The organism is Bryobacter aggregatus MPL3, assembly GCF_000702445.1.
Taxonomy (GTDB): Bacteria; Acidobacteriota; Terriglobia; order Bryobacterales; family Bryobacteraceae; genus Bryobacter; species Bryobacter aggregatus.
The window spans coordinates 112,768-1,035,513 of the sequence record NZ_JNIF01000003.1 but is presented as its reverse complement, the minus strand read 5'-3'; the positions used below and the strand labels follow the sequence as shown (position 1 = coordinate 1,035,513).

At 58.0% G+C, this 922,746-nt stretch carries 816 protein-coding genes, 8 tRNA genes, 3 rRNA genes and 10 pseudogenes (2 of these 837 cut by a window edge); 452 read left to right on the top strand and 385 right to left on the bottom strand.

What is annotated here, in order from left to right:
- Window positions 1-602, top strand: partial view of a protein kinase domain-containing protein gene (locus tag M017_RS0105140; protein ID WP_031496319.1) — the 3' portion only. The gene continues 1,909 nt to the left of window position 1, outside the view; only the last 602 of its 2,511 coding nucleotides appear in the window; the start codon falls outside the window, past its left edge; it ends in the stop codon at window positions 600-602.
- Here M017_RS0105140 and gluQRS read toward each other — a convergent pair.
- From gluQRS to M017_RS0105125, 3 genes are all read right to left on the bottom strand, one after another.
- Window positions 559-1,371, bottom strand: a complete 813-nt coding sequence (gluQRS, locus tag M017_RS0105135) for a tRNA glutamyl-Q(34) synthetase GluQRS (protein WP_031496317.1) — start codon at window positions 1,369-1,371, stop codon at window positions 559-561. The two genes, M017_RS0105140 and gluQRS, sit on opposite strands and share 44 nt — an antisense overlap.
- Before the next feature lie 4 nt (window positions 1,372-1,375).
- Window positions 1,376-2,446, bottom strand: coding sequence for a glycosyltransferase family 4 protein (locus M017_RS0105130; protein WP_031496315.1), 1,071 nt, complete (start codon window positions 2,444-2,446; stop codon window positions 1,376-1,378).
- A 24-nt stretch (window positions 2,447-2,470) separates the two neighbouring features.
- Window positions 2,471-2,547, bottom strand: a tRNA-Val gene (locus M017_RS0105125).
- 61 nt (window positions 2,548-2,608) lie between these two features.
- Here M017_RS0105125 and M017_RS0105120 point away from each other — a divergent pair.
- Window positions 2,609-3,796, top strand: coding sequence for a hypothetical protein (locus M017_RS0105120; protein ID WP_031496314.1), 1,188 nt, complete (start codon window positions 2,609-2,611; stop codon window positions 3,794-3,796).
- On the opposite strand, the gene M017_RS0105115 is transcribed toward M017_RS0105120, so the two are convergent.
- Complete coding sequence (locus tag M017_RS0105115) at window positions 3,793-4,680, bottom strand: CPBP family intramembrane glutamic endopeptidase (RefSeq protein ID WP_031496313.1); 888 nt, start codon at window positions 4,678-4,680, stop codon at window positions 3,793-3,795. The two genes, M017_RS0105120 and M017_RS0105115, sit on opposite strands and share 4 nt — an antisense overlap.
- Window positions 4,677-5,600 carry a CPBP family intramembrane glutamic endopeptidase gene (locus M017_RS0105110; RefSeq protein WP_031496311.1) on the bottom strand — a complete coding sequence of 308 codons (924 nt, stop codon included), beginning with the start codon at window positions 5,598-5,600 and terminating at the stop codon, window positions 4,677-4,679. Before M017_RS0105110 ends, M017_RS0105115 begins: the two co-directional genes overlap by 4 nt.
- A gap of 42 nt (window positions 5,601-5,642) precedes the next feature.
- Between M017_RS0105110 and M017_RS0105105 the strand changes: the two genes are divergently transcribed.
- Complete coding sequence (locus M017_RS0105105) at window positions 5,643-6,731, top strand: DUF2157 domain-containing protein (RefSeq protein ID WP_031496309.1); 1,089 nt, start codon at window positions 5,643-5,645, stop codon at window positions 6,729-6,731.
- Window positions 6,728-7,219 (top strand): GDYXXLXY domain-containing protein, encoded by a 492-nt coding sequence (locus M017_RS0105100; protein WP_031496308.1) that lies wholly within the window; start codon window positions 6,728-6,730, stop codon window positions 7,217-7,219. Before M017_RS0105105 ends, M017_RS0105100 begins: the two co-directional genes overlap by 4 nt.
- Here M017_RS0105100 and opgC read toward each other — a convergent pair.
- Window positions 7,162-8,328, bottom strand: a complete 1,167-nt coding sequence (gene opgC, locus M017_RS0105095) for an OpgC domain-containing protein (protein WP_031496306.1) — start codon at window positions 8,326-8,328, stop codon at window positions 7,162-7,164. The two genes, M017_RS0105100 and opgC, sit on opposite strands and share 58 nt — an antisense overlap.
- A 158-nt stretch (window positions 8,329-8,486) precedes the next feature.
- Here opgC and M017_RS0105090 point away from each other — a divergent pair, with 158 nt between their 5' ends.
- Window positions 8,487-9,242 carry an SDR family NAD(P)-dependent oxidoreductase gene (locus M017_RS0105090; protein WP_031496304.1) on the top strand — a complete coding sequence of 252 codons (756 nt, stop codon included), beginning with the start codon at window positions 8,487-8,489 and terminating at the stop codon, window positions 9,240-9,242.
- A 3-nt stretch (window positions 9,243-9,245) separates the two neighbouring features.
- On the opposite strand, the gene M017_RS27415 is transcribed toward M017_RS0105090, so the two are convergent.
- Both M017_RS27415 and M017_RS0105080 read right to left on the bottom strand, forming a co-directional pair.
- Window positions 9,246-9,899, bottom strand: a complete 654-nt coding sequence (locus M017_RS27415; protein WP_051669528.1) for a class I SAM-dependent methyltransferase — start codon at window positions 9,897-9,899, stop codon at window positions 9,246-9,248.
- 7 nt (window positions 9,900-9,906) lie between these two features.
- Entirely contained in the window at window positions 9,907-11,091 is a 1,185-nt protein-coding gene (locus M017_RS0105080) for a 6-phosphofructokinase (RefSeq protein WP_031496301.1), read from the bottom strand.
- A gap of 135 nt (window positions 11,092-11,226) precedes the next feature.
- Between M017_RS0105080 and secG the strand changes: the two genes are divergently transcribed.
- Entirely contained in the window at window positions 11,227-11,727 is a 501-nt protein-coding gene (gene secG / locus M017_RS0105075; protein ID WP_080507977.1) for a preprotein translocase subunit SecG, read from the top strand.
- Between the two features lie 64 nt (window positions 11,728-11,791).
- Window positions 11,792-11,876, top strand: a tRNA-Leu gene (locus M017_RS0105070).
- Window positions 11,877-11,932: 56 nt separating this feature from the next.
- Here M017_RS0105070 and M017_RS0105065 read toward each other — a convergent pair.
- The gene (locus tag M017_RS0105065; protein WP_155121246.1) at window positions 11,933-13,279 is read right to left on the bottom strand and encodes a GHMP family kinase ATP-binding protein; all 1,347 of its coding nucleotides are present in this window, start codon (window positions 13,277-13,279) and stop codon (window positions 11,933-11,935) included.
- Between the two features lie 33 nt (window positions 13,280-13,312).
- The gene (locus tag M017_RS0105060; RefSeq protein WP_031496296.1) at window positions 13,313-14,074 is read right to left on the bottom strand and encodes a DeoR/GlpR family DNA-binding transcription regulator; all 762 of its coding nucleotides are present in this window, start codon (window positions 14,072-14,074) and stop codon (window positions 13,313-13,315) included.
- A 159-nt stretch (window positions 14,075-14,233) separates the two neighbouring features.
- Here M017_RS0105060 and M017_RS0105055 point away from each other — a divergent pair, with 159 nt between their 5' ends.
- Both M017_RS0105055 and M017_RS0105050 read left to right on the top strand, forming a co-directional pair.
- Entirely contained in the window at window positions 14,234-17,467 is a 3,234-nt protein-coding gene (locus M017_RS0105055; protein WP_051669526.1) for a TonB-dependent receptor, read from the top strand.
- A 71-nt stretch (window positions 17,468-17,538) separates the two neighbouring features.
- Window positions 17,539-18,228: a glycerophosphodiester phosphodiesterase gene (locus M017_RS0105050; RefSeq protein ID WP_238325816.1), complete on the top strand. Its 690-nt coding sequence runs from the start codon at window positions 17,539-17,541 to the stop codon at window positions 18,226-18,228.
- A gap of 4 nt (window positions 18,229-18,232) precedes the next feature.
- Here the strand turns inward: M017_RS0105050 and M017_RS0105045 are convergent, their stop codons facing one another.
- The 3 genes from M017_RS0105045 to M017_RS0105035 form a co-directional block, all read right to left on the bottom strand.
- Complete coding sequence (locus M017_RS0105045; protein WP_031496291.1) at window positions 18,233-19,468, bottom strand: FAD-dependent oxidoreductase; 1,236 nt, start codon at window positions 19,466-19,468, stop codon at window positions 18,233-18,235.
- Window positions 19,469-19,474: 6 nt separating this feature from the next.
- A complete protein-coding gene (locus M017_RS0105040; RefSeq protein WP_051669525.1) occupies window positions 19,475-22,891 on the bottom strand; it encodes a carboxypeptidase-like regulatory domain-containing protein in 3,417 nt (1,138 codons plus the stop codon).
- A gap of 119 nt (window positions 22,892-23,010) precedes the next feature.
- Window positions 23,011-24,354 carry a peroxiredoxin family protein gene (locus tag M017_RS0105035; protein WP_031496289.1) on the bottom strand — a complete coding sequence of 448 codons (1,344 nt, stop codon included), beginning with the start codon at window positions 24,352-24,354 and terminating at the stop codon, window positions 23,011-23,013.
- Between the two features lie 273 nt (window positions 24,355-24,627).
- Between M017_RS0105035 and M017_RS0105030 the strand changes: the two genes are divergently transcribed.
- Together M017_RS0105030 and M017_RS0105025 are read left to right on the top strand one after the other, a co-directional pair.
- Entirely contained in the window at window positions 24,628-25,482 is an 855-nt protein-coding gene (locus M017_RS0105030) for a sulfurtransferase (RefSeq protein WP_031496288.1), read from the top strand.
- A 58-nt stretch (window positions 25,483-25,540) separates the two neighbouring features.
- The gene (locus M017_RS0105025) at window positions 25,541-26,020 is read left to right on the top strand and encodes an RrF2 family transcriptional regulator (RefSeq protein WP_051669524.1); all 480 of its coding nucleotides are present in this window, start codon (window positions 25,541-25,543) and stop codon (window positions 26,018-26,020) included.
- Between the two features lie 4 nt (window positions 26,021-26,024).
- Here M017_RS0105025 and M017_RS27410 read toward each other — a convergent pair whose 3' ends face one another.
- Window positions 26,025-26,897 (bottom strand): hypothetical protein, encoded by an 873-nt coding sequence (locus tag M017_RS27410; RefSeq protein ID WP_051669523.1) that lies wholly within the window; start codon window positions 26,895-26,897, stop codon window positions 26,025-26,027.
- A 154-nt stretch (window positions 26,898-27,051) separates the two neighbouring features.
- Here M017_RS27410 and M017_RS26310 point away from each other — a divergent pair, with 154 nt between their 5' ends.
- The 12 genes from M017_RS26310 to M017_RS30860 all read left to right on the top strand — a co-directional run bounded on the left by M017_RS26310 (window position 27,052) and on the right by M017_RS30860 (window position 36,430).
- Window positions 27,052-27,426, top strand: coding sequence for a DUF6152 family protein (locus tag M017_RS26310; protein WP_051669522.1), 375 nt, complete (start codon window positions 27,052-27,054; stop codon window positions 27,424-27,426).
- Between the two features lie 6 nt (window positions 27,427-27,432).
- On the top strand, window positions 27,433-27,921 hold the full coding sequence (locus M017_RS0105010; RefSeq protein WP_031496281.1) for a DUF6644 family protein: 489 nt from the start codon (window positions 27,433-27,435) through the stop codon (window positions 27,919-27,921).
- Window positions 27,922-27,935: 14 nt separating this feature from the next.
- A complete protein-coding gene (locus tag M017_RS27405; protein WP_031496280.1) occupies window positions 27,936-28,382 on the top strand; it encodes a hypothetical protein in 447 nt (148 codons plus the stop codon).
- A 165-nt stretch (window positions 28,383-28,547) separates the two neighbouring features.
- On the top strand, window positions 28,548-29,057 hold the full coding sequence (locus tag M017_RS0105000) for a chemotaxis protein CheW (RefSeq protein ID WP_051669521.1): 510 nt from the start codon (window positions 28,548-28,550) through the stop codon (window positions 29,055-29,057).
- A 9-nt stretch (window positions 29,058-29,066) separates the two neighbouring features.
- Window positions 29,067-30,923, top strand: coding sequence for a chemotaxis protein CheA (locus M017_RS0104995; RefSeq protein WP_202901617.1), 1,857 nt, complete (start codon window positions 29,067-29,069; stop codon window positions 30,921-30,923).
- Entirely contained in the window at window positions 30,917-31,774 is an 858-nt protein-coding gene (locus tag M017_RS0104990) for a CheR family methyltransferase (RefSeq protein ID WP_051669520.1), read from the top strand. The genes M017_RS0104995 and M017_RS0104990 overlap by 7 nt, the downstream gene beginning before the upstream one ends.
- Before the next feature lie 6 nt (window positions 31,775-31,780).
- Window positions 31,781-32,305: a chemotaxis protein CheD gene (locus M017_RS0104985; protein WP_238325815.1), complete on the top strand. Its 525-nt coding sequence runs from the start codon at window positions 31,781-31,783 to the stop codon at window positions 32,303-32,305.
- A 28-nt stretch (window positions 32,306-32,333) separates the two neighbouring features.
- Complete coding sequence (locus tag M017_RS0104980) at window positions 32,334-32,747, top strand: response regulator (RefSeq protein ID WP_031496272.1); 414 nt, start codon at window positions 32,334-32,336, stop codon at window positions 32,745-32,747.
- On the top strand, window positions 32,731-33,198 hold the full coding sequence (locus tag M017_RS0104975) for a chemotaxis protein CheX (protein ID WP_031496271.1): 468 nt from the start codon (window positions 32,731-32,733) through the stop codon (window positions 33,196-33,198). Before M017_RS0104980 ends, M017_RS0104975 begins: the two co-directional genes overlap by 17 nt.
- Entirely contained in the window at window positions 33,199-34,254 is a 1,056-nt protein-coding gene (locus M017_RS0104970) for a protein-glutamate methylesterase/protein-glutamine glutaminase (RefSeq protein WP_031496270.1), read from the top strand.
- 89 nt (window positions 34,255-34,343) lie between these two features.
- Window positions 34,344-34,682, top strand: coding sequence for an energy transducer TonB (locus M017_RS0104965; RefSeq protein ID WP_031496268.1), 339 nt, complete (start codon window positions 34,344-34,346; stop codon window positions 34,680-34,682).
- A gap of 77 nt (window positions 34,683-34,759) precedes the next feature.
- The gene (locus M017_RS30860; protein ID WP_051669519.1) at window positions 34,760-36,430 is read left to right on the top strand and encodes a methyl-accepting chemotaxis protein; all 1,671 of its coding nucleotides are present in this window, start codon (window positions 34,760-34,762) and stop codon (window positions 36,428-36,430) included.
- Here the strand turns inward: M017_RS30860 and M017_RS0104955 are convergent.
- Together M017_RS0104955 and infB are read right to left on the bottom strand one after the other, a co-directional pair.
- On the bottom strand, window positions 36,427-36,711 hold the full coding sequence (locus M017_RS0104955; protein WP_031496265.1) for a DUF503 domain-containing protein: 285 nt from the start codon (window positions 36,709-36,711) through the stop codon (window positions 36,427-36,429). The two genes, M017_RS30860 and M017_RS0104955, sit on opposite strands and share 4 nt — an antisense overlap.
- 4 nt (window positions 36,712-36,715) lie before the next feature.
- The gene (infB, locus tag M017_RS0104950) at window positions 36,716-39,064 is read right to left on the bottom strand and encodes a translation initiation factor IF-2 (protein ID WP_238325961.1); all 2,349 of its coding nucleotides are present in this window, start codon (window positions 39,062-39,064) and stop codon (window positions 36,716-36,718) included.
- Window positions 39,065-39,149: 85 nt separating this feature from the next.
- On the opposite strand from infB, the gene M017_RS30130 reads away from it, so the two are divergent.
- A complete protein-coding gene (locus tag M017_RS30130; protein ID WP_238325980.1) occupies window positions 39,150-39,746 on the top strand; it encodes a hypothetical protein in 597 nt (198 codons plus the stop codon).
- Between the two features lie 399 nt (window positions 39,747-40,145).
- Here M017_RS30130 and nusA read toward each other — a convergent pair whose 3' ends face one another.
- The 8 genes from nusA to M017_RS0104910 form a co-directional block, all read right to left on the bottom strand.
- Window positions 40,146-41,597, bottom strand: a complete 1,452-nt coding sequence (nusA, locus tag M017_RS0104945; protein WP_051669518.1) for a transcription termination factor NusA — start codon at window positions 41,595-41,597, stop codon at window positions 40,146-40,148.
- A gap of 28 nt (window positions 41,598-41,625) precedes the next feature.
- Complete coding sequence (locus tag M017_RS0104940) at window positions 41,626-42,090, bottom strand: ribosome maturation factor RimP (RefSeq protein ID WP_031496258.1); 465 nt, start codon at window positions 42,088-42,090, stop codon at window positions 41,626-41,628.
- An 84-nt stretch (window positions 42,091-42,174) separates the two neighbouring features.
- On the bottom strand, window positions 42,175-42,630 hold the full coding sequence (tadA, locus tag M017_RS0104935) for a tRNA adenosine(34) deaminase TadA (protein WP_035957678.1): 456 nt from the start codon (window positions 42,628-42,630) through the stop codon (window positions 42,175-42,177).
- Complete coding sequence (locus M017_RS0104930; RefSeq protein ID WP_080507510.1) at window positions 42,627-43,319, bottom strand: PIG-L family deacetylase; 693 nt, start codon at window positions 43,317-43,319, stop codon at window positions 42,627-42,629. The genes tadA and M017_RS0104930 overlap by 4 nt, the downstream gene beginning before the upstream one ends.
- Window positions 43,313-43,981, bottom strand: a complete 669-nt coding sequence (locus M017_RS0104925) for a rhomboid family intramembrane serine protease (protein WP_031496254.1) — start codon at window positions 43,979-43,981, stop codon at window positions 43,313-43,315. Before M017_RS0104925 ends, M017_RS0104930 begins: the two co-directional genes overlap by 7 nt.
- Before the next feature lie 3 nt (window positions 43,982-43,984).
- Window positions 43,985-44,926, bottom strand: a complete 942-nt coding sequence (locus tag M017_RS0104920; RefSeq protein ID WP_031496252.1) for a carbohydrate kinase family protein — start codon at window positions 44,924-44,926, stop codon at window positions 43,985-43,987.
- A 29-nt stretch (window positions 44,927-44,955) separates the two neighbouring features.
- Window positions 44,956-45,498 (bottom strand): SAM-dependent methyltransferase, encoded by a 543-nt coding sequence (locus tag M017_RS0104915; RefSeq protein ID WP_155121245.1) that lies wholly within the window; start codon window positions 45,496-45,498, stop codon window positions 44,956-44,958.
- Window positions 45,495-46,718: a hypothetical protein gene (locus tag M017_RS0104910; RefSeq protein WP_051669517.1), complete on the bottom strand. Its 1,224-nt coding sequence runs from the start codon at window positions 46,716-46,718 to the stop codon at window positions 45,495-45,497. The genes M017_RS0104915 and M017_RS0104910 overlap by 4 nt, the downstream gene beginning before the upstream one ends.
- Before the next feature lie 201 nt (window positions 46,719-46,919).
- On the opposite strand from M017_RS0104910, the gene M017_RS0104905 reads away from it, so the two are divergent.
- Window positions 46,920-47,780 (top strand): fumarylacetoacetate hydrolase family protein, encoded by an 861-nt coding sequence (locus tag M017_RS0104905; RefSeq protein ID WP_031496248.1) that lies wholly within the window; start codon window positions 46,920-46,922, stop codon window positions 47,778-47,780.
- Window positions 47,781-47,784: 4 nt separating this feature from the next.
- Here M017_RS0104905 and M017_RS0104900 read toward each other — a convergent pair whose 3' ends face one another.
- On the bottom strand, window positions 47,785-49,188 hold the full coding sequence (locus M017_RS0104900) for a GMC family oxidoreductase (protein WP_051669516.1): 1,404 nt from the start codon (window positions 49,186-49,188) through the stop codon (window positions 47,785-47,787).
- A 16-nt stretch (window positions 49,189-49,204) separates the two neighbouring features.
- A complete protein-coding gene (locus tag M017_RS27395) occupies window positions 49,205-49,804 on the bottom strand; it encodes a hypothetical protein (protein WP_051669515.1) in 600 nt (199 codons plus the stop codon).
- Between the two features lie 45 nt (window positions 49,805-49,849).
- Here M017_RS27395 and M017_RS0104890 point away from each other — a divergent pair.
- Window positions 49,850-49,926: transfer RNA gene (locus M017_RS0104890), tRNA-Pro, on the top strand.
- A gap of 157 nt (window positions 49,927-50,083) precedes the next feature.
- On the opposite strand, the gene M017_RS0104885 is transcribed toward M017_RS0104890, so the two are convergent.
- Window positions 50,084-50,998 carry a nucleotidyltransferase family protein gene (locus M017_RS0104885; RefSeq protein WP_031496242.1) on the bottom strand — a complete coding sequence of 305 codons (915 nt, stop codon included), beginning with the start codon at window positions 50,996-50,998 and terminating at the stop codon, window positions 50,084-50,086.
- A gap of 362 nt (window positions 50,999-51,360) precedes the next feature.
- Between M017_RS0104885 and M017_RS0104880 the strand changes: the two genes are divergently transcribed.
- Window positions 51,361-53,706 (top strand): hypothetical protein, encoded by a 2,346-nt coding sequence (locus tag M017_RS0104880; protein WP_031496240.1) that lies wholly within the window; start codon window positions 51,361-51,363, stop codon window positions 53,704-53,706.
- Here M017_RS0104880 and rpiA read toward each other — a convergent pair.
- The 5 genes from rpiA to M017_RS0104855 are packed head-to-tail and all read right to left on the bottom strand — an operon-like array spanning window position 53,698 to window position 60,384.
- Window positions 53,698-54,384, bottom strand: a complete 687-nt coding sequence (rpiA, locus tag M017_RS0104875) for a ribose-5-phosphate isomerase RpiA (protein ID WP_031496239.1) — start codon at window positions 54,382-54,384, stop codon at window positions 53,698-53,700. The two genes, M017_RS0104880 and rpiA, sit on opposite strands and share 9 nt — an antisense overlap.
- A gap of 4 nt (window positions 54,385-54,388) precedes the next feature.
- Window positions 54,389-55,081 carry a gluconate 2-dehydrogenase subunit 3 family protein gene (locus M017_RS0104870; RefSeq protein WP_031496238.1) on the bottom strand — a complete coding sequence of 231 codons (693 nt, stop codon included), beginning with the start codon at window positions 55,079-55,081 and terminating at the stop codon, window positions 54,389-54,391.
- Complete coding sequence (locus M017_RS0104865; RefSeq protein ID WP_031496236.1) at window positions 55,074-56,789, bottom strand: GMC oxidoreductase; 1,716 nt, start codon at window positions 56,787-56,789, stop codon at window positions 55,074-55,076. Before M017_RS0104865 ends, M017_RS0104870 begins: the two co-directional genes overlap by 8 nt.
- 34 nt (window positions 56,790-56,823) lie before the next feature.
- Window positions 56,824-58,773, bottom strand: a complete 1,950-nt coding sequence (locus tag M017_RS0104860; protein ID WP_080507509.1) for a PQQ-dependent dehydrogenase, methanol/ethanol family — start codon at window positions 58,771-58,773, stop codon at window positions 56,824-56,826.
- The gene (locus M017_RS0104855) at window positions 58,774-60,384 is read right to left on the bottom strand and encodes an aminotransferase class V-fold PLP-dependent enzyme (RefSeq protein ID WP_155121244.1); all 1,611 of its coding nucleotides are present in this window, start codon (window positions 60,382-60,384) and stop codon (window positions 58,774-58,776) included. It abuts the gene before it with no gap.
- A 138-nt stretch (window positions 60,385-60,522) separates the two neighbouring features.
- Here M017_RS0104855 and M017_RS0104850 point away from each other — a divergent pair, with 138 nt between their 5' ends.
- The 6 genes from M017_RS0104850 to M017_RS0104825 all read left to right on the top strand — a co-directional run bounded on the left by M017_RS0104850 (window position 60,523) and on the right by M017_RS0104825 (window position 73,262).
- Window positions 60,523-63,543, top strand: coding sequence for a TonB-dependent receptor (locus M017_RS0104850; RefSeq protein ID WP_031496232.1), 3,021 nt, complete (start codon window positions 60,523-60,525; stop codon window positions 63,541-63,543).
- A gap of 43 nt (window positions 63,544-63,586) precedes the next feature.
- Window positions 63,587-66,265 carry a TonB-dependent receptor gene (locus tag M017_RS0104845; RefSeq protein ID WP_202901616.1) on the top strand — a complete coding sequence of 893 codons (2,679 nt, stop codon included), beginning with the start codon at window positions 63,587-63,589 and terminating at the stop codon, window positions 66,263-66,265.
- 20 nt (window positions 66,266-66,285) lie between these two features.
- Complete coding sequence (locus M017_RS0104840) at window positions 66,286-66,816, top strand: RNA polymerase sigma factor (RefSeq protein WP_031496228.1); 531 nt, start codon at window positions 66,286-66,288, stop codon at window positions 66,814-66,816.
- Complete coding sequence (locus tag M017_RS27390; protein WP_051669514.1) at window positions 66,813-67,523, top strand: anti-sigma factor family protein; 711 nt, start codon at window positions 66,813-66,815, stop codon at window positions 67,521-67,523. The genes M017_RS0104840 and M017_RS27390 overlap by 4 nt, the downstream gene beginning before the upstream one ends.
- Before the next feature lie 130 nt (window positions 67,524-67,653).
- Complete coding sequence (locus tag M017_RS0104830) at window positions 67,654-71,136, top strand: TonB-dependent receptor (RefSeq protein WP_031496225.1); 3,483 nt, start codon at window positions 67,654-67,656, stop codon at window positions 71,134-71,136.
- Window positions 71,136-73,262 carry a PLP-dependent aminotransferase family protein gene (locus M017_RS0104825; protein ID WP_031496223.1) on the top strand — a complete coding sequence of 709 codons (2,127 nt, stop codon included), beginning with the start codon at window positions 71,136-71,138 and terminating at the stop codon, window positions 73,260-73,262. Before M017_RS0104830 ends, M017_RS0104825 begins: the two co-directional genes overlap by 1 nt.
- On the opposite strand, the gene M017_RS0104820 is transcribed toward M017_RS0104825, so the two are convergent.
- Together M017_RS0104820 and M017_RS0104815 are read right to left on the bottom strand one after the other, a co-directional pair.
- Window positions 73,243-74,634 carry a DUF1501 domain-containing protein gene (locus tag M017_RS0104820; RefSeq protein ID WP_031496222.1) on the bottom strand — a complete coding sequence of 464 codons (1,392 nt, stop codon included), beginning with the start codon at window positions 74,632-74,634 and terminating at the stop codon, window positions 73,243-73,245. The genes M017_RS0104825 and M017_RS0104820 overlap by 20 nt on opposite strands.
- Window positions 74,635-74,636: 2 nt before the next feature.
- Window positions 74,637-76,835: a DUF1549 and DUF1553 domain-containing protein gene (locus M017_RS0104815; protein ID WP_051669513.1), complete on the bottom strand. Its 2,199-nt coding sequence runs from the start codon at window positions 76,833-76,835 to the stop codon at window positions 74,637-74,639.
- Between the two features lie 192 nt (window positions 76,836-77,027).
- Between M017_RS0104815 and M017_RS0104810 the strand changes: the two genes are divergently transcribed.
- From M017_RS0104810 to M017_RS0104760, 11 genes are all read left to right on the top strand, one after another.
- Window positions 77,028-77,321 carry a hypothetical protein gene (locus M017_RS0104810; protein ID WP_031496220.1) on the top strand — a complete coding sequence of 98 codons (294 nt, stop codon included), beginning with the start codon at window positions 77,028-77,030 and terminating at the stop codon, window positions 77,319-77,321.
- Between the two features lie 442 nt (window positions 77,322-77,763).
- Complete coding sequence (locus tag M017_RS30120; protein ID WP_238325814.1) at window positions 77,764-77,964, top strand: hypothetical protein; 201 nt, start codon at window positions 77,764-77,766, stop codon at window positions 77,962-77,964.
- Between the two features lie 357 nt (window positions 77,965-78,321).
- Complete coding sequence (locus tag M017_RS0104800) at window positions 78,322-81,021, top strand: hypothetical protein (protein WP_155121243.1); 2,700 nt, start codon at window positions 78,322-78,324, stop codon at window positions 81,019-81,021.
- A 23-nt stretch (window positions 81,022-81,044) separates the two neighbouring features.
- A complete protein-coding gene (locus M017_RS0104795) occupies window positions 81,045-81,770 on the top strand; it encodes a carboxypeptidase-like regulatory domain-containing protein (RefSeq protein ID WP_080507507.1) in 726 nt (241 codons plus the stop codon).
- 232 nt (window positions 81,771-82,002) lie between these two features.
- Window positions 82,003-82,767: a hypothetical protein gene (locus M017_RS0104790; RefSeq protein WP_155121242.1), complete on the top strand. Its 765-nt coding sequence runs from the start codon at window positions 82,003-82,005 to the stop codon at window positions 82,765-82,767.
- A gap of 1,270 nt (window positions 82,768-84,037) precedes the next feature.
- Window positions 84,038-88,117, top strand: coding sequence for an RHS repeat domain-containing protein (locus tag M017_RS0104785; RefSeq protein ID WP_238325813.1), 4,080 nt, complete (start codon window positions 84,038-84,040; stop codon window positions 88,115-88,117).
- Complete coding sequence (locus M017_RS0104780; RefSeq protein ID WP_031496211.1) at window positions 88,108-88,557, top strand: hypothetical protein; 450 nt, start codon at window positions 88,108-88,110, stop codon at window positions 88,555-88,557. The genes M017_RS0104785 and M017_RS0104780 overlap by 10 nt, the downstream gene beginning before the upstream one ends.
- A 216-nt stretch (window positions 88,558-88,773) precedes the next feature.
- Complete coding sequence (locus tag M017_RS0104775) at window positions 88,774-89,889, top strand: RHS repeat domain-containing protein (protein WP_162179835.1); 1,116 nt, start codon at window positions 88,774-88,776, stop codon at window positions 89,887-89,889.
- On the top strand, window positions 89,886-90,383 hold the full coding sequence (locus M017_RS0104770; protein ID WP_155121241.1) for a hypothetical protein: 498 nt from the start codon (window positions 89,886-89,888) through the stop codon (window positions 90,381-90,383). Before M017_RS0104775 ends, M017_RS0104770 begins: the two co-directional genes overlap by 4 nt.
- Window positions 90,384-90,628: 245 nt before the next feature.
- Window positions 90,629-90,856, top strand: a complete 228-nt coding sequence (locus M017_RS0104765; protein WP_031496205.1) for a hypothetical protein — start codon at window positions 90,629-90,631, stop codon at window positions 90,854-90,856.
- Between the two features lie 180 nt (window positions 90,857-91,036).
- The gene (locus M017_RS0104760; protein ID WP_035957677.1) at window positions 91,037-92,461 is read left to right on the top strand and encodes an RHS repeat domain-containing protein; all 1,425 of its coding nucleotides are present in this window, start codon (window positions 91,037-91,039) and stop codon (window positions 92,459-92,461) included.
- 184 nt (window positions 92,462-92,645) lie between these two features.
- On the opposite strand, the gene M017_RS28535 is transcribed toward M017_RS0104760, so the two are convergent.
- A protein-coding gene (locus tag M017_RS28535) for an IS5 family transposase (RefSeq protein ID WP_202901601.1) occupies window positions 92,646-93,421 on the bottom strand; the annotation gives its coding sequence in 2 pieces (ribosomal slippage) (window positions 92,646-93,082 and window positions 93,082-93,421; 777 coding nt in all).
- Between the two features lie 427 nt (window positions 93,422-93,848).
- Here M017_RS28535 and M017_RS0104745 point away from each other — a divergent pair.
- The 3 genes from M017_RS0104745 to M017_RS0104735 all read left to right on the top strand — a co-directional run bounded on the left by M017_RS0104745 (window position 93,849) and on the right by M017_RS0104735 (window position 97,743).
- On the top strand, window positions 93,849-94,397 hold the full coding sequence (locus tag M017_RS0104745; protein ID WP_031496201.1) for a hypothetical protein: 549 nt from the start codon (window positions 93,849-93,851) through the stop codon (window positions 94,395-94,397).
- A 326-nt stretch (window positions 94,398-94,723) separates the two neighbouring features.
- Window positions 94,724-97,066 (top strand): RHS repeat domain-containing protein, encoded by a 2,343-nt coding sequence (locus M017_RS0104740; RefSeq protein ID WP_238325960.1) that lies wholly within the window; start codon window positions 94,724-94,726, stop codon window positions 97,064-97,066.
- Between the two features lie 8 nt (window positions 97,067-97,074).
- The gene (locus M017_RS0104735) at window positions 97,075-97,743 is read left to right on the top strand and encodes a hypothetical protein (protein ID WP_031496198.1); all 669 of its coding nucleotides are present in this window, start codon (window positions 97,075-97,077) and stop codon (window positions 97,741-97,743) included.
- Window positions 97,744-97,761: 18 nt separating this feature from the next.
- Here M017_RS0104735 and M017_RS0104730 read toward each other — a convergent pair whose 3' ends face one another.
- The gene (locus tag M017_RS0104730; RefSeq protein WP_031496196.1) at window positions 97,762-98,049 is read right to left on the bottom strand and encodes a hypothetical protein; all 288 of its coding nucleotides are present in this window, start codon (window positions 98,047-98,049) and stop codon (window positions 97,762-97,764) included.
- Between the two features lie 687 nt (window positions 98,050-98,736).
- Here M017_RS0104730 and M017_RS0104725 point away from each other — a divergent pair.
- A complete protein-coding gene (locus tag M017_RS0104725; RefSeq protein ID WP_031496195.1) occupies window positions 98,737-98,967 on the top strand; it encodes a hypothetical protein in 231 nt (76 codons plus the stop codon).
- On the opposite strand, the gene M017_RS0104720 is transcribed toward M017_RS0104725, so the two are convergent.
- Entirely contained in the window at window positions 98,937-99,668 is a 732-nt protein-coding gene (locus M017_RS0104720; protein ID WP_031496194.1) for a recombinase family protein, read from the bottom strand. The two genes, M017_RS0104725 and M017_RS0104720, sit on opposite strands and share 31 nt — an antisense overlap.
- 115 nt (window positions 99,669-99,783) lie before the next feature.
- Here M017_RS0104720 and M017_RS26300 point away from each other — a divergent pair, with 115 nt between their 5' ends.
- Window positions 99,784-100,008: a hypothetical protein gene (locus tag M017_RS26300; RefSeq protein ID WP_035957674.1), complete on the top strand. Its 225-nt coding sequence runs from the start codon at window positions 99,784-99,786 to the stop codon at window positions 100,006-100,008.
- A gap of 75 nt (window positions 100,009-100,083) precedes the next feature.
- Here the strand turns inward: M017_RS26300 and M017_RS0104710 are convergent, their stop codons facing one another.
- Window positions 100,084-100,455, bottom strand: coding sequence for a helix-turn-helix domain-containing protein (locus M017_RS0104710; RefSeq protein WP_031496192.1), 372 nt, complete (start codon window positions 100,453-100,455; stop codon window positions 100,084-100,086).
- A 142-nt stretch (window positions 100,456-100,597) separates the two neighbouring features.
- On the opposite strand from M017_RS0104710, the gene M017_RS0104705 reads away from it, so the two are divergent.
- Genes M017_RS0104705 through M017_RS0104690 form a run of 4 tightly spaced genes read left to right on the top strand, consistent with a single transcriptional unit; the run spans window position 100,598 to window position 105,983 of the window.
- Window positions 100,598-103,588 carry a CHC2 zinc finger domain-containing protein gene (locus M017_RS0104705; protein WP_080507505.1) on the top strand — a complete coding sequence of 997 codons (2,991 nt, stop codon included), beginning with the start codon at window positions 100,598-100,600 and terminating at the stop codon, window positions 103,586-103,588.
- Window positions 103,588-104,643: a site-specific tyrosine recombinase XerC gene (xerC, locus tag M017_RS0104700; protein ID WP_080507504.1), complete on the top strand. Its 1,056-nt coding sequence runs from the start codon at window positions 103,588-103,590 to the stop codon at window positions 104,641-104,643. Before M017_RS0104705 ends, xerC (M017_RS0104700) begins: the two co-directional genes overlap by 1 nt.
- A gap of 27 nt (window positions 104,644-104,670) precedes the next feature.
- Window positions 104,671-105,636: an RHS repeat-associated core domain-containing protein gene (locus M017_RS0104695; RefSeq protein WP_031496186.1), complete on the top strand. Its 966-nt coding sequence runs from the start codon at window positions 104,671-104,673 to the stop codon at window positions 105,634-105,636.
- The gene (locus M017_RS0104690) at window positions 105,633-105,983 is read left to right on the top strand and encodes a hypothetical protein (protein ID WP_031496184.1); all 351 of its coding nucleotides are present in this window, start codon (window positions 105,633-105,635) and stop codon (window positions 105,981-105,983) included. The genes M017_RS0104695 and M017_RS0104690 overlap by 4 nt, the downstream gene beginning before the upstream one ends.
- Window positions 105,984-105,989: 6 nt before the next feature.
- Here the strand turns inward: M017_RS0104690 and M017_RS0104685 are convergent, their stop codons facing one another.
- Window positions 105,990-106,295 carry a hypothetical protein gene (locus tag M017_RS0104685; RefSeq protein WP_031496183.1) on the bottom strand — a complete coding sequence of 102 codons (306 nt, stop codon included), beginning with the start codon at window positions 106,293-106,295 and terminating at the stop codon, window positions 105,990-105,992.
- Window positions 106,296-106,982: 687 nt separating this feature from the next.
- Here M017_RS0104685 and M017_RS0104680 point away from each other — a divergent pair.
- On the top strand, window positions 106,983-107,213 hold the full coding sequence (locus tag M017_RS0104680) for a hypothetical protein (protein WP_031496182.1): 231 nt from the start codon (window positions 106,983-106,985) through the stop codon (window positions 107,211-107,213).
- Here the strand turns inward: M017_RS0104680 and M017_RS0104675 are convergent.
- Window positions 107,183-107,914 carry a recombinase family protein gene (locus tag M017_RS0104675; RefSeq protein ID WP_031496180.1) on the bottom strand — a complete coding sequence of 244 codons (732 nt, stop codon included), beginning with the start codon at window positions 107,912-107,914 and terminating at the stop codon, window positions 107,183-107,185. The two genes, M017_RS0104680 and M017_RS0104675, sit on opposite strands and share 31 nt — an antisense overlap.
- Window positions 107,915-108,029: 115 nt before the next feature.
- Between M017_RS0104675 and M017_RS26295 the strand changes: the two genes are divergently transcribed.
- Window positions 108,030-108,254: a hypothetical protein gene (locus M017_RS26295; protein WP_035957672.1), complete on the top strand. Its 225-nt coding sequence runs from the start codon at window positions 108,030-108,032 to the stop codon at window positions 108,252-108,254.
- A gap of 75 nt (window positions 108,255-108,329) precedes the next feature.
- Here the strand turns inward: M017_RS26295 and M017_RS0104665 are convergent, their stop codons facing one another.
- The gene (locus M017_RS0104665) at window positions 108,330-108,701 is read right to left on the bottom strand and encodes a helix-turn-helix domain-containing protein (RefSeq protein ID WP_031496178.1); all 372 of its coding nucleotides are present in this window, start codon (window positions 108,699-108,701) and stop codon (window positions 108,330-108,332) included.
- Between the two features lie 142 nt (window positions 108,702-108,843).
- Here M017_RS0104665 and M017_RS0104660 point away from each other — a divergent pair, with 142 nt between their 5' ends.
- From M017_RS0104660 to M017_RS30615, 7 genes are all read left to right on the top strand, one after another.
- The gene (locus M017_RS0104660; protein WP_080507502.1) at window positions 108,844-111,843 is read left to right on the top strand and encodes a DNA primase; all 3,000 of its coding nucleotides are present in this window, start codon (window positions 108,844-108,846) and stop codon (window positions 111,841-111,843) included.
- Window positions 111,843-112,898, top strand: coding sequence for a site-specific tyrosine recombinase XerC (xerC, locus tag M017_RS0104655; protein ID WP_080507501.1), 1,056 nt, complete (start codon window positions 111,843-111,845; stop codon window positions 112,896-112,898). The genes M017_RS0104660 and xerC (M017_RS0104655) overlap by 1 nt, the downstream gene beginning before the upstream one ends.
- A gap of 38 nt (window positions 112,899-112,936) precedes the next feature.
- The gene (locus M017_RS0104650) at window positions 112,937-113,950 is read left to right on the top strand and encodes an RHS repeat-associated core domain-containing protein (protein ID WP_031496173.1); all 1,014 of its coding nucleotides are present in this window, start codon (window positions 112,937-112,939) and stop codon (window positions 113,948-113,950) included.
- A 586-nt stretch (window positions 113,951-114,536) separates the two neighbouring features.
- Entirely contained in the window at window positions 114,537-115,025 is a 489-nt protein-coding gene (locus tag M017_RS0104640; protein ID WP_031496170.1) for a hypothetical protein, read from the top strand.
- Between the two features lie 38 nt (window positions 115,026-115,063).
- On the top strand, window positions 115,064-117,412 hold the full coding sequence (locus M017_RS0104635) for an RHS repeat domain-containing protein (protein ID WP_155121240.1): 2,349 nt from the start codon (window positions 115,064-115,066) through the stop codon (window positions 117,410-117,412).
- A 69-nt stretch (window positions 117,413-117,481) separates the two neighbouring features.
- Entirely contained in the window at window positions 117,482-117,991 is a 510-nt protein-coding gene (locus M017_RS0104630) for a hypothetical protein (protein WP_031496167.1), read from the top strand.
- A gap of 193 nt (window positions 117,992-118,184) precedes the next feature.
- Window positions 118,185-118,475: a transposase gene (locus tag M017_RS30615; protein ID WP_031496165.1), complete on the top strand. Its 291-nt coding sequence runs from the start codon at window positions 118,185-118,187 to the stop codon at window positions 118,473-118,475.
- Between the two features lie 745 nt (window positions 118,476-119,220).
- Here the strand turns inward: M017_RS30615 and M017_RS30610 are convergent.
- Both M017_RS30610 and M017_RS0104605 read right to left on the bottom strand, forming a co-directional pair.
- Window positions 119,221-119,724: a transposase gene (locus tag M017_RS30610; RefSeq protein ID WP_080507451.1), complete on the bottom strand. Its 504-nt coding sequence runs from the start codon at window positions 119,722-119,724 to the stop codon at window positions 119,221-119,223.
- A complete protein-coding gene (locus M017_RS0104605) occupies window positions 119,706-120,233 on the bottom strand; it encodes an IS630 family transposase (RefSeq protein ID WP_051669512.1) in 528 nt (175 codons plus the stop codon). Before M017_RS0104605 ends, M017_RS30610 begins: the two co-directional genes overlap by 19 nt.
- Before the next feature lie 132 nt (window positions 120,234-120,365).
- Between M017_RS0104605 and M017_RS28530 the strand changes: the two genes are divergently transcribed.
- The 3 genes from M017_RS28530 to M017_RS0104590 all read left to right on the top strand — a co-directional run bounded on the left by M017_RS28530 (window position 120,366) and on the right by M017_RS0104590 (window position 122,322).
- Window positions 120,366-121,141, top strand: a protein-coding gene (locus M017_RS28530; protein ID WP_202901614.1) for an IS5 family transposase whose coding sequence is annotated in 2 segments (ribosomal slippage) — window positions 120,366-120,705 and window positions 120,705-121,141 — 777 coding nt in all. Because the reading frame shifts where the segments join, the coding sequence is not laid out codon by codon here.
- Window positions 121,098-121,541: a hypothetical protein gene (locus M017_RS0104595; protein WP_155121239.1), complete on the top strand. Its 444-nt coding sequence runs from the start codon at window positions 121,098-121,100 to the stop codon at window positions 121,539-121,541. Before M017_RS28530 ends, M017_RS0104595 begins: the two co-directional genes overlap by 44 nt.
- A 550-nt stretch (window positions 121,542-122,091) precedes the next feature.
- Complete coding sequence (locus M017_RS0104590) at window positions 122,092-122,322, top strand: hypothetical protein (RefSeq protein ID WP_031496158.1); 231 nt, start codon at window positions 122,092-122,094, stop codon at window positions 122,320-122,322.
- Between the two features lie 677 nt (window positions 122,323-122,999).
- Here the strand turns inward: M017_RS0104590 and tnpC are convergent.
- From tnpC to tnpA (M017_RS0104565), 4 genes are all read right to left on the bottom strand, one after another.
- Window positions 123,000-123,623 carry an IS66 family transposase gene (tnpC, locus tag M017_RS30605; RefSeq protein WP_031496156.1) on the bottom strand — a complete coding sequence of 208 codons (624 nt, stop codon included), beginning with the start codon at window positions 123,621-123,623 and terminating at the stop codon, window positions 123,000-123,002.
- A 17-nt stretch (window positions 123,624-123,640) separates the two neighbouring features.
- The gene (locus M017_RS30600; RefSeq protein ID WP_080507499.1) at window positions 123,641-124,525 is read right to left on the bottom strand and encodes an IS66 family transposase; all 885 of its coding nucleotides are present in this window, start codon (window positions 124,523-124,525) and stop codon (window positions 123,641-123,643) included.
- Between the two features lie 66 nt (window positions 124,526-124,591).
- Window positions 124,592-124,951 (bottom strand): IS66 family insertion sequence element accessory protein TnpB, encoded by a 360-nt coding sequence (gene tnpB / locus M017_RS0104570; RefSeq protein ID WP_031496152.1) that lies wholly within the window; start codon window positions 124,949-124,951, stop codon window positions 124,592-124,594.
- A gap of 3 nt (window positions 124,952-124,954) precedes the next feature.
- Window positions 124,955-125,257, bottom strand: coding sequence for an IS66 family insertion sequence element accessory protein TnpA (gene tnpA, locus M017_RS0104565; RefSeq protein WP_031496151.1), 303 nt, complete (start codon window positions 125,255-125,257; stop codon window positions 124,955-124,957).
- Window positions 125,258-125,327: 70 nt separating this feature from the next.
- Between tnpA (M017_RS0104565) and M017_RS26290 the strand changes: the two genes are divergently transcribed.
- On the top strand, window positions 125,328-125,528 hold the full coding sequence (locus M017_RS26290; protein ID WP_051669511.1) for a hypothetical protein: 201 nt from the start codon (window positions 125,328-125,330) through the stop codon (window positions 125,526-125,528).
- A gap of 27 nt (window positions 125,529-125,555) precedes the next feature.
- Window positions 125,556-126,611, top strand: coding sequence for an RHS repeat-associated core domain-containing protein (locus tag M017_RS0104555; RefSeq protein WP_238325811.1), 1,056 nt, complete (start codon window positions 125,556-125,558; stop codon window positions 126,609-126,611).
- 205 nt (window positions 126,612-126,816) lie between these two features.
- On the opposite strand, the gene M017_RS29635 is transcribed toward M017_RS0104555, so the two are convergent.
- Entirely contained in the window at window positions 126,817-127,017 is a 201-nt protein-coding gene (locus tag M017_RS29635) for a hypothetical protein (RefSeq protein ID WP_031496148.1), read from the bottom strand.
- Between the two features lie 71 nt (window positions 127,018-127,088).
- Between M017_RS29635 and M017_RS30595 the strand changes: the two are divergent.
- A pseudogene (locus tag M017_RS30595) lies at window positions 127,089-127,367 on the top strand (DUF6980 family protein).
- Between the two features lie 20 nt (window positions 127,368-127,387).
- Here the strand turns inward: M017_RS30595 and M017_RS0104545 are convergent.
- On the bottom strand, window positions 127,388-127,666 hold the full coding sequence (locus tag M017_RS0104545; protein ID WP_031496146.1) for a hypothetical protein: 279 nt from the start codon (window positions 127,664-127,666) through the stop codon (window positions 127,388-127,390).
- Window positions 127,667-128,126: 460 nt separating this feature from the next.
- Between M017_RS0104545 and M017_RS0104540 the strand changes: the two genes are divergently transcribed.
- The 6 genes from M017_RS0104540 (at window position 128,127) to M017_RS0104510 (ending at window position 134,191) form a co-directional block, all read left to right on the top strand.
- The gene (locus M017_RS0104540; RefSeq protein ID WP_031496145.1) at window positions 128,127-128,438 is read left to right on the top strand and encodes a tyrosine-type recombinase/integrase; all 312 of its coding nucleotides are present in this window, start codon (window positions 128,127-128,129) and stop codon (window positions 128,436-128,438) included.
- A gap of 27 nt (window positions 128,439-128,465) precedes the next feature.
- On the top strand, window positions 128,466-129,536 hold the full coding sequence (locus M017_RS29880; RefSeq protein WP_272945384.1) for an RHS repeat-associated core domain-containing protein: 1,071 nt from the start codon (window positions 128,466-128,468) through the stop codon (window positions 129,534-129,536).
- A gap of 326 nt (window positions 129,537-129,862) precedes the next feature.
- A complete protein-coding gene (locus M017_RS0104530) occupies window positions 129,863-131,956 on the top strand; it encodes an RHS repeat domain-containing protein (protein WP_155121237.1) in 2,094 nt (697 codons plus the stop codon).
- Window positions 131,957-132,670: 714 nt separating this feature from the next.
- Window positions 132,671-133,009 (top strand): hypothetical protein, encoded by a 339-nt coding sequence (locus tag M017_RS0104520; protein ID WP_031496139.1) that lies wholly within the window; start codon window positions 132,671-132,673, stop codon window positions 133,007-133,009.
- A gap of 43 nt (window positions 133,010-133,052) precedes the next feature.
- Window positions 133,053-133,526, top strand: a complete 474-nt coding sequence (locus tag M017_RS0104515) for a hypothetical protein (RefSeq protein ID WP_031496138.1) — start codon at window positions 133,053-133,055, stop codon at window positions 133,524-133,526.
- 323 nt (window positions 133,527-133,849) lie between these two features.
- Window positions 133,850-134,191, top strand: a complete 342-nt coding sequence (locus M017_RS0104510) for a cupin domain-containing protein (protein ID WP_031496136.1) — start codon at window positions 133,850-133,852, stop codon at window positions 134,189-134,191.
- A gap of 86 nt (window positions 134,192-134,277) precedes the next feature.
- Here the strand turns inward: M017_RS0104510 and M017_RS0104505 are convergent, their stop codons facing one another.
- Both M017_RS0104505 and M017_RS0104500 read right to left on the bottom strand, forming a co-directional pair.
- On the bottom strand, window positions 134,278-135,333 hold the full coding sequence (locus M017_RS0104505) for an NHL repeat-containing protein (RefSeq protein ID WP_031496135.1): 1,056 nt from the start codon (window positions 135,331-135,333) through the stop codon (window positions 134,278-134,280).
- Between the two features lie 25 nt (window positions 135,334-135,358).
- The gene (locus tag M017_RS0104500; protein WP_051669509.1) at window positions 135,359-136,405 is read right to left on the bottom strand and encodes a methyltransferase; all 1,047 of its coding nucleotides are present in this window, start codon (window positions 136,403-136,405) and stop codon (window positions 135,359-135,361) included.
- 117 nt (window positions 136,406-136,522) lie between these two features.
- Here M017_RS0104500 and M017_RS0104495 point away from each other — a divergent pair, with 117 nt between their 5' ends.
- The 17 genes from M017_RS0104495 to M017_RS0104415 all read left to right on the top strand — a co-directional run bounded on the left by M017_RS0104495 (window position 136,523) and on the right by M017_RS0104415 (window position 155,855).
- Window positions 136,523-137,062, top strand: coding sequence for an RNA polymerase sigma factor (locus M017_RS0104495; RefSeq protein ID WP_031496132.1), 540 nt, complete (start codon window positions 136,523-136,525; stop codon window positions 137,060-137,062).
- A gap of 2 nt (window positions 137,063-137,064) precedes the next feature.
- The gene (locus tag M017_RS0104490) at window positions 137,065-137,643 is read left to right on the top strand and encodes a hypothetical protein (RefSeq protein WP_035957668.1); all 579 of its coding nucleotides are present in this window, start codon (window positions 137,065-137,067) and stop codon (window positions 137,641-137,643) included.
- Window positions 137,644-137,646: 3 nt separating this feature from the next.
- The gene (locus tag M017_RS0104485; protein ID WP_031496129.1) at window positions 137,647-138,177 is read left to right on the top strand and encodes a hypothetical protein; all 531 of its coding nucleotides are present in this window, start codon (window positions 137,647-137,649) and stop codon (window positions 138,175-138,177) included.
- A 6-nt stretch (window positions 138,178-138,183) separates the two neighbouring features.
- Complete coding sequence (locus M017_RS0104480) at window positions 138,184-139,833, top strand: GspE/PulE family protein (protein ID WP_031496128.1); 1,650 nt, start codon at window positions 138,184-138,186, stop codon at window positions 139,831-139,833.
- A complete protein-coding gene (locus M017_RS0104475; RefSeq protein ID WP_031496126.1) occupies window positions 139,833-141,041 on the top strand; it encodes a type II secretion system F family protein in 1,209 nt (402 codons plus the stop codon). Before M017_RS0104480 ends, M017_RS0104475 begins: the two co-directional genes overlap by 1 nt.
- Window positions 141,042-141,045: 4 nt before the next feature.
- The gene (gene gspG, locus M017_RS0104470; RefSeq protein ID WP_031496124.1) at window positions 141,046-141,489 is read left to right on the top strand and encodes a type II secretion system major pseudopilin GspG; all 444 of its coding nucleotides are present in this window, start codon (window positions 141,046-141,048) and stop codon (window positions 141,487-141,489) included.
- Window positions 141,489-141,986, top strand: coding sequence for a prepilin-type N-terminal cleavage/methylation domain-containing protein (locus tag M017_RS27385; protein ID WP_080507495.1), 498 nt, complete (start codon window positions 141,489-141,491; stop codon window positions 141,984-141,986). The genes gspG and M017_RS27385 overlap by 1 nt, the downstream gene beginning before the upstream one ends.
- Window positions 141,976-142,380 (top strand): type IV pilus modification PilV family protein, encoded by a 405-nt coding sequence (locus tag M017_RS0104460; protein WP_031496122.1) that lies wholly within the window; start codon window positions 141,976-141,978, stop codon window positions 142,378-142,380. Before M017_RS27385 ends, M017_RS0104460 begins: the two co-directional genes overlap by 11 nt.
- Window positions 142,381-143,049, top strand: a complete 669-nt coding sequence (locus tag M017_RS0104455) for a PulJ/GspJ family protein (protein WP_031496120.1) — start codon at window positions 142,381-142,383, stop codon at window positions 143,047-143,049.
- Window positions 143,033-144,064 carry a type II secretion system protein GspK gene (locus M017_RS0104450; RefSeq protein WP_162179833.1) on the top strand — a complete coding sequence of 344 codons (1,032 nt, stop codon included), beginning with the start codon at window positions 143,033-143,035 and terminating at the stop codon, window positions 144,062-144,064. Before M017_RS0104455 ends, M017_RS0104450 begins: the two co-directional genes overlap by 17 nt.
- On the top strand, window positions 144,061-145,518 hold the full coding sequence (locus tag M017_RS0104445) for a PilN domain-containing protein (protein WP_031496116.1): 1,458 nt from the start codon (window positions 144,061-144,063) through the stop codon (window positions 145,516-145,518). Before M017_RS0104450 ends, M017_RS0104445 begins: the two co-directional genes overlap by 4 nt.
- On the top strand, window positions 145,515-146,114 hold the full coding sequence (gspM, locus tag M017_RS0104440; protein ID WP_031496114.1) for a type II secretion system protein GspM: 600 nt from the start codon (window positions 145,515-145,517) through the stop codon (window positions 146,112-146,114). The genes M017_RS0104445 and gspM overlap by 4 nt, the downstream gene beginning before the upstream one ends.
- Window positions 146,111-146,854, top strand: coding sequence for a hypothetical protein (locus M017_RS0104435; protein ID WP_031496113.1), 744 nt, complete (start codon window positions 146,111-146,113; stop codon window positions 146,852-146,854). The genes gspM and M017_RS0104435 overlap by 4 nt, the downstream gene beginning before the upstream one ends.
- A 15-nt stretch (window positions 146,855-146,869) precedes the next feature.
- Window positions 146,870-147,346, top strand: a complete 477-nt coding sequence (locus tag M017_RS0104430) for a hypothetical protein (protein ID WP_031496111.1) — start codon at window positions 146,870-146,872, stop codon at window positions 147,344-147,346.
- Window positions 147,346-149,598, top strand: coding sequence for a type II secretion system secretin GspD (gspD, locus tag M017_RS0104425; protein ID WP_031496109.1), 2,253 nt, complete (start codon window positions 147,346-147,348; stop codon window positions 149,596-149,598). The genes M017_RS0104430 and gspD overlap by 1 nt, the downstream gene beginning before the upstream one ends.
- 442 nt (window positions 149,599-150,040) lie before the next feature.
- Entirely contained in the window at window positions 150,041-152,269 is a 2,229-nt protein-coding gene (locus tag M017_RS0104420) for a hypothetical protein (protein WP_155121235.1), read from the top strand.
- A 133-nt stretch (window positions 152,270-152,402) separates the two neighbouring features.
- On the top strand, window positions 152,403-155,855 hold the full coding sequence (locus M017_RS0104415) for an Ig-like domain-containing protein (protein WP_031496106.1): 3,453 nt from the start codon (window positions 152,403-152,405) through the stop codon (window positions 155,853-155,855).
- A 908-nt stretch (window positions 155,856-156,763) separates the two neighbouring features.
- Here the strand turns inward: M017_RS0104415 and M017_RS0104405 are convergent.
- Window positions 156,764-157,885 (bottom strand): phosphatidylinositol-specific phospholipase C1-like protein, encoded by a 1,122-nt coding sequence (locus M017_RS0104405; RefSeq protein ID WP_031496105.1) that lies wholly within the window; start codon window positions 157,883-157,885, stop codon window positions 156,764-156,766.
- 24 nt (window positions 157,886-157,909) lie between these two features.
- On the opposite strand from M017_RS0104405, the gene M017_RS0104400 reads away from it, so the two are divergent.
- The 10 genes from M017_RS0104400 (at window position 157,910) to M017_RS0104355 (ending at window position 165,719) form a co-directional block, all read left to right on the top strand.
- Complete coding sequence (locus tag M017_RS0104400) at window positions 157,910-158,647, top strand: dolichyl-phosphate beta-glucosyltransferase (protein WP_051669508.1); 738 nt, start codon at window positions 157,910-157,912, stop codon at window positions 158,645-158,647.
- A gap of 109 nt (window positions 158,648-158,756) precedes the next feature.
- Window positions 158,757-159,905, top strand: coding sequence for a peptidoglycan-binding domain-containing protein (locus tag M017_RS0104395; protein ID WP_080507494.1), 1,149 nt, complete (start codon window positions 158,757-158,759; stop codon window positions 159,903-159,905).
- A 91-nt stretch (window positions 159,906-159,996) separates the two neighbouring features.
- A complete protein-coding gene (locus M017_RS0104390) occupies window positions 159,997-160,518 on the top strand; it encodes an RrF2 family transcriptional regulator (RefSeq protein WP_080507493.1) in 522 nt (173 codons plus the stop codon).
- Between the two features lie 18 nt (window positions 160,519-160,536).
- The gene (locus M017_RS0104385; protein WP_031496099.1) at window positions 160,537-161,751 is read left to right on the top strand and encodes an IscS subfamily cysteine desulfurase; all 1,215 of its coding nucleotides are present in this window, start codon (window positions 160,537-160,539) and stop codon (window positions 161,749-161,751) included.
- 24 nt (window positions 161,752-161,775) lie between these two features.
- Window positions 161,776-162,177 (top strand): Fe-S cluster assembly scaffold IscU, encoded by a 402-nt coding sequence (gene iscU / locus M017_RS0104380; protein WP_031496097.1) that lies wholly within the window; start codon window positions 161,776-161,778, stop codon window positions 162,175-162,177.
- A complete protein-coding gene (locus M017_RS0104375; protein ID WP_031496095.1) occupies window positions 162,174-162,527 on the top strand; it encodes a HesB/IscA family protein in 354 nt (117 codons plus the stop codon). The genes iscU and M017_RS0104375 overlap by 4 nt, the downstream gene beginning before the upstream one ends.
- On the top strand, window positions 162,505-163,062 hold the full coding sequence (gene hscB / locus M017_RS0104370; protein ID WP_202901613.1) for a Fe-S protein assembly co-chaperone HscB: 558 nt from the start codon (window positions 162,505-162,507) through the stop codon (window positions 163,060-163,062). The genes M017_RS0104375 and hscB overlap by 23 nt, the downstream gene beginning before the upstream one ends.
- Window positions 163,043-164,833, top strand: coding sequence for a molecular chaperone DnaK (dnaK, locus tag M017_RS0104365; RefSeq protein ID WP_031496092.1), 1,791 nt, complete (start codon window positions 163,043-163,045; stop codon window positions 164,831-164,833). The genes hscB and dnaK overlap by 20 nt, the downstream gene beginning before the upstream one ends.
- The gene (gene iscX / locus M017_RS0104360) at window positions 164,830-165,048 is read left to right on the top strand and encodes a Fe-S cluster assembly protein IscX (protein WP_031496090.1); all 219 of its coding nucleotides are present in this window, start codon (window positions 164,830-164,832) and stop codon (window positions 165,046-165,048) included. The genes dnaK and iscX overlap by 4 nt, the downstream gene beginning before the upstream one ends.
- A 20-nt stretch (window positions 165,049-165,068) precedes the next feature.
- Complete coding sequence (locus M017_RS0104355; RefSeq protein ID WP_238325810.1) at window positions 165,069-165,719, top strand: TerC family protein; 651 nt, start codon at window positions 165,069-165,071, stop codon at window positions 165,717-165,719.
- On the opposite strand, the gene M017_RS0104350 is transcribed toward M017_RS0104355, so the two are convergent.
- The 6 genes from M017_RS0104350 to M017_RS0104325 all read right to left on the bottom strand — a co-directional run bounded on the left by M017_RS0104350 (window position 165,676) and on the right by M017_RS0104325 (window position 173,489).
- Window positions 165,676-167,169, bottom strand: coding sequence for an FAD-dependent oxidoreductase (locus M017_RS0104350; RefSeq protein ID WP_031496087.1), 1,494 nt, complete (start codon window positions 167,167-167,169; stop codon window positions 165,676-165,678). The genes M017_RS0104355 and M017_RS0104350 overlap by 44 nt on opposite strands.
- The gene (locus M017_RS0104345; RefSeq protein ID WP_031496086.1) at window positions 167,166-167,504 is read right to left on the bottom strand and encodes a fluoride efflux transporter FluC; all 339 of its coding nucleotides are present in this window, start codon (window positions 167,502-167,504) and stop codon (window positions 167,166-167,168) included. The genes M017_RS0104350 and M017_RS0104345 overlap by 4 nt, the downstream gene beginning before the upstream one ends.
- Window positions 167,501-168,418, bottom strand: a complete 918-nt coding sequence (locus M017_RS0104340) for a 3-keto-disaccharide hydrolase (protein ID WP_035957660.1) — start codon at window positions 168,416-168,418, stop codon at window positions 167,501-167,503. The genes M017_RS0104345 and M017_RS0104340 overlap by 4 nt, the downstream gene beginning before the upstream one ends.
- A 3-nt stretch (window positions 168,419-168,421) precedes the next feature.
- Window positions 168,422-168,793, bottom strand: coding sequence for a response regulator (locus M017_RS0104335; protein ID WP_031496082.1), 372 nt, complete (start codon window positions 168,791-168,793; stop codon window positions 168,422-168,424).
- Window positions 168,794-168,861: 68 nt separating this feature from the next.
- The gene (locus M017_RS0104330; RefSeq protein ID WP_031496081.1) at window positions 168,862-172,167 is read right to left on the bottom strand and encodes a TonB-dependent receptor; all 3,306 of its coding nucleotides are present in this window, start codon (window positions 172,165-172,167) and stop codon (window positions 168,862-168,864) included.
- Between the two features lie 14 nt (window positions 172,168-172,181).
- A complete protein-coding gene (locus M017_RS0104325) occupies window positions 172,182-173,489 on the bottom strand; it encodes an aspartate aminotransferase family protein (RefSeq protein WP_051669505.1) in 1,308 nt (435 codons plus the stop codon).
- Between the two features lie 73 nt (window positions 173,490-173,562).
- Here M017_RS0104325 and M017_RS0104320 point away from each other — a divergent pair, with 73 nt between their 5' ends.
- Complete coding sequence (locus tag M017_RS0104320; protein ID WP_238325809.1) at window positions 173,563-174,306, top strand: IclR family transcriptional regulator; 744 nt, start codon at window positions 173,563-173,565, stop codon at window positions 174,304-174,306.
- Window positions 174,307-174,316: 10 nt separating this feature from the next.
- Entirely contained in the window at window positions 174,317-175,513 is a 1,197-nt protein-coding gene (locus tag M017_RS0104315) for a carbohydrate kinase family protein (RefSeq protein ID WP_051669504.1), read from the top strand.
- Here the strand turns inward: M017_RS0104315 and M017_RS0104310 are convergent.
- Entirely contained in the window at window positions 175,497-176,732 is a 1,236-nt protein-coding gene (locus tag M017_RS0104310; protein ID WP_031496076.1) for an MFS transporter, read from the bottom strand. The genes M017_RS0104315 and M017_RS0104310 overlap by 17 nt on opposite strands.
- Before the next feature lie 82 nt (window positions 176,733-176,814).
- Here M017_RS0104310 and M017_RS0104305 point away from each other — a divergent pair, with 82 nt between their 5' ends.
- Complete coding sequence (locus tag M017_RS0104305; protein ID WP_031496074.1) at window positions 176,815-178,272, top strand: M81 family metallopeptidase; 1,458 nt, start codon at window positions 176,815-176,817, stop codon at window positions 178,270-178,272.
- A 3-nt stretch (window positions 178,273-178,275) separates the two neighbouring features.
- Here M017_RS0104305 and dnaJ read toward each other — a convergent pair whose 3' ends face one another.
- Genes dnaJ through hrcA form a run of 3 tightly spaced genes read right to left on the bottom strand, consistent with a single transcriptional unit; the run spans window position 178,276 to window position 181,033 of the window.
- Window positions 178,276-179,406, bottom strand: coding sequence for a molecular chaperone DnaJ (gene dnaJ, locus M017_RS0104300; RefSeq protein WP_035957659.1), 1,131 nt, complete (start codon window positions 179,404-179,406; stop codon window positions 178,276-178,278).
- Between the two features lie 28 nt (window positions 179,407-179,434).
- Entirely contained in the window at window positions 179,435-179,947 is a 513-nt protein-coding gene (locus tag M017_RS0104295; protein ID WP_031496072.1) for a nucleotide exchange factor GrpE, read from the bottom strand.
- A 39-nt stretch (window positions 179,948-179,986) separates the two neighbouring features.
- Complete coding sequence (gene hrcA / locus M017_RS0104290) at window positions 179,987-181,033, bottom strand: heat-inducible transcriptional repressor HrcA (RefSeq protein WP_031496070.1); 1,047 nt, start codon at window positions 181,031-181,033, stop codon at window positions 179,987-179,989.
- Window positions 181,034-181,869: 836 nt separating this feature from the next.
- On the opposite strand from hrcA, the gene M017_RS0104280 reads away from it, so the two are divergent.
- From M017_RS0104280 to M017_RS0104255, 6 genes are all read left to right on the top strand, one after another.
- Window positions 181,870-183,351: ribosomal RNA gene (locus M017_RS0104280) — 16S ribosomal RNA — on the top strand.
- 222 nt (window positions 183,352-183,573) lie between these two features.
- Window positions 183,574-183,649: transfer RNA gene (locus tag M017_RS0104275), tRNA-Ala, on the top strand.
- Window positions 183,650-183,694: 45 nt separating this feature from the next.
- A tRNA-Ile gene (locus M017_RS0104270) sits at window positions 183,695-183,771 on the top strand.
- Window positions 183,772-184,062: 291 nt separating this feature from the next.
- Window positions 184,063-186,957: ribosomal RNA gene (locus M017_RS0104265) — 23S ribosomal RNA — on the top strand.
- A gap of 130 nt (window positions 186,958-187,087) precedes the next feature.
- A 5S ribosomal RNA gene (rrf, locus tag M017_RS0104260) occupies window positions 187,088-187,204 on the top strand.
- The 16S, 23S and 5S rRNA genes sit together here with 2 tRNA genes alongside, the layout of an rRNA operon.
- A gap of 57 nt (window positions 187,205-187,261) precedes the next feature.
- Window positions 187,262-187,840 carry a hypothetical protein gene (locus M017_RS0104255; protein WP_155121234.1) on the top strand — a complete coding sequence of 193 codons (579 nt, stop codon included), beginning with the start codon at window positions 187,262-187,264 and terminating at the stop codon, window positions 187,838-187,840.
- 8 nt (window positions 187,841-187,848) lie between these two features.
- Here M017_RS0104255 and M017_RS0104250 read toward each other — a convergent pair whose 3' ends face one another.
- Together M017_RS0104250 and M017_RS0104245 are read right to left on the bottom strand one after the other, a co-directional pair.
- Window positions 187,849-188,574 carry an acyl-CoA synthetase family protein gene (locus M017_RS0104250; RefSeq protein WP_051669502.1) on the bottom strand — a complete coding sequence of 242 codons (726 nt, stop codon included), beginning with the start codon at window positions 188,572-188,574 and terminating at the stop codon, window positions 187,849-187,851.
- A gap of 262 nt (window positions 188,575-188,836) precedes the next feature.
- Window positions 188,837-189,712, bottom strand: coding sequence for a dienelactone hydrolase family protein (locus M017_RS0104245; RefSeq protein WP_031496064.1), 876 nt, complete (start codon window positions 189,710-189,712; stop codon window positions 188,837-188,839).
- Between the two features lie 114 nt (window positions 189,713-189,826).
- On the opposite strand from M017_RS0104245, the gene M017_RS0104240 reads away from it, so the two are divergent.
- Window positions 189,827-191,266 carry a DHA2 family efflux MFS transporter permease subunit gene (locus M017_RS0104240; RefSeq protein WP_031496063.1) on the top strand — a complete coding sequence of 480 codons (1,440 nt, stop codon included), beginning with the start codon at window positions 189,827-189,829 and terminating at the stop codon, window positions 191,264-191,266.
- A gap of 3 nt (window positions 191,267-191,269) precedes the next feature.
- On the opposite strand, the gene polA is transcribed toward M017_RS0104240, so the two are convergent.
- On the bottom strand, window positions 191,270-193,741 hold the full coding sequence (gene polA / locus M017_RS0104235; RefSeq protein ID WP_031496061.1) for a DNA polymerase I: 2,472 nt from the start codon (window positions 193,739-193,741) through the stop codon (window positions 191,270-191,272).
- Between the two features lie 207 nt (window positions 193,742-193,948).
- Between polA and lpxC the strand changes: the two genes are divergently transcribed.
- Window positions 193,949-194,839 (top strand): UDP-3-O-acyl-N-acetylglucosamine deacetylase, encoded by an 891-nt coding sequence (lpxC, locus tag M017_RS0104230; protein ID WP_031496059.1) that lies wholly within the window; start codon window positions 193,949-193,951, stop codon window positions 194,837-194,839.
- Window positions 194,823-195,347 carry a CDP-alcohol phosphatidyltransferase family protein gene (locus tag M017_RS0104225; protein ID WP_051669501.1) on the top strand — a complete coding sequence of 175 codons (525 nt, stop codon included), beginning with the start codon at window positions 194,823-194,825 and terminating at the stop codon, window positions 195,345-195,347. Before lpxC ends, M017_RS0104225 begins: the two co-directional genes overlap by 17 nt.
- Here the strand turns inward: M017_RS0104225 and M017_RS0104220 are convergent.
- Genes M017_RS0104220 through M017_RS0104210 form a run of 3 tightly spaced genes read right to left on the bottom strand, consistent with a single transcriptional unit; the run spans window position 195,299 to window position 197,575 of the window.
- Window positions 195,299-195,913 carry a phytanoyl-CoA dioxygenase family protein gene (locus tag M017_RS0104220; RefSeq protein ID WP_031496055.1) on the bottom strand — a complete coding sequence of 205 codons (615 nt, stop codon included), beginning with the start codon at window positions 195,911-195,913 and terminating at the stop codon, window positions 195,299-195,301. The two genes, M017_RS0104225 and M017_RS0104220, sit on opposite strands and share 49 nt — an antisense overlap.
- A 4-nt stretch (window positions 195,914-195,917) precedes the next feature.
- Entirely contained in the window at window positions 195,918-196,580 is a 663-nt protein-coding gene (locus M017_RS0104215; RefSeq protein WP_031496054.1) for a phytanoyl-CoA dioxygenase family protein, read from the bottom strand.
- Window positions 196,577-197,575 (bottom strand): ferrochelatase, encoded by a 999-nt coding sequence (locus tag M017_RS0104210; protein WP_031496053.1) that lies wholly within the window; start codon window positions 197,573-197,575, stop codon window positions 196,577-196,579. Before M017_RS0104210 ends, M017_RS0104215 begins: the two co-directional genes overlap by 4 nt.
- A 24-nt stretch (window positions 197,576-197,599) precedes the next feature.
- Here M017_RS0104210 and M017_RS0104205 point away from each other — a divergent pair, with 24 nt between their 5' ends.
- Complete coding sequence (locus tag M017_RS0104205) at window positions 197,600-198,943, top strand: M20/M25/M40 family metallo-hydrolase (RefSeq protein WP_031496051.1); 1,344 nt, start codon at window positions 197,600-197,602, stop codon at window positions 198,941-198,943.
- A 6-nt stretch (window positions 198,944-198,949) separates the two neighbouring features.
- Here the strand turns inward: M017_RS0104205 and M017_RS0104200 are convergent, their stop codons facing one another.
- Window positions 198,950-199,789 carry an SAM-dependent methyltransferase gene (locus M017_RS0104200; RefSeq protein ID WP_051669500.1) on the bottom strand — a complete coding sequence of 280 codons (840 nt, stop codon included), beginning with the start codon at window positions 199,787-199,789 and terminating at the stop codon, window positions 198,950-198,952.
- Window positions 199,789-200,328 carry a GbsR/MarR family transcriptional regulator gene (locus tag M017_RS0104195; RefSeq protein WP_031496047.1) on the bottom strand — a complete coding sequence of 180 codons (540 nt, stop codon included), beginning with the start codon at window positions 200,326-200,328 and terminating at the stop codon, window positions 199,789-199,791. Before M017_RS0104195 ends, M017_RS0104200 begins: the two co-directional genes overlap by 1 nt.
- A gap of 147 nt (window positions 200,329-200,475) precedes the next feature.
- Here M017_RS0104195 and M017_RS29135 point away from each other — a divergent pair, with 147 nt between their 5' ends.
- Window positions 200,476-200,619: a helix-turn-helix domain-containing protein gene (locus tag M017_RS29135; RefSeq protein WP_155121232.1), complete on the top strand. Its 144-nt coding sequence runs from the start codon at window positions 200,476-200,478 to the stop codon at window positions 200,617-200,619.
- Here M017_RS29135 and M017_RS0104185 read toward each other — a convergent pair.
- Both M017_RS0104185 and M017_RS0104180 read right to left on the bottom strand, forming a co-directional pair.
- Entirely contained in the window at window positions 200,616-203,186 is a 2,571-nt protein-coding gene (locus M017_RS0104185) for an ABC transporter permease (protein ID WP_031496046.1), read from the bottom strand. The two genes, M017_RS29135 and M017_RS0104185, sit on opposite strands and share 4 nt — an antisense overlap.
- Window positions 203,183-203,878 carry an ABC transporter ATP-binding protein gene (locus M017_RS0104180; RefSeq protein ID WP_031496045.1) on the bottom strand — a complete coding sequence of 232 codons (696 nt, stop codon included), beginning with the start codon at window positions 203,876-203,878 and terminating at the stop codon, window positions 203,183-203,185. The genes M017_RS0104185 and M017_RS0104180 overlap by 4 nt, the downstream gene beginning before the upstream one ends.
- A gap of 29 nt (window positions 203,879-203,907) precedes the next feature.
- On the opposite strand from M017_RS0104180, the gene M017_RS0104175 reads away from it, so the two are divergent.
- Window positions 203,908-204,591 (top strand): arylesterase, encoded by a 684-nt coding sequence (locus tag M017_RS0104175; RefSeq protein WP_031496043.1) that lies wholly within the window; start codon window positions 203,908-203,910, stop codon window positions 204,589-204,591.
- On the opposite strand, the gene M017_RS0104170 is transcribed toward M017_RS0104175, so the two are convergent.
- Complete coding sequence (locus tag M017_RS0104170; protein WP_031496041.1) at window positions 204,580-204,858, bottom strand: hypothetical protein; 279 nt, start codon at window positions 204,856-204,858, stop codon at window positions 204,580-204,582. The genes M017_RS0104175 and M017_RS0104170 overlap by 12 nt on opposite strands.
- Before the next feature lie 48 nt (window positions 204,859-204,906).
- Between M017_RS0104170 and M017_RS26265 the strand changes: the two genes are divergently transcribed.
- Entirely contained in the window at window positions 204,907-206,175 is a 1,269-nt protein-coding gene (locus M017_RS26265; RefSeq protein ID WP_051669499.1) for a M16 family metallopeptidase, read from the top strand.
- The gene (locus M017_RS26260; protein WP_051669498.1) at window positions 206,172-207,497 is read left to right on the top strand and encodes a M16 family metallopeptidase; all 1,326 of its coding nucleotides are present in this window, start codon (window positions 206,172-206,174) and stop codon (window positions 207,495-207,497) included. Before M017_RS26265 ends, M017_RS26260 begins: the two co-directional genes overlap by 4 nt.
- Here the strand turns inward: M017_RS26260 and M017_RS0104160 are convergent.
- From M017_RS0104160 to M017_RS0104120, 9 genes are all read right to left on the bottom strand, one after another.
- Window positions 207,494-208,684, bottom strand: a complete 1,191-nt coding sequence (locus M017_RS0104160) for a hypothetical protein (protein ID WP_031496040.1) — start codon at window positions 208,682-208,684, stop codon at window positions 207,494-207,496. The genes M017_RS26260 and M017_RS0104160 overlap by 4 nt on opposite strands.
- Window positions 208,685-208,686: 2 nt before the next feature.
- A complete protein-coding gene (locus tag M017_RS0104155) occupies window positions 208,687-209,700 on the bottom strand; it encodes an aminopeptidase (protein ID WP_031496038.1) in 1,014 nt (337 codons plus the stop codon).
- Complete coding sequence (locus M017_RS0104150) at window positions 209,701-210,807, bottom strand: carboxylate-amine ligase (protein WP_031496037.1); 1,107 nt, start codon at window positions 210,805-210,807, stop codon at window positions 209,701-209,703. It lies immediately after the preceding gene.
- Between the two features lie 44 nt (window positions 210,808-210,851).
- A complete protein-coding gene (locus tag M017_RS0104145) occupies window positions 210,852-212,117 on the bottom strand; it encodes a TolC family protein (RefSeq protein WP_031496036.1) in 1,266 nt (421 codons plus the stop codon).
- Window positions 212,114-215,206: an efflux RND transporter permease subunit gene (locus tag M017_RS0104140; protein ID WP_031496035.1), complete on the bottom strand. Its 3,093-nt coding sequence runs from the start codon at window positions 215,204-215,206 to the stop codon at window positions 212,114-212,116. The genes M017_RS0104145 and M017_RS0104140 overlap by 4 nt, the downstream gene beginning before the upstream one ends.
- Entirely contained in the window at window positions 215,207-216,403 is a 1,197-nt protein-coding gene (locus M017_RS0104135; protein WP_080507491.1) for an efflux RND transporter periplasmic adaptor subunit, read from the bottom strand.
- 68 nt (window positions 216,404-216,471) lie between these two features.
- The gene (locus M017_RS0104130; RefSeq protein WP_051669496.1) at window positions 216,472-217,209 is read right to left on the bottom strand and encodes an RraA family protein; all 738 of its coding nucleotides are present in this window, start codon (window positions 217,207-217,209) and stop codon (window positions 216,472-216,474) included.
- 11 nt (window positions 217,210-217,220) lie between these two features.
- Window positions 217,221-218,156 carry an ATP-grasp domain-containing protein gene (locus tag M017_RS0104125; protein ID WP_031496029.1) on the bottom strand — a complete coding sequence of 312 codons (936 nt, stop codon included), beginning with the start codon at window positions 218,154-218,156 and terminating at the stop codon, window positions 217,221-217,223.
- Between the two features lie 11 nt (window positions 218,157-218,167).
- A complete protein-coding gene (locus M017_RS0104120; RefSeq protein ID WP_238325808.1) occupies window positions 218,168-218,920 on the bottom strand; it encodes an esterase family protein in 753 nt (250 codons plus the stop codon).
- Window positions 218,921-218,968: 48 nt separating this feature from the next.
- Here M017_RS0104120 and M017_RS0104115 point away from each other — a divergent pair, with 48 nt between their 5' ends.
- A complete protein-coding gene (locus tag M017_RS0104115; protein ID WP_031496026.1) occupies window positions 218,969-219,373 on the top strand; it encodes a hypothetical protein in 405 nt (134 codons plus the stop codon).
- Here M017_RS0104115 and M017_RS0104110 read toward each other — a convergent pair.
- The gene (locus M017_RS0104110) at window positions 219,354-220,775 is read right to left on the bottom strand and encodes a DUF1501 domain-containing protein (protein ID WP_031496024.1); all 1,422 of its coding nucleotides are present in this window, start codon (window positions 220,773-220,775) and stop codon (window positions 219,354-219,356) included. The genes M017_RS0104115 and M017_RS0104110 overlap by 20 nt on opposite strands.
- A gap of 2 nt (window positions 220,776-220,777) precedes the next feature.
- Window positions 220,778-223,714 (bottom strand): DUF1553 domain-containing protein, encoded by a 2,937-nt coding sequence (locus M017_RS0104105; protein WP_051669495.1) that lies wholly within the window; start codon window positions 223,712-223,714, stop codon window positions 220,778-220,780.
- Between M017_RS0104105 and M017_RS0104100 the strand changes: the two genes are divergently transcribed.
- The 3 genes from M017_RS0104100 to M017_RS27380 are packed head-to-tail and all read left to right on the top strand — an operon-like array spanning window position 223,713 to window position 226,736.
- Window positions 223,713-224,966: an ornithine cyclodeaminase, nickel-pincer nucleotide-dependent gene (locus tag M017_RS0104100; protein WP_238325807.1), complete on the top strand. Its 1,254-nt coding sequence runs from the start codon at window positions 223,713-223,715 to the stop codon at window positions 224,964-224,966. The two genes, M017_RS0104105 and M017_RS0104100, sit on opposite strands and share 2 nt — an antisense overlap.
- Window positions 224,966-225,358 carry a preQ(1) synthase gene (gene queF, locus M017_RS0104095; protein ID WP_031496020.1) on the top strand — a complete coding sequence of 131 codons (393 nt, stop codon included), beginning with the start codon at window positions 224,966-224,968 and terminating at the stop codon, window positions 225,356-225,358. The genes M017_RS0104100 and queF overlap by 1 nt, the downstream gene beginning before the upstream one ends.
- Complete coding sequence (locus M017_RS27380) at window positions 225,342-226,736, top strand: class I SAM-dependent methyltransferase (RefSeq protein ID WP_051669494.1); 1,395 nt, start codon at window positions 225,342-225,344, stop codon at window positions 226,734-226,736. Before queF ends, M017_RS27380 begins: the two co-directional genes overlap by 17 nt.
- On the opposite strand, the gene M017_RS0104085 is transcribed toward M017_RS27380, so the two are convergent.
- Together M017_RS0104085 and M017_RS0104080 are read right to left on the bottom strand one after the other, a co-directional pair.
- Window positions 226,709-229,387 (bottom strand): glycosyltransferase, encoded by a 2,679-nt coding sequence (locus M017_RS0104085; protein ID WP_031496016.1) that lies wholly within the window; start codon window positions 229,385-229,387, stop codon window positions 226,709-226,711. The genes M017_RS27380 and M017_RS0104085 overlap by 28 nt on opposite strands.
- Complete coding sequence (locus tag M017_RS0104080) at window positions 229,362-230,570, bottom strand: hypothetical protein (RefSeq protein WP_155121231.1); 1,209 nt, start codon at window positions 230,568-230,570, stop codon at window positions 229,362-229,364. The genes M017_RS0104085 and M017_RS0104080 overlap by 26 nt, the downstream gene beginning before the upstream one ends.
- A gap of 246 nt (window positions 230,571-230,816) precedes the next feature.
- On the opposite strand from M017_RS0104080, the gene M017_RS27375 reads away from it, so the two are divergent.
- Window positions 230,817-233,648: a hypothetical protein gene (locus M017_RS27375; protein ID WP_051669493.1), complete on the top strand. Its 2,832-nt coding sequence runs from the start codon at window positions 230,817-230,819 to the stop codon at window positions 233,646-233,648.
- Here M017_RS27375 and M017_RS0104070 read toward each other — a convergent pair whose 3' ends face one another.
- Window positions 233,649-233,909 carry a hypothetical protein gene (locus M017_RS0104070; protein WP_031496009.1) on the bottom strand — a complete coding sequence of 87 codons (261 nt, stop codon included), beginning with the start codon at window positions 233,907-233,909 and terminating at the stop codon, window positions 233,649-233,651.
- 15 nt (window positions 233,910-233,924) lie between these two features.
- Entirely contained in the window at window positions 233,925-234,356 is a 432-nt protein-coding gene (locus M017_RS0104065) for a DUF4760 domain-containing protein (RefSeq protein WP_155121229.1), read from the bottom strand.
- Between the two features lie 67 nt (window positions 234,357-234,423).
- Between M017_RS0104065 and dprA the strand changes: the two genes are divergently transcribed.
- Window positions 234,424-235,578, top strand: coding sequence for a DNA-processing protein DprA (dprA, locus tag M017_RS0104060; RefSeq protein WP_031496007.1), 1,155 nt, complete (start codon window positions 234,424-234,426; stop codon window positions 235,576-235,578).
- Here the strand turns inward: dprA and topA are convergent.
- Window positions 235,575-238,262, bottom strand: a complete 2,688-nt coding sequence (gene topA, locus M017_RS0104055) for a type I DNA topoisomerase (protein ID WP_031496005.1) — start codon at window positions 238,260-238,262, stop codon at window positions 235,575-235,577. The two genes, dprA and topA, sit on opposite strands and share 4 nt — an antisense overlap.
- Window positions 238,263-238,359: 97 nt before the next feature.
- On the opposite strand from topA, the gene M017_RS30590 reads away from it, so the two are divergent.
- From M017_RS30590 to M017_RS0104030, 6 genes are all read left to right on the top strand, one after another.
- Entirely contained in the window at window positions 238,360-238,614 is a 255-nt protein-coding gene (locus M017_RS30590; RefSeq protein ID WP_080507489.1) for a DNA topoisomerase family protein, read from the top strand.
- A 47-nt stretch (window positions 238,615-238,661) separates the two neighbouring features.
- The gene (locus M017_RS27370; protein ID WP_031496003.1) at window positions 238,662-239,285 is read left to right on the top strand and encodes a TetR/AcrR family transcriptional regulator; all 624 of its coding nucleotides are present in this window, start codon (window positions 238,662-238,664) and stop codon (window positions 239,283-239,285) included.
- 80 nt (window positions 239,286-239,365) lie between these two features.
- Window positions 239,366-240,466 carry an efflux RND transporter periplasmic adaptor subunit gene (locus M017_RS0104045; protein WP_162179830.1) on the top strand — a complete coding sequence of 367 codons (1,101 nt, stop codon included), beginning with the start codon at window positions 239,366-239,368 and terminating at the stop codon, window positions 240,464-240,466.
- Between the two features lie 9 nt (window positions 240,467-240,475).
- Window positions 240,476-245,221 (top strand): efflux RND transporter permease subunit, encoded by a 4,746-nt coding sequence (locus tag M017_RS0104040; RefSeq protein WP_080507488.1) that lies wholly within the window; start codon window positions 240,476-240,478, stop codon window positions 245,219-245,221.
- Between the two features lie 68 nt (window positions 245,222-245,289).
- On the top strand, window positions 245,290-246,675 hold the full coding sequence (gene dnaB, locus M017_RS0104035) for a replicative DNA helicase (RefSeq protein ID WP_031495999.1): 1,386 nt from the start codon (window positions 245,290-245,292) through the stop codon (window positions 246,673-246,675).
- A 60-nt stretch (window positions 246,676-246,735) separates the two neighbouring features.
- A complete protein-coding gene (locus tag M017_RS0104030) occupies window positions 246,736-247,269 on the top strand; it encodes a hypothetical protein (RefSeq protein WP_155121228.1) in 534 nt (177 codons plus the stop codon).
- Here the strand turns inward: M017_RS0104030 and M017_RS27365 are convergent.
- The 3 genes from M017_RS27365 to M017_RS0104015 are packed head-to-tail and all read right to left on the bottom strand — an operon-like array spanning window position 247,266 to window position 250,032.
- Window positions 247,266-248,171: a TlpA family protein disulfide reductase gene (locus M017_RS27365; protein WP_031495995.1), complete on the bottom strand. Its 906-nt coding sequence runs from the start codon at window positions 248,169-248,171 to the stop codon at window positions 247,266-247,268. The genes M017_RS0104030 and M017_RS27365 overlap by 4 nt on opposite strands.
- Window positions 248,168-249,187, bottom strand: coding sequence for a sugar phosphate isomerase/epimerase family protein (locus M017_RS0104020; RefSeq protein ID WP_238325806.1), 1,020 nt, complete (start codon window positions 249,185-249,187; stop codon window positions 248,168-248,170). The genes M017_RS27365 and M017_RS0104020 overlap by 4 nt, the downstream gene beginning before the upstream one ends.
- Window positions 249,187-250,032 carry an alpha/beta hydrolase gene (locus M017_RS0104015; protein ID WP_031495991.1) on the bottom strand — a complete coding sequence of 282 codons (846 nt, stop codon included), beginning with the start codon at window positions 250,030-250,032 and terminating at the stop codon, window positions 249,187-249,189. Before M017_RS0104015 ends, M017_RS0104020 begins: the two co-directional genes overlap by 1 nt.
- Before the next feature lie 24 nt (window positions 250,033-250,056).
- On the opposite strand from M017_RS0104015, the gene M017_RS28515 reads away from it, so the two are divergent.
- Genes M017_RS28515 through M017_RS0103985 form a run of 6 tightly spaced genes read left to right on the top strand, consistent with a single transcriptional unit; the run spans window position 250,057 to window position 255,509 of the window.
- The gene (locus M017_RS28515) at window positions 250,057-250,737 is read left to right on the top strand and encodes a carbohydrate-binding family 9-like protein (RefSeq protein WP_162179829.1); all 681 of its coding nucleotides are present in this window, start codon (window positions 250,057-250,059) and stop codon (window positions 250,735-250,737) included.
- 6 nt (window positions 250,738-250,743) lie between these two features.
- The gene (locus M017_RS0104005; RefSeq protein ID WP_031495988.1) at window positions 250,744-252,105 is read left to right on the top strand and encodes a phosphohexomutase domain-containing protein; all 1,362 of its coding nucleotides are present in this window, start codon (window positions 250,744-250,746) and stop codon (window positions 252,103-252,105) included.
- The gene (gene glmM, locus M017_RS0104000; RefSeq protein ID WP_031495986.1) at window positions 252,098-253,453 is read left to right on the top strand and encodes a phosphoglucosamine mutase; all 1,356 of its coding nucleotides are present in this window, start codon (window positions 252,098-252,100) and stop codon (window positions 253,451-253,453) included. The genes M017_RS0104005 and glmM overlap by 8 nt, the downstream gene beginning before the upstream one ends.
- 17 nt (window positions 253,454-253,470) lie before the next feature.
- Entirely contained in the window at window positions 253,471-254,022 is a 552-nt protein-coding gene (locus M017_RS0103995; protein ID WP_031495984.1) for an RNA polymerase sigma factor, read from the top strand.
- Entirely contained in the window at window positions 254,019-254,546 is a 528-nt protein-coding gene (locus M017_RS0103990; protein ID WP_031495982.1) for a hypothetical protein, read from the top strand. Before M017_RS0103995 ends, M017_RS0103990 begins: the two co-directional genes overlap by 4 nt.
- 18 nt (window positions 254,547-254,564) lie before the next feature.
- Entirely contained in the window at window positions 254,565-255,509 is a 945-nt protein-coding gene (locus M017_RS0103985) for a hypothetical protein (protein ID WP_031495980.1), read from the top strand.
- Here M017_RS0103985 and M017_RS0103980 read toward each other — a convergent pair.
- The gene (locus M017_RS0103980) at window positions 255,506-257,797 is read right to left on the bottom strand and encodes an AsmA family protein (RefSeq protein WP_080507486.1); all 2,292 of its coding nucleotides are present in this window, start codon (window positions 257,795-257,797) and stop codon (window positions 255,506-255,508) included. The genes M017_RS0103985 and M017_RS0103980 overlap by 4 nt on opposite strands.
- A 43-nt stretch (window positions 257,798-257,840) precedes the next feature.
- Here M017_RS0103980 and M017_RS0103975 point away from each other — a divergent pair, with 43 nt between their 5' ends.
- From M017_RS0103975 to M017_RS30105, 3 genes and pseudogenes are all read left to right on the top strand, one after another.
- The gene (locus M017_RS0103975; RefSeq protein ID WP_238325805.1) at window positions 257,841-260,558 is read left to right on the top strand and encodes a UPF0182 family protein; all 2,718 of its coding nucleotides are present in this window, start codon (window positions 257,841-257,843) and stop codon (window positions 260,556-260,558) included.
- A 48-nt stretch (window positions 260,559-260,606) separates the two neighbouring features.
- A complete protein-coding gene (locus tag M017_RS30385; RefSeq protein ID WP_272945383.1) occupies window positions 260,607-260,741 on the top strand; it encodes a hypothetical protein in 135 nt (44 codons plus the stop codon).
- 576 nt (window positions 260,742-261,317) lie between these two features.
- Window positions 261,318-261,551, top strand: a pseudogene (locus M017_RS30105) (hypothetical protein); the annotation flags it as partial.
- On the opposite strand, the gene M017_RS0103965 reads toward M017_RS30105, so the two are convergent.
- Both M017_RS0103965 and M017_RS0103960 read right to left on the bottom strand, forming a co-directional pair.
- Window positions 261,448-263,073: a hypothetical protein gene (locus M017_RS0103965; protein ID WP_031495976.1), complete on the bottom strand. Its 1,626-nt coding sequence runs from the start codon at window positions 263,071-263,073 to the stop codon at window positions 261,448-261,450. The pseudogene M017_RS30105 and the gene M017_RS0103965 overlap by 104 nt on opposite strands.
- Window positions 263,074-263,210: 137 nt before the next feature.
- Window positions 263,211-264,164, bottom strand: coding sequence for an MDR/zinc-dependent alcohol dehydrogenase-like family protein (locus M017_RS0103960; RefSeq protein WP_031495974.1), 954 nt, complete (start codon window positions 264,162-264,164; stop codon window positions 263,211-263,213).
- A 24-nt stretch (window positions 264,165-264,188) separates the two neighbouring features.
- Here M017_RS0103960 and thrC point away from each other — a divergent pair, with 24 nt between their 5' ends.
- Window positions 264,189-265,493, top strand: a complete 1,305-nt coding sequence (gene thrC, locus M017_RS0103955) for a threonine synthase (RefSeq protein WP_031495973.1) — start codon at window positions 264,189-264,191, stop codon at window positions 265,491-265,493.
- A 5-nt stretch (window positions 265,494-265,498) separates the two neighbouring features.
- A complete protein-coding gene (locus tag M017_RS0103950; RefSeq protein ID WP_031495972.1) occupies window positions 265,499-266,458 on the top strand; it encodes an alpha/beta fold hydrolase in 960 nt (319 codons plus the stop codon).
- Here the strand turns inward: M017_RS0103950 and M017_RS0103945 are convergent.
- From M017_RS0103945 to M017_RS0103925, 5 genes are read right to left on the bottom strand one after another with little or no spacing between them, the layout of a single operon-like run.
- Window positions 266,453-267,997 carry an FAD-dependent oxidoreductase gene (locus tag M017_RS0103945; RefSeq protein ID WP_080507485.1) on the bottom strand — a complete coding sequence of 515 codons (1,545 nt, stop codon included), beginning with the start codon at window positions 267,995-267,997 and terminating at the stop codon, window positions 266,453-266,455. The two genes, M017_RS0103950 and M017_RS0103945, sit on opposite strands and share 6 nt — an antisense overlap.
- Before the next feature lie 43 nt (window positions 267,998-268,040).
- Window positions 268,041-268,778: an SGNH/GDSL hydrolase family protein gene (locus M017_RS0103940; protein ID WP_238325804.1), complete on the bottom strand. Its 738-nt coding sequence runs from the start codon at window positions 268,776-268,778 to the stop codon at window positions 268,041-268,043.
- Window positions 268,775-269,548 carry an SWIM zinc finger family protein gene (locus tag M017_RS0103935; protein WP_031495969.1) on the bottom strand — a complete coding sequence of 258 codons (774 nt, stop codon included), beginning with the start codon at window positions 269,546-269,548 and terminating at the stop codon, window positions 268,775-268,777. The genes M017_RS0103940 and M017_RS0103935 overlap by 4 nt, the downstream gene beginning before the upstream one ends.
- Window positions 269,548-272,409, bottom strand: coding sequence for a DEAD/DEAH box helicase (locus tag M017_RS0103930; RefSeq protein ID WP_238325803.1), 2,862 nt, complete (start codon window positions 272,407-272,409; stop codon window positions 269,548-269,550). The genes M017_RS0103935 and M017_RS0103930 overlap by 1 nt, the downstream gene beginning before the upstream one ends.
- Before the next feature lie 25 nt (window positions 272,410-272,434).
- The gene (locus M017_RS0103925) at window positions 272,435-273,535 is read right to left on the bottom strand and encodes a zinc-binding dehydrogenase (protein ID WP_031495967.1); all 1,101 of its coding nucleotides are present in this window, start codon (window positions 273,533-273,535) and stop codon (window positions 272,435-272,437) included.
- 237 nt (window positions 273,536-273,772) lie between these two features.
- On the opposite strand from M017_RS0103925, the gene M017_RS26225 reads away from it, so the two are divergent.
- From M017_RS26225 to M017_RS0103900, 5 genes are all read left to right on the top strand, one after another.
- The gene (locus M017_RS26225) at window positions 273,773-277,327 is read left to right on the top strand and encodes an outer membrane beta-barrel protein (protein ID WP_080507484.1); all 3,555 of its coding nucleotides are present in this window, start codon (window positions 273,773-273,775) and stop codon (window positions 277,325-277,327) included.
- Between the two features lie 154 nt (window positions 277,328-277,481).
- Window positions 277,482-280,745, top strand: a complete 3,264-nt coding sequence (locus M017_RS0103915; RefSeq protein ID WP_031495965.1) for a TonB-dependent receptor — start codon at window positions 277,482-277,484, stop codon at window positions 280,743-280,745.
- A 101-nt stretch (window positions 280,746-280,846) separates the two neighbouring features.
- Complete coding sequence (locus M017_RS0103910; RefSeq protein ID WP_051669488.1) at window positions 280,847-282,202, top strand: M20/M25/M40 family metallo-hydrolase; 1,356 nt, start codon at window positions 280,847-280,849, stop codon at window positions 282,200-282,202.
- A gap of 18 nt (window positions 282,203-282,220) precedes the next feature.
- The gene (ppk1, locus tag M017_RS0103905; protein ID WP_031495962.1) at window positions 282,221-284,332 is read left to right on the top strand and encodes a polyphosphate kinase 1; all 2,112 of its coding nucleotides are present in this window, start codon (window positions 282,221-282,223) and stop codon (window positions 284,330-284,332) included.
- Between the two features lie 72 nt (window positions 284,333-284,404).
- A tRNA-Leu gene (locus M017_RS0103900) sits at window positions 284,405-284,493 on the top strand.
- A gap of 44 nt (window positions 284,494-284,537) precedes the next feature.
- On the opposite strand, the gene M017_RS0103895 is transcribed toward M017_RS0103900, so the two are convergent.
- Window positions 284,538-285,386, bottom strand: a complete 849-nt coding sequence (locus M017_RS0103895) for a carbon-nitrogen hydrolase family protein (RefSeq protein ID WP_155121226.1) — start codon at window positions 285,384-285,386, stop codon at window positions 284,538-284,540.
- A 265-nt stretch (window positions 285,387-285,651) separates the two neighbouring features.
- On the opposite strand from M017_RS0103895, the gene M017_RS0103890 reads away from it, so the two are divergent.
- The gene (locus M017_RS0103890; protein WP_155121225.1) at window positions 285,652-286,212 is read left to right on the top strand and encodes a sigma-70 family RNA polymerase sigma factor; all 561 of its coding nucleotides are present in this window, start codon (window positions 285,652-285,654) and stop codon (window positions 286,210-286,212) included.
- Between the two features lie 17 nt (window positions 286,213-286,229).
- Here the strand turns inward: M017_RS0103890 and M017_RS0103885 are convergent, their stop codons facing one another.
- Entirely contained in the window at window positions 286,230-287,144 is a 915-nt protein-coding gene (locus M017_RS0103885) for a VOC family protein (protein WP_051669487.1), read from the bottom strand.
- A 34-nt stretch (window positions 287,145-287,178) separates the two neighbouring features.
- Between M017_RS0103885 and M017_RS0103880 the strand changes: the two genes are divergently transcribed.
- A complete protein-coding gene (locus tag M017_RS0103880; protein ID WP_162179828.1) occupies window positions 287,179-288,969 on the top strand; it encodes a MutS-related protein in 1,791 nt (596 codons plus the stop codon).
- Between the two features lie 375 nt (window positions 288,970-289,344).
- Window positions 289,345-290,106, top strand: coding sequence for an OmpA family protein (locus M017_RS27360; RefSeq protein WP_162179827.1), 762 nt, complete (start codon window positions 289,345-289,347; stop codon window positions 290,104-290,106).
- An 80-nt stretch (window positions 290,107-290,186) separates the two neighbouring features.
- Here M017_RS27360 and M017_RS29125 read toward each other — a convergent pair whose 3' ends face one another.
- The 5 genes from M017_RS29125 to ispD all read right to left on the bottom strand — a co-directional run bounded on the left by M017_RS29125 (window position 290,187) and on the right by ispD (window position 295,172).
- Window positions 290,187-290,699: a hypothetical protein gene (locus M017_RS29125; protein ID WP_155121224.1), complete on the bottom strand. Its 513-nt coding sequence runs from the start codon at window positions 290,697-290,699 to the stop codon at window positions 290,187-290,189.
- A gap of 101 nt (window positions 290,700-290,800) precedes the next feature.
- Window positions 290,801-292,621, bottom strand: coding sequence for a sensor histidine kinase (locus M017_RS0103865; protein ID WP_080507483.1), 1,821 nt, complete (start codon window positions 292,619-292,621; stop codon window positions 290,801-290,803).
- A complete protein-coding gene (locus tag M017_RS0103860; RefSeq protein ID WP_031495949.1) occupies window positions 292,611-293,993 on the bottom strand; it encodes a sigma-54-dependent transcriptional regulator in 1,383 nt (460 codons plus the stop codon). The genes M017_RS0103865 and M017_RS0103860 overlap by 11 nt, the downstream gene beginning before the upstream one ends.
- Window positions 293,980-294,486, bottom strand: a complete 507-nt coding sequence (gene ispF / locus M017_RS0103855; RefSeq protein ID WP_031495948.1) for a 2-C-methyl-D-erythritol 2,4-cyclodiphosphate synthase — start codon at window positions 294,484-294,486, stop codon at window positions 293,980-293,982. Before ispF ends, M017_RS0103860 begins: the two co-directional genes overlap by 14 nt.
- Window positions 294,483-295,172 (bottom strand): 2-C-methyl-D-erythritol 4-phosphate cytidylyltransferase, encoded by a 690-nt coding sequence (ispD, locus tag M017_RS0103850; protein ID WP_031495947.1) that lies wholly within the window; start codon window positions 295,170-295,172, stop codon window positions 294,483-294,485. Before ispD ends, ispF begins: the two co-directional genes overlap by 4 nt.
- Window positions 295,173-295,243: 71 nt before the next feature.
- Between ispD and M017_RS0103845 the strand changes: the two genes are divergently transcribed.
- Genes M017_RS0103845 through M017_RS0103810 form a run of 8 tightly spaced genes read left to right on the top strand, consistent with a single transcriptional unit; the run spans window position 295,244 to window position 301,221 of the window.
- A complete protein-coding gene (locus M017_RS0103845) occupies window positions 295,244-296,206 on the top strand; it encodes an SPL family radical SAM protein (protein ID WP_051669484.1) in 963 nt (320 codons plus the stop codon).
- Between the two features lie 24 nt (window positions 296,207-296,230).
- On the top strand, window positions 296,231-296,815 hold the full coding sequence (locus M017_RS0103840; protein ID WP_031495943.1) for a hypothetical protein: 585 nt from the start codon (window positions 296,231-296,233) through the stop codon (window positions 296,813-296,815).
- Window positions 296,805-297,143, top strand: coding sequence for a winged helix-turn-helix domain-containing protein (locus tag M017_RS0103835; RefSeq protein ID WP_080507481.1), 339 nt, complete (start codon window positions 296,805-296,807; stop codon window positions 297,141-297,143). The genes M017_RS0103840 and M017_RS0103835 overlap by 11 nt, the downstream gene beginning before the upstream one ends.
- A gap of 4 nt (window positions 297,144-297,147) precedes the next feature.
- Window positions 297,148-297,801 carry a polyprenyl diphosphate synthase gene (gene uppS / locus M017_RS0103830; protein ID WP_031495939.1) on the top strand — a complete coding sequence of 218 codons (654 nt, stop codon included), beginning with the start codon at window positions 297,148-297,150 and terminating at the stop codon, window positions 297,799-297,801.
- 20 nt (window positions 297,802-297,821) lie between these two features.
- Window positions 297,822-298,553 (top strand): NIPSNAP family protein, encoded by a 732-nt coding sequence (locus M017_RS0103825; protein ID WP_031495937.1) that lies wholly within the window; start codon window positions 297,822-297,824, stop codon window positions 298,551-298,553.
- A gap of 9 nt (window positions 298,554-298,562) precedes the next feature.
- Window positions 298,563-299,084 carry a class I SAM-dependent methyltransferase gene (locus M017_RS0103820; RefSeq protein ID WP_035957649.1) on the top strand — a complete coding sequence of 174 codons (522 nt, stop codon included), beginning with the start codon at window positions 298,563-298,565 and terminating at the stop codon, window positions 299,082-299,084.
- Between the two features lie 11 nt (window positions 299,085-299,095).
- Window positions 299,096-300,256: a sensor histidine kinase gene (locus M017_RS0103815; RefSeq protein WP_031495933.1), complete on the top strand. Its 1,161-nt coding sequence runs from the start codon at window positions 299,096-299,098 to the stop codon at window positions 300,254-300,256.
- Entirely contained in the window at window positions 300,253-301,221 is a 969-nt protein-coding gene (locus M017_RS0103810) for a glycoside hydrolase family protein (protein ID WP_080507480.1), read from the top strand. The genes M017_RS0103815 and M017_RS0103810 overlap by 4 nt, the downstream gene beginning before the upstream one ends.
- A 3-nt stretch (window positions 301,222-301,224) precedes the next feature.
- On the opposite strand, the gene M017_RS0103805 is transcribed toward M017_RS0103810, so the two are convergent.
- From M017_RS0103805 to hisI, 10 genes are read right to left on the bottom strand one after another with little or no spacing between them, the layout of a single operon-like run.
- The gene (locus tag M017_RS0103805) at window positions 301,225-302,208 is read right to left on the bottom strand and encodes a hypothetical protein (RefSeq protein ID WP_031495929.1); all 984 of its coding nucleotides are present in this window, start codon (window positions 302,206-302,208) and stop codon (window positions 301,225-301,227) included.
- Window positions 302,209-302,249: 41 nt separating this feature from the next.
- Window positions 302,250-302,927, bottom strand: coding sequence for a 1-(5-phosphoribosyl)-5-[(5-phosphoribosylamino)methylideneamino]imidazole-4-carboxamide isomerase (locus M017_RS0103800; RefSeq protein ID WP_031495927.1), 678 nt, complete (start codon window positions 302,925-302,927; stop codon window positions 302,250-302,252).
- Window positions 302,924-303,688, bottom strand: coding sequence for an imidazole glycerol phosphate synthase subunit HisF (gene hisF, locus M017_RS0103795; RefSeq protein ID WP_031495925.1), 765 nt, complete (start codon window positions 303,686-303,688; stop codon window positions 302,924-302,926). Before hisF ends, M017_RS0103800 begins: the two co-directional genes overlap by 4 nt.
- Window positions 303,689-304,285 (bottom strand): imidazole glycerol phosphate synthase subunit HisH, encoded by a 597-nt coding sequence (gene hisH, locus M017_RS0103790; protein WP_031495923.1) that lies wholly within the window; start codon window positions 304,283-304,285, stop codon window positions 303,689-303,691.
- Window positions 304,282-304,869, bottom strand: coding sequence for an imidazoleglycerol-phosphate dehydratase HisB (gene hisB / locus M017_RS0103785; protein WP_031495921.1), 588 nt, complete (start codon window positions 304,867-304,869; stop codon window positions 304,282-304,284). The genes hisH and hisB overlap by 4 nt, the downstream gene beginning before the upstream one ends.
- A gap of 1 nt (window position 304,870) precedes the next feature.
- Window positions 304,871-305,515 carry an HAD-IA family hydrolase gene (locus tag M017_RS0103780; protein ID WP_051669483.1) on the bottom strand — a complete coding sequence of 215 codons (645 nt, stop codon included), beginning with the start codon at window positions 305,513-305,515 and terminating at the stop codon, window positions 304,871-304,873.
- Window positions 305,512-306,585, bottom strand: coding sequence for a histidinol-phosphate transaminase (gene hisC / locus M017_RS0103775; protein WP_035957647.1), 1,074 nt, complete (start codon window positions 306,583-306,585; stop codon window positions 305,512-305,514). Before hisC ends, M017_RS0103780 begins: the two co-directional genes overlap by 4 nt.
- A complete protein-coding gene (hisD, locus tag M017_RS0103770; protein ID WP_031495914.1) occupies window positions 306,585-307,832 on the bottom strand; it encodes a histidinol dehydrogenase in 1,248 nt (415 codons plus the stop codon). Before hisD ends, hisC begins: the two co-directional genes overlap by 1 nt.
- Window positions 307,832-308,701, bottom strand: coding sequence for an ATP phosphoribosyltransferase (gene hisG, locus M017_RS0103765; RefSeq protein ID WP_031495912.1), 870 nt, complete (start codon window positions 308,699-308,701; stop codon window positions 307,832-307,834). The genes hisD and hisG overlap by 1 nt, the downstream gene beginning before the upstream one ends.
- A gap of 2 nt (window positions 308,702-308,703) precedes the next feature.
- Complete coding sequence (hisI, locus tag M017_RS0103760; protein ID WP_155121223.1) at window positions 308,704-309,090, bottom strand: phosphoribosyl-AMP cyclohydrolase; 387 nt, start codon at window positions 309,088-309,090, stop codon at window positions 308,704-308,706.
- A gap of 88 nt (window positions 309,091-309,178) precedes the next feature.
- Between hisI and M017_RS0103755 the strand changes: the two genes are divergently transcribed.
- The 3 genes from M017_RS0103755 (at window position 309,179) to M017_RS0103745 (ending at window position 310,120) form a co-directional block, all read left to right on the top strand.
- Window positions 309,179-309,541 (top strand): hypothetical protein, encoded by a 363-nt coding sequence (locus M017_RS0103755; RefSeq protein WP_031495908.1) that lies wholly within the window; start codon window positions 309,179-309,181, stop codon window positions 309,539-309,541.
- Between the two features lie 54 nt (window positions 309,542-309,595).
- Entirely contained in the window at window positions 309,596-309,784 is a 189-nt protein-coding gene (locus M017_RS0103750; RefSeq protein ID WP_031495907.1) for a hypothetical protein, read from the top strand.
- 90 nt (window positions 309,785-309,874) lie between these two features.
- Window positions 309,875-310,120: a hypothetical protein gene (locus tag M017_RS0103745; protein WP_238325802.1), complete on the top strand. Its 246-nt coding sequence runs from the start codon at window positions 309,875-309,877 to the stop codon at window positions 310,118-310,120.
- 9 nt (window positions 310,121-310,129) lie between these two features.
- On the opposite strand, the gene M017_RS30380 is transcribed toward M017_RS0103745, so the two are convergent.
- Window positions 310,130-311,242 (bottom strand): M23 family metallopeptidase, encoded by a 1,113-nt coding sequence (locus tag M017_RS30380; RefSeq protein WP_031495904.1) that lies wholly within the window; start codon window positions 311,240-311,242, stop codon window positions 310,130-310,132.
- Window positions 311,243-311,309: 67 nt separating this feature from the next.
- On the opposite strand from M017_RS30380, the gene M017_RS0103735 reads away from it, so the two are divergent.
- Window positions 311,310-311,807 (top strand): hypothetical protein, encoded by a 498-nt coding sequence (locus M017_RS0103735; protein WP_031495902.1) that lies wholly within the window; start codon window positions 311,310-311,312, stop codon window positions 311,805-311,807.
- Here the strand turns inward: M017_RS0103735 and M017_RS0103730 are convergent.
- Together M017_RS0103730 and M017_RS30585 are read right to left on the bottom strand one after the other, a co-directional pair.
- Entirely contained in the window at window positions 311,804-314,431 is a 2,628-nt protein-coding gene (locus tag M017_RS0103730) for a TonB-dependent receptor domain-containing protein (RefSeq protein ID WP_155121222.1), read from the bottom strand. The genes M017_RS0103735 and M017_RS0103730 overlap by 4 nt on opposite strands.
- Window positions 314,320-315,081 carry a carboxypeptidase regulatory-like domain-containing protein gene (locus M017_RS30585; protein ID WP_031495899.1) on the bottom strand — a complete coding sequence of 254 codons (762 nt, stop codon included), beginning with the start codon at window positions 315,079-315,081 and terminating at the stop codon, window positions 314,320-314,322. The genes M017_RS0103730 and M017_RS30585 overlap by 112 nt, the downstream gene beginning before the upstream one ends.
- A 150-nt stretch (window positions 315,082-315,231) precedes the next feature.
- On the opposite strand from M017_RS30585, the gene M017_RS0103720 reads away from it, so the two are divergent.
- Complete coding sequence (locus tag M017_RS0103720) at window positions 315,232-316,212, top strand: HEAT repeat domain-containing protein (RefSeq protein ID WP_155121221.1); 981 nt, start codon at window positions 315,232-315,234, stop codon at window positions 316,210-316,212.
- A 38-nt stretch (window positions 316,213-316,250) separates the two neighbouring features.
- Here the strand turns inward: M017_RS0103720 and M017_RS26220 are convergent, their stop codons facing one another.
- Entirely contained in the window at window positions 316,251-316,712 is a 462-nt protein-coding gene (locus M017_RS26220; RefSeq protein WP_155121220.1) for a hypothetical protein, read from the bottom strand.
- A gap of 111 nt (window positions 316,713-316,823) precedes the next feature.
- Between M017_RS26220 and M017_RS0103710 the strand changes: the two genes are divergently transcribed.
- The 5 genes from M017_RS0103710 to M017_RS0103690 all read left to right on the top strand — a co-directional run bounded on the left by M017_RS0103710 (window position 316,824) and on the right by M017_RS0103690 (window position 322,235).
- Complete coding sequence (locus M017_RS0103710) at window positions 316,824-318,554, top strand: ABC transporter ATP-binding protein/permease (protein WP_031495896.1); 1,731 nt, start codon at window positions 316,824-316,826, stop codon at window positions 318,552-318,554.
- A 129-nt stretch (window positions 318,555-318,683) separates the two neighbouring features.
- Window positions 318,684-319,154: a hypothetical protein gene (locus M017_RS0103705; RefSeq protein ID WP_031495894.1), complete on the top strand. Its 471-nt coding sequence runs from the start codon at window positions 318,684-318,686 to the stop codon at window positions 319,152-319,154.
- Window positions 319,155-319,229: 75 nt separating this feature from the next.
- Entirely contained in the window at window positions 319,230-320,735 is a 1,506-nt protein-coding gene (locus tag M017_RS0103700) for a Gfo/Idh/MocA family oxidoreductase (RefSeq protein WP_051669482.1), read from the top strand.
- A gap of 98 nt (window positions 320,736-320,833) precedes the next feature.
- Window positions 320,834-321,262 (top strand): hypothetical protein, encoded by a 429-nt coding sequence (locus M017_RS0103695; RefSeq protein ID WP_031495890.1) that lies wholly within the window; start codon window positions 320,834-320,836, stop codon window positions 321,260-321,262.
- A gap of 52 nt (window positions 321,263-321,314) precedes the next feature.
- Window positions 321,315-322,235, top strand: coding sequence for a cation diffusion facilitator family transporter (locus tag M017_RS0103690; RefSeq protein ID WP_031495889.1), 921 nt, complete (start codon window positions 321,315-321,317; stop codon window positions 322,233-322,235).
- Window positions 322,236-322,239: 4 nt separating this feature from the next.
- Here M017_RS0103690 and M017_RS27355 read toward each other — a convergent pair whose 3' ends face one another.
- Window positions 322,240-323,979 carry a VanW family protein gene (locus tag M017_RS27355; protein ID WP_051669481.1) on the bottom strand — a complete coding sequence of 580 codons (1,740 nt, stop codon included), beginning with the start codon at window positions 323,977-323,979 and terminating at the stop codon, window positions 322,240-322,242.
- Window positions 323,963-325,120 carry an alpha-hydroxy acid oxidase gene (locus tag M017_RS0103680; RefSeq protein WP_031495886.1) on the bottom strand — a complete coding sequence of 386 codons (1,158 nt, stop codon included), beginning with the start codon at window positions 325,118-325,120 and terminating at the stop codon, window positions 323,963-323,965. Before M017_RS0103680 ends, M017_RS27355 begins: the two co-directional genes overlap by 17 nt.
- A gap of 142 nt (window positions 325,121-325,262) precedes the next feature.
- Between M017_RS0103680 and M017_RS29120 the strand changes: the two genes are divergently transcribed.
- From M017_RS29120 to M017_RS0103665, 3 genes are all read left to right on the top strand, one after another.
- Window positions 325,263-325,721, top strand: coding sequence for a hypothetical protein (locus M017_RS29120; protein ID WP_238325801.1), 459 nt, complete (start codon window positions 325,263-325,265; stop codon window positions 325,719-325,721).
- A gap of 65 nt (window positions 325,722-325,786) precedes the next feature.
- Window positions 325,787-326,200, top strand: coding sequence for a GNAT family N-acetyltransferase (locus M017_RS0103670; RefSeq protein ID WP_202901611.1), 414 nt, complete (start codon window positions 325,787-325,789; stop codon window positions 326,198-326,200).
- Entirely contained in the window at window positions 326,197-327,021 is an 825-nt protein-coding gene (locus M017_RS0103665) for a ThuA domain-containing protein (RefSeq protein ID WP_031495883.1), read from the top strand. The genes M017_RS0103670 and M017_RS0103665 overlap by 4 nt, the downstream gene beginning before the upstream one ends.
- On the opposite strand, the gene tsaB is transcribed toward M017_RS0103665, so the two are convergent.
- The gene (gene tsaB / locus M017_RS27350) at window positions 327,008-327,607 is read right to left on the bottom strand and encodes a tRNA (adenosine(37)-N6)-threonylcarbamoyltransferase complex dimerization subunit type 1 TsaB (RefSeq protein ID WP_051669479.1); all 600 of its coding nucleotides are present in this window, start codon (window positions 327,605-327,607) and stop codon (window positions 327,008-327,010) included. The genes M017_RS0103665 and tsaB overlap by 14 nt on opposite strands.
- The gene (locus M017_RS0103655) at window positions 327,604-329,244 is read right to left on the bottom strand and encodes a DUF5060 domain-containing protein (protein WP_162179826.1); all 1,641 of its coding nucleotides are present in this window, start codon (window positions 329,242-329,244) and stop codon (window positions 327,604-327,606) included. The genes tsaB and M017_RS0103655 overlap by 4 nt, the downstream gene beginning before the upstream one ends.
- A 22-nt stretch (window positions 329,245-329,266) precedes the next feature.
- Here M017_RS0103655 and M017_RS0103650 point away from each other — a divergent pair, with 22 nt between their 5' ends.
- On the top strand, window positions 329,267-331,651 hold the full coding sequence (locus M017_RS0103650; protein WP_035957644.1) for a zinc-dependent metalloprotease: 2,385 nt from the start codon (window positions 329,267-329,269) through the stop codon (window positions 331,649-331,651).
- Here M017_RS0103650 and M017_RS0103645 read toward each other — a convergent pair.
- Window positions 331,551-332,177: an acyl carrier protein phosphodiesterase gene (locus M017_RS0103645; protein ID WP_031495876.1), complete on the bottom strand. Its 627-nt coding sequence runs from the start codon at window positions 332,175-332,177 to the stop codon at window positions 331,551-331,553. The genes M017_RS0103650 and M017_RS0103645 overlap by 101 nt on opposite strands.
- 32 nt (window positions 332,178-332,209) lie before the next feature.
- Here M017_RS0103645 and M017_RS28505 point away from each other — a divergent pair, with 32 nt between their 5' ends.
- Window positions 332,210-332,833, top strand: coding sequence for a flavin reductase family protein (locus M017_RS28505; RefSeq protein WP_080507478.1), 624 nt, complete (start codon window positions 332,210-332,212; stop codon window positions 332,831-332,833).
- Between the two features lie 96 nt (window positions 332,834-332,929).
- The gene (locus M017_RS0103640) at window positions 332,930-333,517 is read left to right on the top strand and encodes an ECF-type sigma factor (RefSeq protein WP_031495875.1); all 588 of its coding nucleotides are present in this window, start codon (window positions 332,930-332,932) and stop codon (window positions 333,515-333,517) included.
- A gap of 61 nt (window positions 333,518-333,578) precedes the next feature.
- Here the strand turns inward: M017_RS0103640 and argG are convergent, their stop codons facing one another.
- Window positions 333,579-334,916: an argininosuccinate synthase gene (gene argG, locus M017_RS0103635; protein WP_031495872.1), complete on the bottom strand. Its 1,338-nt coding sequence runs from the start codon at window positions 334,914-334,916 to the stop codon at window positions 333,579-333,581.
- Window positions 334,917-334,976: 60 nt separating this feature from the next.
- On the opposite strand from argG, the gene M017_RS0103630 reads away from it, so the two are divergent.
- On the top strand, window positions 334,977-335,819 hold the full coding sequence (locus M017_RS0103630; RefSeq protein ID WP_031495871.1) for an AAA family ATPase: 843 nt from the start codon (window positions 334,977-334,979) through the stop codon (window positions 335,817-335,819).
- The gene (locus M017_RS0103625) at window positions 335,803-337,647 is read left to right on the top strand and encodes a TraB/GumN family protein (protein ID WP_051669478.1); all 1,845 of its coding nucleotides are present in this window, start codon (window positions 335,803-335,805) and stop codon (window positions 337,645-337,647) included. Before M017_RS0103630 ends, M017_RS0103625 begins: the two co-directional genes overlap by 17 nt.
- Here M017_RS0103625 and M017_RS0103620 read toward each other — a convergent pair.
- From M017_RS0103620 to M017_RS0103600, 5 genes are read right to left on the bottom strand one after another with little or no spacing between them, the layout of a single operon-like run.
- The gene (locus M017_RS0103620; protein ID WP_031495868.1) at window positions 337,635-338,099 is read right to left on the bottom strand and encodes a GNAT family N-acetyltransferase; all 465 of its coding nucleotides are present in this window, start codon (window positions 338,097-338,099) and stop codon (window positions 337,635-337,637) included. The two genes, M017_RS0103625 and M017_RS0103620, sit on opposite strands and share 13 nt — an antisense overlap.
- A complete protein-coding gene (gene cobA, locus M017_RS0103615; protein WP_031495866.1) occupies window positions 338,065-339,510 on the bottom strand; it encodes a uroporphyrinogen-III C-methyltransferase in 1,446 nt (481 codons plus the stop codon). The genes M017_RS0103620 and cobA overlap by 35 nt, the downstream gene beginning before the upstream one ends.
- Entirely contained in the window at window positions 339,507-340,388 is an 882-nt protein-coding gene (gene hemC, locus M017_RS0103610) for a hydroxymethylbilane synthase (RefSeq protein WP_031495864.1), read from the bottom strand. The genes cobA and hemC overlap by 4 nt, the downstream gene beginning before the upstream one ends.
- Window positions 340,385-341,659 (bottom strand): glutamyl-tRNA reductase, encoded by a 1,275-nt coding sequence (gene hemA, locus M017_RS0103605; protein WP_031495863.1) that lies wholly within the window; start codon window positions 341,657-341,659, stop codon window positions 340,385-340,387. Before hemA ends, hemC begins: the two co-directional genes overlap by 4 nt.
- Complete coding sequence (locus M017_RS0103600; RefSeq protein ID WP_031495861.1) at window positions 341,656-342,486, bottom strand: cytochrome C assembly family protein; 831 nt, start codon at window positions 342,484-342,486, stop codon at window positions 341,656-341,658. The genes hemA and M017_RS0103600 overlap by 4 nt, the downstream gene beginning before the upstream one ends.
- 83 nt (window positions 342,487-342,569) lie before the next feature.
- On the opposite strand from M017_RS0103600, the gene M017_RS0103595 reads away from it, so the two are divergent.
- Window positions 342,570-343,859: an AAA family ATPase gene (locus tag M017_RS0103595; protein WP_202901610.1), complete on the top strand. Its 1,290-nt coding sequence runs from the start codon at window positions 342,570-342,572 to the stop codon at window positions 343,857-343,859.
- Here the strand turns inward: M017_RS0103595 and M017_RS0103590 are convergent.
- From M017_RS0103590 to M017_RS0103555, 8 genes are all read right to left on the bottom strand, one after another.
- Window positions 343,856-345,604: a nitrite/sulfite reductase gene (locus tag M017_RS0103590; protein ID WP_051669477.1), complete on the bottom strand. Its 1,749-nt coding sequence runs from the start codon at window positions 345,602-345,604 to the stop codon at window positions 343,856-343,858. The two genes, M017_RS0103595 and M017_RS0103590, sit on opposite strands and share 4 nt — an antisense overlap.
- Window positions 345,605-345,699: 95 nt before the next feature.
- Window positions 345,700-347,466 (bottom strand): hypothetical protein, encoded by a 1,767-nt coding sequence (locus tag M017_RS0103585; RefSeq protein ID WP_162179825.1) that lies wholly within the window; start codon window positions 347,464-347,466, stop codon window positions 345,700-345,702.
- 231 nt (window positions 347,467-347,697) lie between these two features.
- Window positions 347,698-349,107, bottom strand: a complete 1,410-nt coding sequence (locus tag M017_RS0103580) for a hypothetical protein (RefSeq protein ID WP_155121218.1) — start codon at window positions 349,105-349,107, stop codon at window positions 347,698-347,700.
- Window positions 349,108-349,154: 47 nt separating this feature from the next.
- Window positions 349,155-350,567 (bottom strand): M20/M25/M40 family metallo-hydrolase, encoded by a 1,413-nt coding sequence (locus tag M017_RS0103575; RefSeq protein WP_031495851.1) that lies wholly within the window; start codon window positions 350,565-350,567, stop codon window positions 349,155-349,157.
- Window positions 350,568-350,592: 25 nt separating this feature from the next.
- Window positions 350,593-353,097, bottom strand: a complete 2,505-nt coding sequence (locus M017_RS0103570) for a TonB-dependent receptor domain-containing protein (protein WP_031495850.1) — start codon at window positions 353,095-353,097, stop codon at window positions 350,593-350,595.
- Between the two features lie 113 nt (window positions 353,098-353,210).
- Entirely contained in the window at window positions 353,211-353,927 is a 717-nt protein-coding gene (locus M017_RS0103565; protein WP_031495849.1) for a hypothetical protein, read from the bottom strand.
- A gap of 64 nt (window positions 353,928-353,991) precedes the next feature.
- On the bottom strand, window positions 353,992-356,022 hold the full coding sequence (locus M017_RS0103560; RefSeq protein ID WP_031495847.1) for a fused MFS/spermidine synthase: 2,031 nt from the start codon (window positions 356,020-356,022) through the stop codon (window positions 353,992-353,994).
- A gap of 20 nt (window positions 356,023-356,042) precedes the next feature.
- Window positions 356,043-357,224 (bottom strand): trans-sulfuration enzyme family protein, encoded by a 1,182-nt coding sequence (locus M017_RS0103555; protein WP_031495845.1) that lies wholly within the window; start codon window positions 357,222-357,224, stop codon window positions 356,043-356,045.
- Between the two features lie 28 nt (window positions 357,225-357,252).
- On the opposite strand from M017_RS0103555, the gene M017_RS0103550 reads away from it, so the two are divergent.
- Window positions 357,253-357,537 (top strand): hypothetical protein, encoded by a 285-nt coding sequence (locus M017_RS0103550; RefSeq protein ID WP_031495844.1) that lies wholly within the window; start codon window positions 357,253-357,255, stop codon window positions 357,535-357,537.
- 3 nt (window positions 357,538-357,540) lie between these two features.
- Here the strand turns inward: M017_RS0103550 and cysS are convergent, their stop codons facing one another.
- The 3 genes from cysS to M017_RS0103535 are packed head-to-tail and all read right to left on the bottom strand — an operon-like array spanning window position 357,541 to window position 361,058.
- The gene (gene cysS, locus M017_RS0103545) at window positions 357,541-358,941 is read right to left on the bottom strand and encodes a cysteine--tRNA ligase (RefSeq protein ID WP_031495843.1); all 1,401 of its coding nucleotides are present in this window, start codon (window positions 358,939-358,941) and stop codon (window positions 357,541-357,543) included.
- Between the two features lie 42 nt (window positions 358,942-358,983).
- Window positions 358,984-359,715: a hypothetical protein gene (locus M017_RS0103540; RefSeq protein ID WP_031495841.1), complete on the bottom strand. Its 732-nt coding sequence runs from the start codon at window positions 359,713-359,715 to the stop codon at window positions 358,984-358,986.
- Between the two features lie 2 nt (window positions 359,716-359,717).
- The gene (locus M017_RS0103535) at window positions 359,718-361,058 is read right to left on the bottom strand and encodes an SRPBCC family protein (RefSeq protein ID WP_155121216.1); all 1,341 of its coding nucleotides are present in this window, start codon (window positions 361,056-361,058) and stop codon (window positions 359,718-359,720) included.
- Window positions 361,059-361,088: 30 nt separating this feature from the next.
- Here M017_RS0103535 and tgt point away from each other — a divergent pair, with 30 nt between their 5' ends.
- The 12 genes from tgt (at window position 361,089) to M017_RS0103475 (ending at window position 372,176) form a co-directional block, all read left to right on the top strand.
- Window positions 361,089-362,237 (top strand): tRNA guanosine(34) transglycosylase Tgt, encoded by a 1,149-nt coding sequence (gene tgt / locus M017_RS0103530; RefSeq protein ID WP_031495838.1) that lies wholly within the window; start codon window positions 361,089-361,091, stop codon window positions 362,235-362,237.
- A gap of 36 nt (window positions 362,238-362,273) precedes the next feature.
- On the top strand, window positions 362,274-362,606 hold the full coding sequence (yajC, locus tag M017_RS0103525) for a preprotein translocase subunit YajC (RefSeq protein WP_238325800.1): 333 nt from the start codon (window positions 362,274-362,276) through the stop codon (window positions 362,604-362,606).
- A gap of 55 nt (window positions 362,607-362,661) precedes the next feature.
- Window positions 362,662-364,272: a protein translocase subunit SecD gene (secD, locus tag M017_RS0103520; protein WP_031495835.1), complete on the top strand. Its 1,611-nt coding sequence runs from the start codon at window positions 362,662-362,664 to the stop codon at window positions 364,270-364,272.
- A 118-nt stretch (window positions 364,273-364,390) separates the two neighbouring features.
- Complete coding sequence (gene secF, locus M017_RS0103515) at window positions 364,391-365,596, top strand: protein translocase subunit SecF (RefSeq protein ID WP_031495833.1); 1,206 nt, start codon at window positions 364,391-364,393, stop codon at window positions 365,594-365,596.
- 49 nt (window positions 365,597-365,645) lie between these two features.
- Complete coding sequence (locus M017_RS0103510) at window positions 365,646-366,401, top strand: energy transducer TonB (protein ID WP_031495832.1); 756 nt, start codon at window positions 365,646-365,648, stop codon at window positions 366,399-366,401.
- 72 nt (window positions 366,402-366,473) lie between these two features.
- Window positions 366,474-367,199 (top strand): MotA/TolQ/ExbB proton channel family protein, encoded by a 726-nt coding sequence (locus M017_RS0103505; RefSeq protein ID WP_035957641.1) that lies wholly within the window; start codon window positions 366,474-366,476, stop codon window positions 367,197-367,199.
- A 123-nt stretch (window positions 367,200-367,322) separates the two neighbouring features.
- Complete coding sequence (locus M017_RS0103500) at window positions 367,323-367,760, top strand: ExbD/TolR family protein (protein WP_031495829.1); 438 nt, start codon at window positions 367,323-367,325, stop codon at window positions 367,758-367,760.
- A 28-nt stretch (window positions 367,761-367,788) separates the two neighbouring features.
- The gene (locus M017_RS0103495) at window positions 367,789-368,217 is read left to right on the top strand and encodes an ExbD/TolR family protein (RefSeq protein ID WP_031495828.1); all 429 of its coding nucleotides are present in this window, start codon (window positions 367,789-367,791) and stop codon (window positions 368,215-368,217) included.
- Window positions 368,218-368,244: 27 nt separating this feature from the next.
- The gene (locus M017_RS0103490; protein ID WP_031495826.1) at window positions 368,245-369,105 is read left to right on the top strand and encodes a tetratricopeptide repeat protein; all 861 of its coding nucleotides are present in this window, start codon (window positions 368,245-368,247) and stop codon (window positions 369,103-369,105) included.
- Window positions 369,106-369,192: 87 nt separating this feature from the next.
- Window positions 369,193-369,588, top strand: coding sequence for an ExbD/TolR family protein (locus tag M017_RS0103485; protein ID WP_031495825.1), 396 nt, complete (start codon window positions 369,193-369,195; stop codon window positions 369,586-369,588).
- Between the two features lie 27 nt (window positions 369,589-369,615).
- Complete coding sequence (locus M017_RS0103480; protein WP_238325799.1) at window positions 369,616-371,850, top strand: RelA/SpoT family protein; 2,235 nt, start codon at window positions 369,616-369,618, stop codon at window positions 371,848-371,850.
- Window positions 371,847-372,176 carry a DUF971 domain-containing protein gene (locus M017_RS0103475; RefSeq protein WP_031495822.1) on the top strand — a complete coding sequence of 110 codons (330 nt, stop codon included), beginning with the start codon at window positions 371,847-371,849 and terminating at the stop codon, window positions 372,174-372,176. The genes M017_RS0103480 and M017_RS0103475 overlap by 4 nt, the downstream gene beginning before the upstream one ends.
- On the opposite strand, the gene M017_RS0103470 is transcribed toward M017_RS0103475, so the two are convergent.
- The 3 genes from M017_RS0103470 to M017_RS0103460 all read right to left on the bottom strand — a co-directional run bounded on the left by M017_RS0103470 (window position 372,157) and on the right by M017_RS0103460 (window position 374,874).
- The gene (locus tag M017_RS0103470) at window positions 372,157-373,173 is read right to left on the bottom strand and encodes an energy transducer TonB (RefSeq protein WP_031495820.1); all 1,017 of its coding nucleotides are present in this window, start codon (window positions 373,171-373,173) and stop codon (window positions 372,157-372,159) included. The genes M017_RS0103475 and M017_RS0103470 overlap by 20 nt on opposite strands.
- 196 nt (window positions 373,174-373,369) lie before the next feature.
- The gene (locus tag M017_RS0103465) at window positions 373,370-374,002 is read right to left on the bottom strand and encodes a YqiA/YcfP family alpha/beta fold hydrolase (protein WP_031495817.1); all 633 of its coding nucleotides are present in this window, start codon (window positions 374,000-374,002) and stop codon (window positions 373,370-373,372) included.
- Entirely contained in the window at window positions 373,999-374,874 is an 876-nt protein-coding gene (locus tag M017_RS0103460; RefSeq protein WP_031495816.1) for a hypothetical protein, read from the bottom strand. The genes M017_RS0103465 and M017_RS0103460 overlap by 4 nt, the downstream gene beginning before the upstream one ends.
- A gap of 54 nt (window positions 374,875-374,928) precedes the next feature.
- Between M017_RS0103460 and M017_RS0103455 the strand changes: the two genes are divergently transcribed.
- The 4 genes from M017_RS0103455 (at window position 374,929) to ahpD (ending at window position 378,432) form a co-directional block, all read left to right on the top strand.
- Window positions 374,929-376,785, top strand: coding sequence for a CocE/NonD family hydrolase (locus M017_RS0103455; RefSeq protein ID WP_155121215.1), 1,857 nt, complete (start codon window positions 374,929-374,931; stop codon window positions 376,783-376,785).
- Window positions 376,786-376,808: 23 nt separating this feature from the next.
- Entirely contained in the window at window positions 376,809-377,258 is a 450-nt protein-coding gene (locus M017_RS28500; RefSeq protein ID WP_080507476.1) for a Fur family transcriptional regulator, read from the top strand.
- Between the two features lie 32 nt (window positions 377,259-377,290).
- Window positions 377,291-377,827 (top strand): peroxiredoxin, encoded by a 537-nt coding sequence (locus M017_RS0103445; RefSeq protein WP_031495810.1) that lies wholly within the window; start codon window positions 377,291-377,293, stop codon window positions 377,825-377,827.
- 68 nt (window positions 377,828-377,895) lie between these two features.
- A complete protein-coding gene (gene ahpD, locus M017_RS0103440) occupies window positions 377,896-378,432 on the top strand; it encodes an alkylhydroperoxidase, AhpD family (RefSeq protein ID WP_031495808.1) in 537 nt (178 codons plus the stop codon).
- Here ahpD and M017_RS0103435 read toward each other — a convergent pair.
- Complete coding sequence (locus M017_RS0103435) at window positions 378,429-379,169, bottom strand: SDR family NAD(P)-dependent oxidoreductase (RefSeq protein ID WP_035957638.1); 741 nt, start codon at window positions 379,167-379,169, stop codon at window positions 378,429-378,431. The two genes, ahpD and M017_RS0103435, sit on opposite strands and share 4 nt — an antisense overlap.
- Window positions 379,170-379,226: 57 nt before the next feature.
- Between M017_RS0103435 and M017_RS0103430 the strand changes: the two genes are divergently transcribed.
- The 4 genes from M017_RS0103430 to speA all read left to right on the top strand — a co-directional run bounded on the left by M017_RS0103430 (window position 379,227) and on the right by speA (window position 384,592).
- Window positions 379,227-380,519: a Gfo/Idh/MocA family protein gene (locus tag M017_RS0103430; protein ID WP_031495806.1), complete on the top strand. Its 1,293-nt coding sequence runs from the start codon at window positions 379,227-379,229 to the stop codon at window positions 380,517-380,519.
- On the top strand, window positions 380,509-381,519 hold the full coding sequence (locus M017_RS0103425) for a cobalamin-independent methionine synthase II family protein (protein WP_031495804.1): 1,011 nt from the start codon (window positions 380,509-380,511) through the stop codon (window positions 381,517-381,519). The genes M017_RS0103430 and M017_RS0103425 overlap by 11 nt, the downstream gene beginning before the upstream one ends.
- A complete protein-coding gene (locus M017_RS0103420; protein ID WP_031495802.1) occupies window positions 381,516-382,571 on the top strand; it encodes a TolB family protein in 1,056 nt (351 codons plus the stop codon). The genes M017_RS0103425 and M017_RS0103420 overlap by 4 nt, the downstream gene beginning before the upstream one ends.
- A gap of 86 nt (window positions 382,572-382,657) precedes the next feature.
- Window positions 382,658-384,592: a biosynthetic arginine decarboxylase gene (speA, locus tag M017_RS0103415; protein WP_031495800.1), complete on the top strand. Its 1,935-nt coding sequence runs from the start codon at window positions 382,658-382,660 to the stop codon at window positions 384,590-384,592.
- Here the strand turns inward: speA and M017_RS0103410 are convergent, their stop codons facing one another.
- Window positions 384,593-385,363: a hypothetical protein gene (locus tag M017_RS0103410; protein ID WP_155121214.1), complete on the bottom strand. Its 771-nt coding sequence runs from the start codon at window positions 385,361-385,363 to the stop codon at window positions 384,593-384,595. It lies immediately after the preceding gene.
- 60 nt (window positions 385,364-385,423) lie between these two features.
- On the opposite strand from M017_RS0103410, the gene M017_RS0103405 reads away from it, so the two are divergent.
- From M017_RS0103405 to M017_RS0103380, 6 genes are read left to right on the top strand one after another with little or no spacing between them, the layout of a single operon-like run.
- Window positions 385,424-386,362 carry an aldo/keto reductase gene (locus M017_RS0103405; protein ID WP_238325798.1) on the top strand — a complete coding sequence of 313 codons (939 nt, stop codon included), beginning with the start codon at window positions 385,424-385,426 and terminating at the stop codon, window positions 386,360-386,362.
- Window positions 386,355-388,772, top strand: coding sequence for a leucine--tRNA ligase (leuS, locus tag M017_RS0103400; protein WP_031495794.1), 2,418 nt, complete (start codon window positions 386,355-386,357; stop codon window positions 388,770-388,772). Before M017_RS0103405 ends, leuS begins: the two co-directional genes overlap by 8 nt.
- Entirely contained in the window at window positions 388,773-390,467 is a 1,695-nt protein-coding gene (locus M017_RS0103395; RefSeq protein ID WP_031495793.1) for an alkaline phosphatase family protein, read from the top strand.
- Between the two features lie 53 nt (window positions 390,468-390,520).
- A complete protein-coding gene (argF, locus tag M017_RS0103390) occupies window positions 390,521-391,474 on the top strand; it encodes an ornithine carbamoyltransferase (RefSeq protein WP_051669474.1) in 954 nt (317 codons plus the stop codon).
- 15 nt (window positions 391,475-391,489) lie between these two features.
- Entirely contained in the window at window positions 391,490-392,875 is a 1,386-nt protein-coding gene (argH, locus tag M017_RS0103385) for an argininosuccinate lyase (RefSeq protein ID WP_031495790.1), read from the top strand.
- Window positions 392,872-393,312: an arginine repressor gene (locus tag M017_RS0103380; RefSeq protein ID WP_031495788.1), complete on the top strand. Its 441-nt coding sequence runs from the start codon at window positions 392,872-392,874 to the stop codon at window positions 393,310-393,312. Before argH ends, M017_RS0103380 begins: the two co-directional genes overlap by 4 nt.
- A gap of 3 nt (window positions 393,313-393,315) precedes the next feature.
- Here M017_RS0103380 and M017_RS0103375 read toward each other — a convergent pair whose 3' ends face one another.
- Window positions 393,316-394,008: a hypothetical protein gene (locus M017_RS0103375; protein ID WP_155121213.1), complete on the bottom strand. Its 693-nt coding sequence runs from the start codon at window positions 394,006-394,008 to the stop codon at window positions 393,316-393,318.
- A gap of 179 nt (window positions 394,009-394,187) precedes the next feature.
- Between M017_RS0103375 and M017_RS0103370 the strand changes: the two genes are divergently transcribed.
- On the top strand, window positions 394,188-395,417 hold the full coding sequence (locus tag M017_RS0103370; protein ID WP_051670553.1) for a ComEC/Rec2 family competence protein: 1,230 nt from the start codon (window positions 394,188-394,190) through the stop codon (window positions 395,415-395,417).
- A 142-nt stretch (window positions 395,418-395,559) separates the two neighbouring features.
- Here the strand turns inward: M017_RS0103370 and M017_RS30580 are convergent, their stop codons facing one another.
- The 3 genes from M017_RS30580 to M017_RS0103355 all read right to left on the bottom strand — a co-directional run bounded on the left by M017_RS30580 (window position 395,560) and on the right by M017_RS0103355 (window position 403,203).
- On the bottom strand, window positions 395,560-395,736 hold the full coding sequence (locus M017_RS30580) for a glycosyltransferase family A protein (protein ID WP_202901608.1): 177 nt from the start codon (window positions 395,734-395,736) through the stop codon (window positions 395,560-395,562).
- A gap of 138 nt (window positions 395,737-395,874) precedes the next feature.
- A complete protein-coding gene (locus M017_RS0103360) occupies window positions 395,875-402,588 on the bottom strand; it encodes a translocation/assembly module TamB domain-containing protein (protein ID WP_031495782.1) in 6,714 nt (2,237 codons plus the stop codon).
- A gap of 12 nt (window positions 402,589-402,600) precedes the next feature.
- On the bottom strand, window positions 402,601-403,203 hold the full coding sequence (locus M017_RS0103355; RefSeq protein WP_031495781.1) for a tetratricopeptide repeat protein: 603 nt from the start codon (window positions 403,201-403,203) through the stop codon (window positions 402,601-402,603).
- Between the two features lie 83 nt (window positions 403,204-403,286).
- Between M017_RS0103355 and M017_RS0103350 the strand changes: the two genes are divergently transcribed.
- Window positions 403,287-404,147: a YihY/virulence factor BrkB family protein gene (locus tag M017_RS0103350; protein WP_155121212.1), complete on the top strand. Its 861-nt coding sequence runs from the start codon at window positions 403,287-403,289 to the stop codon at window positions 404,145-404,147.
- On the opposite strand, the gene M017_RS0103345 is transcribed toward M017_RS0103350, so the two are convergent.
- Window positions 404,144-405,061, bottom strand: a complete 918-nt coding sequence (locus tag M017_RS0103345) for an SMP-30/gluconolactonase/LRE family protein (protein ID WP_051669473.1) — start codon at window positions 405,059-405,061, stop codon at window positions 404,144-404,146. The two genes, M017_RS0103350 and M017_RS0103345, sit on opposite strands and share 4 nt — an antisense overlap.
- Here M017_RS0103345 and M017_RS0103340 point away from each other — a divergent pair.
- The 3 genes from M017_RS0103340 (at window position 405,061) to M017_RS0103330 (ending at window position 411,628) form a co-directional block, all read left to right on the top strand.
- Window positions 405,061-406,851, top strand: a complete 1,791-nt coding sequence (locus M017_RS0103340) for a MutS-related protein (RefSeq protein WP_238325797.1) — start codon at window positions 405,061-405,063, stop codon at window positions 406,849-406,851. The genes M017_RS0103345 and M017_RS0103340 overlap by 1 nt on opposite strands.
- A 112-nt stretch (window positions 406,852-406,963) precedes the next feature.
- Complete coding sequence (locus M017_RS0103335; RefSeq protein ID WP_155121211.1) at window positions 406,964-410,209, top strand: TonB-dependent receptor; 3,246 nt, start codon at window positions 406,964-406,966, stop codon at window positions 410,207-410,209.
- A gap of 6 nt (window positions 410,210-410,215) precedes the next feature.
- Window positions 410,216-411,628, top strand: coding sequence for a sulfatase (locus tag M017_RS0103330; protein ID WP_051669471.1), 1,413 nt, complete (start codon window positions 410,216-410,218; stop codon window positions 411,626-411,628).
- Here M017_RS0103330 and M017_RS0103325 read toward each other — a convergent pair.
- Genes M017_RS0103325 through hemB form a run of 6 tightly spaced genes read right to left on the bottom strand, consistent with a single transcriptional unit; the run spans window position 411,625 to window position 416,907 of the window.
- Complete coding sequence (locus tag M017_RS0103325) at window positions 411,625-412,236, bottom strand: phosphoribosyltransferase family protein (RefSeq protein ID WP_051669470.1); 612 nt, start codon at window positions 412,234-412,236, stop codon at window positions 411,625-411,627. The genes M017_RS0103330 and M017_RS0103325 overlap by 4 nt on opposite strands.
- Before the next feature lie 3 nt (window positions 412,237-412,239).
- Window positions 412,240-413,598 (bottom strand): sugar transferase, encoded by a 1,359-nt coding sequence (locus M017_RS0103320; RefSeq protein ID WP_031495769.1) that lies wholly within the window; start codon window positions 413,596-413,598, stop codon window positions 412,240-412,242.
- A 34-nt stretch (window positions 413,599-413,632) separates the two neighbouring features.
- The gene (locus M017_RS0103315) at window positions 413,633-414,832 is read right to left on the bottom strand and encodes an ABC transporter permease (RefSeq protein ID WP_031495768.1); all 1,200 of its coding nucleotides are present in this window, start codon (window positions 414,830-414,832) and stop codon (window positions 413,633-413,635) included.
- Window positions 414,832-415,527, bottom strand: a complete 696-nt coding sequence (locus M017_RS0103310; protein ID WP_031495767.1) for an ATP-binding cassette domain-containing protein — start codon at window positions 415,525-415,527, stop codon at window positions 414,832-414,834. The genes M017_RS0103315 and M017_RS0103310 overlap by 1 nt, the downstream gene beginning before the upstream one ends.
- Window positions 415,502-415,930: a DUF3299 domain-containing protein gene (locus M017_RS0103305; protein WP_051669469.1), complete on the bottom strand. Its 429-nt coding sequence runs from the start codon at window positions 415,928-415,930 to the stop codon at window positions 415,502-415,504. The genes M017_RS0103310 and M017_RS0103305 overlap by 26 nt, the downstream gene beginning before the upstream one ends.
- Before the next feature lie 8 nt (window positions 415,931-415,938).
- Window positions 415,939-416,907 (bottom strand): porphobilinogen synthase, encoded by a 969-nt coding sequence (hemB, locus tag M017_RS0103300; protein WP_031495764.1) that lies wholly within the window; start codon window positions 416,905-416,907, stop codon window positions 415,939-415,941.
- A gap of 102 nt (window positions 416,908-417,009) precedes the next feature.
- On the opposite strand from hemB, the gene M017_RS0103295 reads away from it, so the two are divergent.
- Both M017_RS0103295 and M017_RS0103290 read left to right on the top strand, forming a co-directional pair.
- Window positions 417,010-417,714 carry an ABC transporter ATP-binding protein gene (locus M017_RS0103295; RefSeq protein WP_051669468.1) on the top strand — a complete coding sequence of 235 codons (705 nt, stop codon included), beginning with the start codon at window positions 417,010-417,012 and terminating at the stop codon, window positions 417,712-417,714.
- Window positions 417,707-420,187: an ATP-dependent Clp protease ATP-binding subunit gene (locus tag M017_RS0103290; RefSeq protein ID WP_031495761.1), complete on the top strand. Its 2,481-nt coding sequence runs from the start codon at window positions 417,707-417,709 to the stop codon at window positions 420,185-420,187. Before M017_RS0103295 ends, M017_RS0103290 begins: the two co-directional genes overlap by 8 nt.
- Before the next feature lie 104 nt (window positions 420,188-420,291).
- Here the strand turns inward: M017_RS0103290 and M017_RS0103285 are convergent, their stop codons facing one another.
- The 5 genes from M017_RS0103285 to M017_RS0103255 all read right to left on the bottom strand — a co-directional run bounded on the left by M017_RS0103285 (window position 420,292) and on the right by M017_RS0103255 (window position 425,228).
- Window positions 420,292-420,675 carry a hypothetical protein gene (locus M017_RS0103285; RefSeq protein ID WP_155121210.1) on the bottom strand — a complete coding sequence of 128 codons (384 nt, stop codon included), beginning with the start codon at window positions 420,673-420,675 and terminating at the stop codon, window positions 420,292-420,294.
- A 190-nt stretch (window positions 420,676-420,865) separates the two neighbouring features.
- A protein-coding gene (locus tag M017_RS28490) for an IS5 family transposase (protein WP_202901601.1) occupies window positions 420,866-421,641 on the bottom strand; the annotation gives its coding sequence in 2 pieces (ribosomal slippage) (window positions 420,866-421,302 and window positions 421,302-421,641; 777 coding nt in all).
- Between the two features lie 1,002 nt (window positions 421,642-422,643).
- On the bottom strand, window positions 422,644-423,546 hold the full coding sequence (locus M017_RS0103265; RefSeq protein ID WP_080507472.1) for a VWA domain-containing protein: 903 nt from the start codon (window positions 423,544-423,546) through the stop codon (window positions 422,644-422,646).
- Window positions 423,547-423,555: 9 nt separating this feature from the next.
- Entirely contained in the window at window positions 423,556-424,470 is a 915-nt protein-coding gene (locus tag M017_RS0103260; protein ID WP_051669466.1) for an RluA family pseudouridine synthase, read from the bottom strand.
- Entirely contained in the window at window positions 424,452-425,228 is a 777-nt protein-coding gene (locus tag M017_RS0103255; RefSeq protein WP_031495753.1) for an SDR family NAD(P)-dependent oxidoreductase, read from the bottom strand. The genes M017_RS0103260 and M017_RS0103255 overlap by 19 nt, the downstream gene beginning before the upstream one ends.
- Window positions 425,229-425,327: 99 nt before the next feature.
- On the opposite strand from M017_RS0103255, the gene M017_RS0103250 reads away from it, so the two are divergent.
- Window positions 425,328-429,086 carry a TonB-dependent receptor gene (locus M017_RS0103250; protein WP_238325795.1) on the top strand — a complete coding sequence of 1,253 codons (3,759 nt, stop codon included), beginning with the start codon at window positions 425,328-425,330 and terminating at the stop codon, window positions 429,084-429,086.
- 79 nt (window positions 429,087-429,165) lie between these two features.
- On the opposite strand, the gene M017_RS0103245 is transcribed toward M017_RS0103250, so the two are convergent.
- The 3 genes from M017_RS0103245 to M017_RS26210 form a co-directional block, all read right to left on the bottom strand.
- The gene (locus M017_RS0103245; RefSeq protein ID WP_155121208.1) at window positions 429,166-430,071 is read right to left on the bottom strand and encodes a TraB/GumN family protein; all 906 of its coding nucleotides are present in this window, start codon (window positions 430,069-430,071) and stop codon (window positions 429,166-429,168) included.
- A 345-nt stretch (window positions 430,072-430,416) separates the two neighbouring features.
- Window positions 430,417-431,415 (bottom strand): cytochrome D1 domain-containing protein, encoded by a 999-nt coding sequence (locus M017_RS0103240; protein ID WP_031495748.1) that lies wholly within the window; start codon window positions 431,413-431,415, stop codon window positions 430,417-430,419.
- Window positions 431,416-431,427: 12 nt separating this feature from the next.
- Entirely contained in the window at window positions 431,428-433,095 is a 1,668-nt protein-coding gene (locus M017_RS26210; protein ID WP_155121207.1) for a hypothetical protein, read from the bottom strand.
- 88 nt (window positions 433,096-433,183) lie between these two features.
- Here M017_RS26210 and M017_RS0103230 point away from each other — a divergent pair, with 88 nt between their 5' ends.
- Both M017_RS0103230 and lexA read left to right on the top strand, forming a co-directional pair.
- Window positions 433,184-434,308, top strand: a complete 1,125-nt coding sequence (locus tag M017_RS0103230) for a serine hydrolase domain-containing protein (RefSeq protein ID WP_051669465.1) — start codon at window positions 433,184-433,186, stop codon at window positions 434,306-434,308.
- Window positions 434,309-434,359: 51 nt separating this feature from the next.
- A complete protein-coding gene (gene lexA, locus M017_RS0103225) occupies window positions 434,360-434,992 on the top strand; it encodes a transcriptional repressor LexA (RefSeq protein ID WP_031495746.1) in 633 nt (210 codons plus the stop codon).
- Window positions 434,993-435,009: 17 nt separating this feature from the next.
- Here lexA and M017_RS0103220 read toward each other — a convergent pair whose 3' ends face one another.
- Window positions 435,010-435,321 carry a DUF5658 family protein gene (locus M017_RS0103220; protein ID WP_031495745.1) on the bottom strand — a complete coding sequence of 104 codons (312 nt, stop codon included), beginning with the start codon at window positions 435,319-435,321 and terminating at the stop codon, window positions 435,010-435,012.
- Window positions 435,322-435,394: 73 nt separating this feature from the next.
- Between M017_RS0103220 and M017_RS0103215 the strand changes: the two genes are divergently transcribed.
- Window positions 435,395-436,546 (top strand): glycosyltransferase family 87 protein, encoded by a 1,152-nt coding sequence (locus M017_RS0103215; RefSeq protein ID WP_162179824.1) that lies wholly within the window; start codon window positions 435,395-435,397, stop codon window positions 436,544-436,546.
- A gap of 35 nt (window positions 436,547-436,581) precedes the next feature.
- Here the strand turns inward: M017_RS0103215 and M017_RS0103210 are convergent, their stop codons facing one another.
- Window positions 436,582-436,788: a Flp family type IVb pilin gene (locus tag M017_RS0103210; RefSeq protein WP_031495741.1), complete on the bottom strand. Its 207-nt coding sequence runs from the start codon at window positions 436,786-436,788 to the stop codon at window positions 436,582-436,584.
- Between the two features lie 103 nt (window positions 436,789-436,891).
- Entirely contained in the window at window positions 436,892-437,773 is an 882-nt protein-coding gene (gene larE, locus M017_RS0103205; RefSeq protein ID WP_031495740.1) for an ATP-dependent sacrificial sulfur transferase LarE, read from the bottom strand.
- A gap of 147 nt (window positions 437,774-437,920) precedes the next feature.
- On the opposite strand from larE, the gene rsgA reads away from it, so the two are divergent.
- Window positions 437,921-438,937 (top strand): ribosome small subunit-dependent GTPase A, encoded by a 1,017-nt coding sequence (gene rsgA, locus M017_RS0103200; protein ID WP_031495739.1) that lies wholly within the window; start codon window positions 437,921-437,923, stop codon window positions 438,935-438,937.
- Here the strand turns inward: rsgA and M017_RS0103195 are convergent.
- The 5 genes from M017_RS0103195 to M017_RS0103175 form a co-directional block, all read right to left on the bottom strand.
- Window positions 438,928-440,001 carry a YncE family protein gene (locus M017_RS0103195; RefSeq protein ID WP_051669464.1) on the bottom strand — a complete coding sequence of 358 codons (1,074 nt, stop codon included), beginning with the start codon at window positions 439,999-440,001 and terminating at the stop codon, window positions 438,928-438,930. The two genes, rsgA and M017_RS0103195, sit on opposite strands and share 10 nt — an antisense overlap.
- A 4-nt stretch (window positions 440,002-440,005) precedes the next feature.
- A complete protein-coding gene (gene gyrA, locus M017_RS0103190) occupies window positions 440,006-442,426 on the bottom strand; it encodes a DNA gyrase subunit A (protein ID WP_051670551.1) in 2,421 nt (806 codons plus the stop codon).
- A 164-nt stretch (window positions 442,427-442,590) separates the two neighbouring features.
- On the bottom strand, window positions 442,591-443,436 hold the full coding sequence (folP, locus tag M017_RS0103185; RefSeq protein ID WP_035957633.1) for a dihydropteroate synthase: 846 nt from the start codon (window positions 443,434-443,436) through the stop codon (window positions 442,591-442,593).
- Window positions 443,437-443,445: 9 nt separating this feature from the next.
- Window positions 443,446-444,618: a tyrosine--tRNA ligase gene (gene tyrS / locus M017_RS0103180; RefSeq protein ID WP_031495733.1), complete on the bottom strand. Its 1,173-nt coding sequence runs from the start codon at window positions 444,616-444,618 to the stop codon at window positions 443,446-443,448.
- 5 nt (window positions 444,619-444,623) lie between these two features.
- On the bottom strand, window positions 444,624-445,778 hold the full coding sequence (locus tag M017_RS0103175; protein ID WP_080507470.1) for a mandelate racemase/muconate lactonizing enzyme family protein: 1,155 nt from the start codon (window positions 445,776-445,778) through the stop codon (window positions 444,624-444,626).
- Between the two features lie 35 nt (window positions 445,779-445,813).
- Here M017_RS0103175 and M017_RS0103170 point away from each other — a divergent pair, with 35 nt between their 5' ends.
- Genes M017_RS0103170 through M017_RS0103160 form a run of 3 tightly spaced genes read left to right on the top strand, consistent with a single transcriptional unit; the run spans window position 445,814 to window position 449,669 of the window.
- Entirely contained in the window at window positions 445,814-446,224 is a 411-nt protein-coding gene (locus tag M017_RS0103170) for an RrF2 family transcriptional regulator (protein ID WP_031495729.1), read from the top strand.
- A gap of 3 nt (window positions 446,225-446,227) precedes the next feature.
- A complete protein-coding gene (gene cysK / locus M017_RS0103165; RefSeq protein WP_031495728.1) occupies window positions 446,228-447,181 on the top strand; it encodes a cysteine synthase A in 954 nt (317 codons plus the stop codon).
- A gap of 4 nt (window positions 447,182-447,185) precedes the next feature.
- Window positions 447,186-449,669: a U32 family peptidase gene (locus M017_RS0103160; RefSeq protein WP_031495727.1), complete on the top strand. Its 2,484-nt coding sequence runs from the start codon at window positions 447,186-447,188 to the stop codon at window positions 449,667-449,669.
- Here the strand turns inward: M017_RS0103160 and M017_RS0103155 are convergent.
- The 3 genes from M017_RS0103155 to M017_RS0103145 are packed head-to-tail and all read right to left on the bottom strand — an operon-like array spanning window position 449,666 to window position 451,065.
- Window positions 449,666-450,232 (bottom strand): quinol:electron acceptor oxidoreductase subunit ActD, encoded by a 567-nt coding sequence (locus M017_RS0103155; RefSeq protein ID WP_031495725.1) that lies wholly within the window; start codon window positions 450,230-450,232, stop codon window positions 449,666-449,668. The two genes, M017_RS0103160 and M017_RS0103155, sit on opposite strands and share 4 nt — an antisense overlap.
- A 29-nt stretch (window positions 450,233-450,261) precedes the next feature.
- Window positions 450,262-450,561 carry a BON domain-containing protein gene (locus tag M017_RS0103150; RefSeq protein WP_051669462.1) on the bottom strand — a complete coding sequence of 100 codons (300 nt, stop codon included), beginning with the start codon at window positions 450,559-450,561 and terminating at the stop codon, window positions 450,262-450,264.
- Between the two features lie 3 nt (window positions 450,562-450,564).
- A complete protein-coding gene (locus M017_RS0103145) occupies window positions 450,565-451,065 on the bottom strand; it encodes a YciE/YciF ferroxidase family protein (protein WP_031495722.1) in 501 nt (166 codons plus the stop codon).
- Window positions 451,066-451,240: 175 nt separating this feature from the next.
- On the opposite strand from M017_RS0103145, the pseudogene dps reads away from it, so the two are divergent.
- Window positions 451,241-451,777 (top strand): annotated as a pseudogene (gene dps / locus M017_RS0103140) (DNA starvation/stationary phase protection protein Dps); the annotation flags it as partial.
- 1 nt (window position 451,778) lies between these two features.
- Here the strand turns inward: dps and M017_RS0103135 are convergent.
- From M017_RS0103135 to M017_RS0103090, 10 genes are all read right to left on the bottom strand, one after another.
- Window positions 451,779-453,635 carry a sulfatase-like hydrolase/transferase gene (locus M017_RS0103135; RefSeq protein WP_031495719.1) on the bottom strand — a complete coding sequence of 619 codons (1,857 nt, stop codon included), beginning with the start codon at window positions 453,633-453,635 and terminating at the stop codon, window positions 451,779-451,781.
- Window positions 453,632-455,146 (bottom strand): alkaline phosphatase D family protein, encoded by a 1,515-nt coding sequence (locus M017_RS0103130; RefSeq protein WP_031495717.1) that lies wholly within the window; start codon window positions 455,144-455,146, stop codon window positions 453,632-453,634. Before M017_RS0103130 ends, M017_RS0103135 begins: the two co-directional genes overlap by 4 nt.
- On the bottom strand, window positions 455,146-456,357 hold the full coding sequence (locus tag M017_RS0103125; protein ID WP_051669461.1) for an MFS transporter: 1,212 nt from the start codon (window positions 456,355-456,357) through the stop codon (window positions 455,146-455,148). The genes M017_RS0103130 and M017_RS0103125 overlap by 1 nt, the downstream gene beginning before the upstream one ends.
- Before the next feature lie 5 nt (window positions 456,358-456,362).
- The gene (locus M017_RS0103120; RefSeq protein ID WP_031495714.1) at window positions 456,363-458,306 is read right to left on the bottom strand and encodes an amylo-alpha-1,6-glucosidase; all 1,944 of its coding nucleotides are present in this window, start codon (window positions 458,304-458,306) and stop codon (window positions 456,363-456,365) included.
- Window positions 458,307-458,353: 47 nt separating this feature from the next.
- Window positions 458,354-458,854 (bottom strand): NADH-quinone oxidoreductase subunit NuoI, encoded by a 501-nt coding sequence (nuoI, locus tag M017_RS0103115; RefSeq protein WP_031495713.1) that lies wholly within the window; start codon window positions 458,852-458,854, stop codon window positions 458,354-458,356.
- Between the two features lie 63 nt (window positions 458,855-458,917).
- A complete protein-coding gene (locus M017_RS0103110; protein WP_031495711.1) occupies window positions 458,918-459,325 on the bottom strand; it encodes an STAS domain-containing protein in 408 nt (135 codons plus the stop codon).
- On the bottom strand, window positions 459,282-460,772 hold the full coding sequence (locus M017_RS27345; RefSeq protein ID WP_051669460.1) for a sensor histidine kinase: 1,491 nt from the start codon (window positions 460,770-460,772) through the stop codon (window positions 459,282-459,284). The genes M017_RS0103110 and M017_RS27345 overlap by 44 nt, the downstream gene beginning before the upstream one ends.
- Window positions 460,773-460,781: 9 nt before the next feature.
- Window positions 460,782-461,477, bottom strand: coding sequence for a response regulator transcription factor (locus tag M017_RS0103100; protein WP_031495707.1), 696 nt, complete (start codon window positions 461,475-461,477; stop codon window positions 460,782-460,784).
- Between the two features lie 15 nt (window positions 461,478-461,492).
- The gene (locus M017_RS0103095) at window positions 461,493-462,341 is read right to left on the bottom strand and encodes a hypothetical protein (RefSeq protein ID WP_031495706.1); all 849 of its coding nucleotides are present in this window, start codon (window positions 462,339-462,341) and stop codon (window positions 461,493-461,495) included.
- A complete protein-coding gene (locus M017_RS0103090) occupies window positions 462,342-463,061 on the bottom strand; it encodes an ABC transporter ATP-binding protein (RefSeq protein ID WP_162179823.1) in 720 nt (239 codons plus the stop codon).
- A 204-nt stretch (window positions 463,062-463,265) separates the two neighbouring features.
- On the opposite strand from M017_RS0103090, the gene M017_RS0103085 reads away from it, so the two are divergent.
- From M017_RS0103085 to M017_RS30575, 4 genes and pseudogenes are all read left to right on the top strand, one after another.
- A complete protein-coding gene (locus M017_RS0103085) occupies window positions 463,266-463,730 on the top strand; it encodes a bactofilin family protein (RefSeq protein WP_238325794.1) in 465 nt (154 codons plus the stop codon).
- Between the two features lie 189 nt (window positions 463,731-463,919).
- Window positions 463,920-464,495: a class I SAM-dependent methyltransferase gene (locus M017_RS0103080; protein ID WP_155121204.1), complete on the top strand. Its 576-nt coding sequence runs from the start codon at window positions 463,920-463,922 to the stop codon at window positions 464,493-464,495.
- Window positions 464,496-464,498: 3 nt separating this feature from the next.
- Window positions 464,499-465,737, top strand: coding sequence for an FtsX-like permease family protein (locus tag M017_RS0103075; protein ID WP_031495701.1), 1,239 nt, complete (start codon window positions 464,499-464,501; stop codon window positions 465,735-465,737).
- A gap of 3 nt (window positions 465,738-465,740) precedes the next feature.
- A pseudogene (locus M017_RS30575) lies at window positions 465,741-466,470 on the top strand (Fic family protein); the annotation flags it as partial.
- A 216-nt stretch (window positions 466,471-466,686) separates the two neighbouring features.
- On the opposite strand, the gene M017_RS0103060 reads toward M017_RS30575, so the two are convergent.
- Window positions 466,687-468,885: a M28 family peptidase gene (locus M017_RS0103060; protein ID WP_031495698.1), complete on the bottom strand. Its 2,199-nt coding sequence runs from the start codon at window positions 468,883-468,885 to the stop codon at window positions 466,687-466,689.
- Between the two features lie 137 nt (window positions 468,886-469,022).
- Here M017_RS0103060 and M017_RS0103055 point away from each other — a divergent pair, with 137 nt between their 5' ends.
- A complete protein-coding gene (locus tag M017_RS0103055) occupies window positions 469,023-470,246 on the top strand; it encodes an efflux RND transporter periplasmic adaptor subunit (protein ID WP_031495697.1) in 1,224 nt (407 codons plus the stop codon).
- A gap of 1 nt (window position 470,247) precedes the next feature.
- On the opposite strand, the gene M017_RS0103050 is transcribed toward M017_RS0103055, so the two are convergent.
- Window positions 470,248-470,532 (bottom strand): hypothetical protein, encoded by a 285-nt coding sequence (locus M017_RS0103050; protein WP_031495694.1) that lies wholly within the window; start codon window positions 470,530-470,532, stop codon window positions 470,248-470,250.
- Between the two features lie 79 nt (window positions 470,533-470,611).
- Here M017_RS0103050 and M017_RS0103045 point away from each other — a divergent pair, with 79 nt between their 5' ends.
- Complete coding sequence (locus M017_RS0103045) at window positions 470,612-471,760, top strand: Gfo/Idh/MocA family protein (RefSeq protein WP_031495693.1); 1,149 nt, start codon at window positions 470,612-470,614, stop codon at window positions 471,758-471,760.
- 38 nt (window positions 471,761-471,798) lie between these two features.
- Here the strand turns inward: M017_RS0103045 and M017_RS0103040 are convergent, their stop codons facing one another.
- The gene (locus tag M017_RS0103040) at window positions 471,799-473,400 is read right to left on the bottom strand and encodes a Na+/H+ antiporter (RefSeq protein ID WP_031495691.1); all 1,602 of its coding nucleotides are present in this window, start codon (window positions 473,398-473,400) and stop codon (window positions 471,799-471,801) included.
- 55 nt (window positions 473,401-473,455) lie between these two features.
- Here M017_RS0103040 and M017_RS0103035 point away from each other — a divergent pair, with 55 nt between their 5' ends.
- The 3 genes from M017_RS0103035 to M017_RS0103025 all read left to right on the top strand — a co-directional run bounded on the left by M017_RS0103035 (window position 473,456) and on the right by M017_RS0103025 (window position 478,380).
- The gene (locus M017_RS0103035) at window positions 473,456-474,943 is read left to right on the top strand and encodes an SBBP repeat-containing protein (protein WP_155121203.1); all 1,488 of its coding nucleotides are present in this window, start codon (window positions 473,456-473,458) and stop codon (window positions 474,941-474,943) included.
- Between the two features lie 85 nt (window positions 474,944-475,028).
- Window positions 475,029-476,948, top strand: a complete 1,920-nt coding sequence (locus tag M017_RS0103030) for a DUF1549 domain-containing protein (protein ID WP_031495688.1) — start codon at window positions 475,029-475,031, stop codon at window positions 476,946-476,948.
- Between the two features lie 19 nt (window positions 476,949-476,967).
- Window positions 476,968-478,380 carry a DUF1501 domain-containing protein gene (locus M017_RS0103025; protein ID WP_031495687.1) on the top strand — a complete coding sequence of 471 codons (1,413 nt, stop codon included), beginning with the start codon at window positions 476,968-476,970 and terminating at the stop codon, window positions 478,378-478,380.
- A 147-nt stretch (window positions 478,381-478,527) separates the two neighbouring features.
- On the opposite strand, the gene M017_RS0103020 is transcribed toward M017_RS0103025, so the two are convergent.
- The 6 genes from M017_RS0103020 to M017_RS0103000 all read right to left on the bottom strand — a co-directional run bounded on the left by M017_RS0103020 (window position 478,528) and on the right by M017_RS0103000 (window position 483,019).
- Entirely contained in the window at window positions 478,528-479,589 is a 1,062-nt protein-coding gene (locus tag M017_RS0103020; RefSeq protein WP_031495380.1) for an IS5 family transposase, read from the bottom strand.
- A gap of 342 nt (window positions 479,590-479,931) precedes the next feature.
- Window positions 479,932-480,075, bottom strand: coding sequence for a phosphotransferase (locus tag M017_RS30570; protein WP_155121202.1), 144 nt, complete (start codon window positions 480,073-480,075; stop codon window positions 479,932-479,934).
- Between the two features lie 28 nt (window positions 480,076-480,103).
- Window positions 480,104-480,496 (bottom strand): hypothetical protein, encoded by a 393-nt coding sequence (locus tag M017_RS0103015; RefSeq protein WP_155121201.1) that lies wholly within the window; start codon window positions 480,494-480,496, stop codon window positions 480,104-480,106.
- Window positions 480,497-480,523: 27 nt separating this feature from the next.
- Window positions 480,524-481,684, bottom strand: a complete 1,161-nt coding sequence (locus tag M017_RS0103010) for a pyridoxal phosphate-dependent aminotransferase (protein WP_031495683.1) — start codon at window positions 481,682-481,684, stop codon at window positions 480,524-480,526.
- Window positions 481,681-481,875 carry a Zn-ribbon domain-containing OB-fold protein gene (locus M017_RS0103005; protein WP_031495681.1) on the bottom strand — a complete coding sequence of 65 codons (195 nt, stop codon included), beginning with the start codon at window positions 481,873-481,875 and terminating at the stop codon, window positions 481,681-481,683. Before M017_RS0103005 ends, M017_RS0103010 begins: the two co-directional genes overlap by 4 nt.
- Window positions 481,876-481,879: 4 nt before the next feature.
- The gene (locus M017_RS0103000; RefSeq protein WP_031495679.1) at window positions 481,880-483,019 is read right to left on the bottom strand and encodes a thiolase domain-containing protein; all 1,140 of its coding nucleotides are present in this window, start codon (window positions 483,017-483,019) and stop codon (window positions 481,880-481,882) included.
- 66 nt (window positions 483,020-483,085) lie between these two features.
- On the opposite strand from M017_RS0103000, the gene M017_RS0102995 reads away from it, so the two are divergent.
- Genes M017_RS0102995 through M017_RS0102965 form a run of 7 tightly spaced genes read left to right on the top strand, consistent with a single transcriptional unit; the run spans window position 483,086 to window position 488,150 of the window.
- On the top strand, window positions 483,086-483,679 hold the full coding sequence (locus M017_RS0102995; protein ID WP_035957630.1) for an RNA polymerase sigma factor: 594 nt from the start codon (window positions 483,086-483,088) through the stop codon (window positions 483,677-483,679).
- On the top strand, window positions 483,676-484,302 hold the full coding sequence (locus M017_RS0102990) for a hypothetical protein (protein ID WP_031495676.1): 627 nt from the start codon (window positions 483,676-483,678) through the stop codon (window positions 484,300-484,302). The genes M017_RS0102995 and M017_RS0102990 overlap by 4 nt, the downstream gene beginning before the upstream one ends.
- On the top strand, window positions 484,292-485,389 hold the full coding sequence (locus M017_RS0102985; RefSeq protein ID WP_155121200.1) for a hypothetical protein: 1,098 nt from the start codon (window positions 484,292-484,294) through the stop codon (window positions 485,387-485,389). Before M017_RS0102990 ends, M017_RS0102985 begins: the two co-directional genes overlap by 11 nt.
- Window positions 485,386-485,613: a hypothetical protein gene (locus M017_RS0102980; protein WP_031495672.1), complete on the top strand. Its 228-nt coding sequence runs from the start codon at window positions 485,386-485,388 to the stop codon at window positions 485,611-485,613. The genes M017_RS0102985 and M017_RS0102980 overlap by 4 nt, the downstream gene beginning before the upstream one ends.
- 19 nt (window positions 485,614-485,632) lie before the next feature.
- Window positions 485,633-486,430: a tRNA 2-thiocytidine biosynthesis protein TtcA gene (locus M017_RS0102975; RefSeq protein ID WP_051669458.1), complete on the top strand. Its 798-nt coding sequence runs from the start codon at window positions 485,633-485,635 to the stop codon at window positions 486,428-486,430.
- Window positions 486,431-486,482: 52 nt separating this feature from the next.
- On the top strand, window positions 486,483-487,094 hold the full coding sequence (locus tag M017_RS0102970) for a DUF47 domain-containing protein (RefSeq protein ID WP_031495668.1): 612 nt from the start codon (window positions 486,483-486,485) through the stop codon (window positions 487,092-487,094).
- Between the two features lie 15 nt (window positions 487,095-487,109).
- Window positions 487,110-488,150: an inorganic phosphate transporter gene (locus M017_RS0102965; RefSeq protein WP_031495667.1), complete on the top strand. Its 1,041-nt coding sequence runs from the start codon at window positions 487,110-487,112 to the stop codon at window positions 488,148-488,150.
- Window positions 488,151-488,415: 265 nt separating this feature from the next.
- On the opposite strand, the gene M017_RS0102960 is transcribed toward M017_RS0102965, so the two are convergent.
- On the bottom strand, window positions 488,416-489,258 hold the full coding sequence (locus M017_RS0102960; protein WP_051669457.1) for a sugar phosphate isomerase/epimerase family protein: 843 nt from the start codon (window positions 489,256-489,258) through the stop codon (window positions 488,416-488,418).
- 1 nt (window position 489,259) lies between these two features.
- A complete protein-coding gene (gene ilvD, locus M017_RS0102955) occupies window positions 489,260-490,936 on the bottom strand; it encodes a dihydroxy-acid dehydratase (RefSeq protein WP_031495663.1) in 1,677 nt (558 codons plus the stop codon).
- A gap of 62 nt (window positions 490,937-490,998) precedes the next feature.
- On the opposite strand from ilvD, the gene M017_RS0102950 reads away from it, so the two are divergent.
- Complete coding sequence (locus tag M017_RS0102950) at window positions 490,999-491,754, top strand: PIG-L deacetylase family protein (protein ID WP_031495661.1); 756 nt, start codon at window positions 490,999-491,001, stop codon at window positions 491,752-491,754.
- Complete coding sequence (locus M017_RS0102945; protein ID WP_051669456.1) at window positions 491,751-492,992, top strand: deoxyhypusine synthase family protein; 1,242 nt, start codon at window positions 491,751-491,753, stop codon at window positions 492,990-492,992. The genes M017_RS0102950 and M017_RS0102945 overlap by 4 nt, the downstream gene beginning before the upstream one ends.
- Here M017_RS0102945 and M017_RS26200 read toward each other — a convergent pair.
- From M017_RS26200 to M017_RS0102925, 4 genes are read right to left on the bottom strand one after another with little or no spacing between them, the layout of a single operon-like run.
- Window positions 492,978-495,644 (bottom strand): S9 family peptidase, encoded by a 2,667-nt coding sequence (locus M017_RS26200; protein ID WP_080507468.1) that lies wholly within the window; start codon window positions 495,642-495,644, stop codon window positions 492,978-492,980. The two genes, M017_RS0102945 and M017_RS26200, sit on opposite strands and share 15 nt — an antisense overlap.
- Window positions 495,645-495,680: 36 nt before the next feature.
- Window positions 495,681-497,945, bottom strand: a complete 2,265-nt coding sequence (pheT, locus tag M017_RS0102935; RefSeq protein WP_031495657.1) for a phenylalanine--tRNA ligase subunit beta — start codon at window positions 497,943-497,945, stop codon at window positions 495,681-495,683.
- 11 nt (window positions 497,946-497,956) lie between these two features.
- Entirely contained in the window at window positions 497,957-498,976 is a 1,020-nt protein-coding gene (locus M017_RS0102930) for a phenylalanine--tRNA ligase subunit alpha (protein ID WP_031495655.1), read from the bottom strand.
- Window positions 498,973-499,434: a hypothetical protein gene (locus tag M017_RS0102925; protein WP_031495653.1), complete on the bottom strand. Its 462-nt coding sequence runs from the start codon at window positions 499,432-499,434 to the stop codon at window positions 498,973-498,975. Before M017_RS0102925 ends, M017_RS0102930 begins: the two co-directional genes overlap by 4 nt.
- Before the next feature lie 58 nt (window positions 499,435-499,492).
- Between M017_RS0102925 and M017_RS0102920 the strand changes: the two genes are divergently transcribed.
- Window positions 499,493-500,797: an adenylosuccinate synthase gene (locus tag M017_RS0102920; RefSeq protein ID WP_031495651.1), complete on the top strand. Its 1,305-nt coding sequence runs from the start codon at window positions 499,493-499,495 to the stop codon at window positions 500,795-500,797.
- Between the two features lies 1 nt (window position 500,798).
- On the opposite strand, the gene M017_RS0102915 is transcribed toward M017_RS0102920, so the two are convergent.
- Window positions 500,799-503,414, bottom strand: a complete 2,616-nt coding sequence (locus M017_RS0102915) for a M1 family metallopeptidase (protein WP_051669455.1) — start codon at window positions 503,412-503,414, stop codon at window positions 500,799-500,801.
- A 71-nt stretch (window positions 503,415-503,485) separates the two neighbouring features.
- Here M017_RS0102915 and M017_RS0102910 point away from each other — a divergent pair, with 71 nt between their 5' ends.
- Entirely contained in the window at window positions 503,486-504,025 is a 540-nt protein-coding gene (locus tag M017_RS0102910) for a hypothetical protein (protein ID WP_031495649.1), read from the top strand.
- Here M017_RS0102910 and M017_RS0102905 read toward each other — a convergent pair.
- A complete protein-coding gene (locus M017_RS0102905; RefSeq protein ID WP_155121199.1) occupies window positions 504,001-505,488 on the bottom strand; it encodes a hypothetical protein in 1,488 nt (495 codons plus the stop codon). The two genes, M017_RS0102910 and M017_RS0102905, sit on opposite strands and share 25 nt — an antisense overlap.
- 139 nt (window positions 505,489-505,627) lie before the next feature.
- Here M017_RS0102905 and M017_RS0102900 point away from each other — a divergent pair, with 139 nt between their 5' ends.
- Window positions 505,628-506,584: a GGDEF domain-containing response regulator gene (locus M017_RS0102900; protein ID WP_031495646.1), complete on the top strand. Its 957-nt coding sequence runs from the start codon at window positions 505,628-505,630 to the stop codon at window positions 506,582-506,584.
- Here M017_RS0102900 and M017_RS27335 read toward each other — a convergent pair.
- Window positions 506,581-508,017: an N-acetylmuramoyl-L-alanine amidase gene (locus M017_RS27335; protein WP_051669454.1), complete on the bottom strand. Its 1,437-nt coding sequence runs from the start codon at window positions 508,015-508,017 to the stop codon at window positions 506,581-506,583. The two genes, M017_RS0102900 and M017_RS27335, sit on opposite strands and share 4 nt — an antisense overlap.
- A gap of 6 nt (window positions 508,018-508,023) precedes the next feature.
- Window positions 508,024-508,608, bottom strand: a complete 585-nt coding sequence (locus M017_RS27330; RefSeq protein ID WP_051669453.1) for a lytic transglycosylase domain-containing protein — start codon at window positions 508,606-508,608, stop codon at window positions 508,024-508,026.
- 155 nt (window positions 508,609-508,763) lie between these two features.
- Between M017_RS27330 and mobA the strand changes: the two genes are divergently transcribed.
- Both mobA and M017_RS0102880 read left to right on the top strand, forming a co-directional pair.
- On the top strand, window positions 508,764-509,369 hold the full coding sequence (gene mobA / locus M017_RS0102885; protein ID WP_051669452.1) for a molybdenum cofactor guanylyltransferase: 606 nt from the start codon (window positions 508,764-508,766) through the stop codon (window positions 509,367-509,369).
- Window positions 509,359-510,111, top strand: coding sequence for an ABC transporter ATP-binding protein (locus tag M017_RS0102880; protein ID WP_031495641.1), 753 nt, complete (start codon window positions 509,359-509,361; stop codon window positions 510,109-510,111). Before mobA ends, M017_RS0102880 begins: the two co-directional genes overlap by 11 nt.
- Here the strand turns inward: M017_RS0102880 and M017_RS0102875 are convergent.
- Together M017_RS0102875 and M017_RS0102870 are read right to left on the bottom strand one after the other, a co-directional pair.
- Window positions 510,104-510,754 carry a VTT domain-containing protein gene (locus M017_RS0102875; RefSeq protein ID WP_031495640.1) on the bottom strand — a complete coding sequence of 217 codons (651 nt, stop codon included), beginning with the start codon at window positions 510,752-510,754 and terminating at the stop codon, window positions 510,104-510,106. The two genes, M017_RS0102880 and M017_RS0102875, sit on opposite strands and share 8 nt — an antisense overlap.
- Window positions 510,754-512,691: a peptidylprolyl isomerase gene (locus M017_RS0102870; RefSeq protein WP_031495639.1), complete on the bottom strand. Its 1,938-nt coding sequence runs from the start codon at window positions 512,689-512,691 to the stop codon at window positions 510,754-510,756. The genes M017_RS0102875 and M017_RS0102870 overlap by 1 nt, the downstream gene beginning before the upstream one ends.
- A gap of 131 nt (window positions 512,692-512,822) precedes the next feature.
- Between M017_RS0102870 and pdxH the strand changes: the two genes are divergently transcribed.
- Together pdxH and M017_RS0102860 are read left to right on the top strand one after the other, a co-directional pair.
- Window positions 512,823-513,470, top strand: coding sequence for a pyridoxamine 5'-phosphate oxidase (gene pdxH, locus M017_RS0102865; RefSeq protein WP_031495638.1), 648 nt, complete (start codon window positions 512,823-512,825; stop codon window positions 513,468-513,470).
- Complete coding sequence (locus tag M017_RS0102860; protein ID WP_031495637.1) at window positions 513,443-514,084, top strand: LolA family protein; 642 nt, start codon at window positions 513,443-513,445, stop codon at window positions 514,082-514,084. Before pdxH ends, M017_RS0102860 begins: the two co-directional genes overlap by 28 nt.
- Here the strand turns inward: M017_RS0102860 and M017_RS0102855 are convergent.
- The 6 genes from M017_RS0102855 to miaB all read right to left on the bottom strand — a co-directional run bounded on the left by M017_RS0102855 (window position 514,081) and on the right by miaB (window position 519,209).
- Window positions 514,081-515,385, bottom strand: a complete 1,305-nt coding sequence (locus M017_RS0102855) for a c-type cytochrome (RefSeq protein ID WP_031495635.1) — start codon at window positions 515,383-515,385, stop codon at window positions 514,081-514,083. The genes M017_RS0102860 and M017_RS0102855 overlap by 4 nt on opposite strands.
- Window positions 515,363-515,701, bottom strand: coding sequence for a hypothetical protein (locus M017_RS26190; protein WP_155121197.1), 339 nt, complete (start codon window positions 515,699-515,701; stop codon window positions 515,363-515,365). The genes M017_RS0102855 and M017_RS26190 overlap by 23 nt, the downstream gene beginning before the upstream one ends.
- Window positions 515,702-515,854: 153 nt before the next feature.
- Window positions 515,855-516,985: a mannonate dehydratase gene (locus tag M017_RS0102845; protein ID WP_080507466.1), complete on the bottom strand. Its 1,131-nt coding sequence runs from the start codon at window positions 516,983-516,985 to the stop codon at window positions 515,855-515,857.
- 36 nt (window positions 516,986-517,021) lie between these two features.
- Complete coding sequence (locus M017_RS0102840) at window positions 517,022-517,321, bottom strand: hypothetical protein (RefSeq protein WP_031495631.1); 300 nt, start codon at window positions 517,319-517,321, stop codon at window positions 517,022-517,024.
- Window positions 517,322-517,323: 2 nt separating this feature from the next.
- Window positions 517,324-517,806 carry a bifunctional nuclease family protein gene (locus M017_RS0102835; protein ID WP_031495629.1) on the bottom strand — a complete coding sequence of 161 codons (483 nt, stop codon included), beginning with the start codon at window positions 517,804-517,806 and terminating at the stop codon, window positions 517,324-517,326.
- Window positions 517,807-517,880: 74 nt separating this feature from the next.
- The gene (gene miaB / locus M017_RS0102830; protein ID WP_238325792.1) at window positions 517,881-519,209 is read right to left on the bottom strand and encodes a tRNA (N6-isopentenyl adenosine(37)-C2)-methylthiotransferase MiaB; all 1,329 of its coding nucleotides are present in this window, start codon (window positions 519,207-519,209) and stop codon (window positions 517,881-517,883) included.
- A gap of 72 nt (window positions 519,210-519,281) precedes the next feature.
- On the opposite strand from miaB, the gene M017_RS0102825 reads away from it, so the two are divergent.
- The gene (locus M017_RS0102825) at window positions 519,282-520,124 is read left to right on the top strand and encodes a hypothetical protein (protein ID WP_031495625.1); all 843 of its coding nucleotides are present in this window, start codon (window positions 519,282-519,284) and stop codon (window positions 520,122-520,124) included.
- Here M017_RS0102825 and M017_RS0102820 read toward each other — a convergent pair.
- Window positions 520,121-520,306, bottom strand: a complete 186-nt coding sequence (locus M017_RS0102820) for a hypothetical protein (protein WP_031495623.1) — start codon at window positions 520,304-520,306, stop codon at window positions 520,121-520,123. The two genes, M017_RS0102825 and M017_RS0102820, sit on opposite strands and share 4 nt — an antisense overlap.
- An 11-nt stretch (window positions 520,307-520,317) precedes the next feature.
- Entirely contained in the window at window positions 520,318-520,737 is a 420-nt protein-coding gene (locus M017_RS0102815; protein WP_031495621.1) for a DUF6677 family protein, read from the bottom strand.
- 139 nt (window positions 520,738-520,876) lie between these two features.
- On the opposite strand from M017_RS0102815, the gene M017_RS0102810 reads away from it, so the two are divergent.
- Genes M017_RS0102810 through M017_RS26180 form a run of 3 tightly spaced genes read left to right on the top strand, consistent with a single transcriptional unit; the run spans window position 520,877 to window position 523,172 of the window.
- A complete protein-coding gene (locus tag M017_RS0102810) occupies window positions 520,877-521,761 on the top strand; it encodes a S1C family serine protease (RefSeq protein WP_031495619.1) in 885 nt (294 codons plus the stop codon).
- Window positions 521,758-522,627: a S1C family serine protease gene (locus M017_RS27325; RefSeq protein ID WP_051669451.1), complete on the top strand. Its 870-nt coding sequence runs from the start codon at window positions 521,758-521,760 to the stop codon at window positions 522,625-522,627. Before M017_RS0102810 ends, M017_RS27325 begins: the two co-directional genes overlap by 4 nt.
- Entirely contained in the window at window positions 522,624-523,172 is a 549-nt protein-coding gene (locus M017_RS26180) for a helix-turn-helix transcriptional regulator (RefSeq protein ID WP_035957625.1), read from the top strand. The genes M017_RS27325 and M017_RS26180 overlap by 4 nt, the downstream gene beginning before the upstream one ends.
- A gap of 129 nt (window positions 523,173-523,301) precedes the next feature.
- On the opposite strand, the gene M017_RS0102795 is transcribed toward M017_RS26180, so the two are convergent.
- From M017_RS0102795 to M017_RS0102760, 8 genes are read right to left on the bottom strand one after another with little or no spacing between them, the layout of a single operon-like run.
- Window positions 523,302-524,588: a hypothetical protein gene (locus tag M017_RS0102795; protein ID WP_031495615.1), complete on the bottom strand. Its 1,287-nt coding sequence runs from the start codon at window positions 524,586-524,588 to the stop codon at window positions 523,302-523,304.
- The gene (locus M017_RS0102790) at window positions 524,589-525,308 is read right to left on the bottom strand and encodes a hypothetical protein (RefSeq protein ID WP_238325791.1); all 720 of its coding nucleotides are present in this window, start codon (window positions 525,306-525,308) and stop codon (window positions 524,589-524,591) included. It abuts the gene before it with no gap.
- A gap of 15 nt (window positions 525,309-525,323) precedes the next feature.
- Window positions 525,324-525,908 carry a hypothetical protein gene (locus tag M017_RS0102785; RefSeq protein ID WP_031495613.1) on the bottom strand — a complete coding sequence of 195 codons (585 nt, stop codon included), beginning with the start codon at window positions 525,906-525,908 and terminating at the stop codon, window positions 525,324-525,326.
- The gene (locus M017_RS0102780; RefSeq protein ID WP_031495611.1) at window positions 525,892-526,464 is read right to left on the bottom strand and encodes a hypothetical protein; all 573 of its coding nucleotides are present in this window, start codon (window positions 526,462-526,464) and stop codon (window positions 525,892-525,894) included. Before M017_RS0102780 ends, M017_RS0102785 begins: the two co-directional genes overlap by 17 nt.
- Window positions 526,465-526,466: 2 nt before the next feature.
- The gene (locus M017_RS0102775; RefSeq protein ID WP_031495610.1) at window positions 526,467-527,303 is read right to left on the bottom strand and encodes a type IV pilus biogenesis protein PilM; all 837 of its coding nucleotides are present in this window, start codon (window positions 527,301-527,303) and stop codon (window positions 526,467-526,469) included.
- Window positions 527,300-528,916, bottom strand: a complete 1,617-nt coding sequence (locus M017_RS0102770; RefSeq protein ID WP_031495608.1) for a GspE/PulE family protein — start codon at window positions 528,914-528,916, stop codon at window positions 527,300-527,302. The genes M017_RS0102775 and M017_RS0102770 overlap by 4 nt, the downstream gene beginning before the upstream one ends.
- Window positions 528,917-529,561, bottom strand: a complete 645-nt coding sequence (locus tag M017_RS29865) for a lytic transglycosylase domain-containing protein (protein WP_202901604.1) — start codon at window positions 529,559-529,561, stop codon at window positions 528,917-528,919.
- 49 nt (window positions 529,562-529,610) lie between these two features.
- Window positions 529,611-529,805: a hypothetical protein gene (locus M017_RS0102760; protein ID WP_031495605.1), complete on the bottom strand. Its 195-nt coding sequence runs from the start codon at window positions 529,803-529,805 to the stop codon at window positions 529,611-529,613.
- A 39-nt stretch (window positions 529,806-529,844) separates the two neighbouring features.
- Here M017_RS0102760 and M017_RS0102755 point away from each other — a divergent pair, with 39 nt between their 5' ends.
- Both M017_RS0102755 and M017_RS0102750 read left to right on the top strand, forming a co-directional pair.
- The gene (locus tag M017_RS0102755; protein WP_031495603.1) at window positions 529,845-531,026 is read left to right on the top strand and encodes a threonine synthase; all 1,182 of its coding nucleotides are present in this window, start codon (window positions 529,845-529,847) and stop codon (window positions 531,024-531,026) included.
- 8 nt (window positions 531,027-531,034) lie between these two features.
- The gene (locus M017_RS0102750) at window positions 531,035-532,681 is read left to right on the top strand and encodes an amidase (protein ID WP_051669448.1); all 1,647 of its coding nucleotides are present in this window, start codon (window positions 531,035-531,037) and stop codon (window positions 532,679-532,681) included.
- On the opposite strand, the gene M017_RS0102745 is transcribed toward M017_RS0102750, so the two are convergent.
- From M017_RS0102745 to M017_RS0102725, 5 genes are all read right to left on the bottom strand, one after another.
- Entirely contained in the window at window positions 532,678-535,305 is a 2,628-nt protein-coding gene (locus tag M017_RS0102745) for an MGH1-like glycoside hydrolase domain-containing protein (RefSeq protein WP_035957624.1), read from the bottom strand. The two genes, M017_RS0102750 and M017_RS0102745, sit on opposite strands and share 4 nt — an antisense overlap.
- Window positions 535,305-536,045, bottom strand: coding sequence for a class I SAM-dependent methyltransferase (locus M017_RS0102740; RefSeq protein ID WP_051669447.1), 741 nt, complete (start codon window positions 536,043-536,045; stop codon window positions 535,305-535,307). The genes M017_RS0102745 and M017_RS0102740 overlap by 1 nt, the downstream gene beginning before the upstream one ends.
- A 263-nt stretch (window positions 536,046-536,308) precedes the next feature.
- The gene (locus M017_RS0102735; protein ID WP_031495596.1) at window positions 536,309-537,781 is read right to left on the bottom strand and encodes an ArnT family glycosyltransferase; all 1,473 of its coding nucleotides are present in this window, start codon (window positions 537,779-537,781) and stop codon (window positions 536,309-536,311) included.
- Between the two features lie 11 nt (window positions 537,782-537,792).
- On the bottom strand, window positions 537,793-538,089 hold the full coding sequence (locus M017_RS0102730; protein ID WP_031495594.1) for a DUF3467 domain-containing protein: 297 nt from the start codon (window positions 538,087-538,089) through the stop codon (window positions 537,793-537,795).
- A 22-nt stretch (window positions 538,090-538,111) separates the two neighbouring features.
- A tRNA-Asp gene (locus tag M017_RS0102725) sits at window positions 538,112-538,188 on the bottom strand.
- A gap of 500 nt (window positions 538,189-538,688) precedes the next feature.
- Here M017_RS0102725 and M017_RS0102720 point away from each other — a divergent pair.
- The gene (locus M017_RS0102720) at window positions 538,689-539,162 is read left to right on the top strand and encodes an RrF2 family transcriptional regulator (protein ID WP_031495592.1); all 474 of its coding nucleotides are present in this window, start codon (window positions 538,689-538,691) and stop codon (window positions 539,160-539,162) included.
- Here the strand turns inward: M017_RS0102720 and M017_RS0102715 are convergent.
- From M017_RS0102715 to M017_RS0102680, 8 genes are all read right to left on the bottom strand, one after another.
- Complete coding sequence (locus tag M017_RS0102715) at window positions 539,159-540,391, bottom strand: hypothetical protein (protein ID WP_051669446.1); 1,233 nt, start codon at window positions 540,389-540,391, stop codon at window positions 539,159-539,161. The two genes, M017_RS0102720 and M017_RS0102715, sit on opposite strands and share 4 nt — an antisense overlap.
- On the bottom strand, window positions 540,388-540,639 hold the full coding sequence (locus M017_RS0102710) for a helix-turn-helix domain-containing protein (RefSeq protein WP_031495589.1): 252 nt from the start codon (window positions 540,637-540,639) through the stop codon (window positions 540,388-540,390). The genes M017_RS0102715 and M017_RS0102710 overlap by 4 nt, the downstream gene beginning before the upstream one ends.
- Window positions 540,640-540,644: 5 nt before the next feature.
- Window positions 540,645-541,271 (bottom strand): DUF2975 domain-containing protein, encoded by a 627-nt coding sequence (locus M017_RS0102705; protein WP_031495587.1) that lies wholly within the window; start codon window positions 541,269-541,271, stop codon window positions 540,645-540,647.
- Between the two features lie 62 nt (window positions 541,272-541,333).
- On the bottom strand, window positions 541,334-542,773 hold the full coding sequence (locus M017_RS0102700; protein ID WP_031495585.1) for a DUF4097 family beta strand repeat-containing protein: 1,440 nt from the start codon (window positions 542,771-542,773) through the stop codon (window positions 541,334-541,336).
- On the bottom strand, window positions 542,770-542,952 hold the full coding sequence (locus M017_RS0102695; protein WP_031495583.1) for a hypothetical protein: 183 nt from the start codon (window positions 542,950-542,952) through the stop codon (window positions 542,770-542,772). The genes M017_RS0102700 and M017_RS0102695 overlap by 4 nt, the downstream gene beginning before the upstream one ends.
- Entirely contained in the window at window positions 542,942-543,643 is a 702-nt protein-coding gene (locus M017_RS29860) for a LiaI-LiaF-like domain-containing protein (RefSeq protein ID WP_031495581.1), read from the bottom strand. Before M017_RS29860 ends, M017_RS0102695 begins: the two co-directional genes overlap by 11 nt.
- A complete protein-coding gene (locus M017_RS0102685) occupies window positions 543,640-544,218 on the bottom strand; it encodes an anti-sigma factor family protein (protein WP_031495580.1) in 579 nt (192 codons plus the stop codon). The genes M017_RS29860 and M017_RS0102685 overlap by 4 nt, the downstream gene beginning before the upstream one ends.
- On the bottom strand, window positions 544,219-544,893 hold the full coding sequence (locus M017_RS0102680) for an RNA polymerase sigma factor (RefSeq protein ID WP_080507966.1): 675 nt from the start codon (window positions 544,891-544,893) through the stop codon (window positions 544,219-544,221). It lies immediately after the preceding gene.
- Here M017_RS0102680 and M017_RS0102675 point away from each other — a divergent pair.
- The 3 genes from M017_RS0102675 to rpoD all read left to right on the top strand — a co-directional run bounded on the left by M017_RS0102675 (window position 544,785) and on the right by rpoD (window position 548,283).
- On the top strand, window positions 544,785-546,023 hold the full coding sequence (locus tag M017_RS0102675) for a lysylphosphatidylglycerol synthase domain-containing protein (RefSeq protein ID WP_080507465.1): 1,239 nt from the start codon (window positions 544,785-544,787) through the stop codon (window positions 546,021-546,023). The genes M017_RS0102680 and M017_RS0102675 overlap by 109 nt on opposite strands.
- 2 nt (window positions 546,024-546,025) lie before the next feature.
- Window positions 546,026-546,490: a transcriptional regulator NrdR gene (gene nrdR, locus M017_RS0102670; RefSeq protein WP_031495576.1), complete on the top strand. Its 465-nt coding sequence runs from the start codon at window positions 546,026-546,028 to the stop codon at window positions 546,488-546,490.
- Window positions 546,491-546,744: 254 nt separating this feature from the next.
- Window positions 546,745-548,283: an RNA polymerase sigma factor RpoD gene (rpoD, locus tag M017_RS0102665; RefSeq protein ID WP_031495575.1), complete on the top strand. Its 1,539-nt coding sequence runs from the start codon at window positions 546,745-546,747 to the stop codon at window positions 548,281-548,283.
- On the opposite strand, the gene M017_RS0102660 is transcribed toward rpoD, so the two are convergent.
- From M017_RS0102660 to M017_RS27315, 3 genes are read right to left on the bottom strand one after another with little or no spacing between them, the layout of a single operon-like run.
- Window positions 548,284-549,042, bottom strand: a complete 759-nt coding sequence (locus M017_RS0102660) for a hypothetical protein (RefSeq protein WP_155121196.1) — start codon at window positions 549,040-549,042, stop codon at window positions 548,284-548,286.
- Window positions 549,020-550,336 carry a CsgG/HfaB family protein gene (locus M017_RS0102655; protein ID WP_051669445.1) on the bottom strand — a complete coding sequence of 439 codons (1,317 nt, stop codon included), beginning with the start codon at window positions 550,334-550,336 and terminating at the stop codon, window positions 549,020-549,022. Before M017_RS0102655 ends, M017_RS0102660 begins: the two co-directional genes overlap by 23 nt.
- Before the next feature lie 32 nt (window positions 550,337-550,368).
- Window positions 550,369-552,066 (bottom strand): serine/threonine protein kinase, encoded by a 1,698-nt coding sequence (locus M017_RS27315; protein WP_051669444.1) that lies wholly within the window; start codon window positions 552,064-552,066, stop codon window positions 550,369-550,371.
- A 106-nt stretch (window positions 552,067-552,172) separates the two neighbouring features.
- Here M017_RS27315 and kdpF point away from each other — a divergent pair, with 106 nt between their 5' ends.
- From kdpF to M017_RS0102575, 15 genes are all read left to right on the top strand, one after another.
- Complete coding sequence (gene kdpF / locus M017_RS30565; RefSeq protein ID WP_080507464.1) at window positions 552,173-552,256, top strand: K(+)-transporting ATPase subunit F; 84 nt, start codon at window positions 552,173-552,175, stop codon at window positions 552,254-552,256.
- Window positions 552,253-553,887 (top strand): potassium-transporting ATPase subunit KdpA, encoded by a 1,635-nt coding sequence (kdpA, locus tag M017_RS0102640; RefSeq protein ID WP_031495568.1) that lies wholly within the window; start codon window positions 552,253-552,255, stop codon window positions 553,885-553,887. The genes kdpF and kdpA overlap by 4 nt, the downstream gene beginning before the upstream one ends.
- Before the next feature lie 12 nt (window positions 553,888-553,899).
- Entirely contained in the window at window positions 553,900-555,939 is a 2,040-nt protein-coding gene (gene kdpB / locus M017_RS0102635; RefSeq protein ID WP_031495566.1) for a potassium-transporting ATPase subunit KdpB, read from the top strand.
- A gap of 6 nt (window positions 555,940-555,945) precedes the next feature.
- Entirely contained in the window at window positions 555,946-556,527 is a 582-nt protein-coding gene (gene kdpC / locus M017_RS0102630; protein WP_031495564.1) for a potassium-transporting ATPase subunit KdpC, read from the top strand.
- 2 nt (window positions 556,528-556,529) lie between these two features.
- Window positions 556,530-557,750 (top strand): outer membrane beta-barrel protein, encoded by a 1,221-nt coding sequence (locus M017_RS0102625; RefSeq protein WP_031495562.1) that lies wholly within the window; start codon window positions 556,530-556,532, stop codon window positions 557,748-557,750.
- Window positions 557,720-560,293 carry a sensor histidine kinase gene (locus M017_RS0102620; protein ID WP_155121195.1) on the top strand — a complete coding sequence of 858 codons (2,574 nt, stop codon included), beginning with the start codon at window positions 557,720-557,722 and terminating at the stop codon, window positions 560,291-560,293. The genes M017_RS0102625 and M017_RS0102620 overlap by 31 nt, the downstream gene beginning before the upstream one ends.
- Window positions 560,290-560,982, top strand: a complete 693-nt coding sequence (locus M017_RS0102615) for a response regulator (RefSeq protein ID WP_031495559.1) — start codon at window positions 560,290-560,292, stop codon at window positions 560,980-560,982. Before M017_RS0102620 ends, M017_RS0102615 begins: the two co-directional genes overlap by 4 nt.
- Before the next feature lie 91 nt (window positions 560,983-561,073).
- The gene (locus M017_RS0102610; RefSeq protein ID WP_162179820.1) at window positions 561,074-563,998 is read left to right on the top strand and encodes a TonB-dependent receptor; all 2,925 of its coding nucleotides are present in this window, start codon (window positions 561,074-561,076) and stop codon (window positions 563,996-563,998) included.
- A complete protein-coding gene (locus M017_RS0102605; RefSeq protein WP_031495555.1) occupies window positions 563,999-566,032 on the top strand; it encodes a redoxin domain-containing protein in 2,034 nt (677 codons plus the stop codon).
- 101 nt (window positions 566,033-566,133) lie between these two features.
- Entirely contained in the window at window positions 566,134-567,030 is an 897-nt protein-coding gene (locus tag M017_RS0102600) for a PLP-dependent cysteine synthase family protein (protein ID WP_238325790.1), read from the top strand.
- The gene (locus M017_RS0102595; RefSeq protein WP_031495552.1) at window positions 567,023-567,448 is read left to right on the top strand and encodes a M67 family metallopeptidase; all 426 of its coding nucleotides are present in this window, start codon (window positions 567,023-567,025) and stop codon (window positions 567,446-567,448) included. Before M017_RS0102600 ends, M017_RS0102595 begins: the two co-directional genes overlap by 8 nt.
- Window positions 567,433-567,708 carry a MoaD/ThiS family protein gene (locus M017_RS29855; RefSeq protein WP_031495551.1) on the top strand — a complete coding sequence of 92 codons (276 nt, stop codon included), beginning with the start codon at window positions 567,433-567,435 and terminating at the stop codon, window positions 567,706-567,708. The genes M017_RS0102595 and M017_RS29855 overlap by 16 nt, the downstream gene beginning before the upstream one ends.
- A 3-nt stretch (window positions 567,709-567,711) precedes the next feature.
- Complete coding sequence (gene moeB, locus M017_RS0102585) at window positions 567,712-568,857, top strand: molybdopterin-synthase adenylyltransferase MoeB (RefSeq protein WP_031495549.1); 1,146 nt, start codon at window positions 567,712-567,714, stop codon at window positions 568,855-568,857.
- On the top strand, window positions 568,823-570,937 hold the full coding sequence (locus tag M017_RS0102580) for a glycoside hydrolase family 36 protein (protein WP_155121194.1): 2,115 nt from the start codon (window positions 568,823-568,825) through the stop codon (window positions 570,935-570,937). The genes moeB and M017_RS0102580 overlap by 35 nt, the downstream gene beginning before the upstream one ends.
- The gene (locus M017_RS0102575) at window positions 570,909-572,354 is read left to right on the top strand and encodes an ArnT family glycosyltransferase (protein WP_031495547.1); all 1,446 of its coding nucleotides are present in this window, start codon (window positions 570,909-570,911) and stop codon (window positions 572,352-572,354) included. The genes M017_RS0102580 and M017_RS0102575 overlap by 29 nt, the downstream gene beginning before the upstream one ends.
- Here the strand turns inward: M017_RS0102575 and thiD are convergent.
- The 3 genes from thiD to M017_RS0102560 all read right to left on the bottom strand — a co-directional run bounded on the left by thiD (window position 572,321) and on the right by M017_RS0102560 (window position 574,336).
- Window positions 572,321-573,118 (bottom strand): bifunctional hydroxymethylpyrimidine kinase/phosphomethylpyrimidine kinase, encoded by a 798-nt coding sequence (gene thiD / locus M017_RS0102570; RefSeq protein WP_155121193.1) that lies wholly within the window; start codon window positions 573,116-573,118, stop codon window positions 572,321-572,323. The two genes, M017_RS0102575 and thiD, sit on opposite strands and share 34 nt — an antisense overlap.
- On the bottom strand, window positions 573,115-573,831 hold the full coding sequence (locus M017_RS0102565; protein WP_051669441.1) for a PP2C family protein-serine/threonine phosphatase: 717 nt from the start codon (window positions 573,829-573,831) through the stop codon (window positions 573,115-573,117). The genes thiD and M017_RS0102565 overlap by 4 nt, the downstream gene beginning before the upstream one ends.
- Before the next feature lie 163 nt (window positions 573,832-573,994).
- Window positions 573,995-574,336: a PilZ domain-containing protein gene (locus tag M017_RS0102560; protein ID WP_162179819.1), complete on the bottom strand. Its 342-nt coding sequence runs from the start codon at window positions 574,334-574,336 to the stop codon at window positions 573,995-573,997.
- A gap of 174 nt (window positions 574,337-574,510) precedes the next feature.
- On the opposite strand from M017_RS0102560, the gene M017_RS0102555 reads away from it, so the two are divergent.
- The 4 genes from M017_RS0102555 (at window position 574,511) to M017_RS0102540 (ending at window position 577,968) form a co-directional block, all read left to right on the top strand.
- The gene (locus M017_RS0102555; protein ID WP_155121192.1) at window positions 574,511-574,753 is read left to right on the top strand and encodes a PGPGW domain-containing protein; all 243 of its coding nucleotides are present in this window, start codon (window positions 574,511-574,513) and stop codon (window positions 574,751-574,753) included.
- Window positions 574,754-574,825: 72 nt separating this feature from the next.
- Entirely contained in the window at window positions 574,826-575,692 is an 867-nt protein-coding gene (locus tag M017_RS0102550) for a DmsE family decaheme c-type cytochrome (RefSeq protein WP_051669440.1), read from the top strand.
- On the top strand, window positions 575,689-577,656 hold the full coding sequence (locus M017_RS0102545) for a hypothetical protein (RefSeq protein WP_155121191.1): 1,968 nt from the start codon (window positions 575,689-575,691) through the stop codon (window positions 577,654-577,656). Before M017_RS0102550 ends, M017_RS0102545 begins: the two co-directional genes overlap by 4 nt.
- A 6-nt stretch (window positions 577,657-577,662) precedes the next feature.
- Entirely contained in the window at window positions 577,663-577,968 is a 306-nt protein-coding gene (locus M017_RS0102540; protein WP_031495538.1) for a hypothetical protein, read from the top strand.
- Here the strand turns inward: M017_RS0102540 and M017_RS0102535 are convergent.
- The 4 genes from M017_RS0102535 to M017_RS0102520 form a co-directional block, all read right to left on the bottom strand.
- Window positions 577,965-578,330 carry a rhodanese-like domain-containing protein gene (locus tag M017_RS0102535; protein WP_031495535.1) on the bottom strand — a complete coding sequence of 122 codons (366 nt, stop codon included), beginning with the start codon at window positions 578,328-578,330 and terminating at the stop codon, window positions 577,965-577,967. The genes M017_RS0102540 and M017_RS0102535 overlap by 4 nt on opposite strands.
- Window positions 578,330-579,586 (bottom strand): UDP-N-acetylglucosamine 1-carboxyvinyltransferase, encoded by a 1,257-nt coding sequence (gene murA / locus M017_RS0102530; RefSeq protein ID WP_031495534.1) that lies wholly within the window; start codon window positions 579,584-579,586, stop codon window positions 578,330-578,332. The genes M017_RS0102535 and murA overlap by 1 nt, the downstream gene beginning before the upstream one ends.
- 14 nt (window positions 579,587-579,600) lie before the next feature.
- On the bottom strand, window positions 579,601-580,491 hold the full coding sequence (murQ, locus tag M017_RS0102525) for an N-acetylmuramic acid 6-phosphate etherase (protein ID WP_031495533.1): 891 nt from the start codon (window positions 580,489-580,491) through the stop codon (window positions 579,601-579,603).
- A 145-nt stretch (window positions 580,492-580,636) separates the two neighbouring features.
- A complete protein-coding gene (locus tag M017_RS0102520) occupies window positions 580,637-580,960 on the bottom strand; it encodes a HesB/IscA family protein (RefSeq protein ID WP_031495531.1) in 324 nt (107 codons plus the stop codon).
- A 154-nt stretch (window positions 580,961-581,114) separates the two neighbouring features.
- Between M017_RS0102520 and M017_RS0102515 the strand changes: the two genes are divergently transcribed.
- From M017_RS0102515 to M017_RS0102485, 6 genes are all read left to right on the top strand, one after another.
- On the top strand, window positions 581,115-581,780 hold the full coding sequence (locus M017_RS0102515; protein ID WP_031495529.1) for an RNA polymerase sigma factor: 666 nt from the start codon (window positions 581,115-581,117) through the stop codon (window positions 581,778-581,780).
- Window positions 581,781-581,960: 180 nt separating this feature from the next.
- Window positions 581,961-582,470, top strand: coding sequence for a hypothetical protein (locus M017_RS0102510; RefSeq protein WP_031495528.1), 510 nt, complete (start codon window positions 581,961-581,963; stop codon window positions 582,468-582,470).
- Between the two features lie 14 nt (window positions 582,471-582,484).
- Window positions 582,485-582,862, top strand: a complete 378-nt coding sequence (locus M017_RS0102505) for a hypothetical protein (RefSeq protein WP_031495527.1) — start codon at window positions 582,485-582,487, stop codon at window positions 582,860-582,862.
- A gap of 219 nt (window positions 582,863-583,081) precedes the next feature.
- Entirely contained in the window at window positions 583,082-583,387 is a 306-nt protein-coding gene (locus tag M017_RS0102500; RefSeq protein ID WP_031495525.1) for a hypothetical protein, read from the top strand.
- A gap of 9 nt (window positions 583,388-583,396) precedes the next feature.
- A complete protein-coding gene (locus M017_RS0102490) occupies window positions 583,397-585,898 on the top strand; it encodes a PD-(D/E)XK nuclease family protein (RefSeq protein WP_051669439.1) in 2,502 nt (833 codons plus the stop codon).
- Window positions 585,898-588,882, top strand: a complete 2,985-nt coding sequence (locus M017_RS0102485) for a UvrD-helicase domain-containing protein (RefSeq protein WP_031495521.1) — start codon at window positions 585,898-585,900, stop codon at window positions 588,880-588,882. The genes M017_RS0102490 and M017_RS0102485 overlap by 1 nt, the downstream gene beginning before the upstream one ends.
- On the opposite strand, the gene M017_RS0102480 is transcribed toward M017_RS0102485, so the two are convergent.
- Together M017_RS0102480 and thiS are read right to left on the bottom strand one after the other, a co-directional pair.
- Window positions 588,879-589,256, bottom strand: coding sequence for a hypothetical protein (locus M017_RS0102480; protein WP_031495519.1), 378 nt, complete (start codon window positions 589,254-589,256; stop codon window positions 588,879-588,881). The two genes, M017_RS0102485 and M017_RS0102480, sit on opposite strands and share 4 nt — an antisense overlap.
- Window positions 589,257-589,312: 56 nt before the next feature.
- Window positions 589,313-589,507 carry a sulfur carrier protein ThiS gene (gene thiS / locus M017_RS0102475; protein WP_238325958.1) on the bottom strand — a complete coding sequence of 65 codons (195 nt, stop codon included), beginning with the start codon at window positions 589,505-589,507 and terminating at the stop codon, window positions 589,313-589,315.
- A gap of 128 nt (window positions 589,508-589,635) precedes the next feature.
- Here thiS and M017_RS0102470 point away from each other — a divergent pair, with 128 nt between their 5' ends.
- From M017_RS0102470 to M017_RS0102390, 17 genes are all read left to right on the top strand, one after another.
- Window positions 589,636-590,034 (top strand): NADH-quinone oxidoreductase subunit A, encoded by a 399-nt coding sequence (locus M017_RS0102470; RefSeq protein WP_031495517.1) that lies wholly within the window; start codon window positions 589,636-589,638, stop codon window positions 590,032-590,034.
- 7 nt (window positions 590,035-590,041) lie between these two features.
- The gene (locus tag M017_RS0102465) at window positions 590,042-590,536 is read left to right on the top strand and encodes an NADH-quinone oxidoreductase subunit C (protein WP_031495515.1); all 495 of its coding nucleotides are present in this window, start codon (window positions 590,042-590,044) and stop codon (window positions 590,534-590,536) included.
- Window positions 590,537-590,541: 5 nt separating this feature from the next.
- The gene (gene nuoD, locus M017_RS0102460) at window positions 590,542-591,768 is read left to right on the top strand and encodes an NADH dehydrogenase (quinone) subunit D (protein ID WP_031495512.1); all 1,227 of its coding nucleotides are present in this window, start codon (window positions 590,542-590,544) and stop codon (window positions 591,766-591,768) included.
- A 2-nt stretch (window positions 591,769-591,770) separates the two neighbouring features.
- Window positions 591,771-592,253, top strand: coding sequence for an NADH-quinone oxidoreductase subunit NuoE family protein (locus tag M017_RS0102455; protein ID WP_031495511.1), 483 nt, complete (start codon window positions 591,771-591,773; stop codon window positions 592,251-592,253).
- Window positions 592,254-593,564 (top strand): NADH-quinone oxidoreductase subunit NuoF, encoded by a 1,311-nt coding sequence (gene nuoF / locus M017_RS0102450; protein WP_031495509.1) that lies wholly within the window; start codon window positions 592,254-592,256, stop codon window positions 593,562-593,564. It abuts the gene before it with no gap.
- A gap of 2 nt (window positions 593,565-593,566) precedes the next feature.
- On the top strand, window positions 593,567-595,672 hold the full coding sequence (gene nuoG, locus M017_RS0102445) for an NADH-quinone oxidoreductase subunit NuoG (RefSeq protein ID WP_035957619.1): 2,106 nt from the start codon (window positions 593,567-593,569) through the stop codon (window positions 595,670-595,672).
- A complete protein-coding gene (locus M017_RS0102440; RefSeq protein WP_031495506.1) occupies window positions 595,669-596,877 on the top strand; it encodes a complex I subunit 1/NuoH family protein in 1,209 nt (402 codons plus the stop codon). The genes nuoG and M017_RS0102440 overlap by 4 nt, the downstream gene beginning before the upstream one ends.
- A 4-nt stretch (window positions 596,878-596,881) precedes the next feature.
- Window positions 596,882-597,379, top strand: a complete 498-nt coding sequence (locus M017_RS0102435) for an NADH-quinone oxidoreductase subunit J family protein (RefSeq protein ID WP_031495504.1) — start codon at window positions 596,882-596,884, stop codon at window positions 597,377-597,379.
- Window positions 597,379-597,696 (top strand): NADH-quinone oxidoreductase subunit NuoK, encoded by a 318-nt coding sequence (nuoK, locus tag M017_RS0102430; protein ID WP_031495502.1) that lies wholly within the window; start codon window positions 597,379-597,381, stop codon window positions 597,694-597,696. Before M017_RS0102435 ends, nuoK begins: the two co-directional genes overlap by 1 nt.
- Before the next feature lie 2 nt (window positions 597,697-597,698).
- Window positions 597,699-599,564: an NADH-quinone oxidoreductase subunit L gene (gene nuoL, locus M017_RS0102425; RefSeq protein WP_031495501.1), complete on the top strand. Its 1,866-nt coding sequence runs from the start codon at window positions 597,699-597,701 to the stop codon at window positions 599,562-599,564.
- Entirely contained in the window at window positions 599,564-601,072 is a 1,509-nt protein-coding gene (locus tag M017_RS0102420; protein WP_031495500.1) for a complex I subunit 4 family protein, read from the top strand. Before nuoL ends, M017_RS0102420 begins: the two co-directional genes overlap by 1 nt.
- A 1-nt stretch (window position 601,073) precedes the next feature.
- Entirely contained in the window at window positions 601,074-602,516 is a 1,443-nt protein-coding gene (locus tag M017_RS0102415) for an NADH-quinone oxidoreductase subunit N (RefSeq protein ID WP_238325789.1), read from the top strand.
- Window positions 602,500-603,018 carry a GNAT family N-acetyltransferase gene (locus M017_RS0102410; protein WP_031495496.1) on the top strand — a complete coding sequence of 173 codons (519 nt, stop codon included), beginning with the start codon at window positions 602,500-602,502 and terminating at the stop codon, window positions 603,016-603,018. The genes M017_RS0102415 and M017_RS0102410 overlap by 17 nt, the downstream gene beginning before the upstream one ends.
- Window positions 603,019-603,033: 15 nt before the next feature.
- Window positions 603,034-604,095: an NAD(P)-dependent alcohol dehydrogenase gene (locus M017_RS0102405; protein ID WP_031495494.1), complete on the top strand. Its 1,062-nt coding sequence runs from the start codon at window positions 603,034-603,036 to the stop codon at window positions 604,093-604,095.
- A 24-nt stretch (window positions 604,096-604,119) separates the two neighbouring features.
- Window positions 604,120-605,247, top strand: coding sequence for a hypothetical protein (locus tag M017_RS0102400; RefSeq protein ID WP_031495493.1), 1,128 nt, complete (start codon window positions 604,120-604,122; stop codon window positions 605,245-605,247).
- 49 nt (window positions 605,248-605,296) lie between these two features.
- On the top strand, window positions 605,297-605,959 hold the full coding sequence (locus M017_RS0102395) for a 3-keto-disaccharide hydrolase (RefSeq protein ID WP_031495492.1): 663 nt from the start codon (window positions 605,297-605,299) through the stop codon (window positions 605,957-605,959).
- A gap of 283 nt (window positions 605,960-606,242) precedes the next feature.
- Complete coding sequence (locus M017_RS0102390) at window positions 606,243-607,088, top strand: uroporphyrinogen decarboxylase/cobalamine-independent methonine synthase family protein (protein WP_031495490.1); 846 nt, start codon at window positions 606,243-606,245, stop codon at window positions 607,086-607,088.
- On the opposite strand, the gene metH is transcribed toward M017_RS0102390, so the two are convergent.
- Both metH and M017_RS0102380 read right to left on the bottom strand, forming a co-directional pair.
- The gene (gene metH, locus M017_RS0102385; protein WP_031495489.1) at window positions 607,085-610,906 is read right to left on the bottom strand and encodes a methionine synthase; all 3,822 of its coding nucleotides are present in this window, start codon (window positions 610,904-610,906) and stop codon (window positions 607,085-607,087) included. The genes M017_RS0102390 and metH overlap by 4 nt on opposite strands.
- A gap of 118 nt (window positions 610,907-611,024) precedes the next feature.
- Entirely contained in the window at window positions 611,025-611,894 is an 870-nt protein-coding gene (locus M017_RS0102380) for a carbon-nitrogen hydrolase family protein (protein WP_051669438.1), read from the bottom strand.
- Window positions 611,895-612,189: 295 nt separating this feature from the next.
- Between M017_RS0102380 and M017_RS0102375 the strand changes: the two genes are divergently transcribed.
- From M017_RS0102375 to M017_RS0102365, 3 genes are all read left to right on the top strand, one after another.
- A complete protein-coding gene (locus M017_RS0102375) occupies window positions 612,190-613,575 on the top strand; it encodes a hypothetical protein (RefSeq protein ID WP_155121190.1) in 1,386 nt (461 codons plus the stop codon).
- Between the two features lie 70 nt (window positions 613,576-613,645).
- The gene (locus M017_RS0102370; RefSeq protein ID WP_031495485.1) at window positions 613,646-615,997 is read left to right on the top strand and encodes an ADOP family duplicated permease; all 2,352 of its coding nucleotides are present in this window, start codon (window positions 613,646-613,648) and stop codon (window positions 615,995-615,997) included.
- Window positions 615,998-616,310: 313 nt separating this feature from the next.
- The gene (locus M017_RS0102365) at window positions 616,311-618,197 is read left to right on the top strand and encodes a leucine-rich repeat domain-containing protein (protein WP_031495483.1); all 1,887 of its coding nucleotides are present in this window, start codon (window positions 616,311-616,313) and stop codon (window positions 618,195-618,197) included.
- A 5-nt stretch (window positions 618,198-618,202) separates the two neighbouring features.
- Here the strand turns inward: M017_RS0102365 and M017_RS0102360 are convergent, their stop codons facing one another.
- Window positions 618,203-618,400, bottom strand: coding sequence for a hypothetical protein (locus tag M017_RS0102360; protein WP_031495482.1), 198 nt, complete (start codon window positions 618,398-618,400; stop codon window positions 618,203-618,205).
- A gap of 196 nt (window positions 618,401-618,596) precedes the next feature.
- On the opposite strand from M017_RS0102360, the gene M017_RS0102355 reads away from it, so the two are divergent.
- Window positions 618,597-619,622, top strand: a complete 1,026-nt coding sequence (locus M017_RS0102355) for an alpha/beta hydrolase (protein WP_031495481.1) — start codon at window positions 618,597-618,599, stop codon at window positions 619,620-619,622.
- A 6-nt stretch (window positions 619,623-619,628) separates the two neighbouring features.
- On the opposite strand, the gene M017_RS0102350 is transcribed toward M017_RS0102355, so the two are convergent.
- Both M017_RS0102350 and M017_RS0102345 read right to left on the bottom strand, forming a co-directional pair.
- Complete coding sequence (locus M017_RS0102350; RefSeq protein WP_031495479.1) at window positions 619,629-622,331, bottom strand: ABC transporter permease; 2,703 nt, start codon at window positions 622,329-622,331, stop codon at window positions 619,629-619,631.
- Window positions 622,328-622,669 carry a PadR family transcriptional regulator gene (locus M017_RS0102345; protein WP_031495477.1) on the bottom strand — a complete coding sequence of 114 codons (342 nt, stop codon included), beginning with the start codon at window positions 622,667-622,669 and terminating at the stop codon, window positions 622,328-622,330. The genes M017_RS0102350 and M017_RS0102345 overlap by 4 nt, the downstream gene beginning before the upstream one ends.
- A 244-nt stretch (window positions 622,670-622,913) precedes the next feature.
- On the opposite strand from M017_RS0102345, the gene M017_RS0102340 reads away from it, so the two are divergent.
- From M017_RS0102340 to M017_RS0102300, 7 genes are all read left to right on the top strand, one after another.
- A complete protein-coding gene (locus M017_RS0102340) occupies window positions 622,914-623,138 on the top strand; it encodes a hypothetical protein (RefSeq protein ID WP_031495476.1) in 225 nt (74 codons plus the stop codon).
- 458 nt (window positions 623,139-623,596) lie between these two features.
- Entirely contained in the window at window positions 623,597-623,920 is a 324-nt protein-coding gene (locus tag M017_RS0102335) for a hypothetical protein (protein ID WP_031495474.1), read from the top strand.
- A 722-nt stretch (window positions 623,921-624,642) separates the two neighbouring features.
- Window positions 624,643-627,180: a hypothetical protein gene (locus M017_RS29100; protein WP_155121189.1), complete on the top strand. Its 2,538-nt coding sequence runs from the start codon at window positions 624,643-624,645 to the stop codon at window positions 627,178-627,180.
- A 162-nt stretch (window positions 627,181-627,342) separates the two neighbouring features.
- A complete protein-coding gene (locus M017_RS0102315; RefSeq protein WP_031495467.1) occupies window positions 627,343-627,918 on the top strand; it encodes a carboxypeptidase-like regulatory domain-containing protein in 576 nt (191 codons plus the stop codon).
- Between the two features lie 34 nt (window positions 627,919-627,952).
- Complete coding sequence (locus M017_RS0102310) at window positions 627,953-628,351, top strand: hypothetical protein (RefSeq protein WP_162179818.1); 399 nt, start codon at window positions 627,953-627,955, stop codon at window positions 628,349-628,351.
- A 4-nt stretch (window positions 628,352-628,355) separates the two neighbouring features.
- Window positions 628,356-629,276, top strand: coding sequence for a hypothetical protein (locus M017_RS0102305; RefSeq protein ID WP_238325788.1), 921 nt, complete (start codon window positions 628,356-628,358; stop codon window positions 629,274-629,276).
- A complete protein-coding gene (locus M017_RS0102300; RefSeq protein ID WP_155121188.1) occupies window positions 629,273-633,556 on the top strand; it encodes an RHS repeat domain-containing protein in 4,284 nt (1,427 codons plus the stop codon). The genes M017_RS0102305 and M017_RS0102300 overlap by 4 nt, the downstream gene beginning before the upstream one ends.
- Window positions 633,557-634,071: 515 nt before the next feature.
- Here M017_RS0102300 and M017_RS0102295 read toward each other — a convergent pair.
- Window positions 634,072-635,193, bottom strand: a complete 1,122-nt coding sequence (locus M017_RS0102295; RefSeq protein WP_051669437.1) for an IS630 family transposase — start codon at window positions 635,191-635,193, stop codon at window positions 634,072-634,074.
- Between the two features lie 132 nt (window positions 635,194-635,325).
- Between M017_RS0102295 and M017_RS28470 the strand changes: the two genes are divergently transcribed.
- Window positions 635,326-636,101, top strand: a protein-coding gene (locus tag M017_RS28470; protein WP_202901601.1) for an IS5 family transposase whose coding sequence is annotated in 2 segments (ribosomal slippage) — window positions 635,326-635,665 and window positions 635,665-636,101 — 777 coding nt in all. Because the reading frame shifts where the segments join, the coding sequence is not laid out codon by codon here.
- A gap of 91 nt (window positions 636,102-636,192) precedes the next feature.
- On the opposite strand, the gene M017_RS29095 is transcribed toward M017_RS28470, so the two are convergent.
- Complete coding sequence (locus M017_RS29095) at window positions 636,193-636,360, bottom strand: hypothetical protein (RefSeq protein WP_155121187.1); 168 nt, start codon at window positions 636,358-636,360, stop codon at window positions 636,193-636,195.
- Between the two features lie 735 nt (window positions 636,361-637,095).
- Here M017_RS29095 and M017_RS0102275 point away from each other — a divergent pair.
- From M017_RS0102275 to M017_RS0102245, 8 genes are all read left to right on the top strand, one after another.
- Complete coding sequence (locus M017_RS0102275; RefSeq protein WP_031495457.1) at window positions 637,096-637,314, top strand: hypothetical protein; 219 nt, start codon at window positions 637,096-637,098, stop codon at window positions 637,312-637,314.
- 478 nt (window positions 637,315-637,792) lie between these two features.
- Window positions 637,793-639,586: an RHS repeat domain-containing protein gene (locus M017_RS0102265; RefSeq protein WP_162179817.1), complete on the top strand. Its 1,794-nt coding sequence runs from the start codon at window positions 637,793-637,795 to the stop codon at window positions 639,584-639,586.
- A 182-nt stretch (window positions 639,587-639,768) separates the two neighbouring features.
- Window positions 639,769-640,086: a hypothetical protein gene (locus tag M017_RS29090; protein ID WP_155121185.1), complete on the top strand. Its 318-nt coding sequence runs from the start codon at window positions 639,769-639,771 to the stop codon at window positions 640,084-640,086.
- 147 nt (window positions 640,087-640,233) lie between these two features.
- Window positions 640,234-641,009 (top strand): IS5 family transposase gene (locus tag M017_RS28465; protein WP_202901601.1). Its coding sequence is split into 2 segments (ribosomal slippage): window positions 640,234-640,573 and window positions 640,573-641,009, totalling 777 coding nucleotides; the frame shifts between segments, so codons are not numbered across the junction.
- Window positions 641,010-641,048: 39 nt separating this feature from the next.
- The gene (locus tag M017_RS29625) at window positions 641,049-641,420 is read left to right on the top strand and encodes a hypothetical protein (protein ID WP_162179816.1); all 372 of its coding nucleotides are present in this window, start codon (window positions 641,049-641,051) and stop codon (window positions 641,418-641,420) included.
- On the top strand, window positions 641,417-641,821 hold the full coding sequence (locus M017_RS0102255) for an RHS repeat-associated core domain-containing protein (protein WP_162179815.1): 405 nt from the start codon (window positions 641,417-641,419) through the stop codon (window positions 641,819-641,821). Before M017_RS29625 ends, M017_RS0102255 begins: the two co-directional genes overlap by 4 nt.
- A gap of 6 nt (window positions 641,822-641,827) precedes the next feature.
- Window positions 641,828-642,529: an RHS repeat-associated core domain-containing protein gene (locus tag M017_RS0102250; RefSeq protein WP_155121184.1), complete on the top strand. Its 702-nt coding sequence runs from the start codon at window positions 641,828-641,830 to the stop codon at window positions 642,527-642,529.
- A gap of 14 nt (window positions 642,530-642,543) precedes the next feature.
- Window positions 642,544-642,972: an energy transducer TonB gene (locus M017_RS0102245; protein WP_031495448.1), complete on the top strand. Its 429-nt coding sequence runs from the start codon at window positions 642,544-642,546 to the stop codon at window positions 642,970-642,972.
- A 29-nt stretch (window positions 642,973-643,001) separates the two neighbouring features.
- Here the strand turns inward: M017_RS0102245 and M017_RS0102240 are convergent, their stop codons facing one another.
- On the bottom strand, window positions 643,002-643,316 hold the full coding sequence (locus M017_RS0102240; RefSeq protein WP_031495447.1) for a hypothetical protein: 315 nt from the start codon (window positions 643,314-643,316) through the stop codon (window positions 643,002-643,004).
- A 400-nt stretch (window positions 643,317-643,716) separates the two neighbouring features.
- On the opposite strand from M017_RS0102240, the gene M017_RS0102235 reads away from it, so the two are divergent.
- Window positions 643,717-644,082, top strand: coding sequence for a hypothetical protein (locus tag M017_RS0102235; protein ID WP_031495445.1), 366 nt, complete (start codon window positions 643,717-643,719; stop codon window positions 644,080-644,082).
- A gap of 20 nt (window positions 644,083-644,102) precedes the next feature.
- On the opposite strand, the gene M017_RS0102230 is transcribed toward M017_RS0102235, so the two are convergent.
- Window positions 644,103-644,378 carry a hypothetical protein gene (locus tag M017_RS0102230; RefSeq protein ID WP_031495443.1) on the bottom strand — a complete coding sequence of 92 codons (276 nt, stop codon included), beginning with the start codon at window positions 644,376-644,378 and terminating at the stop codon, window positions 644,103-644,105.
- A 640-nt stretch (window positions 644,379-645,018) separates the two neighbouring features.
- On the opposite strand from M017_RS0102230, the gene M017_RS0102225 reads away from it, so the two are divergent.
- The gene (locus M017_RS0102225) at window positions 645,019-647,754 is read left to right on the top strand and encodes an RHS repeat domain-containing protein (RefSeq protein ID WP_031495441.1); all 2,736 of its coding nucleotides are present in this window, start codon (window positions 645,019-645,021) and stop codon (window positions 647,752-647,754) included.
- Between the two features lie 7 nt (window positions 647,755-647,761).
- Window positions 647,762-648,721, top strand: coding sequence for a WG repeat-containing protein (locus M017_RS0102220; protein ID WP_031495440.1), 960 nt, complete (start codon window positions 647,762-647,764; stop codon window positions 648,719-648,721).
- Between the two features lie 493 nt (window positions 648,722-649,214).
- Here M017_RS0102220 and M017_RS0102215 read toward each other — a convergent pair whose 3' ends face one another.
- The 3 genes from M017_RS0102215 to M017_RS27310 are packed head-to-tail and all read right to left on the bottom strand — an operon-like array spanning window position 649,215 to window position 650,151.
- A complete protein-coding gene (locus tag M017_RS0102215; protein ID WP_031495439.1) occupies window positions 649,215-649,466 on the bottom strand; it encodes a type II toxin-antitoxin system RelE family toxin in 252 nt (83 codons plus the stop codon).
- A gap of 3 nt (window positions 649,467-649,469) precedes the next feature.
- Entirely contained in the window at window positions 649,470-649,733 is a 264-nt protein-coding gene (locus M017_RS0102210; RefSeq protein WP_031495437.1) for a hypothetical protein, read from the bottom strand.
- Window positions 649,723-650,151: a helix-turn-helix domain-containing protein gene (locus M017_RS27310; RefSeq protein WP_051669436.1), complete on the bottom strand. Its 429-nt coding sequence runs from the start codon at window positions 650,149-650,151 to the stop codon at window positions 649,723-649,725. Before M017_RS27310 ends, M017_RS0102210 begins: the two co-directional genes overlap by 11 nt.
- Window positions 650,152-650,288: 137 nt before the next feature.
- Here M017_RS27310 and M017_RS29850 point away from each other — a divergent pair, with 137 nt between their 5' ends.
- The 7 genes and pseudogenes from M017_RS29850 (at window position 650,289) to M017_RS0102175 (ending at window position 656,897) form a co-directional block, all read left to right on the top strand.
- Window positions 650,289-652,049 carry a DNA primase gene (locus tag M017_RS29850; protein ID WP_202901600.1) on the top strand — a complete coding sequence of 587 codons (1,761 nt, stop codon included), beginning with the start codon at window positions 650,289-650,291 and terminating at the stop codon, window positions 652,047-652,049.
- A gap of 8 nt (window positions 652,050-652,057) precedes the next feature.
- Window positions 652,058-653,026, top strand: coding sequence for a hypothetical protein (locus tag M017_RS29845; RefSeq protein WP_202901599.1), 969 nt, complete (start codon window positions 652,058-652,060; stop codon window positions 653,024-653,026).
- Window positions 653,007-654,011 carry a site-specific tyrosine recombinase XerC gene (xerC, locus tag M017_RS0102195; protein WP_051669435.1) on the top strand — a complete coding sequence of 335 codons (1,005 nt, stop codon included), beginning with the start codon at window positions 653,007-653,009 and terminating at the stop codon, window positions 654,009-654,011. Before M017_RS29845 ends, xerC (M017_RS0102195) begins: the two co-directional genes overlap by 20 nt.
- A 15-nt stretch (window positions 654,012-654,026) precedes the next feature.
- A complete protein-coding gene (locus M017_RS0102190; RefSeq protein WP_031495434.1) occupies window positions 654,027-655,103 on the top strand; it encodes an RHS repeat-associated core domain-containing protein in 1,077 nt (358 codons plus the stop codon).
- Window positions 655,103-655,561 (top strand): TonB family protein, encoded by a 459-nt coding sequence (locus tag M017_RS30560; protein WP_031495432.1) that lies wholly within the window; start codon window positions 655,103-655,105, stop codon window positions 655,559-655,561. The genes M017_RS0102190 and M017_RS30560 overlap by 1 nt, the downstream gene beginning before the upstream one ends.
- Window positions 655,549-656,322 (top strand): annotated as a pseudogene (locus M017_RS0102180) (RHS repeat-associated core domain-containing protein); the annotation flags it as partial. The gene M017_RS30560 and the pseudogene M017_RS0102180, both read left to right, overlap by 13 nt.
- Window positions 656,323-656,411: 89 nt before the next feature.
- Complete coding sequence (locus tag M017_RS0102175) at window positions 656,412-656,897, top strand: hypothetical protein (protein WP_031495429.1); 486 nt, start codon at window positions 656,412-656,414, stop codon at window positions 656,895-656,897.
- Window positions 656,898-656,918: 21 nt separating this feature from the next.
- Here the strand turns inward: M017_RS0102175 and M017_RS30555 are convergent, their stop codons facing one another.
- Window positions 656,919-657,422 carry a transposase gene (locus M017_RS30555; RefSeq protein ID WP_080507451.1) on the bottom strand — a complete coding sequence of 168 codons (504 nt, stop codon included), beginning with the start codon at window positions 657,420-657,422 and terminating at the stop codon, window positions 656,919-656,921.
- Window positions 657,404-657,817, bottom strand: a complete 414-nt coding sequence (locus tag M017_RS26160) for a winged helix-turn-helix domain-containing protein (RefSeq protein ID WP_051669434.1) — start codon at window positions 657,815-657,817, stop codon at window positions 657,404-657,406. The genes M017_RS30555 and M017_RS26160 overlap by 19 nt, the downstream gene beginning before the upstream one ends.
- Before the next feature lie 205 nt (window positions 657,818-658,022).
- On the opposite strand from M017_RS26160, the gene M017_RS0102160 reads away from it, so the two are divergent.
- From M017_RS0102160 to M017_RS0102125, 7 genes are all read left to right on the top strand, one after another.
- Window positions 658,023-659,057 (top strand): IS481 family transposase, encoded by a 1,035-nt coding sequence (locus M017_RS0102160; protein ID WP_031495428.1) that lies wholly within the window; start codon window positions 658,023-658,025, stop codon window positions 659,055-659,057.
- 35 nt (window positions 659,058-659,092) lie between these two features.
- On the top strand, window positions 659,093-659,773 hold the full coding sequence (locus M017_RS0102155) for a hypothetical protein (protein WP_031495426.1): 681 nt from the start codon (window positions 659,093-659,095) through the stop codon (window positions 659,771-659,773).
- Between the two features lie 12 nt (window positions 659,774-659,785).
- Window positions 659,786-660,280: a hypothetical protein gene (locus M017_RS0102150; RefSeq protein WP_155121183.1), complete on the top strand. Its 495-nt coding sequence runs from the start codon at window positions 659,786-659,788 to the stop codon at window positions 660,278-660,280.
- Between the two features lie 495 nt (window positions 660,281-660,775).
- Complete coding sequence (locus M017_RS0102140; RefSeq protein WP_031495421.1) at window positions 660,776-661,255, top strand: energy transducer TonB; 480 nt, start codon at window positions 660,776-660,778, stop codon at window positions 661,253-661,255.
- On the top strand, window positions 661,242-661,595 hold the full coding sequence (locus M017_RS0102135) for a hypothetical protein (protein WP_238325787.1): 354 nt from the start codon (window positions 661,242-661,244) through the stop codon (window positions 661,593-661,595). The genes M017_RS0102140 and M017_RS0102135 overlap by 14 nt, the downstream gene beginning before the upstream one ends.
- Window positions 661,546-662,220 (top strand): hypothetical protein, encoded by a 675-nt coding sequence (locus M017_RS30855; RefSeq protein ID WP_474939336.1) that lies wholly within the window; start codon window positions 661,546-661,548, stop codon window positions 662,218-662,220. The genes M017_RS0102135 and M017_RS30855 overlap by 50 nt, the downstream gene beginning before the upstream one ends.
- Window positions 662,217-662,582 (top strand): hypothetical protein, encoded by a 366-nt coding sequence (locus M017_RS0102125; protein WP_155121180.1) that lies wholly within the window; start codon window positions 662,217-662,219, stop codon window positions 662,580-662,582. The genes M017_RS30855 and M017_RS0102125 overlap by 4 nt, the downstream gene beginning before the upstream one ends.
- A 5-nt stretch (window positions 662,583-662,587) precedes the next feature.
- On the opposite strand, the gene M017_RS0102120 is transcribed toward M017_RS0102125, so the two are convergent.
- Complete coding sequence (locus M017_RS0102120) at window positions 662,588-662,797, bottom strand: hypothetical protein (protein ID WP_031495414.1); 210 nt, start codon at window positions 662,795-662,797, stop codon at window positions 662,588-662,590.
- 572 nt (window positions 662,798-663,369) lie between these two features.
- On the opposite strand from M017_RS0102120, the gene M017_RS0102115 reads away from it, so the two are divergent.
- Window positions 663,370-663,552 (top strand): hypothetical protein, encoded by a 183-nt coding sequence (locus M017_RS0102115; RefSeq protein WP_031495412.1) that lies wholly within the window; start codon window positions 663,370-663,372, stop codon window positions 663,550-663,552.
- Window positions 663,553-663,958: 406 nt separating this feature from the next.
- Window positions 663,959-664,606, top strand: a complete 648-nt coding sequence (locus M017_RS0102110) for a hypothetical protein (RefSeq protein WP_031495410.1) — start codon at window positions 663,959-663,961, stop codon at window positions 664,604-664,606.
- A 1,060-nt stretch (window positions 664,607-665,666) separates the two neighbouring features.
- On the opposite strand, the pseudogene M017_RS29080 reads toward M017_RS0102110, so the two are convergent.
- Window positions 665,667-666,769 (bottom strand): annotated as a pseudogene (locus tag M017_RS29080) (IS3 family transposase); the annotation flags it as partial.
- A 190-nt stretch (window positions 666,770-666,959) separates the two neighbouring features.
- Between M017_RS29080 and M017_RS0102095 the strand changes: the two are divergent.
- The 4 genes from M017_RS0102095 to M017_RS0102075 all read left to right on the top strand — a co-directional run bounded on the left by M017_RS0102095 (window position 666,960) and on the right by M017_RS0102075 (window position 670,412).
- On the top strand, window positions 666,960-668,045 hold the full coding sequence (locus M017_RS0102095) for an IS630 family transposase (protein ID WP_031495406.1): 1,086 nt from the start codon (window positions 666,960-666,962) through the stop codon (window positions 668,043-668,045).
- 165 nt (window positions 668,046-668,210) lie between these two features.
- Entirely contained in the window at window positions 668,211-668,768 is a 558-nt protein-coding gene (locus M017_RS0102090; RefSeq protein WP_031495404.1) for a tetratricopeptide repeat protein, read from the top strand.
- Window positions 668,769-669,255: 487 nt separating this feature from the next.
- Window positions 669,256-670,026, top strand: a complete 771-nt coding sequence (locus M017_RS0102080; RefSeq protein WP_031495403.1) for an RHS repeat domain-containing protein — start codon at window positions 669,256-669,258, stop codon at window positions 670,024-670,026.
- Window positions 670,023-670,412, top strand: coding sequence for a hypothetical protein (locus M017_RS0102075; protein ID WP_031495401.1), 390 nt, complete (start codon window positions 670,023-670,025; stop codon window positions 670,410-670,412). The genes M017_RS0102080 and M017_RS0102075 overlap by 4 nt, the downstream gene beginning before the upstream one ends.
- A gap of 429 nt (window positions 670,413-670,841) precedes the next feature.
- Here M017_RS0102075 and M017_RS0102070 read toward each other — a convergent pair whose 3' ends face one another.
- Complete coding sequence (locus M017_RS0102070; protein WP_155121179.1) at window positions 670,842-671,126, bottom strand: hypothetical protein; 285 nt, start codon at window positions 671,124-671,126, stop codon at window positions 670,842-670,844.
- Between the two features lie 559 nt (window positions 671,127-671,685).
- Between M017_RS0102070 and tnpA (M017_RS0102065) the strand changes: the two genes are divergently transcribed.
- The 3 genes from tnpA (M017_RS0102065) to M017_RS0102055 all read left to right on the top strand — a co-directional run bounded on the left by tnpA (M017_RS0102065) (window position 671,686) and on the right by M017_RS0102055 (window position 672,759).
- Window positions 671,686-671,988 (top strand): IS66 family insertion sequence element accessory protein TnpA, encoded by a 303-nt coding sequence (tnpA, locus tag M017_RS0102065; protein ID WP_031495398.1) that lies wholly within the window; start codon window positions 671,686-671,688, stop codon window positions 671,986-671,988.
- Window positions 671,989-671,991: 3 nt separating this feature from the next.
- A complete protein-coding gene (gene tnpB / locus M017_RS0102060) occupies window positions 671,992-672,351 on the top strand; it encodes an IS66 family insertion sequence element accessory protein TnpB (protein ID WP_031495397.1) in 360 nt (119 codons plus the stop codon).
- 66 nt (window positions 672,352-672,417) lie between these two features.
- Window positions 672,418-672,759 (top strand): IS66 family transposase, encoded by a 342-nt coding sequence (locus M017_RS0102055; protein ID WP_031495395.1) that lies wholly within the window; start codon window positions 672,418-672,420, stop codon window positions 672,757-672,759.
- Here M017_RS0102055 and M017_RS30550 read toward each other — a convergent pair.
- From M017_RS30550 to M017_RS0101995, 14 genes are all read right to left on the bottom strand, one after another.
- On the bottom strand, window positions 672,756-673,148 hold the full coding sequence (locus tag M017_RS30550; RefSeq protein ID WP_080507456.1) for an RHS repeat-associated core domain-containing protein: 393 nt from the start codon (window positions 673,146-673,148) through the stop codon (window positions 672,756-672,758). The genes M017_RS0102055 and M017_RS30550 overlap by 4 nt on opposite strands.
- Complete coding sequence (locus tag M017_RS29075) at window positions 673,097-673,435, bottom strand: hypothetical protein (protein WP_031495393.1); 339 nt, start codon at window positions 673,433-673,435, stop codon at window positions 673,097-673,099. Before M017_RS29075 ends, M017_RS30550 begins: the two co-directional genes overlap by 52 nt.
- The gene (locus M017_RS0102045) at window positions 673,432-674,010 is read right to left on the bottom strand and encodes a hypothetical protein (protein ID WP_155121178.1); all 579 of its coding nucleotides are present in this window, start codon (window positions 674,008-674,010) and stop codon (window positions 673,432-673,434) included. The genes M017_RS29075 and M017_RS0102045 overlap by 4 nt, the downstream gene beginning before the upstream one ends.
- A gap of 11 nt (window positions 674,011-674,021) precedes the next feature.
- Window positions 674,022-674,750 carry an IS4 family transposase gene (locus tag M017_RS0102040; protein WP_155121177.1) on the bottom strand — a complete coding sequence of 243 codons (729 nt, stop codon included), beginning with the start codon at window positions 674,748-674,750 and terminating at the stop codon, window positions 674,022-674,024.
- Between the two features lie 7 nt (window positions 674,751-674,757).
- Complete coding sequence (locus M017_RS0102035; RefSeq protein ID WP_031495388.1) at window positions 674,758-675,288, bottom strand: DUF4372 domain-containing protein; 531 nt, start codon at window positions 675,286-675,288, stop codon at window positions 674,758-674,760.
- A gap of 74 nt (window positions 675,289-675,362) precedes the next feature.
- On the bottom strand, window positions 675,363-675,866 hold the full coding sequence (locus M017_RS30545; RefSeq protein ID WP_080507451.1) for a transposase: 504 nt from the start codon (window positions 675,864-675,866) through the stop codon (window positions 675,363-675,365).
- Entirely contained in the window at window positions 675,848-676,375 is a 528-nt protein-coding gene (locus M017_RS29835) for an IS630 family transposase (RefSeq protein ID WP_080507452.1), read from the bottom strand. The genes M017_RS30545 and M017_RS29835 overlap by 19 nt, the downstream gene beginning before the upstream one ends.
- Window positions 676,376-676,559: 184 nt before the next feature.
- On the bottom strand, window positions 676,560-677,066 hold the full coding sequence (locus M017_RS0102020; protein WP_031495387.1) for an RHS repeat-associated core domain-containing protein: 507 nt from the start codon (window positions 677,064-677,066) through the stop codon (window positions 676,560-676,562).
- 23 nt (window positions 677,067-677,089) lie between these two features.
- Window positions 677,090-677,239 (bottom strand): tyrosine-type recombinase/integrase, encoded by a 150-nt coding sequence (locus M017_RS29830; RefSeq protein WP_080507454.1) that lies wholly within the window; start codon window positions 677,237-677,239, stop codon window positions 677,090-677,092.
- A 377-nt stretch (window positions 677,240-677,616) separates the two neighbouring features.
- Window positions 677,617-677,967 carry a hypothetical protein gene (locus M017_RS29060; protein ID WP_155121175.1) on the bottom strand — a complete coding sequence of 117 codons (351 nt, stop codon included), beginning with the start codon at window positions 677,965-677,967 and terminating at the stop codon, window positions 677,617-677,619.
- A gap of 39 nt (window positions 677,968-678,006) precedes the next feature.
- The gene (locus M017_RS29055) at window positions 678,007-678,369 is read right to left on the bottom strand and encodes a hypothetical protein (RefSeq protein ID WP_155121174.1); all 363 of its coding nucleotides are present in this window, start codon (window positions 678,367-678,369) and stop codon (window positions 678,007-678,009) included.
- 280 nt (window positions 678,370-678,649) lie between these two features.
- Entirely contained in the window at window positions 678,650-679,918 is a 1,269-nt protein-coding gene (locus M017_RS27305) for an RHS repeat-associated core domain-containing protein (RefSeq protein WP_155121173.1), read from the bottom strand.
- Window positions 679,919-679,995: 77 nt separating this feature from the next.
- The gene (locus M017_RS0102000; RefSeq protein ID WP_080507453.1) at window positions 679,996-680,292 is read right to left on the bottom strand and encodes an Imm27 family immunity protein; all 297 of its coding nucleotides are present in this window, start codon (window positions 680,290-680,292) and stop codon (window positions 679,996-679,998) included.
- 182 nt (window positions 680,293-680,474) lie between these two features.
- On the bottom strand, window positions 680,475-681,536 hold the full coding sequence (locus M017_RS0101995; protein ID WP_031495380.1) for an IS5 family transposase: 1,062 nt from the start codon (window positions 681,534-681,536) through the stop codon (window positions 680,475-680,477).
- Between the two features lie 457 nt (window positions 681,537-681,993).
- On the opposite strand from M017_RS0101995, the pseudogene M017_RS28450 reads away from it, so the two are divergent.
- A pseudogene (locus M017_RS28450) lies at window positions 681,994-682,697 on the top strand (IS5 family transposase).
- Between the two features lie 288 nt (window positions 682,698-682,985).
- On the opposite strand, the gene M017_RS0101985 reads toward M017_RS28450, so the two are convergent.
- Both M017_RS0101985 and M017_RS0101980 read right to left on the bottom strand, forming a co-directional pair.
- Window positions 682,986-684,047 (bottom strand): IS5 family transposase, encoded by a 1,062-nt coding sequence (locus M017_RS0101985; protein WP_031495380.1) that lies wholly within the window; start codon window positions 684,045-684,047, stop codon window positions 682,986-682,988.
- Window positions 684,048-684,109: 62 nt separating this feature from the next.
- Window positions 684,110-685,141, bottom strand: a complete 1,032-nt coding sequence (locus M017_RS0101980; RefSeq protein ID WP_031495378.1) for an IS5 family transposase — start codon at window positions 685,139-685,141, stop codon at window positions 684,110-684,112.
- A 152-nt stretch (window positions 685,142-685,293) separates the two neighbouring features.
- On the opposite strand from M017_RS0101980, the gene M017_RS29825 reads away from it, so the two are divergent.
- From M017_RS29825 to M017_RS0101955, 4 genes and pseudogenes are all read left to right on the top strand, one after another.
- The gene (locus M017_RS29825; RefSeq protein WP_080507452.1) at window positions 685,294-685,821 is read left to right on the top strand and encodes an IS630 family transposase; all 528 of its coding nucleotides are present in this window, start codon (window positions 685,294-685,296) and stop codon (window positions 685,819-685,821) included.
- On the top strand, window positions 685,794-686,306 hold the full coding sequence (locus M017_RS30540; RefSeq protein ID WP_051669432.1) for an IS630 family transposase: 513 nt from the start codon (window positions 685,794-685,796) through the stop codon (window positions 686,304-686,306). Before M017_RS29825 ends, M017_RS30540 begins: the two co-directional genes overlap by 28 nt.
- 258 nt (window positions 686,307-686,564) lie before the next feature.
- Window positions 686,565-687,647 (top strand): annotated as a pseudogene (locus M017_RS26150) (IS630 family transposase).
- A 333-nt stretch (window positions 687,648-687,980) separates the two neighbouring features.
- Window positions 687,981-688,349 (top strand): hypothetical protein, encoded by a 369-nt coding sequence (locus M017_RS0101955; RefSeq protein ID WP_155121172.1) that lies wholly within the window; start codon window positions 687,981-687,983, stop codon window positions 688,347-688,349.
- On the opposite strand, the gene M017_RS0101950 is transcribed toward M017_RS0101955, so the two are convergent.
- From M017_RS0101950 to M017_RS0101940, 3 genes are read right to left on the bottom strand one after another with little or no spacing between them, the layout of a single operon-like run.
- Entirely contained in the window at window positions 688,346-688,585 is a 240-nt protein-coding gene (locus M017_RS0101950; RefSeq protein ID WP_031495373.1) for a hypothetical protein, read from the bottom strand. The genes M017_RS0101955 and M017_RS0101950 overlap by 4 nt on opposite strands.
- A 31-nt stretch (window positions 688,586-688,616) precedes the next feature.
- Window positions 688,617-689,312 carry an HAD family hydrolase gene (locus tag M017_RS0101945; protein WP_031495372.1) on the bottom strand — a complete coding sequence of 232 codons (696 nt, stop codon included), beginning with the start codon at window positions 689,310-689,312 and terminating at the stop codon, window positions 688,617-688,619.
- Window positions 689,313-689,317: 5 nt separating this feature from the next.
- Window positions 689,318-689,956, bottom strand: coding sequence for an LON peptidase substrate-binding domain-containing protein (locus M017_RS0101940; RefSeq protein ID WP_035957610.1), 639 nt, complete (start codon window positions 689,954-689,956; stop codon window positions 689,318-689,320).
- Between the two features lie 20 nt (window positions 689,957-689,976).
- Between M017_RS0101940 and M017_RS0101935 the strand changes: the two genes are divergently transcribed.
- The 7 genes from M017_RS0101935 to M017_RS0101905 all read left to right on the top strand — a co-directional run bounded on the left by M017_RS0101935 (window position 689,977) and on the right by M017_RS0101905 (window position 697,118).
- Window positions 689,977-690,756: an SDR family NAD(P)-dependent oxidoreductase gene (locus M017_RS0101935; protein ID WP_162179810.1), complete on the top strand. Its 780-nt coding sequence runs from the start codon at window positions 689,977-689,979 to the stop codon at window positions 690,754-690,756.
- The gene (locus M017_RS0101930; protein ID WP_035957608.1) at window positions 690,753-691,283 is read left to right on the top strand and encodes a shikimate kinase; all 531 of its coding nucleotides are present in this window, start codon (window positions 690,753-690,755) and stop codon (window positions 691,281-691,283) included. The genes M017_RS0101935 and M017_RS0101930 overlap by 4 nt, the downstream gene beginning before the upstream one ends.
- Window positions 691,231-692,562 (top strand): glycerate kinase type-2 family protein, encoded by a 1,332-nt coding sequence (locus M017_RS0101925; protein WP_051669431.1) that lies wholly within the window; start codon window positions 691,231-691,233, stop codon window positions 692,560-692,562. Before M017_RS0101930 ends, M017_RS0101925 begins: the two co-directional genes overlap by 53 nt.
- A gap of 173 nt (window positions 692,563-692,735) precedes the next feature.
- A complete protein-coding gene (locus M017_RS0101920; protein WP_051669430.1) occupies window positions 692,736-693,971 on the top strand; it encodes a Gfo/Idh/MocA family protein in 1,236 nt (411 codons plus the stop codon).
- Between the two features lie 15 nt (window positions 693,972-693,986).
- Window positions 693,987-694,682: a HEAT repeat domain-containing protein gene (locus M017_RS0101915; protein WP_031495362.1), complete on the top strand. Its 696-nt coding sequence runs from the start codon at window positions 693,987-693,989 to the stop codon at window positions 694,680-694,682.
- Between the two features lie 55 nt (window positions 694,683-694,737).
- Window positions 694,738-696,591 carry a glucose/sorbosone family PQQ-dependent dehydrogenase gene (locus M017_RS0101910; protein ID WP_080507450.1) on the top strand — a complete coding sequence of 618 codons (1,854 nt, stop codon included), beginning with the start codon at window positions 694,738-694,740 and terminating at the stop codon, window positions 696,589-696,591.
- A gap of 158 nt (window positions 696,592-696,749) precedes the next feature.
- Entirely contained in the window at window positions 696,750-697,118 is a 369-nt protein-coding gene (locus M017_RS0101905) for a VOC family protein (RefSeq protein ID WP_031495359.1), read from the top strand.
- A gap of 103 nt (window positions 697,119-697,221) precedes the next feature.
- Here the strand turns inward: M017_RS0101905 and M017_RS29040 are convergent, their stop codons facing one another.
- Window positions 697,222-697,398 carry a hypothetical protein gene (locus tag M017_RS29040; RefSeq protein ID WP_155121171.1) on the bottom strand — a complete coding sequence of 59 codons (177 nt, stop codon included), beginning with the start codon at window positions 697,396-697,398 and terminating at the stop codon, window positions 697,222-697,224.
- Window positions 697,395-697,592, bottom strand: a complete 198-nt coding sequence (locus M017_RS29035; protein ID WP_474939338.1) for an RNA polymerase sigma factor — start codon at window positions 697,590-697,592, stop codon at window positions 697,395-697,397. The genes M017_RS29040 and M017_RS29035 overlap by 4 nt, the downstream gene beginning before the upstream one ends.
- Before the next feature lie 355 nt (window positions 697,593-697,947).
- Between M017_RS29035 and M017_RS0101890 the strand changes: the two genes are divergently transcribed.
- Window positions 697,948-698,466 carry a DinB family protein gene (locus M017_RS0101890; protein ID WP_031495357.1) on the top strand — a complete coding sequence of 173 codons (519 nt, stop codon included), beginning with the start codon at window positions 697,948-697,950 and terminating at the stop codon, window positions 698,464-698,466.
- 749 nt (window positions 698,467-699,215) lie between these two features.
- A complete protein-coding gene (locus M017_RS0101880) occupies window positions 699,216-700,040 on the top strand; it encodes a hypothetical protein (RefSeq protein ID WP_031495355.1) in 825 nt (274 codons plus the stop codon).
- Here the strand turns inward: M017_RS0101880 and M017_RS0101875 are convergent.
- The 6 genes from M017_RS0101875 to M017_RS0101850 are packed head-to-tail and all read right to left on the bottom strand — an operon-like array spanning window position 700,037 to window position 707,369.
- Window positions 700,037-700,849: a hypothetical protein gene (locus M017_RS0101875; RefSeq protein ID WP_155121169.1), complete on the bottom strand. Its 813-nt coding sequence runs from the start codon at window positions 700,847-700,849 to the stop codon at window positions 700,037-700,039. The two genes, M017_RS0101880 and M017_RS0101875, sit on opposite strands and share 4 nt — an antisense overlap.
- Complete coding sequence (locus tag M017_RS0101870; RefSeq protein WP_238325785.1) at window positions 700,800-701,909, bottom strand: hypothetical protein; 1,110 nt, start codon at window positions 701,907-701,909, stop codon at window positions 700,800-700,802. The genes M017_RS0101875 and M017_RS0101870 overlap by 50 nt, the downstream gene beginning before the upstream one ends.
- Window positions 701,827-702,501 carry a hypothetical protein gene (locus M017_RS0101865; RefSeq protein ID WP_031495352.1) on the bottom strand — a complete coding sequence of 225 codons (675 nt, stop codon included), beginning with the start codon at window positions 702,499-702,501 and terminating at the stop codon, window positions 701,827-701,829. The genes M017_RS0101870 and M017_RS0101865 overlap by 83 nt, the downstream gene beginning before the upstream one ends.
- Window positions 702,467-703,552, bottom strand: a complete 1,086-nt coding sequence (locus tag M017_RS0101860) for an anhydro-N-acetylmuramic acid kinase (protein WP_051669429.1) — start codon at window positions 703,550-703,552, stop codon at window positions 702,467-702,469. The genes M017_RS0101865 and M017_RS0101860 overlap by 35 nt, the downstream gene beginning before the upstream one ends.
- A complete protein-coding gene (gene mutS, locus M017_RS0101855; protein WP_031495348.1) occupies window positions 703,552-706,110 on the bottom strand; it encodes a DNA mismatch repair protein MutS in 2,559 nt (852 codons plus the stop codon). The genes M017_RS0101860 and mutS overlap by 1 nt, the downstream gene beginning before the upstream one ends.
- Window positions 706,110-707,369 (bottom strand): Glu/Leu/Phe/Val family dehydrogenase, encoded by a 1,260-nt coding sequence (locus M017_RS0101850; RefSeq protein ID WP_031495346.1) that lies wholly within the window; start codon window positions 707,367-707,369, stop codon window positions 706,110-706,112. Before M017_RS0101850 ends, mutS begins: the two co-directional genes overlap by 1 nt.
- 20 nt (window positions 707,370-707,389) lie before the next feature.
- Here M017_RS0101850 and M017_RS0101845 point away from each other — a divergent pair, with 20 nt between their 5' ends.
- Window positions 707,390-708,103, top strand: a complete 714-nt coding sequence (locus M017_RS0101845) for a hypothetical protein (protein ID WP_035957604.1) — start codon at window positions 707,390-707,392, stop codon at window positions 708,101-708,103.
- Window positions 708,104-708,229: 126 nt separating this feature from the next.
- Complete coding sequence (locus tag M017_RS0101840) at window positions 708,230-708,964, top strand: PEP-CTERM sorting domain-containing protein (RefSeq protein WP_031495344.1); 735 nt, start codon at window positions 708,230-708,232, stop codon at window positions 708,962-708,964.
- Between the two features lie 63 nt (window positions 708,965-709,027).
- On the opposite strand, the gene M017_RS0101835 is transcribed toward M017_RS0101840, so the two are convergent.
- Genes M017_RS0101835 through M017_RS0101815 form a run of 5 tightly spaced genes read right to left on the bottom strand, consistent with a single transcriptional unit; the run spans window position 709,028 to window position 717,020 of the window.
- Window positions 709,028-711,067 (bottom strand): S9 family peptidase, encoded by a 2,040-nt coding sequence (locus M017_RS0101835; RefSeq protein ID WP_031495342.1) that lies wholly within the window; start codon window positions 711,065-711,067, stop codon window positions 709,028-709,030.
- Between the two features lie 5 nt (window positions 711,068-711,072).
- Entirely contained in the window at window positions 711,073-711,861 is a 789-nt protein-coding gene (gene lgt / locus M017_RS0101830) for a prolipoprotein diacylglyceryl transferase (protein ID WP_031495341.1), read from the bottom strand.
- The gene (gene lspA, locus M017_RS0101825) at window positions 711,842-712,366 is read right to left on the bottom strand and encodes a signal peptidase II (protein ID WP_031495339.1); all 525 of its coding nucleotides are present in this window, start codon (window positions 712,364-712,366) and stop codon (window positions 711,842-711,844) included. Before lspA ends, lgt begins: the two co-directional genes overlap by 20 nt.
- Window positions 712,366-715,173, bottom strand: a complete 2,808-nt coding sequence (gene ileS / locus M017_RS0101820; RefSeq protein WP_031495338.1) for an isoleucine--tRNA ligase — start codon at window positions 715,171-715,173, stop codon at window positions 712,366-712,368. Before ileS ends, lspA begins: the two co-directional genes overlap by 1 nt.
- A 17-nt stretch (window positions 715,174-715,190) precedes the next feature.
- On the bottom strand, window positions 715,191-717,020 hold the full coding sequence (locus tag M017_RS0101815) for an ABC transporter ATP-binding protein (RefSeq protein WP_031495336.1): 1,830 nt from the start codon (window positions 717,018-717,020) through the stop codon (window positions 715,191-715,193).
- Between the two features lie 390 nt (window positions 717,021-717,410).
- On the opposite strand from M017_RS0101815, the gene M017_RS0101810 reads away from it, so the two are divergent.
- The 3 genes from M017_RS0101810 to M017_RS0101800 are packed head-to-tail and all read left to right on the top strand — an operon-like array spanning window position 717,411 to window position 720,586.
- The gene (locus M017_RS0101810) at window positions 717,411-717,689 is read left to right on the top strand and encodes a hypothetical protein (RefSeq protein WP_031495334.1); all 279 of its coding nucleotides are present in this window, start codon (window positions 717,411-717,413) and stop codon (window positions 717,687-717,689) included.
- A gap of 38 nt (window positions 717,690-717,727) precedes the next feature.
- Window positions 717,728-718,705 carry a hypothetical protein gene (locus M017_RS0101805; RefSeq protein ID WP_031495332.1) on the top strand — a complete coding sequence of 326 codons (978 nt, stop codon included), beginning with the start codon at window positions 717,728-717,730 and terminating at the stop codon, window positions 718,703-718,705.
- 54 nt (window positions 718,706-718,759) lie between these two features.
- The gene (locus M017_RS0101800) at window positions 718,760-720,586 is read left to right on the top strand and encodes a sialidase family protein (RefSeq protein WP_051669428.1); all 1,827 of its coding nucleotides are present in this window, start codon (window positions 718,760-718,762) and stop codon (window positions 720,584-720,586) included.
- Here the strand turns inward: M017_RS0101800 and M017_RS0101795 are convergent.
- Window positions 720,579-721,928, bottom strand: coding sequence for a sigma-54-dependent transcriptional regulator (locus M017_RS0101795; RefSeq protein WP_031495330.1), 1,350 nt, complete (start codon window positions 721,926-721,928; stop codon window positions 720,579-720,581). The genes M017_RS0101800 and M017_RS0101795 overlap by 8 nt on opposite strands.
- Entirely contained in the window at window positions 721,925-723,376 is a 1,452-nt protein-coding gene (locus tag M017_RS0101790) for a sensor histidine kinase (RefSeq protein ID WP_031495329.1), read from the bottom strand. Before M017_RS0101790 ends, M017_RS0101795 begins: the two co-directional genes overlap by 4 nt.
- A gap of 206 nt (window positions 723,377-723,582) precedes the next feature.
- On the opposite strand from M017_RS0101790, the gene M017_RS0101785 reads away from it, so the two are divergent.
- Genes M017_RS0101785 through M017_RS0101770 form a run of 4 tightly spaced genes read left to right on the top strand, consistent with a single transcriptional unit; the run spans window position 723,583 to window position 729,434 of the window.
- Window positions 723,583-724,857, top strand: coding sequence for a TolC family protein (locus M017_RS0101785; protein ID WP_162179808.1), 1,275 nt, complete (start codon window positions 723,583-723,585; stop codon window positions 724,855-724,857).
- Window positions 724,854-726,008, top strand: coding sequence for an efflux RND transporter periplasmic adaptor subunit (locus tag M017_RS0101780; protein WP_031495327.1), 1,155 nt, complete (start codon window positions 724,854-724,856; stop codon window positions 726,006-726,008). The genes M017_RS0101785 and M017_RS0101780 overlap by 4 nt, the downstream gene beginning before the upstream one ends.
- 16 nt (window positions 726,009-726,024) lie before the next feature.
- The gene (locus tag M017_RS0101775; protein ID WP_031495325.1) at window positions 726,025-729,102 is read left to right on the top strand and encodes an efflux RND transporter permease subunit; all 3,078 of its coding nucleotides are present in this window, start codon (window positions 726,025-726,027) and stop codon (window positions 729,100-729,102) included.
- On the top strand, window positions 729,099-729,434 hold the full coding sequence (locus tag M017_RS0101770; RefSeq protein WP_035957600.1) for a DUF190 domain-containing protein: 336 nt from the start codon (window positions 729,099-729,101) through the stop codon (window positions 729,432-729,434). Before M017_RS0101775 ends, M017_RS0101770 begins: the two co-directional genes overlap by 4 nt.
- Here M017_RS0101770 and M017_RS0101765 read toward each other — a convergent pair.
- The 3 genes from M017_RS0101765 to M017_RS0101755 form a co-directional block, all read right to left on the bottom strand.
- Complete coding sequence (locus tag M017_RS0101765; protein WP_031495321.1) at window positions 729,431-730,339, bottom strand: hypothetical protein; 909 nt, start codon at window positions 730,337-730,339, stop codon at window positions 729,431-729,433. The two genes, M017_RS0101770 and M017_RS0101765, sit on opposite strands and share 4 nt — an antisense overlap.
- A gap of 6 nt (window positions 730,340-730,345) precedes the next feature.
- On the bottom strand, window positions 730,346-733,174 hold the full coding sequence (gene secA, locus M017_RS0101760) for a preprotein translocase subunit SecA (protein ID WP_031495320.1): 2,829 nt from the start codon (window positions 733,172-733,174) through the stop codon (window positions 730,346-730,348).
- A 94-nt stretch (window positions 733,175-733,268) separates the two neighbouring features.
- Window positions 733,269-733,517: a DUF6582 domain-containing protein gene (locus M017_RS0101755; RefSeq protein ID WP_031495319.1), complete on the bottom strand. Its 249-nt coding sequence runs from the start codon at window positions 733,515-733,517 to the stop codon at window positions 733,269-733,271.
- 82 nt (window positions 733,518-733,599) lie between these two features.
- Here M017_RS0101755 and M017_RS0101750 point away from each other — a divergent pair, with 82 nt between their 5' ends.
- Entirely contained in the window at window positions 733,600-733,923 is a 324-nt protein-coding gene (locus tag M017_RS0101750; protein ID WP_031495317.1) for a YnfA family protein, read from the top strand.
- On the opposite strand, the gene M017_RS0101745 is transcribed toward M017_RS0101750, so the two are convergent.
- Genes M017_RS0101745 through M017_RS0101730 form a run of 4 tightly spaced genes read right to left on the bottom strand, consistent with a single transcriptional unit; the run spans window position 733,920 to window position 736,393 of the window.
- Window positions 733,920-734,543, bottom strand: a complete 624-nt coding sequence (locus tag M017_RS0101745) for a C25 family cysteine peptidase (protein ID WP_031495315.1) — start codon at window positions 734,541-734,543, stop codon at window positions 733,920-733,922. The two genes, M017_RS0101750 and M017_RS0101745, sit on opposite strands and share 4 nt — an antisense overlap.
- 1 nt (window position 734,544) lies before the next feature.
- Window positions 734,545-734,790, bottom strand: coding sequence for a hypothetical protein (locus M017_RS0101740; RefSeq protein ID WP_031495313.1), 246 nt, complete (start codon window positions 734,788-734,790; stop codon window positions 734,545-734,547).
- A 22-nt stretch (window positions 734,791-734,812) separates the two neighbouring features.
- Window positions 734,813-735,589, bottom strand: coding sequence for a hypothetical protein (locus tag M017_RS0101735; RefSeq protein WP_031495312.1), 777 nt, complete (start codon window positions 735,587-735,589; stop codon window positions 734,813-734,815).
- 27 nt (window positions 735,590-735,616) lie between these two features.
- Window positions 735,617-736,393, bottom strand: coding sequence for a phytanoyl-CoA dioxygenase family protein (locus M017_RS0101730; RefSeq protein WP_035957593.1), 777 nt, complete (start codon window positions 736,391-736,393; stop codon window positions 735,617-735,619).
- A gap of 15 nt (window positions 736,394-736,408) precedes the next feature.
- Between M017_RS0101730 and M017_RS0101725 the strand changes: the two genes are divergently transcribed.
- Genes M017_RS0101725 through M017_RS0101695 form a run of 7 tightly spaced genes read left to right on the top strand, consistent with a single transcriptional unit; the run spans window position 736,409 to window position 741,920 of the window.
- A complete protein-coding gene (locus tag M017_RS0101725; protein WP_031495310.1) occupies window positions 736,409-737,389 on the top strand; it encodes a glycosyltransferase family 9 protein in 981 nt (326 codons plus the stop codon).
- 4 nt (window positions 737,390-737,393) lie between these two features.
- Entirely contained in the window at window positions 737,394-737,729 is a 336-nt protein-coding gene (locus M017_RS0101720; protein ID WP_031495308.1) for a hypothetical protein, read from the top strand.
- Between the two features lie 3 nt (window positions 737,730-737,732).
- A complete protein-coding gene (locus M017_RS0101715; protein WP_051669427.1) occupies window positions 737,733-738,656 on the top strand; it encodes a glycosyltransferase family 9 protein in 924 nt (307 codons plus the stop codon).
- Window positions 738,653-739,198, top strand: coding sequence for a methyltransferase family protein (locus M017_RS0101710; protein WP_031495305.1), 546 nt, complete (start codon window positions 738,653-738,655; stop codon window positions 739,196-739,198). The genes M017_RS0101715 and M017_RS0101710 overlap by 4 nt, the downstream gene beginning before the upstream one ends.
- Window positions 739,186-739,887, top strand: a complete 702-nt coding sequence (locus M017_RS0101705; protein ID WP_238325784.1) for an RNA methyltransferase — start codon at window positions 739,186-739,188, stop codon at window positions 739,885-739,887. Before M017_RS0101710 ends, M017_RS0101705 begins: the two co-directional genes overlap by 13 nt.
- A 3-nt stretch (window positions 739,888-739,890) precedes the next feature.
- A complete protein-coding gene (locus tag M017_RS0101700; protein ID WP_031495303.1) occupies window positions 739,891-740,109 on the top strand; it encodes a hypothetical protein in 219 nt (72 codons plus the stop codon).
- 20 nt (window positions 740,110-740,129) lie between these two features.
- The gene (locus M017_RS0101695) at window positions 740,130-741,920 is read left to right on the top strand and encodes a carboxypeptidase regulatory-like domain-containing protein (protein ID WP_031495301.1); all 1,791 of its coding nucleotides are present in this window, start codon (window positions 740,130-740,132) and stop codon (window positions 741,918-741,920) included.
- Here M017_RS0101695 and M017_RS0101690 read toward each other — a convergent pair.
- The 3 genes from M017_RS0101690 to M017_RS0101680 are packed head-to-tail and all read right to left on the bottom strand — an operon-like array spanning window position 741,901 to window position 745,134.
- On the bottom strand, window positions 741,901-742,686 hold the full coding sequence (locus tag M017_RS0101690) for an FAD:protein FMN transferase (protein WP_080507449.1): 786 nt from the start codon (window positions 742,684-742,686) through the stop codon (window positions 741,901-741,903). The genes M017_RS0101695 and M017_RS0101690 overlap by 20 nt on opposite strands.
- Window positions 742,667-743,869 carry a formylglycine-generating enzyme family protein gene (locus tag M017_RS0101685; protein ID WP_031495299.1) on the bottom strand — a complete coding sequence of 401 codons (1,203 nt, stop codon included), beginning with the start codon at window positions 743,867-743,869 and terminating at the stop codon, window positions 742,667-742,669. The genes M017_RS0101690 and M017_RS0101685 overlap by 20 nt, the downstream gene beginning before the upstream one ends.
- Window positions 743,866-745,134, bottom strand: coding sequence for a Gfo/Idh/MocA family protein (locus M017_RS0101680; protein WP_031495297.1), 1,269 nt, complete (start codon window positions 745,132-745,134; stop codon window positions 743,866-743,868). Before M017_RS0101680 ends, M017_RS0101685 begins: the two co-directional genes overlap by 4 nt.
- 164 nt (window positions 745,135-745,298) lie before the next feature.
- Between M017_RS0101680 and M017_RS0101675 the strand changes: the two genes are divergently transcribed.
- Both M017_RS0101675 and M017_RS30535 read left to right on the top strand, forming a co-directional pair.
- Window positions 745,299-746,090, top strand: a complete 792-nt coding sequence (locus tag M017_RS0101675) for an XDD4 family exosortase-dependent surface protein (protein ID WP_155121167.1) — start codon at window positions 745,299-745,301, stop codon at window positions 746,088-746,090.
- Window positions 746,091-746,371: 281 nt separating this feature from the next.
- Window positions 746,372-747,144: pseudogene (locus M017_RS30535) on the top strand (IS5 family transposase).
- Window positions 747,145-747,651: 507 nt separating this feature from the next.
- Here the strand turns inward: M017_RS30535 and M017_RS0101665 are convergent.
- From M017_RS0101665 to gltB, 4 genes and pseudogenes are all read right to left on the bottom strand, one after another.
- Entirely contained in the window at window positions 747,652-748,686 is a 1,035-nt protein-coding gene (locus tag M017_RS0101665) for an IS481 family transposase (protein ID WP_031495294.1), read from the bottom strand.
- 171 nt (window positions 748,687-748,857) lie between these two features.
- Window positions 748,858-749,645 (bottom strand): annotated as a pseudogene (locus M017_RS30530) (IS5 family transposase).
- 542 nt (window positions 749,646-750,187) lie between these two features.
- On the bottom strand, window positions 750,188-751,606 hold the full coding sequence (locus M017_RS0101655) for a glutamate synthase subunit beta (RefSeq protein WP_031495293.1): 1,419 nt from the start codon (window positions 751,604-751,606) through the stop codon (window positions 750,188-750,190).
- Entirely contained in the window at window positions 751,599-756,173 is a 4,575-nt protein-coding gene (gene gltB / locus M017_RS0101650) for a glutamate synthase large subunit (protein WP_031495291.1), read from the bottom strand. The genes M017_RS0101655 and gltB overlap by 8 nt, the downstream gene beginning before the upstream one ends.
- Before the next feature lie 93 nt (window positions 756,174-756,266).
- Between gltB and M017_RS0101645 the strand changes: the two genes are divergently transcribed.
- The gene (locus tag M017_RS0101645) at window positions 756,267-757,166 is read left to right on the top strand and encodes a LysR family transcriptional regulator (RefSeq protein ID WP_080507448.1); all 900 of its coding nucleotides are present in this window, start codon (window positions 756,267-756,269) and stop codon (window positions 757,164-757,166) included.
- Between the two features lie 53 nt (window positions 757,167-757,219).
- Here M017_RS0101645 and M017_RS0101640 read toward each other — a convergent pair whose 3' ends face one another.
- The 6 genes from M017_RS0101640 to M017_RS0101615 are packed head-to-tail and all read right to left on the bottom strand — an operon-like array spanning window position 757,220 to window position 764,117.
- Entirely contained in the window at window positions 757,220-758,287 is a 1,068-nt protein-coding gene (locus M017_RS0101640; protein WP_031495288.1) for an ABC transporter permease subunit, read from the bottom strand.
- The gene (locus M017_RS0101635) at window positions 758,287-759,228 is read right to left on the bottom strand and encodes an ABC transporter ATP-binding protein (RefSeq protein ID WP_031495286.1); all 942 of its coding nucleotides are present in this window, start codon (window positions 759,226-759,228) and stop codon (window positions 758,287-758,289) included. The genes M017_RS0101640 and M017_RS0101635 overlap by 1 nt, the downstream gene beginning before the upstream one ends.
- Complete coding sequence (locus M017_RS0101630; RefSeq protein ID WP_238325781.1) at window positions 759,228-760,046, bottom strand: hypothetical protein; 819 nt, start codon at window positions 760,044-760,046, stop codon at window positions 759,228-759,230. The genes M017_RS0101635 and M017_RS0101630 overlap by 1 nt, the downstream gene beginning before the upstream one ends.
- A gap of 41 nt (window positions 760,047-760,087) precedes the next feature.
- A complete protein-coding gene (locus M017_RS0101625) occupies window positions 760,088-761,014 on the bottom strand; it encodes an ABC transporter ATP-binding protein (RefSeq protein WP_031495284.1) in 927 nt (308 codons plus the stop codon).
- Entirely contained in the window at window positions 761,011-763,599 is a 2,589-nt protein-coding gene (locus tag M017_RS0101620; protein WP_031495283.1) for a FecR family protein, read from the bottom strand. The genes M017_RS0101625 and M017_RS0101620 overlap by 4 nt, the downstream gene beginning before the upstream one ends.
- A 26-nt stretch (window positions 763,600-763,625) precedes the next feature.
- Entirely contained in the window at window positions 763,626-764,117 is a 492-nt protein-coding gene (locus M017_RS0101615) for an RNA polymerase sigma factor (RefSeq protein WP_162179806.1), read from the bottom strand.
- A gap of 165 nt (window positions 764,118-764,282) precedes the next feature.
- Here M017_RS0101615 and M017_RS0101610 point away from each other — a divergent pair, with 165 nt between their 5' ends.
- Window positions 764,283-766,628, top strand: a complete 2,346-nt coding sequence (locus M017_RS0101610; RefSeq protein ID WP_031495279.1) for a tetratricopeptide repeat protein — start codon at window positions 764,283-764,285, stop codon at window positions 766,626-766,628.
- A gap of 17 nt (window positions 766,629-766,645) precedes the next feature.
- Window positions 766,646-767,311 (top strand): CAAX prenyl protease-related protein, encoded by a 666-nt coding sequence (locus tag M017_RS27300; RefSeq protein WP_155121166.1) that lies wholly within the window; start codon window positions 766,646-766,648, stop codon window positions 767,309-767,311.
- Window positions 767,312-767,320: 9 nt separating this feature from the next.
- On the opposite strand, the gene M017_RS27295 is transcribed toward M017_RS27300, so the two are convergent.
- From M017_RS27295 to hslV, 12 genes are all read right to left on the bottom strand, one after another.
- Window positions 767,321-767,824: a prepilin-type N-terminal cleavage/methylation domain-containing protein gene (locus M017_RS27295; protein WP_051669422.1), complete on the bottom strand. Its 504-nt coding sequence runs from the start codon at window positions 767,822-767,824 to the stop codon at window positions 767,321-767,323.
- A gap of 16 nt (window positions 767,825-767,840) precedes the next feature.
- Window positions 767,841-768,635 (bottom strand): 3-deoxy-8-phosphooctulonate synthase, encoded by a 795-nt coding sequence (kdsA, locus tag M017_RS0101595; RefSeq protein ID WP_031495275.1) that lies wholly within the window; start codon window positions 768,633-768,635, stop codon window positions 767,841-767,843.
- Window positions 768,632-770,278, bottom strand: a complete 1,647-nt coding sequence (locus M017_RS0101590; RefSeq protein WP_031495274.1) for a CTP synthase — start codon at window positions 770,276-770,278, stop codon at window positions 768,632-768,634. The genes kdsA and M017_RS0101590 overlap by 4 nt, the downstream gene beginning before the upstream one ends.
- Complete coding sequence (gene kdsB / locus M017_RS0101585) at window positions 770,268-771,035, bottom strand: 3-deoxy-manno-octulosonate cytidylyltransferase (protein ID WP_031495272.1); 768 nt, start codon at window positions 771,033-771,035, stop codon at window positions 770,268-770,270. The genes M017_RS0101590 and kdsB overlap by 11 nt, the downstream gene beginning before the upstream one ends.
- Before the next feature lie 12 nt (window positions 771,036-771,047).
- Window positions 771,048-771,515: a hypothetical protein gene (locus M017_RS0101580; protein ID WP_031495271.1), complete on the bottom strand. Its 468-nt coding sequence runs from the start codon at window positions 771,513-771,515 to the stop codon at window positions 771,048-771,050.
- Entirely contained in the window at window positions 771,512-771,961 is a 450-nt protein-coding gene (locus tag M017_RS0101575) for a RidA family protein (RefSeq protein WP_080507446.1), read from the bottom strand. The genes M017_RS0101580 and M017_RS0101575 overlap by 4 nt, the downstream gene beginning before the upstream one ends.
- A 78-nt stretch (window positions 771,962-772,039) precedes the next feature.
- A complete protein-coding gene (locus M017_RS0101570; RefSeq protein WP_031495268.1) occupies window positions 772,040-772,411 on the bottom strand; it encodes a Dabb family protein in 372 nt (123 codons plus the stop codon).
- A gap of 10 nt (window positions 772,412-772,421) precedes the next feature.
- The gene (gene fsa / locus M017_RS0101565; protein ID WP_031495267.1) at window positions 772,422-773,075 is read right to left on the bottom strand and encodes a fructose-6-phosphate aldolase; all 654 of its coding nucleotides are present in this window, start codon (window positions 773,073-773,075) and stop codon (window positions 772,422-772,424) included.
- Between the two features lie 6 nt (window positions 773,076-773,081).
- On the bottom strand, window positions 773,082-773,837 hold the full coding sequence (locus tag M017_RS0101560) for a fumarylacetoacetate hydrolase family protein (RefSeq protein WP_051670537.1): 756 nt from the start codon (window positions 773,835-773,837) through the stop codon (window positions 773,082-773,084).
- A 20-nt stretch (window positions 773,838-773,857) separates the two neighbouring features.
- A complete protein-coding gene (locus M017_RS0101555) occupies window positions 773,858-774,838 on the bottom strand; it encodes a fibronectin type III domain-containing protein (RefSeq protein WP_031495262.1) in 981 nt (326 codons plus the stop codon).
- A complete protein-coding gene (hslU, locus tag M017_RS0101550) occupies window positions 774,835-776,199 on the bottom strand; it encodes an ATP-dependent protease ATPase subunit HslU (protein ID WP_031495260.1) in 1,365 nt (454 codons plus the stop codon). The genes M017_RS0101555 and hslU overlap by 4 nt, the downstream gene beginning before the upstream one ends.
- A gap of 6 nt (window positions 776,200-776,205) precedes the next feature.
- Window positions 776,206-776,745: an ATP-dependent protease subunit HslV gene (gene hslV, locus M017_RS0101545; RefSeq protein ID WP_031495257.1), complete on the bottom strand. Its 540-nt coding sequence runs from the start codon at window positions 776,743-776,745 to the stop codon at window positions 776,206-776,208.
- Window positions 776,746-776,777: 32 nt separating this feature from the next.
- Here hslV and M017_RS0101540 point away from each other — a divergent pair, with 32 nt between their 5' ends.
- From M017_RS0101540 to M017_RS27290, 7 genes are all read left to right on the top strand, one after another.
- Complete coding sequence (locus tag M017_RS0101540; RefSeq protein WP_031495255.1) at window positions 776,778-777,233, top strand: (2Fe-2S)-binding protein; 456 nt, start codon at window positions 776,778-776,780, stop codon at window positions 777,231-777,233.
- Window positions 777,233-779,560 (top strand): xanthine dehydrogenase family protein molybdopterin-binding subunit, encoded by a 2,328-nt coding sequence (locus M017_RS0101535; protein WP_080507445.1) that lies wholly within the window; start codon window positions 777,233-777,235, stop codon window positions 779,558-779,560. Before M017_RS0101540 ends, M017_RS0101535 begins: the two co-directional genes overlap by 1 nt.
- Before the next feature lie 78 nt (window positions 779,561-779,638).
- Window positions 779,639-780,424: a daunorubicin resistance protein DrrA family ABC transporter ATP-binding protein gene (locus M017_RS0101530; RefSeq protein WP_031495251.1), complete on the top strand. Its 786-nt coding sequence runs from the start codon at window positions 779,639-779,641 to the stop codon at window positions 780,422-780,424.
- 4 nt (window positions 780,425-780,428) lie between these two features.
- The gene (locus M017_RS0101525; protein ID WP_031495249.1) at window positions 780,429-781,172 is read left to right on the top strand and encodes an ABC transporter permease; all 744 of its coding nucleotides are present in this window, start codon (window positions 780,429-780,431) and stop codon (window positions 781,170-781,172) included.
- 3 nt (window positions 781,173-781,175) lie between these two features.
- Window positions 781,176-781,748: a TetR/AcrR family transcriptional regulator gene (locus M017_RS0101520; RefSeq protein WP_051669421.1), complete on the top strand. Its 573-nt coding sequence runs from the start codon at window positions 781,176-781,178 to the stop codon at window positions 781,746-781,748.
- 417 nt (window positions 781,749-782,165) lie between these two features.
- Window positions 782,166-782,432: a hypothetical protein gene (locus M017_RS0101510; RefSeq protein ID WP_031495247.1), complete on the top strand. Its 267-nt coding sequence runs from the start codon at window positions 782,166-782,168 to the stop codon at window positions 782,430-782,432.
- 10 nt (window positions 782,433-782,442) lie between these two features.
- Window positions 782,443-783,192, top strand: a complete 750-nt coding sequence (locus tag M017_RS27290) for a class I SAM-dependent methyltransferase (protein ID WP_051669420.1) — start codon at window positions 782,443-782,445, stop codon at window positions 783,190-783,192.
- Window positions 783,193-784,016: 824 nt separating this feature from the next.
- Here the strand turns inward: M017_RS27290 and M017_RS0101490 are convergent.
- Genes M017_RS0101490 through M017_RS0101470 form a run of 5 tightly spaced genes read right to left on the bottom strand, consistent with a single transcriptional unit; the run spans window position 784,017 to window position 789,871 of the window.
- Complete coding sequence (locus M017_RS0101490) at window positions 784,017-784,442, bottom strand: DsrE family protein (RefSeq protein WP_031495240.1); 426 nt, start codon at window positions 784,440-784,442, stop codon at window positions 784,017-784,019.
- Window positions 784,443-784,462: 20 nt separating this feature from the next.
- Window positions 784,463-785,299, bottom strand: a complete 837-nt coding sequence (locus M017_RS0101485) for a formylglycine-generating enzyme family protein (protein WP_051669419.1) — start codon at window positions 785,297-785,299, stop codon at window positions 784,463-784,465.
- Window positions 785,296-786,078: an alpha/beta hydrolase gene (locus M017_RS27285; RefSeq protein WP_051669418.1), complete on the bottom strand. Its 783-nt coding sequence runs from the start codon at window positions 786,076-786,078 to the stop codon at window positions 785,296-785,298. Before M017_RS27285 ends, M017_RS0101485 begins: the two co-directional genes overlap by 4 nt.
- 2 nt (window positions 786,079-786,080) lie before the next feature.
- Window positions 786,081-787,424, bottom strand: a complete 1,344-nt coding sequence (locus M017_RS0101475; RefSeq protein WP_031495236.1) for a DUF1552 domain-containing protein — start codon at window positions 787,422-787,424, stop codon at window positions 786,081-786,083.
- Window positions 787,421-789,871 carry a DUF1592 domain-containing protein gene (locus M017_RS0101470; protein ID WP_031495234.1) on the bottom strand — a complete coding sequence of 817 codons (2,451 nt, stop codon included), beginning with the start codon at window positions 789,869-789,871 and terminating at the stop codon, window positions 787,421-787,423. Before M017_RS0101470 ends, M017_RS0101475 begins: the two co-directional genes overlap by 4 nt.
- A 121-nt stretch (window positions 789,872-789,992) precedes the next feature.
- Here M017_RS0101470 and M017_RS0101465 point away from each other — a divergent pair, with 121 nt between their 5' ends.
- On the top strand, window positions 789,993-791,156 hold the full coding sequence (locus M017_RS0101465; RefSeq protein ID WP_031495232.1) for a hypothetical protein: 1,164 nt from the start codon (window positions 789,993-789,995) through the stop codon (window positions 791,154-791,156).
- A gap of 3 nt (window positions 791,157-791,159) precedes the next feature.
- On the opposite strand, the gene M017_RS0101460 is transcribed toward M017_RS0101465, so the two are convergent.
- From M017_RS0101460 to M017_RS27280, 3 genes are all read right to left on the bottom strand, one after another.
- Window positions 791,160-792,065 (bottom strand): hypothetical protein, encoded by a 906-nt coding sequence (locus M017_RS0101460; protein ID WP_155121164.1) that lies wholly within the window; start codon window positions 792,063-792,065, stop codon window positions 791,160-791,162.
- A 70-nt stretch (window positions 792,066-792,135) separates the two neighbouring features.
- Entirely contained in the window at window positions 792,136-792,966 is an 831-nt protein-coding gene (locus M017_RS0101455; RefSeq protein ID WP_035957587.1) for a DUF1295 domain-containing protein, read from the bottom strand.
- Window positions 792,963-793,421, bottom strand: coding sequence for a DUF2062 domain-containing protein (locus M017_RS27280; RefSeq protein WP_051669417.1), 459 nt, complete (start codon window positions 793,419-793,421; stop codon window positions 792,963-792,965). Before M017_RS27280 ends, M017_RS0101455 begins: the two co-directional genes overlap by 4 nt.
- 93 nt (window positions 793,422-793,514) lie before the next feature.
- Between M017_RS27280 and M017_RS0101445 the strand changes: the two genes are divergently transcribed.
- The 3 genes from M017_RS0101445 (at window position 793,515) to M017_RS0101435 (ending at window position 799,324) form a co-directional block, all read left to right on the top strand.
- Window positions 793,515-794,660: a peptidylprolyl isomerase gene (locus M017_RS0101445; protein ID WP_051669416.1), complete on the top strand. Its 1,146-nt coding sequence runs from the start codon at window positions 793,515-793,517 to the stop codon at window positions 794,658-794,660.
- Window positions 794,661-794,707: 47 nt separating this feature from the next.
- Entirely contained in the window at window positions 794,708-795,775 is a 1,068-nt protein-coding gene (locus tag M017_RS0101440) for a 3'-5' exoribonuclease YhaM family protein (RefSeq protein WP_031495223.1), read from the top strand.
- A gap of 183 nt (window positions 795,776-795,958) precedes the next feature.
- Complete coding sequence (locus M017_RS0101435; protein WP_080507443.1) at window positions 795,959-799,324, top strand: TonB-dependent receptor; 3,366 nt, start codon at window positions 795,959-795,961, stop codon at window positions 799,322-799,324.
- 59 nt (window positions 799,325-799,383) lie between these two features.
- Here M017_RS0101435 and M017_RS27275 read toward each other — a convergent pair whose 3' ends face one another.
- On the bottom strand, window positions 799,384-799,998 hold the full coding sequence (locus tag M017_RS27275) for an HAD family hydrolase (RefSeq protein WP_051669414.1): 615 nt from the start codon (window positions 799,996-799,998) through the stop codon (window positions 799,384-799,386).
- A 150-nt stretch (window positions 799,999-800,148) separates the two neighbouring features.
- On the opposite strand from M017_RS27275, the gene M017_RS0101425 reads away from it, so the two are divergent.
- From M017_RS0101425 to M017_RS0101415, 3 genes are all read left to right on the top strand, one after another.
- On the top strand, window positions 800,149-800,949 hold the full coding sequence (locus tag M017_RS0101425; protein ID WP_155121162.1) for a beta/alpha barrel domain-containing protein: 801 nt from the start codon (window positions 800,149-800,151) through the stop codon (window positions 800,947-800,949).
- A 189-nt stretch (window positions 800,950-801,138) separates the two neighbouring features.
- Window positions 801,139-801,906, top strand: coding sequence for an enoyl-CoA hydratase/isomerase family protein (locus tag M017_RS0101420; RefSeq protein WP_155121161.1), 768 nt, complete (start codon window positions 801,139-801,141; stop codon window positions 801,904-801,906).
- 3 nt (window positions 801,907-801,909) lie between these two features.
- Window positions 801,910-803,040 carry a hypothetical protein gene (locus M017_RS0101415; protein WP_031495212.1) on the top strand — a complete coding sequence of 377 codons (1,131 nt, stop codon included), beginning with the start codon at window positions 801,910-801,912 and terminating at the stop codon, window positions 803,038-803,040.
- Here the strand turns inward: M017_RS0101415 and M017_RS0101410 are convergent.
- On the bottom strand, window positions 803,037-804,191 hold the full coding sequence (locus M017_RS0101410) for an acyl-CoA dehydrogenase family protein (protein WP_031495210.1): 1,155 nt from the start codon (window positions 804,189-804,191) through the stop codon (window positions 803,037-803,039). The genes M017_RS0101415 and M017_RS0101410 overlap by 4 nt on opposite strands.
- Before the next feature lie 73 nt (window positions 804,192-804,264).
- Here M017_RS0101410 and M017_RS0101405 point away from each other — a divergent pair, with 73 nt between their 5' ends.
- Entirely contained in the window at window positions 804,265-806,154 is a 1,890-nt protein-coding gene (locus M017_RS0101405; protein ID WP_031495209.1) for a tetratricopeptide repeat protein, read from the top strand.
- Window positions 806,138-808,060 (top strand): hypothetical protein, encoded by a 1,923-nt coding sequence (locus M017_RS0101400; RefSeq protein ID WP_031495208.1) that lies wholly within the window; start codon window positions 806,138-806,140, stop codon window positions 808,058-808,060. Before M017_RS0101405 ends, M017_RS0101400 begins: the two co-directional genes overlap by 17 nt.
- Here M017_RS0101400 and M017_RS0101395 read toward each other — a convergent pair.
- Complete coding sequence (locus M017_RS0101395) at window positions 807,996-809,354, bottom strand: efflux RND transporter periplasmic adaptor subunit (protein WP_162179805.1); 1,359 nt, start codon at window positions 809,352-809,354, stop codon at window positions 807,996-807,998. The genes M017_RS0101400 and M017_RS0101395 overlap by 65 nt on opposite strands.
- Before the next feature lie 86 nt (window positions 809,355-809,440).
- On the opposite strand from M017_RS0101395, the gene M017_RS0101390 reads away from it, so the two are divergent.
- Entirely contained in the window at window positions 809,441-810,676 is a 1,236-nt protein-coding gene (locus M017_RS0101390; protein ID WP_031495204.1) for an MFS transporter, read from the top strand.
- Between the two features lie 60 nt (window positions 810,677-810,736).
- Here the strand turns inward: M017_RS0101390 and M017_RS0101385 are convergent, their stop codons facing one another.
- The 7 genes from M017_RS0101385 to M017_RS0101355 form a co-directional block, all read right to left on the bottom strand.
- A complete protein-coding gene (locus M017_RS0101385; protein WP_031495202.1) occupies window positions 810,737-811,603 on the bottom strand; it encodes a sugar phosphate isomerase/epimerase family protein in 867 nt (288 codons plus the stop codon).
- A gap of 5 nt (window positions 811,604-811,608) precedes the next feature.
- Window positions 811,609-812,610 (bottom strand): nicotinate-nucleotide--dimethylbenzimidazole phosphoribosyltransferase, encoded by a 1,002-nt coding sequence (gene cobT / locus M017_RS0101380; RefSeq protein WP_035957582.1) that lies wholly within the window; start codon window positions 812,608-812,610, stop codon window positions 811,609-811,611.
- The gene (locus M017_RS27270; protein WP_162179804.1) at window positions 812,607-813,107 is read right to left on the bottom strand and encodes a histidine phosphatase family protein; all 501 of its coding nucleotides are present in this window, start codon (window positions 813,105-813,107) and stop codon (window positions 812,607-812,609) included. Before M017_RS27270 ends, cobT begins: the two co-directional genes overlap by 4 nt.
- Window positions 813,092-813,844, bottom strand: coding sequence for an adenosylcobinamide-GDP ribazoletransferase (locus M017_RS0101370; RefSeq protein ID WP_031495196.1), 753 nt, complete (start codon window positions 813,842-813,844; stop codon window positions 813,092-813,094). Before M017_RS0101370 ends, M017_RS27270 begins: the two co-directional genes overlap by 16 nt.
- A 107-nt stretch (window positions 813,845-813,951) precedes the next feature.
- A complete protein-coding gene (gene glpK / locus M017_RS0101365; RefSeq protein ID WP_031495195.1) occupies window positions 813,952-815,427 on the bottom strand; it encodes a glycerol kinase GlpK in 1,476 nt (491 codons plus the stop codon).
- Window positions 815,428-815,452: 25 nt separating this feature from the next.
- The gene (locus M017_RS27265; RefSeq protein WP_051669411.1) at window positions 815,453-816,220 is read right to left on the bottom strand and encodes a hypothetical protein; all 768 of its coding nucleotides are present in this window, start codon (window positions 816,218-816,220) and stop codon (window positions 815,453-815,455) included.
- A 56-nt stretch (window positions 816,221-816,276) separates the two neighbouring features.
- Window positions 816,277-817,098 carry a hypothetical protein gene (locus tag M017_RS0101355; protein ID WP_031495192.1) on the bottom strand — a complete coding sequence of 274 codons (822 nt, stop codon included), beginning with the start codon at window positions 817,096-817,098 and terminating at the stop codon, window positions 816,277-816,279.
- 94 nt (window positions 817,099-817,192) lie between these two features.
- Between M017_RS0101355 and M017_RS0101350 the strand changes: the two genes are divergently transcribed.
- Together M017_RS0101350 and M017_RS0101345 are read left to right on the top strand one after the other, a co-directional pair.
- Window positions 817,193-817,528: a PadR family transcriptional regulator gene (locus M017_RS0101350; RefSeq protein ID WP_031495191.1), complete on the top strand. Its 336-nt coding sequence runs from the start codon at window positions 817,193-817,195 to the stop codon at window positions 817,526-817,528.
- Complete coding sequence (locus M017_RS0101345) at window positions 817,528-820,239, top strand: ABC transporter permease (RefSeq protein WP_238325779.1); 2,712 nt, start codon at window positions 817,528-817,530, stop codon at window positions 820,237-820,239. The genes M017_RS0101350 and M017_RS0101345 overlap by 1 nt, the downstream gene beginning before the upstream one ends.
- Here the strand turns inward: M017_RS0101345 and M017_RS0101340 are convergent, their stop codons facing one another.
- Both M017_RS0101340 and mutY read right to left on the bottom strand, forming a co-directional pair.
- The gene (locus M017_RS0101340) at window positions 820,240-821,610 is read right to left on the bottom strand and encodes a choice-of-anchor V domain-containing protein (RefSeq protein WP_031495187.1); all 1,371 of its coding nucleotides are present in this window, start codon (window positions 821,608-821,610) and stop codon (window positions 820,240-820,242) included.
- Between the two features lie 22 nt (window positions 821,611-821,632).
- Window positions 821,633-822,610, bottom strand: coding sequence for an A/G-specific adenine glycosylase (mutY, locus tag M017_RS0101335; RefSeq protein ID WP_051669410.1), 978 nt, complete (start codon window positions 822,608-822,610; stop codon window positions 821,633-821,635).
- 20 nt (window positions 822,611-822,630) lie between these two features.
- Between mutY and uvrA the strand changes: the two genes are divergently transcribed.
- Window positions 822,631-825,507, top strand: a complete 2,877-nt coding sequence (gene uvrA, locus M017_RS0101330) for an excinuclease ABC subunit UvrA (RefSeq protein ID WP_031495184.1) — start codon at window positions 822,631-822,633, stop codon at window positions 825,505-825,507.
- 331 nt (window positions 825,508-825,838) lie between these two features.
- Here uvrA and M017_RS0101320 read toward each other — a convergent pair whose 3' ends face one another.
- Together M017_RS0101320 and M017_RS0101315 are read right to left on the bottom strand one after the other, a co-directional pair.
- A complete protein-coding gene (locus M017_RS0101320; protein ID WP_031495181.1) occupies window positions 825,839-826,681 on the bottom strand; it encodes a sugar phosphate isomerase/epimerase family protein in 843 nt (280 codons plus the stop codon).
- Between the two features lie 16 nt (window positions 826,682-826,697).
- On the bottom strand, window positions 826,698-827,549 hold the full coding sequence (locus M017_RS0101315; protein ID WP_238325777.1) for a ThuA domain-containing protein: 852 nt from the start codon (window positions 827,547-827,549) through the stop codon (window positions 826,698-826,700).
- Window positions 827,550-827,716: 167 nt separating this feature from the next.
- Between M017_RS0101315 and M017_RS0101310 the strand changes: the two genes are divergently transcribed.
- Window positions 827,717-828,967 (top strand): MgtC/SapB family protein, encoded by a 1,251-nt coding sequence (locus M017_RS0101310; protein WP_051669409.1) that lies wholly within the window; start codon window positions 827,717-827,719, stop codon window positions 828,965-828,967.
- A gap of 9 nt (window positions 828,968-828,976) precedes the next feature.
- Here M017_RS0101310 and M017_RS0101305 read toward each other — a convergent pair whose 3' ends face one another.
- The gene (locus M017_RS0101305; protein ID WP_031495178.1) at window positions 828,977-830,212 is read right to left on the bottom strand and encodes a Mur ligase family protein; all 1,236 of its coding nucleotides are present in this window, start codon (window positions 830,210-830,212) and stop codon (window positions 828,977-828,979) included.
- Between the two features lie 72 nt (window positions 830,213-830,284).
- The gene (locus tag M017_RS0101300) at window positions 830,285-832,222 is read right to left on the bottom strand and encodes a right-handed parallel beta-helix repeat-containing protein (protein WP_031495176.1); all 1,938 of its coding nucleotides are present in this window, start codon (window positions 832,220-832,222) and stop codon (window positions 830,285-830,287) included.
- Between the two features lie 251 nt (window positions 832,223-832,473).
- On the opposite strand from M017_RS0101300, the gene M017_RS0101295 reads away from it, so the two are divergent.
- Together M017_RS0101295 and M017_RS0101290 are read left to right on the top strand one after the other, a co-directional pair.
- Window positions 832,474-833,202 (top strand): Crp/Fnr family transcriptional regulator, encoded by a 729-nt coding sequence (locus M017_RS0101295; RefSeq protein ID WP_155121159.1) that lies wholly within the window; start codon window positions 832,474-832,476, stop codon window positions 833,200-833,202.
- Window positions 833,203-833,465: 263 nt separating this feature from the next.
- Window positions 833,466-841,079 (top strand): NHL domain-containing protein, encoded by a 7,614-nt coding sequence (locus M017_RS0101290; RefSeq protein ID WP_162179802.1) that lies wholly within the window; start codon window positions 833,466-833,468, stop codon window positions 841,077-841,079.
- A gap of 624 nt (window positions 841,080-841,703) precedes the next feature.
- Here the strand turns inward: M017_RS0101290 and M017_RS0101280 are convergent.
- The 6 genes from M017_RS0101280 to M017_RS0101255 are packed head-to-tail and all read right to left on the bottom strand — an operon-like array spanning window position 841,704 to window position 847,948.
- Complete coding sequence (locus M017_RS0101280; protein ID WP_031495171.1) at window positions 841,704-842,966, bottom strand: M20/M25/M40 family metallo-hydrolase; 1,263 nt, start codon at window positions 842,964-842,966, stop codon at window positions 841,704-841,706.
- Between the two features lie 19 nt (window positions 842,967-842,985).
- The gene (locus tag M017_RS0101275; RefSeq protein ID WP_238325776.1) at window positions 842,986-844,743 is read right to left on the bottom strand and encodes an ABC transporter ATP-binding protein; all 1,758 of its coding nucleotides are present in this window, start codon (window positions 844,741-844,743) and stop codon (window positions 842,986-842,988) included.
- Between the two features lies 1 nt (window position 844,744).
- On the bottom strand, window positions 844,745-845,332 hold the full coding sequence (locus tag M017_RS0101270; RefSeq protein ID WP_162179801.1) for a YdcF family protein: 588 nt from the start codon (window positions 845,330-845,332) through the stop codon (window positions 844,745-844,747).
- Window positions 845,333-845,336: 4 nt separating this feature from the next.
- Window positions 845,337-845,894 (bottom strand): DUF3093 family protein, encoded by a 558-nt coding sequence (locus M017_RS0101265; RefSeq protein WP_031495165.1) that lies wholly within the window; start codon window positions 845,892-845,894, stop codon window positions 845,337-845,339.
- A gap of 46 nt (window positions 845,895-845,940) precedes the next feature.
- Window positions 845,941-846,942 (bottom strand): dihydrodipicolinate synthase family protein, encoded by a 1,002-nt coding sequence (locus M017_RS0101260; RefSeq protein ID WP_031495164.1) that lies wholly within the window; start codon window positions 846,940-846,942, stop codon window positions 845,941-845,943.
- Entirely contained in the window at window positions 846,929-847,948 is a 1,020-nt protein-coding gene (locus tag M017_RS0101255) for an NAD-dependent epimerase/dehydratase family protein (protein WP_031495163.1), read from the bottom strand. The genes M017_RS0101260 and M017_RS0101255 overlap by 14 nt, the downstream gene beginning before the upstream one ends.
- Before the next feature lie 69 nt (window positions 847,949-848,017).
- Here M017_RS0101255 and M017_RS0101250 point away from each other — a divergent pair, with 69 nt between their 5' ends.
- A complete protein-coding gene (locus tag M017_RS0101250) occupies window positions 848,018-849,286 on the top strand; it encodes an alkaline phosphatase family protein (protein ID WP_031495160.1) in 1,269 nt (422 codons plus the stop codon).
- A gap of 63 nt (window positions 849,287-849,349) precedes the next feature.
- On the opposite strand, the gene pyrF is transcribed toward M017_RS0101250, so the two are convergent.
- Window positions 849,350-850,090, bottom strand: a complete 741-nt coding sequence (gene pyrF / locus M017_RS0101245) for an orotidine-5'-phosphate decarboxylase (RefSeq protein ID WP_238325775.1) — start codon at window positions 850,088-850,090, stop codon at window positions 849,350-849,352.
- Between the two features lie 50 nt (window positions 850,091-850,140).
- Window positions 850,141-850,680 (bottom strand): regulatory protein RecX, encoded by a 540-nt coding sequence (locus M017_RS0101240; RefSeq protein WP_031495157.1) that lies wholly within the window; start codon window positions 850,678-850,680, stop codon window positions 850,141-850,143.
- Between the two features lie 20 nt (window positions 850,681-850,700).
- Between M017_RS0101240 and M017_RS0101235 the strand changes: the two genes are divergently transcribed.
- The 9 genes from M017_RS0101235 to moaA are packed head-to-tail and all read left to right on the top strand — an operon-like array spanning window position 850,701 to window position 859,990.
- Window positions 850,701-851,039 carry a YtxH domain-containing protein gene (locus tag M017_RS0101235; RefSeq protein ID WP_238325774.1) on the top strand — a complete coding sequence of 113 codons (339 nt, stop codon included), beginning with the start codon at window positions 850,701-850,703 and terminating at the stop codon, window positions 851,037-851,039.
- A 52-nt stretch (window positions 851,040-851,091) separates the two neighbouring features.
- Window positions 851,092-851,619, top strand: coding sequence for a hypothetical protein (locus M017_RS0101230; RefSeq protein ID WP_031495154.1), 528 nt, complete (start codon window positions 851,092-851,094; stop codon window positions 851,617-851,619).
- Between the two features lie 18 nt (window positions 851,620-851,637).
- Window positions 851,638-852,393 carry a tyrosine-protein phosphatase gene (locus M017_RS0101225; RefSeq protein WP_051669408.1) on the top strand — a complete coding sequence of 252 codons (756 nt, stop codon included), beginning with the start codon at window positions 851,638-851,640 and terminating at the stop codon, window positions 852,391-852,393.
- A gap of 58 nt (window positions 852,394-852,451) precedes the next feature.
- The gene (locus M017_RS0101220) at window positions 852,452-854,113 is read left to right on the top strand and encodes a HEAT repeat domain-containing protein (RefSeq protein ID WP_031495151.1); all 1,662 of its coding nucleotides are present in this window, start codon (window positions 852,452-852,454) and stop codon (window positions 854,111-854,113) included.
- Between the two features lie 34 nt (window positions 854,114-854,147).
- Entirely contained in the window at window positions 854,148-856,550 is a 2,403-nt protein-coding gene (locus M017_RS0101215; protein WP_155121157.1) for a M1 family metallopeptidase, read from the top strand.
- Window positions 856,551-856,573: 23 nt separating this feature from the next.
- A complete protein-coding gene (locus M017_RS0101210) occupies window positions 856,574-857,374 on the top strand; it encodes a glycosyltransferase (protein WP_031495147.1) in 801 nt (266 codons plus the stop codon).
- Between the two features lie 46 nt (window positions 857,375-857,420).
- Window positions 857,421-858,005 carry a hypothetical protein gene (locus M017_RS0101205; protein WP_031495145.1) on the top strand — a complete coding sequence of 195 codons (585 nt, stop codon included), beginning with the start codon at window positions 857,421-857,423 and terminating at the stop codon, window positions 858,003-858,005.
- A 44-nt stretch (window positions 858,006-858,049) separates the two neighbouring features.
- Entirely contained in the window at window positions 858,050-858,985 is a 936-nt protein-coding gene (gene nadA / locus M017_RS0101200; RefSeq protein ID WP_031495144.1) for a quinolinate synthase NadA, read from the top strand.
- 12 nt (window positions 858,986-858,997) lie between these two features.
- On the top strand, window positions 858,998-859,990 hold the full coding sequence (moaA, locus tag M017_RS0101195) for a GTP 3',8-cyclase MoaA (protein WP_238325773.1): 993 nt from the start codon (window positions 858,998-859,000) through the stop codon (window positions 859,988-859,990).
- Between the two features lie 80 nt (window positions 859,991-860,070).
- Here the strand turns inward: moaA and M017_RS0101190 are convergent, their stop codons facing one another.
- Window positions 860,071-860,964: a DMT family transporter gene (locus tag M017_RS0101190; protein WP_031495142.1), complete on the bottom strand. Its 894-nt coding sequence runs from the start codon at window positions 860,962-860,964 to the stop codon at window positions 860,071-860,073.
- Window positions 860,965-860,996: 32 nt separating this feature from the next.
- On the opposite strand from M017_RS0101190, the gene M017_RS0101185 reads away from it, so the two are divergent.
- Window positions 860,997-861,671, top strand: a complete 675-nt coding sequence (locus tag M017_RS0101185) for a GntR family transcriptional regulator (RefSeq protein ID WP_051669407.1) — start codon at window positions 860,997-860,999, stop codon at window positions 861,669-861,671.
- Window positions 861,672-861,704: 33 nt separating this feature from the next.
- A complete protein-coding gene (locus tag M017_RS29030) occupies window positions 861,705-862,076 on the top strand; it encodes a hypothetical protein (RefSeq protein WP_155121156.1) in 372 nt (123 codons plus the stop codon).
- On the opposite strand, the gene M017_RS29815 is transcribed toward M017_RS29030, so the two are convergent.
- The 4 genes from M017_RS29815 to M017_RS0101165 all read right to left on the bottom strand — a co-directional run bounded on the left by M017_RS29815 (window position 862,042) and on the right by M017_RS0101165 (window position 865,905).
- Window positions 862,042-862,791, bottom strand: coding sequence for a hypothetical protein (locus tag M017_RS29815; protein WP_202901598.1), 750 nt, complete (start codon window positions 862,789-862,791; stop codon window positions 862,042-862,044). The genes M017_RS29030 and M017_RS29815 overlap by 35 nt on opposite strands.
- 720 nt (window positions 862,792-863,511) lie before the next feature.
- Window positions 863,512-863,787: an energy transducer TonB gene (locus M017_RS30525; protein ID WP_162179799.1), complete on the bottom strand. Its 276-nt coding sequence runs from the start codon at window positions 863,785-863,787 to the stop codon at window positions 863,512-863,514.
- Window positions 863,788-863,953: 166 nt separating this feature from the next.
- The gene (gene groL, locus M017_RS0101170; RefSeq protein WP_031495136.1) at window positions 863,954-865,591 is read right to left on the bottom strand and encodes a chaperonin GroEL; all 1,638 of its coding nucleotides are present in this window, start codon (window positions 865,589-865,591) and stop codon (window positions 863,954-863,956) included.
- A 23-nt stretch (window positions 865,592-865,614) separates the two neighbouring features.
- A complete protein-coding gene (locus M017_RS0101165; protein WP_031495134.1) occupies window positions 865,615-865,905 on the bottom strand; it encodes a co-chaperone GroES in 291 nt (96 codons plus the stop codon).
- 213 nt (window positions 865,906-866,118) lie between these two features.
- Between M017_RS0101165 and M017_RS0101160 the strand changes: the two genes are divergently transcribed.
- From M017_RS0101160 to M017_RS27255, 5 genes are read left to right on the top strand one after another with little or no spacing between them, the layout of a single operon-like run.
- Entirely contained in the window at window positions 866,119-866,997 is an 879-nt protein-coding gene (locus M017_RS0101160) for a serine hydrolase (RefSeq protein ID WP_031495132.1), read from the top strand.
- Window positions 866,998-867,002: 5 nt separating this feature from the next.
- Window positions 867,003-867,527 (top strand): type 1 glutamine amidotransferase domain-containing protein, encoded by a 525-nt coding sequence (locus M017_RS0101155; protein ID WP_031495130.1) that lies wholly within the window; start codon window positions 867,003-867,005, stop codon window positions 867,525-867,527.
- 6 nt (window positions 867,528-867,533) lie between these two features.
- Window positions 867,534-868,445 (top strand): ABC transporter ATP-binding protein, encoded by a 912-nt coding sequence (locus tag M017_RS0101150; protein WP_031495128.1) that lies wholly within the window; start codon window positions 867,534-867,536, stop codon window positions 868,443-868,445.
- Between the two features lie 4 nt (window positions 868,446-868,449).
- Window positions 868,450-870,639 (top strand): amidohydrolase family protein, encoded by a 2,190-nt coding sequence (locus M017_RS0101145; protein WP_031495127.1) that lies wholly within the window; start codon window positions 868,450-868,452, stop codon window positions 870,637-870,639.
- A 9-nt stretch (window positions 870,640-870,648) separates the two neighbouring features.
- Entirely contained in the window at window positions 870,649-871,428 is a 780-nt protein-coding gene (locus tag M017_RS27255; protein WP_051669405.1) for a class I SAM-dependent methyltransferase, read from the top strand.
- Here M017_RS27255 and M017_RS26110 read toward each other — a convergent pair.
- Entirely contained in the window at window positions 871,417-872,250 is an 834-nt protein-coding gene (locus M017_RS26110; RefSeq protein WP_155121154.1) for a rhomboid family intramembrane serine protease, read from the bottom strand. The two genes, M017_RS27255 and M017_RS26110, sit on opposite strands and share 12 nt — an antisense overlap.
- A gap of 29 nt (window positions 872,251-872,279) precedes the next feature.
- Here M017_RS26110 and M017_RS0101130 point away from each other — a divergent pair, with 29 nt between their 5' ends.
- Together M017_RS0101130 and M017_RS0101125 are read left to right on the top strand one after the other, a co-directional pair.
- The gene (locus M017_RS0101130) at window positions 872,280-873,098 is read left to right on the top strand and encodes a 2OG-Fe(II) oxygenase (protein ID WP_031495122.1); all 819 of its coding nucleotides are present in this window, start codon (window positions 872,280-872,282) and stop codon (window positions 873,096-873,098) included.
- A gap of 54 nt (window positions 873,099-873,152) precedes the next feature.
- A complete protein-coding gene (locus tag M017_RS0101125) occupies window positions 873,153-873,941 on the top strand; it encodes a class II aldolase/adducin family protein (protein WP_031495120.1) in 789 nt (262 codons plus the stop codon).
- Here M017_RS0101125 and M017_RS0101120 read toward each other — a convergent pair.
- Window positions 873,938-874,513: a hypothetical protein gene (locus tag M017_RS0101120; protein ID WP_031495119.1), complete on the bottom strand. Its 576-nt coding sequence runs from the start codon at window positions 874,511-874,513 to the stop codon at window positions 873,938-873,940. The two genes, M017_RS0101125 and M017_RS0101120, sit on opposite strands and share 4 nt — an antisense overlap.
- A gap of 11 nt (window positions 874,514-874,524) precedes the next feature.
- On the opposite strand from M017_RS0101120, the gene M017_RS0101115 reads away from it, so the two are divergent.
- From M017_RS0101115 to atzF, 12 genes are all read left to right on the top strand, one after another.
- Window positions 874,525-875,628 (top strand): Gfo/Idh/MocA family protein, encoded by a 1,104-nt coding sequence (locus M017_RS0101115; RefSeq protein ID WP_155121153.1) that lies wholly within the window; start codon window positions 874,525-874,527, stop codon window positions 875,626-875,628.
- Between the two features lie 31 nt (window positions 875,629-875,659).
- A tRNA-Ser gene (locus M017_RS0101110) sits at window positions 875,660-875,749 on the top strand.
- 11 nt (window positions 875,750-875,760) lie between these two features.
- The gene (locus M017_RS0101105; RefSeq protein WP_035957908.1) at window positions 875,761-876,321 is read left to right on the top strand and encodes an ATP-binding protein; all 561 of its coding nucleotides are present in this window, start codon (window positions 875,761-875,763) and stop codon (window positions 876,319-876,321) included.
- Window positions 876,322-876,335: 14 nt separating this feature from the next.
- On the top strand, window positions 876,336-877,052 hold the full coding sequence (locus M017_RS0101100; RefSeq protein WP_031495114.1) for a class I SAM-dependent methyltransferase: 717 nt from the start codon (window positions 876,336-876,338) through the stop codon (window positions 877,050-877,052).
- A 91-nt stretch (window positions 877,053-877,143) separates the two neighbouring features.
- Window positions 877,144-877,500: a YciI family protein gene (locus tag M017_RS0101095; protein WP_031495112.1), complete on the top strand. Its 357-nt coding sequence runs from the start codon at window positions 877,144-877,146 to the stop codon at window positions 877,498-877,500.
- Window positions 877,500-878,429 carry an RNA polymerase sigma factor gene (locus tag M017_RS26105; RefSeq protein ID WP_202901596.1) on the top strand — a complete coding sequence of 310 codons (930 nt, stop codon included), beginning with the start codon at window positions 877,500-877,502 and terminating at the stop codon, window positions 878,427-878,429. The genes M017_RS0101095 and M017_RS26105 overlap by 1 nt, the downstream gene beginning before the upstream one ends.
- The gene (locus M017_RS29810; RefSeq protein WP_202901595.1) at window positions 878,365-878,715 is read left to right on the top strand and encodes an RNA polymerase sigma factor; all 351 of its coding nucleotides are present in this window, start codon (window positions 878,365-878,367) and stop codon (window positions 878,713-878,715) included. The genes M017_RS26105 and M017_RS29810 overlap by 65 nt, the downstream gene beginning before the upstream one ends.
- Window positions 878,716-878,739: 24 nt before the next feature.
- On the top strand, window positions 878,740-879,777 hold the full coding sequence (locus M017_RS0101085) for a zinc-dependent alcohol dehydrogenase (protein ID WP_031495110.1): 1,038 nt from the start codon (window positions 878,740-878,742) through the stop codon (window positions 879,775-879,777).
- 171 nt (window positions 879,778-879,948) lie between these two features.
- On the top strand, window positions 879,949-880,665 hold the full coding sequence (locus tag M017_RS0101080) for an urea amidolyase associated protein UAAP1 (RefSeq protein ID WP_031495109.1): 717 nt from the start codon (window positions 879,949-879,951) through the stop codon (window positions 880,663-880,665).
- Window positions 880,666-880,674: 9 nt separating this feature from the next.
- Window positions 880,675-881,328 carry an urea amidolyase associated protein UAAP2 gene (locus tag M017_RS0101075; RefSeq protein WP_031495107.1) on the top strand — a complete coding sequence of 218 codons (654 nt, stop codon included), beginning with the start codon at window positions 880,675-880,677 and terminating at the stop codon, window positions 881,326-881,328.
- Complete coding sequence (locus M017_RS0101070) at window positions 881,318-884,821, top strand: 5-oxoprolinase/urea amidolyase family protein (protein ID WP_031495105.1); 3,504 nt, start codon at window positions 881,318-881,320, stop codon at window positions 884,819-884,821. The genes M017_RS0101075 and M017_RS0101070 overlap by 11 nt, the downstream gene beginning before the upstream one ends.
- Window positions 884,818-886,497 carry an allophanate hydrolase gene (gene atzF, locus M017_RS0101065; RefSeq protein ID WP_035957573.1) on the top strand — a complete coding sequence of 560 codons (1,680 nt, stop codon included), beginning with the start codon at window positions 884,818-884,820 and terminating at the stop codon, window positions 886,495-886,497. Before M017_RS0101070 ends, atzF begins: the two co-directional genes overlap by 4 nt.
- On the opposite strand, the gene M017_RS27250 is transcribed toward atzF, so the two are convergent.
- Entirely contained in the window at window positions 886,483-887,400 is a 918-nt protein-coding gene (locus M017_RS27250; RefSeq protein ID WP_051669403.1) for a DUF4126 domain-containing protein, read from the bottom strand. The genes atzF and M017_RS27250 overlap by 15 nt on opposite strands.
- Window positions 887,397-887,642, bottom strand: coding sequence for a GlsB/YeaQ/YmgE family stress response membrane protein (locus tag M017_RS0101055; protein ID WP_031495100.1), 246 nt, complete (start codon window positions 887,640-887,642; stop codon window positions 887,397-887,399). The genes M017_RS27250 and M017_RS0101055 overlap by 4 nt, the downstream gene beginning before the upstream one ends.
- 195 nt (window positions 887,643-887,837) lie before the next feature.
- Here M017_RS0101055 and M017_RS0101050 point away from each other — a divergent pair, with 195 nt between their 5' ends.
- On the top strand, window positions 887,838-888,896 hold the full coding sequence (locus M017_RS0101050) for a serine/threonine protein kinase (protein WP_162179798.1): 1,059 nt from the start codon (window positions 887,838-887,840) through the stop codon (window positions 888,894-888,896).
- Between the two features lie 4 nt (window positions 888,897-888,900).
- Window positions 888,901-890,037: a serine/threonine-protein kinase gene (locus tag M017_RS0101045; RefSeq protein WP_051669401.1), complete on the top strand. Its 1,137-nt coding sequence runs from the start codon at window positions 888,901-888,903 to the stop codon at window positions 890,035-890,037.
- On the opposite strand, the gene M017_RS0101040 is transcribed toward M017_RS0101045, so the two are convergent.
- Together M017_RS0101040 and M017_RS30060 are read right to left on the bottom strand one after the other, a co-directional pair.
- The gene (locus tag M017_RS0101040) at window positions 890,034-891,011 is read right to left on the bottom strand and encodes a c-type cytochrome (protein WP_035957572.1); all 978 of its coding nucleotides are present in this window, start codon (window positions 891,009-891,011) and stop codon (window positions 890,034-890,036) included. The two genes, M017_RS0101045 and M017_RS0101040, sit on opposite strands and share 4 nt — an antisense overlap.
- 36 nt (window positions 891,012-891,047) lie before the next feature.
- Window positions 891,048-891,302, bottom strand: a complete 255-nt coding sequence (locus M017_RS30060) for a YkgJ family cysteine cluster protein (protein ID WP_080507434.1) — start codon at window positions 891,300-891,302, stop codon at window positions 891,048-891,050.
- Window positions 891,303-891,335: 33 nt separating this feature from the next.
- On the opposite strand from M017_RS30060, the gene M017_RS0101035 reads away from it, so the two are divergent.
- On the top strand, window positions 891,336-892,397 hold the full coding sequence (locus tag M017_RS0101035) for an acyltransferase family protein (RefSeq protein WP_202901594.1): 1,062 nt from the start codon (window positions 891,336-891,338) through the stop codon (window positions 892,395-892,397).
- Here the strand turns inward: M017_RS0101035 and M017_RS0101030 are convergent.
- A complete protein-coding gene (locus M017_RS0101030; protein WP_031495091.1) occupies window positions 892,394-893,413 on the bottom strand; it encodes a Vgb family protein in 1,020 nt (339 codons plus the stop codon). The two genes, M017_RS0101035 and M017_RS0101030, sit on opposite strands and share 4 nt — an antisense overlap.
- Before the next feature lie 267 nt (window positions 893,414-893,680).
- On the opposite strand from M017_RS0101030, the gene M017_RS0101025 reads away from it, so the two are divergent.
- The 6 genes from M017_RS0101025 to M017_RS26100 all read left to right on the top strand — a co-directional run bounded on the left by M017_RS0101025 (window position 893,681) and on the right by M017_RS26100 (window position 905,957).
- Window positions 893,681-896,872: a DUF1549 domain-containing protein gene (locus tag M017_RS0101025; RefSeq protein WP_051669400.1), complete on the top strand. Its 3,192-nt coding sequence runs from the start codon at window positions 893,681-893,683 to the stop codon at window positions 896,870-896,872.
- A gap of 12 nt (window positions 896,873-896,884) precedes the next feature.
- Window positions 896,885-898,429 (top strand): DUF1501 domain-containing protein, encoded by a 1,545-nt coding sequence (locus M017_RS0101020; RefSeq protein ID WP_031495089.1) that lies wholly within the window; start codon window positions 896,885-896,887, stop codon window positions 898,427-898,429.
- 123 nt (window positions 898,430-898,552) lie between these two features.
- Window positions 898,553-902,248 (top strand): TonB-dependent receptor, encoded by a 3,696-nt coding sequence (locus M017_RS0101015; RefSeq protein WP_080507433.1) that lies wholly within the window; start codon window positions 898,553-898,555, stop codon window positions 902,246-902,248.
- Between the two features lie 94 nt (window positions 902,249-902,342).
- Window positions 902,343-902,669, top strand: a complete 327-nt coding sequence (locus M017_RS0101010; protein WP_031495085.1) for a PadR family transcriptional regulator — start codon at window positions 902,343-902,345, stop codon at window positions 902,667-902,669.
- On the top strand, window positions 902,662-905,196 hold the full coding sequence (locus tag M017_RS0101005; RefSeq protein ID WP_031495083.1) for an ABC transporter permease: 2,535 nt from the start codon (window positions 902,662-902,664) through the stop codon (window positions 905,194-905,196). Before M017_RS0101010 ends, M017_RS0101005 begins: the two co-directional genes overlap by 8 nt.
- A 23-nt stretch (window positions 905,197-905,219) precedes the next feature.
- Window positions 905,220-905,957, top strand: coding sequence for a J domain-containing protein (locus M017_RS26100; protein ID WP_035957570.1), 738 nt, complete (start codon window positions 905,220-905,222; stop codon window positions 905,955-905,957).
- Here M017_RS26100 and M017_RS0100995 read toward each other — a convergent pair.
- Genes M017_RS0100995 through M017_RS28435 form a run of 3 tightly spaced genes read right to left on the bottom strand, consistent with a single transcriptional unit; the run spans window position 905,950 to window position 908,498 of the window.
- Window positions 905,950-908,010, bottom strand: a complete 2,061-nt coding sequence (locus tag M017_RS0100995) for a heavy metal translocating P-type ATPase (protein ID WP_051669399.1) — start codon at window positions 908,008-908,010, stop codon at window positions 905,950-905,952. The genes M017_RS26100 and M017_RS0100995 overlap by 8 nt on opposite strands.
- Window positions 908,010-908,204 carry a heavy-metal-associated domain-containing protein gene (locus tag M017_RS0100990; RefSeq protein WP_031495080.1) on the bottom strand — a complete coding sequence of 65 codons (195 nt, stop codon included), beginning with the start codon at window positions 908,202-908,204 and terminating at the stop codon, window positions 908,010-908,012. The genes M017_RS0100995 and M017_RS0100990 overlap by 1 nt, the downstream gene beginning before the upstream one ends.
- Window positions 908,205-908,243: 39 nt before the next feature.
- Window positions 908,244-908,498 carry a hypothetical protein gene (locus tag M017_RS28435; RefSeq protein ID WP_202901593.1) on the bottom strand — a complete coding sequence of 85 codons (255 nt, stop codon included), beginning with the start codon at window positions 908,496-908,498 and terminating at the stop codon, window positions 908,244-908,246.
- 85 nt (window positions 908,499-908,583) lie between these two features.
- On the opposite strand from M017_RS28435, the gene M017_RS0100985 reads away from it, so the two are divergent.
- From M017_RS0100985 to M017_RS0100965, 5 genes are all read left to right on the top strand, one after another.
- Window positions 908,584-910,656: an NHL domain-containing protein gene (locus M017_RS0100985; RefSeq protein WP_031495079.1), complete on the top strand. Its 2,073-nt coding sequence runs from the start codon at window positions 908,584-908,586 to the stop codon at window positions 910,654-910,656.
- A gap of 421 nt (window positions 910,657-911,077) precedes the next feature.
- A complete protein-coding gene (locus M017_RS0100980; RefSeq protein WP_031495078.1) occupies window positions 911,078-911,329 on the top strand; it encodes a hypothetical protein in 252 nt (83 codons plus the stop codon).
- Window positions 911,329-911,457, top strand: coding sequence for a hypothetical protein (locus M017_RS30375; RefSeq protein WP_272945382.1), 129 nt, complete (start codon window positions 911,329-911,331; stop codon window positions 911,455-911,457). The genes M017_RS0100980 and M017_RS30375 overlap by 1 nt, the downstream gene beginning before the upstream one ends.
- A 265-nt stretch (window positions 911,458-911,722) precedes the next feature.
- On the top strand, window positions 911,723-912,064 hold the full coding sequence (locus M017_RS0100970; protein ID WP_031495076.1) for a PadR family transcriptional regulator: 342 nt from the start codon (window positions 911,723-911,725) through the stop codon (window positions 912,062-912,064).
- Between the two features lie 13 nt (window positions 912,065-912,077).
- A complete protein-coding gene (locus M017_RS0100965) occupies window positions 912,078-914,729 on the top strand; it encodes an ABC transporter permease (RefSeq protein WP_051669398.1) in 2,652 nt (883 codons plus the stop codon).
- On the opposite strand, the gene M017_RS0100960 is transcribed toward M017_RS0100965, so the two are convergent.
- The 3 genes from M017_RS0100960 to M017_RS0100950 are packed head-to-tail and all read right to left on the bottom strand — an operon-like array spanning window position 914,730 to window position 916,284.
- Window positions 914,730-915,182: a DUF1801 domain-containing protein gene (locus tag M017_RS0100960; RefSeq protein WP_031495073.1), complete on the bottom strand. Its 453-nt coding sequence runs from the start codon at window positions 915,180-915,182 to the stop codon at window positions 914,730-914,732.
- Window positions 915,179-915,751 (bottom strand): TetR/AcrR family transcriptional regulator, encoded by a 573-nt coding sequence (locus tag M017_RS0100955; protein ID WP_031495071.1) that lies wholly within the window; start codon window positions 915,749-915,751, stop codon window positions 915,179-915,181. The genes M017_RS0100960 and M017_RS0100955 overlap by 4 nt, the downstream gene beginning before the upstream one ends.
- Entirely contained in the window at window positions 915,748-916,284 is a 537-nt protein-coding gene (locus M017_RS0100950) for a dihydrofolate reductase family protein (RefSeq protein WP_031495069.1), read from the bottom strand. Before M017_RS0100950 ends, M017_RS0100955 begins: the two co-directional genes overlap by 4 nt.
- Before the next feature lie 109 nt (window positions 916,285-916,393).
- On the opposite strand from M017_RS0100950, the gene M017_RS0100945 reads away from it, so the two are divergent.
- The gene (locus M017_RS0100945; protein ID WP_051669397.1) at window positions 916,394-917,263 is read left to right on the top strand and encodes a pirin family protein; all 870 of its coding nucleotides are present in this window, start codon (window positions 916,394-916,396) and stop codon (window positions 917,261-917,263) included.
- On the opposite strand, the gene M017_RS0100940 is transcribed toward M017_RS0100945, so the two are convergent.
- The gene (locus tag M017_RS0100940; RefSeq protein WP_031495065.1) at window positions 917,260-918,123 is read right to left on the bottom strand and encodes a pirin family protein; all 864 of its coding nucleotides are present in this window, start codon (window positions 918,121-918,123) and stop codon (window positions 917,260-917,262) included. The two genes, M017_RS0100945 and M017_RS0100940, sit on opposite strands and share 4 nt — an antisense overlap.
- Here M017_RS0100940 and M017_RS30480 point away from each other — a divergent pair.
- From M017_RS30480 to M017_RS0100920, 4 genes are all read left to right on the top strand, one after another.
- Window positions 918,079-918,519, top strand: coding sequence for a type II toxin-antitoxin system RelE/ParE family toxin (locus M017_RS30480; protein ID WP_337588904.1), 441 nt, complete (start codon window positions 918,079-918,081; stop codon window positions 918,517-918,519). The genes M017_RS0100940 and M017_RS30480 overlap by 45 nt on opposite strands.
- Before the next feature lie 42 nt (window positions 918,520-918,561).
- Complete coding sequence (locus tag M017_RS0100930) at window positions 918,562-918,876, top strand: HigA family addiction module antitoxin (protein WP_031495062.1); 315 nt, start codon at window positions 918,562-918,564, stop codon at window positions 918,874-918,876.
- A 32-nt stretch (window positions 918,877-918,908) separates the two neighbouring features.
- Window positions 918,909-919,994, top strand: a complete 1,086-nt coding sequence (locus tag M017_RS0100925; protein WP_238325771.1) for an SGNH/GDSL hydrolase family protein — start codon at window positions 918,909-918,911, stop codon at window positions 919,992-919,994.
- 116 nt (window positions 919,995-920,110) lie between these two features.
- The gene (locus M017_RS0100920) at window positions 920,111-920,779 is read left to right on the top strand and encodes a hypothetical protein (protein ID WP_031495059.1); all 669 of its coding nucleotides are present in this window, start codon (window positions 920,111-920,113) and stop codon (window positions 920,777-920,779) included.
- Window positions 920,780-921,280: 501 nt separating this feature from the next.
- Here M017_RS0100920 and M017_RS0100915 read toward each other — a convergent pair.
- The gene (locus M017_RS0100915) at window positions 921,281-921,628 is read right to left on the bottom strand and encodes a hypothetical protein (RefSeq protein ID WP_031495057.1); all 348 of its coding nucleotides are present in this window, start codon (window positions 921,626-921,628) and stop codon (window positions 921,281-921,283) included.
- Window positions 921,629-922,331: 703 nt separating this feature from the next.
- Between M017_RS0100915 and M017_RS0100910 the strand changes: the two genes are divergently transcribed.
- Window positions 922,332-922,746, top strand: partial view of an aminotransferase class V-fold PLP-dependent enzyme gene (locus M017_RS0100910; RefSeq protein ID WP_051669396.1) — the beginning only. Its footprint extends 800 nt past the window's final position; only the first 415 of its 1,215 coding nucleotides appear in the window; the start codon lies at window positions 922,332-922,334; its stop codon lies off the right edge, out of view.

The following is a 922,746-nucleotide window of genomic DNA, read 5'->3' as shown; positions in this document are numbered from 1 at the left end:
CGGCAAGTCTGGCTCATTATCAGCGGGCGCTCGAGATCGACCTGCGCCTCTATGAGCGGGACCGGGGGAATGTGCAGTTCCAAGTGAGCGCCGGGCTTTCTCACACCAACTTCGGAACGATTTTGCAAAGTCTGGGGCGTACGAAGGAAGCGCTTGATCATTTCGAGGTGGGCCGTATGATTTATGAGGAGGTTGCGAGGGCGGATATCCGCGAGGTCCGAAGCAGAACCCTCCTCCAGACCAACCGGGTGAGTACTGCGAAGGCTTTGTTGAGCATCGGACGGTCGCGGGAAGCGCTGCCGATGGTGGAGTCGGCTCTGGCGATGCGGGAGCGGCTCGCGGCGATGAATCGTTCGAATGCGGGAGCGCAGGGAGAAGTCGCCGAGGCGCACGAGGCACTCGGACAAGTCTATGCGGCGCTCCGGCAACGGCAGAAGGCGCTGAAGGAATTCCAGATGGCGCAAACCTTGTTGCAGACCATCATCAGTGCGGACCGGTCCAATGCTGCAATGCGCGAAGATCTCGCGCGGGTGGAGAACCAACTCGGCGCACTGGGCGTCAAGAGTAGCGCCGCAAGCGTTCCGGTCGCCAGTTCGCAATAGCCCAGGCCCAGATGTTGGCAAGGGATTGGCGCGCGAGGTTCTCTTCTGGCTGCTGCTGGAGGAATTCAAGGGCTTGTACGAGTAGTGTTGTGCTGCTTGCCGTGTCGAGAGCCGGGGCGAGATTTTGTTTTGAGAGTTTTGTGCCATCCGGACCAGTCGCAAGGGGAAGATGCAGATACTGCAGCGTCCGATAGCCGAGCAGGCGTTGCAGATACTGTTGCCGTGGGGTGGAGGACAGCAGATCTGCGCCGCGCACAACGTGGGTGATGCCCTGGGCCTCGTCGTCGACAACGACCGCGAGTTGGTAGGAATAGATCTTACCGGTGGTGCTGAACAGAATGAAATCGTCGGAGATTGCCGGATCTTCGACTGCCAGGCGTAAGGCGCGGACCGGCTTTGCCGGGTCGCAGCCGTTGCGGCAGATTCCGGGATAGCGGGATTCGTTCTGGGCGGCCAGGGTTGCGATTTCGCGGCGGCTACAGGTGCAATGATAGACGCGCGGGCCAAGCTGGGCGATGGCGGCATCGTAAAGCGCGCTGCGTTCGCTTTGTACGATGACTGGTTCATCCCAAACGAAGCCAAAGGCGCTGAGGGTGGACAGGATTTCGTCGGCGTAGTGAGGACGGCAGCGTGTGTGGTCTGTGTCCTCCATGCGCAGCAGCCACTGGCCACGCTGGGCGCGGGCATCAAGATAACTGGCCGTTGCAGCAACCAGTGAGCCGAAGTGCAACGGTCCGGTCGGGGAGGGAGCAAAGCGGCCGCAATACATCTGATCAGACCAGACTGCGATAGAGCGCGGCCATGCGCTCGGCGCGCGCCATTGGAGAGAAGTGCTCAACCACCCGGGCCCGGGCCTGCGCGGCCAGTTGCGCGGCCAGTGGCGGGTCGGCAATCAGCCGCTCGATTGCCGCGGTAAGTCTTGCTGGTTGGGCTGGGGGGACGAGCAAGGCGTGAACCCCATCGGTTACGGTGTCGGGGATCCCGCCCGCGGTGGTGGCCACAATCGGAATGGCCGCGGCCATCGCTTCGATAAGAATATTCGGAGATCCTTCGCTGTGCGAGGGCAACACAAAGAGATCGGCTTCTCGAAAGCAGGGACGTACGTCCTCAATTTGTCCGATCAACTGGACATCGGCCTGCCGAGAGGCGGCCAAGGAGAGGAGGGCTTCGCGCTCCGGACCCTCCCCGGCGATGGTGAGCTTGCAGCCAGCGGGCAGGGCGGCAATGAGATCGGCGTGCGCCTTCTCCCGGGAGAGGCGTCCGATGGAGACCAAGTGGGGCTTTGCTGGCATCGGACGGCGCAGCGCAGGGGGAAACCAATTCGGATCGATCGCATTGGGGATGATCTCAATGCGATCGGCAGGAATCCCCACCCCGAGGAGTTCGGCCCGGAAGGCCGGCGTGACGGTAATGGCCATGCGGCACTTGCCAATTCCCCAGGCGCCAAGATGGTTGTAGATCTGTGCCTTCCGGGTTGGCTTGGTGTAACCGTGATGGTAAGCCAGCCAGGGGCGCTCCCGCCACAAGCCGGAAAGCCGGTAGAGGAAGTGACTCTTGATGCTATGGGTCTGGACCAGGGCGGGCCGGCGTTCTCTGACCCACTGCTGCAGCCGGCGAATGGTCCGCCAATCATAGGGCCCGTTCTCGAGGATCAGTTCGACCGGAATCGATGCGGCTCGGCAGGCGCGGAGGAAGGGGTCGTCGCTCGGGTCTCCCGGCCGCCGGAAGGTAAAAAAGGTGAAGTGAATCGGGTTGGGAAAGTCGCGTGCGATGGCAGCGAACTGGATGAGATTCTTTGCGGGTCCGGTGACGGAGTTCGCTTCGATGACGGCGAAGACTTGCAAAGGGATTCCGGAAGAGAGATGGAATGGTGGGCGCGCAGGGACTCGAACCCCGGACCCCCTCGGTGTAAACGAGGTGCTCTAACCAACTGAGCTACGCGCCCGAACAGAAATACCAGAGATTAGTTTAGCATCGGTGCATGGCGTAGGATGAGAAGTACGGGGATGTTGCAGAAATCAGGTCGTTTCTTGTGTGTTGTTGGAGCGGTTGGGATAGTCCTGCTGCTGCCATCCTGTTCGACAAAAGAGGTGCGGGCGGGGGGCTATCAGGATGTGGAATTGGGGCAAGTCCGTCTTCGACTGCCGGATCAGTTCCAGCGGATCCAGAATCCGGCGCCGGGTGAGCGGCCTCCCACGCAGTCTCCGTTTCTTGGGGATGTGGCGGGTGTTGCCCTCGATCAGAATTTTTGGGCCGTGACGCATGCCTTTGCCTTTCGAGAACAAAAGAATGCTTTAGGAGAAGTCTCGGCGCCCGCCTTCCTCGTGGTCAGCCGGGTGGCGGACGCGCAGAGTCTCTCGCATGCGCAGTTGCAGTATGAGAGTGCGGCACGCTTCTCGCCTTTGCCTCGCTGGCGGACGAGCCATCGGCTCAGTTGGCAGCAACAGCGCGTGTCTCCTGCGCTCAGCTTCTCGACGGCAGAACTGGAATCCGGCAAGCCGGGCTCCACCGTGTATGCGATGAGTGATCGGGAGAATCTTCTGGAGGCCATCTTGATCGGAGAGAACACCGTTCTGTCTCCGGCTGTGGCGCGGGAGGTGCTGACCGATCTGCGTGGGAACTACCGCGTGGTGGAACCGCTCGAATCATATTTCCACCAGAACACGAAGGAAGCCCAGCGCTTGGCCGACGTGCGCCGCAAGAACTATCTGGCTCTGCTCCAGACCCTGCAAAAAGAAGAGCTGGACTATTCTCCGACGCCTCGCGTGGTTGTTTTCAATGCCAGCCTGGCGGGTCAGTTCTGGTGGCCGATGTTTGATCGCAGCGGTGTTCCGGCCCAGTTTGCCATTGCGGCAAAACTAGGAGAAGTCCGGGAGCATCAAACCACGGTTTGGCAAAAGCTGACAGAGCAGTTTCTCGGGATGCAGGTGGTCGGTGTCTCCGGAGAACTCGGAAAGCCATGGCAATGGGCGAATCTATCCGGGAAGGCTGTGCCCGGCTCTCGCATGGAGAGTCTGTTGCAGGATACAGGCTGGCTCGGATCGGCAATTGGCGGTAGCCAGCAGGCGTTTGCGACGCTGGAATTCCCCTTCTCGAGCCCCGTGCCCAACGTGTCATTGTGGCTCGATGCGGTGGAAGGGCTTGCGCGCCGTGCGGAGAGCGATGGACTGGTTGCGCCCGCGTCGTCTCGCTAGAGCGAGCGGGAGAAGACGATCGTCCAGACTGTGTTCACCAGCGAGTGCGTCACCATCGCTGCCCGGAGCGAATGGCCGCGCTCAAAGGCGAGTCCATAAAAGACCGCAGCTAGTGCCGAGAAGGCCGCGAAGCGCCAGTTCGGGTAGTTGCGAAACGAGAGGTGGACGAGGCCAAAGCAAAGACTGGCAATCAGGATGCCGGGCCAGCGGCCGAGTTCTTTAATGAGGACGCTTTGTAGCACGCCGCGCACAAGAAATTCCTCTCCCCAGGTGACGAATAGCATCATACCGAGGAAGGTCCCGAGAGTCAGAAAGGGGATTGCCCAGAGATCCACTTTCGGGAACTGGACGCGAAAGATATGGAAGTAGAGTCCGACCGGCAAGATGATTGCCAGGAAGTAGACGAAGTAGCGGGTCCCCACAAACCATTCCTGCCGGTTGGGCAGAAAGCCGATGCCAGGTACGGAGAAGCGGCGGGGAAAGAGAAACACCCAGATGCCCACGCGCACCCACAGCAGCTTGTTCAGCGAGTCGAGTTTTGCAGTTCCGGCGGGGGAAGGGAACAGCGGCTTGAACCAAGGCAAGAGGATGAACGAACTGAGCAAGACCAGCAGGAGAATGTCTGCGGCGGGCCGCTTGGGGAGAATGAGAAACCAGACACAGGTGATGCCGAGTGCGCCCGCAAACAACGTGAATTCCTCAGGGTGCGAACCCTGTAACTGATTCAGCAGAAATACAGGCGCAAAGCCGCTGAGCCAGATCAGTGGCGCCTGGAGATAAGGCGAAAGCTTCCCAAAGCGAGACCGGAAACCGGTGGAACTGGGAAGAAAGTAAAAGAGTGCTTCCAACAAGATTGCGGGAAGCAGGATCCAGGCAATATTCATTCGGACTCGTCCGCCAGGATGCTTGGGGTGTCGAGAAGTTGGCGATGGTAGATCAAGACTTCAATCAGAATCAACAGGCTCAGGATGATCGTGCAGAGCAGGCCGCCTTCCGGCCCATAACGACCGCCGGTCCAGATGGGGTCGATGGTCCAGTTCAGGGTGAAGGGGACGATGGGCATCGCGAGTCCGCTGAGATTGAGGCCAAAGAGGATGGTCGCGAGATTCCAGCCGAAATGGGCGCCAATGGCTGCCCACATGCTGCGCCGGATGACGAGCAGCAAACCCAGTGCGCAACCGGCCAGAAAGGTATTGGCGATGGTGAATTCATTCGCGCCCGGATTGGCCCAGTGGAGTGCGGCAAAGGCGCCACTGGTAAGGATCAGCGCACCGAGAAGGTGGAGCGGCTCGACAAGCGTCTGGAAGGGATACCCACGCATGATGAGTTCTTCTTCCATGGCGGAGATCAAGAGCAGGATGAGGAATATGGTCAGTGAGCCAGGACCAGCAATCTTTGCTTCACTGGGAGTGAATTGTCCGGCGCCGCTCCAGAGCAGTGGAAGCACGGTCAGTGAAAGTACAAACGCGCCTCCCAAAGTCCAGATCGCCAGTTCGCGCAAGTTGGCTAGATCGAGCGAGAGACCGAGATCCGAAAGACGCAACTTGTGCGCGTAATGCAAGAGGAGCCAGGAAACCAGCAAGGCCATGATCAGGCCCGGGATGCCTTGCACCATGTTTTCGCCCAAGCGGCGGGGCATCGGAAGATAAGGTAGAAGCGGCTCGAAGGCGAAGGTGAGAAGGATGGTGCTGGTGCCCATGGACAGCAGGGCGCCAAAGCTCCGCATGATTGCTGCTACGGCCAGAAGACTACGAATAAACCAACCCTCGGGGAGGGCCGGTTGTTGCGGATGGTCATAGAGCACTTTTCACAAACCTAGCACAGCGCTATTCTTCAAAGGATATAGATGACAAAAGAAGCCGAGCAGTACCTCTCGCGTTGGCTTGCTGCTGGATTCGTCAATCCGTTAGCGGCTGAGAAGATTCGGGAATGGGAGACGCAGCAGTCCCCTGTGGGACGATTCCGTTGGGGGGCGGCGATCAGTTGGGGATTGGGCGCTCTGCTGATTGGGACGGGTGTGATCTCCTTTGTCGCCGCGAACTGGGATCAGATGTCGTCCTTCGTCAAGATGCTGCTCATTGTCGCGCTGACGATGGGCTTCCATTTTGCGGCAGGTCTTGCCGAAAAGACACCTGCCTTGCGGATGGCGCTGCATGGAGTGGGCACCGCCTGTCTGGGCGCAGGCATTGCGCTGGCCGGTCAGGTATTCCAGTTGGACGGGAAATGGAATGGCTGGATGTTGTTGTGGGCTGCCGGAGCCGCAGTAGGCTATTGGCTGATTCGCGATGGGTTTCAGTTGACGATTGTGGCGCTGCTGGTGCCGCTCTGGATCACCTCGGAGTGGTATGTTCGCCGCCCTCCGGGGAATCATTATCTTCCGGAGCTGTGCTTCTGGCTCGGATTGAGCGTGTTGTATCTGTTGAGCCGCTACCGGCCGCTGATCTGGCTCGGGAGCTTCGGGCTGATGGCCGCAACCATCATCGTCATGGCGTGCAGCGAACCGTCGGTTGGTCTGCTCCAGCAAACTCCCTTGCCTGCGTATTGGGCTGATCTGGGGGCGATCGGGCTGCTTGCCTTGCTGGGCTGGAAGATCTTTGACGGCTTCAACATCAAGGGTTTCACGGCGATTGCCGCGGTAGCGCTGGTGAGTTTTGGTGCTGCCGAAGTGGGCGGCTGGATGATGTACCTGACGCTTGCGATTGCCTTCGGGGCCTTGATTTCGTGGGGTGTCGCGGAGCATCGCGTGGAACTGGTCAACAACGGCATGATTGGTTTTGCGATGACGGTGTTCGGGTTCTATACAGCTCATGCACTGTCTCTCTTGGGAGGCGCCGCCGGCCTGATCCTGTTGGGGATTCTGTTGACTGGGGGCGGTTTTCTGCTGGAGAAAGTCCGGCGGCGTCTGGTGGTGGAAGCGATCCGGGGGCAGCAATGAGAAAGAGTTTTCTGGTGGGCCTGATCCAGGCAGGCATCGTACTTTCTGTTTGGGTTAACTATGCCTGGCAGCAGCGGACTCTGCCGCGAGCCTGGGTGAGGACTGCGCCCTACGATCCCTATGACCTGATGCGTGGCCGCTATGTGTCCTTGACGCTGACGCCCGAAGCCGATGAGGCGACGCGAGCCGTGCAGAACGCTGACCCTCAGGGCGAGCTCTTTGTCGAAGGAGGGCGTCTGCACATCCGAACGGCGGATTGCTGCGTTCGGTTCACGCCGCGAGGCGCCCGCACGCTCAATGGGTTCGTTCGCATCATTGAGCCTGTGCGCTTCCACATCCCCGAAAATATTCCCGATCCGAGCCGCCAGCAAGACGGCGACGAACTGTGGGCGGAAGTGGTCGTTCCGAAAGCAGGGGCGCCTCGCCCCACTCAGCTTGCGGTGAAGAAAAAGGATGGAAGCTGGGTTCCATTGCGCTTGGAACGCTGATGCAGTGGAAACCAGTAATTCACGGTGAGTGAGAAGGGGAATACGAGGCACACGGCGGCGAAGCAAACGACAATCGCCTGGCTTTGTGTCGAGAATTGACCGAGATTCGGGAACATCGATAAAAACAGATAGAAGAGCAGGATGTGCCAGGCAAAAACGAGAAGCGAGTTCTGCCCCATCGCGACAAAAACCCGGCCCTGCTTTGCTAAGCGCTGGAGTGGCTCAGGCACCAGCCACAGGAAGCTAACCCAAAGCAGCAGGTTCGCGATCACCAGCGGGCCTACTTTTGTTTTGTCCACCCACCAGGCTGGGATGGTTGCCGCGAGCCCCTGGATGGAGAAGAAGCTCGCATGCCGCAGCAGAAAGCAAGCAATCAGGCATCCGAACAGAATGAGATTCAGCCGTTTGGGATGCTCTGGCCGGCGGAATGGATGGGTCGCCTGCCGGAAGCCCACGTACAGCGCAATGACAAATAGAAACTGCCAGGACGCCAGATCGAAGATTCCGGTAAAGGGCGGGAGCAGGAGCGAATAGCCAAACTGTGCATAAGCCCATACCGTAAAGCTGGTGCCTAAGGCGATAACCGACCAGCCGGTATGAAAGAGACGCAGGAGAAGAGGCGCGAGAAAGATCAGAAAGACGTACATCGACAGGATGTCCAGCAGGGGGGCACTGGGTATAAGCAGGGCGTCTGCCAACAGGGCGTGAAACGGTTGGGCGGCCACCAGCCTTCCGTCGCTTCCCAGGCCGGACACAATCTCAGGGGACGCAACCGTCAATAAAACCGTAGTTGCGGATACTGCCACGTGTACGAGATAGATCAGCGCTGCACGGTGCCATAGTTTCCTGAAGAGCTGAAAGCTGCTGGGGCTGGAGAGATAACGGGAATAGACGTTGCCCGTTATATATCCCGAAAGGTAAACAAAGACGGTGGCGGAGCAGAAGAAACCGACCGGGCGGTAGGTGTAGTTTGTCAGCCAGCGGTCTGCCAGGTGATTCACCATCATCAACAGCAGGCAGAATCCACGAACAAAATCGATCGTGAGATCGCGGGTTGCCCCGGTTCGAGGAATGGGGTTACCCCCGTCTAGCTCCACCTGTGCATGCATCGTGTGTACAAGTGTGATCGGCTCTGTCGCAGATCGGACGCATAGGGGAAACGCCTGAATCTACTTCCAGGGGAGGCTCAGCGAATGAGATGAGGCTTTCGCTTCCGTATCGGAACAGATGGCAGATAATCAATGAGGACTAAGAACCAACTGATCTTATGGAAGCAAATACCCCTTTTCGTTTAGACGGAAAAGTCGCGTTGATTACCGGCGGTGCAAGTGGCATTGGAGAATGCACCTCCCGCGCTTTTGCCAAGGCGGGCGCGATTGTGATTGTGGCAGACATCGACACCAAGAAAGCAGAAGCCCTTTCGGCTCAATTACCTGGGAGCCGGGCGATGCAATGCGACATCACGAGCGAGCAATCGGTCAAGCACCTGTTCCAGCAGATTCCGCGTCTGGACATTTTGATTAACAATGCCGGCATCGGGCTGGTGGGCGGTGTGACGGAGACCGAAGTTTCCGACTTTGAAAAGATTTTCAAAGTGAACGTGACGGGAATGTTTCTGGTCACCAAGCACGCTGTGCCGCTCCTGGTGGAAAGCCACGGATCGATGGTGAATATCGGCAGTGTCGCCGGGTTGATCGGCGTGAAGAAGCGCTTCGGCTATTGCGCCAGTAAGGGCGCGGTGGTGGCGATGACGCGGCAACTTGCGGTGGATTACCCGACGGAATTCCGTGCGAATTGCATTTGCCCCGGCACCGTGGACACGCCCTTTGTTGAGGGCTATCTCGAGAAGTATCACAAGCATGAGAAGGACAAGGTGCGCGGCGAATTGAATCAGCGCCAGCCGATTGGGCGTCTGGGCAAGCCGGATGAAATCGCGCACATGGCGTTGTACCTGTCGTCGCAGGAGGCATCCTTTGTGACGGGTAGTGTGATCACGATCGACGGCGGTTGGACCGCAGCCTAAGCTTTAACGGATCGCTTTCCAGGCAACAAAGAGGCCATCTGGCGGGACATCTTCCCAGTAGGAGATGAATTCGCTGGAGGCCTCTTTGCAATGGCGGCGCAGGAGTTGTTCGAGTTCAGCGGGGCGAAACCAGCGTTCCCAATGGGGGGTGTCAAAGCGGCCCCAGTGGTCGGCATTCTTGTCGATGATGACGAGCTTGCCGCCCGGCTTCAGCACCCGGCACAACTCGGCGATGGCGCTCTCGATGTCGACAGCATGTTCGAGACTTTCGGTGGCGTAAACACAGTCGAAGCTGGCGTCGCGAAAGGGGTATTGGGTGAGGGTGCCGCAGCAGGGCAAGAGCGGCGGGCCGGCATGGCGCAGCATGGCAAGCGCGAGGTCGAGCGAAACGATCTTGGCCTGCGGGTTCTGCTCGTGGAGGACTCGGCCAAAGCGGCCTTTGCCGCAACCGGCATCGAGAACCCGTTTGCCATTGAGATCGCCAAAATAGCGGGCAATCAATTGGACATGGTAAATACGCGGATCGATGGTGGAGGGGAAGTGTTCCTCATCGCTCGCCGCGTCTTCAAAGCTACGGCGGATTTCCGCTAAATCAACAACGGGGGCAGACTTGGCAGTCTGCCCCCGTTTGAGAAGTTCTTGGAACCAGGAGAACAAATTTTTCCTAGGCGTGAGTCAAGAAAATCGGAAGACCCAACTTGTTGGCGTAGTTCGGGCGATAGCGTTCGGTGTTGTACATCAGGTCGAGTTCCACCTTGCGCGGCCCGAGCTTCGGATCGGGGATGGGACTCATTGCGTAGGAACCGTTGACGATAGAGGTCATCAGGCCGCTCTTGCCTTCGATGATGGTGTCGAGCGCCATGTTGCCGAAGGTGGTGGCGACAAGCTTGTCGACAAAGTCCGGAGCGCCGGAGCGGAGATCGTAAGTGAGGTCGCTGACGATCGTTTCTTCCTTGGTGCGCTTCTTGATTTCGTCGGCAAAGATCTCACCGACATTCAACTTCTTGCGATGGCCGTAGGCATCGGCTTCGCCGTACTCGACCACCTGGTAGCCGGCCCACTGTGCGCCTTCTGAGAGCAGCACGAGTGAGTAGTTGCTGGGGTTCTTGCGCTTGTCGTCCATCAGCAACTGGACCATCTTTTCGAGGTCGAATTTGTACTCAGGGATGCCGCAGCGGACGCTGGTGACATAGGCGGTGTAGAGCGCTGTGTAGCCAGCATCGCGTCCGAAGATGCGGAACACACCGATACGCTCGTGGGAGCCGACCGTGGTGCGCTGGCGCTGGATGGCATCCATCGCGCGGCTGATGGCGGTGGAGAAGCCGATGCAATATTCCGTATTGCGAACGTCGTTGTCCATCGTTTTGGGGATGGCCACCACTTTGAAGCCGAGCTTGTCGAGACGCGCTGCATAGCTGAGCGTGTCATCGCCACCGATGGCGACGAGATAATCAAGGCCGAGTGCTTCGAGATTCTTGAGCACTTGCGGACTCATGTCGTATACCGTGTTGGTGACGCCATCCTTGGTGACCGTATCGGAGGGGAAGGTGCTGCCCGCCAGGAACTCGGGAACCTTCTTCATCTTGGCGGGATTCGTGCGGCTCGAATGCAGGAAGGTGCCACCGGTGCGGTCGATCGTACGTGTGTTTTCGCGCGAAAGGTCAATAACGTAGCGGCTGCGGCTCATCGGATCGTCGAGGTTGAGATGGGTGAGCCCTTCCCAACCGCGACGGATGCCAACTACTTCCGCGCCCAATTCATAACCGCGATAGGTCACGCTTTTAATGACAGAGTTCAGACCGGGGACATCTCCACCGCCGGTGAGGATGCCAATACGCCGTTTGCTCATGGATACTCCTAATTCAGGATTGAAGGATTGAAACCACTATTGTAATGGGCGAAGCGGGTGAATCGGGCCTTGGGCCGCGATTTTGTCGTATACTCGGGGAGGTGCCGCTCGCGCATTTCGCAGGCGGATTTTTTTATGATTGTCATCCTTGTAACCATCGTTCATGTTCTGGTTTGCCTGATTCTGATTGGCGTTGTGCTGCTGCAAAGCGGCAAGGCGGCCGATCTTGCGGGAGCTTTTGGCGGTATGGGCTCACAGACAACTTTTGGCCCGCGCAGCGCGGCTACAGTGTTGTCCCGAGTGACCACGACTGCAGCTGCTCTGTTCATGGTGACCAGCCTGACTCTGGCCGTTCTGGCGACTCGTGGTGGTGCGGCCGGTGGCGGAAGCGGTACGGTCTTTGACCGCACCAATGTTCCGGCGCCCGCTCCCCAGGTAGAGCAGAAGGCTCCGTCGCAGACACCTGCTGTTGAGATGGTGGACGAACAGGGCCGCGTGGTATCGAAGCAGGAAGTGGAATTGCCGAAGGACGCAGAGAAGAAGGCCGCCAAGGGTGAGCCGGTTCCTGTGAAGCTGGGCAAGAAGATTCCGGTCGATGCGAACGGCAACGAAATCAAAACGGAACCAAAGAAATAAACTACTTTTTCTGAGAAGATGGTCGAACCTCAGGCCGTCGTAGTAAACTCAGAATTGTCACCTTGCGGAGATGGCGGAATTGGCAGACGCACTAGCTTGAGGTGCTAGCGAGTAACATCGTGCAGGTTCAAGTCCTGTTCTCCGCACCAAAATTTAAAAGCGAATCAAGAGACCGGACGAAAGTCCGGTCTCTTCGCATTTGAGGCTATGGCGCGAGACGCTGCACGCCGAATGCGTCCGCTCCCATCGAGCTTCCTTCAAAGACATAGGGCACATAACCGCGCAGGGCCGCGTATTGGTGGGCAATGCGATCGATGGCGGCGCGGGCGTCGCTTCGGCCCAGTACCACAACCGTTCCTCCTGCTCCTCCTCCACTCACCCTGGCCCCAAATAGTCCGGCCGCCTCTCCTGCTTTCTGTACAAGATCTACCAGTAGATCGGTGGCCTCATGGCCCAGTCCGCATTCCGTATAGGCAGCGTGCGACTGGTACATCAGATCTCCCATCTGCTCTGCGCCTATGCCTTGCTCGGCGAGTGTGACAAAGCGTTGCACCCGGGCATGGTCTTCCACCGAATAGCGTGTGCAGGCACGGACGCGGTAGCTCTGCCGCGGGTCCAGACGTGTGTAGGGATCAACGTGCACATGGGCCGTGGCTAGATACTCTGCTCCGGTCATCTGTTCAGGTAAATGCGCTTCAAAGCGGGAGTGGAATTCCGCGGGACTCAGATTGCTCAAATAGCCATGCCAGTAGGGATCTGTCCAGCGGGGCGCGGGGCGATGGGCTTCCAATGAGACCGGAATTCCCGCGCGATCGCAAATCAGTTTGTAGCCGAGAAAGGATGCGGCGCGTGCGGTTTCATAGGCGATGCCGGCCACGGTGCGGGCGACTCCGGAATCGATGCCCCAGCAGGCGAGCCCTGCGGGAAGGCGGACAGGAGGGCGGGGGAGCGCGGGCTGGCAGAGGATGGGGAGAACGGCATTTTCCTCGCCCAAGACAACGGCCATCTGGTCCATGACGCCACAAGCGGATTCGGCGATGACATTCTCCGTCCACTGGCAAGCTTCCGCCAGCTCCACACCGGCCAGTGCAATTGAATAGGCCGCAGCCGTGGCCTTCATCACTGCCACTTCCAGAGAAGCGGAAGAGCTGACGCCCTTGTTCAGTGGCACTTCAGAACGGATCTGGACCTCGGCGCCGCTCACGATCTGTTCCGGGTATCGCTTGGCAAGCAGGAAAAAGAGGCCGAGAATGTAGGCGGTCCATCGCGTACCCGGATCGCGATGGACCGCGGCGCGAACGCTTTCGATACTGGCCAGATCATCGAGATGGAATGTGGGCGAAGGGTTCCAGCCGAGCTGCTCGACCTGTGGGTTGAAGAAGTGGATCTGACGGTCTTGGCGCAGGCGCGCGGTGGCCCAAGTGGCTTCGCGGATGGTGGCTTGGAAGACGAGCCCGCCGGTATAGTCCACATTGCCGCCCATCAGGTCGAGTCTGCCTGGCGCACGTGCTAGATAGCGGTCGCCCGGAGAATCAGAGTGTCGAAAGCCCACACCTTGATTCTCCGCGAAGCCTGGGGGGAACGGTTACTCGGCGACCAGCACTCGAGTCTGCTTGGTCAGCTGTTCCAAGTGTTCGGGATGGATGCCATCGTCGGTGATGATCATGTCGCAATTGTCGGTGCGCGTGAAGTTGTAGAGGGCTTCGGTGCCAATCTTGCTGCTGTCGATCACCAGGATGCGTTGGATGCCTGCACGCAATAAGCTGCGCTGCGCATCGGGATCGAAGACCATGGCGCCTCGTTGCAAGGAAAGCGCGGCGGCACCGAAGAAGACCTTGTCGGCGCAGACGGTGGAAAGGCTCTCAGCAACCGCATGCCCGATGAGGTCCTGACTCCCCCGGCGATAGGTTCCTCCGGTGAGCTCGACGCGGACGGAATCGTTGCCTGCCAGCTCATCGATCACGGCCAGCGAGAAGGTGAGCACCACGATATTGCTTCTCGTGCGCAGATGGCGGGCGATGTACAGCGTGGTGGTGCCGGAGTCGAGCACGATCGATTCGTGTTCCTGGATCAGATTGGCCGCGGCTCGGCCGATTTTCTCCTTGGCCAAGGCCATCCGCTGCATGCGTTCGGTGAAGGTTTTCTCAAAGGTGACGGAACGGGTGGTGCGCGCGCCCCCGGGGATTCGGATCACCTCGCCGGTCTCCATTAACTTCTGAAGGTCGCGCCGCACGGTCATCTCCGAGACGCCAAAGTGTCTTGCGATCTCCTCGAAGGAGGCAGAGGTGCGTTGCCGCAGTAGCTGCAGGATGTCTTCCTGGCGATTGGGCGTAAGAGCGGAGTCCATGTCTACTTGTTAAAACATAACATTGATTCACGAAAAATTAACAGGTGGCTGGCTATCCTTTTGATACACACTCTGCAAGAATCCTGTTTGTGACGTTGTTCGCAATCGCGCCTCCTTGTTGCTTGTGTGAAATATTAACACGCAATCAAAGGTTTGTTCATGTTTGCCAAACTCATTCCTCTCTCGCTCTTAGTGTTGCCGCTATGGGCGCAAACTTTTACCGGTGCGATCGGAGGGCGCGTCACCGATGATGCTGCGGCCGCGGTCCCGAACGCCAGGATCACGATTACGGAAATCGCGACCAACGCCATCTGGAAAACGGAAAGCAACTCGACCGGTGACTACCTCGTGTCGTTTCTGAAGCCGGGCGAATACAACGTCGTCATCTCCGTACAGGGGTTCAAAGAGCACCGCAGCACCAATGTGCCCGTGCAATTGAATCAACAGGTGCGAATCAATGCACAGCTTCAGATTGGCGAGGTCTCGGAGAAAGTAGAAGTCTCCGCCTCCTCGGTGCAACTGGATTTCGTATCGCCAGAAATCGGACACGTGGTGGGAGAACAGCAATTGATGAACATCCCTCTGCTGGGCACCAACTCGCGGGGGCGCTCTCCGCTTCTGCTGGCAAAGATGGTGCCAGGGGTCACCTCGACCAGCGCCAACAACAGCAATATCAATAATTTCAGCTTCGGCGGCGGGCGTCCTGTTACGAATGAGATTCTTGTCGATGGCTTGCCCACAACGAATCCAAGCGACCAGACCTATACGCTGACACCCAGCCCTGACTCCGTGCAGGAATTTAAGGTGATTACCACGCCGTTCTCAGCGGAATGGGGACACACGGGTGGAGGTGTCATGTTGTTGACTTCCAAGACAGGCACAAACGAACTCCACGGCAGTGCGTTCAACTTCTTCCGCAATCGCGTGCTGAATGCCCGCAACTATTTTGCGCCGAACAATCTCCAGAAGTACGTCCAGAACAATCCTGGAGCCACCTTGAGCGGCCCTGTCCTGATTCCAAAGCTCTACAACGGCCGTGACAAAACTTTCTTCTTCACCGACTTCAACGTCACCTTATCCTCCACCGGGAACGTGTATAACGCCCAGGTGCCTACCGCTGCCGAACGCTCTGGCGACTTCTCCCAGACAATGGCTGGTGGCAAACCGATCGCAATTTACGACCCGCAAACCCGCGCGCCCTTTCCTGGCAACCGCATTCCTGCGAGCCGCATCGATCCGGTTGCTGCGGCGATCGTGAAGTACTACCCGAATCCGAACGGCTCCTTCGGCGGGAGCAATAACTATTCGGTGAACCCGCCGCAAGGGCGGCAGGTTTGGCAGACGCTGACTCGCGTCGATCACAACTTCAGCTCAAACGATAAAGGCTTCGTCCGCTTTGGCCGTTACAATCCCAACGGCGACGCGCAGCCGCGCCTGCTCAACAACGCAAATAATGATACGGCCAGCGGTTTTCGCGACACGCAGGTTGCTGTCAGTGAAACCCACGTCTTTGGCCCGCATGTCGTCAATGAACTGCGTGCTGGATTTGTTCAGGAAGTGAACTACACCTTTGCGAGCGGCGGTCCTGCCGGCGAACTCGGGCTGAAGGGCGTGCCGCTCACCAGCTTCCCGATTGTCAAAGTGGATTCGCTTGTGCAGCTGGGCTCCTCGCCGAGCAACAACGATCGCAACCGCAGTTGGGTCTTCTCAGAAGCACTGACTTTCCAGAATGGCCGTCACACCCTGAAGATGGGCGGCGATTACCGGCGGCAGATGTACAACTTCTACAATCCTGGAAAGATGTCCGGCACCTACAGCTTCGGCAACATCTTCACCTCCTCTCAGGGTGTGAGCAACAGCGGCTTCGGGTTGGCCGATCTCTTGATTGGCGCTCCGCAGTCGACACAGATCCAGATGGAAGACTACACCTACCGGCTGAACATCAACAGCGCTGGGATCTATCTGCAGGATGACTTCAAGCTCAGTTCACGCTTGACCTTGAACCTGGGCCTGCGCTGGGAATTCAACGGGCCCTACTCCGAGGCGAACAATCAGTTTGCGAGCTTCAATCCGAATCTGCAAAACCGGACCGTCGCCAAGCTGGGCGAAGTGGAGTTTGCGGGACGCAATGGAGCGCCGCGGCACTTTGTTCCGAACATCTACTACAACTTTCTGCCCCGCGTTGGTTTTGCCTGGAACTTCGCGCCGAAGACGGTCCTGCGCGGTGGCTACGGCGTCTACCGCTTGCCGAGCATCGGCTATGCGAGTGTCGGGCCGGTGTCGCAGTACTCGGTGCGGGCGACCTTTACTAGTCTCGATAACAACATCACCCCGCGTTACTATCTCAAGGACGGCGTGCCTGCCTACTCTTACAACGTGGACCCCAGCGGCTTGCCTTACATCCCGGCCAGCCTCACGGCGCCCACCTCTTCGGTCACCGCACTCGACTCCCGGAATCGTACTCCGTACAACCAGACCTGGCAGATGGGCATCCAGCGGGAGCTACCCGGCGGTTGGTTCCTCGAGACCGATTATGTTGCGACAAAGGGCACCAAGCTCCCGATCGCTCTGAACATGAACCAGTTGCGGTCGAACCAGTTCGGAGCAGGGAATCTGCAATCCCTGCGGCCCTTTCCGCAGTACTCCGGTGCGTCGATCCTGGCCAACGACGGCAACTCCTCCTATCATTCTCTGCAGGCAAAGCTGGAGCACCGTTGGAAGAACGGCCTGCTCGTATCGGCGGCCTATACCTTCAGCAAGCTGCTCAACGATGTCGATGGTCCTTCCCGCTCGAATGGCGTCGGCGTGCAGGACGTTTACAATCTCAAGGCCGAGCGTGGCGTCGGTGGCTACGACGTGCCGCAGCGCTTTGTGGTGAACTACGTGTACCAGTTGCCTTTTGGCCGCGGCGGAAAGTATCTCTCCTCCACTCCTGTGCTGAAGGATCTTGTGGGTGGCTGGCAGTTTGCGGGTCTCACAGAGCTTCAGGTTGGTCTGCCGATGTCGATTACTCAGAACAATACGCTCGGTGGCTTCACGGCAGTGCAACGTCCGAATCAGATTGCCGGAGCTTCTCTCGATCGCGGAGATCGCACACTGGACCGCTGGTTCAATACCGCTGCCTTCACGACGGCGCAGCCCTATCAACTCGGAAACGCCTCCCGCTTCCCCTTGCACGGACCCGGGATTAACAACACCGATCTCTCCCTGATGCGGAACTTCCACTTCCGGGAACGGGCGATGCTGCAGTTCCGGGGGGAGTTCTATAACGCCTTCAATCATCCAAACTTCCGGAACCCGGGCACCAACCTGTCCAGTCCGCAGACCTTTGGAAAGATCACAGGAGCACAGGATTCGCGAGTGACTGAATTCGCGCTTCGCCTCTTTTTCTAAATCTCATGACACGCACATTTCTACTTCTCTTACTTACATTCGGCTGCCTTTCGGCAGCCGAATCCATCGCCGTGATTTCCCATCGCGGAGAACATTTGCATCACCCGGAAAATACGATCGAAGCCTATCGGGCTGCTGTCGAGGCGGGCGCTGACTTCATCGAGGTGGACGTCCGCACAACAAAGGATGGCAAGTTGGTGATCGTCCATAATGCGACGGTCGATGCGCAGACCAACGGCAGCGGTGCGGTGAAAGACATGAGCTTTGACCAGATCCGCGCGCTGCGTGTGGGCGGCCAGGCGCAGGTGCCCACCTTTGATGAAGTGCTGGCCTTTGCCCGGGGCAAGGTTGGCGTTTATGTCGACAGTAAGGCCATTTCGGCGGCCGACGTCATCGCGGCGCTGGAGCGGCACGACATGCAGGATCACGTTGTGGTGTACGGAGGGCCTTCCTATTTGAAGGAGATCTCCACGCTGCGGCCGAAGATCAAAGTGATGCCGGAGTCGGTCAGTGCCGACGTCTGCAAGCGGATGATCGAAGAACTGCACCCGAAGGTGATCGCCTTTGGCGCTCGTGACTTCACAGACGAGATCATTGCCTTGGCAAAGGCAGCCGGCGCGGGCATTTATGTCGATCGTTTGGGTGCCGACGACCAAGCCATCTCCTGGCAGGATGCGATTGATCGAGGAGCTACCGGCATCCAGACCGACAAGCCTGCCGAACTGGTGGCCTATCTTCGTTCCAAAGGCCTGCACAAGTAAGCTTTTACTTGCGGCCTTCCATGATGCGGCGCTTCAGCTCGGTCGCCTTTGAGGCCAGCGAGAAGCGCGCTTCGATGGCGGGTTGTTCAAGACCGATGAGGCGGGCGGCGGTGTATTCTCCGACTGCCGGGCCATGCTTAAAGCCGTGGCCCGAACCACCGCCCGCAAACCAGATATTCTCATGCGCCGGATGACGATCGATGACGAAGTCGGCGTTGGCGGTGTTCTCATATTGGCAGACACGCGTCTCGACAAGCGGTGCCTGCGCTAAGGCTGGAAAGCGCCGGGTGACAAAGGCGCGGACTTCGGCGATTTCATCAGTCGTCACCTGGCGGATGCCGGTGTCCGGATCGAAGCTGGCGCCGAGCCAGCCGTAGGCGACTTTGAAGCCACGGTTCTCGAGATCGGGTAGGCCATACCAGGGCGAATCGCTCGACGAATCTCCCCAGGTGGGCATGAGCGGCGGCCGGAATCTGCGATCTCCGGCTGGAGTGCCGAAGAAGTAAATCACCTGCCGGGTCGGAAAGATGCGGTTGCCCAGTAGATCGGGAAGCACTTGCTGCAGCCACGGTCCACAAGCAAAAAGAAAAGCGTCTGCCGCAATTCTTTCGCCAGCAGCTGTGCGAATTTCTTTGATCGCGCCAGTGCCGGCAGGCGTTAGGATCTTGTCCTGACGATAGATGCCGCCATCCTTGAGAAACTGCGCGATCACCGCCTGCACCGCTTGCCGGGCCATGAGTGCGCCTGCATTTGGTTCGAAGAGGGCCACGGTATCGTCTTCTACCGCAATCTGCGGATAGCGACGGCGCAAGTCCCGGGCGGCGAGATTCTCAACGCTCACGCCAAACTCCTGCAAGGTGCGGGTGTGGTCGCCGAGCCGGTGGTCTCCCTGGCGTGTCATCCAAAGCACCCCGGTGCGGTGGAACAGGCTGGGACGCTCGATGCGGGTAAAGAACTCCGTCCAAAGTTTTAAGGAGCGGAGGACGGACTGGGTATAGAGCTTGTCCGTGCCGTAGCGGGCGCGGATGATGCGCGATTCCCCTCCCGAACTGGCCCGGCTATTGGACGGTCCGTATTGGTCGATCAAGGTCACTTCATGACCGAGGCGGCGCAGATGGTAGGCCGTCCAGGCGCCAAAGACGCCTGCGCCGACCACAGCAAATTTCTTTGCCTTTGCGTTCGATTGGGCCAGCGCAACGCTGCTCAGCAGCAGTTGCCGGCGGGCGATGGAGTCGTTCATGGTGCCTTAAAAGCTAACACGCACGCCAAGCTGGAGCAGCCGGGGATTGTTGACCTGGGCCGTGATCACGCCAAACTGCGAGTTGGTGAAGGTCGTGTTCGGGTTACCAAAGATCGGGGTGTTGGTTGCATTGAGCGCCTCTGCCCGGAACTGCGCCCGAATGCGCTCGTGAATCGAGAAGGTCTTGAAGATCGAGAGGTCGAGGTTCTTGGTTCCCGGGCCACGGACATTGAGGAAGCGGCCGGTGTTGCCAAAGCTCAGCACTGCGGCCTGCGAGAATGCGGCGGGGTTCAGCCAGCCATCGATGCGCTCGGAGGTGGAGCCATTGGTGGCGGCTGAGACTCCGGTTGCGTTAGGCCGCTGGTAGGTGGCCCCGATCACGCTGTTGTTGTTGGGCTGCGTGATGGCGAGGGGAAATCCGGATTGCAACACACTCACGGCATTGATCGACCAGCCCCCGATGGCCAGGTCCGCTAGCTTGTGGCCATGGAGGTAGCGCCGTCCGGCGCCGAAGGGCAGTTCATAGGTGACCGCGGTGCTGAAACGATGCGGCACGTCTTGTGTCGACAGGCTGCGCTCGGCCGCCAGATTGTAGGCATTCTGCGGACCAGCTACCGTTGCAATCTGGTTGGTGCCTGCCAGGTTCACTGCCGTCAGATCGTCCGTGCTCCGCGAGTGGGAGTACGAAGCAAGAATACTCAGGCCTTTGGCAAAGCGGCGCTCGCCACGGAAGTAGTAAGAGTAATAGCGGCTGGCGGCGTTGCCCGAACTGTTGAGCGTCACCGAGGTGAACTGCGGGAAAGGCCGCAGCAGTTGGTTGCGCTGGACAGTTGCGGTGCCGATCGTGCCGACCCCGCCGTTGTTGTAGAAGGGATTGGCGACACTCGCGCTGAGTGCGGCGCTGCCGAGGGAGAACTGGGATGGGTCGAGCTGGTTGATGTTCTGGCCGGAACGCAACAGACCGAGCGAACGTGAGCCAAGCAGACCGGCGGTGACGACAAAGCCGGCCGGTAGTTGCCGCTGCACCTCAAAGGAAGTCTGCTGGACATAGCCTGCTGAACGGGTTTGCGGATCGGTGATGGTGAGCGGCTGGCCGATGCCCGAGAGTCCGCCCAGGCTATTGCCCGAAGGCTGGAGGATGCCGCTCGGATAAGGATTGGCCAAGCTCGCAGCCGGTGTGAAGTTGCCGTCGGTGCTGGCGACAATGTTGGTCGTCTGCGAGTAGCCGATCGCATTCTGGAAGGTGAAGAAGGTGGGGGCCCAGAAGATGCCATAGCCGCCGCGCAGTATGGTCTTCGGGTTGAGCGAATAGGCAAAGCCAAAGCGCGGGCTCAGCTTGACGGCTTTGGGATGGAAGGTTTGCGTGGGATTGGAGCCGACCCCGGCGTATTGCACAATGCCCTTCAGATTGAGGCCCAGCGGGTTGGCCGCCTGGGTGTCAAAGCCGACGAGCAGCCGGTTGTTACGATCCTCGATGCCGGATTCGTGTTCAAAGCGAAGGCCGAAGTTCAACGTCAGTTTCGGGCTGACACGATAGTCGTCGTGAAGGAAGCCGCCGTAATAGCGCAGAGAGTTGTCGAAGTTCGTGACCACATTCATTGATCCGCTGACCGGATTGCCGAGGAACAGCGTCGCGAGACTGCTGCCTTGGCCGGTGGTGGTGGCTCGTGGATTGGGACGTGTGAAGACGTCAGAGAAGCCAAAGCTGCTGGGGCCTGCTGTCGGCGTGCCGGCATCGCCAATGAGTCTGCGTTCGAAGCCCGATTTGATGCTGTGCTTGCCTAAGAACTTGGATGCCGTGATGCTGAAGGTGCGGGAATAGAAGACGTCCTGCGAGGCGCCGCCTCCGCCAAAGCTGCTAACTTCGCCCATCGTAATGGATGGGAAGGCAGGGTTGGTGGTGACACCGACAAGCGATGAGGGGAGACCCAGTTGCGCGAGGTCGAAGCCTTGGCTCGCCTGTGTGCTGCGCGAGTAGAAGCGGTTGAAGCCCCAGCGCAGGGCGATTACGGTTGTCGGTGTCGGCGTGAGGGTGGCGTTGGCCTGGGTCGCGTTGATCTTGCGATCGCAGCAGTAGCCCTGGCTGGGGGAACCGGCGTTGCCGAAGAGATTGGGCGCCGAGGTCTCAAAGGTGCGTTGGTAGATATAGGACGCCGAGACGCGCAGCCAGGAGGCAAACTGATGATCGGCTTTGCCGATGAATTGATTGCCGCGATTCGGGTAGCTGCCGGTGATGGTCAGATTATTGGCGCCATGATAGGGGGTTGTTGCTGCATTGGGGAGCGGGTAGTAGGAGACCAGAGCGGCGGCAATCGGGCTGATGCGATTGCTGGGAATCGTGTTATTCGGGAATGCGGTGCGCGTGCCGTCGGCAGTGGTGGTGAGCGGGTCGTAGATGGTTTGCAGGGTGCCGTTGCGATTGAAGCTTTGCGAGAAGTCGCCACGGCGTTCCAAGGCGGTGGGAACGGCAAGTTGCGTGGTGGAGCCGTCGCGCTGGCGGTAGGCTTCCGTTGCCGCAAAGAAGAAGGTGCGGTTGCGGCCATCGTAGAGGCGCGGAATGCGGACGGGGCCGCCAAGAGAGCCTGCCCAATCGCGGAAGGGCTGATCGCTGATCGCCTGTCCGGCACGGTTTGCAAAAAAGCCATTGGCCTGCCACTCGGTTTGGCGGATGTGGCCGACGGCGCTGCCGTGCAGGTCGTTTGAGCCCGATTTCAATAGGGTGTTGAAGGTGCCGCCGCCGGTGCGCCCCACTTCGCCATCGTAGGTGCTGGCCTGGAGCTTCAGCTCCTGCACGGCTTCAGGGGAGGGGATGATCACGGCGCGATTGGTGGAGTCGGCAATCGAGATGCCGTCCACCAGATAGTTGTTGGTGCGTAAGGGCCCCCCGGCGATCGAGACCTGGGCGTTGCCGTTCTGATCCTGCATGCGGGCGAAGCGCGGGTTGCCGGCAAACACAACTGTCTGTGCGAGCTTGCCCATATAGAAGGGGTTGCGGCCCAGAATTGGCAGATCGGTGATCTTCTGGGTATCGATCACCTGGCCGGTAGAGGCATCGCTGGCCTCAAGCGCCGGAGTCTCGGCACTGACGGTGATCTGTTCTGAAATCTGGCCGATGTCGAGACGGAGGTCGATGCTGAGCGCGGCCTGAGTGGCGACCTGGATGCCGCGGCGCTCTGTCCTCTTAAAACCAGCGCTCTCGGCAATGAGCGAATAGACGGCGGGGTTGACGGCACTAAATACATATTCCCCTTGGTCGTTGGTGAGTGTGGTGCGAGGCAGCGAGGTGGCCTCGTCAAGCAGCGTAATCTTGACACTCCCAACGGGGGCCGCATTCGGGTCGGTGACACGTCCGCGGAGAGAGCCCTGGAAGCTTTGTCCAAAGGCGAGAGTAGAGAGAATGAGAAATGCAGTCAGGAACTTCACGAGAGTTCTCCTTGGGAGTCTGGAATCGCGGCCTGGCGACTGATTCAGAAAGCTGAGGACTGCTGCAAGGAGCCCTGCTGTGAAGGAAGGCAGGCGCTGAGGGGCGCCTGCCTTGGTGTTTAATGCAAGCCGGCAGCAGCCGCGCTCAGAGTGGAGTTGGTTTCGGCGGGCTTCTCTTTGAGCAGCCCTTCGATGATGGAGGTGAACTCTTCCTTGAGGGCCACATGATAAGGACCACTCGCCGGAGCGGCAAAGCCGGAGTGCACCGCCTTCACCTTGCCATCGCGGCCGACAAAGAAGGTGGCGGGCCAGGTGTTCAGATTGACGGCCTGGGGTACCTTATCCCACATCTCGGCTGGCGTGCCTGCGATGAGATAGGGGTAGGGAACGCCGTACTTCTTGATGAAGGCGTGGACGCGGGTGAGTGACTGCAACTGATCCTCTTCCTCAAAGTCGAGGGCGATCACCTGCAAACCCTGGGCGCCGTACTTCTTCTGGAGCTGGACAAGATACTGCGCCTCGTCATGGCAGTTGGGACACCAGGTGCCCGTCACCACGGCCACCACCACCTTGCCCTTGACCAGCGGATCTTCGTTCGAGATCGTCTTGCCGTTTACGTCGGGGAAGCTGTAGGTAAAGACCTCATTCGGGTCGCGCACGGTGGTGTGGGTGAGAAAGTTCGTCGGTTCGGGCAAACCCTTTGCACGAGCCACCTCTGGGCGGAAGGCGGTGACTTCGACAATGCGCGGTGTGGCATTGAGCTTCACGTTCAAGCTGCCATCCGCCTGGGGCGTCAGGACCACCAGGCCGGGCCGGGCGCCGTCGTAGTGGCTGGCGACAAAGCTCCCGTCCTTGAACTCGCCGGTCAGCGCGCCGGTGTCGCCATCGATGCGCAGGATAGTGGCGAGGATCTCAGAGCCCTTCTGTTCGACAATCAGGCGCCAGGCTTTTTCTCCTTTGGGTGTTTCCTGGGCCACTTCCCAGACGCCCCCGATCTGTGGCGCTTGTGCGGCAGCCTGAGCCGTGGGGGCGACATAGCGTTTGGCATGGAAGGGCGTGCCAGTGCTGCTGCGGTAGGCCGCTGCCTGTCTCTCCGTGCCCGCATACTGCTGGTTGCCCAGCGGACCCTGGGTGACGGTGGCCTTCTTCAGCGAGACGATTTGACCGACAAGTTCGCCATTCTGGACTTCGGCCCGAATCGAGGTGAGGTAGTGTTCGAAATTCAGCTCGAGCTTGCCGTTCTCGATTCGGGCGCTGGAGGTGGTTTTGGGATCGCGGCCGTTGTAGAGCGTGCCGGTCACTTGCTCCCCCTTGCGGGAGATGTCGAGCCGGAACGGAATCTCAACCCCGTTGGCGGCCTTGAGCGATGCTGCCCATCGTCCATCCAAATTTTCTGCGGCAGAGACGCTGAGCCCCCAAGCCAGAGTGGTCAGGACGGCTAAAGATTGTACGGAGACCTGCATGTGAAGTCACTTCCTTTCAGGTTGGAGTGGAAACCGGGATGAGAGAAGTTTTTCCTCACGCTCCATTCAGTCGATGAATTCAATCTCCTAATGAAACGAATGCCGCGAAGAAGAACTTCTTCATCCTGAAACTCACTTTAGACAGTATGCCTTATAGTTGATCAATTTACTATACTATTTGTTTAGAGAGTGGCGCTTGCCTCGATCGGGCATCGGGTACTATAATCTAGATCACACATATAGAGATTATGGTGATTCTCTTTCGCAACGCCCATGCCGTCCTCTTACGCTTATCCTGAAGTCCTTGTGAGCCCTGCCTGGCTCTCCCGGCGCCTGGATGATCCGTCGCTGCGGATTGTCGAAGTTGATCTTGATCCCAAGGCCTATTGGCAAGGCCACATCCCTGGAGCGCTTTCCTGGTCCTGGAGTACGCAGTTGAGCGATCCGCTCACACGCGACATCCTGTCCAAGAACCAGTTCGAGCTCCTGTTGAGTGATGCGGGCATTGATCCGTCCACCACCGTTGTGCTGTACGGGGACCACAACAACTGGTTTGCTGCCTGGGCTTTTTGGCAGCTGAAGATCTTTGGGCACCAGGATGTCCGGCTCCTCAATGGCGGGAGAAGCAAATGGATCCGCGAGGGCCGTGCGCTTTCGCTGGAGGAGCCGGTCTATCCGTCCACGATCTACTTTGCGGCCGATCCAGACCCGTCTCTGCGCGCACTGTTGCCGGAGGTGCGGGAACGCCAGGTGGCAGGATCTGCCGATTTTGTGGATGTGCGCAGTGTGCAGGAGTTTTCAGGCGAGATTCTGGCGCCTCCCGGTTCGATCGAGAGTTGCCAGCGGGGCGGGCACATTCCCGGGGCGAAGAACATTCCTTGGAGCGCGACGACGCGCAAGGACGGCATGTTCAAGAGTTTTCTGGAATTGCGAAAGCTCTTTGCCGATGCAGGGGTAGACGGATCACGGCCCGTGATTACCTATTGCCGGATTGGCGAGCGATCGAGCCACACGTGGTTTGTCCTGCGTTATCTGTTGGGCTATCTGGCCGTGAAAAACTATGACGGTTCGTGGACGGAGTGGGGCAATCTGGTGGGCGCGCCTGTCGAGCGTGGCCCCGGCTTCTAATTGCGCCTGCGAAAGGCTATGGCGGCGGCTTTTGTGCCAGACTCGAATCAACGACCTCATGCGAACGATTTCGAAGAAAACGCAGTACTGTCTGCGGGCGATGTATGCGCTGACACGGCATTATGGCAAAGGCCCAACGCTGATCTCCAAGTTGTCGAATGAGGAGTCGATTCCTCTGCAGTTTCTTGAACAAATTCTGCTCCATCTGAAGCGGAGCGGGCTGATTGAGAGCAAGAAAGGCAAAGGGGGAGGCTATTCGTTGGTTCGCCCCCCCAATGAAGTCACGATTGGTTCGGTGATCCGGATTGCGGAAGGTCCCCTGGCTCCGCTGCCTTGCGCGAGCGATACTGCATTTCGGAAGTGCGACGAATGTGAAGACGTGCGCACTTGTGGCACCCGTTTTGTCATGCGCCAGGTGCGCGATGCCACTGCAAAGATCCTCGACAACACGACGCTCGAGCAAGTCTGCAAGTACATGGACTCACAGAAGAGCGCACCGGGCGCCGCGACGCCCGATGAGCTGATGTACTACATCTGAGCGGCTACTTCGCCTTTGCTACTTTCTTTTTGACTGGCGGGGTGTCCGCGAAATCTGCAGCGGTCGGAGGCGGCGGCAGCGGTGCTGCGTTGAGATAGCCACGAGTGCCGTCGGGGCGAATTGGCCCAGGGCCAAAACCAAGATGCTTGCTGTGCACCGGGTTTTCAGCGCAGGCGTATTCCTTGAGGGTCTGGCCAGGCTCGCCGGCAAGGAAGGTGCGGGTGTAGCGGAAGGGCTTTGTGTAGAACTTCTTGTCGTCCACCACCATTTCGACGTTCAGGTGGTCGTAGTCGGGCCGGGTCCAGCGCTCGATGACGTGCAGATCGTCGCTATGCGGATTGGCGTTCTCATCTGCCCACACTTGAGTGCCCTTGAAGGAGACCGAGTCGATCACGTAAGTGTCTCCCTCCCATTTGCCGACCGCATCGCCAAAGTAGCTGGGATCGGGGTCCTCCGGATGACTGCCGCCGGTCCGGATCAGGCGGTAGTAGGTGTAGAAGTAGAGAAAAGCCGTTGTCTGTTTCGTTTGCAGCACCATGAAGGGCAGGGCACTCGCGTTGTGGCGCGGGATGCCGCCCAGATTACACAGACTTTCCGGATCAACCGTCTTGGTCAGGTTGTACTGCAAGGCCGCCCGGCCCGCCTCGGTGAAGGGCAGCTCGAAATTGGGCAGATCCTTGCCCAAATTCCCTCCCGGTTTCGTTGCCCGGGAGCCTTTCCAGTAGCCAGTGAAATCCGGTTTGCCGTCCGCGGTTCGCGGAGTGAGCTTCGGCGGCCCCTGGGGCTCATCGGCCGATAAGCCTTGGCCAGGTAACAAGGCGGCGCAACCGAGCAGGGCGGTGGCAAAAAGCGAAAGACGGGAAAGTGTGTTGTTCATGGTCGGAGAGTGCTCATTTTTATTAGTTGACTATGTCATTCAACTATAAGATGATTGAGTTTCGGCCGGCAACCGAAATTTGAACTGAGCGGCGAATCAGGCTCGCGAGAGGATGGTTGGTATGTCATGGAAGCAAGTAAAAATAGGAATTGGGATGATGCTTGCGCTCGCTGGAGTGGTGCAAGCCCATCATTCCTTTGCGGCGATGTATGACGGGACGAAGGTGGTGCGTCTCAAGGGAGAATTAACAAAAGTTGAGTGGACCAATCCGCATTCCTACTTCTATCTGAACGTGAAGGGCGCCGACGGGAAGGTAGTGAACTGGGGGGCGGAAGGCGCCAATCCGTCGGCGCTCTCCCGCCGTGGGTTCAAGAAGGGCGATATCAAGATTGGCGACCTGATCATCATCGACGGCTATGTGGCGAAGGATGGTTCGAAGTTCATCGACGCCCGGCGCATCACGCTGCCAGGGGGCCGCGTGATCTTTGGCGGCTCGCAGGGCGACGGCGGACCGGGCGGCGCACAGTAGCCGCGCATGGGGTTGGAGCAGTTCTGTCACTGGCTCGGGAACACGGCGACGGGCACGGCGCTGCGGGAGTCGCTGTGGGTGTTTCCGATTCTTGAAACCATTCATGTGCTGGCGATCGCCCTGTTGTGCGGGACGGCGGCGATCTTTGATCTGCGCCTGCTCGGGCTTCTGCTGCAGGGGGAGTCTGTACGCTCCGTACAGAGGCGTGTGATGCCGCTGGCTTGGGCGGGCGCGGTGGTTCTTCTGGGGAGCGGTGCGCTCCTGTTCTGGGCCGGGGCGGAAAAGCTCTATGCGAACCCGGCCTTCCGGGTGAAGCTGCTGCTTCTGGTGATTGCTGGAGTGAACCCGTTGCTCTTCCACTTTGGTGTCTATCGCCGCATTGCCGATTGGGATCTCGATGCAATTGCCCCACCGGCGGCACGCCGCGCCGCCTGGACTTCGCTGGCTGTCTGGAGCGGGGTTATCATCGCTGGCCGCGCGATTGCGTATCTATAGAAAGGAGCAGGGACGTGGATCTGCTCTGGGTTTTCAAAAGTCTGGACGCTACGGCCTGGAGCCAGGCGCTGCAATCCTCACAATGGGCTTTTGCGCTGATTGAGATGGGGCATCTGATCAGCCTTGCCTTCCTTGGCGGGGTCTTGCTGCTCAACAATGGCAACGCCTTGTGGCCGTCACTGGGCAGCGGCGAGCGCCTGGTGGCACCTTACCGGATCGGGGTCGGGGCGACTCTTGCGACGGGCTTTCTATTGCTGCTGGCCGAGCCGATGAAGTGCTATGAGCACCCTGCGTTTCGCTGGAAAATGGTGCTGCTCGGGATCGGGTTGCTGGTCCAACCCTGGCTTGGCCGGCTGGTGCAGCAGGGGTCGGGGTCGGCGTGCGCCCGCTGGGGCGCGGTGGCTTCGCTCGTGCTTTGGACCGGGATTGGATTTGCCGGCCGGGTGATCGGCTTCTATTAACGCCAGGCTTCCGCTTTGATTTTTTCTTCCTCTGTTCTTCCTCTCTGCTTCCCTCCAATTCCCCACTCGCACCGCCTAAGACTTTTCTGAAAAGCCACGATAAGCGTTAGGAACGCAGAACTCTCCTGTGTTCCTCATTCTGCCGGACTTGAAGAAAGAACCCACTTGCCTCCAGCCACGCTCACTGCCCCCATTGCTTCCAAAGAAGAACGCGCGGGGAAATATCTTGCTTTCCACCTGGGAGCCGAGGAATTCGGCATTCCCGTTTTGAAGGTACGCGAAATCATGGGCATCCAGGAAATTACGGCGGTGCCGCACACTCCGATCTATACCAAAGGCGTCATCAACCTGCGCGGGAAGGTGATTCCCGTGCTGGACCTCCGGCTGCGATTCAATATGCCGGAGGCGGCGTATACCCAGCGCACCTGCATCATCGTCACCGAGGTGGCCGGGGAGTGCGGGAATGTGCTCATTGGCGCGATCGTCGACGGCGTCAGCGAGGTGTTGAACCTGAGTGCGGCGGAGATTGAAGACACGCCGGATTTTGGGGGCGAGGTGGGGACCAACGGATTGCTGGGGATGGCAAAGGTGAAAGGAAAAGTGAAGATCCTGCTGAATATCGAGTGCATCCTGTCCCAGGAAGATCTGAACGAACTTGGGAAGTTTCTGAAGTAGAGAACGGGGATGGAGAAAGAGAGTCACACGATGAACTGTGGTGGAGAAGAGGTTGTCCTGGACCAGGTCCCTCCGCTCGCTTCGGGGGGGCAGGATCTGGACCGGCTGGGGCAGGTTCTGGCGGAGGCGTTGGCCGCACCCCCTGCTTCGTCCAGTGCCTTGAATCAGGACCCGGAACTAGTGGGCGACTTCATCAACGAGTCGCGGGAGCATTTGCAAACGGTGGAGAAGGGCTTGCTGGTTCTGGAGAAGGAGCCCTCTAATCCCGAGACGCTCAACGCCGTGTTCCGGAGCTTCCATACGATCAAGGGGCTGGCCGGCTTTCTCGAGTTTGGCGCGATCCAGGAGATCGCGCATGAAGTGGAAACCATCCTCGACCAGGCGCGTACCGGGCTGATTCTGATGTCGCCGAGTCTGATCGATCTGACTCTGGAGAGTGCGGACTTTGTCGGAACAGAGATCCAGCGGATCGAGGTGCAGCTGCAAGGGAACGAGCCCGGCCCGCCGCTGGACGCTTCTGCTTTGCTGCAGCGGGTGCGCACGGCCATTGCGGGAGGAAGCACTCCGGCGCCCGCAGCCGTTGTGGTGGCAAAAGATCCGCACGCGTTGCCGAGCGAGCCGGAAGTGCAGGAGGCCAAGGCCAAGCAACGGGCTCCGGCGCAGGACGCGCACTCGATCCGGGTGGAGACGGCCAAGCTGGATTCTCTTCTCGATATGGTTGGGGAGATGGTGATTGCAGAGGCGATGGTGCGGCTGGATCCGGAGCTGGCTGCGATCAAGAATCCGAAGCTGCAACGGAACCTGAACCAATTGCGGCGGGTGACCGAAGAGGTGCAGAAGATTGCGATGGCCACTCGCCTGGTGCCCGTGGGCACTTTGTTCCAGCGGGTGAACCGTCTGGTACGCGACACCTCCCGCAAAGCGGGGAAGATGGCGGAGGTCGAACTCTTTGGCGAGGACACGCAACTCGACAAAACGATTGTGGAAGAGTTGACTGATCCGATCATGCACATGGTGCGCAACTCGATCGATCATGGGCTGGAGGCTCCGGCAGACCGCCGTGCGGCGGACAAGCCCGAGACGGGACGCATCCAATTGCGCGCCTATCGCCAGGCCGATCACATCCAGATTGAGATTGCCGACGACGGCCGGGGCCTGAACCGGGATAAGATTCTGGCCAAGGCGCAGGAGCGCGGGCTCCTGGTCGCCGGCACCCCACTGAGCGACCCGGAGATCTTCCAGTTGATCTTCGAGCCAGGCTTCTCGACGGCAGACCAGGTGACGGATATCTCCGGCCGCGGCGTGGGCATGGATGTTGTCAAAAAGCAGATCCAAAAGCTGCGGGGAAAGATCGAGATCCAATCGACAGCTGGTGCGGGGACGACCTTCTATTTGAAGCTTCCTCTGACGCTGGCCATCGTCGATGGGCTGGTGGTGGGGGTGGGGCGGGAGCGCTTGATTCTGCCGATCTTTTCGGTCCAGGAAATGTTCCGGCCGGCTGCGGACCAGGTTTTCACCGTGCAAGGGCGCGACGAGATGGTGATGGTGCGCAACCATCTGCTGCCGCTGATTCGTCTGGACCGTTCGCTGGGTGTCAAGGCGCGGCAACAGGAGCCGGGCGAGAGTCTGCTGATCGTGGCTGAGACCGAAGGCCGGGGATTCGTACTGATGGTGGATGAATTCCTGGGTAAACAGGAGGTTGTCATCAAGAGCCTGGGCGAGAGTCTGAGGAACACGCCTGGGATCGCGGGTGGCGCCATTCTGGGGGACGGCCGGGTGGGTCTGATTCTCGATCTGGAGGCGATCTACAACAGGCGGCAACAGCGGGCCCAGACCCTGCGGGAAAGCGTGCTGTTGGCATGTTGAAACATGCGCCGGAACCCGCTTCGGCTGCGACGCGTCTGCGTCCCAGTCTCTTTGCGGCGGTGCGCAATTTTGCCTATCGGGCTGCAGGAATCGACTTGCAGGAAGGCAAGCAGCTGATGGTGGCCGCGCGCCTTTGGAAGCGGGCCAGGGCACATGGCTTCCCCACGGCGGACGATTACTTTGCGGCCGTGCAGCGGGATCCAGGGGGGGCACTTGAAATCGACCTGATCGATGCCCTGACCACAAACTTTACGAGCTTCTTCCGGGAACCCGCCCACTTTGAGTTCCTGCGGGCGAGGATTCTGCCGCAGCTCCGGTTGCGGTCTTCGTTTCCGATCTGGACCGCCGCCAGTTCGACAGGAGAAGAGCCGTATTCGATTGCGGTCACTTTGCTGGAGGAACTGGGGGCGGATGCAGGGCGCCGGGCCAGAGTCCTGGCGAGCGATATCTCGACCAAGGTGCTGGACCGGGCGTCTGCGGGCATCTATCCGGAGGAGCGCTTCCGGTCCCTGCCGCCGGACTGGCGGCGGCGCTATCTGTTGCGAGGGACGGGAGAGCAGGCGGGGAACTACCGCTTTCGCCCGGAAGTCCGGAATCTGATCCAGTTCCAGCGCATCAACCTGATGGAAAGCCTCCCGCTCGAGGACCGCTTTCCCCTGATCTTTCTGCGCAACATCATGATCTACTTTGACCGGCCGACGCAGGCGCGTGTGATTGCGGCGCTGACGGAGAAACTGGAGCCCGGGGGCTATTTGTTTCTGGGGCATTCGGAGAGTTTGAATGGCATCTCCCACCAGTTGGATCATATTCAGGTTGCCATCTATCGCAAGCCGGGCGAGTGGGGAGCGTAAAATCTCATGTCCGATGGGCTGAAGCATGGAGGCGCGATGTTGGCCGTGGGGGTGGGAGACCTGAAGCTGTCGGGGGAGCCCGGGGCAACGCTGGTGACCTATGGGCTCGGCTCGTGCATTGGTGTGGCGATCTGGGACCCGGTTTCCCGGGTGGCCGGGATGCTGCATTATATGTTGCCCGAGTCGCAACGGGATCCGGCCAAGGCCCAGCAGAATCCTGCCTTGTATGCCGACACCGGGATTCCGTTGCTGTTCCGGCGGGCCTACGAACTGGGGGCGGAGAAGAAGCGGTTGGTGGTGCGGGTGGCGGGGGGCGCGCAGGTGCTCGAGGGGGACAGTCTGTTCAACATTGGAAAGCGGAATTATCTGGCGTTGAAGAAAATCTTCTGGAAGGCCGGGGTGATGATCCATGCCGAGGAAGTGGGGGGATCGGTTTCCCGGACGCTCCGTTTGGAAGTCGGCAGCGGCAAGTTGCTGTTGCAGGAGGCGGGCCAGGAACTGCGGGAACTGGGTTTGCGAGGTGGCCTGTGAGGGGATGTTCTCGGAGAGGAGGCAGGGAATGCTTTTCAATGTGATGGTGGTGGACGATTCTCCGGCGATGCGGCGTTTCATCCGCCGGGTGATTGCGATCTCCGGTTTTCCTGTGGACCGCTTCTTGGAGGCGAGCCACGGCGTGCACGCGCTGGCCGAGTTGGCGCGTTATCCAGTCGATGTGGTGCTGACCGATATCAATATGCCCGAGATGGATGGTGAGGCCCTGGTGGGCGAAATGCGGCGGCACCACGAGTGGCAAAGCTTGCCTGTGATCGTGGTTTCTACGGATGCCACCGATGCGCGCATCGAGCGGTTGATGGAGTTGGGCGCCCAGGGTTATGTGACAAAGCCTTTTGCCCCGGAGCGCTTGCGGGGAGAACTGGAGCGGGTGCTGGGCGTGTTTGCTGGATCTGGGGGGAGTGATGATCTTGGTTTTTGAAAAAGAGCAGGTGGAGCGCGCCTTGAGCGCGGCGGCAACCGAGGTGCTCGAGACGATGTTCTTTGCTTCAGTGGACGAGGCAGACGGCACGGCCGCCCGCGGCGTAGGAGACGAACGCATCGGGGTGCAGATCGCCTTTCAAGGGGCTTGCTGTGGTTGCTTATCGCTCTCACTCGAAGCGCAAGCGGTGCAGAGCCTGGCTGCGGGCTTCTTGGGGGAAGAGCAGGAGCCGCAGCAGGAGGAGTCTGGCGCGGTGATGGCAGAGCTGGCCAATATGGTGTGTGGTGCGCTGCTGAGCCGCCTCGCAAGGAAGGCCATCTTTCGCCTGGATCGCCCGGTCCTGCTGGCCTCGCCAGCCGTGGGGCGCGGGTGGATCGAGAAAGAACTGCTTTTGGACGAAGGCTTGCTTCGTCTTGCCTTCTCGTTTGACCACACGGCGGTTTCGGGATAAATGGGGTCCCATGCGGAGGCGCCGCGCCCGATTCGTGTGCTGATCGTCGACGATTCCGCGGTCGTACGCCGCCTGCTCACCGAGGCCCTGCAGCAGGAAGCGGGCATTGAGGTCGTGGGGAGTGCTCCCGACCCCTTTGTGGCGCGCGATCAGATTCTGGCCCTCGCCCCCGACGTGCTGACGCTGGATATTGAAATGCCCCGGATGGATGGGCTGAGTTTTCTCCGGCGTCTGATGCATTACCAGCCTATGCCTGTGATCATCCTCAGTTCGCTGGGGCGTTCGGGCCGCGAGGCGACGCTGGAGGCGCTGCGTCTGGGGGCGGTGGATGTGCTGAGCAAGCCATCGGGATCTTATTCTTTGGGAGACTTGTCGGCAAATCTGGCGAGCAAGATCCGCCGTGCGGCCAGTGTGCGGCTGGGGGTGGCTCCGGGAGTGGCTACCGGGGCGGCGCCACGCCCCAGTTTGCGGCATCTGGTGGCGATTGGTTCTTCCACCGGGGGCACCCAGGCGATCGAGAAGGTCTTAGAAGCCTTCCCGGCGGACTGTCCGCCGATTGTGATTGCACAACACATCCCGGCGGGCTTCAGCCGCTCCTTTGCCGAGCGGCTGAACCAATGCCTGGCGATGGAGGTCAAGCAGGCAGAAGACGGCGATCCGGTGTCGCGCGGGCGGGTGCTGATTGCTCCGGGCAATTTTCACATGCGATTGGTGAAGGGGGCGGAGGGCTATCGCGTGACGGTGCAGGATGGGCCGCTGGTCTGTTACCAGCGGCCGAGTGTCGATGTTCTGTTTGACTCGGTTGCCCAGCATGCGGGGGCGGATGCGGTGGCGGTGATCCTGACCGGGATGGGCAGCGATGGGGCGCAAGGGATGAAGCGCATCCGTGAAAAAGGCGGCTGGACGATTGCGCAGGATCAGGCCAGTTGCGTGGTGTATGGGATGCCGGGCGAGGCGGTGAAGGCCGAGGCGGTGGAGGAGTCGCGGAGCCTGAGTCAGATTCCGGCTGCGATTGAAGAAGCGCTGCTGCGCGCGCCCCTCCTCAAGTCGAGCTAGAGTCCGCATGGAAATGGCTCAAGGTTGCTTGGCCTTGTCCGATACGCCTCTATGAACCCAAATTTGGGAGGAAGAGAGAGCACACTGACATGAAAGCAATACGAGCCATCCTTGGAATCTGCCTGCTGGGCTTGCCCCTGATTGCGGAGGTCCGCGTGAGCCACGCAGACGCCGTGAAGAATGCCTTGAAGCACCCGGCCCCGGAATACAGCCCGATGGCGAAACAGATGCGGATCCAGGGAGATGTGGAAGTGGAGGTCAAAATCGCCGAGAGTGGCGAGGTGGCCGATGTGAAGGTGGTGACCGGGAATCCGATGTTGTCTACGACCGTTGTCCGGGCGATCAAGGACTGGAGATTCACTCCCTTTACCGAAGGCGGCAAGGCCTCGCCGGCCGTTGCGAATTTGCGCTTCACCTTCCGCCAATAGCAGTGCCAATCGCAGTACGGAATCGATCGAAACAAGAGACGAAAAGGATCCACAACATGGGAGTTGGAAACGTAGGAATGCAATCGAGTGCAAGTAAAAAACTGACTGGCAGCGTTGGCCTGCTGATCGCGCTTGCTCTGGTTGTCGGCGGTGGCGCGCTGATCGTGAACTATCGCCTCGGGAATCTTTTACAGGAGGCGGTGAACGAGAAGGCCCGGCTCCGCCTGGTGGCGCACCAGATTGGGGCGGAGGCTTCCGAAATGGTCGCCTCCGAGCGGGGCCTGGCCCTGGCGATGATGCTGCAGCAGCTCCAACAGGCTGATACGATGCGGAATCGCGTCACGCGTTCCCAGGATCAGTTTCTCCGGCTTGCCCAGGAATACTCTGCCAGCGTCAAGACAGGGTTGGGCAACGCCGAGGTCGCCAGCCTGATGGCCGCATTTGAATCCTCGCGGCAGTTGCACAATGAGCTGCGCTCGATGATGGAGCAGCAGAAAATGGACCAGGCGATGGCGGTTTTGAATGAGAAGCTGTTGCCGCAACTGGTGGGGCTCAATGAGTCCTCAAAGAAGCTCGGCGAAATCCAGAGCCGCGAGCTGGAAGTGCTCCGGGAGACGGCCGAGACCACGCGCAGCGCCGGCTTCTGGATGATTCTCGCGCTGAATCTGGTGGCGCTGGTGGTGGGCGGCGGAGTGTTTCTGATGGTGCGCCGTCTGACGGCGAGCCTGCGGAGCACGGTGGCGGAGTTGAGTGAAAGCGCGCAACAGTTGGGCGTCACCTCGCAGGAAGTCGGCAGCTACAGCATGTCGCTTTCCAAGTCGGCGAGCGAACAGGCGGCCTCTCTTGAGGAGACTTCGGCCTCGACCGAGGAGATCCACTCGATGACGCGCAGCAATGCGGACAACTCCAAGCAAGCGGCGTCGCGGATGCTGGAAGCTGCCAGCAAGGTGGAGGAAACCAATCGCGCTCTCGCCGAGATGGTCAACAGCATGAATGAGATCAACAGCTCGTCGAGCAAGATCTCGAAGATCATCAAGGTGATCGATGAAATTGCCTTCCAGACGAACATCCTTGCACTGAACGCTGCCGTGGAAGCGGCGCGGGCCGGCGAGGCGGGCATGGGCTTTGCAGTGGTAGCTGATGAGGTCCGCAATCTTGCACAACGTTCGGCGCAGGCGGCCAAAGACACCACTGAGTTGATTGAAGAGTCGATCCGCAGCGCCACGAGCGGCAAGAACAAGCTCGATCAGGTGGCCAAGGCCAGTGAGAGCTTAAACGGGTTGGTGAAGGCGGTTGCGAGCCTCGTGCAGGAAGTGCGTCTGGGGAGCGAGGAGCAGGAGCGGGGCATCGAGCAGATCGCCAAGGCGGTGAGCCAGATGGAGCGGGTGACGCAGCAGGTGGCGGCGAATGCGGAAGAAGGCGCGGCGGCCGGAGAAGAACTGCGCAATCATTCCTCCCGAATGGAAAGCTCGGTACACTCGCTGCAGGCCTTGGTGGGCGGGGAAACCACAACCAGCGGATTCCCCCGCTTGCCACGGCTGGCCGACTTGCGCGGCAAGAGCAACCACCCCAATGCAGAAGCTGCGATGCAGAGCCTGGGCACCAACGCGGGGTACAGCGGCCGCCTCGAGCAGAAGCGACTGGCTCAGAAGTCGAATGCTGGGAGCACTCCGGCCGGAAAATCGAATCTGGCTGTGCTCGACCGCGAGGATCCCTTCCCGATGACGGATAGCTTTGAGGAATTCTAGAAATACTCAAAGTGCACGTCGGTGAGGAGGGGACCGAGAAAATCAGCGGCGCTCCTCTCGACGGCGAGCAGTTGCTGTTCACAATGCGCGCGGTGATTGGAAACCGTGACCGCGGCCACCACACCTCGCGTTAATACATCCTGAAAATCAATCTCCGCAACCGCCACATGATGGCGGTTGCGGAGTCTTTCTTTCAGGCCGAGAACCCAGTGGCGCTTGTCCTTGAGGGATTGCGCCTCGGGCATGTGCAGCTCCATCGTAATGACACCGATGGACGCCATAAAACTACATCAACAGATCGGCTGCCACCCGCTCATTGATGAAGGCCTCGATGATGTCGCCGGGCTTCAGGTCCGAGTAGTTGGCGAGTGCAATGCCGCATTCGAAGTTCGTCTTCACTTCGGACACATCGTCCTTGAATCGCTTCAAGGTGTCGATCTTGCCTGTGTGAATCTCCACTCCGTCGCGGATCACGCGAGCGTTGCTGTTGCGCAAGATGGTGCCTTCGGTGACATAGCAACCGGCGACGATCCCCACCTTGGTGATGCGGAAGACGTCGCGCACTTCGGCGCGTCCGCGGAAGACTTCCTTGTAGACCGGATCGAGCATGCCAGCCATGGCCTTCTTGATCTGATCGACAACTTCGTAAATGATCGAGTGCAGCCGGATGTCGACCTTTTCCGCTTCTGCCGTTTGGGTGGCATTGCGTTCGGGGCGGACATTGAAGCCGATGATGATGGCGTTTGAGGCGGAGGCCAGCAGCACGTCCGATTCGGTGATCGCGCCAACGCCTGTGTGCAGGACGCGGATGCGGACCTTCTCGTTCGAGAGCTTGAGCAGCGTCTCGGCCAGCACTTCTGCCGAGCCGCCCACGTCTGCCTTCAGGATCAGGTTCAGATCCTTGATCTCGCCTTCTTTCAGTTGCTGATGGAGCTGGTCGAGGCTGATGCGCGTCCGGGCCATCGCGATGTCGCGGGCCTTGGATTCGCGGTACAACACGATCTGCTTGGCCTTGGCCGTATCGGTGATCACCTGGAAGGTGTCGCCAACCTCGGGCAATTGCTCGAGACCCAGCACTTCGACGGGGGTTGCCGGTTCGGCTTCCTTCACCGGATGGCCGCGATCGTCAAACAAGGCGCGAACCTTGCCAAAGACCGAACCGCAGATGAAGAAGTCGCCGACACGCAGTGTGCCGTTGCGAACGAGGACGGTTGCGACCGGGCCGCGGCCACGATCGAGTTGCGCTTCCAGCACTGAGGCCAGAGCCGGACGGGCCGGGTTCGAGCGGAGCTTCGCTTCGTTGACGTCTGCCGTCAAGAGAATCATTTCAAGCAGCAGATCGATGTTCAGCTTTTGCTTGGCCGATACCGGAACCATGACGGTATCACCGCCCCAGTCCTCGGCGAGCAAGCCGCGATCATTGAGCTGTTGCTTGATGCGATCGAGGTTGGAGTCGGGCTTGTCGATCTTGTTGATGGCCACGATGATCGGAACCCCGGCTGCTCTAGCGTGATCGATGGCCTCGATGGTCTGCGGCATGACGCCGTCGTCGGCCGCAACGCAGAGGATCACGATGTCGGTGACCTTCGCTCCGCGGGCACGCATGCGGGTGAACGCTTCGTGACCCGGAGTATCGATGAACACGATCTTGCGGTTGTTGTGTGTGACGGCATAAGCACCGATGTGCTGGGTGATGCCGCCGGCTTCGCCAGAAACGACGTCGGCGCGGCGAATCGCATCGAGCAGCGAAGTCTTACCGTGGTCGACGTGACCCATGACCGTGACGACCGGTGCGCGGCGCACCAGATCACCCGTGTCTTCGGCCATTTCGATATCCCAGGTGTTTTCTTCCTCAAAGCTCATCTGCGTTGTGGAAGCACCAAAGTTGGCGGCGAGCTCTTCGGCCATCTTCACATCGAGAGGCTGATTGATCGTGGCGAAGATCTTCTTCTCCACCAGCTTCTTGATAACGAGGTTGGTCCGGATGCCGAGCTTCTCAGAGAGTTCCTTGACCGTGATGCCTTCAGAGACCGTGATCTCCTTGTTGGCGGCCAGGGTCACTTCTTCCTCACGCTTGCGCAGCGTCTGGAGAAGCTTACCCTCTTGCTCGAGCTCTTTCTCGCGCTTGATCTGTTCCTTCGACTTGGTCGGCTTCACCGCATGGCGGCGGCCGGGATCGCTCGAAGGCACCACTGCGGATTCAGGCCGCAGCGGGGTGGGAGATGTCGGGTGTTTGCCCGTACGCATCGGCGGACGGCCTTGGTAGCCGCCACCACCGCCGTAGCCTCCACCATAGCCACCGGGACGGGGGCCAAGCGGCTGGGCCATGCCGGGCATGGCGCGCGGGGGCTGCGGACGGCCAGGCATGGCCGGGCCGGGAGGACGAAGCGGTGCACCAGGACGTGCTCCGGGAGGCGGACCCTGCTGCTGCCGCGCTTGCGATTGGGCAATGCGTTCGGCGAGCTTCGGATCGGGCGGAACGATCGGGCGATTGGCCTGTGGCTTCGGTTGCACCGCACCCGGGCCAGGGTTTTGCAGGGGGGGGCGGTTCGGTTGTGGACGCGGTGCCGGAGCGCCTGGCGTAAAGCCAGCGCGATTGCCAGCCAGAGGCTGGTTTGCCTGCGGGCGTGGCATCGGCATTCCAGGCGCGCCGGACGGCCTGGGCTCGGGAGCTCCCGGTGTTCCCAGTGTGGCCAGCGGCGGGCGCTGCTGCGGAGGAATGATTTGTCCTGGGCGTGGGGCCAGCGGCATCCCGGCGGTCGGCCGGGCTTGTTGCGGCGCCGGACGCAACGGAGTGCCAGGTGCAATCTGCGCTGCTGGCGGAGCCGGACGTGGCGCCGCAGGGGCCGGCGCTAACGGCGCGGACGGACTCGGAGTTCTCGGCGCAGCCGGTTGGGGGGCTGCGGGCATCGCAGGAGTCGGCTGCACTACCGCCGCGGGTGCGGGTGAGGCTGGCGCAGCGGGCGCTGGCGGTGGTCCTGGGGCGATCTGTGCCGCTGGAGCGGGAGGCGCCGGTGTCTGCGCTGCCTGTGTTTGCCCCACGGGCGGACGCAACGGCAGGGACGGAGATGGTTTCGGTCCGGCTCCGGCAGATGCCAAAGGCGGCATGAGAGGAGCGCGGAGCGGAGCTGCAATCGGCTGTGGCCGTACAGGCTCTACGGACACGGGTTCCGGGGCCGGCGCCGGAACGGATACGGCCGGTGGAGCCGCGCTGCTAGCGGCGGGAGCGGGAGCCGTCGGTGGCGCGACAGGTTCGGGAGCAGCAACAGCAGGCGCTGGAGCTACCTCTTCGCCACTCTCATCCGAATCACCGTGATCCTGAAGATCCTGCTCCGATGAATCCGATGACTTCGACGCGTAGTAAGCGCGATCGGGCTTCGCGTCGCCCGTCGAAAAGTCCTTGAGAAGCTTTTCGCGAATGACGAGAGCGACATCCGTTTCGATCGAACTCGAATGTGTCTTCTTTTCCGAAACTCCCAAATCCGGCAGCAGGTCCAGGATCGTCTTCGGCTTTACTTCAAGCTCCCTGGCCAGCTCATTAATACGAATCATATGGTGACGCTAGGTCGAATCCCTCTCCTCGGTTGTTCTTCTTACTCCATGGCTTTTCGCTTTCAATCGAAATGATTGCGTTCAGCCGTAATACGGTTGTCAGTCGTGCGCACGGTCAAAGAGTCCTAAGGAAGAAGCAGAACCCTATTATCGTAACAAATCCCTATGCTTTATCCGAATGCGCAGTTTCCGGAGCTGGCAAAGCTTCGGTCTGCGCCTCTGCATTGGCTTCCGCAGGCGCTGACACTTCCTGGATTTCTGCAGAAATTACTGGCTCTTCTGAGGATGCTGCTTCCTCAATCGGAGTTTCAGCCTCCACTTCGTTCTCAGTTGTCTCTTCCGTCTGAGTTTCAAACTGGGCGTAGAATCCATTGATCGCGGTGTAGAGCGATTGGATCGATTCCTCGCCCACACCCGGAAGCTGCTCGAGCTGTTCCGGTGTCAAAGAGCCCAGTTTCTCGACAGTGCCGACGTCGGCGCCGAGCAGTGCTTCAATCAGGTTTTCAGCGAGCCCATATTCAGCCAGTACGGAAATGGGAGTGCCAGTCGGCAGGAGTTCGGCCATCTGGCTCTCGACTTCTTGCCGCTTCTCTTCTTCGCTCTTGATGTCGATCTTCCAGCCGAGCAGTTTCGCGGCAAGGCGCACATTCTGCCCACGCTTGCCAATGGCGAGCGATAACTGGGTGTCGTCGACAATCACTTCCATGTGCTTCTCTTCGGGATCGATGATCGAGACCCGCGAGATCTTGGCCGGGCTCAGTGCATGCGTGGCAAACTCCACCGCATTCTCGCTGTACTGGATGATGTCAATTTTTTCGCCGCGCAGCTCACGAATGATGCTCTGCACGCGCATGCCCTTCATGCCGACGCAGGCGCCGACGCTGTCGACGTCACGGTCGCGGCTGGAGACCGCGATCTTGGTGCGCTCGCCGGCTTCCCGGGCACAGCTCTTAATGACGACGGTGTTGTCGTAGATCTCTGGCACTTCCTGTTCAAACAGGCGCATGACGAGTTCGGCTGCCGCGCGCGAGACAATGACGCCCGCATTCTTGCCGGTCTTCTCTACCGCCTTGATGACGACGCGAACCCGGTCGCCAATGCTATAGCTTTCCAGCTTCGACTGTTCCTTGGCAGGCAGGCGCGCTTCTGTCTTGCCCAGATCCACCACCAGATCCCGGGTCTCGATGCGCTTAATGACACAGTTCGCCAATTCGCCGACACGGCCGGCAAATTCGCCGTATACATTCTCGCGCTCGGCCTCGCGTACCTTCTGCAGAATTACCTGCTTGGCAATCTGCGCAGAAATACGGCCCAGGGCATCCATGGACAGTTGCTGGCGAATCTCATCGCCGATCTGTGGGGCAGGAATCTTATTCTTCTTTGCCTCATCGATGGTCCACTCGTTGATCGGGTCTTCCACCGTCTCCACAATTTTCTTCAGGGCAAAGACCTGGATACCCAGCTTCGGGTCAACTTCAGCGGCCATTTCGCCCGTGCTCTTGAACTGCTTGCGGGCTGCCAGGATGACAGCATCTTTGACGGCGTCAAAGATGATCTGCGCGTCGATGCCTTTTTCCTTAGCAAGCATTTCAATGGATTGATAGATCGTAGCCAATGTGATTAACCTCTGTCAGAATTCCGTGTTACCACTCGTACTTCAGGTTGGCTTTGTCGATGTCAGCCAACGCGATCACCATCGTCTGGTCCGGCGCCACTTCGAGCGTTACACGCTCCCCGTCGAAAGCAGTAAGTTTCCCATCGAAAGTCTTACGCTTCTCAATTGCTTCACGCAACTGGATCTTAGCCTTCTTGCCTAAGAAACGTTCATAATCTTTGGGCTTCAAGAGTGGCCGGTCAACGCCCGGGCTACTCACTTCGAGAGTGTAAGCACCGTCGCCAAGCACCTCTTCGGCATCGAGCAGATCGCCCATTTGGTGCGAGACTGCCTGGCAATCGTCATGCGTGACGCCTTCCGGCTTGTCGATGAAAAGGCGAACAACCCGGTGCTTGCCGCCGCCCAGCAAACGGGCTTCGACTAACTCGAGGCCAGCTGCTTGTGCCACCTGCTCGGCGATTTCTTGGATGCGGTCTGAACTGATTGATTTCATGAAGCCAAGTTCGATAAAGGGACCAATAAAAAAGTGGGCTTGCGCCCACTCATAGGTAAAAGAACTCTCTATCAAAGTATACACCTACCGGCGCGATTTGAAAAACTCCAGTAGCAATGCAGTGCATTCCGCTCCTAAAATGCCTTCCTCCACAGAAACGGCATGATTGAGCAATTCCGAGTCGGCGATCTGGAATTTACTGCGTACTCCCCCGAAACGGAGATCGCGAGCGCCGAAAACAAGGCGTTCGATGCGGGCGTTGATCAAGGCTCCGGCGCACATCGGGCAGGGTTCGAGCGTGCAATACAGCGTTGCCCCATCCAGGCGGTAGTTGCCGATTTTCTTTCCAGCCTGCCGAATGGCCAGAATTTCGGCATGGGCGGTGGGGTCGGAGGCCGCAATGGGGGTATTCCACGCTTCTGCCAGCAACTCTCCCTTTGTGCCAACCAGCACCGCGCCGACTGGCACCTCGCCGCTGGCTTCGCCGTGTCTGGCGAGGGCAATCGCCCGCTGCATCCAATGCTCGTCGCTGGGTCTCACAACAGATCGCCGCGCAGCGGTTGCCGCTGTGCAAAGGCCTCCCCATAGCGGACGCCGATCATTTCTCCCAAGCGCCGGCCCTCACGGTCTGCGCGCTCGATTGCCTCCTCAATCTCGGCAAAAAGTGTCGTATAACACCGGAGCGCCGCTATCTTTTTGTCCCAGAATTCCGTCACATCAACCACAAAAGAGGGGGCAGACGAGGCGCCTCCGGCAAAGACCACTCGCTCCGTGCGATGCGGGGCTAAATAGTCATCGAGTTTGGACAAGCCCGCCAGATAGGCGGCATTCTCTACCAACAGGCTCGCGGCGAGCGAATCCGGATGGCGGTCTTCCCAATGGGTGGCAATCAGCACCTTGGGCTTGAGCCGTTTCACTTCTCCGGTGACGCTCATGCGCGACATGATGGTGTCTTCGAGCCGGCCATCCGGGAACCCGGCGGAACCGCGCCACACGACGCCTAATGTCGCTGCGGCGCGGTCGGCCTCATCGAGCTTCAGGTCTGATTGTGAAAACGAACCCGCTTCCCCGGAGGTGAGGTCGAGAATCGCCACCCGCTTTCCTGCGCGACTCAGCTTGGCGATGGTGCCTCCGCAATAGAACTCTGCTGTACCCGGGTGTGCCAGCATCGCTGCCACATCCACTTCCGGCAGATTATCCAGATACTGACTCGCCATCCGTCTTACCATCGATCCTCCAACCGGAGAGCCGAACGGCGTCGCGTTGGCATCAACCGGATCAAAATTACGCCGGCGAGAAAGCCGCCGACATGTGCAAACCAGGCCGTGCCGCCACCGTTGGCGGATGCATTCGCGAGTTGGCCCACCCCGCTGAAGAGCTGCACGACAAACCAATAGCCGATCATCAAGAAGGCCGGCACATCAATCGTCGTGATGAAAAAGATGAAGATCACCAGCGTATGCACCCGGGCATGGGGAAAGCTCACCAGATAAGCTCCCATGACGCCGGAGATCGCTCCGCTGGCGCCAATCGCCGGTACACTCGATTCGGGATTGAAGTAGACGTGCAGCAGTCCGCCTGCAACCCCGCACAACAAGTAGAAGACCAGGTACTGCCCGTGGCCCAGGATGTCCTCAATGTTGTCGCCAAAGATCCACAAAAACCACATGTTCCCCAGCACGTGCATCCAGCCGCCGTGCAGAAACATGGAGGTGAAAATATCAAGGAACTGGAAATGGCTGGGGACGGTTCCCCAATGCGACAGAAAGTAGTGGAGCGTATAGTCATCGAGCGTGAGCTCATAGAAGAACGCAAGCAGATTGGCAAGGATCAACGCCACTGTAACCAGCGGCATCGTTTCGCTACGCAGTGAATCCCGGAGCGGGAACACGTTCTAGAGTCTCCTTTGAATCTCGTCCATCACGCGCCTGTCTGCCCGTGCCATCAAGGCTAGCGCCTTTTCCTTATCGGCAATGCCGCCGCGGGCGCCAATCGCTGTGCAGTTTAATGCTGCCATCGCATTCGAGAAGTCGAGAACCTGCTGGATCTCCCAGCCCGCCAACACACCGTAGCAGAAGCCCCCGTGGAAGACATCGCCAGCACCGGTGGTGTCGACGCAATTGACGACAAAGGCAGGCGAATAGTGAAACTTTCCGGCCACGCGCGCGAGAGTGCCATGCGCCCCTAAGGTCATGGCGGCGCAGTGGATCCCGTACTCTTCCTGGATCAGCTCGAGCGCTTTTAACGGGTCGCTCTGGTGGGTCCATTGGATCGGGAACTCGCTTGAGGCAATCAGGTAGTCGACATAGGGCAGGACGCGCTCAAAGCCCTTGTAAATGGTGTCGACATCGACGGTGACCGGAATTCCATGCTCCCGCGCAATCCGTGCGGCCTTCTCCATGGCCGGGGTATCGTGGCCATCAATGTGGAGGAGGCGTGAGGACTTGATCATCGACTCGTCGATCTCACTGGGATCGAGCCGGAGACAGTCCGGCCGTTGCCAGAAAACGGTGCGCTCGCCGGTGGACTGGTCGATGATGATGTAGGCGCTCTGGTTCTGGCAGCCTTTGCGTTGCTGGACATGATCGAGGTTGATCCCCGATCCCTGCAGGCTCTCGATCTGGATGCGGCCACGCTCGTCGTCGCCGACGGTTCCAATGTACTTGGTCCGCAATCCGAGCTTCGCGCAGGTCACCATTGCGCTTGCCACCTGCCCTCCCGGACTCAGAATTTCATGGGTAAAAGGCCCCTTGCCGGCGTAAGAAGGGAAGTGGGGAACGATGATCAGGGTATCGGTGGCATTCAAGCCGATGCCAACGACGTCAAACTCGGACATTTATCCAGAGTACAGTGAAGCGCCCGCCGCTATTTCTGGGGAGGCATCTTGTAGACGTAAATTTTGTGGCCGCGGCGGAAAGCATCCACCTTTTCTTCCTGATTTGCCTTCCAGCCCTCAATCTCATAATCGTGCGAGATGACCCGCGCCCCGGGCTTGAGACTCTTCTCCAGTTTGGGCTTCAGCGTGTTGTTGCTGTCGCGCAACAGATAGAGAATCACGACATCGGCTTCCGAGAGGTCAGCATCAAAGACGTCCCCATGGATCAGGTGCACCCGGTCACTCAGTCCGAGGCGCTTGACTTCCTCCTGACTCGATTTGACCAGCCGGGAAGACAGCTCAATCCCCACCGCCTTGGCATCGTACTTCTGTGCGGCCGCAATCACCACCCTGCCATCGCCACTTCCGAGGTCATACACTTTTTCGCCGGGCTTGATCTTGGCCAATTCGAGCATCCGGTCGACGATAAGATAAGGGCTCGGCACATACGGCGCCAGCTGATTCGGATGGATCTCGGGCTTTTGCGCAAAGATCGCACCGGCCGTCAGTATCGTCGCCATCAGGATTTTCATTGTGCTACCGCTACTCCCACTTTCCTATTTTGCTTCGCCTTGCCGATTTTCCCCACCATCTCGCTGACTGCGAACCAAAGGTCGCGGGGACGGGAAATCGTGTACTCAACACCCCGGAAGTGCTTGACGGCATGGCCGATCGAATCGCGCCACGGAATCTGTTGCGGATAGAGATTGTAGTTCAGATAGAACACCGGGTAGTCCAGTGTACCTACACTTTTCAACGCATCCTGAGGCACATTCTGATCGAGCAGCACCTTCGGTCCGGCAAAGATGACGGCATCGAATTGCTCGTTGCCCACGACTTCCCGCTGGAGCAGATCGCTCAGAAACTCGGTCTCGGAATTCTTCGTGCCCAACTTTTTGATGTCGATCGTTCCCAGCTTCAGATCGCGCAAGGCTTCCCCGATTTTCGGGAAATCGATGCGATCCGCTTTTTCTTGCTTGTACAACACCTTTTGGTCCTGCATATTGAACGCGACCAGTGAAAACTTCCCGATCCGGGGATCGCGGCTGATCGTGCGCAAAATGCTCACTAGTGCCGACGTGTCTACAGGCTGTAAGGTTGCGGAACGTGATTTTTGGGGTGCGAAATTGATGAGAACTTTGATGTTGAGCGGAATTTCCCCTACCGCGCGGGCTACGGGCGGCTCTTCGTAGAACTGTTCGGACTCAGATGGCTGCACGGATTCGGCCAGGGCGCTCATCTCAATCGTCTTGTCTTTGGGGGGGAGCACCGCCTCCACCTTCCAGCTATTCGAACAGACCCGCTCGGAGCGATCGCGCATCAACCAATCGATCTGATACTTGCCTTCGCCAATGTCAAAGCCGCCCTGAAGATAGGCCTCGCCCTTGGCGTCGTCGTCGAGCTGCGGCACACGCACCCGCTGGATGAAGTAACGGTCGCCTTCTGGATTGCCTTCTGGACGCACGCGGAAGATGATGGTAAGCAAATTGTCCGATCCGGCCAACTCGCGCATCGGGACTGTCACCTCAAATCCGGCATGGAATTTCAGATCGAAGCCAAGCAGGGCCTTGGCGTCGTCCACTTTACACGGAAGGTCTTGGCGAGCTTCCCCCGCTTCGAGAACAGCCATGTCCGTCCCGAACATGCGCGGCGACTTTCCTCCTGCCAGGAAATTCTGTCCCGCGAGGGGGACTGGAATCATGAGGCCTGCCACCAAGCCGAAATTGATCAGGTTCGACGAGAAGTACAACATCGAACGACTCCCTCAGAGTATTTAAGCGAAATAAATTAAGATTTTGACTGCTGGGCGCTCTAGCGGACGCCGGAATGACTTAGCACGTATTCTAAACACTTCAGTTCGGAAAATTAAGCCCGGGGCTCTCATTTCCCATCGGATTTTTTTCTGCAAACGATAGCGCTGGAACCACGTGCAGGTCGTGATAGCCTCTCGAATATGAAACTTCTCATGTTCGAGCGCCCCGGCGGTCCGCCGGAAGCGGGCGTTCTCGCAGCCAATGGCTCGGAGATCGTTCCTCTGGCCGGAGCTGGCTTTTCCTGCGTTTATTCGATTGTTCAGGGTGGGGCGACTGCTCTGGCCAAGGTGAAAGACTTCGCGGGCAGCGCCAGTGCTCGTGTCCCGCTCGAGAGTGTCCGCATTCTTGCGCCCATTCATCGTCCTCCGAAATTCATCTGCATCGGACTCAACTACCGCGATCACGCAATTGAGTCGAACATGGCCATCCCTGAGATCCCTACGGTGTTCAATAAGTTTCCGAGTGTGGTCATTGGCCCCGGCGACAACATCGTCCTGCCGAAAATGTCGGAGAAACCGGACTACGAAGCCGAATTTGCCTTCGTCATCGGCAAGACCGGCAAGAATATCAAGGGCGAAGACTGGCGCGACTATGTGTTCGGCTACACCAATGTGAACGATGTCAGTGCGCGTGACATCCAATTGAAGGGCACGACGCAGTGGCTGATGGGCAAGACCTTTGACACCTTCGCCCCGATGGGGCCCTATCTGGTCACCGCTGACGAGGTGCCCGATCCGCACAATCTGAATGTCAAGCTCACCCTGAATGGCGAAGTAATGCAGAACAGCTCCACCAAAGAGCTGATCTTCAACATCCCGCAGTTGCTCGAATATCTATCGAGTGTGTTTACGCTTGAGCCGGGCGACATTGTCTCCACCGGCACGCCTCCCGGCGTGGGCATGGCCAAGAAGCCGAACCCGGTCTTCCTCAAGCCCGGCGATCATTGCATCGTCGAGGTGGAAGGTCTCGGCCAGTTGCACAATCCCGTCGTCGGCGAATAGCTGTTTAGCAACGAATGAAGTCGGCCCCCCGCTCTGCAACCATGAGCGTGGGGGCCAATGTATTTCCACTGGGAATAATCGGCATGATGCTCGCGTCGATGATGCGCAAACCCGGCACTTCATGCACCTTGAGATCGCTGTCGACGACGGCCATCCGGTCGGAACCCATCCGGCAGGTGCCGCAGGCATGCCACATGACATCGTAGGTGATCTCGGGTTGCGCGCTGCCCATGCGTTCGCCGATGGCGCGAGCCCGGGCCATGCCGCGCTCAAGAGTGCGGCGGTCTTCCGGTTCTTCAAGGACGTTCAGGCGGATGAGCGGACCGTCGTTCGGGTCGGCGCTGCGGAGCCGGAGATAGCCCCGGCTGAAAGGACGCAAAAGCACGGTCCAGAGGGTAAAACCATTGGCTCGCGAGGTGCGCGGGACAAAGTTGAGTTGCAGGTCGGGCGCCGGGGCTTCTGGATAACTCTTCAAATAGGCCAGCGCTTCGACGACGGGTGAACTCAGTGGGCCGATGCCGGAGATCCAATAGCGAATCTGATCCATCAGGCCAGGGTTGCTGGCCAACTGGGGCGGGGCAGCGGCAAAGAATTCCTGTCCGGCGCGGACATGATCCTGCAGATTCTCGCCGACACCCGGCAGATCCACCAGCACCTGTACGCCGCTGTCCTCGAGATGAGAAGCTGGTCCGATGCCGCTGCGCAAAAGAATGGTGGGCGTCTGGATGGCTCCGGCGCACAGCACCACTTCATAGCGGGCATTGAATCGTTCGATCTTGCCGTCGCGCAACACCTCGACGCCGCGGGCACGTCCCTCTTCAAGGAGCACCCGGACGACATTCGCTCCGCTGACCACCGTCAGGTTCGGGCGATCCTTCATCGGGCGTTCGAGAAAGATGTCGGCCGCGGTAGGCTTCTTGCCGTTGCGCTGCATCACCTCGCAGGCTTCCGCCCCTTCGCTCGTGCCCTGTTTCAGGAACTCGGTGGTGAAGGGGTGTAGCTTGCGCAAGGTCTCGACGGGCAGGCCTTGCTTCAAGCTCTTCTCAAAATAAGGCGAGACATAATCCCAGCCCCAACCGGCATTGCCCAGTTCCCGCCACGCGTCGTAGTCGTAGCGATCGCCTTTGGCATAGATGCCGGCATAGAGAGCGGTGGAGCCACCCAGCGCCTTGCCGCGCGGGTAGGCGAGCCGCTTGCGTTCGAGATAGGGTTCTTCTTCGGTTTGCAGATTCCAATCGAGAGGGCCGCCGAGGGCCTTTCGCCACGAGAGGGGGACCCGCGCTTCCGGTCCTGGATCGGCGACGCCTGCTTCGAGAAGCAGGACATTCAACTGGCGCAATTCACTCAAGCGGGCGGCCACGACGCAGCCTGCTGCGCCTCCGCCCACTACGATGTAGTCGGTTACCAACTTTTCAGCTTAAGCCTTAAGGCGTGAGGCCGTCCCAAACTCTGTCGTCATGGAACCAGAGAAAGACTGTTTCGCCGGAAAATTTTCGCTGGACCGCCTCGATCTGATCGTTATCGAGAACGGCAAAGTAGCGGTATTCGCCGGAGCCGAGCACTCCGGCGACGGAGACGCTGCCGAGTCCCCGGATGGGCGTGGCGATCTTCATCAGAAGGCCGACCTTGTTTGCCGCCTTTTCGGCGAAGCCGGGCCGCGCGGCAGCTTCGCGATAGGCCTTGCCGATCCCGGCGGGGGCCGTCCAGGAGGTACATTCGGCGCGCAGATCGCCAGCGACCACCTTCGGGTCTGCAGCGGCGAGTTTGGTGGCTGCCTGTGCAGGGCGATTGAAAAGCAGGATGCCGCGTACGCCGGGCAATCCGGACACAGGGCCGGCGCTCTCGAGCGCCCCGGACTTCCACATTTCCCGGATGTGTTGCAGGTGAGAGGTCTGGAGTTGCTTGCTGCGTTCAGGGCTGAGTTTGCCGGAATTGGGGCCGTCTTTGAGGAAGCAGAGCTGGTAGTCGGCGGCGAAGGCGGAGATTGTGAAGAGAATGCAGCAGAATCGACGGAAATACGTCATAGGAGTGCCTTACCTGTTATACTTCAGAAGTCTACCCACCGCCGTCGGGGCGTGGCTCAGCCTGGTAGAGCGCCTGGTTCGGGACCAGGAGGCCGGAGGTTCGAATCCTCTCGCCCCGACCATTTTCCTTAATACAAAGATTTATAGGTTCAGCCGCCAGAGGGTTTCGCTCGCGGCGACTTTTTTGATTGTGTGCATCCTTTACCTCGTGCGTGCGATATAACTCAGTCGGTATCGTCTCATTCTGTAGGTGGACCTAACGTTTCGTTGTTGAACGATTCACTTGTCTTCCAAAAACTGATGTAGGTGCTCGACTGAATTCCAGGACTGTGTATGTGCGACGAGCCGAATATACTGTTCCTGTTCCGGCATTTCGTGAATGACACGATAAGGGAACGAACGCTTCACGAATTCAACATCAGCTTGGTGGAAGTGTTTCGATCTGACAATTGAGTCCGACACTTCGCTGATCGCCCGGTTGTATCCACCTTTCAAGTCCACCTTATCCCGGCGCATGTGAAACTCGATTCGACTATCCAATTTCGTTTCGGTTTTCATCGCGAAACTGATGGCGATATCGATATCGCCGACCGTATTGTCTTCGCGTCGCATATAGCTGCCGTAAACAATGGCTTCTTGCACGAAGAACGCGAATTTACGGTTCGAGTTCGCTTTTGCGATGCGTACTCCAAAAGCCGAGAACAACTCATCCGCTTTTTTAAGGGTTAGCCTTTGGGTAGACTGTTTCTTCTTCGACCTCCAACCCGCAGAGATCAGCGCTCGGTTCAACGTCCTGTCCTGTTTGGCATCTTTGGCGAGAAAGTCGAACAGGTCTTTCGGTGTTTGGAAGGACCTATTAAATGTCTTCTCCGCAACCTGAAATATATTCGGTGAATCGACTTGTGGTGCAAGCGGCCCAAAATCAGTCAGGTGCTCACCCGCCATGGTTTGAAAGACTTCGAGCGCAGTTGTGAATTCAAACCCAAATAGCTGGGTGGCCTTCGTCATGAAGATATCTTGTTGCTCGAACCGTTCGTTCTGAAGTGTCGCGACCAGATCGGCGTCGTTTGTGAACTTCCGTCCGTAAAGCTTCTCCGCCAACTTTAGATTCTTCTTGCCGAGCTTGTGCATCCATCTTGCAGGACTCTCCTGTTGCTCGGGCTGCTTGATGAGTCTCTTTGTCGTTTTGTTCATGGACGTGTTCAATTCCAGCGCTATCGGGCTTCGACCGATTGGGAGTGCTGTGCCAATTCGCGATTCACACTTTAAACGGCATGCTACATCAATCGCGGTAAGAATTTAGGGCTCGCACTGAGTGCGTGCTACTCACTACTTTCGCCGCTATGAATAGGCCACGGGTCTCTTAATTTAGAGAAACACGCCTGCGAGCGAATCGCGGATCAAGCCGCGCCCAGTACGCGATCGTAAAATCGAAACTCATCCGGCGAAGACCGCCCGCGTTTGGCGATGCGGGGCCTCCAATGTTCACAGGGGTGCAAGGCACTATAGGCCGCGCAGTTGATGGCGCCCCTGCTTTAACCGTATAATCCCGGTTCATGCTTTATCGCCATTTTCTAGTCGCCCTGGGCGCACTACTCGCGCTTGTCCCCGTCGGACAAGCCCAGTCTCTTGATCTCACAAAGGCCGTCATCCGGACGGCAGGCACACTCTCTAGCCGCGAGGAACGGGCGGTGACGATGCTCATCGAAGAGGTGGAACGCCGCAGCGGAGTGCGCTGGCGCCGCGAGACGGCAAACGCCACAACGGCTCCCTCCATTCAGATCGGTCAGCGGACGGCCATCCAGCCCCCTGCCGGTTCTACCTTTACCGAGTCGAGGGCGGAAGGCTTCAATAACGGAATCCGGCCCGGAAACTCGCAGGTGTATGTCGCGGGCAACGATTCCCGTGGCATCCTTTTCGGCGTCGGCCATCTGCTGCGGCATCTCGAAATGCGGCGTGGCTCAGTCACCCTATCTACCTCCTACAAGGCGGCAACGGCCCCGGAATCGAAGCTGCGGGGCCACCAGCTTGGCTACCGTCCGAAGACGAATTCCTACGACGGCTGGAGCGTCCCCATGTGGGAGCAGTACATCCGCGACCTGATCGTGTTCGGCATCAATGCGGTCGAACTGATTCCGCCGCGTTCCGATGACGACCCCGACAGCCCGCACTTTCCCGCGCCCCCGATGGAGACAATGATCGCCGTCTCAAAGATCCTCGACGATTACGGCCTCGATGTCTGGGTCTGGTACCCGGCCATGGATGACGACTACTCCGATCCAAAGACCGTCGAGTTTGCCTTGCGCGAGTGGGGCGAAGTGTTCCGGAAGCTGCCGCGTGTCGATGCCGTTCTGGTTCCGGCGGGCGACCCTGGCCATACCCCGGCCCCCATCCTGATGCCTTTCCTCGAGAAGCAGACAGCCAACCTGCGCAAGTACCACCCGAAGGCTCAGATGTGGCTTGCTCCGCAGGGCTTTCAAAGCGACAGCATCGAGTTCTTCTTTGAGACCATGGCCAAGCATCCTGCCTGGCTGACCGGCATCACCTACGGGCCGCAAACGCGCATTAGCCTGCCCGAATTGCGCAAGCGCCTTCCCGCCGATATTCCGATTCGCCACTATCCCGATATCGCCCATAGCCGTCAGGCGCAATACCCGGTGCCAGATTGGGACTATGCGATTGCCGTCACCTCCTCTCGGGAACCGATCAATCCGCGGCCGGTCGATCAGGCTTCGATCTTCCACACGCAGCAGAAGTACGCGATGGGCTTCATTACTTATTCCGAAGGCTGCAATGACGACGTGAACAAAGCGATCTGGAGCGGCCTGGGCTGGAACCAGAAGACGCCGCTCATCGAGATTCTGCGTGACTACGCGCGCTACTACATTGGCCCGGACTTTACCGACGACTTTGCCCATGGCCTCTTGTCGCTGGAGCAGAACTGGCGCGGCCTGGTCAGCAGCAATCCGGGAATCGAGACGACGCTGCGGCAGTTTCAAGAGATGGAGCGCCGGGCGCTTCCGTCGCAGATGCTGAACTGGCGCTTTCAGCAGGCGCTGTACCGTGCCTACTATGACGCCTATGTGCGGCGGCGTCTGCTGACCGAGACGGCGGCAGAACAGACGGCGATGAGCATGCTGGAGCGCGCGATCAGCGGGTCGATTCCGTCGAATGACGCGATGCAGAATGCGGAGACGACTCTGTTCTCGACCACAGGCGACAACGCCTTGCGCACCCGCGTGTTCCAGTTGGCCGAGGCGCTCTACCAGAGCATCCGCATGCAACTGAGCGTACCTCTCTATCGTGGCGAAAGCGGCCGTGGCAACACGCTCGACACGGTGGATGCGCCGCTCAATAGCCGCAATTGGCTTCGTTCGCAATTTAATGAGATCCGCAAGCTGCCCGCCGAGAAGGATCGTGTCGCACAGCTCTCGAAGATCGTGAACTGGACTGATCCTGGCCCTGGCGGCTACTATGACGACCTGGGCCGTGAAGGCGCGCAACCGCATCTGGTGCCGGGTGTTGGCTTTAAGGACGATCCGCAGTTCTTCCAGACCCCGGTTGCCTTCTTCATTACCACCGGGCAAGGCCGCAGCTCCTGGTGGGACCAGATGATGGCGCTCTATGAGAACACGCTGCGCTTGCGCTACAACGACCTCGATTCGAATGCGAAGTATCGCGTCCGGGTAGTCTATGGCGCGGGGCCCCTACGGCTCCAGACTGGCACCGGCGTCGAGATCCATGGCTATGTCGAGAAGCCTTTTGAAGTGCTCGAATACGACCTCCCCAGCGGTGCGATTCAGAACGGAAGCCTAACGCTCCAGTGGAATCGCACGCCGGGTGGTGGTGGACCTGGCCGTGGGTGCCAGGTGTCTGAGGTGTGGCTGGTGAAGCTACGCTGAGCGCCGCAAACACTCGGCCTGATCGCCGCGGCCGGTGATCAGCTCATCGATCTCAGAGAGAAAGAGACCGTGCGCTAAGAGGCCAGGAATCGAAGTCAGCTTCCTGGCCAGCGCCTCGGGGTTGGAGAGCAAACCGAAGCGGGCGTCGAGCACGGCATTGCCCTGGTCGGTGGCAAACAAGCTGCCATCGGCCTTGCGGCGCAGGCTCACTTGCGCACCCATTGCAGCGACTGCGGCTTGGACAAAGCCCGCGGCAAAGGGCAGCACTTCAATGGGCAGCTTGGCGGCGCCAATCTGCGGCACCAGCTTGCTCGAATCGATGATGCAGATCATCCGCGTGGCCGCTTGGGCGACAATCTTCTCGCGCAGGAAGGCGCCGCCGCCGCCCTTGATCGCTACCAGATTCGAATCGATCTCGTCGGCGCCGTCAATGGCGATGTCGATCTTCTGGTGTTCGTCAAAGTTGGTGAGTGGGATGCCCAGGCTGCGCGCGAGTGCTTCGGTGGCGAGCGAGGTGGGGATTGCGACAATCTGCAGCCCCTCCCGCACTCGCCTTCCGATTTCGCGAATCGCATGAGCGGCTGTACTGCCTGTGCCGAGGCCGACCACCTGGCCGTCCTCGACAAATTCAACTGCTCGTCGCGCGGCGACGAGCTTTTCTGCGTCTAAATTCACCATCGGCTCAGGCAAACGGGCTTCGCTTCATGGCGTAGTCCATGGATTCCTGCGGCACGGTGTACTTGCTGTAGGCACGGTTGCCCAGATAGTTCAGGTCCTTGACGCCGATCGGGCTGGTGTAGAACGCATCGACGGTCATCTTGCGCACCCAGTCGAAGAACACGATTCCGGGGCCCAGTTCATTGGCCCGTTGGACGGTGTAGCCACTGAAATCCTTGTACAGCGAGGACTTCTGGTAGACCAGTTCTTCGCCGCGCCGGGCGGCTTCTGCGCGTTCGGCAGCCACCAGGACGTCGAGCATCTCCGTCTGTTGCGCGGGCTTTGCGCCGACGAAAGTCGTCTGGTAGCGCTTGCGCATCTCAGAATCGAGCCAGGCAAGCCCACCGTGGAAGATGTCGGCCAGCTTCTCGTTCTGGCTCGAAAGCGTATCGATGAACTCGGGCGCGCCGGCATCGCGCGCACTGCCCGATTTCTCGTCCTTGGGCACGATCAACTCGGCCAAGCGCTCGAGCGTCTTGAACTCGTTCGGCTCAAAGGCTTTCACCTTGTAGTTGCCGCGCGCCTTCTCGGCTGCGGTCTCGGTATGAACTTGCTGTGCGGCATCGAGATCCATCGAGCCCACGGCTGTCAGCGCGATGGCTAAGCCGCGAATCAGCGCGCGGCGGTCAAATGTTTCGACGGAAACGAAGTTAGACATTGCCCTTCCTCAATTCTTCGGCCATGTAGTCGCAAGCGCGCCAGGCGAGAGCGTTGATGGTGAGAGTGGGATTCTTGTCCGGATTGGAGACGAAGCTCGCCCCATCCATGACGAATAGATTTTTCACTTCATGCGATTGGCAATAGCCATTCAGCACGGAATTCTTTGCTGAGGTGCCCATGCGCGCGCCACCCACCTCGTGGATGATCGTGCCGGGAACCGAGATGCCGTCGGCTTCGCGCTGTGCGGCGCTCAGGCCAGAGACGCGGCCGCCCATCGTCGTGATGATGTCGGCAAAGGTCTTTTCCATGTGCCGGGCTTGCCGCCATTCGTGGTCGCTCCACTTGAAATGGAACTTCAACACGGGGATGCCCCAGCGATCGACCACATTGGGATCGATCTCGCAGTAGGAATGATCGTTCGGGATCATTTCGCCACGGCCGGCAAAGGCAATCGCCGCCCCGTAGCCGTCGCGAATCTGCTTCTTCATGTCCGCGCCATAGCCATAGCGCCGGGCCGCTCCATGATAGGAGCCGACACCGGGCATGCCATAGCCGCCGCCAATTTCGATGTGATAGCCGCGCGGGAAATCGAGCTTCTTGTGCTGATCCCATAGCCACCAGGGCATGAACAAGTGCGCCCCGCCGTAACCGTCGGTGTCATAGTGCGGCATGCCTTCCATGGCCGGAACATAACCGGACAATCCAAAGCCCACCGTGTCCATCAGGAAGCGTCCAAGCAGGCCCGAACCATTGCCGATGCCGTTGGGGAATTCCTTGGTCTTTGAGTTCAACAGGATGCGCGTCGATTCACAGGCGCTGGCGGCCAGAATCACGGTTTTCGCACGGATAATCTGCTCTGTGCGTGTCTTCTTGTCGATGAACAGGATGCCGGTGGCCTTGCCGTTGCCGTCCATCAACACCTCGCGCACCATCGCGAGGTCAAAGATCTTCAGCCGGCCGGACTTCATGGCCGGGAACACCTGTACCTGCGCCGAGGAGTAAGCCGATGCGGTCTGGCAACCGCGGCCGCACTGGCCGCAATAGTGGCAAGGCGCGCGGCCATTCAAGGCCTTGGTGATGATCGCCCGGCGATTCGCAATGCAGATGATGCCGAGCTTGTCGCAAGCCTTCTTGATCAGCGCTTCGTGCACCTTCGGCGGCGGCGCGGTGTGGAACTTGCCATCGGGGCAGGACGCTACATTCTCTTGGGTGCCGCAGACGCCGATGAACTCTTCGGCCTTGTCGTAATAGGGTGCGATGTCCTGGTAGCTGATGGGCCAGTTGGTACCCAGACCGTCCTTGTCGTGCGGCTTGAAGTCATATTCGGCAAAGCGGAAGGACATGCGGCCGTAGTGGTTGGTGCGTCCACCGAGAATCCGGGAGCGGAACCACTGGAACTGGCTGCCTTCGCCGACGGTGTAGGGCTCGCCTTCGAGCTGCCAACCGCCACTGGTGGTCGAAAAGAAGCCAAAGGGCTTTCCTTTGCCAAAATACTGGGCGCCGCCTTCTTCCGCGCCACGATGGTCGTAGTCAGAGGGCCATTTGTGTTCTTTGAACTCGGTGCGCGGGTCCAGCATCGGGCCTGCTTCGAGCAGGGCCACTTTCAGGCCCTTCTCGATCAATACCTGAACGGCTGTGCCGCCACCCGCGCCGGAGCCGACAACTACGGCATCATACGTGTCTTGATTGCGTGGATTTTGGGGCATGAAATTCTAGCTGCTTGTAACAGTTTATACGCCCCTACTCTGGGAGGCCAAAGGCAAGAATGGCGCCACCCGCGGCAATGGCAATGAACTGCCTGCCGCCGGCGCGATAGCTCATTGGAGAAGCCTTCCACAACTGGCTGGTTTGGAAGTGCCAGAGCGGTGCTCCGGTCTTGGCGTCGACGGCGGCAAAGGCGCCGCTATCCTCGCCAAAGAAGACCAGCCCGCCGTCGGTAGACAGCACACCGCCCCAGGAATTCGCGCTGCCAATCTGCGGGTATTCCCAGGCGATCTTGCCGGTTGCGACGTGGATCGCGCGCAGGATTTTTTCGCCATTCTCACCCGGCACGCGGTTGGTGCCGCCTCCGTAGAAACTCTTTCCGGGCTCCCACCACGCCGCCGACTTCAGATAGATGCTGCAACGCTCGAGCGTCATCACATAGAAGAGGCCAGTGGCCGCGCTGTAGCTGCTGGACATCCAATTGGACGCGCCTTCGACGGCAGGACAGGCCTGCGTGCCTGCTTCGCTTGGCTCTTTGCCCGGCACCAGGATCGGCCGGCCTGTTTGGGTGAGTCCACTCGCCCAATCCATCTTCTTGACGTACTTTTCGCCGAGCAGAAATTCGCCGCTTACCCGGTCCAGCACATAGAAGAAGCCGTTGCGGTTGGCCTGCAACAAAAGTTTTCTCGGCTTGCCTTGGAAGGGGGCATCCACCAGCAACACCGGTTGTGCGGCGTCCCAATCGTGCAGATCGTGCGGGGTGAACTGGAAGTACCAGCGGCGCTTGCCGGTTTCTGGTTCGAGCGCCAGCACAGAGCTGGTATAGAGGTTGTCGCCAATCCGCTCGTCGCCGTTATAGTCGGGGCAGGGATTGCCGGTGGTCCAATACAACAGGGAGAGTTGCGGATCGTAGGACCCAGTGAGCCAAGGAGCGCCACAGCCATGCTCGATCGCGCGGCCTTTCCATGTGGCCGCTTCGGGGTCGCCCGGCGCAGGCATCGTCCAATGCCTCCAGACTTCCTCGCCTGTCGAGGCGCGATAGGCGGCGATAAAACCGCGTGCGCCCTCATCGCCGCCAGAACTGCCGGTGATCACCAGATCTTTCACAATCAACGGCGCCGAGGTAGTGCCGTAGTGCTCCTTGAAGTCGGCCATCTTCGTGTCCCAGATCAGTTTGCCGCTCAGCCGGTCGAGCGCGAGCAGATGGGCATGATCGGTCACCAAAAAGACGCGGTCTCCCAGCAGCGCGACACCACGATTGATGGCGCTGGCCGCATCGCCGATGACGCCCTTGGTGAGCGGCATCTGGAAGTGCCAGATCTGCCGCCCACTACGGGCATCAAGCGCAAACACTTCATTCGCCGCACTCATGTACATCACGCCGTTTGCGACAAGCGGCGTGCCTTCGAGGCGCTTTGCGTTCGGGAGGGTGAAGATCCAGCGCGGCGCAAGCTTGCTGACATTGCCACGGTGGATCTCGCGCAGGCTGCTGTGCCGGTTGCCGTTCAGATTGCCGTTGTAGGTGGGCCATTCGCCTTCTTGCGGCTGGGCGATGGAGGCGAAGCTCAGCGGCTCCGGGCTTTCGATGCGAGACGCGGCGCGATCGATCAGATAGAGACGCCCGTCGCGGCCGAGCAACTGCTGATCGAAGTTGCTCTCGTTTTGCACCAGGCCTTCGATGCTGCGGCCCCCAACGGTGACCGTCTTCTCGACCGCCTTCTGCTGGCGGGGAGCTCTCGATTCGATATAGCCCACCACGGCGTTCATCTCGTCGTCTGAAAACGCAAAGGCGGGCATGCCGCTGGCGGGCTTGCCGTTGCGAATGATCTCGCGCGACACGGGGTGGGCTATCAGGCTTGGGCCTCGTTCGCCGCCTGCGGCGTCCGCGCCATGGCACATCGCACAGCGGGCTTCAAAGAGACGTTTTCCAGAGGGCGTTTGGGCCAGACATGCCAGAGGCAGTAGCAAGAGGGCAAAGCGCTTCATCTAGCCTCGAAACGCGTAGCGCGTCGCCGTCCATTTCGCATTCATGTATTCGCCCATGTCGAGATCGCCAGACATGCTGTCTCCGTCGGCGTTTCCGGTGAAGCGGAAGGAGAGATTGTCGCCATGCGACTCATTGTAGGAACTGGCAAAGCGCACTTGTTTACCATCGATCGTGCCGATGAGATCGCGGGAAACGAAGTCACCTTGGTGAGTCCCCTCAATGCGATTCTGATCCTGTTTGAGATGCAGATAGTGCGTCGTGCTGCCGCAGGTGAATTGGATCTTGACTTCCCACTTGCCGCTGAGATTGGTGACTGGGGGAGCCAAGGCAGGAACGCTGCGCGTGGGGCGCTTCTCTCCGAGGATTTGTGCGACGCGATCGCCGACAATCTTTGAGTCGCCGGGCTGCATCATAAACGCAGCGATCTGGATTCCTGTCTCTCCGGAGGGGGCATTGCGATTGCCTCCGCCACCAGCCAGTGCGACGCGCGGCTCCGTCGTGTAGAGAATCTTGGTCAATTCCTCACCCGTGATGCCGAGTTTGTTCGCATCCCAGCGGATGTACAAGTTCGGGGTGTGATTGGAGAGGCCGCTCGCCTCGCGGATGGTGGTGTTGACTCCGTCTACTTTCTTCACGCGAGCGGACAGGTCATCAAGCCAACTCAGATACTGCCTCATCTCCGCCTTGTGGTCGCGCTTAAACCACATTTCGACAGCCATCAGCATCGCCATTGCTTCTTCTTTGCCAATCTTCATCGAGCGGCCATAGCCATGATGTGGCGCGCTGTGCATCCAGGCCGCCTGGATCAGATCTTTACGGCCAATCAGGATGCCGCAGGCCTGCGGGCCGCGCAGCACCTTGCCACCGCTATAGCCGACGAGCGTCGCGCCACGTTCGAGATGGACATTCGGCACCGTGAGCAGTTCTGCCGCTGCGTCCACCATCACGGGAACCTTCTTTTGATTGGCAATGCGGGTGACGGTGGGGAAGGGCAGCGGTTCTGCTTCGGCTTGCGGCCCTGCGTAGATGTAGATCATCGCCGTACGAGGTCCGATGGCCGCTTCCAACTCTTCGGGCGTGCTCACTTCAATGATGCGGACGCCGATCGAACGCACCGCTGCATCGTACACGTTGCGCGAGCGCTTGGGGATGATGACTTCGTCTTTTGCGAAGCCTTCAAGATTCGGGATGCGGACATGCAAGTCCGGGTTGGAGCCGGCGACGCAAGCAGCGGTGGCGTGGGCGATGGCTGCCGAGCAGCCCGAGCTCACCATGCCATACTCTGCGCCTGTCAGAGTCGCCAGCCGCTTGCCGATGCTGTCCATCATCTCGTCGATATGGACGTATTGGCGCGACGCGGCATCGTAGGCTTCGCGGACTTCCTGCAGCATCAAGGACCCGCCGACAATGGTCAGGGTGCCCCGGCAGTTGATCAAGGGGGTGATGCCAATCGAGCGATAGATGTCCGTTCCGAGGCGCAACCCGCTGTTACTCTGCGCCATCGCAACGCTTGAGGCCCCGAACAGAGTGGGCAACGACATCGCCCCCACCCGTCCTAACAACTCCTGCCCGAAATATCTGCGGGCGACTTTACGCAATGAATTGAACATAACTACTCCTGCTTTGCCGGTGAACGTCTTATTTAGTGTCACATTTTGCAAAATTTTCGAGAAGGGTGGTCAGGGCACAGGCTTCCGCGTAGAATGAGTATCGTGATACGTTTTTTGATATTCGTAATACTAAGCGCATTGGCTTTCGGCCAAGCTAATACCGCAACGCTGAGTGGCAATGTCGTTGATACGCAACAGCGGGCTGTCTCCGGCGCCCGGGTGACGGTGACGGAGAAATCGAAATCCACCCAGCGCGAGATCGAGACCGATGAGGCCGGCGCTTTCGTGCTGACGCAGTTGCCAGCCAGCACTTATCTCTTACGGATTGAGCACCCGGGCTTTGGGCCTGTCGAATATGCTGCGGTTGTTCTCCATGCAGGGGACCAGCGCAGTTTGCGGATCGCACTGGCGCCGGCACAAGTGGGCGAGTCGGTGACTGTTAGCTCGGAGGCGCCGCTGGTGAGCGATTCCGCGGTGGTCGCAACGAGTGTCGACCGGCACTTCTTTGAGAACCAACCGATGAATGGCCGCAGTTTCCAATCGCTGATTGCCTTGGCGCCTGGCGTCACCCCGGCGGCCGCGAATCTTGTCACTCCCGGCCAGTTCAGCATCAATGGCCAGCGCACGAATGCGAATTACTTCACGGTTGATGGGGTCAGCGCGAACTTTGCGACTTCCGCTTCGGTCACGCCTTACGAGAATGGTGGCGGTGTTCCTGCTTTCTCCGCGCTGGGCAGTACAAACAGCCTTGCCTCGGTGGATGCGGTGCAGGAGTTCACAATCCAAACCTCTACCTATGCGGCGGAGTACGGCAGGCAGCCTGGCGGGCAGATCGCGATTGTGACGCGTTCGGGATCCAGCAACTTCCATGGCACGCTGTTTGAGTACTTTCGGAATTCGGTCTTCGATGCGAGTAACTTCTTTGCAAATGCGGCAGGACTGCCAAAGCCAGCCATCAAGCTGAATGACTTTGGCGGCACCCTCGGTGGCCCCATCGCCAAGCGCACTTTCTTCTTTGCTTCCTATGAAGGGCTTCGTTTGCGCCAACCCTTTGTGACGGTGCCGCTGCAAGTGCCGAGCCTGACGGCCCGTGCCGCGGCGACAGGGCCGATTCGCGACATCCTGAATGCCTTTCCGCTGCCGGTGAATGCGCCGTTGGCTAGCGACCCGACGACGGTTCCTTATCAGGCCAGCTTCTCGAATCCATCGGCGCTGAACGCCACCAGTTTCCGCATCGATCATCAGTTCAACAATCGCTACAGCGTCTTTGGCCGCTACAACTACGCTCCTTCTTCCAATCAGGAGCGGGCAAAGTACTGCGCCGCCAGTTGCGTCTCGGACACCTCTGCCCTGACGGAGACGACGACACTTGGTCTTACGGCGGTGTTCACGCCGCGGCTCACCAACGATCTCCGTTTGAACTTCAGCCGCTCCCGAACGGTGCTCTCCTACTTCATCGATACCTTTGGCGGCGCGGTGGTCCCGCCTGCTTCCGCGCTCTATCCAGGCTTTACCGATGGCAGCAAGGGCTACGCTTACATCCAGGTGGATGGGGTGGGCGACAACACCATCAGCGATGGGCTCTTTGTGAACAACCGCCAGCGGCAACTCAATTTTGTCGACACCTTGTCTTGGACACTCGGCGCTCATTCGCTGAAATTCGGCTTCGATGCGCGCTATCTCGCTCCGATTTCGGATGCCGGCTCTTATCGCCGCCAGTTCAACCCGAATAGCATCCAGCTTCTGACCCAAGGCCTGTCTTCGGACGCGAGCATTGTTGCGCCCCAGTATGCGCTGGCGCCACGCTACACCAACCTCTCGGCCTTTGCACAAGACACTTGGCGGCTGCATCCCCGCTTGACCCTGACGGCGGGCTTGCGCTGGGACGTCAATCCGGCGCCCAGCGAGGCGAATGGACATCTGCCCTATACGGTTCGCGACCTCAAGCTCTTGCCTCTTGGGGACAAGTTTTATAACACAGACTACAAGGGTTTTGCGCCTCGTTTGGGAATCAGCGCGCAGCCCTTCGCGCAGAAACGTACCGTGCTGCGCGGCGGAGTTGGACTGTTCTACGACCTGGGGACTTCGTTCCTCGGCAACGCGTTTAGTACGAGCCTCTTCCCCAATTCGAGATCCAAGACCTTCTCACAGATTGCCTACACCGATCCGGCCTTTGCGGTGCAGCCCGCGGCGGTGAGTTTGAATCCTCCTTACCCTCGTGTGTTCCAGTACCAGCCGGATTACCGGTTGCCTTACACCGTCCAGTACAGCCTGGCGCTGGAGCAACCCATTGGGACAGCAAACGCGATTTCTGTCAGCTATGTCGGGTCGATCGGCCGCCGTCTGGGTCGTGTGAGCAGCTTGCGCAACCCAACGCCTGACTTCACCCGCATCGATCTGGTCACGAACGACGGTAGTTCTTCCTACAACTCGCTGCAGGCGCAGTATCGCCGCCGCCTTTCGGCAGGCTTGCAGGTGCTGGCCTCTTATACCTTTGCGAAGTCCCTCGACACGGTGTCTGAGGAGTCGATCAACAACTTCCAGGCTCCCTCGAGCAAGTTGAACCCGAATGGCGATCGCGGGCCCTCATCTTTTGACATTCGCCATGCCTTCAATGCGGCGCTCAGCTATCATGTCGCGGCCAAGCATGTTCTGCTGCGCAACTTTGGCATCGACGGCATCGTCCGTTCGCAAAGCGCGCAGCCGATCAACATCACCACAGCGCGGGATCCCTTCGGGCTGGGCTTTACAACGGTTTCTCGTCCCGATCTAGTCGTTGGCCAGCCCTTATATCTGTATAGCGAAGCACTGCCGGGCGGGAAGCGTCTGAATCCGGCTGCCTTTGATGCCGCCACGCCGGTGGCGCAAGGCCGCCAAGGAACTTTAGGCCGCAATGTGTTGCGAGGCTTTCCCGTGGCCCAATTCGACCTTTCGCTGCGCCGCACTTTCCAGCTCACGGAGCGCACCGGACTACAAGTGCGCGCCGATGCGTTCAACCTCTTGAATCATGCAAACTTCTCGAATCCAAGCGGCTTGCTGACGAATGCGAGCTTTGGGCGTGCGACCTCAATGTTGGGCACTGGGCTCGGCGGCTTGAACTCGCTGTTCCAGCTTGGCGGTCCCCGATCGGTGCAGATTGCATTGAAACTACAATTTTGAAATTAAACCTTGAACAACGCGGCGGCTGCCGGAATATTCAGTTGTGAGAATTTTCGGAATTGCGATGTGCCTGGTGGCCTCGCTTTGGGCAGGCGAGATTCGCCTGCAGGTAAAAGATACAAGTGGCGCCGCTATGCGAGCCTCGGGCAAGTTCGATGGGAAGCCTTTTGAGACCGATGCGTTGGGACAATATACCTTCCCCAACCTCAGTCTGGGGAGTCACAGCCTGGAGATCCAGCGAGAGGGCTTTCGTTCCCAATCCTTAGACTTGAAGGTGGATTCCGAGGCGCCTGTTCCGGCGAATGTGACGCTGCTATTGCGGAATGACGCCGGTTCGAGCGTTAATGTCATCGCTTCTCTTCCTCTGCCGGGACTGAATCTGTCGCGCGATGAAATTCCTGCACCGATCCAGACGGCCAATGCTCTCACCATCGAGAACAGCGGGGCAACCGATCTTTCCGATTTCATGGCGAAACGGATGGGTGGAGTTTATCTCAACGAGATACAAGGGAATCCTTTTCAGGCCGATGTCAATTTCCGTGGCTATACGGCTTCTCCCCTATTAGGGACGCCGCAGGGGCTTGCGGTGTACATGGACGGAATGCGCCTCAATCAACCCTTTGGCGATGTTGTGAGTTGGGATCTCATCCCCCGGCTCGCGATCGCTGAGACGACGCTGATTCCGGGCTCCAATCCGCTCTTCGGCCTGAACACACTGGGAGGTGCGATTGCGATCGAATCGAAGTCGGGTTTGAGCACGCCCGGCACCTCTATTCAAGTGAGTGGGGGCAGCTTTGGCCGCCGTGTTGCCGACATGGAGCATGGTGGTGTGCGCGGCCATTTCGATTGGTACCTGGCTTCGACGCTCTTCTTTGAAGACGGTTGGCGCCAAAGTTCCCCCTCGAATGTCAGGCAGTTCTTTGCCAAGCCCGGTTGGAAAAACGACAAGACACGCATTGCCCTTTCGCTTTCCTATGCGAACAACAACCTCACTGGCAATGGCCTGCAAGACGAGCGGTTCCTGCAGCAGGACTATACGAGTGTCTATACCAAGCCGGATATCACAGCGAACCGCTCTCCTCTGCTGAATGCTCATTTCACGCATTCGCCCAAGGCGGGCAGTGTTTTTGCGGGGAACGTTTATTACCGTTACATCCGAACTCGCTCGCTGAATGGCGATCTGAATGACGACTCTCTGAATCAGTCGGTTTACCAACCGAGCGCGGCGGAACGGGCGGCTCTTACTGCCGCTGGGTATAGTGGTTTTCCCACTTCCGGTGCGACAGCGGCCAACACTCCGTTTCCGAAATGGCGCTGCATCGGGCAGGCTCTTCTTCTCGATGAGCCTGCTGAAAAGTGCAATGGGTTAATCACTCGCAGCACGTCACTGCAACATAACTTTGGCGTCTCCGGACAGTGGACGAAGATCAGCAGCCGGAACCAGTTCACAGCAGGAGCGGCCTGGGATGGCACACGAGTTCGTTTCCATCAATTGGCGCAACTGGGCTATCTCAACCCAGACCGCAGTGTCACTGGCGTTCCGGCTTATGCAGACGGTGTGCGCGGGGGGGATGAGGATGGCGTTCCGTTCAACACGCAGGTTCGCCTGCAGGGCCATGGCAACAATGTCAGCGTCTTTGCCACGAATAATTTTACGATCACCCGCCGGATGCACTTGACGACCTCAGGCCGCTACAATCGGACGGTGATCGAGAATCTCGATCGGCTGATTCCACTCGCTGGTCCGGGTTCGTTGACAGGCCGGCATGTGTTTGAACGCTTCAATCCGAGCGTGGGCCTCACCTATACTCCGGTCTCCGGGATCAATACTTACTTCAGCTTTAGTGAAGCGTCACGCGCTCCTACCTCGATTGAACTGGGTTGTGCCGATCCGAGCCAGCCCTGTAAACTACCAAACTCCATGGCGGGCGACCCGCCACTCAAGCAGGTTGTGACCCGCACCTTTGAGGCAGGACTTCGCAGCAGCGCAGAAGCCCGTCTGAACTGGAATCTCGGCTGGTACCGTGCCGGCAACCGGGACGATATTCTCTTTGTCGCTTCTGGCGTCAGTGGCTTTGGATACTTCCGCAATTTTGGCAAGACTCTTCGGCAGGGTGTTGACGTGGGCGCCAGTACGCGGTTCTGGAAAGTGCTGCTTGGCGGGAACTACAACTGGCTCGATGCCACCTACCAGAGCCATGAGTTGGTAGATGGTTCGAGCAACAGTTCAAACTCGACGGCCCGGGCAGGCGTGAAAGGGCTCGCGGGCAGCATTCCCGTTAAGCCAGGCGATAGCATTCCGCTGGTTCCGGCTCATTCCTTTAAGGCTTATGCGGACATTCGTCCGATTGAGAAGTTGTCGATTGACCTCGGGATGACGGCGTTCTCCAGTTCTTACGCGCGCGGGAATGAGGACAACAAGCATATGGCCGATGGTACCTACTATCTGGGCTCTGGCAAGTCGCCTGGTTATGCGGTGGTGAACCTGGGATCCCGCTATCGGATCAACCGGCACTTCGAGCTGTTCGGCCAGATTAACAATCTGCTGAACCGGCGCTACTACAGTGCGGCGCAACTGGGGCCCATTGGCTTCACCAGCGCGGGCGCTTTTCAAGCTCGGCCCTTCCCGGCGGTGAACGGAGAGTATCCGATCCAGCACGGCACCTTCTACGCACCTGGCGCTCCTCGCTCGATTGTGGGCGGGATGCGGGTTCGCTTCTAGGCAAACGTTACAGTAGAGGATTGAAGATCGTCACCTATCCTGAGATCGAGTTGCTGCACTCGAGCGCCCCTCCCGGGCAGCTCGAGCAGCATCTGGTGGCGCTCTTCCAGCAGTTCCACGGACCGCTGTTCCGCTATCTTCGTTCCCTGGGACTCGGAGAGCACGACAGTGAAGAAGTGATCCAGGAAGTGTTCCTGGCTTTGTTTCGGCACTTGCGCGCAGAAAAGCCACAAGACAATCTGCGCGGTTGGCTGTTCCGGGTGGCTCATAATCTGGCGTTAAAGACGCGCCAGCGCGAATCCTTGCCCGAGTTGCTGGATACGGCCGATCCCAATCTAAATCCGGAGCAACTGGCGGTGCGCAACCAACGGCATCGCCGTCTGGCCGCTGTGGTGCGTGCCCTGGACGAACGGGACCGCGCCTGTCTTTCCTTGCGTGCGGAAGGTTTTCGTTATCGCGAGATCTCTGAGATTCTCGATGTTTCCCTTGGCGCGGTTGCGCAATCGATCCAGCGTTCTTTGGAGCGCCTGAACCGGGCGGATGAATCATGAGCCACCTGAGTGATGCCGAGCTGATTCTGGCTTTGGACGGGGAAGTTCCTGGCAGCCGCATTGCTGCTGTCGAGGCCCATTTGTCGGCTTGTGCGGTCTGTCGGGCGCGAAAAGCGTCGTTTGAATCTACCAGTGAAGCTGTTGTAACGCTTTATGAGCAGCAGCCAACGCCTGTGAGCCAACTGCGGTTGCACCGGAAGCAGATGCCATTGCTTGCCGCTGCCGCGGCGATCGCGATCTTCAGTTTTTTACCCTTTGGCCATCGACCTACATACGCTCCTAGCCCTTCGATCACTCCCGGCGCCGTCACTGCCGCGACCAGAGCTGAACTCTGTGCCGCACTGGACGAAGCGGAAGTGCCGGCGATTGCAGCAAGTGCCGCTCATGCGGTGTTTGAGGACTACGGGATTCGCAATCCCAAACCTCGTACTTACGAGATCGACTATCTGATTCCGCCCGACCTCGGTGGTGCAACGGACCGTCGCAATCTCTGGCCCCAGCCTTATGCTGAGGGCACGTGGAATTCGCGCGTTAAGGATGCCCTCGAAGATCGCCTGCATGCGCTGGTCTGCGCTGGCAAACTGGACCTGACAACTGCCCAGCAGGAACTGGCGAGCGATTGGGTGGCTGCTTATCGCAAGTATTTCCGGACGGCGGAGCCGCTCAGCGATCACGCCGCGTTTATCAAAGATCCGGCTTGGCAGTAGAGCGTATCGCTTAGAGACTTGGCGGCCGATTCCGCAGCAGTCATCAAAATCTATAATTATCAATCTGATCTTCCCAGCGCTCGACGAATGATATATAGTCAAGCGAATTTCAAACGCTGAGGGAAATCACATGTCGTTCCGAACGAAGTACCTGGCCGTGCTGCTTGCACTTTGCGTCCCTGCTTGGACACAGAATCTCGGAAGTATTCGCGGCACCATTACGGACCCCTCCGGGGCTGCCGTCCCTGGCGTTAGTGTGACTGCCCTCAATGTCAATACAGGGCTCAAGCAGTCGGTCAACACGGGTACCGATGGCAGCTACAGCATCCTTTATTTGCCGGTGGGTGACTACCGCGTCGGTACTGAACGAGCGGGCTTCCGCCGAGCCGAGACCACCGGCGTCCGTGTCGATGTGGCCAGCGTTGTGGATGTCGATTTCCGATTGACCGTCGGCGGTGTGGATCAGACTGTCGAGGTCACCGCTGCCACTCCCATTCTCGAAACAACTGGCAGCAATCTGGGCAAAGTTGTTGCGACCAAAGCGATCACGGATCTTCCCCTCTTCATCAGTGGCGGCAGTGTCCGAAGCAATCTCGCCTTTGTCATCCTCACTCCCGGCGTCATTGGGCCAGCCAACAATCCACGCATTGGCGGCGGCCTCTTAGATGGTCAAAGCGAACAACTCGATGGCGCCGAAGCGAATAGCGAGCGGCGCAACGATCCGGCCATGAACGGCGTCAGCGTCGAAGGAATGGAGGAGTTCAAAGTGCAGAGCTCCGGCTACTCCGCCGAGTATGGCCGTACCTCCAACGGCGTCATCAACTGGGTGACCAAGTCCGGAACCAACCAGCCGCATGGCAGCGGTTTCCTCTTCAATCGCAACGAAGTCTTTAACGCACGCGGCTTCACCTTTGCCCCCTCGAAGCGTCCGATCGTGCGTCAGTGGAATCCCGGTGGCAGCTTCGGTGGTCCTATCTTCATCCCCAAAGTATTCGATGGGCGCAATAAGGCGTTTTTCTTCTTCGCCTACGAGAAGGCCACGACGCGCAACGGCCAATCGACCGCCTTAGTGAATGCGCCGATCGACGAGTATCTCCAGGGGGACTTCCGCCGCAATGTCGATTCTACCGGCAAGACTTTTCCGCTTTACGATCCCTTCGATGCGAGCGGGAAGATCATTGCCAATGCGGCCGATCGCCCCCGGCTCCAGTGCAACGGTGTGCTCGACGTCCTTTGTCCTTCTCGAATTGATCCGACGGTTGCCAAGCTCATTGCGCTGTTGCCCCATCCCGATGACCCAACCAAGATCGTCAACAACTACCGCTCGCGAAGCTACTCCACTTCCCGGTCTTCCTTGCCTTCCATCAAGCTCGATTACGTCTTCAACGACAAGCACCGCATCAGCTATCTCTACAGCCACTTCTTCAGCCCGGCCACTCCCAGCATTAACAATCTCGAAGGTCTTCCTGGCACCGGATTTCCCTCTGAAGTGATGACCGATTACCATCGCCTGAACGACGATTACACGCTCGCTCCCAATCTGCTCAATCACATCACCATCGGCTTCAATCGCCGTACGGTACTCGAAGCTCCTGGCTATGTCAGTACCTTCCCGGCCGATCTGGCGCGCGCTACCTACGCTCCTGGCACGGTCACTCCTCTGGCGCCTGGCACCTCCACCACTTACAGCACCAGTCTGGCCACCTGGGGCAACAGCGTCTTTACCGATTCCCGCCAACGCACCACCAACATCAAGGAGCAGCTGTCCTGGATCAAGGGCCGCCAGACGATCAAGTTCGGCATGGAGTATCTGACCGGCATCTATCGCCGTCTCGACTTCAACGGCGCCTACGGAACCGTCAGCTTCAGCGCTGCCGGAACAGGCAATCCGAACATCGCCAATAGCGGTTTTGACTTTGCATCTTTTCTACTGGGAACTGCGAGCGGCGGCGGCTTCCGTTATCCAAGTGACACCGCTTTCTTCTGGCCTTACTACGCCTGGTATGTACAGGATGATTTCAAGGTCAACAATCGCTTCACGCTTAACATCGGGTTGCGTTATGAGATTCCGGTGCCGAAAGAAGAGCGCCATCTCCACAACTCGAACTTCTGCCCCACTTGTCCGAATCCTGCTGCGGGTGGCTTGCTTGGCGCCATGCAATTTGCGGGAGTCGATGGCGCTCCCAACCGCTTTGGCCAGACTCGCATGAATGCCTTTGGCCCTCGTCTTGGCATGGCTTACCGTGTCGGGTCCAAGACGGTGCTCCGCGCCGGTGGCTCGATCTATTACCAACCCTCGCGTGAAGATGGCAATGCCGACAACGGCATCCAGGGCTTTGGTGGCACCTTCAGCTCGATTGGCAGCAACCTCTCCAATGGCGTTTCCTATCTGGTGAAAGATGGATACACCTCGTTTGCAACTCAGATTGCCGCGCTGCGGCCTCCGATCTCGAGCCCTGCTGTGCTCAGCGCGAATCTGCTGAATCAGACCCCGTTCTATTACAACCCTACGGCTGGCCGGGCACCCTACTTCGGCGATTGGAACTTCACCGTCGACCACACTCTTACCCAGAGCACCGTCCTGCGCGGCAGCTACCACGCGACCATCGGCAATAAGTTGCTCTCACGGCAGCAGAACCAGAATCAGCTTGATCCCAAGTACTGGGGCATCTATGGGACGCTCCTGAGTCAGCCGGTCAGCTCTGTGATCAACAACCCCGTCGTGGTTGCGGCTGGCTTCAAGCTGCCCTATCCGAACTTCCCGCAGAACCTCCAACTGCAGCAGGCTCTGCGGCCTTATCCGCAGTACTCCGGCATTGGGAGCGATGCGGGTGGGCAGAATGATGGCCACATGACCTTTCATGCCTTAGAGGCGAGCGTCGAGCATCGATTCGATCACGGTCTCTTCATGCTGGTCTCCTACACCTTTGCAAAAGTGATCTCTGGCTCCAACGGCGAAGACGCCAATCGCACCAGTGACGGCAACGTGCAGAACCAGTACAACCGTCGCGCGGACAAAGCCGTTGCGAGCCAGGACACGCCGCACAACCTGCGGATCAGCTATGTCTATGAACTACCCTTTGGGAAGGGGAAGCACTTCCTCGGCAACGCCCACCCGGCGGTGAATGCTGTTCTGGGCAATTGGAAAGTCTCTGCGATCCACACTTACGTCAGCGGCACACCGCTCATGATCACTTGTGGCCAGAACTTCTTTGGGGCTGGTGCGAACGCTCGCTGTAGCTTTGCTCCCGGCGCCACCACAGGCGCCATCCCGTTGCTGAATCCTGCCTGGACCAAAGAGACCGCTTCCACGGTTCCTTATCTCAACAAGGATGCGTTTATTCTTCCTGCGAACATGACCTATGGCGATACTGGCCGCCGGCTCTCTTTTCTGCGTACTCCCTGGACGGTGCAAGAAGATCTTGCAGTGATCAAGAACTTCGCATTGGGCGAGAAGGCGAGACTTGAGATCCGCGCATCGGCTTCAAACGCTTTGAACCGCGTGACCTTCGCTAGCCCGAATACGACGCAGAGCAGCGCGCAGTTCGGACTCTTCACCGCTCAAGGCAATAGCCCGCGCAACATCCAAATGGGCGCTCGCGTCTCTTTCTGATGTTCCGGCTGCTTTCACTCTTGCTCGTCGCCAGCGCCGTTGCTGACGACGAGCGTCTGAGTTTTCAGACGAGTGGGCCCTGGTCGCCGCGTACGAACCTCAACGCCGATGTCGCGATGGTCTACGGCATTGGTCCGCGGATGCCTGCTAATATCGCAAGCTGGAAGGAGCATCGCTATCAGATCCATGTCATGACGGGTGTCGCCTGGGGCCAGTACCAGGACTATCTCAATGGAAGCTTCGATGGCGTCGACCATTGGGATCAGGCGCAGACTGAAGCGAATGGTAAGCGGATCCTCCATGGTGGGAACGCCAATGTCCCATACATCTCGCCCGGCGAAAACTACGGCAAGTATCTGACGCTCGGCGTCAAGCGCGCGCTGGATGCCGGCGCCGAATCCATTCACCTGGAGGAGCCGGAGTTTTGGGCACGTGGTGGCTGGGAAGAGAATTTCAAGCGCGAATGGAAAGCGTATTACCAGCAGGATTGGCAAGCTCCCAACTCCTCACCAGATGCTCAATACCGCGCCTCAAAGTTGAAGTACTATCTCTATCGCCGCGCCTTGTCGCAAGTCTTTGATTTCGTCAGGCAATACGGCAAAGAGAACCATCGCAACATTCGGTGCTACGTTCCAACGCATTCCCTCCTTAACTACGCCCACTGGAAAATCGTCAGTCCGGAGTCCTCGCTGTTGGAGGTTGGCGCTGATGGCTACATCGCCCAAGTGTGGACGGGCACAGCCCGGACGCCCAATGTCTATGAAGGCCGCCGGCAGGAGCGCACCTTTGAAACTGCCTTTCTTGAGTATGGTGCGATGCAAAATCTGGTGCGGGCTTCCGGCCGCCGCGTCTGGTATCTGAACGATCCAATCGAAGACAACCCGAACCATGACTGGGAAGACTACAGAACGAATTGGGAAAGCACTCTCGTTGCCTCGCTGTTGCAACCCGAGGTCTGGCATTACGAAATCATGCCCTGGCCGGACCGCGTCTTCAACAGTCGCCACCCGCTCAAGAGTAGCGACATCACAAACAAAGTCACGATCCCCAAGCCCTATGAAACCGAGCTGCAAACGGTCATCACTGCGCTTGGCGACATGAAGCAATCCGACGTTCGCTGGCTCCGTGCGGGCACTGCCCAGACTGGTGTCCTTGTTGCCGATACGATGATGTTCCAACGCGCGGAACCCGAGCCTTCCGACGCCAACCTCGGGAGCTTCTACGGTCTTGCGCTCCCACTTCTCAAGCGCGGCATCCCTGTCGAAGCCGTTCAGATTGAGAGCGCGAACTCTTCCGGTTTTCTTGATCGATACAAGTTACTCTTCCTCACTTATGAGGGGCAGAAGCCTCCTGATCCGAAGTTCCACGACGCGCTTTCTCAGTGGGTTCGGAAGGGCGGCGCCTTGGTGGTGGTTGATGATGACAAGGATCCTTATCATGGGGTCAAGGAGTGGTGGAATACGGCGCCCTACCAGTTCAAGACTCCTCGGCAACACCTCTTTCAAACTCTGGGGATGCCGCTGGATGCGACGGGGCTGCACCCGATCGGCAAAGGCGTGGTACTGCGTGAGGCGGCATCCCCTGCGGCACTCACCTACGAAGCCAACGGTGCGGAACGGATCCGGCACTTGACCCAGCAAGCGGCTACGGCCGGGAAGGTGCCCTGGGCGGAAAGCAACGCTCTCGTCCTTCGCCGTGGACCCTATCTCATCGCGGCTGGCCTGTCAGAATCGGTTCCCAATGCAAAGCCATTTGTCTTGAGCGGCCGCTATGTCAATCTTTTTGATCCGGAGCTCTCGCTACTTCGCAGGGTCGAAGTCAGCGCGGGAAGTCGAGCGCTTCTTTTCGATCTGGCATACCGTCCATCGAAGATTCCCAAGGTTGTCGCTGCCGGATGCCGTGTCCGGAACGAGAATTTCAAAGACCAGGTGCTCCGCTTCCAGGCTGATGGCATTGGCGATACGCAGGGAATCCTGGCGATCTCCTCTGCTGCGCCACCTACAGAAGTGACGATTGATGGCCAGCCTGTGCGCTTCGACTTTCAAGACGGCCTCACCCGTCTGCGATTTGCGAACTCTCCTGCGGGTCTCCCGGTGGTGTTGCGCTTTACTTCAAAATCGCGTTGATCGGGCCAAGGCCTTCTTCAATCAAGTGGAAGGGCCTGCCGTTCAGTACGAAGTCCATCTTCTTGTGATTGAGGCCTACCTGCTTCAAGATCGTGGACTGCAAGTCGCTAATGTAGTGCGGCTTCTCTACTGCCTGATAGCCCACCTCATCGGTTGCGCCTTCAATCACTCCACCCTTCACTCCGCCGCCTGCGAGCAGTGTGGTGAAGCCCTTGCCATTGTGATCCCGGCCTGTCGTGTTCTGGGACCATGGCGTCCGTCCAAACTCACTGGTCAACACCACCAGCGTGTTGTCTAACAATCCGCGCTGCTTCAGATCCTGAATCAGTCCTGCGATCGGTCGATCGACGGCTCGGCAAAGAGGGCCGTGGGTGCGGATGTCGTCATGCGCGTCCCACCCGCCATTGCCGCCGCCGGAGTGGCAGATCTGAATGAAGCGCACGTCATTCTCCACGAGTCTCCGGGCCAGCAACAGTTGCCGTCCAAAGTCATCGGTCTCCTTTGTGCCAATGCCATAGAGTTCCTTGACATGTTGCGCTTCGGTGGAGAAATCGACAATCTTCGGGGCGGTCAACATCATGTTCCCAGCCAATTCGAAGGCTCTTGTGCGCGCAGCGATCTCGCTCTCCATCGCATAATCTTCGCGGAACTGTTTGTTCAACTCGTGGAGCGACTCGGCCTGCCGGTCGCGTTCCTTCGCGCTCGCTCCTTTTGGGGGAACCAGATCCGGAATTGGCGTATCTCCCGGCTGAAACGGGGTTGCCGAGTAGCTTGCGCCCAAGTAGCCGCCGGTCAGTTGCACGGGCGAGGACGGACGTCCGATGTTCACAAAGGTGGGCAGATTCTTGTTTGCGGTGCCTAACGCATAAGACACCCAACTGCCCAGGGTGGGATGCTCAAACTGGCGCAAGGGCTTGCCGGTCGCGCCCTCAAGCACAGCCGGAAAATGATTCGTCTGGTGGCAGTACATCGAGCGCACCACGGCCATCTCATCGATCACGCCGCCGACATTCGGGAACCAGTCCGATACCGGAATGCCCGATTGTCCATATTGCTTGTAGGTCCGCAGAATCGGAATCACCGGCCGCTTCATCGGTGCATTGTTGTCGCCGAAGCCGATCGCATCCATGATCTTTCCGGCGTGCTTGTTGTCCTTGGGATCGAAGGTATCGATGTGGCTCAAGCCTCCACACAGAAACAGATAGATCACAGACTTCGCCGGAGCCTGGCCCGGCAGGCGTGCGTCAGGGAGCTGCCCTGCATTGGCCCAGAGGGAACCCAAGGCCGAGCCGAGAAAGCCACCGGCAGAACGAACTAGAAAACGCCGCCGCGCGATGCGACCACAGGGATAGAGTTTACTTGGGTCGATCATATTTATCTCACGTAAATGAATTCATCCAGATTGAACAGTAGCCAGGCAAGGCCTGGCAGCCGGGCGGCGTCATTGGCCACATAGGTCAGCGCCTGATCGCTTTCTACACCCGATGGGGGGCGGCCCAAGCTCAGCCGGTAAGCTAGCGTCACGGCTGCCCGGAGATCGCCCTTACTTTCCTGCAGCACACGCTCGGCCAGCTTGCGGGATTCCTGCTCGATCAAGTCGTTGTTCATCGTGAAGAGGGCTTGTGGAGCGGTGACGGTCTGGGTGCGGATGGGGCAGGGGGTTCGTCCATCATCCACGTCGAAGGAGGTGAGAAAGTTGCTCATCACGTCGGTGCTTGGGATGTAGCCGCGGGTCAAATAGATGCCGCGCCGATTCGTGCGGTTATCCGTATTGCCCGCGCCGCGCAGGAAGATCGCCTGCTTCTGGTCCGCAGTACGCAACTGGAAGGACTTGCCACCGATGCTCAAATCGAGATCATTGGAGACATAGTGAAGGGCATCCCAGATCGGCTCTGCCTCCAGCCGCTGCAAGCGGAATCTCCAGAGATAGGAGTTCCGCGCATCGGCTTTCGTGTTTGCCGCCAGGGATTTCGCATCTGCCTTGGAGGAGAGTTGATAGGTGTCGGAGCTGACAATCAAACGATGCAGCCACTTCATGCTGTAGTTGTGTGCGACAAACTCGGCGGCCAGATAATCGAGTAGTTTCTGATTGGTGGGCCGCCCCCCGAGTACACCGAAATCGCTGGTGACGCGGTGTAGCCCTTCGCCAAAGTGCCAAGCCCAGATGCGGTTCACCGCGACACGGGCAAAGAGCGGATTTTTCGCGTCCGTTAGCCAGCCAGTGAAGGCCTCGCGGCGTCCATCGCGGAAGTCGAGATCCTTTGGTTGGAACGGAAAACCCGGCTCGACCGGATGATCCTTTTCTGGACGGTTCGGGTCGCCGGTGTTGAGGATGTAGCTCTGGGCCTTGAGCAGTTCCTTATCTTCTTCGACAGTCCAATAGGATGGCAGCGCCGCTGGGTTTCGGATCGCGCCTTGTTCCTTCAACAGTGCGTTGTACTTGGCCACTTCCTCCTTTGGCATGATCTCCTTGATCTTCGAGGCATCAATCCGAATCACCGGAAAGTAATCGTCAAAGATCTTCTGTTCCGCCTCGGTCCTGTCGCGTTCGGCCTTGCGCACAATCGCCTGCACGTCTGGTGTGAGTTGGGCCACCCGCTCATCGAAAAGCTTGGTGCGGTAAGAGCCCACTAGCGCTTCGATGGCTGCATCGACGGGCGCCTTCTTTCTCTTATATTCGTCCAGTTTTTCTGCGTGTTCAAAGATCTCGGACGGGGTGGCCAGCATCGTATTCTTCAATACCAGCGGATCGAAGATCGCCTTCATCGCATAAAAGTCCCGCTGCGTGATTGGGTCGAATTTATGATCGTGGCATTTGGCGCAAGCGACCGTCACGCCCATGAATGCGGTGGAGATCGTCTCGACGGCAGCAAAGGGGACGTCGCGATCCTTGTCGCCGCGGTTCAGCGCCGCGCGAGCGAGAAAGCCGAGTGCAAAGGTATCGGAGACAGGGCCCTCTACGCGGGTGCGCCGGCCGCCGTTTGAAGTCGCGATCTCCGGCTGATAGCGGTTGCCCAGGATCTGGGCGCGCACAAATCCGTCATAGGGCATGTCCCGGTTCAAGGCGCTGATCATCCAGTCGCGCCAGAGATAGACGCTGCCTGCCGCGGGCATCACGGAGCCGTCGAGTCCATCGAGGTCGGCATAGCGCAGGACGTCCAGCCAATGCCGGGCCCAGCGCACCCCATGCTGTTTGTCCTCGAGTAAGCGATCCACCACTTTCGCGTAGGCCTCGGGAGATTCGTCGCTGAGGAAGGCATCCTGCTCGGCAGGCGTTGGAGGGAGACCGATCAGGTCGAAATAGACGCGCCGCAAGATGGTGAGCTTGTCTGCTTTGCCGACCGGCTGTAGCCCCTTCTCCTGATATACCGCTCCGATCAACGCATCAATCGGATTGTTTGATGAACTCACGCCAACTGGCACGACTGGCTTTACGACAGGTTGTAGCGACCACAGCCGAGCGGCCCGCTTGGCGAACTGCTCTGCTACGGTCTCTTTGGGCGGATCGGCTGCATGGAGAGAGAGAGCCGCAAGCGCAATCCAGACGATGCGGGTAGGGACAAAGCTTGTCATGAGGTGCCTTTAGTCTATAACCGGCGTTGGTCTAATTCCAGGGGGCAGCCAGGTGTGTTTCTATGGTGGCTCCATGCGTGTTTGAATCGATTCTGCGCTTTGTTACAAAGTTGTCGTTTTGGCGTCATTTTTAGCTTTCTAAGTTCCTCGCAGCAATGGAGTTAAGTCCTCCGTAGGTTCGTTCCTTCGCTTTTGCTGTTTATGCGCTATTTGGGCTTCGACAGCAGATTGGATGTGGTGCGCGATGTGCGGTTTCTCGGCTGGATGCCGGGCGATGAGGTTGTGGGCAAAGTTGCGGATGACGTAGTCGCAGAAGTTGGCTCCATGGCGGATGTGTTGAGAGGCGTGGAACTTCCCCTTGCTCCCTCTGGGCCTGATCTGGCGGCTTTGGTTGGCATCGCGAAAACCTTTGGTGCAACTGAAAAAGCCCGAGACTTGGAGTCTCGGGCTTGCTCGAAGGACGCTACTGCGCCTTCGGAAATATAGTAGCAGGAGCTTGAGAGTGGGATATGCGAATGTCGCCTAACGTATTGATCGTTGGGGAGAAATTTTTTGCGGGATCGGAATGATCGAATCGCGAAAGTCCGGGCGAGGCTCGCGGTGAGTCTGGGCCGCGGAAAGGCTATCTCGCGATCACGGCTCTATTGCCGCACTGTTTCACTTGAGGCGTTTCCTGCTCCTTCAGCCCTGGATCGACGGTCAGGCCATCACCCGAACATGATGGATCACGAACACGCAAGAGGGCAGCGCTCGATTCTGCTCTGTTCCGGTGGGAGTTACGCTTCCGCAAGGATCCCCGGTATCGCATTTTGATGGGGAGGTCTTGGGTGAGAGCTTCTGCACATCCCGTATTACACCAGCGGACCTCATCGAGGCTTTTTTATTCATGAGATGCGTCTCGGCTCATCCTTCCGAGGAGAAACACAAGATGAACGTCCTGCCAAGAGCTTTGTCTCATTCCATCGCCGACGGGCCAACGTTGCTACTTGTTCTGAAAGTCGAACAGTCAGTACTTAAGAGGCAAGAGTTTTTCTCACGGCTGCAGGAGGTTTTTGGGCTTCTAGAAGGCATTCTGGTTCCTAAAAAACTGAAAATGAAGGGCTTTTCCCAGCGGTTTCGCCGTGGGTAATTTATTCAGAGCGTTCTGTTTTTAGAACAAATAGTTGAAGGATGAAATTAGGTCGAGCTGTATTGGAAAAATACTTAAGCAGCTGTACTTTTTATAAGTACTGGATGGTATAAAAGAAATTCTCTTCATGTTTGATGTTGCTCCTGGTATTGAGCTCTGGGGTGCGGATTCATAGAAAGTCATCTTTTATCATCTATGCAGGTTGAAACTTGGGTACGGATTCTTTCGCTGTTGTCACTTTGTGCGGTTGGTTTGCTTGGACAGACGAAAGAATACATCCGGCTAAATGGCAGATTAGTCGCGATCGAAAATACTGCCCAGGGCGCGTGTTTAGGCGCGACCAACGCAATCCGGTTTTTGAGCACCGGTCGAGACGCAAGCGGCAGCAATACGCTATTGGCTGATGGTTCTGTCGACCCCAACTGGAAGATGGTGTCTCATTCGGGAAGCCATGGAGGCAGTTCCGGTACCGAGGCAATTGTCACCTCGTCGCTGACGGGTGGAAGTACGAGTGCCGCAAAATACATCAGTCCGGTTGCCGGGGCAGGGGCTGTGGTGCCCGGCTACTATGTGTTCCGGCAGATGGTAGACCTCAGTTGCCACGATCCAGCCACAACGATGATCGCCGGCGATGTTATTGCGGATGATTCTGTGCAGATCTTCGTCAATGGAGTTGCCAGAACTGCAAGTTTGGGGCCCTATCATACGGTGAATCCTTTCTCGATTTCCGGGAGCGGTGGCGGAATATTTGTGCAGGGCTGGAATGTTGTGGATTTTGTGGTGCGGAATGCAGGTACGAGCCCAACCACCAGTGGAATGAGGGTGCAGATTACCAGCGCCATCGCGACGGCGGCCACAAGTGCGAGTGGTGCGAAGTTTGAGGTCACGCGGAGTCCGGCTGGTGCGAATCTGACGGGCGGCGCAAGTGTTGGCCTGAGCAGTGGTTCAGAGGCTGTGACGTGGACGCTGGAAGGGAGTGCAGGCGGAACGCTGACGCCAAATGGGACAGCGGCCACTTATGTCGCGCCCAGTTTCTTTGCGGATCTCTCGGTCGCAATTGTGAAGGCGACAAACGGAACGGGCGTGGTTTCTTATCAGCCACTCTGGTTCAATGCGGGAGGCGCGGCGGGTGTGGTCACGATCTCGGGGAACAGCGGTACCGCAATGGGCGCCTCGACGACACGAAGTTTGAGTGCAAGCGTAACGAATGTGCCGAGCGGCGAGGCGACGACTGCGCGCTGGAGCATCCTCAGCTATCCGCCGGGCAATTCGCCAGCAGGGGGGACCCTGTCCACTGGCACCAATTGTGCCGCTTCGACCACCTATACGGCTCCGTCGACAATTACGAACAATTCACAGCCTGTACGGATTCAGGCCGAGAGTTGCTATAACTCTTCGTGGAAGAGTGAGGTCCAAGTCAATCTTTCTACGGGAACTACGGTACAAGTCAGTCTTGCGCCGAAGGATTTCTCGACGCTGGAGAACACAAGCACCAAGGCCTTTACCGCAACCGTAAGCGGCGCGACGAGCAACACCCAAGTGAACTGGAGCATTGTGGGCGGCGGCCCAGGACAGCTCGCGTCTGTGACCGGCAATAGCGTGATCTACAACCCGGCAGGAGGAACAGGGAGCGTTACGCTGCGGGCGACAAGCCAGGAAAATTCAAATGTATCTGACAGTTGGAGCTTCACGCTGACGAACCCGGCGCAAAGCGGTAGCGGGGCATTTACTCCCGCAAGCGGCACAGTGGAGACAACGCTTCAAGTGACCGTGAATGGGGGGAGCAGCATCAACAATATTGGTGAGGTTTGGTTCAATCTGAGTAGTTCCAGCACGCAGAATGTGGTGGCTTCTCCGAGGGCTTGCCGATTCCGCTACAGCCGTTCCATACTGCCGGACCGCATTCAGCTCGATGACGCTGCTGGGGCGGGGAGTGGTTGGCAGGAGGCTCGTTTCGGAACCAATGACCTGCCTTCGAATGCTGCCTGTGCCATCGTGGCGAGCCAGAGTTCTGTCTCCACGAGCGGCAGCATCTTAACCTTGACGATCCGCTTGCAGAACCGGGGGATGTCAGGGGCACGATATGCCTATCTCTGGACGGCTTTGCCGCAGAACGGATCGACTCCCATGGCGCCACAAAATATCGGCACCTGGACCCCCAGCACACCAATCACGATGACCTTGAGCAGCTCGCTGGGCAGCACTCCTTCGGTGTATTCGGGGCAGACGGTTCTGCTTCGCGCGCAAGTGACGAATATGCCGACCGGGGGGTCTGTGGTGTGGTCACTGGATGTGCCAGATGGAAGCATTGCCTCGACCACTCCGGACATCGGGTATCAAGGGGCGGCGAATTACACCGCACATAACTCAGGAAGTAATCGCGTGATCAAGGCGATCGCCCGTGTCTTGTCGAATACTGGAGTGGAATCGGAAAAGGCAGAGATCTCGATCAATGTGTTGTCGACCGCTTCCTCGCCGCCCACGGTGGAGTTTTATAATCCCTTTACCTTGAGTGATAAGAATCCTTCTGTGGTGAATCAGACGCTTGCCGCGAATGGCAGCACTCCGCATTGGATCAATTGGGGGGTGAAGAACACTCCTTACCACTCGAGCTACTGTACTCCGACAGGCTGCTACAACATTCAAGAAGTCCAGCTCAATATCAATCGATCTGCAGGTGAGTCCAACTTGTCGCAAATCCGCGCGAATGGATGCAGGGTCCTGGTGCAAGTGTATCCAGGCAATCAGTGGGGCGGTACGCCTAGCTATTATGTGCTCCTCATGGACGATGCAGGGATGAACTATGGGGGCACCTTCTTCTATCCCCAGTCGGGCGGCAACTTCACGCTCAATAATAGCCAGTGCACCATTACCGTAAATTCCTCGATTGGAGCCTACGCAATGGCCGCTGGGAATGACGTCAGCATCTTGGGATTGGGGATGCAATTCACCTTTAAGACCGGATTTCAGGGAAAACGGGAGATCTACATCCTGGGGCAGCGATTGGGCGGGGACTGGAGCGGCTGGGGCCATCCTGGCTCTTTGAACTTGAACTAGGAAGAAATTGGGAGAGAAGAGTGATGAAAATACAGGCATTCAAATACGCGGCTTGGTTGGTTCTGGCGACGGGAATGGGTTGGGCGCAAGTTGCCCGGAACGGAAGCATCGGGGGCACTGTTCTTGACGAAAAGGGCAATCCTTTTGAAGGCGCCCGGGTGATGGCAACCTTGCTTGCAGACCAGACGGAGAAGTATACGCCGTGGCAAGGGTACGCTGTTAGCGGAAAAGATGGCAGTTACGAAGTTGCGAATGCTCCATCGGGACGCTTTGAGCTGTGTCTCTATGTTCCTGGCAATGAATATGTAAATGTCTGCCAGTGGGGGAAGCCTGTGGCTGTTGTGAGCGTTGGGGCGGGCGCAAGGACGACGAGCAACGTGAATCTTACCTTAGGGAAAGAAGTGCGGCTGAGGCTGGATGACCCTGAGGGTTACCTGGAGCGGCACGACGGCAAAACCATTGGGGCGATCGTCAGTATCGGAGTGTATACAGAAGAGCGGATGATCATCACGGCGGAGCCGTTGGGGCAGCAGGTGAAGGGATCGAAGGCCTACCGGGTGCTGGTGCCGGTGGATGCGAAGTGGCGGGTGCGAGCGGATAGCCCCTTCTTTACGTTTGAGGCGCCGAATGAAGGCGCGCAACCGCTGGCAGTGTTGATGGAATTGGACCAGAAGGTGAAGGCAACGGAGAAGGACAAGGAAATCCTGGTGCGGGTGAAGGGCTTGAAGGCTCAGGTGGTGGCGCAGTGAGGGATACTGCTTGGAATCTGCTGCATCGCTCATGGAGAGCGGAGATCTAAGGCGCATTGTCCGCCGTTTTTCTGCAGGCAATCATTTTGACTTCCGACGCAGTGTGGCGGGATGAGAAAAATTCCAGTGTGTGGCTGGTGCGTGGACCTGATGGAAGGGGAAAACTCTATGCGGGTCCAGTGCAATCAATTCATTGTTCCAACAGGATGACAAGAGGGGAAGAGGAGCTTCGATGAATCGGAGAGTATTTCTAGGAATGTGTGGAGGGAGCTCTTTCGGCTGGGCTCAATCCAAGGAAGTGGCAACGGCGACTCCCTCGACTTTGGTTTCGTTCGGGAGCGTTCCGAATGTGACGCAGAAGTATCTGAAATCCGTTGGGGACCGGTTGATCCAACCTGGGAAGGAGCGGAGCTCCTTCTCGGGCACGATTGCGGTTGGCGATGCTGCAGGAACTGCGATTCAGTGGACAAATGAGTTTCCGGGAAAGCTCAAGATTGACGGACTTGGGAAAAGCTTAGTCTTTGATCTCGGCAAATCTGCTCGTCAAAGTCTTGATGAGCTCGATGATGAACTGCTTGAAGTTCTGAGTGCGGATACACCGGACGCGTTCTTTGACCAAATGCAGAAGGGAAGCTTCCCCCGAATGCTGGGCGCCAACTTCCAGGTTGAGGGTGTGAAGGGGTTTGGGGCGACGGTGGATATCTTTCAGGTGGTTGTTCCTGTCACGGCACGAAAGGTTGCCGGGACCGTTGCGAAGCACTACATGTTTGACAACCAAACCGGACTGTTGTTCCGGGTGGCTTATCAGAAAGTGCTCAGCGGCGCCGCCAGCAAGGTGGTGACTGAATGGAATGGGTATGAGAAAACAGACGGTACGAATTGGACTCCCAAGCAAATCACCCGAAGACAGAACGGCGCTAAGAAGTTTGAAGTCAAGATTCAAACCAGCGCGCTGAGAGCGACGGCGAACGACAACCTGTTTGCTTTGGCGAAGTAGTGGTGGAGCGGAGTTGAGATTGAGCACGAGGAAGTGTATGAAGATTGGATTTGCAAGCTTGATGATGTGGCTCGGGGCAACGATACTGCTTGGGCAGACGCCGGAGTTTGGAACCACAAAGCCTGAGCGCGGCTTTCAGAGCTATGGAAGCTACTCTCTTGGCGATATTGAAACAATCGACAACGCGAGTGGAAATGTCATTCTCCAAATCCCCTTGGCATCTCTGCCTCCGGGGCGAGGCGGGATGAAGCATTCGATTTCTCTCACTTATAACTCGGCGATCTATGATTTAAAATCGTCTCCGTATACGCCGGGACTTGTTCCCTGTAACCCTGGGCTGCCGGGGGATTGTCCTTCTTACGTCAATGTGCTTTCCAACTCTCAGGAAGGAGGATGGCGATACTCTTTCCAATACAAACTGGATAGCGAATGGCGTCACTTTGATGCGCCGTGCAGTGTGAATAATCCAGCCAGTGACTACCTGAGTAAGCGAAGCCTGGTATTGCCGGACGGAAGTAGCCATCTCCTGCGCCTCGTCGGGTCCGAAGACTGGAATGGAAGTGGATTTTACCGACATGGGACCACTGGGGCTAAGGTTTGCCCGGAATGGAATGGGTCCGATCTTAGTTATCCGCTCCGTTATTATACTACCGACGGAAGCTTCATTCAGGTGACGCAAACTCTCCTGGGATGGGAGGCGATCTTTCCCGACGGGAGGAAAGTAAGCGGCTTAAATACGGGTGGGGGACAGGCAGACCGCATTTGTGACCGGAATGCCAATTGTGTTGTTGTTGGACATACGGTCGATAGCGACAGCCTTCCGATTACAAATTTGACAGATGAATTGGGCCGGACGCTGCGTGTGAAATATTTTACGGCAAATGCTGCTTGCATTCCAGACTGTGCCGGTGTTCATGAAAAAGTCACACAGCCAGCTTATGGGAGCATCGGGTCGAATGGTGTGGTGATGGACAATCTGGAGTGGGAGGTGACATGGACATCCCCTCGGCTGTCTTTCATTAAGCCCGCATATGACCCGGAAAACAATCCACTCAACGATCCCTACAGTGAGCCAAACCCAGATTATCGAAGTTACGACTGTAACGCGCCGGGCGGGGGGCAGTTTAATTGCAGAATGTCGCTGTCTGCGAGAGTTTCCGGTGTTTCGGAAATTCAACTTCCCACCCTGGGAAGCCAACATAAGTACCGGTTTCAGTATGCGGTGGGAACAGAAGATCGGAGCCTTCGGGGCTGGGGAGAACTGCGGCATGTGTTTTTACCAAATTCGCAGGATCCAACGACGCCAAACGTGACCTATACGTATCAAGACCAGATGGGGTATCGGAATGCAAGTTACGAGACAAAGAATCCGGTGGTACGGAAGGATATACAACGATGGGACGCGTTAACGGGGCCGCCCCTTGGCCTGGATACCTGGCTTTATACCAGGCCTACCAGCACGAACAAGATCGGTACGACCACAGCTCCAGACGGCGGGGTCACGACACATACCTACATTACTCCCCAGGGTGAGGGGCGATATCTTCTTGGGAAAACTGTTGGACCTGAAGGCGAGATCTCCCTCAAGTACTGGGAGAAGAATGAGGCATGGGGGAGTAATTTTTATTCGGATCCTAAGAATATCTATGTGCGCGCCGAGTATCGCAAGCCTGCGGGCGGCGCGAATTATGCGGCCACGGTGACTGCGTTGTCGAAGAATGGCAACGTGAAGAGTGTTACTGAATACGATTACGGCCTGGAGCCGAGCGTAGATAGTGCTGGAGTTCCCACAGGAGTTCCGAGCGGTGGAACGATCCTTCGGCAGACAACACACGACTACCACTACGAGACGGATGCCGCAGCCGCCCTAATGCCGGGGAGCTACAACGGAAGCCAGCAGAATGTGTACTGGAAGAACTTTGATCTTCTGGTGAAGGGCGCAAAGAAGAGAAGCACCGTTCTGGGAAAGCTCGGACGTACTAACTGGCTGACGATCGAATCGATCACCGAGTGGGCCTATGACGACGCTGCCACTACGGCAAATATTACGGTTGAAGCATTATGGGATAGCACGAAAGGATCCGCCCCCTCTCTCGGCGGCCTGATTGGTGACGATGAGAAGGCTGCCGTGACGCGCTACACCTGGAGCCAGGGGAACTTGACTTCCAAGCAGGGGCCTCGGCGGAGCTCTGAGAATGTGGTCTCAGACGAGACGACCTTCACTTATGGTCCGGTGAGTTTCGGTGAAGATTCCGGGGCTGCGCAATATTGTCCGTCCGCTTATACAGGTTTGTATCCGACTTCTGTGACGACGCACGCTCAGGCGGGAAGCCTGGCCGATACCGTCCATTTCCGTTTTGACTGTGCCACTGGGTTGCTTGTCAGCTCGCAGCGCGATGCGGCGCCTCTTGGGAGTTCTGGCAAGATTCTGAGTACACGCGCTAGCTACGATCGCTACGGGCGAAACACCAGCATGGAGGAGCGAGATGGCACGACTGTGCTCCGTAAAGGGAGCACTTCATTCCACGACAACGATCGATGGATTCGCGTGGCAAGTGATCTTCATCTTGCCAACGATCAGTTGCTGGCAACGGTCTATCAGTTTGACGGCGATGGACAATTGTGGCAGACGCGAGGAACCGATGATAGCAGCGGCGCGGTGACCGTCAGTTCTGGCGCCGGTGTCGTGTCGAACCGCGGAGCCACTCGATACAACTCAAGTGGCACCGTCCATGTGGAATCGAGTCCCTGGCGCTCCAGTCCGCTGACTGGTGAAGCTGGACAGACTTGGACGGTGAAGCGCTTTGACAAGAGCGGACGCCCGACGCAGGTTGCAGTGACCACTGGTACCGCGTCTACTGCGCCAACCAAAACCGGAAACGATCTGATTTCCAGCACAAGCTATAGCTATTCCGGCGCATTGACCACGGAGACGGACTCTCTCAGCAACTCCCGAACGGAGAAGCGAGATGCTCTCGGCCGTTTGATTGAGGTGACGCAGGGGACCCTGTCGCCGGTGAAGTATTGGTATGACGGTCGCGACCATCTGGTGGAGGTGGAGCAGCAGGATTCGACAAGCTACAGCGGCACGAAGACTCAGAACCGTCTGTTTGCTTACGATTCTCTCGGCCGGCTGGGCAGTGTCACGAATCCGGAAAGCGGAGCGGAGAGCTACACCTACTGGGTGGATGGTCAGATGAAGACGAAGACTAACGCCTCGTCTCAGGTGGTGAACTATGCCTACGATGCGGCGCGACGCCTGGCGACAAAGAGCTTTAGCGGCGCACTGAACACGACGTATTGTTACGACGGCAAGCTCTGGAACGGATCGGCGTGTGCGATGCCTGCCGGACGTACGGATGCGGTCAAGGGGATGAAGACCGGCAGCGGCGGCGCGTGGGGTTCGACGAACTATGCGGCGGTAGATGCGCTGGGACGTGTGACCTCTTTGAAGCAGACCGTGGCTGGACTTGCGGAGCAGTCGCTGAGCTACGAGTACTCCGCGAGCGGCGCGGTGAAGAGCATTGGCTATCCGAGCGGCCGTCAGGTGAATGTTGCCTATACGGGCGCGGGACGGCCTTCGCAGTTGAGCAGTGCTGCCCGGACCTACTTGAGCGGCATGAGCTACGGAGCGAACGGAGCGCTACTGGCTGAGACCTGGAATGGGAGTGGCGCGGATCGTGTAGAAGAGAAGCGCAGCTACAATCCGCTGGGGCAGATGCTGACGGCGGATTTCCGGAAGAATGCGCAGGATAGCGGCCGTTTCTGGAAGATGACGAACCAGTTTCCGGAGACGAAGAATGTTGGGAATCTGACGAAGCAGTATGTGGAGACGGGGATCGATACCTTTGGCGTGCGCTATGCGTATGACGGGTTGTATCGGTTGATTGGCGCCGCGGAAGACAGTAGCAATGAAGACCCTCTGGGTACGGCGAGTTGTGCGACGGTGGGTGGGCGTTGGTGTGTGCAATATGCCTACGATCAGTTTGGCAATGGCTGGACGCCGTCGAAGTCTGGGTTGGCGCTTGGGTTGGCGCAGGCGAGTTCGAATTGGTACTTGCAGAGCAGCGGAGTGGTGAACAATCGCTTGAAGGATGTGGCTTACGATGCGAGCGGCCGGCAGAGGCAGTGGAAGGTTGGGGATACGAGTTCGGTTGCGGTCTATGATCCTGAGGGACATATGACGGAGGCGAAGGGCGACTCTGCTGTGACGCCTGGGACCGAGAAGATTTACGGGAGCTATCTCTATAACGGAGATGGGCAGCGCGTGAAGTCTGTGGCTGATGGGAAGACGGTTTGGTATGTGTATGGTCTGGATGGAGGGGTGGCTGCGGAGTTTGCGACTGGCTACACGAATGTGAATGCGGGCAAGACGCTGTATCCGGTGACGGATCATCTGGGGAGTACGCGGGCGTGGTTTGATCAGACGGGTACAGTGACGCAACGGGTGGATTATGAGCCGTTTGGAGGAGAGATCCAGCGGGCTGGAGTTGCTGGCTACTCGGGAGTGGGAGATCCGGCGCAGAAGTTTACGGGTAAGGAACGGGATGCGGAGACGGGGCTCGATTACTTTGGGGCCAGGTATCTGATGGCGGGGCAGGGGCGGTTTGGGAGTCCGGATGCGCCGCTGGTGGATCAACATGTCGAAGACCCGCAAAGCTGGAACCTCTATGGCTATGTGAGAAATAATCCGCTTTCTCACGTAGACCCAACAGGGCAGGCATGTTCGACCCTGATCGGGAACACCAAAAGTGGCTACTGTCAGCGAGCAGACTTATACGCAAATTTTGATAATCTGGTAAGTAGTAAGACTCGATTCTTTGCCGCGGCGCATGTGGCTACTTCACAAATCGCCGATGTTGCAATTCCGTTTGCAGGTACCATTGGGACCTCGGTGAAAACACGTGAACTTCTTGCCTCGATCAACGCACTGCTGGAAGGTATCAACACGGAGGCGGTGGGACGGGTCATTTCCGGTCAAATGAGTGGCAGTGGTTCGGTGCTGGATGCCTCGCTGGTCCATATGGAACAGACCGCCGTACAGAAGGCGCTTGATGAATTCAAAAGAAAGGACCCGGCTGCGTATCAAACGGCAGTGAAAGAGTTAAATGCTCTTCTTAATTCTAAAGGTGGAGTTTTTCAAGAGCTAGCAACTGGGATGGGACGCGCCATCTTAAGTACAGACAGAAGCTACGCGAGGCTGCTTAAGAGCATCAGGAAGCGAATCGGGCGTGATATCGACTTTGGGAGCCAGGAAGACCGTGAAGAAATAGGACTTTCGCTCGTTGATTACATTAAGAAAGCAAGCGGATGCACACTATTTGGCGAGGGAATCAACGCATGTCCATGATCCTGAGGCGGATAGCCGTGTGGGCAATGGAAATGCTAGCTGAGATGATCCTACTTGGCGGTCTCTTAAGTATGTTAGTGTATCCTGGTTTCGCCGACAAGGTTTTGGGTGTATTGATGGCGACAATTGCCGTTGCTTTGGTGTTGACCTTGCATTGGTACTACCTAAGTCGCGCAATCTGGGGCTTGATGATCCGCCTTGATGGATCCTATTGGTACCCATCGATTGCCGCAAGCATCTTTGTCGCTCATATGTATTTCGCGATCGAAAGATCGAGGGCTGAGTTGACGGGTGAGGCGCGCTCCATGGAGTTGCCGTTCTTAGCCGGCGGAGCATGCATCGTATTTGCTTGCGCCATGGGTAGCAACAGACTATTGCGGCGGTGGAGGCAGAGGAGAATTCAAGACCCTAAGGCGCGTGAACCCGTCTCTAGAGAGTAAGGGTGCAGTGGCCACAATCAGTTTGGAAATGGCTGGACGCCTTCGAAGTCTGGGTTGGCGCTTGGGTTGGCGCAGGCGAGTTCGAATTGGTACTTGCAGAGCAGCGGAGCGGTGAACAACCGCTTGAAGGATGTGGCTTACGATGCGAGCGGCCGGCAGAGGCAGTGGAAGGTTGGGGATACGAGTTCGGTTGCGGTCTATGATCCTGAGGGGCATATGACGGAGGCGAAGGGCGATTCTGCTGTGACGCCAGGGACGGAGAAGATTTACGGGAGCTATCTCTATAACGGAGATGGGCAGCGCGTGAAGTCTGTGGCCGATGGGAAGACGGTTTGGTATGTGTATGGGCTCGATGGAGGGGTGGCTGCGGAGTTTGCGACTGGCTACACGAATGTGAATGCGGGCAAGACGCTGTATCCGGTGACGGATCATCTGGGGAGTACGCGGGCGTGGTTTGATCAGACGGGTACAGTGACGCAACGGGTGGATTATGAGCCGTTTGGAGGAGAGATCCAGCGGGCTGGAGTTGCTGGCTACTCGGGAGTGGGAGATCCGGCGCAGAAGTTTACGGGTAAGGAACGGGATGCGGAGACGGGGCTCGATTACTTTGGGGCCAGGTATCTGATGGCGGGGCAGGGGCGGTTTGGGAGTCCGGATCCGTTGTCATTTCAATCGGAAATGATGGGAGACCCCCAGAGATGGAACCTATATGCCTATGTACGGAACAACCCTCTCCGCTATTTGGACCCAACCGGTCAAGAAATAGAGTTGCCAGGAGACGAAGCAAAACGTAAGAAAGCACTTGACGCACTAAGAGCCGCCCTTGGAGGTAAAGCCGGTGATTATCTCAAAGAAGTTAAGGTTGAGGGAACTAGTCGATTTATCGTTAGCATAACTGATCAAAAAGCATTTGCTCGCAGCAATGCGGTTGCCGGTGAAATTTCTGCGATTATTAATGACAAAAAAAGTGTTTCATTGGAAGTTATGAATATGAACGAAAAAATGCCAGATGGAAAAACATTCGGCGAATCAGGACCGCCTGGGTTTATGGATGGATCGAAGCTTGGCGGAAATCTTAGAATTTATGTGTTGGATAGTCGTGGTTTAGCCGATGCCAAGATTGTTATTAACGGCAGTCACATGAGTAACAGTGTGAAGTCGGATGAATTGGATATCGGAATAGTTGCTGCTCACGAGCTGGGTCATGCCAGAGCCCGCATGACGGGAGGGTTATTCTTGAGCAAAGAGGATTCAAATGCCGCTGCATTAAGGTTGGAGAATAAAGTTCGAGTACTTCGTGATCCAAAAGCAGCTACAAGGACCAAACATTGAGCTATTATACATTGCGCGGATTGCTGACCCTTGTGCTGACAGTTCTCCTTGCGGGATGTGTTGCTGGCGAGAGCAGGACTCTGGATCAACGGTTAAAGAAAGTCGTTGATGGATTTCATTATGTGGGGCGCCAGCCGCTATCAACTACCTTCGTGCCAGCTTTTGAGCCGACGTTAGTTCGGCCGTTGCCGATAAAATTTGAGGCAGGCTATCGCTATGTGTTCTTGCATAAGTTTCCAATTGACAATGTCACTCTGGCTACCAAGTTATTGCCGAAAATACTTACAGATTTGGGATTTATAATATCTAGTTCTCCAACTCGGTATGAGCAGATGACGGATGCCTTTATCGGGGGGCCGTTGTTTTCAATCAATTTTCATTCAGGTGGGTTTCGCTTCAAATTTTTCAACGCTGTTAACCTGAATATCACAAATAGTGAACGCTTAGAGCGTGAATGGGCGTCCGATGACTATATATTAGAAATTATGCCATAGCCTGCCGAGAGTTGACTTTAGTGTTATACGAGGAACGTGAGCTGTTTAAGTTCGTTCGATTTGCTCGAGGGTATTGCTTGACTGTCCTATCATGACTGGTTCTCCGCAGGTGTCTCTGGTGTATTGGAGATAATCGGATCTGGACCTATGATCGGAGCGCACCAGTTTGGTACTCAGGCTTTGTCGAGTGGAAAACCAATTCCGTCGACGCTCTGTTCAATCACGGAGATCTTCAGGAAAAAGTGATGGACTTACACTCCACAAATATCAAAGAGGTGCTGGAGTACCTTGTGGACCAACTAGCTCCGGCGGTTGAACCACGCTTTTTCTCTGATTTGTTTGATCGACTGATCTGGTTGCAGGCTGACAATGGAACAGATCTCCTACAAGTTATGAGCATCTGGCTCGAATCCGACGACTATTACGGGGTTAAGATCGCGCTGGGGATGGAAGATGCATTTTTTTTTCGATAACCGAGTGGCTATGGTAGACGCCTTCAGGCGGCTCGAAAAACGCTGGCCCGAAGTGAAGGATCGGTGTGATGAAATTCTTGAGGCGTGGGACAAAAGCGTACCGTCGGATACTTCGGAGCGATAATCTCGGCTATGGAGTTAGCCAGTGAGGCAGCCGATGAATCGGGTTGTATCGCCTGATTGAAGCGGCGGAAGACAGCAGCAATTGGTACGGCGAGTTGTGCGACGGTGGGTGGCCGGTGGTGTGTGCAGTATGCCTACGATCAGTTTGGCAATGGCTGGACGCCTTCGAAGTCCGGGTTGGCGCTTGGGTTGGCGCAGGCGAGTTCGAATTGGTACTTGCAGAGCAGCGGAGCGGTGAACAATCGCTTGAAGGATGTGGCTTACGATGCGAGCGGCCGGCAGAGGCAGTGGAAGGTTGGGGATACGAGTTCGGTTGCGGTCTATGATCCTGAGGGGCATATGACGGAGGCGAAGGGCGATTCTGTTGTGACGCCAGGGACGGAGAAGATTTACGGGAGCTATCTCTATAACGGAGATGGGCAGCGCGTGAAGTCTGTGGCCGATGGGAAGACGGTTTGGTATGTGTATGGGCTCGATGGAGGGGTGGCTGCGGAGTTTGCGACTGGCTACACGAATGTGAATGCGGGCAAGACGCTGTATCCGGTGACGGATCATCTGGGGAGTACGCGGGCGTGGTTTGATCAGACGGGTACAGTGACGCAACGGGTGGATTATGAGCCGTTTGGAGGAGAGATCCAGCGGGCTGGAGTTGCTGGCTACTCGGGAGTGGGAGATCCGGCGCAGAAGTTTACGGGTAAGGAACGGGATGCGGAGACGGGGCTCGATTACTTTGGAGCCAGGTACTTGATGGCTGGACAGGGGCGGTTTGGGAGTCCGGATCCGTTGATGGAATCTGGCAATCCCCAGAATGGTCAAAGTTGGAATCGATATGCCTACACGTACAACAATCCACTACGATTTGTGGACCCGAATGGAATGTGTAGCGGGCCACCGCTACAAGCCGGAGAAATGGGAGTTTGTATCGACCTATACATTGCTGCCCCGAAGATTGGTGTCATTGGTGAAGGTGACAACCGCGGCCCAGCTCCCAACGATCCCAAGGCAACCTACCGTCAGGAGCTTCAACTGGCCTTAAATCCAAAAACTGGTGGCGTCCGTGTCGTCAAAGATGATCCGGGAGTTAGTGAAGTCTTGGTTGTTCCTGACGAGCTTGGGAAGCTATCACCGACGTTGGCTGCTAAGGGAACATCAAGTACATCCGTTTCTCCTACAACGACAGATAAACAAGGAAACCATCACTTCGCTATTTACAATGAAGCGTTAAATGGAATTGCCAGCATTCCTATCCTTGGGAGGGCCGCTCCGCAGGAAACGATAAAGACAGACGTAAAATTTGTTTTCACGCCCGACGGGAAGGTTGGACTCGATCCGGGAGGCACAAGAACTGCATATCCTTCGATTGAGATCTATCGATATGACCGTGGGGGAAAGCCGACTACCTTGCTTCAGCAAAAGGAATCTGGAAAACCCGCTGATCTTTGTTGTCGCAACCAAGTCATTCCGAGGGTATCACCTCGATGACGGTCGTATCGATTGTGCTGTTGGCGTTTGTCCTAGGGCCGGCGCTCCTGCTGGTCTTGTCATGGAGACGGTCAACGCATCAAGCGGCAAGACTTATACTGCTACTCCTTTCTCTCAGCTATGGCTGGTTCCTGTTCGCGCTAAATACGCCCAAGACTTTCTTGGGCCCGGACTAGAAGCGGTCTCATAAACGTCTGAGTAAGAGTTGTAAGCAACCGAGGCGAACGAAGCCGAGGAAGTTTTCGACGTGATATTCCCAACGATTGACCAAGCGTCGAAAGTGATGAAGCCACGCAAATAGTCGTTCGACGCGCCAGCGCCTACGGTAACGGCGCAGCGGACGACCATCCTGAGTCTTGCCCCGGTTGCGCCGATTCGGCGCGATCATTTCGATGCCGTACTCTTCGGCAAGTTTTTCGTCGAGCTTGTCCGAGTCGTAGGCTTTGTCTCCGATGAGCCGCTTGGGCAGGTCGTTGAGGAAGCTTCCGGCCAAAACGTCTTCCACAAGCTGGCACTCGGCTGGCGAAGCGCTGTCGACAGCAACGGCGAGAGGAAGACTGTTACCAGCGGCGATAGCGATGATCTTCGTGCCCTTGCCGCGGCGGGTGGGACCAACGGCGAGGCCCCCTTTTTTGCGCTCGCGAATGTGGCATCGACGAACGCTTCTTCCAGATTCAACTGACCTCGCTCATGTAAGTAGTGGGCCAACACTCTCAGCGTCTCTTCCAGCTTTCCGCTTCGCACCCACTGTTGAAAACGTCGGTGACAGGTCTGGTACGGCGGATATCTTTCCGGCAGTTCACGCCACTGCGCCCCACTCCCTAAAACCCACATCACCCCGTTCAACACGCATCGAGTATCGTGCCACGGCCTGCCACGGTTATCCGCCCGACGCTGCGGGCGCAGCACCGGCTCCACAACTTCCCATTGGTCGTCTTTTAAATCCCATCGTCCGCGCATACACTTCCGCGCAATTCACCAGAGCTCTTCCAGATTCTCATATTCCGCCCGCTTGTGGTTTATGAGACCGCTTCTACTCTTCCACTCGCCTCTTGATTGAGCTATCTAATTGTCTGGGGTGCCTAGCAGCCGGAGTCGCGGCGCTTCGATTGCGATCCTCGGGGCCTGTAGGGATGGCCGCGATGTATATTGCTTTCTGTTGGTTTATCGCTTTATTGTTGAGCTATGCGGCCTAACTTTCCGTTCGGGGTCGGCCTGACACGTCGCTTAGGAGGCTTTGTGAAATTTGCGAGATAAATCCACAAAGTCTTTTCAGCGAGACCTACACTGGGATTCTTTTGGGAGATAAAACCCTTCAGGATAGGTGGACGTGGAGACCAGAAATTATTGAGGCTGCTCAAGGAAGTTTTGCGCGATATGGGGGCCGATGGGAATTTCCGAAGAAGAGATTGTGGCACGTCAGGCTGTCCCCTTCCCCCTCCCCCTCCCGGGTGTTGGGGCCGCGACGGGAGCTGATGCTGTCACCGCTAAAGTAGTGGCCGTAAATACGTCGACAAGTATCATTGGCGGCTTCACTCAGCGACGCTTGGACGAGGCGTTAGGATATGAGCAGCCAGTCGATAATGTGACGGAACTTAAGAGTATCGGGGGCGACGCCTTTACTGGTGGGCTCCTCTCATTGCCTGGCGGCAAGCTTGTGGACAAACTGGTTCCAATCCCAAATGTGCAGAGAGGAATTGCCTTGCTTCGGTTCGCTCATCGCCGCTCAATGAGAGCAGCTAGGATACAGGCGGCTAAGATCGATGCCAAATTGAAGGCGGCCGGTAACTCACTCGTTGGGGGTATCGCTGGTGGTGTTCCAGCCGAGATAAGTAAATGGATATGGGAGTGGTGGATTGATCCACAGACGGAGCCGGAAAAGAAATCAATGGGAAAGGTGTGTTACGAGGGCGGTGGTTGCGAGATACTGCAGTGAGCAGTCCTAATAGAAGTGTACGTTTTGAGCAACTGAGGCCGGCGCTGCGACGTTGGCTACTCCGTTTCTCATTTGTATTAGTATGTTCCATAATCGTAATTTTACTGATTACGGGCGATACGCGTCTTTATAAGACCAGCCAGATGCAGAGACTTCCGGTTGTCATTACGTGCTTTGTGTCGTTAGTCGGAGTGGTATTTACTGGGGGGCTTCTACTGTCGGAGCTTTTGCTCCGGCTAAACTCTAATGATCGGAATAAGTGAGTAGGGATCTTCTCAGAGAAACAGTCAGCATCCGCCCGGCACTGATTTAGCCGTTTGATTGAGGTGACGCAGGGAACTCTGTCGCCGGTGAAGTATTGGTATGACGGTCGCGACCATCTGGTGGAGGTGGAGCAGCAGGACTCGACAAGCTACAGCGGCACGAAGACTCAGAACCGTCTGTTTGCTTACGATTCTCTCGGCCGGCTGGGCAGTGTCACGAATCCGGAAAGCGGAGCGGAGAGCTACACCTACTGGGTGGATGGTCAGATGAAGACGAAGACTAACGCCTCGTCTCAGGTGGTGAACTATGCCTACGACGCGGCGCGACGCCTGGCGACAAAGAGCTTTAGCGGCGCACTGAACACGACGTATTGTTACGACGGCAAGCTCTGGAACGGATCGGCGTGTACGATGCCTGCGGGACGTACGGATGCGGCCAAGGGGATGAAGACCGGCAGCGGCGGCGCGTGGGGTTCGACGAACTATGCGGCGGTGGATGCGCTGGGACGTGTGAGCTCTTTGAAGCAGACGGTGGCTGGACTTGCGGAGCAGTCGCTGAGCTACGAGTACTCCGCGAGCGGCGCGGTGAAGAGCATTGGCTATCCGAGCGGCCGTCAGGTGAATGTTGCCTATACGGGCGCGGGACGGCCTTCGCAGTTGAGCAGTGCTGCCCGGACCTACTTGAGCGGCATGAGCTACGGAGCGAACGGAGCGCTACTGGCTGAGACCTGGAATGGGAGTGGCGCGGATCGTGTAGAAGAGAAGCGCAGCTACAATCCGCTGGGGCAGATGCTGACGGCGGATTTCCGGAAGAATGCGCAGGATAGCGGCCGTTTCTGGAAGATGACGAACCAGTTTCCGGAGACGAAGAATGTTGGGAATCTGACGAAGCAGTATGTGGAGACGGGGATCGATACCTTTGGCGTGCGCTATGCGTATGACGGGTTGTATCGGTTGATTGGCGCCGCGGAAGACAGTAGCAATGAAGACCCTCTGGGTACGGCGAGTTGTGCGACGGTGGGTGGGCGTTGGTGTGTGCAATATGCCTACGATCAGTTTGGCAATGGCTGGACGCCGTCGAAGTCTGGGTTGGCGCTTGGGTTGGCGCAGGCGAGTTCGAATTGGTACTTGCAGAGCAGCGGAGTGGTGAACAATCGCTTGAAGGATGTGGCTTACGATGCGAGCGGCCGGCAGAGGCAGTGGAAGGTTGGGGATACGAGTTCGGTTGCGGTCTATGATCCTGAGGGACATATGACGGAGGCGAAGGGCGACTCTGCTGTGACGCCTGGGACCGAGAAGATTTACGGGAGCTATCTCTATAACGGAGATGGGCAGCGCGTGAAGTCTGTGGCTGATGGGAAGACGGTTTGGTATGTGTATGGTCTGGATGGAGGGGTGGCTGCGGAGTTTGCGACTGGCTACACGAATGTGAATGCGGGCAAGACGCTGTATCCGGTGACGGATCATCTGGGGAGTACGCGGGCGTGGTTTGATCAGACGGGTACAGTGACGCAACGGGTGGATTATGAGCCTTTTGGAGGAGAGATCCAGCGGACTGGAGTTGCCGGGTACTCGGGATTGGGCGATCCGGCGCAGAAGTTTAGCGGCAAGGAACGGGATGCCGAGACGGGGCTGGATTACTTCGAGAGCCGCTACTTTAGTTCGGCCCAAGGTCGCTTCACAAGCCCGGACGTGATGATGGGTAAACCAGAGTGGCTGGTTGATCCGCAACGATGGAACCGCTACGCCTACGTTCGGAACAATCCGCTGAAGTACATCGACCCAAACGGTGAGGATTTGGTTGTGTACTACTCGCTCGGTAGCGATGTGAGCGATGCTGACCGTGAATGGTTCAACAAAAACAAAGCGTCGATTCTTGCCGGGATTCAGGCCAAGTTTGAAAAGGCTGGCGTCAAGAATGTCAGCTTCCGAGATCAGGCCACGCTGAGCAAGAAGCAACTTGGTGAACTCGACAACGGTAGCCCCTTGGGGGTCTCCCGACTGACGTTCGTAGGGAAGGACTATCCTGGCTTGGGCCAAGCGCCAGCGATGGGAGTTCTCGGGTACGCCCATCCCGATGGAAAGCGCATTGCTGGTGTGTTCCTCGACACCTTCCCAAAGGTTTCGCCATCTGGCTGCGATCAAGCATGTATTGCAGGTGACGTAGCGGCGCATGAACTTGGGCACACCATCGGCATTCCTCACTTGGGATTCATGGAGGAGATGGCTGACAGATGGCGTCAACGACCGGGCTTGCTCGGGGGCACAGAAACTCGTCCAGACCTCATGACTGGAAGCATGGGTGTGCCTACGCAACCGCTCTACTTCAAGCCCGGAACTAACGAGAGGACCCAACGGGCCATTGAACAGTTGAATCGAATCGGGGATATGACTCCGAAGAAATAGGAGTGGTCATGATTCGGCTGTTGGTGATTCTTGATACATGGCTCATGATGGTTGCCGGGACGCTTTTCCTGTGGTTGGGACTGACAGGTCTTCGAGCCGGAACTTTTGCTGTCGGCGATATTGCGATCACTCTTTTGGGAGGGATTGCGGGAATCTGCTCCGTTGGGCTGCTGTGTCGTTGGCGTAGCCCTTTGACGCAACCAGCGCTCGTGACCTTCCGGCTTTTGATAGTGGGCTGTCTTGCTTATTTCGCATGGTTCCAGGACCGCCCCTGGCTTGCTCTTGATGACTCTGCCTTAGTTCGAGGCTCATTCCGTCAGGAGTTCTTCCTGCAACGCCTCGAACAAGTCGGCGTCTTCCTGGTGGCGGTGGTGCCAATCGTCGTACTCGGAATATGGCACGCCAGGGTTCTTCCCCGGATGCAAGCTGTTCCAGTAAATGTGCAGCCACGCATTACGCCACTGGTAGTATTGGTGGGCACATCAGTGGCAGCGGGAATCGGAGCACGCTTAGTTGGGATTCCATCGCTTGGGCCAATCTTCTGGACGGTGAGCGTTCTTGTCGTCGTGTTCCTGCTTTTTGAGCTTGCACGGCGGATTAGTAACGCAGAGTTCTCAGCATTCGTTGCGTTTGCAGTCTTTACCGTGGCGATGCCTATTGTTTTGCTCTGGCCTTGATGTTTGGAGAAGATGCCTTCACACCTTTCGGATCAGCCCACCACGTCGCTGCACTTCGAGCCGCACCGCATAGAAGGCGGCTTGCAGGAGATGGATGGGGCCGTGGTTGGCGTCGATGACGAGCTTGCCGTTGGACCAATCCGAGTTCTCGTGAGCGCCGATCAGAAGCTCCAGGGCGAACTGTTCGAGGATGTGATCGTAGGCGGCTTGGAGATCGTCACCGGAAATAGAACCGAGAACGGCGCTTGGTTCGGTGATGTCTTGGACGAGGAGTTCGTCGGCGAGGTTGGTGAGCAAAGAGTCCATGTTGGTTCCTGCTGGTATTTACCATTCTGGGTACGCAAAAGAGGAATCATGCGAAGCATGGACGTTGCTTCAGCAACGTCGTTCTTGAAGTAGTCGTTCACTTCGTTCACGACGCCTTCGGCAGTCTCATTGTCATCATCATGCGGTTGGTTTAGAGTCTCTATGCTGGCACGAGTCCTCTGGGAACTCGGCATAGAGACTCGAAAGGACATGCGTACTGGCCCATCGCTCTCCTCTGATCGTCTGAGTCGTCAGAGGTCTCGGCTACTTAACGCTGGTGGTCTCAGCCAGCGGCAGACCTGGGCATCCCGATTTAGCTGCGCCCTGGCTCTTCGTCTACGTCCCACAGTAGAGCCGTCCTTGATCCACGCTGCCGTCGATTGCTCCCGACCGTGGAGGACATGAACCGAAGTCCACGTTGATATGTAGAAACTGCCGTTGCTTGAGCGGCGGCGAAGAGGTGTCCGCAACCACAACAGCTTGTGTATATCAGAGATAGACACAGTATTTTGTGGTCAGAAAAGTGAGAATATTTTGGGGCCGGGATAGACGGGATCGGCGGCAGGTGGCCGAAGGCGGCGAAAACCGGGTTGGGGATGTACGGTTCGGGAGGGAGGCGGCGATCCGAAACGGCGGTGCGCCAGGGCCGAAAGTTTCCTGCGGCTAAATGCAGACGAGGAAACAACCATGATCCCGATCCAACTGACCGAGAACGACTACATCAACCCGGAAGCGGTTTGCCGCCTTCACTGCCAGCCAAAGACCGACGACAGGCGTGCGGCCATCACCATCGTCTTCACCGACGAAGACCAACTCCCGCTTTACCTGCACGGCGAGGAGGCGGAAGAAGCCATTGCGAACTGGCGCAGCTTCCATCAGCGACAGGTTCACGCCGCTTCTTTTCCGGCGACCGACTGATACACGGAATTTTCGAGAATGTTCTTGACGGTGCGGCCATACCACTTGCCGCCGTTCTTGCCGGGGATGTGATCGGCGTTGAAGGCGTCGGCGATCATGGCGAGACTCCAGCCGTCTTCCCGGCGCTCGTGCATCAGGCGCACCATCGCCATCTCATCGACAGCGGCCACCAAGCGATCACCGACACGCTCGAAGCCGAAGGGCGTGTGGTTGTAGACCTTGCCCTGCTGCTTCTTGTGGGCCAGCACGGAGGCGGTGCGCTCGGCCACGAGGTTGCGTTCCAGTTCGGCGCATCCGGCCATCAGCGTGAGAAACATCCGGCCCATCGCTGAACCCGTACTCAACGACTGACCGCCCATGTCCACCAAGTGCAGCGAGACTCCCGCCTTGTCCCAGGCTTTCGTTTGGCGCAGGGCGTCTTCGGCGTCTCTGAACAATCGGTCGAGCTTCAGGCAGACGACATGGCCGACACCGTTGTTCATCCACTCAAGTAGCTTCGCCCCGGCAGGACGCTTCGCCAAAGGGATGCTGGCCGAGACGCCTTCCTCACGCACCAACTCCATCACTTCCAACCCGGCCATCTGGCAATAGGCACGAAGGCGATCTTCCTGGGCGTCGAGCGAGAAGCCGAACTTCGATTGCTCGACGGTGGAAACCCTCACGTAGCAGAGCGCCCGGTTGCCTTGGAATCGTTTCGCCATTCTGCGTACCCAGAATAGCGGCTAAAGAGAAGCTAAGTCAATAGAACTCGTGTAGGCATGGTCGTGGCTACATTCCGGGTACGCAGAATGGCGGTTTCCTGATAACCTTGGAAAGATGGCAAAGCCACCAGCAAAGGCCGTAAAGAAAGCCGCTGTCCCGGCGAAGAAGACAGTCGGCAGACCACGAGCCAAACACAGCGACCCGGCGTACAAGCAGATGAGCGTGTATGTTCACCAGGACGTGCGGAACAAAGTGAAGGCCCGGTTGTTCGAGCAGGGCGGCGAGTTCAGCGCCCTGGTGGAATCACTGTTGCGGGACTGGCTCAAGAAACCACAGTAAAACTCAAAGTAAGGTATCCATCCCAAAGCGTCTATAGATCGACCGGACCTTCTGCTCGGTCGGGAAAATGCGGCGCTACCTCCTGGCCGACTTCAGAGCCGCAGCTTCCAGAAAAGTATCAATCGTCCGTAAGAGTGTTTCCTGTTGCCGATCAGGAAGGCTCTCAATCAACTCCAGACGGCGTAGGACCTTGCGGGAAGGCTTGCGGGTAGTCTTGGGTCCTTCCGGTTGCAGCAACTCGTCCATCGTCACGCCCAAGCCCTGAGCGAAGCGGATCGCCATCTCCGCTGAAAGGCGCAAGCGGTCGCACTCGTAGTCAGTGACGAGCGTTTGCACCAGTCCAGTCTTCTCGGCCAACTCCACCTGGGTGAATCCCCGCTCCTTGCGGAGACGGGCGAGGCGCTGGCCGATGGTCTCGCCACCCAGGTCGATGGGATCAAGTTTCAATCTCGAAGCACGAGGCATACCAGAGCCAGTGTAAAGGCGAAAAACGTGGCTTCTTGTATCTTACGGTATCATACGCTATTCTTGTGAGCGTATCTATTTTGCTTCCCCCACTTGACAGGTTTTTGGAAGGAGGCCGTTTTCGATGGCACGTATCCCGGACGACGAAATCCAGCGGCTAAAGAGCGAGATCAGCGTGGAACGCTTGGTCACGAGCTTCGGCGTGGAACTGAAGCGGCATGGGGCGGAACTGATCGGGCGGTGTCCGTTCCATGACGACAAGACGCCATCGCTGGTGGTGTCGCCGAAAACGAATCTGTGGCACTGCCTGGGTAAGTGCAACATCGGTGGCTCTGCGATTGATTGGGTCATGCGAACGCAAGGCGTGAGCTTCCGGCACGCTGTTGAATTACTCAAAGCCGATCATCCTTCTTTAGCCGCTGGCGAAGCTCATGTGGTGAAGAAGGGTACGACGGCGAAGCTCGAATCTCCGGTTGGTGCGGACGCCGACGATCCGCAGACGTTGTTGAGCGTGGTCGAGTTTTATCACAAGACACTGAAGGAATCGCCGGAAGCGCTGCGGTATCTGGAGAGCCGGGGCCTGACGAATGCTGAGATGGTCGGCCACTTCAAACTGGGCTTCGCCAACCGCAAGCTCGGCCTGACGCTGCCGGATAAGAACCGCAAGGCCGGGGCCGATCTGCGTGGACGCTTGCAGCGCTTGGGCATCCTGCGTGCCGAGAGCGGCCACGAGCACATGAACGGATCGGTGGTGTTCCCGTTCTTCTCGCTGGCTGGTGAAGTGCTCGGCATGTATGGGCGCAAGATCACGCTAGGGCTGCGTGAGGGAACGCCGCTGCACCTGTATCTGCCGGGGCCGCATCGAGGCGTGTTCAACGAAGAGGCGCTGGTGGTCTCGAAGGAAATCATCCTGTGCGAATCGATCATCGACGCCTTGACATTCTGGTGCGCCGGGTTCCGCAACGTGACCTGCTCGTATGGCGTCAACGGCTTCACTGACGATCACCGGGCCGCATTCCAGAAGCACGGCACTCGCAGCGTGTGGATCGCCTACGACCGGGATGAAGCTGGAGATGCGGCGGCAGAGCGGCTAAAAGAAGAACTCGACAAGCTCGGCATCACGTCGCACCGGGTGCTGTTCCCGAAAGGCATGGACGCCAATGAATACGCCCGGAAGGTCGTGCCAGCCGAGCAGAGTCTTGCGGTGTTGTTGAACAAGGCCGAGTGGTGGGGAGCGGTGAAGAAGCGGCCAGCGGCTAAGGAAAAAGCGAGTGCGCCGGAACCCACGCCGCAAGCGCCTCAGCCAGTGGCCGTACCTATCGTCAACGAAGCGCCAGCGCCAGTGATCCCGATGGCGGCGGAACTCGATATCGAAGTGGTCTCGGTCTCTGCGGCCAACGATGAAATCGTGATGCGGCATGGCGACCGCCGCTTCCGCATCCGTGGCCTGGGCAAGAATCTCTCGCACGATCTGATGAAGGTCAACGTACTCGTGTCCAGGCAGGATGAGTTCCACGTCGATACGCTCGATCTCTACGCCGACCGCCAGCGTGCTGCGTTCCTCAAGCGTGCCGCCGAAGAGCTTGGCTTGAAAGAAGACATCCTGCGCAAGGACCTGGGCCGGGTGTTTCTGAAGCTCGAAGAACTACGGGACGAGCAGATACGCAAAACGCTCGAAGCCGCGCCGCAGGAAGTCCAGATGAGCGAGGAAGACCGCAACGAAGCGCTGGCGTTGTTGCGTGACCCGAAACTGCTCGACCGCATCCTCGACGACTTCAACCAGTGCGGACTGGTGGGTGAAGAATCGAACAAGCTCATCGGCTATATGGCCGTCATCTCCCGTCATCTGGAGTCGCCGCTGGCGGTGGTGGTGCAGTCTTCATCGGCGGCTGGCAAGTCGTCGTTGATGGACATGGTGCTGGCCTTCGTGCCGGAAGAAGAGCGCATCCAATACTCGGCGATGACGGGGCAATCGCTCTTCTACATGGGCGAGATGAACCTGAAGCACAAGGTCCTGGCCATCGTCGAAGAGGAGGGGGCCAGCCGCGCTTCTTATGCGTTGAAGCTGCTGCAAAGTGAAGGCGTGCTTACCATCGCATCGACGGGCAAGGACCCGGCGACGGGCAAACTCGTCACGCAGCAATATCGTGTGGAAGGTCCGGTGATGATGTTCCTGACCACCACGGCCATCGACATCGACGAGGAGTTACTGAACCGCTGTCTGGTGCTGTCGGTGAATGCGGATCGCGAACAGACGCAGGCGATCCACCGCTTGCAGCGTGAGGCGCAGACGCTCGAAGGCTTGATGAAGCGCCAGGAGCGGCGGGAGATTATCCGGCTGCACCAGAACGCCCAACGGCTGATCAAGCCCATCGCCGTCGTCAATCCATATGCCCGTGAACTGACCTTCCCCGACAGCCTCACCCGCGCCCGTCGCGACCACATGAAGTACCTGACGCTGATCCGTTCGATTGCCCTGCTGCATCAGCATCAGCGTCCGACCCGCACGGCCACGTGGCGCGGGAAGACGCTCGAATACATCGAGGCCACGCCAGGTGACATCACCATCGCCAATCGTCTGGTGTCGGAAGCGATGGGCCGTTCGCTCGACGAACTGCGGCCAGAGACACGGCGGCTGCTCTTGCTGATCGACGAAATGGCCACGGCGCAATGCCAGCAACTCAAGGTGGATCGAAGTGATTATCGTTTTAGCCGCCGTGACGTGCGCCATCATACAGGCTGGAGCGCCACGCAGGTCCGCATCCACATGGACCGCTTGCAGGAGATGGAATACCTGCTGGCGCATCGTGGTGGCCGGGGCCAGAGCTTTGTTTATGAGCTTGTCTTCGAGCGTGGCGACAACACATCGAAGCCACAAATACCCGGCCTGATCGATGTGTACGATTCCAACCTGACGGACCCGGAAGGCCAGTTAGCGGGGTCAAAACGGGGCCAAAACGGTGGGGTGACGGAGGGGTGGCGGAGCGCTGAAACCCGCATGGATACTGGCTCAAATGGTGTTTTTGCACCAAATCACGAAAACAGCACTTCTGTGGAGATCGATGAAAATCCGGTCGTAGCCGCACATCGCCATAACCATGCAGGGGTCCGCTGATGGCTCGTGTCCGCAAGCCTCGCAAACCTGCCGAGCGGCCCACCACACCGTTGGCGCTGCTGATGGAAAAACATCTCGAAGACCTGCTCACGAAAAACTACTCCGAGTACACTATCAAGGGGCGGCGTGTGCATATCCGCTTCTTCCTCGCATGGGTGGCGGATCGTGGCATCACCGAGCCAGTGGAAGTGACTCGCACGGTGCTTGAAGCCTATCAGCGCTACGTGTTCCATTACCGCAAGAAGGACGGCCAGCCGCTCGGCTTCAACGCCCAACATGATCGTCTGGTGCCGCTGCGGGTGTGGTTCCGTTGGATGGCGAGGAATCATCACATCCTGCACAATCCGGCGTCGGAACTGGAACTGCCCCGGTTGGCGTTCCGCTTGCCTAAGGCCGTGCTGTCGGCCTCGGAAGTGGAGCAGATCATGTTGCAGACCGACATCCACGATCCTCTTGGCTTGCGTGACAGAGCCATCCTGGAGACGTTCTACTCGACCGGGATACGGCGGCTGGAACTGGCGCAACTGAAGCTGTGGGACCTTGACCTGGAGCGCTCGACGCTCACCATCCGCCAGGGCAAGGGCAAGAAGGATCGCATGATTCCGTTGGGCGACCGTGCCGCCGCCTGGGTACGCAAATACTTGGACGAGTCCCGCACGCAACTGGTGAGCGAACCGGATGAACACTTCGTCTTCCTGTCGAATGTCGGCGAACCGTTTGCGCTGGACTACCTGACCGAACTGGTGAGCATGTACGTGAAGGCGGCGCAAATCAACAAGCAGGGATCGTGCCATATGTTCCGGCACACGATGGCGACGTTGATGCTCGAAGGCGGCGCAGACACACGCTTCATCCAGGCGATGCTCGGCCACGCCGATCTGAAGACGACGCAAATTTACACGCATGTGGCGATCCGCCAGCTTCAGGAAATCCACCGGGCCACGCACCCGGCGAAGCTCACGAAGGATCGACCGACGACGAAGAGCGCCAGCCCGGATGCCGCCGACGTGTTCGCTGCGCTCGATGATGAGAACGACGAAGACCCGGAAGTGTAAACACATCCACCCCACCCACACGGTAAAATGGCCGCAGTGATCCAGGCGGCTAAAGCAACGGCGCAGCTTTTTGTTTTAGCCGCCGTCTGTCTTCCCGTCTTTGCGAACATCCCAAGATCATCGCTCGTAGCCGAAAAACCGCATCTGGGGGTCGCCAACTTTGCGCTGGTCTCGCACCGGGCTGATTCCGCCGCTAACGTACTGATCGCACCTGGGTTGCCGGGATGCTTGTACGATTCAAGCGCCAGACCTTGTTGTTCCGGCAAGGAACGGGATGCAGAGACGGGGCTGGACTTTTTCTCGGCACGCTACATGAGTGCCGCCCAAGGACGTTTCACAAGTCCTGACGTTCCTTTTGCGGACCAGTGGGAGAAGAATCCACAAAGCTGGAATTTGTACAGCTACGCTCGGAACAACCCACTGCGGTTTGTCGACCCCACTGGCAGATGCAGTCAAGCTGCGGGTGGCTACACGGATGAGGGGAGTGGGCTGTTTCCTGGTCCCTGTTCGGGCGGGACCATTGGCGACAGTAACAACAACACGAATTCGGTGACAGTTACCGGAAAGAAGGGCAATGCTGTTGGGGCATTCGTCCTGAATGCGCTCTTTGCGCTAGACAGCACCGCCAACAACTACTTCGCCTGGATGTTTAAAGAGCGTCCAAAGCTGTTGGAGAACACGCCTACTACTAAAGAGTTCGTCGGCCAAGCTGCCGCTGCAACAGTCCTTGTGGGAACGATGATGATTGGTCCAAGTGGTGGCGCACAAGCCCCTTTGAGACTTATCCACTCCGAGGCAACGTTAAGCAAGACGATCCTAGATGGTCTTCGCAAGAAGTCAACCCAGGAGATCATTGACACTTTGAAGCCAGGCTTGGAAGAAGGTCTCAAAGTGAAGCCTGATGGGCGAGTCATGGACGGAAATCATCGCATCAAGGTTCTGATGGAACGTGGAGTGGACGTGAACTCACTGCCCAGAGAGGTCCTGAAGTGACTCTGGACGACAAACCTAACGGGTTGGCATTCGTAGGTGAGCTTGAAGACGCAGCGCCGGAAGCAAAGAATGCATTCCTTGCGAAAGTGGCGTTTGAGTTGACGATTCGAGGGCGTGACACATACGAGCCTGGAACTTCTGGGGTATCAGAGCCGAACAGACTTCGTGCGCTGAATGAAGTGATGCATCGGCTCACAAAACGGATGTTCAAGCGTATCAGCGGAAACGATGATTTGAACGAGACCGAGTTTTGGAAGGCTCTTACGGAAATCTCTGACTGCGGGGGATGTCTCGCCGATCTTGTGGCTTCTGCGGAAGCGGCGTCGCCGCTGATAAAGAGTAAGTGAGCGTGGTCAGCAGGAAACGCTATTGCGTAAGCAGCCGCCGAGAAAACCTCGTCGCCGCACTTCGAGCTTGACGGCGTAGAAGGCGGCTTGCAGGAGATGGATGGGGCCGTGGTTGGCGTCGATGACGAGCTTGCCATCTAACCAGTCCGAATTTTCGTGAGCGCCGATCAGCAGTTCCAGGGCGAACTGTTCGAGGATGTGATCGCAGGCGGCTTGGAGATCGTCGTCTGAAAGAGAGCCAAGAACGGCGCTTGGTTCGGTGATGTCTTGGACGAGGAGTTCGTCGGCGAGGTTGGTGAGCAAAGAGTCCATGATGGTTCCTGTTGGTATTTACCATTGCAGGTACGCAAAAGAGGAACCATGCGAAGCATGGACGTTGCTTCAGCAACGTCGTTCTTGAAGTAGTCGTTCACTTCGTTCACGACGCCTTCGGCAGTCTCATTGTCATCATCATGCGGTTGGTTTAGAGTCTCTATGCTGGCACGAGTCCTCAAGGAACTCGGCATAGAGACTCGAAAGGTCATGCGTACTGGCCCATCGCTCTCCTCTGATCGTCTGAGTCGTCAGAGGTCTCGGCAACTTAACGCTGGTGAACTCAGCCAGCGGCAGACTTGGGCATCCCGATTTAGCTGCGCCCAGGCTCTTCGTCTACGTCCCACAGTAGAGCCGTCCTGATTCCACGCTGCCGTCAATTACTCCCGACCGTGGAGGACATGAACCGAAGTCCACGTTGATATGTAGAAGCAGCGATTCTTTGGGCGGTGCTGAAGATGCGTCTCCGACCACAACAGATTGTGCATATCAGGGATAGACACAATATTTTGTGGCCGGGAAAGTGAAAATATTTTGGGGCGGGGATAGACGGGATCGGCGGCAGGTGGCGGAAAGCGGCGAAAGCCGGGTTGGGGGTGTACGGATCGGGAGAGAGCGGCGGATGCGAAACGGCGATCCGCCAGGGCCGAAAGTTTCCTGCGGCTAAATGCAGAAGAGGAAACAAACATGATCCCGATCCGACTGACCGAGAACGACTACATCAACCCGGAAGCGGTTTGCCGCCTTCACTGCCAGCCAAAGACCGACGACAGGCGTGCGGCCATGACCATCGTCTTCACCGACGAAGACCAACTCCCGCTTTACCTGCACGGTGAGGAAGCGGAAGAGGCCATTGCAAACTGGCGGACCTTCCACCAGCAGCAGGGTCACGACGCTTCGTTCCCGGCGACCATCTGAAACAGCGAATTTTCCAGAATGTTCTTCACGGTGCGGCCATACCACTTGCCGCCGTTCTTGCCGGGGATGTGATCGGCGTTGAAGGCGTCGGCGATCATGGCGAGACTCCAGCCGTCTTCCCGGCGCTCGTGCATCAGGCGTACCATCGCCATCTCAGCGGCGGCGACCACGAGGCGATCCCCGGCACGCTCGAAGCCGAAGGGCGTGTGGTTGTAGACCTTGCCCTGCTGCTTCTTGTGCGCCAGGACTGAGGCGGTGCGTTCGGCCACGAGGTTGCGTTCGAGTTCGGCGCATCCCGCCATCAGCGTGAGAAACATGCGGCCCATCGCTGAACCCGTACTCAACGACTGACCGCCCATGTCCACCAAGTGCAGCGAGACTCCCGCTTTGTCCCAGGCTTTCGTTTGGCGCAGGGCGTCTTCGGCGTCTCTGAACAATCGGTCGAGCTTCAGGCAGACGACATGGCCGACACCGTTGTTCATCCACTCAAGTAGCTTCGCCCCGGCAGGACGCTTCGCCAAAGGGATGCTGGCCGAGACGCCTTCCTCACGCACCAACTCCATCACTTCCAATCCGGCCATCTGGCAGTAGGCACGAAGGCGATCTTCCTGGGCGTCGAGCGAGAAGCCGAACTTCGATTGCTCGACGGTGGAAACCCTCACGTAGCAGAGCGCCCGGTTGCCTTGGAATCGTTTCGCCATTCTGCGTACCCAGAATAGCGGTTTAACATAAGCTAAGTCAATAGAACTCGTGTAGGCATGGTCGTGGCTACATTCCAGGTACGCAGAATGGCGGATTCCTGATAAGCTCGGAGGGATGGCGAAAGCACCAGTCAAGGCTGTAAAGAAAGCCGCTGTCCCGGTGAAGAAGACAGTCGGCAGACCACGAGCCAAGCACAGCGACCCGGCGTACAAGCAGATGAGCGTGTACGTTCATCAGGACGTGCGGAACAAGGTAAAGGCCCGGTTGTTCGAGCAAGGCGGCGAGTTCAGCGCCCTGGTCGAGTCGCTGTTGCGGGACTGGTTGAAGAAACCACAGTAAATCCCGAAAAAGGGTACCCATCCCGAAGCGTCTATAGATCGACCGGGCCTGTTGCTCGGTCGGGAAAATGCGGCGCTACCTCCTGGCCGACTTCAGAGCCGCAGCTTCCAGAAAAGTATCAATCGTCCGTAAGAGTGTTTCCTGTTGCCGATCAGGAAGGCTCTCAATCAACTCCAGACGGCGTAGAACCTTGCGGGAAGGCTTCCGGGCAACCTTGGAGCCAGCAGGTTGCAGCAGATCGTCCATCGTCACGCCCAAGCCCTGAGCGAAGCGGATCGCCATCTCTGCCGAAAGGCGCAAGCGGTCGCACTCGTAGTCAGTGACGAGTGTTTGCACGAGTCCAGTCTTCTCGGCCAACTCCACCTGAGTAAAGCCACGCTCCTTGCGGAGACGAGCGAGGCGCTGGCCGATGGTCTCGCCGCCCAGGTCGATGGGATCAAGTTTCAATCTCGAAGCACGAGGCATACCAGAGCCAGTGTAAAGGCGAAAAACGTGGCTTCTTGTATCCTACGGTATCATACGCTATTCTGTGAAGCGTAACTATTTTGCTTCCCCCTCTTGACAGGTTTTTGGAAGGAGGCCGTTTTCGATGGCACGTATCCCCGATGATGAAATCCAGCGGTTGAAGAACGAGATCAGCGTGGAGCGCTTGGTCACGAGCTTTGGCGTGGAACTGAAGCGGCATGGGGCGGAACTGATCGGGCGGTGTCCGTTTCACGACGACAAGACGCCATCGCTGGTGGTCTCGCCGAAGACGAATCTGTGGCACTGCCTGGGCAAATGCAACATCGGCGGCTCGGCCATCGATTGGGTCATGCGGACGCAGGGCGTGAGCTTCCGGCACGCCGTGGAACTGCTCAAGGCCGATCATCCTTCTTTAGCTGCTGGCGAAGTTCATGTGGTGAAGAAAGGTACGACGGCGAAGCTAGAATCTCCGGTCACGACTGATGCCGACGAGCAGCAGACGTTGTTGAGCGTGGTCGAGTTTTATCACAAGACGCTGAAGGAATCGCCGGAAGCGTTGCGGTATCTGGAATCTCGTGGCCTGACAAATGCGGAGATGGTCGGCCACTTCAAACTGGGCTTTGCCAACCGCAAGCTCGGCCTGACGCTGCCCGACAAGAACCGCAAGGCCGGGGCCGATCTGCGTGGGCGCTTGCAGCGGTTGGGCATCCTGCGTGCCGAGAGCGGCCACGAGCACATGAACGGATCGGTGGTGTTTCCGGTCTTCTCGCTGGCTGGTGAAGTGCTCGGCATGTATGGGCGCAAGATCACGCCAGGTCTGCGTGAGGGAACGCCGCTGCACCTGTATCTGCCGGGGCCGCATCGTGGTGTGTTCAACGAAGAGGCGCTGGTGGTCTCGAAGGAAATCATCCTGTGCGAATCGATCATCGACACCTTGACGTTCTGGTGCGCCGGGTTCCGCAACGTGACGTGCTCGTATGGCGTCAACGGCTTCACCGACGATCACCGGGCCGCATTCCAGAAGCATGGCACTCGTAGCGTATGGATCGCCTACGACCGGGATGAAGCTGGAGATGCAGCGGCAGAGCGGCTAAAAGAAGAACTCGACAAACTCGGCATCACGTCGCACCGGGTGCTGTTCCCGAAAGGCATGGACGCCAATGAATACGCCAGGAAGGTGACGCCAGCCGAGCAGAGTCTTGCCGTGTTGTTGAACAAGGCTGAATGGTGGGGAGCGGTGAAGAAGAAGCCAGCGGCTAAGGAAAAAACGAGTGCGCCGGAACCCACGCCGGAAGCGCCAGTGGAGCCAATACCATTAGCCGCTCCCATCGTCAACGAAGCGCCAGCGCCAGTGATCTCAATGGCGGCGGAAGTCGATATCGAAGTGGTCTCGGTCTCTGCGGCCAACGATGAAATCGTGATGCGGCATGGTGACCGCCGTTTCCGCATCCGTGGCCTGGGCAAGAACCTCAGCCACGATCTGATGAAGGTCAACGTGCTGGTGTCGAGGCAGGATGAGTTCCATGTCGATACGCTCGATCTTTACGCCGACCGTCAACGTGCTGCGTTCCTCAAGCGTGCCGCCGAAGAGCTTGGACTGAAAGAAGACATCCTCCGCAAAGACCTGGGCCGGGTGTTTCTGAAGCTCGAAGAACTGCGAGACGAGCAGATACGCAAAACCCTCGAAGCCGCTCCGCAGGAAGCCCAGATGAGCGAAGAAGACCGCACCGAGGCGCTGGCGCTGTTGCGTGATCCGAAGCTGCTCGACCGCATCCTCGACGACTTCGCCAAGTGCGGTTTGGTGGGTGAGGAATCGAACAAGCTCATCGGCTATCTGGCCGTCATCTCCCGGCACCTGGAATCGCCGCTGGCCGTGGTGGTGCAGTCTTCATCGGCTGCTGGCAAATCGTCGCTGATGGACATGGTGCTGGCGTTCGTGCCGGAAGAAGAGCGCATCCAATACTCGGCCATGACGGGGCAATCACTCTACTACATGGGCGAGATGGACCTGAAACACAAGGTCCTCGCCATCGTGGAAGAGGAAGGCGCATCGAGAGCATCGTATGCACTGAAGCTGCTGCAAAGTGAAGGCGTGCTCACCATTGCATCGACAGGAAAAGACCCGGCGACAGGCAAACTCGTCACGCAGCAATATCGGGTCGAAGGTCCGGTGATGATGTTCCTCACGACCACAGCCATCGACATCGACGAGGAACTGTTGAACCGTTGTCTGGTGCTTTCGGTGAATGCGGATCGGGAGCAGACGCAAGCGATCCATCGTTTGCAAAGAGAAGCCCAGACGCTCGAAGGCTTGATGAAGCGGCAGGAGCGGCGGGAACTGATCCGGCTGCACCAGAACGCCCAACGGCTGCTGAAGCCCATCGCCGTCGTGAATCCTTACGCCAAAGAACTCACCTTCCCCGACAGCCTGACACGCACTCGGCGGGATCACATGAAGTACCTCACGCTCATTCGTGCGGTGGCGCTTCTGCATCAACACCAACGGTCTGTAAGGACAACAACGTGGCGTGGCAAGACGCTCGAATACATCGAAGTCACGCCGGGTGACATCGCTATCGCCAATCGTTTGGTGTCGGAGGCGATGGGCCGTTCGCTCGATGAACTGCGACCGGAGACACGGCGGATGCTACTGCTGATCGACGAGATGGTGACGGCGCAATGCCAGCAGCTAAAGATCGAGCGAAATGATTTTCGTTTTAGCCGCCGTGACGTGCGCCATCACACAGGCTGGAGCGCCACGCAGGTCCGCATCCACATGGACCGCTTGCAGGAGATGGAATACCTGCTGGCGCATCGTGGTGGCCGGGGCCAGAGCTTTGTTTATGAGCTTGTCTTCGAGCGTGGCGACAACACATCGAAGCCGCACATTCCCGGCCTGATCGATGTGTACGATTCCAACCTGACGGACCCGGAAGGCCAGTTAGCGGGGTCAAAACGGGGCCAAAACGGTGGGGTGACGGAGGGGTGGCGGAGCGCTGAAACCCGCATGGATACTGGCTCAAATGGTGTTTTTGCACCAAATCACGAAAACAGCACTTCTGTGGAGATCGATGAAAATCCGGTCGTAGCCGCACATCGCCATAACCATGCAGGGGTCCGCTGATGGCTCGTGTCCGCAAGCCTCGCAAACCTGCCGAGCGGCCCACCACACCGTTGGCGCTGCTGATGGAAAAACATCTCGAAGACCTGCTCACGAAAAATTACTCCGAGTACACGATCAAAGGGCGGCGTGTGCATATCGGCTTCTTCCTCGAATGGGTGGCCGACCGTGGCATCACCGAGCCTGTGGAAGTGACCCGCACGGTGCTCGAAGCCTATCAGCGCTACGTGTTCCACTATCGAAAAAAGAACGGCCAGCCGCTCGGCTTCAACGCACAGCATGACCGTCTGGTGCCGTTGCGAGTGTGGTTCCGGTGGATGGCAAGGAATCATCACATCCTGCACAATCCGGCCAGCGAACTGGAACTGCCCAGGCTGGCGCAACGCTTGCCCAAGGCCGTGCTGTCGGCGGCGGAAGTCGAGCAGATCATGTTGCAGACGGACATCCACGATCCTCTTGGGCTGCGTGATCGAGCCATCCTGGAGACGTTTTACTCGACTGGAATACGGCGTCTGGAACTGGCGCAACTGAAGCTGTGGGACCTTGATCTCGAACGCTCGACGCTGACGATCCGCCAGGGCAAGGGCAAGAAGGATCGCATGATCCCGTTGGGTGATCGTGCAGCGGCTTGGGTACGCAAATACCTGGATGAATCCCGCACGCAACTGGTGAGCGAACCGGATGAACACTTCGTCTTCCTGTCGAATGTCGGCGAACCGTTTGCGCTGGACTATCTCACCGAACTCGTGAGCATGTACGTCAAGGCGGCGCAGATCGACAAGCAGGGATCGTGCCATATGTTCCGGCACACGATGGCAACGCTGATGCTCGAAGGCGGCGCAGACACACGCTTCATCCAGGCGATGCTCGGCCACGCTGATCTGAAGACGACGCAGATTTACACGCATGTGGCGATCCGGCAGCTTCAGGAAATCCACCGGGCCACGCATCCGGCGCAACTGTCGAAGGATCGGCCACCGACCAATCCGGCCAGCCCGGATGCCGCCGACGTGTTCGCTGCGCTCGATGCTGAGAACGACGAAGAACCCGAACTGTAAACACATCCACCCAACCCCGCACGGTAAAATGGGCCGCAGTGATCCAGGCGGCTAAAGCAACGGCGCAGCTTTTTGTTTTAGCCGCCGTCTGCCTTCCCGCTCTTGCGAACATCCCACGCACGCCACTCGTAGCCGAAAAACCGCATCTGGGGGTCGCCAGCTTTGCGCTGGTCTCGCACCGGGCCGAGTCCGCTGCTAACCCCATGAACGCACCGGGGATCGCAGGATGCTTGTACGATTCCGGCACCAGACCTTGTTGTTCGGGCAAGGAACGGGATCAGGAGACGGGGCTCGATTACTTTGGAGCCAGGTACTTGATGGCGGGGCTGGGGCGGTTTGGGAGTGCGGATCCGTTGATGGAATCTGGCAATCCCCAGAATGGTCAAAGTTGGAATCGATATGCCTACACGTACAACAATCCACTACGATTTGTGGACCCGAATGGAATGTGTAGCGGGCCACCGCTCCAAGCCGGAGAAATGGGAGTTTGTATCGACCTATACATTGCTGCCCCGAAGATTGGGGTCATTGGTGAAGGTGACAACCGCGGCCCAGCTCCCAACGATCCCAAGGCAACCTACCGCCAGGAACTTCAGCTGGCGTTAAACCCGAAAACGGGTGGGGTTCGTGTCGTAAAGGATGATCCAGGAGTGAGCGAAGTCTTGGTTGTTCCTGACGAGCTTGGGAAGCTATCACCGACGTTGGCTGCTAAGGGAACATCAAGTACATCCGTTTCTCCTACAACGACGGATAAACAAGGAAACCATCACTTCGCTATCTACAACGAAGCATTAAATGGCATCGCGAGCCTTCCGTACATCAGTAAGGTTGCAATCTCAGACACGATCAAAACGGACGTCAAGTTTGTCTTTACTCCCGACGGAAAAGTTGGACTCGATCCCGGAGGCACACGCACTGCGTACCCCTCAATAGAAATCTACCGCTATGACCAAAGTGGAAAGCCGACCACTCTGCTCCAGCAAAAGGAATCTGGAAATCCTGCTGATCTTTGTTGCCGCAATCAGTCGATCCCGAGAGTTTCGCCAAGATGAGCTTTCTCGCAGGAGTAATGGCGGTTATCGGATTAGGCCCCGCAGTCTTGTTGGTGCGCACTTGGATTCGGAGGAAAAGTGGGACTGAGACGCTATTATCATTCATCCTTTCGCTAAGCTATTGCTGGTTTCTGGCTGCGCTCATGAATCCGAGCATATTTCTTGGAGAACACTACTCTCAGTCGAGATTGTTCATTGAATCGCTGAATATGCTTATAAATCTGACAGTCGGTGTTATTTCGATTCGGAAAAAAGCTTCTGGGTGGTATCTGATTGCAGGTGCATATATCGCTGCTCTATGGTTGATTGTGCTTTGGTTGACTTATGCGATGTAGGAATGGGTACAGCTTGATGAAGTGAATTATGGTTGCTGAAAGAGCGGCTCCTTTGGGTGGCATAGGTTCTTCGGTCGCTGGTGTAAAGGGGAGAGTTGGGAACTGTTTTGAATGTTCTACCGCGAATCAGTTGGCAAATCAAGGGTCGGACTTGAAGAATGTACGCCACACTCAAGGCATCCGACCTCGCAATAAGCAACCATTTGACAAGTGCACCAACGGTCAATCCATGTTCCCGGAGCAATAGTTAGATGAATTATCAAATCGGCGAGGCTGTAAGGTTGTTGCGTGAGTTCCCCTCTCTCAATGATGAAAACTTATTAGAAATACTTGTTCAGCAAGGAATAGAGAAGAGGTTAGCTGCTCGCCTTGTTGAGTTTATTCCGATGGTGTATTGTCGGATTCTTTTCGGCGGTAGTGGGGCGACGTTTCCGAGCGTGTATCATCGACTCTTGGCAGATGGCAAGCTGAGGGAGCACGAACTGAGCAGCGATCTGGTTTGGACCGAAATCACGGAGTTCGCCCGCAGAGAAGTAGAAAACGGAAAGGCGGAGACTGATATACGGGCTATTGCTCAGTACGGGGCAGAGTATCGTGCTGCTTCTCAATTGATAGAGAAGGGATCGGCGTTTAGAAATATCGCGTTTACGCCGATGGTGTTCAATTGGCCCGAGGATGGCCCCAGCGCCGTTGCTGTGAGGGAAGATCGGAACCCTAGGTGGTGGCGATTTGGTTTTTGAGTAAGAGTTGTTTAAAGACTTACTTTGATTCCCAAGGCGTGAACGCCATATTTTCACATCTTTATTGGTATGACGGTCGCGACCATCTGGTGGAGGTGGAGCAGCAGGACTCGACAAGCTACAGCGGCACGAAGACTCAGAACCGTCTATTTGCTTATGATTCTCTCGGCCGGCTGGGCAGTGTCACGAATCCGGAAAGCGGAACGGAGAGTTACACCTACTGGGTGGATGGCCAGATGAAGACGAAGACCAACGCATCGGGGCAGGTGGTGAACTATGCCTACGATGCGGCGCGACGCCTGGCGACAAAGAGCTATAGCGGCACGCTGAACACGACGTATTGTTACGACGGCAAGCTCTGGAACGGATCGGCGTGTACGATGCCTGCGGGACGAACGGATGCGGTCAAGGGGATGAAGACCGGGAGCGGCGGCGCGTGGGGTTCGACGAACTATGCGGCGGTGGATGCGCTGGGACGTGTGAGCTCTCTGAAGCAGACCGTGGCTGGACTTGCCGAGCAGTCGCTGAGCTATGAGTACTCCGCCAGTGGCGCGGTGAAGAGCATTGTGTATCCGAGTGGCCGTCAGGTGAATGTTGCCTATACGGGCGCGGGGCGGCCATCGCAGGTGAGCAGTGCAGCCCGGACCTACCTGAGCGGCATGAGCTATGGAGCGAACGGAGCGCTGGTAACCGAGACCTGGAATGGAAGTGGCGCGGAGCGTGTGGAAGAGAAGCGTACCTACAATCCGCTGGGGCAGATGCTGACGGCCGATTTCCGGAAAAACGCGCAGGAAGCGGGTCGCTTCTGGAAGATGACGAACCAGTATCCGGAGACGAAGAATGTTGGGAATCTGACGAAGCAGTATGTGGAGACGGGGATCGACACTTTTGGCGTACGCTATGCGTATGACGGGTTGTATCGTCTGATTGGTGCTGCGGAAGATAGCAGCAACGAAACCCTACTGGGGACGGCGAGTTGCGCGACGGTGGGTGGGCGCTGGTGTGTGCAGTATGCCTACGATCAGTTCGGCAATGGCTGGACGCCTTCAAAGTCCGGGTTGGCGCTTGGGTTGGCGCAGGCGAGCTCGAATTGGTACCTGCAGAGCAGCGGGGTGGTGAACAACCGCTTGAAGGATGTTGCATATGACTATAGCGGTCGGCAGATCCAGTGGAAGGTCGGGGATACGAGTTCGGTTGCGGTCTATGATCCTGAGGGGCATATGACGGAGGCGAAGGGTGACTCTGTTGTGACGCCAGGGACGGAGAAGATCTACGGGAGCTATCTCTATAACGGAGATGGGCAGCGTGTGAAGTCTGTGGCGGATGGGAAGACGGTTTGGTATGTGTATGGGCTCGATGGAGGGGTGGCAGCGGAGTTTGCGACTGGCTCTACGAATGGGAATGCTGGCAAGACTTTGTATCCGGTGACGGATCATCTGGGGAGTACGCGGGCGTGGTTCGACCAGACGGGGACGGTGACACAGCGTGTGGATTATGAGCCTTTTGGAGGAGAGATCCAGCGGACTGGAGTTGCCGGGTACTCGGGAGTGGGCGATCCGGCGCAGAAGTTTACGGGCAAGGAACGGGATCAGGAGACGGGGCTCGATTACTTTGGAGCCAGGTACTTGATGGCTGGACAGGGGCGGTTTGGGAGTCCGGATCCGTTGATGGCCAGTGCTTCAGCGGCTGATCCGCAAAGCTGGAATCGATATTCATACGTGGGGAACAACCCCTTGAAGTACATCGATCCGCTGGGACTATTTCCTGCGGCTCCATACTCCTGCGATGCCATTGAGCGCACATGTTTGAACGATGACCAGCGCAGGATTCTGGAAAACTCGTCGGTGAAGGTCGGCAAGGAGACTCTTTCCGGTGAGAAGTTATGGAGTGCGCTCGGGCAGCAAAAGAATGGCGAAGCCCTCCAGAACGCTTTCATAAACATCACCGACAAGCTCGGCTCCATCACGCTTGAAGGTGGGGGAACGGCTCTCAGTCAAGTTTCCGGGCTTACGGAAGTGAAGGCCGACCGCCTGTATGCCAACGTGGGTCAAGGGTTGGCCGGGGCCTTGGCTGGATCGTCCGCCTTTACTTCGGTGAGTGCTGGCGATCATGAGCCATACAACGCCATCAGCTACAAGAACGTGGCGGATGTGCGGGGCAATATCCAGTTCTCCTTCAATGAAAGTAGGAGAGGTGCGGATATTGATATCGACCTTGGGAACATGGCGTCGAAGAACCCTATGGGGCCGCTGATCCACATCGGAGAGGTGCTTCAAAACAAGATCACCAACACGACCACCAGTCAGGACGCCGTTAGAAAGATTCTGATGGCGAACCCCAGCGTGATGATAACGCCCAGCCCCGATCCAAAGTGGAACCGGAAGTAGGCGGTCATGCAACTAGCCATTCGGTTGATAGGTCTGTTGTTGGCTGGGTCCGTATGTGGAGCCAATGCAATGGCAATCTGCCGTGTGACGGTCAGGGCAGAAGAAAACGGCATCTTCGGGAAGGGTGGCAATCCTCCGGGAGCGGCGGTGATCTTCGCCGCTTCCGTGGCAATCCCTGCTTTCCACCTTCGTTTTGTTGATTCCAAATCAGGACAACAACTGACGCCGACAAAAGTGTCCGTTGCCTACGGTTGGCGTTGGCTTGAGTATCCCTATCCAGAGCACTCTTGGGGAACATGGTCCGAAGCGAGTGATCTTGTCGAGTGTGAGCCGCCGTCCGCTGAGTTGGAAATCCCTGAGTTTGAGGTGCGGCCCCGGGGATGGTATGACGGGAAGTACAATCGGTTTCCGTTCACGAAAAAACCGACGTTCACAGGAATCGGTGTTGTGATCCAACTTGGGGGATGTACAACACGTGCGACGATCACGCCCAAAGAAGCAGCCAAGCTTAAGAGTCGTTTCGCTGTGTTCAAGGCGAACTGTGCGGGTGAATCAATCATCAGCATACAGTCGCATTGAAAGAGAGCTTTCTACGCAGCAGCGGCCACCAGAGAGCTACGTCGCCGCACTTCGAGCTTCACGGCGTAGAAGGCGGCTTGGGTGAGATGGATGTTGCCGTGGTTGGCGTCGATCACCAACTTGCCATTGACCTTCCCCCCGTTCCCAGCGCACTTTAGAATCCGAAGATCGGACGAAGACAAGGAGAAAGCGGATGAGCGTATCGAAGTATACGGAAGCGCAGATCATTGGCGCGGTAAAGCAAGTAGAGGCGGGACGCAAGGCAGAAGAAGTAGGCCGGGAGATGGGCGTGAGCAAGCACACGGTGTATGCCGGGGAATGGGGACAGCCTGACCCGTTCCTTAGGAGATTTGTGAAAGTTGCGAGGCGAAGCCGTCGAGACTCTCAAGATGGGTTTCTGAGCATTCCGGAGGACCGTTGGCGAGCTAAATTGAGCCCGCTCCGAGTTCAGGAAGAGGTGGACGTGGCGGATAGAAATCACTAGGGCTATTCAAGGAAGCGTTTGTGGAAGGTTGTGACGATGGAAACTTGCGAAAAAGTGCGCTGTGACGGTTCAGGCCGTCCCCTTTCCCAGAATCTCGATAGTGTCAGTAATATTCCTGCTCTTGTTAAGACGGCTGTGACCGGAAATGCTGATGCAGGATCGGCAGTTGCGACACTGGCCAATGCAGCTCAACTCGCCGTGAAGCCACAGGCGGCCCTTGCCAATGCAGCAACGGCCGGCGACGCGGCTAGAACTGTGTTGTCCGGGGCGGAGCTAGTGAATAAACCTACCGCATACACGAAGCCAGCACCTGCGCCAGCGATTCCCCAAAAACCGCCATGCCTGCCGATCGGAGATAGCTGCCCATGAGGTGGTTTACTTGGGTTGATTATCCACCGTGGCTAAGGTTTATAATTTTTAATGTAGTGAGCTTGTTTTGTCTATGGTGGAGGGGGCAATTGACATGTAACTTCCATTCTATCTTTAGCTCAAGTGTTGTCCTCGGGGTCATGAACGTTGTCGCGTGGCTGTCGTTGAAGAGCTTAAAAAAGAACGGTACGCAATGAATTTTCAGAAGAAGGCCATTTTAATCAACACGTCAATATTAGGGGGATTAGTCTTCTGTTACTTCAATGAAATTCCTCCTATGATATTGCCTGTCAGCGGTGTAACGCTGTTACTCGTCGCCAATGTGGGGTTGATGTTTTCCAGGCGGCTCTATTGAGTCTCGCGGAATATAGCGGATTCAGAAGCATAGAGAAGACTGCTTCCAGCAAGCAACGAGTAGATGCTTTCTTCGGCGCATGCGCTTGAGTTTAGTTCTGGCCATTTCACCGAGTTGCCAGAGATCTTTGGCGCAGATATTCGGGAGTTCGTGCTGCTTGAGATGAGCCCAGATATATTCGACGGGATTCAGTTCGGGAGCGTAAGCTGGAAGCCGAAGAGTCTGGATGCGGCCATCACAACTTGCGATGAAATCCTGAACGAACTTGCTGCGATGAGCAGCCAGTCCGTCCCATACGATCAGGATCTTGCCTGGGATGACCCGAAGTAGTTTTCCGAGGAAGATCACAATGTGCGGACTCTTGATCGTTTCGCTGAACATTTCAAAGTGAAGATTCCAGCGGCTCAGTCCTGCGATGAGCGAGAGGTTCTTCCAGTTGAAGTGATGGAACAGAATAGGTGTCTGGCCGCGCGGAGCCCAGGTGCGGCATCGATGAGGCTTCTGCGTTAGTCCGCTTTCGTCAATGAAGACAATGGTGCGGCCTTCTTCCTGGGCTTTTTTTTAGCGTTGGGCCAAGTCACCTGTTTCCACTCGCGAATGGCCTTCTCATCGCGTTCGAGCGCACGTCCCACTGGCCGTTGAGGACTCCAGCCCAAGGCGCGCAGAATGCGCCAGACGTGGCCCGGATGGTAGCGAATCTGAAATTCCTGCTCGATCAAATCGGCTACCCGCTGGCAGGTCCACAACGGCGTTTCATAGCCGAGTTTTTCCGGCCCCGCCAGCAACTTGTTCGTCAGAAGCTTTGCCTGTTTGTCCGCCAGCAAAGGCTTCCGGCCAGCGCGTCCAGCCTGCTCGAGAGCCTTCCTGCCACCTTCGCTATATTCCTTGCGCCAGCGGCTCACCGTCTGGTTGGCGACCATTAACTCATGGCCGATCTGACTGTTGTTGAAACCCTCTCGCATCAATGCCAGTGCTCTCATCCTCCGCACTTCCAAGGCATCGAAATCGCGAGCCACTCCACGCGGGTTTCCCATAGACAGATTAGAACCCGACAGAAGTCAATGTGTTCCGCTATATTATGTGATTATCAATAGAAGGGTCTCATAAACCCATAGAGAGCGGAATATGGGAATCTGGAAGAGCTCTGGTGAATTGCGCGGAAGTGTATGCGTGGACGATGGGACTTAAAGGACGACCAATGGGAAGTCGTGGAGCCGGTGTTGCGTCCGCAGCGCCGAGCGGATCAGCGTGGCAGGCCGTGGCACGATACTCGATGCGTATTGAACGGGGTGCTGTGGGTTTTAGGGAGTGGGCCGCAGTGGCGTGAACTACCAGAAAGATATCCGCCATACCAGACCTGTCACCGACGTTTTCAACAGTGGGTGCGCAGCGGAAAGCTGGAAGAGACGCTGAGAGTGTTGGCCCGCTACTTACATGAGCGAGGCCAGTTGAATCTGGAAGAAGCGTTCGTTGATGCCACATTCGCGAGCGCAAAAAAGGGGGCCTCGCCATTGGTCCCACCCGTCGCGGCAAGGGCACGAAGATCATCGCTCTCGCCACTGGTGACAGTCTTCCTCTCGCCGTTGCTGTCGACAGCGCTTCGCCGGCCGAGTGTCAGCTTGTGGAAGACGTTCTGGCCGGAAGCTTCCTCGATGAAATACCCAAGCGACTCATCGGAGACAACGCCTACGACTCAGACAAGCTTGAAGAAAAGCTTGCCCAGGAGTACGACATCGAAATGATCGAGCCGAATCGGCGCAACCGGAGCAAGACTCAGGATGGACGGCCATTGCGCCGTTACCGCCGCCGCTGGCGCGTCGAACGGCTCTTCGCATGGCTTCATCACTTTCGTCGCCTGGTCACTCGTTGGGAGTACCACGTCGAAAACTTCATCGGATTTGTTCGCCTCGGCTGCTTACAAATCTTACTCAGACGTTTATGAGACCGCTTCTAGGGCTGGAAAGAGTGGGCAATTCGCTGATGACCGTCTTTTTGCTCAAGTTTCAGGTGGCTTGGAAAGTGGAATCAAGGCAGGAGGCGGCTTCGCATCTGCAGCCGGCCACGGACCTTTCAGTAGTAGCTACAAGAGTCCTGATGGTCCGTTCGGCAATATTCAGTTGTCCTTCCAAGGGCAGTACGCTGATATCGACATTGACATCGGGAATCTCAAGGCTCGGAATCCTGCGGCGGCGCTTATTGGTGGGGTCGTGCATACGGGTGAAGTCGTGTGGAATCTGATATCCGGCACGACGACCGATCAGAATATAGTTCGGAAGATTCTGATCGCTGATCCTAAAGTAGGTATTACGCCGAGTCCAGATGGGAAATTCAATCGGAAGTAACCGTGATGGATAATAAGATACCAGGGTTTGTATTCTTAATGACAATTATTATTGTCGCCAATTGTCTCGGCCAGCGTTGCGAGTTTGTTTCGAAGGCAGACGATAGTATAAATAAACGAATGGGCGTACCTATTATCCACGGTAAGCCCTTCCCGGTGCCTTCACTCACATGGCGTTTCGTTGGTGATGTGCCTCCTAAATTGGTGGAAGTGCGATACCAATGGCAGTGGATCGATTATCCCTACCCTGATCATGCATTCGGGGCCTGGCTCACTTCTGGGGAAACGGTGGAATGCCGGGAACCTAGTCTGCGACTGGAGGTCCCTGCAAGAGCAGTTCAGCCGAGGGGATGGTACCAAGGTACATATACATTGTTGCCGTGGTCCAAGCCACGATTTCATCAAGTTGAGTTCGTGGTGGAATGGGGACGGAACTGTCGGCATACAGTGATGCTGAGTCCCCAACTGCTGGAGAAGTTTCGGGACCACGACGGCGTACTCCCGCGCAGTTGTGGTGAACCTGTTGAAATCCGGTTTGTGCGTAAGGGGAAGTGAATGCGCAGGAAGCCGGCCGTTTCTGGAAGATGACGAAGCAGTATGTGGAGACAGGCATTGATACCTTTGGCGTCCGCTATGCGTATGACGGGTTGCATCGGTTGATTGGCGCCGCGGAAAACAGGAGCAATGAAGACCCGCTGGGAACGGCCAGTTGCGCGACGGTGCGGGGATGGGGACAGCCTGACCCGTCCCTAAAAACCGCCATGCCAACCGATCGGAGATAGCTGCCCATGACGTGGTTCACGAAATCCTATCCTCTGTGGCTACGGTTTCTTCTTTTTAATGTAATGAGCGTGGTTGGCCTATGGTGGACGGGACGCCTGACGTTTGACCGCCAGTCTATCGTTAGCCTAATTATCGCATTCGCGCTGATGAACTATGTCGGATGGCTGTCGTGGCGGAGCGATGAACCTAAATCCGGCAGTTGACAGACACGAGCGCAGTGTTTGTGCCTTCTCACCAATGGGAAACTGCCCGAGCTCAGCAAAGATGCGGGTGAGCATTTCACCCCACCGGAGTCCCTGTGGCAACTGCTCCGCAGGTCTGGTAAATTGACGCAGCCACTGGCTGATTCGGTCGAGTAACTTCGCTGCTTGCCGTGCTTTGGCATGGATGCTGGCGATACTGAGCTTTGTCTGGTTGGCATGCCTCGATCGCCGCACCACGGCCGTTGGAACAACGGCCTTGTCGTGATCGCCTCGACATGACTCGCGCCCGTGCCCATCCGGGTGAAGATGCTCCACCAGTTGTAAACCAGCGCCACGATCCGAGCCATCAACTGGCTTCGCTTCAAGTCCTGGGTTGAGAAGCCCGTCCAGCCCCACTGGTTCTTGAGTTCGTCCAATAGGTTCTCGGCTCCCGCCCGGTCCCGGTACATCGTATCCGTCCGAGCAACCCACCCTCAATCTGGACGGTTGCGTTTGACCCAGGCGGCAGGCGTTCTCTCAGCGACCTCTTTGACTTTGAGATCATTCAACCCTGGCAGAATTTCGGCCAGATAAGCACGGGCGGGCACGCCCATCCTGCGGCAAGACTCGATGACCGATAAGATCGCGGCCACCTTCGGTCCAGCCTTTTCACTGCCGACATGGATCCAGTTCTTACGCCCCAGCGCAATGCCCCGCATCGAGTTCTCCGCGATGTTGTTGGACAACTCTAACTCCGGGTGATCGAGGAAGCAGACTAACTTCGCCCAAAGCGTCAACGTATAAGACACCGCTTTGCCCAACGCACTGGCAGGCAACAGTTCGCGCTGCAGCCTCTTCAACTCCTCGCGCAGACTCCCCAACAACGGCGCTGACCTCTGCTGCCGCAAGCGATGCCGCTCCTCACAACTCAGCTCCCGCGCTTGTGCATCAATCGCGAACAGCTCATTCATCGCCGCCACCAGGCGTGCCGCAACAGCATCCTTCGGACTCAACTTCAAAGCTTCCACAAACTTCCGTCGCGCATGCGCCCAGCAAGCCGCACGCACCATCTTGACCCCGCCCACGCGCTCATAAGCCGCATAACCATCGGTCTGCAAAATCCCCTCAAACTGACTTAGAAACTTCTTCGACCCTCGCGCCCTCGCCCCATCCGGAAGTCGAATACGGTCTCTTCTCCCGGCTTGCCATATTGCCATAAATAAGCCTGATGATTTGATCCCGTTCCATTGCTGACTTGTACATCGACTGGCGTTTCATCCGCCTGAATATAAGTTCCACTGAGTAAGTCGATCCGCATCCTTTCGACAACGGGCAGCAGCATCTCTCCGACCCGCATCACCCAGCCATCCATCGTCGCCCGGCTGATCTCAATCCCGGCTTCGCGCAACAGGATCGCGCTTTGCCGATACAGCGGCAAATGATCACTGTACTTCGAGACGACTGTATCGAGGATCACCCGATCACTCACCAGGCTCTTGTCCAGAATGCGAGCGGGAAGAGAGGACGTCTGTACACTCCCCGCGCAGCGTCCGCAGGCTCGCTTCTCGCGCTTGGTGACCAGCACAAAGTATCGTGCAGGCTCAAGATCCAGCTGTTCGCTTTCGTCGTAGCCAATCACTTTCGTCTCGGCCCCACAGTCCTTGCAGGCACATTCCTCAGGCTTGGCGCTCAGGATCCGTTCGACTCGCGGCAGACTGGCGGGCAGGCTCTGGCGACCGGGATGCGTCCCCGCAGGTCGTGGCTTCTCCACCGGCATCTCGGAGGGCATGGCCTCTCGTGTGGACTCGGCGAGGACCTCCTCCTGGCTCACCCCGGGCTCGCCTTCGAGCAGCAGCAACTGCGCATCGTTCAGCTTCTCGCTGGAGGGGCCATACTTGAGGATCCGCGCCAGTCGCAGCTTCTCTCGCAGCAGCTCGTTCTCGATCGTCAAGCGCTTTAACTCTCGCCTTAAATGGCCGAGATCGATGGCGTCGAGCCCTGCTGTGACTAACTGAGACATGTGTGCGTCTGTAAGTAACAGAATACTGCGGAGCGCTCCTTCTTGTCTTCCTTTTATCGTGTCTTTTTAAGCGACAAATGGCTTGGACAACCAGCCTCGGCGAGTCCTGGATCGGGTGAGGTCGATACCGTTCAGCAACATCGTCAGTTGCTCCTGGCGCATCGTGACACTGGCTCCTGCGGAGGCCTCTGGCCAGTGGAAACGTCCCTTCTCCAGGCGCTTGGCGCACACCCACAGTCCGCTCCCATCCCAGAACAGAATCTTGAGCCGGGTTCGCATCTTGTTGGCAAATAGAAATACATGTCCGCTCAACGGATCACGATCCAACTCGTCCCGCACCAGACCATGGAGCCCCTCGAAGCCTTTGCGCATGTCGGTGGCGCCGGTCGCGACAAAGACCTTCGTAGCAGGCCCCAAGCCGAACACGGATCAACACCGTTCCAGGAGCGTCAGCAGACGTTCGAGACCAGCTTCGTCGAAGTTCGCGGCGATCTCCAATCGGCGGCCCGTCGCCAACACCAGGACGAAGTCGCTTGCGGCTGCCTTGTCCTCGGAGACCACTTCCACCGCGACCAGTTCTTGCTTTGGCTTGGCGCGATCGCGCCGCAGATAATAATCGAGAGTCGTCAGCGGGATCTCATGTTCTCGGCAAAACTCCGCTCGGGACTGGCCACTGTCTCGGTACTTCCGCGCCACACCCAAGCCCGCATATCCTACCTGCCCACTCTTCATTGCTCCAGACAATCACGACGCGAAGCAGGAAGAAAGATGGGCTCGTCTGACGGATACCTTCATCCAGGCGATGCTCGGCCGTGCTGATCTGAAGACGACGCAGATTTACACGCATGTGGCGATCCGTCAGCTTCAGGAAATCCATCGGGCCACGCATCCGGGGCAACGGTCGAAGGATCGGCGACCAACGAATCCGGCCAGCCAGGATGCCGCCGACGTGTTCGCTGCGCTCGACGCCGAAGACGACGAAGACCCGGAAGCTGCTTCCTGACTCATCCACACGATAAAATGGGCCGCAGTGATCCAGGCGGCTAAAGCAACGGCGAAACTTCTTCTTTTAGCCGCCGTCTGCATTCCCGTCTTTGCGAACATCCCACGCACGGCGTTCGTAGTCGAAAAACCGCATCTGGGGTCCGTCAGCTTTGCGCTGGCATCGCACCGGGCCGAGTCCGTAGCTAACGCGTTGATCGCACCGGGGATAGCCAGATGCTTGTGTGACGAAGCCAGAAGATCCCGTAGTACCGGCAAGGAGCGGGATGCCGAAACCGGGTTGGACTTCATGGAGGCTCGTTACTTCAGTGGGGCGCAAGGACGCTTCACAAGTCCTGATGAACCACTGGTCTTCGCCGACTTCGGCAACCCGCAGAGTTGGAATCTCTACAGCTACGGTTTTAACAACCCGCTACTCTACGTCGATCCCGATGGGCATGAACCGTGTGTGAATGGGGTAAATCCGGAGAATGGAAACATCTGTGCCGTTGCGACTGCCACGGCACCGAAGGTTGGAACCAACTCATCGCCGATTGGCCCGTTGATTCTTCCGCTGCTGACTACTACTGTTCAGATTGCTCAAAAGATGCAGGAGTTGGTCCAGCCAGTTGCCGACTGGTTCAGCAGACCAAAGAATCCGATCTGTACCGCTGGCTATACGGGACTAGGAGCCTCCATTGGCTTCTGGGCAGGTGGCGGATTGGGAACCTTGGGCTTGGCGGGTGGACTTGCCGTCACTACCACCATTCCGGGTGGTGCTGCTGGTGGGACCGTTCTCGGCGGAGCGATCGGTGGGTTCGGTGGGTTGATTCTGTGTTCGACAGGTTCGGGCCAAGGAAACGGTGGAAATACTCAGCACGGCGAGGAGCGCATCTCGGGGCGGAACATGTCTCCGGCTGAGATCGCCGAAGCCAAAACAGGCCAAGCCTACACGCAATCTGATGGGGCAACTGCCTATGTGAAGAAACTGGCGTCCGGTCGGTACAACGTCGTGGTTGAGGGTGAGGGTGGAATTGTTACCGTGATGAAAAACAAGACCGCTGGCGAAATTCGGCGACTGGGTCAGAATTACGGGTGGCACTAAGCCATGGCGCTGCATCGATATCAGTGCTGCTTTTGCGGCCTTACTGTCGAATCGAAAGCCCCCGACGTGGGGTCGATTCTCTATACAACGTGTATCGACGGAACACCGGATATGCAGCATGATCAGGAGTTGTATTGCCACACCAAGTGCTTGCTTGATCGGCTGCACCCCTCAGCGAAGCTCTACGCCCTTGATCTACTGGACCTTAGCGCCGAAGAGAGTTCCGGCGAGTCAAGTCCGGAGGGTCGGGAGAACTGAACGTTTGCGTTGCATGGGCGACAGCTATTAGGCTGACCACAGCATCCCGTCGCTGCACTTCGAGCTTCACCGCATAGAAGGCGGCTTGCAGGAGATGGATGGGGCCGTGGTTGGCGTCGATGACGAGCTTGCCGTTGAACCAGTCCAAATTTTCGTGAGCGCCGATCCGAATACAGGGACGATGACAAAACCCGCAGTCCCGGGCAGGAGTATCACCATATGAGCGGGACTAGTCTGTGCTGCTTGGCGATGGAGAACGCCATTGCTGATCCGACCATTCCAGTGGATTTGATCCAGAAATTTCGAGAATACGGAGTCCGAGTACTCGATGGGGGAAGCAGCCATCTTAGAATCGCCTTCTGCCCTTGGTGCTGACAGAAGTTGCCTGATAGCTTGCGTGATGATTGGTTCGACAGTTTGGAACGACTCGGCATAGACCCTTATGGCGATGAAATCCCATTGGAGTTTACCGATGATCGGTGGTATATAGCCAAGTGAGGGTGATTGGCTCTCTGAGATCACGCCACAGCACCACGTCTCTGGACTTCGAGCATGACAGCGTAGAAGGCGGCTTGCAGGAGATGGATGTTGCCTCGGCTGCCAGCGATCACGAGTTTGCCGTTGGACCACTCGGAATTTTCGTGAGCGCCGCTGAGGAGCGCCAGGGCGAACTGTTCGCGCACGGCGTCATCAAAAGTTTGAAGTTCATCATCGGAAAGAGGGCCGAGAACGGCGCTTGGTTCGGCGATGTCCTGGACGAGGAGTTCGTTGGCGAGGTTGGTGAGCAATGAGTCCATGTTGGTTCCTGCTGCTATTTACCATTCCAGGTACGCAAAAGATGTTGGCTTGAGAAGTCGTTCGCTTCGCTCACGACCCTTCGGGATTCTTATGTTAGGTGTCATGCGGTTGGTTTAGAGTCTCTATGCTGGCACGAGTCCTCAAGGAACTCGGCATAGAGACTCGAAAGGACATGCGTACTGGCCCATCGCTCTCCTCTGATCGTCTGAGTGGTCAGAGGTCTCGGCTACTTAACGCTGGTGGTCTCAGCCAGCGGCAGACTTGGGCATCCCGATTGAGCAGCGCCCTGGCTCTTCGTTTGCGTCCCACAGTAGAGCCGTCCTTTGCCCACGCTGCCGTCGATTGCTCCCGGCCGTGGAGGACATGAACCGAAGTCCACGTTGATATGTAGAAGCAGTCATTCTTTGGGCGGTGCTGAGGATGCGTCGCCGTGGACTACCTCACCGAACACTCGTCAGCATGTACGTGAAGGCGGCGCAGATCAAGAAGCAGGGATCGTGCCACATGCTCCGGCACACGATGGCGACGTTGATGCTCGAAGGCGGCGCAGACACACGCTTCATCCAGGCGATGCTCGGTCATGCTGATCTGAAGACGACGCGGATTTACACGCATGTGGCGATCCGCCAGCTTCAGGAAATCGATCGGGCCACGCATCCGGCGCAACGGTCGAAGGATCGGCGACCAACGAATCCGGCCAGCCAGGATGCCGCCGACGTGTTCGCTGCGCTCGACGCCGAAGACGACGAAGACCCGGAAGCTGCTTCCTGACTCATCCACACGATAAAATGGGCCGCGGTGATCCAGGCGGCTAACGCAACGGCGCACGTTCTTCTTTTAGCCGCCGTCTGTCTTCCCGCCTTTGCGAACATCCCACCCACGCCACTCGTAGCCGAAAAACCGCATCTTGGCCTTCAAGCTCTACGCCCAACCTCCCGCCCAGGCCCGACGCTGGCTATCTCCAACACTGCGACCGGGTTCCACGTTTGCTTGTACGATTCCGGCACCAGACCTTGTTGTTCCGGCAAGGAACGGGATGCCGAGACGGGGCTGGATTACTTTGGGGCCAGATATTTGATGGCGGGGCTGGGGCGGTTTGGGAGTCCGGATGCCCAAAGCGCCGGAGCCTCGTTGTTCGATTCTCAGAGTTGGAACGTCTATACGTATGTAAATAGTAGGCCGTTGAACCATGTGGATCCAGATGGAAATGTTCCAATCCCTCTAATTACTGGTGCCTTCGGCGCCGCAGGCAGCGCGCTCGTAGGAGGGGGGACGGAGGCGGTGAAGCAGTATATACGTGATGGGAATATAACGAGTTGGGGAAAAGTAGCTACTGCGGCGGGAGGAGGTGCGCTTGCCGGCGGCTTGGCAGGGGTTACCTTGGGTATTGGGGCCGCGACTGGAACTGCTGCTGTCACCGCTGAAGTAGTGGCCGTAAATACGTCGACAAGTGTCATTGGCGGCTTCGCTCGGCGACGCTTGGACGAGGCATTAGGATATGAGCAGCCAGCCGATAATGTGACGGAACTTAAGAGTATGGGGGCCGACGCCTTCACCGGTGGGTTCCTCTCGTTGCCTGGAGGCAAGCTTGTGGACAAACTGGTTCCGATCCCAAATGTGCAGAGAGAAATTGCCTTGCTTCGGTTCGCTCATCGGCGGTCAATGAGAGCAGCTAGGATACAGGCGGCCAAGATCTATGCCCAATGGAAGGTTGCCGGCAACTCAGCTGCTGGAAGTATCGCTGGTGGCGTTCCTGCCGAGATAAGCAAGTGGATGTGGGCGTGGTGGATTGATCCACAGAAGGAGCCGGAAAAGAAACCAATGGGACGGGTGTGTTATGCCGGGGGCAGTTGTGAGGTATTGCAGTGATAAGTCCTGATCGCGATCCTCGCTTTGAGAAACTGCGGCTTGGGTTGCGACGTTGGCTTTACTGTTCATCGGGTGTATTAGTTGGTGTATTGCTCCTAATGGCAATTACCTGGGGAAAGACGCCGATTATAAGGACTACTAGGGCGCAAAGGATTCCGATCGGAGTGATTGGAGTCATCTCACTCGTCGGAGTTGTATTTACTGGGGTTTTCCTGTTAACCGAGCTTGCCCTCCGGGTTAATGGTAGAGAAAATCAACTGAGTAGCACACCCCATCGCTCTACTTCGATCCGAGAGAGGGATGGGTGACCGTCAGTTCCAGTGCCGGTGTCGTGTCGAACCGCGGGGCCACTCGATAGCGGCACGCTGAACACGACGTATTGTTACGACGGCAAGCTCTGGAACGGATCGGCGTGTACGATGCCTGCGGGACGAACGGATGCGGTCAAGGGGATGAAGACCGGGAGCGGCGGCGCGTGGGGTTCGACGAACTATGCGGCGGTGGATGCGCTGGGACGTGTGAGCTCTCTGAAGCAGACCGTGGCTGGACTTGCCGAGCAGTCGCTGAGCTATGAGTACTCCGCCAGTGGCGCGGTGAAGAGCATTGTGTATCCGAGTGGCCGTCAGGTGAATGTTGCCTATACGGGCGCGGGACGGCCATCGCAGGTGAGCAGTGCAGCCCGGACCTACCTGAGCGGCATGAGCTACGGAGCGAACGGAGCGCTGGTAACCGAGACCTGGAATGGGAGTGGCGCGGAGCGTGTGGAGGAGAAGCGGAGCTACAATCCGCTGGGGCAGATGCTGACGGCCGATTTCCGGAAGAACGCGCAGGAAGCGGGTCGCTTCTGGAAGATGACGAACCAGTTCCCGGAGACAAAGAATGTTGGGAATCTGACGAAGCAGTATGTGGAGACGGGGATCGATACCTTTGGCGTACGCTATGCGTATGACGGGTTGTATCGGTTGATTGGCGCGGCGGAAGACAGCAGCAATGAAGACCCGCTGGGTACGGCGAGTTGTTCGACGGTGGGTGGCCGGTGGTGTGTGCAATATGCCTACGATCAGTTTGGCAATGGCTGGACGCCTTCAAAGTCCGGCTTGGCGCTTGGGTTGGCGCAGGCGACTTCGAATTGGTATTTGCAGAGCGGCGGAGTGGTGAACAATCGCTTGAAGGATGTTGCTTATGATGCAAGCGGCCGGCAGAAGCAGTGGAACGTTGGAGATACGAGTTCGGTTGCGGTCTATGATCCTGAGGGACATATGACGGAGGCGAAGGGAGATTCTGTTGTGACGCCAGGGACGGAGAAGATCTACGGGAGCTATCTCTATAACGGAGATGGGCAGCGTGTGAAGTCTGTGGCGGATGGGAAGACGGTTTGGTATGTGTATGGGCTCGATGGAGGGGTGGCTGCGGAGTTTGCGACTGGCTACACGAATGTGAATGCTGGCAAGACGCTGTATCCGGTGACGGATCATCTGGGGAGTACGCGGGCGTGGTTCGACCAGACGGGGACGGTGACGCAGCGTGTGGATTATGAGCCTTTTGGGGGAGAGATCCAGCGGACTGGAGTTGCCGGGTACTCGGGAGTGGGCGATCCGGCGCAGAAGTTTACCGCCAAGGAACGGGATGCGGAGACGGGGCTCGATTACTTTGGGGCCAGGTACTTGATGGCTGGACAGGGGCGGTTTGGGAGTCCGGATGTGCCGCTGGTGGATCAGCATGTCGAAGACCCGCAAAGCTGGAACCTTTATTCGTACGCTCGTAACAATCCACAACTGTTTGTTGATCCAACCGGACAGCGCATCCAAATACATGGTGATACTGAAGAAGAGCGTCAGAAAGGGCTGGAAGCACTTACGAGTAATCTTCGGAAAGAGGCGAAGTCACGAGTCTCCATTGGCTCAGAGAAGGATAAAAATGGTGTTACTCGCTATTTTGTGAAAATAGGCGGGGACCTTGGAGAATTTATGAATATAGGAGGGAAAGACAGTTTGGAAAACAAGTTTTGTAATATGGTAAACGATGCAAAGGTGACGGAGTTTGCGCTCACTGACAAAGATCTTTCCTCTTATGGGGGCGGAGTGACGGCATTTCCAGGGGAAGCTCTCGCTGGGAATTGGACCAATTCAGAAAATACCAGGATTCTTGTTAATCCGAATCAAATGTCGATAGCCGATAGCCGTCTGCGCAAGACAGTCTTTGGAGTGATGCAATTCGAAGGAAACAAGGAAGGTTGGGAGATTCGACCAATGACGCTCGGCATAGCCACCTGGCACGAGTTTGGTCATGCTTGGGGAAGCATGAATGGAAGGACCGGTTCAAGATCTAACCTTGAGGCTTCCGGTTGGGAAAACTCAGCGCGTGAGAGAACATATGGGCCGCTTGGGCCCAAGAATGCACGTCGTCGGAATCATCCATGAAGAAGTCGGTGTTGAGGCCTGCCGTCGCGTTCTCATTATTGGCCACAGGGATCAGATTCATTTGTTGGGGCTTCTTCCAGTTAGATCAGAGTCGGTGGGCGCTTTGGGGTCTCACCTTTGATCCGGTTTCAATCTGGCTCGCTGATGCCCTGAATTTCATGGTATTCCGCGGTGAAAAGTTGACGCCAACGGCAGTTCAATCGGGTATCTATGATGTCGTGCTAATCGTAGGATTTGGAGTTGAGATACTTCTCTTGTCGGTTCTGCTGTTGTGGGCTTGGGGTAGGCGGCATGGGAATGGTAGAAGTGGAGGAGATCACTAAATCTTGGTTCCGGTTCGAATGCCATGCAAGGAGCGGTTAACGTCGATAAGATGGCTGGTTTGGGTGTCAACGTAATTGCCAACGCAGAGCAGCTACCTTTCAGGTCAGGGGCGTTCAGTAAGGTTCATGCAATCAATCCTCAGTTTAACGTGTCGACTGCGGAGACTGCTCGGGTGCTTCAACCGGGGGGATCGCTGTTTGTAAGAGGTACTCCCAGGAATATTTTCTTCCCTGGTGCTCAAGGTTCATCGCGCCCCTTTGCAACTTTGTCCTCGGGTCCTATGATCCCGGCGCATTAATTTGGGGTACATAGATTTTCTGATGGAAGGCTGTTGTCGACGATGCATTCTATCACGGAAATGTTCAGAAAGAAGTAAAGAATGGAATAAATATGTTTGAGATCAAACAGATGATGGAGTCTTTGATTGACCAACGAGCTGCTGGCGTTGACCCGCGCTCATTCTCTGACCTGTTTGAACGTCTGACTTGGCTGCTGGCAGACAATGGCCATGGCATCCGATCAGTCCTGACGGCATGGCTCGATTCCGATGATCTCTATCGGGTCCAGGTCGTCCTTGGGCTCGAAGAGGCATTCCTCTTCGACCGTCGCGCGATGATGGCTGAAGCATTCAATAAGATCTCGCTGCGCTGGCCGGAAGTGAAGAGCCAATGTGATGAAATTCTGGAGGCGTGGGACAAAAGCGTACCGTCGGATACTTCGGAGCAGTAATCTCGGCTATGGAGTTAGCAAATTAGTTAGCTGATGAATTGAGTTGTATCGGTTGATTGGCGCCGCGGAAGACAGCAGCAATGAAGACCCTCTGGGTACGGCAAGTTGTGCGACGGTGGGTGGCCGGTGGTGCGTGCAGTATGCCTACGATCAGTTTGGCAATGGCTGGACGCCGTCGAAGTCTGGGTTGGCGCTTGGGTTGGCGCAGGCGAGTTCGAATTGGTACTTGCAGAGCAGCGGGGTGGTGAACAACCGCTTGAAGGACGTTGCATATGACTATAGCGGCCGGCAGATCCAGTGGAAGGTCGGGGATGCGAGTTCGGTTGCGGTGTATGATCCTGAGGGGCAGATGACGGAGGCAAAGGGTGACTCTGCTGTGACGCCTGGGACGGAGAAGATTTACGGGAGCTATCTCTATAACGGAGATGGGCAGCGCGTAAAGTCTGTGAAAAGGAGCCCGGAGGGCGACTGGAGAGGCAGCCAACTGCTGTCGCCCTTGCTGGCCGTCTTTGTGTAGCCTTTGCGTTCATCGAGTAAGCCCAGCAAGACCGGTCCGAACCACACTCGTTGGACTCCATCATCGACGGGCTCCACGCCGATTACCTCGTTTGATAGCGCATCTCCCAACCTGCATCGCGCCTGCTTCCACCGGAACTTGCTTGACCTTCCCCCCCCCATTTCCGTACACGGGATCATATAACCGTATCCGTTAGAGCATTCACCCCTCTATCTGGAACTTTACGTTTGACCTCAGACGGCGGGTATTCTGTCGACGACCTCTTTGATTCTGAGAACGTTCCACCCGAGCAGCATTTCAGTCAAAAGGATAATATCGTTCCGATGAACGAAGACTTCTTACATTTCGATTTACAGGCTGAGATCCGAGAGGCGGAGGCGCAAAAGCCCTGGCCGTCCGGCAGGCGATCGAAATTATTGGTCAAGAAGGATGATCTTCGTGTCATCCTCTTCACGATGGAAGCTGGCGCGGCGCTCGAAGAGCACCATGCCAACGGATCGATTACCGTGCAGGTCTGGAGCGGCCAGATTCGCTTTCGCGCGCAGGGAGAAGAGAAGGTTTTGCAAGCCGGGCAGATCCTCGCGCTAAGCCGATCGATCCCGCATTCGGTGCAAGCGATCGACGACTCCTCATTCCTGCTGACCATTGCCTGGCCCGGCGCCTAGCATGGCATGACGACCACCGGCCGGAATCAAAAAGCCCAGCATCGTCCTTTGGACTTGCTGGGCTTTTGATTGCGATGGCAACTCGACTAGTTGCTGACTTGCTCGAAGATCGCGAAGTCGCCCGGATTCCAGGCTTGGGCAATCACGTAGAGCTTGCCGTTGTATTCGCGCATCACGGCGTTATGAACATGGCTGAAGAGCGGCAACCCGAGGTCTTCCTTCGGCATCAGGGTCGAAACGAGCTTGTCGTTCTCAAGGAGATAGATCGGAGCGCCTTTGCTGCGATCCGGTCCATCCAGCGCGCCAACGACGGCATAGTTGTTGAGGTAATAGATGTCGCAGGGAAGGGAGCCGAGCGGCAGTTTTAAGGTCGAAATGTATTGCCCGAAACGGGTATAGCGATCGATCTCGGAATTCGGCCGATCGGCGACATCCAGACGCTTGGTTCCGGGAGGATTCGTGATGCCGTGACCGGTCATCAGTTGTCCGGGTCCCGTGCCTTTGCCGCCGAAGGCCAGATCATTCCAGGACAGCTTGAACGGATTCAGCGTTGCTTTTGCGGTAAGCACATAGTCGAGATTTGAATAGCCGGTGGTGATGTACAGAAGGCCTTCCAGCTGTTCGATGTCGGTGGGGATCAGCCCGCCACGACCGTTGAAGTAGTCGTTGGCGGCGGGATGGCCCATGTCTGTCCCATAGGCGGGTGCGCCGAGCGAGGCGACAAACTTGCCGTCGATGGTGGTGACGAAGATCTTCCCGGCCTCGTTGCCCGGGAAGAGCAGATAGCTATTCCCATCGGGCGCGTGCCAGATATTCGCGTTGTGCATGTTGGTGTCCTTCATCTCTGGAGGAGTGGGCAACATGCGCGTCGACTTCATATCGTTGCTGATCTGGATGATGCCCGCGCCCTTGAGGGCGAAATAGGTCTCTCCCTTGCCAGGACGCAGGTCGACGGCAAAGCCTCCATGAGCCGTCTTCAACACCTGCTGCGCCTCGGGAGGCAACTGCGCCGAGGTCATGATCGTGCGGAAACGGAGCTTGCCGTTCCCGGTGGATGCCGACGACTGCGCGGTCGTGTTCTGAGAAAACCAAGCGACGGCGAGCAGCGACAGGAAGAGGGTGCTAAGAGAGAGGCGCTTCATGCACCGTTTATTGTATGCCCTTTTGCTAGACAGGCAGTCCTTCGACGACATGGACTGGGCTGGGAGTGGGCAGGATGCGGCCGAGTTTGAAACCGCTTGCCGCAAACAGGCTGGCAAACTCTTCGGCTGTTCTCTCCTTGCCGCCCGTCATGGCCATCATATTGATATCCATCAACTTACCCAGGTCTGGTACATTCGCTGCGCCTGCCGTAAACTCCAGCAGCAACACGCGTCCGCTGGCGGGCATTGCACGGCGAATGTTTTTCAGAATCCGGATGCTTCTCTCGTCGTCCCAGTCATGGATGATGTTCTTCGCAATGTAAATGTCGGCCCCGGGTGCGACGGATTCAAAGAAATTGCCTCCCACGGCATGCGCCCGGTCGCTCAGGCCGCTGGCGGCAAAGCGCTCGTTCGCCCCTGTGACGACGGAGTCCAGGTCAAAGACAAAGCCTTTCAGCCTCGGATGGTGCTTGAGAATGGCTTCGATTTGTGCGCCATGTCCTCCGCCGACATCGCAAACGCAGCCATACTGTTCAAACTCGAAGGCTTCGGCAACTAGCGGACCGGACTGTTCGCTGAAATTCGTCATTGCCCGATTGAAAATCGCTGCCCGGGTGGGATTTTTCTGGTAGAACTCCCAGATATCCATGCCCTCGGCAAGGTTGGTGGCGATGCCGCCGTGCTGGACAACGTCCAGCATCTTGTCCCAGGCGCGCCAATGCTCGCCAAACAGCGTCATCCGGAGCATGGACCGCATGCTGCCGGGTGCATTCTCGCGGAGCAGATTACTGGTTGCAGTCAGACTAAAGCGTTGCTCGGGCCATTCGACAAACAGGCCAACGGAGGCCAGCATGCGGAGCACCCGGTAGAGTTCGGATTGACGGGCGCCGCAGGCTGCGGCGAGTTCAGAAACCGGGCGAGGTTCTTCGCCGATCTGGTCGGCGACGCCGAGTTCGGCAACGATGCCGATGCACTTCGAAACCCAGGCTCCGGTCGCCAACTGCATCAAAATTTGCTGGGGCACAGGGGGTTGTACCCCGCCGCCTGTCATTTGTGTCAATTCATCGGTCATAATCATCGCAATGATATACGCGTGGGATCTGCCCCTGCCAGGCGCAGGCTGGAAAAAAAATACAGAGGGCTTCAACTTTCTGCCGGTTGAGCCCGTCTTCAAGAGCGGAGTCAGTATTTGATCTTCCGAGAAGTGGAGGACCGGGATCTTGTTCAAAAGGCGGCAAAAGGGAATGTGGACGCATTCAACCTTCTTGTCTCCCGGCACGAGAAACGTGTGTTCAATTACCTCTTGAGGATTGTGGGCAGTCGCGAAGATGCCTTGGACATCACCCAGGATGTCTTCCTGAAGGCCTACCAGAATCTGACCAAGCTGAGCGATGTGGAGCGGTTTTCTCCTTGGCTGTTTCGCATCGCTCACAACGAAGCGTACTCTTTGCTCCGCCGCAATCGACCCGATACGGCGGAGCTCATTTATGACCCGCCAACGGCCAATGCGCGAGACGGTATGTTCCCCATCGAATCCTCGATTGCGGTAGAGCGTGCCATGGCTCGACTCTCTGCCGACCAGCGGGAAGCCGTTGTTTTGAAGATTTTTCAAGGATTTAAGTTTGAAGAAATGGCGGAGATCCTCGATCTTCCGCTCTCAACCATCAAGTCGCGGCTCTATTCCGCGCTCGACCTGCTGAAGGGTGTTTTGGCACCTGTAAAAGGATGAATATGGCAAATCCTGATCTCGATCTCACTGCTTACGCGCTCGGCGATGCGACTCCGGCCGAGACTGAAGCTGCCTTGGCGGCACTGGCCGCCTCGCCCGAGTTGCGCGATGAGTTCGAGCGGCTCCAGTACACGTTGACAGCTCTCCACGGTGTGCGCGAAGAAGAGATTCCGCGCCGGATTGCCTTTGTTTCCGATCCTGTTTTTGCTGCCAGTTGGTGGCAGCGTCTCTTGCAATCCGGCCCCCGCCTTGGATTTGCGGGCGCCGGGCTCCTGGCCGCTGCGATTACGGCGCACGGTTTTCTCATGCGTCCGGTCCCGACCGTTGTGCAGGCGCCGGCTCCGGTGGTGGCTGCCCTTTCTCAGACCGACATCGACGCCGCCGTTGCCAAAGCGGTGAAAGAGGTGGAAGGCAGACAACAGAAGCAGTTCCAGATGGCCCTTGCCGAGACGGAAAAGCGCCACGCTACGGAACTCCAGATGATGTCGATCGGCTTCCGCGAGAATTTGGATCTGGTCAGAAAGCAAATGAACATGATGTATGTTTCGAGCGCAAAGCTCACTGTTGGTGGAAGCGAGTAGTCTATGAAGCCATTTTTCTCTCTCCTCATCTCTGCAGTTCTCCTTTTCGCTGCCGCAACGGAGCCGGTGGTGAGCCGGGCCATGCTGAGCCCGATTGAAAAGAGAATCGACCAGCGTCTCGAAACACTGTTTGACGAGCCCTTCCTGTTGCTTGGTTTGACGCGGGGGCTATATCTCGACAAGTTTGGCGCGGTGTTCAGCGCGGAATTGCAGTTGATTGCGACTCCCGGTGTTGGCACCTTTGGTTTTACGGCACCCACGCGGGACATGATTGTCTCCACGCGGACGAAGAAACTCGCCCGGCTGCCTTTGTTGAAGGATGCGATGAAGACGCAACTGGCTTCTGCCGCGCTGGCCCTCGACAAGTTGCCCGCCGACGAACGTGTTGTTTTCGGCGTTTCGATCTTCCGCCGCTCGTGGGAAGACTCCAACGGTTTGCCGGCGCAGATTGTGATGCAGGCGGTCCGCAAAGACCTGCTTGCCGCCCGCACGGCTCCGGCCATTGATGCCGCGATCCGCGTTCAGGAATTTTAAGCCCCCATGCATGCCCCTGCAAAGCTCGGCGAGCGCCTGGTCGCCCGCCAACTCATCTCCAGTGACGAACTGGAACAGGCTCTGGAACTCCAGAAAGAACGCAACGAGAAGCTCGGCAAGATTCTGGTCGACCTCGGCTTTATTGCCCAACGCGATGTTCTGGCGGAGCTGAGTGCGCAACTCGGCGTTGCGCTGGTGGCCGTGGACGCGCCGCCAGCGACCGCGCCGGAGCTGGAAAGCTTATCGCCGCGTTTCCTGCGGCAGTCGAAGATCTTCCCCTACGCCTTTGAGGGCTCGTCGCTGACTCTCGCAATGGCGGATCCGCTCGACTTTGAAGTGATCTCCGCCGTCTCGAACTTCACCGGGCTGACCATCCTTCCGGTACTGGCCAATGAGTCCGAGATTGTCGATGCGATCGAGCGCCATTACAGCGAAGGCCGGCGCGCCGAGAATACGGACGATTTTGGCAATCCCGATGCTGCCGAAGATCTCGAGCACCTGCGTGACATGGCGTCCGAGGCGCCGGTCATCCGTCTGGTGAACGCGATGATCGCCACTGCCGTCGAAGGCCGGGCGAGCGACATCCACATCGAACCGTTTGAGAAGGATTTCCGCATCCGCTTCCGCATTGATGGGGTCTTGCTGAACCAGGAGCCGCCGCCAAAAGAAATGAAGGCGGCGATCATCTCCCGCCTGAAGCTGATGGCAAAGTTGAACATCGCCGAACGCCGCCTGCCGCAGGACGGCCGTATCAAGATCAAGACTCTCGGCCGTGAAGTCGATTTGCGCGTCTCGACCCTGCCGACCCTCTATGGCGAAAGCGTCGTCATGCGTATTCTGGACCGCTCGGCGACCGGCTTTTACGATCTCACCAGCCTCGGCTTCGATACGCAGATGCTGAATCTGATGGAGCAGTTCACCGAGATGCCGCACGGCATCTTCCTCGTCACCGGACCCACCGGTAGCGGCAAGTCGACCACGCTCTATTCCGCCCTCAAGCGTGCGAACAAGACCAGCCGCAAGATCATCACGATTGAAGACCCGGTGGAATACCAGATGGACGGCATCAACCAGATTCATGTGAATCCGGCCATCGGTCTCACTTTTGCCGCCGGTCTGCGGCACATTGTCCGGCAGGATCCCGATGTCATCATGATTGGCGAAATTCGCGATCGTGAGACGGCGGACATCGCCATTCGCGCTGCCTTGACGGGCCACTTTGTGTACTCGACGCTCCACACCAACGACGCGCCGAGTGCGATCACCCGTCTGACGGACATGGGCGTCGAGAACTACCTGCTCACCTCGTCGATTGTGGCGATCCTTGCCCAACGGCTGGTGCGCCGCATCTGCCCGCAATGCAAACAACAGGTGGGAACCACCACTTCGTTTGACGGCACAACGGTTCCGGTGTTCAAGGGCTCCGGCTGTGAGAACTGCTTGAATACTGGCTATCGCGGTCGAATCGCGATTTTCGAGCTGATGCAGCTCAACGAAGAGATCCGCCGTCTGATCATGAAGAACGAAGACGCGAGCATCCTCACGGAAGCGGCCCGTCGCAATGGAATGAGGAATCTCCGCGAAGACGGATGGCACAAAATTGCAATCGGCATGACAACGCCGGATGAAGTCATCCGCGTCACGCAGGAATTCTAATGACGACATTCCAATTCCGTGCGGTGACCAGTGATGGTAAGGCTCGCAGTGGCAGCTATACGGCTGCGAGTGAAAAACTGGTTGCGATCGAGCTGCGCCGCCAAGGGCTCACTCCCACCTACATCGGTCTGGAGAAGCCAAGCGGCTTTGAGCTGAAGCTCCCGGAATTCGGTGGCAAGAAGCGCCGGGATGTCCTCTTCTTTACGCAGGAGCTGGCAACCTTGCTCTCCTCGAGCGTCCCTGTGGACCGGGCGCTCTCTATCGTCAGTGAATTGACGGAACGGCAGGAGTTTCGCTCCGTCGTTCTCGACATTTTGCGAATGCTGAAGGGCGGTAAATCGCTCGCCGATTCCATTGCCACGCATCCCAGTTATTTTTCTGAACTCTATATCAACATGGTGCGAGCGGGCGAAGCCTCTGGCTCTCTGGCCACCGTGTTTCAGCGCCTGTCTCACTTTGAGCGCAATCGCGACGAACTCCGCGGATACATCATCAGCTCGATGATGTATCCGTTATTGCTTGGACTGACGGGCCTCGGTGCGATTGTCGTGCTGATGTACTTTGTCGTGCCGCGCTTTGCCACGATCTTTGAAGGGGGCCGGATGCAGATTCCGCTTCCCACCCTGATCATGCTGCGCACCAGCGAGTTTCTCCAGGCCTGGGGCTGGCTGTTGGGGATTGTCGTGGCGGCGGCGCTGGTCAGCTTTCTGAGCTATATCGGTACGAAGGACGGCCGCTGGTGGTGGGATGATTTCCGCCTCCGGATTCCTCTGCTTGGCGATGCATTGCGTAAGGCCGAGACGGCCCGTTTTGCGCGGGCGATGTCCACTCTTGTTTCAAATACCGTTCCGCTGGTGCAATCGCTGCAGATTGCCGGCGGGACTCTCGCCAATCTGCGCATGGCCCGTTCGCTGGAAACCGTGGCGCAAGGCGTCAAGCGCGGCGAAGGGATTTCTGTACCGTTGCGCCGCTCCGGTCAGTTTCCGCCGCTCGCGTCGCATCTGCTCAGCGTTGGGGAAGAGACCGGCAAGTTGGACGAGATGTTCACCCGCATGGCCGACATCTATGAAGCGGACACCCGGGACGCGGTGAAGCGTTTCACCTCCCTGTTCGAACCCTTGCTCATCCTCACGATGGGCATCATTGTAGGAGCGCTGATCCTCAGCATGCTTCTCGCTATCACCAGCATCAACGAGGTTGCAATTTAAGATTATGATCAAACCCACTCGCCGCCGCCTGTCCCGTCAAGCCGGTGTGACTCTCATCGAAATGCTCGTCGTCGTGACGATCATTGCGCTCTTCGCCTCCATCGTCGGTCCCCGGCTGTTCAAAGCTGCTGACAGTTCGAAGGTCACCGCCGCCCGGACACAGATCATCAGCTTCAATCAGGCGCTGCTGCTCTATAAGAACTCCACCGGAAACTTTCCGAGTTCCGAGCAAGGCCTGAAGGCTCTCCGCACCAAGCCGGCCGACGTGGCCAATTGGGACGGCCCCTATCTCAACGCCGATGTACCGCTCGACCCCTGGGGCAGGGAATTCATTTATAAGATGCCGGGTGAGCTGCCTGATGAGCCTGAGATCATTTCGCTCGGTGCGGATGGGGTTCCCGGCGGCACGGGCATCAATGCCGACATCAGTTCCGTACGCTCGCACTAATGAAGCCGCGTAGTGCCCAGTCTGGAATGACGCTCATCGAGACCATGGTTGTGGTGGCGATCATCGCTGTCATGGCCGGGATGGCTTTTCCATCTTTCACCGCTGGGCTGGATGGTTTGCGCCTCCGGAGCGCCTCGTCGACTGTTGCTTCCGCGCTGAATATTGCAATTACGACTGCCGATCGCCGCCAGTTGCCCGTGCAACTGGCGATCCAGCCCGCGCAGAATCGCATTGTGCTGCGGGTTGCCGATTCCAAACGCGATCAGATTTTTGAGATCCCGGCCGGAATTCGCATCCGCCGCATTCTCCCGGCCCTTTTTCTCGATGAAGAAAAAAAAGACCGCTATCTCCTGGTCTACCCAAATGGAGCTCCGCCGCAGTTGATTGTCGAACTGGAGAATCCTCGTGGCTCCATCCGCCAGATCAAGCTGGATCCGATTACCGGGATCGCCCAGGTCTTTGCGCAAACCGCGCCGGAAGTGGCCCATGCGAAATAGATCGCAGCGTGGGTTCACGCTCCTCGAAGTTCTGGTGGCGACGGTGATTCTGGCCGTAGCGGTGTCGGCATTGTTGTCGAACCTTTCGGTATCAACGGCAAATCTCTTCCGTTCCAACGACATGGATCGTCTCACGTATCTGGCAAAGCGCAAGATGGATGAACTCAGCACCTCGCGCGGGCTGCCACGGAATACCCCCATCGAGGGGAGCTTCCCTTCGAACGATCCCAAAATACCGGCAGGGGGCTGGCGCGCCGTGTTGGTGCCTTTTGGCGTGCCGTCGCAGACCTCGCAGGAGCATCTGGAGCGAGTCCGCCTCGAATCCTGGCTCCAGGTCGGGACGAAGCGCCGCACCCTGGTTCTGGAAACTTATCGCAGCGTGGCAGGTTACTAGATGAGGCGCAGAAGCCGGCAAGCGGGGATGACGCTGATCGAATTGCTGATCGCGGTGACGCTCTTTGCGGCGATCTCGGCCAGTATTGGCGTAGTGCTTCGGATTGCGTTTACCTCCATGGACAAAATCGACTCGAAGGTCGACCTCACGCGGCGTGTGATTTCGTCACAGCGGGCGATTGACCAGATTTTGAGTGGAATGGTCCCCGTGGTGACTCCCTGTGGGCCGATGGCTTTTGGCTTTTCGGGAAGTGCAACTGCGGCGCGCTTTGTATCCTCGTTTTCGTTGACGGAAGGCTCCCGGGGCCGCCTGCAGATTGTCGAACTCTTTAGCGCTCCCAATCCCAAGGGCGGCGTGCGTCTTCTGTTAAATGAGTACCCTTATCTCGGAAAGCGAAGCTTGACAGCGGTCTGCGCTGCTCCGGCTACGGTGCGCGAGTCCTCGTTCATTCTGGCGGACCGGTTGGCGAGTTGCCAATTTGCCTTCCGCCATACGGAACGCGAATCCGGCATGGAGCGCTGGGCTCCAGCCTGGTTTTTCCCGGATTGGCCGACGGCGATCCGGATTGAGATGGTGCCGCTCGAAATCATTCCCAATCAGATTCAGCCGACCACCGTGATTACACCGCTTCTGGTGCGCAATACAAATGCCGATGATCCCAATCGCTAAGAAAAAGACCCAGGGGACTGCGTTGCTCGCAGTGCTCTGGCTGACTGCTGCTCTGTCGACCATCGCCTTCTCGGTGGCTGATACGGTGCGTGCGGAAACCGAGCGCGGGATCGCCGCCCAGGAAAGCCTGCGCGCCTACTATCTGGCCCGCGGCGCGGTTGAGCGAACCTATTTTGAGATTCGAAATCCCGTTGGTGACGCTGGCGGGTCCTTTACCGACCGCTTTGCCGCCCGGCGCCGGATGTATTTGCAAGAGCCGACGGGCGATGTTCTGATCGAACTCCTGTCGGAGCATGGGAAGCTCCCGATGCGCGGCCTGTCGCCCCAACTCTTGTTACGATTGCTGCGCAGCTTTGGGGAGTCGGAAAACGATGCCTCCGCGATTGTACAGAAAGCCTTTTCGGCAACGCCGCCCACGATGGCGAGTACAGGACAAAATTCCGGGGCGGCTTCGGCTTTTCGTCCCGCCATCGCGTCTATGGAAAATGTCGAAGAGCTGCTTCTAGTGCCTGGTATCACTTCAGAACTCGTATATGGACGCTATGTCCGCCTGCCCGATGGCCGTCTGGTCAACGCTGGCGGACTCGCCGATTGCCTGTCCCCTTATATTAAGGACGCCGGTCCACTCGATCTGTACTCCGTGCACCCCAGTTTGCTGGAGGCCAACGGGGTGTCGCCGGAGACGGCCCGGGAGTTTGCGGAGATTCGCCGTCAAGCCTTCCAGCCACTCCCGGCGCTACAGTCTTGGCTGCAACGGCATCCGATCCAGGTTCGCAATGATCTGGGAGAGGTCTTCCAGATTCGGGCCACGGCCCGGGTCCGTCTGCCCAACGGCATGCTCTCCGAAACCCGGCGCACTGTGTCGCTTGTTTTGCAATTCACTCAGGTTCACCCACGCTTCATGTTCATCAATCCCTGGTCGCAGCTCCGCTGGTACGACCGTGCTTTTAGCGATATCGCCGCGTCCGATGCGGTCTGGAACAATACCCCGCTCCCGAAAGCGCTTCCCCGATGACCACGGAAACTCCTCTGGTCGCCGCGGAAACTCCGCATCGCGTGGAAATCCCTTTCCTGCGCAAGTGGCGCAGCTTTGGTACCGGTCTAGGCGTTGAGATTGGACCGGAGAACTTAAGCGCTACGCTCACGGCGGTACGCCCGAACGGAATCCGGGTACTCGATACGCTGGAGATCCTGCGTTATCGCGAGCGCCCTGCCGCGGAATGGGGCGCTGATTTTCAGGCGTTTCTGACAAAGAATCGCATCCGCCATCTCTCGGCGACTGTTGTTCTTCCGCCAGCAGACGCCCTTTCGCGGTCTTTGCCGGTTCCAGGCGTTCCGGAGAAGGAGCTGGCTGCAGCGGTGCGCTACCAGTTGGACGGGTTGCATCCTTTTCAGGAAGACGAAGCCGAACACTCCTTTAGCCGTCTTGAGGCGCCGCATCAGTCGATGCTCTCGGTCGCCATTGCCCGCACTGCCGTGATCCAGGAGTACGCGACCATTTTCGATGAAGCCGGAATCGCAGTGCGTGCGTTCCTCACTCCGGCGGCGGCCATCTATTCTGCCTTACGGGTGTTACAGTTGCCCCCGGCAGAGCAGTTTCTCGCTATTCACGAAGAGGAGAGGGGCGTCTTGCTCTATGCCGAGACCCCCACACACCCGATCTATTGCGTCCCGTTTGCGCAGGACCCCAATCGTGCGATTGGTCTCGCCTCGGCGCAGATCCGCTTGCCGGAGGAGGCTCCGGTCACCCGTTTGGCTTCGTTGCTCCCTCATACCGAGAAGCTGCAACTCACCACGCCGCTCGCTTATGCCGCCTCCCTGGCCGGCGCTTTGCCCAGCCAAGCTCTCGGCATCAATCTGCTTCCGCTAGAGCGCCGCAAGACCACCTCGCCGCTGCGCTACGTACCAACCGTGATCCTCCTGGTGCTGTTGATGTGTATCGGCGTCTCGATTGCGTATCTGCGCGACTACGAAGATCGGAAGCTCCTGACGCGCCTCGATGGGGAGATTTCCAAATACTCTCCCGCGCTGGCCCGGGTGAAGGCTCTTGACACGCAGATTGCCGGGACGCAGAAGCGGTTGGATTTCCTGCGTGATCTGGCCAGCCACCCGCGCCAGGATCTTGATTCCTTGCGGGAACTGACGCGGATCATTCCGTCTTCCGCGTATGTAAATCGCATGGAATTGACGCGGTTAGGGTTAGGGCTCAATGGGGAAATCGATCAGTCTGCAGAGTTGCTAAAGCTGCTTGATTCTTCGCCGCTCTTCAAAGACGCTGAATTTACCTCATCGCCTGGCCGTAGCCAGGCCGGTAAAGAGGTCTTCAACATTCGAGCGAAGCGGGAGCTGCCGGCACCGGCTGCCGTTCCGGTTTCACCTGCACCTGGGCAAGCCCCGGCACAACCGCCGGTCCTGCCGAATGTCGCGCCGCCACCCCCTCTTCCTGCCGGACTCGGAGGCTCGAAATGAATCTTTCTGATCGCGAGCAACGGCTCGTGAAGATGCTGATCCCCAGCGTCATCATCTGCGCTTTTGTTTATTTCTGGCCCGAAGGGACTGCCACTCCATCGGCCCCGCTGGTTGCGGATACCGCCGCGAGCATTGAGCTCGCGCAAGCGCGTCTTGCCAAGGCCCGTCTCACGGCGGCGCAGGTTCCTTCAAAGGAAGCAATCCAGAAGAAGCTGGACGGGGAGCTCGCCAGTTGGGAAAAACGGCTCATTCAAGCTGATACCCCAGCGCAGGCTCAGGCCCAGTTGCTCCAGATTTTCAGGCGGATTGCTCGCCTCCAGGGCAATACCGTTGAGATGCGTGGTTCGGATCTTGGATCGGTACAGCCTGTGAATTCTTATGCCCAGATTGCGATGACCGTAAGCTTCGATTGTCAGATTGAAGGCCTGGTGAATTTGTTGTCGGATATCGCCTCCCAGCCCGAGTTCTTATCCTGGCGCGACCTGTACGTCTCGAGCCCTGATTCGAAGCTGAAGCGCATCAGCGTCTCGATGACCTTTATTGGCTTGGCTCCAGCCAAGTTAATTCCGAAACCGACAGGAGTACCCCGCGGATGAGCCGGTCCATTCTCTTCTTAAATTTTGCACTGCTGGCCCTTCTGGCGACGGGAGGACTGGAACTGCGGCGCCGGTGGCTGGAGGCTCGCCAGCATGAGTTGGATGTTCTGACTTTGAAGCCGCTGCCAGCGATTCCGGCTCCGGCTGTCGCTGTGTCTTCCGGTGAGCCGGCAAAAGTGCAGGCCGCGCAGTATTTTGAGGTCGCTGAGAAGTTCTTGTTTTCGCGCGATCGCAATCCGAACGTCGTGATTGAAGCAAAAGCTCCGCCGCCTCCGAAAGTGATGCCAGACTTTCCTGGCGTTTACGGCGTCATGGATATAGGAATGGGTCCTACAGTATTTATGTCGCTCGGCAACGCACCGCAGCAAGGCTACAAGCTGGGCGAGAAGATTGGCGAGTTCACGCTTCGTGCCGCAAACCAGAAGGAAATCACCTTTGAGTGGGATGGCAAAGACGTGACGCGTCCGCTCGATGAGTTGCGCTCGAAGGCCAAAGAGACTTTGGCCAGTGCCGCCCCGGTCGAACGCATGAATGCCAATGTCAATCATTCCGTGGCGGAGTTGCCCCGGGAAAAGCCGCCAGAAAATGTTCGCCCTGCTCCAGGAAATGATATCGGCGGTGGCCGCAAGGGTTGCCTTCCCGGCGATTCCTCCCCCGGCGGCACGGTCGCCGATGGCTACAAAAAAGTTTCTTATACATACGCATTCGGTCCCATCTGCTATTGGGAATCGTCGCGCTAAATTCTCGAGGTCAATATGATTCGCATTCTTGCTTTCACGCTTCTTGCCGTGGGCTTCGCTGGCGCACAAACCGTCAACTCGGAGTCTAAAGCTGCCCCTCGCGTGGCAGCCTCCAAACCCGACCCCAAAACACCTCCAGTGAAGCGCCATCCGGATGGCCGACCTCTCGGAGTGCCTTGGGCGGCGGTGAAGATTGCCGATGGCGCCTGGCGTATCACCGAAAATGGCAAGCCAGTGATCTATCGTTCGACTGCATTCGGATTCACTAAGGTTTCTGAAGAAGAAAATGGAAAGATCCAGCGAATGATTGATGGCCATCCGGACGAGAATCTTGAGGTGCCTGCCGGCATGACGGTGACGGAGGAAGGCGACAAGCTCCGCTTCAAGCGCATTACGCCCTTTGGCCCGTATGAATGGGTGAAGGATAAGAAAGACCTGACCGGTGTTGAGAAAGCCGCCTGGGCACAAAGCAAGGGAGCGGCTAAGAAGTAATGCGGCTCCAAATCGCCTTTCTCATCTCGCTGATTCTGTCAGCGCAACAGCCTCCTGCGGCCCAAACTCCAGCTCCCCAGACTCCGGCTGCTCCGGCTCCCGTTGCTACCGCGCCTCAATCCGCTCCGGCAGCCCCCGCCGCCGGTAACCTGACGCTGAATCTGCCGGGGGCCTCGCTCACCGAAGTCATCGATCAACTGGCCCGGGTGCTCAAGATCAACTACATCCTCGATCCGCGGGTTAAAGGGAATGTCACGATCCAGACCTATGGCGAAATCAAATCGACCGATGTGCGCTCGCTTCTCGATACGATTCTGCGGATCAATGGCTTCGCCATGGTGCAGGTTGGCGATATTTTCCGGATTGTTCCCACTACAGAAGTGGCCCGTCTCCCAATGGAACCGCAAATCAATGCGGAGTCCAAGGATCTTGGCAATGAAGAGCGTATGGTGCTCAATCTGGTCTTCCTCAAGTACACTACTGCCTCTGAAATGGTCAATTTGCTGAAGCCTTTCATAGGTGAAGGCGGGAATCTCACAATCTACGAGCCCGCCAACATGCTGTTGTTGCTCGACAACGCGCGCAATATGAAGCGCACCATGGATCTTGTCAGTCTTTTTGACTCCGACACGCTGGCCAAACAGCGGATCCGGCTTTTTGAACTGTCGAATGCCCGGCCTTCCGACATGGCGAATGACCTGTCCACCATCTTTAAGGGCCTATCCTTGACGAGCAAGTCAGGTGGTGTTCAATTTCTTCCGATTGACCGGTTGAACATCCTGGCGGCAGTGGCTCCGAACCCGGGGATTTTTGCGGAGGTCGAGACCTGGATTGCGAAGTTTGACATTCCGGTCAAAGCCGCGGTTGGGGGAATCGATAATTTTGTCTATCGGGTCAAGTACGGTCGTGCCGACTCCCTTGCGCTTGCGGTGACCATGCTCTACGCCAGCCAGCAGGATAATCCGCAGGCCATGATGACGACCATGATGATGATGATGATGCTCATCGGCATGACGAGCCAGCTCTCGCAGATGTCCAATAATGGAGGCGGTGCGACGGCTGGTAATGGTGGTGTGACGGGGATGGGCGGTGGAGTGGGTGGTGGCGGCATGGGATCTTTCCCTGGAATGGGCATGGGCATGGGCATGGGGATGGGCATGTATGGAATGCCTGGCATGGGAATGTATGGCATGCCGGGGATGGGGGGGATGTACGGCGCCAACGGGATCCAACCGAACAATGCCGCCTTCTCCGGCAATACTGCCGGAGTCGTCAAGCCTGGCGATGCGACGGGAACCTTTGTCGGCCAGCAGCAAGGACAGAATGGCCCTGCCATTCGTGTCCCAAAGATCGTCCCGAATCCCTTTGACAACACTTTGCTGATGCAATGCACGCAGCAGGAGTATGAACAGATTGCCCGTCTCCTCAACCGGCTCGATGTGGCGCCGCGGCAGGTGCTGATCGAAGCACGGGTTTATGAGGTCAATCTGACAGGAGCATTCGCCAGTGGGGTTCAGGCCTTTTTAGAGCGTCGCGGCGGATCGAACGGAACCTCTGGTGACACCTTCAAGCGACTGGTGGGGGCATCTAGCGGCTCTGGTTTGAATCTTACGGCAGGGCTTCTGGTGGGGCAGTCCCGGGAATTGCTCGGGGTGCTGACCGCCTCTGAGGATGAGCGCCGCGTCCGTGTCATCAATGCGCCCAAATTAATCGCGACCGACAACATCGCTGCCTCGATCAACGTCGGAACACAGGTGCCAACCCTGACCTCACAGGCGGTCTCCAGTGTCCAGCAGGGGGGCAGCAACCTGTTTACGAATCAGGTTTCGAGCCGCAATGCCGGTGTCAATCTGAGTGTCACGGCTCGCGTACTGCCAAGCGGAATCGTGACGCTGCTGATCAACCAGGAAGTGAGTTCCCCGGTTGCTCCTGCCGCGAACGCGGCTATTCAATCACCCTCCTTCTCGCAACGGAGCGTCCAGACTCAGGTCACCGTCCAGGATGGGGATACGATCGCGATTGGCGGCATCATGACGGAGTCTGACACCTTTTCGACGGCTGGCGTTCCTGGCTTGCATAAGCTCCCGTATATTGGAGGAGCTTTCGGCAGTCGTTCGAAGTCAAAAGAGCGTACGGAACTGGTCATTTTCATGACGCCGCGCGTGATCTATGACACTCCCGAGATCGTTGAGGCCAGCGAAGAGCTGCGGTCTGGCTTTAAGCGGCTGCACAAGATCATGAAGGACCGGTAAGCCGGGACGCAATTTCCGCCTCCCAGCGCGCTGCCCCCGCTCCCACCAAGGACCGGGCAGCGCGCTTTGTGCTTTTAGAAGAAATCTTAATCTCGATTCCCGGATTGTGCCCAATTGGCCGCACGGAGTGGGTTCCGGTGTGTCGCTCGGACACGGTGCGCTGGGTGCCGGAGGCTTAACTCACGCGCTTTCAGAGAGTTGCTGACAAATTTCCTTGACTCACCCTTTCGAATTCTGTTACTAGTGGTATGTCTGAAAAGTAACAGGCGGCTTTCATCACAGCGACGTGGAATCCCGCGAGCACAGAACGCAAGAAATTAAAAAAGAGAAGTCGCTTCGACTTTGAGTCGTAGTAAAAAACGCTGTACCAAGAGGCTCAGGTTGAAAGAGAACTTCCATCAATTCAAGAAAACAAATGACTAAACTTCACAAGGAGAAGCAAATGTCGCATTTCCGTAAAATGCTATTTGCTGCCGCGGCAGTCGCATCATTCCTCGGAATGAGCAACAGCGCCAACGCGCAAAGCAATCCTTTCGTCTGCAACACCAGTTTTTCGCCCCTCGTCGTTCGCGTCGAAGGTCTGCGTGAACTCGTAGGCGATATCGTAATCAGCTGCTCTGGTGGTAATTCCATCGGAACCGGAGGCGTAGGCGGAGTCGCTGCGTCGGGTCCGGCCAACACCCCCCCCGTCCTCAACGGAGTGTTTGCACGTCCGTATGTCGGTGGTGTAGAGGTGGCAACCCCCACTGTTCCCGCGATCAACATCTCGGTGACCGTGGCCGGTACGCGCATCACCAATCGGATCTTCGGGAGCGGTAATCTCACCGATGCTCTGCTTTTCATTGACGATCCGACAACCCCGACCAGCGGTAACACTCGTCTGAATCAGAACCCCTGCGATACCGACACTGGTACTCCTGGTGTCTGCACCGGCTTGAATTATTTCTTTGAAAATGGCGTCGCCACTGGTGCAGGTCGTCCTGTCTCGGGCGCATCTGGCAATCCGTTGAACGTATTCCAGGCTCAGTATGGTATTGGCGGCGGCTATGCTCCGAATGAGCAGACCATCACCTTCGTTGGTGTTCCGGTGGTTCAGCCTGGTAGCTTTGTTGGCGCTGGCACCCGTACTTTCCGCATCAAGAACATCCGTGTTCAGGTTGCAAATTCCTTCCAGGTGAATGGCCAGATCCAAGCTTTCATCGGGATCCAGAATCCTCCTGCAAATCTCGTTCTGAACAATGCACAGGGTGTGGTTGGTTTCGTTCAGCGCGGTCTCTTCTTTGATACCGTTGCCGGCGGCCCCTACGCTCAGTGCTTGGGCTTCAACGTGAACTCTTCCGGTTCCTTTGCTGGGCACAACACTAGCACTGCGCTGCAGCACACTGGCCTGCTTCGCTTTACCGAAGCCTACGGTGTTTCGTTTAAGCGCCGTGGTTTTGATGGCGCGCTCGACAAGTATGATGCCGTGTACAATCAGTACTACATTGCAGGCGCTGGTCAGGCCAACCCGACCGCGAACTACAACAATGAGTCTGGTTTCTACAACCGCAACTTCCCGGAAACTAATGGTCTGAGGGACTCAGGTATTGCTTCCCAGGGTACCCGTCTCCGTGCGCGCTTTGTTGGCATCCCCGCTTCGGTTCGCCTCTATGTGTCGGCTCAGCCGCTCACTGGCGTATTGTTGAAGGGTGCTTATAACAACGACACAGTATACGGCCAAGGTGTGGATGCTGTATCCGCAGCCTTTGCAGTGAATGCATCTAGCCCGAATGGTGAAGGCACTGGCTTTACTGCAAACACGAGCTACGCTTTTGGCGGCACTTACTTTACCGGTTCAACTCCTGTCCCGGTGGTAACTACTGACACGACGTATGCTGTTCAGGGTTCGGACGCTCCGGGCTTTGGTGCCAATGGCGCTGCTTACGGCACGCTGCCGAAGACGCCGCGCTTCAATCAGGTCACTATCGCTTCCGATGGTACCGGCGTATTCTTCTGGGAAGTGCTTCGCGCTAACGACAACACGATCGATCGTTTCGATTTCGTTGTTGCTGCCGCGTTTGCTCCGACCACCAGCATCGTCACTGACGCCAACACCTCCGTTGCTGCTCAGGTCTCGGGCAACTATGCCCCGATCGGCACCACCGGTGGCAATGGCTACCCGAGCATCCCGCTCTTCGTTCTCAGCTCGCCTGAAGACCTGAAGCCGATCTTCACGATCACCAACTGCGCCACGAACCTGCTCTATCCGTTCGTCAGCAGCGTGACCGGCTTCAACACCGGCGTGGCCGTTTCCAACACCTCGAAGGATCCCTTCGGTACGGTGAACGAAACCGGTATCTGCAAGGTGTTCTTCTACGGTACGACCGCCGGCGGTGGCGTTGACCCGACACCGCAGTCGTTCAGCAAGTCCGTTCCTTCGGGCCAGACTGCTACCTTCAACCTGCTCTATGGTGGTCCTGACTACGGTATCCAGCCCGTCGTCGGCTTCCAGGGCTACATCATCATCTCGTGCAACTTCCGCTACGCTCACGGCTTCGCCTTCATCAGCGATCCGTCGAACCTGCAGACTGCCCACGGGTATCTGGCTCTGATCCTCGATCCGAAGAACAAGGACGACATCTGGCGTCAGCGCCAGACCGGCGTTCTGGCTGCCGAGTCTCTCGACAACTAACTTCGAGTCGGTTTCATAAACCACTTCGGGGCGAACGTAAGTTCGCCCCGATTTTATTTCTACTGACTGTGTTACATCTGTTAGAATTAGAGGGCTGCGTCCTTCCATCTCTTTAGTTCTGAAGAGGATCCCCATGTATAGGTTCTTTTTGTCTTTTTCGGCCCTCGTATGCCTGTGCCTTGTTCCGGCCCTTGCTTCGAACGTCGTTGTTCTGCCGCAGGAAAACTCCGGCGCTACCACCGGCTACATCTATAGTCCGGAACCATTCACCCAATTGGGGACATTCACTGTCGACCCCCTTGCTTTTCAGGTGATCTGGCATCCTAATGGCCAAAAGTTCTACGTCTTCTCGAAGAGCATCACCAAATCCATTACAGTCTTCTCTGGGAGCTCCCCTTACACAGAAACGACATCTCGCGCGCTTGCAAATATCAGTGATGCGCGGATTTCCCCAGATGGCCGCCGGCTTTTTGTCCTTTCTCAGTCCCTCCGCATTTATGACACCAGTACCGACCAGGAACTTACTGGCATCAATACCCGTGGTACGCCGATCGACATCGAGTTTTCGCTCGACTCCAACTATGCCTACGTTTTGAATAGCAATGGCACGATTGCCATGATTAGTACTGCGAACAATCAGATCATCAGCACTCTCACGGTCTCCAATGGCCCTAATTCCCTCACGGTTGCGCCAAATGGTCTGATCTATGTCACAGGTCAAAACAAATTGGTGGAGATCGATGGCCGGGGTGTGCTGACCCAAATTGGTGCTGACATTCCTCTCACCGGGTCGAATTGCCTGAAGACTCAATTCACTCCGGATGGCAGCCGCGCGGTTGTCGCGTGCAACGTGATTGGCTCCACTCAAATTTACGTCATTGATGTTACGACGCGAGCTGTCGCAAACGCCTCAATCCCCGGTGCTCTTGCGGAGCGTTTCAAAGTCATCTCCAACTCTTCGGTGCTCTACTACATGGGCATCAGCAACACCGTGTTTAAAGGTGGATTGGCCACTCCGCTTTCCAATCCGACGCAAGCAGACCTCTCTGGGTCCGGTCCAGTGACGGGCGGCAAGTACCTGATCACCTCAGATCAGCAGCCCACAAACCGTTATTTTTTTGCGAACTCTACCAATTCTGTTTCTCGGATCAACCTTGAGACGAATTCCCTGAATAGTGTTCTGACCCAACCAACATTTGTTGGCCCGATGTTTTACACGGGGAAGGCACAGACAGGAATTCCCTTTGGCCTCACGGTGATTAACCCCTCACAAAGTGCGATCACCGGCCAACAGGGACGTCCGCTTGTGGTTCGAGTTCTGGACAACACTTCGCGTCCGTTGAGCGGTGTCACTGTTAACTTCTCGACGAATGTTTCTGGACTCCAACTCGATAGCAGCGCGGCCATTTCGAGCAAAGACGGCTATGCGATGGTCAATTATACGGCTCCCGCCACAACGGGAACGGCAACAGTGACCGCCTCCACCAGTGGTTCACAAGGCCAGGCCTTCACCATTAATGTTTCGGCTCCGGACAATGGTGGTGGAAACAATGGTGGCGGTACGGACCCGAACTCCGGAATCCAGATTGTTTCCGGGAACGGCCAGATTCTATTTGCCCAGTTCCTCGCGCCTCTCCCTCTGACGGTCCGCGTGCGTGACGGTGCTGGCAACCCGCAGCCCAATGTCACGGTGTCCTGGACGGTGGAGAGCGGTGACGGGAACGTCACTCTGGCCACTTCGACCACCGATGCACAAGGTCTCGCGCAGACCCAGTATGGCTCAACGCTGTACTACAACGATTCCTTTAATGGTCCTCGTGGTACGACGGTCCGTGCCAGTTCTCCCAATGGTCATGTTGACTTTAGTGTCACTTCGTATCCCTCGTCTGGACCTCCACCTCTGATGTTGCCTGCCAGCCCGCCAGCAATCACACTGATCAGCCCGGCTGAAGGTACGATCATTAATCTTCCTGCCGGATCCACTGTGATAGGCGCCGTGAAAGCCACCATCTTTAGCGGTACTCTTAAAAATTTTGGATCCCCGATTCCCAATGTGGCGTTTTCCGGTTCCACAGGAAACGATTCTGAATCGGGTGTGACTGCCAGCTGCTCGCCGAGATCGCTTTCCAATTCGTCTGGCGAGCTTTCCTGCGACCTCATCGGTGGAAACAAGTTGGGCCAAGCGAATATCCAGGTCTGCGCAGGCAACTGCCAGAGCCCCGGTCGTGCTTTCAACTTCGTGGTGAACGTCACCGCTGGCGCACCTGGCGTCATTGTGAAGAAACAGGGTGATAATCAGTCTGGCGGTCCCGGCAGCCTGACGCCTCTTGCTCTCCGCGGCGCTGTCACCGACAAATTCGGCAACAAGCTTGCAGGAGTTACGGTTCGCGTAGAAGTAATCCAGGGCGAAGCGACCATCGAATCGTTGTTCAATACGACCAACGCCGACGGCGACTTCTCCTTCCTGGTCCGCTTCGGTTCTTCTCCCGGCGAAGTCAAGGTCCGTACTAGCGCAGGTGAAGCGACCACGACCTGGACACTCACCAACAACGTTGCAGTCGGAAACTTTGTGAAGACTTCAGGCGATAACCAGTCGGTCGGAATTGGCAAGCCCTTCCCGACACCGCTGGCTGTCCAGCTCTTTGATGCCTCGGGCCGTGGGATCTCTGGCGCGACGGTAACGTTTGCAGTGCAAAATGGCGTTGCAACGCTCTCTGCCAGTTCGGCTGTTACCAATAGCCAAGGTATCGCTTCTGTTACGGCGACTGCCGGTGCCACTGCTGGCGCCATTTCGGTTTCGGCTTCTGCCGTCTCCCGCATTGTCACCTTCAGTCTTTCGGCATTGCCTCCTGGACCGACGATCACCCGCGTCACCAATGCGGCCAGCTTCCAGGAAGGCGTTACGCCCTGTGGACTCGCGACGATTTTCGGCTCGAATATCGCACCGAGTCTCAATGGTGTGATTCTTGGCAACAGCTTTGTTGGGCCTTACGCGCTCCGTCTGAGCAATGTCTCGATTACGGTCGGTGACAGAACGGCTCCGATTGTCTCCTTGGCCAACTTGAACGGTCAGGAACAGGTTACTTTCCAGACGCCTTGCGATGTCACGGGTACGACTTCAACCTTGAAGCTGACCGTGAATGATGGTTCGAGCACGGCGACGGTGAAAGTTCTGCCGGTACAGCCGGGTATCTTCGAGACTGTCGATTCGGCGGGTAAGAAGATTGGCGTCATGATCAAGACGGACGGGACCTATATGAGCCGTGAGAACCCTGCCCTGCGTGGCGAGGTCATGATTGGCTTCTTTACGGGTCTTGGCCAGACGGTCATCCCCACCACAACCAACACTCCTGGTGCGTACAACAATTCGAGCCAGGTCTCTGCACAGATCATCATCGGTGTGAACAATGAAGGCGTTCCTGTTGGTCCTGCCACGATGGCGCCGGGCCTGGTGGGTCTCTACATTGTTCAATTTCAGATTCCGGAAGAAACGACGACTGGCGTGGATCGGCCTTATGCGATCGGCGCCATCGGTTCTGACAACGCTTACGCTCCGGGTAACCCCTCCCTGATCCACGTCCGCTAACGCGAACGGGATCGTTCCGCAAGCACGAAGGCCGCCCTTTCCTCAAGGGCGGCCTTTTTCTATGCAGCTTCAAAGATGTTCGACATCTTACAAGAGCTGCAGAAGAGGCCGGTGGAGATCTGCTGGCGAGAGGCGGCAGGCCCAGACTCGCATCATGCGGTCGAGCGCGGAATGCGCTCAAAGTCGCGAACCAGGAGGCGCAAGCGGGTGGTCCAGCCAAAGGTTCGTTCGACCACCCAGCAGCACGAAGCCTTTCTTCGTCTCCGATCGTTTGACGACTGCCAAATATATGCCGCTGTTGGTACCCGCTCAGCCAGGATGCCGACCTGAGCACGATCGTGTCCATCGGTCGACGTTACATGCAGAGCTAACAGATGCCCCAACGTATCCGTTACGACTGCTGCTCTCGGGAGTCGATTACAGGCCAGAACGGCCGCCTTGGGGGGAGCCTCCAGCGCTCTCTCAGGTGCAACACTTCGCGAAGATCATGAGCCATTGCATCAACGACTCCGCCCAGATTCAGCGCTGCGTTTGCTGATGAACCGCCTCCCAAGGTGGGAGGCATCAGCGGCCTTGATCAGATCGCGCAATCCGTTGCCTACTCCCGCAACGAGGACAGCCGCTGCGGTGATAGGATGCCCTGAATGTCTATTCGGTCGGGTATCGCTTTCGCATGCCGGGGGAGGCCCATCCCTCAGCTTCTCAAATGTTGACTACAGGCTCTAGGCCGGTGTCTGTCCATGGAGCCGGTAAGCTCGTGAATCGCACCCACTCAGCCTGTGAAAACGCTGTACTCATTTCGCAGCGATCTTCGTGCTGGCGTTACTTTTCGCGGTAGTTGCTCGCGACGAGGAATCGTCTGTTGAGCTTCTGGCGGTTGCCATCTGGTGCCGGTCTCGATCTTTGTTCTATTCCTTCAGCATCGCCGCGCTGCAGCCTTTGACCTGTAGAACCGGATTGCAGCGAGCGATTCCCGCCGGAAACTGGACGTGATACCCGTTCGCCGCCTTCCAGCCGAACGGATAATCCGTACTCAGAATCTGGGCCCCGCTCCCCATCGCGGCATTCCTACGCTGTTCCCGATTGGTTCCGCCGTCGGTCATGGTCCGGACGAGGTAGCCGCGCCGGATCAAGCGCGGAATCAATTCCGGATCCGCTTGCGAATCGTTGACCTCCACAAACGCCGCGTCCACATTGCCTGGCTCTGCATTCGTAAACATCACCCGGCCGCTGAGAGTCCGATGGGCTACCTTGTACAGTTCGCTGACTCTCTTTTGATCCAGCAGAAACACTACCTTGCCGCGTGCACTGTCGAGGGACGGCCAGCCGTGGCTCAAGATAGCCTCCTCGAGAGTTCGTTTGTCTCCTCGCACATCATCCGGTGTCACCATCTCCGCCGCGCGAAAGACCTTACGAATCTCGGCATCGAGGTCGTCGAAGGTTGCCGGGGAGAGCCGGTCTGGCTGGAAGTACACCCCGGGTTTGGGATTCTGATCTTTGTTTTCAATCAGGATGTAGATCGGCAGATGCCTGGGGTGTTTCTTCGACCAGGCGCGGACCTCCTCGAGGCAGGCGATGAAGGGCTGGCAATTGCTGCGATAGTCGACATCCTTGACATGTAGCACCTTAAAGCCCGGCTTCATCAACGGTTCCGCGTCAAACGGTGGATCTGCCGGTAAACCCGCCTTTGCGATTCGTGCCAGTCCTGCAGGCGCGGCGAAGGCGGCGCCCTGCGGGTCGGCATAGACATCCAACTCCAACTGCCGGACTCCCGAATTCAATTGTTGGGTCAGCGAGGGGTGCCGGTAGTCGAGGGCGGCCGCCGCCTGGGGGTTCGCTTTCCGAATCAGTGCCATCTGACTAGGTTCAATTCCCGAGTGGTAGCTGTTGTGGCTCCCGATGATCTGGATCTCGTTCATCCGCAAGCGGATGGGGTTCTGCCCGGGGCTCGTGGATGCGGCGAGGAAAATCAGCCCGATAAAATAACAACGCACCTCCCCAGGATAAAGGGACTGCTTGGAATTGCTCATGATGCGATAAGCTAAAAATTCACTTTGGCTGAGCTTTCTATCGTCATCCCTGCCTATAACGAAGAACGCCGTTTGGGCAAAACTCTCGACGCTCTTTCCGTCTGGATCCGCAATCAGAATTTCTCTGTTGAGACCCTTGTCGTTGACGATGGTTCAAAAGACGGAACGGTCCGGCTTGTCGAAAATTTCATTGCCGCGCACCCCGACTCTGGCTTTGCGCTTCTCCGGAATCCGCACAACATGGGCAAGGGCGCTGCCGTGCGCAACGGGGTGCTGCACTCAACAGGAAACTGGGTCTTATTCTCGGATGCCGATCTTTCAACTCCCATCGAGGAGTATGCGAAATTGCGTGCTGCGGCCAATGAACGCAATCCTCGCGTAGCAATCGGCAGCCGGGCCAAGGATCGCAGTCTGGTCGGACGTCACCAATCCGCTGCACGGGAAGCTTCCGGCCGCTTCTTCAACTTCGTCATGCGCAGCATCACCGGACTCCATGTGCAGGACACCCAATGCGGTTTCAAGTTGATGCATGGGCCCTCCGGCCGCCGGATCTATAGCGTCCAGAAGCTGGACGGCTTTAGTTTCGACGTGGAAATGCTGGTGATTGCCCAGGAGAACGGACTCGGCATTGCCGAGGTTCCGGTCCGTTGGTTCAATGCTGACGATAGCAAGGTCACGCTGATGAGCGGTCTACGTAGCTTTGCCGATCTGCTCACCATCGCCAGCGAACGGCGTTCTGGTGCGTACCGCTTTACGAGCTAAGTACGTTTTCTTGGGACGGATGGACCGCTTCCCGGTGGGCTTTCCAGTCCGGCCCTTCTCAAAATTGGAACCCGGTTTTTCAGATTTCTCATTATGTTAATCTGCCGCCGTGGCTCTTCGATCCGAGATTCTTTCCGGTAATTTACGTCTTGAAGCTGTGTCGAATGGAGGCGCTCCAATTCGCCCCGCCCCGCCACGGGATGAAGTGGATGCAGTCCGGAGAATTCAGAAAGCACTGGCGTTTCTCGGGATTCCTATGGGGCGATCTTTTGCGGCCGGTAATGGCGGTGAGCCCGATGGCGTGTATGGCGAAGAAACTCGTTTGGGTGTGATTCAGTTCCAAAAGCGCGCCTTTCCAGCCAACGCATTGGAGTGGGATGGCCGGGTGGGGCCTGTGACGCTGAAAAGGCTCGATGGCGAACTGGAGTCTCGTCCGCGTGCTCCCCGCACGCTGCCTGTCGATCCAGCCGCCAAGCGGCGGTTTACGTTCCGATCGCTCCAGACCCCGCTTGTCATCAAGAAGCAGGACGATCCATTGCCTCCTCTACCAGCCGCACAGGATCTGGAGTTTGGCCGGGTGAATCGCATTTCTGCTGAGATCCGCGCACGGGCCCTGGCTCCTGGCACTGAAACTTTGGCCAAGGCGGCGCTGTTGGCTTTTCTGTCCGGCGGCGGGGCCAACCCACGAGAGCTGGGCCTTTTCTTTCTCTCCAACCGGCACGCTCCTCCCGGATTCATTCGTCAATTGGGGAAAGGCGACTTCTGGTCAACCCAGGTGGCAGGGGATAAAGCCTTTGTTGCCAATCACGAACGGTTGGTGATCGCGCTGCAGGAAGGGCTCCAGGATCTTGCCTCCAAAGCTCCGGCAGGCGCGGATATCGACGTCAGCCAATTGCAGGAAGGGGAGGGGCAACCAGAACCTCTCCGGAAGTTTGCAACCGGGATTACCTTCGCCTTTCAGGAGAATCCGGCTCGATTGGCCGGCGATCCGCTTGCTTTCGGAATCGGCAGCATCCAGGGGATTGAAGTCCGGATCTCTACATTCTTTGGACAACCCGATGGCAGCTATCGCGGAACTCTCTCCTATGATCTTCTCGATCATTTTGGGTCGAACGACAGCGATGTCATCGATCCTGGCCAGGCATCTCTCTGGCTGCTCCAGCGCAAACTCTATCCTTTTCAGGACAAGAGTGCGTTCATGCCCTACCGGATCCGGATCACCGTGGATGATGTTCCATTCTCGGGTAAGCTGCAATAAGAGGCCTTTCCGTTCTGGAGCCATTTTGTGGCCTTGACGTACCCCCCGGTGGGCAGTACAATGCAAATAGGACATAATCTGTCCAATTTCTATGCTGAAGCTCACAAAAAAAGCCGATTACAGCCTGATTGCCCTGCGCCATCTGGCCATGTGCGAGCATTTGAGCGAAGCGAACCCAAATCCTGTGGCGCATCGTTCTGCAAGCGCCAAGGAAATCTCAGAAACCTATCACATCCCACTTCCGATCCTGTCTAAGGTGCTGCAGAAGTTAGGGAAGACGGGTTTTCTCACCAGTGTCCAGGGTACCAATGGCGGATACAAACTGGCCCGGGACGCTAATCAGATGAGTGTTCTCGAAGTGATCCGAGCCGTCGACGGCCCTGTGATCCTCACCGCTTGTTTTACGCATGATCGCTGCGACCAGTCTGGCAGTTGCACGGTCAAAGAGCCTCTCCGGAAAGTGCATGAAAGCATCCTCAAGCTGCTCGAAAGCATCTCCATAGAAGCCCTGACAAAAGATGATCCTATGCCTGAGGGCGGTGGCAATCCCCCTCCCGGCGCCCGCAATCCAATTCCGGGCTCAGGCTCAATCCTCAACATCCTGCCCAGTTAGAGACTGACAAGAACCATAATGAAGCTCCCGATTTATCTCGATAATCACGCCACTACGCAGTGCGATCCCCGCGTCGTCGAAGCGATGCTGCCCTTCTTCACCGAATACTTTGGCAATGCGGCCAGTCGCAACCACAGCTTTGGCTGGGTTGCCGAGGAAGGTGTCGATCTCGCGCGCGAACAGATCGCCAAATTGATTGGCGCCAATTCCAAAGAGATCATCTTCACCAGCGGTGCGACCGAATCGAATAACCTTGCCATCAAGGGCGTGGCCGAGATGTATGCCGAGCGCGGCAACCACATCATCACTGCTGCCACCGAGCACAAGGCCGTTCTCGATACCTGCAAGCATCTCGAGAAGCAGGGCTGCCGGGTGACCTATCTGCCTTTGCAGGGCTCCGGCCTGATCGATCTCGATATGCTGCGCGATGCGATCACCGACAAGACCATTCTGGTCAGCATCATGTATGCCAACAACGAGATCGGCGTCATCCAGAATGTCACCGAGATCGGCAAGATTTGCAAAGAGAAGAATGTTCTCTTCCACACCGATGGTGTGCAGGCTGCCGGTAAGATTCCGGTGAACGTGATCAAAGACAATATCGACATCATGAGCCTCACCGCTCATAAGATGTATGGCCCCAAGGGCGTGGGCGCTCTCTATGTGCGCCGCCGTAACCCGCGGGTGCAGATTTCTGCCCAGATGGATGGCGGTGGTCATGAGCGCGGCATGCGTTCGGGCACGCTGAACGTTCCGGGCATCGTTGGTTTCGGGAAGGCTGCGGAGCTGTGCCACCAGTTGATGGACACCGAGATGCCGAAGCACCGCGCGATGCGCGACCGCTTGAAGGCGACACTCGAAGGCGCTCTTGAGGAGACCTACATCAATGGCACGATGGAGCATCGCCTGCCCCACAATCTGAACATGAGCTTTGCCTATGTCGAAGGTGAAAGCTTGCTGATGGGTATCAATGATGTAGCGGTGTCCTCGGGTTCTGCTTGCACCTCGGCCACTCTCGAACCCAGCTATGTGCTCAAGGCTCTCGGCCTGGGCGACGATCTGGCCCATACTTCCATCCGTTTTGGCATCGGCCGTTTCAACACCGATGAAGAGATCGATTATGTGGCCAAGAAGATGATTGAAGTTGTGACCAAGCTTCGTGAACTATCGCCTCTGTGGGAGATGTTCAAAGAAGGCATCGATCTTTCGAAGGTCGAATGGACCGCCCACTAAAAGTTTTAGTCTAGGAGAACGAAAATGGCATATTCCGAAAAAGTAGTAGATCACTACACCAATCCGCGCAACGTCGGTTCGATGGACAAGAACGATCCGCATGTCGGCACCGGCATGGTGGGCGCCCCTGAGTGTGGCGACGTTATGAAGTTGCAGATCAAGGTGGACCCGATCTCCGGCATCATCGAAGACGCGAAGTTCAAGACCTTTGGTTGTGGTTCCGCCATTGCCAGCTCGAGCCTCGCCACCGAGTGGCTGAAGGGCAAGACTGTCGACCAGGCGATGGAAATCAAGAACACGGAGATCGTCAACGAGCTGGCTCTGCCACCCGTGAAGGTCCATTGCTCCGTGCTTGCCGAAGACGCCATCAAGGCGGCGATCACCGATTACAAAAAGAAAGCTGTTTCCACACCGGCACTTGTATGACCCCAACTGCTGAACAGACCACAGAGAAACTGATCGAAGTCACCCCGAAGGCGATTTCGAAGATCCGCGATGCCTTTGCCAAGCAGGGTGTGAGCGGCGGTCTTCGCCTGGGTGTGCTCGGCGGCGGTTGCTCTGGTCTCAGTTATCAGTTCAAGTTCGACACCAAGCCGCGCGCGACGGACCATGTTTTTGACTATGGCGACGTGCATGTCTGGGTCGATCCGAAGAGCATGCTCTTTCTCAAGGGCATGATTCTCGATTACAAAGAGAGCCTCATGCAAAGTGGCTTTGAGTTCATCAACCCCAACGCCAGCAAGAGCTGTGGTTGTGGCACTTCTTTCTCCTCCTAGTCAGATGGATTACTATCGCGTTCTGGGTCTCGACCCAAAGTTGCAGCTCGATCGAAACGAGCTGCAACAACTGTTTTATCAGCGCAGCCGCGAACTACACCCGGATCGCTTTGCGCGCGCCGAGGCGAGTGTCCGCGATGCGGCGCTGCTCGAGAGTTCGTTACTCAACGATGCCTATCGTACGTTGCGCGATCCGCTGGCCCGTGCCGAGTATGTCCTCAAGCAAGGCGGCTTCGACATCAGCCTGCAAGGCACGAAGGATGTGCCTCCTGAGCTGTTGGAAGAGGTCTTTGAGTTGAACATGGCGCTGGAGGAGTTAAAGGCGGGAGATGAATCGGCTCGTCCGCAATTGACTACGGCCCGGGACAACTTTGAGGCCATGCTCGCTCAGTCCAGTATCGAGTTGGACAAGTTGTTCACCGCCTACGATGCCGCTCCCGGAGAAGAGTCTTTGAAGCCGATCCGGGCGCTGTTGAACCGCCGTCGCTACATACAAAATCTCCTCAGGGATGTGAATGGGTACCTTTCAAATTGACTTTGGCGCTGACGCCAAAGTAGACCGTATCATCGGCATCGATCTCGGCACCACCAATAGCCTGGGTGCCTTCATGGATTTCACCGGCCCCGAAATTATCCCCACGGCGCAAGGTGGACGGATTGTCCCTAGCGTCATCTCGCTCCTGCCGGACGGCACCTACATCGCTGGGGATGCGGCAAAAGCCCGTCTGAGCACAGATCCCGATCATACGCTCTACTCCACCAAACGGTCCATGGACCAGGCCTCGGACGGGCTGATCATTGGCTCCCGCACCATTACGCCGCCTGAAGCTGCGGCCTATGTCTTGCGGGAGATCAAGAACAATGCCGAGTTGTTCTTTGGTGAAGAGGTGAGCAAGGCGGTGATCACCGTTCCTGCGTACTTCAACGATGCACAGCGCCAGGCGACAAAGGATGCTGGCCGAATTGCTGGTCTCGACGTGCTCCGTCTGGTGAATGAACCCACTGCCGCCGCTTTGGCCTATGGGCTCGACAAGCGGAAGCAAGGTATTGTTGCGGTTTACGATTTGGGCGGCGGCACCTTCGATATCTCCATCCTCAAGCTGCAGGACGGCATTTTTGAAGTTCTGGCGACCCATGGCGACACGCATCTGGGGGGCGATGACATCGATGCGCTCCTGCTCGCGATTGCCCAGGAAGACCTTGCTTCCGAGTGGGGCGCGAGTCTGGAATCTGGCACGCCTGCGGTGGAGATGCTACGCCAGGCGGTGATCCGTTCCAAAGAGCAACTGAGCTTTGCGCTCGAAACCACGATCGAGTTCAGCTATGCCGGCAAGAGTTACCAGCGGGTGCTGACCCGGGAAGTCTTTGACCGCCTGATCGAGCCTTTGCTCGAGCGGACCCTCGGCCCCTGTACCCAATGCCTGCGGGATGCAAATGTCAGCCCGGAGCAGATTGATGAAGTGGTTCTGGTGGGCGGATCGACCCGGATTCCGTTGGTGCGCTCGATGGTGGAGCAGTTGTTCCGCACCAAGCCGCATACCGAGTTGAATCCTGATGAAGTGGTGGCGCTTGGCGCGGCCGTACAGGCGGGCATTCTGTCTGGTGAAGTGAAAGACACCCTGTTGCTGGATGTCACTCCGCTCTCCCTGGGCATTGAGACGATGGGCGGCGTGGTGACGAAGCTGATCCATCGCAACTCGACCATTCCGGCAAGCGAAGTGGAGCAGTTCACAACGGGAGTAGACGGCCAACGCAACGTGCTGGTTCATGTCCTCCAGGGCGAGCGGGAACTGGTGAAAGATTGCCGGAGTCTGGCCCGGTTTGAATTGAAAGATATCGAACCCATGCCGGCTGGTCTGGCGCGGCTGGAAGTGAAGTTTCTCATTGATGCGAATGGCATCTTAAATGTTTCGGCCAAGGACCTACGCAGCGGCAAAGAGCAAAGCGTTGAGGTCAAGCCTTCCTATGGACTCACCGACGAGCAGGTGGAAGCCATGATCCTCAGTTCGATTACCAACGCAGAAGCGGATGTACGGGAGCGCCAGGTGCGGGAAGCGCGCGTCGAGGCCGATCGGATGCTGGCCGCGCTCGAACGGGCCAAGCAAAATGATGCCTGGGCGAGTCTTTCCGAGGAAACAAAGAAAAGTATCCAACATGCTCACAATGAGCTGCTACTTGCATATCATGGTGACGATCATCGTCTCATCCAGTCTCAGATGGAGAAGCTCGACCAAGCGAGCCTGGAACTGGCAGAGAATATGATGAACACTGCCGTGCGTGGCGCATTGAAGGGGACCAAGATATGATGATCCAGCTCACCTGGGATAAGGCGGAGGATATTGGCATCGAGCTGTTTGAGACCCACCCCGGCACCGATCCCCTGCAGGTACGCTTTACGGACCTGCATAAGCTGGTTGTGGCACTGCCTACTTTCGTCGATGACCCGATGAAATCGAACGAAGCAAAGTTGGAAGCCATCCAGATGGCTTGGTATGAGGAGTGGAAGGAAGGTCAGAAATAGACCTCCAATTTCTTTTTGCCGTGTTCAATATCGTCGTGAGCGATATTGTTCTTGCTGGTGATAACGCCGTCGTGATCGCGATGGCCGTACGGTCGTTGCCTGCAAAGGAACGGCGGCTGGGGACGCTTCTGGGCGCTGGCCTTGCCGTTGCCTTGCGGATTGTGCTGACCTTTTTTGTTGCGCAACTGCTGAACCTGCCTTACCTAAAGCTGATCGGCGGCTTGTGTATCTTCTGGATCGCCGTGAAGGTTCTGGTCGATTCAGAACCCGACGAAGGTGCAACTCAGCAGGCAGGCGGGATCTGGCAAGCCATGTGGATGATCCTGGTTGCCGATATCACGATGTCACTCGATAACGTTCTGGCTGTGGCAGGCGCGTCCCATGGCAACCTGGGCTTGCTGATCTTTGGCCTGGGCCTGAGTATTCCGTTGGTTGTTGGCGCGAGCGGCCTTTTGTCGAAGTTGATGGACCGCTATCCGATCATCGCCATTCTGGGCTCGGCCGTACTGGGTCGAGTGGGCGCTGAGATGATCCTGACGGATCCGGCAGTTCTGAAGATCGTCCACCTGGGACAATACGCCCATTACGCGATTCAGATTGCAGCCGCCATCCTCGTGGTGGTGATTGCTAAGCTCTTGCTCCGCCGCCGATCCGCCGTAGCGCATTCTTAGCCGCCTCGACTCCCCGGTACTGCGCTTCCTCGAAGATCGAGATGCCGCTGAGGTCCGAGTGCGCATAAAACATTCCATTCTGATTCCTGAGGAAGCCCTTACGGGCTTCCGACTGGAGAAAGCCTGGCGTGGGCCGCACCATGGCATGCCCATTGCGAAAGACATCGATCCGCGCAACACAGTCGGCGATCTCGGGGTGGGGCCGGCTCAGATCGTGAAGCGCTGCATCGCGCCAGTACTCCCAAGTGCTTTCGAGCATCAGCTTGCGCGCCTCGCGAGGAGACTTCTCTGCGAGTGCGTTGTACCAGGTCCAAACCGTTCTCTCGCGATGGACCGCCAGATCCTGGTGCGTTGCAACAACATAACCGAGGCTTGATGAGCCATAGATCACGTTGTCCCAGGCCGTGTCGCCACCCTTGGGCAAGCGATCGAGGGTGAGGTTGGCTGTCACCCAGGGCGAATAGGTGAACCCGTCTGCCTTGGGGGCGCCTTCGACTAGGTGGCTCGCCAGAAAGCTGGGAGCGGCCCAGATGACGGCTTGTGCCAGATAGCTTGCCTTCGGTGTCATCACCTGCCAGGCACGGTCCAGGCTTCTCACCTTGTAAACGGGCTCCTGGGGGCGCACCTGCACCTTGGACCGCAAGTACTTCATCACCCAGCCATTGCCTTCCGGCCAGGTGAACGGACCCTTGTCATCGTGGTCGCGAGCTGCAAAGTAATGCAGGCCGGCCCAGGCACTGGTGTCCGCGAGAGACGAGCCATAATCGTCGCGGGTGGAGTAGTCCAGGTACCAGAACAATTCTGGCGATTCAAAGCCATTCGCCTTGAGCCAGCTTGGAAAAGATTGGGCTTCGAGCACCGGATCGATCTTGCCTAAGGCATGCGGAATGGTCCAATGGCCGGTGGCATGCAGCTTCTGGATGATCTCTTCAAAGCGTTGGAATTCCCGCCGGGCTTTGGCATTCATGCCCAACTCGGGCTCCAGGCCGAACTGCCAGCGGCCGTGAATGAAAAGCCGCTCCTGGGGAGAGTGGCAGAGATGGCGTTCGTTCCACTCGCCGTTCTGAATGAGGCCCATCTCCTCGAAGAGTTCCCGTACAAGAGGGGAATTGCGGTTCGGGATCGGTACATAGTGCGCACCCCAGGGATAGGCGGAGACCTCGTTCTCGCCATAGCGCGAGTTGCCCCCCGCTTGTTGTTCCATCTCCAGAATCACGAAGTCCGAGAAGCCACGTTTCTTCAGCCACCAGGCGGCGGAAAGGCCGGCCATGCCCGCACCAATGATGACCAGCGGAATCTTCTTCTGTTCCGCTGCTGCTGGGAACGATGCATGATCCCGCAGCTTGTGGCCGGTTGGAAAGGCATCGAGAACAAAGCTGCCGGTGACGGGTGCTTTCGCCTTGCGGCCAAGCTGGAGGAAGGGTGCGGCGAGCGCATCGCGTCGGGTCATTTGGTCCAGTGATAGGTTGCTGCTGCGGCGGCAACACAGAGCGCGACACTAATGAAGATATAGGAGGCCGCGAGCGCATAGCGGCCCTGTTCGAGGAGTGTCACCACTTCAATCGAGAAGGTGGAAAAAGTGGTGTAGCCGCCGCAAATGCCGGTGATCCAGAAATAGCGGCTGTCCCCCTGCAGCCGGTTCGCAAGAAACCCGATGAGCGCTCCACCTGTGAAATTGATGACGAAAGTCTGCCAGGGGAAGGGCAGGGGGAGGGAGGTGGCAATGGCAAATCGCGCCATTCCACCACAGGCAGCACCGAGACCGATGAGACCGTACTTGATCATCGCGAGAGTGGGGTGATGGTGAGCTTGCGGAATTCGACCACGCCATGATCGCCCTGGACCGCGATGGGACCAGGCATCGCTTCATTCGGGTCGAAGCACATGGCTGTCGGTCCTTCGATCACCTGATGGTCGACCGTGATCTTGCCATTCAGCTTGACGGTGACAATCCGGCCGACAAGCCGGACGTCGAGAGTTTGCCATTCGCCGGCGGGCCGAGCGGCCTGCTCCTTCGGCGGGATGCGGGAGTAGATGCCGCCGGCAGAGTGTCCATCGATCGGGAGGCCTGCGGTATCTTCGATCTGCACCTCATAGCGGCCCCGAAGTCCAATGCCGGAGTTGGAGCCTTTCTGGTAGCGATATTCGGCGTGCAGCTCGAAATTCCAGAAGGTTTCCGCCGTGCGAATGTCGCTCGCCTTGGGGGCGTTCTTGGTGATGCCGTCGGCGGTCACACTCCATTCGACAGAGCGGCCAGGGAAGGTGGCCTGCCACCCGCTCAGATCTTTTCCATTGAAGAGTTCGATCGGCTCGGTGGGTTTCCAACGATCATCGTCGCGGTCGCGGATTTCCGGAGCGCGATCGCCCGAGAAGGTGGTGGCGGGCTTTCCATCGATCGACTGCGTTCCCACCAGCCGGCCCTTCTGGATGGTGGCAACGTAGCTGAGCTTTTTCCCCGCGCGTTCAAAGGACCAGTGCAGTTCCTTATGATCAATCGAGATCTGTGGAATCGCATCCAGTTGGCCGCCAGGGGCGCCTACGAAGCGTCCGTTGATCTTCTTGCTCCCGGCCTCATTCACCTCGAGCCACCAGGCGCGGCCGCGCGCTTCATTCTGGACGGTCAGGTTCCAACGGCCGTTGTAGTCTTTGTCTGCTGCCAGCGCGGAGACTGCCATCGCAAATAGGAAAAACTTGCTCACGTACTAGAGGGTACCGGAATGCCGCTTCAGAATCTGGGGAAGGTTCACTGAGAAGGCGCTCCGTGGGACGACGCTATCGCAACCTGCCTCGACAGCTTCCTGCTTGCGCTGCCCATCGACGTGGGAGATGAAGCCGAGCATGCTGATCTTCTTGAGCTCCTCATCGGCTTTGAAAGCACGAACGATTTCGATGGGGTCGAGCTTGTTGTGGTTGAGGTCAATTAAAACGAGGACGGGTTGAGCCTTTGCTTTGGCCAACGCGTCCTCGAGAGTCTTTGCGTATACGACGCCAATGGAATTCTGTTTGGCGGCGGAGTCGATCTTGACTGCAAACATCAGATCGTCGACCACCGCCAGGATTTGTTTAACAGGCACTCCTTCCAGCTTAGCTGCTCGTCTAGTGAAACGACGAGCTCAAGAGCTGTTTGGAGGTACGAGCCGTTCTAGAAGACGAGCTTCAAGGCGAACTGCACCTGACGTGCCGGGTAGGTGCTGTTGATTTGCCCGAAGCTGCCCGAAGAACGGTTCGCATTGGGTGCATTGAAGTTGGTGCGATTGAAGGCGTTGAAGGCTTCGGTGCGGAAGGAGAGCTTAAAGCGCTCGGTCAGCAGGAAGTCCTTGTGCAAGCCGAGATCGAGCTGATACAGGCCGAAGTTCAGAACCGTGTTGCGGCCCGCATTCCCAAAGGGCTGCGAGCGATCGGTGGGAATCGAGACCGTAGCAGGATTCAGGTACTGGATGTAGGTGTTGGTCGAGGTCCGCTGGCTTTCCGGGAGAACCGGGTTGCCCGTGATGTTCGGACGGTAGGTGGGCGAACCGCTGACCGAGAAGTCTGAGGAAGGACTGTAGTTCAAGTTCACCGGGCTGCCGGAATTTGCGGTGTTGATCGCTGTCAGGCGCCATCCGCCAAGGACGGTATCGAGACCTTTGTTCCAGCTGGAGCCAAAGCTTCTGCCCTTTCCGAAGGGAAGCTCATAGAGGAAGGTGGTGGTGTTGTTGAAGGGCTGGTTGTAGCCGGCAACGCCTCTCTCGCCCGCAACATTGCGGAAGTTGACGCGGGAGTTGTCGCCATTGGCGGTTTCGAGATGGCCGCTCGCATTGTCGATGGCCTTCGAGTAGGTGAACGAATTCAACAGGTACAAGCCCTTGCTGAAGCGCTTCTCGAGCTTGGCCTGGAGGCCGTGATAGCTGAGGAAGCCACCGTTGTAGGCAATCTGGATGAGCCCGAAATTCTGGTTCGGACGGCGCGCCTGGAGGGGGAGGTTGGTGGTGGCGGTGTTGGGCACAGCCTGGTTGTAGTCGCCGAGGATCATGAGGCCATTGCCACGTGCGCCGACATAACCCACATCAAGAACAAAATTCTTGGCCAGTTCGCGCTGGATGGTGAAGTGCCAGTTTTGCACGTAGCTGGTTCTGTAGTCTTTGGGAATGTAGTTGGCACGAACATTGATCTGCTTGACGTTCGCAAGGGTGAGGAAGTTGTCGGGATAACCCTGGAGCGTGGTGCGGAAGCAGGTGCCGGGAGCTTGGGCTGTGCTGGTGCAGAGCGCCAGGCCGGAAGCGCCTGCGGTGATCGGAGCCTGATCGATCGAGGGACCGATGATGTTCGGCAGGTTGTAGGCCAGAAGGTTCTCGCCGCCCATGCGGTTGAAGTGGATGTAGCTGATGCCATAGGCAGAGCGGATCACCGTCTTCGAGTTTGCTGTGTAGGCAATGCCGAGACGCGGCGCGAAGTTGTTGCGATCGGGATTGACGAGCGAACGATCGGCAATGCTGCCATCCTTCGCGGGGATCAAGCTATTGCTGATCGGGTCGAAGTTGGACATCTTGTTGTCGGCGAGGTACTGCGGGGTGGCGTACTCATAGCGCAGGCCGACGTTGACGGTGAGCTTGCGAGTGGGCTTCCAGTCGTCGGCGATGTAGAAGAAGTGCATCCGTTGCCGGTAGTCGACGATGGCGGCGTTGTTGAGAGTGTAGTTGTTACGTGCGCCAAAGAGGAAGTCGGCGACGAACTGCTCATTGTCATTGGCGCTGCCGGGGACTTTGCTGAAGCGTCCGGAGTAGCTGTCCTGACCGTACTTCGGATTGAAGTCGTCGATCTGGGTGTTGATGAGCTGATACTCGTAGCCCGCCTTCAGGCTGTGCTTGCCGAGCAGGAGAGAGTAGTTGACCTTCGGGTTGACGACCGTCGGATTCTGGAACTGCGGATTGGAGGTCTGCACGCCGAGCTGGGTGTAGCCATTGATCGACTGCGCATTGACGCCACCGGTGTAGCGGGGATCGCGCGGCGCGTTGGGGATGCCAAAGCGCTCGCCGACGCCGGGTGTGCCGACGAACCAGGGCAGCTTGGAGTTGATCGACTTGCTGACGCCGATGCGGAACTCGAAGACGGAACGTGCATTCACCGTATAGGTGGTGCCACCGGCGACCTGCCAGTTTTTCACATAGATGTTGCCGTTGCTGTTGCCACCCGAGGGACCGGGGATGCTGGGCGGAACGGTGATATTGGACAGGCGGTGCGAGTAGCGGCCGAACGCAGTGAGCTTCGAGCCAAAGTATTGGTCATAGCGCACGTCGCCCTTGTCGATGTTGGTGGGCTGGCTGGGGAGCGACTGGAAGTTGTTGCCGCCGTTGGAGACGCCAGCGATGTTGGGGGTGGGGAGGTCTGCCAGCACGTCGCGGGCGAACTTGGTGATGTCGCTGGCGGGTACGACGTTGTTGGGATAAGGAGTGCCGCTGAAGGGGTTCTGGATGGGGCCGGAGAAGATGCCGTTACGCAGATTCATGCTGGGGACGGCGGCAAAGGTGATGGCCTTCTCAACGCGGCGGAAGCCTTCATAGTCGGCAAAGTAGAAGATCTTATCCTTCTTGATGGCGCCGCCGAAGGATCCACCGTACTGGTTCTGGATCAGCGTGGGTTTCTGCCCGGTCACCGGCTTGAAGAAGCCAGTGGCGTTCAACTGGGTATTGCGAAGGAACTCATAGACCGAGCCGTGGATCTGATTTGCACCGCTCTTGATGCTGACGTTCATGATGGCGCCACCAGCGCGGCCGAACTCGGCGCTATAGCTGCTGGTTTCCACCTTAAACTCCTGCACCGCATCGGGAGATGGCTGGATCACCTGATTGGAGAAGCCTTGATTGGAGGTGCCGTAGGAATTGTTGTCGACACCGTCGATGATGAAGTTGTTCTGCGAACTGCGCATACCGTTCACATTGAAAGAGGCATCGCGCGGGGGGACGCCATAGGCAAGGTCGGACTTGCGGACACCGGGAACGAGGAGCGCCAAATCGGCATAGTTGCGGCCATTGAGCGGCATGTTGACGATTTCCTGGTTGCCGATAACCTGGCCCTTGGAGCTGGAATCTGTTTCCAGTTGCGAGGCCGCACCGGTGACGGTGACAAATTCCTTGACTTCGCCAATGGGGAGATCGAGATCGACACGCTGACGCGCGTTGACGATCACTGTAAATTCGGCGGCACTCACCGTTTTGAAGCCATTCGCTTCGGCGGTGACGGTATAAACGCCGATGCGGACGTTGACAAATTGAAAATCACCTTCAGCGTTTGTGAGTGCTGATTGGGTGACGCCTGTTTGGGTATTCCGGAGAGTCACATTGGCTCCGGCCACTGCGGTTTTGGTATTGTCGCGAATGGTGCCGAGCACTGTCGCCGTGTCAAATTGTGCGAGCGAGCAGAGCGCACTTAGGGATAGAAGCAGACATAGCTTTGTTATTTTCTGAAGCATAGTTCGGGACTAGGTTAACAGGATGTGGTTACAATCGCGTAACGCACTTTCTTGACTGTTTCTGCAATATCAAGGGCGGTGTGCGCTGCTGAAAGATACCAGCGGCCGTCTGGCAGGATCAAAATGCCCTCGTGCAACAGGGCTAGCGCGAAATCGCTATAGCGCTGCCGGTCGTGTTGGAGCGTGTCCCGATAGTTGCTGACTGTTTTGCCTAGCACATGGAGTTGGAAGACTGGCCCGGTACCAGTGGTATGCGCGGAAATCTTTGCGTCACGAAAGGCTTCTTCGATGCCATTCCGGAGTTGAGCCGCTAGCGTGTGAAGTCTTGGATAAACATCTGGTTGCGAGAGTTCGTCGAGGGCTGCATTTGCCGCGGCAAGGGCTAAGGGATTGCCGTTGAGCGTGCCAGCGTGGACAACCTCTCCACGCGCGATCCAGTCCATATATTCCTTGTGACCCGCGAGAACGCTGAGCGGGGTGCCAGCTCCGAGGGCCTTTGCGAAGGTGGCGAGATCGGGTGTCACTCCGTAATGAGCTTGCGCTCCGCCCAATGCAAGCCGGAAGCCGGTGACGACTTCATCAAAGATCAGCAGAATCTGGCGGCGGGTGCACTCTGCGCGCAGAAATTCGAGAAAGCCCGGGGCGGGCGGAATGCAGCCGGAGTTTGCAAGCAGGGGTTCACAGAGAACGGCAGAGATGTTGTCGTCGAGCGCGGCAAGAACGCTTTCGCGATTGTTCCATTCGGCGATGACGGCGTTGGTGTTGGGCAGTTGCCCGAGGCCAACCGGGATCGGTGCGCCTTGGCTTGCAGTGAGTTGGTCGAGAGTTGGTTTGTAGCTGGTGAGGACTTCGTCGGACCAGCCGTGATAGTGACCTTCAAACTTCAAGTACTTCTGCTTGCCGGTGATGGCGCGGGCCAGCCGTAGGGCTACTTGTACAATCTCTGTGCCACTGTTGGCAAATGTGACCAAGCCGGCGCATGGAATGATCTGGGTGAGCCGCTCGGCGACCTCAAACTCCAGATCGTGTTGCGCGCCAAAGGTCATGCCGCGCGCCGCTTGCCGCTGCACGGCGGCGACGACCTTAGGAGGCGCATGGCCGAGGATCAGGGGGCCCCAGGCGAGACCGAAGTCCGTGTAGCGATTGCCGTCCACATCCCAGACCTGCGAGCCTTCTCCATGAGAGAAGTAGAGCGGATAGGGACGGGCATTGCGCCGCAGTCCACTCGAGACACCGCCGGCCAGACTCTTCTGGGCGCGCGCATACCGGGCTGCCGAGCCCATCGTCTTTGCCCGGACAGCAGTTTCAATGGAAGAACTCATGATTTTCTATTGGAACAGATTAGTATGATCGAAAGACTAGGTTTTTCTCTTGGCCCAAAACTCGAAATCAGAATTGCGCTATCTCATTCCCGTGCTCCAAAGTGCGTTCCGCATCATTGACGAACTTTCCCGCCAGCCCGGATTGAATCTGAATGAAGCCGCGATCCGGACGGGAGTTCCCAAGTCGACTGTATTTCGAGTGCTGATGACCTTGCAGCATCTGCAGATTGTGGATCGCGATGCGGACAAGGCGTACCGGCTGGTGGGGCGCGTGCCTGGGCTTTGGAGCGCTCATGCGGCAACGGAGATCTTGCGGCGAGCGGCGCTGCCCGCGATGATCCGGTTGCGCGACCTGCTGGGGGAAACCGTCAATCTCGGTGTGCTCGAGCAGGACAAAATTGTTTATCTCGAAGTGGTGCCAAGTGAATCTGCATTGCGCTTTAGCGAAAGGCCCGGCGCTACGGTGCCGGTCCATTCCTCGTCCTTAGGACGCGCGATCCTGGCGCATTCCTCCGCTGCAACGATTGATGCTGCTCTGCGGGGAAGGCCGCTGGTGGCTCTCACAGCAAGAACAATTACCGATGAGGGAAAGCTCCGTGCGGAGATTGCTCTTGTTGGCCGGCAAGGGTACTCCATTGAGATCGAAGAGAACGCTTTGCAGGCGACCTGCGCCGGAGCCCCGATCTTCAATCGTGAAGGCGTGGTGGTGGCGGCGTTGAGCATCTCCGGATTGAGCCATCGCTTTCAGCCCGCATCGGACAAGAGGATTTTGAAGGCATTGAAGAAGGCGACCCACGACATTGAGGGCGCATTGTAGGAGAGAAAAGATGAAGCGACGGAAGCTATTGCAGTTGCCCTTGGCAGGGATGGCGCTGGGGGCCAATCGAAAGAAGGGGGTGGCTGCGATTGTGACGGAGTATCGCTTTTACTCCCATGCCGATGTGATCTGCGGCCGGCTGATCTCCGGCTATACCGCGAATAACATCTGGACTGCGCCACGGACGCAGCTTGTGTCGCTGTATACGGCTCAGGTTCCCGCGACTGATATGAGCCGGGAGATGGCTTCGCGGGCAGGCTTCCAAATCTATCCGACGATTCCCGCCGCGCTCGGGCTGGGTGGATCGAGGGTTGCGGTGGATGCGGTGGTCTTTGTCGGCGAGCATGGCAACTATCCATTCAACGCAGAGGGGCAGCATCTGTATCCGCGCTACGAATTGTTCAGCCAAATTCTCGATGTCTACGAGAAGACGGGCAGAGCAGTGCCAACTTTCTTTGACAAGCACTTCTCCTATGACTTTGCGAAGGCAAAAGAGATGTTCGCGCGGAGTCGCAAGCTCGGCTTTCCGCTGATGGCAGGCTCGAGTGTGACGCTGAGCTTACGGGAGCCTTACCTGCAGCCGCAACTCGAGACTCCGATGCGGGAGGCGGCTGTCATTGGCGGGGGACCTACCGATGCTTATGGCTTTCATTTGCTGGAAGTGCTGCAGTGTTTTGCGGAACGCCGCAAAGGTGGCGAGACCGGCGTTGCCAGCGTCGAATGGATCGACGGCGATGCGATCTGGCAGTGGCTCGATGCGGGCGCGGGCGCTTGGGCGAAGCCTCTGCTCGAGGATGCCTACAAGACCCAGCTTCTGGCCGCAAAGGGTGGGATGCGGGAGACGGCAAAGCAGCCGGTGCTGTTCCGGATCGCCTATCGCGATGGTTTTCGTGCGGTTGCCTTGCTGCATGAACCTTCCGGGAACGATCGCAGCGTTGCGATTCGAGTGGAGGGGCAGCCGCAGTTGCTGCGCACCATGATGAGTCCAACCGTGGCGCGGACTTTGCCGCACTTCGATGCGCTGGTGCATTGCATGGAAGAGATGTTCATCAGTGGCAAGGAACCCTATCCACCGGAACGCACACTAGTGACCACGGGCATTCTGGCATACGCGTTTGCTTCGAAGCGAAGCAAAGGACCCGTGATGACGCCTGACCTGGACATTCGCTACCGGGCTCCCGAGAAGGTTTTTATTGAGAGGGCATAAGAGACTGATCGGGTTCGATCCGCCAGAAGAAGAAGGCGCCGCAGAACAGCATGGCGGCCATCGGCATTAGCGCCAGGTTGTAGTTGCCTACGGCGCTGACAATGTAGCCGAAGCTGGTTGCCATCAGAAAGCTGCCGATCTGGCCAAAGGTATTCATCGCGCCTGAGACGCTTCCGGAGAAAGGGCCGGCAAGATCCACGAGCAGCGCCCAGGTGACGGGCAGCATGATGTTCATCGCAAAGAGGCCAAGCGAGAGGAAGAGGATGGCGGCGATCTTTCCGGTGCTCTGTGTGGCAATGAGCATCATCGCTCCTGAGATGGCAAGGCTGGCGGAGCCGACCAGAGAACGTGCGGCCCAGAGCGAATAACGGCGACGCAAGCCATCGCTCAGGAAGCCTCCGGTGAACACTCCCAAGAAACCAGCAATGGCGGTGACGCTTGCTCCGATCTTCATTTCGTCCTCGGTAAAGCCACGCCCCCGTTGCAGATAGGTGGGGAGCCAGGAGAGATAAAAATAGGCGCCCCAGCAGTAGAAGTGATACATCAGCAGGATGCGGCGGAAGTTGGGTTGCCGCAGGATGAAGGCCCAGGGCGCGCTGTGCGTCTGCTGCGAGGGGTCTCCGATGAGCGCAAGTTCGCCGGAACTGATGCCGGGCATCTGGCGGGGGAGATCGCGAAACCAGCAGAGCCAGACGGCCGCCCAGACGATCCCCAGAATGGCGAAGAGATAGAACGAGACACGCCAGCCATAAGCTTGCTGGAGGGGGACGACCAGAAGCGGTGTCAGGATGCCGCCTGCCGTCGCGCCAATCCAGAAGACACTCGTAGCGCGGGCGCGTTCTTGTGGCGGAATCCAGCGGGCGATGGTACTGGCGCAACTGGGGAAGGCACCTGCTTCACCGGCTCCGAAGAGGAAGCGCACGGCCAACAGCGGCCCTAGGCTGGTGACTGTACCTGTAAGAGCCGTGAAGGCGCTCCACCATAGAACGATGCGCGAGAGTACGGCACGCGGGCCCTTGCGATCGGCCAGAATCCCGGCCGGGAGTTCGAATCCCGCATACCCCAGGGTGAAGAAGCCCATCACCCACCCCCACTGACTGGGACTGATCTGCAACTCGTCCTGCATGCGCGGTCCGGCGACGCCAATGGCGAGGCGGTCCAGATACATGACCACCACGAGCGCGAAGAGAAGTGCGAGGACACGATGCCGGTAGGGCATGAGGGTTCTCTCCAGCCTAAAGGAGTTTCCTATCAAAAACATTAATTTCAGTAGAGAAATTTGATAGTCTGTCGAAAAGCCTATGCCACGCGTCGCGGTTGCCTGTCTGATGCATGAGTCGAACTCCTTCCATTCCCGGAAGACTCGCTATGAGGACTTTCACTTTCTACCGCGGGAGGTGGAGCGTTGGAAGAACTCTTCGACTGAGGTGGCAGGATTCATTGAAGAGTCTCTGGGGCGCGGGATGGAAATCCTGCCATTGCTGCATGGCGGGGCGACGCCGAGTGGGCCTGTCGAGCGGGCCAGCTTTGAGCAACTTGCTGGGGAGATTGTCCAGGCGCTGCACGGAGCGAGCTTTGATGCCGTGTATCTGGCCTTGCATGGCGCAATGTTTGCGGAAGGCTTTCCTCATGCGGATGAAGAGATCGTGCGGCGGGTGCGCCATGAAATCGGCCCTGCTGTTCCCTTGGTGGTGACGCATGATTTCCACGCCAATCTGCCTCCAGGGCTCCTTGAACTCTGCGATGCGCTTGTGGTGTACCAGCAGAATCCGCATCTCGATACGAAGGAACGGGGCGAGCGGGCCGCTCGAATCCTTGCGGACATGCTGAGCGGCGCAGTGCGTCCGGTACAGCGGATGGTGAAGCCGCCGATGCTTTGGAATATCGTGCACCAGAACACCTATCGCCCGCCACTGCAGGCGATCACGGAGGCGAGTATCGCCTTAGAGCGCGAGCCGGGGATTCTGGCGGTGAGCGTTGTCGGCGGCTACCAGTATAACGATGTGCCGTTCCTGGGGCCTTCGGTGGTGGTGATTGCGGATGGCGACGGCGAGCGGGCGGCGCGGGAAGCGCAACGGCTGAGCGAGCAGATGTGGGCGGCTCACGAGAGTTTGCATTTTGATTTGCCGGATGCCGCAAAAGCTGTACGCGATGCTCTGTCGGCGACGGAGTTTCCGGTGGCCCTGTTTGATGTGGGCGACAACATCGGCGGCGGCGCGGCAGGAGATGCTACCTTCCTGTTCGAGCAATTGCTGGCCCAGGAGGCAAGTGGTTTTGTGGTGACGCTCTATGATCCGGAAGCGGTGGCGGAGGCGAAACGCGTCGGGATTGATGGTGCTTTTGCGATGTTTGTGGGCGGGAAGACAGACACGATGCATGGGGTTCCGATCGGGGTGAAGGGACATGTGGTGTCGTTGCACGCCGGCCGCTATGTCGAGCCTGAAGTGCGTCATGGCGGAACCAGGTTCTGGAGCCTCGGCCATGCGGCGGTTGTGGCGCTGGAGGGATCCACGCCTGAACTGCCGAATCTGCTTTTGCTGACGGCAGAACGCTCGAGCCCGAACTCGATTCATCAATTGGTGAGTTGTGGGATTTATCCGGAACGGATGCGGATTCTGACAGTGAAGGGAACGGTGGCGCCGGTAGCGGCCTATCGGGGGATTGCGAAGCAGATTGTGATGGTGGATACGCCGGGCGCAACGACGGCAAACCCATCAAGGTTCACCTTTCATCGCGCACCGGCGCTCTGGGGACTCTAACTCTTACTGGAAGAGTTCTTTGACTTTGCCGAAGAATCCGCCCTTGTCGTCCTCTTCGCCAGGGGCGGGAAGCGTTTCGCGCAACTGTTCAAAGACCTTGCGCTGTTCGCGACTCAGCTTCGTTGGAATGTGAACTTCCACATGGATGAACAAATCGCCGCGGCCCGAGGCGTTGACCCGCGGCACACCGCGATTCTTCAGCCGGAGCTGGGTGCCGGGCTGCGTGCCTTCGGGCACCTTCACCGACTCAATGCCCTCAAAGGTGGGAATCTCCACCTCGGTGCCGAGCGTTGCCTGTGCGATATTGACGGGCACGGTGCAGTGCAGATCGTAATCCTGGCGCTCAAACACCGAGTGCTCCTTGACGCTGAGCACGACGTAGAGATCGCCATTGGGGCCGCCGTTGGGGCTGGCCTGGCCTTCCGAATTCAGCCGGAGCTGCGTTCCGGTATCGACACCGGCCGGGATGTTGACCTTTAGCTTCTTCTCGCTGCGGATGCGGCCTTCGCCCTTGCATTCCTTGCAGGGCCGGCGAATGATCTGTCCACGGCCATTGCAGGTGCCGCAAGTGCGGCGGATGGTCATGAAGCCCTGTTGGAAGAGCTGCTCGCCACGCCCACGGCAACTGGGGCAAGTGGTGAGTCCATCTTCCTTCTCTGCGCCGCTGCCTTCGCAACGGGTACAAAGATCGAGCTTGGGAATCTGAATATCGACCGAGGTGCCGCGAACGGCATCTTCAAATTCGATCTCCAGATCGTAGCGGAGGTCTTCGCCACGGCGGGCGCGGCTGGAGCCGCCTCCGCCGCGCTTGGCGCCGCCAAAGAAATCTCCGAAGAAGTCACCGAAGATATCGTTGAGGTCGGTGAACTGGTTGGGGTCAAAGCCGGAACTGGTTCCACCGCCCATCCCCGACACGCCCTGGTGCCCGTAACGATCGTATGCTGCTCGCTTCTGGGCATCGGTTAATACGCCATAGGCCTCGGCGGCTTCCTTGAATCGCTCCTCCGCTTCTTGGTCCCCAGGATTGCGGTCGGGGTGATACTTCATGGCAAGCTTGCGGTAGGAAGACTTCAGTACGCCGTCGTCCGCGGTACGCTCCACCCCTAGGATTTCGTAATAGTCACGTTTCGTCACTGGCACTCGTTCTGTTTACTTCTGCTTTCTACTTCTTCACCGCAACACGCACCATAGCAGGGCGTAAGAGGCGGCCTCGGAAGTGATAGCCCCTTTGGAGCTCGGCGAGAATGGTCTGGTCTTCGGCCTCGTCTGTTTCAACAAGGTCAATGCCGTGGTGGAGATTTGGGTCGAAAATGGTGCCAATCGCATCGATTGGCTCCAGGCCCAGCTTCGTGAGTGTCTCCTTGAGACGCCCATGGATCAGTTCGATGCCTTTTGCATAGCTCGCATCGGCGGTCTGGATCAAAAGGGCGCGTTCGAAATCGTCAAAGATGGGGAGCAGCTTGTTGACGACATCGCTAGTGGCGACGTCGATGGTTTCCTGGCGTTCCCGTTCCGAGCGGCGGCGGTAGTTCTCAAACTCCGCCTGGCGGCTCTGTGCGAGCCGGATCAGATCCTGTCGCTCCGTCTCCAGACGAGCAATCTCCTGCTCGAGAGTGGTGGTGAGCGAGGTTTCTACAGGTTCTGGATTGGCAGCGTCGAAAGTCGACTCCGTCATAGTGCTTTCCTTCTTCTTCTTACGGTTTGTCGCATGCGATCAGTCGGCAGATTGTGCGAGCGCTTGGCCCACCTGCATCACTGCCGCGATCGTACGTTGATAATTCAATCTTAACGGGCCGAGGACGGCGACGCGAGCGGACATGCCTCCGGCCAGCGGCACCTGGACCCCAATCAGAGTGAAATCCCGGAGCGCCGGATGCGCCTCTCCTAAGCCCACCTGGATCGCGGGAATCTTCGAGGAGCCCTGCAGGAACTGATCGAGCAGCCGTAGAATCTGTTGCTTTTGCTCCAGCGCCTGAAAAAGCTCCCGCATCCTCTCTTTGGTGAGATGCAGGTCGAGCCCGACAAGATACGCGGCTCCATCGAGGAAAACCCGCGGCCCGACTCCGTTATCGAAGAGACCGCGCGCATGGAAGAGCTCGACGCGCCGCAGCAGGGCGCGATATTGATTGCGATCGTCCTGGAGCCGTTCGGTGAGCGCGCGGCGGGCCTCTGCGAGAGAGAGGCCCGCGAATTCGTAATTGATGTAGTTGCGAATCTCAGCGAGCTCGTCGCTGCTGAGATCGTGATCGAGCGTGATGACCTGATTGCGGACGTTCTGATCGGAGGTAATCACAACCATGAGGACCTGCCGCGCCGCCAGTGCAAGCAACTCCACCTGGTGGAGAAGCTGACTTGCCGGGGGCAGCGCCGCTGTGATGGCGACGTTCTGTGTCAGGCCGGTGAGCATATGGGAGCCCTCTTCGACCCGATCAGGAACCGAATGAATCGCCTGGAACTGCTGCTGCAGCTTAGAGACTTCTGCGGGATTCGGCCGCACTTGCGTGAGGGAACTGACGTAGAACTGAATGGCCGCCGCAGTTGGGATGCGGCCGGCTGAAGTATGTGGCTGTGTGAGGAGGCCCAATTCGGCCAGCTCCGCCATGGCATTCCGTACGGTTGCCGGAGAAGGGGAGGCGCCAGGGAAACTGCGCTGCGCAATCGCAGAAGACGAGACTGCTTCCCCAGATTCGAGGTAGGCCTCGACAATGGCGTGCAGGATCTGTCTTCGTTTGCCGCTCGGGGGCTGGATCTGAGGCGCCATATATAGGTGTGTGGGTCGCTCCTGTCCGATTTTAGCGCACTCTCGGGAAGAGAAGGGATGGCATCGCGGTCCATGACGGAAAAGTATGAAGTTTATCTTCCTTTGAAATCAGCATCTTAGCTAGAAATGCAGGGGAGAGCGCTTGCCAGCCCTGCTTGCGGATGTTACAGTTCTATTCATGCGATGCGGTGCGCGCGAGTGCGGCACGGAAAGCAAAGCAGCTAAGACAAGTAAATAAGAGCACGCAAAAGCAAGAGTGGAAGCGAAAGCGACCTGGAGCTGAGCTGGCAAGAGCGAAAAAAAAGTTCTTGCAAACGAAAGTCTGAAATGTTAGACTAACGAAAGCGAAGCGAGTGGGCGCAAGAGCGGCACGAAAGCAGAGCGAAGCAAATAAAACTTGCTAAATGGTAGTCGAATCAAGTAGACTACTGAATGGCCGGACAAAAGAGATAAGCGAACGACAGAGCGGGAAGCAGCTTGTTGGTCTGAAAAGATCCGCTGCGAGAACGAAGTCACAAGTTCGTACGGCCATCGGGTGAATCCTGGTAGTGGTTGCACCTTAAAGAAGTTATCTCGTCAAAACAGTTTTTTACAATTTTTAGATGGATGAAAGAGAGCGCAAGTTCTTGTGTAGTCATCTGAACGCCTTTCGAGGCCGCCATGGCAGAGTCGTGATCTTCGGGTCCGGCACGCATGGGCAGATCTTTGACAATCTGGTTGGACGCAAGTCTAAAAGATAAGAACAGTAACAAACAGTTATTTTCGTCAAGTATTGAGTTCAAGTAGTTGCGACCTTGATCCTCGCAAGAGGGTCATTCCAAAACAACAATCCGAGATTAAACGAGAGTTTGATCCCGGCTCAGAATCAACGCTGGCGGCGCGCCTAACACATGCAAGTCGAGCGAGAAAGGGTAGCAATACCTGAGTAAAGCGGCGTACGGGTGAGTAACACGTGGGTATCCACCTCTTAGTGGGGAATAACTCGGGGAAACCTGAGCTAATACCGCATAAGTCCGAGAGGAGAAAGCAGCAATGCGCTGAGAGAGGAGCCCGCGGCCGATTAGCTAGATGGCGGGGTAAAGGCCCACCATGGCGACGATCGGTAGCCGGCCTGAGAGGGCACACGGCCACACTGGCACTGAAACACGGGCCAGACTCCTACGGGAGGCAGCAGTGGGGAATCTTGCACAATGGAGGAAACTCTGATGCAGCGACGCCGCGTGGACGACGAAGCACTTCGGTGTGTAAAGTCCTTTCGACCGGAACGATAATGACGGTACCGGTGGAAGAAGCTGCGGCTAACTACGTGCCAGCAGCCGCGGTAATACGTAGGCAGCAAGCGTTGTTCGGAATTATTGGGCGTAAAGAGTTCGTAGGCGGTGTGCCAAGTTTGGTGTGAAATCTCCCGGCTCAACTGGGAGGCTGCATTGAATACTGGCATGCTCGAGTATAGGAGAGGTAAGCGGAATTCCTGGTGTAGCGGTGAAATGCGTAGATATCAGGAGGAACACCTGTGGTGTAGACGGCTTACTGGACTATAACTGACGCTGAGGAACGAAAGCGTGGGTAGCAAACAGGATTAGATACCCTGGTAGTCCACGCCCTAAACGATGCATACTTGGTGTGAGCCATTCACTTGGTTCGTGCCGTAGCTAACGCGTTAAGTATGCCGCCTGGGGAGTACGGTCGCAAGGCTGAAACTCAAAGGAATTGACGGGGGCCCGCACAAGCGGTGGAGCATGTGGTTTAATTCGACGCAACGCGAAGAACCTTACCTGGGCTCGAACGGCTTTCCAACGATCTATGAAAGTAGATTATCCCGCAAGGGAGTAGAGTCGAGGTGCTGCATGGCTGTCGTCAGCTCGTGTCGTGAGATGTTGGGTTAAGTCCCGCAACGAGCGCAACCCTTGTCCCGTGTTGCTAATCCGTAAGGATGCACTCTCGGGAGACCGCCAGCGATAAGTTGGAGGAAGGTGGGGATGACGTCAAGTCATCATGGCCTTTATGTCCAGGGCTACACACGTGCTACAATGGACGGTACAAAGCGCTGCGAAGCCGCGAGGTGGAGCTAATCGCATAAAACCGTTCTCAGTTCGGATTGCAGGCTGCAACTCGCCTGCATGAAGCTGGAATCGCTAGTAATGGTAGATCAGCATGCTACCGTGAATACGTTCCCGGGCCTTGTACACACCGCCCGTCACATCACGAAAGTGGATTGTACTAGAAGTCTGTATAACCAGCCCAAGGTATGATTCATGATTGGGGTGAAGTCGTAACAAGGTAGCCGTAGGAGAACCTGCGGCTGGATCACCTCCTTTCTAAGAGAGACAGTGGCCGGAGTTTCTGAACCTGTCGCAAATTCCGCGATAAACGGATTGGGCCTTGTGCTTGATCCGGAGTAAGAGACAGCCTTTCCGGTCCACAGCAACTATGCTCTGCTCGATACTTTGACTATTTTAGATGGCAAGTCGCCTTGTGCGACGGCCCTGCGTCCAACTGGCCTCGATACAATTTCTATCAGTGAGATGAAAGTCTCAAAAGGGGCTGTAGCTCAGCTGGGAGAGCGCCTGATTTGCATTCAGGAGGTCGCCGGTTCGATCCCGACCAGCTCCACCAAGTTGACTCCAGTAGGCTAGCGACAGCTAGTACAGTTCACACCATGGGCCTATAGCTCAGTTGGCTAGAGCGCACCCCTGATAAGGGTGAGGTCGCTAGTTCGAATCTAGCTAGGCCCACCATAGAACACTGATAGGAAGAAAGCGAAACCAACCAGTCATGTAGTTTGGCAATTCTCGATGAATGATCGAAGAGTTGTCCTTCTAGATGGCTAGGTCGCACGACAAGTGCAGACCGCGATCGAGATCTTTGAAAACTGAATTTTGATAGGGCAACACAAGTTTATCTTGCTGTGGATGAAATCACAGCAACGAGTGAACTGAGTAAGCAACGATTCAATTGCCACAAGACGATGCCGGATGGCTGATCAAGTGGACCGACAATTGGATCGCTGTGTTTGACGTAAATTTTATGGTCAAGCTACTAAGGGCGTGCGTGTGGATGCCTTGGCTCAAGCAGGCGATGAAGGACGTGGCCAACTGCGATAAGCCTCGGGGAGAAGTAAGCATTCTATGATCCGGGGATTTCCGAATGGGGGAACCCAACCAGTGCGAACACTGGTTATTGTGCAGTGAATACATAGCTGCATAAAGCGAACGTGGGGAAGTGAACCATCTTAGTACCCATAGGAAGATAAAACAACAGTGATTCCGCTAGTAGCGGCGAGCGAACGCGGAGGAGTCTAAACCGGTCAATCTTCGGAGAGACCGGGGTTGCAGGGCCTCAATATCAAGAATCTGGTTGCGGTGGGCGAAAGCCTGTCGTGAGCAGTTTCTTGGTAAATGAATGATAAGAAAGTAATAACTGAACGGTCTTGAAAGGCCGGCCATAGAGGGTGACAGCCCCGTATGTAAAATTGCAATCTTCGTTCTAGAGGTTCCTAAGTAGCGCGAGGCACGAGAAACCTTGCGTGAATCCGCCGGGACCATCCGGCAAGACTAAATACTCGCTTGAGACCGATAGTGAACCAGTACCGTGAGGGAAAGGCGAAAAGAACCCCTGCGAGGGGAGTGAAATAGTACCTGAAACCGCATGCCTACAAGCAGTTGGAGGACATTAAAGTCTGACATCGTGCCTATTGAATAATGAGCTGGCTAGTTAGTCTCAGTGGCAAGGTTAAGCGTAAGCGAGCCGAAGCGAAAGCGAGTCTGAATAGGGCGCAGAGTCGCTGGGATTAGACGCGAAGCGGGATGATCTACCCTTGGCCAGGATGAAGGCCGTGTAACAACGGCTGGAGGTCCGAACCAGTGTTGGTTGAAAACAGCTTGGATGAGCTGAGGGTAGGGGTGAAAGGCTAATCAAATTCCGTGATAGCTCGTTCTCTCCGAAATAGCTTTAGGGCTAGCCTCGATTGTACCGTCACGGCGGTAGAGATATGGATGGACTAGGGGCCTTTCCAGGTTACCGAATCCAATCAAACTTCGAATTCCGTGAATGAATTCATCGGGAGTCAGACGGCGCGGGCTAAGCTGCGTCGTCAAAAGGGGAAGAGCCCAGACCATCGACTAAGGCCCCCAAATTCCAGCTAAGTGGGAAAGGAAGTCGGGTTGCAGTGACAGCCAGGAGGTTGGCTTAGAAGCAGCCATCCTTTAAAGAAAGCGTAATAGCTCACTGGTCGAGCGACCCGGTGCCGACAATCCAACGGGGCTAAAGCTGGATGCCGAAGTCATGGGTGCACAGTAATGTGCGCGGTAGGAGAGCGTTCTTAGCGCAGCGAAGGTGGACCGTGAGGACCGCTGGAGTGCTAGGAAGTGACTCTGCCAGCATAAGTAGCGAAAAACAAGGTGAGAACCCTTGTCGCCGTAAGTCTAAGGTTTCCTGAGAAAGGTTAATCCGCTCAGGGTTAGTCGGAGCCTAAGGTGAGGCCGAAAGGCGTAGCTGATGGACAACTGGTTAATATTCCAGTACTTCTTTTAGTTTCGATGCGGGGACGCTGGATGAAGCTCTGTGAGGCAATGGTTTCCAAAACAGGGTGGATTCAGAGGGGGATAGGCAAATCCGCCCCTTCGTCAGCCGGGAAAATCCGCTAAGGCTAGGCTAAAAGAATCCGTACCACAAACCGACACAGGTGGACGTGTTGAATATACTCAGGCGCTCGGGTGATGGATTGTTCAGGAACTAGGCAAATTAACCCCGTAACTTCGGGAGAAGGGGTGCCCACAGCAATGTGGGCCGCAGTGAAACGCGTCAGGCGACTGTTTAACAAAAACACAGGTCTCTGCAAAGTCTAAAACGACGTATAGGGGCTGACGCCTGCCCGGTGCTGGAAGGTTAAAAGGAGCGGTTAGCGCAAGCGAAGCTGTGAATTGAAGCCCCAGTGAACGGCGGCCGTAACTATAACGGTCCTAAGGTAGCGAAATTCCTTGTCGGGTAAGTTCCGACCTGCACGAATGGCGTAACGATCTGACGACTGTCGTAACAATCCGCCCGGCGAACTTGTGGTTCCGGTGAAGACGCCGGATGCCCGCCACTAGACGGAAAGACCCCGTGCACCTTTACTATAACCTAACAATGATTTATGGCACATGCTGCGCAGGATAGGTGGGAGGCTTTGAACTCGGATTCTTGGATTCGAGGGAGCCAATGGTGAGATACCACCCTGCATCTGCTGTGAATCTAACCTACTACCCTCATCGGGTTGAGGGACATTGTTAGGCGGGTAGTTTGACTGGGGCGGTCGCCTCCTAAATTGTAACGGAGGCGTTCGAAGCTTAGTTCAGGTGGTTTGGAAATCCACCGACGAGTGCATTGGCATAAACTAGGTTGACTGCGAGACATACAAGTCAAGCAGGAGCGAAAGCTGGACAAAGTGATCCGGTGGTTCTGCATGGAAGGGCCATCGCTCAACGGATAAAAGGTACGCCGGGGATAACAGGCTGATCGGAGTCAAGAGTTCACATCGACGCTCCGGTTTGGCACCTCGATGTCGGTTCATCGCATCCCGGGGGTGTAGAAGCTCCCAAGGGTTAGGCTGTTCGCCTATTAAAGCGGTACGTGAACTGGGTTCAGAACGTCGCGAGACAGTTCGGTCCCTATCTGTGGTGGGCGTAGGAAATTTGAGGGGGCTTGTCCCTAGTACGAGAGGACCGGGATGAACTAACCTCTTGTGATACGGTTGTTCCGCCAGGAGCATAGCCGTGTAGCGAAGTTAGGTCAGGATAAGCGCTGAATGCATATAAGCGCGAAACCTTCCCCAAGATGAGATTTCCCTGAAGGGCCCAAGAAGACGACTTGGTTGATAGGACGGATGTGGAAGCGTAGTAATACGTTGAGCTAACCGTTACTAATAGCCCGTTCGGCTTGGCCATAAAATTTACAACAAATACAGCAACTCAGCAATGAGTGCTTGTTGCGAAACTTCAGTACGCTCGATATATAAATTGTGGCTGCTCTATCAAAATTCAGCAAAGAATCAAAAATCAAAAGCCATCAAAGCTTTTGGGTGACCATAGCGTGAGGGTCCCACCCGTTCCCATACCGAACACGGAAGTTAAGCCTCACTGCCCCGATGGTACTGCACGGGCGACTGTGTGGGAGAGTAGGACGTTGCCCGATTAAAAACGACACCCCAGCAGGGTTATCTCTGCTGGGGTTTTTCGTATTGGACCCTGCATGATGACTCGACTCTTGTTCTGCTTTGCCTTTGCCGTCTGTCTGCCTGCGATTGAACTCGAGATCCGCTTTCCGCTCCTCGAAAAGCAGCTCGCGCAGCAGCTCTTCACGCAGGATGGCAAGCGCTATGTCAAAGGAGACCCGAGTCAGAAGTGCAGCTTTGCTTACCTGGCGAACCCGAAGTTCGGCAGCCGCGACGGCAAGTTGCTGATCCGCGCGAAGTTCAGCGGCAGAAGCTCCATCGACGTCTTCGGCAAGTGCATCGGCTTTGGTGATTCCTTCGACCTGGAGATCCTGGCCGGCGTTACGACCAGGAACGGTACGCTACTGCTGACCAATCCGGCGGTGAAGATCCTCAGCCAGGACAGTTTCTACTCCCGCCAAGTGCTGAAAGCACTCCAGCGGAGCATTGCGGACGCTGTGCAGTATCCGATTCGCGAGGAGATGCGGAAGTTGCTGGCTGCCGCCTCGGCCTCGAGCGTGTATCAGATCACGATCCGGAAGCTGGAGATCCGGAATCTCGAGATCCTGGCCGATGCGCTCGTTCTCGACATCGATACGCGGTTTCTGGTTGAGTGACCCCGCTTCTACCAATCCCTGCTTTTTCTGTCCGGCCGCAAGGGAAGTTCTGCTCCAAAGGTATAGGTTTCGGGACGTTCCGGGCCACTCAGAGAAGCCGAGGCCCATTCGCGCAACACAGCTTCTTCGCAATCTCCCACGACAAAGGCCTTGAGCCGCCGGCCCTCTTCAGGGCGCATGAGGCGGACCTGCAACTCCCGGACTCCCGGGCACTGGCGCAGAATGGCTTCTACTTTCTGCGGATACACATTGACGCCACTCACCTGGACCGCTCGATCCCGGCGTCCGGCCAAACGGAAGTGCCGGGCGTCGCTCCACTCAATATGATCTGGCGCTTCTATCCCTTCGAGGAAGTCCGGCCAGTAGGGCAGTAATGCGTAGGGGCGTGATGGATCTTCTCGCATTCCCACTCCGGCCGTTTCGGTGGAGCCGTAGATATCGAGCCAGCGGGCCAGTCCATGCTGCTGGATTGCTGCAATGGAATCCGGTGTAGCGGCCCCGCCCGAATGGATCGCCCAGACATCTGTAGGCCAGCGAAACTCAGCCAGCCGAAACCAAAGCCCCGGATGGCCAACAATCAGATCTCCTGGCCGGATGATTTCCGGGCCTAGGACTCTTAGATCTAAGACTTGCAGATGGAGACGGGATGGCAGAAGAACCGTCCAGAGATAGCCATAGATATGGTCTGGTGAGACCGCACTCAGAATCCGCCGTCGGCCCGGAAAAAGAAGCATGAGAAAATCCAGCTCTCGATGGATGTGGTGGAGGGGGTGTCGGGTGGGGACTGGAGCCCCAGTCGATCCTGAACTGGAGAAACTGTAGCATTCTTTCAACTTCAGTACTTTAGTACCATTCATCGGGTAGTAGTAAGGTTCTAAACTAGATCGTGCGGACTTCTTCCTCCGAGAAGTCTTGCCATTGCGGGTGCACTGGTTTTCCATGTGCTCGTCCGAGCAGGCCGCTTTCCTCCAGGGCGGCCTGTCTCCGTTTTCTGGCCTATTTTACCCCGTGACTCTTGAACCAGGCGAGCATCCGCGCCCAGGCGTCCTCTGCATCCACTTTCCCGTAGCTCGGCCGGTAATCCGCATTGAATCCATGCTGCGCATTTCCGTAGAGAATAATTTCGCTCTTCGACTTGCCCTTCGCCAATTCCACGCGCATCTTCTCTACGCTCGATTGTGGAATGCCCTGGTCTTTACCTCCATAGAGCCCTAGAATCGGGACTTTGAGAGAGACGGCGATCTCGATCGGTTGGGTGGGTTGGAGTGGGGTGCCTTGCCCTTCCATGCGGCCATACCAGGCTGCTCCCGCCTTGATCTTCGGGTTGTGAGACGCGTAGAGCCAGACGATGCGCCCACCCCAGCAATAGCCGGTAATCGCGGCTTTCTTCTCGTTACCCTCGTGCTTTCCTGCAAAGGCAAGCGTCGCATCGAGGTCTGCCATCACCTGGGCGTCGGGAACCTTGGACACAATGTCGCGAATCAGATTCTGGACATTCTCGATTGTCGAAGGATCTCCTTGGCGCGCAAAAAGGGCAGGCGCAATGGCATAGTACCCCTTCTTGGCGAGACGGCGGCACAAGTCCTTGATGTGTTCATGGACCCCGAAGATCTCCTGGATCACGAGCACTACCGGGAAGTTGCTGCCCTTATTCGGAAACGCACGGTAAGCGGGCATCTCGCCGTCTTGGACCGGAACCTTCACCTCGCCTGCAGTGATGCCATCGGTATTGGTGGTGATCGTCTGCGCACTGACCGGTTGCACGGCTAAGGCGAAGCCGACCGGCAAGGTAGTGACGAGGAAGCCGCGACGAGAGTGATTCTCCGGGTCGGGGACAAGGCTGTTCAATTCGGACTTCAGATCTTCGTGCATCGTTGTTGCCATTATAGGGGGCGAAAGAATGCGGCATGGCCTGTCCTTGCAGTGGTAGCTTTTCTATGAGTCCAATCAATTGAGGAGTTGCAGGCTACGACCCCATCTCAACCCGTGCCACCCGTATCAATCGAGCCAGTTCTGGCTGAATCCAGCCGACGGCTGCTGCCCTGGCTGGTCGCTGTGGCGTTCTTTATGGAGTCGCTCGATACGACGATTCTGAACACGGCACTGCCTGCGATTGCAGAGGCGCTGCAGGTGGCTCCGCTGAGTCTGAAGTCGATTCTGGCCAGTTATACGTTGAGCCTGGCGGTCTTCATTCCGATTAGTGGTTGGATGGCCGATCGCTTTGGCACGCGTCTGGTCTTTGCCGGAGCGATTGGCATCTTTACTCTCGGGTCTCTCTTCTGCGGCTTATCGAGCAATGTTCCGGTATTGGTGCTTTGCCGGATTCTGCAAGGTTGTGGCGGCGCCATGATGGTGCCGGTGGGACGTCTCACGATGGTGCGGACGTTCTCCAGATTTGATCTGGTGCGTGCCATGAGTTTTGTCGCCATCCCCAGTCTGGTGGCCCCGATGCTCGGCCCGCTTGCCGGCGGCTTTATCGTCGGCTACTTCCACTGGCGGGTCATCTTCTTTCTCAACATTCCGATTGGCATCATCGGGCTCTATCTGGTGTATCGCCATCTGCCGGACTATCGGGACCTGCATCCTCATCGCCTCGACTGGATTGGCTTCCTTCTCTTTGGCTCCGGGGTGGGATTGCTCTCCCATGTGCTTGAGATCTTTGGAGAGCACACGTTAACGAAAGCGCAGATGGCGGCGATGTTGCTGGCGTCGCTGGTATTGTTGGTTGCCTACGGCCTGCGCTCCTCGCGCATCCCCATGCCTTTGCTGAATTTGGCTCTGTTTCGTCTCCGCACCTTTCGTGCGGCGGTTGCGGGCAGCTTCTTCACGCGGTTGGGCATTGGTGGCATGCCGTTCCTGTTTCCGCTGCTTTATCAGGTGGGGCTAGGTTTCAGTCCGATTCAGTCCGGCTTGTTGATGATGCCGCAGGCGGTGGCCTCAATGATCTTGAAACTGACCATGCCCTACATTCTCAGAAGAGTCGGATACCGGGGCGTGCTCATCTCAAACACCATCATCCTGGGGCTGTGGATCTTCCTGTTTGCGACGATCAACCTGCAGACGCCGGTGTGGGTGATGGTTGCGGAAACCTTTGTGTTTGGCTTCTTCACCTCCATGCAGTACACCGCGATGAATACGCTGGTCTATGCTGATGTAGGTCCCGATCAAGCCAGTGCAGCCAGTACGATTGCCAGTACGATGCAGCAGATGTCCATGAGCTTTGGCGTTGCCATCGCCTCGCTCACCACGGCGCTCCTGGTTCCTGACCGGTCGCATGCGACTGCTCCAGAAATGGTGCACGGCATCCACTTGGCGTTGTTTGCCATGGGGGCGCTCACCATCTTTTCGACACTGATCTTTAGCGAGTTAAAGAAGGGGGATGGCAGTGTCAATGTAGCAGGCCAGAAGCTTGCTCACGACGGCTGAGCCTTACTTCGCATCGCGCCAGTTGGCTCCAGCTCCCGTCTCAACCAGCAGCGGAACCGCAAGTTCGTAGACTTCTTCCATTTCCCGCTTCACCAGTTTTCTGAGCGCCTCCACCTCTTCGGGCGGGGCCTCAAAGACCAGTTCGTCATGCACCTGTAGCAGCATGCGCGACTTCCATTGGCCGTTGCTGAGCTCGTTGTCGATCGAGATCATTGCCAGCTTAATCAGGTCGGCGGCAGATCCCTGCAGGGGCGTGTTGACGGCGGTACGCTCGGCAAAGCCGCGTGCATTCGCGTTTCTCGAATCAATATCCGGAATAGGCCGCTCGCGGCCAAACAGTGTGCGCGACATGCCGGTCTTGCGCACCTCGGCGATGGTTGCATCAATGAACTTGCGGACGCCCGAATAGCGCTCGAAGAAGAGCTTGATATAGAGGTCTGCTTCGCTGCGCGGGATGCCGAGGCTTGAGGCCAAACCGAAAGAACTTTGGCCATAGACGATTCCAAAATTGACGGCCTTGGCGTTGCGGCGCTGCTCGGGACCCACCATCAGCGGCGGTACCCCGAAGACCTCACTGGCCGTGCGGGTGTGGATGTCTTCGTTGTTGCGGAAGGCCTCTACCAGCACCTTGTCCTTCGACATGTGGGCCAGTAGCCGCAGTTCGATCTGCGAGTAGTCGGCGATCACTAGCGTCCAGCCAGGCTCCGGGACAAAGGCGGCGCGGATGGCCCGTCCTTGGGCTGTCCGAATTGGGATGTTCTGCAGGTTCGGGTCGTTCGAACTGAGACGGCCGGTGGCGGCCCCGGTCTGATTGAAGGTGGTGTGCAGGCGGCCGCTGCCTTCGTGAATCAAGGCGGGTAGCGCATCGATGTAGGTCCCCTTGAGCTTGGAGAGCTGGCGATACTCCAGCACCTTACGGGCAATTTCGTGATCTTCGGCCAGTGTTTCGAGAACGTCTGCCGCCGTCGAGTAGCTCTTCGTCTTGGCGGTTTTACCGGGGGTGGGGAGGCGCAGTTCCTCAAAGAGTACGATGCCCAGTTGTTGCGGCGAATTGATATTGAAGGGGCGGCCGCTCAGTTGATAGATGCTGTTGGTCAGCTCCTGGAGCTGGGCTTCAAAATCGACCGACATCTGCCCGAGCACTTCCTTATCGATGCGGATGCCGGTCTTCTCCATCTTGCGGAGCACCGGAATGAGCGGCTTCTCGATTTCTTCCCATACGCGCCACAGGCCGCGCGCTTCGAGCTTCGGTTTCAGCACTTCGCGCAACTGCCAGACGGCAAGTGCCTTGTCGACCGCCGTGGCGGCGGGACGGGAATGCAGATGGCGTTCTGAAAGCGTTTCGAGAGAAACGGCAGTGGGATCGGCGTCATGGAGAAATCCGAATATTTTTACATCCTCGTCCATGTTGTCCCAAGACAGCGCTTTCGCGTCATAGACGATGCGTGGGCCAGGAGGGAGATCCCCCGTGGCATTGAGACGGGACTTGCCGTGCGCGGCAGCAACCCCGATGGCGTCTGCCTCGGCAAAGAGTGCGGCAGGCCCTTCGAGTCCTTGGAGAAAGGCGTCATACTCCAACTCCGCAACAGGCGGGGCTGCGGATTCTTCAGCCGGAAGCTGCTTCAACAAACTGAAGAACTCCATCTCCTGGTAGAAGGCACGCAGCAGACCGGTGTCAGGGGTTTGCGCGGCGACACTATCGAGCGACCATTCGAGGGGCACATCGCAATGGATGGTGGCCAGACGCTTGGAGAGCAGAATCTGGTCGCGGAACTGCTGGAGGCTCTCGCGCTGCTTCTTCTTCTCCACTTCGTCTGCCCGGTCGAGCGCTGCCTCGACACTGCCGAAGCGGAGCAGGAGCTCGATCGCTCCTTTGTCGCCAATCCCAGGAGCACCGGGGATGTTGTCCACTGAGTCGCCCTTGATGGCGAGCAGGTCGGCCACCTGGCTGGGGGCGACCCCCATGAACTCCCGGGTCTTCTCGATGTCGAAGACCATGTCATCCTTCATCGGATTGAGCATTACGACGTTCTCGTTGACCAACTGCAGCATGTCCTTGTCGCTCGAGACAATGACGACATCGACGCCCGAGGCCACCCCGCGCTTGGCTAGAGTGCCAATGACGTCGTCGGCCTCAAAGCCATCGAACTGCAGCACGGGCACGCGCATGGCTTCAAGCACCGTCTTGCAGTGCGGAATTTGCTCGAGCAGATCGGGCGGGGTCTCGGTGCGATTCGCTTTGTATTCGGCAAACTCGGTATCGCGGAAGGTGGGGCCCAGGCTCTCATAAATTGCCGCGACGTACTCCGGCTTGTAGGTGGCTAGCAGGCGCTTCACCATGTTGTGAAAAATGTACACCGCCTCGGTGGCCGAACCACGTGAGTTGCGCATCGGGGCGGCGCTCATGCGTGCCCGGGCATGATAAGCACGGAAGATGAAGCCGAAGGAATCGATCAGAAAAAGGCGGGGCACCATGGAGTAATCTCATCATACTTGGCTAGGGCCAAATCTGCAGTGGTGTATTCCAGACACAGAATGAGGGCAGAGTGTGGCTGATTTGAGTCGCTTGATGGATAACAAAGTTTTACAAATCAACAATTTACAGAAAACCATAATCACTGCTACAGTGTTGAGTTGACGGAAGAATTCTCAGCAGTGCACTCCCGCCCCGGAGGCCAGTAGGTGCAGTTTGAAACCACAATCCAACAATCTGTAGAGGCAAGCGGCATTGGTCTTCACCATGGCGTTGCCTCGAGCGTACGTATTTTGCCTGCGCCCGCCGGAACCGGCATTGTTTTCCGCCGCAGCGATTTAAACGGATTTGAGATCCCGGCCAGTTTTCATCATGTCGCCCGTGTCAGTTATGCCACAAGTTTGATGCGGCAAGGCGTTCTGATTTCCACGACGGAGCACCTTCTCAGTGCACTTTACAGTATGGAGATCGACAACGCGATCATCGAAATTGACAATCTCGAGGTGCCAATTTTAGATGGGTCGAGCCTGCCGTGGGTGTCGCGGCTGAAGGACGCCGGGGTGAAGAAGCTGCGGAAGCAGCGGAAATACCTCCAGATCACCCGGGAGGTCTCTGTGGAAGGGACCGGGAAACGGATTCGGATCTTGCCCTCGGATCGCTTCGTTCTGAACTGCGATGTGTACTTTGACCATCCGATGGTGGGCAGGCAAAAGCTGGAATTCCAGGTGACTCCAGACCGCTATGCCGAGGACATCGCTCCAGCGCGGACCTTTGGCTTTGAGCACGAACTGGACCAGATGCGGAACATGGGCTTGATCCGCGGGGCTTCTCTCGAGAACGCCGTCTGTTTTACGAAGCAGGGCGTTTTGAATCCCGAAGGTCTCCGTTACGCGAATGAGCCGGTTCGTCATAAGGTGCTTGATCTGATTGGCGATCTGGCTCTAATTGGACGTCCGATGCTCGGGCAGGTGGTGGCGGAACGTGCGGGCCACGCAATGCATGTGGCGCTGGTATCAAAGATCATGAGCGACCCTTCGCTGTACGAAGTGATTAACTTCGACCAGTTGGTGGAACGCGTCTCGCATGCGCTGGCTACCTAACGCCCTATCGCTCAGCCGCGTCTTTCTCGCTCCTCTCATTGGTTGGATGATCCTGAACCGCCACGAGTGGGCCTGGACGCTTTTCTTTTGGATTTCCTGGACCGATGCTCTCGACGGCTGGCTGGCGCGCAAAATGGGCGTTGCATCGAGACTGGGTGCGTATCTCGATCCGCTCGGCGACAAGGTGTGGGTGATTGTGGCGACGCTCGCCTGGTGGAAGATGGGGCGCATTCCGAACTGGCTCATGGCGATGGTGCTGACACGGGACTTCATGATTCTGCTGGGCAGCGCGTATGTCCATCGCAGGACTGGCCAGAAGGATTTCTCCCCGTCCCAATGGGGCAAGCTCAGCACGATCATCCAACTGACGATGCTGGCAGGTTGCTTTACGCTCGGCGATGCCTGGCTCTCCGTATTGCTCTATGCCGCCGCAGTTGGCACCGTGATCAGTGGCGTCGACTACGCGCTGACCGGGCGCAGGATGCTACGCAGCGGCGCTGCGGCATAGACGATGTGGATGACGCGGCGCGGTCTGCCGGTCTCGTTGGCTCCGCTGGCATGAATCGTCAGGGGGTGCATGAGGAGGATGTCCCCGGCCCGCATTTCGGGCGAAGAAAAGGGCCGTGAGGAATGGGCGCGCACTTCATTTGGAGTGAGCGGCCCATGCTTGTGTGAGGTGGGGCAAAGCTTGAGCGCGCCATCGAAGAAGCCGCAGTCATCGAGACTGAGCCGGAGAGACAGGAGATCGGAATAGACTTCCTTGTTGGGCGCCTCAATGAAGCCTTGGCCTTCCACCTTGATTGTCGTGTCCTGGTGCCAGGCTTGCGCGGTGAGGTTCTTGTTGTAGAGGATGGCGTGGGTGGGGAAGCAATCGGGGCCGAGAATAGCCGCCGCCAGGGCTTGGAATTCTCCGTTTGTGGCTTGTTCGCGCACGCTTGCGGAGTGATCGAGCAGATCCCAATCGACAGGCGTATCGAGAGGGAATTCGCTTTGCAGCGCTTGGAGGAGTGGGGCAGGACAGGCTTGCTCGCGGATCTCGAAGCCGTGGTTGAGGAGTTGGAATTTTAAGTTCACAGGATTACTTCAGTTGCGGATCAACCCGCGTTGCCCATTCTAAGCCCCCGGGCAAATCGTCCACCGCATACTCGATGTGAATGACGCGCCGGGAGGCGTCCGAACGGGAATGTGCCGAGGCATGGAAGAGGAGTGGACGAAGCCGCAGCAGTTCACCCGCGGCTAGCTCCGGTTGGACGGCCACATGAGTGCGGAGGGCTGTTTCTGGAATTCTCCCCTGGGCGTGTGAGCCTGGAATCAGCCGCATGGCGCCGTTGGCGGCCGTGCAGAGGTCCAAGTGGATGCGCAGAATGAGCATCCGCTCAAGGACGCTGGCCGGCGCATTTGCGTGGAGGATGCCGTCTTTGTGTGTGAAGGCAGAAAAGCCAGGAACGGCGCGGTGTTCCCGCAGCGGAATCCCAATGTCCTGATGCCAAGGGACATGCCAGTTGGTCTTGGCGATCTTGTTGAAGAAGATCGCACGCACCGCAAAGCAATTCTCTCCAAGCACCTCTTGCGCATGGCGGCTGATGCTTCCTTTGCGCACCAGGTTTTCGACAACCGGAGAGAACACAAAGAGGTTGCGGCGGTTGGGCGCCTCGGCCGGGAACTCGCGCTGGAGCACTTCGAGTTCTTCCGGGCTGAGGCCGGGGGCGATGATGTCGAAGCCGTCGGTGGCGAGGCTCATCTGGCGGGCCGGGCTGCCGGGGCAGGGCAGCAGTCTGCAGGGCAGAGCTTGTGGCTGGGACCCAAGGCGCCGAGAGCCAGGATCTTGTGCGAGGGGGCGAGAACCTCGAGCACCAGATCGCGAATCATCGCGATGAAACGGGGATCGGTCGACGAGGTTGGGGTGCGGATCATCTGCATACCAAGTTCACCGGCGAGCAAGCGCGCCTCTTCATCGAGATCGTAGAGCACCTCCATGTGGTCGCTGATGAAGCCGATGGGGCAGACGATCAATTCCCGGACGCCTTCGGCATGGAGCGCGCGGATGCGATCGAGGATATCCGGCTCGAGCCAGGGTTGCCCAGGCCCGCCGCTGCGGGATTGATAAACAAGTTCCCAGTTTGAGTGTACGGCGCCTTCGGCCACCAGGCGGGAGGCTTCCAGCAGTTGGGGGACATAGCGCGACGAGTTTGCCATCGACATCGGAATGGAATGCGCGGAGAAGAGCAGGCGGGCATGGGGGAGCTGCCGGGCCGCGGCCTGGACGGAATCGATCATTGGTGCAATGAAGCCGGGATGGTTGAAGTACACACGGAGCTTGTCGATCTTGATCGACTCCGACCCGGTGGCCTGCTGGGCGGCGGCGATGTTTTCGCGATACTGGCGGCAGCCCGAATAGGAACTGTAGGCGGAGGTGACAAAGGTGAAGGCGCGCGTGACGCCGTCCTCCTTCATCTGCCGGAGCGTATCGGGCAGCAGCGGGTGCCAATTGCGATTGCCGAAGTAGATGGGAAGCTCAGGGCCTTGTTGGGCCAGCAGCGTCGACAGTGCTTTGATGATGGCGAGATTCTGCTCGTTGATCGGACTTTTGCCGCCGAAATGGTAGTAATGCTCGGCGACGGCCTCCAGGCGTTCGCGGGGAACGCCTCTGCCACGGGTGACGTTTTCGAGAAAGGGCATGACGTCTTCAGGGCGATCGGGACCGCCAAAGCTCACGAAAAGGATTGCATCGGACATACGCTAAACTACACAGATTCTCCCATGCGTATTCTTGGATTCTTTCTCTTCACCAGTTTGCTCGCTTTTTCGCAGAGCGTGGAAGAAAAGTATCGTGATGTGTCGCGGCAGATCATCGCTCAGGCGATGAAAGACGAGGGCGGTTTGGCCAAACTGCAGTATCTCTGCGATCAGATCGGCGCGCGGCTGAGTGGCAGTGAAGCTTCTGCGAAGGCCGTTGCCTGGAGCGCCCAGCAGATGAAGCAGGACGGTCTCGACAATGTCCAGACGCCTCCGGTGAAGGTGGTGCATTGGGTGCGCGGGAAGGAAAGCGCGGAGATGGTGGCGCCTTTCAAGAAGCCGTTGACGATCCTCGGGCTGGGGATGTCGGGCAGCGGGGATGTGACCGCAGAAGTGGTGGGCGTGAAGAGCTTCGAGGAACTGGAGGCGCTTGGCCGCGCGAGGGTGGAGGGCAAGATTGTGCTCTTTCATCCGCGCTGGGTGAACTATGGCGTGACGGGTGCGTTTCGCCGCAGTGGTCCGTCGCGCGCGGCGAAGCTGGGTGCAAAGGCCGTGCTGATTCGGAGTGCCGGCATTCCGCAGCAGAATACAGCGCATACGGGTTCAACGAATTTTGAAGCAGGCCAGACGCCGATTCCGGCTGCTGCGTTGAGCGAAGAGAGCCTCAGGCTGTTGGAGCGGGCGCTCGCAAGCGGGGAGAAGGTGACCGTGCATCAGTATTCAGAAGCAAAGCAGTTGCCGGATGCGGATGGTGCAAACGTGATGGGCGAGATTCGCGGCAGTGAGAGGCCGGACGAAGTGATTGTGCTGGGTGGGCATCTCGATAGCTGGGATGTGGGCCAGGGCGCGCAGGATGATGGCGGCGGCGTGATCGCAAGCTTGCAGGCGCTGGTGATTTTGAAGCAGCTTGGCCTGAAGCCGAAGCGGACGATTCGCGTCGTGTTCTGGGCGAATGAAGAGAACGGCGCGCGCGGTGGCATTGCGTATCGCGATCAGTTTCAGGATCAGTTGAAGAATCATGTGATCGCGATCGAGATGGACGGCGGCGCGGAGCGTCCGGTGGGCTTGGGCATTACTGGGGGCGGCGCGAAGGCGCTTGAGCAGATGAAGGAGATCGGGAAGCTGCTGCAGCCAATTGGCGCGGGCTTGGTGACGGCGGGCGGTGGCGGCACCGATATTGCTCCGATCATGCGTGATGGTGTGATTGGGTCCGGAGTGCGTACCGGCGGTGGACGCTATTTCGAATGGCACCACACGGATGCTGATACCTTCGACAAGATCAATCCCGAGGACTTCAAGAAGAATGTCGCGCAGTTGGCTGTGTTCGCCTATGTGCTGGCAGATATGGATGTGCGGCTGGGGCAGTAGCCTCCTTTAGGCCTTGCTTGCCCCGATCAGGAAATAGCCGAAGTGCGCGCGAGCCAGGCCGACGATGCCGGTGAGAACTGGCGCGAGGATGTTGTTCCAGCGCTCTCGGCTGAGTCTGCCACGTTTGACCAAGAATTCCGTTACCAGGAACCGGAGTGTCACCGCCGGGACGTGGGCGACCGAAGGAGCGACATTCCACGAGATCTCTTTTGCCTCGATCCTGTTGAACCCTGTTTGCCTGAGACGCTTCAGGAAGTCTGGCAGGACCGGAAGCGAATCCATCGTCCAGCAGTCGCAAATGCGTTGGTGGCAGGCTGTCAGAAAGCGGTTCATTGGCTTCGTTTGTTTCAGGAATCCATCGGCCACGACCAGCCGTCCGCCTCTTTTGAGGACTCGATGTGCTTCCTCAATGCAGCTTGCCTTATCGCGGCCCGGGCCGTGGCAAAAGCTCTCGATCGCAAAGGCGCCGTCAAAATGGCTGTCGCCGAAATGGGTTTGCGTGTAGTCGTCGCCGCAGAAATCGAGGTTATGATAGGCGGTGCTCAGTTGCCGCGCACGCTGCAATTGCCAGGGAACGATCGTAATGCCTGTGATGTGAGCGGCTGGGTTGCTGGCAGCAAAGTTCCTGGCCGTGGCGCCGAGGCCACAGCCTAAGTCGAGAACATCCGTTGCTCCCTCGAGTGCCTGGATGACCTGATCGCTCATTTGCTCGAGCATGGCCTCACGGTCAAAAGGGTTGTCCCCAGCTTTCCAATAACCGAAGTGCATATTGAAGGCGGGACTCCAGGCTGCATAGTCCGGCCCCGACTCTTCGTAGTAGCGCACCATCTGATCGAGGGCTTGCATCAGGTTTCTCGCTTTCCGCTGTTGCTCAACTTTCTCAGTCCTGCTGTTACCTTGAAGAATCCTGAGATCGCGCTACGGGGCAGGTCTTTCGCCTTGCTGTACCAAACTTGCAGTTCGGCTGTGAAGTCTGCCATCGCTGCGATTCGCTTGGTCGTTTCAGCGGGAGTGGCCTTGTCTTTGGCAGCCTTCTGGGCCAGTTGTTCCAGCATGCTGACTGTGGGGGCGATCTCCCGCTCAAAGCGCTGCTTGCCGATGACGACGAAGATTTCCCAGACATCGTGCAGGGTTGTGAAGTGATCCCGGCGGTCGCCTTTGAGATGGACGACACGGACGAGGTTCCAGTTCTGCAGTTCGCGTAGGCTATTGCTCACATTCGAGCGGGCAACGAGCAGCGTTTCTGCGATCTCTTCGGCGCTGATTGGGTCGGGCGAAAGATAGAGCAGGGCATGGATCTGGGCGATCGTTCGATTGATGCCCCAGCGGACGCCCATCTCGCCCCAATGGGTGATGAAGCCATTCATTGCGGGAGTCAGTTCCATATAAACTATTTTATCAGTAATTTCTGTTTTGACAGAAATTACTGATAATTAGAATTTTCTTGTAGATAAAGAGCAGCCTTGGTGCAATCGGCAAGCAAACGAGGCGCCATTTCGAGGATGCTTGCCTGCCCCCGTCCGTGCGCTCAGGTGAGCCAGATTGTCTTTGCGAACTACCTCAATGTGACCACCAGCTTTTTGAGCAAATGGGAGGGCGGGAAGCAACGCTCGGCCGGCGCATCGTTGCAACTGCTGTCTCTGTTTGAGAAGAACGGCTTAGCAGCAGTCGCTTAATCCTCGCGGAGAATGGCGAGCGGTTTCTGATTCAGGATGCGCGCGCTGGCGGCCCAGCCGGCGGCATTGGCGATGAGCGCCGAGGCGAGCACCGAGATGAAAAAGGCTGTCCATTCAAACTTGAAGTCTGCTTCCTGGAAGAAGCGCTTCAGGATGAGTCCGGTGAAGCCAGTGGCGAGCGTGCTGCCGAGGATGCCCGCGCAGGCGCCCAAGAGCAGAAACTCGATACTGAAGATTCGAGCGATCTTCTGACGGGTGCCGCCAAAAGTTTTGAGGATCACCACTTCACGCATGCGGCGGAAGCGCGTGCCTGCGACGCTGGCTGCGAGGATGATCACACCACCCAGAATGGCGAAGGCCGAGATGAAGCGGATGACCACCGCAACCTGATCCACCACTTCCTGGATGATGTCGAGCACGTCCGCGATGTTCACAATGCTGACCGTCGGATATTGCTTGTAAACGGCAGCTTGCACTTGCGGCACATTCGCCGTTTTGACACGCACTCCAGCAAAGTAGATCACCGGGAGGCCCTTGAGAATTTCGGGGTCGAGGATGAAGTCCTGAGACGCGCCGACGCGGACACTTTCCGATCGAAATACAGCGGCAACCTGCGTGCGGAAGGCACGGCCGGAGGAGGTCCAGTCGATGACCATTCCGGGCTTGAGCTTCAGACTCTCAGCGACATCCTGAGAGATTGCCGCACGGCCGACTTCGCCGGGCTGATACCACTTGCCCTGGAGGATTTTGAGTCCCTTGGGCTGCGCCGGATTCCAGGTGATGCTGCGGGTTTGGAGGAAGCGGCGGCCGAAGCCTTTGAGGTCGATCGAACTGATCTCGACACCCTGGATGTGCGTGATGCGCGCGGCGACGCTGGGCACCAGTTCCACGGCCTTCTCGACGCCGGGCTGGGCGTTGACGAGTTGGGTGACGCCTTCACGCATCGGTTCCGTAATATCGATCAGGAAGACGTTCGGCATGCCTGGTGGTGCGCTGTCTGCAATCTCGGTCAGGATCGAGTGTTGGATCAGGAAGATGGTCAGCGTGAACATGACGCCGATGCCGATCGATACCAGAACCGCTTCCGCTTGATTGCCGGGACGATAGAGATTGGCCAGTCCGTGGCGAAGCGTGCCGCGGGTTAGTGGTGAGATGCGGCGGAGGAGGCGGAGCAGTCCCCAGGCAAAGGCGGCCAGAATCGCCACGCTGACGCCAAGGCCGATGGCAAACCAGCCGCCCAGTTGGACGGCGTCCTCAAGTTTGCTGCCTGCGAGCCAACCAGCCAGCAGGCCCAGGCCAAGCAGGATGATGATGCCGGTGACGAACGCGATGCGGCCGCGGCGAAAGCGTTCGCGCCAAGTGCCTTTGGTCTCGCCCATGTCCCGGCGGAAGATTGTGTTGGGCTTGATCTCGCGAATGCTCAGGAGCGGAGGAAGTGTAAAGAGCAGAGTGCTGAGCAGCCCGGCGCTGAGGCCTTGGACGACCGAGGTCCAGTCGAAGTAGAAATCAGGACGGAGTTGGAAGTAGCGCTCAATCAGGGTGGGGAAGGCAACTTGTACAATCACGCCGAAGAGGATTCCTAGGATTCCTCCGATGCCGCCAAGGGCGAGCGTTTGCATGAGGTAGATGCTGATGATCTGGTTGCTGCGTGCGCCCAAACATTTCATGACCGCAATGTTGTCGAGCTTCTGCTTCAGATGGGAGTTCATCGCCATGGCGACTCCGAGCGCGCCGATGATCAGCGCGACCAGGCTGACCAGACTGAGGAAGCTGGTGGCCCGGTCGAGGCCACGGGTGATGAGGGGGTGGGTTTCGCGATAGTCGGTGATCAGCGCGTCGGGGAAGGTCTTCTTCAGTAACTCACGGGCGGCTGTGACGTTGTTCGTCGCATTGCCGGACGCGATCGGGAGCTTGAACAAAAAACGCTGGGCGGCGCGACTGCCTTCGGTCAAAAGGGCGGTGCGGGCGAGTGCGTCGCGCGACATCATCATGCGCGGCCCGACATTCAGGCTGCCGGTCATGCGGTCGGGCTCTTTCTCGACGATTGCGGAGACGCGGTAATCCTCGCCTCCGATGCGCATGGTGCCGCCGACTTCGAGTCCAAGCCGGAGCAGCAACTCTTGCGCCGCAACCACGCAATTGTTGCAGAGTGCTTGTTGGATCGTCTGCGGCGGATTGAATTTGACTTCGCCGTAGAACGGATAGTTCGCAGGATCTACTGCCTTGAGCGAGACGAGCACCGGCAGCGGATTGCCTGGCTTGGCCGCCATGGTGACCGTTTCGGTGACCTGGGTCATGCGCGTGCCCTTCGCCTTCATGGTGTCGAGCACCTGTTGCTGGGCCGGATCTGGCTGAACAAAGATGCGCGCCGAGACATCGCCAGCCATCAGCGTGCGTGCCTCAGAGTTCAGCATGCGGCGGAAGGATGTGGAGAAGCCGCGGACTCCCGTCAGCGCACCGACGCCGACGGCAACCGCGAGGATGACAAAGAGAAACTTGAAGCTCGAGGCGCGAGCCTCGCGCCAGGCAATCTTGCGTGCCGCCCCGAAGGTGAAGCTTTGGCTCATGCGGCTTTCTTTTCGTCGCTGATGAGCAGCCCGTCCCGCAGTGTGATGACGCGGTCCGCGTAGGTGGCGAGTTGTTGGTCGTGGGTGACCATCACCAGTGTTGTGCCCTGTTCTCGATTCAGCTTGATGAGCAGGTCGAGGACGATCCGGCCGTTGGCGGTGTCGAGATTGCCGGTGGGCTCGTCGGCGAGCAGGATCGGTGGCTGGGTCATGAAGGCCCGTGCGAGGGCGACCCGTTGTTGTTCACCACCGCTTAGTTGGACCGGATAGTGGCTGGCGCGGTCGAGCAACCCGACCTGTTCGAGCAATTGACGGGCGCGCGGCATGCCGTCGCCTGCGCGGTCGGTCAACTCGTGGGGAAGCAGGACGTTCTCTTCGGCTGTGAGAGTGGGGATGAGTTGGTAGCTCTGAAAGACGAAGCCGACCTTAGATCCTCGCACACGCGCCATCTCGTCTTCGGAAAGATGCGTGATGTCGATCTGATCGAGCGAAATCTTGCCTGAGGTGGGGGCATCGAGACCGGCCAGAAGTCCAAGCAGCGTACTTTTCCCACTGCCGGAGGCACCCATGATGGCGACGAATTCGCCGTGGGGGACCGTGAAGCTGATTCCTTTGAGAATCTTGACGACGTGCGTCCCAGTGTCGATTTCCCGGGTGACCGAGTCGACTTCAACAGCAATTGGATTCGACATTGTGTGCGTGTATTCTTTATTCTGGCAAAGTGAGGCAGTTTTCTCTTCTTTCGCTCGCCCTGGTCGTCATGACAGGATTCGCAGGTTGTTCCAAGAAGCCGGCGGAGCCGGAGGCAAAAACCGAGATTCCAGTTCCCATGGCAGCGGCGCCGCCCGCTGATGACAGACCCGCCATTGTCTGCTTTGGTGACAGCATCACGGCCGGCTTCGGCTTGAATGCCGGCAGCACCTATCCGGACGAGCTGCAGAAAATTCTGGACAGCAAGGGTTACAAGTATCGAGTGGTCAACCTTGGAATTAGTGGCGACACGACACAGAGCGGACTCGACCGTCTGGGCGAGGCGGTGAAGCTTTCACCGAAGATCGCGATTCTTGAATTGGGTGGCAACGATGGACTGCGTGGATTGGAAACGAGACGGACCCGCGATAACCTGACGCAAATCGCGGGACGCTTTGAAGCCCGAGGCGCAAAGATTCTCCTCTTGGGTATCACGCTGCCGCGCAACTATGGGCTGGAATACATCCAGGAATTCGACACGATGTATACGATGCTCGCCAAGAATCACAACTATCCGTTGATGCCGTTTATTCTCGAAGGTGTTTGGGATAAGCCCGGCGCGATGCAGGCGGACAAGATTCATCCCACGGCGCTAGGGGCGTCTATGGTGGCGAAGAATGTTTTTAAGTATCTGGAACCGCTGCTAGAACGGTAAGGCCATTTGCCGTTTTGAGAAGTAAGCCGTTTGGGCAGTGCGGCCTTTGGGCTTGGAGGCGATGAGCACCTCGTAGCCTAAGTCACTTCGAATGGCATCGGCTGCGAACTGGTCCGGGTCGCGGTGGCCAAGGGGCGGCCCGCCTGTATTTTGCACCCACATGTCGAGAGAGTTCTGGAGTTGATCCTCGACCCGTGGGTCGGCGGAACTCCATTTTCCCCCGCAAAGGATTGCTTTCTTGCGGCCAATTCGAACCAATACGCTCATAGAAGTCAAAGAGTGCGACTCTAAAAACAGTAACAAACAACGCCTCCCATGACCAAAGTTTTCCCATTTGACTACGATCAGCACGACCTGCCGAATGGGTTACGCCTGATCACCGTGCCTACGGGTTTCCCGCACATTGTGTCGCTTTACATCGTTGTGAATGTGGGTTCACGCAACGAAGTGGAAGAGGGCAAGAGCGGTTTTGCGCACCTTTTTGAGCACATGATGTTTCGCGGGACGGAGAAATACTCCCCAGAACGCTACGATGCGGTGCTGAAGCAGGCTGGAGCGGCTCAGAACGCTTATACGGATGATGATTTAACCGCTTATCATACGACCTTCACGCGGGGGGATCTCGAAGAGATTCTCGAGATGGAGGCGGATCGTTTTCAAAATCTGGAGTACTCCGAGGACGTGTTCCGGACGGAGAGTCGCGCGGTGCTTGCCGAGTACAACAAGGACAGCGCCGAGCCATTCCACTTGTTGCAGGAGAAGCTGCGCGAACTGGCCTTCGAGAAGCATCCTTACCAACACACGACGATGGGTTTCTTGCGCGATATCGAGAAGATGCCAGAGCTATTTGAGTTCTCCCGGTACTTTCACAAGACTTTCTACCGCCCCGAAAATACAACGATCCTGCTTGCGGGCGATTTGACGGTAGAAGACGGCCGGGCTTTGGTGGAGAAGCATTGGGGCTCCTGGCAACGAGGCGCCGGCATCCCCGCCGTGCCTGCTGCACCGCCCTTGGCCGGGCCGAAAGAGTTGCGGGTGGATTGGCCGAGCGAAACGATGCCGCTGTTGCAGATTGCTTATCGCACGCCTGCTTACACCGATTCCGGGCGTGTCTCTGCCGCGCTGGATATCCTCTCTTACCTCTACTTCTCTTCCACATCTGCACTCTATGAAGCGCTGGTGCTCAAGGAGCAAAGCTGCGATGTGTTCTTCGGAAGCAACTCCGACCATGTCGACCCCTATCTCTATCTGATTACCGCGCGCCTGAAGGACCCAACCAAGCTTGAGGATGTCAAGCAGCGTGTTGCGGCGACGATTGCCGCCATGCAGTCGGAGCTTGTGGAGGAGAAGCGTCTGGAGGTGGTGAAGAAGCATTTGCGCTATGCCTTCGCCATGCGGATGGATGAGACCGAAGGCATCGCAGGACTCTTGGCGCGCTATGTCGCGCTGCGGCGAAGTCCCGAGACGATCAATGCGCTCTATGAGCAATATGCACAGGTGAGCGCGGAGGATCTGCGGCAGGTGGCGCGGGAGTATTTTGTCGAAGCGAATCGGGTGACGGTGGAGTTGAGGCATTCAGCATGAGCGGTCCATTGAAGAGTTATCGTTTTGCCGTCCGTTGTGGGAGCGTCGATGACCCCAAGGGCAAAGAAGGACTGGCGAATCTCACGGCCAGTTTGATGGTGGGTGGTGCGACAGCGCATCGCAGTTACAAGCAGATTCTCGACGAGTTCTTTGAAATGGCGACCGGCTTTGAGGCGCAGGTGGACAAGGAACTCACCGTCTTTTATGGCACGGTCCATGTCGATCATCAGCAGCGCTATGAAACCTTGCTGCGCGAGATGTTGCAGGAGCCGGCCTTTACCGCCGAGGACTTTGAACGGGTGCGGGAAGATCAATTAAACTTTCTGCGCGTGGGGCTCCGGGGGACCAACGATGAGGAGTTGGCCAAGGAAGTGCTTTACGAGCGGCTCTATGCTGGCCATCCTTATGCGCATCATTGCTGTGGAACGGCGAGCGGCCTGGCCGCGATTACGGTAGAAGATGTCCGGGCCTTCCATGCAACCTATTTTCCGCTTCTGACTCTCGAGGCTTTGCCAGCTCCGGCGCTGCCCACTCCGAAGAATCCGCAAGGGCTGGAAGTGACGCTTCTCGATAAGCCGGAGGCGCGCGGTGTTGCGATGAGCTTTGGCTATCCGATTCCTGTTCGCCGTGGACACGAAGACTATCCTGCGCTGCTATTGGCACAGGCCTGGTTGGGGCAGCATCGCAACGGCGGACGGCTCTTTGACCAGATTCGCGAAGTGCGCGGGTTGAATTATGGCGACTACGCTTATATCGAATACTTCCCCCGCGGGATGTATGAGTTCGAGCCCGATCCCAACCTGGCCCGGCAGCAGCAGACCTTTCAAGTCTGGCTGCGGCCTGTTGTGCCGGAGAAGGCTCTCTTCGCCTTCCGATTGGCGCTGTATGAGATCGATCAGCTTCGTACAAAGGGTATGGCTGAAGAGGACTTTGAGCGCACCCGGAACTTCCTGAGCAAGTATGTGAAGCTGTTGCTCAAGACGGATTCCCTGGTGCAGGGTTATGCAATCGATAGCGCTTTCTATGGGACGCCGGAGTATACAAGTTATATTGCCGAAGGCTTAGCGGCGTTGACGGTGGAGAAGGTCAATACGGTGATCCGGCGCCACCTGCAAACCAGGAATCTGCACTTTGTCGCGGTGGGGCCTGCGATGCAGGACTTTGCGAAGCAGTTGCAGAGCAGCGAAGCGAGCCCGATTCAGTATGAGATTGAAGTTCCGCCGGAAGTGCTGGCGGAGGACAAGCTCGTCGAGGCGCTGCCGCTCGAGGTGACAAAGCTCGAGATCTATCCTTCGACGCGAGCCTTTGAAACGCTGCTCTAGAGATAGAAGCCCGCGGAGGCGCCCACCCATTCGAGGTTCTTGTTGTGATCGACGCCCATCTGTTTGCCGCGGCCCATGCGTACGATCATGTTGGCTGCGATCGGCAAATCCATCTGCGGCAACCAGATGTACATGATGCGGACTTCCGCCATGGTGGGGCCGTGAGGCGTTGCGATCAACGGTTCAAAGCGAACGCGCTCCTGCAGAATGTAGTTGTTCCGTTCGCGCCTGGGGATGGCGTCCAGTTGCTCGTGTGTCGGTCCGACGATCACGCCAAAGCCGGCAAAGGAGTACAGCGGCTTGAGTACGAAGTTTTCAGGGTTCTCTGGGAGCTCCGTCACTTCGTGAAAGAAACTGCTCTTGGGCACCGTGGGGTGCTTGAACCAGGGGATCGAGAACTTGCTTAAGCGGAAGAACCAGTTGGGATGGCCAGCCCACTCGACATCGAGATCGTCTGTCCAGGCGAAAGGAATCTCGATCTTCTTGCGCTCGAGTTCGTCGAAGATGACGCGATTGTAGATGCGCTGGATTGGCGTCCAAACCCCATCCCGCTGATAGAGGAGCTTGCGGCCCTCTTTCTTCAACTTCGTGATGCAGACGGCACGAACGCCGTAGATTCGTTCGGTACAGATGAAGTCGCAATTGGTCTTCTGCTGCTTGGGGTCGATCTCAAGCAGAATGACCTGTTTCGGATCGTGGCCATTCAGAATTGCTTCGCCGAGCAGATGATGGTACGTGCCGAGGTCGAGATCGCTGAGGAGATGCCGGAGATTCGGATCGAGATCATAAGCCCGCATGTACTGGCGTGCCATTTCGGTCTGGTAGCAGTAAAGCGAGGGGAAACCCTGGATCTCCACTAGCTTCGGGGCGTAGTTGCCGTTCTCGCGCACGATTCCAAAATCAGCCTGGATGAAGAGTGGTTTGCCTGCCTCATGGGGAACCCGGTAATGGGCGGGAATCTCGCGTGAGGATGCTTCGAGATAGAGCTTGTCGGTCAGGAGTTGACCCACGAGTTCGCGGCCCGCGCGAGACATCTCCTGCAGGAGTTCGCGTGGGAAGAAGCAGGGCGTCTCGCTGTGGCGAAAGGCGACGTGCTCACCGATGGCGGTGTCCAGCGAGTGAGAGAATGCTTCGTACTTCGCTGGAGTCCAGCGCCGGTTGAAGTCTTCTCTGAGCGGCTGAATCATGTCTATCCCGTAATCAGAAACTCGCCGTCGCGCATGATCTGGCGGTCGTCGATCCAGATGTTGAAGCGCCGTCCGACGACATCGATATGCGTTGCAGAATACCAGTCTGCGCCGGTATGTGCACCATAGGGATTGCCGAAGGCGATGTGGATGCCAGGGATCTTTTCGTCCTGGAGGATGTTGCCAATGACATCCTGCAACGCGAGATTGGTGCCAATGGCAAACTCGCCGACACGATCGGAGTTCTCATCGGTGTGGCAGTAGGCCCAGAACTCATCGCGCAATTCCTGATTCGAACTTGCCGCAGAAACCAGGCGGTTCTTTTCGATCCGGATCGTCAGCGGGTTGCTGCGGAGGTCGCCGTATTTCGCGCAAAGATAGTCGCCCACTACGCCGTCGATGACAAAGGTTCCGTTCACTTCGCCGGGCGTGGTGAAGCATTCGCCGCCGGGCAGATTGCCCCACTTGTTGGGGCTGATGATGCCGCTGGTCTTGAGCCAGTGATAGTGGGGATTCATGTCGGCGACGATGTTGGTGCCCGCTGCTGTTGTGGCCCGGATCTGGCGGGCCTGGGAAGCAATCTTCCAAACCGCCACGCTCAATGCGTCTACCTTGAGGAAGTCTGCCCGCATGCCTTCGAGCATGATGCGCTTCTCGATGTTGACCATGTGCGCGTGCCGCATCTTGCGGCGATTGACGACATCGGTCATCTCCATGCGGCTCTTCAATTCATTCTGTTGTGCCACCACGGCAAAGATCGAAACTTGGCTGGTTTCCATGTCGGTCAGAATTTCGAGAGGCATTCCGGCCAACGGGCGCGTGGCCATTTCCTCCAGGCAGAACGCATTCCACCGGCAGCCCAGCTCTGTCAACTGATGCGCAATCGCAGCGGCGATCTCGCTGCTGACGGTGTCCGTGATGAGAGTCACCTTCTCGTCCGGCTGGATGCTCAGACAGGTTCGGACGGCGTTGCGAGCGCCCTCACTCAGTGCGGGATCGAATGTTTTCGGCAGCAACTAAAGTCCAGCCTCCGTTTCAGAAACGATGTAGTCGACGACGGCCTTCAGATCACCGGTTTCGCGCCAGACTTTTAACTGGCGGTCGGCGCCGGTGCCGTAACGCAACATCTTGTAGATGTAGGCAATTTGTTCCCGGCTCCCGAGCTCATCGACTACGTCGTCGACAAAGTGCAGATACTCAAACAGCAGGTCCTTGAGAGGGACTTCGATCTGCTTGCCGAAGTCGACCAGCTTGCCTTCCAGGCCGTAGCGAGCCGCTCGCCATTTATTCTCCATGATCAGCGCGCGGCGATAGAGCCGGAAGCTCTGGTTCTCGGTGTGGAGCTTGTAGAGTTTGGCGACCGTGGCTTGAATCAGCGCTGCGACCGCGATGGTCTCATCGAGCCGCATCGGCAGATCCATGATGCGGAACTCGAGGGTGGGGAAGTTGGGATGTGGCCGGATGTCCCACCAGATCTTCTTCGCATTATCGATGCAATTCGTTTTGATCAGGAGGTTGACGAAGTTGGAGTACTCGCCCCAACTCGGAAAGTAATCCGGGATATTGGTGCGCGGGAACTTGTCGAAGACCTTGCAGCGATAGCTCTTCAACCCCGTCTCAAGGCCCAGCCAGAAGGGAGAGTTCGCCGTGAGGCCGAGGATATGAGGCACAAAGTAACGCGCTGCATTCATGATCTGGATGGCTGCTTCGCGGTCTTCAATTCCAATGTGGACATGCAGTCCAAAGATCAGGTTGCTGCGCGCTACGGTCTGCATGTCCTCGACGATGGTGGCGTAGCGCTCATCGGGATAAATATCCTGCTTGCGCCAATCGGCAAAGGGATGTGTCGAAGAGGCAGCGATGCGCAGCCCATTCTGCTTGGCTAGTCCGATGATGCCAGAGCGCAGCTCTTTCAGATCGAGATAGGCTTCCTGGATGTTTGCGCAGATGCCCGTGCCGACTTCGACAACGCTCTGGTGCATCTCAGGCTTCACCCGCTCGGCAAGGATTCTCTGCCCCTTACTGATGATCTCGGCGCTGATATGCGAACGAAGGTCGCGCGTTTCTGGATCAATGGTTTGGTATTCCTCTTCGATCCCGATCGAAAGCGTCGGCTTGCTCATAGCTACAGATTATGCCCCGAAACCTGCCGCCGATTGGAGAGCGTCTATTTTCCGTAGCGCCCGGCTTCGTACTCCAGACGAACCTGCCGGAGCGACACCTCGTAAAGTGCGGCCGAGTAAGCCAGTTGAGCGGAGGCGGCATCCAGTTGTGCCTGATTGAAATCCATGAAGGCCCCCAGGCCCACGCGATAGCGCGTCTCAGCCATGCGCAAGGTGGTTTCCGCCTGCGCCCGCAGCTTCTCATTCACTTCGACATTCTTCCGCGCGGTCATCCAATCGAGATACGCGAGGCGGAGCGTCATCTTCACCTGCAGTAGAGTCTGCTTCCAGTCCTGCTCGGCGGCCAGCGCCTTTGCCGTAGATTCCTGACGCCGCGCATCGAAGCTGCGGCCATTCAGAATCGGCACCGTTACATTGATCGCGGCGGCGTCGTAGTGATTGCGAAGTCTCCGGTCTCCTGTCGGAATGACGCCGGCCACACCCACTCCGCTTACGGTGGGCATCGAGAGCTTCTGGTCGCTCCTGGCATCGAGCTTGGCGGATTCGAGACGTTTGCGATACATCGCCAGTTCCGGACGAGAGGCGACTGCCTCCTCGATCAGTTGATCGAGCGTTTCGCTGCTGGCAGCAGGGGGCAAGGGGTCGAGCTCCCAGTCTTGCGGGGCATCGAGACCCATGGCGTTTGCCAACTGCACCAGGCTGGCGGCAAGATCGTTCTCAGCGCGTGTGATCACCACCTCTGCCTCGGCGCTGCGCAGTTCCGCGAAGCTGGCATCGATCGTGGAGCGGAGATCGCTCTCGGCCAGGCTGCGAATCTGACGGGCAAAGGTGTCGCGCACCCCCTTCACTTGCTTGGCGACATCGAGCACTGCCTTTGCCTGCAGCGCCCGGTAGTAGGCGGTGCGGGCGGCCAGGCTGACATCGGCCGCGGTCCAGCGGGTGAGATCCTTCTGTGCTCCAGCGAGCAGGCGGGCGCTTTCAATCTGCAGATGGGTCCGTCCGAAATCGGTGAAGAGCTGGGTGAGGCTGATGCCCGCTCCCACGCGGCTAAAGAGATCGGGCGCGTTCGCTCCCCCCACCCCCATGCGCGTGCCATGCTCGGCCAGGGAGCCTGTCAGGGTGGCGTCGAGTTGTGGGAGCAGGCGGGCCCGCAACTGTTGCGGCAGTGCTTGTGCGGCATCGGCCCGGTGGGCCGCCGCCAGAATGCGAGGTTGATTTTTCTCCGCTGTCGCCACGGCTTCGGCCAGCGACAAATGTTCTGCCGCTGCCAGTGGCAATGCGGCAATCAGAAGGACATGGAATGACTTCAAGCGGCTAGCCTTTCACGCCGCCGGTAGACCAGGGTGTAAGCGGCGGGAACCAGAAAGATGGTGGTGATGAGCGAGACGGTGAGACCGCCGACGATGGAGCGGGCCAGCGGCGCATAAGCTTCGCTGCCGGTGCCGAGCGCCATTGCCATCGGCAGCATGCCGATGATCGTCGCGAGCGAGGTCATCAGGATCGGACGCAGACGAATCTGGCCTGCCATCGAGGCGGCCTCGGCCGCACTCAGGCCTTGCTCTCGTTCGCGATGCGCCGCATCCACCAGCAGGATGCTGTTGGAGACGACAATGCCGCTCATCATGATCACGCCCATCAGACTTTGGACATTCACCGTGGTGCCAGTCAGATAGAGCGTGAGCAGCACTCCTGCGGCGCCGGGAGGGATGGCCAGCAGGATGAGCGCCGGGTCGAGGAAGGACTTGAACTGCGCCACCAGCACGAGATAGAGCAGGATCAGAGCGAAGCAGAGGCCGAGACCGAAACTAGCGAAGCTCGTGTGCATCCCCTCGACGGCGCCGCGCAGAGTTGCGGTCACGCCCTTGGACAAGTCTGCTTTGGCGACGATGTTCTGAATCGTTTTTTCCGGGCGCGATAGATCTTCACCGTGGAGATTCACATAGATATCCACGACCTTGCGCAGTCCATAATGGGCCACCTCGGTGGGGCCTTCGACGCGCGTCAGGTGTGCGACCGCATCGAGATTGACAATGCCGTCGCCCTTGGTGCGCAGCGGCAATTTTTGAAGCTGGCTGACATTCTTCACCGAGTTCTCGGGCATCTGGACGGCGAGAAAGTAGTCGTTGCTGGACTTGGGGTCGGTCCAGAACGTTGGGGCGATCATTGTGTTGCTGGCCACCGAGGTAATCAGATTGCTCGCAATCTCCCGCTGTGTCAGGCCCAGCAAACTCGCTTGTGTGCGGTCCACATCGATGCGCAGTGCCGGGCTATCGATGTCCTGCGGAATAAAAACGTCGCTGACGCCTGGCACGGTTTTCAGTTGCCGCGCGAGATCGATTGCGGCGGCATGGATGGAGGGGAGGTCCGGCCCGCTGATCTGGAGATCGATCGGCGCGGGCATGCCAAAATTCAAAACAGCATCGACGAAGCCACCCGATTGGAAGTAAGCCACCACCTCCGGCATCTCGCTGTGGAGCGCCGCACGCACGCGGCGCATGTACTCCTGGCTCGAGAGCTTGTGCTTTTCTTTGAGGCTCACCTGGAGGAAGCCGGTATGCGGGGAGGAGTTCGGCGTGTAGATCGCGCTAAAGTCCGGTACCACGCCAATGTTGCCGACCATCATGTCGAGGTCCTCTGGCAGAACGATGCGCTTGACGATCTGCTCAACGCGGATCACCTTGCGTTCCGTCTCTTCGAGGCTGGTGCCCGAGGCGGCCTTCAGATTGATGACAAACTGTCCGGCGTCGGTTCTCGGGAAGAAACTCTTGCCGAGCAGCGGCCAAAGCGGCAACGTCACGGCGAGTGTCGCGAGCCCAAGCACCACGACCAGACCGGGCGATCGCATGCCCCGGTTGACCGTGCGCTCATAGCCCACCATCAGCTTGACGAAGAGCATGTTGAAGAGCGTGAACCATTTCGGTGAGTGCCCGTGCAAGCCCGGGACAAAGGCGCAGAAGAGCGGCACCAATGTCATCGAGACGATGTAGGAGGCGGCGAGCGACATCACCACCATCGAACCGAGTGCGACAAACAAGTCCTGGCTGACGCCGGTGAGCAGCACGACGGGGAGAAAGACGATTGCGGTGGTGAGCGTGGAGGCCAGCACGGGGAGCGCGACCTCCTTGGTGCCTTGTTCCGCTGCTTCCCGCGGCGTCTTGCCCATTTCCATATGCCGGAAGATGTTCTCCAGCACCACGACGGAGTCATCGATCAGCCGCGAGAAGGCAAGCGCCAGGCCGCCAAGAGTCATCGAGTTCAGCGAACCGTTGGTGACCTTGAGAAAGAGAATCGCCGCCAGCGCGGAAAGTGGAATCGAGAAGAACACGGCGACCGTGGCGCGAGCGCTTCCGAGAAAGACCAGAATCGTAATGGTCACCAGCACGAGGCCGATGCCGCCTTCTTCGAGCAAAGTCTCGATGGCGTTCTTGATGAACTTCGACTGATCGAACACCACGCGCGCTTCGAGATTCTCCGGTACGTCCAGCAGCCGCTTGGCTTCGGCGCGAACGGCATCAACGATTCGAATCGTATTCGCGTCACCGCCTTGCCGCAACACCGGCTGGTATACCGAGGGCTGGCCGTCCACACGCACCGTGTTGAACTGCACCTGCGCCGCATCATGGACCTTCGCGACATCGCCGACGCGCACTGCGGCCAATCCATTCGTACGGATCGGCAAATCGAGAATGCCATCGAGATTCGTAAATTGGCTGTTGGTATAGATCGGATAATCAACCGGCCCAATTTTGACGGTGCCGGCGGGCATGATCAGATTCGATTCGTTGATCGCGCGTACGACGTCCATTGCGCTCATCGCGTGCGCTTCGAGCTTTTGCGGATCGACGTAGACCATGATCTGGCGATAGCGGCCGCCAAAGGGCGGCGGTACGGCGGCTCCTTGCACCTTGGCCACCTGGGTGCGAACGCGATAGTGTCCGACGTCGCGCAGTTGTGCTTCGCTCAGGCCATCGCCGCGGAGAGCGATGAGGCAGACCGGTAAGCTGGAGGCGTCAAAGCGAACCACGATCGGCGGCAGTGTGCCCGGGGGCATGCGACGCTGTTCGGCAGCGGCCAGATTGGTCACCGTGGAAATGGCTGCATCGGGATTGGTGCCCGGGCGGAAGAAAATCTTGATGATCCCGGCGCCGGTGAGCGAGCGGCTCTCGATGTGTTCGATGCCAGGAGCGAGAGTGAAGAAGCGTTCCTGGCGTTCGGTAATGTTCTTTTCCACCTGCTCCGGCGGCATGCCGGGATAGAAAGTGGCAACGGCAACCACGGTCTGGTTGAGCGCCGGGAACATATCAACGGGCATGCGCAGCAAGGTGACCGATCCGGCCAGTAGCAGGATCAGCGCGCAGACAACGATGAAGTAGGGATTGCGGATAGAAAAGGAGGCCATCTACAGCGAGGCTCCGTCTTGGACTTCCACTCTCTGTCCAGACTTGAGCAGGCTGCGATTGCCAATCACAACCCGCTCATCGGTAGCCAAGCCGGACAGGAGTTCCACGTGTGTGGCGCTTTCAAGGCCCGTCTCGATGCGGCGTTCCTCCAGCGTATTGTCACGCTTGACGGCCAACACATAGCTCTGGCCACCTCGGCGCACGACCGCCTGCACGGGGAGCCCGGCCACTTCGCGCGCGGTCCGCCCGTGGATCCCAATCTCAGCAATCATGCCCGGGGCAATCTTGTGTCCTGGATTCGGGACGTCGACTTCTGCCTCCATGCTGCGCGAGTGGCTGGAGAGTTGCTGGGTCAGGCGCGCGATACGACCCTCAAAATTGCGTTCGAGCGCGGGAATGCGAATGGCGACAGGCGTGCCGACACTTACTAGCGAAACCCCGTTCTCCGGAAGTACAATGGCGAGCCGTAGCTTGTCGATGTCCCCAATGCGCACGATCGGCAGCGCCTGGATCATATTGCCGGGGTCCACATAGCGCTTGGTGACGATACCTGGGAAGGGCGCCGTGAGCCGGGAGAAATCAACCATCGATCCCACTCGCTTGGCTCGTGCTTCAGCCGCTGCGGTCTGTTGGAGCGCTGCGGCCCGATCTGCCTTTGCACTGGCAAGATCTGCTTCCGCCGAACGGGCGCGTGCTTTCGCTTCGTCAATTTCCTGGCCCGCAATCAGACCAGGCTCCTTCTGGTTGACGCTCACCAAACGGCGGTAGCCCGCCTGGGCGACTTCCAGCCGTGCCTCTGCCAGCTGAATGTTGGCGGCCATCCGGGATTCTTCGCTTTTCGCCTTGAGAATCGCGGCCTTTGCTTCACTGAGGTCCGCTTCCAGTTCTGGGGTCTCGATCACGCCAAGAAGCTGACCGGTGCGGACTACGGAGCCGACATCGACGGTGAGGGTCTTCAGATATCCCGGCACCCGGGCCTGCAATTCTGCTTGTTGCCACGGCCGGAATTCGCCGGTGAGTTCCAGATCTCTTCCCATTGAAACCGGAATCGCCCGGACGGCGGCCACCCGGGCCGTTGCTTGCAGCGGCGAGGCAGCGGATTCCGGCACATCCGTTTTGGCGGCAATATCGCTACACGATTGAAAAATAAGACCTAACGCACACAGGCACAGGCTTGCCAGAAGACGCAGGGACATAAAGCTACCTCACCAAAAATTACAGTTTGGTAACTATTATGTTTCAGTTTTGTTACGAAGTGCTAGTTCTAGATGCGATTGAATTTCACAATCGTCTGTCCCAGGCTCTTGAACTGCTTGATGAAGGGGACCATCTTTGTCTCCCGGTCGTCGATCTCCTGGGCGCGCTTGAGCACTTCCTGCTCCTTCTCTTTCGGCACAACCACGACGCCGTCTTCTCCGGCCACAATCACGTCGCCGGTGCGTACCCGGATGCCGCCACAGGTGACTTCGATATTCTTCGCGACACTGGCATAGCGGCCCACTGCGGTTCCGGGGCTGATATAACGCGCAAAGACCGGGAGCCCGAGCGCGCGAATCTCAGCAAGGTCGCGCACTCCACCGTCCAGCACCATGCCCGCCATCCCGCGGCTCTTGGCCGCAGTTGCCATCAGCCCGCCGATTGCGGCGACATCCACTTCGCCGTCCATCACGATCACTGCCACTTCGCCGGGCTGCGATTCATCGATCATCTCGACGCTATGTTTGGTGGAAAGCGCGGGCGTGGACATTTCAGGCGTGGCCGGTTTCACCAACGCGGTGGCCGCACGCCCCACAATCTTGTTGCCGACCCTGGGCCGCATATCGTGATTCATGTAGCCGCGCTGGCCCACCACTTGATCGACGGCATCGGCGACCGAGGCCACGGTCGATTTGGCAAAGCCCGCCATCAACGGATCTGCCGGGGTGGACTTGGATGCTTGCTGGAAGCCAACAAGGAGGACAAAGGCGGAGAGGCCGCCGATCAGGACGTGGATCTTTTTCATAAGTTCCCTTTCTAATTGCCGTGGAGGAAGTGGTTCCAACGGTACTCGGTCTGTGGCTTGTCGTCGCTGAGAGCCTTTTTCACTGCAAGCTCAGCGACATGCTTGACGATCCAATCGAAGTTCACCTGCCCTACGGACTCGATGCCGGCATCGGGCGCCGGGTTCATAAAGTCGATGGCATACGGCACTCCGTTCTCCACCGCGAATTCCACGGTGTTGAGATCGTAGCCGAGCGCGCGGCAGATTTTCAGGCAATCGTGCGTCAGCCGCAACTTCAGGTCCGGGTCGAGCGGCGCAGGATTGCGAACATAGCGCTCGGCATGGGGCGCGCGCGGATCGTACTGCATGATGTGTACCTTCTCACGTCCGACAACATAGCAGCGATAGTATTCGCTAAAGTTGACGGCGGCTTGCAGGGTCATGCAGAGCGTGCCGGTCTGGTGATAGGCCGCAAAGAGTTCTTCGGGCGAATCGACTTTGTAGACGTCACGCCAGCCTCCCCCATCGAAGGGCTTGAGGAAGGCAGGGAAGCCCACATAGTCGAAGATCTCTTCCCAGTCCAAGGGAAAGATCAGATTGCGCATCGATTGCGCATTGGTGCCGGGCGGATGCGAGTGATGCGGCAGCAGCACCGTATTGGGGATGGCGATGCCCATCTTTGCGGCGAGCGCATAGTTGAAGAACTTGTCGTCCGCGCTCCACCAGAAGGGGTTGTTGATGACATAAGTTCCTCCGAGCACCGCATTTTTTAAGTAGGCGCGGTAGAACGGAATATCGTGGCTGATCCGGTCAACGATGACCTTGTAGCCTGTGGGCTCCGCCATCTTGACGCCGCCGATTCTCAGATGTTCCGCCGCCACGCCAGGCACTTTCATCGCGTTGATGTAATCCACCAACGCCGGAGGGAAGGTGCTTTCCATGCCGTAAACGATCGCGATCTTGCGCATAAGATTCTCCGTTAAGCGAAATAGGTCCGCGCCATCAGCCGCCAGAGCGGCCAGTCGTGCGGCATGTTGTTATTCCAGACGTCCAGACGATGCGGAATCTTCTTCTGTGCAAGAATCTCCGCCATGCGATAGTTCTCGCTCAGACAAATGTCGTGATTTGAAGTGGCGAGGATCGTGAACCAGTCGGAATGATAATGACGATGAAACCAGGCACTGTCGTTGCCGGGGACATAATCAACGGGGTTATGGAGGTAAGCGAGTTCATCGAAGTAATCACGTAAGAAACCACGGTTATCGAAGGCCCCGCTGAAAGAGACACACTTGGTGACGGCATCGGGATGCCGGAGCGCAAAATTGAGCGCGTGATAGCCACCGAAAGAGCAGCCATGAACCGTGAGGTCAATCCGCCGGCTGCGATCTTGGATCAGTGGCAAAACTTCATGTAGACAATACTGTTCGTACTCCTCATGACGGCGTACCCGGTCTGCGGGAGGAATGCTCTTGTTGTACCAGCTCTCCGCATCGACGCTATCCACGCAAAAGAGCATCAACTGGCTGTTCTCGATGCGATCTGCGAGCGTTTCCACCATACTGCGGTCTTCGTACTCATGGAAACTTCCCATCGACGAAGGGAACACCAGCATCGGATGGCCTGCATGGCCAAACTGCAGGAGTTGCATATCCTTGTGGAGCCGCGGACTCCACCAGTGGTGATATTCGCGATGCATGAAGGTACAGGATAACAACGCAGTATTCTGAACCAAGGATCGTCATTCTACTCCGATCCGGACCAAAGGATTTCTACTCTGGCGATGCTCATCGACGAAGGATCGTGGGCGGACTTTGTCCGTCATTTTGAACAGGGTACGCTGACCCGCGAGCAGTGGACGCATCGCGCCCATTTACTGGTTGCTGCGTGGTATGTCTCCCGCTATCCTCCGATTGAAGCTGGCGTCCGCATTCGTACAGGCATCCGGCATCTCAATGAATGTCTCGGCGGTAGCAATACCGAAAGCGCCGGTTTCCACGAGACGCTGACCGAGTTCTGGATTCGCACCGTGCGGGCTCATCTCAAACGCGAAGGCGCAAGCCTGGCCAGCGTGAATCGATTGCTCGAGGTTCCCGCCGATCTGTGGCGCGCGCACTATACAATCGATCTCCCCAGCAGCCGTAAGGCGCGCCGGGAATGGGTTGCCCCTAACGCAACAGAGCTTTGACCACGTTGCCGTGGACATCGGTCAGCCGGAAGTTTCGCCCCTGGAATTTATAGGTGAGGCGCGTGTGATCGACGCCGAGCGTATGCAGGAGGGTGGCCTGCAGGTCGTGTACATGTACGGGGTCTTTGACGACGTTATAGCCGTAGTCGTCCGTCTCGCCCCAGACCACGCCGCCCTTGATGCCGCCTCCCGCCATCCATACGGAAAAGCAGCGCGGGTGATGATCGCGTCCATAATCGTCCTCCGTCAGCCTGCCCTGGCAGTAGACGGTGCGGCCAAACTCTCCTCCCCAAACGACGAGCGTCTCATCGAGCATGCCGCGTTGCTTCAGATCCTGTACAAGTGCGGCGGAAGCCTGGTCCACTTCGAGGCATCGCTTGGGTAAGTTCTTCTGGAGACCGCCATGATGATCCCAATCGCGATGGAAGAGCTGGATGGCACGCACGCCGCGTTCGGCCAGACGGCGCGCGAGCAGGGCATTGGCGGCGAAGGTGCCGGGCTTGCGTGCATCCTCGCCATAGAGTGCAAAGGTCGATGCCGGTTCCTTCGAGAGATCGGTGAGGTCGGGGACACTCGCTTGCATGCGGAAGGCCATCTCATACTGCGCGATCCGCGTCGCAATCTCCGGATCGCCAAAATCCTGCAATTGCTCCTGATTCAGTTCGTTCAATGTGTCCAGATAAGCGCGGCGGTCTTCGCGCGTCATGCCATCGGGATCACTTAAATAGAGAACCGGATCACCGGCACTGCGAAACTTCACACCCTGGTACTTCGATGGCAGAAAGCCCGATCCCCACAGTCGATCGTAGAGCGGTTGTCCTCCTACGCCCCCGCCGGGCGAGATCATCACGACGAAAGCTGGCAATTCCTCGGTCTCGGCGCCAAGGCCATAAGAGAGCCAGGATCCGAGAGATGGTCGTCCGGAGATCTGGGCTCCGGTCAGCAGGAAGGTCACCGCCGGATCGTGATTGATCGCTTCCGTGTGGACGCTGCGGAGGATCGCAATATCGTCGACGATCTTTGCCGTGTGCGGCAGCAGATCCCCAATCCAGGCGCCGTTCGCCCCATGCTGGCGAAAGCCAAAGCGCGAGGGTACGACAGGAAAGCTCGACTGCGACGCGGACATTCCCGTCAGCCGCTGCCCATTGCGAATGCTCTCCGGCAAGTTCTGATTCGCGTACTTCTGCAACTCCGGCTTGTAGTCGAACAGCTCCATCTGCGACGGGCCGCCACTCTGGAACAGATAGATCACCCGCTTTGCTTTGGGCGCAAAATGCGGGATGCCGCTGAGCCCGCCCACGCGATCGCGCGCGAGCAGATTCGACATCGCGACAGTGCCGATGCCCAGCGCTGCCTTCCCGAAAAAATGCCGCCGCGTCAGATTCTGAAAAGTCTCGTGCATACTTACTGCCTTGTGATTGTTTCGTCGAGGTTTAAGAGGATGCTGGCTACGTTGGTCCATGCTGCGAGTTCCGGCCGTGAAATCTTGCGTGGCAATGGAGACTCGCCTTGTGAGAGGAAGTGGTCTGCCTCGGCAGGCGACTTCGTGTAGCGCGCCTGGGCGCGGCTGTAGGCGCTGCGGATGAGCTGCAACTCGCGCGCTGTTGCCGTCCGGCTCAAGGTGATCCGGTAGGCGAGTGCGATGCGGTCGTCGACGGTCGGCTTGCTCTCGCGGATCAGGCGTTCCGCCAGCTTCCGCGCGGCTTCGAGATAAGTTACGTCGTTCATCAGGTTGAGCGCCTGAAGTGGGGTGTTGGTTCGGGTCTCCCGCACCGTGCAGGTCTCGCGATTCGGCGAATCGAAATTGGTCATCGATGGCGGCGCGACGGTGCGCTTCCAGAATGTATAGAGCGAGCGCCGGTAGAGCGCTTCGCCGTGATCCTGTGGATAGCCTCCGCCACCGCCCAGTTCCTGCCAGAGCCCAGCGGGTTGGTAGGGCTTGACGCTCGGGCCGCCCACGCGCTCGACGAGCAGTCCGGAGACGGCGAGCGCGTTGTCTCGAATCATTTCAGGCGCAAGCCGGTAGCGCGGGGCGCGGGCGAAGAGGCGGTTCTCCGGGTCGCGCTGCAGGAGCGCTGGCGTCAGCTTCGAGCTTTGCCGGTAGGTGTCGCTGAGGACAATTTGCCGGATGAGTTGCTTCACATCCCATCCGCTGTTCACAAAGCTGACGGCAAGGAGATCGAGCAATTCCTGATTCGGCGGCAACTCGCCTTGTGAGCCGAAGTCTTCGACAGTCTTCACCAATCCGACGCCGAACAGCATCTGCCAAAAGCGATTCACCGTGACGCGTGCGAGGAGTGGATTCTCTTTTGAAACCAGCCATCTCGCCAATCCCAATCGATTCCGTGGCGCGTCCGGCGGCAGTGGTGGCAGCGCGGATGGGGTGCTGGCTTCCACGGCGTCTCCTGGGGCATCATAAGCGCCGCGCTTCAGGAGATGCGCTTGTTGTTTGGGGCCTTCCTGCATCACCATCAGTGTTGGAAGTGTCTTCCAATACGCGTCCCGCTCTTCGCGAATCTTCCGTTCGGCGAGCAGCTCTGGTGGTTTTGTCAGGGCTCGATAGGCTAGCTGAATCTTTTCTGGCGTTGAGCGCTCGCTGAAGGGCGCACGATCCCACAAGGTGATCACTTCTTCGCGGCTCAAGCTCCGCTTGTAGACCCGGACATCCTCGATCGCGCCACGAAAGCCCATCGCATTGCCGGAGCCGATCCGCAGCGGGTACTTAAAGTTCATCGGCCAATTCAGTTCATCAAAGAGCACCTTGATCGCCTGAGGCTTTCCATTGACATAAATCTGCACGCCTTTGGCATAGCGGCTTCCATCGTAGGTGGCGACAATGTGTTGCCATTGATTCAGTTCGATGGGCTGCTCGGTTTCGAGCCGCATGCCAATATCCGTCCAGCGGAAGACCACATGCAAACGAACCTTGCCATCGATCAGATAGAGCCCGTGGCCATTGCCTTCAGCGAAGTCTTCGGCAATCGATAGAATCGCGCCATTCTTCTCCGCGGGTTTCACCCAGGTTGAGAACGTAAAGGGCGTGAGGTAATCGAAAACAACGGTGCCGGGCTTTTCCGTAACGACGCGCTTGCCATCAAAACTCGAATCCGGCAGCTTGTTCTCATAGGCCAGATCCTCGTCCGGGAACCAGTTGGCTGGTTTCGCCCACTGTTCCTGTTGGCGCTTCCATTTGGGTTCCGCCTTGGCCACCGCGCGGCGGGCGGCTGCCAGTTTGGCGTCGAGTTCGGCGAGTTGGATGCGCTGCTCGAGTGTGGGCGCTTTCATGAGTGGCTCGTCATTGCCCCAGTTGTAGACTAAGCCCTTCTCCGGGATGTTGTTGAAGAACGCGAACATGCTGTAGAAGTCGCGTTGGGTGATGGGGTCATATTTATGGTCATGGCAGCGCGCGCAGCCCATGGTGAGGCCAAGGAAGACGGTTGCCGTCGTCTCAGCACGATCGGCCACATACTCCGTCCGGAACTCTTCGGGCACAATTCCACCCTCGGCGCTGGTACGGTGATTGCGATGGAAGGCCGTCGCCATTTTTTGTTCGAGAGTGGCGTTGGGTAAGAGGTCGCCCGCGATCTGCTCGACCGTAAACTGATCGAAAGGTTTGTTGGTGGCGAAGGCATCGATCACCCAATCGCGCCAACGATACATGTCGCGCACTCCGTCGCTCTGGTAGCCATTGGTGTCGGCATAACGGGCTGCTTCCAGCCAGCGCCAGGCCATCCGTTCGGCGTAGCGCGGGGAGGCGAGCAAGCGATCCACTTGCTTTTCATAGGCCTTGGGCGAGCGGTCGCCCAGGAAGGCATCGAGTTCAGCCGGAGTGGGCGGTAAACCCGTGAGATCGAAGCTCAGGCGGCGCAGCAGAGTGGCCCGGTCTGCTTCTGGTGAGGGCTGCAATCCTTCGCGTTCCAGTCTTTGGCGTACGAGAGAGTCGATGGTCGCACCTCCTTGCGCCACAGGAGGAATGAAGGCCCAATGCGATTCGTACTTTGCGCCCTGCTCGATCCAGCGCCGGATCTTCTCGATATCCTTTGCCGGCAAGGCTTCGCGTCCGGCGTAGGCGGGCGGCATGCGCAGCGCCTTCGAACTGTGTTCGATCCGATTCACCACCGTGCTCCCGGCGGCATCGCCGGGAACCAGCGCGATATGGCCATTCTTGAGCGCCGCTTTTGCGGCCTTTTCGTCATCCAGCCGCAGGCCCGCTTTCCGATTCGCCGGGTCTGGCCCATGGCAATAGAAGCACTGATCGGAGAGGATCGGCCGAATGTCCCGATTAAAGGACAACTCCGCAGCAGTGACCAGGAGGGGGACGAATAGCAGCAAAAGCTTCATGAATCACCACCGATTCTATCGCCCCGGCTATCCTGAAGATATGGCTCTCACTGAGATCATCGAAGCCGAGGGGCATTTAATCGATTCCCACATCATGGAACGAATTTTCGACACCGTTGTCGAATGCCAGGGCCGTTTCGAGGTCGAGAAATTTCACATCGGACGCACGAATAGCGAAGCGTCCCAACTGCGCATGCGCGTAGAAACACCGACAAAAGAACAGATGGACCAGTTGCTGAGCCATCTGCTGGGCCTGGGCTGCGTCCCGGTGGATGCCGGCGACGCCGCGCTGGAGGAGATTACACGCGACCGTTGTGCGCCGGAAGATTTCTATTCCACGACAAATCACCGCACACAGATCCGGCTTGGCGGTGAGTGGATTGACGTACAGAAGCAGCGTATGGACGCGACCATTGTCGTCGTCGGCCACGCCGCCGAATGCCGCAAGCTGCGCGACCTGCGCGCGGGGGACAAGATTGTCACCGGCATGCGCGGCATCCGTGTGATTCCAGACACCAAAGATCGCGATCGCAACAGCTTCAGCTTCATGTCCAATGAGGTCTCGAGCGAGCGCCAGGTGGAAACGGCCGTCTCGCAGACGGTTGCCATCATGAAGGCCGTCCGGGAGCAAGGCAAGAAGATTGTCGTTGTTGCCGGGCCGGTCGTCGTGCACACCGGCGGCTCCAACCCGCTGGCCGATCTGATCCGTCTCGGCTGGGTGGACGCGTTGCTTGCGGGCAATGCACTCGCTGTGCATGACATTGAAGCGGCTCTGCTAGGCACCAGCCTCGGCATTCGCCAGAAGGACGGACGCCAGGAGGAGCACGGTCATCGCAATCACATGCGGGCGATCAATGCGATCTACAACTGCACCAACATTGAAGGGGCCGTCGCCCAGGGTCGGCTCAAGTCCGGTGTGATGTATGAGGCGGTAAAGCATAAAGTGCCTTTTGTGTTGGCAGGCAGCCTGCGCGACGATGGTCCGCTGCCGGACACCATCACGGATATGAACGAGGCGCAGAACCTCTATTCGGCGCATCTTGAAAACGCGGGCCTGGTCATTTGCCTGTCGTCCATGCTGCACTCCATCGCCACCGGTAACATGTTGCCGAGCTGGGTCAAAATGGTGTGCGTTGATATCAACCCGGCCGTTGCCACCAAGTTAAGCGATCGCGGCAGCGCCCAAACGGTTGGCGTCGTCACTGACGTCGGCCTCTTCCTTGATCTTCTGATTCGCAAATTGAAAAACTAATGAAGCAATATACTGACGACCACGCCGCTGCCGGCATTCATTTTGAGCTGCCAGAAATCGAAGTCTGGCCGAACCAGTATCCCGATCGCGACTATGAGATCGAGATCACAAGCCCCGAGTTCACGAGCGTTTGTCCCAAGACCGGTTTGCCTGATCAAGGCACCATCACCGTGCGCTATGTGCCGGACCAGAGTTGCCTGGAGCTGAAGTCCTACAAGATGTATATGCTCGCCTATCGCAATTTGGGCATCTTTCAGGAGAACGTAGTGAATCGTTTTCTTGAGGATATTGTCCGGGCGGCTTCTCCTCGCAAGGTGACGGTTGTTGGTGACTTTACGCCGCGCGGCGGAATCTATTCGAAGATCTCGGCCAGCTATGAACGAAAAGCCTAGGGCGCAGTTCACGCACGAAGAAGAACTCGAACATGCGATCCGCGAGATCCGCGAGCGCGTGTTAGCGCGCTACCCGAGTGGCCTCTGGCACGGGTTGGAGCTTCCGGACTTCACGCCAGTGCTCGAAGCTCGCGATCAGGCCAACGCCAAGGTCGCCGCCATTGGCCGCGTGAATCCGCGCGCCGGTGGGCCCATCAATTCGCTCATCCAGGGCGGTAAGCAACTGATTGCCCGTGCGCTGGGCTGGTTTGTGCGCGATCAGGTGGATTTCAACTACGCGATGATCCGCTCGCTGGACTCGGTACTCGAGGGCCTCAACGGCATCAACCGCACCTTGAAAACCATCCCGCCCCGCTTTGATCCCCCAATCGAGGAACTGCGCCGCGAGGCCCGGGAACTGAAAGATATCCAGTCGAATTGGCTGGCCTGGCGCCGTGAGTGGGAAGACAAGCTGGCGCGGAATGAAGTGCAATTCCTACGTGCGGTCGCAGACCTGCAATCGGCCTATGCACATCGGACTGCGGTGCTCGAGCAGCGCTTTGAAGAGCGAACCGCCTCGCAGCACAAGGATTTTGAAGGTGCCCTCGAGCGTGCGAATTTCTCAATGCAGCAACGCTTCTGGAGCGAACTGGAGAAAGTGCGTGTCGAGTATGAGCGCATCATCTATGCCGAGATCCGTTCCGTGCGGCAGCGGCCTGCTCCCCTCTTGAGTCCGTCCGGTGCTGGCACGGAAGCCTCGCTCGATATCGATTGGGTGCACTTTGCCAATAAGTTTCGTGGCGATGCGCCGAAGATCGCCGAGCATTTCCGCTCCTATGTCACTCACTTCGAGGCTTGTGAACGGGTGCTCGACATTGGCTGTGGCCGTGGCGAGTTTCTATCTGCCCTGAAGGAGAAAGGCGTCAGCGGTACGGGCATCGATCTCTATGCGGAGAACATCGAAATTCTCCGCGCAGAAGGGCTCGAAGCCATCCAGGGCGACGTCTTCGAGTATCTCGATCAGCAGGGCCCCGGCTCTTTTGACGGCATTTTTTGTGCGCAGGTGATCGAGCATCTTCCGCCTGCAAAGGTCTGGGCTCTGGTGAAGGCCTGCGCGACAGCGTTGAAGCCCGGCGGCGTGATTGTCTTTGAGACGCCAAATCCGGAATGTCTCGCGATCTTCGCAACGCACTTCTACATCGACCCCTCGCACACACGTCCCGTCCCGCCGGCGCTGCTCTGCTTCTATCTCGAAGAGGCTGGCTTCGGACGCATCGATGTCCATCGTTTCGCTCCTGCCTATGAGGAGCGGCCCGAGTTGAATGCCTTGCCGGCCAGCCTGAAGGAATCCTTCTTCGGCGGTCTCGACTACTACGCTTTTGCGCGCAAGCTCTCGTAGATCTTGCGCTGCTTGGCGCCGATGGCTTCCCAGCCGTAGCGCGCTTCGACGCTCTGGCGGGCCTGTGTTTCAATCTTCGTGCGCAGTACCGCATCGCGTTGCAGGCTGCGTATGGCTTCGGCAAAGGCCTCGCCTGTTTGGCCCGCCAGATAATCTTCGCCCGCCACCAACTGCAAGCCGTTGACCCCGCCAGTGGTGGCGACAACGGCCTTGCCACAGGCCATCGCTTCCAGCACTTTGATATTGGTTCCTGCACTTGCCAACAGCGGGGCGATCACGATCTCGGCGCACGCATAAGCGGGCCGGACATCGCTGACAAACGCTTCCACTTCGATTCCCACAGCATTCAGGTCTAGAGAGACGCGTTCCTGGTAGAAGTTCAGATAGTAATCGGGATGCCGTCCTGCGATGACGTGGAGCTTCGAGCCGTACAGCCGTGGCCAGACTTCACTCACAAACCAATCGAGCGCAAGGACATTTGGAAGGTGGGCAAAGCTGCCGATGAAGAGAATCCGGCCCGGTTCCGGGGCCTGTGCTGTGGGCCGGAAGCGATCGAGATCGACGCCATTCTCAATCACTTCCACACGCTTTGCGCCGCTTACTGTCTTGCGATCCTGGTCGGACATCACGGCGACGCAATCCACCTCTTGCCAGGCGGCAGACTCAAAGACTTTCCAGCGGTCCTTCTCCAGCCGCAAATCAAACTCATCTTTCTCTGCGAGCAACTGCTCATAGAGATCGACGGTGATGTCGTGTTCCACCAGGATGGTTTTCGCAGGTGCACATTGCCCTGCATACTGCGCCATCTGCGTAAACTCCAACTGCGCAATCTGTGGCTGCCAACGTTCCTTCACCCAATGCAGCGCCGCGCGAAACGCGTCACTATCAAACTCCTCCACCGCCTTCGGACGTGGTGTGGCAAGCCGGTAATGAGTGCCTTGCCGCAAGACTTCCACCACCTCGACGCATAACTCCGCAAGTTCCGGTTCCGGCTGCAGGAACTCATCGACAAAGCTCAGCAGCACAAGCGAGTAATGCTTGGCGGCCTCCCGCATCAGATTGAACATCCGCACTGCGCCACCATGAGAAAGCGGGTAGGGGAGATAAGACGTGGCGATCAGAATGCGCGGCTTGTCGTGCGCGGCTTGCCCCGGGAAGCAGGCGAGATCCCCGCCGCCTAAAGCCAGAATGCGATCTTCCGGAAACAGGGGTTGCGCAGGGCGGTCCCAGGCAAAATAAGGCTTCTCAAAGGCGGCAAAGCGCAGCGTGTACATCGCGATGGGCGCGGGTTCCGGCACCGCAGCCAGCAGATTCGCTCGCATGACGGCGGCCTGCCACAGTCTGTCGAACACCGTGGGAGTTGCGACACTGCTCTGGATCCAGCGCAGGTAATTGTGCTCAATCGCAAGTTCAATCGAAGACGCCGCAATAAAGCGTGCCGTCGTGGATCGATGGTGGTGGATCACACGGGCATCGGCCACAAACACAGTGGGCCAACCCTGTTGCCAACCGCGCCAACCCACATCCAGATCCTCAACATAAGCAGGTCGAAAGGCTTCCTTCAGGCAGCCAATCGCCAACAATTTCCGGGTGTCATACAACGAACAGCCGCCCGACCCATAGAGAACAGGCGTATAGTTCTCTCCCGCGGCGGGCGGCAGGCAACGTACGGGGAAGTCGCGAGGAGAAACAGGTTTCCAGGCTGCTTTGCCGGTTTCCTCACGGCGCTTACCTTCTGGAAAGAAAATCTGGGCGGTGGCGCAGAAGAGATTCGGAAAGAGATCGAAGGCTCGTTGGAGGGCCGGAAAGAAGCCGTCCTCGAGCACCATGTCGTTGTTTAAGAGGCAAACATGCGTGGTGCGGGTAGCGCGAATTCCGGCATTGACGGCGCTTGCAAACGACATCGGCAGGCGTTCGACCATGACATCGACAAAGTCGTCGGCGAGCGATGCCGTATCGTCGCTCGATCCGTTGTCGACCACGATCACACGCTGGACGCCTTGCTGGGCCCGGATCTGTGGCAGCAGTTGTTCGAGTAAGTGCCGCCCTTGCCGGGACGGGATCACGACCGTGATTCCAGGCTCGAGTTCCGGCGCCTTCTCACTCCGCAACGGCTTTGTCTCGAGCGCCTTGCGGCGGCTCGCCAGCCACGCATAGAGTGGCCGCTCAAAGCTCGATGGATTTTTGAGGCGCCACCAGTAGGTGAAGAGCGGACCTTCAATGCGCGTCTGGGAGACCAGAAAATTGCGGGTGCGCCACAGACCATGGCGAATCATTTGCGGCAGCCCCCGCAGATGCATCGGAAAGTATCCGTAATTCTCGTTGAAGAAATAGACCTTGGTGGGAGCGATCCGGATCCCCGCCCAGCGCATCTTCCAATACGGTTGCCGGGGTTGCACCAGAATGCAGTTGAAGCGGATCCGATGTGGGCCGATATGCCAGCGAATGCGGGCCAGGTTGGTCTCAAAGGCTTCAAAGGGATGCCAGGGAATCCAATGGCAAGCAACTTCCGGCTTGAACTCCGACACCAGATAGACCGGCAAATCGAGGCCAGCCATCTTCTCGACTTCTTCGACAAACTGATCGATCAGGTCTTGCGAACCACTGGCGAAAGCGAGCTTGATCTCAGATGAGTCGGCGCCAGTCGGCATGGTCGAGGCTACCTTCCGTCGCGCGGCGAGCGTAACTCAGCGCCTGCATCGAGAACACAGTGGAAACAGGATTGACATGAGGCGTGAGTTCACCATACCGGGAACCAAAGGCAAAGCCACCGTCCAGGTGCTTGTCGTTGCTGGCGTATTGGAAGTTCTCGATTCGCTCTACCTCAGTTGCTGCGGGCTGCCCACCGCTCAACAATCGCAGGCGGAGCAACTGCGCGCAAACATCGCTGCGCAGGAATTGAGGGGCAATCCGGTCCCGTAACGATTCGGCTTCGGCCAGCGCGCTGGAGAAGGTTTCCGCCACTTCCTTGCGGTCGATGACCGGGCGAAGCCCTTCGAGGAAGTAAGCCCAGGCATGCAGCCGGTCCATCTTCTTGGTTTCGTCCACTTCGTTGTCGAGCGTCTCGCGATAGCGCCGCAGGGAGAATGAAAGCATCTTCTCGTAGGAATCGCGGAATGCCGCGTCCCCGGTCTCGAGACTGAGATCGAGCCAGGCCAAAGCCGCCTTCAACTGGAAGGCGCCAGGCATCCGGCTCCACCAGATCTCATAGGGAGCTGGACTTTTACACGGCAGGAGCACGATGGGATGAAAGCCGGACAGCGCACGGAAATCGCGTTCCATCGCTACACCCGTCTGTTGCGCGTAGTTGAGGTAAATCTCCGACTGAGTGATGCGATAAAGCCACAGTAGGCCACGGGCGATGATCCCGCAATCGAAGAAGTAGCTATAGCGGCCTGTGGACCCCAGCTCAAAGGGCATCGTCTTCAATTCGTCTTGCCAGGCCTCTGCGATGAGAAAATCAGCCGCGCGTTTTGCTGCTTCGAGAAAACGAGAAGCGCCACTTTCTTCAAATGCGAGGCAGAGCCCGCTGAGAGCATAGCCAGTGATTTCAGTTGAGATGGGTAAATTGACGCCAAGGTCGGTGCGGCGGTAGCGCGACACCCCTCCACTGATCTCCTGGATTCCCGACTCCAATAGCCAATCCCCAGCCCGCGTGATCCGATTCGATTCCTTCAGGTCCAACTCAAGATTATACTTGGCCTGCACGCGGATCGAGTTCTCGAGATTTGTGGTGTGTGCGCCGGTCACAGGTGGGCTTTCCGGGCCACTGCGGACTGATTTCGCACGGGCTTCCCGGCGCCGTTTGTTTGCATGCGCACGCAATAGAGTCATGGCTTTCGCGATCGGGTGCCGCTTCGGCGATAGAATTGGTCCCAAATTTGCTAGAAGGTTAGATTGAGAGCCGGATTGATCCCCACCAACGCATCTCCCGCTGCGGCAGCTCTTGTGCCGGGGCGGGAATTGGGTCCGATGGGTTCGTCTGGAGCTCTTGAGTGCAACCCGCAGCCCGTTTCCCGCGTCCCCCCGTCGAACCGCTATAATATTGGGTTAGTCTCACCTGATCCAACCTTAGGAAAAATGTTGATTTACCAGCTTCTCGTAGGCCTCTGTGTGTTTGCGTGCTTGGGTTCAGCCCAAGACTTCTATACAGGCCAGGCCGCCCGCCTCATCATCGGGCAAAAAAACTTCACCGCACAATACCCTGGTAGCAGTGCTACCCAGTTGGGCGCCGCGGGGGGCGTTGCCATTGCTGGCGACCGTCTCTATGTTGCCGATTCCAGCCGGATCGGCGCCGCACCAGCCAACCATCGGGTTGTCGTTTACGACGGCGTCTCGAGCTTTGTTCCAGACCCGGACGTCGTACCGCCGCAAGGGCCGCGTTGTCCCGCTTGCGTTGGCGTGGGCACCATTGTCCTCGGCCAGCCGAACTTTGAAGTGGCTCCAGAGAATGTTTTCCCCACCAAGGTTGCCGCCACCACCATGCGTTTGGCCACGGCTGTCGCCTCGGACGGCAAAGTGCTTGCCGTTGCCGACACCGACTTTAACCGGGTGTTGATCTGGCGTAATCTCCCCACTTATAACGGTCAGCCAGCCGATCTCGTACTGGGGCAAGCCGCGCTCGATAAGCTGCGCCCGGTTGCTACCGACAACAAGTCGCTGCGCGGTCCGCAGGGGGTTTGGATTCAGGATGGCAAGCTCTTTGTTGCCGACACGCAAAATCATCGCGTCCTCATCTGGAACCGGATTCCGACGACAAACGACCAGCCTGCCGACGTCGTGTTGGGGCAGCCCAATTTTACGGTCGTTCCCCAGGTCGATCTCACCAAGGCCACTGTCGATCCGCAAGCGAAGAATCTGTTGAACCCGGTATCGGTATCGAGTGATGGCCGCCGTCTCCTGGTTTCTGATCTGGGCCACAACCGCGTGTTGGTGTGGAACTCCATTCCCACTGCCAACCAGACGCCCGCCGATCTGGTTCTCGGGCAGCCGGACTTTACCAGTGCTGTCGCCAACAACGTCACGGTGCTGTGCGATTCGAATGGGACCGATGAAGATGGGAATCCTACCTATCCCGGCCGCTGTGCCTCGACCCTTAGCTTTCCCCGTTTTGCCCTCAGTGATGGAGAACATTTCTATGTCGCCGATGGTGGCAATGATCGCGTTCTTGTCTACAACACGATTCCGACCACCAATGGCGCCCGGGCCGACGCCGTACTCGGACAGCGCTCCGATACTTTGAACCTGACCAGCGACAGCGCTTTCCCGAACTTCGTTTCAGCTGCTGACGTCATCCGTACTCCTACCTCCCTGGCCTGGGATGGTTCCAACCTGTATGTTGCCGATCCCTACAACCGGCGCGTTCTGGTCTTTACCCCGGCGCCTCGCCTGATTAGCGATACCGGTGTTCGCAATGCCGCCAGTCGCGAAGTGTTCGCCGTCGGATCGGTTGCTTTTGGTGGCGTTGCTACCGAGGGCGAAACGGTCACGATCAAGATCAACTACGACGAGAACGACACCGACAACACGAGCTACACCTTCAAGTTCGCCAAGGACAATACGCTGGCCGACGCGATCAATACGTTGGCCAATGACATCAATACGAAGAACGGCGGCAACGCAAATGTAGTGGCCACGGCGGTGTTGCGCAGTGACTTTTTTGCTCTTGCTCTCACGGCTCGTGTTGCTGGAGAAGCCGGGAACGAGATCACCTACAGCGCTGAAGTCGCAGCCGTGAAGGAAGGGGACACACCCAAAACGGCTGTCCAGGCTGCAGGCGCAAATCTTGCCGGTGGTGGGGATGCGGCACAGGTTGCTCCAGGAACCATCGTCTTTGTTCTTGGCGACGGATTCACCGACCAAACCGCCTCGATTCCGATGGACTCTGCAGCTTGGCCGCGCGGTCTGGCGGGGGTCGAAGTCTTCTTTGACGGCATCTCGGTGCCGATCCAAGCGGTCTCCCCAACCCGAATTACCGCCCAGGTGCCCGTTGAGTTGGGCGATACTACGGCATCCAACGTTTGGGTTCGTTCTGTCTTTTCCGACGGCACGGTGAAGTACAGTGCTCCAGTGGGCGTTCCGATTGTTCCTTACAATCCAGGCATCTTTGCCGAGGAAGGCACCGATCCCCGTGTCGGCGTCGTCACTCACTACTCCAGCGCTGCCACCGCCACTGTTTCAATCGATGGTACGGCCGTTAAGGATGACGTCGGCGTCATCACCATCAACAATCGCAGCTACAGCTATACGGTGCAGGAGAGCGATGTCGATGAGAATGACAACACGAAAGCAAATCGGATTCTTTTTGAGAAGTTGATTGAGGCGATCAATGCGGGAAGCGGCGATCCGGAAGTTTACGCCTTCCCTAGCGGTTATTACACTCGCATCCGCCTGCAGTCCAAGAAGTTTGGCCCGGATGGAAATGGAACGCCGATTACGGCCACCAGCACGACGGTCCAGAATCTGGACACCGACACGACAAACGATAAGGTCGCCAGTGTGATTCTCACTGCCTTCAACAGCGAGTTGTGTTGCGCCAATGTTGCGGGTGCGCCGGTGACGGAAGAAAATCCTGCCGTTCCAGGAGAGACGATTGTCGTTCTCGCCACTGGCCTCGGTGCGATCTATCCGGAAGTGGCCAACAACTCCTTCTACACGGGCTATGCTTATGCCGGTGAAGAAATGAACCAGCCCCTGGAGTTTGTCGACGCAATGGCCGGCCTTAAGACCGCGAATGTCCTATTCGCCGGTCTGAAAGTCGGGTTGATTGGCATCTACGAAGTTCATCTCGAACTGAATACCGATCTCGACACCAACCCGACCACCCAACTGTACATCGCTCAGAGTGCCTACAGGAGCAACATCGTCACCTTTGCCGTGAAGAACGCGAAGAAGGATGCGGCCAACCAGTAGCTAAACGATCTCGTAAGGTTTGAGCCGGAGGCCGCGAATGATTTCTTTCGCGGCCTCTGTCTTTTCCGGCAGGACGTAGAAGAAAACTCCGGTCCGTTCTGTGCGAAAGATCAAGCCGCCGGTATAGGTGTCGAGCTCAATCGCGTAATCGATTCCTTGTGCCGTAAAGGCTTCTTCGAGCGGGAGGGCTTCGCGCAGTTTCTTCGCGATATAGACGAGGTCAAGTTCCGCCTCGCCAAAAAACTCCGGGTCTTGCTTCACTGGTGTTCGGAACTCCTAGGACATCCGCGCCAGAATGGCGTCTTTCGATCCGGCCTGCTTCTGGTCGTACCAGGCCAGATATTCCTCGCCCATGATTTCCAGATTGGCAAAGGCCTGAGGATTGACAAAGGATTCGCGCAATTGCGGCAGAATCGGACGCAAGCGGAGGTAGCAAAGCAACAGTTCGGCCCCAGACTGAAAAAAGAGCTGCTTGTTCAGCAGGCCTGCGGTCAGAAAGCTCGCCACCATTTCGTAGTAGCTTGTCACCTGCCGCATATAGGTGTTTTCGGACGATCCTGGAGGGGCAATGCTGCCAAATTCTTGCATTGTTTTCGGACGAAAACTGCGGGCATACCAGTCCCGTGCGGTCCGCATCCGTTCTTCGCGGCGGATTTCGTACAGGCGTAGAATCAGATTCGCGTCTTCGTGTGTAGCTTGCGTGGCCATCTTCTCAAATATCTCATAGGCGATTTTCACTGAGAACATTTGCGGCAGACCGCAACTACTCCAGAAGATGACCGCCGGCACCAGTAGCGTGAGGAACGAGCAAGAAGAACTTCTTTGGTTGGCGTTACGGATGACGCCCCAACTCGGCACACGCCGTTCTGTCGATCTTGTCGAAAGATTTGGTTCGCCAGGGGCGATTTTTCAGATGGAGGCCCGTGAGCTGGAGGGCGCGGGTCTTTCCGCGAGCGTAGCCCGTTCCATCGAGGCGGGTTCAGCCATTGAAGAGGCCCTCGAACAACAGCGGCTGATGCGCGCGACAGGGACGGAGATTCTCACCTACTATGACGATCGCTACCCTTCACTCCTCCGCCAGATCTACGACCCGCCCCTTCTGCTCTTTACTCGTGGCAGGCTGGAACTGCTGGCCGAACCCTGTGTGGCCGTGGTGGGCACCCGCAGGCCCTCCCCTTATGGCACCAACGTTGCTGACCGCTTTGGCCGCGAACTGGCGAAGGCAGGTCTTACCATCGTGAGTGGCTTGGCGCGCGGCATCGATACGGCGGCGCACACCGCAGCACTCGCCGTCCAGGGCAACACCATTGCGGTGCTGGGATGTGGAGTGGATGTCACCTATCCTGCAGAAAACAAGAAGCTGGCTGCTCAGATCCAGCGTGAGGGGCTCGTGCTGAGTGAATATCCGCTGCGCACTCCTGGTTATCCGCAGAACTTTCCGGTCCGGAATCGGATCGTCAGTGGGCTTAGCTATGGCGTGTTGATTGTGGAGGGGGCGCAGTACTCTGGTTCGGCCATTACCGCGCGGGTCGCGCTCGATCAGGGCAGGGAAGTCTTTGCAATCCCCGGCAACATCACTTCGAAGCAAAGCTGGGGGCCTAATTTGTTGATCCGGCAAGGCGCTCGCTTGGTGCAGGAGCCCAGCGACGTGCTGTGCGATCTTCCGCTCGAGGCGCGCCGGAACTTGCAATTGCGCGGCCCGCAGCGATTGCTCGATGAAGAGACAACCCACCCGCTGCAATCGCTCCGGGCCCAGGTGATTGTTGCCATTCCCTATGACAACCCCATCTCAATCGACGAGTTGGCGAACCAGCTCGGTTCAAACGGGATGGCGAACTTTTCTGACCTGATCTCCATCCTGTTTGAACTGGAACTGGACGGCCAGATCCGGCAACTAGCGGGTAAAACCTATACCCGCGTCTGGCACTAGAATTCGATTTCGACTTCTTCGGGCACTGCTACCGGGGTCTTGCCTGTCTTCTTGGCCGTCTTTGTCGCTGCCTTCTTCGTCGCGCGTCGAGCCTTGGTCGCTTTCTTTGCAGCTTCGGGCCCTCCTTGATCGAGAATCTGCTGCGCACGCGCAGCCAGGAGCTCAAAGGCCTGCTCTGGAGTCATCGTCATCGGATCGCTGCCGCGAGGTACGGTTGCGTTCACCTCACCATCGGTGATGTAGGCGCCGTAGCGTCCGCTCAGCAACTTGACGCCCTTCGAATTCAGTGGGTTGATGCCAAAATCCTTGAGCGAGGTCTGTTGCCGGGTCATGCCGCCACGTCCGCGTGCCTTCGGCTGGCGGATGAGTTCCATCGCTTCCTCTAACGTGACATCGATGGGAGACAGGTTGGCGGGCAAACTCCGCGTTTCGCTCCCACTTTGTACGTAGGGGCCAAAGCGGCCGTTGGCTGCAATCACTGGTTCATTGGTTTCGGGGTGTGTGCCCAGGGTTTTGGGCAAAGCAAGCAGCTTACAGGCGTGGACCAGATCGACATCCTTCAGGTCCGTTCCTTGCACCAGAGAGGCCATTTTCGGCTTGGCTCCGTCGCGGCCATCGCCCATCTGGACATAAGGACCGTAGCGGCCCACCTTGAGGAAGATGGGCATTCCGAGATCGGGATGCAAGCCGAGGCTCTCCGGCTCTTTGCTTGCCGTTTCCAGCATTTCCAGCGCCTTGTCGAGCGTCAACTCGTCGGGCGGCATCTCATCCTGTACACTCGCGCGGCGTTCGCCGTCGCTGATGAAGGGGCCGTAGCGGCCAATGCGGACTTCGACCTTTTTCCCTTCCCACTCTCCCAGCGGCAGGCCGTTGATGATGCGGGGGTCGATTTCTTTTTCGCCGTGCTGCACCAGGTCTTTCAATCCCGGCAGTGCGTCCCCAAAGTAGAAGGCCTTCAAATAAACCGTGCTTTGCTCTTCGCCGCGCGAAATCGCGTCGAGATCGTCTTCGAGATTCGCGGTGTACTTGTAATCGATGAAATTTGCGAAATGCTGTTCCAGCAGGCCCACCACACCCATTGCCGTAAAGGTTGGCACGAGCGCAGTCCCTTTTTTGAAGGCGTAGCTGCGGTTGAGCACCAGTTCGACGATGGAGGCCCAGGTGCTGGGGCGTCCGATGCCAAGCTTTTCCAATTCCTTGATGAGCGAACCTTCGGTAAAGCGATTTGGCGGCTGCGTGGAGCGCTCGAGGGAATCGGCTTTCAACGTCTTCAGCCCGTCACCTTGCGCCATCTGGGGCAGAACACGAACCTGATCGCTCTGGTTCTCGTCATCGGATTCCTCGGCATAGGCCTTGAGAAATCCAGCAAATTCAATTACTTTGCCGCTGGCGCGCAAGGTCGCATCGCCTGCTTCCACCAGCACCGTCGTATTGGTGCCGCGCGCATCGGCCATCTGGCAGGCCACGGTGCGCTTGTAGATGAGGTCGTAGAGCCGGAAGGCTTCCTGCCCGAGCGAGGCCTGCACTACCTCAGGAGAGGTGAACTTGTCACCAGCTGGGCGAATGGCTTCGTGTGCTTCCTGGGCGTTCTTTACCTTGGTCTCGTAGGTACGGACGGACGGCGACAGATATTCCTTGCCGTATTCGGCGGTGATCAGCGAACGCGCGGCACGAACGGCTTCTTCCGACAAGGAGGTCGAGTCGGTACGCATATAGGTGATGTAGCCGTTTTCGTACAACTGCTGGGCGACCTGCATGGTGCGCTTGGCCGAGAAGCGGAGCTTCGAGTTCGACTCCATCTGCAAACTACTGGTGACAAACGGAGCGGCCGGCCGCTGGATGAAGGGCTTTTGTTCGACACTCTTGACTGAAACCGGCCCAGCCTCGAGAAGCTTGACCACTCGTTCGGCACCCGCCTGGTCGAGCAACACCAATGCATTCGGGTCGTCCAGTTTGCCGGTGTCCGGATTGAAATCCTTGCTGGTGGCAACCCGCTTACCTGCGATCTGCAGCAATTCCGCTTCAAAAGAGGGTTCGGCCCCCGGCTTTTGCAGCTTCGCCTTGACGCCCCAATAGGCCGCACTCCGGAAGCGGATGCGTGCCCGTTCCCGCTCCACCAATAAGCGGACGGCAACGCTCTGCACGCGGCCGGCGCTCAAACCAGGAGCCATCTTCTTCCAAAGCAGCGGGCTGACTTCGTATCCGAAGAGCCGGTCGATGATGCGGCGTGTTTCCTGAGCCCGCACCAGATCCTCATCGATATCGCGAGCATGCTCCAGCGAATTCTGGATCGCGTCCTTCGTAATTTCGTGAAAGACCAGACGCCGCGTCGGGATCTTGGGCTTCAGCACTTCGCGCAGATGCCAACTGATCGACTCCCCTTCGCGGTCTTCGTCAGTTGCGAGGTATAAGAGGTCGGAAGTCTTCAGGAGGTCTTGCAACTCCTTGACCTGATCCTTCTTGTTCTTGGGGACTACATAAACTGGTTCGAAGTTCTGATCGACATTGACACCCAATCGCGCCCAGGATTCCTTCTTCAACTTGGCCGGAACCTCTGAGGCGTTCTCCGGCAGGTCCCGTACGTGTCCCATCGACGCGCGCACGATGAAGTCCTTCCCGAGGAATTTCGTGATTGTTTTCGCTTTCGTCGGGGACTCGACGATGACCAGTGACTTCGCTGCCATTACTGAATTTGACCGTTCTGATGGATTCTGCCGCACGGGCCACCCTGAAATCTCCGCACCCGTCCGACTACCGAAGAGTGTACAACGGAATTGAACCATGCCCGATTTCAGCCCCCTTTGCCCAAACTGTACGGATGGGTTGATCATTCCTCGAAAGTCCGTCGACGGGAAGCCTTTCTACGGTTGCAATCGATTCCCTCGATGCGGCTTTACCTCAAAGTTTCAACCTCGGAATGAGCCCTGCCCCCATTGCTCCAGCGCCTACTTGCTCGAGAAACCGGTGCGGAAGGTGCTTTGGGCTGTCTGCCCCAACCGGGACTGCAAGTTTGAGCGGCGACTGAGCGCGTTCTAGCGCCCTTCCCAATTACCCTAGCGTCTGCTAACTTAGTATTCGCTAGTATGTCTTTGCTTCCTCGTCTCAGCAGTCAACAGCGTCGTTGCGCGATTCTGGATGCAGCCATCCGGCTTTTTTCCGGACGTGGCTTCCGCGGGGTCACCACCCGGGAGCTAGCGGCCAGTGTCGGCGTGAGTGAACCCGTTCTTTATCAACACTTTCCAAGTAAGAAAGATCTGTATACGGCGATTCTCGAAGCTTCGAAAGATCAGGGTTATGTGGATGCGCTCTCTGGGCTGGCACGTGTAGCAAGCGGCAGTGACGATCGCGAGTTCTTCACTCATCTGGCGCGCGAAATGATTGTCTGGCACGAAACGAAGCCGGAGTTGATTCGCCTGAAGCTGTTCTCGGCGTTGGAAGGGCACGAGAGCATGGACGAACTGAACGAGAAGCAGCATAAGCCTTTCCTCGACATCATTACTGGCTACATCCAGCGCCGCATTGAGGAGGGAGCCTTCACCGGGGTCCAGCCTCTGGGGGCGGCTCTCGCCTTCTGCGGCATGATCGGCCAGTATTGCCAAAACACAATTCTCTTCAAGTCGCCGCTCTGCTCCACGATCGAACGGGAAGAGATGGTGAACTTGACTGTCCAAATTTTCTTAAACGGAATCGTTGAAAAAAATTCATGAAATTGTTTTACTTTGTAGTTCCTGCCCTACTACTCCTGTCGGCGTGCGCAAAGAAAGAAGATCCCAAGGCTAAAGCTCCTGTGGCACCAGAACCAGTTCAGGTTCGCGTGCAACAGGCCGTAGCTCGCACTCTCGATAAGTCCATCGATGTGACTGGGTCGCTCGACGCGGATGAAACCGTCAACCTCAGTTTTGAAATCGCCGGGCGCGTCTCCCGCTTCCGGGTCGACTTTGGACAACTGGTGAAAAAGGGCGACATCATCGCCGAACTGGATCCGCGGGATTCCGAATGGGCTCTTGAGCGTGCCAAGGCCAATGTCAGCCAGTTGGCGGCCCGTCTCGGCATGAAGAAATGGGATGATCCCTATCCCACCTCGACGGCGGCTATCCGCCAGGCGCAGGCGAATCTGGAGGACGCGAAGTCGAAATACGATTCGGCCGCTAAATTAGTGCAAAGCGGTGACATCTCGAAGGAACGGGCTGTTGAGTTGCAGAAGACCCTGCAGGCACGGCAGGCGATGATCGACGCGACTAATGACGAGCTGAATATGATGATTGCCCAGCTCCGCGCGCAGAAGGCCGATCTGGAGATTGCCACCAAGCGCCTCTCCGACAACGTGATTCGCGCGCCCTTCGACGGCGGCATCAGCGCAAAGCTGGTGAGTCCGGGCCAGTACATCAAGGAAAATACGGCGGTCGCCACGCTGGTGAAGACGAGTCCGCTGCGCTTGCGGGTGGAGATTCCGGAGACCTATTCGGCGCTCATTCGCCCTGGCAGCGTGGTGACCTTTACAACCGATGCGGCGCCGGGCAAAGAGTTCAACGCCAGCATCCAAAAGTTGAACCCGAGTTTTGACTCCAAGAATCGGACGCTGCTGGCGGAATCGAAGATTCCGGCCAGCGACCCCCGTCTGCGTCCGGGCACTTTTGTGCAGGTCAAGCTGGTCACCCAGCGCGCCGAGCAAGTGGTGATGGTGCCCAAGCAAGCCATCTACTCGGTGGCCGGGCTGAGCAAGGTGTACGTGGTGCGCAACGGCAAGGCGGTGGAAGTGAAGATTCCTCCTGCTGCTGAGATCGACGGTTGGGCAGAAGCCCCTGCCGGCACCATCCAGCCTGGGGACTCGATCGCCGTGAGCAACCTGCTCAACCTCGTCAACGGCGTGAGTGTGAAGACCCTCTAGGGAACAGCCATGCAGAAACTCGCTGAAATTTGTATCAAACGCCCTGTCTTTGCCACCATGCTGATTCTGGCCCTGGTGGTGTTGGGTGCTGCTTCCTACATGAAGCTCGGTGTGGACTTCTTCCCGAAGGTGGAATTCCCCTTTGTGACGGTGACCACCCAGTTGCCGGGCGCGGCTCCCGAAGAAGTGGAAAGCCAGGTCACCAAACGCATTGAGGAGGCGGTCAATACCATCTCCGGCATCGATGAACTGCGCTCGACCTCGAGCGAAGGCAACTCGCTGGTTTCGATCCAGTTCACCCTCGAGAAAGATGGCGAAGTGGCGGCCCAGGAAGTGCGCGACAAGGTCAATCAGGTGCTGAACCAATTGCCCCGGGACGCCAAGCAACCCGTGATCCAGAAGGTGGCGACCGATGCCTCGCCCGTGATCAGCGTGGTGGTGAGTTCGCCGCGTGAGATCCGCGAGACCACCAAGCTGGTGGACGACCTGATCAAGAAGAATATCGAAAGCTTGAACGGCGTCGGCGAAGTCCGCTTTGTCGGTGACCGCACCCGCCAGATCCAGGTGATCCTCGATGGCGAAAAGCTGTACAGCTACAACCTGAACGTCGACCAGATTCGTGCTGCGTTGGCGGCGCAGAATGTGGAAGTTCCGGGGGGCCGTGTCGATCAGGGCGCTCGGGAAGTGAGTCTGCGAACCCTCGGACGCCTGCTGCGTCCCGAAGAATTCGCCAACATCATCATCGGCACGCTGAATGGTGCACCGATTCGCGTGCGCGATGTGGGCCGGATTGTCGATGGTGTCGAAGAGCCCCGTTCGCTGGCCCGCCTCAACGGCGTGGCTGCGGTGGTGCTCGAAGTGCGCAAACAAGCCGGAACCAACACGCTCGACGTGATTAGCGTGATTAAGGAGCGCATCGGCGGCTTACAGACATCGGGGCTCATTCCTCGGGACCTCGAGATCAATTACTCACGCGACCAGAGCGACTTCATCAAGGGCGCCTTTGAAGCGGTGCAGGCGCATCTTGTGGAGGGTGGACTTTTTGCCGCGATCGTCGTGCTGTTGTTTATCCGCAGTTGGCGCGCGACACTGATCGCGGCGCTCGCCATTCCCACCTCGATCATCTCCACTTACACCCTGATGTACGTGATGGGCTTTACGCTGAACCAGATCTCGATGTTGGCGCTGGTGTTGATGGTGGGGATCGTCATCGACGACGCGATCGTCGTGCTGGAGAATATCTTCCGCTTCCAGGAAGAGAAGGGCATGGGCCCGGTGGAGGCAGCCATTGAAGGAACGCGCGAGATTGGTCTCGCCGTGCTGGCGACGACGCTGAGTCTTGCGGTGGTCTTCATGCCGGTGGCGCTCATGACGGGCATCGTCGGCCGCTTCATGTCGAGCTTCGGCTTTACCGCTGCTTTTGCAATCATGGTCAGCCTGCTGGTGAGCTTCACGCTGACGCCGGCCTTGTCGGCCAAATTCCTCAAAACGAAGCCAAATACCGGCCACAACAGCACCAAGGAAGGGTTGCTCTTCAAGGTGGTCTCCCGGCCTTACATGGGTTTGCTCGACTGGAGCATGTCGCACCGCTGGGTGATCATCGTCATTTCCGCCGTGGTCATCTACACCACCGGACCGCTGTTCATGAGCATGGGTAAGGACTTCCTGCCCGTCGATGACCAGAGCTACTTTGAGGTGACGGTGAGAACGGCTCCGGGTTCCTCGCTCGAGGGCACCACCAATGCAATGAATAGCGTCGAAGGCGAACTGAAGAAGCTCCCGGGCTTGAAGTATCTGCTCACCACGATTGGCGCCGATATCCAGAAGCGCGTCGATCGCGGCAGCATCATCGTGCAACTGGTGCCGCCCGAGAAGCGTGAGTTCAGCCAGCAGCAATTGATGGAAAAGACGCGTGCGATGATGAAGCCCTTCTCGAAGGACATGATTGTGGGCGTGCAGTTGCCGGCCCTGATTTCGGGCGGCGCGAGCGATCGCGATCTGCAGTATTACGTCCAGGGCCCGGACCTCGCTCAGTTGGAGCGTTACTCCCGCGCCATCATGACGAAGCTGGCCGAAGTGCCCGGTGTGGCTGATCTCGATATGTCCTATGAGCCTGGCAAGCCGGAACTGCGCGTCGACATCAATCGCGACAAGGCTGCCGACCTCAACGTCAGCGTCAACAGCATCGCCACGGCTTTGCGCACGCTGGTTGCCGGGGACTCCCAGGTGACCACCTATCGCGAGGGGGACGATCGCTATGACGTCCAACTGCGCGTCGATAAGAACTTCCGCAATTCGCCGCAAGCGTTGAACCGGCTGTTTGTCCCTTCGACCACCTTGGGCAATGTGCCAGTGTCGAACGTGGCCAGTCTGATTGACGCGACCGGCCCCACGGCCATTGACCGCTACAACCGGCAGCGGCAGATCATGATCCAGGCGAACATTGCCAAGGGTGGGTCCTTGTCAGACGCGCTGGCAGCGACGCAGAAGATTGTCAACGATCTGAACATGCCGCCGCAATACGCCACCGGTACGGTGGGCCGCAGTAAGGAGTTTGGCAAGGCGGGGGTCAGCTTCATCGGCGCCTTCCTGCTCTGCTTCATCTTCATGTACATGATTCTGGCGGCGCAGTTTGAAAGCTTCCTTGACCCGATTACGATCCTGCTCAGCCTGCCGCTCAGCGTGCCCTTCGCGCTCTTGAGCTTGAAGCTGGCCAATGAGAACTACAACATCATCTACACCTCAGTCGGAATCCTGGTGCTCTTCGGAATCGTGAAGAAGAATTCGATTCTACAGGTGGACCATATCAAGCGTCTGCGAGAGGAAGGGCTCCCTCGGGCCCAGGCGATTCTGAAGGGTTGCGAAGACCGTCTCCGCCCGATTCTGATGACTACTGCCGCGCTCGTTGCCGGTATGTTGCCGCTTGCCTTTGGCGGCGGCGCGGGCGCCGGCACTCGCCGTACGGTCGCGATCGTCGTCATCGGGGGGCAGACCATGTGTCTGCTGCTCAGCTTGCTGGTGACGCCGGTGGTCTATTCGCTGTTCGATGATATGTCAAACTGGCATCTGTTCTCGCGCCTGAATCGAATCTTCAAGCGTCGCGCGGCGAAGGAAGTCTTTGCGAGTCTGCTGAGTTTAGTGCTGTTCGCATCGGTTGGTTTTGCTGCGGAAACTCCGGCCCGCGTGGGTGTGAGCGCCGGGCAGAAGAAGCTGATGTTAAAGGACGCCATCGAGATGGCCATGCAGAACAATCTCGAGATCCAACTCGAGAAGACGAACACGGTGATTGCCCGCAGCCAGTATCGCCAGACCTTCGGCGTCTGGGATTTTACGCTCGGCTACAAACCGGCGTTCAACTATAATGTCACGCCCACATCGAGTGTGCTGCAAGCTGCCGATGGACGTCTGGTCGATCGGAACTTTACGAATAACTTCGGCGCCACCCAGCGCCTCCCCTGGAATGGCACTCGCTTTGATGCGGCCTTCAACAATAGCCGGATCAACACAACGAACCCATTTACGGGCTTGAATCCTTATCTGCAGTCGAGCCTTTCGCTGACCCTGACGCAGCCCTTGTTGCGTGGCAGAAAGATTGACAATGACCGGAATCTGATTCGCGTCCGCCGCAAGCAGGTGGATATCAGCGATGTGGATTATGAACTGCGCGTGATCAATGTGGTGACGCTGGTGACGCAGGCCTATTGGGATCTGGTGGCGGCGCGGGAAGACATCAATGTCCAGAAGCAGAGTGTCGACCTGGCCAAAGATCAGTATGAGAGAAGCAAGCGCCAGATCGACGCGGGCACTCTTGCGCCAGTGGAACTCTCGGCTGCGCTTGCCGAAATGGAGCGCCGCCAGGACACTTATTACGCCAGCATCGGCTTTCTCACCGAGGTCGAGAACAATCTGAAGAGCCTGCTGGCTGGTGGCCGCGATCAGTCGATCTGGGATGACGAGATCATCCCGATTGAAACGCGTAGTCTCGCGCCTCCGGCGGTGGATGATCTGAAGACCGCTGTGCGGGACGCCATCCAGCGCCGTCCGGAACTGAAGAATCTGCGGCTGCGTCTCGAGTCGAACGAGTACCAGAAGGATCTGGCCCGCAATCAACTGCTGCCCGCGGTGAATCTGACGGGGGGGTATCTCAGCACGGGTCTTGCCGGTGTGGTGAACAATGCACCCAATCCGTTCACCTCGTCCGGGGCCGCACAGTTGGACAGAATCAACAAGCTTTCGCAGCTTGCCGGACTCGAGCCGCTGCCTGCAGCCATCGGAAGTAGTGTGCCGGGCAGCTTCATCGGCGGCTACGGCACCACGCTCAATAATCTGTTTGGCAACAACTATACAAGTTGGCAAGCCGGGATTCAGGTGGACTGGACCCTGCGCAATCGTGCGGCCAAGGAGAATCTGGTGCAGACCAATCTGACGGATCGCACACTGGTTCTGCAACGGACGCGCAGCGAGCAGCAGGTGGAGGCGGAGGTTCGCAATTCGCTGCAGTTCTTGCGAACGGCGGAACAGCGGATTGTCGCAGCCGAAGCCAGCGCCAGCGCGGCCAAGGAGAAACTGGACAGCGAACAGCGGCTGTTTGAAACAGGTGAAAGCACAAACTTCTTAGTGCTGACGCGCCAGAACGAATATGCCGATTCGCAACGCCGCGGCTTGGTGGCAAGGCTCGATTTCAATAAGGCGATTGCCCGTCTCGAACAGGCGCTGGGAGCCACGCTCGAGACCCATCAGATTTCCTTGCAGTAATCACAGGATCATCACATGTTTTCCACAGCTTCTCCACGCGGGGGAGTGCCAAACTATGGCTGTACGCGATGAATGTAGCTGACATCGCCTTCCAGAAAGGCCTACCCGCAAATCTTGAGGCCGAGCGCTTGACGCTCGGCGCCGTCCTGGTGGACCCCGCTCAGTTTCCGCTGGTGGGTGGCGAACTGACGGCAGAAGACTTCAGTCTCGAGTCACACCGCCGCATCTTCCAGCGCATGAGCGAATTGGCCGAGCGCGGCGAGCACATCGATCGCATTGCGCTGGCCAACGAGCTGATGCGCCATTCGGAGCTGGAAGGCGCAGGCGGCCTGAGCTACCTGATGAGCCTGGACGAAGGGCTGCCGCAACTGCTCAACGTCTTTGGCTACGTCAAAATCGTCCGCGAGAAGTCGACGCTGCGCAAGATCATCTTCACCGCGCAGAGCGTGATGGACAAGGCTTTCTTGGGCGTCGACGAGGCGAATCACATTCTCGCCGAGGCCGAAGAGTCCTTCCTCAATGTCGGCGCGGCGCGTGGCAAGAACACGCTGGCTACGCCAACCGAGATCATCGACGAGATTGGTCTCGATCAATTTCTCGATCCCAGCAATCGCATTAAGGGCGTCTCGACCGGCTTTACGAAGCTGGACGAGATGACAGGCGGCTTTCGTGAAGGCGAACTGATCATTCTGGCCGCGCGCCCCGCCATGGGCAAGACCGCCTTTGCGCTGAACATTGCGCAGCATGTCTGCGGGCCGAAGGTGAACAAGGCGGTGGCGGTGTTCTCGCTCGAAATGTCAAAAGAGAGCCTGCTCACTCGTATGGTTTGCGCCGCGGCGCGCGTGGACCAGCATCGCTTCCGCACCGGCTTTCTGGGCGATGATGAGCGGCGTCAGCTTGCGGTGGCGGCGACGGATTTGATGGATGCTCCGCTTTATCTCGACGATTCGCCGGGCATCAACATGATGGACATCCACGCGAAGCTACGCCGCGTGCAGGCCGAGCGTGGCCTTGGGCTTGTCGTCATCGACTACCTGCAACTCATGCAGGCTCGCGGCTCGCACGATAGCCGTACGCAGGAAGTCAGCTCGATCTCGCGCGGCATGAAGTTGCTCAGTAAGGAACTGCGTGTTCCGATTCTGGCTCTGAGTCAGTTGAGCCGTGCGCCGGAAACACGTCCCGGCGACCACCGTCCGCAGTTGAGCGATTTGCGCGAATCGGGTTCGATCGAGCAGGACGCCGACATGGTGTGCTTCCTGTTTCGTGAGGAAGTGTACAAACCTGATCGCGAAGATATTAAGGGACGCGCCGAGCTCATCATTTCCAAGCAACGTAACGGTCCGATCGGAAAAGTCGATCTTGCCTTCATGCACAAGTTCACAAAATTCGGCAATCTCGCCGATGAACCGGGGATGGGTGATGGCGGTGGTGGCGGTTCCGATGATTATGTGTAGCCCTTCGATCCTCTAGCGGCGATTTCCGCGCGTTTCTAAATAGAGAAACGAAGGAGAGAAATGCAGCTACACGAGTACCGGGCGATGGCTAAAGGCGCCCTTTCGGAAGTGAGATCAGTCGTTCGCTATCGAGGCTTAAACACCGCCGGAGGATGGATTCGAGACCCGCTCAATATCCCTCAGAAGTTTGCGGCTCGCTTGAAGTCCCAGAGCCTGGGCAATGAGCGTTCGGAGAAGTATAAGGGCCCCTTTGACCCGGTTCGTTACATCCACGAGATGGCAGCTCTGGCCAAGGACAGCAACACGGGGAACTGCAGCGAACTGTCTGCCGTTGCCTTTAAGTTTCTGGCGCGCAAGCAGGTGACTCCCATTGAATACTTTGGTGTCTTTCGTGGAGGGTGGAATCACGCCTTTGTCGTGTTGAACCGGCCGTCGGATATCCCGCTCAATGAGTTTGCCAAGTGGTCGGTGAACGCGGTGGTTTGCGATCCACTCTATGACCGGTCTGCCGACGCCGGCTTCCTGGCGGCGTGGTATCCACGCATGTTCCCTCTCACGGAGAAGGACATCTTCCTCCGGATTTGTGACGACTAGCGCAGTCGCTCGATCTGAGCGCTGAGTTCCTCTTTGGACATCGAGCCGGGATGGTAGAGGCGGACGATTCCGGCGCGATCGATCAGCACCAGGGTCGGCGTTGTCGAGGCGCCGTAGACGCGAAAGTTCTCCTCGCTGAGAGGGGCGCTCATGCCCGGGATGGAAGCGTAGTATCGATCGTAGATCGAGGCAATATACGTTCTCTCCTCGGGTTTTGTTGCGTCTTCGCCGCCTGCGGCGTAGCCGTAGTATTGTGTGGGGCCAATGATGGTGAGCCCCTTGGAGGCATAGGTCCGCGCAAGTTCGGCGAGGATCGGGGCTTGTGCCTTGCAGTCTGCACACCAGTGCGCCCAGAAGAAAAGCAGCACGGGCTTGCCTTTGAATTGCGCAATGCTTTTCGTGGGATTCTTGCCGACTGCCACCTGGAGATCCAGCGCCGGAGCCGGCTTGCCAACCAGGGACAGGAGATTGATGTTCTTCTGGATTCTGGTCCGGATCGACGTCGCGTGGTAGCGTTGCAACTCGCTGTTGAGGAATGACAGTGCGTCATGCAAATGCCCCTTGGCTGCGAGTGCCTGTCCTTCCACCTCAATGGTGGCGCCCAGTGCGGTAGGCAAGCGCGCCTCATCGTCGAGCTTGCGTGTTTTGAGTAGGTCAAGCGCCAGCTTGCGAGTGCCCTTGGCATAGGCGATGGCCTTGTCGTAGTGCTTGGCTGCCAGCGCCCCCCGGCCCAGCCAGGATTGCGCTTCGAGCAATTCCGGAGTCCATGCTCCGCCGGCGCGCTGGGTTTCAATCAGCTTCTCGGCTGCGGGGAAATCCTGACGGGCCAGGAGTGCGCGCACGTCGGCGACGATTGCCGCTTGGAGTGCTGCTACCAGAAGGACGAAGCTTAAGATTCTCATGCGATGAGTTTCCGGGTGAATTCCATGCTGGACTCAAGATCCTGACGCTCTTTGAGGAGGGCGGCTTCCTTGTCGAGCTTGGGCGGGTCAGGTTGCTCGGTCCCCTTTTCCGCTAAGGCGAGGAAGCGGGAGAATTCCCATGCAGGGGTGTCGCGATAGGCGTCCCAGAACTTGGTCTCAAATACCTGGAACTTGCGGGCGCCGGTGACAATGATCTCCATCGAGAGCGTCTTGCCCGGGCAAAGCTGCCGGTAGCGGTTTACCCAGCCTGCGATGTCGACATTGCCCCGGCCCATGGGCGTCCATTGGACGGCGACGCCAAGAGGCGTCTTCCAAAGATAAGAGTCCCGGACATGGCTGGTGAGAATGTGGGGCGCGAGTGTTTCGAGCGTGAGATGAGGATCTTCGAGCGCCCAGACCGGATTGCCACTATCGATGACGGCGCCTACAAAATCCTTGCCGGCCAACTCGATCAGGCTCTTCAGTTCGCGGGCCTGCATGTCGCCGGAGTGATTTTCGACAGCGACCTTGATGTTCTGATCGACCGCGAAGCTCTTGACTGCCCGGAGGGTCTTTGCCGTGTTCTCGATGTGAGCGCTGAGGGGGACGGCACTGGCGCGATCGAGAGACGACCCCAGGAAGCAACGCACCAGACGGGAGTCACAGAGCTTGGCCGCGCGGATCACCCGGCGGAGCTGTTCCTCCGCGGTGCCTTGCTTGGGATCAAAGAGCGTGGAGGTGGGACAGATGGAGCGCATCCCGATCTCCAGTTCAATGCCCAGCCGCTTGGCGTGTGCGGCAACCTTCTGGACATGCTCATCCTCGAGCGAGCCGAGAAAGCGAATTTCAGAGAAATGAACGACTTTCGCGCCAAGCCGGGAGGCGTAGTCGAGATGTTCAAAGGCGGTCCAGCCCTGGCTGCGGACACTGAACAAGTCAATGCCCAGACGGATGTCGGAAGGGGCGGCGAAGGCGCTACTGAGGAGGGGCATGGCGGAGAAAGCTCGGCGTGTCATTAGAGAAGTTTTCGCTTTTCGAGAAAGTTGAAAATCAAACCATAAATTTCGGCGTCCTTCTCCGGGCCGAAGTTACCGTGTGCGCCTTGTGCCACAGGGATCAGTTCGGCATCAGCACCCGCTTCACGCAGCGCTTTGGTGAGATCGACCCCGTGGGCATAAGGAACGGTGGGGTCCTGGTCGCCATGAATGGTGAGAATTGGAGGCAAGTCTTTACGCACCCAGGTGATGGGCGAGACGCGGCGGGCTAATTCCTGCCGGTCGGGCAGCGTAGCGGGCAACCAGGTGACCGCATACTGCCGCATGTGTTGCCCTTCGAGTTGATCCTGCACGTCGGTGATGCCGTAAAAGTTGATCACGGCCGCAACTTTCGCCGGCGGCCCGAGCTTGGCCTGTTTCGGCGTCATGCCGACCATCAACGCGAGATGGCCGCCTGCGGAATCTCCGGTGACAATGATTTTGTTTTTATCGACGCCATACTTCGCCGCGTTGGCGCGAAACCAATCTGCCGCGAGCAGGGCGTCTTCCACGGCTGCGGGGGCAAGCGCGGCTCGGGACAACCGGTACTCTACATTGACGACAACCAGTCCCTTCTGGAGATAAGGCAGGCAGAGCCGCTCAAAGACGTTCTCCTTGGTGCCGCCTCCCCAGCCGCCTCCGTGGATGACGAGCACTCCGGCTCGCTTTGTCTGGGGCGCAGGTGCGCGCTTGGACTGATAGACATCGAGCACAGTCTCTGGATGCTTCGAGTACGAGATGTTCGACTCGACGCTGACCCAGTCTGGGGTTTGCAATTGCGCAAAGAGCAGGGCCGGGGCAAGGACCAGAAAAAGACGATGGACCATAGGCTTCAATTATATTGGGAGAAGATGAAACTCCCCGCGCTCATCCTCTTGCTGGCCGCTTCGGCCTTCTCGGAAGACCTTCTCAAAGTAAAGTTTGCCAGCAAGGATGTTCCGCTGACTGCTGATCCGGCGAGTAAATTCTGGAAGCAGATCCCCCCTGTTTTTGCGACACGCAGCAACCTGGGCGTGGAGCTTCCGGGCAATCGCACCGAGATTCGCGTCCGCTGGACGCCAGACTCGCTCTATGTCTTGATGAGCTGCCCTTATACCGAGCTCTACGTCAACCCGAATCCCTCCACTACGACCGAGACGAATCTGCTTTGGGAGCACGATGTGGCAGAGATTTTTCTGGGTGCCGATTTTGACAACATCCATCGCTACCGGGAGTATCAGGTGAGTCCGCAGGGCGAGTGGGTCGATCTCGATATCGATACGAAGAAGCCCATTCCCAATGCCTGGAAGTGGGACAGCCAGATGAAAGTCAAGGCGCGGATTGATGAGAAGGCGAAGATCTGGTACGGCGAGTTTCAGATTCCCTTCAAGAGCGTGACGGACAAAGCGGTGAAGCCTGGCACGAAGATGCGCGGTAATTTTTATCGCTTCCAGGGCGGGCCGCCGGAGCGCAAGATGGTGGCTTGGTCCCCGACGGGACGGATCAGCAATCACACGCCCGAGAAGTTCGGCATTCTTGAGTTCGTCAAGTAGAAATCGATGGCCAACTCCCTGCGCATTAGCACGGTTGGAGTTCGCGGCATCGTTGGCCCTGGGCTCCAAGCCCGCCACGCGCTCGAATTCGCCGCTGCCTTCAGTTTTCTCCTCGATCGTCCCGGACCCATTCTCATCGGGCGTGACCCGCGCGCCTCGAGCATCATGTTGCGCGAAGGAATCATTGCCTCCCTGTTGGCCAGTGGCCGCGATGTGATCGATCTGGGACTTGCTTCGACGCCTGTCGTGCAACACGCCATCCAGAGAACAAACGCCGCCGGCGGAATCTCGATCGGCGCCTCGCACAACAGCGCCGAATGGAATGCGTTGAAGTTTCTGGGGCCGAATGGAAATTATCTGTCGACTGGTGAGGCCTCGGAACTACTCGACATCTACCATCTGCGCCGCTTTGATTTCAAAGATTGGCGGGAGGTTGGGCTTCTGCATCATAGCGATGATGCGATTGATTTCTATATCGAAGATCTTGAACGGGTCTTTGATGTCACGGCGCTGAAGAATCTTCGCATCGTCGCAGATTGCTCTTCGGGCCTGTCGAGTCTGATTCTGGCGCGGCTCAAGGAGCGGCATTCGCTCAACATCACGATGATCAACGCGGCGATGGAGCCGAAGGCTTTTGCTCACATCCCCAATACCAATGCCCGGACGGTGGGGCTGCAACTGGCGCCGGTTGTGCAAGCGATCGGAGCCGATCTCGGTGTTCTTTTCGACATGGATAGTGACCGGATTGCGGTTTGCTGTGGCGATGGCGAAGTGGTGAGCGAGGAACTGATTCTGCCGCTGCTGGCCGAGCACCAACTGCGCAAGCAGCCCGGCCGCTTGGTGATCACCAATCTGTCGACCACTTCGCTGCTCGAAGAGATTGCAAAGAAATACGATGCGACTGTGTTGCGGGTGCCGGTGGGCCGTCAATATGCGATGGATGCGTTGGCGATGTATCCTGCCGAGCGAATTGCGATTGCCGGAGAAGGCACTGGTGCGGTGATGCTGCCGGAGTTCCGCTTTGTCTATGACGGAATCGCCAGTCTGATTGCGCTTGCGAGCCGCTTGCAGTCCGAGGGCAGAACGCTCAAGGAGATTCTTGCGACCATGCCAGCCTATGACATGTGCAAGGCCGAAGTGAAGCTCGATTCCAAGCGGATTCCGGAGATGATGACGCAGCTCGAAGATCTGTGGCAGACGGCTCGCCTGGATACGCAGGATGGTCTCCGGGCCGACCTTCCGAATGGCTGGTTCCATGTGCGTGTCTCCAATACGGAACCGATTGTTCGAGTGATCGCCGAGACCCGCGAGGGCCGCGCGGATGCCTTGATGGCAAATATTTTGGAGACGGTACGCAACTATGCGTGAGCACAAACTGAAGGTGGGCGTCTCGGGGGTGCGTGGCGTTGTGGGTGAGTTCCTCACCCCGCTGCTGGCGGCAGACTTTGCCCAAGCTTTTGGAACCTATGTCGGTCATGGCCGGGTGGTGGTGGGCCGCGATACTCGCTTCACTGGCCCGATGATCGAGCATGCCGTAGTTTGCGGGTTACTGGCCGCGGGCTGCGAAGTGGTTCGTGTCGGAGTGCAGACTACGCCGACCATCCAGATCTATGTCGCCGAGACGGGCGCCGTGGGCGGCATCGGCATCACCGCCTCGCACAATCCGGCTGAGTGGAATGCGCTCAAGCTCTTCAATGGCGATGGGCTGTTCTTCAATCATTACGAACGCACCGAGTTGCTCGATCTGTTCCACCAGAGCGATTTTACGGAGGCGACAAACGAGGAGATGCTGGGGCTCACGGTGGATGAAGAAAGCCCCTGGAAGCGTCACATCGATCGTGTTTTGAAGCATGTCGATGTGGAGCGCATTCGTGCCCGGCGCTTCCGTGTGGCGATTGATGGCGTCAATGGCGCAGGCTCGCGGATGAGTGTTTGGTTTCTCGAACAAGTGCTGGGCTGCGAGCTGCACGCGATTCATGTGGACCCGACAAAGACCTTCCCGCGCGAGGCCGAGCCGAAGCCGGAAACGCTCGGCGAATTGATGGCGCTGGTGCGGGAGCATGGTTGCGACATCGGCTTCGGCCAGGACCCGGACGGCGACCGCCTCGCGGTTTGCGATGAGCGGGCCGAAATGATCGATAACGATGACATGCTCGCCCTCGCGGTAGAAGCGGCGCTGTCGCGCGCCACTGGCGATGTGGTTGTGAATCTCACCACCTCGAGTGTCATCGATGAGGTGGCCTCCCGCTTTGGCGTGCGCGTATATCGCACGGCGGTGGGCGAAGCGAATGTGGTGGAGCGGATGCGCGCCGTCAAGGCTCTGATTGGCGGTGAAGGTTCGAGCGGTGGCGTGATCTTTTCGGGCACGCATCTTTGCCGGGATAGCTATATGGCGATGGCCCTGCTTCTCGATCGCATGGCCGGCGAAGGCAAGACCCTCAGCCAGATGAACGGCGCGCTGCCGCGCTTTCATCGCTATGGCGGCAAGGTGCAATTCGCACACGGCAAGTTGGGTGGCTTGATGCTGGCGATGGAGAAGGCGCACCCACAGGCGCAACTCGAGCGTATGGACGGACTGAAGCTGAATCTGCCGGAGGGTTGGATTCATCTGCGCGCCTCCAATACGGAGCCCATTCTGCGTGTCGCGGTGGAAAGCAAAGATGCGGCGCGGGCCAAACAGCTTTTTGACCAATCGATGACGCTGCTGCGCTCTTGATCTTTTTCGGGAACTAAATGACTGCTCCGCGTCCATTACAGGCAGTGCTGATCGCGGAACCCAAACGAGCCGAAACCGTCCCCGACCTACGGCAGCTCTACGCGCATCTGCACCCGCGCCTGTACCGCTTCGGACTTGCTTTTTCCGGATCGGAATCGCGCGCGGCGGAGGCAATTCAGGAGGCTTTTCTCGATCTGATTCGCAACCCCGGGCTCTTTAATCCGTCGCGGGGGAGCGCGCAGGCTTTTCTCTACGGCGTGGTCCGGAATCGGTTGCGGTCGTCGCGGCGCAATGAGCGGGAGGAGCCGCTCGAGGACGACAACGCTGCTGACGGCGACTTGCTCCTGCATCTCGAAAGAGAACAGCGCATCCATGCGGTTCGCGATGCCATCTTGTCTCTGCCGGAACACTATCGCGAGGTCGTGTTGCTTTGTGAAATTGAAGAGTGCAGTTATGAGGATGCTGCGGCTGCTCTTGACATTGCCATTGGTACGGTTCGCTCCCGGCTGAGCCGCGCTAAACAACAATTGAAACTTCGTCTGAGGCAATTTGAAGGAGAGATCCGATGAAGCTCGATTCGCTTTTGAACGAATACCGCGACGCCTTGCCCGCCGCTCCTGCTTTCGATTTCGAGGCGCTCCTGCAGCGGGAGCAGGCGCGCCGCAGACGGAACCGGATCGTGAGCATTGGCTTGCTGGCTGCGGCCGCTTCGCTGGCGATCTGGTTCGGCCGTCGTCCTGTTCCGGTATCGATTGTGACGCCACCGCCTCTTCCGGTGGCCGCCGTGGGAGCGCCTTCGGTGGAGCCTGTTGTCTTGCCTGTGGCGGCTCCAGCGCCCCGCCGGCGCAAGCCGCATCTCCCACCGAAAACGGAACAACCCAATTCCTGGTCTGGTTTTATCGCGCTGGCCCAGGCGGAGATGTTACCTGAGCCTGTCACGCTGCAAGTGCTGCGGATCAACATCAGCCGAGATCGTTTGACTGCGCTGGGCCTGGTGCAGGCTCAGTTGGAACCCAATGCCAACGTTACCGCCGAGGTCTTGCTTGGCGAAGACGGCATGGCCCGCGCCATCCGAATCCCATCCACCGAATAACTGAAATAGGAGAATCTCATGAAAACGCTTTGTAGTCTTGCTCTTGGAGCAGGTCTTGTTCTTTCCGGCCAGGAGCCCAACATCAGTGTCCAGGCGATACCGGCAATGCCGGCGCAAGCCTCCTTCACTTACTTTGCAAACCGCGCGGAGTTGGCCGTCAAGGGCGCTCCGTACTCTGCGGACACCATCACCGAAATGGTCCAGACCCTCGGCGATGGCAATCGCATTTCGCAAACGAACAAGAGTTCTTTTGCCCGCGATTCCGAAGGCCGTACGCGCCGTGAGACGACCATCGTTGGCCTCGGAAAGCTCGGGCAAACAGAGTCTCCGATCGTCAGCATTTTTATCGACGACCCGGTGACCAAGACCAGCTATACGCTCGACCCGAATCGCAAGGTGGCCTTCAAGTCGAAGTCTGAAGCAGGAATGGCAGCAGTACGAGCCTTGAGCGGAAACATCAGGTCTATCGCCCCCGCGCCCCCAGCCAATGCGGAAACGCTTGTGATTGCGCGAGACACTGCTTCCACGAGTTCGGCGGTGATGCAGGTGCTGCCCGACAATGTTGCCAAGCGACAGGCTGAGGTTGCCTATATCCAGAAGCTGGATACGGTTCCGGCAGTGCGGTCCAATGCAAAGCACGAGGATCTCGGGACGCAGAATATCGAAGGTGTTTCGGCGAAAGGCTCGCGCGTGACGATGATCATCCCAGCCGGGGAGATGGGGAATGAGCGCGCGATCGAGGTCGTCACTGAGACCTGGTATAGCAATGAGATCAAGGCAACGGTACTGATGAAGCACTCGGATCCCCGTATGGGAGAAACTACCACCCGCATCTCGAACCTGCACCTTGGCGAGCCGTCCAAGAGCCTGTTTGAGCCGCCCAGCGATTATCAGGTGGATGAGACTCCGTTTCACGGCGTTACGATGCCGGCGCAGACGATTCGAGTGCGTGAGGAGAACTAGGGTTTCTTCTTGAACAGGTCGAGGATGGAGTTCACATTCTCCATCATTTGCTTCGGATCCTTGGGGCTAAACGATTGTAGCTTCATCTTCGCAATCGCCCCAGGGTCCGGAGTGATGACCGGATGCGCGAAGCTGCCCTTGATGCTGGCCGGAATCATCAGATTGCCTGCTCCGTTGGCCATCGCTGCCGTCATAAAGCCTCCCACCTTAGCTCCCCCTACCGTCTCGCTGAAGCGTTTGTCGAGGATGCTCATGAGCTTGAGGTCCAGGGTCTGATCGGCGAGATTCATCGAGCCGGTGAGAGCTGCAGTCAGATTGGCCAGATCCATCTTCAAATTCTGCGTCGTTGCCGCGCCGTTCACAATCGCCAAGTCCCCGTTGATCCCCAGGAACTGCGTGAAGCTCTCCGCCCCTTTTTGAAAGCCGAGAAACTTGGCGATCAGTGCCAGTTCATTGGTCAGATTGAAGCTGGCAATCTTGCCCTGATCGAACTTCACGGAGAGGTTGCCGTTGAGACTGCGGGCCATTTGCACCGCATCGGCTGGGGTGAAGCGTAGATTCAGATTTGCAGACATCGGACCGCTCACAATGCTCTTCAATCCAGTGGTTGCTCCGAGCAGTTGGCCCGATTCGATCTTGTCGAGCTTCGATACCAGGGTATAGACGGCAGGAGTCGCTTTCATATCGATCGTCATGTTGCCGCTATGCTTGCCTCCATATACGGTTGCGTTCAAAGGGTTCAAAGTCATCTGACGATCCCGGTATTCCATGCGGGAGGAGACTTGGCTCAGCTTCAGGTCGGACATCTCTAAGCTGCCGATGTTCAGCGAGCCATCTGCTGTCAGTTTTGACGGTGTGGTGCCCGGTTTGCCGCCGCTTTCTTTGAGCAAGCTCAGCATCTCATTCAGGCGGAGTTGGTCGGCATTCAGTTGGAAGCTGAGGGAGGGCTGCGCAAAGTTCGCGATCCGCATCTCCCCACGTGCTGTCGTCGAGCCGATGCTGGCGTCGATTCCCGTCAATGCGGCTGCGTTCGATTCAAACTTGAAGTCGGTGTTGCGGATGGTCACTGCCTTGGTGAGCTGAGGCAATTGCAGATTCGCGTCGCGCAGCGAGCCGGAGCCAGCAAACTGCAAGTCCCGGACAGACCCATGCACGCGCACTTGGAGTTTGGCTTGTCCGGTAGAACTGATTCCATCCACAGCGGAGACGCCGTAAGCGCGGGCAATCGCGAGGAGCTCTGCCACTTGTGCGTTCGGGGCAATCAGCGTCGCTTCCACGACCGGCGCCGTTGCATACTTCGTCACCACGCCATAGGTCTGGATCTGCGTTGAGCCGCTACTGACATTTGCAGGCTCCAGCGTGATTCGTTCCGGGGTCAGGTCGAGCACGAGCTTTGCGGTTTTCACGGGTTGCTTGATATCGCCGCCTGAGACTTCAAAACCGCTGACGTTGATGCGGCCATTGAGCACCGGGTTTTCGAGGCCGCCTTGGGCCTGGATCTTTGCCACCACGTCTCCCTGGACGCTCATTCCTTTCGGGAGGAATAACGGGGCCAGATCGGCGATGGGAGACTTGGGCACCTCGATCTCCAGATGAAGCGCCTCGCCAACCATCTCGCCGTTGATCTTGCCCTTTAGCGAAGCAAGTGAGAAGGTCATATCGTCGATCACGGTTTTGCTCTTGGCCATCGCAATGCGTCCGTCGATCGAAATCGCACCTCCCTTGGGCAGGGTGGCTGACACGCGGAGTCCGAAGGGCTTGCCTTCTGCATAGTCGCGGGCCTCAGCGGAGAGCTGGGAATACTCTTCTCGCTTCTTTCCTGGCTGCGTGACCCCGACTTGCGCCTGCTCGATGGCGAGCCGCCCCAGGACCACTGCGCTTGGGCTGCTGTCATTTGTCTTCGCTCCAATCGACTGGTAGTTCCAACGCTTAGCGGCATTCTGAATCAACTCAATCGCTGGCTTTGTCACGATCACGCTCTCGATCTCGACCTTGCCTGTGAGCAGCGGCAGGAACTTCGGGATGATCTCAACAGAAGCTGCCTGCAGAAAAGGCGTCTTCGAAAAGTTGGGATCATCGGCAATGCTCAGGCCTGTGGCCCGAAAATTGGGAGGAAACAGATGAAAACTCAGGGCTTCCATGCTGGCTGGCCGCTGCAATGCTTCTGACAACTGCGCTTCCACCACGGGCTTCATCTTTTCGGGACTCACCAAGAAAAGTAGTGCCCCTCCCGCCAGTAGCGGTATCCCCACCAGCACCGCCAGCCCGATCCTAAGTTTCTGATTCATACCTCACGAGTGTACTGGCTGAATGTGTCAATGTGGAGGTGCCATGCCACGCCCCGATGTCATTGAAATGAACCCACCGCGACCTCCTGGATTCCCAGGTTTTGGATGGGGTGGTTGGGTGATCCTGATCCTGATTCTTGTAGCCAGTGCCCGTTCGATTGCCAGTGCCTGGATTGACTATGCCTGGTGGCGCGAACTGGGCCAGACGGAGACCTGGGGGCAGACCATCCTCTACGGCTGGTTGCCGAATCTCGCCGCCGGTCTGCTGGTCTTCCCGATTTTCTGGATTCTCTATCTGCGGGCGCGCTCACGCTTCCAGACTGGAAGCGACATCTGGAAACTGGGCGCCGGGCTCATTGCTTCGCTGGTCTTTGGTGCGGTGTTGATCGATAACTGGACTGTCGCCCGCTTTTACGGAGCAACGGCCTCGGCGAACGATGCCTGGCGGGATCCGGTCTTCTCCCACCCGATTGGCTTTTACTTCTTTCAGCTTCCCTTCTACGAGATGTTGCTTCGCTATCTCCAGGGAATTCTGATTGTCGGCTTTGTGATCTATTGGCTCACTAGCCGCTTCGATAGTCTGCGGGAGCGCTTCTCTCAAATGGATCCGCAAGAAGGGATCGATCTGAGTGGTCTCAATTTGGGCGATGTCCTGCGCGGCCCATCCGTACGGGTCGTGATCGCGCTGTTTTTCCTGTTGTTGGCCGCCCGGACCTGGCTCGGCCGTTATGATGTGTTGTTCTCCGACCACGGCTTTCTTGTGGGAGCGGATTATGTTGACATCCGGGTTGTGCTTCCGCTGGTCTGGACCCTGGTGGGTGCGTGTGTGATCGGCGCATTGCTGGTGCTGGCTCGCCGCCTGGGGATGGCCGTTCTTCTGGTGCTGGTTGTCTATGCGGCTGGAGCCGTGTTGCCCAAGATCGTGAATGCGCTCAGCGTGCGTCCGAACGAGATTTCCTTGCAAAAACCTTATATCGAGCAGCATATTGATGCGACCCGTTCTGCTTTTGGGCTCGGTTCCCAACTGACGGAGCGCGACTTCCCGGCTCGCATTGGCGGCAGTTTCGAGCCTGCCAAGCACCAGGCGCTGCTCAATAATGTTCGTCTGTGGGATTGGCAGGCCTTTCATGACACGATCACCCAGATCCAGGCGTTGCGGCCCTATTATGTTTTTGCGGACACCGATGTGGATCGCTATCCGGGGCCGGATGGAGAGTTGAACCAGGTTCTTCTCAGCCCGCGCGAATTGGATGTTCGCCAGCTTCCCGATGCCCAGAGCCGCTGGATCAATCCTCATTTCATCTACACGCATGGCTATGGCATGGTCATGGCAGACGCCAATGGCATCACTCCCGATGGGCTGCCGGAGCTTCTGATCAAGGATGCGCCGTTGGTGGCCGTTGCGTCCGCTCCCAAGGTGACGCGCCCTGAGTTGTACTATGGCGAGGCGACGCATGAGCCGGTCTTTGTCCGTACGGCGCAGCCCGAGTTCAACTACCCCTCTGGCACCGAGAACGTTCACAGTAAGTACCAGGGGCAGGGCGGGATTCCGATTGATGGACTGCTGATGCGCTTTGCCGCTTCTGTGGCGGAGGGGGATTGGAACATCCTGCTGACGGACTATCTCACTGCGGATTCCCGGATGCTGATTCGGCGCAATGTGATCAAGCGGGTGGATACGCTTGCTTCTTTTGTCTCCTGGGATGAAGACCCGTATCTGGTGGTGAGCCAGGATGGGCGGTTGATCTGGATGATCGATGGCTACACCGCGCACTCGATGCACCCTTACTCGAGAAGTGTAAACACTCCATATGGCCGCTTGAACTACATGCGTAACAGCGTCAAGGCTACCGTCGATGCCTATGACGGTTCCGTCCACCTCTATGCCTGGGACGAGAAAGATCCTGTTCTGGCCGCATACCGGCAGCTCTTCCCGAAGCTCTTCCAGCCGGCAGGCACTTTACCTGCCGATCTGCGTGCCCATGCTCGCTATCCGGAGACTTTCTTCCGGGTCCAGGCCGAGATGTACCGTACTTATCACATGAAAGATCCGGAGGCTTTCTACAATCGCGAAGATCCCTGGGATTTTGCGCAAACGGCGGAAGGGATTGATGGACGTCCGGAACAGGTGCGCCCCACTTATGTGATGGCTACTCTTCCCGGGGAAGCCAAGCCGGAATTTATTCTGCTCACCACCTTCACGCCCCGCAACAAACAGAATCTGATTGGCTTGATGGCGGCCCGCTGCGATGGCACCCGTCTCGGGGAGATCGAAGTCCTGCGGCTCTCGAAGCAGGAACTGATCTTTGGTCCGATGCAGATTGCCGCCCGTATCAATCAAGACCAGAACATCTCAAAGGACCTGTCGCTTTGGAACCAGCAGGGGAGCAAGGTGATCAAGGGGCAAATGCTGGTGCTTCCCATGGACGACCAGTTTCTCTATGTGGAGCCGATCTATATCAAGGCGACCAATGCGCCCATGCCTGAGATGAAGAAGGTTGCCGTCGGGCTGGGAAGTGTCATTGGTTATGGAGACACTTATGCGGAGGCTCTCGCGCAGTTGGGCGGGCGGGGGACACCGTCTGCTCCCAGCAGCAGCCCTGCTGCCGCGCCGGTGACAACGAACAACCCACCGGCTGGCAGCGATCCCCGGCTGGAGAAGGTACGCTCCCGGATGCGTCGCTACCGGGAACTGATGGGACAAGGTAAATTCGTCGATGCGGCTCGAGAGCTCGAAGCTCTCGAAGGTGAGATGAAGTAGCGCTGCGAGTCTGGAATCCCGAAAGGGGAGCCGTCAGCGCCTCAAGGGATGGATTCCCTGCGCGAGGTCTTCCATGGACTCCGTTCTCTGGCCAAAGGGCGGCCGATTTCGTACGACCTTCCAGCGCTGATTCGAGCACAGGTGTTTGAAGCCATGGTGCATGATTTGCGCGAAGTGCTGTGACTACGAGAGAGGTGCAAGGCCACGGCTGTGGTGATCGATAGCCGCACGTTGCAATCTCCAGAGAGCTCAACACAGGAAGGCAGCACGGTGCACCTTGCTGTAGACACGTTGGGGTACTGTTGGCCTTACCTGTGACTCCGGCAGCGACCGAACAAGTGCAGCAGATCAACGAAGGGAATGTGGAACTGGCCTGAGTGGATCAATGTGATACCGGTGCAGTGGCGGCACAATAGCAGAGTTCTGCTTCCAGTCGTTGGGTTGTCGAGTGGAGCTTCGGTTGGGCTACCTGCTTTCGCCCCCCCCCTCGTTCGTGAGGTTGACCGCATGCCTCTTCCTGAAGCGGCATGCCTCGCGACACCGCTAAGTTCGCGACAGACTCTAGACGGGTGAGTCAGCGTATCTGACGTTGATGGACGGAGGAAAACTGCATCTGCCGGTGGGTGTCGAATGCACTGCTGTCTGGGGGATCAGCCGGCGCAGCGTTGGGTCCTCTACGTAACGTGGGCTGGGGAACTAGACCGTGCCCATGTCGCTGCGGTGGCCGGAGAGAATCTCGCTTGGCCTAGGGAGACCAGGGCCAAGAAAGGATTTGTGCTGCTTCCGCGGCGCTGGGTGGCGGAACGTCGTTGCGGTTGGGCTACCCGGTTCCGCCGTCTCGTCCGCGATTGCGAACGCATCCCTCAAACTCTTTCTGAAGCTAGAGCTTCTAGGCGGTGGCCCGCCGGCGGCGGCTGCGATCCATCGAAACGGATTTACGGGAAGACTGGGTCTCCTTCATCCGTTCGGTGGCTGCGGCGACTGCCTCGCTGAGGTTTTCGCGCTGGACTTCCTTGGCTCCCCAGGAGAAGACCACCGAGAAGGTACCGAGATTCCGCAACTGGAAGTCCCAGAGCTGCTCCGATAATTCGCTCAAGCGGCGCTGTGCGGCGGAGCCTGAGAGCTTGGCGAAGATCAGGACGAACTCGTCGGGCTTCTTCCGGGTGCAGAATCCATCGATGCCCGCCAGCCCGGTCATCAGGCCATCCACGCTCCGCAGGAGTTCATCGGCTGCCGCACCCAGATTCTCGTGAAGCTGCCCATACTCATTGATGCCCACTGAGACAACCAGTCCGGTGAGCAGTTCCTTGCGCTCAAGGAGCCCGGAGAAGACGTCCACGGGATGAATGCCAGAAGGCACAACCAGATTGGGCATGAACTCTTCGAGATTTGATTCCGCCTCGTGATTGAGCAGGAGTTCACCGTCCGGGTGGAGGTTCAGCTGGGGCAGAATCGGCAAGGCTGACATTGAAGTCAGTGGGGTGGGCTCAAAGGCATAAGGCAGGCGAGGCGATTCCGCGCTTGGGGCCTCGCTGTAGAAATGAGAATGGGGCGCAAATTCGGCGACCAACTCCTCAAGGAATTGATCAAAGTCTGGTGTTTTAAGCGCCTCGGCCTCATGGGTTTCGGTCTCGACCGCTGCGACCACTGGCGTATCGGTCGCAGTCCCATTCGTGCTGGACTCCTCTGCCTCGAGCGCGACCGGCGCCATTTCCTCTTCCGGAAGAATGGCTTCGATTTGCACTTCTTCCAGCACCGGTTCTGCTTCTGTCAGTTCTGCTTCCAGAGTTTTCTGGGCGACGATCTCTGCGGGCTCGGGAGCGACAACCAGCGGACTTTCGGCTACTGCTACAACTTCTTCTGCAATAGAGGGAGTCTCCGGCTCCATCTCCGGTTCGAGCGCAACTGTTTCTTCGGCAACCTCGACGGGCTCCACTGCCTCGACTGGCGCCGCTTTTGTTTCCCGGCGATTCAAATCGGGCATGAGCCGGATGCGGATCACGTTCGGGGGCAGAACCTCTTCGGCCTGGGGCAGTGCTGGTGCGACAAGAATTTCAGGGGGCGCAGGAGCCACTTCTGGTTCCGCTGCTACCGTGGGCAGCGTGGCTTCAGGCTCCGCAGCGGCGGCCACACGCGTCTCCGGGATCCTGGCGACTTTCACCTTTTCCCGTTCCGGTGCTGCATTGGCCACGAATTGGCGTTTCGGACTGGGGATGCTACTCACTGGAAAAGTAGAGAGAGAGGCGGGTGCCGGCGCGGCTGTTGTCACCTGGATCGGCCGGTTGATGATCGCCCGCAGCGCCGAGGTCTGATCCGAAAGCGCCTTGAGAATCGCTGAGGTCTCGCCGGCTGGCTGGCTGGCCGCAATGTCCTGACGCGCCAGGAGCTCAACGTGACTTTCCCGCAGCTTTTCATTACTGCCCTTCAGGTAGTCGACAAGCAACGCCACAAAGGCGCATCCCAGCACGATCAGGACACTGACGAAGATTTGGAGTTCGTATCCACTGAAATTCATAATTCTGCCGTTATAGGACTTATCCTACGGAGTTGCCGCTAAGGTTCCAATAGAACAATCGGTACAAAGTGCCTTGGTACTTTAGGTTTTTTCTTAGAAACGAAAACCTTAGCTTTGGGCTAGGGGATGCGGCAGGGCTAGGGTTCGAGGAGCACCTTCAGGGCTCCAGGCTGTTCCGCGGCTTGAAATCCAGCCACCGCCTCGCTCAATTTCTTCCTTTCCGTAATCATTCCTTGTAGAATCAAGTCCCCTGTCTTCAGTAGTTTTAGGGCCTTGGAGAAACGGCCGCAGCGGGACCCTACGAGTGAAATTTCGTTCACGATCAGAGGCGCCGTATCGAGGGTCAGCTTGCCGGCAACCGTCGACTTCATGACGATCGTGCCCCGGGGACGCACCATCTGCATGGCGGCTTCCAGCCCGGCTGTGGATCCGGTCGCATCTATGACGTACTGGTAGAGGCTTTGGGGAAGTCTAGGGTGAATTCGAGACACGAGTTTCCCGTTTACCCCCAAAGGCCTTAGGAGGTCCATCTTAGGCTGGTTCCTGCCGAACAAATCGACCCGCAACCCGGCGAGCTGCAAGACTTGTGCGATTAACAATCCCAGCTTTCCATCTCCGAGCACCGCAACTTCTGCCCCTTTCGCAAATCTCACCTGCTCCAGAATTTCGCAAGCTGCCGCGAGCGGTTCTGTGAATACAGCTTCCTCATCGGCGAGCGCAGCTGGCACTGTGAGCAAGTTTTCTTCTGGAAGCGTCAGATACTCGGCAAAAGCGCCTGGATGCCTTACGATTCCGAGCACGCTCCGTTTGGCGCAATGCCGGCCCATGCCGCTTTGGCAGAAGTCGCAGCGGCCGCAAGCCAGATTGATCTCTCCGACGACGCGCTTCCCCTTCAGGCGGCCGGTCATGACGTCGGCAACGAATTCATGGCCCGGAATCCCAGAGAATCCGTAGTAGCCCCGCAGCAGTTCGAGATCTGTGTTGCAGATGCCAGCCAGCCGCAAGCGCAGCAGCGCGTGGCCCGCTTTTACTTTGGGCTTGGGGGTGTCGATCACACTCAATTTTCCGGAGGCAATGTGTACGGCGATCATGCTTTCTATAATGGGGAATCTAACATGCGTGCGTATTTAGCCTGCTTCAACACGGTCTGCGGAGCCGTTTACCCCGTCACCGAAGTGATCTACACCTGTCCCAAGTGCGGGGGGCTGCTCGAAACTCGTTATGAAGGGCCGTCGCCGGAGGCCTGGACGCTCAAGCAAGTCTGGCGCGAGCGCAGAATGAGCAATCACCCGATCGACCAGAGCGGGGTGTGGCGTTATCGCGAAATGTTTCCTTTCCTTGAAGAGGATCGGCATGTGATCACCCTCCGTGAGGGAAACACTCCGATTCTCGATACCGTGCTCGCCTCCAGCTATGCCAGCGTCGATCGGATTCGATTCAAGCACCAGGGCTTCAATCCGACGGGCAGTTTTAAGGACAACGGGATGACGGCAGGCACTTCACAGGCCGTCCGGCTGGGCATGAAGCGTGTGGCCTGCGTCTCTACGGGCAATACCAGCGCTTCGATGGCCGCTTATGCGGTGTCGGCGGGGCTGGAACCGATTATCCTGATCCCGAACGGCAACATCGCATTCGGCAAGCTGGGGCAGGCGCTGGATTATGGTGCGAAGACCTTGCAGGTGGATGCGAACTTCGATCAGATTCTGGCCTTGGTTCGTGTTCTTGCGGAGAAGCTTGGGATTTATCTGTTAAATAGCGTGAATCCCTTCCGCATCGAAGGCCAGAAGTCGATCGTCATTGAAATGCTGGATCAGCTCGATTGGGAAGTTCCCGATTGGATCGTTGTCCCCGGCGGCAATCTCGGCAACATCAGCGCTTTCGGCAAGGGCGCGCGGGAGTTGTACGAGCAAGGCTTTATCACACGGATGCCGAAGTTCGCGGTCATTCAGGCTGCGGGTGCGAGCCCCTTCTATGAATTCATGAAGGCGCCTCACGAGCATGGTTTTACGCCGAATACGCACCCCGAAACGCTGGCCACTGCCATTAAGATTGGCGACCCGGTCTCCTGGCCGAAAGCCTGGCAGACCATCGGTGCCGAGGGCGTGGTGGAGAGTGTCACCGAGCAGGAGATTGCCGACGCAAAGGCCGTCATTGGCCGCTCCGGCATTGGTTGCGAACCGGCGAGCGCGACGACGCTGGCCGGGGTCAAGAAGCTGCGGGCCGCTGGCAAGATCCGCGCAGACGAGTCGATCGTCGCCGTGCTGACCGGCAACGTGCTGAAGGACCCCGACTACATTTACCGCTACCACACCAATCAGTTGAAGGACCCGCAGGAGCAAGCGCTCACCGGCACCTATGCAAACCCGCCGGTCGTTGTCGCAAACGACTTTGCTGCGATCGCCAAGCTCCTGGGAGACTAGTCTCCATGTTGCGGCGTCTCTTTCTGCTGCTCTTTTTCGGGGTGCTCTGCGCGGTTGCTTATTTCAGCTATCGCTACCAGAGTACGAACCTCGAAACGACCGAATTGAATCAGGAAGAGCGCCAGAAGCTGAAGGCGCCGGGCCTGTACCTCCGGACCCAGTCCGGCGTCACGCATTACGAGATTGCCGGGCCAGAGACGGCGCAGACTGTCGTGCTGGTGCATGGCTTCTCGGTGCCCTATTACCTCTGGGATGGCACCTTTGAGGCCCTGGTGCAGGCGGGCTATCGCGTGCTTCGCTACGATCTCTATGGCCGTGGGGAGTCGGACCGGCCCTTTGCCGACTACAACGGCGCCCTTTTTGTGCGGCAGCTCGCGGAACTTCTTGCGAGGTTGCAGATTTCATCGAAGGTCGATCTGATTGGCGCCTCGATGGGCGGCCCAATCCTTGCGGACTATGCCGTGCAGCACCCGGACCGGGTGAACAGCCTGACGCTGATCGGACCCGGCTATTCGCATGGCGGCCGCCTGCCCTGGCAACTGCGGACTCCGGTGATTGGGGAGTATCTTTTTGCAACGCAGATCACGCCGAATTTGCCGCGCGCGCAACTGTCTGACTTTGTCGATCCTGGCAAGTTTCCCGACTGGAGCGAGCGCTACAAAGCGCAAATGCGCTATCGCGGCTTCCGTCGCGCCTTGCTCTCCACGCTGCGGCATTACGCAACCGCCGATTGGGTGCAGAGCTACACCGCAGTGGGCAAGATGAAGATTCCGGTCTTCCTCATTTGGGGGAAGGCTGATCGCGATGTCCCTTTCCGCTATCGCGTGGAACTGCGCAAGGAGATGCCGCAAGCGGAGTTTCTCGCACTGGAGAAGTCCGCTCATGTCCCCTTTCTCGAAGAGCCGGAGATCACCAGGCCGGCGATGATTCGCTTTCTCGCCGCACACCCCAACCGCCCGCTATAAGGGTGTTCCGATCATGGTGGGTTCGATCGGGGGCAGATCCGTGTCCGCTGTTTTCAGCTCGCTCAGGGACGGTCCATTCAGGACTTGGCCATCGGTATCAAATCGCGAGCCATGGCAAGGGCAATCCCAGGACTTCTCAACATTGTTCCAGTTCACAATACAACCGAGGTGCGGGCATACGGCTGTCCTGGTCACAATCTTGCCGTGATTGTCCCGATAGAGGGCCAACTTGTTCAGCCCCACCAACAGGACGCCGCCTTCGCCTGGTGTCAGATCGTCTTCGCTCTGCAAATCGCCGGAACGAACCCAATCTACAAACTGTGCGGCGACGTTCGCATTCTCCTGGAGGTACTTTGCGGCAGCGGAGAGGTTCGTGCGGGCCGGGTCATAGAGGCGCAGATAGCCGTCTGTCTTTCCCATCATGAGATCCCGGATGATCATGCCACCCAGGGTGCCGTGTGTCATGCCGTGTCCGGAGTCGCCTGTAATCACATAGAGGTGGTCGTCGCCCGGATTGCGGCCCAGAAAGGCGAGCCCATCGACGGGCTCCATCACTTGTCCAGACCACTGGGCGATGAGGGCTCCGGCCATCGGAAACTTGCGGCGGGCCCAGGCCGTGAGCGAAACAAAACGCGCGGCTGGGTCATTGTCCTGGCCGGTCTTATGGTCTTCTCCACCAACGATCAGGATCTTGCCGCTCTCATCCAGGCGAACGTAGTGATAGGGAGTCTCGGTATCCCAGTAGAGCGCCGGCTCGATGGCTCCTGCCGGAATCTCCAATGCAATCGCATAGCTGCGATAGGCGGCCTGCTTGGTGTGAATCTTGAGGCGATCGACAATGGGCGAATCGGTGGCCACCACCATCTCTGCGGCTCGCACCTGGAACCCTTGATCGCTGGTGGCTGTCCGGCTGTCACTGCTGAACTTGGTCACCCGGGTTCCCGTGAAAATCTTGCCGCCCAGATTCTCAATCGCTTGGACCAAGCCCTGCAAGTAAGCTGCCGGATTGAACTGGGCCTGGCGCGGGAAGCGCATCGCCGGACCAATATTGCCCCAGGATTCCGGAGCTTGATTCCTGGCCTCAAAGCTGACACCCGCCTTCATTGCGGCCTGGACTTCTTTGTCAAACAATCCCTCTGCATCGAGAACAGGGAAGCAGAGGAAGCCATCCAGTCTGGTGAAGCCGCACTCAATGCCTTCGGCGCTGATGATCCTCTCGATCTCATCGATTGCATCCACATGGCTCTGGTAGGCCAGCTTGACGCCCTCTGCGCCGTGGAGTCTTTCCAGTTCGGCAAAGCCATCATCGAGAGCGCTGGACAGGTGCGCCGTCGTCCGCAAGGTTTCGCCCTCTCCGGCCTGACGCGCCTCGAGCACCACCACCTCAATGCCCTCTTTGGCCAGCAGATAAGCGGTGCTCAACCCTCCAATGCCCGCACCAATAATACAAACCTGTGTGCTCAGGTGCTTGTGCAACGGCGCTGTGGGGCGGGGCGTGCCGTCCCCAACCCACAGAGATTTCGTCCCGGATTCTCGCATGCTGACTCTTAGAGAGCCGATCTGCGAAGCCGGTTACAGCAGGCTAGCGTTTCTTCCAGGCCTCGGCAATGGCCTTTTCCGCGAGCGGTTCCATGATGGCGTAGCCGGCAGGATTCGGGTGGAGGCCATCGGCGGTGAGCTCTTTACGCAGCATCTTCGCGTCGTCGAGCATTGCGGAGTAGTAGTCGAGATAGACGTGCTTGTTCTTGGCGCAATAGGCCTTGATCCATTCGTTCAGCGCAATGATTTTCTCCGGGGGACGGCGGGAGGTTTGGGGGCGGTGATAGTCACAGACCGGCATCACGCTCGACATGACTACCTTGATTTTGTTGGCAACGGCCAGTTCTGCCATCGATTGCAGGTTGCCTTCGATCTCTTCCAGCGTCATCGGCCCGGTGTTGCCGGCAAGGTCGTTGGTGCCTGCCAGAATCACCACCATCTTGGCGCCCAGATCGATCACGTCGGGACGGAATCGAATCAACATTTGCGGTGTCGTCTGTCCGCTGATGCCACGATTGACATAAGGGAGATCGGGCCAGAACTTCCCGCCGCGGCGGCCCCAGGCATCGGTAATCGAATCTCCTAGAAAAACAACACGCTTCTCGCCCGCCTTGGGCGCACCCAGCTTTGCGTTGTCCTGCTTATAGCGTCCGATATTCTGCCAATCGAGAAGCGTCTTTTGCGCCCGTGCCAATTCTGCCTGTACCTTGGCTGGATCTGGCGCCTCTTGCGCGAATCCCAAGCATCCCACCACAATCCATCCCAACAACGGCTTCATCATCTCTGCATCTTTCCTTTCACCTGCTCCATCAATACGGCGGCCTCGGCTGCGACGCCGTCATAGACGGGTTTGAACATCACATCGGGGTCCATCCTCACACCATATACTGCCACCGGCCCCAATCGCTTGAGGAGTCTCCACCCTGTGCCCCCCACCAGCCACTGGTCCTGTAGGGTTTGCCATTCGGCGCCGCTGCCCCAAAATGCAGCAGGATCTGCGCGTAATGCTTCGCCGTCCTCAACGGGCAACACTTCCGGGGTTTCGGTGCTCTCCGAGGCATCGCCACGGAGCTTGGTGAGAACCAGCGGATTTCTGGCGATCTCCACGCCCAGAACGCGCAGCACCGCCAGCGCGTGCTTGCAGGGGCGCATCCAGTCTGGGCAGTCGCAATTCGGCTTCACGTCCTTGTAGCGCTCCGGAAAGATCTTGATTCCGGCGTCTTCAAAAGAGCGCTCCATGCCCGCAGTGAGCAATCCTTTTTGAAAAGCCTTCAAGTCTTCGGGGGCTGCAATCCTCCACAGCTCTGCCCAGCGGTCACGATCGACCGGTGCGAATTCCAGACTGACCTGATAGGGCTCCGGCCGGGAGCCCAGGACCGAACCTTCGACGACGCCATGGGTCGATTCGAGATTGAGAACGGCTCCATTCTCGGCATACGCCTTGCCTTTGGAATGGCGCTCCGGACCCATCGGAAACGCTTCGATCCATTCGATCCAACGATCGCCAACGGGTACTGCAGGGCCTGCCGCCGCTTTGCCTCGGAGCCGCACTAGTCTTCCCACGCCTCACGCGAGAGGGAGAACAATTCGCGCAGTTCCTGATTGGACAGCTCGGTCAGCCAGACCTCGCCTGCTTCCACTACCTTGCTGACCAAGGCCTTTTTCTCCTCCACCATCTGATCGATCCGCTCCTCCAGCGTTCCCATGCAAACGAACTTGTGTACCTGTACCGTCTTATTTTGTCCGATGCGGAAAGCGCGATCGGTCGCCTGATTCTCCACGGCCGGATTCCACCAGCGATCGAAATGAAACACATGATTGGCGGCCACCAGGTTCAGGCCCGTACCGCCTGCCTTGAGTGACAACACGAACAGGCTTGCACCTTCCGGCTTGGAGAAGTCGGCAATCATCTTTTCCCGATCGAGACGCCGGGTGCCGCCATGCAGAAACGAGACCGTCTTTCCAAATACCTGTTCGCAATGGAGAGCCAGAATCTCTCCCATCTCGGCGAACTGCGTGAAGATCAGCGCCTTTTCGCCGGCTTCGCGCACCTCTTCGAGCATTTCGGTGAGCCGGCTCAGCTTGCCGCTGCGTCCGGCCAGGTCGGTACGCTCTTTCAAGATTTGAGCGGGGTGATTGCAAACCTGCTTCAGTCTCGAGATGGTGGCAAGAATCAAGCCACGGCGCTCCATGGACGACTTGCCATCCATTTCGCCAAAACAGCCGCTGACGACGTCCGCATACAGCTTGGCTTGCTCCTTGGTGAGCTTGCAGTAGGTCTTCATTTCCATCTTTTCGGGCAGGTCCGAGATGATGGATTTATCTGTTTTGAGGCGGCGGAGTACAAAGGGCGCGGTCAACCCCTTCAGCTGTTTAGCCGCTCGTTCATTGTGATGATTCTGGATTGGCTTGAAGAAGCGTTGCTGGAAGTCCCGTTCACTGCCAAGCAGGCCGGGATTGAGGAAGTCCATCAGCGAGTACAGGTCTCCAACATGATTCTCGACTGGAGTGCCTGTCAGCGCCACGCGGTAAGAACTCTCGATCTGACGCGCTGCTTTGGCTTGTTTGGTCTCGAAATTCTTGATGTTCTGCGCTTCATCCAGCACCACGCCATCCCACGGCACTTGCTTTAGAATTTCGATGTCGCGATGCACAAGGCTATAGCTACTCAGGACCAGATCGTGCCGTTTGGCGGCGCGCACAAAGGTTGGGCCTTTGGCTCGCGCCGCACCGTGATGCACCATCAGTTGCAGAGAAGGGAAGAACTTTGCTGCTTCACGTTCCCAGTTGCCGATGACCGAAGTGGGGCAGATGAGGAGCGTCGGCCTGCCACTTCCTCGCCGCAATGCCAGCAACGCCAGCAGTTGGAGCGACTTGCCGAGGCCCATGTCGTCGGCCAGACAGGCTCCCAGCCCGAAGCCGGTCACAAAGTTCAGCCAGGAGAAGCCGCGCCGCTGGTAAGGGCGCAGTTCGCCTTTCAGTCCGGCGGGCATCTCGAGTTCTTTGATCTCGCCGGGCTCACGCAGCCGCTGCAGCAAGTCTCCGATCCAGCCTTCCGTACGGATTTCCCGGATCTCGAGTCCACGTCCGGCGGACCCCATGCCCAGTACTTCCCGGAGCGCGTCGCGGGCACTGAGTTCCTTCTTGACGCCTCCCTTGAGGAACTTCACGGCCTCGCGGACGCTGACCGGGTCAATGCGCATCCACTTGCCACCCACCTGCTGCATTTCACCAGCGTGTTTGGCCAATTCGTTGAGTTCTTCGATCGTGACGGGTTGGTCGCCAAGCAGTGCCGCCCAATCGAGGCGCACCTTCGAACTCATCGCATTGGTGCTGTCCACCGCTGCGCTGTCCGAATGCAATTCGCCGGTGACGGCAACACGCAGGCCATCGCCTTCGGTCCACCAGCCCGGCTTCAGGATGTGGAAGCCCGACTGCTCGAGCAGCGGGGCAAAACGGGAGAGGAAATCGATGACTCTTTCGCCGGGCAGATAGAGTCCGTCGCCGTCCTCAAAGCTAACCAGGGCGGGGTAGAGGACGGAGGCCTGCTCGAAGCAACGCCAGGCAGCTTCTGCAGCCTTTTCGCCTCCGCGCATCTCTACTTCTTCCACGCGTCCAATTTCAATTTTGACGTTGGGGTCGAGCAGATCCTCCACGAGGGGAACGATCGTCCAGCCATCGCGGCTTTCGTTCTTTGGTTCTTCTACTGCAAAGGCGAGCCGGTATCCAAAACGGCTCTCGAGATCCAAACTCTGCTGCCAGCCCAGAATCCCCTGGTGGAAGCGCTCGAGAGTGCCGGAATCTCCTTGCAGCAAGGCGCTGGGGTGGCTGAGTGCCGATTGCCATTTGCTATAGATCGTGGAAGCGGGAAAACGCTGGCCCAGGCTACTGGCTACCCGGCGAGCCTGCGTGTCGATGACACTGCTCACCACCTGATTGAGTAGTGTGGCCCGGTCGCTGCGAGGAAGGAGATCGGCTTTGAGAGACAGGGCACGGGCCGAATCGGGCATTCTGTCGACCATGGCTTGGAAGCTCTGGTACTCCTCGCCCATCCAGCGTGCCGCCCAACGTCCCTCCAGCCCATCGCGGCTCTTGAGAACTGTTGGCACATGCGCCCCTCTCTCCATCAAATGCCAGGCGAGAAGCGTTGCGTTGGCCCAGTAGACTGCGCTTTCGCCCAGCCCTTCGCGGGGTTGCAGCCAGTCGACCCACAGCCGCCGCCAAGTTTCCACCCCCAACGGGAGAACACTCTTCTGCGTGGGCAGAATACGCCCCTCTGCGTCCGGAATGGACACATAAGCGGTTTCGAGGTGAGCCTTCCCCAAGCCGATGTTTTTCAGCGCTTCGCGGAACTCTTCCGTCTCGCCATCGGTCCATAAAAACAAGCGCCCTTCGAGCGCAGAACAATGCAATGCCAATCCCGAATGGTAACCCACACTAAGGGAGAATCACCGCTTTCCCTGCTTCGAGGCGCCGTACGGTATCCAGTGCTTCACTGGCCTGGTCGAGCGAAAAGCGATGGGTCACCTGCTTGGCGAACAATTCCCTCCAGCGCGGCCGTGCTAAAAATTGAATCGCACCGAGGACATGACGGGGCTCAAATGCCCAACTTCCCATCACGGTCAACTGCTTCTTGGTGATCACGTGAGGGTTGAATTCGACATTTCCCGCATTGGCATATTGCCCAAGCACAAGATACTTTCCGCCATCCCGGCAAAGCTCAAACCCCTCGGGCACCGCGCTCGGATGCCCGACGCATTCGAGGACAACATCTGCGCCAAACTCGCCGGTATGCCGCCGGACTTCCTCGAGCCGCACGGCGGCGGTTGGAAATTCTTCGAGGCTCACTACCGCATCCGCCCCGAACTCCAGCGCCATCTGCAAGCGATGGGCCGGGCCCCCGACGACCACCGTTTTGGCTGCCCCGCTTTCGATTGCGACCGCTAGCGCGGCCAGTCCAACGGGTCCGGCTCCTTGGATGACGACGGTGTCGCCCATCTCCAATCCAATCCGTTCTACGCCATGGAGGGCCGTATTCAGCGCACAACCAGCTCCGACGATCGATTCAAAGGGCAAATTGTCGGGAAGCTTGAAGATCGAAGTTCCTGCGCGTAGCAGAATCCATTCTGCATAGCCACCGCGGAGATGAGGCGCCTCGTTGGAGCAATAGGAGATTCCATAGGCCTTCCGCTTCAAGCAGCGAGTGGGGGTCCGCTTGATCCTGCAGTAGTAGCATTCTCCGCAAACAATGCTGCTTGCCCACACCACGCGATCGCCTTCCTGCAAGGCTTGCCCTGTCCAATCCCGTTCCAATCCTGCGCCCAGCTTTGCGATGCGGCCTGCACTCTCATGGCCGAGAATGACGGGGACAGGGATGGGGAGTTCCCCCTTCCAAAGGTGGACATCGGTTCCACAGATTCCAGCCATCTCGACACGTGCCAGCGCCTCGCCGGGCTGCAACTCTTCGTTCAATGGGAATTCGCAGATTTGTAGTGGCTTCTGGTACTCCTGCAGGACGGCAGCCTTCGACATTTTCATGGTGATGGGATATTCCTCCAAACGAGCTTTCGGGCCAACTCCAGCCAGCCCTGTTTCTGATGCTCCTCAATATTGTCACTCGCCGATCTTTCCCCGAGTATGAGCGCAAATTAATATCACTGGAACGGTTCACGGCTCTTGTCTCTGGAGGTCGACAGTAATAGAGTTACCCCTGATAACCAGGAAAGAGTAAATCTATAATCTCTACTCTTGTGTGCTGAGCCTTAAGGGGGCCACGTGAAATCTCTCTCTATTTTGTTGTTCCTATCGTTCCTCTGTGTAGCGGAACTCTCTGCCCAGACCGCATCCGGATCGATTTCCGGGACCGTTACCGATGCCCAAAGCGCATCGCTAGTTAATGCGAAGGTCACGATTACAGATCAGGACAAGCGGTCTGTGATCGAAGCCACTACGGATGCCAGCGGGCGCTTCTCCTTTCCGCAGCTTGCTCCCGGAAACTACACTTTGCATGTTCAGGCTCCTGGCTTCCGCCGGATTGAGCAAAAGAACATCACTCTCAACGCCAATGACAAGCTTGCGCTTCCTACCTTCGTTGCGGAGATTGGTTCCATCGATCAAACCATCGAGGTCTCCGCGCAGGCTCTCGAATTGCAGACAGAAAGCGCAGAGCGGGGTTCCGCCATTGTCGGAAAACAACTGCAAAACGTAGCGGTCAACGGCCGCGGATACTTAGCTCTCGTCAATCTTGCTCCTGGCGTGGTGAGCACCGTCAATCTCCAGACGGCAGGCAGCGGCGGCCTGGGCTCGATCTCAGCGAATGGCGCCCGCACCAGTCAGAACAATCTGACTCTGGACGGGATTGGCAATGTGGACACGGGCAGCAACGGCGGCCAACTTGCCACGATCAGCTTGGATTCCGTACAGGAGTTCAAGATTCTGACCAGCAACTACCAGGCGGAGTATGGCCGCTCCTCGGGGGCACAGATCAGCGTTGTGACGAAGAGCGGTAGTTCCGAATTTCATGGCAGTGCCTATCTCTTCCATCGTCATGAAGGGCTCAATGCGAATAACTGGAAGAACAATCGCGATGGACTTCAGCGCAACAAGTATCGCTACAACGATCCCGGATACACGATCGGCGGTCCGGTCTTTATTCCCAAGGTTTTCAACCGCAACAAGGACAAGCTGTTCTTCTTTTTCAGCCAGGAATATCAAAAGCAACTGGTTCCCCAAAGCACGCGCAATGTCACCATGCCTACGGCGCTCGAGCGGAAGGGCGACTTCTCGCAAACCGTCGACAACAATGGCAATCCCTTTCCGTATATTAAGGACCCGCTTTCCAGCCTGCCCTGCAACTCCACCTCGATTGGCGGATGCTTTGCCGATGGGGGTGTCCTCGGCAAGATTCCCGCGAGCCGCCTTTATGCTCCGGGTCTTGCCATCCTGAACTTCTATCCCCTGCCCAATGCCCAACTCGCAACAAATAAGGGCTTCAACTTCCAGTCGCAGGTTTCCGACACGCAGCCGCGCCGTGAAGATGCTCTGCGCGTCGACTACAACATCAGTTCTAAGTGGAAGATGTTTGGTCGCTTTGTGAACAACACCGACGTCATCACCACGAACTACGCCTCCTTCGTGATGAATGGCAACTACGCGAGTCCGAACCAGCACATTGACGCGCGTCCAGCGCGCAGCACCGCCTTCAGCGTCACTACGCTGATCAGTCCGACGATGACCAATGAGGCGACCTTCGGCGTCGGCCAGAACAAGATCAACATTGATGGGGCCGGCGACGGACTGACCCGTAAGAAGAACGGACTCTCCGACTTGCCTCAGCTCTATCCGAGCGCGGTGCAGGGCGACTACCTTCCCAGCTTTGCGTTTGGCGGCAGCCGTCTGGCTAATAGCCCGAGCCGGAATTTGTTGGACGCGCCCTTCGTCAACTACAACACCACCATCGACTTCATCGACAACCTCAGCAAGGTCTGGAATGGTCATACCATCAAGACCGGCATTTACTTCTCGCGCAGCCGCAAGGATCAGTCTTCCTTTGCGCCCTTCAATGGCACCTATAACTTCGGCGATCTGGCTAGCAACCCGCTTGACACCGGCTACGGCTATGCGAATGCGGCTGTCGGTGTCTATCAGACCTTCCAGCAAGCCTCGCAGTATGCAAACGGCATGTACCGCTATACCAACGTCGAAGGCTACATCCAGGACAACTGGAAGGTCAATCGCCGTCTGACCCTCGACTACGGGCTTCGTCTGTACTGGATCCAGCCGCAGTTCGACGCGGCACTGCAGACCTCCACCTTCTTGCCCAACCGTTTCGACCCAGCCAAAGCTTCGCGCTTGTGGAAGCCGGCGCTGAATGCTGCCGGACAGCAGATTGCCGTGGATCCTCTCACCGGAGCTACGAATCCAGTCTCCTCTGTCGGCCGTATCATCACCGGTTCTGGCAATATCCTCAATGGCGTCGCACAAGCAGGTAAAGATGTTTCCAAGTACCTCATGGAGAATCGCGGCATCCACTGGGCTCCTCGTTTTGGCTTTGCTTATGACCTGACGGGCAAGCAGAATCTGGTGCTTCGCGGTGGTGGCGGCATGTTCTACGATCGCTTCCAGGGCAATGAGGTGTTTGCGATGCTCCAGAATCCGCCCACGACCTTCTCCCCGACGTTATTCAACGGCTTCCTGAAGGACATCGATTCGAAGAACGCGCTGCTGGCGCCCCCTTCGCTCGATGCCTTCAGCTATGACGGCAAAGTCGCGACGGTCTACAACTTCAATGTCGGCATCCAGGCCCGGGTCCCGTTTGGGATGGTGCTCGATACTTCCTATGTCGGTTCGATCTCGAACCATCTGTTGCAGCGCCTCAATCTCAACGCGATTCCGTATGGGGCGACCTTCCTGCCTCAGAACCAAGACCCCACTAAGGTTGCGGCCACTCCGAACGCGATCCTGGGGAACAACGCCTACAATCAGGACTTCCTGCGGCCCTACCAGGGTTTCGGCAACATCAATCTGCACCAGATGGGCGGCACCTCGAACTACAATTCGCTCCAGGTCAGTTTGAACAAGCGCTTTTCCAAAGGATTCCTCTTTGGTCTGGCTTACACCTGGAGCAAGGCCCTCACCACCGCTAGCGGGGATGGCAGCTTCTTCCGCATCGACTCGAACAATCGCCTGGCGAACTATGGTCTGGCTGACTTCCACCGGGCGCAGACTCTCGCTGTGAACTACGTCTACGAACTTCCGGGGATCAGCCATTACATCTCCAGCAAGTCCTGGCTGCACTCGGCCATCGACGGCTGGCAGATTTCGGGTATCACCGTCGCCCAGACGGGCCAGCCTTTTGATGTCGGCATGAGCATCTCCGGGGTCGGCAATCAGAACTTGACGGGTTCCTATACCGAAGGCGCCCGCATCAACCTGATTGGCAATCCGCTCACCGGAACCAGCCAGGACCCCTACAAGCGTCTAAACGCCGCCGCCTACACCACCCCTCCGGTGGGTACCATTGGCCTCACCGCTCCGGTGCGCTACCTGATTCGTCCCGGCTTTGTGAACTATGACTTCACGCTGCAGAAGACTTTCCTGTTTACGGAACGGACCCGGCTGCAACTCAGGGCCGATGCTTTCAATGTCTTTAATCACACCCAGTTCAATGGCATTAACAGCACGCTGAACTTCGCCAGCCTTACAAACCCCAATCCCACGAATCTGCCCTTTAATGCAGATGGGACCTTACGGGATAAAAATGGATTCGGGACTGTCAGTGGCGCGCGCGACCCGCGCATCCTGCAACTCGTGGTCCGCTTCCAGTTTTAATCCAAAAACAATCCTCGAAATCGAAGGGCCACCCGTCTTGGGTGGCCCTTTGGTGCTTGGCGGGAATGAGCTATTGATATGTAATAATCCTAGAACGCCTCTCGCTGCGCCAGTCGATCTCTGTTTGCTCGACACAATTTCATAAGGAAAATACATGACTAGAAGTACCATCTTGCTGGCATTTGCCAGCTTGACGCTTTTTCTTGCCAGTCCCTCCCACGCCCAGACGCTATACGGGTCTCTTCTGGGCGACATCACAGATTCCACCGGTGCTGTAATTGCCGGTGCCAAAGTCACGATCAGTGACCGTGAAAATGGTTACACTCGTGACACGCTGAGCGAAGGAAATGGCCGCTATTCCTTCCAGAACGTAAACGCCGGTACCTACGACATCAAGATCGTTGCGCCGGGCTTCCAAGGTTTGACTCGCTCGGGCATTGTGATCTCCATTAACAATATTGCTCGTGTCGATGTCAGCTTGAAGATCGGTGAAGTTTCCGACCAGATCACGGTAGAAGCTTCCACGGCTCAACTCCAGACCGACAAGTCGGACGTCCACTCTGAGATCGGCGCCAAAGAAGTCACCAACATGCCTTTGCCGCGCTATCGCAACTACCAGAGCCTGATCAATCTGGTGCCCGGCTCGACTCCCGGCCGTTTCCAGAATTCTGCCGGCTCAACGCCTGGCCGTTCGCTCACCACGAGCGTCAATGGTGTCAACCGGAACAATAACGTCACCAAGCTCGACGGCGCCGTTACAACCAACATCTGGCTCCCCCACCACACTGCCTACGTGGCTCCGGCTGAAACGATCGAGACCGTCAACATCTCGACCAACAGCTTCGATGCCGAACAGGGCATGGCTGGTGGCGCGGCCACCACGGTGGTGACCAAGTCCGGCACCAACTCGCTCCATGGCAGCGCCTTTGCGTTCCACGAGAACAGCGCCTGGGGCGCCCGCAACGTATTCTTCAAGAGTCCCAAGCTCCCCAAGAGCCTCGTCAGCATTGGCGGCGGCACCATTGGCGGTCCGATCATCAAGAACAAGCTGTTCTTCTTTGGCAGCTTTGAAGGTACCCGCGAACGCCTGAATCGCAGCAAGCTGCTGACGGTTCCGACGGCGGAGCAGCGCGCTGGAAACTTCATGGCTTCACCGACCGTGATCTATGATCCTGCAACTGGAAATGTTGCGACCGGAGCTGGCCGCACACCGTTTCCGAACAACATCATTCCTGCCAACCGTCAGAGCCGTGTGACGCAGCAATTGTATGGCATGCTTCCCACGGCAAATCTGCCCGGAATCGCGAACAATTTCTTTGCTACCGGCCCGCAGAACCTCACGCGTGACAACTACGACATGAAGGTGAACTGGAACCGCTCTGCGGCTCACACGATGTTCTTCAAGTACGCCGCGATGGACGCCCTCGTCATCGGCCGTTCGGCCTTTGGTGACGCTGGTGGTCCTTGCAGTTGCGATTCTGGCGTTGGCGATGCTTCCCAGCTCGTACAGTTGGCCACGATCGGCCAGACCTACACGATCACGCCGACCTTCCTCTATGACATGACCATCGGCTGGACCCGCACGGGTGCAGATTCGATCCCGACCGGTTATGGAAAGAACGTCGGTCTTGACGTCCTGAAGATTCCTGGCACCAACGGCGCCAGCCCTCGCGAGAGCGGTGTCCCGAACTTCCAGATTGCCAACTACACCGATCTGGGACTGCCGGAAACCTGGAACCCCTATTTCTACAACGACACCACCTACACCATGACCCAGAACTTCAGCATGATCAAGGGCAACCATGACATGCGCTTTGGTTTTGAAGGGGTTCGCCACTGGCTCAACCATTGGCAGCCGGAACTCGGCGCCGGTCCGCGCGGACGCTTCAACTTCGCGCAGGCCACCACCGGAGTCCCTGGCAGTGCGACCAGCCAGTTCAATTCGCAGGCTTCGTTCTATCTCGGCCTTCCGAACAGCGTCAGCAAGTCGCTGCAGTGGTCGAAGATGACGAGCTTTAACTACCAGCTCGGCTTCTTCTTCCGCGATCGTTGGCAGGTATCGAAGAAGCTGACCGTGAACCTCGGTCTGCGCTACGAACTCTACCCGCTCGCCACCCGTTCCGGTTACGGCGGCATCGAACAGTGGGATGAGAAGACGAATCTTGTGCAGCTCGGTGGCCGCGGCAGCAATCCTGCCGATCTCGGCATCAGCACCAGCAAGAAGCTCTTTGCTCCCCGCGCTGGCTTTGCCTATCGTCTCGACGACAACACGGTCATCCGCAGCGGCTATGGTCTCACCTACAACCCGATGCCGTTTGCCCGTCCGTTGCGCGGCTTCTATCCGCTGACGGTAGCGCAGGAGTTCGTCTCCCCCAACGCTTACATCCCCTACGGCACCACGGAAGCCGGCATTCCCGCCTTCACCGGTCCCGATCTCAGCCAGTCGGCTGTCACCCTGCCGCCCACCGCTCAGATGCGCACCATCAGTGGCAACGCTGTTACCCGCGGTTATGTCCAGAGCTGGAACTTCTTCCTCGAGCGCAAGCTGCCCTCCTCGGTTCTCTTCTCGATCGGCTATGTTGGCACCAACACCATCCGTAGCTTTATCGATTGGGACGCCAATGCGGCTGCTCCTGGCGGCGGCAACACCGGCCGTCCGTTCTACGCTGCTTATGGCCGCACCGCTACCACCTGGTATTGGAATGGTCAGGCGAACACGAACTACAACGGTCTCCAGATGTCCGCCACCCGCAATGCCGGTAAGGGCCTTGTCCTGAAGGCCGCCTACACCTGGTCCAAAGCCTTCAACGTCAGTGACGACGACGGCTGGGCGCAGTACCTCTTCAACACGCCGAGCCAGTTGCCGCGCAACCGCGCGCTCTCTGGCTACGACACGCCTCACAATCTCCAACTTGCCGCTGTGTATGACCTGCCCTTCGGCCAGTCTGGCGCTGGTGGCAAGATCATCTCAAACGTGATCAAGGGCTGGCAGATGAACAGCATCTTTGGCGCCTATTCCGGCCGCCCCTTCACCGTCACCGCCGATGGTGGTGGTCTGAATGCTCCGGGTAACACCCAGACTGCCGAGCAGGTGAAGTCGCAGGTTGTCAGGAACGGTGGCACCGGTGAGTTCTATGACCGCTCTGCTTTCGCCGGTGTGACAACCGCTCGCTTTGGTTCCATGGGCCGCAATGCGCTCCGTGGTCCCGGTGTTGTGAACGTCGACCTCGGCCTGTTTCGCAACATCAAGTTGAGCGAACGCTTCCTCCTGCAGTTCCGTGCGGAAGCCTTCAACCTCACCAACACGCCTCACTTCAACAACCCGAGCTCGAACGTCAACGCCGGTGATTTCATGCAGATCACCAGCGCCCTCGATGACCAGCGCTCGATGCGGTTCGGTTTGCGTTTGCAGTTCTAACCGCAAACGTTTCCGTTTCCCAGACCCACCTTTCCGTGCTCAGGCATGGGGAGGTGGGTTTTTCTTTGGATGCCTTCGCTAGACTAGCGGGAAGCCAAAGTATGAATCGCTGCCTGCTGCTTCTCGTCTTCTCCCTGCCACTTTGCGGACAGGTCTCCTCCAAGGGAATCCATCCCCAAGTCAAAAAAATCATTGATGCCGTATCCGAGGAACGGATTGCCAAGATTCTCAGAAAGCTGGAGAGCTTCGGTTCACGCAATACGAATTACGATCTCGATTCCCCCGATCGAGGCAATGTCGCGGCGCGTACCTGGATCTCGAAAGAGTTTCAATCCTACTCTCCAAAGCTCCAGGTCCATTTCGATACTCATCGCATCTCCAAGCAAGGCCGCATCGTCAAGGATCTCGATCTCGTCAATGTGGTTGCGGTTCTGCCGGGCACGACACAGAAAGAGCATGAGATCCTCATCAGCGGACACTATGACTCGCTGCAGATCGTCCGCAAGCAGAATGTGCCTGCGGGCCAGGATGCGGTGGACTGGGTTGCCTCCGCGGAGCAGGCGCATGCTCCCGGGGTGAGCGATGATGCCAGCGGCGTCGCACTGGTGATGGAACTGGCCCGCATCATGAGCGCCTACGAATGGCCAAAGACTCTTGTTTTTGTTGCCTTCGCGGGCGAGGAGCAAGGGCTCTTTGGCAGCCGGGCCTATGCCAAGGACGCCCACGAGGCCCGGCGCAAGCTTGCCGGGATCTTCAACAACGACATCATTGGTAACGACCTGTCTGGCGACGGCCGCCGCATCACTGATCTGGTCAACGTCTACTCGGGCGACCCGATGGATTCTTCCTCCCGTGCCCTGGCCCGCTATGTCCGAGAGGTGGCCGAGCGCTATGATCCGGCGATGAAGGCGAATCCTGTCTTTCGTGGGGATCGCTTCAGCCGCGGTGGCGATCACACGCCTTTCCACGATTTGGGATATCCGGCCATCCGCTTCACCACGCCGGTGGAGAACTACGCAAACCAGCACTCGGCCACTGATACCTTTGAGAATGCGTCGCCGTCCTATACCGCTCGGGTCACTCGCGTGAACGGAGCGGCGGTGGCCAGTCTGGCGCTTGCTCCAGCAGCGCCCGAGGTGATGCGAACTAATGCGAGCGGCGTTGTGACCGGCCCGAATCTCACCCGGGGCAAGGGCTATGATGCTGCGATGAAGTGGGTGCCGGCTTCGGACCCCGACGAGATTGCGGGGTATAGCATCGCTGTCCGTTCGACGACCGCGCCATTCTGGGAACGGGAGGTCTATGTCGGAAAGGTGACGGAGTATCTCATGCCAGGGCTTTCGATTGACGATATTGTCCTGGGAGTCCGGGCTATCGGCAAGAACGGGGTCGAAAGTCCGATCTCTGCGTATACTTTGGTGCAACGCAACTTTAACAGTCCGGCGCCGTCCAATTGACTACTCTGAAGGGAGTGCATGGCTCATCCGAAACGTAAGGCTGTAGAGGCTGTTCAGGTGCCGTCTCTCGACGACCCCAGCCTGTTTATCAATCGTGAACTCAGTCTCCTCGGCTTCCAGCGCCGTGTCCTGGAGGAAGCAAACGACCCCTCGAATCCGTTGCTGGATCGGGTCAAGTTTCTGTCCATTCTGGGCTCCAATCTGGACGAGTTTTTCATGGTTCGTGTCGCGGGCCTGAAGCAGCAAGTGGAAGCGGGGCTCGAAGACCCCGGGCCCGACGGGCTTTCTGCTGCGGCACAGCTTGATTCCATTCGGCCTGCGGTGGCCCAGTTGATGGTGGATGCCCGGCGTTGCTTCCGGGAAGAACTGATTCCTGCACTTGCTGCCGAAGGCATTCAACTGGTTTCTCTGCATCAACTCGATGCTCTGACCCGCGAGCGCCTTCACGAGTATTTCCTCGAAAAGGTTTATCCCGTGCTGACGCCTCTGGCTTTTGACCCCGGCCGTCCCTTTCCGCATATCTCGAACTTAAGTCTCAATCTGGCGATTTTGATTCGGGGCGCCGACGGGCAGGAGCATTTCGCACGTCTCAAGGTGCCTGATACGCTGCCGCAGCTGATTCCGATTGAAGCCTACGGGAAGCTGCGTCGCGTCAAGCCGAAGGAGCAACGGTTCATTTGGCTGGACCACCTGATTGTGTCCCACCTGGGTGAATTGTTTCCAGGGATGGAGATTATTGAGGCTCATCCCTTCCATGTCACCCGCGACGCTGATATTGCGATCCAGGAACTGGAAGCCGACGATCTGCTCGAAACGATTGAGGAGTCGGTGCGCGCGCGGCGTTTTGGGGATGTGGTGCGTGTGAAGGTGAACCAGGGGATGCCCGATCAGTTGCTCGAGATTCTGGTCTCGAACCTGGAAGCGGATTGGAAGGACGTGTATCGCGTCGAGGACCCCATCAGCATGGTGCGGTTGAAGCATCTGCTCCAGATCGATCGCCGGGATTTGCGGGAGCGCTCCTTTATTCCTCGGATTCCGGCCTCGCTCGATCCGAAGCTGAACGAGGATTCGGACATTTTTTCCGTGATCCGGCGGGGAGACCTGCTCCTCCACCATCCCTTTGACTCGTTTGACCCGGTGGTAGAGTTTCTCCGCAAGGCGGCGCGTGATCCTGCGGTGCTCGCTATCAAGATGACGCTGTACCGTGTCGGGCCGAATTCGCCGGTGGTGGATTGTCTGCTCGAGGCGAACGAGAACGGCAAGCAGGTGGCGGTTCTGGTGGAGTTGAAGGCGCGCTTCGATGAGGAGTCGAATATCGAGTGGGCCCGCCGTCTCGAAGCGGAAGGCGTTCATGTCGTCTATGGCCTGCTGGGGCTCAAGATCCATTCGAAGGTCGCCCTGGTGGTGCGCAAAGAAGGGGACAAGATCCGGCGTTATACCCACTTTGGAACGGGGAATTACAATGTTGTCACCGCAGGGCTCTATACCGATCTCAGTCTGATGACGGCTTCGGAAGAACTGGGCGCGGATGCGACAGATCTCTTCAATCACCTCACGGGCTATTCGGCAAAGAAGCATTACCGCAAGCTCCTGGTGGCCCCAGTCGATTTACTGGAGCGGATGAAGTCCCTGATCCATCGCGAGATCGAGCACCAGCGTGCGGGTCGCGGGGGGCACATCATTTTTAAGATGAACTCCCTGGCGCACCAGGAGATCATCGCGCTTCTCTACGAAGCCTCCCAGGCAGGTGTGAAGATTGAGTTGATCATCCGCGGGGCCTGTTCGCTTCGCCCTGGAGTGCCGGGGGTCAGTGAGAATATCAGTGTCCGTTCCATTGTCGGCCGCTTTCTGGAGCATTCGCGGATCTACTGGTTCCGCAACGGCGGCGAGGCGGACTGCTACTTGGGAAGCGCCGATATGATGCCGCGCAATCTGCATCGGCGAGTCGAGATTCTGGTCCCGATTACGGACCGTAAGCTGGGCAAGCAGATTCGCGAGGACATTCTGGAGTTGTACCTGCGCGATGAAGCAAAGGTCAGGATCATGCAACGGGATGGGTCTTATCTGCGTAGCCCAAAACGAAACGATCCGGCGGCGGTGAATTCCCAGGCCCGATTCCTGGCGCGTTGAGAGGATGCTTCGATTTGCAGTTCTGAAAGGGGACACTCAGCGCTAAACTGGTGAATGCAGAACGATCGTTCTGCCCGGGTGGCGAAATCGGCAGACGCAACGGACTTAAAATCCGTTTTCTCGTAAGAGGAGTGCGGGTTCAAGTCCCGCCCCGGGCACCATTTCAGATTTTTTCATTGCCGGCGTCCAATTGGGGACGCCGTTTCTATTTCCGGAAGACTGGTTTTGATCGAATGGGCCAGACGCAGACTGCATTGCTTGTTTTGTCCCCGAAGGTCCTTACGGGCAGGGACTCTCCCTTCTGAATCTGAAGAATCGTGGATGGAACATTTTCGTGAGCATTGCACGAATTGGCGAGAATGACCCAATCGTAGCTCTGGCCTGCAGCTAGGTCTTGGCTGTTTCCGTACTGCATGCTGGAGGGGACGCATAGGATTCTGGTGCGCTCGGGCTGAGTTTCCATCACAGTCTTGATCTTCTGCATACGACACTGGATTTTCGTCTGATCGCCGCGCCCATCTCCGATTGGCCTTGTTCGCGCGTCCATGCAAATCAGTGTGGCAATCCAATCGTTGTCGCCATAGGGCAGTGGGTTCTGGGGATCGCAATCCTGCGTACACGGGGAGTAGACCCCGTGTTCCAAGCCATCCGGCGAAGTTTTGCTTGTGAGTCGAATGGGGGGCGCGAACCCATTAATCAAAAATGCTGAATTGGACCGATCTAGGCTTGGTTGAGGGATCAATATCCCTGCCACGAATACGGTTTCGAACTCAATGCAAAGTTCTTCAATTTTCTTCATTGCATCGGCTACTTCGGTGCTGGATGGTGTGGGGATTGGCGTGCCTCTGTAATCACCAACGTTGAAGGCTTCTGGAAGGACAATGAGCGAACCGCTTAGACCTTCCTTCTTGGCTTCTAGCTGATGGCGCAATGCCTGGATAGGGTTTTCATACCCTGCCATGAAATGGAAGAAGCCAACTTTTGTGAGGTTGCGAACCTTTGCAACTGCGGGGTAGCCATCCTTTCTGCACGGAGATGGGGTGGGTTTGCTCATCGTCGATTTGTCCTTAAGTGGGGAGCTGAAGGCTGATGCAAGCATATGTATCACAGCTGTCCTTGGTTCCTGGCGCCTCGCCCGGAGTGAGTGAAGCTTCATGATTCCCTCGATTCTTCTGACCCTACTTCCACAAAATGTCGCACTAAGAATAAACTTCCGTAGTGTCTCTTCCGGATTGGGTGAAAAAGTGGGAGAGTTTTTCCGATCGCATCTTTTGGGCGCTTTCTTCCAATTGGCCTAAATCGTGCTACAGATTCTCAGCATGAACGCTGTTGTGATTGATTCCACCTCCCCCAATCCACTTACTGATTCGTGCGTGCCGCTCACTGAGCAGGAGTTTGCGGACGCTTATACAAAAAATTTCCGGCGCACCGTACGTTTTCTCGCCTCCGGTGGAGCGGGGCTCGATGCGGCCGAAGAGATCGCTCAAGCGGCCTGGGCCCGCGGCTGGGAGTCACGAGCCCAACTCCGGCACGCAGAAGCATTGAATGTTTGGATTAACTCAATCGCGAAGAATTTGCTGCATTCGTACTATCGCCGCATGCACAGCTCCTCTGAACTTGCTGAGTCCATGTTAGTTGGCGCTCCAACGCCTCCTAGTACCATGGACATCGAACGGCTGGTCAGTAACTGCACCGACAGTGAACGAAACCTTCTCAACCTGTATTACGTGGAAGGGTACACAAGCAAAGAGTTATCGGTCACATTTGGTTTATCGGCAGTCGGCGTTCGCGTTCGTCTGACTCGTTTGAAGCAGAATCTTGCCGCGAAAGCCAGCCAAAGAGCTGGCGCAGATTTTGTTTCCACGCAAAGAGCTGCGTAATTTTCCTACCGATTCCATTAAGGAGCCAGCGCTTTTGACCACAGAGGGTCATGTCCGTCTACGGTTTTGGTCTCCATCAGTTCTGCTCTTGTCCCGTCGGGATCAAAGAGATTTAGCTGCCGCCGGCGATTGATTCCAGTTCTGATCTCGAGCGGCCGGGTGTAATTCTTCCGTGCAGGTAAAGTTTCAAGGACCGCCAGCGCCTGTTTGATATCCGGAACGGCAAGGCAGAGGTGATGTGCGCTGCCGCGCTTGGTCTCTTCCGGCTTCTGGGCATAAAGCATGAGCTCGATATAGTCCTCGCCGTCTGGCACTCTGAGGTTCACCCAGCTCAAGACCTTCTCGTCTTTACTCCCTCGCCAGAATTCCTGGAAGCCGAGGAGGTCCCGGTAGAAACGCATCGAGGGCTCAAGCGCCGTCACAATCACGCCAACGTGCATGATATGTGATGAAACGCCCCTGGCTTGCAGCTTGCCCTTCTCGCGCATACTCCAACCATCGGGTTCGTATTGTACAAACTCGATCGTGTTTCCATCCGGATCCTTCACGTTGAAGTTCTTATTCTTGATTCTTCCGATGCCCACCTTCTCTGGTACCGCTACCCCTTTCGACGCGAGGTAGTTCCGCATCCCCTCAATGTCATCGGTCTCAACCGAGATATGATTCAGCCGGTCCGTATTGGCTTTCTTTTCTGGGAAGAGCTCAATGTACTGTCTGTCATTGACCTTGAAGAAAGTCATCGACAAGCTCCCGTCGGGATTCTGTAAGGAATAAGGCTCGGAAAACCCGAGTAGGCCATGGTAATACTCGCGTGCCTTTTCCATATCGGAGACATAGAGCGCGATATGCGCCACCCCCGTGATCTTGGGCCGTTTCAGTTCTGCAGCGCTGCAAGCCAGGCCCAAGGCCAGCACGAGTCCAATGATTCGCATGCCCACACCCTATCACTCGCTTATCCTGAATGCCATGACGGTTTTAGAACTGCGAGAGTTTTACACGGAGCGGCAACAGCATCTCCGAGCCAGACTTGCCGCCGCAGGGAGAAGCCGCACTCTATCTGGTCTTGTCTTGATTGCCGCGGCCGTTGCGATTGGCGGGATTACGATCCTGTCCCTGCGCGAGGGCAGATCTCCCTTCTGGGCCATCGCTCCGCTTCCAGTGGCCATTGGCGCACTGCATTTACGGACCCGCTCGACAGCTCGCGAAGATCGCGATTCCCGCCTGGCGGATTTCTACGCTCGAGGCTCTGCGAGACTGGCCGGCACTTGGCATGGGACCGGGCCCAGCGGGGCTGGCTTTGAAGATCCTTGCCATCCCTATGCGAGTGATCTGAACATTCTGGGCGCTTCCTCTCTCTTTCAATTGCTCTGTACCACGCGCACCGCGATTGGCCAGCGTGGCCTTGCCGCCTACTTGCTTTCTCCTCCATCCCTGGCTGAGTCCGTGGCACGGCGCGAAGCGGTCTGCGAGTTGGCGCCGCAAACGCAGCTGCGCGAACAAATCGCCGTACTCGGCAACTTTGCGTTTTCAGAATCGACCTGGGAAAGTTTTGCACAGTGGCTCGATTCGGAAGTGATGGAGCATCGGAACAGAATCCGGATCGCGGCCTGGGCCTTGCTCGCTGTGCTGCTGGTGTTTCTTGTCTTGGGGATCGCATTACTCCTTCCCTGGTCGGTGGTCTTGCCGTCGCTCTGCGCCGTATTGCTGCTGCGCGGCGCGATTGGGCTCTTCTGCCGCAGCCAGGTGCAGGAGAAGCTTGCCGTACTCCGCTCGGTCGCTGCAGAAATCTCTGTCTTGCGGGAAGGACTCGGGCTCCTGGCGTTGCAATCCTTTCAGTCGGCAAAATTGCAAGCGCTGCAGCAGCAGGTGACGCATAGCGTTGCATCGCTCGGGCGTCTGGAGCGTCTGCTCCGGATGTTGTATGAGCGTGATAAAGATTGGTTTTATGGTCCTTCTCTCTTCCTGCTCTTTGCCACGCAGCTTTGCCTGGAGATTGAAGTTTGGCGAGATGAGCATCGGGCAGAACTACGAGTGTGGTTGGATGCCTGGGCAGAGTTTGAGGCATTGCACGCACTGGCGAATTATGCCTTTGAGAACCCGGATCACGCTGCGGCCGATCTGGTCCCGGAGGAGGAACTGTGTTTTGAAGCGAGCGCAATCGGGCACCCACTGCTGGCGCGCGATGTTTGCGTTCGCAACGACGTGCAACTCAATCGAGGCACGCGCTTTCACCTGGTGAGCGGTTCGAACATGTCTGGCAAAAGCACGCTGCTGCGTGCCATTGGGTTGAACCTCGTCCTGGCCCGCAGTGGTGCTCCGGTGTGCGCCCGCACATTGCGGATGTCCGCGTTGTCGGTTGCGACTTCGCTCTCTGCCTCGGATTCGCTTGCCGAAGGACGTTCCCGCTTCCGGGCCGAGATCGAAAAGCTCAGTCAAATTCTGGCCGCGACGACACAGCGCCCACCCGTCCTCTTTCTCATTGACGAGATCTTTGCCGGCACCAACTCAAAGGACCGCCGCATCGCTGCCGAAGCCGTGGTCCGGACTCTCATCGAGCGGGGGGCGATCGGCGCGCTCTCCACCCACGATCTTGCCTTGACCGAGCTGGCCGATGCCCCGGAACTCCATGGCGCCAACCTCCACATGGGCTCGGCTGGCAATGGCGATCCGATGGAGTTTGACTACATTCTGAAGTCAGGTATCACGAATGAGTCGAATGCTCTCGAAATTGCCAGGCTTGCCGGCGTTCCGGTGTGAGGCCTGTTCCTGATCCCTCCGGGCCTCCTCGCGAGGATTCTCTACAGCGTAAGACTTACCTGGACTCGCAGCTTTTACAAGGTTCCTCCTCACGTGTATTTTGTCCTTCTGTAGCAATATCAATCACTTAAGAGAGTTCGAGAGTTTGGCCCCCGGCTTGCAATCTAAGAGAGTGCAATGATTTCGCTTTCATTCACACTCGGAGGCAGCAACCGACGCTTTAACGGCGGTAGTGTGAATGAACCCTCTGGCAGTACGCGTTGCAATTCGGGTGCTTTCACCGGCACCGGGGCAGGCATTGTGACGCGTTCTGCTGGGGTTTCTGCCGAAACGAATCTCAGCGTGCCAAAAGACAAAATAACAAGGAGCATTACCATGAACTCTCTCTTCCGTACGACGTCAATTGCCGCTCTCGCGCTGGCGCCTTTCATCACCGGCTGCGCCACCAAGAAATACGTCAAGACGACTGTCACCCCCATCAACCAGAAAGTTGGCGAACTCGACGCCACCACCCAGGCTCAGGCGAAGTCGATTGAAGAAGCAGAGCGAGGGATCGCTCGGGCTGACGAACGCGCTCAGGGCGCCGAAGGCAAGGCCGATGCAGCTCAAAAGGACGCCACTCTGGCTCGCAAAGAAGCTGCCGATGGCCGTGCTCTTGCAGAGCAAGGGCTGACACGGGCCGATCAGTTAGGCAAGGACATGAACGCGATGAATTCCACCATGAACACGCGCTTCGAGAACATGCAGAACTTTAAGCTCGCCAACACCGATCAGGTGCTCTTCCGGATCAACCAGTCCGAACTGGATAAGGATGGAATGGCGTCGATCGACAACTCCATCGGCAAGGTCACGGAAAAGAAGAACTACGTGGTCGAAATCCAGGGCTTTACCGATAGCACCGGGAATAAGGCTGCCAATATCGAACTCAGCAAGAAGCGCGCTGACGCCGTGGTCCGTTACTTGACCACCAAGCACAACATTCCGCTGCACCGGATCTTTGTGGCCGGCTACGGAGCTGAAAATGGCGTTGCCGACAACAAGACACGCGATGGCCGCAAGCAGAATCGCCGCGTCGAGATGAAGGTCTTCGTTTCTGCCGATCAGGCCGGCACGCAGACGACGGCTTCCGCGAACTAGTTTCCTCTCGCTGCACACCCACCCTCTCCACTTCTGGACGCAGTGAGCACGCCCAACGCAACCATGCGTTGGGCGTGCTTTTATTTGATCAAGGCGCGGGAAAGGACTTCGGCTCGTTCGGCCAAATTCTCGGCACGCACCAAGTCGACCTTGCGGGCCTCTTCGGCCTGCTGCGCAAAGGTTTTCACTTGTTCAATGAGTTCTCTTTGGGCCCCATCGGGGCTCAGCTTCTCGGCGCGGGAAACGATCAGCATCGCCTTATCGAGATACTGCTTGATCCGTCGATTGCGCTCCGCAATCTCCTGGTTGCCTAAAATCGGCTGGAGGGTCAGAGCAGGTGCCGGTGCGGGCACGGTAGCTGCAGGTGTTTCCGGGCTGGGCGTGGTGCTGGGCTGCTCTTGCGGCAGGGCGGCATTCCCCGTTGGGCGACGTGTCCGGGCCGGTTTTGCGGGCTTGGGAGCCTCAACTGGGGGGGGCAGCGTCGGCATCTCCTGGGTTGCCGTTTCTGGTGGCTGACGCACTGCGCCGGGAGTCAGTTGCGGCGGGGCTGGCAAGGGCTGCGGCGGGCCCGGCTGCGGCGCAGGGGGGATCACGATTGACGCTTTTCGCGGCTCTCGCTTAAAACTACAGCCCTGCTCCACTAGCAGACTTGCTGCCAGAGCCAAGCCGCCTTTGATCCGCCACCACCTACGCATTAATCCTCCACCAATTCTGGGAATCGCAGCTCGAAAGTCGTCCCGACTCCAGGCGTGCTGCGGAAATCGATACTTCCATTGTGCAACTGTACGACGCGATATGTAACCGCCAGTCCGATTCCGCTTCCTTTCGACTTGGTCGTAAAGTAAAGTTGAAAAATCTTCTCCCGGCTCTCTGGAGGGATGCCGACGCCTTGATCCGAGAGTTCCACGATGATCTCATCCACTCCTTTGTGGATTTTGACAACCTGGTCGCCCCCTTCGGGCATGGCATCCATCCCGTTGCGGAGCAGGTTCAAAAACGCCTGCTTGAGCAGATCGGGGTCTCCCTGGATCTTGGCCGGTGCCTGGTCCCAGTCGACTACGAGATTCACGCGATTCTTTTGCGCCTCTGGCATCAGGAACTGTGTCATTCCGGTGATGAGCTCAAACAAGTCGAGAGGGGCTAACTTCAATTCTACCGGCTTGGTGAAGTCGAGAAATGTCTTTACCACCCGGTCGAGCCGGCGGGTCTCATCCCGCAGAACGCGGATTTCCTCTGCTGCCTCCTCATCGTGAGTGCCGATGCGCTCCTTCAGAATCTCAAGATGGAGGCCAATCGAGTTCAAAGGATTCTTAATTTCATGGGCTACTCCGCCGGTTAGCCGGTTCAACGCACTCAGGCGCTGGGAAACATCGAGTTGGTTGGAGATGCTGAGCTTGGCGTCGGCGTCGCGAATGGTCAACAAATAGCCCTTCGCCTCCAGGACGTCGAGGTCGAGATGGATGCGCTTGCCTTCGAGCATCACTTCCGCACCATTGATGCCTTGTTTTAAGGTCATCGCGCTCTGGATCAGATCGCCTGCAGGGGTCCCCGGCGCAAAGAGTTCGCTGAGCGGCTCGCCGGCAATCTCCCAGCGGCCCCGTCCCAAAAACTTTTCCACCGCTCTTCCAGCATTCACCAGGTTCTGCTCGGCGTCGAAGAGCAGAACCGCGTCTTCCATACGCCCGATCAGGTCCCGGACATTGCCTCGCGCCTGGGCGAGATCCTCACGGGCTCCGCGTACCTGTTCGCCCAAAAGGCTCAACTTACTCTCCACCACCTGTACTTCTTGGGACTCCTGCACTTGCGGCTGGCTCAAGGCTTCCCCGCGGCTCACCTTATCAATGGCCTCACTCAGGCGCCGCAAGGGGAGAAATGCGAGATTGCCGGTGAGCACTGCGATTCCCAACGCCACCAGCAGCGAGATTCCCAGGGCAAAGAACAGATTCTCGACTTCCGGTTCGAGCGTATTGTTCAATAACTCACTCGACAGCAGTACCCGCACCTCGAAGAGTGGCTTGTCGCTTCCCTGGAGGCCCAGCGGAATGATGGTTTCGTACTCATCGCGACGCATCACCACATGCCAGATCTGGCGGGCGCGGCCCATCTTTTCCCAGTCCGTGACGGCCATGGCCCGGCGGGCTACTTTGCCAACGCTATTCGGATTTGAGCTGGCGACGATGATGCCGTCCTGCCCTTTGATGTCGATCTCGACCACGGTGCGCGTGGAAGCCATGGTGTCGCGCAACAAGCTCGACAGCGCTTTGTCTTCTGCGGCCATCCGCCTCCACTGGGTCTCGGTTTCCTCCAGAGAAGAAGAGGGCGGACTCAGCTTGGAATATTCCGTCACGCGCTGCACCAGCAGGGTTTGCGCCTGGCTGGCGAGGAGCATCGATCGCTCGGTGGCTTCGCGAAAGAGAACAGAGGCGACGGTAAAGAGGCTGAGCAGGGAATAGCCCACTGCAACCGCCATGAGCGGGAGCAAGATGGTCAGCCGCAACCGGCTTTTAAGTGTCATCGGCTCCGTACTGCTTCAGCTTGTTGTGAAGCGTCTTGAGACTGATCGCCAGGATCTCGGCCGCACGAGTCTTGTTCTGCTTGGTATGCTCCAGCGTCTTGAAAATCAATGCTTTTTCGGCATCGTCGACGGTGGTGCCCACGCGCATGACGATGGTCTCAGGATCATTGGATGCAACGGGCGGGGCTTCTGTTCCGGGCGGCGTGGGCAGATGGGAAACGCGAATCAAGCCCTCCCCGGCCAGGATCACGGCGCGCTCGATGACATTGCGCAGCTCCCGGATGTTGCCCTGCCATTGCCTGCGGCGCAACGCCAGCATGGCTGTTTCCTCGATGCCTGAAACCCTCACCTCATGCTTGTGGTTGAGTTGCTGGATCAGCGTCTCGCAGAGGATCGGCAAATCGTCCATGCGCTCCCGCAACGGCGCTAATTCCATGCGGAACACATTCAGACGGTAAAACAGGTCCTCCCGGAAGGTGCCTTTGCTGATGGCGTCCTCGAGCTTGCGATTGGTGGCCGCGAGAATGCGGACATCCACTTCCATTTCGCTCTTGCCTCCGAGCCGCCTCACTCGCCCATCTTCTAAGACGCGCAGGAGTTTGGCCTGCGTCGACACGGGCATCTCCCCGATTTCGTCCAGCAGCAAAGTGCCGCGATGCGCAAGTTCGAAACAACCGGCCCTCCGCTCAAGCGCGCCTGTAAAGGCGCCCTTCTCATGCCCAAAGAGCTCACTTTCGATCAGGCTCTCGGGGAGCGCGGCGCAGTTTAACGCCACAAACTGTTCTTTCGTGCGGGAGCTCAAGCCATGAATGGCGCGAGCTACTACTTCTTTACCGGTACCGCTTTCGCCGGTGATCAGCACGGATGCCTTAGTGGGGGCTACCTGCTGGATGATGCGGTAGAGCTCCTGCATCACCGGAGTCTGGCCAACCAGGCCGCCCAGGCGTCCGTCGTAGCTGAGCTGCCGCTCGAGAACTTCCTTGTCCTCGCTCAATCGCCTTGCGGTGAGCGCGCGGTCCAGCAGTAGTTTGAGGGCCTGGGTATCGAGGGGTTTTTCGAGGAACCAGAAGGCCCCGAGTTCGTGAATGGTTTTGAGCGCGGTTTCGAGGCTCCCAAATGCGGTCACCACAATTGATTGCGGCGGATTCGGCTGTTCCCGCAATCGCGCGAGCAGACCGGGGCCGTCCATGACCGGCATCATCATGTCGGAGACCACCAACTGTGCGGGCCAGACCTCGAGGATCTCCAGCGCCTCTTCCCCGTGCTGCGCCTGACGGACTTCATAGCCCCAGGCTCCGATCAGCGAGGATAAACCCCGCCGTTGATTCTCTTCGTCGTCGACGACGAGGACGCGCGCCTTAAACTCCTGCATACTCAGGTACTTTCCTCCGCACCGTGACCACTGCTTGCGCTTCGGCGCTCCGGCCCTCGCCTACCGGGCCTACTTTTTCTGCGGTCTTGAACTTCACGGACACCAACTCCAGACTGAGCCCCAGATGTTTTGCGATGTTTTCGCGAATGGCGGTCCGGAAGTCTTTCAGTTTCGGCTTCTCGAGAATCACGGTTGTATCGAGATGCACCAACTCAAAACCCTTTTCCGCGAGCAGACTCTTGGCGTGCAGTAGAAACTGCATGCTTTCGGCGCCTTTCCATCGCGGGTCTGTGTCCGAGAAGTGCATGCCGATATCGCCTAAGGCGGCTGCACCCAAAAGAGCATCGGTAATCGCATGCAGCAGGATGTCGGCGTCCGAGTGTCCATCGAGTCCAAACTCGCTCGGAATGGTGACTCCACCAAGGATCAAGGCCCGCCCGGAGGCGGTGCGATGGGAGTCCCAACCGAGTCCGCTGCGGTACTCGTAGCTCACTGCTGTTCCTCAGCTAAAAAGTGCCGGGCGAGGGTGAGATCGGTTGGCTTCGTAATCTTGATATTCCGATCGCTCCCGGGCACAACCCGCACTTCGATCTGATCGAGGCGCTCCACCAGGCTCGATTCGTCGGTGCCGTTGAAGCCATCCTCCTTCGCTTTCGCAAAGGCCTGCTTGAGCAACTGTGTCGTGAAGACCTGGGGCGTTTGTGCCAACACCAGGCGATCGCGGGAAATCGTCGTCTGGATCTTATTCAGGTGCACCTGCTTGACGGTGTCGACGGGCACAATTCCAACAATGGCCGCACCGCATTCCGCCGCTTCGGCAATCACTTTCTGGATCATGGCCTCGTCGGCAAAGGGACGGACCGCATCATGCACCGCCACCAGATCGACGTCATCGGCCACGGTCGCCAGGGCGTGTTCGACGCTCTCATGCCGCGAATCGCCGCCTTCCACTAGCCGTACCGGCTTGGGGAGTGGTACTCCTGCAATCATGGCGCGGACGTCATCCATGTCTTCTGCGCGGCAAGCAACGATGATTTCATTGATGCTGCTGATGTTCGCAAAGCGGCGCAAAGTATGGATCAGGATCGGCGTTCCGTCGAGTTGCAAAAACTGTTTCTTCGCGCTTTTTCCCATACGCGTACCGAGCCCTGCCGCCGGTAAGATGACGCTAACTCTCATAGTTTCAACCATTCTTATTGTAGTAGTTGACGTATGGCGAATAAAAGGCGAAAATGGGGCTAATTCTCCCTATGCAACTCGTCGGTATCGCGAAGGCGGCTGCGGTGGCTCCGCTTTTGGAATCCAAACGCACAGTCACCTACAGCCACCTCGCGACCGGCAAGTGGATCAATCGCGTGAGCGGGGAGCGGTTGCCCTTCCAGTGGTCGATCAATCCTTACCGGGGTTGCGAGATGGCTTGCCAGTACTGCTATGCCCGGTATACCCATGAGTTTATGGAACTACGGGAGCCAGAAGATTTTGAGACGCGCATCTTTGCGAAGGTCTGGAATGCGAGCGAGTTTCGCCGGGAGTTGGCGCGGGTTCCGAAGTCGCAGGCCATTGCAATAGGCACCGCGACAGATCCTTATCAACATGCTGAACGGCGCTACGAAGTGATGCGGCAGATGTTGGAAGTTTTCGCCAACGAGAATGGCCGCAAGCTCTGGATCACCACCAAGAGCGATCTTCCGGCCAGAGATGCCGAACTACTGCAGCGTGTCGCGATGCGCAATGTCCTTTATGTGAACTTCACGATCACTACCCTCGATGCGGAACTCGCACGCGGCTTGGAACCCAAAGCGCCCCGCCCTGATTTGAGACTGGCTGCGATGAAAGAACTGACGATGCTGGGCGTCCGCTGCGGTGCGATGGCCTCGCCTGTGCTGCCTGGCATCAATGACCAGGAGAGTGCCTTGCTGGCTGTGGCCGAGCAGGCAAAGGACGCAGGCGCGCACTGGTTCGGCGGCGGCGTTCTGTTCTTACGGAGCCCGACGCGGGAAGTGTTTTTCGATTACCTGCGGCGGAAGTTTCCCGCGCTGGCGGGTCGCTATGAGGCCACTTACTTCGCCAATGCCCGGCCGACAGCGGAGTACCACCAGCAAATCGAAGAACAGTTTGATCGGATCCGCCGCGCGACCGGATTGAGCCGCAAAGCGACGCCTTACTTGCCTCCCGATTGGGAGCAAGGCAGCCAGATGAGTCTTGCTTTGTAGCGTAAAGTACTCTATTATCTGCCTATGGGCCTACGCGCCGATATGCACGAGCACGCGCTCGACAACATCAAATTCATCCGTTCGACGATGGAGAACGCGACCGCTTTCACTGCGCTTCCGGGCTACGGGATGGCTGTGGTTGGTCTCTCTGCTTTGGTGGCCGCCTGGCTGAGTGGCAGAACCCAAACCGACGAAGGCTGGCTTGCGGTGTGGACTGCCGAAGGAATGGCCGCCATCCTGCTGGGCTTTCTCGCGATGATCTTCAAAGCAGGGCAATCGGGGATGTCGCTGCTGTCGCAACCGGCCCGGCGCTTTGCACTGGGTTTTGCCCCGCCACTGCTGGCGGGAGCTGCTCTCACTGCGGCTGCTGCGCGTGTGAATCATTACGGAGAGGTGCCGGGGATGTGGCTCTTGCTCTACGGCGCGGGTGTGAGCACTGGCGGCACCTTCAGTGTCAAAGCCGTGCCGATCATGGGGCTCTGTTTCATGGCGCTCGGTGCGATTGCGCTCTTTCTGCCCTATGAGTTCAGGAATCTGATTCTGGGGCTCGGATTTGGTGGGTTCCATCTTGGGTTTGGGTTGTGGATTGCGAGGAAGCATGGCGGTTAGAGGGAATGCAGTGCGGATGATCGAGCCCGCGATGAATCTCGATCAGTTGATCCACGAGCGGGTGCGTCTGGGCATCGTCAGCGCGCTCGCGGCGAGCAAGAGTTTAACCTTCGGGGAACTGAAGGAGATTCTGGAACTGACCGACGGAAATCTGAGCATTCACGCGCGGAAGCTGGAAGATGCCGGCTATGTCTCGGTGCGCAAGTATTTTGAGGGGCGCCGTCCGCAGACGGCCTATGAACTGACTGCGGTGGGCCGCAAGGCCTTCGAGAAGTACGTCAATCACATGGAAGCGCTGATCCGGGCGATGAAGCCGAAGGAGAAGTAGAGTTTTGCACGTCGCCATCATTATGGACGGCAATGGACGCTGGGCCAAGCGCTTTGGCTGGCCGCGCCTGGCGGGCCACAAGCAGGGGGCGGAGAGTGTCCGGCGGGTGATTCGCCATGCCCCGTTGGCCGGTATCGATACGCTCACGCTCTATGCCTTTTCGAGCGACAACTGGAAGCGGCCCCAGGAGGAGATCTCCGGCTTGATGCGGCTGCTCGCGCATTTCATCGAGCGCGAAGTGCCCGAGTGTTGTGCGAACGGAGTTCGTCTCGAGTTCATTGGCCGCCGCGACCGCTTGCCGGCGACTCTGGTGCCTGCGATGGAAGCCGCGGAGCGGCAGACGGCGACGGGACGGCGCGTCCGGGTTCGTATTGCCATCGACTATTCCTCGCGCGACATGCTGCTGGCTTCGATGCGTCCCGGTATCTGCCGCGAAGAACTCAGCCAGAAGCTGGGGCCGGATGTAGATCTTCTGATTCGCACGGGCGGCGAGAAGCGCTTGAGCGACTTTCTTCTGTGGGAATGTGCCTACGCGGAGTTTCACTTTACGCCGGTCTCCTGGCCCGATTTCACCGAGAGTGATCTGGAGGGGGCGGTGGCTGAGTTTCGTCGCCGCGAACGCCGCTTTGGCGAAGTGTTGGATCCCAGTGCCGCCTAGCCGTTGTACGATTGGCATGAATGAACCGACGTCTCTTTCTGGCCGCTGGCGCTACGGCAACCGCATCTGCATTTGAAACCACGCAGAAGAAAACAAATAGTCTGATTGAGTTGCGCTACTACAAATTGCGCAATACCAGCGATGGGATGCCCAAGCGTCTGAACGATGACTTGGCCAACCGTTATCTGCCCGCACTCCAGAAGCAAGGCATCAAGCAAGTGGGGTTCTTCGGGAATCTGATTGGCGCTGCCAGTCCCTATGTCCTGCAGGTGACGGAGTTCAAGAATCTGGCGCAGTTGGAAGCGAGTTGGGAGATTGCCGCCGCTCTCGATTATGTGCGCATGGAAACCAGTCTGTTGCGCAGCTTTGACGGGCTGCCGGCGCTCGAGATGCCGGCTGTGGAGGCCGGGCGCGCGCCGCGCGTGTTTGAGTTGCGCACTTACGAATCGAATAACTTCCGCACGCTCGGCAAGAAGGCGGGGATGTTCAACAACGGCGAGATTGCGATCTTCCGCAAGACCGGACTGAATCCGGTCTTCTTTGGAGAAACGATCTTCGGCGCCAATCAGCCGAATCTCACCTATATGCTGTGGTACGACAGTCTGGCGGCCCGTGAAGCGAATTGGAAGAAGTTCGTGACGCATCCGGAGTGGGACAGGCTGAAGTCCACCCCCGGCTTGAGCGATGCCGAGATTGTTTCCAACATTTCGAATTCCATGCTGAACCCACTCGCCTACTCACCGATCAAATAGACAATCACCATGTGGATGCTCTTCTGTCTTTTTCTTCTTTCCTTTCAGGATCACGATAAAGCACCGGAACGAGCCGCGCCTTATTATCCGACTCCTCAGGTGGTGGTGGAGCAGATGCTCAAGCTGGGGGGATTGCGGCGGGGCGAGAAGCTTTATGATCTCGGTTCCGGCGATGGCCGCATCGTGATGCTGGGCGCGGCGAAATTCGGCGCAAAGGCCGTGGGGGTGGAGTTGGATCATGGGCTGGTGCAACAAAGCCGGGCGTCGATTGCGAAGCTGAAGCTCCACCCGGCTGCGCAGATCATGGAAGGCGATCTCTTTGAGCAGGACTATTCCGACGCCGACCTGATTACGGTCTACCTCCTTCCTGTGACAAACATTCGTCTCTCTCCGGTACTCGAAAAGAAGCTGAAGAAGGGGGCTCGTGTGGTCTGCCACGACTTTGAGTTCACCGAATGGAAGCCTGAAAAGACTGAGACCATCGAAGATAATGAGGGGCGAAGTCACACGCTCTTTCTCTACCGCCGATAGAAAAGGACATCATGAACGTCAGGGGTGCATCGGAACCAAAGTATCTGTCGCCGTTGTGGTGGCAGAGCCTGGCTGTCATCCGGACCATTCTGGCTCTCGCCTTTCTGGCGGTGGGCAGCGCTGCGACACGCACCTTGCCTTGGCTCGTGCTCGCCATCGCTTCTGCTTTCACGATCTATAGCCTGCTGGCCTTGCTCTGGAGGGACGTGGAGCAATACTGGCCTCCGATGCTGAGTCTGGGGATTGACGTCATCATCTTCCTGATCTTTGCGCACTACTCGGCCGACCAGTCCCTGTGGTTCCACTCTCTTTTCTACGTCTATCTGCTGCTCGAGGCGGCGATTGTTCATACCTGGCGCGAGGTGTTTGCGGTGCTCGTCCTATGCCAGGGTTGCTTTCTGCTGATTCGTCCGCCGCATGGGGACGTGCTGCAACCGCTGGTGATGCTGGCCGGAATCCTGGCCTGCACCTTGGCGCTCGAGAAGCGTGTGCTGGGCGACCGCCTTGACGATGCCCTGTTCCAGATTGGCCTCTTGCGTGGTGAGGCCGAAAAGATCCGCGAGATCGAGCGGCAACGCATCGCCGATGACTTCCATGACGGTCCGCTCCAGAGTTTCATCAGCTTCCAGATGCGTCTGAACGTGGTGCAACAGATGTTGAGCCGCGACCTTGCCAACGGACTGAAAGAATTGCAGGATCTGCAGACGATTTGCCGCACGCAGGTGGCCGAACTGCGCGCCTTTGTCCGCAGCATGCGGCCGATTGAAGTGGAGGGCGAGAGCCTGTCTACCGCGATTCGCCGTTTGGTAGAGAATTTCAGAAAAGACACAGGGATTTCGGCCAGCTATTCGAGCCAGGAAGTGACCGGAGAGCCAGAGAGCTTTCTGGAGGTGCTGCAGATTGTGCGGGAATCTTTGAATAACGTGCACAAGCACTCCAAGGCCTCGCGGGTGGCGATCTCGCTGACCAAGCAGGGGGAGATGCTGCATATCGAGATCGAAGACGATGGCACCGGCTTTCCTTTCAGTGGGAGTTACGATTTAGGAGAGATGGAATCTTTGCGTGTGGGGCCCGGCAGTATCAAGCGCCGGGTGAGGAGTTTGGGTGGGGATGTGGTGGTGAGTAGCCGGCCGGGCCACGGAGCGACGTTGCGAGTTCGCGTCCCGCTATGAGGCCTGTATTGCTGCTGTGCGTGCTGCTGAGTTCCTGCGCGCCGTATGCGGACTTCGGTCTCCCAAAGCCAACGGCTGGTCCTGCGCTAAAACTCGACTGGAAGACGCAGGCGGCGCCAGTGCTGGTGCGTGGCGATGCCGTCGATGTGCTGAATCCTTCCGTGGCCCAATGGCAAGGCCAGTATTGGAATCTCTACTCGGTCTTTGATGGCAAGGTCTGGTATACGGCGCTGGCGCTCTCGCCGGACGGGCTGCGCTGGGCTCCGCAAGGCAAAGTGTTGGGTCTGACCGAAGCTTGGGAAGGGGATTATATCGCTGCGAACGGTGGTGTCGTGGCGGCGGGTAAAGAGCTTCTCTATGCCTACCAGGCGGGTGAGAAGGGCAAGACCGTCATCGGAATCGCACGTTCAAGTGATGGCCGGAATTGGAAGAAACATGCGGGGCCGGTGCTCACCCAAGGGCCCAGGATGAGCTGGGATGAAGTCAGTCTCGGCGATCCTTATCTGATTGAAGCTGGTGGGGAATTTTACCTGTTCTATCTCGGAGAAGACCGGGCCCGGCGGCAGCGCCTGGGCGTGGCCCGCAGCAAAGATGGAGTCCAATGGACCAAGCAGCGGGCGGCACTGTTGGAACTCGGCGGGGCTGGAGATTTTGACGAGAATGGACTCGGCGAGCCCGCGGTCTTTTCTGCAAACGGGAAATGGGTGATGCTCTATACCGGTCGGGATCGCAAAGAGAAGCGGGCAATGGGCTATGCGGTGTCCACAGACGGGCATCACTGGGAGAAGCAGAAAGAGCCGGTCTTACGTGGAGACCAGCCGTGGAACGCGGCTGTTGTTTGTGATGCGACGGTGTTGGTGGAAGGCAATCGAGCCCGCATCTGGTTTGGCGGTGGGGATTTGCCGAAGCCCGATGAGCGTCTGAATGGGCAAATCGGTTACGCGGAACTCAGCGCTCCTGACTAAGGGCTATCCTGCTTTTTCGAGCCGTGCCATCGCCTCCCGCATCGCTTCGCCGAGCAGGGGTTCGACCACGCGCGAGGTGCAGACCAGTCCGCTGCTTTGGGTGAGCGTTTGCTCCATCGCTTCTGCCTGACCGGCATATTCCAGAAGTTGGCACTGCACTGCGGCGAGGACGATGCCGGGCTTGGCGACAACCACCCGGACGGGGTGGCCCAAGCGCTCGGGAAGCGCCTCTTGGACTCCGGTTTCGAGGGTTCTCCACGATTTTAGATCGGGCAGCTTTCCGGTCCGGTCTCGAAAATCGTAACGGACCAGGCAAAAGCGGTCCCAGCCCCGGATCGCGCGGTCCAGCGTGAGGAGGCTGTCGGAGGCATGTTGCGAGCCCGGGCCCGGAAGACCGCGTTGCTTGCGGAGTTCGCTTCCGTTGACGTCCTCATGCAAGCTGCTCACCAGACTTTGGCTCTCCCGCTGCCGCTCTTCCATGCAGGCTTCCAACTGCGATACTTCTGTGTTCAGGCGGGCGCGCATCTCTCCCAGATCGTGACAGCCTGCCAGCAGTTTGAGCTTCTTCGTGATGCCCTGCAGGCGAACGGCGTAGCGTTGGTCATAACCTGAAAGCTTTTCGGTAAACTGTGCCACTGCGCCAATCACCGCTTTGGCTTCCCGCTCTTGCGACTCCAGATAGTTGCCAATCTGGGCCCCATAGCTCTTCAGTACCTCAGTGGTTTTCTCGGTGCGTTGCACCAAGTGTTCTGCCGACGGCTTGCCCGGCATTTCATCGACGATCTGCAGCAGACTCCGCCGGTGAGGTTCGCAGATCTGCTTGGGCGCCAGAGGGATGGATTCCGCCATGACCAGCAAACTCCTGCGCCAAAGCTGCAGCGCTGCATCTCTGGCCTGCTCGATCCTGTCGAGTACGGTCAATTGATCCGAAAGAGAGTTGGACTTCTCTGCGGGGCCGGATTGAAAAAGGTTGCTGATTCTGCTCACTGCTCGGTGCTCAACAACCTTATCGGCGAGGGCGGACGGCTTTAGAGCATTTGACGCAATTCGTCGAGCTGCAGGCGTCCGGTGTAGATCGCCATGCCGAGCGCCGAATCGATCTGCAAGGCGCTCAGGGCCCGGATGTCGTCGATGGTGGTGATGCCGCCGGCGGCGGTAATCGGCAAGCTGGTGGCGGCGCGCAGTTGCGCAAACCAGTCGAGGTCCGTGCCTTGCAGCATCCCTTCCTTGTCGACATAGGTGCAGAGAAAGCCGCCGCAATAGGGCTCCAGTTGCTGGATGACATCGACGGCGGTGAGGTCTGTTGTCTCCTGCCAACCCTTCACCACGATCTTGCCGAACTTCGAATCGAGCGCGACCAGAATCCGCTCCTTGCCGACGGCAGCGGCAATGTCTGCCAGCGCCGGCGTGAAGGCAGCCGTGCCGACAATCACCTGATGGGCTCCTTGCCGCACCAGCGCCTCTGCGCGCGCGGGAGTGCGCACGCCGCCGCCGACGCGGCATTTCGCGCGCGCCGCCAGCATCTCGACGATCGCATCGTTGGCGCCCCGGCCCATGGCCGCGTCCAGGTCAATCACCTGAATCTCCGGGAAGCCGGCAAAGCGCTCCAGCATCACCAGCGGAGCTTCTCCCTCCAAAGCCTTTTCGCGGCCCTGGACAAGCTGAACGACTTTGCCGTCCTGGAGGTCAATACAAGGAATGATCATGCGTTGTTCCTGATGGGGATATTGTATTTGGCGAGAAACGATTTGAGATCGTTCACAGTGTAGGTTCCGTAGTGGAAGATGCTCGCGGCAAGCGCGGCATCGGCCTCGCCGTCGGTCAACACTTCGAGAAAATGTTCGGGTGTGCCACCGCCGCCGCTCGCAATGACGGGGATGTGCGTGGCCCTGCTGACGGCGCGGGTGAGTGCACAGTCAAAGCCCTGCTGCACGCCATCGGTATCCATCGAGGTGAGTAGAATCTCACCGGCGCCCAGCGCCTCGGCCTGCTGCGCCCATTCGACAACGTCGATATGTTCATCGACCCGGCCACCCTTGGTGTAGACGCTCCACTCGCCGGGAGCCTTGCGCCGCGCATCGATGGCCAGCACCACGGCTTGCGCGCCAAACTCATTCGACAATTCGGTGATCAGCTCCGGACGGCGTACGGCAGCGGTATTCACGCTTACCTTGTCCGCGCCGGAAACCAGAATCCGTCGCGCGTCGCGCACCTCCCGGATGCCGCCGCCCACCGTGAGCGGAATGAACACCCGTTGCGCTGTCCGGAACACCACATCGACCATCGTGTTGCGTTCGTCCGAGCTGGCGGTGATATCGAGAAAGACCACTTCGTCAGCGCCTTGTTCGTTATAGCGTTGCGCCAATTCCACCGGGTCTCCGGCATCGCGCAGATTGACGAAGTTGATTCCTTTGACTACCCGGCCAGCCGTGACATCGAGGCAGGGAATGATTCGTTTCGCAAGCATTTAGGCCAGCTCCAGAAAATTGCTCATGATCTTGAGGCCAGTGGCGCCGGACTTCTCCGGATGAAACTGCACGCCATAGACGTTGTTTTCTTCCACCACAGCGGAGAAGGGGAACTGGTAGTCGCAGGTCGCCGCTGTCGCGGCAACAGGCGGCGCGTAATAGCTATTGGCAAAGTATACGTAGATCGGATCAGGCAGCCCGCGCAGCAGCTTGCTATCGGGGCGCGGTGTGAGCGAATTCCATCCCATGTGCGGCACACGCGCCGTGTTGGGGAAGCGCTCGATACGTTCGGGATAGAGCGCGAGCCCCTTCTGATCGGGAGCCTCGCCGGAGCCCGAAAACAATGCCTGCATGCCCAGGCAGATGCCAAAGAAGGGGTTGCCGGCGCGGATCTTCTCGAGAATCGCCTCGCGCAGACGCAGCACATCGAGCGCCACCATTAACTGGCCAAAGTGGCCCACGCCCGGCAGCACCAGCTTCTCGGCGGCCAGCACGGCCTCTGGCGTATCGATCAGCTTGTAGCTGGCACCCAATTCCGCAAGTGTGTTCTGTACAGAGCGCAGATTGCCCGCCCCGTAGTCGATGATCGAAATCATAAAAGCTCTTTCGTAGACGGAAGCTGATCTTTCATCCGCGCATCCTTCGAGCAGGCATACTTCATCGCGCGGGCAAAGCACTTGAAGATGGCTTCGATCTTGTGATGGTTCGAGCGGCCATAGAGCACCTTCGCGTGGAAGTTCGCCTTGGCATGCTGCGTAAAGCCATCGAAGAAATCGATCAGCAACTCGGTCTGCAGGTCGCCCACATGCACCACCTTCACCAGATCCTTGTAGACCAGCGCCGGACGGCCGCCAAGGTCGACGGCGCACACGGCCAGCGTCTCGTCCATGGTCTGCACAAAGTAGCCGGCGCGGTTGATGCCCTTGCGGTCTCCAAGCGCCTGTGAGAAGAGCTGCCCGAGCACAATGCCCGCGTCCTCCACGCTGTGGTGCTGGTCGACGTCGAGATCGCCGGTCACCTCCAGCTTCAGATCAAAGCCGCCATGGCGGGTGAACAGCTCGAGCATGTGATCGAGAAAGCGGACACCGGTCGAGATGGTGTACTTCCCCTTGCCCTCGATTTTGAGGCTGCCGCGAATCTGCGTTTCTTTCGTAATGCGTTCGATCGTTGCACTGCGCATGTTAGAGGATGCTCTCCAGTTCGTTGATGGAGTGGACCGCAAGGGCCACTGGTAGGTCTTGGAAGTCGCCGCCGGGCGCGGTGATGGCAATAAAGGGCACCTGAGCGTCGCGCGCCGCACGGGCATCGTCGATGGTGTCGCCGAGATACCAGGCGATCTCACGCTTTGCCTTCAGTTGGTTCAGTCCATCGGGGTGTGGTTTCGAGTGCGCAACGTTGTCGTCCCCCAGCACCGCGAACCACGAGTAATCGCTGCCAAAGCGGCGCAAGGTGATCTGCGCTTCCTCATGCAGACGTCCGGTGAAGATCGCGAAATCGTACTTCTCGGACAAGCGCTTGAGGATCTGGCTGTTGTCGATCCAGCGCTCGCGCAGAATCAGGCCCGGCTCGCCGTTGTGCCCGAAGAAGAACTGGTTGAACACGCGCACGACGGTCTCGTAAGGAATGTCCTTGCCCGCGACGCGGATCAACTCATGGCTCAACTTCCAGTCGTTGTTCCAGCCTCCCTCATTCTTGTAGTGCTGGATGATCTCATGCGAGGGCGCGGATTCCGTGAAGTGCTGCACGGTGACGCGAATGGTCTCCCGGTAGGATTCCTTCACTTCGACGAGCACGCCGTCCATATCGAATACAAGAAGCGGCTTCACTTCTGGATCTCCTTCCAAAGCGGTTCAAATGTTGTAAGAAAGCGGCGAGTCTGCTCCTGCGACCCTACCGTGACACGCACGCAGCCTGGAATCTCATAACTGCGGTTGCGCACCAGGATGCCTGCGGCCTTGAGCTGGTCGCAGACCTCCTGCGCCTTCGGGCCAATGTGCAGCAGCACGAAATTCGCCTGGCTCGGCACATAGGGGACGCCGATCTTCTCGAGGCCGGCCGTCAATACTTCGCGCGCGGCCAACACCTCGGTCACCGTGTTGCGCAGGAAGCTGGTGTCCTCGACGGCTGTCTTGGCCGCGATGGCGGCCAGGTAGTTGACGGAATACGGCGAGTGCGATTTGTGAATCGCCGCCATGTTCTTCGAGTTTGAGAACAGACAGCCGACACGCAGGGCGGCCATGCCGTAAACCTTCGAGAAGGTGCGGCTGACAAACAGGTTCGGATACTCGTTCAGATAGGGCAGCATCGTGATGCCGCAGAACTCGTAGTAAGCCTCATCGATCAATACGGCGGCCTGCGGCGCGGCGTCGAGAATACGCTCCATGCCTTCCCGCTTGATTGCCGTGCCGGTGGGGTTATTCGGATTCGAGATCAGAATCGCCTTCGTCTCTGGCCGGATCGTTTCGAGTAACTCCTCGAGAGGAAACTTGAGCGTGTCCTTGCGATAGGGCAGCGTGCGCACTTTCGCGCCCGCCACCTCAGCATAAAAGCGGTACATCGCATAGCTCGGTGTGAGGATCACGACATCGTCGTCATCCTCGACAAAGGCATTGATCAGTATCTGGATCGCCTCGTCGGTGCCATTCGTCATGACCAGCTCATCCTCGCCCACCTCGAAGAACTTGGCGAGCGTGGGCAGCACGGTGGTGTATTCCGGATAGATCGTGAGCGCGTCGGCGGTCAGCACCTCCTGGATCTTCGCCAGGACCTTCGGGCTCGCGCCTTGGGTATTCTCGTTGAAGTCCAGCCGCAGCTTGCCGGCGCGGCCCGCACTTGGCGGATGATAGGCGGCCATGCGATCGATGGCGGCGCGGGGTTTGAGTTCAGGAAAGTCCATTAGTCGAGCCTCGCTTCGATAGAACGCGCGTGTGCCTCCAGCCCTTCGGCCCGGGCCAGCGTCGTGATGGTGGGAGCCAGCTTGGCCAGCGCCTCGGGGGTCAGTTGCTGCGTCGTGATGACCTTGACATAGTCGGCTGCGGACAGTCCTCCGCGCAGGCGGGCAGCGCCGCTGGTGGGCAGCACATGATTCGGGCCGGAGGCGTAGTCGCCAGCCGCCTCGGGGGAGTTGCCGCCAATGAAGATGCCGCCCGCGTGCTTCAGGTGCTTCAATAGACTCGCGCTGGGGATCGAAAGGTGTTCCGGCGCAAACTGATTCGACAGCTCACAGGCTTCCTCGAGCGAATCTACCATGAGAATCGCGGAGTTGCGGCGCAAGGCTTGCTTAGCGACTGCGGCCGTGGGCAGCGTCTTCAGTTGCAGTTCCACCGCTGCTGCGACGGCCTCGGCGAGCTTCGCCGAAGTGGTCAGCAGAATTGCTGCCGCATCCGTATCATGCTCGGCCTGGGCCAGCATGTCGGCGGCAATCCACTTCGGGTTACCTGTCGCGGCGATGATCAGAATCTCGGTGGGCCCAGCGACAAAGTCGATGCCCACTTCACCCGCCAGCAGTTTCTTTGCGGCCGCGACATAGATGTTGCCAGGGCCGACAATGCGGTCTGCCTTCGGTACCGTTTTGGTGCCATACGCAAAGGCGGCAATCGCGTGCGCACCGCCCAAAAGATAAGTCTGCTCGACGCCCAGCAAGTGCGCCGTGCCAAAGATCTCCGGCACAAAGCGCGGCGAGGTTACGCAGATATTGGGCACGCCCGCAACCTGCGCCGGTTGTGTGGTCATCAGCAGCGTCGAGGGCAGGGGATAGCGGCCCGACGGAATGTAGGCCGCCACCGTATCGAGCGGACGGACAATGTAGCCCGCGTTCAGACCCGGGGCGATCTCGATATTGGCCGGCTTCGGAATCTGCAGCTTCGCAAAGTTGCGGATGTTTGCCGCCGCCACTTTCACTGCTTTGACAAAGGCGGGCGACAAGGACTTTGCCGCCTCTGCGCATTCCTGCGGTGTCACCCGTGGCGACTTGCGATCAAAGTTGTCAAACTTGCGCGCATACTGCAGCAGTGCCTTGTCGCCGTTCTTCCGGACTGCTTCCAAAATCGGACGAACCACCGCAATGGCGTCGTCCAGTTGGACCTGGCGCCGCTTGAGCAGGCTGGCCGCCTTTGTGCGAGGGAGGATGCGGAGGAGTGGCATTAGAGGATGACTTTGTTCAACGGATATTCGACAATGCCCTGACCGCCTGCTTCCTTCAGGCGCGGGATGATCGTGCGCACCGTGGTCTCATCGAGAATCGTATGCACGGCAACCCATTTTTCATCGGAGAGATGCGAGATGGTGGGCATCTTCAACGCCGGCAGCACCGCGAGCACCCGATCGAGATTGGCCTTCTCGACATTGAGGATCAACCCTACTTTGCCCAGCGCCGCAATCGCGCCATCGAGCAGCAGCTTGATGTCCGCCAGCTTCCGGCGCTTCTCCGGATCCTCATACGACTTCTGGTTGGCAATGAGCTGCGTGTTCGACTCGAGAATCGTTTCGACAATGCGTAGCTTATTGGCGCGCAGAGAATTGCCGGTCTCGGTGACTTCCACAATCGCGTCGGCCAGGATCGGTGGCTTCACTTCGGTTGCGCCCCAGGAGAACTCCACCTTTGCGGTGACACCATTGCGCGCGAGGTAGCGCTTGGTGGCCCCCACCAGTTCGGTGGCGATGATCTTGCCTTCGAGGTCCTTCACCGACTGGATGTCGGAATTCTCCGGCACCGCCAGCACCCAGCGCACCTTGGTAAAGCTGGCGCGGCTATAGATGAGATCGGCGACGGCAACCACTTGCGAATCGTTCTCTTCCACCCAGTCGCGGCCCGTCAGGCCGGCATCGAGAATCCCGTCCTCGACATAGCGGGCCATCTCTTGGGCGCGGATCAGCATGCACTCGATCTCGGGGTCGTCAATCGAAGGAAAGTAGCTGCGCGAACTGGTGGTGATCTGGAATCCGGCGCGGCGGAAGATGTCGATGGTCGCGCTTTCGAGCGAGCCTTTTGGGATACCAAGTTTCAGCTTCATGGCTAGTGTTTGTAGACCTCGTCGGCGTTATAAGTTTTGGAGTCAACGTACTCGAAGACATTCTCTGCGTTGAGCTTCTTGGCGAAGCAGGATTCGAACCCTTCGTGGCAGACACCGGGCCCGACGGCTTCCGCAAAGATGAGCAAGGTGTCATTGTCGCAGTCGGTACGGATCTCTTTCACATTGAGGAAGTGACCTGAGGATTCTCCCTTCAGCCAAAGCTTGTTGCGGCTGCGCGAATAGAAACAGCACTTGCCGCTTTCAAGCGTCTTCGCAAAGGCGTCTTCATTCATGAATCCAACCATGAGGACGCGCTGCGATTTCCAATCCTGGATGACGGCAGTGATGAGGCCGTCGAGTTTTGAGTAATCGAGTTTTGGTATTGACAAGGGAGATCCTAAAAACAGAAAGCCCGCCGGGCTGAGTCTCAGCGCGGCGGGCTATGAAGGAGAAGTAGATCGCAAACGATCACAGCATATGAGCCGGCCGGTTCACCGAGAAATGATGATGATGGTGCCGACGATGGTGGAGCCCAAGAGCCATGAAACCAAAGTTTATCACAGCCCCCAGCCTGCGATCTACAATGAATCTTCTTGGTGCTGTTCCCTCCTGTTGGATCTGAAGGGCGACCACGCGGTCCCACAATCGCTGGTGCACGATAAGGCGTTCATTGATCTGCACTCCGTCAGTGGGCCCTTCTCGCAGCTCTACTGCGATTTCGATGCCAGCAACCACATCCTCTACAGCCTGCTTTGCCGCTTGTCTGCCTGGGGCCTGGGCAACTCGGGATGGCGCAGCAACTCGGCTCGCCTGTGTTCCGCTGGCTGGCTTATGACGTGATTCTGCTGCACCCGTTCCTGCTCGATTTCTCAATCGCCCGCATGCGGCTATGGCATGAGCATCGCCTTCCTGGTCTGGGCGATGTACTTTTTGTTCAAGGGCTACTTGCAGCCGGCCTCGCTCGGCTTCGCGGTGGCAGCAAATCTCACTGCCGTTTTCTCCGCCATTGCGATGACGCTCGCCGCCACGCTTCTGATGCCCCGTCGCAAGCGCAGGGACTATGGGCAATGGCGCTTGCTTTAGTATTCTTCTCTCTGCCCCTGGCCAGCAGGCAACATCTCTGCAATCGGCGCCAATGCCGCAGTAACGATCCTCCAATGCTTCGTTCTGCCGGTGCTGCTATGCGCTCTCGTGTTTGCGTTGCGCCTGGCCACCTTTGGACTCTTCCTCTCTCATCATCTTTTTGCGGTGCTCGATCCGACAGATCGCATGGGCTTGTGGCTGGTCTTAGAAGTGCTCGAATGCGCAGACTACTACGTGCTCTCCGCTCCAGTTTCACCCAGGGCTGGCGTCAAGCGCCTGCATGTTCTGTTCCGGGATGCGCGCGCAGGCAGCCTGTTCGCGGGGGAACTGCCATAACCAGTTTCTTCAACGATGAGCCGCCTCGACTTGTAGAACGGCATTCGGGGCCGGCCATTCCTTCTTCCGTTCTATTTTCTCCGCTGGCTCCCAAGGCGCCGATCCCAACTTCGAGATGTCCCTGTAATGGCCCAGCACCGTGAACCGGTCAAACGCGAAAGGCACTCCTTCGGCATTCAGATCATTCGCGCCGTCTGCCATATGAAAGTGCAGATGCGGTCCGGTGGAGTCTCCCGTAAAACCCAAGGCGCCAATCTTCTGCCCCAGGCGCACTCGATCTCCTACCGCCACTGTGGCGCTGCCCGGACGCAAGTGCTCATAGATCGCAAATCGATCCTTGGTCAACTGCAGCACCACATAGTTGCCTGATCCTTCGCCGAGTGCGTGCTTCGGATTCTGCGACACGAGACTGCTCTCTGCAAAGTCGTTGCGAATGGCCACCACCACTGCATCTGCGACCGCCAGCGCCGCTGCATCATAGCCAAAGGCAGCGTCCACCCGATCGGAATCTTTTGCGATGGTCCGGCCAAGTGCATCTACCTTCACCCAGTCAATGGCAAAGCGTCCGGGGATGCGTGGGCGGCCCTCCACGGTATAGACCACACGGCGATGGCCGCGAGCCCAGTCTGGATGATGAACGGCCACCCACGGCCCGCCACTGACCGGCATCCCGACAACGATCGCTTGTCGGGAACTCACCTCACTTCGCCCGCCGCGCAGCCGATAGCTGCTGCGCTCCCCGTTGGACAGATAGGCAATCTCATGCTCAATTGCACGGGGCGCCGCCGTGCCAAGATCTAACTCGAGATATAGAATCGCCCTGCGCCCTGGCGCCACAGGGCCGGCAACTGCGCCAAGGATGCTGGTCCGTGCCGCGAGCGCCGCACCCCCAATCTCTTGCAACACCGCGCCGTTGTCCGCATTGTGCACGCGAACCGTCTCGAGTTGTAGCGGCTTCGAACTGAAGTTTGTCAGATGCAACTCGTAGTAGAGTTGGGTTCTTCCTGCCACGGTGATGGGGGCTGGAGCCTCGATCACCATCGCCTCGAAGGACTCTTGTACTTCCGCGGCGGAACTGCCGAGGACAACGAGGAGAAGAAAGCTCTGGGTCCAGTGAGGCATTTCCCGTCATTTTCGCTGATCTCGCGGTCGTGCTTACTTTTGCGGTGCGAACTGCCATGATTGGGCCATGGACTTCGAATTCGACTTTGACGATCCCGAATCGGACCTGCCAGCGGTTGCGCCGGAACTGTTGACGCCGCAGGAAATGGTGGATCTGTTTGCGCGCAAAGCGAAGCCGCGGCTGCTTGAACTGCTGAAGCTGAAGGTGCCACATCTCTATGACGAAACTCCAGGCCGCGACGGAGCCATCACCGCAACCACTTTCGGCGACCTGCGTCTGAAACTCCAGCGCACCTCCCAGCCCTACCGTGGAATGGACCGCTTTGCGAATGAAGAGAAGGTGCTTGGCTTTGTGATCAATCCAGGCCTATTGCCGATTGTGAAAGCGATGACCTTTGCCTCCCAAGGAAAACGGCTGGTTGTCACCCGCAAGATTGCACCCGCAAACAGCGACAAAGGAGCAGTCGCCGACGTGGATGGATTCGGCATTCGAGTGCTCCTCCGTTTCGATGCGGAAACCGAGGAGCACCTCGTGGTTTGGGAGTGGTTGTCTGGCGTGATCTAGAAGTTCAACTTCAGCGCAAACTGGATCTGCCGTGGGTCCAGCTGATTCAGCACCTTGCCAAACTGATCGGGCACATTGATGAGCCGCCCAACAATCAAATGGTTCGGGGTGTTGAGTAGGTTGAAGAACTCCGCACGGAACTGCAGGCCCATGCCTTCCCGAATCTTGAAGTTGCGGGCGACTGTCGTATCGACGTTGAAGAGTCCCGGCCCGGTCACGGTGTTGCGGCCAACGTTTCCAAACTGGAAGGCGGGCGTCAGTGCAAAGGCGCTGGTGTTGAAGAACTGCTGTGTGGAGCGCTGCGAGGGGTCCAGATAGGAAGTCTTGCCAGGAACCGCATTGGCCCGGATCAGAATGCCACCGGTGCCGCCGCCAATCCCCGCCGTATCTCCGCTGATGTTGATCGTGAAGGGGAAGCCGCCCTGTAGTTGCGTGATGCCGGAGATCTGCCAGCCACCAAAGAGCAAGCCCTTGAACGGCAAGTCGTAGACCACCGTGTTGACCCAGCGCTGGCGCAGATCAAAGCTGGCCAGTCCACGTTCGGCACGTAGGTTGTAGGAATCCTGTGGCGGCGAGTTCTCACTGCCGTTGGCGCCGCCCGCATTGCGAAACTGCGGTGCGTTTGTGATGGCCTTTGCGTAGGTGTAAGAGCTGAGCCAGGAGAAGCCTTTTGAGTAGCGCCGCTCAAAGCGAGCGAGTAGCGCATGATAGTTCGACTGTGCGGACAGCGCGTACATATTCACCTGCGTCACCGGCACGGTGTTCGAGATCGGTTTGACATAGCTGGGGAAGACCATGCCTGGGTCAAAGACCAGTCCTGCATATGGCCGCTTCGCGTCCACATTGCCTGGGCCGGGCTGCGCATTGTTCGGCTGCACATTCTGCTGCAGCTTGATGCCAAAGGTACCGAGATAGCTCACTTCAAACACGGAGTTCGACGAGATCTCACGCTGGATGGCGAAGGAGACTTGCGGCGAGTAGCTCGACCGCTGGTGCAGATCGATGCCGGCCTGAGTCAGCGCTGTTCCCCCGACACTTGCGCTGTTGCCGAAGATATCGAAGTTCCGGAACGAAGGAACAAAGGCCGATGCCGCGCTCAGATTCTGCGAGATGTTGGTGGGTAGGCTGCGAGCCAATTGCAGCAGGCCGTTGAAGTCGGTATTCGCATAGAAGAGGCCGCCGCCGGCGCGGATCACCGTCTTGGGCAGCACATTCCAGGCCAGGCCAACGCGGGGTGCAAAGTTATTGCGATCGATCTCGGCGCAACCACGCGCATAGCCGCCCAGTCCGCAGGTGAAGAGCGTGGGACGGTAGACACCGATGGCGCCGGTGGCGAAGATGTCGGTGGGCCAAGGTACCTTAGAGTAGTCAACGCTGGACATCTGCCCGCGACGATCCCAAAGCGGTTCCGCCAGTTCATAGCGCAGGCCGAGATTGAGCGTCAGCTTGGGAAGGATCTTCCAGTCGTCCTGCACGTAGAGTCCACCGGAAGTCTGGCGCGCATCCAGGCGTGTGGGCACGAGTTGGCGATTTCCCTGGTTGGGCAGGCCCAGAATCATCGTAGCGAGTACATTTCCGGTTCCATCATTGGCGGCGGTTCGGCTGGTGTAGCCCTGCGAGAACTGAAAGTCTCCCAGGGGAGAGGCGGCCTCGGCGCGATTGTAGTCCAGGCGCATGATCTCGCCTCCGATGCGGATCGTATGACGGCCACGGGTCCAGGTGAAGTTGTCGTAGATCTGGTAGGTATTGTTGCGCGTGAGGACAGTTCCTCCACCAGTGGTTCCTGTGAAGGCGCCGGCCCCGCCCATGACGGCATAGCCAGTGGGGCGGAAGCGTGGCAGCAACTGCTGTGTGCCACCCACGTTAAATGTGGGCTCCGGGAGACCGTCCTGAAACAGGAGCCTGTTATAGCCGAGCCGCAACTCGTTCACTGCATTGGCAGTGAAGACTCGATTCCAGCCGATGGAAACGTTCTGCGGCCGGACATAGCCCACGCGGTCCCGTCCGGGAACGACGTCTGGGGTGATGCTGTCCTCTGTGGATGCCGAATAGCGGCCAAACAAAGTGGAGGTCTGCGAAAGGTTGTAATCGATGCGGCCCGAGTAGTTATTGCCGTCCTGCTTCACGATGCCGTTGGAGTTGACGTACTGGTTTGTGCCGACGTTGGGCAAGGGAAGGGCGTTCATCGCGGCCTGGGTGAGCCCGTTCAGCCGGGTAGTCGGAATGATGTCATTCGGAAAGGGGGTGCGCGTTCCGTTCGTGAGGGTATCCGGATCAAAAACAAGATTGGGTGTGCTCGAGAAATCTCCCTTGCGCTGTGCCGCCGTTGGCACCAGGACCGTCGTCAGTCCGACCCCAGCCTGCCGCAGCGTTAGCCGTTCATAGGCGCCAAAAAAGAACAAACGGTTTTTGAGGATCGGGCCGCCTACGGTTGCGCCAAACTGATTGCGCTGATTCTTCGGCAGCGTCGAGGTGACCGAGTTGAAGGGACGTGCGTCCAGCTTCTGATTCCTCAGAAACTCCCAGGCGGTGCCATGAAAGGCATTAGAACCAGACTTCGACACGACATTGATCTGAGAACCGGAAGCGCGGCCATACTGGGCGCCATATTGAGCCGACTGCACCTGAAATTCCTGCAGCGAATCGATGATAGGCGAATAGCTGAGGCCATTGTAATCGGGGTCGGTATTGGACGCTCCGTCAAAGAGAAAAAGATTGTTGTTGGTACGGCCCCGGAGGAAGAAAAACCACCGGTTTGATTGAGGCGCGCCGTGTTCTGCTGCACCTGGCGCCCACCGGAGTTCGCGCCCGGTACCAGCAACGCGAGCTGAATGAACTGCCGCCCATTCAGAGGCAGCGAGACAATCTTTTCCTGTGTGATGTTTGTCCCGGAGGCCGCTGACTCCGTATTGAGAAGCGAAGCGCTGCCGGAGACTTCGATCATCTCGCTGGTGGCGCCGACGGCAAGCGTCGGGTTCAGCACGGCGTTCTGTGCCACTTGCAGGCGGACTTCAGAATCCGCAAAGAGCTTAAAGCCGCTTGCATTTACTTTCAACTCGTAGGAGCCGGGAGGCAGAAGATTGAACTGGTAGCGTCCTTCGGCTCCAGATTGCGTCGTCCGTTCCAGACGCGTTGCTCGATTGACGACCGTCAAGGTGGCATTCGGAACAACGGCTGAGGCTGTGTCAAAAACCGTGCCACTTAAAGTGGCAGTGTCAGTTTGAGCGAAGACTAGCAGACTCAGATTGAGGAGAAGCAATGCGAAGCGGGACATTCTTCTGACTCTTGCAAATGGTCATGAATGCGGAATCGCAATTGGGTGACAACTTCATGACTAAATGATGTTGCCGACGGCAGTCCTGATCCGAGCTAGACTTTCAGAGGTCAGAGTGTGGCTGGATCGCGCTCGGATCGGATCAGCCCTTTGTCCTTACCTACTTTTGATATCGAGCAACTCAAGCGGAATCTGCAATCTCCAGATTCCGATGTGCGCGGACTTGCGATGCAATCGTTGTCGATTCGTGTGAAGCACGATCCTCTGATTCATGCGGAGGCGCTGCAAATCTTTCGGTCTTCTCTGCGAACAGAAACGCAGGCTTGGCCGATCATTCGTGCGGCCCATGGCATTGAAACCATCCTAGGCGCTCATGAGGCAAGACCTGTCTGGTTATCGCTATTGCGACATGAAGACCCCAAGATTGTTGGGCAGGCCGCAATGGCTCTGCGCGATCCCGCTTACGTCCCGGCCATGATTGCGGCTCTGGATCGGCTCCCGGGCCGTGAGGTCCGGGAGAACTTGATTCGGGCTCTCGGCCGGACGAAAGATCCCTCGGTTGCGCCGAAGCTGGTGGAACAACTCGCGGACCCCCAACTGCGGGCCCATACGGTGGAGGCTCTTGGCGATCTGGGCGATCCTCGTGTCATCCCGGCTCTCGAGGCCCTGCTCGGCGATGCCTCCGAGGCCTGGCCGGTCGATAATCATGGCCCGATGCTATACATCCGGGACCTTGCAAAGCAATCGATCGAACGGCTGCAGAAAGGCCAAGGGCCCATCACTCCATTCCTGGCTGTGCCCGCTGTTGCGGTGGCATCGACGCTGAGTTGGGGACCCAGGGCCCTCGTACCCTATGTGCCGCTTCTTGCCGCGATCGCGCAGATCATTTGGGCTTTTTTCGTTCTGGCGTGGAGTTATCACCCGCAGGGCGGCCGCGGCAGGACTCCTGCTCAGACTCATTTGCTCGACTTCGTTGCGATCATTCCCGCTGGCCTGGGTCTTCTCTATGCAGGCCTTGCCGTCTTTCCGATCTACGGCCAACTGAGTGGGTTTGAGAAGCTGTGTCTCATTGCCGGTTGCATCGGCTGCGCATTGATTGCGCTGCCCTTTGCGATGGAGTTTTTCAACTAAAGATCCGGGAAGCCTATCGACGAAGCCTCGCTCACTCGCTAGTTGTCTTCTTCCTCGTCAAAGGCTCCCGCTTCTTCGGCTTGCCGGGCGAGTTCTTCTTCCGATACCTCGGAGGCGAGCACGAGTCTGGCGTGCTCCAGAAAGTCTGGTTGCGTCACCAATTGGAGGGGGGCGTTGGCGTCGACAAGCCGTTTCTGGGAGTTGAGTGCCCCCGCCAGCCAAACGGGAATTCCTTCATTGCGGAGCAGGGCTGCTGCAAGACGAGCTTCGTCCAGCGATTCATACTTGTCGATGAGGACAAGATCGGCTCCGGGCTCCGCGGCCGGAGCTGTCTCGGCCTGCTCTTCGGGCTCGGCGGACGGCCATTGGATGCCACGGCTCTGCATCTCGGCTTCATAGACGGAACGTGCTGCATCGGTCAATCCTTCCGGATCCACCTCGAGCAGCGACTTATCGGCGAGTTGGGTCAGGTTCTTTCGGAGCTCTTCAAGGTTCAACATAGATTTCGCTTCTTTGTTCATTGTCGATGATGATGCGTGCGCGCCAAATTCAATCGCCGGCGAAACAAAGCTCCCCGGCATTTCGTCACTTAGGGGCAGCAACCGGCCTTCATGCACAAACTCAATCTCAAGCTCCTGAAGCGCACTTTTCAGCTTGCGAAGCCCTATTGGATCTCAGACGAAAAGCGCAAAGCAGGCTGGTTTCTGTTCTTGCTCCTCATCTTGTTGGTGGCCAGTACGCAACTGGACGTGCTCTTCAACCAGCAGTCCGGCGAGTTCACTTCGGCGCTGGCCGCGAAGGATCCACCTCGGTTCTGGAAGTCCATCCGTGAGTTCTTCATGATTCTTGTTGTCGGGGTGCCCGTTTATGCTTACTACAACTATGTGCGCGATTCCCTCGCCCTGCGCTGGCGGCGTTGGCTCACGCACCGATTTCTGAACCGCTATTTTACAGATCGCGGCTATTACCATCTCGTCTCCCATCCTGAAGTCGACAATCCGGACCAGCGGATTGCCGATGATATCGGCTCCTTCACCACGCAGTCCATTAGCTTCCTGCTGGTCTTTGCAGGCGCTTTTTTCCAGTTGATCGCCTTTAGTTGGGTGTTATGGTCGATTTCGAGCCTGCTGCTGCTCGTCCTCTTTCTCTATGCCGCAATTGCGACCGGGGTCACCTTCGGCCTCTTTGGCGAAAAGATGGTGTCGCTCTATTACATGCAGCGGCGGCGCGAAGCCGACTTCCGCTTCGGTCTCGTGCGCATCCGGGAGAACGCCGAAGCGATTGCGCTGTATCACGGGGAACGGCAGGAAGAGAACCAGGTCCTCAAGTTCTTCGCCAAGCTCTTTGCCAATCGAACCCAATTGATCGGATGGTCTTTACGCCTGAACTTCTTCTATTACGGCAACAGCTTTCTCACTATGGTGCTGCCCACGCTGGTGATTGCGCCACGCGTTCTTGCCGGAGAGCTGGAGGTCGGCAGCATTGTACAGGCGACAGGTGCTTTCTCTGCCATTCTCGGTGCACTCACGCTTCTGCTCGATAATCTCGAAGACCTCAGCCGTTTCGCTGCCAGCGTCGGACGCCTCGAGAATTTCTCCCAGGGACTCATCGCACACACCCTCGATCCACTTCCCAAGGAAGGCGATCCGGCGCCCACCAGAATCCTGGCGAAAGAAGGCGAACATCTCGGCTTTGACAATGTCACGCTGCATACTCCCAATCGCGAACGCACTCTTGTCAAAGGGCTCAGTGTCATGATCCCGGCGGGAGAAGGCCTTCTGATTGTCGGAGCCAGCGGCTTGGGCAAGAGTTCTTTGCTGCGTGCGATGGCCGGCCTCTGGGACGCGGGGCACGGAACATTGCACCGTCCCAAGGCGGAAGATATGTTGTTTCTTCCCCAGCATGCGTACATGGTTCTAGGAAGTCTGCGCGATCAACTCAACTATCCGAATCTGGAACGGGACATTTCAGAAGAGGAGATTCGGGCCGTTCTGGAGGCAGTCAATCTCCCAGGCCTGGTGGAACGCTGCGGAGGCTTAGATGATGAACTGGATTTTGAGAAGGTGCTGTCAGTCGGGGAGCGCCAACGTCTCGCGTTTGCGCGTGTTCTCTTGAAGCGTCCGCGCTATGTTTTGCTGGACGAAGCGACGAGTGCACTCGATCGCGAGAATGAAGCGTTCTTATACGGCAAGCTGAGCGAGATCCAGACAACGCTGATCAGCGTGAGCCATCATCCGGGTCTTGTGAGGTATCACTCGCAGGTGCTCGAATTGAAATCAGAGAGCGAGTGGCTGCTGCACCGGGCGGCTGACTTCCGTTTCACCGCAGAACTGGTGGAGTAGCGCCACGCGTTAACAGAGGATTAAGCCCGCCCACTCGTGTCAACCTCTCCCGGCAGGAAGCCGTCTAGGTGGATGCAGTTGCTGACCGGGTGCAGACATTCGGTCGGATTCACAAAGGAGTTGTACCCAATGAAGGCTTTATCCGGCTGGATTACCCTCACCTTACTCAGTTGCTCCCTGGTTCCTGCGCAGCAGCCCTCCTCGACACACACCGCTCCCACCATCACTGAGCTCGTCGCGGCACGCGTAGCCAGGCTAACTAAGCTCCTCACGCTGACCAGCGCTCAGGCGGCAGCGGCCACATCCACCTTTACCATCGAAGAAACCACTGTCTCTGCCATTCGAACGAATCTGGCGACGGTGAAGACGGCACTCACCACCGCCATTGAAACCAACAACGGCAGCGGCATCGCTTCTGCCGCCACCCAGACAGGTACCCTAACGGCGCAGAGAGTACAAGCCGAAGCTTCTGCGGAAGCCACTTTTTACCTGAGTCTTACGGCCACTCAGCGCACCATTTATCAGGAACTCCTGGCCTCCGGCCTGCATGGCAATCCGCCCGGTGATCATGGTCCGCGGGGTGGTGGTCCGCACAAATAACTGTTCTTGCCGGCATGGAGCGCCTCCACGAAAGCTCAGGAGGCGCTAGGATGACACTGGAGGTATCTGCTCCCCATGTCTTCGCAGATCAATCGACGATTCTTCTTCTATGGCCCGCTCCTGGCTGGCGCTGTGCCAGCCAGCGGCTACAGTAGCGTGGCGTCTCTGAAAATGTTGGGCTACAAGAGCCCGAACGAAAAACTGAATATTGCCGGCATTGGCGCTGGTGGCAAGGGGAACAGCGATCTCAACGGCTGCGCCTCGGAAAACATTGTTGCGTTGTGCGACGTCGATGAGAAGCGTGCTGCTGTCAAGTTCAAGCAATACGAGAAGGCGCCGAAGTTCAAAGACTACCGCAAGATGCTGGATGAGGTCGGCAAAGACATCGATGCCGTCACCGTTTCTGTTCCGGACCATATGCACGCCGTGGTCTCGATTGCTGCCATGGAACGCGGCAAACATGTCTATTGCCAGAAGCCGCTCACGCGTACGGTCTGGGAAGCCCGCCAGATGATGGAAACCGCCAACAAGCATAAGGTGGCCACTCAGATGGGGAACCAGGGCTATTCGAACGAGGGCACGCGGCAGGTTGCCGAAATCGTCTGGTCTGGAGAGATCGGTCAAGTCAAAGAAGTGCATGCCTGGACGGACCGCCCCTGGTGGCCGCAGGGCACCACGGTGATTCCGCCTCCCGATGAAGTTCCCAGCACTCTCGAATGGGATCTCTGGCTCGGCTCGGCTGAGAAGCGCCCCTACACCTCGGGCGGCAAAGATTTCAAATCGCCTTATGGTGGGTTCTACCAGCCCTTCAACTGGCGCGGTTTCTTTGATTTTGGTTGCGGCGCGCTGGGCGACATGGCCTGCCACATCCTCGGTGCTCCCAATATGGCGCTCAAGCTCGGTTCTCCGGTCAGCGTGGAGTGCATCAAGAAAGAGGGCACCAGTTCCTTCCAGTTCCCCAAGAAGTCTGTGACCCGCTTTGATTTTGCCGCTCGCGGCAACATGGGGCCGGTCAGCATCTTCTGGTATGACGGCATGGAAGCGAGCCCGAAGATCGACGGCGTTCCCAGTGGCGAATGGCTGGGCGATCTACCCAACAAGCCGCGGCCCCAAGGCCAGGCACAGGGCCCGCAGCGTGAGCCTGCCTATAACGGAATGGTGGGACGCGTTTTCAATTACGAAGCTTACAAAGAGTTGAAAGCCACTCCCGACCTCCGCCAGGCCTCCCCGAACGGAAGCCTCTTCGTCGGCGATAAGGGCATGCTCACCACCGGCACTTATGGCGAAAATACCCGTCTGCTGCCCACCGACAAGATGGCCGACTATCACATGCCGGAGCCGCTGCTGACGCGTTCCCCCGGTCACTACCGGGATTGGATCCGCGCCTGCAAGGGTGGCGATTCTGCCTGCTCCAACTTCAACGTGGCCGCTCCTTTTGTCGAATGGATGTTGCTCGGCGTCATTGCCTTGCGCGTCGATGGCAAGCTGGAATGGGATGCGGCGAAGATGCGCTTCACCAACAACAACGAAGCGAACCAATACCTGAAGCCGAAGCTCCGCAAGGGCTTCACCATCGGCTAAGGCCATTTGTAAGTGAGAACAAAAGGGGCGCGTAGAGCGCCCCTTTTCCTTTGGGGGGCTGTGAGCTAATCTGCTGCCATACGGCGCGTAATGAACGGATGAAACAAATCGTATGCCTGCTGATCGCACATCTTGTTTTCGCTGGAGACTGGGAACTGGTACGGAGAATTCCCACTGATCAGAAAGTAGAACTCACGACAAAGGATGGTGTCCGCACGCGGGCGATCTTCCTCTCCGCGGGTCCGGACTCTCTGCGGTTCCGCGAGACGGCCGGTGAGCGTTCTGTCGCAAAGGCAGAGATTCGAAAGCTGAAAGTGTCGGATCCGATGCGCCGCGTGCGGCGTGGGTTGCTCTGGACTGCGGTCGGGGCTGGTGTGGGCGTCGGCTTGGGGATCGCGATGTGTCCTGGCTGCGCGAATGAAGGATCTGGCGCGAAATTTGTCGGTCCCTCTGTTGCGGCAGGTGCTGCCGTGGGCGCTCTGGGATTTTTGTCCTCTCCTTACCACACGGTCTATCAGGACAAGTAATCGCCCGCAACTACGGCTCAGGTTAACCTGAGCTTAGGGTGGGGCGATCGGAATGAGCCACGGACACAGTCACTCACACAGTCATAGCCACGGACACAGCCATGCGCCCAAGAGCTACACTTGGGCCTTCGGCGTCGGCATCTTCTTAAATCTCGCCTTCGTTGGCGCTGAGTTTTTCTACGGGCAACTCTCGAACTCCCTCGCCCTGATCGCCGATGCGGGCCATAACTTGAGCGATGTTTTTGGCCTTGCTCTCGCCTGGGGCGCGGCGGTGCTCTCCCGCCAGCGGCCAACCCCAAGCCGCACGTATGGCATGCGGCGCTCTTCCATCCTCGCCGCTCTGATCAACGCAGTTGTCTTGTTGATTGCTCTCGGAACCATCGCTTGGGAGGCTTTCCACCGCCTGGGAAATCCTGCGCCGGTCGCGGAACAGACCGTGATGTGGGTGGCGGCGATTGGAATGGTGATCAATGCCGTCACCGCCATGTTTTTCTTTTCCGGCAGCAGTGGCGACATGAACATCCGTGGCGCCTTTCTTCACATGGTTGCGGATGCTGCGGTGTCGGCAGGCGTGGTCGTCAGTGGCTACCTGGTTCTCAAGACCGGATGGTTCTGGCTCGATCCTGCGGTCAGCCTATTGATCTGCGGCATCATCGTTGTCAGCACCTGGGGCTTGCTCCGGGACTCCCTCAATCTTGCTCTCGACGGTGTCCCTGAAGGCATCGACCTGCACGCAGTGGATGCCTATCTGCTCTCGTTGCCGAACGTGGTTGGCGTCCACGATCTTCATGTCTGGGGGATGAGCACGACAGAAGCGGCCTTGACCGCTCATCTCGTAATGGCGGAGCCGGTCTGCGATAACGCCTTCTTACGGCAGGTGGAACAGGAACTCCATCATCGCTTTGGGATTGAACACGCCACGCTCCAACTGGAAACAGGCGACTCCTCCGATTGCCAATGCCGCCTCTATTGAGTCCTCAGCGGCTCCTTTGCTGCAGAGCAAACTCCAGCTCTGCCGCATCGTGAATGAAAGTGACTCCATCGCCTGCCAGTAGGCCGCACTCTGGAGTGCAATAAACCGGAATCCCTGCCGCCCGCGCCGTCAGTAAGGCGCGGGGCTGGTGTTCGACAAAGGCGGGCAAGACCACTGCGCAAGCCTGTGTGTACCAGGCCGTCTGCGGATCAGCGGCTGCCGCCAAGCCCTGCCAATAGCCAGCGCCTTCGAGGCTCGGGCCTGTCGTCAGAATCTTCAGATTCAGTTTGCGCGCCGCCTCCCGCACCAGAAACGCACCCCGGCGTGCGATCGCAGGCCCCGGAAATACGATGGAGGAGCCCGCCGCCGCAGGCAGCTTCGGCAAGATCCAGGGCAGCATTTGCGTCTGCTGCGGGGCCAGGGCCGCGATGCCAAGATGTGGTGTGACCCATTTGCTGGCAGCGGCCAACGCTTCCGACTCCGCCTCGCGAATCCAGGCTGGCGCACGAAAGTCCGATAGCGTGCGTTGCTCCGGATAGCGAAGCTGCGCCGCATTCAGCTGTGCTTCCAGTCTCGCAATCGGCAGCCGCGTCATCCAGACCGAAAAGCGGCGTCCCCCGAGTGCGCCGTCGCGCCACAAAAAGGGCAGCAACGACTGCGCCACTACGATCTCAGCATGCCGCGCCTGGAGCTGCCGCGCATAGCTCTTGGCGAGTGCTTCGGCACCCTCGAACAGCGCCATCTGCCGGCCTGCTCCCTGCTGCGCCAAACGGCGCGCCTGCCAGGATCGCTGCAATGCCGGCAGTGTCGCCGTGTGGATCGCATGAAATCTTTCTGTTGGCCAACGGTAGCGATCCATTTTCCACTTCCCACCGTTGAGTGGCAGAAAGAGTTCATCCGCCGCCGTGTCTTGCGCGCGGAGCCAGTCCTGGAACTCCGGCCAATTCTCGTCCACCAGAAAGGCCCGCCGGGCCGTGGTCTTCTCCAGCCGCCGTGCCTGCGCGTGGCGATGGCATTGTTGCTGGCCACAGTCAAAGCAGTTGTTCGCACGATTGAGCGCAGTCGCTTGTGGCACGAGGACTGCCAGACTCTGCGGTTGGTCGGAGTAAGCTGTCAGCACTAGTTCCTCTTCACTCAATCGGACGCGCAACTGGAATGGGCGCCGAGGCCGGAATCGGAGGTCGACATAGTTCCAGGCAATGGTGGCGTCCTCTCCCATCTCGGCAGCCGATCCCGGTACGATCCGTGAATGCGTGTGCCGCTCGACAATCTCGCACTGGGCTGCGAGCGCCACCTGGTAGAGTGCGTTGGAAAGCTGGCACAAACCGCCACCAACGCTCGGTACGATACAGCCCTGTTCGAGCATGCGGCCTTCGGCAAAGCCGCGTTGCGCTGTGGCCCGGCCCACTTGCCGCCAGAAGCTGAAGACCTCGCCTGCCGGAATCAAAACGCCATCGAGCTTTCGTGCTGCCAGCCGCAAGTTTTGCACCTTGCCGAGTTGCAACCGTTCTTCCGCCAGGTCTGCCGCGGACCACAGCGGAGAGCGATTCTCACAGACGGCATGTGTCCATTCGAGCGGCTGGCGTTTATGGAGCGGAATCTGTTGCCGCCAGTCTCGTACGCAACGCAAGCCCTGCAAGGCCAGCACCTTGGCGCGAAAGATCGCAATGTCGAATCGAGACTTTGTTCGCGGACCCGCGACCTCCGGGGATCGAGGCGTCGTGCGCTCAAACTCGTCCGACATACGACTTGTTGATGGCGTCAATCTTGGGCGTCCCGCACTGGCGCATCGCCAGATGGAACTCAGCCCGAAGAATCTCCAGGCAGCGGCTGACTCCCGCCTCTCCAAACGCTCCGAGCGCCCACAGATAAGGCCGTCCGATGCACACCGCCGTTGCGCCTAATGCCAGCGCCTTGAAGATATCCGTGCCACGGCGAAACCCTCCATCGATCAAAACCGGTACTCGCCGGTTCACCGCGTCCACCACCTCCGGAAGCGCATCAATCGTGCCACGGCCCGATTCAGCCGCCCGGGCCCCATGGTTGGACACAATGATGCCATCCACGCCGTGCTCCACCGCCAGCCGCGCATCCTCGCCGGTCTCGAGTCCTTTGATCAGCAGCTTCATCTTGGTCAGCTTGCGATATCTCTCGATCTGGGACCAGGTCTGCGCCGGGTTGTGCAAGGTCACGTCGCTCATATCAATCCCTTGGAACATCGGCTTCGGCCGCAAGGTCGATTTGCCGTTGCTCATCGGATGACAACTATTGCAGGGCCGCGCGTCGTGCAAGCGATAACGGGCTTCGGTCTCCGTATTCCGGCCGCCCTGCGTATCCACGGTCACCACCAGGACAGGGGCACCCACTTGTTCGGCATGCCGCACCAACTTTTCGGTCACCTCCCACTTCGAGGTCGGGTAGAGCTGATACCAGATCTTCCGGGTGTGCTCCTTGGCGACATCCTCAATCGGGCTCGACGTCATGGTTGACAGAATTTGCAAATGACCTGCAGCATGAGCAGCCCTGGCGACCGCGATTTCGCCTTCCGGATGATAAGCCTTCTGGCTGCCAGCTGGAGCAAGCAGAATCGGCGTCTTCCACGACTCTCCAAAGAGCTGAATCGAGGTGTCGATCTGCGAAACATCCACCATGCGGCGAGGGCGCAAGTAAAGGCGATCAAAACCCGAGCGGTTCGCCCGCAGCGTCCGGTCGTCATCCACTCCCGTCGAGAGATAGCCAAAATGAGCGGGCGGGATGGTTTGTTTTGCCTTTTCTTCGAAATCCATGACATTCAGCGCGGCCAGCGGCGATTCCAGACTTTGACTCAACAGCGGGCTGGCCGCAAGAAAGCGAAGGAATTCCCGGCGAAAGAGAGCCTGTGTCATGGGTGGGATTGTATCAGCGGTGGTGCAAAAGCACCAATCGGTGGACTTCCACCGGCCCCGTCGCCATCATTGCTTCGTAGAATCAATAGCTTAACTTTGGCATGGTGGTTGCAATAGAAAGAGTATCCAAAGGAGGATGAATATGAAATCCAAATTGCTGGCAATCGCGCTTTTGATGGGGACATTGGCTGGTTCTACCCTCTTCGCACAACACGGACCGGGTGGGGGTCATGGTGGTGGACACAGAGGTCCGTCACAGTCCTATCGCGGCGGTCATGGTTTTACCCAACGTGGCGGTGGTGGACATTTTTATGCGGCTCCGCGCGTTTATTCAAACGGTTACCGCTACGGCGGCGGATACGGCTACCGTGGCCCGGTAGGCTTCCTTGCGCCGCCCCCGCCTGCCTTCCCTTTAGGCTATGCCTACATACCGCCTAGCCCGGGTCCAGGCTTCGCGTTCATTGCGGGTTCTTGGGGCTTCGTCGGTGGCCACTATAGTTGGCACCCCGGTTATTGGGCACGGCCTCCGTATGCGGGCGCCCGTTGGATCGCACCGCACTACGCAAACCGCAACTACTATAACGGTTACTGGGGTCGTTAAGACTGCAGCAACAGAGTCCGCCATCCTCCGGGATGGCGGATTTCTTTTTTTGTATCGTTAGAGACGTGGGAACGATTTCATACCGTGTCGGAAATGCGCTGGATCTGGACCAGCTGATTGAGTTGTATCGGGCTTCCACTTTAGGGGAACGGCGGCCTGTCGACGATCGCGAGCGCATGCGAGCCATGGCGGCGAACGCAAATCTGGTCGTGACTGCCTGGGACGGCGCACTCCTTGTGGGCATCTCCCGCGCCTTAACCGACTTTGTCTATGCCACCTATCTGGCTGATCTTGCCGTCCGAGAATCTCACCAGCGCCAGGGCATCGGCAAGGAACTCATTCGCCGTACGCAGGCGGAGGCGAAGCCTGCAAATCTGATTCTTTTGGCTGCGCCCAAAGCTGTCGAATATTACCCGCACATTGGCTTCGACCGGCACGACTCCGCGTGGATGCTGCGCGTAGGAAGAGAGATCGATTGAGACTGCTGGCCGGCTTCCTGCTGTGCTGTGCTCTCTTTGCGCAGCCCATTCCCGTTCTGATCGTCGACGGAGTCAACAATCACGACTGGCGCGCGGCTACGGACTTTTTGCGCCGCACGCTGGAGAAGACCGGCAAGTTCCGGGTGGATGTCTCCACCGCGACGCCTCCTTTCACCGGCTGGCGTCCAGACTTCTCTGCCTATCGCGTTGTCATCAATAACTTCAATGGCGGCCATCTGCAGGATGGCGTCCGTTGGCCGCGTGTAGTGGAAGAAGACCTCGTGCGCTATCTCCGTCAAGGCGGAGGCTTAGTCAACTACCACGCGGCGAATAATGCCTTTCTGCTCTGGCCGGAGTATCAGGAGATCGTCGGCTTACTCTGGCGCGACAAGAACTTTGGTCCGGGGCTGGTGGTCGATGTCCAGCGCAAAGTGATGGTGGTGCCGGCCGGGCAAGGTCCCCAGCCGGGCCATGGCCCGCGGCACGATTTCCGCATCAATGTGCTCGATAGAAAGCATCCAATTACGCGGTCGCTGCCTGCCTTCTGGCAGCATCGGGGAGAACAACTGACTCATGGGCAGCATGGCCCGCCCGGCTCGATGGGTGAGTTGCATGTATTGACCTATGCCTGGAGCAAAGATTCACAACGCAACGAGCCTCTCGATTGGGTGCGCCGCTATGGCCGCGGCCGGGTCTACACCACCATGCTGGGACACACCTGGAAAAACGAAGCGAACCCCAATTTCCTGGTTCCTGAATTCCAGCAGTTACTGGTGCAGGGGGTGGAGTGGGCGGCTACCGGGCGAGTCAGTTCGCCTTAAGATTCAACTCGGCATCCGACCGGCGCACATAATTCGCATCGAGCGATGCCGCATCGGGACGAGCTCCCTGTTGGTATTGCCGTTCTGCAAGTTGGGCAATCGTGGCCGCCAGCGCACGTGGCGCAGAACTGGCGGGAGTCTCTGGATACTGTGCCGGGTCGAAGGTGACATAGGCCTGATCGCGGGGAAGCTGGGCATAAGGAATCACCACTTCCTGCCCCCCGAGCAGCGCATAGACGTCGCCGCGGCGGGCGTCATAGAACGGAATCGCATCGGGTGGCCCGTAGCTGGCCACTGCCTCCAGATTGCTGATGCCAAAAACCGGTTTTGCCATCGCTTCGCCAAAGCCCTTGGCTGCCGTCAATCCAATCCGAATTCCGGTAAAGGTGCCCGGACCCGCTGCGGCGGCAAACGCATCAATATCCTCCAGGCTCAACTGATGGCGGTCCAGAAGCTGCTGGACCGCGGTGAACAGGAAACTGGAGAACCCGTCCTCGGCATGGAGCGCAACTTCTTCCAGTACAGCGCCGTTATGGACCAGTGCAATGCTGCCGTCGTCGTGTGTCGTGTCAATCGCGAGAATCATGGGATGAGGCTGACCACCCGGTCAATATAGTAGATCTTTCCGTTTGCGTTCATTCCAGCGATGCGCAGATTCAGCACCGCCGGAAACTTGGTCGCCAACTCACGCGGCAGTGTGATGCTGCCCTTGGCCTGGGTTCCGATCACACGCATGCCCTGCGCTTCGGTCGGGACATCGGCGGTAATTAAATACTGCATAAAGCGAGTGGCCCGCGAGTCTTTCGTAATCTTGATTTCAAAAGGAATTGGCGTGTCGGCCTTGAGGTCCATTGCATCCTTAAGATTGATCGTGAAAGGGACGCGCTTGGGGTCGACCTCCGCTTCCTGCATCAGGAAAGGCTGGCTCTCGAACTTGTAGCTCTTCAGCATGCCTTCCTTGCGGCCTTCGCGGGACAGTTGCAGCAGCCATTCGCCGGTCTTGGTTGGAGGCTCTCCAATGAAGTGCTCTCCCTTGTATTCCTTCAGCGGAGTGCGTTCGCCTGTCGAGGCGTTGATCCAGGCTGCGTCATAACCATGCTTTTCCACTTCCACCTCGACAATTCCAGGACGGTCGACGACCAGCAGATAATCCGTGCCCTCAAGGCTCAGCGCCTTGCCATTGGAGACGTCAAAATACGGTTCCAGCTCCCAAAACCGCGTACTCTCCATCACCTCTCCGATCGCTCTCGTGGCTCCATAGCCGAGATAGCTGCCTGAGGCGATCGCGTTCCAGAGCACCTTGGTGCTCATGCGCTTGCCGATGCTGATCGTAGGTAGCGGATAGCTCTGGTGCTCGAGCGCCGGCACTGCCGGGTCTTCTCCGTTGCACAGGATGTGAGTCATCCACCCGTCTTTGACAAAGGCTCCGGTGCTGCCCACCGGATAGGCGCTCCGGGGGTGATCGTAAGGGTCCCAGCGCTTGATCAAGGTCCCCACATCCTTGAGCAGGGTACGGGCCTCGCGATAGGTTTCCCAATCCTTCACCAATTCCCAGGTGACATTGAAGGGTGCCAGGCGCGCGACCGCATAGCGGAAATACTTTTCGCGTTGGTTCCCATCAGGCAGCGCCTTGGTCAGGGCGCCATCCGGTCCCGCCAGCACGAGGTCCACCAGAATGCCGTCCGCATTCAGGCGGCGGATCTGTTTCTCAAGCGCATCGAAGCGTGCCGGGTCCGGGGGCCACTGCGGCTCAAACAGCGTACGCACATGAGTGGCTTTCTGATTCTTGGCGGTCAGAAGACTCTCGTCCGAGGCGGTCGGCAGATCCCAGATCTCCATCCCAAGCCAGAGATGCGCCTTCAGCGACCCTGTATAACGCCAATGGTGCACATTCGCACGTTGGATGAATCCTGGCGCGTCGCTGGCCGTCGCGGTCACCCGCAAATTCTGCTTGTCGAAGCGTGCAAGATTGCTGGTCAGCTTCAATTCCCAGAGCCCATCGTCGGTGGGAGTGAAGCGAAGCACCATCTTCTTCCCGCCCGCCCAGAATGCTTCCGCCAAAAAGGTGCGAAAGCGCGGACTCTTCACCTCCGCTGTAATCTGTGTGCCCTGCCAGGTCTCCGCGCCGCTCAACTCAAAGGTGATGTCACAAGTCTGGAAGACAGGCGTGTCGGCACATGGACTCTGAGCCCATGCAGAGACGCCAAGAAACAAAAGGGTCAATCCGGCCCGCATAATAGCCAGTATGACGCGTGTGCTGATCCTCAGTTTTCTTGTCGCTCTGCAAGTTTTCGCTCAAGGGACTTTGGGCCCGAAAACAGCCAATTTTCAGAAACTCGACGGCTACTTTCCTCTCTTCTACGATGGCAAGACCGGAAAGCTCTACCTCCTGGTCGACAAGTTTGACACCGACTTCCTGTTCTACGACAGTCTGCCTGCCGGTCTCGGCTCCAATGACATCGGTCTCGATCGTGGCCTGATCGGGCAAGAGAAAGTGGTTCATTTTGAACGCGCCGGGGCGAAAGTCCTGCTGGTCCAAGAGAATCAGGACTATCGCGCTGTTTCAAACGATCCGCTTGAACGGAAGGCCGTTGCTGACAGCTTCGCGAGGAGCACCATTGCCGGTTTTGCGGTGGAGGCGGAAGACGGCGCCAAAGCCCTCATCGACATCACAAACTTCGCGTTGCGCGACTCGATGAATGTCGCCGGCCGCCTCAAGCAGCAGAATCAAGGCAGCTTCCGTCTCGATCCGGCACGAAGCGCGATTTTCATGAGCCGTACGAAGGCCTTTCCAAAGAACACCGAAGTGGAAGCGACCGTCACCTTCGCGGGAGAAGGCGCCGGAAATCTCGTTTCGAGCGTCACCCCCAGTGCAGACGCGATCACCCTGCGCGTCCACATGAGCTTCCTTGAATTGCCGCCTCCTGGCTATACCCCGCGTCTCTATGACCCGCGTTCCGGCTACATCCAGTTGAAGTACATGGATTACGCAACGCCGGTCGAGCAATCGATCGAGAAACGCTTCATTCTGCGCCATCGCTTAGAGAAAAAGGACCCGGCGGCGAAAATCAGCGATCCGGTCAAGCCGATTATTTACTACATCGATCCCGGTGCGCCCGAGCCAATTCGCAGCGCGCTCCTCGAAGGCGGGCGCTGGTGGAACCAAGCCTTTGAAGCAATCGGTTATCGGAATGCCTTCCGTGTCGAGTTGCTCCCTGAGGACGCGGACCCGATGGATGCCCGCTACAACCTGGTGCAGTGGGTGCACCGTTCGACGCGCGGGTGGAGCTATGGAAACAGTGTCGCCGATCCCCGGACCGGCGAGATCATCAAAGGACATGTGACATTGGGCAGCCTGCGCATTCGCCAGGACTTCATGATTGCGGAAGGGCTTCTCGCTCCCTACCTAGGCAAAGACAACTCCACCAAGCGGATGCTCGACATGAGCGTCGCGCGCATCCGGCAATTGTCGACCCACGAGATTGGACACACCCTCGGGCTTGTCCATAACTACGCCGCCAGCAGCTTTGGCCGGGCCAGTGTGATGGATTACCCGCATCCGTTGATCACGATCAAGAGCGACGGGTCGCTCGATCTGAGCGATGCCTATGCTGTCGGGGCAGGGGAGTGGGACAAGGTTGCAATTGAGTACGGCTACCAGCATTACCCTGCTGGCTCGGACGAGGCGGCAGAGCTCCGCAAGGTGATGGAGCGCGCCCAGAAGAAGGGCCTCTATTTGATCTCTGACTCCGATTCGCGCGCTCCCGGCGGCGCTCATCCTGTCGGACATCTCTGGGACAATGGCCCCAATGCCGTTGATGAACTGGCTCGCATGATGAAGGTGAGGGCAAAGGCGCTCGAGACCTTCGGGGAAAAGGTGATTCCAATTGGAACCCCGATGTCGGAGATCGAGAATAAATTGGTGCCGATCTACCTGAGCCATCGCTATCAGGTGGAGGCTGCGGCGAAACTGGTGGGCGGCCTGGACTATCGCTATGCCCTGCGTGGCGACAACCAGCCGGTGGCACCGATCCTGGCTCCCGACGAACAACGGCGCGCCTTGCAAGGCCTGATCGACACCTTGAAGCCGGAGCTTCTCACGTTGCCGGAGCGTCTGCTCGCCCTCATGCCGCCTCCAGCTCTTGGCTACCCGCGCACGCGCGAAAGTTTCCGGGGCCGCACCGGGGTTAGCTTCGACGCGCTGGCTCCGGTGGAGAGTGCGGCAAACCTGAGCTTTGGCCTTCTCCTCCATCCCCAGCGGGCTTCCCGGTTGGTGCAGCACAACGCGCGGGACCCGAAGAATCCTTCGCTCGAAGAAGTGATTGACCAGTTGGCGGCTGCAACCTGGAAAGCAAAGCCTCTCAGCGGGATGCTGCGCGAGACCCAGTACGCTCTCAACGTCTCATTCCTCTATCACCTGATGGCCTTGGCCAGCGATGCGCAAGCTGCTCCGCGAGCCAGGTCGATTGCCTACGCAAAGCTTCTGGAAATAAACGCGGGATTGCACGACGCCTGGCTTGCCGGGCAGATCAAGCGCTTTGAGGAGGATCCGAAGCAGTTGCCGCTGCCTCGTCCCCAGGAGCCGCCGCCTGGGATGCCGATTGGAGACGAAGAAATGCGTCTCTGGTAAAGATGGCAGCCTGTGGATAGAATTCCCGAAGATCCTCCGCCAGTGCTTCATAGTGCTGGCGGAGTTCTGTTTCTGCTCCGGCCAGTCCGGTGATGCGGGGGCGGCGCTCTTCCATGCGAATGAGGACATGGGCGATGCTGCTGATATCTCGATAACTGCCCAGCCAGTGGGGTGAGATCATCCGCCCTGGAAACTCCCGCAGCGGCTCGGGCAAATGAACGGCATGGGGCAGGAGCCGCTCGCGAATGGGTTCCAGGGCTACATCTTGCGCGAGGAAATGATCGTAGAAGATATCAACTAGCACCCCGGCGACGCGCTGGCGCAAGGGACTCATGCGCGCTTTGCTGCGGAGCACGGCTGGATGTGTGTCTGTGAATCGGTCAATTTGACGATGCAGCGCCACGCCGATACGGAGGTCCACAGCGGCGATCGCGTCCACACGCCCCTTGAAGAAATCTCCAAGAAGGTTCCCCAGCGAACTGAGGCCCGCGTCCGGGAGCAAAATCAGATGGCCGAGATAGTTCAATCCTCTACTGTAGCGGTAGTCTGGAGGCAGCTATGACAATTTATCCCGAAGAGGAAAATCCGCGCGATATTTATAAGCTCATGATTGGAATGGTGGTTCCTCGTCCCATCGCCTGGGTTTCCACAATTAGCGAACGTGGCGTTCCGAATCTTGCGCCTTTTAGTTTCTTTAACGCCCTATCTGGGGATCCACCTGTTGTATGTTTTTCGCCATCCCGCCGCCCTATTGGCGACAGTAAAAAAGATACCCTGCGCAATCTCGAATTCTCTAGAGACTTTGTGGTGAACATCGTTAGTGAGCATTTGGCCGAAGCGATGAATCGATCTTCCGAAGAAGTTCCCGAAGATGTGGATGAGTTTCCGCTTGCTGGAGTAAGCTCAGAACTCGCAACCCTTGTAAAATCACCAATGGTGCGAGAAGCTCTTGCAAAAATGGAATGCCGTGTACGCTCCATCCTCCCCTTAGGCGATCGACCTACTAGTGGTGTTCTTGTATTAGGTGACGTTGTTTGTTTCCATTTCGCGGAAGGCTTGGTTCATAATTTTAGAGTTGACCCGGCAATGCTGGCTGCGGTAGGCAGAATGGGCGGTTCCACTTATTGTGATACCCGGAATAGATTCGACCTACTTCGGCCATCGAGAAATCTCAAAGAGTAATTGACGCACTCCAGATACTTGAGCGACAATTCGACGAAGTAGGAGAAATTCTTGTCGCCGGAGAAAGTAATCATAAAAAATAGCATTGAAAGTGAATTGCATTCTGCCGCGTCGACAGAGCTTCTCTCTGCTTATCGCCAAGACAACTCAATCCCCGAACACCGCTTGTTTCAAGTGGTGAATGGCAAGTTGAAATCGATTGCTCGAAAACGTTTGGGGGCCGAACGGCCGGGCTCCTTGCAGCCGACAGAGCTGATTAGCGAAGCCTATGAGAAGATGCTGAGCAGCCGCAGTCAGAAATGGCAGGATGAGATCCATTTTCTGGCTGTCGCTTCTCGCGTCATGCGGCAGATTTTGATCGACTACGCCAGGCGCCGCAATGCACTCAAACGGGGGAATGGCCTTGAGCCGGTCGAACTCCAGGAATCGCATCTGGTGGATGCCAGAGATCTCGATCTGATCCTCTCCGTGAAGCAGGTGCTCGCCCAACTTTCGAGACTGGACACCCGTCAGGCAGAGATTGTCGGAATGATGTACTTCGACGGACTGACACAGGAAGAAGTGGCGCAGTCCATTGGAGTGGAAGTGCGTACGGTGAAGCGCGAGTGGGGAATGGCGCGAGCTTGGATGGCCAAGCGATTGACTACGCCCGCCTCCGAGGCATTGCGCCGCTTTGTGGCTTAATGCAAAAGACCCCATCGGTTCTTGTTCCGATGGGGTCTTTTGTATGAGAAGGCACTATTTGCTATTCGTCGCCGTCCGTCTCAAGCAACTTGAGCCCGGCAACGGTGGAAGGCGGGAGAACCCCGGCCTTTGAGTAGACAAACAGCTTACTGCGCGAATCGGCGATATCAAGATTGCGCATCGTGAGTTGACCAATGCGGTCGAGCGGCGTAAAGGCCCCGTCCACCTTTTCCATGGACAAGCGCTCGGGGGCGTAGGTGAGATTTGGCGATTCCGTATTGAGAATCGAGTAATCATTGCCGCGGCGTAATTCGAGTGTCACTTCTCCGGTCACAGCCTTGGCGATCCAGCGCTGCAGCGTCTCGCGCAGCATCATCGATTGCGGATCAAACCAGCGGCCTTCATACAGCAGACGTCCCAGGCGGCGGCCCATATCGCGGTACTGTTCAATCGAACCTTCATTGTGAATGCCGGTGATCAGGCGTTCATAAGCGAGAAACAGCAGCGACATCGCCGGCGCTTCATAGATGCCGCGCGACTTGGCTTCAATGATGCGATTCTCAATCTGATCGCTCATCCCCAGCCCATGACGCCCACCGATGCGATTGGCTTCGAGCACCAGTTCGACATCGTTCTCAAACGTCTTGCCGTTGAGCGCAACCGGACGGCCTTCCTCAAAACGGACTGAAACCTCTTCAGCCTTGACGGCCACATCGTCGCGCCAGAAGGCAACACCCATGATCGGGTCGACAATCTTGATGCCGGTGTCGAGCGATTCGAGATCCTTCGCTTCGTGCGTCGCGCCCCAGATGTTGGAGTCGGTAGAGTAGGCTTTCTCCTTCGACATCTTATAGCCGAGCCCGGCCTTTTCGAGCAGCTCCGACATTTCCTTGCGGCCGCCGAGCTCGTTGTTGAAGGTCTGGTCGAGCCACGGCTTATAGATCTTCAGGCTCGGGTTGACCATCAGGCCATAGCGGTAGAATCGCTCGATGTCGTTGCCCTTGTAGGTGGATCCGTCGCCCCAGATGTTGACGTCATCTTCCTTCATCGCCCCCACCAGCATCGTGCCGGTGACGGCGCGTCCGATCGGAGTCGTGTTGAAGTAAGGCAGGCCGCCGGTGGTGATGTGGAAGGCGCCGCACTGCAGCGCGGCAATGCCTTCGCGCACCAGTTGTTCACGGCAGTCGATCAGGCGTGCCAGTTGTGCCCCGCATTCGAGCGCCCGTTTCGGGATCGCGTCATAATCCGGCTCGTCGGGTTGGCCGAGGTTCGCGGTATAGCAATAAGGGATCGCGCCCTTTTCACGCATCCAGTAGATCGCCGCGGAGGTGTCCAGGCCACCAGAAAACGCGATGCCGACTTTTTCGCCGACCGGCAGGGATTGAAGAATGTTCGCCATGAGTGCTTTCTCTCATGGTAACCAGCCGCGCGAGACGTTAAGCTGGATTTTCATTCATTCATGGATCGAAAACCGGACTTAGTACGAATCAGCGGTGTGGAATTGCACCTCGGCATGCCGGACGAACTCAACGTGAGCTGGGTTGGCCAGGAAGAAGCCATGCGCCAATTGCTTGCGGCCTGGCTGGTGCTGGACGAGCATGACCTCCCGATGAGCCCGCGGCTGATTGGCAAGCCGGGCGTGGGCAAAACCTCGCTCGCCTGGGCTGCGGCCGAGCGCCTGGGGCAGGATGTTTATATCATGCAGGCCACGGTCGACACCCGGCCGGAGGACCTGATCGTAACTCCAGTGCTCGAAGGGCAGGGTCAGTTGCGCTATGTCGCCTCTCCGCTGGTCACTGCCATGATTCGCGGCGGGGTTGCGATTCTTGACGAAGGCAATCGCATGAGCGAGAAGAGTTGGGCCAGCCTTGCTCCCTTGCTCGACACCCGGCGTTACGTCGAATCAATCATTGCCGGAATCAAAATCAAAGCGCATCCCCTGTTTCGCTTTGTCGCGACAATGAACGATGACGCGAGCACCTTTGACTTACCCGAGTACATCCAGAGCCGTTTGCAGCCGCAGATCCTGCTCGATTTTCCGGAACGCGAAGAAGAACTGGCCATTCTCCGCGAGAACCTCCCCTACGCAGACTCGCAGATTCTCGAGTACGTCACGGACTTTCTGCAGCAGGCCCACAGTGCCGAAGAGCGCTTCTCCATTCGCGATGGCATCAACATCATTCGCTATGCGCTGAAGCTCCGGAGTGCGAGTGCGTCGGAGTTGGAGGCGCGCATTGCGCTCCCTCTGGCGGTAAAGACCATCCTCGGCATGGAAGCCATGCGCTATGTCCGCGGCGCCTGAAGAGTTCCCCTTCGATTTCAGCAGCCTGCAGCGGGGGCGATTTCGCTATTTCCCTGTTGCTCCCGGCCGCATGGAATTTGCCATGGAGGTACGCCGGGCGCTGCTACGCGAACGGCCCCCGATTGTCGCCATCGAGTTACCGTCTTTCTTTGCACAGAAGCTGCACGAAGGCGCGGCGCGTCTTCCTGAGATCAGTGCTCTGGTCTATCCCGACCGTCTGAGCGAGAAAGACGATTCCGGTTCCGCGATCTACTTTGTTATCGAGCCTTGCGATGCCTTTGTCGAGGCTTACCGTACGGCTTATGAGATTGGCGCCGAGATCTTGTTGATCGATCCGGCGGTCGGAGAGCGTCCTCATCTGCCGGACGACTATCCCGATACTCTCGCCATCCAGAAGATCGGCCTTGAGCGTTACATCGAAAGCTACCGGCTCTTTCCGCAAAGTCGGAATGATGAAGTGACTGACTTTGCCTCGAGCATCGCCTGGAAACTGCAAGGCGCCGACCCGCTTCGCGACGTCTTTGTGGTGGTCTCCTTGAACATGCTGGACCCCCTACTCGATGCGATGGAGCTTCCTCAGGAACCACCCCGCCAGCGGATGCCGATTGAGTTTGTGGAGTTAGTCAACGTGCATCCGGATTCGCTCGGCGAAGTGCTGGTCGAATACGCTGCATTGCAGCAGCGCTACGAGTATTGGCGCAAGCAGATGTCCGATGTCCGGCTGGTGGACCGGCCTGTGGCGCAGTATGAAACCTTCCGTGCCGCCGAAGTGGATTACGAGAAGAACACGGGCGATAAGGTGCTGCCCTATCAACGGAAGCTGATCGCAAAGTTCACCCGGAACCTGGCGCATGTTTCGGGGGCCCTGGTGGCGACGCTCTATGAGATGACGATTGCCGCGCGGGCGATTGTCGATGACAACTATGCCTGGGAGTTGTGGCAGGTGGGCAGCCGCTATGGTTTCCAGCGCCAGACCTCCACGCCGGAAACGCTGCGGCTGAGCGGTGATGAAGTGTTCTTTCGTACGCGCAAGTTGAAGCTGCGGCGCAGACTACCCCGGCCCAAGCAGCGGCTGAAGCCGCGCGGCCTCAAGGAGCATCGCAAGGAGGACAAGCCCGGCGAATGGGCGCGGCAGTTGAATGGCAATTCGATCTGTTCCTATCCCCCGGAAGATCTCGTCATCGAGGACTTCGGGCGGATGCTCAAGAAGAAGGCCCATTCGATTCTGACCGAAGAGCGCTCGCGCATCGAGCCCTTCCAGTCTTCTCTGCTCGACGGCATCGATCTGCGCGAGACCTTGCGCAATTGGCACCAGAAAACGATTTACGTTCGGAAGTTGGAGCGTGCCGCGGGCGACGTCAACAGCATTGTGGTGATCTTTGATGAGGATTCCGATGGCCGCTACGGCTATCTCACCACTTGGCTCGGCGAACACCAGAATGAAAGTGACATGGCGTTCTATTCCACCGAACCCTTCGCTCATCTGGTGGGGCCGGGAATTGGCCGCGCCGAGTATGGTGGCTATATGATGACGCTGCCCTCCCGGCGGCTTTGGGATGTCTGGAACGACCCGGACTACGACTTCACCGAATCGAAGGCAGAACGCCTGCTGATGGCGGCTCTCGACTACTCCACCAGCCGTTACGTCGTCTATGTTGCCCCCAAGCCTCCGCGCTCGATCTTCCGGTCGATCAGCAACCAGCTCCGACGCCAGATTCTCTACATCCCCCTGGGTCAGATGTCGCCCACCCGGATCCGGAAGCTGCGCGTGGTCCATGTCCTCGACGGCTACGAGCGGCGGGACACGGCAAAAGACTATATCTGGTGATCCTCAAACATCGCGTAATGGCTCTCTTCCATCCCGAGCTTGCGATACACCTCTTGTGCCGCCGCGTTTGTTTTCTCGACATAGAGGCGGAAGCCGCAGCAGTTCCCCTCCGCACGGGCTAGCTCTTTGACCTCTTCATAGAGCGCCCGGTAGACACCCTGCCCGCGATGCTCCGGCAGCACATACACGCTCTGGATCCACCAGAACACCTGGTTCCGCCAGTCACTCCACTCGTAGGTGATCATGAGGCCGCCAGTCACTTCTCCCGCGCGCTCGGCCATTACATAGAAGCCATATTGGGGCTGGGCAAAGAGTCCCTCGACGCCTGCGCGGATCTTCGCCTCATCGAGCTGCAGTTGCTCGGTTTCCCAGGCCATCGCGACGTTGAACTGGACCAGGGATGGAGCGTCTGCTGCTTTAGCCTTGCGGATGGTGGTAGTGGAGGATGGCATCGAGAACTCCTTGGGTTGTGTGAGGATTCGCTTCTACCGTCGGCTCGATGCCGTGCATGCGCATCGTCTCGGTTGTGATCGGACCAATGCTTGCCGTTTTGTATCGCGAGATCACGTCCGGCTCGTTCAGCGCCAGGAAGTTCTTGACGGTAGAGGAACTGGTGAAGGTGATCCAATCTGCCTCGGGAGCGGGTCCGGATGCGGGCACGATCGTGCGATAGGCCTCGACAATGGTGACGATGGCTCCCATCGCGCGGAGCGCGTCTGGTACCGTGTCGCGGGCAATCGCAGCACGCGGAATCAGCACTTGCTGGCCCTGCATCGGATGGGATGCGAGTGCGGCGGCAATACTTTCAGCGACGTACTCCGCCGGCAACACGTCCACCTTCAGATGCATGTCTGTGAGCGCCTTCCGCGTCATGGGGCCCACGGCGCAGAGCTTCGCGCGCAGGCTGCGCAGATCGTGTGGCGAGACCGCCAGCCGCTTGGCAAATGCCTGCACGGCATTGGCGCTGGTAAAGATCAACCAGTCGAACTTCTCCAGTTCTCCGATAGCCCGGTCGAGCGGGTCAAAAGAGAACGGATCGGAAATCTCGATGGTTGGGTATTCGATAACCTTCGCTCCGAGTGCGGCAAACTTCTGCGCCGTGTCTGGCGATTGCGCCAATGGCCGCGTCAACGCAACGCTGACGCCATGCAGCGGCAACTTTTCAAACCAATTCAAGCGTTCGCTCAAGGCCGCGACGCCGCCGATGTAAAGGATGGCGGGCGATGCAATCTTCTGTGCGGCCAGGCTTGCGATGGTGCCAGTGACGGTCCGTTGCTCGCCTCGGGTGGCCCAGCTCACTGCTGCCGCGGGTGTGTCTGCCGCGCGGCCTGCCGCAATCAAGGCGGCGGCCAGTTCCGGAAAATGGAATGCACCCATGAAGATCACCAGCGTATCGACCCCGGCCACCTTGGGCCAATCGATCGCTGCCGGATGATGGCCGGTCACAAACGCGACGCTGCTCGCATAGTCGCGATGCGTCAACGGAATGCCGGCATAGGCAGCCGCGCCAATGGCCGCAGAAATCCCCGGCACCACTTCAAAGGGCACTCCGGCCGCAGCTAGTGCTTCGCATTCCTCGCCACCACGGCCAAACACGTAAGGGTCGCCGCCCTTCAGCCGGACGACGTGTTTGCCCGTCTTCCAATGCTCGATCAGCATCTGCCCGATTTCATCCTGCGGAAAGCTATGATCGTCGCGGCGCTTGCCGACATAGATCTTTTCCGCACCCCTCGCTAAGCGCAGCGCTTCTGGGCTGGAGAGATGGTCATAGAGGACGATGTCGGCCGATTCCAGAAGGCGTTTGGCCTTCACAGTGAGCAACTCTGGATCTCCGGGGCCGCTCCCTACGAGATAAACCTTCAACCGAGCACCTCGCGTGCACCGCGCTCGATTAGAGCGGCGGCCACCGAGCGGCCGAGGCTTTCGGGCTCCATGCCGCTTTCCGCATGGCGGATCAGCACTTGTCCGTCGGGGGAAGCCACTACGGCTTCCAGATGCAACTGCTCGCCACGCCAGGAGGCATAGGCTCCCAATGGAATCTGGCAGCCGCCGCCAAACTCCCGCAGGCAGGCCCGTTCGGCACTGACGGCTGTGAAGGTCGGGACGTGCGTCAGAATCGAGGTGAGCCGGTCTCCGGCGCGCGCTTCAATGGCGAGCGCACCTTGGCCAACGGCGGGACAGAGGCGCGAAGCATCGAGCCGCTCTGCGATGCGTGAGGACCAGCCCAATCGCTTCAATCCGGCACAGGCGAGCACGATGGCCTGGTATTGGCCTTCATCCAGCTTGCGCAAGCGCGTGTCGAGATTGCCGCGAATCGATTGGATGTTCAGATCGGGCCGCAGCGCTTTCAATTGGGATTGCCTGCGCAGAGAACTGGTGCCGAGCACCGCTCCGTAGGGCAGTTCATCAAAGAGCATGCCGACGATGGCATCGAAAGGATCTTCCCGCTCTGGCACTGCCACAATCTCCAGTCCCGGAGGCAGCACTGTCGGCATGTCCTTCAGGCTATGAACCGCAAGATCGATCCGGTTCTGCAAGAGCGCGTCTTCCAGTTCTTTGGTGAACAAACCCTTGGTCGAGGTTTCGGCGCCCAGCTTTGCCAGCGGGACATCGGTGATCTTGTCGCCCGTGGTCTGGATCACTTCAATCTTCGACTCATGGCCATGCGCCTTCAATAAGCTCTGCACGTGGCGTGCCTGCCACAGTGCGAGCATGGATCCCCGGGATCCGATGGTAATCATTCGTGTGTCTCCAGACGGAAGACGCGGCGCAGCGTTTCGATCAGCGCGGTCGGGTCCCCTTGCGCGCCTTGGCGGCGAAGTTCCGTGATCGCCCCATGCGCCACCTTGTTGATAATGCCACGCGTGATGGCTTCGATGGCTTCCTCCTGGGCGCCGCTCATGGGGCCCAGCTTCGAGCGGTAGCGCTCGAATTCCGCGGCGCGTACTTCTTCGAGACGTCCCTGCAGTGCGACAATGGCGGGCGAAACTTCCCGTTCTCTCATGCGGCTCTCAAGCCAGGAAATCTCTTCTTCAATGATGCGCGCGGCATGTTCGGCCGCTACCTCGCGGCCTTTGACGTTCCGGTCAACCACCTTCTGCAGGTCGTCGATGTCATAGAGAAAGACGTTGTCGATCTCGTTGACATTCGGTTCCACGTTACGGGGGACTGCGATATCGACAATGAACATCGGCTTGTTGCGCCGTGCCTTCATCACAATCTGCATGTCTTCGTGGGTGAGAATCGCGTCCCGGGAACCGGTGGAAGTGATCACGATATCGACGGTCGGCAGCGTTTGTTTGAACGCCGCAAAGTCGATGATCCACCCGTCGAAGAGGCGAGCCAGTTCGACGGCCCGGTCATAGGTCCGATTCGTGACATAGATTTGCTTCGCGCCGGTATTGCGCAGATGGCGGGCCGCCAGCTCGCTCATCTTGCCGGCTCCGATCAGCATCACTTTGCTGCCGGCCAGATTGCCGAAGATCTCGCGCGCCAGTTCGACGGCGGCATAGCTGACGCTGACCGCGCTTTCGCCGATCTCTGTCTCCGAGCGCACCCGCTTGGCCACATGAAAGGCGCGGGTGACCACTTGCTCGAGATTGCTATTCACGGTGCCGAGTTCTTTGGCCAGCGAATAGGCGTCCTTCAGTTGTCCGAGAATCTGGGGCTCGCCCACCACCATCGAATCGAGGCTGGCCGCGACACGGAACAGATGCCGTACGGCGTCCCGGCCTTCCAGCTTATAGAGGTAGGGGTCGACGGTCTCGAGGCTCATGCTGCTCTGCTTTTCGAGAAAGTGATGCAGCGCGCCATTGAGATCCGCTGATTCATCGAGCGATAGCGCCAGTTCCACGCGGTTGCAGGTGGAAAGAATGAGGCTTTCCTGTACCCCCTGCTGGTGATTCAGGTCGGTGAGCGCCGCAGGCAGTGCCGGGGCGGAGAGCGCGAATTTCTCCCGTACCTCGACAGGCGCCGTGCGATGGCTCAATCCACAAATAGCAAAGCGGCTCATCGTTCGAGGGTCGTCCTCAGACCGATGTGGGCTGCCCAGGTGACCGCCGAGAAGCCAAGCAGGCTCAGCGCCATGAACGCCGTCTTACGCCCGCGCCAACCTTGGCTGGTTTGCAGAAAAATCATGCTCAGATAGAACAGCCAGGTGAAGAGTCCCAGTTGGACATTCGCATTGCTCATCCAGCGGGTTCCGCTTTCGACATAGGCCCATCCTGCTCCCGCCATGACGCCGAGCGTCGTAAAGACGAAGCCCAGGCCCATGGCCCGGTTGATCAGGCTGTCCAGCGTGCGCAGGGCAGGCAATCGCGAGACCCCGGCAAGGTCCTTTTGTTTCAACTTGCGCTCCTGAATGAGGTAGAAAATGGAGGCTCCGGCGGTAATGCAGACACTGGCGATTCCGAACAGGATCAGCGTCACGTGGATGATGAGCCAGGCATCGCGGACCCGCGCGTTGGCCCAAACGGTGATCGGGCTTTCCGTCGAAGCGATTCCGGTGAGCAGCGAAACAACGGGAAACAACAGGATTCCCAGCGAGAAAAAGCTATACCGCCAGTAGACGAACAGGTAGAGAAGCGCGAGCAGAAAAGCGAACATGCTCACCGACTCAAAGAAATTATCCACCGGAAGATGGCCGACACGGATGCTCCGCTCCACGATCGAAACCATGTGGAGAACGGTGCCGACGGCAAAACTGCCCAGCACGGCCAAGCCGGGGGCGAGCGGAGCGTCTGCCTGGCGAGTCCGGAGGAATGGCCAGAGGGTGCGGAACAGCCCCGCGGCGTAGAGAATTGCCGCGATTCGCAGCCAGAATAAGCTCAAGTCCGGCATTACCTTCAGTATAAGGTTCCGTTCCTAAAGATTCCCGAACCTGGGCCGAATAAGAAAGAGGGGAGCTTGTTTTGAGTGCAGGGATGAAACCAGAAGTTCAAATTGAAAATGGCAGCGAACGTGCACTTGAGGACAAAGTGACCTTGCATCCTCTCAACTATGGCCGCCGGATCCTGGGTTTGACCATGGAGCCGCGATCCATGCGAACCGCCCTTGACCCCAAGCGCACCGGCAAAGACGCTTCTTATTTGGAATACCGCTTACGCCAGTTGGTCGCCGGGCAAGAGGACGCCATCAGCCAGATCGTAAACATGTTCCAGATGTTTACCACCGGGCTCAATGCGCCGGGCCGGCCCATCGGCAGCTTCTTGTTTCTCGGGCCCACTGGAACGGGCAAAACCCGTTTGGTTGAGGCTGCGGCAGAGTGCTTACTTCGCCGGCCCAGCCCGATTATCAAGATTGATTGCGCGGAATTCCAGCACAGCCACGAGATCGCCAAGTTGATCGGGAGCCCTCCTGGCTATCTTGGGCATCGCGAAACCCACCCCATTCTCAGCCAGGAAGTGCTGAATCAGTACTGGACCGATGAGGTGAAGCTCAGTTTTGTTCTCTTCGATGAGATTGAGAAGGCGAGCGATTCCCTCTGGAATCTGCTGCTCGGCATTCTCGATAAGGGGGTTATGACGCTGGGGGACAATCGGAAAGTGGACTTTTCCCGGGCCATGATCTTCATGACCAGCAATCTGGGGGCTCACGAAATGAACCAGATTGGGAATCCTAAAATGGGATTTGCGCAAGCCTTTACCGGCCAGTCTCTCGACGCGGCGGTGCAGGACGAAAAGCGAAACCGGACCGGACTTGAGGCCGCCCGGCGTAAATTCACCCCGGAGTTTATGAATCGTCTGGACAAGGTGGTGGTCTTCAAGAGTCTGTCGGACAAGGACCTGCGGCGGATTCTCGACATTGAATTGGCGATCTTCCAGCATCGCCTGCTGGCCGGGGTGAACCAGAAAAAATTCGTATTCGGGGTCTCTGACGAAGCGAAGGCCTTCCTCTTGGAGCAGGGGCTGGACCCCCGTTACGGCGCCAGGCATCTGAAGCGAAGTATGGAACGCTTGCTGGTCCAACCCTTGTCGAACCTGCTGGCCACGCAACAGATTGAAGACGGCGACTGTCTGCGCATCGACTACGATCCTCTGGAGCGCGAACTCACCTTTACCAAAGAAGCAGAAGGTCTACCGATCGGCACGATGTTCGACATGATCGACACCAGCGTACCGGTGCAACTTGGGACTCTGGCGGCCGCAGTCGCAAATGAGCAGCCGAAGTACTCTTCGGCTGCCGCAATGCAAAAACAACGATCCCGAACTTAGGCGGCGCACTCGGCGCGGCCCAACTGGAGGCTAAACGCGTCGCTGTCGCCCCAGTCGAGGTACATGTCGGGTTCGAGCTCCATCGGCTTGGCCAGATCGGCGGTAAGGGCACGGAAGGTTTCCACCTTCTGACGAATCACGTATTCGCGGAAGCTCTCATTCGCTTCGCGATTCGCGATGTAGTGATTCAGCGTCCGGTTGATGGCCTCAGGGATGGATTTCGCCGGAAGGCTCTGGATCGTAAAGCCATACTTCAGCATGCCGTCACGATCTTTTCCGCCGCCGAGCAGCATCTGGTAATAAGGCACTTCCCGGCCGGCAATCTTGCGAACGTTCCCAAAGAATCCGATGTCGCCGAGCCAATGCTGGCCACAGGAATTCGGGCAGCCACTGGCCTTGATGTGCAGCTTGCGCACCAGCGCATCCGGATGATTCGAGAAAGCCTGGCGAATGGCTTCGCCCAGATTCATGGTCTTCGTGATGCCGAGATTGCAGCTCCAGGCACCCGGACAGGTGACGACGTCGTCGATCTCGTCTGCACCGGCTTCCGCCAGTTTTGCCTGCTGGAGCAGCGCATACACTTCGCGAAGGCGATTCTGTTGTACCCAGGCAATCTGTAGATTCTGATCGATCGTGATCCGAATCACGCCATCTCCGGCAGCGCGTGCAATCTGAGCCACCGCGCGCATTTGCGCCGAGCTCATATTGCCCTGCGGCACCTTCACGGTGACAACCACATTTCCGGTCTGCCGCTGGGGCATGACATTGGTGCGGAGGAAGCGCTCGTAATCGGGAGGAAGGTCGGGCAACACGGTCAGCAGCGATTCGCGGCCCAGCGCGCGGGGTGTGCTGGAAAACGCACCAAAGCCTTCCGGGACAGACTCGGGCGGCGTAATGCCACCATTGGCGAGAATGTCGGCGTATTCCTTCTCCACCTGTTCCTGGAACCAATCCCAAGTCCGTTCGCGAACGATAAACTTCAGCCGCGCCTTGTGCTTGTTCTTGCGATTGCCATACTTGCCAAACACGCGAAGCACCGCCTCGCAGCGATTCACCAGGCGTTCTACCGGCAGAAATTCATCAAGAACCTGAGCCTCGCTCGGCAGCGGGCCAAGACCACCAGCGGCCACAACGCGGAAGCCGCGCTTGCCATCGCGAATCTGCGCCGTAAAGCCCAGATCATGAATTCCGCCCATTGCGCAATCCTTGCCGCAACCGCAGAACGCAATCTTGAACTTGCGCGGCATGTTGTCGGTCAATTCCTGATGCAGAAACGCGAAGGCTGCCTGGCGCAGATACGGCGAGATGTCGAAGACCTCGTCCACACTGATCCCAGTCAGCGAACAGCCCGTGATGTTGCGCACCGTGTTGTAGCAGGCCTCTCGCGTCGTCAAGCGGACGGCGGCCAACTCACTCAGTAAATCCGGCACTTCCGGCAGTGGGATGAAGTGGAACTGCATATTCTGCCGCGTCGTGAGATGACCTTTTCCAGCGGCATACTTGTCGGCAATGTCTGCCATGCGCTCCATTTGTTCTGAGGTGGCCAATCCACCGGGAACCTTGGTGCGGATCATCTGCGTATTCGGCTGCCGCTGACCATAGACGCCGCGACGAAGTCGGAACGCCCGAAATTCGTCATCGGTGTATTTGCCAGCGAGATAGTCGTTGACCTGGGTACGGAATAATTCGATGTCAGCCTGGACGGTCTGGTCAAACTGAACTTCGACGGGCGAGAGAACTTCCATAAATACTATTCTCCATCGAGAATACTATGATTTGGGGGCGGCGTGGCGGAACCCTCTCCAAAAGCGAAGTTTTCCACCACGCCACGCCCGGCTTTTTAGGGATTGTATTGCGCCGGATAACGCAGCATGGTCAGATGCCGGATCGACACGGAATCGGTGCCGCTTGGGCTCGACGCCAGATATCCCCGCAGCGAAATCTTCGTGCTCGCATCCAAAGTGAGCACGGGTGGAACACTGATCACCTCACCCTTAATGGGAGAAGCAGAGCCAAAACTAGTCGCAGTCCACGACGTTTTGGCGTGCGTGATATCGCCACCCACCCCGGTTGGGTATAGGGTCGCAAACATCTGCACCTGTCCCGCTGTTTCGCTGGCTGTAAAGGTCCGCGTCCAGATCGGAGTGACGTTCGTTCCCACGCGTACCTCAATTGTAAAGTCTCTCGCTGTGCCGGTATGCTCGAAGTTGAAGGCAATCTCCAAGCGGTCCCCGGAATCGAAGAATGCGGGTGGAATCGTATAGGAGCCCAGCTCGGCGGTGGCCGTCGCTGTAGTGGAGCCGCCGCTCACACTGCAAAGCACTTGTGGCAGCACATGTGTCTGGAATGCTTCGTAGGACTTTCTCGCTCGCTGTGAGCTGTTGTACCAGAAGTCTCCATTCGCCGGTGCTGTCGGATCGGGCGAGATCCCAGGATCGTTCCAGGAGGCGGTGGTGGCCGTTGTCGCTGTCTTCAGCCGGGCGACGGTCAGGGTGCCATCTGATGCCATATTGGCAACCTGGCTTCCCGCCGCGCTCAACCAGCGCGTCAACGGAGTGGACGTCTGTGCGGCGTTCCCCTGAATGGTCAGGCTTGCACCCGGTGCGGCAGACCCGATGCCCAGACGCTTATTGTTCGCATCCCAGAACAACGAGGCATTGTCCTGCGACAGCGCCTGGCCGGAATTCACAAACGGAATCGAACCGCTGGTCAGGCCTGTGAAGAGGCAGGTATTCCAAACTGCGTCGACGCCATTCGAGACCAGACAGCGATTGGCCGCTCCCAATGGAAGCCGCATCCACTTTGTGGTTGCTCCTTGACCCACCAGAAGATCACCTCGCTGTACGCTTTCGGCGAAGGTATCGGGATGCGTTCCACTCAGGAGATTGTGCGGTGCGGTGCCCACGGAGCCAGTCCGGTAGTAGGCCCGCAGTGTATCTCCAGCCTGAGGCGCCACCCCTGACAGAAAGGTAATGGTGGAGGTGCTGAGCGAATAATCCACGCCCGGGCTTAACAGGATTCCGTTGAGGTAAATCGATAGGGCCGTCGCGGGCGACGGGGTTCCCGCCAGTGTAAAGGTCTGATTACTCCCGTTGATTGTTCCGGCGGGCGTTTCTCCATCGACAAAGGATCCGGCCGTATCGGACCCGACACTTCCTTCTCCGCCTGTACCCTCTCCACCTGTGCTGGTATTGGACACATAGCCACCCGGGAGCAACACCGCACGAATCTCGCGCAACTTCAGATTGCTGGTGGAAGGAGGGATATTCCAAACCTCCGTAAACAGCACCCGGCCCCCGCTCACGTACTTCACTGAGTAATAAGCGCGGCTGGCGGCTGAAGTGGGCACCAGCTTCACCTGCAATAGCCCATCCACAATCCGCACCACCTTGTCGTACTGTCCAATCACCGACCCATTCGGCGCATCGAAACTTTTCCACTCCACATAGGCCATCCCGTTGAATCGTGTGCCATCGGCGAGATAAACCATGTCTTGAATCGACGTCAAACTCGGCTGTGCAGGGCTCACTCCACACCACGCGAACAATGCAGCAAGCACCACAACAGCCACTCGAAACCGCTCAAATCGAATGAAACCCAAACTCATACATTTTTCTTCCTTCCGGTAAGGCGGCCAAAAAGAAAGATGGCGGCCGCATTCCAGCGACCGCCACTTCGATTCAAGCTCTACCTCGACTTGCTTGTTAGTTTAGGAATGCTCTCCCCTGCATTCGAACCACCCTTTCTTACCTCCTTTCTGGCAAGTCCTTGATAAGGAATGAGTTAAATCGATAAAATTTTTCTCAAAAATCCGTGACCGGAGAAACGCAAGCCTGGCTTAAGGCTTGATATCGACATCGAGCCGTAGCAGGCGAGTGACATCAATCGGGGTGTTGTCGCCCAATTCGTGATTCGTTCCCACCACCTGATCCGTGCCATTGACCCGGTAAAAATAGTTCGACTGCGCCTGCACATTCACCTGCTGCCCGGTTGTGGGATCCTGCATCCGGTACTGCCCTGCGAGATTGTCGCCCACCAGCCGCGAATGGCGCGCATTTGATTCCGAACGTTCCTGCAGCGTCTTAGCCCAAACATCCTGGATCGCGTGGAGGGCATCCATTCCTTGCTTGGCTTCGATGGCCTGCATCCGGTACTCGCGCATCACCCATTGTGAATTGGCCCGGTTGGAATTCACCATCTGCTGGGCCACCATGGCTGCGGTCCCCGTGCTTTCGGCAGGGCTGAGATAGCCTGTGAGCGAGATGACATTCCAGAAGGACGCCCCCATCATGCCTCCACTCATCTCGGTCGTCACTACGACGTAGCCTTGCTTCCCCTGATATTCAAACTCCACCTCACCGCAGTCCACCCGCGCACGATTTGGGTTGCCATTGCGATAACGCAGCTCTGCAGTTTTTGCCGTCATCTGCGGCAAGTTCTGGGCACTGCTCATCCGGGCGCCCGGGAAGCGCCGGCCGACATAATACTTTGCAAACTCCGCACCCGGCAGATAGCGCAAAACGGAGAAAACCGTTGCTCCCGAGGGATTGTAGGTGCCGCCTTCGCGAACGCCAAACTGGGCCATCTGTGGGGTCGGTGTCAAAAAGCGGCCGATATTTCGATCTCCCTGGAATACGGCGATCTTGCCGTCCGGCGACTGGGTGCGCGCCTCATGCCGGTAGTCCCCGACCGTCGGCCGGTAAGTTCCCGCCTCGTTCTGCCAGCCCACCGGCATCTCTGTGGAGAAGGCCTGCTCCCGGACATCCGCAACACGCTGGAAAGCGATCGATGGCGGTTTCGACCCACTTGCCGGCGTAAACCGGAAAGATTGCAGCACCTCGATCAATTGGGGCAATCGTTTGGCGAAGACCGCGCTTGGTGCGGCTGCCGTCATCAGCGTGGCCACAGAGCCTCCGGCGGCGAGCAGGACCCGAGCCCGCAGGTCTGCGGTGGACAACTGTGCTGCGGCCAGTCTCGAATCGGTGTCGCGGGCGAGCGCGAGGACCGGCCGCTTGAGCAGCCCCACGGCTCCTGTCTGTGCGAGCGATTGCAAAAGTTGCGCTGGTTTGAGTCCACGCGGATTGGCGATGGCTTCGATTGCAACAAACTCGCCGGTGCCTGAGGAGACAAGAATCCGGCCGTTGTTTTGTTCCACTTTCCATCCCGGCGGCGCCTTCACGGTAAAGCCATCGGCAAGCGCCATCGATGTGGCTGACATCCAAAGCACGGTGGACAAGAGAGGTTTCATATGCTGCTATCGAAAGCAGCGTCAAACGGAAGAAAAGCGCCTCAGGCTTAATTGGCTTTCGCCATTTGCTCCACGATCCCGTACTGAAATTTCACAAAACGATATAGCTCCGATTCGAGAATCCGTTCCTGGTCGCTGTGTGCGCCAAAGCCCTTTGGCCCGTCTTCGGTATCGATCATCGGTCCCAACCCATAGCACTGCATGCCTTTGGCGCGCAGAAAAGCCATATCGGTCGCCCCCGTCGACATAGTGGGAATCGCTGGCACCCCGGGATAGATTTGCTTCGCGACACTCTCAATGGTCCGGAACGCTTCATTGTCGATGCGGGAGGGCGCCGCACCCGGACGCCCTGCCCGTGCTTCGCGCACGATCTTCACCTGCGGATCGTTGATCACGCTCTTTAGCGTCTCGTAGAATTTCGACAGGTCCTCATCGGGTAGCGCGCGGATGTCGAGCGTCGCCTCTGCCTCCGACGGAATCACATTCGAGCGATAGCCGGCGCGGATGATGTTCGGCGACACCGAAGTGCGCAGCATCGAGTTGTTCCGTGGCTCATGAATTGCCAGATACTCCTGGATCGCATCGGTCTTGTCTGGATTCAGAATCCCGTTGTAGCGTTCCTTCTCTTCAGGAGACGATACTGTCGCCAGACGCTCGAAGTAAGCGCGCGTCGTATCGTTCAATCGCATCGGCGGGTTCCAAGCAGCCACCCGGGCCACGGCCTGCGCCAGATGCACCACCGCATTTGTCCGCAGCGGAACGGACCCATGCCCCGCCGGACCTTCTGCCACCAGCTTCACCCCGGAAGGAATCTTCTCGGTCGTCTGTACGGACACATAGCGCATCCGCCCGTCGGTGCGTACAACCGAACCTCCTTCGGCAAAGCAATACTCCGCATCGATCTCCGGATAGTGTTCGCGCGTTAGAAACGCGATCCCCATCTGCACCGCACCCTCTTCGCCGGCCTCGGCCAGAAAAATCACATCGCGGTCGAGCGCCAGCTTCTGCCGCTTCACCAGCAGCATCGACATCAAACTTGCCACCAGATTGTCCTTGTCGTCCACCGTGCCCCGCCCATAGATGTAGCCGCCTTCGCGATGCGCGGAGAACGGTCCATGAGTCCACTTCTTGGGGTCGATATTGACGGTATCCGTGTGGCCTACGATCAGAATCGGCTTCTTCTTGCCATTGCCCTTGATGCGGGCAATCAGATTCGGCCGTTGGATCTCCGGATTCGCCAAGTGATCGGTCTGAAAAACCTTTGCCTCAATCCCTTCCTTGTCCAACACCGATTTCAAATAATCGACCACCGGCTTCTCGCTCCCGCCCGGGTCTGTGCTGTTGATCTGTACCAGTGTGGTGAAGTGCTTCAGCGTTTCCTCATCCACCTTCTTCCAATCGATCGACTGGGTCTGGGCACTGAGCAGGCCACCCAAAAGGAGCAGAAGCGCGCGAATCATGCGCGATAGCTTAGCAAACAACTTCTTAAAATTCGAAACTGAGCAGGAATCGGAAAGCCCGGCCATCATTCAGCGTATTGGTGATCTTTCCAAACGACGGATTCGACAGGTCGCCGATCGGCTCGGCAAACTGCGGCGTATTCAGGGCGTTGATCGATTCGGCACGAAACAGAATCGCCCGATCCTGGCGCATCGCAAAACGCCTCTCGATTGCCGCATTCAGATTCCGGAAGCCCGCACGGCGAAAAGCATTGTTGCCCAGATTCCCACGCACATCGGTTGGCTGCAGAAAGGCAAAAGCCGTACGCGGCAGCAACTGTGTCGCTCCGTCGGGATGCGAAATAGTGCGGCCCAGCACGCTGGGGTCCAGCAGATTCGGGCGGTCACCGCTGACGCCATCGACATTGCCATAGCCCGGTGCATCGGAACCCGTAATCACGTTAAAAGGCAGCCCGGACTTCGCGACAAACACGGTCGACAACCGCCAATCTTTCCAGAAGCGTTGCCGTGTCCCATGTTGATAAGAAATGCGTCCCAGGAAGGCATGCTTCTGATGGAAGTTGCTCACGCCCTTCAAATCGGATGCCACATTGGCTGCACTCTGCGACTGCCCTTGATTGGCATCGTCGCCCGCTGCAATGTTTAGAATCGAGGCGCCCGTATCGATTGCCTTCGAGAGCCAATATGCACTATCTACCGTCAAGCCGCTCCTTGTTTGCAACCGGTAGCTCAACTTCGCCGCATCGTAGTAAGCGCGTGAAGAGTTGGTGATCTCGCGATAGTCGTAATAGTGTGGGTCCGGCCGCCGCTGATTGATCGTCGCTGTGGTTTGCGCGATGCCTGCCACAGGCGCCGCTCGATTCAGATACTGCATGTACAACAGCTTCCAGGTACGGCTGCCGACATAGGCGGTTTCCACTTTCCCCCAGCTCTTGGGCAAGGGGACTTCCCAAAGGAAGGTGTATTGATGCGAGTACGGCGTCTGCAGATCCCGCGGAAAGTGAAAGACAATCGCCCGCCCATTGGGCTCAAACTGGACTCCCTGTAAGAGGTCGAGCAGCGGTGGCGCTTGATTCTCGATCTTCTGAAAGCCCGGCGGATTCCAGCGAAGCTGCTGCAGCGTAGCTGGAAGAATTTCGCCATACTGCAGCGAGTACGCAGTCCGGACTACGCCGAGCTTGCGCGGCAACTGCCAACTGATCCCGAGGCTGGGTGCAAAGTTATTGCAGTCGCAATCAAAGGGGATCGTGGTGAGGTGGTTCACTTCGCTGATGCCCCGCTGGGGTTGGTAGCGCAGTCCGGCACTGGCTTGGAAGGTCTTCGAGATGCGCCACACATCCTGCACGAAGAAGCTCTGCTCATTGCGTCGAAAGCCGCGCGCCAGCTCGCCCACGCCAAACGAATAGCGGCTCACCAGACCCAGGCGGAAGTTCGTGATCGCATCGTTGCCAAAATCATTGCGGAAGTAGATGTTGCCGCGATTCGAAGACGCCTCGCGCCCATTGAATTGCAGGCGGGCAATCTCGACGCCTGCCGAGAGCGTATGCTTCGTGAAATTGTGTTGGAAGCGGCTCGAAACGCGAAAGCGGTTCTGCACGCGGTCGACTGGAATTGACGAACCCGGTCCCAACTTCTCAAACGCCGTCCCCACTTGCACCTGTGGGCCCACCGCGTTCGGCTCCGGCACCAGCAACGTACGATTGCGCGCAAAGCCCACTGTCGTATCCCACACACTTTTGGCATCGGGTGCATAGCTCCAGGTCAGGCGCGCATCGTGAGCTTTGGTGGTCGTATCCGGATTCTGGCCCGCTACCAGTTGGAAGGCGTCCACCTTCTGATCCGTCCAGGTGTGCCGGGCAGAAAGACGATGCTTGCCGAGTGCCTGATCGAGGCGCGTGGTCGTGTTCCAGGTATCGATGGCCTGGGCTGCGTTTGTGTTTAGCGAGCGGTTTTCGACATTCGGAACAGCCGCTGGCCAGGCGCGGAAAAAGCGATTGATGAGCGCGCAAATCTGCGGATCGGCCGAAAGGCAGCTGCGTTCCTCCGGGCGGGGAATCAGGATGTTGCCATTCACATAGCCGTGCTTCGCGTCGCTGCCACCATCGAAGGAGAAGAAGCCATTGCGCCACAAAGGGGCCGAGATCCGGGCTCCAAACACATTCTGCCGCGCCGGACGTATCCCACCTGCTTGAAAGAAGCTACGCGCCGCAAACAGCGAATTCGAATGCGTCCAGCTCACATTGCCATGCACGCCTTTGCCGCCCCTTTGCGCTGACAGATGAACCGGGCCAGACGTGCTCAGTCCGAGTTCCGCACCAAAATACCGGCCACCGGATTGCACTTCCACCAGCGGCGTGGCCGTCGTCCCCAGGCGTGTATTGGATTCCTTCTGTGCGTTGTTGTCGAGCGCCGTGATGAAGATATTCTCGTTACGCCGGGCTTCTCCCGCTTGCGCATCCACTTTGCCCAGCAGATTGAGATCCGCTGTTTTCTCGGAGCTGGGAGCGGCGGCAACGGGTGGGGCTTTCACCGCAGGGGTTTCCTGCGCGCGAGCCCACCCAGCGGCGAGCAAGAGGAAGAATAGTGTTTGAGAATGCAAGGAAGAACAGCGGCGGTTGAACAAAAGACCTGTCAGCAATTGCTTTATCTTACGAAGCTTCGCTGCTCCGGCGCTAGCAGGGAGCGCTTCTTGCCCGCTGACAACACCCGCATTACCGGGCGATGCGCATCCACCGCCATCGTCCAGAAGCGCAGCGGCGACATCGAAGCGGCGCGAAATACCTTCCGGTACAGCGGATAGACAAAGAGGCAAGCCACGGTCAGGGCCACAAGCTGCGCCATCGCCGTCACAAAGCATCCCAGCTCTCCGCGATGCTGCACACACAGCGCGAAGTTGTCCGCCTGAAACTCGATGTGCTGCGCCAGAATGCGCTTGCAGATTCTCTTCAGCAGCAGCGAACTCGTCACCTCATGAATCGCCGTGTAAAAGGGCACCGCAATGTACTCAGCACTGGCCAGTACAGTCAGCATCAACTCAAACCCGGCCAGGTTGCGCAGCCAGCGAAAGATCCGGTCGACCCAATGCACCTGCAAGCGCGGAATCGACTCCTGATCGAGAAAGTTGCCCAACACCGTGGCATGCCGCTGCTCCTCCCGGATGAACCACTGCATCGCGTCGCCCAGTTCCGCAACACGCTGGTCCAGACTCCGCCGCAGTAGTCCATGGCCATCCGAACCCTCGCCCAACTGAAACTGCTGCAACGGAGCGGCCAGCAACGCGCGCTCGGCAGGCGGGAGTGTCGGTGTGTCGCCAAATGGAAACTGCGCTGGATTCCAGGTGTTATGCCGAAAGTAATGCATCCATGAAGAGTACTTTGTCATGTAAAGCATTGTGATGCGAAACCACCATGCTGTCAAGAAAGGATTATTCGCGCTTCCAGATCTGGAACAGATTCGAGTAGTCGTCGGTCCAGGTCCGCAGTTCCGTACGCGAGGGCACGGGCTGCCCGGCAGAAGTCACCAGCGGCATACTGGCGATGCTTGCCTCCGGCCGGTAGACGAGTACCCAATCGGAAGAGAAGACCTGTGCCTCTTCGATTTCCTCGTTGTCGATTTCAAGCGTCTTCAAGCCAAGGCTGGTCGCGATCCGTTCCACCACGGGCCCCAGGCGCAGATGCTTGTTCGACACATGGACGGCCAGCACTCCATTCGGGCTCTGCAAATGCCGGAAGTACAGCTCGAAGGCTTCCTTCGTCAGCAAATGCACCGGAATCGAATCGCCCGAAAACGCATCCACCGCCAGCACGTCAAACTGCTGTGGCTTGTCCCGCTCAAGCGACAAGCGCGCATCGCCCAGTACGACATCGCAAGTGCCCCGGCAACCCTTCAGATAGCGAAACTCGCTGCGCGCCACATCGAGCACCAACGGGTTGATCTCATAGATCCGGTAGTAGTCGCCCTTGCGCGCATAAGAGCTGAGCGTGCCTGTGCCCAGGCCGATCAGTCCAACGCGATGGTTCATGTGCCAGGTGTTCGCAATCGCCAGTCCGATGCCGGAATTTGGCCCGTAGTAGGTGGTTGGCAGCAGATAGCGGTTATCGCTCAAAAACTGCATGCCATGGTTGATCGTGCCGTGGATCAGTGTCCGCGTCCAGGTCTCTTTGTCGGTCCCTTGGGTCGAGTCCTGCACGCGGAGCGCACCGTAGAAATTGCGCACCATCACGCGCGATCCTTCTGCGATCGTACGAATCTCCACCACCGCAAAGACAATGGCGCAAACGGCAGCTGCGGTCCAAAGAATGTCGCTGGTCCAATGCTGGCGGTACAGAATCACCAGCGAGGCCACGGCAAAGATGGACAAGGCGATAAACAGCTCAAAATAGCCGGGCATATAGATAGGGGCGGCGATGGAGATCAGAAAGCCGCCAATCGCCCCGCCCACCGCCATCATTAGAAAGAACATCGTCAGATAGCGCGGATGCGGCTTGCGCTTGGCCAGTTCTCCATGGCAAAAGGTGCAAAACACCAGCAGCGAAAAGGCTGCGGCGCCCAACTGGTAGTGCAGCCGGGTGTCGGAGTCCGTCTGGTGAAGACCATAGAGCAGCCCGCCCAGAACAATCGGTGTCGCGACACGGAAGAAGGCCGGCCGGTAGATCCGCTCGGAGTCGAAGACCAGAATAAAGCTCAGCAGGTACATCGAAAGCGGCACGACCCAAAGAAACGGAATCGAGGCGACATTCTGCACCAGATGGCTGGTGAAGGCGAGGAACAACATCGATGGAACGGCTGCCAGCGTGATCCAGGTCAGATAATCCCGGCGGGTGGGAGGCGGCGGAACCTCGGCGTTTTGCGCTTCCTCACGCAGTTCTGTTGTATTGGCATTCGACGCCTTCCAAGCCGTATAAATACAACCCAGCGCAAAGAAGGCAAAGGCAAATTTCCACACCACGGCCTGGTTCCGCACCGGCAAATAGGGCTCGATGGCGACAGGATAAGCGAGCAAGGCCAGCAGACTGGCCAGATTCGACAAGGCGAACAGACGATAAGGCGGCGCCGCCCGGTGCACCTGCGAATACCAGGCCTGCAGCAGCGGGCTGGTGGACGAAAGCAAAAAATACGGCAACCCGATCGTCACCGCCAACACCGTCAGAATCGGCAGGATCGGCGCATCGCTGCCTGATGGCTTCAACCACTCCGGCGGCACTGCCGGAGCCAGCAGCACAGCCGCCAGCAGCAGCCCCGCATGAAGATAAAGCTGCAATTTTGGCTTCAGCCGGTTCGTCGTCCAGTGTGCATAGGCGTAGCCGAGCAACAGCAGGATCTGAAAGAACAGCATGCAGGTGTTCCAAACAACGGCAGACCCGCCGAACCACGGCAGAATGAGCTTTGCAATCAGCGGTTGGACAAGAAAAAGAAGAAATGCACTAAGGAAGACGGTTGCGGCGTAAAGAGCCATTCTGGCTTATGGTAACGAATCTAGGCGAGTGCCTGATCAAAATCGGCGAGGATGTCGGCAAGATCTTCAATCCCCACTGACACGCGCACCAGATTCGGATGGATGCCCAGCCGCGCCCGCTGCTTCGGCGGAATGTCCCGGTGCGAGGCGATATCAGGATACAGCGCCATCGTATGCACGTCGCCCAGGCTCGTCGCCGGAACCACCATTTTCAAGCGGTCAAAGAACTGGAAGATATCCTGCTTCTCCGCGCCTGCGATCTCAAACGAAAGCATCGCGCCAAACTTCCCGGCTGGGAAGAGCCGCGCCGTGGTCGCCCGGTCCGGATGATCGGGCAGGCCAGGGAAGTAGACCTTCGCCACCTTCGGGTGCCGGCTCAGGTGCTGGGCGACGCCAATTGCATTCTGATTCTGGCGCTCGATGCGTAAGGGATAAGTTTTGATGCCGCGCATGCTCAGAAAACACTCAAACGGCCCCAAAATCGGGCCATAAATGCGCGAGAGCCCGCGCACGGCTTCATGATGCGCTGCATCGCTGCAAACAAAGCCGCCCACCACATCGCCATGGCCGGACAGATACTTCGTCGCGCTATGCACCGAAATATGCGCGCCCAACTCGAGCGGCCGCAGCAGCGCCGGGCTGGCAAAGGTGTTGTCGACAATCAAACAAGCGCCCACGGCTCGCGCCATCTCGGCAATCTTGTCAATCTGCCCAATGCGCAGCAGCGGATTCGAGATCGACTCCATCAGAATCACGCCCGGCTTCTCGGCGGCAATCGCCGCGGCAACGGCATCAAGGTCGCAGATATCCACCAGCGTATTGGTCGTGCCAAATGGCTCAAACACCTGCTGCAGCAGCTTCACGGTTGCGCCATAGATCGCGTTTGCCGCAAGCACATGCTTCTTGCGATCCACCAGCGCAGCGGTCAACGCAATCTGCAGCGCACTCATGCCCGAGGCGGTCGCCAGCGTCCCATGCGCTCCCTCGAGTGCGGTCACCAACTCTTCGAGCGCGGCATTGGTGGGGTTGTCATAGCGCGAGTACGCATAGCCATGCATCTCGTGGGCAAACACCTTATCGATGGACTCCATCGAATCGTAGAAGAAGCTGGCAGACGCATAAATCGGCGTCGCAACGGGCGTAGCTTGTCCGGGAACGCGTTTGCGGTCACCGGTATGGACGGCTTTAGAATTGAGGTTCATTGCTGCTTACTCACAAAAGGTTTTCATCGTGCGTGGATTGCTCAACTGGAGAGCGCCCCTTTGGGCACAGGTTCTGGTCTCTGGCGCATCGCTACTGGTTGCGGTGCTTCGGGTAAATGGCGCCTTTCGCCGGCGCGGCATCACCGATGTCTCGATGCTCCTCGTCGCCGGCTTGGGGCTGGTCCTGCTGGCATACCTCGGACTCCGTGCCAATCGTAGCGGCTCGAGCGACTGGGGCTGGGGTGCTGTGATGGGGTACGGTGTGTTCGGGGCAGTGCTCATCGGCATTAGTCTCAGGCTCGCGATTCGTTAAGCGTTATTTCCGCTTCCAACGAACCCCATCCTTGGTGTCTTCAATCGTCACGCCCGCCTCGAGAAGCTGGCTGCGAATCTCATCGGAGCGGCCAAAGTTCTTCGCCTTTTTGGCTGCCGTGCGCTCGGCAATCAGCGCTTCAATAGCTGCATCATCGAGGCCGTCCTCTGTGCGGGTTGCCTGCAACACATCAAACAACGAATCGAAGCGCGCGAGTAAATCGAGCGCCGCGGCGCGATTGCCTTCAAGAAACGCGCCCTGGTCCATCAGACTATTTGTCTCGCGCACAAACTCATAGACGGCGGCCAGCGCTTCGGCGGTATTGAGATCGTCATCCATGGACTCCTCAAATTTCGCTAGCGCCTTGGCGGCCAGCTCCGTAATCTGCTCATTTGTGCCCGGGGCAAGATGATCGGTCTTCAGCCGCAACTCGTAATTGCGCAAGCGTTCAATCGAGGTCTGCGCGCCCTTCAACGATTCGAGGGTGAAGTTCAGCTTCTTGCGATAAGGCACGCTCATCAGCAAAAAGCGCAGTGCCTCGGGCGTATGGCCCATCTCCATCAGCTCGCGCAGCGTATAGATGTTGCCAACGCTCTTCGACATCTTCTGCATGTCAACATTCAGGTGCTCGCAATGGATCCAGAAGCGTGCAAAGGGCTTGCCGGTCGCCCCTTCGGACTGTGCAATCTCATTCTCATGATGCGGAAAGGCGAGATCGACGCCACCGGTATGAATGTCGAGCGTCGCGCCCAGATACTTCATCGCCATCGCCGAGCACTCAATGTGCCAGCCCGGACGGCCGCAGCCAAACGGAGCCTCCCAGGCCGGCTCCTCGCCCTTGCGCGATTTCCAAAGCACAAAGTCGCGGGCGCTCTCCTTCTCGTACTCGTCGTTATCGACGCGGGCCCCAGCCTGGATCCCCGAAAAATCGCTATGCGAAAGCTTGCCGTACTCGGGAAACTGGCTGATGCGGTAATACACGCTGCCGTCGGATTCGTAGGTGAATCCCTTGCTGGTCAGCGTTTCGATCAGCTCCACCATCTCCGGAATGTGTTCGGTCGCGCGCACAATCTGCTCGGGCTGTTGCAACCGCAATGTCGCCATATCTTCGAGAAAGAACTTCTCGTACTTCTGGGTGTACTCGCCCATCGGCACGCCCAGCTCCATCGACTTGCGGATGATCTTGTCTTCGACATCGGTGATGTTCATCACATGGTGCAAGGCAAAGCCGCGATACTGCAGCCAGCGCCGCAACGTGTCGTTGAAGGTGAAGGTGCGCAGATTGCCGATATGGGCAAAGTTGTAGACGGTGGGCCCACAGGAGTACATGCGGACAGTCTTGCCGTCGGCGGGTTGAAACTCCTCGGTCAGCAGGGAAAGGGTGTTGTAGAGACGAAGGGCCATGCGGGTACTTGAATCCTCCAGTGTACCTGTGCAGCCAGGAGATCACGATGAACGCTGTGCGGCATCAAAGGAGTTACCCACAATCAATTGTCCGATCGATACCCCAATCAGGACGATCGGAAGGGCCAGCACTGCTCCAACCAGCACAGCTGTCCCCATTGGGCGAAGGGCGCAGGTCAGTATGCCCAAAATCACCAGCGAGACCATACTGGCTCGCACACAATCGAGAAAACTACGCTTGCTTCGGATCGAATGGAGCACCGTCGTCAGCAGTCCAATCACTAAGGGGATTCCAATCACGAATACCCAACCATGAGGAGGATTGAGCAGAAATAGGAGCACCGCGCCAAGCAGGCCCGCAAGAGCAGCGAGTGCGGAAGAAAAGGCCAGCGAGGTCGAATCCTCATATGGCCAATAGGACGATGCCCGCTCGGTGTTCAGGGCAGGCGCCTGCGCGAGTGCCAGAACGCAGAGCAGGGTACTGCTGATCACAGGAAGGAAATAGAGCGCAAGCCACGCCCTGGACCATCGCAAGGTGTTCAATCTGCGGACGATAAGCCAGCATCCAGCAAGGAAAAAGGGAAGTGAGATCAACCAGGGGGTGAGCGCTGCGCCGTGATTCGGCGCAGCTATGGCATCCAGGATCAGTGCCAGCGGCGCCTGCACATGCGAATCGAAATTGCCGGGATCGAGCGGCGCAATGAGTACGCGCTCCGCCACCTCTTTCAGCACAAACAGCAATACACAGCAGCCAAAGAAAGGAAGGCGATCCATCTTTACGGTGCACCAGCGTTTGCGGAAACGCGCCGAATATGATCGAGCACCCGCTGGTGGATGGTATGCAGAATCCAATCGCTCCACAAGCGCCAATACCCGGCGGGGTAAAGCCGAAGCGAATACCAGGTGGTCCCCTCCAGCCGCGTGCGCTTGCCGCCATCGAGAGGCTCCAGTCGGAACTGTCCACGATGCGAGCGCAGAAAGCCATCGAGATGCGGCGGATGAATTTCATAAGGACTCAATTCGCGCATCGGTGAAGGACTGGAACTCACAGTAAAGGCGAGCAATCGCGGCGCATCCCACTTCGTAATGGGTTCAACAAAAGGACCGGTCGAAAACTCGCAAAAGCGCACGGCGCCCACGCCCTCACCTTCGATCCTCGCCCGCATCGGATAGGAGATGCCCACCCCAAAGATCCACTCTTGAGGCGGTGGCAATTCCGGAAAGCGAATCACGTTCTCCCAAACCTTTTCGGGCGGCGCGTCCACCTCCACCGCGGTAATCACCGCAAATACGTTTTCTTCTTTTGCGATCCCGCCTGGGTTCGCCGCAATTGCCGGAAAAATCGCAGCAGCGAGAAAGATGACCGGCACTCCATGGCGCAGGTGCGGCGAAGGCTTCGTGATGGTCCGGCCAACGGCAACCCCCAGCAGAAGCAACGGAATCGCAAGCGGCAGACACATGACCAGGCAAACCACTCCCTCAATCGCAACGCTCAGCATCAGCGCGGCGCAAATCACCAGCGCGATCAGGCTTGCGGCAACGCAACTGCCAAAGGATCGCTCCTCCCGCATCGAGTGCAGAAGCGTGGTCAGGAGCGCGATCGCAAACGGCACTCCAAAGAAAAGCCCCCATCCATAAGCGGACGCCATTTTCACAGCAATGCCAACCGTAAGCGTAGCCAGCAACGCAGATAGCGTCGAGGCGAGCGCAAAGGACCCACCCTCTGCACGCGGCCACCAATCCCAGGCAAGCGAATGATCTGCAGGCGCTGAGGGCTGATTGGTAATCACAAGAAACGCGAAGAAAAATAAGTTCAATACCGGCACAAAGAACAACAGGGAGCTCCACCACGGTAGCTCCAGCTTCTTTAAGCGGCACGTCGTCAGCCAAACCCCAAGGAGCGCAAATGGAACCGCGACATAAGCCAGCGCCAGCACAAAGTCGCGATCCATCCCGTGCACCGAATAAACAGGCACTCCAATCGGCGACCAATACAGCTCCGGCGTCCAGATGTGACCGAAGCGTGCTGTGATCGAGCGATCCAGAAACTGCTTCAGGCCAAACAGCAGCAGCCCGGCAACCAAAAACGGAACTCGTCCAATGGGTGGAATGGGCAAATCATAACACTAGCCAGCTAAAATAAAGGATTGACCCCCTTTCAGTTCGATTTGGAAGCCGTGTGCCCGGAAACAGGCGCGCGAGCTGGCACGCTCCACACGCCGCACGGCGACATCCCGACGCCCATCTTCATGCCCGTCGGCACGCAGGCCACCGTCAAAGGCGTCATGCCGCGCGATCTCGAAACCGAAGTCGATGCGCCGATCATTCTTTCGAACACCTACCACCTCTATCTGCGCCCCGGCCACAAGACCGTGCAGGCTCTCGGCGGCCTCCATCGCTTCATGAACTGGAATCGCCCGATCCTCACCGATAGCGGCGGCTTCCAGGTCTTCTCGCTCAGCGAGTTGCGCAAGGTGCGCGAAAGCGGCGTCGAATTCCGCAGCCACCTCAACGGCGACCGCCACACCTTCACCCCCGAAAGCACCGTTGACGTCCAACTCGCCCTCGGTAGCGACATTATGATGGTGCTCGACGAATGCACTGAATACCCGGCGACGTACGAGCGTGCCAGGCAAAGCATGGAGCTTACGAGCCGCTGGGCCCGGCGTGCGTTTGATCACTATCGCGGCCCGCGTGCTGATTGTGTCGAGAAGCACGCCTTGTTCCCCATCGTCCAAGGCGGCATGTATGCCGATCTGCGCTGCGCCTCTGCCGAATCCCTGCTCGAGCTCGACGCCTACGGTTACGCGATTGGCGGCCTCAGCGTCGGCGAACCCCGTCCCGAAAGTCTCGCGATGACCGAACTGGTCGCCCCGCTCCTGCCGGCCAACAAGCCGCGCTACGTCATGGGCGTCGGTCTTCCCGAAGAGCTTTCGGAATACGTGGCCCGTGGCGTCGACATGATGGATTGCGTCATGCCCAGCCGCAACGCCCGCAACGGCTGTCTCTTCACCAGCCAGGGCCGCATCGTCATCAAGAACGCGCGATTCAGCGACGACCCCTCGCCGCTCGACCCCAACTGCGGCTGCTACTGCTGCCGCAACTTCTCAAAATCCTATCTTCGCCATCTCTTCTTGGCCCAGGAGATACTTTTTTCGACTTTGGCCACAATTCACAACCTTCGGTACTACCTTGACATCATGCGCGCCATGCGGAGTAGTATTCTGAATGGGAGATTTCCACAGTTTCTTGCGGAGACGCGCGCAAATGCGACTCCCGAAGCGAAGGAAGACTAGCAAAAGACTGTAGAATCTTTTAGGACGACCCCGACAATGTCATTTTTGATGCTGCCCGGCTTTTATATACAAGCCCAGCCCAACTCAATGCTCGGACTCTTGCCCATCGTGGCAATGTTCGGCATCATGTATTTCCTCGTGCTGCTCCCCGCGCAACGCCAGCGCAAGCAGACCAAAGAGATGTTGGCCAATCTCAAGAACGGCGATGAAGTGGTGACCAACGGTGGCATCATCGGCACCATCATCGCGATGAACGACGAGGATCAGAGTTTGACCCTCCGCATAAAGCCGGATAACGTTAAGCTGCGCTTTGCCCGGCAGAGCGTAGCCAGCTTGATCGTGCCTGAAGGCACAATAGCCCAGAAGTAGACCGCGAGCACCGCATCAGAACGGCGGGCGGCAATTTAAGCAGGAAGGTTTCGTAATGGAGAGAAGTTTAGGAATCAAGATCGCGACCATCGTTGGCGTGACTTTGATTTGTATCTACGGCATCATCGGAATTCCGAAGAATCGACAAGAGTTAGCCGAGAATTTCGAAAAGAACATCAAGCTCGGCCTCGACCTGAAAGGTGGCAGCCAGTTGGTGCTCCAGGTCCAGGTGCAGGACGCCTTCAAAGCGGAAGCGGACCAGGTCATCGATCGCATCAAGAACGAGCTCCGCTCGGCTTCGATCGAGTACGGTTCCTTTGATCGCAACGAACCCACCAGCATCGAGACTGCGGACAAGATTGAAATCACGGCCAAGGGCATTCCGTCCGCCAAGGCTGGCGATTTCCGCAAGATCATCAGCGACCGCTTTACCGACTGGAACATGACCAGCACCAGCGGCACGGACTACAAGCTGACCTACAAGACCACGGCTGCTCTCGATCTGCGCAAGAAAACCGTCGGCAGCGCGATCCACACCATCGAGAATCGTATTGACGGCCTGGGCCTTGCTGAAGCAAGCGTCCAGCAGCGTGGCGCTGCGGAGACCGAACCGGAAATCCTCATCCAGATGCCTGGCGTGGACGATCCTGCCCGCATCAAGCAGATCCTCCAGACAGCTGCGCTCCTTGAGCTCTATGAAGTGCAGGACGGGCCCTTTGCCTCGCGCGATCAGATGCTCGGACAGTTCAACGGCATTCTCCCGGCTGGCACCAAGGCCGTCCGTGGCATGGGCAGCCAGGAGAGCTGGTTCCTGCTCAAGCGCACTCCGGTCATCACTGGCCGCGATCTGCGCGATTCCCGCGCCGCCCAAGATCAGATGAACAGCGGCTGGGTCACCACCTTTGTGTTGAGCCAGGACGCCGCACAGCGCTTCGGCCGCTTTACGGAAGCCAATATCAACAAGCGTCTGGCCATCGTTCTCGACAACCAGGTACGCAGCGCTCCCACCATCCAGAGCAAGATTTCTGACAACGGCCAGATCACGGGCGCAGCCAACCAGCAGGACGCCAACGACCTTGCGCTCATCCTCCGCGCCGGTTCTCTGCCGGCCAGCGTGGTCTACCTCGAAGAACGCACCGTTGGGCCGTCGCTCGGCGCCGATTCGATTCGCGAAGGCCTCATGAGTGGCCTCGTCGGACTCTTTGCGGTCATCTTCGTGATGCTCGTTTATTACAAGAAGTCCGGCATCAACGCAACAGTCGCACTCATTCTCAATGCGATCATTCTCATCGCGGTCCTGGCCTATGTGGGGGCAACGCTCACGCTGCCCGGCATCGCCGGTGTGGTCCTCACCATCGGTATGGCCGTCGACTCGAACGTGCTGATCTTTGAGCGCATCCGGGAAGAACTTCGTGAAGGCAAGAGCGTGCGTACAGCTATCGACGCCGGCTTCAGCCGCGCCTTCCTGACCATCATTGACACCCACGTCACCGCCATCGTCTCCAGCGCCTTCCTGTTCATCTTTGGCACCACCAATGTGAAGGGCTTCGCCGTGACGCTGATCATCGGTCTCCTGGCGAACGTGTTCACTGCGGTCTTTGTGTCCAAAGTCATCTTTGACTGGGAATTGAGCGGCAACAAGAAGGTAACTGAGCTCAGCATCTAGCTGAGCTCTTTCAGAATTCAAATTTCTTCGCCGTTGAGCCAATAAATATCGCTCCGGCGGGAACAAGAAAGGAATGGCTGGTGTCTGAACTGTTTGGACGCTAGCCGGATTAGGCAGCATGGAGCTTTTTCGTAATTCAAATTTCGATTTCATGGGTCACAAATGGCCCTTGATTGGCCTGTCTTTGGTTCTCACCGTGGCAGGTTTGGTGAGTCTGGCGATAAAGGGCGGACCGGAATACGGTATCGACTTCAAGGGCGGCACGCTGCTCTATGTGAAGTTCGCCGAAAAACCGAGTGAAGAGCAAATTCGCACAGAACTCAGTAAGAAAATTCCGGGTGAAATCTCCGTTGTCGCAGTGCAAAATGCGAACGAATTGATGATCCAAACGGAGTTGCGCAACGAGAAGGACTTGCAGTCCACTCGGCAAACCATTGAAGACACACTTGCGACGATCTACAAGGTCGAGGCCGACAAGTTGAATCTGACAGGTGCGCCGATGCAGCGAGTCTATGAACGGTTGAATTTACCTCTGCAGCGCGGCGGCGTCTTCATTTCCGATGACGATTTGAAGAAGCTGATTGGCGAAGTGTTGAAGTACCGCGACCAGCAGAAGGGCGGCTTGCTCTCTAACTTGGATGAGCTCAGCGGCCTTCCCGGGATGACCCCGCAGATCCTCAATGTGATCAAGCAGGAGTCCACGATTGGGAAGTATGTGATCCGCAATACGGAAGTTGTGGGTCCGCGTGTGGGAAGTGAATTGCGCACCAAGGCGATTCTCGCGACGCTCTACGCGCTCGGTGGAATGCTGATCTATCTCGGCCTCCGCTTTGAGTTTGCGTATGGTTTTGCGGCCGTCGTTGCGGTCTTCCATGACATTGTGATCACGATCGGGTTATTTTCAATCTTCCATAAGGAGATTTCCTTGACAGTGATTGCCGCGCTCCTTACATTAGTTGGTTACTCGATGAACGACACGATTGTCGTGTTCGATCGCATCCGGGAAAACCTGCAGCGCGGACGTAAGGGGGACATGACCGAAATCGTGAATCGCAGCGTGAATGAGACGCTGAGCCGGACGATTATGACCTCTGGTCTTACCTTGCTCACTGCGGTTGCGCTATGGTTGTTCGGCGGACAGGTGTTGAATGGTTTCGCCTTCGCCCTCGTCGTCGGAATCTTGATTGGTACTTACTCTTCGATTTTCGTGGCGAGCCCACTGCTGGTGTTCACGCAAGACTTCCTCAAGAAGCGTCGTGATAGCCAAAAGCCTGGCGGGCCGTCACAGGCAGTAACAAACGCGAAAAAGCTCGCGACGAAATAACACTGATCCCCAAGGGGCCTTTGAACCTGGGTAAGGGAAGGATGCAGGAATGTTTGAGCAAAGCCTGATAGATGAAAAGAATCAAACGAGAAAAGCTAGCTCGGTTCTGATCTCATTTGCCGTCCAAATCGTATTGCTGGCGGTCATTGTGGTCATTCCGCTGATTTACTATGAATCGATTAGCGCAGCTGCTCTCACCGGTAGCCTCGTCGCTCCGCCTCCGCCGCCGCCTCCTCCGCCGCCTCCTGCTCCCGTGCAGCAGGTGAAGCAGGTGAAGGTTGTCCCCAAGCAGTTCAATGCGAACATGCTGACGGCTCCGAAGACGATTCCGAAAGAAGTCGCCATGATCAAGGAAGAAGAGCTTCCTGTGGCTACGGGTGTGTCGGGTGGTGTTCCCGGAGGCGTCCCTGGTGGCGTTCCCGGTGGTGTCACTGGTGGTCTGCTTGGCTCCATTCCGGGCCCGCCGCCTCCTCCTCCGAAAAAGGAAGAGCCGCCGAAGCCCAAGCCGCCGGCGGCCCCCATTCGCGTCGGTGGTAACGTCCAGAGCGCCAAGCTCGTTCGCCAGCCCAAGCCGGCTTATCCGCCGCTGGCCCGCCAAGCTCGTATCTCCGGCGTCGTGAAGTTTAACGCCGTGATTGCCAAGGATGGTTCCATCCAAAATCTTACACTCGTCTCCGGCCATCCGCTGCTCGTGCAGGCGGCTACTGAGGCGGTAAGGCAGTGGGTCTACCAGCCCACGCAGCTCAACGGTGAACCCGTAGAGGTGATTACGACGATCGACGTGAACTTCACGTTAAGTCAGTAGTCTTGATCGACGGACGAAAGTCCCTGATAGTAGTAATTCCCAAAATCCAAACAACTCGCAGGAGAATATTGCATGCTTCTCACTATGCAAACCATGGGCTTCTTTTTCTTTCAAGAAGTCGGATTCGATGCCCTTACGATGTGGGACCAGATGGGCGGTCTCGCCCGGGCCGTCGTTATTATTCTGTTCATCATGTCCGCTTGGTCGATCGGCGTTATGATCGATCGCCTCCTCGCCTTCAACGCGGCAAAGGCGCAGAGCCGCCAGTTTGCCCCCGCAGTGGCCGGTGCATTGCGTGAAGGCAAGCTCGATGAAGCCATCAAGATCGCGGATCGTTATAAGAAGTCGCACCTTGCTAAGGTCGTCGTTGCCGGTCTCCAGGAATTCAAGGCTCACCAGATGAGCAGCGAGATCTCCGGTGAAACCATCGAAGCCTCTAAGCGTGCTCTCGAACGTGCGGAAGCCATTGTTCACGCTGAACTCAAGCGTGGTGTGTCGAGCTTGGCCACCATCGGTTCCACCGGTCCCTTCGTCGGTCTCTTCGGAACCGTCGTCGGTATCGTCAACGCGTTCAAGGGTATCGCCAGTGAAAAGGCTGCCGGTCTCGGCGCCGTCGCCGGTGGTATTTCGGAAGCGCTGGTTACCACCGCTCTCGGCCTCTTCGTGGCTATCCCTGCCGTTATGATGTTCAACTACTTCACCAATAAGGTGGAAGCCTTTGACATCGAGATGAACAACTCGAGCTCCGAACTGCTCGATTACTTCATCAAGCGTTCGCAGGCAGCCCGTCGCGCCTAGGCGTTGACACCAGTTGGATAGAGATTAAACAGAATCCTCGCGAGTTTACCTTCTCTGTGGCCGGCGTATTCCAATGCGTCCGGCCCAGGAAGGTGGGAACAAAACGAGGGAAGGGCAAGCGACATGGCGAAGAGAAAACACGCCCCACCACCGGTATCCGACATTAACGTCACCCCCATGGTCGACGTCATGCTCGTGATGCTTATTATCTTCATGGTCATCACCCCGATGCTCCAAAAGGGCGTCAGCGTAGATAAGGTGCAGGCCAAGAATCCAATTGCAATGAAGGATGCGGACAAGGAAGACGCCATTCTGGTGAGCGTGACACGCAACGGCGATACTTACCTCGGAACCACTCGAATGGCTCCCGATCAGATGCCCTCCAAAATCAAGGACATGCTGACCAATAAACCAGAAAAGATTGTGTTTATCAGTGCGGACAAGCGTGCCAAGTATGAGCGCGTTGTCACGGTTGTCGACGAAATCCGTAACGCCGGCGTCGAACAACTCGGTTTGCTGACAGATGATTCGCAGGCCAACGCGGCTGCACCGGCTAACTAAATAAGAGCGAGATAAGGAGACACCGCATATGGCAATGGCAATGGGCGGCAAAGGGGGTCCGTCAAGCGACATCAATATGACCCCGATGATCGACGTTCTACTCGTTCTGATCATTATTTTCATGGTGATTACGCCCCTGACGCCTAAGGGCCTTGAGGCGCGCGTTCCGCAGCCTCCTCCTCCCAATCTTCCCCCGCCTCCTCCTGATCAGGACCGTACGGTGGTGGTGACGATCGAGAAGGACAAGAGCATGAAGGTGAACCAGGAGCCGATTCTTTTCGAGAATCTCTCCAAGCGCCTCGAAGACATCTTCAAGACCCGCGCCGAGCGCGTCTGCTTTGTCAAGGGTGATCCCGATTTGGAGTATCAGGACGTAGCCAAGGTGATTGACGTCGCCAAGGGAGTCGGCATCGACCAGGTTGGTTTGATGACCAAGAAGGTGGAAGCCGGCGAATAGCCGGGTGCGAGGAGGATAGCGACACAAATGCTCAAAGCTCTAAAGCCCCATTCCCGTGTGATTGCGACAACCCTGGTGACCCTGGGTCTGCTCGCCTTCGCGAGTGGCTGCGAAAAACTGAAAGCCCGCGACGCCTTGAATAAAGGTGTCCAGGCATACAAAGCTACAAAATACGAAGAGGCCGCACGCAAGTTTAAGGACGCCATCGACGCCGATCCCACTTTTGAAGTGGCTCGCCTCTATCTGGCCACCTCTTATATGAGCCAGTGGATTCCGGGTGCCGATTCTCCAGAGAATAAGGCCCTGGCCAAGAAGGCTGAAGACGAATTCATGATCGTTCTCAAGAACGATCCCAAAAATAAGTTGGCGACGGAATCGATCGCCTCCATGCGCTACAACCAGGCAAACGCCTTCCCCAATCTCGAGGACAAGCTCCGCGTGATGGATGATGCCAAAGTCTGGTATGCCAAGCTTGTCGAGATCGATCCCACCAATGCCAAGGCCTATTACAGCCTCGGCGTGATCAACTGGTCCAAGTGGTATCCCAACTATAAGCAGGCTCGCGAGAAGGCGGGCATGCGGCAGGAAGATCCAGGTCCCATCAAGGATAAGAAGATCCGGGAACAGCTCAAGGCAGATTATCTGCCTTTGGTGGAAGAAGGGATCAAGAACCTCAGCAAGGCCGTTGAATTGGACAAGGTCTATGACGACGCCATGGCTTATCTCAACCTGCTGATTCGTGAGCGCGCCGATCTGGCCGACAATGTCGAAACCTATAAACAGGACATCGCCACTGCCGACAACTGGGTGGCCAAGGCTCTCGAAGCGAAGAAGATCAAGGCTGCCGAGCTCGAAAAGAAGAGCAAGGGTATTGTCAATAAGCCTTAACTGGACAAGATTCTGATTCTCTCCAATATCGGATGGCGGACCCTCTGTGGTCCGCCACTTTTTTTGCTTTGCGGTGTCCAACTTCACATGGCAATGCAAGCAACTTCCACCGCGCAGGGGCAGATCAATATGACCCCGATGATTGATGTACTGCTCGTTCTGATCATCATCTTCATGGTGATCTCACCTGCCACGCCCCGGGGCTATCCTGCCGAACTGCCACAGGATGCTCCACCTCCCGCCGCCACTGTGCCCGATTCCGCGGTTGTCCTCGAAATCGCCGCAAATGGCGATTACTTGCTCAATCATACGGTGGTTGCGTTCGATTCTCTGGAGTCGCGCCTCTCCGGCATCTTTAACGCACGTGCCGAGAAAGTCCTCTTCCTGAAGGGCAGCGGAGAGCTCGAGTACCAGGCGATTGTCCCGGCGATCGCGGCTTCCCGCACTGCGGGAATTGACCGCATCGGCTTATTAACGAAATAATCAAAGGAAGGGGTCTGTCGCAAGAGCTTGGAAGTAAAGGGCAATGAGGCTGAAAAGAATCCGCTACCGGATGCACTGCGTTACGACGCATTGGTAGAGCAGCGCTTCGTCCAGTTAGAAAAGGTCTTTGCCGCCAATCGTCCCAAAGAAGACCTCACCAAACTACGCATCGCATTTGAATTCGCTCGCGATCGCCACGGGCTCCAAACCCGCAAGAGCGGGGAGCCCTACATCCTGCACCCCATCGCCGTCGCTCAGATTCTGGCCGACATGCAGATGGATCTGGTCACGGTCGAGACGGCGCTCCTCCACGATGTGGTCGAGGACACCGGTACCGGCATCGACGAGATCCAGAAACTCTTCGGCAATGAAGTAGCCGCCTGTGTCGATGGCGTCACCAAGCTCGGCAAGATCCACCTCTATTCGCGGGAAGAGCAGCAGGCCGAGAGCGTCCGCAAGATGCTGCTCGCGATGGTCAGCGACATCCGCGTCATCATCGTCAAGCTGGCCGACCGCCTCCACAACCTCCACACGATCGATAGCCTCTCGCGCGAGAAGCAAACCCGTATCGGCCAGGAAACGCTCGACATCTACGCCCCCATCGCTCACCGTCTTGGCATGGGTAAAATGCGTTCCGAGCTCGAGGATCTCGCCTTCCACGCGATTGATCCCGAAGCCCATGCCGACATCGTTGGCCAGATCGAAAACAAGCGCAAGGCCTCGCAGGAATTCCTCGACGGGATCCGCAAGATTCTCGAACAGAAACTGGCGCGCGAATCGATTCCCGCCCGTGTCGAAGGCCGTCTCAAGCGTCCTTACTCGGTCTACCTCAAGCTCAAGAAACAGAAGATCCCCATTGAGCAGGTCTACGATCTGCTCGCCCTGCGCATCATCACCGATTCGCTGAAGAACTGCTACGCCGCCCTCGGCGTCATCCACAATGAATGGCCTCCCATTCCCGGCCGCATCAAGGACTTCATCGCGATGCCGCGCCAGAACGGTTACCAGAGCCTGCACACGAGCGTGATGGGCAACACGGGACAAGCCTTCGAAGTCCAGATCCGCACCGAAGAAATGCACCGCCTCGCTGAGGAAGGCGTCGCGGCCCACTGGAAGTACAAGGAAGGGCAGCGCCACAAGAGCGAAGAAGAGCAATACATCAAGTGGATGCGCCAACTGGTCGAGTGGCAGCAGGAAATGCGCGACCCCGGCGAGTTCATGTCCACCCTCAAGGTGGATCTCTACTCGGACGAAGTCTACGTCTTCACGCCCAAGGGCAAGGTCGTCGTGCTGCCGCGCGATTCAACGCCGGTCGATTTCGCCTATGCGATCCACAGCGACGTCGGCAACGCCTGCGTCGGGGCAAAGGTCAACAACCGCATCGTCCCGCTGCGCTATGCGCTGCGCAACGGCGACGTTGCAGAGGTCCTCACCCAGCCCGGACACATGCCGAGCAAGGATTGGCTCAGCTTCGTTAAAACTTCGAAGGCGCGCAACAAGATCAAGCAGATCATCAATGCCACCGAGCGCTCGAAGGCCATTGAGATCGGCGAAAAGTACTTTGAAAAGGAAGCGCGCCGCCTCTCGATTCCGATCTCGAAACTCGACGAGGACATCCTCAAGCAGGTGCTCGAAGACTACGGCGTCGGCAAGCTTGAAGACCTCTACGCGAATCTCGGCTACGGCAAGATTGAAGCCCGCCCCATCCTCATCCGCTTCTCCCCGGAGCATGCGGCGCAGGAAGAAGCGCGGGTCCAGGAACTGGCCGCCCAGGCGCCCGTTTACAACCCGGCCGACAAAGAGCTCAAGAACCTCGCCCTCCGCGTCAAGGGCGTCAACGACGTCCTGCTCTACCGCGCCTCCTGCTGCAATCCCATTCCGGGTGAGCCGATTGTCGGCTACATCACCCGTGGCAAGGGTGTCGCCGTCCACAGCATCAACTGCACCAACGTCCAGAATCTGCTCTACGAAGTCGAACGCAAGATCGATGTCGAGTGGGCAAAAACGGGCGTTGAAAGCTTCGATGTGCAGATCTCGATCATGACCGACGATCGCCCCGGAATGCTGGCCCAGTTCACGCAGGTTCTCTTTAGTGAAAACTCGAACATCCGCACCCTTGAGGCGCGTGGCGACATGGAGCGCGACGGGGACGGGGCGGTGGTGGAAATGAAGATTGAAGTCCGCGACCAGCGGCAACTCGACAAAATTCTCAGCGCTCTCCGCCGCATCCCCGGCGTGAGGGACATCGAACGAAAAGCATGAGCCTACAGGAACCCGAACACATTGCTGTCTCCAAGTCGAAAGGCATCGACATTGATTGGAAGGACGGGCTGCATACCAGTTTTACCCTGGCACAGTTGCGTGACAATTGCCCCTGTGCGCATTGCACGGGCGCACACGGCACAGAGCCCCAGAAGACGAACTACGCCAATCCCAGCCCCTTCCAGATGTACCAGCCAGCCTTGAAGATGCTGAGCTGCGAAGCAGCCGGAAACTACGCGCTAAAGATCAGCTGGAGCGATGGCCACTCCAGCGGGATCTATAGTTTTGATTTTTTAAGGAGATTAGCTACAGAAGGCGGAAGTTAACTTCCACTGTCGCTTGTACGGGCACCGAGGCGCCGTCTTTGAGGCCTGGCTTAAAGCGCCACTTCATGACGGCTTCGATGGCCTTCTCGTCGAGGCCAAGGCCCAGCGGACGCACTACTTTCACGTCCCGCGCCTTGCCGGAGGGGTCGACAATGATCGAGAGAACCACGGTCCCCTGGAATTTCGCCTTGCGAGCTTCCTCGGAGTATTCCGGTTCCACCTTGAACAGCACCGAAGGTGCAGAAACCCCGCCGCCGACGCGATAAGCGCTGCCGCCCGTGTTACCGCCGCTGCCCGGTCCAAATCCGGCTCCATTGCCCGATCCAACACCACCGCCCTTACCAGATCCGAATCCACCGGAACCCGGTCCCTGTGACGGAGCGCTCAGGCCCGAAAGCGGATCCCCTAATACCGGCATATTCACCTTAGGCAAGGCATCGGCTTGGGCAATGATGGTGGGTTCCATCACCAGCTTCGGATTCTCTACCTTCTGCAACTGCGGAGGAACAAACTGTTTCGGGGCCACCTTCGGCAGTTTCCCTTTGCTTGGAGGAGTCAGATCCCGGGCGCCGCCACCACCGCCGCCGCCCGCTGTCTGCTTCTTGGGAGCCATTTTCGGCAGATAGTCAGACAAGGGCGCGGCCAGGGGCATCGCCTCTTTGACCACTTCCTGTACTTTTTTGTTGGTAGAAAGGAAAATCAGCAGCGCGATCACGCCGCCGTGGATCAGCATCGAGGTCATCGCACTGCGGGACTCGTTGCCGGCCGTCTGTCCCCAAATATCTTTCACCGCAACCGGGCGAGAAGTGACTTCGAGGGGGGGAAGTTTCGGGGGATTGAAGGTTTCCTTCAGTCCACGCCAGAGGGAAACAAGGACATTTTCGTCCTCATAGCCAGACAACGTCTTTGCCAGATGGTCTTCTGGGCTTGAGACCGGTTTTTGCTCGTCCGTGTGAATCACGATTTCATCCGCCCGTTCCACTGTCGATGTACTCACCCTATTTCTCCTCGAGGTTCAAAACCATCGACTCTGCGCGCTCACCAACAGGACGCTTCAATTTCCCTTCGGGTTGCACACAATCTATGAAATTTGGAAGTACCAGCGACTTTGATCTCATCGTAGCACGCTGGCACTTTTGAGAGCTCTCCCACCGCCGGGCTGTTTCTGTGCCGGCAAAACTCCATTCCTGGGGTCAGTTTCCCGCCTGCAACAAGAACTCTGCACTCATGTCCCAAATCTGATCCATGACATCCGTCAATTCATGACCCGATTCCAAAGCGGTCAATCGTGCATTTGCATGTCCGGCAACAAATTGCTCACTAAAAGCGAGGGGTACTACTTCGTCGTGGGTTCCATGAAAAATCCATGCTGGTTGCGAAAAAGCAGGTTCCGCTGGATACTGCAACCCGTCGGCAATCAGTCCATATCCGACCGGCTCCGGCTTCCCGGTCGCATAGTGCATCATCTCGAGCGAGCCCTTGCTCTCCCACTCCCGCATCGCGGCCTCGCCCAGCCGCAGCTTCCAGCGCTCTGCAAATCCAAATGCCGGGGCCAGCAACACCAGCTTCTCCACTTCCGGATGGAGCAATGCGTATAAGGCCGCCAGATACCCGCCCATGCTCGACCCGATCAGCCGCACCGGCTCTCCGCCCGCGGCCGCTGCAATCACCCGCAACTGCCCACTGACGGTCAGATGGAGAAATCCTTCGGCTTCAAGCTCCGGAATCTGCACCGTCGCGCCGGCCTCTCGCAGCTTCGCGGCAAAAAACTGCGCTTTCCGCGAAGCGGGCGACGACGCAAACCCGTGTAGGTAAATGAATTTCATGGTGTAAATTTGATCTCCGCATCGGACCCAAATTTTTGGAATCCACTGTACGTATAATTCGTCTCCTGCACGAGCGTCCCATTCACCTTGCGCGAATAAGCGACGCTGGCAGGCAGCACCGATCCATACTTCGACGGCGTATACTCCACCGTCCCCTCATCCTCAATCGCAACCTTGCCCTCTTCCACCACCGAAATCAGCTTGATCCGCAGCGGCCGCATATCGGACTGCCGGAGCCACACCACACCCCGCAGCGGCTGTTTCCGCGCATCGTTCCCGCTGTAGACCGTCACCGCAACATCCCGATCACTCCGTTCAAACGAGTACACCGCCACACGGTCCGCTCCCAGAAACTCGGAACTCTCCTCATGGAATCGAATCTTGTCGATATCTCCCGCCCGGAAAATCAACAGCGACAGCCCATAATCGGTCGCCACGCCGTCCAGCCCGTATTTCGTGAACTCTTCCATCATCTTCAAGCGAGCCCGGTCGTCATCGGTCGTTAACCCAAACGCGAGGCGCTCCCGGGCCTTCTTCTGTGTCGTGACATTTTTGCCATCGACATCGATGACCTTGCGCAACTCAAACCACACCGGATTTTCTTTGCCCCGCAACGCATAGCCCAGATCCGACCGGATCTCGCGCTCGGTAATCTTCGGCGCAACCGGACGCAGCGCCGCATCTCCCATCCGGATGCGCAAGCGGTTCGAATAGCGGATCGATTTCTGCTTCAATACTTCCGTTCCAATCAGGTTCGGCAATTGTTCGGCGAAGCTCTGCGCCTGGCTCGCCAGCCGCGCGCGGTCGGGGCCGGACGCTTGTCCCAATAAAAGCATCGGCAGCAGAAAACAGCCCATCAGGCGGCGTAACATCCCTTCTATCATCCCACCCGCCTGCAAACTGACGCGATAATCACAATAACTGCAATGCGTTTCTTTAGTCTCCTCCTCGCCTCTGCCCTTCTACTCGCTGCGCAAGGTCTCGAGTACGTGAAGGCCAACTACACGAAGTACGAGTACCGCATCGCCATGCGCGACGGCAAAAAGCTCTTCACCAGCGTCTACCTTCCGAAAGACACTTCGAAGAAATATCCCATCCTGCTCAACCGCACCCCCTACAGTGTTGCGCCCTATGGCGAAGACCAGTACAAAGCCGACATTGGTCCCACGCCGCTCTTTGGCAAAGACGGCTTCATCGTCGTCTACCAGGACGTCCGGGGGAAGAACATGAGCGAAGGCGAGTTCATCAACATGACGCCCCACCTCGCCAAGAAGCCCGGCGCGGTCGACGAATCGACAGACACCTACGACACCATCGACTGGCTCACCAAGAATCTGCCGAATAACAATGGCCGTGTCGCCACCTGGGGCATCTCTTATCCTGGTTTCTACACTGCCGCGGGCATGATCGACGCCCACCCCGCGCTCAAACTCGCCAGCCCGCAGGCTCCCATTACCGACTGGTTTGTCGGCGACGACTTCCACCACAACGGCGCGCTCTATCTCCCCCACGCCTTCAACTTCCTCTCCTCCTTCGGCGTTCCCCGTCCTGAGCCCACCGTCGCGGCCCGTACCCCCTTCGACCATAAAACTCCCGATGGCTACAAGTTCTTCCTCGACCTCGGCCCCAACTACAACGCCAACGAGCGCTACCTCAAAAACAATGTCCAGTTCTGGACCGACATGATGAAGCACCCGAACTACGACGAATTCTGGCAGTCACGCAACCTGCGTCCCCATCTCAAAAACATCCAGCCCGCCGTGCTCACCATCGGCGGCTTCTTTGACGCGGAAAATCTGTTCGGCGCGCAGCAGGTCTTTAAGAATGTCGAAAAGGGTGGCTTCGCCAACGGCAACCGCATCGTCATGGGGCCCTGGTTCCACGGCGGCTGGGCGCGCAGCGACGGCGATTCGCTCGGCGACATCAGCTTCAACGCGAAGACCAGCGAGTGGTATCGCGAAAAAGTCGAGCTCCCCTACTTCAAGTACATCCTCAAGGACGGTCCAGACCCCAATCTCCCCAAGGCCCTCATGTTTGAATCGGGCTCCAATGTCTGGCGCCGTTACGATGCCTGGCCGCCTCCTTCTTCCCAAGCCAAGTCGCTCTATTTCCATTCCAACGGCAAGCTCAGCTTCACTCCGCCCACCGAAACGGGCGCCTCTTTTGACGAGTACCCAAGCGACCCTGCCAAGCCCGTCCCCTACATCCCGCAGGTCTCCAACCGCATGACCCGCGAGCACATGGTCATGGACCAGCGCCAGGCCTCCACCCGCCCCGACGTTCTCGTCTATGTCACTGATGAGCTCACCGAGGACGTCGTGCTGGCCGGCCCAGTCACTCCCAGCGTCTTCTTCTCCACCACCGGCACCGACGCCGATGTGGTCGTCAAGCTCATCGACGTCTACCCGAACGACTTCCCCGATCCCAATCCCAACCCCACCGGCGTGCATATGGGGGGCTACCAGATGATGGTGCGCGGCGATGTCTTCCGCGCCCGCTTCCGCGAAAGTTATTCCACCCCCATCCCCTTCACTCCCGGAAAAGCCGAAAAAGTGGAGTGGAATCTCCCCGACGTGAATCATTCCTTCCGTAAGGGCCATCGCATCATGGTGCAGGTCCAGAGCACCTGGTTCCCGCTCGTCGATCGCAACCCCCAGAAGTACGTTCCGAATATCAATGAAGCCCGGGAATCGGACTTCCAGAAGGCCACCCACCGCATCTATCGCAGCACCGGGCAAGCGAGCCAGGTGAAGGTGACCATCGTCCCCGGGTTGACAAATTAGAACGATTCTAAAATAATAATGAAATGAAACCAGTAGCCAGGCAGCTGTCGCGCGAAGCTCTGCGCGATCGCTGCCGCGAGGCTGGTCTCTCTCTCACCCACCAGCGTCTCGTCATCTATGAAGAACTCATGGCCATGGGCGAACATCCCAGCCCGGAGGCGCTGTACGAGCGGGTCCGGAAGCAGATTCCATCGCTTTCCCTCGCCACGGTTTACAACAACATCAAGACTTTCGTGGAACACGGGTTGGTTCGCGAGATGAGTATCCATCATGGTTCGCTCCGTCTCGAAAATAATCCCAATCCGCACCACCATCTGGTTTGTACCCGATGTAAGGCCATTGAAGATTTGGCGGAAGACAACTTTGAGCCCATTCGCTTTAAGAAGTCGATCCCAAAAGGCTTCGCCGTGCATCGCTTCAGTGTGGAAGTGCTCGGGCTGTGCAAACGCTGCTCGAGTTCGTCCAAATCATAATCCAAATATCAATCAAGAAGAGGTAACTCAGAATGCTCGGAGTGGGACAAGCTTTCCCCAGTTTTTCGGTATCCGCGGTCGTCAGCACCGACAAGAACAAGGCCTTTGAAACCATTACAGATTCCTCCTACGGCGGAAAATGGAAGGTCTATTTCTTCTGGCCTAAGGATTTTACTTTCGTCTGCCCGACGGAGATCGCCGCCTTCGGCCGTGTGAATTCCGATTTCGCCGATCGCGACACCCAGGTGCTCGGCGGCTCTACGGATAGTGAGTTTGTCCATCTCGCATGGCGCAACACGCACGAAGACCTTGGCGACCTGCCGTTTCCCATGCTTGCCGATGTCAAGCGGGAACTCAGCACTGCGCTTGGAATCCTCGATCCCAATGCCGGCGTCTGCCAGCGTGCTACCTACATCGTAGACCCCGAGAACGTCATCCGCTTTGTCATGGTCAATGACCTGAGCGTTGGCCGCAACCCGCAGGAAGTCCTGCGCGTTCTCGACGCTCTCCAGACCGACGAACTCTGCCCCTGCAACTGGAAGCCGGGCGAAGAAGTCCTCAAGCCCTAACGAAGTTTTAGCGAGGAGACCGCATCCGCTGTCTCCTCGCTAACATCGAAGAAGAACAAACGAATAAGATGAGCTTCCAACAATTACTCGACTCTCTCCCCGCCTATGCCAAGGACATGAAACTCAACCTTGGCTCCCTCATCAACCAACCGGATCTGACGCCAGTCCAAACCTGGGGCACCCTCGTTGCCTCTGCCATCGCCTGCCGCAACCCTGAAGTCACCGAAGCAATTTTCACCGAAGCAGAGAAGTATCTCACTCCCGAACAGATGACTGGCGCAAAAGCTGCCGCCACTGTGATGGCGATGAATAACGTTTACTACCGCTTCCTCCACCTCACTCCCAACGAGAAGTACGCCACCATTCCCGCCAAGCTCCGCATGAACATCATGCGCAGTCATGGAGCCGATGCTCTCGATTTCGAACTCTGGTGCGTCGCCGTCAGCGCGATCAACAATTGCGCCACTTGCGTCGCCTCGCATGAAAAAGTTCTTCGCGACAAAGGTGTCCGGGAAGAAACCATCCTGGCAAGTGTGCGCCTTGCGGCCGTGCTGCACTCCATCGCAACCGTCCTGCAGGCCGAAAGCGTCGAGCCCGTTTCCTAAACGCGCGCGCGCGCCGTTCCGTTCTCCTGGAAGGCGGCGCCGCCAATGGGCACCATCGCCCCGCCGTCGGCCAGAAACGCGGTGCCCGTCACAAACCCGGCATCCTCACTGGACAAGAACGCGATCACCCGCGCGATGTCTTCCGGTTGGCCCAGTCGCTCGAGCAGATGCACTTGCGCACAAGCGGCAAGCGCTCCTGCGGGGTCATCGGTTTGGTCCGCACTCCAGCGCAACATCGGCGTATCGATCGCTCCGGGACAAACGCAATTGCAGCGAATCCCTTCCTTGGCATAGTCGAGCGCAATGCTCTTCGCCAATCCGAGCAGCGCATGCTTTGATGTGACATAAGCGGCGCTATTGCCCACCGCCCCCACGGACTGCACACTCCCCACCAGCGAGATCGACCCGCCCGCCCCCATCTTGGGCAGCACCGCGCGGCAAACGTAAAAAGCCGCCGTCACATTCACCAGGAGGGTCCGGTCCCAAACGGCATCGCTGGTGCTCACTGCTGTTCCATAGGTCTGAATTCCAGCGCTATGCACGAGAATATCCACCTTTGAGAAGAGCGCAACGGCCTTTTCGATCTGCTCCGGATCGCTCACATCCACCGGATTCTCCGTGGAGCTCTGGTCCCAAACCGTCACCTCGGCACCGCGTTCTCGTAGCAACTGCACTGTTGCCAATCCGATCCCGCTTGCGCCACCTGTCACAATTGCCTTTTTGCCGTGGAAGCTCATTACGCTTACTGTATGATGACTCTCAGAATCCCCTTCGGAGTACCCTGGATCTCATCAATGAATTCCCCTTCTTCACGTCGCTTTTTCCTTGGAGCCGCTACCGCGGCAGCTGCTCAGCGTGTCATGGGCGCCAATGAACGAATCAATCTTGTTGTCATCGGCATCGGCGGCCGTGGCCGTGATCATATCGCGAACTATGCCCGTCTCAACGACCAATGCAATATCTCTGGCGTCTGTGACGTCAACCAGGCGGCCCGCGAGCGTGCACAGGCTCAGGTCATCAAGGCGGGCGGCGCGAAACCCAACGAGTACGACAACATGAAGAAGGTCTTCGCCGACAAGTCGGTCGACGCCGTCTCCATGGCCACTCCCAACCATTGGCATGCTCTCGGCATGATCTGGGCCTGCCAGGCAGGCAAAGACGTCTATGTCGAAAAGCCCGCCTGCTACAACATCCACGAAGGCCAGCGCATGATTGAGACCGCGCGCAAGACCAGCCGCATGGTGCAGGTAGGATCGCAAAGCCGCAGCATCAGCTACAAAATCAAGGCGATTGAACAGCTCAAAGCCGGTGTCATCGGCGAGCTCTACCTCGCCAAGGCCTTCTGTTACAAGCGGCGTAAATCCATCGGGCACAAGCCTGACCTCGACGCTCCCCCCGCGGGCATTGATTGGGATCAGTTCCTCGGCCCGGCGCCCTATCGCAAGTTCAACGAACTGCGCTTTGCCTACAACTGGCATTGGTTCTGGGACACCGGCAACGGCGACATCGGCAATCAGGGCGTTCATGAAATGGACATCGCTCGCTGGGGCATGGGCCTCGCCTGGCCCAAGAGTGTCGTTTCCACCGGAGGCAAGTTCGTCTACACAGACGATCAGGAAACTCCCAACACCCAGTTCTCCACCCTCGACTACGGCAACAACAAGCAGATCCAGTTTGAAGTCCGTGGCTTGCCGAGCGGCCCCGAATGGCCCCTGCGCAAGAACGGAACCAATACCGTCGGCAACATCTTCTACGGTTCCGAAGGCATTCTTGCCATCGATTCCGAAGGCTTCCGTGTCTACAAGGGCGAAGAACTCACCCCCTCCCTCGAGGTCAAACCGGAGCCGAATGCCGACACCCAGCCCCACATGGCCAACTTCCTCAAAGCCATCAAGTCCCGCAATTATAAGGACCTGAACGCCGAAATCGAGATTGGCGTCATCTCCGCCGGGCTCTGCCACCTGTCCAACATCAGCTACCGTACTGGCAAGAAGCTCGACTTCGATGCCAGCAAGCTGAAATTTGTAGGCGCTCCTGATGCCGACAAGCTTCTTTCCCGTGAAAACCGTAAACCCTATGTCGCATAGTCCTGAAATCCTCACCACCACCGTCGGTTCCTATCCGGTTCCCGACTGGCTGGCCGCGCTCCCCAGCGAGCAGGCCCGCCTTGACGCCACCCGTGTCGTCTTCGACATCCAGAAGCAAGCAGGCATTGACCTGCCGACTGATGGCGAACTCTATCGCTTTGACGTCAATCATCCCGACACCAACGGGATGATCGAATACTTCATCCGCCCCATGGGCGGCATCCGGGCCAATGTCGGGCGCTCCGATCACGAAGCTTTTGCCGCTAAGCAAACGATGGGCTTCCGCCGCAAAGCAGCTGGAGTGGTTGAGTCCGCGCTCAGCGAAGGCTCGCTGAACTTGCTCGGCGATTGCGAACTGGCCGCGAGCGTCGCGGGTGGACCCTTCAAGTTCACAGTGACTAGCCCGTACATGCTAGCTCGTACTCTGCTCGACAACCACTACGGCAGCTTTGATGAGCTCACCATGGCCCTCGGCCACGTCCTTGCTGGTCAGGTGAAGAACCTGCCCTGCGCCTGCGTGCAGGTCGATGAGGCGAATATCCCCGGCAACCCCGAGGATTGGCCGCTGGCGGCCCGTGCGATCAACGTCGTGCTCGACGCCGTCACCTCGACGCGCGCCGTCCACCTTTGCTTTGGCAACTACGGCGGCCAGACCATCCAGAAAGGCCACTGGCAGCAACTCGTCGAGTTCCTGAACTCTCTGCACGTCGATCACCTGGTCCTGGAGTTAGCCCATCGGCCTGTCGACGACCTCAACTCGCTGAAAGATCTCGCCAGCCACATCCGTATCGGCATCGGCGTGGTGGATATTAAGGTGAATCACGTCGAAACTCCCGAGGAGATTGCCCAATCGATCGATCGCGCCGAGAAGATCCTCGGTCCCGGCCGCGTCGGCTGGATCCACCCCGATTGCGGCTTCTGGATGCTCAAGCGTTCTGTCAGCGATCGTAAGATCGAAGCTCTGGTCAAGGGGCGCGATCTCTTCCTCGGCCGCAAATGAGCGCGGTTGTCACGCAAATCACGGACGGGTCGGCGATCAGCCACCCGTCCTATTTTTTGCAATCCAGCTTTTTCCCAGGAGACAACGAGCTCTTTTTCACCAGCTACCGCGACGGCTCGGCGCAGCTCTACGCCTCCGGTCCCCCGGTCCGCCAACTCAGCTTCGGCCCTGTCGGCATCCACCCCTTCTCTCCCGCACTCCACCCAAACGGCGGCGAGCTTTGCTTCGTCCGCGCGGGTGGCATCTACAGTCTGAACTACACCACGCTCGCGCTGCGCGAGATCACCCGCCGCGACGGAGCCTCCATCGGCGAATGCTCCATCAGCGCGGACGGCAACTGGCTGGTCGCCGCGGCAAAGATTGATGGCCAAAACGGCATCCTCTGTGGTCGCTGGGATGGCACCGGCTGGAACTTCTTCCCCTATCCACGCACCCTCATTCACCCTCAGTTCCACCCGCTCGAACCGGAATGGATCGAGTTCTCCGGCGACCCCGCCCCGCGCATGCACCGTATCCGCCGTGACGGTACGGGCCTCGAATGCCTCTACGAACACGGCAACGACGAGTTCGTCGTCCACGAAACCTTCCTGGGACAAACCGGCGACATCGTCTTCACCGTCTGGCCCTATTCCCTGCGCCGCCTGAACTGGCAAACTCGCGAGATTACGACCATCTGCGACTACAACTGCTGGCATATTGCGCCGAATCGAGCCGGCACAAAGGTACTTTTTGATACGAATCACCCCGATACGGGCATCCAGATTGTCGACGTCTCGACTGGCCTCCGCACCCCCGTCTGCGAGTCTGGCGCCTCCAATGGCGGTTCCCAATGGAAAAGCAGCCGCTATGCGCTCACGGAAGACTTCGCCGCGGCCAGAAGTGCGGCCAAATCCGGTGGCGCTCTCAGTTGGATGGAATCCGGCACCGACACTGTCTACGGGCCCCAATGGACCCACCCCCACCCGAGCTGGAGCCACGGCGAAACGAAGATCGCTTTTGCCAGTGATCGCACGGGACTGACGCAGGTCTACACGGCCGAGATCCGTCACTGAAAATAAATCTTGCGAGAGGGGCCAGGAATTACGACACTCATAGTGAAAAGTATTCCTGAGGAGGATTCTGGAAGTTGAACCTGAAGATGGCTGACCCTGCCGCCGGCCGGGAACCGACCGAGCGTTGGAACACAACTGACGCCGCAGAACTCTACGACGTCGCCAGTTGGGGTAAAGGCTACTTTACCGTCGGTGAGAATGGAAACTTGATGGTCCACCCCTACAAGGTGCTGGACCGCAAGATGGACTTGAAAAAGCTCGTCGACGAGTTGGTCATGCGCGGCATCCACCCGCCCATCCTCATTCGCTTCGGCCAGATTCTCAAGCACCGTCTCGAAGAGATCCACCAGGCCTTCCTCAACGCCATCGCTGAACACAACTACAAGAACAAGTATGTTTGCGTGTTCCCGATCAAGGTCAACCAGCAGCGCCAGGTGGTCGAAGAGGTGTACACCTACGGCCGTCCCTTCGGCTTTGGTCTCGAAGCCGGTTCAAAACCCGAACTCCTGGCAGTTCTCGGCGTCGCCGAGAACGACACGCCGATCGTCTGTAACGGCTTCAAGGATGACGAATACATCGAGATGGTGATGCTGGCCCGCAAGATTGGCCGAAACATCACGCCGATTGTCGAGAAGTACACCGAACTCGAACTCATCATCAAGTACGCCCAGCGCATCGGTGTGGTGCCCACCATCGGCATCCGCATCAAGCTGGCCAGCCGTGGCAGTGGCCGCTGGAAGAGTTCCGGAGGCTATCGCTCGAAGTTCGGCCTCACCGTCAGCGAGGCCCTGCGTGCGGTCGAACACCTGAAGAGCCTTGGCATGGGCGATTGCCTGAAGCTGCTCCACTTCCACCTCGGAAGCCAGATCACGAATATCCGCCAGATCAAGGCGGCGGTCACAGAAGCCGCTCGTTGCTACACCGGCATGAAGAAGGCCGGCGCCGGTCTTGAGATCCTGGACGTCGGTGGTGGTCTCGGTGTCGATTACGATGGCTCCCAGACCGACTTTGAGTCGAGCGTCAACTACACGCTGCAGGAGTACGCAGCGGACGTCGTCTATCACATCCAGAATGTCTGCGACGAGGCGGAGGTCGAGCATCCGGTCATCATGACCGAGAGCGGCCGCGCCATCGCCGCTTATCACAGCCTGCTTGTCTTCAATGTTCTCGGGGTCAGCGGCTTCGGCACCGAAGAGGTGCCCGCCACGCTTCCGGAGGACGCCGAGCAGCCGCTCGTCGACCTGCACGAGACACTGAAGAGCCTCACCCAGAAGAATGTGCTCGAGTCCTTCCACGATGCGCAGCAGGCGCTCGACAGCGCGCTGAATCTGTTCAGCCTCGGCTACATGTCGCTTGAGCAACGCGCGCTGTGCGAGAGCATCTACTGGGCCACGGGCCGCAAGATCCAGCGCCTGATCAGTAACATGGACGAGATTCCGGAAGAACTGGAGAATCTCGATGCGCTGCTTTCTGATACTTACTTCTGCAACTTCTCGCTGTTCCAATCGATGCCCGACAGTTGGGCGGTGAAGCAGCTCTTCCCGGTGATGCCGATCCATCGCCTGGATGAGCGGCCCACCTCAAACGCCGTGCTCGGCGATATTTCCTGCGACTCCGACGGCAAGGTGGACATGTTCATTGACCGCCGCGATGTGAAGAAATTCCTGCCGCTGCATGCCTTTGACGGAGCGCCGTACTATCTCGGCACTTTCCTTGTCGGCGCCTACCAGGAGATCTTGGGCGACCTCCACAACTTACTCGGCGACACCCATGCTGTACACGTCAGTCTGGGCGAGCACAACGAGAATGTCTTAGAGGCGGTCATCCGCGGCGATACCGTCCGTGAGGTGCTCGACTACGTGCAGTTCTCAAGCAAAGAGCTGCAGGAGAAGTTCCGCCGCGACGTTGAGATGGCCGTTCGCCAAGGCAAGATCGGCTATGAGGAATCCGGCCGCCTGCTCCGCTTCTACGAAGAAGGCATGCACGGCTACACCTACCTCGAAGACGTCCACGAGAGCTAATTACTGGATTTTGAAGTCCCAGATAATGGGGTTCACTTCGCCCTCGGTGAATTCGATCCAAGCGTATTCACCGGCGGCGAGGTCCGCCTGGGGCCAGATCTTGAACAGCCCTTCGTCCAATTGCTGGCGGAAGATTTCCAGTTCCTTGCGCTCCTCAAATCGCTCCTTGCTGACCGGAATCACCTGGATCACCTCGACAATGCGTGCGCCCTTCTTCGGGGTCAGTTGGACCAGGGAGAATTGTTGCGCCTTGGAGAGCCGTAGGTAGAATTCCGGGCGGCGCTCCGAGTAAATCAAGCTGGCGCTATCTCCACTGATTTCAAGCGTGGATTTGCCCGCTACGATTGGCAATGGCGAGAGCATCTTCAGCGCCTGCCTCTTCTTATCCGTCACTAGGGCGGAATCCGCATTCTTTAATGCAACAGGTTTGCCTGCCGGATCGAGCTTGTACATACCCGGTTCTTCGGGGATGCTGGCGACGATGCGCCGGATCTCCCGTTCGGCTGCTGCTTCTTCGGCCATCAGCTTCCTCTCCTCGGTAAAGGATTCGGTGCGAGCCGCCAGTTCCTGGTCGGTTTTCTTCAGATCCACCAGGCTCATTGGAATCTCTTCCCACTCCCCGCGTTCGACGGAATAGTAGCGAACCCGATCGCCTTCCACTTTGTGCTCGCGAACCGTATGATACCCCCCGTCCTGGAGGTAGAGCCGGTAATTCTGGGCCGCCAGGAGAGTGAGCACCGAAATCAGGATTGCGACGAGAATTCGTCTCATGCCCATCAGCATACATGGGAAAATCCAAGGGTGAACTATCGCAAGCTTGGAACGACCGGGATGGAAGTCAGTGAAATCGGTTATGGTGCCTGGGGCATTGGCGGAAAGCAGTGGTTGGGAGGCGATGACGACACCAGTCTGGGGGCCTTGCGCCGCGCCATCGACTCCGGTGTCAACTTCATCGATACTGCCCTTGCCTACAACGAAGGGCACAGCGAAACGCTGATTGGGAAGGTGATCCGGGAGACGAAATCGAAGGTCTATGTCGCGACGAAGATTCCGCCGAAGAACCGCATCTGGCCTGCCAAGCCCGGCGTGCCGGTGGTCGATGTGTTTCCTTACGAGTATGTGATCGAGTCGACGGAAACCAGTCTGAAAAATCTCGGAGTCGAGCAGCTCGATCTCCAGCAGCTTCATGTCTGGAACCCGATCTGGTTCCTGCAGGACGAGTGGCGTAGGGCGGTCGAGAAGTTGAAGTCCTCGGGTAAGATCCGCGCTTTCGGGGTTTCGATCAATGACCACCAGCCGGAGTCGGCACTTGATCTCGTAGCGAGCAAGATGGTCGACACCGTGCAGGTGATCTACAACATCTTTGAGCAGTCGCCGGAGCGTTGGTTGTTCCCGGCTTGCATCGAGCATGGGGTAGGAGTTCTTGCCCGTGTGCCGCTCGACGAGGGGGCGTTGACGGGAACGCTTCGCACCGATACGAAGTTTGAAGCGGAAGACTTCCGCGCCTGGTACTTCCGCGATGGCCGCCTGGATGAAGTGGTGCCGCGTGTGGCCGAGTTGGAAGCAGCGACCCAGGCGATGGCCGGAACCCTTGCGCAACGTGCGCTACGATTCTGCCTGACGCACCCTGCCGTCTCGACGGTGATTCCCGGAATGCGGAAGAACTCGTCTGTTGATTTGAATTGCGCGGTGAGCGATCTCGGTCCGTTGAACCCGAGCGAACTCGCCGTGATGCGCCGTCATGTCTGGTTGAAGAACTACTATGCCTGAAAAACAATACCTGCACCAAGAGATCGAAGAGAAGTGGCATGCCCGTTGGGAGGCGACTCCGGAGCTTTACAAGACGCCCGAGAACCCGGCGAAGAAGTATTACGTCCTCGAGATGCTCCCCTATCCGAGCGGCAAGCTGCATATGGGGCATGCTCGCAACTATTCGATCGGTGACGCTCTTGCGCGCTTCATGCGCATGCGCGGCTATGACGTCCTGCATCCGATGGGATGGGACGCCTTTGGTCTTCCGGCGGAGAATGCGGCATTGAAGTCCGGTAGACAGCCCCGCGAGTGGACGCTGCAGAATATCGCGCAGATGAAGAAAGGCCTCAAGCGCCTGGGCTTCTCGCTCGACTGGGATCGCGAGATTGCGACCTGCGAGCCGGAATACTATCGCTGGAACCAGTGGTTCTTCCTGAAGATGTACGAGCGCGGCCTGGCCTATCGCAAGCAGTCGCTGGTGAACTGGTGTTCGCTTTGCGCGACGGTGCTGGCGAACGAGCAGGTGGTGGACGGCTGCTGCTGGCGGCATGAAGACAACCCGGTGGAGCAGCGCAGTCTCGAACAGTGGTTCCTCAAAACGACTGCCTATGCGGAGGAGTTGCTGGCTGGTCTCGATGACTTGGCGGAAGGCTGGCCGGAGCGCGTGCTGACAATGCAGCGCAACTGGATCGGCAAGAGCGAAGGGGCCGAAGTCGATTTCGCGATCGACGGCAGCGACGAGAAGATCCGCATCTTCACCACCCGCATCGATACAATCTACGGGGCGACTTGTTTGATCCTTGCTCCGGAGCATCCGCTGGCCAGCAAGCTGGTGGGCGCCTCGGGTCAGGCTGCGTTGAAGGCAATGGTCGATGACCAGAGCCGCAAGGACCCGAGCAACCTGAACAAGGAAGGCTTCGCCACCGAGGGCTTTGCGATCAACCCCTTCAGCGGCGAGAAGACGCCGATCTGGATTGGCAACTTTGTCCTGATGGGCTATGGCACCGGCGCGATCATGGCCGTGCCCGCGCATGATGAGCGGGACTTTGAGTTCTGCGGCAAGTACGGTATCCCGATTGTGCCGGTGGTGAAGGCTGTCCAGGGCGAGACGACGCTGCCCTTTTCTGAGTACGGCATCAGTGTCGACTCTGGTGAATACTCCGGACTGCCGACGGCTGAGGCGCGCGCGAAGATGACGCTCAAGGCTGAAGCGAAGATCACCTATCGCCTGAAGGACTGGGGCGTTTCGCGGCAGCGCTATTGGGGCACTCCGATCCCGATGGTGCATTGCAAGAGCTGCGGCGTGCAGCCGGTGAAGGAAGAAGACTTGCCGGTACTGTTGCCGCTCGATGTCGAGATCACCGGCGCGGGCGAGTCGCCGCTGGCGCGGCTTGAGAGCTTCTGGAAGACCACCTGTCCGAAGTGCGGTGGCGAAGGCCGCCGCGAGACGGACACGATGGATACCTTTGTTGATTCCTCCTGGTACTTCTATCGCTACTGCGACCCGAAGAACAGCAACGCGCCGTTTGACCCGAAGGTGATCGCACAGTGGTTTCCGATCGATCAATATATCGGCGGCGTCGAGCATGCGATTCTCCATCTGATTTACTCGCGCTTCTGGACGCGGGTGATGAAGGATCTGGGCCTGATCGAGAACTCGGAGCCAGCCAAGAAGCTGTTCACCCAGGGCATGGTGTTGAAGGATGGGGCGAAGATGTCCAAGAGCCTGGGCAACATCGTCGATCCGGAAGAGTTGATTGTCGACTTCGGCGCGGACACCTGCCGGCTGTATGTGCTGTTTGCCGCTCCGCCCGATCGCGATATGGACTGGCAGCAGACCGGCGTCGAAGGACAATATCGCTTCCTCGGCCGGGTCTATCGCTTTGTCACGCGCAATGTGGAGCGCAGCCAGGGAACGGTTGGGGAACTGAGTGCGGCGGACAAGAAGGCGCTGCGCAAGCTGCACCAGACCATTGCCAAGATCACCCAGGACTTTGAACAGCGCTGGCACTTCAACACCTGTATCGCCGCGTTGATGGAACTGACGAATGAGCTCTATGCGAATGAAGAGGGGTTGACGGCAGCGGCGCTGCCGGAGATTCTACGTTCGCTCATCCTGCTGATGGAACCCTTCACACCGTTCATCGCCGAGGAGATGTGGGAGGACCTGGGCCTGACCGGGCCGGTCTTTGCGCATGCCTGGCCGGCGGTGAATGAAGCCTATCTGGTGGAGGATGAGATCGAGATTCCGGTGCAGGTGAACGGCAAGCTGCGCGGCAAGATCGTGGTGCCGACCGGCTCTTCGAAGGAAGAGCTGGAAGCGGCGGCGCTTGCGGATGAGAAGGTGAGCAGCTTCATTGCTGGCAAGGAAGTGGCGAAGGTGATTGTACTGGCCGGCAAGCTGGTGAACATCGTTGTCAAAGGCTAAATGAGACTTCTGCTTCTGGTTACGCTGCTCCTGCCTCTGTTTGCACAGAAGCAGGGGCGCGTGATCCTCATCAGCCTCGACGGCATGGGGTATCAATCTTTTACCGAAGACCCCGCTGCTGCGGAGATGACCACGCTGCGGGAGATGGCGGAGACGGGAATCTATGCCCCGATGCAGGCCGCGTTTCCGAGCCTGACCGCTCCGGGGCATGCCGCCCTGTTCACCGGGGTTTATGGCAATGTCAACGGGATCACGGCGAATGATGTTCCGGTCAGCTTTGAGCAGCGCAAGCGCGGATTCCGGGCCGAGCAGTTGTTGGCGCCGATGTTCTGGATTGGGCCTGCCAAGAAGGGGTTGAAGGTGGTGGCTCATAACCCGACGCAGGGCTACCCTTGCAATGCATTCAACTCGGGGCAGAACGTGGTGCTCTATAACGGCTACCAGACGCCCGAGGTGGCGCCGGGCAAGTTGTTGCGTGCCGCGGATGTGAAGTGGCTGGACGCCGCGCCTGAGGGCTTTGTCCCTCCGGCGCAGTCGCGGCAGCCCTTGCGTTACTTTGAGTACGCGGCGGGGCGCATTCGCTTCACGGGTGTTGTGTTTGCCAAGTCGACGCGTTATGACACGATTCGGATGACGGCCTATGGAGCGAAGCGCTATGTCGATGCTCCTTGGAAAGAGGCAGAGAACGCTCCTCCCGGACATGGTGAGAAGGCGCGTCCGCTGGCGCGTTACTTCAGTGAGGCGTTGCCGGTTGGCGATGTGACGGCGGTTCATTTCCGGCTCTTTACGCTGAGTGCGGATGGGAAGGATTTCCTTCTGATCCAGACTGCGGCAAAGGAGATCAGCATCTGTGCCGATGGCGATCATCAGGACGACAAGTTCAAAAAGAAGCTGCTCGCGACGGCCGGAGCTTTTGTCGGCAATGGCGGCGGGAGCTGGTATGGGCGCGGCGAGTTGGGCCAGCGCTTTACGGACGGGCTGGCGGAGCGGCGTTTTCTGGAGACGCTCGAACTGCATGCCAGGCAGACGATGCGGCATGCGCGGGCGCTGATGGCTGAGTATGAGCCGCGCCTGCTGGTGGATTATCTGAGCACCACCGATGATATGTTGCACCAGTGGCAGGGGAACCCGGTGACGCTCGCTTATCGCAAATGGGGCTATCAGATTGTCGATTGGCGCATCCATGAACTGCAGCAGATGTTGCAGCCGGAGGATCATTTCGTTGTCGCGAGCGACCACGGAATGATGGCGGTGACGCGCGAGCTGCGGGTGAATGTGTTGCTACGCGAGATGGGCTATGCGGACCGGGTGGCGGCGCAGGATCACTTTCTGATCCTGAAGAAGCCGGGCAACCGCGCCTTGCTCGAAGAGGTGAAGGCGAAGCTCAGCGCGTTTCGCGATGAGGGCAAGCCGGTGTTTGGCGAATGGTTCTGGCCGAGCGAGAAGTTCGGAACGGGCGGGCCTCGGGGCGGAGAACTGTATTTCGATCTGATGCCCGGCTATAAGGCGGCCAGCGGGACGGCGAAGCGGGCAATTGAAAAACTCGATGTTCCGAAGGGCGAACATGGCGCTCTGCCGACGCGGCCCGATTTGCAGGCGCTCTTTATTGTGTCTGGTCCACAGGTGCATTCGCGTCCGGCAATGATGCGGAGTGTCGATGTCGCGCCCTTTGTATTGCGGTTGCTGGGCTACTAACGCAGGGCGATGCGTTGTATGATTATTCATGTTGGGTGAATAAAAATACAGTCATGTCCGCTGCACTTGCTTCCGATTCTTTCCCGAAAACGCAGACCATTGCGTCCGGTGATTTGACCTCCGACCTGTCGATCACAGGCGCGGAATTGCGTCATCTTCTTGACCTTGCCACTGATGTGAAGCAGAACCCGACACGCTATGCGACTGCGCTGCGCTATCGCTATTTGAGCCTGCTGTTTGAGAAGCCTTCGCTGCGCACGCGGCTGACCTTTGAATTGGCGATCAAGCAGTTGGGCGGCGACGCTGTCGCCTCGATCGGACTGATCGGGGATCGCGAACCGGTGAAGGATATTGCGCGGAATCTGGACCGCTGGACGAATGCGATTGTCGCGCGGACCTTTACGCAGCAGACGATTGAAGAGCTGGCCGAATGGTCGAGCGTGCCGGTGATCAATGCGCTGAGCGACCTGTATCATCCCTGCCAGAGCTTTGCCGATTTGCAGACGATTGAAGAACACTTTGGCGCTCTTGCCGGCGTGAAGCTTTGCTTTGTCGGCGATGGGAACAATGTGGCGCATTCGCTGCTGCTGAATGGCGCGCGGCTGGGAATGCATGTTTGTGTCGCTTGTCCGGAGGGCTACGAACCGAATGCTCAGGTGTTGGCGCAAGCCGCGGCATTCGCGCAGCAAAGCGGCGGTGCGGTGAGCGTGACGAACGAGGCCGTGGATGGTGTGCGGAACTCGCAGGTGGTGTATACCGACGTTTGGACGAGCATGGGCCAGGAGAGCGAAGCTGAGGATCGCAAGAAGACTTTTGCTCCGTTCCAGGTGAATGCGGGCTTGATGAGTGCGGCCGCGAAGGATTCGGTTTTCCTGCATTGCCTGCCAGCCAAGCGGGAGCAGGAAGTGACGGATGCGGTGATCGAATCGCCACAATCGCTCGTGTTTGACCAGGCAGAAAACCGGCTGCATGCGCAGAAGGCGCTGCTGCTGATGCTGCTGGCCTAGGGGTAATCGAAGCAAATGCAAGAGAAGCTTTACGGGGGCCGCTTTGAAGGCGGCCAGGACAAGTTTTTTGAAAAATTCAGTGAGTCGCTGCACTTTGACAAGCGACTTTTCGATGTCGACATCACGGGTTCGCAGGCCTTTGCGCGGGCGCTTGAGAGTGTCGGGATTCTGAGCGCCGAGGAGCGGGCAACGATTGTTGCGAGTTTTGAGGCGATTCGGGAAGAGGGGCAAGACGCGGCGTATTTTGCCGGGGCCACGGACGAGGATGTGCACTCGTTTGTGATCCGCAAGCTGAAGGAAAAGGCTGGCGCGGTTGCCGATAAGATTCATACGGGCCGGAGCCGCAATGAACAGGTGTCGCTCGATACGCGGCTTTGGCTGCGGGCTTCGATTGAATCGACGATCGAGGCGACGCTGGGCTTGATGCGGGCCTTGCTTGTACTGGCGCAGAAGTATCCGCAGGCCGTGGTGCCGGGCTACACACATTTGCGCCGGGCGCAGGCCGTGTTGTGGCCGCATTATCTGCTGGCCTACTTTGAGATGTTTGCCCGTGACGTGGAACGTCTGCGGCAGGCGCATGCGCGCACGAATGTGCTGCCGCTGGGCAGTGGCGCGCTGGCTGGCAGTGCGTTTCCTTTTGATCGCGAGGCGATTGCGAAGGATTTGCAGTTTGCGAGCATCACGCGGAACTCGATGGATGTTTCGGCGGACCGCGATTTTGCACTGGACTACATGCATGCAGCGAACCTGGTGATGCTGCATTTGTCGCGCCTTTCCGAGGATTGGATTCTGTATTCGAGCGAGGAGTTCGGTTGGCTCGAGTTGAGTGACGGGGTGACTTCAGGTTCGAGTTTGATGCCGCAGAAGAAGAATCCCGATTCGCTTGAGTTGATCCGCGGCAAGTGTGGCCGCGTGTTTGGCGCCTATTCGGCTTTGTTTGTGACGATGAAGGGCTTGCCACTGACCTACAATCGCGATATGCAGGAAGACAAGGAGCCGCTGTTCGAAGTTGCCGAACAGACGATTGGTTGTCTGCAGATGGCGGCGATTGTGGCGCAGCAGGTGGTGCTGCGGCCGGAGATTCCGGAGAAGGCTTGTGCGGAATCGTGGGTGGTGGCGACCGATATCGCCGAGGCGCTGTCGCGTGCGGGACTGCCGTTCCATCAGTCGCATCAGGTGGCGGGCCGTCTGGTATTGCATGGGATCAAGACGGGCAAGAATCCGGCGGAGTTTACGGCTGCCGAGTTGCAGGCCTTTGATGCGCGGTTTACGCCGGACTTTGTCGATGTACTGCGCGACCCGCGCCATGGCATGCAGACGCGTGCGGTGCCCGGGGGCACGGCGCCGGCGAGTGTGGCCAAGGCCTTGCGAGAGGCGCTCGAACGCATCGAGAGCTTATGAATAAAAGCGAACGCCATCAACAGATTCTGAAGCTGATTCGCGAGGGCGAAATTTCGACGCAGGAACAGCTGGCGTCACTGTTGAAGTCGCGGGGGATCGAGACGACGCAAGTGACGCTCTCTCGCGACGTTCGCGAATTGGGATTGGTAAAAACAGCGCAGGGCTACGCGGAGATCGGTGGGACGACTCCGCGATTTTTGTCGATGGCGCGCGAGTTTATGACCTCCGCCGTGGCGGCGCAGAACCTGGTGGTGGTGAAGACCTCACCGGGGCATGCGATGTCGCTCGCGATTGCCCTCGATACGGAAGAGTGGCCGAATGTGCTGGGCACCATCGCGGGCGACGATACGATTTTTGTCGCGATGGCGGACGCGGCGAAGGCACGCGAGTTTGCCGAGGAACTGCAGCGGCCGGTGTTTGGACACGCGACGAGCTGAGTTTCAGGTGCTGAGGCCGATGTCGCGGGCGAGCTTTCTGAGTTGTTCCGGCGTCAGGCTGGCCAGTGGGTTCACTTTGGCTTCGTCCAGCATTTGTTTGGCGGTGTCTTTGACCTCGTCTGTCTGGTAGAGCAGGAATTGCGCGAGGTAGTTTGGGTTCGTTCGTTGCAGATTCATCGTGCGGAGTTGGGCGACGGGGAGTGTTTTAGGAATCGGGACGTCGCGCCCCATGGCGCAGTGTTCAGCCTGGACTTCGTAGGCGGCAAAACGGTCTTTCTGGAGCAGCCGCAGTTCTTGCAGGGCTTTGCCGGCGCGCCGTTCATAGGCTGCGGCCATCTTTTGGGTTCGTTCCATTTGGGAGAAGCGTTGGGCGTCGTCGGGGGATTCGAGCCAGCGGTCCTGGGTGAGGCTTTCCATTTGCCGGGCTCGCTTGGCTTGGAAGGTGGCCCAGGCGTAGCGCTGGAAAGCCGTCTCTTCGAGTTCGGAATCGGGTTGGCAGTCGCGACGGAGCTTTAAGGTGCCGGTTTTGTAGGATTGCTCAGCTTCGGGGTTGGTGGCAAAGAGAGTGGACGGGAGGGCGCTGAGCCCGTGGCCGAGGGAGTTGCAGGACGATTTTGCTTTGCCTGCGTTCGATTTGGGGCCAGTGGATTTCTTTGCGTTCGCCTGGTTGGCGAGGACTTGCTTTTCGGTGGCCATGCGGGCCTCCTCGATGGGGTTGCTGGTCGGAGGCGCGATTGGCTTCCTCGAGATCACGGTAGCAGGAGCTTGTGGGGCTTTCTGTGTGCTCTTGGGGATGGTGCTTTTTGGAATCAGCGGGTTAGGGGCTCAAAATAAATTTCATTTTTCTGTGACCGGCTTGCGCGATCATGGTGCGCATGATCCGTTGGATTGTCTTGACTGGCTTGTTGGGTGGCTCGTTGCTGCCGGCGCAGGAGGTGGGGAGCGTGCTTCCTCCCTGGAGCGAGGGCGTTCTGGATATCCACCAGATCAATACGGGCAAGGGAAATTCCACACTCTTTGTGTTGCCCGATGGGACCTCGCTGCTGCTGGATGCGGGGGCAGGGTCGAGGCCGGAGTCACCCCGCGTGCTCCCGGCACGGCCAGATGCGAGCCGCACGCCGGGGGATTGGATCGCCCGCTATGTCAAACGCGTGCTGGCGTTTCGCGGGGAGCCTGTGCTCGACTACGCGCTTTTGACCCATTTCCACGATGACCATATGGGCTATCCTTTCCCCAATTCGAAGGTGGGGAAGGGCGGCTATCTGCTGACCGGAATTACGGAGGTAGGCGAGGCGGTTCCGATTCGCAAGCTGTTGGACCGGGGGTGGCCCGACTATGCGTATCCAACGCCGTTGCGGGACGCGATGGTGGAGAACTACCGGGCCTTTGTGAAGTGGCAGGCGGCGAACCGGGGATTGCAGGCGGAACGTTTTGTGGCGGGCCGGAAGGACCAAGTGGTGCTGCAGCGGAATGCGGCGAAGTATCCGAATTTTGAGATCCGGAATGTCCTGGTGAACACCGAGGTTTGGACCGGCGTGGCGGATACGACGCGGCAGCAGTTCCCGCGGCTCGAAGACTTGCAGCCCGCGGACTATCCGGTGGAGAACCAGTGCAGCCTGGGCTTCCGGTTGAGTTATGGAAAATTCGATTACGGCAGCTTTGGCGATATTCCGGGGAAGGTGCGCGAAGGGGGATTTGCCTGGGAAGACATGGAGCAGGCCGTGGCAAAGGCAGTGGGGCCGCTCGAAGCCGTGGTGCTGAATCATCATGGGAACCGTGATTCGATGACGGCAGGCTATCTGGCCGGGGTGCGGCCGCAAGTGCTGATCGATCCGGTTTGGTCTGCCGATCATCCGGGGCATGATGTGCTTGACCGGATCTACTCGACGCGGATTTATCCCGGGCCGCGTGATGTCTTTGCCACGAACATGTCCGCTGCGAACCGGGCAGTGATTGGTCCGCTGCTGGACCGCTTGCAGAGTTCGCAGGGACATATTCTGATTCGTGTGGCGCCGGGCGGAGACAGCTTCCGCGTGGTGATTCTCGATGACAGCTCCGAGAGCATGAAGGTGACTGCGGTTCATGGACCGTATGTGAGCCGCTAGCTAACGCGGAGTTTTGACGTACCAGGCTGTCCAGGTCGAATGTCTCTTTCGGAACAGCGCAATGAACACGGGATTCGTCCAGATCAATGTGCGCCATGTGGGGGTGAGGTCGAAACGGCGGGGCGAGGGGACCACCTTGACATCATCCAGAAAACGCGGCGTCAACGAAGGCCAACACATCGCCATGCGCAGCGCTTGCTCCGGCGTTTCGAACCCTTGCAATGTGGTGAACGGCCTCGTGGATGACAGTTGCTCCGAAGGAGAGGGCGACCTCCCTGGTGCGATCAGCGCTCGCATTGTCGACAACGATCAGCTCCACTGTGCAACTACAAACAGAGATGGCATCGCCAAGGCAGGATCAGGTTGCCGGAAGATAGGACTCCTCATTGAACGCGGGGATGATGACGCTGATCAACATACAGTGTCTGCCGCCTCTAGTGTCACATGTGGCTTAGAGCTAGAAGGCCTGGCCGATGCTGAAGAAGGGGCGGCCCAGTGGTTCGCCGGGGCGGCGGTCGAGCTTGATGCCGTAATCGAAACGGAGCAGGAAGTACGGCGTGCGGATGCGGATGCCGAGACCGGCGGCCTTGCGCAATTGCCAGGGCCGGAAGTCTGAGGCCTGATCGTATAAGTTGCCCATGTCGACGAAGGCGACGCCGTCGAAGATCTTATAGAGCGGCGAACGGATTTCGTTATTCAGAATGATCATGGCATCGCCACCGGCGGGCGAGACGCCATCAAAGAGTCTGGGTCCAATGCCGTCCTGCGCGAAGCCGCGGACGGTCGTTCCCCCTCCGGCGAAGAAGCGTTCTCCGAGGCCGACTTGCCCGGTGGAACTGCGGCCGACGATGAGATCCTGCCCATTGAGTCCGGTGGCCAGACCAATGCGGATGCCGGTGGCAAAGACCAGGCGGGATTTCTTTGCGCCGTTCTGCATGGGGGTGGGCTTGGGTTTGTCGAGGGAGATGTACTTGAAGTATTGGCCGAAGTACTTTACGAAGTTCAACTGGCTGCCGGACCAGGTGGGTGCGAAGTCGACGGCGTGGGAGGTGAACTGGCCCTTGGTGGCGTCGAGAACGTCGTCACGGGTGTCGCGGCTGAGCGAAGAGGTGAAGGGCGCGACACGGAGACGGGTGTCGAAGAGAGGATCAGGGCCGCTCTCGTAGGTGTGCGTGTTCTCCATGCGATAGCCGTAGTTGAAGACCCAGACCTTGCGGAAGCGCGCTTCCTGCTGGACGGAAAAGCCAATGCGATCGGTCTTAAAATCCTCATGAATTTCGCGGCGCAGATAGCTGGAGACGGTGGTGCGGAGCGGGAACTGACGGAGGAAGGGCTGTGAGAAATAGAGACGGCCTTCCTGCAGATCGCTATCGTAGCGGACGCGCATGCCGACGACACGGGCCATGCCGAGGCTGTTGCGGTTGGCGATGTCGACGATGCCGCCTGGGCCGCGTTCTGTATCGTAGTAGCCACCGTAGCTGAGCAGGAAGGGGCGCAGTTCGCGGACGTTGATATTGAGGTTGACGAGCTGCTGGTTGGCGCTGCCAGAGAGCGGGGCGCGGTCAATGTCAACAAGCGAGAAGGCGCCGGTCTTGTATAGGTTGCGGCGCGAATCGGTGAGCGCCTGCATGTTGAGCGGCTCGCCACGCTTGAGGAGAATCTGCTTGCGGACAAAGTTGCGGCTGGTTTCGTCGTTGCCGGTGACTTGGATGCGGTTGACGATGGTCTGCTTGCCTTCCGCGATGTGGAAGAGCACGCGGAGCTGGCCCGGTTGCTGCGGGAGCCGTTCCAACTGGTAGCCGATTTCGGCGTCGTTGTAGCCTTTTCTGCCGTAGAGGCCGCGTAGATTGTCTGTGGTGAGCTGGCGGAACTCCGGGCTGTACAGATGGCCTTCCTCAAGAATGGAGACCTTTTTAAGTTCGTCTTTGGTGTAGACCTGATTGCCTTCGAAATCAAGGTGCTGGACCTGATAGAGCGGGCCCTCCGATACGGGGAAGACGGATTGCGCGGTGCGGTCCTTGAGAATGAGCTCGGGCTTGGCGAGCTTGGCATCGAGATAGCCTTGCTCCTGGTAATAACGGGTGACGAGCTCGATGATGTGCTTGGGTGCGGTGATCGCGTCGTTCTCGAGCTTTTGCTCCTTGATGATGCGGCGGAGCTCGTGCTCTTCAATCTTGGTGGCGCCGGCAAAGACGATTTTGTAGGAATCAAAGCGGGTTCCCTTCTGGACATCGAAGGTGACGCGCTTGTGGTCCGGGTCGGAGCTGTCGACGGAGACATCGACACTGGCTTCGACGTAACGATCGTTCAGCAGATCCTTGCGGATTTGCTCGCTCGCCTCGGCGGTTCGCTGGATGTCAAAAACGCCGGACTGCCAGAGGTCGCGGATTTTGTTTTTGATGCTGCGGGAAGGGCTGTAGCCTTCGTAGATGAAATCGACTTTGGGGCCGGGCGTGATCTCGACATCGACATCGACGATGTGATCGTGCATGGTGCGCTTGAGACGAACGCGGGATTCAAGCAGGCCTTCGCCGGCATACTTCTTTTCGATCTTGTCGAGGCCTTTGCGGATTTTGAAGAAGTCGTAGCGCTTGCCTTCGCGGGCGTTTAACCATTTGCGGATCTGTTCGTCGGTGAAGAGGCTGTCGTGATCGAGACCGACTTTGCCAATGGTGCGCTTTTCGCGCTCAGAGCTGGTTCTGGGCGGGGGGGCGATGCCACCGAACTCCTGGGTGCGGCTGAAGTCGAAGCGGTAGCTGTTGTCGCTCTGCTTGAGGGCCCGGGTGCGGAAGCGTTTGTCGAAATCGTACTGCCCGACGATGAGCTGGTCGCCGCTGTTGATGAGGTTCATCGAATAGACGAGGCTCAACTGGCGGGTGAGATTCTGGCCGAGGGTGAGGCGGGCGCTGGGATCGGATTCGTTGGCGATGAGGCCCGGTTCGATGCGCACCTGCGAGAGGCCGGTGGCCCGCTGGAGTTCCTGCCCGAGTGAGTTGCCGACGCGGCCGGTGAGGTAAGAGAGAACCTGCTCCTTGGCGATGCTGGTCTCGTCGCCCTGGAGACGGTCGAGGGTGCGGCCGGTGAGGAGGACCGAGGCGATGTCGGGTTCGCCGAGAGGTGGATCTGAGGTGAGGGTGGTGGTGCGCTCGCGCTCGCTGCCTTGCACGCCGAGGGTGATGTCGTAGCCGGCGGCGCTGGTCTTGGCGGAGAGATCAAAGACCGGCTCAATGCGCTGCTCGTTGACGAAGGTGATGATGCCGCGATCGACGAGGTACTTGCGCTCGTTCAGATAGAGCTCGCCGCCTTCGCCCAGTTGCAGACGGCCAGTGAGGCCGGGGCTATAGTAATTGCCAACAACGCGGGCGTCGACTTCCATCTCGACCTTGGCGAGGTTGTTATCGATGACGATGGGCTCAACGGTCTTGACGCCGATGTTGTAGTCGAGCTTGGAGAGGAAGGCACTCCGTTCGTTGGTGAGGTCGAGCTCGGGCGTGCGATTGACGACGTTGAAGATGCCGCCTTCGAGATTCAGGGTGTCTGTGTAGGAGCCCTCGCTGATGCTGACCTTGCCGGAGACGAGGGTACGGTCGCGCACGGGGGCCAGTTTGAGATCGAGATTGGAGACGGTCTTGAGGTCAGCGGGGAAATCGAGATAGACGTTGCGGGTGGAGAGGGTGAGGCCTTCGCCGCTGAGCTGGCCGTTGGTCCAGCCGAGAGCGCCTCCGCCGCTGAGCGTGCCGCCGTTCAAGTCGCCTTTGAGCGAGGAGACGACGAGTTGGTTGTTGGTGAGGTCGAGGCGGGCGTTGAGATTTTCGGCGGCGATACGGGGAGAGGGGAATGCGATCTCGCCGTCTTTCAATTCGAAGAAGCCGGAGACTTGGGGATTGGCCGGTGTGCCTGTTGCGGTGATCTCGATGCTGGAGGCGCCGCGCGAGCGCAGGTCTGAGGAGAAGAGCGTGAGCAGCGAGATGTCGGTGCTGCCGCTGAGCTTTGCGTCGATGCGTTTCTCGCTGGCCGAACCGGTGAGGGCGAGTTGGGTTTGCGGGCCTTTGATGGCGAGCTTTTCGACGGTGGCGACGCCGTTGGCATAGCGGATGGAGGAGAGGCCGTCCTGCTCGATGTGGACCTGGTTGTAATCGACGTTGAAGGTGTTGACGGTGAGGCGGGCTTCTACAGCGTCGAGGCTCGCGCGGGTGGCGCTGGCATCGAGTGTGGCCGAGACTCTGCCCTTGAGTTCTTCCGGTACGTTTGGGAGCTTGGATAGATCGAGATTCCTGACGGAGAGCTCAAGCGCGGCGGGAGCGATGGCGGTGCTGCGGACGAGTGGGACTTCGGGCGGCAGCAGGGCAAAGGGGATATCACCTGAGCCCGTGATGGCGGCGCTGAGCGCGGTTGCGTTGAGGGACTGGATCTTGAAGACGCCGTTCGCGGCCGTGGCCAGGAGGTTTGCGTTGGTGAGCTGTTCGTAGTTGACTTGGTCGAGCTTCACTTCGAGCTTTGGATCAATCGCCTGGAGGTTGCCGGTGATGAGGCCTTGGATGGAGGCGGTGCCGGAGGCTGTCACGTGGAGGAGTTTCGAGAGCTCGGCGAGGTCTGCTCTTGCATCGACATGGAGTGAACTGATGCCGGTGGTTGTATCGACCGGGATGGAACCTTCCAGCCGCAGTGTCGCTCCGGGAGCCCGGAGCGCCGCCGAGTGGATGGTGACGAGGTTGCCAGCCAGCCGGGCGTCCAGTGGGGAATCGAGCGAGATGGGTTGGTCCTTGACGCGGAGGTCGAGGCGCGAGGCGAGCAATGTGGCGTCGATCGAGCGCAGATCCGATGCGTTGCCTTTGGCGGAGAGCGCAAAGGAGAACTGTCCGGTGGCAGGGAAATCGGCCGGTAGGGGCAGGCTGTTGAGATCGGTGTCCTGTGCCTTGGCCTGCGCCTGGAAGGCGTAGGGCTCCTGGGTGGCGATGTGGCCTTGGACGTTGAGGTGCTGGAGCGGCGCGGAGAGGGTGGCGGCGAGGTCGTTTGCCGCGTATTGGAAGCTTGTGCTGAGGGCGCCGATTTTGTTGTTGGCGGCGATCAGGTTGCGGGTGTCGAGACTGGCTTCGATGTGAGGATCTTTGCTGCTGCCGGTGCTTTTTGCGTTGAGTGAGATTGCGCCGGTGACGCGGCCGAACTGGGGGATGTCGAGCGTGGTGAGCTGGAGCGGTGTGGACTGGATGTCCGCACGGATTGCATCGGAATCGAGATCGTAACTGAGCTGCGCGTTCAGGGTTTCGCTGGGAGCTTTTGCGAGAGCGATTTGGGCTTCAAAGAGTTGTGCGGGGGAGAGGGTGAGGTCTGCGGTGAGGGCTCCGAAGGGTTGCGAATAGGCGACGAGATCCTTTCCGCGGAGATGGGCTTGGGCTTCCGGCTTTTTGGTGGTGCCGGTGATGCTGGCGTCGAGCTGGATGCGGCCGCTGGCAGGGATGTCGCGGTGTTCGATGCCAGTCAGCAGGTCGGAGATCGAAGCTTCGTCGAGGTGGAGCTTGAGGTTGAGTTTTGCCGCGCGGTCGAGGCCGATGGTGCCGGTGGCATTGAGGGACTGGCCTTTCCAGCGGACAGAGGAAGAGACGATCTCAACGCGGTCCGCGGTGTAATTGGCATCGAGCGCGGCGCCTTCGATTGCGAGAGTGCCGACGGTGACGGGAGCCGCTTCGAGCTGGAGCTGGGCTTCGGGCCTGGACAGCGTTCCGGCGAGAGTGATCTTCGCTTCGGCCTGGCCTGCGATGGGCGGGAGCTTCGATGCAAAGATTGTGGCTGCTGCGGCAGCAGACTGCGAGAGATTCTGGGCGCTGATCTCGATACTGCCGCTGAGCTGTTGCTGGTGGAGCTGGATCTGACCCTCGAGGGCGGTGCCCAGAGCATCGATGTTCTGGAGTTGGATGGCGCCATTGCCGTCCCGCAGGCGGGCGTCGAGAGTGCCTGCGACCGGGAGCGTATTCTTGGCGGGCGCTTGCGTGGGGTGAAGGTGGAACTGCGCGGTGGTGGTGGAGCGCTCGAAGGATAAGCCGGGCCACTGTGCGGTGATGGCGCCCGTGGCGCGGCTGGCAAGGGTGATGGGGGACTTGGCGAGCCGCGAGAGGGTGTCGAGCCGGATGCTATCGAGCTTCGCGTTGAGACTGCTCTGGCCCTTCTCGGTGGCAAGCTTGCCATCGGCGCTGAGGTTGCCAAAGGGAGAGGCGAGGCGAAGCGCGCGGATGCCGGCAATCTTCGTAGTGCCGTCGTAAGAGAAGCCCGAGTTGAGGTTGAAGTCTTTGTACTGCTGGTAGGCCAGATTCTTGCCGCTGAGTTGGCCGGTGACGGCGATCTGATCGATGGGGCCCATGGCCTGGACTTGTACCCGCGCTTCGCCTGCGACGCGAGTCTTGAGGAGGGCGGCGAAGCGGTCGAGCTTTGCGTCTGCATCGGCCTGCAGATGGAGCGTGGGTGCGTTGAAGTTTTCGATGCTGCCGGAGGCGCGCAACGTGGCGCCCAGGGCGTCGAGATTCAGACCCAGGATTTTCACGTCTTTTGCGCCGAGGTCGAGGGTGGTTTGGAGGCGATCGATCTGATAGGCCTGGCCGCCATAGGTGAGATCGACAGGCGAGAGATTCTGGGCCGAGATGGTATGCCGGTTCGTGAGGCGGTGGCCATCGACGTTCATCTGCCATTGGGGGATGAAGAGCTTGGTTCCAGCCCGGCGGTCTTCGTAGCGGAAGGAGGCTTCGCGAATGCTCAAGTACTCGATGAGGATCGAGGGGGACGAGGACGAGCTTCCTTCGCTCGATAGCACCGGCAGATTGGAGTGGCCGCTGGTATCGATGAGCAGGTAGATTTCGGGCTTGGTGAGCGCTGCATTCTGGACGACAATTTTGCCGCGAATCAAATCGAGGAGCGAGGCGTCGAGATCGATCGCTGCGAGCTTGAGCAAGGGCGGCATGTCGGCCTTGGGGGTGACCACGACTTCCCTCAGCCGCGCACGGAGACTCAGCAGATTGTAGTCGAAGCCTGTTGCATGGAAGGTGATGCCTTGCTTGGCGAGGACCCGTTGCAACTCAGCGAGAGCGAAACGCTTGACGGGGGGAGTGTGCAACACCGCGATTCCCGCGATGATGAATCCCCCCAGGGAGAGCGCCGCGATGCGGAAATACCGAAGTTTCAAATGGTGGAATCCTTATCGAGCTGATTTCAAGAAAGAACGGACTTTGGCAGCGTTCGGATTGTCAGGCTCAAGGCGTAGGAACTCATTGAAGTGAGTGATCATCTTGTCGGGCCGCTTTTGATTACTGTATGCGAGGCCGAGGTAATAGTGGGCCATCGCGTTGTCGTTATTGGCGCGTAGCGACTCCTCGAGCGGCGGGATGGCTTCCTTAAATTTCTTCTGCGAGGCGAGCAGCGCCCCGCGGGCATAAGCGAGATCGGCCGGGTCAGCGGACTTATTGGCCGCTTCGTTGATGGAGGCTTCGGCTTCATTCGTTTGCCGTGCTTCGATTTGTGCGGAAGCAAGCGCAATGCGAGCAGCGCCACTGTCGCCGTTGATCTGGACCGCATGCTTCAAGCGGTTGATGGCTTCGTCATTTTTGCCAAGGTGGGAGAGCGCGATTCCCAGGGCGCGATTTGCTTCCGCGTTGTCCGGCTCCGCCTGTACGACCGAGCGTAGCTCGGCCTCGGCTGCCTTGTAGTTTCGTTCTTCGAGGAGTTGGCGTCCCCGTTCGAGACTTGCGGCCTGGAGTGCGATGCTGCTGAGGATTGCAATCTGTAATATTTTGGAAAACATACGTTCGTTCTTCTCATTGTGGACCCGGATTGTCAGGTCAGTGTTACGAATTGGGAGACTCCGGAAACACATAGTAGCGTTTCGTGGTCGGTTGGATGATGATCAAGCAGATTGGGATGGAAATTCTAGCGGAATGGAATCGCGTCGAGGCGACACGCCTGGGAGCGGCGCTGGCATTTTATAGCATGCTTTCCATTGCGCCCCTGCTAGTGGTGGCGATTGCGGTGGCCGGAGCGATTCTGGGGGAATCTGCGGTGCGCGGAGAGTTGTCGCATCAGATGCAGGAGCTGATCGGCGCCAAGGGGGCGGCGGCAATCGAGGAGTTGATCAGCAGCAGTGCACGGCAGAACACGGAAGGATTGTTTGCCTCGGCGCTGAGTTTTCTGATGTTGTTGTGGGCCGCGGGATCGGTGGTGAGCGAGCTGCGAAGCAGCCTCAATAAGATCTGGGGGCGGGATGGCGAGGATACGTTCAAGGGCTTTGTTTTGGGGCGGACCTATGCTCTGGCGCTGGTGCTGGGCGCTGGATTTCTTCTGCTGTTGTCCTTGCTGGCGAGCGCGGTATTGGCGGCCTTGTCGAAGCATCTGAGTGTGGCGGTGGGCGGGCTGACTCCGGTGCTGGAGCTTTGGAATTTTGTGTCTTCCCTGGTGCTTGGGACGATCCTGTTTGCCTTGATTATCCGAGGCATTCCGGGAGTGGATGTGTCCTGGCGCGATACCATGCCGGGGGCCTTTTTGACGGCGGTGTTATTTACCTTTGGGAAGTATCTGATCGGGTTGTATCTGGGGCGGGCGGGGATTGATTCGACTTATGGAGCCGCGGGCTCGTTGGTGATTTTTTTGCTTTGGGTTTATTATGCGTCACAGATTTTGTATTTGGGGGCGATTGTGACCAAGATCTGGGTGCAGCATCATGCACCCAGACCGGTGCTGGTGGCGGGCTAGCGGGGGAGGCCTGCGATGTCGGTGCGGAACTTGTAAAGTGTTTTCCCAGCGGTGACGTAGAGGGTCTTGCGGTCGGGACCGCCGAAGGTGTTGTTGGTGATGGTGTCCTCGGGGACCGGGATGAACTTGAGGAGCTTGCCGCTGGGGGAGATGACGTAGACGCCGCATTGGGTGTCGAGGGTTTCGCTGGTGCCGCGGGTGCGGTGGAGTCCGGCGGAGGCGTAGAGGTTGCCCGCGGTATCGATGCTCATGCCGTCGGCGCTGCGGCCCTGGTGGAAGTTGTAATGGACCCGCATGTTGGAGAGCTTGCCCTCGGGACTGAGATCGTAGGCGCGGATGAGACGGGCGCCGCCTGCGGCGCCGTTCGCCTCGATGAGATAGAGAATCTTGTCGTCGGGAGAAACCTGGATGCCGTTTGGCTTCTGGATGTCTGGCGCGGCGAGGAGGCGGGAGACTTTGCCGGGCGCATCGATGCGATAGACAGCGACGCCGCCCATGTCGGTGAAGTAGAGCCGTCCCTTGCCATCGATGGTGACATCGTTCGGGCTGACGAAGGGCTTGCCTTCGAAGTTGTCGGCGAGGATCTCGAGCTTGCCGGTTTTGAGATCGGTACGGGTGACGCGGGGTGTGCCTTGGACGTGATTGCCGTGGAGGGACCAGTCGGCTCCTTCGCAGGCGATGAGACGGTCCTGGGGATCGACGAGCAGACCGTTGGCGACGTTGCTGTTTTCGCGGTAAGTGCTGAGCGTGCCGTTGGGGGAGAGTTTCAAGATGCGGCGAGACATCAACTCGCTGAAATAGATGTTGCCCTGGCTGTCGGCTGTTGGACCTTCGGTGAAAGCGACGGTAGTGGCGATCTCGACGTCTTGTGCCGATAGGACAGTTAGCAGCGAAGCTAGGATAATGAATCTCATTGGGTGCAATCATAACAGCGGAAATTGAATACCGGCAGCGATTGGAAGCACGGCGCCAGGCCTTTGCGGAGAGCGATGCGCAGCATCGGCGCTGGGGGGACTTTCGGCTCTTTGTGCTGGCGGCGCTGCTGGTGCTGGTCTATTGGCGCTTGTGGTGGGGCGTTCTGTTCTGTGTGCTATTGCTCTTCGCTCTTGGGGTGAAGATGCAGGCTCTCGAAGATGCCCGGAGCCGCTGGCGGCGGACGATCGAATTCTACGAGACGGGCCTCGAGCGCCTGGCGGGACGGTGGGCGGGCAAAGGACTGACGGGCGAGGCGTTTCTGCCTGCCGAACATCTGTATGCCCGGGATCTCGATCTGTTTGGCATCGGGAGTTTGTTTGAACTGCTGTGCCGGGCGCGGACACGGATGGGCCAAAGCAAGCTCGCGCAGTGGTTGCTGGGGCCGGCGCCTTTCGGCGTTGTCGTCGCGCGGCAGGAGGCGGTGCGGGAGCTCAGTGACCGGCTCGATCTGCGGGAGGATCTAGCCGTAATTGTGGGGGGCAATGCGGCGGAAGTGAATTCAGAAGCCCTGGCCGCCTGGGGCGAGGCTCCGGGCATTCTCGTGGTGGGCCACTTGCGTCCGCTCTTCTGGCTGCTCTCGATTCTGGGCCTGCTGGCGATTGCGGCGTTCGTGGCGCTGCTTGTGGGGGTTCCATTGCCTGGGCTGCGGATCTTTGCGCTGGCGATGGTTGTGATTTGCGGGAGTGTCTTTTTGCGTTACCGGGCGCAGAGTACCGCTGTGCTCGAAGGGGCGGAACATGCGGTGCATGAGCTAGCGTTGTTGTCGGCGGTGTTGCGGCGTTTTGAATCGGAGAACTTTGTGGCTCCGGAGTTGTTGGCCTTGCAGCGGGAGATGCAGGTGGAGGGGGAGCCTCCTTCGGTACGGATTGCGCAGTTGCGGCGCTGGATGGATCTGGCTGATTCCCGCGACCATGTGTTGCTCAAGGCGGCGGGCCCGGTGATCTTGTGGGATCTGCATTTGGCGATTGGTCTTGAGGCGTGGCGCGAGAAGTCTGGACCGGCGCTCCGGCGCTGGATGGACGCCGTGGCGGAGATGGAAGCGCTGGTGTCCTTTGCCGGGTATCGCTATGAGAATGAATCGGATGTGTTTCCGGAATTGGTGGCAGAGGGCGTTTGTTTGGAGGGCGTTGGGATGTCGCATCCGCTGATGCCGCGGACCCAGGCGGTGGCGAATGATTTGCGTCTGGGCGAGCCGTTGCAGGCCCTGGTGGTGAGCGGGTCGAATATGTCCGGCAAGAGTACTCTCATGCGGACTGTGGGCGTGAATGTGGTGCTGGCGCAGGCCGGTGGCGTGGTGCGGGCGACGAGTCTGCGGCTGACGTCGCTGCAGGTGGGCGCTTCGATCCAGACCCATGATTCGCTCGCGGCAAACACCTCGCGCTTCTATGCCGAGATTCTGCGGCTGCGAGATATTTTGCAGCAGGCCGGGGAAGGGCCGGTGCTGTTTTTGATCGATGAAGTGCTGAGCGGGACGAATTCACATGACAGGCGGATTGGCGCGGAGGCGATTCTACGTGGCCTGGTGCAGCGCGGGGCGATCGGGTTGACGAGTACGCACGATCTGGCGCTGACGCGGATTGTCGAGGAGCTGGGCGGGACGGGGGGGAATGTCCACTTTGAAGATCAACTAGTGGACGGAGTGATGCGTTTCGACTACAAAATGCGGGAGGGCGTGGTGACGCATAGCAACGCAATTGCGCTGATGCGGGCGGTAGGGCTGGAAGTCTAGACGTTCTAAGTTATTTATTCAAAATAAAAATCGTCGCTTCGCAGAAACAAGTTGTGAAGATTTTGCAACACTTTCTTGCCTTGTCGAATCAATCCCTATAAAATTGATCGACATGATGTACTTTTCGCCGCGAACCCGGTTTCGCGGGTCCCTGGGTCTATTTTTATTCCTTGCTACTTTGCCTGCGGGCAGTGCGCAGATTGTTTCTTCCAACCTGACCGGACGCGTTGTAGACGCCTCCGGAACCGCTGTTTCCGACGTCAAAATTCTTGCGACCAGTGAGAGTACTGGAATCGCCCGCCAAACGACCAGCGATGCTTCTGGTCTTTACACCATTCCGCAATTGCCGCCGGGGAGCTTTCGCGTGACGGCTTCGGCTGCCGGTTTCAAACAGTTTGTTTCAAGCGGCCTGCAGCTCCAGGTAGACCAGACTGCCCGCCTCGACATTCGCCTTCAGATTGGCGAAGTGAGTGAATCGATCGAAGTGACGGGAAGCGCGAGCCTGGTGGCGAGCGAAACCTCTTCGATCGGGCAGGTGGTGGATCAGAAGAGCGTGGTCGGCCTGCCGCTGAACGGCCGCAACTTCTTGCAACTGGCGACGATGTCGCCCGGTGTCGCCCCTGCCTATAACAGCCGCAGCGCGACGATTACCAACCAGTCGGGCCGCTCCGATCTGGCGGTTCACGTCTCGGGTGGCCGTGGCGACAGCAACAGCTTTCTGATCGATGGTGTTGAGACGCGCAGCACCTGGTTCAATTCGCCGAGTGTTGTGTTGAGTGTCGATGCAGTGCAGGAGTTCAAGATCGATCGCAACCTGTTCTCGGCGGAATACGGGCAGGGCAGTGGTCTGGTGAGCCTGGTGAGCCGCTCGGGCGGCAATGAATTGCATGGGTCGGCGTATGAGTTCTTGCGCAACGATAAGCTCGATGCGGCGAATTACTTCGACAACTACTTTGGCAACGGGAAGGCTCCGTTCCGGCAGAATCAGTTTGGCGCGACGGCCGGTGGCGCGATCCTGCCGAACAAGTTGTTCTTCTTTGGAAGCTGGGAAGGGCTGCGCAGCCGCCGGAGCAATACGCTGACCGCCCTGGTGCCGACGCAGAACCAACTGAATGGCGATCTGAGCGGTCTGGTGTCGACCAAAGGCGCGATCCTCGATCCTTTGAGCGGAGTGCCGTTCCCGAACAACCAGATTCCGGCGAGCCGCATTTCTGCTGTGACGCGCGCCTTCTCGAAGTACACGCCGGTGGCGAACGCGAATGCAGGCGGACGAAACTTTGTCACGACCAAGAGTACGAATCGCGATGACAACCAGTACGGGGGCCGCATCGACTACCAGCTTGGAGAACGCGACACGATCTTTGGCCGCTACACGGACTACGACTCGTCGCTGATCCGTCCTGGGACCGGCGCCCTGTCGGGCAGCGTGTTTCCCTATGCGGGCCGCAATCTCGTTGTCCAGCACACGCATATCTTTTCGCCGACCGTGTTGAACGTGTTCAAGTTCGGCTATACCAAGGCGGACGTTTATAACCGTTGGGAGGGTAGCTCAAACAGCATCGCCAATCAGATCGGCATCAACCTGAAGCAGGTACCGGAAGAGTATGGCTTGCCGAATGTTTCGCTCGCCAGCGGCTTCTATGCCGGCGGTGGCGCGACGATCAATCAGGGTGGCCATGACAACCTGTTCCAGTTCAGTGATACGGTGAACCTCACCCGTGGGCGTCACAACCTGAAGTTTGGCGGCGACTTGCGCCTGATCCACTTTGATTTGCGTCTGGGCCTCAGTAACAACGGCGCCTTCACCTTTGATGGCCGCTATACGGGCAATCCGGTTTCAGACTTTTTGCTCGGCAATCCTTCGGCCATGAATGCGCAGTTGGGACTGGGAGTGGGACGCTTCCGCTCGAACTCGATCAATCTGTTTATCGCCGATGATTACAAGATCACTTCGCGTCTGACGCTGAACTTGGGCCTGCGCTACGAATACGATCAGCCCTTTGTCGAAAAAGATGGCCGTGAAGGCTACTTCGATACCTCGAAGGGCCAGTTTGTGGTGGGGATCTCGAAGGCGCAGTCGCCGATTGCACGTGATATTCCGGGTGTGGTCTACAACCCGAATCTCCGTCCGGGCATCTGGACTCCCGATCGCAACAACTTTGCTCCCCGCCTTGGCTTTGGCTACCGATTGACGGACCGGACGGCGATTCGCGGCGGTTACGGCTTCTTCTACTCGAAGACTCAGGGCAACGAACTGCAGTTCAAGATCAATGCGCCGCCGCTGATCTTTGCCGCTGCGATGACGGGCAATGTGGGCACGCCGAATCTGAGCTGGGATCGCGATGCGTTTCCTGATCCTGCGTCCGCGAATTTCCCGGTGGGTGCGCTTGCTCCCTTCGCCATCGATCCCAGTGATCGCACGCCTTACATCCAGCAATGGAATCTCAGCATCAATCAGCAACTGGCGAAGGACTGGCTGTTTGAAGCCGCTTATGTCGGCAGCAAGGGCACCAAGCTCGCTGAACGCGTGAACATCAATCAGGCCCGGCTGCCTGCCGATCCTGCGAACATCACGCCGATCAACGATCGCCGTCCTTATGCCGGCTTTGGCGACATTCTGTCGGCAAATTTCCAGGAGAACTCGAGCTACAACGCACTGCAGAGCCGCATCGAACGCCGCTTTGCCAGTGGCTTCAGCTTCCTCGGGTCCTACACCTGGTCACACTCGATTGATACCGCTTCGCGCGGGTCTGGCGGATCGTGGCACCAGAGTGCCTATAACGTGCGTGGCGATCGTGGCAACTCCGATTTCGATATGCGCCATCGCCTGGCGCTGAGTGGCATCTATAACTTGCCCTTTGGCAAGGGACGTCAGTTCCTGTCCAATGCCAGCGGCTTGACGGAGCGCGTTGTCAGTGGCTGGTCCGTGGCTTCGATCGCCAGCTTCAACACGGGAAATTACTTCTCGGTGACGGTGGCCGGGGACCGCGCGAATGTTGGTGGTTATGCTTTCCAGCGGGCGAATACTTCCTGCGCGGGCAATCTCGATCGCTCGAGCCGGACCATCGATCGCTACTTCAACACGAGTTGCTTTTCGACCACACCGCTCGGCACCTTTGGGAACTCCGGGCGCAACATTGTCGAGATTCCGGGGACGAACAACCTCGACATCTCGTTGCTGAAGGATACGAAGCTCTCTGAGCGGATCAACTTGCAGTTCCGTGCCGAGGCCTTCAATGCGCTGAACCACGCACAGTTCGGCCAACCCGATCTGAATGCGAACAGCGCCTTGATCGGTCAGATTCGCACCGCGCGCGATGCCCGCATTGGGCAGTTGGCGTTGAAATTACTCTGGTAGGGCAGCATGCAGAGACGTAACTTTCTCACGACACTGGCCGGGGCGGCAGTACAGGGGGCGGCGGCAACGCCGTCCCGCCCCAATTTCGTATTCATCCTGATGGACGATCTGGGTTGGGCCGACCTGAGCTGCTATGGCAGCCGTTATTATGAGACGCCACATCTGGACCGGCTGGCCAAGGAGGGCGTTCGCTTTACCAATGCCTATGCGGCGGCGCCGGTTTGTTCGCCCACCCGGGCGAGCATCATGGCGGGCAAGTATCCGGCTCGCCTGGGGGTGACGAATTATTTGCCGGGCGGGCATCCGACGCCTTACTCCAAGCTGATCGGCGCGCCGACCACGCAGCAACTGGCGCTTGAGGAGACGACGATTCCCGAGGCGTTGGCGCCGCTTGGCTACACGTCTGGCCATGTCGGGAAGTGGCATCTGGGCGGGCCTGAGTTCTTCCCGGAGAAGCAGGGCTTCTCGGTGAATATCGGCGGCACCAACAGCGGCATGCCGGCCAGCTTTTTCTATCCGGGCTGGGGCAAGAATCCGCCGATCGTGGGCGAGCCGGGCGAGTATCTCACCGAGCGTCTGACCAAGGAGGCGATTCGCTTTATCGAGGCGAATCAGAAGAATCCCTTCTTCCTCTATCTGCCGCACTATGCGGTCCATGTGCCGATTGAGGCCAAGCAAGAACTGATCGAGAAGTATCGGAAGAAGAAGCCGGGCGCCCTGCAGAACGATCCGATCTACGCGGCCATGATCCAGCATATGGATGAGAGCGTTGGGCAGATTTCGGCGGCGCTGGAGCGGTTGGGTTTGACGAAGAACACGCACCTGATCTTCACTTCGGACAACGGCGGCCTGTCGGCGCCCGAGTGGAAGCTGAAACCGGTGACCTCTAACTCTCCGATGCGTGAAGGGAAGGGGCATCTGTATGAAGGGGGCATTCGCGTGCCGCTGATCGTACGCGGGCCCGGTGTCCAGCGCGGCAAAACGATCGACACGCCGGTGTCGAGCATCGATCATCTGGCGACGCTGGTGGATCTGGCGGGAGGCACGGCTGGAAAGACAGACGGCGTTAGCCTTGCGGCGCTTCTACGCAAAGGGCATTCTCCGGCGCCTCGTGATCACTTCTGGCACTATCCGCATTACAGTAACCAGTTGGGGCGGCCTGCTTCGGCCATCCGGCGCGGTCATCTGAAGCTGATCGAGTTTCATGAGGACAGCCACGCGGAGTTGTATGATCTGCGTTCGGACCCGAGCGAGACGAAGGATCTGAGCCGTGCGCAGCCAGAGACGGTGCGCGAATTGACTGCAAGCTTGCACCAGTGGCGGGATTCGGTGGGAGCGAAAATGCCGACGCCGAATCCCAACTACGACCCAGCCCGCGAGGGCGAGGGCTATTGGTGGAAGACGCGGAGCCGGCCCTAGATCCAGACCTTGGTGACCGCGGTCTCGTTGTCTTTGAGTGCGGAGGGAATCTCACGGGCCGCGAAGCTGTCGAGCTTGGCGAGATGGAAGAGTGGAAGGGGAGCAAAGTCCGGAGTGTCGGGCCAGGGTTGGTAGATCATCACCGCCAGGCCCACCACTTCGGCGCCGTAGCTTTCGACCAGCTTTTTGAGGGCGATCAGCTTGCGGCCGGTGCGTAAGATGTCGTCGACGAGCAGGATCTTGTCGCCGGGTTTGGGCTCGACAAATTGACGGAAGCGCTGGGGTTGGCGTTCGACGTCTTCTTCGGCCCAATAGATCTGGCGCGCCCCGAGCGCTTCGACAATGCCATAGGCGACGGGCAAGCCGCCGGTGGCGGGGGCGACGATCGAGAGGTTGGGAATCATGGCCCGCAGCTCCGTGTTCGACCGGATCTTGCGGCTGAGCGCCACGCTGAGGACTTTTGCGTGGTGATAGTCCATCATCGCCAGCGCAACCTGCAGGTATTCGTTGGTGTAGCTCCCGTCGGGGTAGACGAAATGCCCCTGGCGCAGGGCTCCTGTCTTGCGCAGCAGGTCAACGACTTCTTCTTGAGTGGGTAGCAGTTGCATCTTCTAATTGGCTCCTCGGCCGAGTAGAACCAGGGGGATGGTTCGGATCAAGATACGGCTGTCCAGGGACAGCGACCAGTTATCGATATATTGCATGTCCAGGCGCATGACGGTGTCGACGTCGAGATGGTCGCGCCCTTCGACGGCCCAGATGCAGGTGAGTCCAGGACGCATGCGGAGACGCCGCCGTTGCCAGCGCTCATAGTTTTCCACCTCATCGGGCGTGGCGGGGCGGGGGCCGACGAGGGACATGTCGCCCTTGAGCACGTTCCAGAGCTGGGGCAACTCGTCGATCGAGAACTTACGCAGCCAGCGTCCGACACCGGTGAGGCGCGGATCGTTGGGGATTTTGAAGTTCAGCTTTTTGACGTTCAGGTGGGCGTACTGTTCCTTCAGCGCTTCGGCATTGACGACCATCGAGCGGAACTTATAGAGACGGAAACGGCGGCCATTGAGGCCACAGCGGGTTTGCCGGAAGAGAATGGGGCCCTTGGAACTGAGGCGAATCGCAATCGCCGAGAGGACGAGGATGGGAGAGACGGCCAGCAGCGCTAGGGCGGCGACGAGGAAGTCGACGATGCGCTTGGCGAAAAGCTTGATTTCGTCGTGCGGGGTGGCGCTGAAAGTGAGTAGATGGGTGGGGCCCAGGCGGTCGAGGAAGACGTCGGAATTGACGTGGGGGAAAAAGTCGACGCTGAGGCGGGTGCGGACGCCTTCTTCGTCGCACTCGAGAAAGAGCTCTTCGAGTCCACTCAGGCGCTCCGGGGGGACGGCAAAGAGAACTTCGTCGACGATGTGGTCGCGGATTTTGCCGCGCACCTCGTCGGGATGATTGACGATACCCAGCAGGTTGGTGCCGCTGGAGGCGTTGGTGCGAAGTTGGCGGGCGAGTTCTTCGGCGGCAGGCCCTTCTCCAAAAACCAGCACATAGTGTTGCCCGCCAAATTCACGCCGGATGAGGCCGACGAGAGAGCCGGCGTTCCAGCGGAACAGGAGCAGGAAGAGGAACTGCGTGGCGATGAAGAGCAGCAGGAAGCCGCGGCTGAGGTCGAGGCGCAGCGTGTATTCAAAGAGAATGAGCGTGATCGCATTGAAGGCGGCCTGCTTCAGCGTTTCGCGGAAGATGACATAGGGATTGGCGCCGTCGAGACGGTCGTAAACCTGCACCCAAAGGCAGAAAATTACGCTCGACAGGGCGGCGATGCCGAAGAGCAGCATCTTCAGCGGCGTATTGAGATAGAAGTCGCGCGTGAGTGGGAGGAGGCTTCGGAGGAGATAGGCCGCTTCGAACGCCAAGGCGGTAAGAAGGACATCCGAGAGCGCAAACAGAACACGGCTTTTTCGATGATGTCGGCTATACACGCATTTGCACCGTGCAGATTCAGGGTATCACTGGCTATATGCGGACGGAGAGCCCGTCGGCCAGAGTATTGCGATAAGCACGCCAGGCGGGGATGAGTCCGGCGATGAGAGCTGCGCCGAGCACGATGGCGAGGTAGATCGCGTGCTGCATCTCGAAGCCCTGCCAGCGGAGGTAGAGGCCGAAGCGGTTCTCGACGATGCCTTGCAGCAGGGCGATGCTCCCGATCATCATGCCGACGCCGAGCGCGCAACCGGCTCCGGCGAGGAGGAGGCTTTCGAGCAAAAAGAGGCTGAGGATTTTGATTGGGCCTGCGCCGAGGGCGCGGAGGATCGCCATTTCGCGGCGGCGCTCGTTGAGCGTTGTGTAGATGGCGACGAGCATGCCCATCAGGCCAACCAGCACGACGAAGCCTCCGACAATTTCAAGCGCGATTTCGGCGAAGCGGACGGTGGACCAGAGTTCGTTCAGCGTGACGCCAGGGATGATGGCGGTGAGCGGTTCGGGCTTGTAGGTGTTGATCTCGCGCTGGAGGAAGAGGGTGTCGCGGCGGCTTTTGGCGGCCACCAAGAAGGAGGTAAGGGCAGTGGACTCCGGCGTGTCTTCGTGGATGTGTTCGATGCCGCCGAGCGAGACGTAGATGGCGCGATCGATTGGCGTGGCAGTGCGGGCGAGAATGCCGACGACGGTGAAGGGCTGCTCTTCGTGGTCCATGATGCCTGAGGCACCGAGCCCGTGGGTGAGCGTGATGCGGGTGCCGAGGGCGTAGTGCAACTGCGCGGCGACGTCGCTGCCGAGCGCGGCTTCGTGTTCGCCGGTGGCGGGGTGGCCTTCGGCCATGACGACTTGGCCTGTGCGGCGGAAGCGGTAGTGGGTGTAGAAGTTCTGATCGGTGCCAACGACGCGGAAGCTCTTGTGGCTGTCGCCGAGCGAGTAGGGGATGGTCCAGAGGACGCCCGGGTGGTGGGCCCATTCCTCATAGGTCTTCTGGCTGATGCCGTTGCTGACCGAGCCGATGCGGAAGACGGTCGAGAGGAGCAGTTGCAGCGAGCCGCCACGGGCGCCGACGATCAGATCGGTGCCGGAGATGGTGGAGGAGAAGCTTTCGCGGGCGCTGGTGCGCAGCGCCTCCACGCCGAGCAGTAGGGCGACGCTGAGCGCGATGGAGAAGACGGTGAGCAGGGTGGTGACCCGGCGGTTGCGCAGGGATTGCCAGGCGAGGGAGAGCAGCAGCATCAGGCGCCTCTCCGTTGGGCGGCGAGGTTCAGCTCGGGGAGACTCTGGCGGCGGTCAAAGAGGTTGGCGATTGATTGGTCGTGGCTGACGAAGAGCAGCGCCGAGCCGGCGAGGCTGCATTGCGAGCGGAGCAGTTGGAGGAAGCTTTCGCGGTGCGCGGTGTCGAGGGCGGAGGTGGGTTCGTCGGCAATGACGAGGGCGGGGGTGCCGATGAGGGCGCGGGCGGCGGCAACGCGTTGTTGCTGGCCGACGGAGAGTTCGAGGACGCCGCGGTCGAGGAGGCCTTCGATGTCGAGCGCGGCTGCGAGACGGCGGCAGGCGGCCTCGGGAGCCTCTTTGTCGCGCCGGGCCTTGTGCAGGCGACAGGGCAGCAGGATGTTGTCGCGCACGCTGAGATAGGGAATCAGGTTGAACATCTGGAAGATGTAGCCAATGTTTGCGCCACGCCAGGCATCGCGCTGGGCGCCGCTGCACTGGCTGAGGGTGTTGCCGAGCACCTGAACGTCACCTGTGCCTTTGAGTACTCCGGCGATGATGCCGAGCAGGGTGGTTTTGCCACAGCCGCTCGGGCCGTGCAGGAAACAGGATTCGCCGTTGTTCAGCTCAAAACGGGGGATGTCGAGCACATTGGGACGGTCCTTGCCATAGGCAAAGCGGAGGCCGTTGATGTCAATTGCTTTTGTAGGGGAGGACATTGGCGACTTGCATCTGGAAGGACACCGCGCCGTAGGGGCTGTTGGTTTTGGCGATATTGAACTTGCCCTCGAACCACTGCGGCACGTACATATCAATTTTGGCCTTCTTGCGGTTGTTCATCCGGCAGTAGACGATTTGATTCGGCGGCGGAGGCGGCGTGTGGATGCAGCCTCCGGCAATCGGGACGATCAGGTATTCGTTTGCTTCTTCGAGGTCGTCATTTTCGAGCGGCACCATGTAGCCAGCGATGCGGATGGTGGCGTTGTCGATTTTCTTCAGGTCGGCGGTGGCCTCCCCGGTGCTGATGTCGAGGCCGCGGAGCTGACGCCACTGGACGACGTTGGCGGGTTGCGGGTCGGCGAGGAGAAACAGCGCGACGACGGCCAGGAAAATCGACTGCATACCTATTATTAGAGCAGCCGGGCCGCGGGCTTGGCAAAGTAGTTGATGATCATGGTGGCGCCGGCGCGCTTGATGGCGGTGAGGCTTTCGAACATGACGCGTTCGTAGTCGACCCAGCCGTTTTGGACGGCGGCCATGATCATGCTGTACTCACCGGAGACCTGGTAGGCGGCGATGGGGACGTCGAAACGGTTGCGGGCTGCGGCAATGATGTCGAGGTAGGCGAGGGCGGGTTTGACGATGATCATGTCGGCGCCTTCCTCGAGGTCGAGCTCGATTTCGCGCATCGCTTCGCGGGCATTGGGCGGGTCCATCTGGTAGCTGCGGCGGTCGCCGAACTGGGGAGTGCTTTCGGCAGCTTCGCGGAAGGGACCGTAGAAACCACTGGCGTATTTGGCGGCGTAGGACATGATCGGGACCAGGGGATGGCCAGCTTGGTCGAGGGCGCTTCGGATGGCCGCAACGCGGCCGTCCATCATGTCGCTGGGGGCGACGATGTCGGCTCCGGCGGCGGCGTGCGAGACGGCGGAGCGGGCCAGCCAGTCGAGGGTGACGTCGTTGTCGACATCGTTATCGACAATGTGACCGCAGTGGCCGTGCGAGGTGTATTCGCAGTTGCAGACGTCGGTGATGACGAGGAGGTCGGGGACGGCAGCTTTGATTGCGCGGACGCCTTGCTGGACGATGCCGTCGGGGTCATAGGCGCCGGAGGCGAACTCGTCCTTGGTTTCGGGGATGCCGAAGAGGATGACGCCGCCCAAGCCGAGCGATTTTGCCTCTTCGCATTGCTTGACGGCCTGATCGACGGAAAGCTGCGCGATGCCGGGCATGCTCGAGATGGGCTTGACCTGGCCTTCGCCCGGGATGAGGAAGAGCGGCTCGATGAAGTTTTCGGGCTGGAGCTGGGTTTCACGGGTGAGGCGGCGGAGCGATTCGGTGCGGCGCAGGCGGCGGGGGCGGTGAATGGGGAAGGGCATCGGCTTATTTCCATTTTACGAGGCCGGGCGACCTCCACGAATGGCTAGAAACTGCAACCGCTCCAGACCTGCGAGAATCTAGACAAGCAGGGATCCATTTCAGTGAAGTCTTCGATTGCCGTAGATCGTGTTGCCAAGACTTATCGCGGGGCTAGCGAGTTGACCATCTTTGCCGATATGAGCTTTGTGGTCAACCCTGGGGAACGTGTTGCGCTCATCGGCGAATCCGGTGCGGGCAAATCTACGTTATTGCATCTGTTGGGGGGGCTCGATCATCCAACAACGGGCGCGATTCACTTTGGCGAGACGGACATCACCAAACTCACGGCGCGGGAACTGGCAAGCTTCCGGAATCGGGAAATGGGTTTTGTGTGGCAGGTACAATCCCTGCTGCCCGAGTTTACGGCGATCGAGAATGTCATGATGCCGCTACTGGTGCGCGGTGAGACTCCGGAGCAGGCGCGTCCGGCCGCTGCGACGATGCTAGAGGAGGTTGGGCTGGCGGCCCGGCTGGAGCACCGGGCAGGCGAGTTGTCTGGGGGAGAGCAGCAACGGGTGGTTCTAGCCCGGGCGCTGGTGGGCAAGCCGAAGTATCTTCTTGCCGATGAGCCGACCGGCAATCTGGATGAGCGGACGGCGGGCCAGATTCTCGATTTACTGGAACGCCTACAGGAAGTCCATCAGTTGACGAGCGTGATCGTGACGCACAGTCCGGCATTGGCTGCGCGCTGCGATCGCACCTTGCGATTGGCCAAAGGTGGCCTGGTTGAAGTAGCAGTTACAATGGAGGCAAATAGCCATGTTTGAGCGTTATACAGAGAAGGCACGGCGCGTCATTTTCTTCGCTCGCTACGAAGCGAGCCAATTTGGCAGTCCGTATATTGAAACCGAGCATTTGTTGCTGGGCCTTTTGCGGGAAGACAAGGCTTTGGCCAACCGCTTCCTGCGCTCACAAGCCGCCATTGAATCTATCCGGAAGCAGATCGAAGCTCACACGACGATCCGCGAGAAGGTGTCGACTTCGGTGGATTTACCGTTGAGCCACGAGTGCAAGCGTGTGCTGGCTTACGGTGCAGAAGAGGCGGAGCGTCTCAATCACAAGCACATCGGCACAGAACATCTGTTGTTGGGGATCTTGCGGGAAGAGAAGTGCTACGCCGCCGAACTGCTGCATGAGCGGGGCTTGCGGCTATCGCAGGTGCGGGAAGAGATTGCCCGCAGTTCGAGCGAGAAGGTCACCCAGAATCGCAGTAAAGAATCGAGCCTGCTGAACGAGTTTTCGCGCGATCTGACGCAGGCCGCACTCGATGGCAGCCTCGATCCGCTGATCGGGCGCGACCATGAGCTGGACCGCGTGATCCAGATTCTGTGCCGCCGCACGAAGAATAATCCGGTGCTGATTGGCGAACCGGGCGTGGGTAAGACCGCGATTGTCGAAGGTCTGGCCCAGCGCATTGCCGACGGCGAGGTGCCGAGCTTCTTGGCGGATAAGCGCATTCTGTCGCTTGACCTTTCGCTGATTGTGGCCGGTACGAAGTATCGCGGCCAGTTTGAAGAGCGCCTGAAGACGATCATGAAGGAGTTGATGGAGAATCAGAACGCCATCATCTTCATCGATGAGTTGCACACGCTGGTGGGCGCGGGCTCGGCGGAGGGTTCGCTCGATGCGGCGAATATCCTGAAGCCGGCGCTGTCGCGTGGCGAGATCCAGTGCATTGGCGCAACGACGCCGGGTGAGTATCGGAAGTCGATTGAGAAGGACCGTTCGCTGGAGCGGCGCTTCCAGGCCGTGAAGGTTCCGCCTCCGGGCGAGAGCGATGCGATCCAGATCCTGATGGGCGTCAAGGAACGCTACGAGAAGTTCCACGCGGTTGCCTATACGGACGATTCGATCGAGACGGCTGTCTATGCGTCGAACCGCTTTATTCCAGACCGCTTTCTGCCAGACAAGGCCATCGATTTGATCGATGAGGCGGGGGCGCGCGTGAAGCTGCGCCAGACGACGCTGCCGCCGGACATTGCCGATATCCAGAAGCGCATCAAGTTCATCGTGCACCGCATGGAGAATGCGATTGCGAACCATGAGTTTGAGAAGGCGCGTTTCTATAGCGACGAAGAGCGCAAGGAACGCGAGAATCTGCGGCTGTTGCGCGAGAAGTACAATCTCGACGACACCTCGACCGGCGTGGTGACCAAGGACGATATCGAAGATGTCGTGGCCCGCTGGACCGGCGTACCGATGACCTCGATCAAGGAAGAAGAAGTCTCGAAGCTGATTCGCATTGAGGAAGAACTCCACAAGCGCGTGATCAGCCAGGAGAAGGCGATCAGCGCACTGGCGCGGGCGATTCGCCGCTCGCGTGCGGGCTTGAAATCGCCGAAGCGCCCGGCGGGCAGCTTCCTGTTCCTGGGGCCGACGGGTGTCGGTAAGACGGAAGTCGCCAGAGCCTTGGCCGAGTTCCTGTTTGGCAGTGAGAAGTCGCTGATCCGCTTCGATATGTCGGAGTTCATGGAGAAGCATTCGGTGTCGAAGCTGATCGGCTCGCCTCCCGGCTATGTTGGCTATGAGGAAGGTGGTCAGTTGACGGAGCGCGTGAAGCGCAATCCGTATTCGATCATCCTGCTCGACGAAATTGAGAAAGCGCATCCGGATGTGTTCAACATCCTGTTGCAGGTGTTTGAAGACGGCCAGTTGACCGATGGATTGGGCAACACGATCGACTTCAAGAACACGATCATCATCATGACGTCGAACCTGGGTGCGCGCTTCCTCGACAAGAAGAAGGGCATCGGTTTCGATGCACCGCTCGAGAAAGGCATGGCTCCGAAGGTGGAAGACCAGGTGATGGGCGAAGTGAAACGCGCCTTCAATCCGGAATTCCTGAACCGCCTGGACGAGGTGATTCTGTTCACGTCGCTGGTGGATGAGGACCTGCTGCAGATCGTGCATTTGCTGGTGGAACAGATCAATCTGAATCTGGTGGCCAAGCAGATCAAGATTCGCCTGACGGCCGATGCGGCCAAGTACATCCTGGAGAAGACGCTGGTGGATCGCAGCTACGGCGCGCGTCCGTTGCGCCGGGCCCTGCAGAAGTACATCGAGGATCCGCTTTCCGAAGCGCTGATCCAAGGGACGCTGCCGCGGCCGAGCGATCTCGAAGTCTATCTCAGCGACACAGGGCTCTTTGTCCGGCCGGTTCACGAGCCGGAAGAGGCTCTGGTTGGGGTGGGCGGCGGAGTGGCCGTCGAACACGAAGGTACGCCGCTCTACACTTTCTAGAGTGAGTGACATCCAATAAGAGAGCCTCCCTTCGGGGAGGCTCTCTTGTGTTTGGCCCTCTGACTCGATCAGCGGGCCGGATATCAGTTGTCATTCGGTCGAATTTAGGGCTTCGACTTGATGAAGAAGGGATGCTCGGTAGTTGGGTTCACCTCACGATGACCAGGCCCTGCCGGATGATCAGGGGATACTATCGTCACCGTGAGGTAATAGGCATTCTCGTTTGGTTCGAAGGCGAGTAAATACGATATTGCCGGAATGCCAGCCTTCGATGCCAGAAGAGACAATGATTCTGCGAGCGACAAATCATTTATAGACACTGAAGTGGGAGTTGGCATCTCGGAATTGAACGGATTCATCAACAACTTCACTTCGCGTCCTGCCACTTTAGACATCGCGTCAGTGATCGCCCGAAACGTTTCATGCATAGGGCGCTCCGCATATGCAATTGTGATATGCCGACTCATAATCGGATCAATTGCCTTCATAACTCCGCTGCGGTCGGACACCCCGCTCGGCACCACTTCAAGCCCATGCTTCCGCTGAATCAGTTTGTACCGCCCGGGCAAGCCTGCATTATGATACGCATTGAGAACCGTTTGGACAAAGATTGCTGGGTCGCCTGTCTTACCTAACCCCGGTAGTGTTACGACTACCGGGATTGGACTAGAAGCGGTCTCATAAACGTCTGAGTAAGAGTTGTAAGCAACCGAGGCGAACGAAGCCGAGGAAGTTTTCGACGTGATATTCCCAACGATTGACCAAGCGTCGAAAGTGATGAAGCCACGCAAATAGTCGTTCGACGCGCCAGCGCCTACGGTAACGGCGCAGCGGACGACCATCCTGAGTCTTGCCCCGGTTGCGCCGATTCGGCGCGATCATTTCGATGCCGTACTCTTCGGCAAGTTTTTCGTCGAGCTTGTCCGAGTCGTAGGCTTTGTCTCCGATGAGCCGCTTGGGCAGGTCGTTGAGGAAGCTTCCGGCCAAAACGTCTTCCACAAGCTGGCACTCGGCTGGCGAAGCGCTGTCGACAGCAACGGCGAGAGGAAGACTGTTACCAGCGGCGATAGCGATGATCTTCGTGCCCTTGCCGCGGCGGGTGGGACCAACGGCGAGGCCCCCTTTTTTGCGCTCGCGAATGTGGCATCGACGAACGCTTCTTCCAGATTCAACTGACCTCGCTCATGTAAGTAGTGGGCCAACACTCTCAGCGTCTCTTCCAGCTTTCCGCTTCGCACCCACTGTTGAAAACGTCGGTGACAGGTCTGGTACGGCGGATATCTTTCCGGCAGTTCACGCCACTGCGCCCCACTCCCTAAAACCCACATCACCCCGTTCAACACGCATCGAGTATCGTGCCACGGCCTGCCACGGTTATCCGCCCGACGCTGCGGGCGCAGCACCGGCTCCACAACTTCCCATTGGTCGTCTTTTAAATCCCATCGTCCGCGCATACACTTCCGCGCAATTCACCAGAGCTCTTCCAGATTCTCATATTCCGCCCGCTTGTGGTTTATGAGACCGCTTCTAGTGCGTGCGATCAGTATCTCACGTAAGCCTGGATGCGAAGTGGGCGTTGTTCTAATGACGTCTGCCGAATTTTCATACGGCGGCTCCTCATAGCTGATTGGAGTACCTGTTGTTTTCTGGATTTCCAGGAGAGCAATCATTAGAGTGCGAGGACCATTGATCGAGACGGTCGCGTCCTGCGCGTACGCCGAGAGTAGTGCCAGTGACATTGTGGCATAGCAACGTAATAAGGTTTTCATAGACAGTGTCTCCTATTTATTTTGAGTAACCCCATTGCGAGTCACCGCAAGGGAAGTTGTCCCGACTTGAACGACGATTGCATTTGCCTTGTAGACTACAGATCCGTTTGACGCACCGTTCACAACGATCTTCATTTCTTGGTGGATAGTTGTTTGGCATGGAAGCAAAGTAGGTATGTTGGTTCTAAACCAATTGATGCTTGCATCAGTCCAACCAATCGAATCCCAGCCCCAAGTATTCTTTTGGTACATGCCGACGTACCCAACATTCCAGACGCCGCCTGCTACCGAAGTGAAAGGTGGTCCCGGATATGAGGAGCCTGCTTTTGTGTGGCAGGTGTCGGTACCCCCACCTGCCACCAGTACTTTCATAGACCTGGCGGCCTTGAAACAGGGTGCTGTTCGGATCGCTCGGTCCCGAAGGATCTCGGGTCAACTCCTGACGAAAATGAGCTTGTGAAGTGTAGTTCGGTACGGTGCTGAAGCCGTCTCCTATCGAAGTTTCACCAATTGGAACAACGTATGCTCGCCAGAAAAGTAGAGAACCGGAATTGCCTGGTCTCGTCCAGGCTCCGGTGCCCCGATCGTTGCTCTTGTTTCCTATTGTGCCGGAATAGGTCATCAATTGCTTTCAGTTAGACCAAACAAAAGAGCCTCCCTTACGGGCGGCTCTTTTGCGTTTTAGGACTAGGCTTTGGGTGCGAAGTAGCCGGGACGGGTGCGGATGATCAGATCCTTGCGGTTTTTGACGCGGATCTGGACGGGGTGCCATTGTCCGTCGGTTTTGATCGGCTCGGGACGGTACAGGAGGTTGTACTGGCTGCGGAGTTCGTTGGCGATGTTCTCGAAGCTCTGGGTGAGGTCGCTGGCCCGGAAGGGGAAGAAGGTCTGGCCGCCGGTGCGCTCGCTGATGTGCTTCAGCACCTTGTCGCCTTCGCTCTGGATGCGGGTGATGTTGGTGGAGATCGTGTAGACGACGACGTCGGCCTTGAGCGCCATCTCAATGGCCTGCTCGCGGGTGCGGATGCTTTGCGTGTCTTCGCCGTCGCTGAGGACGACCATGGCGCGGCGGAACTTGAACAGCGGCTGGTCTTGCATCAGCTTGTCCTTGCAGGCGTAGAAGATGGCATCGAACAAAGCGGTGCCGCCGCCAGGACGCATGTCGCGAATGGTGTTGGAGAGCTTTTCGACGTCGCCGGTGAGGTCGGCCTTGAGCTCCACCTGATTGTCGAAGCTGACGACGATGGCGCGGTCTTCCTTGGGACGCACGACGCTGTTGACGAACTCGACGGCAGCTTCCTGCTGGAAGCGGAAGCGGTCGCGGATGCTGTTGCTGGTGTCGATCAGGATGCCGAGGCGGAGCGGCAGATTGCTTTCTGCGTAGAACTCGAGGATGTTCTGCATCTTCTTTTCCTCTTGCACCTCGAAGTCTTCCTTGTTCAGGTTGATGACGAAGCGGCCCTTGCGGTCTGAGACCGTGAGGAGGAAGTTGACGCGGAATACGTCAAGGATGATGCGGTCGGGATCGGGGTTCTGCGCGAACCCGGCAAGAGGAGCGGCAGCCGCACCCAGGAACAATCGTCGGTTCATTACTAGTCGCTATTGTAAGCTGCGCAACCAGTCCTTGAGTTCGTCGGGTAGAGGCGCTTCGATTTCGATGTGTTCGCCGGTGCTGGGTTGGGTGAAGCCAATGCGCCAGGCGTGGAGGAAAAAGCGGCCGCTTTCGTGGGGTCTGGCGCCGTAGAGGGTGTCGCCAGCAACCTTGTGGCCGAGGCTGCCGAGGTGGACGCGGATCTGGTGGGTGCGGCCGGTATCGATTTTTACCTCGACGAGGGTGTGGCGCTCGTAGCGCTTCATGACCTTCCAGTGGGTGATGGCCTCGCGGCCTTCGTCGCTGTCGGGTTTGCGGATGGCTGTCATGCGGACGGGCTTCCAGGGATCGCGGCCAATGGGGCGGTTGACGGTGCCTTCGTCGCGCTCGATCAGGTTCTCGACGAGGGCGACATAGGTCTTGTCGATCTGGCGTGCGGCAAACTGGTCTTGCAGTTTGCGATGGGATTCGTCGTGCTTGGCGACGAGGATGACGCCGCTGGTGAACTTGTCGAGGCGGTGGACGATGCCGGGGCGCAGGTCGCCGCCGAGCTGGGAGAGGCGGGCAAAGCGGTGCAGCAGCGCGTTGACGAGGGTGCCTTCGGTGGAGCCGGCGCCGGCGTGGACGGTCATGCCCGCTTCTTTGTTGATGGCGACGAGGTCGTTGTCTTCGTAGAGGATGTCGAGGGGGAGATCCTCGGGCTTGGCCTTGAGGGCGCGCAACTCCATTGGCTCGACGTCGATGATTTCGCCGCCCTTGAGGATGTGCGAGGCCTTGCTCGCTTCGCCATTGATTTTGACGCGGCCCTTCTTGATCCACTCTTGCAAGCGGCTGCGGCTGTACTTCGGGAAGAGGGTCTGCAGGTAGATGTCGAGGCGCTGCGGTTCGCCTTCAAAGGTGATCACTAAAACTCGTAGGGCCACTGGGGCTTGGCGGTGACGCCGCCATCGACCGTGAGGGTCTGGCCGGTGACGAATTCGCTTTGGTCGCCTGCGAAGAACAAGACGGCGCGGGCGATGTCGAGAGGCATGCCAATGCGGCCGAGCGGGGTGATGGGTGCCCAGGTGCCGGCGTAGTCGCCTGTCTCGTGCTTGGTGCGCTCGACCTCGGTGGCGCCCGGGGCGACGCAGTTGACGCGGATCTGGTATTTGCCCAGCTCGACGGCGGCAACCTTGGTGAACATTTCGATGCCGCCTTTGGAGGCGGTGTAGTCGACCAGACGGGGGAACGCGAGCTTGTTGCAGCCCGACCCGATGGTCACAATGCTGCCGCCGTGGCCTTTATCGACCATGCGGCGAGCGCCTTCCTGCGTGCAAATGAAGGTGCCGCGCAGGTTTGTGTTCAGGACGCGATCCCAATCCTCAATCTGCAGATCGAGCAGCGGGCTCCAGGTTTGTACGGCGGCGTTGGCGACGACGACGTGGAGGTCTTTGAAGTGCTTGTCAAAGGCGGTGAAGAGACCGCGGGCGCTTTCGGTGTCGCCGACATTGGCCTGGATGGCGACGGCTTTGCGGCCCAGTTCTTCGATCTGAAACACCGTGTCCTGGGCGCCAGCGAGATCCGTATTGTAGTTGACCGCCACATCGAAGCCTGCCCGTGCCAGTTCAATCGCAATGCACTTGCCGATTCCCTTACTCGCTCCTGTGACAATCGCTGCCTTTGCCGTTGTTTCAGCACTCATGGCTCCATTGTAGACGGCGAGGGCGCTATCCTAAGGGAATTCCAACACTTCAGGGGGCTCAACCTTTTTATGAGTTTTCGAGCATTACAGTCGCTTTTTGTGCTGCTTGCATTAAGCGCAGTGATCTTTGCTCAGACTTCTACCACGCAACTCGGAGGCACTGTAACGGACTCTTCCGGCGCAACCGTTCCAGGTGCAGTTGTCAATGCAGTCAATGAAGCGACCGGAGTCAAGTATACACAATCGACTACGGCCGCGGGGCTTTATACTTTTCCTTCCATCCCCGCCGGAAGCTACACATTACATGTCGAAGCTTTGGGCTTTAAAAAATACTCGGTCAGTCAAGTTGTACTTCAGATTAATACTCCCGCATCGGTCAACGCGACACTCGAATTGGGCGGAGCCAATGAGTCCATCGACGTGGTTGCCGGAGCGGAGACCATTCAGACCAATAATGCGGTGATCGGCAACGTTGTCGAGCGCAAAGCGATTGAATCGCTGCCGTTGAATGGCCGCAATCCTCTCAATTTACTCATGTACGAGCCGGGAGTTGTACAGCGTTCGGGGAATCAAGTCAATGTCAATGGTTCGCGCGGCACGGCTGTCAATGTCACGATCGACGGCATTGATGCGAACGAATCCACTTACCCGAATCCAACGAATAATATCTTTCGCATTAACCCGGATAATGTCCAGGAGTTTAAGGTCACAACCTCGAATCCTTCGGCGGAAGAGGGCCGCAACTCGGGGGCCAACATCTCTGTGGCGACGCGCAGCGGCACCAATCAGTTCCATGGCACCGCGTTTGAGTTCTTTCGCAATACAGCGCTGAACGCGAACGAGTTCTTTGCCCGCGCGCAGGGACAGGAGAAGCCGATCATCAAAATGAACCAATACGGCTTCGAACTCGGCGGACCGATCCGGAAGAACAAAACTTTCTTCTTCGGCTCCTGGCAGGGGCAACAGGTGAACTTTGCCGACCCGATCGATAAGGTTTTGGGTTCGACGGTCAACTTGTATTCACCGACTGCTTTGGCCGGGAACTATCGCTATTTTGTGGTGGATCCGCGGTCTCCCTTTCAGTTGAACGGGACGACGATTACACAGAACACCCCGCTCTTGGTGGATCCGAGGAGCGGCGCTCTCGCTCCCGGCGTGCGCAACTGCGCGGCAAACACGGACATTAACTGCGTGGCGAGCTTCAACATTTTCCAGAACGGAGGAATGGATTCGGCGGTTAAGCGTGTGCTGGGCGGCTATCCGGCTCCGAATTCCTATGCTGCCGGCGATGGCCTGAATTTGGGGATTTATAGCTGGAACACACCGTTCAAGATTCGCGGCCCGCAGTATCTGGCGCGCATCGATCATACGATCAATGACCGTCACAATCTCTTTGGCCGTTGGCTGGGCGCCGAGCAGAATACGCTGAATGGCGATCCGCTCAATGGACGCCCGCAAGTGTTGCCGGGCTATCCGGCGCGCGGCGAAGTGTTTCGTCCGGCGCATAACATCGCGATCGGCCTTCGCAGCACGCTCAGCCCACGGCTGGTGAACGAGTTTACTGTCGGCTTTTCGCGCTTCAACTTCCTGTTTACGCAGGGCGAAGCGAATCCGCTGTTCCCGAACACACCCCGTTTTACTTTCAATAACTCGTCGGTGGACTATACGTCGAATCCGCGCAGTGCCCGTATCGTGAATACGATTCAGTATGTCAATAATCTGACTTACATCAACGGTGCGCATGTGTATAAGTTTGGCGGCAATGTCCGCTTCTATCAGCACAACGATCAGCGCGGCGATGTCGGCGGGACTTCGCTGGTGCCGGTGATTTCTCTTTCGCGTACGATTCGTCCACCGACAGGGATCACACTGCCTGCTTTATCGGGTGCTTCTGCCGCCGGGATCGCTTCGGTAGACTTCAACCGGCTGCAGGGTTCGGTGAATGATCTTCTCGGTATTCCGGCGCAGTTGTCGAATGTCTTTATCGGAGACTTGCGCAGCGATACCTTCCTGCCTTTCCAGACTGGTCCGAAATCGGTGAGTCTGTGGGCGCAGGGCCAGCGGACCAAGCAGTACAACTTCTTCGCGCAAGACGAATGGCGCGCGACGCGTAATCTGAGCATCAGCTATGGCGTGCGTTGGGAGATCAATGCTCCGCCGACCGAAGCGGGCAACCGGGTGTATGTTCCGAACAAGAACATTGACGGGAGCCAAGGGCTGGTCAGCTTTGTGCATGCGGACCGCTGGTATCAGAACTTCAACTGGGGCGCCTTCGCTCCCCGGCTTGGGATCTCCTGGGCTCCGGGCGGCTCCAACAAGATGGTGGTGCGTGCGGGATACTCGCAGGCCTTCGACCCAATTAACACGTTCCAGGCCACCTCGATCGCGACAGCGGTTCCTGGGCAGACCTTCTCTTGTGTGGCGACTGTGGGCGGCGCGAGCACTCCCGGTTGCGGCTCGGTACCCGATCTGCGTCTGGGGGATGGCTTCCCTAACGCGCTGAGTGTTCCAACGGCAAAGCCGAGCAGCCAGCTCACTCCGAGCATCAGCACCTACAACGTGGCCCCGGCGGCTCGTGTCTTTGATCAGAATCTGAAGTTACCCACCGTCCACATGTGGAATCTGACCATCCAGCGGGAGATCGGCAAGGGCTATGTCGGAAGCATCGGTTATGTCGGACGTCGCGGGACGCGCCTGTATCGCAGCTATGATGCGAACCAGGTGAATGCGGAGCCGATTCTGCCGAGTTTTCTTGCGATGCAGAAGAATCTGTCGATCAGTGGTTGCCGCGCCGATGGCACGATGGCAAGCGGGTCTCCCTGCATCGGGGCAAGCGCCGTTCCTCTGATCCAACAGGGCATCATCACGAGCGCTTTTGCCAACTCAGCTACGAGCGCTTCGGAGTTGTCGATCACGCAGAATGCTGCCGGTTCGATGGCAAACCGCATCGAACAGACGACCAACGCGGCGCGTCTGCGGCCGAACCAGCAGTTCTGGCAGGCGCTGTATCTTGATAACGGCGCCGATTCGATCTATCACTCCTTCCAAGCGACCTTCCGCAAGCGCTTTGATGCCGCTGGCGTATTGCTGGGCGGCTCCTACACGCTGTCGAAATCGATCGATAACCTTTCGATTGATCCGGTGGCAGTATCGGCGGGTGGCGGCTTGACCTCAACCAATGCGCGTACGCCAGCCGATAGCCGCAACTACGATAACGAACGGGGCCGCTCGGACTTCGATCAGCGCCACGTCATCAACATGAGTGGCATCTATGAGCTGCCGTTGGGCAAAGGCAAGATGTTGCTTGGGAATGCGGGCCGCGTGACGCAACTGGTGGCCGGGGGATGGAGCCTGAACGCGATCTTTACCTACCAGTCCGGTGAGCCGTTCACGGTTCGTTCCGGTGTGCTGACGGCGAATGCCACGTCGCAGAGCCGCGCGGCTCTGGCGCCGGGGGTGACCTCTTACCCGCAAGCCAAGTTGCAGAATAAGTCTGGTGTTCTTGGTCCGGTGATGTTCGCCAATGCTTCGCAGTTTGTGGTTCCGGGGCCGGGAGAACTGGGAATCGGACGCAATGTTTTCCAGGGGCCGCAGTATTGGAATCTTGACCTTGGTTTGTCGAAAGGCTTCATCGTCAATGAGCGCGTGAAGCTGACCTTCCGGGCAGAGGCTTTCAATGCTCTGAACCATCCGAACTTCCGCAATCCGCGGGATGCTTCGACGGGAACTCCGGCGATCAATTCGACGCTCTTCGGTCAGACCTGCTGCGTAACGATGTCGACGGCAAGTTCGTCGACGACAAATCAGAACGGCGAAAGCTGGCGCGTGATCCAGTTGGCGCTGAAGCTGAACTTCTAGTTCCGTCTGCAGCCCAAGCAAGACAGCCACTCCGTGAGGGGTGGCTGTTTTTGTTTTGCCGTTGATCGCGAGTTATCCTCTAACGACCTGGCTTTGCTTTCGTATCCACCTCGGTGCTCCCGCCAACATAAACGCACGCGTCGGCCATTTGGCCGAGAGTAAGCGTGCTGCCCTTGAATACGCTCCTGCAGCCGCCCGGGCCGCGGCAGGTGGTCACCGTGCGGCCAAGAAACTCTTCAGCGGTGAAGTCCCGGTAGGGCAGGCGTTGGAGAGGCACAAGTACCGGACGCACCTGCGTCTTCAAGGCACGGTCGAACTTTTGATAGTCAGGATCAAGGTCCACTTTGACGGCCGGCGGACGATCGAGAGCACCCACTGGAATCACCACGAAGGTTCGACCGGGATAGTCGATATCCAGCATCCTCGCGATACCGATGTCGTCGCCCATGCTGGAAAGGTAATCCTTGGTCAGGTTCCGATAGAAGTGCGCGGCACCATAAACAACCAAGGCTTTCCCATGCTTCTGAAGCACCTGTTCCTTCAGGATGGAGACGGCGGCGGTTTCCCGGCTACGGGTATCTCCTGGGCCGGGGTCCCCCCCGAAGACGCGAACTTGCGCATCGCCAGGCAGCTTCGAATTGACGTCGCGGACGGCGGTCAAGAAGTCCAGGTAAACCGGCGAGCCGCAGAATCCGTTGGCCGCCTGGGTTGTGGTCTTCCAGACCTGCGCCAGTTGGGCCAGGGAGATGTTCTCACCCCGAATATAACGGTCCAGAGTCGACTGCTCGGAAGTACTGCCGCACTCGATCACGATCGACCGCACCTTCCTCGCGAAGGCGGGACTGCGAACCATAGCGATTCGCAGATCGGAATCCAGTTTCCGCTGGTGTGCCTCGCCTAAGGCGACAATGTCGGCTTGATCGAAGGCGGCAACCAGTGTCCGGGCAATCCCGTCAATTCCTGCGGATTCGTCGGGTAGCTGCACCGTTTGCAGTGGGCTCTTGGTCGACTGCGCATGACTATTTGTAAGGCCGAGTGTAAGGAGGGCGGCTACTGTGACGACCATCCTTATCTTTGCGGCAACTGATCTGAATGACATGGAAACGTCCACAGGTTTTTAGTTTAGACGGAGGAAAGTCACGATGAAAAAATCTTACGGTTTTCTCAGCTACCGCGTTCTAGAGCTGGCCCTCTGTCACTTACTCGGCAAATCGTGAGCCTTTTCCGCGCTGTTCGAGTGGGCTTCCGAACACATCCATCCCTACACAAACACCAATAGAAAAGGGGGAGGCCTTCAAGGCCTCCCCCTTTGTTTCCACGTAGCGTCGACCTAGCGACCGGCCCAAGCGAGCCCGTCTGCGGACTTACCCGCGTCGATCAGCTTCTCCACTTTCCAATCGGAAGTGCGGATGGCCGCGACCTTGCCGCTGACGTCGCAGGACACGTAGGCATACTTACCGTCAGGACGTACTACCGCCATCTGCGGAATCGAGGGCAGGTCAATGGTCTTGGTGACCTTCATCTGCGCCAGGTCGACAATGGCGACCTGGTTTGCCTTGGGTACCGCAACCACCAGGAACTTGCCATCGGGGGTTGGCGCGGTGCCGTAGCCTGATTCGGGCAGCGTGATCCATTTAGTCACCTTGTTGGTTGCTGTATCGATCACGGCCAGGCGCGGCGTGGTCTGGTCTGCGGTGAAGACGTACTTGTCGTCGACCGAGATCGAGATGCGCTGCGTGTTGGTCGATATCGGAATCGTCGTGATCAGCTTGCGCGAGATCGTGTCGAGTACCGAAACCGTCCCCGGACCGACGTTGGCCGTGTAGCCGCGCTTGCCGTTGTTGGACAAGGCGAGCATGTGCGATTCCTTCTGTCCGGTGGGGATGGTGCCGACGATTTTCAGTGTTTTAGGGTCGATCACCGAGATCGTATTTTCATTCTCGGTGGTGACGTAGAGCAGACCGTCCTTGGGGCCGATGATCGGGCAATGCGGCCGCAGGCCCTTGCCGAAATCGAGATTGCCGACGATCTTGCGCGTGGCAATGTCGACGACGATCATGTTCTTGCCGTCGGTGCCAGGCTTGCCGACGCCGGAGTTGCCGTAGATGGGCACATAGGCGAACTTACCGTCGGGTGAGGCGATCACCTCATGGCCCGTGATGCCGTTTTCGGCGACGGTGGCCACTTGCTTGCCGGCGGCGGGGTCGATGATGCCGAGAGTCTGGTCGCCCTTGTTGGCCACCAGCAGCACGCCTCCTTCCGGAGGCGCGGAGAATGCGGCGGAACTGAGCAGGCTCAGTGCGAGGGCGGTGTGACGAAGAGCTTTCATAAATCGATGGCCTTAGGCGAAGCGGAAGTGAATGGTGTGATCAAAGGGCGAGAAACCCGTCAGGTAAATGGTTGGGCCCGGGATCTTGGGATCAATATACCGGATGTTCGAGGTCCAATGATGCGCGGTGGCTCCTGGGCTGATCTTGAGGACATCGTTGCCCACACGGTAAGTGGCTTCCTGGCCCGCGATGAGGTAGGAATCGGGCGGAGCGTTGGGGACCGGCGTGACGCCTTCGAGTTTGCCGCCTTCGCGGAGCGCGATCTCAATGGTGATCGGTACCTTGGCCGTGCCAGAGCTGCGGATGCGCAGGTCGTAGCCGCCTTCGGCTTCGGTGAGATAGGCGCTTTGCTCAAAGGTGGAGATCTCGGTGCGGGGCCTCTGCTTCTGCGTCGAATCCCACATTTCGCTGTCGATCTTGCGCGTCGGCGTGAAGGGCTGGTAGTAAGGGCCTTCCAGCTTCTGCGACATGAAGATGCCTTCCTTGGTGACCTTGAAGTCCTGCGGCTTGAACTGGGCCTTGCCGAAGAAGGCGCTGATGAAGCGGACGGCGGTGACGGCGATCTCCCCCTTGTTCATGTTCATGATGCGGCTGCCGCCGTTGTAGAACACCGTTGCTGCCTGGTTGCCGCGGCGGATGCGCGTGACGTGGTTGTGCGTGAAATCCTTGCGGTAGTTGGTGGGGACGGGCGCGGTGGCCAGCGGTTTGAGGAACTCGGGACGCAGGATGGCGTGGCTGAGCGAGAGTCCGGTCTCGCGGTACTGGGCGGCGAGACCGCCGAAGACGGGGTTCTTGTCGCGAATCGCCATCACTTGCAGCGGGAAGTAGTAGCCGGCTGGAGTGGCGCGGGTGAACTGGTCCTGGCGGCGGGAGAAGTCGGTGACAATCTCGCCGTTGGGGTTGATCATGTACAGCAGCGAGTTCAAATTCGCGCGGACGTGCTCAAAGAGTTCCGGACGGTTGTGATACTCGGCGACGTGGATGAGCGCGGAGTCGACGATGGTATTGTAGGTGCCCATCGAGCGTTCCGTGTATTGGCCATCCTCATCGATGTCGATGCCTTCGGCGAGCCACTGGTCGATGCGCTTGGTATAGGCCGCATTGGGGAGGCTCTGATTGGCGAGGGCAAGTGCGCCGCAGAGGACCCAACGGTGATTGGGAGTATGAATGCCGCCGACGGCGAGGCCGTCCGAGGCGGATTTTACGAAGGGCTCGACGACTGAGTAGACTTCGCGATCGCCCATTTTCTTCGCCACCATGAGGCCTTGGGCCGCAGCTTGGACGGCGAAGGCGGTGTCGGGCGGCGAATTGAAATTCGTGTCGAGATTGTTGATGTATCCGGCAGGACTTTGGTCGCGCTTCAGCCCGGCGGCGGCCAGCTTCAGGCGGCTCATCACTTCTGCGTTGCGATAGTACTTGCTCTTGGGGTGGACCAGCGCGGCGGTGACAAAGTCGAGCATGCTGGCCATGCTGATGACGACGGGAACGCCGTAAACATTGAGGAGCATGCCTTGCCAGGGACTGGCCGGGTCTGTAATTTGATTCTTCAGCAGGGACTCGATGCCTTTTGCACTGCGGTCGAGTACGAGTTGCATCAGTTTGTCGTCTGTTGTTTGCGTGGTGCTTTGCGCGGCCAGGGGGGCGGCCCCTAGCGTGAGAAGGGCATTACGTCTATTCATTCGGAGTCTACACACTAGGCTACACCGCGGATGAAGATTCTCTTATCCTGTCTCGGCGTGATATCTTGATGGGTCCGGCACCCTAGTTATGCTCCAAACTCTCGTTTTTCTTGCGGCGATGCAGGCCGCTGACCTCAATACGTTGGCCAATATCAAGCCCAGGATGCAGAGCCATGTCGATCGCGGCGGGATCAGCGGGACGGTAACCCTGGTGCTCGAAAAGGGGCAACCCGTTCATTTTGAGACAACTGGCCTGGCCGATATCGAAAACAAGAAGCCGATGCGCAAGGATTCGATTTTCCAGATCATGTCGATGACCAAGCCGCTGACCGGAGTGGCCGCGATGATGATGGTGGAGGAAGGCAAGCTGAATCTGAATGATCCGGTGGCGAAGTATCTGCCGGAATTTGCCGACAAACCGGGCGTGCTGGTGCGCCACCTCATGACGCATACCTCCGGGATGGCTGCCGACCCGCCGGGCGAGCGCAAGGAATGGCAGTACTCGATGAAAACGACGCTTGCCGATGCGGTGAAGTTCTATGCGACGGTGCCCTTGCTGCAGGAGCCGGGCACGAAGTGGGTGTACTCGAACATGGCGCTTGCTACGCTCGGCCGGCTGGTGGAGGTACGGAGTGGCATGAAGTACGAAGACTTTGTGGCCAAGCGTCTGCTGCAGCCGCTGGGGATGAAAGACAGCTTTTACTTCCCGCCTGCTGACAAGAAGGATCGCATTGTCGTGAACTATTGCTCGAAGGAAGGCAAGTTGTCTCCCTGCCCGCATACGACGCTGGGTGGCGATTCGCGCGAGATGAGGGCCGGCGCGACCTATTCTGCCCCGGAATTTGGTCTGTACTCGACGGCCGAGGACTTGTCGCACTTCTACCAGATGATGCTGAATGGCGGCGTCTGGGGTGGCAAGCGGCTGCTGTCGAAGGCGAGTATCCATGCGATGACCATTGTCCAGACGGGCGATCTGAAGGCCGGGCACAATCCGGGCACCGGATTCGGACTCACCTGGGAAGTGGTGCGGGATCCGGCTGGAGCGGCGATGCTGTGGTCCGAGGGGACTTTCGGACATGGCGGTGCTTTCGGGACGCATGGCTGGGTCGATCCCAGCAAAGGACTGGTGGGAGTGTTTCTGGTGCAGGGCGGATCGGGCGCTAGCGAGGCGAAAGCGAATTTCATTGCGATGAGTTCCGCCTCGGCGAATTAAAAGCGAAGAATCGGCGTTGAAATTCGTACTTTCTTCGCCTATAATGCCGGTATGGCTCTGACCCGTCGTCAAAAAGATCTGCTCGATTTTCTGGCTACTTTTATCGAGAAGAATGGCTATTCGCCCAGCTATGAGGAGATCGCCTCCGGAATGGATCTGACGTCGTTGGCTACGGTGCATAAGCATATCCATTCGCTGGAAACAAAAGGCTATCTGAAGCGCGGCTTCAATCAGAGCCGTTCGTTGGAGATCGCTTCCAAATTTCTTGAAGAACGGCGGAGCTATTCCGGGACGCCGCGTCCGACGGAGCTGGAAGTGCCGCTATTGGGCCGCATTGCCGCCGGGATGCCTGTCGAGAGCGTTTCGAATCCGGAAACCCTTGCGTTTCGCGATTTCATGGGCGATGCGAGCACCTACGCACTAGAAGTGCGTGGCGATTCGATGATCGAAGACCACATCTGCAGCGGCGATTTTGTTCTGGTGGAAAAGGTAAACCAGGTGCGCGATGGCGACATCGTCGTGGCTCTGGTGGATGGCATGGAAACGACGCTGAAGCGTTTCTACCGGGAAGCAGGAGAGGTCATCCGGCTCCAGCCTGCCAATGCGACGATGGAGCCGATCCGTGTTTCCCAGGACAGCGTTCATGTCCAGGGCAGGGTCCTCGCCGTGCTTCGGAAATACTAGGCCTGCGATAAGCTATCTTAGCGGTGGCTTGAAATGATCAGGCAGATCAGATTCCAGGCTACAAGTCCTGCGAAGAAGATGTTGATCTTGAAGAGCAACCGATCCCTGCCCATGCGGAGGCACCAGAATGCGAGCCCCAGCGCCGCGATTTTGATCGCGATCAGCCCACCGATCGGGTTGGGGGCAACAGCCATCGACCAGCGGACCATGGGGTTTGCTTCCGCAACTCCATTGAGTAGAAACGCTGTCGTGCTTAACAGGTCGAGCGCCTGCAAATATGCGAATTGAACGAAGCTTCCGCTCTGGAATAGGGTGTGTGTGGGAACCATTCTCTGGCCGTTTTCCTGATGGAAGAGTAACGAGTTGGCCCCAAGCCGGTCTATGGTACTGGATGGCTTTTTGATGAGGAATACTCCTAGTACGTTTAATTCCTTCCTGCGCTGGGCTGGGGTTGGTTTGGTGGTGTTGATCTCCGTGGTGTTCTACAGCGCGATGGCGATTGTGTTCCACAAAAACACCCTGGTCAACGATTTTCTGGGCTTTTATGCGGCAGGGGCGCAGTTGAATGCGGGGGATGGCGCCCGTCTGCATGATCACCGGGTCCAAAAGGAGTACCAGGAGAAGGTACAACCAGCGATGACGGTTGTGGTTCCCTTTCCCCGGCCACGCTATTATGCCGAGATCTTCCGGCCGCTCGCGAAGTTCCCGGAGGAACAGGCTTTGTGGATCTGGCAGGGAGTGCAGATTCTGGGCCTGCTGGGCACCTGGTGGCTGCTGGTGCTGCGCTACCAAGCTGAGATCCTCATGCTGACCGCGTTCTTCTTTCCGCTGCCCGCGGGTATTGCCCATGGCCAGGACACCGGATGGATGACCTTTCTGGCCGCTCTGAGCGTGTATTTGTACCAGAGCGGCTATGCGTTTTGGTCGGGAGCTATCCTGGCACTCTGTCTGGCCAAGTGGCATCTTTTGCTCCTGGTACCGGTGGCTATGGTACTTGGCAGGCAGTGGGCGCTGCTCCAGGGCTTTCTAGGGGTGTCGGTGCTGACGCTTGGCTTGGATTTTGCTCTCGATGGTGTGGCCGGGTGGGAGAGCTACATTGCACTGCTCCGGCGGCAGGATCTGGATCGAATGACTCCCGGGCTCACCCTGATGCCGAATCTGCAGGGTTTATTTGCCAATCTGGGAATCGGATCGTTGTGGTGGGTGGGATTGATCTTTGTCTTGGGGTGCTTTGCCGTCTGTGCCTTGCGCCTGCCTTGGCCCAAGGCCCTGTTAGCGGCACAACTCGGCGCGATTCTTGCCGTGCCACATTCATTCCAGTATGATCTGGCGTTTACGCTGTTTCCGTTGGTGGTTTTGCTGAGCGAGGGTGCGACGGGAGCAGTGAAATGGGCCGGATTCCTGTTACTGGTGCCGCCTCTTTACTTATCGACCGCATTTCCGCCGCCCTGGGCTGGGATTCTGGCTTTGATCCCCGTGGTGCTCCTCACCGGGATGGCGATGCAAAGCGCGGCCGGGCTGCTACAAAGGAAAAGGGCCCAAGCCGCAGCTTGAGCCCTTCCCGGTAAATTTTGTTGTGAAGTGGTGGACTAGGAAGCCGAGCCAGTGTTGGCAGCGCCGGACATCGTGCTCGCAACCTTGCTGAAGATCGTGCTGATGCTGGTGGCCACGTTCGGCATAATCGCACCGGCTGCAACCGCGACGAAACCCGCCATGAGAGCGTATTCGATCAGGTCCTGGCCCTTGGTGTCCTTGATGATGCGGAGGTTCCACACCAGATTCTTAAGTTTGTTCATTTTGTTTGTCTCCTCTCCAATTGTGCGGCGCCGTAGCACCACATGACCGAGAGTAACGTTACTTGAGTTCTGCACCAATCCAAGGAACACCCTAGATGAGGAACTAGGTAATACTCATTTTAGGGCTAAGGCCTGCGTTCAAAGAACCCTGCCGGTAACCTTCCAAATCGAGAGTAACGTAATGAAAACCAAGGGACTTAAAGATCTTTGTCAGCGCCTCGGCACAAGATCGGTTGAGGGCGAGGTCCAATTCCTCAGGAGAAATTTCAATCCGTACTAACGATTCATGGTACCGGACCCGGAATTGCCGGAAGCCTAAGGCTTTTACCTGTTCCTCTCCCTGCTCAATTACCTGAATTCGTTCGGGGGTGACTGCGGTGCCGTAGGGGATTCTGGAGCTGAGGCAGGCGGCGGCGGGACGGTCCCAGGTCTCGAGGCCCGCCAAGCGTGAAAGCTCGCGGATTTCGGCTTTGCTCATGCCTGCATCGACCAGCGGCGATTTCACCTGGTGGAGTTTGGCGGCGCTCTGGCCGGGCCGGTAGTCGCCCAAGTCATCGACATTGACGCCGTAGACGATGTGCTCAAAACCGCGCTGGGTGGCAATTTGATCCATCACACGAAAGAGCTCGTCTTTGCAGTGGAAGCAACGATCGGGATTGTTGGCCACGTAGTCCGGGTTTTCAAACTCGCTGGTGGGAATCATTTCGTGCCGGATGCCGTGCGCCTGAGCGAAGGCGACGGCGTCCCGTTTGTGTGATTCGGGGATCGACGGGGAGTCCGCGGTGATCGCGACGGCTTCCTCTCCGAGCGCAATCTTTGCAGCCCAGGCGAGATAGGCGGAATCCGTTCCACCGGAGTACGCGATGAGAACCCGCTTCATGTCCCGCAACAGCGCGACCAGATGCTGCTCTTTGGGGAGCAGTTGCTCGGGGTCCAACTTCTTTTTGCTCTCCAGGGTGCCTGCGATCGCCACCAGACTTGCCATGCCCCTATTATATGGGGCCAAGCTGTGCTAATTTCTGAATTTGGTATTGCCTATGTTGGCGCTTGCCTAATCGGAACTCTATTTCGATATTTTTCATCCAACGCAGACCCCTCGCGTGAGGTTGATCACGCACAAAGGCAATTTCCAATGAATCTCGAATCAATTGGCTGGCAGGACCATTTTGCACGGCAAATGGACGCCAGCGACCGATTTACTCCTGGCCGCGTTGCGCAGTCGCAGCGCGATCGTTATCTGGTCTGGACCGAGGCGGGCGCAGTGCAGGCCACCATCAGCGGCACTCTACGCCAACAAAGCGATCCTTTATGGCCGATCACCGGCGATTGGGTTCTTTTGAGCGAAGGCAATTCGATTCTCCGCGTACTCGAGCGCAAGAGTCTGATTGCGCGGAAAGATCCGGGGGGCGGCTTAAGGCCACAGATTCTGGCGACCAACATCGATGTTCTGTTCATCGTGGCGGGCCTCGATCACGACTTCAACCTGCGCCGTCTTGAGCGTTATGTTGTGCTGGCCCGCGAGGGCGGCGTGCGACCGGTCATCCTTCTCAACAAAGCAGACCTTTCTTCTGAAGTAGAAAGCCTGGCGGCCCAGACGCGGGCCGTGGTGGGTGAGATTCCAGTGTTTGCGATGAGTGCGACGGAAGCGAGAGGACTCGACGTGCTCGGGCAGCAGATGGGCACCAACGAGACGGCGGCGATGGTGGGTTCGTCCGGAGCAGGGAAATCGACCATTCTGAACCGGCTTTTGGGAGAGGAGCGGCAGCCGACGCAGAGTGTGCGTGAGTCCGATAGCCGCGGCTTTCATACGACGACTTCCCGGGAATTATTTCAACTGCCACAGGGTTGGCTGCTGATGGATTTACCGGGGATTCGGGAACTGCAGCTTTTGAGCGGGGAGACGGTGGTGGTGGCGACCTTTGAAGACATTCTGGCGGCAGCGGTAGATTGCCGCTTTCGCGATTGCCGCCATGAGGGAGAGCCTGGATGCGCGGTAGTGGATCGGATCGATCCCACGCGCCTCCAGGCCTTCCATAAACTGCGTCACGAGAGCGAGGACCAGGAGCGGGAGTTGATGCTCCAGGCCGCGCTCATCGAGAAGAAGCGGAGTAAGGTACTGCAAAAAGCACTCCGCGATGCTCAGCGGTAGTTGCCGGTGTGGCCAAGCGAATAGCGACCAGGTTGTGGGAAGACGCACAAGCCGTGCGGCCCATTGCCGACCTTGATGCGTTCTGCCAGTTTGCCGGTTGTCGTGTCGAAACCATAAATTTCTTTGTGGTAACGGCCGGAGATCCAGAACATTTTCCCGTCGGCAGAGACCCCGCCCATGTCCGGCGATCCGCCACCAGGAATGATCCAACGGTCGACGAGCTTGCGCGTGGCGAAGTCCATGATCGAGATGGTGCCCTCGCCGCGATTGGTGATGTACAACTGCTTCGCGTCGCGGCTGGGATACAGGCCATGGCAGCCTTTGCCGGTGGGGATAAAGGTGATGAGCTTGAAGGTGTCGCCGTCGACAACGTGCATCCCATGCTTCATCATGTCGGCGATATAGAAAGTGCGTCCGTCGGGGGCGACTCGTGTATCCTGCGGCATCCCGCCACCGGGCAGATCGAGAGTGCCCATCAGTTCGTACTTCACCATGTCGATCTTGACGAGCTGGCCGGAAAACTCGCAGCTGGCAATGAAATAGCGGCCGTCGGCAGAGTAGTCGGCATGGTTGACGCCCTTGCAGGGTACCTTGATGCTCTTGACCAGCTTGAGGGTGTTCGGGTCGCGTAAGTCGATGCGGCGCATGCGCTCGGCCATCACCACCATGTACTTGCCGTCGGGGGTGTAATACATGTTGTAGGGGTCGTCAACGCGATGGATCTTCAGCAGCTTGCCGGTCATCGGGTCAATCTCGGCGAGCGTGTCGTTCAGGTCATTGGTCGCGAAAATCCGCTGCATGTCCCAGGAAGGAACCACATGCTGCGGCTCAACGTTCTTGCCCTTGCCGACGCTGAATTTATTGATGAACTGCTTTTTCGCAGGATCGTAAACCCACACCGTGTTGTCGCGGGTGTGGGGGATATAGATCAGGGAAGGAAAGCGCTTGACGCTTTCCTTCAGCTTTCCGACACTCGTCTCGGAATAGATATTCTTCGGGTCAATCACGGGGGGCATCTGCGCGTATGCCGCGAGCGCCCCCAGAACCACAAGTTGATACAGCATCGAACTAATCCTTCAGCAGGCTACCCTGCGCATCGTCGGGCTGATGTTCGTCAGACTCGGGAATGGCTCCCGCGCTGGCGACCTTATCGCCTTCATTGACATCGACGAGTTTGACGCCCTGAGCGCTACGGCCACTCTGGCGGATCTTCATCGACTCGATGCGAATGATCTGGCCATCCTTGGTGATGATCATCACGTCGGAGTCTTCCTTGATCGGCATAGTGGCGACCACCTTGCCGGTCTTGTTGGTCACCTTCATGTTGATCACGCCCTTGACGGCGCGTCCGGAGTGGCGGTAGTCGGTGAGCTTGGTGCGCTTGCCGAAGCCGTTCTCTGAGATGGCGAGCATGAGCGCTGATTCGTCCACCACTTCGGCGGAGATCAGGTAGTCGTCCTTCTCGAGCTTCATGGCGGTGACGCCGCGCGCCTGACGGCCCATCGAGCGGACTTCTTCTTCACCGAAGCGGGCGGCCATGCCTTCGCGGGAAGCGAGGAAGATCTGGTTCTGACCGTTCGAGATCTTGGCCGAGATCAGTTCGTCGTTTTCGTCGAGAGTGCAGGCAATGATGCCGCGGGCCATCGGGTTGCTGAAGTCTGTCAGCTCGGTACGCTTGATGACGCCATATTTGGTCACCATCACAATGAAGCGGTCCGCGGTGAATTGCTTCACGGGCAGGAAGGCCTTCACTTCTTCGTCTGGCTGCAGATTGATCAGGCCGTTGATGTTCTTGCCCTTGCCGACGGTGCCGGCATCGGGGATGTTGTACACCTTCAACCAATACACACGGCCCTTGGAGGTGAAGATCAACAGGTAATCGTGAGTCGAGGCGATGATCAGATGCTCGACAACGTCTTCGGCGCGGGTGCCCATGCCGATGCGGCCCTTGCCGCCGCGGGTCTGGCGGCGATAGGTGTCGACCGTGGTGCGCTTCAGATAGCCGCCGCGCGTCACGGTGACGGCGACGTCTTCCACCTGCACCAGATCTTCAATATTGATCTCGCCGGTGTCTTCGATAATTTCCGTACGGCGGTCGTCGCCGAAGGTGTCGAGCACTTCCTGGAATTCCTTGACGATCAGGGCGCGCAGTACCTTCTCGCTGCCGAGGATTTCAAGATATTCCGCAATGCGGCGCTGAATTTCAGCGAGCTCATCGAGGATCTTCTGCTGTTCCATGCCGGTGAGGCGCTGGAGTTGCAGTTCGATGATCGCCTGGGCTTGGCGGTCGGAGAACTCAAATTCGGTGATCAGGCCGTCGCGGGCTTCGCGCGGGTTCTTGGCGGCACGGATCAGTTCGATGATGCGGTCGAGGTTGTCGAGCGCCTTCTTGAAGCCGAGCAAGATGTGTTCGCGATCGCGCGCCTTGCGCAGCAAGAAGTCGGTTCTGCGACGGACCACTTCGGCGCGATGCTCGATAAAGTGCTTGAGGATGTCGAGCAGCCCCAGCTCACGCGGCTGGCCATTGACGATGGCGAGCATGATCGCGCCAAAATTCATCTGCATCTGCGTCATCTTGTACAACTGGTTCAGGATGACTTCGGGATGTTCGTTGCGCTTCAGTTCGAGGACAATGCGCATGCCCTCGCGGTCACTCTCGTCGCGGACGTCGGAGATGCCGTCGATCTTCTTCTCATTGACCAGGGCGGCGATATCGGTGATCAGCTTCGCTTTGTTCACCTGGAAGGGGATCTCGGTGATGACAATGCTCTCGCGGTCTTTGCCGAGCTTCTCGGTAAAGGCCTTGGCGCGCATCTTGATGGAGCCGCGGCCGCGCGTGTAGCAGTCGTAGATGCCCTGACGGCCGAGGATGAGGCCGCCGGTGGGGAAGTCCGGCCCGGTGATGAGCTGGAGCATCTCAGGCAGGGTGATCTTCGGGTTGTCCACCATCGCGATCAGGCCCTTCATCACTTCCGTCAGGTTGTGTGGAGGGATGTTGGTGGCCATGCCGACGGCGATGCCCGAGGAACCGTTCAACAGCAGGTTAGGGACGACGGTGGGGAAGTATTCCGGCTCTTGCTCGGTTTCGTCGAAGTTCGGTTTGAAGTCGACGGTTTCCTTATCGAGATCGTCCATCAACTGGCCGGCGATTTTCGAGAGCTTTGCTTCGGTATAACGCATGGCGGCGGGCGGGTCGCCGTCGACCGAGCCAAAGTTGCCTTGGCCGGTGATCAAGGGATAGCGCAAGGAGAAGGGCTGCGCCATGCGGACGAGAGCGTCATAGACGGAGCCTTCGCCGTGCGGGTGGTACTTACCCAAGACGTCGCCACAGACACGCGCGCATTTGCGCGTGGGGCGGTTGAACTGCAGGCCCATCTCGTTCATCGAGAAGAGAATGCGCCGGTGTACAGGCTTCAGTCCGTCGCGGATATCGGGCAGGGCACGCCCGATGATGACGCTCATCGCATAGTCGAGATAAGACCGCTTCATCTCGTCTTCGATGTTGATCGGAATGTGATTCTTCGGGTTTTCGCCTAAAGGCAACTGTGCGGCCGGATCGTTGCCGCCGGGCGGCTTCCCGCCGGGAGTCTGTGGATTTTCCGTATCGTTTGCCAACCCGCTATTTTAGCATTTCAGCCAATGTTTATCAGGGCTTAGCGCCACTGGTTGAGAATGCCGTCCGCCACCGCGATGACGGGCTTGATTGCCTCCAGATCGTGCACGCGCACGATGTAGGCGCCGCTCAGAATTGCTGCCGTCACGCCTGCTGCTCCGGCGAACTCGAGCTCGCGCTCATTGGCCTTCTCCACCAGCAACTTTTTGGTCGGTCCCACCATCACCGGCACGCCGATGCCGCCGAGTACGCTGAGGCGGCCGAGGATCTCGTAGTTCTGTTCCTTGCGCTTGCCAAAGCTCAGGCCCGGATCGATGACCAGCCGGAATTTTTCAATGCCAGCGCGCAGCGCGCGGTGTACGGCGGCGTCCATGTCCTTGGCAATGACGCCGATGACGTCTTTGGCCGGCGGCAGCTTGCCCCAGGTGTTGGGGCGGCCACGCATGTGATTCAGGATCAGGCCCGCGTCGTGGTTCATGATCGTCTTGGCGAGGATCGGCTCCCAGGTGAGGCCGCTGGGATCGTTGATGATCTCGGCGCCCATCTTCAGCACTTCATCGGCAACGGCAGCCTTATAGGTGCTGACGCAGATGGGGACATTCAGCTTGTTCTTGAGGCGCTTCAGGACAGGGAGCAGCCGCTTCAATTCTTCTTCCGCCGGCAGGGGCGTGTCTTCGGCGCGAGTGGGTTCGGCGCCAAGGTCGATGACGTCGGCCCCTTGGGCGTCCAGTTGCAATGCGCGGGCGAGGATGCGCTCCGGATCCTGATTCTTCGTGCCGTCGCTCGAGGGCGACAGAGCGATCGGGGCAACGATAAAGGTCCGCTGGCCAAGCCGCAGCGTGCGCGACTTCAATTTCCAGTCAATGTTCCGTCGAATAATGGCCATACGAAATTCCTAATTTCCAACTGCCAGACGAATCCACCGGTAGCGTTTGCCAACCCGGATTACGAATTCGCCGGCTTCCATCTTTTGTGCCGGGCTGGTAATCGCCTCAAGCGTCACCGAATTGCCGGCTTTTACGGCGCCGCCCTTGATCAGGCGGTCTGCATCGCCGACACTGCTGGCCAAGCCAGCGGCAACGAGGATGCGATTGATGCGCGGGTCGCTTGCCTCAGCATGATTCTCTGGCAGCGGTACGCTTCCCCAGGACTCGGCAACGCGCGTTGCCTCGTTGAGCCCGTGGAAATCGCGCACGATTCTCCAGGCGAGATCTTTCTTTGCGGTCAGCGGGTCGAGTTGCGCGATTTCCTGGAGCGGAAGATCGGTCAACAACTCATAGTAGCGGGGCACCAGCGCGTCCGGCATGTTCATCAGCTTGCGGAACATATCGGTTGGCGGCTCGGTAATGCCGACATAATTTCCCTTGGACTTGGACATCTTCTCGACGCCGTCGAGGCCTTCGAGGATCGGCACGGTCGCGACAATCTGCGGCAACTGCCCGTAGTCCTGCTGGATGGCGCGGCCCACCAGCAGATTGAACTTCTGATCGGTGCCGCCCAACTCGACGTCGCATTGCAAGGCGACCGAATCGTAGGCTTGGGCGAGCGGATAGAGCAACTCGTGGACGCTGATCGGAATGCCGTCTTTGTAGCGCTTGGAGAAGTCGTCGCGCTCGAGCAAGCGGGCGAGCGTGTAATGCGAGGTGAGGCGGATGATCTGCTCGTAGCCGAGTTTTTCGAGCCATTCGCTGTTAAAACGCAGCTCGGTCTTGGCCGGGTCAAGGAGTTTGAAAATCTGCGCCTGGTAGGTTTCGGCGTTCTTGGCTAACTCTTCGCGAGTCATGGGCGGGCGCATTGCGTTGCGTCCTGTGGGGTCGCCGATCAAGCCGGTCATGTCGCCAATCAGGAAGATCACGGTGTGACCCATGTCCTGAAAATGCTTCATTTTCCGGATCAAAACGGTGTGTCCGAGGTGGAGGTCGGGAGCGGTGGGGTCAAAGCCAGCTTTGACGCGCAGGGGGCGTCCCTCCTTCTGGGCCAGCTCCAGCCGGTCCTTCAGGTCTTCTTCTCGGATGATTTCTGCAAAGCCCTTACGCAAGTAAACGAGCTGTTCTTCAATCGAAAGCACTGCTATCAATTGTAGGGGAAGCGTCTCTTCCAGTCGCTGAAATCCATCGTCAGGCCGAGACCGGGCCGGTCAGGCAGTGTGACATGACCCTTTTCGACGAGCGGCAGGGTGCCGCCGGTGAGCTCGTGCAGACGTCTCATATTGTTGCCATCCCACTCGCTCATCAGATAGCTGCGGACTCCTGCCATCGACTGCATGCTTGCCATGTGCCCGATGGGGCCGTACCACATGTGGGGCGCGACTTCGGCGCCGTAGACTTCGGCGAGCGCGGCGATCTTGCGGATTTCGGTGATGCCGCCGCAGTGGATCACATCCGGTTGCACAATCATGGCGCCGCGTGCTTCAAGCAAGTCGCGAAACTGCCAGCGGTTCAGCAAACCCTCGCCACCGGCGAGTGGGACCGGGCTTTGGGCGGCAATCTGGCCGAGGGCGAGATTGCTTTCGCGCCATACCGGCTCTTCGAGGAACATTACCTTCAATGGGGCTACGGCGCGGGCCAGATCGAGGGCCGAGCGCATCGAATAGGTCTCGTACATCTCAAGACAAATGTCGAGCGACATGCTGACCGCCTTGCGGATGGCTTCGATTTCGCTGACCACCTGGCGCAGGCGGGCTTGCTCGGAATCGGCGCGCGGAATCACCCACTTGACCGTGGTCCAGCCCTCGGCGACGGTTTTGCGGGCCAGTTCGGCAATGGTTTCTGGAGTGCGTGGTGACAGATTGGCGCTCCAGTGGCTCCAGTAGACACGCATCGGCTTTTGGTTGTTGCCGCCGAGCAGCCGCCATACGGGAACACCAAGCCGCTTGCCTTCGATGTCCCACAAGGCGATGTCGATGGCGCTGAGTGCGGTCATCAACACGCTGCCATCGCGCCAGCGGTTCTCCTGGTAGTAGAGGCGATTCCAGTGTGCTTCGATGCCAGCCGGGTCGAGGCCTTTCAAGCGCGGCTCGAGCCAGCGGACTGCCTCTTCGGTAATCTGGATGCGGGCAGGCAAGGAGGCTTCTCCGAGGCCGATGATGCCCGCGTCGGTTTTCACTTCGACGAAGAGATATTCGCGGCCATCCATCCGGCAGCGGTGTGTATCGAGGCCTGTGATCTTCACCGGACTGGCGGCAAGAATGGGGCTTGCTATGAATTTCAGTAGGTCCCGGCGTCGCATACGAGATAGTCTATAGGTTTAGGAGAGATTGAACCATGAAGATCTCGGTGAAAGCCGAGTACGCATTGCAGGCGGTATTTGACCTGGCGACACAGCCAGCCGGCGAGCCCATTCGGATTGCCGATATTGCGAAGCGACAGAAAATTCCTCAGAAATTTCTCGAGCTCATCCTGTCGAATCTCAAGCAGGGTGGGTTTGTGGAATCCCGGCGAGGTGCGGACGGCGGCTATATGCTGGCGCGTCCGGCCGCGCAAATTATGGTGGGTGAAGTGATTCGCCACGTTGATGGCCCCAATGACCGGAGGCTCGGCGCCGCTGGTTTTGAGGAGATGTGGCAGCAGGTAGACGAGGCTGTGCAAGCCACGCTCGGCAGTACGAGTTTTCAGCAGCTGGCTGAATCCTGGCAGACGAAACAAAGCCAATACGTAGCAAATTGGGAGATCTAGATCATGCATGTGTTTTCGGATAATTCGCTTTCGATCGGCCGTACGCCGCTCATTCGCCTGAACCGCGTGACGGAGGGTGCGGGCGCGACGGTGCTGGCCAAAATTGAAGGCCGCAACCCCGCCTATAGCGTGAAGTGCCGCATTGGCGCCTCGATGGTGTGGGATGCGGAAGAGAAGGGGCTGCTTGGGCCTGGCAAGGAGTTGGTGGAGCCCACTTCCGGCAACACCGGCATCGCGCTGGCCTTTGTCGCGGCGGCACGCGGCATTCCGATCACGCTCACCATGCCCGAGACGATGTCGATCGAGCGCCGCAAGGTGCTGAAGGCCTTTGGCGCGAAGCTGATTCTTACTCCTGGCCCGGCCGGCATGCGTGGCGCCATTGAAGAAGCCGAGAAGATCAAGGCGAGCGATCCCGATCATTACGTGCTGCTGCAACAGTTCCAGAACCCGGCGAACCCGGCGATCCACTACCGCACAACGGGCCCGGAGATCTGGGAAGACACCGATGGAGGCGTCGATATTTTTGTTGCCGGAGTGGGCACAGGGGGTACGATCAGCGGCGTTGGGAAGTTTTTGAAGGAGCAGTCCAAGAAGACCCTCAATGTTGCCGTAGAGCCTGCGCATAGCCCGGTGATTACCCAGACCCGCAATCATGAGCCGGTGAAGCCGGGGCCGCATAAGATCCAGGGCATTGGCGCGGGCTTTATTCCGGGCACTCTCGATCTGGCGATGGTCGATCAGGTGGAGCAGGTGACGAACGAAGAGTCCGTCGAGATGGCCCGCCGTCTGGCGAAGGAAGAAGGCATCCTTTGTGGCATCTCCTGTGGCGCTGCTGCGGCGGCTGCCGTGCGTCTGGCCAAGCTGCCGGAGCATAAGGGCAAGACGATCGTTGTTGTGCTTCCCGATGCCGGCGAACGCTATCTGACGAGCGTCCTGTTTGAGGGGCTTGTCGACTAGTTTTATGAGTCCAGTGCGCAAGCCCGAGATCATGAGTCCGGCTGGGCACTGGCCGCAACTGCGAGCCGCCGTCGAGGCGGGCGCAGACAGTGTCTACTTCGGTCTGACCCACTTTTCCGCTCGCGCAAAAGTGGGTTTCACCGTGGAAGAATTACCGACCGCAATGGCGGAGCTGCATCGCCGTGGGGTCAAGGGCTACGTGACCTTCAACACGCTCGTTTTTGATACGGAGCTTGCTGAGGCGGCGAAGGCGATCGAGACGATTGCGCGGGCCGGTGTGGACGCAATCATTGTGCAGGATCTGGGCGTCTGCTCGCTGGTGCAACAGATTGCGCCCGATCTCGAGATCCACGGCAGCACACAGATGAGCATCACCAGCGCCGATGGCGTGCGTCTGGCGCAGCGCCTGGGAGCCCGGCGCGTGAATCTGGCGCGGGAGTTGTCGCTGGAAGAGATTGCCAAGATTCGTTCGGAGACCGATTGCGAGCTGGAGATCTTTGTCCACGGGGCGCTTTGCGTTGCTTATTCCGGACAGTGCTTTAGCTCCGAGGCCTGGGGAGGGCGCAGTGCGAATCGCGGGCAGTGTGCGCAGGCTTGCCGCCTGCCGTATGAACTGATGGTCGATGGGGTGGAGACCCCGCTCGGTGATGCGCGTTATCTGCTGAGCCCTGGCGATCTCTATACCCTTGATTGGATTCCGAAGCTGCTGCCCTTGGGCATTGCTTCGCTGAAGATCGAAGGCCGCTACAAGGACGCCGAGTATGTCGCGATCACGACGCAGGCCTATCGCCAGGCACTGGATGAGGCCTGGAAGGGCATCGAGAAGGCGCGCGATCCGATCGAGAAGATTCGTTTGGAACAGGTGTATTCGCGCGGGCTGGGGCCTTTCTTCCTGAGCGGCACAAATCATCAGACGGTGGTGCAGGGCCGTGGCCCGCGGCATCGCGGCGTGTTGATGGGACGGGTGAGCCGCGTAGGCGATCATTCGATTCAGGTGACGGTCAACGACGCGCATGCCGTCGCGCCGTTGAAACTGGGCGATGGCGTGGTGTTGGATGCCGCCGACTGGCGGAGCCCGCAGGAGGCCGAAGAAGGCGGCCGCATCTATGCGCTGCGCCCGCTGGGGGGACGGACGCTCGAGCTGGAATTCGCGAATGGCGCCATTCGCTTTGATCGGATTCGCGTGGGCGATCTACTCTGGCGTTCGCATGATGCCGAGGTGGACCGCTTTGCCCGCCAATGGACGGAACTGAGCAAGCCTCTGCGTAAGCGCAGTGTGGATGTGCGGGTGGAGGCAAAGGTGGGCGAGCCACTCCGCAGTTACTGGAAGTGCGGGCAAGAAGTGCTGGTGGAGTCTGGCGGGCCGCTGGTGCGTGCGCAACAGCAAGGGTTATCGCAGGAGACTTTGGCTGCTCAATTCAGCCGGCTCGGAAACACGATTTTCGAGCTGCGGGAGCTGCAAGCCTCGATTGCAGGCGAGCCCTTTGTTCCCGTCTCGATGCTGAACCAGATGCGGCGTGAGGCAGTGGAGAAGCTGGAAGCCTTCGCCAACGAGCCGGTGGTGCGCCACGTGACTCCTTATCATTTTGTTTCCCCTGTGGCGCCGCCTTTGCCTGCGCAGCAAGCGCAATTGCATCTCCTGATCCGGAGCCCGAAGCAACTCGAGGCCGCCATTGCGGCGCAGCCGGCGAGTATTACGTTGGACTACCTCGATTTATATGGGCTTCGGCCCGCAGTCGAACATGTGCGCGCCAGTGGCGTGCCGGTGCGTGTGGCGAGTCCGCGGGTGTTGAAGCCGGGCGAGGAGAAGATTGCCGACTTCCTGGTGAAGCTCGATTGCCAGATTCTGGTGCGTGCCGCAGGCTTGCTCGATCGCCTCCAGCAACGCCACGTACAGGGATTGATCGGGGACTTCAGCTTGAATGCGGCCAATGCGGTTTCTGCGCGGATGCTGCTCGAAATGGGGCTCGACCGCCTCACGCCGACGCATGATCTCAATGCCGCGCAATTGGTGGAATTGGCCCGTCTGGCGGGGGCGAATCGCATCGAAGTTGTCGCATACCAGCATCTGCCGGTATTCCATACCGAGCATTGCGTATTCTGCCGCTTTCTTTCCGAAGGGACTTCCTATCTCGATTGCGGCCGGCCTTGTGAACACCATGAAGTGACCTTGCGCGATGAGCAGGGGCGGGAGCATCCGCTGGTTGCCGACGTGGGGTGCCGCAATACGGTCTTTGGCGCGGAGGCGCAGTCTGGCGCCGCGCATGTCGCCAATTGGAAGCGGATCGGGATTGCGCACTTCCGTCTGGAATTTGTCCATGAAAGCGCGGAGCAGATCCGGCAGATTGCGGACGGTTTTCGCGACTTACTGGCCAACAAAAGCAGACCCGCTGACCTGGACCGCCTGATTCGACAGGTCCAGCCTGCGGGTCTTACGGAAGGCAGCCTTCACATCCCCAAAAAGGATGCTGTGTTCCAAATTCTTTAGACTTGCGGTCCGGTCAGGATGGGACGCTCGGTTTGCGCATAGTCTGCCCCTGCTTCGCCGCTGCTGGCGATATCGACCGCACCCATCTTCTTGAGAAGGTCTATGGCACGGGTGACCCATTCTGCGTTATCGCAGTGGATGGACATCAGAATCCCACCCTCTTTGACCCGGCCTTCATAACGTTTGACCTCGTACTCCGGGATGCCGGCACCGATGAGCGCTCCTCCGAGGCCGCCCACCGCTGCCCCGGCGCCGACCCCTGCAAGTGCGGCCATGATTGGACCCGCCGCAATGAAAGGACCGACTCCGGGGATCGCCAGGGCGCCAATGCCCACCAGCCATCCCAACACCCCACCCGCCACCGCGCCTGTGGCGCCGGCTGCGGCCGCTGCTTCCGGAGCTTTTGAAGTCTTCTCCGTCCCAATATCTTTGTTCCCAACATTCTCAGGCATCAGGACCGAGATATCGGCGGAACGGAAGCCATGCGCCCGAAGCTGATCGATTGCATTCTCCACACCGACGCGTGTGTGAAAGATCCCATAGACAGATGTATTCTTACTCATTGTGTTCTCCTACCCTTTTTCGAAATTTGTTACTTCGCGATCTCGAGTTCGCTGTTGACCGTGTTCGCGCCCGCGTCTTTCCTGGCGATGGTTTCAACCTTTTCTTTCTCTTCCGCAGATTTCACTCTGCCTCGGAGAGTAACCACTCCACCTTTGGTAATGATCTTGATGTTTTTGGCATCAATCGACATTCCCTCCGTTTTGGTAATTTCACGGCGAATGCTGCGAGTGGTCTCGACATCGGGCTTTTTGTTGCTTTGATCCTGCGCTGTTTGTGCAAAGAGTGGCAAAGCTGCCACAAACGCAAGATGTGCGATGAGTCTACGCATCACTTAAACCTCCAGTGGTTTTCCTGCCGCAACCAGGATGGCTGCGGAGATTTCTGAGAGAATCATGTCGGCCTGCTCCTCCTGCTCCAAGTTCTCTTGCAGAAGATTCGTAACCTCGTCCAAGCCAAGCGTGTAAGAGAGAATATGTGCAGAACTATACGCAGACATCTCCACGTGTTCAATTTGCTGTGCTGCTGCGACCAGGGCCAGATCCTTCACGGATTCGGGCATGGATTCGGCAATAGCGGCTTTCATCCGGAGGATCAATCCGTTCATGGCCAGCGACGAATTTCCTTCGTGACGAAGATTCATGAGCTGCAGAATCGATTCGAGCCGCTCGATTTGTTCCAGCGTGTCCTGCCGGTGCTTGGCAAAGGCAAGCCTGAGTTGATTGTTACAAGCGGCTGATTCCATCCTTCCGAGCAACGGGACGAGTTGTTGCTCGGTACTGTAGAGATCTCGAATTTCAGTGATCAATAAGTCATGGATGGTCTCAATCGCCATTCATCGCCCTCATGTCATCACTTGTTGCAAGTCATCGGCCAAATGAAAAATGTGGCTAAATCACTCTTGCGCAGTAGAAAAAGTTACTAGGTGCTTCCCCGATTCTTACTTTTTCACCCGGCTGGTGGGAATTTTTGGATAGGAGCGGCGTGGAACTGAACGTGCAACGAGAAAGCGCATGAGCCGAATTATTAAAACCATGAACGAACTGCCGCTTGAGGTACGCAAGAAGATGACTGATATGCTCCAGAAAAGTCTTGCGGCCTCAATGGATCTTTATACCCAAGCCAAACAGGCTCACTGGAACGTACGTGGACCGCGCTTCAATACACTCCACTTGCTCTTTGATTCTGTTGCAGAAGCAGTGCTTCCGTTCTCAGATGAAATTGCCGAGCGGGCCGGACAACTGGGGGGCGAAGTCAATGGAACCTTGCGGCAGGCGGCTGCTGCGTCGCCGCTCAAAGAATATCCGCTGGGGATCGCTCATGGGGAAGAACATCTCCATGCGATCGCAACCAGTTTTGCGGCCTACGCCAAGATGATTCACGACAACATCGATGCGGCGGACGACGCCGGGGATAAAACGACCGCGGATTTATTTACAGAGATCAGCCGCGCGGTCGATCTCAAGCTCTGGTTCATTGAATCGCATTTCGAGCTGGATGAAACCGAATCGAAAAGTGAAGAAAAGAAGTCGAAGAAGGTCGCCTGAATTAGGCGCTGATCTGGTGCAGATGCCGGATCAGATCTCCCAGATACCCTTTCATCCGCTCATTGACTCTCGAGGTTTCGAGCGGCAAAAGTGCGATTTTGGCGTGGTAAGGCTTTAGCTTTGCCGCGCCAATTTCCGTCAGCGCGTTGAGCGCTGCAATCGCAATATAGACATCGTTCACCTCGGCATGTGCGGTGCTTAACAGACGCTCAATGGCCGGATCGACGTCCTCTGCGGTGCCGTAGCGGGCCAAGGCTTCGGCCGCCACCATGCGGACACTCAGCGACGGGTCATGCAGGCACATCCGGAGCCCTTCGGCGGCCATCTCAACTGCCGGCAGGCCTTGCCGGAGAAGGCCTAGCGCACACCAGTAGCGCACTCCGCTGTCTCCATCACCAAGATAGGTTCGCAGCACTGCGGGCGAAGGTGGTTGCGGGAGCGTTGCCAGGTCGGCGGCGTTGATCACTCGTGATGCGGCATAGCGAGTCTGGTCTTGCGCCATGGTGAATGGCGCGTCGGCGCGTGACCGCTCATACATCTCATGCTCGGGGAGAAAACCGACATCCCGGATGCGCCGGGCCAGGGAATGTTGCGCGGCACGGAGTCTAGCGAGGGCCTGTTTCTGTTCGGCATTGGGCCGGTAGGCGAGGTTGTGGACCTCATCGCGATCGTTGTCCAGATCGTAGAGCTCTTCGCTCGCTTTGGTCTTCCAGAAGTGACTCTGCTCGTCGGTCGTCTTGCCTGCCTCGAAGGCTTCTTTCCACTTGCGCGTGGTCGGCATCTCGAACATATAGGCCAGATGCTGGCCGTAGATGCGATGCGGCATGTAGTTGCGGATGTAGACATAACGCTTGTCGCGTACGCTACGCACGAGATCGATGCGCTCATCCATGCGGCCCCGGAAGCCGTAGATGTATTCCTGTTCGTCTTCGATCTTGTTCCCGAGAAAGGCAAAGCCCTGGTGATAATCCGGCTTGGGGACGCCCGCCAGGCTGAGCAAGGTTGGGGCGAGATCCACAAAGCTGACCATCCGCTCACTCCACGCTCCTCCTTTGTAATCCTGGGGCGCCAGATGGCGAAAGGCTGCGGGTATGTGAACGATCATCGGTACCTGCAACCCGGAGTTGTAGGGCCAACGTTTGGAGCGTGGCATCCCTGCGCCGTGGTCCGAGTAGAACATTACAATCGTGGTGTCCGCGAGGCCGTCGGCTTGGAGTTCGTCGAGGGTGCGTTGGACCATGCCGTCCATTTCAGCGATGCGGTCGTAGTACTGCGCCCAATCCTGACGGATCTCGGGGAGGTCCGGCAGATAGGCTGGAATCCGGACCTTGCGCGGGTCCTGCTTGCGCTTGTGCGGCCGGGACCGGATCTGGCTTTCATGCGTGATCAGAAAGTTGAACACGCTAAAGAAAGGTTGTTGTCCGCTGCGCTTGCGCCAATGGGCTTGCGGGGAGCTTTCATCCCAGACCTTGCCGCTCAGCGCGAGGTTGTAATCCTCTTTCGCGTTGTTCGATGTGTAGTAGCCTGCTTCGCGTAGCAGTTGCGGAAACATGGCCTGTCCGGGCGCCATCTTGGACAGGCAGCGCATGTTTTCGGAGCCCGTCGCCGTTGGATACATGCCGCTGATGATGGTGGTCCGCGCCGGGGCACAGACTGGGGCGCAGGACCAAACATTCCGGTAACGAAGGCTGCGCGCGGCGAAGCGATCGATGGCGGGAGTCTTCGCTACCGGGTCTCCGTAACAGCCCAGATTCGGGCTCATGTCTTCACAAGTGAGCCAGAGAATATTGGGGCGCGAGGGCGTTTCGGCCTGCGCGAAGGCCCCAGCCGCCGTTCCCAAAAATTCTCTACGCTTCATACACGCTCGATGCGGTTGGTGCCTGCTTCGACGCGGAACTTTGCGCGCGTCTCGATCGCTCCATTCGGTGTACTTACGACCGGTACGACGCGATAGGCGCTTTCCCATGACTTCGCCGTCACGGCGCAACTGACATAGCCGCGCTTGGCGAGGAAGAATTTCAGATGTGGATTGTCTTTCTTAAAGGCGGCTTCGGCTGCCGGAACTTCTACGCCGTCCCCGGACGAAGTGATTGAAGTTCCCACAAATTCGACTCCGACATTGCGGCTCTCGGGCCGGTTGAAGTCCGACTTAATCTCGCTCACCCAACTTGAATGGATATCGCCAGTGATCACCACCGGGTTGTTCGGTTTGGCCTCGTCAAAGAACTTGCACAGGCGTTGGCGGGGGACTTCATAGCCGCTCCACTGGTCCATCGAATACTCCGCGCCATCGCCTTGCTTGACATCCATCTTGGCGAACATCACCTGATTGGCAAGCACGTTCCAGGTTTGCCTCGAAGACTTTAGTTTGTCCATCAGCCATTTCTCCTGGCGGTCGCCAAGCATGGTCTGGGCCGGGCTCAATGCGGCGGCGCATTGGGGTTTGCGGCCATCGCCACAAGGCTGATCGCTGCGGTATTGCCGGGTGTCGAGAACGTGGAAGCGGGCGGTCTTTCCGAAGTCGAGGGTGCGATAGAGGTCGAGGCTGGAACCGCGCGGCAGCGAGGTCTTCCGCAGCGGCATGTTCTCGTAGTAGGCCTGGTAGGCGTTGGAACGGCGTTCGAGAAACTGATCGCGCGGCGCGTTGTCTTCGGCGATATCGTTTGCGTAGTTGTTGTCGACTTCGTGATCGTCCCAGGTGACGATCCAGGGAAACAGCTCATGTGCCTTGCGCAAGTGTTCGTCGCTGCGATAGAGCGCGTAGCGGTTGCGGTAGTCGTTCAGCGACTTGATCTCGGCCGAATTGTGGAGGCGCGGACGGTCTTTCCCTGGCCCACCCTCGTAGATGTAGTCGCCGAGATGGACGATCAGATCCAGATCTTCTTTCGCCATGTGCTGGTAGGCGGTGTAATAGCCGGTTTCGTAGTGCTGGCAACTGGCAAAGGCAAAGCGCAGCGGGTCGTTGCTGCCGGCAGCCGGAGCGGTCCTGGTGCGCCCCACCTTGGTTTCGACACCGCCGCAGCGGAACTGATACCAATACCAATGGCCGGGCTTCAAGCCGCGCACGTCGGCATGCACGGTATGGGCAAACTGCGGCGTCGCCGTTTCTGTGCCGCGCTTGACGATTTTCTTCAGCCCTTCGTCTTCGGCCACGATCCAGTCCACCTGATGACTGTCCTGGCCCATGCCACCGCCGTCGAGCGGATCGAGGGCGAGACGGGTCCAAAGTACGATGCCATCGGCAATCGGGTCGCCGGAGCAGATTCCAAGGGTGAAGGGGTCTTTCTTGAAGCGCGGTGCGCTCCGAAGCGGATTCAAGCTGGCGGCGGCAAGGCTCGCGAGAAACTGGCGGCGAATCATACTCGCCATTATGCGCTGGATGCCTGTTTCAATGCAGTTTCAGAAGGGGCTCCCGCCACAATTGCGACTCCGGCTACCACCAGAATCGCGCCCATCCAGTAGGGGGCTCCGCTTCCAAAGGCGTCGAACACATAGCCGGCAAAGATGGGCCCGACAATGCGGGTGGAACTCAGAATCGATTGGGTCGATCCGAGCACCGTTCCTTGCTCGCTGGCGCCGACACGCCGGGAGACCAGCGCCGTCAGCATCGGGGCGGCCACTCCATTTCCAAATGCCATGACGGCGATTGACGGAAACAACTGCCATTCCTCTTGTGAGAACGAAATCCCGAGTAAGCCAATGGCCGTTCCGATCAGTCCGGTAATGCACAGCGAGAGCGGATTCCAGTGCTTGGGCAGGCGCCTGACGACAACACCTTGCATCAGCACGCTGAGTACTCCGATATAGACGAAGATCCAGGCGTTCTGCTGTGGCCCCATGCCGAATCGTTTCATGGTGAAGAAGGCGAAGTTCGATTGCAGCGCGCTGAAGGCGACATTCACCGCAAAGATGGCGAAGAGGATGGCGCGGATGGAATCGCGCTGCAATGCAGCGGCAATCTGCCGGATCGGGTTCGCGTCGGCGAGCCGCAGCGGTGTCTGGATCCGGCGCTCCACAGGCAGGCTTTCGGGCAGCATAAAGTATCCGAAAATGGCTGCGGCCAGGCATAAGCTTCCGGCGGCATAGGCGGGCATTGCCAGGCTATAGCTGCTGAGAAAGCCGCCAAAGGCGGGTCCGATGATAAAGCCCACCCCGAAGACGGCGCCGATCAGTCCAAAGCGCTTCATGCGATCTTCTGGTGGCGTCACGTCGGCGATATAGGCCTGTGCTGTGGAGATGCTGCCTCCAGTCACGCCTTCGATGACACGCGCCAGCATCAATACCCAGAGCGTGGAGGCCCAGCCGAATAGAAAGTAGCCAAAGGCCGAACCGAGGATATTGGCCAGGATCACCCGACGTCTGCCATAGCGATCGCTGATCGCTCCGAGCAGCGGACTCGAGGTGAATTGTGCAACCGAAAATACGGCACTCAGCAAGCCCACCGTCATGGCGTCGGCCGAGAACCGCTGCGCGTAATAAGGCAGCACTGGAATCAGTACGCCCAACCCTAAAACATCGAGGAAAATGGTGGCGTAAACCAGCGCTAAGGCGCGGTTATTGGCTTTCGTCAGATCAGACACTCTTTCTAGGATGCCAGTTCTTTTTCGAGCAGCCAGAGAATTTCCGCAACACTCCACGCTTGTGCCGGAGTTCCGCCGGGACGATGGGGCGCATCCCCGTCGAAGACCTCGGGAAGCTGGCCCAGGCAACCCCGTCCCATGTGCTGCAACAGCGGCTGCAGCAGGCTACGCAGGCGCTCCCGCTCGGGGCCGGTTTCGCGCCGCACACGCAGACAGGCTCGCCCATAGGGACCGAACAACCACGGCCAGACGGTTCCCTGGTGGTAGGCGCGATCGCGCGATTCTGGCCCGCCCTCATAGCGTCCCTCGTAGTCTTCTTCACCCGGTGCGAGGGTGCGCAATCCGAATGGCGTTAGCAACTGCTGGTCTACGACTTGGAGGATCGATTCCGCCTTGCTGCGGATGGCCAGCGGGAAGGGAAGCGAGAGCGCGAACAACTGATTTGGGCGCACGCGTCCATCGGCGAAGTCCGGGCGAATCACATCGTAGAGACAAGCCTTGCTGGGGTTCCAGAACGAGCGAGTAAAGCCGCTGATGGCCCGGTTGGCCATTTCTCCGAACCGGACTTCCGTTGTGAACTCTCCCCGCTCACGCGCCCATTCCGTCATCAAGCGCAGCGCGTTGTACCAGAGTGCGTTGATTTCCACGGCCTTGCCGTAACGGGGCGTAATGGCGATGCCATTCCAGCGGGCATCCATCCAGGTCAACTGGGTGTCGGCGGAGCCCTCCGTGAGCAACCCATCGTTCGGGTCGCAGGCGATGGAATGGATCGTTCCCCGTGCCATGGTGAGCAGCATGTCGCGCATGGGCGCATAGAAGCGGTCCTGGAAGACTTCGCGATTCCCTCCGGCCTGCAGCCACTCCCATACTGCAATGTAGAGCCACAGGGTGGCGTCTACGGAGTTGTACTCAGGAGTTTGACCGTCATCGGTGATGCGATTGGGAATCAGGCCCTCGTGCCGCAGCGTCAGGAACCCGTCGATCACTGCGGCGGCCGCTTCGATTTTGCCGCGAGCGAGAAAGAGCCCGGGCAGAGCGATGAAAGTGTCCCGGCCCCAGTCGGTGAACCAGGGGAATCCGGCGATGACACTACGTCTGCCCGCCTGCTCGAAGATGAAGTGTTCGGCGGCGTTGCTGAGTTTGGCGGCAGGGCTGGCAGGCGTCGGGAAACGATTCTCTTTGGCCTCCACCCAGCGCATCACTTGTAGGGGATCGAGCGCGCCAACATCCTCAAGGCCGCATACGAAATAGGCCCAGGTATCGGCACGCAGATGGAAATGCAGCAGGCCCGGAGTCCAGAGGTCCTCCTGGTGATCGAGGCCTCGTTGCAGCTCGACAGCATATTGAAAGCGGTGATACCAGTGCGCGTCTTCCTGGAATTCGCGGGCGTCGCTTCGCAAGTGAAGCGACCCGTTGCGGCCATGGATCCGGACTTGATCCCAGGTGTGTTCGATGGACCAATCTCCGGCCGTGGCTGCTTGTACGAGCTCATGATGAGGGCGTCCTGCAAAAAAGGGCCGCACTTCCAAGTCCGCGTCTTCTGAGCAGCAGTAGCGCACCAGAACGGCAGGCATGCCGTCGATCAGCATGACTTCTTTTTGCAGTGTCGCTTCGCCGATACGGTAGAGCCAGGTGGGATTGGGACCCAGCCGGAATTCGCCCAGCAGCTCAAAGCCACGCGGGCGTACCAGACCGGCGTAATCTTGCGCCGCCAATTCGTAGCGCTCGCCGTCCATCCTCAGTGTTTCTTCGAGGCAGCTCAGCCAGACGTAAGTCGGACTTCCGGGTTTGCGGGGGGAATTCAGAAGGCCATGGTAACGGCGGGTGCGGATTCCCGCGACGGTGCCCATGGCATAAGCACCCATCCGGTTGGTGTCAAGCCACTCCAGTTGGCTTGACTGCGAAAGGTCTTGGCAAACGGGAGCGTCGATCAGAGAATCGGCGCGCATATAAGCCCATGCTACAACCCCGACGGAGTCCGGGTGTCCGGCAAGGCCTAATGGCCGCCGGTGCTTGCTTCTTCTTTCACCACAAGCGGCTTGAAGTTTGCAGGGAGCGGCGTCAGCAATTGTTCCTTGCGATAGACCAGTGTGGAGGTGTTGTAGCTGGCAATTTCGAAATCATGGCCATGGGTGATTGCATCGGTCGGGCAAGCCTCGACGCAATAGCCGCAGAAGATGCAGCGGGAATAATCGATGTTGTAGACGCTTGCATAGCGCTCGCCGCCGCTGATGCGGCCCTCGGCGGTGTTTTCGGCCGCTTCAATGTAAATGCAGTTTGCGGGGCAAGCGGCGGCGCACAAGAAGCAGCCCACACACTTTTCCAGCCCGTTCTCGTCGCGCTGCAGCACGTGCACACCGCGATAGCGTTCCTGCAACACGGCGGGCGCATCGGGATAATTCTCCGTCACCGTCGGCTGGAGCATCTCCTTGATCGTGACGCCCATGCCTTTGGCGACAGCGGCCGCGTTGTTGAGAATATCTGTAATCAATGCCATCTTCGCGAGTTCTAGTTCCTGTCTCTTATCTTCTCAGATTCGCCGTTGGCCACTAGCAGAAAGCTACTGCTTTTCCTTCAAACGCCGCTGTTCCTGTACAAAGCTGAGAATGTCAAACTTCTTGATCTCACGCTCCGGAAAGAAGCTGTTGACCGCTTCCTGCTCATCATCGAAAACCTGGAATACCGTCGCCAGTTTCGTCAACACCATCAATTCCATGTCGCGTTCCGACGGACTCAGCACGCGCATTCCGCCGCCCGCCTTCTCCAAGGTGGAAAAACAGTTGACGAGCATCCCCAGACCGCTGGAATCAATGTAGTCGACTCCCGCCAGATTCAGTACGACTCGCGGATGATTCTCCAGACCGCGTGTGGCATGATCCCGCAGCATCTGGCATGGTTCCCCGGCGACCAGTGACCCAATGAGGTCAAGAATTCGAATACCTTCCCGCTGTCTCTCTTTGATTTCCATATTCCGCTACGCTTTTGACCTCGGCAGCCTTGATCGGGAACGTCACCGTGAATACGGTTCCCTTGTCCAGCTCGCTTCTGACCTGAATCTCTCCGTTGTGCGCCTTGACGATCCACGAGACAAAACTGAGCCCCAATCCCAGCCCTTTTTCTGTCCCACTCTCCCGGCTCGGCACGCGATAGAGCCGGTCAAAGAGATGGGGAAGATGTTCCGGCGCGATTCCTCTTCCATTGTCTCGAATCTCGATCAAAATTTTCCCGGTACTTTCCAATACTTCGATCTCGACCTCCACAAATCCACCCTCCCGGGTGTACTTGATGCCGTTATCGATGAGGTTGTAGAGCAACCGTTCAATCTGAATGCGATCGCCGCTAATGATGGCCTGGCGGGGGAGGAGCGCCCGCAATTTCACCTGGCGGTCGAGGGCGGGAATCTGGAGGTCGCTGACCACTTCGGAGACAAGTGAAACGAGGTCCACGTCCATCATCTGGAGGGCCGTCTGTCCCCCTTCGGCCTTGGCCAGTTGCAACAATGCGCGGATGATCTGCGAGAGACGTTCAATGTCGAGCAGTGCCGATTCGATGGCGCAGCGGAGTTCCTCATCCGTTTTCGCCGTCATGAGGGCTACTTCCAACTGCCCCCGTACGACGGTAATCGGAGTCCGCAACTCATGCGAGACATCTGTCGAGAATTGGCGGATCTCCTGGAAGCTCTTCTCCAGCCGGCTCACCATGCCGTTGAAAGTCTCGATCATGTGGTCGAGCTCGTCGCCAGCACCGCGCGGAGAGACCCGCAGATTCAGGTTGCTGCCGGACAACTTCTCCACTTCTGCCGCGACATCGGCCACTGGTTGGAGTGCTCTGCCGGCGAGTAGCCAGCCGAGCCCGGCGGCCGTGAGAATGATGATGGGGACGGCCGAAAAATAATCGAGGCTGAACTCATTCACCACATGGAGGCTAGGCGTGAAATTGCGGCCGAGCGCGACAAAGTAACGGGCATCCTTCTCTCTCAGAATTCCCTGGCGCACCATGAAAATCTGTCCGCGGAGATTCGGCTGGAAGGTGTAGCTGGGTTTCGTGTCGGACATCACTTGCGTGATGATGGCCGGACTGTCAAAGCCCAGCTCGCGGTAGAGCTCAGAACTCTCCAAGACTTCGCCTTTGTCGTTGGCGATCATGTAGACCAGCCGGAGACGTTCGACGATGGCGGCTTCTTCTTTGTCGTTCGGGTCGTACTTCCAGGCGATTTTCCCTGCGGGTGTGATGTGGAGAAAGCCTTTGCAGGCGGCCCATTCTTCTTCCAGCAGGCCTTGCACGGTGCCTTCGACAACATTCCGCAGCATGCCTCGCAGCACAAAACCAAATGCCGTCAGCAGTAACGCAAAGAAGATGACATAACTGAGCGCAAGCCGGAATCGAAGTCCTTTGAAGATCCGCTTGCGCCACATAGCCTTAGTTTAGCTGTTCGATTTATCGCCCCGGCCTTCTGGAAGTTCCAGCATGTATCCCACACCGCGGACCGTATGGATCAGCTTTGCCGGATAGCGATCGTCAATCTTACTGCGCAGGTGGCGAATGTAGACGTCGACGATATTGGTCAGGCCGTCATAGTCCATATCCCAGACATGCTCGACAATCATGGTCCGGCTCAAGGGGCGGCCCTTGTTGCGCATCAGATACTCGAGAATCGAAAATTCTTTCGGGGCCAGATCGATGTTGTCGCCGCTTCGCGTGACTTTGCGGCGGATGCAATCCAAGCTCAACTCACCGACGATCAGTTTTTCGGGAGTCGGTTGTCCTCTGCGGAGCAGCACTCGCACGCGAGCGAGTAATTCGACAAAAGCAAAAGGCTTGGTCAGATAATCGTCGGCGCCCAACTCCAAGCCCTTCACCCGATCCTCAACGGCTCCACGCGCACTCAAGATCAGCACGGGGGGATTGGTCTTCCGGTTCCGGATTTTCTCAAGCACGCGAAGGCCATCCATGTCAGGCAGCATCATGTCGAGAATCACGAGATCATAATCTGTTCCATGCACCAGTTCGAGCGCTGTTTGCCCGTCTGGTGCAATATCCACGGCATAGCTTGCACTCTCCAGTCCGCGGCCCAGAAAGTCTGCAATTCTCTTCTCGTCTTCAACAACCAGAATGCGCATAGTCAGATTCTAATCCTAAGCCTTTTCGAGAACCCAGCCATAGACCATTAAGCTAATTCCATATGCTGCGGCGGCAAGGGCCAGGTACATCCATTCGCCACGCGCTGTCGCGATGCCGCAGGAGAACATGCCAATTACCTGGAAGAAGCCATGGGGGAAAAACTGTCCTGAGGAGAAGCGCCAGGCTCCTGCGTCAATCGGGGTCATCACGCTGGCATGATGGCCCACCGCCAATGCGGCCAGCATCCCCGCCAATGCTCCCAGCGGGCTCAGCCCTGCGGTCAGAATCAGAGCGATCACCAGCAGCCAAAGGCCTTTCCGGGCCAGCACTCTGGCGCCCCGGATGGGCGATAGCTTCCAACGCTGCCGGCCACCGGCGCCATCGAGGGCGAATAAGTTTTGAGCCAGGGTACTCAAGGCGAGTACCACCAGCATGGCGATCACTGGATAGGCTTCGCGATCTGGTTTTGAAGCAAGAAAGCGGTAGGCCGTTCCCGAAGTTGCCAACAGGACGGCCAGCCAGAAGTCGAGAGTGCGCGGGATCTGTCTGAGTTCGAGCACCGGCGCCAACCGCCATAGCCAGGGACTGGGCATGGTTTCTGGCTTAGTCAGCCAGCGCAGGCTTTTGCGCTGCCAGTCTTCCAGCGGCCAGAGAGCAAGTCGAATTTGCGGAATCTTCGCGAGCGGTGCAGTGAGGGCAGGCAATACAAGCAGCAATCCGAGCAAGGCCCAGATGAAGCCCATGCTTTCGGGTTGCATTGTCAATAACAATGCGAACCAGGTGAAGTTGTTGCCTTGGATGGAGCCGAGTGCATAGATCTCGCGCCACGCCGACCGCGCGATGGCGCCAAAGATGGGTAGCACCTAGAGCCACTCCATGCCGGGCAGAGCCTTTGCCTTGACAACATCGAGATAGTGCTGACGCAGTTCCCCCTCGCCGATGGCGGCACTCCGCCACACCACTTCGCCCCCGCTGAGCAACAGCACTTCGTCTGCCAGCCTCTCCACATGGAGCAGCATGTGCGAACTGACAATCATCGCCGCGCCGCGCCGTTTCATCTCGAGGAGTAGCGCGAGGACGGTCTCGCAACTGGCGGGGTCCAGCCCTTCAAAGGGCTCATCGAGAATCATCAGTTTCGGCGAGTGCAGGACGGCGAGCCCGAGCGCTGTTTTCTTGCGCATGCCGTAGCTGCAAGCGGCGGCGAATCGGGTCCGACCCTCGCTCAAGCCGAGCAACTCGAGGATTTCTGCAATGCGCACTCCTGCCGCGGGCAACTGGTAGAGGTCCGCGTGGAGCTTCATGTGCTCTTCGATACTTAACGCTTCAAAGAGCCCCAGATGCTCCGGCATCACACCGAGCGCGTTGCGCCAGGCGCGAGGCGCACTCTTGGGCCGTTGCCCCATCACTTGCAGCGTTCCTGTACTTTCAGTTTCGAGACCTGCCAGAACCTTCAGGCAACTCGACTTTCCCGCCCCGTTGGGGCCCACCAGTACTACTGCTTGCCCCGGCAGCAAATCCAAATCGAAATTCCGCAGCGCCTCGAATTCCCCATATCGGACGCCGAGCCCTCTACACTCGATCACACTGTTCACAAACCCTCCGCCCACCTAAAATGTCCTAAGTTCCAATTTCATTTGCGTTCCGCCGTCGCAATCCGCTAGCCTTTTTACTGAAACGCTATCCCTCCCAGGAGTTCAAACCGCATGTGGAACCGAAAAAAAGAAGAAGAACCGACAGCCCGCCCCTCGAGTTCCCCATCACCCTCCCCCAGTTCTGGCAAAGAAGGAATGCCGATGCAAACAATGCCCTCCCGTTATGACGAAAACCCCTCTCCCTCTCGTGCTGCAACGATTGGAAAAGGTGTTTCTATCACAGGACAGATCTACTCAAAAGAAGATCTCATCATCGATGGTGAAGTCGATGGTACGGTCGAGGCACATGAGCACAAATTGACCGTCGGCCCGAACGGAAAGCTGAAAGCCAGCATCAAGGCTAAGGATATCGTGATCCTCGGCACCGTTCAGGGAAACGTCGAAGCTACCGAGAAAATGGAGATCCGGAAAGACGCCCGTCTTGTTGGTGATATTAAAACCGCCCGCATTTCGATCGAAGATGGCGCGATTTTCAAAGGCTCCATCGACATCATCCGCACGGAAGCCCCCAAGGCCGCTGCACCTCGTCCCCAACCGGTAGCGCAGTCTCCGGCACAACAGACAATGACTGCCTCCGCAGGTGGTGAAGGGAAGCGCTAGTCTTCGCGCTGGACTTGTAAGCCTGTTAGTTTAGTAAGACAGGTGATCGCGAGTCGGTTGAAGGCTTTACTTCGCGCCGTACAAGGTTCTCAAGAGCCAGAGGAGACTCTGCGCCCCAGCCGTTATGCGGGCTCGCCTCCCATTCCAATTCCAGCGCCTAGGCCAGCCATTGCCATGGCTCCTCCCCAAATGCGTGTTAGTCCCGCACTCCAGCATTTCGTGCGTTCGCTCGATTCGTCTCGTGAGTTGCGGTTGCTCGACTTAGGCGGCGCCAACGCCGCCAATATCGCCTTCATGACCCAATTGGGTTCCCGTCTCTATTCAGAGGATTTCTTTGCCACGCTCGAAGATTGCTTCGGCGATGGTGATTTCTACGAAAACCAGCGCGATCCGGCCCGGGTGGACAGTTTTCTGATCCAAACTTTTTCAGAACAGCGCGGGCCTTTTGACGGCGCTCTGGTCTGGGACTGTCTCCAGTTTCTGCGTCCATCGCTGCTGGAGAAAACCATCGATCACCTGCATCGCGTTCTTGAACCCGGTGCTCATCTCCTCGCTTATTTCTACAACGATGAGCGTGCCGTGAACATTCCGCAGTTCCACTTCAAGATCAACGACGAGAATGGACTGAGCATGACCCAGCGGGGCGAAATGCCTCCCGGACAGGCTTTTTCCAACCGGGCGATCGAGAAGGTTTTTGAAGACTTTGCTTCGACAAAGTTCTTCCTGAGCCGCGACAATGTCCGCGAAATTCTCGTCCGGCGCTAATTTGTGGCTTTCCGCTTCGAACTGTTTATCGCGCAACGCTACCTCAAGGCCAAGAGGCGTCAGGCAGCGATCTCTGTCATTACTGCGATTTCGATCGCAGGAGTCGCTGCCGGCGTCATGGCGCTGGTGATTGCGATCGCGATTAATAACGGTTTTCGCACTACGCTCCAAAAGAATCTGCTCGGCGCCACAGCGCATGTCACTGTCACCGAGCGGATTGCCGGAGCGGGTATTTCCGACTGGCGGGAGCTGTCGAAGAAACTGGCCGCTCTGCCTGGGACGATTGAAGCCTCTCCTGCTCTCTATGAGAAGGTTTTCGTCAATGCGGGCCCTTCCAGTTCGGGCGCGATTATCAAGGGGCTCGATCTCACCAGTCCCCGGCTGCAGAAAGATCTGGTGCCCTTCATCAAGCAGGGTAGTCTGGACAATCTGCGCCAAACGGAGAGCGATCTGCCGCAGCTTCTGATTGGTTCCAAGCTCGCTGAATCGTTGGGGCTTCAGGTGGGCAACTATCTGCAAGTGATCAATCCGATGGGCGAACTGACGCCCTTTGGCCCACGGCCCTCCTACCACCGCCTGCGCATTGCCGGTATTGTCGAAACCGGTTTTTACGATGTCGACGCGAATTTCACCTTTATGAATCTGCCCGAGCTGCAAAAGATGATGTCGCTGGGCGATGTCGTCAATGCGGTGGAGATCAAGATCGCCGACATTGAGGCGGCGCCTGCCTTTGCCGAAATCGCGCAGAAGGCGGCAGGCACCAAGTACATTGCAACGAACTGGATGGAGCAGAACCGCCAACTCCTCGGGGCACTCAAGATGGAACGGATCGTAAGCCTGATCACCATCGGACTGATCCAGTTGGTAGCCGCGCTGAATATCTTCATCACGCTGATCATGATGGTGATGGAGAAGCAGCGCGACATCGCGATCCTTCTTTCGATGGGCACACGCACGGATCAGATCCGGCGCATCTTCATCTATCAGGGCCTGCTGATTGGAGTGATGGGTTCTGCGATCGGGCTCGCGCTCGGCTACGGAATCAGCTTTGTGGCGGATCATTACCGTCTCATCGAACTGAGCGAGGAGATTTATTCGATCCCCTACGTTCCCTTTCAGCCGAATCCGCTTGACGCACTTTGGATTACGGCGTTTGCGTTAGCGGTGTCGCTGGTGGCGACGCTGTACCCTGCGAACTCTGCTACGAAGGTGGCACCGGCGGAATCGCTGCGCTATGAGTAGGCGCTGGTGCTATTAAAGAAAAGTGGCTTCACTTTTGCCGGAGAGAGCGTGTGCGCCCTCCTGCCGCCACCATCTCCTCCCATTCCACTACTGAAACTGGATTCCTTCCAGCTTCTCCTCGAGCAGGCGAATCAAGCCCTGGGACGACTTGATGGACTCGCCTCGCTTCTGCCGTATCTTCCGCTATTTCTCTACGCTTATGTGCGTAAAGAAGCGGTGCTGTCCTCTCAGATCGATGGCACGCGTCCTTCCTCTCTGATCTCCTGCTCTTCGAAGACAAGGAAGCCCCTGGTGTTCCAACCGAGGACGTTCAGGAAGTCTTGAACTCCGTTGCTGCGCTTGTCCATGGGCTCGAGCGCATGAGAGAACTCTCCTTGCGGCTGATGCGAGAAGTTCACGGAGTACTGCTCTCCGGTGGGAGAGGCAGTGACAAACAACCCGGTAAAAGCAGATTTGGCGCATGTCCAGTTTGAGACCATTCATCCATTTCTGGAAGGGAACGGCAGGCTGGGCAGACTTCTCATTACTTTTTTGCTCTGCGCTGGCGGCGCGCTGCAAGAATCGATTCTCTACTTGAGCCTTTTTTCAAGACCGCTACTATGATCTGCTGACTGAGGTCAGGACCAAAGGCGCCTGGGAGGAGTGGCTTGAGTTTTTCCTGCAGGGCGTCAAAGAGACTTCAGAAACGGCAGCCAAACGGATTCTGGCATTGCCGGCCTCGGATCGCCAGAAATATTGAGAGTCTCGGACGCGTGGCCGATTCTCTCGATCGCCGGGGCCTCCCGAAAGATCAATATTCGCTTTCCTGCTACTGCCGATGCTGTTAGGCGTTTGTGTCTCTCGACATCCTGAAAGAGATCACAGGACGGCAACGCGACCGCCTCTATCGCTATCACACATACCTCGGCATCCTCAGCGAAGGCACCGAGCCGCTTCCGCGCGGTTGACCCTACTCGGTTGCCTTCTTTGCCGCTGCCTCCAGCCAGTCGGCATAAGCGTTGATGGCTGTCGCGGTCAGTCCGATTTGCGTTTCGGCTTCCTGCCAGTAGCGCTGTTCCAGCGCTTCTCTCACGCCTGGCAGCGTCTTGACGCCATAGCCGGTATAGAAGCCCGGCGCATGCAGTACATGCCGGAACCAGGGCCGCCTCGGCAGCCCACCCGGATTCAGGAAGCGCTGCTCCGCGACTCGAATCGAATCCTCGAAACTCTTGCGTTTCGCTTCGCTTAACTTGCCCGGATCAACCTTGCCCAAGGCCACCGTCGCCCGCTCCAGGTGGGCCGTCGCATTCAGCAACGGCGCAAAGTTCAGGAACGGCACTGCGGCTTCCGGCGCGGGGGCCACGTAGGGCTTACGTGGATCGGCGGCTAACTTCATTGCACCACTCGTGATCAGGTCATTTCGTTTCGCCGTGCTGCTGCGCATGTCGTCGGCCAGTCTGACCACCTCGTTGGTCCATCCGCGGACGGCGCGTGAAGTTGCTTCTGCGCGGAAGGGGAGCCAGTCCGCATTGGCCAGCCTCAGCATCATGCGGCCGCCCAATTGCGCGGTCGCCTTCACGTATTGAAAGTCCGGGTCGACAAAGCGCGTGTAGTGATCGTAGGAGTCGTAGGCAGAGTGGTACACGCCTCCGCCGCCCTCGCCGCCGAATCCGATGTTGAGACTCGGAATCCCGAGATGGTGCTGGAAGGCCGTGTAGTCCGAACCAGAACCGAGCGGCGCAATGCGGAACTCCGCTTCGCTTCCGGCCACTTTGCGCGAGGCGAGGTAGCGATCGAGCACTGATACTTGCGTCTGCGGATCGGTCACATCCCGTGCTGCCTGCGTTGCAAATAGTTCCATTGTGGAAGCGCCGGCGATGCCCATAAAGCCTCGTCCCGTCCCATCGGAGTTGATATAAGCCACCGCATGTTCCCGCAATTCCTCAGCATGCTTTTCAACCCACTCGGTGGAACCGAGCAAGGCCGGCTCTTCCCCATCCCAGGCCAGAAAGACTATGGTGCGGGCCGGACGCCAGCCGCTCTTGGCCAGCTCTCCGATGACGCGGGCCTCTTCCATCTCGGCGATCATTCCCGACAGCGGATCGTGCGCCCCAAAGTTCCACCCGTCATGGTGATTGCCGCGCAACACCCATTGGTCTGGCTTGGTTGCACCCTTCAGCATCGCTACGACGTTATAGGTGGGGGCGAGCTTCCAGTCGAATTCGAGCTTTAGATGCACCTTTGCCGGCCCAGGGCCTACGTGATAGGTGAGGGGCAACGCGCCGCGCCATTCGGCAGGCGCGACGGGGCCGGTCAGGGCGCGCAGCAAGGGTTCGGCATCGCCATAAGAAATCGGCATCACCGGAATCTTGGTGACCGTCGAGGCCTGCTTCGGATCGGGCTTGCGATTCGGGTCTGTTGCTGCGGTGCCCGGAGTGAGCGGATCGCCAGGATAAACCGGCATATCCATGACACTGCCGCGTTGTGCTCCCTGGGCAGGCCGGTAAGGTCCTTGGGGATAGACATCGCCCTGGAAATAGCCGTCGTCGCGCGGGTCGGAGTAAATCAGGCAGCCGATGGCGCCGTTCTCTGCGGCCACCTTCGGCTTGATACCTCGCCAGGATCCGCCGTAGCGCGCCAGCACAATTTTGCCGCGTACATCGATGCCCATCTCCGCGAGGCGCTTGTAATCATCCGGCAGGCCGTAATTCACATAAACCAGATCGCCGGTGACATCGCCGTCAGTCGAATAGGCATGATAAACCGGCAAACTGCCATCTTTGATCTTGCTTGTCTCGTCGCCTTCTACGGCAGGCTCTTCGATTTTGGCGGTGTAGCGGGTGGGGGCGACCATTTCGAGCAGCCGAGTCTTGGGCGTTGGAAACAACGGATAAAACGTTTCGATGCGCGTCTCGTAGCCCCAGCTCTTGAACTGCTCGGCGATAAACTCAGCCGTCGCCTTGCTGGCCGGAGAACCGACGTGATGGGGCTTAGCCGACATCCGCTTGAGCCATTGCTGGAAGTTCTGGCGATTTACGGCCTGATCGAATTTGCTTTCCAACTCCAACTCCCGCTTGGCGGAATCGGGAGTGAAGCCGGCGATCGGCGGCACCGGCGCTTGTGCCGGCAGGAGTGTCGAACACAAAAGAGCAGCGACAAGTTTGCGCATGATTTCCGGATTTTCGCATAGTGAGCCTGCGATTCCGCCAAGAGAAGTAACTGGAGGAGCCTGTCACCTTGGACTTACACCTGCCGTCATATTCCTTCGAGACCTGAACCGTTACACTAGGAAGAATCTTTAATCCCATGAAGCTCCCCTCGATCGTCATCGCTTTGGCCCTCGTTCTGTCCTCAATTTCCTGCAACAAGGAAACCAAGGTGACCGAGGCGCGCAAGGACAGCGGTCCTACCAAGGTGACGGCGGCGACGGCGCGGGATCGTGTCGTGAAGCGCACCGTGGAAAGCGTCGGTACTCTTTTCCCCTACGATGAGACGATTGTCAGCGCGGAGATTGACGGCCGGGTGGACAAGGTGGAAGTGGATCTGGGCGATGTGGTGAAGAAGGGGCAGCTGATGGTGCACATTTCCGACGAGGAGCAGCGTTATCTGCTCGCGCAGAATGAAGCCCAACTCCGTTCAAGCCTCGAACGCCTGGGGCTGACACGCGATACCGATCGCGTTCAGGACATCAAGCAGACGCCCGATGTCCGCAAGGCCCAGGCCGATGTTTTCGATGCCGAGCAACGCTTCAAACGCACCCGCGAACTGCGGGATCAGGGGATCGGCGCGCAAGCGGAACTCGATCAGGCCCAGGCCCGCTTTAACTCTGCAACTGCGGCCTATGACTCCACCATCAACCAGACGCGCAACCTGATTCAGGAAGTAGAGCGCTTCAAGGCGGTGGTCGATCTCCAGCGTAAGAAGCTGCGTGATACCAATGTTTACGCGCCTTTTGAAGCGAGTCTCAAGGAGCGGCAGGTCACCGTTGGACAGTATGTCCGGGCGAATACGCCGCTGATGACCCTGGTGAAGACGACGCCCTTGCGGCTGCGTCTCGATGTTCCCGAGCGCATGGCGCCCTGGGTGAAGGAGGGGCAAGTCGCCGTGGTGGAAGTAGAGGCCTTTGAAGGGCAAAAGTTCCCTGGCAAAATCTGGCGCGTCTCGCCGACTGTCGATTCCGCCAAGCGCACCTTCATTGCCGAAGCGCTCATCGACAATCCCGGCATGCGCCTCAAGCCCGGCAGTTATGCGAAGGCCCGCATCCCCACCGATAAGACCGAGACCATCGTGCTGCTGCCGAACAAGGCTGTCCAGTACGTGCTGGGCTCGAACAAAGCCTATGTGATCAAGGACGGTACCATTGAGGCGCGCGAAGTCAAAATCGGAGAGCGCTTTGAAAACGATCTGGAGATTTTAGAGGGAGTGGCTACGGGGGAAACGGTGGCCACCAGCAATTTGCCGCGGATCGATACAGGCAGCCGGGTCGAGATCGAAGGTAGTCCCACGACGATCTCGCAGAAGACGAAATAGCTTAGTAGTGCCGTTCGACCCGGCGGCCGTAGCGGTCCAGGTAGACGCTGAGCGTCTGCATCAGAATTCCCATTGCGAGCCAGACCTGCCAGTGCGAGAGCAGCCCGGCGTCGATCATGAATGCTCCTGTCAGGTCGAGGTCACACAGTAACCGCCACAGCGCGATGACGAAGCAAAGCACCGAACCCGGTGTGAGGACTCCCGAGGCTGCAAATGCCAGCTTCGAATCGAGATTCCTTTCGCCATAGATGCGTGGGCCAACCTTCAGCTTGATCCGAACGATCATAATGCGTTGCGTCTCCAGTCTATCAATATCCACGTATCGTCCCAGGGCCGGCGGATACGATAAATTGTTAGAGCTAGATATGCAAAAAATCAGAACCGCGATGCTGGGCACGGGCTTCATGGGCATCGTTCACACAGACGCCATTCGCCGCCTGGGCAATGTCGAAGTTGCCGCCGTAGCCGGCTCGAGCGATTCCAAGGCGAAAGCCTTTGCCGACCAGCTCTATATCGACCGCTCCACCGGCGATTGGGAATCGCTCCTCAAAGATCCCTCCATTGACGCCGTGCACATCTGCACGCCGAATGCGCTCCATGCTCCCATGGCGAAAATCGCCATCGCTAATGGCAAGCATGTCCTCTGCGAGAAGCCGCTCACAATGACCAGCGGCGAGGCCAAAGAACTCCTTGACGCCGCAGAGGCCCGTGGCATCGTGCACGCCACCAATCACAATCTGCGCTATTACCCGGTGGTCCAGCATGTCCGCCAGATGGTCGCCTCTGGCGAACTCGGTGAGATCCTCGCCGTACAGGGCACCTACTCGCAGGACTGGCTGCTCTATGACACCGATTACAACTGGCGTATCGAAGCCGAACACAACGGCAAACTGCGCGCGATGGGCGACATTGGAAGCCACTGGATGGATATGATCCAGCACCTCACGGCGCTCCCGATCACCAGTGTCTGCGGTGAGCTCACCACCTTCCACAAGACCCGCAAGAAGCCGAAGGGCAGCGTCCAGACCTTCAGTGGCAAAACGCTCAGCCCGGACGATTACGAAGCGATTCCAATCGATACTGACGACTTCGGCGCTGTGCTTCTCCACCTCGGCGATCGCGCCCGCGGCTCCTTCACCGTCAGCCAGATTTCTGCCGGCAACAAGAACAGTTTCCGCTTTGAGATCTATGGCACCAAGAGCGGTATCTCCTGGAACCAGGAACGTCCCGACGAACTCTGGATCGGCCATCGCAATTCTCCCAATCAGGTGATTGTCAAAGACCCCTCGCTGCTCATCGGTGGCGCTGCCGGCTTTGCGGACCTACCCGGCGGCCACAGCGAAGGCTATGACGACAGCCACAAGCAACTCTTCAAGCGTTTCTATGGCCGGATCGCCAATCGCTCGAATCCGATCGATTACCCGACTTTTGCGGATGGCCTCCGCGGCATGCTTCTCCTCGAAGCGGTCGCCGAGAGCAGCGCGAAGCGCGGCTGGGTCGACGTCAACCTCTAAAAAGGAAAAAGCCGCATCTCCGGATGCGGCTTTTTTTTTTAGCTCGATGGAATGAGCCGTGCCTCAAAGAGATCGATGTCGCGCTCGATTTCATGCATGGCTTCGTCGCCGATTTTCTTGTCCCGCCGCAAGCTGAGCAGTGTTTCGCGCTCAATCTGCACCATCTGCCACCACATCCGTTGCTCGGCGATATTTTGGAAGTGCTGCGGAGATCCCACCTCGTCGACTTCTCCTTCCATTTCGAGACTGGCGCGCAAGTCAGAAAGCCGGTCTTCGTAATAAGCGCGAATCCGGTCGAATACCGCGCCGCTACACTTTCCGGCCTCCGCCATCTCCGTAATCCGTTCAATGACTTTCTCCGCCGAGACAATCCGCGCGTTCAGTTCCTCGCGTGCCCCGGAGAGATCCTTCGGCAGTCCCAGCCAATGCACCAATGGCCGCAGGGTCAGTCCTTGTAAAAGCAGAGTCCCCAGAATCACGGCAAAGGTCAGAAAGACAATCAGGTTCCGGTAGGGGAAGGGAAGTCCGCGCATGGTTTCATTGGGTAAGGCCAGCGCTCCTGCCAGACTCACCACGCCACGCAAGCCCGTCCAGCCGATCACGAGTATTGCGCGCCAATCTGGCTTTGGTTCTGAATCCCGAATCTGTTTGGAGAAGACCCGCGGAAGATAAGCAAACGGGAACACCCAAAGCAGCCGGAGCACGATGACGCCCGCCAACACGACGAAGCTCCACCAAAGCAGCAGACCCATCGGGTAATCCTGCAGTCCGCTGACGACTGCCGGGATCTGCAAGCCGATCAGCAGGAAGATCGTGGAATTCACCAGAAAAATGACGCTCTTCCACACGGCCATGGAGCGAATCCGGGTATTGGCGCCAAACAACTCAGGCGCGTACCAGCCGAGGATCAAGCCACTGGCCACGGTCGCCAGCACTCCTGAGGCATGCACCGTTTCGGCCACAAAATAGGAGAGATAGCTCAACAGGAAGGTCGCCAGCACCTCCACTTCCGGGTCGCGCAAGAAGCGGTACAGCCGGACGAAGCAGAGGCCGAGCAGACACCCGAGCCCGGAGCCGCCCAGAATGATCCAGAGGAAAGAGAGCGAAGCGGATTCCCAGGAAAAGAGTCCACCGGCGACAAAGATCACTGCGAACCGGTATAGGGTGAGTCCCGCCGCGTCATTGACGAGGCTCTCGCCTTCGAGAATCTGAGTGACTCTCCTGGGGAGCCCCATGCCTCGCGTAATGCTGGTAGCCGCCGCGGCATCGGGTGGCGACACGATGGCTCCGAGGAGCAGCCCGGCGCCCCAACTCATGCCCGGGATGAAGTAGACGCAGAGGAAGGCTACTGTGACGCTGGTTGCCGCCACCAGGCCGAAGGCAAGCGTGAGGATCGGCCGTTTGTAGCGCAGAAAATCCCGCCAGGAGGTGAAGAAGGCCGCCTCGGTCAATACCGGTGGCAGCAGCAGGAAGAAGACCATGTCGGGATCCATCGAGACCCGGGGAACTCCCGGGATCAGCGCCAGCCCAATCCCTCCCAATACGAGCGCAATCGGGTAGGGCTGGTCGAGCCTTTTGGCGACCAGCGCGATCAGAATGGCTGCCAGGAGCAGCCCAAGAAATGCTTCTACGGATGTCATGCTTCGGTTTGTGGCAACCTAATAGGGAGCACGCTCGTCATTGTTAACTTCAGCCATGTCTTTCCTCTCTCGTATTTCAGCATTATTCATTCTCTGTGTGGCCGCACTCCATGCCCAGTCTACTGATCGGCTCGGTTGGTCGAGCTATCTGCCGGGCGGCGCCTACGACATCGCTGTCGCCACCGCCGTTGAGGCTTCCGGGGACGTTTGGGTTGCAGGCCATTCCTACGGAAAGTATGAAGCATATGGCCCCAACGAACCGTACCAGCAGAATAATGCTGGCGCCTCCGACATCTTTGTCGTGAAGTACCGCATCAATCCGGACGGCAGTTCCACGGTCTTGTTTTTCACCTGGTTGGGCGGCAGTGGCGTTGAAGAACTCGCCGATATGAAGATCGACAAGCGCGGGCGCATCGTTCTTACTGGCTTTACCAGTTCTGCGGACTTCCCCTTGGCGGGCGACGCATTCCAGCCCGTTTTCGGGGGCGACTACGACGTGTTCATTTCCATCATTGAACCGAATCAGGGCGGGATTCCTTCTCTTGCCTTCAGCACCTTCTACGGTTCTGCCGGACGGGAACAGGCACGCGCTCTTGCCATTGGGCCGACAAACAACATTGCGATTGTTGGCACCACTCTGAGCGACGAGATGCCGGGCGTGGGCAGCGGCGCACAACCGAATCGCCGTGGAAATGCTGATGCTTTCGTGATCTATTTCAACCCGGACGAGAAGGGTTTGAACTATGCCACCTATCTGGGCGGCGCAGGCACCGATACCGCAGTTGCTGTTGCGATCGACCGGAATAACCGGATCTGGTTTGCCGGTTCTACGGGCTCTGGGGATTTTCCGCTCACTTCGAATGGCTTCAAAACAGCCTCTGACGGCTTTCTTGACGGCTACATTGCCTGTGTCGATCCGAATCAGACTGGTCTCGATTCGTTGATCTACGCTTCTCTCGTCGGCGGCAGCAAGAGCGACGAAGCCCATGGGATCGCGGTCGACGCCAATGGCAAAATCTGGGTCACCGGCATCACCTTTTCGGAAGACTTTCCCGTGACTGCGAACGCTGCGCAGAGAACTCTCGCCGGGGGCACCGACATCTTTGTTTCCCAGATTGATCCGCTCCGCGAAGGTCCAGCCGCATTGCTCTACTCCACCTTCCTCGGCGGCAAGGGATTCGAGTTCGTTTATAGTTTTGTGCAGATGGATGCTACGCGTTTTGCTCTGGCGGGCTATTCGATGGGCGGGACACTCCCCACTACCGAAAATGCATTCCGCAAGACGGCTGCCTCTCCCTTCCCGGACGGCATTGTTGCTGTGCTGAATACCGCGAATGCAGGCAGCGCAGGCATTGAGTATCTGTCCTTCTTCGGCGGCACCAATACCGATGTCATCAATGGCATCAGCTTCGACCCAGCCAACCTCAACTCGCTCTTCATCGCTGGTTATACCCAGTCCGCCGATCTTCGTACTACCGATGGCACCACGCGCCCCAATCTTCCTGGCGCTCCCAATGCCTTCGCCGCTAAGATACTGCGTTAAAAAGCCTTAGCTTGCTAGCGATCCCTTTCCACGATCTTTCTGTTGGGTATACTGATCCCAGCGGGGGCCCTTGTTGGGGATCGGAATGCATCAGTCCATTTCTCCTTTTGGAGGAGCGTCGAATCAGAAACTGACTGCGCTGTTGGTTGCACTCAGTTGCATTTCTCCTACGATTGCGCAGGACAGCAGCAGTGGGCCGGCGGGCGCGAATTGCAGTTTTCAGGCTGCGCCTGACCTCTATGTCGCACGCGAAGCGCGCGTTCGTGAGCTGGTCAATCAGCGTCTGACGGCCTTCAAAAGTGAGCGGGCTGCGACAGCCAGCGCGACGGTGGAACCTTCCTCCTTCTCCCCGGCGAACTTCATCGATGAGGCGATTTTTACAAAGATGGCGGCGGCTGGTATCGCCAGTGCACGCCTGACCACCGACGAGGAATTTGTCCGCCGTCTTTATCTCGATCTGACGGGCCGTATTCCCACCATCGAGCAGTACAAGGAGTTTCTCAACAACGGGAACAAGAACAAGCGCGACGATCTCATCGACCGCTTATTGTATTCGCGGGAATACACGGACAAGTGGAGTGTCTGGTGGGGCGATCTGCTCCAGAACGCCCGGGTGAATTCCTTCCGCAATCAGAGCGTGGGCGCCCGCAACAACTTCTATACCTGGATTGGCTCCAGCGTCTCGCAGAATCAATCGATCCGCGACATTGTTTTCGAGGTGCTCACCGCGAAAGGGAACACCGAAGCAGGCGGCGTGGATGCTCCTACCACCTGGGAAAATCGTTGGCGTACGCCGGGTGGCCCGATTCAGGACAGCTACGACACGCTCTTTGCCCGCAGCGCTACAGCCTTCCTGGGCATGGGGCATTATGACTGCCTGCTTTGCCACGATGGCCGTGGTCATCTGGACCAGCTCACGCTGTGGGGCAAGAAGGCGACGCGCCTCGAAGCCTACCAGATGGCGGCCTACTTCTCGCGGCTCCGCTACACGGACCGCAGCCAGAACGACCCTGAGTACCCCGGTTCCACTGACATCAGCGACGCGACGAGCGGGAGCTACAATCTCAATACCTCCTACGGCAATCGTCCGAAGCGCGTCCAGATCGGGACGCTGAAGGCGGTAATGCCGGTCTGGCGGATGGACGATCCCGAAGCCGCCAGTGGCGACTGGCGCTCTCTGTATGCCAAACGTCTCACCGCGGACCGTATGTTCGCGCGCAATTTCGGAAACAGATTCTGGAAGGAACTTTTCGGCCTTGGCTTGGTGGAACCAGTGGATCAACTCGATCCGGCGCGTTTGGATCCCAATCATCCTCCGCCGGCCGGTTGGACTCTCCAGGCCACCCATCCCGAACTGCTCGAACGCCTGAGTGACTGGTTGATCGAGAATAAATTCGATATGCGGGAGTACATGCGCATTCTGGTCAGCTCGAAGGCCTACCAGTTGAGTTCTGATTACGGCGCCGATTGGAGTCTCGAAAAGCTCCCGTACTTTGCACGCCATTATCCCCGCCGTCTTGAAGGTGAAGAGATCCACGATGCCATCCAGACCGCGACCAACGTATTTGGCAAATACACCATCGGTGGCTGGGCTGAGCCCGTCAGTTGGGCAATGCGAATGCCGGAGCCGGTGGAGCCGTCCAGCAACACGGCGGTGCGGGATTTCATGGGCTTCTTTCTGCGTGGCAATCGCGACACCCAGTTCCGTTCGCAGAATGGCAGCATTCTTCAGCAACTCAACCTCATGAACCATTCGTTCGTGACGACACGGGCGAAGATTGCGAATTCCAGTGTCCTGAAAAGCATCGCAGGCATGACAAACGTCGATACCATGGTCGATGAATTATTCCTGCGATTTCTTGGCCGCCGGCCTTCCGATGGCGAACGCGCAAAATCAGTCGCCTTCCTCTCGAAAGCCGGTGCGGTCCAGACCGCCAAGAACACGGCAGTGGAAGACATGGCTTGGGTGCTGATGAACAAGCAGGAGTTCATCTTCAGCTATTAGGGATCGAGAGGCAGGGAACATGGATCAGATACACGGAGAACAGCCCACCGGCAAAGATCGCTTCGGCATGGACTGGAGCGGCATCAAGGGCACCTGGTTCTGGAAATCCCCTCATTTCAACCGGCGTAATTTCTTTCGGCATCTCGGTTCGGCCATTGGCGGTTATTTCTTGTTGCCGGGCCGGCCCATGGAGAGCATCGCTCAGGCCTCTGTGACTCCCATTGGCAAGGCCAAGAATGTCATTTTCGTCATGATGAGCGGAGCGCCCAGTCATGTCGATACCTTCGATTTGAAGGAAGGCTCCTGGCTTCCGAAAGCGTTTGACCCAACCAGCTACGGCGAAATCCGCTGGCCACGCGGACTCTTCCCCAACCTCGCCGAACAATTGGATTCGATTGCGCTGGTGCGCAGCATGAAACCGTGGGCCGCTGTGCATGAACTGGCGCGCACCTGGGTGCAGATTGGCCGCAACCCGGTGAGCGGACTCGCCCGCATTGCGCCGCACATTGGCTCTGTCGTCTCCCTGGAACTGGCGGCGCGCAGCGTTGACAAGACCTTGCCGCCCTTCTTTAATCTGAATGCGAGCGATGGTCCGGGGGCCGGCTATCTTCCGCCCGGCGTAGCGCCTTTTTACTTTAGCCCCGGGGGCAATCCACCTTCCGGCACCACGCACCCGGACGGGCTGGCTGCCTTCACCCGGCGCTCTGCTTTGCTCGACGATCTGGACGGTGAGATGCGCAGCAGTGGACTGCTCGGGGCCAAGGGCGATGAAATGACCGCCTTCAATGCCTCCGCACGGCAGCTCATGTATCGCTCTGAAATCGATAGCCTCTTTCGCTTTTCCGCCGATGAACGGGCTCGCTTTGGCAACACCGGCTTTGGCAACGCGCTGATTGTGGCGCGCAATCTTCTGGCTGCAGACAAGGGGACCCGCTTCGTACAAGTGAATCTCGGCGGCTGGGACAATCACGCGAATATCTACACTGGCGCGTTGAATCCGACGAATGCAAATTCGCTTGCCCGGCAATTCGATACGGGGATGGGCGCCCTGCTAGCAGACATGAAGGCGAGCGGCCTCCTCGATGACACCCTGGTCATTGCCATGGGGGAATTTGGCCGTACGACGGGGATGCCGAACATGACTTCCGGTCGCGATCACTACCTCCAGCAGTCGGCTCTGATCGCTGGCGCTGGCGTGAAGGGCAAGCGCAGCATTGGCACGACGGATGCGAGTGGCGGTGATACGAGCGATCCCGGTTGGAGCCGCGAACGCAGCATTCGTCCGGAAGATATCGAAGCCACGATCTACTCGGCGCTCGGTATCGACTGGACCACGGTCCGTCGCGATGACCCCTTCAATCGCGGTTTTGAGTACGTGCCCTTCTCAGATCAGGATCTCTATGGCCCGGTTCATGAGCTTTGGCAGGGCTGATAGCTTAGGAACTTGTTGAAAAATACCCCTCTACCGCGAATATGATGGTATCTGGATGAGGATGTATTGAATCATTGCTCAAAATTGAACCTGCCCGCGCTCCCGCGATAGGCCGAAAACCATTGATTTTGGGCCATTTTCCGTCATTTAGGCACACTGCTCCTGCAGGGTTTTGACTCGAAGCAGATTGTAAGCTGCGGCTGTATAAGTGACCAGCCATCCGACCTTATCGATTCCCCGCAGCTTGATCTTTTTCAGTCCGCCCGTTTGCTTCATCCATCCGAAGGCCTTCTCTACAAGCCACCTCTTGCTGAGGCTCATGCGATACCCTTCATGCCTTGTCGTACGCTGATCAATGGCGCTTCTGCGATTCTTGTTGTTCTGCGCCACATGTGGGGTCACTCCCAACTCGCGCACTGTTTTGACAAAGTCCTTGCGGTCATAAGCTTTGTCGGCCCCCAGCGTTATGCGTTTGCCGGGCCGCGCTATTTTGGCCGCCATCAATAAGGCGGCATCGGCTTCGCCATGACCATCGGCTTGCGTGCTCATCACCTCACGGATCAAACCATTGCGGTTCTCGATCACAATGTGGCCGAGGTAGCTGAGCTTGGCTTCCTGCCCATTCCCCTTCTTGTACAAGCGGGCATCTGGATCTGTCTTGGACTCGTGCGTTTCATTGCTGCGCTTCTCGCCGTGGAACTGCTTGCCATCTTTGGGGCCTTCGCCATCTTTTCGTTGAAATCTCTTCTGTCCTGCCCAGGCTTCGATCAGCGTTCCATCCACCGTGAAGTGCTCATCGGACATGAATCCAGAGGCCAACTCATTGACCCGGCTAAAGAACTTCTGCGCGACCTCTTCATTCAACAGCCGCTCCCGGTTCTTGCTGAATACGGCGTGGTTCCAAACCGGCTCATCGATCTCAAGCCCAATGAACCAACGGAACAACAGGTTGTAGTCCAACTGCTCCATTAGCAAGCGCTCGCTGCGCACCGAGTAGAAGATTTGCAACAACAACGCTCTGAGCTGACGCTCGGGCGGAATCGAAGGACGCCCCACTCGCGAATACATCTGCTCAAACTCTCCATCCATGCTCTTGAGCAACCCGTCTACCAGTTGCCGTACTTTCCTCAGTGGATGGTCCTCTGCGATCCGATCTTCAAGGTTCACGTAGCTGATCAGGGTTCTTTGTTGCTGGTCGGTTCCGCGCATAAAACATAGATGCTCTAAAATATTTCAGCGTCACATCCAGCGGCGAGTTTTTCAACAAGTTCTTAGGGCTGGTCCCTGGGTTTTTCGCTTGCCAGGTGGCCCGCCGCCCTGCATCTGACTTTGGGGAAAAGTTCTCTGCAGGCATGTCGCTCTGAGACGATTCTCAATGCTTCGTCAAATCGTGTTTGCCGCATGTTCTGCAAGAATTGATCCCGTTGAATCCTGTCATAGACGACATTCATTTCGTTGGCTGCCAGCTTGATCTTAGCTTCCAGAGTCGTTGGTGAAAGTTGTGGAATGAGGGCAATGACTCACTCTGGTTGACTGGCTTGCCCCATGAACCTAGCAGAAGGAAGGCTGCCAATCCACCAGCGATACACGGCGTCCGTTGAAAAGAACATTTTCCGGCTTTAGGTCGTTGTGACACGAGACCATCTCGTGGGGTATGGCAATTTCTGCCGGTCGCCAACCGCGAACGATGGACATGCAGAAGATGTGGTGTTGGTGAGCGCGTCTAGCGCTGGCGGCGAAACAGCATCAGGCTGCACAGAAAGCTTACGAAAGCCGCGACGGCCAGCAGGAGAATCGAGTCAAACTGGTCGCGGTCGGCAAACTTGTAGGAGTTCCAGAAGAAGCCATAGATGATGATCCCGAAGATTGCCAGCGCCACCAGCGGCAGCAGGCCGCGAAAGATGTTGAAGAACGCCAAGAGCACTGCCGCAACTCCCAATACAGCAAGGGTCAGCATCGCGATCGAGAGATCTTGACCGGTCCAGATGAAGGTATCGAGTTTCCAGTTGTGCAGCCCGGAGAGAAAGGCAACCAGGCTGATACCGCCGAGAAATAGGGAAATGAACAGGGTGAAGAGGTAAGCGTAGAAACGCATCAAGGCGTGTAGGATCTTCATGGGACGTTGGATGGCGAAAGACCCATCTTAGCCCATACACAGCTTCTTCATCCGCATTGCTGCTTCGGCAAGATTCGAACGGCTGTTGGCGTAGCTGAAACGCAGGTATCCTTCCCCGTATTCGCCAAAGGCCGTGCCCGCTAGCGCCGCTACTCCTGCTTCGCGCAGCAGCCGGTCTGCCAGCACTTCACTGCTCATTCCAGTGCCCTTGATGTTGGGGAAGGCATAGAAGGCTCCGTTCGGCATGCGGCAGTGGACACCCGGGATCTCGTTCAACATCGAAACAAAAAGCTGACGGCGTTCCCGAAACTCAGCCATCATCCGGTCTACCGGCGATTGGTCGCCAGTGAGCGCCGCCAGGCCCGCCCGCTGCACCATGCTGGCCGTACAACTCACCGCGTTCACCAGCAGCTTCTGCATGGCATCGAGCATCCACTCCGGCATCACGCCATAGCCCAGACGCCAGCCGGTCATTGCATAGGTCTTGGAGAAGCCGTCGAGCAGAATCGTGCGCTCGAGCATACCCGGCTCGGACAGCACCGAGCGCGGCGCTTCGTCAAAATACATGCGCGAGTAAATCTCGTCGCTGAAGACATAGAAGTCGTGTTCGACGGCGAGGCGCGCGATCTCGCGAATGTCTGCCGCCGGGATCACGCCGCCAGTGGGGTTGGCGGGCGAGTTCAGAATCAGCAGCTTGGTCTTCGGCGTGATGCTGTCGCGCAGGCGCTGCATGTCGAAGCTGAAGTCGTTTTCCTCAACGAGCGGAATCGAGATCGGGGTTGCCCCGGCAAAGCGGACGGCGCTCGCATAGGTGGGGAAACTCGGGTTCGGGAGAATCACTTCGTCTCCGGCTTCGACCAGGGCGAGGATCGGGAAGAAGATCATCGGCTTGCCGCCCGGCACGACGCAGACGTTTTTTGCTTCTACCGGCACGCCGCGCGTCTTGGCCACATGTTCGGCAATCGCCTGGCGGAAGTCTTCGTAGCCGAGGGTTGGGCCGTAATGCGTCCAGCCCGCGTCGAGCGCGCTTTTGCCGGCATCGACGACGTTGTTCGGTGTGTCGAAATCGGGTTCGCCAATCTCGAGATGGATGATGTGTTTGCCTTGGGCTTCGAGCGCCCGCGCCTTTTGGAGAACCGAGAATGCACCTTCGAGTTGGAGCTCCTGGATTCGCGAGGCGGCCTTCACTTCTTCACCTGGTAGCCGGTTTCGGTCTTTTCCACCCGGTCGCCAATCGAGACGCGTTCGCCAATGATGCGGACCATCTCCCGTTTCTGATTTTCGAATTCCACGAGTGCAATCTGATAGGGCGCCTCGGCTGCGAAGCGCTCCGGTGCGGAGTGGATGACTGTTTCTGTGTAGACCGTCGCAAGTGTCATGTGTTCAAGGTTTCCGTAGGATGGTGACAACGCTGGTTGCGCCGCTGCCACCGAGATTCTGCGCCAATGCCAGATTGGCAACTTTGACTTGGCGGGCTCCTGCCTGGCCGCGCATCTGCAGCACCAGGTCGCAGAGTTGCGCCACTCCGGTGGCGCCCACCGGATGCCCCTTCGCCTTGAGGCCACCCGAGGTGTTGACGGGCAACTCGCCACTCAGGGCCGTTGCTCCGCTGGCCACCCAGGGGCCGCTTTGTCCGGCTTCGACAAAGCCAAGGTCTTCCATCGCGATCAGTTCGGCGATGGTGAAGCAGTCGTGGACTTCAGCCACCTGCACCTGCCGTGGCGTGATGCCGGCCTGCGCATAGGCTTTGTGCGCTGCAATTTGTGTCGCGGCAAAGCTGGTGATGGTGCTGCGGTCGGCGAGCGCTACCGGACCGGAGGCCTGGGCGCAGGCTGCTACCCGGATGCTATCTTCCGCCGACGAAATGAGAATCGCTGCCGCGCCATCGCTGACGAGCGAGCAATCGTAGATCGTAAAGGGTTCGGCGACCGGCTTGCCGTTCAGCGCCTGCTCCATGGTGATCACCTTGCGCAGATGGGCTTGCGGATTGAGGCTGGCGTTGTAATGATTTTTCACCGCGACGGCGGCCAGTTGCTCGCGTGTGGTGCCGTACTCGAACATGTGGCGGCGGGCAATCATCGCGAAGATCGCGGGGAAAGTGGCTCCGACGCTGGATTCGGTTTGGGCGTCTCCGGCGCCGGCCAAAATATCGGCCACCCGGGCTGTCGTCTGCGAGGTCATTTTCTCGACGCCGCACACGAGCACCCGCTCATAAAGGCCGCTCGCTACGGCGTGAAATGCGTGGAAAAACGCACTGCCGCCCGAGGCGCAAGCCGCTTCAAAACGCGTTGCGGGAACGCCGGAAATGCCCGCGGCTCCGGCAACATAAGGAGCCAGGTGATTCTGACTGGTGAAGGAAGGCCCATCGAAGTTGCCAAGATAAAAAGCCTGCACGGCCTCGGGCCCGACGCCCGCATCGGTCAGGCAACTCGTAATCGCTTCCACTGCCAGGCTTTTCAGGTCGCGATCGGGAAAAGCCCCAAACGCCGTCTTCCCGATTCCGGCAACCGAGACGGGTCTCATATAATTTAATCGTAGCCCTGTTTGGCGCGCTGCACGCTTTTGCCTCTGGAATCGTCATCTTGTCAGATGGAATTTGCGGCGCACGATGTGATCGAAGAACGCCCTATGCCGGCCCGGTCCGCATCCAATTCGACGCCTACGGCTTCCGAGCGGGAAGCGCAGGACCGTTTCGTCCGCGAAAACCTGCGGCGTGTGTTCTCGATTGTGTATCGCATTGTCGGCAATGTCGCCGATGCGCAGGACCTCACGCAGGAGACCTTCATCAAAGCGCTCCAGCGTAAGGACCAATTGAAGGATGCCCAGAAAGGCGCGCAGTGGCTCGGGCGTGTTGCCAGCAATACGGCAATTGATTTTCTCCGCCGCAAAGGCCGGGTGAATTTCACCGAGCTCGATTCGCTCGAAACTCCCCTGCCCGACCCGGTGAATCGCCGCGCTGATGTGGAAATGTTGCGCAGCGAAGAAGCCGAGCATCTGGATTATTGCCTGGAATCGTTGAGTGTACGGGAACGTACCGCGTTGGTGCTGCGGGATGTGGAAGACATGCCTGCCAACGAAGTCGCCAGAATTCTGGGCTGCTCTCCGGCCACGGTCCGCTCCCACATTGCCAATGCGCGGACAAAATTCCGCGCCGTCTTCCTGAAGAGAAAGGGGGAACAATGAGTCAACATTTGAATGAACAAACGGCGATTCTCGCTGCTAGCGGCGACCTTCCCGCTCTCGACCGATTGCGTGCCACTGCGCACGCTCTTGTTTGTCCCGCCTGCCGCGCCCGCATTGCCTCCTACAAGGACGATGCCTCGCGCGTGCGCCAGGCTGTCGATGAGTTTCAACTGCCCCGCGCGATGAATTGGGCGGAGCTGGAAGGCGAAATGTACGCCAACATCCGTTTAGGACTGGATGTCAGTGCGATTCGCCAGGACTTTGGCCGGGATATGGAGGAAGAGTCTTCCGAACCGCGCATTAGTTGGCGCGCTGCCATCGCCATTGGCACTCTTTGCGCCACCGTGATTACGGGTTGGTTTCTGGCGGGTCCGCGTGTGAACAATCCCTATTTGAATCGCATTCCAGGCGATGCCTCTGTCGCTCAGGTGCGTACCGATCATGCCCTTCTCAAGGCCGACCGGACGGGCGTCGGTGTCGAAAGCGGAGGCTCAGGTTTTCTGCTGCGCAGTGCGGCCTCACAACCGGCCCGCGTGGAGCTGGGCCTGGAAGGCAGTATCCGCAGTTCAGCTGTCGATCAGGATTCCGGTCAGGTCACAGTGAGTCAGATCTATGTGGAGTAAAGCGGTTTCGGCACTTCTGATGGCTGCTGCAGGTCTGGCGGCAGAAGATGCGCTCAAGGTGAACTTCCCTGCCGATTCTCCTGTCGCGGTGGTCAGCTCTGGATGGGGCGAAAGCCGGGCCGCGGCACGTGGAGGTGCGCTGTTTGTCGATCTCCGCACTTCCTTGAAATTGAAGAACACGTCGCGGTTGCGCCTGCGTGGCATCACCTTGCAGGTCTCCTCGCAGGAAGTGGCCGCGGGCGGCAAGGCAAGCGTCTCGGTGCCCAGTCTCGATGTCTATCCGGGCCAGGAATTTCCAGTGAAGATCGATCTGCGCTTGCTGCAACCGGCAAGCAGCGGCGCGTCGGCGATTGTCCTGGTGCAGCTCGATGGCGCGCTGTTTGAGGATCTTTCTTTCTATGGCCCGAATCATCTCAGCAGCCGCCGCCAGTTGACGGCCTGGGAACTCGAAGCGCGCCGGGATCGCCAGCATTTCAAGCAGGTGCTCGCCCGCAATGGCGAGGACGGTTTACGCCGGGCGATGACTGAGATTCTGGCTCAGGATCTGGCCCGTCCGAAACTCGATATTCGTCTCGCGCGGGCTCCCGCCGCCTTCCCCAACGAACGTCCGATCGAAGTTGCTTTCTTGCACCAGGCGGATCTCCCTGTGGAGGCTGTCGGTGGCACGGCGCTGGCCAGTGGCAACGAGCTCCGCATCCCACAGCTCCAGTTTGAGAATCGCGATCGCCGCGAAGTGCGCTCGATTGAGATGGGTTTGATTATTCGCGATGCGGAAGGCCGCGAGTTCTCGGCAGGTGCTCTTCCGGCCGCCGTTTCGATGAAAGCGAAGGCGGGCGGTACGGTACAGCCCACAACCAGCCTGCAACTCTCCCGCGCACAAGGTGCGGCCGTACGTATCGATAGCGTAAGCGGTTTTGTCCAGCAAGTGGAGTTTTCTAATGGCGATGTCTGGATTCCGCCCAGCAGTTTCCGGGACGAGGCTCGTCTGTCCAAACTCATTCCGGGTAGTCTGGAAGAACAGCGCTTGAGTGACATCTACCGCCGTCGCGGGCTCTCTGCGCTGCTCGAAGAGTTAAACAAACAGTGAACATTGACGAAGCGATTGGCTATTCGCCGGAGGAACTCAGTCTTCCTTTGCGCGATCTTTTGACCGGGCAATGGGTTGCCCTCGAGATTTACGACATCCACCGCCTTCCACTGCGGAAAATTGTGGCTGTTGGGGGCTCGGCGACCGCCTGTTTTACCAATTTGAGCAATCGCGGCCTCAATCCCCTACATTTTGAGGTGGTCCAACTCCCCGCTCCGTTCTGATCTCGCGGATAATAGGAGCTTGGACCTTGAAAAGACGCTGCTCCGCAAAGTCGGAGAAGCGGTTACGAAATTCAAAATGATTCGTGAAGGGGATCGTGTGGCTGTCGGAGTTTCCGGCGGCAAAGACTCCGTTACCCTTCTCGAAGCGCTGCTGTTATTGCAACGGCGCGCACCCATTTCCTTCAAGGTCTGTGCTTTTACGATTGAACAGGGCAAATTCCTTGCCCCGATTCGACCCTATGGTGAGTGGCTGCTTTCGCGCGGCGTCGAGTGGCATCATTTTGAAGATCCGCCCAGCCTGCGATTGTTGGAAGACGAGCCGGATCATGGCTGCGATCTCTGTTCGAGATTTCGCCGCCGTGCCGTCTATGAGGTTTGTAAGGATCTCGGCGTGAATGTGATCGCCCTCGGTCACACGGCGGACGACTTCTGCGAATCCTTCCTGCGCAATGCCCTGTTTACGGGCGCACTGAGTTCTCTGCCGCCGGTCACCTACTCGAAAAACAAGGACTTCCGGCTGATCCGGCCGCTGGTCTATGTTCCCGAGTCGTTGACAACCGAGTTCGCGCGCGGTTTGGGTTGTCCGGTGATTCCCTGCGGTTGCTCGCAGAAGACTGGAACCGTTCGCCGCAGTGTTCGTGATTTTCTGGCCGAGATGGAACAAGATCATCCCCGTTTGAAGGACTCCCTGTTGAGTGCTCTCGGGAACATCAAGCCCCAACGCCTGCTCGACAGCCGCTACCTGGACCCCGATCAAGATGACGAAGAGTTGGAGCCTGCCGGCGCCAGCCCCTTTCGGATTTTTACGGAATCGTAACTGAGTTGTAATGGAATGGCAATCCTGGTGATGAGAGACTGAGATTCGGGTTATGCGGCTCCTTCCACGCGAAGAGAAATTTTTCGATCAATTTGAGGCGCAAGCCAGTTTGATCCTTAAGGCGTCCTCGGTACTAGCCGAGGCCTGCCGCAAGGGTCCGGAGGCATTGCCTCAAGCGGCAATGCGTATCGACGAGCTGGAACGTCAAGGCGACACGATTGTGCGTGAGATCTTCACGCGCTTGAACCAGACCTTTATTACCCCCCTCGATCCCGAGGATATCCATCAGCTTGGCTCGCATCTGGACGACTGTCTCGACCTGCTTGAGGACACCGTGCACTGCCTGGACGCTTATGAGATTGCTCCCATCCCGCCTGAGGTGCAGGAGCTCTGCGATCTGACCGAGAAGTGCGCGACGTCACTTGCGGCCGCCTTTGGCGCCTTGAGCAAGGACAAACCGATCATCGAGTTTTGCCGCCAGGTGGATGCTCTCGAAGAACAGGCTGACCATGTGCACCGCCGCGCCGTTGCCGCCTTGTTCAAAACCACGGATGCGATTCGCGTGATGAAACTCAAAGAGATTCTGGACCTCCTCGAGTCCACGACCGATGCCTGTGAGGACGTTGCCGATGTCTTGCAGACTGTTGTGGTCAAGAACAGCTAGCGCCTCAAAAGCATTATGTCTGAGACGCTGATTCTAGTCCTCCTCATCGTGTTTGTCGCGCTGGCCTTTGATTACATCAACGGCTTTCACGACGCAGCGAACTCGGTTGCGACTATCGTCGCGACTCGTGTGCTAACCCCCTTCCAGGCTGTTGTCTGGGCTGCTTTTTTCAATTTTGCTGCGGCTGTACCGCTTTTCCTCACCGGGGAGGCTGGGGTCGCCAAGACCGTGGGCTCGGGGATGGTGGAGCTGAAGTATGTGACACCGCTGGTGATCCTGGCGGGTTTGCTAGGCGCGATCGCCTGGGATCTCATCACCTGGTGGTTTGGGCTTCCCACCAGTTCTTCGCACGCCTTGATTGGTGGTTATGCGGGAGCAGCGATTGCCCGCGTCGCATTTGACGAGGGGTTGTCCAACATCTTCCATGCCATTGTGATCCAAGGCTGGGTGAAGACGCTGTTCTTTATCGTGCTGGCGCCCATGCTGGGTATGGCGCTGGCTTATCTGCTGATGATCATCGTCTACTGGGGCTTCCGGAATGCGACTCCCCGGCGCATGGATCGCTGGTTCCGCCACTTGCAACTGCTCTCGGCGGCGCTGTTCAGCTATTCGCATGGCGCCAATGACGCGCAGAAGACCATGGGCATCATCGCTGGCGTTCTGGTGGCTGCCGGGTATCTTGAGGAGTTCCGAGTCGATTGGTGGGTGATTCTGTCGGCGCACGCCGCCATCGCGCTGGGCACGATGACGGGTGGCTGGCGCATCGTGAAGACGATGGGCGCACGCCTGACCCGCTTGAAGCCGCGCGGCGGCTTTTGTGCCGAAACCGCCGGTGCGCTGGCGATTCTGTTTCCAACCTATCTGGGCATTCCCGTCTCCACCACTCACGTCATTTCGGGCGCGATTGCCGGGGTGGGCGCGATCCGGCGTCCGAAGGCGGTGCGCTGGGGACTGGCAACCAACATCCTGTGGGCCTGGCTGTTGACCTTACCGGCCGCAGCGCTCGTTGCAGCCATCTGCATGACCCTCATCCGGGTGTTTGTCGGACACTTCTAATCGGCACCGCGCGTGGGACGGACCATGATCTCGTTCTCCCGTCGATGTCTTCCGGCTGTGGCATCGGCCACTCCTGACCGAGCCCTTCTGAGATTGCGCTCACTGCAAATTTCGTGGCGCGATAGACTGCTGACGATGGAAGAGATATTGATGACGTCTCCCTTCATCTGTGGCATGAATTGAGCATGATGTTGAGACTGCCGTAATTTCCCGGGTGCATCGCTGTTCGATCTGGCGATGCACCCGGCGGAGGCGAAAACTTTGCTTAGGAGTGGCGGGCGCAGACTTCGCGTAGTTTCTTGAAGAGCGGAGGAGTCGCGATGGAGGCATCTTCCTTCTCTTCGTACTCCAGCGCCAGATAGCCGCGGTAGTTATTTGCGGTGAGCATCTTGGCGACGCGGTCCCAGTCGGAGGGCGCGGGGCCGTTCTCGTCCTTGATCATCGCCTTCACCTGTACATTCACCGCATAGGGGGCGATGGTTTCGATCTGTTCGTAGATGCGCGTCGGGAAGTTGGCCGTATCGAGATTGACGCCCACCCAGGGGCTGTTCACCTTCTTCACGATCTTGACGATAGTGTCGGCTCGATCGGTGACGCCGTGGTGATTCTCAAGCCCTAAAATGACGCCGTGCTTGCCAGCGTAGTCGGCGGCAGGCAGGAGTGTTTCTGCCACCCAGCCTGCGGCTTCGTCTTCGGTCGAATTCTTCGGGATCGGGCCGCCAAAGACACGGATGTGCCCGGCGCCCAACTTCTCTGCCACGTCCACCCACTTCTTGATGTCGGCAATCATCTTGTCGCGTTCGGGTCCGGCGGGCCGGGTCAACTCGGTGCGAATCGAAATCGAATAGATCTCGATTCCGGCCTTGTAAGCCGCCCGCTTGAGCGGCATCAGGAAGCTGTCTTCCGTGTTCGGGAACCAGTAGACCGTCAGATCGACGCCATCAAGGTCGTTGTCGGCCGCTATGCCGATCAGGTCTTCGTACTTCAAGGTGCCCTTCTGCAGATCCTGACGGAAGGAGTAGGCGCACAGCGCCGGGCGAAGCCGGGGCTTCGCCTTAGCGCTGAGTGCAAGAGGTACGGTTGCGAGGAGCGAACGTCTGGTGAGCATTTTAGAAGACCTTTGAGGTGATCGCGCCTTCGCTGGCGGAACCGACCGTTTTGATGTACTTCGCGAAGACACCGGTTTTGTATTTGGGCTCAGGAGCGGTCCACTTCGCCTTGCGGGCGGCAAGCGTTGCTTCCTCCACTTCGAGGTCAATGGTGCACTTCTCGATGTCGATGTTGATCATATCGCCGTTTTCGACAAAGGCGATGGGACCGCCGTCGACTGCTTCTGGCGAGACGTGGCCCACCATGAAGCCGCGCGTCGCGCCGCTGAAGCGTCCGTCGGTGAGCAGTGCGGTGGTGTCGCCGAGACCGGCGCCCATGATCGCGCCGGTGACGCCGAGCATCTCACGCATGCCGGGGCCGCCCTTGGGGCCTTCATAACGAATGACGACGACGTCGCCGTGCTGGATCTGGCCGCTGGTGACTGCCTTCATCGCGTCTTCTTCGCGCTCGAAGACCTTCGCCGGGCCACGTTGGCCCTTGCGCTCAATTCCGGTGACCTTGATGACGCAGCCTTCGGGAGACAGCGAACCGCGCAGAATGACGAGGCCGCCCGACTTCTTGATCGGGTTGCTGACGGGTTGGATGACTTCCTGGCCGGGCGTGGGCACGGCGGCGCTCGCTTCTTCGCCAAAGGTCTTGCCGGTGACGGTCATCGCGCTGCCGTCGACGAAGCCGCCTTCGAGCAGGAACTTTGCGACGACCGGGATGCCGCCTGCGGTATGCACATCGGCGGCGGTGAAGCGGCCGGCGGGCTTCAGATTGCTGAGCAACGGGGTGCGTGCGCTGATTGCGTGGATCTCGTCGATCTTCAAGGGGACTTCCGCCTCCTGGGCCATGGCCAGCAGGTGGAGCACGGCGTTGGTGGAGCCGCCGGTGGCCGCGACGCTGGCAATCGCATTGTCGAAGGCGGTGCGGGTACAGATGTCGCGGGGCTTCAAGTCGCGCTTGACGGCGTCGACAATGATGCGGCCACAACGGCGGGCCACTTCATCCTTGTCGGGGTCCACCTGCGGCGTGCTGCCGGTGTACATCGGCGCGAGGCCGATCAGTTCCATGACGGTCGCCATGGTGTTGGCGGTGAACTGGCCGCCACAAGCACCAGCACCCGGACAGGCCTTGTTTTCGATGTCGAGCAGCTCTTCGTCGCTGATTTTGCCGGCGGCGTTGGCGCCGACTGCCTCAAAGACGTCCTGGAGCGTGATGTCGATGCCGTTGCGCTTGCCGGGCATGATGGTGCCGCCGTACATGATGACGCCGGGGACGTTCAGCCGCAGCAGGGCCATGGCCGCGCCGGGGATGGTCTTGTCGCAGGCCACCAGGGCGATGATGCCGTCGAACATGTAGCCGCGCGCGCAAAGCTCGATCGAGTCAGCGATGAGATCGCGGCTGACCAGGCTGGCCTTCATTCCCTCAGTGCCCATCGTGACGCCGTCGCTGATGGCAACGGTGTTGAACTCCATCGGCGTGCCGCCCGCGGCGCGGATGCCTTCCTTGACCTTGGCGGCGAGCTCACGCAGGTTATAGTTGCAGGGCATCGTCTCGATCCAGGTGTTTGCGATGCCGATAATCGGCTTGCGCAAATCCTCATCCGTAAAGCCGATTGCCTTCAACATGGAACGCGCAGGTGCGCGATCGCGGCCTTGCGTGATGGTATAGCTCTTGAGGTTCATAAACATCTCATCCTATCAATCGGGGGGCCTGCGCCTACGTGCGAGAATGAGAGTTTCCCCAAAGAAACATGAGAATTCTGGCTATCCATGCTCACCCCGATGACATTGAAATCCTTGCCGGAGGCGCGTTTGCGCTGTTAGCCCGTGCGGGTGTTTCCCTTACTTTTTGCACCATGACGCCTGGCGATTGCGGTTCTGCTGAGATGGGACCCGAAGAAATTGCCGCCCTGCGCCGCGTGGAAGCGGCAACTGCGGCCATGATGCTGGGAGCCGATTATATCTGCGCCGAATACCGCGACATGCGTGTTTTTAATGACGAGGCCGGGCGGGAGAAGATGACGCAGTTGCTGCGCCGCGTGCGGCCCGATATTGTCATCACGGCGAACACGCCCGATTATCACTGCGACCACGAAGCGACGCATCTGCTGGTGCGCGATGCGTGCTTTGGCGCCAGTACCCCGAACTATGTTCCGGGCGAGCACCCGGCACTGGACCACATTCCCCATCTCTATTTCATGGATTCCACCAGCGGCATCGATCGCGATGGCAACACCCTGCGTCCGGAGTTCCTGGTAGATGTCGCCGAGACCATCGAGATGAAGGCTGCGCTGATTGGCTGCCATGAATCGCAGCGAGCCTGGTTGAAGAAACAGCATGGGCTCGACGACTATGTGGACAGCAGCATTCGCTGGACCGCAGGACGTGGCGCCCTGGCGGGCCTTGCCTATGCGGAAGGCTTCCGTCAGTATCATGGTCATCCTTATCCGCAAACCCCATTGCTTCAGGAAATGTTTGAGCGTCTCACGACCGTAGTTAACTTATGAGCCACCACCATCCCGAAAAACGTACCGTCCTGACCAAGCGCGTCGACGAGTGCGACAGCCTGCATGATGTCTTCCTCAGTTGCCTGCCTGCTTTTGGCGGCGCTTTTCTGCGGCGTGTGTATACGATTCTCGACACCGCAATTGGCATGGGCTGCCCGTTCACGCTTTCGATTGCCGGGCCGATCACGGTGAGTGGTCAGCACCAGACCTGGCTCCAGCCGCTGCTGGAGACCGGGTGGATTGCCTATTTGTCCACAACAGATGCGGTCTGTTACCACGATGGTCATCGCAGCTTGAACGGGCACAAGAATCCGGTGCATGAGGTGCCGATTTTTGGCGACGATGCGGCTTTACGCGATGACAAGACGATTCGCGTGACAGACATGGCCTTTGATGAGGACGTGCTGTTTGATCAGGATCGCTTCCTGACCGCGATGTTGCAGCGCCCTGAGTTCCAACGGAAGATGACGGGCACGGAGATGCGTAACATCCTGGGCCGCTTCTATGCAGCGCAGGAGCAGGCGAATGGGGCGAGCGAAGGTCTGCTGGCCACTTGTGAACGGTTGGCGATTCCGATTTTTGTGGGCGCTCCGGGCGACGGCAGCGTCTTCTTGAATTCTATGAAGCTTTGGGCCATGAAGCAGGCCGGGCTGATTGAGGATTACAACTTCGATCTCGATCTCCATGCCGAAGTCTTTGAGGCTTGCGCCTATCACTACTGGGGCATTTTCCAGAATCCGGTGGGAGCACTGGCGACCCTGATTCTCGGCGGCGGCGTGCCGAAAAATTACAACCTGCAGCCGGAGCCGGCGCTGGGTCAGATCCTCGGCCTGCCGAATGTACGTGGCTACAATTTCGATGTCCAGATCGTCACCGCGCCGGTGACCGACGGGTCGCTGTCGAGCTGTTTCCCAGCCGAGGCCGTCACCTGGGGCAAGGTCGATAAGGACACTTATACCGAGGCGACGGAGAGCCTGCAGTGCGACTATTCGCTTGTCATGCCCTTTATCGTGAAGGCGCTGCTCGACAACCGCGCCTACTATGCGAAGAAGGCCGAGGAAGTGGGCGAAGAGCATCTCTTTGCGCACAACCCGAAAGCGCGCGGCTATCTGCGGCCGAAGACGGGCTATCGTCTGTTTGAAAAGCGCGAAGAGATTGTGAAGTCTTTGCGCGAGGCCGTCCAGTTGAACCACGAGTGGCTGCGGGAAGGCCTCGATTATCCGTTAGCGCTGCGGTAGGAGTTCCGATTCCATCGTGGCGCCGCCCATCTGCGGCATCACCGTGGTGGTCTTGACCGGTTGCCGCGTGTCTTTGGCGATCCAGATCGTCATCTTGTCCGGACGGCCCTCGGCTGAGATTACTTCCACCCGGTAACAATCAAAGCTCCCGGCTGGAACCGTTACTTTTTCGGTTCCAGCCACCTTCAGTTGCAGCAGCTTTGCTTTTTGGCCGGTGAGGTCAAAGTTGCGGTAAACGAGAGTGTAGCCTTCGGCAAGGGGCAGGGCGCCGATGGATTGCTGGGCCCCGGCGGCATCGGCAAAGAGCGGGCCTCCAATGTCGCCATCGATTGGACGCTCCTCGTTGTTGATCACGATTTTGCCCTTGACCTTGTTGCCGTCATAGATCATCTCGATGTTCGCCGGGCCTTGCTGGATGTTGCGCTTCTTGACGTAGAGCGTGGCCTTGTCGAGGGTGGCTGCGTCTGACACCTTGCCCATGGGCGTTTCCATCAGGTCCGTGGCCACCCAGTTGCCGTCTTCTTCCTGGATTGTGCTGGTGAGCTTGATGGCCACCTGCTGCCCGCCGAAGCTGAGCTTGCCCTGGTAATGGTAGACGCCAGGGGTGAGCGCTGTGGGCGTCGCGGGTTTGACTTCGCTGGCATCCGCTTTCTTGGTGAGGGTGACGGTTTTCGGGTCGACTGTGATCTCCTGCAATCGCTTTTCAACCTCGGGCGTGCCACCTTCCTGATAGCGGCCGTCGAGCTGTTTGGCGAGGAATTTTTCAATCGCCATGAACATCGCCATGTTGTTGACCGGGCGCTGGAAGCCGTGCCCTTCGTCGGGAGCGAGCAGGTATTCGACCGGGGACTTGTGATCGCGCAAGGCGACGACGATCTGTTCTGCCTCGGCCTTATTGACACGCGGGTCGTTGGCGCCTTGCACCACCATCAGCGGGGTCTTGATCTTGTCGGCGGCATTCAGCGGCGAGCGCGCTTTGAGCCAGGCCTTGCCTTCCGGAGTGGCCGGGTCGGCCATGCGCGAGAACATGATCTTCTTGCCGGCTTCCCAATAGGGCGGAATCGCGTCGAGCAGTGTGATGAGGTTCGAGGGGCCGACGATGTCGACACCGGCGCGGTAGAGGTCTGGGGTGAAGGCGACGCCGGCGAGCACGGCGTATCCGCCATAGGAGCCGCCGAGGATGCCGACGCGCTTGGGGTCAGCCGTACCTTGGGCGATCAGATGCTTGACGCCCCAGGTGATGTCGTCCTGCATCTTGCGGCCCCATTCGCCATTGCCGGCATTGAGGAACTTCTTGCCATAGCCGGTGGAGCCGCGGAAGTTGGGTGACAGCACCGCGTAGCCGCGATTGGCAAAGAACTGGGCCATCGAATTGAAGCCCCAGCTATCGCGGGCCCAGGGGCCGCCATGGGGCACAACGAGGACAGGCAGTCCTTTGGCGGAGAGGCCTTTCGGGAGCGTCAGATAAGCCGGGATCTCCAGACCGTCGCTCGACTTGTAGCGAATGGGGGTCATCGGGGAGAGGGACGTGCGGGGGATGCTGTCGCGGAGTTTGTATTGCAGCGTCGTCTTTTTCGTCTTGCGATCAAAGAGATAGGTTGCGCCAGGTTCCGTGTCGCCGGTGGTGCTGATGAGCCAGACTTGCTCATCGCGCGAGTGGGAGCCGAAGCCGATTTCAAGGCCGGGGAAGCGGGCTTGCAACAGTTTGTAGTCAGCCTCGAGTGTCTTGTCCTTGAAGTAGCGGCGGACCTTCTCGTCGTTATAGATGGTGAGGGTGAGTTCGTCGGTGACATCGGAGAAACGGGCCTGGCCGAAGTCCACGCGCTTGAGCGGATCGGATTCGACGGATTCCTCCTTCAGCGTGACCGGATCGAAGAGGATCAGCTCGCTGAGGTCGCGCGAGCCCTTGTTCGTTTCCAGATAGACCCGCTTGTTGTCCTTATGGAAGCGAACCGGGCCACAGGATTCAAACACATCGCAACTATAGATCTTGGTGAAGGCCTCGGGGTCGACGCGCAGGATCTGCTGTTCCCCGGAATTTGTGACCTGCATGACGAGGCGAAGCTGGCCTTGCTCATCGAAGTTCCAGGAGGCGATCTTGTCGGTGTTCTTGCGGAGCAGCGTCTTTTCGCCTGTCGAGAGTTTCAGCCGGTACAGATCGTGCCAGGCCTTGTCGCGGTCGTTGAGGCCGATGTAGATGGTGTCGGGATCTTTCTTGGGCACCGAATAGATCTGGATCTGGATGCCTTTGAGGCCAGTGAGATCGCGGGCGATGGGGGCATCAAAGCCGAAGGTGGGTATGCCCTTGGGGTCGACGGCGAAGACGTTGAAGTTCTCGTCGCCATCGTTGTCCTTGACGAAGAGAATGTACTTCGAGTCGGCGCTCCAAAAGAAGCCACTGATTGGCCGCTTGGTCTCCTGGGTGAGCAACCGTGCCGCCGAGAAGGGTTCGTTTGTTTCCTTCACCCAGATGTTGCGGGTGTTTTTGTACGGCTTCTGGAAGGCGATGAAGTTGCCGTCGGGCGAAAGCTGCGCTCCGGCGATTTCGGGATTGCCGAAAAGAAGTTCGCGATCAATGAGCGGCGGCAGCCCCTGCGGTAGCAAGGGAAGCGCCACAAGTGCGGAGAGCAGCGTGAGTTTGAAAAGGTGCATGAGAGAAGTTCTCTTCTCTCAGAGTACGGAAAAGCGCTAGCGAAGTTCAAAGCCCGCAGAGCGGATGGCGGCAATGAGCGCGTCGCGTTCTGCAGTGATTTCTTCCTGGGTGAGGGTGCGTTCTTTGTTGGCGACTGTCACGCGGAAGGAGAGGCTGCGCTTCTGGTCGGGCAAGGTGAAGTCGCGAACGAAGGCAATCTGCTCCACAGCCGTGCTGGCGGCGCTCCGCAGAACGCTCTCGACGGCATTGGCGTAGACACGCGGCGCGGTGAGCACGCTGAGATCGAACTCGCTGGCTGGGAAGCGGCGGATGGGCGCATAGCGGACCGGCTTGGCCAGCAGGGGCGCGAGCGTGTCGAGATTGAGATTGAGCACGGCGGCGCGGCCTTCCACCCAGTTTGGATGGAACTCAAAGATGCGGCCGATTGGGACGCCATCGAGGAAGACAATCGCCACACGCTGCGGATGCTCGTAGGCGTGGACTTCTGTGGTCGGCTCAAAGCTCGCTTGCGGGGCGATGGCGCGGACCAGATTCTGGATCTCCTGGAGCGCGCCTTCGTTCTGGTAAACCCCAGCGACCAGGTGCGGGACCTCGGATGGAAGCCCGGAGGGCTGCTTGTGGATCTCCTTGCCGATCTCAAAGAAGCGGAAGGCGTCGAAGTGCTTGCGGTTGTCCTCAAAGTTCTTGAGGACGCCGTGCAGCAGCGTCGTGCGCATCAGGCTCTGGTCGGAGGCGATGGGGTTCAACACACGCACATGCGATGCGAGTGGCACGCCGAGACGGCTGGCCTGCGCTTCGCTGATAAACGAGTAGTTGTAGATTTCGTGATAGCCGTGCTGGGTGGCGACGTTGCGCAAACGGTTGAAGTAGCGGCGCTCCTCATTGACCGGAGGAGGCACGACGGGCATGGCCGGGGCAACCGGCGTGATGGTGGCATAGCCCACGGTGCGGCCGATTTCTTCGACGAGATCGTCCGGTATCGAGACGTCCTTGGTCGCGCGCCAACTGGGGACAGTAACCAGCAGCGTGTCGCCCCGGTCTTCCACCAGGAAGGCGAGGCGGGTGAGGATGCCAATCACCTCGGGCTTGGCGATCTCGCGGCCCAGCTTACGGGTGAGCCAGGGCAGGGAAAGGGTGATGACCGGCAACGGCTTGGCCACTGCGGCGACGTCGGTGGGGCCGCCTACGGCACGGATGCCAGGGCTGACCAGCTCAAAGAGTTCCGCGCCGCGAGCAATGGCGCGCAGCGTGTTGACGGGGTCCTGCGCCTTCTCAAAGCGCATGGAGGCGTCGGTGCGCAGCTTCAGGCGGGAGCTTGTCTTGCGCACGGCCGAGGCGTTGAAATTTGCCGCCTCCAGGATGATGCGCTTGGTGTCCGGGCCGATGGAGCTGGCCTTGCCGCCAATGACGCCGGCGATGCCGATGGCGCCCTGTTCGTCGGCAATGACGAGGTCTTCGGCGGTGAGGGTATACTCTTCGCCGTTCAGCGCGAGCATTGTTTCGCCGTCGGTGGCGCGGCGGACGATGATCTTGCCGTGGATCTTATCGGCGTCGTAGGCGTGGGTGGGCTGCGGCAGCTCGGCGAGCAGCCAGTTGGTGACGTCGACGATGTTGCTGATCGAGTTCAGCCCGATCGATTGCAGGCGGTACTGCAGCCAGTAGGGCGAGTCCGTGACGCTGACGTTTTCAAAGAGCTGGGCCGAGAAACGGGGGCAGAGATGGGAGTCAAGCACTTCGACCGCAACCTGCGGGTCGCCCTCGGGCAACAGTTCTAAGCTGACCGGGTCGACCAGCGGCTTGTCGAGGATGGCGGCCAGTTCGCGCGCCATGCCGTAGTGGCCCCAGAGGTCGGGGCGATGGGTGAGGCTCTTGTTGTCGATCTCGATGATCGCGTCGGGGGCGAGCGCGAAGTCTTCGCTCAGTTCGATGATGCCGTCGTGGTCGCCGTTGATGCCGAGTTCGGCGGGGCTGGCGAGCATGCCGTCGCTATCAACCCCACTGATGCGCTTGACACCAAGCGGGATGTAGATCGTGCGCAGGCCGGCGCGGCAATTCGGCGCGCCGCAGACGAGAGTCTTCTTGCCGTAGAGGGCGGTTTCGACTTCCGCTTTGACATTGTGGGCGTTGGGGATGCTCTCGACGCTAAGGACGGTGGCAGGGCAGGCGCCCTTCCACAGCGCGCCGTGCTCTTCGACGCCCTCGCTCTCTGCGGTGTGCAGGGTGATGCGGCGGGAAACTTCTTTCGCGTCGATGTCGAGATCTTCAACCAGCTCAGTGAGCCATTGGTAGGAGAACTTCAAGGTGGATGCTCCTAAAACTGTTTCAAGAAACGGAGGTCGCCCGATTGCAACCAACGGATGTCGTCAATCAGATAACGCATCATGACGAGGCGGGTGAGACCGAGGCCGAAGGCAAAGCCGCCGTATTGGTCGGGATCAATGCCGCCCGCGCGGAGAACATTCGGGTGCGTGAGGCCGCAGGGAAGCAGTTCGACCCAGCCAGAGTGTTTGCAGACCGGGCAACCGCTGCCGCCGCAGACCATGCACTGGATGTCGAGTTCAAAACCAGGTTCGACGAAGGGGAAGAAGCCAGGCCGCAACCTCACGGTGACGTCGCGCTTGAAGATGCCCGACAGCAGTGTCTTCATGAAGTAGAGGAGGTTGGCCACCGAGACATCCCGATCCACCATCATGCCTTCGAGCTGATAAAAGGTGTGTTCATGCGAGGGGTCGACTTCCTCATTGCGGAAGACGCGGCCGGGGGCGATCATGCGCAGCGGCGGGCCCAGGCGCTGCATGCCGCGGATCTGCACCGGCGAGGTGTGGGTGCGCAGCAGATGGCCGCCTTCGAGCCAGAAAGTGTCCTGCATGTCGCGCGCCGGGTGATCGGGCGGGATATTCAGCGCGTCGAAGTTGTAGAACTCGGTTTCGACTTCCGGCCCATCGAGGATCGCAAAGCCGAGCGAGAAAAACAGCGACTCGATTTCGTTCTGGATCTGGGTGAGCGGGTGCAGGCTGCCGGGCAGAATGCCGGTGGGAGGAATCGTCAGATCGAGCCATTCGTTCTGCAGACGCTCGTTGAGCGCCGCCGATTCAAAGGCGGTCTTCTTGATCTCGTAGGCTGCCTCGAGCGAAGTTTTCGCAGAATTCAGCGCCTTGCCAGCCGAAACACGGTCTTCGGCGGACAATTTTCCCATCAATTTTCCGAAATCTGCGAGGCTGCCTTTGCGGCCTAGAACCTCGACGCGGACGGTCTCGAGCGCCTCCGGGTTCTCTGCCGCGGCAATGCGCTCGATCGTTTTCGAGGCGAGTGCTTCGATTTCGGGGATCATGATGCGGGTTTGAAAATGGGGGTGTTCGAATCCATTTCAAAGGCCAGGTGGTTCAGGTAGAAATCCACTAGCGCCGGGGTGTACTTGTCCTTGAAATGATCGTAGGCCTGCTGCTGCCAACCCTCGGGCAGAAACTGCTTGGGGTCGGTTTCCTTAGCAAAAAAGCCATCTTCGTGCGGAATCTTGAAATAATCGAGCACGTCGATGATCAGTTTGAGCTGAGAGACGAGGATGGCCTGAGACAGTTCCAGGGCCAGTTCGTCTTCACCGGTTTTTAGCCTTTCCCACAGCCGGCCGGAATTGGTACGGAGGCTTTCGGTATTCAGTTTTGCAAGGTGGCAGCGCGTCTTGACCCGATCGTAGATCTGGTAGGTCCGGAGGGTGCCGAAGGATATGCCACGGAGTTGGGAGCGGAAAGAATCTTCTCCCAGCGCGACGAAGAGCTCATGTAACTTCATTTGAAGCGGGGTAAACCTTCAGTGTACGCGATAGAATGTAGGGTTTGGACAATCGCATATGGCAAATCTCATAGTTCTCGGCGCGCAATGGGGTGACGAGGGCAAAGGCAAAATCGTCGACCTCTTCAGTGAAAGCTTCGATCTGGTAGTCCGCTACCAGGGCGGGCACAATGCGGGGCACACCGTTTATATCGGTGAGAAGAAGTTCGTTTTGAAGCTCATCCCGAGCGGAATCCTGCGTCCGGGCGTGAAGGCGGTGATCGGCAACGGTGTCGTCATTGACCCGGCGGCGCTCATGGACGAGATCGGGCAGTTGGAAAGCGCTGGCATCGATGTCCGCTCGCAACTGCTGATTTCGAACCGCGCGCATGTGATCTTCCCGTTCCACCGGATGGTCGAGAAAGTGGGCGAGGCTCGTGAGGATCGTGTCGCCATCGGCACGACGTCGCGCGGCATCGGTCCCTGCTACGAGGACAAGATCGGGCGCCGTGGCATCCGCATGGCCGATCTGGTGTCGCCGCAGGGCTTCGAGCAGATGTATCGCATGCTGTGCGAAGACAAAATGACGCTGGCGACGGCCTTCCGGGTGTCCGAGGTCATCGACTTCAACAAGATTCTCGAGCAGTACCGCCAGTTCACCGAAAAGCTGCGCCCGATGGTCTGCGATTCGGCCAGCTACGTCAATCGCGCCATCCTCGACGGCAAGAAGGTGATGTTTGAGGGCGCACAAGGCACGATGCTCGACATCGACCATGGCACCTATCCCTTTGTCACCTCCTCCAATGCGAGCGCCGGCGGCGCCTGCACGGGCGCTGGCGTGCCGCCGACGCGGATTGACGGCATCATCGGCGTCTCGAAGGCCTACATCACGCGTGTGGGCGCCGGACCCTTCCCGAGCGAAATCCACGGTGAACAGGGCGACCAGATTCGTAAGGCTGGCAACGAATTCGGCAGCGTGACGGGCCGTCCGCGCCGTTGTGGCTGGTTCGACGTGCCGCTGCTGCGCTATACGGCGACGATCAATGGCTTTGACAGCATGATCATCACCAAGCTCGATGTGCTGGACGATCTGACCGAGATTCCGGTATGTGTCGGCTACGAGATCGACGGCAAGGCCATCACCGATATGCCGGCGACCAACGAGGAAGTCTCGAAGATCGTTCCGGTGTATGAGACCTTGCCAGGCTGGAAGAGCCCGACCAAGGGCATCACGGACCTGAACCAGATTCCAAAGGCCGCAATGGACTATCTGAAGTTCCTCGAGAAGCAGACAGGTGTTGAGGTGGGCTGCGTGTCCAATGGACCGGAGCGCAACGAGACGATCATTGTGCCGGGATCGAAGCTCGCCGCGCTGCTGGCCTAATTTAGAAGCGTCGCAGGAAGGCCTCAACGCCAGGTTGGCGTTGGGCCTTGTCGGCGATGCAAAGGTTGATGCCTTCGAGGGTCTGTTTCAGGATGGCGGGCGCTCCGGTAAACTTGCTGACGCGTGGCGTAAAGAAGTTGGCGAGTTGATCGCGGCTCTGTGCGTCGCAGAAGTTGCTTCCCACCTGAGGTAGGACCGAGCCAAAATCAAAACCGCCACCGGTGGGCATCAGCTTGACGATGGTGTTGAAGTTGGCCTGGAGGAATTCAAAGGGCAGATGGCGCGTCTCCGGGAAATTCGTGCCGTTAAAGAGCAGGAAGTTTCCTTCGAGAAAGGGGAGCTTGCCTGTGATCAGGGCGTCCATGCCGGCCCGGAGGGCGGTCGGATCGCGAAATCCACTCATCGCTCCGATCAAGCGGCTGCGATTCAGTTTGTCAGTGGTCTTGAGGAAGGCAGCGAGGAAACGATCGAAGAGGGCACGGTCCCCGTGGTAAGCCGCTGTGGTGAGTACAGTGCGCAGCAGATTGGGGTTGAGGGTGATCTCGCCGCTCAGCCAGCGGTCGGTGAGCGTTCTCGCTTCCCGGGCAAGGGTGGCGTCTTCTCCATAGGTGGCGGCGATGGAGAGCAAGATCGGCCGCAGGAGCGTGGTCTCGTCATCTTCCTTTGGGCGTGGGGTCCATCCCAGCGCGCGGGCTCTTGCTCCGAAGGACTGGTCCAGAAATCGCACGTAATTGGCGCGAAACTCGGGACGAATCCACTGCGAGGCTGGTGCCAGCGCGATGTCGATTGCCTTGGTGAGGACCTGCCGGTCGGGATCGGCGCGGAATTTTGCCACTAGCTCAAGCAGTGACCCCGTAGAGAATTTCCCGGCGCTCGCCAGGGCTTCGGCATTGCCCATCTCTTCGATTTTCTCGGCGGCGGTCAGATCGCCCGAGCGAAGATTATCCTTGAGTTCCGTGCGGTAATAACCCTTGCCGTCCGCGTTTGGGACCACCCAGGCGGGGCAGGACGTAGTGTTCAGTGTCCAGTCGGCACTGGGCTTGCTGAGGAGTGTGCATTCGCGCTGGGAGCCTCCATTCGATTCGTAGCGCACACAGACCGGGAAACTCCAGGTCTGATTCGTGGAACCTGTGGAACCCGTGGGCAGAAAGCGTTGCTGCTCGAGGTGGAGGCTGGCCTTGCCCGGCTCGCATTGCAGCGCGACGCGGAGCAGAGGAATGCCGGGTTGATTCAAAAAGGTGGAGAAGGCGGCCGTGATGTCCTTGTGAGTGGTGCTGCTGAGGACATCGAGAAGATCCGCGGCTGTGGTGGCTCGATTTGCATACTGGCTCAGGTAATTGTGGATCGATTGCTGGAAGACTCCCTCTCCAAGCCAAGCTTCAAACATCGCCAGGACTGCGCCACCCTTCTGATAGGAGATGCTGTCGAAGGCGTTGTTGATGTCATCTTTAACGCGGATGGGTTGCCGGATCTGCCGTGCGGAAATGAGGCTGTCCTGCGCGGCCACGCTGAGTTTTGCATCCACCTGGCTGAGTTGCGTTTTCCATGCGGGCTTCCAGTCGGCCAAATATTTATCTTCCATCCAGGTGGCGAAGGATTCGTTGAGCCAAATGTCATCCCACCAGGCGCTGGTGACCAGATCGCCAAACCACTGGTGGGCAAGTTCGTGGGCGGCGGTGCGGACATAGTTCCGCTGGCGGATGATGCTGTCCGCTTTGGGGTCGGCAAGCAGAATGTTCTGGGCGTAAGTGATCAGCCCCGGATTCTCCATGGCGCCAAACCCGGAGGTGTCGGGGATGGCTAATTGATCGGCTTTCTCGTAGGGATAGGGAATTCCAAAATACTTCTCGTGACGATTGATGATCTCGGCTGTGACCTCGGCTGCATATTTCGCTTCGTCTTTGTGGCCACGCGGAACCACAATCCGCACCGGAACTTGTTTCTCGCCGGCAAGACCTGCCGGAACATACTCAAAGTTGCCGACAGCAAAGGCAATGAGATAACTGGGCAATGGCGGCGTCGGGCGGAAGCGCAGAGTGCGCTGGTTGCCGGTGGTCTGGTCCGATTCCGGGTTCGTATTGCTGACTGCCGACAGGGAGGCGGGGAAGTGCAGCGTCAGTTGCCAGGGCGTTTTGTACTGCGGCTCATCGAAACAGGGAAATGCGCCCCGGGCGTCACTCGGCTCAAACTGCGTAAAGAGATACCAACTGCCGTTGTCGCGCTGGCGGAAGATACTCGAACTGGATTTCGATGAAATCAGCCCGGTGTAATGAATCTGGAGTTGGATCGTTCCGGCGGGTAGGGGGCGTGGGAAGCTGAAACCAACGAAATCTTCACCTCCCGGAATGACTTTGGCCGGGATGCTTTTTCCGGCGAGGATTACTACCGCTTTCTGAATGGAAAGGTGGTTCTGATGCAGCCACAGGGTGGAACGGGGCTCGGCCAGGGAGATCTCGATCTCGATGGAAGCTTCGAATTGCTCCCGCTCCGGGTTCAGGGTGAGTTCCGCCTGGTATCGCTGTGGAAAGGCTTTTTGCACTTCTCCAAGCCTGAGCTTCGGTGGCGCCGCATCCAAGGCAGTCAGAACCAGAAAGAGTAACGCCAGACGGATGCCCATGGATTCATCTTAGGGCCTGGGGACGAAGGGCGCCCCCAGATGAGGAGTCTTTAAGTTATCCTTCCATAGGCATGGAAACTGAAAGCGTCCACGCAGTTCTCGTGCGTCTGGTCCGCCATCCGTGGCGGGAAATCGTTCTCCGTTGGAACTGGAAATCGGCGGTCACCAGTGCATTGATTCGCGCGGTGATTTTTTTTGTGGCGAACTTATCGGCGGGGCGGGCGGCTGCGGTGGGAGCGATGGAAGCCGAGTTTCTCTGGCGCTTTGCCGTGGCGGGCTTTGTTGGCAGTATCATCCAGAGTTTACGGCGAGCGGAACCCTTATGGCAGGCGACCTTGATCACTGCCGTTGTCTTGCCGCTGTTGAATCACAGCATCGAGTTTCTGGTGCATTACACCCGTGGGACGCCAAAGTTGATGACCAGTATTCTGGCAAGTGTCTGCTTCACGGTGATCGCGATGTTATTCAATGCCTATGCGATGCGGCGTGGGGCGATGATTATCGGCAAAGAGGGGCGTCCCCTGTGGCGCGATCTACTCGATATGCCGCGCCTGATCTGGGGCTTTCTCCTTTGGATTCTTCGGATTCAGCGCTCCTCCCAGAGCTTGTGATAGCGGCCCATCCAGTAGGGAAGCAAGAAGATCGTTCCGTCGTCCTCTGACTGGCCTCCATCGCCGCCGTCGAGCACAAAAGGATTTCCATTCCACTTGATCACCTGTCGCTCATCGGGCGGAATCCACTGGGTGGTCTGTTTTTTATCGAAGCGGTCTAACTTTGCCTCGAGCGGTAGATCCTTGCGCCAACTGTTTTCGACAGTCCACGTGGTGAGGTCAAGCGGCAGGCGCTGGAGCGTGGCAATCGATTCCTGCCGGAGCGTTTTGTTTTCACCTCGGACGATCTCGTAAATTGTGTTCCAGAGCGGATTCTTTTCGCGACGGATATTCTCGAACCAATCGTCCAGTGCTCTGCGAATGGCTGTATTGTAAGTCGGATTCTTGCCATGGAGTAGGAGCGGGTAGAAGCTGAGCATGGCGAGTTCTTCATCGGAATAGTTGATTTCGACGCTCCGGGTCTTGAGTTCTCCTGCGATTTTGAGATAGCCGAGGTCCTCGGCGACCTTTTTCAACTCGCGATCATAACGGGCATCGCCCGTGACATGTCCGGCCGTGGTGAGAAAACTCAACAACTCGATGGCATTGAGTGGCGAATCGCTGCGGCCCTCGCCATTGAAATAGTCGGGGGACCACTTACCCCAACGAGTTGGCTTCCCATTGCGGTCAATGAGGTAGTAATGATTTTTGAGTATGAAATCAATCATCCGGCGGCAGGTGGCTTGTAGCTCACTGCGCAACGGACCGGGAGGGAGGAGATCCCAGCCAATGGAGAAGATGAGAAAGTGGCCGACAATCTCATCGGAACTGGTGTCGGACTTCCACTGGTATTTGCCGTCCGCGCTGGGATACCAGACACCGTCTTTCGGCTTCGGGTCTTCAGTTCTGACATAGGTGCGTGCCGGATAACCAGGCACGCCGGTAATCTTTTCAAGAAAGAGGATGGCGCGAATGGCTCTCTCCGCGCGGCGCAGTGCTTCGTTGCTACCTGTGCTTCGATACTCGAAGAGGTTGGCTGCGGCGTACATGGCGGTCCAGAGGCCGTCGTTGTCGCTGGATGTCGGTTTGCCCTTCGGGGAATCGGCGATGAAGCCATACCGATCGTGACGGCCCGCAATTCCTTGGTAGTGACGGGCCTTGGCTTCGAGTGTCTGATTCTCAAACCAAATCTCGCTATCGCCGCAACTGGTATGAACTCGAATTCTCCCTGGTTGCGGTTCCGAGATCTGATGTACTTGGTCGCAAGGCAGAAACCGTTTGCTGTGAAAAAGCCGGCCGTTCCGGGTCACTCCGCGCACTGCGATCTTCCAAACCGAGGAATCCGAGGCAAGAAAGTCTGCCTTGGTTGCAGGCACCACGTTTGCTTGTGGAAACTGTTGTACCCGAACTTGCGGAAACGACGGCAATTGGAGAACTGTAGCGCCCAATTGGAAAGAGACCAGCAAAAGATAGATTCTCAGCACATGATCAAGATACATTAAATTTCAAAGATTTCTAGCGAAGACTGTTGCCGTTGAGACACTTGCATCCAGCCTTGAGAAGACGAACAATAGAGAGAGTAGGTTTACTGGTCGTTGGTAAGCAACAAGGAAAAGATTAGGGATGAAGGTACTCATTGCCGATGACAGCCTAGTCAGTCGGCATATGTTGGAAGCCACTGTGAAGAAATGGGGTTACGAGCCAATCGTTGCTTGTGACGGAAAAGAGGCTTGGGATCTTCTTCAAAAAGAAGGCGCTCCGCAACTTGCGATTCTAGATTGGGTGATGCCTCTGCTCACCGGGCCGGAGGTGTGTAAACTCGTGCGCCAACAGCAGCGCGAGACCTACACCTATATGCTTCTGCTTACGAGCAAGAATCAGCGGGAAGACCTGATTGAAGGCATGGATGCCGGCGCCGACGACTATATTACTAAGCCCTTTAATCATCATGAGTTGCAGGTACGGTTGCGTGCGGGGAGACGCATTGTGGAACTCCAGGCGGAACTGCTTGAAACACAAGCAAAATTGCGCGACCAGGCAACCCACGATGCGCTGACAAAGGTTTATAACAGGCATTCTATTTTCGAGGTGCTCGAGCGGGAATTACGGCGCGGAGAGCGCGATCAAATGCCGATTGGTGTCGCCCTGCTCGATATTGATTTTTTTAAGTCGGTGAATGATACCTATGGGCATATTGCGGGAGATACCGTTTTAACCGAGGCTGCCAGACGCATTAAAGCTTCAATCCGGTCTTATGACTCGATTGGGCGCTATGGGGGTGAGGAGTTTCTCATTATCCTGCCGGGCTGTGATGAGGCCTGCACGCGGAGCCAGTCAGATCGCATTCGCCGTGCCTTGGCAAGCGAGCCGATGCCGATCTCTGAAGATGCGCATCCCGATACTTCGCTTGCCTTGACCGCAAGTTTTGGCAGCACGACTGCGCTCCCAGGGATCCGGGCAACCCCTGAATCCTTATTGCGCGTGGCGGATGAGTGTCTCTATGAGGCAAAGCGCGCCGGGCGCAACCGGATCGTATTTCGATCTCTGAGTAGTGAGGCTGGGGCTCCGGCGGGGGTTTAGTGTTGGCCGGCGTTTTGCGCAACGGTGAAGTGGCTGAGCGTTCCCGCATACTGGGAGAGGCCGCGGTAGATCGATTCCGCAATCTTCTGCCGGTACTCGGGTTTGCGCAGTAAGGCTTCTTCTTTCGGGTTACTCAAGAAGCCAATTTCACTCAGAACGCTTGGCATTTGTGCGCCAATTAAAACGATAAATGGGGCCTTGCGTACGCCGCGGTCTTTCGAGACAATCCCCGCTTTTGCGGAACCGGCTTGTAAAGAACTTTGTACTTTGCTGGCGAATTCGCGTGACTCATCGATCTTTTCTTTCAATGCAATCTTCTTGATCAGATCCCCAAGATCGGAGACGCCTCGTCCGCTGGATGCATTCTCACGCGCTGCGACTTCGAGCGCTTCCGGCGAGGAGGTGAAGTTCAGATAGTAAGTCTCGACGCCGGTGGCCGCCTTGGCGGGCGAAGAGTTGGCATGGATCGAGATAAACAGATCGGCATGGTTCTGGTTGGCAATGATGGGACGCTGGTCGAGAACGATAAAGGTATCGTCCTTGCGGGTGTAGATCACTTCGCTGCCTAGGCCATCTTCGATGAGGGTTCCCAGCCGCTTGGCCACGTCCAGGACGACATCTTTTTCAAGCAGACCGGTGATCCCGATACTGCCGACATCGTGGCCGCCATGGCCTGCATCGATCACCACTTTGCCGATCTTCAGTCCCAGCACCCGTGTCAGCGACTGCTTGCCAGAACTGGTGCGTGTGGCGGCGATGGCGGGTGAGATAGGGCGGGAGGCGGTTTTGGCCGGCATCGCACCCTTCAATTCGAGCGTCTGGATTCCGGTGACGCGATAGGGAAGCTGGGAGGTTTCGACGCGCGGGAGCCGAAAGGCGGCGGTGCTAAGCAACGGCGGATCGGGCATGCGGAAGCCACCCCGGTAAGGCGTTGCGACGTTCCGGGCCAGTACGGTTGGGACAGGAGGCGGGGCATCGGCCAGAGGATTGCGCAGGCCCGATTCTTTGTGCGCGCTGCGCAGCTCGACGACGAGCCGGTTGGGGTCCTTGGCCACGATGGTTCGATACTCGATATCAGAACGGAGGAGATCGAAGACCAGGCGGGTGACGCCTTTCTGATTCTCGGCCACACGGATCTGCTTCAGCAGCTTGTCGTTGGTCGAGACGGTCTGGATGGTGCGATCCGACTTTCCGGAAAGCATCGGAACCGTATCGCGGAAGTCAATGAAGACGCGGCTGGGGTTTTCGATGCGGTCGGATTTGATGTCAATGACCCCATTGACCGCGATCGTCACGCGGGTGAGCTGGTCAAGGCTGGCAATCTGAATTGCGGTGACGCTGCCAAGCTTGGATTTTGCCTTCTCCTGCGCATTCCCGGCCACGCAGAGGAGCAGCGCTGCAAGAGTTTGGATGGTAGCTTGGGTCCGCGGCATTGCTTCCTAAGGGATATGAAGGTGGATCCGGCCATCGGCATCGATGACCTGCTGAATTTTGGGCTGAGGCTTCTCAACGGGCTGAGCAGCAACCGCTGGAGCTTGTAATTTCTTGGAATCGCCGTACTTCTTGCCGACCTTATAGACATAATCGATCGTCTCCGGGTAGGGAGGGATCCATCCATGCTTTTTGACGGCTGCTTCTCCCGCGTTGTAAGCGGCGAGCACCAGGCGATCATCATCGAACTTGGTTTTGAGATAACGGAGAAACTTGACGCCTCCCTCGATATTCTGACGGGCATCGAAGGCATTGAGCACGCCCAATTGCTTTGCAGTGGCCGGCATCAGTTGCATGAGACCCATGGCTCCCTTGGGAGAGAGTGCGTATTGGTTGTAATTACTCTCCACCTGGAGGACGCTTTTCACGAGTAAGGGGTCCACGCCGTGATTGGCGGCGCTTTGCTCGACGAACTCGTCAAAGTCAGCCCGGCCAGTTGCAACCGGCTTGGCGGGACGGGTGGCCGCGGAGGATTGTGTGAAGGCTTCGAGCGAGGGCACTTCCTTCGGCAGGATCACTTGGGAACGAACCAAACGGCCGCTTCCGCGATCTACGCGTACTATAGTACGAATCGCCGCTGCGTCCACTCCCCAGCCGGGAAGACCCGCAAGGCAAAAGCACGCTACGCTGAAACAAAAGCGGCTCATTTTATTCCTCCTCATCATAACCAAAAACTCTTTTTGAATCAATGAATTACTCTCCAGCCTTCATTCCGTACCGCGATGTGCGAGCGTATTTGCTTGCCGGAGGAGCCAGCCGGCGCATGGGGACCGACAAGGCCGTCCTGCCATTTGAAGGGCAACCGCTGCTGCTGCATCTGGCGAAAGTACTGGCTTCCGTGGTGGCAGATCCGCGGCTTTTGGCCCCAGCCGGACGGTACGAACAATTCGGTTTGCCAGGGCTCGAAGACCGCCGGATGGGCTGCGGACCGCTAGCGGGAATTGAAACAGCGCTCCTCGATTCCGATTGCGAATGGAATCTCATCCTCGCTTGCGACATGCCCTTTGTCACTGCGGAGTGGCTCACTACGATGATCGAGGTGGCACTTGCCAGTGAGGCGACAGTCCGCTGCATTTGTACGGGCGAGAATCCGCTGTTGGCTCTGTGGCGGCGGAGTGCTCTTTCTGAGGTGCAGGGCGCGCTGGATGCAGGAAATTTCCGGCTCCGTGATCTCTTAGAGCCTCTGAACGCGAAAAAACTCATTCCCCCAGACCCGCAAATCTTGGCAAACTGGAATCGTCCCGAAGACTTGCCTGGATATCCAAGCGAAGGAAAAGCGAATTTTGAGCGTTGAAGGCTTCCCCTACTACATTGAGTTCCGGCACGTTTTTAAGACGTTCGATCGGCCGATTTTAGTCGACACAAATTTTTATGTTCCTGCAGGAGAAACGGTCGCCATTATCGGACGCAGCGGTGTGGGCAAGTCCGTCAGCTTGGCAACGATCATGGGCTTTCTCAAACCCGACGAAGGGCGTGTCATTGTCGGGAATCGGGATATTACCTTCTTTGATGAAGCAGAATTGCGCAAAGTACGGAAGAAGGTCACGATGGTGTTCCAGTCGGGGGCCCTTTTTGATTCCCTGACTGTTGGCGAGAATATTCTGTTTTCGCTCGAGTTGCGCGACGACTACGACATGCAAAACAAAGAGGATGTGGTGGACGGTCTCCTCGACATGGTGGAACTGCTGCCATATAAGGATTCCTATCCGGCCGATCTTTCTACCGGACATCGCCGTGCTGTGGCGATTGCACGGGCGCTTGCCGCGCAGCCGGAATGCGTTCTCTACGACGAACCGACAACGATGGTGGATCCGATCATGGCGCATCATCTCGCGATGTTAATGTTGCGGCTGAAAATGCAGTTGCGCCTGACGAGCGTTGTGGTGACTCACGACCTCGAGTTAATGCGTACGGTGGCCGACAAAGTCGTGTTTCTGAGCGAGGGAAAGGTTGCTTATTTCGGTCCCGTCGAAGGGCTTGAGGAATGTAACGACGAGCTGATCCAGGAGTTTTTAAAGCTGGACCGGATCAGCTAGCCGTACGAGCTTTCCACGTCTCAAAGGCAACTGGGAGAACGGAGAGGACAAGAATCAGCAAAATGACCTTGTCGAAGTACTTCTGGATGATCGGAATTCCACCGAGCAGATAGCCCATCGTGGTGAAGAGCAGAACCCAGCCGATGCCACCAAAGATGTTGAAGGAGAGAAAGCGGCGGTAGCTCATTCGGCCCACTCCCGCCACAAAAGGCGCAAAGGTGCGGATGATGGGGACAAAACGAGCGTAGATGATCGTCTTTCCGCCGTGCTTCTGGTAGAAGGCTTCCGTCTGCTGGAGGTACTTTCGCTTAAAGAGGCGGCCGTCGGGCCAGCTGTAGACGGCCTTTCCAGCCTGATGCCCCAGATAGTAGCCTGTCGCATCGCCCACGATGGCCGCGACGATCAACAAGCTATTGACAAGCAGGTAGTCGAGCTTTTCGGCTCCACAGAGCACACCAACGATGAACAAGAGACTATCGCCGGGGAGAAAGAGCCCGATAAGCAGTCCGGTCTCCGAGAAGATGATCGCGAAGAGGGCCAGGTAGCCAGGCCATCCGGTGAGCGTGCTCTCAAAGAGAGCACGCAACTTCTCGGCACTGATCAGGGTCTTGATCAGCTCAATCAACTGCTGAATGGAGTCCATCAGTTGCTGTAGCTCTGCGCGATCCGTTTCTTTGCTGCTTCGTCGATTTTGATCTGACCGTCGCTAATCATGCGCTTGACCAGAGTTTCTTCAAAAATATCGGCACGCTCGGCGGCCTTGCGGTTCTTGACGATGTTGACGAACTCAGCGCGGCGCGGCGGGAAGAGATTCATGTCAGCGGGCTTGTGTTCGATGACTTTGACAAAGAAGAACTTGCTGTCCACCGAGATTGGGCCCAGCAATTCTCCGGTCTTCTTCTGGAAGGCTTCTGCCAGCGTCGAGGCTGGGCCGAGACCATCGGCAAAACCCTGACGGTTGAATTCCTGAGTGGATTTCACAGGGGTACCGAATTCCTTTGCGATCTTGGCGAGATCGCCATCGGCGGTCTTCATGAGCTCTGTTCCACGATTGCGGAGATCGCTAACCTTCTTGTTGGAGGCCGCAATGCGAAGGTTCGCCATGATGACGTTATGAACTTCAGCGAGGGTGGCTGGGCGCTTCGGGATCACCTGATCGACCGAGAGGATGATGATCCGATTGGCGTCGATGGTGATGGGATGTGTGAATTCGCCGACCTTCAGAGTGCTTACGGCTGAAAAAACTTCCGGCTTGGCGCCTATATTTCCGAGGGGCATGTCCGAACTTTTGTATTCAAACTTGACGGCGGGAATGTTGAACTTCGCCATGGTTTCGTTCGCGCGCTTTGGGTTCTTCTCGAGGTCGCTGTGGAGGTCGTCGGCAAACTTGCCAACGCCGGCGCTGCTCTTCTGGCGCAGAATGTCGGCGGTGAGGGGAGCCTTGATCTCCTCAAAGGTGCGCAGGCCTGCCGGTTGACGTTCCAGAACTTCAATGATGTGGTAGCCAAACTCGGTCTTGATCGGGGCGCTGATGGTTTTCAGAGGACCGACGAAGGCGTAGTCGTCAAAGCCTTTGACTGTTTGCCCGCGGGTGATGAAGCCAATGTCGCCACCATTGTCCTTGGATCCAGGATCTTCGCTGTACTTCTTGGCGAGGTCTTCAAACTTGGCGCCGGCTTTCAGTTCTCCAGATACCTTGATAGCGAGCGCCTTCATTTTGGCGTCTTCGGCCTCTGGTTTTTCTTTGGTTTTGAACAGGATATGACGGACGTGCGAGCGCTCCGGCATCCGGAAGTTCTCGAGGTTCTCGTTATAGGCACGCCGGACCTCGTCTTCCGTGACTTCCATCGAGGCCATCACCTTGGCCGTATCGATATTGTACAGGGTGACAACACGGGATTCCGGAACCGTGTAAGAGGCCTTGTTCTTGTCGAATTCAGCCTGGACGTCGGCTTCCGTGATCGAGATTGTCTTGCCGATTTCCATCGGGTCGAGCACCGTGTATTCGACCTTGATCTTCTCTTCAGCGTCGCGGTAGGCATCTTCCACTTCTTTGGGCGTAGCGACGGCGCTCATCAGAATCAGCGTACGGAGGCGCTGGGTCTCGATGTCCTTCTTCATGCTGTCTTCAAACTGGGCTACTGTCAGGCCCGTCTGCTTCAGCATCTGCTCGTACATCTGGCGGCCGACAAACTTGCCATCCTGCCAAAGGGCCGGAACATCCTTCTGAATTTTGAGCGCAACATCCTGATCGGATGTCCCCATACCGGCTTCTCCGGCGTAGCAGGCAACACCCTTGACGGCAACATACTGATCGACGAACTGCGGAATGAAAATGGCAGCGCTCTCGGGCGGCAGCGATTGCCTGTTTAGCATCTGCTGCATCTTCAGTCGGACTTCCCGGCCGGTCACCGCTTCTCCGCAGACCTTGGCAACTGTTTCTTCCCCAGTCTGCCCCCCGAAGCCACCGGAGCCGAAGCCCGGGATGAGGGTGACGACCATGGATAGGGCTACGAGCCCGAGCAGGACTCCAAGGACAATACGCAAATTAGTATCTTTGCGCCGGAACAGATCAAACATGAAGACTCCTGAACTAAGTACGATTTGGCGGGAGAATGCCGCTAGCTTGCCGCTACTGGCAAATGCACCTAAAATTATAGCGAATCAGAGCGGCGCGCACCTCAAAAGGGTAGACGGAGAAGGGGAGTAGTTTGGGAGCAAATCGATACGCAGAGTTGCGGGAGAACTATCGGCAGGGGGGATTGCTTGAAAGCGAGGCGTTGGGGGACCCGATTGCGCAGTTCCACCGCTGGTTCGACGAAGTGCTGGCGCAGGGAGTGCTTGAGGCGAATGCGATGAGTCTGGCCACCGCATCGGCGGCTGGCGTACCGGATGTCCGGATCGTATTGCTGAAGGCCCTCGATGCGCGCGGCTTTTGTTTTTTTACGAACTACGAGAGCCGCAAGGGCAGGGAATTGGCCGAAAATCCCCAGGCGGCGCTCTGCTTTCATTGGAAAGAATTCGAGCGGCAGGTGCGGGCCGCAGGGACCGTGGAGAAGCTATCAACGTCAGAAAGCGCAGCGTATTTTACCCAACGGCCGCGAGCCAGCCAAATTGGGGCCTGGGCGAGCGCACAATCGCAAGTGATTGCCGGCCGGGAAACTCTTGAGGCTGCGCGGCGTCATTATGAACAGGAGTTCGTCGATCAGCTTGTGCCGATGCCTCCATTTTGGGGTGGTTATCTGTTGCGGCCGATCGAGTTTGAGTTCTGGCAGGGACGTCCAGGACGGCTGCATGACCGTCTGCATTATCATCGTCGGAGCGACAACACATGGCAAATCCAGCGCTTATCCCCGTAGTTCTGCTTCTCGCACAAAGCGCAGCTCCTGCTCCGCAATTGTCGGAGATTCTGAAGCGGATTGAAGAACGATACAACAATACGAAGACACTGAAGACCGACTTTCAGCAGACTATGGCGGTGGCCCAGGGGCGCACGGTCAGTGAGAGCGGTGTGCTCTATTTGCGCAAGCCGGGCCAGATGCGCTGGGAGTATGCACAGCCCAAAGGCAAACTCTTTCTGACGGATGGCAAGCAGATTCACTATGTCACCCCGGCGGCGCGGCGCGTAGAAGTGAGTGCGATGAAAGAGTCGGAAGATCTGCGGGCGCCGCTTGCCTTTCTTCTGGGCAAGCTGGACTTCTCAAGAGACTTCCAGCGCTTCGAGTACAGTGCCGTGGGCACTCAATGGAAGATCAAGGCGATTCCCAAGAGTCAGAAATCGATGTTTGAGTTTGTCGAGTTTGTGGCCGGCGCCGATGGCTTTTTGAGCGTTGTGACGGTTGCCGGCAAGGACGGCTCGACGATGACCTATTCGTTTGCGAATGAGCAGCGCAATCTGCCACTCGCCTCAAAGCTGTTTCAGTTTGAGGCCCCGGAGGGATTTGAAGTCGTGAAGTTGCGCGGCGAGCTCTAAGGGAGCTTGCCCGCTTCGACGAATTCCACCCAGCCGTCCATCATTTCGGTGCGTGTATGTTCGCCCCACCGAACCGTTTTTGCCGGATCGGGATTGGCTCGATTATTGGCGGAGTTGTCGAACCAGGACACGATGCGGATGACCGAGCCCTTCGGCAAACGGATGGGCGCTTCAAGACGGTACATCTCCTGCCAATCAAAGTTGTAATGCGGGACGTTGAGCAACATCTGGCTGCTGCCATCGGGGAGACGGGCATCGATCTGGAAGGCCTTCCCCCGGTAATGCATATGACCCAATAACGAGAGGACTTCAATGTCTTTGCTGGCGGTGACGCATGCCGTCACGCGATGATTCTCGGCTCCGGGCGGAATCTCAAAATAGAAGTTCGATGCCTCAAAGCGCTCGATCTCCACTTTGGGGGGGCCGGGGGCATAGGAGAGACCCACCATGCTGCGGTCCCGCTCTTCTTTGCCGGTGACCTTCGAGTAGTGGATGTCGAAGAGGAACTTGCTGCCAGCAGGAATTTTCTTTGCGACATGGAGCGGCCATTGATCCGGACTCATGCCAGGCACAAAGGATGCGAGCAGGGTGCGGGTTTCACCGTGAGGACGGCCGATGATATATCCGCCATCGGGATGGGAACAGCCGTCATCTATGACGGGTGCGCCGGGGCGGATCACTTGCAGCCCATCCTCTTTGACAAAGGGACTGGGCGCCCGGGGACCAGTCGAGGGCGCAGGATTGGGCGTGATGAGAAAGACGTGAGCGTGATGAACCACGCGACGATTCCCGGGTCTGAGTTCGACGGCCTTAACCCAGAGGTCGCTCTTGATTCCCGGATCGACCGTAATTTTGACGTACTCATCGGGCCCTGTTGGGGAGATGACCCGCTCTTCGGGAAGGCGTACGACGAGGTCGGGTTGGGGAATCACCCAGCCTTCGGCGAAGGTCGGCGTGGGGGGCGTTCGTTTGGGGTCGCCTTCGGGCGCTCCATTTTTTGCCCAGGCCAGGATACGATCGATGTCTGCTTGCGGGAGCCTGCGGTCGTTATGAAACTTGCCGACCTTCGGGTCGGCATCCCAGGGTGGCATCTTGCGCTGGGCGACGCTGGCGGCCAACGCCTTGGCCCAGGGACGCACTTCTGCATAGCTGCGCAGAGGCATCGGGCCGATTTCGCCAGGGCGATGGCAACTGACGCAATGTTGATTCAACAGAGGCGCAATGTCGGTGCTGTACTGCGGGACGGCAGCCTGCAAGGCCAGAGCGGCCAGAAAGAAACTAAGGGTGATCGACGGTGTCATTCAGATTGGGATTGAGGACTGGGATTGGAACCCCGGCGCCATCCGTATATTTCGTTGTGGCTGGCGTCATGGAGGCCGCCCACTCTGCCTTGTTCTTGATCAGGCGGAAGCTGACAAAGTTGAAGCGGCAGGCCTTGCAACGCACTTTTTTGGCGCCGAGGCCTGTCAGTACTCGCCAGATCAAAGGGATGTGGTAGTAAGTCTCGTCCCAGGTACTGAGCTGGAGCCGGTAGCAGCGCGGGCAACGGGCATAGAACGACTCTCTGAGATGCCAGAGGCTATGACGCCAGCGGTGCTGGCAATCAATACACCTCATCGTGGGCATCCCAAAGAGATCTAATGCCTGTTCAATCCTATTCCTCCAACGTGACATGCGAACATTCGTACTAGAACATCCGGGACAGGTCACTTTCATCGGATTGCGTCGCGCCATAGGTACTACCTCCATGGTAACCCGACGGACAAAATATTAAGCTTCGTTCTCAAGCTGCTGGAGAATCGCGCGGATGTAGCCGTAGGCAAACGCAAAGGCCTGGAATCCCCGGGTATCCCCCTCAATGTGGGGGACATGATCGGGCATCAACATTCCGCTGTAGCCAACCTCTTTATACACGCGAGCCGCCTGAATCATATTGACATCGCCGTCATCAGGGCAGGTCTCCTGGAAGTCGAGAAAGCCGCCGCGGATGTTGCGGAAGTGAACATTGAAGATCTTGTTCCGCGTGCCAAAGTAGCGGATGACATCCATGATTTCCTTAGCCGGATTTACGAGCATTTCGCTGATCGTACCCTGGCAAAAATTTAGTCCATGATAAGGGCTTTCCTTGATGCTGACGAACTTCTTGAGCCCGTCCACACTGCCAAGAACGGTCTCCACGCCGCGCCAGCCCTTGCCCTTGGGCATTCCCGGGTCATGGGGATGGCAGCAGATTCTGACCTTCTCTTCGGTGGCCACGGGGACGACTCGCTCGAGGAAATAGGTGATGCGTTCCCAGTACACGTCGGCTGGTACAGGACCCGCCTCGGTGAGCGCTGGCTCCTGCTTGGCGCCGGCATACTTAAAGGTACTGAGTTGGGAACCACCACGGCCTTTGGACGGTGCTGTCCGCACGACACCGAGGATGCTCATGTTGTACTTCATGGCTGGGATTCCAGCCTTCGCGCAGTTGCGAATCATCTTACAGATGTCTTCGATCGACTTATCGCGCTGCGGGCTCTCACCCTTCATGATGTCGGGGTATTCGTGCTTGGTGATGTAGGCGGAGCTCAACGGGAGCGGGATCATATCGAGCGAAATGCCATTGGCTTCGACGCGCTCCCGGAGTTTAGTCAAACTTTCCACGCTCCAGTTCGCATCGTAGCTTCGCGAAGGGAGAGTGGCGCAGATGTTAGAGACTCCGAGGCCGCTGAGAATCTTGAGATAGGCTTCATCGGAGGAATTCTGGGTGCCGAGCTTGGGGCGGCCCTTGCCCTTCTTCCCGATCGGGGCGGCAACTGGCGGAACGGTTGGCTTCCAATCTGGAGCAACTGCAGCAGGAGTGGCGTTAGCACCAGCGGTGAGACCGGCAGAGCCAGCGACGAGAAACTCTCTTCTCTTCATAGCGGAGAGTCTATATCGATTGGGGGCCGCTGTGCACTATGCAGTTAAAGAATTCTTGAGATCGGCAGCAAAGGAGCGGAGTTTTTCAACTTCTTCGGGGGCGGCCGGACGCTCGAAGCCCCGCGCGATGAAGAAGGCGGTTTCGCCGCGCCAGACCAGTTGCGCCATGCCTTTTTCGCTCAGAATCCCTGGCGCTCCGATGTTGCCGAACCCTGTTTCCCGGCGCTCGACAAGGGCGATGAAGCCATCGCGCTCAAAGACAAAATGCTGCGTCAATTCGACGGTGGGGAGCAGCTGGATGTTGGCCGAAGCCAGACGTTGGAGGATTTGCTCCATGGCTACATCTTGTAGCGGCCGAAGTCTTCCTCGTTCAGATTCTCGAGCCAGCGGCGCAGTTCTTCGCCTTGGCCTTTCTCTTGCGAAGAAGACATGCGCGAGTTCTTGAGAACATTTTCATCGACGTAGATCGGCGAATCGGTACGCAGGGCGATGGCGAGTGCGTCGCTGGGACGCGAATCGATGCTGATGAGCTGGCCGTCTTTTTCGAGCCAGATGACAGCGAAGAACGTGTCGTCCTTGAGATCGCTGACGACAATACGATTCACCTTCGTATCCATGCCCTGTAAGAGGGTACGAATCAAGTCATGCGTCATGGGACGCGGCGTATTGATCTTCTCGATTTCGAGTGCGATTGCGTTTGCTTCGTAGACTCCAACCCAAATGGGAAGAATCGTATTGCCGGAAAGATCGCGCAAGACAACAATTGGCATTTGCGTTACGGGATCCATCATCAGCGTGCGGATCTTCATTTCAACTTCCATCTTTTTTGCGCGCCCCTTCCTATTTCATTACAGCAGACCTGCCGCGTGGCGTAAGCTGCCCGAAAGTAGAGGACTTAGGATAGGACTGCTTCTCCGGCCAGCGAATTCGGGCCGGCGCGGAGCACGCGTACGTCGAGATAGCTTCCTTCGAGGGTATGGCCTTCCGCAGGCGCGGGCACCACGGGATGGCTGAAGTTCAACGTCTTGAATTGCGAAGTCTTACCGATCCATTGCTGCGTGGCGCGGTTATAGCCTTCGACGAGCACTTCTTCAACACTGCCGATGTAATTGATGTTGCGGGGCAATTGGATCTGGCGCTGCCGCTCCTGCACCATAGTCAGGCGGCGGCTCTTCTCCTCTTCGCTCATGTGCTCGGTGTACTGGAGCGCTGGCGTATTGGGACGTTGGGAATACTTGAAGCTGAAAACGGCGTCATACTGCACCGTGTCGAGCAGTCCCAGAGTTTTTTCGAAATCGGCCTCGGTCTCGCCAGGGAAGCCGACGATGATGTCGGAGGTGATGGCGATGTCGCGCTTGGCAGCCTTCATCCAGTCGATCTGGCGCAGGTACTCATCGCGGGTATAGAGACGGCGCATGCGGTCAAGGATCTCAGTTGAGCCGCTCTGGACCGGCAGGTGGATGTGATTGCAGAGGACCGGATTCTCGTCGATCGCATGGACAATGTCGCGGACAAAATCGCGCGGGTGCGAAGTGGTGAAGCGAATACGCTTGAGTCCCTGCACCTCGCCTATACGGCGCAGCAACATCGCGAAATCAAGGCCGGCGTCCGAGGGGTCGCGGTAGCTGTTGACGTTCTGGCCCAGCAGCGTGATCTCGGTGTAACCGTTCGCGGCCAGCTGGCGCGCTTCTTCGAGAATGCCGGCACTGGCCCGGCTGCGCTCGGGACCTCGTGTCATCGGAACCACGCAATAGGCGCAGCTCTTATCGCAGCCCTCAATGATAGTGAGAAACGCCTTGTGCGGGTTGTCCCGCTTGGTGAACGGGACTTCGAAGGTGTCCTCAGTATCAAGACTCAAACCGGTGACCCGGCGGGCGCCCGCTTCAATCTGCACCAGCATCTGCGGCAGTTGGTTGTAACTTGCCGAGCCTGCAACCAGCCCGACATGGGGGGCCCGGTCGAAGATCTTCTCGCCTTCCTGCTGGGCGACGCAGCCGATGACGCCCACCACCTTATCCTTGCTGCGCTTTTTAAACTCGTTGAGGCGCTGGAAGACTTTCGCCTCTGCTTTGTCGCGGATGCTGCAGGTGTTATAGAGCACCAGGTCGGCATCGTCAGGGAGTTCCACTTGCGAATAGCCCTTGTTTACCAGCGTGCTGATCACTTTCTCGGAATCGTGCACATTCATCTGGCAACCGAAGGTTTCGATGTAGAACTTTTTCATACTAGGCCCAGATCCCATTATAGAGACTGCACCGATTGCGCAGCTCTGCCGATAGATTTAGCGTAAATGCATATGCGGTTCGCTACGGTTCTTCTGCTTGCCTGCGCCGTTTTCGGTCAGACCTATACCTACGATTCGGATGGAAAGCCCACCGTACTGCCCGCAATCCAGGAGACCCGCAAACGGAAAGTGGTGGAAGACGGGCCGAATGGCCGCGTGGTGGAAGAAACGGTCGAGCGGCGCGATGCGGCGGGGAACCCTCTTCCTCTCGAGAAGTTGCGGATTGTCGAGCGTAAGGGGGCGGATGGGGCCAATGTGGTTGAAACCACTACCTTTCGGAGCGATTTGAATGGCCGGCTCGCTCCAGCGGAACGGAATCTGGTCTCAACGCGGCAGCAGGGCGAACTGACTACAACCACGACGACCTTGGAGAAGCCGAATCTGAACGGTGGCTTTGAAGCGGTAGAGAAAAGCGCATCGCAGACGATGAGTGCCGATGGGCGGCAGACGACGAATCGCTCGGTGTATTTGCCGGACGTGAACGGGAATTTTGTTGAGGCGATTCGAGAGCGGAAGGAACAAGTTCCGGACGGAAAAGCAACGAAGGAAGTGACGCAGGAGTACCGGAACGCGGCCACTGGCTCGATGGAATTGAGCGGGCAGCGGGTGACTGTTTCGTTCCCGAATCCTGATGGATCCACCACCAGCGAAATTACGATCTATGGGGTGGCTGCTCCGGGGCGTCCAGCGGACGGCCAGATGCATGTGCGTGAGCAACAATTGGTGACTCTCAAGCCGACGGCGAATGGTGGGGCGGTTGAGAGCTTGAGTATCCGCCGTCCGAATCTGAGTGACGACAAGATGGGCGCGTATCAGAAGATCTCGGAAAAAATCCTGCCGCCCGCCAAGCCTTAGCGGTGGCCGAAGTACATCAGCCAGCCAATGCCGAAGAGTGCGAGGACAAAGGAACCAAAGCAATAGGCGGCGTAGCGGATCTGGTCCTGCTTGCCGGTTTTGCCGGTGATGCCGAGCGCGACGCTGGTGAGTAGCGAGAACAGAATCGCCATCTCAAAGTGGGATAAGGCCATTTTGGGCATCGTGGGATCTCCTAACGCTTCCGTCCGGTAGCAATTTCGAATACGTCCACCATGGCAAGAACATTGATCAGGCCCGCGCCGACCAGGAACTTGGTGCCGTAGTCGACGACATGTCCGGCGACATCGGGAGCGTTGTAATTAAAGGCTTTGGCGAGAAAGTACAAGCCGCCGGTGGCCAGATTGCAAACGAAGCCACCGCAATAGATGACCGTCGTCAGCAAGTCGCCGGTTTGCGCCTCAAAGAAAGCGCCCCGCATCAACAGCCCGAGCAGGAACATCAGAAGAGAAGCGCCACCCATGAGAGCCCCGCGTACCGGGCTTTTCAAGAAGAAATAGCCAGATCCGGGCGCGATCCAGGTGAGCAGCACCGGGAGCACCCAGCTTTGCGTGGGAGCCGCCGTAGGAACTTCAACTTTTGCTTCAGTGGCCATGGTTGTTCTTCTTCATTGTAAGCGAGGTTTGGGAACACCTAGCCAAATTGCCAGTCGCAGACTAGTCCATTGTCCGAGGTAATTTGCGGCCAAGAAGCGCATCCTAAAATCCTAGGCCACCAGCCTGACAGAGAGTAAAATGCAGAATCCGTTGATCGAACTGAGTCAGACCATTGCTGAGATCGTAAACACCGCCGCCCCCCGGGTGGCCGCCGTCTCATCCCGCCGAAAAGGTTTCCAGAGCGGACTGCTGATTGATAATCACCGAATCGTAACCGTCGATCACGGCGTCGAATTAGATGGGGAGGCTGAAATCCTCCTCCCTTCCGGCGAGGTCACGGCCGCATCCCTCCTCGGCCGTGACCCCGGAAGTGATTTGGCGCTCTTCGGGTTGGAGATTCCCTATATGGATCTCCCGCCGCTCCCATTGGCGGGTGGAGCCACACTGGGTGAACTGGTGATTGGCGTGTCCAGGGCTCCCGACACAGGCCCTCACGCGTCGATGGGTATCCTGAGCTCTCTGTCGGGAGCATGGCGTACCTGGAAGGGTGGGAAAATGGATCACTTCATTCAAGTGGACATCCCAGTAGCGCCAGGTGTTTCGGGAGGGGTTGCGTTGCGTGCGGATGGCTCGATTCTGGGGTTGATGAGTGGCGGATTGGTGCGCGGCGTCAACGTGGTGATTCCGGCATCGAACCTGAATGATTTTGTAACGACCCTCGACCAGTTTGGTGGTGTTTCCCGTGGCTATCTGGGAGTGGGCCTCCAACCGGTGCCGCAGCCTGCCGGGATGATTGTGTTGAATGTCGAGCCCAATTCGCCCTCCGCCCTCGCGCACCTGATGGTGGGTGATGTGATTGTGGCGATTGGCGGGCAACATGCGATCGATTTTGCGGCGATTCAGGAATTTCTCGAGCCGCCGCATGTGGGCAAGCAGGTTCCATTACGTGTCTACCGGGCTGGCCAGGAGTTGGAGATTGTTGTCGAAATCGGACAGCGGCCTTCGGCGAGGCAGGTTGCGTGAGCGGGCCCGGTTTCGGTGAAATTGCAGAACAACTGCGGCGTTCGACGGTGCAGGTCCGGGTGGACGGGGGACGCGCGGGTTCTGGTTCCGGAGTCGTGTGGAGTGCGGACGGAAAGCTCATCTCGAATGCGCATGTGGTGACGCGCGACCGGGTGGAGGTTGAGTTCTGGGACGGCGAGGTGATGCCCGCCCGACTGCTGCGGCGTGATGGATACCGTGATCTTGTTCTGCTGGCGGTGGAGCGGACGGCCATGCCGGTTCCAGCCTGGGCGGATTCTTCGTTGCTCCGCGAGGGGGAGGAAGTGCTAGCGGTCGGAAATCCGCTGGGCTTTGTCGGAGCCTTATCCACCGGTGTGGTCCACGGGCTAGGGCCGCTGCAGGGACTTGGGGAAAAGCATTGGGTGCAAGCCAATATCCGTTTGGCCCCTGGAAATTCCGGAGGCGCTTTGGCCAATTCGACGGGGGCCGTCGTGGGCATCAATACGATGGTTGCTGGTCCGCTGGGGCTTGCCGTTCCGTCGAATGAAGTCGCCGCTTTTGTAAAGCGGGCAGGGCAGCCGGACGAGCCGCTTTTGGGCGTTACCGTTGAGACAGTACCATTACGAGTTGGTGCGCGTCGTGCAGTGGGTTTGCGCATCCAACAAGTAGCGCCAAATGGACGGGCAGATGTGGCGTCTTTGCGACCTGGTGACGTCATAATTGGAATGGACGGTCAAATCTTTTCGTCACTGGATGAGTGGAGTGTCCGTCTGTTGAAAGGAGGGCTTGTGCATCTGGAATTCCTGCGCAACGGAAAGGCTGTGCCGCGGGAAGTTGTGATTGCATTGAGCCCGGGTGCCGAAGGGAGGATCGCTGCTGCCGCATGACACGCGTACGGATTGACGCATCGAACCCTGTTGTAGAAGCGGGTCTTCGGACGTTGTTGGAAGAGAAGGTCGGGTTTCAAGCGATGAAATCAGGCGAGATTGCCGATGTTTTATTGTCGGACCGTCAGTTTGATGAGATCGATAATGATCCCCCGCCGCTACCGGTGGTGTTGTTGACGCACCAGTCGGCGAGTAGTATGCTCCGCCAGGGAGCGCGCGGTGTATTGCCGCCGAACTCGAGTCCGATCGAGATCCGGGCCGCGCTCGAAGCCGCTGCGGCCGGATTGCTGGTTCTGCCTGCGCAGGAAGCCGAGTCCTGGCCCGCCGCTCAGTTGCCGATGAGCGACACAACGTTGACGGCGCGGGAGCGCGAGGTTCTGCGCTTACTTGCTGAGGGGGTAGGGAACAAAGAAATCGCCTGGAGGCTGAGCATCACCGAGCATACGGTGAAGTTCCATGTCAGTTCACTGATGTCAAAGCTGAATGCGGGGTCGCGCACCGAGGCGGTTACTCAGGGAATTCGCCGAGGCTACGTCGCCCTCTAGCGCTTGCAACGAACTTAAAGAACTCTTTTGGCCTCCACCCATTGGATGACTTTCAATTGGTGGAGGCTATGTTGTTGAGGGCATCCGCTGGAGTGCGGCTTCATCGATCAGGACTGTTCAAGACCGCCTCTAGCGGCGAGTCTGGCCGAAGCCGCTCTGGTTATTCTGTCCACCGCCAAAGTTGCCGCCATTCTGATTCATGCCGTTATTGCCAAAGCCGGAATTGCTACCCGTATTGCCCAGCGGGGAGTTTGGATTGATGCCCGATTGTTGGGACTGGGTATTCGATCCTGGACGGCCGCCGCGATCTTTCGCGTAGTCGTAGATAAATTCCCACTCTTCGATGCGATCGCGATCGTTCACCAGCTTGATGCCACGGCCTTCATGCTTGCTGGCCACGCCAGCGATGCCGCCACCGCCCAGTTGCCCATTTCCGCCATTGGCTGCCGGGCCGCTGGCAAGAAAGGTGCCGCTCGGGTTCGTGATCGGCGCATTCGGGTTGGGGCCGAATCCGCCGCTGGTCCCGCCACTTGTTCCGCCGTTATTTCCACTTACGATACCGGGCGGCGGCGTGCGTGGGGTGGTCAAGAGTCCCTGGATGATATTCATCGCAGGATTCAATTGTTCCGGCGTCAGGGGCCGCTGGCCATTGGGTTGGATCATGTGGCCGCCGCTCTGGAGTTGTGCGGCGGCTGCGGGATAACTGGTTCCGACGCTGCCGACTCCACCGACGCCAACACTCCCAGAACCCATACCGCCCGGGGCGCTGCTCCCAGAACCCACGCTGCCGACGCCTCCCATTCCAGCCGGATTGTAATTGTTGGGGTTGCTGACGTTAGTGGGATTGGCGCCTGGATAAGGCGCAGGCACTGCGCTGGGCGGCGCATAAGGATCGGTGGGAGCAACAGCTCCATTACTGCCATTGCTGCCAATCTCAACCGCGCTCGTATCGCTGGCGCGGCGCTTGAGCGCCGGATCGTTCGCGTCGTTCTTAGGCTGTTCCTGGGTGATGCTCGTGGACAGGCTGTTGGTGCCATTGGCGCCATTGGTGGCCGAAGGCGGCTTGATTACCTTCGAGTCCGTGTACTGGCCGCTCGCATTGATATGTACAAATCGCCAATCGTCTTTGCCGGAGAAGGGATCGACGTAGCGGCGGCGCAGGAAGCGCACTCCGCTGGTCTTCTCCAGATCTTCGATTGTGGTCGGGTACTTCCGGAGTTTGCGGTAATACAACTGGATACCCCGCTGGTACTCCTGGCCCCGGCTGAGGAGGAGCTCTTCCTTGGCGCGCTGGCTTTCAAAAACCGCGCGTGGGAGCTCGTTATAGAGCGTGAGGGCGGTGATGGCGGAGAGGACGAAGACAAAGAGCAGCGCATAGCCGCGCTCGGACTGGCGTCGCACCGGATGAATCACCATTTAGAACCCTCCTCCGCTTGGATCTGGCACGATCGGCAGCGTCTGCTGCTGCTGAAACTGCGTATCTTCCATTGTGACGTTCGCCAAGCCGATCCGGATCACCTTATATCGCGTCTTGATGAGTTCGCCTTCCGAGGCGACAATGATCGCCTCGCCGTCGAGGAAGAAACCCCGCTTTGCCGTCGTGCCGCGCGGCGAGGTGGTGAAGCCATAAAACTTGAGCGGAATCGGCGGCGCCTGAGGCTTCTGTACGACCACTTTGGGCGGATCTGGCGGTTTCTCCATCGGACCGTAGAAGACTTTGGGTTTGATGGGTTTTACCGCCGGGATAATCTTGGCGACCGGAGCTCCGGTGCTGGGGATATTCGAGAAATCAAAGAGGCTGCGAGTGCCGCCGCTGATCTGCACCCGTTCGAGGCGCGTGAGCTGGTCCAGACGCAGCGTGGGGTCTACCGTCATCGGGTCGGGCCGGTCTTCAGGACGGGCGGGGCCTACTCGTGGCCGGAATTCCTGGGCTCTCCGGTCTGCCTGCGCGCGTTTCTTTTCCTGCGTGCTCCGGGCGATGTTGGGCGCAACCGGAGTGGGAATGGCTGTGGTGGTGCGCCGTGGGGGCGCGGGCGTATCGGAGCCGCCAGAATAGTTCAGGTAAAGAACGACGGCGAGCACGACACCGAGCGCACCAAGGAACTTCATCTGCTTGGAGCTACCCCCGAATTTCATTTCGAGTCCCATGGCTTAAGTTCCCGGAGTCTCTCTCACGAAGACGTGGAAGCGGATGCTGATGTTGAGGAGCCCGGCGCTTTGCTGCGGTGCAGCCGTGAGGCTCTCGATGATGAGAAAGCGCGGACTGCGGTCCACCCGGTATACGAACTGGATGAGGTCGGCATAGGTGCCTTCGTAGGAGCCGTTGACGGTCATCATCGAAAGGTCCTCTGAGCCTTCAACTGGTTCGAGTGCAAAAGAGTGTTCGCGGGGGTGGATGCCAGCCTGTTTGGCGAGATTCGAAAGCTCGCCAACGATGGTACTGGCCGCCTTTCGCCGCTCCATGAAGTAGGAAGAGAAGAACTTATCGCCTGCGACCCGGCTTTCCTGCACCTTTGCCGCAAGTACCTTCATGCGCTCAAGGTTCGCCGCTTGGGCTGTGCTGCGTTGGCGATCGGTGACATAGCGCTGCTCGAGTTCCGTCAGACTCCCACCGGGAGGAAAGAGCAACATATACAGCGCAATCAGGTTGCCGGCGACGAGGACGCCGAGAATCACGCGCATGAAGACACGCGGATCGCGCCAATCGAGAGCAAGAAGTTTAAGGTTTGGGCGCATAGCTCACGCTCAGTCTGTAGCGGTAAAGGGTTTCATTCTGCGACGGAGGCAGAAAAGTTGTGATGGTGGTGGCGCCAAAGAGCGGCGAAGCTTCCAGACGCATCAGCATATCGATGACCGGTTCGGTGCTCTGCGAGCCGACCGTCATGTCGAGCACCACCTGATTCTGCGGTGTAATCTGCGGCCGTACGCTGACCAGCCGCACCGTGCCCGGCATTACCTTCTCGAGGTCTGCAAAGAGCTGCGTCCAACTGACGGCCTTGCGCGAGATCAGCGTGTTGAGAAAGACGTTGCGATCAAGCACTTCGGAATTCTGCGCCAGACGCAGAACCCCGTCGACTTTTGCTTGTTCGGTTGATTGTACCCGGAGCGCGCGCTCCAGCTTTTCGAGTGCTTCACGCGTTTCTTTGGCCCGCGTGCGCTCCTGCAACACCAGCATCGTCAGGCCCACGAGAGAGCCGGCGAGGATCAGGCCCAGCAGCACAGAGGCCACCAGGATGGCGCGGTCCCGGCGGAAGGGTTCGCTGGCAAGATTGATTGGAATTCTGCCCTGCATCGCTATTGGACCCCCGCTGATTCGAGATAGCCCATCAGACCGGCGTTATTGGCATCGACCACACCGGCGCGGCTGCGCAATGCCTGCGCCGGGATCTGCCAGTTTTCGGCGAGATGCGTTTCGAGAGTTTGGGTCAGCTCGCCCAGGCCGCACAGGTCAATGCGGGCGGGCTTCAGCTTGCGTTCATCTTCGAGAAAGGCAAGCGTCGGGTCGAGCACGTTGAGGATCTCGTCGAGCGAGCCATCCTGAAGCTCGAGGCAGCGGAACAGCTTGAGCTCTGTGCCTTCGAGATGGGTGAGGGTGAGCGTCAGCCCGCTCAACCGCAGCGTGATCGTATTGGGCTGGGCGAGGTTGGCCGCACTCAAACCGGCAATGGTGATGTAGCCCGGATGGAAGCCGGCGGCGCGGAATACAGCCTCATAAGGAGCAAGGGTTTCGACGGCCATCGCCGCCACCGTCAGGTCGACTTTGTTGCCGCCGCGCGGGATGGTCTGGTAGCGCAGCACGGCGGTTTCGATATCAAAGGGCAGCGTGCGCTTCAGGCGAAAGCGGATGAGGCTCAACTGCTCCTCCACCTTGCGCGGAAACATGTCGAAGTCCATCAGTGTGATGCGCGCCGCGTTGTCGGGCAGAATGACGGCGGCGGCCCGCTTCTTGCTGCCCGTGGGGGGAGCGACGCGCGCCAGCAGATGGGCGATGTCGTCGACGCTCGGCGCGGGCATGGCTTCAAAGCGTGTACTGCCGTTCTGCCAGTGGGCAAGGCCCGCCGGGCCAATCTCAAAGGCATAGGCCGGCGGCGGGTCTTCGATGAGGTTGCGGATTTTCTCGACGAGGCTCATTCGACGAAGGTCACCTTGTTGATTTCTTTCAGAGTTGTGATGCCCTCGCGCATGCGATCGAGCGCACTTTCGCGAAGCGTAGTCATGCCCTGGGCGCGGGCGGCAATGCGGATGTGCGAAGTAGGCTTGCGCTCGAGAATCAGCTCGCGGATCTCTTCGGTCAGGTCGAGCAATTCATGAATCGCGGTACGGCCCCGGAAGCCGGTGCCCCCGCACTCAAAGCAGCCTTTGCCTTCGTAATAAATGACATCGCGCCACTTGGCCAGTTCAAGACCGCTGTCAAGCAGTTCCTGATTGGAGACCTCAACCGGCACCTTGCAATGCGGGCAGATTTGCCGCACCAGGCGCTGGGCAAGGATGCAGTTCAAGGCGCTGACAAAGTTGTAGGCCTCGACACCCATATTGAGGAAGCGGCCCAGCACGTCAAACACGTTGTTTGCGTGGACGGTGGTGAACACGAGATGGCCGGTGAGCGCCGCGTTGATGGCGATGATCGCGGTTTCCTGGTCACGGATTTCGCCAACCAGGATCTTGTCCGGATCATGGCGCAGAATGCTGCGCAATCCGCGGGCAAAGGTCAAACCCTTCTTCTCATTCACCGGAATCTGGGTGATGCCCTTCAACTGGTATTCGACCGGATCTTCGATGGTGATGATCTTGTCTTCGTCGTTCTGGATCTCGCTGAGGGCGGCGTACAGCGTGGTCGTCTTGCCCGATCCGGTGGGTCCGGTCACCAGCACCATGCCGTAAGGCTCTTTGATGTAGCGGCGGAACTTGGTGACATCGTGATGGGAGAAGCCCACCACCTCAAGGGTGAGGCGGGTGAACTTTTCGCTCATGCTCTCTTTGTCCAGCACGCGCAGCACGCTGTCTTCGCCGTGCACCGTGGGCATGATCGAGACGCGGAAATCGATGAGGCGGCCCTTGTAGCGCACGCGGAAACGGCCATCCTGCGGCACGCGCCGCTCAGCAATATCCAGTTCGCTCATCACCTTAATACGCGAGATGATCGCCGAGTGCCAATCCTTGCCGATCGGCGGCATGGCGTATTGCAGCACGCCGTCAATGCGGTACTTGATCGCTACTTCCTGGTCGCGCGTTTCGATGTGGATGTCGCTTGCCCGGCGCTCGAGCGCATTGAAGATCGTCGTATCCACCAGACGGATGACCGGCGCGGTGTCGCTATCGGCGCTGAGCTTGTCGATCGAGAGATTCTCTTCGGCATTGTCATCGTCGCCCACCACATCGAGCGTGAAGCCTTCGGTCACTTCTTCGAGGACGCGTTGGCTTTGTTCTGTTTTTTTCAGACGATCGGAAATCTGACTGAGCGTGGCGACCTTGATCTTCAGCTTCTTACCCAGCAAGGAGGCCAGCTCGTCGATCATCTGCAGATTGCGCGGGTCGGCAATCGCGATCTCGAGGGTGCCGCTATCCTCATGCAAGGGCACGAAGTTGTAGCGGAACATCAGGTCCACCTGCACGGTGCGGAACAGATCGTGATCGATGTCGGCGTTGCGGAGATCGACAAATTCGGCGCGGTAGCGCAGCGCCAAGCGCCGGGCGTCAATCTCCTCTTGTTCCGTATTTTTTAGTGCGACGCGTTCGGTTGCCATCTACTTTGCACCCTGGTAATTTCTTAAAACCTTCTCGACATAATTCTGCGTTTCGCGATAAGGCGGCACGCCGCCGTACTTGGCCACCGCGCCGGCCCCGGCATTGTAGGCGGCCAGCGCTTTGCGCACCTGATCGGGGTCGTTTTGATACTGCACCAGCAGGTCGCGCAGCAGTTTGGTACCGCCTTCGATATTCTGGCGGACGTCATTCGGGTCGACGCCAAGATCTCTCGCGGTGCCAGGCATCAATTGCATGACGCCGATGGCGCCCTTATTGCTGACTGCATTCGGCTGAAAAGCGCTCTCGGCGCGGGCGACGCTGGCGACAAATTTCTCGGGCAGCCCATGCTTGGCTGCCATTTCAGCAATCACCAGCTTGGGGTCGGTGGGCGGCGGAACTGCTGGGGCCGCAATCGTTTCCACCGGCTGGGGCGGAGCGGCCACTACTGGTTTGGGCGCGTCGGCTTCTTCGAGATATTCCGCGACATCGCTGGCCGGAATCGTCAGGACGCCGCCGTCGCGATGCAGCAGCACCTGGTCGCCAGAGCGCTCCCAGCGTTCCACCTGGAATTGGAAGCCGCTCTGCAGAACCACAAACTTGGCACTCCAAAGCGGCAAAGAAAAGGCGAAAATGAGAGCGCGCAAAATCATTGCTCAACAGCAATGACGCTGCTTGTCCCCGTTTCGTTGACTGTCACTTTTCTTTCTCCGGTCCGCGCCGAGGTTTTGGCAGTTCCTCACCCAGCTCCATCAGCATCTCCGGGTTTCCGGTTTCGGTCGAGTGCCGCGATCCAGTGAGGAATATCTTGGCAGTATCAGCCTGGTCCTGTTTTTGCTGGCTGGGCAGTAACGATGACGCCAACAGCGGAGCAAAAATCGGACTTTTCATGATTTCGTTACTATAGCTCTTTACCCCTCTTCTCTCTCTATGACCACTGTTTCCCACCTCGAGTGCTCCGGCACCGGCAAGACTTATCCCGCAAACGAGGTGAGGAATCTGTCGCCAGACGGCTGGCCGCTTCTGGTTCGCTATGATCTTGAGAAGGCGCGCGACGGATGGAATCGCGATTGGATCAGTTCCGGGCCCACCAACATGTGGCGCTACGCTCCTGTCCTGCCGGTGTCCAAGCCACCCAGCATTGTGACGCTTGGCGAGGGCATGACGCCGTTGGTGCGCTCGCCCCGGCTCGGCGCGGCCTTGGGTGCGAAAGACCTCTGGATCAAGGACGAAGGGCTCAACCCGACGGCCAGCTTCAAGGCGCGCGGGCTGTCCTGCGCCATTTCGATGTGTAAGGAGTTGGGCATCCAGAAGATCGCGATTCCCTCAGCCGGCAACGCCGCAAGCGCCTCTGCTGCCTATGCCGCCGCTGCTGGCATCGAGTGCCATATCTTCATGCCGCAGGATGTACCGCATTCGAATTACATCGAGTGCAAGGCCTTCGGCGCCGAGGTGACGCTGGTCGATGGGCTCATCAGCGATTGCGCGCGCATTGTTGGGGAGCGCAAGGACGCCGAGGGCTGGTTTGAAGTCTCGACGCTGAAAGAGCCGTATCGCATCGAAGGCAAGAAGACGATGGGCTACGAGTTAGCGGAACAACTCCAATGGCGGCTGCCCGACGTGATTCTGTATCCGACTGGCGGCGGTGTTGGTCTGATCGGCATGTGGAAGGCTTTTGAGGAGATGGAGGCGCTGGGCTGGATTCTGCCCGGGCAACGGCCAAAGATGATCGCGGTGCAGGCAGAAGGCTGCCAGCCAGTGGTGAAGGCCTTTGCAGAGGGCGCCGAGCGCAGCGTGTTCTTTGAAAACGCGCATACGGTATCGAGTGGCCTGCGGGTGCCGAAGCCGCTGGGCGACTTTCTGATTCTGCGGGCGATCCGCGAGTCTGGCGGTACGGCGATTGCGATCTCCGATGACGACGCCTTGTCCGCCGGGGCGGAACTGGCGCGGCTCGAAGGCATGTTTGTCGCCCCCGAAGGTGCGGCCTGCGTTGCCGCAGTCAGAAAGCTATTGGTCAGCGGTTTTCTCGATCCGTCAGAGAAGATCGTCATCTATAACACAGGCGCCGGGCTGAAATACCTCGAAGCCTACTCAACGCTGTTTCCACGCTAAAGGACACTATGACTCGACGTGCTCTCGCGCAGTTGCTTCCCGCACTAGCGACCCTGTGTGCTGCCGAGATTGCACCGGACAAAGAGCAGCTGAGACAGACGCTGGCCTTGCTGGGGCTGGACTTCAAAGACGAGCACCTCGAGATGATGTTGCCAAACATCACGCGTTCGCTCGATACTTATGCCCGCTTGCGTGGGCTCCGTATCCCGCCCGATACCGAGCCTGCCTTCACTTTTTCTCCCATGCTGGCGGGGATGAGTCTTCCTGCGGGCAAGCGCGAATTTAAGCCTACAAAGCTGTCGAAGTTGCCCGCCTGGAAGCAGGTGGAGGATTTAGCCTTCTGGCCGGTGACCCATCTGGGGGAACTGATTCGCAGGAAAAAAATCAGCTCCCTGCAACTGACCCAGATGTATCTGGAGCGCTTGAAGACGCACTCGCCAGCCTTGCTGTGCACGATCAGCCTGACGGAAGAGCTGGCGCTCGAACAAGCGCGGCAAGCCGATGCTGACCTGCGGCGCGGCAAGTATCACGGGCCGCTCCATGGCCTGCCCTATGGGGCAAAGGATCTGTTTGCGGTTCCAGGCTACCCGACCACCTGGGGTGCGGAACCCTTTCGCGATCAGGTGATAGAGACGAATGCGACGGTGATCAGCCGCTTGCAAGCGGCCGGCGCGGTGCTGTGTGCGAAGTTGTCGATGGGGGCCTTGGCGCAAGGGGGCTTGTGGTTCGGTGGGATGACCAAGACGCCGTGGAATCTGGAGCAGTCGTCTTCCGGCTCCTCGGCTGGTTCTGCTGCCGCTACGGCTGCGGGGCTGGTGGCCTTTGCCTTAGGGACAGAGACGCTCGGCTCGATTGTGAGTCCGGCGACGCGCTGCGGAGTCACCGGCTTGCGTCCGACCTTTGGACGAGTGCCGCGGACCGGCGCGATGGCCTTGTCCTGGACCATGGACAAGATCGGGCCAATCTGCAGGACGGTAGAGGACTGCATGCTGGTGCTGCGGGTGATCGATGGCCCGGATGGGCAAGACATGGCGGCGCGTTATCCGGTGCCGGTGAAATGGGACGCCAAGGCGGCGGTGAAGAAGCTGAAGATTGGCGTGCTGCGCGACAGCTTTACTGACATCACGGACGAGACGCGCCGCAAGCATTACCACGATGCGCTGCGAGTTCTAGCGCAGACAGGCGTGGAACTGGTGGAGACGAAACTGCCTGTGTTCCCCTCGAATGCCTTGTTGTTGATGCTCAGCGCGGAAGCAGCCGCGGCCTTCGACGATCTGACGCGGAATGGCGGCGTCGAGAAGCTGAATGGGCAAAAGCCGGGAGACTGGCCCAACTCCTTCCGGACCAGCCGCTTGATTCCGGCCGTCGAGTTCATTCGTGCCGCCAGGGCGCGCACCTTGCTGATGCGCAGCTTCCATCAGTATCTGGCCGGCTTTGACGCGCTGGTCTCCGCAACCAGCTCGCAGTCGCTTGTGGTGACCAACCTGACGGGACACCCGCAAATGGTGGTTCCCTGCGGCTTCCCAAACAGGGAAGCGCTGGGACTTCTATTCACTGGACACCTGTTTGAGGAAGGCAAGCTGTCCCGGATTGCAAAAGCCTACCAGGACCTGACGGACTGGCACTTAAGGCGGCCTCCGGGCTTTGCCGTTTAGCAATCAATCGAGCGCATCAGCTTCGCCACCAGTGCGGTCCAGCCGGTCTGGTGGCTGGCGCCGAGCCCTTCTCCTGTGTCTCCATCGAAGTACTCATAGAAAAGGATGTGGTTGCGGAAGTGTGGGTCGTTTGAGTACTTCGGGTTCTGATGCATCGCGGGCCGCACTCCGTCCGGCTTCGCAAGAAACAACTTACTCAAGCGCCGTGACAATTCCTGTGCCACCTTGTCGAGCGTCACCGGATTGCCGGAACCGGCCGGACATTCCACCTTCATCGCATCGCCATGATAATGATGAAACTTCTGCAGACTCTCGATGAGCAGATAGTTCACTGGAAACCACACCGGCCCGCGCCAGTTCGAGTTTCCTCCAAAGAGACTGGTTTGCGATTCGCGCGGCTCATAATCGACGCGATATTCCATACCTCCGACATGCAGCAGATAGGGATTCTCTTTGTGGAATTTCGAGAGTCCGCGAATGCCGTAGTCCGACAGGAACTCAGTGGAATCAAGCATGCGGCGCAGCACGGCGCGGAGACGGTCGCGGCCCACCAGGGCGAGCAGGCGGCGGTCCGCAACACCTTCACGGGTGAGCGAGGCGAGATTGCCCGCCAGGTCCGGCCGGTTCTCAATAAACCACTTCATGCGACGGCTGAAGCCGGGCAGCGTATTGATTGTTTCGGCGTCCAGCGTATCCACCGCAAACAGTGGGATCAGTCCGACCAGCGAGCGCACCCGCATCGGATACTCATTGCCGTCGGGCAGCTTCAGATGGTCATAGTAGAACTGATCTTTTTCATCCCAAAGGCCCGAGCGGCCACTGCCGTTCATCGCCGCGGCAATATAGAGAAAATGCTCGAAGAACTTACTGGCAATGTCTTCATACACCGGATTCGACTTTGCCAGCTCAATGGCAATCTTCAACATGTTCAGGCAGTACATCGCCATCCACGAGGTGCCGTCCGATTGCTCAATGCGGCCGCCGGTGGGCAAGGGTTTTGAGCGATCAAAGACGCCGATATTATCGAGACCGAGAAAGCCGCCCTCAAAGATGTTCGCCCCCGATGCGTCTTTGCGATTCACCCACCAGGTGAAGTTCATCAACAGCTTATGGAAGACCGATTCGAGAAAGGCTGTATCCGGTTTGCCATTCAGCTTCGCGTCAATCTTATACACGCGCCAGCAGGCCCAGGCATGGACCGGCGGATTGACATCCGAAAACGCCCATTCATAGGCCGGAATCTGGCCATTGGGGTGCATGTACCACTCGCGCAGAAAGAGCCCTAACTGCCGCTTGGCAAAGTCCGGATCGAGCAGCGCAAAGGGGATCATGTGGAAGGCGGTATCCCAGGCCGCATACCACGGGTATTCCCACTTGTCGGGCATCGAGATGATGTCTTCGTTGAACAGATGCTTCCAGCCCGAATTGCGTCCTTCGCAGCGGCCCGCGGGTGGAGGGGGCTGGCCGGGGTCGCCCTTCAGCCAGACATTGATGTCGAGATTGAAGTACTGCTTCGACCAGATGAGGCCGGCAGAAGCCTGGCGCTGGATGCGCTTGGCATCGGGGGTGTTTTGCGTGCCGCCGCGCGACAGCACGTCGTCGTAATATTCATCGGCTTCGGCGATGCGGCGGCGAAACACTTCATCAAAGGCCAGAGCTTCGGAGCTGTCGAGATCCTGCTCGCGCAATCGCATATGAAAGCAGCGGCTGCCGCCTGCAGGAATCTCCATCTGATACAGCGCCGCGGCCTTGGTGCCCGTGCGATTCGAGTTGATGGCGTCCTTTTTGCCGCGAATCAGATACTCGCCAAAGCCGTCCTTGAAGAAGGCTCCATTCGGCTGAAAGCCGTAAAGCTCCACCCCATCGGTTTCGTTCTCGGTAAAGAGGAACTCCTTGGCCCCTTCGGCATGGAATTCATAATTGCCCAGGCTGGGGTGATGCGCGAGGATGCGTCCGTTGCTGCTGGAGAGGCTAGGTTTCGAATCCCTCCCGAAGGACCACAGATTGCGGAAGTACAACTGGCCTAACAGGTGCAACGGCGCTGCTTCCGGACCGCGATTGTGCACCGTGATGCGGATCAGGATGTCATTGACCGAGGCCTTGGCGTATTCGATGTCGATATCGAAATAGCGGTTCTCATCAAAGATGCCGGTATCGATCAGTTCAAACTCAGGTTCAGAGCGGGGCAGGCGGCCCTTTTCCCGCAACAGCTCATAGGGAAACTCCGCCTGCGGGTACTTGTACAGACCGCGCAGATAGGAGGCGGTGGGGGTGGCGTCGAGGTAGTAATAAAGCTCCTTGACGTCTTCCCCATGATTGCCAAGAGGCCCAGCCAAGCCATAGAGGCGTTCTTTCAGAATCGGATCGCGGCCATTCCACAGCGCAATTGAGAAGCAAAGCCGGCAGTGGTTGTCGCAGATGCCCAGCAGACCGTCTTCGCCCCAGCGGTAGGCCCGCTTGTGGGCCACCTCGAACGGAAAATAATCCCAGGCTTCTCCGTAGGCCGAATAGTCCTCCCGGACGGTGCCCCATTGCCGCTCACTGAGATAAGCACCCCAGCGGCGCCAGTGTTGGGTCCGGTCGCGTTCTTCGGCGAGGCGTCGCCACTCAACAGGTGTAGCCATTATTGCTCCATCAAGGGTTTGTAAGCGATCACATAACGTGTCGGCAGGCAATATAGAAACTTCATCGGAGAGCGACGAATATTCTTCAGTCCTTGTTTCTCAAACAAAACTTTGTACTCCCGAGTGTGGAGGATATCGAGGATCGCAATCTCACCGCCTGGCTTCAAAAGCTTGATGAGATTGGCAATCGCTTGGTTTCTGTCGTTGCGGGATGCGATCGCATGCAGGCAGAGGCTGGAGACGATCTTGTCGAAGCTGTGGGAACGGAAACCCAACGCGCGCACATCCCCATCCTCAAACTGGATTCGTTCAGAAACCTGTTCGAGCCGTGCATTCTCGACCGCGGCTTCCTTGGAGTTTTCGCTGAGTTCCTCCTGGCTCCAGATGTCGACTCCGGTGACGTCGCCGAGTGGCACCTTGCGTGCCGCGAGGATGGTGAGCAGCCCCCTGCCGCACCCAACGTCGAGCACTTTTTCTTTCCCGATCCACTTCATCTCTTCGAGCATCCGCCAGGCGAGTCCGAATTTGCCACTCTTACTCGACCAGAGCATCACGCCCGCTAACACGTAGATCAAAATGCCCACCCAAAGGCAGAACGAAAGAATCAGCTCCGGCCAGATCTCGACGCTGCTGCGGAGAGCCAGAAACTGGGAGAGTCCTGTGGCGATCAGGATGGTGGCCACCATCGCGAAGGCGCGCACCCGTTCGGGCTTATCAATCCCGTAGTCGACTGTTTTCATCCGTATTGATCCTAGTTTTGCAGAGTCTTTCGAGGCGAGATCGGCAGTCTGCACGGTCCAGGATAGAGGGAGCAAAAAAGATCACAAACATTGCTCGGTCGGAAATGTTTGTGCTAGAATACCAAGTGTTGAGGCGCGGAAAATTTTGATTTCCACAAGCTCCCAACCCCCCCTAAACGGGACCCCAACCGTTTAGGGTCCGCACCCAAACAAAGACCCCCATGCGCGAGCATGGGGGCTTTGTTCTTCAGACGGTGCAATTTTTACGGAACCACAAGAATTTCCACCCAAAGGCCTCGCTGGCTGTAGCCGAGATAGGGCTTCAGTTGCGGCAGATCCGGAATGTCGCGGGGTGTCATCTCGAGCGGTGTCCCGAAATAGCGGCGCAAGGCAGCGCGCAGCGCAGGCCATTGTGTCAGGCCGAAGTCAGGGTCCCAGGAGCGTGAATAGAGAATCAGGACATCGCCACGCTTCCAATCGAGAGCCTTCAGGCGATCGAGCGAGAAATCCTCCACACTGCGGACATTGGGAATCGGTTTCTCCACATAGCCGAGATAGGGTTTGCGAAGCGCATCGGTCATGGGCCAGGCCGTGGTGATCCGGTGGTCGCGAAAGCGTACTTCGGCAAAGCCGCTCGCATTGCGTTCAATCTCCACCAGATCCACCATCGCGAGATTGTTCTCGAGCGCATAGGGCCAGGGTGGATTCAGGAAAATCATCGAGAAGAGGCCGAGACAGGTGAAGCCTAAGGCAAGGTAGCGAGGCTTCGGCCGCAGAGTGGAGAGTCCAGCCGCAAAGGCTGTATAGAGTACCGGGAGGACGGGCAGCAGATAACGCTCGAGGACGGCGCCCCCGCTTACCGACACGACCAAGGTATGAACTGTGACGGCTGCCACAATCGGCCGCCAGACGGGGGCAAAGCCGATTTGCCGCCAGCGGAAAAGCAGGACCATGGCTGGAATGAGGTGCCAGTTCTCAATGGCTAAGTAGCTGAAGCGGCGGAACAGCGCATAGGCCAGCCGCACCGGATGGAGCGGGTAGGACAGATTGTATTTGGCATAAGCGGGGTCGCCGAACAGATAACCCGTCTTGAAGGCCATGAACCCGAACCAATTGGCCAACAGCAGGGCAGGGAGCCCAGCGAGAGCCAGCGCAAAGCGGGTGCGCCCTTCGCGCCAGGCAAAGAAGGCGAGGGTCAGCGGAATGCCGATTGAGGTTTCCTTAAAGGCAACGCTGAGCAGCGCGGCCACAACGGCTAGTCTCTCCCGTTTCTGCACATAGGCAAGCAGCAGAAGGGTCGAAAAGACTGCAGTCGGCAGATCCAGTTGCGCCATCATCGATTGGGTGTAAAGCAGCGGGTTGCACAGCATCATCGCCCCGGCCAGAAAAGCAGGCGCACCGTGGGATCCCTTGAGTAGCTCGACACTCAGCAGAAAGGAAATCGTAAAGAAGGCTGCGGCGATCAGGAGCAGGAACGCTCGCGTGCCCTCGATCGAATCGCCAAAGAGCGTCCAAAACCCGGCAAGCAAAATGGGCAGCCCGGGAGGATGCGAGTTTGGAGAAGTCGACTGGGGGACGAGCAGGCCGTGCTTCCAGAGGTCGTGTGTTTGGGGAATAAACTGTCCCGCCTCATCCCAGAAATAGGGGAGCTCGAGCAAGCGGAAATGGGTGATGAAAAGGACGAACGCGAAGAACGAAAAAACGATGAGGAGAGATTTGGCGCGGGATCGAGCCAAGGGAGTTGAGCCTATTGAACGGGGCCGGAGCCGCCACCGAGAGGCTCCAGGCGGATTTCGCCGAAAGTGCCTTCGTATTGAGCAATGTTCTGATTCAACAGGTTAGCGAGCGCCTTCGCCTGTTGCGGGCTCAAATAGACACCCTGGAAATTGCTGATATTGACGGTATCCGGTTGCGTTTGCGAGATGGTGCCAAACATCAGGAAGAAGTCCCAAAGGTTCACTCTCACTTGTACCGAATTCGAGTAACTCTCGCGGTAAGCGTCTGCGTTCTCGATGTTCAGTTTCGGAGCTTGAGGGGGAACCATGAAATGGGAAGAAAAAGATGAATGGCGGGGACGGCGGGGCTCGAACCCGTGACCTCCGACGTGACAGGCCGGCGCTCTAACCAACTGAGCTACGTCCCCGCAAACTGCCGGAACTTTTAATGTAGCACGCTGAACCACTTAGCGCAATGAAACTTCTCGTTCTGCGAGAAGTTTCTCGACGGTTTTGGTGAACTCACGTTTTGCTTCTTCATCGAGCCGTTCAGATCGGGGAAGGCGAAGCGAAAAGGTTTGGACGCATTCTTGACGGTGGTGAAGTGGGCCGGGTCCGCTAGCTCGCTGAGTCCCTGGGCTCGGGCCAACTCCGGACGGCGTGCGATGTAGTCTGTCCCATTTAGCTTTAAGGCGAGGCTACCGTCCTACTGTGTCGCCACTTCGAGGAGACCAGGACGTGCTCCGGAGAAGTGACTCAAGAGAAAGCTGCTGTTCTGGTAGCGGCCACTCCAACTGGAAGACGGAACCGTCAAGGCTGCCCTTGGTTGAGGAGCACTTCTCCTTCCCATTTACACCATTTGTATATCGAAGTGATATAGATTAGAGGCGTCGAGTCCACTGCAGTAAAATAAAACAGTTCGGTTCCTATGCGGTCACTCTCTAAACGAACCCAGTATTCACTCCGGGCGCTTTATGCCTTAGCGCGCCGAGGCGTGGGCAAGCCGGCTCTGATTGGAGATCTGTCCCGGGACGAAGAAATCCCGAAGAAATTCCTCGAACAGATCCTGTTGAGTCTGAAGCAAAAGGGTTTGGTGGACAGCCGGAGAGGGCGCTACGGCGGCTATGTGTTGGCCGTACAGCCCGAGAAGATTTCCGTGGGTTCCATTATCCGCATGATCGATGGGCCGCTCGCGCCATTGCCCTGCGCGAGTGAACACAGCTTCCGCAAGTGTGATGAGTGTCCGGACATCCGTTTCTGCGGCACGCGCATTGTGATGCGCCAGGTGCGGGATGCTACTGCCGATATTCTGGACCGCACCACGCTCGCCGATGTTTGCCGGAAAGTGGATGCGGCCAAGGTGGAAGCCGAAGAGGGCGAAGGCCTGATGTACTACATCTAGCGTTCCCGAAGCAATTGGAAGTCCCCTGCTCGTGGTCCAGGCCCGAGCACCCAACCCTCCGCAATCGTCATGCTCCAGCCATCGCCTTTGAGTGTCTTTCCCTCGATCACGGGCGGGGCCGGAACGCTGAGCTTGTTGCTATCCGGGGATACGAGAACCGCTGAGGCCTCGAGCGTACCCCAGGCCGCCGCGATCCGAAACGACGGATAAATCGTGCCTTCGCCGGGGATGGGAGTCATCCCGATGGAAGAGAAGGAAAAGTTGCGTCCGGGAGGCAGGATCAAGACCGGCTCGTCGACAAAACGGCGGCGCAATGCCGCAACATAGGCCTTTTGCTCCACCTCGCGCCTTGCTTCCCAGTTCCGGATCTCCAGCCCGCCGTAGGACTCGGCGGCAGCTTCCACATCCTTTTGAGGCCGGATGTGCGCAGACGCTTCGAGCAACTTTCCCAGATCGTCGCCGGGTTGGATGCGGTGCGTCCAACCCGGCGCATATGCATCGAGCAGGATGCCGTAGGCGGCGCCTGTCGGATAGGCAAACTGGCGAACAAAGGTGGGCTCGGCGGGCGCCTTCGCGAGTTGCTGGATGGCATGGCGCGTCGCTTCTAGAGAGGAGGCGGCTGCCACCACTGTGGCTGTGTACTCTGCAAGACCCTCGTTGATCTCCAATGTCCGCTCGCTCTCGGCTGCGCCGGAGAAGCGACTCCTGCGCGCGGCACGGAAGCCCAACGCTGCTCGAAGCGCGGCCAACCGTGTCCCACCGGACGAGTCAAGGGCCCGGCTCAGCGCCTTCCACTCCAGTTGCATCCAATAGCGGCCATCGGCCGTGTCCAGATGATCGTTGGGCAAGTCCGGAATGAAGAGACCCAGTTGCGGCTGAATTCTGTGGAACAGTTCGTGGATCATCACCTGCCCCTGTCCGCCTTGCAGGGCTGTCAGGAACGGCCACGAAATGGTGGTCCAGCGGACGCCGCCCCAGTCGATTGCCGTATTGGCGAATCCGAGAACCCTCGGCCGTGGGCCTTCCGGAGCCGGCTGGTTGGTCGCGATTGTCTTGGTGGCCGGGTCGGCGAACACGATTGGACCGCACAAGGAGGTCTTCCACAGCTTGCCGCCCTCATGCTCGCACAGTGTCTTCGCTTCGTTGAAAAACTCCGTCGCACGCTGCGGATCGATTTGGGCGAGGCCCGCCAGGGGCAATAAAAACAGCGGGAGGATTCCTCGATTCATGAGAGCAGTTCCTCCAACTCGGCGGTGTCCGGGTCTTCGCAAGCGCTGGGAACCCACTCGAGGAGATCGCCGGGCTGGCAGTCCAGTTCGCGGCAGAGGGCGTCCAGAGTGGAGAAGCGGATGGCCCGCGCCTTATTCGTCTTCAATACCGACAGGTTCGCTAAGGTGATCCCCACGCGCTCGGCTAAGTCGGTGAGGGTCATGCCGCGCTGGAGCAGCAGGCGGTCCAGACTGATCCGAATGGCCATAAGGATCAGATGGTCAGCGATTGGTCTTCGTGCAGCCGCGTGCCTTCCCGAAAGACTTCGGCGAGGACCAGGATGGCGAAGCCGCCGAGAATCGTGATGGCGTTGACGTCTGTCGAGGCCACAAAGTGGAGGCCATTCCCGGTGAAATGCAGGCTCGTGTAGTAGCTCCAGAAGTAGACCAGCGCCGCGCGGGCAAGTTCTCCGAAGATGAGGGTGAACCCCACCCAACGAATTCTGCGAGCATTCTCCGGGAGGAACAGGAGACCTCGGCTGAGCGAGCGGAAGATGTGGCGAAGCTGGGTCAAGGCCCAGAGCAAAGAACCGCAGAACAGCACGATCAGGACCATGCTTCCGGAAAAGAAGGCGCCATTCCGAACCGGAAACCGCAGATTCCCGTGGAGCTTCTCGATCTGTGCGCCAGTGTCGAGGGACGCGCTGTTGTCATGAACCGGAGTGTTCATCTCCAAGGTGACAGGCAGGTTCATTGTCAGATTATTGCCTTCCAGCTTGACGAAGAAGCTGAATACGAGCAGTCCGGTCAGTAGGGCCAGGGAGACGACAACCAACCACCACGCTGCGTCGAGGACAAACCGGATGCAGGATGCAACGGACCGGTCGCCGAGTGCTTTCATAGGCGAAGCTCCTTATCGGTAATCGATATTATCGAATATCGATAAGGAGTGCAAGTGTATCGTTAACGGTCGACGAGTGCCGGAATTTTCGGGCTGGCCGGAGGCTTGGGTGGCAGGGGCGGCCGCGGTTCCGGATTGTTGCTCACAAAGATTCCGCCACGCATCACACTCACCCGTCCCCGATAGGATTCGAGGGAGATCTTGGCGCCGCCGTTGCCGCCGCGAATGGTGCCGCCCCGGCCTTCATCGCGAGTGTGTAATGGGCCGCCAAAGTGATTCTCCACTTCGCCGCGCCGTGCCGTCGCCTCGAGGTCGAACTTCGCATTCTCGTTCAGATGCAGCGTCACTGCGCCGCTTTCTGTTTTCGCGACGATGGGGCCCGGCGTGTTGGTGCCGGGAGAAAGTTCAATATCCCCGCGGTTGAGATCGATATCGGCGGAAGAGTTAAAACCGCTCAAGCGTACATCCTTCGACTTCGTGCAGCGGACTTTGAGCGGGCCGCTGACATCCTCAATTTCCAGATCTCCGTCCGACATGTGTACCCGTCCCAGAATCCGCTCGATGGTCATCGTCGTCGCCTGGCTGGTGAAGCGCAGGGGCTTGGCCACCCGCCGGAAATCGACGCTGCCAGTGAACTGCCCATCGACAATCAACTGGCCACCAAGCTCGTCGATTTCGATATCTTCGGCGCGGCCGCCCTTGATGTCGGCATTGCCCTTCACGCGCTGTAGCCGGATGATGTCGCTGCGGCGGAGATCGATGCGCACATTGCCGCCGATGTCCTGGCCGCGCACGCCCGCATTGTCGGAATTCACTTCAAAGTTGCCGGTGATCTCGCTGACATCAAAATCACCGCGGGTGCCACGGCATTCCACGGTCGAGCCTTTGGGGATCTGCACTTCCAGATTGGCTTCCACCTTGTTGTCACTACCGGTGCTTTCCTGATTGGTGCGGATCACGACCTGTTCGCCCTGCACCAACACCTCGAGCTTCATGCGTTCACTGATGCGGTCTGCTTCGGTGCGATCGAGACCGAAGATCGTCTTCTGTCCAGTGACATTGATGGTGTCCGTTGTCGACCCGATCAGCCGTACATTGCCGCGGCGATTCTCCACCACAATGCGCGGTGTTTTTGAACAGGATGCCTGGGCCGAGAGCGGATACTCGAAGTTCTCTCCGAACATCTGCAATCCGCGGATATTGACACGTCCGGTGCGGATCCGGTCTCTCATGTCATTGCCGAAGTTGACGCCGCTGGCCACCAGAGTGATCAGCACAATGAGCGCCCACTCGCCCCCGCCCAAGCCACGGCGGGGCAGCGGCTGGTTGCGCGAGCTGAGAAAGGCAATCTCCGCCAGACGGATTACGCCCCAGATGATCAGAAGATAAGGCCAGTACTCCCCAATCAGGCGCCAGGCTGAGATGTCGGGACGCAGGTTGTTGACCAGGAAGACTCCACCGATGACGATCAATACGATCGGGCCGACAAAAGAATGTCTCATTGGGGCTGTCCTCCTTTCAGGAATTCACCAAGTTTCAGCAGGCCGAAAATGATGATCAATACCGGCCAGGTGCGGCTAAAGCGAACTCCCCCGGCATGATCGATAGCCATCAAGGTTCCGAGCGTGATCAACATCAGCGGGCCGCGGACGGCGCAGAGCAGGCTCACGCTATTCTGCATGGCGTTGTTCCTTCGGCGAGGAGGCGATGGCTTCTGCCTCCTGCATGCGTTGCATCAGCAACAGTACGCCGATCGCGATGAGGATCACTGGCCAGAAACGCATCAATTCATCAATTCGCAACAGTCCCAGATTGTCGAGCAGAAACAGAAAACCGAACGCAATCAGCACAAAGGGCCCGATCGGGAGCTTGCGCAGACCTTGGGGGAGATTGACCAAGCCTGTCATCTCGTCGACGACTTCGCCGTTCTGCCGCTTCTGTGCAGTGTGATAAGCCTCAAACGGCATATAGAAGACCCACCCGGCCAGGAGCAAACTCAGCAGTACGTGGCCGTTGCCGGCGCGGTCGAGCAGCGAGATCAGAGAGGCGAACACGACGATGTGAAAGAGACCCTTGGCGTATTGCTGGTTATAGATGGCGCCGACGCCGGGGATCAACCCAAGAACAAAGGCCCAACCGGGCGAGATGTCGTTTTTCGGGTTTCCCATGACAGGGGCGGTATAGGGCGAGAGCGGTTCCTGCGTGAGCCTGGTCTTTTCGGCGTACTCTTTCGAGTACAGGATGCCGCCGACATAAGTTGCATCTTCTGCCGTGAGTGCCTTTCCGGTCGCGCGGCAATAGCCGACGATGGGGGCGGCAGCTTCCGGTTGCTGCCCGTTCCCGGAGAGGGGTTCATTTTCGGTGGGGTTCATTTTGACTCTCCACTCTTCTTGGTGTTGGATTTAGGGCTCCCCGGTTGGTCATCCGTGTCCCCTTTGATGTCATCGATCGCGGTTTGTACTTCATAGACCAAACGGAGATTGTCGTAATACTTTACAAAACGGTTCCAGGTGCGATGGGCGGAATCATCGACGCTGCGCCAGACTTTGGCGGGTTCAAGATCGCTGGCCTTCAGTTGCCGCACGGGCGCAACGAATTTGCCCAGCATAGAGAAGCTGAGAATCGTCATCGCCATTCCCATGGCAAAGCGCGGCTGCAGCAGCGGCGCCATGAAGCGCCTGGCCCAGCCGATGCGTGAGATGGCATCGACGAGCGGCGCATGCTTGGGAGTCTGATTGAGAATTCGGGTGAGGAGCTCCTTGGGCGCCTCGACGGTTGCCGCACGCTCCATGAAATGGACAGAACCCACCACATCGCTGACGAGTTCGGCACAAGCCGGGCAACTCTGGGTGTGGGCCTCAAATGCGCTTTTCTGGTCGGCACTCAGCGTCCCGTCCACGTAATCGCAAAGAAGTTCATCGATGCCGAGGCACTGAAGTTCGTTCATTTAGACCGTCACCTTCTGGCGCTTCAGGATGCGAGCCAATTCTGCCCGGCCCCGATTGAGCCGGCTCTTGACTGTGCCCTCCGGGACGCTGAGTGCGATTGCGATTTCGCGATACTCCATTTCCTGGAGGTCGCGCAGAATGACGGCTTCCCGCAGTTCGGGAGAAAGTTTTTGCAAAGCAGCCTGCAGGATTTCGCTGGCCTCACGTCCAGCTAGCAGCCCGTCGGTGCGTCCCCCGGCGAGCGAGGTCTCTTCGATCATCGGCAGTTGGTTTTCGAGAGAGTCCGTCATCCGTTCCCCCTTGGTTCTGCGGTAGTGATCAATCAGAAGGTTGCGCGTCAGGCGTGTGAGCCAGACGGTGAAGCTTCCTTCGCCGGCACGGAAACTATGCAGTGTTTTGAAGATGCGCAGAAAAACTTCCTGCGTCAGATCCTGGGCTTCTTCGTCCTTGCCGACGAAGCGATAGCAAATCGCGTATACGCGCCGCGTATGAATTTTGATCAGATCTTCCCAGGATCCCTGATCGCCAGCAATGCAGCGCTCAACCAGTATTGAATCGGCGTCCAATGCGATTCCCCAGGGAGATGTTTGAGAGAGAGAGGACTGAAACACAGGCGCTGCCCAGGTGTTTCCGGTGGGGGCTGCCTGTGCCGCGACATTTGAGAGATGAATCATTCGCTGTCTTCCGATTAGAGAAACGAGGTTTTATCATGATAAGTTCACACGTGGGAACAAATTCTTCAACCGACGGGCAGCCGGCAGCAAAAGGGACTGGGATCCCCTGGGGTGCGCTACTGGTATTGGCTGTCATCGGCGTCGTTCTGTATCGGGCCGCTGCGGGTGGGGCTGGTTTCGATTGGGCACGCTTTGGTGCGACTCTCGAGTCCCTCGATCCGCGATTTGGCGCGCTGGCTATCTTACTCATAATACTCAGTTATGTAGGCAGAGCGGTACGCTGGGAGGTAATGATTCGCCCACTGGGGCCGACGCCGAGCCTGTGGCGGCTCTTCGTGGGCACCTCGATTGGCTTCACCGCCGTGGTTCTGCTTGGCAGACCGGGAGAGTTTGTCCGGCCTTGGTGGATCGGACGCGAGTCGCGTACTACCTTCTCATCCCAATTGGCTGTCTGGCTCTTTGAACGCATTTATGACCTGCTGGTGGTGATTCTTTTTTTCGGCTATGGCCTGGTGCATCTTTCCGGGACGGCAATTGTCGCCAAGGCCGGGCCGGAGTTACAATTTGTTTTTTCAAGCGGTGGAGCGCTTGCCTTGCTGGCCGGGAGTCTCTGCCTGCTTTTTATTTTTGCCCTCCGTTTTCTCAATCCCAGGCAGCGTGAGGGCCTTGTTTCTCTTGTCGATCGGTTGCCGGACAAGCTGGCGCAGCGGTTGCGCCCTCTAGCCGGCAACTTCATTGCCGGGGCAGCGGCTTGCAGCGATCCGAAGCTCCAGTGGCTGGTGTTGTTCTATACGGCGATGGAATGGTTGGTGATTGCGGGGAGCGTATGGGCAATTTTCCGGGCTTTTCCGGTATCGAGTGCATTGGGTGTGGGCGATATCGTCGCTTTTGTTGGGCTAGTGAGTTTTGGCAGCATTGTGCAGTTGCCCGGGATTGGCGGGGGCATGCAGATGGCGGCTATCGCGGTGCTCACCCAACTGTATGGCTTTGGTTTTGAAGACGCCACGTCGCTCGCAATTGTGATCTGGATTACTTCTGCGATGCTGATTCTGCCGTTTGGGATCGCGTTTGCGCTGCAGGAAGGCTTGAGCCTGAGTTCCATGCGCCACCTTGCCGAGGAGACTCGATAAAAATGCTTTGCCCATTTTGCGCTCATCTGGAAGACAAAGTGATCGATTCGCGGGAATCCAAGGAGGGCAGCAATATCCGCCGCCGGCGGGAATGCCTGTCCTGCCAGAAACGCTTCACCACCTACGAACGCATCGAAGAGATTCCCTTCATGGTAGTGAAAAAGGACGGCCGCCGCGAACGCTTCGATCGGCAGAAAGTACTGAGCGGATTGCTCAAGGCCTGTGAAAAGCGGCCCATTCCTATACCGAAACTGGCCGAACTTGTCGATCAAGTAGAAGCGCAGATGATGAACGAAGCCGAGCGGGAACTCAGTTCTACCGCAATCGGGGAAATGTTGATGAGGAGTTTGAAGCAACTGGACAAGATCGCCTACGTTCGCTTTGCCAGCGTTTACCGGGATTTCCAGGACGAAGAGGCCTTCTTCAACGAAATCCGCCGGCTGATCAAGGACAAGGGGCGCTTCTAGAAGCTGTAACTATTTGAGATCTCGAGCATCAATTGAAATAGGAGTTTAACATTCAGCAGTTCAATGTTAGACTAAACGGGATGCGCTTGCCAAGCGCCGAGCTCACTTCCAGCAGCCGGCAGGGAACCCACCCACCATGCAAGCGATTCAAAACTAAATATTTCCAGAAACTGCCAAAAAATATTTTTTGGAGCCGGGGCCCCCTATTGGGTCGGTTCTGAGACACGTGTGTCTTGAGGGTGAGGTAATCCAGAGTGGATACGTTTGACGACCAATTTCAGCCAGAAGAGGCTCCGGAAGCCATTGGCCTGTCCTTTGATGAGGATCCTAATTTTTTTGCAGCTCTAGAAGAAGAGAGCGAAGAAGAAGAAGGCCAGCCTCAGCAAGAGGAATCGATATACACCGACGATCCCGTTCGCGTTTACTTGCGCGAAATGGGCGCTGTTCCGCTGTTGACTCGTGAAGGTGAAGTGACGTTGGCCCGCAAGATGGAACGAGGCAAGGTTCGCGCGCAAAAAGCGCTGAGCCGCTCGCCGCTGGTCCACCAGATGGTGCTGAATCTGATCGAGGAAGTAAAACGCGCGCAGACCGATATCGACGAGGTGGTCGATCTGGGCGTGGATATTGAAGAAGGAACCGCCGCTCAGGAGCGGAAGGCGAAGGTCGTTCTCGAGCAATTCAATCAGGTGGTTCTGCTCGAACGCAAGCTGCAGCCGCTTTTTGACAAGTGGGAGTCTGCTCCTGCGATCAACAAAAAGCTCAAGAAGAAGGCGCTTGGCAAGTACAACCGCGCTCGCGTCGATCTCTCGATCGGAATCCGTGCTGTGCCGTGGACTCTGGCCCGGTGGAAGCAGTTCACTAAGAGCCTCGAGCATGCTGTCGAAGAGATGAATCATCTGGCGACAGAGAACGAAAAGCTCGAAACCGGCAAACAAAATCCGAATGTCCAGAGCCGCGTTCGCGAATTGAAGCGTGAGATTAAGAAGCGCGAGCAGATTGCTGCCGCCTCGCTGTCGGATCTGCGGATTTCGCTGCACAACATTCGCAATGGCGAAAGCGAAGCCGAACGGGCGAAAAAAGATCTGGTGGAGGCGAACCTCCGTCTTGTGGTCAGTGTCGCCAAAAAGTACGTCAACCGTGGCCTGCACCTGCTCGATTTGATCCAGGAAGGCAACATCGGTCTGATGCGTGCCGCCGACAAGTTCGAATATCGCCGCGGCTACAAATTCTCGACCTATGCGACCTGGTGGATTCGCCAGGCTATCACCCGCGCGATTGCCGACCAGAGCCGTACCATCCGCATCCCCGTTCACATGAACGAGAGCATGAACAAATTCCTGCGAGCGACTCGTGAGCTCGAGAAGGAATTGGGCCGTGCTCCGACGAACGAAGAAATCGCGCGCCGGATGGATATTCCGGTGGAGAAGGTCCAGAAGCTGAAGACGATCTCCCGCGATCCGGTTTCGCTTGAAACTCCTGTCGGTCGCGATGGCGAGTCCGCACTGGGCGATTTGATCGAAGACCGCTGGGTGGGTTCTCCGGTGGATGCTGTGATCGATGCGAATGTTCGCGAAGAGACAGCGAACATCCTGAAGACCTTGTCACCAAAGGAAGAAAAAGTGATTCGCCTGCGCTTCGGAATCGGTTGCGAACGCGAACACACCTTAGAGGAGATTGGTCAGGAGTTTGACGTGACGCGCGAGCGGATTCGTCAAATCGAAGCCAAAGCACTCCGCCAGCTCCGCAGTCCGGAGCGGGCCCGCCATCTGCGTGCACTGCTCGCAGCCCGCTAGTTAGCCTCCAAAAGACTTCAGGACTTTTTGCGCCTCGGCTTCGGCCGAGGCCAACCTGTCTTTGGCGGTGGAATAATTGCGCTGCTCGATGAGTCGCTTGGCGTCTTCCAGCTTCAATTTCATCCGGGTCATCCCGCTGACGATTTCCGGACGCACGATCAAACCCTGATCGGCCATCGAGCGGCGCATCGTTTCCGCAGTCACCTCAGCCGAACTGACGGTTGCGCTGACGCTGATAAAGCGTTCGATCACACTGTCATAATCCTTTTGGCCCGCTGCGTCCAGGCTCGACCAGTCGAGCTTCGGCAACTCCGGCAGCCGCGCTTCAATCAACTCAACACTCCGGCGGAGCTGCTGCATCTCGCCGCGCACCTGGCTATCGTTCGCATAGGGATTCAACAACAGATAGGCATTGCGATAGTTCAGCCAAGCGCTTTGGGGATTGGTTTCGAGCCCTCCAATCTGGCGGTAGATGCCAGACATGGCGAGGCCAAGATTGCGATTGCGGTTGCCATAGCCCCGGATGCTGTTCAGATAGCCGAGTGTCCGGTTGGTGGCTGGAATCCGCTGCTCGGCACTGCTCCAATTGCCTTGCCGCAAACCGCTGGCAAGCAAAGTCAGATTCCGTTGGATCTGCTCCGGATTGGCCTGCCCTCCGGCCATCTGACTCTCGAACTGCGACAGCATCGCATCGAAGTTTGTCTGCGCCAGCAGCGCTGCCGCGAGCAACAGCGGACTACATAATTTTCTTAGCAACATAGCCCACCTTCGGGTTGGAAGAACCGTTGAAGACTGCGATGGAGATCTTGTCGCGCACCTCGACCACCAGCAAGTCGCCAATCCGTTCAGTCTGCAGATCGAGCACTTCGCCGGTCGATGGATCCTTGATCTCCTTGATCACTCGAGAGATTTCAAATCGATCGCAATTTTGGACGCCGTCATTACTTCCAGCCGCCAGATAGACTTTGTTGCCGGCGATCTCGGCAATCTTTGCCTCCACCTCAACGCTCCGGCCTGCGACCTGCTGATCCTTGGAATTGGCCACGGCGGCCAGCTTATTGATGCAATCGACGGTGGCTTCCCCGATGATCGTTTCCTGGAAGTTGGAACTCGTCATATTGGTGCCGACGTTTCCGCCGTTGCCATTGCCGAAACCCGCAATCCCGAAGCCGTTGGACTTGCGCTTGGATTCCCCGCGCGCCTCACCGACGGCAATGACTTCACTCGATTCGGCGTCGATCAGGCGGTAGCTGATTTCGACGATCGCTTTGTCAGAACGATTGCCCACATTGACACTGCCCAGTACTCCGCCAAGCCGTCCATTGGTGATGGCTCCGGCATTGACATTATTTTTCCGCGTGTCCGACCCGAAGACTGTAATCGTTCCCATCAGGATGGCGTCTGCGCCCTGGACGCGGCCGATCTTCGCATTGGTCCCCTGCTTGACGCGATTGGAGGCGCCAAAGTCCTGCTCGGAGATCACCTTCTGGATATTCTTGCGCTCGACAATCCGGTATTTGCCGTCCTCGGCCAGCCGTTTGGTGAGCAGCGCGAGGATGCCCTTGCCGAGATCGACGTTGGTGCCGAAAATGGCGGAGATCTGGCTGCGGACTGTGCCGTAATCGAATTCATCAATGGCCAGGACGCGCTTGCTGGAGCTGACTGGCCGGGCGCAGGAGACGGTTGCAAAGTCGGTGTTCATGCTGCTTGGGGACGCTGCCGGGGCGGCGGACGGCGCATGCGCCGGAGTGTGTACCGGCGCGGCTGCGGCAGGAACTTCGCCGCCACTGAGCGCCACAATGACGTTGTCGCTTGCGCCCGCCTTCTTCAGGCGAATGAAGTCGTCGGCAGAAGGGTTGAGCGGACCGGCACTCTTGATCGCATTGAGGACTGCGGCTTCCGGGAGTTTCATCTCCACCATTTGGACGATCTTGGCCAGCGGGCTTTGCACCGCAGCCGGTTTTGCAGGGGTTTTCTTGACAGCACCCGCCGGCTGTTGCGCGCTGGCGGGAACCAAACTGAGCACGACCAAGAGTGCAATTTGAGTGCGCATGGAATATCTCCTCTTTCTTATCTTCAATAACACTATCGGCCAAATTCTCGACTGACACGAACGGACTGCGCTTCAGCCGCGGTCAGATTCTTGAGTGCGCCGGCGACATTGCCTCGATCGAGATCCTGTTTTGCCTGTTCGAGATTGAGCTTCATCGAAGTCACGCGAGAAAGGGTGTCGGCGCGGATCGACAATCCTTTCGCTTCGAGATCGGACTTCGATTTATTGAATAACTGTTCGGTTGCTGCCACGCGGCCTGCAATGGAGGCATAACGGTCTCTTGCTTCCTCAAGACCTTCCGGGATTGGGGCCGGGGGGGCGGATTGCGTTGTGGTTTTGGGTGTCGTTTCTGGCGGACGTTGCGAGGGCAGTTGCTGCGCGATCGCTTCTTGCCGGGGGGCCTGGGTGGCCGCCACGGTGCTGCTGCGAACGGGTTCGTGCTTGACAGGTTCCTGCTTGAGCGGTTCTTGCTTGGCAGGATTGAGATTGGCGGGTTCCGGCTTGCGCGGCTCTTCCTTCCCCGGTTCCTGCGGCCGGGGCTGTTCCTGTAGCGGTTGTTGCTGGGGGGGCTGCTCCACAACCGGCTTCTGCACCTTGGCTTCTGGCTGATGCTTCGTCGTATAGTAATAGCCGCCCCCGCCCAGGCCGAGAACGGTGATCGCCGCTACGGCGGCGATGGCGAGCTTTTTTGATCCCAGTCCACTGCCTCCGCGGGCCAGCACAGGCTGGCCGCTCAGGAAGCGGTCGAGATCTTCTGAGAACTCGAGGGCCGACCCATAGCGTTGCCGCGATTCGCGGTGCATCGACTTCAGCACCACCGCATCGAGATCGCCCATGATGCGTTTCTTCAACTGCTTAGTCGTCTCGACGGTACGCTGGAAGTCTTCGCGGATGCTCTCACTCGGGGGCTTGATGGTGGCCTGGTCCGGAAGGCGTCCGGTGAGCATGAGATAGAGGATGACGCCGAGAGTATAGATATCGCTGCGGGCATCAGCGCGGCCGGTGAATTGTTCCGGGCTCGCATAGGCCGGGGTTAAGGGCGTGCCGTCGGCGGTGGTGAGTTCAAGGCTGGAGGGACCGAGTTGCTTAGCGATGCCAAAATCGAGCAACTTGACGACGCCTTCGGTGGACACCAAAATATTTGCCGGCTTGAGGTCGCGGTGGATCACCTGGTTCTGGTGCAGGTAGTGGATGGCCCCGCAGAGCTTCTGGAACAGATGGAGCCGATCGTTGAGGCTCAGCTTGTCTTCGTCGCAATAGCGATCAATCGGACGGCCTTCGACGTACTCCATCACATAGAACGGCATCCCGTCGGCGGTGTCGCCGCCATCAAGGATACGCGCAATATTGGGATGGTCGAAATTCGCCAGCACCTGGCGCTCGTTCCGGAAACGCTCGATGAATTCTGCGGTGACGGCATCGCCGCGCAACAGCTTGATGGCGACATTCTTGCGGAAAGCCCCGTCGTCGCGCACCGCCAGATAGACGACACCCATGCCGCCTTTGCCGAGCTCGCGTAACACCCGGTAGGGGCCGATCATCTGAGCATTGCGGGCCGGCGCCATGGTTTTGGTGGGCGATTGGCCCGACTTCAGCATCTGCAACGCAACGTCAAAAAGGTCTTCCCGCCCGCTGCAGGCCTGCCGGAGCGCTTCTTCCCGTTGCTCGGCGGGCAGTTGATTGCTATATGCGAGTAGCTGGTTGAGCCATTCCTGAGTTTGAGAGTCCATTGCCGCGTCTAGTCTATTGTTCCACCGTCTATTAAGCGGCGAAAGCCCTGCCAGTTGGCTCAAAAAATTTATTCGGTCTTGATGCAAAGAGGAGCACACTCAGGGCATGGAACTGATTGGACTGTTCCTCTCGATCGGGTTGCTGATCTATCTCGTGATCGCCCTGATTCATCCTGAGAGGTTTTCATGACCCCCAACGCGTGGATTCAGATTGGGGTATTTCTCTTGATTCTGCTGGCGGCTGTCCGGCCACTTGGCGCCTATATGGCTGCTGTTTACGAGGGTCGGATGCGCTGGCTTGGTCCGTTGGAGCGTTGGATCCTCCGCCTTTGCGACGCGAGGCCCGACGAAGAACAGAACTGGCGTAGTTATTCGATTCACTGGCTGTGCTTCCATCTGTGGGGGCTTCTCGTCGTTCTTGGCATTCTGATGACCCAACAGTGGCATCCCTGGAATCCACAGGGTTTTGGGAATCTGCCCTTTCACACCGCGTTTAATATCGCGTCGAGTTTTGTAACTAACACGAACTGGCAGAACTACGGCGGCGAAAACACCCTCAGCTACTTCAGCCAGATGGCTGCGCTGACGGTACAGAACTTCGTTTCCGCGGCGGCGGGCATGGTGATCATCGCGGCGCTGGCCCGTGGTCTCACGCGCAAGACGACGGAGCAACTCGGCAATTTCTGGGTTGACCTGACGCGCACCACTCTCTACATCCTGTTGCCGCTGTCCCTGTTGCTTTCCGTGGTGCTGATCCAGCAGGGAACCATCGACAACTTGGACGCTTATGTGAAAACCAGTGGAGGTCAGGTACTTCCCATGGGCCCGGCCGCTTCACAGATTGCTATCAAGCAACTCGGGACCAATGGCGGTGGCTTCTTCAATGCCAATTCCGCGCACCCATTTGAGAATCCCACTCCGCTCTCGAATCTATTTGAGGTGGTTTCGATTCTGTTGATTCCGGCTGCCCTCTGTTACAGCTTTGGGCGCTTGATCAAAGACAAGAGGCAAGGATGGGCCTTACTTGCCACGATGCTTCTGATTTTCGTTCCCCTGCTCATTCTTGCGGTCTGGAGCGAGACGGTTCCGATTCCGAACCTGGAAGGGAAAGAACTGCGCTTCGGGACTGTCGATTCCGGCATCTGGGCGGCAGCCACCACGGCGGCCTCCAACGGCAGCGTCAATTCGATGCATGACTCTTTCCTGCCTGTGGGCCAGTTCGTCACGATGTTCCTCATGATGCTGGGCGAAGTGGTGTTCGGCGGGGCGGGATCAGGCCTTTACGGCATGGTGGTCTTCGCCATCATCACGGTGTTTATCGCCGGGCTGATGGTGGGGAGAACGCCGGAGTACATGGGCAAGAAGATTGAATCTTTTGAGATGAAGATGGCTTCGATTGCGATTCTGGTGCCGCCGATGTGCGTGCTGGTGGGGACCGCCGTGGCGGTGGAGCATCCGCAAGGTGTGGGCGGTTTGTTGAACCATGGGCCGCATGGCTTCAGCGAAATTCTCTATGCCTTCACTTCGATGAGCAACAACAACGGGTCAGCCTTTGCCGGTTATGGCGCGAACACGGTGCTGGTGAATCTGATGGGAGGCGTGATTATGTTGCTGTCGCGCTTTGGGGTGGCGCTTCCGGTTCTGGCCATCGCGGGCAGTCTCGCGGCGAAGAAGTCTGTCCCGCCCGGCTTGGGCACCCTGCCCACGCATACGCCTTTGTTCATTGGCCTGCTGGCAGGCACCGTGATCATCGTCGGCGCCTTGGCCTTCCTGCCTGCGCTGGCTTTAGGCCCGGTGGTTGAGCAATTGAGGATGCGCTAGGAGCAAATCGAAATGTCAAAGAAACATCAGAGTCTGTTTGCAAATCCCGAGATTCTCCGGGGCGCGGTGATGGATAGCCTGCGCAAGTTTCATCCCCGGCACCAACTGAAGAATCCGGTGATGTTTGTTGTGTTTGTCGGGAGTATCCTCACGACCGGAATCGCGATCAAAGACTTGTCCTCCTTCAGTGCCTGGATTGCTCTCTGGCTGTGGTTCACCGTTCTTTTCGGGAACTTCGCGGAAGCGATTGCGGAAGGCCGTGGCAAGGCGCAGGCCGATACCTTGCGCAAGTCCCGCAGTAACGTGATGGCGAAGAAGCTCAGCGTTCCACAATACGGAGCGAGTTTTGTCGCCACTTCGAGCGCTGCATTGGTCAGAGGCGATGTCCTGCTGGTGGAAGCGGGAGATTTCATTCCAATTGACGGAGAGGTGATCGAAGGTGCGGCGACGGTGGACGAGAGCGCGATCACCGGAGAGAGCGCACCCGTGATCCGGGAGAGCGGTGGCGATCGTTCCAGCGTCACCGGTGGCACCCGGGTGCTGAGTGACTGGCTGGTCATTCGTGTGACCTCAATGCCCGGTGAAACTTTTCTCGATCGCATGATCGGGCTGGTGGAAGGCGCTACCCGGCAGAAGACACCGAACGAGATTGCACTCACCATCCTGCTCGCGTCGCTGACCATTGTGTTCCTTCTTGCTACGGTGACGCTGCAACCCTTCTCTGCCTTTGCGGTGAGCGAAGCAGGGAAGGGGGCGCCGGCAACCGTAACCGTGTTGGTGGCGCTGCTGGTTTGCTTGATTCCAACTACGATCGGCGCGCTGCTGTCCTCGATCGGCATTGCCGGTATGGACCGCATGCTGCAAGCGAACGTGATCGCTATGTCTGGCCGTGCGGTGGAAGCCGCAGGTGACGTCGATGTTCTCCTGCTCGATAAGACCGGGACCATCACCCTCGGCAACCGGCAGGCGGTTGCTTTTCTTGCGGCTCCTGGGGTGACGGAGGCCGAGGTGGCTGATGTCGCGCAACTCGCCAGTCTTGCCGACGAGACACCGGAAGGCCGGAGTGTCGTGGTGCTGGCCAAGGAAAAGTATGGACTGCGGGAGCGCGATCTCCATGCGCTCGGGGCCCACTTTGTTCCCTTCAGCGCCAAGACCAGAATGTCGGGCGTCGATCTGAATGGCCGCGAGGTTCGCAAAGGCAGCATCGATGCGATCTCTGCCTATCTGAAGGCTCGCGGCGGCGAAGTGCCTGTCGAGATGATCCGTTCGGCGGAGGAGATCGCACGAGGGGGCGGCACTCCTCTGATGGTGACTTCCGATGGCCGCGCGGTCGGTGTGATCCACCTGAAGGACATCGTCAAGGGCGGCATCAAGGAGCGCTTCGGTGAGTTGCGCGCGGCTGGGATCCGCACAATCATGATCACCGGCGATAATCCTCTTACCGCGGCTGCCATTGCGGCGGAAGCTGGTGTGGATGAGTTTCTGGCCGAGGCCACTCCTGAGCGCAAGCTGCTTCTGATTCGCGAGAAGCAGGGCGAAGGGCGTCTTGTGGCGATGACCGGAGATGGTACCAACGACGCGCCGGCGCTTGCGCAAGCGGATGTGGCTGTTGCGATGAACTCGGGCACGCAGGCCGCAAAAGAAGCGGGAAATCTAATCGATCTGGATTCCAATCCAACGAAGCTGATCGAGATCGTGCAGATCGGCAAGCAGATGCTCATTACTCGCGGTGCGTTGACAACCTTTTCGGTTTCAAATGACGTGGCGAAGTACTTTGCCATTCTGCCGGCTGCCTTTGCCGTGACCTACCCGGAGCTGAATGCCCTCAATGTGATGGGCTTGCGAACCCCGGAGAGCGCCATTCTTTCGGCTGTGATCTTCAACGCGCTGATCATCGTTGTCCTGATTCCTCTGGCGCTCAAAGGAGTTCAGTACCGGCCGCTGGGAGCTGCTGCGCTGCTCCAACGGCACATTCTTCTCTACGGCGTTGGGGGGCTGATTGTCCCCTTCGTTGGAATCAAAGCAATTGATCTGTTCCTGGGACTGTTTTAAGGAGTGATGAAGATGATAAGGGAAGGTCTTTTTGTATCTCTGCGTGCGTTTGTACTTTTCACGCTACTCACCGGATTGGCATATCCGTTTCTGGTTTTACTCATTGGACAACTGGGTTTTCGCGCGCAGGCGCAAGGGTCTCTGATCACTGCCAAGGGCGCGGTGCTGGGCTCGGAATGGATTGGGCAGAATTTCGAGCAGGAGCAGTACTTCTGGCCCCGTCCTTCTGCCACCTCGCCGAAAGCCTACAACGGAGAAGCGAGTTCCGGATCGAACTTTGGACCGCTACATCCGGATCTGAAAAAGGCTTTTGCCGAGCGCAAGGCGGCCTTGCAAGCGGCTAATCCGGATTCCTCCGGCCCTGTGCCTCTGGATCTGCTGACCGCCTCAGGCTCGGGACTCGACCCGCACATCAGCCCGGAGGCGGCCCGATACCAAGTTGCGCGTGTGGCGCGGGCCCGACATTTGTCCGTTGATGAGGTGCAGCAGGTGGTGGACCGCTTTACGCAAGGGCGCCAACTCGGCTTTCTCGGAGAGGAGCGCGTGAATGTTCTGAAACTGAATCTTGCTCTTGATGGGGTGTTGTAACTGTGAGAACCATTGTTCTGATGATGTGGGGGACTGTGCTCTTGGCGCAGACCCCAACGGAGAAGCTGTTGTTAGAGAAGATTGCACAATTGGAGCGAAGGCTGGCTGCGTTGGAAGCAGCGCCCGCCGCCAAGCTCAGCGTGCCGCCCCTCCCTGAGGTCAAGAAGGCGGCGGAGGTCGAGCAGGCCCCTGCCACTACCTTGAACTTTTATCTGGATGGCTATTACGGATACAACTTCAACCGCCCGGCGGACGGAAAAAATGAGCTGCGTGCCTATGATGTTTCGCACAACTCGTTCACGCTCAGCCAGGGTACTGTGGTGATCGAGCGCGCGGCTTCGCTTGCCGCGAAGCGCTACTTGGGGGCTCGCTTGGACCTGCAGTTTGGACAGGCCACCCAAACGCTGCAGGGCAATCGTTTGAATGAGCCACGTCCGGCGATCTATCGAAATATCTTTCAGGCTTATGGGACTGTGATCGCTCCGGTGGGGAAGGGGATCACGGTCGATATGGGCAAGTTCGCTTCATCGTTGGGGATCGAAACGAATTATGCGAAAGATCAAATGAACTATTCCCGGAGTTACTTCTTCAATTTTCTGCCTTACTATCACATGGGCCTGCGCACCAGCTATCCAGTCTCAGAGAAAATCAATGCGACCTATTGGTTGGTGAATGGGGCGAATCAGACAGAGGACTTCAATCGCTTCAAGAGCCAGGCGGTCATTTTGAGCTTTACTCCGACGGCGAAGCTCGGGGGGAATCTGAACTACTATGCGGGACGTGAGACTCCTGGAGGACGCTCTGGCCGGCTTCAGATTTTAGACACATACTGGAACTGGAACGTGAATTCAAAATGGACTCTCGCGGCGGAAGCAGACTACGTCATCCATCGTCTGCTGCCGAACGACGCGCCGAAGCGGGTGACCGGGGGCGCTGTCTATGCACGGTATCGCTTTCATCCGCGATGGTCTGTTGCCTCCCGTTACACGCTCTTGAACGACAAAGGCGGCTTGTTCAGCGGCCAATCCCAGAACTTACGCGACTTTACACTGACCTCGACTTTTGAAATGGCAGAAGGCTTCCAGATGCGGTGGGAGTACCGGCGTGACATGTCGAATCATCGATACTTCCGCAGCGATTCGCCTGGGGAGTTCCGCAAGCAGATGGATACAGCCCTGCTGGGACTCGTTTGGTGGTTCGGAGGCAAGCAGGGCGCTTGGTAGAGCAGGAACAGAAAATTCGCGGCAAGCTGAAGATCTTCTTCGGTGCGGCTCCTGGTGTCGGGAAGACTTATTCGATGCTCGAATCGGCTCGTACAAAGCTGGATGCAGGCGTGGATGTGGTTGTCGGGGTTGTTGAAACCCATGGACGCTCCGAGACGGCAGCGCGGCTGATTGGTTTTGAACGCCTGCCCGGCGATGGGACATTTGATCTGGACGCCGCTCTGGCGCGGCATCCAGATCTCATCCTGATGGATGAACTGGCCCATAGCAATTCCAAGTCCGCACGGCACCCCAAGCGGTGGCAGGACGTCGAAGAATTGCTCGATGCCGGCATCGACGTGTACAGCACGCTCAATGTGCAACATATTGAGAGCCTGAATGATGTGGTGGCTCAGATCACGGGAGTGGTGGTGCGCGAGACCATTCCGGACAAGGTGCTCGAACTGGCGGACGAGATTGAACTGATCGATCTTCCCGTCGAGGAACTGCTCAGCCGTCTGAAGGAGGGCAAGGTCTATGTTCCGGAGCAGGCGGCGCGGGCACTTGAGAATTTCTTCAAGCCGGGCAATCTGAATGCACTGCGCGAGATGGCTCTGCGGCATACTGCCGATCGGGTGGACTTCGACGTCAACGCCATCCGGGGCCGTCATGGCAATGCGAAGACCTGGCCGGTTACAGAACGGATCCTGCTGGCGATCGGTCCCACCCCTTATGCCCAGAATCTGGTTCGAGCCACCAAGCGCATGGCCATCCGGTGGGAGGCGGAGTGGTTCGTCGTGTTTGTGGAGCCAAGTGACTCTTCAGGCATCAGCGAAGCCGCCCGGCAGAATCTACGCGCTGCTTTGCATCTCGCCGAGAGTCTGGGCGCGGAGGCAGTCACCCTGCAGGGGGACAGTGTCGCCGATGCGGTGCTCCATTTTGCGCGGGTCCAGAACGTCACACGAATTGTGGTGGGAAAGTCGCCTGGCTCCAAGCTGGTGGGGGCGCTGATTGCCAATAGCGGCGAGATCACGGTGATCGCCATGGATGGCGGCGTCAAAGTAGAACAGAAGTTCACGACCCGGGTGGAGGTGCCACCCTGGCAGGAGTTGGGGCAGGCTGCATTGTGGATCTGTGCGGCGACGGCCTTCGGGATGTTCTTTCGCGAGTACATCGCTCTGGCGAACCTGGTGATGGTGTACCTGCTCGCCGTGGTGGCGGTGGCGATGCGTTACTCGAAGACGACGGCAATGTTCGCGTCGGTGTTGAGTGTGGCAAGCTTCGACTTCTTCTGTGTGCCGCCATACATGACCTTTGGCGTGTCGGATGCCGAGTATCTGTTGACCTTCGGCGTGATGCTGATGGTGTCCATGGTGATCAGTGGTCTGACGGTGAAACTGCGGCAGCAGGCGCAACTTGCCATTGAGCGGGAACATCGAACGCAGAACCTCTATCGATTGTCGAAATCGCTGGCGCGCACGCAAAGAATTTTTGAGGCCGCCGAAGCTCTGCTGCTCATGGTGCACGCGGCTTTTCGCGTGCGCGGGAATGTCTTTCTGCCAGACACAGAAGAGAAGATCAGCTTCCGCCGCCGGGTGGCCGAAGGCTTTGTTCCCAACTCGCAGGAGGAAGGGATTGCGCAGTGGTGCTTTGATCGTGGACAGCTTGCTGGCAAGGGGACCGACAGTTTGCCGGGGGCGCTCACGCACTATCGTCCGTTGCGGCTGCGAGAGAAGTCCTATGGTGTGCTTGCGCTGGAAGAGCCGCCGGAAGATTCAGGACAGGCTGCTTTGCTCGAAGCTCTTCTCAATCAGACGGTCCAGGCGATGGAGCGGATTACCGCGCTCGATGAGGCGAGGCAGTCGGCGCTGGCCGCGGAAAGCGAACGGCTTCGCAATTCGCTCTTGAGTTCTGTTTCGCACGATCTCAGAACGCCACTCACCAGCATCTCTGCTGCCGCGGCTACGCTGCTGGATCCGGCTCTGCACATCTCCGGCGAGCGGCGGAGTGAACTGCTGAACGCGATCGAGGATGAGTCCCAACGGTTGAATCGCCTGGTGACCAATTTGCTCGAGATGACCCGGCTCGAGGATGGCCGGGTAGTGCTTCACAAAGTGCCTTGCTCGATGGAAGAGGTGGTGGGCAGTGTTCTCGATTCGATGGAGCGGCTTCTCAAGGGGCGCGAGATTCGAACGACCGTGGCGCGGGATCTTCCGGAGGTGGCCGCTGACCCGCAATTGTTGGCGCAGGCTCTGCAGAACCTGCTCGAGAACGCGCTGAAATATTCGCCTCCAGATGCTCCGATCGAAATCAATGCAGAGAAGTTGGGAGATACAGTGCGGGTGCGTGTTCTCGATGAAGGGCCGGGCGTTGCGGCTGGAACCGAGGAGCGCGTGTTTGAAAAGTTCTACCGGGGGGACGAGTCGCCGTCTGCTCGGGGTGTCGGCTTAGGACTCACGATTGTGAAGTCGATTGTGGAGGCACATGGAGGTACCGTGCGTGTGCAGAATCGCGCCAAGCGAGGAGCTTGTTTTGAGATTGTGCTGCCTGCGATCAAGCCATGACCAATGCACCGTTGATTCTAGTGGTCGAGGACGATGTGCAGATTTCCAGGGTGCTCCAGACCTCGTTGGAAGGAGCGGGGTATCGTGTTGCATGGGCCGCGACGCTGGGTGCGGCCATCGGAGAAGCGCGGTCCCGCCAGCCGGACCTGGTGCTGCTGGATCTTGGCTTACCGGATGGAGATGGCCTGAGCTTGATTCCTCAACTGCGCGAGTTCAGCGTGGCTCCGATTGTGGTGCTGAGTGCGCGAGGCAGGGAAGAAGATAAGATCCGGGCTCTCGATCTCGGCGCCGATGACTTTGTCGCGAAGCCCTTTTCCATCGGTGAGGTGCAGGCACGCATCCGTGCCGGTTTGCGGAGACAGCGGCAGGCCACCTATGCGGAACCCATTTTCCGGTTTGGCAATTTGCGTGTCGATCTGGAAGGCCGGTCTCTGCGTCGCAACGATGAAGAGATTCACCTGACGCCGACGGAGTTCAAGTTGTTGTTGACGCTGATCGAGCATCGGGGTAAGGCGATGACTCAGCGCTTTTTGTTGAATGCTGTGTGGGGGCCCCAGAGTCTCGATCAGGCGCAGTATCTCCGCGTCTATATGGCGCAACTTCGCCGGAAGATCGAAGCCGATCCGGCCCGGCCCCGGTATCTAAAGACGGAAACGGGCGTTGGCTACCGCTTTGTCCCAGAGGACTGAGCCTTTTACCCGGTTGTCATGAAATTCAACGAGTAAAACCGTAGACTAAGATCATATGCTTCTAGTCTTACGCTATGTGATAGGTGTGGCCATGACTTGCCTCATCGCCTTTGGGCAGAGTGAGGTCGGTGGCGCCAGCCTGAATGGAACCATCCTGGACCCGTCGGGCGCGACGGTGTCGCAAGCCAAAGTTACCGCAACCAATACCAACACCGGCTTTACCCGCAGTACGGAAAGTTCCGATGCCGGTGTCTACACTTTCGTGCGCCTTCCTGTTGGCTTGTACCGTCTCAGTATCGAGAAAAATGGATTCAAATCCTATCAGAAAAGCGGCATTGAGCTGACCGTGGGCGCTGTGCGCAGCTTCGATGCGACGCTCGAGATCGGTGCGATGACCGAGACGACTTCGGTGACCGCCGAGCTTCCCGTGGTGGAGACTGCTCGTGTTTCGACGTCGACGACCGTGAACGAGAAGGAAGTGCGTGATCTGCCGATCAACGGCCGCAATTTTCTTGATTTCACGATTCTCACGCCAGGCGTTGTCCGCGATCAGACCCGTGGCGGCGACCTCAGCTTTGGCGGCCAGCGCGGCACCGCGAATAGCGTGCTTGTCGATGGCGGCGATGCGAACAACCTCTTCTTTGGCCAAAGCTCCGGCCGCGCCGGTGGGGGCCGCAATCCTTATACCTTCTCGCAGGACGCAGTGCAGGAGTTCCAGGTGAACACCTCGGGCTATGCTCCCGAGATTGGCCGCGCCGGCGGCGGGGTGATCAACATGGTGACCAAGAGCGGTGGCAACGACTTTCATGGCACCGGCTTCTGGTTCTTCCGTGATCGCGAACTGAATGCGAATACGCCGATCAACAAGGCGCGCGGCGTGGGACGCCAGCCGTATCACTTCAACCAGTTTGGTGGCAATCTGGGCGGCCCGATCAAGAAGGACAAGCTGTTCTTCTTCTTTAACTATGACGGGCAGCGCAACACGAACCCGAATCCGGTCTTCTTCCCGATCGCGCCGCTGACCGATGCCGATTCCCAACGCGCCGTCGCCACACTCACCCCGCTGCTGCGCCCTTATGTGACCGGGCAGCGCAACAATATCTACACTGGCCGTATCGACTACAACATCAGCTCGACGCAGCAGTTGAACGTGCGCTTCAACGCGCATCGCTTCCAGGGCACGAACTTCGAGAACTCCGGCAATCAGAGTGCTGCCGAGCATACGGGCAATTCGAATATCAGCTCCGATAACCTCTCCGTGGGCTATAACAAGGTCTTCGGTTCGACGACCATCTGGGATTCCCGTTTTGTCTATCTGCGCGATGACGAGCCGGGCCTGGCTAACAGCACCAGCCCCGAGGCGGTGATTCGCCAGAGCGGTACGACGATGTTGAGCATCGGCCGCAACAGCTTCTCGCCCCGCTATACAAACTCGAAGAAGTACAACTTCATCAACACCGTGTCGGCAATCCGTTCGACGCATACGCTGAAGGCTGGCGCCGATGTCAACATCGAACGCATTGCGAATTACTTCCCCGGTAACTTCGGCGGCAGCTACACCTTCAATTCGCTGGCTGACTTTGCCAATGGCAGACCGGTGTCCTTCACGCAGGGCTTTGCTGGACCTGGCACCCGAGGCGCCACCACCTATCCGAACGCTAGCGAAGTTGGCCTCTTCTTCCAGGACACCTGGCGCGTGGTGGACCGTCTGACTCTGACCTACGGCGTTCGCTATGACCTGTTCAAGCTGGCTTCGAATGACTTCCGGAATCCGGATCCAGGGCTTGCCGCGCTTGGCCTTCGCACTGACGTGGTGCCTTTCAACAAGGACAACATCCTGGGCCGCTTCGGTCTTGCCTATCGTCTCGACAAGACGGGCCGTAGCGTGATCCGTGCTGGTTTCGGAATGTTCGCGCAGCGCACGCCGGCCATCATGTACGGCACGGCGCATTCGCAGAACGGCGTCCAGGTGCAGACCTATACGCTGAGCTCGACCGTACCTTCACAAGCGGGTCTCATCCCCGCCTATCCGGCCATTCTCAGCGCGCCTCCGGCGCTGGCCCGGACACCGGACATCTACGTGATGGACCCCACCTTCCGTACCGCGCAGACCTACCAGTGGAACTTCAACTACGAACGCCAACTCGCGCGTGACTTCGCCATGACGCTCGGCTACCTGGGCGTGAAGGGATTGCACCTTTCGCGCAGCCGCGACATCAATCTGTTCCCCACGGTCGTCGTGAATGCAACCTTGTCGACGACAGGCGCGCAGATTCCTTACGCCACCCGTCTGTCCACGGCTCGTCCGAACCCGAACTTCGGGCGCATCACGGTGTTTGAGAGCGGCGCCGATTCCTCCTATCATGGTGGCTTCGTGCAGTTCAGCAAGCGCTACTCCAAGAACTTCCAACTGCAGAGCAGCTATACCTACTCGAAGGTGATCGATAGCCGTCCGGACGCCACCAGCGTTGTGGTGGGCGGCGGCGACGATGCGAAGGTGGTGCAGGACACGTTGAACCCGAATGCAGACCGCGGGCTCGGCGATGCGAATATCAAGCATCGCTTTGTGGGCTCGGGCGTTTGGGACATTGCTTACTTCAATCATCTGACCGGCCCGAAGAAACTGGTCTTCGGCGGCTGGCAGCTTTCGGTGATCTTCCAGGCCCAGAGCGGCCGTCCGTTTAACGCGACGGCTCCGACGGATCTGAACAACGATCAGAACTCGCGCAACGATCGTGCGCCCGGCTTTGGCCGCAACACGATCATCGGACCCAACTTTGCGAGCCTCGATCTGCGGGTGTCCAAAGACATTCCGGTCTTCCGTGAAAAGGTGCGGCTGCGTCTGATGGGAGAAGCCTTCAATGCGCTGAATCGTGCCAACTTCTCGGGCTTGCAGACCTCGCCTTATAGCTTTGTCGCCGCAACCCGGACGCTGACACCGCAGACCAGCTATCTGTCGAACACGGCCTCCTTTGATCCACGCATCCTGCAGATTGCAGCTAGAATCACTTTCTAGATGATCACTCTTCAAACAGGGCGGCGACTGGCAACAGTCGCCGCCCTGTTGTGCTTTTCCGGCCTGTATGCCGCTGCTGAGAAGCGCCTCGGGCATTCGCAGCATGGCGAAGTTTTTGATAGCGGGCCGAGAACAAAGCCTGTTGCGATTCCGGAGATTGGTGAGGCGCATTTCCCGATCACCCACAAGAATCCGGAAACGCAGAAGTGGTTCGATCAAGGCAATGCGCTGCTGCATTCCTTCTGGGAATATGAGGCCGAGCGTAGCTTCCGTTGGTGCGCCAAGCTCGAACCGGACAATGCGATGTGTTACTGGGGCATGGCGCGCGCCGCCGGTGACGAGCGAAGTGCTGCCTTCCTCAAAGAAGCTGTCAAGCGCAAGGCTGGGGTGAGCGATCGGGAGCGTCTCTATATCGAAGCGCTGGAGGCGCGGGAGCGCATCGATCGTCTGCGGGACCATGGGCCCAATTACCGTGATCGCGCTTTGAACTACCAGAAGAAGCTCGAGACGCTTTGCGTCCGCTATCCCGATGACATGGAGGCGAAGTTACTGCTTGCTCTCTCCGGTATGGGCGATGCGCGATACGGCACGGAGCTGATTTTGCGGGAGGTGGAGGCGAAGTTGCCCAATCATCCCGCGGTGCACCACTATCGTATTCACAACTGGAACTACCACGAGCCGGAGATGGCGCTGCAGAGCGCAGCACGCTATGGCGCCATTGCTCCCAATGTAGGACATGGCCTGCACATGCCCGGCCATATCTATTCGACGGTTGGGATGTGGAATGAGGCGGCGATTGCGATGGATGCAGCCACGCGCACTGAGGTGCGCCATATGCACGAGCGGCAGGTCTATCCGTTCAACTATTGGAATTGGGGGCACAACCGCGCCTATCTCACTTACATCCAGGAACAACTCGGCTTGCCCGATCTGGCCATCGCTGGTGCCAAAGAACTGATCCAGGCTCCGCAGGACCCCAGCTTCAATGGAGACAAGCCCTACAGCCCTCACTCCCAAGGCATTCATGGCCTCGCGCGCGTACTGGTGAAGTATGAGCGTTGGAAGGAACTGCTCGACACGCGGAGTTTTCCGTGGCGTGAGGGAGCCTCTGACAAACTGCTGAAGGCCTATGTCGAGGCGCGGGCACATTTCGGCCTGGGGAATCTCGAAGAAGCAGAAAAGGCCATCGCCGAACTCGACAAGTTTGAAAAAGACAAAAGCGTCGAGTCGCACTACGCAATCATGTCGAAGGAGTTGCGGGCCCGGTTGGCCTTGGCGCAGAATGAAACGCTGCTCGGTCTGGGGCTTTTGACCGAGGCGGCGGAAAAACAGTTTGAATTGCAGAACGGTGATAACGATCCGCCGCACTATCCACAAGTGCTGCTAAACGCTTTGGGCGACGCCTACCTGCAGGCCGGCAGCAAAAATCTGGCGATTGCCGCCTATGAGAAAGCGCTCCAGCTGACTCGCAACGATCGCTTTGCACTCGCCGGGCTAGCTCGGGCGGGCAAGCCCGTGCAGCCGGTTCTCCCCGCGTCCGAGCGCGACTATTTGAAGGCAGATCTTGCCCGCTTTGGTCCCAAGAACTGGACGCCGATCGATGCCCCCGTCCTGGATGCCGCAGACGTGGAAGGCAAGCGTGTCCAACTCAGCGAGCTCAAGGGGAAGAATGTCGTGCTGGTCTTCTACCTGGGCAGCGAATGTCCGCATTGTCTGAAGCAACTGCGCGACCTCAAATCGAGGAACGACGATTGGAAGCGGCTCGACACGGTTGTACTCGCCGTCAGCGGCAATAGTGCGGCTCAAAACAAGGCTCTGCTTGGCGACGCGGCGTATCAGGGCATCCGCTTTCTTGGTGATGAGACGCACGCAAACGCAAAGCGCTTTCTGGCTTTCGACGACTTTGAAGAGATGGAACTACACGCGACACTGCTGATCGATACGGCAGGCAAACTGCGCTGGGGGCGCGTGGGCGGGGCGCCTTTTGAGGACATGGGATTCCTGATCCAGCAGGTGGAAGGCTTCCAGCGCTAGTGAATCCACTTAATCTCTAGCGGGATTATGGTATTCTTCGGCTGAGGTCCCTCTCATTGCAGGCCGCAGCCTTACAAAAGCGAAATAACGGCGAGTCTTTATTGAACTCGATTGGCAACACTCCGTTGCTGCGTCTTCCGGCGATTTCGTCTGCCTTTCCGGGCGTCGAAATTCTGGCGAAGGCGGAATTTCTCAATCCTGGTGGCAGTGTCAAGGATCGTCCTGGCCTCAGCATGGTGCGAGAAGGCGAACGCACCGGTCAACTCACCAAAGCGCGCACGATTCTCGATGCGACCAGCGGCAATACCGGCATCGCTTACGCGATGATTGGCGCCGCACTGGGCTATCAAGTGCGTCTCTGCCTGCCGCAGAACGCGAGCCCTGAGCGCAAGCAGATTCTGAAAGCCTATGGCGCCGATCTGATTCTGACGGATCCGGGCGCGGGCTCCGACGGCGCTATCGTGAAGTGCCGCGAAGTCTACGAGAACGACCCCAATCGGTACTTCTACCCCGACCAATACAACAACCCCGCCAACTGGAAAGCGCATTTTGAGACGACGGCGCCTGAGATCCTCAGCCAGACCAACTACAGCCTCACTCACTTTGTGGCGATGCTCGGCACGAGCGGTACTTTTACCGGCACGGCGCGGCGCTTGAAGCGCGATCTTCCGACTGTAAAGTGTCTTTCGGCACAGCCGGATCAGGGCTTCCATGGCATTGAGGGCACCAAGCACATGCCGACAGCGATTGTGCCTGGCATCTACGACGAAACGCTGGCTGACGAGAATCTCTGGATCTCCACAGAGGGTTCTTATGCGATGACCAAGCGCATGGCGCGCGAGGAAGGATTGCTGGTCGGCATCTCTGCCGGAGCAAATGTTCTTGCGGCCACGCAAATTGCAGCCCGCCTGGTAGAAAATGGGGAGACCGGTGTGATCGTCACGATTCTGTGCGATGGCGCCGCCAAGTATCTGAGCGAACCCTTCTGGCATGATTGAAATTTCCGCTGAGGCTTGGGCCGTGATGGTCGAACACGCCCGTAGCTATTACCCCAACGAGTGCTGTGGCATTCTGATCGGCAACGAAACGTCCGGCAAGCGTGAGGCAAGTGTCGCCATCGCCTGCCGCAACGCCTATGAGGGAGTGCAGAAAGACCGCTTTCTGATCGACCCCAAGGACCAGATTGCTGCCGAACGCAAGAGCCGCGAACTGGGCTTGGGTGTTCTCGGCTTCTTCCATTCGCATCCGGACGAAGCTGCTTATTTTTCTGAGACCGATTTAAAAAACCACTGGCCCTTCTACTCGAACGTCGTCATGAGCGTGCGCAGCGGCGAAGTCCGCGATGCGAAGTGCTTCCGCGTCGACGTAGACCAGACTGCCAGTGAAGAAGAGGAATTGTTATGGCCAAAATCCTGATCCCGACGCCTTTGCGTCAGTTTACCGGTGGCGCGGACAGCGTCGAAGCAGTGGGAGCCACTGTTGGCGAAGTGCTGGGCGCCCTTACCACCGCGCATCCTGACCTCAAGAAGAATCTCTACAACGATGAAGGCAAGCTGCGTAGCTTCGTCAACATCTACGTCAACGACGAAGACATCCGCTACTTGTCGAAGGAAGCAACCGAAGTTGCCGCCGCCGACACCGTTTCCATCATTCCGAGCATTGCCGGAGGCCGCTAGACGATGGCTACCACTCTTACAAACGAGGAAATCGGAAGATACTCGCGCCATCTGATCCTGCCGGAAGTAGGCATGGAAGGCCAGATCAAGCTGAAGGACGCGAAGGTATTGCTGGTGGGCACCGGTGGCCTGGGCGCGCCGATGGCGCTCTATCTGGCCGCCGCTGGTGTGGGCACGATCGGGCTGGTGGATTTCGATGTGGTCGATGAATCCAATCTGCAACGCCAGGTCATCCACGGCAGCAAGGACGTCGGCAAGAAGAAGATCGATTCGGCTGCCGAAAGCATGCTCGACATCAATCCGAATCTGAAAGTGATCAAGCATGAAGTTGCGCTCACTAGCGACAACGCGCTTGAGATCGTCAAGCAATACGATCTGGTTGCCGATGGCACCGACAACTTCCCCACCCGCTATCTGGTCAACGACGCCTGCGTGCTATTGAACAAGCCGAACGTCTATGGCTCGATCTTCCGTTTTGAAGGCCAGGCTTCGGTCTTTGCGACCGAAGACGGTCCCTGCTACCGCTGCCTCTATCCGGAACCGCCTCCTCCCGGTCTGGTGCCAAGCTGCGCTGAAGGTGGCGTTCTGGGCATTCTCCCCGGCGTGGTGGGCCTGATCCAGGCTACGGAAGTCGTCAAGCTCATTCTCGGCAAGGGCCAGACGCTGAATGGCCGTCTGATGCTCTACGATGCGCTGAACATGAAGTTCCGCGAGATGAAGCTGCGGCGCAATCCTGATTGCCCTTCTGGCAAGTGCAGTGTCGTCAAGGAACTGATCGACTACAAACAGTTCTGCGGTGTGGTGGATGCGGCGCCCGCGCCCGTCCCGGCTGGCGGCGAGTTGACTGCGCAAGAAGTGAAGGGTCTCATTGATGCCGGCGAAGATTTCGTACTGGTGGACGTGCGCGAGCCGCACGAGTATCAGATCGCCTCGATTGCCAAGGCGACGCTGATCCCGCTGGGGCAGTTGCCGAATCGCTTGAACGAGATCCCGAAGAACGCGCGCATTGTTTGCCACTGCAAGAGTGGCATGCGCAGCGCAAAAGCTGTCGATCTGTTGAAACTCAACGGATACGAGCGGGTTCAAAACATGAAGGGAGGAATCTTAGCCTGGAGTGACACCGTCGATCCGAGCGTCGCGAAGTACTAGTCTCCGTCTTGCTACGGGGCTGCTGCTGCTCTTGGGCGCCTGGTCGATCACGTCTGCGCAGACTGACGATTCCGTCTATTTCCAATACTCCCCACTCGGTGGTTGGCCTGCCGCGGAGTGGGTGTTGGGTAACAATCAGTTCAGTGCCCGCTTCCGTCAGGAAAGCGATAGCACCTTCCACTGGGTCAGCCTGGCTGACTCCAGTGGTGCGGTGTCTTGGCGCGCCCCGGACCTGAATCCGGGCAGTCCCATCGATCTCAAGATTGATGGCGCCGAGATCAATGCCAACACTCAGTTACGCCTGGTGAACCAGCGTGGCTCGGAACTCGGCAACGGGGGCAAGGGCTGGGAACTTGTCTTTCGCGATTTTGCCGAACGGTATGAGATCTCGCTGCTCCTGCAGGTGTATCCCGGCCATCCGGTACTTCGCCAGCAATTGCGGGTGCGGAATCTGAAGGGCCTGCGCATCTTTGTCACTGCCAACAACATCCTCTCCTACGCTCCTGTTCTCGACGACACGGACTATCGCGTCTTTCGCGTCAACCAGTGGAGTACCGTTCCCACCGATCGCAATTTCGAAACCGTCACCACCACGCTGTCTAAACCGATGCGGCGCGTCGCCATGCAAACCGGCGCGGGCGGCAAACAATGTGCCTGGCTCGCCATCCTCAAGAACGACAATTCCGGCCTGTTTGCAGGCTGGGAGTTTGATGGCCATGCAGACGCGTTCGTCGAACGCGGCGAGGACCTGCTTAGCCTGAATGTGAGTCCGCGCAGTCTGATGCATCCGGTAGAGCCGAGTGCCGTCTACGAAGCGCCCGCTGCCTTTCTCGGCATCTTCAACGGCGATTGGGACGAGGCCGGATATCGCACGCAACGCTATGCCGAGGCCGCGCTGGCCATGCCGGTTGCCGATGCAAAGTTCCCCTACATGGCCTGGGACAGTTGGGGCTATGGCATGGAGATCAACGAAGAGAAGTTAAAGCGCGAGGTGGACCTCGCAGCAAAGGCAGGTGTCGAGCTGTTCATTGTCGACCTTGGGTGGGCGAAGCAGATTGGCGATTGGGAAGAAGATCCAGAGAAGTTCCCGAGTGGCCTGCGCAGCTTCTCTGACTATGTCCATGCCAAGGGTCTCAAGTTCGGGCTGCATTTTGTGCCCAGCGAGGCGATGGCGACTTCTCAGGTGCTGCAAGAACATCCTGAATGGGCCTGCTCGACAAACTACAACTACCATGGTGCTGTTTCGCTTGCGCTGGGCGATACGGCGGTGCAGGATTGGGTGATCGAGCAAGCGGTCAATGTCATCCAGAAGTACAAGGTGGATTGGGTGCTGCAGGATGGCCAGACCATGGTCAAGGAATGCACGAATGAGAATCTGAGCTACGACCCGCGCGATTGGAATTATGCCGGCGACTTTGGCCTGAACCGCATTCTGACCGAGATCCAGGGCCGCACGCCGAACACGCTTTGGGAAAACTGCGCCAACGGCGGCAACATGATGACCTTCCGCATGCTGCGCAACTATGTCACCTCGATTACCAATGACGCTTCAGGTTCGCTCGGTTCGCGGCAAGGGCTATACGGTGCAAGCTTTCCTTTCCCTCTGCGCTATACCGATCGCTACATGCCAAGTGTGCCGATCAACGATTACAACACGCGCAGCTTTATCTTTGGTGGTCCTTGGATTTTGATGAACCAGTTGGCGGAACTCGATGGGGATTCGCTCGCCTTCCTCCGCGCTGAGATCGATGCCTATAAGACGGTTCGTGAATCCATCCGCGACAGCAAGGTGCTGCATCTGACACCCCGGCCTGCCAATGGCCGGACGGATGCAATCCAGTCCTATCATGCGGGGCTTGATGAGGCGGTTGCGGTGGTGGTGCGCAACGCGACGCTCAACGATGTGTTTACGCTTCGTTTTCGCGATCTGGTGCCCGAGAACACCTACCGGGTGAGCTTCCAGACCGACACGCGCAGCTACCTGATGACGGGCGAGCAACTCATGGCCGACGGCGTTAGTGTTAATCTTCCAGAGCGTGAATCTGGAGAAATTGTCTACGCCCGTCCCCTGGCTCCGTAGTTTTCCCGCGCTGGTGCTGGTCTTTGTCCTGTCGGCCTTTCTCATCGAACCCAGTGCTCCCGTTGCTGCCGCGTTCGTGGACCCGGCGGCGGGGACCCTTGCCCAGGACGAGGCTCTATATGCGCACAGCATTCTGCGTATCGCCAATGGAGAAACGCCGCTCACGCCGCAGTTCCTCGGCCGTCTCTCGTTGGTCAAGCCGCCCCTCTTCCATTGGCTGTCGGCGGCCTCGCTTCGTCTGTTTGGCCCGCATCTTTGGGCTTTGCGGCTGCCGGGGATTCTTGCGGCGGCTGGCGTCCTGACTCTTCTCTATGCAACGCTCGGCCCAGTGGGCTGGCTGCTTTGCTTCAGCCAATATCTTTGGCGTGCGCGGGCCGGGCTGGCGATGATGGACGATCTGCTGACGCTGCTGTATTTGCTGGCGGTGCTGTGGATCGCGAAGGATCGCAAGCTCGAAGGCCGCGGCTCGGCCTGGGTCTTTGGCGCTCTGGTGGGCCTGGCGGTGATGACGAAGTGGTTTGCCGGTGTTCTGCCACTGGCGATGCTGTTCTGGGGGCGGCCTCCCTGGCGGCGATGGGTCGAGGTTGCGGTTGCCACCGCAGTGGTCGCCTTGCCCTGGCATGCGTATCAGTTCTTTGCGAATCGCGAATGGTTCCTGGCGGAGTATCTGGGCGTGGAACTGCTCAGCTACGCGGTGGCCGCGCCGGTGCAGTCGACGCAGGAAAGCCATTGGCACTTCTACGCGGTGCGGGCCCAGACGCTTTGGCCGCTCTTCGTTCCCTTGCTGTTACGCCGATGGAGCCCCGTCTGGCTGGTGTGGTGTGGCGTGTTGAGCTTGGCCATCGCCGCCTACAGCTATCAGAATGCGAGTTACCTGGTTCCCTTGGTGCCGGCGATTCTGTTGTGTTCGCGCGGCTGGCTCCCGTTATGGTTGGCGCCGCTTGCCTTAGTGGGCTGGCTGGGCAACGGGCCGGCGTCTCCCGGCTTGCGGCCAATCGGCTCTGACCTTGCAGAGCGCGAAGTTCTGCATCTCGATGCGGACGATCAGCTCCGCACGGCCCTGAGTCCCGATGCGACGCTTCGCTATGTCTTTCTACTGGAACACTTGCCGCCCAACGGGCCGCTCGACTTTGAACAGCGCGGCATCGCGAAGAGCACCGAGCGCTTTCTGGCTGACCCGGGGGCACAGGTCGATGCGGTGCTGGTGAAGGATCTCGATGCGCTCCGTCTGCTCATTGCAGGGAGCCCGCAGCGGGACTTTCTCTTGCCGCCCAAGGCTTGGGCCGCTCTTGCCATGTCCGTGCCGCATGAAGTGATTGTCGAGACAACGAAAATCAGGCTGAAGAGCCGCCACCCCGTGGCGGGCCCCAGGCCCAATCGCTTTCAGCTTCTCGATGGACCGGGTTTTGCGAAGTGATTGACCGGGCCATTGCCACGGCCTAGCCCGGGATTCGTATCGATTGCGCGATGAATCCAATCCTTCGCCTGGGCGACAGCCTCTTCGAGCGGTACTCCGGCGGCGAGCAGTGCAGTGATGGCTGCTGAATAGCTGCAGCCGGTGCCATGCGTGTGTGGTGTGGTGAGGCGCGGCGCGGGCAGCACCCGCTCGCCGCCAGGCCACAGCAGCAGGTCGATGGCATCGCCTGCCAGATGGCCGCCCTTCAATAAGACAGCGCCAGCACCGAGATCGAGAATCGCCAAAGCGGCGTCCCGCATCTGCGCGAAATCTGCAATGTCCCGTCCGGTGATGACGCTCGCCTCGGGCAGATTCGGAGTCACCAGGCTGGCGGCAGGCAGCAGCAATTCGATGAGCTTCTCGCGTGCCGCTTCGTCCATCAGCGGAGCGCCGTGTTTGGAGACCATCACCGGGTCGACAACCAGCGGGAAGAGAAACTCCGTCGCCTCAAAGGCGATCGCTTCGACGAGCGCGGCATTGCCTAGCGCTCCGGTTTTTGCTGCCAGCGGCGGAATGTCTTCGAGCACCGCCCGTAACTGGGCGACAACAAAATCGGGCTCGAGGACGCGCACCTGTTCGACGGCAACCGTGTTTTGCACGGTCAGCAGTGTGATCACCGCTTCGCCATAGACACCAAATTGATGGAAGCTTTTGAGATCGGCCTGGATGCCTGCCCCGCCGCTGGGGTCCGATCCGGCAATCGACAGCGCAACGGGAATCTTCACACCTGCAGGATCAGAACCGTGATGTTGTCCGGGCCACCGGCATTGCGCGCCGCATCAACCAGGGTCTGGGCCTTCGAGGGGAGATCCTTATCGGGATCAGCCAGCACCGCAATGATCGCGTCTGCGCCCACCACACCGTGCAAGCCATCGCTGCACAGCAGCAACTGCATGCCAGGAAGCTTGGGGACGGTTTTGGTGTTGACGCGGAGCGGATTGCCGACGCCAATTGCCATGGTCAGGACATGGCGCATCGGATGCCGCTTGAGCGTGTCCTCATCGATGCCCAGACGGCGGCCCACTTCATTGACCCAGGTCTGGTCTTCCATGAGCGACTCGAGCTTGCCCTGGTAGTAAGAATAGACACGGCTGTCACCGACGCTGGCAATGTGGAGTTCGTTCTGGTCTTCGAGAACACCGACGAGCGTGGTGCCCATGCCTTCGAGAGTCAGATCGCTCGCGGCGGTTCGCTTCACGCGATCGTTTGCCTCAATGAAGGCCTCTTCGAGATCGCGCAGCGATTGCCCGCGCTTCTCCATCACCTCGAGAACGGTTTCGGCAGCCAATCGCGAAGCGGTTTCCCCGGCCTGTGCGCCACCCATCCCATCGGCAACGATATAGAGGTTCTGCCCGCGATTGACGAGAAGAAAGTCTTCGTTATTTTTCCGGACGCGCCCTGGGTCGCTGAGGCCGTAGCTTTGCATCGTCGGCATCATGAGTTATAGTTCACCACACACCATCCAGACAGATCAGATCTTTCTATCTCATAATGCGTCAACGCAGCGAAAAAAAGATCAAGACTTTTCACGATTGCTCTCTCAGTATATTGCGGAGTATAGGATGGGCAGGGAGAGGTAGCTTTTTTAGGCTGGTGGCACTTCAGTTGGAGGCGGTGGCAACTGCAGAGGCTTCAGTCGTTACAGGCCGAGTTCGAACAAACTCATAGCGTTCCATCGTTGCAGCAGAATAGCGATCGTGGCTGCGGATCACTTTTCCCATGCAACGCAGACGAACGTCCTCGTCTGCGGTCTGGCCTGTCGGGAGTGTGATGAAGTATTCAATGATTTCACCGACTGGTACCGGTTCGTCTGCTTCGAAAAGTACTCCACTCGAAGATAGATTTAAAGTGAGTCCATGCACATAATTAAAGCGGTGCCCACTTCGAATCAGTTCGAATGGAAGCCGAAGCTCAAATCGTTGATTTTTTCGGTGTTCGATCACTGTCTCCTCCAATCTACAGGTGGGTCTCAGAGAGGTCAAGGAGAATGCTCGCGTGGTTACACCGCTTTCTACTAGTACTATAGGCGAGGTGGTTGGAGACATTTTGTTGCAAAGTTGTTTCAGATTCCTGTTTTTGGACCGCAGGCTGCGCTCCACACGTCAAATAGATTCGCAATGAAGAAGTTCCTTCGTTACCTCATGGGGATTGGCCTGGTGATACTGGGCATTATCGGATTGATCCTGCCGATCATGCCAGGCTGGATCTTCCTCATTCCAGGCCTGATGATACTCGCGGAAGAATTTCCGTGGTTGGATCGCTTTCTAAAAAAATGGATTGCCTGGGCGAAGGCCAAAGCGGCGCGCGAGAAAGCCCCAGTGCAAAAAGAGGAGAGCGAAACCAAGCCCCCTGCCGTATAATTCCGCAAGCGGGGGATTCTGTTGCAACGACTATTACACGGGCTGTGTGTCATTTTTGCCACATGTATTCCGATGTTCGGACAGCCTGCGGGCTATGCCGGAACTCCCGTTTGCCAAGCTTGCCATCCCGATATCTCCGCTGGATTTTTCCGCAATGCGCACTTCAAATCACAGTCTGACGCCAAGCTGAAATTCGAGCAAAAGGGTTGTGAAAGTTGCCATGGCCCGGGAAAAGCTCATGCCGAAGCCAGAGGCGACAAGGCAAAAATTGTCGCCTTTTCCACCCTCGCACCCAAAGCTGTTCTCGACCAGTGTCTGAGCTGTCATGCACAGCAGTTGGGCCGCGCGAATCTTCGCCGCAGTTCGCACACGACGGCAGACATCGTCTGCAATCGCTGCCATTCCATTCACAAGGCGGCGACTCCGAAGCTCCTCCTCGCCAAGCCGCAGACTGAGCTCTGCTACAGTTGCCATTCCAACGTACGGGCGCAGTTCTCCATGCCGGTGAAGCATCGGCTCAATGAGGGTTTTATGCAATGTTCCGATTGCCACAACCCGCATGGAGCGGACACGCCCACCTGGAAGATGGCGGCTCGTCCGCGCATGGTGGCGCAAGGTCTCCAGAATGAAGAGCCTTGTCTGAAATGCCATACCGACAAACGGGGGCCCTTTGTATTCGAGCACGCGGTACTGCGGGTGGACGGTTGTAGCAGTTGCCACCTGCCGCATGGCAGCATGAATGCCCGGCTCTTGAAGCGGCCACAAGTCTTTCCGATGTGTCTCGAGTGCCATAACGGCGCGGGGAGTTTTGGGCGTCAGGCCGATGGCATCCAGCTCACTCCTGCGACCCATTCCCTCACCGATCCGAAGTATCAGAACTGTACTGCCTGCCATACGCGCATCCACGGTTCGAATTCCAATCCGAGTTTCCTGCGATGAAACGCTGCTGGTGGATGATCTTCCCATGGACGCTCTTGGCGCAACCTACCGTTGCTCCTACTCCTGAAAACGTTGGCCACTCGCGTGGGGATTCCTTTTCCGGCTACAACATCCGGCAGTCCTTTGAACTGGGATACCGCTTTGCAGGCATTGAGGGCAATCGGGAGAAGTACCGCAGCGATGTGAACTTTCGCAACGGCCTGCGCCTGCTCCAGACTTCACTTTCGATCCATTCCCGCGATGGGAAGGGCAGGTACTTCGACGAGTTTCTGGTGAATGCACAGGGGCTGGGCAACGACCCCTATCAGTTTGCCAACCTTCGTCTGGAGAAGAATCGCCGCTTTCGTTATGAGATGAACTGGCGTCTGAACGACTACTTCAATCCAGGACTGACCCTCGCCTATGGGCAACATCTGCAGAATCTCCAACGCCGCATGCAGGACCATCAGTTGACCCTGTTCCCCCAGTCCCGCTTCCAGTTCTACGGTGGCTTTTCGCGCAATGTCCAGAATGGACCTGCGCTGTCGACTGCAAATCTCTTTGATGCGCGCGGCAATCTCTTTCCGTTCTTTGAGCAAATCCGCAGGGAGCAAACGGAGTATCGCCTCGGCGGGCAAGTCCAGGCGGCCGGCATGAAGTTGTTCTGGCAACGAGGCTGGGAGATTTTCAAAGAAGACAGCACCGGATTGCTCACCACTCCGGGGATCCCGCTGGATCCCACCGTCACCAATACGACACTCTCCAGGCTGCGCCGCGACGAGCCGTATCACGGGATTACACCCCACTGGCGGGTGAATCTCTTCACCGAGAAAGGAAAATGGTTCGCCGTCAATGGGCGCTTCACGCACTCGGCTGGGGCACGCCACTTCCTCTATGACGATTTTGGTGCCGGTACTTTGCGGGGCACCACGCGGAATGTCCAGACTCTGGTCTATGGCAATGCCCGGCGTCCGATCACCTCGGCAAATGGGAGTCTTTCTCTCTTTCCCACCGCAAGTCTCAGCATCACCAACTCCACCGCCTACAACCAGACGAAGATGGATGGCGATAACAAGATCCGGCAGTTCACCAATAACTCGCTCGATTCGACCTTGCTGAACTTCCAGTTTCTCGGGATCCGCATGGTGACGAACTCGACCGTGCTGGACTATGCCATCCGGCCTTGGCTTTCGGTCCAGGGCGGGTATCAGTTCAGCGAACGGCGGGTGCGTTCGACAGAAACGGTGGGGGACCTGAACCTTCTCGATGCGATCAAAGGGGAGCAGACGAACCGGTTGCACGCGGTGACAGCTGGTTTTCGCCTTCGTCCTCGCAAGGGGTTGACGATTGTTGCGGACGGGGAGTTGGGCCGCCAGGACCATCCCTTTGCCCCGACGAGCGAGAAGGATTATCATGCGTTTGGCGCTCGCATCGAGTACAAGCGGAAGTTGTTCCGGCTAGCCACGCAGGCGCGGACGAATCTCAATTTCAATTCCGCCAGCCTCTTCCACGCGTCCTCACGGAGCCGTAACTACAGTGCCGATGCGAGTTGGACACCCAACACGCGCCTGGCTGTGGATTTTGGCTACCAGAAGCTGCATCTCGACACGCTCAGCGGGCTTGCCTACTTTCGCGATTCTGTTCTTGTGACGGGAGATCGCTCCTACTATGTCTCCAATCTCCACGCTTCTCATGCGGGCGTCCGGCTGGCCCTCTTAAAGAAGGTGGATCTTTATGGAGGCTATGCGCTCACGAAAGATCGGGGTGGGCGGGCTCGGGAGGAGTACACGATGCTTCCAGCCTTGATCGCCGCGCAGTCTTTTCCTCTCACTTTTGTATCGCCGCAAATGCGGCTGAGCGTGCAGCTCCGGGAAAAGTGGCGCTGGAATCTCGGGTATCAATATTACAACTACGCGGAGAAAGTACTGTCCCAGCAGGATTACCGGGCGCATACTGCGTACGCCAGCGTATTATGGTCATTCTAAGACTGCATGATTGATGGCTATTGGCTCAGCACCTGTATTCTTCTGGCGATGACACTCGGCGTTGTCTACTTCCGCTATGCCTCGCGGACGCATGAGGGGAACTGGCCCATGGTTTATTACGGTCTGGTCTTGCTCCATCTGCAACTCTACCCAGACGGTATGGATGCAAATGTCGTCTATACCGCTTTTATCTGCGCGCTGCTGTTGCGTTTCGAATTCATGTCCGGTTGGATCTTAAAGCTCATCCAGGTGATGGAGTACGCCTGCCTGCTCTTCATGGCCTACCGGCTCTTTGACATTCTATTCGTCTAGTCGAGCGGAAGGCCAGATTCCTTGAGCGCCCGCCAGCCGCCGTCGAGACTGATGGGTTGTGTATAACCCATCTTCATCAAGTTGTCTGCGGCCAGCGCCGATCGGAAGCCTCCGCCACAATACAGCACCAGCTTGGTGCCCTTGTCCGGCACTTTGGTCTCGACGTCCCGTTCGATGACCCCTTTGCTGAGGTGCAGCGCGCCTTTGACATGGCCAGCGTTGAACTCACTCTCTTCGCGAACATCGACCAGAACATGCGGGTCCCCCGAGGCAACCAAGCTCTTGTACTGTTCGACGTCGATTTCAGCAACGCGGGACTTCGCATCCTGCACCAGGGCAAGAAAACCAGAATTGTGTTTCATTAGGCAACCCTTTCGATATTTGCGCCCGCCGCGGCGAGCTTGGACTCAATCTTCTCGTAACCACGATCCACGTGATACACACGATCGAGAATCGATTCGCCTTCGGCGACAAGCGCCGCCAGTACAAGCGATGCGCTGGCCCGCAGGTCGCTACACATCACCTGTGCGCCGGTGAGGGTACTGGGGCCGGCGACAATGGCCTGCTTGCCCTCGATGCGAATGTTGGCTCCCATGCGGGCGAGTTCCGGGACGTGCATGAAGCGGTTCTCGAAAATATTCTCGGTGACAAAGCTGATGCCAGTGGCTCCGGTCATCAAGGCCATGAATTGCGCCTGTAGATCGGTGGCAAAGCCCGGGTGTTCTTCAGTTGTCATGTCCACCGCGCGCAGCTTGCCCACGGGACGGATCTGCACCGCGTCGGCCGATTCTTCCACGCGGGCGCCCGCCTGCCGCAGCTTGGTCAATAACGAAGCGAAATGCTCCGGGACGCAGTTGCTGACAATGATTTCAGAGTTGGTCATCACGCCGGCGATGACAAAGGTGCCGGCTTCAATCCGGTCCGGGATGATCTCATGCTCGGCGCCGTGGAGCTTGGTGACGCCCTCAATCACGATGCGCGAAGTGCCGGCTCCTGTGATGTTGGCGCCCATTTTGGTGAGCAGGTGGGCCAGGTCTACGACTTCCGGCTCGCGCGCGGCATTCTCGAGCACCGTCGTTCCTTTTGCCAGCGCCGCTGCCATCATCAGGTCTTCTGTTCCTGTGACGGTGATGCGCTCGAAATGTACAGTATTGCCGCGCAATCCCTCCGGCGCCGCTGCTTCGATATAGCCGTGTTCCTGATTGACGGTTGCGCCCAGATGCTCGAGCCCATTGATATGGAGATTGATGGGACGGGCTCCGATTGAGCATCCCCCGGGCATCGAAACTCGTGCCACGCCGGTTCGTGCCGCCAGCGGACCGAGCACGAGAGACGAAGCGCGCATTGTTTTGACGATGTCATAAGGGGCTTCGGGATTCGTGATCTTCGCCGCATGAATGCGGATCGCGCCACTGGGCAGCCGCTCGACGCTGGCCCCGTTGTATTCGAGCAGCTTCAACATCGTGCCGATGTCGCGCACCTCCGGGATGCGATGCAGTGTGACTGGTTCCTCCGTGAGGAGGCAGGCCGCGATGGCGGGAAGGGAAGAGTTTTTCGATCCGCTGACTGCGAGTGCGCCGCTCAGTGGGGTACGTCCGATGATCCGAAATTTGTCCATGTAGGTTTGCGCTTTTACAGCAGTGCGTCGGCCACGCGATTGCCGGCTCTTGCCAGTCGCGATTCGGCTTCCGCCCGTGTCACTTTCAAGCGTCCCATGACAATTGCCGTTCGCACAACACGTCCGCTCTCCTCAAATAACTTCTCTGCTGCGTCGCGGTCCGTTCCGGTGGCTTGCATGATGATCCGCAGTGCCCGATTCACCAGCTTTTCGTTGGTGGGCTGCACATTCACCATCAGGTTCCCAAACACATAACCGAGCCGGATCAGCACCCCAGTTGAGAGCATGTTCAGCACCAGCTTGGTTGCCGTGCCCGCCTTCATCCGGGTGGAACCGGTGACGACTTCTGGTCCGGGCAGAACTTCAATGGCAATTTCTGCCGCCTGGCTGAGTGGGGAATTCGGTGAGCAACTGAGTGCGAGGGTGAGGGCGCCCAGTTCCCGGGCCGCGGCCATCGCGCCCAGGACATAAGGCGTCCGGCCAGAAGCGGCAATGCCGCAGAGCGTATCCTGGCTGTGGAAGCCGGTGGCCAGAAGCTCCTGCGCGCCGAGTTCCCGCGAATCTTCGGCTCCCTCCACTGCTTTCCGCAGCGCGGTGTCGCCGCCGGCGATCAGGCCTTGCACCAGTTCCGGGGAGACATCATAGGTGGGCGGGCATTCGCTCGCATCAAGGACACCAAGCCGGCCGCTGGTGCCGGCGCCGGTATAGAACAGCCTTCCCCCCGCGCGCATCCTCGGCACGATGGCGTCAATGGCTGCCGCAATTTGCGGCAACGCCGCCTCAACGGCGAGGGCGACCTTCTTATCTTCTTCATTGATGATGCGCACCATCTCGAGGGTGTCCACTCGATCAATGTGCGCGGAGGCGGGGTTTGCCTGTTCGGTGAGGAGCGTCTCGAACTTCATGCCAATTCAAGGATCGCACCGCAGACGCAAGAACGCCCGTTCTCATGCTTCGGGGGAAGAGCAAGAACGGGCGTTCTCTATAAGCGTTTTTTAACTTCTACTGCTGCACTACTCCGTGAGACGGATGAGGCAGGGAAGCGTTTCGTTAGGCCTGGAAGCTGGAACCGCAACCGCAGGTGGATTTTACGTTCGGGTTATTGAACTTGAATCCTGAACCCTCGAGCGATTCGACATAGTCGACTTCGACGCCGTCCAGGTAGAGCATGCTGGCTTGGTCGACGAATACCTTCAAGCCTTTGAAATCATAGGTTTTATCGAGCATTCCCGGCGTATTCTCGAACGCCATGGAATAGGTAAATCCAGAGCAACCGCCGCCTACGACGGCGATGCGCAAACCCGAAGGCTGCGGGTCCTGCGAGGTCAAAATCTCACTCACTTTTTCCGTGGCGCGTTCTGTCAGCTGAATCATTTGCGTGGTCTTCTCCTCTACCAATATAGGATATAGGATGTGTTCGGTCCACCAAAAGTCGCAGACTCTGTAGCTTAAGGTGTCCGTCTGCTATCTTCATGAGGTAAAGGCAGATCGTCGAAACGTGCGGAATAGCAGCTACGTCCATGAGGACATGAGCGGGCTAACAGAAGTCCTTCCGATTCCAGCCGTCGCGGTGAAGCAACGTCCCTTTAAGGCTGTGGACCGATCCCAAAGTGAAGAAGCGCTCCTCGTCGCACGCGTTCAAAAACGTGACGAGTTGGCGTTTCGTGAGTTGGTCGAACGCTACCAGAACAAGGTGTTTTCGATCATCTACGGCATCCTGCGCAATCGCAACGACGCCGAAGATATTGCTCAGCAGGTTTTCACCAAGGTGTATTCCTCGGTCGGCAACTTTGACTCGCGCAGCTCTCTCCTGACCTGGATCTACAAGATCACCGTAAACGAGTGCTACGACTACCTCCGCAAAAAGAGGGTACGTAAGCTCGTCTACGAAAGTGATATTTCCGAAGACGATTCGAAGCTGATGGAGAATTCCGAGTTCACCCGGGATACCAATGTGGCCGCCGATGTCCGGCTGGCGCAGCGGGATCTTCTCCTGAAGATGCTCGAAAAAATCTCCGAGGAAGACCGGACGCTCATCCTTTTAAAGGAAGTGGAAGGACATTCCGTCGAGGAATTGGCCCAACGTACCGGCATGAATGAAAATACGGTAAAAGTAAAGTTATTCCGGGCCCGGCAAAAACTGCTCAAAGCGGCACAAAGACTGCTCAAGCGGCCGGGCGCATCGACGCCGTAGTTTGTCTTGCTGTTTGCTGTTGGTATCCGCCGGGTGAGGCCGGCAAATAGGGGCTGTTGAAAAGGGCATGGCGTGTTCTGGTATCGAATGCCGGGTTGCGGAGAACTCCACGAGTAAGAGTTCCTGACAACTGACGGGCAGCCAGAGCAATCCACTTGAATTCGAGGGAAGAGGCACAATATGGAGCCACTACAAGATGGCTTGGAAGGTGTGATCGAAAGCGGGGAACTGCCGGACGATCACTCTACGGCCGGGGCTTACCTGAAAAGGAACCCCGCTGCGCGTGAAGAAGTTACTGCCATGATTGAAATTTCTCGTTTCATCCGCGAAACACTGTCCGTTGCACCGGACGAGATCGAGAGCTTGGAGCCAGCACCTGGCTTCTACTCCCGTGTGTTGGCCCGGATTGAAGCTGAAAATGGACCCCCCAGTTTTTGGAGTTTCTTCCTGGAGCCTTTTGGGCGCCGCTTGGTCTATGCGTCGCTCGGGCTGGCGGGGCTGCTGTTCGCCGCCACTTTCCTTGATACCGCTCCGCCCGAACCTCCAAGCGTTGCCACCATTCCGGTGGAACGAGTGGTGCATGGCGCGATCCTCGCCTCCGATGGCGACGGATTGCCCATTATGGAATCGAGTAGCCGTGACGAAGACCGCGGCGCCACCCTCGTGCAACTCACGACGTACAATCAGTAGCCGGCATCGTCACCATGACTGAGCGCGTCTCCTGGACCCATCCTAAAGTCATCACCGCATTACTCGCTGTCTTTCTCGCAGGCTCCGCGACCGGCGCCCTGACGATGAAGCTGGCTTCTCGCGGAATTTTTTCTCCTGCCGCACGCGCGATGCGCCAAATGGATCGCAGAGAGATGCTCGAATACTTTAACAAAGAACTCAAGTTGTCCGATAAGCAGCAACAACAAGTGGAATCTTTGTTGGACGATCATTTCAAATACCTGCAGACTCTGGGCGCCCAGATGGAAGAAGTGCGTGTGCATGGCCGCGAAAGTATTGCCCGCTTGCTCGACACCACACAGCGCCAAAAATTTGATAGATTGATGCTCGACTGGCAGCGTTCGCAGCGCTAGCCAGCCGGTCCAGGTTTTTCCAGGTTTCGGCGAGGACTCTTGAAACTTAAAGGTCGCGCGCGAATCTATATTATTTGAGAACGTTAATTTTTGAAGCGGCTCTCTTGAACCGGGAGCTTCCAGACGATTATCAGACCACGTGGATCATTTTAGGCCTGCCCTGTTCGCACGCCGGCTACTTGCAACCACGGGAAAAAAATTGCTAAAGGCGAATCCATCATGTCTGCTGCCATCCTTCATTCGACGCACGTGGGCGAGCTTGTTGCCGCTCAGATTCGAATCTCTCCAAGACTTCTCGAAGACTTACTCGAAGCGCTGGCTTCGGCTGATTTCCCGATCAATCCGGAGATCCGCCATGCCAGTCTCGGGAGCCGAGTCGGCTTTACGATCGTTCGCTTCGAGGTCCTCGATTCGCAAATTCCAACCTTGCGCGATGTACTCGCCACCTCTGGCTTTGCGCCCAATCTCCTGGAGATTAACCGGTCGCTAGGCGGTTCCGGCCGTTCCTACGACAAGGCCATCTAAACTGGTCTCTTGACCCTTCCTCCGCGCATTGAGCGAATTGCTGGTCCTCCGGCCAGCGGCAAGTCCACTCGCATCCTGGAGGCCCTCAAGGCCGATCTCCGGGCTGGCAACTGGAATACGCGCCTCCTGGTGCCTTCTGCCACCATGGCGGAGCATGTGCGTAACCAACTCGCCCGGGAAGGCTTTCTGTTGCGGCGCAATACGGTCTCCACTTTTTCCCACTTTGTTGCGGAATATCGGGGGACTTCGGTGGCGATTTCTGGCGCGCAGTTTGAACGCATCCTCCTCACGATCCTGAGCGAATTCTGTCCGCCCGAGTATGAAAAGGTGCGCGACACTCCTGGCTTCGTTCGGCATCTTGCGTCGGCGCTCGATTCGCTGGCGCTGGCCTGTGTTGATGCGAGCCGTCTGGAGGCGGGCCTGGCCGGGCTCTACCGGCGGGCGCTGACAATGCTCGAGGAGCGAGGGCTGGCCCTGCGCGGACAACGGTTGCTGGAGGCGGCACTGGTGGTCCGTAGCTCCACGCAGAAGCTGCCTCGCATTTTTCTCGATGGCTTCTTCGACTTTGCCAAGGCAGAGCTGTATTTTCTCGAAGCACTGAGCGAGCAGACCGCGGTGACCGTGAGTGTGGTGAACTCGCAGAACGAAGCCATTTGGCGGACTCCGCTACGATCGACGTTCCAGGCTGCCGACCGGGCCCAAGAGGTCTTGCTCATCGCCCATCGAATTCTTGAGCTGGCCGCGGATGGAGTGGAACTCCGGCGCATCGGGGTTTTGCTGCGCCACCCGGGCGCTTATGAAGCGGCTCTCGCATCCACCTTGACCCGGCTCGGCATCCCCTCCCGTTCCTATCTAGGCAGCCAACTGGCGCAGCACCCGGTCACCGCTTTTTGCCGCGATGTGATTGCTGCCGTTGCTTCCGATTGGGACTATGGGGCTGTTCTCAACGCCCTGCGCTGGCGCTTTACCGGCCTGGGAGGCACCCAGCAGGGAGATGCACTGGAGCGTCAAATCATTGAAGCGATGCCGGGCTCGGGGCTCACTCCGTTTCTGAGTGTGGCGCCCCAACTGACGGAATTTGCGGCTTGGCCATTGCAACGCTGGACTCCCGCCGAAGCGAAAACTGAGATCCGGAAGTTGCAAAGGCTGATGACTCCTCCCCATGCGATTCCGGATTCTGCTGGGGATGCCTGGCGCTGGCAGCAAAAGTCCGAGGCGCTGCAGAGCATTTTTACGGAATTCGATCGTGTCGCCGATACGCTGCCGGCGGCAGAATCGTTGTTGCTTTCTGACTATTGGAGTCTTGCCGAGTCTGCGTTTCTCGATTGCATGCTGCGGGAGCGCGATGCCCGGCGCAATGTAGTGCATGTCATGGACCTTTTCGAAGGCCGCCAATGGGAGCTCGATTACGTCTTTGCCCCCGGGATGCTCGAAGGAGAATTTCCGAAGCGTTCCACTCCCGACCCCTTGCTCAGTGAGGCATTGAAGCGGAATCTGGGGATGAAGACGATCGAGGACCGTCACGCCGAAGAGCATCAGCTTTTCGATCTGCTCCTGACACGTGCGAATCGCGAAGTGATCCTCAGCTATCCGCGTGCGAATGAAAAAGGGGACTCGACCTCGCCTTCGATTTTCCTCAAAACTACGGCAAGAGTGGCGCCGATCTTCCGCCTGGAAAGCGCTGCGCCGGTTCCGAAGATTGCTTCAGGACAACTTGCGCAAGGGTATCGCAAGGCCCGTCCTTGGAGTGCGAGCGAGTTTGAAACCTACATTGCCTGTCCCTGGCGTCACTTTGCCGCTTATGGACTCCAGCTTCAGGGCTTGCCTCCCTTGCCCGCCGAGCGTCTCGATATGATGTGCCTCGGCACCATTGCCCACAAGGTGATCGACGACTGGACGCGGAACCCGCAACAGAACATCGAGACACTGGCCGACCGCGAGATGGAACGGAGTTGCCGCGAGCTTCGCATTCCGGGTGGTTACCATCTGGAGCGCGAACGGATCAATCTTCTGCGCAACCTGCGTCTCTATGCGGAGAATGCGCCGCCGGTGCCGCCCGGCTGGGAAGTTCATGCGGAAGAGCGCTTTCAGCATACGCTCGAAAGCGGCATTGAGGTACGCGGTCAGATTGACCGCTACGACCGTTCTCCAGGCGGGGAGATCCACGCCTACGACTACAAGTATTCGAAGGCCGATCATGCCGCTGAGAAGAATCCTATTCAGAGTGCGCTCTATGCGATTGTGCTGGGGCAGAGCGTTTCCCGCTTTACCTTCGTCGGCCTGCGGGATGCGGCTCGTCTGGTTCCGCTGGAGGGGCAGGTGCTGCGCGACGCCATCCAGATTGCTCATGCCGAGATGCTGCGCGTCCGCGATGAAGTACGTTCCGGAATGATTCCGGTGCAGCCCTCGTCTCCGGACCACTGCAAGTACTGCGACTATCACGATGCTTGCCGCATCCGGACCCTCCGCCTGGAGCAAGAGGGCGGGGAAGAGATGGAGGCGAGTTCCTGATGGCGTTGACTCCGGCACAACAAGGAGCGGTGGAACGGGTGGGCCAGGATGTCTGCGTGCTGGCCGGTCCCGGCAGCGGCAAGACAAGCGTCCTGACCGAGCGCTTTGCCTGGCTGGTGGAGGCCCGTTCCGTCAATCCGCGCAATATCCTTGCGATCACCTTCACGGAGAAGGCGGCGCGCGAGATTCGCGAGCGCGTCTCAAAGCGCCTCCGCTCTTCGGTGGACCCGACTGATCTGGAACTGGCTCCCATCTCGACAATGCATGGTTTCTGCGTGCGGCTGCTCAAGGAGCATGCGATCGCCGCGGGCCTGGATCCGGCTTTTGATTTGTGGGATGAACGTCTCGCCAGTGCGGAGCTGTACGCGAGCGTGGAGCAGGTTTTGAATGAGGCATCTCGCAACGAGAAGCCTGCCATCCGTGCGCTGTTTACCACCTGGAACTCCCCGAATCTGGTGCGGGAACTCTGCGATCTGCATCAGAAGATCCGCGCCTATACGACAGAGATTCCGCAGGCCCGGCCGCCGCAAGACTTGCGCGCGGCGCTTGCGGAAATGCTCTCGATCGCTGGCGAGCTGGCTGCCGCCAACGCCACCACCGACGCTTCCCGTCTGTGGATGGACAAGTTCCGGCAATGGTTCGGGAGCGCGGCGGAGCGATTGGCCCGGCCGGATTGGGAGGCCATTGGCGCGATTGCTGCAATGCCGGCCAATAAGCGTTTGCCGGGCGCCTTGAAGACGCTGGCCGAGCCACTCTGGACGTTGGCAGAGGTGCTGCCTTCGCTGCTGGTGTCCAATTGCGTGCAGGGCGAGCGAGCGTATCTGACACGCTTGCTCGAGCGGATCTTTGCGCTCTATGCGCAGCGCAAGCGCGCCGCGGCACGGGTTGATTTTCAGGACCTGGAGCATGCCAGCATTCATCTCCTGGCGACACAGCCGCAAATCCGGGAGGAGCTGCAGCGCCGCTATGAACACATCCTGATGGATGAGGTGCAGGATACGAACCCGATCCAGTGGCAACTGGTGAATCTGCTGCGTTCTCCTGGCAGCTTCTTTGCGGTGGGCGACGTGAATCAGAGTATCTACGGCTTCCGCTTTGCGGCGCCGGCCCAGTTCATTGCGTACCGCGAAACGCTTCGTGTGGGTGGCGGCGTGATCGATCTGCTCGATCGCAATTTCCGGAGCCGTTCGGCCATTCTCAGCTTTACGGAAGACGTTTGCTCCTCGCTCCCTGGTATCGAGCCGTTCCAACTGGTGGCCGCGCGGCAGTTTCAGTCCGACCACACGGCCGTCTCTCTCCATCCCTTTGAGGAAGAGGCTGAGGAGCAGGATTGGATCGCGCAGGAGATCCTTGCGCTGCGGGACCAGTTCATTGTGGAGCCGAAAGGTACGGATTCCGGGCGAGCTCTGCGTTACAGCGACATCGCGATTCTGGTGCGGCGAACGCGTTCCGGGGAACAGATTGCCGAGGCCCTGGCGGCACGTGGCATTCCCTATACGCTCAGCGGCGGACAGAGCTTTTTCGACAAGCAGGAAGTCTGCGATCTGATCAGTTATCTCGAGGTGCTGGCGAATCAGACGAATGAGATTGCGAGCGTAGCCGTCCGGCGCAGTCCGCTGTTTGGCTGGAGCGATGATGAGATTCTGAACGGCGAAGGGCCGGGGGCTTATTCCGACCGCCTCACGCGCCAGCGTGCGCAGATTGATGAGGTGGGGCCGGAGCGCTTCTTGACGGAGGCGATCGATGCTTCGGGGTACCTGGACAGCCTGGCGCCGGACGGGCAGGCCAATGTCGCCAAATTCCTTCGCCTGGTGCGGGAAGAGTGGCAACGCGGCGCACGGAATCTCCGGGCCTTTGTCACGGAAATCCAGGCCATTCGACAGGCTTCCAATGAGAAAGCCGCGCCACTGGTGGATGCTGGGGACGCGGTGCAGATTCTAACGGTTCATGCTTCGAAAGGACTGGAATTTCCAGTAGTCTTTCTTGCCAGTGCGGCCTCGAAGGCGTCGCAGATTCCCGGGAGCCTCAGCTATGACCCGGACTTCGGCATCGGTGTGCGCTGGTTGAACCCGAATACTGGGAAGAACGTCGCCGACTATGAGGCGGAACGAATCAAGGCGAAGACGGCTGAGCGTGAGGACGCCGAATCACAACGGCTGCTCTTTGTCGCTCTCACCCGCGCCGAGCAGAAGCTCTATGTGTCCTGGGCGGCCAAGAAGCGTACGGGCTGGCTCAAGCATCTCGACCCCTATAAGGACTATACGCATCCTGTCGAGCCTGACAGGACCGTGGAGGCGGCGCCAGAGCCGCCTGTTGCCGCGCTGGAACGAATTCCCTTACGGCCCCTGCCGCCGCAACCGTCACGCCAATCCTCCACCACCCCAACCGATCTGGCGAAGTTTGCCCGCTGTCCCCGCCGCTACTATCTCGATCGTCTGGCCGGGCTTTCCGCTTGGCAACAACGGGGAGATGGCGATGCGGCAGCGCTTGGCACCGCGGTGCATCAGATCCTGGCCGGTCAGCTTCCCGAACAACCGAGTGCGGAGGCACAGCAATTGGCAGATGTCTTTCTCGCGAGCCCGCTGGCCGCGCGGCTCAAATCAGCCCGATGGGTGGAGCGTGAATTCGATTTTGTGGTCGCGATCTCGGACCTTGTCATCGAGGGTCAGATCGATCTGGTGTTCCAGGAGCCGGATGGGGTGATCACTGTGGTTGATTACAAGACGGATGCCACTGTCTCTGAGCATTACCACCAGCAACTGGCGATTTACCGGGCAGCAATCGCAAAGTTATTCCCGGACGCAGCCATCCGCTCCTACCTGCATTTTCTGCGCACAGACACCTGTGTCGAGGCCGTTGCGGCGCTCGATCTCTCTCTGCTCAGAAAATTTGCAGATGGCCTAAGCTATCCGACCGCGGCCGGGACGCATTGCCAACGATGCCCCCATCTGGCAGGGGCCTGTCCTGTGGGGCTCGACGCTTAGACGCTCTCGAGCCGCTTGGCCTCAGCACGATAAAAGGTCGCAACCGCATTCCAGTATTGATGCGCTTGCTGGTGCCGCTCGATGAGCGTCTTGAGCGTATCGAAACGGGATGGAAACTTGTAGGCAACTCCAGGAATTACGCCGCTCCGCAGGGTCTGTAGTTCTTTCTCGCATTTTTCTTGCTTGAGCCGTGCTGCGATCGCCTTGCGTTCTGAGGTCTCAGCGAGCGCATAGAACCCGGCGGCTGTCGTTGCATCTTTCCGCAATTGATTCGTTTGTTTGATGGTGAGAGAAGAAGAGTCCTGGAAGCTGGCCTCTGGAGTCCCAGAAAGTAATGCTGCCAGGAACAGATTGGAAACGAGCGAGCTCAACATGATTCATCCTCCATTTTGACGGCAGATTCATTGAAATTTGAAGTTCTGTGGGATATTTAGCCGCCACCGACAAACATCACCACTTCCACTTCCGCGCCGTCTACTAGCTTGGATGCACTCCAGTCGGATTTTCGTACAATCGACCGGTTCAATTCGACCGCTACCCGGCTGGAGTCTACTCCTAGGAAATCCAGTAGTCCCTGTACGTCCAAACCCTCGGGAACTTCACGCCGCTCCCCATTGATCACCACCCAAATCAAGCTCTCTTCCTCCTACTATTCCGTATGAGCGTTTGACCGCCCTCCGAAACGACAAGTATAGTGAAGTAAAGGCAAGCTTTCGACTCCGAGTCGATCGATAGTTTGTCTCTCTCTCGCCAATGCCTACAAATTACAGCGAGTTGTACTTCCCGGTCCTCGTCCAGATTCTATTCGCGGCTGCCGTTGCTGGTGGTCTCGTCTTCGCTGGCCTGTTCCTGGGGAAGCGCAACCGAAACGCCGCAAAAGATTCCCCTTACGAGTCCGGCGTCAAGCCCGTCGGCAACGCCCGGGAGCGATTCTCCGTCAAGTTCTACCTTGTCGCGATGCTCTTCATCCTTTTTGACATTGAAGCCGTGTTCCTCTATCCCTGGGCCGTGGTCTATCGCGAACTGGGCATGTTCGGCTTTGTCGAAATGCTCCTGTTCATGGTTCTTGTATTGAGCGGCTTCTATTTCGTCTGGAAAAAGGGTGCCCTCGACTGGACCACGACGCCGATCCGCAAAGCGAAGGACAGCTAGAACTACGATGATTTCTGAGCAACTCCAGGAAAACCCACTGATTGCCGTGCTGGACGCACGTTTTCCTGGCATTATTGAATCCGCCGTCGAACAGCACGGCCAGACGATTCTGTACATCACCCCTGCCCACATTGTCGAGGTATGCACTGTATTGCGCGACGAGCACGGCTTCATCCGCGCCTCCAGTATCACTGCGCTCGACTGGTATCCGCAGGAGCCGCGCTTTGAAGTGGTCTATCTGCTGCATTCGATCAAGCACAATCTGCGAATCCGTCTGAAATGCCGCGTCTCGGGTGAGAACCCTTCGATCGATTCCATTTGTTCGGTTTGGGCCGGCGCCAATTGGTACGAGCGCGAAGTCTTTGACCTGTTTGGCATCCAGTTCCTGAACCATCCTGACCTGCGCCGCATCATGATGCCTGAAGGCTGGGAGGGGCATCCTCTGCGCAAGGATTTCCCTGTCCACGGCCATAAATACGATTACGGCGAAGGGACGCACTAAGCAGCATGAGCGAGAGTTTCACTCCGAGCATTACCACTACCGTCGAGCCGATCTCAGACGCCGGCAGTAATCGCAAGATGACCCTGAACATGGGTCCGCAGCATCCGTCGACGCACGGTGTGCTGCGCATCGTCCTCGAACTCGATGGCGAGACCATCACCAAGGCCCAACCCGAAATCGGTTTTCTCCACACCGGAATCGAGAAACAGTGTGAGGCGCTCACCTTCCAACAGGTGATTCCGCTCACCGATCGCGTCGACTATCTCGCGAATCTTTCAAACAATCTCTGCTACTGCCTGGGCGTCGAAAAGCTTCTGAACATCGAAGTGCCGCCACGCGCGGTTTGGACTCGCGTTCTGCTCACCGAGCTGACGCGCATCAACTCGCATCTGGTCTGGCTGGGCACGCACGCCCTCGACATGGGCGCGATGTCGATGTTCTTTTATTGCGCTCGCGACCGCGAAGAGCTGCTGAAGATCTTTGAGATGTTCAGCGGCCAGCGCCTGATGACGAGCTACTTCCGCATTGGCGGCTTGGCGCTCGATCACCCGCGCGGTGGTCTCGAAGCCTGCCGGAAGTTTGTGCAGATGTTCCCGTCGAAGATCGACGAGTACGAAACGCTGCTCGACAACAACCCGATCTGGAAGAGCCGCACGATCGGCGTCGGCACTGTCCCTGTTGAGACGCTGCTTGCGCTGGGCGCCACGGGCCCGATGATCCGCGCCGCCGGCATTCCGTGGGACGCGCGTAAGGACGAGCCGTATTCGGGCTACCAGCACTTTGAATTTGACGTTCCCACTCGCACCGAGAACGATGTTTACGCCCGCTACCGTGTGCGGATGGAAGAGATGCGCCAGTCGCTGCGCATCATGACGCAGGCGCTTGAAGGCATGCCCGACGGACCCTTCCAGGCCGATGCGCCAAAGGTTGTCCTGCCGCAGCGTGAAAAGATGAAGACGCAGATGGAAGCGCTCATCTATCACTTCAAGATCGTCACCGAAGGCGTCCGGGTGCCAGCCGGCGAAGTCTACCAGGTGATCGAATCGCCCCGTGGAGAGTTGGGATATTACATCGTGTCGGACGGCACTTCCAAGCCCTATCGCGTGCACATGCGCACCCCCAGTTTCGGCAACATCCAGACCCTCGGCGTGATGTGTGAAGGCGGCTTGATCGCCGACACTATCGCCAGCATGGGCTCAATGGATTTCGTCCTTGGAGATACAGACCGCTAGCCATGACCTTTAGCACCGCCACCGAGAATAAACTCCAGGAAATCTGGGCCCGCTACCCCGAGGGGCGCAAGCGCTCTGCCGTGATTCCGATGCTGATGTACGCACAGGACGAAGTGGGCCAGGTCACCTCCGAGCTGGTTGCCGAAGTTGCCAAGCGTTGCGAAGTGACGCCGTTGCAGGTCGAAGAAGTGGTTGGCTACTATTCGATGCTGAACAAGGAGCGGATGGGCAAGCACCATGTCCAGATCTGCACCAACATTGCCTGCCTGCTGATGGGCGGCGAAGAACTCTGGAATCACGCCACCAAGCGCCTGGGTATCGGACATAAGCAGGTGACTGCCGATGGTCTGATCTCGCTGGAAGAAGTCGAATGTGCCGGCGCCTGCTCCTGGGCCCCCTGCGTAGTCGATGGCTACGAATACCACCACCACGCGACGATTGAAAAGCTGGATCGCCTGCTCGATTCGATCCAAAAGGTCAACTAGATGTTCAACGATCCCCATCCGGACGAAGTCCGAGTCATATCCAAGCGCTTCGGCCTGCCGAATTCGGCGAGCATCGACACCTATCTCGCCAACGAAGGCTATGTCGCCTTGATGAAGGCGATTGAGATGTCGCCCGAGCAGATCATCGATGAACTCAAGATTTCCAGCCTGCGCGGCCGCGGCGGTGCGGGCTTCCCCACCGGAATGAAGTGGAGCTTCATTCCGCGCGATAACCCGAAGCCAAAGTACGTTGTCGTCAATGCCGATGAGTCCGAACCGGGCACCTGCAAAGATCGCCTGCTGATCGAGAACGACCCGCACCAGTTGATCGAAGGCTGCCTCATCGCGGCCCGTACGATCGGCTGCAAAAAGGGCTACATCTACATCCGTGGCGAGTATCGTTATCTGATCGACATCATGGACAAGGCGCTGGCGGAAGCCTACGCGCATGGCTACCTGGGCAAGAACATCAAGGGCTCTGGTCTCGATTTCGATCTCTATACGCACACCGGCGCTGGCGCCTATGAGTGCGGCGAAGAGTCTGCGCTGCTGGAATCGCTCGAAGGCAAGCGCGGCGTACCGCGCATCCGTCCGCCCTTCCCTGCGGTTGCCGGGCTCTACGCCTCGCCCACCGTGCTGAACAATGTCGAAACCTTTGCCACCGTTCCTGCCGTGCTCCGCATGGGCGGCCAGGCTTATGCCGATCTGGGTACGCCGAAGAATGGCGGCACGCGCATGTTGTGTGTTTCTGGTCATGTGAATCGTCCTGGTGTCTATGAAGTGCCGCTTGGCTTCCCGATGCACAAGATGATCTACGAGGTCTGCGGCGGCATTCGCAATGGCAAGAAGTTGAAGGCGGTCATCCCCGGTGGATCCTCTTCGCCCGTCCTGCGGGCCGAGGAGTGCGATTTCCCGATGGATTATGACAACTACGCGCGCATGAAGACCATGGCCGGCTCCGGCGGCATGATGGTGATGGACGAAGATACAGACATCGTGAAGGTGGCTCTTCGTACCATGCGCTTTTACGCCCATGAGTCCTGTGGCTGGTGCATTCCTTGCCGCGAAGGCACAACCTGGCTGCGCAAGATTTTAACCCGCATGGATGAAGGCACCGGACGCCGTGCCGACATCGATCTGATCCATGAACTGGCGAAGAACATGTTGGGCCGTACCTTCTGTCCGCTTGGCGATGCGGCGGCGATGCCTACCATTGGGTTCGTCGAAAAGTTCCGCGAAGAATTTGAAGCCCGTCTGCGTGAGACTACTGTGCCCGTTGTCTCGCCGGATCAGTTGATCTCCATAAGCTAACTATGTCGACCCCTGCTGTTGCACCACCCACTCTCGTGAATTTCACCGTCGACGGCCGCCAGCTCTCGGCTCCTCCGGGAACGCTGCTGATCGACGCCTGCAAACGCTCTGGGATCGAAATCCCCGCCTTCTGCTATTACGAAGGCTACTCGCTGCAAGCCGCTTGCCGCATGTGCCTGGTGGAAGTGGAGAAGATGCCAAAGCTGCAGACGGCCTGCACCCTTCCCGTAATGGAAGGGATGATCGTCCGTAGCGAGACGGAACAACTCGCCAAGGCCCGCAAGGGTACGCTTGAATTTCTCCTGACCAACCACCCGCTCGATTGTCCGGTTTGCGACAAGGGCGGCGAGTGCGAACTGCAGGATATGGTCTTCCGCTACGGCGCCGGCGAATCACGTTTTACGGAAGTCAAAAATCACCAGCCGGAACGGCAATGGTCGCCGGTGGTGTTCTACGATCCCGCGCGTTGCATCCTCTGCTACCGCTGCGTTCGTGCCTGCAATGAGGGCATGGGCGTTGGAGCGTTGGGGGTCACCAATCGCGGCGTGCTCTCTGAGATTGCGCCGAACAAGGAAGATCATCTCGATTGCGACGAGTGCGGCGCTTGCATCGACATTTGCCCGGTGGGCGCGCTCACCTCGGACACCTATCGCTATAAGACCCGTCCCTGGGAGATGCAGCATGTCGGCACCGTTTGCACGCATTGCTCAAACGGCTGCAAGACAACGCTCGGCGTGCGCAACGATGAAATCATGCGCGGCAACAATCGCGACCGCAGCGGCATTAACGGCGAGTTCCTTTGCATCAAGGGCCGCTATGCTTTTGATTTCACCAATCACCCCGATCGCCTGACCACGCCGATGATCCGCATCAACGGCAAACTGGAGGCGGTCTCCTGGTCGAAGGCTCTGGGCTTTGTAGCCGAGAAGTTCAGAACAGTACAAGCCGTGGGTGGCAAGTTTGGCGCCATCGCCGACACCCATCTGACGAACGAAGAGTTCTTCTATCTGCAGAAGTTTGTGCGCGCCGGTCTGCAAAGTTCAAACATCGACCACGCGCATTCGGGCGACGTCGTCACGTTGTTTGACGCGCTGGCGGGCCGCACCGATGCGCTGGCCACCACCGACGATCTGTACAAGGCAAAGGCTGCCCTGGTCATCGGTTCTGACCTGTCGCAACAGCATCCATTGCTGGCCTTCCAACTGCGCGCGGGCGTCCGTCACAACAAGACAAAGATCTATACGGTGACGCCGGGCCCGGTGCGCGAAGCAAAGTATTCCGCCTCTTCGGTCACCGTGCCTGTGGGCGAAGAGTTCGCAGAGTTGCAACAACTCACCGAGACGCTGAAGGCTGAAAAAGATCTGGTCATTCTGTTTGGCGATTCGATCAAGGGCCAGCGGGTTCGTGATCTGGTGGCTTGGTCCGATAGCCTGGGCATCCCGGTGAAGTTTGTTTGCCTGGTGGACGATTCCAACTCTCGCGGCGCCGCCGACATGGGCTGCGTGCCCAATCTGCTCCCTGGTTATCATGCCGACCCACACCCGGGGCTGGCAACCTCGCAGATGCTGGCGGACGATCTCGATGTGCTCTGGATCGTTGGCGCCAACCCCCTGCGGGATCAGAAGCTTGCCTCCGCAAAGACCTTCGTCGTTGCGCACACCATGTTCCTCGATGAAACGGCCAGCCGCGCCGATATTCTGTTCCCTTCCGCTTCGGCGTACGAGAAGAACGGCACCGTCACCAGCGTCACCGGTGAAGTGCAGCGTCTGAAGGCGGCCATCAAGACGATGGGCACCAAGACGGATCTGGAGATCATGGGTCTGATTGCCAAAGAAATGGGTCTGGCGACGACGGTGGGCGTCTGGTCGCACGACGCGGTCTTTAAAGAAATCCACGCTTCCGTCCACGGCTACAATGTACCGCTGCCTGTCCTCATCACGGGTGGCGCGGCACGCACTTCGCCGGTGAATGGCGGGGTCAAGGTGGATGTCCGCATCGACGAAATCCGGTCTGTGGGTGACACCCTCTTTACCTCCGGCTCCCTGGGCCGTTATTCGAAACTGTTGACAAGCGTTCCTGAGTTCCCGGGCGCCCTGTACCAACGATGAACTTCTTCCTCCTTAGTCTGATCAAAACGGGGATCGTCGCCGGCGCTTTTATGACGACCCTCGCCTATCTCCAATGGATCGAGCGCAAAGTTCTGGCTCATATCCAGTTGCGCCTCGGTCCTTACCGCGTTGGGTTCCACGGTCTCTTGCAGCCGCTGGCCGACGTCATCAAGCTCACCACCAAAGAAGGCTTTGTGCCTTCCCATGTCAGCACCTTCTTCTATGTCATTGCGCCGTTTCTGGCGGTGCTGTTTGCGCTGATTTCGATTTGCGTGATTCCTTTTGGCCCCAGCGTTGAGATCTTCGGCGTCCGCACCGATCTTGGCCTGACCGACATCAACATTGGCGTCCTCTTTGTCCTGGCGATTTCAAGCGTCGGCGTCTATGGCATCGCGCTTGGCGGTTGGGCTTCAAACAATAAATACTCGCTGCTTGGCGGCTTGCGCAGTTCTGCGCAGATGATCAGCTACGAGTTGCCAATGGCGATTGCTCTGGCCGCTCCCTTGCTGTTGCTGAACGATCTGTCGCTGCGCGCCATCGTCGGCGAACAGGCGGGCTACTACCTGAACTTCATTCCGCGCTGGTCCATCTTCCAGATGCCCTTTCCGCAGATCTTCAGCTTCTTCATCTTCCTGATCTCTGCCTTTGCCGAAACCAATCGCGTTCCCTTCGATTTGCCGGAAGCCGAAAACGAACTGGTCGGCGGCTTCCATACCGAATACAGTTCGCTGAGCTTTGCCGCCTTCTTCATGGCCGAATACGCCAACATGATCACGGTCACCTCGATGGCGACGGTGCTCTACCTCGGTGGTTGGCATCCGCTGTGGCCTGCCGAATATGGCAGCGATTATGTGCCGGTGCTGCTGCTTCTTGCCGGTTCTGCGGTGCTGCTGTATCACGGCTTGTTCCAGCCGATCAAGGGCCGCCCCTGGGATCGCTTCTCGCTCCCCTTCTTTGGCCTTGCCTTCGGGGGCCTGGCACTCTTGTTCCTGGTGCCGGTGTTGAAGCCGGTGCTGATTCCGCTCTTCTGGTTTGTCGCCAAGACCGGGACTTTGCTCTTCCTCTTCATCTGGGTGCGTGGCACGCTGCCGCGTTTCCGCTACGATCAGTTGATGAACTTCACTTGGAAGTTCCTCTTCCCGGTTGCCATCCTCAACCTCCTCATCACTGCCTTTGCAGTGGCTCTCCAGGGGGCAAAGAACTGACACCATGGACCTGATTCTCTTTCTGATTTTCGCCACTCTCGCTGTTGTCTGCGCCGTCTCGCTGGTGGTGCAGAAGCACCCCATCGGCAGCGCGCTCTCGCTCATCGGCGTGATGGGTTCGATTGCCGTTCTCTATCTGTTGCTTGGCGCGGAGTTCATTGCCGCCGTGCAGATGATCGTCTACGCGGGCGCCATCATGGTGCTCTTTGTCTTTGTCATCATGTTGCTGAACGCAGGCACAGAGACGTCGACCGGCCGCTCCTGGCCCTCGCGCCTGCTGGGCATCCCGCTGCTCACTGTTTTCCTTGGCCTGCTTGCCTACCTGCTGCAGCGCATGGCTCCGACGCTGGGCACGGTCAGCTTTGGCGCCTTCAACACCGGCGCGCGGGAGATCGGACGCAGCCTCTTTACCAACTACCTGCTTCCCTTTGAAGTCACCAGTGTGCTGGTGCTGATCGCGATTCTGGGCGCCATCGTTCTCGCCCGTAAGGAAATCGACTAATGCCGCAATTGAACGCCGTTCCTCTGTCCTGGTACCTGATTCTGAGCGCGATTCTCTTTTCCCTTGGCGTTGCTGGATTCCTCTTCCGCCGCAACATCATCACGGTCTTCATGTCCATCGAGCTGATGCTCAATGCGGTGAATCTCAGCTTCGTTGCCTTCTCCCACCAGCTCCGGCAGGTGGACGGCCAGATCTTCACCTTCTTTGTGATGGTGGTTGCTGCCGCAGAAGCCGCAGTTGGCCTTGCCATCATCCTGACGGTCTTTAAGAACCGCCAAACCCTTTCCATCGACGAGGTCAGCTCGCTCAAAAACTAACGATGCCCAATCCACCCGACCTCCATCTCTGGCTCATCCTCTTTTTCCCCCTGTTGGGGGCCTTGATCAACGGCACCATCGGACGCCGCCTGTCCAAGCCTGTCATCTCCGCCGTCGCCATCGGCTCTGTTGCCCTCTCTCTGCTTTGGGTTCTCAAAAGTCTCTCTGATCTCGGTCAATTGGAAACCGCGCACATCGAGCGCTACTTCACCTGGATCGCCTCGGGCGATCTGAAGGTTGGCTTCGATCTGTCGATCGACCGCCTCTCCTCGATCATGCTGCTGGTGGTCACCGGCGTTGGCCTGCTGATCCACATCTACGCTGTCGGCTACATGGATCATGAGGAAGGCTTCTGGCGCTTCTTCTCCTACCTGAATCTGTTCATGTTCTTCATGCTGATTCTGGTGCTGGCGCAGAACTTCCTGCTGCTCTTTGTTGGTTGGGAAGGTGTTGGTCTCTGCTCCTACTTGCTGATCGGCTTTTACTTCCTCGAGAAGTTTGCCGGCGATGCGGCGAAGAAAGCCTTCATTGTCAATCGAATCGGCGACTTTGGCTTCTCGCTGGCCATGCTCCTGCTGGTGGTGAAGTTTGGTTCGCTCGATATGACCACCGTCTTTGATGCGGTCAAGAAGATGCCAATCGAGCAATCCGCCGGCACCCTGACGACGGTTGCGTTGTTGCTACTCGTTGGTGCGGCTGGTAAGTCTGCTCAGTTTCCGCTTTATGTCTGGCTTCCGGACGCGATGGCTGGTCCCACGCCGGTCTCGGCCCTCATCCATGCCGCCACCATGGTCACCGCGGGCGTTTATGTCGTGGCCCGCTCGAGCGAAGTCTATCTACGCGCGCCAATCGCGATGGAGACGGTCGCTATCGTTGGCCTGATCACCGCGGTGCTTGCTGCGCTGATCGGCATGGCGCAGAACGACATCAAGAAGGTCTTTGCTTACTCGACGGTCTCGCAGCTTGGCTACATGTTCCTTGCCTTAGGCGTCGGCGCCTTTTCGGCTGGCATCTTCCACGTTGTCACTCATGCCTTCTTCAAGGCGCTGCTCTTCTTGGGCGCCGGAAGCGTGATCCACGCGCTGCATGGTGAACAAGACCTCAATAAGATGGGCGGGCTCCGCTCGAAGATTCCGATCACCTATTGGACCCTGCTCATTGCCGCCATCGCCATTTCCGGCGTCTGGCCCTTTGCCGGTTTCCATTCGAAGGACGCGATTCTGTTGGCTGCTTACGCGCATGCCCCCTGGATGTACTGGGTGGGTGTGGTGACGGCTGGCCTCACTGCCTTCTATGTCTTCCGCGCGATCTTCCTCTGCTTCTTTGGCGAGTATCGTGGCAAGGCGCATCCGCACGAGTCTCCCGCCATCATGTACATGCCGCTTGTGATTCTGGCGCTGCTCAGCGTTGCCGGTGGTTATCTGCCGGTGATGGAATGGCTGGAGCCACTCTTCCCCGAACACGCGGAACTGCACGCGGTCTGGCTGATCGCCACTTCGCTGGGCTTCGCTTTCTTTGGCATTTTCGTTGCCTACTATGTCTACGTTTTGAACCCCGGTTCGGCGGATGGCTACGCGAAGAGCTTCGGCTCTGTCTATCGTACGATTGCCAACAAGTTCTATGTCGACGAGATCTATGACGCCGCCATCGTCCATCCCTTGGAACAAGGCTCACGCCACGTTCTCGATGAGGGTGTTGAACAGGTGGTGATCAGCGGTGGTGTTGGCTCGGTCGTCTCGATGAGTCGCTGGTTTGGCGGAGCCTTCCGCTTGCTCCAAGCTGGAAATATCCGCAGCTACGCTGTCTATGTGTTGCTCGGTGCGGTCCTCTTCCTCGGCATCATGGTCGCCAATGGAGGTGTCCGCTAATGTTTCTTCTTCTCGCGATTCTTCTTCCGCTCCTCGGTTTCGCTGCCTGCATGACGATCTTCCGCCGTGCCGCGCAAACTGCTTATCTCGCTGCGCTCGCAACATCGGGCGTTGCCTTCCTGGCCACTCTGGCGATGGTGCCTGAAGTTGCTCAGGACCCGACGAAGCTGGCGCAGGCTTTGGACCTCAACTGGATTCCCTATCCGCCGATCCACTTCTCGATCGGTGTCGATGGCCTCTCCATCTGGCTCGTTGCCGCCACTGCCTTGCTCAGCCTGCTTGCCATTGTTACTTCCAGCCGCCGCGATGCCAACTTCCTCGGCTGGCTGCTGTTGCTTGAAGCGGCGATCATCGGCGTCTTCGTGGCGCAGGATCTGTTCCTGTTCTACGTCTGCTTTGAACTCACGCTCGTCCCCGTCCTTTTCCTGATGGGGCAATACGGCAAGAGTACGGCCGCGACAGTGAAGTTCTTCATCTACACCTTTGCCGGCTCCATTCTGATGTTGGCCGCCATCGTCTATCTGTTCTTGAAGTCTGGCTCCTTTGACTTCCAAAACATCTCGCTGCAGATTGCCGCCGGTTCCTTCCGCTTGTCGCCGGCCGAGCAGTTGCCGCTCTTTCTCGCCTTCTTCCTCGCCTTTGCGGTGAAGACGCCGCTCTTCCCCTTCCACTCCTGGCAGGCCGATGCTTACGCTTCTGCGCCGTCGCCGCTCGGCGTGGTCATGGCGGGCCTAATGGGCAAGTTGGGCACCTACGGTTTGCTGCGCTTCTGCCTGCCGCTCTTCCCGAATGCGGCGCGCGATTGTGCCCACTGGATCAATGCGCTGGCGATCATCGCAATCCTCTACGGCGCATTGGTGGCGATCGTCCAAACCGACATCAAGCGGATGCTGGCCTTCTCCTCACTGAGTCACTTGGGCTTCATCATCCTCGGCATCTTCTCCTTCCATATCAATGGCCTCGATGGCGCGGCTTACCAGATGGTCTGCCATGCGGTCACCACCGGCGGACTCTTCCTGTTGGCTGGTTACCTCGAAGAGCGCAAGGGCAACACGCTGATTGCAAGCTTTGGCGGTCTGGCTACCAGGACGCCGTGGCTTGCGACCACCTTCCTCATCGCCGCGCTGGCCTCGGCTGGCCTGCCCTCGCTGAACAACTTCGTCGGCGAATACCTGATCCTCCAGGGCGCTGCCTTCACCGGCTTCCCCTATGCCGCCGCTGCTGCGGTGGGCGTCATTCTGTCGGCGGTGTATCTGCTCTGGGCCTACCAGCGCACCTTCCTCGGGCCGAAGCCCGACAGCGATACCCCCGATTTATCCAATACCGAAGCCATCGCAATCACTCCGCTTCTTCTGCTGATGATTGCCATGGGCGTCTGGTCCACCAGTTTCCTGCCGCTCCAATCGGCGGTCAATGCAAAGATCCTTCAGCAATCGAAAATGAACGTCGAATTCCGGGTCCAAACGACTCCTGCAAACACCAACGCCGAGGTTGCTCATGGGAACTAACATGATGCCTTCGGGTGAGGAACTCCTCCGCTTCCTGCCCGAGATGATCCTCGCCGTCTTTGCCACCCTGATCATGCTTTGGGAGTCTGCCTACGACGAGCACGATGCCCGTCCGGGAATGCCTCTTCTGGCCCTCATCGGCCTTGCCCTGGCGGCAGTCGCCAGCCTGGTGGCCGGACAGGCAGAAGGACTCGCCTTTCATAAGATGCTGGTGGTCGATTCCTTTGCCACCTACTTCCGTGTTCTGGTGATCGGAATCGGTGCGCTGTGTGTACTTGTCGCCAGCCCTTTCCTGCGCCAGCGCAAAGCCGAAGGCGGCGAGTTCTACTCGCTGATGCTGCTTTCGATTCTCGGCCAGTCCGTGATGGTGTCGGCGAATGAACTGATGATGGTCTTCATTGGCCTCGAAATCTCCTCCATCGCCTCCTACATCCTGGCCGGCTACCTGCGCGACGACAAACGCTCGAACGAATCGGCGCTGAAGTACTTCCTGCTCGGCAGCTTTGCCACCGGCTTTCTGCTCTACGGTGTCGCCTGGACCTACGGGCTTACCGGCACGACGAATTTCAATCAGATTGCCGCTGTTCTGGGCAATTCCGACATCGCACCCGACCCGGTCTTCACCGCTGCCTCGGCCGCGTTGATCCTTACCGGCCTCTGCTTCAAGATCTCGGCTTTCCCCTTCCAGAGCTGGGCTCCCGACGTCTACCAGGGCGCGCCCACTCCAGTGGGCGCCTTCTTGAGCGCCGCGCCGAAGGCCGCTGCTTTTGCTACCTTGCTGCGTGTCTTCTTCACCGCCTATGAACCGCTGGCCGATCATTGGCTGCCGCTGCTGGGCGTTGTGGCTCTGCTCACGATGATCATCGGCAACTTTGCCGCTCTCTGGCAAACCGACATTAAGCGCATCCTCGGTTATTCAGCCATCGCCAATGCCGGTTATGTTCTTGTGGCCGTTGCTGCTCATACCTCGCTCGGCATCAGCGCCGTGCTGTTCTATCTGGCGGCTTACGCGATCATGAATACCGGCGCTTTTGCCGTGCTCTCGATGCGTCCTGAAACCGATCTGTCCGATTACAACGGCCTCGCCACCCGGCAACCGCTCACCGCCGCTCTGATGTCGGTATTTCTCGCTTCGCTGATCGGCCTGCCGCTGACGGCAGGCTTCTTTGGCAAGTTCTACATCTTCAAGAGTGCGATCGACGCCGAGTTGTATTGGCTGGCTGCACTGGGCCTGCTCACCAGCGCCGTGGCTGCCTTCTACTACTTGCGCATCATTGTTGCGATGTACATGACGCCTGCCGCTGAAGATGCTCCTGTTCTTGAGGCGCCTGCCACCTCGCTCCAAGCGGTGTTGTGGATCTCGGCGGTCGCAACGATTGGCTTCGGCATCTTTCCGGGCTGGCTGCTCGATTGGGCCACGCGCTCAAGTGGGCTTCTCCGCTAGAGTCCGGCCTTCCACCGAGGCGGATGTTGCCGCCATCACGGCGATCTATGCCCATTATGTGCGGACGGGAACGGCCACTTTTGAACTGGACGCTCCCGATCATCGCGAGATGATGCGCCGCCGGGCGGCGATTCTCGATCACAATTTTCCGCATCTGGTGGCGGAGTCAGAAGACGAGGAAATCCTCGGCTACTGCTCCGCCGGCCCTTACCGCCTGCGGCCTGCCTATCGCTTCACGATGGAGGACTCCATCTACGTCGCGCACACCGCAACCGGGCAGGGCATTGGCAAACTGCTGCTGTCAGACTTGCTGCTCCGCTGCGAGGCGCTCGGTTGCCGTGAAATGATCGCGGTGATCGGTGGCAGCTCGAACTACGCCTCCATTCGTCTCCACGAGCACTTCGGCTTCACGCATGTGGGCACTCTGCGCCATGTCGGCTTTAAGTTCGATACCTGGCTGGATACAGTTTTGATGCAACGTTCTTTTTCTGGAACGCTCTAAAGAGGAGAATCCGATATGTCCCATACTCTTGCTTTCGCTGCTCATAGTACGACTTCCCCGCTTGTCCCTTTTGCGCTTGACCGGCGCGAGCCCGGCCCGCGGGATGTCCAAATCGAAATCCTGTATTGCGGTGTTTGCCATTCCGACCTCCACACGGTTCGTGACGAGTGGGGCGGTACGGTTTTTCCGGTGGTGCCTGGTCACGAGATTGTCGGGAAGGTGACTGCGGTCGGCTCCCAAGTGAAGAAGTTCAAGGCCGGCGCGCTCGCTGGAGTGGGCTGCATGGTGGATTCGTGCCGCACTTGCGCCAGTTGCCAGGAAGGGCTGGAACAGTATTGCGATGTGGGGGGCACCATTTTCACCTACAACGCTCCTGACAAGCATTCGGGGGGCGTCACCTACGGTGGCTACTCGAACCGGATTGTGGTGGATGAGGACTTTGTGCTGCACATCTCGAGCAAGCTCGATCTGGCGGCCACCGCGCCCCTCCTTTGTGCCGGGATCACCACCTACTCGCCATTGCGGCACTGGAAAGTGGGAAAAGGCAGTAAGGTGGGGATCGTGGGGCTGGGCGGACTCGGCCACATGGGCGTCAAATTCGCTCATGCTTTTGGTGCTCACACTGTGCTTTTTACTACTTCAGCCAGCAAGGTGGCAGACGGCAAACGGCTGGGCGCGGACGAAGTGGTGATCTCAAAGGACGAGGCGCAGATGAAGCAGCATCTAGGCAGCTTCGACTTCATCCTCAACACCGTTGCCGCTCCTCACAATCTGGATGCCTTCCTCACCCTGTTGAAGCGCGACGGAACAATGTGTCTGGTGGGCGCGCCTGATTCGCCACATCCTTCGCCGCAAGTCTTCAACCTGATCTTCCGGCGTCGCGCGCTTGCGGGTTCGTTGATTGGCGGCATCCCGGAGACCCAGGAGATGCTTGATTTCTGTGCGGAACACAACATCACCTCCGACATCGAACTCATTCCGATCCAGAAGATCAACGAAGCCTATGAGCGGATGCTAAAGAGCGATGTGAAGTACCGGTTTGTGATCGACATCGCGACGCTCGCAGCCAAGAGCTAACGAGAGACTTGCGGAGAGGACACGATGGCTCAGGTACGGATCGATGCGGCGGTTGGAATTCGCGATGGGCGGAGTACGATGCCGAATCTGGCCCGCGACCTGAATCAGGTGACTGCGCTCTTTGATCGGATTCCGGTGGCGCAGGGCGGCTCGATGGAGATTGGCGGCCTCTGGCCAACAGATCGAAATGCCCTGATTCTGGAACTGACGGCGCAGATCATTCGCTTCCAAACCACGAATCGCCGCCCCCGCATTGATGGGGTGATCGATCCCGATGGCGGTACGCTCCGTCTGATGAATCAGCTCGCCCGGGAGCCCGGGCGGCCCTCCGTGGTGACGGGCGGCGCAACCGTGATGCCGAATCCCGGCGGTAAGCCGGACAAAGTCGAAGCCGGTGCCATCGTCGCCGAACCGCAGAGCGTGGGCGGCACCGGAAAGCTTCGCGCGATGACGGTGGCCACCAACTACATCCGAAAGCTAGTGCGCCACGAGTCCTCTTCCATCCAGTGGTTTGGCGTGGTCATCCCCACGGCGGCCAACCTGAGTGCCTCGCTGACCCCGCATCTGAACTTCACACCGAGCCCCTGGCAGGGCGGCTATCTCGATCCCGGTTATGACGAGTTCTCCAGTTGGGCGCAACTTTGGGACGACTACACCAGCGTGATCGGAGGGCAGATGGCTGCGGCCCGGGCTGACCAGATTCTGGTGTTACCCTTTTACCGCAACAGCCAGGCGAAAGACCTTGGGAGCTTTCTTTTGCAATGGAAGAAGGTGGTCGACGATGTGATCACCGCCGTGATCCAGCAGTTGGATCCGCTGGCGCTGCGGGACACTTTTTTCTCCAGTTCGATCGTCAGCTCCAGCTTCAGCAATGGGTGGATTCCGCACCAGAATTTTCAAACCCAGGCCATCGGAGCTGCCGCTCTCTCCGAGAGGATTTTGGATCTTGATGGTGTGGCGGGAGGCTCGATGTGGGTGCCTCCAAAGAGCATCATTTACCGGAACCGCGCTTTGCCGCGCGGCATGAATCCGCAAGGCAACATCTATTATGTCGGTGGGCGCTGGGATGCCTTCGCGAAGTTCTACGGCGGGGGATTCAACACGCACGCCTGTTGCCGGAATCATCTTCTGTATCCAGGCCTGCGTCTATAGCTGAAAAAGGCGATTCCTAATCGAGGGCCAAGCCTGATAAATTCAATTCATGCGATTTGTTTATCTGTTCAGCGCACTCGTCTGCGCTTCGGCATTGTTTGCTGCGGATCCTTCCGACAAACCTTTCAAGCCTGAGAAGGGCTTTACCTCTCTGTTCAATGGCAAGGACCTCACCGGTTGGACCAAGTCGAAGGAAAACGAAGACTCCTTCTCCGTCAAAGACGGTGCGATCGTGGCCAGCGGCAAGCGTTGCCATCTTTATTTCACCGGCCTGTTCAAGGGCAAGCCCGCCTCGTTCAAGAACTTTGAGCTCCGCCTCAGTGTGATGACAAAGCCGGTTTCCAACGGTGGTATCTACTTCCACACGAAGTATCAGCCCACGGGTTTCCCGGAAACGGGGTTTGAGGTGCAGGTCAACAACACGCACGGCGACTGGAAGAAGAGCGGCGGCCTGTACAACGTCCAGGACGTCAAGGAATCTGTTCCCGATAACGTCTGGTACACCCAAACGATCATCGTCCAGGGTAAGCATGTCCAGACCTTCATCAATGGTAAGAAGATCGCCGACTGGACACAGCCCGACGATTGGGCCGGCCCCAAGGGCAACCCCGGCCGCGTCATTGGCGCCGGCGACACCTTTGCTTTCCAGGCTCACGATCCGGGTTCGACAACAATGTACAAGGACATCCGCGTCAAGATCCTCAAGCCGTAGTTGGATCGCTGATTCCTACAGAAAGGCCAACTCTTCGGAGTTGGCCTTTTCTTTTGTGCCCGCGCGCCTGGGGCAAAATCGATCATGATACCGTTGGAGCATCAGCGTTCTCCCTCGCCATTCCTTCCGTCCGGCTGGTGCCGTAACCGGTATCGGCAGCCTGCCTTTTCTAAATGCGGCTACGGCCCTTCACGCGGTAGCGCAGTCTTCTCCTGAAATCCCTTTCTGGCCACAACTCCCGCAGCGGAGCGAGCGTGAAAGCGCGATTGCCCAAGGGCTTGGAATGCTGTTCGATCTGCTGGAGCCCCGCGCGGAAGGCTACGGCTATCAGGTGAAAGAGGGCCGGATCGATGCCGTGGTCGCCCTGCTACACCGCAGCGATGGACACTTGACCACCACCAACGCGGCCGGTTTTGACGCCTTGGAGAAGGCCTGGACCGCAGGGCAGTTTCCCGCCGCGCGCGCGATCAAAGGGCAGATCGAGGGACCTATCACCCTGGCCACCTATCTATTCCACCAAGGCCGCCCCTTCCTGTCCGATCCGGCGCTCTTTGCCGCCATTGCCTTCCATGTCTCGCAAATGATCTGCTGGCAGGTGGATCGCTTGAAAGGCTTTGGCGTTCCGGTGCTGCTCTTTCTTGACGAGCCTGCTTTGTGTCTGGACGCCCCCGGCGCCGTCCCGGAGGAGAAGCGCCTCAGTGCTTTGGCTGTCACGCTTGAGGATGCGCGGGCGCGCGGCGCCTGGGCCGGGCTGCATTGCTGTGCCGCCCATCCTTTCGAGCGGATGTGCCGCGTGAAGCCGGACATCCTCTCTTTTGATGCTCACCTTGGTCTCGAGTCCTTCTTTACAGACCGGCATGCGCTGGCCTTCGTACACCAGGGGGGAAGCGTGGCCTACGGGATGGTTCCCACCTGGCAGAGCCTCGAAGACCTCGATCCGCTGAGTCTCTTCACCCGCTGGCTGGCCGCCGCCTCACTGGCTGCTGACCCGCAAGAACTGGCGCAACGCGCCCTGATCACAGCCACCTGCGGACTCGGGCTGCTCAGCCCGGCCTCCGTCACGGCGTCTTTTGCGCTAGCGCACGGCGTCTCCACGTTGATCCGGCGTTTGTCGGGCGAAGCTATTTAAGCGGACGGCTCGTAGTTCAGGTTCGGGCCAAGCCATCGCTCCACCTCCGCAACGCTCATGCCCTTGCGTTCGTGGTAGTCGAGTACCTGGTCGCGATCGATCTTGCCGAGGCTGAAGTAGCGGGATTCCGGGTGGGCAAAGTAAAGCCCGCTGACGCTTGAGCCGGGCCACATCGCAAAGGATTCCGTAATGCGAATCCCCGTCTTTGCCTCCACATCGAGCAGGCTCCAGAGCGGTCCCTTCTCGGTGTGGTCGGGGCAGGCTGGATAGCCAGCCGCTGGGCGGATGCCCCGGTACTTCTCCTCGATGAGCTCTTCGTTGCTCAGCGCTTCCGCGCGTCCGTAGCCCCATTCCTCGCGCACCCGCTTGTGCAGGCATTCGGCAAAGGCTTCTGCCAGACGATCGGCGAGCGCTTCGGCCATGATCGCGTTGTAATCGTCATTCTCGGCGCGGAAGCGATCGCACAATTCCTTCAGGCCGATCCCGGTCGTGACTGCAAACGCGCCGATGTGATCGGGCAAGCCTGTTTCCTTCGGCGCGATGAAGTCGGCGAGAGAACGGCACGGCTCGCTGCCTTCGCGATTCACCTGCTGGCGCAGAAAGTGGAATTGCTCCAGTACCCTTGTACGCGTGTTGTCCGTATAGAGCTCTACATCGTCGCCGATGGCGCTGGCCGGGAAAAGACCATAGACGCCGCGTGCCGTAATCAGCTTCTCTGCAATGATCCGGTCGAGCAAGGCGTTGCCTTCATTGAAGATCTGGCGTGCCTGTGCGCCATGCGCTTCATGATCGAAGATACGCGGATAGATTCCCTTGAGTCCCCAGGTGTGGAAGAACGGAGACCAGTCGATGTAGTCGCGCAGGGTGGCGAGGGGGAAGTCCTCCAGGACACGCACGCCGGTGAACTCCGGCTGGGGAATGTCTTCGGTCCGCCACTCGATTGGCGTCCGTCTGCTGCGAGCGGTCTCGAGTGGGACGGCACTCTGTCGGGGTGCGGCGTGCGACTTGCGCAGTGCTTCGTAGTCCGAGCGGTGCTGCTTGACAAAGGCAGGCTTGCCGTCTTCGCTGAGCAGGCTGGTGGTTACCGGTACGGCCCGGCTGGCGTCGAGCACATGGACGACCGGCTCGCTATAATGCGGCGCGATCTTGATCGCTGTGTGCGCCCGGCTGGTTGTGGCGCCGCCAATGAGCAGCGGTAACTTGAAGCCTTGCCGTTCCATCTCGCGGGCCACATGCACCATCTCGTCCAAGGACGGCGTAATCAGGCCGCTGAGCCCGATCACATCCGCCTTCTCTGCCTTGGCGCGCTCGAGAATCTTTTCACAGGGCACCATCACGCCCATGTCGATTACTTCATAGTTATTGCAGGCCAGCACAACGCCGACGATGTTCTTGCCGATGTCGTGTACGTCGCCCTTGACTGTGGCGAGCACGATCTTGCCCTGGGTCTTTACTACTTGTCCTGCCGCCGCCATCGAAGCCTTCTCGGCCTCCATGAACGGAGTCAGGTAGGCCACCGACTTCTTCATCACGCGGGCAGACTTGACCACCTGCGGCAGAAACATCTTGCCGGCACCAAACAGATCGCCCACCACGCTCATGCCTGCCATGAGCGGCCCCTCGATCACCAGCAGGGGACGGCCCAACTTCAGGCGTGCTTCCTCCGTATCGACATCGATGTAAGTGTCGATGCCTTTGACGAGGGCGTGGGCCAGCCGTTCCTCAACCGTCCCGTTCCGCCACTCTTCCGCCTTCTTCTCTGTCACGACGGTGTCGGTGTTGGCGGCCTTCAGCAGTTCGCCATGCTCCACTAAGCGCTCGGTCGCGTCGGGACGGCGGTTCAGCAGAACGTCTTCTACCAGCACCTTCAACTCGGGTTCAATCTCCTCGTACACCTCGAGCATGCCCGCATTCACAATGCCCATGTCCATACCGGCGGCGATCGCATGGTAGAGGAAGGCTGAGTGCATTGCCTCGCGCACCTTGTTGTTCCCGCGGAAGCTGAACGAGATATTCGAAACACCACCGCTGACCTTGGCATGCGGCAGATTCGCTTTGATCCAGCGCGTGGCGTTGATGAAGTCCAGAGCGTAGTTGTTGTGCTCCTCCATGCCGGTCGCAACCGTGAGGATATTCGGATCGAAGATGATGTCCTCGGGCGCTAAGCCGACCTCGTCCACCAGAATCCGATAAGCGCGTTCGCAGATCCGGATCTTGTCCTCGTAGGTGGCAGCCTGGCCTTGCTCATCAAACGCCATCACCACCACAGCCGCGCCATATTGCCGCACCGTCGCTGCGTTCTGCCGGAACTTGTCTTCGCCCTCTTTGAGCGAGATCGAATTCACAATCCCCTTGCCCTGCAGGCATTTGAGGCCCGCCTCGATCACTTCCCATTTCGAGGAATCGACCATGAACGGAACCTTGGCCACCTCGGGCTCACTCGCCAGCAATTGCAGATAACGAGTCATCGCCGCAACGCCATCGATCATGCCCTCATCCATGCAGATGTCGATCACATTGGCGCCGTTCTCCACCTGTTGCCGGGCGATGCTGACGGCTTCTTCGTACTTGCCTTCTTTGATCAGCTTGGCAAATTTCGGCGAGCCGGCCACATTGGTCCGCTCCCCGATCATGATGTAGACTCCGGGCTGCTGGGTAAAGGGTTGCGATCCGGAGAGCCGAAGCGGCCGCGGTGCGATCGACTCAGGTACGCTCACACTCACCGCTGTGGTCACGGACCGCACTTCACGCGGATGTCTGCCATCCAGTGCCTTGGCGATGGCTGCAATGTGTTCCGGCGTATTGCCGCAGCAGCCGCCGGCGATATTGATCAGACCTCCATGGGCGAAGTCTCCGAGAAAGCGGCCCATGTCGGCGGGCTCCAGATCGAAGCCAGTGGGCGTGAGAGGGTTGGGGAGCCCGGCATTTGGATAGCAGGAGACGGCAGCGCTGGATTTCTCCGCAAGCTCCGACAGAAATGGATACATCAGATCCGGACCGAGCGAGCAGTTGAGACCCACGGACAACGGATTGATGTGCTGCACCGCGTTCCAGAATGCTTCAATGGTCTGGGCAGAGATCATCGTCTCGCCACCACGGCCCACGGCTGCCGAGATCATGACCGGCAACTCCGTGCCATCCTGATCGAACACCTCACGAATCGCTACCAGAGCGGCCTTTGCATTCAGCGAGTCGAAGATGGTTTCCACCAGAAGCAAGTCGGAACCGCCGGCAATGAGCGCCCGTACCTGCTCGATGTAGGCTTTCTTCACCTGATCGAAGGTGATGACGCGAAACCCGGAATCGTCGGCGTCGGGGGAGTTCGAAAGAGAAACGGTCAGCGGTCCAATCGCACCGGCCACAAAACGTGGCCGCCCTGTCGCATTTGCTACCCGATCGGCCCATTCGCGGCACTGCCGTGCCGACTGCTCGTTGATCTCCCAGGCCAGGTTGCTAAGAAAACGGTCGTCGATAATCTTCTGATAGAACTCAGGGTCTTTCCGGCCGCCATGCTCACGCGGGTCGTCCACAAAGAACTCGCTTTGCGTGATGCTGGTGGCCCCGAAAGTATTGGTCTCGATAATATCCGCACCGGCTTCGAGAAAGCGGCGGTGGATGTCGCAGATCATCTTGGGCTGCGTCAGAGAAAAGAGGTCGCCGTTATTGAGCAGATCCTTCTTCGAATCCTGGAATCGTTGCCCGCGGATGTCGTTCTCGGTCATGCCGTAGGTGCGAATGGTCGTACCCATGGCGCCGTCGATGATGGCGATGCGGTTCTTGAGGATCTGGTGAAGCGGGTGTTGGTCGGCTGGTGTCATGTTTGCCTGATGGCCTTGGAAGCGGGCTCGTCGGCAATCGTGAGCAACAGGGAAGTTGCGCTTTCTCAAACTCACGAGAAGCCACGCCCAATTCAATCATAGCGATTCAGCGGACCAGCTAGCGCGTTAACGGTCCATACAGCTCCGGGCGGCGGAAGCGGAAAAGATACTCAGGTTCGGCACGCGCGGCACGGAGATCGCTCGCTTGGAGCTCGTGGAGCAGCAGTTCGCCGGGATTCGTCTGTTCAGCCAACACTTCACCACGAGGGCCGACAATCATACCGCCGCCGGGGAAGTTCTGTCCCACACCCAGCGCTGCCACCTGACCGCTGTAGTTCACTGCGACGCCGAATACGCCATTCTCCTGGCAGCGCGCGCGCAATGCAGGGCCCGCCCAGGCCGCCCAGCCCGCTGGTGTCACCGGAGGCGGATCGGCAGCAAAAGGGAACAGCACGATCTCGACATTCTGCACCGCCAGCAGTCGCGTTGATTCAGGGAGCAGCGTGTCAAAACAGATGTTCGCTCCGATCCGTCCGATCGGCGTATCGATCACCTCCGGGCCCGAGCCGCCGTTGTAGAACGGCATTTCAAACATCGGGATATGCATTTTGCGCCAGTAGCCGGCCAGACCTTGCGGCCCCACGAGCACATGTGTGTTGTAGAGGACATTGCCTGCATCTTCGAGGATGCCCGCCGCGATGTAGATGCCAATCTGCTGGGCCGCGCGTGCGAGCGTGGTCACTGCAGGACCATCCAGTCGTTCGGCGGAGTTACGGGCAAACGAGAGTGCCTCCCGCAGCCAGGCGGCGTGATTGCTTTCCGGGTGATTCGGAAGAAAGCCAGTCAGCGACAGCTCCGGAAACAGGACCAGCTTTGCTCCGAGCGAAGCGGCCTGACTGGCCTGATCTGCAATCTTTTCAATATTTTGTGAGGTTGCGCCGGGTAGTGTGGTGCCATTGGCAGCAGCGGCGATGAGGCGATCGAACAAAGCTGAAGTCTCCCGCGGTCAGGATAGCAAGCGGCCTTCCTTTCAAGCAGCCTGCAAGGAGAACCGCAGCGCGCTCGAGAATTCCCGCCACGACTTCGACCAACGCGCGAGCCTGGCTGAATGAAGTACAGCGCGTAGCTGTTCAAATCCCAAATCCCACACTGCCGCGACGCCGATGCCTCTGCTGGCTGCAGGGTATTAGATCTTTGATGTAGGAAGCGGACGTCCTGCGGCAACTCCGCGCCCTTGTTTCAGACATCCCAGCGCCCAAATATGCCAAGATACCGGGAGACAAGTGACGAAGCAAGTAGCATTGGGGTGGCTTTGGCTACTTCTCGTGGCAGGGATTACGGTGATTTATCGCGGGGTGACGCAGTCGGCCACGATTGATGAGTCTTACGTGTACCACCTATTCCTGAACCAGGATGCTAGCGCTCTATGGTCGAAGTATGATGCAGGCTACCATGTGCTGCATACCTGGGCCACTTGGCTTGCAGTTCATAAGTTTGGCAAGTCCGAGCCCATCTTGCGATTGCCCAGCATGCTTGCCGGGCTATGTTTTTTATGGGGCGTTGGAGTGCTTTGCCGTAAGGTGATGGGCGATGGTTGGCGCTTTGTCGTTGCGGTGGTTCTGCTCACGGCCCATCCACTTGTGGCTGACTATCTGTCGGTTGCCCGTGGTTATGGCGCCGGGCTGGCCTTCTTCACCTGGGCGTTGATTGCCTATCTTTCCGATCGAGTCGTCCGCGGCAGCGTCTTGCTTGCTTTGAGCACTGCCTGCAACCTCACCTTTCTGGTGCCTTCGATCGCGCTCAGCCTCTCGCTTCTTGCTGCAAGAGCACTCCGTGGCACAGAGTTGTGGGCGCCTCTCAAGCAAATGGTCTTACCCTTTGCAGTCACGCTCGGGCCGATTCTCGCGATCCCTCTGTGGCATGCCGGCCGCGCACACTTTTACTTCGGGTCCAATGACTGGAGCGAAGCCTTTGCGAGCTTGCTGGAGCCCACCACCCAATACGGGGAGCGGATTCCCCTCCAGATGGCCGCAGCCCTGAACGGCACGATGGCGCCATTGCTGTTGATCCTCATCCTGGTGGCAGGTCTGATTGCCGCGAAGCGCTGCGATCTACCGGCAACGCTCGCGGTGGGTTGTCTGACGCTGAGCCTCGCCATGCTGACCGCTGCCCATCAGGTCTTGGGCGCTTTATACCCGTGGAGCCGGACTGGGATCTATCTGCTCTGGACCGCGTTGTTGTCCTGCGCCTTCCTATGGAACTGGGCGGCACAACAGAGCGACTGGCCAAAGCGGTTTTCCGTTGTCTTCGGCGCCGCTTCTACCTGCCTTGCCCTCCTGTTTGTGGTGCAGGCAGACCTTCGGTATTACTACGACTTCCGAAGCGACGCTGGAGTAGCAGCGATGATGAGTCACCTGCGAGACCTGCATCCTACGCAGCCGGAATGTATCGGCGGCAACTGGACTTTCGAACCTACGGTCAACTATTACCGTTTGCGTTATAAGTTAGGTTGGCTCGCAGAGATGAAGCGCACGCCAGAGCCGCAGCAAGGTTGCCGTTTTTATCTCGTGATTGGATCTGACGAGCGCTATGTCGCATTGCTCCACCTCCGCAAGTTGAAAGTGGATGCGGTCTCCGGCACGATCCTCGCGGAAGCAGTTACGGAATAATCTTTGCTCTGCGGAATGTGTCAAACAACCGGCCTGGCATCCGTCTTTTTATCCGATTATCCTAGTCGCCATGTTGGGTGATCTGGCTATCGCTTTTCGCGGACTCCGTCGTTCGCCGCTTTTTGCACTTCTTGCGATCGGCACCCTCTCTTTGGGCATCGGCGCCAATGCAACGATCTTCTCCGTGGTCAACTCTGTCTTACTCCGCCCGCTTGCGGGCTTCGAGACGAACCGGATCATGCGCATTCAGGACGCTGGTCATACCGGTGGACTTGGCTTTGTCGACCCGGAAGTCTTCAAAATCATTCGTGCCCAGTCGAAGACCTTGGACCAACTGTCTGGTATGCAATTCTGCCCATTCACTCTGGAGCATGATGCGGAACGAGAGCAGGTCTGGGGACCCTGTGTCACATCCAACTGGTTCGCCCTCCAGCACGCCCAGGCGATGCTGGGACGCACCTTTCTGCCGGAGGAGCATCAACCAGGTAGAAACAAAGTGGTCGTGTTGGAACACGGCTTCTGGCAGCGCCGCTTTGGCGGCAGGAGGGACATCGTTGGGCAGAAGATTCTTCTCGACAAATCCCCCTGGGTCGTCATCGGAGTGATGCCTCCCGAATTCCAGCCCATCGGTGCAAGTGCATCCATGATTTTCACGCCCTACATACTGGATGATCAATCCGCCGGGCTGTATGTGACTGGCCGGCTGAAGCCGGATACCACTCCAGACCAGGCTCAAACGGAACTGCAGTTTCTCTCCCAGCAACTCCGGCCGACGCTGCCCCGTTTTCAGGATCTGAAGTTGAAGACTACATCAGTTTTGGAAGACATCACCGGGCCCGCGGCACCCCTATTGCGCGTACTGCTGGGAGCCGTTTCGCTGGTCCTGTTGATTGCCTGTGCCAACGTTGCAAATCTTCTTCTTGCTCGATCAAGAACACGCGAGAGGGAGATGAAAATTCGAACTGCCCTGGGAGCGCCCCGATGGAGGATTGTGCGTTTCTTGTTTGCGGAATCGCTGCTCCTCTGTCTCGCGGCAAGGGTTGCGGCGCTTGTCATTGCAATCGTTGCGCTATCGCTTGCTCGTCCTCTGACTGCCACTCTTCCGCGGGCGGAAGAGGTGTCGATCGATCTTCGTGTATTCGCATGGTGTCTGGCTACAGGACTTCTCACCGCGATGCTCTTTGGTATGGTTCCGGCCTTTCAGGGGACGGCCGCTATGGGGGATCGATCCTCACGGCGATGGCAAGGCTTTCTAGTTGCTGCGGAGCTTGCTCTTGCCTTCGTCCTACTGCTCGGTTCCGGGTTACTCCTACGAACATTTGTTGCGATGAGAAGTACAAACCTGGGATACGATCCGCAGAAGGTCCTCACTCATTTCATGGCGCAACCGCCGTCACAGGATGGTTCCCGCACCGCTGGTATTGCGTTGTACGCCCGCTTGCGCGAAAAGCTGGCGGCGCTTCCGGGAGTTCTTGATGTTGCTACGGTGAGTACGCTTCCCATGGGCGGGGTAACGATGATGATGGATGTCCAGCCGGTAGGCGGAGCGGCAAGCCGAAGTACCAGACAGGCTGCACTAGTCATCGCGAGCGATGGCTACTTCCGGGTCGCCAGAATCCCGATGCGCGCTGGACGTAGCTTCACGCCAACGGATCGCGAAGGCAGCACTCCCGTAGTGGTGGTCAGCGAATCGATTGCGACGCGCTATTTCGCGGGGAAGGCCCTCGGCCAGCGGATTGTCGTTCCCCGGATTGGTTATAACGTGACCGGGGGCGGAGAACTCCACGCCGAGATTGTTGGTGTCATCGGGAATATTTGCGTCAACTCTTTCTCTGATTGCGAGGTTGAGCACATTTATCTTCCGGAGAGCCAGGCCGGGCTTCGGATGTCCTACTTCCTGATCCGTTCGAGCATTGCTCCCATGTCTCTGTCGTCGGCCGTCCAGAGAGCAACTGCGGAGGAGTCGCCACTGATCCCGCTAGATCCGCCTCAGACTCTTGAGCAACGCACCGGCTATCTCACCGATTCGGTGCGACGGGGGATGTGGTTGATCAGCATCTTCGCGGCTCTGGCGGCAGTTCTGGCTGCGAGCGGAGTCTACGGTGTTTCGAGCTATCTCGCCAGCTTGCGGCGCAAGGAGATGGGCATCCGGGTGGCGTTAGGTGCCGGCTTTGCTGACATCGCGAGCCTACTCTACAGCCAGACACTGGCGATGGCAATCTTTGGCCTCGCCGCCGGCGCCATCGCCGGTGCCTGGCTGACTCGTTTTATCGAGACGATGTTATTCAAGGTGAGTCCGAATGATCCCGTGACATTTGGAGTTGTTACTGTCATGTTGGTCGCAGTTGTATTGCTCGCTGCTACTCCGCCGGCGCTTCGTTCTGGTGGGATGAATGTAGCGGCTGAGCTGCGGCGCGAGTAGCTTGCCGCTGGGGTCGCGCCGGTGTTGTCTAACAGATGCTCGAACGGGGAGCCGATTGAGAAGAGCGGGATGCTGAGCCCAGAGCCTGGGCAGCGAGATGGGCCATCCGATGTCGTCAAGCTTCTCGATGCTTGAGTGTATCAGGTGGTTGACACTAACTTCGCGTTATGCGAGTCTAGGCCCAGCGCGCCTTGGGGCGCCTCCGGTCCGCGGCAAGGGAGCGTGCTCCCACCCAATTGGTTCTCATTTCTTTACGAACCTTTCATTCCAGCCCTGAACGAAGCGGACACTGGGCAATTGCGGAAGGAAGGTTATGTCCCGAAAACTCAGTTCTGCTACGACTCTCGACAATCTGAGACGAGAGGCCAAGCGCTGGCTGAAAGCGCTCCATGTCCATGATGCGGCGGCGCTCGCGCGGATGCAGCGTGCCTATCCTAATGCTCCTGAGCAGCCTGTCTTGCGCGATGTCCAGCACGCTCTGGCTCGCGAATATGGCGCAACCAGTTGGAAGCACTTGAAGCTGTCTTTCACGCCTGCTGCCGGCAAGTATCGGCGCGCCGCGCAAGCCTTTGCTGATGCCTACGAAGGCGATGAGACCGCGCTCGCGCTATTGAACCAACACTATGAACGTAGCTTTAGCTTCGAGGATCTGCGCGCCGAGATCTGGCGTCGTGTCTATGCATTCCGGGAGCGCTCCTCGCGTGTGCCGAAGAACTACCTGGCGGTGGACGAAGCGCAGATGCTGATTGCGCAGGACGCGGGTTTTGGCAGTTGGGAGACATTGCTTGAGGCTGTAGGGGTGGGCGCGTCCCCGCCGGGAGCGCCGTACATTCTCGACCCCAAAGAGAAGCGAATTGGTCCCAGACGCCGTTTGCGTGCCTCGGAGTGGGACGAACTGATCGCAGTCCTGCAGGAGAATCGCATCCCGGCGGTCGAGGCGAATGGTCTCATGACGGACGCAACACTGGCCCGCATCGCCACACTCGATCACGTTACCGCTTTGAAGCTAGGCGGTTCTCGAGAACTGACGGACGACGGCTTGCTGCAATTGGCCCGGATGCCGCAACTCGAGTTCCTCGATCTGAACGAGTATCCGGGCGGCAAGCTGACCGATCGCGGACTTGCTGTGTTGCGTCATCTTCCGAATCTTCGGCACTTTGAGATGAACTGGCAGTCGGGTATCACCGATGCGGGCATCGCGAATCTGCGATTCTGCGAGCATTTGGAAACGGTAGATCTCATGGGCTCGCCCACTGGCGATGGGGCCATCGAAGCCTTGCAAGGGAAGGCGAAGCTCCGCCACTTCAGCAGCGGCAGGCTCGTGAGCGATACCGGGCTCGCGCTGCTGCATCAGTTCCCGCTCTTGAAACATTGGCAGGAGACTGGTTTCAAGCTCCTGCTCGATGGACCCTTTACCAACGCAGGACTCGCCAGTCTGGCTGGACTCGAGGGCCTTTACGACCTCGATCTCTTCTGGCATGTCACTGGAATTACGACAGATGCTTTTGCGCATCTGTCGGCGCTGCCGAGTCTAGCCGTCCTTGGTTGCGACGGCGAACTTAGCGACGACATCGCCATGCGGCACATTGCTGCGATCCCAGGCCTACGCAAGCTGCGTGCGCAGGAATCAGTCGCCACTGACGATGGCTTTGTTGCCCTGAGCCGCTCGCAGAGTCTTGAAGGCTTCTGGGGCCGTGTTTGTCCGAACTTTGGCAGCCGTGGCTTTCTTGCCTTCTCGCAGATGCCGGCACTGCACTCTCTCGGTGTGGGTTGCCAGAATGTAAGCGACCAGGCGCTCTCCAGCCTGCCGCTATTCCCCTCCTTGCGGGAGTTGACGCCGATCGGGATGAACGACGACGCGTTCCGGTACATTGGCCAATGCGGGCGGCTGACTCGGCTCACCTGCATGTACTGCCGCGACACAAGCGACGCTGCGACGGAGCACATCGCGAAGCTGGCGTTGGCCTATTACTATGCGGGTCTGACGCAGATCACCGATCGCAGTCTCGACATCCTGGGTCGGATGATGTCTTTGGAGCAAATTGAATTCTATGAGTGCAAGGGCATCACCGACGCTGGACTCCTCTTCCTGAGAGGTTTGCCGAAACTGCGCGAAGTCCATCTGCATGGGCTGCCGGGTGTGACGCTCGGCGGTACCCAGGTCTTCTCTGAAACGGTGAAAGTGGATTACTCCACTTGAAGGCTCTACCGGGGCGGGCGCTGCGGATTCTTCGAGAGATTGAGCGGGCAGGTGAATCCACCGAGACTGCCGTCTTCCTTGAGCAAGCGGAAGGTGGTTGAGTTGACACGGTGGTAGGGGGCCCGATTCTTGCCAGGGTCGAGGCTGAGTGTGCCAGTGGCCGCGTCATAGGAATAGCGGCCCTTCTTTCCAGAGGAACTCATATAAGTTGTGCCATCAATGATTCGAAGGCGAGTGGGGAGATGTTCGCATTTTGATCGATGCACTCATAGACGCCGGGCTTGACGGCCGGAGTGGATTCCGCAAGGGACACAAGCGCGAGCAGCAGGGGAGAGAAGTGTCTGATCATGATTGGTAGTCTGGAGCGCGCGGGCAAAACGTGACACCCTGATTCCGGTTATGATTCTGACATTCGTCGTTCGCAAGATCCTCCGTATTCTGACCGCGTTTTTAGCTGGAGGCCTGGTATTCGCCTGTATGGGCGCCATCTATCAGGCCGTCGCCATGCGGATTGACGCTGATCGTTTTCTGCAAAGAGGAAAGTCTTTCGACGCCTCTGGGCTGCGGCTCAATCTTGATTGCAGTGGCCAAGGCGGCCCCGCGGTCATTCTCGAAAGCGGTTTGGGCGGGCCAGCCCTCGACTGGGTTTTGGTGCAACCCGAAGTTGCCAAGTTCACCCGCGTCTGTTCCTATGACCGGGCCGGTTATGGCTGGAGCGATGTTTCTCGCGCGCCTCGCACCAGTTTGCAGATTGCCAAAGAGCTGAAGGCTCTTCTCGATTCTGCCGGTGAAACCGGGCCTTTCCTGATGGTCGGGCATTCTTTTGGTGGGTACAACATTCGCTTGTTTACAGGGAGATATCCCCAGGATGTGGCGGGCCTGGTGCTGGTTGATGCCAGTCATCCCGACGAGGCAAAGCGTATTGACACGATTCTTACACCTGCCCAACGGGCGGCGCAGCAGCGCAGCGAGATCTGGCCGCGGATTGCTGCGCCACTTCAGATTCATCTTGGGCTGGCGCGAATTGCCTTGTCCCTCGGATGGAATCGGTCCCGCTTCCTTTCTAAGCGGCTCCAGCAAGAGTTTCTGTATCTTGAGCAGCGTCCTAATTACCAGCGCGCGATCCAGGCTGAAGATGCTTCCTGGGAAGCCAGTGGTGCGCAAGCCGTTGCCGCGGGTAGTCTTGGAGCCCGGCCGCTGATTGTGCTGACGGCAGGAAGGCCCTATGAACTGGATCCGTTACTCACGCCCGAACAGCGGGTGCAACAAGACCAGATCTGGATCCACGATCTGCAAGTGGAGGAGATGCACCTCTCTAGCCGAGGCCGGCAGATCATCGTCCCAGATAGTGGCCACGATATGCCCCAGGAGCGCCCCGGTGCGATTATTGCCGCAATCCACAGCATGTGGAGCTCTCTCCACTAATCCTTTCTATTCAAATCGCAACGCATCCGTAGGGTTCACTGCCGCAGCCCGATGGGCTGGAATGAATGCTGCGCACATTGCCGTTGCGCAGAGGACCACAATCGCTCCAGCAATGGCCACGGGGTCCGTTGGCTGTACGTCATAGAGCTGCGATTCAATCAGGCGGCCCAGCGCCCAGACACACGGCAGGGCAATGGCAATTCCCGCAAAGATCATGAGCAGTGCATCTCGAAGTACAAGCCAGACAGCCGTTAACCGTGTCGCACCCAACGCCAGCCGGATGCCAATCTCCCGTGTCCGTTGTGTGACGACAAAGGACATCACACCGTAGAGCCCGACGAGCGAGAGCAGAAGCGCCAGCATGCCGAAGCTGCCGGAAAGCGTAGCGAGCATACGCTCTGTGTTCAAGGAGCGGTTGACCTGCTCGTTCAGCGTGCGGAAATAGGTGAGGGGCAATGCCGGATCTGCATCACGAAGGATCGTGCGAATCGATTGCAATGCTGTCTCGGTGCTTCCTTGTACGCGCACATAGAAATTGCCAGCAAAGCCTTCGCCACTGATGATCGGGAAATAAGCTTGCTCCCGCTCCTCGCGCAGACCGCGATAGCTGATATTGGCGACGACGCCGATGATCTCGAGATCGGGCTTTGTGTCTGGTCCCGCGCCCTGACAGATGTGCGCGCCGAGCGGGCTGCGCCCGTCGAAATATCGCTTCACAAAGGCCTCATTGACAATCGCCGTCCGGCGTCCACCCGCATTGACAGGGAGCGAGTCGCGTTCCTCAAAATCCCTTCCGGCGACCAATCGAGTGCCAAGGGTGGCGAAGAAGCCAGGGCTGATTGCATTCAGATGGACCTCGCGATCCGTGATCATTCTTTGATTGGTCTGAATGGTCATGGGGTTATTCCAACTCCCACCGGACAGCAACTGAAAGCGGGCGATGGCTGAGGTCTGTACGTTTCTCGAAGTACGAAGCTCGTCCTGGATCCGGCGCATCAGCCGGTTGGCTTCTGCCGGGGTGTAGCCGTTGCGAAGCGGATCGATGCCGAACGAAATCAGACTGGAGGTATCAAAGCCTGGCCCCTTTGCCATCAAGCCGGTCAGCGTACGAACAAACAAGGCGGCTCCGATGACAAGGATCAGCGTAAACGCGATCTGTGCCGTGACAAGGATCCTTCGAAGCCGGATGCCGCCAGAGACTGTGCCCACCCGCTCTCGCAGCGAAGAGATCAGTGAACTACGGCCCGCCTGCAGTGCCGGTGCAAAGCCAGCCAGAAAACCTGTGGTTACGCTGATGGCGAACGCAAAAAGCAGCAGTCGTGTGTCGATGACCGCTTGCAGCGAGTTTGCCGCGATGTCGCGAGGTAGAAATGCAATGAGTGTCCTCACCGCAAGAGGAGCCAGCAGGACCCCGAGCAATCCACCCGCAAGTGCAAGAAGAAGGCTGTCGGCAAGGAGCTGCCGCCCGATTCGTCCGCGGGAAGCTCCCAGCGCCAATCGCGTATGGATCTCCCGGTGGCGAACCGATCCGCGTGCCAGGAAAAGACCGGCAACGTTCAGGCAAGCGAGACCGAGCAGCACAATGGTTGCGGCCAGCAGGACCCAGAGCGGCTGCGAGAGCCTGCGCCGCAGGCTGGAATGACCCTGTGGCGCGGGTGTGAGGGCAAGTGTTGAGCCCAGAAAGCGCTGCCGCCGCTCGGCTGTAATGCTGGGGAAGCCTGCGCGGTGCAGATCGTCGTTGAGCATTGCCTGGAACCAGGGCTGTAGTCCTGCCCGTGCTTGTGGGAGTGTCATATCCGGCTTCAGCCGTCCCAGCACTTGCATCCAACTAGTGCGGCGATCGAGTAAGTCATGAAAACTAGGAAGCATTTGCTCTGACATTGCGGCGGGAATCCAGAGTGCTGGAACTTCGCCCACATCGATGCCATGGAACCCGGGAGTGGCCACGCCAACAATTGTCATCGGGTGCTGATTAACCATCACCTTCTTGCCCACTGCATCCGGATCGCCAGCGAGTTGTGTTGTCCAGTAGTCATAAGAAAGCACCACGACAGGACTGGCGCCAGGTGCTTGGTCATCTGTAACGGTCAAGACTCTACCCAGTGCCGGCCTGACTCCAAGCACAGGGAAATAAGTGCCCGAAACGATCTCCGCCGCAGTGGGCTTGTTCTCTCCGCTGGTGGAAAGGTTGACGGTGATGGCAGCACGGCACAGTACACCTTCAAAGAATCGCTCTTGCTGTTGCAGGTCGCGGCAGATCGGATAGGACATCAGGTTATAACTGCCGAAGGCGTTGCCTACCTGATCGCCCTTCCAGTCGATGAGGACGAGACGTTCCGGGCTGCGTACTGGAAGCGTGTGCAGGAGGATCTGATCCACCAGCGAGTAGATGGCGGTTGTCGCGCCAATGCCGAGTGCTAGCGAAAGTACTGCCGTCGCCGTAAACGATGGATTGCGGCGAAAGGACCGGGCAGAGAAGCGCAGGTCATAGGTGAGGTCTCTTAGCCATCGCGTCAGCCAAACATCACGCACTTCTTCCTGGATTTGGGTGATGCCACCGAGTTCGAGTGTGGCCTGTTTGCGGGCTTCCGCTTCAGACAAACCGGACAGGATCAGATCGCTGACGCGGCTGTCGAGGTGGTATTGCAACTCCCGGGCGAAGTCCTGTTCCAGATTGCGCAGCCGGAACCAGTTTCGGATTTGCTTCATGACCAACTCCCCTCATCGAAGATGAGTTGGACGGCTCCCGTCAGCCGGGCCCAGCTCTCTTTCTCAGCGGCGAGCTGTTTTCGTCCGGCAGCGGTTAAAGAATAAAATTTCGCCTCCCGTCCTGTTTCCGATTGCTTCCACTCCGCCTGGAGCCATTCCTTCTGTTCGAGCCGATGGAGCGCAGGATAGAGGGAGCCCTGGTTGAGTTGGATAACGGATTTCGAAATTTGTTCGAGCCGTTGGGAAATGCCGTAGCCGTGTGCAGGCTCCAGCGACAGAATCTGGAGAATCAACATGTCCTGCGTGCCTTGGGGGATTGGGAATCGAGAAGAAGCCATCTATACCTCAACCTTCTACCATTGAGCATAGCGCTGAATAGGTCGAAGGATGAGGCGTGTGTGCTCTGCCGCCTTTCTGCATCGGGTTCTGTTACAAAAATGCTGTTTCCAGGACATTTTCTGACCTTCTAAGTAGTTAGAAGCAATGGGGTTAAGTGCTCGGTAGGTTCGTTCTTTCGTTTTCGCTGTTTGTACGCTATTTCGGCCTTATTACGGCGGATCGACTGGATGTGAGACAGGGGAGTTGGAAGGCCTGGGCGAAGCGGAGTTCGAACTGTTTCTGGTGGGCAAGTCCGGCTTCTGGGTGTCGAGTCTTTCGATGGAACGGACATTGAGATCAGGGATCGATTCTGAGTCGGCGCCGTGGCGGAGCGCGTTGCAGGAGGAGTGGAACATTCTTGCGCTGCCCCTGCGGCCATTACCTTTTGCAGCCCCTCGCATGGCAGATCTTGATCTGGGCTTCGGCTAGCATGGCGAAAACCTTGGGTGCAATTGAAAAAGCCCGGGATCTGGAGTCTCGGGCTTGCTGAAGGACGCTACTATGCCTTCGGAAATATGGTAGCAGGAGCTTTGGGATGGGAGGCGTAAATGCTGGTCTAAGGAATTGATCAGGAAGGAGAAATGATTTTGAAAGATGCGATGGCTGTTTGCTGATGGCTTGGGCTGCAATGGGGCTAAACCTGGAAGAGGACTGATTCATGACGCCGTAAGGGGGGACAAAGGGTTTATATCAACTCCGTTCTCCGAGCTGAAAGAGTTGGAAGATGTTTAAGCGCGAACAACGGTTTTGAGTCACAGTTGGCGCAGAAGCTTCGGACCCGTGGCGAAGATCATCGCGCTGGGTGTATGTAGGATGAATGTCGCGCATCCAAGCGCGATTGACCGAGATGTATGGGGTTGAGGTGAGTCCCAGTCTCATTTCAGAAGGTGCCGATACTGTCTGAAGGCTGGCGGACGCTGACCGATAAAAGCCAATTTCGGCATGAGATTGGCATCCGCCGCGACATTCGGAACGGCAATCTTGGGGGACAAGCGGCAGATCTGACGCTCGATGAGCAGCGCGGGGTCCTTTATGCCGCGAACTTCACCGCAAACCGGATTGAAGTGATCTCTCTGGTCACGGGCAGTATCCAAACTTCGATGAATGTGCGCCGCAACCAGGATCGATCTCGATCTCACCAGATCACCGTTGGCTCCTGGCTGCCCATTTCGGGAATTTCGCAACTCCGAATCAGCCTCGCAATGCTCTGACTCTCATCAACCTCGACAATAATGGCTTCCGGGATATCTCGATCCGATGTTGTATCTGGTGCGCTTTGAGGCGGGTGGATGAGGAAGGCTAGAAGAATGTGCCTGGGCTTGTGGCATGTGCCAAGGAAGGGATTCAGCTCTGGTTGGCGGGTTGCGCGGCTTTCTGCAAGCGCAGGTGTAGATCTACATTGGTGTTGAAAGCTGTCCCACTGGTACTCGATGAATTGTGCGTCGAATAGCCGAATCACCAGATTGTGGCGGAATCGAGTAATTCCACTCTTCCATTTTTGCAGACGAGTTTCGCAAGGACACTAAGAATCCCTTCCCGAATGGGAAGCTGTTTTCAGGATCCTGTATCTGGCACTGTGTAACGCCTCTCGGAAATGGCCCCCATGCAAGGTTCGGAGGAGGAGCACGTCAATTTGAGCTGGCATTTCCTGGATGGAGGGGGCTGCCGGGGCCGTTTCGGGCACACGCGGGATGGGGGCCTCGCCTTATGGGATGTGTAGATATTCGTGCCTACTTTCAGAAACTCATCATGCCGTAGAGAGAAAGTTCCTCCGCTGCCCTCAATAAGTTTAATCTTTAATGATCCAATCAATAATTAGTTATTGACGGATATCATTAGTTTGAATTAAGCTGACGATTCAACCTTGACTGAGCGATATCACTCCAGACCGAGCTGAGAGTGTTACGGTGGCTGGGTAATGGGAGGGTTTTGCGTGCAGACGCTTTTGCGCCAATGGGTCGACGTGTATCTAGATCATGCGACATATCGAAAAATACTGTACATGCTGAGTCTGTGCAGCCTGCTCGCATCAGATCGCGCTTGGGCTCAGACCAAGGAATACATTCGCCTGAATGGCCGGGTGATCGCGATTGAGAACGCGGCCATCGATCTGGCTACTCAAGAATTAGCCCAGCCCAATGATTTGCCGGTGAGCGTTAATATCTCTACGGCGTTTACTGCAATCATACGGATGCGTAATACGGGCGGTACGACCTGGACTCCCACGAGCTACAAGCTGCAGGCGCAGGGAACAACGGCAGCTGATTTTGGCATCGGTGGAGAAGTGAGTTGGTCTTCCGGTCAATCCAGTATTGCTCCGAACGAAATTGCTGTCTTTACGATCGCTGGCACCGCTCGAAACACCATTTGCTCCGGCTGTTCTTTCCAGTGGAAAATGGCGAAGAGTGGCATCGCCTTTGGTGCTTTGACCACCGGCACCATCAATATCCTGGGCCCCGTTGGCTTGACCGTTTCGCCATCCGGAACGGTCACCCTCAACAATGGGCAGTCGAACAGTTTTACAGCCACCATCACAAACAGCTCCAATACAAGCTTGACGTGGGCCAATCCTGCGCAGGGCGCTTTCCAGTCTCCAACGACTCAGAGCGGCGCTGCAAATGTATACACCGCACCATCGGCTGTGAGCGCAAACGCGACGGTTTCTGGAAATGTATGCAGCGCCGCTTCGCCGACTTCCTGTATACCGGTGGCCATACAACTGAACAAGATCAGTCTCTCCATGGCTGGCGCCTCAACACCGATGAACTTTGGCTCCCCGACATCACGAGGGTTCACTGCGACACTCAGTGGACTGACTCCAACAGCCAATCGGGGTGTACGGTTCACAATTACGAGTACGCTTAGTTCGTACGTTGGGCGCTTCACGAATAATAACGATATAAGCTTTGACACTGTTGTTGACGGAGGCACGGGGGCAACGGGCACGACTCCTACGGTTTTCTATCTTGCCCCAACGTGCTTGACTGGAACATGCCCGAGTCCGATAATTACGATCCAGGCAAAAAGCTTACAAGATGGGACTCAGCTTGACCTCAAACAATTTAGCATCGCGCAAGCTCCTCAAGAAATTTCCTCCGCCAGTTTCAGTCCTTCCAGTGGCAATAGCACGACTTTAGCCGTTACGGTCAAAGATCCCGAAGATCAGGCGCGAATCTCGTACGCGATGTTTACCCTGAGCCCGAGTTCCACTGCCAGTCAGTATCCGGCTGGGCAGACTTGCCGGTTTCGAGTCTATCGGACTGCAGGAACCTATCACTTTCAGTTAGATGACTGGTCTGGAACGGGAAATTTTGGAGCCGACTACACGCTAGGAACCAGTGGTGTGGTTTCCAATGGAGCATGCAGTATCGATTTGTCGCAAAGTAGCGGCAGTCCTGCGAGCCCCACTACTACTTGGAATCTGAGTTTGAAGCTCAGTAATCTAGCGATGAGCGGTCCGCGATATCTGTGGGGTCTGACAAGTGCTACCGGTGGGAGTGTCCCCTATTCGAGCGCAAATATTGGAGCGACTTGGAGTGTGCCAGTGGCGCCAACGTTTACGATCACGAACAGCCAGAATGTTTCGCTCCCGCAGTTGTATCAAGGGATGACGCTCACACTTAAGATGCAAGTGGCAAATATGTGTGGAACTTGCGTAGCGAAATTCAAACTTGTCCAGGCGCTGGATGGCAATCTGACTCACGCGAATCCAGTATCGTCGGGGTATCAGGCGGAAGCTGTCTATTCTGCCGGGAATAGTGGCCAGGACAGAGATATCTATGTTCGGACGATTGTATACAACAATGCCACGGCCTGGACAAATGAAGACCCCAATCAGATTTACTGGGAAAATAGCAATCTCTATACCATTCGTGTGTTGAGTTCCACTAGTGGCGTTCCCTCGCTGACCTTCTATAATCCAATCTCCGGCACGAGCAACAATCCGAATCCGATTGAATCAACGGTAACGGCAAATGGAACGGCAACTACAGCGCTCACGTATGGGGCCAAGGACGGTCCATATCCGGCAACCACTTGCGACTACGGTAGTACCTGTATGCCGATCAAGTACCTCTATCTGAATATCAATAAGTCCAAGACTGATAGCGGCCTTGCCCAGGATCGAGCCTCGGGTTGCCGGCTCCGCATGGAAATCTATTCGGGATCGTCACCACAGGGTTACTATTTCTTCCTCATGGATGACGCCGGCCAGTATGAGAGTGGCTTCATGTGGATTCCTTTCTATGGAGGCGGCAGTAGCTTATACAACAGCCAATGTCTTGTAGAGATGAATACCACAATCGGTGGCTACGCCAAAGCGGCACCCAGCGACAATACGATTGTTGGAGTTAACTTGCGCTTCACCTTCAAGAGTCCCTTCGCGGGCACTCGCCACGTATTCATGATGGGACAGCGCATCAATGGCGACTGGAGCGGTTGGCAGTACCGTGGCAAGTTGACGATGCAATAGATCTGAGAGAGATAGTGAGATGATTCGAACCCAACATAGAATTTTAGTTTTCTTTTTTACTCTGCTGTCTTCACTGGTTGCACAGGAGACAGGATCCCTTTCTGGCCGCGTGATCGATGAGCGTGGCGCTGCGTATCAGCGGGGGCGCGAGTCCTGGCGGTATTGCTTGCGGACCAACCAGAACGTTACCAGCCCTTTGCCACAAACGTGATTACAAGTTCCGATGGCAGCTATCGATTCGCTGGACTTCCGTTCGGACGCTATGAGCTATGTGTTCAAGCTCTCGAAGGAGACTATGTCGATATGTGCCGCTGGGGGCAGGCAGCGGCCAATCCGATAATCGGAACCGCGAAAGTGGTAACTGTGGATGTCAAGCTGGCTCCAGCAAAGGTAGTGCTGGTTGAGGTTGATGATGCTGAAGGACTGCTCGGTCGACACGAAGACAAAAGCCCCGGCGGGTTTCTGTCAATCGGAGCCTTCACGCCCCAGCGTGAGGTGGTTGACGCTCAGGTCTCGCAAGACAATAAGCTAAAGCGGGTTTATCGACTTTTGGTGCCAGCGAACACAAAGTTTCAGATCCGTACGAACAGTCCACTTTTTGACGTTGTGAGCACAAACGAAATGCTGCAGCCACTGCGTGTGACGCAGGACCAAGACCAGATTCTGACTGAATCCGATGGGCCGAAAACCATTCAGGTCCGGATCCAGGGGTTGAAGAAGCTGGAATTGGCGAAGTAAGCGCGAAGTGTTTGGTAAGGCCGGAGAATCTGAAATGAAGCATCACTGGATTTCAACATTGAGTATCGTGGCTCTATTCCTGGGGGCGGTGCCGATTCCCGCACAGGAGGCACCCACGGTAGCCAAGCTGCAGCGGGGCGAGCAACTCGGCCACCTCTTCTTCACTGTGCGAGCGAACTATATCGCTCCGGAAGCGGTGACGATTGAAGAAGGTTGGTATCAAGTGCATATTTACAATCCAAACCGCGTTCTCTCCAAGGCCAAAATTGCACTTCGGGACGCATCGGAGAAGATCTTGGCGGTGGCAGAGACCAAAGCATCGGCTCCCCAGGATACGATGTTCTACCGGTTCAACCCAGGTCAGACCATTCTGAAGATCGACGATAAAAAGTCATGGTCGATCACGATCAACGTAGCAGCGAAGAAACAATAGACGGATGCCACTCAGAATGTTTCAAAAGATATTTGTTATTGCCACCTTGGCTATCGGCGCGATGGCGCAGACTGTGAAGACAGGAATCACCGATGGGGCGACTCCTCCTGCCATCCAGCCCGGCGCACCCATTGGCGCCGTCGCGCCCTCTCAACTTGAGAGGATCAATCTTTACAACGGACATCTCTCCGTGGTCGTTCCCATTCTGAGCATTGGCGGACGTGGAGAAGCTGGCTACACGATATCTGTACGGGTGAGCACGCAGCCGTGGACGGCGCAGATGTCAAGTACCGCAGTTTATGACAACAGCGGTACGCCGACCCAAGTGACTGGATTTAACCATAACGGAAGCTACTCCAACGCCGAACTCAGGCCTTACCAATCCAACTATTCGCCAGGCATCGTTTATCGGAAGCGTGCTGCCCGCACCCCGTATCTCTGTGCAAATGCCGGCGCTCATCGATACGATAAGACGCTGAGTCACATTGTGTTTGAGGAGCCGGATGGGACGCAGCACGAGTTGTATGACGGAACTGTCGTTCAAACCGGGGCTGGTTGCAATCCGTCAGCTACGATTGTCACGCGGGGACCTCGCTTTCAAGCTACGGACGGTTCCGGGATCACTTATACCGCAGATGCCACTTTCACTGATAGCCCAAATCCACTAGACCCGCATGAAAACGCCACGTCAGGTGTACTCCTGTTTCCGAATGGAACCCGCTACACGGTGGTTGACGGCAAAATTACTGAGATCAAGGATCGAAATGGAAATCGGACCAAGATCGAGTACTTCAGCAATGGATTGGATGTTCACGATTCACAAGACCGTATCACTACGGTGAGAACGGACGTGTATGAATCATCGGAATACGTGGATCTGATCCGCTACAAGGGGCGAATGGCATTGACCACGAGATTCGCGTGAAGCGCCTACGAAACCAGAGCTTGTCCGGCTACCTGAGAACTGGTCTCCCGTATTTCAGTAATCTGTTTCCAGAGATCACTGCCGGGGGGCTCGCGCAGTTTGACCAACTACCGCTGGAAATTGTCTTGCAGGACAGTCGACGCTACCAGTTTCGCTATAACTCCTACAGCGAGTTGGCGCGAATGATTCTGCCATCGGGAGCCGCTGTTGAATATGACCACGATGCCGGGGTGGCAAATCCATTAGGTATTTCACAGGTCTATGCAAGTGGCCAGATTCTGTCAGAACCGGGATTTACAGCGGACACGAGCGGCGTCTCGCCGTGGACCCCAGGGATTTATCGCCGATTGGTGGAGCGGCGGACCTATCCCAGCGGACCGGACACTGCTTATGAAGGACGGACTGTCTATTCCCGGCGTGAGAGCGCTGTCTCCAGCAACAGTGCCGGACAGATCACCTTCAAGGTACTTCCTTATGTCGAGACGCTTGAGAGCGGTGAGGGAATCTCATCCCCAATCTCCACGCGGCATTATTTCTATGATGGGTCTTCGCGTCTCAGCTCTCCGCCGATTCCAATTTCACCGGCGCGTTCGGTAATCCCCATTCCAGGTTCCTTGGTACAATTCCTTCCCGATCGGGATGCTTTTCTGGGCAGGGAGTTCAGTACGGTCGTGCCGAAGCTTTTGAAGTCGGAAACCGCTTATGTGCAAGGAGCTGATCTTGCATTACGGCCCTGCCAGGAGCGTACGACCCGGATGCACGCCAGCCTTGCCTCCGTCACCTCGGGCCGTCAGTTCGTCTACGACGCGTTTGGCAATCAGACGGAAAGCTACGAGTACGATTTTGGAGCCGCTCCCGCATTTGGGGCTACGGTGACCCGCACGGAGGCGGACGGCACTGGGCCGGAGTACACGGTGCCGGTCAGTTGCGCCGCCATCGGGTCCGGCTATGTCAGAAAGAAACTTGTGAGTTTTGTGAGTACGAGCGGCTACATAGACGATTCGGTGCATCTCATGAATTTGCCTGCATCGAGCCAAGTGTTTGATGGCAGTAACAGCCTGGCATCCTCGACCACAATCTCTTACGATGGAGGAAGTCTCCAGGCTGCCGAAGCCATTGTGAGTGTGGGGCACGATAGCACTGGATATGGAACCAGTATGGTCGCCCGCGGGAATCCAACCACCACGACCACCTCCGTGAGTGGAAGCGCGTCGTTGGGTAGTAGTGTCAGCTACGACATTCTTGGAAATGTTCGGAGCAGCACGGATGCAAACGGAAACACGACCACGATCTCGTATGTGGACAACTGCACTTCCACGCCATCCACTACGGCACAACTTGCCTACCCTACCACCACCACACTGCCGGCCGTGAGTGGATTATCCGCGATGACCACGACGGCCAGTTATGACTGTTGGATTGGAAAGCCCCGAAGTTTCACTGATGTGAATGGAGTGGTCACCAACTTCGTTTACGAGACGGATGTTCTAAAGTTTGACCGTCCTCTCGAGGTGACGCGCGCTGTTGGCGTTAGCGGTGTGGAATCGAGGACGAATTATGTCTACACGGATACAGCTCTCAATCTGAGGGTCTTGAAGAAGTCTGCTTTCCGCGCACAGAACGATGATGTGCTGCAAAGTGAGACGCGCTTTGATGGTTTCGGACGTGCGACGCTCGAAACGACCGGGCCGAACTTCATTTCGAAGGTCTATGACGGCCGTAGCCGGGTGTGGAAAGTCTCCAACCCCACCACTGCGGCACCCTATCTCTACACCGTGAACAGTTATGACGATCTCGACCGCGTAGTTCAGGTCACCCGGCCCGATGCGCTCTCGGTGACGACGGCGTTTGAACCGGATGGAGCCACGGTTACTGACGAAGCCTCGGTGGCCCGGAAGACGAAGACGGATGGGCTGGGGCGCCTGGTTGCTGTTGTGGAAAGGCCGGGTTCCTCGTCGATCACCACTCGATACGCGTACAACGTGCTTGATTCACTGGTGACGGTCTGTCCCGAGGGCGGTGCACTTGCCGGAACTGCTTGTACCGGCAGCAACCAGCGACGTTTTTTTAGCTATGACAGGATTGGCCGCTTGTTAACGGCAGACAACCCGGAAAGCGGCGTGGTCACGTATGTATACGATGAGACGGCTTCCACAAATGGCAAGGGAAATCTGACGAGCAAAAGCCAGAGTCGCGGTATTGCCTCGACAGTGACGGCGACAACGAGATTCCACTATGATGCCTGGAATCGCATTCAGTCGAAGGCTTATACGGGGACGCCAAATGGTGTGAGCACGCCTTCGGTCACCTACAGCTATGACGTACATAATCCGTCCCTAGGACTTACAAGTTATCCCAAGGGCCGATTGACACGGGTGGAGGTGGCTGGCGGAACGGTGACAGCAACCGACAGCTTTGATGCGATGGGCCGGCCAACGCGATCGCGCCAGATCACAGACGGGACGACCTATCGCTTCGGCACCGATACCTTGCCTGGCTACGAGTACCTGCGGAACGGTTCGCTGTGGAAGGAACGTTACCCGAGTGAGCGGGAAGTGATGTACACCTATGACGACATCGCCCAGGTGACGGCAGTCACGGGATCGAAGTCTAGCCAGGCGACGCAGTATGTGAAGAGCGCGAGTTACACAGCGCATGGAGCACTGGATACGTTGCGGTTGAATGGCGATAATCTGCGGGAGCGCTATCAATATGACCCGAATCGTTTACAGTTGACCAGCCTGACGGTGGCGCAATGCCCGGATGCGGGGTGTTCGGTGCCAGCGGAGAAGCTGTATCTTGGGTATGGATACGGGAACACGAATAACGGGAATCCAAAGGAGCAGACGATTCGTGGGCCGGGTGGGCTGAATGTGAAGCAGGTTTATACTTATGATGAGTTGAATCGTCTGAGCAGTTTTAGTGAGGGCCCGACTGCTGGAGGAACCGGCATTGCGGAAAGCTACTGTTATGACCGCCACGGCAATCGTGCGGTGGTGCTGCGATCGGATCTGAGTCCGATGACGCCGCAGGTGGCGGCTTGTACGGAAGCGAATGTGCTGAGTCTGTTTCCTGGGAACCGGATTGCGGGCAGCAGCTATGACGCGGGAGGGCAACTGTCTTATGACGGGCGGAGCAATCTGCTGTTTGATCACGAAGAGCGCCTGATGACGAGTACGCCGAGCGTTGGTGCGGCGACGGTCTATGCTTACGACGGCGATGGGAAGCGGGTGACGAAGAAGACGGGCACCGCTGCTGCGACGATCTTTGTTTACGATGTGATGGGGCAGTTGGTGGCGGAGTATGGCGGGGTGCAGGAGACTGGGGGGACGCAGTATTTGCATACCGACCATCTGGGAAGCACCCGGCTGATCACGGACGGGACGAATGCGACGCGGCGATTTGATTACTTTCCGTTTGGAGGGGAGTTGACGGGTGGGGATTCGACTTACCGGAGTGCTTCGACGCTGACGGCGAGTGGGGTTACGCCGGCGCAGCGGTTTACCGGCAAAGAACGGGATGCCGAGACGGGGCTGGATTATTTTGGGGCGAGGTATCTGTCGGCGGCACAGGGGCGGTTTACTTCTTCCGATCCGTTTGGAGTCAATATATTGAAATTGGTCAATCCACAAAGATGGAATATGTATTCCTATACGCCAGGCAATCCACTCGTTTATGTTGATCCTGATGGGCGCGATGCGATCGCTGTTAAAGTCGGAAAAGGCGCGATGGGACTAGGGCACTCAGGCGTGATCTCGGTCACAAAGGCAGGGAAAGCAACATATGGTGATTTTGCACCGCTCCACGCGGGTCGGCCAGCAGATAAGGGAAAGTATACCATCCAGCCGTTAAAAACAGTAATTTCGGTCGATCAGCGTGGAATTCCATCGAAAGAGTCACTTGCGTCGCTAACATCTGAGTTAGCTGGAGTTCTATCCGAACCTGAGAGTTCACTCGCGTTGGCTTACTACAAGACGTCCGAATCTGAAACTGCGTCTCTTGAGGCTTATTTGGCTGATGCGGCCAGTCAACAGCATCTAGGAGGCGCACCTCGCTACTGGGTTGGGTTTCGCGACTGCATCAACTTTACTCATTGCGCGCTGCAGTCCGCGAAGATTCCATCTCAGTCGAAATCCGCTGAGATACCAAATATTACGTTTATATGGTTTAGTTTTATGTCGCACGTTAGTTATAGTGGATCCGATAAGAAGCTAGATATTCGCAATGAAACGAAATTTGAGCCATGTCAGGCTGGGGACACTCGGCCCGGGTGCATTTAAATGGGCAATAAACTATCCGGGTCTATGGCTAAGGTCGCGGTAATTAGTTTGCTGGAGACGGCATGTCATAAGCAGCCCATGCCTCCTCTGAACGTAAATGCTGCGGCTACATTTATCTCTGGATCAAAGGCCGGTTGGTGGCAGTATTGTGAAAGCAAGGGTGAGAGGACATATCCACATTGCATTATTTGGAACCTGCGAGGTGCTGTTCTCTATGACGAAAGATTCTTTCCATATGATCAACGGGGATATGTTTCAGCGACGGAACTTAGAATTGATTCCTCGAACCCATCTGGTGGGCCGAGCGAGATCGCATTGTCTAACGGCCGTATACTTCTCCCGGAGTCGCGGTTCAGTGAACTGAAACAATTCTTAGACGTAGTGAGGTCTCCAAAGAGTCGATGAGCGTTCACTGAGAGGGACGGCTCAGAAATGAATAAGGCGAGTCACGTCCTGCTATTACTATTAGGTCTGATTCTATTTGGCAGTTGTTCAGGAGACACTAGTCTCCTGAGTCATTGATTTCTAGCAGAAGTGTTCGGTTGATGGGCGGCAAGGGTGGTTGAAGCAAAGCGGGCGATGGACTCAAGAATTTGAGAGGCAGATTTGGTCCAGAGGAATGGTTTGGGTTGCTCGTTGTGCACGGCAATGAACTTCCGAATAGCGTCCTCTAGTTCCGAGACGCTTCGATGAGAGCCACGCTTGATTTGCCGTTGTGTCAACAACGCAAACCAGCGTTCGACTTGGTTCAACCAAGAGGCATGTGTGGGAGTAAAGTGCAGATGATACCGGGGCCTCTTTTGGAGCCACTGTCGAACCTTGGCGGTCTTGTGCGTTCCGTAGTTATCCAGCACCAGATGGACATCCAGGTCGGCAGGGGCGGCCGCATCGATTTTTTTCAAGAAATCGAGGAACTCTACAGAGCGATGACGGCGATAGCATTTGCCCAATACCCGGCCGGTGGCGATATCCAGAGCCGCAAACAGACTGGTCACTCCATGTCGTTGATAGTCGTGCGTGCGGCGCTCAAGTTGACCGCTTCGTAGCGGCAACACGGGTTGGTTCCGGCTTAGCGCCTGGATCTGACTTTTCTCATCCACGCACAGCACCAACGCATGATGCGGGGGCGACAGATAGAGCCCAATAATGTCCCGCACTTTGTCAACCAGCAACGGATCGTTCGACAACTGGAAGGTTTCGCTTCGATGTGGCTTCAGACCAAAGGCACGCCAGATGCGGCTGATGGTGGATTGACTCAGTCCTGTTCTCGTCGCCAGCATTCGGCTGGACCAATGGGTTGCTCCCTTGGGGGCCTTCTCCAGTGTGAGCCGGACGACCTGCTCAATCTTGTCGTCGCCGATTTCTCGTGGCGCCCCGGGCCGAGGCTCATCTCCCAAAGTTGAGATCCCGCCCACAATGAAACGATTACGCCAGAATCCAACAGTAAACCCAGTTGTCCTCAGCTTCGCCGCAACTGCGGCGTTACTCAATCCGCCGTCGCATTCCAGGATGATTCGTGCCCGAAACGCTGTTGCTCGGGATTTTCTTGGCTGCCGCACCAACCGTTCCAACTCTTCCCGTTGCTGCTCGGTTACCACCAACTCCTGCTTCTTGGGTCGTCCTCGCTTCGCTTCCATGCTTCAACCATAGAACAAGCGGTTATATTATGCCAGCCACTTAGGACTCAGGAGACTAGAAGCGGTCTCATAAACCACAAGCGGGCGGAATATGAGAATCTGGAAGAGCTCTGGTGAATTGCGCGGAAGTGTATGCGCGGACGATGGGATTTAAAAGACGACCAATGGGAAGTTGTGGAGCCGGTGCTGCGCCCGCAGCGTCGGGCGGATAACCGTGGCAGGCCGTGGCACGATACTCGATGCGTGTTGAACGGGGTGATGTGGGTTTTAGGGAGTGGGGCGCAGTGGCGTGAACTGCCGGAAAGATATCCGCCGTACCAGACCTGTCACCGACGTTTTCAACAGTGGGTGCGAAGCGGAAAGCTGGAAGAGACGCTGAGAGTGTTGGCCCACTACTTACATGAGCGAGGTCAGTTGAATCTGGAAGAAGCGTTCGTCGATGCCACATTCGCGAGCGCAAAAAAGGGGGCCTCGCCGTTGGTCCCACCCGCCGCGGCAAGGGCACGAAGATCATCGCTATCGCCGCTGGTAACAGTCTTCCTCTCGCCGTTGCTGTCGACAGCGCTTCGCCAGCCGAGTGCCAGCTTGTGGAAGACGTTTTGGCCGGAAGCTTCCTCAACGACCTGCCCAAGCGGCTCATCGGAGACAAAGCCTACGACTCGGACAAGCTCGACGAAAAACTTGCCGAAGAGTACGGCATCGAAATGATCGCGCCGAATCGGCGCAACCGGGGCAAGACTCAGGATGGTCGTCCGCTGCGCCGTTACCGTAGGCGCTGGCGCGTCGAACGACTATTTGCGTGGCTTCATCACTTTCGACGCTTGGTCAATCGTTGGGAATATCACGTCGAAAACTTCCTCGGCTTCGTTCGCCTCGGTTGCTTACAACTCTTACTCAGACGTTTATGAGACCGCTTCTAGGCAGCCAAAGTGTTTTGTATTCTCATCAAACTTCGTGGGCTGGGTGACGGTAGAGTACCATGTCAAAGGCGCTGAATCGTTACCCGTCCGTGATGGCTGTCTCTGGCTGGACTTTCGCCAGAGGAACAAGATTCAGACCAAGAGCGAGATCGAGCAGGGCTGGGCCACGGATCGATACCTCGAGGGTGATGGGGATCAGCTTAGGCAGTTGGGTTCCAAGGTAGAGGGCCGATCGGTGCAGGAACATCTGTATCAATTTACCGGATTGTATGGTATTCCAGACTCCAGCATTGAATATTTGTTTATAGGCACGACGCAGCAACGCCTGGCTACGCCGTCGCCGGTGCGATGATTGCGAGTGTGGGATCTAACGCTCCTCCCTTTGCCTCCTATACGAATGATAGGGCAGCGGCCGATTGGTCTCGAATGGGGTTAGCAATTCGGTTAACGATGGCGACATTTATGCAACACGGTCCCGATCAGGTTCGGCGGAAAGGATTGACGGAAGGCACCTGTGAATCTGAAGCGACAAAGCGGATATCCGAGTTAGTGCGGCACTACTATTCCGTAATACAAGTGCAAAGCACAGCGCGGTCCCTGATCAAAGAAGATGAGGCTAGCAATGTGCGCTGTGAAATGCCGCAGGGTGCCATCATTAAGATCTGTCTATATGAAACGCGTCATACTACGCCTCCTGCTTGCGATCCTGTTGTCATTGGCTCTGAATATGTTTCTCTTCGTTTCAGCACTGCTGCATGGCGAAAGGACATCGCCCATTTCTTGGATCGCTGATTTGCTGACTACGCCGCCTGGAATTGTTGCCGGAAAGTTGTTCATGCCGACTCATTCTCTCTTGGCAATATTCGAAGCGATCCTCTGCTCTTTCATCTTCTACGCTTGCTTGTTTTGGATCGTACTCACAGTAAGTTCCGCCGTTCGAAGAAGCCACGGGTAGATTGGTCCTTGGCAGAATCGGAATCCTTTGCGGGCGCGCTATCAATATGATCCGAATCGTTTGCAGTTGACCAGCCTGATGGTGGCGCAATCCCCGGATGCGGGCTGTTCGTTAGCGGCGGAGAAGCTGTATTTTGGGTATGGATATGGGTGGCTCTGTCTCCGTGAGGCAGGAGGAGCCAGCGTTGGACTGATGGTGGACCACCTCGCCCCGGCTACGACTCGTTTCGATTCTTGGAGCTTCTAAATAAAGAATGCACCGACTCATGGGACGGCGCCACCAACACGTTAACGAGCACGTGTCGTCGCTAGCATGGTGCGAGATGCATACTGATATGAGGATGCAAAAAGACCGAGAACCGGAAGGGAGGCCAGTTCGGCTTTGGGTGTATTGGATATCATCGGCACTCTCTACTCTGATATTTATCCTATTCACTTTTGTGATGGCCATGGTTCCAGGTGTTCCTATTCAGACGAAGTTTGGGATGATCGCAATTGAGGTCGGCTTGCTGGCATCGTCGCTCGTGATAGGTATTTGGGGAGCTAAGACAGGCGAGGTCCCATTCGAGTCTGGGATGATGGGTCGAATTGTCGGTGTCGTCCTGATCTGCGAACTTGCAGTGTGTCTTTGGGCCGCTATCATTGGGTTTAGGACGTTGAATCCTTAGTTTGTCGTTGCGTATAAGGCTGTTTGACGCGCGACCTATCGCTTCGGCACCGATACCTTGCCTGGCTACGAGTACCTGCGAAATGGTTCGCTGTGGAAGGAGCGCTACCCGAGCGCGCGGGAAGTGATGTACAGTTACGACGACCTCGCCCAGGTGACGGCAGTCACGGGATCGAAGTCTAGCCAGACGACGCAATATGTGAAGAGAGCGAGTTATACGCCGCATGGCGCACTGGATACGTTGCGTTTGAACGGCGACAATCTGCGGGAGCGCTATCAATATGACCCGAATCGTTTACAGTTGACCAGCCTGACGGTGGCGCAATGCCCGGATGCGGGGTGTTCGTTGCCCGTGGAGAAGTTGTATCTTGGGTATGGATACGGGAACACGAATAACGGGAATCCAAAGGAGCAGACGATTCGTGGGCCGGGTGGATTGAACGTGAAGCAGGTTTATACTTACGACGAGTTGAACCGACTTAGCAGCTTTAGTGAGGGCCCGACTGCTGGAGGAACCGGCATTGCGGAGAGCTACTGCTATGACCGCCACGGCAATCGTGCGGTGGTGCTTCGGCCGGATCTGAGTCCGATGACGCCGCAGGTGGCGGCTTGTACGGAAGCGAATGTGCTGAGTCTGTTTCCTGGAAACCGGATTGCGGGCAGCAGCTACGATGCGGGAGGGCAACTGGCGAATGACGGGCGGAGCAGTCTGCTGTTTGATCACGAGGAGCGCCTGCGGACGAGTACGCCGAGCGTTGGGGCGGCGACGGTGTACGCTTACGACGGTGATGGGAGGCGGGTGACGAAGAAGACCGGCACTGCTGCTGCAACGATCTTTGTTTACGATGTGATGGGACATCTGGTGGCGGAGTATGGCGGGGTGCAGGAGACTGGTGGGACGCAGTATTTGCATACCGACCATCTGGGAAGCACCCGGCTGATCACGGACGGGACGAATGCTACGCGGCGATTTGATTACTTTCCGTTTGGAGGGGAGTTGACGGGTGGGGATACGACTTACCGGAGTGCTTCTACGCTGACGACGAGTGGGATGACGCCGACACAGCGGTTTACCGGCAAGGAACGGGATGCCGAGACGGGGCTCGATTATTTTGAGGCGAGATACATGTCGGCGGCACAGGGACGGTTTACCAGCGCGGATCCCATTGGGGCTACGGTACTACACCGCATCAATCCGCAGCGTTGGAACATGTACGGATATGCGTTGAACAATCCTCTGTCGTATTTTGACCCAGATGGTCGTGATGCTGTTTCAGTCAAATTCAGCGGTCTAGCTAATGGCTTCGGCCATGCTGGTATCGGATCCGTCCATCGTGACGGAAGGGGTACCTATGCAGACTTTGGGCCAAAGCGCGCAGGGTCGGCACATGACGCAGGTAAGTATAATTTTATCGACTTCAAAACTCAGATCAAGTATGACAAGAGTGGTAAACCAACTAGAGAGTCATTAGCGGCTTTAGCAAACGAATTGGCGGATATCGAACAGCAGCCTAGAGAATCAGTATCCGTGGCGTATATAAAGACATCCGATTCAGAGACTGCCGCATTAGATGCATATATCGCAGCAGCGCGGGAACAAGCTAGTCGAGGAGAAGTACCGTCTTACTGGGTTGGGTCCAGAGATTGTGCTTGGTTTTGTTCGAATGGTTTACGTGCCGCTGGTGTTGGCAGCGGTTCCGCCCCTCTTATGATACCTAATCTTCAATACTGGATGCACTGGCTCTGGTCTCAACGCGCTGCATCGGGGACTAGTGAGCCGAAGAAGAAGGATTCAGAAAGTACGTCGAAGTTCTGCTACATAGAGGAAAGCGGAGCCAAGGTGTGTCCATGATGTACGAAGGCAATTGTTCATTGAAAAATTTTGTCCATCAGCATAGACGGAATTTTCTAATCAGGAACAGTGAGAAACAGATTCAGCGAGTACGGAAACAATATTGCTGTTGTGGCGTGAGTGTACTTCTACTTCTGTGTTTCGTTTGTGGGTGTGCCTCTAAAGTTGTTCGGCCGCAGAATGTGCCTGCCGATGCAGTGTTTGTATTTGGTGCCAAGATTGGCTGGTGGCAGCAATGCATAGCCGCTGATGTTGAGCAACGCGTCCATTGCCGCATTTGGAATGGAGCGGGTCTTGTTTTGTTAGATGAAGACATACTTCCTTATGATGGTGGTCCATTACCGAAAGCTGTTGAATTGCAGATCGACCCTGAATCAACGTTCTCTGGCCCTGATCGGATCATCTTAGTCAATAAGCGATATCTCCTGCCAAAATCTCGGTTTGAGGAACTGAAAAAATTCGTTAACTGGCTGGAGGGTAAATCAGATCGACCTCGGTGAGGGGCAGAGGCATCGATTGAGCCTCTTTGCCACACCTTAGTGCCGGTTTTGACCAACGGCTGCAAACATTCTAGAAGCGGTCTCATAAACCACAAGCGGGCGGAATATGAGAATCTGGAAGAGCTCTGGTGAATTGCGCGGAAGTGTATGCGCGGACGATGGGATTTAAAAGACGACCAATGGGAAGTTGTGGAGCCGGTGCTGCGCCCGCAGCGTCGGGCGGATAACCGTGGCAGGCCGTGGCACGATACTCGATGCGTGTTGAACGGGGTGATGTGGGTTTTAGGGAGTGGGGCGCAGTGGCGTGAACTGCCGGAAAGATATCCGCCGTACCAGACCTGTCACCGACGTTTTCAACAGTGGGTGCGAAGCGGAAAGCTGGAAGAGACGCTGAGAGTGTTGGCCCACTACTTACATGAGCGAGGTCAGTTGAATCTGGAAGAAGCGTTCGTCGATGCCACATTCGCGAGCGCAAAAAAGGGGGCCTCGCCGTTGGTCCCACCCGCCGCGGCAAGGGCACGAAGATCATCGCTATCGCCGCTGGTAACAGTCTTCCTCTCGCCGTTGCTGTCGACAGCGCTTCGCCAGCCGAGTGCCAGCTTGTGGAAGACGTTTTGGCCGGAAGCTTCCTCAACGACCTGCCCAAGCGGCTCATCGGAGACAAAGCCTACGACTCGGACAAGCTCGACGAAAAACTTGCCGAAGAGTACGGCATCGAAATGATCGCGCCGAATCGGCGCAACCGGGGCAAGACTCAGGATGGTCGTCCGCTGCGCCGTTACCGTAGGCGCTGGCGCGTCGAACGACTATTTGCGTGGCTTCATCACTTTCGACGCTTGGTCAATCGTTGGGAATATCACGTCGAAAACTTCCTCGGCTTCGTTCGCCTCGGTTGCTTACAACTCTTACTCAGACGTTTATGAGACCGCTTCTAGAAGGAACGTTACCCGAGTGAGCGAGAAGTGATGTACAGCTATGACGACATCGCCCAGGTGACGACAGTCATGGGATCGAAGTCTAGCCAGACGACGCAATATGTGAAGAGTGCAAGTTATACGCCGTATGGCGCACTGGATACGTTGCGTTTGAACGGCGACAATCTGCGGGAGCGCTATCAATATGACCCGAATCGTTTGCAACTGACCAGCCTGACGGTGGCGCAATGCCCGGATGCGGGGTGTTCGTTGCCAGTGGAGAAGCTGTATTTGGGGCTCTGGCAGTGGTTTACCTCGTCTCCGTCACAGAAAGAGAAGAAGAAAGACCCAATCGGACGAGTACGCCGAGCGTTGGTGCGGCGACGGTCTACGCTTACGACGGCGATGGGAAGCGTGTGACGAAGAAGACGGGTACTGCTGCTGCGACGATCTTTGTTTACGATGTGATGGGGCAGTTGGTGGCGGAGTATGGCGGGGTGCAGGAGACTGGTGGGACGCAGTATTTGCATACCGACCATCTGGGGAGCACCCGGCTGATCACGGACGGGACGAATGCGACGCGACGATTTGATTACTTTCCGTTTGGAGGGGAGTTGACGGGTGGGGATACGACTTACCGGAGTGCTTCGACGCTGACGGCGAGTGGGGTTACGCCGGCGCAGCGATTTACCGGCAAAGAGAGAGATGGGGAGACTGGGCTGGATTACTTCGGGGCGCGTTATATGTCGGCGGCGCAGGGGCGGTTTACGAGTCCTGATCCGATGATAATCATGGATCAAAAATTCGTCGATCCGCAGTAGTGGAACATGTACTCTTATGTGCGTAACAATCCCTTGCGCTTGATTGACCCGACCGGGATGTATGTGTGCAACGGAACAGAGAGTCAATGCAAGGATTTCGAGAAGCAACGGCAGGAGGCGCTAAAGAGCAAGAACTCAGATGTGAGAGCAGGTGCATCCTCCTACGGTGGGGTCGGCAATGATAATGGAGTTGCGGTTCGCTTTGGCGATCCGGGAAAAGGCAAAGCCGGGACAGCTACAGCCTCGCTCGGGATCGATCCCAACGACTCGTCAAAGTTTCGTGCGAACGTGGATGTCGTCATAAAAACTGGTCAGTCGGGGGTGAGCCTCCGGGACACGATTGCCCATGAAGGAACTCATGTCCGGGATGCACAGGCTTTTGCCGCTACAGCGACGATGGACGGCCAGTACGACCTATCAAGGAACCTGACAAGCTGGCAGACCGAAATGAATGCCTACGCCGTGTCAGCGGCGGTTCTATCTGAAGCGGGTAAGACCGCTCAAATGGGTGCATGCGGCGGTGGTCCTTGTACCTTCGGCCCCGGAATGAGCGCCGCCCAGGTTCGGGGGACAACGATGATCCTGCTTGCTAACCCGGCAAACGGCTACAACCGATTCATCGATACTGGGGGTTCGTTCCCGTTCGTGAATCAGTTGGGAATGCGGCAATTCCCGGCAATTACGACTCCCGCACCGCCGAAGCCATAGACGAGGAGAACAATATGTACATCCGACTGCGGAATGCCGCAATGCTGCTGACGATGAATCTGGTCTTGACGGCCACCCTTCTTGCGGAGAGCTTGGACGTTAGGACTATTGTGACAGCAGGCGAGTTGCCGCTGTATCCCCCGACTGCAATTGCGGCCCGGTTGGAAGGCACCGTAGTTCTCGCAGTTCGTGTTGTCAACGGTGTTGTTCAGCAGGCTGAGCCAACGGCCCACGCAAATGCGTTGCTGGCGTCGGCTGCTCGTCGAAACGTTCTCAGTTGGCGATTCGGCCCAGAGGTATCCGGGACAGTCAACGTCCGATTCGTGTACGAGCTTGAAAAGCAGGAAGTCATGCAACCTGAGAATCCAGAGATATTATTGCGTCTTCCAGAGTCAGTCAGAATCGTCGCTAAACCAGTAAGGGCGTTGACGGTTGGCAAGTGATGCAGGGTTGCTTTTACTCGTTCACTTGATCAGAGCGGAGGGCGTCGAACGTCTGATCGACCGCCGATAGCCCCCGAGACCCGCCGCTGGCATTCGAGCTTCACCGCATAGAAGGCGGCTTGGAGGAGATGGATGGGGCCGTGGTTGGCGTCGATGACGAGTTTGCCGTTGGACCAGTCCGAGTTCTCGTGAGCACCGATCAGCAGTTCCAGGGCGAACTGTTCGAGGATGTGATCGTAGGCGGCTTGGAGATCGAGATCGGAAAGAGAGCCGAGAACGGCGCTCGGTTCGGTGATGTCTTGGACGAGGAGTTCGTCGGCGAGGTTGGTGAGCAAAGAGTCCATGTTGGTTCCTGCTGCTATTTACCATTCCAGGTACGCAAAAGAGGAACCATGCGAAGCATGACGTTGCGATGAGCAACGTCGATCCATCGTTTCCTCAAGAACATTCTTGAAGCAGTTCGCTTCGCTCACGGATGCTTCGCATCCAGTTCCTTAGAATCTGTTTTCTTTAGGTCTCATGCGGTTGGTTTAGAGCATCGATGCAGGAACAGAGTCCCACCAAGGAACTCTGCACCGATGCTCGAAGGTGTCATGCGTACTGGCCCTTCACATCGACCGTGATCCTCTGAGGCGGTCACGATTCCCGGCTACATAACGTTGGTGATCTCAGCAACCAGCCGACTATCCCGCTCCCAAGCCACCGCCGCCGCCGAAGAAGAAGCCTGAGGAGGGTACACAGTAAATGCGTAAAGATGCCTTTGTCGGCAAGTGGGTGTCGAGTCAGCCATTTGATTCCGACGACTATTTGGTCGAATACAACATTAGAAAGTCCGGAGCAGCATATAAGGTGACGGCTAAAGACTATCAAGACGGTGAAGCAATGAAAGTCTCCGACCTCAAATTCGACGGGCAGACGTTGGAATTTGTATCGCTTATGCCCTCAACAGGGCGCACTGGGGTTAATCGCTTCAGGGTGAAGGGTCAGGACGAACTGGTTAGCGAGTTCACGTTTACGGTTGTAGAGTCTCTGACAAGAATGCCTGTCAAGGAACTCCCGGCTGTCAAGCCGAAGTCCAAGGCTACCGCTGTGCGACGAAAAAAGTCGTGACGCTCAAGCGATGGCATGCTTCAATAGCTCACACGCCGCTGGCATTCGAGCTTGACGGCGTAGAAGGCGGCTTGCAGGAGATGGATGTTGGCTTGGCTGCCAGCGATGACGAGCTTGCCGTCATGCCACTCGGAATTTTCGTGAGCGCCGATCACAAGCTCCAGGGCGAACTGTTCGAGGACGTGATCGTAGGCGGCTTGGAGATCGTGATCGGAAAGAGAGCCGAGAACGGCGCTTGGTTCGGTGATGTCTTGGACGAGGAGTTCGTCAGCGAGGCTGGTGAGCAAAGAGTCCATGATGGTTCCTGCTGCTATTTACCATTCCAGGTACGCAATAAAGATCGTTCAACAGGAACCATGCGAAGCATGACGTTGCCCAAGCGACGTCGATCTATCGTTCTTCAAGAATAGCCTTGGAGAAGTCGTTCGCAGTCTCTATAGTGTTATGCGGTTGGTTTAGAGCATCGATGCAGGAACAGAGTCCCACCAGGGAACTCTGCACCGATGCTCGAAGGTGTCTGTCATGCGTACTGGCCCTTCACATCGACAGTGATCCTCTGAGGCGGTCACGATTCCCGGTTACATAACGTTGGTGATCTCAGCCAACGGCAGACAGGGCATCCCAGTTTGCAGCGCCCTGGTTCTATATCTGCGTCCCACGGTAGAGCCGTCCTGAATCCACGCCGCCGTCAATTACTCCCGACCGTGGAGGACATGAGTCGAAACCCACGCTCATATGTAGACAGAGCCGTGCGGGAGCGATGAAGCGCAAGGCTGCTCCAACCACAACAGCTTGTGTATATCAGCGATAGACCCAATATTATGTGGTGAGCGAAGTGGAAAAAAGTGAAGCCGGATGATAGACGGGATCGGCGGCAGGTGGCGGAAAAGCGGCCAAAGCCGGGGTGAGGATGTCCTGCTCGGGAGGGAGCGGCGGATGCGAAATGGCGGTGTGCCGGGGAATGTCTACACAGATACAGCTCTCAATCTGAGGATCTTGAAGAAGTCTGCGTTCCGCGCGCAGAACGATGATGTGCTGCAAAGTGAGACGCGCTTTGATGGTTTCGGACGTGCGACGCTCGAAACGACCGGGCCGAACTTCATTTCGAAGGTCTATGACGGCCGTAGCCGGGTGTGGAAAGTCTCCAACCCCACCACTGCGGCACCCTATCTCTACACCGTGAACAGTTATGACGATCTCGACCGCGTAGTTCAGGTCACCCGGCCCGATGCGCTCTCGGTGACGACGGCGTTTGAACCGGATGGAGCCACGGTTACTGACGAAGCCTCGGTGGCCCGGAAGACGAAGACGGATGGGCTGGGGCGCCTGGTTGCTGTTGTGGAAAGGCCGGGTTCCTCGTCGATCACCACTCGATACGCGTACAACGTGCTTGATTCACTGGTGACGGTCTGTCCCGAGGGCGGTGCACTTGCCGGAACTGCTTGTACCGGCAGCAACCAGCGACGTTTTTTTAGCTATGACAGGATTGGCCGCTTGTTAACGGCAGACAACCCGGAAAGCGGCGTGGTCACGTATGTATACGATGAGACGTCTTCCACAAATGGCAAGGGAAATCTGACGAGCAAAAGCCAGAGTCGCGGTATTGCCTCGACAGTGACGGCGACAACGAGATTCCACTATGATGCCTGGAATCGCATTCAGTCGAAGGCTTATACGGGGACGCCAAATGGTGTGAGCACGCCTTCGGTCACCTACAGCTATGACGTACATAATCCGTCCCTAGGACTTACAAGTTATCCCAAGGGCCGATTGACACGTGTGGAGGTGACGGGCGGAACAGTGACGGCAACTGACAGTTTTGATGCGATGGGCCGGCCAACGCGATCGCGCCAGATCACAGACGGGACGACCTATCGCTTTGGCACCGATACCTTGCCTGGCTATGAGTATCTGCGGAACGGTTCGCTGTGGAAGGAACGTTACCCGAGTGAGCGGGAAGTGATGTACACCTATGACGACATCGCCCAGGTGACGGCAGTCACGGGATCGAAGTCTAGCCAGGCGACGCAGTATGTGAAGAGCGCGAGTTACACAGCGCATGGAGCACTGGATACGTTGCGGTTGAATGGCGATAATCTGCGGGAGCGCTATCAATATGACCCGAATCGTTTACAGTTGACCAGCCTGACGGTGGCGCAATGCCCGGATGCGGGGTGTTCGTTGCCCGTGGAGAAGTTGTATCTTGGGTATGGATACGGGAACACGAATAACGGGAATCCAAAGGAGCAGACGATTCGTGGGCCGGGTGGATTGAACGTGAAGCAGGTTTATACTTACGACGAGTTGAACCGACTTAGCAGCTTTAGTGAGGGCCCGACTGCTGGAGGAACCGGCATTGCGGAGAGCTACTGCTATGACCGCCACGGCAATCGTGCGGTGGTGCTTCGGCCGGATCTGAGTCCGATGACGCCGCAGGTGGCGGCTTGTACGGAAGCGAATGTGCTGAGTCTGTTTCCTGGAAACCGGATTGCGGGCAGCAGCTACGATGCGGGAGGGCAACTGGCGAATGACGGGCGGAGCAGTCTGCTGTTTGATCACGAGGAGCGCCTGCGGACGAGTACGCCGAGCGTTGGGGCGGCGACGGTGTACGCTTACGACGGTGATGGGAGGCGGGTGACGAAGAAGACCGGCACTGCTGCTGCAACGATCTTTGTTTACGATGTGATGGGACATCTGGTGGCGGAGTATGGCGGGGTGCAGGAGACTGGTGGGACGCAGTATTTGCATACCGACCATCTGGGAAGCACCCGGCTGATCACGGACGGGACGAATGCTACGCGGCGATTTGATTACTTTCCGTTTGGAGGGGAGTTGACGGGTGGGGATACCGCGTATCGGAGCGCTTCGACGCTGACGACGAGTGGGATGACGCCGACGCAGAGGTTTACCGGCAAGGAACGGGATGCCGAGACGGGGCTGGATTACTTTGGGGCGAGGTATATGAGTTCGGCCATGGGGCGCTTTACATCGGCAGACCCGCACAATCCAATTATGATCGCTCAAATGGCAACGGCTGCGGGTCTGCCTTCAGAGGCCGCTCGAAGCCAAATGAACGAGTTCCTTGAGAATCCTCAAAATTGGAACAAGTACACCTACGCGCTAAACAATCCCCTGCGGTTCGTCGATCCGTTTGGTGAAGCACCAGTCGACGGACATCATCTTATTCCAGCGCGGCAAGGTTTGACCGGTCTCGCGGCGGAGTTTACGAACGCTGTGAAAGCTGGAGCTGCTGGCGTGGGGTACCCCAACCAGCCGGGCTTCAATGGCATGCATCGTGCCTACAATGCTGCCGCAGACCAAATCCTACAAGGCTTTGAGAAGCAGTTTGGTGCCAGTCGAAACTCGTGGAGTCTCTCACAGTGGAAGCAAGCTGCCAATGGCATACTCAACTCGAACAGCAAGGCAATTCGGGATTTTCTCGATCTCTTGAATAAGAACAACGCGGGCAAGACCATTCCTACTCTGGCTGCGGCCATCAATGCATACCGACCCTCGGCTGCGCTGATTGCTGCCACGGCTGGAGAGAGTCTGCTCAACTTGCTCCGCATGCCTTTGATAATCATGGTTGATCCAGCGTTAACCAATCCGAAGAAGAGAGAGGTTGTCACAGGCTGCTTAATCGACGAAGCGACTGGAAAGTGTACTATCTAGCCAGTTCATGCTCTATCCGATTTCAGTACCCAAGTCTGACAGCGCTGAGGATCTCATTGGTTATGTCGATGGCTCTGGACGTGTCGTAGTAAAGCCCAGCTATGCGGCCGGGTCTTATTTTGCGGAGGGGTTGGCTTCGGTTTGTCGTGAGGATGGTTCTTCGGGTTTCATCGATGGGGACGGTCGTACGAAAGTTCCATTCAGCTTCTGCGGTCTTGGCCTATTCAACGAAGGTCTGTGCTCCATCGGCCAGGGATCAAAGGTGGGTTACATAGACCGTAGTGGCTCATGGCAGATCGAGCCGAGGTTCGCGGTGGCGAGCCAGTTCAGCGAAGGGCTTGCAACTGTCTCCCCTGATGGTGTTTCATTTGGCTGTGTTGATCGCAAAGGTGCGTTTATGGTGAGGCCATCATACGACCAACTAGGCCTTTTCCGCAGCGGCCTGTGCGCGGCGAACCGAGAAGACAAATGGGGCTACATTGGCCGCGACGGTTCCGTTGAGATTCCATTACAGTTTGAGGGTCCGCGAGCTCTCGGGTTCTCGCATGGCAGAGCCGGAGTTTGCATTGGTGGCCGCTGGGGGTTTATTGACATCGCTGGCGACTGGGTCGTGATGCCGCAGTACGAGGAAGTGTGGCGATTCGCTGAGGGAGTCGCGTCCGTGCGTTGTGACGGGAAGTGGGGCTTAGTTGACCCAGATGGCCGACTTCGGCTAGCGCCAAAGTTTGACGAACTGGACGAGTTCGACGGCGGAATGGCGGCGGCGTCTTTCGATGGTAAAGCGGGGTTCATTTCTATGGAAGGCCAGTGGATCATTGAGCCTCGATTCGACAAGTGCTATCGCTTCATTGGAGATGTTGCCGTGGTCCAGTCCAGCGATACGTACAGCTTGCTTGCAAGGAGCGGCGCGGTGGTCTGGACATCGGAATCATACGCTATGCCGCAAACTCCCCCATTCAGAGGATGACCAGAGAAGGTTATCCGGAGTACCCTCGCTGAAAAAGGGCGTGACACGTTACCTTGGGCGGGGCGCTTTGGCATACGGATAGTCTCCGTATGACAGGTGCCCGGGACCCGTATGCGCAAGTAGTTGGTGCCGCGAGAGATAGCCCTGAAAACCCGGTTCCACATCCGTAGGCTTCTTTATGTTCCACTACCAGGGTGGTGGAACTGAGGCTCTGGGGATGTGGATAACATCCACATGGAGGCGGTGCGAGACCCACAACGTTAAATCCTTGCAAAGGCCAGAGATAGCCTCGAAAAACGCCCCTGGCATGTGGATGTCTCTTTATGTTCCAGTACCAGAGTTGTTGGCTGGCGGAAGGCCTTTGGGAAGGCCGCCGCTTGGAAATCCTTGGAATATCTTAGAACTTCCTGGAATGCCGGCCGGGGCGTTAGAACTCTTCAGAACTTCTTAGAAGAACTTGGAAAGCCCGCTTTTTCCGCCCTTGGGGCGGCGGTTAGCGGTAAGCCTCTTTGCGGTCGAGGACGCGCTCGATCTTGAGGGAGTCGTCTTGTTCGCGGAAGAAGACGCGGTGGTTCTGGGCGCGGAGCCGGATCATGGGCGGGGTGACGCCTTTGAGTTGCTTGGTGGCTCCTTCGCCGGTGAGGACGTAGCGGCCCAGGGTCTTGAGGATCTGGATGGCGATGGGCTGCTCGATACCGCGAACGTCGGCCTTGGCCTGATCGGTCCAGACGATGTGTTTGGCCATCGCTTAGGGCTCGCGGCTCATCTTCTCCCAGTCGGCCATCGAAAGGCCGAACTCGGCGAGCACTTGCTCGTGCGGGATGGGGGCGTTGTGCTTGGACCATTCGTCGGCCTCGGCGATGGCCCTGGCTTCCGCGGGGCTGAGGGTGTCGCTATCTTCGATGTCGTCATGGATCATGACTTCCATCAACTGCACGACGGCGGCGAGTTTGCTGGGGCCTAGTTGGCCGACAAGTTCGTGAGCTTTGGCTTCTAGGGTGCTAGCGGCCATGGCGATCTCCTGTTTGCGTACTGGTGTTCTTACGGAGGGAACTGCCAGCGACTAAAGAATGAATCAAGCGGACGACGGCTTTCTGATCGCGCTCGGGCAGGGTGGCGATCATCTGAAATCTCTTCCACTGGCGGCGGGCCTCGGGATCATCTTCGGCGGGCACGGCCTTGGGCGGCTTGAGGCCCAGCAACTCGTCGGTCGAGACCTGTAGCGCCTGGGCCAGGCTGATGATGGCGGGAGCGGGTGGAAAGCCGGCTTCGGTCTCGTAGTAGGAAACGGCGCGTTGGGTGGTGGCGGCGGCTTCGGCGAGTTGCACTTGCGTCAAGCCGCGAGACTTGCGGAGGTTCTGGAGGCGTTCGCCAAAGCTGGACTCGGTGTACTTCTTTCGGGGCATCGCACCCGCGATTGTAAACGTCATTTTCTGGCTCCTTTCCGTGTGCCGTTGACAGAACTTCCGTATAACGTATACTCTCAGAGACGGTATTGCGAGGTCAAGCGGGTTCCTAAAAACGTGTAGCGGCCTCTTGACAGGATTTTGCGAAGGAGGCCGTTTTCATGGCACGCATCCCGGACAACGAAATCGAGCGGCTAAAGAAAGAAGTGGCGCTGGAGCGGCTGGTGCTGGGCTTTGGGGTGGAACTGAAGCGGCACGGGGCGGAGTTGCTCGGGCGCTGTCCATTCCATGAGGACAAGACGCCAAGCTTGGTCGTGTCGCCGAAGACGAACCTGTGGCATTGCCTGGGGAAGTGCAACGTGGGCGGCTCGACCATCGACTGGGTGATGCGGACGAAGGGGGTGAGCTTCCGGCATGCGGTGGAGCTGTTGCGGGCTGATCATTCTTCTTTAGCCGCTGGGGATGCTCGCGTCGTCAAGAAGGGCACAACGGCGAAGCTGGAAGCGCCGGTGAAGGCCGAGGCTGATGACCAGGAGGCGTTGCGGCAAGTGGTGGCGTTCTATCACGAGACGCTGAAGGAGTCGCCGGAGGCGTTGCGGTATCTGGAGTCGCGGGGGCTCACGCATCCGGAGATGATCGGCCACTTCCGGATCGGCTTCGCGAATCGGACGCTGGGTTATCGCTTGCCGGACAAGAACAGAAGGGAAGGGGCCGAACTGCGCGGGCGCTTGCAGAAGCTGGGCATCCTGCGCGAGAGCGGGCATGAGCACTTCATGGGCTCGGTGGTCTTTCCGGTGATGTCGCTGGAAGGCAGCGTGACAGAGATCTACGGGCGCAAGATCAACGACAACCTGCGGGCGGGGACGCCGATGCATACGTACCTGCCGGGGCCGCATCGCGGGGTGTGGAACGAAGAGGCCCTCATCGCGTCCAAAGAGATCATCCTGTGCGAGTCAATGATCGACGCGCTGACGTTCTGGTGCGCGGGGCACCGCAATGTGACGGCGAGCTACGGGGTGAACGGCTTCACGGAGGATCACAAGCAAGCCTTCACGAAACATGGCGTGAAGAATGTGTGGATCGCCTATGACCGCGATGAAGCGGGAGACACGGCAGCCGGGCGGCTAAAAGAAGAACTGGCGGCAATGGGGATCGGCTCGCATCGCGTTCTCTTTCCGAAGGGCGTGGACGCCAATGAATACGCAAGGACGGGCGAAAGCCTGGCGGTGTTGCTGAACAGCGCCGAGTGGTGGACGAAGAGCGAAGCGCCCGCGCCTGTTGTCTCTTTAGCCGCTGAGCCCGCGCTGAACGTGAATGGCGATGAGATCACGCTGTGGCACGACGACCGGCGCTACCGGGTGCGCGGTCTGGGCAAGAACCTGTCGTATGAGCTGATGAAGGTGAACCTGCTAGTGAGCCGCCAGGAAGACTTCCACGTCGATACGCTCGACCTCCATCAGGACCGGCAGCGCGCCGCGTTTATCAAGCGTGCGGCCGAGGAACTGAGCGTCAAGGAAGATCTCATCCGCAAGGATGTGGGGCGCGTGTTCCTGAAGCTCGAAGAGCTGCGTGATGAGCAGGTGAAGCAGGCGCTCGAAGCAGCGAAGCCCGTGGTGCATCTGAGCGAAGAAGAGCGGACCGAGGCGATGGAGTTGCTGGAAGACCCGAAGCTGCTGGACCGCATCCTTGAAGACTTTGCCCGCTGCGGGCTGGTGGGCGAGGAGACCAACAAGCTGGTTGCCTATTTAGCCGCTGTCTCGCGGCATCTGGAAGCGCCGCTGGCCATCGTAGTGCAGTCCTCGTCGGCGGCGGGCAAGAGCACGCTGATGGATGCCGTGCTCGCGTTCGTGCCGGAGGAAGAGCGGATCCAATACTCGGCGATGACCGGGCAATCGCTTTACTACATGGGCGAGATGGACTGAAGCATAAGGTGCTGGCCATCGCCGAGGAAGAGGGCGCCACCAAAGCCGCCTATGCATTGAAGCTCCTGCAGAGCGAGGGCGCGCTGTCGATGGCGTCGACCGGCAAGGACCCGGCCACGGGCAAGCTGATCACGCAGCGCTACCGGGTCGAAGGGCCGGTCATGATTATGCTGACGACGACGGCCATCGATCTCGATGAAGAACTGCTGAACCGGTGTCTGGTGCTGAGCGTCAACGAGGAGCGCGAGCAGACGCAGGCGATCCACCGGATGCAGCGCGAGGCGCAGACGCTCGAAGGCTTGCTTGCCAAGCGCGAGCGCAAGCAGATCGTGCGGCGGCAGCAGAACGCGCAGCGGTTGCTGGAGCCACTGTTCGTGGCCAACCCCTATGCGCGGGACTTGCAGTTCCCCGACGGGCTGCCGCGGATGCGGCGCGACCATGCAAAGTACCTGGCGCTGATCCGCTCGATCGCGCTCTTGCACCAGCACCAGCGGCCCATCCGGGAGGCGCACGGCGTGCGCTACATCGAGGCCACCCGCGAGGACATCGCGACGGCCGACCGGTTGATGCGCGAGATGATGCGGCGTTCGCTCGATGAGCTGCCGCCGCAGACGCGGCGCTTGCTGGGGTTGGTCGTGGCCTACGTTGGTGGCCGTGAGGGCTTGCGCTTTAGCCGCCGCGAGGTTCGCGAGGCGACCGGGTGGGGGCATACGCAGTTGAAGGTCCATCTGCGGCGGCTCGAAGAGCTTGAATATCTGATCGTGCACCGGGGCGGACGGGGGCAGGGCTATGTGTACGAACTGAACTGGGCGGGGCAGCGGAAGACAAGGCGGGGGCTGGGCGGGGGGATGGCGGTGGGTTGCCGGAGACCGAGCGGCCCGCTGAAACCCGCAGGAACATTGCTCCAAACGGTGTTCTGGGCCATGAGACGGAGAAACGCACGTTCGTGGTGGCGTGATGGCTCGCATCGTACGTAAGCGTAAGCCAGTTGAGCCACCGAAGACACCATTGGCCGCCCTGATGGAGAAGCATCTCGACGATCTGCGCCTGAAGAACTACTCCGAGTACACGATCAAGGGCCGCCGCGTGCACATCGGCTTCTTCCTCGACTGGGCTTTCGAACGCGGCATCACCGAGCCTGTGGAGGTGACCCGCACCATCCTGGAGCGCTATCAGAAGCACGTCTTCGATTACCGCAAGTCGAACGGCGAACCGCTCGGCTTTAACGGCCAGCATGACCGCATCGTGCCCTTGCGGGTGTGGTTCAAATGGATGGCGCGGCAGCATCACATCCTGCACAATCCGGCTTCCGAGATCGAGTTGCCGCGCACGCCGCAGCGCTTGCCCAAGGCTGTGCTGACGGCTTCAGAGGCCGAGCAGGTGATGCTCGAGACCGATGTTCACGATGTGCTCGGCTTGCGGGATCGGGCGATCCTTGAGACCTTCTACTCAACCGGCATGCGGCGTCTGGAACTGGCTTCGTTGAAACTCTGGGATCTCGATCTCGAACGAGCGACGGCGACGATCCGCCTGGGCAAAGGCAAGAAGGACCGCTTCATTCCGCTGGGCGATCGCTGTGCCGCGTGGATCGCCAAGTACCTTGTAGAATCGCGCCCCAAGCTGGTACGCGAGCCCGATGACAAGACGGTGTTCCTGTCCAATGTCGGCGAGCCGTTCTCGCTCGATCATCTCTCGGACCTGGTGCGGACCTATGTCGATGCCTCGGGCATCGGCAAGCGCGGGGCTTGCCATCTCTTCCGGCACACGATGGCGACGCTGATGCTCGAAGGCGGAGCCGACATCCGCTTCATCCAGGCGATGCTGGGCCACGCGGATCTGAAGACGACCCAGATTTATACGCATGTGGCGATCCGGCAACTGCAGGAGATCCACCGCGCCACGCACCCGGCCAAGCTGCATCGAGAACTCCTCGACAAGCTTGCTGACGAAGACGACGAATAACGTAAACTGGCCTTCATGGCGGCTCAAGCAAGAACGGTGCTTCTTTGTTTAGCCGCCTTGTGTCTGCCCGCCTCTGCTAACGTGCCCAGGGCCTCGCTGCTAAATGAAAAACCGCGTCTGGGGGTTGAGAGCTTTGCACTAGCCTCGCATCGGGGTCTGGCCAGCGCTAACGTGTTGATCGCACCGGGGATAGCCGGATGCTTGTGTGACAAAGGCAGAAGATCCCGTAGTACCGGCAAGGAACGGGATGCGGAGACGGGGTTGGATTATTTTGGGGCGAGGTATATGTCTTCGGCGCAGGGACGGTTTACGAGTCCGGATCCGCTGCTGAACTCGGGTAGGCCAGACAATCCTCAATCGTGGAACAGATACACGTATGGCTTCAATAATCCTCTGCGGTTTACCGACCCGACGGGTCTATTCAATTGGGACAGCAGCCTTGGAGGGGATGCGAGTGATGAGCAACTTCGAAAAACCATGGCCAAGAAGGAGGCAAACCGAATCATCAAGCAGCGGAAGAACATTACGACTGCCCTGAACAAGATGGCAAAGTCCAAGGATTCGGCGTTATCTGGTGTAGCGAGTGCGTACGGATCAGCAGGAGATAACAACGGCGTGACGATTGCGGCTGGCCCGGTGACTCCTGGTGCAGCAGCCCAGGCGGAGAATGCTGTACCTCTGGGCTACGATTCGCGTGGGAATGCTGAAGTCACGGTAACGGTTCCTCAGAACGCCTCCGGCAACGGACTTTTCATAAGCCTTGCTCACGAGGGTGCTCACGTTCAAGATGCCCAAAGTATCGGTGCTTTCGGGAGTTCTGGAAATGTGAGTATGACGCGGTACGAAACTGAGATGCACGGTTACATGCTGACGATGTCAGCGGCTCGGTTTCTTTCGCTTTCTGGCGCTTCCGCAACGGTGGGCAGCACTACGTTTCAGTTCTGGAACCCTTCATGGACCAAAACTGACCTCCAGACTCAGCCGCAGCAGAACATTGATCGGTTTCTCAATGCATCGCCGATGTACAACAATCCTGCTAGGAATAAGCGGCTCATCGACTACGTCTACCAGTCTGGCCGGGGAGGCAATTGATGAGAGGGTATCTGGTAGGCATGTTTCTAGCTAGTCTCCTGGGCTCGGCACAGTCACCTGGTGTTGTCAAGGTTCTGTCTTCATCAGCACCACGCTATCCTCTCGCAGCATATTCCGCAGGCACGACCGGGGTAGTTCGCGTCCAGGTCGATTTGGATCAGGGCGGGAGGGTAAAGGCAGCTACCGTCCTGGATGGTCCTCATCAGTTACGGAAGGCTTCCGAAAAGGCGGCTCTCCTCTGGCAATTCGAACCGACAGCGACGCCACAACCTCGCAGCATTCAGCTCAGTTTTCGATTCTTTATTCAAGATCCGCCTCAGGGTATCTTAAGTGTGTTCAGATTTCCCTATGAAGTTGAGATCTTCGGAGAAGAGGAGGCTACTGTGATTCTTGCGGATCCACCCATCAATATCGGAAGGCCCAAGGAAACGAAACCGAAGCCTATGCTCAAGAAGTGAGGTTCACCGGCAAAGAACGGGATGCCGAGACGGGGTTGGATCACTTCGGGGCGCGGTATCTATCGAGTGTGCAAGGTCGGTTTGTGATCCCAGATGCACCATTCGCTGATCAGAAGCCTGATGATCCCCAGAGCTGGAATCTCTACGGGTACGTCCGAAATAGTCCTCTGCGAAACGTGGACTCTGATGGAAGGCAGACTCTTGATGCAAACTATCGGGCTATGCTGGAAACACTAAAGGCTCCCAAGGTAGCCAGTGGAGCGATACGAGGTGGGCTTCTCCAGTTTCTGCAGCAACCCATCCAAATGATAATTGGCGAAATCTTCGGGTATGCCCCTAGAGCAATCAGGGGAAGGCTTTCTCCCGACGAGTATAAGCAGATTCAGAGGGTTTCTGCATTTAAGCGCGGTGCATTGATGCTCGGCGTCGGCTTGCGGAATGGGCCCGGTGTGGATGGAGTTGACCTCGATAATGCAGTTGGGATAAGTCTTAAGACTTCCAAGAGCGTGAATGCGCTTGGGCGAAATGCCGAGTCCGCACTTACTTCAGTTGAAGGTGCAGGATTTTTCAATGTAGAGCTCTATATTGAGGCTATGGAGTTAACTGTTTCTCAATCTACCGGACTCACAAAGCTCCAACGAGTGCTTGGAGTTCGTATTACAAAAATAGTAATCTTTACTAAAGATGGATATGTCGTTTACAATCCTACTGCGGAGCAAGAAGCTCAAGCGAAGGCTGAGATGGAAAAAAAGGGCGAATGATAATAACAGGCCGGTATGTTCAGCAGAGTTTTCAAACTGCAATTGATCCAGAAGAGACCGCCTGAAATCGCCAGGACTAGAGACGTAAAATGTCAGTAGATTTGTATGTGGCTATAAAGAGTTCATTTAGCATTCGATCGATGTTTGGCGAACTAATGGTGACACTGAAGAAGATATTTCCGGGCTGTGGTATCCCGCCGTTAAGCCTCGTAAGGTATAAAGACGGAGAGCACTGGCCGACGACCCGTGATCTAATTCCTGATAGTTCAGTGCCAATGTATCTGGTGCTATTTGAGGGCGAGCCAGAGGCGGTCGGATTGCTATCGGTCGAGGGCAATCTTGGGATAATTATGGGTGCTCAGCGAACGAATCTTGAGTATGTATTAGGTGCGGCTATTGCAATAACCGTTGCTCAACAACATGGAGCTATGATCGAGGATGAACGGAGATTCTTTAGTTCGAGAGTCTATCTCTCCAGCAAAGAAATGCTCGCAGCTCTACAGATTCATTCAGGAGCGCCACTCCCTAGTAGCATGCGTCAACAGTCGGAACTGTTTCAGTTCGGCATCTATTGAGTCTCGCGGAATATAGCGGATTCAGAAGCATAGAGAAGACTGCTTCCAGCAAGCAACGAGTAGATGCTTTCTTCGGCGCATGCGCTTGAGTTTAGTTCTGGCCATTTCACCGAGTTGCCAGAGATCTTTGGCGCAGATATTCGGGAGTTCGTGCTGCTTGAGATGAGCCCAGATATATTCGACGGGATTCAGTTCGGGAGCGTAAGCTGGAAGCCGAAGAGTCTGGATGCGGCCATCACAACTTGCGATGAAATCCTGAACGAACTTGCTGCGATGAGCAGCCAGTCCGTCCCATACGATCAGGATCTTGCCTGGGATGACCCGAAGTAGTTTTCCGAGGAAGATCACAATGTGCGGACTCTTGATCGTTTCGCTGAACATTTCAAAGTGAAGATTCCAGCGGCTCAGTCCTGCGATGAGCGAGAGGTTCTTCCAGTTGAAGTGATGGAACAGAATAGGTGTCTGGCCGCGCGGAGCCCAGGTGCGGCATCGATGAGGCTTCTGCGTTAGTCCGCTTTCGTCAATGAAGACAATGGTGCGGCCTTCTTCCTGGGCTTTTTTTTAGCGTTGGGCCAAGTCACCTGTTTCCACTCGCGAATGGCCTTCTCATCGCGTTCGAGCGCACGTCCCACTGGCCGTTGAGGACTCCAGCCCAAGGCGCGCAGAATGCGCCAGACGTGGCCCGGATGGTAGCGAATCTGAAATTCCTGCTCGATCAAATCGGCTACCCGCTGGCAGGTCCACAACGGCGTTTCATAGCCGAGTTTTTCCGGCCCCGCCAGCAACTTGTTCGTCAGAAGCTTTGCCTGTTTGTCCGCCAGCAAAGGCTTCCGGCCAGCGCGTCCAGCCTGCTCGAGAGCCTTCCTGCCACCTTCGCTATATTCCTTGCGCCAGCGGCTCACCGTCTGGTTGGCGACCATTAACTCATGGCCGATCTGACTGTTGTTGAAATGAAATTAGCGGAAGATCAGCGGACACAATGATGGGAAACGGCGCTTAGGGGAAGAGGCGAAGGGAGGGCGTAGCCCGACTGGAGCCGAAGCCCCTAAGCGCCCCGAGCGGGTCCTTACGGTGATAGATTTGGAATCTTCCAAAACACCAAAATCACCCCGAAAGGACACACTCATGAGCGACAACCAGAAGCTTATCAAAGCGCGCATTGGACTGCTCCAACTCGCCCAGGAACTGGGCAACATCAAGGCCGCTTGCCAGCGAGCCGGCATCAGCCGCAGCCACTTCTACGAGATCAAGGAAGCCTACGAGAAGCACGGAGCCGACGGGCTTGAGCCGAGGCAACGCCGGACGCCTCGGATGCCGAATCAGACTCCGCCCGAGCTTGAAAAGCAGATCCTCGAGATGACGGCGCAGTATCCGACCTACAGTTACATCCGCATTGCCGACCAGCTTCGTTTGGTCGGCATCGGTGTCTCTGCCCCCGCCGTCCGAGGGGTCTGGGTACGGCACGGCATCACTCTCCGGCTCCAGCGCCTGCTCTGGCTGGACAAGAAGACCGCCACCGAAGGCGGCGTGCTGACGGAGCAAGCCAAGCGGCTCCTGCAGAAGCATCAGGGCCGAAACGTTGACCCGGAACAACATATCGCTGCACCGCATTCTGGCTATCTGCTTTGCCAGGACACTTACTTTGTAGGCACGATCAAAGGCGTCGGCAAGGTCTACATGCAGACGGTCATTGACGCACACTGCTCGCAAGCCTTCGCCAAGGTCTATCTCAGCAAGATGCCGATCACTGCGGCAGACACACTGAATGATCGAGTCATCCCCTTCTATGACGATGAGAAGGTGGGGATCGAGCGGTTGCTCACCGACAATGGCCGCGAGTACTGTGGACTCGAAGCTCGTCATCCCTTCGAGATCTATCTGGCGATTAACCAGATCCGCCACAAGAGAACGCAGATCGCTTCCCCTCAATCCAACGGCTTCTGTGAGCGCTTCCATCGCACGATCAAGGAGGAGTTTTACAGCATCAAGTTCCGGCAAAAGATCTATCAGTCTGTGGCTGAATTACAAGATGATCTGGACGCCTATCTGAGCTTCTACAATCGCCAGCGACCCCATCATGGATATCGGACTCAAGGCCGAACGCCATACCAGGCTTTCCTCGATGGGAAAATCGCCCAGGCGCAACCTATGGCAGCATGAAGTAACCGAATCTCAACCGAGGCCCGTAAGCCCTCGTGTCCGGAGATCTTCAGCTAAATACAGCTGGCGGGGCCTATACGGACGACGAACTCACGCAGCGTGGTCAGGACAAGAGCTTGACCCGGCGTGAACGAAACGAAGCAAAAAACGCTCTCAAGTTTAGGACAAACTTCCGGGCGGCTCGGAATTCGGCTGAGGCGGCGGCAAATGCTTCGGGAGATGCATCTGCTCAGCAATCGGTAGCGGCCTGGGGCACGGAGAACGACGGGAACAATGTATCTGTTGGCTGGTCCACCCAGCAGGGCAGTGCGGCGAGAGTGCAACTTTTGAGCAACAGTGACAGCATCGTCGCCAGCTTCAACCTGAATCTGAAGGGCAACGAGTTGGCGGCCACGGTTGCTCACGAAGGACGACATGTTGCCGATGCCAATAACTGGCTGGTTGGTCACTTCAGCAGTGGGGAGCTTGACATGAATCACTACTACCGAGAGATGCGTGCTTGGTACGTCAGCGGCGTTATCGCTGAAGCATTGGGAATGAAGAATTATGATTCCGAGGGTGGTGGTCCTGAGTATCAGGTCTGGAATAGTGGCTGGAAAGCCGTGGATGTGCAGACCATGCGAAGCACTGGTGTCAGCAACATCCTGAAGAATCTTTACAGCGCCAGCCCGTCAGACACAAATACTTATAGCAGCGAACATCCGCACCAGCCGTAGGGAATCATGCCCATGCGATTGCTTCTAATACTTCTCCTTGCGTGCGGCAGCGGCGCATCGGCCCAGGTAGCGCCGTTTGTCAGTTTTGTCGAGTTGCTAAAGCAGCCGAGCAGCTTCGACGGCAAGCGGATTAGCGTTCGAGCAACGTACCGCTATGGCTTCGAGTGGCAAGAGGTTTACTGCTTATCGAGTCGGGCAACTGCAAAGGTGTGGCTGGCGATTCCGCCGGAACTGCCGAGTTCGGTTCAGAAGGCGCTCAGGCGTCTTCCGAAGCATCAAGGGACAGTCAACGCAACTTTCACCGGGTTATTCCACGGCGCACGCTCGGCGTACGGAGATGGAGGGTATCAGTACCAATTGGATTTGGAGAAAATCGAGCAAGTTGAGATCGTCTCCAGGAGTGGTGCTGTCGCTGAGACGCTTGCGGCCAATGAACGCTCCAGAGTGTGCCAAGGAACCGAGGCCGAACGTCCGGGACAAGGCGCAGGGCTACCAAAGAAACACTGAACTTAGTCTCGAAGTTTCAGCAACACACCACAACGCTCCGTCGCTGCACTTCGAGCTTCACATGAGGTTTTCGAGGAATGCTGTACCCGATCTCTGTACGGTATCCGTCTGACTCTCACCATCGATGCCAATGGCAACCCAGAACTGGATCTCACCGTCTTGTCAGGTGCGAAGGGTGACTCGCTCTTTATCAGTCTGGCGCACGAGGGTACCCACGTTGCCGATGCGCAGTCGGTCGCAGCGGGTGCTCCGACGATGACTCATCTGGACACGGAACTGCACGGCTACGGAGCAAGTGTCGCTGCTGCACAGCGCCATGGATGGCCGAGCGCTGGAACAAGCGTTGGGACCACGCCTTTTGTCTTTTGGAGCAATTCATGGAGCAAGGTGGATCAGCAGACCCGGCCTCCACAAGAAATTCAGAAGTTTCTCCAGGCTAGTCCAATCTACGCTCCGAAACTGAACCAGTCTGCGTACCAGAAATGAGAAGCGACTATGAAGACATTTTTTCTTTTCGTTCTATTCAGCGCCGTTGATGCCGTGTTCGCTGCGGACCAGACAAGGCCGATTGAAGTCGCTGTTCCGGGATATCTCCGTCTAGCGTCGGGGGCACGGGAGGAAGGTGAAGTCGCTGTTGATCTTCAAATCGATATCGATGGGAAAGTGGTTGGTGCGAAGGCGGTGACGGGCCCAGAACGTCTTAGGCCATGGGCTCAGGCTGCGGCTCTCAAATGGCGTTTTGAGGCTTCTATGCCAGGAACAGTGCAAGTAGTCTTTGCGTTCATACTGCAAAAGGGACTGACCGATCCTCCAGCAATGACGAGCATCTTCACGTCGCCCAATCGTGTCGTGGTCTTTGCGGAAAGGCGTGATCTCGTTATCATTGCCGATCCGCCGCTTGAAAACATGGGCAAGCAGAAGAAACCGAAGAGAAGGCAGCTTCCAGTAAATGGATGGGGCAGTGGTTGGCGTTGATGACGAGCTTGCCGTTGGACCACTCGGAATGTTCGTGAGCGCCGATCAGAAGCTCCAGGGCGAACTGTTCGAGCACAAAATCGTAGGCGGCCTGGAGTTCGTGATCGGAAAGAGAGCCGAGAACGGCGCTTGGTTCGGTGATGTCTTGGACGAGGAGTTCGTCGGCGAGTTGGGTGAGCAAAGATTCCACGGTGGTTCCCTCCAGGGTGTGAAAATATTTACCATTCCAGGTACGCAAAAGAAGTTCCAGGAAAGAGTTGTTCGCTTCGCTCACAACCCTTCGGGTTCAAGTGCGTGCCTTGAACAACCCGCTGAAGTACGTTGGCCCGGACGGCAATGAGGCAGTTGCAATCTTGTATCCAACCTATCAAGTTGGGGTTCGTGGAAACTTTACGCTGCCTCTCGGACATGCCGGGGTTGTGATGGTGGGGAAGGATGGATCGACTCACTACTTCGAGTATGGTCGGTATGCGCCAGCAGGAGCAGGAGGAGATGTCGCACAGGGAACCGTTCGGAACGCTGGCCCCGCTCCTTCTGTGCAAAGGGACGCATCTGGAAAGATCACGCCCGAATCGATGAAGGCGCTGCTCGGAACTCTTTCCAGTGCAGCAGGTAAGAATGGTGTGGTCGAAGCGGCAGTCTTTGACACAACGGAATTGCAGGACGCAGCGATGGAGGCATATCTGGAAGGACGCCAAGCCCAGAACAGCGATCCGAATCGAAAACACTATAGTCTTTTCGGTGGCCACAACTGCGGCACATTGGCGTGTGAAGCGCTCGATGCGGCGGGTCGTCGGTCTCCAGCAGCAAGAACAATGCAAACCCCAGCCAACATCTTTAGCAACTTCATGGCATGGCCTGGACAGTACGGCGTGTCGCAGATTTTCATTTATGCTCCACCGACAGCAAAGGTCACGTCAAAAATCTGCTTCGAGGGCGAGAACGGGAAGACGGTCTGCCAGTGAGCCGACGACTCCTGCCTTTGAAGCTCTGTTATGGGGGCCTCTTGATGTTCTTGTCGCTACTCTTTCAGGGTGGCTGCTACCGTGCTTATCCTCCAAAGAAACCTGAAGGAGTACCAGTTGAGGCGGTTTGGGCAGGTGGGATGGATGGTGGAGGTTGGGTGCATTGTTCAACGTCTTCTTCCGAGTTCAACACCTGCACAATTTACGATGAGGAAGGCCGTAGCCCTGGACCTGCCCGTTATGCTTTCCGAAATAGCGGCGGGGCGGCAAAGCCAGAACAGTTGAAGTATACGTATCTCACTGGGAAAGCAATCGGTCTTGAAGGCGGCTTAGAACTGGTACGTATTGACGACAAGAAGTAACGCTCTCAACAGCCAGCGTGCCAGCCAACACACTCGAGCTTGACGGCGTAGAATGCCGCTTGGGTGAGATGGATGTTGGCCCGGTTGCCAGCGATCACCAGCTTGCCACCGGACCACTCGGAATGTTCGTGAGCGCCGATCAGAAGCTCCAGGGCGAACTGTTCGAGGATTGTGATCGTAGGCGGCTTGGAGATCGTGATCGGACAGTGAGCCAAGAACGGCGCTTGGTGCGGTGATGTCTTGGACGAGGAGTTCGTCGGCGAGTTTCGAGAGCAAAGAATCCATGATGGTTCCTGCTGCTATTTGCCATTCCAGGTACGCAAAAAGAGGAACCATGCGAAGCATGGACGTTGCTTCAGCAACGTCGTTCTTGAAGTAGTCGTTCGCAAGCTCTCGACGCCTTCGGCGGTCTCATTGTTCATCATCATGCGGTTGGTTTAGAGTCTCTATGCTGGCACGAGTCCTCTGGGAACTCGGCATTGAGACTCGAAAGGTCCTGCGTACTGGCCCATCGCTCTCCCCTGATCGTCTGAGTCGTCAGAGGTCTCGGCCACTTAACGCTGGTGGTCTCAGCCAGCGGCAGACTTGGGCATCCCGATTGAGCACCGCCCTGGCTCTTCGTTTGCGTCCCACAGTAGAGCCGTCCTTGATCCACGCTGCCGTCAATTGCTCCCGACCGTGGAGGACATGAACCGAAGTCCACGTTGATATGTAGAAGCAGTCATTCTTTGGGCGGTGCTGAGGATGCGTCGCCGTGGACTACCTCACCGAACTCGTCAGCATGTAGGTGAAGGCGGCGCAGATTTACACGCATGTGGCGATCCGCCAGCTTCAGGAAATCCATCGGGCCACGCATCCGGGGCAACGGTCGAAGGATCGGCGCCCAACGAATCCGGCCAGCCAGGATGCCGCCGACGTGTTCGCTGCGCTCGACGCCGAAGACGACGAAGACCCGGAAGCTGCTTCCTGACTCATCCACACGATAAAATGGGCCGCAGTGATCCAGGCGGCTAAAGCAACGGCGCACGTTCTTCTTTTAGCCGCCGTCTGTCTTCCCGCCTTTGCGAACATCCCACCCACGCCACTCGTAGCCGAAAAACCGCATCTGGGCCTTCAAGCTCTACGCCCAACCTCCCGCCCAGGCCCGACGCTGGCTATCTCCAACACTGCGACCGGGTTCCACGTTTGCTTGTACGATTCCGGCACCAGACCTTGTTGTTCCGGCAAGGAACGGGATGCCGAGACGGGGTTGGATTATTTTGGGGCGAGGTACATGTCGGCGGCGCAGGTTTATTTCGTCCGACCAACCTTTTGTTGACCAAAGTGCGGCAGATCCGCAGAGCTGGAATCTCTATAGCTATACGCGTAATAACCCTTTGGCGTTAGTAGACGTAGACGGTAGAGGGGCTGTTAGAGGGGCTGTTAGAGCCGCTGTTCGTGCTGCTTCCGAAAAGGTCTTATTTGAGCTAGCGAGGAGACGCGGAATCGATCGAGCATGGGCTTTGGGACGAAAACTACTGCAAGCAGGGATCGATGGTACTCAGGCATGGACAGGTGCAGAGCGGGCCGTGATTCTTGCCGGAAAGAGACCTGAAGATTGGATAGGGCATCATATTAATAGCGTTGCTCATAACAGTATCGAAATGGTTGAAGATCCCCGAAATATAGAGTTTGTAAAAGGGCGAGTTGCGCACTTAGCTAAGCATAATGGGAGTTGGTTGAACAAAGCAGAGGGGGAACTGATTGACAGACTCGCAAAGCTGGGTGGTCCCGCACTCGGTATGTTCTTAACGGTATACGAGGAGAAAGTGATGGCATACACCAGGGATTGCAAAGTATGCTCCGATCCGACCTCGAAGGCGTCATGGATCAATCCTGCAAATGCTATGATCGAGAATCTTGCGATGTTCGAGGCTTGCGTAGCTGCGGAGGAGTTTAAGAGGAAAGAAGCGGAACGTACCGCGAATGACGCAGAGAGGATATGTGCGCTTGGGAATCCCGCGGCTTGCGGCATCAGAGACTAAGCCCCTGGTATTTATGGTTCGGGAGGAGTTTCGTATGAAGACATTTGATGAGGTGCTTGGGGAGTTAAAACGTGGGAATGGCGAGTGTCTTGAGTCAGCGTTAGCAGTTAAGATTACGAATCTTCATTGGGTTGGCCCGCTTGCGTACCTTCACGTTATTTATAGGCCTGCGAGCCCGTCAATGATTATGCAGGTGGGACAAGCGATGCAGTTTCCTGTGTCACTCCAACATTTCTATGAATGTTGCAACGGGCTTTCCCTATACTCTGGGACCATTCGAATGTTTGGATGTGTTCAGGCGGGTACGTTGCTCGATCGAAGTGATCCACTTTACCTGCCCCCGCTGGATATCATCAAAATGAATCAGCAGTTTGTGAGTCCACGCAGTTCACATCATATGCTTTGCATTGGCGTATACAGCTACGACCGATCGCTGGTCTGTATTGATCGACAAAGCGAACGCGTAACGTGTTATCGAGGGGAAGATTTGAGGCATCAGCGTGGGTCTTGGTCCACGATCGAGAACTGGCTCAGCAGTGAGTGTAGTCGGCTCTCGTCACAGTTTTCACCTGATGGTCGGCGCCTTGGCGACGAACGATTTGGGCTTCCTGGCGAAGATGTCCCTTATCCAACTTGATGCAGCCACGGTATACATACTGACCGTGATGCGGAGATCCCGGTGAACTCTCCGGCACATGGGTAACAAAAGTATCTATTGAGGTCCGCCGAATATAGAGGATGCCCAGGAATCTTCATCGCGAACAAATCCGGGCCTGCGGAGATGTAGCTGCATCCGCTATATTCAGCAAGCGTCAATAAGCACATGGGTTAAAGATCTTCTGTCGCCTTTACTGTCGGTCTTCGCATAGCCTTTGCGCTCGTCGAGCAAACCCAGCAAGACCGGGCCGAACCACACTCGTTGGACTCCATCATCGAAGTGACCTTCCCCCCATTTCCGCACACGGGATCATATAACAACTCCCAACTGGTTTGAAGCTGGGAGTGGGGTTTGGGGCGAGGGGGTGGCGACTGAGCCACCTTGCCCCATCTCAGCAATGCCGAGACCTGCGCGTATAAGCGCATATTGATTTGGTGTCTGGTACGCAAGCGACGAATGCGGTCGCGCACCGTTGTAGTGTGTCCGCCAGGTGGCAAGCTGCCTTCGGGCATCGAACAGATTCCGGAACCAACTCACATTTAGGCACTCCTCTCTCAGTCGGCCATTAAAGCTCTCCATGTATGCATTCTCTATTGGCTTTCCCGGACGAATATGCACTAACTCGATCTCCCTCCCAATTGCCCAAGAAAGATAAGCCCGGCTTGTAAACTCAGGCCCATTGTCAGACCGGATTCGCTGCGGGCAACCCCGTTGCTCCATCATCGTTTCCAGCACCCGGATCACACGCTGACTTCCGATGGACGTGTCTGCCTCTAGCGCCAGGCACTCCCACGTATGCACATCCACGACCGTCAGGATTCGTACATGCCGCCCGCTAGACAGGCCATCGGTGACAAAGTCTAACACCCATTCCTGGTTCGCTCCAGTAGCCACTTGCATTGGCTGCGCCACACGCGCAATCCGCTTGCGCTTCTTGCGCCGTAGAGCCAAACCCGCTTCACGATAGAGTCGTTCCACCTTCTTGTGATTTACGCATCTCTCGCGCCGCAACAAGACACACAGCCGAGGCGCTCCATAGCGCGGATGGGCCAGCGCCAGTTCCTTCAGCCGCATACAGAGGGCTTCGTCCTGCGACAGATGACCAGGGCGATAACGATAACTGGACTGCGACACCATCACCAGCTTGCAAGCCTGGCGCTCACTGCAGCATCGCAAGCTACGCACCTCGGCTACATCCGTGCGTGCCTGCCGCAGTTGCGCCTTCGGACCTACAAGCTGTAGCCGTTTTTTCGAATGACATGCTGCAAGGCATCCTTATCCAACGATAAGTCCGCCACTAGCTTCTTCAGTCGCGAGTTCTCATCTCGCAACTGCTTCAATTCTTGTGCCTCGGCAACTTCCAATCCGCCGTACTTCTGCTTCCAGGCATACACCGTGTGCTTGCTGACGCCCATCTCCCGGCCTATTTCTTCTGCCTTGCGTCCCGCCTCTACTTGCTTCACCGCGCCAATGATCTGCGCTTCCGTATATTTCGATACGCTCATCCCCGTTCTCCTTGTCTTCGTCCGATCTTCGGATTCTAAAGTGCGCTGAGAACGGGGGGAAGGTCACTTCGGCAGCCTGGGGACTTTCTCCATCGTAAGAGATTGTGGTCGAGGAAGCTAGTGTAGTGCTTCAGAAATAGAAACCATAATGTCGATGAGCGAATCTCTATAATCGAGGAGTCGAATCTCGATGCGAGTTGCGCCCAAAGTTGAGCTGACGGCAGAAGAAAGATCGACTTTGTCTGGCTGGGCAAACGGTCGAAAGACGCCTGTTCGGATGGCCGAAAGGGCTCGCATCCTGTTGCTTGCCGCCGCCGGGACACAAGACACCGAGATCAGTACGCGTCTCTCGATCACATCGAAGAAAGTGGCTCGTTGGAGAAAGCGGTTCCTAGACAAGGGACTCGCTGGCCTTGAAAAGGACGCGCCACGTCCAGGTCGCACTCCCTCAATCCGGCGCGATGCGGTTGCCGAGATCGTGCGGTTGACGACTCAGGAAAAGCCACCCAATGCAACCCATTGGAGCACGCGCAGTATGGCTGCTGCGGTTGGCGTCAGCGACTCCAGTATTCTGCGCATCTGGCACGCGCATGGACTCAAGCCGCATCGGGTCGAGTCGTTCAAGCTGAGCAATGATCCGCTGTTCGGCGAGAAACTGGAGGCGATTGTCGGCCTTTATCTCAATCCCCCGGAGCAAGCAATTGTCCTCTGTGTAGATGAGAAGAGCCAGGTCCAAGCCTTGGACAGGTCGCAACCAGGCCTGCCGCTGAAGCCAGGTCGGGCCGGAACGATGACCCACGATTACAAACGTCATGGGACCACAACTCTATTCGCCGCACTCAATGCGGCCAGCGGCAAGGTCATCAGCCTGTGTCCGCAGCGTCACCGGCATCAGGAATGGATGAAGTTTCTACGACTCATTGATGACGCTACCCCCGAGGGCAAGCAATTACATCTCATCGTCGATAACTATGCGGCTCACAAGCATCCTAAGGTAGAACGCTGGCTGAAACGCCATCCCCGCTTCCATGTCCACTACACCCCAACGAGTTCTTCGTGGCTGAACATGGTGGAACGCTTCTTCCGGGATCTGACAGAGAACCGTCTTCGGCGAGGTATCTTCCGCAGTGTGCTGGAACTCATCGAAGCCCTCGATGAATACGTGGACCGTCACAATGAAAAACCAAAGCCCTTCATCTGGACCGCAAAATCCAATGACATCCTCGCTAAAGTTATGCGCGCTAAGGCCGTCTCACTTAAAGGTCAGTCTGCGTGAAGCACTACACTAGCAAATGGGACAAGCATTCGAAGCCTCGTTCTGGAGAAAAGAAGCCGCCAGGGTATGTCCCCAACAGAGGGTATGTGAAGCCTAAGCCGTCAAAACGGAATTCGCCAGCACCGCCCAAGGAACACAAGAACAAGTACAAGAAGGAGAATCAGGATGGCTCTGCCTAGCGAACTCTTTGACGCAGCCGGAAACATCGTTGCCAGCCGGAGAAACTTTCAAATCATCTTGGACAATGCGAAAGCGGGAGATGCCACGGCCCAAAGCATGGCCGGGTATTGCTATCTCAGAGGTTTGGGAACAAAACGAGACTCCGTGAGCGCGTCAGAATGGCTACTCAAGGCCGCGAAGAGGGGTCATGTTGACTCGATGGTCAATCTAGCCTTAATGTTTGAAGTTGGTGATCGCCTTCCAACTAACCGCCGGAAGGCGATGCGCTGGTACCGCCTCGCTGCGGAGGTCGGCAGTACTTTCGCACAGGTGAATCTCGGACTAATGCTACTCGGCGGGAGTAGGACTAAGGAGAGACGGATTGAGGGTGTGGAATGGCTTAAAAAGGCGGCCAGGAAGCGCGATCCCCGGGCACTCTACAACTTAGGAGTCGCGTGCCTGCGTGGCGATGGCGTAAAGAAGGATTTGAAGGCGGCAGAACGATACATGAAGAGGGCTGCCAACCTAGGTGATCAAGACGCCCGCACCTATCTCGAAGACTGAAGCTCCTGGCCTTCGGATAGCCTTGATAAACGTTAAGAGGTCAGAAGTTCCTTGAGCTACTCGGCCTTTGGCGGAGTAGTGTTGAGTACACTGGGCAATGGGAAGAAGGAGCAGTCTTGCTATAACAGCCGACTGCAGTTGACTGCATTTCGTGTCGGCTCTGTTGAAACGAGCAACTGCGAGCGTGAGGGCGGAGACTTGCTCCGTTTAGGAGCTTGTTGAAAAATGTGCCTCTTGCACTATTCCGCCCTTATCTGCATGGATCCGTACGGAATGATTCTTGGCTTTTCAGTCTCCGCATGGCTCGCCTGATGCCGGAAATCATTGATTTCCGGCATCTTTCCTTCATTTAGGCAAACTTCTCCTGCAGGGTTTTGATTCGAAGCAGATTGTAAGCGGCCGCAGTGTAAGTAACCAGCCAACCAACCTTGTCCAGTCCGCGCAGTTTGATCTTCTTCAGCCCCCCGTGGAGAACCGGATTACGAAGGTGGAACTGATAGGCAGCCCGGGGTCGGTGCAGGGCACCTATGAGTATGATGGAGAAGGTCGGCGGGTGAAGAAGACGGCTGGGCTCGAGACGACGGTGTATGTGTATGACGCGATGGGGCAGTTGATTCATGAGGTTGGGGGCACGAGTGAGGCTTCTGGCCGGAACTATCTGTTCCAGGATCATCTGGGCAGTACCCGGTTGCGAGTGGATGCGAATGGTACGCGACTAGGCTGGTGGGACTATGCACCGTTTGGTGAGGTGTTGCCGGGGAGCTTGGGGAGCCGGAGTGGCGTGGCTGGTGGGGCCTATGAAGGGGCTCGGCCGAAGGCGATGTTTACCGGCAAGGAACGAGATGCCGAGACGGGGTTGGATTATTTTGGAGCGAGATATATGTCGGCGGCGCAGGGGAGATTCACCAGCCCTGACCCAACCTTCCTAAATATTTTGAGGGTCGTCAATCCACAGCGATGGAACATGTATGGCTACGCCTTGAACAACCCGCTGAAGTACGTTGACTCGGACGGCAATGAGGCAGTCGCCATTTTGTATCCAACCTATCAAGTTGGGGTTCGTGGAAACTTTACGCTGCCTCTTGGACATGCTGGGGTGGTGATGGTGGCGAAGGATGGATCGACTCACTATTTCGAGTACGGTCGATACCTCCGGCTGGTGCAGGTGGGGATGTCGCTCAAGGGACCGTTCGGAACGCTGGCCCCACTCCTTCTGTGCAAAGGGACGCATCTGGAAAGATCACGCCCGAATCGATGAAGGCGCTGCTCGGAACTCTTTCCAGTGCAGCAGGTAAGAATGGCGTAGTCGAAGCCGCCGTTTTTGACACAACGGAATTGCAGGACGCAGCGATGGAGGCTTATCTGCAAGGACGCCAAGTCGAGAACAACGATAAGAATCGGAAGCACTATAGTCTTTTCGGTGGCCACAACTGCGGCACATTGGCGTGTGAAGCACTCGATGCGGCGGGTCGTCGTTCTCCAGCAGCCAGAACAATGCAAACCCCAAGCAACATCTTTAGCAACTTCATGGCATGGCCAGGACAGTACGGCGTGTCGCAGATTTTCATTTACGCTCCACCCACAGCAAAGGTCACGTCAAAAATCTGCTTCGAGGGCGAGAACGGGAAGACGGTCTGCCAGTAAGAAATACTCAGGATTTATTTATCGTGCTAAAACATGGCTTGACGATGACTGCTGTTCTCCTGTCGATGTGGGCATGCAGTTGCTATCGGCGTCATCCTCCGCAGAAGCCTACCGGGGTTCCTGATGAAGCAGTTTGGGCTGGTGGTTTGGATGGTGGTTCGTTTATTTTCTGCGATGTCGATCCTCTAAAGCGGGTCAACTGTTGTAAGGTATGGAACGATTTCAACGGAAAATTAGTCGAGTCCGGAGAGTATCGTCTGCTCAAGGAAGGCCGGGTTGCAGAGCAGTCGGAACTGGCATACTCCTGGGCGGATGGCGCAGGGTGGATAGGTCTCAAAGGAGGACTCGTCTTGGCGAATGTAGATGGTCGGCATCCCCGTTAGACGGAGAGACATCAAGGCCAAAGCGCCGCCAGGAAGGACCGTATCATCAGCAGCACACCTCAACGCCCCGGCGCAGCACTTCGAGCTTGATGGCGTAGAAGGCGGCTTGCAGGAGATGAATGGGGCCGTGGTTGGCGTCCATCACCATCTTGCCATCTGACCAATCCGAATTTTCGTGAGCGCCGATCAGAAGCTCAAGGGCGAACTGTTCGAGGATGTGATCGTAAGCGGTTTGGAGATCGTGATCGGAAAGAGAGCCGAGAACGGCGCTTGGTTCGGTGATGTCTTGGACGAGGAGTTCGTCGGCGAGTTGGGTGAGCAAAGAGTCCACTGTGGTTCCTGCTGGTATTTACCACTCCAGGTACGCAAAAGAGGAATCATGCGAAGCATGGACGTTTGCTTCAGCAACGTCGTTCTTGAAGTAGTCGTTCGCAAGCTCACGACGCCTTCAGCAGTCTCATTGTCATCATCATGCGGTTGGTTTGGAGTCTCTATGCTGGCACGAGTCCTCAAGGAACTCGGCATAGAGACTCGAAAGGACATGCGTACTGGCCCATCGCTCTCCTCTGATCGTCTGAGTGGTCAGAGGTCTCGGCTACTTAACGCTGGTGGTCTCAGCCAGCGGCAGACTTGGGCATCCCGATTGAGCAGCGCCCTGGCTCTTCGTTTGCGTCCCACAGTAGAGCCGTCCTTTGCCCACGCTGCCGTCGATTGCTCCCGGCCGTGGAGGACATGAACCGAAGTCCACGTTGATATGTAGAACCATCGATTCTTTGGGCGGCGCTGAAGATGCGTCTCCGACCACAAGAGCTTGTGCATATCAGTGATAGACAGTATCCGTCAGACTAATCCATCTTTTTTCCTGTTTCGCGTCGTGATTGTCTGAAGGAATGAAGCGTGGGCAGGTAGGATATGCGGGCTTGGGTGTGGCGCGGAAGTACCGAGACAGTGGCCAGTCCCGAGCGGAGTTTTGCCGGGAACAGGAGATCCCGCTGACGACTCTCGATTATTATCTGCGGCGCGATCGCGCTAAGCCAAAGCAAGAACTGGTCGCGGTGGAAGTGGTCTCCGAGGACAAGGCAGCCGCAAGCGACTTCGTCCTGGTGTTGGCGAAGGGCCGCCGATTGGAGATCGCCGCGAACTTCGACGAAGCTGGTCTCGAACGTCTGCTGGCGCTCCTGGAACGGTGTTGATCCGTGTTCGGCTTGGGGCCTGGGACGAAGATCTATGTGGCGACCGGCGCCACCGACATGCGCAAAGGCTTCGAGGGGCTCCATGGTCTGGTGCGGGACGAGTTGGATCGTGATCCGTTGAGCGGACATGTGTTTCTATTCGCCAACAAGATGCGAACCCGGCTCAAGATTCTGTTCTGGGATGGGAGCGGACTCTGGGTGTGCGCCAAGCGCCTGGAGAAGGGACGCTTCCACTGGCCAGAGACCTCCGCAGGAGCCAGTGTCACGATGCGCCAGGAACAACTGACGATGTTGCTGAACGGTATCGACCTCACCCGATCCAAGACTCGCCGAGGCTGGTTGTCCAAGCCATTTGTCGCTTAAAAAGACACGATAAAAGGAAGACAAGAAGGAGCGCTCCGCAGTATTCTGTTACTTACAGACGCACACATGTCTCAGTTAGTCACAGCAGGGCTCGACGCCATCGATCTCGGCCATTTAAGGCGAGAGTTAAAGCGCTTGACGATCGAGAACGAGCTGCTGCGAGAGAAGCTGCGACTGGCGCGGATCCTCAAGTACGGCCCCTCCAGCGAGAAGCTGAACGATGCGCAGTTGCTGCTGCTCGAAGGCGAGCCCGGGGTGAGCCAGGACGAGGTCCTCGCCGAGTCCACACGAGAGGCCATGCCCTCCGAGATGCCTGTCGAGAAGCCACGGTCTGCGGGCAAGCATCCCGGTCGCCAGAGCCTGCCCGCCCAGCAATTGCCCCGGATACGGCGCCTCCGACTATATTAGCTCCAACGGACTTCCATCCCTCCGCGTCGATAGCCGCAAGCGAGCCATGCTTGCTTATACAACTCAACTCCACCACCGATAGCACCTCCAGCTACAGCGCCGATCCCCCCGGTGCAGAGGAATGCACAATGTCCATCAGGATCGGTCAGGGTAATCGGATTATTATTTATATAGCTATACAAATTCAACGTCTGAGGACGGCTGAAGTCTGCATAAGGAACCGGACTCGGCATCTCCGACCAGTCTGGGATGGTGAACCGCCCCGGTCCCGCCACCAAATACCTGGCCCCAAAGTAATCCAGCCCCGTCTCCGCATCCCGTTCTTTGCCGGTAAACTTTACGCAACAAAGCTCACCGTGCGTATGTAAATCCAAGCAGCCGGCAACCATAGCGCCACGGCGATGGCAAGCATCTTGGGATGGAGCACACGCAACCCAGCCCCAGCCATAGCGAGGCTCAACCAGAGATTGACGTTGATGATGCCGAGTCGCAAATCGGAGTAGTGCGGCCCAATCGCCAGAGGAAAAATAATACCGACAAGGCACCAGAGGTAACTGCAAGTCATGGCGCCAAGCAAAATGCGTGATGCCCGCGTGGATGCTGATTTCCAAAGTAAGGCAAGAGGAACAGTACCTCCCAATAAGAGCATCCACACCAGGGCGACCATCAAGATCATCGGGGCGCCACCCGCGGAATCACTTGGTTGCGGCAACAAAGATCAGCAGGCTTTCCAGATTCCTTTTGCTGGAACAGCGTAGTCGGCTTCCCACTTTGGTCATAGCGGTAGATTTCTATTGAGGGATACGCCGTACGTGTCCCCCCGGGATCGAGTCCCACCTTTCCGTCGGGAGTAAAAACAAATTTTATGTCTGTCTTAATCGCGTCCTTTGGCGCACCCGGAAGCGCTGCAAAGCCATTCAGCGCTTCGTTGTATATAGCGAAGTGATGATCTCCTTGTTTGTCAGTCGTTGTAGGAGAAACGGATGTATTTGATGTTCCCTTAGCAGCCAACGTCGGCGATAGATTCCCAAGCTCATCGGGGACAACCAAGACTTCACTAACTCCCGGATCATTTTTAACGACACGAACCCCACCTGTCTTCGAGTTTAACGCCAGTTGAAGCTCCTGACGGTACGTTGCCTTGGGATCGTTGGCTGCTGGGCCGCGGTTGTCACCTTCACCGATGAGACCAATCTTCGTGCCGCTGTAGGTTGTCGAATCTTGCTGCACCAGAACAATATGGCGTTCCACACCTGTCCAAATTAAGTTGAAGCGGGATTTGGGACCCGCATAATGATTCGCCGTTGGCGCAGGATTTCCTTCTTTTGCAATCGAGGTTGGTCATCTGGAGGCAGGTCGCTGGGGGCGAAGAGAGCGGGTTGGGCGGGTAAGTGGTCTTGCCGGATTCTCACTGGCCCTTCAAACGGGTAATCGAGGAAGCGGAACAGGTCGCGGTAGACAAAGAGTTGTCGTCGCAGTAGGGCAATAAACCGGCTGGTGTTCCATTTCAAGCGAGAGCGGAGTTCCAGAAAGCGCACCAGCAGCAGGGCGATCAGTGCTGTCCAAATCTGGATCTTGAGCGCGTTTGCCGAGGTGCCAACAAGGGTCTTGATCCGTAAGTTCTGCTTGATGCTCTTGAAGAAGAGCTCCACCTGCCAGCGTTGGCGATAGATAGCGGCCACCGTGGCCGCATCCAGATCGAGGTCATTGGTGAGGGAGACGAACTCGCGCTGTCCATCCTCGTCCCACCGGCGCATAAAGTGGTCTTCCTCGTCGTTCGCCTGCTTGGTGAAGACGATGATTTCATCCGCGCGGACGCGACTGCTGTCTGAAATCGCACGGGATTCCATGACAACAAAGGAAGCCTTCTCCTTCAGGCGAGTCACGAAGTGGACGCCTTGCAGCGTCAGGCTATGGAACCAGGCGTAGTCGTTATAGCCGCGATCAAAAATCAACATCGCCCCGGCGGGGAAGCGCATGGTTTTAGCCACTTTCACGTCACCTTGCTTGCCATCGGTGGATCACCGCGTAGTGTGGCAACAGTCCCTCATGGTCGAGAAGTAAGTGCAACTTGACAGCTCCCTGGGTGGCGCGGAACTTGGCCCAGGGAAAAACCTTCACGCACAGATCGATCACGCTGCTGTCCAGACTGAGGAGCTTGCCGGGCAGTTGGAGCGGATTGCTGCCTGAGCCGGGAAGCTGTTGGCGCGAATGCTCCAGCAGCGCCAGAAACAAATCCTGATAGATCTGCCAACTGCGGTGTTCATTGGCATAGGCGAGCGTCGAGTGGCTGGGCGCCTGGGTCATACCCAAATGCACCAGCTTGCCTTCGCAGGCTTGCAGCCCCTCGCGAATCTCGCGCAGGCTGTGGGCCTGTCCCAACTGGCAGAACAACATCGCCACAAACTGATCCCAACAGGAAAAACCGCGAGCGTGTCGCATCCCGCCATGCCGCGCCACGGCGGCATCGAACAGTCGGCGGGGCACCAACCCCAGAAGCTGACTGAAAATGCTGGATACTTGAGCCATGGGCGGTCTCCTTCGGGAGGTGAGATGTGTTCTTGCAGGAACTTCTCTATTGAGTCTCGCGGAATATAGCGGATTCAGAAGCATAGAGAAGACTGCTTCCAGCAAGCAACGAGTAGATGCTTTCTTCGGCGCATGCGCTTGAGTTTAGTTCTGGCCATTTCACCGAGTTGCCAGAGATCTTTGGCGCAGATATTCGGGAGTTCGTGCTGCTTGAGATGAGCCCAGATATATTCGACGGGATTCAGTTCGGGAGCGTAAGCTGGAAGCCGAAGAGTCTGGATGCGGCCATCACAACTTGCGATGAAATCCTGAACGAACTTGCTGCGATGAGCAGCCAGTCCGTCCCATACGATCAGGATCTTGCCTGGGATGACCCGAAGTAGTTTTCCGAGGAAGATCACAATGTGCGGACTCTTGATCGTTTCGCTGAACATTTCAAAGTGAAGATTCCAGCGGCTCAGTCCTGCGATGAGCGAGAGGTTCTTCCAGTTGAAGTGATGGAACAGAATAGGTGTCTGGCCGCGCGGAGCCCAGGTGCGGCATCGATGAGGCTTCTGCGTTAGTCCGCTTTCGTCAATGAAGACAATGGTGCGGCCTTCTTCCTGGGCTTTTTTTTAGCGTTGGGCCAAGTCACCTGTTTCCACTCGCGAATGGCCTTCTCATCGCGTTCGAGCGCACGTCCCACTGGCCGTTGAGGACTCCAGCCCAAGGCGCGCAGAATGCGCCAGACGTGGCCCGGATGGTAGCGAATCTGAAATTCCTGCTCGATCAAATCGGCTACCCGCTGGCAGGTCCACAACGGCGTTTCATAGCCGAGTTTTTCCGGCCCCGCCAGCAACTTGTTCGTCAGAAGCTTTGCCTGTTTGTCCGCCAGCAAAGGCTTCCGGCCAGCGCGTCCAGCCTGCTCGAGAGCCTTCCTGCCACCTTCGCTATATTCCTTGCGCCAGCGGCTCACCGTCTGGTTGGCGACCATTAACTCATGGCCGATCTGACTGTTGTTGAAACTCTCTCGCATCAATGCCAGTGCTCTCATCCTCCGCACTTCCAAGGCATCGAAATCGCGAGCCACTCCACGCGGGTTTCCCATAGACAGATTAGAACCCGACAGAAGTCAATGTGTTCCGCTATATTATGTGATTATCAATAACCTACCAGTAGGCCGCCTTCAGCCTCAATTTATGAGGCTAGTTTGGACACGCGTGACTTTGCGTCCAGTGTGGGGACGATGACTCGGCTGATACTGGCTTGCCGGAGTACTCTGCCCAAGAGCCTCATGCGGACGTCCCTTTCCCGGTAAACCGCCCCTGCGCCGCCGACATGTACCTCGCCCCAAAGTAATCCAACCCCGTCTCGGCATCCCGTTCCTTGCCGGTACTACGGGATCTTCTGTCTTCGTCACACAAGCATCCGGCTATCCCCGGTGCGATCAACACGTTAGCGTTGGCCAGACCCTGACGCGAGGCTAGTGCAAAGCTCTCAACCCCCTGATGCGGTTTTTCGGCAACGAGCGATGATCTTGGGATGTTCGCAAAGGCGGGAAGGCAGACGGCGGCTAAGAGAAGAGCTTGCGTCGTTGCTTTAGCCGCCTGGATCACTGCGGCCCATTTTATCGTGTGGATGCGCCAGGAAGCAGCTTCCGGGTCTTCGTCGTCTTCGGCGTCGAGCGCAGCGAACACGTCGGCGGCATCCTGGCTGGCCGGATTCGTTGGTCGCCGATCCTTCGACCGTTGCGCCGGATGCGTGGCCCGATCGATTTCCTGAAGCTGGCGGATCGCCACATGCGTGTAAATCCGCGTCGTCTTCAGATCAGCATCGCCTGGATGAAGCGTGTGTCTGCGCCGCCTTCGAGCATCAACGTCGCCATCGTGTGCCGGAGCATGTGGCACGATCCCTGCTTCTTGATCTGCGCCGCCTTCACGTACATGCTGACGAGTTCAGTGAGGTAGTCCACGGCGACGCATCCTCAGCACCGCCCAAAGAATGGCTGCTTCTACATATCAACGTGGACTTCGGTTCATGTCCTCCACGGTCGGGAGCAATCGACGGCAGCGTGGATCAAGGATGGCTCTACTGTGGAACGCAAACGAAGAGCCAGGGCGCTGCTCAATCGGGATGCCCAAGTCTGCCGCTGGCTGAGACCACCAGCGTTAAGTAGCCGAGACCTCTGACGACTCAGACGATCACGGTCGATGTGAAGGGCCAGTACGCATGACCTTTTCGAGTCTCTATGCCGAGTTCCTTGAGGACTCGTGCCAGCATAGAGACTCTAAACCAACCGCATGATGATGAACAATGAGACCGCCGAAGGCGTCGTGAGCTTGCGAACGACTACTTCAAGAACGACGTTGCTGAAGCAACGTCCATGCTTCGCATGGTTCCTCTTTTGCGTACCTGGAATGGTAAATACCACCAGGAACCATCATGAATTCTTTGCTCTCGAAACTCGCTGACGAACTCCTTGTCCAAGACATCACCGAACCAAGCGCCGTTCTCGGCTCTCTTTCCGGCGACGAACTGGAAGCCACCCACGATCACATCCTCGATCAGTTCGCCCTGGAACTCCTGATCGGCGCTCACGAAAATTCCGAGTGGTGCGATGGCAAGTTCGTCATCGACGCCAACCACGGCAACATCCAGCTCATGCAAGCCGTCTTCTATGCCGTCACGCTCGAATGCCAACGCCAGGGACGTACATCGGGATGCGCCTTCCTCTTACGATCAAGCAACCCAGATGCGCTGTTCGTCTAAAGTAAGCTGAAGAGCTTCAGGGCCACGATAATCTTGGTCTCGAACTGAAATGGATACTACAGCACCATCCTGAAATGTCAAAGTGACATCATCGTGCTCGGCCTCAGCCGCCTCAACCACGCTTCCAATCTCTCCGCATAAAGCATCACGATAGCCATTCTGTCCCAAACGAAGCGTCTCACCCAATTTAGTGATGATCGGCAGCGTATATGCAGTAAGAGTAGGCCCGTCAAAATGTAGCTGAAGGTAATCATGCACAAATTCCACTGAGCTTAGAGTGCGACCACGAAGCTCGGATAGTGCAGCGGAAAGAGACTCTGGAGTGTGCGTCATAATTCCTTCTACGGAAACGAACTTCCGCCACCAGGACACGCTTTGGGTGGGCTCAGCGGCTGGTGACGTGACGGATCAGAGTTGGGAACCGTTCGGCCCGTTTGCGGATTCACTCCCTGGCCCGAACGATTCTGATAAGTTACATACCCATTTGGATAACCAGGAGAGCTTCCCCGTGCTGGAGTTGGGTCCATGATTCTCACACCGCTAACCTTGGGATCAAGGCCATTTCCGCCGTTTCCTCCTGTATAGGCTGAGCCCGTAGTCTTGCCCTGCGGGTTCACGACCGGAGTAGGCCCTGATGCCCATTCGGAACCGGGACTGCGTCTCCGCCAGGAGTAACCACAAAGCCTGGACCTTTGTCTCCTTCAGACCCGCCGCTTTGTGGGGCATCCTGCGAAGAACTCATCATGAAATTGGAAGCGGCGGTACCAAATTCTGATGCACCGTGCGCCGCAATCGCAGCGCCGCCCACAACGGCAGGTGCTCCAGCAGGGTAAAGCACGCCCGTTCCACAGGCAGCCGCACCCCCGCCAGCTATCGTTCCTCCACCTGCCATCTCGATCAGGCCGCCGACCATCGAAATAGCGTCGCCGATCTTCTGCCCTCTTTGGAAGTCGCCGTTGCCAGTCTGCCTACCGAGTCCTGCAACAGCATTACTCTTGACTGCGTTTGCGGCCCCCAAGAAATAATCAAGCACTCCCTCGCCATCTGGATCGACGTACCGCAACGGGTTGTTCAGAGTGTACGAGTATAAGTTCCAACTCTGTGGATTCCCGATGTGCTGATCGGCGAACGGTCTATCCGGTGAAGTGAACCGTCCCTGAGCCGCTGACATGTACCGAGCGCCGAAGTAATCCAACCCCGTTTCGGCATCCCGTTCCTTGCCCGTAAACTTCTGCGCCGGATCTCCCACTCCCGAGTACCCGGCAACTCCAGCCCTCTGGATCTCTCCTCCAAAAGGCTCATAATCCACACGCTGTGTCACCGTCCCCGTCTGGTCGAACCACGCCCGCGTACTCCCCAGATGATCCGTCACCGGATACAAAGTCTTGCCAGCATTCCCATTCGTAGAGCCAGTCGCAAACTCCGCTGCCACCCCTCCATCGAGCCCATACACATACCAAACCGTCTTCCCATCCGCCACAGACTTCACGCGCTGCCCATCTCCGTTATAGAGATAGCTCCCGTAGATCTTCTCCGTCCCTGGCGTCACAACAGAGTCACCCTTCGCCTCCGTCATATGCCCCTCAGGATCATAGACCGCAACCGAACTCGTATCCCCGACCTTCCACTGGATCTGCCGACCGCTATAGTCATATGCAACATCCTTCAAGCGGTTGTTCACCACCCCGCTGCTCTGCAGGTACCAATTCGAAGTCGCCTGCGCCAACCCAAGCGCCAACCCGGACTTTGAAGGCGTCCAGCCATTGCCAAACTGGTCGTCGGCATACTGCACACACCACCGTCCACCCACCGTCGCACAACTTGCCGTACCCAGCGGGCCTTCATTGCTGCTGTCTTCGGCAGCGCCAATCAACCGATGCAACCCGTCATACGTATAGCGTACGCCAAAGGTATCGATCCCAGTCTCGCAATTATGCCAGTTAGGTATGACTCAGAACACTATAGAACGCCATATTTTGATCTGACTTCGGCAAGGCTAAGTACTTTTAAAGACGGCGGCCCTCCACCTTGCATCTGCGATTGTGGAAAAATTCTCTCCCAGTAGCGGCCATCCACAGGATCCTGAAACAGTGCGTCCCACCCCCCGGAGGCTTCACTATCTTTTACATAGATCAAATACTCCGAGACTAGTTTTTCTACCCGATTGCAAGCGTCGTCAGCCTGTATCTCCTGCCCAACCATAATCCAATCCCCTACTATCTTCACCTCTGATGGATCAATCATTGCGCCACTCATTTTACTATTCTTCTGACAGTGTTTTGGGGTATCGGGCCGTTAGGAACTTGTTGAAAAATACCCCTCTACCGCGAATATGATGGTATCTGGATGAGGATGTATTGAATCATTGCTCAAAATTGAACCTGCCCGCGCTCCCGCGATAGGCCGAAAACCATTGATTTTGGGCCATTTTCCGTCATTTAGGCACACTGCTCCTGCAGGGTTTTGACTCGAAGCAGATTGTAAGCTGCGGCTGTATAAGTGACCAGCCATCCGACCTTATCGATTCCCCGCAGCTTGATCTTTTTCAGTCCGCCCGTTTGCTTCATCCATCCGAAGGCCTTCTCTACAAGCCACCTCTTGCTGAGGCTCATGCGATACCCTTCATGCCTTGTCGTACGCTGATCAATGGCGCTTCTGCGATTCTTGTTGTTCTGCGCCACATGTGGGGTCACTCCCAACTCGCGCACTGTTTTGACAAAGTCCTTGCGGTCATAAGCTTTGTCGGCCCCCAGCGTTATGCGTTTGCCGGGCCGCGCTATTTTGGCCGCCATCAATAAGGCGGCATCGGCTTCGCCATGACCATCGGCTTGCGTGCTCATCACCTCACGGATCAAACCATTGCGGTTCTCGATCACAATGTGGCCGAGGTAGCTGAGCTTGGCTTCCTGCCCATTCCCCTTCTTGTACAAGCGGGCATCTGGATCTGTCTTGGACTCGTGCGTTTCATTGCTGCGCTTCTCGCCGTGGAACTGCTTGCCATCTTTGGGGCCTTCGCCATCTTTTCGTTGAAATCTCTTCTGTCCTGCCCAGGCTTCGATCAGCGTTCCATCCACCGTGAAGTGCTCATCGGACATGAATCCAGAGGCCAACTCATTGACCCGGCTAAAGAACTTCTGCGCGACCTCTTCATTCAACAGCCGCTCCCGGTTCTTGCTGAATACGGCGTGGTTCCAAACCGGCTCATCGATCTCAAGCCCAATGAACCAACGGAACAACAGGTTGTAGTCCAACTGCTCCATTAGCAAGCGCTCGCTGCGCACCGAGTAGAAGATTTGCAACAACAACGCTCTGAGCTGACGCTCGGGCGGAATCGAAGGACGCCCCACTCGCGAATACATCTGCTCAAACTCTCCATCCATGCTCTTGAGCAACCCGTCTACCAGTTGCCGTACTTTCCTCAGTGGATGGTCCTCTGCGATCCGATCTTCAAGGTTCACGTAGCTGATCAGGGTTCTTTGTTGCTGGTCGGTTCCGCGCATAAAACATAGATGCTCTAAAATATTTCAGCGTCACATCCAGCGGCGAGTTTTTCAACAAGTTCTTAGGAATCACAAATTCTACAGCGCCTCCAGCAGTCCGCCCACCGCCGATAAACCCTTTATCTGGTCGACGTAATCGATGTCGTCGACGGTCCCAAGAATAAGGTGGCCGCGAACGATATGGCCGTGCCCAAAGCCTGCCCAGCCTCCTGAGCGTCGTTCTTCGTTTCAAGACGCGGAATACCTACAGGGGTGCGGGACAGAGTGCGGTCACGAGTGCGGGACAGCCTGACTCGTCACAATGTATTTTTTCCGACCGCAGAACTTCATTAATCAGCCGCAGTGATTTCTATCCTTTGCTTCTACCTCTCTTGAAAGGCTTAGAAATGGTCTCATAAACCTCTGAAGAGCGGAATATGGGAATCTGAAAGAGCTCTGGTGAATTGCGCGGAAGTGTATGCGTGGACGATGGGACTTAAAGGACGACCAATGGGAAGTCGTGGAGCCGGTGTTGCGTCCGCAGCGCCGAGCGGATCAGCGTGGCAGGCCGTGGCACGATACTCGATGCGTATTGAACGGGGTGCTGTGGGTTTTAGGGAGTGGGCCGCAGTGGCGTGAACTGCCGGAAAGATATCCGCCGTACCAGACCTGTCACCGACGTTTTCAACAATGGGTGCGAAGCGGAAAGCTGGAAGAGACGCTGAGAGTGTTGGCCCGCTACTTACATGAGCGAGGCCAGTTGAATCTGGAAGAAGCGTTTGTTGATGCCACATTCGCGAGCGCAAAAAAGGGGGCCTCGCCATTGGTCCCACCCGTCGCGGCAAGGGCACGAAGATCATCGCTCTCGCCGCTGGTGACAGTCTTCCTCTCGCCGTTGCTGTCGACAGCGCTTCGCCGGCCGAGTGTCAGCTTGTGGAAGACGTTCTGGCCGGAAGCTTCCTCGATGAAATGCCCAGGCGACTCATCGGAGACAAAGCTTACGACTCGGATAAGCTCGACGAAAAGCTTGCCGAAGAGTACGGCATCGAGATGATCGCGCCGAACCGGCGCAACCGGAGCAAGACTCAGGATGGTCGTCCGCTGCGCCGCTACCGCCACATCGAAAACTTCCTCGGATTCGTTCGCCTCGGTTGCTTACAACTCTTACTCAGACGTTTATGAGACCGCTTCTAATCTCCCGGGAGCCCAGTGTCGGCCGCCCGCAGAAGGCGTCTTTTTCCTCCCCAGCAAATCGCAGGGTGCCCCGGAGTGGCGCTAGAACTCCATATGAATCTGTTCTTCGTCTCGCAAATTTTCGCAGAACTTCCATAGGAACTTGTTGAAAATACCCCTCTACCGCGAATATGATGGTATCTGGATGAGGATGTATTGAATCATTGCTCAAAATTGAACCTGCCCGCGCTCCCGCGATAGGCCGAAAACCATTGATTTTGGGCCATTTTCCGTCATTTAGGCACACTGCTCCTGCAGGGTTTTGACTCGAAGCAGATTGTAAGCTGCGGCTGTATAAGTGACCAGCCATCCGACCTTATCGATTCCCCGCAGCTTGATCTTTTTCAGTCCGCCCGTTTGCTTCATCCATCCGAAGGCCTTCTCTACAAGCCACCTCTTGCTGAGGCTCATGCGATACCCTTCATGCCTTGTCGTACGCTGATCAATGGCGCTTCTGCGATTCTTGTTGTTCTGCGCCACATGTGGGGTCACTCCCAACTCGCGCACTGTTTTGACAAAGTCCTTGCGGTCATAAGCTTTGTCGGCCCCCAGCGTTATGCGTTTGCCGGGCCGCGCTATTTTGGCCGCCATCAATAAGGCGGCATCGGCTTCGCCATGACCATCGGCTTGCGTGCTCATCACCTCACGGATCAAACCATTGCGGTTCTCGATCACAATGTGGCCGAGGTAGCTGAGCTTGGCTTCCTGCCCATTCCCCTTCTTGTACAAGCGGGCATCTGGATCTGTCTTGGACTCGTGCGTTTCATTGCTGCGCTTCTCGCCGTGGAACTGCTTGCCATCTTTGGGGCCTTCGCCATCTTTTCGTTGAAATCTCTTCTGTCCTGCCCAGGCTTCGATCAGCGTTCCATCCACCGTGAAGTGCTCATCGGACATGAATCCAGAGGCCAACTCATTGACCCGGCTAAAGAACTTCTGCGCGACCTCTTCATTCAACAGCCGCTCCCGGTTCTTGCTGAATACGGCGTGGTTCCAAACCGGCTCATCGATCTCAAGCCCAATGAACCAACGGAACAACAGGTTGTAGTCCAACTGCTCCATTAGCAAGCGCTCGCTGCGCACCGAGTAGAAGATTTGCAACAACAACGCTCTGAGCTGACGCTCGGGCGGAATCGAAGGACGCCCCACTCGCGAATACATCTGCTCAAACTCTCCATCCATGCTCTTGAGCAACCCGTCTACCAGTTGCCGTACTTTCCTCAGTGGATGGTCCTCTGCGATCCGATCTTCAAGGTTCACGTAGCTGATCAGGGTTCTTTGTTGCTGGTCGGTTCCGCGCATAAAACATAGATGCTCTAAAATATTTCAGCGTCACATCCAGCGGCGAGTTTTTCAACAAGTTCTTAGGCAAACTTCTCCTGCAGGGTTTTGATTCGAAGCAGATTGTAAGCGGCCGCAGTGTAAGTAACCAGCCAACCAACCTTGTCCAGTCCGCGCAGTTTGATCTTCTTCAGCCCCCCGGTCTGCTTCATCCAGCCAAAAGCCTTTTCGACAAGCCATCGCTTGCTCAAGCTCATCCGATACCCCTCATGCCTTGTCGTCCGGCCATCAATCGCACTCCTGCGGCCCTTGTTGTTCTGCGCCACGTGCATTGTTACGCCCAACTCACGAACTGTCGTGACGAAGTCTTTGCGGTCGTAAGCTTTGTCGGCTCCTAATTTGACGCGCTTGCCGGGCCGCGCTATTTTTGCAGCCATCAACAGGGCCGCATCCGTTTCGGCCTGCCCATCGGCCTGTGTGCTCATCACCTCGCGGATCAAGCCATTGCGATTCTCAATCACGATATGACCCAGATAGCTCAGGTTTGCCTCTTGGCCCTTACCTTTCTTGTAGCGGCGCGATTCCGGGTCGGTCTTGGATTCGTGTGTCTCGTTGCTCCGCTTCTCGCCGTGGAAATTGCCGCCATCTTGAGTGCCATCGCCAGCCTTGCGCTGGAAGCTCTTCTGTCTGGCCCAGGCTTCAATCAGCGTTCTATCCACTGTAAAGTGCTCATCGGACATGAAGCCGCTTGCCAGTTGGTTGACTCGCGCAAAGAACTGCTGCGTCACTTCTTCATTCAAGAGCCGCTCACGGTTCTTGCTGAACACAGCGTGGTTCCAAACGGGTTCATCGATCGCGAGGCCAATGAACCAACGGAACAACAAGTTGTAGTCCAACTGCTCCATCAACAAGCGCTCGCTGCGCACGGAATAGAAAATCTGCAGTAACAGCGCGCGAAGCAGTCGCTCCGGCGGAATCGAGGGCCGGCCTACCCGAGAATACATCTGCGAGAACTCGCCATCCATACTCTTCAGCAGCCCATCGACCAGTTGCCTAACTTTTCGCAGGGGATGGTCTTTGCCGATCCGTTCTTCAAGACTCACGTAGCTGATCAGCGATGCCTAGTTCTGGTCGTTTCCGCGCATAAAACATAGATGCCAGAAAATGTTCCAGCGTCACATCCCACTCAGGGTTTTTCAACAAGCTCCTATTGATAATCACATAATATAGCGGAACACATTGACTTCTGTCGGGTTCTAATCTGTATATGGGAAACCCGCGTGGAGTGGCTCGCGATTTCGATGCCTTGGAAGTGCGGAGGATGAGAGCACTGGCATTGATGCGAGAGAGTTTCAACAACAGTCAGATCGGCCATGAGTTAATGGTCGCCAACCAGACGGTGAGCCGCTGGCGCAAGGAATATAGCGAAGGTGGCAGGAAGGCTCTCGAGCAGGCTGGACGCGCTGGCCGGAAGCCTTTGCTGGCGGACAAACAGGCAAAGCTTCTGACGAACAAGTTGCTGGCGGGGCCGGAAAAACTCGGCTATGAAACGCCGTTGTGGACCTGCCAGCGGGTAGCCGATTTGATCGAGCAGGAATTTCAGATTCGCTACCATCCGGGCCACGTCTGGCGCATTCTGCGCGCCTTGGGCTGGAGTCCTCAACGGCCAGTGGGACGTGCGCTCGAACGCGATGAGAAGGCCATTCGCGAGTGGAAACAGGTGACTTGGCCCAACGCTAAAAAAAAGCCCAGGAAGAAGGCCGCACCATTGTCTTCATTGACGAAAGCGGACTAACGCAGAAGCCTCATCGATGCCGCACCTGGGCTCCGCGCGGCCAGACACCTATTCTGTTCCATCACTTCAACTGGAAGAACCTCTCGCTCATCGCAGGACTGAGCCGCTGGAATCTTCACTTTGAAATGTTCAGCGAAACGATCAAGAGTCCGCACATTGTGATCTTCCTCGGAAAACTACTTCGGGTCATCCCAGGCAAGATCCTGATCGTATGGGACGGACTGGCTGCTCATCGCAGCAAGTTCGTTCAGGATTTCATCGCAAGTTGTGATGGCCGCATCCAGACTCTTCGGCTTCCAGCTTACGCTCCCGAACTGAATCCCGTCGAATATATCTGGGCTCATCTCAAGCAGCACGAACTCCCGAATATCTGCGCCAAAGATCTCTGGCAACTCGGTGAAATGGCCAGAACTAAACTCAAGCGCATGCGCCGAAGAAAGCATCTACTCGTTGCTTGCTGGAAGCAGTCTTCTCTATGCTTCTGAATCCGCTATATTCCGCGAGACTCAATAGACTCGATGCGCTTACTGATTCAGATGGTCACGTTCGATTTCCCCGTCAGAAGGCATCTGCGTCTTTGGGAAGTTATCTCATATATACGGGCCTATCTGCAATGGCTGGCGTTCATTCTAGTTTTGGTCGACACGCACGAGTGTCTGCATTTGGTCGGGGGCTAGTGCAGTGCTTCACAATTAGTAACCAGTATGACCCCGGCGGGCGTCCCTATACTCGAGGAGCGAGAAATGCGAGTAGCCCCGCGAGTCGAGTTGAGCGATGAAACGAAGCGTGAGTTGGAGAAGTGGGCCCAGGGCCGGAAGATTCCAGTGCGTCTGGCAGAGCGGGCCCGGATCGTCCTCCTTGCCGGGCAAGGCAGGCAGGATCGGGAGATCGCCGCCGAACTCGGCATCACGCCGAAGAAGGCCAGCCGGTGGCGCTCCCGCTTTCTGGAATTGGGCGTAGCGGGTCTGGAGGAGGACGCTCCGCGGCCAGGACGCACGCCAACGATCAGCCGGGAATTGATCGCCGAGGTGATTCGCCTCACGACCGAGGTGAAACCCGCCCAGGCCACGCAGTGGAGCACCCGCAGCATGGCCGCGGCCTTGGGGATCAGCGACTCCAGCGTGCTGCGGATCTGGCATGCGCATGGCCTGAAGCCGCATCTCGTCGAGACCTTCAAGATCAGCAACGACCCCGAGTTCGGCGAGAAACTGGAGGCCATCGTCGGGCTTTAGCTCAGCCCTCCGGAACACGCCATCGTGCTGAGCGTCGATGAGAAGAGCCAAGTGCAAGCCCTGGATCGCACGCAACCCGGATTGCCGCTCAAGCCCGGCCGCGCCGGCACGATGACGCACGACTACAAGCGTCATGGAACCACGACCCTGTTTGCGGCCCTGAATGTTGCCAGCAGCAAGGTCATTAGTCTCTGCCAACAGCGGCACCGGCATCAGGAATGGATCAAGTTCTTGCGGCTGATCGACGAGGCCACTCCCGCAGGCAAGGAACTCCATCTGATCTGCGACAACTACGCCACGCACAAGCATGAGAAGGTGCAGCGCTGGCTCAATCGCCACCCCCGCTTCCACGTGCACTTCACCCCGACGAGTTCGTCGTGGCTCAACATGGTGGAGCGCTTCTTCCGCGACCTGACCGTCAACCGCCTGCGCCGCGGCGTCTTCGGCAGCATCGTCGAACTCATCGAAGCGCTGGACGCCTTTGTCGATGCCCACAACGAGAACCCCAAACCTTTCATCTGGACCGCCAAGGCCTCCGACATCCTCGCCAAGGTGGTCCGCGCTCAGGCCGCTCTTAACCGTCGCTCTGTGTGAAGCACTACACTAGGCGGAGATTCAATAAGCGGAGACGTACTAACAGACTGGACCGGCTCACCAGATTGGATGACCTCACGGATTGTGGTGAAGCCACGGCAGGTGTTCAGAAGATGACTGTTGGGAATAATGCGGTGGTACACTCGGAAACTTGGCTCAGACCACGATCACGATGGGGGACCTGGAATTGGGGGATTGTAGTTTGGAGCGGTTTCTTTTGCGTGCGTTGCCGTCTTTCAATAATATTTGGAAATCTTTGAACGGGGTTGAGGCTGTTGTCCCCAACGAGCAGAGGGCATCCACTTTGTGCAAAAAAAGAAGAACCGCATGCAAATGCTTCTTTCTATTTTCTCGGTGCTGGCCGGCTACTTGATTTTTGCGGTTTCCGCGTTTTGGCTGTTTCGGCTGGCTGGACAAGCGCCCCATCAACAGGCTCCACTGGGCTTCATGATTGGCAGCTCCGTCTGCGGGTGTTTGTTTGCTGGCCTGGGGGGCTATATGGCGGGAATGTGGGCGGGACGCGCGCCACTGGGGCATGGTGTGGCGGTGGGGATTGTCCTCGCGATTGGGGCTAGCGTCTCTCTGGCGAATACGATGGGCAGCGGCGCCATTTGGTCACAGGTGGCGGCTATTCTGCTGATGGCTCCCAGTGCCATGATGGGCGGTTGGCTACGGATGCGACAGGTGGCCGGTCGCGCTTAGCCCAGAAGATCGATGGTCCGCGACGCCAGCTCGTTTGCCGATTCCACGGCTTTCAGATTCGCTTGACTCCCAATCCCCGCTGCCAGAATCGCGATCATATCGTCGCTCAGATCGACGACATCTTCCCCTCGGGACAGTGCGGCCGGATTCCCTGCGGAAGACAACCGCTTGGCCGCCGCAGCTAACTTTTCCTGCGCCTTTTCTAGACCCGCCAGGCCAATCGATTGGATTTCCATAGTGTTCGTATCGGCTACGCTTTGAAGCCCTTTAGAAAATTTTCTGCAGTCCGCGAAAATTTTCCACCTGCAACAGCCACCCCGGCCCCACATCCAACAATTCCGTCTGTTCCAACACCCAAGTGCGCTCATGCGGCACGTACACCGCATTCAGGCCTGCGGCGATCGCCGGATTGATGTCGCTCTTCGGCGAATTGCCAATCATCCAGGTGGTTGCCGGATTCCAGCCGTAGCGGCCGACCAGCTCCCGATAGGCGGCCTCGTCCTTCTCCCGAACGATCTCGAACTCCCGGAAATACTTTCCTACCGGACTGCGATCGATCTTCAAACGCTGCTCTTCTGCCTCGCCTTTTGTAAACAGCACCAGATCGTGACTGCGCTTCAGCAGGTATTCGAGCGTTTCCTCAACACCCTCCAGCATTTGAATCGGCTGGTGCAGAATGCGGTCGGCGAATCCGATAATCTTCCCCACATCCTCCGGTGCAATCTCCCGCTCCACCAGACGCCGGTAGCAGGTCACCAGATTCTTGGCAAAATTCTTCGCCCCATATCCATTCACCTTGATATTGGCGATCTCGATTTCATCGAAAATCGTCCGCGTTTCTTCTGCGCTGAGCGAAGAATGATCGAGAAAGGCATAGAACTCGTCCCACGCCTGCTCGAAGTAGATATTGTTCTCCCACAAGGTGTCGTCGGCATCAATCACCAGCGTTTGTGGACCTTCCATCCGGGTCAATCGAGCACCTCCTGGCCATGCTTGGCAAAGCCGTTCAAGGGCGCTACCCGCCGCACATGCCGGGTCAACTTCTCACGTTCCAAGTAGCTCGGCAAGTATTCCGACAGGGCCTCCATGCGTTCCCGTTCACTCTTCATGCTCAGCAATTGCTGTTTAAACTCAAGGTCTCCGGCGATTTCTCCAATCACGAAGCTCAGATCTCCCCGGTTCTGGTCGGGCATTTCCTGCACCACGCCGCCATGCTCCATCACCATGAGCTTCACCCAGGTACTGAGGACGCGCTGCTTGACCAGATCGTCTGTCGCGGTGGAATCTTCGTCGGCAATCATCGCCACCGCGGCCCGCAGGAAGTTGCGCCCCTCATCGAGCAGGATGATCTCAAAGCGCCGGCGGCCCCGCACCAGAATATCCAGACGTCCATCAGGATACTTTTTCAGAATTTTCTCAATCACAGCCGTACAGCCGATATTCGCCATGCCTTTTTCACTGGCAAGTACGACACCGAATTCGTTCTCGGTCTCCAGCAATTCGCCGATCATTTCCTTGTAGCGTTCTTCAAAGATATGCAGCGGCAGGACGGCCCCGGGAAATAACACCACCCCCAGCGGGAACAAGGGTAGTTGATCTTGCGACATAAGTACTATTATTGACTCTTGTGCGGATCGACGGCTCTAAAATACTGCTGACCGGTGCTTCCACCGGAATTGGCGCCACTTTGGCCGGATTGTTGCATGCCCGGGGAGCGCATCTTGTGCTGGTCTCGCGCAAGACCCACACCTACGAACTCCCGGGGGCGCACTGGATCGCTGCGGACCTCACCGATGCCGGGCAGCGCAATACCGCCTTTGCCGAGGCGGCAGCGAAGCTTGGCGGTATCGATATCCTGATCAACAATGCGGGCGTCGGCGCCTATGTGTCCACGCGGGAGACTGATGAGGACACCTGGCGCCATCTGTACGAACTGAACCTTCACGCCCCAATCCACCTGGCCCGGCTTGCCCTCCCGGGAATGCTGGCCCAGCGGCGTGGTGCGATCGTGAATGTCTGCTCCATTGCCGCTTTGGTGCCACTTCCCTGGTTCTCACTGTATTCCACGACCAAAGCCGCATTGCTCAGCTTTACGCATGGGCTGCGGATGGAGCTTGACGGCAGTGGCGTGGAAACGGTGGCCGTTTGTCCCGGCTATGTCCAGACGCCTTTCCAGTCCCATGTAATCAGCGGCAAACCCCCACTCATGCTGCAACGAACCAAAGCCTTCGCGATTTCCCCTGAAGTTTGCGCCCAGGCAATCGTCCGCGGCATCGAATCAGGAAAGCGTACTGTCGTTACGCCCTTGAGCGGCCATTTTCTGCACTGGGCATATTTCCTTTTCCCGAAACTGATCGACTCTGTATTCGCTCGCTACAATCGCAATTTGGAAAGGTCTGCTGTTTGATTTTGAAGTTGAAACGCGCTCCCGGTATCTATCTCGTCGGATTCATGGGATGCGGCAAATCCACGGTAGGAGCACGTCTGGCGGACGAGATCGGGTGGCGTTTTCTCGATCTCGATCACCGCATCGAGGAAGAGCAGCAAAAGAGTATCGTCAGTATCTTCGAGGAGCAGGGCGAACAGGCCTTTCGTCAGATCGAATCGGAAGCGATCCAGCATCTGATCAAAGAGACCTATCGCGGCCGCGCTACGGTTGCCGCACTCGGTGGTGGCGCCTTTGCCTGGCCTGGCAATCGAGAGCGCCTGGAGGATTCGGGCGTCACGATCTGGATCGATTGCCCCTTTGAACGCATCTGTTCCCGCATCGCGAACGAGCACCATCGACCGCTGGCCAAAGATCCCATTCGCTTCCGCGAACTGTACGAAACTCGCCGGGAAGCTTACGCGAAAGCCGACTACAAGATCGAGTTCGATTCTAATGACCCCACAGAAGCAGTCCAGTCCATCCTTGCCCTCCGCCTCCTCGGTTGAGCGATCGCTCCGCCAGGATGCTTTGGCCATCTTTCAGGCTGCGCTTGCCGCCGCAGACCCCTACGCCGCAACCCTAGCGCATTTGCCCAAAACCGTGGGTAGTGTTTATGTTGTGGGGGCGGGCAAGGCCGCAGCGGCCATGGCGAGAGCTGTCGAGAAAGTCTATGGCAATCGGATCCAGGCCGGCGTGGTTGTGACCAAGTACGGTCACGCACAGCCGCTCCAGCACATTCGTTGCCTGGAGGCATCGCATCCAGTGCCGGACGAGGCCGGGGTTCATGCGGCGCACGAGATCGCGCAAATCTGTCTTAGCGCCCAGGAGACCGATCTCATCATTTGCCTGATCTCGGGCGGTGCTTCTGCCTTGCTGCCCTTTCCGGCGCAACCGATCACGCTCGAAGAGAAACAAACCACCACCCGGCTCCTGCTCTCTTGTGGTGCAAACATCCAGGAACTGAATACGGTGCGCAAACACCTCAGTTCGATCAAGGGGGGACTGCTTGCCGATCTGGCCTATCCTGCAAAGCTGCACACGCTGATTCTGTCTGATGTGATTGGCGATTCTCTCGATGTCATCGGCTCCGGGCCGACTGTTCCCGATACGAGTACTTATGAAGAGGCCTGGCAGATCCTCTATCGCTATGGCCTGATCGCGAAGATTCCGGCATCAGTGCGGGACCGGCTCGAGCAAGGTTGTAACAAGGAATTGCCGGAAACACCGAAGCCCGGCACGCGGATCTTTGACCGGGTGAAAAATACTCTGATTGGCTCAAACCGTCTCTCGCTGAAGGCCGCACAAGCGACCGCAAAATCGCTGGGCTATAAGCCTCTGCTCCTCTCCACGTCCTTGGACGGAGAAGCACGGGAGGCGGCGCGTTTCTTTGCGTCGATGGCCCGGGAGGCCAGAGCCACCGGCAATCCGGCGCGGCCGCCGCTGGCGCTGTTGGCGGGTGGCGAGACGACGGTCGCCCTCTCGGCGCATCCTGGTCTCGGGGGCCGCAATCAGGAGATGGCGCTTGCCGCCGCGATCGGCATCGACGGTTTGCCTGCCACTTGTTTTCTCGCTGCTGGCACCGATGGCACGGACGGTCCGACAGAGGCCGCCGGAGCCTACGCCACCGGCTCGACTCTGGCGCGTGGGGCCAAGCTTGATCTCGACCCGCAGGACTTTCTCGCCCGTAACGATTCCTACCACTACTTCCAGCCGCTCAAGGATCTCTTCCTCCCCGGTCCCACCGGAACCAATGTGATGGATTTGTATCTGATGCTACTGCGCTAACTGCGCCTCTTTGGTTGAATTCGCTCCCCTTTCTTTCAAAAAAGACTGAACAGGAGAGCTGTGCTCGGAATATCTCTCACAGAGGTCAATCGATTGTGAGTCCAATCCGGCCAAACCACGTAGTTCGATCCAAGACAACGAGACGGCAGATTCTCAAAACTGCGGTAGCACCGATGATTGTCCCCAGCCTGGTGCTCGGGCAGCGAACTGGGGCGATTGCACCCAGCGACAAGATTGTCATTGGGGGCATTGGAATTGGCGCTCGGGGTGCTCATGTCCTGAGTAAGTTCCTACCCCTGAAAGAGACGCAGTTCGTTGCGATTTGCGATGTGCGGAATGAACGCCGGGAAAGCATCAAGTCGACCGTTGACCAGCAGTACGGCAATCACGACTGCAAGACTTACGACGACCAGTACGCCCTTCTGGCGCGCCAAGATATCGACGCGGTACTGATTGCCACGGGCGACCGCTGGCACACCCCTCTGTCCATCATCGCGGCACAGCACGGCAAGGATGTTTATTGCGAGAAGCCGTGTTCGATGTCCATTGAGGAGAGCTGGGCGCTGGCGGACGCCTTTCGCCGCTACAACCGGCTGTATCAGGCGGGTTGCCAACGGCGCAACGGCGCGAACTTCGCTCTATGTAAGGAACTGCTGAGGTCCGGCGCTCTTGGAAAGTTGAAGACTCTCTACGCGAATGTTGGTCCTTCTGTGAATTGGCCCCCGCTTCCCAGCCGGGACTGGCTGGCAGCCGAAGCGTTGCCTCCCAAACAAGTCCTCGATTGGGATCGTTGGCTGGGACCGGCACCCTGGCGGCCCTACCACTCCTCCTACGTCAGCGGGGGCTGGCGAAACTTCTACGATTTCCATGGTGGCGGCATTCTCGAGTGGGGCTCGCACACTGTTGATCTATGCCACTGGGCGGCTGGACTGGATGACACGCAACCGGTGGAATACGAGCCTGTTGGCACCAACGTAGGCCCCTACCAGGTGAACTGCCGCTACGAGAACGGTGTGAAGCTTGTGATGCACGACAACGGCTGGGAAGGCGCGTTAAACACCGGTTCGTGCAGCTTTCGGATCGAAGGCGATCAAGGCTGGGTGGAAACGGGCGACCAGACGCGGATCGAGTGTTCCGACAAGATCCGCCCCCTGCTCCGGCCGACGGAATCAGCCAGGCTCGCGTTGGAGAATCACGTGAAAGAGTTCGTTCGCTGTGTCCGGGATCGGCAGACGCCCAGCGCCAGCGCGGCGAATGCTGCCAACTCGCATGTGACCTGCCATGCGGCGTTTATCGCCTACCAACGCGGCAAGACGCTTCGCTGGGACACGGTGAAGAAAGAGTTCCCCAATGACGAGATTGCGAATCGGATGCGATCCCGCGCCTTGCGGGAACCGTGGCGGATCTGAGAAAGGACACGGAGCATGCCGCAAACACCAATCACGCCAACGCCCCAGGCTGAGAAACCCAAGCCGCCGATGCCGCCAGCCGAGTTTCGGGAGGGTGACATCGCCAGTCTCAATGTGGCTGCGCTTCTTGGCACTTTGAAGGACCCGGCGTCCTCCGAGTTCAGAAAGGCGAAGGCCTGTGTACGGGCCGGCGAACTGGGCGCGAAAGAAGCCGTACCTGTTCTGTCGGCGCTGCTCACGGACCCGCATCTGAGCGCGTATGCCCGCTACGGCTTAGAACCGATTGCCGATTCTTCCGCCGGCGATGCCCTGCGCGCGGCGCTGCCCAAGTTGAAGGGAGGCTTGTTGATCGGAGCGGTGAACTCGATTGGGAAACGCAGAGATGCAAAAGCCACTCCGGCTCTTGTCCAGATGATGCTCGGGCCGGACTCGGAGCTTGCCCGTGCGGCTGCCGTTGCTCTGGGCAACATTGGGGGTGTTTCCTCGGCGAAGGAATTGAAGGCGGCCCTGGGCAGGACAAGCGCTTTGACCCGGGTCGCGGTTGCCGATGCGTTGCTGATCTGTGCGGAGCGTCTGCTGGCAGACGGCAAGCGCGCCGAGGCTTTGGATCTGTATGTGGCGCTGAGCGCTCCCGATATCCCCAAGCCGATGCGCCTGGCGGCGAGGAACGGCATCATCCGCGAAGAGACGTCCATCGGCCGTCCGCGCTAGACAGTTTCAACATCCGGCTCACTTGTTCTATACTGCCTGTGCGTCTGAGGAGCTTATGAAGAGTTTTCTACATATTGTGGCGATGCTGTCCATATTCGGGATCATGTCCGCGCAGGATGGACCGGAGTCGGTCGTGCAGGGAAGTAAGCAGTTCCAGAAAAAAGTGTTGGCCTCCGGATTGGCAGGACCCTGGGAACTCACCTGGGGGCCCGACAACATGCTTTGGGTGACCGAGCGCATCGGGAAGCGAGTGACGCGCATTGACCCAGTGAGCGGGGAACGACATGTTGCCATCACGATTGATGAGGTGGCCGCTCCTGGCGGCCAGGACGGACTGCTGGGCCTGGCGCTCCACCCAGAGCTGCTGCAAGGGACAGGCAACGATTATGTCTATGTCGCCTACACCTACCTCGACAAGAGCAAGAAGCCGAAGCTGACGGTGGCCGATCCGGCAAGTCCTTATCGCCATCTCTACGGTAAAGTTGTGCGTTTTCGCTATCAGGCAAAAGAGCAGAAGCTGTCTGATCCGGTGCAACTGATCGCCGGACTCCCGGCGGGCGATGACCACACGGGCGGCCGTTTGAAGTTTGGCCCCGATCAAAAGCTGTACCTCACCATCGGAGATCAAGGACACAATCAGCTTGGGAATTTCTGTCTGCCCATTGAAGCGCAACGATTGCCGACCCAGAAGGAGATTCGCGATCGGAACTACGCTTCGTATGTCGGCAAATCGCTGCGTCTGAATCTGGATGGGTCCGTCCCTGCGGACAATCCGAAGCTGAAGGGTGTGGTCAGCCATGTGTTCACTTACGGCCATCGCAATCCCCAAGGCCTCGACTTCGGGCCGGACGGTACTCTGTACTCGGCGGAACACGGACCCAAAACAGATGACGAGATCAACGTTCTAACGCGCGGATCCAATTACGGATGGCCGCATGTTGCCGGGTTACGGGATGACAAGGCCTATGTCTACGCGCGTTGGGCTGAGTCCAGCACGCCCTGCTCGCAGATGAAGTATAACGATCTGGCCATTCCTGCTTCGGTGCCGCAGGATCGGGAGTCAGCCTTCCATGAGCCTTTCGTGAATCCAATCGCGACAATGTTCACGGTGCCCACTGGCTTTAACTTTCAGGACCCGGCTTGCAAAGGTGTCGACTTCATCTGCTGGCCGACGGTTGGTGTTTCTGATGTCGAGTATTACGAATCCAAAGGCAAAGGCATTCCAGGCTGGGACAAAGTGTTGCTGGTGACGACGCTCAAACGCGGCTCGCTCTATGTCCTGCCGCTGAGTGCTGACGGGAAGACGGCAGCAGGCCATTTTTCGCGCTACTTCCAGTCCGAGAACCGCTTTCGGGATTCGGCGGTCAGCCCGGATGGCCGGACGATCTATATCGCTACCGATCCTGGTGGACTGGCCGGAGCCGCCGATGCCGGTACAACCACCAATATGGAGAATCCTGGCGCGATTCTTGCTTTCACCTACACCGGTGAGGGAATGCCGGGTGCCGAGCCGCAGCGCTTGACGAGCGACGCCAAAAGATTGAATGAGGCGACGAATGCCGCTCCCATTGCCGATGGCGTTGCGCCACAATTCACCGCGGCACAAGCGGCACGAGGCAAGGCGGCTTACAACGCAACCTGCGCAGTGTGCCATGGCAGTACGATGACGAACGGTGCCTATGGGACGCCGCTTGCCGGTGAGTACTTCAAAACGAAGTGGTCGCATCGGAGTGTCCGTGCGTTTTATGACCGTGCGCAGAAAACCATGCCTCCGGGCGCTCCCGGCTCCCTGGCGCCTGACGCGTACGCGGACATCGTCGCCTATGTCCTCGAGGTGAACGGGTTTGCTGCGGGAGACGCCAGCTTGCGAGCCGGCGATGAGAAGACCGGTAGGATGGTGTTGAAGTAGAGGTTGCAAGCACAGCTGTTTGACGCTACGCTGCTTCATTTCTCGATCCGGACTGCGGATGGTCTTGTGGGAGCTGTCTCGGTGGTTCGATTCCCGCCACCGCGCACTGCTTGTTCCGTTGAGTTGCCGGTGTGTTTCTCCCTACATAGACTGAGTGCATGATTCGTCGCATTGCACCTCAGTTCTTTACCACGAACATCCCGGCCACCCTCGCCTATTACCAAGGCACGCTTGGCTTCGAGTGTCTTGGCACATGGCAGGATCCTCCTGTCTATGCAATCGTCGCGCGCGATCAGCAGACCATCCACTTTCGCTGCGCCGAGCCGCCCACGGCTAACCCCGGCAAGTATGAGGACGAACTGCTCGATGCCTACCTGCTCGTTGAGGATGTGGACAAGCTTTACGCCGAGTACGCGGCCCGCGGTGGGGAGTTCACTCGTGGCCTTGCTGACATGCCGTGGAACGCTCGCGAGTTTGTTGTGAAGGATTGCGACGGCCGTTTGCTGGCCTTTGGAGCGGAGCGCTGAAGACCAGTAGTATTTGGCTTTCTCGGGTTCTTTATAAGACTCTCGACTGTCCAGCTTCCGGCGCGCAGAAATAAGGATGGTGTTCTGGCGGAGCCGTTGGCGGTTATTCCGACAGCCGCAAATTTGTGAAGTACGCCTTGGTTTTAACTCCGGCCCACAGGGCTACGGCACCTTTGCTGTCGCCGAGTTTCAGGTCGTTCACAATCAGCACTGGCTGCGGCGCACTGTTCGCGGAAAGCCGTGCCTTTTCACTGCTGACTTCGATTTTGATCTTGGTCAACTCGCCAGGAACCAGGTCTGCATAAGATTCATACTTGCCTGGCGCGTGACGATGCGAACGAGAATTTCCTGCGCCGCATCTTCCGCAGCTTCGCGATTGCGCAGCATGCGCAGGGCAAGGTCATAGATGTCTCCTTGCAGGGCGCGCAATACCGTATCCAAGGCGAGGCGATCTCCGTTGCTCGCCGTCCCAATGGTTGGAACTATGACGAAAAGAAAATTGCAGTTACATCGGTGGACCGCTAACGGTGCAGGAAACGGTTCAGCGTGAGATCTGAGACAACTCGACTACCTGAGAAACCACAGGTCACCAATCGCGGTAAGGTTACGGATAGCCTTTTCGTCGCCAACAAAAGCTGACCGGAACTGGCACGGGTGTCAGGATCGAACTCGATGTCTCGTTTCTTGAGATGTCCGGAACGAAAATCCTTGATCAACCGCTTGTTGTCGGAAATAATTTCACAAAGTGGGAGCCGGATCGCCTGCTGCCTGGATCGAGGCAGGCTAGTTTCTAAGGCCTAGAGCGATAGACCAATAGGAGAACAGAGAGATGAAAAAGACGATTGTTTTGACCTTCCTTGCGCTGAGCAGTTGCATGGCCGCGCTCGCGCAGAACCCCATTTCTGGTGGCCAGAAGTTCCTCTTCGGCATGATTAAGAACAACATCATCCGTGCGGCGGAAAAGATGCCCGAAGAGAACTATGCGTTCAAGCCAACGCCGGATGTACGCAGTTTCGGCCAGCTCGTGGGGCACGTCGCCGATGCCCAATACATGTTCTGCTCCGCTGTGCTTGGAAAGACGAACCCGGCGCTCGGCATAGAGAAGGGTAAGACGGCGAAAGCGGATCTGGTGAAGGCCCTCAAGGAGGCGTTTGCTTACTGCGATACCGCCTACGATGAGATGACGGACGCCCAGGCGAATACGCTGGTGAGGTTCTTCGGAGCCGATCAAGCCAAGACGACGGTTCTCTCATTTAATGTTGCTCATGACAATGAGCACTACGGCAACATGGTGACCTACATGCGGTTGAAGGGGATTGTGCCCCCTTCGAGCGAAAAGCGCCAATAAATGGAGCACTAAACACGTTCGATAGCGACTGATAGCCTGGCAGACTAGCCGCTCTCTTGTTGGTACGAGAGCAACGTTGCGGGGACTTGTTCTATGTCTTTTTCTTTGCCACCCCGAATCCAATGTGCCAGGATCGACTCGATGTCTTCAATGAATCTTTAAAGGAGGGGCAAGCTCGTTCGGCATCACCAGGGATCCGAGTCCGGATTCCGAACGAGCGCCCAGCCGTTCACCGTGCATTAGGAACCAACGATGGCACTGATACTCGGAACTGATCTTTTCCACTACTAGGCCATGCTGGCTAAACTCATCTCCCTCTTGTGCCATGAGTGTTCACCCTTGAGCTGTCTTCGATAACCCTCGAGGACTGCTTTTGTGTCCAGCGCGTAGCCGCCTCCGCGCGCGAGAAGAGAAGCTGTCGCGACGAAGACCCTCCAGATTTGGAGCATCACCTGATAGCTCCTCGGTGGTGTGTCTGGTGAGTTTCTCGATCATCAATGCTGTGAGGCGATCTCTTCTTTTGATGGAGGAGGATTTGGCATCCTCCGGTGTTTCGATTCGCAGCTGACGGCTCAGTGTCTGCATCTTGCTGAGCCACTGCTCTTTTACTTGGCAATTGCCTGCGTTTGTTCATACAGCCGCGCCGAGCGTAAAGATGACTTGGACTCGGCTCACGATCGTATCCTTTCACGGGCCTCTGCGATTTTCTGCCACCGTTGGTCTCGCTCCTTCGTACTGGAGTTAAGACTATGTTTCGTTCTCTCCTGCTACTCAGTCTTCCCCTGCTGGCCCAACCGCCGGCTGACGAGATCCTCTCGAAGGTTGCGGAAAACTTCGCCCGCGGTCCGGAACTGCGGCGAGAATACGTTTATACCGAAACGATCCTCACTCGTCTCCACCGCAGCGACGGGAAACTGGCGCGAGAAGAGCAGCGAGAATACTCCGTAACCCCTACAGGAACTCGTACGGAGAAGAAATTGACCCGGCATTCCGGACGCTACCGCAAGGGGAATCAATACATCTCCTACTTGGAGCCAGATGCCAAGCTACCAGAGCATCACCGCAGCGACGCAGCCATTGCCGCAATTCTGGCAGGCATGTTCACGTCAGAAGAAAACAGTCGCGACGGTGTGATCCCCGGTCTCTTCCCATTTCTGCCAGAAGCGCTGGAGCACTACAGCTTCAGTCTCCTTGGAAGGGAACGCTTTCGGGATCGGGATATCTATCGAGTCGCTTTCTCCGCGCGATCTGGCCCGAATCTCAGTCACCCCTGGGCGGGCGAAGCGCTGATCGATGTAGAGGATCTCCATCCGCTCCAGATTCAAACTCGCCTTGCGCCCAAGTTTCCCTTTGTGGTCCGAACGCTGTTTGGGACGAACCTGAAGCAATCTGGCTTCTCTGCCACCTATAAACGGGTGGCTCCTGGCGTCTGGTTCCCCGAGACCTACGGGACGGAGTTTCTGGTGCAGGTCCTCTTTGGTGCTTACAAGCGAGTGGTCACCATGGCTCTCGAAGCCAAAGACTTCCGCCGCGTCCGCGCTGACTCCTCCGTCAGTTTTGAGCCTGTTCGCTAGAAGTAGCTGGTGTAGCGGCACGCGACTCCGGGGAAGAAGTTATACTCGTTCGCGAGTCCTTTCTCCTCACTCGCCTCGAACCATGTCCTGTTATAGCTGTAGCCGGACTGCCAGTTCTTCGCACTCTGCGACTTCGGGTACTTCCGCATCAGCATCTGCCATAACTCGATCACTTTCTTCTCTGCGGAAGGAGGCACGCGCGAATACCGTGACACACGGATGGCATGGTCCAAAAGTAAGGGGCCATGGTCTGCACGGGACCTCGCATAGCTGCCGTAAAAGTCTGCTGCACTTCCAATGGCCTGGATTGCCGCGAATTCCTTCTTCCCCTCAGCCTTCTGCACGGCATTCAGCAAGCGAAACTTCACTCCCTGAGGACTCCCTGGACAGGCATTCCATGCGCCTTGATCTCCGTACCAGTCCACGCCTACCCGATATGGACTCCAGAAATTGTCTCGATAATCGTCGATCTTTCCATCGGGAACGGCGCGGCCTGAAGCCGCCAGGAAGTAGGGGCGAATTTCCGGCTGCTGAATCGTAAACGCCATCAATGCGTGGTAGCGCTCCTCTGCTGTCGGCGCTGCGATCGCCGCCGTCAGCGCGGCAGCGTAGTTCGGACGGGACCGAATGAGTGCCTCGGCAAGAGGAAGTTGATACTGATCCTGGCGCAAGATTAGAGCCCACATCAGGGCGACCCGCTGGAACTCAACAGCCATCATGCGAGGCAGGCTCGGGGCCAAGGCCAACTCGGCAAGAATCTCAAGAGGTGCGGATTCGTTTAAGAACTTTGCCTCTGGGTAGTTCAGCACCTTTTCTGGTAACGGTGCCGCAAGGTTTTTGCGTGGTTCTTGGGTCCAAATCGAGATTTTGGCGGTCTGGCTTTCGTTCTTCGACGGCATCATAGAGATGGAGATAGTCCCAAATATCTTGCCGCAAGCTTAGGTCGACTCGCGGCTTCACCACGGTCTGTGCAAGATCGTCCATTACTGCCATCGGATCGGTGGTCAATGCGTTTCGACGTCGCAACACCTTCACGACGCTGTGGATCTGAGCCAGCGCAGGATTGCTCAGGATCGCGCGGATTTCCGCTTCGCCCTGAGGGCCAAACTTCGCATCCCCTTGCGCACCAACGACATAGCTGCGGGCCACCAGATAGCGAGCGAGGATGCGCCACTGAGAAGTCGAGTCCGCGGCAATCTCGCGGAAGGCTCGCGCCGCGTCCTCCGTCTTTCCTGCATAGAACAAGGCGGCAGCTTTCTGATCGGCCCGATCCTGTACCAACCACTTCGGACTCCCGTTCGGAAGCGCAGGCCAATCGGTTGCTTCCTCAAAGGCAACTTGCTGTCCGGCAAGCCAGCTCCGCAAGTAAGGCGACTTCACTCCCACTCGCTGGATTCGGTCCCGCAATGTGAAGGTGGCAACGCGGTAGGCATCCTCGGCCCGATAAAAGACATAGGCTGGCGAGTTAGGGTTGCGATCTCGGCGAAACTGTTCCGGATCTTGCTTAATGCCATCGACCTTGGCCGCCTCGCGCGTCCAGTTCTCCACCCAATCCGGTGCCGTGCGATCCCAAGGCCTTTCTGGTGTGCGATCTTGCCAGTAGGCCAGTACCTGCGCTTGCTCCCCGCCATTGAACCCCACGCCAGCAAAATAGCGATAGGCAACGATCAGATAAGACCGTGCATAACTCGGGACAATGCGGCCTTCGGCGTAGCGATGCCTCGGCACATCCGGGTGGCGGGCAAAGGTCAGCACCGTGACTGCGATGGGATAGGGACAAGCCCAACTATAGAGACCGATCAATGCGCTGAGCGCGAGTAACGATCGAACAAAGTATGGGACCATGGCGTGGCGCAAGATCTTCATCAATGGAATAACCCAAACTTCTCTGACACGCCGGTGAGGAAAACTTACGATGCTGTTCTAAGCGCCGAACGACACTCCGTCCGGCGGGTCCCATGCGGAATAACATCGGGACGCGCTCATCGGCGGGCAGACTGGCAAACCATGCTTGCTCACACCAACCGGCTAGCACGGTCATCGAGAGAAACAGCTTCGCCCCATGAATCCGCTTTAGCGCTGTGATGAGCTCGCCATAGATCGGGCGCAGTGCAGGTGGCGCGTCGAAATTGATCTGCAATTTGCCCCCGCCATCGCGGATAAGCCTGTTGCAGGCTCGCAGCAGTGTGGTGCTGTCCTGCGGCTTCTCCCGCCCTTCGATGCGCAGCACCGGCATCTGGTAGACACTCTTTGGAATTGTCAGCGCGGCGCTGCGGTATCGGATCTTCACCCCACGTGCATCGACAAAAGCCGTTGCTGCCAGATAGGCGACTCCAACGTCTTTACGCTCTGCCAGAAAGCTGAAATCCATCGGCTGCTCCCAGGCCCACAGCATCCAGGGTGGTGGCTCTGCAGCCGCGGCGAGGCTAGCGAGGATGCAACTGGCCCAGAACAGCCGCATGCCTGGCTCCAGTTGCCGAGGGGAGATTCGAAGGAATGCCAAGTTTGGTTGCTGCGGCCAGCACCGCGAAGGCGATCGCTTCCTTTGCATCGGCCGGAATGCCGATATCATCGATCGAGTGCACATAAGTCGTCGGCAGCAAGCCTTGTAACTCGGCCATCAGCAGCGGATTGTGGACGCCGCCACCAGAGACCAGGCACTCATCGGGCGCAAAGTGGGGCACAATAAAACGCGTGATGCCCTCGGCAATTGAAGCCGCCGTAAAAGCCGTCGCCGTCGCGATCAGATCGACAAGCGGTAGCCCGGTCTCAATCAGCTTCGCGACAAAGTCTTCCCCATACTGCTCGCGGCCCGCAGACTTCGGTGGCGCCTTCCGGAAATAGGGATCACGCAACAAACGGCGCAACAACCTGTGATCGAGCTTCCCTTTGCGGCCCAGAACCGCATCGCGATCATATTGCTGCTTGCCATTGGTTGCGATCACGGTCAACTGATCGATCACCATGTTGCCAGGGCCGGTATCGAAGGCGAACACTTCAGTGGCAGCGGCTCCGGCAGGGAGCGCATGCACGTTCGCGATCCCGCCAATGTTGATCGCAACGCGATGGATCTCCGGGCGCGTCAGCATCATCCAGTCGAAGAAGGGAACCAGCGGCGCCCCATGCCCACCCGCGGCAAGATCCCGCGCGCGAAAGTTTGTAATCGTCTCAATGCCCAGCCGCTCGGCAATCACCGCGCCCTCGCCAAGCTGTAGCGTGCAGCGCGGGCCCTCGTGATACACCGTCTGCCCATGGCAGCCAATCAAGTCGATGTCAGGAACGCCAAGCGCAGCAATCGCAGCCGCGTAGCATTCCGCGAGTTCGTAGTGCAGGCGAGCAATGTCGCGGGTGTGGCAGTCCGTATTCGAGACAGCGAGAATCTTCTTCCGCAGCGTCTTTGTATACGGCGTGCTCGCGAACTTCACCACCTCAAACTTCGGCCAGTCGATGTCGACCACGGCGACATCGATGCCGTCCAGCGAAGTTCCCGACATCACGCCCGCGACACGCACTATTGCAACTCCTTCTGCAATTCTGCCAGAATCTGCAGCGCCTCAATGGGCCGCAAATCATCGAGCTTCAGCGCTCGAATCCGTGAGGCGATGTTGCCGCCCACCGGTTCAAACAACTGGATCTGCATCGGTTCGGGCGCCCGATCCCCGGGCGGTGTCAATTGCTGCTTTTCGTGCAGCGCCAGGATCTGCCGCGCCCGGTCAATCACTACCTCAGGCAGGGCGGCGAGCCGGGCCACCTCGATACCAAAGCTCTTGCCTGCCGCTCCCGGTTCCACCTTGCGCAGGAAGATGATCTGGTCGCCCGCCTCCTTCACCGAGACATGCAAATTGCGCACGCCCGGCAGGTTCTCCTCAAGCACCGTGAGCTCATGATAGTGCGTGGCAAACAGCGTCTTCGCCCCAACGCGCTGGTGCAGAAATTCGACCACGGCCCAGGCCAGCGCGAGCCCGTCATAGGTTGAGGTGCCGCGTCCAATCTCATCGAGCACTACCAGACTCCGGTTAGTAGCCGTATTCAAGATCAGCGCGGTTTCCGTCATCTCCACCATGAAGGTGGAGCGGCCGCGCGCCAGATTGTCTGCTGCGCCGATGCGCGTAAACACGCGATCGACGACAGGCAACAGCGCCTCCTCGGCGGGCACAAAGCTGCCAATCTGCGCAAGGATCGACATCATCGCCGCCTGCCGCAGATATGTTGACTTACCGCCCATGTTCGGCCCGGTAATCACGGCGACAAACTTCGACGAATCGAGGAAGATATCGTTCGGAATGAAGCGTGCCGCGTCCGCTTCCACCAGCTTCTCCACCACCGGATGCCGCCCGCCCACCACACGAAACTCATTGTTGGTGGAGAAGCGCGGGCGCGTATAGCGGCGGCTCACGGCAACCTCAGCGAGGGCCAGCAACACGTCGAGTTCCGCGAGCGCTGTGGCTGTCTGGCGAATACCCAGAGCAAAGCTCGCGGCAAACAAGCGCAACTCCGTAAAGAGCTGCTTCTCGATGGTTTGGATTCGCTCCTCGGCTTCGAGGATTTTGCTTTCCAGTTCCTTCAGCTCCGGAGTGGTGAAGCGCTCGGCATTGACCAATGTCTGCTTCCGGTCATAGTCGCTGGGCACCAGATGGAGATTCGATTTCGAGATCTCGATGTAATAGCCGAAGACGTTGTTGAAGCGGACCTTCAGGCTTTGGATATTTGTGCGCTCGCGCTCACGCACCTCCACCTGGGCAACATACTGCTTGCCGTTGCGTTGGATGTCGCGCAGTTGATCGAGCTCCGGGTCCACGCCATCGCGGATGACGCCGCCATCGACAATGCTAACCGGCGGCTCATCGCTCAGGCCTTGCAGTACGCGGGTGCGCAACTCACTCAGGTCCACCAGTTGCGCATTCAAGTGTTGCAGCAGCGCGGCGCCAAAGCCACGCAGTGGCGTCTGGATGGCGGGAACCAGATTGAGAGACTTGGCAAGGGCGAGCAGTTCGCGCGGTCCCGCCGTGTTCATCGTAACTTTGGCGAGCAGCCTTTCGATGTCATAGACGCCCTGCAGCTTATCGCGCAATCCGGTTCGCGGAATCGTCGCCGAGCGCAACTCTTCAACGGCATCAAGGCGCGCCTCAATCTCGTTCTGTTGGACGGAGGGCCGCAGCAGGCGCCGCCGCAGCATACGTGCGCCCATGCCCGTAACCGTCTCATCCAACACCGAGATCAGCGTGGAGCTCTTGCCGCCCCCAAGGTCTGAGGAGAAGATGGGGTCCACCAGTTCGAGATTGCGCACTGTCACCGGATCGAGCACCATCGCCTCGCCGCGCTCATAGTAACCAGGCCGGTCGAGATGGTCGAGCGCGGCCTTCTGAGTGTCCTTCAGATAATGCAGCAGTGCGCCCGCGGCAGAGACGGCGAGCGGTTGCGCGCCCATGCCAAAGCCATCGAGCGAGAGCAGCTTGAAGTGCTCCTTCAGCAGCCGTTCGCAATATTCATAGTCGAAGACCCAGGGCTCGAGCGTTGTTTGCAGGCCGCTCAGCGTATGGTCCTTCACCGGCAGCAGAATCTCTTTGATGTTCAGCGATTCGACGAGCGGCGCGACCTCGTGGGCCGGCAGCAGCGTGACGCGGAACTCGCCGGTGGACACATCGACATAGGCGAGCGCCGCACGGAGCGGATCTTTCGAATCGCGTCCCACTGCGCCAAGATAGTTGTTCTCTTTCGCGTTTAGAACATTGGCTTCGGTTGCTGTTCCGGGCGTAATGATGCGGGCGATCTCGCGGTTGACCAGCTTCTTGCCTTGGCCCGCTGCCTCGGTCTGCTCGCAGATCGCGACCCGATACCCACGCTGGATCAGCTTTGCAATGTAGCCATCGCTGGCATGATAGGGCACGCCGCACATCGGTGTGCCATGTCGGGCGGTCAAGGTAATGCTGAGTTCCCGGGCTGCTGTTGCGGCATCCTCGAAGAACATCTCATAAAAATCACCGAGACGAAAAAGCAGCAGGGCATTCGGAACCTGCTGCTTGATCGCATGATACTGCCGCATCAGCGGCGTTGACTGAATTTCTGTCATTAAGCGTAAAGGCCACGCTGCTGGATCGTGAAAGCGACACGATCGAGGGCTAGCATATAGGCCGCAGTCCTGTTATCTACTTCGTGTTTCTCGGCGTAGCTCACGACATCGCGGAAGCTGGCCGTCATAATCTCTTCGAGGCGGGTGTTGACCAGTTCTTCATTCCAGAAGAAGCCCTGGCGATCCTGTACCCACTCAAAATAAGATACGGTGACTCCGCCGGCGTTTGCCAGAATATCCGGAATGATGAAGATGTTGCTCTTCTTGAGGATGGGGTCCGCCAATGCGGTTGTCGGTCCATTCGCTCCCTCACAGATGATCTTCGCCCGGATCTTGTCCGCATTCGCTGAGGTGATCACATTCTCTTTCGCGGCCGGCACCAGGACGTCGCATTCGGTGTACAGCGCTTCTGTTTTGTCGACGTTCGTACCACCGGCAAAGTCGACAATCGACCCGGTCTGTTTGCGATGCGCTATCAGCGCTTCAATGTCGAGACCTTCCGCGTTGTGAACGGCGCCATCCCACTCGATCAGCGTGACGATCTTCATCCCCGCCTTCGACATCAGACGGGCCGCCTGTCCGCCGACGTTGCCGAACCCCTGCACCACCACGCGCGCCTCACCAGGTGCGATGCCAAACTTCTTGAGCGCCTCCAGGGTCACGATCATGAGCCCGCGCCCGGTCGCTTCCGTGCGGCCACGGGAGCCACCGAGATCCACCGGCTTCCCGGTGACCACCGCGTTCACGGTATGCCGCTTGTGCATCGAATAGGTGTCCATAATCCAGGCCATCGTCTGCTGGTTGGTGCCCATGTCTGGCGCCGGAACATCACTCTCCGGGCCAATCACATCGATCAGCTCAGCCGTGTAGCGGCGGGTGATGCGTTCCAACTCGCGGTCGGACAAAATCGTGGGGTCACAGATGACGCCACCCTTGCCGCCGCCGAAGGGAATATTCACCACGGCGCACTTCCAGGTCATCCAACTTGCGAGCGCACGCACTTCATCGAGCGAGACGTCGGGCGCATAGCGAATACCGCCCTTGGCCGGGCCGCGCGCGATGGAATGTTGGATGCGATATCCAGTAAATACTTCCAGCCGTCCATCGTCCAATTCCACCGGAATATGGATGATGACCTCTCTTGCAGGGGAGCGCAACACTTTGCGCATTCCTTCATTCAGGTTCAGTGCCTCGGCAGCAAGATCGAATCGTGCTTCGGCTGCCTCCAAAGGGTTCAGTTCATCATGAGGAACGGACATGGTAGCTTTCCTTTATCAGTATGGCAGCAACATCTTGGGTCTCCAGCCGTCGCGCCTTCCTCTTGAGCGCTGTTTCGAAACGGATTGATATGGGTGGGATTCCGTTTGATGTGATCCGAAATGGCAATCCCAAACGGCACTATCTCCACATTCACGGGAATGAGTCCACCGCGCGTCAGGTGCTTCTCCAACATGCAAAAACGCACAAGGGAGAATACTTTTTGGTGATCGGCTCCAAGCGTCTGGTGACGGTCGGCGAATGCAGCATCGATCCCAATCGCATGTTCACTGTCGAGGGCGCGCGCAAGAGTCTCGAACGCTACAATTCCAACAAATCGTCGGTCCATCTTGCTGCGGCAATGGCGTTGCTGGATCGCGATCGCAGCCGCTTCCTCAGGCTTGTTGCGCCACCCAAAGACGGCGTTATGATCGCGATGCACAACAACTCCGATGGCTACAGCATTGCCGACGAAGTTCCCATCAGCGACCGGGTGTCGATGCCCGACAAAGATCACCCTCACGAGTTCATGCTGGCTACGAATGAGGCTGATTTTGAAGCTGCGTCCAAGGGGCCCTTCAACATCGTTCTCCAAAACACGGTACGGGACGATGATGGAAGCTTTTCTGTCTTGTCCGCTTCCCGAGGTCTGCGGTACTTCAATATCGAGGCCGCGAATGGCAACTTCAGCAAGCAGCAGGAGATGTTGAGCTTCCTGGACGGAGTTCTGGGATAGCGCAGAGTACTAGAAGCCACTGGTACTCCAGTCCATCGCGGGCAGGCGCTTCGTTGCAGTACGACACCTCGTTTTGTCCTACAGATTGCGCACGTTTCAGCTTCTAAACTCGAAGCTGTAAACGACATGCGCATCCAACTCAAACTCCTGCTCCTTGCGGCCAGCCTGCTGCTGATCTGGAGCAAAACTAGCCAGGCAACCCCGATTACGGTGTACGTCCGTGACGCTGAGGGTGGAGTGGATGGAAACAACCAGCCGGGAGGCTACTTCCGGGAAGACACCGTTCTGAATGAGAAGGGCACCATCGGTGCCGAGACAACGCCGGCGGGTGTCTTTTCTTTGGAGATGAGCTTCTCCAACCCGAACGGACCCTATCTACCGTTGCTCACCTATTGTGCCGATCCCAATTTGCCTCTTACGGTTTCTGACGCCGGTTTGCCGGGTGGCGCTTTCAATCTGGTGGCCTTCGCGGATCTTGGCTATAGTGCAAACGTCGTCCATGCAGTGGAACTGCTCTGGGCCAATGCCTTTGCGGAATCGCTGACCAGCGCCACCAAGTCTGCTGCCTTCCAGTTCATGATCTGGGAATACATTGATGATGTGAACCAGTCGAACCCCTTCAACCTGCATGCGGGGGACGTGAAGGTGAGTGACTCCGATGTCGCTGCACAAATTTACACCTGGAAAACCGAACTCAGCACCTGGACGCAGACCACGCAGCTGATGGTGCTCGATGGCCAGACCACTGGCAAGCAGAGTCTGTTCTACGATCCCGGTTCGAGCGTTCCTGAGCCCGGTACCTACGCCCTGATGGGCGCGGGACTCCTTGCCGTGGCTGCTTACCGCCAGCGGCGGAGCTAACTCAATCTCATCCTGTTTGTTTCTCCAACCTGATTGCGCCGGGCTCCCAGAGCCCGGCATTTTTTATTGGTGGCGGCCCACTGCCGCAATCGCAAACGCATAACTTCTCGCGAGTTCCTTCATGCGATCGTAGCGGCCGGAAGCTCCTCCATGGCCCGCATCGATATTCATATGCATCAGGATCTGATTGCTGCCTTGCTGATGAGCTCGCAGCTTGGCCACCCACTTCACCGGTTCCCAATACACCACCTGGGAATCGTTCATACCACCAAAGACATAGAGGTTCGGATAGGCCACTGGCCGCACATTGTCATAAGGCGAGTATGACTTCATGTACTCGTAAAATTCCTGCTGCTCCGGGTCGCCAAACTCATCGGCGTCAGTGGTGGAGAGAGGAATACTCTTGTCCTGCAGACTCGAGACGACATCCACAAAAGGCACACCAGCAATCACCGCCTGGAACAATTCGGGCCGCTCATTCATAACCGCGCCCACCAGCAGTCCACCCGCACTGCCGCCTTCGATCACCAATTGCTTCGGGTTGGTGTAGTTCTTTGCGATCAGGAACTCGGCACATGCGATGAAGTCCTGAAAGCTGTTTTTCTTCTTGAGTAATTTGCCGTCTTCATACCAGCTATAGCCCAGGTCGGTGCCACCTCGAATATGGGCGATTGCATAGGCAAACCCACGATCGAGCAGGCTCAGGCGCGTTGCTGAAAATCCTGGATCCATCGGAATTGCATAGGCGCCATAGCCATATAACAGCAAGGGGGCCTGTCCGTCTTTGACGAAGCCCTTCTTGTAGGCGATGCTGATCGGCACCACCGTCCCATCGGCACTGGTTGCCTGAACCCGTTCCACCGCGTAGGCTCCCGGATCATAACCGCCGAGCACTTCCTGCTGCTTGAGCAAGGTCCGCTCGCGCGACTGCATGTCGTAATCAAAAGTCGACTGCGGCGTCACCATCGAGGAATAGCCAAAGCGGAGCAACTGCGAGTCGAATTCGGCATTCGCACCGAAATGCAAACTATAGGCCGTCTCTTCAAACTGGATGTCGTGCGAGGTATTGTCTGCCAGGTGGACGATGCGTAAGGTATGCAGTCCATCCACGCGCAACAGGTACGCGGCATAGTTGGCAAACAAGATCATGCCTTCGACATAGCGGCCCTTCTGCGCGGCGATCACTTCCACCCAGTTCTGTTCTGCTGTGCTGGAGACGGGGGTGCGCACCACGCGGAAGTCGCGGCCTTGATCGTTGATACGAATGTAGAAGTGCTCGTTGTGGTGCGAGGCGTGATAGGAGATGCCTTCGCGCCGCGGGATCAACACTTGAAAGTGTGCCTCCGGCGTCTTCGCATCGACATATCGCATCTCACTAGTGAGCCCGGATTGGATGGTGAGCACCAGGAATTTCTTCGACAGCGTCTTGCCGATTCCAATCTGGAAGCGCTCGTCCTTCTCCTCGTAAAGCAGGACATCTGCGCTCGACGGCTGGCCCAATTCATGCTTCCAAAGCTGATAGGCACGCTTGGATTGCGGCTGCTGCATGGTGTACAGGATCGTCTTGCCGTCTTCGGCCCAAACAATACCGGAAGTCCGTGCGATGCTATCGGGCAACTCGAGGCCTGTCGCAATCTCGCGGATGCGCAGCGTGTACTCGCGATAGCCCGTCGTGTCCGTCGAGTAAGCAAGCAGCCTGCTGTCAGGGCTCACCGTCGAGGCCCCCACGGAGAAGAACGGATGCCCCGCCGCCATCTCATTCTGGTCGAGCAGAATTTCTTCTGCTGCCTCGAGCGAAGCTTTCTTGCGCGCGCTGATTGGATACTGCAGGCCTTCGACCGTGCGCGAGTAATAGTAATACCCACGATCGCGCACCGGCACACTGCTGTCTGTTTGTTTGAGACGGCCGAGGATCTCCTGATAGACCGTGTCTACCAGACCTTCGAGCGGGCGCATCGTCTCTTCGGTATAAGCGTTCTCAGCCTGGACATAAGCGAGAACGTCCGGGTCTTCGCGATGGCGCATCCAGAAGTACGGGTCCTGGCGAATGTCGCCAAAGGCCTCCAGTTCATGAGGCAGGGTCTTGGCGATAGGAGCAGTCATGTTCGTTATTCGGAGATCGGTCCTTTGGCGGGCCGGAAGAGAAGCCAGGCGCCCAGCATCAGGGTTCCCAGGCTGATCCATTGCGTGTGGACGAGCGGGATGGAGGTGAAGAGCGGTGGCTGATCATGATGACGCACAAACTCCACGCCAAAGCGAAGGATTGAATAGAGGATCAAATAGAGCCCAAACAATCCACCAGAACGCTTTCTCGGATCATGCAGCTTGAAGAGGATCGCGAAGATGGCCAGATCGCCAAAGACCTCGTAGAGTTGGGCCGGATGGAGTGGGACATTGAGCGGGACATTGGAGAATTCCTTCGCCTCGGGGTTGCGGAAGGTGACGGCCCAGGGACGATGGCACACATCGCCATAGCAGCATCCGGCGGCAAAGCAACCCATGCGGCCAATGGCATGGCCGAGCGCAATGCCGGGCGCAAAGCAGTCCATCGTCTTCAGGACGGGCAGGCCATGCTTGCGCATATAGTAAACCGCAAACACCAAGGCGAGGAGGAAGCCGCCCTGATAGACACCGGCGGCACGCAAAGTGGACAGCGAAATCATCTCCGCCGGGTTGTTGACGTAGTATTGCCAATCGAAGGCAAACATCATCAGCTTGGCGCCAATCAGACCGGTGATCGCGCAATAGATGACTAAATCCTGGATCTTCTGCGCGGAGAGGCCGGCTCGTGCTGCCAGTTTATTGGTGGACCAAAGTCCGGCAAGAAAGGCCAACGCCACCATCACCCCATAGGTGGGGATGAAGAAGCCGCCGATTTCAACGAGTTTCGGGAGCATTGTTTTGAGATTCCTGCTTGCGTGAAAGGAAGATGAGATCGATGGCCATCAGTGTGGCGCCTACGGTAATGGCGGAATCCGCCACATTGAAGCTTGGCCATTCATAGGAGCCCAGAAAGACTTGCAAAAAATCTGTGACACTGCCCTTGAGAATGCGGTCATAAAGGTTCCCAATCGCACCGCCAAAAACAAGCGCGAGCGAGAGGCGGTTCACAAGCGAACTGGGTGCATCGCGGCGCGTTGCCTGCCAGAGCATGGACGCAATCATGGCCAGAATGCACAGCGCCAGGCCCACTAACACCAATAGACGGACCCACTCCGGAGAAGTATTCAAAATTCCGAACGCCGCGCCGCGATTCCTGGCGTGCACGATATTGAACACCGACGGAATCACCTCGATCGTGTCGTAGAGCGAGACCTTGGTTTCGATCCAATACTTGGTCCCGCGGTCCAGGAGAAAGACCGCGGCGACGATGGCAAATGCCAGGGCGCGGCGCGCGCCCATTAGGCCAAGCCCAACATTTCAGTCACAGCGCTGGCGCAGGGGCCGCAGGCTGTGGGGAACTTGGCGTCGCTGCCGATATCCAGCCGGAACTTCCAGCAACGTTCGCACTTCACGCCGTCAGCCGGAAAGACTTCAACTGCCGTTTCTCCGCCAAGCTTCAACTCCACTTGCGAGGTGATGAAGATCGAAGGCAACTGGTCGCGGTAGCTGTCAAGCAGATCAAAGTCCTCGGCTCCCACCGTGAGCACCAGCTTCGCGGTCAGCGAGGCGCCGATCTGCGCTTTCTCGAGTGCCGGACGGGTGAGTTCGCGGAAGGCGAGCAGACGGTCCCAATTGCTGAGGCGGGCGAGTTGACCGGCATCGATGCCATCGGTCAGATCATCTGCTTTCGGAAACACTCCCACATGGATGGTGTCGTGATCTTCCTGGGCACGGGGGAAGGCGGCCCAGGCTTCTTCGCAGGTGAAGGCGAGAATCGGGGCCATCAAGTGGAGGAGGGCTTTTGAGATGCGATAGAGCGCGGTCTGCGCACTGCGGCGCGCCTGTGACTTGGTTGCCGTGGTGTAGAGACGGTCCTTGAGGATGTCGAAATAGATCGAGCTGAGGTCGACCGTCGCAAAGTTGTAGACCGCTTGATAGACCTTGTAGAAGGCATAGGCTTTGTAGTGCCCGAGGCAGGTCTCCACTAGCGTCGCGGTGCGCGCGAGAATCCACTGGTCGATCTCTTCGAGCTTGTCGCCATGGACCGCATCTGAGGCCGGGTCGAACTTGTCGAGGTTGCCGAGCGCATAGCGCAGCGTGTTGCGCAGCTTGACATAGGCCTCTGCCAGACGCTGCAGAATCACCGGTGACATGCGCACGTCCTCGTTGTAGGCGACGCTGGCCACCCACAGACGCAGCACTTCGGCGCCGTACTGCTTGATTACTTCTTCCGGCTCAATGCCGTTGCCGAGCGACTTGGACATCGCGCGGCCCTGCGAATCGAGAATCCAGCCGCCGGTGACGCACTCGCGATACGGCGCATGGCCGCGCAACCCGACGCCAATCAGCAGCGAGCTATGGAACCAGCCACGATACTGGTCTGCGCCTTCGAGATACATGTCGGCAGGCCAGGGAAGACCGTTCTCCTTGGTCAGCACCGCCAGGTGGCTCGACCCGGAATCGAACCAGACATCGAGGATGTCCTTCTCTTTGTGGAAATGGCCGCCACCGCACTTGGGGCAGGTGAAACCAGTCGGCAGGAGGTTGGCCGCGTCTTCGGCATACCAGACATCGGCCGATTCCTTGGCAAAACGTTCGAGGATCGGCTCCATCACGGCCTTGTCGGCGATGATGTGGTCGCAGGTGTCGCAATAGAACGCGGTGATCGGCACGCCCCAGGTGCGCTGGCGTGAAATCACCCAGTCCGGACGGCCCGCAATCATGTTGGAGATGCGTTCTTCGCCCCAGGTGGGGAGCCACTTCACATTGCGGATGGCATCGAGCGCATTCTGGCGCAGGTTGTTGCGCTCCATGCCGATGAACCACTGCGTCGTGCCACGGAAGATGGTGGGGTTGTGGCAGCGCCAGCAATGTGGATAGGAGTGGTGGTAATCCTTCTTGGCGAGCAAGGCGTTATGCTCTTCGAGGATGCGGATGACGATCGCGTTGGCGTCCCAGACGACCTTGCCGATCAGTTCCTCGGGCAGTGTGCCGCTGGCTCCTTCCGCATGGAAGAAGCGGCCTGCTGCGTCCACCGGGCAATAGGTGGGGATGCCATAGAGCTGCGAGACGATAAAGTCTTCCATACCGTGGCCGGGAGCGGTGTGCACGGCGCCGGTGCCGGCTTCGAGGGTGACGTGATCGCCAACCAGGCCGAGCGATTCGCGCTCTAGAAAAGGATGGCGGAAGACGGCCTTGTCGAGTGTCGAGCCATCAAAGGTGCCGAGGATCTGCGGCTCAGGCCAGCCGAGTTCTTTGGTGACTGCTTCGAGCAGGCCCTGGGCGACGATGTAGACGGCGTCACCCACTTGATTGGCGACATACTCATAGCGCGGATGGAAGCTGATCGCCATGTTCGCCGGGATGGTCCAGGGGGTGGTGGTCCAGATCAGTCCATAGACCTGCTTGCCTGCCAGTGCAGGATGGATTGTTGCCGGATCGCCTTGCAGGTGGAAGCGAACATAGATCGACGGCGAGACATGGTCTGCGTATTCGACCTCTGCTTCTGCGAGCGTGGTCTGGCAGTGCAGACACCAGTTCACCGGCTTCAGGCCCTTATAGACGTAGCCCTGGTCGTAGAAGTCGACAAAGGCGCGTGCGATGGCGGCCTGATACGGCGCGTCCATCGTCTTATAAACGTTGTCCCAGCGTCCAAAGATGCCGAGGCGCTGGAAGTCTTCGGTCTGCAGGCCGACATACTTGTCGGCATAGCGACGGCAGGCCTGACGGATCTGTACCGTCGTCATCTGCGCCTTTTTTGCACCGAGCTGCCCATCCACTTTGATCTCGATCGGCAGGCCGTGGCAATCAAAGCCGGGGACATAGGGCGAGTCGTAACCGGCCATGGTCTTCGACTTGACGACGAAGTCCTTCAGCAGTTTGTTGAACGCGTGGCCGAGGTGAATGTTGCCGTTTGCATAGGGCGGCCCATCGTGGAGGACGTATTCGGGGGAACTGGCACGCGAGGCTCGAATGCGCGCGTAGAGGTCCATATCGCGCCAGCGGGCGAGCATTTTCGGTTCGTTCTGCGGCAAATTCGCCTTCATCGCGAAGGAGGTTTTCGGCAGGTTGACGGTCTTCTTGAGATCCACTTCAGGCACAGTCATCGATCCTTCCATTGTATTCATCGATATCCGGCAGCTTGCAGCTCAAAGAGTTCGGCGTAGCGATTTCCCAGGGCGAGCAAGCCGGAATGCGTCCCTTGTTCGAGAATGCGGCCGTTTTCGAGCACCAGAATCTGGTCTGCCATGCGCACCGTAGAGAAGCGATGCGAGATCAGAACGGCCGACTTGCCGGCCGTCAGATTCGCAAATCGCTCAAACACTTCGTACTCGGCACGCGCATCGAGCGAGGCGGTGGGCTCGTCGAGGATCAACAGTTGCGCGTCGCGCATGTAGGCCCGGGCGAGCGCGATTTTCTGCCATTGGCCCTGCGATAGCTCAACGCCGCCTTCAAAGCGCCGGCCGAGCATCGTGTCGTAACCGCTGGCGAGAGTGGAGATGACGGAATCGGCGTAGCTCTTCTCGCTGGCCCGTCCAATCGCTGGAACGTCGCCCATCGCATCGATGGCGCCAAAGCCGATGTTGTCGCGGGCAATCGCGTCGTACTTCAGGAAGTCCTGGAAGATGACGCCAATCTCGCGGCGCAGGGATTCGGGGTCGTATTCGCGGAGGTCCACCCCGTCCAGCAGAATGCAGCCGCCGGTAGGGTCGTAGAGGCGGCACAGCAGCTTCACGAGCGTCGTTTTGCCCGCGCCGTTCTCGCCGAGGAGGGCGATTTTCTCGCCTGGCGCCAGATGGAAGCTGATGCCGTTCAGGACATTTTTCGTCGCGCCCGGGTAGGCGAACTCCACTTTGTCGAAAACGAAGCCATCGCGGATGGGCCGCGGTGCGGGCAGCGCATGCGGCGACACCGGCAAGGCTGGCTTCGTATCGAAGAATTCGAACAGGTCGCGGACATAGAGCGCCTGTTCGGCCACCCGGCTCAGATTCTGGAAGATCTGGCTCAACAGCGAGCGGCAATTGGAGAAAGCTCGGGTCAAAAAGATCAGATCGCCGACGCTGATTGCCCGGGCGATGGTCTGCTGCAGGATGTAGACGTAGCTCGCGTAATAGGCGCCGCTCGGCAGCAGACCCCAGAGGTAATTCACGGTCGCCCGGCGTACGGCCAGTTGGCGGTTCTCGGCGTAGAAGCGCTGGAACAACTCGTCCACCCGGTCGATCAGGTAGCCGGAGAGGCCGAAGATCTTCACTTCTTTGGCCGTGGTGTGGCTTGCGCCGAGCAGGCGGAGGTAGTCAATCTGGCGGCGTTCTGGAGTCCAGCGGTAGAGCAGAGAATAGGCCATCGCGGCGAAATGGCTTTCGGACCAGAAGACCGGAACCAGCGAAATCACCAGACAGGCGAAGAAAAGCGGCGAAAAGGCGATCACCGAGGCCGACATGGCCAGTAGCGACAGTGCCTGCTGGCCGAGACTAGCCACTAGAAACAGCATCGAGAGCCGGTCTGTGGTCTGCCGCCGGGCCCGCTCGAGTTTGTCCTGGAAGGCCGGATCTTCAAAGGTGACCAAATCGAGCGAGGCGGCGTGGCGCATCAGCCGGAGCGTGATGTGGTTCGTAAACAGATCGGCCAGCAGCGAGTCACAGAGGCCCATCAGGCGGCTCAACAGGTCGCTGGCCAGCACCAGAGCCAATTCGAGGGCCAGCAAGCGCCAGAGATGGGTGGTGGAGACGCCCGGTTGATTCGTAGCGAGGCCGACGACCTCGTCGACAAGCAGTTTCGAAACGTAAAGAATCGCGACGGGAAGAAATGCCGAAAGGGCGCGGCAGAGCAGCGAAGAGAAGGCGTAAATTGGCTTCGTTTGCCAAACTTCAGCGAGCAGCGGTGGCAGGTGGCGGAGCGCCTGAGCCCGCTCGCGCCAGGTTTTAGGTTCCCCGGCCGGCTGAGCTTTGCGCATAAACCATTTTAAATCGCCCTCCAGAGGCACGAAAGCCCACCAAACGGCTAGGTCTGGCGGGCTTCCTGCTGATGTTCAATGGGAGAATCGATTCGAACGGAAGTAAGCTTCCGTAAAAATCGTAGTGATTGGAGTTTATGGCCCATGGGCCGTGAAGTCAATCTATTTTCGAAACTTCTGTTAAGTCGCTCATTATCAATTAGATAGAGAGTGTGAAATTTTGTGGATATTCTGTTGAAAACATGTGGAAGATGGGCCTTGGATTTCTCTAAGGTGGTGTGAGCGAAGGGGTTACTGCAGACAGACATCTGGAGGAAGTGGTCGCTCCGCAACGGTCCTCAGCGGTGAAACATCGCCGGATCGACGAAGTCTAATCGCAAGGAGATTCTGATGCGAACTAAACTGATTGCCCTTGCAGCTGCTGGACTATTTGTTTTGGCCAGCGGCCTGCACGCCGCTGACGACATCAAAGACCAGAAAAAAGCCGAGAAGGCCAGAATAAAGGCCGAGAAAGCACAGGCCAAAGCAGACAGAGAAGCCATCAAGTATGACGAGGCCAGCTATCGCCGCTACGTCAAAGAACAGAATAAAGAAGATAAAGAATGGGATAAGCTCCAGGAAAAAGAGCGGGACGCCTACTATAAGTGGCTGAAAAAGAACAAATCATAGGCGGCGAAACCTCAGTCTGCCTGTTCTAAACTCTTGGTGTGCCGAAGATCCCGAAACTCAATGGAGTGGCGCTCACCGGCTTCAGTCTTTTGGTTCTTGGCTTCCTTTCGTTCTTCTTCTCTGCTCGGAATTTTTGGACTTATGCCCGGATGCGCACGATCGATGCCACGGTCATCGGGAGTCAGTTGCATATCGATCTGGTTCCTGCAGAAGGTGACTCGCTCGAGTGGGTGCGCTACGAGTTGCTGCTGGATTTGCAAGCGGATGGTCCGTCGGGGCGTCTTTTCCATTGGGACACCGATGCGGGGAGAGCGGCCTATCCCGAAGAGGCTCTTGATGAATTGCAACTTTGGGCGCCTGGAACGCGCCACCAGGTGCAGATGATTCGAGGGCATGCCCGTGAGTTACGTCTTCCCGATACGGAAGTAAATCCAGAACTGGAGAAGGGAATCGGTTTCCTGATGCTGGGTCTCATGCTGGGATTGAGCGCGTTGGGAGCCCTGGCGGGGCTTGCCGAGGAGCATTCTTTCTTGCGCAAGTTTCGCTGGACCCGTTCGCTGGGCGTCTGGACGGTCTTTTTCGGATTTGGTCTATTGCCGCTTGTGGGCTGGATCTTCTTTACCTTCTTTTCTGTGCAGAAGCTTTGGACCTGGCAAGAAGTGGTCGCCCACCGGGTGGAGGCCGCACACCATTTCGATGTCGCAACTCTATCGCCTGAGATCCACATCAGTCCGGCTGCGAAAGAGAAACTGGCGTCGCAGGACTACGAACTGATCACCTACGACTGGCAGGGCCGCAGGCTGCGCGGAGGCATTGGGCATCTGGAAGGCGTGCACGATCACTTTCTCAATCGCGGTGGTGCAGATGGAAGCTACTGCTTCCGGATCCACCCGATGCGCCGCTGGGAGTTATCGGCCAACCTTGGGTGGAACGAGGATTTCTGGGCTCCGTTCGGAATGCTGCTCTTCTTCGGAGTTGCTTTCTGTGGAGCAGCGCTGGTGATCCGGAAAACTTAGCCAGACATCCCTTGAGTCGATACAATTGGGCCAATTCCATTTGGTTCTTTTCCGATGCGCACCTTCCTTCTCCTCTTTCTCAGTTGCTGCTTTGCGTTGTCCCAAACACCGGACTGGCGGAACATCCTGAATGGCAGCGTGATTCCAGATGAGTCTTATGCCGACCAGCCCTACGTCGTCAAAACAAAGGATGGGGCATGGCTCATGGTGATGACGACTGGCTCAGGAGCGGAAGGGGCTGGCGGGCAGCATGTGATCAGCGCTCGCAGTACGGATCGCGGCAGAAGCTGGGAGAAGGCAGTCGATGTGGAACCGTCGAGTGGGCCGGAAGCAAGCTATGCCGTATTGCTGCAGGCCAACAGCGGCCGCGTCTATGTGTTCTACAACCACAACACCGACAATACGCGGAAGATCATTGCCGACAAGCCAACTTACAAAGATGGCTTTGTGACACGCGTCGATAGCCAGGGCCATTTTGTATTCAAGTATTCAGACGACAACGGCAAGAGTTGGTCGAGCCAGCGCTATGAAGTACCGATGCGGGACTTCGAGATCGATCGTCAGAATCCGTATGCCGGCAGGATCAAATTCTTCTGGAATGTCGGCAAGGCATTTGCGTATCGTGGTGCGGGCTATGTTCCGGTTCATAAGGTGGGTGGCTTTGGCGAGGGCTTTTTTACTTCCAGCGAAGGCGCGCTCCTGCGCAGTGCGAATATTCTGACGGAGCGAGACCCGAACAAGATTGAGTGGCAGACCTTACCGGATGGGGATCTGGGAATTCGTACCCCCAAGGGCGGCGGTCCGATTGCCGAGGAGCAGTCTTTTGCGGTCCTGAGTGATGGATCGATGCTCTGCGTGTTCCGGACGATCGATGGCCATTCCGCATTCACCTATAGCCGCGATGGAGGCCGAAGCTGGGAGCCGTCCCAGTACATGCGTTACGCCGATGGGCGGCTCATCAAGCATCCGCGCGCGGCAAACTTTGTCTGGCGCTGCGAGAACGGAAAATTCCTCTATTGGTTTCACAACCATGGAGGCCGTTTCATTCGCGAGAGCCCGAATCGGCGCACGATCGCCTATGAAGATCGCAACCCGGTGTGGCTGTCTGGTGGGGTGGAGCTGGACTCTCCTCAGGGCAAGGTGATCCGTTGGTCGCAGCCCGAGATTGTTCTTTACGATGACGATCCTCTCATCCGCATAAGTTATCCCGATCTGGTGGAGGAGGGCGGGGAATACTATCTCACGGAGACACAGAAGGATGTGGCTCGTGTGCATCAGATCGACAAGACCTTGCTGGCAGGTCTCTGGTCGCAGGACGATGCAAAGAGTGTGCCGAAAAGCGGGTTGATTCTGGATGTGGCGTCACCCAAGACGGTGGCTGCTCCGGCGTTGCCTGTGTTCCTGCGCCGCTCCCGCCGTGCCGATTATGGGAGTGAGCATTCGCGCGCCGGGGTTTCGATTGAGGTAGAGCTCCATCTGCGCGACGATCGCCCGGGGCAAGTGCTGGTGGACAACCGGAGTGCCGACGGCAAAGGATTTGCCTTGTTGACTGCCGAGGCCGGTGCTGTCGAGATCGTGCTGCAGGATGGCCGTACGGAGAATCGTTGGCAGAGTGACCCGGGAGTTTTGAGTACGGCCAAGCGTCATCATGTGGTGGCGATTGTCGATGCCGGGCCGAATCTCATCACCTTTGTGGTGGACGGAAAGCTCTCCGATGGCGGAGACACAAGGCAATTCGGGTTCGGCCGCTTCAGCCCGAATCTTTATGGCATCAATGGCAGCCCGGTACTTCGCTTTGGAGAATTTGTTCTGCACTGCCGGCTCTACGGCCGCGCGTTACGGACTTCTGAGGCGATCGGTGCTTTTCGCGCGGTTAAGTAATTTGGAACTCGTTCATCTTTTCGTAGAGGAGACGGCGCTGGATGCCAAGAATCCGTGCGGCTTCGGTTTTATTGCCTTTCGCCTCGTGGAGGGCTGCTTTCAGGAGTTGGAGTTCGACACTGCGGATCACCGGCCAATAACCCTCGTGTACGGGAATCGCTTCGAGCCAATTGGCTGGTGTGCGCGTGGGGGCAGCTTTGGTCTGGATGCAGTCGGGAGTGATGATGCCGCCTGGGGCTAGGACGATGGCGCGCGTGACGACGTTTTCCAGTTCCCGGACATTGCCCGGCCAGTCGTGATTCATCAGCAACTCGAGCGCGTCGTCCCGGAGTTGCAGCGGACGGTCAGAACGTCCGAGGAAGCGCTGGATGAGGAGCGGGATGTCTTCTTTGCGCTCGCGCAACGGGGGCAGTTCGATCCTCACGACATTGAGGCGATACAGCAGGTCTTCGCGGAAACGCCCTGCGACCACGGCCTCGGTGAGGTCCTGGGCGGTGGCCGTGATGAGGCGAAAATCAACTGGGATGGGGGTGTTGCTGCCCAGCCTTTCGATGCTGCGCTCCTGTACGGCGCGCAGCAGTTTTGCCTGGAGGGCTGGCGTGAGTTCAGCGATCTCGTCGAGAAACAGAGTGCCTCCGGAGGCCTGCTCAAAGCGCCCGATCCGGCGAGCGAGCGCGTTGGTGAATGCGCCCCGTTCATGGCCGAAGAGTTCGGCTTCAAGCAGCGCATCGGGGATTGCCGCGCAGTTGATCTTGACGAGCGGACCGCCGGCGCGGCTGCTGAACTCATGGATGGCGCCGGCAACCAGTTCTTTGCCGGTTCCCGATTCGCCTGAAATCAGGACGGTGGCGTTGGTGGCGGCAACCCGGCCGATCAACTTATAGACGGCTTGCATCGGAAGGCTGTGGCCGACGATTCCCGGGATGCTGGCACCTTTGGACGGAGCCTGATGGAGGGCGCGAACCTCGTTTTCGAGGCGCCGGTACTCGAGCGCGCGCTGGATGAGGACCGTCAGATGGTCATCGTGGATGGGCTTTGAAATGTAATCGAAGGCGCCGAGACGTGTGGCGCGGATGGCGTTAGTGCTGGAGGTCTCGGCGGTCATGATGATGACGGCAGCGTCGGAGTAGCTGGCTCGCAGCCGTTCGAGAACGGTGAGGCCGTCAAAGTCGGGAAGACGAATATCCAGCAGGATCAGATCCGGCTCGTGGCGGGCCGCCTGTTCGAGGCCTTGCTGCCCAGTCTCGGCCTTGAGGATGTTGTAGCCTTCCTCTTCGAGCAGGATGCTGAGGGCCTGTAAGGCGGGCCGCTCGTCTTCGACGATGAGGATGCTGTGTTTCAATGCGAGGGCTCCTCTGCGGGGATGAAGATCCGGAATCGGGTTCCCTGATCGGTGTTCTGGCCGGTGATTTGGGCGCCCATTTTTTCAAGTAGTGTCCGGGTGACAGCCAGGCCGAGGCCTGTGCCGTTGGGCTTGGTGGTGTAGAAGGCTTCGAAGACTCGATCTTCCTGTTCCGGCAACAGGCCTGGACCTCGATCGTAGATGTCGATCTGCAAGCCTTTACTCGTCTGGGCCATGTCGAGGGTGACGGGGCCACGCCCTTTGGAGGCGTCGATGGCATTGAGAATCACGTTGATCAGTGCCTGCTGCAGGAAGTGCGCGTCCACCAGAACCGGGTGTCCAGCCACCGCCGGGGAGATGATAATCTCAACCCCGCTCTCCTTGGCGTGCGGTGCGACCAGAGCGAGGGTGCGTTCGAGGATCGGCCCAACGAGTTGCCGGCGGAGCGCAACGGGCTCATCGGGGCGGAAGGCGAGCAGGCTCTTCAATAAGGTATCGAGGCGGTCGATTTCCCCAATAACAAGTTGTACCGGCTCGCGTGCCTCTTGCTGGTCCTTCAAGCGGCGCTCGAGGAGACGGGCATTGAGACGCATGCTGTTGAGCGGATTGCGGATCTCATGGGCGATGCCTGCCACCATGCGGCCCATGACACGGAGACGGTCCTCGCGCCGGAGTTCTGCCTCAATGGTCTGCCGGCTTTCGGCCATGGCGTTGACGGCGTCGACAATGGGTTTGAGTTCGTGGTTTTGATCGGGCAGCCGGTATTCGGGATGGCTCCGGAGTTGTTCGAGGCCCGACTGGAGCAACGAGAAGCCGCGCTGGAGACTGAAGCTGAAGCGCAGGACGATGCCTAGGGCGAGCAAGGCAAAGAGCATGACGCCCACCAGCAGAATGCGTTTGTTGAGTTCGCTCGAATCGCTGAAGTTGATGATCCGGCGGATGGTCCAGGAGGAGAGTTCCGAGTGGGGAGAGGAAAGGACCTCGACGGCGACCACGTCGCGACCATCCTGTACGGTTCTGCCCGCCAGCTTGCCGGTGCGGCGGCTCTCATCCCGTGCCTCCAGAACCAGACGGTGCTCGAGCGCGGGCTGGCGGAGGTGGGTGCCGGGTTCAGTATAGGAAGGGAAGGTGTGGCCGACGACTGTGTCGCCCCAAAGAAAGCCGCCTTCGACGTCGAGATAGGAGCGCAAGACCTCATAGGAGATGGTCTTGAGCTTCTGGTTGTCGTTGCTGTCCTCCAGATGGCGATTCTGCGCGGTCTGGAGCAATTCCTTCGCTGCGTTTTCGAGCATGCGGCAAGCTTCGCCGATGACCACGGTACGCAGGTTACGCGTGAGGTCGAGGACGAGCAGGCTGGTGAGTCCGAGTGCTACCAGGGACATAATCAGCAGCCAGGTTTGTAGTTTTTGAGCCGCGACGATGCGCGGGAATTCGATCCGCTGGAACACGATGTGCCTTTGGAACGATCATGTGCAGCGCCAATGCGGAAGCATTTGCTTGCAGCGCCGCCAGACAGTTCCTGTGAGGGAGTGTACGCTTTTCGTACGCCGCGCGCACGTTTTTTGATCGATTGGCGTGCGGTCTTCCCGGAGTGCCGTTGCATTGATTCGTAACAAGAATGGCGCAAAGCATGCTCATTAGTGAGATGCGTAACATGCGATCCCATCTTTTCCTATTCTTGTTGGCCGTGGTGCTGAGCTTTGTGTTGCAGGCGCAAACACGGACGGAGTTCACTCTCAACGATGCCCTGCGTGAGGCTCTGGACAAGAATCTGGATCTGATCGCGACGCGCTTTGATGTGCCGGTGGCGCGGGCACAGGTGATCACCGCAGGCTTGCGGCCCAACCCTGTACTGAGTTTATCTGGCGACCATTTGAATCTGCTTCCACCTCGTTACAGTTTGGAGAATCAGGCGGGGCCTTCTGAATATGCGGCGCGAACGGACTTTCTGTTTGAGCGTGGGGGCAAACGGCAATTGCGGGTGGAAGTGGCGGTTGCCGCGCAGTCGGTGACGGAGTTTCTCGTTCTGGATGCCGTACGGCAACTGACCTTTTCCGTGCAGAACGCCTTTGTCGAAGTGCTTCAGGCGAAGGCTGATCTTGGGCTGGCCCGGGAGATCTTTTCGGCCTTTGAGGAGATTGTCCGGATCAATCAGAGCCGCCTGAAGTCGGGAGATCTGTCTGAGGTGGAAGTGATCCGCTCCCAGGTAGCGATGCTGCAGTTTGAGAACACCGTCCGCCAGGCAGAGTTACAGGTGAAGACGACAGAGGCGCAGTTGCAGATCCTGCTGGGCCGCCAGAAGATGGACCCGAAGATCGAAACGGCTGGGGAGATGCGCCGCGACACGGTGGCATTGCCCCTCGACGCGCTGCGGGAGAAAGCCGTGACGCAGCGGCCCGATCTGCTTGCGCTGCAGCGGGACCGGATCCGGACCCAGGCGGATATCCGTCTGCAACTGGCGCAGGCCAAGCTCGATTACACCCTGGGATCGGAGTATCGCCGCCAACAAGGGTTGGCGGGACGTGGGAACTCGCTCGGATTTTTTGTCTCGACAGGCTTGCCGGTCTTCAACCGGAACCAGGGCGAGATCGAGCGGGCCAAGCAACAACAGATGCAGACTGAGGCGCGGCTGCGCGCAACGCAGGCCACCATCGAGAACGAGGTGGAGGTGGCGTTGCTGAAGTATGCCAGTGCGCTGCGGACGATCGAACGCTTCGAGAGCACCTTGATCGGGAAGGTGAAGGATGTCCGGCAGATCACCGAGTATTCCTACAAACGCGGTGAAGCCAGTTTCCTTGAGCTGCTTGATACGCAGCGGGCTTATAGCGAGACGATGCAGGCTTACAACGCGGCGCGGGCCGATCTGGCCGAGAGTCTTTATGGTGTGGAAGCGTCGGTGGCTTCGCAATTGAATCCGGAGAAGAAATGATGAATCGACTGACTGCGCCGGTGTTGGTGGCGCTCCTCGGCGTGTGCGGTTGCCATCCGTCCGCCGCACCCGTGAAGGCCGTGACCGACGAGCCAATCCGGAAGGGCAACGCAGTTCAGTTTCCCAAGGATTCGCCGCTGCTGGCAAAGATCCGAGTGGGCACGGCGGAGGATGCGCAGGTGCCGCAGGAAGAGCTGACGGCGCCGGGAAAAGTAGAACTGAATCCGGCGCGGGTGGCGCGGGTGATTCTTCCGTTTCCGGGGCGTGTGCGCGAGGTGAAAGTGACGCTCGGCGATAGCGTGAAGCAGGGGCAGCCGGTCTTGACCTTGGAAAGCCAGGAAGTGTCGGCCATCCAATCGGCGATTCGGCAGGCAGACGCCAATATTGCGCAGAGCAAAGCCAATCAGGCTAAAGCCGAGGCCGACCTTGCTCGTACCAAAGACCTGCTCGCCAACCGGGCGATTGCACAGAAAGAAGTTTTGACAGCAGAGACGGTGGTGGCCCAGGCGAAGGCAGGGGTGGAAGTGGCGCTGGCCACGCGTGACGAGGCCGCGCGGCGCTTGCAGTTGCTGGGATTGCAGCCAGGAAGTATGTCGCAATTGATCATGGTGCCGGCGCCCATGGCCGGGAAGGTGATGGATATTTCTGTCGCCGCGGGAGAGTTTCGCGCGGATGCGGCGGCGCCCGTCATTACGATCGCAGACTTGAGCAGCGTCTGGGTTTCAGCCGACGTGCCGGAAGATTCCATTCGCCTGATCACGGTGGGTGAGGATGTGGCGATCACTTTGAATGCTTTTCCGGACAAGGTGTTTACCGGCAAAGTGAAGCGGATTGGCGACCTTGTCGACCCACAGACGCGGACCATTAAAGTACGGGCGGAACTGCCGAATGCGGGCGGGCAACTCCGGCCGGAGATGTTCGCCACCATTCGGCATTCGCATGGGCGCAAGGCGTCGGTTGTGGTGCCAAAAGCGGCGCTCTATCAGCAACAGGACAAGACGACGCTGTATCTGGAACGCGGTCCGGGCCTGTATGAAGAAGTGCCGGTGGTGGTTTCCTGGCAGGATGCGCAGCGCGCGGCGGTGTCCGGAGACGTGCACGCGGGGGATCGCGTGGTGATTGACGGAGTCACTCAGCTCCGGGCTTACTAGGGCGGGAAGAAAGAATATGATCGGTCGACTTCTCAGATTCGCGCTCCAACAGCGATTTATCACGATCGTGATGACGCTTGCCGTGATTGCCTTCGGGGTCTATTGTTTCCGGCAACTGAAGGTGGAGGCGTATCCCGACATCTCCGATACGCAGGTGGTGATCATCACGACCTATCCGGGCCAGGCTGCCGAGGAGATGGAGCAGCAGATTACGATTCCGATCGAGCGCGCCATGAACTCGGTTCCGAACCTGATTGCGCGGCGCTCGCGCACCATCTTTGGGTTGTCGATTGTCGAGCTGACGTTCACCTATGAGACGAATGATTACTTTGCTCGGCAGGTGGTGCTCGAAAGGCTACGGGACGCGGATCTGCCGGACGGGGTGACTCCGGAAATCGCACCCCTGACGACTCCGATTGGCGAGATGTATCGCTACCGGCTCGAGGGGAGCGGACGCAGTGAACTGGAGATTCGCGAACTGCAGGATTGGGTGGTGGGGCCACGGATTCTACAGGTGTCTGGCGTCGCCGACGTGACTCCTTTTGGTGGATTGGTGAAGCAGTTTCAGGTGGAGGTGTCGCCTCCGGCGCTGGCGAAGTATGGCCTGACGATCAGTCAGGTGGTGACCGCGATCCAAGCGAATAATCGCAATGCGGGCGGCGCGATTCTGGACAGCGATCAGCAGAGCATGGTGATTCGTGGGGTGGGCCGGATTAAGGGAATTCCGGATATTGAAAACATTGTGCTGGTGGCAGTGAAGGGTGTGCCGGTGCTGGTGAAGGACATTGGCACGGTGAAGATCGGCAGTGCCCTGCCGACGGGGATCTTTGGCTGGAATGAAAAGCAGGGCGGCGTTGAAGGAATCGTGCTGCTGCGCCGTGGAGAAAATCCTTCGGAGGTATTGAAGTCGCTGGCCGTCGCGATTGCAGAACTGAACACCGAGCGGTTGCCGAAGGGCGTGCAGATTGTGCCGCTCTACGATCGCACCGATCTGGTGAGCAGCACGTTGAAGACCGTTTCGCGGACACTTCTCGAAGGATTCACGGTGGTGGTGCTGGTGCTGGTGTTTTTCTTGGGTAGCCCGCGCGCGGCGATTCTGACGGCGCTGACGATTCCCTTGTCCTTGCTGTTCGCTTTTATCTGCATGTACCTCTACGGCGTGCCGGCGAATCTGTTGAGCCTGGGCGCCTTGGACTTTGGCGTGGTGGTGGACGGGACGCTCGTCATGGTGGAGCATATCGTCCGGAACCTGTCGAAGAACGGCAAGCTGGAGCGGCCCGGACATCCATTCGATGTGATCCGCGAAGCGGCGCTCGAAGTGGAGCGGCCGATTTTCTTCTCACTGTTCATCCTGATTGCCGCTTATCTGCCGCTGTTTACTCTCGAGCGCGTCGAGCGCCGTTTGTTTACCCCCATGGCCTTTACGGTGTGCGCAGCCTTATTGGGTTCGTTATTGTTCGCCTTGACGCTGATTCCCGTGCTGGCGACTTATCTGTTCCAGAAGGACTTCAAGGGCTGGGACAACCCTCTGTTGAACTGGCTGGTGGAGCGCTATGAGGGTTTGCTCCGGATCCTGTTAAAGCAGCCGGTTGTGGTGGCCGCCTCTTCGGTGTTGATCATCATCGCCTCGATTTTTATGGGCGCCAGGCTCGGTTCCGAGTTCCTGCCGACCCTTGATGAAGGTGTGATCTGGGTGCGTGCGAATCTCCCACCAGGGACCTCGCTCGCAAAATCAGCACGCGTGGCCAATGATATGCGCGCCCTGATCCGGAAGCATCCGGAGGTATTGCTGGTAGCCTCGCAGACGGGTCGTAATGATTCCGGTACCGATCCATTTGGACCGAATCGCAACGAACTTCTCTTGACGCTGAAGCCTTACGATACCTGGCCCGCGGGAAAGACAAAGACGGATCTTGTCGCCGAACTGCGGGCTGAACTGAATCGAGAGATTCCGGGGATTCAGTTGAACTTCACCCAACCGATCATTGATACGGTGACGGAATCGGTGACGGGTTCGTCGGCGGACCTGGCTGTGATCCTGCGTGGCAGTGACCTCACAGAGTTGCGGGGGCTTGCCGGTAAGACTCTCGACATGTTGCGCAAGGTGCCAGGCTCGGCGGACAGTTCGATTGAGCAGGAGGCGGACCAGCCGGGCTTGCGCATCCAGATTGACCGCAGCAAGACGGCGCGTTATGGCTTGAACGTGGATGACCTGGCGAAAACGATCGAATCGGCGCTGGGTGGGGTGGCGGTGAGCTCGGTGTTTGAGAATGATCGCAAGTTCGATCTGGCGGTTCGCTATGCGCCGGAGTATCGCAGCGATACTGCGCGCCTGGGGCAAATGTTGATTCGCACTGCAGATGGAGGGCAGGTGCCTCTTGCGCAGCTGGCGAATATTGAAGTGGTCGACGGGCCAAGTATCATTCTGCGGCGCGAGAATCAGCGAGCCATCGCGGTCCGCACGAACATCGTGGGCCGGGATCAAGGCGGTTTTGTGATCGACGCCCAGAAGCGCTTTCTGCGTGAGGTTCCTTTGCCGCCCGGCTATCAAGTGGTGTGGGGTGGGCAGTTTGAGAATCTCGATCGGGCGCGGCAGCGCTTGTACTTCATCATCCCGGTAACAATCGCGATCATCTTTGCTCTCTTGTTCTTTGCTTTCAACTCGACCTCCAGTGCTTTTCTGGTGCTGTTGAATGTTCCGTTCTCGATGGTGGGCGGCATTCTCCTGCTCTATCTGCGCGGGATCAATCTCAGTGTGTCGGCCGCGGTCGGCTTCATCAGTTTGTTTGGTGTGGCGGTGATGAGCGGTGTGTTGTACATCTCAGAGATTTCCCGGCGGCGGACTGAGGATGATGTTCCGCTGCTCGAGGCGGTGATTCTGGGCGCGAAGTATCAGTTGCGTCCGCGCTTGATTCTGATTCTGGTCGCGTTGTTGGGGATGGTGCCGGCGGCGAGAGCGGTGGGGATCGGCTCAGATGTGCAGCGGCCACTGGCGACGGTGGTGGTGGGTGGTCTTGCTTCCACTCTATTTTTGACCTTGCTTGCGCTGCCCAGCCTCTACTATCTGGTGGAGCGAAGAAAGGAAGCGAAATGAAAATCGAGATGAAGAAGTGCCTGCAGATCGTGGTGGAGGATGTGGATTGGCATCACAGCGAACCCTTGTATGCGGCGATCATCCGGATTCTTCATAAGCGCGGATTAGCCGGTGCTACCGTTTGCGAGGGCGTGATGGGCTATGGCATCCATGGCCGCATCCATCGCAAGGGGCTGTTTGGGGTGACCAATGAGAAGCCGATTGTGATTTTCGCCGTGGATACCGACGAGAAGATTCGCAAGGTGCTGCCGGAGATCAGCAAGCTGGTCAAAGAAGGGCTGATTTTTCTGGCGGATGTAGAAGTGATCAGCAGCGAGCCGCCGGCAGTTTAGATGCCGAGGCTGGTCATTTCCGGCTCGTGATCGCGGCCGGACCAGTGTCTGCCATAGGCGCGAATCAGCGCGAAGATCATCCCAAAGACAAAGCAGGCGACGAGCAGAATCCCGCAGAGCTTGAAGATGCCCATCATGAACTTGCCGGGATTGGGCTGCGGTTTCTCCGGAGCCTTGTCCATCATGACCTCCGCCTTATATTGCACGGTACTGGCCAGATCCGTTGCGGTTTTCTCGCTCAGGGGCTTGCCGCTCGGCAGGACCATGGCGACCAGAGGCCCCTGCCGCAGTGCCGTTGCGCCTTCCACTTGCCGGAGCGCCTGAAACTGCTGTTTGGCGATCGCGTGATTCGGATAGCGGAGAACCGCCAGGGTCGCGAGGCCTTCTGGCGTCATATATTGCGCCAATTGCAGCTCGCCGGCAAAATCGAAGCCCGCGGCGGCGACAGGAATTCTGGGCTCAAAGGCGCGCAGGGATTCCGGACCGAGGATCAGCCGTTCTGTTCCGCTTTTTCTGCCTTTGGCCGGGTGATAGCCCAATAAGTTGGGCGCCGCAGAGCGATCGAGCTTGGGGAGAGCCGGGTAGAGATACGCGTCAATAGCTCCCCGGGGCGCGGTGCCCTCGAGAGTCTGAAACACATAGTTCTGGTGGCGGAATACCTTGCGCTTGGGGTCCTGCAGGCTTTGCTCGAGCGCGACAGCGCCCGTGACATCCTTCAACCGGTACGCCGCCAAATGGAATTTCTTGGCGCCCGACTGGTAGGTGGCCGATTCGGATTCTGTGAGTCCAAATTCTTTTGCCACCGCCGGTAAGGGCGCTTCCGCCGTGCTGGCCGCAGTCCGCTTCCAATCGTCAATCGACGGGGGAAGAATCGTTGCTAACAGGAACAGGGCGGGTACTACCATCGCGGTCTAAGCTCCGTGGCACTTTTTGTATTTTTTGCCGCTGCCGCAGGGACAAAGATCATTGCGGCCGATCTTTGCGCCCTTGACCACAGGCTGCGGTTTGGAAGAAGTAGAAGTGTCGCCGCCAATGTACTGCAGAGCTTCGAGCTCCTTCTCCTTCTTGCGCTGGATATTGCGCGTGAAGTCGGCGATGGCCGGGGGCGGAGCCACGGGGGCTGCCACGGGTACCGGTGCCTCTTCGTACTCTTCGTCGTCGCCGTCCGAGTACAAATCGCCATCCTCATCGATTTGGATGGGCGCACGGGTCAAAATGTTCCCGTCCTGATCGGTTACTTGCATCGAATAGAGGAATTTCACTGCCTCATCTTCCATGCGCGCCATCATGTCCTGGAAGAGCGTGAAGCTTTCCTTCTTGTACTCGATCAGCGGATCCTTCTGGCCGTAGCCGCGGAGGTAGATGCCCTCCTTCAGGTGGTCCATCGAGAGAAGATGGTCCTTCCACTGGTTGTCGATGATGTTGAGGACGATGTAGCGCTCGGTTTCGCGCATGGCCTCCGAGCCGATCAGCAATTCCTTCTCGTCATAACGGGCGTTGAGCTGTCCGATGATCTCCTGCTCGATCGCCTCGCGGCCGTAATCCTCATAAGAGGCCGTATTGATCTTGAGACCGAACTGGTTGAGCACGTCGGCTTCAAGACCAGCGAAATCCCACTCTTCACTGCGGACGCCTTCGGGCAGACGCGCATCGATAAAGGAGCCAGCAATGCTGGTGACCATCTCGCGGATGCGTTCCTTCTGCTCGACGCCGGTCAGCATGGCGCGGCGCAACCCGTAGACGGCCTGGCGCTGCTTGTTCATGACGTCGTCGTATTCGAGCAGGTGCTTACGGGCCGAGAAGTGATTTGCTTCGACTGATTTCTGCGCTGCTTCAATGCGGCGGGTGATTAGGCTCGACTCGATCGGTACGTCTTCCTCCATACCGAGACGGAGCATCAGGCCCTGGATCTTGTCGCCACCGAAAATACGCAGCAGGTCGTCCTGCAGCGAGAGGTAGAAGCGGGAGCCACCAGGGTCGCCCTGACGGCCGGCGCGGCCGCGGAGCTGGTTGTCGATACGGCGGGATTCGTGACGCTCGGTGCCGAGAACAAAAAGGCCGCCGAGACGGGAGACTTCATCGTGCTCGAGGTCGGTTTCCTTCTTGATGCTCGCGTAGAGCGCCTTGAACTCTTCGGCGTGCACGCCTTCCGGATCTTTGCCGGCGCGGTGCATCTGGTCTTTGGCGAGGAACTCAGCATTGCCACCGAGCAGAATGTCCGTACCGCGGCCGGCCATGTTGGTGGAGACGGTGACGGCGCCCTTGCGGCCTGCCTGGGCGATGATGTGGGCTTCGCGCTCGTGATTCTTCGCGTTCAGCACTTCGTGCCGGACACCGGCGCGGCGCAGGGCGGCAGAGAGTTTTTCGGACTTCTCGACGCTGATCGTGCCGACGAGAACGGGCTGGCCCTTCTCGTGCAGTGCCTTGATCTCAACGGCGGCATTGCGGTATTTCTCTTCTTCGGTGCGATAGACGATGTCGTTCAGATCCTTGCGGATCATTGACTGGTTGGTCGGAATCTGGACAACGTCGAGCTTATAGGTCTTGCCGAATTCGGCGGCTTCCGTGTCGGCTGTACCGGTCATACCGGCCAGCTTCTTGTACATGCGGAAGTAGTTCTGGAAGGTGATGGTGGCGAGGGTCTGATTCTCGCGTTCGATCTTGACGCCTTCCTTCGCCTCGACGGCCTGGTGCAGGCCATCGGACCAGCGGCGTCCGGGCATCAGACGGCCGGTGAACTCGTCGACAATGACGACTTCGCCATTCTGCACAACGTATTCGCGATCGCGCTGGTACAGCACCGCGGCGCGCAGGCCTTGCTGGACATGGTGGTTCAGTTCCATGTTCTCGATGTCGTAGAGGTTGCCGCAGTTCAGCAGGCGTTCGACCTTATGCACGCCTTCTTCGGTGAGGGCGACGTTGCGCTGCTTTTCATCGACTGTGTAGTCACCGGTGTAGAACTTTTCGCCTGCCTCACGGCCTTCGATCACTTCGCCGCGCACTAGCTTGGGGATGATCGTGTTGATGCGGTAGTACTTGTCGGTGGATTCTTCGCTCGGGCCGGAGATGATGAGCGGCGTACGCGATTCGTCGATCAGGATCGAGTCGACTTCGTCCACAATCGCGAAATTATGTTCGCGCTGGACGCAGGATTCGATGCGGAACTTCATGTTGTCGCGCAGATAATCGAAGCCAAATTCGTTATTGGTGCCGTAGGTGATGTCGCAAGCATAGGCGTTGCGGCGCTCTTCTTCGGTGATGTCGTGCGTGATGCAACCGATGGTCAGGCCGAGGAAGGTATGAATGCGGCCCATCCATTCCGAGTCACGTTTGGCCAGGTAATCGTTGACCGTGATGACGTGGACGCCTTTGCCTTCGAGGGCATTCAGGTAGCAGGGCAGCGTGGCGACGAGGGTTTTGCCTTCACCGGTGCGCATTTCCGCGATTTTCCCTTGGTGAAGCACCGCGCCGCCAATCAATTGCACGTCAAAATGACGCATGTTCAGCACGCGCCGCCCTGCCTCACGACAGACCGCAAACGCTTCTACGAGTAGATCGTCGAGGGTTTCGCCGTTCGCCAAGCGTTGCTTGAATTCGGTAGTTTTTGCTGCGAGCTCCGCGTCAGAAAGTTTCTGCATCGCGGGTTCGAGATTGTTGATCGCTTCGACCTTGGGCTTGATGCGCTTGACTTCACGCTCATGCTTGGTGCCGAAGATCTTTGCGAGAACGGCATCGACCATAAGTATCTATTTCTATTTCAGTTTAGCAGTGGGGGCCGATTGCTTGACTGGAGAATCGGGGAGGGGGTGGCTGAACGAATGGTTAGGACCGCTTTTACTTTTTGACCGCTGGCAGATCTTTCCAGGACTTTTCTTGCAGGGTGACACCAAACTTCTTGGCTGCGGCTTCGATGCGGCGCCAGGCAGCGTCACGTTCCGCATCGCTCACTCCTTTCACCTGATTGAAACGGGCCACTGCGTTGCGAACATGCGCTGCGTTTTCCAGCGGTTCTTTTTCTGCTTCCGGAAATGCGAATTGCTTTTCCGGAATGTGTTTGCGTTGTTCTGTGGTGAGTTTTGCCATTTGTATGGGAGAAAGTGCGGAGCGGCTGGACGTTTCAACCGCGAGCCGCGCGTCATACTTTGGAGGCAGGGAAGGATTTCTTTTGGCGAACTTTGCTTGGTATTTGTTAGCGGCACTTTGCGAGATCGGCGGGTGTTTTGCGTTCTGGGTGTGGCAGCGGGAAGGGAAGAGCGCCGGGTGGGTGTTGCCTGGCCTGGCAGCGTTGGCCGTATTTGCACTCGCGTTGACGCGCGTGGAGGCGGCAAGTGCGGGACGGGCCTTCGCCGCTTATGGCGGGATTTATATTTTGAGCTCGCTGTTGTGGATGTGGGGTGTGGAGGGCGTTCGTCCCGATCGCTGGGACCTGAGCGGCGTACTGGTGTGCCTGTTGGGTGCCGGACTGATTTTGCTGGGGCCGCGCAGCTAAAGCGGGGCGAAGTGTGTGGTGCCGTGCAGCACGATGTGGTCGCGCATGGCGAGCGCGGCAAAGTATTTGAGGGCGGCGTTCGGGTGGCTGCTGTATCTTCCGGTGTCATAGTCGGTAACGACCGAATCCAGCTGGGCGTACAACTCGTCGCGGCATTGTTGCATTGTCTGGCCCAAACGGAGACCGGAGAGTCCGGCAACGATGGCATCGCCAATCGGGTCGATCCCTTTATGAGGGCTGAGGACCGCCACGCTGATGGTGAATCCCAGCCAGGCTGCCACTCCAAAGGTCACCGCCCCTGGGCCGAGAATGCATCCAGTTTTACAGGCAATTGAGACGACCGCCTTCGCCTGCGCCGGGACAAAATCGGGTGCTGTTACGGTGGTGGCTGCGTTGGTTCGCCAGGAGCGCTCGTCGCCGTGTCCAAAGTAACAGAGCAAGGTGACGGAACTTGCCAGTGCGGATACGATTTGGGAGTGGTTCGGAGGGCTGAACTGGTTGATATCGGCACTTTTCTGGTGGCCGGCAGCGATCCAGTCGGCGGCAACTGCGTCGGCCCAACTGGAGGCTTGCTGGGCAGCGACATCATCCTCCGGTCGAATCAAGGAAAAATGGGACATGTCAGGCCTCTGCGGGCAGACCGTGGAAACGATTCAGGACCATGTCGATTCCTTCGCGGCGAATGCCATGCTCCAGAATCTCTAGAATTGCCTGGCCATCCTCTGTTTCCTGCTGGACGGCCCGGACAATCTCGCGCGGTGTGAGTATCGCTCCTCCCCCGATGAAGCCGATGACAGGCTCCTCTGGAGCGGATTTTGCCCATATGATGAGCGCTTCGATCACCTTGGCGCGTTCAGCCTGTGACATAACTTGAACTTAGCAAAAAATACTAAGAGAGGGCATCTGCGTCTTCCCAGAACTCTTCTGCCGAAGCAGCCGCGATCGGCTTGATGGGACCTTTGTATCCCAGGGCGCCTGTTGCATCCACCTCCGGATGAGACCACCAATGGTCCCGTACCCGTAATCCGGAACAAAAGGCACTCGATGGGTCCGCAACAATCGATTGGATGAGTGCTTTGTTGGTCGCGGCGATGGAGACTCCGGCGGTGAGCTTGAGTTCGGCCGGGGCGGCCACATCCACATTGCCGCTGATGGAAAGCGCAACGTTGGTGCCGCCGGAACTGGAGGCGATCAGTGTCATGCGGTCGACGGTGGCCAGCGAATGGACCAGCACCCAGTCGGGCTTCCAGACGCCCCAATGATAAGCCGTGAGAATCGCCTGCCGGAAGCGGTCTAGCTCTTCAAGGACGGTGATCTTGCGGTTGACCAGCGCGAGCAGCCAGGAGTTTGCGGACTGAAATGAGATGTCGAAACCGGCGTTGGCCTGGGCCAGATCGGGGAAGAACGAGGAGGCAGCGCCCTTGCCGCGGAACTTCATCGAGACGTCGTTGCCGGATTGCTGGAACAGGTCCACGCCGGCGGTCTGTGCCTGCCGCACTCCCGCGACCGGAATCTCGAGGATGGAAGCAGAACTTCCTTCAAGCGTGAAGTCCCCGCTCTTTCGATTGACGCTGATGATGTCGCCCAGCCGCAGATTCAATCCAAACGGCATGATGAGCCGCAGGTCTGTATCTTTCTGAATGGATTTAATGAGATTCCAGCTCATCTCGACTCCACCTTTGCTGGAATGATGTTACTTCAGAAAGCCGGAGGTTACTGCAACTATTTCTGAAAGACGATCATTCTCCGGGTCGTCGAGGGCGAGGAGCTTTCGCAGTTCCGGTGAGAAATGAGCCTGGGTCGCCGCATCGATGAGCCGTTTCTGAAATTGCTGTTGTGGCTTGTCAGCACGGCAATAGAAAGAGTGCATCGCCCGGCGGGGCTTGGCGGTGCGATTCGCGGTGCCGCCATGCCAGGTGTGGGCGTTGCAGATGACGAGTGTGCCGGCTTTGCCCGTAACCAGGATCTGCTCGGGATGGGCGGCAAAGGGGTCTGTCATCTGCTCCTGCGGCCGTTGCTTCCAACGATGGGAACCCGGGACGATGCGGGTGGCCCCGTTGTCGGGCGTGAAATCGTCGAGCATGAAGATCGTATTGGCGACCCAATATCCGTGCTCGTCTGCGATCGCGTTCATGTCGACATGCAAGGGCTGGTCGGCTGCCGAGTTGGGGTCTGTACTGCGGACGTTGAGGCTGGAGAGTTTGAAATTGGGGCCCATGATGTGTGCATTCGCGGTGAGCACCTCTGGAATCTGGACCGCCTCTTCGAACACGTTGCCTTTGTTGACACAATTGGCCAGGCGGCGCGCACCCGCCTCCTTTTTAAACTCCGAACCGGCGTGTTCGCCTTCCAATTGGAAGAGCTCTTCGATGCGAGAACGAAGCGCCTCCAGTTGGGCCTTTTCGAGGAGTTCTGGGAGGACGAGGAAGCCGTCGCGGTCGAGAGCCTGCAACTGTTCGCCGGTGATCATGCTGAGATAGATTCTATGCGGATTCTTGTGCGGGCCACCAATTGGCTGGGGGATGCCATCATGTGTCTGCCTGCGATGGAAGCGCTGCGGGCGGCGCACCCATCGGCAAAAATTACGGTTCTGGGGCTGCCCTGGCTGCGGGATCTTTACGGCGGTGAAAGCTTCTGCGATGAGGTAATTGCCTATCCCACGGAGCGCGGGCTCAAGAATCTCAAGGGGAAACGGCGTCTGGCTTTGGCGCTACGCGGACACTTTGATGTCGCGATTCTGATGCAGAATGCGTTTGAAGCGGCGGCCTTTGCCTATGCAGCGGGGGTGCCGCAGCGAGTGGGTTATGATCGCGACGGCCGGGGTTGGCTCTTGACGGATGCGATCGAGCTTCCTGTGATTGGCCACGAGCGCTTTTATTATCTGGAGTTGCTACGGCGCTCCGGCTGGATTCCGGGCTATGACGCGGAGGCGCCGATTCGCTTGCGGGGTGTGAAGCCCAAAGAATTTGGAAAGCGGGTGATCGGGGTGAGCCCCGGGGCGGCATTCGGCACCGCCAAACGCTGGTTTCCGGAGCGTTTTGCCGAGGCGGCTGCACTGGTGGCGTTGGAACGCGGTGCGAGTGTGGCGCTCTTTGGGAGTGCGAACGAGCAAGACATCGTCGGAGTAGTGGAGCGCGAATTGACGGCTCGTGGCATTGCAGTTGTGAACTACGCGGGCCGCACCGGTCTGCGAGAGTTCATCGAACTGTGTGCGGGCTGCGAACTGATGTTGACCAATGACAGCGGGGCGATGCATGTCGCCTATGCGGTTGGCACTCCGAGCGTCACTGTATTTGGCAGCACCGATCCGATTGGCACTGGACCGGTGGGGGAACGCGCGGTGATTGTCCGCGAAGCGGTGTCCTGTTCGCCGTGCAAGCTACGGGAATGTCCGATTGATCACCGCTGCATGACGCGGATTTCCGCCGAGAGGGTAGCGCTGACGGCCATTTCGCTGCTGAAATAGAAGATTGGATACCCGAACAAAGATCATTGCGCGGGCAGATGCGATTCTCCGGCTTCAGGACGAGAATCTGTTGGCGGTGAGAATCGATTGTGACCCGCTCTCTGCCGGCCTGGCCCGCAAACTGAATGCCTATGGCCGCCCCTTGCTCGCTGTGTTGAGCGAGAAGCAGGAGAGCTATCTGGCCACACAAGCCCGGGCGGAATTGGCAGCGAGCCTGGCTGTTGTGCGTTACGTCACGATCGACGCGGACCTGGCTGTGGCGGAAGATCTGCGCCGTGAAGAAGAGACTTGGCGCGGAGAACTGGAATCCGTGGTGCTCGCCAAGAGCAGGATGCAATAGACCTTGCCAAAGATTCTGGTGGTGCGGCTGGGTGCGATGGGCGATGTGCTGCACACTATGCCCGCTGTACAGCATCTGCGGGAAGCGCATCGAGACGCCGAAATCACCTGGGTGATCGAACCGCGCTGGGCTCCGCTGCTTGCCGGGTCTGAGATGGTGGACCATATCTTGCCAATGGACCGCCGCAAGGGCTCGAGCATTCTGATTGCAACCAAGTGGCTGCGGCGCTGGAAGCCGGATGTGGCGATTGATTTCCAGGGGCTTTGGAAGAGCGCGATTACGGCCTGGGTCAGCGGGGCCGATCGGCGTCTTGGCTTTGCTTCCGGAATGCGGGAGCGGGAAGCCGGTGTATTTTATTCAGAATGCATCGAAGCAACGCGGCTGCATATCGTGGAACGGAATCTGGAACTGGCCGGTGGCCTCCAGGCGCCGCAGGTCAACGTCCCGCCAGGACACGCGGAGGGCAATTTGCCTGACGGGGATTTTCTCTTGGCCGCACCCTTTGCCGGCTGGAACTCGAAACAGTGGCCAGCGGCGCGTTATGCCGAAATTGCGGAACGGCTGCACGAGACCTTCCGCATGAAACTGGTGCTGAATGTGATGCCGGGCACAGTGTTACCTGCCAGTGAGTTCCTGGTGCGGCATGAAAGCGGCATCGAAGGCTTGATGGATGCTACGCGCCGGGCTCGCGCCGTTCTGGGGCTTGATAGCGGCCCCATGCATCTGGCCGCACTTTTGCGGAAGCCGGGCGTGGCTTTGTTTGGCCCGACGGATCCCGCCCGGAATGGACCTTACGGCGGCACGATCCGTGTGCTGCGAGTTGCGGATGCGGAGACCACTTACCGGCGCGGCAGCGAGATTGCGGAGAGTATGAAGCAGTTGGACGTAGACAGCGTGTGGCAGGCGTTGGTGGAGGTGTTGCGTTGAGAAAGCACTGGTTCCCGAAGCCTTACGCGGACTTCGTGATGCGGATGCGGGTGCCGAGCGGCTTTTTGCTCGCAGTCTGTTTTGGCCTGCTCGCCGCGCCGTCGCGCGAGAGCTTACTGGTGGGAGGCGGCGTTTCTGTGTCGGGTTTGGCTCTGCGCGCCTGGGCCGCGGGGCATCTGAAGAAGAATCAGGATCTGGCCGATGGCGGACCCTATGCCTGGACGCGCAATCCGCTCTATCTGGGGACGCTGCTCACGGCGCTGGGATTGGCGATTGCGGCGCGAAGCTGGGTGGTGTTCGGCGTGACTGTCGCTGTCTTCGGGTTGGTCTATCTGCCGGTGATCGAGCAGGAAGAACAGCACCTGATCAAGCTGTTTGCGGGCTATCGGGCCTATGCCGAGCGTGTCCCGTTGTTGTGGCCAAAGCTGCCGTCGCAGCGGAGCGCATTGCGCTTTGAAAGTGCCGTCTACTGGCGGAATGAAGAGTGGAAGGCGGGCGCTGCATTTCTGGCAGGAATGGGGTATCTGTTGTGGAAGCTGTAAGTGTCGTATTGGTGAGCCCGCGGAATCCGGTGAATATCGGAGCGGCCGGGCGGGCGATGGCGAATCTGGGTTTCGGGGATTTGCGGTTGGTGGAAGCCTACCGGGTGGCCGCAGAAGAAGCGCGCGGCGGCCCCCATGCCGAAGATGTGTTGCGCGATTCGCGGGATTTCTCCACGGTTGCCGATGCCGTTGCCGATGCCACCTTGGTGGTGGGGACAACGAGCGCGTTGCGCCGTGACGTCAAGCTCGAGATCAAGCGTCTGGAACATGCCGTTGCTGCGATGAAGCAACACGAGGGGAAAGTAGCGGTATTGTTCGGGAGCGAGAAGTTCGGCCTCTCCAATGAAGACATGGGCCATTGCCACTGGCTGGTGCGGATTCCGACTCTCGCCGATACCGGGAGTATGAACCTCGGTCAGGCGGTTGCGGTGACCCTGTACGAGATCATTCGGGAAGCTCCGGTGGTGGAGCCGGTGACTTTCGACGAAAAACTGGCGAGTGCCGGGATGCTGGATGAATTTGTAGATCGGCTTTACGAAGCTTTACAACTCTCTGGATACGTTCACGCCGAAAATATCAAAGAGAAGCTGCGCCGCTTGTCCCGCCGGATGCAGTTGCGCGAGCGGGATGCCGTAATGTGGCTGGGCATGGTTCGTCAGATCTTGTGGAAATTAAAGAGCGAAAATTAAGTAATGACTAGAGTGGAACTGCAGTACGATCTATCGAAACCATTGAGCGATGCGGACTACGAGAGACTTTCCGAGTTGAAGAGCGTCTATGGAGTGATGGGGATTAGGTTGCGTCCGGATGCGAGCGGGATGACCGTCGAATATGATGCAACCCGATTAAACCCAGACGGTGTCGATCACGTCTTAAAGCGCAGCGGACTGCCCGTTTTGCGCGTAGTGTAACAAGTTGAAGGAGGCCTGGAATGCGCCTGATTGGAATTCTTACTCTGGGGTTTGCGTTGTTCGCTCAACAGCAGGCACAGACGACATCCCCCCCAGCAGGAACGCAGGCGGACCCGAACGTGAAGTTAGGGCGCATTACGGGCAAGGTGTTGAATGCGATCACCGGGGAACCGGTGCGCAAGGCGACGGTGACGCTGCAGCCGGCGGGTGCACAGGGCGGCGCGCAGACCCTTTCGAGTGCCGCTTCGGCGCGCGCGATCAGCGCGAGCACCGATAATGCAGGCGCGTTCGTGTTTGAGAGCGTCAATGCGGGCACCTATCGGCTTTCCGGGGAAAAGACGGGTTTCATCCGGACAAATTTTGGCGGCCGTGGCGGTGGGGCCATCGGGTCTCAACTGGTGGTTGGAAACAGCGGCGCCGAAATCCCCGATGTGATCGTGCGCATCACGCCGCAGGGCGTTGTGAGCGGCAGGATTCTCGACGAAGATGGCGAGCCGATGGAGGGCGTTTCTGTCCAACTGATCCGGCCACAATACTTCGCAAACCAGCGCCGCATGATGGGGACAGGCGGAAACCAGACGAACGACAAAGGGGAATTCCGGGTGACGAATGTCGCCCCAGGCCGCTACTACGTCCAGATCCAGAACATGCGTATGGGTGGGGCTCCGCTGCAACAGGCGGCCGAGGAATTCGGATATCCGAAGTTGTTCTATCCGGGTGTCGAATCGATGGATCAGGCGCAGAAAGTCGATGTCGCGGCAGGCCAGGAATTTAGCGGTATCCAGATGACGCTGCGCAAGGTGCGTGTCTACCGGGTACGGGGCCGGGTGGCGGGCGTGCAGGCTCCTGCGGCTCCGCAACAGGCTGGCGGTGGAGGGCGCGGTGGTCCGGGGGGCGGCGGTGGCCGGCCGGGTATGAACATCCAACTGCGGCCTGAGGGCGGTTCCAGCGACATGATGGGACCCGGCTTTGGCCCCGGCATGGGGCGTGGCTCTGTGCGCAACGACGGATCTTTTGAACTCGCCAGCGTCACTCCGGGGGCTTACAAATTGGTCGTTTCCGACTTTGGACAGGGCCGTCCGCGTGTGATCGGCTCCGCAAAGATCAGCGTCGGCAATAACAATGTGGATGGAATTGTGATTTCTCCGATGGCGTTGATCACCATGCAGGGCAAGATCACGGTGGAGGGCGACCAGAGCGCGGTGAATCTGAAGAGCGTTCGGGTGCAGATCCAAGCTGCCGATATGGGGGGCCTGGGTTTCATTCCGCCGATCAGCGTCGGTGATGATGGCACCTTCAGCGTGGCGGACGTGTCGCCGGAAAAGTATCGCGTCGTGGTTTCGCCCGGTACCGCCGCTTATGTCAAGGCGATCAATGTCGGTGGCGAGGATGTGAAGGATACGGGACTGGATCTCTCAAATGGCGGCGGTGGGAACGTCGATATCATCCTGTCGACAAAGGTTGCCAAACTCGATGGGATCGTGGAGAAACAAAAGACGGACGATGCTCCGGGCAGCGCGCTGGTGGCCCGGGTTGGGGCTGATGGCGAGCTGTCGCTCCTGAACATGACCGGCGGGCAGACCTCGATGGCGCAGGCAGACAGTTCCGGTAAGTTTTCTTACGCAAACCTGCCTCCGGGCGACTACAAGGTGTTCGCCTTTGAAGAGGTGGATACCACGACGGCCTCGGATCCGGATTTCCTGAAAAAGTTCGTGGACCGCTCGGTGAGTGTAAAGATTGGTGAAGGTGAGTCGAAGTCAATTACGCTGAAGCAGATTCGCTATGCCGAATCTAGCCCGCAAGCGCAATAAGCTCTGTCCCGGGAAAGTGTGCGAGCAGTGCCTGGCGTTCCGCTGGGCGCAGGATGAGACAGGTGGTGTCGAGCGCGTCGGCGACGATGCCTTGCCGGGCAATCACGGTGATAGTCTCGCGTGTAGTGATTGGGGTGAGCGTACGCGGATCGAGGATGTGCCCTGGCTGGAAGGTGTTGCCCGCGGTGGACACGGCGGCCTGCTTCAGAATGCGGGTCTGATTCGAGTTTCCGATGCCGACGGTCCAGCCCGGAGTGCCGGGAGGGGGCTGATCCATCCGGAGATCGCCAGAAGCGGCAATGAGGTGCCGGGGTTGTCCTACCTTGGTCAGCAATTGCGAAACTTCATCGGCGGCATAGCCTTTGGCGATGGCGCCCAGGTCCAGCTGCATATCGGGCTTTAACAGCGTGACGCTACGATTGCCGAGCGCGATGTATTGGTAGCCGACGGTCCCGCTGCGGCCTCGCGTGCGTGCGCCGATGCTGACGTCAAAAGCCCCTCCTGAAAGCAGCGAGAGGCGTTGCGAGAAGCTGAGAACGGTAAAGAGTTCGTGGCTGACGGGGATAGCTTTGCGGTAGGCAGTGCGACAGACAATGTTCAGTTCACTGTCGGGTTTATAGTCGCTGAGGAGTTGATCGAGATGTTGGAAGCGTTGCTGGGCGGCCAACAACGCTTCGTTTCCTTTGGCTTCGTTTCGGGTGTGGAGGGTGATTCGTACGAGCGTCCCCATCGAAGGGAACGCCGTACTAATCTTCTGCCACTCCATTGTTCCAGAACTTGTGCATCTCTTCGGCCGAAGGGATCTTCAGCGGACGCACCAGACGGAAGCCCAGCCAGGTGGCATCGGTGTGATACCAGATGGACTTGGGGAGGTTGGGATCCTGCATCTTCCAGCTTTCGTTGGAGGGGACACGGGCTCCGCAGCGGACGCCATCGGGAGTGCTATCCCAGCCACCGCCGCGTGCGGTGTGCGGATAGGAAGTCTTGGACGGATACCAGGTTTGCGGATGTTCGTAGGCCTTGGGGTCGTACTGATCGACGGTCCATTCCATGACGTTGCCGAGCATGTCGTAGAGGCCCCAGGCATTCGGCTTCTTGGTGCCGACCTTAGCGTATTTCTCGCCGGAGTTTGCCTTGTAGACCGCGTAGTCGCCTAGCGGCGTCGGCGCGGGAGCATTCGCGCGGCAGGCGTATTCCCACTCCGCCTCAGTCGGCAGACGATAGAAGTGGCCGGTCTTGGCGCTCAGCCATTGCGCATATTTGTTGGCGGCGTGGTGGGTCATCGAGATGGCCGGGTAGCCTTCGATGCCCATCCCGAAACTCATCTCGACGTAGGGCTTGGTGGGACGGCTGATGGCGTCGATCGTGATGTTGTTGCCAGCGGTTTCACCAGCGAGCATCGCGAACATAAAGAGCCGGTATTCGTTCCAGGTGACTTCGTGGCTGGCCATCCAGAAAGGTTCGACGGCGACGGTGTGTTGTGGGGATTCGTCGGGCTTGTGGCCGGGTTCTGATTCCGGAGTGCCCATGAGGAACTTGCCACCGGGGATGGGCAGCATCTCGTATGGGACTTCGGTGCCGGGGATGATGTTCTTGTACGGCTTCATCGCCGCTTGTGTCTTGATGGTGTCGCGCTTGACGATCTGCGAGTGAAGCGTTTTGGTGAGCGCGAAATCATCCTGCAGCGGCTTGACGGTATCGGGATAATCGAGACCTTCGGCCACCCAGGCGGCGAGGGTCGCTTTTTCTTTGGCGTTCAACGGCGTCTCGTCAGGGGGCGGCATGACGCGCTTCTCGGTGAGCGGAAGATGGATGACTTCGACGATCTTTGCTTTTTGCCGGAGGAAGAATGCGCGGTCGTGACAGGCCGCGCATTTCTGATCCAGGATGGGTTTGACGTCAGTTTTGAAGTCGACAGCTAAGAGTGCAAGTAAGGGCAGAGCGATCATACAAACTTCGTAATGCCGGGCTTGGGGGGAGCGGAATCGGGCAAGCTACCCTTGGGGTCAAAGGGCTCCGGGAAGGTGGAGAGCTTGGAATTCTGGATCTGCTCCCAGGTGAGTTCAGCGCCCGTATAGGCAGCGGTGCGGCCCATGATGGCGAGCAGCGTCGAGGAGATCATCCGGTCGCCCTTGTTGATCGGCTGGCCCTTGCGGATGGACGCAAAGAGCAGATCATGCTCGTACTGGTAACCGTCGTTCTTCTGGCCGTCGAACTTCCAGAGGATATTGCCCTGGTGGTCTTCCACCTTCGGGAAGGGGCTGCGGCCGATGGTGATCTTGCCCTTGGTGCCGAGGATGTAGTCGGCGTTCTCGTTGTAGATGCCGGGGATCTGGCGATGGGCGACAAAGGCGCGGGCGCCGTTGGGATAGAGGTAGTTCACTTCGATGTGATCGAAGATGTTTCCACCGTCCTGCGGAATCTGGCGTCCGCCATGGGCGACGCAGGAGACAGGCGGCTGGTCCTTGAAGGCCCAGGCGACCTTGTCCACAGAGTGAACAGCTTGTTCGACGTAGCCGTCGCCGCTGGTCCAAACGAAGTTGTACCAGTTCTTGGTCTGCCACTCGACGTCGCTCATTCCTGCTGGACGGGTGGCGGCGGCGGGCATGGGTTTGACGGGGCCTGTGTAATAGGTGGCGTAGTAACTCACGATGTCGCCGATGATGCCGGAGTGGAGTTGCTCGAAGGTGGCGTTGATGTAGTTCGAATAGCGCCACATGAAGCCATCGACGAGCGACTTGTTGTTCTCCTTGGCCATGCGGACGCTTTCGATGACGCTACGGACGCCCGTGGGATCGACCGCCATCGGCTTCTCGGTGAAGATGTGCTTTTTCTTCTCGACGGCGTAACGGAGATGACCGGGCCGGAAGCCGGGAGGCGTTGCCAGAAGCACCACGTCGATGTCGGAATCGATGACGTGCTGGTAGGCATCAAAACCGATGTACTTTTTCCCGTCTACGACTTTGACCTTCTCGCCGTTGATCTTCTTGACGCGTTCGAGCGACCCGTTGATCTGGTCGATCGAGACGTCACCGACGGCTGCCAATTCGGCGTAGTCGTCCGCCTTAAGCGCCTGGGAGGCGGCACCGGTGCCGCGACCGCCGGCTCCGACAAGACCGACCTTGATTGCATTCGTTACTGTTTGGGCTCTGATGATGGCGGGGGCCGCGATGACGGCCGCCTTGAGAAAGTCGCGACGAGGTGTTTCCGGCATAAACGTAGAGTTTATCGTATCGAGAGTGTGGCGGAGAGAGCCGCTGGACAGGAGGTTGCCCCTTTCGGTGCTGGCGAGAAGTACTAACCGATTGGCTCTAGTACAAAGGCTTTCTATTAGTTGCTGAAAAGCACATCTTCCGTGGCACTGTGATCTCAACGGGAATGGTTCCCGGAATTCTGCGTGCAGGTGTATTCATGTCGAAATTTCTCGCCCATTTCGGCCTCGTCCTTCTTGCGAGTTCTCTCTCCCAAGCAACAACCATTACATTCACTGGTACGGGGACAGGTTCTTCCTCAGGATTGCCATTGTCCGCTTCCCTGACATTTGAGCAAGTTGCTTCGCAACTGCTGGTCACCCTGACAAATAACAATCCAGTGAAAGTTCCCTCTGACATTCTGATCGCTGTATTCTTTGATATCCAACCGAGTCTCTTCAGCGGGGCGACCCTCAATCCAGCATTCATCTATCAGAGTGCAGTGACCGCGCCTGGTTCCTGTCTGACGGGATCCACCTGTCCGCCGCCGGTGGATGTAAAGTCGAATGGGGAATGGCAGTTCAAAGCGACTGCCGCCGGATTGAACCCCGGCGGGTCGGGTGTCAATCAGGTGAATCAGCAGTTTGGATTGTCCACCGCGGGTCTGGGGATCTTTTCCACGCCAGGAGGGCAGCAGTTCAACTATGGGCTGGCCAACGGGCTGGCGGCTGGTTCCAATCCGACGGTCAATGGAGCCACTCTGATCAATAATTCACTGCTTGTGACCTTTGCTCTTCCGGTTGGTTTTGATCTGGCCACTTCTACCATCTCGAATATACGTTTCCAGTACGGCACGTCGTTGGACGAAGGAAGTTTCTACGGCACTCCGTCGGTTCCTGAACCCTCTACTACTGTGCTTTTGAGTTCTGGAGTTCTGCTGGTGTCTCTATTGCGTTCCCGCTTCCGGACGATTGCATAGCGCGATGAGGAGATGAGGAGTGGTTCGCTGGAGGGGCGAACCACTCCTCATCTCCTTAGTGCATACAATAGTCAGCGGTGCACTCAAAGTGGAAAGCGATGCTGGCGGTTCTCGCTGGTCTGTTCGGATTTGTAGCTCTAGCCTCCTGAGTCCTCAATCTCTCACATCGTCTAGAGCGTGTAGTTCACTTTTGAGAGGCAGAAGGGATGGCCTCCCCAGGCACGAGAAAAGGATATCCGGCCGATGTCAGCGATGAAAAATGGGCATTTGCAGCACCGTAGCTGACATTGATGGAAGAAGAGGCACCACAGTGTCGCTATCCGTTGCGAGAGGTGTTCAACGGATGTGTTGCCTGGTGAGGTGTGGGACGCCATGGCGATTGATTCCGCAGGATCTGCCACCTTGGGTGGTGGTGTACCAACAGACACAGCGGTGGATTCGGTCTTCGAGGCGATGGTGCATGATTTCCGGGAAGTATTACGGCGGCGAGAAGGACGAAAAGCCCAAGCCACTGCTGCGATCATGGAGAGCCGCACCTGAGAAGCAACGCCGGAGAGCGGAGCCCGCAGCGGCTATGACGGCGCGACGCGTCGAAAAGGCAGCAAGGTGGGCATCGCGTCGATACGTTGGAGCATTTACTAGCGCTTCACGTCACCTCCGCCGAGGGACAAGACCGTGCTCAGGTCGGCATCCTTGCCAAACAGGTGCAGCAGGTGACCGGCGACAACGTCGAGTTGGCTTCGGTGGATCCAGGCTACACCGTGCTAAACGCCGCGGAAGCAGCCAACCAGCAAGGCATTCCATTAGAAGCCGTAAAACTATCGACGGCTAAAAAATGCTGCTGCCCAGGAGCTGGGTGGTCGAACGAACAGTTGGCTGGGCAACTCGCTACCGCCGACTCGTCCGAGGCTTCGAACGTCTGCTGGACAACGTCGCAGGCAGGCATGTATTTCCTTGCCTTGGCCTGCCTCCTCCTGAAACGCGCCTTCCTATCAAGTTCATTACAGGCTCTAGATGCAGTCCCCCCAGGCCAGTTTCACACACTCTCCGGTGACCTGTGGCACTTGCTCCTACTCCTGCTTATCGGCCAGAATCATATCCAAGACAACAGATGCCCAACGTGTTGACTGCAATGCGAACCTTAGCTGAATTGACCTTTCTTCGTGAGCGCAAGCGCCCGGCCGAATAGAAAACTGGGTATTCCCGAAGCCGCTTCTCAATAAGCTCACGTGAGGTTCAATGCAGAGTACGGGTGGTGAGCCATGCGGAAGTCCAAGGGTACGTCTGTCTTGACGATGCAGCGGCCATTGCAATCTCTTACCGATCGTAGCCCATTAGCGTCAGCAGCCCGCTACGAATGGCCTTGCTTCACGGTTCACATATGCCGGATATCGCTTTCAAACTCCGATCGTCTTCGCTTCTCGAAAGTTATCACTCCTTTTCGGTGGTTGTTGAAAGAACCTGCGTGTTGAGGCTTGAGGACTTGATGCTATTTCACGTGTATTTAGCTGAAGATCTCCGGACACGAGGGCTTACGGGCCTCGGTTGAGATTCGGTTACTTCATGCTGCCATAGGTTGCGCCTGGGCGATTTTCCCATCGAGGAAAGCCTGGTATGGCGTTCGGCCTTGAGTCCGATATCCATGATGGGGTCGCTGGCGATTGTAGAAGCTCAGATAGGCGTCCAGATCATCTTGTAATTCAGCCACAGACTGATAGATCTTTTGCCGGAACTTGATGCTGTAAAACTCCTCCTTGATCGTGCGATGGAAGCGCTCACAGAAGCCGTTGGATTGAGGGGAAGCGATCTGCGTTCTCTTGTGGCGGATCTGGTTAATCGCCAGATAGATCTCGAAGGGATGACGAGCTTCGAGTCCACAGTACTCGCGGCCATTGTCGGTGAGCAACCGCTCGATCCCCACCTTCTCATCGTCATAGAAGGGGATGACTCGATCATTCAGTGTGTCTGCCGCAGTGATCGGCATCTTGCTGAGATAGACCTTGGCGAAGGCTTGCGAGCAGTGTGCGTCAATGACCGTCTGCATGTAGACCTTGCCGACGCCTTTGATCGTGCCTACAAAGTAAGTGTCCTGGCAAAGCAGATAGCCAGAATGCGGTGCAGCGATATGTTGTTCCGGGTCAACGTTTCGGCCCTGATGCTTCTGCAGGAGCCGCTTGGCTTGCTCCGTCAGCACGCCGCCTTCGGTGGCGGTCTTCTTGTCCAGCCAGAGCAGGCGCTGGAGCCGGAGAGTGATGCCGTGCCGTACCCAGACCCCTCGGACGGCGGGGGCAGAGACACCGATGCCGACCAAACGAAGCTGGTCGGCAATGCGGATGTAACTGTAGGTCGGATACTGTGCCGTCATCTCAAGGATCTGTTTTTCGAGCTCAGGCGCAGTTTGATTCGGCATTCGAGGCGTTCGGCGCTGCCTCGGCTCAAGCCCGTCGGCTCCGTGCTTCTCGTAGGCTTCCTTGATCTCGTAGAAGTGGCTGCGGCTGATGCCGGCTCGTTGGCAGGCGGCCTTGATGTTGCCCAATTCCTGGGCGAGTTGGAGCAGTCCAATGCGCGCTTTGATAAGCTTCTGGTTGTCGCTCATGAGTGTGTCCTTTCGGGGTGATTTTGGTGTTTTGGAAGATTCCAAATCTATCACCGTAAGGACCCGCTCGGGGCGCTTAGGGGCTTCGGCTCCAGTCGGGCTACGCCCTCCCTTCGCCTCTTCCCCTAAGCGCCGTTTCCCATCATTGTGTCCGCTGATCTTCCGCTAATTTCATGTAATATGGCGTCGGGGCGATGATACTATTAAGATATTTTCTTTGCTGGCTCTAGAGCCTGTAATGAACTTGATAGGAAGGCGCGTTTCAGGAGGAGGCAGGCCAAGGCAAGGAAATACATGCCTGCCTGCGACGTTGTCCAGCAGACGTTCGAAGCCTCGGACGAGTCGGCGGTAGCGAGTTGCCCAGCCAACTGTTCGTTCGACCACCCAGCTCCTGGGCAGCAGCATTTTTTAGCCGTCGATAGTTTTACGGCTTCTAATGGAATGCCTTGCTGGTTGGCTGCTTCCGCGGCGTTTAGCACGGTGTAGCCTGGATCCACCGAAGCCAACTCGACGTTGTCGCCGGTCACCTGCTGCACCTGTTTGGCAAGGATGCCGACCTGAGCACGGTCTTGTCCCTCGGCGGAGGTGACGTGAAGCGCTAGTAAATGCTCCAACGTATCGACGCGATGCCCACCTTGCTGCCTTTTCGACGCGTCGCGCCGTCATAGCCGCTGCGGGCTCCGCTCTCCGGCGTTGCTTCTCAGGTGCGGCTCTCCATGATCGCAGCAGTGGCTTGGGCTTTTCGTCCTTCTCGCCGCCGTAATACTTCCCGGAAATCATGCACCATCGCCTCGAAGACCGAATCCACCGCTGTGTCTGTTGGTACACCACCACCCAAGGTGGCAGATCCTGCGGAATCAATCGCCATGGCGTCCCACACCTCACCAGGCAACACATCCGTTGAACACCTCTCGCAACGGATAGCGACACTGTGGTGCCTCTTCTTCCATCAATGTCAGCTACGGTGCTGCAAATGCCCATTTTTCATCGCTGACATCGGCCGGATATCCTTTTCTCGTGCCTGGGGAGGCCATCCCTTCTGCCTCTCAAAAGTGAACTACACGCTCTAGACGATTATGATATGAACGACTAGCAACAACTGCAGAAAGATCCGATACTGCGGCTGATATGTATTTCACCAAAGATCTGCGGACACGAATAGTTGGGGGCATGGGTTGAGATCTAGCTGATTCATATTCATGCTGCCATTGGTTGTGCCTGAGCGAGTTTTCCATTGAGGAAGGCCTGGTTGAGCGTTCGGCCTGAGTCCGGTATCCATGGTGGGGCATGCTGGCGATTGTAGAGCTAACAGAAGTCTCCAGTTCATGCTGGAGCTCTGCCACAGACTGAAATAGCTTCTGGTGGAACTTGATGCTGTAGAGCGCTTCTTGGATCGTCCGATGGTAGCGCTCACTGAAGTCGTTGGGCGACGTCCTCCTTTCCCCTCAACTCCGAAGTATTTCAGATGAACAACTGCTCAGATAACGTTAAACGGCATAGGTTAATTGGGAAGCTGGCTGCTTCCCACCAGCCGTTCGTCGATCGCGCGGGCGGCCCGGCGGCCTTCCGCGATGGCCCAAACAATGAGCGAGGCGCCGCGACGGGCATCGCCTGCGGCGAAGACCCCATCGAGACTCGTCTCATAGTTGTCCTTCGTCACAATGTTGCCGCGCGCATCGAGACGCGCTCCGGTCTTCTCGATCAACCCAGGCCGGCGCACTCCCGCGAAGCCAATGGCGATCAGAACCAACTCCGCATCCAGTGTGAACTCGCTATTCTTGACGGGTTCAAAGCCAGGAGCACTCCCGACACGGACACCATGGAGATGCTTGACGTTGCCTTCGTCATCGCCTGTGAAACTGGTGGTGGCCACCGCAAACTCCCGGAGCCCGTTTTCCTCATGCGCTGGTTCTTCGCGATACATGACCGGCCAGAGAGGCCAGGGTGTGGATTCCGCGCGCTCGTCGGGCGGACGCTGGTGGATCATGAACTGGCGGATGGACTTGGCGCCTTGACGGGTTGCCGTTCCGAGGCAGTCTGCACCGGTGTCGCCGCCGCCGATGATAATAACATTCTTGCCGGTGGCGAGAATCTGATTTTCAACCGGGAGTCCGCCAACTACTTTATTGGCTTGTGGCAGGTAGTCCATCGCATAGTAAATGCCCTTGAGATGGCGGCCAGGCACTTTGACATCGCGATGCTGTTCTGCGCCAATGGCGAGCAATGTCGCATCGTATTCCTTGCGGATTTCGGCGAAGTCCATATCGACGCCAACGTTGACGCCAATCAGGAACTTGATGCCCTCGGCCTGAAGCTGTTCGATACGGCGATCGATGTGGTGCTTCTCCATCTTGAAGTCGGGGATCCCAAATCGCAGCAGACCGCCGAGGCCGGGGTCGCGTTCGATGACGGTGACGGTGTGGCCCGCGCGATTCAACTGTTGTGCGGCCGCGAGACCGGCAGGACCGGACCCGATGATCGCGACTTTCTTACCGGTGCGGGTGGTGGGCAGTTCCGGGACAATCCAGCCGGATTCAAACGCATGGTCGATGATCGATTTTTCCACTTGCTTGATCGATACGGGGGCTTCATTGATGCCCAGGACACAAGCCGATTCGCACGGAGCCGGGCAGAGGCGGCCGGTGAACTCCGGGAAGTTGTTGGTCGCATGGAGCTGCCGGATGGCATCTTGCCAGCGATCCCGATAGACGAGGTCGTTCCAGTCGGGGATCAGGTTGTTGAGCGGACACCCGGTGTGGCAGAAGGGCACTCCGCAATCCATGCAACGGGCGCCTTGCTCGCGCACTTTGGCGAGCGGGAACTTCTCATAGACTTCGCGCCAATCCTTGACGCGATCGGGGACCGGGCGCCGCTGGGCGATCTCCCGTTGGATTTCGAGGAAGCCAGTATGCTTACCCATGGATCACCTCTTTTCTCGCTTTGGTCAGCTTGGGCAGGGCGAGTTTGGTTGTCCCAATTGTTTTCTTGAATTCGTGGGGGAAGACCTTCACAAAGTGGGGAAGGTACTGCCCAAAGTCCGCCAGCACTGCAGCAGCCTTCGGGCTGCCGGTGTGTTGCTCATGAAGCTCGAGAAGCTGCCTGAGCAGATTGATATCTTCCTGGGAGTCGACCGGATCGAGATCAACGCTCGCTTTGTTGCAAAGCGTCGAACGGAACTTTCCATCGGCATCATAGACATAGGCGATGCCGCCGGACATTCCTGCGCCGAAGTTACGGCCAGTGGAGCCAAGGACCAGAACAAGACCTTTGGTCATGTACTCACAGCCATGATCGCCAACGCCTTCCACGACGGCTGTGGCTCCGGAATTTCTGACACAGAAGCGTTCTCCCGCGCGGCCGTTGAAGAAGGCCTGGCCGCTGGTTGCGCCGTAGAGCGCTGTATTTCCGATGAGGATGTTGTCCTCGGGCGGGAAGGTGCTGTTCTTGGGTGGATACACGCTAATGCTGCCGCCGGAGAGGCCCTTGCCGATGTAATCGTTGGCATCGCCCTCCAGACGCATCGAGACACCTCGTGAAAGGAAGGCCCCGAAGCTCTGGCCAGCGCTGCCGTGGAATTCGAAGTTGATCGTGTCTGGTGGCAGCCCTTCGTGACCGTAGCGCTTTGCAATCTGTCCGGAGAGCATTGCGCCCACCGTGCGATGGGTGTTGCGAATGGGGAGCTCGAACTCGACTCGCTTGCCATGCTCGAGTGCCTCTTTGGCATGCTCGATCAGCTCATAGTCCAGTGCTTCATTCAGACCATGATCCTGGGAAGTGGTGCAGTGGCGGGCGACACGCTGTGGCACTGCCGGGTTGTAGAACAAAGCTTTGAAGTTGAGGCTGGAAGCCTTCCAGTGATGGATGCTGCGGCGGGTGTCGAGCTTATCGACACGGCCGATCATCTCCTGCACGGTCCGGAAGCCCAGCTTTGCCATGATCTGGCGCAACTCTTCCGCAATAAAGAAGAAGAAGTTGATGACGTTCTCGGGCGTGCCTTCAAACTTCTTGCGTAACTCGGGATTCTGCGTTGCGATGCCAACCGGGCAAGTGTTGAGGTGGCATTTGCGCATCATGATGCAACCCATCGCGATGAGCGGCGCCGTGGAGAAGCCAAACTCTTCGGCTCCCAGCAAGGCCCCGATGGCGACATCGCGTCCGGTCTGCAGCTTGCCGTCCACTTGAATGCGGACACGGCTGCGCAGGTCGTTCATCACCAGAGTCTGCTGGGTTTCCGCCAGACCCAACTCCCAGGGGGAGCCGGCGTGCTTGAGGCTGGTGAGAGGGCTGGCGCCGGTGCCGCCGGTGTCCCCCGAAATCAGGATGACGTCGGCATGAGCCTTGGCGACGCCTGCCGCCACGGTGCCGACACCGTTTTCGCTGACGAGCTTCACCGAGATGCGCGCATCCGGATTGACGTTCTTCAGATCGTAAATCAACTGTGCGAGATCTTCGATCGAATAGATGTCGTGATGGGGCGGGGGGGAGATGAGGCTCACGCCGGGTACGGCAAAGCGGACGCGGGCGATGTTTTCATCGATCTTATGGCCGGGGAGCTGTCCGCCCTCGCCGGGCTTGGCTCCTTGGGCCACCTTGATCTGGAGCTCCTCTGCGTTCACCAGATACTCCGTGGTGACGCCGAAGCGGCCGCTGGCCACCTGCTTGATCGCACTGCGGCGCCAATCGCCATTTGCATCGTGCTGGTAGCGTGCGGCGTCCTCGCCACCTTCGCCGGTATTGGAGCGGCCGCCGATGCGGTTCATGGCGATGGCGAGCGTTTCGTGTGCTTCTTTTGAAATGCTGCCGAAGCTCATCGCGCCGGTGGCAAAACGTTTGACGATCTCCGTTGCCGGTTCCACGTCATCAATCGAAAGTGGCACGTCGGCATACTGGAACTCCATCAGTCCACGCAATGTGCACAGGTGTTGGTTCTGTTCGTCGATCGTTTTCGAGTACTGCTCGAAGGTGGCGAAGTTATTCTGCCGCACCGCGTGCTGGAGCTTCGTCACCGAATCGGGATTGATCGAGTGGAACTCGCCGTTGACCCGGAAGTGATAGTTGCCACCCTGATCGAGATCTGTGGCAAAGCTGCTCATCGGGCGATAAGCAAACTCGTGCTTCATCTTCGCTTCGCGGGCAATAACCTCAAGGCCTACGCCCTCGATACGTGTTGCGGTGCCGGTGAAGTACTTCCTGACGAAGTTCTTGTTGAGTCCGACGGCTTCAAAGATCTGAGCGCCGCGATACGACTGCAGCGTCGAGATGCCCATCTTGGAGAAGACTTTGAGCAAGCCCTTGCCAATCGCCTTTTTGTAATTCTTCAGCGCCTGTTCAAAGGTGAGGCCTTCGGGCAGGAGATGTCTCTGTCCCATGTCTTCGAGCGTTTCGATGGCGAGATAGGGATTGATTGCGCTGGCGCCATAGCCGATCAAGAGACAGAAGTGCATGATCTCGCGCGGTTCGCCCGACTCGACAATGAGTGCGACCATCGAGCGGGTGCCTTCGCGCACGAGATGGTTGTGTACGGCCGTGAGGGCCAGCAGCGAAGGAATCGGCGCCGAGTTCTCATCGACGCCACGGTCGGAGAGGATCAACAGGCGATAGCCTTTGGTAATCGCCTGCGAGGCGCGGCGGCAGAGACGGTCGAGCGACTCCTCCAGATCCTGCTCCGACCCATTCGCATCGAACAGGGTGGGCAAGGTGGTGGCAAGGAACTCTCCCCAACGCACATTACGAAGCTGTTCGAGATCGTGGTTGGTCAGGATCGGGTGATTGAGCTTGAGCGTATGGCAGTGCTCAGGTGTCTCTTCGAGAATGTTGCGCTCGGTGCCAATGTAGCTGGTGAGCGACATCACCAATTCTTCGCGGATCGGGTCAATCGGAGGATTGGTGACCTGCGCAAAGAGTTGTTTGAAGTAATTGAAGAGTGGCTGCGGCTTGTCGCTCAAGCAGGCGAGCGGCGTGTCGGTGCCCATGCTGCCGATGGGTTCTTCGCCCCCCGAGGCCATGGGCAACATGATCATGCGCAGATCTTCTTCGGTGTAACCGAAGGCGCGCTGCCGGGGCAGGATGGTGTGAAAGTCGGTCTGGTGCCAGCGCGGCGGGGCAGGCAACTGGCGCAGATTGATCTGCTGTTTGTCGAGCCACTCGCGGTAGGGCTGGCGTGAGGAGAGCATCTGCTTGACTTCCTCGTCGGGGATGATGCGGCCGGCGGTGAGGTCGGCGAGCAACATCTTGCCGGGCTGCAGGCGGCCCTTGTACTTGATCTCTTCGGGCTCCACTGGCAATACGCCGGTTTCAGACGCCATGATCAGCAGGCCGTCGTGAGTGACCATGTAGCGCGCGGGGCGCAGGCCGTTGCGATCAAGCGTAGCGCCAATGAGCCGCCCATCGGTGAAGGCCACCGCGGCGGGGCCGTCCCAGGGCTCCATCAGTGAGGCGTGGTATTCGTAGAAAGCCTTCTTGGACGGCTCCATCGCCGTGTCCTGGTCCCAGGCCTCGGGCATGAGCATCGCCATGACGTGCGGGAGTTCCCGGCCGCCGAGCGTGAGGAATTCGACGACGTTATCCAGAGAGGACGAATCGCTGCCAGAGGGCGTGACGATGGGAAAGAGCCGGTCGATCTTGCCAAAGCGGTCACTGGCGAGCACCGCCTGACGGGCGTGCATCCAATTGATGTTGCCGCGTACCGTATTGATCTCCCCGTTGTGGCACATATAGCGGAAGGGATGTGCCAGTTGCCAGGTGGGGAAGGTGTTGGTGGAGAAGCGCTGGTGCACCAGGCAGAGCGCGCTCTCAACGTCGGCATCCTTCAGTTCCTTGTAGAAATTCGCAATCTGCGGCGCAAGCAGAAGGCCCTTGTAGATGATGGTTCGGCAGGAGAGTGAGGGGAGATAGAAGAAGTCGCGGTCGCGAATCTCGGAGTTTGCGATCTCGTTCTCAACCCGCTTGCGAATGCAGAACAGACGGCGTTCGAGCTCGTCTTCGGACATTTCGCTGGTGCGGCCAATAAAAATCTGCTGGATATAAGGCTGCGAATCGCGAGCCAGGCGCCCGATTGCGTTGGAATCGATCGGCGTATCGCGCCAGCCGAGAACCGTCAGGCCCTCTTCGCGCGTCACTCTCTCGATGATGCCTTCACACTGCAGCCGCTGGGTGCGTTGCACGGGCAGAAAGACCATGCCGACACCGTATTCGCCGGGCTGGGGAATGGAAAATCCAAAATTCGGGCACTCGCGGGCAAAGAACTTATGCGGAATCTGAATCAGGATACCGGCGCCATCACCCGTGTCGGGATCGCAACCGCAAGCACCACGATGCGTGAGGTTGATGAGGATCTGAATCCCCTTCTCGATGATGTCGTGGGACCGTTCGCCTTTAATGTTTGCAACAAAGCCAAGGCCACAGGCATCGCGCTCTCGGGCGGGATCATAGAGGCCTTGGGCTTCAGGAAGTCCGCGCAGCATGGCGGACCGAGGGACATCATTCATAGATACTCTCCGGAATTTTTAGAGTATAGCGAGATCTGGCCTCATAAGGCAATGTGAAATTTTGATTGTTGTGTTATTAGGCCAGGTTATGATATGCTTCCTGTCGTGCAATTGGAACATATGCGGCTGTTCCGTGATATCGCTCACAGTCGGAGCGTGAGTCGCGGAGCGCAACTGAATAAGGTCAGCCAAAGTGCGGCCAGCCAACACCTGCAGGAGCTGGAACGGGTTTTTGGCATCGTCTTGCTCGATCGAAGCACCCGTCCCATCCGGGTGACCCCGGCCGGGCAGGCGTACCTGGAATTCTGCCGCGAAGTGCTACGGCGCAAGGTGGAGTTTGAGGCCGAGATTGACGAGTTGAAGCGATCGACGAGCGGGGAAGTGCGGGTGGCTTCGATCTACTCGGTTGGCCTGTCGAAGATGAATCGCCTGGAACAGGAATTCCGCGAGCGCTACAAGGACTCCCAATTGCGGGTGGAGTACCTGCGTCCGGAAAAAGTTTATGAGGCGGTGCGCGAGGAGCGTGCCGACATCGGACTGGTGAGTTATCCTCTGTCCAATCGGGAAGTGAAAGCGCTGCCCTGGCGCAACGAGCAAATGGTCCTGGCCATGTCGAACGGTCATGTCCTGGCGAACATGAAACGTGTCACTCCTGCCCGGCTCGATGCCATGGCCTTCGTTGCCTTTGACCGGGACCTTCCCATTCGCAAGGACATCGATACTTATCTCAAAGAGAATGGTGCAGAAGTCGATGTCGTGATGAATTTCGACAACATGCAGATGGTGAAGGAAGCGGTGGAACTCGGAAGCGGGGTGAGCATTGTGCCGCGCGCAATGATTGAGAAAGAACTCGATGAAGGCCGCGTGAAGGCGGCGGAGCTGAGTCCCAGCCTCATTCGGCCTTTAGGCATCATCCACCGGCGCAACTCCAAGATGAGCCGCGCCGTGAAGGCGTTTCTGGACCTGTTGCAGGAACACGCCGAACTCAAGTAGAGTTCGGCGTGTTCCTGGCTGGAATCGTCGATGGCAAGCTGGGTTCTTGTGTTCTAGTCTGCGCCGTAGTTGATCTCGATTTTCCGGGCGTAGATCGACGCAATGCCAAGTACGGCGATGGAGACAGCAAAGAGTCCTGCCACCGCAAGTGGGCCCGGGGTGGGCGCTGCCGTCGACACCAGGATCTTTAAGGCATCGGGGATGTCGCTGTTCAACGGCGCAACAATGGGACACAGTGACTGCAGATAAAAGATGACGCTGAACTTCTTGAGCATCGCTGGAAGAAACCAGTTGATGCTCTCCCAGAATAGAATCGTGGCAGCGGCGATCATCGGGTTCTTCATCACGAGTCCGGCGGCAAGGAAGATGCTGCCATAGCCGACACAACCTAAGGCGGTGACGCCCATGTATTGCAGGATGTGTGCCGAGCCGCCGTTCGCCAGATAGTCGCTCATCTCCTTTGAGGAATGCGCGCTCAGCATCAGATAGAGCTGCAAGGCTGTACTACTGACGAAGATCAGCGCGGTGGCCAGAAGGCCTGCCAGATACTTCCCCACCATCAGCACTTCGCGGCGCACCGGAGCGAGCAGATAGTAGTGGAGGCTCTGGTCCAGCATCTCACCGCGAAAGAGATTCATGAAGATACCAACGCAGCCGAAGAAGATGGCCAGGCGCAGAAAGAAGTATTGATAGACCCCGGCAAAGGCGAGAATGTCATCACTCAGTAGCCCCTGATTGCGGCGCCGTTTATTGCTGAGTTCCCCTTCGCGGAAGATGAGGTCGTAGGAGTTGGCGCCATCGCTGTAGCGGATGATTTCGAGGCGGCGGCCTCTGCTGAATCGGCTATACGTTACCTCCGCATCTCTCAAGAGATCGGCCACCGCTTGCGTTTTCATTCCCATTGCGATCCGTGCACTGGCCGCGCCGGCATTGGGGACTGCAATTTGCACCCGCTCCTGTTCGGCCCGGACCAACTTCACGCGATATGCATTGATGCCGAACAACAGAGCGGGCAAGAAAGCAAGCGCATAGACCCAAATGCCACGGCGGGAGAAGAGGGTCTTCTTCCACTCCAGTTGCACGATGGCGAAGATCTGGCGGCGCCAGAGTGCGTAATCCATTAGTGGCCTCCTTCATCGCCGATCAGATACTCATACAGTGAGTTCACGTCATCGTCAGCGGGCGCGATGGTTTCAACGTGGATCCCACCCAGCACCAGATGGTTGAGCAGCTTATGAAAGCGTGCGGCATCGGTGGTCTTGACGAGGAGCCCCTGGCGATCCTGATGGATGCGCACTTCGACAATATAATCCTGCTCAAAGAGCTTGCTCGCCAGGAACGAGGGCTTGTCGCAGCGAATGATGATCTGGTGGGGGCGGTCGCTAATTTCTTCCCGAACGCCGCGGATGGCACCTTCGGCGACGACATAGCCATTGGCGAGCAGGATGACCTGATCGGAGATCATATCCACTTCGTGCAGGACGTGGCTGGAGACGATGACATGCGCCCCGCGTTCTGCCTGCTCACGGAATAGCGCGATCGTCTCTGAACGCACCAGCGGGTCGAGCCCATTGAGCGGCTCATCGAGAATGAGCACTTGGGGATCGTGAGCGATCGATTGTGCCAGCCGGATGCGCTGCCGCATGCCCTTTGAATAAGCAGCAACCTTACGCGGCGCGGCATCCACCAGATTCACCTTCTCGATGGCCTTCCAGGCTTTCGCTTCCGCTTCGGCGGCCGGCATCCCTTGCAGGAGCAGGGAAGCGTTGACAAATTGAAAGCCTGTATAGCCTCGCGGAAAAGAATCGAACTGCGTGCAATAGCCCAGGATGCGAAACAGCTTTTCCGGTTGGTCCGGCGCAAGCCCGCATACGGTGATGCGGCCTTTCGAGGGACGGACCAGGCCGGTCATCATATTCATGAGCGTTGTCTTCCCGCTGCCGTTCGGGCCCACCAGACTGGTAATGCCGGGCGGAATTGTCAGATTCACTCGATTGACGCCCAGCACTTCTCCATAGAAGCGGGAGACATCCTCAAAAACAATTGTTTGAGTATCGGCCATTAACGCACGATCTCCTTGGGCCGGATTTTACGCTCGACCATCAATAAGCAAATGATGCAGACTGCGATGTAACCCACCCAAGCTTCAAACGGTTCGAGGCCGGTGTTCGCTTCTACGCCGAGCTGGCTGGACCAGATCGTGTACATGATGCGAGAGATATCGATCATCGATCCATAGTCGGTTCTCAGGATCACATTGATGATCTGGGCGAGCCCTGCGCCGATGCCGAAGATTCCCAGGATCAGCGCGCCAGCCACCACCTTCCACTTCACCCAGGCCGACATCGCGACGGACAGGAATGAAAGCAGTAGGATCCAGGTGATATGGCCGAGCAGGATGGCGCGAAGAATGAACCAGTTGTGGGAGCCCCAGTCCATGCCGGCCTGTGACACTTGCAATCCAAAGAGGAGGACTCCAGGGATCCAGGTGATGATGGACAGCAGGATGAAGAGCACGGAGACCTTGCCCACAACATATTCGGTTCGCGAGAAGGGCCGTGAGAAGTAAGTGGGCAAGGCGTTGTTCGCCAAGTCCGGCGCGATCAGATTCGGCCCGATGAGCGCGGTGAGAATATAAGCAAGCGCGCCCTGGAAGTTCATAAAAACCAGAAAGAATTTGCTGTCGATCTGCAAGAAACTCGGTGTGGGCAGCCCCATACTCTGGAAGACCGTGAGGTTGTTGATCAGGTAGATGTACGCAATGCAGCCGAGTGGGAAGAAGAGGCAGGCCACCAGGAATCCGGTGAGAAATCGCCCCTTGAAGATGCGCTCATAAGAGAAGCGCGGCAACACGAGAAAGCGGGTTCTCGCTGGGGTCAAGCTTCCTTCGTAAGTGTTGTAACTTCGTTTGTAGACCGCCATTATTGGGCCATAGCCTTCAAGAAGATGTCTTCCAAAGTGTCTTTACGATAGTTGAGGCGGCGGAGTTCGAGATCTTTGTCGGCCGCAACTTGATACAACTCGCGAAAGTTGAACTCCGGCGGCAGCACCATCTTCCAGCGGCCCTTGCCCGCCATGGCGCAGGTGGCTCCCAGTTGTTCCATCGCGGTGGCAAATCCTTCGTCATCGCCCACGGTTTCCAATTCGACAAAGCGCTTGTTCGCCCGGCGTTCCTCTTCGAGGTCCGCATAATGAACGATCGAGCCGCCTTTGAGAATGATGACTTCTTCGCAGGTGTCCTCCACGTCTCGCAGCAGATGCGAACACAGGACAATGCGCATGCCGGCGTTGTCGCGCATCTCGCGAATCATCTTCAGCATCCGCCGCCGGGCGGGCGGATCGAGGCCATTGGTGGGCTCATCGAGAATCACGAGTTTCGGCCCGTGCACAATGGCCTGCGCCAGCTTTGCCAACTGCTTCATACCCAGCGAGTAAGTGCCCAGCTTGCGGTAGCGCGCTTCCCCCAGGCCGACATAGAACAGACATTCATGTGCCCGCTCAAGCGCGGCTTCCGAGGGCAATCCGGACAGCTCGGCCATCATGCGAATGAAGGTGACCGCGTTCATATCGGCAATGAAGGAATCGTTCTCCGGCATGTACCCGATCAGAGAGCGCACCAGGCGAGTCTCCGCGCGGACTTCATGCCCAAAGATACGCGCCGTCCCGGAGGACGGCGCGTAGAAGCCGAGCAAAGTATTGATGAGTGTCGATTTGCCGGCGCCATTCGGCCCCAGCAATCCAATGGTTCTGCCTTTGAGCTCGACGGTCAATTGATTGAGAATCAATCGGCCGCCGAGATTTACAGATAGATTGTCCAGTTGTATGACTGTACTCGGAGAAGTGCTCATTGAGTCTTTGTTTTTCTCTCCTGGAGTTTCATCACCGGCGCGGTGCGGCCCATTGCACTTGACAGCAATTGCGGCAAGATAGGGGCGCCACGGCCCGCAGAAAGCAACGTATCGAGACCAAACCCGAAGAAGCCACTCGAAGACGCCACTGTGATGTTCTCTGTTCCAGCGTAGGCGCAGATTAGCACGGGGGCCTGGTTTCCCGTCAATTGACCCACTGCCTGCTTCTGGCTGTCGGTCAAGTCTACGGTGTTCTTCAACGTATCGCCCAGTCCCTGGAGCTTGGAGCCGAGGTCGAAGTAGAAGATGCCGGACGCATTCACCTGGGAATCCACAGGCAGCAATTCCCGGAAGCGCTGGCTGCGCGGCAGGCTCAGTAAGGTCTGCCGGTTCTGCAACGCCTTCGTAATTGCTTCACGATTCGGCGCTCCAATCAGATAGCCATTGGCATAGCTGAAGTGCAGTTCTGCGGGAACCCCAGATACCTTGAGTCGATACCAGTTGCGGCCCTCTACTGTTTCCTCAATGAGACTGATGGTGTAGCTTCCGTTGCTCTTTTCTGTGGCTGCTTTGGCGAGCTTGGCCAGGGTTGCGCTGAGCCTGGAGGGATCATAAACCTCCACGGCAAACACATAAGTCGGAACAGGGAGGAGCGGGCCATCGAGCGCCATCGTGATTTCACCGCCCAGAGGCCCGGCCAGGTCTTCGATCACATTGATCCCGATCTGTTTCTCCACTTCACTGATCTTGGCTCCTGTTTGGGAGGTGCTGCTGAAAAACTCTTCAGCCATCTGGCGCGCATTCTTGGTCACGATGCTGATCGCAAATGTAGCGTCGGGTGAGATGTAATCGAGCGATGGCATGGGGGCAGGGGCTGCCAGCCAGCTCATGACACCCGTTCTCGGGGCAGAGAAGTTGAGCGAAGCACGCGTATCGCTCTGTCCTCCGCGGCCAATGTTGTCGCGGTGTTCAACGAGCAGATGACGGATTCCATTGATTCCGGTGATTAAGGTTGCGTCGCGATTCTGCACGTCATTCTTCGAAACGGATTGCGCAAAAATTTGTTCCATATCAACCGCAAGAATCCAGCCTGCACCCTTGTCATAAGACTTCTGGATCGTGGCGGCGAGTGGTGTTGCGGCAAAGCTTGTGGCTGTTGCTGCTTCTGCCGACTGGCGGATGCGCGGCAGGAGCTCTGGCGAACCGGCGATCAGATAGCGATCCGAGAGATAAACTCCTTCGAGTGCTTTTTCCGATTTGGTGAATTCCTTGATCTGCGTTTCGAGCGCGGTGCGCCCACCGGCTCCTTTGACTTCGGCGATCAATACGGGATGGCCTGGGCCGTGTTTTCCGTCCATGGTGGCAGCAACGACGATCTCATCCCCGATCTGGGCCCCGGCACTGCGTAGTTTCTCGGCAAGTTCCCGTATGTCACTTACTTGCTTGGTGTCCCACCATTCCTTGAGCACCGGGCTCTGGTTGAGGCGATCTTCGAAGATCTTGGTGGCATCGGCAACCGTGCCGGTGAGATTCGGGATGGCCACATAGACAACCGTATCCGCCGGAAGCAGCGGAAGCAGCTTCGAGTTCATGCGCAGGGCAGGGAGGGGAAGCGCTTTGATTTGTTTCGTGATCTTTGCGACCTCATTCAGCATGGTCAGATAACGAGTTGCATCCTTGGACCAGGCAATTTGTTCCGGTACCGTGGTGCGCTTGAGAGCCGCTTCTGAACCCGTGGACTGACCGGGAAGGAGGCTCTCCGTTGTACCGGCCTGTTCGACAATGACACGGCCTTCCACCACCGCTACCTGGGTGCCACGTAAACCTGCAGCCACCGAGAAGATGGTGCCTTTGACCGAAACCGTGCTTTCCCGCGTCGCCACCTTCAGGGCGCCACGCTTCTGTTTGGCGGCCTGGACCACAATATTGCCGCGATCGAGACGAATCGTGGAGCCGCTGTATGCTGCAGAGATGCTGAGTTCCGAGCGCTCGTTCATTTCAATCAGCGAGCCGTCGGGAAGGCGAACCACGGCAGAAGATCCCTTTGCTGTCCGGATGGGCTCATTCTCTGCCATCGGCGTACCAGCTTTCACTGGTTCGAGGCCAGCGGCCGAAACCCGGAAGATCTCGCCGCTCACACTGGCGATCTCCGCGCGTGCACCGCTCGGGGCGAGCAGCCGGTCGACGGAATCGATCGCCAGATAGCCAACAGCGAACAACACTCCCGCCGCCACTGCCCAAGGCAGGAACGATCGTGCCGTGGAAGGCTGGCGGTGCGCCGGAATCATCTCGCGTACATTGCCCCGCATCCGATCGAGCTGGCGGCGATAGGCGGCATCGGAATTGAGCCGATCCTCCACTAGCATCCGCTGTGCCTCACTGAGTTCATTGCGGAGATAAGGTGCGAGCAACGCGCTGAAGTCGTCTCCCGAGCGCAGCCGGTCCGGGATGGGCACGGGTGTCTCCTCCCGGAGTGCCGAGAAGACCCGGTTTTTCGCCTGGTTCAGCTCCTCTGGGGTAGGCGCCGTATTCTTCATCGCGTGAATCGCGTCTTCGAGCTTCCTGTTATTGTTTTTGGGGTCCATTGCGATTTCCTGTTCTGATGGGGTGACTACAGTGCGAGAGAGCCGGATTCGAGCCTGATTTCGGTTTGCAATTTTTGCCGTGCGCGAAAGAGGGTCACGGCAACGAGTGTTTGCGACATATGGAGGAGGCTGGCGATTTCCTTATTTCCATATCCCTCAATGTGGCGAAGGACGAAAATCTCGGCCCACTTCGGGTCAAGCCGGGCCAGTGCATCCCGGAGGCGCTGGTGCAGCTCCTGCTGGGCCCGTATGGACGGTTCCTGGCTCAAGTCGGCAATCGGGGTGAGCTTCTCGCGCCGGGCCCGAATCAGATCGAGGGCCGCATTGACCGCTGCCCGCTTCAGATAAGGCTCCGGTTTGTCGACAGATCCGAGTGTGCTGTCTCGTCGTAAGAAACGCAGAAATACAGTTTGAAGCACGTCTTCGGAATCCTGAGCGTTGCCTAAGATGCGAAAAGCCGACCGATAGACGGCTTCGCTTGATTCGCGATACACACGTTCAAACTCAGGATGGACCATAGGGGTATCATCCATCCGATTTTCGAGAAGCGCCAGATCTATCATTTGGGGAGTTTCAATCCTTCCATCTGCTGGACGATGGGAAGCGGGCAATTCTTACAAACTCCTGGGGCCGGACGAGCGAATTCAGAGGATGAAGGTGCTTGTAGGGCACGCTATGATGTTATGGAGCCCAAACAGGTCCAGACCGTGATGAATACTACCAAGATTGCAGCGATTCTACTGATCGCTCTCGCGTTTGTCGGGTGCGACAACGATCCTAAAGCTGCGCGCCAAAAATATCTCGAGACGGGAAACCGGTATTTCAAGAATGCCAAGTACCGTGAGGCCGTCATTTTCTATCGTCGCGCGCTCCAGAAAGACGCCCGCTTTGCTGACGCGTATTGTGCTTTAGGGAATGCGGAGCTCAAATCTGGTAAGCCGATTGAAGCCATGCGTGCCTTACAGCGCTGCGTGGAACTCGACAAGAACAATACAGAGGCCGCCTCCAAGCTTGCCGAAATCTATCTCGCCGCGTATGCCCGCAGCGAAACCAAGCCCAAGAATCTTCTCAAGGAAATTGAGGACATCTCGAAGCGCCTCCTCGATCGCGATCCTAAGAATTACGACGGTCTGCGGCTGCAGGGCTTCTTGCGCCTGGCAAATGGCGACACAAAGGGCTCCATTGAGAGCATGCTCGCTGCCGAAAAGATCAAGCCTTATCAGAAGGAATTGTCCACAGTCCTGTTTCAGGTGCTGCTGCAGGACGGCCGTACGGACGAGGCCTATACCTATATCAACAAGGCAATTGACGCCGACAAGGAAAACGGCCCCAACTACGACATTCTCTATTCCGAGTACGCCAAGAAGGACATGATTCCGCAGGCGGAAGCCGTACTGCAGCGGAAAGTGGCGGCCCTGTCGCCCAAGCAGCCCGCGGTTCGGATGCAATTGGCTGCGCACTATTATGCTGCCAAGCAGTTCGACAAAATGCAGCAGATTCTCGATCAGGTGATCGCTGAAGGCAAGACCAACAAGCTGCTGGAACAGCCCCGCATGCAGGTGGGCGACTTCTACTTCAAGATTCGTGATTTTGAACATGCGCTCCAGCAGTTTGAACAAGGCGCAACCGAGCAGGCCGCCAAGAAGCACGACTACCAGAAGCGCATTGTCGAAACCTACGTCTTCATGAACAAGAAGACCGATGCGGTTCGTCTTGTCGAACAGATTCTGAAGGAAGACCCCAAGGACAACGATGCCACTGCGATGCGCGCCAGCCTCTTGCTCCAGAGCGGTTCGAAGGAGCAGGTGGACACGGCCGTCTCCGATCTGCAGTCTGCCGTTTCCCGCACGCCGCAGAACCACGTGATGCGCTTGAATCTGGCGAAGGCGTTTCTGGCCCGGGGCGACGCGGATCAGGCAAAGGTCCAACTCACCGAAGCTCTCAAAATTCGTCCTGACTTCCAGATCGCCAAGATCGCACTATCGCAGATCTTCCTGCAAAAGCAGGAATTCGGGAAGGCCATTGAATTTGCCAACCAGGTGCTGTCCTATGATCCGAACGATGTCCGCGGCCGTCTTTTGCGCGCCACAGCTCTATACGGCAGCAAAGATTTGGCCGGCGCCAAGAAGGATCTTGATGTCATCCTTGCCCGCTACCCGAATCTGAACGACGCCCTGTACATGCAGGCGCGCCTGCAACTCGATCTCGGTGAAAAGGCTCAGGCCCAGACCACCTTCGAGAAAATGATGAAGGTGAACCCGAGTGATCCGCGCGGGTTGCTCGGTGTCGTTGAAACCTATCTGCAGTTGGGCAAAGGCGATCTCGCGGTGAAGACCATTGAGGCCGAACTGGTCAAAGCTCCGGAGCGCAACGACATTCGCAACGCGCTGGCAAACACTGCCGTCCGTGTCGGCAACTATGAGCGTGCGCTGCCAGAATTCCAAAAACTTCTGGCCGCCAATCCGAAGGATGCTTCCGTCGTTCTTCGCCTTGCCGAGGTCTATAAGCGTATGGGCGACGATGCCAACGCGGTGAAGTACTTCAAGCAAGCGGGCACCCTGCTTCCCAACGATCCGATTGCGCCGCTCCAGCTGGCCATGATCTACGATCGCCAGGGCAAGCCGGTGGACTCGAAGCCGATTTACGAACAGATCGTCAAGCTCGATCCGGGCAACGTTCTGGCGCTCAACAACCTGGCAATGATTCTTGCCGAGCAGGGCACGGAACTCGACATGGCCTTGACCTACGCAGAGCGGGCCAAGCAGAAGCTGCCTTCCAATATCGATGTTGCCGATACGCTTGGTCTCATCTATATCAAGAAGAATCTTTCTGACCAGGCCATCAGCGTCTTCACGGACATCGTGAAGAAGGATCCGAATCGCGCGGTGTTCCATTATCATCTCGCCATGGCTTATTACCAGAAGGGTGACAAGCCGAATGCGAAGAAGGCTGCGCAGACTGCGCTGTCGAAGCTTCCTCCGAAGGGTGAAGAGGTGAAGATTCGCGAACTCCTCGCCAAGTGCGGCTGAGCGGATCTGAGCCTTTCATGAAAAACAACCCGAGCGTGCCCTATGTGGCGCCGTTCCTGATTTTTCTCGCCCTCCTGGCGATTCAGAAGCAGTTGGCTTTTCTCGGTGAGTGGGAATACGCAGTGCGTGTTGCCATTGTCGCCGCCGTCATTTGGATCTTTTCCCGCAAAGTGCTGGACCTTCGGGTCCGGCACTTTGGCGTCAGCCTGGCAATCGGCATCGGAGTTTTCTTGTTCTGGATCGCGCCAGACACGCTATTCCCCGGTTGGCGGCAGCACTGGCTGTTCACCAATTCGATCACCGGAGAGGTCCGGGTGTCGCTGGGGGCAGAGCAACTGGCGAGTCCGTTTCTATTGGTGTTCCGCACGCTCAGCGCGGCACTGCTGGTGCCGGTTCTGGAGGAATTGTTCTGGCGGGCCTGGATGCTGCGCTGGTTGATCAAGCGCGATTTTGAAACGCTGCCGATGGGGAGCTATGATTCGCAGTCGTTCTGGATTGTCGCTGCTTTGTTTGCCTTGGAGCACGGCCCCTACTGGGAAGTCGGTCTGCTCACGGGCATCATTTACAACTGGTGGTTCACTCGCACCAAGAGCTTAGGGGACATCATCTTCGTACACGGAGTGACGAATCTGGTGTTGAGCCTCTACGTGATCTGGTCTGGCAAGTGGCAGTTCTGGATGTAAACGGCGGCGCTACTTCTTGTTCGCGTCGCCCTTGTCGGAACTGCCGATTTCCGCATCCTGGACCGTGGCGGGCTCGTTCGTAAAGCGGTTGCGAATGATCTGGGTCTGGTCACTATAGAAAGTGCGGCTGCCGTTGGTGCCAAACTGCTTGGGTTGGGCGCTGACCACATAACCCTGGGGGTTGCCCTGGATGGCGAAGAGATAGCCGCCTTTATGGCCTTCCCCTAATTCACGATCCACCAGATCTGCGCCCGAAGGGCCAGCGGCGCCGCTCACGGGCGGTCCCAGTTCGGTCAGTGTCGTGGCATAGCGTCCAAACTGCGAGTAGTACTGCGTCTGCGCGGTGTGAATCACCGAGACGGCGCGGATGGCTGCGGTCTCTTCGGCGAACATACGCGCTTTGGTCAATCGGGGAAGCGCGGCGGCGACAATGATCAGGATGATCGCAATGACGATCAGCAGTTCCGTCAAAGAAAAGCCGCGACGGGATTGACGAAGAATACGGTTACGCATAGACACTCTGTTCCTATTATGTGACGTTTGCTGCCGGCGTTTCGTGCAATGCTTCGCGCAATCGCGTGAGTTGTTTCCAGAGGGGAGCCAGGCGGTCGAGAGCAAGTGCATTCGCCCCATCACTTAAGGCAAGTGCTGGGTTTTCGTGAGTCTCGAGGAACACGCCATCGATGCCGGCGGCTGTGGCCGCACGAGCCAGGGTGGGAATGAATTCCGGGGTTCCGCCGCTGGTGGCGCCTTGTGCGCCGGGTGTCTGGACGCTATGAGTCGCATCAAAGATCACAGGGACTCCCAGGTCGCGCATGATCTTGAGGCCCCTCATGTCGACGACAAGATTGTTGTAGCCAAAGCTGGTGCCGCGTTCGGTCAGGACGATCTTCTCGTTGCCGGTCGAGCGAATTTTCTCAATCACATTGCTCATGTCGGAGGGCGCGACAAATTGCCCCTTCTTGACGTTCACGATCTTGCCGGTACGGCCTGCGGTGATCAGCAGATCGGTTTGCCGGCAAAGAAAAGCGGGAATCTGCAGGATATCGACGGATGCGGCCACTTCCTCGGCCTGCCCCGCTTCATGGAGATCGGTGAGAACCGGAATCCCTTTAGCCCGAATCCCGGCGAGGATGCGGAGCCCTTCTTTAAGGCCCGGGCCGCGGTAAGACTTGACGCTGGAGCGATTGGCTTTATCGAAGCTGGCCTTAAAAATAAACGGCCCCACCGCCTGCTGGATCCGCTCCGCGAGAAAGTGACAATGTTCTTCGCTCTCAATCACGCAGGGGCCCGCAATGAGAGTAAACCCACCGCGTTCGATCATGCGCCAACCTGCGAAAAGAGCGGCTGATTTTCTCTCGAGAGCCGTTTCTGCCGGTTCGTGTGCGAAGCCTGGATAAAGGCCTGGAACAAAGGATGCGGTTCGAGCGGCTTCGACTTGAACTCCGGATGGAACTGGCAACCGAGGAACCAGGGGTGCCCTGGCAACTCACAGATCTCCACATAGGCTCCATCGGGCGATTCGCCTGTGATGCGCAATCCGTTGTCTTCGAGAATCTTCTGATACTCACGGTTGAACTCATAGCGATGCCGGTGGCGCTCGCTGATCAGTGGCTCGCCATAGGCCAGTCTGGCATGGGAGTTGGGGTGCAGCTTGCAGTCATACGCGCCCAGGCGCATGGTGCCGCCCAACTCGTCCACGCCCTTCAGCTCGCGGAGCTTGTAGATGACGCGATGTGCGGGTGCGGCGTCAAACTCGGTCGAATCGGCGCCGCTCAATCCGCAAACATTGCGGGCGTACTCGATCACCAGGGTCTGCATGCCCAGACAGATTCCGAAATACGGCACCTGTTCTTCTCGGGCATAGCGGATCGCCTGGAGCATACCTTCAATACCGCGCGGGCCAAAGCCGCCGGGGACCAGGATGCCGTCAAACTGGGACAGGAGCTCCTTGCAGTCTGGCCAAACCAGATCCTGCGCTTCAATCCACTTGATGTTCACCTTCAGGCGCTGCGCCAGCGCTCCGTGGAGCAACGATTCTTTGAGGCTCTTGTAGGAATCCTCATACTCGACGTACTTGCCCACCAGGGCGATGTCCACCTGATCGACAGGATTCTTCATCCGGTCGAGCATCTCCACCCAGCGCGACATATCGGGAGGAGGCGTCTCGAGGGTCAGCAATTCCAGAATCTTTTCATCGAGCTTCTGCTCGGCCAGCACCAGAGGGACTTCGTAGACGCTCGAAACGTCCGGACAGGCAATCACCGCGTCTTCTTCGACGTCGCAGAACAGCGCGATTTTGCCCTTGAGGTCTTCGGAAAGCGGCCTCTCCGAGCGGCAAATCAGCACATCGGGCTGGATGCCGATTGCACGCAATTCCTTCACGCTGTGCTGGGTCGGCTTGGTTTTCAGCTCCTGGGCCGCATTGATCCAGGGCACCAGCGTGAGATGAACAAAGACACTGTTATGCCGGCCGAGTTCGTGCCGTAACTGCCGAATCGCTTCGATAAAGGGCAGCGACTCGATATCGCCAACCGTGCCGCCGATCTCGACAATGACGACATCCACTCCTTCGGCCACCTTGCGTGCGTTCGCCTTGATTTCGTCGGTAACGTGCGGGATCACCTGAACGGTCTTGCCGAGATAATCTCCCCTGCGTTCCCGCGAAATAATCCGCTCGTAGATCCGGCCGCTGGTGAGATTGTTTGCCTGGCTGAGAGGAGAGTGGGTGAAGCGTTCGTAGTGGCCAAGGTCGAGGTCGGTTTCCGCCCCGTCATCGGTGACAAAGACTTCGCCGTGCTGGAACGGACTCATTGTGCCTGGATCAACATTGAGATACGGATCGAACTTCTGCATGCAGACGCGAAGACCGCGGCTCTCCAGCAGGCAACCAATGGAAGCGGCGGCAATTCCTTTCCCCAGAGAGGAAACGACGCCGCCGGTAACAAAGATGTACTTAGCCATGATGTGTTGGGATTCCCTTTTTCAGAGCGCTCGATTCGAGCAGCTCGATGACGCGTTCGAGATCCTGCGGCGTATCGACGCCGAGCGATTCGTACTCCGTTTCGAGGACGCGGATGCGATGACCGTTTTCGAGGGCGCGGAGCTGTTCTAACGATTCAGCGCGCTCCAGCGGACCGACGGGCATGGAGGAGTAGTTCAGGAGGAAGTCTTTGCGATAGACATAAAGACCGATGTGTTTGAAGTAGGCTTCGTTGACGCCGCGATTGTAAGGAATCGGGCAACGAGAGAAGTAGATGGCATCCCCAGAGCCGGCCGTCACCACTTTGACAACATTCGGGTTCATGATCTCACTGGGTTCACTAATCCGCTTTTTGAGTGTGGACATCACCAGGGAAGGGTCATCGATCAAGGCCTGGGCGGCCAGATCAATGGCGGCTGGATCGATGAGCGGTTCGTCGCCTTGGATGTTGACGACAATTTCGCAGTCCTTGGCGAGGGCTGCTTCGGACACCCGGTCCGTTCCTGACAGGTGATCCGTACTGGTCATCACTACCGATGCTCCGAAGGCTTGCGCAGCTGCAAAGATGCGGTCGTCATCGGTGGCGATCAAAACTTCCGATAGCGATGCGGCCTTTCGGCTCTTCTCCCAAACATGCTGCAAGATCGGTTTGTTTTGAAGGGTAACGAGGGCTTTACCGGGAAATCGGCTGGATGCGAAGCGGGCAGGAATGACGCCCAGGACTCTGGGTGGAGCGCTAATACGCGGCACATACTAGCGTAGCATGGGGTCGCTTTGCGGTCTATACTTCGAGGTAATCCAAGCAATTGGCAGCCCCACTCCCACCATATGCACCGCGATTCCATTGAGCTGCAGGAGCAGGGAATCGCCGCCAGAACGAGCGGCCGACAGTGGTAGCACCACCAAATTCATGAAGCCGTAAACCAGCAGCCCAAACAGGAGTCCTGCGGCAATGGGGCGTGTGCGCAGAACTGCAAACCGCCTGCTGGCCAGCACATAGGTGGCGGCGGCTCCTGTCGCGATCAGAAAATGGAAAAACAAACCCAATAGCGCCGTTTGGTTGCCGCCCTGGAAGGCGGCCATTCCCAACCAGCCACTGGCAATGGCCTGCAGGATGCGGAAGGGGGCGATGCCCCGGAGGCCGAAGACCAGCATCGCATCGGCGAGGTCGATCGCCCCGGCCACCAAGCCGCCCAACAGAATCGGACGCAGCCACCTCATGACTTGCCTGCCTTCTCTGGAATCACGGCCGTCACCTCCACCTCAATCAGCACATCGGCCATAAATAGCTCCGATACCCCAACGAGCGTGCTGGCCGGTGGATTCTTCAGATCGAAATAGCGATTGCGCACCTCTCGAATCACCGGAACTTGGCTGGGCTGGAAGTTCTTGACATACCAGTTGACCTTCACCACATGCGAGAAGTCGGCTCCTGCGCTGGCCAGCGCCGTTTTCAGATTCTCGAACACCTTCTCGGTCTGCGCTTTGAGGTCGTCTTTGCCCACTAACTTTCCCTCACGGTCGAGCGCTACCTGACCGGCGAGAAAGACCATCTTGCCGGGTGCCGCCACCACGACATGACTGTAGCCATTGGCCGGCGGCAGCGCCGCGGACTTGGGGTATTGGTGTTGCGCGAGCAGCGCAGTTGCCAGCAGCCAGGAAATCATGAAAATAGCCTAGCCCAAATGCAAAAGGAGCGCACCACGCTAGTGGCACGCTCCTTCAAGCAACGATTGCAGAACTGCTTAGTTCGTGACGTCGTGTGTATTCGACAGCTCACGTACCGGCAACCAGAGTTTGTACCACTCCAATTGCTCGGGCGAATCCGTGTACTTCTTCAAGGCCGCCTGGCTGGCGAATTCCATCACGAGAACGTGGGTGAACTTCGAGTCACCGCCTTGTACCTTGATCGGGTTCAACCAGACATTTTTGATGCCCTTGTACTTGCCAGCCACGGTCCCGATGGCCGCGATGGCCTTCGTGACGTCTTCCTTCGAAGCTTCCGGCTTGAAACGAACGTTGATGACGTGAATCACCGTGGTCGGTTTCTTGGCCGCAAAGGCCTGGCCGCCCATCATCGTGGCAAGCAGTGCGAGGGTTAAGAGGGTTTTCTTCATGATTCGTGGTCTACTTGGAGGTTTCGAACGCTTTCGCGTAATCCTTCAAGAAGATCTCAAGGCCCTTATCGGTGAGCGGGTGGTTGAACATCTGGTCGAGAACCTTGAAGGGCAGGGTGCCGATGTCGGCGCCCACTTCAGCGGCCTGTGCGACGTGCAGCGGGCTGCGGAGGCTGGCGGCCAGAACCTGCGTGGTGTAGCCGTAGTTGCCGTAGATGGTGGTGATCGATTCGATCAGTTCCATGCCGAGCTGGGCGATGTCGTCCAGACGACCGACGAAGGGGCTGACGATGTAGGCGCCAGCTTTGGCGGCGAGCAGGGCCTGGGCGGGCGAGAAGCAAAGCGTCACGTTCAGACGGATGCCTTCCTTCGACAGCTCAGAGCAGGCCTGGATGCCGTCACGGATGAGCGGCACCTTGACGACGACGTTCTTGTGGATCTTGGCGAGCTTGCGGCCCTCTTCCACCATTTCCTTGGCGGTGGTCGAAATCACTTCGGCCGAGATGTCGCCGTCGATGATGTCGCAGATGCGTGCGATCTGCTCTTCAATCTTGATGCCTTCCTTGGCGATCAGCGACGGGTTGGTGGTGACGCCGTCGACGACGCCCCAAGCGGCGGCTTTCTTCAGTTCGTCCAGATTTGCGGTATCGAGAAAGATTTTCATGTGAATTTAACCCTTGATGACTGTGTTGGTGAGCGAACCCAGGCCTTCAACTTCAACAGTGACTTGGTCACCGGGTTGCATGGGCCCCACCCCGGCTGGTGTCCCAGTGGCGATCAGGTCGCCGGGCTCGAGCGTGAGGAATGAGCTTACGAAGGCGAGTATAGCACCCACGTCAAAAATCATCTGTGATGCCGTCCCCTCCTGCTTCAACTCTCCGTTCAGTTTTGTACGTAGCGTCGTTTTCGTCAGGTCGAAGTCTTCCTTCGATACCATCCACGGCCCCACCGAGCAAAAGGTGTCAAAACCTTTGCCGCGAGTCCATTGACCATCTTTTTTCTGGAGATCGCGGGCCGTAATGTCGTTGACGCAGGTATATCCGAAGACATGCTCCCAAGCATCCTCGGGCTTGATGTTGCGGCCGCGCTTGGAGATCACCAGGCCGATCTCGCCCTCGAAATCGACACGGCTCGACTGGGGCGGGTAAACGATGGAGTCGCCGTTGGTGATGAGAGACGACTGGGGCTTCAGGAAGATCAGCGGTTCGGTGGGTACGTCGTTGCCGAGTTCCTTTGCGTGGTCGACATAGTTGCGTCCCACGCAGATGATCTTCGACGGCAGCACCGGCGGCAGCAGCCGTACGGCGCTACGCCTGTGCTCTTCGGCGCACTGGGTTCCGAAGAGCTGGCCGGTCTCGATTACCTGATCGCCTTCTAACAAGCCATAGAGGCCATGAACGGTTGTCGGTTCCGCATCCTGGCTCAAGGCGAAGCGTATAAATTTCTTCACGGAATTCGAATCTCCACTGGTTCTGATTTCGGACTCTCATTGCCCTTCTGATCGCTGGCCGAAACGGAGTAGCGATAGAGGAAGCCAGGCTTGACATCGGTGTCGCGGAAATTCGCCGCACTCGGCAACTCTGCAATTTTGACCAAGGGGCCGCCGTCGACAGATCGATACACCCGGTAGAAGGCCAGGTCGGTTTCGCGATTCCGCTCCCAACTGAGCTGCACCGCCGCAGGAGCTGCCAGCGCGGACAATCCCGAAGGCGTCGCGGGAGCAAAGGTGTCCACCGGGGTGATCGTGATCGCCTCACTCCGTTCACTCGTTGCCTTGCCCAGCACGCTGAGGATGGAGTACCTGTAGGTCTGGCCGTGCTGTGCGCCGCTGTCGCTAAACTTTGGGGTGCTGACATTGGCGATCTCGGTTGCTTCCTTCTCGTCGGGACCTTGACGGAAGATGCGCCACTCTAAGCCCGGTCGGGGGCTGCCCTCGCTCCAATCGAGTTCGACCCCGGTCGCGGAGGCTGCCGCACGGAAGTCTGCCGGAATCTCCAACGCAGGCAGCACCTGGAGGGTCGCGAAGTTGGACCAAGGCGAGACGCGCATCTTCTGATTGGCCACCCGCACGCCCACCACCACTTCCTGATTCGCCCAATCCTTCACTGGAATCTTTGCGTGGACAATACCCGGCGCGGTTGCCGATACATCGACCACACGCGCCTGATTGCTCCAAGCCTCCACCTGAAAGGGAGGAGCTGGACTCGCGCCGATTTTCAACTCGATCGCGCCCAGACGCTCCAATGGCAGGCCTTCCATCGTCTTGGGCGGAATGGTGAAGTGGACCAGCAAATTTGGTCCCACCTGGGCGATAGAAAGATCAGTCACCGCCATGGGAATTTTCAACGCAGGAGGCATCGGGTCTCCCACATAGCCGCAGGATCCCAAGCTGAGCGCCGCCAGGATCAGGACGCCGCAATGCCTCATAGAATGTACCGGCTGAGGTCTTGGTCTTTCACAATGGAAGCCAGTTGCTTGCGCACATAGGCCGCATCGATCGTCACTTTCTTCTTCTTCAAGTCCGGCCCTTCGAAGGAAATCTCTTCCAGCACCTTCTCGATGATCGTGTGCAGGCGTCGCGCGCCGATGTTCTCGGTCGACAGATTCACTTCAACGGCCAGCTTGGCCATCTCTTCGATCGCGCTCTCATCAAACTTCAGCTTGATGCCTTCGGTCTCGAGCAGGGCGATGTATTGCTTGGTCAGCGCGTTCTTCGGCTCTTTCAGAATGCGGACAAAATCCGCATGGGTCAGCGCCTGCAACTCGACGCGAATCGGGAAGCGGCCCTGCAATTCCGGAATCAGGTCCGAAGGCTTCGAGACGTGGAAGGCGCCGGCGGCGACAAAGAGAATATGGTCGGTGCGGACAAAGCCGTAGCGGGTATTGACCGTGGTTCCTTCGACAATCGGGAGAATGTCGCGCTGGACGCCTTCTCGCGAGACATCCGGACCACCGCCGCCTTCGCGGCCCGCAATCTTATCGATCTCATCGAGGAAGATAATGCCGTTGCGCTCCACTCGTTCGAGCGCCTCTTTGGTGATCTGATCCATATCGATCAGCCGCTCTTCTTCTTCTTCGGTCAGATAGTCGAGCGCCTCGGGCACGCGCATCTTGCGCTTCTTCATCCGGGGGCCGAAGAGGCCAGGCAACATCTCCTGGATGTTGGCTCCCATCTCTTCCATGCCGGGGCCGGCCGCGACATGCACCTGCGGTGTTTTCTCTTTGACATCGAGCTCGACGCTCTTCTCGTCCAGCTTGCCGGCGCGCAGCTTCTCGCGCAATTTTTCGCGGATCTTCTCGGTTGCTTCCTTGGTCTCGCCTTCCTCGGGTGCAGGCATCAGCAGATCGAGTAGCCGGTCTTCCGCATTCTGTTCGGCACGCTCGGCCACTTCATCAAGCCGCTCCTCGCGAATCAGATCGATCGAGATCTCCACCAGATCGCGGATCATGCTCTCGACATCGCGGCCCACATAGCCGACCTCGGTGAACTTGCTTGCTTCCACCTTGAGAAACGGCGAATTCGCCAGCTTCGCCAGACGGCGGGCAATCTCCGTTTTGCCGACGCCGGTGGAGCCGATCATCAAAATATTCTTCGGCATCACCTCCTCGGCCATCTCTGGCTCGAGACGCTGGCGGCGAATCCGATTGCGCAGTGCGATCGCCACCGCCTTCTTTGCGTCATTCTGGCCGACGACGTATTTATCGAGTTCGGCTACGATTTCGCGCGGAGTCAATTCGTCCAGCAGCGGGGCGTTGTCGTTCCCGTGGTTCGGCAAATAGATCACCATGGTGCGTTAGTTCAATTCCTCGATTGCGATGTTGTGGTTGGTGAAGATGCAGATGTCGCCTGCGATCTTCATGGATCGTTCGACAATTTCACGAGCGCTCAACTCGGTGTTTTCAAACAGGGCGCGCGCGGCGGAAAGCGCAAAGGGGCCTCCCGAGCCGATGGCGGCAATCGAATCGTCCGGCTCAATGACGTCGCCGTTGCCGGAGAGCAAAAAGGTGTTTTCGGTGTCGGCGACAATCAGCATCGCCTCCAAATGGCGCAGCATCTTGTCGGTGCGCCAGTCTTTCGCCAATTCTACGGCCGAGCGTGGCAATTGCCCGTTATGCTGCTCCAGCTTCGCTTCAAAGCGGGCAAAAAGGCTGAAGGCGTCTGCCGTTGACCCGGCAAATCCCGCCAGGATCTTACCGTTGTAGAGCCGCCTCAGCTTCTTTGCTCCACTCTTCAATACTTCTGAGCCTTGCGTGACCTGTCCGTCACCGGCAATCACGACCTTGCCATTGCGCCGGACGCTCAGGATTGTCGTGGACCGAATGCGTTGTTTCATACCAAACACCAGTGTAAGATCAATGCACCGCTATGATCGAACTCAAAGTCAACGGGCAAACCCGGAAGTTTGACGGCGACGGTGATATGCCGTTGCTCTGGTACCTCCGTGATGAGCTCTCTCTTACTGGATCCAAATTCGGATGTGGCATGGGCCTTTGCGGTGCCTGCACCGTTCATCAGAACGGCGAAGCGATCCGCAGTTGCGTCACCCCGGTCAAGTCTCTGGCTGGGAAAGAAGTCACCACCATCGAAGGCCTGAGCCCTTCAGGAACGCATCCCTGTCAGGTGGCGTGGGAAAAACACGGAGTCGCCCAGTGCGGCTATTGCCAGGCCGGGCAGATCATGCAGGCCGCGGCATTGCTGAAGAAGACGCCGAAGCCCACCGACGCACAAATCGATACCGCCATGAACGGCAACATCTGCCGTTGCGGCACCTACACCAGAATTCGAGCCGCCGTGAAGTCGGCAGCGGGGGTGAAGGCCTAATGATCCACCCAGCTTACGGCGAAAGCCGCCCGGCGCCCGAGCGCATCTCCGAGACCACTCGCCTGGCCCAAGAGGCCTATGCCAACTACGACCAGAGCGTTCAAATGCTGGACCGCCGCGGCTTTGTCGGCACCGTCCTTTCCGCCAGCGCACTCGTCTTTGGCGTGAGCGCGGGAACAAAATCAGCGAATGCCGCCCCCACCTCCTGGCAGCCGAGCGTTTATCTTGGTTTCGAGCCCAACGGAACCGTTGTTATCATGGCGCATCGCTCCGAAATGGGCACCAGCAGCCGTTCCACGTTGCCGATGATGCTGGCTGACGAACTCGAAGCTGACTGGAAAAAAGTTCGCGTCGAGCAGGCGCTTGGTGATGAAAAGTACGGTTCGCAAAATACCGACGGCTCTTGTTCTGTCCGCGACTTCGGCGCTGCGATGCTCAAGGCCGGCGCTACGGCGCGCACGATGTTCGAACGGGCCGCCGCGCAGAAGTGGAATTGCCAGCCCGGCGATGTCGCCGCCTCGCAAGGCAAAGTCATCAACGGCAAGACCAAGCAGTCTCTCGCCTACGGCGAACTGCTCGCCGTCGCTGCCACTCTCGAAGTCCCCAAAGAGCACGAACTCCGCTACAAGACTCCCGACCAGTACAAGCTGATCGGCAAAGATGTGCCGATTATCGATTCGCACGACATCGTCACCGGCAAGGCTGTCTTTGGCATCGATGCCAAGATTCCGGGCATGCTCTACGCGATGGTCGAGCGTCCTCCGGTCTACGGCAGCAAGGTGAAAAGCTACGACGACAAGGCGGCGCTGGCTGTGAAAGGCGTCACCAAAACTGTCGAGTTGCCACTCTTCAAACAACCCCACCTCTTCCAGCAACTGGGCGGCGTCGCGGTTCTGGGCGATAGCACCTGGGCCGTCCTGCAAGGCCGCAAGAAGCTGAAGATCGACTGGGACCTGAGCGAGCACAAGACCTTCAACTCGAAGGACGAGCGGCAGTATCTGCTCGATACGGCGCGCAAGCCCGGCAAGGTGGTTCGCAATCGCGGTGACGTCGAGGCGGCCTTTGCCAAGTCGGCCAAGACGCTTGAGGCGGACTACTACACGCCGATGCTGTCCCACGCTCCGATGGAACCGCCTGTCGCGGTTGCTGAATGGAAGAATGGCACAGTCGAAACCTGGTGCCCGACGCAGAATCCGCAGGCCGTGCAGGAAGCGGTTGGCGCGGCAATGGGCATCGACAAGACGAAGGTCATCTGCCACGTCACGCTGCTCGGCGGTGGCTTTGGCCGCAAGTCCAAGCCCGACTATGTCGTCGAAGCTGCGTTGCTTTCAAAGGCCAGCGGCAAGCCGGTGAAGGTGATCTGGACCCGCGAAGACGACATCAAGTTCGACTACTATCACACCGTAGCTGGCATGCACATGAAAGCTGGCATGGACGCCGACGGACGCCTGAATTCCTGGCTCTTCCGCTCAGCCTTCCCGCCAATCGCATCTACTTTCGGGCCCGGCCAGCAATACGGAGCCGAATTTGAAATCGGCATGGGCCTCAACGAGTTGCCCTACGATGTGCCGAACATCCGTGCCGAAAACTGCCCCGCGCCGAACCATCTGCGTCTCGGCTGGCTGCGTTCGGTCGCGCATGTCTACCACGCCTTCGGCATCCACAGCTTTCTCGATGAGTTAGCTGTCGCCAACAACAGCGATTACCTCAGCTACGTCCTCAAGACGCTCGGCCCCGATCGCAATGTCGACCTCAGCAAGGACGGCGTCAAGCCCTGGAACAACGGGCAATCGCTCGAAAAGTTCCCGATCAGCACCGGCCGTCTGCGCCGTGTTCTCGAGATGGTTGCCGAGCAAAGCGGCTACGGCAAGAAGAAGGCGACTAAGAATCGCGCGCTCGGCATTGCCGCCCATCGCAGCTTCCTCAGCTACATCGCAAGCGTTGTCGAAGTCGAAATCGACGACAACGGCAAGCTCACCATCCCGAATGTCTGGACCGTCGCTGATTGCGGCAAGATCGTCAATCCCGACCGCGTGCGTTCGCAGTTTGAAGGCGCGGCAATCTTCGGCACCTCGATCGCCATGCTCGGCGAGATCTCAGCTGCCGATGGGCACATCACACAGTCCAACTTCCACGATTACCCGGTTGCTCGCATTAGCGAGTCGCCACGGAACATCCATGTCCACATCGTGCCCAGCAACGAACTGGCGGCGGGCGTCGGCGAACCCGGTGTTCCGGTGATTGTTCCGGCCATCACCAACGCGATCTTTGCGGCGACAGGCAAGCGCATCCGCGAGTTGCCGGTCCGCAAGACCAAACTCGTTTAATCCCCAAACGCTCCAGGTTCGCCTGGAGCGTTTCTTTTTCCTATTGCAATACTGAACGGTATCGTTTAGTATCGTTCCATGATTCGCGCCACCAACCTCGTGAAGAAGTTCGGCGATTCGACGGCGGTCGACAACCTTTCCTTCGATGTCCATCAGGGCGAGATCTTCGCCTTCCTCGGCCCGAACGGAGCAGGGAAGACCACCACTATCAAGATGCTCACCACCCTGCTGCAGCCCACTTCCGGCACGGTGGAGCTAGACGGTCTCGATCCCGCCCAGCACCCGAACGATGCCCGCAAGCGCTTTGGCATTGTCTTTCAGGACCCCAGCCTCGACGCCGACCTCACCGCGATCGAGAACATGGAACTCCACGGCATGCTCTATCACATGCCCCGCGAGCTGCGAATCTCGCGTACAGAGATGCTCATGAAAACCTTCGAGCTCTGGGATCGCCGCGATTCGCAGGTCAAGACCTTCTCGGGCGGCATGAAGCGTCGTCTCGAAATCGCCCGTGGCCTCCTCCACACCCCCAAGATTCTCTTCCTCGACGAACCCACCCTCGGCCTCGACCCGCAATCCCGCAACCAGCTCTGGAGCCACATCCAGAAGCTGAACGAAACCGAAAAGATCACCGTCTTTCTCACCACGCACTACATGGACGAGGCAGATCGAGTCGCCCATCGCATCGCGATCATTGACCACGGCCGCATTGTTGCCGAGGGCACCTCACAAGAAATCAAAACCCGGACGGCGACCGACTCGCTCGAAGCCGCCTTCCTCGCCCTCACCGGCAACACCATTCGCGACGAGAAGGCCGATTCCAACGCCCAGCTCCGCGACATGGCAAAGATGTTCAGGAGATAACCACGTGACTGCCATCTACATCCTCTGGCTCCGCGAGCTGAAAAAGTACAGCCGCTCCAGGGCTCAGGTCATCGCCTCTTTAGGCCAACCTCTGCTCTATCTGTTGGTGCTCGGCTTCGGCCTCGGGCCCGTCTTTGCCAAAGCGGGCAACGGCAGCTATCTACAGTTCGTCGCCCCGGGCGTCATCGGAATGACGGTGCTCTTCTCCTCGGTATTCTCGGGAGTCGGCCTGCTCTGGGACCGCCAATTCGGTTTCCTCAAGGAGACACTCGTCGCCCCCGTCCCGCGCCTGCACATCATGATCGGCAAGACGCTCGGCGGCGCGACGGTCGCGCTGCTGCAAGGTACCCTCATTTTGATCGTCTGTCTGATCGCCGGCTTCCGGCCCGACTGGACGCAACTCCCGCTCGGGATTCTGTTCATGGCGATGATCGCGATTGTCTTTGCTGCAATGGGCACCGCGATTGGCTCCGTGCTGGTCGACATGCAGGGCTTTCAGTTGGTGATGAACTTCCTGGTGATGCCGATCTTCTTCCTCTCGGGCGCGCTCTATCCCCTGACCAATCTGCCGCTGGCCTTGTCCATCGTCACCAAGCTGGACCCACTCACCTACGGAGTCGATGGTCTGCGCGGCGCCCTCATTGCTTCAACCCAGTTCGGCATGCTGACGGACTTCGGCGTTCTCGCGCTCGCTGCGGCCTTCTTCCTCGTCCTCGGCGCTCGTTGCTTTTCGAGGATTCAGATCTAAGCGATGGCCAGACCGCGGAGTCAGCAGGCGCACAGCCAGGTTCTTAACGCTGCGATCGCGCTCTTCGGCGAGCGCGGGATCGACGCGACGAGTATGGATGCCATCGCTGAAGCCTCCGGCGTGAGCAAGGCCACGATCTATAAGTATTGGCGCGATAAGGAGGCGCTCTGCCTCGAGGTCTTGCGGCATCTCCACGGGCTTGATCAGGAGCCGGTGATCTTCAACTCCGGCAACACGCGTGCCGATCTGGTGGGGCAGCTCAGCCGAAGGCCGCGTCCGGAGTTTGCCGAAGCCCGCTCGCGGATCATGCCTCATCTCATCGCCTACAGCGCGCGCAATGAGAGTTTCGGGTTGGCTTGGCGCGAACTGGTGATGGAGCCCTCGCGGCAACAGTTGAAACGCATTCTCCTGGACGGTGTGGCACGAGGGGAACTGCGCGATCTCGACCTTGAAAGTTCCGTAGCCATTCTCCTCGGCTCGATGATGTACAACCACATCTTCCGAAAGAACATCCCCGAGATGCCAGAGAAGATTGTCGACTTCTTCTGGCGCGCCAACGCCAAAGTGACTGCGTAGCGCCGTCTCGTCTGTCTCATGAGCGCCACCGCCTCAGTGGCGACGGGGCAACAGCAGTTCCCACTCCTCAAGCGCAGCGCCTCCGGCAACAGCGATTGCAGCTTGCGGCAGTCTCCAGCTCTCGAAGTTGCAACTCGGTCAGATGGCGGACACGGCTACCTTTGAGGATGCCTGCACGCAGATTGCGCGCTCTGGTTTTTCACCAACTGCCGCTTCGAGTATCAAGCGATGACACAAGATGGAAAGGCTGGCTACGACCTTAGGCTCAGAGTTGAGGAACCCCACGGAATTGCAGAGGGCGGAGATTGAGATTCCTGGAGTTGAGGAAGAGGCTCTCTGGACGAAGCTGCCCGCAATCGATCCGCCGAAGGCGACTTCGCCACTGCGGTGGTCTTTCCGATCGGAAGGCCAGCTGACTTGCGGCTGATCGAGAAGTCGATTGGCGAGATGTGGCAGACGCTCAGATCCGCTGGCTATCTGGCTTCGAAGATCGACAATCAAATGAATTTTCAGCCCGGCGACATCGTGAACCTGCGGCTCAACGTCGAGCGTGGTCCGCAATTCCTGATGGGTAGCTATCGTCTGAAGGGCTTGAGTGCGGAGCTCGATCGACCCCAATCAAAAGAACGTCGTCAACCTGACGATCGAGTTCAATCGCTAGCCTTCTCGGGCCGCGCGCGTTAGAGTTTCTTCCATGTCTTGCTTGCGGCTGGTCGTCTTCCTGGTAGTGCTTTGTAGCTTGGTCTCGGCGCAGGCAAACGAATACAACCCCATCTATCGCGGCGAAGTGGGCGAAATCTTCTCGAAGCAGCCCAACGCGTTTCTGGTGGAAATACTGCGAAATCGAAAGCCGGGTGCGGCGCTGGATGTCGGCATGGGACAGGGCCGCAACGCCATCTATCTGGCGCAGCAAGGTTGGGAGGTGACGGGCATCGATAGTGCGGACGAGGGCGTCAAACACGCCAATCGAGAAGCCGCTCGACTCGGCCTGCGGCTGCACACACAGGTCACGAGCTTTGAGCAATTTGATTTTGGTGAAGCGAAGTGGGACCTGATCGTGCTCCTGTATGAGCCAACCAAATCAATTGCTCCAAGAGTGACCCGCGCACTCAAGCCCGGCGGCTTGGTCCTGATTGAAGACCGGCATCTCGACACGCGCCGGGTTTGGCCAGCCGGCGCCTTCGCCGACAATGAACTCCCGAAGCTCTTCCCGGAGCTGCGAGTGTTGCGTTACGAAGACGTCTGGGCGAAGCCCGATTGGAGCGCAAAAGGCTTGGAGGAGCGCCTAGTTCGCCTCGCGGCAGAGAAGCCAATGCCCAAGCCCACCGGCTGCCTCTGGGAAGCAAAGAGCATCGAGGTCGGCGCGAAGGTCTGCTGGGATTCCGTGATCCTCCACTGCAATGAAGAGGGTTGGACCTTCACCAGAGACAAGTGTAAGCCGTAACTCGAAGTTCGATAGACTGCGGCAGGAGGGCAGCGTATTTCCGTAGAAGATCACCGGCCGATGGCGGCCCTTCTCGACAGATTGGAAGCGCAGTTTGGGCTGCCGATCCACTATGAAGATCCTCGTTACGCATTTCGAGGAGATCTCGAGGATGTGGCTACGGATGGAATCAAAAAAACAACTTCAAACTGCTGGTGCAGCGTCGAGCCGTCTTCCGTGTTGAGCGCCTGAACGCGCCAGCCGAATCTGCAATCCAAGTGGCAGTGGAGGCCTTCCCCTCCACCGGCCTGCACCACGAGTTTCGTCTGGATCGGGAAGGCAATCGTTTCTTCGTGACTCCCCAAAGCGTCGCGGATGAAAGGGGAGTCTTGCAGGCAGCGTCTCTTCCGTCCTATCCACTCCCATCTCCATCGAGATCGACTCGCAACCCGCACAGGAAGCGCTTCGCCTGATCCTCGAAGCCGTATCCAAGTTCGCCGGCTGCAAGATCGCATTCGGCGAATCTCCCTTTATGCCGACGCAACGAATGACGCTCCATTCGACTGGAGAGCCTGCCAGAACCGTTCTGCTCCGAGCCCTCAGCGAACTCGGCACCGGCCGGACTATGTCCTATCGTTTGCTTTACGATCCGGTCGTGCGCTACTACATGATCAATTTCCAGGGTGTGGGCGGGCGGATGAATTCGGTGATTCCTGCGCCAAGTCCTAGTTCCGTCGCGAGTTTCAGTTTCACTACAACTCTCGCTCCCCCAGTCGAAAAGAAAACAGACAACTCAGACAGTGGGTGGTTTCAAAAGGCGCCTGTAAAAAAGTGAGCCTGGCTTCCTAGTCCGCATTCCGCAAATACTGCCAGCCCGCCTGTTGCTTCCTCACGAGTTCGGCCACCGCTGAATCCACCATCCTCACCCCAGGCAGCAACGATTCCTTCGAGATCTTCCGCATCTTCATCGAATTGCTGCAGGCCAGCAGTTCCACCCCACTCTTGGCGAGCTGATCCCACTTCTCGGCGAGCGTCGATTTTTCCTTGGTATAAGAATCAATTGCCCCGCCGTGCAGAACGATGTCGACAACCACGTTCTCTGCACCCAGGGCAATTTTAAGATTATTGATATTCCGGATGACGCCTTCCAGCCGGGCTTGCTCGCCGTTCGACATCTCGAAGATCACGTGATACTTCTTGCCGTCCTTCGGCATGACATCGTCGGCGAACAAGCCGAAGCTTGCAATCAACAGCAGAATCAGAGTCTTCATCGTGCTCTGATTCTATCGCTCTATGGCTCGCGAACGGCGCGGAAGCCCGTCATGCGATGGGCCTGAAAGCTCGGCCACGCCGCAGTCCGGCGCGAACTACGCAAATCGAAAGCCTCTTCAAAGAAGGTGCCACCACGAACTACACGATACGCCCCGGTATCTGGCCCTTTCGGGTTCTTGACCGGTGACTTCGCATAGTAATCCTTGCTATACCAATCGGAGCACCACTCCATGACATTGCCTGCCATGTCCTGCGCTCCATAGGGCGACGCGCCCTTCTGATTCACACCGGTTGCCGTTGCGGTTACAAACTGCGGACCACTCACATAAGTCGCATAGCTGTGGTCGATGTTGTTCCCCCACGGGTACTTCCGCTGGTCGGTACCCCGTGCCGCCTTCTCCCATTCCGCTTCGGTGGGCAGCCGATACTTCTTGCCCGTCTTCGCGCTGAGCCAATTGCAATAGGCCACAGCCGAATCCCAGTTGATCCCCATCACCGGGTAATTGTCGCTATCAGGCGTGCCTCCACCGTGATTCGGAGCGCTCGTCCAATAGGGCACCTGGTCCTTCGGCACCGGCCGTTTGTTGGGCCAATACTTCGGATCGTCATAGCCCGGATCATCGCGGAACTTGCGCCATTCCCCATTGGTCACCTCGAACTTGCCAATGTAATAGGCATCGAGCGTGACGTTATGAACAGGCCGCTCCCGCTCATGGCCCTCTCCAAAGTTATCGCCCATCTTGAAGGCTCCGGCAGGCACATAGACAAAATCGCCATAGCCGTCATTGACTACTGCACCGGGTTTGGTCGCCGCAAAGGCAGACGCTACCAATAGAGCCGAAACTAGAATCTTCATTTGCCGAGAAACCCGCCTTCTGACAGGAAGTGCTGCAGCACATCCATCCACTGCCCGAATTCGCTCGAGCCAAACGCCGCGCCAAAGCCATGACGCCCCTTCTGATACAAGTGCAGTTCCGCAATCGCTCCAGCCTTGGTCAAGTCGGTGAAGAACTGAGCCGATCCCAGTGCCGGACCACGATCAAACTGCGCTGCGCAAAGAAACACCGGCGGGAAGTTCTTCAACTCTTCGCCAGGCGTTGGACGCCCGGTGCTATAGATCAAGCCGACATAATCGGGCTTTGAGCCAAAGCGCTCGACTGGGTCGGGGCTGTTCGGGTCGCCTGCGGTTGCAGTTGCCACCGTATAGCGGGCGGTCTCAGAGCCAGCGGAAAATCCGATGAAGCCAACGCGCTTCGGGTCCAGCTTCATCTCGGCAGCCTTCGAGCGCACAATCTGCATCGCACGTTTGCCATCGAGCGTACGGGCCTTCGCGTCATAGCGAGGCGAGAGCCGATAGGTCAGAACAAAGGCAGTGACGCCCCATTCGTTATAGCGTTCGGCGATCTCCATACCTTCCGCGCCATACATCAGCATGATGTTCGAGCCACCGGGAGCGATCACGACCGAAGAGCCGTTTGCCTTCCCTGCGGGCGGAGAAAAGACCGTCAGAAACGGCTGATCGAGTGGGCCGTCGCCCACCGAGAGTGGGACCTTGCCTTGATCCCAGAGCGGGATGTTGTAATGGGCCGCTTGTGCAAGACAAGCGGCCAGTGGAAGCAGCCAAAGAGATTTCATGTTTAGAGTTCCGTCAAATGTTCCAGTTGTCCGGTGGAATCGCCGAGCTTCTCCGTCGGAACGTTCATCCGTTCGAGCATCGAAAGGTAGAGGTTCGTTGTCGGAGTGCCCTTCGGGTACTCGATGTGGCGGCCGGGCTTGAGACGGCCATCACCACGTCCTGCCAGCAGGATCGGCAGATTCGAATGCGAATGGCTGTTGCCGTCACAGATTGCGCCGCCATAGACGAGCATCGAGTGATCGAGTAGCGTTCCATCACCATCTTTTGTGGCCTTCATCTTATCGAGGAAGTACGAGTAAAGGGTGGTGTGGAAGGTATTGATCTTCGTCAGCTTGTCGTGATTCTCGGGAATGTTCCGATGATGCGATAGCGGATGATGCGGATCGGAAACACCGATCTCGTTGTAGGTGCGGACACTCGCCTCGCGCCCAAACAGCAAGGTGGAAACACGGGTCACGTCGGCCTGGAAGGCGAGCACCTGCAGGTCGAACATCATCTTGATGTAGTCGGCAAAGGCGACCGGGACCCCAGTCGGTTTCTCCATCTCGGGCACAAAGCGGCGCTGGTCCTTCTCGGCCATCTGGATGCGCTGTTCCAACTCACGAATGCCGGTCAGATACTCATCGATCTTGCGCTTGTCGGCAGCTCCCAGATCGCCCACCAAACTTTGCGTGCGTTGCCGCACCAGGTCGAGAATGCTCTTGCGCTGCTGCGCTTTCTGCGCGCGCTGTTCTGGCGAAGCAGAGAAGTCTTCGTCGCCAAAGAGGCGTTCAAAGACAACGCGCGGGTTTGTCTCAGGCGCCATCGGCGTCTGCGGCCCCCGCCACGAGATGCTGTTCGTATAGGCGCAACTGTAGCCGGAATCGCAACCGCCGACGGTGCGCGAATCCTCACAGCCCAGTTCGAGCGAACTGATGCGTGTCATGGATGCGAGGCTCTTGGCCGCAATCTGGTCCACGGAAATCCCGGACTGGATGTCGGCGCCGGCCGTCTTGCGCGGATGGACGCCGGTGAGGAAGCAGGCGCCTGCGCGGGCATGGTCGCCGCCACCGTCACCCAATGCCTCGGCATTGTGGTGATCGAGGCCGGAGAGCACCAGCAGGTCCTCGCGATACTTCTCCAACGGCTTCAGAATCGGCGAGAACTCAAAATTCGAGCCAACGGTCTTTGGCTTCCAATCCCGGTAGGTGACGCCATTCGGAATATAAGTAAATGCCATGCGCACCGGGGACTTGTGCGTCGCGCTGAGCGCAGGCGTCATGGCGTCCAGCATCGGTAGGCCGATTGCTGCGCCCATCCCTTGCAGAAAAGTTCTACGGGCAAGATGCTTCTTGGTGATGATCATGATTTGCTCTTTTCCTTACGTGTCATCTGGAACGGAAGACTGCGGATGACTTCGAGCACCAGGCTCGAGAACCGGTAGTTGTTTGCTTCCGCGTTCTTTGCGATTTCTTTGACAGTCCTGCGGTCAAAGCGCTCGAGGCCACGGCCCAGCGCATAAGTGAGAAGTTTATCGGAGACGCACTCGCCAAACTTGGTGCGGTCCTGGGAGAGGATGCGCTTCAAGTCCTCCGCCCCCTGGAAGCTGCGGCCGTCAGGCAGCGCTCCGGAAGAATCGATGTCAAACTTGCCGTCCTTCGTTCGCCACTGTCCGATCGCATCGAAGTTCTCAAATCCAAAGCCAACCGGATCCATTTTCGCGTGGCAGGACGCACAAGCCGGATTCGCACGGTGCTCTTCCATCTGCTGGCGCAATGCCGCTGCCGCGCCGATCTTTGCTTCATCGAGCGCCGGGACGTTCGGTGGCGGAGGCGGAATGGGTTCGTTCAAGAAGTTTTCAAGAATCCATTTGCCGCGCAACACCGGCGAGGTCCGTGTCGCATAGGACGATACGGTCAGAATACTGGCTTGGGTCAGGACACCGCTCCGCTTGCTGCCGGTCATGTCCACCTTGCGGAACTCGGGCCCTTCCACACCTTGGATCCCATAGAACTTCGCCAACTTCTCATTGAGGAAGCTATAGGGCGCATCCACCAGATCGGTGATACTCAGGTCGTTCTTCATCAGGTTCGCAAAAAACAGCTCGGTCTCCTGCTTCATCGACATCCGGAGATAGTCGTCGAAGTTCGGGAACTTTTCGCGATCGGGGGCAACCGATTCCAAACGGCGCAACTCCAGCCACTGTCCGGCAAAGTTCTCCACGAGTGCCTTCGCCTTGGGGTCCTTCAACATGCGCTTGACCTGCGCAGTGAGGACGGCCGGATTGCGCAGCGTCTTCTGCTCGGCGGCGCGGAGCAACTCTTCATCCGGCATACTCGACCACAGGAAATAGGAGATGCGCGAGGCGAGCGCAAATTGCTGCACCGGCTGCACCTCCGCGGTGCCAGTCGTCTCCGCCTTCTCCATGCGGAACAGGAAATCGGGCGAAACCAGCATGGCCTGGAAGCCTGTGGCCATCGCGCGATCGAAGTTCGCGCCCCCCCGGCGAGTGTCGGCGACGAGCTTCAGATACGGCTGCAATTCTACCGGCGTCACGCTGCGCCGGAATGCTCTCCGCGCAAATTGCGACAACGCTTTTTGGGCACATCCCGGTTGCTGCTCCGTGCAGGGGAGGAGCTTCTGCCTGGTCTCGAGTACCGGGCCAGTCTTCTGGTCATAGGGGCCGAGCGCTTCGACAAAATGAACCCAAACGCGATTGGCGGGAACCTTGTTCCGCTCCATCCGTTCGAGTGCTTTTTTCTTCAACTCGGCAATCTGCTCCGGTGTGGCATCCGGCGGAATCTTCAGGAAGCGCGACACGTCCGGAGGAGGCGGCAGCTTCCGCTTGGTCGGGTTCTGGCCACCGTAGCTCGGCGGCAGTCCTTCATAGAGATGGAGCAGGGAAGCGGCAATCCAATGTTCCCCGGCCGGGAGATGGAGCTTCACCTCGCCCTGGGCGCCGAACAAGTCGATACTACCCCCATCGCTGGGTGCATCGATCGGAATACTCCCAATCTGCTTGCCGTCCAGCCAGATGCCAATCTCGAGGGGTTCGCTGCCATTGGGGCGTCGCCCTTCGAGCGCAATCCGCACGGTATAGGTTCCAGCAGCTGGAAACTTCATCTGCGCATGCAGCGAGTTTGGCATCGAAAGGCCTGTGATGTCGTACTTCTCTTCGGCCTTCGGCAACAGCGGGAACTCGTGGCCTGGCGGCTGCGAACGGATCGCCATCGGCTTCAGTTTCTCCGGTCCAAAGAGGGCCGTATTCACCACGGACTCCGCTGCCTTCAGATATTTCTCGAGCAGCACAGGAGATAAGGACAACACGTCCCCGATATTGTCGAAGCCATAGCCGGAGTCGTCCTGAGGGAAATCATCAGCTGGCCGGAAATCCACACCCAGCAGATCGCGGATGGTGTTGTTGTATTCCGCGCGATTCAATCGGCGAGCGGTTACGCGGCCTGGATCCGGCTTCTGCGCCAATTCCACTCGCTTGACTTCCTCGTTGATCCAATTTGTGATCGTCTGCACATCGGCCTGCTTGGGCGGCGGCATCCCCTTCGGGGGCATGGTGCCGTCCATGAGACGGTGCGAAATCTTTTCCCAGATTTCCGGGTCATGGGCAACGGAGGTGACGGCCTTGAGCGCGGCCAGATCCAGGTCTCCCGACTTCATTTTGCCGTTATGGCACATGTAGCATTTTTGGGCGAGAAAGGGCTGGACGGTCTTCTCAAAGCTCACCTCTTGCGGCGGCGCAGCAAGGAGAGCAACACTCGAGAGAGCCAACAAAATTACGACTGGGGAACCTGTCATCTGCACGGACTTTATCATTAAGTTTTCAAACCCGGCAGGTGGGCTACGGTGGATCGGAAAAAGTTCTTATGTTTCAGTATGTTCCGGACAGGTGAAGGGGACGTATGATACGTATAGAATCGTGAACTCCACAGAGCTTCGCGCGCAGGTCGCTAAGATTCTCGACAGCAACTCGTTTCGAGGCAGCAAACGCTGCTCCGACTTCCTCCGTTTTGTCGTTGAAGAGACCTGCGAGGGCCGCGAGGATCTTTTGAAGGAACGCTCTCTTGGGGTCGCTGTTTTTGGCCGCGCCCCTGACTACGACACGAACCAAGATCCGGTTGTCCGGAATACGGCAGGCCAAGTTCGCAAGCGCCTTGCGCAGTATTATTACGAACCGGGACACGAGGGCGAGTTGCGCATCGATCTCCCACCTGGTTCCTATGTCCCGGAGTGGCGTGCGCTCGATGCGGCGTCCGAGACGCCAGCTCCTCCTCCGGCGAAATCGCCTCGCTGGTGGATCGCCGCGCTCTTTCTTGTATCCGTCGCGGGAGTGGCAATCTGGGGGTGGCAAAACAAAGCCAATGCGCTCGATCTCTTCTGGGCTCCTCTCCTGGACCAGCGGGGGCCAATCGTTGTTTGCATTGGGCAAGGACACACCTATAAGCTGTCTGGCGATTGGGATTCTCTTTTTGATCGCGGCGCAGGTTTTGAGGGCCGCAGCAGTGTTCCGCTCGGCGAGGTCACACCCGCTTTCGACCGCTATGTCGGCCTCACCGACGCCCGCGCGCTGGCCCGGCTCTCCGGGCTCTTTGCCCACTACGACCGGCAAATTGAGGTGCGCGGGGGGCGCTCGACGACTCTCGCCGATCTGCGTGGCAAGCCTGCCGTGCTCATCGGCGCATTCAACAATTCCTGGACCCTCAGCCTGACGGGCGAGCTCCGCTTCTATTTTGAGGAAGACGCTCCGAATCGCCTGGAAACTGTTCGGGACCGCCAGCACCCGGACAACCTCGCCTGGAAGGTGCGCAGCGATCTTCCGAGTTCCCAGGTGGCAGAAGATTATGCGATCGTCACGCGGGTCTTCAACCCCACTACGGAGCAGGCCATTGTCGTTGCTGCCGGAATCCGGGGCGGCGGTACTGCAGCGGCAGGCGAGTTCCTGACCAATGCCGGCTATCTCGAACAGGCGTTAAAGAATGCGCCGCAAAACTGGCAACGGCACAATGTCCAGTTTGTGCTCACCACCCGGCTGATCGGCGGCACGCCCGGTCCGGCGCGGGTGCTCGCGGCCCATTATTGGTAGTGGTCAGGCGCTCTGGTGCACCGGCTCAAATCGAGCCAGAAACTTTCGAAAGGGTTCGATGTGCGAAGGACTGAGCCGTGGGTATTCCTTCCCGTAACCCGGAATCCGAAAGGTTTGATCGGCCTTCGGGATCAGTGAAATCTGATAGTCCTTCCGGCCTTGTTTGGTGAGGTTCTCGCGAAGATCAAACGCAATTTGCCTTGTTCCCCGCTCGAGATCGCTATTGCGCGTATCGGCTTCTCCGAGTAACACGAAGATCGGGCATTGGTAGCGGGCGATTTCTGCAATCCGTGCCTGCGAAGGCGAGAGCGCAATGAGAAAAGCCGGTGCATTTTCCTTCGGCGGCGGGGGTAACGGAAGATCTTCCACAAAGACCCATCCTGCTCCTGGCGCCGGGCGGCTCGATGTGGTGGTTCCCAAGCGGGCCAGCAGATCGGCATTGAAGTGCAGCAGGATCTCGTTCTTCCCGAACATCTGTGCGGTGGCACGGGAACTGCGCTGGGTGGGGATCATATCGACGAGGCCTGTCTCGCGATACGGTGCACCCGGAATGCGGCCCAGCCGTCGCAGGTGCATGCTCTCTCCGGCGGTCTTGTTCTCGGCATCGAAGGTCAGTCCACCAAAGCGGCCGGCGTAGGTCCGGGGACCTTCGAGCCGCGGCAGCGTGAAAATAAACTCGGAGCCTTCAATCTTCCAGGCCTGGATCGGCTGTGAGACAAGGCAAAGGTCGCGGCAACTCACCCGGAACTCGAAGCTGGGGCCAGGAGCCGGCACAAAATCGTAGTTGATCGTCAGGGAGGATACCCCGTTTGTGAGCTTTCCTTCCCAGCGCCCTTCAATGGAGTGGCCCTCATTCCGCCGGCAACCCGACAGCAATCCCAATCCCGCTACCAGTTCACGTCTTCTCATGGTTCAAAACGAGGAATCGTCATCCGCCCCCTATCCTCGTCTTGATGGTAAGCCAAGCTCACCGAGCCTCTCAGGCCAACTCGCGCCGGGAGTCTTTCGGGGGGAGCGGGAGCAACTCACTGACTTCCTGCTGGTACTGCCGATAGGCGTCGCCGCGGCTGCGCAATGCCTGTTCTTCGGCTCTGGGAATCCCGGTCAAGTGCAGCAGTAAATACAACATCAACGCGGGAGCGATCATCCCGATCGCGCCAAACGGAGCGGTGAGCGCAAAGAGGCCAAAACTCAGCCAAACCAGCCACTCAAAGAAGTAATTCGGATGCCGGGACCAGCTCCACAGTCCTTCCCGGCAGACTTGCCCCTGATTCTCCGGCTTACTGCGGAAGCGATTGAGCTGCATGTCGGCAATCGTGACGCCTGAGGTCGCGATCAGCCAGAGCAGCACTGCACCTTTCTCGACACGATTGAAGTCAGAATCGCTGTTCAAGCAGGCGATCAGGAAGGGAATCGATAGTACGACGCAGCTGACTGCGACCGCTTGGAACAGGAGAAAGAGCTTCCATTGGGAACTAGCGCCCCACTTCTGCCGGACTTCGGCATACCGTCCGTCTTCTGTCTGTCCGCCAACGCGATTCAGCAACAAATGCAGCGCCAGCCTCAGTCCCCAGATGCCCACTAGCAGCGCCAGTAACCAGCGCCTGGGAAAGGCGCCTGATCCAAAGAAGGCATACCAGCCTGCGCAGAACACCAAGCCGATGCTCCAGCCCACCTGCATCACCGCAGCGTTCCGCAACAGCAACTGGATCACCCACAACAACGCCATCATCCCGCAGACGATCGGCAGCACCTGCATCAAGAGTTGGAGACATTCCTGCCAGAGAGTGAGTTGCGTCAGCGGATTCATACAGAAGCTTTCCCGGTCTTGTGAAAGTTTCGCATGAGGCGGAGCAGTACAACATACAGCAATGTCCCAACAGGTAGCGCGGCCATGGCCCAAATCAGAAGCGCTCCCAAGTGAGCCCAGAACAAGCGTTGTACGGCTCCCCAGAGACTCTCGCGAAACAGGGCCGATACGGTCTCTGTGGTTATCGACGCGAGGCTCGGGTCGAGGAGTCTCGCTCCGGCCACCAGCAGCGGAAGATAGAGCAACAACTGCAGTGGATAGAGCAGGTAATTCACCAGTTGGAGGAGCGGTTGGTTCAGCCGGAACCAGAATGCGGCTCCCGCACAGAGCAAGGTGCTTGAGCCGGGAAGCGGGACTGTGCCCAGGCTCAATCCGAGCACGAGTGTCAGCGCCAGAGATTCCGGACTGGTCCCCTGCCGCAATTGATCGAGGAGCCGCTCCCGCAGCTTACGCATTTCGCCTCTGTGCCAACCTCTGTGCCAAGAAGAAGTCTGACACAGCGCCTGCTGATGGACCCTGACGTGCAGGTGTACACTAGAGGCGTAAACATGCGGATTGCTGGATTCTTTTTAGTGTTGGCCTGTGCCGGATTTGCGGCAGATGTCGTCGTAGTGGAACAGATCATCGCCAAAGTGAACGGCGACATCATTACGAATAACGATCTGATTCGCGCTCGCCGGCAACTCATTGAAGAAATGAAGGGTCGCAAGGCGAGCGAGGCCGATCTCACCAAAGCTCTTGCTGAGGCGGAGAAGAATGGCCTGCGTGACCGGATCGACAATCTCCTTTTGACCCAAAAGGGTAAGGATCTGAACATCAGCGTCGATGGCGAGATCAGCAAGTACATTGCAGATCTGATGGTCCGGATGAAAATCGCAAACCAGGAAGACCTGGCGAAGATGATCCAGGATCAAACCGGCCAAACCTTTGAAGACTGGAAAAGCGAAATGCGTAACAACATGATTACGCAGCGCGTGGTCCGTCAAGAGGTGGGCAGCAAGATCAACATCAAGAAGGACGAAGTCGCCAAGTACTACGAAGCGCACAAAGGGGATTTCATTCGCGAAGAAGAGATCTACTTGCGTGAGCTTCTGCTGTCTGCAGAGGGCCGCAGTCCTGCTGAAGTGGCTGGGCTCGAAAAGAAGGCCAAGGACATCGTCGCTCGCGCGCGCAAGAATGAAAAGTTCAGCGCGTTGGTCCGTGAGTTCAGCGATTCGCAAACCAAAAACGAGGACGGCGATATCGGCTGGATGAAGCGCGGCAACCTCAATAAGGCAATTGAAGACCTTGTTTTTACGGGCCAGAAGAACTTTGTGACCGATCCGATCAAGTTGCCGAATGGGTGGCTCATCCTCCGCGTTGAAGACGTCCACAAAGAAGGCCAAGCCGAGTTGGAGCAGGTGGAAAACGAAATCATGGAGAAGCTCTACATGCCTCGTTTCCAACCCCAGATGCGGGAATACCTCACCAAGCTCCGCATGGATGCCTTCCTCGAAATCAAGGAAGGGCATCTCGACACCGGTGCTGCTCCGGGCAAGAACACCGCCTGGACCGATCCAGCACAGCTCAAGCCGGAAACCGTGTCGAAGGAAGAAGTCGCCAGCCGCCGCCGGATGAAGCGTGCTCTCTGGGTTGTGCCGATTCCTGGAACAAAGAGCAGTTCCAGTTCCAAATCTACCGCCGTAAACAAGTAAACTAGAGAGTTGATCCGGTCGTTGTTTGACTGGGCACACCCGCGTCCATGAAGAGTCCTTACGTTTCGGAGTTGCAGGCCAACTCGGATATTACCGCTGTCTTTCTTGTCCAAGCGAAAGACGTTCGCCAGAAGAAATCGGGAGAGCCGTATCTATCTCTCACCCTCGTCGATAAATCCGGCGACATCGATGCCAAGATGTGGGACAACGTCGAAGAGATCATGGATAGCTTCGATCGCGACGATTTCGTCCGCGTCCGGGGCCGTGTCCAGATCTTCCAGAACAAACCGCAATTCACCATCCATCGGATGCAGAAGATCGAGGATCGCGAAGTCGATCTCGGGGACTTCTTTCCGGTCTCTGCCCGTGGGCTTGAGGAGATGTGGCTGGAGTTGCGGGCGCTGATTGACGGATTCACCAATCCTCACCTGAAAGCGCTGCTCAGCGCTCTTTTCAATGATCCGGAGATCGCCCGGAAGTACCGCATTGCACCGGCTGCAAAATCCATCCATCACGCCTGGCTGGGCGGCTTGCTCGAGCATGTGCTGAGCCTTTGCGCTCTGGCGCGCATGACCGCGGCGCACTATGTGGAAGTGGATCTCGATCTGCTTTTAGCCGGCGTCATTCTCCATGACATTGGCAAAATTCATGAGCTCAGCTATGAGCGTAGCTTTGCTTATTCCACGGAAGGGCAACTTCTCGGTCACATCATCATCGCCCTGCGCATGATTGATGAGAAGTTGAGAGATCTTCCCGATTTCCCCACCCGTCTGCGAACCCTGGTTGAGCACATGGTGGTTTCGCATCACGGGGAACTCGCCTATGGCAGTCCCAAGACGCCGATGTTCCTCGAAGCGCTTCTCTTACACCACCTCGATAATCTCGACTCCAAAATGGAGGCCATGCGGCAGCATGCCAAGCGGGATAAGTCCCTCTCGGGTGTCTGGACCGGATATCTGGCGCCCATGGAACGCACTGTGTTGAAGAAAGAGAAGTTTCTTTCGGAATCGTCTGCTGCGCCCGTATCTGTACCCGTTGCAATCTCCCCCAAAGCGGAGAAAAAAGTAGAGTCTGGCTCTTTGTTTGGCGACAAATTGAAACAGGCATTAAACTAACTTTTTGGATATTTGATTAAGATCTTTTTATTCTCTTGGGAATGGGCCTGAGTTACACTCGCATGTAAGGGTCTTTCACTACTGTTTCGGCATGATCAATCGGATTTAGATTTCACCTGCGGTAGTTTCTTACATGTTCATGACCTCAGCGACAAGATTCCCATCGCGTAAGGAGATCACGATTTGCTTCCTCTCTCATCAAGACTACGAACGGCGTTCGTAGCAGCAAGTTGCCTGCTCGCATATAGCACGGGTATATACGGGCAAACCATTACTGGCGCTTTCACAGGAACCATCACCGACCAATCGGGCGCAATCGTGCCCAAGGCCAAGATTACTGCGACTGGTGTGGCGACAAACGTGGCTTACCCAGCTGTCTCAAATGAATCTGGAATTTATAATCTCTTATTTTTGCCGATTGGCGAATACACACTGAGCGTTGAGGCTCCCGGATTCAAGATCGCGAAGCTGGGTCCCTACAAGCTCGAAGTCAACCAGACCGCCCGCATCGATATCAAGATGGAGCTTGGGGACACCACTCAGTCTGTCGACGTTACAGGCGTTGCCCCCATTTTGCAAACGGAATCGACGCAGACCGGGGAAACCATCTCCGCTGCTAAGCTCACTGCACTGCCGTTGAATGGCCGGAACTTTGCATCGCTCACGCTGCTGGTTCCGGGTTCGGTGACTACCGACCCAAAGAGTCTCGGGAGTTCGAATCGCTTGGGCTCGCGTCCTTTTGTGAATGGCAACCGCGAACAGACGAACAACTTCATGCTGGACGGCGTGGACATCAACGATTCCATTGATAACCGCATTGGTTATCAGCCCAATGTGGATGCTCTGGAAGAAGTAAAGGTTCTCACTGGCAACACCGGCGCCGATTACGGCAACGCGGGCGGCACGGCAACAATGCTGACGCTGAAGAGCGGAACAAATAACTTCCACGGAAGCGCCTTCGAGTTTTTGCGAAATAACGTGTTAGACGCGAACGGCTACTTCCGCAATCGCAACTTGAATACGGCAAAGCGGCTGAACTTCAAGCGGAATATTTTCGGTGGCACACTGGGTGGACCGATCGTGAAGAACAAAGTCTTCTTCTTTGCGGACTACGAAGGTACGCAGCAGCGAGATGGTGGCCCCGGTACTGCCAATGTACTGCCGCAGGCATACCGGAACGGCGACTTAAGTGCGTTTGTTGCGACGGGTTCGACTGTAGTCGATCCTCTTACTGGCCAGCCTTTTCCCAACAACATCATCCCGGCCTCGCGCATCGTGAATCCGGTGGCGAAGAAGCTGTTCTCCGATTCTTCTCTGTATCCTTTACCGAATCAACCTGGTACCGGAAACCTGGGAGTGACTGGCAATTATGCCGGAGTCACCTCAAATACCCTGAAGAACAATCAAGCTGACGTCAAAGTGGATTACCGCCGCTCGGAAAAGGACTCTATCTTTGCCCGCTGGTCAATTGCCCGTTATGACCAGTTCGGTAGCCAGCAGATCCTGCCTATCCAGATGACCAGCGGCACTCTGTCGCCTTCCGTCTCCGGGGTTTTGAACTGGACTCGCACCATTTCGTCGACGATTGTCAATGAGGCAAGAGCGGCAGTTTCAAGGCTCGGGATTGACGAAGGTCTCCCGATCGACTGGAGTGGCAAGCTGACTGCAAATGGCAACTCCGCTTTCGGAATCGCTGGTGGACAGCCCTATGCCGGGCTGAGCAGCGTGGTGATCGGAAATGGATTTACCAATGCCGGCAGCGCGGCTACGGTCGGCTCCACGGTCGACAACAAGTTCATTTACTATGACAATCTCACCTGGCAAAAAGGCAAGCATTTGTTGAAGATGGGCGGACAGTTCACGCGCTACCAGCAGAACCGTTACTATGCGGGCAACAATGGCGCACTTGGTTCTTTCACTTACGATGGCACCTTCTCCGGGCTGGCTTATGCGGATTTTCTTCTGGACAATCTGGCCAGCAAGGGGCGCGGCGCTGTTGTCGGCAAGTGGGGCCAGCGTTCCTGGCGTTCGTCGCTGTTCTTTCAGGATGACTTCAAAGCGACCAATAACCTGACCTTCAACATCGGGTTGCGCTGGGAATACATGCAGCCGCTCTATGAAGTGGCTGACCGTGAAGTGAACATCAATACCTTTACCGGGCAGCTTCTCTACCCGGGTAAGAACGGCGTCTCGCGCGCCACCTACAACGGCTATTGGAAGCAGTTCATGCCACGTTTTGGTTTCGCTTATACGCCAGAGATGTTTCACCGCAAGTTTGTGATCCGTGGCGGTTATGCCTACACCACCTTCATGGAGGGTACCGGCGCCAACCTTCGTACGACCCTGAATCCGCCTTACTTCGTCGAGTCGAACGTGGTCTATGACAAGACCACCGGACCCGGCTCGATCGCGCGTGGATTTACGGACGTGATCACCACGGCGGTAACGCTCGACAGTCAGCGCGCTCCTGGTGTCATCAATACTTCCCTGCAGGGCCGCGCCTGGGATATCAATCTTCGTCCCCAGACGACGCAGCAAATCAACCTGACTGGGGAATGGCAGTTCAACAACTCCACCTCAATGTCGATTGGCTATGTGGGCCAGCGTGGCCGCCACCTGGTGGCGCCACATGAAGCAAATAACCCGCTTCCTGGGGTTGGTGCCTACAGCACTTGGGCTCCGCTTGACACGCGCCGGCCTCTCTACAACCTCTTACCCAATGTCGGAAACATTGCATTGACCGAGGCATCCTCAACGATGGACTTCAACTCGATGCAGATCACCGCCCGCAAGCGCTTTGCCCAAGGACTTGAGTTTACTGCGAACTACACTTGGGGCGTCACTCTTACGGACAACCTTGGTTATTACGGTGGCGGCTCTACGGATGGCGAAGGTGCTTATTGGCAGAATGCCAATTGCCGTACTTGCAACCGTGGTCCGGCCTTCTTTGACGTGCGTCACAACTTCACGCTCGGTGGTCTCTACCAGATACCACTTGGCAACAATCAGAAGTTCACGATGGGTGGGAATAAAATCGCAAATGCGATCTTCGGAGGGTGGAGTCTCAATTACTTTGTGAACGCTCGCAGCGGTTTCCCCATCACCATCATGAATGGGGTGAACAATACGGGGCAGGCCCCCCGTGGAAACGTTCGTGCAAACCACTATCGGTCCTTCACCGCAACTTTGGATCGTACGGTGAATAACTGGTTTGGGATTCCGGCAACGAGCAGCGGCTTCTTCTGCGCCGCTGGCGTGGACGATGGGAAATGCGCCTATGGACAGCCGGCGAACGGTGTTTTCGGGAACTCCGGAATCGGTACGGAAGTGGCCCCTGGCTATTTCAGCCTCGATGGCTCCGTTGGCAAGAAGTTCTACGTCCGGGAGAAACAGTACCTCGACTTCCGCGCGGAGTTTTTCAATGCATTGAACCATGTGAGCTGGTCGCCTCCCGGCCGCAGCATCACGGATCCAGCGAATTTTGGGGTGATCACAAATCAAATCCAGAATCCGCGCACGATCCAATTTGGATTGAAGTATATCTTCTAAATTCCGAATCTAGCGACAAACACAAGAAGGGCTGCTCCTCTGGGCAGTCCTTTTTGCGTTTAGGCGATTAACCCCCGCGAGCGGAGCTGCGCCTTGAGGTTTTCTTCGTTCGTAAACACTTCCGCATCGATCCCAAAGGCTCTGGCTCCCTCGACATAGGCAGGCACGTCGTCGGTAAAGAAGCACTCCTCCGCTTTACACTTTGCATTTTCTACCGCAGCGGCGTAGATCCGGGGATCGGGCTTCATCGCACCCACCTGATAAGACAAGGTGTAAGCATCAAAGTGCTGCAGAATCGGATAGCGTTCCTGTAGCCAACCGAAATGCAGTGCATTCGTGTTCGACAGTAATACAAGACGATATTGATTCCTGAGCTGCAGGATCAATTCTTCGCTGGTTGCGGTATGAGGCAAAAAGATCGAATTCCAGATCTCCCGAAAGGCGGGTGCTTGGGCTTGTAAACCGAGTAATTGGCAAAATCGCTGATGAAAATCGACTGGCTCGATCTCGCCGCTCTCAAATGCAGGATAAAGTCCCGAGTCCCGGATGCGGATTGCCACTTCCTCCTGGCTCAGGCCGCTATCCGCACTCAAGGCCGCGTAGCCGCGCTGAATCTCGAATGGAACGAGGACGTTTCCCAGATCAAATAGAATGGAACGGATCACAGTATCCATTAGAGCAAGATCGATCGAAAGTACATCCTCCGAATCATGCGAACGAACCCAATCCAACCTGAAGACTGGCAGGCCGTCTTCCCCGTCCCCCCTCTGGCCCGCAACTCCCAGGGCCCTTGCTGGAGCGAAAACCAGAAAATTGTAAATTTCATGAGGAAAAATGGGCTGACCCGCTTTCTCTATGGCGGAAACGCATTCCTCTATCACCTTCCGCTCCACGAATTTGAGGATCTGCTGGGTTGGCTCTCGGGACAGGACGATTCGCTCTGGTGCATCCCTTCGGTTGGACCTTCCTACGGACGGCTCATCGATCAGGTCGCCATTTTAAAGAAGTTCTCCTTTCCTTGTGTCATGCATCTCCCCTGTGGCGATCCGCGCGATGCTGCGGGGCTGGAGCGCGGTCTCAGCGATTTTGTCCAGCGCACCGGAATTCCATTGATCCTCTATCTCAAGGAGGAGTCCAATTTTGGAGGAGATCGCGGTGCTGGGCTGGATGCTGTTGCCAGAATGGCGAAATCCGGTGTCTGTATCGGGATCAAATATGCGGTGGTCCGCGAGGATCCAGCTGTTGATCCTTATCTCGATGGGCTGCTGCAACGAGTCGATCGGCGTATTGTTTTCAGTGGGATGGGGGAAAGGCCAGCCATTGTGCATCTGCAGAAATTTCGTCTCCCGGGCTACACAACGGGCAGCGGTTGCATCGGAGCGGCGCAGACACAGCGCATCTTTACGCTTTGTCAGGAAAAGCGCTGGAACGAAGCCAATGTGCTTCGGGAGCAGTTTCTTCCGCTGGAAGATCTTCGCGATGCCTGGGGACCCGCACGCGTACTTCATGCCGCAACCGAGGCGGCAGGAATCGCAAAATTGGGAGAAGTACCTCCTTTTGTCTCTGATTTAGCCCCGGAAACCCGTTCGCTTGTCCCTGCCGCAGTGGCTCCACTTCTTGGGTGAAATTTGGAAACATTTTTGGCACTTATTTGACATGATTTACGCTTTATAGATTAGAGACGTTTTCTGGAACTTGTTCCTTTGCGTCCTCTTTGGGCTTTGGGCGGCGTTGCAAGGGACGAGACAACGTCGCTCCAAGGCTCAATTTTTTTCCACCACTCTTTCGACCGCAATGCGATCCTGAAGGGAACAATGACCCCTCTTGTCGAGATTGAGCGGCTTGGGCGTGTGCTTGCCATCACGCTAAACCGTCCTGACAAACGAAACGCTCTCAACCGCGAGATGTCTGAGGCCATCGTGGAAGCGGTAGAAGCGGCGGAAAGCGATTCGGGGATTGGTGCGATTCTCCTTGCCGCCCAAGGCGCAGTGTTTTGTGCGGGCATGGATCTGGCCGAGGCGGTGAGTCCGGAGGCGAATGAGCTCACGGCCATCCATGCGCGCCTCTTTACTTTAGGTGCGCGTCTCACCAAGCCGATTGTCTGTGCGGTGCGTGGTCCGGCGATTGCCGGTGGCTTAGGGCTGGTGGCCAATGCTCATGTGGTGGTAGCTGCTCACGGCTCAACTTTTGGTTTGACTGAAATCCGCATTGGAATGTGGCCCTATACCGTTTACCGGGCCGTAGAGGCGGCGCTCGGCGCTCGCCGGACCCTTGAGCTCACGCTTTCGAGCAAGATTTTCAATACACCAGAAGCGCTGGCCTGGGGCTTGGTCCACGAAGTTCTCCCCTCCTTTGAGCTGGACGATCGTGCGCTCACGATCGCTTCGACGCTCTCCGAGGCCTCGACCGAGACGATCCAGCGAGGTCTTCGTTTCACGAACGCTTCGCGCGGGCTCTCCGATGCGCAGGCGATGGAGTTGGCGCTCCAGATGCGGTCTGAGAACTTTGGGAGCCTCGATTTTGAAGAAGGCGTGAAAGCATTTCGGGAGAAGCGCGCCCCGCGCTGGCCCTCCCGCTCCTAACGAATGCTCGACTACATCAGTCCGGAGACCCTCGTCGAATGGGTCGAAAACACTGCCCCTTTCCTTTTTACGGATGCCACCCCCGTGAAGGCTGTGCGGCTCCTCGAACTCGATTTTGAAGACATTCTTCGCGCGGTGCGCCAAGGCTACACTTGGCCCGAGTCTCCCGATGAATACATCGAAGACTATTTTGCGCTCTGTCTCTCGGCGCATCACGGCACGGTGGCTACCTTCATCCCGACCGACGTCGATTCCAAAATTCGCGGCCTGCTGTGGCGGGACAACAAGAATCCGGAGTCGCATCGCCGCATGTTTGAGTTTGCCTTGCGGGCGATGCATTGGCCGCTAGAGAGAGGCTCACGCCGTTATACGCAGGTGGCCGGGCTTGGTCCGGTTTCCGGGCATAATGGCGAGCAACTCAGTGTTCTGATGGGAGCACTGCAAGCCTTTCTCAAGAACAACGACGAAGAGTTTATCGCTCGCGCTCATACGGCGGTCGACGAGGAGCTACGCCGGGAGGCGATTGAGTTTTCAACCGCCGTTAACAAGAAGGGCGCCGAACTGGATACGCTTCGCATTGTCGCCTCGATCACCCACAACGTGGGCGACGTCGACCAAGGGCTGAGCTACTGGCCGAAGATTGATCTCTACGACGGGCCGCGCAGAGACTTCGGCCGCCTGGCGCATGAGAACACGACGCCTTATGGCGGATTGTTTTCCGACGCGGCCAAGATCTATAAGCGCGTGATGTCGCCGGAGGGCCATCGCCATTATCCGCTGCGATCGATCAAGGCCTTGCGTAAGTCTCCGGATCTATTGCTTCCGTTAGGTCCCTTCTTTGACGATTGGGGCAAGCTGGTGGCCACGCATCCTGCTCTCGATGATGAGGCGCGTGCCGAGGTGCTGGGGGCGCTGGTTACCGGATGCCGCAAGATCCAGGGCCAACGGGGCTATGCCCGGGCGATTCGAGGGATGCTCGATGCACTTGGCCAATCAAAGCTCCAGGCGTTGCTAAAGAAGCTGCCGAATTCGGTGCGTAAGGATTATGAGGATGCTGAATTGCGTAAGGCCGTTGCGGTGGGCCGTGAAAGCTTTGAATCCAGTATGAAAAAAGCGCTGCTCGCCGCGCGCTAGCGGTAGGCTGCAACGCCAGTGACTGCCTCGCCGATGACCAGTGCGTGGATATGATCGGTGCCTTCGTAAGTCTTGACCGATTCGAGATTCGCCATGTGCCGCATCATCGGGTACTCTTCCATGATCCCGTTCGCGCCGAGCAGATCGCGGCTGGTGCGGGCACAGTCGAGGGCCATGGCGACATTGTTCCGCTTCAACATCGACACCTGCTCCGGCTTCAGCCGGCCTGCGTCTTTCAAGCGTCCGCAATGCAGCGCGAGCAGCTGCGCTTTGCTGATCTCGGTGATCATTGTGGCGAGTTTTTCCTGCACCAGTTGGTGGGAAGCGATTGGCTTCTGATCGAACTGCTTGCGAGTGATGGAATACTGCCGTGCGGTTTCAAAACAATCGAGCGCGGCGCCGATCACTCCCCAGCCAATGCCATAGCGGGCTTGAGTCAGGCATTGCAGCGCGGCCTTCAGGCCCTTCGCCTCGGGCAGGACATGCGATGCTGGCACGCGGCAATTTGCAAAGTGCAGGCTGGAGGTAACGGAGGCGCGCATTGACAGTTTTCCGTGGAGGTCACTGGTCGAATAACCAGGCATGCCTCTCTCCACGACGAAGCCCTGTACTCCGCCTGGAGTGCGAGCCCAGACGATACTCAGATCGGCAATGCCCCCGTTTGTGATCCAGGTTTTCTCACCGTTGAGGATCCATCCATCACCATCGGGTTGTGCCTGGGTGGTCATGCCGGCGGGATTCGATCCGAACTCGGGCTCAGTCAACCCGAAGGCCCCGATCTTCTCGCCAGAGGCGAGCTTCGGCAACCAGCGTTGCTTCTGCTCTTCTGTCCCAAAGCGATGGATCGGAAACATGACGAGTGCCCCTTGTACGCTGGCAAAACTGCGAATGCCGGAATCGGCTGCCTCTAACTCCTGCATCACCAGACCATACTCGACATTGGACATGCCTGCGCAGCCATATCCTTCCAGGTTCGCACCCAGAAAGCCCAGTTCTCCAAACTCACGGACGAGTTCCTTCGGGAATCGAGCCGTTGCATACGCTTCCCGGACCAGCGGCTGGATTCGCTCCTTCACAAAGCGCCGTGCCGTCTGCCGTACCAGTTTCTCGTCGTCCTGCAGCAGCCAATCGATTTCGAGATAGTCCGTCATTCGACTCTCATTGTAGCGGCGGAAAATAGCTTGCGAAGTTTTCGCTGCCCCGCCCACTTAGTTGCTGTAGCCCATGATGTTTCGCGCGATTCTATTCACTGTCTGTTTGTATGGCCAGGACAGTGGTCTCGATCTTGCCTATTCGCATCAGCGTGCAGGCCGTCTGGCGGAGGCTCGTTTTGCCTTTGAAGAGTCGTTGCGGGGGAATCCAACGAATGAATCGGCTCGGCTCGACTACGCCTACCTGTTGTTGCGTATGGGAGAGACCGTGGAGGGGCGCGATCAGATGCGGATCGTCCTCAAGGCTCGCCCTGCCGACGAAGCGCTTGCGCTGGAATACGCCTATCTTGCCTACGAGACGCGCAAACGCGCTGAGGCGTATGAGATCTTTCTCCGCCTGAAACTTGCTCAGAATGAGGCGGTTCGCAAGCAGGCCCAGGAGACTTGGACGAGTCTGGAAACGGAGCTGGAGCAGTCGATTGCCCGCTGGACTGAGGCGGCCCGCAAATCACCCAATAGCTATAGCGTGCACGAGGAACTGGCTCGTCTCCTCGAAGATCGCAATGACTGGGTGAATGCGGCTGCCGAGTATCGGCTTGCCTTTGGACTCAAGCCGGACAAGCGCAGCTTTCTTCTCGACATCGCACGGGTGGAGCGTGAGGCACTCCGGCTCGACTATGCAAACGCTGCGATACTCGCCGCCTCCCGGACAGGGCCGGACTTTGTGGCCGAGGAGGCGAGAGAGCAACTCCCTACCCGATACCCCTTCGTCTACGAGTTTCGTTATGCGATCCAGATGGACCCGCTCAATGTGCCACTCCGCCGGGAACTTGGCTTTCTGCTCCTGAAGATGAAGCAGGACAAGGATGCGATTGCCGTATTTGAGGAGTTACTCCAGTTGGCTCCCGATGATGCCCTATCTGTGGCGCAGCTTGCCTTTCTGCGGGTGGATCGGGAACTGCCTCCGATCGACGACTCCGGCCTCAGCGGGATTCGCGATCTGGCGGTGCATAGCCTCGAGAAGGGTTATCTCAGCGATGCGTTGCGTTATCTCGAGCAGTTGTATGAGCGCGATCCGGCGGATGCGGCAACACATCTTCGCCTCGGTTGGGCCTACAACATGAACAAGAACGATCGCGAGGCGCTGAAATGGTTTGATCGGGCCAGGCGGAGTACAGACCCGAAAATTGCTGCGGAAGCGGAACGGGCTTATCGCAATCTACGCCCATCGTTGGCGCCTCTCCGCAGCACCACTTGGATGCTGCCGTTCTATTCGAGCCGCTGGCGCGAGGTCTTTGCCTATGGCCAGGCGAAGCTGGAATTCCGATTGCCCTTCACCTCGCTGCGTCCATATTTCTCCACCCGTTTCATTGGAGACCTGGGACTCAATCGCCTCCACACCGCCGGACCGGGCGGCGTGGTGACGGCACAGGGACTGAGTGAGAATGCGATTGTCGGTGCGGTGGGGCTTGCCACTCCGCGCCATCATGGCCTCATGGCCTGGGGGGAAGTGGGGGGCTCCTGGCAATACTTTGCAAAGTCACAAGGCACGGCGACCATCCGCCCGGACTATCGTGGTGGCCTGAACTTTACGCGTGGTTTTGGCGCTGCGAATCTGGGCAGCGAAGGGGGCTGGTTTGCGACGACCTCGATTGATGCCGTGTTTCTGAGCCGTTTCAACAAAGACACCTTGTTCTATGGGCAGAATCGCATTGGCTATCACCTCTCAGACAAGCCAATCCAGTTCTATGTCAATCTCAATCTCACGGGCGACATCCAGCGCATGGACTGGGCAAACTATCTGGAGATTGGCCCAGGCGTGCGCTGGCGTCCCCCGGCGATGCCGCGCTCACTTTACCTCTTTGCAGACGCCGTCTATGGCCGTCATCTCCTGAAAGACATCGCGCGGCCCAGCCGCTACTTCGACCTTCGCGCAGGAGTCTGGTATGCGTTTACTTATTAGTGTTCTGTTTGCGGCACGGCTCGTTGCGCAGACCTACCAAATGGCGCATCCGTCGCCGGGCTGGGAGACCGTGCTGCGCTCGCTGGGACAGCTTCCTACGAGCGGGACGCCGCATGTTCTGGTCCACCCCAGCACTGAGTCTGCAGGGGGCATTCTGATCCTTGAGGGGCATTCTCCGCTGGCGGGTCGCTTGGGGATTGCGCGTGCGGAGGGCATCGTGAAGTTGCGGCAGATCCGTGATGTTGCGAGTCCGGAACTGCCAATTGTCTGGGCCAACGAAGCGGAGATTGAGAGCGCAAAACTCAGCTCCGAGTGGCAGATCCGTGCCCGGGATCGCTGGAGCGGCGAAGCGGTTCTGGCCATTCGCAAACTCCCGCAGGGCGCGGTGCTCTGGACGGCGACGGAGATTGGCGCATCAGGCTATGAGCGGTATCCCTTTCTGCCGCAAGCTTTGCTCGCTGCCGGGCTGGAGACGAGTGTCGAAGGGCGGGGCTTGTGGGCTTTCTTTGATGCCAGTTTCCGTTATCGCGTTGATCTTCCTTATCTGATTGCGCAATGGAAACGTGCGGGGATCTCTGCCATTCATGTGACGAGTTGGCAGTTTGATGGCGCTCCCGCCGAGCGCCTTGCCTGGCTGAACCAACTGATCGCACTGTGCCATGAGAATCTGATTCAGGTCTATGCCTGGGTGGAGTTGCCGCATGTCAGTGGTCGCTTCTGGAACGAACATCCCGAGTGCCGGGAGCGTACCGCCACCGGGATGGAGGCGAGCTTGGACTGGCGGCGGCTGATTAACCTGGTCCATCCAGGCTGTGCCGCGATGGCCGAGGCGGATCTTCTCACGCTGCTGCGCAGTCAGGATTGGGATGGCGTGAATCTGGGAGAGCTGTACTTTGAATCGCTCGAAGGGCATGGGAATCCGGCGCGCTTTACACCGTTCAACGACGATGTCCGGGCGGACTATCAGAAGCGCTTCGGCAGAGATCCGCTGGAGGACTTGAGTGGCGAGGGGTTGCCGCGCCTGCTCCAATACCGTGCGGATCTAGCGGCGCAACTCCAGTCCGATTGGCTGAGCAAGCTTGCAACGATTCGCGAGGCGAAGCCCGACTTCGATATTGTCCTGACGCACATTGACGATCGCTTCGACACTGGCATGCGCGATGCTCTTGGGGCGGACGCGGCCCGCCTGCTGCGCGGCACCGAAGGTTTGAACATGGAGTTTCTGATTGAAGATCCTGCGACGGTTTGGCATCTGGGGCCGAAGCGCTATGCCGAGATTCGCCAGCGCTATCAAGGGCTCACAGACGATCCGGGCCGTCTCGCCATTGATCTGAATATCGTCGATCGTTATCAGGACGTTTATCCGACCAAGCGGCAGACTGGGGCGGAACTGGCGCAACTGCTCCATGAGGCTTCGTCGCACTTTGCGCAAGTCGCTTTGTACTTTGAGTACTCGCTCCGGCCTGTCGATCTGCCTTTGCTCGGGATGGCCAGCGCGCCGGTGACGCATTGGAAACGTTTGGAATCAGGGAATCTGGAGATTCGGCTCAGCCGCCAGGCGCGGGTGCGCTGGCGAGGTGCGGCTCGTGTGAATGGCATGCTCTGGCCTCTGATGGACGGAGAATCTCTGCTGTTGCCTGCAGGCGAATGGCAGATTGAAGCTGCCGAAAAAATGCCGGCGATCCGTGTGGTGGATAGCAATCTGAAGCTACTCGGCGTTCGGCCGTCCGTAGCTGGCTATGAGATCGACTATGAATGCCGCGCCGCGGGAGCACTGCTGGTGGAGGAGGGCGATGGTCGCAAACGCATCCCGTTGCCACGAGGGCAGGGGAGTTTCCGCCTTAGCGCGACGCCAACTGCTGCACCGGCTGTGAATAGTTCAGCGCAAGCTCTTCTCCGTCCTTGACGCCGGAGTGGATGGCCACCTGGGTGCGGTTGGAGGCTCCGGTGGTGACTTCGCGTTTGACAAAGCTGGAACCAGACTTGGCAAAGACATAAGACTTGCCTGCTTCCTCATGCAACGCGCCGCGAGGAATCACGATCGCCTTTTCTTCACTGATGCCAGTGAGCACGTCTGCGGCGGCGGAAAGATCGGGGATCAGCTTCGGGTCGTAGCCATCAATTGCGACACGAACCGGAATGGTCCGGATGTAGCCTTGCTGGCGGCTGCCCGCGACGGCGAGGGCGCCGACGGAATAGAGTTTTCCGTCAAAGGTGAGGCCAGGGAAGGCGTCCAGTGAAATCGAAGCCTTCTCGCCAATGCGGAACTGGCTGACTTCTGCCTGATTGATCGTGCCTTCCAGTTGCATGCTCTTCGGGTCGACCACCTTCATCACCAACTGCCCGGGCTGTACGACGTCGCCGACCTTAATCGAGTCAAACTCACCACCGCGGAAGATCGATTGCACCACGGCCATGCCGTCCATCTGGGCAACCACGACAAACTTCTTCAAGTCCACGCCGTGGCGGGTGCGGTGGCGGACATGGCGTTCTGTGGTGAGCTTGAGGATCTGTAGCTCAGAGGCTTGCGATTGCCGCTTCATGTCGACTTCGCGCAGCAATTGGTTGTACTTCGCTTCGGCTTCTTCGACGGAGAGCTGGATCAGTTCCTGATCGAGGGAGGTGCGCAATTCCTTGGCCTTGGCGTCGAGACGAACCTTGTCCAATTCCGATTTCGCGACGCGAACGCTCTGCTGCAGGTTTTCAAGATCGAGAGCTTGTTCTGCTTTGCGCTTCTGCAGATCGCCCTCCGCCTGGATGACGGTGACGGCCAGATCGTCGATGTGATCCTGCAGGGATTGCCCGTCGATCTCGAGAACAATCTGCCCCTTGCGAATCAGGCTGCCATTGGGAGCCATTTTGAGGATCGTCATCGGACGATTGCCTTCCGGGCCTGTCAGCTTCGGAGCCGTCATGTTCGAGAAGTTGCGTGCCGTGGTGACGCCGGTGACGCGCGCATTCTGGTGCAACGCGCTATAGCGGGCGGTCACGGTCTTGACGACAGGAAGGGCTGCAAGCAACTCGGCTTCCTTCTTGGCGGCATACCAACGCCAGCCTTGCACACTGCCCACCAACAGGACGAGGAGTGAGGCCCAGATCACCCAGGAGCGATTGCTCTTTGGCTCATCTGGCGACGGCACCAGTACCGGTCGCGGAGACGGGGCTTGGGGAGAAGGGACAGGATTCTGGATCGCGGACATGAAATTAACCTTAATGGTACTAGACGCGCACCTGGAGGAAAAGGCGCCCCTTTTCTTCATTTCGTTACGTTTATACTCGTGAAACTGTGACTGTTGCGCCTCTTTCCTCCAAAGCCGAGATCCGCACCCGTTGGCTCGCGCTTTGGGCGGCCATGCTTGGCTTTATGCTCGATGCGATGGATGTTCTGCTTTATTCTTTTGCTCTGCAGAGCATCCGGGCTGAATTTGGACTTTCCAACGAGCAGGCCGGGCTTGTCTTTACCTATACGCTGCTTGCTTCCGCGGTGGGTGGCATCTTGAGTGGCATGGCCGCCGATCGCTTTGGACGGCAGCGCACGCTCATCTTTACGATCCTGCTCTATTCCCTCGCCTCAGGGGGCAGCGCGACGGCGCAGTCTCTGCCACAGCTTTTGTTTTGGCGTTCACTGGTGGGGTTGGGACTGGGCGCCGAGTGGAGTGCGGGTGCGGTGCTGGTGGCGGAGTACTGGCCGAGCGACAAGCGGGCGCGTGCTGTTTCTTTGATGCAGAGCGGTTGGGCCATCGGCTATATCCTTGCGGCGATGGTGGCTGCAACCGTGCTTCCGAGCTATGGGTGGCGGGCGATGTTTCTGATTGGCGTTCTGCCCGCCTTGCTGGCGGTGTGGATCCGGCGCAATGTTCCGGAGCCGCCGCTCTGGCAGAATCGTACCGCTCCTGCCGGCCGTTTTCTCGATATCTTCCGTGGACCGCTGCTGCGCATCACGCTGGTGGCCACGGCCTTGGCAACGACCGTGCTGTTTGCCTATTGGGGTGTTTTCACCTGGCTGCCGGGTTTCCTGGCTGCGCCGAAGTCTGTTGGGGGCGCGGGGTTTAGTGTCGTGAAGACGAGTGGCTGGATTATTGCAATGCAACTCGGGGCGTTTGCGGGTTACAACTGCTTCGGAGTGCTGGCAGACCGCCTGGGGCGCAGGCTGGCTTTTGCTATTTATGTTGTGGCAGCGGCGATCCTGACCTATGCCTATGGCAGTGCGCCGCGCTGGGCCGGTGAGGAGGCGCCGACGGTGCTGCTCTTTGCCGGTCCGTTCCTCGGCTTCTTTGGCACCGGCTTCTTTTCGCTGTTTGGTACGATGCTCGCCGAGCTTTACCCGACTGCGGTGCGCGGGCTGGGCCAGGGTTTTGTCTATAACTTTGGCCGGGGACTGAGTGCGCTTGCGCCGCTGACGGTGGGGGTGGTGGCGGACAAGAGCGGTTTGGAACTCGCGCTGGTTCTGAACTCCGGCTACTTCCTGCTCGGCGCCTTCATCGTCTTCTTTCTTCCAGAGACGAAAGGCCGCGAACTGTAAACGGAAAATGCGCCCGCAGGCAGCAGCCTGGGGCGCATTGGGATGGAGACTGGGAGCGGCTTAGCCTGCCGAGAGGCCGCGCATGTTCCAACCGCAAATCGTCGAGCCGAGCATCTTGTTGTTGTCCGGGCCTTCCCAATGTGTCTCGAGGCTCAGGAAGCCGCGGTAGCCATCGGCGACGAGCGCGGCAATCTGTCCCTTCCAATCGACATCGCGGGTGCCAACGGGGCCCCAGATGGGCGTCATACCTTCCATGTGGCAATCCTTCACGTGGACATGCGCAATGCGGTCGGCTGGCAACAGCTTGTAGCCGTCCGGGAAGGGAACTTCGCCCGAGACGAGGGCGTTTGCCGGATCCCAAACCAGCTTCAGGTTCGGATGCTGCACGCGGGCGAGCAGTTTCTGCGCTTCTGCGGCAGTGCCGATGTGGCAGGCATGCTCGTTCTCGATCCCGATGATGAGACCCTGGGCTTCCGCCTTCTTGGCCAAGCCTTCGAGTGCCTCGACTACGGCCTCAAAGCAGGCGTCCGGATTGACGGTACGCCAGTAGCTGAAGACCCGGATGAACTTGGCTCCGGTGATCTCGCAGATCTGGAAGGCGCGATCGAGCAGGCGGGGCTGGTCTTCGATGCTGTACTTCGCGTTGAACATGTCCTGCTGGAAGCGCGTGTCGACGGCGGGCCCATTGGGCAGAACGCACTTCAGGATGGGGGAGGCGATGCCGATGACAGAGATTCCCTGGGCTGCACAGGCGTCTGTGGCGCGCTTGAGTTCGTCATCGCTCAGATCCATGATGTTCTTGCCAAAGACCACGCGGAGTTCGGCTCCGGTCATGCCGATGGAGTGCATCGGGGCGAGTGCGGCGTCGAGATCGGTGGGCGAAAATTCGTCTGTAATCGCCGCGATCGGTAGTTGAAGTTCGTTCATCTCGTTTAATAGTTTCTCAAAGTCTTTTCGATCTGCTCTTTCGATTGGGTGCTGACCTGTGCGGACTCAAAGCTGGCCATGTCCCGGTACAGCGCCATGGCGCTTCGCACCAGATGCATGCCCAGGATCGCTCCGCTGCCTTCGCCGAGCCTCATACCCAGATCAAACAACGCTTCGGCCTGGAGGGCTTGGAGCATCCGGATGTGGCCCCGCTCTGCCGAGCAATGGGAAAAGATCAGTGCCTGCCGTGTTTCGGGAGCAAGTCTAATGGCCGCCAAGGCGGCGGCGCTGGTGATGAAGCCGTCGATCACCACGGGAAGCCGGAGCCGGGCGGCCTCCAGCAGAAAGCCCGTCATCTGGACAATCTCAAAGCCTCCGACGGAAGCGAGGATGCTTTGGGCGGTGGCGCCTTGCAATTGATGCAAGGCGAGCGCCCGGTCGATGACTGCTGCCTTGTGGACAATGCCTTCATCGCTGAGTCCCGTTCCTGCACCGGCGACTTCGATGCCCGGAAGACCCTCAAAGGCGGCCAGGATCGCGGCGGCGGAAGTCGTGTTGCCGATGCCCATTTCGCCAATGCCCACCAGGTCAAATTTTGCCGCGGCCTCGGTGGCTTTCTGGCGGCCAGCTTCGAGATGGCTTTCACATGCGGCGGCGCTCATGGCGGCCTGCCGCGCGAAGTTCGCAGTACCCGTGCCGACACCGGCATCGACCACTTCGACCACGACGCCATGCGCGCGGGCCAGCACATTGACGGCGGCGCCCCCGGCCATAAAGTTTGCGACCATCTGGCGCGTGACTTCTTTCGGGTAGAGGCTGATACCCTCTTCGGTGACGCCATGGTCGGCGGCGAACAGATAAAGGCCGAGCCGTTCACAGGCAGGGAGTGCTTCGCCGCGAATCAGGCAATAGTCGCGAGCAAGATCCTCCAGGCGTCCCAGGCTGCCCTGTGGTTTGGTTCTCGAATCCCAACGTGCCGCAATCTCATTCTGCAATGCTGCTTTCACAGTTTCAGTCTGACAAGGCCGCCATAATCCTGCTGAAAATTTAGAGGGGATTCGCCGCTGCTGAGTTCTCGCAAGACGCTGTTGACCCCGAGATGGGCCACCACGATGGCAGAGCCTTCGATGCGCCGGAGTCCAACAGCCACGCGCTTCCGAAACGCGCTCCAACTCTCTGCCCCCGGCACGGTGTAGCCCAACCAATCGGCGAGCTTGCGTGCGGCTTCCTCTGGGAAGCGTTGCTCGATCTCGTCCCAGCGCAGGCCTTCCCAGGGGCCGTAGCTAATTTCGCGGAACTCTTCAATGAGCGTCACCGGTGTTCTGAATACGGAGGCTGTCTCTTGGGCACGCCGCAGCGGACTGGCATAGACAGGCCACGCTGAATCGAGCTGGATCGCCCGAGCCTGCTTCCAGCCTGTCTCACTGAGGCCGGGGTCCAAGGAACCGAGAAACACTCCTGATAGCGTTGGCTCGCCGTGCCGGATCACTAGAAGGTCGGCCAAGAGTAGACCACCAGGCAATAGATCACGGCCACTTGCTGTACGGCTCCAAAGCAATCGCCCACGACCCCACCGAGCCGGGCGATGAAGTAGCGCCGCGCGATCGCCACAATGAGCAGCAATCCACCGAGGAGCCACAGCCTTAAGCCAAGAGCGATGAAGGAGGAGAGGAAGACCGCTTGTACGATCGAGGCGAGCAGCAGGAAAAAGTTCCGGTTCTCGCTTAAGCTAGCGCCTGAACCTTCGCGTGCCGCTGGCGTGACGAGCGCCAGCCAGAGGATGGCGCAGCGCGACAAGCCTTCTGCCGCAGCAACATAGCCCATGATCTGAAAGGGATTGAGGTAAGGGTTTGCTGTCCCCTCGAGGCCCTGCCAGCGAAGGATCAACGCAATGCCGATGGTGGCTGCGCCAAAGGCTCCGACATGGCTGTCCTTGAGAATTGCGAAGATGCGCTCGCGTGTTCTGCCCTTGCGCACCGCATCGGCAATGTCCATCAGGCCGTCTTCATGCAACATTCCTGTCAGCACCAGTTGGATTGCAAGCGTGAGGGCTGCATTCAGACCCATCGGGGTGGGGAGCCATGCCATGGGCAAGGACGAGAAGAGGCCGATCATGGCGCCCACAATGGGAAAGAACGGTGCCGATTCGTGAACCGGCGCTGTTCTTCCCTGGATTGGCAAAACTGTTAGAAACTGGAACGCGCCCATCAAGCGCAGCAACAGTTTCTCAAGAAAGTTCATTCTCTAGAGTTTTAGCGCACCTAGAGGATGGTTTTGTTGGATTTCACACTAAGTACGTCAACTTCGAGGATCTGTGGTCCGCTGCAGCCGACCTTGGTCTGACGCAATCAAGAGCGTGTTTTTACAACAGCGTGTTTCCAGCCCGCCAGGAGTGAGTCGCGTTGACTGGCTGGCATATTGGGTTCAAATCGCTTTTCGATTCCCCAGAAACTCTCGAGTTCTGTGGTTCCGTGGAAGTGTCCGACGCCCAGTCCGGCCAGATAGGCGGCGCCGAGCGCCGTGCTTTCAATATCGACTGGCCGCACGACAGGGCAGTCGAGGAGATCGGCTTGGAACTGCATTAGGAAGTCATTGGCTGCGGCGCCACCGTCGACACGTAGTTCTTTCGGGGCCTGTCCGGTGTCGCCGTGCATGGCTTCCATCAGATCGTAGCTTTGGTAGGCGATACTTTCGAGTGCGGCGCGTGTGATGTGGGCACGCGAGGTGGATCGGGTTAAGCCGGTGATGGAGCCACGAACTTCCGGGTCCCAATACGGCGCGCCTAACCCGGTAAAGGCCGGAACCATATAAACACCGTCGGTATGAGGCACCGATCGTGCCAGCTCTTCGGTCACCTTCACGTCGCCAAAGAAGCCGAGATTGTCCCGCAGGAATTGCATGGCCGCACCCGCGACAAAGACGCTGCCCTCGATCGCGAAGTTTGCTGTTGCACCCGAGGCGGCGCGTGTGGCCAGCAGGCGATTGGCAGACACCGGGCGTGTTTCTCCGGTGTGCATCAAGGCAAAACATCCTGTGCCGTAAGTGTTTTTTACTAAGCCGCTGCGGAAGCAGGCTTGGCCAAAGAGGGCCGCTTGTTGGTCGCCCGCGATGCCTGCAATCGGAATCTCAACGCCGAACATTTCGGGCGTTGTTACCCCCACCACTTCGCTGGAACTGACGATCCTCGGCAACATGAGCTTGGGGATGTCGAAAATGCGGAGTAACTTGTCGTCCCAATTGCCGCCTTCGAGATCCATCAGCATGGTGCGCGACGCGTTGGTCGCGTCTGTGACATGCACTTTGCCGCCACTGAGTTTCCAGATCAGCCATGTGTCGATGGTGCCGAAGAGCAATTCGCCATTGGCTGCGCGCGCCTGTCCATCGGGAATATGGTCGAGAATCCAGCGCAGCTTCGAGCCGGAGAAGTAGGCGTCGATCACGAGGCCGGTTTGCTTTTCGATGTACTCCCGATCTGCGCCACGGGCGAGTGCTTCGCAGTACGAAGCGGTGCGCCGGCACTGCCAGACAATGGCGGGCGCTACGGGTCTGCCTGTCGCTTTTTCCCAGACGACGGTGGTTTCCCGCTGGTTGGTGATGCCGACGGCGAGAAGCTCACGGACACTCAGCTTGGCTGCATCGAGTACCCGGCGGGCGGCTGCGAGTTGAGCGCCCCAGACGACCTCCGCGTCCACTTCCACCCAGCCCGGTTTCGGGTAACTCAACTGGAAAGGAACGGCGTGGATGGCACGTCTTTGCGCGCGGTCATCATACAGCGCGGCTCGCGCACTCGTGGTTCCCTCATCGAGGGAAAGTAAATAGGGCACGAAAGGATTGTATGCGAAAAATGGCTTATGGAATCGGGAGGCGGCGGCCCATGACACCACCGGTGTTCGATTTCTTATTGCTCACCGGGCCCGGCCCGTCCGTACCGCGGCGAACGCCGCCGACACCCTGGAAATCGATATCGTTTTCGTCAAACTGGAGAGGCCGGTCGAGCAGCATTTCGAGCGTCGATCCCTTGGCAAGTACGACATCGGGTCCGCGGGTTAACAGCACGCCCATCAGCCCGGCTGCGGCTCCTGCTGCAGCGCCGATACCGAGTCCCATACCCGTACTCTTGGCTGCGGCTCCGGCGATGGCGCCCACGGTAGCGCCTGTCGTGGCGCCGACGCCAATGACCTGCGCATCGCCGCTCTTATTGCCTTCGCCCTTGATCTTGCCTTCTTCGCGATCAAAGCCCTGATTGTCGCGGCCATCGATGGAACCGAGTCTCGACTTGAAATCACGTGTTACGCCATTGGGGAGAATCAGCGTATCGAAGCGAACGTACAATTCGCCTTTGCCCTTCACCCTGCCGGGCCGCTTCAGGCTAGTGACCGTGCCTGCCACGCTCGAGCCGGGAGGGATGACGACCTTGCCATTCACCATGATGGGAAAGAGGCTTTCGAGATAGACGCGGTCGCCTTCGACGGCATGCTTCGTGCTGACGCTGTTGAGCATGGTGAGAGGAATGTGAGTGCCAGGGTCTACCGTGAAAGTCTTCAACGGCGCTGGTTTGTCCACCACGTCCTGTGCGCACAATCGCAACGCAGTCAAAAGAACAATGGCGCTTCGCATAACTCTCATTCTAACCTCTAGAAGTGAAACGCCGATGACTGCTCAGGAGTTGCACATTAGTTACTGCGCACATTCAGGCGTGTTCCCGGATCGCTCCAGTTTCCGCCGATGCCAATTTCGAGGATCGGATCGTCCCCCAACTGCCCCGGGAGCCTGAGGTTCATCTGGTACAGACCTGCGTAACCTGGAGTGACTCCGACATAGAAGATGGAATTCGAATCGATTTCGACTCCGTCCACACGCGCGCGATATTCCGTTCTGCGCTTTACCTCAGCGGGTAAAGTTGGCACCAGGGTATTGCGCTCTTTCACCTGGATCGCTCCGAATCCGGTTCCGTAGAGCACGATGATCTCGCCGGGAGCCGCTGGGTTCGAGGGGGTGATGATGCTTCCGTCGGCGTGTGTGGCGGCGGCAAAAGGACCTTCTCCTCGAAACAGTTCGGGAGATTCTCCCTGGATCGCGATGGCGACGGTGGGGCCGCTTACCAGATCGCGAAAGACCCGCAGGTTCGCGGTGCCGGGATCGAAGTCGGCTGGGAGCAAGACATTGATCTGCTTGGGAGAGACGAAGTAGAGCGGCAGCCGCAGGCCTTGCACCTGGACATAGACTTCGCCGTTTGGAGTGGTGGTTGGCAGAGTGGGGGAGTGGAGATCCTGTTCGCGAATGGCCCAACTGAAGTGCGAGAGATTTTCTCCATAGATGGTGAGCAGAGTATTGGGTGCAATCCGGCCGGGTCGTAACGCGGCGGCGCTCGTGATGCTGTTGCCCGAATAGTCAGGTTTCAAGAGGAGCGACTGGGCGGCGAGAGTGGAACTCAGTACGGCTGTGAGCGCGAGAATCTGATGGAAGAGCACCGCATGAAAAGTGCGGTGCTCCACGGAGAGTTCTCAGAGAAAGTGAATGGGCAACTCCAAGAAGAGCGCTTTTGCGGATTGCATTACCTAGCTAGTTATGTATTATGGTTATGCAAACATGCCGAAAAGCAGAAACGATAAATTGCAAGGCACCCTGACGCTTCTTGTCTTGCGCACTCTCAAGAGCCGCGGCTCTTTGCATGGTTATGGGATTTGCGAACACATCAGCCGGGTCTCGGGGGACCTGCTCCAACTCGAGGAGGGTTCCTTGTATCCGGCACTGCACCGGATGGAGCAAGACGGCTGGATTTCCTCGCAATGGGAGATCACCGACAAGGGCCGCAAGGCAAAGTTCTACACCATGTCTCCGCGCGGAGAAGAGCAACTGGCTGACGAAAACGAGACCTGGTCCCGGCTTGCGCGCGGGGTCACGCGGGTCCTGCGGTACTCCTGATGGCCTGGCTCGACCGCTGGCGCAATGTCTTCCGGGCCGAAAGCCTGAATCGTGAGATTGAGGATGAGCTGCAGTATCACCTTGCCGAGACCGTTGACCGTCTGGTTGCGGAGGGTATGAGCGAACAAAACGCCTGGCGCGCAGCGCGATTGCGCTTGGGCAACTATTCCGCGCAGAAGGAACGAACGAGAGATATGAATATTGCTACCTGGCTGGATGCGACCCGCGCCGATTTTCTCTACGGGATTCGTCAGTTGCGGCTTGACCCCGGTTTTGCCACGATCGCGATCCTTTCGCTTGCACTCGGCATTGGCGGCAATACCGCGATCTTTCAACTGATCGACGCTGTCTGTCTGAAGAACTTGCCTGTACAAAACCCGGAGGAACTGGTTGCGGTCGATTTTGAAAAAGGCTCTTCACGGCCCGGAGTTTGGTATGGCCGGTCCGCCGCTGTTTCTTCGCAGCAATGGGAATTGATTCGCGATCAGCAGCGGGTATTTCGCAGTGTTGCCGCCTGGAGTCCAGACCGTTTCAACCTTGCTGACGGAGGCGAGCCGCGCATGGCGGAAGGGCTCTATGTGAGCGGCGATTTCTTCGAGGTGCTGGGTGTAAACGCGCTTCTTGGCCGCACGCTCACGGTCAAGGATGATAGCGCCGCCTGCAATCCGGGTATGGTGCTGAGCTATGCGTTCTGGCAGCGTGAGTTTGCCGGCGACCCTGGAGTTCTGCAGCGTAGTATCCGGCTGGGTGGCCGTGCGATTCCGATTCTGGGTGTGATGCCTGCGGCCTTCTTCGGCGTCCAGGTTGGCAATCAATTTGACCTGGCATTGCCTCTTTGTGCGGACCGCTTGCTGGCGAACGATCAACAGGGCCGTGCCCGCATCCCTTTTTCCTGGTGGTTATCGATCCTTGGCAGGTTGAAGCCAGGCGAGACCGTGGCAAGCGCCAGTGCGCAACTGAGGACGCTTTCGCCCGGGATCATGCAGTCGAGCCTGCCACCCGCCTATCAACCGGATACGGCAAAACGCTTTCTTCAGAACAAGATGTTTGCGGTGGAAGGAGGATCGGGATTCTCGCGATTGCGCGATGACTATGAGCGTCCGCTCTGGCTGCTCATGGCGATCACCGGTTTGGTGCTTCTGATTGCTTGCGCGAATCTGGCCAATCTGCTGCTTGCCCGGGCTTCTGTGCGCGAACGGGAGATCGCCATTCGATTGGCGATCGGGGCCTCGCGCTCCAGACTGGTCCGGCAGCTTCTGGTGGAAAGCCTCCTGGTCGCTTTGGCCGGCTCGGCTTTGGGCATGTTGCTGGCGGTGAGCCTCAGTGGCGCGCTGGTTGCCTTTCTCAGCACTGCGGACAATTCCCTTTTTGTGGATCTTACACTCGACTGGCGCATTCTGGGTTTCACGACCGTGCTCGGAGTTTTGACCTGTCTGCTGGTTGGCCTCTTGCCGGCTTGGCGTGCTACTCATCGCGCACCGGTTGCTGCGATGCAGGCTGCTGGCCGCAGCGTCACGGCGGGGAATCGGCAATCGAGCCTCCGGCGAATGCTGGTCATTACGCAAGTGTCTCTTTCGTTCGTACTTCTCTTCGGCTCGCTCCTGTTTGTCAGAAGCCTGCAAAATCTGCTTCATATCGATAGTGGCTTTCAGGCCGATGGACTTCTGACTGTCAACCTCGACTTCAGCAGTGTTTCCTATCCCAAAGAGCGGAGATTGGCCCTCTGGCGCGAAATGCAAGATCGATTGTCTGTCATTCCAGGTGTCGTCTCTCTTGCTCAGGCTTCGATCACTCCTCTCAGTGGCTCAAGTTGGGATGGCGTAGTGGGTGGGGATGCCACCCCGGCCAGCGGTAGTACCAAGAGCGCTTTCTTCACCGAGGTTGGCCCTGGTTATTTTCAAACCATGGGCACGCCTTTGCTTGCCGGCCGGGAGTTCAACGACCGCGACACATCGACTTCGCCGAAGGTCGCCATCGTCGATGAAATCTTTGCCCGCAACATCTTTGGCGGCGCGAATCCAATCGGACGTAGCTTCCATATGACTGCCGACCGCGGCAAGCCCGAGCCGGTTTATGAAGTGGTGGGACTCGTACGCCGTAGCAAGTATGGAGAGTTACGGGAGAATTTCAAACCGCTCGCCTATTTCGCGATTGTGCAGACCAATAACCTCGATCCGTCGGCTACCTTCGTCCTTCGGACTGCAGGTCCGCCAGTCCAGGTGATGGATGGCGTCAAGGCAACGATCGCCGCGCTGGGGCCGTCGATCGGAATCAATTTCCATCCCTTGTCAGTGCAGTTGCAGAATTCGCTGTTGCGCGACCGTCTCATGGCAACGCTCTCTGCAGGTTTCGGCTTCCTCGCCGTGCTTCTCGCGACGCTCGGCCTCTATGGCGTGATCTCCTACATGGTGGCCCAACGGCGCAACGAAATCGGTATCCGGATTGCGCTGGGAGCAGATCGATCGAACGTCATCCGGCTGATCCTGCGGGAAGCCCTGTTTCTTCTCGGCTGCGGTTTGGCCATGGGAAACATTCTGGCTCTGTTTGCGGGCAAAGCCGCGGCTACGCTTCTGTTTGGGCTGGAGCCTCACGATGTTGTGTCGTTGATGGCAGCCTCTCTGCTTCTGGCCCTCATCGCACTCTTGGCCAGCTACCTGCCCGCAAAGAAAGCAGCAGACGGCAATCCGATGGCGGCGCTTCGAAACGAGTGATTAGTTCGCGGTGGTGAGATAGACGCCAGACTGCGTCTTGACGCCATCGATTTCCATGAGAACTTCCTGATCGCCAGCCTGCAGATTGGGCACGACAACATTGAACTGGTAGAGACCGACGAAGTTCGGGGCGAGGCCTTTGTACTCGGTGGCGGCTGTTACCCCGCCGATGCTCACGCGGAAGGTGGAGCCGAGGTCGCTGGCGATGCTGGTGATGGTGCCAGCCGGAATGGCGGGGCTAGTGGCTCCGAAGCCCAAGCCATAGATGATGATTCTGTCGCCAGGCTTGGGCGTGCGGAAACTCAGTCCGGCGATGAGGCTCTCTTTGCCCGCGTAGGCTCCATCGGCGAATTGTGCGACTACATATTGCTTTCCACCAACAATGAAGGACGATGGTGCGAGAATTCCAGGCGCGCGCTTGGCGCCTGTCACCAGCACCGGATCGCTCGACCCTCCGGGCGTTTTCACCACCACCTGTATCGGCGCCTCCGCGATACCGTCCGGAACAACGACATTCAGTTGACCAGGGCTGATGAAGTAAACGAAAGCGGGCTTCCCATCGATGCTGACCTGGGTGTTCTCGAGATTTGTCGGTGCTTTGCCATTCACAAACTCATCGCCTCGCCAGGATCGCGTTGCGAGTGCAAGATCTTTGCCGAAAATTTCGAGATAGGAGCCCGCTGCGACCTTGGTGCCCCCACCGAAGGCACTCGCGGACACTGCACCGCCCGCGCTGATATTTGGTTGAATGCCTCCCGGTGCGGCGCTCGGTTGGAGCTTCAGCGTCTTCTGTAGAATCTTCGCTCCCTGAGGGGCGTTGCGGCCAGTGCTCGCGTTGGCGGCCACGTAAATGGTGACGGACCCCGCACTTGTATTTGCAGGCGGCGTCCAATCGAAGGCGAACTCGCCAGTGGCGGAGGGCGTTGAGTGTTCAATGTACTCGACGGGCGCTGTTGCCGGACAAACGCCGCCGGGGGAAAGACTACGCTCCCGATTGTTCGAACACAGCACGAACATATCTGGTGAGAGTGGCGTAAAGCTACCGGCCTGATTGGTTTGCAAGGGGCCGCTATCGGCTCGTGCCGAGACCTGAATTCCATAACGAACAGCAGCCCCGTCCTTGACCTTGATGGTGAATCGCTGTTTGAAGCCTGGCTGGTAACTGCTGCCTCCCTCCCAAAGAATCTCGATACCGCTGGCGTCTTTGGTGATGGGTCCGTTGTGGCAACTGCTCGAGGTGCAACTTGCCGGATCTTCTCCAGGCGCGCCAGTCTTTCCGGCATCTGGACCAATGGCGTAAGCCCACAGCAAGACTGGAAGACATCCGACTGCAATGGCTGCCCCAAAATGAATCCACCTGTTTCGAATCATCGATCGCCCCCCTTAGGCCGATTCAATTGAATAACTTGATGCACTTGCGGACGATTGTACTGAGAGTCAGGCTATCGACCTGATCGAGCGGGATCCATTGGCAGATCTTTCCGGGATCGCCTTGGAGTTTCGCTTCAAAGAGCTGGACACGATAGCGATGGTTGACGATCGAATGCGTGAACTCGCCGACGAGGCGTCCTGCTTCCACATCGTTGATCATGCCTGCTTCTGGCAGCTCCCAAAATCCGCGCAGGCGTTGGCTGTTCGCTGGTCGTTGCCACAAAAGCAGCTGTTTATCGTGAACCACCCAGAAGACCGCCTTGGGCTCGTCGATCGGCGGCCTTTTCCCGAGTTGAATGGGTAGGGTGTCTGCAAGTCCCTGAAGCCTGGCACCACAATCATCGTTGATAGGACAATAAAGGCATTTGGGTGCTTTGGGCAAGCAAATTGTCGCCCCTAGCTCCATTAAGCTTTGCTTATAAGTGCCGGGGTTTTTCTTATCGAGATGCTCCCGCGCGGTTTCGAGGAGTTTGGCGCGAGTTGCCGGCTTGCGGACATCCGCTTTTTCTGCGGTCCAGCGGGCCATGACACGTACGATGTTGCCGTCGAGCCCGATTTCGGGCAGGCCAAAGGCGATACTGGCAACTGCGGCCGCAGTGTAGTCCCCGACGCCGGGCAACTCGCGGATCTCCGCGTAGGTTGATGGAAAGCGGCCCATTTTCACCATTTGCTGGGCTGCTTTTTGCAGATTCCGGGCGCGGGAGTAGTAGCCGAGCCCTTGCCACATGCCGAGGAGTTCGTCTTCGGGGGCAGCGGCGAGAGTGGTGTAGTCCGGGTATTTTTCGAGGAATCGCTCGTAATAAGGGATGACGGCCGCGACCCGGGTCTGCTGCAACATGATCTCGGACAGCCAGATGCGATAGGGATCGCGAGTCCGCCGCCAGGGCAGATCACGCTGCTCGAGGTCAAACCATTGCTTCAGTCTTGGAGCGATCCGCATGCCGTTGATATACTGAGATTATCCCGAAAGAAAAAGCGAAAACGCCCCAGGACCATGGTGCGATTGAGGTCCACGGTGCCCGCGTTCACAACCTCAAGGATATCTCCCTCGACATTCCTCACAATGTGTTGACGGTAGTGACTGGTGTGTCTGGTTCCGGTAAATCATCCTTAGCCTTCGATACGATTTACGCCGAAGGCCAGCGCCGCTATGTCGAATCGCTGTCCGCTTACGCGCGGCAGTTTCTCGAACGCATGGAGAAGCCGGATGTCGACGAGATTCTCGGCCTGGCGCCTCCGGTGGCTATCAAGCAGAAGAATACGACGCGCAACCCACGCTCGACCGTCGCGACGTCGACCGAGATCTATGACTTTCTACGTCTGCTCTTCGCGCGCGCCGGCGAAACCTGGTGCCCGGTCTGCAACATTCCGGTGATTCGCGATTCGGTGGACCATGTCGCCCATCGGATCTTGCAGGAAGAGCCAGGCACGCGCTGGTATGCATTGTTTCCGATCACCAAGGAAAAGCTCAAAACGGATGCATTGCGGGACCGCTTGTTTGAACTGCGCGCCAAGGGTTTTACGCGCCTCTACCAGGAGGGCCGCACTTTTGAGTTCTCGAGCCCGGAGAGTCTGCTTGAGCTGAACTTCGGTTTGCCGGTTTTCGCCTTGGTCGATCGTCTTGTGCTGACGGCGGATGTCCGCTCGCGTCTGGTTGATGCGATTGAAATCGCCTATCGCGAGGGCGGCGAATTGATTATCGAGCAGGCTGGCACCGACACGCCGCAGCGGCTTCGCTTTAACGAAGCCTTCCAGTGTAAGACTTGCGGGACTGAATTCAAAGACCCCGAGCCGCGGCTCTTCAGTTTCAACAATCCATTTGGCGCTTGCCCCACTTGCCAGGGTTTTGGCCGCACGATGGACTACGACGTCGACAAGATCATCCCCAACCCTGGACTGGCGCTCAACGAGGGGGCCATCGACCCCTGGACCAAGCCGACCTATGTCTGGTATTACGAGGAGTTCAAGAAGACTAGCAAGGGCAAGGTGCGCCACAACATCGCTTTTGCGGACCTGAAGCAGAACGAACAGGACTACGTCATGGACGCGGTTCGCGAATTCTTCAGCAAAGTGGTGGAACCGAAGAAGTACAAGGTTCATGTGCGGGTCTTTATGTCCCGCTATCGTGGCTACACGCGCTGTCCCGATTGCCACGGCACGCGGCTGCGCCAGGAAGCGCGCAATGTGCGTGTCGGCGGCAAGATCATCAGCGAGGTGTCCAGCCTGAACATTCGCGACGCGATGCTGTTTTTTGATGGCGTTGCATTGCGGCCGGAACAGCAAGCGGTGGCCGATAAGATTCTGAATGAAGTCCGCCAGCGCCTGCGTTTTCTGAATGACGTCGGGCTCGACTATCTGACGCTGGACCGTCTGGCGATGACGCTGTCGGGCGGGGAAGCGCAACGCATCCAGTTGGCCACCTGTCTTGGGTCGCGATTGGTCGGCGCTTGCTATGTGCTCGATGAGCCGAGCATTGGCTTACACTCGCGCGATACGCACCGGCTGATCAAGATCCTGAAGGACCTGCGCGATATCGGAAACACGATCCTGGTGGTGGAGCATGATCAGGAAGTGATGGAGTCTGCCGATCACATCATCGATCTAGGGCCCGGCGCCGGAGAGCATGGCGGAGAGATTATTTTTGCAGGTCCTTACGGCGACTTGTTGAAGCCGAAAAAATCGGGCCAGTCGCTCACCGGCCTTTATCTTCGCAATGAGAAGAACGTAGCGCCGCGCCGGGTGCGCCGGGTTCCAGATCCGAAGCGACAGGTGGTGTTCCGGGGTGCCCGGGCAAACAATCTGCGCGGCATCGATGTCAGCATTCCGCTGGGACTGATGGTGGCGGTGACGGGCGTTTCCGGTTCTGGCAAGTCTTCCCTGATGCATGAGGTGATTTTCAAGACCTTAGAGCGGCGTCTGAGTCTGGGGGCTTCGGCGAAGGTCGCGACGCGTAAGAAGGCTGTTGCCGAACCCGAGGCCGATGCCGAGGATTCTTCGGCCGAGTCACAGCGCCAGACCTGTCGCTCTGTCGAAGGCGACTATCATCTGAGCGATGTGATTCTGGTGGACCAGTCGCCGATTGGCCGGACTCCCCGGTCGAATCCGGTGACCTATATCAAGGCCTTCGATCTGATTCGCGATCTGTTTGCGAATACGAAAGAATCGCAGGCGCGTGGCTACCAGGCCGGGCACTTCTCGTTCAATATTCCCGGGGGGCGTTGCGAGACCTGTCAAGGCGACGGGACGGTCACGGTGGAGATGCAGTTCCTCGCCGACGTTGAACTGGTTTGTGATGATTGCAAGGGCACGCGCTTCAAGCCGCAGATTCTGGAGATCCAGTACAAGGGCGCCAACATTCACGAGACGCTGCAGATGACGGTGCGCGAGGCAATTGCGCACTTTGCCGATGCGGCGCGCTTAGTGGCGAAGCTTCAGGTGCTGGAGGATGTAGGGCTTGGTTATCTCCGGCTTGGCCAGTCGGCGACAACGCTGTCGGGCGGGGAAGCGCAGCGCGTCAAACTCGCCTCGCATCTTTCGCAATCCTCAAGTGCGAAGACGCTGTTTATCTTTGACGAGCCGACAACCGGCTTGCATTTTGACGATATCCGCAAGCTGCTCACCAGCTTCCAACGCTTGATTGAAAACGGTGGCAGCATTCTGCTGATCGAGCATAATCTGGACGTGGTGAAAGCGGCGGACTGGGTGATCGATCTGGGGCCGGAAGGCGGCGATGGCGGTGGACAGATTGTCGCCACCGGCACGCCAGAACAACTGGTGGAAGTGGCGGAATCGCATACCGGACACTATCTGAAGCCGATTCTGGAGAAGTACTACTAGGCCGAGGAGGCAAGGGCCGCAAGCGCACGCATCGGATGGACAGCATGCGTAATCTCTTTGGAGAATGCGGCCGCGACGAGTACGAACTTTCTGTCCAATCCTGACTTTTCTCGGTGTCTCTCGATTTCGTAGGACACAACAGCTTCGGCGAACTCCATCGCTGGAATCCTTACGGCATAACGGATGGCCTGCAATTCCATGTGCCCGCCATCCTCGGTGCGCTTGAGTTTGATGACGACGAGGCTTGCTCTCGCTTCATTGGCAGAACTCTTCAGCCAGGACGAGCGTGCCCGGTGCGATCACTTCAAGCTTGAAGGTCGGTGCTTCTTCTCTAGGACTTCACGTTCTGCCGCAGGAATTTTACGCCCTCAAAGGCGATGGATTCTGGCGACTTCTCGATGTCGCGCCAGATCGACGCGGCGGCGGAGAGTTCTCCCAGCGCAAAGCCGAAGCTCTCGATGGTCAGCCAGCCATCGTAATTTAACTCTTTCAAGGCTGCAAAGACTGAAGGCCACTCGACGTGCCCGCTGCCCGGAATTCCGCGGTCGTTCTCACAGGTGTGGACATGCTTCAGATGCTTGCCCACCGTCCGGTAACCGGCGGCGATGTCTTTCTCTTCAATGTTCGCGTGGAAGGTATCGAAGAGGACGCCGACATTCGGATGATTGATTTCATCGCAGAGCCTCGCCGCGTCGGCGGCGGTGTTGAGAAAGTAGGTCTCAAAGCGATTCAGGGGTTCAATCGCAATCGTGACGTCATGCGCACGGAGCGTGTCGCCGAGAGTCTGGTAAGCCTCGACGGCCCACTTCCATTCGGCACTTGTGCGGCGTCGGCCTGGTAAATATCCAACCGGCGAATAGAGCGGGCCGGCGATCAGCTTTGCCCCAGCCTCGGCGCCGGCTGCAATCACTTCTTTCATATGGGCGAGCGTTTGGCGACGGACTTCAGCGTCGTCGCTGATCAGGCTCAGGCCCTGGACGAGTACGGAGCAGATGGTCACTTCAAGCCCGGCTGCTTCTGTCCCTTTGCGGATCTCGGCGGCGGCAAAGCTGGAGGCGCGAAAGAGCGGCACCTCGACACCATCGAAACCACCTGCTTTGATCCCCGGCAGCAAGGGCATCTGTTCCTGGCCAAACTCGGCAGCCCAGATAAATGTATTCACTCCAAATTTCATTGGAACCTCATCCCCTCTAATTTTTCTTGTCCCAGTTCTCAGCCAGATCTGCGGCGCTCACGGAGGAAAGGACTCCCCCGGCAGGCACCTCGACTTTCGAAATCCAAAGCAGCGCGTTCAGCACCAACTTGCGGAAGTTGTCATCGCCTAAGTTCTTATGAAAATGTCCGCCCGTCCAACCGACGCCGCGTCCTCCGTCCGGCCTCTCCACCGCCCAGGCCACCACCTGCGGCTGGCCGACCTTGGCGCGGACATCCGGGTTCCCCAGCCGCGGGCCGTCTTTCTCTGAAAAGACTTCCTTTGGCGGAGTTGCCACCAGAATTGGCGTAGCATTCTGCAACGTCTTTGGAACCCGCATATTGAAATACCACTCGTCGCGAATGGTAAACGGCTTCACTCCCTGCGTGATCGGATGCTTCGGCAGGGACTGGAAGGTGGCGTCCCAATGAGGGTTGACCGAGTGATTCAGTTCAAAGTAGCCGCTGATCCAATCGAGCATTTCCTGATGGCCTTTGGCGGCTGGTGGCTCGATGGCATAGTGATAGAACATCAATCCCACTCCCCGGGCAACGGCTCTGCGAATCTCGGCCACATGCTCCTCGGACTTGAAGATCGGATGTCCCTCGGCACCATCGGCAAAGAAGAAAATGCCATCGGCTTTCTCGATCACTGCGGGCGCCGGCCAGACGCCATTCAGCGCAACCGTCGTGTGCAGACCAGGAACACGCGCGAGGGCTTTCTGCAGCAACAGGACTCCGGCATTATGTTCGTGCTGGCCTGCGGGATGGCTCGGTGTTCCGGCGAATAGTAACAACTCCCGATCCGCACTCATCATGCTGATCGCCGCTAAGAACAAGACCACAAACACTCTCATCCGATCCTCCCATTCCTGGTTGCCATCATTGCGCCTTCGCCCTCAGAGCATATAACAGCCAGGAGGCATTGCTACAGAGGGAAACGCTGTTTTTCCACTGGATCTTCAAAACAAATTTGGCAATGCGAGAACCAGGATTCCTCTCCACGCGTCTCTGTACTATGGAGCCATCGATCGAGCCTTTCCTTCCCATCGAAATCGCCACCAAACTCCTGGTGTCTCTTGCCATCGGACTTCTGATCGGCTTTGAACGCGAGTGGGCTCATAAGGAACTTGGGGTTCGTACCTTTGCGGTGGTCAGCCTCTTTGGCATGCTGGCGCCGTTGATCTCAGCACCCTTTGTTCTGGTTGCGATGGCGGGCATTATCGCGATTCTGGCAATCGTCAATATCGCCAACATCAGCACGCACCGGATGCCAGAGACCACGACTACGGTCACTCTGATTGTGACCTTTGCTCTCGGGGTTCTGGTGGGACAGGGACACATCTTTACGCCCACCGCTTCCGCGATTGTTGTCACGTTGCTGCTTTCGATGAAGCCGCAGTTCTCTCGCTTTGCGGGCGGCCTCACACAAGAGGAGGTTAAGGGGGCGGTGTTGATGGGGCTCATCGGCTTTGTGATCTATCCGCTCCTTCCCAACCGCTTTATCGATCCCTGGGAGTTGCTCAATCCCCGCGAGGCCTGGTTCACGGTGATTCTGATTGCCGCCATCGGCTTTGTGAACTACATTCTGCTCCGCGTTTACAGCACTCGAGGCCTCTACTACACAGCGGTTTTCGGTGGCCTGGTCAATAGCACCGCTGTGATTGCCCAGTTGAGTTCCACGATTGCCCAGAGCGGACCCAATGCGCGGCGTCTGGCGACCGTTGTCAACCTGCTCACGATCTCTTCCATGTTTGTTCGCAATCTGGCGCTTTTGCTGATTTTTAGCGAACCGGCCGGTCTGATTGCAGCGATTCCGATTGGCCTGATGGCGCTCGGTTCGGCTGCGCTGGTCTGGTGGCATCGTAAGGTGCCGGTGGATTCGGCGGAGATCGCGCTCGGGTCGCCGATTTCCCTGCGGCAGCTCACTTCGTTCGGAGTGCTCTTTGTTTTTATTCAAGCCGCCAGTTCGCTCGGTGAAAGATTCTTTGGGCAGTCGGGAACGGTGATTGTGAGTTTCATGGGAGGCCTGGCGAGCAGTGCGAGTTCTACGGCCGCGGTTGCCAGCCTGGCCGAGCATGGGCACGCGACACCCGGAATTGCTGCTGTTTCCACCGTAGCCGCCTCGATTGCGAGTACGCTGGTCAATCTTCCGATCATTTACCGGGAGACGCAGGATCGTGATCTGGTGCGCGACCTCTTTGTGATTTCCATTGCGATTACGATCACGGGCCTTGGCGCATTATTGATCCTGGGCGCTCATCGATAGGACGAGCCGCTAGGAAACTGGCTTGGGATTGCGAAGTTCAGGGCACTCATCACAGAGGATGCTCTTGTGGCAGGACTCTCTCCAGCACTTCACCTCGCCCCGTGTTGCGAGGTAGATCCGTGAGAGGTGGTCGCTGTTGCGGCCCCGCAGCAGAATGAAGTCGCCTGCTCTCGCCTCGTGTTGGAGATGTATGGCGGCATCTTCTACGGTGTAGAAGCTCCATGCTTGTTCCACGGGCATCCCTGCTGCGATGGCTGCCTCGACGCCAGCCTGGGAATGATCCCCAATAAAGACCGCTGCATGGGCGATCCGGGCTGCAATTTTCCCAAGATCCGCAATTCGCTTTTTGGGCTTGCCTTTCGAATCGGACACATCACTGAAGACAATGATTTTGCGCTCTGCCTGTGCCGCCTCGAGCACATCCAGTGCCACTTGGAGAGTGTCCACCGAACCATTCCGTTCATCCCTCAGAAAGATGGCTCCATTGGGAGCGCTTGCCACGGACAATCGAGCTGGCGACGGCTCCATGCTGGAAATTGCAGCCGCTGCCTCATCGATTGCAATCCCTGTCAACTTTGCAATCGCAAATGCGGGGAGCAGGCTTGGCAGCCAGTGAGTTCCGAGAAAGCGCGTCTGAATGAGATGCTCTTCGCTCCCGTGCGAGAGTCGAAATCGCAGCCGGTCTGGCCAATGGCTTTCCGCCTGATGGCCTCGGAATTCAGCCTCTTCGCCTGTGCCATAGTAGATCGTCTTCAAGCCATCGGGTACCGGATAGCTGGCAATGTATGGATTGTCGCGATTGAGAATCGCGACACCTCCTGGCCGTAAGGAGCGTATGAGATCGGCTTTCTCTTCGGCTATCGTCTCCAGTGTCTTGAAGTGCATCATGTGGGTTCTGGCGACGTTGGTCCACACGGCAATGTCTGGCTTGGCGACCCTAGCGAGCATCTTCATCTGTCCCGGCCGATCGAGCCCAATCTCTAAGACGGCATAATGATGCCACGGACGGACGCGGAATAGCGAGAAGCTGAGTCCTGAAAAATGATTGTCGCTTCCGGCCGTGCGCACCGTGCGGTATCGCGTAGCCAGCACATCCGCGATCGCCTCTTTGGCTGTCGTCTTTCCCACGCTGCCCGAAATGGCAATAAAAGTCGTGCGAAACATCAATCGCCGCCAAATGGCGGCTGCTGTGATGAGGAGATAACGAGGAAGATGTTGCAGGGGTTTGGGGAGGAAATCAAACATAACTCAGATGCCTCCCTCTGTTTTCGCTGCTCTTCGAGTTTCAAAAAACAAAGAGCTTGAGGCTCCTTCAGTCTATCGATAGAACGGGGCCCATGTCAGCCAAGTTGGACCATACTTCAACGCAGGTTTTCCCACTTCTAAGGCTCCCAGATCGGGAGCTTTTCCGGCAAAGCCTTCATTGACTGTCGGGATCGCCACACCTGCATCCACCGCTTTGCTTCCTGGCTTCAACTGGAAGTTCAGATCCATCGCATGGTAAACCGCATGCCGTTTGGTGGGGTCGGGTGGCGCGAGTTTTACGAAGATGTCAAAGTCGACTTCCAGGCCATGCTTCTCCTGCCCGGTTGCCGCGCGAAACTCTGCGAGGGTCGCAAAGCTTTTCCATTCCTCCGGCTTGGGTTCGTATGCGGTCTTCCCCTTGGCCGGGCCGAGCCATTGGTACTGCATGGCAACTCCCTTGTTGGGGCGATAGCCGTTGTAATCCGTGCTGTATGTATCCGTCGCATTGGCCCAGCTCATGATGCCGCGTTCTGGCGTATCACGGCCGAGGAAGAGGTTGTTCTTGTAGTGCATATTGGACGAGGGATCTTTCACCACTTGTTCGCCAATGATCGTGTTGTGGAAGACGAAGAGCCCTGCCGGTTTGGCGGAGAACTTGAAGGCAACGCCGGTGGGTTGGTGATATAGGATGTTCCGGAAGAAGTAGACTGGCCCTCCAAACACAGGTTGGGAGCTGTATCCGCCCTGCGCTGCATTGATGCCGCGATTCTCAAAGACCCGGACATTGTGTACGCCTCCGTCGGTCTCGACAAAATCATCGTTCAGCATGTGCATGTCGTTGCCGTAGATGTCGATTGAACTGGCGCGCCGGTCGGGATCTTTCTCCGGCGTTCCGTAGGTGGAGATGCCGATCGCGTCGTGGAAGTAGGCAATGGCATTTCTTGCAATCACATGCCCGGTTCCGTAGACCTTGATGGCGTAATAGCTCACCATCTGGTGGGAGCCATAGGGGCCCGCACTGGGCCAGCGCGATCCGGTCCATCCGACCAACCGGAAGCGGTCATCTTTGCCAAGGAACAGATTGTCCGCGATGTAGAAGTCATTGGAGCCCGCATACTCGGTCCAGACCCCGAAGCCGATATTTTCGAAGCGGCAATTCTTTACGGTCAGGCCAATGGCGCCTGTCACTTCTTTCTGTCCGGCCATGAAGACGACGCCGGTATTGCGGAAGGTCAGGCCTTCGAAGATATGGTGCTCAGTTGCCATGACCTCGAACAGCCGTCCATTGTTGTCGCCATCGAACACGACTTCTCCATCGCCGGCGGCTTTGATCGTAATCGGTTTCTCTTTGGTGCCCTTCAAGGTAAGGGACATGGTGCCATCAAAGGGCGTCATCATCGGGTCGACGTAGTTCAAGCGCTCTGGCTTGTAGAGTCCGGCATGGAGCAGGATGGTATCCCCGGGCTGTGCCCTCCGTTCCCAGACGACGCTCCAATCGCCGAGACCGGCTCCATAATAGGCTTCGAGAACACTGGTGAAGCTGGGCTCGATGCGATCCCCTTTATAGTCGGGGGCGTAGACATGAAGCACTCTCCCGCCTTGATAGGGCTGTGGCTCCGTGCGCGTGGTGACCTTCACCGTTTGGATGGCTGTTCCTTGCACTCCATCGGGATCGCTCATCTTGAATTCACACTCGTAGGTCGTTCCAGGTTCCACGTTGAGAATGCTGCCGGCAAAGCCGTCCGGCACAAAGTAGTCCAGATTCTCGCGGCGGCGGAAGACATTTTCTCCTCCGATCCGCACCAAGGGGAGCGCCTCTCGCCAGGTGCTGGAGCCTTCCGCGCGGTATCGCACAGAGACGGTCGCATTCCGATTGGCGTCGCCTTGGATCGGCCATTCAAAGCCGAGATTCCGGAGAGTCGGATGTTCGACGTGGAAGCGGCCCGGAGTGATTGCGTTTTGCGCCATGAGTCCGAGAGCAGTGAGAAGGACGAGTGGAAGAAGCTTCATAGCAAACCGCCACCATCATATCTCTCCGTAGATGCTCTCACTCGTAGCCCGATACGCTCGAGTCTGTCTCTCGCTTTGAGATATCACGCAATTCCTTAGTGGATCGGTTGTATAAGGATAGGATCATACAGTATGGTTTGTTGGGAAAATTACCTAAATTGAGTGGATCTATGAAAAAAGCATTAGATTCGATCTCAGATGAGATTACAATCGAATTGCGCAACGGATTTTGAGGGTAGCTTGTGTTTCAGATGAAATGGCGAGATTCTCCGGCAGTTGAGGGCCAGAAACTAGTGGCCGGTACACCGGCTATTATTCTCTCCCTTCCTCCTGTTGCGGTAGTTCCTGGATTTAGCGCTCCCTCGTTTGTGGGAGCTGGCAGTCCGGTTCTCAGTAAAAAGAACGGAGCGGTTGCGGCCTATATTGAAGAAGGTGTGGTGCGGGTCAGTGCGAAGGCGAATCGGAATGGATTTCTACTGGGCTACCGCTCCACAGGTTGGCTGGTTGGTGGCGTTGCACTGACACATGCCGTAGCGCCGGTTCTGACTGCGACCACGCTGTCTGATTGCCGGATTCGAACCATTACCTTGAGTGCCTTTGCAGCCCTGGATGCGGTGCAGCGGGAGCAATTGATGAAACAGGTGGCGCTGAACTATGCCCTGGAGCTAGACGCTCTTGTGCAACGTGAAGCCTGCTTCTTCAGTCTCAGTCCAGTCCAGCGGCTGGCCCTTTTTCTGCAGCAGTTTTTGATGTCCTTCGGACTCTCGGTCGATGGCGCGATCTGGCGCCTGACCTTTCCGATCCCGCAGGTGGAACTCGCCAGCTATCTCCGCCTCTCGCCGGAACACACCAATCGGCTTCTCCACCGCTTCCGGAATGAAAATGTGATTACGGCAGCGAAATGGCCCATTCTGACCATTGACGCTGCGGCCTTGTATCGAGTGGCCACGGCAGTCCCCGCGGATTCAATCGCCGTTTAAGTTTTACTGGATACCAGTCAATCACTTGGCAGTCTGTGTGAAATTCTCAAAAAAAATTCCTTAAATTTTTACTCTCATTGACGGGAATCAAGATCGCTACAGTTGTTAGGGTCGATACCAGTTTAGTGATAAGTATGTATTTCCAGATTGGTGGCATTCCTACGACCGTAGCATCGGTGTCTAAGAAGACCTTTCTTTATTGGCTCTTGTTGATGATATTGGGAAGTCACTCTGGGGGAAGCCAGTTGCAGGCAGCCTCTACGGTGCAGATTGTATCTTCGGCGAACTATCAGAAAGTAGTTGCTCCGGAGTCCCTGGCCACTCTGTTTGGCACTGGATTGTCGAAAACGTCGGCCTCCGCGCAACTGGACGCAAATGGAAAATTGCCTCTGGCCCTTGAAGGCGTGAGCCTCACGGTCGGCGGCGTTCCTGCGCGTCTGGTCTACGTCTCCCCGACGCAAGTCAATTTTGTGGTGCCGAGTGCTATCCAGCCGGGAGAGCAGCCAGTGGTGGTGACGTCGGCTGCGCTGGCAACGGAGTTTCGCGGATCCGTTGTGATTGCCAGATACGCTCCAGGACTCTTTACCCTGCCATGTCTCCGTTCTGATCGCGCCGCGGTTCTGGATGCTGTTCACTTTACGCTGGAGCCTTTTCAGTCCTTTGCTGCGAGCTATCCGGGAACGGACAAACGTACGAGGCTTGCCCTGTTTGGAACAGGCTTTCGCTTTGCGGCGGATCCCGCCGGAGGAGAGGCGAATGTCGCCTCGGCGGTTTCCATTGTGGCGTCCTATGGAGAGGGTTTGAGCCGTGATCTGGTTGTGGAGTATGCGGGGCCAGCTCCTCTTTTTGCCGGGCTGGATCAACTCAATGTAATTCTTCCCGAGGAGTTGCAGTCGGCCGGGTTGGTGAGGCTGCGCGCCACGATTGCGGGGACGCAGTCCAATGTCGTCAGCTTGATTGCCGCTGCTGGTCTCCTCATTCCGACCAGCGAGAATCCGATCCATTTTCAGGTGGCCACTGTGGCCGGGACTGGCTCGGCAGCGACCACCGGCGATGGCGGCCGCGCGTCCTTGGCTTCTCTGAACTTGCCCTCGGCGGTGGCCGTCGACGCTGACGGGAATATTTTCATTGCAGAAGTGGGCTCGCACGTGATTCGCCGCATCGACCGGGATGGCACGGTGTCGACGCCTTACGGCTCCGGGCAAGTAGGGAGTGCGGGCGATGGCGGACCAGCCAAGCAGGCGAGTTTCCGTAGCCCCAGTGCCTTGGCCTTTGACCGGATTGGAAACTTATATGTTGCCGACAGCGAAGACCATCGTGTGCGGGTTATCGCAAAGAATGGGATCATCCGTGCTTTTGCCGGATCTGGGATTGCGGGTGATTCTGGTTTTGGTGTCCTGGCGAGCACGGCGAAGCTGTCTTCGCCAGTCGCTGTTACGGTGGACCGCTATGGCGCCATCCTGATTGCGGATGCTCTCACGCACCGGGTGGTCAAGGTGAGCGCCGATGGGATGCTTTCCCTGGTTGCTGGGACTGGAGTGAAGGGATACTCGGGAGACGGTGGAAGTGGCTATCTTGCGCAACTCGATTCTCCGAATGGAATTGCGGTGGCGGCGGACAACGCCGTTTTTGTTTCGGACTCCGGCAACCGCCGCATCCGCCGGATCGAAGCAACGGGAACAATTCGCACCATGGTCGGCTCTGGCCTGGAGGGCGATCAGAAGACGGCCTGCGCTCCTCTTGATGCCGGATTTGGACGGCCTTCGAGCATCACTTTTGATGCCGCCGGGACGCTGTGGATCGCCGATTCGGTGACGAACCGCATCGTGGCCATGGACTCGACGTGTCTGGTAAACCCAATTGCAGGATCCGGAAGCGCTGGCTATTCTGGCGATGGGGCGTCGGCGCTGGAAGCTCGTTTCCATGCACCGGCCGGGCTGGCGACGCAAGCCGATGGATCGATTCTCATTGCAGACTCTCTCAACAACCGTCTGCGCAAGATTATTACAAATTGTGAAGGACCCACAGCGCTGACCTTCACCCGGGCCTCCAATGCCTCCGCGGCCGAGGTGACGGTGACTTTATCTGTGGGTTGTGCGCTTCAGATTGCCCGTGATTTCACCCTGAGTGCTTCGCTTCCCGGACTGGATCTGCCGCCCGTTTTGACGATTCCTCCGGGTGCCGATCATGTTTCTTTTCGCTTTACCCCAGGGCCAGAGCTTGCCGGGAAGCTGGTGACGCTGACGGCGACGAGCCCGGGAGGCAGTGTATCAGGCTCGGTCTTCATTCCGGCGGCAGAGGATCCGGAGAAGGCGGTTCTCCATGTCAGCTTCCCTCGTGAGTCTTTGACTGCGGGCGAGTCGATGACAGGTGTCGTAACCCTCCGGGGCCGCGACCTGTCCCAGCCGGTTACCGTTCAACTGAGCTCGGACGGGCTCCCGGTTCTGTTGGCCTCGCAAGTGGTGATTCCGGCGGGTGAGATTTACGCCACCTTCCTGGTACAGGTTCCGGCCAATGCGGCCGGTCAGGTCGTCCAGGTGAGCACCCGCGCAGGGACTTTGAGCGCCTCGACTTCTTTCCAAGTGCTTCCCTCCTCAGGGTCCTCGCAGGTGACGCTGCAGTCGCTTCAGATTACTCCGTCGAGCGAGATTGGAGGCAATCCACTGGCGGGGCTCCTGACGCTTGCCGCTCCGGCAGGGCCGGGGGGCGCTACCGTCACGTTGCAGAGCAACAACGGCGCTGCGACCCCACCGGCCTCGGTCTCCTTTGCTGCCGGAGAAAGTTCTGTGGCCTTTGCCATCGGGACGAAGCCTGTCAGTAGCTTCGCGATTGCGACGATTACGGCATCCAGTCTCAATCAGGTGTCTGCGATGGTTGAGATCCGTGCTGGTCTCGCAACGGGCAGTATCCAGAGTTTGGTTCTGTCTCCAAGTTCTGTTTCTGGAGGGGGAACTAGTGTTCTCACCGTGACGCTTCTCGCACCTGCCGGGAGCGGTGGTGTTCCTGTCTATCTCAGTACGAACTCGGGTGCGATAACGATTCCCTCGGCCCTGGTCGTTCCAGAAGGAAGCCTTTCGGCGAGCACGCAAGTGGCAACTTCTGCCGTCACGGCGAGTACCATCGCCACAATTACTGCCGTGGCTTTGAATACGGCGACGGTGCAGTTGTCGATTCAACCCGGCAGCGTCACTCCCTCTTTGGGCAATCTTGCCGGAATTTCTATCTCTCCTGCCACTCTGGCGGGAGGCAACGCGGCGACGGGCACGGTGACACTGGCCTCCCCCGCGGGAAGTGGGGGTGTGCTGGTCAACCTTTCCTCCAGCGCAACGGCCGCCACCCTAGCCCCCAGCATCGTGATCCCGGCGGGAGCTCTGTCGGGAACTTTTCCGATCGCGACAACGGCGGTTTCCTCCGCGATGACGGTGTCGATTGCGGCAAGTTCTTCGAATAACGTATCTGCCAGTTTGACGATCCAGCCTTCCGGACCTGGAACGGCGAATCTTGCAGGGATCACTCTTTCCCCGACGGCTGTTGCGAGTGGCGCTTCTTCCACTGGCACGGTGAGCTTGGCCACGCCAGCGACGGGAGCAGGAGTGTTGGTCAGCCTGTCGAGCAGCAGTCCTTCTGCGACTCTTCCGGCGAGTATCGTGATACCGACTGGTTCTTCCAGTGGCACTTTTACGGTGTCTACGACTGCGGTGGGATCGGAGACACTGGCAACCATTACTGCTGCTTCGGCAAATGCGCAGACTGCGAGCCTGACCATCCATGCCGCAACGGCAGGACAGGGTGTGATCTCGGGTCTGTCTCTGGCGCCTGTCACGGTCGCTAGCGGTGGGTCCGCAACGGGCACCGTTACTTTGGCGTCTCCTGCCCCGGCAGGAGGTGTTCTTGTCACACTTGGGAGCAACCAGAGTGCCGCCACTACTCCGGCGAGCATCGTGATTCCGGCGGGTGCGTCGACGGGGAGCTTCCCGGTGACGACGACACCTGTTGCCTCGACAACCACCGTTGTCATCACGGCGAACTCGGCGAATGCGGCAAGTGCTTCTCTGACGATCAACGCTGCGACGGCGGGGCAGGGCACGATCTCCGGTATCTCGCTGTTGCCGGCGACGGTTGCGAGCGGCGGAAGTGCAGCCGGTACGGTCAGTCTCGGATCTCCGGCGCCAGCAGGAGGTATTCTCGTCACTCTGGCGAGTGACAACCCGGCGGCCACGCTGCCGGGGAGTTTGCTCATCCCGGCAGGAGCCTCCAGCGGTACTTTCACCGTTGCGACGACCGCCGTGGGGGCAACCGCTTCGGTAACGATTACGGCAAGCTCAACGAATAGTCTGAGTGCGGCGCTCACGATTAATGCGGCCACGGCGGGGCAGGGTGCTCTCTCCGGAATCTCCCTTGCTCCAGCCACGGTGGCGAGCGGGGGTGCTTCAACTGCCACCGTGACACTAGCTGCTCCGGCTCCCACCGGCGGCATCCTCGTTACGCTGGCCAGCAGCAACGCTGCCGCCACGGTTCCTGGCACACTCGTCATTGCTGCTGGCGCCTCGTCTGGTACTTTTGCGGTCTCGACGACCGCGGTAAGTACGGCAACCACGCTCAGCATTACGGCAACTTCGGCGAATAGTGTGTCCGCTTCCTTGACCATCAATGCCGCGACGGCAGGCCAAGGGACGCTCTCCGGAGTCTCGCTGTCTCCCTCCACCGTGGCCAGCGGTGCGAGTTCGACCGGTACCGTCAGTCTTGGTTCTCCTGCGCCGGCCGGTGGGATCCTGGTGACCTTATCGAGCAGTAATCCCGCGGCCACGGTTCCTGCCAGTCTCGTCATTCCAGCGGGTTCCTCGACTGGCAGTTTTGCCGTGGCGACAACGGCAGTGGGATCCAACACCGCTGTGACGATTACGGCATCTTCGACGAATAGTCTCACGGCCAATCTGGCGATCAACGCAGCGACGGCAGGGCAGGGCAACCTCTCAGGTCTCTCCCTCTCTCCGGCGTCAGTTGCCAGTGGCGCCAGTGCGAATGGAACTGTCAGCTTGGCGGCTCCGGCACCGGTCGGCGGCATATTGGTCAACTTGTCGAGCAGCAATCCTGCGGCAACCGTTCCTGCGAGCCTGACCATCCCGGCAGGGGCCTCGTCCAGTTCCTTTACGGTCTCGACCACTGCCGTTGCCTCTACGACTGTCGTGAGTATTACGGCAAGCTCGGCGAATAGTATATCGGCTTCCCTGACAATTCAGGCTGCAACTGCCGGTCAGGGCGCTCTCTCTGCTCTCTCCGTATCTCCTGCGACGGTTGCCAGTGGCGGCAGTGCCACCGGTACGGTCACTCTGGCGACTGCCGCACCGATTGGCGGAATTCTTGTGACGTTCGCCAGCAGTAATCCGGCCGCGACGGTTCCGGCCAGTCTGACGATTGCAGCCGGTTCCAGTTCCGGCACCTTCCCGGTGACGACAAGCGCTGTTGCTACGACCACGGCGCTGACGATCACGGCCAGTTCTGCGAATACGGCAACGGCCGGATTGACGATCAACGCCGCGACTGCGGGGCAGGGATCGATTGCTGGGGTCACGCTTTCTCCTTCGACAGTTGCCAGCGCCGCGAGTTCCACGGGCACAGTCACTTTGGCTACAGCCGCGCCGCTGGGAGGCGTATTGGTGACTTTGACGAGTAGCAATGCGGCCGCGACGGTACCGCCGAGTCTCACCATTGCTGCCGGCGCCAGTAGTGGAAGCTTCACGGTAACCACGACGGCTGTGGGGTCAACCACGACATTGAGCATCACCGCAACCTCCGCAAACACGGTCTCCGCCGGTTTGACCATCAATGCGGCGACCGCAGGCCAAGGCAACTTGTCCGGGGTCTCTCTCTCTCCCGCCACTGTTGAAAGTGGAGCGAGTTCTACCGGCACGGTGAGCCTCGCCAGTGTGGCTCCTGCAGGTGGCATTCTGGTTACTCTTGCGAGCAGCAATGTGGCGGCAACGGTTCCTGCCAGCATCATCATCCCGGCTGGCTCCTCCTCGGGAAACTTCACCGTGTCGACCACGGCTGTGGGCACGGCGACCAACTTGCAGATCACGGCTAGCTCGGCGAATAGCGTTCAGGCGGGGCTGCACATCAATGCAGCCGGTCCGGGCTCTGTCGCAATTGGTTCTGTCAGCATCTCGCCGGCCAGCGTGCTCGGTGGAAATGGGGCTACAGGTACGGTGACCTTATCCGCGCCGGCGCCGACAGGCGGTGCGGCAATTACTCTTGCCAGCAACAATGGCGCGGCTGCTGTTTCTCCGTCCCTGACGATTGCTGCGGGGCAGTCGAGTGGAAGCTTTGCGATCACTACGACCCCTGTCGGATTGTCAACCAGCGTCTCGATTACGGCAACTTCGGCGAACAGTACTTCGGCGAGTTTGACCCTGACGCCCCCCTGCGTCAGTTCGCTGAACTTGTCGGTGAGCATTACGGATTTGCTCAGTGGAAACGGACTTCTGAATGGCGCTGTGAGTCTGACTGGCCCGGCACCTGCGGGTGGGCTCCCCATCCAGTTTGTGGCGGGTTCCACCAATATCGGAAGCGCGACGGTTCCTGCGGGCCAGACTTCCACGACGATCAGCCTCTCGGTGAGCAATCTGCTTTCCCTGATCGGGTCTACCCTCACCGCACTGACCAGTTCCCCGTGTGGCGGGATTGATGTCAATCTCCAACTCCTCAATCCCCTGGTCTCTGGCCTTTCGGTGAGTCCGTCCAGTGTGAGCGGCGGAGCATCGAGTACGGGAATTGTCACCCTTGCTGTGGCTGCACCTTCGGGTGGGGTTATCATCAGCCTGTCCAGCAACCAGGCGGTAGCTACGGTACCGTCCTCCATCACAATTCCTGCGGGGCAACTCAGCGGCAGCTTTTCGATCACCACCACGAATCCAGGTAGTCCGCAAACGGCCACCATCACTGCTGCGTCGACTGGAAACTCCAAAACCGCCAGCCTGACCGTGAACCCTGCCGGGCCCCAACTGGTCTCTCTTGCTTCGGTCTCTCTTTCTATGTCTTCCCTCACGGGCGGAACAGCAACGACGGGGACGGTGACGCTCACGGCCCCGGCCCCGGTGGGAGGGGCAACGGTCAATCTCCAGAGCGGGAATGCCGCAGCGACTGTGGTGGGGAGTCTTACGATTCCAGCCGGCGCCACCAGCGCGAACTTTGCCGTATCCACTTTGGCCGTCGCGAGTTCTGCCAATGCGCTGATCAGTGCGACGAGCGCGAATACCGTGTCTCAAATGCTGAATGTTCTGGCCCCTTGTCTCAGTGGCCTGAATCTATCTCTCAACTCGGTCTTGGGCGGGCAGGGACTTTCGGGAACAGTGACACTCACCGGACCGGCTCCTGCGGGTGGGCTTTCCGTTCCGCTGCTTTACACGGGACTAGGAGTCTCCGGTCCGGCATCGATCCTGGTGCCCCAGGGCTCGAACACGGCGAATTTCTCGATCGCGACTTCCCCGGTGGGCGTACTCCTCAGTTCCGTCATCCAGGGTGTCCTGAACGGGTGCGCTCCGGTCTCGGTGAATCTTTCGGTGAACCCTGCGATTCTCACCGGACTGAATCTCTCGCCCTCGGTTCTCGGCCTACTGGGGACCAGTACCGGAACCGTCACACTGAATGGTCCCGCCCCGGCGGGAGGTGTGGTGGTGACTCTCTCCTCCAGCTTGCTAAGTTCGATCCTGGGAGTGCCGTCGAGCGTCACTATTCCTGCCGGGGCGACTTCGGCCAGCTTCACCGTGCTGAACCTGCTGAGCTCTGTGTTGCAGCTTCTAAATCCGATCGTGGGTTCGATCTCTGCCACGCTTGGATCGGTGTCAACCTCTGCCGGGATCACGCTCCAACTCTTGTAGTACCGTCCGGCTTGCCCGTGGATCCAGAACACAAAAAATCCGCATCGTTCCTGTTCCAGACAGTTCCGATGCGGATTTTGATCTCGCCGCAAGCTTTGTTACCGCCTGACTGCGGTCTGCTGCTTTTGCGCTTCACATGCCAGGCGTCAAGCCAAGTCCTGTGCTTGCGCTCAGCCAGGCAGATGGCTCTGGAATGGCTCCCGGATCCTTGGTGCTGATCCGCCGGATGACTCGATTGACGGGGAAGGCGCTCGACAGCTCCGGATTCTCAAGGTTTTGGTAAATCCAGGAGAGGCCATCTCCGGTTCACTGTCGAGGTCCAAGGTCTGGGTGAAGAGCAGATTCTGACTTGCTCCATCCCAGATGCCGATGGGTCTCAGTATCGTATCTTGTGACACCGGTTCCACTGCTCCGGCTCCTGCGCCCCTGCGATCTAGACGACATCGTCGTCGTTTGTGCCGTTATCGAACACCAGGGTGCTTGCCTGTATTGTCGTTGTGAATATGCGGTTCCGAATGTAAAGCCAAGCCTGGACGACTGAAGCGATTGGCTTCAGTCGGTTGCTTGCCATCTTTCAGATTGCTGTTGATTTTCGGGGTAGGCGGCCCACCTCGAAAATCGTCTCTAGTTCACACCAGCCAGCGTCGAAGCCAGCAAGATCAGATACTTTGTGCCGGGCAGAATCGAAGCCTTATCTGCGCTCTCCTCGAGGGAATGCGCCCCACCGCCGAGAATGGCGCCGATGCCGATCGACGGAATCCCCATTGCCACCCCAATGTTGTGATCGTCGCTTCCGCTGTCAAAGGCAACGGCCTTCTTTTCGCCATTGAGCTTGAGATAGTCGGTGACGGCGAGCGTCGATTGCACCAGCGGATGATGCAGCCGGACTTCTTTGGGCAGTGCTTTCGAGTAGTCATGCACGACATTGATGCTCTCGATCTTCAGGTGCAGATTTTCCTGGTTGGCAGCTCGCTGGGCGATTCCCTTGACGTCTTCCACCAGCTTCTGCTCCGCCTGGATATCCTGGCTGCGAATATCCACCGTGATATACACGCTGCCTGGCGTCGCATTGACGACGGTGCCCCCACCCAAGGTTCCGACATTCGCCACAGGCAGATTCGGTGACCCACCTTCTTTCGGCTCCGGCATCTTCATCTCGCCAATGGCCAGAATCGCCCGGGCCGCGCCGCGTGCTGCATTGGCTTTGCCCTTGCTCGCGAGCGTGTGCAAGGTCGGACCTTCAAAGATGAACTTGTACTGCTCGATCAGCAGTGCGCCATAGCCAACACCTCCCAGGCGGGAATCGACGGCGACAAACATGTCCGGTTTCTTGGCGATGTGTTCGAGCCAATGCTTTGCGCCCAGCAGTCCGATCTCTTCCTGCACGGTGGCGACAAAGATCACATCGCCCTTTGTCTTGATCCCGCTCGATTTCATGATGTCGAAGGCGTTGATCAGAGCGGCAAGTGATCCCGTGTCGTCGCCGATGCCAGGTGCATGAAAGCGGCCATTGATCTCTTTCACATGAATCGGCGTGTCCATCGGAAATACGGTATCGGTATGAGCGGCGAAGGCGACTACAGGCCCGCCCCCACTCCCCTTGTAAGTCCCCCAGACATTGCCGATTTCATCCTGCTGGATGTCGGTAAGGCCAATGCGCGCCATCGCCGATTTCATGTAGGCGATCCGCAACTTCTCCTGATTGGATGGCGAAGGGATCTCGGTGAGCGTAATCCACTCCTTCCAAATCGCATCCTTGCGCGCCTCGACCTCGGCAAACGCCTTCTTGAGTTCAGGCTTCTGTGCGATAGAAGGATCGAAGAGCGTTTTCTGCCCAAAGAGAGACAAGGAAGCAAGGAAAAGAAGGAGTGTTGTACCGCGAAACATAGATAGGAATAGCTTAGCGCTACCCTGTGTGTTCTAACTCTTCTTCGAGCGCCTGCCGCTGGTACAACTCGGCGTAATAACCGCCATTGGCGATCAGTTCGGTATGCTTGCCCTGTTCGACAATTTTGCCTTGATCCAGAACAAAGATGATGTCGGCATCCTTCACTGTGGAAACGCGATGCGACACAAACAGGGCGGTGCGTCCGGCCATGACATTGCGCAACTGCGACAGAATTTTCTCTTCGGTGACGGTATCGACGCTGGACAGCGCATCGTCCAGGATAAGAATGGCAGGGTCGCGCAAGATCGCTCGTGCAATGGCGGTTCTCTGCTTTTGCCCTCCGGAAAGAGTAATCCCACGTTCTCCGATGACTGTTTCATAGCCTTCGGGGAAACTTGCGATATCATCCGCCAAGCCACTCTTGGCGGATGCGTCCCGTACCTGCTGCTCGGTCGCCTTGGGTTCCCCCAGCGCGATATTCTCCGTCAAGGAAGTGCTGAAGAGAAAGGTCTCTTGTGGGACAAAACCGACGTGACGCCGCAGTTGTTCCGGGTCGAGTTTGCGCAGATCCAGGCCATCAATCAACACGCGGCCTGTACTGGGGTCCAGCAGCCGCGTGGTCAGATTGAGCAAGGTCGTCTTCCCCGATCCGGTCCGGCCGACAATTGCTGCGGTTGTCCCGGCGGGAATGCGCAAATTGATGCAGTCGAGCGCGATCACTTCACCAAAGCAGGCGCTCACATTCTCAAATACAATCTCGCCGCGCACCGCCTCAAGCGGAAGCGGTTGTGCTGGGGCGACAATCGACGGATTGGCATCGAGAATTTCCCGCAATCGTTTCAAGCTGGCCGTGCCGCGCTGCGTCAAATTGATCACCCAGCCAAAGGCGATCATCGGCCAGATCAGCATCCCCATATAGGTCTGGAACATCACGAAGGAGCCGAGCGTGATCTTGCCCTGGTATAGCTGCCATCCTCCTGCCCACAACACCAATAGAAAGGTACAGCCCACGAGGGTCTGCATCAGCGGATAGAAGATTCCGGTGTCTCTCGCCAAGCCGAGATTCGACTTGATGTAGTCTCGGTTCAACTCTTCAAACTTGTGGATCTCCGCGTCTTCCTGGGCGTAAGCCCGCACAATGCGAGCTCCATTCAGATTCTCCTGCGCGCGGCTGGAAATGTCGCTGAACTGGGCCTGGATCTTCTCAAAGCGCTTGTGGATCTTCTGGCCAAAGTAGACCACGACAAGACTCACCAGCGGCGCCGGAATCAGCGCGATCAGCGTCATCTGCCAGTCGACGCTTGCCATGACGCTGATCGCCAGCGTTGTGGTTAGGGTCGTTTCGGCCCAATACATCACGCCTGGACCGAGCATCATTCGCACCTGATTCAGGTCATTCGTCGCACGCGCCATGATGTCGCCGGTGCGCATTTGCTGGTAGAAGTTCGGGCTCAGACGCACCAGGTGAGAGAAGAGATCGTTGCGCATGTCGAATTCGACATCGCGGGAAATGCTCACCAGGATCAGGCGCGCATAGAATTGCGCTGCCGCGCGGAATAAGGCGACCACCAGCAGAGCTGCTCCGAACTTCCACAGCTTGCCGAATTCAAAGCCACCGAGCAGGGCGTCAAAGCCGTCGCGCAGCAGGATGGGATTGATCACCGCCAGTACGGTTTTAGCGATCAGGCAAAAACTTCCAATCGCCAGTCCGCGTTTGTATCGCCGGAGGTAGGGCCAAGCAATGTCTACCGTGGTGCGGAAGGTGCCCATGGCCATGTTACATGCCCATCCAGGAAGTGATGGTCTTGATCCACTCGTAGGCAAAGGTCTTTCGGCTACGGCGGTCGTGCCACCATCCGTCGACGGAAAAACCGCTATTGCTCGACGCCACTACGGTGACTTCCATCTCCGGAGTGGCCTTGCGAAAGAGATCTCCTGCCCGGCGCGTATGAAAATTCGAAGTCACCAGAAGGTAACTTTTCACGCCCTGCGCGCGGAGTGCGGGTGCAATTATATGGGCTTCATCGGTGGTGGAGTCGACGTTGTTGTGGAGTGGGGTCAGCCATTCCGCCCGGCATCCTCTGCCAGTTGCATACTGCTTGGCCAGGTCAGACTCCCAGAAGCCATAGATCCCTTGGATACCGCTCACCCAAATCCTTTGTGAATAGTTTTGTTCTGCCAACTGGCATGCCGTCAGGATGCGGCTGCCCACTGTATCCCCACCCAGCACAATGATGACATCGGCCTTCTTCGGAGTCTCGGCCTGGACCAGGTATTGAGCCAAACCCGTTAGAATCGGGGCGCGGGCCAGCCACAATACGGCACCCAACACCAAAACGCTGAGCCCGAGTTGAATCTTTCTCAAACGCTTAGCGATCCTCAGGGGTGCGCGTTGGATCCAGATGGCCCACCTCACGCAAGCGCTGGAACATCCGTTCCACTTCAGCCTCGTCCTCAAGGGTCAGAATCGCGTGTTTTTCCACCTCGGCTGTGCTTCCATTGCGCACCACAATGGTGGCCTGCCGTTTTCCTTGCGGCATGCCATCGAGCAGTGCGTGGGGGGCACAATTGCAAACCATTTCTTTGAGCCGGCCAGAACTCTCCAGATCCCCGGCATACAACAAAACGATCTTGCGTCCCGTTTCCACTGTGAGTTTTAGCACCAATGGGGTGAGCCAACCCGTAGTTTCGATCCGGGTGATGGAACTCCACGGAATGACGCGCCGACCGATGGCCAATTCACGATCCGTGATTTCAATGACAGGATGCAAGCTGAGCCAGAACAAAAACAGGGCGCTGGCGAAGAATAAGGCGGCCGGAACGATGGCTGGCGTCCATTGCCAACCCACCCAAGCGGACATCAGGCCCAGCAATACCGCTACAAGCCCCATGTACACAAAATGTTTGGACGGCGCAAAGCGGGTCATCTCAGATTCAGCCTTGCTACCAGCCTAAACCGGCATGCGTCCCCCGTCAATCAGCCAGCCATCGATCGAGGTTTTCCTTTACAAACGCATCGTCGATCAGATGGGGATAGGCGTGGCAAACCCGGTCTAGCTCCTCGGCTTGGCCGGGAGATAGATCTTCGTTTGGATTCAGGCACCAGCGGCCCCGCAGGAGTCCCTGCCGCCGCAAGATTTCATGGATTCCGGCAATGCAGCCGTGAAAATGATTCCGGACGTCAAAGAGGGCTGCGTTCATGTCGGTGACTTGATCCGCTGTCTCGAACCAGCCTCTATCAGCACCCTTGGCGGCATGGATCGAGTGGAGCAACTCGACCGCTTTCCTGGTCCAAACCGACCAGTGGCCGAGCAGACCGCCGACAATCCGATTCGCCCCGAGCAGGTCGAGCACGATATGGTCGTCATTTCCTGTATAGAGTGCCACTTCATGCGCCCTGCCAGATTCGGCTACGCCTCGCACCACATCCAAGGTGGCGTAGCGATTGAACGGCGCAATCTTAATGCCTACAACGTTCTCGATCTGCGCAAATCGGCGCCAGAACTCGACTGGTAACTCAATGCCACCCACTGCTGGCTGGAGATAGAAGCCAAGCACCGGAATCACCTCTGCGACCGCCCGGCAATGTACGATCAACTCCTCGACGCTTGCTCCGCGCATGGCGGCGAGGCTGAGCAGCCCGGCATGATAGCCGAGATCCGCCGCAATCCTTGCTTCCTTGGTGGCCTGTGCCGTCTTGCCGCACACGCCCGCGATCCGGATCATGTCGCCGGCTTCCTGTGCCGCCAGCGCCAGCACGGGCTCAAACAGGCCGATCGACGGCTCACGGATTTCAAACTGTGTCGTATGGACGGCGACTGCGATGCCGCCCGCGCCGGAATCCCGGTAATAGCGAGAGAGAGCCCGTTGGTGACGCTCATCCAGCTTTCTGCCTTCCGTCAAGGCCAGTGGGTGCGCTGGAATGACCACTCCCTGCGCTAATTTCTGCCGCCAACTCTGCTTAGAATTTTCCATCGCGTTTCTCAAACTTAGTGGGGATGCCGAGACGCCGGCCTCCCGATAAAATCCATTCTGCCTGCATGCGAATCATCGCCTCAATGCTGAGTTCCGGTTTCCCGAGGAGTTCATGACAGTGGGAGGCGTTATTGAGCAAGGCGGTTGGCGCCTCCTCCCCCGTAAACCTGACTTCACGGCCAAAGATTTCGCCAAAGCGCTTGGCGATGTCGCGCACGCTCGCCGTTTCTGCGCCCGTTACATTCAGCAGTTTTGCCGGCGAGGAGCAAAGAGCCAGGCTGCGCAGGCAGTAAGAGTTTGCCTCGCCCTGCCAGATCACATTGACATAGCCCGTGGTGAGGTCGACCGGCTCCTGCCGGAAGACCTTGCTGCCGATGTCGAGCAGCACTCCATAGCGCAGATCGATCGCGTAGTTCAGCCGGAAGATCAGGGTCGGCGTTTGGTATTGGGTGGCGAAGTATTCATAGACGCGCTCTCTACCCAAAGCCGATTGCGCATACTCACCCACCGGCCCGGTTGGAGTTTGCTCGGTTGCGCCGCCGGATTGGACGTCGACCAGCGGATACACATTGCCGGTTGAGAAAACAACATTGCGCGACTCACGGTAGCGGTACGCACACATGCCGCTGACCCAGCTATTGGTCGCCCAAGTAAGGTGCTCCTGGCCCAGGGAACCGAACTTACGGCCCACCAGATAGATGAGGTTCGGCGCGTCAGGAAGGGCTTCGATCGCCTTGGGATCCATGAGGTCGGCCTCTACGACTGCAATGCCTTTCCCGAGTTCGCCCTTGTCGCGGCGCAGAACGGCGATCACTCGATGCTTCACCCCAGCCTCTTCGATGGCGCGGTGAATCCGCATGGCCAAGGTGGGTCCCATTTTGCCGCCGGCGCCGAGCAGGACGACGTCTCCGCCCAGTTGGCGGGCGGCTTCAATGTCTGCCGCAGTGGGTGTCGAAAGCTGTGCTTCGAGTTCGATTTCTTCGGGGGTGGAAGTGTCTGGATTCATGGGTCTACTCAGTAGAATATGGTCTACTTTGAATATTGAAATCATAGCGCACTACAATTTGGATTGCCTATGAAACTTCTCCTCGCGCTCCTCTGTCTGACTCTCTCCGCTCAGACGCGATCCAAGGTGATTGTGATCTCCCTGGATGGTTTTCCTGCCTACGCACTGAATGACCCGAAGCTCCCGATCCCTACGTTGCGCAAGCTGATGGCGAATGGGATCAGTGGGCCCATGACTTCGATCAACCCGACTGTCACCTGGCCCAACCACACCACGATGGTGACTGGCGTTAAAGCAGACCAGCACGGCTTGCTGGCCAATGGAACCATTACCAAGACCGGTTCCTGGCCGCCGATCAAGGTGGAGCCGATGATCGACAAGGAGAAGATGGTGCATGTCCCGACGGTCTACGATGCCGCCCACAAGGCCGGTTTGACAACCGCGCAAGTGGATTGGGTGGCGATCCACAACGCGCCCGGGATCACCTGGGCCTTTCGAGAGTGGGCCAGCGCGGACGGACCGCTGGAAAAGGAGATGATTGCGAAGGGTGCGATTCGCGCCGAAGAGTTGCAGGACTTCAGCAAGGCGAATATCCTCTATCGCGACCAGGTCTGGACGAAGGCCGGTGTCTATCTCATCAAGCAACACAAGCCCGATCTTTTACTCTTCCACTTGCTTACGCTCGATTCCATGCACCACCAGTACGGACCCAACACCCTCGGTGGCCGCGGCGCCATTGCTTTTGTCGACAGTTGTGTCGAGAAGCTGGTGCAGGCGGTGCAAGAAGCCGGACTTGCTGATCAGACCACTTTCCTGATCGTTTCCGACCACGGCTTCAAAGCCTACTCGAAACAGATCAAGCCGAACGCAGTGCTGGAGTCTGCTGGCTTGGGGCGCAAAGTCTATGTGCTACCCGAGGGCGGCACCGCTTTCGTCTACTTGGAAGATCCTTCGCAGGTGGCGAAGGTCCGCGAACTGCTGACAGGGTTGGAGGGAATCGACAAAATCTATGGCGTGGAAGATTACTCTGCGCTCGGCTTGCCCACTCCGGACAAAGATCCGCAATTCGGTCATCTGCTCTTATCTGCCAAGACCGGCTATTCCTTCTCGGGGGCAACGGGTGGCCCGGTGACGGCGGCTCCGCTGCAAGTGGGCGGGAGCCATGGCTATATCGCGAGCGATCCGGATATGAATCCAATTTTCATTGCCAGCGGCGCCGGGGTGAAGAAGCGCGGAACGCTGGATCCGGTTTCCAATCTCGACATCGCTGCGACCATCGCACAACTGCTTCGGGTGCCGCTGCCGACTTCGCTCGGGAAAGCGATCCCTCTCCAGTAAAGACAGCAAAGAGGGCGGGTTTGAGAACCCGCCCTGTCAGTTATTGGCATGGAGCGCGGAACTTTACCCCATTGGCTGGGAGATCTCGCGCTGAATTGCCTCGGCTTCGATTTTGGGATTTGCGCTTCGGGTGATCTGGCGTCCAATGACGAGATAGCTGGCGCCGTCGGCCATCGCTTGTTGCGGTGTCGCGACGCGCTTCTGGTCTCCTTGATCCTTGCCTGCGGAGCGGACTCCCGGGGTCACTAAGATTTTGCTGCTCCCTGTTTGTTGCCGTACGGAGCCAACCTCCAACGGCGAACAAACGAAGCCATCTACGCCCGCATCCATGCCGAGCCCGACGCGTTGCTGCACCAGTCCGGCGATGGTGGTTCCGTTCGGGTAGCCCATGTCGGCAAGATCGTTCTCGCCAATGCTGGTCAGCACCGTAACGCCGAGTACCTTCAAGTCTGATCCTGCTTTGCCGGCCACGGCGGCTTCCATAACCTGGCGATGCGCGTGGACCGTCAACAGGTGGACTCCGAGTTCGGCGGCGCGAGCCACGGCTCGCTTGACCGTCTCCGGGATGTCGTGGAACTTGAGGTCCAGAAAAACCTTCTTCTGGCGACCGAGGATCTCCCGGACAATGCTTGTGCCTTCCGCGGCAAAAAGTTCCATACCGACTTTATAGAAGTCGACGCTGTCGCCGAGTTTGTCGATCAGGTCCAGGGCTTGTGCGCTGTTTTCTACGTCGAGCGCGACGATGATCGGATGATGGGGTAACGTTGCCAGAGGGGTGAGTCCTTTCCTGCGAGGCCAATCCAAACGATGGAGGCCTCTCCTCTATTACACAATCCTTCGTTCCCGGATGGCTGCTAATCGGTCTGTTCGTCTTCTTTGAGGTCGTCTTCGTGAATCTCCTCAGCGGCTTGGCTGAAGCGGCGCAGGACCTGGAGCGAGCCGGAAGCGGAATAGCCTGCGGTGCGGAGCCGGCGAAAGGCGGAGGCGAGATTCTTCTGTTCGGCCAGGAATTCGCTCAGGTTTTTGCCACGGAACTTACGTAACAAATAGTCCTCAATGAGTGTCAACTCGTCAGTGCCTGAGTACGTGAGTTCGATCGCTGCTTTGGCCAGACTGGATGGAATCTTTTTCCTGTTGAGATCTCGAAATACTCGTGCTTGTCCGAAGCGTTGATTCTCTTTTCTTGCGCTTGCGTACGCTTCGGCGTAACGTGCGTCGTTGAGAGCTCCATATTCGGTCAATTGTGCGATGACAGGGTCGATGTCAGCGGCGTCGATGGCTTTCAATCGCATCTTTTGACGGAGTTCCCCGCTTGTCATCGCCCGTTGTGCCAGCAGCATCGATGCATAGTGCTGCAGTGCATTTCGATCGAGCTTTTTCGTGGGTTTCTGCATCGGCACGAGTCGAGCTTAGCATGTACACTGAAACCAGCAGTACCTTGGAGGAGACACAAATTATGGACGACAGAAACAACCTGCCTTATTTCTTTTTGGGTGCCGGTGTGGGGTTGGCTCTCGGCCTGCTTTTCGCGCCGAAATCCGGCGAAGAGACACGCGCAATGCTCAAGGGGAAGGCTGAGGACAGCCGTGAATTTGTCAAACGAAAGTCCGGTGAACTCAAGGAACAAGCAAGCGATTTCGTTGAACGTGGTCGCGAAGCAGTTCTTCGGCAACGGGAGCAGGTGAATGCCGCCGTCGAGGCTGGCCGCCAGGCTTACCGGGATGCACACGGCAATTACCCTTCAGAAGCATAAGAAAGATCTTGGATTCCGGCTCCTCAGCCGAAGCTCCTAGGAGAAATCTCGCATGGCGGATTCGCAGTTGTTGATCGTCTTAACTATCTTTGTGGCTCTTTGCGCGTTGTCGCAATTGGGCCAGTTTCTGGCAATCCTTGGCCTTTATAAGAAGGTGAAGGAGATGCAGATGCAGGCCTCCCCGTTCATTCGGAAAGCAGAGGCGGTGATGGAAAAGACGGAATCGACTCTCGAATCCGCCAAGCTCACCCTCGAAGAGGGGCGCCGTCATCTCGGAGAGATCACGACGAAGACGAATTTGATTCTGGATTCCACCAAAGACCAGCTCCACAGAATTGACCAGGCTGTGACTGCCACCGGAGAGCGCGCCAAAGTGCAACTGGAGAAGGTGGAGATGCTGGTGGGGGATACTGTCGATCGGGTCCAGAGCGTGGTGACCGCAACTCATGAGGGGGTTCTCAAGCCGGTGCGGGAGATCAATGCCCTTGCCGCAGGAGTGCGCGGGAGTCTGGGCTTCTTATTTAAGCGCCGCCATCCTTCGTCCTTGCCTGCTACGCAAGACGAGGAGATGTTCATCTGATCGCGCAGTGAGCGAATTGTGATTGATATTCATAGCCATGTCCTCTATGGCATGGATGATGGCTCCCCTGATCTCGATGTGACACTCGAGATGTTGCGAATGGCGGGTCGGCATGGCACCACGGACATCGTAGCGACTCCCCACGCGAACTTGGAATACAAGTTCGACCCAACCACGATCGCCGAGCGTAAGGCTTTGATCGAGCAGCGCAATGACAGTGGGGTGCGCCTGCATACCGGCTGCGATTTCCATCTCCAATTCGAGAATATTGAGGATGCTTTGCAGTATCCCCGCAAGTACACCATCGCAGGTGGGAAGTACATGCTGGTCGAGTTCTCTGACCTGATCATCTTTAAAACCACGGCACAGATCTTTTCGAATCTGATGGCAAAGGGAATGGTTCCGGTGATCACTCATCCGGAGCGCAACACTCTGTTGCAGCAGCGTCTGGAGGAGTTGAAGACCTGGGTTGGGATGGGTTGTGTGATCCAGTTGACGGGGCAAAGTCTGGAAGGCGTCTGGGGAACGAAAGCGCAGAAGTTCAGTGAGACCCTGCTCGATGCCGGTCTGGTTCACGTCATCGCCAGTGATGGTCACGATTTGAAGCGCCGTCCCCCGATTCTGGATACGGCATACCGCTGGATCGAGAAGCGATGGAACACTGAGATGGCGAAATTGCTCTTTGTAGAGAATCCCGGAGCAATCCTACGGAGTGAAGATTTACTGGGCGCCTCGGTAGCCCGTAAAAAGAACTTCTTTTCCTTGTTCGGTTAAGCTTTTACTCTGTTGGAAATCCCCAAAGAATCCGATTCATGAGTTGGGGTGTAGTAATTTGAATTCGATCGTCGAAATCGAGCGGGTCTTCGCCCAGAATGCGATGCAGGCTCGAAGCCGGCTTCGCCAGTGGAAAGACACTGACCCTGCCAATTTTCTGCAGCAAACGATTGAACTTCTCAAACGGGGTGAAGACACCGGTTTCACCCACATGGTGCTCCAGCTTTGCCGCGAAGATCGCTCCAGCTTGCAGGAACTGCTCTTCACCTCCGATTTACTGAGTCTGGATGAATCAGCGCGTCTGGTTCATCTGGTCACAAAGAACGATCCCAACTTTCAAGTCGATCTGGTTGCCTCCGTCAAGGCGGTCCTGGAGAACACGAGCTCGAATCTTCGCAGTGAAGAGCTCACCCGTTTCCTCGAGATTCTCGTTTCCACTGTCGACGCAAAGTGGATGCTTCCTTTTCTGAGTAAGCTTTGTGAGCATTCTGATGAGCGCATTCGTTCGAAGGCAGTCCTTCTTACTGGACGTGTGGCGCGGAGCCTGCCGAGGAATCTCGAGCTGCTCTGCGACCTGGATCCCCGCGTGCGCGCCAATGCGGTGGAATCGCTATGGACACGGAAGGATCTCGAGTCGATCCAGTTCTTCCGGGAGGCTGTGAATGACCCAAACCATCGCGTGAGCGCAAACGCGTTACTTGGGCTCTACTGGGCAGGTGAGATCACGGCGGCGCAGGGGATCGGCCGGATGGCCACTGATCCCGATCCGATGCGGCAACTGGCGGGCTTTTGGCTGATGGGGCAGACACGTGATTCGCGCTACATGAGCACGGTCAAAACCCAACTGACTCGTTGTTCCGGGCAACCGCGGCTGGTCCTGATCGAGGCACAAGAACGGATCCGGAGCCGGCGCGAGGAGATTCTCAGCCGGCCGCCGCTGCAGGTCCAGACTTTGCGGGCAGAGAGAAAAAGCAATGGACGGCTCAGTCTCTCTTGTCTCGTCTTCTCGGACACGGGCCAGCTACTGGCCCCGCAAGACCTGCTCGCCACCAATGTTGTCGTGCATGACGGCGATCTTCGTGTGGATTACTTTCGCTGGACTGCGCACGGCGGGTCCGCTGTGTGGGCGGGATTTCTGATTCCAGCCGAGAGCTGCATACAAGAGAGTTTCGCGCTGCATCTGGCCCGGGCGCTGGCGGTTGCAATGGAAGCGAAGCGTGTTGCGGATGAGTGGGCAATCCAACGCTATCGGCCGCAGGGGGGAGAAGACACAGGCGGGGCAACGGCGAGCCTGGCTGAAAATGTCAAGAAACTCTTCAGTGAATTCCCGGCGACGGCATTCGAGAAGCATTTGGTTGTGATTCTCGGCACGGCACTTGAGCTGAACATGTTGGAAGAGATTCTGCATGCTCCGCATCCGAATCCGGAGCGGGTGGTGGTACACCTGCTCTACTGCGGCATGCTGCCGGATGACGAGCTTGCCCGTTGGGCGCAGATCTGCGCTGCGGGAAACGGGACCTTTCTCCTTTGCCGGGACGTCACACAGCTGCCTGAAACGCTGCGCAGCCTGGTGCTGAGCTTGCAATGCAAATTCAGCCTCACCTACTGTTTGGGAAGACTACTGCCGAGCGTGGATGGTCCGGCGCCGGTTCAGGTGGAGCTGTTTTCAGAACTTGGCTATGGGAAGATCTTCCTGCGTGGCCATGATCTTGCCGGCTAACTGCGTCGGGACGGCTGCCAAGTAAACTAGAGGCGTGAAATGGATCTGGTCCCTTGGCTTGGCACTGCTGACGGCAGGGCAAGCGGGTGAATTACAAAGCGCCAAGTTAATGGAGATCAGCCGGGTTCTCCAGAATGCAGAACTCGATCCGGAGGCTTGTTTCCGGGTTCGCGATTTCACTTATCGCCGCAACGAAATTCGCGTTTATCTCACCGAAGGCGTCATCATGCTACGCAAGCCGGTGAATGGAGTCCGCAGCGGAGCAATCTTTGTTGCCAGTGAGGCACTCGAAGATGCGGAACTCGTCATGCTGCCACCCAATCGGTTGGAGCGCAAATCTCTCGCTTCTTTTACCGGATCTCCCAATCTGAATGAGCACTTCCGTTCCGCTGCCTTCCTCTTTACAGATGGCAGTGGGGAAAAGTGGTTGGAGCAACTGAGCCGGGATGAAACCGCGAAACGCAGTCCTGAGCGCGGTGTGCTCTTGGCCGAGCGTTGGAACGGTGTGATGCGCAACCTCAGCTCCAGCCTGGAGACCCGCCTGATGGAGGACATGATGAACGGGGGCGGGGCAGAGAAGGGCTTCTTCTTTGGAGCCTTCTCCGGCCGGGAATTGGGCAGTTTCGATGTCTACTTTGATCCGCGGAGCCGTGAGGAGTTGTTGGTGGGGCAGTTGGAGAATCTGGCGGGGCGTAGCCGCTATAACTTCTGGGCCCATTTTGAGCCGAAGCGCCGGGAACCACGAAAGCTTCTCGGCCCGCCGGTCACCATCGAAGGCTTTGAAGTCAAAGCGGAAATTGGCGATGACCTGCACTTCCGGGCGCGGGTGCGGATGCGTCTGCGTGTGAATGAGGAAGAGTTGCGAGTCTTGCCGCTCGACGTCTCGCCGAAGCTCCGGATTCTGAGCGCGAAATGGAAAGGAGACCCGGTTGAGGTCTGGCAGAAAGATGCGTTGCGGGCCAATCTGTTGCGCAGCACGGATTCCGAAGTTTTTCTCGTCAGGCCGCCGGAGGTGATGCGCAAAGGGGATATGGGCATTCTCGAGGTGGAAGAAGAGGGCGACATTTTTGTCCAGGCCGGGAACGGGGTTCTGTATCTGGCCACACGTGCGAGCTGGTTTCCTCAGATCCAATTCCAGGCCGCGCCCTTCGAGGCCAGTTTTGAACACACCCGTCAGGCAACGTTGGTTTGTCCGGGGTTGCGAACGGAAGTTGTTGTGCAAGATCGGAAGTTGACCACCTGCAAGGTGGAACAACCGGTGCGGCTCTTTGGCTTCAATATGGGGAATTTTGATTCGAGCCTGGTGAAGCGCGGAGGGCTTGCGGTGGAGGTCTACGCAAACAAAGTCTTAGAGACCGCATTAGAGCGTAGAGCGCCATCCTCAATTCCTCCGCCTTCCGTTCCTGGTCCCAGACGCCGTCAGGAGCAGCCGGTCTTCCTGCCGCCGCTACCTCCTCCTCCCAGCAATCCCGTGGCGAGAATGCCATCGATGGCTGATGAGATCGCTGGCGCGCTCGAGTTTTTCAGTGCCAGTTTTGGTCCGCCGCCTCTGCCGCGAGTGGTCGCTGCCCCGATTCCTGGCGCTTTTGGCCAAGGTTTCCCAGGCTTCCTCTACCTCTCGACCCTTGCCTATCTGGAAGACTCGCAATTGCCAGCAGCGGACCGCGCCGAGTGGCAATCACGCAACTTTCGCGAGATTCTTCAGGCTCACGAAGTTGCACACCAGTGGTGGGGCAATCTCGTCAGTTTCGAGAACTATCGTGACGAGTGGATGAGCGAGGCGTTGGCAAATTATTCCGCGTTGCTCTATCTCGAAAAGCGTAAGGGTGCCAAGGTGGTGGAGGCGTTGCTGAACGATTACAAAAGTCGTTTCCTGATGGAGGATGCGCAGGGAAAGTCGCTTGAGTCGGCTGGCCCGCTTGTGTTCGGAATGCGTCTGCGCCACTCGAATCCGAGAGCCTGGCTGGCGGTCAACTATGAAAAGGGCACCTGGATTTTCCATATGCTGCGAGCTCGTCTGGGCGATGCGGCCTTCCTGCAAATGCTCGGGCACCTCACTCGGGAGTTTGCCGCCAAGCCGATGACTACTGACGACCTCCGCCGGATCGCCGCGCAGCATCTTCCCAAGGATGCGCCCGATAAGGATCTGGAAACCTTCTTCGAGACTTGGGTCTATGGCACCGGAGTGCCTCAACTGACTTTGACGACGGCGGTGAAGGGCGCCGCGCCACGCGCGCGCCTGGAGATCCGCCTGCAACAGTCGAAGGTGCCTGAAGATTTTGCGATCGATGTGCCGGTGGAAATCCTTCTGCCGAAGGGGCAGCGCATGGTGAAGTGGATTCGAACCGGGCCCGACGAGGAGGTGGTGGAAGTCGCCACTGGTGCTGTTCCTTTGAAGGTGGTGCTTGACCCACGGAATGCGACGCTCAAGCGTTAGGCGCGCGCTATTCTTGAGAGTTGATGGAAGCTCCTGAAATTACCGGCCCAAGCGTATCGGTCGTTGTTGTCTCTCAAAATCAGTCTCAACTCCTGAAGCCGACTCTCCAGGCACTTTCTGCCCGGGAGAATCCCAGCCAGAGTGAGGTGATCGTTGTCGATTGCGGGAGCACTGATGGCAGCGCCCGACTGGACGAAGAGTTTGAAGGCATCACCATGATGCGTCTGCCGCGCAATTTCGGTTGGACCAAGGCGGTCAATATTGGAAGCCGGACCGCCAAGGGCGAACGCCTGCTTCTGTTGCCCAATGGATGCGAGATTGCTCCCGATACGATCGACCGCATGGTGGCCGCTCTTGACTCAGACCACAGCGTCGGCGCAGTATCGGTTGCCGGCACCTTCTATGCCCTCCCGAAGCCTGGCGATGTGGCGCTGCGGGAAGTGCCGCCTTCTGCGGCCGAGTACCCTTTCGATCAGCCCGTTCTGTTGCCGCGAGTCACTTTGGTCAGCATGAATTATCTGCCGGACGGATATGGGCAGTACTTCGGGGACGCCGAGCTCTTCTACAAAATGCGCGAGGCCGGCAAACGGGTTCTGGTTCTCGAAGACCTGAGCATCCCCCGGAAGCGGGCGCAACTCGACAGCATCACTGCCGAACTGGCCGAGGCGGATCGATTGAGCGGACTCGGCGCTTTCTATTCAAAAAACTACGGATTCATGGCTGGATTCAGTTTTTGGCTCGGACAGAGCCTCAAAGCGCTCTTCGCTTTCAAGCTGGGGCTTGCGGGAAAACTCTTAGGTGGAACTAAGGTGGATGGTCTCTAAAGCTTAGCCAGGCCTATGCCGATGGTTCCCCTGAGGACCACGATCAATGGACGCAATGCTTTGGATGTTCTTGCCGCTTTTAGTCGCGGCTGGATCCGCGCTTTTGTCTTTCTTCATCATGCAGTCGAAGCTTGAGGTTGCGGTGTCGAAGGAGCGGGAGTCGATGGCTGAGGCTCGCGCGGTGATTTCCACTCACGCCCGCACGATGGAAGAAACCATGCGTGCGACGGAAGAGTCGGCTCGCCGCAAAGCGCTCGACGAATTTCTCGCCGATTTCCGGGTGGAAGAACGCCATTATGTCCGCGAGAGCAAGAGCCTGTTCTTGAACCGCAAGTCGATGGTGCTGCAGGAGCGCCTCTATTTCCGCAACATTCCTCTCAGCAACTGGGTGGAGCATGAAATGGTGATTGAGGACGGCGGCGACATCCAGAAGCTGGCCAAGGCCTGCAGTGTTTTCAGCACACGAAGCGTTTCGAATGAGAGTGCGAACGCTGCTGCGCAACTCGGAACGCAATCCTCATCCATCCAAATGGGCCCGCCACAACTGGCTGGGATGATGTCGAGCGTCGCTCCGGCCAAGTTGCTTGCCATGGACGTTCCAGCACAACGCAAACGCAATCTGGCTGGATGAGCTGCATACGCTAAACTGAAGGCGGTTAGGCAAAGCCGCCTCAAATGTCAGCAGTCGCTACTTACACCTCCCTCGCAGAAGAAATTCTTGCTCTCAAGCGTGAGCGCAAGGCGATCATTCTCGCCCATCATTACCAGGAATCGGAAATTCAGGAACTCGCCGACGTCATCGGTGACAGCCTCGAACTTGCTCGCAAGGCGAAGCAATTCGAGGGCGAAGTCATCGTATTTTGCGGCGTCTGGTTCATGGCGGAAACCGCCAAGCTCCTCAATCCAGACCGTATCGTTGTGGTTCCGGATGCAAAGGCCGGCTGTAGCTTGGTGGACAGTTGTCCCGCCGACCAACTGCGCGCCTTCAAGAAACGTTATCCCGATCATGTCGTGGTCAGCTACATCAACACCTCGGCTGCGGTGAAGGCGGAGAGCGACATCATTTGCACCTCGCGAAACGCGGTGCAGGTGGTGAACTCTATCCCGCTCGACAAGCCAATCCTGTTCTGTCCAGATATCAATCTGGGGAACTATGTGAAGCAGCAGACGGGCCGAGACAATATGAAGATCTGGCCCGGTGCTTGTATTGTCCACGCGACCTTTGCCGCGCGGCGTCTGACCCAGACCCGGATCCAGCATCCTACGGCTCTAGTGGCGGCTCATCCCGAGTGCCCCGCCGAAGTCCTGGCGATGGCAGACTACATCGGCTCCACCTCGGCGATCATTGAGCACTGCGTGAACAGTGATGTGCCCGAGTGGATCATCATGACCGAGAGCGGTGTGCGCCATTCGCTCGAAAAGGGTGCGCCCAATAAGAAGTTTTACTTCGTTGCCAACGAGAATTGCAATTGTAGCGAGTGCCCTTACATGCGCATGAACACGCTTGAGAAGTTGCGGGAATGCCTCGACACGCTTGGGCCGCGCGTGGAACTTCCCGCCGAAATCATGGAACGGGCTCGCTTGCCCATCGAGCGGATGCTCGCACTCTAGGATCGGATTCTCGTGCAATCGCCATTGTTGGATCGATTCGGGCGGCTGCACGACAACCTGCGCATCAGCGTGACGGATCGCTGCAATATCCGTTGTTTCTATTGCATGCCGGAGGAAGGCGGGCAATACGCTCCGAAGCAGGAAATTCTCAGCCTGGACGAGATCGCCCGCTTTGCTGGTGTGGCCGCCGGTCTGGGGATCCGCAAAGTCCGCATTACGGGCGGGGAGCCCCTGGTGCGCAAGGATCTGGCAAAGCTCATTGAGAAGGTGATCGCGATTCCGGGCATCGAAGACGTTGCTCTCACCACCAATGCGCTGCTTCTGGGAGCACAGGCGAAAGATCTCTATGATGCTGGTTTGCGCCGGCTGAATATCCACCTGGATACTCTCGATCGTGAGCGCTTCCGCACCATTACCCGGCGGGATGAGTTGCCTCGTGTCCTTGAGAGTATCGAGATCGCCCAGTCCCTCGGCTTCGGGCCTATCAAGCTGAATGCGGTCGCCGTGAAGGGCCTGAATGAAGATGACATCCTTCCGATGGCGCATTATGGGCGCGAACGTGGAATTGAAGTTCGCTTCATTGAGTTCATGCCGCTCGATCACCAGGGACTTTGGGATCAAACCCAAGTCCTGAGTATGGATCAAATGCTCGAACGGCTCAGGGCGGAGTTCGGCCCGATGCATGCGATGCCGGACCAGGACGAGCGCGCTCCGGCAACCGAGTTCCGCTATGGTGATGGCAAGGGCAGCATCGGTTTTATTGCAAGTGTCAGCAAACCCTTCTGTCTAAATTGCAATCGTATCCGGCTCACTGCGGATGGCAAGCTCCGCTATTGTCTCTTCGCTGTGGAAGAGATGGATGTCCGGGCCCTGCTCCGCGCAGGGGACGATGCGGGAATCGAAACAGCAATCCGCGAAAATCTGATGCGCAAATGGATTGGCCATGAAATCGGCACCAAGAATTTCGTGCCCCCGCCTCGTCCGATGTACGCGATCGGTGGCTAGGTCTGGAGACCTCCAGTGGATCTGGAACCTGGCCGGCATGCTGTGTGATCGGTTCGCATGTCGTCGACGCCCGACGGCGGCTAGGCGGTCTGATCGGAGTGTACCAGCAGCACTCCGCCGCACGCGAATGCGGCCCCTATCATGCTTGCTGTGGCTGGAATCTCGCCAAAGAACAGCCAGGCAATCAGAAATGTGAGCGGGCCAATGAGCAGTAAGGATGCGGAAGCTTTTGACACGGGAAGCTTACTCAGTGCATGTCCCCAAAGAGCGTAGGCTAATGCGCCCGGGCCCACGGCCAGAAAGGCAATCGTGAAGATATGGCGGGTTGGGATCTGACGGCTGATTGCAAGAAGATTCGGTGAGAAGCAGAGCATGGCAAGCGCACCGGCGGCAAAGCTGACCGCTGTGACTCCGAGCGAATCGTAGCGTTTCATGACAGGCTTCTGGGCAACTGTTCCAATGCCGAAAATGAGGGCTGCCAGAAGCAGTAGTCCGACCCCAAAATTCAACTGGAGTTTTCCTTGTGACTCGCCGAGGGCGATGATCGCCGCTCCGGCAAAAGCGATGCCGAGCCCGGTCCAGGTGCGCCAGTTCGCGCGGTGATTCAGCAGGAAGACCGAGAAGACGGTGGCAAAAATTGGCATCGTATCCACCAGTACGCTCGCCGGTCCTGAGGCTACGGTACGGATGCCGTGGGTGGATAAGAGTTGGTACGCCGTCACACAGCAGAAGCCACTGCCCGCTGTGAGCCAGAAATCGCGACCTCGGGGGAGGGTCTTGCCTTTGACTGCCCACCAGGCAAAAAGGAGAACAGCCGCAGCCGTAAAGCGAAGAGCCAGGAGTGCCTCAATCGGGACTTCGCCTAACATCGCCCGCACGAGCGGAAAAGTCAGTGACCAAAGAACCAAAGCAATCGACAGGGATACCAAAGCGCCTCGATGGGCCATGACGACAGAGTAGCAGATTGGATACATGTATACAATATCCATTCGATACACTAGGGACAATGCCTGCCAAAGCTGTCTCCCAACTGAGATATCGCACCGCACCCGAAGTGGTTGCCGAGTACATTCGCGATGCGATTTATCGCAATGAGCTTCGCCCCGGCCAGCAATTACAGCAGGAAGAGTTAGCAACAAAATTCGGCATCAGCCGCATTCCGGTGCGCGATGCGCTGCGCCAGTTGCAAGGGGAAGGGCTCGTCGACCTGTATCCCAACCGGGGCGCTTTTGTCTCAAATCCTGGTGTGGAGGAACTGCGGGAAGTATTCGGGTTGCGAATCCTGCTCGAAACCTATGCGCTCCGTCTTGCGGTACCTAACTTCACTCGTCCCGAACTGGAATTATGTGCCAGCTTACTTGCGCAACTGGAGAGTGTGGCAAACCGGGCGGATTGGTCGCGCATTGATCAGGATTTTCATGCTGCGCTCTATGTACCGTGCCGTCAGGCAAGGACGATGAGTCTGATTGAAAATTTACGCGGAAGCGTCAATCGCTTCTATTATCTGTATCTGTCGCCGGAGAGCTATGGGCCCGATTGCTTAAAAGAACATCGGCAAATTTTAAAGGCTTGTCAGAAAAGAGATGCGGAGGGTGCAGTGGCGGCACTGGAGAAGCATTTGAAGAATGCGTTGAAGGAAGTGGAGCAGGTGAGTGGCGGAGAACTCCTGCGCAAAGTCTGAGAAGATTTCCGGCGCAGCCGCACTAGTATCTGCATGGGATGGATGTTATGTGGACTACTGGTGCTTTTTAGTATGGCTGCGCCAGATGTGGATTCGGTTGGTTCCGTACAGCGTGTCGTGATCGAAACGACAAATGTCGATGGACTGGCTGCAGGAACCTCAGGTTTGGTGCGGCTGCCGCAAGAAGAGTGGCTGAGCTTCTATTTTGGGCGTTACACATTACGTGTCGAGAACCGGAAGATTAGCCGGTTAGCTTATCTCGGCAAGACAGGCACTCTTTATGTGGAGTTCCTCGACAACGGCGATAGCCGGTTCATCTCATTTCGCTTCATGGATCCAGACCCAAGAGATTCAGAGCGTGTTTTAGCTTCTATTTCCCGGGTGCGGCGATCATCGCCTCGATAACTTTGTCACTGATGCCAGCCGCGCGCAGTTTGACAAGTTCGTCTGTACTTGTATTGAAGGAGCAGTCCGTACTCTTGATCTTGGCAATCAAGATCTCGTCTGAAAAATTTGCAGTCTTCATCGCGAGCAGATCGGCGTTTGAAAACCGTCCTTTTGATGCAACCGGCTCAGCGGGCTCAACCGGATCTTTGATGCCTAATCGAGTTCGGTCTAGCGTGATGTTCCCGTTTACATAAGCCGTGATTTCTGTTCCCTTGGGGATGCTGATATCTTTACCTTTGACAAATAGGAATAGGGGTGCAGCTGGGAAGAAGACGATGGAGGTTGCTACAATTGCGCCCGTCATTTTTCCGGCGTTCGATCCCCCCTTCATCTCCTTGACTGCACGGAGTGCAACTTTCTCTCCGGATGCAAGCTTCAAATAATCAATATTGATATTTAGCTTTCCTGCACGGCCCATGCGCCGTTTCGACTCTGCCTCTGTGACCGTTGCAATTGCCACACTCCCCTTGGGCGCAACGATGACTCCACCAACTTTTAATTCATCGAGCAACTCAAAGTCCACCAAGTCTCCCACCTTGGCATCTTCAGAAGAGATTGTTCTCATGAGCCTCAATCGAGCCGGAGTCGAATCGTCGATCTGCAGGGTTTGCGCGAACAGAGTAGCGGTGGTGATCAGTGTCAATAATATACGTTGGTGGTGGCGAGCGGTCATGTGAGTAAGTATCGGTATCCTAGCTTGGGCTTGTTAGAGTGTAAAGCAAAGAAACCCACTGTGGCCAGTGGTCTTTTCTGATTCTGGAAAGAACTTCTGTTCCGTAGCAGATCTGGGGATGCCAAGCAATGTGCTGTTCAATTTATAATCTTTTTTAGCATTTTGCCGCCCATTAAGAGAATCAATCGCCCGCTTATTGTCCATTCCACTGTGGCCTGGAGGCTTGGCGCATGAGCTGCTTACAGTAAACGGAAGCTCGTTGCAGATTTTCAGACTCGGCCCGAGCAACTTGCCAGTGGCTCGGCGATCGAGTTTGAGGTGTATCAGGAATGGCGGCAATTGGGTGCACTGACCAATCGGGTGTCGGCACTGTCTCTCGATGGACGGCGCTCGGCCCCCTCGCTACTAGGAGATGCTCGAGCTCCAGTGTTTGTCCGCCTCCAGACTCCACGCTGGTGGACTGCCATGTGGAAACCCTGCCTGGTGCACGGCAGGATCGCGGTCTCTGCTCGATCCGCTGACGGGCGTCCCATCCAGTGCGAGACAGAACGGACGAATCGTGATGGGGATGTCCGGGAGTCGATTGAGTCGAAATCCATCTCCACGACAATCCCGGAAGTTGCTGCTTTTCTCGACGGGTGTCCTCTGGAAAAGCGAAACGTCTTGCGCGTTTTCCTGGTTGGCTTCCTCAATAAGTCGCTGTATTCGCGCAGAGTTGCGTTACTTCCTTTGAGGAAGCAGATGGAACGCAATCTCCGCTTTTGTCTGGAAAGCGATGGCCTTCCCATTTCGGGTTGCTGGCCGGAAGCGCCACTTTTGCAGCGCCCGAATTGCGCTCTGGTCTAGTCCTGGATCGAGTGAGCGAATGATCCGAATATCTTGCGCTACTCCTGCAACGCTCACCTCAAACCCGAGGACAACGGAACCCTCAATGGCGCCTGAACTCGCGTCCGGCGAGTAGGATGGGGCCACTTTCGATACAAGCACGGGAGGCATGATTTTCGCATCCTGTGCGTATCCCGTAGCAGAAAGACTCATCAGAAGGCTTAGGACCAAGGTGCGCAATTTACGTTTCTCCCGAACCGGTATACCATCTCTCGAGCAATAGAAAGAGCCCGCCGTTGCCGGCGGGCTCTTTCAGGCTCATTGCTGAGACCGTTGTTTAGTAGTCCATCTCGGGACCGTGGCCGTGGCCACCGCCCGCGGGAGCAGCGGACTTCTTCTCGGGGATCTCGCAGATCATGGCTTCCGTGGTCAGCATGAGGCCGCTGATCGAGGAGCTGTTCTGCAGGGCCGAGCGGGTCACCTTGGCAGGATCGATGACGCCGGCAGCAACCAGGTCTTCAAAGTTGCCAGTGGCGGCGTTGAAGCCGTACTTGGCATCCGAATTGGCCTTGATCTTCTCGACGATCGTTGCGCCTTCGAAACCAGCGTTGCCAGAGATCTGACGCACCGGCTCTTCGCAAGCGCGCTTGATGATGGCCACGCCAATGGCTTCGTCACCATCGAGCTTCAGATCGTTCAGCGCAGCAGAAGCGCGCAGAAGTGCCACGCCGCCGCCGGCAACGATGCCTTCTTCGACGGCCGCACGGGTGGCGTGCAGAGCGTCTTCGACACGAGCCTTCTTTTCCTTCATTTCGGTTTCGGTGGCAGCGCCAACCTTGATCACGGCAACACCGCCGGCGAGCTTCGCCAGACGTTCCTGCAGCTTTTCACGGTCGTAGTCCGAAGTTGTTTCTTCGATCTGGGCGCGGAGCTGCTTGATGCGGCCCTCGATGCCCTTCTGCTCACCAGCGCCATCAATGATGGTGGTGTTGTCTTTGTCGATCACGATGCGCTTGGCGCGGCCGAGATCGCTGAGCTGGACGCCCTCGAGCTTGATGCCCGTTTCTTCCATGATGGCCTGGCCACCGGTGAGGATACCGATGTCCTCGAGCATCGCCTTGCGGCGATCGCCGAAGCCAGGAGCCTTCACTGCAGCAACGTTCAGAGTGCCACGGAGCTTGTTCACGACGAGAGTGGCGAGCGCTTCGCCTTCCACTTCTTCCGCGATGATCACGAGCGGGCTGCCGGAGCGGGCAATCTGCTCGAGCAACGGAAGGAGGTCCTTCATGTTGCTGATCTTCTTCTCGTGGATCAGGATGTAGGGGTTCTCCATCACCGCTTCCATGCGCTCCGGATCGGAGACAAAGTAGGGGCTCAGGTAACCACGGTCAAACTGCATGCCTTCGACGGTCTGCAGCTCGGTGTGCATCGTCTTGGACTCTTCCACCGTGATGACGCCGTCCTTGCCAACCTTCTTCATTGCTTCCGCAATGGTGTTGCCAATTTCGGTGTCGCCGTTGGCGGAGATGGTGCCAACCTGGGCGATCTTGTCGTCCGAGGTCACCTTCACAGCCTGCTTTTCGATTTCCTTGACGACGAGCTCGACAGCCTTGTCGATGCCGCGCTTCAGAGCCATCGGGTTGGCGCCGGCAGCAACGTGCTTCACGCCTTCACGGAAGATGCTCTGAGCCAGGATGGTGGCGGTGGTGGTGCCGTCGCCAGCGATGTCGCTGGTCTTCGATGCCACTTCGCGTACCATCTGGGCGCCCATGTTCTCGAGCGGATCACGGAGTTCGACTTCCTTGGCGACGGTGACGCCGTCCTTGGTGATCGTCGGTCCGCCGAACTTCTTCTCAAGCACCACGTTGCGACCACGGGGTCCGAGGGTTACTTTTACTGCGTCAGCCAACTGGTTGACACCGCGCAGGATCGCCTGGCGGCTATTTTCAGCGTATACAATCTGTTTTGCGGGCATGGTTCGATATTCCTCCTCAGGCTCTACTTCTCAAGGATGCCGAGGACTTCATCCTCACGCATGATCAGGTATTCATTGCTGTTCAGCTTGATGTCTGAACCGGAGTACTTGCCGAACAGGATGCGGTCGCCAGGCTTCACATCAAGTGCGATGACCTTGCCGTCTTCAAGGCGCTTGCCCTTACCAACAGCGACTACTTCGCCTTCCTGAGGCTTTTCTTTCGCAGAATCGGGAATGTACAAACCATTCACCATGTCTACGTCATTTTCCAAACGCTTGACCACAATTCGGTCGTATAGCGGACGGATGTTCATCGTGGACAACCTCCATCGATTGTTTTGAAGTTATAAGTGTCATCCGGAGATGCACTCACACACATAGAATTAGCACAGTCGATCGGCGACTGCTAAAAAAATAACGCAAGTCATTGATTTGAAACGAAAAATAGTTGTAGTTTTTGCGGGGTCTCAGGCAGGACGCAGAAAGGAAGAGAAGAAAATCTTAGTCCTTGGTGCTAAGATTTACAAATGCGTTTCCTCTTCTTCGCACTCCTCGCGGCTGCTTGCGCTCCGGCGCAACATGTCGCTGACCTGCTGACTGCAAAGATGCACGACCGCATCGTGGCGTATGATGCCCGCATGGATGGCGCTTTGGGTGTCGCCATCATCGATCTCACGACCGGCACTCAATGGAGCTATCACGGAAAGCTTGTGTTTCCGACCGCCAGTGCGATCAAGGTTCCGATTCTGATGGAGATCTTCCGGCTGCGGGAACTGGGCCAACTCCATTTCAATGAGAAGGTGACGCTGCAGCCTGCGGAGGCTGTCGGGGGCAGTGGAGTCTTGCAGGAGCGTCTGAGGAACGGTCCCATCACGCTTTCTGTGGAAGAGATTGTTCGTGAGATGATTGCGTCCTCTGACAATACAGCGACCAACTGGTGCATCCGGCGGGTCGGGATGGCCGGTGTCAACCACACCATGGCGCAGATGGGCTACCAGGGAACGAGATTGCAACGCATCATGATTGATCAGGCCGCTGCAACTCGCAACGAGGAAAATGTTTCCACTCCCGAAGACATGGCGGACATGCTGCGTGTGATCTATGAAGGCAAAGCTGTGAACGCAAAGGCGAGTGCTGAGATGATCGCGATGTTGAAGCTGGTAAAGGCAGGCATGCGCCGCGCGATTCCGCCTGCCATCGAAGTCGCATCGAAACCTGGCGAGCTGGTGGGCGTTCGGACGGAGACGGGGATTGTCTATCTGAAAGGGCGACCCTTCGTGCTTGCGGTGATGGGCACCTATTTGAATGAATCCGACTCCCCCATCGAAGCTGTGACAAAGATCGTCTTCGATTGCTTCCAGAAGCTTGCGGCAGGGAACATTTACGGCAATCTTGGCGTACGCTAGGGTACATGTCACTCCAAGGAAAGCGCATAGCCGTCCTCGTCGATCAGCTCTACCAGGAACTGGAAGTCTGGTATCCGTATTACCGCCTGAAAGAAGCTGGCGCAGAAGTTCATTTGGTGGGTGCTGAGGCAGGCAAGAACTATCCGAGCAAGGTTGGCTACCCGGCGATTGCTGAAAAGAGCTACACCGGTGTGCAGCCCAGCGAATACGATGGCGTCATCGCCCCCGGCGGCTTTGCTCCCGATTTTATTCGCCGCCATCCCGAGGCACTCCATTTTGTACATGAGATCGACAAGGCTGGCAAGCTGGTGGCCGCAATCTGCCACGGGCCCTGGGTCCTTTGTTCTTCCAATATGCTGCGCGGCCGCAAAGCCACCAGCTTCTTTGCGATCAAAGATGATGTGATCCATGCCGGCGCTGAATGGTCAGACGCCGAGGTGGTGGTGGACCGGAATCTGGTCACCTCCCGCAAACCCGATGACCTTCCCGCTTTCTGTATTGCCTGTATCGACGTGCTGAACCGTCAATAGGACGCAATGAACGAAAACATCATCGCCGTCAGAGGGCTCACCAAGAGTTACGGCGAGGTCCACGCCGTGCGAGGCGTGGACTTTGAGGTGAAGGCCGGAGAGGTGCTTGGTCTGCTCGGTCCGAATGGGGCAGGCAAGACCACGACGGTCGAGATTCTCGAAGGACTTCGCTCACGGAGCTCCGGGGATGTGCGGGTGCTCGACTTCGATCCCGGCTGTGATGCAAGAAAGCTGAAGGAACGCATCGGCGTCTGCCTGCAGGCGAATAACCTGCCGGAGAAGATGAAGGTCAGCGAGGCGCTCGACCTCTTTGCTGCCTTCTACGAGCGCACGCTCCCCAAGGCGAAGCTCCTCTCCCGGCTTCAGCTCGAAGAGAAGAAGGACGCGCTATACGGCACTCTTTCCGGTGGCCAAAAGCAGCGTGTCGCGATTGCGCTGGCACTGGTGAACGATCCGCAAGTCGTATTCTTCGACGAACCCACCACTGGCCTCGATCCACAGGTACGTCTCGAAATTCATAAGCTCATCGAAGAGCTGAAGCAGGACCAGCGCACCATCATTCTTACGACTCACTACATTGAAGAGGCCGAACGCCTTTGTGACCGCGTCGCGATCATTGACGAGGGCAAGATCATCGCTGTCGGAACTCCTCGTGAGATCCAATCGCGTACTCTCGGAACGACAAAGATCGAGATCCATCTCGAGACCCCGTTGGAGGGAATTGATGTTCCTTCGGGCATTGTCCTCAGTGAGACGCGGACCACTCTCACCGCCTCCAGCACCCACCCTGCCCGTACTGTCGTTGAACTCGTGAAATGGGTCGACCACCACGGCCTGGGGATGACGGATATCAGTTTGAAGAAGCCAACTCTCGAAGATGTCTTCATCGAGCTAACCGGCAAGAGGCTTCGGGACTAAGCACATGAAAGCGATTCTGGCGCACATCCTCTCGAACCTCCGCCTGACGATGCGCGAGCGTTCGGTATTCTTCTTCAACTACGCCTTCCCACTTGGCTTCTTCTTCCTCTTCGCCACGCTGAATAAAGCGAAGGAGTCCAACTCGATTGCTGCTGTGCTGACGAGCGTTCTGACCATCGGCTTGCTGGGCAATGGTTTCTTCGGTGGTGGTCTGCGCGCGGTGATGGAACGTGAGAACGGCATCCTGCGCCGTTTCAAGGTGGCTCCTCCCGGAGCCCTGCCGATTCTCATCAGCAGTCTGGTTGTGGGGGTGCTGCAATACTTTCCGGTCGTTCTCCTGATGACGGTGTTGAGTGTTGTCCAGTACGGCATGACATGGCCGGACAACTGGCTGAGCTTTTTTGTGTTTGTGATCATCGCGAATTTTGCGATGCGTAGCATGGGCGGCATCATCGCCTCGGTTGCCAACAGCATGGCGGAGAGCCAGATCATCATCCAGTGCCTATACTTCCCGATGATGCTGCTGAGCGGGGCTACCGTGCCGGTCACCTTTCTCCCGGAGTGGGTCCAAAGTCTGGTGCAGTTCATCCCCGCCACTCATATGGTGAGCGGTCTGCAGGGAATCCTGCTGCAACACGAGTCGCTTCTCCAGAATTGGAAGCCGGTCAGCGCCTTGCTCATCACCACCGTGGCCTGCACGCTGATCTCGCTGAAGATTTTCCGTTGGGAAAAAGGAGAGAAGCTCCCGGCACGGGCCAAGGCATGGGTGCTGGCGGTGCTTGCTCCTTTCTTCCTCATTGGCGCCTGGGATCTGCATAGCAAAGAGAATCTGACAAAGTCGAAGGCAATCGAACGCGAACTGGCCCGCAGCCAGACGATCCTCATCCGCGACGCACGTGTCATCACGGGCACGGGTACGGTGATCGAAGGCGGCAGTGTCCTGATTAAGCAGGGGAAAATTGTTGCCCTATACAATGGCACGGCGCCTGTAGCGAAGTCCCTAAATGCAATTGAGATCGAAGCTGCGGGCAAGACTCTGTTGCCCGGTTTGATCGATGTGCATATCCATCTCGGCTCGCCGGGTGGCTTCTATGACGATCCTAAGAAATACCAGGACCGGACACTGCCCGAAAAGCGTCTGAAAGCCTATCTCTACTCTGGGATCACCAGTGTCAAGAGTGCTGGCGACTGGATCGACTCGGTGATTCCGTTGCGCGATAAGGGCCGCCGCGGTGAAGCGCTGATGCCGGAGCTTTACGTCGTGGGTCCGCTCTTCACCGCTGCAGGGGGACATCCGGCGCAGATGCTGCAATCGATGCCGGAGTCTGCCCGGGCCTATGGCCAGAGTCAGTTTGTCCGCCTGCCGAAAACGCCTGACGAGGCACGCGCCATGCTTCGTGAACTCAAGGCGAAGAATGTGGATGCGATCAAAGCGGTTCTGGAAAGCGGTAGTGCCAACAATCCGATGCCGCGTCTGGATCTGAATGTCTTGAAGGCCATCTGTACAGAAGCCAAACTGCTCGGCTTGCCTGTGACGGTGCATACCAGCAAGGCGATTGACGTTCGCGATGCTTTTGAAGCGGGTGCGAATGGTGTCGAACACGGCAGCCCGAATGAAGCTCTGCCCGATGAGTTGTTGCGGAAGATGGCTGCTTCTGGTTTCTACTATGACCCCACAATGAGCGTCTTTGAAGGGGTACGCATGATGCTCGAAAAAGACTTCACCCGTCTCGACGACAGTTTGCTCCAGCAGGTAGTCCCGATGGACTTATTGAAATCGACGCGCCGCTTGGTGCTCGATCCGAAACTCACGGGACGATACCAGGAGTTCGCTCCTCGCATGAAGGAAGCACGAGAGAATCTGAAGCGTGTTTTCGACGCCGGAGTGACGCTGGTGACTGGCACGGATGCGGGCAACCCGCTGATCTTTCACGGCCCCACTGTGCAGGAAGAAGTCGAACTCTGGGTGGCCGCTGGCATTCCGGCGCACCAGGCGATTCTTGCTGCTACCAGAAATGCCGCCCAACTCCTGGGGCAGGGAAATCGCATCGGAACGATCGAGATGGGCAAGGATGCCAATCTTCTTCTTGTCGATGGGAATCCGCTGCAAGACCCCAAGAGCCTGAGCCGCATCTCCCTTGTCATGCTGAAGGGCGAACGCATCTCCCGTGCGGCTCTGCTCAAAGAAGACTAAGCTTCACTCATGAGCAATATCTGGAATTCGGGTGACTTTGCAAAGATCGCTCCTGCCGTGATGATCGTTGGAGAGTTGCTGTGTGATGCGGTGCCCACTTATGCCGGGCAACGGGTGCTCGATCTTGGGTGTGGTAGTGGGAACACTGCACTGGCCGCGGCACGGCGGCGGGCGCAGGTGTTCGGGTTGGATCCCATCCCGACCTTGCTCCAGCGCGCCCGGGAGCGTGCCGCTTTTGAAGGTCTCGAGATTGAGTTCACAGAAGGCAGTGCTGAAGTGCTGCCTTACGAAGCCGGCTCTTTCGATGTCGTGCTGAGCAGCTTTGGCATGATTTTTTGTGAGGACTGGAAGGCCGCGGTCGCCGAAGTGGCTCGTGTGTTGCGGCCCAATGGACATTTTGCGTTCACCAGTTGGACCGAAGGCAGCCTCAACGACCTGTTATTTGCAAAGTGCATCGCACAGCGTCCAGACTTGCAGTCCGTCAGCGTGGCGCGCGATTGGGGCAAGCTTGCCTCCATTCCGGCCATGCTGCGATCGCACTTTGGCTCTGTCCGCGTGACGCACCGCAAACTGCTGGCACGCGCTGCCTCGGTCGAGCAGTGGCTCGATGGAATGAAGAAGTTCCTCTCACCCGTCTATTTGGCCTATGAAGGGCTCAACGGGGCGGCTGCAGCGCAATTGGATGCAAAACTGATCGCCTTAGGCCAGCAACACAATCAAGCCCCGGAGCACGGCTTCTTTGCGCCTGTGCCCTATCTTGAGATCCACTGCCGTCCGCTAGCTGCGTAGATATTTCAGCGTCGCGAGCAGTTGGATGACAAAGCAGACTACCACGATGCCTGCCATGGCCAGCCCGGCAATGCTCCAGTAGCGCTCCTGACGGGCCTGCGCAAAGCGCGGATGCCCCACGATGTAAGCGGCGCCGAAGCCCCCGGCCAGACCGCCGAGATGCGCGAAGTTGTCGATCTGACTGATAAAGCTGGTCATCAGGAGAGAGATCACTGCGGTACCGATATAGGCCGATTTGATATAGCTCCCAAACGCGCCTCGCTGGTGGATGCCGAAGGCGATCATGGCCCCGACTAATCCAAAAATTCCTGCCGACGCGCCGACACTCAATGAGGGGGAGAACAGCGTTGAGGCCAAAAAGCCGAGCGTCGAACTCGCCAGGTAAATCACCAGCATTCGTCCCGCGCCAAAAGCCTCTTCCACTTGCGGTCCCAGATTGTATAAACTCCAACTGTTCATCCCAATGTGGATCAGGCTCGCATGAAGAAAGCCTGCCGTAACCAGTCGCCACCATTCGCCGTGAAAGATGTACCCAGGTTCTTTGGCGCCAAACAGGAAGAGGGTAACCCCATTCATACTCGAAAAGCCGCCGCCGTTGATGTTTTCCTGGTTGAAAATTGCCATGGCCATGTAGATGAACAGGTTCACAGCCAGAATGTAATTGGTGATCTGCCCATCCTGCGGCAACAGCCCGCTGATCACTCGCGCGGTATCGCTGTTTCCTTTGGGACGGGGTGCGAGTTCAAACTCACAATAGGGACATACGCGATCTGCACGGCTGATGAACGCGCGGCAGTTCGGACAAATGGGTCTGGGCTCCACACTTTGATTGTAAAGTGGGGTGGTACTGCATGAGTTGGAAGCGTCAGGAAATTGCGGAATTGATTCTTGCTCGCCTGCAAGAAGCAAAATGGGAGGCGCACCAGGAGTTTCGCTTGCCGCGCACGGTCAAGAGCTTCATTGTGGATGATCTGCTGCCGGCCGAACTGACCACGGCGATTCTCTCCGCTTTTCCTCCGGTCGAGAAGATGGTTCTCAAGCACCATCTCGGCGAACTCAAGTATGTCGGCGTACAAATGAACCACTACGCTCCGCTTTTGGAGGAGACCATTTATGCGTTTCAGGATCCCAGGGTGGTGCAATGCGTTGGCGAGATTTGCGGGCTCGACGATCTGATTCCCGATGAGCATCTCTATGCAGGAGGGATCAGCGCGATGGAGAAGGGGCATTATCTCAATCCCCATCTCGACAACTCCCACGATTTTGAACGGAAGCGCTATCGCGCGCTGAACCTGCTCTATTACGCCTCTCCTGGCTGGTGCCTTGAGAATGGCGGCAACCTCGAATTGTGGGACAGCGGCCCGAAAGGAAAGCCCCGGACGATCGAGAGCCGCTGCAATCGGCTGGCGGTGATGCAGACGGACAAGACCAGTTGGCACAGCGTCAGCGAGGTGCTTGCTGCAGGCACCCGCCGCTGTATTTCAAATTATTTTTTTACGATTAACCCGGTGGATGGCCAGAAGGATTATCATGTGACAAGCTTTCGAGGCCGGCCGGAAGAGAAGTTCAAGGACCTGTTGATGCAAGGGGATAATGCACTGCGGCAGGCCGTCAAGGAAACCTTAGGCGAGTCGGTATTTAAGAACAAGCATGTCTATAAGAAGGACTGAACCAGATTGCGCGAAGGGCGGAGAGCCCCGCAATTGTGTAAATTAGGAAGTTTGATGGCGTTGAACCCTCAGATCGCGAATTCGATCGTGGACATTGGCAAGCTGATGTACCAAAAGGGCTGGGTCGCGGCCAATGATGGCAACATCAGTGTTCGCCTCGACGCAGACCGGATCCTGTGCACTCCCACTGGCGTCAGCAAAGGCATGATGCGTCCCGAAGACATGCTGATTGTCGACCTGATGGGCCGTAAACTCGAAGGAGCGCGGGCCTGCACCACCGAGATCCAGATGCACTGCACGGTCTACCAGTTGCGCCCCGACGTCAACTCTGTGGTCCATGCCCACCCCCCCGTGTCGACGGGCTTTGCCGTAGCGGGCCGGGCTTTAAATCTGGCCATTCTGCCGGAAGCGGTTGTTACCCTGGGCACCGTGCCGTTGGCCGATTATGGTCTTCCTGGCACTCCCGAGTTGAGCCGCCAACTCGCTCCCTTTATTCCGAATCACGATGCGCTGCTGATGGCGAATCACGGGGTGGTTTGCTATGGCGAAACCCTGGAGAAGGCTTTTTTCCGCATGGAGACCGTGGAGCACCTGGCACGGATTTCGATGGTGGCTGAATTGTTAGGTGGACCTCGTCTTCTCCCGCGGCGCGAAGTGGACCGGCTCATGGCTGCTCGCTCACGCTACGGAATTCAATTCGCCGCTGGAGCGGAACCGGAGCCTCCGATTGCCGCGGAAGATATGATCGCCATGAAGCGTGAGGAACGCTTTGAGATCACTCGTGGCGAACTGGTCTCTTTGCTCGACGAAGTGCTGCGCGCTCGCGGCGTTCTGACGAGCTAAGCGGCTTCGATTGCTTCCAGATCCGTTTCGGGACCTCCCCGTTCGGGGCGCCGGCGCGTTTCGCGGAAGAAAATCACCAATAAAATCACTCCTCCCACCATCTTGATGCCCTCTAGTGTCGAGTAGGTGTTGTGGAATACCTTTACTTTCTGCCGCAATCCCAATTCCTTATCCTTGGCAATAAAGTCGAGGCTGCGCCCGTATCCAATAATCGATGGCGTCACCAGCAGATGCATTCCTGTCACCAGCAGGACCATGGTTAAGGACACAGCCAGGGTGAACTTCCCCTCTTTGGTCCCAAACAGCAGAATTCCAAACAGCAGCAACGCGATCACGATCTGCACAATTCCCCAAACTTCAAACAACGATCGATTGAATTCCGCTGCTTCGTGCCGGAACAGGATTTGCAAGCGATCCTGGCCGATTACCTTGATGTAGGACGCCATTTCCGGCTGCGGCAATACGAATAAATCATTGACGACACGGAAGTTATAGGCGGCGACAAAGGCCATGAAGAGACTGGCTCCCAGCCATGCGCCTAGCAGAGTGCAAATCAAGCGACGAGTGTTCATGAAAAGGCCTAGTGTATCGCGTCATAATGGGCGACATGCAAGGATCGGGAAAAGACTGGAACCGCCGCGAGTGGTTTGCATCGGCGCTGGCTGCCAGCGCAATGGCGGCTCCAACGAAGTTACCTCACAAGATTCGGATTGCCGTCATCGGACAGGACGGCCATTTAGGCGATATTCTGAGTCCTCTTCCGCAACTCCCTGATGTCGAGGTGGTTGCTTATAGCGACACCTCCGCGGCAGCACTCGCATCCTTGGGCAAGAAGATCAAAAATGATCAGGCAAGAGGCTTTCTTGACCAGCGCAAGATGCTCGACGAGAGCAAGCCGGACCTGGTTGCCGTTGTGAACGATGATGGAGCTCGCGCAGGAGCCGTGCTCGAAACCTTGCAACGCGGCATTCACTGCATTGCCGAGAAGCCGCTCGCGATCACCCGCAGCGATCTCGACAAGGTGAAGCGCGCCGCCCGCAACTCCAAGGGCAAGCTCAGCATGCTGCTGCCGCTACGCTTTGCGCCGCAGTTTCTAGCCATGCGGCAAGTCATCGATTCCGGTGAGATTGGCGACGTGTTGTTGCTAGGCGGGCAGAAGTCCTACAAGCGCGGAGCCTCGAGCGACTGGAAGAACAAGCGTTCCAGCTACGGCAGCACCATGCTCTGGATTGGCCCGCACCTGGTGGACCTCTTCTATTTCACTGGCCGCATCAAGATGACCGAGGCCTTCTGCTGGCAAACCAACGTGAAGGACCCCGCCTTGGGCGATCGGGAAAATGTCGTCGGCGGAGTCTTCCGCCTGGCCAACGGCGGCATCGCGGAACTGCGCATGGACTATCTACGTCCCGACATCGCGCCCACGCACGAGGACGATCGTCTGCGTGTTGCCGGCACCAAGGGCGTCGTCGAATACACGGCGGCCACGGGCGTGACGGTGATCTCAAACGACTCCAAACCGCGCCGCATCGACGCATTGCCGCCGGCCGGCAGCGTCTTTGTTGACTTCCTCGACACGATCTACAATGGCAAGCCGGGTGCGCTGACGGTGGAGGAAGTTTTCCACGTGAGCGATGTGATTCAGGCCGCGGATGACAGTTCTCGCAGCGGTCGTGCTGTAAAAGTTTGATCCCTGGAAAAAGTTCGATACGATCAATAACGGAGGGATGGCCGAGCGGTTTAAGGCACCGGTCTTGAAAACCGTCGTAGGGGAAACTCTACCGTGAGTTCGAATCTCACTCCCTCCGCCATGCTCAGTAGCATGATCCATTTTGCAGGCGAAGCTCTCATCCTGACCGGCACGCCGGGGGCTGGGAAAACGACGACCGCACAAGCCCTCGCAAGCAAGCCAGGGTCTCCGAAAGTGCATTTGCATTCCGACGACTTCTGGCGTTTCATCAAGCATGGCGCCGTGGCTCCCTATCTGCCCGAGGCGCACGAGCAGAACCGTGTTGTCGTCCATGTTCTGGCAAAAGTGACAGAAGAATATGCCAAGGGTGGCTATTTTGTCATTGTGGACGGCATCATCGGGCCTTGGTTCTTGCCGCCATTTCAGGCACTCACTGTACCGCTCCACTACATCGTGTTGCGTCCGTCGCTTGATGCCGCCCTCCAACGCTGTCGTGAACGAGGAGGCGATACGCTGGCGGATCCAGAACCGATCACCGCACTCCATCAGCAGCTCTCTTCTCTGGGAGATCTGGAGAAGCACGTGCTTCAGACAACGGGACAAAGTCGTGAGGAAACGTTGCGCAATGTGATTGGGGCCGTACAGAGTGGAGCCTTTCGCTTACCGGCTGGAAGCGCGTCCCTCAATTCATAGGAGATTGTCATCGCATGAACCCCACAGACGGATGGAGGGAATCCGCCCCCGCCTGGCTCACGGAAATCGGCTCAGAAGGCGATTACGCCCGCCAGTATATCCTCGACGCACCGATGCTCCAGCGCATCGAAGGCCGCAATTTCCAAACGGCTCTTGACCTCGGCTGTGGCGAAGGCCGCTTCTGCCGCATGATGCAGCAGCGCGGTCTCAAAACGATCGGCATCGATCCTACGGCCGCCTTCATCGAACGGGCCAGGGAACTCGATCCCCAGGGCGACTATCGCATCGAGGGTGCGGAAGGTCTCAGCGTTCCAGCACAGTCCTGCGATCTTGTCGTGAGCTACCTCTCGCTGATCGACATTCCTGATCTCCCGCTTGCCGTCGAAAAGCTCGTACGAACTCTCCGCCCCGGAGGCGTCTTTCTATTGGCAAACCTCACCAGTTTCAATACCGCCGCGGCACCGGACGGCTGGATTCTCGACCAGCACGGCCAGCGCCGTTTTGCGATGGACCGCTATCTCGAAGAGCGTTCTGTCTGGGTGGAATGGAGCGGCATCCGCGTGCAGAACTGGCACCGTCCGCTCTCCACCTACATGCAACTTTTCCTCGGACACGGCCTTCAGTTACAACACTTCGCGGAACCCACTCCCACAGGCGACAACGGCCATCGCAACGATCGTTACTGCCGTGCTCCCTGGTTTCACATCATGGAGTGGAAAAAGCCCGCCTGAAATGTCGAATGGCTTGTCTGTCGCGCGTCATCAGGGTGAAGCTGCGATTCTTCTGCAGCTCCCATACGATACGAAAGAGAAGGCAAGCAACATGAAATACGCATTACTCGTTCACCAGTCGCAAGAGATATTTGATCGCCGTGACGACGCCGCAACTCAGGCGGCCGGCCGGGCCTATGGAGCTGCTCTCCAGGCAGCTGGCATCTTCATCGGGGGCGCTGGACTCGAATCCCCACAAGCCGCTACCACCGTCTCTATCCGAGACGGCAAGCGTCAGGTGCACGACGGCCCCTACGCCGAAACCAAGGAGTTCCTCGCTGGCTTTGGCATCATCGAGGTTCCCGATCTCGACGTCGCTCTCGAGTGGGCCGCGCGCCATCCTGCGGCCTCCTTCGCCACCGTTGAGGTGCGGCCTCTGCTCGGCTCGCACTTCTCCGTAGGCAGCTAATGCAGCACGCCGCAACCAGAGAGGCAATCGAGTCGGCTGTGCGTCATTCGTATGGCCGCTTGATCGCCTATCTGGCGGCGCGCTCGGGGGATGTTGCCGCTGCCGAAGACGCGCTTGGCGACGCGCTCTTTACTGCTCTCGAGCGCTGGCCCATCGACGGTGTGCCGCAAAAGCCGGAAGCCTGGCTCCTGCACGCCGCACGCAACCGTACGATCGATCAGGCCCGCCGCCAACGCGTGCGCGACCACGCGCAGAAGGCTATCCAGCAGCTCAGCGAAGCCGCGCAGGACATCGCCGCCATGCAAGATGATTTTCCCGACGAACGCCTCAAGCTGCTCTTCGTTTGCGCGCATCCGGCGATCGACGCCGCGGCCCGTACGCCGCTGATGCTGCAGACGATTCTCGGCGTTGAGGCGGTGCGCATTGCCTCGGCCTTCCTGGTCTCGCCCGCCGCGATGAGTCAGCGCCTCGTGCGCGCCAAGAATAAGATCCGCAGTGCCGGGATTCCCTTTCGAGTGCCCGCTCTCCCCGAGTGGAACGAGCGTCTCTCCTTCGTTCTCGACGCGATCTACGCGGCCTACACCACCGGCTGGGATAGCCTGACAGAGGCCAGTGGCACGACGCAAGCTCTCACCGGCGAGGCGATCCATCTCGGGCGCGCGCTTGTCCAGGTTGTTCCCAACGAAGCCGAAGCCCTTGGCCTCCTGGCATTGATGCTGCACTGCGAGGCGCGGCGTCAGGCCCGCTACACACGCGATGGCGATTTCGTGCCGCTCGATGAGCAAGACAGTTCCCTCTGGTCCAAGCCCCTCATCGACGAAGCAGAACAACACCTGCGGCAGGCCTCCTCGTGGCCGCTACCAGTTGGAAGCGGCCATCCAATCCATCCACGCCAGCCGCGCGCGGAGCGGCCGCATCGACTGGAATGAGATCCTCCTGCTCTATGAAGGCCTCATTCGTATCACTCCTGGAATCGGCTCTCTCGTCGGACGGGCGGTTGCTTGGGCACAGACCGGGCAAGCGCTGCGCGGGCTCGCTGCACTTGACGCCATGCCCACGGAGCGGGTCGCTAGCTACCAGCCCTACTGGGCCGCGCGCGGCCATCTGCTGTTGCTTCTCGACCGCAATCGGGAAGCAAGCGAAGCTTTCATGCGGGCCGCGAGCCTCACCGATGACCCCGCCTTGCGAAAGCATCTTCTCAGCAAGCGACCCTAGCGTTACCATGGTGAATTCAGCGCCATGAAAGCTCTCCTCCTCTCCGAATACAAGCAACTGAACTATACCGATATGCCGGTGCCCACGATCGGCGCCGAGGATGTTCTGATCCAGGTGAAAGCCTGCGGCATCTGCGGTAGCGACATCCATGGTTGGGATGGCAGCACGGGCCGCCGTGTTCCTCCGCTTGTCATGGGGCATGAGGCTTCGGGCGAGATCACAGAAGTCGGCTCGGCGGTCAAAGGCTGGAAGGCAGGCGACCGCGTCACCTTCGATTCCACGGTCAGTTGCGGGCATTGCTACTTCTGCACGCGCGGTGAAATCAACCTCTGCGACAACCGGCAAGTGCTTGGCGTCAGTTGCAACGAGTTCCGCCGTCATGGCGCTTTTGCGGAATACGTCACCGTGCCGCAGAACATCCTGTACTCGCTGCCCGAAAGCTTTCCCTTCCATTACGCGGCGATGATCGAGGCCGTCTCGATTGCTGTCCACGCTGTCAATCTCACGCCGATTCCGCTGGGCTCTTCGGCGCTCGTTGTAGGCTCCGGCATGATCGGCCTCCTCGTCGTGCAGACGCTCCGTCTTGCCGGCTGCGGCCAGATTATCGCGGTTGATCTCGAAGACTCAAAGCTCGAGCTCGCCAAATCGCTCGGCGCAGACATCGGTCTCAACCCCAAGAAGACCGACGTCATCAAGGCCGTGCACGAACTCACCGGCGGCCGTGGCGCTGACGTTGCCATTGAAGTTGTCGGCGCCAGCAAGACCATCGAAACCGCCATCATGGGCGTCAAAAAGGGCGGCACGGTCACCCTGGTTGGCAACATCACGCCGAAGGTCGAGATTCCGCTGCAGGTGGTGGTCAGCCGCCAGATTCGTCTGCAAGGCTCGGCAGCCAGTTCCGGTGAATTCCCGCAGTGCATCGAGCTTCTGGCTCGCGGCGCGATCAAAGTGGACCCCATCATCAGTGCCCTTGCTCCGCTTGAAGACGGCGCAAAGTGGTTCGAGCGTTTGTATGCGAACGAACCAGGTCTGATGAAAGTTGTCTTGCAGCCGGGTCGCTAGTGTGCGACCCTAAACTTTAACTTCGAATGCCCATGGTCCGCAATAGCGAGCGCAAGGTGAGTCTCAAAGTCATGTTGAGAATCACGGCCATGGATGTCTGCTGTGGCCCTCCGTCGCTCCTTCAGTAGTCTTTTTCCAACTTACAATTGACACCCTGAAAGGAGAGCCTTCATGGCCTCTGCTTGCCTCTTATTTGAGGAAGAACTGCGGGGCGGAGCTAGCTTTGCGCATGTCCTCAAACGCGGCACTTCCCTCCGTATTACAGACCTGCACGGTGGCGCTAATGTCCCCATCACGCTTTTCAATTTCGAGTTGTTGGTCGAGCGATACAACATGGCCGACACTCTCAAACAACAACACACGGCCCACCTCACCCAAGGTCATTGCCTCTATTCCGACATGGGACGGGTTTTGTGCTCAATTACGAACGACACCGTCGGTTGGCACGATCCGATCGGAGCTTACTCCACTCGCGCCAGTGTCGCCAAGAAGTACGGCGCACACGACTATCAGGAGTTTCGCAACGACTGGTACACCAGCACGCGTGAGAACTTCCTGCGCGAGATCGGTAAGTTCGGCTTAAGCATCCGCGACTTACAATCTCACATCAATTTCTTCTCAAAACTACAAGTGGATCTCACAGGGAGCATGCACTTTGTCCCCGGCAACTCAAAGGCCGGCGATTCCGTAGAGCTTCGCTCCGAGATGAACACTCTCGTCATCATCGACACGAATCCTCACCCGCTCGATCCCAATCCGAACTACGAACCGAAGCCCGTCCATCTGAGCTTCCAGCGTGTCGACGCCCCTGCGGCTGACGACCAATGCCGGAACCTCTGCCCGGAGAACATCCGGGGCTTCATCAACTCGGAAAGATACTTCCTCTAAGGAGCGGCCATGAGCGAACGCACATTGATTAAAAGCAAACTCGACGCGGCCACCGCCATTCACGACGAGGTGCTTCCGGCTGGCGAAGGCTGGATCCACGCGGTGAAGAAAGGCGAGACCTTCCGCATCGTTGACTTGGACGGCAATCAGGCCGCCGATACTCTCATCTACAACCTCCACGACTTCAGCGAACGCTATTCCGCACTCGACACCATCAACAGCCAAGGCAACATCTACCTCACCACAGGCTCCAGCCTGGTCTCCAATCTTGGCAATGAACTGATGCGGATCACGGCTGATACTTGCGGCCGTCACGACACGCTCGGCGGCGCCTGCGCCGCGGAATCCAATCAGGTTCGCTACGCGATTGAAAAGCGCTACATGCACAACTGCCGTGCCAGCTTCATGGCTGCTCTCATGAGCTGGGGGCACGAGAAGCGCGACATCACCTCCAACATCAACTTCTTTATGAATGTCCCGGTGACGCCCGAAGGCAAACTCACCTTTGAAGACGGCATCAGCGAAGCAGGCAAGTATGTCGAAATGGTCGCAACCATGGACGTTGCGGTGGTGATTAGTAACTGCCCGCAACTCAACAATCCTTGCAACGCCTACAACCCGACACCGGTACGTCTCCTGATCTGGGGTGCGCATGTTTCGTAAAGTTCTGATCGCAAATCGCGGCGCTATCGCCTGCCGCATCGAGCGGACCCTCAAGCGCATGGGCATCGCCAGCGTTGCCGTCTACAGTGAAGCAGACCGCCACGCACAACACGTCGAGGACGCCGACGAGGCCGTGCTCCTCGGTCCCGCGCCCGCTGCGGAAAGCTATCTCCGCGGCGATCGCATTATCGAGATCGCCCGCGAACTCGGTGTCCAGGCAATCCATCCCGGCTACGGCTTCCTCAGTGAGAACGCCAGCTTTGCTGAATCCTGCGAGGCCGCCGGCATCAAGTTCATCGGTCCCACCGCCGAGCAGATGCGCGCCTTCGGCTTGAAGCATCGTGCCCGCGAACTGGCCGTGCAAGCGCAAGTGCCGTTACTGCCCGGAACCGGTCTTCTCAGCGGTACGGACGAGGCCAAGCGCGAAGCCGGTCGCATTGGCTATCCGGTCATGCTGAAGAGCACCGCCGGTGGCGGCGGTATCGGCATGCGTCTGTGCCGCAACGAAGCGGAGCTCGTGGACAGCTACGCGAGCGTCGAACGCCTCAGCCTGGCCAACTTCAAGGATGCAGGCCTCTATCTCGAAAAGTATGTCGAGAAGGCGCGCCACATTGAAGTGCAGATTTTCGGCGACGGCAGAGGTTCCGCGATTGCCTTGGGCGAGCGCGACTGCTCCGTCCAGCGCCGCAACCAGAAGATCATCGAAGAGACTCCGGCGCCCGGGCTCAGCGAGGCGTCCCGTAAAGATCTGCTCGCCGTTGCTGAGCGTCTCGCCGCAACGGTAGGCTACGAATCCGCCGGTACCGTCGAGTTCGTCTACGACGAGGCGGCCAAGCAGTTCTACTTCCTCGAAGTGAACACGCGCCTGCAAGTGGAGCACGGCGTCACCGAAGAAGTCAGCGGCGTCGATCTGGTGGAGTGGATGCTGCTCGCTGCGGCAGGCGAAATTGGCGATCTTGAAGCCCGCCGTCCCCAGCCTCAGGGCGCTTCCATCCAGGTGCGTCTCTATGCCGAAGACCCGAACAAGAACTTCCAGCCCAGTGCAGGCCGGCTCACCAACGTCGCGCTGCCAACAAACTTGGCCCGCGTCGATGGCTGGGTCCGTTCGGGCTCAGAGGTCACTGCTTATTACGATCCGCTCCTTGCCAAGCTGATCGTCAAGGCAGACACGCGCGAGGCCGCGCTCGCCAAGCTCGGCGCAGCCCTTGCAGCGGCCCGTCTGGACGGCATCGAAACCAATCTCACCTACCTGCGTGCGCTCATTGAAGACCCCCGCTTTGTCAGCGGCGAAGTCTTCACTAAGATGACCGATAGCTTCGTCTACAAGCCGCGCAGCTTTGAAGTCCTTGATGGCGGCACGATGACGACCGTGCAGGATCTCCCTGGCCGTCTTGGCTATTGGGATGTCGGTGTCCCGCCCTCGGGCCCGATGGACGCGCTCAGCTTCCGCACCGGCAATTTGCTGCTCGGCAATCCCGAAGGGGCGGCGGGCTTTGAGTGTACGCTGAACGGCCCCACGCTCCATTTCCATTGCGACACCCGCATCGTCCTCAGCGGCGCGCAGATGGAGGCCACACTCAACGGCAAGCCGGTCCCCTACTGGCAGGCGATCGAGGTGCCTGCGGGCGCGACGCTCGAAGTCACAGCCGTCGAAGGTCCTGGCGCCCGCACCTACATCCTCTTTGAAGGTGGTCTCGATCTTCCCGACTATCTCGGCAGTAAGAGCACCTTCACTCTCGGCAACTTTGGCGGCCACGGCGGCCGTGCCTTGCGCACTGGCGACGTACTGCATCTCGGCGCACAAACAGAGCAGGGAACTGCCGAAGTGCTCCCAATCCCCGAGATCACCAACACATGGAACATCGAGGTCCTCTACGGTCCCCACGGCGCGCCGGACTTCTTCACGGACCAGGACATCGAAACCTTCTTTGCCACCTCCTGGAAGGTGCATTACAACTCCTCGCGCACCGGCGTGCGCCTCATCGGGCCCAAGCCGGAGTGGGCACGCAAGGATGGCGGCGAGGCTGGGCTCCATCCCTCCAACATCCACGACAACGCCTACGCAATCGGCACGGTCGACTTCACTGGCGATATGCCGGTGATCCTCGGTCCCGATGGCCCCAGCCTCGGTGGCTTTGTTTGTCCGGCCACCATCACCTCGCGCGATCTCTGGAAGATCGGCCAACTCAAGGCAGGCGACACCATTCGCTTCCACGCCGTTGCCATGGATGGCGTGCGCGCCCCGGCGATTGTTCACACCAACAAGGACGTTGTCTATCGCCAATCGGGCGATCGCTACCTCCTGATTGAGTACGGCGAAAAAATTCTCGATCTGCCGCTGCGCTTCCGCGTCCAGGCGGTCTACAACTGGTTCCTGGCCAACAAGCCGGCTGGCGTCATCGACGTCACCCCGGGCATCCGTTCCTTCCAGGTCCACTACGACCCCACCCGCGTCAGCCGCCAGACTCTTCTCGATCTCATCGATCGAGCCGAAGCTGATGGCGACTCCGACGCCAACGCCGAAGTGCCCTCGCGCGAAGTCTGGCTCCCCTTGAGCTGGGACGATCCGGCCACGCGTCTGGCCATCGACAAGTACACCCGCTCGGTGCGTCCCGACGCGCCCTGGTGCCCGTCCAACATCGAATTCATTCGCCGCATCAACGGGCTCAAGTCGGTCCAGGATGTCTATGACATCGTCTTCAATGCCAGCTATCTTGTACTCGGTTTAGGGGACGTATATCTTGGTGCTCCGGTCGCCACACCCGTCGACCCGCGGCAGCGCCTTGTCACCACCAAGTACAATCCGGCCCGCACCTGGACGGCAGAGAATAGCGTTGGCATCGGTGGCGCGTATATGTGTGTCTATGGCATGGAAGGCCCCGGCGGCTACCAGTTTGTCGGCCGCACCATCCAGATGTGGAACACCTACCGCACCACTCGCGAGTTCCCGCCCAACCACCCCTGGCTGCTCCAGTTCTTCGATCGTATCCGCTTTTTCCCCGTCACTGCGGAAGAACTGCTGCGTTTGCGCGAAGACTTCCCCAATGGCCGCTACCCGCTGCGCATTGAGGAAGGCAGCTTCGGCCTCAAGCCCTATCGCGAGTTCCTCTCTTCAATTGAAGACTCTGCTGCTGCTTTCAAGGCCACCCAGCAAACAGCCTTCCAGGAAGAGCGTGCGCGCTGGGCCGCCAGTGGCGCCGACAAGGTCAGCGATGACGATCTGGCCGTGGTCGACGAGGCTCCCGCCATCGTCGTGCCGCCCGGCTATAAGGCGCTCAAGGCATCCACTGCCGGCAGCATCTGGAGTATCGATGCGCAAGAGGGCGATCTGCTCCAGCCCGGCCACAAGGTCATTCTGATTGAAGCAATGAAGATGGAAGTTGCGGTCGCCACAGCCAGCGGTGGTACGCTCCACTCCCTCCACTGCAAGCCCGGCATGCCTGTGATGCCCGGACAGATCCTCGCCATCCTCAAGTTGGAGATCAACGCATGAAGCCGACCGAAGCTGTTCGCCAAGCTTACGCGCGGATTGCTGCTGAAACCCGGCAGCCTATCTGGATCTCGAAAGTCCCCGAGGCAAAAGCGCTCGCCCAGGCGGCCGCTCTGGAAGAGCACCCCGAAGCGGCGGCAAAGCCCCTCTACGGCATGACCTTCGCGGTCAAAGACAATATCGATGTCGCAGGCATGCCCACCACGGCGGCCTGCCCGGCCTTCTCTTACACCCCGGAGCAGAATGCTCCAGTGGTCGACAAACTGCTCGCCGCCGGGGCCATCCTGGTGGGCAAGACAAACATGGATCAGTTTGCTACTGGTTTGGTTGGCACCCGCTCGCCTTATGGCGCTTGTTCGAGTGTCTTCAACGCCGATTACATTTCCGGTGGCTCCAGTTCTGGTTCTGCTGTTGCAGTCGCGCTCGGTCAAGTTGATTTCGCACTGGGCACGGACACCGCTGGTTCCGGCCGCGTCCCCGCTGCTTTCAATAACCTGGTTGGCTTAAAGCCCACCAGAGGCTTGATCAGTGCAGCTGGAGTCGTCCCAGCCTGCCGCACGCTCGATTGCGTCTCGATCTTCAGCCGCAATGCGGCTGACTCGCTGCGTGTCTTGAAAACTGCGGGCCCCTCGCTGTCCGCGGGCAAAGGCGGCGCCTGGCACCCCACCCATCTGCGGCTCGGCATTCCCAAGGCAGACCAACTCGCCTTCTTTGGCGATAGCGAGGCAGAGAAACTCTACCGCGCCAGTATCGACAAGTTCGCCGCTCTCGGCGCCGCCATCGTCGAGATCGATTTTTCCTCCTTCCGGGAAGCGGCAGACTTGCTCTATAGCGGCCCCTGGGTTGCAGAACGTCTCGCCGCCATCGAAAGCTTCGCCAACGCTCACGAAGCCGACATGGACCCCGTCGTCGCCAGGATCATCCTCGGCGCGCGCAAGTACAATGCGGTCGACACCTTCCGCGCGATGTACCGTCTCGAAGAACTCCGCCATCGCAGCGGGGCAGAGTGGGCTCAGATCGATTGCCTCCTGCTGCCCACCACCGGTACCACCTTCACCCACGCCCAAATTGCTGAAGACCCCATCGGCCGCAATACTCAACTCGGCTACTACACAAACTTCGTCAATCTCTTCGATCTCAGCGCGCTGGCCATTCCCGCGGGCTTCCGTCCCAATGGCCTTCCCTTTGGCATCACGCTAATGGGCCCGGCCATGGCTGAGGAAGCGCTCACGGCCACCGCCATGGCATTTCTCGGTGAGATGGCCCCTGCGGTCCTCCCCACTGGCTTCATCGAAGTGGCGGTGGTCGGGGCGCATCTGACGGGCATGCCGCTCAACTGGCAGCTCACGTCGCGCGGCGCCTATCTCCGCGAGACGGCGAAAACCTCTCCGGAGTATCGCTTCTACGCGCTCGCCAACTCGACGCCCCCCAAGCCGGGTCTGCAACGCGTGCCTGGGTTTGAAGGACCCGGCATCGAACTCGAGATCTGGGCGATGCCCGCATCGGAATTCGGCAGCTTTGTCGCCGCGATTCCGGCCCCGCTCGGCATCGGCACAGCCCGCCTTGCCGACGGCCGCGACATCAAGTGCTTCATTGCCGAAAACTTCGCCATTGGCGAGGCGACGGAGATCACGCAATTTGGCGGCTGGCGCGCCTACATCGCCTCACTGAAACACTAAGCCCTGGCGATAATAAGACGCCCAGTCCTTAGTGAAGTAAATACTAAGCGCGATACCGGTATCGGTTTTCATCTCGACGTAGTCAATAAACAAGCCGCGCACCGGCTCCTCGCGCTTCGCAATCACAAAGGTCTTTTCCTTGCCGAAGAGGCCTTTCACATGGAGCATCACGCTGCCGGGCCCCATGCTCAGATAGGCATGGCGAAGCCGGCCCAGGCCCTTCCCGCTGCGTACAAATCCCAGGACCGATTGCGAACCGGCCACCCGTGCCCAGGCCGGAATCTCAACATCCGCATCCGGATGCGAAAAGCTCAGCAGCCTGCCGGTCACCGTACGCAACAGAAAGCGGAGCACCCGCAGCAGAAACGGCAAAGCCACCGCAATACAGGCGACAATCACCAGCAGAATCGGCAACGCAACCCAAGGATAGTTGTAGGCCAGCACCAGAATGCCCACCACGCCAAAGTCCTCGGCAACGCTCATCGCAGAATGCGTGACAGGGTCTGGCAACACATGGGCTGCCAGGCGTGTGCCCATTTTCGTCGCATGCGTTCCCAGGGCAACGCTGCCGCCCACCAGCATCGCGATGGTCTGCATCTTTGGGTCCAGGTTCCCCACCGCGCCCATGGCCAGCAAAGCGCCGCCTACCGGGCGAATGAAGGTGTGCAGCGAATCCCACAGCGGTGTAAAGCCCGGCACTTTATCGGCGATAAACTCCAGGGCATACAGCAGCGCTGCCACGCCCAGCACCCACGGATGCGACAACACCTCGAGCCCCGCTGGCAGGCCATGAATCCAGCCAAAGTGCTGCGCAATTCCCAGCGTCAGCACCGTCGCATACAAGTTGAGCCCCGATGCCACGCCCAACGCGAGAATGCCCGACAATCCCTGCGTGAAGTTCATTTTGCCCTGACTGTGATCATCCGGTACACCGCTAGCAACAACACGGCCCCCAGCAGTGACATCAACCACCCGGCCGCTTCGCCTTCTGCATAGAGGTGTAGCGCCCGCCCGATATAGCCGCCCACGAGGCTTCCCGCAATCCCCAGCAGGCAAGTGAGGATGAAGCCACCCGGATCCTTCCCGGGCATCAGGAACTTGGCAACAGCACCGATGATCAACCCGAACACAATGGTTCCGATCATAGGTCTTCATTGCACTGAAGCTCTTCTCCGGAGTCAAGGGTCCTTCTGGTTGGCGCGAGAGTGGGCCTAAGGTGTCTACCTCATTGTTTCGTTCGGTTTTCTTGCCGATACTACTTTCGTACCCAGTACTCGTGAAAAGATTTCTTCGCTAAGGATTCAGTTTCCGAATCTAGTTTTCAGGGAATGTTGGCCGAAATGGCTTTTGAACTAGGAACCACACTCGGCGATTATCACTTGATCGATGTCCTCGACAGCAATCGAGAGGGCACGAGCTACAAAGTGCGCAATGTTTCCGAGCAACGCTTCGAAATTCTTCGTGTTCTTTCGGAATCAACACAGAGTGATCCCGTACGTCTGGAACGCTTCCAACGTGAAGCCAAGATTCTGGCTCGTCTCAACCATCCACACATCGTCAGCTATCGTTCATCGACGAAGCTGGGCGGCCGCTATGTTCTCGCCACTGAGTTAGTCGAATGCACCAATCTCGCAGAGCGGCTGGAAGTAGGGCCGCTTTCTCTTCCTGATGCCGTGAAGTTCATTTGGCAGGCGCTGGACGCCCTTGAGTGCGCGCACCAAGGCGGCGTGGTGCATCGCGACATCCATCCTGGAAAGCTGCTGATTACTGCGGAGTCGGAACTGAAGCTCTCTGGGTTTAGTCTCGCCCGGAGTACGGCGGACCCGCGCCTCACACAGGCTGGAGTTGCGATCGGATCGGCCCACTACATGTCTCCCGAGCAGGTACAGGCCACCGGAGACCTGGACGCCCGCTCAGATCTTTACTCTTTGGGCGTGGTTTTTTATGAGTTGACCGCGGGCCGCAAGCCTTTTGAATTCGACAGTCAGTTTGACCTCATGCTGGCGCATGTCGAAACCGCTCCGGAGCCGCCCAGCAAGTGGAATTCGCAGATTCCACCTGAACTCGACGCCATCATCCTCAAATCCCTTGCCAAGAACTTGAGCGAGCGATTCCAGTCGGCTGGAGAGTTCCGCAATGCGCTCCTGTCAATCTCATTGGGTGGCATTCCCGAACCGGCAGAGGACATCGAAAAAGCGCTGAGTGAGATGAAGCGGCGGGGCCGGGAATGGAACCGCCAGGCGAACGCGCTCTCTGCCGAGATTCTCGTGCACCAGGGGGAATCTCTTCCCCGGCCACCAATGCCATCAACGCTCTACGGCATGCCGCGCCTGCTCGTGATTGCCCTGATGACCATTGGCGCGATCGGACTTTTCTTCCTGACGAATGGATTGAAGTAAGCCAATGGCACTCCAGGTTGGCGAATCGGTAGGGCACTATCAAATCGTTGAAGAGATCGGTGCCGGTGGTAATGGCCGAGTTCTAAAGGTGGAACATCTCATCACCCGGCGCCGTGAGGCGATGAAGATTCTCATCAACGGACGGCCGACTTCGCAGGAATACGCGCACAGTTTCCTGCGGGAGATCCGTCTCCAGGCTAGTCTCGATCATCCCAACATTGCTGCTGTTCTCAACGCATTCTGGTTGGAAGATGACCTTGTCATGGTGATGGAGTTGATTGAGGGGAGTTCGCTGCAGAAGCTACTGAGCGGCCGCAGATTGAGCCTCGAACAAGGGCTTGGCATCATGCGGCAAGTCCTCCATGCTCTTTCCTACGCCCACTCGAATGGAGTCGTCCATCGCGACGTCTCCACGGCCAACATCATCGTCCACGAAACTGGCCGCATCAAGCTCACTGATTTTGGTCTGGCCCGGGGCTCTTCAGAAATGGCGCTGACCGAAGCGGGTGGCATGGTGGGCTCGCCAAACTACATTTCTCCCGAGCAAGTGCGGGGCGCTACTGCTCCAGACCAACGCAGTGACATCTATTCGACGGGAGTTGTGCTCTACGAACTCCTCACAGGAACCCGTCCCTTTGCCGGAGACTCTGCCTTTCTGTTAATGCAGGCGCATGTCCAGCAAAGTCCGCAGCCGCCCATTGAACGCAATGCGGTGATTCCGCGCTTTATCAACGACGCCATCCTCAAGGCGCTGGCGAAGAATCCTTTGGATCGATTCCAGTCGGCGGAGGAGTTCCTCGCCGCGATTGATGGTCCCAGCGGCACATCCGATCCTGTGTCCCATCTGGATCAGATGCTGGACACGCCGCCGCTTCCTCCCACGGCAAAGCCAAAACGAAGTCTGTTGCGCCGGATCTGGACCAGTCCGATTATGGGCGCTCTGCTCGGGATTGGAGTGGTGGCAGCAGCCGTCGCTCCGGTGCTGCTCTATGATTTTGCAACGGGACGCCCGCGCTTTGGCCCTGCCTCGCGTGCAGCGGAAGTTGGAAAGCCTAAGGCTGCTCCGAAGCCGCCCCCGGGCGAGCGGGGGAAGCCTGCCCTCAAGAAGGCTCCAAGCCCGCGAAAAACGGCCAATCGCTAAATCTCTGAAGCGACGATCGGATGGGTGTGCACCGTATTGCGCACAGGCTTCACCGTGCGCAGATAGGCATAGAGTGCCCGCAGATCATCCTCACTCAACTGGCGAAAACTTAGCCACGGCATCAGCGTAAAGTTGGCTTGTACATTCGCCGGCAAATTCGACTCATTGAAGTTTGCAAAGCCCTTGAATTTGTCGATAAATTGTTGCTCGCTCCACTTCCCAATTCCAGTCTCAATGTCCGGCGTGATGTTCGCGCTCAGCACTTCCAGCTTCGGCATCCGGAAAGACTCTCCGCCGGCAAGCTCCATGCCCGCCACGGCTTCGCCCTTCTCCCGGCGCGTGTGGCAGTTCGAACAGGCGCCGAGGGTGGCCAGATACGTTCCGTAGGCGAGACGGTCTGCTCGGTCAGGGGCCGCCACTGGAGTGCTCACCGGTTGCGGTGTGCTCTGCATGAGGAAGCTCACCGGGAAGTCGACAGACGATCGGGGAAGGGGATTGCGCACCGCAGGCAGCGAACGCAGATAAGCCACCACCGACTGCACATCCTCATCGCTCATCTTGGCGAAATTCTGATAAGGCATCAACGGGAAGAGTGCATGGCCATCGCGAGACACTCCCTCTCGAATCGCCCGGATGATCTCGCCATCCGTCCATTTCCCCAGTCCGCTTTCCGGGTCGGGTGTGAGGTTCGGCGCTACGATCGAACCGGGGAATCCTGCCTCTTTCGGAAACGCCGAACCGGCTCCATTCCGTCCCGCGATCACAGGCAGATTAAATTTCTCTCCATTCCGCCCGGAGTGACAACCTGTACAATCCGCAACCACCTCATAGAGATATTTCCCTCGCGCCACTCTTTCTGGCGTCCGCTGTACCACAACGGCGGAAGGCGCAGCCGTCACGGGTCCGCGCAGGCAAATCCATCCAATGGCGCCACTGATGCTCGCCAGCAAAAACAATCCAATCAAACGTTTCATCTCGTCCTCACACGCGAAGTTCCATCTTCGATTGGCTCATGGCTGTGTCGCCCGCTCCAGACTTTCGAGAATGACAAAGGCTTCGGGGTGGGTATGGCCACACATCTCCACATGCGGACGCAGGCTGGAGCAAACGGCCGGTCTCTCGGGTTTACCAAAGAGCAGGCAGGCATTCTCCACACTCAATTGCACGCAACGTACAAACGCTGCCTTCCCTTTCGGCATCCCCGGAATCGGAGAAGAAATTGAAGGCACAATGCAACAAGCGGCACACCCAACGCGGCAATCCATCAATTCCGAATATACTGGCACAGATCCCCGCGCATGCTTTCTCGTAATCTCACCATAGACGTTTATCGCGGCTTTGTCATGCTTCTCATGATGGCCGAAGTGCTCCGCCTGCCCCGGTTGGCACGGGACTACCCGGGTAACCCGATTTTGGACTTCCTTGCCTTTCACCAATCCCATGTCCCTTGGGAAGGCCTTTCCCTGCACGACATGATCCAGCCCTCCTTCTCCTTCCTGGTGGGGGTGGCTCTGCCTTATTCGTTGGCCAGTGGCAAAAAACTGTTCCGGCACGCGCTCTGGCGCGCTCTTGTGCTTGTGGCGATGGGAATTTTTCTCCGCTCGATGTCCTCACCCCAGACGAATTTCACCTTTGAAGACACCCTCACCCAGATCGGCCTTGGCTATCCCGCTTTGTTCTTGCTCGGCCGCACCAAGCCGCGAACGCAATGGATTAGCTTTGGACTCATCCTTTTCTTCTACTGGCTCGCTTGGGCGATCTATCCGATCCCTGGCGCGTCCTTCGCCGCACACTGGTTCAAGGCGGATAACCTCGGTGTCGCCTTCGACGCCTGGTTCTTGAATCTATTCCCGCGGCCAACGCTCTTCGTCGCTAATAGCGGCGGCTATGGCACGCTGAGTTTTATTCCCACCCTGGGCACAATGATCCTCGGCCTCATTGCCGGGCAGTGGCTGCGTGCCACCCGAGAGTTGGCAATCTATTTGAAAACCGCGGCTGTCCTGCTGGCCGCTGGCTTACTGCTGCAGTTCACCGGCCTCTGCCCGATCGTAAAACGCATCTGGACTCCGGCCTGGACCCTCTTCAGCGGCGGCATCTGCTTCCTGTTTCTAGTGGGCTTTCGCTACGTCCTCGAAATTAAGGGGAAGACCCGCTGGGCCTTCCCCTTGATTGTTATCGGCATGAACTCCATGGCCGCTTATTGGATCGCTCACGTGCTGCCATCTTTTCTGGCCTCGACGCTGAAGATTCACCTCGGTTTGTATCTGCCAGTGGCCGCCATCGGCCCGCCGCTGATTCTTGCCATGGAGTGGTGGTTGCTCTACTGGATGTACCAGCGCAAACTGTTTCTGCGGGTCTAGTCCGGCAGCGTGGCCGCCACCCGTTTCGGGTCGATGCGCGCCACGCTCATCTTGGCTGGGTTCACCAGCCAGATCGATCCCAGGCCAAAGCGCACCATCCCGCCGCCATCGCCCACAAACTGCTGCATCACTTTGTCATTCTGTGCGTGGATCTTAGTCAGTGGATAGCCTGCCGCGCTCACCCAGACCTGCCCATCGCCGAAGGCCAGGTTGCCGCCGCCATTCGACACACCGGTTTCGATCGTCGCCACCACCTTGTTGGTTTTGGGATCGATCTTCGATACCTTGCCTTCCAGGTTTCCGAGCACCCAAAGATGAGCTTCTCCGAACACCACCGCAATGGGTTCCTTTGCGGTTTCGATGCGCTTCTCCACCAGGTTTGTTTTCGGATCGATGCGCAGCAACTGATTCTCTTTCGGGCAGGTCACCCAGAGTGCATCCTGCTCGAACTGAACCGTATTGCAACTCGGCCCCAGTCTCAATTCGCTCACGACATGATTGGACTTCGGGTCCACGCGGGAGAGCGTCCCAATCTCATCGCTCAACACCCAAACACTATCTGCGTTCGCGGCGAGGACGAGGTTCCCTTTGCCAACTCCCACTTCAACGCTGGCCGCAATCTTGCCACTGCGTGGCTCCACTCGCGCAATGGACTGCTTCTTGCAGTCTGGCACCCACAGATTGCCAAATGCGGAAATCATACCGCCACAAGGTTCTTCAAATCCCTTCCAGGAATCGGTTGCCTTGTTGTCACGATTGCCGATCCGTGCGATCACTCCCTTGTCACGTAACGGCACACTGATCGCCATTCCTTCGGCGAACAGAAAGGATGGCGTTCCCTCAAGCGTGAGTTCCGCTTCCGCCTTCAGGTTCGCGATCGGAATCTGAACCCCGGGCGTCTTGACACCGGCGCGCGGAGGCCAACTCGCGTTCTTCCCTGGCTTTTCTTTTTCTTTTGCCCCTGCGAAACCGCACACCAGACAGAGCATCACAATCAGCTGCAAAGTCAATCGCATCAATACCTCACTGAGAACTTACGAAACGATTCGTGACAGGGAACAAGTGGGCGAGCGCGGCCGAAAATCGAGTATAGCGTCCCCCTGAGCAATTGACAAATTCTCCTGCGAACAGCTATAACAAGCTATACGCAGTTGCTTCTGCGCGGTCTCTGAGATCCTGTATATCTCTGAGACTCTCCCCCCGTCAGCCAGCCCTTCTAGCCCCGTTTCGCTCATCTCCTGATTTCGTCAACATAAGAAACCAATAGGCCCCCACCAACTCGTATGAGCATTGGCACGCTGAAACTAGATTCGCTTTTATCCTTCGTCCTCTTCTCTGTTGCTGCCCTCGGGCAAAGCGCCTCGAACCCTCCCGCTAATTCGCCCGATTACTTCGAACTTAAGATTCGGCCGATCCTGGCGAATAATTGCTTTGGTTGTCACACAAACTCCGCGATGGGCGGGCTCCGGCTCGATACCGCGGCTGCGATGCTCAAAGGCGCCAAACGTGGGCCTGCCGTGGTTGCTGGCGACCCGGAAAAAAGTCCACTGATTCTTGCCATCCGGCACACGGATGCGGATCCCAAGTTCCGGATGCCTCTGGGACAGAAGCTGAAGGATTCCGAAATTGAAGCACTGACAGCCTGGGTCAAAGCTGGCGCGGTCTGGCCCAAGGAACTTCCTACCGTATCTAAGGTAAACGGTAAGTATGTTATTTTCCCCGAACAGAAGAAATTCTGGTCGATGCTTCCGATGAAGCAACCGGACTTACCCTCTGTGAAAGATACGAAGTGGGGCAAGACGAACATTGATCGCTTTGTTCTCTCCAAGCTGGAGAAAGAGAATTTGAAGCCGGTTCGTTTCGCGACTAAAACCGATCTCATCCGCCGCGCCTACCTTGATCTCACCGGTCTGCCTCCCTCCTATGAGGAAATCCAGGCCTTCGTCAAAGACACTGCGCCTGATGCCTATTCGAAGCTCCTCGACAAACTGCTGGCCTCTCCGCACTATGGCGAACGCTGGGGCCGCGCCTGGCTTGACGTGGCGCGCTTTGGCGAAGACGACTACCGCAGTCTCGATCCCATGCGCCGCGGCTTCAACCCCTACCCGAATGCTTATGTCTATCGCGATTGGGTGATCCAGGCTTTCAACGACGACATGCCCTACACCCAGTTCGTCAAGTCTCAGATCGCCGGCGACTTGCTCGACCCCAAGAAGCTGCACAAGACGCTTCCTGGCACCGGCTTCCTCGGCCTCGGTCCCTGGTATTACGACAACGGCTCCACCGAAGTCACGCGCGCCGATGAACGTCACGATCGCGTTGACGTCGTCACCCGCGGCTTCCTCGGCCTCACGGTTGCTTGCGCCCGTTGCCACGATCACAAGTACGATCCCATTCCGCAGACCGACTATTATGCGCTCGCCGGTATCTTCTCGAACGTTACCTATGAGGAATACCCGCTCGCGCCCAAGAGCGTCGTCGACGAGTACAAGAAGATCGAAGAGCAAATTGACCAGAAGCAGCGCATCCTCGGCGACATGCAGAACAATCTCGGCAAGGCGCTCTCACAGTCGCTGGCCTTTGAGACCAAGAACTATCTGCAAGCTGTCTTCGAGGTCAGCGGTCCTCGCAAGATGGACATCGCCAACGTCGTCGAAACCCGCAAGCTTGACTACGAAGTGCTCGAGCGCTGGATCAAGTACATGGCCAAGGAGCAGAAAAAGTATCCCTACAAGAATGCCTGGCAGGCCATGATGAAGAAGCCCGCTCCGACGCCGCAGGAAGTCAAGAAAGTTTCCGAACAGTTCCACGAAGACGTGGTCGCTGTGCTGCTCGCCCGCAATGAGCTGGATGCCGAAAACAAGGTCATCGCCGATAAGGCTCTGCCCGGCACCAAGCCGAAGAAGCGCACCAGCAAGCCATCCAACTTCGTTACTAACGATGACTTCTGTCCCGGCTGCGGTCTCCGTCTGAAGAATCTGACCGACGACGAGAATAACTTCTATACGGAACTCTTTGTTCGCGAACTCACCGATTCCGACGACCCCAACGCCATGATGGCGATGGGCGGCCGTGGCGGCAAGCCCGGCGTCCTCAGCTTCCGTGGCTGGGGTCTTGAAAGCCGGGTTGGCGCTGAGTCTCAAACTCAGATCGCCAGCATCCGCAAGGACATTGAGGAAGCGCGGAAGAAGCTCGACCCCTCATATCCCTATCTCCACGGCATCAAGGACAAGCCGCTTGACGAGATATCAGAGTTGCCGCTCGCTATCCGTGGCGATCCGATGCAGACCGGTGATGAGGTCCCCCGTCACTTCCTCAGTGTTCTCGCTCCTGGCGATCCCGAGCCCTTCAAACAGGGCAGCGGTCGCCTGCAGTTGGCCGAGGCCATCCTCAAGCAGCCCATCACCAATCGCGTGATTGTGAACCGCATCTGGAAGGGCCACTTTGGTTCGGGCATCGTCGACACGCCGAGCAACTTTGGCATCACCGGCGAGCGTCCCACCAATCCAGAGCTGCTCGAGTATCTTGCTGCCAGCTTTGCGGCAAACGGACATTCGATCAAGAAGCTCCACAAAGAGATGATGATGAGCTCGGTCTATCAGCTCTCGACCGACAACGATACAAACGCCTTTGCCAAGGACTCGGGCAACCGCATGTACTGGCGCTATGAGAAGAAGCGTCTCGATGCCGAGCAGCTCCGCGACTCGGTCATGTACGTCTCGGGCAATCTCGATCCCAGCCTCGGCGGCCCTTCTGGCGAATTGAAGCCCAGCTTCCTCCGCCGTACCGTCTACGGCAAGGTCAGCCGCTACAAGCTCGACGAATACCTGCAACTCTTCGACTTCCCCACGCCGGCCATCAGCGCCGAAAAGCGCTTCACCACCACCGTGCCGCTGCAGCGCCTCTTCCTGCTCAATAGCGACTTCATGCAGTACGAAGCGGAAGAGATCGCCAAGCGGGTGATGCCCGAGCCTGACAATCGTGCTCGTGTGAAGAAGATGTTCCAGGTGATCTACGGACGCGATGCCAGCGAAGAAGAAATCAAGCTCGGCATCGAATACATCAAGAGTGAGCCGATGCTCTCTTACGAGGAACGCAAGAAGAAGGAGAAAGAAGCTGCTCCTGCGGCAAGAGGCCGCGGTGGTCGTGGGGGTACAGGAGGTCCAGGAGGCGCAATGGCTCCTTCTCCCGAAGTGACCAAGAAAGACGGCGCCCCCGATGCCGCTCCGAAGGAAGTGGTTGCCAAGGCAGAGATGCCGGAAGCCGCCGCACCCGAAGCTGCAGCCGCGCCAGCCGAGACTCCCATGGGAATGGGCATGATGGGCGGGATGGGTGGCTTCCCTGGAGCCGGTGGCATGATGGGCGGCCCCCGTCGTGGTCCTGGCGAAGAGAAGCCGCTGACTTATGACCCCACTGTTTGGGGCCGCTACGCGAAAGTGCTCCTCAGCTCGAGCGAGTTCTTGTTTATCAACTAGAGGAAAGCAACCATGTCACTTCACAAGTCAAGAAACCCGAAGACCCGCCGCGAAGCGCTGCGTAAGATTGGTAACGGCTTCGGCATGATGGCCTTTGCCGGCATGTTGAATAACTCTCTTGCTCAGGCCGGTGCGCTCAACGCCCCCGACGGCAGTGTCGTTGGCTACAAGCTCGATCACCCCCAGAAGGTCAAGCGCGTGATCTTCCTCTTCATGAATGGTGGCTTGTCCACCATCGATAGCTTTGATCCCAAGCCCGCTCTCGACAAGTGGGACGGCAAGGCGCCTCCCGGAGGCGAGATCAAGACCGAACGCAAAACTGGCGAACTGATGAAGTCGCCCTTCGCGTTCAAGAAGTACGGACAATCCGGGATGGACGTCAGCGAACTCTGGCCCCATCTCGGCGAAGTCGCCGACGATATCTGCTGGGTTCGTTCTGTCTATACCGAGATCCCGAACCACGAGCCTTCCTGCCTTATGATGAACACCGGCGCCAACCAGGCCGGTCGTCCCTCGCTCGGCGCCTGGATGACTTACGGCCTCGGCACGGAGAATCAGAACCTTCCCGGCTATGTCGTGCTCTGTCCCGACATGCCCACCACCGTGGGCCCGCCGCTCTGGTCCAACGGCTTCCTGCCCGCCATCAATCAGGGCACCTTCATCTCCGACAAGATCCAGACCAATCCGAATGCGCCTCCCGAAGAGGAAGCGCCCGCCGCTGCCATGCCCGAGAAGGACAAGGACGGCAAGGAGATCAAGAAGGAAAAGAAGATCGTGATCGAGAAAGCCTTCGATCCCAAAAAGCTCATCAGTTACGTCAACAATCCCAAGTTTGAACTCACTGAACAGCGCCGCGAGCTCGACCTTCTCTCGAAGATGGAAGCGATCAAGACGCAGCGCGACGGCGCTGATGCCCAGGTCGAAGGCGTCCTCAAGTCGATGGAAGTTGCCTACCGCATGCAAACCGAAGCGCCCGAAGTCTTCGACATCCGCAAGGAGTCCGAGGCGACGCAAAAGCTATACGGGGAAGGCTCTACGGCACGCGGTTGTCTCACTGCCGTGCGTCTCGCCGAAAAGGGCGTCCGCATGACGCAGGTCTATTATGCCAAGGGCGATCCCTGGGACGCTCATGGCGACATCATGGCCCACAAAACCAATGCCAAGAATTCCGATCAGGCCTTTGCCGCCGTGATCAAGGATCTCAAGGGCCGCGGGCTTTGGAAAGATTCTCTCGTGATCTGCGGTTCCGAGTTTGGCCGCACTCCCGTCCGCGAAGTCGGCGGCGGTGGCGGCAACGTCAAGCGTGGCCGTGATCACAATCCATTCGGCTTCACAATGTGGCTATCGGGTGGCGCCGTCAAAGGCGGCACCATCTATGGCGCAACAGACGAATTTGGCTTCAAGGCAGTTGAGAAGCCGGTCCATGTCCATGACATCCATGCTACTGTTCTGCATCTCATGGGCATTGACCACACCAAACTCACTTACCGGTACAGCGGTCGCGATTTCCGCTTGACCGACGTGAGTGGGGAAGTCCTCCACGACATCATCGCCTAGTCCGCGATCCTGTCTATTCTCTTAGTCTCGCCTTTCTCTTACCCCTCCGTCCGGGGCCCGAACCACGTGTTTCTCGGGAGACCGTTCCATTTTTTAATACAAATGCTCAGGGGTTAGTGTCGAATGAACAGAATTATATTCTCTCTCTTACTTATTCTCGCAAGTAGCTTCTCGCTACTTGCTCAATCCAGCTCTCTGTCGGGGACAATTACCGACTCCCAAGGAGCGGCCATACCCGATGCAGTTGTGTCGATTGTCAATCTGGAAACATCGCTGTCTCGCCGTGGTGTTTCCGATGCCTCTGGCGCCTATTCCTTCCTGCAGGTTCCTCCCGGCACCTACAAGGTAGAGGCCCAGAAGCCCGGTTTCAAGACGGTCATCGAGCAGGTCCGGCTCCAGGTCAACACTCCCGCGACCCACATCCTCAAGCTCGAAGTGGGGCAGATTTCCGACTCGATTAACGTCGTCGCTGAAACTCCCGCCGTCAATACCACCAACGCCTCCGTGGGCAACCCCTTCACCGAGTTCCAGATCCGCCAGTTGCCGCTCATCACGCGCAACGTCGTCGATCTGTTGAGCCTCCAGCCCGGCGTTACGCCTACGGGCGAAGTAGCTGGCGCCAAGCGCGATCAGAACAACGTGACCCTCGACGGCGTCGACGTCAACGACGCGCAGGGTGGCGCTCCGGCCAGCACCAACGCAGGTTTCAATGCCGTACTCCCGGTGCCTCTTGATTCCGTTCAGGAATTCCGCACCACCGTCGCCGGTATGACCGCCGACCAGGGCCGCTCCTCCGGTGGCCAGGTCTCCCTCATCACCAAGTCCGGCTCCAATAACTTCCACGGTTCGGTCTACGAATACCACCGTAATAAGTCCACCGCCGCCAACCTCTGGTTCAACAATCGCTCCGGTACTCCTCGCGAAAACCTGATCCGCAATCAGTACGGCGCCTCCCTCGGTGGTCCCATCATCAAGAACCGTGTCTTCTTCTTCGCCAACTGGGAAGATCGCAAAGACTCCACCGCACAGGCCGTCAGCCGCATCGTTCCGACTGAAAGCTTCAAACAAGGTATCGTCAAGTTCCGCTTGAGCAATGGTGAAATCGGTCAGATCTCTGGTGCCCAACTCGCCGCGGTCGATCCCAAGGGCATCGGCGCCAACCAGGCCATGCTCGATATCTTCAAAAAGTATCCGGTTGGCAACGATCCGCTCGCCTCGGCCGATCGTGGTCTTAACTTCTCGATGTTCCGCTTCAACGCGCCGAAGAAGCTCGACTACCGCACCTATGTCATGAAGAACGATTTCAATATCGACAAGGGCGGCCGCCACACGCTCAGCCTCCGTGGCACTCTTGCCGATAATGCGGAAGACAGCGTCCTTGCCGCCTTCCCTGGCCAGCAGTCGCAGTCCAAGCTGGTCGACCAGTCCAAAGGAATCTCGGCTCGCTACACGACCGTGCTCACCCCTACACTGATCAACACCTTCAACTACGGCTACACCCGTTTGAAGACTGTCACCACTGGTTCGAGCAGCCCTTCGCTCTCCTTCTACTTCAATGCGCTCGAAGGCACCTTCCCGCGCGCCCTCGTCCGCAAGTCTCCTGTCCACAACTTCGTCGACGATCTCACCTGGAACAAGGGCAAGCACACCATTCAGACGGGCGTGAACATTCGCATCAGCTCGAATGACCGCTCCAGCTTCTCCACCTCCTACCAGTCCTTCTCCTTCAACCGCAATACGCTGCTCGGCTTGGGCTCTGACATTACCGATTCGATCAATGCCTACGTCAGCCCGCAGTACAGCGGCGCCAGACTCAGCGAAACTACCGTGGTTCAGAATGCTATGGGCGCCATGTTCGGCCTCGTCAACTCCTACAGCGGCACCTATAATTTCGGTCGCGACGGCAAGGCCATCCCCTTCGGCCAAGCCGTGCAACGTGTCTTCAATACCAATGAATACGAAGCCTATGTGCAAGATACCTGGAAGGCACGGCGTGATCTCACAGTAACCTTCGGTCTCCGCTACGGCATCTACGCGAACCCCTATGAAGCCAACGGTGTGCAGGTGAATCCCACCGCTCCTCTCGACCAGTACTTTGCCAATCGCGCCGGCGGTCAGGCACTGGGCGTCCCGAGCTACGCCAATCCGCTCGCTTCTCTCACTTATGCGCTGTCTGGCCCGGTCAATGGCAAGGACGGCTACTATCGCACCGACAAGAACAACTTCGCTCCCCGTCTTGGCTTCGCCTGGGCTCCGGAGGGCGACAATCTCGCCACGAAGATCCTCGGTAAGGGGAGTGTCCTGCGCGCGAGCGCCGGCATCATCTACGATCGCTACGGCAACCAGATGGCCGTCAACTTCGCCAACAGCGGTTCTCCCGGTCTGGCGACGCAGATGACCCAGTTGGCCAACACCAACTTCACCACCTCCGTCCGCTACAACGGCTCGGCCAGCAGCCTGCCCACCTTGGCCGCTCCCAGCACTGGTGGCGTTCCTTTCACGCCTCCTACCATCGTGGGTGGCTTCACCTCCTTCACGGGAGTGAGCCCAAATCTCGTTGCTCCTTATTCGATTCCGCTCAACCTGTCCTACACGCGTCCGCTGAAGAGCAACCTGATTGTCGAAGTCGGCTACATCGGTCGTCTTTCTCGAAAGGGCCTCCTGCGCCAGGACTACTCGCAGCCCCTCACCAACTACAAGGACCAGAAGTCCGGTCAAACCTGGACCCAGGCCAGCGGCGTCCTCTACGACATGTACCTCAAGGGCATCACGCCTGCACAGGTCAAAGCAAACCCCTCCATCGTCGGAACCGTTCCCTTCATTGAGAACATGTTCGCCAAGGCCAAGGACTACACCTTCGCCGGCAGCGCCACGGCCAACTACTTCAACTCCGTATACGGCACCTACAGTGGCAGCGATCTGGATGCCCTCAACGACATGGATCGTCTCCGCCAGAAGGACGGCACTTGCATTTCGGCCCCTGGTTGCAACACCTTCTTCGCCAATCAGGCGGCTGGCATGACCGTCTGGACCAACGCCTCGAACGCCAGCTACCACGCGGGCAACCTCACCATCCGCCGCCCTCTCGACCATGGCTGGGGCTTTGACTTCAACTACACCCTGTCCCACGCCTTTGACTACGCCTCCGGTAACGAAGGCAACATCGGCGACGCTACCAGCGGTGCTGGTGGCAGCATCATCCAGGATGCCTTCAACCCCAAGGGCTCCTATGGCGTCGCTGCCTTCGACATCCGCCACAACCTCACGATGAACACCGTCGTCGAGCTTCCGTTCGGCAAGGGCAAGACCTTCCTGAACACCTCCAACCCCTGGCTCGATCAGGTCGTAGGCGGCTGGCAGATCTCTCTGCTGGGCCGGATGCGCTCCGGCTTGCCGCAGGACGTCACCAACGGCGGGATCTATCCGACCAACTACCTGAACTCTGCCCTTGCCGTCAAGCGGCCGGGGGTGGCTCAGGCCTCGCAGGGTGTCACCTACAACCAGAACGGCATCCCGGCAATGTTTGCCAACACCACCACCGCGATGGCTGGCTTCATGGGCCAGTATCCCGGTACCAGCGGCGAGCGCGGTCTGGTCCGTGGCGCCGGTAGCACCACCTTCGACATCGCGGCTGGTAAGCGCTTCAAGCTGCCTTTCGAAGGCCACTCGCTCCAGTTCCGCGCCGAAGCTTTCAATGCCTTCAACAACGTGAACTTCACGACGATGACTTTGAACCTCCAGGTGCCCTCCACCTTCGGTCAGTTCAGCGCGACGTCGGAACCCCGCGTCATGCAGTTCGCTCTCCGCTACGAGTTCTAATCCAAACAAAACTCACCTCAAAACCCCAGGGACCAACCGGTTCCTGGGGTTTGACTTTTTAAGCAAGCATAGCTACCATACCCATAGCAAGACTATGCCTAAAGCTGAGATGCCTTCGGGCGCCCTCCTCCTCCTGATCCTGCGTGTCCTCCAGTCCGGTCCCCTCCACGGTTATGCGATCGCCCAGCGCATTCATCTGCTCTCTTCCGAAATCCTCTCCGTTGAAGAAGGCTCGCTCTATCCCGCCTTGCAGAAGCTCTTGCTGAAAGGTTGGGCGAGTGCAGACTGGGGCATCTCCGACACCAACCGCAAAGTCCGTTTCTATGAATTGACGGCCGCCGGGCGCAAGCAACTCGAAAGCGAAGTCTCCGATTACAACCGCGTCAGCGAAGCGATCCAGGCGGTACTGAAAAATGCGTGAACTCTTCCGCCGACTCGAGTACCTCTTCCACCGCCGCCAGCGGGAAGAAGATCTTGCCGCCGAAATGGAATACCACCGCGAACTCGCCGGTCGGGCGAACTTCGGCAACACCCTGCTCCTGCGCGAAGAGTCTCGCGACGCCTGGGGCTGGACGATCATCGACCGTACCCTCCAGGACCTCCGCTACGCCGCCCGTGTCCTCCGCCGCTCCCCCGGCTTCACCCTCGCCGCCATCCTGATGTTGGCCATTGGCATCGGAGTCAACGTCGCCACCTTCGGTTTCTTCAACCTGCTGGCCCTCAAGCCCCTTCCCATCGACCACCCCGAAAACCTGCTCCGTTTCAAGCGCCGCGGTATCGAAAACTACGCCTACAGCCTCCCCTATCCCGAAGCCGCATTCTTTGCGAAAAACGCCCGCACCCTTTCTGGCGTCCTCACCCTCAACAGCACCAAGGTCTCCCTCGAGATGGCACAGAAGCAGGTCTTCGCTCACTTCGTCTCGAGCAATTTCTTCGATAGCCTCGGCGCTCACGCGCTGCTCGGCCGGGCCTTCCACCCCTCTGACGGAAACTCCCCCGTCGCTGTCCTCAGTCACAGTTTCTGGCAGACCCAATACGCGGCAGACCCTTCTCTGATCGGCAAAACCATCCGCATCAACGGTCAGCAAGCGACGGTGCTCGGCATCCTCGCCAGCGACTTCAGTGGCCTCAGCTTCGACCGTCCCGCCTTCTGGATTCCCATCGAGCAACACCCCATCTTCGTTGCCGGTAGCGATCTCCTCACCGACTTCTCCTTCACCGGTGCAGGTGTCCGCATGTGGGGCCGCCTCCAGCCGGGCATTCCTGCCAAGGCCGCCGAAGACGAACTCAGTGCCCTTGCTGCCGAATTGCGCCAACAGCATCCCAAAGAAATCTGGGACCAGGAACGCCTCCTCTCCATCCCCGGCGGTTATGCGAAAAGTCTCCTCATCGGCAACCGCCGTGGCACCGGCACTGAGGATGCTGACAAAGTTCTGCCAATGATCGGCCTCATCGGCGCGCTCGGACTGCTGATCCTCGCCGTTGCGTGCAGCAATCTGGGCAGCCTCATGCTCGCTCGTGGCGTCGCGCGGGAACGCGAGATGTCGATCCGCGCCGCCGTCGGGGCAGGAAAGTCGCGCCTCATCCGCCAGCTCTTTACAGAAAGCCTGCTGCTCGCCTTCCTCGGCTCCATCGCCGGTCTCTTCCTGGGTTATGGGACGCTCCGCAGCGTCTTGCTCCTGTCGGAATCCCCCGCCTGGCTCGACCCCATGCCCAACTGGCCGGTCTACCTCTTCTCCATCGGGATCGGCGTCCTCGCCTCCATCGTTTTCGGGCTTGCCCCGGCCTTCCAGGTCATCCGCCAGAAGCACCGTTCCACCTGGATGCGCCAGACTCTCGTCACTGCCCAAGTGGCCGCCAGTTGCATTCTGCTGATTGTCGCCAGTCTGCTCGTGCGCGCCTTGAACCACGCGCTCACCAGCGATCCCGGCTTCAATTACGAGCAGGTCATTGCGATCGATTCGAGCCTCGCCGCTCACGGCTTCACCCCAGCCCAGGCGCAGGCCTATCTCGATAAACTGCGAGGCCGGCTCGCTTCACTGAGCGGTGTTGCCTCCATTGGCATGACGGTCTCTCTTCCGCTCGGCGGCAGTGGCTCTGTCGTCAGTGCCGACATCGATGGCCGCCACCTCGACATGCACCTCAGTCAGGTCGACGCCACGTTCCACGACACCATGAAGATCCCCATTCTTCGTGGCCGTGGTCTCGATCCAAACGATCCCTATGGCATCGTCATCAGCGATGCTCTGGCTCGCAAAATGACGGCGACCGAGGACCCGATCGGCCGCGAATTCCTCCCCGGCGATGGCCCCAAGCGCATCATCCGTGGCATCGCGGGCAATGCTCACCTGACAGCGCTCAAAGATCCCGATGCTGTTGAAGTCTACTTCCTCGCCGGTGCTTCCGAACAGCCCGCGCTGAAGATCGTCGTCCGTACTCTGGGTCCCGCAGACACCATGGCGCAGTCGGTGGGCACGATCGCCCGCTCGATCGACTCCGGCATCATCCCGGACATCCAACTCCTCAAGGCCTCCTTCTACCGCAAGCTCGAGAGCACCGAAAACAGCGCGCTCGTCGTCACTATCTTCGGCTCTGCCGCCCATTTCCTTGCCTGCTTTGGTCTTGCCGGGGTCATCGCCTACGTCGTCTCGCAGCGCACTCGGGAACTCGGTCTGCGCATGGCGCTCGGCGCCAGGCCGAATGAGATCCTCTCGGCGGTCCTGGTCCAGTTCTGGGTCCCGGTTCTGGCGGGCCTCATCCTCGGCCTGGCTGGTGCGGTGGGTGTCTCCAATCTGCTCCGCCGCGAGCTCTACGGCATCAGCAATCTCGACCCTCAGGCCTATCTCGGAGCCATCGCAATCTTTGCGATCACTGTTTCCCTCGCCGCGCTCATCCCGGCCCGTCGTGCTCTGAAGATCGACCCCATGACTGCCCTCAAGTCCGACTGAATTTCCGCCGATACAAGCGATAGATGTCCTCTCCCGCTGCCGGCAAATTCCAGGACCATTACAAGCTGCTCGCCATCGATCCCAAGGCCGACCAAGCCGCGATTGATCTCGCTTATTCCCGGTTGATGGCCTGCCAGCCCAATGCGGAAGAGATTGAAGCGCTGAAACTCGCGCTCGAAGTCCTCAGCGACCCTGCCGCGCGCAAGATCTTCGACGCCGTGCGCGGCGGTGGCAACGAAGATGACCGCGAGATCAATTTCAGCGGTCTCGACTTCTTCGACAATCTAAAGGGCGAGCGCGCCCGCCGGGCTACTCTGCTCTGCGTGCTCTACGATGTCCGGCGTCTCAATCCGCGCGTCCCGCTCATCACCATGCGCCAGTTGGAGCAGGTGGTGCGTCTGACGGAAGAAGAGATCCAGATGGCGCTCTGGTATCTGAAGACTCTCGGCTGGGTTGTGGTTGACGACAAGAGCAAGATGCAGATCACCGCGCAAGGCGTCGACTTCCTTGAGCAGAACACTCCCGACCCGGGCGAAATCTGGCCTTACCTGAAAATGGCGCCACCAGAGAAACAGGAGAAAGCCGCGGTGGCTGTGGCGGCAGAGATTACTCCCCTGCCACTCCCCCCGCCGCCTCCAGCTCCCATTCCAACGCCGGCTCCCAGTCCTATGCCCGCCCCCGAGCCGCCTATTGTCCAGCCTGAGCCTCCCAAGCTCAAGCCCATCGCGATGCTCCGCCGCGCACAAGTTTCGGTCACCTGAGCCGCAGGCTGTTCGCCATGACGCTGACGCTGCTCATCGCCATGGCGGCGGCTGCAAACACAGGATTCAGCAAGCCCAGCGCGGCCACTGGAATTCCGACCACGTTATAAAGAAACGCCCAAAACAGGTTCTGGCGCATCACGCGCATGGTGCGTCGCGACAATTCGATCGCATCGGCGACGGAATTCAAGTCGCCACGCAGCAGTGCAACGTCTCCGGCCTCGATGGCCAGATCGGCGCCTCGCGCCATCGCGATTCCCACATCTGCTTTCTCCAGTGCTGGCGCATCGTTCAATCCATCTCCCACCATCGCCACTCGCGCTCCCCCCGATTGGAGCCGCGCCACCAGATCCAGCTTCCCGGCTGGCAACACTCCTGCCACCACCTCGCCAATCCCAACCTGATCGGCCACCTGGCGGGCGGCGGCTTCCCGATCCCCGCTCAGCATCACCACTCGCAGGCCCATTGTGCGCATCCGCGCCACGGCGGCAGCAGAACTCTCCTTCACCGCATCGGCCAGCACAATCCTCCCCGCCTCCACCCCGTCTACAAAGACGCGCACTTCTCCTGCTTCTTCCCCGCTCGTAATCTCCACACGATGGCCCTCAACCAGGCCCCGAACCCCCACTCCTGGCAACGCCAGAAACTCGGTCGCGGGCAGCAAGGCAATCCCCTGCGTCTTCGCCTCGGCAACAATTGCCATGGCCAGTGGATGTTCGCTTCTCGCCTCGACGCTCGCCGCCAATTGCAACACCTCGCCTGTGACACTTACCACCTGCGGCGTGCCCTTGGTGATCGTTCCGGTCTTATCCAGAACCACCACGCTCACTTCGCCCAGTCGTTCGAGTGCATCGCCGCCTTTGATCAGAATCCCCATCCGGGCCGCTTTGCCTGTCGCCGCCAGGATCGCCGTCGGCACCGCCAAGCCCATCGCACAAGGGCAACTGATCACCAGCACTGCTACGGCCACCACTACCGCATGAGCGACATCCCCTTGCCACCACACCCAGGCCAAGGCGCTCAGCAAGGCAATCACCACCACTACCGGCACAAACACCGCGCTCACCCGGTCGGCAAGCGCCTGCACCGGAGCCTTCTCTCCTTGGGCCTCCCGCAGTACCCGCACAATCTGACCCAGCAGACTCTCGCCCCCGGTGACGCTCACCCGCACCACCAGAGACCCGTATCCGTTCGTTGTCCCCCCAAAAACTTGGCCACCCACAAGCTTGTCCACCGGCAAGCCCTCGCCGGTCAGCATGCTCTCATCGACGCTGCTCGCGCCCTCCACCACTTCGCCATCGGCCGCAATCCGGTCTCCGGGCCTCACCAGCAAAAGGTCGCCTTTGCGCAATTCTTCCGCCGCAACCGAAATCTCCACCCCATTGCGCCGCACCAAGGCCTGTTTCGGTTGCAAGTCCAACAACTGCCGCAACGCGAGTGATGTCTGCCGCTTGGCCCGCTCTTCCAGCATCTTGCCCACCAGCACCAGCGCCAGAATCAGCACTACCGCTTCAAAATAGACTTGCGGCATCATCCCGCGTGCATGAAACCAATGGGGCCAAAAGGCGGCAAAGCTGGATAACAAAAAGGCGGCGCCTGTTCCCAGCGCCACTAGAACATTCATATCGGCGCGCCCACTGCGGACGGCGGCCCAGGCTTTTACGTAGAAGGGACGTCCCGCCACCCCCATCACGGCGACGGCTAACGCCATCTGGGTCCACACCCACCACCGTGCCTCATGCCCCACAAAAGGCATGGCCAGCATCATCACCACTCCAACCGCCAAACTACCCCAAACGGTCGCAAAGTGCTGTGGCTGCTCTTCCGCTTCTTTTCCTACACCAACCCGCGCCTCATAGCCGGTTTTGCTCACCACCTGAGCCAACCGGTCCGCACTCACTTGCGCCGGATCAAATTCGACAGTCGCCTGATTCAGCAGCAGATTGACACTCGCGCGAGCCACCCCAGGCTGTGCCGCGAGGGTTTTCTCCACAAAATTCTGGCATGCCGCACAGGTCATGCCCTCAATCTCAAGCTGCGCCTTCGCCGCCATTAGCGGACAACCGTGAATCCACCGCTTTCAACTGCACTCACCAGAGCAGATACGGGAGCATCTCCGCTGACGACAGCCTTGCCCACCTCGACATGCTCCACCTTGACCCCATCTACACCCGACAAAAGGGCTGTGACACGCCGCACGCAAGCTCCACAATGCATTCCGTCGATCTTCAATTCGGTCTTTTCCATACCTATAGGATGCCCTGCGAGAGAAAACGATCGCCCGATCTATTCATACTCATACCAATCGGAATGGGCCGACCAGGCCTGGCAGCTATGGCACTGCGTCGTCGGCCACTGGTGGATACAACTCGGACAAACGCCGCCCGTGTCGAAAGTATGCCATTCGTAGCCGCAACTACAGGTCCATAGATCGCTGGCTGTCGGTTGCCATTCGCATTTCGGGCAACGAATTTTCGGACCTCGGATTCCCGTCGTCTCCGCAACTTCCGTCTCGACGACCGTCACTGGTTTTACGTTCATAACATTTACACCCTGGTCCTTTATAAAACTTTACAAACTTATCCTCACGGACCACCGCTGGCCCGCGTCTCACCGGAAAGTCTCTATGCGGTATCTCGCCTTCTTTAATATTCTCCTCATCTCCCTGACGGCTCAGGTCATCGTTCCCAGCGCCAAATACAAGACCAGCCCCTACCTCGGTTCCAGTTCTCGCGGCGATGGCGGACTCGCTCGAGAGGCGCTTCTCAATGCGCCCTCTGGTATAGCAGAAGACGTAAACGGCAATGTCTACGTTTCGGAGGCGAATGCCTCGGTCATCCGGCGCATCCGTCCCAATGGCATCATCGAACGTTTTGCCGGCACTGGGGATCGGGCAGACGGACGCAGCGGCCACGACGCGCTCAAAACCGACATCGGCTCTCCCACCTCACTGCTCCTGGACGGCGACGGCGGGCTCATCTTCTTTGACAATGCCTACTGCCGCATCCGCAAGGTCACCGTCGACGGCAAAATCGCCGACCTCGCCGGTTCCGGTGCCTGCGCTGGCAACACGGGCGGCGGTGGCTTCGGCGGTCTCGGCAACAATGCCGACAAAGACGGCAGATCCTATGAAACCAGCCTCGGCACCGTCGGCGCGATGGTCTATGACAGCTCCGGCCGCCTCACCTGGACAGAAACCAGCCTGCACATCCTCCGTCGGCTGACCTCCGACAATAAGGTCGAAACCATTGCTGGCCTCCGCCAGTCCAGCTATTCCGGCGACAGCGGCCTCGCGACGCAGGCCACCCTCTCCAGTCCTATCGGTCTTGCCGCCGACGGCGAAGGCTATCTCTACATCGGCGACAGTGGCAACTGCCGTGTTCGCCGCATCGATCCCACCGGCTACATTGACACCTACATCGGCACCGCTGCCTGCGCCACTTCCGGCTCCACCTACAACGGAAGCGCCAAGACTCCCATCGAGCGCCCCAGCTCAGTGATCTACGACCGCAACTCGAAATCGATCATGATCGCGCTGCCCCGCGCCTACCGCGTCCTGCGCTACAACATCAACGAGAACCGCCTCGTCCCAATCATCGGCAACGGCAAGGCAGGCAACGCGGAGCCGGTGAATCCCCTCGACTTCCCGGTCAACGACGCAAGCGTCCTCTTCCAATCCCCCACCCAGGGCCTGCTCGTCGCCTCGCCCTCTGCTTATCACGTCTACCGTCTCCAGGGCATCCAGATGAGCGTCTTTGCCGGCACCTGGCCCCAGCCGGACAACTACCCTGCCGATAAGCCGCTCTTGCTGCTCCAGCCGCGCGGCATCCTCCGCGCCCACGATGGCTCGCTGCTGGTTCTCGACACCGGCGCCAATCGTCTCCTCCGCCAGAACACCGATGGCACCCTCACCGCACTGGCAGGCACGGCCTTCCCGGCTGGTTTCGCCAAAGGCGACGGTGGCCCGGCGCTCGAGGCCACTCTCGACAACCCCGTCCGCATCGCCGAGCGCGGCAACGGAGAAATCTACATTGCCGAAGCCACCAAGATCCGCGTACTCACCCCGGCTGGCATCCTCAAAACCGCCCGGGCGAATCTCAACAGCCCCAGCGGCCTGCTCTTTGATTCGAGCGATCGTCTCATCTATTCGGAAGCCGGCAGCCACCGCGTCATGCGCTTAAACCTCTCCACCGGCGTCGCCACCGTGCTCGCAGGTGGCAAGGGCGCAGGCTTCAGCGGCGACGGTGCCGCCGCCACCGCGGCGCAGCTCAACAACCCCGGTGATCTCGCTTACGATTCCCAAGGCAACATCCTGATTGCCGATCGTGGCAACCGCCGCATCCGCAAGCTGCTCACCAACGGCAACATCACCACCGTCGTTGGCAACGGACTTCCCTTTAGCTACGCCGACATCACGGGCGATTCCTCGAAGCAAACCGGCTTCGCTCCCATGGAAGGGCTCGCGGTTGATTCTGGCGATAACATCTACATCTCCGAATCCCGCCGCCTCACCCGGATCTCCTCCGATGGAATCCTCACCATCCTCACCGGCTACCGTTCGCAGGCAGACGACGAAACCGTCACCTTCCTGAACGAGCCTCTCTTTGATGCCGATTGCCTCCTCTGGAACCCAGACGGTACTTTGCTCTACGCGGTCCGCAGCGAAGGGCAAATCAAACTGCTCAGCCGGATTCAATAAGCAATCCATGGCGCCGCTTCGATACTCCGAAGCGGCGCTTTTTTATTGCTGGCGAGAATCCTCTGGATCAACTCACACTCAATCCGTGTCGTTCCTTTTGCCAAGGAGGAATGCGCTCCAGCAGAGGGCACTCTCGCTTCCGCAACGAACTGCCAGGCTCTGGTGGAACTGTCGGTGGCAGCCTATACCCGGACGACTTGCGGAGTAAATTCCCCGAAGCTACCAGCGGGGCGAGGGAGCCTGGAAAAGCTGGCACAAAGTTTCGGGAGAGCCGCATGGGTCGAGAAGTGAACCCGGCCGGGGAGGCCAGCGCGGTCCTGCGAGCAAACTGACGCCGGAGATCCGCCATCCGATGGGCCGGTGGATGGGCGAACAGTCTGACTGAACGCTGGTCAAATCCAACGGCGCTGTGGAAGCAAGCGTGGCGCGGCTGGGAGTGGTGCTGCAAGAGATGGAGCCGTCGGGCTACCTTCGAAGGTCAATCCGGCGGCTCCAATGGAGGGAACGAGTCCGCCTAGTCGACCCGGAGAAGCTGATCTTTCTGGACGAAAGTGGCGTGGCTACGGACGCTTTGCGCGATCCGCAGCTCTGGGTGGGTGGCCTTGATGACGATCGAAGCGGCCACCGCCGGAGAGATCTTCCTGTCGTATGCAACCCGGAGATGGAGTGGTGATGGACAATCGGAGTGCTCACAAGGTGGACGGTGTGTGCGGCAAGGCCCGTTCCTTGTTCTCTCTGGAACAGAGCCTGTCTGAGACTCGCGAACTGGGAACCGTCCTGGGAGGGCTGGGAAGCTGGTGAGGAAGATCCAGATTCCTTCGTAGTCGCAGATATGGGGAACCCGTTGGAATCGGGTCGAAGCGTTACCCTGGCCGGTGAATCCAGTGCCCCCGGCTAAATTGTTTGCGATGCTTCTAGTCAGGCTTGGCTGGTGTATCTATCTTGCGCTCGAGCGAAGGAGGCCTCTTCGCTGGCGCAGACTGGCAAATACGGCACCCCGCCGCCTCATCCCCACAATCCTCCCCACCCGGTTGACGAAATCCCAATCCGCTGACATAGTCTAACTATGCAAGAGAGCCTCACCCGCGACGAGATCCCTCCCGGCACCCTCTACATGCTGATCCTCAAAATGCTCGCCCGTCACGGCGAACTGCATGGTTTTGAGATTGCGAATCACATCGAGCAAGTCTCGGAAGAAATCCTCCGCGTCGAAGAAGGCTCTCTCTATCCCGCCCTCCAGCGCATGCTCGTCAAAGGCTGGGTCACTGCCCAATGGGGCGTCACTGCAGGCAACCGCCGCGCCCGCTACTACAAACTGACCGAGGACGGCCGCCAGCGTCTCGACGCCGAACTCAGCCAATACCAGCGCGTGAGCGGCGCCATCCAAAAAATCCTGCAACTGGCCTAACAAGGAGCAACCCATGAACTGGCTCACCGAAATCTGGCGCCGCATCACCAAACAGCCTCTCGAAGACGATCTCGCCGAAGAGATGCGCCTCCACATCGACTTGCGCACCGAGCAGCACATGGCCAACGGCGAATCCCCCGAGCAAGCCCGTGCCCACGCCCGGCAGCGCTTCGGCAACACCACTCTCGTTCAGGAATCGAGCCGCGGCGCCTTCACCTCCACCTTCGTCGATACCCTCAGCCAGGACATCCGCTACGGCATCCGCGCGCTCGCCGCAAACCCCAGCTTCACCTGGACCGCCATCCTCACCCTCGCCCTCGGCATTGGCGCCAACACCGCCATCTTCAGCCTCGTCGATACCGTTCTCTTCCGCTCGCTCCCCCTTGAGGATCCGCAGGCACTCGTGCAGGTCCAAACCAGCGAAGCCGACGATGAACTGAATCTTCCCTTCTGGCAGAACCTCCGTGCCGACCAGCAAGTCTTCTCGCGTATGCTCGCCTACGCCCCAGACCGTTTCGATCTCTCAAGCACCAGCGACACCCGCCTCGTCCAGGGCATGTGGGTGAGTGGCGGCGCTTTTGAAGCACTGGGCGTTCCCATGTACATCGGCCGTGGCATTGAAGCCGCTGACGATCGATGGGGCAAACCGCCGGTCGCCGTCATCAGCTACGCCTTCTGGCAAAGCCAGTTCCTCGGTTCCCCCGACGTGCTCGGCAAGACGGTCAACCTGAACCGGCAGCCGGCGGCCATCGTCGGCGTCACGCCGCCCTGGTTCACTGGGCTCGATATCGATCACCAGTATCAGGTCGCGATTCCGATCGGCGCCGTCTCTGTCTTCGATCCTTCCCGCAAGCCGGAAGACGAAGTTTTCCGCTGGTGGCTCCGCATCCTCGGTCGTCTCGCTCCCGGGGTTAGCATGGCGCAAGCCAAAGACCAACTGGCCACCATCGCCCCCGAAGTCTTTCGCCTCAGCCGTCCGAATCAAACCGCTGAAGACCTCGCCCATGCGAAGTTCCTCCTCAAGCCCGCTGCGCTGGGCTTCTCGCCCACCCGCACCCGCTACAGGACCGCGCTCTACGTGCTCATGGCCACCGTTGCTCTGTTGCTCCTCATCGCCTGCGCAAACATTGCGAATCTTCTGCTCGCCCGCTCCAGCGCCCGGCAGCGGGAGCTGTCTGTTCGCATGGCGATCGGTGCCGGGCGCTTCCGCATCGTGCGCCAACTGATGACCGAGAGTCTAATCCTCGCCTCTGCCGGCACTGCGCTCGGCTTCTTCTTCGCCATCTGGGGCAGCCGGGGACTCGTCCGCTTGATCTCAACGGCGGGCAACCCGCTCGAACTGAATGTCACTCCGGACGCCCGCCTGCTGGGCTTTGCCGCCCTGCTGAGCCTGGCGACGGCGCTCCTCTTCGGTCTCGCGCCCGCGCTCCGTTCCACGCGCTTCTCGGTCAGCCGTGTCCTCAAAGAAAATGAGAAAGGCGCCATCCGTGGTGCGTCGCGCTTTGATCTCCGCAAAGCTCTCCTCGCGTTTCAACTCGCCCTGTCGCTCATCCTGCTCATCGGCACCGGGCTCTTCTTGTCCACCTTCCGCAATCTGCTCGCGGTCGACACCGGCTTCCTCCCGCAGAACGTCGTGCTCGTCAGCGCAAAGTTCCGCGATAATTCAATTGCGCCGCTGCGCCGGGGTCGCGTCATCGCAGACATTCTCGATCGTCTCCGATCCGAACCGGGAGTCCGTTCCGCCGCCACCTCGCTGCTCGCGCCCATCGGTCCCGCGGGCTGGCTCGAGGCGACAGAGCCCGAAGGCTATGTCCCCAAAAGCCGCCGCGACAGCGCCATTTTCTTCAACCGTCTGTCGCCGGGTTACTTCGAAACGCTCCGCACGCCCATCCTCCACGGCCGCGATTTCAACGATCGCGACACCCTGGCCTCGAACCTTGTCATCATCCTGAATGAGACGGCGGCCCGCAAGTTCTTCCCCAACGCAAACCCGCTCGGCAAAACCATCAGCATCCGCAAAGTGCCCTACCAGGTCATCGGTGTCGCTCGCGATAGCAAATACAATCGCATCGATGAAGCGCCGCGTCCTGTCGGCTACCTGACTGCGGCGCAAGACGCGGCGCCGTCCGCTTCGGCCCACTTTCACATCCGTACCGACCGGGATCTCAACGCACAAATCCCCGCACTCCGTGCCGCAATTGTTGCGGCAGCGCCCGATCTCGCGCTCGAGTTCCACAGCTTCGAGAGTCGCGTGAGCGAATCCCTCACGCAGCCGCGCGCCGTCGCGCAACTCTCGATGTTCTTCGGCGCCATCGCTCTGCTGCTATCGATCATCGGAGTCTTTGGCCTCACCTCCTACGCGGTCACCCAGCGCAAGGCGGAGCTTGGCATCCGCACGGCGCTCGGTGCCCGCCAATCGGCCCTTGTTTGGCTGGTCCTCAAAGACACCGCGCTGCTGCTGGTCTTCGGCCTCATCGTCGGCGTGCTGGGCTCGCTCGCCCTCTCCCGCTATGTGAAGACGCTGCTCTTCAACGTCACCCCGGACGATCCCCAAACCTACGCGCTCACGGCGTTGTTGCTGGCCGTCGTCGCGGCGCTTGCGGCTTTCATCCCCGCCCGCCGCGCCGCGCGTCTCGATCCGATGTCCGCGCTGCGCGAAGAATAGTTACTTCTTCCGGCTCGCTTCATAGCAGGCGATATACTGCTGGGCCGTCATCCGCCGGATGGCCTCGCCGGCAATTCCCAGATCGAGATCCGCCAGCTTCTTGAAGCGAAGGCAACACTTACCCCGATCAAGTTTCTTCTTGCCCGATTTCGCCCACTCACGCTCAAACCATTCCGGGTCTTCTCCCAGGTACAACGACATGAGATACAAGGACATATAGTTCTTCTGCGAAGCAAGATTGGCAAAGGGCAGCGGCTGCGACGGATTGCAATGATAGCCCGCCGGATACAAGCGATGCGGCACCCAATAACCGATCATCCCGTAAGACATGCCCTCTTCAAAAGCAGGATCGATATTTTCGAGAATCAAATCCCGCACCGCCGAGATCGCCTCGCGCCGCTCGGGCGTTAAGGACTCCAGATACTCCGCAACTGTCTTCGCCGTGCTGGTCATCTTCGTGGTCTCCCCTCCTCCTCACAATCGTCGCAAACACGCAGCAATCGATCGAGGGCCTGGCGATACTGTTCTTGCAGCCCTGGATCGCCGTGCGCCGAGGCAAGAGACAGGCCGCTGCCATGGGCATGGTCAACCAGAATGTCGCGCCACAAGTGGGGCTCGGTCGTGATCTCTGCCAGCAGTGCAGTCAGGCGTTCGGTGATCTGGCGAGTCACCCCGGCAAAGGCTTCAGGCGTGGCAAAGATGGCCAGCGTCAGTTGTGAGTGACGGCTGACGGCCTCGTAATAGCGAATCAGAATCGCCCGAACTTCTGCCCGAGGGTCTACGAGCCCACCCCTATCCTCCAGCACCTCGGCATGGACCCGATCCGATAGGGCTCGCAGTAGCCCGGCGCGGTCTTTGACATGGTGGTAAAGACTCATCGGGGTGACACCCAGCCGAATGGCAAGAGCGCGCATCGTCAACCCTTGTCCGCCGCCTTCATCTAACAGAGTCAGCGCCGCAGTCAGGATGTCGTCACGAGTTACACCATTCCCGTGGGTCGGACGTCCACGCGGTCGGCTCATGCGGCCAGTCGATAGGTGGATTGCACCAGCCCCGAAGGAAAGCGACAGCTAGATACCAGTTTCAAATCAATGTCCTGTGTGAGCGCACCGAACAGCGGCCTTCCCGACCCGATCAACACCGGAACGGTGGTGATCACCATGTCGGCAATCAGCCCATCGCGCAGGAAGGACTGCACGAGTTGCCCTCCATCGACATAAACCCGCCGCACCTTCTGCCCTGCCAGTTTCTTCATCGTCTCCTTGGGTGTACTGTTGGAGAACTGAACCTTGCCCTCAAGCGCCTCGGGCACCGGTCCATCGGCCAGTTGTTCGGACAGCACCAGCACTGGCAACAGATAGGGCCATGTGTCGAAGGTCAGAACCTTCTCATAGCTCCCCCGACCCATCACGATCATGTCTATGTCGGCAATGAAGGCGGCATAGCCATGGTCCTCCGTCGGATCATCGCGCTGCAAAAGCCAGTCGATGTCGCCATCGAGGCGGGCGATGAATCCATCCAAACTGATGGCGATGAAAACGTGTGCGGTGATCATTGGGCGTTTTTATTTATACCTTGTATATTTTACTTAAAGATGGATCGAACACAAGGCACGGCTGCGCTACAGCGATCCCGCCCCAGGCTTCCACTATCCTGGAAGGACCGTGAGTATCCTTCTTCCTCACCACGCCGCGCAAGTGGGCGCACTCGCTGTCCAACGCTTGCTGCCAGTCCGCGGGCGGCGGCTAATTGGCCCCTGGTGTTTCTTCGATCGCTACGGCCCGCTCAGCTTTGCAGAAGGCAAACCAATGGATGTTGCCCCGCATCCCCACATCGGACTCCAAACCGTCACCTGGCTGCACTCCGGAGAAGTCCTCCACAACGACAGCCTCGGCAGCGAATGCCTCATTCGCCCTGGCCAACTCAGCCTCATGACGGCAGGGCGGGGAATCGCTCACACCGAACAAACGCCGCGCAAGAACTCCGGACAACTCGAAGGCATTCAGTTCTGGGTCGCACTCCCGCAAGCGGCGCGCGATCTCGCCCCGCACTACCAATGCATCGAGCAGCAACCCCGTCTCGAAGTCCCGGGCGGTACTCTCACGCACATCCTCGGTGGCCCATCTCAAGGAACGCTCTACAGTCCGGCCACCGGCATCGATCTCCGCATCCATCCCCATTCCGAGATCGAACTCCCGCTCGAGGCGGCCTTTGAGTACGGTCTCCTCCTGGTTCACGGGGACGCGAGCTTCAAGGACGGCCCCCTCACAGAAGGCAGTCTCTATTACCTCGAACCCGGCAGCACCCAACTCAGCCTCGCCACCATCGGAGGCGCGAAGCTGATCCTCATCGGTGGCGCCCCCTTCGGCGAACGCATCGTCATGTGGTGGAACTTCGTCGCCCGCACTTCTGAAGAGATTGAAGCCGCAAAAAAAGCCTGGGACTTGCGCGAACGCTTCGGCGAAGTTCCAGGCTATGATGGGCCGCGTCTGTCAGCCCCAGATCTGCTCGGGCGAGTGCTCCCCCGCGATTAGGGAAGCCGTCCCATCTTCCCGGCGCGGAAGTCCTCCATCGCCTGCACCAGTTCCTCGCGAGTATTCATCACAAAGGGACCATAACTCGCCACGGGCTCATCAATGGGTTCCCCACTCAGAATCAACAACGTACTCTCTGCCTGAGCCGCAATCGTGACGCTGTCTCCCTGCGGACTCAGCAGCGCAATCTGCGCCTCGCCTTGCAGCACCTTGCCATTCACAGTGACCTCGCCGCGAAGCAACACGACACTGCTGTTATGGCCCACAGGCAGAGGGACTGTGGCCGTGCTTCCCGAGAGTAGCTTCATGTCAAACACATTGATCGGAGTAAAGGTAGTCGCCGCGCCTTTGGTGCCGAGTAGCTCTCCCGCGATCACCCGCGCGCTCGCGCCATCGCCCAATGCGACAACCGGAATCTTCGCATTCAAAATCTCCTGATACTTCGGAGGCGACATCTTCCAGGCCTTCGGCAGATTCACCCAAAGCTGCACCATCTCAAAGGTGCCACCGGCTTCGGTAAACGCCTGGCCATGTTTCTCTTCATGCACCACACCGGAGGCCGCGGTCATCCACTGCACATCTCCGGGATGAATGGTCCCCTTGTTTCCGCCGGAATCCCGATGATCGACGGAACCCTGATAAGCAATAGTGACAGTCTCAAAGCCGCGATGTGGATGTTCCTCGACGCCGCGCGCTTTGTTTGACGGAGGAAAAGTTGCTGGCCCCGCATAGTCCAGCATCAAAAACGGATTGATCGCATCTCCCACACCAGAAGAAGGAATCAGATTCCGCACCGGAAACCCATCGCCAACCCAATGATTCGAGCCAGCGCCATAGACGCCCAACACTTTCTTGCTCATAAAACTTTAGATGCGATCTCTCCCAAATCGATGCACAGCCTCGCAATCGCACGCAAGTCACAGTATTTTTGTACGTGTGACGTCAACCGTCCATATTGGTACTGGAAGACGATGATCGGAGCTTATCGTGATAAAACCACGGAGCGTTTTGCCACAGGTGAGATGGTTCGATCATGGGAGACATTTCGGCAACAGGCGGAGAAGCGATTGCGAATCCTCGATGCCGCAACCTCTCTCGGCGACCTTGCGGCGCTCAACTCCAACCGACTGGAAGCCTTGAGTGGAGACCGCAACGGAGAGCACTCGATTCGCATCCATGACAAGTGGTGGATTTGCTTCGAGTGGCCCAAGGGCGAACTAGGGCCACTCAACGTTGAAATTGTGGACTATCACTAAATGAAAGATCGCGCCCCTCGTGGGCGCTGGGATTGAGAACGTATGACACGGAACCCGATTCATCCCGGAGAGATTCTCGCCGATGAACTGGAATCACTCGCCATGTCCGCGAAAAAATTAGCTGACCTGATCGAAGTTCCGCCCAATCGGCTCTACCAGATCGTCGCGGGCAAGCGAAATCTTACGGCCGACACTGCCCTTCGCCTCGCGCAGTATTTTGGCACCTCACCCAACTTTTGGATGAACCTCCAATCTGCCTATGAGCTCGACTTGGCCCGCCAGCAACTTGGCAAGACGATCCAGCGACTCCCCCGGCGAGTTGAGGTTCCCCCTTCACACCCGGTATCCCGACATTGAGGAAGCCCCCGAATCTCTGATCTACTAGAACGGTGTCCCGTATCAACCGTCGTCAATTCTCGACTCTCCTCGCCGCTCCTCTTCTTGCCCAAACTGCCCCCGATCTCGACTGGCACGACGCCAAAAAGTTCACCGTCGAAGGCCTCGGCTTCAAGGACCTGAAGTCTCCCTATGACCGCCTCCCGCTGCGCGCCGAAGGCGTCGTCCGGCAAGCGGTCTGGGATCTCAGTCGCGACTCCTCCGGCGTCCTCGTCCGCTTCACCTCCAATACCGGAATCCTCCACGCCCGCTGGACCCTCACCAATAAAAACCTCGCCGCTCCTACCATCACAGCGGTTGCCTCAAGCGGTCTTGACGTCTACGCCAAGACCGACGCTGGAAAGTGGCACTGGCTCAGCATCGGCAAGCCCACCAAATTTCCGGACAATCAAGACGTCCTCTCAAGCGCTCTCCCTCCGGGCCAGCGCGAATACGCGATCTACCTGCCCCTGCGCAATGGTGTCAGCTCGCTTGAAATCGGTGTCAGCAAAGGCGCGGCCATCTCCCCCGGCGCCGCCCGTCCCGCAGGCAAAAAGCCGATCGCCTTCTATGCAACCTCCATCACCCACGGCATCTCGGCTTCCCGTCCCGGCATGACCCACCCGGCCATCCTCGGCCGCGTCTTCGATCGCGAAATCATCAACCTCGGCTTCTCGGGCAATGGCAAAATGGAGCCGGAAGTGACAAAGTTCCTTGCCGAACTGGACCCCGCGGTCTTCATCCTCGACTGTCTCCCGAACATGACCGCCAAGGACATCCACAAGGACGCTGCAAATTGTGTCAAGACCCTTCGCGCCGCCCACCCCACCACGCCGATTCTCTTGGTCGAAGACCGCAACTACGACGACAACATCTTCAACAAGTCTCGTCTCGAGCGCAATGAAACAAACCACGCCGCGATGCGCGAAGTCTACGCAAAGATGAAAGCCGAAAAGATCCCGAACCTCCACTACCTGAAGGCCGACGATCTCTTAGGTCACGACGGAGAAGCGACCATCGACGGCTCCCACCCCACCGATCTCGGCTTCATGCGCCAAGCGAAAGAGTTCGAGAAAGCACTCCGCAAAATCCTGAAATAATCTCTTCGACGAAAACACGCCGTAGGCGGCAACCCGGTGGCGTCCGAGGCAGAAATCTTTCTGCAATCGAGATTGCGCGCCTAGGTCCTGAAAGCGTTACGGTCCGCTTTTCCCTCTTGCTTGCTGCTTCTCTTTCCCAGGCAGCCACCATCAAAATAAACTTCGAGGGCATCCAAGCTCATGCCGCGGATGCAGGATTTGCGAGTGTAGGCGAATACTACAACGGAGGCAGAGCCAGTAATAACGCCCTCGGCGTGGATTACGGAGTTTCATTTTCTTCGGCCCTCGCAATTTGCCTCAATACGGCAGGTGTCAATTGCACAGAGGCCTCGAAGGGGGAAGTTTGCGAAGCGGGATCTGGGTTCACTGCGATGACAGCGTCTGGCAGTCCAATGTTCATGAACGTGGCCGCTGGATTCGAAACGACATTATCATTCTTCTATACAAATCCTACTTGGGCACGCAACAGCGTTGAACTCTGGAGTGGCCTGAACGGAACCGGCACACTGCTGAAAACCTTAGTGCTGGCTGGAACGGCCGATGGTAGTTCCACCTCAGCCTGCTTGGGTGCAGGATACTGCCCCTTCGAAAAAATATCCATTTCCTTTGACGGCATTGCAAAGTCCTTCGTGCTGGCTGGGGAATGGGACCAAATCGCCATCGACGATATAGAGTTTCAGACCGCCGGATCCAGCGATCCCTCCCAGGTTCCAGAGCCCGCTACTCTTTCTCTGGTTGCCGTTGCGGCCCTCCCTTTTCATCGTCACCCCTCCCTTGCTCTCTGAAAGACTAAGATCAACCGAAGGAAGGGACATGCACTCATGCCCCACCAACCGATATTGCCACCCCATGAAGGTGGAAGAACTGCGCCCCCCTGGATCGTCGTACTTTCTTGCTCTTGAGTTTTACCAACTCACTGGAAGCTGGCCTGCATGGACGAGTGGCTCTCCAGTTGAAATTAGCGGAAGCTTGGACGCCTTCAATCCAACGGTATACCCAGCCACGACTGGTATAGACAGCTGAACGATAACTATAGGTATAGGCCTCGGCATCAATGAGTGCATTCGAACAAGTAGAAGAGACAGACGCTCCTGCCCGAACCTCAAAGGCTCCGCCACATGTTCCGTTGATATACACCGAGGCCGTATTGATGCCTGTTAGAAACATGTTGCAGCTGTTAGGCGTGCAGGAATATAAAATAAGTTACCACCAATTTTGACTGATGGCGGAATCAGATAGAAGGCAGAAAAGTAGTGATCGTAGTAATATAGTTTTGTTCTTCAATTCTAGTGAGACTCAGTTGGAATGGCAGGTAGGTTCTTGAGCGTGTTAAGGAGTTGTTGAACTCCAGTTTTTCTATTCTTCACAAGTTGCACCAATCTGGCACGCCAGCGCTGCTCCTCGATATCACCCATGCCGGCAAAAGAACGCCCGTAAGATTCTGACGCCTCATTCGCCCCCTTGCCAAGCCTGGCCGCATTCTCGATAGCTCCGACTAGTTCGGATGCTATAGTTCGACGAATGCTCAAGCTCTTGATCATCATACTTTTGTCAAGGCCAATCACAGATCCATTGCTGAATAGTACGCTATCAATTGTGGCAATGATCGAGGAGCCGCCCTTGAACTGATTCATCGTGTCTTGGAGAGGTAGGCCTTGTATTCCTAATCCTGAGGGAGCATCAGTTGCAAATGCTCCCGGAAGTACCACTAGTTGCTGATATGAGTTTAGTACTGGCGAAGATGTAAGGAAGAGGGAATCGCTTCGTTGATCGTGTGTTCGGGGTCTACCATTTGCGTCTGTCCATGTCCATCTGATTGTCATCGCAATGACAGGAAGATTATTGTTGTTGACGATAACAAAAGATAGGCGCTTTGCATTATCGGGTACAGGGTTGGTTCCCGATGCTCTCTCGAGAGTGGCCGCTATCGAGTCTCCGGTTAGTATGGAGAGTCTTGAGTCGCCCGTGTAGTTGATCTGAATCATATTTGTTTGGTTAGCTAGTGCATTGATCATCGATAAATTGGAAATAGTGCAACATATGAAAAATGTAGATACATATCCTTTGAGTATTTGAATGTCCTTTGATTTCGGTAGAGTCAGCATCCAGCATTCGCCAAATGGAGATAATTGTTCATGTCATCTGGCTGTCACTTAGATCCTAGGCCGGATTCGTATTGAATTCAAGTAAAAGGTGAAGGACTTGAGGTGAAGTGTGTTGAGTTAACAGTATCTTGTGGTATATGAAGGCCACGGTATGTCGGTACTTTGGGTAGAGGGATGTCATGGCAAGAGTTACGGCGCGTGACGGTGGTTTCCACTGCGCGAAACTAAAGCAATGACCCGGCGCACTCTCCTTGCTCTCACCACAGCCCTCCAGGCCCAAACTCCCGAGCAAGTCGCCTCCAACGAAGACTTCTGGACCTCCACCCGCCTCGCCTTCACCCTCGATCGCAACCTGCTCAACTTCAACAACGGAACCGTCTCTCCGGCCCCCAAAATCGTGCAGGAATCGATGGAGCGCTATTGGACCATGACCAACATGTCGCCTTCGCGCTACGTCGAAGACCTCCTCGCTCCCGAGGCTGAAATCATCCGCGAAGAGTTGGCCCGCGAATTCGGCTGTGGCTCCGATGAACTTGCCCTCACCCGCAACACCAGCGAAGGCCTCCACACCATCCTCCTCGGTCTCGACTTCCAAAAAGGCGACGAAGTCGTCACCACTACTCAGGACTACCCCAGCATGTTCTTCA

Coding starts and splice junctions, on each gene's coding strand:
- M017_RS0104910 (WP_051669517.1), bottom strand. CDS start 46,718: ATGTTGTACTTCTCGTCGAACCTGATCAATTTCGGCTTGGTGGCAGGC.
- M017_RS0104200 (WP_051669500.1), bottom strand. CDS start 199,789: ATGCAAGCCCTCGATCAGATGGTGCGCTACTACGAAGAGTCGGGGCCG.
- M017_RS0103995 (WP_031495984.1), top strand. CDS start 253,471: ATGACTGCTCCGCGTCCATTACAGGCAGTGCTGATCGCGGAACCCAAA.
- M017_RS0101040 (WP_035957572.1), bottom strand. CDS start 891,011: ATGAAACGTTTGATTGGATTGTTTTTGCTGGCGAGCATCAGTGGCGCC.
- speA (WP_031495800.1), top strand. CDS start 382,658: ATGGCTGACCCTGCCGCCGGCCGGGAACCGACCGAGCGTTGGAACACA.
- M017_RS0103600 (WP_031495861.1), bottom strand. CDS start 342,486: ATGCCGGACTTGAGCTTATTCTGGCTGCGAATCGCGGCAATTCTCTAC.
- M017_RS27360 (WP_162179827.1), top strand. CDS start 289,345: ATGAACTCTCTCTTCCGTACGACGTCAATTGCCGCTCTCGCGCTGGCG.
- M017_RS0104390 (WP_080507493.1), top strand. CDS start 159,997: ATGCTGAAGCTCACAAAAAAAGCCGATTACAGCCTGATTGCCCTGCGC.
- M017_RS0104990 (WP_051669520.1), top strand. CDS start 30,917: ATGTTGAAACATGCGCCGGAACCCGCTTCGGCTGCGACGCGTCTGCGT.
- M017_RS0102485 (WP_031495521.1), top strand. CDS start 585,898: ATGGCGTTGACTCCGGCACAACAAGGAGCGGTGGAACGGGTGGGCCAG.
- M017_RS0103160 (WP_031495727.1), top strand. CDS start 447,186: ATGAGTCCAGTGCGCAAGCCCGAGATCATGAGTCCGGCTGGGCACTGG.
- lspA (WP_031495339.1), bottom strand. CDS start 712,366: ATGGGCGCGCGCCGCGCCCTGGCATTTGCCATCGTCGCCGCGGTCTTT.
- polA (WP_031496061.1), bottom strand. CDS start 193,741: ATGGTGCCCCGCCTTTTTCTGATCGATTCCTTCGGCTTCATCTTCCGT.
- M017_RS27375 (WP_051669493.1), top strand. CDS start 230,817: ATGTTGATTTACCAGCTTCTCGTAGGCCTCTGTGTGTTTGCGTGCTTG.
- metH (WP_031495489.1), bottom strand. CDS start 610,906: ATGACACCAGCCGACCAACACCCGCTTCACCAGATCCTCAAGAACCGC.
- M017_RS0103135 (WP_031495719.1), bottom strand. CDS start 453,635: ATGAAGCGTAGAGAATTTTTGGGAACGGCGGCTGGGGCCTTCGCGCAG.
- M017_RS0102540 (WP_031495538.1), top strand. CDS start 577,663: ATGATTGATGGCTATTGGCTCAGCACCTGTATTCTTCTGGCGATGACA.
- kdpF (WP_080507464.1), top strand. CDS start 552,173: ATGGAACTGATTGGACTGTTCCTCTCGATCGGGTTGCTGATCTATCTC.
- rsgA (WP_031495739.1), top strand. CDS start 437,921: ATGAATCTCGAATCAATTGGCTGGCAGGACCATTTTGCACGGCAAATG.
- M017_RS28505 (WP_080507478.1), top strand. CDS start 332,210: ATGACAATTTATCCCGAAGAGGAAAATCCGCGCGATATTTATAAGCTC.
- M017_RS0101490 (WP_031495240.1), bottom strand. CDS start 784,442: ATGAAGACTCTGATTCTGCTGTTGATTGCAAGCTTCGGCTTGTTCGCC.
- M017_RS30560 (WP_031495432.1), top strand. CDS start 655,103: ATGAGAGGGTATCTGGTAGGCATGTTTCTAGCTAGTCTCCTGGGCTCG.
- M017_RS0104115 (WP_031496026.1), top strand. CDS start 218,969: ATGCTCATCGACGAAGGATCGTGGGCGGACTTTGTCCGTCATTTTGAA.
- M017_RS27290 (WP_051669420.1), top strand. CDS start 782,443: ATGTCTTGCTTGCGGCTGGTCGTCTTCCTGGTAGTGCTTTGTAGCTTG.
- M017_RS0101265 (WP_031495165.1), bottom strand. CDS start 845,894: ATGACCCGCTTTGCGCCGTCCAAACATTTTGTGTACATGGGGCTTGTA.
- M017_RS0103865 (WP_080507483.1), bottom strand. CDS start 292,621: ATGACACTTAAAAGCCGGTTGCGGCTGACCATCTTGCTCCCGCTCATG.
- M017_RS0103510 (WP_031495832.1), top strand. CDS start 365,646: ATGTTTGAGCAAAGCCTGATAGATGAAAAGAATCAAACGAGAAAAGCT.
- M017_RS26295 (WP_035957672.1), top strand. CDS start 108,030: ATGGCGAAAGCACCAGTCAAGGCTGTAAAGAAAGCCGCTGTCCCGGTG.
- M017_RS0101910 (WP_080507450.1), top strand. CDS start 694,738: ATGAAGAGTTTTCTACATATTGTGGCGATGCTGTCCATATTCGGGATC.
- M017_RS0104215 (WP_031496054.1), bottom strand. CDS start 196,580: ATGAGCCTCGCCACCGACGGCTTCGACATCATCGCCCCCGGCCTCAGC.
- M017_RS0103080 (WP_155121204.1), top strand. CDS start 463,920: ATGCGTGTTAGTCCCGCACTCCAGCATTTCGTGCGTTCGCTCGATTCG.
- M017_RS0101475 (WP_031495236.1), bottom strand. CDS start 787,424: ATGATCATCACCAAGAAGCATCTTGCCCGTAGAACTTTTCTGCAAGGG.
- M017_RS0101755 (WP_031495319.1), bottom strand. CDS start 733,517: ATGGCAAAACTCACCACAGAACAACGCAAACACATTCCGGAAAAGCAA.
- M017_RS0101455 (WP_035957587.1), bottom strand. CDS start 792,966: ATGAATCCGCTGACGCAACTCACTCTCTGGCAGGAATGTCTCCAACTC.
- M017_RS30860 (WP_051669519.1), top strand. CDS start 34,760: ATGCAATCGAGTGCAAGTAAAAAACTGACTGGCAGCGTTGGCCTGCTG.
- M017_RS0101785 (WP_162179808.1), top strand. CDS start 723,583: ATGCGATCCCATCTTTTCCTATTCTTGTTGGCCGTGGTGCTGAGCTTT.
- hisF (WP_031495925.1), bottom strand. CDS start 303,688: ATGCTTGCGAAACGAATCATTCCCTGCCTCGATGTCACGGCTGGCCGG.
- M017_RS0102305 (WP_238325788.1), top strand. CDS start 628,356: ATGCCACTCAGAATGTTTCAAAAGATATTTGTTATTGCCACCTTGGCT.
- M017_RS0101925 (WP_051669431.1), top strand. CDS start 691,231: ATGACCCCACAGAAGCAGTCCAGTCCATCCTTGCCCTCCGCCTCCTCG.
- M017_RS0102545 (WP_155121191.1), top strand. CDS start 575,689: ATGAAACGCTGCTGGTGGATGATCTTCCCATGGACGCTCTTGGCGCAA.
- M017_RS0101415 (WP_031495212.1), top strand. CDS start 801,910: ATGCTCGACTACATCAGTCCGGAGACCCTCGTCGAATGGGTCGAAAAC.
- M017_RS0102745 (WP_035957624.1), bottom strand. CDS start 535,305: ATGGCTACACCTGTTGAGTGGCGACGCCTCGCCGAAGAACGCGACCGG.
- M017_RS0103145 (WP_031495722.1), bottom strand. CDS start 451,065: ATGGCGATTGAGACCATCCATGACTTATTGATCACTGAAATTCGAGAT.
- M017_RS0102345 (WP_031495477.1), bottom strand. CDS start 622,669: ATGGCTTCTTCTCGATTCCCAATCCCCCAAGGCACGCAGGACATGTTG.
- M017_RS0103000 (WP_031495679.1), bottom strand. CDS start 483,019: ATGAGACCCGTCTCGGTTGCCGGAATCGGGAAGACGGCGTTTGGGGCT.
- M017_RS0104970 (WP_031496270.1), top strand. CDS start 33,199: ATGGGGTCCCATGCGGAGGCGCCGCGCCCGATTCGTGTGCTGATCGTC.
- M017_RS30570 (WP_155121202.1), bottom strand. CDS start 480,075: ATGTCCATCGTTCGCGGTTGGCGACCGGCAGAAATTGCCATACCCCAC.
- M017_RS0103055 (WP_031495697.1), top strand. CDS start 469,023: ATGAAGCTCCCCTCGATCGTCATCGCTTTGGCCCTCGTTCTGTCCTCA.
- M017_RS0102435 (WP_031495504.1), top strand. CDS start 596,882: ATGGACCTGATTCTCTTTCTGATTTTCGCCACTCTCGCTGTTGTCTGC.
- M017_RS0104685 (WP_031496183.1), bottom strand. CDS start 106,295: ATGGACTCTTTGCTCACCAACCTCGCCGACGAACTCCTCGTCCAAGAC.
- M017_RS0101185 (WP_051669407.1), top strand. CDS start 860,997: ATGCCTGCCAAAGCTGTCTCCCAACTGAGATATCGCACCGCACCCGAA.
- M017_RS0102455 (WP_031495511.1), top strand. CDS start 591,771: ATGACCTTTAGCACCGCCACCGAGAATAAACTCCAGGAAATCTGGGCC.
- M017_RS27310 (WP_051669436.1), bottom strand. CDS start 650,151: ATGACGTTTACAATCGCGGGTGCGATGCCCCGAAAGAAGTACACCGAG.
- M017_RS0101125 (WP_031495120.1), top strand. CDS start 873,153: ATGGCGTTGAACCCTCAGATCGCGAATTCGATCGTGGACATTGGCAAG.
- M017_RS0101030 (WP_031495091.1), bottom strand. CDS start 893,413: ATGCGATTGACTTTGCAGCTGATTGTGATGCTCTGTCTGGTGTGCGGT.
- M017_RS27395 (WP_051669515.1), bottom strand. CDS start 49,804: ATGACGTATTTCCGTCGATTCTGCTGCATTCTCTTCACAATCTCCGCC.
- M017_RS0101005 (WP_031495083.1), top strand. CDS start 902,662: ATGCGTGAACTCTTCCGCCGACTCGAGTACCTCTTCCACCGCCGCCAG.
- M017_RS0101410 (WP_031495210.1), bottom strand. CDS start 804,191: ATGACGGACTATCTCGAAATCGATTGGCTGCTGCAGGACGACGAGAAA.
- M017_RS0103960 (WP_031495974.1), bottom strand. CDS start 264,164: ATGATCGCCGTACACATTGCCTCCGGAAAATTGAGTGTGATCGACACC.
- argG (WP_031495872.1), bottom strand. CDS start 334,916: ATGGCGAACATTCTTCAATCCCTGCCGGTCGGCGAAAAAGTCGGCATC.
- kdpA (WP_031495568.1), top strand. CDS start 552,253: ATGACCCCCAACGCGTGGATTCAGATTGGGGTATTTCTCTTGATTCTG.
- M017_RS0101395 (WP_162179805.1), bottom strand. CDS start 809,354: ATGTCCGCGATCCAGAATCCTGTCCCTTCTCCCCAAGCCCCGTCTCCG.
- M017_RS0104295 (WP_031496072.1), bottom strand. CDS start 179,947: ATGACGGAGTCGACTTTCGACGCTGCCAATCCAGAACCTGTAGAAACC.
- M017_RS0102225 (WP_031495441.1), top strand. CDS start 645,019: ATGCGAAATGGCGGTGTGCCGGGGAATGTCTACACAGATACAGCTCTC.
- M017_RS0103305 (WP_051669469.1), bottom strand. CDS start 415,930: ATGCAGTCGATTTTCCTGGCCGTCGTCGCGCTGTTTCTCCTCGCCGAC.
- M017_RS0103195 (WP_051669464.1), bottom strand. CDS start 440,001: ATGCTGTATCAACTTGTGGTTCTGGGGGCGCTCGCGGCATACGCGCAG.
- M017_RS0103060 (WP_031495698.1), bottom strand. CDS start 468,885: ATGCGCAAACTTGTCGCTGCTCTTTTGTGTTCGACACTCCTGCCGGCA.
- M017_RS0101320 (WP_031495181.1), bottom strand. CDS start 826,681: ATGAAATTTGGAGTGAATACATTTATCTGGGCTGCCGAGTTTGGCCAG.
- M017_RS0101300 (WP_031495176.1), bottom strand. CDS start 832,222: ATGAAGCTTCTTCCACTCGTCCTTCTCACTGCTCTCGGACTCATGGCG.
- gluQRS (WP_031496317.1), bottom strand. CDS start 1,371: ATGTATTGCGGCCGCTTTGCTCCCTCCCCGACCGGACCGTTGCACTTC.
- M017_RS0104460 (WP_031496122.1), top strand. CDS start 141,976: ATGCGAAATAGATCGCAGCGTGGGTTCACGCTCCTCGAAGTTCTGGTG.
- M017_RS0102810 (WP_031495619.1), top strand. CDS start 520,877: ATGCAGAATCCGTTGATCGAACTGAGTCAGACCATTGCTGAGATCGTA.
- M017_RS0100990 (WP_031495080.1), bottom strand. CDS start 908,204: ATGGAAAAGACCGAATTGAAGATCGACGGAATGCATTGTGGAGCTTGC.
- M017_RS0103750 (WP_031495907.1), top strand. CDS start 309,596: ATGAGCATCGCCTTCCTGGTCTGGGCGATGTACTTTTTGTTCAAGGGC.
- M017_RS0101150 (WP_031495128.1), top strand. CDS start 867,534: ATGAACGAAAACATCATCGCCGTCAGAGGGCTCACCAAGAGTTACGGC.
- M017_RS0104930 (WP_080507510.1), bottom strand. CDS start 43,319: ATGGTAAGACGGATGGCGAGTCAGTATCTGGATAATCTGCCGGAAGTG.
- M017_RS0103650 (WP_035957644.1), top strand. CDS start 329,267: ATGACGCGTGTGCTGATCCTCAGTTTTCTTGTCGCTCTGCAAGTTTTC.
- gltB (WP_031495291.1), bottom strand. CDS start 756,173: ATGAATGATGTCCCTCGGTCCGCCATGCTGCGCGGACTTCCTGAAGCC.
- M017_RS0101700 (WP_031495303.1), top strand. CDS start 739,891: ATGACTAGAGTGGAACTGCAGTACGATCTATCGAAACCATTGAGCGAT.
- M017_RS0100950 (WP_031495069.1), bottom strand. CDS start 916,284: ATGATCACCGCACACGTTTTCATCGCCATCAGTTTGGATGGATTCATC.
- M017_RS0105030 (WP_031496288.1), top strand. CDS start 24,628: ATGCCGTCCTCTTACGCTTATCCTGAAGTCCTTGTGAGCCCTGCCTGG.
- M017_RS0104780 (WP_031496211.1), top strand. CDS start 88,108: ATGTCCATGATCCTGAGGCGGATAGCCGTGTGGGCAATGGAAATGCTA.
- M017_RS0103030 (WP_031495688.1), top strand. CDS start 475,029: ATGCATCAGTCCATTTCTCCTTTTGGAGGAGCGTCGAATCAGAAACTG.
- M017_RS0101145 (WP_031495127.1), top strand. CDS start 868,450: ATGAAAGCGATTCTGGCGCACATCCTCTCGAACCTCCGCCTGACGATG.
- M017_RS0103565 (WP_031495849.1), bottom strand. CDS start 353,927: ATGCATTACTTTCGGCATAACACCTGGAATCCAGCGCAGTTTCCATTT.
- nuoK (WP_031495502.1), top strand. CDS start 597,379: ATGCCGCAATTGAACGCCGTTCCTCTGTCCTGGTACCTGATTCTGAGC.
- M017_RS30375 (WP_272945382.1), top strand. CDS start 911,329: ATGGACAATCGGAGTGCTCACAAGGTGGACGGTGTGTGCGGCAAGGCC.
- M017_RS0103845 (WP_051669484.1), top strand. CDS start 295,244: ATGCAACTCGTCGGTATCGCGAAGGCGGCTGCGGTGGCTCCGCTTTTG.
- M017_RS0101835 (WP_031495342.1), bottom strand. CDS start 711,067: ATGACTGCTCCTATCGCCAAGACCCTGCCTCATGAACTGGAGGCCTTT.
- hisB (WP_031495921.1), bottom strand. CDS start 304,869: ATGCGCAGTGCAACGATCGAACGCATTACGAAAGAAACGCAGATTCGC.
- M017_RS0104540 (WP_031496145.1), top strand. CDS start 128,127: ATGTACGTGAAGGCGGCGCAGATCAAGAAGCAGGGATCGTGCCACATG.
- M017_RS29120 (WP_238325801.1), top strand. CDS start 325,263: ATGAAATCCAAATTGCTGGCAATCGCGCTTTTGATGGGGACATTGGCT.
- M017_RS0103040 (WP_031495691.1), bottom strand. CDS start 473,400: ATGACATCCGTAGAAGCATTTCTTGGGCTGCTCCTGGCAGCCATTCTG.
- M017_RS0104975 (WP_031496271.1), top strand. CDS start 32,731: ATGATCTTGGTTTTTGAAAAAGAGCAGGTGGAGCGCGCCTTGAGCGCG.
- M017_RS0103880 (WP_162179828.1), top strand. CDS start 287,179: ATGACGGTTTTAGAACTGCGAGAGTTTTACACGGAGCGGCAACAGCAT.
- M017_RS0103815 (WP_031495933.1), top strand. CDS start 299,096: ATGAACGTCAGGGGTGCATCGGAACCAAAGTATCTGTCGCCGTTGTGG.
- dnaK (WP_031496092.1), top strand. CDS start 163,043: ATGGGTACCTTTCAAATTGACTTTGGCGCTGACGCCAAAGTAGACCGT.
- M017_RS0102835 (WP_031495629.1), bottom strand. CDS start 517,806: ATGGAAGTTGAAATGAAGATCCGCACGCTGATGATGGATCCCGTAACG.
- M017_RS0102055 (WP_031495395.1), top strand. CDS start 672,418: ATGTCTCAGTTAGTCACAGCAGGGCTCGACGCCATCGATCTCGGCCAT.
- M017_RS0101105 (WP_035957908.1), top strand. CDS start 875,761: ATGATCCATTTTGCAGGCGAAGCTCTCATCCTGACCGGCACGCCGGGG.
- xerC (WP_080507504.1), top strand. CDS start 103,588: ATGGCTCGTGTCCGCAAGCCTCGCAAACCTGCCGAGCGGCCCACCACA.
- topA (WP_031496005.1), bottom strand. CDS start 238,262: ATGGCAGCGAAGTCACTGGTCATCGTCGAGTCCCCGACGAAAGCGAAA.
- M017_RS0100995 (WP_051669399.1), bottom strand. CDS start 908,010: ATGGCGGCGAAGGCGCAGCTTGAGATTGAGGGCATGACCTGTGCGGCA.
- M017_RS0102995 (WP_035957630.1), top strand. CDS start 483,086: ATGGAATTTGCGGCGCACGATGTGATCGAAGAACGCCCTATGCCGGCC.
- M017_RS0104030 (WP_155121228.1), top strand. CDS start 246,736: ATGCAGCTACACGAGTACCGGGCGATGGCTAAAGGCGCCCTTTCGGAA.
- M017_RS0102700 (WP_031495585.1), bottom strand. CDS start 542,773: ATGAGACATTCTTTTGTCGGCCCGATCGTATTGATCGTCATCGGTGGA.
- M017_RS0104245 (WP_031496064.1), bottom strand. CDS start 189,712: ATGCACGAAGATCTGAAGTCCGAATTGAACAGCCTTGTCCCCGACCCG.
- M017_RS0101745 (WP_031495315.1), bottom strand. CDS start 734,543: ATGTCCCATTTTTCCTTGATTCGACCGGAGGATGATGTCGCTGCCCAG.
- M017_RS0101945 (WP_031495372.1), bottom strand. CDS start 689,312: ATGGAAGGTCCACAAACGCTGGTGATTGATGCCGACGACACCTTGTGG.
- M017_RS0103425 (WP_031495804.1), top strand. CDS start 380,509: ATGTCGCATAGTCCTGAAATCCTCACCACCACCGTCGGTTCCTATCCG.
- M017_RS26265 (WP_051669499.1), top strand. CDS start 204,907: ATGACCAAAGTTTTCCCATTTGACTACGATCAGCACGACCTGCCGAAT.
- M017_RS0101230 (WP_031495154.1), top strand. CDS start 851,092: ATGGCGGATTCGCAGTTGTTGATCGTCTTAACTATCTTTGTGGCTCTT.
- M017_RS29095 (WP_155121187.1), bottom strand. CDS start 636,360: ATGTTCCTGCACCGATCGGCCCTCTACCTTGGAACCCAACTGCCTAAG.
- M017_RS0102970 (WP_031495668.1), top strand. CDS start 486,483: ATGCGGCTCCTTCCACGCGAAGAGAAATTTTTCGATCAATTTGAGGCG.
- M017_RS0104020 (WP_238325806.1), bottom strand. CDS start 249,187: ATGACACGCCGAGCTTTCTCCGCCATGCCCCTCCTCAGTAGCGCCTTC.
- M017_RS0104605 (WP_051669512.1), bottom strand. CDS start 120,233: ATGGGAAACCCGCGTGGAGTGGCTCGCGATTTCGATGCCTTGGAAGTG.
- M017_RS0105100 (WP_031496308.1), top strand. CDS start 6,728: ATGAGAAAGAGTTTTCTGGTGGGCCTGATCCAGGCAGGCATCGTACTT.
- M017_RS0104005 (WP_031495988.1), top strand. CDS start 250,744: ATGGCCAACTCCCTGCGCATTAGCACGGTTGGAGTTCGCGGCATCGTT.
- hemB (WP_031495764.1), bottom strand. CDS start 416,907: ATGCCCTTCCCCATTCACCGCCCCCGCCGCCTGCGCCGCACCGAATCG.
- M017_RS0101440 (WP_031495223.1), top strand. CDS start 794,708: ATGAAGAGTCCTTACGTTTCGGAGTTGCAGGCCAACTCGGATATTACC.
- M017_RS0102785 (WP_031495613.1), bottom strand. CDS start 525,908: ATGCGCCCAAACCTTAAACTTCTTGCTCTCGATTGGCGCGATCCGCGT.
- hslV (WP_031495257.1), bottom strand. CDS start 776,745: ATGAAACAACGCATTCGGTCCACGACAATCCTGAGCGTCCGGCGCAAT.
- M017_RS0102535 (WP_031495535.1), bottom strand. CDS start 578,330: ATGAAACACAATTCTGGTTTTCTTGCCCTGGTGCAGGATGCGAAGTCC.
- M017_RS0101985 (WP_031495380.1), bottom strand. CDS start 684,047: ATGCGCGGAACCGACCAGCAACAAAGAACCCTGATCAGCTACGTGAAC.
- atzF (WP_035957573.1), top strand. CDS start 884,818: ATGAAGCCGACCGAAGCTGTTCGCCAAGCTTACGCGCGGATTGCTGCT.
- M017_RS30385 (WP_272945383.1), top strand. CDS start 260,607: ATGGATTCCCTGCGCGAGGTCTTCCATGGACTCCGTTCTCTGGCCAAA.
- M017_RS0103405 (WP_238325798.1), top strand. CDS start 385,424: ATGGAAGTCAGTGAAATCGGTTATGGTGCCTGGGGCATTGGCGGAAAG.
- M017_RS0105035 (WP_031496289.1), bottom strand. CDS start 24,354: ATGCAGGTCTCCGTACAATCTTTAGCCGTCCTGACCACTCTGGCTTGG.
- M017_RS28515 (WP_162179829.1), top strand. CDS start 250,057: ATGAAACTCCCCGCGCTCATCCTCTTGCTGGCCGCTTCGGCCTTCTCG.
- M017_RS0101295 (WP_155121159.1), top strand. CDS start 832,474: ATGAAATGGCGAGATTCTCCGGCAGTTGAGGGCCAGAAACTAGTGGCC.
- M017_RS0104490 (WP_035957668.1), top strand. CDS start 137,065: ATGGCAAATCCTGATCTCGATCTCACTGCTTACGCGCTCGGCGATGCG.
- M017_RS0101725 (WP_031495310.1), top strand. CDS start 736,409: ATGCGGATTCTTGTGCGGGCCACCAATTGGCTGGGGGATGCCATCATG.
- M017_RS0102790 (WP_238325791.1), bottom strand. CDS start 525,308: ATGAAATTCGGGGGTAGCTCCAAGCAGATGAAGTTCCTTGGTGCGCTC.
- M017_RS0103810 (WP_080507480.1), top strand. CDS start 300,253: ATGAGGCCTGTATTGCTGCTGTGCGTGCTGCTGAGTTCCTGCGCGCCG.
- M017_RS0102245 (WP_031495448.1), top strand. CDS start 642,544: ATGTACATCCGACTGCGGAATGCCGCAATGCTGCTGACGATGAATCTG.
- M017_RS0101905 (WP_031495359.1), top strand. CDS start 696,750: ATGATTCGTCGCATTGCACCTCAGTTCTTTACCACGAACATCCCGGCC.
- M017_RS26100 (WP_035957570.1), top strand. CDS start 905,220: ATGTCCTCTCCCGCTGCCGGCAAATTCCAGGACCATTACAAGCTGCTC.
- M017_RS0102990 (WP_031495676.1), top strand. CDS start 483,676: ATGAGTCAACATTTGAATGAACAAACGGCGATTCTCGCTGCTAGCGGC.
- M017_RS0101685 (WP_031495299.1), bottom strand. CDS start 743,869: ATGATCGCTCTGCCCTTACTTGCACTCTTAGCTGTCGACTTCAAAACT.
- rpiA (WP_031496239.1), bottom strand. CDS start 54,384: ATGGTGAATTTAGACGCAGAAAAGCTCGTCGCCGCGCGACGAGCAGTT.
- M017_RS0102780 (WP_031495611.1), bottom strand. CDS start 526,464: ATGCAGGGCAGAATTCCAATCAATCTTGCCAGCGAACCCTTCCGCCGG.
- M017_RS0101445 (WP_051669416.1), top strand. CDS start 793,515: ATGCGGATTGCTGGATTCTTTTTAGTGTTGGCCTGTGCCGGATTTGCG.
- M017_RS0102470 (WP_031495517.1), top strand. CDS start 589,636: ATGCCTACAAATTACAGCGAGTTGTACTTCCCGGTCCTCGTCCAGATT.
- nuoF (WP_031495509.1), top strand. CDS start 592,254: ATGTTCAACGATCCCCATCCGGACGAAGTCCGAGTCATATCCAAGCGC.
- M017_RS0100985 (WP_031495079.1), top strand. CDS start 908,584: ATGCGGTATCTCGCCTTCTTTAATATTCTCCTCATCTCCCTGACGGCT.
- M017_RS0103630 (WP_031495871.1), top strand. CDS start 334,977: ATGGATCGAAAACCGGACTTAGTACGAATCAGCGGTGTGGAATTGCAC.
- M017_RS0104870 (WP_031496238.1), bottom strand. CDS start 55,081: ATGTCTAACTTCGTTTCCGTCGAAACATTTGACCGCCGCGCGCTGATT.
- M017_RS0102420 (WP_031495500.1), top strand. CDS start 599,564: ATGTTTCTTCTTCTCGCGATTCTTCTTCCGCTCCTCGGTTTCGCTGCC.
- M017_RS0103375 (WP_155121213.1), bottom strand. CDS start 394,008: ATGGCCACCGAAAAGCAAGTCCTCGCCAACCAGGCGAACGCAAAGAAA.
- M017_RS0104855 (WP_155121244.1), bottom strand. CDS start 60,384: ATGTTCAATTCATTGCGTAAAGTCGCCCGCAGATATTTCGGGCAGGAG.
- M017_RS27250 (WP_051669403.1), bottom strand. CDS start 887,400: ATGAACTTCACGCAGGGATTGTCGGGCATTCTCGCGTTGGGCGTGGCA.
- M017_RS0102095 (WP_031495406.1), top strand. CDS start 666,960: ATGCGAGTTGCGCCCAAAGTTGAGCTGACGGCAGAAGAAAGATCGACT.
- M017_RS0101405 (WP_031495209.1), top strand. CDS start 804,265: ATGATGTTTCGCGCGATTCTATTCACTGTCTGTTTGTATGGCCAGGAC.
- M017_RS0104725 (WP_031496195.1), top strand. CDS start 98,737: ATGATCCCGATCCAACTGACCGAGAACGACTACATCAACCCGGAAGCG.
- M017_RS0104385 (WP_031496099.1), top strand. CDS start 160,537: ATGAAGCTCCCGATTTATCTCGATAATCACGCCACTACGCAGTGCGAT.
- M017_RS0104140 (WP_031496035.1), bottom strand. CDS start 215,206: ATGGCCTCCTTTTCTATCCGCAATCCCTACTTCATCGTTGTCTGCGCG.
- M017_RS0104435 (WP_031496113.1), top strand. CDS start 146,111: ATGAGCCGGTCCATTCTCTTCTTAAATTTTGCACTGCTGGCCCTTCTG.
- M017_RS0102395 (WP_031495492.1), top strand. CDS start 605,297: ATGCGATTTGTTTATCTGTTCAGCGCACTCGTCTGCGCTTCGGCATTG.
- M017_RS0101610 (WP_031495279.1), top strand. CDS start 764,283: ATGGAGCCCAAACAGGTCCAGACCGTGATGAATACTACCAAGATTGCA.
- M017_RS0101620 (WP_031495283.1), bottom strand. CDS start 763,599: ATGGACCCCAAAAACAATAACAGGAAGCTCGAAGACGCGATTCACGCG.
- M017_RS0101310 (WP_051669409.1), top strand. CDS start 827,717: ATGGAGCCATCGATCGAGCCTTTCCTTCCCATCGAAATCGCCACCAAA.
- hisD (WP_031495914.1), bottom strand. CDS start 307,832: ATGCCACTCCTCCGCATCCTCCCTCGCACAAAGGCGGCCAGCCTGCTC.
- M017_RS0101850 (WP_031495346.1), bottom strand. CDS start 707,369: ATGTCCGTTCCTCATGATGAACTGAACCCTTTGGAGGCAGCCGAAGCA.
- M017_RS0104885 (WP_031496242.1), bottom strand. CDS start 50,998: ATGAACAAAACGACAAAGAGACTCATCAAGCAGCCCGAGCAACAGGAG.
- M017_RS30380 (WP_031495904.1), bottom strand. CDS start 311,242: ATGCCTCACTGGACCCAGAGCTTTCTTCTCCTCGTTGTCCTCGGCAGT.
- M017_RS30480 (WP_337588904.1), top strand. CDS start 918,079: ATGATTCGAGCCAGCGCCATAGACGCCCAACACTTTCTTGCTCATAAA.
- hisH (WP_031495923.1), bottom strand. CDS start 304,285: ATGATTTCGATCATCGACTACGGGGCGGGCAATCTGCGCTCTGTACAG.
- M017_RS0103020 (WP_031495380.1), bottom strand. CDS start 479,589: ATGCGCGGAACCGACCAGCAACAAAGAACCCTGATCAGCTACGTGAAC.
- M017_RS0103490 (WP_031495826.1), top strand. CDS start 368,245: ATGCTCAAAGCTCTAAAGCCCCATTCCCGTGTGATTGCGACAACCCTG.
- M017_RS0102615 (WP_031495559.1), top strand. CDS start 560,290: ATGACCAATGCACCGTTGATTCTAGTGGTCGAGGACGATGTGCAGATT.
- M017_RS0101635 (WP_031495286.1), bottom strand. CDS start 759,228: ATGGCCGATACTCAAACAATTGTTTTTGAGGATGTCTCCCGCTTCTAT.
- M017_RS0103175 (WP_080507470.1), bottom strand. CDS start 445,778: ATGCGACGCCGGGACCTACTGAAATTCATAGCAAGCCCCATTCTTGCC.
- M017_RS0102480 (WP_031495519.1), bottom strand. CDS start 589,256: ATGTTGAGCTCGCTCGTTTCCAATCTGTTCCTGGCAGCATTACTTTCT.
- M017_RS30600 (WP_080507499.1), bottom strand. CDS start 124,525: ATGTCTCAGTTAGTCACAGCAGGGCTCGACGCCATCGATCTCGGCCAT.
- M017_RS0104185 (WP_031496046.1), bottom strand. CDS start 203,186: ATGAGCCAAAGCTTCACCTTCGGGGCGGCACGCAAGATTGCCTGGCGC.
- M017_RS0100915 (WP_031495057.1), bottom strand. CDS start 921,628: ATGAATCAGTTCAAGGGCGGCTCCTCGATCATTGCCACAATTGATAGC.
- M017_RS0104830 (WP_031496225.1), top strand. CDS start 67,654: ATGTCGTTCCGAACGAAGTACCTGGCCGTGCTGCTTGCACTTTGCGTC.
- M017_RS26105 (WP_202901596.1), top strand. CDS start 877,500: ATGCAGCACGCCGCAACCAGAGAGGCAATCGAGTCGGCTGTGCGTCAT.
- M017_RS0104820 (WP_031496222.1), bottom strand. CDS start 74,634: ATGATCGACCCAAGTAAACTCTATCCCTGTGGTCGCATCGCGCGGCGG.
- M017_RS0101955 (WP_155121172.1), top strand. CDS start 687,981: ATGCTTCTTTCTATTTTCTCGGTGCTGGCCGGCTACTTGATTTTTGCG.
- M017_RS0102215 (WP_031495439.1), bottom strand. CDS start 649,466: ATGGCCAAACACATCGTCTGGACCGATCAGGCCAAGGCCGACGTTCGC.
- M017_RS0104255 (WP_155121234.1), top strand. CDS start 187,262: ATGATGACTCGACTCTTGTTCTGCTTTGCCTTTGCCGTCTGTCTGCCT.
- M017_RS0105115 (WP_031496313.1), bottom strand. CDS start 4,680: ATGAATATTGCCTGGATCCTGCTTCCCGCAATCTTGTTGGAAGCACTC.
- M017_RS0103015 (WP_155121201.1), bottom strand. CDS start 480,496: ATGAAGATCCTACACGCCTTGATGCGTTTCTACGCTTACCTCTTCACC.
- M017_RS0103120 (WP_031495714.1), bottom strand. CDS start 458,306: ATGCGCGCCGATTCTCTGATCGACGCTCCCGTTTGCCAAGACCTTTCG.
- M017_RS0102150 (WP_155121183.1), top strand. CDS start 659,786: ATGCGATTGCTTCTAATACTTCTCCTTGCGTGCGGCAGCGGCGCATCG.
- M017_RS0102605 (WP_031495555.1), top strand. CDS start 563,999: ATGATCACTCTTCAAACAGGGCGGCGACTGGCAACAGTCGCCGCCCTG.
- M017_RS30525 (WP_162179799.1), bottom strand. CDS start 863,787: ATGCCTCCCGTGCTTGTATCGAAAGTGGCCCCATCCTACTCGCCGGAC.
- M017_RS0103035 (WP_155121203.1), top strand. CDS start 473,456: ATGTCTTTCCTCTCTCGTATTTCAGCATTATTCATTCTCTGTGTGGCC.
- M017_RS0100965 (WP_051669398.1), top strand. CDS start 912,078: ATGAACTGGCTCACCGAAATCTGGCGCCGCATCACCAAACAGCCTCTC.
- M017_RS0102925 (WP_031495653.1), bottom strand. CDS start 499,434: ATGAAGTTACATGAGCTCTTCGTCGCGCTGGGAGAAGATTCTTTCCGC.
- M017_RS0102295 (WP_051669437.1), bottom strand. CDS start 635,193: ATGGAAGCGAAGCGAGGACGACCCAAGAAGCAGGAGTTGGTGGTAACC.
- M017_RS0103215 (WP_162179824.1), top strand. CDS start 435,395: ATGAGGAATACTCCTAGTACGTTTAATTCCTTCCTGCGCTGGGCTGGG.
- dnaB (WP_031495999.1), top strand. CDS start 245,290: ATGAATGTAGCTGACATCGCCTTCCAGAAAGGCCTACCCGCAAATCTT.
- M017_RS0103985 (WP_031495980.1), top strand. CDS start 254,565: ATGAAAACGCTTTGTAGTCTTGCTCTTGGAGCAGGTCTTGTTCTTTCC.
- M017_RS0104705 (WP_080507505.1), top strand. CDS start 100,598: ATGGCACGTATCCCGGACGACGAAATCCAGCGGCTAAAGAGCGAGATC.
- M017_RS0103495 (WP_031495828.1), top strand. CDS start 367,789: ATGGCAATGGCAATGGGCGGCAAAGGGGGTCCGTCAAGCGACATCAAT.
- M017_RS0102815 (WP_031495621.1), bottom strand. CDS start 520,737: ATGGCCACTGAAGCAAAAGTTGAAGTTCCTACGGCGGCTCCCACGCAA.
- M017_RS0101815 (WP_031495336.1), bottom strand. CDS start 717,020: ATGCGCAAAGCTCAGCCGGCCGGGGAACCTAAAACCTGGCGCGAGCGG.
- M017_RS0103555 (WP_031495845.1), bottom strand. CDS start 357,224: ATGAACCTCAATTCTAAAGCCGTCCATACCGGTGACCGCAAACGCGTT.
- M017_RS0102310 (WP_162179818.1), top strand. CDS start 627,953: ATGAAGCATCACTGGATTTCAACATTGAGTATCGTGGCTCTATTCCTG.
- M017_RS0104310 (WP_031496076.1), bottom strand. CDS start 176,732: ATGCCCTACCGGCATCGTGTCCTCGCACTTCTCTTCGCGCTCGTGGTG.
- M017_RS0103700 (WP_051669482.1), top strand. CDS start 319,230: ATGTCTTCGCAGATCAATCGACGATTCTTCTTCTATGGCCCGCTCCTG.
- M017_RS0101840 (WP_031495344.1), top strand. CDS start 708,230: ATGCGCATCCAACTCAAACTCCTGCTCCTTGCGGCCAGCCTGCTGCTG.
- M017_RS0104420 (WP_155121235.1), top strand. CDS start 150,041: ATGTCGCATTTCCGTAAAATGCTATTTGCTGCCGCGGCAGTCGCATCA.
- M017_RS0101540 (WP_031495255.1), top strand. CDS start 776,778: ATGATCGAACTCAAAGTCAACGGGCAAACCCGGAAGTTTGACGGCGAC.
- M017_RS0103735 (WP_031495902.1), top strand. CDS start 311,310: ATGGACTTCGAATTCGACTTTGACGATCCCGAATCGGACCTGCCAGCG.
- M017_RS0104500 (WP_051669509.1), bottom strand. CDS start 136,405: ATGACCGATGAATTGACACAAATGACAGGCGGCGGGGTACAACCCCCT.
- infB (WP_238325961.1), bottom strand. CDS start 39,064: ATGCCACGCCCGCAGGCAAACCAGCCTCTGGCTGGCAATCGCGCTGGC.
- M017_RS0101460 (WP_155121164.1), bottom strand. CDS start 792,065: ATGAGAAGACGTGAACTGGTAGCGGGATTGGGATTGCTGTCGGGTTGC.
- M017_RS0103840 (WP_031495943.1), top strand. CDS start 296,231: ATGGGCCTACGCGCCGATATGCACGAGCACGCGCTCGACAACATCAAA.
- M017_RS0103445 (WP_031495810.1), top strand. CDS start 377,291: ATGCTCGGAGTGGGACAAGCTTTCCCCAGTTTTTCGGTATCCGCGGTC.
- M017_RS0100955 (WP_031495071.1), bottom strand. CDS start 915,751: ATGAGCCGACCGCGTGGACGTCCGACCCACGGGAATGGTGTAACTCGT.
- M017_RS0101485 (WP_051669419.1), bottom strand. CDS start 785,299: ATGAAGATTCTAGTTTCGGCTCTATTGGTAGCGTCTGCCTTTGCGGCG.
- M017_RS27285 (WP_051669418.1), bottom strand. CDS start 786,078: ATGAAATCTCTTTGGCTGCTTCCACTGGCCGCTTGTCTTGCACAAGCG.
- M017_RS0104545 (WP_031496146.1), bottom strand. CDS start 127,666: ATGGACTCATTGCTCACCAACCTCGCCAACGAACTCCTCGTCCAGGAC.
- M017_RS0104860 (WP_080507509.1), bottom strand. CDS start 58,773: ATGAAGCGCTTTGCCCTCTTGCTACTGCCTCTGGCATGTCTGGCCCAA.
- M017_RS27345 (WP_051669460.1), bottom strand. CDS start 460,772: ATGTGGCGCAAGCGGATCTTCAAAGGACTTCGATTCCGGCTTGCGCTC.
- M017_RS26290 (WP_051669511.1), top strand. CDS start 125,328: ATGCTCGGCCGTGCTGATCTGAAGACGACGCAGATTTACACGCATGTG.
- gspD (WP_031496109.1), top strand. CDS start 147,346: ATGCGGCTCCAAATCGCCTTTCTCATCTCGCTGATTCTGTCAGCGCAA.
- M017_RS0100940 (WP_031495065.1), bottom strand. CDS start 918,123: ATGAGCAAGAAAGTGTTGGGCGTCTATGGCGCTGGCTCGAATCATTGG.
- M017_RS0103100 (WP_031495707.1), bottom strand. CDS start 461,477: ATGCGCATTCTGGTTGTTGAAGACGAGAAGAGAATTGCAGACTTTCTG.
- tnpA (WP_031496151.1), bottom strand. CDS start 125,257: ATGAAGAGTGGGCAGGTAGGATATGCGGGCTTGGGTGTGGCGCGGAAG.
- M017_RS0103975 (WP_238325805.1), top strand. CDS start 257,841: ATGCCACGCCCCGATGTCATTGAAATGAACCCACCGCGACCTCCTGGA.
- M017_RS0104480 (WP_031496128.1), top strand. CDS start 138,184: ATGCATGCCCCTGCAAAGCTCGGCGAGCGCCTGGTCGCCCGCCAACTC.
- M017_RS0103625 (WP_051669478.1), top strand. CDS start 335,803: ATGTCCGCGGCGCCTGAAGAGTTCCCCTTCGATTTCAGCAGCCTGCAG.
- M017_RS0103560 (WP_031495847.1), bottom strand. CDS start 356,022: ATGGCTCTTTACGCCGCAACCGTCTTCCTTAGTGCATTTCTTCTTTTT.
- secF (WP_031495833.1), top strand. CDS start 364,391: ATGGAGCTTTTTCGTAATTCAAATTTCGATTTCATGGGTCACAAATGG.
- M017_RS0101880 (WP_031495355.1), top strand. CDS start 699,216: ATGTTTCGTTCTCTCCTGCTACTCAGTCTTCCCCTGCTGGCCCAACCG.
- M017_RS0102465 (WP_031495515.1), top strand. CDS start 590,042: ATGATTTCTGAGCAACTCCAGGAAAACCCACTGATTGCCGTGCTGGAC.
- M017_RS0101640 (WP_031495288.1), bottom strand. CDS start 758,287: ATGGATTACGCACTCTGGCGCCGCCAGATCTTCGCCATCGTGCAACTG.
- M017_RS0102775 (WP_031495610.1), bottom strand. CDS start 527,303: ATGAGCCTCGTCGAGAAAATCCGCAACCTCATCGAAGACCCGCCGCCG.
- M017_RS0104110 (WP_031496024.1), bottom strand. CDS start 220,775: ATGCACGAGACTTTTCAGAATCTGACGCGGCGGCATTTTTTCGGGAAG.
- M017_RS0105045 (WP_031496291.1), bottom strand. CDS start 19,468: ATGAACGACTCCATCGCCCGCCGGCAACTGCTGCTGAGCAGCGTTGCG.
- M017_RS0103335 (WP_155121211.1), top strand. CDS start 406,964: ATGATGTACTTTTCGCCGCGAACCCGGTTTCGCGGGTCCCTGGGTCTA.
- M017_RS0103890 (WP_155121225.1), top strand. CDS start 285,652: ATGAACGCTGTTGTGATTGATTCCACCTCCCCCAATCCACTTACTGAT.
- M017_RS0102985 (WP_155121200.1), top strand. CDS start 484,292: ATGTGGAGTAAAGCGGTTTCGGCACTTCTGATGGCTGCTGCAGGTCTG.
- M017_RS0101120 (WP_031495119.1), bottom strand. CDS start 874,513: ATGAACACTCGTCGCTTGATTTGCACTCTGCTAGGCGCATGGCTGGGA.
- M017_RS0101205 (WP_031495145.1), top strand. CDS start 857,421: ATGGACGCAATGCTTTGGATGTTCTTGCCGCTTTTAGTCGCGGCTGGA.
- M017_RS0101535 (WP_080507445.1), top strand. CDS start 777,233: ATGATCCACCCAGCTTACGGCGAAAGCCGCCCGGCGCCCGAGCGCATC.
- M017_RS0101160 (WP_031495132.1), top strand. CDS start 866,119: ATGCGTTTCCTCTTCTTCGCACTCCTCGCGGCTGCTTGCGCTCCGGCG.
- M017_RS0101045 (WP_051669401.1), top strand. CDS start 888,901: ATGGCACTCCAGGTTGGCGAATCGGTAGGGCACTATCAAATCGTTGAA.
- M017_RS30550 (WP_080507456.1), bottom strand. CDS start 673,148: ATGGTTGCCGGCTGCTTGGATTTACATACGCACGGTGAGCTTTGTTGC.
- M017_RS0104675 (WP_031496180.1), bottom strand. CDS start 107,914: ATGGCGAAACGATTCCAAGGCAACCGGGCGCTCTGCTACGTGAGGGTT.
- M017_RS0103150 (WP_051669462.1), bottom strand. CDS start 450,561: ATGCGTAGACTCATCGCACATCTTGCGTTTGTGGCAGCTTTGCCACTC.
- M017_RS0102680 (WP_080507966.1), bottom strand. CDS start 544,893: ATGATTCATCTCTCAAATGTCGCGGCACAGGCAGCCCCCACCGGAAAC.
- M017_RS0104980 (WP_031496272.1), top strand. CDS start 32,334: ATGCTTTTCAATGTGATGGTGGTGGACGATTCTCCGGCGATGCGGCGT.
- M017_RS27410 (WP_051669523.1), bottom strand. CDS start 26,897: ATGAACAACACACTTTCCCGTCTTTCGCTTTTTGCCACCGCCCTGCTC.
- M017_RS0100960 (WP_031495073.1), bottom strand. CDS start 915,182: ATGACCAGCACGGCGAAGACAGTTGCGGAGTATCTGGAGTCCTTAACG.
- M017_RS0102870 (WP_031495639.1), bottom strand. CDS start 512,691: ATGTTTGATCTGTTCCGGCGCAAAGATACTAATTTGCGTATTGTCCTT.
- M017_RS0101400 (WP_031495208.1), top strand. CDS start 806,138: ATGCGTTTACTTATTAGTGTTCTGTTTGCGGCACGGCTCGTTGCGCAG.
- M017_RS0102240 (WP_031495447.1), bottom strand. CDS start 643,316: ATGGACTCTTTGCTCACCAACCTCGCCGACGAACTCCTCGTCCAAGAC.
- M017_RS0104305 (WP_031496074.1), top strand. CDS start 176,815: ATGCCACGCGTCGCGGTTGCCTGTCTGATGCATGAGTCGAACTCCTTC.
- M017_RS0102705 (WP_031495587.1), bottom strand. CDS start 541,271: ATGAAAGCACTCGGCGACCGGTCCGTTGCATCCTGCATCCGGTTTGTC.
- M017_RS0101015 (WP_080507433.1), top strand. CDS start 898,553: ATGAACAGAATTATATTCTCTCTCTTACTTATTCTCGCAAGTAGCTTC.
- nuoL (WP_031495501.1), top strand. CDS start 597,699: ATGCCCAATCCACCCGACCTCCATCTCTGGCTCATCCTCTTTTTCCCC.
- M017_RS0101690 (WP_080507449.1), bottom strand. CDS start 742,686: ATGGAGTGGCAGAAGATTAGTACGGCGTTCCCTTCGATGGGGACGCTC.
- M017_RS0102845 (WP_080507466.1), bottom strand. CDS start 516,985: ATGAAGAGAAGAGAGTTTCTCGTCGCTGGCTCTGCCGGTCTCACCGCT.
- M017_RS0102875 (WP_031495640.1), bottom strand. CDS start 510,754: ATGGACTCCATTCAGCAGTTGATTGAGCTGATCAAGACCCTGATCAGT.
- M017_RS0101020 (WP_031495089.1), top strand. CDS start 896,885: ATGTCACTTCACAAGTCAAGAAACCCGAAGACCCGCCGCGAAGCGCTG.
- M017_RS0103835 (WP_080507481.1), top strand. CDS start 296,805: ATGGCGGTTAGAGGGAATGCAGTGCGGATGATCGAGCCCGCGATGAAT.
- M017_RS29075 (WP_031495393.1), bottom strand. CDS start 673,435: ATGATCTTGATGGTCGCCCTGGTGTGGATGCTCTTATTGGGAGGTACT.
- kdpB (WP_031495566.1), top strand. CDS start 553,900: ATGTCAAAGAAACATCAGAGTCTGTTTGCAAATCCCGAGATTCTCCGG.
- M017_RS0102945 (WP_051669456.1), top strand. CDS start 491,751: ATGAGCCACCACCATCCCGAAAAACGTACCGTCCTGACCAAGCGCGTC.
- M017_RS0104940 (WP_031496258.1), bottom strand. CDS start 42,090: ATGAAATCAATCAGTTCAGACCGCATCCAAGAAATCGCCGAGCAGGTG.
- M017_RS0104790 (WP_155121242.1), top strand. CDS start 82,003: ATGAATCGGAGAGTATTTCTAGGAATGTGTGGAGGGAGCTCTTTCGGC.
- M017_RS0102610 (WP_162179820.1), top strand. CDS start 561,074: ATGACTTGCCTCATCGCCTTTGGGCAGAGTGAGGTCGGTGGCGCCAGC.
- M017_RS0103085 (WP_238325794.1), top strand. CDS start 463,266: ATGCCGATGCAAACAATGCCCTCCCGTTATGACGAAAACCCCTCTCCC.
- M017_RS0104065 (WP_155121229.1), bottom strand. CDS start 234,356: ATGGCCACGCAAGCTACACACGAAGACGCGAATCTGATTCTACGCCTG.
- M017_RS0104415 (WP_031496106.1), top strand. CDS start 152,403: ATGTATAGGTTCTTTTTGTCTTTTTCGGCCCTCGTATGCCTGTGCCTT.
- M017_RS0102755 (WP_031495603.1), top strand. CDS start 529,845: ATGACCACTGTTTCCCACCTCGAGTGCTCCGGCACCGGCAAGACTTAT.
- M017_RS0101680 (WP_031495297.1), bottom strand. CDS start 745,134: ATGCCGGAAACACCTCGTCGCGACTTTCTCAAGGCGGCCGTCATCGCG.
- M017_RS27265 (WP_051669411.1), bottom strand. CDS start 816,220: ATGCGAAGCGCCATTGTTCTTTTGACTGCGTTGCGATTGTGCGCACAG.
- M017_RS0103590 (WP_051669477.1), bottom strand. CDS start 345,604: ATGGAAGTTCTCTCGCCCGTCGAAGTTCAGTTTGACCAGACCGTCCAG.
- M017_RS0102965 (WP_031495667.1), top strand. CDS start 487,110: ATGTCTGAGACGCTGATTCTAGTCCTCCTCATCGTGTTTGTCGCGCTG.
- M017_RS0105055 (WP_051669526.1), top strand. CDS start 14,234: ATGTTTGCCAAACTCATTCCTCTCTCGCTCTTAGTGTTGCCGCTATGG.
- M017_RS0103500 (WP_031495829.1), top strand. CDS start 367,323: ATGGCGAAGAGAAAACACGCCCCACCACCGGTATCCGACATTAACGTC.
- M017_RS0102960 (WP_051669457.1), bottom strand. CDS start 489,258: ATGCTCACCAGACGTTCGCTCCTCGCAACCGTACCTCTTGCACTCAGC.
- hisG (WP_031495912.1), bottom strand. CDS start 308,701: ATGAAGCTGAAACTTGGTATCCCAAAAGGCTCGCTCGAAAGCGCGACC.
- tsaB (WP_051669479.1), bottom strand. CDS start 327,607: ATGATTCTCGCGATTGACACGACACACGACGACGGCAGCATTGCACTG.
- M017_RS0103240 (WP_031495748.1), bottom strand. CDS start 431,415: ATGAAAGCTCTTCGTCACACCGCCCTCGCACTGAGCCTGCTCAGTTCC.
- nuoD (WP_031495512.1), top strand. CDS start 590,542: ATGAGCGAGAGTTTCACTCCGAGCATTACCACTACCGTCGAGCCGATC.
- M017_RS0103045 (WP_031495693.1), top strand. CDS start 470,612: ATGCAAAAAATCAGAACCGCGATGCTGGGCACGGGCTTCATGGGCATC.
- M017_RS0102655 (WP_051669445.1), bottom strand. CDS start 550,336: ATGCGCACTCAAATTGCACTCTTGGTCGTGCTCAGTTTGGTTCCCGCC.
- M017_RS26260 (WP_051669498.1), top strand. CDS start 206,172: ATGAGCGGTCCATTGAAGAGTTATCGTTTTGCCGTCCGTTGTGGGAGC.
- M017_RS0103585 (WP_162179825.1), bottom strand. CDS start 347,466: ATGAGTTTGGGTTTCATTCGATTTGAGCGGTTTCGAGTGGCTGTTGTG.
- M017_RS0101370 (WP_031495196.1), bottom strand. CDS start 813,844: ATGAACTTTCTTGAGAAACTGTTGCTGCGCTTGATGGGCGCGTTCCAG.
- M017_RS0101420 (WP_155121161.1), top strand. CDS start 801,139: ATGACCCCTCTTGTCGAGATTGAGCGGCTTGGGCGTGTGCTTGCCATC.
- M017_RS0101080 (WP_031495109.1), top strand. CDS start 879,949: ATGGCCTCTGCTTGCCTCTTATTTGAGGAAGAACTGCGGGGCGGAGCT.
- cysS (WP_031495843.1), bottom strand. CDS start 358,941: ATGGCCCTTCGTCTCTACAACACCCTTTCCCTGCTGACCGAGGAGTTT.
- M017_RS0101470 (WP_031495234.1), bottom strand. CDS start 789,871: ATGACAGGTTCCCCAGTCGTAATTTTGTTGGCTCTCTCGAGTGTTGCT.
- M017_RS0104350 (WP_031496087.1), bottom strand. CDS start 167,169: ATGACCCGACGCGATGCGCTCGCCGCACCCTTCCTCCAGCTTGGCCGC.
- M017_RS27315 (WP_051669444.1), bottom strand. CDS start 552,066: ATGGACTCTCAAACTCAGGAATGGCTCAACCAGCTACTCGCATATAGC.
- M017_RS0104040 (WP_080507488.1), top strand. CDS start 240,476: ATGCAGAAACTCGCTGAAATTTGTATCAAACGCCCTGTCTTTGCCACC.
- M017_RS0102360 (WP_031495482.1), bottom strand. CDS start 618,400: ATGAGTTCCTCTGGAAAGAAGGGCCGCTATTCCTATGACGCGGCCACT.
- M017_RS0104130 (WP_051669496.1), bottom strand. CDS start 217,209: ATGAAAAAGATCCACGTCCTGATCGGCGGCCTCTCCGCCTTTGTCCTC.
- ilvD (WP_031495663.1), bottom strand. CDS start 490,936: ATGTTTATGAACCTCAAGAGCTATACCATCACGCAAGGCCGCGATCGC.
- M017_RS0101615 (WP_162179806.1), bottom strand. CDS start 764,117: ATGGTCCATCCTGAGTTTGAACGTGTGTATCGCGAATCAAGCGAAGCC.
- M017_RS29850 (WP_202901600.1), top strand. CDS start 650,289: ATGGCACGCATCCCGGACAACGAAATCGAGCGGCTAAAGAAAGAAGTG.
- M017_RS0104180 (WP_031496045.1), bottom strand. CDS start 203,878: ATGTCGAATCCAATTGCTGTTGAAGTCGACTCGGTCACCCGGGAAATC.
- M017_RS0102760 (WP_031495605.1), bottom strand. CDS start 529,805: ATGAAAAGTCCGATTTTTGCTCCGCTGTTGGCGTCATCGTTACTGCCC.
- M017_RS0103455 (WP_155121215.1), top strand. CDS start 374,929: ATGCGTTTCTTTAGTCTCCTCCTCGCCTCTGCCCTTCTACTCGCTGCG.
- M017_RS0101810 (WP_031495334.1), top strand. CDS start 717,411: ATGCGAACTAAACTGATTGCCCTTGCAGCTGCTGGACTATTTGTTTTG.
- M017_RS26190 (WP_155121197.1), bottom strand. CDS start 515,701: ATGAGGTGTATTGATTGCCAGCACCGCTGGCGTCATAGCCTCTGGCAT.
- kdsA (WP_031495275.1), bottom strand. CDS start 768,635: ATGATCGAACGCGGTGGGTTTACTCTCATTGCGGGCCCCTGCGTGATT.
- M017_RS30590 (WP_080507489.1), top strand. CDS start 238,360: ATGCCCGATTTCAGCCCCCTTTGCCCAAACTGTACGGATGGGTTGATC.
- M017_RS0102075 (WP_031495401.1), top strand. CDS start 670,023: ATGAAGGCGCTGCTCGGAACTCTTTCCAGTGCAGCAGGTAAGAATGGC.
- M017_RS0101655 (WP_031495293.1), bottom strand. CDS start 751,606: ATGGGTAAGCATACTGGCTTCCTCGAAATCCAACGGGAGATCGCCCAG.
- nrdR (WP_031495576.1), top strand. CDS start 546,026: ATGCTTTGCCCATTTTGCGCTCATCTGGAAGACAAAGTGATCGATTCG.
- leuS (WP_031495794.1), top strand. CDS start 386,355: ATGCCTGAAAAACAATACCTGCACCAAGAGATCGAAGAGAAGTGGCAT.
- M017_RS0103380 (WP_031495788.1), top strand. CDS start 392,872: ATGAATAAAAGCGAACGCCATCAACAGATTCTGAAGCTGATTCGCGAG.
- secD (WP_031495835.1), top strand. CDS start 362,662: ATGGAGAGAAGTTTAGGAATCAAGATCGCGACCATCGTTGGCGTGACT.
- M017_RS0101530 (WP_031495251.1), top strand. CDS start 779,639: ATGATTCGCGCCACCAACCTCGTGAAGAAGTTCGGCGATTCGACGGCG.
- M017_RS0104195 (WP_031496047.1), bottom strand. CDS start 200,328: ATGGAACTGACTCCCGCAATGAATGGCTTCATCACCCATTGGGGCGAG.
- M017_RS0104745 (WP_031496201.1), top strand. CDS start 93,849: ATGGGAATTTCCGAAGAAGAGATTGTGGCACGTCAGGCTGTCCCCTTC.
- dprA (WP_031496007.1), top strand. CDS start 234,424: ATGACCGCCGGCACCAGTAGCGTGAGGAACGAGCAAGAAGAACTTCTT.
- M017_RS0101575 (WP_080507446.1), bottom strand. CDS start 771,961: ATGATTTCCTGGCTGCTGGCAACTGCGCTGCTCGCGCAACACCAATAC.
- M017_RS27370 (WP_031496003.1), top strand. CDS start 238,662: ATGTCTTTGCTTCCTCGTCTCAGCAGTCAACAGCGTCGTTGCGCGATT.
- opgC (WP_031496306.1), bottom strand. CDS start 8,328: ATGCATGCACAGGTGGAGCTAGACGGGGGTAACCCCATTCCTCGAACC.
- M017_RS0102510 (WP_031495528.1), top strand. CDS start 581,961: ATGGAGCCACTACAAGATGGCTTGGAAGGTGTGATCGAAAGCGGGGAA.
- M017_RS0103465 (WP_031495817.1), bottom strand. CDS start 374,002: ATGAAATTCATTTACCTACACGGGTTTGCGTCGTCGCCCGCTTCGCGG.
- M017_RS0101340 (WP_031495187.1), bottom strand. CDS start 821,610: ATGATTCGAAACAGGTGGATTCATTTTGGGGCAGCCATTGCAGTCGGA.
- M017_RS0103540 (WP_031495841.1), bottom strand. CDS start 359,715: ATGGATCGCCTTCCTTTCTTTGGCTGCTGTGTATTGCTGTTTGTGCTG.
- M017_RS0102175 (WP_031495429.1), top strand. CDS start 656,412: ATGTCAGTAGATTTGTATGTGGCTATAAAGAGTTCATTTAGCATTCGA.
- M017_RS0104160 (WP_031496040.1), bottom strand. CDS start 208,684: ATGATTCAGCCGCTCAGAGAAGACTTCAACCGGCGCTGGACTCCAGCG.
- M017_RS0101345 (WP_238325779.1), top strand. CDS start 817,528: ATGGCCTGGCTCGACCGCTGGCGCAATGTCTTCCGGGCCGAAAGCCTG.
- M017_RS0101775 (WP_031495325.1), top strand. CDS start 726,025: ATGATCGGTCGACTTCTCAGATTCGCGCTCCAACAGCGATTTATCACG.
- M017_RS0101730 (WP_035957593.1), bottom strand. CDS start 736,393: ATGATCACCGGCGAACAGTTGCAGGCTCTCGACCGCGACGGCTTCCTC.
- M017_RS0103285 (WP_155121210.1), bottom strand. CDS start 420,675: ATGAAGGCAATTGATCCGATTATGAGTCGGCATATCACAATTGCATAT.
- M017_RS0101665 (WP_031495294.1), bottom strand. CDS start 748,686: ATGAGCGACAACCAGAAGCTTATCAAAGCGCGCATTGGACTGCTCCAA.
- M017_RS0102355 (WP_031495481.1), top strand. CDS start 618,597: ATGATTCTGACATTCGTCGTTCGCAAGATCCTCCGTATTCTGACCGCG.
- M017_RS0101675 (WP_155121167.1), top strand. CDS start 745,299: ATGGTTCCCGGAATTCTGCGTGCAGGTGTATTCATGTCGAAATTTCTC.
- ileS (WP_031495338.1), bottom strand. CDS start 715,173: ATGACTGTGCCTGAAGTGGATCTCAAGAAGACCGTCAACCTGCCGAAA.
- M017_RS29030 (WP_155121156.1), top strand. CDS start 861,705: ATGGGATGGATGTTATGTGGACTACTGGTGCTTTTTAGTATGGCTGCG.
- M017_RS0103460 (WP_031495816.1), bottom strand. CDS start 374,874: ATGTTACGCCGCCTGATGGGCTGTTTTCTGCTGCCGATGCTTTTATTG.
- M017_RS0101050 (WP_162179798.1), top strand. CDS start 887,838: ATGGCTTTTGAACTAGGAACCACACTCGGCGATTATCACTTGATCGAT.
- M017_RS0101240 (WP_031495157.1), bottom strand. CDS start 850,680: ATGCAGAAACCCACGAAAAAGCTCGATCGAAATGCACTGCAGCACTAT.
- gyrA (WP_051670551.1), bottom strand. CDS start 442,426: ATGAAGCGGTCTTATCTCGACTATGCGATGAGCGTCATCATCGGGCGT.
- tnpA (WP_031495398.1), top strand. CDS start 671,686: ATGAAGCGTGGGCAGGTAGGATATGCGGGCTTGGGTGTGGCGCGGAAG.
- M017_RS0104085 (WP_031496016.1), bottom strand. CDS start 229,387: ATGCCGACTGGCGCCGACTCATCTGAGATCAAGCTCGCTTTCGCCAGT.
- hrcA (WP_031496070.1), bottom strand. CDS start 181,033: ATGGCGCCTCAGATCCAGCCCCCGAGCGGCAAACGAAGACAGATCCTG.
- M017_RS27255 (WP_051669405.1), top strand. CDS start 870,649: ATGAGCAATATCTGGAATTCGGGTGACTTTGCAAAGATCGCTCCTGCC.
- M017_RS0104865 (WP_031496236.1), bottom strand. CDS start 56,789: ATGCCCCAAAATCCACGCAATCAAGACACGTATGATGCCGTAGTTGTC.
- M017_RS0102910 (WP_031495649.1), top strand. CDS start 503,486: ATGGAAACTGAAAGCGTCCACGCAGTTCTCGTGCGTCTGGTCCGCCAT.
- M017_RS0105060 (WP_031496296.1), bottom strand. CDS start 14,074: ATGGACTCCGCTCTTACGCCCAATCGCCAGGAAGACATCCTGCAGCTA.
- M017_RS0101425 (WP_155121162.1), top strand. CDS start 800,149: ATGAGGAAAAATGGGCTGACCCGCTTTCTCTATGGCGGAAACGCATTC.
- M017_RS0103945 (WP_080507485.1), bottom strand. CDS start 267,997: ATGCGAGAATCCGGGACGAAATCTCTGTGGGTTGGGGACGGCACGCCC.
- M017_RS0105080 (WP_031496301.1), bottom strand. CDS start 11,091: ATGAGCAAACGGCGTATTGGCATCCTCACCGGCGGTGGAGATGTCCCC.
- M017_RS0105025 (WP_051669524.1), top strand. CDS start 25,541: ATGCGAACGATTTCGAAGAAAACGCAGTACTGTCTGCGGGCGATGTAT.
- glmM (WP_031495986.1), top strand. CDS start 252,098: ATGCGTGAGCACAAACTGAAGGTGGGCGTCTCGGGGGTGCGTGGCGTT.
- M017_RS0102710 (WP_031495589.1), bottom strand. CDS start 540,639: ATGGCCATTCGGATCAGTCTGGACCGCCTGCTGCTCCAGCGCGGCATG.
- M017_RS0101155 (WP_031495130.1), top strand. CDS start 867,003: ATGTCACTCCAAGGAAAGCGCATAGCCGTCCTCGTCGATCAGCTCTAC.
- M017_RS0102350 (WP_031495479.1), bottom strand. CDS start 622,331: ATGAAGCAAATCCGAAACTGGTTCCGGCTGCGCAATCTGGAACAGGAC.
- M017_RS0103990 (WP_031495982.1), top strand. CDS start 254,019: ATGAAGCTCGATTCGCTTTTGAACGAATACCGCGACGCCTTGCCCGCC.
- M017_RS0103950 (WP_031495972.1), top strand. CDS start 265,499: ATGTTGCGGCGTCTCTTTCTGCTGCTCTTTTTCGGGGTGCTCTGCGCG.
- M017_RS0103980 (WP_080507486.1), bottom strand. CDS start 257,797: ATGAATCAGAAACTTAGGATCGGGCTGGCGGTGCTGGTGGGGATACCG.
- M017_RS0103680 (WP_031495886.1), bottom strand. CDS start 325,120: ATGACACAGGCTCTCTTTCGCCGGGAATTCCTTCGCTTTCTTGCGGCC.
- M017_RS0102500 (WP_031495525.1), top strand. CDS start 583,082: ATGTCTGCTGCCATCCTTCATTCGACGCACGTGGGCGAGCTTGTTGCC.
- ppk1 (WP_031495962.1), top strand. CDS start 282,221: ATGGCTCATCCGAAACGTAAGGCTGTAGAGGCTGTTCAGGTGCCGTCT.
- M017_RS0105010 (WP_031496281.1), top strand. CDS start 27,433: ATGGGGTTGGAGCAGTTCTGTCACTGGCTCGGGAACACGGCGACGGGC.
- M017_RS0103330 (WP_051669471.1), top strand. CDS start 410,216: ATGCAGAGACGTAACTTTCTCACGACACTGGCCGGGGCGGCAGTACAG.
- M017_RS0104430 (WP_031496111.1), top strand. CDS start 146,870: ATGATTCGCATTCTTGCTTTCACGCTTCTTGCCGTGGGCTTCGCTGGC.
- M017_RS0104880 (WP_031496240.1), top strand. CDS start 51,361: ATGCTTTATCGCCATTTTCTAGTCGCCCTGGGCGCACTACTCGCGCTT.
- M017_RS0103050 (WP_031495694.1), bottom strand. CDS start 470,532: ATGATCGTTCGGATCAAGCTGAAGGTTGGCCCACGCATCTATGGCGAA.
- M017_RS0103575 (WP_031495851.1), bottom strand. CDS start 350,567: ATGATTCGCGCGCTTCTGCTCCTTTTGGGTGGCCTGCTCAGTGCCCAG.
- M017_RS0102820 (WP_031495623.1), bottom strand. CDS start 520,306: ATGCCCAAAATGGCCTTATCCCACTTTGAGATGGCGATTCTGTTCTCG.
- M017_RS0104720 (WP_031496194.1), bottom strand. CDS start 99,668: ATGGCGAAACGATTCCAAGGCAACCGGGCGCTCTGCTACGTGAGGGTT.
- M017_RS30615 (WP_031496165.1), top strand. CDS start 118,185: ATGAGCGTATCGAAGTATACGGAAGCGCAGATCATTGGCGCGGTAAAG.
- M017_RS0102160 (WP_031495428.1), top strand. CDS start 658,023: ATGAGCGACAACCAGAAGCTTATCAAAGCGCGCATTGGACTGCTCCAA.
- M017_RS27335 (WP_051669454.1), bottom strand. CDS start 508,017: ATGCCGCGGACCCAAGCTACCATCCAAACTCTTGCAGCGCTGCTCCTC.
- M017_RS0104170 (WP_031496041.1), bottom strand. CDS start 204,858: ATGAGCGTATTGGTTCGAATTGGCCGCAAGAAAGCAATCCTTTGCGGG.
- M017_RS30120 (WP_238325814.1), top strand. CDS start 77,764: ATGAACGTCCTGCCAAGAGCTTTGTCTCATTCCATCGCCGACGGGCCA.
- M017_RS0103110 (WP_031495711.1), bottom strand. CDS start 459,325: ATGGAAATCAAAGAGAGACAGCGGGAAGGTATTCGAATTCTTGACCTC.
- M017_RS0101770 (WP_035957600.1), top strand. CDS start 729,099: ATGAAAATCGAGATGAAGAAGTGCCTGCAGATCGTGGTGGAGGATGTG.
- M017_RS0104210 (WP_031496053.1), bottom strand. CDS start 197,575: ATGTCCGATGCAATCCTTTTCGTGAGCTTTGGCGGTCCCGATCGCCCT.
- gspG (WP_031496124.1), top strand. CDS start 141,046: ATGATCAAACCCACTCGCCGCCGCCTGTCCCGTCAAGCCGGTGTGACT.
- M017_RS0101055 (WP_031495100.1), bottom strand. CDS start 887,642: ATGATCGGAACCATTGTGTTCGGGTTGATCATCGGTGCTGTTGCCAAG.
- M017_RS0102825 (WP_031495625.1), top strand. CDS start 519,282: ATGCGGTTCGCTACGGTTCTTCTGCTTGCCTGCGCCGTTTTCGGTCAG.
- M017_RS0103310 (WP_031495767.1), bottom strand. CDS start 415,527: ATGTCCTCCCCTACAAAAGCAATTGACATCAACGGCCTCCGCTTTGCC.
- M017_RS0102400 (WP_031495493.1), top strand. CDS start 604,120: ATGGCTCAGGTACGGATCGATGCGGCGGTTGGAATTCGCGATGGGCGG.
- hslU (WP_031495260.1), bottom strand. CDS start 776,199: ATGGTGATCTATTTGCCGAACCACGGGAACGACAACGCCCCGCTGCTG.
- M017_RS0104995 (WP_202901617.1), top strand. CDS start 29,067: ATGGAGAAAGAGAGTCACACGATGAACTGTGGTGGAGAAGAGGTTGTC.
- hemA (WP_031495863.1), bottom strand. CDS start 341,659: ATGAGCCGCTTTGCTATTTGTGGATTGAGCCATCGCACGGCGCCTGTC.
- ahpD (WP_031495808.1), top strand. CDS start 377,896: ATGAGCTTCCAACAATTACTCGACTCTCTCCCCGCCTATGCCAAGGAC.
- mobA (WP_051669452.1), top strand. CDS start 508,764: ATGAATTACTCTCCAGCCTTCATTCCGTACCGCGATGTGCGAGCGTAT.
- M017_RS0104795 (WP_080507507.1), top strand. CDS start 81,045: ATGAAAATACAGGCATTCAAATACGCGGCTTGGTTGGTTCTGGCGACG.
- M017_RS0104695 (WP_031496186.1), top strand. CDS start 104,671: ATGGCCGCAGTGATCCAGGCGGCTAAAGCAACGGCGCAGCTTTTTGTT.
- M017_RS0104250 (WP_051669502.1), bottom strand. CDS start 188,574: ATGCTTCTTTTTCCGGGCCGACGGCGGATTCTGAGTGCGGTCTCACCA.
- M017_RS0104510 (WP_031496136.1), top strand. CDS start 133,850: ATGAACGAAGACTTCTTACATTTCGATTTACAGGCTGAGATCCGAGAG.
- M017_RS29055 (WP_155121174.1), bottom strand. CDS start 678,369: ATGACGCACACTCCAGAGTCTCTTTCCGCTGCACTATCCGAGCTTCGT.
- M017_RS0104455 (WP_031496120.1), top strand. CDS start 142,381: ATGAGGCGCAGAAGCCGGCAAGCGGGGATGACGCTGATCGAATTGCTG.
- M017_RS0101845 (WP_035957604.1), top strand. CDS start 707,390: ATGGCAGCAACATCTTGGGTCTCCAGCCGTCGCGCCTTCCTCTTGAGC.
- M017_RS0104345 (WP_031496086.1), bottom strand. CDS start 167,504: ATGATCAAGTACGGTCTCATCGGTCTCGGTGCTGCCTGTGGTGGAATG.
- M017_RS0102090 (WP_031495404.1), top strand. CDS start 668,211: ATGGCTCTGCCTAGCGAACTCTTTGACGCAGCCGGAAACATCGTTGCC.
- M017_RS29825 (WP_080507452.1), top strand. CDS start 685,294: ATGGGAAACCCGCGTGGAGTGGCTCGCGATTTCGATGCCTTGGAAGTG.
- M017_RS0103620 (WP_031495868.1), bottom strand. CDS start 338,099: ATGCCATCCTCCACTACCACCATCCGCAAGGCTAAAGCAGCAGACGCT.
- M017_RS0104660 (WP_080507502.1), top strand. CDS start 108,844: ATGGCACGTATCCCCGATGATGAAATCCAGCGGTTGAAGAACGAGATC.
- M017_RS0104100 (WP_238325807.1), top strand. CDS start 223,713: ATGAATCACCACCGATTCTATCGCCCCGGCTATCCTGAAGATATGGCT.
- M017_RS0102715 (WP_051669446.1), bottom strand. CDS start 540,391: ATGAATCGAGGAATCCTCCCGCTGTTTTTATTGCCCCTGGCGGGCCTC.
- M017_RS0101520 (WP_051669421.1), top strand. CDS start 781,176: ATGGCCAGACCGCGGAGTCAGCAGGCGCACAGCCAGGTTCTTAACGCT.
- M017_RS0101250 (WP_031495160.1), top strand. CDS start 848,018: ATGAAACTTCTCCTCGCGCTCCTCTGTCTGACTCTCTCCGCTCAGACG.
- M017_RS0101740 (WP_031495313.1), bottom strand. CDS start 734,790: ATGTCACAGGCTGAACGCGCCAAGGTGATCGAAGCGCTCATCATATGG.
- M017_RS0102140 (WP_031495421.1), top strand. CDS start 660,776: ATGAAGACATTTTTTCTTTTCGTTCTATTCAGCGCCGTTGATGCCGTG.
- M017_RS0103825 (WP_031495937.1), top strand. CDS start 297,822: ATGAACCGACGTCTCTTTCTGGCCGCTGGCGCTACGGCAACCGCATCT.
- queF (WP_031496020.1), top strand. CDS start 224,966: ATGAAGCAATATACTGACGACCACGCCGCTGCCGGCATTCATTTTGAG.
- M017_RS0104225 (WP_051669501.1), top strand. CDS start 194,823: ATGCGCTGGCTACCTAACGCCCTATCGCTCAGCCGCGTCTTTCTCGCT.
- M017_RS0101130 (WP_031495122.1), top strand. CDS start 872,280: ATGAGTTGGAAGCGTCAGGAAATTGCGGAATTGATTCTTGCTCGCCTG.
- M017_RS27275 (WP_051669414.1), bottom strand. CDS start 799,998: ATGGATACTGTGATCCGTTCCATTCTATTTGATCTGGGAAACGTCCTC.
- M017_RS0101780 (WP_031495327.1), top strand. CDS start 724,854: ATGATGAATCGACTGACTGCGCCGGTGTTGGTGGCGCTCCTCGGCGTG.
- M017_RS0102565 (WP_051669441.1), bottom strand. CDS start 573,831: ATGATGCCGACGATGCAAAGCTACGGCCTCAGCGACCCAGGGCGCGTC.
- M017_RS28435 (WP_202901593.1), bottom strand. CDS start 908,498: ATGAACGTAAAACCAGTGACGGTCGTCGAGACGGAAGTTGCGGAGACG.
- M017_RS0104080 (WP_155121231.1), bottom strand. CDS start 230,570: ATGACTCTATTGCGTGCGCATGCAAACAAACGGCGCCGGGAAGCCCGT.
- M017_RS0101210 (WP_031495147.1), top strand. CDS start 856,574: ATGGAAGCTCCTGAAATTACCGGCCCAAGCGTATCGGTCGTTGTTGTC.
- M017_RS0104920 (WP_031496252.1), bottom strand. CDS start 44,926: ATGTCCGAGTTTGACGTCGTTGGCATCGGCTTGAATGCCACCGATACC.
- M017_RS0101800 (WP_051669428.1), top strand. CDS start 718,760: ATGCGCACCTTCCTTCTCCTCTTTCTCAGTTGCTGCTTTGCGTTGTCC.
- M017_RS0104730 (WP_031496196.1), bottom strand. CDS start 98,049: ATGGACTCTTTGCTCACCAACCTCGCCGACGAACTCCTCGTCCAAGAC.
- M017_RS0102675 (WP_080507465.1), top strand. CDS start 544,785: ATGCGATTCCCCAGGGAGATGTTTGAGAGAGAGAGGACTGAAACACAG.
- M017_RS0104955 (WP_031496265.1), bottom strand. CDS start 36,711: ATGGCGTCCATCGGTGTCATTACGATGGAGCTGCACATGCCCGAGGCG.
- M017_RS0102390 (WP_031495490.1), top strand. CDS start 606,243: ATGCTGTTCGATCTGCTGGAGCCCCGCGCGGAAGGCTACGGCTATCAG.
- M017_RS0101275 (WP_238325776.1), bottom strand. CDS start 844,743: ATGGCCATGGGCACCTTCCGCACCACGGTAGACATTGCTTGGCCCTAC.
- M017_RS26200 (WP_080507468.1), bottom strand. CDS start 495,644: ATGCACCTTTTCAAACTCACGCTGCTCTCCGCACTTGTGGCGCTTCCC.
- M017_RS0103395 (WP_031495793.1), top strand. CDS start 388,773: ATGAGACTTCTGCTTCTGGTTACGCTGCTCCTGCCTCTGTTTGCACAG.
- xerC (WP_080507501.1), top strand. CDS start 111,843: ATGGCTCGTGTCCGCAAGCCTCGCAAACCTGCCGAGCGGCCCACCACA.
- secA (WP_031495320.1), bottom strand. CDS start 733,174: ATGGTCGATGCCGTTCTCGCAAAGATCTTCGGCACCAAGCATGAGCGT.
- hemC (WP_031495864.1), bottom strand. CDS start 340,388: ATGATTACCATCGGATCCCGGGGATCCATGCTCGCACTGTGGCAGGCA.
- M017_RS0101765 (WP_031495321.1), bottom strand. CDS start 730,339: ATGGTAGTACCCGCCCTGTTCCTGTTAGCAACGATTCTTCCCCCGTCG.
- M017_RS0104325 (WP_051669505.1), bottom strand. CDS start 173,489: ATGAGTTCTTCCATTGAAACTGCTGTCCGGGCAAAGACGATGGGCTCG.
- M017_RS0102840 (WP_031495631.1), bottom strand. CDS start 517,321: ATGGAGCAAATCCTCCAACGTCTGGCTTCGGCCAACATCCAGCTGCTC.
- M017_RS0103595 (WP_202901610.1), top strand. CDS start 342,570: ATGAAACCAGAAGTTCAAATTGAAAATGGCAGCGAACGTGCACTTGAG.
- folP (WP_035957633.1), bottom strand. CDS start 443,436: ATGGCCATTATTCGACGGAACATTGACTGGAAATTGAAGTCGCGCACG.
- M017_RS0102950 (WP_031495661.1), top strand. CDS start 490,999: ATGAGAATTCTGGCTATCCATGCTCACCCCGATGACATTGAAATCCTT.
- M017_RS0104450 (WP_162179833.1), top strand. CDS start 143,033: ATGATCCCAATCGCTAAGAAAAAGACCCAGGGGACTGCGTTGCTCGCA.
- M017_RS0104315 (WP_051669504.1), top strand. CDS start 174,317: ATGAAGCGACGGAAGCTATTGCAGTTGCCCTTGGCAGGGATGGCGCTG.
- M017_RS0103885 (WP_051669487.1), bottom strand. CDS start 287,144: ATGCGAATCATTGGACTCGTGCTGGCCTTGGGCCTGGCTTGCAGCGCT.
- M017_RS0102730 (WP_031495594.1), bottom strand. CDS start 538,089: ATGGTTCCCCCTCAAGCTCCGAAACTGAACATCGAGAACGCAGACGCT.
- M017_RS0104330 (WP_031496081.1), bottom strand. CDS start 172,167: ATGCTTCAGAAAATAACAAAGCTATGTCTGCTTCTATCCCTAAGTGCG.
- M017_RS0101100 (WP_031495114.1), top strand. CDS start 876,336: ATGAACCCCACAGACGGATGGAGGGAATCCGCCCCCGCCTGGCTCACG.
- M017_RS0105105 (WP_031496309.1), top strand. CDS start 5,643: ATGACAAAAGAAGCCGAGCAGTACCTCTCGCGTTGGCTTGCTGCTGGA.
- M017_RS0103005 (WP_031495681.1), bottom strand. CDS start 481,875: ATGACACTTGCGACGGTCTACACAGAAACAGTCATCCACTCCGCACCG.
- lgt (WP_031495341.1), bottom strand. CDS start 711,861: ATGCTCCCGAAACTCGTTGAAATCGGCGGCTTCTTCATCCCCACCTAT.
- M017_RS0102250 (WP_155121184.1), top strand. CDS start 641,828: ATGTACTCTTATGTGCGTAACAATCCCTTGCGCTTGATTGACCCGACC.
- M017_RS0102750 (WP_051669448.1), top strand. CDS start 531,035: ATGACTCGACGTGCTCTCGCGCAGTTGCTTCCCGCACTAGCGACCCTG.
- M017_RS0104775 (WP_162179835.1), top strand. CDS start 88,774: ATGACGGAGGCGAAGGGCGATTCTGCTGTGACGCCAGGGACGGAGAAG.
- M017_RS26300 (WP_035957674.1), top strand. CDS start 99,784: ATGGCAAAGCCACCAGCAAAGGCCGTAAAGAAAGCCGCTGTCCCGGCG.
- M017_RS0102685 (WP_031495580.1), bottom strand. CDS start 544,218: ATGAACGAACTTCAGTGCCTCGGCATCGATGAACTTCTTTGCGATTAC.
- M017_RS0102900 (WP_031495646.1), top strand. CDS start 505,628: ATGAAGGTACTCATTGCCGATGACAGCCTAGTCAGTCGGCATATGTTG.
- miaB (WP_238325792.1), bottom strand. CDS start 519,209: ATGAAAAAGTTCTACATCGAAACCTTCGGTTGCCAGATGAATGTGCAC.
- M017_RS0104965 (WP_031496268.1), top strand. CDS start 34,344: ATGAAAGCAATACGAGCCATCCTTGGAATCTGCCTGCTGGGCTTGCCC.
- M017_RS0102795 (WP_031495615.1), bottom strand. CDS start 524,588: ATGGTGATTCATCCGGTGCGACGCCAGTCCGAGCGCGGCTATGCGCTG.
- M017_RS30130 (WP_238325980.1), top strand. CDS start 39,150: ATGATTTGTCCTGGGCGTGGGGCCAGCGGCATCCCGGCGGTCGGCCGG.
- M017_RS27355 (WP_051669481.1), bottom strand. CDS start 323,979: ATGTCGGACGAGTTTGAGCGCACGACGCCTCGATCCCCGGAGGTCGCG.
- M017_RS0101580 (WP_031495271.1), bottom strand. CDS start 771,515: ATGAGGTGGCTGCGTCCGATTCTGTTGGGCGGCTTGGTGGCCGGGGCG.
- M017_RS0102505 (WP_031495527.1), top strand. CDS start 582,485: ATGACTGAGCGCGTCTCCTGGACCCATCCTAAAGTCATCACCGCATTA.
- M017_RS0101260 (WP_031495164.1), bottom strand. CDS start 846,942: ATGGAAAATTCTAAGCAGAGTTGGCGGCAGAAATTAGCGCAGGGAGTG.
- M017_RS0102740 (WP_051669447.1), bottom strand. CDS start 536,045: ATGAAAACAGTCGACTACGGGATTGATAAGCCCGAACGGGTGCGCGCC.
- M017_RS0102220 (WP_031495440.1), top strand. CDS start 647,762: ATGCTCTATCCGATTTCAGTACCCAAGTCTGACAGCGCTGAGGATCTC.
- M017_RS27295 (WP_051669422.1), bottom strand. CDS start 767,824: ATGCGTAACCGTATTCTTCGTCAATCCCGTCGCGGCTTTTCTTTGACG.
- M017_RS0104915 (WP_155121245.1), bottom strand. CDS start 45,498: ATGAAAATCCTGATGGCGACGATACTGACGGCCGGTGCGATCTTTGCG.
- iscU (WP_031496097.1), top strand. CDS start 161,776: ATGGCATATTCCGAAAAAGTAGTAGATCACTACACCAATCCGCGCAAC.
- nadA (WP_031495144.1), top strand. CDS start 858,050: ATGTCAGCAGTCGCTACTTACACCTCCCTCGCAGAAGAAATTCTTGCT.
- M017_RS26220 (WP_155121220.1), bottom strand. CDS start 316,712: ATGTTGAACCTTGAAGAGCTCCGAAAGAACCTGACCCAACTCGCCGAT.
- M017_RS0101235 (WP_238325774.1), top strand. CDS start 850,701: ATGTACACTGAAACCAGCAGTACCTTGGAGGAGACACAAATTATGGAC.
- M017_RS0103130 (WP_031495717.1), bottom strand. CDS start 455,146: ATGGCGAGTATGATTCGCCGCCAGTTTCTCGCGAGCCTTGCCGCCGCC.
- M017_RS0103860 (WP_031495949.1), bottom strand. CDS start 293,993: ATGCAGGAGTTTAAGGCGCGCGTCCTCGTCGTCGACGACGAAGAGAAT.
- M017_RS26160 (WP_051669434.1), bottom strand. CDS start 657,817: ATGGTCGCCAACCAGACGGTGAGCCGCTGGCGCAAGGAATATAGCGAA.
- M017_RS0102235 (WP_031495445.1), top strand. CDS start 643,717: ATGCGTAAAGATGCCTTTGTCGGCAAGTGGGTGTCGAGTCAGCCATTT.
- M017_RS0103315 (WP_031495768.1), bottom strand. CDS start 414,832: ATGCTGCTGCTCTCCCTCGCCTGGCAATCCCTGCGCAACCGCCGGGTC.
- M017_RS0100970 (WP_031495076.1), top strand. CDS start 911,723: ATGCAAGAGAGCCTCACCCGCGACGAGATCCCTCCCGGCACCCTCTAC.
- M017_RS0101025 (WP_051669400.1), top strand. CDS start 893,681: ATGAGCATTGGCACGCTGAAACTAGATTCGCTTTTATCCTTCGTCCTC.
- M017_RS0104825 (WP_031496223.1), top strand. CDS start 71,136: ATGTTCCGGCTGCTTTCACTCTTGCTCGTCGCCAGCGCCGTTGCTGAC.
- M017_RS0101385 (WP_031495202.1), bottom strand. CDS start 811,603: ATGAACGAACTTCAACTACCGATCGCGGCGATTACAGACGAATTTTCG.
- M017_RS0102660 (WP_155121196.1), bottom strand. CDS start 549,042: ATGTTGCTAAGAAAATTATGTAGTCCGCTGTTGCTCGCGGCAGCGCTG.
- M017_RS0104205 (WP_031496051.1), top strand. CDS start 197,600: ATGCGTATTCTTGGATTCTTTCTCTTCACCAGTTTGCTCGCTTTTTCG.
- M017_RS0101085 (WP_031495110.1), top strand. CDS start 878,740: ATGAAAGCTCTCCTCCTCTCCGAATACAAGCAACTGAACTATACCGAT.
- M017_RS26210 (WP_155121207.1), bottom strand. CDS start 433,095: ATGAATAGACGTAATGCCCTTCTCACGCTAGGGGCCGCCCCCCTGGCC.
- M017_RS0103255 (WP_031495753.1), bottom strand. CDS start 425,228: ATGAGTGCTGAAACAACGGCAAAGGCAGCGATTGTCACAGGAGCGAGT.
- M017_RS0103355 (WP_031495781.1), bottom strand. CDS start 403,203: ATGTTTTCCAAAATATTACAGATTGCAATCCTCAGCAGCATCGCACTC.
- M017_RS0101280 (WP_031495171.1), bottom strand. CDS start 842,966: ATGTTTCGCGGTACAACACTCCTTCTTTTCCTTGCTTCCTTGTCTCTC.
- M017_RS0101645 (WP_080507448.1), top strand. CDS start 756,267: ATGCTTCCTGTCGTGCAATTGGAACATATGCGGCTGTTCCGTGATATC.
- M017_RS0102415 (WP_238325789.1), top strand. CDS start 601,074: ATGATGCCTTCGGGTGAGGAACTCCTCCGCTTCCTGCCCGAGATGATC.
- M017_RS0102915 (WP_051669455.1), bottom strand. CDS start 503,414: ATGGGCATCCGTCTGGCGTTACTCTTTCTGGTTCTGACTGCCTTGGAT.
- M017_RS0104735 (WP_031496198.1), top strand. CDS start 97,075: ATGATTCGGCTGTTGGTGATTCTTGATACATGGCTCATGATGGTTGCC.
- M017_RS0104405 (WP_031496105.1), bottom strand. CDS start 157,885: ATGAGCAATTCCAAGCAGTCCCTTTATCCTGGGGAGGTGCGTTGTTAT.
- M017_RS0102550 (WP_051669440.1), top strand. CDS start 574,826: ATGTTCGGACAGCCTGCGGGCTATGCCGGAACTCCCGTTTGCCAAGCT.
- M017_RS0103230 (WP_051669465.1), top strand. CDS start 433,184: ATGCTCCAAACTCTCGTTTTTCTTGCGGCGATGCAGGCCGCTGACCTC.
- M017_RS0101915 (WP_031495362.1), top strand. CDS start 693,987: ATGCCGCAAACACCAATCACGCCAACGCCCCAGGCTGAGAAACCCAAG.
- M017_RS0103420 (WP_031495802.1), top strand. CDS start 381,516: ATGAGCGCGGTTGTCACGCAAATCACGGACGGGTCGGCGATCAGCCAC.
- M017_RS0103210 (WP_031495741.1), bottom strand. CDS start 436,788: ATGAACAAACTTAAGAATCTGGTGTGGAACCTCCGCATCATCAAGGAC.
- M017_RS0101350 (WP_031495191.1), top strand. CDS start 817,193: ATGCCGAAAAGCAGAAACGATAAATTGCAAGGCACCCTGACGCTTCTT.
- M017_RS27380 (WP_051669494.1), top strand. CDS start 225,342: ATGAACGAAAAGCCTAGGGCGCAGTTCACGCACGAAGAAGAACTCGAA.
- M017_RS0103915 (WP_031495965.1), top strand. CDS start 277,482: ATGACTAGAAGTACCATCTTGCTGGCATTTGCCAGCTTGACGCTTTTT.
- M017_RS0104485 (WP_031496129.1), top strand. CDS start 137,647: ATGAAGCCATTTTTCTCTCTCCTCATCTCTGCAGTTCTCCTTTTCGCT.
- M017_RS0101165 (WP_031495134.1), bottom strand. CDS start 865,905: ATGAACATCCGTCCGCTATACGACCGAATTGTGGTCAAGCGTTTGGAA.
- M017_RS0104475 (WP_031496126.1), top strand. CDS start 139,833: ATGACGACATTCCAATTCCGTGCGGTGACCAGTGATGGTAAGGCTCGC.
- ispD (WP_031495947.1), bottom strand. CDS start 295,172: ATGAGAGTTAGCGTCATCTTACCGGCGGCAGGGCTCGGTACGCGTATG.
- M017_RS0101950 (WP_031495373.1), bottom strand. CDS start 688,585: ATGGAAATCCAATCGATTGGCCTGGCGGGTCTAGAAAAGGCGCAGGAA.
- M017_RS0103370 (WP_051670553.1), top strand. CDS start 394,188: ATGATCCGTTGGATTGTCTTGACTGGCTTGTTGGGTGGCTCGTTGCTG.
- murQ (WP_031495533.1), bottom strand. CDS start 580,491: ATGAAGTTCGAGACGCTCCTCACCGAACAGGCAAACCCCGCCTCCGCG.
- M017_RS0103755 (WP_031495908.1), top strand. CDS start 309,179: ATGAGCCGGCCGGTTCACCGAGAAATGATGATGATGGTGCCGACGATG.
- M017_RS0104985 (WP_238325815.1), top strand. CDS start 31,781: ATGTCCGATGGGCTGAAGCATGGAGGCGCGATGTTGGCCGTGGGGGTG.
- M017_RS0102920 (WP_031495651.1), top strand. CDS start 499,493: ATGGCAAATCTCATAGTTCTCGGCGCGCAATGGGGTGACGAGGGCAAA.
- M017_RS0101070 (WP_031495105.1), top strand. CDS start 881,318: ATGTTTCGTAAAGTTCTGATCGCAAATCGCGGCGCTATCGCCTGCCGC.
- M017_RS0103170 (WP_031495729.1), top strand. CDS start 445,814: ATGAAGATCTCGGTGAAAGCCGAGTACGCATTGCAGGCGGTATTTGAC.
- M017_RS0102035 (WP_031495388.1), bottom strand. CDS start 675,288: ATGGCTCAAGTATCCAGCATTTTCAGTCAGCTTCTGGGGTTGGTGCCC.
- xerC (WP_051669435.1), top strand. CDS start 653,007: ATGGCTCGCATCGTACGTAAGCGTAAGCCAGTTGAGCCACCGAAGACA.
- M017_RS0103475 (WP_031495822.1), top strand. CDS start 371,847: ATGAGCCTACAGGAACCCGAACACATTGCTGTCTCCAAGTCGAAAGGC.
- M017_RS0102370 (WP_031495485.1), top strand. CDS start 613,646: ATGTTGGGTGATCTGGCTATCGCTTTTCGCGGACTCCGTCGTTCGCCG.
- M017_RS0101305 (WP_031495178.1), bottom strand. CDS start 830,212: ATGTTTGATTTCCTCCCCAAACCCCTGCAACATCTTCCTCGTTATCTC.
- M017_RS0102695 (WP_031495583.1), bottom strand. CDS start 542,952: ATGCAGAATAGCGTGAGCCTGCTCTGCGCCGTCCGCGGCCCGCTGATG.
- yajC (WP_238325800.1), top strand. CDS start 362,274: ATGTCATTTTTGATGCTGCCCGGCTTTTATATACAAGCCCAGCCCAAC.
- M017_RS0102190 (WP_031495434.1), top strand. CDS start 654,027: ATGGCGGCTCAAGCAAGAACGGTGCTTCTTTGTTTAGCCGCCTTGTGT.
- M017_RS0102515 (WP_031495529.1), top strand. CDS start 581,115: ATGAGCGGGCTAACAGAAGTCCTTCCGATTCCAGCCGTCGCGGTGAAG.
- M017_RS0103155 (WP_031495725.1), bottom strand. CDS start 450,232: ATGAGTAAGAATACATCTGTCTATGGGATCTTTCACACACGCGTCGGT.
- M017_RS0101555 (WP_031495262.1), bottom strand. CDS start 774,838: ATGAGGCATTGCGGCGTCCTGATCCTGGCGGCGCTCAGCTTGGGATCC.
- M017_RS0101255 (WP_031495163.1), bottom strand. CDS start 847,948: ATGAATCCAGACACTTCCACCCCCGAAGAAATCGAACTCGAAGCACAG.
- M017_RS0102720 (WP_031495592.1), top strand. CDS start 538,689: ATGCGGTCACTCTCTAAACGAACCCAGTATTCACTCCGGGCGCTTTAT.
- M017_RS0104445 (WP_031496116.1), top strand. CDS start 144,061: ATGACCACGGAAACTCCTCTGGTCGCCGCGGAAACTCCGCATCGCGTG.
- M017_RS0103505 (WP_035957641.1), top strand. CDS start 366,474: ATGCTTCTCACTATGCAAACCATGGGCTTCTTTTTCTTTCAAGAAGTC.
- M017_RS0104520 (WP_031496139.1), top strand. CDS start 132,671: ATGTTTGAGATCAAACAGATGATGGAGTCTTTGATTGACCAACGAGCT.
- moeB (WP_031495549.1), top strand. CDS start 567,712: ATGGCTACCACTCTTACAAACGAGGAAATCGGAAGATACTCGCGCCAT.
- M017_RS0101035 (WP_202901594.1), top strand. CDS start 891,336: ATGCTTTCTCGTAATCTCACCATAGACGTTTATCGCGGCTTTGTCATG.
- M017_RS0101075 (WP_031495107.1), top strand. CDS start 880,675: ATGAGCGAACGCACATTGATTAAAAGCAAACTCGACGCGGCCACCGCC.
- M017_RS0105090 (WP_031496304.1), top strand. CDS start 8,487: ATGGAAGCAAATACCCCTTTTCGTTTAGACGGAAAAGTCGCGTTGATT.
- thrC (WP_031495973.1), top strand. CDS start 264,189: ATGCGTGCGTATTTAGCCTGCTTCAACACGGTCTGCGGAGCCGTTTAC.
- groL (WP_031495136.1), bottom strand. CDS start 865,591: ATGCCCGCAAAACAGATTGTATACGCTGAAAATAGCCGCCAGGCGATC.
- fsa (WP_031495267.1), bottom strand. CDS start 773,075: ATGAAAATCTTTCTCGATACCGCAAATCTGGACGAACTGAAGAAAGCC.
- M017_RS0104630 (WP_031496167.1), top strand. CDS start 117,482: ATGGCAATCTGCCGTGTGACGGTCAGGGCAGAAGAAAACGGCATCTTC.
- M017_RS0104015 (WP_031495991.1), bottom strand. CDS start 250,032: ATGGTCCATCGTCTTTTTCTGGTCCTTGCCCCGGCCCTGCTCTTTGCG.
- M017_RS30060 (WP_080507434.1), bottom strand. CDS start 891,302: ATGGATTGCCGCGTTGGGTGTGCCGCTTGTTGCATTGTGCCTTCAATT.
- M017_RS28500 (WP_080507476.1), top strand. CDS start 376,809: ATGAAACCAGTAGCCAGGCAGCTGTCGCGCGAAGCTCTGCGCGATCGC.
- M017_RS29855 (WP_031495551.1), top strand. CDS start 567,433: ATGGCCAAAATCCTGATCCCGACGCCTTTGCGTCAGTTTACCGGTGGC.
- M017_RS27390 (WP_051669514.1), top strand. CDS start 66,813: ATGAGCCACCTGAGTGATGCCGAGCTGATTCTGGCTTTGGACGGGGAA.
- M017_RS0102555 (WP_155121192.1), top strand. CDS start 574,511: ATGAAGAAGTTCCTTCGTTACCTCATGGGGATTGGCCTGGTGATACTG.
- M017_RS0102210 (WP_031495437.1), bottom strand. CDS start 649,733: ATGGCCGCTAGCACCCTAGAAGCCAAAGCTCACGAACTTGTCGGCCAA.
- M017_RS0104905 (WP_031496248.1), top strand. CDS start 46,920: ATGAAACTTCTCATGTTCGAGCGCCCCGGCGGTCCGCCGGAAGCGGGC.
- M017_RS0102520 (WP_031495531.1), bottom strand. CDS start 580,960: ATGATTCAGCTGACAGAACGCGCCACGGAAAAAGTGAGTGAGATTTTG.
- kdpC (WP_031495564.1), top strand. CDS start 555,946: ATGAAGATGATAAGGGAAGGTCTTTTTGTATCTCTGCGTGCGTTTGTA.
- M017_RS0101190 (WP_031495142.1), bottom strand. CDS start 860,964: ATGTATCCAATCTGCTACTCTGTCGTCATGGCCCATCGAGGCGCTTTG.
- M017_RS0103710 (WP_031495896.1), top strand. CDS start 316,824: ATGCACAAACTCAATCTCAAGCTCCTGAAGCGCACTTTTCAGCTTGCG.
- M017_RS0104135 (WP_080507491.1), bottom strand. CDS start 216,403: ATGTCCCTGCGTCTTCTGGCAAGCCTGTGCCTGTGTGCGTTAGGTCTT.
- M017_RS0104375 (WP_031496095.1), top strand. CDS start 162,174: ATGACCCCAACTGCTGAACAGACCACAGAGAAACTGATCGAAGTCACC.
- M017_RS0104505 (WP_031496135.1), bottom strand. CDS start 135,333: ATGAAGCGCCTCTCTCTTAGCACCCTCTTCCTGTCGCTGCTCGCCGTC.
- M017_RS0103800 (WP_031495927.1), bottom strand. CDS start 302,927: ATGATCATTCCTTGTATTGACCTCCAGGACGGCAAAGTCGTTCAGCTT.
- M017_RS0103910 (WP_051669488.1), top strand. CDS start 280,847: ATGAATCGCTGCCTGCTGCTTCTCGTCTTCTCCCTGCCACTTTGCGGA.
- M017_RS0102860 (WP_031495637.1), top strand. CDS start 513,443: ATGGCAAATCCAGCGCTTATCCCCGTAGTTCTGCTTCTCGCACAAAGC.
- M017_RS0102595 (WP_031495552.1), top strand. CDS start 567,023: ATGATTGAAATTTCCGCTGAGGCTTGGGCCGTGATGGTCGAACACGCC.
- M017_RS0102405 (WP_031495494.1), top strand. CDS start 603,034: ATGTCCCATACTCTTGCTTTCGCTGCTCATAGTACGACTTCCCCGCTT.
- M017_RS0104105 (WP_051669495.1), bottom strand. CDS start 223,714: ATGAAGCTTTTGCTGCTATTCGTCCCCCTCCTGGTCACTGCTGCGGAG.
- M017_RS0101735 (WP_031495312.1), bottom strand. CDS start 735,589: ATGAGCTGGAATCTCATTAAATCCATTCAGAAAGATACAGACCTGCGG.
- M017_RS0101890 (WP_031495357.1), top strand. CDS start 697,948: ATGAAAAAGACGATTGTTTTGACCTTCCTTGCGCTGAGCAGTTGCATG.
- M017_RS0102770 (WP_031495608.1), bottom strand. CDS start 528,916: ATGGCAACCGAACGCGTCGCACTAAAAAATACGGAACAAGAGGAGATT.
- M017_RS0102440 (WP_031495506.1), top strand. CDS start 595,669: ATGAACTTCTTCCTCCTTAGTCTGATCAAAACGGGGATCGTCGCCGGC.
- M017_RS0101625 (WP_031495284.1), bottom strand. CDS start 761,014: ATGAGCACTTCTCCGAGTACAGTCATACAACTGGACAATCTATCTGTA.
- M017_RS0103820 (WP_035957649.1), top strand. CDS start 298,563: ATGTGGATGCTCTTCTGTCTTTTTCTTCTTTCCTTTCAGGATCACGAT.
- M017_RS0104640 (WP_031496170.1), top strand. CDS start 114,537: ATGAATTATCAAATCGGCGAGGCTGTAAGGTTGTTGCGTGAGTTCCCC.
- nuoG (WP_035957619.1), top strand. CDS start 593,567: ATGTCGACCCCTGCTGTTGCACCACCCACTCTCGTGAATTTCACCGTC.
- M017_RS0104815 (WP_051669513.1), bottom strand. CDS start 76,835: ATGACAAGCTTTGTCCCTACCCGCATCGTCTGGATTGCGCTTGCGGCT.
- M017_RS0103220 (WP_031495745.1), bottom strand. CDS start 435,321: ATGGTTCCCACACACACCCTATTCCAGAGCGGAAGCTTCGTTCAATTC.
- gspM (WP_031496114.1), top strand. CDS start 145,515: ATGAATCTTTCTGATCGCGAGCAACGGCTCGTGAAGATGCTGATCCCC.
- mutY (WP_051669410.1), bottom strand. CDS start 822,610: ATGCGGATCGCTCCAAGACTGAAGCAATGGTTTGACCTCGAGCAGCGT.
- M017_RS29815 (WP_202901598.1), bottom strand. CDS start 862,791: ATGACCGCTCGCCACCACCAACGTATATTATTGACACTGATCACCACC.
- M017_RS0102365 (WP_031495483.1), top strand. CDS start 616,311: ATGTCCCGAAAACTCAGTTCTGCTACGACTCTCGACAATCTGAGACGA.
- M017_RS27280 (WP_051669417.1), bottom strand. CDS start 793,421: ATGCGTAAGCTGCGGGAGCGGCTCCTCGATCAATTGCGGCAGGGGACC.
- M017_RS0102855 (WP_031495635.1), bottom strand. CDS start 515,385: ATGACACCGTCGATCACCCTTAGTTTCTTTCTGGCCGCTCTGGCCTTG.
- M017_RS0101570 (WP_031495268.1), bottom strand. CDS start 772,411: ATGAAGAAAACCCTCTTAACCCTCGCACTGCTTGCCACGATGATGGGC.
- M017_RS0102000 (WP_080507453.1), bottom strand. CDS start 680,292: ATGAGTGGCGCAATGATTGATCCATCAGAGGTGAAGATAGTAGGGGAT.
- M017_RS30585 (WP_031495899.1), bottom strand. CDS start 315,081: ATGTCCCGCTTCGCATTGCTTCTCCTCAATCTGAGTCTGCTAGTCTTC.
- M017_RS0103345 (WP_051669473.1), bottom strand. CDS start 405,061: ATGAGATTCATTATCCTAGCTTCGCTGCTAACTGTCCTATCGGCACAA.
- nuoI (WP_031495713.1), bottom strand. CDS start 458,854: ATGGCATTGATTACAGATATTCTCAACAACGCGGCCGCTGTCGCCAAA.
- larE (WP_031495740.1), bottom strand. CDS start 437,773: ATGGCAAGTCTGGTGGCGATCGCAGGCACCCTGGAGAGCAAAAAGAAG.
- M017_RS0102230 (WP_031495443.1), bottom strand. CDS start 644,378: ATGGACTCTTTGCTCACCAGCCTCGCTGACGAACTCCTCGTCCAAGAC.
- M017_RS0103435 (WP_035957638.1), bottom strand. CDS start 379,169: ATGAGCTTCCACGGCAAAAAGGCAATTGTGACAGGTGGCGCAAGCGGG.
- M017_RS0101095 (WP_031495112.1), top strand. CDS start 877,144: ATGAAATACGCATTACTCGTTCACCAGTCGCAAGAGATATTTGATCGC.
- M017_RS0103965 (WP_031495976.1), bottom strand. CDS start 263,073: ATGAATTTCAGTGGATACGAACTCCAAATCTTCGTCAGTGTCCTGATC.
- argH (WP_031495790.1), top strand. CDS start 391,490: ATGCAAGAGAAGCTTTACGGGGGCCGCTTTGAAGGCGGCCAGGACAAG.
- M017_RS0103290 (WP_031495761.1), top strand. CDS start 417,707: ATGTTTGAGCGTTATACAGAGAAGGCACGGCGCGTCATTTTCTTCGCT.
- M017_RS0103580 (WP_155121218.1), bottom strand. CDS start 349,107: ATGAAACCTCTCTTGTCCACCGTGCTTTGGATGTCAGCCACATCGATG.
- M017_RS0103265 (WP_080507472.1), bottom strand. CDS start 423,546: ATGAACCGACGATTGTTCCTGGGTGCGGCTGCCGCTCCTCTTGCCGGG.
- M017_RS0101010 (WP_031495085.1), top strand. CDS start 902,343: ATGCCTAAAGCTGAGATGCCTTCGGGCGCCCTCCTCCTCCTGATCCTG.
- M017_RS0104765 (WP_031496205.1), top strand. CDS start 90,629: ATGGACTTACACTCCACAAATATCAAAGAGGTGCTGGAGTACCTTGTG.
- cysK (WP_031495728.1), top strand. CDS start 446,228: ATGCATGTGTTTTCGGATAATTCGCTTTCGATCGGCCGTACGCCGCTC.
- M017_RS0102930 (WP_031495655.1), bottom strand. CDS start 498,976: ATGATCCCCGAAATCGAAGCACTCGCCTCGAAAACGATCGAGCGCATT.
- M017_RS0103705 (WP_031495894.1), top strand. CDS start 318,684: ATGAAGGCTTTATCCGGCTGGATTACCCTCACCTTACTCAGTTGCTCC.
- M017_RS0101695 (WP_031495301.1), top strand. CDS start 740,130: ATGCGCCTGATTGGAATTCTTACTCTGGGGTTTGCGTTGTTCGCTCAA.
- M017_RS0104680 (WP_031496182.1), top strand. CDS start 106,983: ATGATCCCGATCCGACTGACCGAGAACGACTACATCAACCCGGAAGCG.
- secG (WP_080507977.1), top strand. CDS start 11,227: ATGATTGTCATCCTTGTAACCATCGTTCATGTTCTGGTTTGCCTGATT.
- M017_RS27300 (WP_155121166.1), top strand. CDS start 766,646: ATGAAAAACAACCCGAGCGTGCCCTATGTGGCGCCGTTCCTGATTTTT.
- M017_RS29835 (WP_080507452.1), bottom strand. CDS start 676,375: ATGGGAAACCCGCGTGGAGTGGCTCGCGATTTCGATGCCTTGGAAGTG.
- M017_RS0103485 (WP_031495825.1), top strand. CDS start 369,193: ATGGCAATGCAAGCAACTTCCACCGCGCAGGGGCAGATCAATATGACC.
- M017_RS0104150 (WP_031496037.1), bottom strand. CDS start 210,807: ATGAGCAAGCCGACGCTTTCGATCGGGATCGAAGAGGAATACCAAACC.
- argF (WP_051669474.1), top strand. CDS start 390,521: ATGTCCGCTGCACTTGCTTCCGATTCTTTCCCGAAAACGCAGACCATT.
- M017_RS0100930 (WP_031495062.1), top strand. CDS start 918,562: ATGACACGGAACCCGATTCATCCCGGAGAGATTCTCGCCGATGAACTG.
- M017_RS0105120 (WP_031496314.1), top strand. CDS start 2,609: ATGTTGCAGAAATCAGGTCGTTTCTTGTGTGTTGTTGGAGCGGTTGGG.
- M017_RS0103895 (WP_155121226.1), bottom strand. CDS start 285,386: ATGAGCAAACCCACCCCATCTCCGTGCAGAAAGGATGGCTACCCCGCA.
- M017_RS0101920 (WP_051669430.1), top strand. CDS start 692,736: ATGATTGTCCCCAGCCTGGTGCTCGGGCAGCGAACTGGGGCGATTGCA.
- M017_RS27385 (WP_080507495.1), top strand. CDS start 141,489: ATGAAGCCGCGTAGTGCCCAGTCTGGAATGACGCTCATCGAGACCATG.
- hisC (WP_035957647.1), bottom strand. CDS start 306,585: ATGGACTTTCCTGAACTCAAACCCCGCGCCGCCATCGATCGCATGGCC.
- M017_RS0103690 (WP_031495889.1), top strand. CDS start 321,315: ATGAGCCACGGACACAGTCACTCACACAGTCATAGCCACGGACACAGC.
- murA (WP_031495534.1), bottom strand. CDS start 579,586: ATGGACAAATTTCGGATCATCGGACGTACCCCACTGAGCGGCGCACTC.
- M017_RS27365 (WP_031495995.1), bottom strand. CDS start 248,171: ATGAGAATCTTAAGCTTCGTCCTTCTGGTAGCAGCACTCCAAGCGGCA.
- M017_RS29860 (WP_031495581.1), bottom strand. CDS start 543,643: ATGAACCCCACCGAAAATGAACCCCTCTCCGGGAACGGGCAGCAACCG.
- M017_RS0103430 (WP_031495806.1), top strand. CDS start 379,227: ATGAATTCCCCTTCTTCACGTCGCTTTTTCCTTGGAGCCGCTACCGCG.
- iscX (WP_031496090.1), top strand. CDS start 164,830: ATGATGATCCAGCTCACCTGGGATAAGGCGGAGGATATTGGCATCGAG.
- M017_RS0103025 (WP_031495687.1), top strand. CDS start 476,968: ATGGATCAGATACACGGAGAACAGCCCACCGGCAAAGATCGCTTCGGC.
- M017_RS0103695 (WP_031495890.1), top strand. CDS start 320,834: ATGAAACAAATCGTATGCCTGCTGATCGCACATCTTGTTTTCGCTGGA.
- M017_RS0104125 (WP_031496029.1), bottom strand. CDS start 218,156: ATGCGCAAGATCGCGATCGTTTACGGCATGGAAAGCACCTTCCCTCCG.
- M017_RS0103925 (WP_031495967.1), bottom strand. CDS start 273,535: ATGAAAATGTCGAAGGCTGCCGTCCTGCAGGAGTACCAGAAGCCACTA.
- M017_RS0103325 (WP_051669470.1), bottom strand. CDS start 412,236: ATGCAACTGCTACCCACTCAAGAAGAAGTCGTTGACCTGCTGCGCAAG.
- mutS (WP_031495348.1), bottom strand. CDS start 706,110: ATGACAGAAATTCAGTCAACGCCGCTGATGCGGCAGTATCATGCGATC.
- M017_RS0101940 (WP_035957610.1), bottom strand. CDS start 689,956: ATGTCGCAAGATCAACTACCCTTGTTCCCGCTGGGGGTGGTGTTATTT.
- M017_RS0101995 (WP_031495380.1), bottom strand. CDS start 681,536: ATGCGCGGAACCGACCAGCAACAAAGAACCCTGATCAGCTACGTGAAC.
- lexA (WP_031495746.1), top strand. CDS start 434,360: ATGGCTCTGACCCGTCGTCAAAAAGATCTGCTCGATTTTCTGGCTACT.
- M017_RS26310 (WP_051669522.1), top strand. CDS start 27,052: ATGATGCTTGCGCTCGCTGGAGTGGTGCAAGCCCATCATTCCTTTGCG.
- M017_RS0103940 (WP_238325804.1), bottom strand. CDS start 268,778: ATGATGAAGCCGTTGTTGGGATGGATTGTGGTGGGATGCTTGGGATTC.
- M017_RS0101865 (WP_031495352.1), bottom strand. CDS start 702,501: ATGCGGCTGTTCTGGGCCAGTTGCATCCTCGCTAGCCTCGCCGCGGCT.
- M017_RS0103410 (WP_155121214.1), bottom strand. CDS start 385,363: ATGAGACGAATTCTCGTCGCAATCCTGATTTCGGTGCTCACTCTCCTG.
- M017_RS26180 (WP_035957625.1), top strand. CDS start 522,624: ATGACACGCGTACGGATTGACGCATCGAACCCTGTTGTAGAAGCGGGT.